Source organism: Caulobacter sp. FV2ye17ST (assembly GCF_058680955.1).
Genome location: NZ_CM178727.1, coordinates 3,249,932 through 3,912,500, shown reverse-complemented (window position 1 = coordinate 3,912,500; position 662,569 = coordinate 3,249,932). Strand labels below are relative to the sequence as shown.

Annotated in this window: 647 protein-coding genes, 6 tRNA genes, 2 rRNA genes and 10 pseudogenes (1 of these 665 only partly in view); 336 read left to right on the top strand and 329 right to left on the bottom strand. The window is 67.4% G+C overall.

The features are described from left to right. From ACW17V_RS18825 to ACW17V_RS18815, 3 genes are all read left to right on the top strand, one after another. Positions 1 to 462: ribosomal RNA gene (locus ACW17V_RS18825) — 23S ribosomal RNA — on the top strand; it begins 2,328 nt to the left of the window's first position. A gap of 110 nt (positions 463 to 572) precedes the next feature. Beyond that, positions 573 to 687, top strand: a 5S ribosomal RNA gene (rrf, locus tag ACW17V_RS18820). Positions 688 to 762: 75 nt separating this feature from the next. Next, positions 763 to 839: transfer RNA gene (locus tag ACW17V_RS18815), tRNA-Met, on the top strand. A gap of 127 nt (positions 840 to 966) precedes the next feature. On the opposite strand, the gene ACW17V_RS18810 is transcribed toward ACW17V_RS18815, so the two are convergent. Both ACW17V_RS18810 and ACW17V_RS18805 read right to left on the bottom strand, forming a co-directional pair. Then, on the bottom strand, positions 967 to 1,608 hold the full coding sequence (locus tag ACW17V_RS18810) for a 3-oxoacid CoA-transferase subunit B (protein ID WP_492106564.1): 642 nt from the start codon (positions 1,606 to 1,608) through the stop codon (positions 967 to 969). Continuing rightward, on the bottom strand, positions 1,608 to 2,318 hold the full coding sequence (locus tag ACW17V_RS18805; protein WP_492106563.1) for a CoA transferase subunit A: 711 nt from the start codon (positions 2,316 to 2,318) through the stop codon (positions 1,608 to 1,610). Before ACW17V_RS18805 ends, ACW17V_RS18810 begins: the two co-directional genes overlap by 1 nt. Before the next feature lie 129 nt (positions 2,319 to 2,447). On the opposite strand from ACW17V_RS18805, the gene kefF reads away from it, so the two are divergent. Then, a complete protein-coding gene (gene kefF / locus ACW17V_RS18800) occupies positions 2,448 to 3,029 on the top strand; it encodes a glutathione-regulated potassium-efflux system oxidoreductase KefF (protein WP_492108830.1) in 582 nt (193 codons plus the stop codon). Between the two features lie 3 nt (positions 3,030 to 3,032). Then, positions 3,033 to 4,934 carry a monovalent cation:proton antiporter-2 (CPA2) family protein gene (locus tag ACW17V_RS18795; RefSeq protein ID WP_492106562.1) on the top strand — a complete coding sequence of 634 codons (1,902 nt, stop codon included), beginning with the start codon at positions 3,033 to 3,035 and terminating at the stop codon, positions 4,932 to 4,934. A 134-nt stretch (positions 4,935 to 5,068) separates the two neighbouring features. On the opposite strand, the gene ACW17V_RS18790 is transcribed toward ACW17V_RS18795, so the two are convergent. Then, positions 5,069 to 5,743, bottom strand: coding sequence for a YiaD family glycine zipper/OmpA-like lipoprotein (locus tag ACW17V_RS18790; RefSeq protein WP_492106561.1), 675 nt, complete (start codon positions 5,741 to 5,743; stop codon positions 5,069 to 5,071). 180 nt (positions 5,744 to 5,923) lie between these two features. On the opposite strand from ACW17V_RS18790, the gene ACW17V_RS18785 reads away from it, so the two are divergent. Further along, complete coding sequence (locus ACW17V_RS18785) at positions 5,924 to 6,859, top strand: isopenicillin N synthase family dioxygenase (RefSeq protein WP_492106560.1); 936 nt, start codon at positions 5,924 to 5,926, stop codon at positions 6,857 to 6,859. A gap of 53 nt (positions 6,860 to 6,912) precedes the next feature. Here the strand turns inward: ACW17V_RS18785 and ACW17V_RS18780 are convergent, their stop codons facing one another. Continuing rightward, entirely contained in the window at positions 6,913 to 8,553 is a 1,641-nt protein-coding gene (locus tag ACW17V_RS18780; protein ID WP_492106559.1) for a TadE/TadG family type IV pilus assembly protein, read from the bottom strand. A gap of 136 nt (positions 8,554 to 8,689) precedes the next feature. Here ACW17V_RS18780 and trmD point away from each other — a divergent pair, with 136 nt between their 5' ends. From trmD to leuB, 6 genes are all read left to right on the top strand, one after another. Next, positions 8,690 to 9,427 (top strand): tRNA (guanosine(37)-N1)-methyltransferase TrmD, encoded by a 738-nt coding sequence (gene trmD, locus ACW17V_RS18775; RefSeq protein WP_492106558.1) that lies wholly within the window; start codon positions 8,690 to 8,692, stop codon positions 9,425 to 9,427. Between the two features lie 3 nt (positions 9,428 to 9,430). Next, positions 9,431 to 9,823, top strand: coding sequence for a 50S ribosomal protein L19 (gene rplS / locus ACW17V_RS18770; RefSeq protein ID WP_492106557.1), 393 nt, complete (start codon positions 9,431 to 9,433; stop codon positions 9,821 to 9,823). Positions 9,824 to 10,221: 398 nt separating this feature from the next. Beyond that, positions 10,222 to 11,658, top strand: a complete 1,437-nt coding sequence (gene leuC / locus ACW17V_RS18765) for a 3-isopropylmalate dehydratase large subunit (RefSeq protein WP_492106556.1) — start codon at positions 10,222 to 10,224, stop codon at positions 11,656 to 11,658. Further along, the gene (gene leuD, locus ACW17V_RS18760) at positions 11,658 to 12,266 is read left to right on the top strand and encodes a 3-isopropylmalate dehydratase small subunit (RefSeq protein WP_492106555.1); all 609 of its coding nucleotides are present in this window, start codon (positions 11,658 to 11,660) and stop codon (positions 12,264 to 12,266) included. The genes leuC and leuD overlap by 1 nt, the downstream gene beginning before the upstream one ends. Before the next feature lie 147 nt (positions 12,267 to 12,413). Beyond that, positions 12,414 to 12,716, top strand: a complete 303-nt coding sequence (locus ACW17V_RS18755) for a putative quinol monooxygenase (RefSeq protein ID WP_492106554.1) — start codon at positions 12,414 to 12,416, stop codon at positions 12,714 to 12,716. 12 nt (positions 12,717 to 12,728) lie between these two features. Next, a complete protein-coding gene (gene leuB, locus ACW17V_RS18750; protein ID WP_492106553.1) occupies positions 12,729 to 13,781 on the top strand; it encodes a 3-isopropylmalate dehydrogenase in 1,053 nt (350 codons plus the stop codon). 637 nt (positions 13,782 to 14,418) lie between these two features. On the opposite strand, the gene bioB is transcribed toward leuB, so the two are convergent. Next, the gene (gene bioB / locus ACW17V_RS18745) at positions 14,419 to 15,432 is read right to left on the bottom strand and encodes a biotin synthase BioB (RefSeq protein WP_492106552.1); all 1,014 of its coding nucleotides are present in this window, start codon (positions 15,430 to 15,432) and stop codon (positions 14,419 to 14,421) included. 113 nt (positions 15,433 to 15,545) lie between these two features. Here bioB and ACW17V_RS18740 point away from each other — a divergent pair, with 113 nt between their 5' ends. From ACW17V_RS18740 to ACW17V_RS18720, 5 genes are all read left to right on the top strand, one after another. Then, positions 15,546 to 17,048, top strand: a complete 1,503-nt coding sequence (locus tag ACW17V_RS18740) for a CYTH and CHAD domain-containing protein (RefSeq protein WP_492106551.1) — start codon at positions 15,546 to 15,548, stop codon at positions 17,046 to 17,048. Between the two features lie 98 nt (positions 17,049 to 17,146). Beyond that, positions 17,147 to 18,538 (top strand): adenosylhomocysteinase, encoded by a 1,392-nt coding sequence (gene ahcY / locus ACW17V_RS18735; RefSeq protein WP_492106550.1) that lies wholly within the window; start codon positions 17,147 to 17,149, stop codon positions 18,536 to 18,538. Positions 18,539 to 18,650: 112 nt separating this feature from the next. Then, on the top strand, positions 18,651 to 19,739 hold the full coding sequence (locus tag ACW17V_RS18730) for a sensor histidine kinase (RefSeq protein ID WP_492106549.1): 1,089 nt from the start codon (positions 18,651 to 18,653) through the stop codon (positions 19,737 to 19,739). 66 nt (positions 19,740 to 19,805) lie between these two features. Beyond that, complete coding sequence (locus ACW17V_RS18725; protein ID WP_492106548.1) at positions 19,806 to 20,654, top strand: pyridoxal kinase; 849 nt, start codon at positions 19,806 to 19,808, stop codon at positions 20,652 to 20,654. 11 nt (positions 20,655 to 20,665) lie between these two features. Then, a complete protein-coding gene (locus tag ACW17V_RS18720; protein ID WP_492106547.1) occupies positions 20,666 to 21,793 on the top strand; it encodes a serine hydrolase domain-containing protein in 1,128 nt (375 codons plus the stop codon). Between the two features lie 6 nt (positions 21,794 to 21,799). Here the strand turns inward: ACW17V_RS18720 and ACW17V_RS18715 are convergent, their stop codons facing one another. The 4 genes from ACW17V_RS18715 to ACW17V_RS18700 form a co-directional block, all read right to left on the bottom strand. Then, the gene (locus ACW17V_RS18715; RefSeq protein WP_492106546.1) at positions 21,800 to 23,026 is read right to left on the bottom strand and encodes a hypothetical protein; all 1,227 of its coding nucleotides are present in this window, start codon (positions 23,024 to 23,026) and stop codon (positions 21,800 to 21,802) included. A gap of 46 nt (positions 23,027 to 23,072) precedes the next feature. Further along, positions 23,073 to 23,987, bottom strand: a complete 915-nt coding sequence (gene rarD, locus ACW17V_RS18710; protein ID WP_492106545.1) for an EamA family transporter RarD — start codon at positions 23,985 to 23,987, stop codon at positions 23,073 to 23,075. 91 nt (positions 23,988 to 24,078) lie between these two features. After that, positions 24,079 to 25,107, bottom strand: a complete 1,029-nt coding sequence (locus ACW17V_RS18705; RefSeq protein ID WP_492106544.1) for an aspartate-semialdehyde dehydrogenase — start codon at positions 25,105 to 25,107, stop codon at positions 24,079 to 24,081. A gap of 126 nt (positions 25,108 to 25,233) precedes the next feature. Beyond that, positions 25,234 to 26,142, bottom strand: a complete 909-nt coding sequence (locus tag ACW17V_RS18700) for a LysR family transcriptional regulator (protein WP_492106543.1) — start codon at positions 26,140 to 26,142, stop codon at positions 25,234 to 25,236. 94 nt (positions 26,143 to 26,236) lie between these two features. Here ACW17V_RS18700 and ACW17V_RS18695 point away from each other — a divergent pair, with 94 nt between their 5' ends. Continuing rightward, complete coding sequence (locus ACW17V_RS18695; RefSeq protein ID WP_492106542.1) at positions 26,237 to 27,232, top strand: aldo/keto reductase; 996 nt, start codon at positions 26,237 to 26,239, stop codon at positions 27,230 to 27,232. Positions 27,233 to 27,336: 104 nt separating this feature from the next. Further along, complete coding sequence (locus tag ACW17V_RS18690) at positions 27,337 to 29,436, top strand: catalase (protein WP_492106541.1); 2,100 nt, start codon at positions 27,337 to 27,339, stop codon at positions 29,434 to 29,436. On the opposite strand, the pseudogene ACW17V_RS18685 reads toward ACW17V_RS18690, so the two are convergent. From ACW17V_RS18685 to ACW17V_RS18675, 3 genes and pseudogenes are all read right to left on the bottom strand, one after another. After that, positions 29,433 to 29,565, bottom strand: a pseudogene (locus ACW17V_RS18685) (hypothetical protein). The gene ACW17V_RS18690 and the pseudogene ACW17V_RS18685 overlap by 4 nt on opposite strands. 3 nt (positions 29,566 to 29,568) lie before the next feature. Beyond that, positions 29,569 to 29,790, bottom strand: coding sequence for a hypothetical protein (locus ACW17V_RS18680; protein ID WP_492106540.1), 222 nt, complete (start codon positions 29,788 to 29,790; stop codon positions 29,569 to 29,571). A gap of 79 nt (positions 29,791 to 29,869) precedes the next feature. Then, positions 29,870 to 31,489, bottom strand: a complete 1,620-nt coding sequence (locus ACW17V_RS18675; RefSeq protein WP_492106539.1) for a long-chain fatty acid--CoA ligase — start codon at positions 31,487 to 31,489, stop codon at positions 29,870 to 29,872. A gap of 133 nt (positions 31,490 to 31,622) precedes the next feature. Here ACW17V_RS18675 and ACW17V_RS18670 point away from each other — a divergent pair, with 133 nt between their 5' ends. Continuing rightward, on the top strand, positions 31,623 to 32,165 hold the full coding sequence (locus ACW17V_RS18670) for a GNAT family N-acetyltransferase (RefSeq protein ID WP_492106538.1): 543 nt from the start codon (positions 31,623 to 31,625) through the stop codon (positions 32,163 to 32,165). Between the two features lie 57 nt (positions 32,166 to 32,222). Here the strand turns inward: ACW17V_RS18670 and ACW17V_RS18665 are convergent, their stop codons facing one another. From ACW17V_RS18665 to chvI, 5 genes are all read right to left on the bottom strand, one after another. Continuing rightward, on the bottom strand, positions 32,223 to 32,501 hold the full coding sequence (locus ACW17V_RS18665) for an HPr family phosphocarrier protein (protein WP_492106537.1): 279 nt from the start codon (positions 32,499 to 32,501) through the stop codon (positions 32,223 to 32,225). Further along, entirely contained in the window at positions 32,498 to 32,902 is a 405-nt protein-coding gene (locus tag ACW17V_RS18660; protein ID WP_492106536.1) for a PTS sugar transporter subunit IIA, read from the bottom strand. The genes ACW17V_RS18665 and ACW17V_RS18660 overlap by 4 nt, the downstream gene beginning before the upstream one ends. Positions 32,903 to 32,977: 75 nt before the next feature. Next, a complete protein-coding gene (locus tag ACW17V_RS18655) occupies positions 32,978 to 33,412 on the bottom strand; it encodes an HPr kinase/phosphorylase (RefSeq protein WP_492106535.1) in 435 nt (144 codons plus the stop codon). Next, the gene (gene chvG, locus ACW17V_RS18650) at positions 33,409 to 35,007 is read right to left on the bottom strand and encodes a two-component sensor histidine kinase ChvG (RefSeq protein ID WP_492106534.1); all 1,599 of its coding nucleotides are present in this window, start codon (positions 35,005 to 35,007) and stop codon (positions 33,409 to 33,411) included. The genes ACW17V_RS18655 and chvG overlap by 4 nt, the downstream gene beginning before the upstream one ends. After that, positions 34,982 to 35,689 (bottom strand): two-component response regulator ChvI, encoded by a 708-nt coding sequence (gene chvI / locus ACW17V_RS18645; protein WP_419319686.1) that lies wholly within the window; start codon positions 35,687 to 35,689, stop codon positions 34,982 to 34,984. Before chvI ends, chvG begins: the two co-directional genes overlap by 26 nt. A gap of 235 nt (positions 35,690 to 35,924) precedes the next feature. Here chvI and ACW17V_RS18640 point away from each other — a divergent pair, with 235 nt between their 5' ends. Beyond that, on the top strand, positions 35,925 to 37,628 hold the full coding sequence (locus tag ACW17V_RS18640) for a hypothetical protein (protein ID WP_492106533.1): 1,704 nt from the start codon (positions 35,925 to 35,927) through the stop codon (positions 37,626 to 37,628). Positions 37,629 to 37,719: 91 nt separating this feature from the next. Further along, complete coding sequence (locus tag ACW17V_RS18635) at positions 37,720 to 38,031, top strand: EthD family reductase (RefSeq protein WP_492106532.1); 312 nt, start codon at positions 37,720 to 37,722, stop codon at positions 38,029 to 38,031. Here the strand turns inward: ACW17V_RS18635 and pseC are convergent. Both pseC and pseB read right to left on the bottom strand, forming a co-directional pair. Next, the gene (gene pseC / locus ACW17V_RS18630) at positions 38,028 to 39,197 is read right to left on the bottom strand and encodes a UDP-4-amino-4,6-dideoxy-N-acetyl-beta-L-altrosamine transaminase (RefSeq protein WP_492106531.1); all 1,170 of its coding nucleotides are present in this window, start codon (positions 39,195 to 39,197) and stop codon (positions 38,028 to 38,030) included. The genes ACW17V_RS18635 and pseC overlap by 4 nt on opposite strands. Beyond that, positions 39,197 to 40,234 (bottom strand): UDP-N-acetylglucosamine 4,6-dehydratase (inverting), encoded by a 1,038-nt coding sequence (pseB, locus tag ACW17V_RS18625; RefSeq protein ID WP_492106530.1) that lies wholly within the window; start codon positions 40,232 to 40,234, stop codon positions 39,197 to 39,199. The genes pseC and pseB overlap by 1 nt, the downstream gene beginning before the upstream one ends. A gap of 119 nt (positions 40,235 to 40,353) precedes the next feature. Here pseB and ACW17V_RS18620 point away from each other — a divergent pair, with 119 nt between their 5' ends. Continuing rightward, positions 40,354 to 40,761 (top strand): hypothetical protein, encoded by a 408-nt coding sequence (locus ACW17V_RS18620; RefSeq protein WP_492106529.1) that lies wholly within the window; start codon positions 40,354 to 40,356, stop codon positions 40,759 to 40,761. Here ACW17V_RS18620 and ACW17V_RS18615 read toward each other — a convergent pair. Next, a complete protein-coding gene (locus ACW17V_RS18615; RefSeq protein WP_492106528.1) occupies positions 40,758 to 41,243 on the bottom strand; it encodes a nucleoside deaminase in 486 nt (161 codons plus the stop codon). The genes ACW17V_RS18620 and ACW17V_RS18615 overlap by 4 nt on opposite strands. 50 nt (positions 41,244 to 41,293) lie before the next feature. Here ACW17V_RS18615 and ACW17V_RS18610 point away from each other — a divergent pair, with 50 nt between their 5' ends. Next, a complete protein-coding gene (locus ACW17V_RS18610) occupies positions 41,294 to 42,886 on the top strand; it encodes a pseudouridine synthase (protein WP_492106527.1) in 1,593 nt (530 codons plus the stop codon). Here the strand turns inward: ACW17V_RS18610 and ACW17V_RS18605 are convergent. Continuing rightward, positions 42,883 to 43,563, bottom strand: a complete 681-nt coding sequence (locus ACW17V_RS18605; RefSeq protein WP_492106526.1) for a CDP-alcohol phosphatidyltransferase family protein — start codon at positions 43,561 to 43,563, stop codon at positions 42,883 to 42,885. The genes ACW17V_RS18610 and ACW17V_RS18605 overlap by 4 nt on opposite strands. A gap of 74 nt (positions 43,564 to 43,637) precedes the next feature. Here ACW17V_RS18605 and ACW17V_RS18600 point away from each other — a divergent pair, with 74 nt between their 5' ends. After that, complete coding sequence (locus tag ACW17V_RS18600; protein ID WP_492106525.1) at positions 43,638 to 44,612, top strand: phosphatidate cytidylyltransferase; 975 nt, start codon at positions 43,638 to 43,640, stop codon at positions 44,610 to 44,612. Between the two features lie 6 nt (positions 44,613 to 44,618). Beyond that, a complete protein-coding gene (locus tag ACW17V_RS18595; protein ID WP_492106524.1) occupies positions 44,619 to 45,263 on the top strand; it encodes a lysophospholipid acyltransferase family protein in 645 nt (214 codons plus the stop codon). Here ACW17V_RS18595 and ACW17V_RS18590 read toward each other — a convergent pair. Beyond that, positions 45,260 to 46,249: a CPBP family intramembrane glutamic endopeptidase gene (locus ACW17V_RS18590; protein WP_492106523.1), complete on the bottom strand. Its 990-nt coding sequence runs from the start codon at positions 46,247 to 46,249 to the stop codon at positions 45,260 to 45,262. The genes ACW17V_RS18595 and ACW17V_RS18590 overlap by 4 nt on opposite strands. 127 nt (positions 46,250 to 46,376) lie before the next feature. Here ACW17V_RS18590 and rsmD point away from each other — a divergent pair, with 127 nt between their 5' ends. Then, positions 46,377 to 46,943 (top strand): 16S rRNA (guanine(966)-N(2))-methyltransferase RsmD, encoded by a 567-nt coding sequence (rsmD, locus tag ACW17V_RS18585; RefSeq protein ID WP_492106522.1) that lies wholly within the window; start codon positions 46,377 to 46,379, stop codon positions 46,941 to 46,943. Here the strand turns inward: rsmD and ACW17V_RS18580 are convergent, their stop codons facing one another. The 4 genes from ACW17V_RS18580 to ACW17V_RS18565 all read right to left on the bottom strand — a co-directional run bounded on the left by ACW17V_RS18580 (position 46,944) and on the right by ACW17V_RS18565 (position 50,365). After that, a complete protein-coding gene (locus tag ACW17V_RS18580) occupies positions 46,944 to 47,219 on the bottom strand; it encodes a YjhX family toxin (protein WP_492106521.1) in 276 nt (91 codons plus the stop codon). 342 nt (positions 47,220 to 47,561) lie between these two features. Next, complete coding sequence (locus ACW17V_RS18575) at positions 47,562 to 49,652, bottom strand: AsmA family protein (protein ID WP_492106520.1); 2,091 nt, start codon at positions 49,650 to 49,652, stop codon at positions 47,562 to 47,564. Between the two features lie 73 nt (positions 49,653 to 49,725). After that, positions 49,726 to 49,830 (bottom strand): hypothetical protein, encoded by a 105-nt coding sequence (locus tag ACW17V_RS18570; RefSeq protein WP_492106519.1) that lies wholly within the window; start codon positions 49,828 to 49,830, stop codon positions 49,726 to 49,728. 76 nt (positions 49,831 to 49,906) lie between these two features. Continuing rightward, a complete protein-coding gene (locus ACW17V_RS18565; protein ID WP_492106518.1) occupies positions 49,907 to 50,365 on the bottom strand; it encodes a hypothetical protein in 459 nt (152 codons plus the stop codon). A gap of 147 nt (positions 50,366 to 50,512) precedes the next feature. Here ACW17V_RS18565 and ACW17V_RS18560 point away from each other — a divergent pair, with 147 nt between their 5' ends. From ACW17V_RS18560 to ACW17V_RS18550, 3 genes are read left to right on the top strand one after another with little or no spacing between them, the layout of a single operon-like run. Next, positions 50,513 to 51,154, top strand: coding sequence for an HAD-IA family hydrolase (locus tag ACW17V_RS18560; protein ID WP_492106517.1), 642 nt, complete (start codon positions 50,513 to 50,515; stop codon positions 51,152 to 51,154). Between the two features lie 29 nt (positions 51,155 to 51,183). Then, complete coding sequence (locus ACW17V_RS18555) at positions 51,184 to 51,468, top strand: 4a-hydroxytetrahydrobiopterin dehydratase (RefSeq protein ID WP_492106516.1); 285 nt, start codon at positions 51,184 to 51,186, stop codon at positions 51,466 to 51,468. Between the two features lie 41 nt (positions 51,469 to 51,509). Further along, positions 51,510 to 52,295, top strand: coding sequence for an SDR family oxidoreductase (locus ACW17V_RS18550; protein ID WP_419319704.1), 786 nt, complete (start codon positions 51,510 to 51,512; stop codon positions 52,293 to 52,295). Between the two features lie 41 nt (positions 52,296 to 52,336). On the opposite strand, the gene ACW17V_RS18545 is transcribed toward ACW17V_RS18550, so the two are convergent. Next, positions 52,337 to 52,894: an ActR/PrrA/RegA family redox response regulator transcription factor gene (locus ACW17V_RS18545; RefSeq protein WP_492106515.1), complete on the bottom strand. Its 558-nt coding sequence runs from the start codon at positions 52,892 to 52,894 to the stop codon at positions 52,337 to 52,339. 76 nt (positions 52,895 to 52,970) lie between these two features. Continuing rightward, positions 52,971 to 54,371 (bottom strand): ActS/PrrB/RegB family redox-sensitive histidine kinase, encoded by a 1,401-nt coding sequence (locus tag ACW17V_RS18540; protein WP_492106514.1) that lies wholly within the window; start codon positions 54,369 to 54,371, stop codon positions 52,971 to 52,973. Between the two features lie 55 nt (positions 54,372 to 54,426). Between ACW17V_RS18540 and ACW17V_RS18535 the strand changes: the two genes are divergently transcribed. The 3 genes from ACW17V_RS18535 to ACW17V_RS18525 all read left to right on the top strand — a co-directional run bounded on the left by ACW17V_RS18535 (position 54,427) and on the right by ACW17V_RS18525 (position 57,145). Continuing rightward, positions 54,427 to 55,023: an SCO family protein gene (locus ACW17V_RS18535; protein WP_492106513.1), complete on the top strand. Its 597-nt coding sequence runs from the start codon at positions 54,427 to 54,429 to the stop codon at positions 55,021 to 55,023. A gap of 80 nt (positions 55,024 to 55,103) precedes the next feature. Further along, positions 55,104 to 56,366 (top strand): polyhydroxyalkanoate depolymerase, encoded by a 1,263-nt coding sequence (locus ACW17V_RS18530; RefSeq protein WP_492106512.1) that lies wholly within the window; start codon positions 55,104 to 55,106, stop codon positions 56,364 to 56,366. A 56-nt stretch (positions 56,367 to 56,422) separates the two neighbouring features. Next, positions 56,423 to 57,145 carry a M48 family metallopeptidase gene (locus ACW17V_RS18525; RefSeq protein ID WP_492106511.1) on the top strand — a complete coding sequence of 241 codons (723 nt, stop codon included), beginning with the start codon at positions 56,423 to 56,425 and terminating at the stop codon, positions 57,143 to 57,145. A 59-nt stretch (positions 57,146 to 57,204) separates the two neighbouring features. On the opposite strand, the gene ACW17V_RS18520 is transcribed toward ACW17V_RS18525, so the two are convergent. Both ACW17V_RS18520 and ACW17V_RS18515 read right to left on the bottom strand, forming a co-directional pair. Then, on the bottom strand, positions 57,205 to 57,444 hold the full coding sequence (locus tag ACW17V_RS18520) for a helix-turn-helix domain-containing protein (protein WP_492106510.1): 240 nt from the start codon (positions 57,442 to 57,444) through the stop codon (positions 57,205 to 57,207). After that, positions 57,444 to 57,944 carry a DUF2975 domain-containing protein gene (locus tag ACW17V_RS18515; protein ID WP_492106509.1) on the bottom strand — a complete coding sequence of 167 codons (501 nt, stop codon included), beginning with the start codon at positions 57,942 to 57,944 and terminating at the stop codon, positions 57,444 to 57,446. Before ACW17V_RS18515 ends, ACW17V_RS18520 begins: the two co-directional genes overlap by 1 nt. 95 nt (positions 57,945 to 58,039) lie before the next feature. Between ACW17V_RS18515 and ACW17V_RS18510 the strand changes: the two genes are divergently transcribed. Together ACW17V_RS18510 and ACW17V_RS18505 are read left to right on the top strand one after the other, a co-directional pair. Continuing rightward, positions 58,040 to 58,978: an ABC transporter ATP-binding protein gene (locus ACW17V_RS18510; RefSeq protein ID WP_492106508.1), complete on the top strand. Its 939-nt coding sequence runs from the start codon at positions 58,040 to 58,042 to the stop codon at positions 58,976 to 58,978. Further along, positions 58,978 to 59,703 (top strand): ABC transporter permease, encoded by a 726-nt coding sequence (locus ACW17V_RS18505; RefSeq protein WP_492106507.1) that lies wholly within the window; start codon positions 58,978 to 58,980, stop codon positions 59,701 to 59,703. The genes ACW17V_RS18510 and ACW17V_RS18505 overlap by 1 nt, the downstream gene beginning before the upstream one ends. Before the next feature lie 74 nt (positions 59,704 to 59,777). Here the strand turns inward: ACW17V_RS18505 and ACW17V_RS18500 are convergent, their stop codons facing one another. The 5 genes from ACW17V_RS18500 to rdgB are packed head-to-tail and all read right to left on the bottom strand — an operon-like array spanning position 59,778 to position 63,650. Continuing rightward, on the bottom strand, positions 59,778 to 60,593 hold the full coding sequence (locus ACW17V_RS18500) for a SirB1 family protein (RefSeq protein WP_492106506.1): 816 nt from the start codon (positions 60,591 to 60,593) through the stop codon (positions 59,778 to 59,780). After that, the gene (locus ACW17V_RS18495; protein ID WP_492106505.1) at positions 60,590 to 60,967 is read right to left on the bottom strand and encodes a YraN family protein; all 378 of its coding nucleotides are present in this window, start codon (positions 60,965 to 60,967) and stop codon (positions 60,590 to 60,592) included. The genes ACW17V_RS18500 and ACW17V_RS18495 overlap by 4 nt, the downstream gene beginning before the upstream one ends. Continuing rightward, entirely contained in the window at positions 60,964 to 61,851 is an 888-nt protein-coding gene (gene rsmI / locus ACW17V_RS18490; RefSeq protein WP_492106504.1) for a 16S rRNA (cytidine(1402)-2'-O)-methyltransferase, read from the bottom strand. The genes ACW17V_RS18495 and rsmI overlap by 4 nt, the downstream gene beginning before the upstream one ends. Before the next feature lie 55 nt (positions 61,852 to 61,906). Continuing rightward, positions 61,907 to 63,055, bottom strand: coding sequence for a radical SAM family heme chaperone HemW (gene hemW, locus ACW17V_RS18485; protein WP_492106503.1), 1,149 nt, complete (start codon positions 63,053 to 63,055; stop codon positions 61,907 to 61,909). Then, entirely contained in the window at positions 63,048 to 63,650 is a 603-nt protein-coding gene (gene rdgB / locus ACW17V_RS18480) for an RdgB/HAM1 family non-canonical purine NTP pyrophosphatase (RefSeq protein ID WP_492106502.1), read from the bottom strand. The genes hemW and rdgB overlap by 8 nt, the downstream gene beginning before the upstream one ends. A 25-nt stretch (positions 63,651 to 63,675) precedes the next feature. On the opposite strand from rdgB, the gene ACW17V_RS18475 reads away from it, so the two are divergent. From ACW17V_RS18475 to ACW17V_RS18460, 4 genes are all read left to right on the top strand, one after another. Next, complete coding sequence (locus tag ACW17V_RS18475) at positions 63,676 to 64,269, top strand: glutathione S-transferase family protein (RefSeq protein ID WP_492106501.1); 594 nt, start codon at positions 63,676 to 63,678, stop codon at positions 64,267 to 64,269. 140 nt (positions 64,270 to 64,409) lie between these two features. Next, positions 64,410 to 64,526 carry a hypothetical protein gene (locus ACW17V_RS18470; RefSeq protein ID WP_492106500.1) on the top strand — a complete coding sequence of 39 codons (117 nt, stop codon included), beginning with the start codon at positions 64,410 to 64,412 and terminating at the stop codon, positions 64,524 to 64,526. A gap of 71 nt (positions 64,527 to 64,597) precedes the next feature. Then, positions 64,598 to 65,131: a DUF2975 domain-containing protein gene (locus ACW17V_RS18465; RefSeq protein ID WP_492106499.1), complete on the top strand. Its 534-nt coding sequence runs from the start codon at positions 64,598 to 64,600 to the stop codon at positions 65,129 to 65,131. Between the two features lie 19 nt (positions 65,132 to 65,150). Continuing rightward, positions 65,151 to 65,375, top strand: coding sequence for a helix-turn-helix domain-containing protein (locus ACW17V_RS18460; RefSeq protein ID WP_492106498.1), 225 nt, complete (start codon positions 65,151 to 65,153; stop codon positions 65,373 to 65,375). Positions 65,376 to 65,457: 82 nt separating this feature from the next. Here the strand turns inward: ACW17V_RS18460 and ACW17V_RS18455 are convergent, their stop codons facing one another. Beyond that, positions 65,458 to 66,336 carry a transglutaminase-like domain-containing protein gene (locus tag ACW17V_RS18455; protein ID WP_492106497.1) on the bottom strand — a complete coding sequence of 293 codons (879 nt, stop codon included), beginning with the start codon at positions 66,334 to 66,336 and terminating at the stop codon, positions 65,458 to 65,460. A gap of 92 nt (positions 66,337 to 66,428) precedes the next feature. Beyond that, a complete protein-coding gene (locus ACW17V_RS18450; protein ID WP_492106496.1) occupies positions 66,429 to 67,355 on the bottom strand; it encodes a transglutaminase family protein in 927 nt (308 codons plus the stop codon). Between the two features lie 74 nt (positions 67,356 to 67,429). Between ACW17V_RS18450 and ACW17V_RS18445 the strand changes: the two genes are divergently transcribed. Continuing rightward, entirely contained in the window at positions 67,430 to 68,179 is a 750-nt protein-coding gene (locus tag ACW17V_RS18445) for an N-formylglutamate amidohydrolase (RefSeq protein WP_492106495.1), read from the top strand. On the opposite strand, the gene ACW17V_RS18440 is transcribed toward ACW17V_RS18445, so the two are convergent. The 3 genes from ACW17V_RS18440 to rph form a co-directional block, all read right to left on the bottom strand. Further along, positions 68,133 to 68,513, bottom strand: a complete 381-nt coding sequence (locus tag ACW17V_RS18440) for a PilZ domain-containing protein (protein ID WP_492106494.1) — start codon at positions 68,511 to 68,513, stop codon at positions 68,133 to 68,135. The two genes, ACW17V_RS18445 and ACW17V_RS18440, sit on opposite strands and share 47 nt — an antisense overlap. A 93-nt stretch (positions 68,514 to 68,606) precedes the next feature. Continuing rightward, the gene (locus ACW17V_RS18435; RefSeq protein ID WP_492106493.1) at positions 68,607 to 69,596 is read right to left on the bottom strand and encodes a S1C family serine protease; all 990 of its coding nucleotides are present in this window, start codon (positions 69,594 to 69,596) and stop codon (positions 68,607 to 68,609) included. Between the two features lie 94 nt (positions 69,597 to 69,690). After that, a complete protein-coding gene (gene rph, locus ACW17V_RS18430) occupies positions 69,691 to 70,407 on the bottom strand; it encodes a ribonuclease PH (RefSeq protein ID WP_492106492.1) in 717 nt (238 codons plus the stop codon). A 111-nt stretch (positions 70,408 to 70,518) separates the two neighbouring features. On the opposite strand from rph, the gene hrcA reads away from it, so the two are divergent. Further along, entirely contained in the window at positions 70,519 to 71,583 is a 1,065-nt protein-coding gene (gene hrcA, locus ACW17V_RS18425) for a heat-inducible transcriptional repressor HrcA (RefSeq protein ID WP_492106491.1), read from the top strand. Between the two features lie 10 nt (positions 71,584 to 71,593). Next, positions 71,594 to 72,229: a nucleotide exchange factor GrpE gene (gene grpE / locus ACW17V_RS18420; protein WP_492106490.1), complete on the top strand. Its 636-nt coding sequence runs from the start codon at positions 71,594 to 71,596 to the stop codon at positions 72,227 to 72,229. Here grpE and ACW17V_RS18415 read toward each other — a convergent pair. Then, entirely contained in the window at positions 72,169 to 72,426 is a 258-nt protein-coding gene (locus tag ACW17V_RS18415) for a DUF2061 domain-containing protein (protein ID WP_492106489.1), read from the bottom strand. The genes grpE and ACW17V_RS18415 overlap by 61 nt on opposite strands. A 174-nt stretch (positions 72,427 to 72,600) precedes the next feature. Here ACW17V_RS18415 and dnaN point away from each other — a divergent pair, with 174 nt between their 5' ends. Together dnaN and ACW17V_RS18405 are read left to right on the top strand one after the other, a co-directional pair. Next, positions 72,601 to 73,719, top strand: coding sequence for a DNA polymerase III subunit beta (gene dnaN / locus ACW17V_RS18410; protein ID WP_492106488.1), 1,119 nt, complete (start codon positions 72,601 to 72,603; stop codon positions 73,717 to 73,719). 16 nt (positions 73,720 to 73,735) lie between these two features. Next, positions 73,736 to 74,080, top strand: coding sequence for a hypothetical protein (locus tag ACW17V_RS18405; RefSeq protein ID WP_492106487.1), 345 nt, complete (start codon positions 73,736 to 73,738; stop codon positions 74,078 to 74,080). A 233-nt stretch (positions 74,081 to 74,313) separates the two neighbouring features. Here ACW17V_RS18405 and ACW17V_RS18400 read toward each other — a convergent pair. Continuing rightward, a pseudogene (locus ACW17V_RS18400) lies at positions 74,314 to 74,459 on the bottom strand (hypothetical protein); the annotation flags it as partial. Positions 74,460 to 74,784: 325 nt separating this feature from the next. On the opposite strand from ACW17V_RS18400, the gene recF reads away from it, so the two are divergent. The 3 genes from recF to ACW17V_RS18385 all read left to right on the top strand — a co-directional run bounded on the left by recF (position 74,785) and on the right by ACW17V_RS18385 (position 79,710). Further along, entirely contained in the window at positions 74,785 to 75,948 is a 1,164-nt protein-coding gene (recF, locus tag ACW17V_RS18395) for a DNA replication/repair protein RecF (RefSeq protein WP_492106486.1), read from the top strand. After that, entirely contained in the window at positions 75,945 to 78,437 is a 2,493-nt protein-coding gene (gene gyrB, locus ACW17V_RS18390) for a DNA topoisomerase (ATP-hydrolyzing) subunit B (RefSeq protein ID WP_492106485.1), read from the top strand. The genes recF and gyrB overlap by 4 nt, the downstream gene beginning before the upstream one ends. Before the next feature lie 190 nt (positions 78,438 to 78,627). Further along, the gene (locus ACW17V_RS18385; RefSeq protein ID WP_492106484.1) at positions 78,628 to 79,710 is read left to right on the top strand and encodes a cache domain-containing protein; all 1,083 of its coding nucleotides are present in this window, start codon (positions 78,628 to 78,630) and stop codon (positions 79,708 to 79,710) included. A gap of 52 nt (positions 79,711 to 79,762) precedes the next feature. Here ACW17V_RS18385 and ACW17V_RS18380 read toward each other — a convergent pair. The 3 genes from ACW17V_RS18380 to ACW17V_RS18370 all read right to left on the bottom strand — a co-directional run bounded on the left by ACW17V_RS18380 (position 79,763) and on the right by ACW17V_RS18370 (position 82,244). Beyond that, positions 79,763 to 79,839: transfer RNA gene (locus tag ACW17V_RS18380), tRNA-Arg, on the bottom strand. 55 nt (positions 79,840 to 79,894) lie between these two features. Then, complete coding sequence (locus ACW17V_RS18375; protein ID WP_492106483.1) at positions 79,895 to 81,217, bottom strand: NCS2 family permease; 1,323 nt, start codon at positions 81,215 to 81,217, stop codon at positions 79,895 to 79,897. Positions 81,218 to 81,281: 64 nt separating this feature from the next. Continuing rightward, positions 81,282 to 82,244 carry an ABC transporter ATP-binding protein gene (locus tag ACW17V_RS18370; RefSeq protein WP_492106482.1) on the bottom strand — a complete coding sequence of 321 codons (963 nt, stop codon included), beginning with the start codon at positions 82,242 to 82,244 and terminating at the stop codon, positions 81,282 to 81,284. A gap of 172 nt (positions 82,245 to 82,416) precedes the next feature. Between ACW17V_RS18370 and ACW17V_RS18365 the strand changes: the two genes are divergently transcribed. From ACW17V_RS18365 to ACW17V_RS18355, 3 genes and pseudogenes are all read left to right on the top strand, one after another. Continuing rightward, positions 82,417 to 82,710 carry a zinc-finger domain-containing protein gene (locus ACW17V_RS18365; RefSeq protein WP_492106481.1) on the top strand — a complete coding sequence of 98 codons (294 nt, stop codon included), beginning with the start codon at positions 82,417 to 82,419 and terminating at the stop codon, positions 82,708 to 82,710. Beyond that, entirely contained in the window at positions 82,688 to 83,146 is a 459-nt protein-coding gene (locus ACW17V_RS18360) for an acyl-CoA thioesterase (protein ID WP_492106480.1), read from the top strand. The genes ACW17V_RS18365 and ACW17V_RS18360 overlap by 23 nt, the downstream gene beginning before the upstream one ends. A gap of 521 nt (positions 83,147 to 83,667) precedes the next feature. Continuing rightward, positions 83,668 to 83,816 (top strand): annotated as a pseudogene (locus tag ACW17V_RS18355) (hypothetical protein); the annotation flags it as partial. Between the two features lie 218 nt (positions 83,817 to 84,034). On the opposite strand, the gene ACW17V_RS18350 reads toward ACW17V_RS18355, so the two are convergent. Further along, the gene (locus ACW17V_RS18350) at positions 84,035 to 84,610 is read right to left on the bottom strand and encodes a glutathione S-transferase family protein (protein WP_492106479.1); all 576 of its coding nucleotides are present in this window, start codon (positions 84,608 to 84,610) and stop codon (positions 84,035 to 84,037) included. A 223-nt stretch (positions 84,611 to 84,833) separates the two neighbouring features. Then, on the bottom strand, positions 84,834 to 86,162 hold the full coding sequence (locus ACW17V_RS18345; protein ID WP_492106478.1) for an energy transducer TonB: 1,329 nt from the start codon (positions 86,160 to 86,162) through the stop codon (positions 84,834 to 84,836). A 159-nt stretch (positions 86,163 to 86,321) separates the two neighbouring features. Between ACW17V_RS18345 and polA the strand changes: the two genes are divergently transcribed. Together polA and ACW17V_RS18335 are read left to right on the top strand one after the other, a co-directional pair. Then, positions 86,322 to 89,222, top strand: coding sequence for a DNA polymerase I (gene polA, locus ACW17V_RS18340; RefSeq protein ID WP_492108829.1), 2,901 nt, complete (start codon positions 86,322 to 86,324; stop codon positions 89,220 to 89,222). A gap of 208 nt (positions 89,223 to 89,430) precedes the next feature. After that, the gene (locus ACW17V_RS18335) at positions 89,431 to 91,311 is read left to right on the top strand and encodes a methyl-accepting chemotaxis protein (RefSeq protein ID WP_492106477.1); all 1,881 of its coding nucleotides are present in this window, start codon (positions 89,431 to 89,433) and stop codon (positions 91,309 to 91,311) included. Positions 91,312 to 91,395: 84 nt separating this feature from the next. Here ACW17V_RS18335 and ACW17V_RS18330 read toward each other — a convergent pair whose 3' ends face one another. The 4 genes from ACW17V_RS18330 to ACW17V_RS18315 all read right to left on the bottom strand — a co-directional run bounded on the left by ACW17V_RS18330 (position 91,396) and on the right by ACW17V_RS18315 (position 93,637). Beyond that, positions 91,396 to 91,668 carry a hypothetical protein gene (locus ACW17V_RS18330; RefSeq protein WP_492106476.1) on the bottom strand — a complete coding sequence of 91 codons (273 nt, stop codon included), beginning with the start codon at positions 91,666 to 91,668 and terminating at the stop codon, positions 91,396 to 91,398. A 148-nt stretch (positions 91,669 to 91,816) separates the two neighbouring features. Next, positions 91,817 to 92,965 carry a carbohydrate porin gene (locus ACW17V_RS18325; protein WP_492106475.1) on the bottom strand — a complete coding sequence of 383 codons (1,149 nt, stop codon included), beginning with the start codon at positions 92,963 to 92,965 and terminating at the stop codon, positions 91,817 to 91,819. A 255-nt stretch (positions 92,966 to 93,220) separates the two neighbouring features. Further along, positions 93,221 to 93,430, bottom strand: coding sequence for a hypothetical protein (locus ACW17V_RS18320; RefSeq protein WP_492106474.1), 210 nt, complete (start codon positions 93,428 to 93,430; stop codon positions 93,221 to 93,223). Between the two features lie 131 nt (positions 93,431 to 93,561). Beyond that, positions 93,562 to 93,637, bottom strand: a tRNA-Ala gene (locus ACW17V_RS18315). A 113-nt stretch (positions 93,638 to 93,750) separates the two neighbouring features. On the opposite strand from ACW17V_RS18315, the gene ACW17V_RS18310 reads away from it, so the two are divergent. The 3 genes from ACW17V_RS18310 to ACW17V_RS18300 all read left to right on the top strand — a co-directional run bounded on the left by ACW17V_RS18310 (position 93,751) and on the right by ACW17V_RS18300 (position 96,300). Continuing rightward, on the top strand, positions 93,751 to 94,065 hold the full coding sequence (locus ACW17V_RS18310; protein ID WP_492106473.1) for a YggT family protein: 315 nt from the start codon (positions 93,751 to 93,753) through the stop codon (positions 94,063 to 94,065). A 3-nt stretch (positions 94,066 to 94,068) separates the two neighbouring features. Beyond that, a complete protein-coding gene (locus ACW17V_RS18305; protein ID WP_492106472.1) occupies positions 94,069 to 94,347 on the top strand; it encodes a DUF167 family protein in 279 nt (92 codons plus the stop codon). A gap of 243 nt (positions 94,348 to 94,590) precedes the next feature. Beyond that, a complete protein-coding gene (locus tag ACW17V_RS18300; RefSeq protein ID WP_492106471.1) occupies positions 94,591 to 96,300 on the top strand; it encodes an ATP-binding protein in 1,710 nt (569 codons plus the stop codon). Here ACW17V_RS18300 and ACW17V_RS18295 read toward each other — a convergent pair. The 3 genes from ACW17V_RS18295 to ACW17V_RS18285 form a co-directional block, all read right to left on the bottom strand. Beyond that, complete coding sequence (locus tag ACW17V_RS18295) at positions 96,249 to 96,665, bottom strand: very short patch repair endonuclease (RefSeq protein WP_492108828.1); 417 nt, start codon at positions 96,663 to 96,665, stop codon at positions 96,249 to 96,251. The genes ACW17V_RS18300 and ACW17V_RS18295 overlap by 52 nt on opposite strands. Positions 96,666 to 96,748: 83 nt before the next feature. Then, positions 96,749 to 97,735 carry a cysteine synthase A gene (gene cysK, locus ACW17V_RS18290; RefSeq protein WP_492106470.1) on the bottom strand — a complete coding sequence of 329 codons (987 nt, stop codon included), beginning with the start codon at positions 97,733 to 97,735 and terminating at the stop codon, positions 96,749 to 96,751. A 68-nt stretch (positions 97,736 to 97,803) separates the two neighbouring features. Continuing rightward, entirely contained in the window at positions 97,804 to 98,928 is a 1,125-nt protein-coding gene (locus ACW17V_RS18285; protein ID WP_492106469.1) for a DNA cytosine methyltransferase, read from the bottom strand. Positions 98,929 to 98,975: 47 nt separating this feature from the next. Here ACW17V_RS18285 and ACW17V_RS18280 point away from each other — a divergent pair, with 47 nt between their 5' ends. Continuing rightward, complete coding sequence (locus tag ACW17V_RS18280; RefSeq protein WP_492106468.1) at positions 98,976 to 99,428, top strand: COG3650 family protein; 453 nt, start codon at positions 98,976 to 98,978, stop codon at positions 99,426 to 99,428. Here ACW17V_RS18280 and ACW17V_RS18275 read toward each other — a convergent pair. Continuing rightward, positions 99,425 to 99,559 (bottom strand): hypothetical protein, encoded by a 135-nt coding sequence (locus ACW17V_RS18275; RefSeq protein ID WP_492106467.1) that lies wholly within the window; start codon positions 99,557 to 99,559, stop codon positions 99,425 to 99,427. The two genes, ACW17V_RS18280 and ACW17V_RS18275, sit on opposite strands and share 4 nt — an antisense overlap. A gap of 194 nt (positions 99,560 to 99,753) precedes the next feature. Next, the gene (locus tag ACW17V_RS18270; protein WP_492106466.1) at positions 99,754 to 100,941 is read right to left on the bottom strand and encodes an acetyl-CoA C-acyltransferase; all 1,188 of its coding nucleotides are present in this window, start codon (positions 100,939 to 100,941) and stop codon (positions 99,754 to 99,756) included. 156 nt (positions 100,942 to 101,097) lie between these two features. Here ACW17V_RS18270 and ACW17V_RS18265 point away from each other — a divergent pair, with 156 nt between their 5' ends. Further along, the gene (locus tag ACW17V_RS18265) at positions 101,098 to 102,843 is read left to right on the top strand and encodes an N-acyl-D-amino-acid deacylase family protein (protein ID WP_492106465.1); all 1,746 of its coding nucleotides are present in this window, start codon (positions 101,098 to 101,100) and stop codon (positions 102,841 to 102,843) included. A gap of 1 nt (position 102,844) precedes the next feature. Here ACW17V_RS18265 and ACW17V_RS18260 read toward each other — a convergent pair whose 3' ends face one another. From ACW17V_RS18260 to ACW17V_RS18240, 5 genes are all read right to left on the bottom strand, one after another. Continuing rightward, the gene (locus ACW17V_RS18260) at positions 102,845 to 103,276 is read right to left on the bottom strand and encodes a DUF1330 domain-containing protein (RefSeq protein ID WP_492106464.1); all 432 of its coding nucleotides are present in this window, start codon (positions 103,274 to 103,276) and stop codon (positions 102,845 to 102,847) included. Positions 103,277 to 103,290: 14 nt separating this feature from the next. After that, positions 103,291 to 103,989: a TPM domain-containing protein gene (locus tag ACW17V_RS18255; protein WP_492106463.1), complete on the bottom strand. Its 699-nt coding sequence runs from the start codon at positions 103,987 to 103,989 to the stop codon at positions 103,291 to 103,293. After that, positions 103,989 to 104,747: a TPM domain-containing protein gene (locus ACW17V_RS18250; protein ID WP_492106462.1), complete on the bottom strand. Its 759-nt coding sequence runs from the start codon at positions 104,745 to 104,747 to the stop codon at positions 103,989 to 103,991. The genes ACW17V_RS18255 and ACW17V_RS18250 overlap by 1 nt, the downstream gene beginning before the upstream one ends. A gap of 63 nt (positions 104,748 to 104,810) precedes the next feature. Further along, the gene (locus tag ACW17V_RS18245) at positions 104,811 to 105,443 is read right to left on the bottom strand and encodes a LemA family protein (RefSeq protein WP_492106461.1); all 633 of its coding nucleotides are present in this window, start codon (positions 105,441 to 105,443) and stop codon (positions 104,811 to 104,813) included. An 82-nt stretch (positions 105,444 to 105,525) separates the two neighbouring features. Continuing rightward, complete coding sequence (locus ACW17V_RS18240; protein ID WP_492106460.1) at positions 105,526 to 106,827, bottom strand: acyl-CoA dehydrogenase family protein; 1,302 nt, start codon at positions 106,825 to 106,827, stop codon at positions 105,526 to 105,528. Between the two features lie 133 nt (positions 106,828 to 106,960). On the opposite strand from ACW17V_RS18240, the gene ACW17V_RS18235 reads away from it, so the two are divergent. From ACW17V_RS18235 to sugE, 11 genes are all read left to right on the top strand, one after another. Continuing rightward, the gene (locus ACW17V_RS18235; RefSeq protein ID WP_492106459.1) at positions 106,961 to 107,383 is read left to right on the top strand and encodes a hypothetical protein; all 423 of its coding nucleotides are present in this window, start codon (positions 106,961 to 106,963) and stop codon (positions 107,381 to 107,383) included. 255 nt (positions 107,384 to 107,638) lie between these two features. Next, complete coding sequence (locus ACW17V_RS18230) at positions 107,639 to 107,956, top strand: DUF8200 family protein (protein ID WP_492106458.1); 318 nt, start codon at positions 107,639 to 107,641, stop codon at positions 107,954 to 107,956. 139 nt (positions 107,957 to 108,095) lie between these two features. Continuing rightward, on the top strand, positions 108,096 to 108,347 hold the full coding sequence (locus ACW17V_RS18225) for a hypothetical protein (RefSeq protein WP_492106457.1): 252 nt from the start codon (positions 108,096 to 108,098) through the stop codon (positions 108,345 to 108,347). A gap of 179 nt (positions 108,348 to 108,526) precedes the next feature. Beyond that, positions 108,527 to 109,081 (top strand): F0F1 ATP synthase subunit delta, encoded by a 555-nt coding sequence (locus tag ACW17V_RS18220; RefSeq protein WP_492106456.1) that lies wholly within the window; start codon positions 108,527 to 108,529, stop codon positions 109,079 to 109,081. Positions 109,082 to 109,133: 52 nt separating this feature from the next. Continuing rightward, positions 109,134 to 110,666, top strand: coding sequence for a F0F1 ATP synthase subunit alpha (gene atpA / locus ACW17V_RS18215; protein WP_492106455.1), 1,533 nt, complete (start codon positions 109,134 to 109,136; stop codon positions 110,664 to 110,666). Between the two features lie 33 nt (positions 110,667 to 110,699). Then, on the top strand, positions 110,700 to 111,578 hold the full coding sequence (locus ACW17V_RS18210; protein ID WP_492106454.1) for a F0F1 ATP synthase subunit gamma: 879 nt from the start codon (positions 110,700 to 110,702) through the stop codon (positions 111,576 to 111,578). A 56-nt stretch (positions 111,579 to 111,634) separates the two neighbouring features. Then, a complete protein-coding gene (gene atpD / locus ACW17V_RS18205; RefSeq protein WP_492106453.1) occupies positions 111,635 to 113,248 on the top strand; it encodes a F0F1 ATP synthase subunit beta in 1,614 nt (537 codons plus the stop codon). Next, on the top strand, positions 113,248 to 113,496 hold the full coding sequence (locus ACW17V_RS18200; protein ID WP_421736276.1) for a hypothetical protein: 249 nt from the start codon (positions 113,248 to 113,250) through the stop codon (positions 113,494 to 113,496). Before atpD ends, ACW17V_RS18200 begins: the two co-directional genes overlap by 1 nt. Further along, positions 113,496 to 113,756 (top strand): ATP synthase F1 subunit epsilon, encoded by a 261-nt coding sequence (locus ACW17V_RS18195; protein WP_492106452.1) that lies wholly within the window; start codon positions 113,496 to 113,498, stop codon positions 113,754 to 113,756. Before ACW17V_RS18200 ends, ACW17V_RS18195 begins: the two co-directional genes overlap by 1 nt. Before the next feature lie 203 nt (positions 113,757 to 113,959). Next, a complete protein-coding gene (locus ACW17V_RS18190; RefSeq protein ID WP_492106451.1) occupies positions 113,960 to 114,634 on the top strand; it encodes a hypothetical protein in 675 nt (224 codons plus the stop codon). A 120-nt stretch (positions 114,635 to 114,754) separates the two neighbouring features. Further along, a complete protein-coding gene (gene sugE / locus ACW17V_RS18185) occupies positions 114,755 to 115,078 on the top strand; it encodes a quaternary ammonium compound efflux SMR transporter SugE (RefSeq protein WP_492106450.1) in 324 nt (107 codons plus the stop codon). Here sugE and ACW17V_RS18180 read toward each other — a convergent pair whose 3' ends face one another. The 11 genes from ACW17V_RS18180 to ACW17V_RS18130 all read right to left on the bottom strand — a co-directional run bounded on the left by ACW17V_RS18180 (position 115,079) and on the right by ACW17V_RS18130 (position 126,111). Continuing rightward, positions 115,079 to 115,828 (bottom strand): alpha/beta hydrolase, encoded by a 750-nt coding sequence (locus tag ACW17V_RS18180; protein WP_492106449.1) that lies wholly within the window; start codon positions 115,826 to 115,828, stop codon positions 115,079 to 115,081. A 54-nt stretch (positions 115,829 to 115,882) separates the two neighbouring features. Beyond that, complete coding sequence (locus tag ACW17V_RS18175; RefSeq protein ID WP_492106448.1) at positions 115,883 to 117,337, bottom strand: alpha/beta hydrolase; 1,455 nt, start codon at positions 117,335 to 117,337, stop codon at positions 115,883 to 115,885. Positions 117,338 to 117,363: 26 nt separating this feature from the next. Beyond that, positions 117,364 to 117,849 carry an RNA pyrophosphohydrolase gene (locus ACW17V_RS18170; protein ID WP_492106447.1) on the bottom strand — a complete coding sequence of 162 codons (486 nt, stop codon included), beginning with the start codon at positions 117,847 to 117,849 and terminating at the stop codon, positions 117,364 to 117,366. After that, the gene (locus tag ACW17V_RS18165) at positions 117,846 to 119,024 is read right to left on the bottom strand and encodes a divergent polysaccharide deacetylase family protein (protein ID WP_492106446.1); all 1,179 of its coding nucleotides are present in this window, start codon (positions 119,022 to 119,024) and stop codon (positions 117,846 to 117,848) included. Before ACW17V_RS18165 ends, ACW17V_RS18170 begins: the two co-directional genes overlap by 4 nt. Positions 119,025 to 119,119: 95 nt before the next feature. After that, positions 119,120 to 120,505, bottom strand: coding sequence for a S41 family peptidase (locus tag ACW17V_RS18160; RefSeq protein ID WP_492106445.1), 1,386 nt, complete (start codon positions 120,503 to 120,505; stop codon positions 119,120 to 119,122). 113 nt (positions 120,506 to 120,618) lie between these two features. Then, positions 120,619 to 121,668: a murein hydrolase activator EnvC family protein gene (locus ACW17V_RS18155; protein WP_492106444.1), complete on the bottom strand. Its 1,050-nt coding sequence runs from the start codon at positions 121,666 to 121,668 to the stop codon at positions 120,619 to 120,621. 16 nt (positions 121,669 to 121,684) lie between these two features. Then, complete coding sequence (gene rlmH / locus ACW17V_RS18150; protein WP_492106443.1) at positions 121,685 to 122,149, bottom strand: 23S rRNA (pseudouridine(1915)-N(3))-methyltransferase RlmH; 465 nt, start codon at positions 122,147 to 122,149, stop codon at positions 121,685 to 121,687. Continuing rightward, positions 122,146 to 123,558 carry an alpha/beta fold hydrolase gene (locus tag ACW17V_RS18145; RefSeq protein WP_492106442.1) on the bottom strand — a complete coding sequence of 471 codons (1,413 nt, stop codon included), beginning with the start codon at positions 123,556 to 123,558 and terminating at the stop codon, positions 122,146 to 122,148. The genes rlmH and ACW17V_RS18145 overlap by 4 nt, the downstream gene beginning before the upstream one ends. A 128-nt stretch (positions 123,559 to 123,686) precedes the next feature. Further along, positions 123,687 to 124,118, bottom strand: a complete 432-nt coding sequence (gene rsfS / locus ACW17V_RS18140; protein WP_492108827.1) for a ribosome silencing factor — start codon at positions 124,116 to 124,118, stop codon at positions 123,687 to 123,689. A gap of 96 nt (positions 124,119 to 124,214) precedes the next feature. Then, positions 124,215 to 124,871 carry a nicotinate-nucleotide adenylyltransferase gene (locus tag ACW17V_RS18135; protein WP_492106441.1) on the bottom strand — a complete coding sequence of 219 codons (657 nt, stop codon included), beginning with the start codon at positions 124,869 to 124,871 and terminating at the stop codon, positions 124,215 to 124,217. Continuing rightward, positions 124,837 to 126,111, bottom strand: coding sequence for a glutamate-5-semialdehyde dehydrogenase (locus tag ACW17V_RS18130; RefSeq protein ID WP_492106440.1), 1,275 nt, complete (start codon positions 126,109 to 126,111; stop codon positions 124,837 to 124,839). The genes ACW17V_RS18135 and ACW17V_RS18130 overlap by 35 nt, the downstream gene beginning before the upstream one ends. Before the next feature lie 852 nt (positions 126,112 to 126,963). Between ACW17V_RS18130 and ACW17V_RS18125 the strand changes: the two genes are divergently transcribed. Next, the gene (locus ACW17V_RS18125; protein ID WP_492106439.1) at positions 126,964 to 127,635 is read left to right on the top strand and encodes a hypothetical protein; all 672 of its coding nucleotides are present in this window, start codon (positions 126,964 to 126,966) and stop codon (positions 127,633 to 127,635) included. Between the two features lie 113 nt (positions 127,636 to 127,748). On the opposite strand, the gene ACW17V_RS18120 is transcribed toward ACW17V_RS18125, so the two are convergent. The 4 genes from ACW17V_RS18120 to ACW17V_RS18105 form a co-directional block, all read right to left on the bottom strand. After that, a complete protein-coding gene (locus ACW17V_RS18120) occupies positions 127,749 to 128,708 on the bottom strand; it encodes a DUF6624 domain-containing protein (protein ID WP_492106438.1) in 960 nt (319 codons plus the stop codon). A gap of 86 nt (positions 128,709 to 128,794) precedes the next feature. After that, a complete protein-coding gene (locus ACW17V_RS18115; protein WP_492106437.1) occupies positions 128,795 to 129,634 on the bottom strand; it encodes an aldo/keto reductase in 840 nt (279 codons plus the stop codon). A 20-nt stretch (positions 129,635 to 129,654) separates the two neighbouring features. After that, a complete protein-coding gene (locus ACW17V_RS18110) occupies positions 129,655 to 130,299 on the bottom strand; it encodes a Pr6Pr family membrane protein (RefSeq protein WP_492106436.1) in 645 nt (214 codons plus the stop codon). Beyond that, positions 130,296 to 130,655: an MmcQ/YjbR family DNA-binding protein gene (locus tag ACW17V_RS18105; protein ID WP_492106435.1), complete on the bottom strand. Its 360-nt coding sequence runs from the start codon at positions 130,653 to 130,655 to the stop codon at positions 130,296 to 130,298. Before ACW17V_RS18105 ends, ACW17V_RS18110 begins: the two co-directional genes overlap by 4 nt. Before the next feature lie 35 nt (positions 130,656 to 130,690). Between ACW17V_RS18105 and ACW17V_RS18100 the strand changes: the two genes are divergently transcribed. Then, a complete protein-coding gene (locus ACW17V_RS18100) occupies positions 130,691 to 131,551 on the top strand; it encodes an SDR family oxidoreductase (protein WP_492106434.1) in 861 nt (286 codons plus the stop codon). Positions 131,552 to 131,690: 139 nt separating this feature from the next. Here ACW17V_RS18100 and ACW17V_RS18095 read toward each other — a convergent pair whose 3' ends face one another. Genes ACW17V_RS18095 through ACW17V_RS18085 form a run of 3 tightly spaced genes read right to left on the bottom strand, consistent with a single transcriptional unit; the run spans position 131,691 to position 133,722 of the window. Beyond that, entirely contained in the window at positions 131,691 to 132,035 is a 345-nt protein-coding gene (locus ACW17V_RS18095) for a VOC family protein (protein ID WP_492106433.1), read from the bottom strand. A 43-nt stretch (positions 132,036 to 132,078) separates the two neighbouring features. Beyond that, positions 132,079 to 132,738 carry a class I SAM-dependent methyltransferase gene (locus ACW17V_RS18090; protein WP_492108826.1) on the bottom strand — a complete coding sequence of 220 codons (660 nt, stop codon included), beginning with the start codon at positions 132,736 to 132,738 and terminating at the stop codon, positions 132,079 to 132,081. 27 nt (positions 132,739 to 132,765) lie between these two features. Next, on the bottom strand, positions 132,766 to 133,722 hold the full coding sequence (locus tag ACW17V_RS18085) for a fatty acid desaturase family protein (RefSeq protein WP_492106432.1): 957 nt from the start codon (positions 133,720 to 133,722) through the stop codon (positions 132,766 to 132,768). A 73-nt stretch (positions 133,723 to 133,795) separates the two neighbouring features. Here ACW17V_RS18085 and ACW17V_RS18080 point away from each other — a divergent pair, with 73 nt between their 5' ends. Further along, complete coding sequence (locus tag ACW17V_RS18080; RefSeq protein WP_492106431.1) at positions 133,796 to 134,140, top strand: lysozyme inhibitor LprI family protein; 345 nt, start codon at positions 133,796 to 133,798, stop codon at positions 134,138 to 134,140. Here the strand turns inward: ACW17V_RS18080 and ubiA are convergent. Further along, positions 134,137 to 135,066: a 4-hydroxybenzoate octaprenyltransferase gene (gene ubiA, locus ACW17V_RS18075; RefSeq protein WP_492106430.1), complete on the bottom strand. Its 930-nt coding sequence runs from the start codon at positions 135,064 to 135,066 to the stop codon at positions 134,137 to 134,139. The genes ACW17V_RS18080 and ubiA overlap by 4 nt on opposite strands. A gap of 211 nt (positions 135,067 to 135,277) precedes the next feature. Between ubiA and ACW17V_RS18070 the strand changes: the two genes are divergently transcribed. The 5 genes from ACW17V_RS18070 (at position 135,278) to ACW17V_RS18050 (ending at position 140,180) form a co-directional block, all read left to right on the top strand. Further along, the gene (locus ACW17V_RS18070) at positions 135,278 to 136,741 is read left to right on the top strand and encodes a catalase (protein ID WP_492106429.1); all 1,464 of its coding nucleotides are present in this window, start codon (positions 135,278 to 135,280) and stop codon (positions 136,739 to 136,741) included. 88 nt (positions 136,742 to 136,829) lie between these two features. After that, positions 136,830 to 137,096 carry a hypothetical protein gene (locus tag ACW17V_RS18065; RefSeq protein WP_492106428.1) on the top strand — a complete coding sequence of 89 codons (267 nt, stop codon included), beginning with the start codon at positions 136,830 to 136,832 and terminating at the stop codon, positions 137,094 to 137,096. Positions 137,097 to 137,158: 62 nt separating this feature from the next. Beyond that, complete coding sequence (locus tag ACW17V_RS18060; RefSeq protein WP_492106427.1) at positions 137,159 to 137,425, top strand: DUF454 family protein; 267 nt, start codon at positions 137,159 to 137,161, stop codon at positions 137,423 to 137,425. 98 nt (positions 137,426 to 137,523) lie between these two features. Beyond that, entirely contained in the window at positions 137,524 to 138,327 is an 804-nt protein-coding gene (locus tag ACW17V_RS18055) for a hypothetical protein (protein WP_492106426.1), read from the top strand. Positions 138,328 to 138,386: 59 nt separating this feature from the next. Continuing rightward, positions 138,387 to 140,180 carry an ABC transporter ATP-binding protein gene (locus ACW17V_RS18050; RefSeq protein ID WP_492106425.1) on the top strand — a complete coding sequence of 598 codons (1,794 nt, stop codon included), beginning with the start codon at positions 138,387 to 138,389 and terminating at the stop codon, positions 140,178 to 140,180. Between the two features lie 125 nt (positions 140,181 to 140,305). Here the strand turns inward: ACW17V_RS18050 and ACW17V_RS18045 are convergent, their stop codons facing one another. Then, complete coding sequence (locus ACW17V_RS18045; RefSeq protein WP_492106424.1) at positions 140,306 to 142,036, bottom strand: DUF4153 domain-containing protein; 1,731 nt, start codon at positions 142,034 to 142,036, stop codon at positions 140,306 to 140,308. Between the two features lie 100 nt (positions 142,037 to 142,136). On the opposite strand from ACW17V_RS18045, the gene ACW17V_RS18040 reads away from it, so the two are divergent. The 3 genes from ACW17V_RS18040 to ACW17V_RS18030 all read left to right on the top strand — a co-directional run bounded on the left by ACW17V_RS18040 (position 142,137) and on the right by ACW17V_RS18030 (position 144,553). Beyond that, entirely contained in the window at positions 142,137 to 143,633 is a 1,497-nt protein-coding gene (locus ACW17V_RS18040) for a S10 family peptidase (protein ID WP_492106423.1), read from the top strand. A 94-nt stretch (positions 143,634 to 143,727) separates the two neighbouring features. Next, positions 143,728 to 144,111 (top strand): iron chaperone, encoded by a 384-nt coding sequence (locus ACW17V_RS18035; RefSeq protein WP_492106422.1) that lies wholly within the window; start codon positions 143,728 to 143,730, stop codon positions 144,109 to 144,111. A gap of 145 nt (positions 144,112 to 144,256) precedes the next feature. Continuing rightward, entirely contained in the window at positions 144,257 to 144,553 is a 297-nt protein-coding gene (locus ACW17V_RS18030) for an immunity protein TriTu family protein (protein WP_492106421.1), read from the top strand. 118 nt (positions 144,554 to 144,671) lie between these two features. Here ACW17V_RS18030 and ppk2 read toward each other — a convergent pair whose 3' ends face one another. Then, the gene (gene ppk2 / locus ACW17V_RS18025) at positions 144,672 to 145,433 is read right to left on the bottom strand and encodes a polyphosphate kinase 2 (protein WP_492106420.1); all 762 of its coding nucleotides are present in this window, start codon (positions 145,431 to 145,433) and stop codon (positions 144,672 to 144,674) included. Between the two features lie 46 nt (positions 145,434 to 145,479). Between ppk2 and ACW17V_RS18020 the strand changes: the two genes are divergently transcribed. The 4 genes from ACW17V_RS18020 (at position 145,480) to def (ending at position 149,738) form a co-directional block, all read left to right on the top strand. Further along, on the top strand, positions 145,480 to 146,202 hold the full coding sequence (locus ACW17V_RS18020; protein ID WP_492106419.1) for a 16S rRNA (uracil(1498)-N(3))-methyltransferase: 723 nt from the start codon (positions 145,480 to 145,482) through the stop codon (positions 146,200 to 146,202). Positions 146,203 to 146,323: 121 nt separating this feature from the next. Then, complete coding sequence (locus ACW17V_RS18015) at positions 146,324 to 147,685, top strand: glutamate--cysteine ligase (protein ID WP_492106418.1); 1,362 nt, start codon at positions 146,324 to 146,326, stop codon at positions 147,683 to 147,685. Between the two features lie 212 nt (positions 147,686 to 147,897). Next, positions 147,898 to 149,208 (top strand): DNA recombination protein RmuC, encoded by a 1,311-nt coding sequence (locus ACW17V_RS18010; RefSeq protein ID WP_492106417.1) that lies wholly within the window; start codon positions 147,898 to 147,900, stop codon positions 149,206 to 149,208. Positions 149,209 to 149,216: 8 nt separating this feature from the next. Continuing rightward, a complete protein-coding gene (def, locus tag ACW17V_RS18005) occupies positions 149,217 to 149,738 on the top strand; it encodes a peptide deformylase (protein WP_492106416.1) in 522 nt (173 codons plus the stop codon). Positions 149,739 to 149,983: 245 nt separating this feature from the next. Here the strand turns inward: def and ACW17V_RS18000 are convergent, their stop codons facing one another. Then, a complete protein-coding gene (locus ACW17V_RS18000) occupies positions 149,984 to 150,340 on the bottom strand; it encodes a cell surface protein (protein ID WP_492106415.1) in 357 nt (118 codons plus the stop codon). Between the two features lie 114 nt (positions 150,341 to 150,454). Here ACW17V_RS18000 and fmt point away from each other — a divergent pair, with 114 nt between their 5' ends. Both fmt and truA read left to right on the top strand, forming a co-directional pair. Continuing rightward, a complete protein-coding gene (gene fmt, locus ACW17V_RS17995; RefSeq protein ID WP_492106414.1) occupies positions 150,455 to 151,381 on the top strand; it encodes a methionyl-tRNA formyltransferase in 927 nt (308 codons plus the stop codon). Next, on the top strand, positions 151,381 to 152,124 hold the full coding sequence (gene truA / locus ACW17V_RS17990) for a tRNA pseudouridine(38-40) synthase TruA (protein ID WP_492106413.1): 744 nt from the start codon (positions 151,381 to 151,383) through the stop codon (positions 152,122 to 152,124). Before fmt ends, truA begins: the two co-directional genes overlap by 1 nt. Before the next feature lie 183 nt (positions 152,125 to 152,307). On the opposite strand, the gene ACW17V_RS17985 is transcribed toward truA, so the two are convergent. From ACW17V_RS17985 to dapE, 3 genes are all read right to left on the bottom strand, one after another. Beyond that, entirely contained in the window at positions 152,308 to 152,886 is a 579-nt protein-coding gene (locus tag ACW17V_RS17985; protein WP_492106412.1) for an NAD(P)H-dependent oxidoreductase, read from the bottom strand. Positions 152,887 to 152,952: 66 nt separating this feature from the next. Continuing rightward, the gene (locus ACW17V_RS17980) at positions 152,953 to 153,873 is read right to left on the bottom strand and encodes a glutaminase (protein ID WP_492108825.1); all 921 of its coding nucleotides are present in this window, start codon (positions 153,871 to 153,873) and stop codon (positions 152,953 to 152,955) included. A gap of 18 nt (positions 153,874 to 153,891) precedes the next feature. After that, a complete protein-coding gene (gene dapE, locus ACW17V_RS17975; protein WP_492106411.1) occupies positions 153,892 to 155,055 on the bottom strand; it encodes a succinyl-diaminopimelate desuccinylase in 1,164 nt (387 codons plus the stop codon). Between the two features lie 64 nt (positions 155,056 to 155,119). Between dapE and ACW17V_RS17970 the strand changes: the two genes are divergently transcribed. Then, positions 155,120 to 155,599 (top strand): cupin domain-containing protein, encoded by a 480-nt coding sequence (locus tag ACW17V_RS17970; RefSeq protein ID WP_492106410.1) that lies wholly within the window; start codon positions 155,120 to 155,122, stop codon positions 155,597 to 155,599. A gap of 71 nt (positions 155,600 to 155,670) precedes the next feature. Continuing rightward, complete coding sequence (locus ACW17V_RS17965; RefSeq protein ID WP_492106409.1) at positions 155,671 to 156,363, top strand: VIT1/CCC1 transporter family protein; 693 nt, start codon at positions 155,671 to 155,673, stop codon at positions 156,361 to 156,363. A gap of 23 nt (positions 156,364 to 156,386) precedes the next feature. Here ACW17V_RS17965 and dapD read toward each other — a convergent pair whose 3' ends face one another. From dapD to ACW17V_RS17920, 9 genes and pseudogenes are all read right to left on the bottom strand, one after another. Next, a complete protein-coding gene (gene dapD / locus ACW17V_RS17960; protein WP_492106408.1) occupies positions 156,387 to 157,232 on the bottom strand; it encodes a 2,3,4,5-tetrahydropyridine-2,6-dicarboxylate N-succinyltransferase in 846 nt (281 codons plus the stop codon). After that, positions 157,229 to 157,894 carry a pyrimidine 5'-nucleotidase gene (locus ACW17V_RS17955; RefSeq protein WP_492106407.1) on the bottom strand — a complete coding sequence of 222 codons (666 nt, stop codon included), beginning with the start codon at positions 157,892 to 157,894 and terminating at the stop codon, positions 157,229 to 157,231. Before ACW17V_RS17955 ends, dapD begins: the two co-directional genes overlap by 4 nt. After that, entirely contained in the window at positions 157,891 to 158,805 is a 915-nt protein-coding gene (gene argB / locus ACW17V_RS17950) for an acetylglutamate kinase (RefSeq protein ID WP_492106406.1), read from the bottom strand. Before argB ends, ACW17V_RS17955 begins: the two co-directional genes overlap by 4 nt. Before the next feature lie 70 nt (positions 158,806 to 158,875). Further along, complete coding sequence (locus ACW17V_RS17945) at positions 158,876 to 159,151, bottom strand: SemiSWEET family sugar transporter (protein ID WP_492106405.1); 276 nt, start codon at positions 159,149 to 159,151, stop codon at positions 158,876 to 158,878. Between the two features lie 2 nt (positions 159,152 to 159,153). Continuing rightward, on the bottom strand, positions 159,154 to 159,618 hold the full coding sequence (locus tag ACW17V_RS17940) for a response regulator (RefSeq protein ID WP_492106404.1): 465 nt from the start codon (positions 159,616 to 159,618) through the stop codon (positions 159,154 to 159,156). An 18-nt stretch (positions 159,619 to 159,636) separates the two neighbouring features. After that, a pseudogene (gene lovK, locus ACW17V_RS17935) lies at positions 159,637 to 160,290 on the bottom strand (photosensory histidine protein kinase LovK); the annotation flags it as partial. Positions 160,291 to 160,524: 234 nt separating this feature from the next. Beyond that, positions 160,525 to 161,586 (bottom strand): sulfate ABC transporter substrate-binding protein, encoded by a 1,062-nt coding sequence (locus tag ACW17V_RS17930; RefSeq protein WP_492106403.1) that lies wholly within the window; start codon positions 161,584 to 161,586, stop codon positions 160,525 to 160,527. Between the two features lie 29 nt (positions 161,587 to 161,615). After that, positions 161,616 to 163,148, bottom strand: coding sequence for an OprO/OprP family phosphate-selective porin (locus ACW17V_RS17925; RefSeq protein WP_492106402.1), 1,533 nt, complete (start codon positions 163,146 to 163,148; stop codon positions 161,616 to 161,618). 317 nt (positions 163,149 to 163,465) lie between these two features. After that, complete coding sequence (locus tag ACW17V_RS17920) at positions 163,466 to 166,708, bottom strand: autotransporter outer membrane beta-barrel domain-containing protein (RefSeq protein ID WP_492106401.1); 3,243 nt, start codon at positions 166,706 to 166,708, stop codon at positions 163,466 to 163,468. Positions 166,709 to 166,887: 179 nt separating this feature from the next. Between ACW17V_RS17920 and ACW17V_RS17915 the strand changes: the two genes are divergently transcribed. Further along, on the top strand, positions 166,888 to 168,294 hold the full coding sequence (locus ACW17V_RS17915; RefSeq protein ID WP_492106400.1) for a sensor histidine kinase: 1,407 nt from the start codon (positions 166,888 to 166,890) through the stop codon (positions 168,292 to 168,294). Between the two features lie 40 nt (positions 168,295 to 168,334). Here ACW17V_RS17915 and ACW17V_RS17910 read toward each other — a convergent pair whose 3' ends face one another. Beyond that, the gene (locus ACW17V_RS17910; protein ID WP_492106399.1) at positions 168,335 to 170,947 is read right to left on the bottom strand and encodes a TonB-dependent receptor; all 2,613 of its coding nucleotides are present in this window, start codon (positions 170,945 to 170,947) and stop codon (positions 168,335 to 168,337) included. Between the two features lie 293 nt (positions 170,948 to 171,240). Between ACW17V_RS17910 and pstC the strand changes: the two genes are divergently transcribed. The 5 genes from pstC to phoB are packed head-to-tail and all read left to right on the top strand — an operon-like array spanning position 171,241 to position 176,289. Then, a complete protein-coding gene (gene pstC / locus ACW17V_RS17905; protein WP_492106398.1) occupies positions 171,241 to 172,683 on the top strand; it encodes a phosphate ABC transporter permease subunit PstC in 1,443 nt (480 codons plus the stop codon). A gap of 55 nt (positions 172,684 to 172,738) precedes the next feature. Beyond that, the gene (pstA, locus tag ACW17V_RS17900) at positions 172,739 to 173,983 is read left to right on the top strand and encodes a phosphate ABC transporter permease PstA (RefSeq protein WP_492108824.1); all 1,245 of its coding nucleotides are present in this window, start codon (positions 172,739 to 172,741) and stop codon (positions 173,981 to 173,983) included. A gap of 54 nt (positions 173,984 to 174,037) precedes the next feature. Further along, positions 174,038 to 174,880, top strand: coding sequence for a phosphate ABC transporter ATP-binding protein PstB (gene pstB / locus ACW17V_RS17895; protein WP_492106397.1), 843 nt, complete (start codon positions 174,038 to 174,040; stop codon positions 174,878 to 174,880). A gap of 16 nt (positions 174,881 to 174,896) precedes the next feature. After that, positions 174,897 to 175,586, top strand: coding sequence for a phosphate signaling complex protein PhoU (phoU, locus tag ACW17V_RS17890; protein ID WP_492106396.1), 690 nt, complete (start codon positions 174,897 to 174,899; stop codon positions 175,584 to 175,586). 10 nt (positions 175,587 to 175,596) lie between these two features. After that, complete coding sequence (gene phoB, locus ACW17V_RS17885; protein ID WP_419319011.1) at positions 175,597 to 176,289, top strand: phosphate regulon transcriptional regulator PhoB; 693 nt, start codon at positions 175,597 to 175,599, stop codon at positions 176,287 to 176,289. A gap of 3 nt (positions 176,290 to 176,292) precedes the next feature. Here the strand turns inward: phoB and ACW17V_RS17880 are convergent, their stop codons facing one another. Then, positions 176,293 to 176,727 (bottom strand): hypothetical protein, encoded by a 435-nt coding sequence (locus tag ACW17V_RS17880; protein ID WP_492106395.1) that lies wholly within the window; start codon positions 176,725 to 176,727, stop codon positions 176,293 to 176,295. Between the two features lie 1,171 nt (positions 176,728 to 177,898). Here ACW17V_RS17880 and purD point away from each other — a divergent pair. The 3 genes from purD to ACW17V_RS17865 all read left to right on the top strand — a co-directional run bounded on the left by purD (position 177,899) and on the right by ACW17V_RS17865 (position 181,760). Continuing rightward, the gene (gene purD, locus ACW17V_RS17875; protein WP_492106394.1) at positions 177,899 to 179,182 is read left to right on the top strand and encodes a phosphoribosylamine--glycine ligase; all 1,284 of its coding nucleotides are present in this window, start codon (positions 177,899 to 177,901) and stop codon (positions 179,180 to 179,182) included. A gap of 207 nt (positions 179,183 to 179,389) precedes the next feature. Beyond that, on the top strand, positions 179,390 to 180,466 hold the full coding sequence (locus tag ACW17V_RS17870; protein ID WP_492106393.1) for a phosphotransferase family protein: 1,077 nt from the start codon (positions 179,390 to 179,392) through the stop codon (positions 180,464 to 180,466). 7 nt (positions 180,467 to 180,473) lie between these two features. Further along, the gene (locus tag ACW17V_RS17865; RefSeq protein ID WP_492106392.1) at positions 180,474 to 181,760 is read left to right on the top strand and encodes a metal-dependent hydrolase family protein; all 1,287 of its coding nucleotides are present in this window, start codon (positions 180,474 to 180,476) and stop codon (positions 181,758 to 181,760) included. A gap of 126 nt (positions 181,761 to 181,886) precedes the next feature. Here ACW17V_RS17865 and lpxK read toward each other — a convergent pair whose 3' ends face one another. From lpxK to ACW17V_RS17840, 5 genes are all read right to left on the bottom strand, one after another. After that, on the bottom strand, positions 181,887 to 182,894 hold the full coding sequence (gene lpxK / locus ACW17V_RS17860; protein ID WP_492106391.1) for a tetraacyldisaccharide 4'-kinase: 1,008 nt from the start codon (positions 182,892 to 182,894) through the stop codon (positions 181,887 to 181,889). Further along, positions 182,891 to 184,147, bottom strand: coding sequence for a 3-deoxy-D-manno-octulosonic acid transferase (locus ACW17V_RS17855; RefSeq protein WP_492106390.1), 1,257 nt, complete (start codon positions 184,145 to 184,147; stop codon positions 182,891 to 182,893). The genes lpxK and ACW17V_RS17855 overlap by 4 nt, the downstream gene beginning before the upstream one ends. Continuing rightward, on the bottom strand, positions 184,144 to 185,145 hold the full coding sequence (locus ACW17V_RS17850; RefSeq protein WP_492106389.1) for a cation diffusion facilitator family transporter: 1,002 nt from the start codon (positions 185,143 to 185,145) through the stop codon (positions 184,144 to 184,146). The genes ACW17V_RS17855 and ACW17V_RS17850 overlap by 4 nt, the downstream gene beginning before the upstream one ends. Before the next feature lie 178 nt (positions 185,146 to 185,323). Then, positions 185,324 to 186,049, bottom strand: a complete 726-nt coding sequence (locus ACW17V_RS17845; RefSeq protein ID WP_492106388.1) for a lysophospholipid acyltransferase family protein — start codon at positions 186,047 to 186,049, stop codon at positions 185,324 to 185,326. Further along, the gene (locus ACW17V_RS17840; protein ID WP_492106387.1) at positions 186,046 to 187,824 is read right to left on the bottom strand and encodes an ABC transporter ATP-binding protein; all 1,779 of its coding nucleotides are present in this window, start codon (positions 187,822 to 187,824) and stop codon (positions 186,046 to 186,048) included. The genes ACW17V_RS17845 and ACW17V_RS17840 overlap by 4 nt, the downstream gene beginning before the upstream one ends. Positions 187,825 to 187,957: 133 nt before the next feature. On the opposite strand from ACW17V_RS17840, the gene ACW17V_RS17835 reads away from it, so the two are divergent. Beyond that, entirely contained in the window at positions 187,958 to 188,623 is a 666-nt protein-coding gene (locus ACW17V_RS17835) for a fused DSP-PTPase phosphatase/NAD kinase-like protein (RefSeq protein ID WP_492106386.1), read from the top strand. Between the two features lie 121 nt (positions 188,624 to 188,744). On the opposite strand, the gene ACW17V_RS17830 is transcribed toward ACW17V_RS17835, so the two are convergent. From ACW17V_RS17830 to obgE, 8 genes are all read right to left on the bottom strand, one after another. Then, entirely contained in the window at positions 188,745 to 188,969 is a 225-nt protein-coding gene (locus ACW17V_RS17830; protein ID WP_492106385.1) for a DUF4170 domain-containing protein, read from the bottom strand. A gap of 30 nt (positions 188,970 to 188,999) precedes the next feature. Further along, positions 189,000 to 189,779: a 3'(2'),5'-bisphosphate nucleotidase CysQ gene (locus ACW17V_RS17825; protein WP_492106384.1), complete on the bottom strand. Its 780-nt coding sequence runs from the start codon at positions 189,777 to 189,779 to the stop codon at positions 189,000 to 189,002. After that, a complete protein-coding gene (locus ACW17V_RS17820) occupies positions 189,776 to 191,107 on the bottom strand; it encodes a TldD/PmbA family protein (RefSeq protein WP_492106383.1) in 1,332 nt (443 codons plus the stop codon). Before ACW17V_RS17820 ends, ACW17V_RS17825 begins: the two co-directional genes overlap by 4 nt. Positions 191,108 to 191,161: 54 nt before the next feature. Then, the gene (locus ACW17V_RS17815; protein ID WP_492106382.1) at positions 191,162 to 191,563 is read right to left on the bottom strand and encodes an MAPEG family protein; all 402 of its coding nucleotides are present in this window, start codon (positions 191,561 to 191,563) and stop codon (positions 191,162 to 191,164) included. Positions 191,564 to 191,647: 84 nt separating this feature from the next. Continuing rightward, positions 191,648 to 193,477, bottom strand: a complete 1,830-nt coding sequence (locus ACW17V_RS17810; RefSeq protein WP_492106381.1) for a M14 family metallopeptidase — start codon at positions 193,475 to 193,477, stop codon at positions 191,648 to 191,650. A 19-nt stretch (positions 193,478 to 193,496) separates the two neighbouring features. Continuing rightward, positions 193,497 to 195,032: a UbiD family decarboxylase gene (locus ACW17V_RS17805; RefSeq protein WP_492106380.1), complete on the bottom strand. Its 1,536-nt coding sequence runs from the start codon at positions 195,030 to 195,032 to the stop codon at positions 193,497 to 193,499. A 51-nt stretch (positions 195,033 to 195,083) separates the two neighbouring features. After that, positions 195,084 to 196,220, bottom strand: a complete 1,137-nt coding sequence (gene proB, locus ACW17V_RS17800; protein ID WP_492106379.1) for a glutamate 5-kinase — start codon at positions 196,218 to 196,220, stop codon at positions 195,084 to 195,086. After that, complete coding sequence (obgE, locus tag ACW17V_RS17795) at positions 196,217 to 197,281, bottom strand: GTPase ObgE (protein ID WP_492106378.1); 1,065 nt, start codon at positions 197,279 to 197,281, stop codon at positions 196,217 to 196,219. Before obgE ends, proB begins: the two co-directional genes overlap by 4 nt. 173 nt (positions 197,282 to 197,454) lie before the next feature. Here obgE and ACW17V_RS17790 point away from each other — a divergent pair, with 173 nt between their 5' ends. Next, entirely contained in the window at positions 197,455 to 198,414 is a 960-nt protein-coding gene (locus ACW17V_RS17790; protein WP_492106377.1) for a hypothetical protein, read from the top strand. Positions 198,415 to 198,520: 106 nt separating this feature from the next. On the opposite strand, the gene ACW17V_RS17785 is transcribed toward ACW17V_RS17790, so the two are convergent. The 3 genes from ACW17V_RS17785 to rplU form a co-directional block, all read right to left on the bottom strand. Then, the gene (locus ACW17V_RS17785; protein ID WP_492106376.1) at positions 198,521 to 199,054 is read right to left on the bottom strand and encodes a GNAT family N-acetyltransferase; all 534 of its coding nucleotides are present in this window, start codon (positions 199,052 to 199,054) and stop codon (positions 198,521 to 198,523) included. Between the two features lie 191 nt (positions 199,055 to 199,245). Further along, complete coding sequence (rpmA, locus tag ACW17V_RS17780; RefSeq protein ID WP_492106375.1) at positions 199,246 to 199,515, bottom strand: 50S ribosomal protein L27; 270 nt, start codon at positions 199,513 to 199,515, stop codon at positions 199,246 to 199,248. Positions 199,516 to 199,546: 31 nt separating this feature from the next. Then, positions 199,547 to 200,104, bottom strand: a complete 558-nt coding sequence (gene rplU / locus ACW17V_RS17775) for a 50S ribosomal protein L21 (RefSeq protein ID WP_492106374.1) — start codon at positions 200,102 to 200,104, stop codon at positions 199,547 to 199,549. Positions 200,105 to 200,302: 198 nt separating this feature from the next. Between rplU and ACW17V_RS17770 the strand changes: the two genes are divergently transcribed. After that, positions 200,303 to 200,932 carry a hypothetical protein gene (locus ACW17V_RS17770; RefSeq protein ID WP_492106373.1) on the top strand — a complete coding sequence of 210 codons (630 nt, stop codon included), beginning with the start codon at positions 200,303 to 200,305 and terminating at the stop codon, positions 200,930 to 200,932. A 44-nt stretch (positions 200,933 to 200,976) separates the two neighbouring features. Next, the gene (locus ACW17V_RS17765; RefSeq protein WP_492106372.1) at positions 200,977 to 202,086 is read left to right on the top strand and encodes a CobW family GTP-binding protein; all 1,110 of its coding nucleotides are present in this window, start codon (positions 200,977 to 200,979) and stop codon (positions 202,084 to 202,086) included. A 1-nt stretch (position 202,087) separates the two neighbouring features. On the opposite strand, the gene ACW17V_RS17760 is transcribed toward ACW17V_RS17765, so the two are convergent. After that, positions 202,088 to 202,975 carry an EF-hand domain-containing protein gene (locus tag ACW17V_RS17760; RefSeq protein WP_492106371.1) on the bottom strand — a complete coding sequence of 296 codons (888 nt, stop codon included), beginning with the start codon at positions 202,973 to 202,975 and terminating at the stop codon, positions 202,088 to 202,090. Positions 202,976 to 203,156: 181 nt separating this feature from the next. Here ACW17V_RS17760 and ACW17V_RS17755 point away from each other — a divergent pair, with 181 nt between their 5' ends. Next, positions 203,157 to 203,318 carry a hypothetical protein gene (locus ACW17V_RS17755; protein ID WP_492106370.1) on the top strand — a complete coding sequence of 54 codons (162 nt, stop codon included), beginning with the start codon at positions 203,157 to 203,159 and terminating at the stop codon, positions 203,316 to 203,318. On the opposite strand, the gene ACW17V_RS17750 is transcribed toward ACW17V_RS17755, so the two are convergent. From ACW17V_RS17750 to ACW17V_RS17735, 4 genes are all read right to left on the bottom strand, one after another. Next, positions 203,311 to 204,453: an acyltransferase family protein gene (locus ACW17V_RS17750; protein ID WP_492106369.1), complete on the bottom strand. Its 1,143-nt coding sequence runs from the start codon at positions 204,451 to 204,453 to the stop codon at positions 203,311 to 203,313. The genes ACW17V_RS17755 and ACW17V_RS17750 overlap by 8 nt on opposite strands. A 60-nt stretch (positions 204,454 to 204,513) precedes the next feature. Then, positions 204,514 to 205,608 carry an endo-1,4-beta-xylanase gene (locus tag ACW17V_RS17745; protein ID WP_492106368.1) on the bottom strand — a complete coding sequence of 365 codons (1,095 nt, stop codon included), beginning with the start codon at positions 205,606 to 205,608 and terminating at the stop codon, positions 204,514 to 204,516. Continuing rightward, the gene (locus tag ACW17V_RS17740; protein WP_492106367.1) at positions 205,605 to 206,438 is read right to left on the bottom strand and encodes a WecB/TagA/CpsF family glycosyltransferase; all 834 of its coding nucleotides are present in this window, start codon (positions 206,436 to 206,438) and stop codon (positions 205,605 to 205,607) included. Before ACW17V_RS17740 ends, ACW17V_RS17745 begins: the two co-directional genes overlap by 4 nt. 232 nt (positions 206,439 to 206,670) lie before the next feature. After that, positions 206,671 to 207,120, bottom strand: coding sequence for a biopolymer transporter ExbD (locus ACW17V_RS17735; protein ID WP_492106366.1), 450 nt, complete (start codon positions 207,118 to 207,120; stop codon positions 206,671 to 206,673). Positions 207,121 to 207,342: 222 nt separating this feature from the next. On the opposite strand from ACW17V_RS17735, the gene ACW17V_RS17730 reads away from it, so the two are divergent. After that, positions 207,343 to 208,374: a WD40 repeat domain-containing protein gene (locus tag ACW17V_RS17730; protein ID WP_492106365.1), complete on the top strand. Its 1,032-nt coding sequence runs from the start codon at positions 207,343 to 207,345 to the stop codon at positions 208,372 to 208,374. A 4-nt stretch (positions 208,375 to 208,378) separates the two neighbouring features. Here the strand turns inward: ACW17V_RS17730 and ACW17V_RS17725 are convergent, their stop codons facing one another. Further along, positions 208,379 to 209,041, bottom strand: a complete 663-nt coding sequence (locus ACW17V_RS17725; protein WP_492106364.1) for a nitroreductase — start codon at positions 209,039 to 209,041, stop codon at positions 208,379 to 208,381. A gap of 95 nt (positions 209,042 to 209,136) precedes the next feature. On the opposite strand from ACW17V_RS17725, the gene mtgA reads away from it, so the two are divergent. After that, positions 209,137 to 209,811, top strand: a complete 675-nt coding sequence (gene mtgA, locus ACW17V_RS17720; protein ID WP_492106363.1) for a monofunctional biosynthetic peptidoglycan transglycosylase — start codon at positions 209,137 to 209,139, stop codon at positions 209,809 to 209,811. A gap of 15 nt (positions 209,812 to 209,826) precedes the next feature. Continuing rightward, positions 209,827 to 210,372 (top strand): GNAT family N-acetyltransferase, encoded by a 546-nt coding sequence (locus tag ACW17V_RS17715; RefSeq protein WP_492106362.1) that lies wholly within the window; start codon positions 209,827 to 209,829, stop codon positions 210,370 to 210,372. Between the two features lie 203 nt (positions 210,373 to 210,575). On the opposite strand, the gene ACW17V_RS17710 is transcribed toward ACW17V_RS17715, so the two are convergent. Then, on the bottom strand, positions 210,576 to 211,316 hold the full coding sequence (locus ACW17V_RS17710) for a LytTR family DNA-binding domain-containing protein (protein ID WP_492106361.1): 741 nt from the start codon (positions 211,314 to 211,316) through the stop codon (positions 210,576 to 210,578). Positions 211,317 to 211,470: 154 nt separating this feature from the next. Between ACW17V_RS17710 and ACW17V_RS17705 the strand changes: the two genes are divergently transcribed. The 11 genes and pseudogenes from ACW17V_RS17705 (at position 211,471) to ACW17V_RS17655 (ending at position 225,607) form a co-directional block, all read left to right on the top strand. After that, the gene (locus tag ACW17V_RS17705; protein WP_492106360.1) at positions 211,471 to 212,022 is read left to right on the top strand and encodes a DUF2306 domain-containing protein; all 552 of its coding nucleotides are present in this window, start codon (positions 211,471 to 211,473) and stop codon (positions 212,020 to 212,022) included. Positions 212,023 to 212,503: 481 nt separating this feature from the next. Continuing rightward, positions 212,504 to 212,682: pseudogene (locus tag ACW17V_RS17700) on the top strand (hypothetical protein); the annotation flags it as partial. A gap of 678 nt (positions 212,683 to 213,360) precedes the next feature. Then, a complete protein-coding gene (locus ACW17V_RS17695; RefSeq protein WP_492106359.1) occupies positions 213,361 to 214,059 on the top strand; it encodes a TetR/AcrR family transcriptional regulator in 699 nt (232 codons plus the stop codon). A gap of 201 nt (positions 214,060 to 214,260) precedes the next feature. Further along, complete coding sequence (locus ACW17V_RS17690) at positions 214,261 to 216,513, top strand: TonB-dependent receptor (RefSeq protein ID WP_492106358.1); 2,253 nt, start codon at positions 214,261 to 214,263, stop codon at positions 216,511 to 216,513. Between the two features lie 84 nt (positions 216,514 to 216,597). Next, on the top strand, positions 216,598 to 217,893 hold the full coding sequence (locus tag ACW17V_RS17685) for a spinster family MFS transporter (RefSeq protein WP_492106357.1): 1,296 nt from the start codon (positions 216,598 to 216,600) through the stop codon (positions 217,891 to 217,893). A gap of 219 nt (positions 217,894 to 218,112) precedes the next feature. Then, entirely contained in the window at positions 218,113 to 219,312 is a 1,200-nt protein-coding gene (gene sucC / locus ACW17V_RS17680) for an ADP-forming succinate--CoA ligase subunit beta (protein WP_492106356.1), read from the top strand. After that, the gene (sucD, locus tag ACW17V_RS17675) at positions 219,313 to 220,197 is read left to right on the top strand and encodes a succinate--CoA ligase subunit alpha (RefSeq protein WP_492106355.1); all 885 of its coding nucleotides are present in this window, start codon (positions 219,313 to 219,315) and stop codon (positions 220,195 to 220,197) included. A gap of 172 nt (positions 220,198 to 220,369) precedes the next feature. After that, positions 220,370 to 223,333, top strand: coding sequence for a 2-oxoglutarate dehydrogenase E1 component (locus ACW17V_RS17670; RefSeq protein ID WP_492106354.1), 2,964 nt, complete (start codon positions 220,370 to 220,372; stop codon positions 223,331 to 223,333). A gap of 78 nt (positions 223,334 to 223,411) precedes the next feature. Beyond that, positions 223,412 to 224,638 (top strand): 2-oxoglutarate dehydrogenase complex dihydrolipoyllysine-residue succinyltransferase, encoded by a 1,227-nt coding sequence (gene odhB / locus ACW17V_RS17665; protein WP_492106353.1) that lies wholly within the window; start codon positions 223,412 to 223,414, stop codon positions 224,636 to 224,638. Positions 224,639 to 224,736: 98 nt separating this feature from the next. Further along, positions 224,737 to 224,913, top strand: a complete 177-nt coding sequence (locus ACW17V_RS17660) for an antitoxin (protein ID WP_492106352.1) — start codon at positions 224,737 to 224,739, stop codon at positions 224,911 to 224,913. Between the two features lie 109 nt (positions 224,914 to 225,022). Then, the gene (locus tag ACW17V_RS17655; protein ID WP_492106351.1) at positions 225,023 to 225,607 is read left to right on the top strand and encodes a hypothetical protein; all 585 of its coding nucleotides are present in this window, start codon (positions 225,023 to 225,025) and stop codon (positions 225,605 to 225,607) included. 331 nt (positions 225,608 to 225,938) lie between these two features. On the opposite strand, the gene ACW17V_RS17650 is transcribed toward ACW17V_RS17655, so the two are convergent. Then, positions 225,939 to 226,778 carry an alpha/beta hydrolase gene (locus ACW17V_RS17650; RefSeq protein ID WP_492106350.1) on the bottom strand — a complete coding sequence of 280 codons (840 nt, stop codon included), beginning with the start codon at positions 226,776 to 226,778 and terminating at the stop codon, positions 225,939 to 225,941. 252 nt (positions 226,779 to 227,030) lie between these two features. On the opposite strand from ACW17V_RS17650, the gene lpdA reads away from it, so the two are divergent. Both lpdA and ACW17V_RS17640 read left to right on the top strand, forming a co-directional pair. Beyond that, a complete protein-coding gene (gene lpdA, locus ACW17V_RS17645) occupies positions 227,031 to 228,431 on the top strand; it encodes a dihydrolipoyl dehydrogenase (RefSeq protein WP_492106349.1) in 1,401 nt (466 codons plus the stop codon). Positions 228,432 to 228,509: 78 nt separating this feature from the next. Then, positions 228,510 to 228,794 carry a hypothetical protein gene (locus tag ACW17V_RS17640; protein WP_492106348.1) on the top strand — a complete coding sequence of 95 codons (285 nt, stop codon included), beginning with the start codon at positions 228,510 to 228,512 and terminating at the stop codon, positions 228,792 to 228,794. A 70-nt stretch (positions 228,795 to 228,864) separates the two neighbouring features. Here the strand turns inward: ACW17V_RS17640 and ACW17V_RS17635 are convergent, their stop codons facing one another. From ACW17V_RS17635 to ACW17V_RS17615, 5 genes are all read right to left on the bottom strand, one after another. Further along, the gene (locus tag ACW17V_RS17635) at positions 228,865 to 230,541 is read right to left on the bottom strand and encodes a M56 family metallopeptidase (protein ID WP_492106347.1); all 1,677 of its coding nucleotides are present in this window, start codon (positions 230,539 to 230,541) and stop codon (positions 228,865 to 228,867) included. Then, positions 230,538 to 230,912, bottom strand: coding sequence for a BlaI/MecI/CopY family transcriptional regulator (locus ACW17V_RS17630; protein WP_419319820.1), 375 nt, complete (start codon positions 230,910 to 230,912; stop codon positions 230,538 to 230,540). Before ACW17V_RS17630 ends, ACW17V_RS17635 begins: the two co-directional genes overlap by 4 nt. A gap of 224 nt (positions 230,913 to 231,136) precedes the next feature. Next, positions 231,137 to 233,107, bottom strand: coding sequence for a methyl-accepting chemotaxis protein (locus ACW17V_RS17625; RefSeq protein WP_492106346.1), 1,971 nt, complete (start codon positions 233,105 to 233,107; stop codon positions 231,137 to 231,139). Between the two features lie 136 nt (positions 233,108 to 233,243). Further along, complete coding sequence (locus ACW17V_RS17620; RefSeq protein ID WP_492106345.1) at positions 233,244 to 234,164, bottom strand: tyrosine recombinase XerC; 921 nt, start codon at positions 234,162 to 234,164, stop codon at positions 233,244 to 233,246. Between the two features lie 8 nt (positions 234,165 to 234,172). Beyond that, the gene (locus ACW17V_RS17615; RefSeq protein WP_492106344.1) at positions 234,173 to 234,850 is read right to left on the bottom strand and encodes a DUF484 family protein; all 678 of its coding nucleotides are present in this window, start codon (positions 234,848 to 234,850) and stop codon (positions 234,173 to 234,175) included. 136 nt (positions 234,851 to 234,986) lie between these two features. Here ACW17V_RS17615 and ACW17V_RS17610 point away from each other — a divergent pair, with 136 nt between their 5' ends. Together ACW17V_RS17610 and pstS are read left to right on the top strand one after the other, a co-directional pair. After that, the gene (locus tag ACW17V_RS17610) at positions 234,987 to 237,149 is read left to right on the top strand and encodes a primosomal protein N' (protein WP_492106343.1); all 2,163 of its coding nucleotides are present in this window, start codon (positions 234,987 to 234,989) and stop codon (positions 237,147 to 237,149) included. A gap of 179 nt (positions 237,150 to 237,328) precedes the next feature. Further along, positions 237,329 to 238,345, top strand: coding sequence for a phosphate ABC transporter substrate-binding protein PstS (gene pstS, locus ACW17V_RS17605; protein WP_492106342.1), 1,017 nt, complete (start codon positions 237,329 to 237,331; stop codon positions 238,343 to 238,345). Between the two features lie 82 nt (positions 238,346 to 238,427). On the opposite strand, the gene ACW17V_RS17600 is transcribed toward pstS, so the two are convergent. After that, the gene (locus tag ACW17V_RS17600) at positions 238,428 to 239,222 is read right to left on the bottom strand and encodes a TerC family protein (protein ID WP_492106341.1); all 795 of its coding nucleotides are present in this window, start codon (positions 239,220 to 239,222) and stop codon (positions 238,428 to 238,430) included. 116 nt (positions 239,223 to 239,338) lie between these two features. On the opposite strand from ACW17V_RS17600, the gene ACW17V_RS17595 reads away from it, so the two are divergent. From ACW17V_RS17595 to ACW17V_RS17585, 3 genes are all read left to right on the top strand, one after another. Further along, positions 239,339 to 240,433: an acyltransferase family protein gene (locus ACW17V_RS17595; RefSeq protein ID WP_492106340.1), complete on the top strand. Its 1,095-nt coding sequence runs from the start codon at positions 239,339 to 239,341 to the stop codon at positions 240,431 to 240,433. A gap of 70 nt (positions 240,434 to 240,503) precedes the next feature. Beyond that, the gene (locus ACW17V_RS17590) at positions 240,504 to 241,199 is read left to right on the top strand and encodes a CHAP domain-containing protein (RefSeq protein WP_492106339.1); all 696 of its coding nucleotides are present in this window, start codon (positions 240,504 to 240,506) and stop codon (positions 241,197 to 241,199) included. A gap of 66 nt (positions 241,200 to 241,265) precedes the next feature. Next, a complete protein-coding gene (locus ACW17V_RS17585; protein ID WP_492106338.1) occupies positions 241,266 to 242,225 on the top strand; it encodes a magnesium transporter CorA family protein in 960 nt (319 codons plus the stop codon). A gap of 31 nt (positions 242,226 to 242,256) precedes the next feature. Here the strand turns inward: ACW17V_RS17585 and ACW17V_RS17580 are convergent, their stop codons facing one another. After that, a complete protein-coding gene (locus ACW17V_RS17580) occupies positions 242,257 to 243,810 on the bottom strand; it encodes an ATP-binding protein (RefSeq protein WP_492106337.1) in 1,554 nt (517 codons plus the stop codon). Between the two features lie 264 nt (positions 243,811 to 244,074). On the opposite strand from ACW17V_RS17580, the gene ACW17V_RS17575 reads away from it, so the two are divergent. After that, on the top strand, positions 244,075 to 245,310 hold the full coding sequence (locus tag ACW17V_RS17575; protein WP_492106336.1) for a pentapeptide repeat-containing protein: 1,236 nt from the start codon (positions 244,075 to 244,077) through the stop codon (positions 245,308 to 245,310). Here ACW17V_RS17575 and ACW17V_RS17570 read toward each other — a convergent pair. Beyond that, positions 245,294 to 246,154 (bottom strand): crotonase/enoyl-CoA hydratase family protein, encoded by an 861-nt coding sequence (locus ACW17V_RS17570; RefSeq protein WP_492106335.1) that lies wholly within the window; start codon positions 246,152 to 246,154, stop codon positions 245,294 to 245,296. The genes ACW17V_RS17575 and ACW17V_RS17570 overlap by 17 nt on opposite strands. A gap of 113 nt (positions 246,155 to 246,267) precedes the next feature. On the opposite strand from ACW17V_RS17570, the gene ACW17V_RS17565 reads away from it, so the two are divergent. From ACW17V_RS17565 to ACW17V_RS17555, 3 genes are read left to right on the top strand one after another with little or no spacing between them, the layout of a single operon-like run. Continuing rightward, positions 246,268 to 247,050, top strand: a complete 783-nt coding sequence (locus tag ACW17V_RS17565) for an SH3 domain-containing protein (protein WP_492106334.1) — start codon at positions 246,268 to 246,270, stop codon at positions 247,048 to 247,050. 3 nt (positions 247,051 to 247,053) lie between these two features. After that, complete coding sequence (locus tag ACW17V_RS17560; protein WP_492108823.1) at positions 247,054 to 247,263, top strand: hypothetical protein; 210 nt, start codon at positions 247,054 to 247,056, stop codon at positions 247,261 to 247,263. Positions 247,264 to 247,290: 27 nt separating this feature from the next. Next, positions 247,291 to 248,193, top strand: a complete 903-nt coding sequence (locus tag ACW17V_RS17555; protein WP_492106333.1) for an alpha/beta fold hydrolase — start codon at positions 247,291 to 247,293, stop codon at positions 248,191 to 248,193. Between the two features lie 155 nt (positions 248,194 to 248,348). Here the strand turns inward: ACW17V_RS17555 and ACW17V_RS17550 are convergent, their stop codons facing one another. The 3 genes from ACW17V_RS17550 to ACW17V_RS17540 form a co-directional block, all read right to left on the bottom strand. After that, positions 248,349 to 249,296 carry a thioesterase family protein gene (locus ACW17V_RS17550; protein WP_492106332.1) on the bottom strand — a complete coding sequence of 316 codons (948 nt, stop codon included), beginning with the start codon at positions 249,294 to 249,296 and terminating at the stop codon, positions 248,349 to 248,351. A gap of 59 nt (positions 249,297 to 249,355) precedes the next feature. Further along, entirely contained in the window at positions 249,356 to 249,544 is a 189-nt protein-coding gene (locus ACW17V_RS17545) for a hypothetical protein (RefSeq protein ID WP_492106331.1), read from the bottom strand. A 198-nt stretch (positions 249,545 to 249,742) separates the two neighbouring features. Next, positions 249,743 to 250,225, bottom strand: a complete 483-nt coding sequence (locus tag ACW17V_RS17540; RefSeq protein ID WP_492106330.1) for a transcriptional repressor — start codon at positions 250,223 to 250,225, stop codon at positions 249,743 to 249,745. Positions 250,226 to 250,346: 121 nt separating this feature from the next. On the opposite strand from ACW17V_RS17540, the gene ACW17V_RS17535 reads away from it, so the two are divergent. Continuing rightward, a complete protein-coding gene (locus ACW17V_RS17535) occupies positions 250,347 to 251,282 on the top strand; it encodes a calcium/sodium antiporter (protein ID WP_492106329.1) in 936 nt (311 codons plus the stop codon). Between the two features lie 59 nt (positions 251,283 to 251,341). Here the strand turns inward: ACW17V_RS17535 and ACW17V_RS17530 are convergent, their stop codons facing one another. Both ACW17V_RS17530 and ACW17V_RS17525 read right to left on the bottom strand, forming a co-directional pair. Continuing rightward, positions 251,342 to 252,391 carry a 1,9-bis(guanidino)-5-aza-nonane synthase gene (locus tag ACW17V_RS17530; RefSeq protein WP_492106328.1) on the bottom strand — a complete coding sequence of 350 codons (1,050 nt, stop codon included), beginning with the start codon at positions 252,389 to 252,391 and terminating at the stop codon, positions 251,342 to 251,344. A 163-nt stretch (positions 252,392 to 252,554) separates the two neighbouring features. Then, positions 252,555 to 253,814: a type III PLP-dependent enzyme gene (locus ACW17V_RS17525; RefSeq protein WP_492106327.1), complete on the bottom strand. Its 1,260-nt coding sequence runs from the start codon at positions 253,812 to 253,814 to the stop codon at positions 252,555 to 252,557. A 238-nt stretch (positions 253,815 to 254,052) separates the two neighbouring features. Between ACW17V_RS17525 and phnC the strand changes: the two genes are divergently transcribed. The 5 genes from phnC (at position 254,053) to ACW17V_RS17500 (ending at position 258,844) form a co-directional block, all read left to right on the top strand. Then, entirely contained in the window at positions 254,053 to 254,865 is an 813-nt protein-coding gene (phnC, locus tag ACW17V_RS17520; protein ID WP_492106326.1) for a phosphonate ABC transporter ATP-binding protein, read from the top strand. Next, positions 254,862 to 255,872, top strand: a complete 1,011-nt coding sequence (phnD, locus tag ACW17V_RS17515; RefSeq protein WP_492106325.1) for a phosphate/phosphite/phosphonate ABC transporter substrate-binding protein — start codon at positions 254,862 to 254,864, stop codon at positions 255,870 to 255,872. Before phnC ends, phnD begins: the two co-directional genes overlap by 4 nt. A gap of 8 nt (positions 255,873 to 255,880) precedes the next feature. Next, positions 255,881 to 256,699 carry a phosphonate ABC transporter, permease protein PhnE gene (gene phnE, locus ACW17V_RS17510; RefSeq protein WP_492106324.1) on the top strand — a complete coding sequence of 273 codons (819 nt, stop codon included), beginning with the start codon at positions 255,881 to 255,883 and terminating at the stop codon, positions 256,697 to 256,699. Positions 256,700 to 256,867: 168 nt separating this feature from the next. Then, a complete protein-coding gene (locus ACW17V_RS17505; protein WP_492106323.1) occupies positions 256,868 to 258,175 on the top strand; it encodes a hemolysin family protein in 1,308 nt (435 codons plus the stop codon). Between the two features lie 105 nt (positions 258,176 to 258,280). Continuing rightward, a complete protein-coding gene (locus ACW17V_RS17500; RefSeq protein WP_492106322.1) occupies positions 258,281 to 258,844 on the top strand; it encodes a hypothetical protein in 564 nt (187 codons plus the stop codon). Here ACW17V_RS17500 and ACW17V_RS17495 read toward each other — a convergent pair whose 3' ends face one another. Further along, entirely contained in the window at positions 258,845 to 259,936 is a 1,092-nt protein-coding gene (locus tag ACW17V_RS17495) for a glycosyltransferase family 4 protein (protein WP_492106321.1), read from the bottom strand. After that, positions 259,936 to 260,760, bottom strand: a complete 825-nt coding sequence (locus ACW17V_RS17490; RefSeq protein WP_492106320.1) for a UDP-2,3-diacylglucosamine diphosphatase — start codon at positions 260,758 to 260,760, stop codon at positions 259,936 to 259,938. Before ACW17V_RS17490 ends, ACW17V_RS17495 begins: the two co-directional genes overlap by 1 nt. 285 nt (positions 260,761 to 261,045) lie before the next feature. On the opposite strand from ACW17V_RS17490, the gene ACW17V_RS17485 reads away from it, so the two are divergent. Then, positions 261,046 to 261,675 (top strand): TetR/AcrR family transcriptional regulator, encoded by a 630-nt coding sequence (locus ACW17V_RS17485; protein ID WP_492106319.1) that lies wholly within the window; start codon positions 261,046 to 261,048, stop codon positions 261,673 to 261,675. On the opposite strand, the gene ACW17V_RS17480 is transcribed toward ACW17V_RS17485, so the two are convergent. The 3 genes from ACW17V_RS17480 to ACW17V_RS17470 all read right to left on the bottom strand — a co-directional run bounded on the left by ACW17V_RS17480 (position 261,672) and on the right by ACW17V_RS17470 (position 264,109). After that, positions 261,672 to 262,328, bottom strand: coding sequence for an exopolysaccharide biosynthesis polyprenyl glycosylphosphotransferase (locus ACW17V_RS17480; RefSeq protein ID WP_492106318.1), 657 nt, complete (start codon positions 262,326 to 262,328; stop codon positions 261,672 to 261,674). The genes ACW17V_RS17485 and ACW17V_RS17480 overlap by 4 nt on opposite strands. A 167-nt stretch (positions 262,329 to 262,495) precedes the next feature. Beyond that, positions 262,496 to 263,590, bottom strand: coding sequence for a pyridoxal phosphate-dependent aminotransferase (locus ACW17V_RS17475; protein WP_492106317.1), 1,095 nt, complete (start codon positions 263,588 to 263,590; stop codon positions 262,496 to 262,498). 51 nt (positions 263,591 to 263,641) lie between these two features. Next, complete coding sequence (locus tag ACW17V_RS17470; protein ID WP_492106316.1) at positions 263,642 to 264,109, bottom strand: Lrp/AsnC family transcriptional regulator; 468 nt, start codon at positions 264,107 to 264,109, stop codon at positions 263,642 to 263,644. A 122-nt stretch (positions 264,110 to 264,231) separates the two neighbouring features. Between ACW17V_RS17470 and ACW17V_RS17465 the strand changes: the two genes are divergently transcribed. From ACW17V_RS17465 to ACW17V_RS17445, 5 genes are all read left to right on the top strand, one after another. After that, positions 264,232 to 264,480 (top strand): DUF6356 family protein, encoded by a 249-nt coding sequence (locus ACW17V_RS17465; protein WP_492106315.1) that lies wholly within the window; start codon positions 264,232 to 264,234, stop codon positions 264,478 to 264,480. Continuing rightward, positions 264,477 to 265,493: a putative sulfate exporter family transporter gene (locus tag ACW17V_RS17460; protein WP_492106314.1), complete on the top strand. Its 1,017-nt coding sequence runs from the start codon at positions 264,477 to 264,479 to the stop codon at positions 265,491 to 265,493. The genes ACW17V_RS17465 and ACW17V_RS17460 overlap by 4 nt, the downstream gene beginning before the upstream one ends. Before the next feature lie 195 nt (positions 265,494 to 265,688). Then, a complete protein-coding gene (locus ACW17V_RS17455) occupies positions 265,689 to 267,110 on the top strand; it encodes an amino acid permease (RefSeq protein WP_492106313.1) in 1,422 nt (473 codons plus the stop codon). Positions 267,111 to 267,207: 97 nt separating this feature from the next. Further along, positions 267,208 to 268,356: an acyl-CoA dehydrogenase family protein gene (locus ACW17V_RS17450; protein WP_492106312.1), complete on the top strand. Its 1,149-nt coding sequence runs from the start codon at positions 267,208 to 267,210 to the stop codon at positions 268,354 to 268,356. 134 nt (positions 268,357 to 268,490) lie between these two features. Beyond that, positions 268,491 to 270,101, top strand: coding sequence for a methyl-accepting chemotaxis protein (locus tag ACW17V_RS17445; RefSeq protein WP_492106311.1), 1,611 nt, complete (start codon positions 268,491 to 268,493; stop codon positions 270,099 to 270,101). Between the two features lie 197 nt (positions 270,102 to 270,298). Here the strand turns inward: ACW17V_RS17445 and ACW17V_RS17440 are convergent, their stop codons facing one another. Next, the gene (locus ACW17V_RS17440; protein ID WP_492106310.1) at positions 270,299 to 270,610 is read right to left on the bottom strand and encodes an energy transducer TonB; all 312 of its coding nucleotides are present in this window, start codon (positions 270,608 to 270,610) and stop codon (positions 270,299 to 270,301) included. 337 nt (positions 270,611 to 270,947) lie between these two features. Here ACW17V_RS17440 and ACW17V_RS17435 point away from each other — a divergent pair, with 337 nt between their 5' ends. The 13 genes from ACW17V_RS17435 (at position 270,948) to ACW17V_RS17375 (ending at position 283,752) form a co-directional block, all read left to right on the top strand. Beyond that, a complete protein-coding gene (locus tag ACW17V_RS17435) occupies positions 270,948 to 272,912 on the top strand; it encodes a methyl-accepting chemotaxis protein (protein WP_492106309.1) in 1,965 nt (654 codons plus the stop codon). Further along, positions 272,909 to 273,196: an STAS domain-containing protein gene (locus ACW17V_RS17430; protein ID WP_492108822.1), complete on the top strand. Its 288-nt coding sequence runs from the start codon at positions 272,909 to 272,911 to the stop codon at positions 273,194 to 273,196. Before ACW17V_RS17435 ends, ACW17V_RS17430 begins: the two co-directional genes overlap by 4 nt. Continuing rightward, a complete protein-coding gene (locus ACW17V_RS17425; protein ID WP_419318856.1) occupies positions 273,193 to 273,558 on the top strand; it encodes a response regulator in 366 nt (121 codons plus the stop codon). The genes ACW17V_RS17430 and ACW17V_RS17425 overlap by 4 nt, the downstream gene beginning before the upstream one ends. A 46-nt stretch (positions 273,559 to 273,604) precedes the next feature. Then, positions 273,605 to 275,872: a chemotaxis protein CheA gene (locus ACW17V_RS17420; protein ID WP_492106308.1), complete on the top strand. Its 2,268-nt coding sequence runs from the start codon at positions 273,605 to 273,607 to the stop codon at positions 275,870 to 275,872. A 3-nt stretch (positions 275,873 to 275,875) separates the two neighbouring features. After that, complete coding sequence (locus ACW17V_RS17415; protein ID WP_492106307.1) at positions 275,876 to 276,343, top strand: chemotaxis protein CheW; 468 nt, start codon at positions 275,876 to 275,878, stop codon at positions 276,341 to 276,343. Then, complete coding sequence (locus tag ACW17V_RS17410; protein ID WP_492106306.1) at positions 276,343 to 277,221, top strand: CheR family methyltransferase; 879 nt, start codon at positions 276,343 to 276,345, stop codon at positions 277,219 to 277,221. Before ACW17V_RS17415 ends, ACW17V_RS17410 begins: the two co-directional genes overlap by 1 nt. Continuing rightward, entirely contained in the window at positions 277,221 to 278,249 is a 1,029-nt protein-coding gene (locus tag ACW17V_RS17405; RefSeq protein WP_492106305.1) for a protein-glutamate methylesterase/protein-glutamine glutaminase, read from the top strand. Before ACW17V_RS17410 ends, ACW17V_RS17405 begins: the two co-directional genes overlap by 1 nt. A 4-nt stretch (positions 278,250 to 278,253) precedes the next feature. After that, positions 278,254 to 278,643, top strand: coding sequence for a response regulator (locus tag ACW17V_RS17400; protein ID WP_010918325.1), 390 nt, complete (start codon positions 278,254 to 278,256; stop codon positions 278,641 to 278,643). After that, complete coding sequence (locus tag ACW17V_RS17395) at positions 278,640 to 279,203, top strand: chemotaxis protein CheD (protein WP_492106304.1); 564 nt, start codon at positions 278,640 to 278,642, stop codon at positions 279,201 to 279,203. Before ACW17V_RS17400 ends, ACW17V_RS17395 begins: the two co-directional genes overlap by 4 nt. A gap of 5 nt (positions 279,204 to 279,208) precedes the next feature. Continuing rightward, on the top strand, positions 279,209 to 279,595 hold the full coding sequence (locus ACW17V_RS17390) for a DUF8776 family protein (protein ID WP_492106303.1): 387 nt from the start codon (positions 279,209 to 279,211) through the stop codon (positions 279,593 to 279,595). A gap of 9 nt (positions 279,596 to 279,604) precedes the next feature. After that, positions 279,605 to 280,204: a response regulator gene (locus ACW17V_RS17385; protein ID WP_492106302.1), complete on the top strand. Its 600-nt coding sequence runs from the start codon at positions 279,605 to 279,607 to the stop codon at positions 280,202 to 280,204. Next, positions 280,201 to 280,674 (top strand): chemotaxis protein CheE, encoded by a 474-nt coding sequence (locus ACW17V_RS17380; protein ID WP_492106301.1) that lies wholly within the window; start codon positions 280,201 to 280,203, stop codon positions 280,672 to 280,674. The genes ACW17V_RS17385 and ACW17V_RS17380 overlap by 4 nt, the downstream gene beginning before the upstream one ends. 288 nt (positions 280,675 to 280,962) lie before the next feature. Beyond that, positions 280,963 to 283,752 (top strand): TonB-dependent receptor, encoded by a 2,790-nt coding sequence (locus ACW17V_RS17375; protein ID WP_492106300.1) that lies wholly within the window; start codon positions 280,963 to 280,965, stop codon positions 283,750 to 283,752. Positions 283,753 to 283,902: 150 nt separating this feature from the next. On the opposite strand, the gene ACW17V_RS17370 is transcribed toward ACW17V_RS17375, so the two are convergent. Further along, positions 283,903 to 285,102 carry a class I SAM-dependent DNA methyltransferase gene (locus tag ACW17V_RS17370; RefSeq protein WP_492106299.1) on the bottom strand — a complete coding sequence of 400 codons (1,200 nt, stop codon included), beginning with the start codon at positions 285,100 to 285,102 and terminating at the stop codon, positions 283,903 to 283,905. 205 nt (positions 285,103 to 285,307) lie between these two features. Here ACW17V_RS17370 and ACW17V_RS17365 point away from each other — a divergent pair, with 205 nt between their 5' ends. Beyond that, positions 285,308 to 287,215 carry an O-linked N-acetylglucosamine transferase, SPINDLY family protein gene (locus ACW17V_RS17365; RefSeq protein ID WP_492106298.1) on the top strand — a complete coding sequence of 636 codons (1,908 nt, stop codon included), beginning with the start codon at positions 285,308 to 285,310 and terminating at the stop codon, positions 287,213 to 287,215. Between the two features lie 53 nt (positions 287,216 to 287,268). On the opposite strand, the gene ACW17V_RS17360 is transcribed toward ACW17V_RS17365, so the two are convergent. The 5 genes from ACW17V_RS17360 to ACW17V_RS17340 all read right to left on the bottom strand — a co-directional run bounded on the left by ACW17V_RS17360 (position 287,269) and on the right by ACW17V_RS17340 (position 290,682). Beyond that, a tRNA-Ser gene (locus tag ACW17V_RS17360) sits at positions 287,269 to 287,358 on the bottom strand. A gap of 106 nt (positions 287,359 to 287,464) precedes the next feature. After that, positions 287,465 to 287,884, bottom strand: a complete 420-nt coding sequence (locus ACW17V_RS17355; RefSeq protein WP_492106297.1) for a PaaI family thioesterase — start codon at positions 287,882 to 287,884, stop codon at positions 287,465 to 287,467. Between the two features lie 68 nt (positions 287,885 to 287,952). Further along, positions 287,953 to 288,798, bottom strand: a complete 846-nt coding sequence (locus ACW17V_RS17350; protein WP_492106296.1) for an MBL fold metallo-hydrolase — start codon at positions 288,796 to 288,798, stop codon at positions 287,953 to 287,955. 112 nt (positions 288,799 to 288,910) lie between these two features. Continuing rightward, positions 288,911 to 289,612, bottom strand: a complete 702-nt coding sequence (locus ACW17V_RS17345; RefSeq protein ID WP_492106295.1) for a hypothetical protein — start codon at positions 289,610 to 289,612, stop codon at positions 288,911 to 288,913. A 95-nt stretch (positions 289,613 to 289,707) separates the two neighbouring features. After that, a complete protein-coding gene (locus tag ACW17V_RS17340) occupies positions 289,708 to 290,682 on the bottom strand; it encodes an RluA family pseudouridine synthase (RefSeq protein WP_492108821.1) in 975 nt (324 codons plus the stop codon). 146 nt (positions 290,683 to 290,828) lie between these two features. On the opposite strand from ACW17V_RS17340, the gene ACW17V_RS17335 reads away from it, so the two are divergent. Then, complete coding sequence (locus ACW17V_RS17335; protein ID WP_492106294.1) at positions 290,829 to 293,177, top strand: TonB-dependent receptor; 2,349 nt, start codon at positions 290,829 to 290,831, stop codon at positions 293,175 to 293,177. Between the two features lie 54 nt (positions 293,178 to 293,231). Here the strand turns inward: ACW17V_RS17335 and ACW17V_RS17330 are convergent, their stop codons facing one another. Further along, positions 293,232 to 293,537 carry a ferritin family protein gene (locus ACW17V_RS17330; protein WP_492106293.1) on the bottom strand — a complete coding sequence of 102 codons (306 nt, stop codon included), beginning with the start codon at positions 293,535 to 293,537 and terminating at the stop codon, positions 293,232 to 293,234. Positions 293,538 to 293,613: 76 nt separating this feature from the next. Here ACW17V_RS17330 and ACW17V_RS17325 point away from each other — a divergent pair, with 76 nt between their 5' ends. Continuing rightward, positions 293,614 to 295,320, top strand: a complete 1,707-nt coding sequence (locus ACW17V_RS17325) for an alkaline phosphatase D family protein (RefSeq protein WP_492106292.1) — start codon at positions 293,614 to 293,616, stop codon at positions 295,318 to 295,320. On the opposite strand, the gene ACW17V_RS17320 is transcribed toward ACW17V_RS17325, so the two are convergent. Continuing rightward, positions 295,317 to 295,943: a LysE family translocator gene (locus tag ACW17V_RS17320; RefSeq protein WP_492106291.1), complete on the bottom strand. Its 627-nt coding sequence runs from the start codon at positions 295,941 to 295,943 to the stop codon at positions 295,317 to 295,319. The two genes, ACW17V_RS17325 and ACW17V_RS17320, sit on opposite strands and share 4 nt — an antisense overlap. Beyond that, positions 295,933 to 296,350: pseudogene (gene hisI / locus ACW17V_RS17315) on the bottom strand (phosphoribosyl-AMP cyclohydrolase); the annotation flags it as partial. The gene ACW17V_RS17320 and the pseudogene hisI, both read right to left, overlap by 11 nt. A gap of 57 nt (positions 296,351 to 296,407) precedes the next feature. Here hisI and ACW17V_RS17310 point away from each other — a divergent pair. Then, a complete protein-coding gene (locus tag ACW17V_RS17310) occupies positions 296,408 to 297,292 on the top strand; it encodes a DUF817 domain-containing protein (protein ID WP_492108820.1) in 885 nt (294 codons plus the stop codon). 2 nt (positions 297,293 to 297,294) lie between these two features. Here ACW17V_RS17310 and folE read toward each other — a convergent pair whose 3' ends face one another. Next, complete coding sequence (gene folE / locus ACW17V_RS17305; RefSeq protein ID WP_492106290.1) at positions 297,295 to 297,930, bottom strand: GTP cyclohydrolase I FolE; 636 nt, start codon at positions 297,928 to 297,930, stop codon at positions 297,295 to 297,297. Positions 297,931 to 298,123: 193 nt separating this feature from the next. On the opposite strand from folE, the gene cysS reads away from it, so the two are divergent. Together cysS and ACW17V_RS17295 are read left to right on the top strand one after the other, a co-directional pair. Continuing rightward, positions 298,124 to 299,515 carry a cysteine--tRNA ligase gene (gene cysS / locus ACW17V_RS17300; RefSeq protein ID WP_492106289.1) on the top strand — a complete coding sequence of 464 codons (1,392 nt, stop codon included), beginning with the start codon at positions 298,124 to 298,126 and terminating at the stop codon, positions 299,513 to 299,515. 4 nt (positions 299,516 to 299,519) lie between these two features. Further along, positions 299,520 to 300,281 carry a 3-oxoacyl-ACP reductase gene (locus ACW17V_RS17295; protein ID WP_492106288.1) on the top strand — a complete coding sequence of 254 codons (762 nt, stop codon included), beginning with the start codon at positions 299,520 to 299,522 and terminating at the stop codon, positions 300,279 to 300,281. Between the two features lie 27 nt (positions 300,282 to 300,308). On the opposite strand, the gene ACW17V_RS17290 is transcribed toward ACW17V_RS17295, so the two are convergent. Next, positions 300,309 to 300,665 (bottom strand): helix-turn-helix domain-containing protein, encoded by a 357-nt coding sequence (locus tag ACW17V_RS17290; protein WP_492106287.1) that lies wholly within the window; start codon positions 300,663 to 300,665, stop codon positions 300,309 to 300,311. Then, on the bottom strand, positions 300,637 to 300,927 hold the full coding sequence (locus ACW17V_RS17285; RefSeq protein WP_492106286.1) for a BrnT family toxin: 291 nt from the start codon (positions 300,925 to 300,927) through the stop codon (positions 300,637 to 300,639). The genes ACW17V_RS17290 and ACW17V_RS17285 overlap by 29 nt, the downstream gene beginning before the upstream one ends. 144 nt (positions 300,928 to 301,071) lie before the next feature. On the opposite strand from ACW17V_RS17285, the gene ACW17V_RS17280 reads away from it, so the two are divergent. The 5 genes from ACW17V_RS17280 to ACW17V_RS17260 are packed head-to-tail and all read left to right on the top strand — an operon-like array spanning position 301,072 to position 305,212. Further along, positions 301,072 to 301,533, top strand: coding sequence for an SRPBCC family protein (locus ACW17V_RS17280; RefSeq protein WP_492106285.1), 462 nt, complete (start codon positions 301,072 to 301,074; stop codon positions 301,531 to 301,533). 5 nt (positions 301,534 to 301,538) lie between these two features. Continuing rightward, positions 301,539 to 302,000: an iron-sulfur cluster assembly scaffold protein gene (locus ACW17V_RS17275; protein ID WP_492106284.1), complete on the top strand. Its 462-nt coding sequence runs from the start codon at positions 301,539 to 301,541 to the stop codon at positions 301,998 to 302,000. Between the two features lie 52 nt (positions 302,001 to 302,052). Continuing rightward, the gene (yidD, locus tag ACW17V_RS17270; protein ID WP_492106283.1) at positions 302,053 to 302,307 is read left to right on the top strand and encodes a membrane protein insertion efficiency factor YidD; all 255 of its coding nucleotides are present in this window, start codon (positions 302,053 to 302,055) and stop codon (positions 302,305 to 302,307) included. Continuing rightward, entirely contained in the window at positions 302,304 to 304,286 is a 1,983-nt protein-coding gene (gene thrS / locus ACW17V_RS17265; protein ID WP_492106282.1) for a threonine--tRNA ligase, read from the top strand. The genes yidD and thrS overlap by 4 nt, the downstream gene beginning before the upstream one ends. Further along, the gene (locus ACW17V_RS17260) at positions 304,286 to 305,212 is read left to right on the top strand and encodes a glycosyltransferase family 2 protein (RefSeq protein ID WP_492106281.1); all 927 of its coding nucleotides are present in this window, start codon (positions 304,286 to 304,288) and stop codon (positions 305,210 to 305,212) included. The genes thrS and ACW17V_RS17260 overlap by 1 nt, the downstream gene beginning before the upstream one ends. Positions 305,213 to 305,228: 16 nt before the next feature. Here the strand turns inward: ACW17V_RS17260 and ACW17V_RS17255 are convergent, their stop codons facing one another. The 3 genes from ACW17V_RS17255 to ACW17V_RS17245 are packed head-to-tail and all read right to left on the bottom strand — an operon-like array spanning position 305,229 to position 308,208. Beyond that, the gene (locus ACW17V_RS17255) at positions 305,229 to 305,600 is read right to left on the bottom strand and encodes a hypothetical protein (protein ID WP_492106280.1); all 372 of its coding nucleotides are present in this window, start codon (positions 305,598 to 305,600) and stop codon (positions 305,229 to 305,231) included. Next, complete coding sequence (locus ACW17V_RS17250) at positions 305,597 to 306,496, bottom strand: hydroxymethylglutaryl-CoA lyase (protein WP_492106279.1); 900 nt, start codon at positions 306,494 to 306,496, stop codon at positions 305,597 to 305,599. Before ACW17V_RS17250 ends, ACW17V_RS17255 begins: the two co-directional genes overlap by 4 nt. Then, positions 306,493 to 308,208, bottom strand: a complete 1,716-nt coding sequence (locus ACW17V_RS17245; RefSeq protein WP_492106278.1) for an ArnT family glycosyltransferase — start codon at positions 308,206 to 308,208, stop codon at positions 306,493 to 306,495. Before ACW17V_RS17245 ends, ACW17V_RS17250 begins: the two co-directional genes overlap by 4 nt. Before the next feature lie 56 nt (positions 308,209 to 308,264). Between ACW17V_RS17245 and ACW17V_RS17240 the strand changes: the two genes are divergently transcribed. The 4 genes from ACW17V_RS17240 (at position 308,265) to ACW17V_RS17225 (ending at position 311,859) form a co-directional block, all read left to right on the top strand. Continuing rightward, positions 308,265 to 309,002 (top strand): glycosyltransferase family 2 protein, encoded by a 738-nt coding sequence (locus ACW17V_RS17240; protein WP_419318772.1) that lies wholly within the window; start codon positions 308,265 to 308,267, stop codon positions 309,000 to 309,002. A 176-nt stretch (positions 309,003 to 309,178) separates the two neighbouring features. Next, complete coding sequence (locus tag ACW17V_RS17235) at positions 309,179 to 309,601, top strand: hypothetical protein (protein ID WP_492106277.1); 423 nt, start codon at positions 309,179 to 309,181, stop codon at positions 309,599 to 309,601. Positions 309,602 to 309,962: 361 nt separating this feature from the next. Beyond that, positions 309,963 to 311,231: an acetyl-CoA C-acyltransferase gene (locus ACW17V_RS17230; RefSeq protein WP_492106276.1), complete on the top strand. Its 1,269-nt coding sequence runs from the start codon at positions 309,963 to 309,965 to the stop codon at positions 311,229 to 311,231. Positions 311,232 to 311,547: 316 nt separating this feature from the next. Next, entirely contained in the window at positions 311,548 to 311,859 is a 312-nt protein-coding gene (locus ACW17V_RS17225; protein ID WP_492106275.1) for a DNA-binding protein, read from the top strand. Here ACW17V_RS17225 and ACW17V_RS17220 read toward each other — a convergent pair. Together ACW17V_RS17220 and phaR are read right to left on the bottom strand one after the other, a co-directional pair. Continuing rightward, positions 311,856 to 312,170, bottom strand: coding sequence for a hypothetical protein (locus tag ACW17V_RS17220; RefSeq protein ID WP_492106274.1), 315 nt, complete (start codon positions 312,168 to 312,170; stop codon positions 311,856 to 311,858). The two genes, ACW17V_RS17225 and ACW17V_RS17220, sit on opposite strands and share 4 nt — an antisense overlap. 74 nt (positions 312,171 to 312,244) lie before the next feature. Next, on the bottom strand, positions 312,245 to 312,922 hold the full coding sequence (gene phaR / locus ACW17V_RS17215) for a polyhydroxyalkanoate synthesis repressor PhaR (RefSeq protein ID WP_492106273.1): 678 nt from the start codon (positions 312,920 to 312,922) through the stop codon (positions 312,245 to 312,247). A 218-nt stretch (positions 312,923 to 313,140) separates the two neighbouring features. Between phaR and ACW17V_RS17210 the strand changes: the two genes are divergently transcribed. From ACW17V_RS17210 to ACW17V_RS17200, 3 genes are all read left to right on the top strand, one after another. After that, the gene (locus ACW17V_RS17210) at positions 313,141 to 314,316 is read left to right on the top strand and encodes an acetyl-CoA C-acetyltransferase (protein ID WP_492106272.1); all 1,176 of its coding nucleotides are present in this window, start codon (positions 313,141 to 313,143) and stop codon (positions 314,314 to 314,316) included. Positions 314,317 to 314,404: 88 nt separating this feature from the next. Next, positions 314,405 to 315,130: a beta-ketoacyl-ACP reductase gene (locus ACW17V_RS17205; RefSeq protein WP_492106271.1), complete on the top strand. Its 726-nt coding sequence runs from the start codon at positions 314,405 to 314,407 to the stop codon at positions 315,128 to 315,130. Between the two features lie 182 nt (positions 315,131 to 315,312). Next, positions 315,313 to 316,095, top strand: coding sequence for a DUF4908 domain-containing protein (locus ACW17V_RS17200; RefSeq protein WP_492106270.1), 783 nt, complete (start codon positions 315,313 to 315,315; stop codon positions 316,093 to 316,095). A 12-nt stretch (positions 316,096 to 316,107) separates the two neighbouring features. Here ACW17V_RS17200 and ACW17V_RS17195 read toward each other — a convergent pair whose 3' ends face one another. The 3 genes from ACW17V_RS17195 to gloB all read right to left on the bottom strand — a co-directional run bounded on the left by ACW17V_RS17195 (position 316,108) and on the right by gloB (position 317,907). Continuing rightward, positions 316,108 to 316,548: a hypothetical protein gene (locus ACW17V_RS17195; protein ID WP_492106269.1), complete on the bottom strand. Its 441-nt coding sequence runs from the start codon at positions 316,546 to 316,548 to the stop codon at positions 316,108 to 316,110. Positions 316,549 to 316,690: 142 nt separating this feature from the next. Continuing rightward, a complete protein-coding gene (locus ACW17V_RS17190) occupies positions 316,691 to 317,164 on the bottom strand; it encodes a cupin domain-containing protein (protein WP_492106268.1) in 474 nt (157 codons plus the stop codon). Continuing rightward, on the bottom strand, positions 317,161 to 317,907 hold the full coding sequence (gloB, locus tag ACW17V_RS17185) for a hydroxyacylglutathione hydrolase (protein WP_492106267.1): 747 nt from the start codon (positions 317,905 to 317,907) through the stop codon (positions 317,161 to 317,163). The genes ACW17V_RS17190 and gloB overlap by 4 nt, the downstream gene beginning before the upstream one ends. Before the next feature lie 80 nt (positions 317,908 to 317,987). On the opposite strand from gloB, the gene ACW17V_RS17180 reads away from it, so the two are divergent. From ACW17V_RS17180 to ACW17V_RS17170, 3 genes are all read left to right on the top strand, one after another. Continuing rightward, positions 317,988 to 318,809: a class I SAM-dependent methyltransferase gene (locus tag ACW17V_RS17180; protein WP_492106266.1), complete on the top strand. Its 822-nt coding sequence runs from the start codon at positions 317,988 to 317,990 to the stop codon at positions 318,807 to 318,809. A 26-nt stretch (positions 318,810 to 318,835) separates the two neighbouring features. After that, a complete protein-coding gene (locus ACW17V_RS17175; protein ID WP_062143741.1) occupies positions 318,836 to 319,180 on the top strand; it encodes a P-II family nitrogen regulator in 345 nt (114 codons plus the stop codon). A 169-nt stretch (positions 319,181 to 319,349) separates the two neighbouring features. Beyond that, complete coding sequence (locus ACW17V_RS17170; RefSeq protein WP_492106265.1) at positions 319,350 to 320,861, top strand: phospholipase D-like domain-containing protein; 1,512 nt, start codon at positions 319,350 to 319,352, stop codon at positions 320,859 to 320,861. Here ACW17V_RS17170 and ACW17V_RS17165 read toward each other — a convergent pair. Genes ACW17V_RS17165 through metX form a run of 3 tightly spaced genes read right to left on the bottom strand, consistent with a single transcriptional unit; the run spans position 320,797 to position 323,416 of the window. Then, positions 320,797 to 321,594 carry an endonuclease/exonuclease/phosphatase family protein gene (locus ACW17V_RS17165; RefSeq protein ID WP_492106264.1) on the bottom strand — a complete coding sequence of 266 codons (798 nt, stop codon included), beginning with the start codon at positions 321,592 to 321,594 and terminating at the stop codon, positions 320,797 to 320,799. The two genes, ACW17V_RS17170 and ACW17V_RS17165, sit on opposite strands and share 65 nt — an antisense overlap. Next, positions 321,591 to 322,265 carry a methionine biosynthesis protein MetW gene (gene metW, locus ACW17V_RS17160; protein ID WP_492106263.1) on the bottom strand — a complete coding sequence of 225 codons (675 nt, stop codon included), beginning with the start codon at positions 322,263 to 322,265 and terminating at the stop codon, positions 321,591 to 321,593. The genes ACW17V_RS17165 and metW overlap by 4 nt, the downstream gene beginning before the upstream one ends. After that, positions 322,262 to 323,416, bottom strand: a complete 1,155-nt coding sequence (gene metX / locus ACW17V_RS17155) for a homoserine O-acetyltransferase MetX (RefSeq protein WP_492106262.1) — start codon at positions 323,414 to 323,416, stop codon at positions 322,262 to 322,264. The genes metW and metX overlap by 4 nt, the downstream gene beginning before the upstream one ends. 77 nt (positions 323,417 to 323,493) lie before the next feature. On the opposite strand from metX, the gene ACW17V_RS17150 reads away from it, so the two are divergent. Genes ACW17V_RS17150 through ACW17V_RS17130 form a run of 5 tightly spaced genes read left to right on the top strand, consistent with a single transcriptional unit; the run spans position 323,494 to position 327,651 of the window. Continuing rightward, on the top strand, positions 323,494 to 324,006 hold the full coding sequence (locus ACW17V_RS17150; protein WP_492106261.1) for a SixA phosphatase family protein: 513 nt from the start codon (positions 323,494 to 323,496) through the stop codon (positions 324,004 to 324,006). Continuing rightward, a complete protein-coding gene (locus ACW17V_RS17145) occupies positions 324,003 to 324,347 on the top strand; it encodes a DUF952 domain-containing protein (RefSeq protein WP_492106260.1) in 345 nt (114 codons plus the stop codon). Before ACW17V_RS17150 ends, ACW17V_RS17145 begins: the two co-directional genes overlap by 4 nt. Further along, positions 324,344 to 325,402, top strand: coding sequence for a quinone-dependent dihydroorotate dehydrogenase (locus ACW17V_RS17140; RefSeq protein ID WP_492106259.1), 1,059 nt, complete (start codon positions 324,344 to 324,346; stop codon positions 325,400 to 325,402). Before ACW17V_RS17145 ends, ACW17V_RS17140 begins: the two co-directional genes overlap by 4 nt. Further along, on the top strand, positions 325,399 to 326,136 hold the full coding sequence (locus tag ACW17V_RS17135) for a TVP38/TMEM64 family protein (protein WP_492106258.1): 738 nt from the start codon (positions 325,399 to 325,401) through the stop codon (positions 326,134 to 326,136). The genes ACW17V_RS17140 and ACW17V_RS17135 overlap by 4 nt, the downstream gene beginning before the upstream one ends. A gap of 9 nt (positions 326,137 to 326,145) precedes the next feature. Beyond that, positions 326,146 to 327,651, top strand: a complete 1,506-nt coding sequence (locus ACW17V_RS17130; RefSeq protein ID WP_492106257.1) for a sensor histidine kinase — start codon at positions 326,146 to 326,148, stop codon at positions 327,649 to 327,651. Between the two features lie 64 nt (positions 327,652 to 327,715). Here ACW17V_RS17130 and ACW17V_RS17125 read toward each other — a convergent pair whose 3' ends face one another. After that, complete coding sequence (locus tag ACW17V_RS17125; RefSeq protein ID WP_419318731.1) at positions 327,716 to 328,090, bottom strand: hypothetical protein; 375 nt, start codon at positions 328,088 to 328,090, stop codon at positions 327,716 to 327,718. A 369-nt stretch (positions 328,091 to 328,459) separates the two neighbouring features. Between ACW17V_RS17125 and ACW17V_RS17120 the strand changes: the two genes are divergently transcribed. Next, positions 328,460 to 329,413 (top strand): IS110 family RNA-guided transposase, encoded by a 954-nt coding sequence (locus ACW17V_RS17120; protein ID WP_492106256.1) that lies wholly within the window; start codon positions 328,460 to 328,462, stop codon positions 329,411 to 329,413. 726 nt (positions 329,414 to 330,139) lie between these two features. Here the strand turns inward: ACW17V_RS17120 and ggt are convergent. Further along, the gene (ggt, locus tag ACW17V_RS17115) at positions 330,140 to 331,819 is read right to left on the bottom strand and encodes a gamma-glutamyltransferase (protein WP_492108819.1); all 1,680 of its coding nucleotides are present in this window, start codon (positions 331,817 to 331,819) and stop codon (positions 330,140 to 330,142) included. A gap of 306 nt (positions 331,820 to 332,125) precedes the next feature. On the opposite strand from ggt, the gene ACW17V_RS17110 reads away from it, so the two are divergent. Beyond that, positions 332,126 to 332,202, top strand: a tRNA-Arg gene (locus ACW17V_RS17110). 122 nt (positions 332,203 to 332,324) lie between these two features. Here ACW17V_RS17110 and ACW17V_RS17105 read toward each other — a convergent pair. Beyond that, positions 332,325 to 333,437 carry a tyrosine-type recombinase/integrase gene (locus ACW17V_RS17105; RefSeq protein ID WP_492106255.1) on the bottom strand — a complete coding sequence of 371 codons (1,113 nt, stop codon included), beginning with the start codon at positions 333,435 to 333,437 and terminating at the stop codon, positions 332,325 to 332,327. Continuing rightward, positions 333,422 to 333,799 (bottom strand): helix-turn-helix transcriptional regulator, encoded by a 378-nt coding sequence (locus tag ACW17V_RS17100; protein WP_492106254.1) that lies wholly within the window; start codon positions 333,797 to 333,799, stop codon positions 333,422 to 333,424. The genes ACW17V_RS17105 and ACW17V_RS17100 overlap by 16 nt, the downstream gene beginning before the upstream one ends. A 269-nt stretch (positions 333,800 to 334,068) precedes the next feature. On the opposite strand from ACW17V_RS17100, the gene ACW17V_RS17095 reads away from it, so the two are divergent. Both ACW17V_RS17095 and ACW17V_RS17090 read left to right on the top strand, forming a co-directional pair. Next, complete coding sequence (locus tag ACW17V_RS17095) at positions 334,069 to 334,338, top strand: hypothetical protein (protein ID WP_492106253.1); 270 nt, start codon at positions 334,069 to 334,071, stop codon at positions 334,336 to 334,338. A 219-nt stretch (positions 334,339 to 334,557) separates the two neighbouring features. Then, positions 334,558 to 336,711 carry a recombinase family protein gene (locus ACW17V_RS17090; RefSeq protein WP_492106252.1) on the top strand — a complete coding sequence of 718 codons (2,154 nt, stop codon included), beginning with the start codon at positions 334,558 to 334,560 and terminating at the stop codon, positions 336,709 to 336,711. Positions 336,712 to 336,720: 9 nt separating this feature from the next. On the opposite strand, the gene ACW17V_RS17085 is transcribed toward ACW17V_RS17090, so the two are convergent. Next, positions 336,721 to 337,350, bottom strand: coding sequence for a hypothetical protein (locus ACW17V_RS17085; protein ID WP_492106251.1), 630 nt, complete (start codon positions 337,348 to 337,350; stop codon positions 336,721 to 336,723). Between the two features lie 30 nt (positions 337,351 to 337,380). Here ACW17V_RS17085 and ACW17V_RS17080 point away from each other — a divergent pair, with 30 nt between their 5' ends. The 4 genes from ACW17V_RS17080 (at position 337,381) to ACW17V_RS17065 (ending at position 342,900) form a co-directional block, all read left to right on the top strand. Then, on the top strand, positions 337,381 to 337,656 hold the full coding sequence (locus ACW17V_RS17080; RefSeq protein WP_492106250.1) for a helix-turn-helix domain-containing protein: 276 nt from the start codon (positions 337,381 to 337,383) through the stop codon (positions 337,654 to 337,656). A gap of 149 nt (positions 337,657 to 337,805) precedes the next feature. Beyond that, positions 337,806 to 340,178, top strand: coding sequence for an EcoAI/FtnUII family type I restriction enzme subunit R (hsdR, locus tag ACW17V_RS17075; protein ID WP_492106249.1), 2,373 nt, complete (start codon positions 337,806 to 337,808; stop codon positions 340,176 to 340,178). 20 nt (positions 340,179 to 340,198) lie between these two features. Then, on the top strand, positions 340,199 to 341,764 hold the full coding sequence (locus ACW17V_RS17070) for a class I SAM-dependent DNA methyltransferase (RefSeq protein WP_492106248.1): 1,566 nt from the start codon (positions 340,199 to 340,201) through the stop codon (positions 341,762 to 341,764). Next, the gene (locus tag ACW17V_RS17065; protein ID WP_492106247.1) at positions 341,761 to 342,900 is read left to right on the top strand and encodes a restriction endonuclease subunit S domain-containing protein; all 1,140 of its coding nucleotides are present in this window, start codon (positions 341,761 to 341,763) and stop codon (positions 342,898 to 342,900) included. The genes ACW17V_RS17070 and ACW17V_RS17065 overlap by 4 nt, the downstream gene beginning before the upstream one ends. A 31-nt stretch (positions 342,901 to 342,931) precedes the next feature. Here the strand turns inward: ACW17V_RS17065 and ACW17V_RS17060 are convergent, their stop codons facing one another. The 5 genes from ACW17V_RS17060 to ACW17V_RS17040 all read right to left on the bottom strand — a co-directional run bounded on the left by ACW17V_RS17060 (position 342,932) and on the right by ACW17V_RS17040 (position 347,917). After that, positions 342,932 to 343,843: a Kiwa anti-phage protein KwaB-like domain-containing protein gene (locus ACW17V_RS17060; RefSeq protein WP_492106246.1), complete on the bottom strand. Its 912-nt coding sequence runs from the start codon at positions 343,841 to 343,843 to the stop codon at positions 342,932 to 342,934. Then, on the bottom strand, positions 343,840 to 344,409 hold the full coding sequence (locus ACW17V_RS17055; protein ID WP_492106245.1) for a KwaA family protein: 570 nt from the start codon (positions 344,407 to 344,409) through the stop codon (positions 343,840 to 343,842). The genes ACW17V_RS17060 and ACW17V_RS17055 overlap by 4 nt, the downstream gene beginning before the upstream one ends. 200 nt (positions 344,410 to 344,609) lie before the next feature. After that, positions 344,610 to 345,464: an FRG domain-containing protein gene (locus tag ACW17V_RS17050; protein ID WP_492106244.1), complete on the bottom strand. Its 855-nt coding sequence runs from the start codon at positions 345,462 to 345,464 to the stop codon at positions 344,610 to 344,612. Continuing rightward, positions 345,465 to 345,857 (bottom strand): DUF4160 domain-containing protein, encoded by a 393-nt coding sequence (locus ACW17V_RS17045; RefSeq protein WP_492106243.1) that lies wholly within the window; start codon positions 345,855 to 345,857, stop codon positions 345,465 to 345,467. It lies immediately after the preceding gene. 533 nt (positions 345,858 to 346,390) lie between these two features. After that, entirely contained in the window at positions 346,391 to 347,917 is a 1,527-nt protein-coding gene (locus ACW17V_RS17040) for an N-acyl-D-amino-acid deacylase family protein (RefSeq protein WP_492106242.1), read from the bottom strand. Between the two features lie 167 nt (positions 347,918 to 348,084). Here ACW17V_RS17040 and ACW17V_RS17035 point away from each other — a divergent pair, with 167 nt between their 5' ends. After that, entirely contained in the window at positions 348,085 to 348,600 is a 516-nt protein-coding gene (locus ACW17V_RS17035; protein WP_492106241.1) for an Lrp/AsnC family transcriptional regulator, read from the top strand. On the opposite strand, the gene ACW17V_RS17030 is transcribed toward ACW17V_RS17035, so the two are convergent. The 6 genes from ACW17V_RS17030 to ACW17V_RS17005 form a co-directional block, all read right to left on the bottom strand. Further along, complete coding sequence (locus tag ACW17V_RS17030) at positions 348,597 to 349,583, bottom strand: dipeptide epimerase (protein WP_492106240.1); 987 nt, start codon at positions 349,581 to 349,583, stop codon at positions 348,597 to 348,599. The genes ACW17V_RS17035 and ACW17V_RS17030 overlap by 4 nt on opposite strands. Next, positions 349,583 to 350,611, bottom strand: a complete 1,029-nt coding sequence (locus ACW17V_RS17025; protein ID WP_492106239.1) for an N-acetyltransferase DgcN family protein — start codon at positions 350,609 to 350,611, stop codon at positions 349,583 to 349,585. The genes ACW17V_RS17030 and ACW17V_RS17025 overlap by 1 nt, the downstream gene beginning before the upstream one ends. Before the next feature lie 56 nt (positions 350,612 to 350,667). Continuing rightward, positions 350,668 to 351,000, bottom strand: a complete 333-nt coding sequence (locus ACW17V_RS17020; RefSeq protein ID WP_492106238.1) for an Lrp/AsnC ligand binding domain-containing protein — start codon at positions 350,998 to 351,000, stop codon at positions 350,668 to 350,670. A gap of 102 nt (positions 351,001 to 351,102) precedes the next feature. Then, the gene (locus ACW17V_RS17015; protein WP_492106237.1) at positions 351,103 to 351,549 is read right to left on the bottom strand and encodes an Lrp/AsnC family transcriptional regulator; all 447 of its coding nucleotides are present in this window, start codon (positions 351,547 to 351,549) and stop codon (positions 351,103 to 351,105) included. A gap of 33 nt (positions 351,550 to 351,582) precedes the next feature. Continuing rightward, entirely contained in the window at positions 351,583 to 352,596 is a 1,014-nt protein-coding gene (locus ACW17V_RS17010) for an isoaspartyl peptidase/L-asparaginase family protein (protein WP_492106236.1), read from the bottom strand. 58 nt (positions 352,597 to 352,654) lie between these two features. Further along, a complete protein-coding gene (locus ACW17V_RS17005; protein ID WP_492106235.1) occupies positions 352,655 to 353,671 on the bottom strand; it encodes a cyanophycinase in 1,017 nt (338 codons plus the stop codon). Positions 353,672 to 353,960: 289 nt separating this feature from the next. Between ACW17V_RS17005 and ACW17V_RS17000 the strand changes: the two genes are divergently transcribed. Further along, positions 353,961 to 356,771 carry a TonB-dependent receptor plug domain-containing protein gene (locus ACW17V_RS17000; RefSeq protein WP_492106234.1) on the top strand — a complete coding sequence of 937 codons (2,811 nt, stop codon included), beginning with the start codon at positions 353,961 to 353,963 and terminating at the stop codon, positions 356,769 to 356,771. Positions 356,772 to 356,823: 52 nt separating this feature from the next. On the opposite strand, the gene ACW17V_RS16995 is transcribed toward ACW17V_RS17000, so the two are convergent. Together ACW17V_RS16995 and ACW17V_RS16990 are read right to left on the bottom strand one after the other, a co-directional pair. Next, on the bottom strand, positions 356,824 to 357,585 hold the full coding sequence (locus ACW17V_RS16995; RefSeq protein ID WP_492108818.1) for an LOG family protein: 762 nt from the start codon (positions 357,583 to 357,585) through the stop codon (positions 356,824 to 356,826). Positions 357,586 to 357,614: 29 nt separating this feature from the next. Then, positions 357,615 to 358,211 carry an NAD(P)H-dependent oxidoreductase gene (locus tag ACW17V_RS16990; RefSeq protein WP_492106233.1) on the bottom strand — a complete coding sequence of 199 codons (597 nt, stop codon included), beginning with the start codon at positions 358,209 to 358,211 and terminating at the stop codon, positions 357,615 to 357,617. A 294-nt stretch (positions 358,212 to 358,505) separates the two neighbouring features. On the opposite strand from ACW17V_RS16990, the gene ACW17V_RS16985 reads away from it, so the two are divergent. Beyond that, positions 358,506 to 358,835, top strand: coding sequence for a hypothetical protein (locus ACW17V_RS16985; RefSeq protein WP_492106232.1), 330 nt, complete (start codon positions 358,506 to 358,508; stop codon positions 358,833 to 358,835). A gap of 18 nt (positions 358,836 to 358,853) precedes the next feature. On the opposite strand, the gene ACW17V_RS16980 is transcribed toward ACW17V_RS16985, so the two are convergent. From ACW17V_RS16980 to ACW17V_RS16970, 3 genes are all read right to left on the bottom strand, one after another. Next, the gene (locus tag ACW17V_RS16980) at positions 358,854 to 359,369 is read right to left on the bottom strand and encodes a pyridoxamine 5'-phosphate oxidase family protein (protein WP_492106231.1); all 516 of its coding nucleotides are present in this window, start codon (positions 359,367 to 359,369) and stop codon (positions 358,854 to 358,856) included. A 34-nt stretch (positions 359,370 to 359,403) separates the two neighbouring features. After that, positions 359,404 to 360,075 carry a helix-turn-helix domain-containing protein gene (locus ACW17V_RS16975; protein WP_492106230.1) on the bottom strand — a complete coding sequence of 224 codons (672 nt, stop codon included), beginning with the start codon at positions 360,073 to 360,075 and terminating at the stop codon, positions 359,404 to 359,406. Positions 360,076 to 360,176: 101 nt separating this feature from the next. After that, positions 360,177 to 362,342 (bottom strand): acetate--CoA ligase family protein, encoded by a 2,166-nt coding sequence (locus ACW17V_RS16970; protein WP_492106229.1) that lies wholly within the window; start codon positions 362,340 to 362,342, stop codon positions 360,177 to 360,179. Between the two features lie 212 nt (positions 362,343 to 362,554). Here ACW17V_RS16970 and ACW17V_RS16965 point away from each other — a divergent pair, with 212 nt between their 5' ends. From ACW17V_RS16965 to ACW17V_RS16930, 8 genes are all read left to right on the top strand, one after another. Next, entirely contained in the window at positions 362,555 to 364,438 is a 1,884-nt protein-coding gene (locus tag ACW17V_RS16965; RefSeq protein ID WP_492106228.1) for a sensor histidine kinase, read from the top strand. Further along, positions 364,428 to 365,048, top strand: coding sequence for a response regulator transcription factor (locus ACW17V_RS16960; protein ID WP_492106227.1), 621 nt, complete (start codon positions 364,428 to 364,430; stop codon positions 365,046 to 365,048). Before ACW17V_RS16965 ends, ACW17V_RS16960 begins: the two co-directional genes overlap by 11 nt. Positions 365,049 to 365,131: 83 nt before the next feature. Beyond that, positions 365,132 to 365,527, top strand: a complete 396-nt coding sequence (locus ACW17V_RS16955; protein WP_492106226.1) for a response regulator — start codon at positions 365,132 to 365,134, stop codon at positions 365,525 to 365,527. Between the two features lie 112 nt (positions 365,528 to 365,639). Beyond that, positions 365,640 to 366,674 (top strand): alcohol dehydrogenase AdhP, encoded by a 1,035-nt coding sequence (adhP, locus tag ACW17V_RS16950; RefSeq protein WP_492106225.1) that lies wholly within the window; start codon positions 365,640 to 365,642, stop codon positions 366,672 to 366,674. After that, positions 366,671 to 367,066 (top strand): c-type cytochrome, encoded by a 396-nt coding sequence (locus tag ACW17V_RS16945; protein ID WP_492106224.1) that lies wholly within the window; start codon positions 366,671 to 366,673, stop codon positions 367,064 to 367,066. The genes adhP and ACW17V_RS16945 overlap by 4 nt, the downstream gene beginning before the upstream one ends. 146 nt (positions 367,067 to 367,212) lie before the next feature. Further along, positions 367,213 to 367,368, top strand: coding sequence for a hypothetical protein (locus tag ACW17V_RS16940; RefSeq protein ID WP_492106223.1), 156 nt, complete (start codon positions 367,213 to 367,215; stop codon positions 367,366 to 367,368). After that, positions 367,365 to 367,511 (top strand): hypothetical protein, encoded by a 147-nt coding sequence (locus tag ACW17V_RS16935; protein ID WP_492106222.1) that lies wholly within the window; start codon positions 367,365 to 367,367, stop codon positions 367,509 to 367,511. Before ACW17V_RS16940 ends, ACW17V_RS16935 begins: the two co-directional genes overlap by 4 nt. 23 nt (positions 367,512 to 367,534) lie before the next feature. Continuing rightward, positions 367,535 to 368,047: a hypothetical protein gene (locus ACW17V_RS16930; RefSeq protein WP_492106221.1), complete on the top strand. Its 513-nt coding sequence runs from the start codon at positions 367,535 to 367,537 to the stop codon at positions 368,045 to 368,047. Positions 368,048 to 368,054: 7 nt separating this feature from the next. On the opposite strand, the gene ACW17V_RS16925 is transcribed toward ACW17V_RS16930, so the two are convergent. From ACW17V_RS16925 to ACW17V_RS16885, 9 genes are all read right to left on the bottom strand, one after another. Beyond that, positions 368,055 to 368,408, bottom strand: a complete 354-nt coding sequence (locus tag ACW17V_RS16925; protein ID WP_492106220.1) for a hypothetical protein — start codon at positions 368,406 to 368,408, stop codon at positions 368,055 to 368,057. Then, on the bottom strand, positions 368,405 to 369,958 hold the full coding sequence (locus ACW17V_RS16920) for a GMC oxidoreductase (RefSeq protein WP_492106219.1): 1,554 nt from the start codon (positions 369,956 to 369,958) through the stop codon (positions 368,405 to 368,407). The genes ACW17V_RS16925 and ACW17V_RS16920 overlap by 4 nt, the downstream gene beginning before the upstream one ends. 44 nt (positions 369,959 to 370,002) lie before the next feature. Beyond that, positions 370,003 to 371,787 carry a M56 family metallopeptidase gene (locus tag ACW17V_RS16915; protein WP_492106218.1) on the bottom strand — a complete coding sequence of 595 codons (1,785 nt, stop codon included), beginning with the start codon at positions 371,785 to 371,787 and terminating at the stop codon, positions 370,003 to 370,005. Next, on the bottom strand, positions 371,777 to 372,145 hold the full coding sequence (locus tag ACW17V_RS16910; protein ID WP_492106217.1) for a BlaI/MecI/CopY family transcriptional regulator: 369 nt from the start codon (positions 372,143 to 372,145) through the stop codon (positions 371,777 to 371,779). The genes ACW17V_RS16915 and ACW17V_RS16910 overlap by 11 nt, the downstream gene beginning before the upstream one ends. A 102-nt stretch (positions 372,146 to 372,247) precedes the next feature. Then, positions 372,248 to 372,388 (bottom strand): hypothetical protein, encoded by a 141-nt coding sequence (locus ACW17V_RS16905; protein ID WP_492106216.1) that lies wholly within the window; start codon positions 372,386 to 372,388, stop codon positions 372,248 to 372,250. A gap of 243 nt (positions 372,389 to 372,631) precedes the next feature. Then, entirely contained in the window at positions 372,632 to 373,543 is a 912-nt protein-coding gene (locus ACW17V_RS16900) for a LysR family transcriptional regulator (protein WP_492106215.1), read from the bottom strand. A gap of 30 nt (positions 373,544 to 373,573) precedes the next feature. Beyond that, positions 373,574 to 375,463 (bottom strand): CocE/NonD family hydrolase, encoded by a 1,890-nt coding sequence (locus ACW17V_RS16895; RefSeq protein WP_492106214.1) that lies wholly within the window; start codon positions 375,461 to 375,463, stop codon positions 373,574 to 373,576. Positions 375,464 to 375,554: 91 nt separating this feature from the next. After that, the gene (locus ACW17V_RS16890; protein WP_492106213.1) at positions 375,555 to 378,434 is read right to left on the bottom strand and encodes a TonB-dependent receptor; all 2,880 of its coding nucleotides are present in this window, start codon (positions 378,432 to 378,434) and stop codon (positions 375,555 to 375,557) included. A 232-nt stretch (positions 378,435 to 378,666) separates the two neighbouring features. Next, entirely contained in the window at positions 378,667 to 380,256 is a 1,590-nt protein-coding gene (locus ACW17V_RS16885) for an AbgT family transporter (RefSeq protein ID WP_492106212.1), read from the bottom strand. A 148-nt stretch (positions 380,257 to 380,404) separates the two neighbouring features. Here ACW17V_RS16885 and ACW17V_RS16880 point away from each other — a divergent pair, with 148 nt between their 5' ends. Then, positions 380,405 to 381,505 carry a CapA family protein gene (locus tag ACW17V_RS16880; RefSeq protein WP_492106211.1) on the top strand — a complete coding sequence of 367 codons (1,101 nt, stop codon included), beginning with the start codon at positions 380,405 to 380,407 and terminating at the stop codon, positions 381,503 to 381,505. A gap of 24 nt (positions 381,506 to 381,529) precedes the next feature. On the opposite strand, the gene ACW17V_RS16875 is transcribed toward ACW17V_RS16880, so the two are convergent. The 3 genes from ACW17V_RS16875 to fdxA form a co-directional block, all read right to left on the bottom strand. Further along, entirely contained in the window at positions 381,530 to 382,816 is a 1,287-nt protein-coding gene (locus tag ACW17V_RS16875) for a cation:proton antiporter (protein WP_492106210.1), read from the bottom strand. Between the two features lie 122 nt (positions 382,817 to 382,938). Continuing rightward, positions 382,939 to 383,454: a CarD family transcriptional regulator gene (locus ACW17V_RS16870; RefSeq protein ID WP_492106209.1), complete on the bottom strand. Its 516-nt coding sequence runs from the start codon at positions 383,452 to 383,454 to the stop codon at positions 382,939 to 382,941. Between the two features lie 290 nt (positions 383,455 to 383,744). Then, positions 383,745 to 384,086 carry a ferredoxin FdxA gene (gene fdxA, locus ACW17V_RS16865; protein WP_062143812.1) on the bottom strand — a complete coding sequence of 114 codons (342 nt, stop codon included), beginning with the start codon at positions 384,084 to 384,086 and terminating at the stop codon, positions 383,745 to 383,747. Positions 384,087 to 384,366: 280 nt separating this feature from the next. Here fdxA and ACW17V_RS16860 point away from each other — a divergent pair, with 280 nt between their 5' ends. After that, positions 384,367 to 386,451, top strand: coding sequence for a putative bifunctional diguanylate cyclase/phosphodiesterase (locus ACW17V_RS16860; RefSeq protein WP_492106208.1), 2,085 nt, complete (start codon positions 384,367 to 384,369; stop codon positions 386,449 to 386,451). 29 nt (positions 386,452 to 386,480) lie between these two features. Here the strand turns inward: ACW17V_RS16860 and ACW17V_RS16855 are convergent, their stop codons facing one another. Together ACW17V_RS16855 and ACW17V_RS16850 are read right to left on the bottom strand one after the other, a co-directional pair. Continuing rightward, positions 386,481 to 386,762: an RNA-binding S4 domain-containing protein gene (locus tag ACW17V_RS16855; RefSeq protein WP_492106207.1), complete on the bottom strand. Its 282-nt coding sequence runs from the start codon at positions 386,760 to 386,762 to the stop codon at positions 386,481 to 386,483. Continuing rightward, positions 386,759 to 389,320, bottom strand: coding sequence for a helicase-related protein (locus tag ACW17V_RS16850; RefSeq protein ID WP_492106206.1), 2,562 nt, complete (start codon positions 389,318 to 389,320; stop codon positions 386,759 to 386,761). Before ACW17V_RS16850 ends, ACW17V_RS16855 begins: the two co-directional genes overlap by 4 nt. Positions 389,321 to 389,525: 205 nt before the next feature. Here ACW17V_RS16850 and ACW17V_RS16845 point away from each other — a divergent pair, with 205 nt between their 5' ends. Continuing rightward, positions 389,526 to 391,406 (top strand): ATP-binding protein, encoded by a 1,881-nt coding sequence (locus ACW17V_RS16845; RefSeq protein WP_492108817.1) that lies wholly within the window; start codon positions 389,526 to 389,528, stop codon positions 391,404 to 391,406. Positions 391,407 to 391,438: 32 nt separating this feature from the next. Here ACW17V_RS16845 and ACW17V_RS16840 read toward each other — a convergent pair whose 3' ends face one another. Continuing rightward, positions 391,439 to 391,912, bottom strand: coding sequence for an Lrp/AsnC family transcriptional regulator (locus ACW17V_RS16840; protein ID WP_492106205.1), 474 nt, complete (start codon positions 391,910 to 391,912; stop codon positions 391,439 to 391,441). Positions 391,913 to 392,028: 116 nt separating this feature from the next. Between ACW17V_RS16840 and ACW17V_RS16835 the strand changes: the two genes are divergently transcribed. Further along, positions 392,029 to 392,649, top strand: coding sequence for a glutathione S-transferase family protein (locus tag ACW17V_RS16835; RefSeq protein ID WP_492106204.1), 621 nt, complete (start codon positions 392,029 to 392,031; stop codon positions 392,647 to 392,649). Between the two features lie 22 nt (positions 392,650 to 392,671). Here ACW17V_RS16835 and ACW17V_RS16830 read toward each other — a convergent pair whose 3' ends face one another. Together ACW17V_RS16830 and ACW17V_RS16825 are read right to left on the bottom strand one after the other, a co-directional pair. Then, positions 392,672 to 393,166, bottom strand: coding sequence for a type II toxin-antitoxin system VapC family toxin (locus tag ACW17V_RS16830; RefSeq protein WP_492106203.1), 495 nt, complete (start codon positions 393,164 to 393,166; stop codon positions 392,672 to 392,674). Beyond that, positions 393,166 to 393,414, bottom strand: a complete 249-nt coding sequence (locus ACW17V_RS16825; RefSeq protein WP_492106202.1) for a type II toxin-antitoxin system Phd/YefM family antitoxin — start codon at positions 393,412 to 393,414, stop codon at positions 393,166 to 393,168. The genes ACW17V_RS16830 and ACW17V_RS16825 overlap by 1 nt, the downstream gene beginning before the upstream one ends. Before the next feature lie 215 nt (positions 393,415 to 393,629). On the opposite strand from ACW17V_RS16825, the gene ACW17V_RS16820 reads away from it, so the two are divergent. Further along, entirely contained in the window at positions 393,630 to 394,991 is a 1,362-nt protein-coding gene (locus tag ACW17V_RS16820; protein ID WP_492108816.1) for a cation:proton antiporter, read from the top strand. Between the two features lie 142 nt (positions 394,992 to 395,133). On the opposite strand, the gene ACW17V_RS16815 is transcribed toward ACW17V_RS16820, so the two are convergent. Both ACW17V_RS16815 and ACW17V_RS16810 read right to left on the bottom strand, forming a co-directional pair. Beyond that, the gene (locus ACW17V_RS16815) at positions 395,134 to 396,693 is read right to left on the bottom strand and encodes a tryptophan halogenase family protein (RefSeq protein WP_492106201.1); all 1,560 of its coding nucleotides are present in this window, start codon (positions 396,691 to 396,693) and stop codon (positions 395,134 to 395,136) included. A 49-nt stretch (positions 396,694 to 396,742) separates the two neighbouring features. Continuing rightward, positions 396,743 to 398,380: an amidohydrolase gene (locus tag ACW17V_RS16810; RefSeq protein ID WP_492106200.1), complete on the bottom strand. Its 1,638-nt coding sequence runs from the start codon at positions 398,378 to 398,380 to the stop codon at positions 396,743 to 396,745. A gap of 77 nt (positions 398,381 to 398,457) precedes the next feature. Between ACW17V_RS16810 and ACW17V_RS16805 the strand changes: the two genes are divergently transcribed. Continuing rightward, positions 398,458 to 399,033, top strand: a complete 576-nt coding sequence (locus ACW17V_RS16805; RefSeq protein WP_492106199.1) for a methylated-DNA--[protein]-cysteine S-methyltransferase — start codon at positions 398,458 to 398,460, stop codon at positions 399,031 to 399,033. Positions 399,034 to 399,186: 153 nt separating this feature from the next. On the opposite strand, the gene ACW17V_RS16800 is transcribed toward ACW17V_RS16805, so the two are convergent. Beyond that, positions 399,187 to 399,618 (bottom strand): DUF3617 domain-containing protein, encoded by a 432-nt coding sequence (locus ACW17V_RS16800; protein ID WP_492106198.1) that lies wholly within the window; start codon positions 399,616 to 399,618, stop codon positions 399,187 to 399,189. Positions 399,619 to 399,845: 227 nt separating this feature from the next. Between ACW17V_RS16800 and rpmB the strand changes: the two genes are divergently transcribed. Further along, complete coding sequence (rpmB, locus tag ACW17V_RS16795; protein ID WP_492106197.1) at positions 399,846 to 400,151, top strand: 50S ribosomal protein L28; 306 nt, start codon at positions 399,846 to 399,848, stop codon at positions 400,149 to 400,151. 166 nt (positions 400,152 to 400,317) lie between these two features. Here rpmB and ACW17V_RS16790 read toward each other — a convergent pair whose 3' ends face one another. The 4 genes from ACW17V_RS16790 to cobT all read right to left on the bottom strand — a co-directional run bounded on the left by ACW17V_RS16790 (position 400,318) and on the right by cobT (position 404,291). Then, positions 400,318 to 400,617, bottom strand: a complete 300-nt coding sequence (locus ACW17V_RS16790) for a hypothetical protein (RefSeq protein ID WP_492106196.1) — start codon at positions 400,615 to 400,617, stop codon at positions 400,318 to 400,320. A 233-nt stretch (positions 400,618 to 400,850) separates the two neighbouring features. Further along, positions 400,851 to 401,156, bottom strand: a complete 306-nt coding sequence (locus ACW17V_RS16785) for a hypothetical protein (protein WP_492106195.1) — start codon at positions 401,154 to 401,156, stop codon at positions 400,851 to 400,853. A 163-nt stretch (positions 401,157 to 401,319) separates the two neighbouring features. Further along, entirely contained in the window at positions 401,320 to 402,366 is a 1,047-nt protein-coding gene (locus ACW17V_RS16780) for an esterase-like activity of phytase family protein (protein WP_492106194.1), read from the bottom strand. After that, on the bottom strand, positions 402,363 to 404,291 hold the full coding sequence (gene cobT, locus ACW17V_RS16775) for a cobaltochelatase subunit CobT (RefSeq protein WP_492106193.1): 1,929 nt from the start codon (positions 404,289 to 404,291) through the stop codon (positions 402,363 to 402,365). The genes ACW17V_RS16780 and cobT overlap by 4 nt, the downstream gene beginning before the upstream one ends. A gap of 105 nt (positions 404,292 to 404,396) precedes the next feature. On the opposite strand from cobT, the gene ACW17V_RS16770 reads away from it, so the two are divergent. Then, complete coding sequence (locus tag ACW17V_RS16770; RefSeq protein ID WP_492106192.1) at positions 404,397 to 404,573, top strand: DUF1328 domain-containing protein; 177 nt, start codon at positions 404,397 to 404,399, stop codon at positions 404,571 to 404,573. A gap of 46 nt (positions 404,574 to 404,619) precedes the next feature. Here ACW17V_RS16770 and ACW17V_RS16765 read toward each other — a convergent pair whose 3' ends face one another. Continuing rightward, positions 404,620 to 405,780 carry a DUF3089 domain-containing protein gene (locus ACW17V_RS16765; RefSeq protein WP_492106191.1) on the bottom strand — a complete coding sequence of 387 codons (1,161 nt, stop codon included), beginning with the start codon at positions 405,778 to 405,780 and terminating at the stop codon, positions 404,620 to 404,622. A gap of 153 nt (positions 405,781 to 405,933) precedes the next feature. On the opposite strand from ACW17V_RS16765, the gene ACW17V_RS16760 reads away from it, so the two are divergent. Further along, positions 405,934 to 406,821, top strand: a complete 888-nt coding sequence (locus ACW17V_RS16760) for an articulin (RefSeq protein WP_492106190.1) — start codon at positions 405,934 to 405,936, stop codon at positions 406,819 to 406,821. On the opposite strand, the gene ACW17V_RS16755 is transcribed toward ACW17V_RS16760, so the two are convergent. The 5 genes from ACW17V_RS16755 to groES all read right to left on the bottom strand — a co-directional run bounded on the left by ACW17V_RS16755 (position 406,818) and on the right by groES (position 410,029). Continuing rightward, positions 406,818 to 407,144, bottom strand: coding sequence for a hypothetical protein (locus ACW17V_RS16755; RefSeq protein WP_492106189.1), 327 nt, complete (start codon positions 407,142 to 407,144; stop codon positions 406,818 to 406,820). The two genes, ACW17V_RS16760 and ACW17V_RS16755, sit on opposite strands and share 4 nt — an antisense overlap. A gap of 37 nt (positions 407,145 to 407,181) precedes the next feature. After that, positions 407,182 to 407,655 carry a GyrI-like domain-containing protein gene (locus ACW17V_RS16750; RefSeq protein WP_492106188.1) on the bottom strand — a complete coding sequence of 158 codons (474 nt, stop codon included), beginning with the start codon at positions 407,653 to 407,655 and terminating at the stop codon, positions 407,182 to 407,184. 87 nt (positions 407,656 to 407,742) lie between these two features. Further along, positions 407,743 to 407,871 (bottom strand): hypothetical protein, encoded by a 129-nt coding sequence (locus ACW17V_RS16745; RefSeq protein WP_492106187.1) that lies wholly within the window; start codon positions 407,869 to 407,871, stop codon positions 407,743 to 407,745. A 160-nt stretch (positions 407,872 to 408,031) separates the two neighbouring features. Further along, complete coding sequence (gene groL, locus ACW17V_RS16740; protein ID WP_492106186.1) at positions 408,032 to 409,678, bottom strand: chaperonin GroEL; 1,647 nt, start codon at positions 409,676 to 409,678, stop codon at positions 408,032 to 408,034. Positions 409,679 to 409,738: 60 nt separating this feature from the next. Beyond that, the gene (gene groES, locus ACW17V_RS16735) at positions 409,739 to 410,029 is read right to left on the bottom strand and encodes a co-chaperone GroES (protein ID WP_010918572.1); all 291 of its coding nucleotides are present in this window, start codon (positions 410,027 to 410,029) and stop codon (positions 409,739 to 409,741) included. A gap of 195 nt (positions 410,030 to 410,224) precedes the next feature. Here groES and ACW17V_RS16730 point away from each other — a divergent pair, with 195 nt between their 5' ends. Genes ACW17V_RS16730 through ACW17V_RS16720 form a run of 3 tightly spaced genes read left to right on the top strand, consistent with a single transcriptional unit; the run spans position 410,225 to position 411,466 of the window. Continuing rightward, positions 410,225 to 410,620: a protease inhibitor I42 family protein gene (locus ACW17V_RS16730; RefSeq protein ID WP_492106185.1), complete on the top strand. Its 396-nt coding sequence runs from the start codon at positions 410,225 to 410,227 to the stop codon at positions 410,618 to 410,620. After that, positions 410,617 to 411,015 carry a VOC family protein gene (locus ACW17V_RS16725; protein WP_492106184.1) on the top strand — a complete coding sequence of 133 codons (399 nt, stop codon included), beginning with the start codon at positions 410,617 to 410,619 and terminating at the stop codon, positions 411,013 to 411,015. The genes ACW17V_RS16730 and ACW17V_RS16725 overlap by 4 nt, the downstream gene beginning before the upstream one ends. Before the next feature lie 25 nt (positions 411,016 to 411,040). Continuing rightward, a complete protein-coding gene (locus ACW17V_RS16720; RefSeq protein WP_492106183.1) occupies positions 411,041 to 411,466 on the top strand; it encodes a DUF4345 family protein in 426 nt (141 codons plus the stop codon). Here ACW17V_RS16720 and ACW17V_RS16715 read toward each other — a convergent pair. Beyond that, complete coding sequence (locus ACW17V_RS16715; protein WP_492106182.1) at positions 411,463 to 411,978, bottom strand: methylated-DNA--[protein]-cysteine S-methyltransferase; 516 nt, start codon at positions 411,976 to 411,978, stop codon at positions 411,463 to 411,465. The genes ACW17V_RS16720 and ACW17V_RS16715 overlap by 4 nt on opposite strands. Positions 411,979 to 412,111: 133 nt before the next feature. On the opposite strand from ACW17V_RS16715, the gene ACW17V_RS16710 reads away from it, so the two are divergent. After that, a complete protein-coding gene (locus ACW17V_RS16710) occupies positions 412,112 to 412,516 on the top strand; it encodes an endonuclease domain-containing protein (protein ID WP_492106181.1) in 405 nt (134 codons plus the stop codon). A 3-nt stretch (positions 412,517 to 412,519) separates the two neighbouring features. Here the strand turns inward: ACW17V_RS16710 and ACW17V_RS16705 are convergent, their stop codons facing one another. Together ACW17V_RS16705 and ACW17V_RS16700 are read right to left on the bottom strand one after the other, a co-directional pair. Further along, positions 412,520 to 413,827 carry an acyl-CoA dehydrogenase family protein gene (locus ACW17V_RS16705; RefSeq protein WP_492106180.1) on the bottom strand — a complete coding sequence of 436 codons (1,308 nt, stop codon included), beginning with the start codon at positions 413,825 to 413,827 and terminating at the stop codon, positions 412,520 to 412,522. 104 nt (positions 413,828 to 413,931) lie between these two features. Continuing rightward, positions 413,932 to 415,044, bottom strand: coding sequence for a transporter family protein (locus ACW17V_RS16700; RefSeq protein ID WP_492106179.1), 1,113 nt, complete (start codon positions 415,042 to 415,044; stop codon positions 413,932 to 413,934). Positions 415,045 to 415,091: 47 nt separating this feature from the next. Here ACW17V_RS16700 and ACW17V_RS16695 point away from each other — a divergent pair, with 47 nt between their 5' ends. From ACW17V_RS16695 to ACW17V_RS16670, 6 genes are all read left to right on the top strand, one after another. Continuing rightward, positions 415,092 to 415,682 carry a GNAT family N-acetyltransferase gene (locus ACW17V_RS16695; RefSeq protein ID WP_492106178.1) on the top strand — a complete coding sequence of 197 codons (591 nt, stop codon included), beginning with the start codon at positions 415,092 to 415,094 and terminating at the stop codon, positions 415,680 to 415,682. Between the two features lie 195 nt (positions 415,683 to 415,877). Continuing rightward, a complete protein-coding gene (locus ACW17V_RS16690) occupies positions 415,878 to 417,050 on the top strand; it encodes a hypothetical protein (RefSeq protein ID WP_492106177.1) in 1,173 nt (390 codons plus the stop codon). A 70-nt stretch (positions 417,051 to 417,120) separates the two neighbouring features. Then, positions 417,121 to 418,365, top strand: a complete 1,245-nt coding sequence (locus ACW17V_RS16685; RefSeq protein WP_492106176.1) for a hypothetical protein — start codon at positions 417,121 to 417,123, stop codon at positions 418,363 to 418,365. 92 nt (positions 418,366 to 418,457) lie between these two features. After that, entirely contained in the window at positions 418,458 to 419,231 is a 774-nt protein-coding gene (locus tag ACW17V_RS16680; protein WP_492106175.1) for a MerR family transcriptional regulator, read from the top strand. A gap of 106 nt (positions 419,232 to 419,337) precedes the next feature. Beyond that, the gene (zigA, locus tag ACW17V_RS16675; protein ID WP_492106174.1) at positions 419,338 to 420,546 is read left to right on the top strand and encodes a zinc metallochaperone GTPase ZigA; all 1,209 of its coding nucleotides are present in this window, start codon (positions 419,338 to 419,340) and stop codon (positions 420,544 to 420,546) included. Continuing rightward, entirely contained in the window at positions 420,537 to 420,707 is a 171-nt protein-coding gene (locus ACW17V_RS16670) for a hypothetical protein (RefSeq protein WP_492106173.1), read from the top strand. Before zigA ends, ACW17V_RS16670 begins: the two co-directional genes overlap by 10 nt. A gap of 4 nt (positions 420,708 to 420,711) precedes the next feature. Here ACW17V_RS16670 and mutL read toward each other — a convergent pair whose 3' ends face one another. Further along, entirely contained in the window at positions 420,712 to 422,619 is a 1,908-nt protein-coding gene (gene mutL / locus ACW17V_RS16665) for a DNA mismatch repair endonuclease MutL (RefSeq protein ID WP_492106172.1), read from the bottom strand. 179 nt (positions 422,620 to 422,798) lie between these two features. Between mutL and ACW17V_RS16660 the strand changes: the two genes are divergently transcribed. Continuing rightward, on the top strand, positions 422,799 to 423,740 hold the full coding sequence (locus tag ACW17V_RS16660; RefSeq protein WP_492106171.1) for a TraB/GumN family protein: 942 nt from the start codon (positions 422,799 to 422,801) through the stop codon (positions 423,738 to 423,740). A 233-nt stretch (positions 423,741 to 423,973) separates the two neighbouring features. On the opposite strand, the gene ACW17V_RS16655 is transcribed toward ACW17V_RS16660, so the two are convergent. The 7 genes from ACW17V_RS16655 to ACW17V_RS16625 form a co-directional block, all read right to left on the bottom strand. Further along, complete coding sequence (locus tag ACW17V_RS16655; RefSeq protein WP_492106170.1) at positions 423,974 to 424,543, bottom strand: DUF3035 domain-containing protein; 570 nt, start codon at positions 424,541 to 424,543, stop codon at positions 423,974 to 423,976. A 100-nt stretch (positions 424,544 to 424,643) separates the two neighbouring features. Then, the gene (lspA, locus tag ACW17V_RS16650) at positions 424,644 to 425,150 is read right to left on the bottom strand and encodes a signal peptidase II (protein ID WP_492106169.1); all 507 of its coding nucleotides are present in this window, start codon (positions 425,148 to 425,150) and stop codon (positions 424,644 to 424,646) included. 166 nt (positions 425,151 to 425,316) lie between these two features. Next, on the bottom strand, positions 425,317 to 428,280 hold the full coding sequence (gene ileS, locus ACW17V_RS16645; protein WP_492106168.1) for an isoleucine--tRNA ligase: 2,964 nt from the start codon (positions 428,278 to 428,280) through the stop codon (positions 425,317 to 425,319). A gap of 173 nt (positions 428,281 to 428,453) precedes the next feature. Further along, a complete protein-coding gene (locus ACW17V_RS16640) occupies positions 428,454 to 429,542 on the bottom strand; it encodes a S1C family serine protease (RefSeq protein ID WP_492106167.1) in 1,089 nt (362 codons plus the stop codon). A gap of 266 nt (positions 429,543 to 429,808) precedes the next feature. Beyond that, positions 429,809 to 430,750, bottom strand: a complete 942-nt coding sequence (locus tag ACW17V_RS16635; RefSeq protein WP_492106166.1) for a bifunctional riboflavin kinase/FAD synthetase — start codon at positions 430,748 to 430,750, stop codon at positions 429,809 to 429,811. After that, complete coding sequence (locus tag ACW17V_RS16630; RefSeq protein ID WP_492106165.1) at positions 430,750 to 431,172, bottom strand: MaoC family dehydratase; 423 nt, start codon at positions 431,170 to 431,172, stop codon at positions 430,750 to 430,752. The genes ACW17V_RS16635 and ACW17V_RS16630 overlap by 1 nt, the downstream gene beginning before the upstream one ends. A 61-nt stretch (positions 431,173 to 431,233) precedes the next feature. Then, entirely contained in the window at positions 431,234 to 432,097 is an 864-nt protein-coding gene (locus tag ACW17V_RS16625) for a TIGR01459 family HAD-type hydrolase (RefSeq protein WP_492106164.1), read from the bottom strand. 143 nt (positions 432,098 to 432,240) lie between these two features. Here ACW17V_RS16625 and ACW17V_RS16620 point away from each other — a divergent pair, with 143 nt between their 5' ends. Next, complete coding sequence (locus ACW17V_RS16620) at positions 432,241 to 432,807, top strand: NnrU family protein (protein ID WP_492106163.1); 567 nt, start codon at positions 432,241 to 432,243, stop codon at positions 432,805 to 432,807. A 3-nt stretch (positions 432,808 to 432,810) separates the two neighbouring features. Here ACW17V_RS16620 and ACW17V_RS16615 read toward each other — a convergent pair whose 3' ends face one another. From ACW17V_RS16615 to tipF, 3 genes are all read right to left on the bottom strand, one after another. After that, positions 432,811 to 433,497, bottom strand: coding sequence for a 2OG-Fe(II) oxygenase (locus ACW17V_RS16615; protein ID WP_492106162.1), 687 nt, complete (start codon positions 433,495 to 433,497; stop codon positions 432,811 to 432,813). Further along, positions 433,494 to 434,219, bottom strand: a complete 726-nt coding sequence (locus tag ACW17V_RS16610) for a methylated-DNA--[protein]-cysteine S-methyltransferase (protein ID WP_492106161.1) — start codon at positions 434,217 to 434,219, stop codon at positions 433,494 to 433,496. The genes ACW17V_RS16615 and ACW17V_RS16610 overlap by 4 nt, the downstream gene beginning before the upstream one ends. Positions 434,220 to 434,303: 84 nt before the next feature. Then, positions 434,304 to 435,566, bottom strand: coding sequence for a flagella assembly cyclic-di-GMP phosphodiesterase TipF (tipF, locus tag ACW17V_RS16605; RefSeq protein WP_492106160.1), 1,263 nt, complete (start codon positions 435,564 to 435,566; stop codon positions 434,304 to 434,306). Positions 435,567 to 435,758: 192 nt separating this feature from the next. On the opposite strand from tipF, the gene ACW17V_RS16600 reads away from it, so the two are divergent. From ACW17V_RS16600 to ACW17V_RS16585, 4 genes are all read left to right on the top strand, one after another. Further along, positions 435,759 to 436,088, top strand: a complete 330-nt coding sequence (locus ACW17V_RS16600; protein WP_492106159.1) for a FeoA family protein — start codon at positions 435,759 to 435,761, stop codon at positions 436,086 to 436,088. Beyond that, positions 436,085 to 437,965 carry a ferrous iron transport protein B gene (feoB, locus tag ACW17V_RS16595; protein WP_492106158.1) on the top strand — a complete coding sequence of 627 codons (1,881 nt, stop codon included), beginning with the start codon at positions 436,085 to 436,087 and terminating at the stop codon, positions 437,963 to 437,965. The genes ACW17V_RS16600 and feoB overlap by 4 nt, the downstream gene beginning before the upstream one ends. Before the next feature lie 42 nt (positions 437,966 to 438,007). Then, positions 438,008 to 438,286, top strand: a complete 279-nt coding sequence (locus ACW17V_RS16590) for a type II toxin-antitoxin system Phd/YefM family antitoxin (RefSeq protein ID WP_492106157.1) — start codon at positions 438,008 to 438,010, stop codon at positions 438,284 to 438,286. 71 nt (positions 438,287 to 438,357) lie between these two features. Continuing rightward, positions 438,358 to 438,738 carry a type II toxin-antitoxin system VapC family toxin gene (locus ACW17V_RS16585; protein WP_492106156.1) on the top strand — a complete coding sequence of 127 codons (381 nt, stop codon included), beginning with the start codon at positions 438,358 to 438,360 and terminating at the stop codon, positions 438,736 to 438,738. 15 nt (positions 438,739 to 438,753) lie between these two features. Here the strand turns inward: ACW17V_RS16585 and ACW17V_RS16580 are convergent, their stop codons facing one another. The 3 genes from ACW17V_RS16580 to epmA form a co-directional block, all read right to left on the bottom strand. Further along, a complete protein-coding gene (locus tag ACW17V_RS16580) occupies positions 438,754 to 439,632 on the bottom strand; it encodes a 3-hydroxybutyryl-CoA dehydrogenase (protein WP_492106155.1) in 879 nt (292 codons plus the stop codon). A gap of 129 nt (positions 439,633 to 439,761) precedes the next feature. Further along, the gene (locus tag ACW17V_RS16575) at positions 439,762 to 440,799 is read right to left on the bottom strand and encodes a lysine-2,3-aminomutase-like protein (RefSeq protein WP_492106154.1); all 1,038 of its coding nucleotides are present in this window, start codon (positions 440,797 to 440,799) and stop codon (positions 439,762 to 439,764) included. A gap of 57 nt (positions 440,800 to 440,856) precedes the next feature. Next, the gene (gene epmA, locus ACW17V_RS16570) at positions 440,857 to 441,918 is read right to left on the bottom strand and encodes an EF-P lysine aminoacylase EpmA (protein ID WP_492106153.1); all 1,062 of its coding nucleotides are present in this window, start codon (positions 441,916 to 441,918) and stop codon (positions 440,857 to 440,859) included. 123 nt (positions 441,919 to 442,041) lie between these two features. Here epmA and efp point away from each other — a divergent pair, with 123 nt between their 5' ends. Continuing rightward, a complete protein-coding gene (gene efp, locus ACW17V_RS16565; protein ID WP_492106152.1) occupies positions 442,042 to 442,608 on the top strand; it encodes an elongation factor P in 567 nt (188 codons plus the stop codon). A gap of 331 nt (positions 442,609 to 442,939) precedes the next feature. On the opposite strand, the gene ACW17V_RS16560 is transcribed toward efp, so the two are convergent. The 4 genes from ACW17V_RS16560 to ACW17V_RS16545 form a co-directional block, all read right to left on the bottom strand. After that, positions 442,940 to 443,521 (bottom strand): Swt1 family HEPN domain-containing protein, encoded by a 582-nt coding sequence (locus tag ACW17V_RS16560; protein WP_492106151.1) that lies wholly within the window; start codon positions 443,519 to 443,521, stop codon positions 442,940 to 442,942. After that, positions 443,514 to 444,137, bottom strand: coding sequence for a DUF5343 domain-containing protein (locus ACW17V_RS16555; protein ID WP_492106150.1), 624 nt, complete (start codon positions 444,135 to 444,137; stop codon positions 443,514 to 443,516). The genes ACW17V_RS16560 and ACW17V_RS16555 overlap by 8 nt, the downstream gene beginning before the upstream one ends. Positions 444,138 to 444,357: 220 nt before the next feature. Beyond that, positions 444,358 to 445,338 (bottom strand): putative phage abortive infection protein, encoded by a 981-nt coding sequence (locus ACW17V_RS16550; RefSeq protein ID WP_492106149.1) that lies wholly within the window; start codon positions 445,336 to 445,338, stop codon positions 444,358 to 444,360. Between the two features lie 1,129 nt (positions 445,339 to 446,467). Further along, positions 446,468 to 447,349: a LysR substrate-binding domain-containing protein gene (locus ACW17V_RS16545; RefSeq protein WP_492106148.1), complete on the bottom strand. Its 882-nt coding sequence runs from the start codon at positions 447,347 to 447,349 to the stop codon at positions 446,468 to 446,470. A gap of 121 nt (positions 447,350 to 447,470) precedes the next feature. On the opposite strand from ACW17V_RS16545, the gene ACW17V_RS16540 reads away from it, so the two are divergent. Further along, positions 447,471 to 447,668 carry a hypothetical protein gene (locus tag ACW17V_RS16540; RefSeq protein ID WP_492106147.1) on the top strand — a complete coding sequence of 66 codons (198 nt, stop codon included), beginning with the start codon at positions 447,471 to 447,473 and terminating at the stop codon, positions 447,666 to 447,668. Between the two features lie 78 nt (positions 447,669 to 447,746). Here ACW17V_RS16540 and ACW17V_RS16535 read toward each other — a convergent pair whose 3' ends face one another. Together ACW17V_RS16535 and ACW17V_RS16530 are read right to left on the bottom strand one after the other, a co-directional pair. Then, a complete protein-coding gene (locus ACW17V_RS16535; protein ID WP_492106146.1) occupies positions 447,747 to 448,688 on the bottom strand; it encodes an electron transfer flavoprotein subunit alpha/FixB family protein in 942 nt (313 codons plus the stop codon). Then, positions 448,689 to 449,435, bottom strand: a complete 747-nt coding sequence (locus tag ACW17V_RS16530; protein WP_492106145.1) for an electron transfer flavoprotein subunit beta/FixA family protein — start codon at positions 449,433 to 449,435, stop codon at positions 448,689 to 448,691. A gap of 217 nt (positions 449,436 to 449,652) precedes the next feature. On the opposite strand from ACW17V_RS16530, the gene ACW17V_RS16525 reads away from it, so the two are divergent. Further along, complete coding sequence (locus ACW17V_RS16525) at positions 449,653 to 449,913, top strand: hypothetical protein (protein WP_492106144.1); 261 nt, start codon at positions 449,653 to 449,655, stop codon at positions 449,911 to 449,913. 3 nt (positions 449,914 to 449,916) lie between these two features. Here ACW17V_RS16525 and ACW17V_RS16520 read toward each other — a convergent pair whose 3' ends face one another. Both ACW17V_RS16520 and ACW17V_RS16515 read right to left on the bottom strand, forming a co-directional pair. Next, positions 449,917 to 450,495 (bottom strand): cob(I)yrinic acid a,c-diamide adenosyltransferase, encoded by a 579-nt coding sequence (locus ACW17V_RS16520; protein WP_492106143.1) that lies wholly within the window; start codon positions 450,493 to 450,495, stop codon positions 449,917 to 449,919. Between the two features lie 26 nt (positions 450,496 to 450,521). After that, positions 450,522 to 450,719 carry a twin transmembrane helix small protein gene (locus ACW17V_RS16515; protein ID WP_492106142.1) on the bottom strand — a complete coding sequence of 66 codons (198 nt, stop codon included), beginning with the start codon at positions 450,717 to 450,719 and terminating at the stop codon, positions 450,522 to 450,524. Positions 450,720 to 451,031: 312 nt separating this feature from the next. Here ACW17V_RS16515 and ACW17V_RS16510 point away from each other — a divergent pair, with 312 nt between their 5' ends. The 3 genes from ACW17V_RS16510 to ACW17V_RS16500 all read left to right on the top strand — a co-directional run bounded on the left by ACW17V_RS16510 (position 451,032) and on the right by ACW17V_RS16500 (position 452,581). Next, the gene (locus ACW17V_RS16510) at positions 451,032 to 451,256 is read left to right on the top strand and encodes a CC0731 family SpdR-regulated protein (RefSeq protein ID WP_492106141.1); all 225 of its coding nucleotides are present in this window, start codon (positions 451,032 to 451,034) and stop codon (positions 451,254 to 451,256) included. After that, the gene (locus tag ACW17V_RS16505; RefSeq protein ID WP_492106140.1) at positions 451,253 to 451,900 is read left to right on the top strand and encodes a TetR family transcriptional regulator; all 648 of its coding nucleotides are present in this window, start codon (positions 451,253 to 451,255) and stop codon (positions 451,898 to 451,900) included. Before ACW17V_RS16510 ends, ACW17V_RS16505 begins: the two co-directional genes overlap by 4 nt. A 72-nt stretch (positions 451,901 to 451,972) precedes the next feature. After that, positions 451,973 to 452,581, top strand: a complete 609-nt coding sequence (locus ACW17V_RS16500) for a TetR/AcrR family transcriptional regulator (RefSeq protein ID WP_492106139.1) — start codon at positions 451,973 to 451,975, stop codon at positions 452,579 to 452,581. Here ACW17V_RS16500 and ACW17V_RS16495 read toward each other — a convergent pair. Beyond that, on the bottom strand, positions 452,578 to 454,188 hold the full coding sequence (locus ACW17V_RS16495) for a serine hydrolase (protein WP_492106138.1): 1,611 nt from the start codon (positions 454,186 to 454,188) through the stop codon (positions 452,578 to 452,580). The two genes, ACW17V_RS16500 and ACW17V_RS16495, sit on opposite strands and share 4 nt — an antisense overlap. Positions 454,189 to 454,412: 224 nt before the next feature. Beyond that, positions 454,413 to 456,104, bottom strand: a complete 1,692-nt coding sequence (locus ACW17V_RS16490) for an acyl-CoA dehydrogenase family protein (RefSeq protein ID WP_492106137.1) — start codon at positions 456,102 to 456,104, stop codon at positions 454,413 to 454,415. A 105-nt stretch (positions 456,105 to 456,209) separates the two neighbouring features. Between ACW17V_RS16490 and ACW17V_RS16485 the strand changes: the two genes are divergently transcribed. Beyond that, on the top strand, positions 456,210 to 456,836 hold the full coding sequence (locus ACW17V_RS16485) for a glutathione S-transferase family protein (protein WP_492106136.1): 627 nt from the start codon (positions 456,210 to 456,212) through the stop codon (positions 456,834 to 456,836). Positions 456,837 to 457,542: 706 nt separating this feature from the next. Beyond that, positions 457,543 to 457,703: pseudogene (locus tag ACW17V_RS16480) on the top strand (hypothetical protein); the annotation flags it as partial. Between the two features lie 37 nt (positions 457,704 to 457,740). Here the strand turns inward: ACW17V_RS16480 and ACW17V_RS16475 are convergent. Continuing rightward, complete coding sequence (locus ACW17V_RS16475; protein ID WP_492106135.1) at positions 457,741 to 458,604, bottom strand: hypothetical protein; 864 nt, start codon at positions 458,602 to 458,604, stop codon at positions 457,741 to 457,743. Between the two features lie 213 nt (positions 458,605 to 458,817). On the opposite strand from ACW17V_RS16475, the gene ACW17V_RS16470 reads away from it, so the two are divergent. Further along, the gene (locus tag ACW17V_RS16470; RefSeq protein WP_492106134.1) at positions 458,818 to 459,390 is read left to right on the top strand and encodes an SH3 domain-containing protein; all 573 of its coding nucleotides are present in this window, start codon (positions 458,818 to 458,820) and stop codon (positions 459,388 to 459,390) included. A 99-nt stretch (positions 459,391 to 459,489) separates the two neighbouring features. Here the strand turns inward: ACW17V_RS16470 and ACW17V_RS16465 are convergent, their stop codons facing one another. The 3 genes from ACW17V_RS16465 to ACW17V_RS16455 form a co-directional block, all read right to left on the bottom strand. Beyond that, entirely contained in the window at positions 459,490 to 460,008 is a 519-nt protein-coding gene (locus ACW17V_RS16465) for a CPBP family glutamic-type intramembrane protease (RefSeq protein ID WP_492106133.1), read from the bottom strand. A 168-nt stretch (positions 460,009 to 460,176) separates the two neighbouring features. Next, entirely contained in the window at positions 460,177 to 461,292 is a 1,116-nt protein-coding gene (locus tag ACW17V_RS16460; protein WP_492106132.1) for a Rieske 2Fe-2S domain-containing protein, read from the bottom strand. A 53-nt stretch (positions 461,293 to 461,345) separates the two neighbouring features. After that, on the bottom strand, positions 461,346 to 462,821 hold the full coding sequence (locus tag ACW17V_RS16455) for a M20 family peptidase (RefSeq protein ID WP_492106131.1): 1,476 nt from the start codon (positions 462,819 to 462,821) through the stop codon (positions 461,346 to 461,348). Positions 462,822 to 463,801: 980 nt separating this feature from the next. On the opposite strand from ACW17V_RS16455, the gene ACW17V_RS16450 reads away from it, so the two are divergent. Further along, entirely contained in the window at positions 463,802 to 464,392 is a 591-nt protein-coding gene (locus tag ACW17V_RS16450; RefSeq protein ID WP_492106130.1) for a hypothetical protein, read from the top strand. 13 nt (positions 464,393 to 464,405) lie between these two features. On the opposite strand, the pseudogene ACW17V_RS16445 reads toward ACW17V_RS16450, so the two are convergent. Beyond that, positions 464,406 to 464,650 (bottom strand): annotated as a pseudogene (locus ACW17V_RS16445) (crotonyl-CoA carboxylase/reductase); the annotation flags it as partial. A gap of 147 nt (positions 464,651 to 464,797) precedes the next feature. Between ACW17V_RS16445 and ACW17V_RS16440 the strand changes: the two are divergent. Then, positions 464,798 to 465,271, top strand: coding sequence for a hypothetical protein (locus ACW17V_RS16440; RefSeq protein ID WP_492106129.1), 474 nt, complete (start codon positions 464,798 to 464,800; stop codon positions 465,269 to 465,271). Between the two features lie 16 nt (positions 465,272 to 465,287). Here the strand turns inward: ACW17V_RS16440 and ccrA are convergent, their stop codons facing one another. Beyond that, complete coding sequence (gene ccrA, locus ACW17V_RS16435; protein WP_492106128.1) at positions 465,288 to 466,562, bottom strand: crotonyl-CoA carboxylase/reductase; 1,275 nt, start codon at positions 466,560 to 466,562, stop codon at positions 465,288 to 465,290. A gap of 254 nt (positions 466,563 to 466,816) precedes the next feature. Here ccrA and ACW17V_RS16430 point away from each other — a divergent pair, with 254 nt between their 5' ends. The 5 genes from ACW17V_RS16430 to ACW17V_RS16410 all read left to right on the top strand — a co-directional run bounded on the left by ACW17V_RS16430 (position 466,817) and on the right by ACW17V_RS16410 (position 470,706). Further along, positions 466,817 to 467,545, top strand: coding sequence for an enoyl-CoA hydratase/isomerase family protein (locus tag ACW17V_RS16430; protein ID WP_492106127.1), 729 nt, complete (start codon positions 466,817 to 466,819; stop codon positions 467,543 to 467,545). 122 nt (positions 467,546 to 467,667) lie between these two features. Then, a complete protein-coding gene (locus ACW17V_RS16425; RefSeq protein WP_492106126.1) occupies positions 467,668 to 467,910 on the top strand; it encodes an HP1242/YdcH family protein in 243 nt (80 codons plus the stop codon). 130 nt (positions 467,911 to 468,040) lie between these two features. Beyond that, on the top strand, positions 468,041 to 470,029 hold the full coding sequence (locus ACW17V_RS16420; protein ID WP_492106125.1) for a methylmalonyl-CoA mutase family protein: 1,989 nt from the start codon (positions 468,041 to 468,043) through the stop codon (positions 470,027 to 470,029). 51 nt (positions 470,030 to 470,080) lie between these two features. Then, positions 470,081 to 470,365: a toxin-antitoxin system TumE family protein gene (locus tag ACW17V_RS16415; RefSeq protein WP_492106124.1), complete on the top strand. Its 285-nt coding sequence runs from the start codon at positions 470,081 to 470,083 to the stop codon at positions 470,363 to 470,365. Continuing rightward, entirely contained in the window at positions 470,362 to 470,706 is a 345-nt protein-coding gene (locus ACW17V_RS16410; protein WP_492106123.1) for an HVO_A0114 family putative DNA-binding protein, read from the top strand. The genes ACW17V_RS16415 and ACW17V_RS16410 overlap by 4 nt, the downstream gene beginning before the upstream one ends. A gap of 10 nt (positions 470,707 to 470,716) precedes the next feature. On the opposite strand, the gene ACW17V_RS16405 is transcribed toward ACW17V_RS16410, so the two are convergent. Next, positions 470,717 to 472,093: an MFS transporter gene (locus ACW17V_RS16405; protein ID WP_492106122.1), complete on the bottom strand. Its 1,377-nt coding sequence runs from the start codon at positions 472,091 to 472,093 to the stop codon at positions 470,717 to 470,719. A gap of 84 nt (positions 472,094 to 472,177) precedes the next feature. Between ACW17V_RS16405 and ACW17V_RS16400 the strand changes: the two genes are divergently transcribed. Then, positions 472,178 to 472,912 (top strand): extensin-like domain-containing protein, encoded by a 735-nt coding sequence (locus ACW17V_RS16400; RefSeq protein WP_492106121.1) that lies wholly within the window; start codon positions 472,178 to 472,180, stop codon positions 472,910 to 472,912. A gap of 77 nt (positions 472,913 to 472,989) precedes the next feature. After that, complete coding sequence (locus ACW17V_RS16395; RefSeq protein ID WP_492106120.1) at positions 472,990 to 473,742, top strand: extensin-like domain-containing protein; 753 nt, start codon at positions 472,990 to 472,992, stop codon at positions 473,740 to 473,742. Between the two features lie 17 nt (positions 473,743 to 473,759). Here ACW17V_RS16395 and ACW17V_RS16390 read toward each other — a convergent pair whose 3' ends face one another. The 3 genes from ACW17V_RS16390 to ACW17V_RS16380 form a co-directional block, all read right to left on the bottom strand. After that, positions 473,760 to 474,059 carry a hypothetical protein gene (locus ACW17V_RS16390; protein ID WP_492106119.1) on the bottom strand — a complete coding sequence of 100 codons (300 nt, stop codon included), beginning with the start codon at positions 474,057 to 474,059 and terminating at the stop codon, positions 473,760 to 473,762. Between the two features lie 54 nt (positions 474,060 to 474,113). Further along, complete coding sequence (locus ACW17V_RS16385) at positions 474,114 to 474,611, bottom strand: SRPBCC family protein (RefSeq protein WP_492106118.1); 498 nt, start codon at positions 474,609 to 474,611, stop codon at positions 474,114 to 474,116. A 77-nt stretch (positions 474,612 to 474,688) separates the two neighbouring features. Next, positions 474,689 to 475,435: a TetR/AcrR family transcriptional regulator gene (locus tag ACW17V_RS16380; RefSeq protein ID WP_492106117.1), complete on the bottom strand. Its 747-nt coding sequence runs from the start codon at positions 475,433 to 475,435 to the stop codon at positions 474,689 to 474,691. Positions 475,436 to 475,548: 113 nt separating this feature from the next. On the opposite strand from ACW17V_RS16380, the gene ACW17V_RS16375 reads away from it, so the two are divergent. The 3 genes from ACW17V_RS16375 (at position 475,549) to ACW17V_RS16365 (ending at position 481,654) form a co-directional block, all read left to right on the top strand. Then, positions 475,549 to 478,056 carry a TonB-dependent receptor gene (locus ACW17V_RS16375; RefSeq protein ID WP_492106116.1) on the top strand — a complete coding sequence of 836 codons (2,508 nt, stop codon included), beginning with the start codon at positions 475,549 to 475,551 and terminating at the stop codon, positions 478,054 to 478,056. A gap of 172 nt (positions 478,057 to 478,228) precedes the next feature. Beyond that, positions 478,229 to 478,993: an SDR family oxidoreductase gene (locus tag ACW17V_RS16370; RefSeq protein ID WP_492106115.1), complete on the top strand. Its 765-nt coding sequence runs from the start codon at positions 478,229 to 478,231 to the stop codon at positions 478,991 to 478,993. Positions 478,994 to 479,071: 78 nt separating this feature from the next. Further along, positions 479,072 to 481,654 (top strand): hybrid sensor histidine kinase/response regulator, encoded by a 2,583-nt coding sequence (locus tag ACW17V_RS16365; protein WP_492106114.1) that lies wholly within the window; start codon positions 479,072 to 479,074, stop codon positions 481,652 to 481,654. On the opposite strand, the gene ACW17V_RS16360 is transcribed toward ACW17V_RS16365, so the two are convergent. Both ACW17V_RS16360 and ACW17V_RS16355 read right to left on the bottom strand, forming a co-directional pair. Next, positions 481,623 to 482,156, bottom strand: a complete 534-nt coding sequence (locus tag ACW17V_RS16360) for a GNAT family N-acetyltransferase (RefSeq protein ID WP_492106113.1) — start codon at positions 482,154 to 482,156, stop codon at positions 481,623 to 481,625. The genes ACW17V_RS16365 and ACW17V_RS16360 overlap by 32 nt on opposite strands. Before the next feature lie 68 nt (positions 482,157 to 482,224). Beyond that, complete coding sequence (locus ACW17V_RS16355) at positions 482,225 to 483,385, bottom strand: aminotransferase (RefSeq protein ID WP_492106112.1); 1,161 nt, start codon at positions 483,383 to 483,385, stop codon at positions 482,225 to 482,227. Between the two features lie 50 nt (positions 483,386 to 483,435). Between ACW17V_RS16355 and ACW17V_RS16350 the strand changes: the two genes are divergently transcribed. The 3 genes from ACW17V_RS16350 (at position 483,436) to ACW17V_RS16340 (ending at position 485,213) form a co-directional block, all read left to right on the top strand. After that, positions 483,436 to 483,891: a GNAT family N-acetyltransferase gene (locus ACW17V_RS16350; protein WP_492106111.1), complete on the top strand. Its 456-nt coding sequence runs from the start codon at positions 483,436 to 483,438 to the stop codon at positions 483,889 to 483,891. A gap of 106 nt (positions 483,892 to 483,997) precedes the next feature. Beyond that, positions 483,998 to 484,486, top strand: coding sequence for a hypothetical protein (locus ACW17V_RS16345; protein WP_492106110.1), 489 nt, complete (start codon positions 483,998 to 484,000; stop codon positions 484,484 to 484,486). A 478-nt stretch (positions 484,487 to 484,964) separates the two neighbouring features. Next, positions 484,965 to 485,213: a GlsB/YeaQ/YmgE family stress response membrane protein gene (locus tag ACW17V_RS16340; protein ID WP_492106109.1), complete on the top strand. Its 249-nt coding sequence runs from the start codon at positions 484,965 to 484,967 to the stop codon at positions 485,211 to 485,213. Between the two features lie 3 nt (positions 485,214 to 485,216). On the opposite strand, the gene ACW17V_RS16335 is transcribed toward ACW17V_RS16340, so the two are convergent. The 3 genes from ACW17V_RS16335 to ACW17V_RS16325 all read right to left on the bottom strand — a co-directional run bounded on the left by ACW17V_RS16335 (position 485,217) and on the right by ACW17V_RS16325 (position 491,165). Next, positions 485,217 to 487,637, bottom strand: a complete 2,421-nt coding sequence (locus ACW17V_RS16335) for a putative bifunctional diguanylate cyclase/phosphodiesterase (RefSeq protein ID WP_492106108.1) — start codon at positions 487,635 to 487,637, stop codon at positions 485,217 to 485,219. Between the two features lie 209 nt (positions 487,638 to 487,846). Beyond that, positions 487,847 to 489,679, bottom strand: coding sequence for a translational GTPase TypA (typA, locus tag ACW17V_RS16330; RefSeq protein ID WP_492106107.1), 1,833 nt, complete (start codon positions 489,677 to 489,679; stop codon positions 487,847 to 487,849). A gap of 547 nt (positions 489,680 to 490,226) precedes the next feature. Then, positions 490,227 to 491,165, bottom strand: a complete 939-nt coding sequence (locus tag ACW17V_RS16325; protein WP_492106106.1) for an N-formylglutamate amidohydrolase — start codon at positions 491,163 to 491,165, stop codon at positions 490,227 to 490,229. 162 nt (positions 491,166 to 491,327) lie between these two features. On the opposite strand from ACW17V_RS16325, the gene cpdR reads away from it, so the two are divergent. The 5 genes and pseudogenes from cpdR (at position 491,328) to ACW17V_RS16300 (ending at position 493,585) form a co-directional block, all read left to right on the top strand. Further along, positions 491,328 to 491,684: a cell cycle two-component system response regulator CpdR gene (gene cpdR, locus ACW17V_RS16320; protein ID WP_062144046.1), complete on the top strand. Its 357-nt coding sequence runs from the start codon at positions 491,328 to 491,330 to the stop codon at positions 491,682 to 491,684. A 99-nt stretch (positions 491,685 to 491,783) separates the two neighbouring features. Next, positions 491,784 to 491,858 (top strand) — tRNA-Val (locus ACW17V_RS16315). A 266-nt stretch (positions 491,859 to 492,124) separates the two neighbouring features. Next, a pseudogene (locus ACW17V_RS16310) lies at positions 492,125 to 492,202 on the top strand (hypothetical protein); the annotation flags it as partial. Positions 492,203 to 492,716: 514 nt separating this feature from the next. Continuing rightward, positions 492,717 to 493,073 (top strand): hypothetical protein, encoded by a 357-nt coding sequence (locus tag ACW17V_RS16305; protein WP_492108856.1) that lies wholly within the window; start codon positions 492,717 to 492,719, stop codon positions 493,071 to 493,073. A 2-nt stretch (positions 493,074 to 493,075) separates the two neighbouring features. Next, positions 493,076 to 493,585 (top strand): hypothetical protein, encoded by a 510-nt coding sequence (locus ACW17V_RS16300; protein ID WP_492106105.1) that lies wholly within the window; start codon positions 493,076 to 493,078, stop codon positions 493,583 to 493,585. Here the strand turns inward: ACW17V_RS16300 and ACW17V_RS16295 are convergent. After that, on the bottom strand, positions 493,494 to 493,955 hold the full coding sequence (locus ACW17V_RS16295; protein WP_492106104.1) for a hypothetical protein: 462 nt from the start codon (positions 493,953 to 493,955) through the stop codon (positions 493,494 to 493,496). The genes ACW17V_RS16300 and ACW17V_RS16295 overlap by 92 nt on opposite strands. A gap of 568 nt (positions 493,956 to 494,523) precedes the next feature. Here ACW17V_RS16295 and ACW17V_RS16290 point away from each other — a divergent pair. Further along, the gene (locus ACW17V_RS16290) at positions 494,524 to 495,258 is read left to right on the top strand and encodes a hypothetical protein (RefSeq protein WP_492106103.1); all 735 of its coding nucleotides are present in this window, start codon (positions 494,524 to 494,526) and stop codon (positions 495,256 to 495,258) included. Positions 495,259 to 495,378: 120 nt separating this feature from the next. Here the strand turns inward: ACW17V_RS16290 and ACW17V_RS16285 are convergent, their stop codons facing one another. Then, positions 495,379 to 495,939 (bottom strand): hypothetical protein, encoded by a 561-nt coding sequence (locus ACW17V_RS16285; RefSeq protein ID WP_492106102.1) that lies wholly within the window; start codon positions 495,937 to 495,939, stop codon positions 495,379 to 495,381. Positions 495,940 to 496,109: 170 nt separating this feature from the next. Here ACW17V_RS16285 and ACW17V_RS16280 point away from each other — a divergent pair, with 170 nt between their 5' ends. The 3 genes from ACW17V_RS16280 (at position 496,110) to ACW17V_RS16270 (ending at position 498,381) form a co-directional block, all read left to right on the top strand. Then, complete coding sequence (locus ACW17V_RS16280) at positions 496,110 to 496,721, top strand: recombinase family protein (RefSeq protein ID WP_492106101.1); 612 nt, start codon at positions 496,110 to 496,112, stop codon at positions 496,719 to 496,721. 104 nt (positions 496,722 to 496,825) lie between these two features. Next, positions 496,826 to 496,948 (top strand): hypothetical protein, encoded by a 123-nt coding sequence (locus ACW17V_RS16275; protein WP_492106100.1) that lies wholly within the window; start codon positions 496,826 to 496,828, stop codon positions 496,946 to 496,948. A 221-nt stretch (positions 496,949 to 497,169) separates the two neighbouring features. Next, positions 497,170 to 498,381 carry an OmpA family protein gene (locus tag ACW17V_RS16270; protein WP_492106099.1) on the top strand — a complete coding sequence of 404 codons (1,212 nt, stop codon included), beginning with the start codon at positions 497,170 to 497,172 and terminating at the stop codon, positions 498,379 to 498,381. Positions 498,382 to 498,652: 271 nt separating this feature from the next. Here the strand turns inward: ACW17V_RS16270 and mnmC2 are convergent, their stop codons facing one another. From mnmC2 to motA, 3 genes are all read right to left on the bottom strand, one after another. Beyond that, entirely contained in the window at positions 498,653 to 500,440 is a 1,788-nt protein-coding gene (gene mnmC2 / locus ACW17V_RS16265; protein WP_492106098.1) for a tRNA (5-methylaminomethyl-2-thiouridine)(34)-methyltransferase MnmC2, read from the bottom strand. Between the two features lie 117 nt (positions 500,441 to 500,557). Further along, positions 500,558 to 500,881 carry a hypothetical protein gene (locus ACW17V_RS16260; protein WP_492106097.1) on the bottom strand — a complete coding sequence of 108 codons (324 nt, stop codon included), beginning with the start codon at positions 500,879 to 500,881 and terminating at the stop codon, positions 500,558 to 500,560. Between the two features lie 147 nt (positions 500,882 to 501,028). Beyond that, positions 501,029 to 501,898 (bottom strand): flagellar motor stator protein MotA, encoded by an 870-nt coding sequence (motA, locus tag ACW17V_RS16255; protein ID WP_492106096.1) that lies wholly within the window; start codon positions 501,896 to 501,898, stop codon positions 501,029 to 501,031. Positions 501,899 to 502,019: 121 nt separating this feature from the next. On the opposite strand from motA, the gene ACW17V_RS16250 reads away from it, so the two are divergent. Further along, positions 502,020 to 503,330 (top strand): MFS transporter, encoded by a 1,311-nt coding sequence (locus ACW17V_RS16250; protein WP_492106095.1) that lies wholly within the window; start codon positions 502,020 to 502,022, stop codon positions 503,328 to 503,330. Here the strand turns inward: ACW17V_RS16250 and fixK are convergent. After that, a complete protein-coding gene (gene fixK / locus ACW17V_RS16245) occupies positions 503,327 to 503,968 on the bottom strand; it encodes a transcriptional regulator FixK (protein WP_492106094.1) in 642 nt (213 codons plus the stop codon). The two genes, ACW17V_RS16250 and fixK, sit on opposite strands and share 4 nt — an antisense overlap. 162 nt (positions 503,969 to 504,130) lie before the next feature. Between fixK and ACW17V_RS16240 the strand changes: the two genes are divergently transcribed. After that, complete coding sequence (locus tag ACW17V_RS16240; RefSeq protein ID WP_492106093.1) at positions 504,131 to 504,508, top strand: response regulator; 378 nt, start codon at positions 504,131 to 504,133, stop codon at positions 504,506 to 504,508. Here the strand turns inward: ACW17V_RS16240 and fixJ are convergent. From fixJ to cydD, 4 genes are all read right to left on the bottom strand, one after another. Beyond that, on the bottom strand, positions 504,505 to 505,107 hold the full coding sequence (fixJ, locus tag ACW17V_RS16235; protein ID WP_492106092.1) for a response regulator FixJ: 603 nt from the start codon (positions 505,105 to 505,107) through the stop codon (positions 504,505 to 504,507). The two genes, ACW17V_RS16240 and fixJ, sit on opposite strands and share 4 nt — an antisense overlap. After that, positions 505,100 to 506,566, bottom strand: a complete 1,467-nt coding sequence (locus ACW17V_RS16230; protein ID WP_492106091.1) for a PAS domain S-box protein — start codon at positions 506,564 to 506,566, stop codon at positions 505,100 to 505,102. The genes fixJ and ACW17V_RS16230 overlap by 8 nt, the downstream gene beginning before the upstream one ends. 192 nt (positions 506,567 to 506,758) lie before the next feature. After that, entirely contained in the window at positions 506,759 to 508,429 is a 1,671-nt protein-coding gene (locus ACW17V_RS16225) for an amino acid ABC transporter ATP-binding/permease protein (RefSeq protein WP_492106090.1), read from the bottom strand. After that, positions 508,426 to 510,078 (bottom strand): thiol reductant ABC exporter subunit CydD, encoded by a 1,653-nt coding sequence (cydD, locus tag ACW17V_RS16220; RefSeq protein WP_492106089.1) that lies wholly within the window; start codon positions 510,076 to 510,078, stop codon positions 508,426 to 508,428. The genes ACW17V_RS16225 and cydD overlap by 4 nt, the downstream gene beginning before the upstream one ends. Before the next feature lie 123 nt (positions 510,079 to 510,201). Between cydD and ACW17V_RS16215 the strand changes: the two genes are divergently transcribed. The 4 genes from ACW17V_RS16215 to ACW17V_RS16200 all read left to right on the top strand — a co-directional run bounded on the left by ACW17V_RS16215 (position 510,202) and on the right by ACW17V_RS16200 (position 513,655). Then, positions 510,202 to 511,761 (top strand): cytochrome ubiquinol oxidase subunit I, encoded by a 1,560-nt coding sequence (locus ACW17V_RS16215; RefSeq protein WP_492106088.1) that lies wholly within the window; start codon positions 510,202 to 510,204, stop codon positions 511,759 to 511,761. A 12-nt stretch (positions 511,762 to 511,773) separates the two neighbouring features. Then, positions 511,774 to 512,922, top strand: coding sequence for a cytochrome d ubiquinol oxidase subunit II (gene cydB, locus ACW17V_RS16210; RefSeq protein WP_492106087.1), 1,149 nt, complete (start codon positions 511,774 to 511,776; stop codon positions 512,920 to 512,922). A 12-nt stretch (positions 512,923 to 512,934) separates the two neighbouring features. Continuing rightward, positions 512,935 to 513,054 carry a cytochrome bd-I oxidase subunit CydX gene (cydX, locus tag ACW17V_RS16205; RefSeq protein WP_419252411.1) on the top strand — a complete coding sequence of 40 codons (120 nt, stop codon included), beginning with the start codon at positions 512,935 to 512,937 and terminating at the stop codon, positions 513,052 to 513,054. Positions 513,055 to 513,202: 148 nt separating this feature from the next. After that, positions 513,203 to 513,655 carry a chemotaxis protein CheW gene (locus ACW17V_RS16200; protein ID WP_492106086.1) on the top strand — a complete coding sequence of 151 codons (453 nt, stop codon included), beginning with the start codon at positions 513,203 to 513,205 and terminating at the stop codon, positions 513,653 to 513,655. A gap of 66 nt (positions 513,656 to 513,721) precedes the next feature. On the opposite strand, the gene ACW17V_RS16195 is transcribed toward ACW17V_RS16200, so the two are convergent. Beyond that, entirely contained in the window at positions 513,722 to 514,219 is a 498-nt protein-coding gene (locus ACW17V_RS16195) for an ASCH/PUA domain-containing protein (RefSeq protein ID WP_492106085.1), read from the bottom strand. Between the two features lie 188 nt (positions 514,220 to 514,407). Here ACW17V_RS16195 and ACW17V_RS16190 point away from each other — a divergent pair, with 188 nt between their 5' ends. The 11 genes from ACW17V_RS16190 to ACW17V_RS16140 all read left to right on the top strand — a co-directional run bounded on the left by ACW17V_RS16190 (position 514,408) and on the right by ACW17V_RS16140 (position 525,519). Further along, on the top strand, positions 514,408 to 515,790 hold the full coding sequence (locus ACW17V_RS16190) for a flavin-containing monooxygenase (protein WP_492106084.1): 1,383 nt from the start codon (positions 514,408 to 514,410) through the stop codon (positions 515,788 to 515,790). A 145-nt stretch (positions 515,791 to 515,935) separates the two neighbouring features. Further along, entirely contained in the window at positions 515,936 to 516,187 is a 252-nt protein-coding gene (locus ACW17V_RS16185; protein WP_492106083.1) for a DUF2164 domain-containing protein, read from the top strand. 216 nt (positions 516,188 to 516,403) lie between these two features. Next, on the top strand, positions 516,404 to 517,042 hold the full coding sequence (locus ACW17V_RS16180) for a TetR/AcrR family transcriptional regulator (protein ID WP_492106082.1): 639 nt from the start codon (positions 516,404 to 516,406) through the stop codon (positions 517,040 to 517,042). 19 nt (positions 517,043 to 517,061) lie between these two features. Next, complete coding sequence (locus ACW17V_RS16175) at positions 517,062 to 518,111, top strand: alpha/beta hydrolase (protein WP_492106081.1); 1,050 nt, start codon at positions 517,062 to 517,064, stop codon at positions 518,109 to 518,111. Between the two features lie 267 nt (positions 518,112 to 518,378). Then, the gene (locus tag ACW17V_RS16170; protein ID WP_492106080.1) at positions 518,379 to 519,362 is read left to right on the top strand and encodes an NADPH:quinone oxidoreductase family protein; all 984 of its coding nucleotides are present in this window, start codon (positions 518,379 to 518,381) and stop codon (positions 519,360 to 519,362) included. Between the two features lie 214 nt (positions 519,363 to 519,576). After that, positions 519,577 to 519,711 carry a 50S ribosomal protein L34 gene (rpmH, locus tag ACW17V_RS16165; protein WP_012284717.1) on the top strand — a complete coding sequence of 45 codons (135 nt, stop codon included), beginning with the start codon at positions 519,577 to 519,579 and terminating at the stop codon, positions 519,709 to 519,711. Between the two features lie 113 nt (positions 519,712 to 519,824). Continuing rightward, positions 519,825 to 520,301, top strand: a complete 477-nt coding sequence (rnpA, locus tag ACW17V_RS16160; protein ID WP_419318354.1) for a ribonuclease P protein component — start codon at positions 519,825 to 519,827, stop codon at positions 520,299 to 520,301. Between the two features lie 7 nt (positions 520,302 to 520,308). Continuing rightward, positions 520,309 to 522,171: a membrane protein insertase YidC gene (gene yidC / locus ACW17V_RS16155; RefSeq protein ID WP_492106079.1), complete on the top strand. Its 1,863-nt coding sequence runs from the start codon at positions 520,309 to 520,311 to the stop codon at positions 522,169 to 522,171. Beyond that, positions 522,171 to 522,839: a ribosome biogenesis GTP-binding protein YihA/YsxC gene (gene yihA, locus ACW17V_RS16150; RefSeq protein ID WP_492106078.1), complete on the top strand. Its 669-nt coding sequence runs from the start codon at positions 522,171 to 522,173 to the stop codon at positions 522,837 to 522,839. The genes yidC and yihA overlap by 1 nt, the downstream gene beginning before the upstream one ends. A 238-nt stretch (positions 522,840 to 523,077) precedes the next feature. Further along, complete coding sequence (gene mrdA, locus ACW17V_RS16145; RefSeq protein ID WP_492106077.1) at positions 523,078 to 525,018, top strand: penicillin-binding protein 2; 1,941 nt, start codon at positions 523,078 to 523,080, stop codon at positions 525,016 to 525,018. A gap of 51 nt (positions 525,019 to 525,069) precedes the next feature. Then, a complete protein-coding gene (locus ACW17V_RS16140; protein WP_492106076.1) occupies positions 525,070 to 525,519 on the top strand; it encodes an RpiB/LacA/LacB family sugar-phosphate isomerase in 450 nt (149 codons plus the stop codon). Positions 525,520 to 525,535: 16 nt separating this feature from the next. Here the strand turns inward: ACW17V_RS16140 and ACW17V_RS16135 are convergent, their stop codons facing one another. The 8 genes from ACW17V_RS16135 to ACW17V_RS16100 all read right to left on the bottom strand — a co-directional run bounded on the left by ACW17V_RS16135 (position 525,536) and on the right by ACW17V_RS16100 (position 533,863). Then, on the bottom strand, positions 525,536 to 525,835 hold the full coding sequence (locus tag ACW17V_RS16135) for a hypothetical protein (protein ID WP_492106075.1): 300 nt from the start codon (positions 525,833 to 525,835) through the stop codon (positions 525,536 to 525,538). Between the two features lie 180 nt (positions 525,836 to 526,015). Beyond that, on the bottom strand, positions 526,016 to 526,771 hold the full coding sequence (locus ACW17V_RS16130; protein WP_492106074.1) for a DUF72 domain-containing protein: 756 nt from the start codon (positions 526,769 to 526,771) through the stop codon (positions 526,016 to 526,018). A gap of 62 nt (positions 526,772 to 526,833) precedes the next feature. Then, positions 526,834 to 527,835, bottom strand: a complete 1,002-nt coding sequence (locus ACW17V_RS16125) for a hydroxyacid dehydrogenase (protein ID WP_492106073.1) — start codon at positions 527,833 to 527,835, stop codon at positions 526,834 to 526,836. Between the two features lie 35 nt (positions 527,836 to 527,870). Then, complete coding sequence (locus tag ACW17V_RS16120; RefSeq protein WP_492106072.1) at positions 527,871 to 528,179, bottom strand: hypothetical protein; 309 nt, start codon at positions 528,177 to 528,179, stop codon at positions 527,871 to 527,873. Positions 528,180 to 528,249: 70 nt separating this feature from the next. After that, positions 528,250 to 529,638 (bottom strand): L-serine ammonia-lyase, encoded by a 1,389-nt coding sequence (locus ACW17V_RS16115; RefSeq protein WP_492106071.1) that lies wholly within the window; start codon positions 529,636 to 529,638, stop codon positions 528,250 to 528,252. A 242-nt stretch (positions 529,639 to 529,880) separates the two neighbouring features. Then, the gene (locus tag ACW17V_RS16110; protein ID WP_492106070.1) at positions 529,881 to 531,551 is read right to left on the bottom strand and encodes a M28 family metallopeptidase; all 1,671 of its coding nucleotides are present in this window, start codon (positions 531,549 to 531,551) and stop codon (positions 529,881 to 529,883) included. Positions 531,552 to 531,631: 80 nt separating this feature from the next. Then, positions 531,632 to 532,825, bottom strand: a complete 1,194-nt coding sequence (locus ACW17V_RS16105; RefSeq protein WP_492106069.1) for a DSD1 family PLP-dependent enzyme — start codon at positions 532,823 to 532,825, stop codon at positions 531,632 to 531,634. 60 nt (positions 532,826 to 532,885) lie between these two features. Then, entirely contained in the window at positions 532,886 to 533,863 is a 978-nt protein-coding gene (locus ACW17V_RS16100) for a threonine ammonia-lyase (RefSeq protein ID WP_492106068.1), read from the bottom strand. 102 nt (positions 533,864 to 533,965) lie between these two features. Between ACW17V_RS16100 and ACW17V_RS16095 the strand changes: the two genes are divergently transcribed. The 5 genes from ACW17V_RS16095 to ACW17V_RS16075 all read left to right on the top strand — a co-directional run bounded on the left by ACW17V_RS16095 (position 533,966) and on the right by ACW17V_RS16075 (position 539,934). Beyond that, positions 533,966 to 534,574, top strand: coding sequence for an acyloxyacyl hydrolase (locus ACW17V_RS16095; protein ID WP_492106067.1), 609 nt, complete (start codon positions 533,966 to 533,968; stop codon positions 534,572 to 534,574). A 114-nt stretch (positions 534,575 to 534,688) separates the two neighbouring features. Further along, on the top strand, positions 534,689 to 535,975 hold the full coding sequence (locus ACW17V_RS16090) for an adenylosuccinate synthase (protein ID WP_492106066.1): 1,287 nt from the start codon (positions 534,689 to 534,691) through the stop codon (positions 535,973 to 535,975). A gap of 84 nt (positions 535,976 to 536,059) precedes the next feature. Further along, the gene (locus ACW17V_RS16085; RefSeq protein ID WP_492106065.1) at positions 536,060 to 537,805 is read left to right on the top strand and encodes an ATP-binding protein; all 1,746 of its coding nucleotides are present in this window, start codon (positions 536,060 to 536,062) and stop codon (positions 537,803 to 537,805) included. A 71-nt stretch (positions 537,806 to 537,876) separates the two neighbouring features. After that, on the top strand, positions 537,877 to 539,034 hold the full coding sequence (locus ACW17V_RS16080; RefSeq protein WP_492106064.1) for a hypothetical protein: 1,158 nt from the start codon (positions 537,877 to 537,879) through the stop codon (positions 539,032 to 539,034). 90 nt (positions 539,035 to 539,124) lie between these two features. Continuing rightward, positions 539,125 to 539,934, top strand: coding sequence for a response regulator (locus ACW17V_RS16075; RefSeq protein ID WP_492106063.1), 810 nt, complete (start codon positions 539,125 to 539,127; stop codon positions 539,932 to 539,934). 80 nt (positions 539,935 to 540,014) lie between these two features. On the opposite strand, the gene ACW17V_RS16070 is transcribed toward ACW17V_RS16075, so the two are convergent. After that, the gene (locus tag ACW17V_RS16070) at positions 540,015 to 542,267 is read right to left on the bottom strand and encodes a TonB-dependent receptor plug domain-containing protein (RefSeq protein ID WP_492106062.1); all 2,253 of its coding nucleotides are present in this window, start codon (positions 542,265 to 542,267) and stop codon (positions 540,015 to 540,017) included. Positions 542,268 to 542,408: 141 nt separating this feature from the next. Next, a complete protein-coding gene (locus ACW17V_RS16065) occupies positions 542,409 to 543,128 on the bottom strand; it encodes an alpha/beta fold hydrolase (RefSeq protein WP_492106061.1) in 720 nt (239 codons plus the stop codon). A 320-nt stretch (positions 543,129 to 543,448) separates the two neighbouring features. Between ACW17V_RS16065 and ACW17V_RS16060 the strand changes: the two genes are divergently transcribed. Continuing rightward, a complete protein-coding gene (locus ACW17V_RS16060) occupies positions 543,449 to 545,377 on the top strand; it encodes a TonB-dependent receptor domain-containing protein (RefSeq protein WP_492106060.1) in 1,929 nt (642 codons plus the stop codon). Positions 545,378 to 545,569: 192 nt separating this feature from the next. Here the strand turns inward: ACW17V_RS16060 and rpoH are convergent, their stop codons facing one another. Further along, a complete protein-coding gene (gene rpoH, locus ACW17V_RS16055) occupies positions 545,570 to 546,457 on the bottom strand; it encodes an RNA polymerase sigma factor RpoH (protein WP_492106059.1) in 888 nt (295 codons plus the stop codon). A gap of 211 nt (positions 546,458 to 546,668) precedes the next feature. Between rpoH and ACW17V_RS16050 the strand changes: the two genes are divergently transcribed. The 4 genes from ACW17V_RS16050 (at position 546,669) to ACW17V_RS16035 (ending at position 550,828) form a co-directional block, all read left to right on the top strand. Continuing rightward, a complete protein-coding gene (locus ACW17V_RS16050; RefSeq protein WP_492106058.1) occupies positions 546,669 to 547,031 on the top strand; it encodes a phage holin family protein in 363 nt (120 codons plus the stop codon). Positions 547,032 to 547,131: 100 nt separating this feature from the next. Then, positions 547,132 to 547,662 (top strand): VOC family protein, encoded by a 531-nt coding sequence (locus ACW17V_RS16045; protein ID WP_492106057.1) that lies wholly within the window; start codon positions 547,132 to 547,134, stop codon positions 547,660 to 547,662. 1 nt (position 547,663) lies between these two features. After that, the gene (locus ACW17V_RS16040) at positions 547,664 to 548,299 is read left to right on the top strand and encodes a carboxymuconolactone decarboxylase family protein (RefSeq protein ID WP_492106056.1); all 636 of its coding nucleotides are present in this window, start codon (positions 547,664 to 547,666) and stop codon (positions 548,297 to 548,299) included. A 315-nt stretch (positions 548,300 to 548,614) separates the two neighbouring features. Further along, complete coding sequence (locus ACW17V_RS16035) at positions 548,615 to 550,828, top strand: putative bifunctional diguanylate cyclase/phosphodiesterase (protein ID WP_492106055.1); 2,214 nt, start codon at positions 548,615 to 548,617, stop codon at positions 550,826 to 550,828. A gap of 11 nt (positions 550,829 to 550,839) precedes the next feature. Here ACW17V_RS16035 and ACW17V_RS16030 read toward each other — a convergent pair whose 3' ends face one another. From ACW17V_RS16030 to ACW17V_RS16010, 5 genes are all read right to left on the bottom strand, one after another. Continuing rightward, positions 550,840 to 551,268 carry a DUF2442 domain-containing protein gene (locus tag ACW17V_RS16030; RefSeq protein WP_492106054.1) on the bottom strand — a complete coding sequence of 143 codons (429 nt, stop codon included), beginning with the start codon at positions 551,266 to 551,268 and terminating at the stop codon, positions 550,840 to 550,842. A 237-nt stretch (positions 551,269 to 551,505) separates the two neighbouring features. After that, positions 551,506 to 552,531, bottom strand: a complete 1,026-nt coding sequence (locus ACW17V_RS16025) for a threonine aldolase family protein (RefSeq protein ID WP_492106053.1) — start codon at positions 552,529 to 552,531, stop codon at positions 551,506 to 551,508. Continuing rightward, a complete protein-coding gene (locus ACW17V_RS16020; protein ID WP_492106052.1) occupies positions 552,531 to 552,938 on the bottom strand; it encodes a GFA family protein in 408 nt (135 codons plus the stop codon). Before ACW17V_RS16020 ends, ACW17V_RS16025 begins: the two co-directional genes overlap by 1 nt. A gap of 22 nt (positions 552,939 to 552,960) precedes the next feature. Next, positions 552,961 to 554,100 carry an epoxide hydrolase family protein gene (locus ACW17V_RS16015; RefSeq protein ID WP_492106051.1) on the bottom strand — a complete coding sequence of 380 codons (1,140 nt, stop codon included), beginning with the start codon at positions 554,098 to 554,100 and terminating at the stop codon, positions 552,961 to 552,963. 52 nt (positions 554,101 to 554,152) lie between these two features. Then, on the bottom strand, positions 554,153 to 555,049 hold the full coding sequence (locus ACW17V_RS16010; RefSeq protein ID WP_492106050.1) for an EamA family transporter: 897 nt from the start codon (positions 555,047 to 555,049) through the stop codon (positions 554,153 to 554,155). 151 nt (positions 555,050 to 555,200) lie between these two features. On the opposite strand from ACW17V_RS16010, the gene ACW17V_RS16005 reads away from it, so the two are divergent. The 3 genes from ACW17V_RS16005 (at position 555,201) to ACW17V_RS15995 (ending at position 557,374) form a co-directional block, all read left to right on the top strand. Next, positions 555,201 to 556,256 (top strand): DUF2855 family protein, encoded by a 1,056-nt coding sequence (locus ACW17V_RS16005; protein ID WP_492106049.1) that lies wholly within the window; start codon positions 555,201 to 555,203, stop codon positions 556,254 to 556,256. Positions 556,257 to 556,480: 224 nt separating this feature from the next. Continuing rightward, positions 556,481 to 557,056, top strand: a complete 576-nt coding sequence (locus ACW17V_RS16000; protein ID WP_492106048.1) for a TetR/AcrR family transcriptional regulator — start codon at positions 556,481 to 556,483, stop codon at positions 557,054 to 557,056. Positions 557,057 to 557,083: 27 nt separating this feature from the next. Then, positions 557,084 to 557,374 (top strand): YciI family protein, encoded by a 291-nt coding sequence (locus ACW17V_RS15995; RefSeq protein ID WP_492106047.1) that lies wholly within the window; start codon positions 557,084 to 557,086, stop codon positions 557,372 to 557,374. A gap of 133 nt (positions 557,375 to 557,507) precedes the next feature. Here ACW17V_RS15995 and ACW17V_RS15990 read toward each other — a convergent pair whose 3' ends face one another. Together ACW17V_RS15990 and ACW17V_RS15985 are read right to left on the bottom strand one after the other, a co-directional pair. Beyond that, entirely contained in the window at positions 557,508 to 558,398 is an 891-nt protein-coding gene (locus tag ACW17V_RS15990; RefSeq protein ID WP_492106046.1) for an alpha/beta hydrolase family protein, read from the bottom strand. Between the two features lie 61 nt (positions 558,399 to 558,459). After that, on the bottom strand, positions 558,460 to 559,167 hold the full coding sequence (locus ACW17V_RS15985) for an ArsR/SmtB family transcription factor (protein WP_492106045.1): 708 nt from the start codon (positions 559,165 to 559,167) through the stop codon (positions 558,460 to 558,462). A 100-nt stretch (positions 559,168 to 559,267) separates the two neighbouring features. Here ACW17V_RS15985 and ACW17V_RS15980 point away from each other — a divergent pair, with 100 nt between their 5' ends. Further along, a complete protein-coding gene (locus tag ACW17V_RS15980; RefSeq protein WP_492106044.1) occupies positions 559,268 to 560,620 on the top strand; it encodes an MFS transporter in 1,353 nt (450 codons plus the stop codon). Between the two features lie 216 nt (positions 560,621 to 560,836). Here the strand turns inward: ACW17V_RS15980 and secA are convergent, their stop codons facing one another. Further along, a complete protein-coding gene (gene secA, locus ACW17V_RS15975; protein ID WP_492106043.1) occupies positions 560,837 to 563,602 on the bottom strand; it encodes a preprotein translocase subunit SecA in 2,766 nt (921 codons plus the stop codon). A 304-nt stretch (positions 563,603 to 563,906) separates the two neighbouring features. On the opposite strand from secA, the gene ACW17V_RS15970 reads away from it, so the two are divergent. The 4 genes from ACW17V_RS15970 to ACW17V_RS15955 all read left to right on the top strand — a co-directional run bounded on the left by ACW17V_RS15970 (position 563,907) and on the right by ACW17V_RS15955 (position 567,421). Beyond that, entirely contained in the window at positions 563,907 to 564,872 is a 966-nt protein-coding gene (locus ACW17V_RS15970; RefSeq protein ID WP_492106042.1) for a peptidylprolyl isomerase, read from the top strand. Positions 564,873 to 564,885: 13 nt separating this feature from the next. Then, positions 564,886 to 566,313 carry a bifunctional glutamate N-acetyltransferase/amino-acid acetyltransferase ArgJ gene (argJ, locus tag ACW17V_RS15965; protein ID WP_492106041.1) on the top strand — a complete coding sequence of 476 codons (1,428 nt, stop codon included), beginning with the start codon at positions 564,886 to 564,888 and terminating at the stop codon, positions 566,311 to 566,313. Between the two features lie 2 nt (positions 566,314 to 566,315). Continuing rightward, on the top strand, positions 566,316 to 566,786 hold the full coding sequence (locus ACW17V_RS15960) for a hypothetical protein (RefSeq protein WP_492106040.1): 471 nt from the start codon (positions 566,316 to 566,318) through the stop codon (positions 566,784 to 566,786). An 80-nt stretch (positions 566,787 to 566,866) separates the two neighbouring features. Continuing rightward, entirely contained in the window at positions 566,867 to 567,421 is a 555-nt protein-coding gene (locus tag ACW17V_RS15955; protein WP_492106039.1) for a hypothetical protein, read from the top strand. Positions 567,422 to 567,430: 9 nt separating this feature from the next. On the opposite strand, the gene ACW17V_RS15950 is transcribed toward ACW17V_RS15955, so the two are convergent. Then, complete coding sequence (locus tag ACW17V_RS15950) at positions 567,431 to 568,267, bottom strand: class I SAM-dependent methyltransferase (RefSeq protein WP_492106038.1); 837 nt, start codon at positions 568,265 to 568,267, stop codon at positions 567,431 to 567,433. 101 nt (positions 568,268 to 568,368) lie between these two features. On the opposite strand from ACW17V_RS15950, the gene ACW17V_RS15945 reads away from it, so the two are divergent. From ACW17V_RS15945 to ACW17V_RS15935, 3 genes are all read left to right on the top strand, one after another. Continuing rightward, positions 568,369 to 568,521: a hypothetical protein gene (locus tag ACW17V_RS15945; protein WP_492106037.1), complete on the top strand. Its 153-nt coding sequence runs from the start codon at positions 568,369 to 568,371 to the stop codon at positions 568,519 to 568,521. Between the two features lie 866 nt (positions 568,522 to 569,387). Further along, positions 569,388 to 570,134, top strand: coding sequence for an ABC transporter ATP-binding protein (locus tag ACW17V_RS15940; protein ID WP_492106036.1), 747 nt, complete (start codon positions 569,388 to 569,390; stop codon positions 570,132 to 570,134). After that, positions 570,131 to 571,699 (top strand): hypothetical protein, encoded by a 1,569-nt coding sequence (locus tag ACW17V_RS15935; RefSeq protein ID WP_492106035.1) that lies wholly within the window; start codon positions 570,131 to 570,133, stop codon positions 571,697 to 571,699. Before ACW17V_RS15940 ends, ACW17V_RS15935 begins: the two co-directional genes overlap by 4 nt. On the opposite strand, the gene ACW17V_RS15930 is transcribed toward ACW17V_RS15935, so the two are convergent. The 3 genes from ACW17V_RS15930 to ACW17V_RS15920 form a co-directional block, all read right to left on the bottom strand. Continuing rightward, positions 571,696 to 573,963 carry a sensor histidine kinase gene (locus tag ACW17V_RS15930; protein ID WP_492106034.1) on the bottom strand — a complete coding sequence of 756 codons (2,268 nt, stop codon included), beginning with the start codon at positions 573,961 to 573,963 and terminating at the stop codon, positions 571,696 to 571,698. The genes ACW17V_RS15935 and ACW17V_RS15930 overlap by 4 nt on opposite strands. 220 nt (positions 573,964 to 574,183) lie before the next feature. Further along, positions 574,184 to 575,617, bottom strand: a complete 1,434-nt coding sequence (locus ACW17V_RS15925; RefSeq protein ID WP_492106033.1) for a DEAD/DEAH box helicase — start codon at positions 575,615 to 575,617, stop codon at positions 574,184 to 574,186. Between the two features lie 273 nt (positions 575,618 to 575,890). Next, positions 575,891 to 576,331: a nuclear transport factor 2 family protein gene (locus ACW17V_RS15920; protein WP_492106032.1), complete on the bottom strand. Its 441-nt coding sequence runs from the start codon at positions 576,329 to 576,331 to the stop codon at positions 575,891 to 575,893. Positions 576,332 to 576,433: 102 nt separating this feature from the next. On the opposite strand from ACW17V_RS15920, the gene mutT reads away from it, so the two are divergent. Together mutT and ACW17V_RS15910 are read left to right on the top strand one after the other, a co-directional pair. Next, the gene (mutT, locus tag ACW17V_RS15915) at positions 576,434 to 576,838 is read left to right on the top strand and encodes an 8-oxo-dGTP diphosphatase MutT (RefSeq protein WP_492106031.1); all 405 of its coding nucleotides are present in this window, start codon (positions 576,434 to 576,436) and stop codon (positions 576,836 to 576,838) included. Continuing rightward, positions 576,817 to 577,002, top strand: a complete 186-nt coding sequence (locus ACW17V_RS15910) for a Flp family type IVb pilin (protein ID WP_492106030.1) — start codon at positions 576,817 to 576,819, stop codon at positions 577,000 to 577,002. Before mutT ends, ACW17V_RS15910 begins: the two co-directional genes overlap by 22 nt. Here the strand turns inward: ACW17V_RS15910 and ACW17V_RS15905 are convergent, their stop codons facing one another. Then, positions 577,003 to 577,914: a methyltransferase domain-containing protein gene (locus ACW17V_RS15905; RefSeq protein WP_492106029.1), complete on the bottom strand. Its 912-nt coding sequence runs from the start codon at positions 577,912 to 577,914 to the stop codon at positions 577,003 to 577,005. It abuts the gene before it with no gap. Here ACW17V_RS15905 and ACW17V_RS15900 point away from each other — a divergent pair. From ACW17V_RS15900 to ACW17V_RS15880, 5 genes are all read left to right on the top strand, one after another. After that, on the top strand, positions 577,913 to 578,695 hold the full coding sequence (locus ACW17V_RS15900; protein ID WP_492106028.1) for a ComF family protein: 783 nt from the start codon (positions 577,913 to 577,915) through the stop codon (positions 578,693 to 578,695). The genes ACW17V_RS15905 and ACW17V_RS15900 overlap by 2 nt on opposite strands. A gap of 28 nt (positions 578,696 to 578,723) precedes the next feature. Continuing rightward, positions 578,724 to 578,978, top strand: a complete 255-nt coding sequence (gene grxC, locus ACW17V_RS15895) for a glutaredoxin 3 (protein WP_492106027.1) — start codon at positions 578,724 to 578,726, stop codon at positions 578,976 to 578,978. Beyond that, positions 578,975 to 579,808, top strand: coding sequence for a carbon-nitrogen hydrolase family protein (locus ACW17V_RS15890; protein ID WP_492106026.1), 834 nt, complete (start codon positions 578,975 to 578,977; stop codon positions 579,806 to 579,808). Before grxC ends, ACW17V_RS15890 begins: the two co-directional genes overlap by 4 nt. Positions 579,809 to 579,827: 19 nt before the next feature. Next, entirely contained in the window at positions 579,828 to 580,277 is a 450-nt protein-coding gene (locus tag ACW17V_RS15885) for a DUF1178 family protein (RefSeq protein ID WP_492106025.1), read from the top strand. 85 nt (positions 580,278 to 580,362) lie between these two features. After that, positions 580,363 to 582,078: a serine hydrolase gene (locus ACW17V_RS15880; RefSeq protein WP_492106024.1), complete on the top strand. Its 1,716-nt coding sequence runs from the start codon at positions 580,363 to 580,365 to the stop codon at positions 582,076 to 582,078. 30 nt (positions 582,079 to 582,108) lie between these two features. On the opposite strand, the gene ACW17V_RS15875 is transcribed toward ACW17V_RS15880, so the two are convergent. Next, positions 582,109 to 582,885: a LytTR family DNA-binding domain-containing protein gene (locus tag ACW17V_RS15875; protein ID WP_492106023.1), complete on the bottom strand. Its 777-nt coding sequence runs from the start codon at positions 582,883 to 582,885 to the stop codon at positions 582,109 to 582,111. A gap of 105 nt (positions 582,886 to 582,990) precedes the next feature. On the opposite strand from ACW17V_RS15875, the gene ACW17V_RS15870 reads away from it, so the two are divergent. Beyond that, on the top strand, positions 582,991 to 583,635 hold the full coding sequence (locus ACW17V_RS15870; protein WP_492106022.1) for a DUF2306 domain-containing protein: 645 nt from the start codon (positions 582,991 to 582,993) through the stop codon (positions 583,633 to 583,635). 61 nt (positions 583,636 to 583,696) lie between these two features. Here the strand turns inward: ACW17V_RS15870 and ACW17V_RS15865 are convergent, their stop codons facing one another. The 4 genes from ACW17V_RS15865 to ubiG form a co-directional block, all read right to left on the bottom strand. After that, a complete protein-coding gene (locus ACW17V_RS15865) occupies positions 583,697 to 584,002 on the bottom strand; it encodes a glycine zipper 2TM domain-containing protein (RefSeq protein ID WP_419318245.1) in 306 nt (101 codons plus the stop codon). Between the two features lie 130 nt (positions 584,003 to 584,132). Beyond that, the gene (locus tag ACW17V_RS15860; protein WP_492106021.1) at positions 584,133 to 585,167 is read right to left on the bottom strand and encodes a glycine zipper 2TM domain-containing protein; all 1,035 of its coding nucleotides are present in this window, start codon (positions 585,165 to 585,167) and stop codon (positions 584,133 to 584,135) included. Positions 585,168 to 585,285: 118 nt separating this feature from the next. Then, on the bottom strand, positions 585,286 to 585,672 hold the full coding sequence (locus ACW17V_RS15855) for a hypothetical protein (RefSeq protein WP_492106020.1): 387 nt from the start codon (positions 585,670 to 585,672) through the stop codon (positions 585,286 to 585,288). Positions 585,673 to 585,706: 34 nt separating this feature from the next. Beyond that, a complete protein-coding gene (gene ubiG / locus ACW17V_RS15850; protein WP_492106019.1) occupies positions 585,707 to 586,471 on the bottom strand; it encodes a bifunctional 2-polyprenyl-6-hydroxyphenol methylase/3-demethylubiquinol 3-O-methyltransferase UbiG in 765 nt (254 codons plus the stop codon). A gap of 171 nt (positions 586,472 to 586,642) precedes the next feature. On the opposite strand from ubiG, the gene ACW17V_RS15845 reads away from it, so the two are divergent. Further along, positions 586,643 to 587,890 carry an aspartate kinase gene (locus ACW17V_RS15845; protein WP_492106018.1) on the top strand — a complete coding sequence of 416 codons (1,248 nt, stop codon included), beginning with the start codon at positions 586,643 to 586,645 and terminating at the stop codon, positions 587,888 to 587,890. A gap of 54 nt (positions 587,891 to 587,944) precedes the next feature. Continuing rightward, positions 587,945 to 588,409, top strand: coding sequence for a hypothetical protein (locus ACW17V_RS15840; RefSeq protein WP_492106017.1), 465 nt, complete (start codon positions 587,945 to 587,947; stop codon positions 588,407 to 588,409). A gap of 3 nt (positions 588,410 to 588,412) precedes the next feature. Here ACW17V_RS15840 and ACW17V_RS15835 read toward each other — a convergent pair whose 3' ends face one another. Further along, positions 588,413 to 589,333, bottom strand: a complete 921-nt coding sequence (locus ACW17V_RS15835) for a CE1 family esterase (protein WP_492106016.1) — start codon at positions 589,331 to 589,333, stop codon at positions 588,413 to 588,415. A 152-nt stretch (positions 589,334 to 589,485) separates the two neighbouring features. Here ACW17V_RS15835 and ACW17V_RS15830 point away from each other — a divergent pair, with 152 nt between their 5' ends. The 7 genes from ACW17V_RS15830 (at position 589,486) to ACW17V_RS15800 (ending at position 597,351) form a co-directional block, all read left to right on the top strand. Next, positions 589,486 to 590,439, top strand: a complete 954-nt coding sequence (locus ACW17V_RS15830; RefSeq protein WP_492106015.1) for a DMT family transporter — start codon at positions 589,486 to 589,488, stop codon at positions 590,437 to 590,439. 106 nt (positions 590,440 to 590,545) lie between these two features. Further along, positions 590,546 to 590,986, top strand: a complete 441-nt coding sequence (locus ACW17V_RS15825; RefSeq protein WP_492106014.1) for a hypothetical protein — start codon at positions 590,546 to 590,548, stop codon at positions 590,984 to 590,986. A gap of 235 nt (positions 590,987 to 591,221) precedes the next feature. Next, positions 591,222 to 593,489, top strand: coding sequence for a phosphoenolpyruvate--protein phosphotransferase (gene ptsP / locus ACW17V_RS15820; RefSeq protein WP_492106013.1), 2,268 nt, complete (start codon positions 591,222 to 591,224; stop codon positions 593,487 to 593,489). Between the two features lie 155 nt (positions 593,490 to 593,644). Further along, a complete protein-coding gene (locus tag ACW17V_RS15815) occupies positions 593,645 to 594,667 on the top strand; it encodes a helix-turn-helix domain-containing protein (RefSeq protein WP_492106012.1) in 1,023 nt (340 codons plus the stop codon). A gap of 79 nt (positions 594,668 to 594,746) precedes the next feature. Continuing rightward, on the top strand, positions 594,747 to 595,886 hold the full coding sequence (ispG, locus tag ACW17V_RS15810; protein WP_492106011.1) for a flavodoxin-dependent (E)-4-hydroxy-3-methylbut-2-enyl-diphosphate synthase: 1,140 nt from the start codon (positions 594,747 to 594,749) through the stop codon (positions 595,884 to 595,886). Positions 595,887 to 596,034: 148 nt separating this feature from the next. Next, positions 596,035 to 596,448: a hypothetical protein gene (locus ACW17V_RS15805; RefSeq protein WP_492106010.1), complete on the top strand. Its 414-nt coding sequence runs from the start codon at positions 596,035 to 596,037 to the stop codon at positions 596,446 to 596,448. A gap of 135 nt (positions 596,449 to 596,583) precedes the next feature. After that, complete coding sequence (locus tag ACW17V_RS15800; RefSeq protein WP_492106009.1) at positions 596,584 to 597,351, top strand: DUF3108 domain-containing protein; 768 nt, start codon at positions 596,584 to 596,586, stop codon at positions 597,349 to 597,351. Positions 597,352 to 597,355: 4 nt separating this feature from the next. Here the strand turns inward: ACW17V_RS15800 and ACW17V_RS15795 are convergent, their stop codons facing one another. After that, entirely contained in the window at positions 597,356 to 597,742 is a 387-nt protein-coding gene (locus ACW17V_RS15795) for an OsmC family protein (RefSeq protein WP_492106008.1), read from the bottom strand. A gap of 32 nt (positions 597,743 to 597,774) precedes the next feature. Next, positions 597,775 to 599,172, bottom strand: a complete 1,398-nt coding sequence (locus ACW17V_RS15790) for an aminotransferase-like domain-containing protein (RefSeq protein ID WP_492106007.1) — start codon at positions 599,170 to 599,172, stop codon at positions 597,775 to 597,777. 94 nt (positions 599,173 to 599,266) lie between these two features. Between ACW17V_RS15790 and ACW17V_RS15785 the strand changes: the two genes are divergently transcribed. The 3 genes from ACW17V_RS15785 to ACW17V_RS15775 are packed head-to-tail and all read left to right on the top strand — an operon-like array spanning position 599,267 to position 601,300. Then, positions 599,267 to 599,872: a LysE family translocator gene (locus ACW17V_RS15785; RefSeq protein ID WP_492106006.1), complete on the top strand. Its 606-nt coding sequence runs from the start codon at positions 599,267 to 599,269 to the stop codon at positions 599,870 to 599,872. 31 nt (positions 599,873 to 599,903) lie between these two features. Continuing rightward, positions 599,904 to 600,386, top strand: a complete 483-nt coding sequence (locus ACW17V_RS15780) for a molybdopterin-dependent oxidoreductase (RefSeq protein ID WP_492106005.1) — start codon at positions 599,904 to 599,906, stop codon at positions 600,384 to 600,386. A 59-nt stretch (positions 600,387 to 600,445) separates the two neighbouring features. After that, the gene (locus tag ACW17V_RS15775; protein WP_492106004.1) at positions 600,446 to 601,300 is read left to right on the top strand and encodes an alpha/beta hydrolase; all 855 of its coding nucleotides are present in this window, start codon (positions 600,446 to 600,448) and stop codon (positions 601,298 to 601,300) included. Here the strand turns inward: ACW17V_RS15775 and ACW17V_RS15770 are convergent. Then, positions 601,297 to 601,800 carry a DUF1993 domain-containing protein gene (locus ACW17V_RS15770; protein WP_492106003.1) on the bottom strand — a complete coding sequence of 168 codons (504 nt, stop codon included), beginning with the start codon at positions 601,798 to 601,800 and terminating at the stop codon, positions 601,297 to 601,299. The two genes, ACW17V_RS15775 and ACW17V_RS15770, sit on opposite strands and share 4 nt — an antisense overlap. Before the next feature lie 172 nt (positions 601,801 to 601,972). Here ACW17V_RS15770 and ACW17V_RS15765 point away from each other — a divergent pair, with 172 nt between their 5' ends. The 4 genes from ACW17V_RS15765 (at position 601,973) to ACW17V_RS15750 (ending at position 605,231) form a co-directional block, all read left to right on the top strand. Further along, a complete protein-coding gene (locus ACW17V_RS15765; RefSeq protein WP_492106002.1) occupies positions 601,973 to 602,401 on the top strand; it encodes a DUF2141 domain-containing protein in 429 nt (142 codons plus the stop codon). Positions 602,402 to 602,482: 81 nt separating this feature from the next. Further along, the gene (gene prfA / locus ACW17V_RS15760) at positions 602,483 to 603,553 is read left to right on the top strand and encodes a peptide chain release factor 1 (protein ID WP_492106001.1); all 1,071 of its coding nucleotides are present in this window, start codon (positions 602,483 to 602,485) and stop codon (positions 603,551 to 603,553) included. After that, on the top strand, positions 603,553 to 604,314 hold the full coding sequence (locus tag ACW17V_RS15755; RefSeq protein ID WP_492106000.1) for a pseudouridine synthase: 762 nt from the start codon (positions 603,553 to 603,555) through the stop codon (positions 604,312 to 604,314). The genes prfA and ACW17V_RS15755 overlap by 1 nt, the downstream gene beginning before the upstream one ends. 251 nt (positions 604,315 to 604,565) lie before the next feature. Next, a complete protein-coding gene (locus tag ACW17V_RS15750; protein ID WP_492105999.1) occupies positions 604,566 to 605,231 on the top strand; it encodes a peptidoglycan DD-metalloendopeptidase family protein in 666 nt (221 codons plus the stop codon). On the opposite strand, the gene ACW17V_RS15745 is transcribed toward ACW17V_RS15750, so the two are convergent. From ACW17V_RS15745 to ACW17V_RS15735, 3 genes are read right to left on the bottom strand one after another with little or no spacing between them, the layout of a single operon-like run. Further along, positions 605,228 to 606,544: a serine hydrolase domain-containing protein gene (locus ACW17V_RS15745; RefSeq protein WP_492105998.1), complete on the bottom strand. Its 1,317-nt coding sequence runs from the start codon at positions 606,542 to 606,544 to the stop codon at positions 605,228 to 605,230. The genes ACW17V_RS15750 and ACW17V_RS15745 overlap by 4 nt on opposite strands. Positions 606,545 to 606,595: 51 nt before the next feature. Next, a complete protein-coding gene (locus ACW17V_RS15740) occupies positions 606,596 to 607,114 on the bottom strand; it encodes a GNAT family N-acetyltransferase (RefSeq protein WP_492105997.1) in 519 nt (172 codons plus the stop codon). Positions 607,115 to 607,142: 28 nt separating this feature from the next. After that, positions 607,143 to 608,384, bottom strand: a complete 1,242-nt coding sequence (locus ACW17V_RS15735; RefSeq protein ID WP_492105996.1) for a YihY/virulence factor BrkB family protein — start codon at positions 608,382 to 608,384, stop codon at positions 607,143 to 607,145. Between the two features lie 86 nt (positions 608,385 to 608,470). Here ACW17V_RS15735 and ACW17V_RS15730 point away from each other — a divergent pair, with 86 nt between their 5' ends. Then, the gene (locus ACW17V_RS15730) at positions 608,471 to 609,232 is read left to right on the top strand and encodes an MOSC domain-containing protein (protein ID WP_492105995.1); all 762 of its coding nucleotides are present in this window, start codon (positions 608,471 to 608,473) and stop codon (positions 609,230 to 609,232) included. Positions 609,233 to 609,279: 47 nt separating this feature from the next. Here the strand turns inward: ACW17V_RS15730 and ACW17V_RS15725 are convergent. Next, positions 609,280 to 609,402: pseudogene (locus tag ACW17V_RS15725) on the bottom strand (type II toxin-antitoxin system ParD family antitoxin); the annotation flags it as partial. 110 nt (positions 609,403 to 609,512) lie between these two features. Between ACW17V_RS15725 and prmC the strand changes: the two are divergent. Beyond that, positions 609,513 to 610,382, top strand: a complete 870-nt coding sequence (gene prmC / locus ACW17V_RS15720) for a peptide chain release factor N(5)-glutamine methyltransferase (RefSeq protein WP_492105994.1) — start codon at positions 609,513 to 609,515, stop codon at positions 610,380 to 610,382. A gap of 244 nt (positions 610,383 to 610,626) precedes the next feature. Then, complete coding sequence (locus ACW17V_RS15715; RefSeq protein WP_492105993.1) at positions 610,627 to 611,778, top strand: DUF4167 domain-containing protein; 1,152 nt, start codon at positions 610,627 to 610,629, stop codon at positions 611,776 to 611,778. 61 nt (positions 611,779 to 611,839) lie between these two features. Here the strand turns inward: ACW17V_RS15715 and ACW17V_RS15710 are convergent, their stop codons facing one another. Continuing rightward, the gene (locus tag ACW17V_RS15710; protein ID WP_492105992.1) at positions 611,840 to 613,525 is read right to left on the bottom strand and encodes a methyl-accepting chemotaxis protein; all 1,686 of its coding nucleotides are present in this window, start codon (positions 613,523 to 613,525) and stop codon (positions 611,840 to 611,842) included. Positions 613,526 to 613,848: 323 nt separating this feature from the next. Between ACW17V_RS15710 and ACW17V_RS15705 the strand changes: the two genes are divergently transcribed. From ACW17V_RS15705 to ACW17V_RS15680, 6 genes are all read left to right on the top strand, one after another. After that, positions 613,849 to 614,613, top strand: a complete 765-nt coding sequence (locus ACW17V_RS15705) for a M48 family metallopeptidase (RefSeq protein ID WP_492105991.1) — start codon at positions 613,849 to 613,851, stop codon at positions 614,611 to 614,613. A gap of 127 nt (positions 614,614 to 614,740) precedes the next feature. Next, positions 614,741 to 615,019: a PepSY domain-containing protein gene (locus tag ACW17V_RS15700; RefSeq protein ID WP_492105990.1), complete on the top strand. Its 279-nt coding sequence runs from the start codon at positions 614,741 to 614,743 to the stop codon at positions 615,017 to 615,019. Further along, positions 615,016 to 615,645 (top strand): cytochrome b/b6 domain-containing protein, encoded by a 630-nt coding sequence (locus ACW17V_RS15695; RefSeq protein ID WP_492105989.1) that lies wholly within the window; start codon positions 615,016 to 615,018, stop codon positions 615,643 to 615,645. Before ACW17V_RS15700 ends, ACW17V_RS15695 begins: the two co-directional genes overlap by 4 nt. Then, positions 615,645 to 616,172, top strand: a complete 528-nt coding sequence (locus ACW17V_RS15690; RefSeq protein ID WP_492105988.1) for a helix-turn-helix transcriptional regulator — start codon at positions 615,645 to 615,647, stop codon at positions 616,170 to 616,172. The genes ACW17V_RS15695 and ACW17V_RS15690 overlap by 1 nt, the downstream gene beginning before the upstream one ends. Before the next feature lie 109 nt (positions 616,173 to 616,281). Beyond that, a complete protein-coding gene (gene clpB / locus ACW17V_RS15685; protein WP_492105987.1) occupies positions 616,282 to 618,870 on the top strand; it encodes an ATP-dependent chaperone ClpB in 2,589 nt (862 codons plus the stop codon). Positions 618,871 to 619,119: 249 nt separating this feature from the next. Beyond that, positions 619,120 to 619,701, top strand: a complete 582-nt coding sequence (locus ACW17V_RS15680) for an OmpA family protein (protein ID WP_492105986.1) — start codon at positions 619,120 to 619,122, stop codon at positions 619,699 to 619,701. Positions 619,702 to 619,742: 41 nt separating this feature from the next. On the opposite strand, the gene ACW17V_RS15675 is transcribed toward ACW17V_RS15680, so the two are convergent. Next, positions 619,743 to 620,543 (bottom strand): SDR family NAD(P)-dependent oxidoreductase, encoded by an 801-nt coding sequence (locus tag ACW17V_RS15675; RefSeq protein WP_492105985.1) that lies wholly within the window; start codon positions 620,541 to 620,543, stop codon positions 619,743 to 619,745. Positions 620,544 to 620,643: 100 nt separating this feature from the next. On the opposite strand from ACW17V_RS15675, the gene ACW17V_RS15670 reads away from it, so the two are divergent. Beyond that, entirely contained in the window at positions 620,644 to 621,138 is a 495-nt protein-coding gene (locus tag ACW17V_RS15670; RefSeq protein ID WP_492105984.1) for a winged helix-turn-helix transcriptional regulator, read from the top strand. 72 nt (positions 621,139 to 621,210) lie between these two features. Then, a complete protein-coding gene (locus tag ACW17V_RS15665; RefSeq protein WP_492105983.1) occupies positions 621,211 to 622,605 on the top strand; it encodes a M20/M25/M40 family metallo-hydrolase in 1,395 nt (464 codons plus the stop codon). Between the two features lie 90 nt (positions 622,606 to 622,695). On the opposite strand, the gene ACW17V_RS15660 is transcribed toward ACW17V_RS15665, so the two are convergent. The 4 genes from ACW17V_RS15660 to ACW17V_RS15645 all read right to left on the bottom strand — a co-directional run bounded on the left by ACW17V_RS15660 (position 622,696) and on the right by ACW17V_RS15645 (position 624,887). Further along, positions 622,696 to 623,019 (bottom strand): HPF/RaiA family ribosome-associated protein, encoded by a 324-nt coding sequence (locus ACW17V_RS15660; RefSeq protein WP_492105982.1) that lies wholly within the window; start codon positions 623,017 to 623,019, stop codon positions 622,696 to 622,698. A 53-nt stretch (positions 623,020 to 623,072) separates the two neighbouring features. Continuing rightward, positions 623,073 to 623,291, bottom strand: coding sequence for a hypothetical protein (locus ACW17V_RS15655; RefSeq protein WP_492105981.1), 219 nt, complete (start codon positions 623,289 to 623,291; stop codon positions 623,073 to 623,075). A gap of 102 nt (positions 623,292 to 623,393) precedes the next feature. Next, complete coding sequence (locus tag ACW17V_RS15650) at positions 623,394 to 623,663, bottom strand: GNAT family N-acetyltransferase (RefSeq protein WP_492105980.1); 270 nt, start codon at positions 623,661 to 623,663, stop codon at positions 623,394 to 623,396. A 33-nt stretch (positions 623,664 to 623,696) separates the two neighbouring features. Beyond that, positions 623,697 to 624,887 (bottom strand): acetyl-CoA C-acyltransferase, encoded by a 1,191-nt coding sequence (locus ACW17V_RS15645; RefSeq protein ID WP_492105979.1) that lies wholly within the window; start codon positions 624,885 to 624,887, stop codon positions 623,697 to 623,699. A gap of 223 nt (positions 624,888 to 625,110) precedes the next feature. Here ACW17V_RS15645 and ACW17V_RS15640 point away from each other — a divergent pair, with 223 nt between their 5' ends. Both ACW17V_RS15640 and ACW17V_RS15635 read left to right on the top strand, forming a co-directional pair. Then, positions 625,111 to 625,608, top strand: a complete 498-nt coding sequence (locus ACW17V_RS15640; RefSeq protein ID WP_492105978.1) for a winged helix-turn-helix transcriptional regulator — start codon at positions 625,111 to 625,113, stop codon at positions 625,606 to 625,608. A gap of 81 nt (positions 625,609 to 625,689) precedes the next feature. Then, a complete protein-coding gene (locus ACW17V_RS15635; protein ID WP_492105977.1) occupies positions 625,690 to 627,726 on the top strand; it encodes a putative bifunctional diguanylate cyclase/phosphodiesterase in 2,037 nt (678 codons plus the stop codon). 160 nt (positions 627,727 to 627,886) lie between these two features. Here ACW17V_RS15635 and ACW17V_RS15630 read toward each other — a convergent pair whose 3' ends face one another. From ACW17V_RS15630 to ACW17V_RS15620, 3 genes are read right to left on the bottom strand one after another with little or no spacing between them, the layout of a single operon-like run. After that, positions 627,887 to 629,287 carry an efflux transporter outer membrane subunit gene (locus ACW17V_RS15630; protein ID WP_492105976.1) on the bottom strand — a complete coding sequence of 467 codons (1,401 nt, stop codon included), beginning with the start codon at positions 629,285 to 629,287 and terminating at the stop codon, positions 627,887 to 627,889. Between the two features lies 1 nt (position 629,288). Next, positions 629,289 to 632,432 (bottom strand): efflux RND transporter permease subunit, encoded by a 3,144-nt coding sequence (locus ACW17V_RS15625; RefSeq protein ID WP_492105975.1) that lies wholly within the window; start codon positions 632,430 to 632,432, stop codon positions 629,289 to 629,291. Positions 632,433 to 632,444: 12 nt separating this feature from the next. Continuing rightward, on the bottom strand, positions 632,445 to 633,593 hold the full coding sequence (locus ACW17V_RS15620; RefSeq protein ID WP_492105974.1) for an efflux RND transporter periplasmic adaptor subunit: 1,149 nt from the start codon (positions 633,591 to 633,593) through the stop codon (positions 632,445 to 632,447). 197 nt (positions 633,594 to 633,790) lie between these two features. Between ACW17V_RS15620 and ACW17V_RS15615 the strand changes: the two genes are divergently transcribed. Together ACW17V_RS15615 and ACW17V_RS15610 are read left to right on the top strand one after the other, a co-directional pair. Next, positions 633,791 to 634,387: a TetR/AcrR family transcriptional regulator gene (locus ACW17V_RS15615; protein ID WP_492105973.1), complete on the top strand. Its 597-nt coding sequence runs from the start codon at positions 633,791 to 633,793 to the stop codon at positions 634,385 to 634,387. 433 nt (positions 634,388 to 634,820) lie between these two features. Further along, complete coding sequence (locus ACW17V_RS15610) at positions 634,821 to 635,642, top strand: flagellin (RefSeq protein WP_492105972.1); 822 nt, start codon at positions 634,821 to 634,823, stop codon at positions 635,640 to 635,642. A gap of 56 nt (positions 635,643 to 635,698) precedes the next feature. Here the strand turns inward: ACW17V_RS15610 and ACW17V_RS15605 are convergent, their stop codons facing one another. From ACW17V_RS15605 to ACW17V_RS15595, 3 genes are all read right to left on the bottom strand, one after another. After that, positions 635,699 to 636,592 (bottom strand): rhamnogalacturonan acetylesterase, encoded by an 894-nt coding sequence (locus ACW17V_RS15605; RefSeq protein WP_492105971.1) that lies wholly within the window; start codon positions 636,590 to 636,592, stop codon positions 635,699 to 635,701. A gap of 125 nt (positions 636,593 to 636,717) precedes the next feature. Then, a complete protein-coding gene (locus tag ACW17V_RS15600; protein ID WP_492105970.1) occupies positions 636,718 to 638,337 on the bottom strand; it encodes a family 43 glycosylhydrolase in 1,620 nt (539 codons plus the stop codon). A gap of 229 nt (positions 638,338 to 638,566) precedes the next feature. Then, positions 638,567 to 640,009 carry a sugar porter family MFS transporter gene (locus tag ACW17V_RS15595; RefSeq protein WP_492105969.1) on the bottom strand — a complete coding sequence of 481 codons (1,443 nt, stop codon included), beginning with the start codon at positions 640,007 to 640,009 and terminating at the stop codon, positions 638,567 to 638,569. 186 nt (positions 640,010 to 640,195) lie between these two features. Between ACW17V_RS15595 and ACW17V_RS15590 the strand changes: the two genes are divergently transcribed. From ACW17V_RS15590 to ACW17V_RS15580, 3 genes are all read left to right on the top strand, one after another. Further along, positions 640,196 to 640,444, top strand: a complete 249-nt coding sequence (locus ACW17V_RS15590; protein WP_492105968.1) for a type II toxin-antitoxin system Phd/YefM family antitoxin — start codon at positions 640,196 to 640,198, stop codon at positions 640,442 to 640,444. Further along, positions 640,441 to 640,836 carry a type II toxin-antitoxin system VapC family toxin gene (locus ACW17V_RS15585; RefSeq protein WP_492105967.1) on the top strand — a complete coding sequence of 132 codons (396 nt, stop codon included), beginning with the start codon at positions 640,441 to 640,443 and terminating at the stop codon, positions 640,834 to 640,836. The genes ACW17V_RS15590 and ACW17V_RS15585 overlap by 4 nt, the downstream gene beginning before the upstream one ends. 192 nt (positions 640,837 to 641,028) lie before the next feature. After that, positions 641,029 to 643,230 carry a TonB-dependent receptor domain-containing protein gene (locus ACW17V_RS15580; protein ID WP_492105966.1) on the top strand — a complete coding sequence of 734 codons (2,202 nt, stop codon included), beginning with the start codon at positions 641,029 to 641,031 and terminating at the stop codon, positions 643,228 to 643,230. A gap of 63 nt (positions 643,231 to 643,293) precedes the next feature. Here the strand turns inward: ACW17V_RS15580 and yghU are convergent, their stop codons facing one another. The 8 genes from yghU to xylR all read right to left on the bottom strand — a co-directional run bounded on the left by yghU (position 643,294) and on the right by xylR (position 654,634). Continuing rightward, a complete protein-coding gene (yghU, locus tag ACW17V_RS15575; protein WP_492105965.1) occupies positions 643,294 to 644,172 on the bottom strand; it encodes a glutathione-dependent disulfide-bond oxidoreductase in 879 nt (292 codons plus the stop codon). Positions 644,173 to 644,256: 84 nt separating this feature from the next. After that, positions 644,257 to 645,927: a flagellar hook-basal body complex protein gene (locus ACW17V_RS15570; protein ID WP_492105964.1), complete on the bottom strand. Its 1,671-nt coding sequence runs from the start codon at positions 645,925 to 645,927 to the stop codon at positions 644,257 to 644,259. A 1,259-nt stretch (positions 645,928 to 647,186) separates the two neighbouring features. Further along, positions 647,187 to 649,001, bottom strand: a complete 1,815-nt coding sequence (gene xylD / locus ACW17V_RS15565; RefSeq protein WP_492108815.1) for a xylonate dehydratase XylD — start codon at positions 648,999 to 649,001, stop codon at positions 647,187 to 647,189. Further along, the gene (locus ACW17V_RS15560; protein ID WP_492105963.1) at positions 648,952 to 649,830 is read right to left on the bottom strand and encodes an SMP-30/gluconolactonase/LRE family protein; all 879 of its coding nucleotides are present in this window, start codon (positions 649,828 to 649,830) and stop codon (positions 648,952 to 648,954) included. The genes xylD and ACW17V_RS15560 overlap by 50 nt, the downstream gene beginning before the upstream one ends. A gap of 225 nt (positions 649,831 to 650,055) precedes the next feature. Continuing rightward, a complete protein-coding gene (xylB, locus tag ACW17V_RS15555) occupies positions 650,056 to 650,805 on the bottom strand; it encodes a D-xylose 1-dehydrogenase (RefSeq protein ID WP_492105962.1) in 750 nt (249 codons plus the stop codon). Between the two features lie 5 nt (positions 650,806 to 650,810). Then, positions 650,811 to 652,247: an aldehyde dehydrogenase family protein gene (locus tag ACW17V_RS15550; protein ID WP_492105961.1), complete on the bottom strand. Its 1,437-nt coding sequence runs from the start codon at positions 652,245 to 652,247 to the stop codon at positions 650,811 to 650,813. Between the two features lie 28 nt (positions 652,248 to 652,275). Further along, positions 652,276 to 653,427 (bottom strand): fumarylacetoacetate hydrolase family protein, encoded by a 1,152-nt coding sequence (locus tag ACW17V_RS15545; protein ID WP_492105960.1) that lies wholly within the window; start codon positions 653,425 to 653,427, stop codon positions 652,276 to 652,278. Positions 653,428 to 653,578: 151 nt separating this feature from the next. After that, positions 653,579 to 654,634, bottom strand: a complete 1,056-nt coding sequence (xylR, locus tag ACW17V_RS15540) for a transcriptional regulatory XylR (protein WP_492105959.1) — start codon at positions 654,632 to 654,634, stop codon at positions 653,579 to 653,581. 86 nt (positions 654,635 to 654,720) lie between these two features. On the opposite strand from xylR, the gene mobA reads away from it, so the two are divergent. Then, positions 654,721 to 655,311, top strand: coding sequence for a molybdenum cofactor guanylyltransferase (mobA, locus tag ACW17V_RS15535; RefSeq protein ID WP_492105958.1), 591 nt, complete (start codon positions 654,721 to 654,723; stop codon positions 655,309 to 655,311). A gap of 82 nt (positions 655,312 to 655,393) precedes the next feature. On the opposite strand, the gene ACW17V_RS15530 is transcribed toward mobA, so the two are convergent. From ACW17V_RS15530 to ACW17V_RS15510, 5 genes are all read right to left on the bottom strand, one after another. Beyond that, on the bottom strand, positions 655,394 to 656,908 hold the full coding sequence (locus ACW17V_RS15530) for a sulfite reductase subunit alpha (RefSeq protein ID WP_492105957.1): 1,515 nt from the start codon (positions 656,906 to 656,908) through the stop codon (positions 655,394 to 655,396). Beyond that, complete coding sequence (locus ACW17V_RS15525; RefSeq protein ID WP_492105956.1) at positions 656,905 to 657,897, bottom strand: FAD:protein FMN transferase; 993 nt, start codon at positions 657,895 to 657,897, stop codon at positions 656,905 to 656,907. The genes ACW17V_RS15530 and ACW17V_RS15525 overlap by 4 nt, the downstream gene beginning before the upstream one ends. A 159-nt stretch (positions 657,898 to 658,056) precedes the next feature. Beyond that, positions 658,057 to 658,944: a DUF4198 domain-containing protein gene (locus ACW17V_RS15520; protein ID WP_492105955.1), complete on the bottom strand. Its 888-nt coding sequence runs from the start codon at positions 658,942 to 658,944 to the stop codon at positions 658,057 to 658,059. A 12-nt stretch (positions 658,945 to 658,956) separates the two neighbouring features. Next, positions 658,957 to 659,469, bottom strand: coding sequence for a DUF2271 domain-containing protein (locus tag ACW17V_RS15515; protein WP_492105954.1), 513 nt, complete (start codon positions 659,467 to 659,469; stop codon positions 658,957 to 658,959). A gap of 10 nt (positions 659,470 to 659,479) precedes the next feature. Continuing rightward, positions 659,480 to 660,112 (bottom strand): PepSY-associated TM helix domain-containing protein, encoded by a 633-nt coding sequence (locus tag ACW17V_RS15510; RefSeq protein WP_492105953.1) that lies wholly within the window; start codon positions 660,110 to 660,112, stop codon positions 659,480 to 659,482. 392 nt (positions 660,113 to 660,504) lie between these two features. On the opposite strand from ACW17V_RS15510, the gene ACW17V_RS15505 reads away from it, so the two are divergent. Beyond that, entirely contained in the window at positions 660,505 to 662,442 is a 1,938-nt protein-coding gene (locus ACW17V_RS15505) for a M61 family metallopeptidase (RefSeq protein ID WP_492108814.1), read from the top strand. The last annotated feature ends 127 nt before the right edge of the window (positions 662,443 to 662,569 follow it).

Genomic DNA, 662,569 nt, shown 5'->3' with positions numbered 1-662,569 from the left:
AACGAATAAAAGGTACTCTAGGGATAACAGGCTGATTTTGCCCAAGAGTCCATATCGACGGCAAAGTTTGGCACCTCGATGTCGGCTCATCACATCCTGGGGCTGGAGCAGGTCCCAAGGGTTCGGCTGTTCGCCGATTAAAGTGGTACGTGAGCTGGGTTCAGAACGTCGTGAGACAGTTTGGTCCCTATCTGCCGTGGGTGTACGAGACTTGAGAGGATCTGTCCCTAGTACGAGAGGACCGGGATGGACACACCTCTGGTGGACCTGTCATGGCGCCAGCTGTGCAGCAGGGTAGCTAAGTGTGGACTAGATAACCGCTGAAAGCATCTAAGCGGGAAACTAACCTCAAAACAAGGTCTCGCTGAGAGCCGTGGAAGACCACCACGTTGATAGGCCAGGTGTGGAAGCGCTGTGAGGCGTGTAGCTTACTGGTACTAATAGCTCGATAGGCTTGATCGTTCTTCAGCCAAACCTATGCAAATGCTCTTTGTAGCATCAGACATACGATGTCTTCTTCGACTTGATATAACCGGTGCTTCTCGGAGCATCGCGCGCATCCTTTTTGCTGACCTGGTGGCTATGCCGGGGGTTCCCCACCCGATCCCATTCCGAACTCGGTCGTTAAGTCCCCCTGGGCCAATGGTACTTCGTCTCAAGGCGCGGGAGAGTAGGTCGCCGCCAGGTCCGCTAAAAGGATGCCAATACCAAGTCGAACTTCAAAGTCCCCCCTACCTCACGATCACCAACTACCCACTTCGCCGCGGGGTGGAGCAGCCCGGTAGCTCGTCAGGCTCATAACCTGAAGGTCACAGGTTCAAATCCTGTCCCCGCACCCAAGATCAAGAACGGCCTCCTTCGGGAGGCCGTTTTCGTTTGTTCTGCGTGCCACAGCCGGCAAACGCAAACGGCGCGCACCTTTCGATGCGCGCCGCGTAAGTCTTCCTGAATAGTCAGCCCTTCAGACTAGATCGCGACCTCGAAGGCCGCCTCGGTCTTGGCCTTGACCTCATCGACCGTGACGCCCGGCGCGAGTTCGATCAGCCGCACGGGCGTCTTGCCGCGATTGATCTCGAAAACGCCCAGTTCGGTGATCAGCAAGTCGACCACGCCGGCCCCGGTCAGCGGCAGAGAGCAGGCCTTGAGCAGCTTGGGTGCGCCTGATTTCTCGCAGTGGTCCATCACGACCACCACGCGCTTGACGCCGGCGACCAGATCCATGGCCCCGCCCATGCCCTTGACCATCTTGCCGGGCACCATCCAGTTGGCCAGGTCGCCGGTCTCCGACACCTGCATGCCGCCCAGGATCGACAGGGCGATATGGCCGCCGCGGATCATGGCGAAGCTGTCGGCCGACGAGAAATACGAGCTGGAATCCAGTTCGGTGATCGTCTGCTTGCCGGCATTGATCAGGTCGGCGTCTTCCTGGCCCTCATAGGGGAAGGGGCCCATGCCCAGCATGCCGTTCTCGCTCTGCAGCGTGACGCTCATGCCTTCGGGGATGTAGTTGGCCACCAGGGTCGGGATGCCGATGCCCAGGTTCACATAGAAGCCGTCGCGCAGTTCCTTCGCCGCGCGGGCGGCCATGTCGTCGCGTGTCCAGGCCATCAGACAGATTCCTTTTGGCGGGTGGTGACACGCTCGATGCGCTTCTCGAACTTCGCGCCCTTCAGCACCCGGTCGACATAGATGCCGGGGGTGTGGATGTTGTCCTTGTCGAGCGCGCCGATAGCGACGATCTCCTCGACCTCGACGACGGTGGCCTTGCCGGCCGTGGCCATCATCGGATTGAAGTTTCGGGCGGTCTTTCGATAGACCAGATTGCCCTCGGCGTCGGCCTTCCAGGCCTTGACGATCGACAGGTCGGCGGTCAGGCCGCGTTCCATCACATAGAGCTCACCGTCGAACTCGCGGACTTCCTTGCCCTCGGCGACCAGGGTTCCGACACCGGTCTTCGTAAAGAAGGCCGGAATGCCCGCGCCGCCGGCGCGAATGCGTTCGGCCAGGGTTCCCTGCGGATTGAACTCCAGTTCCAGCTCGCCGCTGAGGTAGAGCTGTTCGAACAGCTTGTTCTCCCCCACATAGGACGAGATCATCTTCTTGATCTGGCGGTTCTCCAGCAGGATCCCCAGGCCAAAGCCATCGACGCCGCAATTGTTGGAGACGACCGTGAGGTCCCTGACCCCCGTCTCGCGGATCGCCGCGATCAGGTTTTCCGGAATGCCGCAGAGGCCGAAGCCTCCGGCCATGATGGTCATGCCGTCGAACAGCAGCCCCGAAAGGGCCTCGACGGCGTCTGTCTGCACCTTGTCGACCATGGATCCTCCGTCACCAGCCTTTGGCATGCCGATGTTTGGCGAAGGGTCTCGCCCGGCGGCCGAAGAAATTCAACCCTTGATGAATAAAAATCCGATGCTTGGAGACGCTGCTTGAACGCTCACGAAGCCATGGGCGAGGGTAACACCGGCTCCGCGGCCCCCGCCACCTCCGGCGTGCTGCTGGTTCTGGCCCATCCCGCGCTTGAACGCTCTCGCGCCAACCGGGCCCTGGCCAAGGCCGCCAAGGGCCTTTCCCGCGTCACCTTCCGCGATCTCTATGAGACCTATCCGGACTTCGCGATCGATATCGAGGCCGAGCAGGCCGACCTGGTGGCCCATGACGTCATCGCCCTGCAGTTCCCGATGTACTGGTACTCGACCCCGGCGCTGATGAAGGAGTGGCTGGATCTGGTCTGGCTGCACGGCTTCGCCTATGGCCACGACGGCGTGGCCCTGCAGGGCAAGCGTCTGTTCGTCGCCTGCACCACCGGCGCCAGCGCCAAGGCCTATCACGCCCAGGGCTATAATCGCTTCACGATGGACGAGTTCCTGCGGCCGCTGGAGCAGACCGCCCACCTGTGCGGCATGGTCTGGGAGACGCCCTTCGTCGTGCACGGCGCGGCGGTCAAGGACGACGCGGCGCTGAAGGCCGAGGCCGAGCGCTACAAGGCCCGCATCGCCTCGCTTCTGCCCAGCAAGCTGGAGGTCTGAACCATGGAATCCTTCCTCACCCAGACCCTGTTCTATCTGGGCGCGGCCGTGATCTCGGTGCCGATCGCCAAGCGGCTCGGGCTGGGCTCGGTGCTCGGCTATCTGATCGCCGGCTTGGTCATCGGCCCGCACGCCCTGTCGCTGATCGGCGCCCAGGCCGATGTGATGAAATTCGCCGAGTTCGGCGTGGTCATCCTGCTGTTTCTGATCGGGCTGGAGGTCCAGCCCTCCACCCTGTGGGACATGCGCAAGGCGATCTTCGGCTTTGGCGGCGCCCAGGTGGTGGTCACCTCGCTGGCGATCGCCGGGGTTTCGATGCTGCTGGGCCTGCCGTGGCAGACGGCCCTGGCGGTCGGCATGGTGCTGGCCATGTCGTCGACGGCCATTGTGCTGCAGACCCTGGACGAGAAGGGGCTGAGGCAAGGCCCGGTCGGTCGCGCCGCCTTCGGGATCCTGCTGCTGCAGGACCTGGCGGTGATCCCGATGTTCGCCCTGCTGCCCCTGCTGGCCACCATCGCGCCGCCTGTCCATGGCGACGCCGGGGGGCATGGAGCCAGCCTGGTCTCGCATCTGCCGATCTGGGCCCAGGGCCTGTCCGTCTTCGCCGCCGTGGGCGCCGTGGTCGGGGGCGGGCGCTATCTGGTGCGCCCGCTGTTCCGCTTCATCGCCAAGGCCCGCCTGCGCGAGATCTTCACCGCTTCGGCCCTGCTGATCGTGGTGGGGGTGGCCAGCCTGATGCAGATGGTCGGGCTGTCGCCGGCGTTGGGCGCCTTCCTGGCCGGGGTGGTGCTGGCCGAAAGCGAGTTCCGCCGCGAGCTGGAGACCGACATCGAGCCCTTCCGGGGCCTGCTGCTGGGCCTGTTCTTCATCACCGTGGGCGCCGGCGTCGACCTGCCGCTGATCGCCACCCAGCCCCTGACCCTGATCGGGCTGGTGCTGGGCCTGATGGTGCTGAAGTTCCTGGTCATGCTGGGTCTGGCTCGGCTGTTCGGCGCTCCGCTGCGCGGCGCCGCCGCCGTCGCCACGGCCCTGGCCCAGGGCGGGGAGTTCGCCTTCGTGCTGCTGACCTTCACGGTCGGCGCCGGCGTGATCGGGGCCCAGCTGGCGGCCCTGCTGACCGCCGCCGTCGCCGTCTCCATGGCCCTGACGCCTCTGGCCATGATCCTGTATGAGCGGGTCGCCGCGGCCATGGACGCGGCCATCGCCGACGTCACCCCCGATACCGGCGATTTCGACGACGGCGAGCCCGACATCATCATCGCCGGCTTCGGACGGTTCGGCCAGATCACCGGCCGCCTGCTGACCGCCAACGGCTTCCGTTCGACGGTTCTGGACAGCGATATCGAGCAGATCGACCTGCTGCGGCGGTTCGGTCGCCGCGTGCACTATGGCGACGCCACCCGCATGGACCTGCTGCGCGCCGCAGGCATCGAGCGAGCGCGGATGCTGATCGTGGCCCTGGATGATCGGGAAAAGACGGTCGAACTGGTCGAGACGGCCCGCAAGGCCTTTCCCGACCTGGTGATCCTGGCGCGGGCCTGGGACCGGCGTCATGCCTATGACCTGCTGGCCAACGGCGCCGACGCGGTTGAGCGCGAGACCTTCGAGTCCGCCCTGGCCCTAGGCCAGACGGCCTTGCAGAAGCTGGGGTTCCGCGCCCACCGCGCCCACCGGGCGGCCTCGTTCTTCCGGCATCACGACCGGCGCACCTTCGAGGAGCTGCGTCCGATGTGGGGGCAGGAAGAGGCCTATATCCTGGCCTCGCGCGACGCCGCCCAGACCATGGATCGCCTGCTGGCCGCCGACCTGTCGCGCATGCGGCCGGGCGACGCCGGCGGGGCGTGGGATACGGCCAGCCTGGAACAGGAACTGCGCGAGCGCGCGGAGAAGGAAGGGGCGGAGTAGCTCAAATCCTCCCCCTAGCGGGGGAGGTGTCGCCGTAGGCGACGGAGGGGGAAGTGCTGGTGACTCACTGCGATCTTCCTCCTCCGGCCTTCGGCCGCCTCCCCCTTCAGGGGGAGGACTTGTGACAGCCGGCCCTACTGCGTGATCGGACGCAGAACGATCTCGACCCGGCGGTTCTGGCTGCGGCCCTCGGCCGTGCCGTTGTCGGCGATCGGCTGGCGTTCGCCCATGCCGGCCACGAAGACGCGGTCGCCCAGCACCCGGCCGGCGCCGACCAGATAGCTGGCCACCGAGCTGGCGCGGCGTTCCGACAGGGTCTGGTTATAGGCGTCGGGGCCGCTGCTGTCGGCATGGCCGACGACGTCGATGGTGGTCTGGGGATAGGCGTTCAGGGTGCGCGCGACGTCATCGAGCACGCGGGTGAACTGCGGCTGCACGTCCGACTGGTCGACGGCGAAGGTCACGTCGCTGGGCATCACCAGAACGATCTGGTCGCCGTTGCGGCGGATCATGACGCCCGAGCCCTCCAGGCTGCGGCGGAAGTCAGCCTGCTGACGGTCCATGTAATTGCCGACCGCGCCGCCGGCCAGGGCGCCGATGCCCGCGCCGATCAGCGCGTTCTTGCGGCCCTGCTCGCCCGAATTGGTGTTGGTCAGATAGCCCAGCACCGCGCCGACGCCGGCCCCGGTCAGGGCGCCCGTGCCGGTGTTGTTGCGCACCGGCATGCCGGTATAGGGGTCGGTGGTGGTGCAGGCGGTCAGGGCGGCGGCCCCCATCAGCAGCGCAACCAGCGCGGTCTTCTTCATCATGGCCGTGGTCTTTCGTGTTCAGGTCCGGTGCGTGTGGTCACGCTTGATCATCGAGAGGGCAAACGCCCGGCTCATGGTCAAGTTCCATCCTGCGACATGACGCTACGATGAACGGGTCTTCGTTCCGGACGTTTCCCGGTGTAGTAAGCCTCGACTTACTAACTTCCGAGGCTGAGCCCTGTGTCCACGTCCGCGATCGATCCGATCTCTTTCACGCTCTACAGCAAGGATTTCGAGGGCTTCTCCCAGACGCTGGGCGCCTCGTTTGAACGCTACGGTTTCGCGGTGCTGTCGGAATACGACATGGACCAGGACCGCATCGACGCGGCCATCTCCGACGCCAAGGCCTTCTTCGCCCTGCCGGTCGACATCAAGAAGCAATATGCCGGGGTCAAGGGCGGCGCGCGCGGCTATATCCCGTTCGGCGTCGAGACCGCCAAGGGCGCCACGCATCACGACCTGAAGGAATTCTGGCACATGGGCCGCGATCTGCCGCCCGGCCACCGGTTCCGCGCCACCATGGCCGACAATGTCTGGCCGGCCGAAATCCCGGCCTTCAAGCATGACGTGTCGTGGTTCTACAACGCGCTCGACAGCATGGGCGGCAAGGTGCTGGAGGCCATCGCCGTCTATCTGAAGCTGGACAGAGGCTTCTTCAAGCCCACCATCGAGAACGGCAACAGCGTCCTGCGCCTGCTGCACTATCCGCCGATCCCGATCGACGCCACGGGCGTGCGGGCCGGCGCCCACGGCGACATCAACACCATCACCCTGCTGATGGGCGCCGAGGAGGGCGGTCTGGAGCTGCTGGACCGCAACGGCGAGTGGCTGCCGATCAATCCGCCGCCGGGCTGTATCGTCATCAATATCGGCGACATGCTGGAGCGGCTGACCAACCACGTCCTGCCCTCGACGATCCACCGGGTGCAGAACCCGCCGCCGGAGCGTCGCCACATCCCGCGCTATTCGACGCCGTTCTTCCTGCATTTCGCGTCGGACTACGAGATCAAGACCCTGCCCGGCTGCGTGACCGCCGAGAACCCGGACCGCTATCCGGAATCGATCACCGCCGACGAGTTCCTTCAACAGCGTCTGCGCGAGATCAAGTTGGCCTAGGGCGGCCAGACTGTCGCCATTCAGGGGTCCCGCCGGTTTCCGGCGGGGCCTTTTTATTTGGCGATGCGCAGGTTCTGGATCGAGCCGGCGATGGCGTCGAACACCGCCGACAGCTGGGCTGCGTTGGTGACGTCGTAATATTTGTCGCTGGTCGAGGCGCAGCCCTGCAGCACGACCTTGGAGTGGGCCGAGACGCCGACGCCGATGCTGTAGATGACCACGCCCTTGGCCTTGGCCGCGGCGCAGGTCTTGGTCTGCCGACTGTCCATGGCGTCGCGGCGATCGCTTCCGCTGGCGCCGACGTCGAGCGAGACATTGGAGGCGTTCTTCAGCCGCTTCTGCCAGACATAGCCATAGCCGCTGTAGGTGGAGTCATTGGGATCGCTGGTCTCGCTCATGACGTTGTCGCCGTCGGTAAGCAGGATGATGACCTTGCTGACATTGCGGGTTCCATAGGCCGATCCGTCAGCGAACGGCGCGTTGGGCGAGATCATGTGCCAGCCCCAGACCGTGCCCATGGCCACGTTGGTGTTGCCGGTGGCGACCATGTCGTCGAGCTTGTCCTTGACCGTCGTGGCGCCGGCCGCCGTGCGGACATTGGTCATCCGCAGCACGTTGGTGATGCCGCAGCCGTCATTGGGCCCGGAGCTGGTGCCGGTCTTGGCGGAGTTGATGATCTTGGACTTGTTGCTGGTCGCGTATTTGGCCGGCTCGCCCTGGCGTGTGAACCAGTTGCTGGAATTGGATTTGTCGTCGGTGATCCAGTTGTTGCTGGCGCTGTAATAGGTCGGGTTGCCCCAGCGATTGGTGCCGCTCTGGACCGTGTAGCTGTCCGGCTCGTCGGGCGCGAAATAGGGCACGAACATCGTGGCCGGCGTGCCGGTGACGGGCGCATCGTCGCTGATGTCGTAGGGAGCGGGCCGGCTTTCGACGCAGCCCGCCCAGCTGATGCCCGTCTGGGTGAGCAGGGTGAAACGGTTCTGCGCGCTGTTGAAGATGTCGGGGCCATAATAGGTCGCGTCCGGCATCGTGCCGGTGATCCAGCTGGCCGACGAATAGGTGGAGCCGACGTTCACGGTCATCGAGAACGGCACGACCGCGATCTTGACCGCATCGGTCTCCGAGGCGCGGGCGGCGGCGGCGGCAAGGGTGTCGACCAGTTCCTTGGAGGCGTCGATCAGGGCGTCGATCTTCTTGTCGCCAGAGCCCAGGTAGCTGTCCATCGAGCCGGTGTTGTCCAGCACCAGGGCCACTTCCAGCTTGTTGACCGACCGCACAACCTCCGACGAGGCGGTGACGGTGGTGTTGTTGCGGGTCCACAGGTTGGAGATGATCGGGGTGATGGTGACCGACGCCGAGCCGATGACCTTGTTGCCCGTGCCCGACACGAAGGTGGTGTTGGCCGTCGTCAGGGTCAGGCCCAGGCCCGCCATCTCGGCGGCGAAGGCCGCGTCGCCCACCGTATCCAGCCCCGCATTGGTGGTCTCGGTCGAGCGGGCGGCCATCAGGGTGGCGGCGTCCAGGGCGTCCTGCAGCTGGCGGCGCTGGACGCTGATCCGGTTCATGTCCAGCAGGCCAAAGGCCAGGATGGCGATCGGCAGGGCCAGAAAGGCGAACTGCACGGCCACCGCGCCACGCTCGTCGCCCCGCAGGGCGTCGAGCGGTCGTCGGAGGCGGCGAGGCAGAGCGAACATGTCTGGATCCAGGATGGGTCTTCGAGCGTCACCTTCGCCCAGGAGGGTGAACAAGCCCCCAACGCGCATGGTGAAGACGCCCCCGGCGGCCCTGCCGCGCTTCGACATTTGCCGTGTCCGGCGCTAAAGAGCGCCCATGCCGTTCACAGCCACCGTCATGACCATGTTCCCCGAGGCCTTCCCTGGCCCGCTCGGCGTCTCGATGATCGGGACCGCCTGGAAGGAGCAGGACCTGTGGCGATTGGAAACACTGGACATTCGGCCCTTTTCCAAGGATAAGCGCGGCTTCCTCGACGACACCCCTGCGGGTGGCGGCGCGGGAGCCGTACTGAAAGCGGACGTCATCGCCGCCGCGCTGGACAGCGTGGAGGTCGGTGGGCGGCCGCTTTTGTACATGAGCGCCCGGGGTCGGCCCCTGACCCAGGCGCGTGTTCGGCAATGGAGCGAGGCGCCCGGGATCATCGTCCTGTGCGGCCGTTTCGAGGGGGTGGACCAGCGGGTGCTCGACGCCCGGGGGTTCGAGGAGGTCTCGGTCGGAGACGCGGTGCTCGCCGGTGGCGAGGCGGCGGCGATGGTCGTGATCGAGGCGTGCGTTCGACTTGCCCCGGGGGTTCTGGGGAACATCGAGAGCACGCTGGAAGAAAGCTTCGAGGACGGTCTCCTCGAGCATCCGCAGTACACGCGACCGCGGACGTTCGAAGGGCTGGATATCCCCGAGGTGCTGCTGTCGGGCGACCACAAGAAGGTGGCCCAGTGGCGCAACAGTATGCGTGAAGAGACCACTCGCGAGCGGCGACCCGATCTTTGGGAAGCGCATCTCGCCAATCAACAGGCAAAAGGCGGCCCGACCAAGGGTAAGCCCAAAGGAGACTGAGACATGGCTATCAACATCATCAAGCAACTCGAGCAGGAAGAATCCGCGCGTCTGCTGGCCGTCCGGGCGATCCCCGACTTCCAGGCTGGCGACACCCTGCGCGTCAACGTGAAGATCAAGGAAGGCGAGCGCGAACGCGTTCAGGCCTACGAGGGCGTCTGCATCGCCCGCGCCGGCGCCGGCATCCATGAGAGCTTCACGGTCCGCAAGATCTCGTTCGGCGAAGGCGTGGAGCGTCTGTTCCCGCTGCTGTCGCCGAACATCGAAAGCATCGAAGTCAAGCGTCGCGGCGTCGTCCGTCGCGCCAAGCTCTACTACCTGCGCGACCGTCGCGGTAAGTCGGCCCGGATCGCCGAACGCCAGACGATCCGCAAGGAAAAGGGCGCCGCTGAATAAGCCGCCTTTCCTGAAGATCGAACGAGGCCCCGGTGGAAACGCCGGGGCCTTTTTCTTTGCGGCGATTTTCTGGCCCGCTCTCAACCAATCCGGGCGAGGTCGCCCTTTAGTGCGTTCGCACACTTCTTGACAGAAGCCGGCTTTGAGCTGACCGTGATGTCACCCCCACCGCTCAGGCGACGAGGTTTCAGACCGCTCCCTTCCAGGGTGTGGCCGGTTTCAAAGGCTTCAAGTCACGAAACCAAAATGACAACAGGGCGCGCACCCAGGTCTCACGCGAGAGGGGCGCGCCCTTTATTCGTTCCGCAAAGTCGCCTGTCGGCCACGCCCGGCAAGAAATTGTCGCCAGCCCGGCCCGGGACTGGATTTCCACGCACGATCCGCCCTATATCCCGGCCATGTCCGGCAAAACCCTTTACGACAAGATCTGGGACGCTCACGTCGTCAGCGAGGCTGACGGCGAGGCCATCCTCTATATCGACCTGCACCTGATCCACGAGGTGACCACCCCGCAGGCCTTCGCCGGCCTTCGCGCGGCCGGTCGCAAGGTGCGCCGCCCCGACCGCACCCTGGCGGTGGCCGACCACAATATCCCGACCGAGGGCCAGGCCCTGGGCGTCGACGCCGTCAAGGACGAGGAAGCCCGGCTGCAGCTGCAGACCCTGGCCCGCAACGTCAAGGACAACGGCATCCCGTTCTTCCCGATGGGCGATATCCGTAACGGCATCGTCCACGTGGTGGGTCCCGAGCAGGGCCGCACCCAACCGGGCATGACCATCGTCTGCGGCGACAGCCACACCTCGACCCACGGCGCCTTCGGGGCCCTGGCCCACGGCATCGGCACCTCGGAAGTCGAGCACGTCCTGGCCACCCAGACCCTGCGCCAGAAGAAGTCGAAGAACATGCTGGTCCGCGTCGACGGCCAGCTGGGTCCCGGCGTCACCGGCAAGGACATCGCGCTCGCCGTGATCGGCGAGATCGGCACCGCCGGCGGCACCGGCTATGTGATCGAGTTCGCCGGCGAGGCCATCTCGGCCCTGTCGATGGAAGGCCGCATGACCCTGTGCAACCTGACCATCGAGGGCGGGGCCAAGGCCGGGCTGATCGCGCCCGACGACAAGACCTACGCCTATATCCAGGGCAAGCCCGCCGCCCCCAAGGGCGCGGCCTGGGACATGGCCAAGAGCCACTGGAAGACCTTCTTCACCGACCCGGACGCCGTCTTCGACCGCACCGTGACGATCGACGCCTCGTCCCTGGTCCCGATGGTCACCTGGGGCACCAGCCCCGAGGACGTCATCCCGGTGACCGGCAAGGTGCCCGATCCGGAAAGCTTCGCCACGCCCGACAAGCGCTCGGCCGCCCATCGGGCGCTGGACTATATGGGCCTGACCGCCGGCCAGCCGATCTCGGAAGCTCGCATCGATCGCGTCTTCATCGGCTCGTGCACCAACAGCCGGATCGAGGACATGCGCGCCGCCGCCGCCGTGGTGCAGGAGGCCTTCCTGCACGGCCGCCTCGTCGCGCCGCACGTTACGGCCATGGTGGTGCCGGGCTCGGGCCTGGTCAAGGAACAGGCCGAGGAAGAAGGCCTGGACGCCATCTTCAAGGCCGCGGGCTTTGACTGGCGCGAGCCGGGCTGCTCGATGTGCCTGGCCATGAACCCCGACAAGCTGCAGCCGGGCGAGCGCTGCGCCTCGACCAGCAACCGCAACTTCGAAGGCCGCCAGGGCCGCGCCGGCCGCACCCACCTCGTCTCCCCCGCCATGGCGGCGGCGGCGGCGATCGCCGGGCATCTGGTCGATGTGCGCACCTTCCTGGAGGAGACCGTCTGATGCAGGCCTTCACCCGTCTCGACGGCCGCGCCGTCCCGCTGTCGCTGGCCAATATCGACACCGACCAGATCATCCCCAAGCAGTTCCTCAAGACCGTGGAACGCGAGGGTCTGGCCAAGGGCCTGTTCTACGACTTCCGCTTCGATGGCGAGGGGAACGAGATCAGCGACTTCGTGCTGAACCGGCCGGAGTACAAGGGCTCGTCCGTCCTGATCGCCGGCGACAATTTCGGCTGCGGCTCGTCGCGCGAGCACGCGCCGTGGGCCCTGATGGACTTCGGGATCATGTGCGTGATCTCGACCAGCTTCGCCGACATCTTCAACAACAACTGCTTCAACAACGGCCTGCTGCCGGTGGTGCTGGCGCCCGAGGAGATCGCCGTCCTGATGGACGAGGCCAAGGGCGGCAACCACATGGTCAGCATTGACCTGGAAGCCCAGACGGTGATCTCGCCCTCGGGCAAGACCTTCGCCTTCCAGATCGATCCGGTCCGCAAGGACAAGATGCTGCGCGGCCTCGACGCCATCGGCGAGACCATGATGCACGGCGGCGACATCGACCTGTATGAGAGCAAGCGGGCGCTCAGCGAGCCCTGGCTGGAAGTCTAGATCTCTTCCCTCCCCCTTGGATGGGGGAGGGGCAGGGGTGGGGGTGACACCGCCAGCGGGCTTCGGCTCGGCATCGCCACATCCTGAACCGCCTTCACCCCCATCCCCGCCCTTCCCCCATCGAGGGGGAAGGGAGAGAGTGCTGACATGACCATCATCCTCGCCGGCACCGTCCGCCTCCCGCCCGAACGCCTGGCCGACCTGCGGCCGCACCTGCGCGCCCAGGTCGAGGGCAGCCGGGCCGAGCCGGGCTGCCTGGACTACGCCCTGACCGAGGATCCGCTCGATCCGGGCCTGATCCGGGTCTATGAGCATTTCGTCGACGAAAACGCCCTGGCCTTCCACCGCGCCAGCCCGCACATGGCCGCCTGGCGCGCCTGCTGGCCGGAGCTGGGGATAGGCGAGCGCCGCATGTCGTCATTTGACGTTTCCGCCTACCGCGAAATCTGAAGAGAGCCCTCCATGTCCACGCTTCTCCTCCTGCCGGGCGACGGCATCGGTCCCGAAGTCACCGCCCAGGTCCGCCGCGTGGCCGCCGCCCTGACGCCGGACCTGAACGTCGAGGAGGCCATCTATGGCGGCGCCAGCTACGACGTCCACGGCACGCCCCTGACCGGCGAGGTCCGTGACCGGGCCCTGGCCAGCGACGCGGTGCTGATGGGCGCGGTCGGCGGTCCCAAGTGGAAGGACGCCCCGCGCCACCTGCGCCCGGAAGCCGGCTTGCTGAACCTGCGCAAGGCCATGGACGTCTACGCCAACCTGCGCCCGGCCTATTGCTTCGAAGCCCTGGCCGACGCCTCCAGCCTCAAGCGCGAGCTGGTCTCGGGCCTGGACATCATGTTCGTCCGCGAGCTGACGGGCGGCGTCTATTTTGGCGAGCCGCGCGGCATCACCGATCTGGGCGACGGCCAGAAGCGCGGCGTCGACACCCAGGTCTATACGACAGCCGAGATCGAGCGCGTCGCCCGCGTCGCCTTCGAGTTGGCCCGTGGCCGCTCCAACCGCGTCGCCTCGGCCGAGAAGTCCAACGTCATGGAGTCGGGCCTGTTGTGGAAGCAGGTCGTCACCGAGCTGCACGCCCGCGAATACGCCGACGTCCAGCTGGAGCACATCCTGGCCGATAACTGCGCCATGCAGCTGGTCCGGGCGCCCAAGCAGTTCGACGTCATCGTCACCGACAACCTGTTTGGCGACATCTTGTCGGACGCCGCCGCCATGCTGACCGGCTCGCTGGGCATGCTGCCCTCGGCGGCGCTGGGCGCGGCCGGCAAGCCGGGCCTGTACGAGCCCATCCACGGCTCGGCCCCCGACATCGCCGGCAAGGGCGTGGCCAATCCGCTGGCCGCCATCCTGTCGTTCGAAATGGCCCTGCGCTGGTCGCTGGGCCAGGCCGACGCCGCCGACGCCCTGCTGGCCGCCGTCAAGGCGGCCCTGGACGGTGGGGCGCGCACCCGCGACCTCGGCGGTTCGCTGTCGACGGTGGAAATGGGCGACGCGGTTCTGGCCAGGCTCTAGGCTACGCAAAGTCCTCCCCGGACGGGGAGGGCGCATAGATCGATCCCTCCTCTCCCTCTGGGAGAGGGTTGGGGAATGGGGATGGCGCGCAGTTTATCCCCGTACTTTCCGAAACAAACTCCAGCCCGATCAACGGCTTGTAAAATAGTTGATCGCGCCAATCCTCGGAGCTCAAACCCGCTGCATAATCTTAGCTGTCCCCGTCGCAGGGGGAGGCGCCTGGATCCGGCCCAACAGCGGCGATGGGGATGGAGCTGAGCGGGGCCGCGCGGTCACGCGGCGAGGACGAAGGTGGTCTGTTCGTTGGATAGATCCGGGACCACCGGAAGGCTCGTCGGAGAGACAGCGTGGAGCGACAGGGCGAGGGATCGTAAACCCGCCTATCGCGCATCGTCGGGGGTTGAGACGGTTAGCCGATCGACCTTGGTGCGCGCCCGTACGGGGGCTCTTGGGTATCAGAGCTGAAAGACGCTCGCTTGGCCCAATCCTCACGCAAGAACAGCTTCTGCGAAGCGGACAGGTCGAGCCGAAACGCACACAACACATCACGGTCATCCGGGTTCGCCCCGGCCGCTTCGCGCCTCCCCAACCCCTTCAGTGGCTGATGCCGCGTGAGGCTGAGAGCCCGTGTCCGTGACTACTCCGCCGCCACGGCCTGGGCCGCCTGGCGCACGCCCATCGGGCGCAGGTTCAGGTCCTGGAACAGCGCGCTGTCCTCGTCCTGGCCCGGCAGGGGCGTGGTCAGCAGCTTGCCGCCGACGAAGATCGAGTTGGCGCCGGCCAGGAAGCACAGGGCCTGCAGCTCGCGGCTCATCTCGTCGCGGCCGGCCGACAGGCGGACCATGGACCGGGGGCAGACGATGCGGGCGACGGCGATGGTGCGGACGAACTCGATGGAGTCGATGGCCTTGTCGCCGTCCTTCAGGATCCTGTCGCCCAGCGGCGTGCCGCTGACCGGCACCAGGCCGTTGATCGGCAGGCTGTCGGGGTGGCTGGGCAGGGTGGCCAGCTGATGCAGCAGGCTGGCGCGGTCGCGGCGCGTCTCGCCCATGCCGACAATGCCGCCGCAGCAGGTGCTCATGCCGGCGTCGCGGACATGGGCCAGGGTGTCGAGGCGCTCCTGATAGGTGCGGGTCGTCACCACGTCGGCATAGTATTCCGGGCCGGTGTCGAGGTTGTGGTTGTAGTAGTCGAGGCCGGCGTCCTTGAGCTGTTTGGCCTGGTCCGCCGTCAGCATGCCCAGGGTGGCGCAGGTTTCCAGGCCCAGGGCCTTCACGCCGCCGATCATCGCCGCCAGCTTGGGCAGGTCGCGATCCTTCAGCTCGCGCCAGGCCGCGCCCATGCAGAAGCGCTGCGCGCCGCCATCGCGGGCCGCGCGAGCCTTGGCGATGACGACATCGGCGTCCATCAGCTTTTCAGCCTGCAGGCCGGTCTTGAAGTGGGCGCTTTGGCTGCAATAGCCGCAGTTTTCCGCGCAGCCGCCGGTCTTGACCGACAGCAGCTGCGAAAGCTGCACTTCAGAGGGATCAAACCCGGCGCGGTGGACGTTAGCGGCCTGGAACACCAGCTCCATGAAGGGCTGATCGAACAGGGCCTCGACCTGGGTCAGGGTCCAGTCGTGACGGGGTTGTGCGGGGTTGATTTGCGTCATGGCGCGCACGTTTGAACCGCGTAATGCCGCTTGGCAAGTCGCCGCCGTCGCGCGATAGGCCTTAGCGGCCAGACAGCGCGCCGACGGTTGGGCCAAGGGCCCGGGATGGGAACATGGATCGAGAAATCGAGCTGAAATTCCTGATCGCGCCCGAGGCGGCCGACCAGATCCTGACCCTGCTCGCCGGCAAGGGGGGCGGGGAGGGCGCCGTCCGCCAGCTGGACGCCACCTATTTCGACACCGCCGATCACGCCCTGCGCAAGGCGGGCTTTGGCCTGCGGGTTCGCGACGGCGAAGGCGGCCGCAAGCAGACCCTGAAATCGGCCTCGGCGGGCGGGATTTTCGCGCGCGGCGAATGGGAGACCGCCATCGCCGGCCCCGGTCCGGACGACGCGGCCCTGGCGGCGACGCCGGCGGCGGCGGTCGTTAATGGCCAGGCCCTGCACCCGGTGTTCACCACCAGCGTCGAGCGCATTGTGCGGATGATCCGCCGGGGCGAGACGGTGATCGAGGCGGTCGTCGATCGCGGCGAACTGATCGGCGAGACGCGCCGCGCGCCGGTCTGCGAACTGGAGCTCGAGCTCAAGGCCGGCGCGCCGGCCGCCCTGTTTGACCTGGCGCGTGAGCTGGCCGAGCGGGCAGCGCTGCGCCTGTCGCTGGTCAGCAAGGCCGAGCGCGGCTACGGCCTGGCCGGCGCCGGCCAGCCCGCGTCCGAGACGCGCCGCTCGCCCGCCCAGCTGACCCCGGACATGAGCGTCGGCGAGGCCCTGCAGGCCATTGGGCGCGCGGCCCTGTCCCAGCTGTGCGCCAGCGTCGAGGCCCTGCGCGAACGTCCCGGTCCCGAGGGCGTGCATCAGCTGCGGGTCGCCGCGCGCCGCATGCGAGCGCTGCTCAAGGCCTTCAGGCCGCTTTCGACCGGACCGGAGGCGCTGGCGCTGGACGAGGAACTCAGCTGGCTGGCCGGCGAACTGGATACGGCCCGCGACCTGGACGTGTTCATCGCCGAGGTTTGGCGTCCGGCCACGACCGATCCGCAGGCCGAAGGCGCGGCCGCCTTCGGGCGGGCGTTGCTGGCGGCCCAGGCCAACGCCTATCTGCGCATGGAGGCGGCGCTGGAAAGCGCTCGCGGCCGCGCCCTGCTGCTGGAGGCCGCCGCCTGGCTGGAGGCCGGGTCCTGGACCACCGCTCCGGACCTGGCGGCCGTCCGCGCCCAGTCGGCGCCGGCCTTCGCGTCGGCGATGCTGAAGCGCCGCCGCCACGCTATCGTCAAGAAAGGCGCGCGCCTCGACGACCTGGACCCCGCGGCCCGCCATCGCCTGCGCCTGAAGGGCAAGACCCTGCGCTACGCCGCCGCGGATCTGGCCGGCCTGTTCCCGGAGCATCCCAAGCGGACCGAACGCTTCATCGAGGCGACCAAGGCCTTGCAGGACGCCCTGGGTGACCTCAACGATCTGCATGTCGGCCCCGAACTGGCGCGCGGCGTGGCCCTGGCCAGCGGCGAGCCGGAGGCTGCCCTCGCGGCGGACCGGTTGGCTGGCGACGGCGACGAGGCGCGCCTGATGCGCCAGGCCCGCAAGGCCCGCGACGCCTTCGCCGAGGCCCGGATCTTCTGGTGAAGCCTGGCCATATAAAGATATCTTTATGCGTTAATTGCCCGGAAGGGACGCCCGCGCTATAAGGCCGGCAAGACATTCACCGACCGCAGGAGCCGACCGTGGCCGACTACATCGTCAAGGACATCTCGCTCGCCGATTACGGCCGCAAGGAAATCGCCATCGCCGAGACCGAAATGCCCGGTCTGATGGCCACCCGCGCCGAATACGGCCCGGGTCAGGTCCTGAAGGGCGCCCGCATCGCCGGCAGCCTGCACATGACCATCCAGACCGCCGTCCTGATCGAGACCCTCACCGCCCTGGGCGCTGAAGTCCGCTGGGCGTCGTGCAACATCTTCTCGACCCAGGACCACGCCGCCGCAGCCATCGCCGCCTCGGGCGTGCCGGTGTTCGCCTTCAAGGGCGAGAACCTGGTCGAGTACTGGGAATACGCCCACAAGATCTTCGAGTGGCACGACGGCGGCTATCCGAACCTGATCCTCGACGACGGCGGCGACGCCACCCTGCTCTGCGTGCTGGGCCCCAAGGCCGAGAAGGACCCGACCCTTCTCAACAATCCGCAGAACGAGGAAGAAGAAGCCCTCTACGCCGTGATGAAGAAGTATCTGGCCGAGAAGCCGGGCTTCTACACCGCCATCCGAAACGCCATCACCGGCGTGTCGGAAGAAACCACCACGGGCGTTCACCGCCTGTACCAGATGGCCCAGAAGGGCGACCTGCCGTTCCCCGCCATCAACGTTAATGACAGCGTCACCAAGTCCAAGTTCGACAACCTGTATGGCTGCCGCGAAAGCCTGGTCGACGCCATCCGTCGCGGCACCGACGTCATGCTGTCGGGCAAGGTCGCGGTGGTCTGCGGCTATGGCGACGTGGGCAAGGGCTCGGCCGCTTCGCTGCGTCAGGGCGGCGCCCGCGTGATCGTCACCGAAGTCGACCCGATCTGCGCCCTGCAGGCGGCGATGGAAGGCTATGAGGTCCAGACCCTGCAGGACGTCGCCTCCAAGGCCGACATCTTCGTCACGGCGACGGGCAACAAGGACGTCATCACGCTGGACGACATGCGGATGATGAAAAACAACGCCATCGTCTGCAATATCGGCCACTTCGACAGCGAAATTCAGATCGCCGCCCTGCGCAACTACAAGTGGGACGAGATCAAGCCGCAGGTCCACCACGTGGAATTCCCGGACGGCAAGAAGCTGATCGTGCTGTCCGAAGGCCGCCTGGTGAACCTGGGCAACGCGACGGGTCACCCCTCGTTCGTGATGTCGGCCTCGTTCACCAACCAGACCCTGGCCCAGATCGAACTGTGGACCAACCGGGCCAGCTACGAGCATCAGGTCTACACCCTGCCCAAGCACCTCGACGAAAAGGTCGCCTTCCTCCACCTGGAGAAGCTGGGCGCCAAGCTCTCGACCCTGCGCAAGGACCAGGCCGACTATATCGGCGTGCCGGAAAAGGGTCCGTTCAAGCCGGATCACTACCGCTACTAGGACCGCTTCACGGCGACCAGATCAGGCCCGCTCGCGGAAACGCGGCGGGCCTTTTTCGTGGGCCCGGCGCCGAAAGCGCCGCCGTCGCGTTGATAGGGGGCAGGAGCCCCCAATGTCCGCTAAACACGACGCCACACTCGCCAGCCTGATCATCGAGAACGCCCTCGGCTATGCGATCTTCACCATGGATCTGGAAGGCCGGGTGACCAGCTGGAGCCGGGGCGCCGAGACGGTGCTCGGCTATGGCCGTGAAGAGGCGATGGGCATGACGTTCAGCGCCCTGTTCACCCCCTCGGACCGGGAGGCCGGCGCCGACCGGCTGGAGCTGGACAACGCCAAGCGGCTGGGGCGGGCCGAGGACACCCGCTGGCACCTGCGCAAGGACGGCTCGCGGTTCTGGGGCAACGGCATGACCATGGGCATCTATGAGCCCGGCCTGACGGGATTGATGAAGATCCTGCGGGACGAGACCCCCGCCAAGCTGGCTGAAGACCAGCGGGTGTTGCTGCTCAACGAGCTGAACCACCGGATCAAGAACACCCTGGCCACGGTGCAGTCGATCGCCGAGCAGACCCTGCGGGCGGCCAAGGTCGATCCGCGTGTTCGTCGCGAGCTGACCAACCGCCTGATGGCGATGTCGGACGCCCACAACGTGTTGGTCGACCAGACCTGGTCCGGAGCCGACCTCGGCACCATCGTCCGGCAGGCGGTGGCGCCGCACGATCACCCGGGTGACCATCGTTTCGCGATCGACGGCCCCCTGGTCTGGCTCAGCCCTCAGCAGGCCGTGGCCATGGCTCTGGCCCTGCACGAACTGGCGACCAACGCCCTCAAATATGGCGCCCTCTCCGTCGATGGCGGTCAGGTCGAACTGAGCTGGAACCTCGCGCACAACCAGCTCGGCGCCCGCCATGTCAATCTGCTCTGGCGCGAACATGGCGGGCCGCCCGTGACCTCGCCCGCCCACACCGGGTTCGGCACCCGGCTGATCGCGCGAACCTTCGGCCAGGACAGCGGGGGTGAGGCGCGCATCGACTACCTGCCCCAGGGCGTGAAGTGCGTGATGCAGCTTCCGCTGTCGGTGCGTGGCGAGGATCCGGCGACGTGGTCCGCGCTCGTCGCCGACCAGATCACGCCGGCGCGCGTTCAGACTGTCGTCGAGGCGCGCTCCAACGACGCTTCCGATGCGCCGATTCCCTGAAAGCTTCGCCGCTTCCGTCCCGCGACGCACTGTTCAAGCCGGCCATGGTCCGGTAAGCCGCTTGCCATGCCTTTAGCTCTGATCATCTCCAGCCATGTCGCCGGCAGCCGCGTCGGCGCGTCGGCCCAGGCCACAGCGCTCGTCCAGTTCCGCATCGACTCGATGGTCGCCCCCACCGTGCTGTTCGGCCGTCACCCCGGCTGGGGCGTGCCCGGCGGCGCGCCTGTGCCCATCGAGGTGCTGGAAGGCATGCTCGACGGCATGGAGGCCAATGGCCTGTTTGGCCTGACCGACATCGTCATCACCGGTTATTTCGCCAGCGCCGCCCAGGTGCGCGCCGCCGCCCGGGCCATCGACGCCGTGCGCGAGGCGCCCCGCGAAGGGGCCGCCAGCCGCAGGCCCTCGATCATCGTCGACCCCACCATGGGCGACGCCGGCAAGGGCCTCTATGTCCTGCCCGAGGTGGCCGAGGCCATCGCCGCCGAGCTGATCCCCCGCGCCGACGTGGTGGCCTGCAATGCCTGGGAGCTGCAGAAGCTGACCGGGGCCGACGCCCGCGATCCGCAATCGGCGATGCGCGCCGCCCGCCTGCTGGGCAAGCCCACCCTGGTCTCGTCCGTCCATCGCGGGGCCGAGATCGGCGTCGTCCTGGCCGACCGCAAGGAAGCCTGGCTGGCCGCCCACGCCAAGGCCGAGCGCTCGCCCAACGGCACGGGCGATCTGCTGACCGCCCTCTACGCCGCCTCGATCCTGGAAGGCCAGACCCTGTCCTACGGCCTGGCCCGCGCGGTCGGCGGGGTGGCCGAAACGGTGACCGCCGCCAATATCTGGAACGCGCCCGAGCTGCCGATCGTGGCCATGGGCGCGCGGATCAAGCAGACCTCGCCGACGGTCCGCATCGAGCGACTGGCCTAGGGAACACCGTCATGACCGTCGACATCACCGGCGTCTGCCCCGACCGCTTCTCCGCCGTGCGCGAGGTGTTCGAGGCCAATTTCGCGGACGGCGGCGAGCTGGGCGCCCGCTTCGCCTTCGCCGTCGACGGTGAAGTCGTCGTCGACCTGATGGGCGGCTTCGCCGACCGCAAGCGCACGATCCCCTTCGGTCCCGACACCCTGACGGCCCTGTTCTCGACCACCAAGGCGGTCGCCGCCCTGATGGTCGCGCGCCTCGTCGACGAAGGTCGCCTGGCCTATGACCAGCCCGTCGCCGACGTCTGGCCGGAGTTCGCCCAGGCCGGCAAGCAGGACGTCACCATCGAGCAGGCCATGTCGCACCAGGCCGGCCTGTCGGGCTTTCCCGACGAGACCGATCCGGCCATCTGGTTCGACTGGGACGCCACCTGCGCCAAGCTGGCGGCCATGGCGCCGCTGTTCCCGGTCGGCTCGGCCAGCGGCTATCATCCGGTGACCTTCGGCTATCTGGCCGGCGAGATCTTCCGCCGCGTCGACGGCCGGACGATGGGCACGGCGCTGCGCGAGGACATCGCCCAGCCGTTCGGCCTCGACCTCTGGATCGGCCTGCCTGACAGCGAGCACGCGCGCACCGCCGAACTGATGCGCCCCACGACCCTGCCGAAGTTCGGCGAGATGAACGCCGCCGTGAAGGCCGCCTTCATGACCCCGTGGGCCGCGCCCTCGGGCCGGGGAACCGATGAGTGGCGACGGGTCGAGATCCCCTCCGCCAACGGCCACGCCACGGCCCCGGCTCTGGCGCGACTGATGGGCGCCCTGGCCCATGGCGGGATGCTGGACGGCAAGTCGCTGATCACGCCGGCCGGGATCAAGGCCGCCACCTTTGAACGTATCGTGGGCCGCGACCTGGTGCTGCCCTACGACATCAGCTGGGGCGCGGGCTTCATGCGCAACACGCCCAACTTTTTCTACGGTCCGACCGCCGAGGCGTTCGGTCATTCGGGCTGGGGCGGCTCGTGCGCCTTCGCCGATCCGGCCACGGGCGTGTCCGGGTCCTATGTGATGAACCGGCAAGGTAACGCCCTGATCGGCGACCCCCGCGCGGTGCGGCTGATCGAGGCGGCCTACGCCTGCCTTTAGCGCGATCTAGAAGCTGGCGCGCAGGGCTGTGGTCAGGCGCAGATTGTCTTGTCGCCGATCTTCGCCAAGGCGGGCTCGGTCGGGGCGGTCAGCGGTGACAAACACGCCTTCGACGACTAGGTCCAGCGTCGCGCGGAGCGGCTGAGTCCAGGCCAGCGTCGCGGCCCAGCCGTGCTCGGCATTGTTGTCGCGGTCCTTGAAGCTGCGGTCGTCGATGGAGAACTGCTCAAGCCGTGTCGTGATCGCGCCGCTGCGAATGTCGCGCGACATCAGGATGAACGCGCTCTGGAAGCCGACATCGGCAGGGGTCTGGCCCTGGGTGCTAGGTCCCATGCCGGTCTCACCCTGCATGGTCTGGATCAGGATTTCTGTCAGGGCATCGGGTGACCAGCGCGCGCCGGCCTGTACGAAGCGTGTCCGCCAGGCGTACTGGCCGTTGACGAGGGTCGTGCGATCACCGTTGTTGTCATAGGCCAGCAGGCTGACATCGAGTCTGTCGACGGGCTGGATGTCAAACCGGCCATAGGCTCCCCAGCGGCCATCCACCTCGTCGACAGGACGGGTTCGTGTCGCCTGTTTCCCGGCGAACATCCCGGGGACTGGCGGCAGAGGCAGGGCGCCGTTCCAGGTGGCGCGCAGGTCATGCAGGGCCCAGCCCCGAAACGCCAGCAGCGTGCCGGAGGTGTCGTTGCCCTGGAAGCCGGCTACTGTCAGGCCCACAGGGCGACCGATGGCTGTGGAGCGCGCCGTCAGTTCCAGACCGGCCGTCTTCACCTCTTCGGCGACCCAGCTGTTGATCGCCGACGGGGTCAGCGAGCGCGACAGCGACCATTCCGAGCCATCGTGTTCCAGCGAGATCGGCGGGAAGAACAGGCCCGTACGGCCCGACAGGCGAAGCGGCGCGCCCGGAGATGGGCGCAGGGTCAGATAGGCTTCGTCGAGACCGACACTCGGGGAAAGGGCTGACTGGACGTCGGCGCTGACCAAGGCGCCGAACCGTCCGCCCAGGCTGGGCCGCCAGGCGATGATGGCGCCTGCTGCCGCCGGCTCGCCGCTGCCCGCCTTGCCAAGCCCGCGATCAAGCCATGATCGTTCGCTGTCCCCGACCGACAATCCCACAGTCGCCACGCCGGAGAACCGGTCGCGCGACAGCAGGGATTGGCTTGCGGCCGCCGAAAAGCTCGTCAGGGCCCCGGCGAGGCTGAGCAGGAAAAGGCGCAGGATGACCGACATGGCCACCATACCTATCAACGGGTTGCTGAGCTCCCGTTAATGACGGTCAGGTCGCCGCCGCCACCACGCGCGTCCGTTTCCAGGCCCCGTAGGCGAACACCGCCACGCCCAGCCAGATGAACACGAACGACAGGGCGCGCATCGGGGTCACCGCTTCGCCCAGGCTCATGCCGACCAGGAACTGCAGGGTCGGGGCGATGAACTGCAGGAAGCCCATGGCGCTGAGCGGCATGCGGCGCGCCGACCAGGCGAACAGGGCCAGCGGCACGACGGTGGCGGGGCCGGCCAGCAGCAGCAGGGTGCTGACGCCGGCGCCCGATCCGAAGTGGCCCGCGCCGGTCGACTGCAGGTGCAGCACATAGATCAGACCCGGGATCGCCAGATAGGCGCACTCGATGAACAGACCCGTCTGGGCGTCGGCCTTCACCTGTTTGCGCAGGATGGCGTAGGCGCAGAAGCTGAGCGCGACGCCCAGCGAGATCACCGGCAGGTGGCCCAGGGCGGCCGTCTGGATGGCCACCCCCACCGCCGCCAGGCCAATGGCGATGGCGCCTTCGCGGGTGATCCGTTCGCGAAACAGGATGGCCCCCGCCGCCATGTTCATCAGCGGGTTGATATAATAGCCCAGGCTGGTCTCGATCACGTGGCCGGCGTTGACCGCGAACACATAGATCGACCAGTTGATGAAGATCGCCGCCGTCGAACAGGCCAGGATCAGCAGGGTCCGGGGCTGGCGCAGCACCGCCGCCACCTGTCCCGCCTGTCTGGCCAGCAGCACGGCCAGGAAGGCCCAGGGCGCGGCCCACAGGGTGCGGTGCGCGATCATCTCCCACGAGCCGACGCCCAGGTTCGAGAGCAGGTGGAAATACAGCGGCAGGAAGCCCCACAGCATGTAGCAGCCCACTGCGGCGATCACGGCTGTCCGGGCTTCGTCCGGGGTCTTGTTCACATCCGCCGACATGGCGTCGTCCTGTTGGCTAAAAGAAAAGGCTCCCGGGACCTTAAGTCCCGGGAGCCCTGAAATCGTCCACCCGCTTGTTGCGGAAGGCGGTTTAGGCCGGGAGTTTGGGCTTGATCAGGCCCTTCTCATGCAGAAGCTGCGCGATCTGCACCGCGTTCAGCGCCGCGCCCTTGCGCAGATTGTCGGCCACGCACCACAGCACGATGCCGTTCTCGACGGTGGGGTCGGTGCGGATGCGCGAGACATAGACCGGGAACTCGCCGGCGCTTTCCTTGGGCGTCATGTAGCCGCCGTCCTCGCGCTTATCGATGACTTCCACGCCGTCGGCGTCGCGCAGGATCTCGCGGACATCATCCTCGTCGAGCGGGGTTTCGAACTCGATGTTCACCGCTTCGGCGTGTCCGACCATGACCGGCACGCGCACGCAGGTGGCGACCAGCTTGATCGACGGATCCAGGATCTTCTTGGTCTCCGCCATCATCTTCCACTCTTCCTTCGTGAAGCCGTCCTCCATGAAGCTGTCGATGTGGGGGATCACGTTGAAGGCGATCTGCTTGGTGAACTTCTTGGGGGGCGGCGCGCCCAGGACGAACACGCCCTTGGTCTGCTCCCACAGCTCGTCCATGCCTTCCTTGCCCGCGCCCGACACCGACTGGTAGGTCGAGACGACGACGCGCTTGATCTTGGCCTCGTCGTGCAGGGGTTTCAGCACCACCACCAGCTGCGCGGTCGAGCAGTTGGGGTTGGCGATGATGTTCTTGGGCAGCTTGTTGACGGCTTCCGGGTTCACTTCCGGCACCACCAGCGGCACGTCCGGATCCATCCGGAAGTGGCTGGAATTGTCGATGACGATCGGACCGGCCGCGCCGATCTTCTCGCCCCATTCCTTGGAGATGGCGCCGCCGGCGCTCATCAGCACGATATCGACCGTGCTGAAGTCGAACTGGGCCAGGTCCTCGCACTTGAGGATCTGGTTGCCGAACGAGACCTCGACGCCGATGGATTTCCGGCTGGCGATGGCGTGCATCTTGTCGACGGGGAATTTCACTTCCTCGAGGATGTTGAACATCTCACGGCCAACATTGCCCGTGGCGCCGACCACGGCGACCCGGTAACCCATAGCGGTCTCCAATTCGTCTTTCCCGGCCCATCGTGGCGGGAAGCGCCCCGTTACGCCTCGGGACGTCCATAGGCAAGGCAAGGGTTTCTCGCAGAGCCGATAGATAGGGGCGGGTGCGGCAAGTTTTCACCAGGCCTGGCGCGTTTTTTCGGCCTTCACGAAATCCACGAAGGCCCGCAGCGGCGCGGGCATGTGGCGGCGGCTGGGATAGTAGAGCAGCGGGCCGGTGAACGGCGGCAACCAGTCGCCCAGCACGCTTTCCAGGCGGCCAGCGGCCAGGTCCCCGGCGACGAAGTCCTCGAAGGTGGCGATCAGGCCCACGCCGGCCAGGCATGACGCCAGCTCCAGGTCGATATTGGTCGAGATCAGCGGGCCGGTCGGGCTGATGCGGATGACCTCGCCGTCCTTCTCGAACTCCCAGGCATGGCTGACCCCGCTGGGGAAGCGGTGGCGGATGCAGGCGTGGTCCAGCACCTCGCGCGGATGGACCGGCTTGCCATGGGCGGCGAAATAGCCGGGTGAGCCGACCACCACGAACCGCTGCGGCCCGGCCAGGGGCACGGCGATCATGTCCTTCTCCATCCGCTCGTCATAGCGGACCCCCGCATCGAAGCCGGCGGCCAGCACGTCGATGAAGGTGTCCTCGGCGGTGACCTCGATCGAGACGCCGGGGTTGGCGGCCAGGAAGCGCGGCAACAGGCGCGGCAGGATGACCCGCGCCACCACGGTGGGCACGTTCAGGCGCAGGGTGCCGGTCGGGCTGTCACGAAAGGCGTTGACCTCGTCCAGGGCCAGGGCCACGTCGGCCAGGGCGGGGGTCAGGCGCTCCAGCAGCGTCTGGCCGGCCTCGGTGGGGGTGACGCTGCGGGTGGTTCGGTTCAGCAGCCGCACGCCCAGCCGCGCCTCCAGCCGCCGCACCGCCTCGCTCAGCGACGAGGCCGAAACCCCGCGCACGCTCGCCGCGCCGCGAAAGCCCCGGGCGCGGGCCACGGCGGTGAAGGCGTCCAGATCGGCGAAGTCGGCGTCAGCGGCCATTGTGCATATTTCCGAACGGGTCGTGCGGCATTGACCGGATTATCGCACGATGCGCCGAGGCGCATAACCCCTCCACGAGATTTGGAGACACACCATGAAGACGCATCAACTCGGCAAGACCGGTCCCGTCGTTTCGGCCTTCGGCCTGGGCTGCATGGGCATGTCCGACATGTACGGCCCCAGCGACCGGGCCGAGAGCCTGGCCACCTTCGACGCCGCCGTGGAGCGGGGCGTGACCCTGATCGACACCGGCGACTTCTACGGCATGGGCCACAACGAGATGCTGATCGGCGAGGCCCTCAAGCGCCACCGGCGCGAGGACCTGGTGCTGAGCGTCAAGACCGGCGCCCTGCGCGATCCGGCCGGCGCCTTCCTAGGCTATGACAGCCGCCCGGCCGCCATCAAGAATTTCCTGGCCTACAGTCTGAAGCGCCTGGGCGTCGACCATATCGACATCTACCGCCCCTCGCGGCTGGATCCGACCGTGCCGATCGAGGATACCATCGGCGCCATCGCCGAGATGGTGCAGGCCGGCTATGTCCGCCACATCGGCCTGTCCGAGGTGGGCGCCGACACCATCCGCCGCGCCGCCGCCGTCGCGCCGATCGCCGATCTGCAGATCGAATATTCCCTGATCTCGCGCGGCATCGAGGCCGAGATCCTGCCCACCTGCCGCGAAATGGGCATCGGGATCACCGCCTATGGCGTGCTGTCGCGCGGCCTGATCAGCGGCCACTGGAGCAAGGACCGCGCCTCGAACGGTCGCGACTTCCGCGCCATGAGCCCGCGGTTCCAGGGCGACAATCTCGACGCCAACCTGGCTCTGGTCGAGGCCCTGCGCACCGTCGCTGAATCGAAGGGCGTCACCACGGCCCAGGCCGCCATCGCCTGGGTGGCCGCTCAGGGCGACGATATCGTGCCGCTGATCGGCGCCCGCCGCCGCGATCGCCTGACCGAGGCGCTGGGCGCGTTGGACGTCACCCTGTCGGCGCAGGACCGGGCGGCCATCGAAGCCGCCGTGCCCAAGGACGCCGTGGCCGGCACGCGCTACGCCGAGGCGATGATGGCCCACCTCGACAGCGAGCGCTGAGCCTTTCGTCGAAGACCGGGCCCTTGGCCGGAACCATCCGTTCCGGCCAAGGGTTTGGCCGTCATCCCCCGTGCACCAGGATGGGGCGCAGAGGAATGACGGACATGGCGAGCGACTTCACGACCAAGATCGGCAAGGGCGGCGAAACCCACCAGCAGGTTCCCGACAAGGGTCCGCATGACGGCGAAGCCCACCTGACGACCAATCAGGGCATCCGCGTTTCCGACAATCAGAACCAGCTGAAGTCCGGCGAGCGCGGTCCGGTGCTGCTGGAGGACTTCGTCCTTCGCGAGAAGATCTTCCACTTCGACCACGAGCGCATTCCCGAGCGCATTGTCCATGCGCGCGGCACGGCGGCCCACGGCTTTTTCGAGCTCTATGAATCGCTGTCCGACCTGACCAAGGCCGAGCTCTTCCAGCGGGCCGGCGAGAAGACCCCGCTGTTCGCGCGCTTCTCCACCGTGGCCGGCGGCGCGGGCAGCGTCGACACGCCCCGCGACGTGCGCGGCTTCGCGGTCAAGTTCTACACCCAGGAAGGCAACTGGGACCTCGTCGGCAACAACATCCCGGTGTTCTTCATTCAGGACGCCATCAAGTTCCCCGACCTGATCCATTCGGTGAAGATGGAGGCCGATCGCGGCTATCCCCAGGCCGCCAGCGCCCATGACACCTTCTGGGACTTCATCAGCCTGATGCCGGAATCGACCCACATGATCATGTGGGCGATGAGCGACCGCACCATTCCGCGGTCCCTGCGCACGATGGAAGGCTTCGGCGTCCACACGTTCCGGTTCGTCAACGCCGCCGGCAAGTCGACCTTCGTCAAGTTCCACTGGAAGCCCAAGCAGGGCGTGGCCTCGACTCTCTGGGACGAGGCAGTGAAGCTGGCCGGCGCCGATCCCGACTTCCAGCGCCGCGACATGTTCGAAGCCATCCAGCGCGGCGACTTCCCCGAGTGGGAGCTGGGTCTCCAGACCTTCGACCAGGCCTTCGCCGACAGCCTGCCCTTCGACGTTCTGGACCCCACCAAGATCATTCCGGAAGAGGTGCTGCCCGTCCGCATCGTTGGGCGGATGGTGCTGGATCGCTATCCGGACAACTTCTTCGCCGAGACCGAGCAGGTCGCCTTCTGCCCGGCCAATGTGCCGCCGGGCGTCGACTTCACCAATGACCCGCTGCTGCAGGGCCGGCTGTTTTCCTATCTCGACACCCAGAAGAGCCGCCTGGGCACGGCCAATTTCCACCAGCTGCCGATCAACGCGCCCAAGTGCCCGGTGATGAACTTCCAGCGCGACGGCCAGATGCAGATGGCGGTGCCCAAGGGCCGCGCCAATTACGAGCCCAACAGCCTGACCGAGACGGCCGGCGAAGAGGGTGGGCCGCGCGAATGTCCGATGACCGGCTTCACGACCTTCCCGTCGGCCGATGCGCCCAGCGAGCAGGGCGACAAGCTGCGGATCCGGCCGGAAAGCTTCGCCGACCACTACAGCCAGGCGCGGCTGTTCTTCCGCTCGCTGGATCCGGCCGAACAGGCCCACCTGGCCTCGGCCATCGTGTTTGAACTGTCCAAGGTGGGCATCGAGGCGGTGCGGACGCGGATGATGTCCAATCTGGTCAATGTTGACCCGGACCTGGCCGAGCGGGTCGGCGCGGGCCTGAACATGCCCGTGCCCAAGGCCTCCAAGACGGCGGCCCCGGTTCAGGACCTTGACCTGTCGCCGGCCCTGCGCATCGTCAACGGCCCGCGCGCCCCGACCGACATCAAGGGCCACGTGATCGGCATCCTGGTCGCCGACGGCTCCGACGCGGCGGCGGTCGACAAGCTGAAGGCGGCGATCAGCAAGGCCGGCGCCGTGGCCAAGGTGATCGCGCCCAAGATCGGCGGGGCCAAGGGCGCGGACGGAACCCTGATCCCGGCCGACGGCCAGCTGGCCGGGACGCCGTCGGTAACGGTGGACGCCATCGCCCTGGTGCTGTCCGACACCGGCTGCGCGGCCCTGCTGAAGGAAGCCGCCGCTGTCCAGTTCGTGATGGACGCCTTCGGCCACCTGAAGGCGATCGGCGCCACCGACGCGGCCAAGCCGCTGCTAGACAAGGCGGGGGTCGAGCCGGACGACGGTGTGGTGGGCCTGGGCGCGGACTTCATCGCGGCGGCGGCCAAGCGGTTCTGGGACCGCGAGCCGAAGGTGCGCATGCTGGCTTAAGTTGCCAAATAGGTGTCATCCCGGACGCGCTTGGGCGATCCGGGACCCAGGGGCAAAGCGCAATGCGGCTGCCCCTGGGTCCCGGCTCTCCGCTTCGCTGCGGCCGGGATGACAGAGTTTTTGTTGCAACCACTAGATTACGTCGATGATGATTCCGCCTCCGCCGTAGGTTGTCGTTACGAGCCAACGACTTTGCGTGGCACTGGCCGTCAGCCGGTCCGCTTCAATCTGCGCTTTGCTCTGTTCTTGGAAGACGATCGCTTTTGTGGGCGTCTTGGTCGCTAGATCTCCTGGAGCGAGATATTCTTCGCCTCGCACAACGAGGTAAGCCTTCTTGGGTCCGTCGCGGGTCATTTTGGTTTCCTTCAGTGATCCCATTCACGGGAACCCGCAGAATACCGGTGCTCCATGCCAGTAAGCGCACCACGTTGCCTTACCCCAGCAGATGCGCCCGCCACGCCTCCCGCAGCACCTTCTTGTCGATCTTGCCGGTCGCCGTCAGCGGCACGGGCGCGAAGACCACGTCGTCGGGCGTCCACCATTTGACGATGCGCGGGGCCAGGTAGTCGAGCACCTCGACCTTGGTCACGGTCGCGCCCTCGTGGACCTCGATGACCAGCAGCGGTCGCTCCTCCCATTTGGGATGCGGCACGCCGATCACGGCGGCGACCTTCACGCCCGGACAGCCCACCGCGACGTTCTCCAGGTCGATCGAACTGATCCACTCGCCGCCTGACTTGATCACGTCCTTCTGGCGGTCGGTGATGCGCATGAAGCCGTGCTCGTCGAGAGTGGCGATGTCGCCGGTGTCGAACCAGCCGTCGTCCTGGGCCACATCGGCGTCCTGACGGAAATAGCGGCTCACCACCCAAGGGCCCCGCACCTTCAGCGCGCCCGAGGTTTCCCCGTCCCAGGGGGCGTCGCCGCCGTCCTCGGTCTCGACCTTCAGCTCGATGCCGAACTGCAGCCGGCCCTGGCGGGTCCAGATCGCCTCGTCCATGGCCTCTTCGCCCCGGGCGGCGAGCGACGGGGTGGGGGTGGCGACCACGCCGATCGGACAGGTCTCGGTCATGCCCCAGATCTGCAGCACCGAGACGCCGTAGAGCCGCTTGAAGGTCTCGGCCATGGCCCGCGGCACCGCGCTGCCGCCGATCACGACCCTTTTCAGGCTGTCCGGCCGCTGGCCGGTCTTCTCCAGCCAGTCCAGATACATCGTCCAGATGGTCGGCACGCCGCCGGTGAAGGTGACGCCCTCGCCCTCGATCAGGGCGTGCAGGGACGCGCCGTCCATCTTGTCGCCGGGCAGGACCAGCTTGGTCCCGCAGATCGGGGCGCTGAAGGGAATGCCCCAGGCGGTGGCGTGATAGAGGCTGGAGCAGGGCATCACCACGTCGAAGGCGGTGAAGCCGAAGGCGCTGTTGAGGCCCCCGGCCATGGCGTGCAGCACCACAGCCCGGTGCGAATAGAGCACGCCCTTGGGGTCGCCCGTGGTGCCCGAGGTGTAGCAGAGGAAGGCACCGGCGTTCTCGTCGAAGCTTTCCCACGTGATCGCCTCGGCCTCGCCGGCGATCAGGGTCTCGTAGCTGATAGCGCCCACCGAGCCGGGGATCGTCCGCTCGGGATCAGACAGCATCACGAAGGTCTTCACCGTGGTCAGCTGCGGGGCGATGCGCTCGACCAGGGTCTGGAAGTTGCGGTCGAAGAACAGGACCGCGCTTTCCGCGTGATTGATCGTGTAGACGATCTGCTCGTCGAACAGCCGGGGATTGGCGGTGTGCAGCACCGCCCCGATCCCCGGGACGGCGTAGAACAGCTCCAGGTGGCGGTGAGTGTTCCAGGCCAGGGACGTGACCCGGTCGCCCGACTGGACGCCCAGCCGCTTCAGCGCATGGGCCAGCTGGGCCGAACGGCGACCAAGTCCCGCATAGTCATAGCGCCAGACCGGCTCGTCGATCAGCTTGGAGACGATCTCGCGCGCGCCATGGGCCTGCTGCGCATAGGTCAGGATGCCGCTGATCATCAGCGGGGTGGTCTGCATCAGGCCCGGTAACATGCGCGGCGCTCCCTTTTATCGTTGGCGTCAGCCTAGGGCGTATGACGGGGTTTGGGGAAGGCCCCGGATCGCCCAAGCCGAAGCCTGACTCGCTCCCATTGCGGACATCGGTTCGGGAACCCATCATGGGCCCATGCGCGCGCCCGAAGAGTTTCATACGAGCCGACTGCGCCTTCGGCCGGTCGAGCGGGCGGATGCCGCGGATATCTTTCGAACCTATGCCGGCGAGGCCGCGCCGACGCGTTTCATGCCCTTTGAACGCCACCGCAAACTCGCCCAGAGCGTGACCTTCGCCGAGCGCTGCGAAGACTGCTGGACGTCGGGCTCGGCGTTTCCCTGGGCTGTCACCGAAAAAGTCTCCGGCAAGCTCGCCGGTGTTCTGGAGCTTCGGCTGTCGCCCCCGAGGGCCGATTTCGGCTACATCTTTGGAGAGCCGTTCTGGGGGCGGGGCCTGGCCAGCGAAGCCGCCTCGGCCGTGGTCGCATGGGCGATGGCGCAGCCACAGATCTTCCGCGTGTGGGCGACCTGCCATCCCGACAATGCGGCCTCCGCCGCTGTCCTTCGCAAGGTCGGCCTGAGCTACGAAACGCGGCTGGCCAACTGGGAATCGCGTCCCCAGCTGGGCGAAATCGCCGGGCCAAGCGACTGCTACGCTCTGACGAAGCCCGCGAGCTGACGTCCGTCACCACCTTGTCGGTTTTCAGAAAGCCCGCTCACTGGCAGGCCCGCCGCACTACCGTTCTTCGTCGAACCGGTTGGCCACCAGTTCGCACAGGGCCTCAAGCGCGGCGTCCGCCTCGGGGCCTTCGGCGGCGATGTCGATGGTCGAGCCTATGCCGGCGGCCAGCATCATCAGGCCCATGATCGAGCGGGCGTCGACGCTGGCGCCGTCGCGGCTGACCTTGACCTCGGCGTCGAAGCCGGCGGCCATCTTCACGAACTTGGCGGAGGCGCGGGCGTGCAGCCCCCGCTCGTTGACGATTTCGACCGTCCGTTCCGCCATGCGACTCATTTTTCTCCCGCGAGCACGTAGGAGGCCACGGAGATGTATTTCCGTCCAGCTTCCTGGGCGTGGGCGACGCAGGACTGCAGGTCCTCGCGCTGGCGCACGGATGCCAGCTTGATCAGCATCGGCAGGTTCAGGCCGGCGATCACCTCGGCGCGGGTCTGTTCCATCACCGAGATGGCCAGATTGCTGGGCGTGCCGCCGAACATGTCGGTCAGCAGAATCACGCCGTCGCCGCTGTCGACGACCGCGCACGCCTTCAGGATGTCGGACCGGCGACGTTCCATGTCGTCTTCCGGACCGATGCAGATCGCCTTCACCGCGGTCTGCGGGCCGACGACATGTTCCATGGCGGAGACGAACTCTTCCGCCAGACGCCCGTGCGTAACGATCACGAGCCCGATCATGCCTGATTTCTCAACCGGGATCCCCATAACCCGTGGCGGCCGGGAGGAGCCGCGCGGGCGCACTTGATACGCTCGTTAGAGAGGGACTCCAAGATGCTCCAGCATGCGTCTGATTTTCGCCGGCGCGGCGGGTTCCAGAGGCCACAGGTCGAAAACGGGAACGTTCACGCCGCAGAGGGTCTCGAAACGTGGCTGCGGCAGGCGTTCGACGGCGTCGGGCGCGTCTACGCACCGCACCAGCAGGGCGATCCGGGCGAAGGCGATGACGGGGGTGGGGACGACCCCCAGGCCCCGAATCTCGATCAGGCCAGACAGAGAATCAGGGGCCTTGCCATAAAGCTGGCCGCCCGAGGCGAAGACCACCGTGCGGTCGTCGGCCGCCAGGGCGAAGCCTGATTCGAGGGCGCGCAGGGTCAGGTCGCTCTTGCCGACGCCGGAGGGGCCTTCGATCAGGGCGCCGCGCCAGAGTCCGTCGCGGCGCAGGGCGATCAGGCCGGCGTGGCGGATCACTCGCGCGATTCCGGAAGGTCGACGGTGAAGCGCGCGCCCAGCAGGGCGCCGTCGGCGTCGACCCGGTTCTCGGCCTTCAGTTCTCCGCCGTGGGCCTCGACGATCTGGCGGGCGATCGACAGGCCCAGCCCCGAATTGCCGCCGAACGCCTTGCCCTTGGGGCGGGAGGTGTAGAAGCGCTCGAAAATGGTCTCGAGGTTGTCCGAAGGGACGCCCGGGCCGTCGTCGTCAATGGTGGTGACCAGCCGGCCGCGCGTCCGGGTCAGGACGACGCGGACCTCGCCATCGGCGGGGCTGAACGAGCGGGCGTTGTCGATCAGGTTGCGGAACACCTGGCCGATGGGCGTCTCACGGGCCATCAGCCGGGCCGCAACGCCGGGCTCGCCGGTCTGGACGCTGACCCTGACGCTGCCCGGGGCTTCGCCGGGGCGTAGCTGGGCCTCGTAGAGGCTGGCGACCTCGGCCAGCAGCTTGGCCAGGTCCAGCGCCTTGGGAGCCTCGCGCGACAGCTCGGCGTCCAGGCGCGAGGCGTTGGAGATGTCGGTGACCAGCCGGTCCAGGCGATTGACGTCGTTCTGCAGGATCGCCAGCAGCCGGGCGCGAGCCACGGGGTCGGAGACCAGATCCAGGGTCTCGATGGCCGAGCGGATCGAGGTCAGGGGGTTCTTGATCTCGTGGGCCACGTCGGCGGCGAACCGCTCGATGCCGTCCATCCGCTCCGAAAGCGAATGGGTCATCTCCTCAAGGGCGCGGGAGAGGTCGCCGATCTCGTCCTGGCGACGGGCGATGTCGGGCAGGGAAATGGCGCGCGCGCCCTCCAGTCGCACCCGGTCGGCGGCGCGGGCCAGGCGCATCACCGGTTCGGCGATCAGCCGGTGCAACAGGATCGACGAGATCAGGGTGGCGCTGATCGCCACCAGGATGAACGGCAGCAGGGCCCGGCGCTGGGCGGCGATGATCGAATCGACGTCGCCGACCTCCAGGGTAAGGACCCCCAGAACCGCCCGCACGTGCTGGATCGGGATCGACACCGAGACGACCCGCTCGCCGTTCTCCGACATCCGCGTGCCCGCCACCGCGGAGCCGCGCAGGGCCTGGGCCAGCTCGTCGGACAGGCCCTTGCTCGCCTTCGCCGCCTTGGCCTTGTCGGCGGGCTCGTCGCGGACGGCGGCGTCCTTCTCGCCGGGCTTGCGGGCCGGGGGCAGCACCTTCCACTCCACGCGGTCGGCGACCATGAAGCTGTCGGCCAGCACATTGCCCTGGGCGTCGAACAGTCGCGCCCGCTGCGAGCTGGGGATGAACAGCAGCTGGAAGATGGCGCTGGCCGCTTCAGCGTTCAGCGCCGGTTCGGGCTCGCCCTCGGTGGCCAGCTGGTCGATGACCTTGGCGATCAGGTCGCCCTGGGTGGTCAGGCTTTCGACCCGGGCGTTGACCAGGCCGCTACGCAGCTCGTTGAGCACCAGCGCCCCGATCACCAGGATCGCCAGCGCCAGCACGTTCAGGCCAATGATCAGCCGGCCCAGCCGCGAACCGCGCGGCCACGACCAGCGACGCCGGGGCGCGCCGGCGTCAGGCTTCGCGATAACGGTAGCCAACGCCGTACAGGGTCTCGATGGAGTCGAACTCGGGATCGACCTGGCGGAACTTCTTGCGCATCCGCTTGATGTGGCTGTCGATCGTGCGGTCGTCGACATAGACCTGATCGTCGTAGGCGGCGTCCATCAGGTTGTCGCGGCTCTTCACGAAGCCGGGGCGCTGGGCCAGGGACTGCAGCAGCAGGAACTCGGTGACGGTCAGGCGGACGGGCTTGCCTTCCCACAGGCTGTCATGGCGTGCGGGGTCCAGCGTCAGCTTGCCGCGCTTCATCATCTTGGAGCCGGCCAGGCCCGCGGCGATCGACGGCTCTTCGTCCTCGGGACGGGCGCGGCGCAGCACGGCCTTCACCCGCTCCAGCAGCAGGCGCTGGCTGAAGGGCTTGTGCATGTAGTCGTCGGCGCCGAGGTTGAAGCCGAGGATCTCGTCGATCTCGTCGTCCTTTGAGGTCAGCATGATGACCGGGATCTCGGAGGTCTGGCGCAGGCGGCGCAGCACTTCCATGCCGTCCATGCGCGGCATCTTGACGTCCAGGATGACCAGATCCGGCGCCTGGCTCTCGACGGCCTCGAGGCCCGAGGCGCCATCGTAATAGGCCTTGACCGTGTGGCCGTGGCTTTCGAGGGCCAGCGAGACCGAAGCGACGATGTTTTCGTCGTCGTCTATGAGCGTGATAGCGGCCATGGAGCCCGTCTGATCCTTACCTTCGTCGTCTGGCGATCCTATCGACCGCCCGTCTCTGCTTCAACGCGCGGTGCGGCAAAGCTTTCCATACAGGGTTTGTCCGGCCTTTGCGGCCCCAGCGTGGCGCGATTGCGGCTGGATGGCTGCGACGGCGCCAAGCTTGACCACATTGGCCGCCTCAACCTCGCTTTAAGGTCTTGTATCCCATAACCGAAACTCGGGGAGCCCTTAGCCCATGAGCGATGTCCATTACGAACTTTTCGTGCGCCGCAAGGTTGGCGCACAGTGGGTCCTGGAAATGGCCACGGAAGTTCGCACGGCCGCGCTTCAGAACGCCGAGGAATGCCTGACGTCAGGCCGCGCGGTGGCCGTTCGCGTCAGCAAGGAAACCCTGGATCGCGAGTCCGGCGAATACAAATCCATCGCCATCTTCACCAAGGGCATGGTCGACGGCGGCAAGCCGAAGAAGGAGGTCGAGGATCTCGATCCCCTCTGCGTCCAGCCCGCCGACCTCTACACGGCCCATGCCCGCGACCGGATCGGCCGCCTGCTGGAAGGCTGGCTGGCGCGACACAACGCCACGCCCTTCGAACTGCTGCACCGTCCCGACCTGGTCGAGAAGCTGGAAGCCTCCGGCACCGACCTGCAGCACGCCCTGCAGAAGATCGCCATTCCCGAGGCCGAAGCCCGGGGCATGTCGGTCCATGAACTGATCCGCACCTTCCAGGGTCTGGTCGAGCGCTCGGTCGCCAATCTGATGAAGGCGTTCAAGAAGGGCGCCCTGCCGGATCTCGACAAGGAAGGTTTCGCCAAGGCCGCCCAGCGCCTGGCCGCCGACCCGGACCGCGCCTTCCTGCTGGGGGCCGGCGTCGCCGCCTCCATCGCGCCCGGGATCAGCTGGTCCGACAAGATCGCCCGCCTGCTGGACCTGGCCGACGCCGCCCCGACCGAGCCCGGTCCGCGCGCCCTGGCCCTGCACGCCATTGAACAGCCCCTGGCCGAGATCATCGGCTCGCGCGCCGGCATGGCCGACCTGCTGGGCACCGCCGACGACCTCGGCTCGACCCTGGCGGCCATGACCCGCCTGACGGGCGGCGCCCAGGTGGAAGCCCTGATCCGCATGCAGGCCCAGGTCCGCGCCTGCATGCCCGAGCTGTCGGGCACCGCCAAGCGCCTGAGCGAATGGCTCAGCGGCGATCATTTCGCCCCCGTCCGCGCCTCGATCGCCAAGCGGGTGCTGACCGAACTGAACGGCGTGCGCCGGCTCAAGCCCACCGACGCCGAGGCCGAGATCGAATATCTGCGGGCCCTGGCCATGAGCCTGACCGCCGCGGCCGGCCGCATCCTGCCGCCCGAAGACATCCAGGCGGCCTTCACGGTCCGCTCCAAGACCCTGCTCAACGGCGAATTCATCGAGGCCCTGCTGGGGCGCGACCGCTCGGCCCGCGAGGAGATCACCATCCTGATCCGCCTGGCCGAGAACGTCATGGGCGCGGTCAACAAGCGTCAGGCCGCTCGCTGGCTCAGCGCCAACATCACCGCCCTGCGGTTCGAAAAGGAACTGCGTCAGGGACCGGACTCGCCGGCCGCCAAGCTGGCCGCCCTGGCCGGCCTGCAAAAGACCGTCACCCGTTCCGGCCTGGTCCGTGAGGACTATGAGCCTTTGTGCAACAAGCTGGGCGAGCTCGGCTCCCAGGTCGAGGCCGACAGCCGGCTCCTGACCATGCTGGTCCGCGCTCCGGCGCCCCTGGCCCACCGCATGGCCCTGCTGGTCAAGCTGGCCACGGGCGAGGCGGGTCCCACGGGGCCCGTGGCCGACAGGGCCAAGATGGAAGCCTTCAAGCTGGCCCGCGATCCCGCCGCCCGCGAAGAGCTGGCGGCCTCGCCAGCGACCATGGACCTGCTCAAGGGACTGATGCAGAGCGCAAAGGCCGCCTGAAGCCCGCCGGCTGTCCTTGCGGCGCGACTGAGGACCCCTAAGTTGCCTTGCGACGGCGCCGCCATGGCGTCGATGGCACGAGGGCGGCGACATGGTGATTTTCAGCGTTCTGTACGCGGCGACCGACGGCGCGCATTTCGATCACGACTACTACAACGCCACCCACATTCCGCTCGTTCACGAAGCCTTCGGCTCCACCGGACTGACCGGCGTGCAGGTCTTCAAGGGCGTGTCGGCGGGCGATGGCGGCCCCGCGCCCTTCATCGCCATGGCGCATCTGGCGTTCCGCGACGCCGCCGCCCTGCAGGCCTCGCTGGGTGGTCCGCGCGCCGCCGAGGTGATGGCGGATGTAGCCAGGTTCACCAACCTTAAGCCGATCGCCCAGGTCAGCGCGCTGGTCTAGCGGGTCAACACCCTGCCCAGCGCCTCGACCACCCGGTCAACGTCGCTGTCGGCCATCGTCGGATAGAGCGGCAGGGTCAGGCAGCGGTCGTACCAGGCTTGCGCGCCCGGCAGGTCGAGCGCGCCGTAGCGCTGCACGTAATAGGGCTGCTGGTGCACCGGGATGTAGTGCACCTGCGTGCCGACCCCGTGGGCCTTCAGGCCATCGACCACCATCCGGCGGGTGACGCCCAGGGCGTCGAAGTCGATCAGCACGGTCAGCAGGTGCAGGGCAGGGTTGGAGTAGTCGGGGCGGGTCGCCAGTCGCACGCGGGGCGACAGGGCTTCCAGCAACTCGGCATAGCGCGCGGTAAGAGCGCGGCGGCGGGCCACGAAGCGGTCCAGCTTGGCCAGCTGCGACAGGCCCAGGGCGCACAGCACGTCGGGGATGCGATAGTTGAAGCCGATCTCCGGCATCTCGTACCACCAGGGATCCGCCCCCGGCGGCCGCACCATGCCGTGACCGCGCAGGGACCGGGCCCGCGCCGCGAGTTCGGCGTCGTTGGTGGTCAGCATGCCGCCCTCGCCGGTGGCCAGGGTCTTGACCGGATGGAACGAGAAGCTGGCAAAGGCTGAGTAAGCGCCGTCGCCGACCGGGTGCTCCACCCCGTCAAAGGTGGCGACCGACCCCAGGGCGTGGGGCGCGTCTTCCACCAGCACCGCCCCGGCCGCGCTGGCCATGCCTCGCATCGCCGGCAGGTCGCAGACATCGCCGCGCAGGTGCACCGGCAGGATCGCCTTCACCCTGCGATCGCCTGCCCGCGCCAGGGCGGCGGCCAGGGCGTCCGGCGTCATCAGGCCCGAATGCGGATCAACGTCGGCGAACACCACCTCGGCCCCGACATAGCGGGCGCAGTTGGCGGTCGCCAGGAAGGTGATCGACGGCGCGATGCAGACATCGCCCTCGCCAACACCCAGCGCCAGCATGGCCAGGTGCAGGGTGGCGGTGCCGTTGCTGACGGCGATGGCGTGCTCGGCCCCGACCTTGGTCTTGAAGGCGGTCTCGAAGGCCTCGACCGTCGGGCCGGTGGTCAGGAAATCAGAGCGCAGGGCGGCCGCGACGGCGGCGACGTCGTCGTCCTCGATGGTCTGGCGACCGTAGGGCAGGAAAGGCGGAGACGCCGTCATCAGCGCGCCTTTTCCTCCAGCATGGCCAGCAGACCCTGCGCCGACAGCCAGTCGTCATTGTTGTCGCTGCTGTAGCAGAAGCCCTCGGCGGCCGGCTTGGCGCCGTCCTCGGGCCCAAAGCGCTTGCGGGGATATTCGACGAAGGTGGGCTCGATCACATAGCGGTCGGCCAGCTCGACCGTGGCCCGCGCGTCGTCGGCGCTGATCATCATCTCGTGCAGCTTCTCGCCCGGCCGGATGCCGATGACCTTGACGCCGGCGGTCGGCGACATGGCCTTCACCAGATCAGGCATGGTCATCGACGGGATCTTGGGCACGAAGATCTCGCCGCCGCGCATCAGGTCCAGCGACGAGAGCACGAAGTTCACCCCCTCGTTCAGGGTGATCCAGAAGCGGGTCATGCGCTCGTCGGTGATCGGCAGCTCGGTGGCGCCATTGGCCAGCAGGCGCTTGAACAGCGGCACGACGCTGCCGCGCGATCCCACGACGTTGCCGTAGCGAACGACCGCGAAGCGGGTGCCGATGTCGCCCGACAGGTTGTTGGCCGCCACGAAGGTCTTGTCCGAGGCCAGCTTGGTCGCGCCGTACAGGTTGATCGGGTTGCAGGCCTTGTCGGTCGACAGGGCGACCACCTTTTTCACGCCGTTGGTCAGGCTGGCCCAGACCACGTTCTCGGCGCCCAGCACATTGGTGTGGATGCATTCGGAGGGGTTGTATTCGGCGGCCGGCACCTGTTTCAGGGCGGCGGCGTGGATCACGATGTCGACCCCGCGCAGGGCCAGGGTCAGGCGTTCGCGGTCGCGCACGTCCCCGAGAAAAAAGCGAAGCTTGGCGTAGGTCGCGTCATCGAACTGCTCGCGCAGCTCCATCTGCATGTCGCTCTGCTTCAATTCGTCGCGGGAGTAGATGATCACCTTCCGCGGCTTGGCGAGCTTCAGGACCGTCTCGATGAATCGTCGGCCGAACGAGCCGGTGCCGCCGGTGACCAGGATCACCTTGCCGTCGAGATCGAGGGTTTTCGGAGAAAAACGGCCCAAGTTCAGCCTCCTGCCGCCTCGGCGCGAAGATCCGCGCGGGGGGGCGATTCGCGGGTAACGTTCCTTTGTCGCGCCTAGGCGTAAAGAGGACGTCAACCACGTCGCGCTAAGCATAGCCCATGCGTCGCGCCCTGACCCTTCTCCCGCTCCTCATCGCCAGCACCCTGGCGGCGTCTCCGGCCCCCGCTCTGGCCAGCTCGGCCAAGAAGGAGGAGAAGCCGGCGGTCACCTATTTCGCCTTCAAGCCCCTGACGGCGATCGCCCTGCGGCGCGATGGCCGACGCGGCGTGCTGACCCTGGAGGCCGGCATCGAGGCCAAGGATCCCAAGCTGATGGAGCGCGCCCAGCAGTCGGAGCCGCGCCTGCGCGCCGCTTTCGCCCAGGTGCTGATGACCTACGCCTCGGGCATGCGGCGCGGCGATCCGCCGGACGTCGACCATCTGGCGCGCGAAATGCAGAAGACCGCCGACAAGGTGCTGGGCAAGCCCGGCAGCCGGGTTCTGCTGGGCTCGGCCTTGATGAACTAGAGCTTCGACTTCCGCCGCTCGCGGAAGAAGCCGCGCAGAAGGTCGGCGCTCTCCTGCGCCATGACCCCGCCCGTCACCTCGGGCCGCCAGTGGCACGTGGGCTGAGCAAAGAACTTCGGGCCATGGACCACGGCCCCGCCCTTGGGATCTTCGGCCCCGAACACCACCCGCCCGATCCGCGCATGACTGATGGCGCCGGCGCACATGGCGCAGGGCTCCAGCGTCACCACCAGGGTCAGGTCCGTCAGGCGATAGTTTTCCAGCTTCGCCGCCACCTGCCGCATTACCGCGATTTCGGCGTGGGCTGTCGGGTCATGGGCGGCGATCGGGCCGTTGCCGGCCGTTCCGAGAATCTCGCCCGTCTTTGGATCCAGGATCACCGCTCCGACCGGCGTCTCGCCCCGCGCGGCGGCGGCCCGGGCGGCGTCGAGCGCCATCGCCATGGCCCGCTGGTCTTGATCGTCCGGAGGATCGGTGCGCATTTGCCCAAAAGCCCATCGTGAGATGCGCCCAGCCCCTCGAAGGAACGAGAATGACCGATACGCCCCACGACCCCCTATACGATCCCGGCCACGACGGCGACCTCGACGATCCGTCGGTGGGCGAGCGCGTCGCCAAGGCCCTGGCCCGCGCGGGCGTGGCGTCGCGCCGCGAGGTCGAGCGGCTGATCGAGGCCGGTCGCGTCGCCATCAATGGCAAGGTCCTGACCACCCCGGCCGTGAAGGTGGGCCCCGGCGACTTCCTGACCGTCGACGGCAAGCTGGTGGCCGAGCGCGAACCGACGCGGCTGTTCCGCTACAACAAGCCCACCGGCCTGATGACCACCCACAACGATCCCAAGGAGCGCCCGACGGTGTTCCAGGCCCTGCCGCGCGAGCTGCCGCGCCTGATCTCCGTGGGACGTCTGGACCTGAACTCCGAAGGCCTGCTGCTGCTGACCAATGACGGCGAGCTGTCGCGCAAGCTGGAGGCCCCGAACAACGGCTGGGTGCGCCGCTATCGCGTCCGGGCCTTCGGCAACACCGACCAGGCCCGGCTGGACCGGCTCAAGGACGGCGTCACCATCGAGGGCGTCCGCTACGGCTCCATCGAGGCCAAGCTCGACAAGGCCCAGGACAAGGCCGGCGGCAAGAACGTCTGGATCACCATCTCGCTGACCGAGGGCAAGAACCGCGAAATCCGCCGGGTGCTCGAGCACCTGGACCTTAAGGTCAATCGCCTGATCCGCCTGTCCTACGGCCCGTTCGCCCTGGCCACCCTGATGCCGGGCCAGGTGGAAGAGGTGGGCCCCCGGGTGATCCGCGAGCTGCTGGCCGGGCTGGTGGCCGAGGAAGACATGCCCACCGGCGACAAGCCGCAATTCATGGGCGTGGCCGATCCGCTGCACGCCCCGGGCACCGCCAAGGGCGGCGAGCTGCAGCGCCGGGCCATCAAGTCTGCGCCCCTGCCTAAGGTTCTTGAGCCCGGTGAGCGGACGCTGGAAAAGCCGGTCTACAAGGCCGGCTGGGCCAAGCCGAAGAAGAAGGTCGTCATCGCCGGCGTCAAGCCGATCAAGCGCGCGCCCAAGTCCATCGAAACCAAGATGATCGGCCCCGACCCTCATTCGCCGCGTGGGGCCAAGCCCTCGACGGCCGCCAAGTCGTTCGGCGCCAAGTCGGCCGGCGGCGTGGCCGCCGCCCGGTCGTTCGACAAGGCGGGCGGCAAGGCGGGCGGCAAGCCGGCCCCTGCCAGCGGGTTCGAGAGGCGTGCGGCGGAAAAGGCCTGGAGCAAGCCGTCTGCTGGAAAACCTGCCCGTTCCGGCGAGGCAAAGCCCTTCGACAGGTCGGCCGCGAAGCCGTCCTCAGCCAAGCCGGTCCGCGCCGGTGGCTTCGAGGCTCGCTCGACCGAACCGGCCAAGGGCAAGCCTTTCGAGGCCAAGGCCTTCGACAGGCCGGACGCGAAGCCGTCTTCGGCCAGGCCAGCCGACAAGCCCTTCGCCGGAAAGCCGGGCAGCGGCGGCGCCAAGTCGTTCAGCAAGCCTGGCGCGAAACCAGCGCCGGGCAAGCCCACCCGAGCGGCTCCGGCCGCGTTCGACGCCAAGCCCGGCGCGCCGCGTCCCTACAAAGGCCCCAAGACGCCGCGCTAGCGGTCGTCTTCGGCCTCGGCCACATCGCTCAGCCGGATCGCGAGATGTCGCGTCCGGCGCACCATCGTGATCAGCGTTCCGATCACGATGAGCGCCAGCGCGACAACCATCACCTGACCGCCGCCGCGCCACAGGGGCTCGACGATCGAGACCAGGCAGGCCGCTGTCAGGGCCGCCATCCGCTGCGGCTTGGCCATCGGGCCGGAGAAGTCGGCGGGCTGGCCAAGGCCGCGCCCAAGCTCGCGCACATAGGCGGTGGTCACCGCCAGGACGGCGGCGAGCCAGCCGATGGCCTCGGCGCCGTGCAGCCCCGCCGTCCGGGCAAAATAGCCGGCGCCGACCAGGAACAGGACGTCGGCGATACGGTCGGGCAGCTCGTTCCAGATCGGACCGGCCGGACTGCCCTTGCCGTGCTCGACCGCCACCAGGCCGTCCAGCAGGTTGCAGACCAGCCGCAGCTGGATGCACAGCGCCGCCAGGATCAGCGCGACGGCCCGGCCGCCGGGCGCGAGGCCGCCGGCCAGCATCAGCAGGGATCCGCCCAGCACCGCGCAGGCCACCCCCGCGCAGGAGATGGCGTCGGGACTGACATTGGCGTCGGCCAGCCGGGCGGCCAGGGCGCGGGGCCACACGGCGGCGCGCACCTTCAGCGGACGGCGGTTGTCGAGGTGGGTCATGGCGCGGCTCCTGGGGGACGTGTCGCGGATCCCTGCAAACAGGCTATACCCCAGGTGTCGCGAATGGGACGGGCATGACGATCTTCGACAGGGTTGGTGAGTTTCTGGCCGGTCAACCGCCCGCCCTGCTGATGGGGCTGGCCGGTGTCGTGGCCCTGCTGGGCGTGGCGGCGGCGATCGCCGCCGTCCTGCCGCTGCTGAAGCCCGAAAAGTCCTATCTGGAACTGCGCCTGCGGATCGGCAGCTGGTGGGTGATGGTGGCGATGCTGTCCGGCGCCCTGCTGGCTGGCTGGCAGGCGACGGTGGCGATGTTCGCCCTGATCTCGTTCATGGGCCTGCGCGAGTTCCTGTCCCTGGCGCCGACCCGGCGCGAGGACCGGTTCGCGATCCTGGCGGCCTATCTGGTTCTGGTCGCGGCCTACGGCTTCATCGCCGCCGACCTCTACATGTTCTATCTGGTCTTCATCCCGGTCTGGGTGTTCCTGGGCATGCCGTTCCTGATGGCGATGCTGGGCCAGACGCGGGGCTATCTGGCGACGGCGGCGACCTTCCACTGGGGCCTCGCCACCTGTGTCTACAACCTGGGCTTCGCGGCCTTCCTGATGCGAACGCCGCCGACCGAGAACCTGCCGGCCGGGGCGGCGGGTCTGGTGTTCTTCCTGCTGCTGGCCACCGAGTTCAACGACGTGGCGCAGTATGTGTGGGGCAAGCTGCTGGGCCGCCACAGGATCATGCCGACCATCAGCCCCAACAAGACCTGGGAAGGGTTCATCGGCGGCTGGATCAGCGCCGGCCTGCTGATCTGGTTCGCGGGGCCGGTCTTCACGCCGCTGTCGGGCCTGGGTCTCGCGATCATGGCGGTGGTGCTGCCGGTGGCGGGCTTCGCCGGCGACGTGACCATGAGCGCGGTCAAGCGCGACATCGGGGTCAAGGACACCTCCCACGCCATTCCCGGCCACGGCGGGGTGCTGGACCGCGCGGACAGCCTGACCTTCACCGCGCCGCTCTATTTCCACCTGCTGGCGCTGTATGCGCTCGACAAGTTCTAGGCCGGCATGCGGTTTCTGCGCTCCCTGCTGCTGGTCCTGATCGCCCGGCCGATCGCCCTGTTCATGACCGGGGCCGATGTCAGCCATCGCGAGCGTCTGCCGCTGAAGGGCCCCGCCATCGTCGCGGCCAACCATTCGAGCCATGTCGACACCCTGCTGCTGCTGGCGATCTTTCCGTCAAAGGCCCTGCGACACGTCAGGCCGGCGGCGGCGGCCGACTATTTCCTGCGCGATCCGGTGATCGGCTGGTTCTCGCGCCGGGTGATCGGCATCGTGCCGGTGGCGCGCGCTAAGGCGGGAAGCGGCGAGGACGTGCTGGCCCCGGCGCGCGAAGCCCTGGCGGCCGGCGACATCGTGGTGGTCTTTCCCGAGGGCACGCGCGGCGAGGGTGAAACCGACGAGATGGGCCAGCTGAAAGGCGGGGTCGCCCGCCTGGCCGAGGCCTTTCCCGAGGCGCCGGTGATCCCGGTCTGGATCCAGGGGGCGGGCCGGGTGCTGCCCAAGGGCGAGGTGGTGCCGGTGCCCCTGAACTGCGCGGTGCTGGTGGGCGAGGCCCTGCACTGGCGCGGCAGCCGTCCGGCCTTCATGGACGCCCTGCGCGAAGCCCTGCTGGCCCTGAAGGCCGATGCGCCCCCGCTGCGCTGGCGCTAGATGGTCGCGGCGTCCCGACCGCCGAACCAGCGGGTGACGATCGGCCAGCGCACCACGGCCTCGGCCAGCAGGGCGTAGCCGGCGCCGATCGCCAGGGCGCCGACCAGCGAGGCCGCCTGGAAGGGCTGTGGCGCTTCCGGCGTCAGCGACAGGGGCCGCATCAGCAGCAGGATGACGATGTTGTTGGCCGCATGGGCGCCGATGGCCAGCTCGATGCCGCCGGTCCTCAGGGTCATCCAGGTCAGGCCCGCGCCCATGGCCGCCCGCACCAGGAAGGCGCCGGGATTGGGGTCGAAATGGATCAGGGCGAACAGCAGGCCGTTGACCGCCATCAGGATCGCCGGATTGCGCGTGAAGGCGCCGGCGTGCTTCAGCAGCCAGCCCCGAAACACGATCTCCTCCGCGCCGGCGGCGATCACCAGCAGCGCCACGGCGAAGGCGGCATAGGCGGCGCGTCCCACGCTGGTCGAGGCCAGGGCCAGGATCGGCGGCGTCGGAGCGCCCGCGCCCAGGCCGGCGGCGGCCAGGATCAGGGCGATCATGATCGCGGCGACCAGCACCAGGCCGGCGATCAGCAGACGCGTGCGAAACACCGGCTCGACCGTGGCGTAGCGGCGGATCGGGCGGTGGCTGAGGCCCGCCCCCACGGCGACGAAGGCCAGGGCCGCGGCGCCGTTGACGCCCGCCAGCACCGCCAGGATGAACACCGAGGCCATGCCCTCGGTCGTGGCGCGCGCGGGCTGGTCGAACACCGAAAACAGGGCCGCGGCGGCCGGCGCGCCGTCCAGGCCGCTGACCACCACCATCACCAGCAGACAGGCCGAGGCTCCGCCCAGCACGGCGGCGGCGACTGCGGCCAGCACGCCCACCGGGACCGCGACGGCCAGACGGCGCAAGTCGCGATCATAGGACGTCAGGTCGGCGAAAAAGCGCGACTCTCGCATCGCCTCCAAAATCGCCGCCATCGCCATGGTGTTCCTCGACATCCCTTGTTCTTTGGCTTCCGGTCCCTGCGCGACTAAGAGAGCGCGCACCGAAACTTGTAAAGCGTCGGCTTGCCGTGGCGTGGCAAGAGCGGCACACACGCCTGCCTAAACAGGGATTTGCAGCTCGATGCGCATCGTTTCCGGCCAGTATCGCGGCAAGGCCATCGTCGCCCCGCCTGGCGACGCCACCCGGCCGACCTCCGACCGCGCGCGGCAGGCGGTGTTCAACATTCTGGAGCACGCCGCCTGGGCGCCCGAGCTGCACGGCGCGCGCGTCGTCGACCTGTTCGCCGGTTCGGGCGCATTGGGGCTGGAAGCCCTTTCGCGCGGCGCGGCCTTCTGCCTGTTTGTCGAGGCCGCTGATCCGGCGCGCGGCGCGATCCGCGAGAACATCGACGCCATGGGCCTGTTCGGCGTCACCCGCGTGCATCGTCGCGACGCCACCGATCTTGGCCTGCCGCCGTCCAGCGTCGGGGCGCCGTTCGATATCGCCTTCCTGGATCCGCCCTACGCCAAGGGCCTGGGCGAAAAGGCCCTGGCCCAGCTGCTGGCCCACGGCTGGCTGAAGTCCGGCGCCATCGTGATGTTCGAGCGCGGCCGCGACGAGCCCGAGCCCGCCACGCCGGGCTTTACGGTCTTGGACACGCGCGACTATGGCGCCGCGCGTGTCCTGTTCCTCAAGCTGGCCGAGTAACTACCAGCCGCGCGCGGTGACGCGGTTGTCCAGCTGCGACCTCAGGCTGACGGCGCCCTCCCGCGTGATGCGGTAGGGGCCGCCGCCGCTGCTGGCGATCAGTCGCCGCTTCTTCAGCGACTTGAAGACGCCGAGATTGCAGTCGCTCAGCCGCCAGCCCTCGCGGGTGATGCAGTCGACGTCGATGAGGCGGCCTTTGTCGTCGCGTACGGGTTCGATGCGGGCGCCCTGCGCCAGCGCGTGCAGCGTGCGTTGCTGCGCTTTGGAGATGTTCAAGGAGATTGTCCGAGGATCGAGGCGTAACATCGCAAACCCCCGCAAGGGCTTGCGGACGGATCAGGGCCTGATCGACTTACGAACCGGAGGTTCGGAGCCTGTTAGGCCCGGGCCTCGCGCACAATCTCGGACATAAAACCACCGTTGGAGTGATGGGCTATTCTACCGCTCGAAAGCGGGAACTCAAGCTCATCCAAAACCCGCTCTCCCCGGCGAAGGCCGGGGTCCAGATTCAGCCTGAGCGGCTGGGGATGACGCGCCTTCTGGCATAGCCAGGAACAGCGACCGACCTGGGTTCGATCTGGGCCCCGGCCTTCGCCGGGGAGAGCGGAGAAATGGAAGCTACTTCTTCACCGGCGCCGCTGTGGTCTGGCCCACCTTGACCGGCACGCCCTCGCCGCGCGCATCAGCCACCAGACCTTCGCAGTCCGCGTTCCTGGCTTCGCCGGTGGTGATGAAGGGCAGAAGGGCCGCCAGCGGGTTGACCAGCGTGCCCAGAGCCGCCGCGATGCCTCCCTGGCTGATGGCTTGGGTGGACTTGAACCCGACCTTGGGGGTCAGGAACGGGCCGGAGATGGTGATCGGCACGAACAGGCGCAGCAGGCGTGGCTTCTTGCTGTCGCCCTCGATGCGGAAGTCCAGCCGCTCGGTCTTCAGATTGATCTCGCCCTTGCCGCGCACCAGCACCACACCGGTATCGGCCACCAGATGGTTGGTGGTGGCCACGCCGTTCTTCACCGTGAAGTCGGCCACGGCGCAACGCACGGCGGTCTCGTCGGTGTCCTTGGCCAGCAGCATCAGCACGCCCTTGGACAGGTTGACGCCCATCAGTTCGGCGAAGGCCTGGCGGATCGTGCCGCGCGGCGAGACGATCGTGAACGTCCCGTCGGCGCTCGAAGCGGCGCGGTGAATGCTGTTTCCCACGCCCGAAAGCTTGGCGCGGGCCATGACCGGCCCCTCGACGATCGGCTTGCCGCCGCTCTGCACGGGGATGAAATCTTCGAGCCTGGCGTTGGTCAGGCGCAGGTCCAGATCGGTGCGAGGCACATTGGGCCGGGCGTCCAGCCGCACCTTTCCCGACAGATCGCCCCGCGAGAAGGTGAAGGCGATGGGATCCATGATCAGCACGCCCTTGTCGAGCGTCAGATCCATGCGGACCTTCTTCAGCGGAAAGCCGGGAGCGTTCACGGCCAGGGCGCGATACTTGACCTTGGCGTCCATGGCCCGGACGCGCTCGGTCTGCAGGGTGGCGTCGGGCAGCAGGCGCTTGGTCACGTCACGTTGGTTGGCCTCGACCTTCTGGCCGGCCGAGGCGGTTTCGCCGCGACCCGTGGCCGGCGCCGCGCCGACCAGGCTGCCCAGATCATCGAAGTCCAGGCGTTTGGACCGGAGGTCGGCTTCCAGATAGGGCCGGTCGCGGTCGGTCAGCACGAACAGGTCGCCGGCGATGTCGCTGTCGCCGATCCGCCCCGACAGGCCATTGAAGTCAAAGCGGCCGCCCTTGCGGGTCATCTTGCCGCTGATCTGGTAGGGCGGGGTGTTGGGCAGGGTCAGGCCGGTGAGGGCGTAGAGGCGGTTCAGGTCCGTGCCGGACACGGTGATGTCGGCCGCGAACCGGCCCAGGTCGAACGGCTTGGTCACCGAGCCTTTTGCCGTGATGCGGGTCGAGGCCGCCACCACCCTGGCGTCGAACGGATAGGGGCGGTTGGGCGTGATGTTCAGCAGCGGGCCGCCGGTGACCATGGCGGTGAAGGGCGATCGATTGAGGCGGCCCTGGCCCTCCAGAACGAACTTACCGCGACCATCGCCGCTGGCCTGCTCGTTGGAGCTGACCGTGCCCTCGAACAGCACGTCGCGCTGACGGTCATCGACCCTCAGCTGACCATCGTTGATGATGAAGTGCTGGATGGCCGGCAGCTTCAGCGGCTTGGCATTGGCCTTCTTGGCGCCGAACGTCCAGTTGGCCTGGCCCGAGGCGTCACGGATCAGCCGCACGTCGGGCCGGTCGATGGCCAGCAGTGGTAGGATCACGTCGCCCTTGAACAGCGGCAACAGCTTGAACTGCACGGCCAGCCGCTGGACGCGGGCCATCGGCGGCAGGGTCGGGTCGGCCTTGAGCGCCCAGCCCGGCTGGCCGATGCGGACATCCAGCGCCTCGACCTTGGGCGAGAACGACCACGGGTGAACGCGCAGGTCGCCGACAATCTCGACCTTGCGGCTCAACTGGGCCGAGGCAATGCGGCCGATGGGGCCGCGCAGCCAGTTCCAGTCGAAGACCACCAGGAAGGCGACAACGGCCACGAACAGCGCCACGGCCGCGATCGACCCGCGCTGCGCCGAAGCCGGCATCAGCGCCCAGCGGGCGCGCAGCCGCTCAAGCGGCGCGCGTTTCGGCGCTATTTGTTCGGGGTCGGACAGGGCCAGGATCTCCAATTGCCCCTGCACAACGCGCGGGCATGGCGATCCTGTTCCATTTCGGCCGCGAGACGCTTGGCCGGAAGGGTCCCTAGTAGACGATGCCGAGGCTGCTGATCGCGATGGCGGCCACCACGAAGGCGGCGATGGCGATCAGTTCGTAGCGTTTGAAGAATGGCTTGGTTGGCGTGCGCATGTTCAGGTCCCCCGTCCCAAATTGGTTCGTCGGGAAGGACCGCCCGCAAGGCTCAGGCCAAGGTTCAGGTCAAAGGTCAGGGTCTTTTTCCAGGCCAGACCAGGAAGCCGTCCGCGTCGCGGCCGGCGACGCGGTATTCGGTAAACCGCGAGGGGCCGGGGCCGTAGCGATCTTCCCGCCGGTCGTGGGCGCGAGGATCGTAGCCGCCGCCGTAGCGATCGGCGTGGTGGGTCGGCAGGGTCTCGACCTCGAGCGGTCGCCGGCCATAGCCCCATTGGTCAAAGCCGCTCCAGCCGCGTTCGGCGTCGCATTCCACGCGGTCCCAGCGGTAGGCGCCGCCGGGGCCGGTGACCCGCCGGGTCATGCAATCGCCGGGCCCGGTGTTGGGCGGCAGCAGTTCCGGATCCAGCGGCAGTCCGGGCCGCGACACCGGCGGTCCGCCTCTCAGGCCCTGATCGGAGCCCGCGGCCATGGCGGCGCCGGCGAGCAGGGCGCCGGCCGCGGCGAGACAGAGGGTGAGACGGGACAAGATCATGGAACGCTCCTGGACCGGCAGCAAAGCATTAACAAAGGTTAACGGCCTGTGGGTTCACCCGGCGCGCGAACGGAGCTTCAGCTTGGCGGCGCTTGCCTCGGCTCCGGCGCGCCCCTACCGTTCGCCAAACAACTGTTTGAGGGCGGCATGGCGATCGAGGCGGTGATCTGGGATTTCGGCGGGGTCTTCACCACCTCGCCGTTCGAGGCGTTCCGTCGCTATGAAGCCGAGCGTGGCCTGCCGACCGACTTCATCCGCACGGTCAATTCCACCGATCCCGACACCAATGCCTGGGCGCGGTTCGAGCGGTCCGAGATCGACGCGGCCGGCTTTGATGCGCTATTTCTGGAGGAGGCCACCCGCCTGGGCCATGCGGTGCGCGGCGCCGACGTGCTGCCGCTGCTGTATGGCGATCTGCGGCCCCGGGTGCTGGCGGCGATGCTGGCCTGCAAGGCGCGGTTCAAGGTCGGCTGCATCACCAACAATGTCACCACGGGCCATGGCGCGGGCATGGCGTCCAGCGCGGAAAAGGCCGCCGCCGTCGGCGAGATCATGAGCCATTTCGCGGTGGTGATCGAAAGCTCCAAGGCCGGGGTCCGCAAGCCCGATCCGCGCATCTATCTGATGATGTGCGAGGCCCTGAGCGTCGCGCCGGAAAACTGCGTCTATCTCGATGACCTGGGGGTCAACTGCAAACCCGCCGCGGCCCTGGGGATGACCGCGATCAAGGTCTCGACCGAGGATCAGCTGCTCGCCGACCTTGCGAAGGCGACCGGATTGGCGTTCTGAAGGCGGCATCGCTGCCACAGGAGTCGCCCATGTCCGCCCCCGCCAAGATCGGCGCCGCCGTCGCCCTGTCGCAGCTTCCCGACTGGAGCGCCGCGCCGGACCGGGACGCCATCGTGCGGACCTTCACCTTCGCCGATTTCAACGAGGCCTTCGGCTTCATGACGCGGGTGGCGCTGATGGCCGACAAGCTCGACCACCATCCCGAATGGTTCAATGTCTACAACCGCGTCGAGGTGCTGCTGACCACCCATGACGTCGATGGCGTCAGCGACCGCGATGTCCTGCTTGCGAAGTTCATGGACGCGGCGGCCTGAACCATTCAAACTAATGTTTGAATAATTTGGGAGGACGCCAAATGGCGCAGAACACGGGCCGGGTCGCCGGCAAGAAGGCCTTCATCACCGGTGGTGCCCAGGGTCTGGGCGCGGCGGCCGGGCGCATGCTGGCCAGCCAGGGCGCCAAGGTCAGCCTGGCCGACATCAATCTGGCCGGGGCTCAGGCGGTGGCCGACGAGATCAACGCCGCCCACGGCGCCGGCACGGCCTTCGCCTTTGAGCTGGACGTCACCCAGGAAGACGAGTGGATCGCGGTGCTTGAGAAGGCGACGCAGGCCATGGGCGGCCTGTCGGTGCTGGTCAACAATGCCGGCATCGGCGGCGACGGTCCGATCGAGAGCCTCGACTTCGCCCTCTGGAAGAAGGTGATGTCGGTCAATGTCGACTCGGTGTTCCTGGGCGCCAAGCACGCCCTGACCCACATGCGGGCTCATCAGCCCGGCTCGATCATCAATCTGAGCTCGATCGCCGGCCTGATCGCCAACGGCAATTCGCCAGCCTACAACGCCTCCAAGGCGGCGGTCTGGCTGCTGTCCAAGAACATCGCGCTCTACTGCGCCAAGATGAAGCTGGATATCCGCTCCAACTCGATCCACCCCACCTTCATCGACACGCCGATCCTCGACGGCTTTACGGCGCGGTTCGGCAAGGAAGAGGCCCACGCCAAGCTGGCGCGGCAGGTGCCCCTGGGCCGGATCGGCGAGCCCAACGACATCGCCAACGCCGTGCTCTATCTCGCCAGCGACGAGAGCAAGTTCATGACCGGCGCCGAGATCAAGGTCGACGGCGGCATTTCGGCGATGTGATCGCGGTCCCGGATCGGCAAGGCCGATCCGGGACCTTCGACCTAACGCGGCGCGCGCTTGGCCAGAATCCGCTGCAGGGTCCGGCGGTGCATGTTGAGGCGGCGCGCCGTCTCCGACACGTTGTGGCCGCACATCTCATAGACCCGCTGGATATGTTCCCACCGCACGCGGTCGGCGCTCATCGGGTTTTCCGGCGGCACCGGGGCGGCGTCCTTGGCGGCCAGCAGGGCGCGGGCCACCTCGTCGGCGTCGGCCGGCTTGGAGAGGTAGTCGACCACCCCGGCCTTCACGGCCGCCACCGCGGTGGCGATGTTGCCATAGCCGGTGAGCATGATGATCCGGGCGTCGGGCCGGGCGTCGCGCACCGCCTCGACCACCTTCAGCCCCGTGCCGTCCTCCAGGCGCATGTCCAGCACGGCGTGGGCCGGCGCATGGGCGCGCAGCAGGGCCAGGGCCTCGGCCACCGAAGCGGCCAGGGTCACCTCGAACCCTCGCTGCTCCAAGGCGCGTCCCAGGCGCGTGCGCAGGGGCGCGTCGTCGTCGAGAAGCAGAAGCGTCTTGTCGGGCAGGGCCGCGACCAGCTCACTAATATCCGCCATGAATTCAGCGCCTCCCCGCGCCCGCACTCAATCGAGTGTGCTCACAAAACATCATGTCGCCCTTCCCGCCCACGCATCAAGCCCCTGTATAGCCAGGGGCTTCAAGCGCCGACCGGGGCCAGCGCGCCGAGACCACCGCCCCGCCGCGCCGTCCATTACGGAAATCCACCGTCGCCCCAGTTCGTTCCAGCAGGGTCTTGGCGATGAAGAAGCCCAGGCCCATGCCGATATGGCCCGTGCGCGAGCCCTCGGCCCCCGGACGGGTGGTGACATAGGGCTCGCCCAGCTTTGCCAGCACCTCGGCGGAAAAGCCGGGACCGTCGTCGCGCACCTCGATCACCACCGAGCGCTGGTCGAAGCGGGCGATGACCAGCACCTCGGCGCGGGCGAAATCGACGGCGTTCTCGACGATCGAGGTCATGGCGTGGATCACCTCGGGCCGCCGCCAGATGTCGGGCGCGGTGTCCCCCGAGGGGCCGTTGACCACGGCCTCGACGCGCACGCCGTGCACCAGGTGCGGCTCGATCACGTCCTGGACCAGCTGGACCAGGCTCATGCGCTCATGCACGGCGTCCTTGGCCTCGGGCATCTCGGTCAGGCGCTGCAGGATCTCGCGGCAGCGGGCCGCCTGGCCGATCATCAGTTCGGCGTCCTCGCGGGTCTGGTCGTCGGGCGCGTTGCGGGCCATTTCGCGGGCGACCACGGAAATGGTGGCCAGGGGCGTGCCCAGCTCGTGGGCGGCGGCGGCGGCCAGGGCGCCCAGGGCCGACAGCCTCTGTTCGCGGGCCAGCACCGTTTCGGTGACGTTGAGAGCCAGCTCCATCCGGGCCGACTCGCTGGCCGCCTGCCAGGCATAGGCGCCGGTGATGACGATGCCCAGGACGCGCGCCACCACCACTGAAGCCAGCGCCACGCCCTGCACCGGCGCTATCGGCGGCGCGCCGGCGAGGATGGGCATGGGCAGGTGAAAGAAGGCCAGCAGCACGGTCGCGCCGATGGCCAGCAGGCCAAGACCCATCGCGAAGCGGGCTGGCAGGGTTGCGGCGGCCAGAGTCACCGGTGCGATGATCAGGATGGAGAACGGATTGACCACGCCGCCCGTCAGATACAGCAGGCCGGCCAGCTGCAGGATGTCGAAGGCGATCTGGGCGGTGGCCTCGCCCTCGCGCGCCAGCCTCTGGCCGCTCGAGGCCAGGCCCAGCAGCACGTTCAGCCAGGCCGACAGGGCGATCAGCGAGAAGCACAGCGCCCACGGCACCTGCAGCTTGAGCACCAGGCCGACAAGCAGCAGCGCGCCGGTCTGGCCGGCCACCGCCAGCCAGCGCTGGGCCAGCAGGGAACGAACCCGCAGACGTCCGCGACGCAGTCCGGGCGCCGCCCAGGACCAGCCATCATCTTGCGCCGGGTCTTCACCCGGCTTATCGAACCCCTTCGGACGCTGGTCGTCGGGCGCTCTTGCGAACGAAACGTCAGCCATGTCGCAGGATATGTCCAGATTTTCGCGTCTGGCGAGAGCCAAAGGAAAAATGCACATGCCCCGTCATCGCATCATTCTGATTCTGGCCTGTGTCATCGCCGCGATTTTCGCCACGGGGCTGGCGTTCCGGGCCGGCGTGTTCAAGTCGGCAAGCGCCCCTGCGGCGGTGGGCGGGCCGTTCCAGCTGGTCGACCAGAACGGCGTCCCGACCACCGAAAAGGCCCTGAAGGGCAAGTGGAGCGCGGTGTTCTTCGGCTTCACCTACTGCCCAGACGTCTGCCCCGGCACCCTGCAGGGCCTGGCCGCGGCCACCGATATCCTGGGCCCCAAAAAGGCTGAAGACCTGCGGATCGTCTTCGTCTCGGTCGATCCGGGCCGCGACGACGTGAAGCAGATGAAGGCCTATCTGTCGGCCGACTACGTGCCCAAATCGACCCTGGGCCTGACCGGAACGCCGCAGCAGGTGGCGGCGGCGGCCAAGGCCTACCGCGTCTATTACGCCAAGGTCGGCGAGGGGCCCGGCTACACGATCGATCACTCGACGGCGATCTACCTGATGGACCCCAAGGGCCGGTTCCGGACCGTGATCCCCTATAACCTGCCGCCGGAAGACATCGCCCGCCGCATCAGCGACGCCATGCGCGAGGGCTGAATCCCCGGCGCGCACGCATCTTCGTTGGACTTTCTTAGGTTTCGATATGCTATGCTGCGGCGCAACATATCGGATGCGCCATGCTCTACGCCCTTCATGAAGCGGCCTATTACGCCTCCTCCCCCCTGCGCGAAGCGGCCCGCGTCGCACGCGATTTCTGGGGCTCGCCGCTAAACCCCGCCGCCAACACCGATTTCGGCCGCCGCATCCACGCCGGCGCCGATCTGTTCACCAATGTCACGCGCCGCTACGGCAAGCCGGCATGGAATATCGACACCATCAAGGTCGGCCAGGTCGACGTGCGGGTGCGTCCCACCGTGGTCTGGGAAAGCCCCTGGGCCCGCCTGATCCAGTTCGACCGCGACATGGCCGACATGCGTCGGGCCGGCAAGTTCAGCCTCGACCCCGCCGTGCTGATCGTCGCCCCGCTCTCGGGTCACTACGCCACCCTGCTGCGCGGCACGGTCGAGGCCTTCCTGCCTGATCACGCGGTGTTCATCGTCGACTGGGTCAACGCCCGCGAAGTCTCGATGCTGGAAGGCCGCTTCGACTTCCACGACTATATCGACCACATCATCCAGATGCTGGCCGTGCTGGGCCCGCGCCCCAATGTCGTGGCCGTCTGCCAGCCCGGCCCGCCCGTCCTGGCCGCCGCCGCCCTGATGGCCGAGGAGAACCACCCCTCGCGTCCGGCCAGCATGACCTTCATGGGCTCGCCCATCGATGCGCGCCTGTCGCCGACCGTGACCAACAACCTGGCCGAGGAAAAGCCCTTCGCCTGGTTCCAGTCCAACATGATCTATACGGTGCCGCCGCCCTATGTGGGCGTGGGCCGGCGCGTCTATCCGGGCTTCGTTCAGCTGGCCAGCTTCATGAGCATGAACAAGCAGAAGCACCAGGAAGCCCATCAGCGCTATTTCCAGGACCTGGTGAAGGGCGATGGCGACAGCGCCGACAAGCACCTGGAATTCTACGATGAATATCTGTCGGTCCTCGACCTGACCGAGGAATTCTACCTGCAGACCATCGACATCGTCTTCCAGCAGCACCTGCTGCCCAAGGGCGAGCTGACACACCGCGGCCGGCTTGTCCGTCCCGACCTGATCACCGACATCGGCCTGATGACGGTGGAGGGCGAGAACGACGACATCTCTGGCATCGGCCAGACCCAGGCCGCCCACGGCCTGACGCCGAACCTGCCCGACGCGATGAAGACCGACTATGTCCAGCCCGGCGTCGGCCACTATGGCGTGTTCAACGGCCGCCGGTTCCGCGAGGAGATCTATCCCCGCGTCCGGTCGTTCATCCGCAAGAGCGACCCCAACTTCCCCGACGAGATCTAGCCCGTCGTCCCGGCGCCGGCCTTGCGCCGGCGCGGCCCAGACGCGATGTAGGGGTCATGGGTCTGTTCACCGCTGCTCAGCGCTTCTCCGACGGCGACCGGCTGGACGTGGCCGGCTTCCCCGTGCGGCTCAAGGTCGACGGCCGCGCGCGGCGCGTGTCGCTGCGGGTCGACAGGGCCCGGTCCGAAGTGGTCGCCCTGGCGCCCAGCCCGCGCCGCCTCTCCGAAGCCGTCGCCTTCGCCCATGAAAAGTCCGCCTGGATCGCCGGCCAGCTGGCGGCCCTGCCCGGACGGATCAGCGTCGCGCCGGGCGGGACCCTGCGCCTCTACGATCAGGCCTATCGGCTTGAGGTGGGGCCCGGCCGGGCTCGCAAGGACGGCGACCGCCTGGTCGCCCCCGATGACGCCAACTGGGGCCTGAAGATCCTTCGCCTGGCCAAGCGCGACGCCCTGTCGGTGCTGACCGAGCGCACCGCCGTCCACGCCGCCGCCCTGAACCGGCCCATGCCCAGCGTCGCGGTCGCCGATCCCAAGGCCCGCTGGGGCTCGTGCCGTCCCGCCCGTCCTGGAACCCCGGCGGCGATCCGCTACAGCTGGCGCCTGATCCTGGCCCCGGCGGCGGTGGCCGACTATGTCGTGGCCCACGAGTGCGCCCACCTGATCGAGGCCAATCACGGCCCGAAGTTCTGGGCCCTGTGCGAGCGGCTGGTGGGCGATCCGTCACCCCACCGGGCTTGGCTGCGGGCCCATGCGGCGGAGCTGCACGCGATCTCGGCCTAGGGTGGGCTGGCGTCGCGGTAGGGCGCAGGGACGACGTCGAAGGCGTAGACCTCGATCGCCTATTCCGGTTCGTCAGGCGCCGTGACGTCAGCGGGATCGAAGTTGTAGTCCAGCAGGTCGCCCGGCCGGCAATCCAGCGCCGCGCACAGACGCGCCAGGGTGCGGAAGCGGATGCCCTTCACCTTGCCCGAGCGAAACAGCGACAGTTGGGTCTCGCTGAGACCGACCTCCGCCGCCAGGTCACGCGCCTTGAGGCCTTTCTTCACGATCAGGGCGTCGAGGGTTACGCGGACTGGCATCAGATCATCTCGTCGAGTTCTGCCTGGACAAGGAGGGCTTGGTCCATGATCCGACCCAGCAGGAAGAGCGCGCCACCGATCATACCCAGCGTCATGCCTGCCACATCGAAGTTCAGATAGCCGCCCCGGGTCTGGCCGACCAGCCGCATCAGATTGGTGATGAGAAAGACGCTGCTCACCCCGCCGACACCCAGGGCCAGGCCCACCCGGCGCAAGGCTAAGGGCAGGGCCGCCTGAATCAGTCGGCCCTTGGCCAGGTCACCCATGGCCCGGCCGATCGACCAGACCCCGAACAGGTAACAAACGGCCGGCAGGTTGGCGATCGTGACGCCCAGGATCTGGGCGGGGGGCGGCGAGCTCTTGTGGAACAGAAAGAGCAGTAGCGGGGCGATCCACGCCATCAGCGCCAGCAGAAGGCTCACACTGACCACCATGAACACCGCCAACCAGCGGAACTGGCCGCACATGCGACGGAAGCTTTTGATGTCGTTCTGGCCCATTTCAGCCCCTCCGATCCTGTCCTATCTTTAATCTTGACTTAAAGATGCACGCTTCGCAACTTTATATGTGACTTAAACGAAAAGGCGCCGCGAGCATGTCCGCCGCTATCGAGACCCAGGGCCTGACCCGCCGCTTTGGCTGCCGCCTGGCCGTCGATGCGGTGAGTATGACTGTCCCTGATCAGGCCGTTTACGGCTTCCTGGGCCGTAACGGCGCGGGCAAGACCACAACCTTGAAGATGATGCTGGGCCTGATCCGGCCCAGCGACGGCCTGGCGCGGGTGTGCGGGATCGACGTAGGCCGCGATCGCATCGGCGCGGCGCGCAAGGTCGGGGCGCTGCTGGAAGCGCACGGTTTCTACGTCAACCTGACGGGGCGCGAGAACCTGTCACTGACCGCTACCCTGCTGGACGTCCCGGCCCGTGAAATAGACCGGGTGCTGGAGGTCGTTGAGATGCGCACCGACGGTGGGCGGCGGGTGTCGGACTATTCACTTGGCATGCGCCAGCGCCTGGGCCTGGCCCGCGCCATGCTGGGCGCGCCGCCGGTGCTGATCCTGGACGAGCCGACCAACGGCCTGGATCCCGATGGCATAGCCGACATGCGACGCTTCCTGAAAAGCCTGCCGGCGCGCACGGGGGCGACCGTGCTGCTGTCCAGCCACCTGCTCGGCGAGATCGAGCAGACCGCCACCCATATTGGCGTCGTCAATGAGGGGCGGCTTGTGCTGGAAGGCGAGCTATCGCGGCTGAAGGCCGATCTCCCGCCCGAAATCGCATTACGCACCAGCGACAACACCCAGGCCGGCGAGCTGCTGCGGGCGCGTGGCCTGGTTCCGACGTGCGCCAGCGACGGCCTGACCGTCTCCGCGCCGCCTGGCCAGAACGCCGACGAGGCCGCGGCTGGTCTTGCCAAGGTCCTGATCGAAGCGGGCCTGTCGGTGTTTGCCATCGGTCCGCGCGATCGATCTCTGGAGGACATCTATCGTCAGGTCGCCAAGCCCGCCGTCCAGACCCAGCCGGAGATCGCCTGATGCTCGCCCTCCTGTCCGTCGAGGCCCGAAAGCTCAACCGCTCCCTGGCCATCGTACTGGCCATGGCCGCGCCGGGGCTGATCGCCTTCTTCATTTTCTTCAACATGTTGCGGGGAAGCGCGCCCCGCCCTTGGGAACTGTGGGCCCAGATGTCGATCGCGATCTGGGCGTACTTCATGCTGCCGATGAGCGTCACCGCCCTGACCGCCCTGGTGGCGCATATGGAACACGGTCCACGCGCCTGGGATCACCTGCGGGCCCTGCCGGTGGCGCGATGGAAGATCTACGCCGCCAAGGCGCTGTGCGTGCTGGCCATCGTCGCGGCGATGAGCGTGCTGAACCTGCTGCTGACCATCTGCGCGGTGAGGGGCGTGGTCGCGATCAAGCCGGCGCTGTCCCCGACCGGGGCCCTGGACTTGGCCGCCCGGACTCTGGTGGTTGGCAAGGTGGTGCTGGCCTCGATCCTCATGATCGCCATCCAGCTATGGACCGCCCTGCGCTTCGCCAGCTTTGTACCGGCCTTGACCATCGGCATCGGTGGGACCTTCTTCTCGGTGGTCGCCACCTCGGCCAAGCAGGGCGTGTTTTTTCCCTGGCAGATGCCGGTCAATATGCTGGCCAGGGAAGGCTGGCGCGCGGACATGGCCCTGGCTCTCGGTGGCGGTCTAGGCGCTCTGGTCGCGATCCTGGCGATCATCCACCTGGCTCGCCGAGAGGTGTTGTAGCGTCCGCTTCCCACCCTCAGCGGTGCTCAGTATCGTCGGCTTCCGGGCGACAAGTGACCCTGAGCGCCCGCCGCCTAGTTCAGCCGCAACCGCACCCGCTCGCGCGCCGCCCGGGCCGCGATCGCGGCGCCGCCGTCCAGAATCTGGGCCCGGGTCAGGGCCTGGAGAGCGCCCGCCAGCGCGCCCTGACCCTCGCGGGCGGCCGCTACGTCCAGCCAGGGTCGGTGATCAGCGGGATTGAGCAGGGCCCGCCGCAGGGCAGAGCGCTCGGCGCGGGGCCAGTCGCGGGCCTGCTGGGCGCGGGCGAAGATGTTGTTCTGCAGGCGGATCAGCACGGCGCGATCCGGGATCGGGGCCATCAGCCGTTCCAGCTTGGCGGCCACGTCGGGCATCAGGCCGGTGCGCAGGGCGCGGCGCGACAGCTCCGACGGCAGCACCACCCGGCCCTCGCCGAACGGATCGATGGCCAGCGGCCCCTCGTCGGTCTCGATGCGCAGCAGGAAGTGGCCGGGGAAGTCGACGCCGTGCAGGGCGACGCCGGCCATCCGCGCGGCGTGCAGGTAGAAGACGCCGAGGGCCACGGGCAGGCCCTTGCGGCGCTGGGCGATGGCGATGACGTCGGCATTGTCGGGGTGGTCATAGGCGATCAGGTCGCCGGTCAGGCGCAGGTCGCCGGCCAGGGCCTCGGCGACGGCCTCCTCGGGCGACTCGGTCCGGATGCGGTCGGCCAGGCGCTCGCCGGCCAGCTGGGCCAGGGCGATCGCCGGCGCGGTGTCGCGGTCGGGATCGTCGTGAACGGCGCAGGCCAGGGCCGCCTCGAACAGCGGGAAGCCCTCGTCGGGGCCTTCTCCGGCGCGGATCAGGATCGCCTCGGCCTCTTCGCGGGTCATTGCCCTTCCATCCAGGCGTCGCGCAGGTGACGTGGCCAGCGGCCGGGCGCCAAGGCGATAAGGTCCAGGCGGAGGGTTGTGTTCCGCAGGGCGTTGCGATGCTGCACGATATGGGCGGCGGCGCGCCTCAGGCGAGCGCGCTGGTCGAAGCTCACGGCGTCCAGGGCGTCGTCCAGGCTGGCGCGCTGCTTGACCTCCACGACGACCAGCAGATTGCCCCGTTGGGCCAGCAGGTCGATCTCGCCCAGCGGGGTGGGCAGGCGAAAGCCCAGGATGCGATAGCCCTTCAGCATCAGCCAGGCGGCGGCCAGCACCTCGGCGCGTCGGCCAGACAGGCGCGCCCGGGCGCCCCTGATCTGGCGGGCGCCGGTCATCCCAGCTCTTCCTCGGCGGCGGCGTCCTTCATCGCCAGGGCCTGGCGGTAGAGGTCGCGGCGCGGCAGGCCCAGGGCCTTGGCCACCTCCGAGGCGGCTTCGCCGAGGGGGAGGCGGGCCATGGCCTCGCGCAGGGCGCTTTCGGCGTCGCCGGCCTGCACGGGCGCTTCCGAGCCGGGGCCGACCAGGATCACGATCTCGCCCTTGGGGCTTTCAAAGCGCGGGTCGGCGGCCAGCACATCCAGCGTGCCGCGCGTGCAGGTCTCGTAGAGCTTGGTCAGCTCGCGGGCCACGGCCGCGTCGCGCGGGCCAAACACGGCGGCCATGTCGGCCAGGCTGTCGGCGACCCGCGAGGCGCCTTCATAGAAGATCAGGGTGGCCCGCACGGGGGCCAGTTCCTCGAAGAAGGTCTTGCGGGCGGCGCTCTTGGGCGGGGGAAAGCCGGCGAACAGGAAGCGGTCGGTGGGCAGGCCGCCCAGGGTCAGGGCCGCCAGGGCCGCCGAGGCGCCGGGGATGGGAAAAACCTGATGGCCGGCGGCGATGGCTTCCCGGGCCAGCCGGAAGCCGGGATCGGAGACCATCGGAGTGCCAGCGTCCGAGACCATCGCCACGCGCTCGCCGGCCGCCAGACGCTCCAGGATCTTCGGCGTCACCCGGTCGGCGACATGTTCGTCATAGCGCTCCAGCCGCTTGGAGATCTGATAGGCGGCCAGCAGTTTCCCCGAGACGCGGGTGTCCTCGGCCAGCAGCACGTCGCAGGCGTTCAGCACGTCCAGCGCCCGCAGGGTGATGTCGCGCAGATTGCCGATCGGCGTCGCCACCAGATAGAGGCCCGGCGCCAGGGGCGCGTCGGACAGGGCGGGCGGGTCGGGGTGGCGGCTCACGCGGAAATCCTCGCCGCGTCGGGGGAGACGCGCTGTGTTACGAAACCCAGTCCTATCAGGTCGCGAGCGCGCCTGTCAGCCGGTCCAGCACCAGACGGCCCGACCGGGTGGCGCGCAGGCGAAGCGGATCGTCGGCCAGCAGGCCAAGTTCGACGTGATGGCGGACCTTGGCCGCGTCAGCCGACAGGCCCAGCACGGCCACCTCGTCAAAGGCCACGCCCTGGTCGATGCGCAGGCCCAGCAGCAAGCGCTCCTCTGCGGCTTCGACGGGGGTGAGGGCCTCGCGCTCGAAACCGACGCCGGTGTCGCGCACGGCGGCGATGTAGTCGGCGATCTTGCGGTGGGCGGTGGTCGCCACGCGGCCCTCGGGCAGGTTCAGGCGGCCATGTGCCCCGGGGCCGACCCCCACATAGTCGTGGCCGCGCCAGTAGACGAGATTGTGCCGCGAGCGCGCCGCCTCGCCCCGGGCGTGGTTGGAGACCTCATAGGCGTCGAAGCCATGGGCCTCCAGCACCTGCTGCGTGGTCTCGAACAGGTCGTGGGCCCGGTCTTCGTCCGGCACGACCAGCTGGCCCCTTCCCACCGCGCGGTCAAAGGCGGTGCCGGCCTCGATGGTCAGCTGGTAGGGCGAGACATGCTCGGGACCCATGGCCAGCACGTCTTCCAGCTCTGCGCGCCAGTCGTCCACGGTCTGGCCGGGGCGGGCATAGATCAGGTCGACCGACAGGCGCGGGAAGGTGGCGGCGGCCACGGCGATGGCCCGCCGCGCGGCGCCGGCGTCGTGATTGCGGCCCAGCAGGGCCAGGGCCTCGTCATGCAGCGACTGGACGCCCAGCGACAGGCGCGCGACGCCGGCCTCGGCGAGGGCCGGGAAGCGGCCGGCCTCGGCGTCGGTGGGATTGGCTTCCAGGCTGATTTCCAGATCCTCGACGGGCGACCACAGGCGCCGGGCCGTCTGGATCACCCGCGCCACCTGGGCCGGGTCCATCAGCGAGGGCGTGCCGCCGCCGAAGAAGATCGACAGCAGCCGTCGCGGCCCGGTCAGGGCGCGCTGGGCGATCAGGTCGGCGACGATGGCGTCGGCCAGCTGCGCCTGCTCGGCGGTCCGCCCCCGGTCGCGCACGACGTTGAAGTCGCAATAGGGGCAGATGCGCGCGCAATAGGGCCAGTGGATGTAGACGCCCAGCGCCGGAAGATCAGTCAAACAGCGCCGCCTTCAGCTTCTCGAACGCCCGGGCGCGGTGGCTCATGGCGTCCTTGGCGGCCGGCTCCATCTCGCCGAAGGTCGTGTCGAAACCGTTGGGGACGAAGATCGGGTCGTAGCCGAAGCCCCGGGTCCCGCGCGGCGGGAAGGCCAGGGTTCCGTGGACCTCACCCTGCACCACCACGGACGGACCGCCCGGCCAGGCCACGGCCAGGGCGGAAGTGAACCAGGCGCCGCGATCGTCGGAGCCGGTTTCCTCCAGGCGTTCCTCGACCTTGGCCATGGCCTGGGCGAAGTCCTTGCCGGGGCCGGCCCAGCGGGCCGAATAGACGCCGGGCGAGCCGCCGAGCGCGGCGACCGACAGGCCGGAGTCGTCGGCGATGGCGATCATCCCGGTCAGGTCGGCGGCGTGGCGGGCCTTCAGCAGGGCGTTGCCGACGAAGGTGGTCTCGGTTTCCTCGGGCTCGGGCAGGCCCAGGGTTCCGGCGGCGACGAGTTCGAAGCGGCCATCCAGCAGGGCGGCGATCTCCGGCACCTTGCCGGGATTGTGCGTGGCCACTACGAGTTTAAGCCCAGGCTCCAGTCTCAACGCCATGTCGGCCTCCTTGCGGGAAATCACTATGCGGCTCCTTTACTCCGCCTTGTCGCCGTTTGCGCGCAAGGTTCGCATCGTGGCCCACGAAAACGGCTTCACCGACGCCATCACGCTGGAGACCGTCGCGCCGTTCACCGACGAGAGCCTGCGCGCGACCAATCCGCTCAGCCAGGTGCCGACCCTGATCCTGGACGACGGCGAGATCCTCTTCGACTCCGCGGTGATTTGCGACCATCTCGACGCCGAGGGCGGCGCGGGTCTGATCCCGGCCGGGGGTGTCGAGCGTCGCCGCGCCCTGACCCTGCAGGCCCTGGCCGACGGCATGGGCTCGGCCGCCATCGCCCTGGTCCGCGAGCGCATGCGGCCGGCCGATGATCAGCGTCCCGAGCTGATCAAGCGCCAGCTGAAGGCCATTGTCGCAGGTCTGGACCTGCTGGACGCCGAAGGCTTCAGCGCTGAGCAATGGACGATCGCGCAGATCGCCGTCGCCGCCCAGCTGGCCTATTTCGACGCCCGCCAGGTGATCGACTGGCGCGCTGGTCGACCCGCCCTGGCCGCCTGGTTCGAGGCCGCCAACCGGCGCGAGGCGATGGTTGTGACTTCCGTGCAACTGGCCTGATGCCCATCGACCATCATTGCTAAAGTTTAATATCGTTTATCGATATTCAGCATTGTTGCAGACCAAATCGGGGCCTATCTGTTGAGCGTGGACGTCGCCGAGCCCGGCTGGCGTCCGGCCACCTCATGGATCCGCCCAAAATGCCCGCCGCCCGACTGTTCCGCATCGCCGACAAGGTCCTGATGACCCTGATCACCGCCGCCCTGATCGTGGGCGTTCCGGTCTCGGCGATCACCTTCGTGGCGCAGTCGCTCTAGGGGTTCTTGAGGCCCGCCGCGACGCGGGGCAGACATGAGACTGCCCTGGGGAGGGCGAGGGAAAACAGCCAATGCGCGCCTTGGGGCCCGGCTCGGTATCGAGCTTTCTGAAGATCATCCTCGACGTCATCTATGTCGGCCTGTGGATCTTCGTCAGCCTGCTGTCGCTGTTCACCCTGGTGGCGCTGCTCTTCAGCTTCAATCCGGAACTGCTGGCCCAGATCCTGCCGATCAGCGACGCGGTCGAGGCCGTCAGCCGCGATGGTCCGCTGTTCGCCGGCGCCCTGGCCGCCTGGGCCCTGATGCTGGGCGGCTGGATGGTGATCGTCGAGCGGCTGCGCCGGATCTTCGCCACCCTGACCGCCGGCGACCCTTTCCACCCCGACAATGTCCTGCGCCTGCGGGTGGTGGGTTTGATCCTGGCCAGCCTTGAGGTCGGTCGCTACGTCTTTTCCGGTCTGGCCCGCTGGCTGGCCCCCAAGACCAAGGTGATCGACGACAGCTTCACCCTGACCGCCTGGTTTTCCGTGCTGGTCGTCTTTGTTTTGGCCGAGGTTTTCCGCGAGGGCGCCCGCCTTCGTCGCGAAGCCGAGCTCACCATCTGATCCGCGGAGATTTCACCCCATGCCCGTCCGCGTGAACCTCGACCGCGTGCTGCTCGACCGCCGTATGTCGCTGACCGAACTGTCCGACCGCGTCGGCGTCACCATCGCCAACCTGTCGATCCTGAAGACCGGCAAGGCCCGCGCCGTGCGGTTCTCGACCCTGGACGCCCTGTGTCGCGAGCTGTCCTGCCAGCCGGGCGACCTGCTGACCTTCGAATCCGGCCCGCCCGACAGCGAAGACTGAACCTTAGGCCCAAAACGCCGCTCTCCCCGGCTTTCGCCGGGGAGAGCGGATTCAAGATGGGTCAACGACCCATCATCTTCCTCTACAGCGGCGAGCGCGCCCGCACGGCGCGTCCCGCCTCGCCGGTGGTGTCGATAACGGGCACGGGCAGGGCGTCGGCCTCGGTCTCATAGGCCCAGACCCGGAACCCGTTCAGTTGATGGGGCCCAAACGAGGTCAGCATCGCCACGTCGGCGGCGTCGCGCCCGTGGGCCACGACAATGCGGCCGATGCGCGGGATGTTGTTGCGGGGGTCGAAGGCCCACCATCGTCCGCCCAGATAGACCTCCATCCAGGCGCTGAAATCCATCGGATCGACGCGCGGCACGCCGATGTCGCCCAGATAGCCGTTCACATAGCGGGCTGGGATGTTCAGGCAGCGGCACAGGGCCACGGCCAGGTGGGCATAGTCGCGGCACACGCCGATGCGGCCTTCATAGACCTCGTAGGCGGTGCGGGTGGAGCAGGCGGTCTTGTAGTCGAAAGTGATGTGGTCGTGGACGAAGTCGCAGACGGCCTGGACCCGCGCCCAGCCTTCCTGGATATGGCCAAAGCGGTCCCAGGCGATCTGGCTGAGGCGATCGGTCTCGCAGTAGCGGCTGCCCATCAGATAGCCGAGGCAGTCGTCGGGCAGGTCGGCGACATCATGCAGCCAGGCGTCCGGCGCCCGGGGATCCACCGCGCCGCTGTCTTCGATGACGCTGTCGCTCCACAGGGTCAGGACGCCGGCCGGGGCGACGAAGCGCCGGCAGGGATTGTCGAACATGTCCCGATAGGTCGAGGTCTCGACCGCCGGCGTCGTGAAGAAGGATTCCGGCATCCGCACATCGGCCTCGCGCCCGTCGCGCAGGCCCAGCAGGGTCACCATCGCCGTCGGCTGCTGGCAGTAGACCGTGATCTCGTAGCCATAGCGGATCAGCATCGTGGTCGTCTCACAAGGCGCCGGGCGCCGTGCGGGCGAATCCGGGATCGGAAGGGATCAAGCCACAACGCGCGGCGCGGCCACAGGATGCGTCAGCCGAACGCCGCGGCGAGCGAAGGGGCCAGATGATCCTCGATGCTGGTCACATCGACCTCGACATCCATGTCCAGATAGTCGGTGGGAAAGCCTGACCAGGTGCCATGCACGGGCGGCGCCTGGCGCGGATCGCGCACCACCGCGACGCGGATCAGGTCGGTATTGCCGACGATGCCGTTGGTCGGGTCGAACTCCACCCAGCCGCACGAGGGCAGATAGACCCGCAGCCAGGCGTGGGTATGGCCCCCTCCCGTGCGCTCGACCGCGATCTGCTTGCGCGAGGGGCTGTGGATGTAGCCGGACACGAACTGGGCGGCGAGGCCCAGGCTGCGCACGGCCTCGATCATCAGCACGGCGAAGTCGCGGCAGGTGCCGCCCCGGTTCTCCAGGGTGGTCAGCGGCGTCTGCACGCCGCGCTCGAAGCGCTTGCCGTATCGAAAATCGGCATAGATCGCCTGGGTCATCTCGGCCAGCAGATGCTGCAGGCAGGTGGCCCCGGACGGCTTGACGAAGCGCAGGGCCCAGCGGGCCAGGACGCCGTCGGGATCTTCGTGCTGCGGGGCGATCGACTGGACCAGATCGGGCAGGTCGTCGCTGGAATAGGTGAAGGGCCGGCCGGCTTCATAGACGTCGACATGGCCGGGCACGTCGCCAAAGGCGGGCAGGGGCGTGTGGTCCAGGGTGAACTGGCTTTCGAAGCTCAGCTCGCTGGCGCGACCCTGGAACTGGGCGACGCCGATCCAGTTGCCCAGCACGTCCTGAACGTAGCGCAGCTGCACGGGATGGGGCGTGATCAGCAGGCTGGACGACAGCAGTCGCTGATCGCAACCTTCGCGCGGACGAAGCATCATGCGATGATCGCCAAACGCCACGGGATTGCGATACCGGTAGCGCGTGAGATGGCGGACCGAAAGCACAGGCATTGGACACTAGTGGCCGGGATTCGGATGCGGGGTCGACCCGCCTTCTTGTCGCAGGCGATCCGGACCCGGTCATTGTGCTCAATGCGGGCGCCCCGTCGGCCTTTCTGCTTCTGGGGGACCATGCGGGACGGGAAATCCCGAGGCGGCTGGACCGGCTAGGCGTCAGCGACGCCGCCCTCGACCGCCACATCGCCTGGGATATCGGCATTGCGGGTCTTGGAACGCGGCTCTCGGCCCTGCTGGACGCCACCTTCATCGCGCAGGTCTATTCGCGGCTGGTCGTTGACTGCAATCGCCGGCCCGGGGCCGACGGCGCGACGCCGGCGGTCAGCGACGGCGAGCCGATCCCCGGCAATCGGGACCTTTCGCCGCAAGCCGTCGCGGCCCGCATGGCCGAGATCTACGCCCCCTATCAGGACGCGATCGCCGCCGCCCTGGACGCGAGGGCCGGGCGACCGACCATCCTGATCGCCCTTCACAGCTTCACGCCGTCGATGCAGGGCGTGGACCGGCCGTGGCGGCTGGGCGTGCTGCACCGTCACGACTCGCCGTTCTCGTCGGCCGTGCTGGCCAGGTTGCGAGCGGATCTGGGGCAAGCGGTCGGCGACAACGCGCCCTATGCGATGGACGCGACCGACAACACCATCCCGCTGCACGCCGATGCGCGCGGTCTGGACTATCTGGAACTGGAGGTTCGTCAGGACCTGCTGGCCGACGCCGAGGGGCAGGCGAAGATGGCCGAATGGCTCGCGCCGAGACTGGTCGAGGCGCTGGAGACTAAAGCTCGGCTTCCAGGGCCGCCGCCTGGCGGGCGCGACGTCTAGCAAACAGCAGGGCGGCCTCGGCCGCGCCTTCCACGCCGCCGCCGGGACGGTCCAGGGTATCGCTCTCGACGAACTGCAGGCCCGCCTCGCGATCCGACTGCCACACCGATCGGGCCAGGTGGATGCGTCGCACGCGGGTGTCGACCAAGTAGAGATCCCCCTCCGGCAGGGGCGTACCCAATAGCCGGATCCGCGCGCCGCCCTCGGCCACGTCGATCAGGGCGCAGCGCAGCGTATCGCGTCCGCTGACCAGATAGACCTTCCGCGAGGTCGGCCGCCGCGCATAGGCGCGCTGGTCGGCGGCGGAGGCGGTTTGTCGGGCTGTTGCTCGCATGGGATGAGCTTATGCCACGACAAGGTTAACGAGCAGATGCTTGTGCTGAAGGTTGGGTGAGACGCTTCGCCGCGCCCATCAGACGAGCACTTGTCAGTTGTATCGCGGCTTTTTCAGCAGGGTAGCGCGGTCCATTGAGCGGATCTCGACCTCGAAGCTGTCGCCCTCGCGCAGCACGCGCAGGGGAATGGTCGCCCCGGCCGGGCCCTGGTTCCACAGCGCGGTGTAGAACTCGGTCAGGTCGGCGACCCCCTGGCCGTCGACGGCCAGGATGATGTCGCCGGGCCGCAGCTCGGCCCGCGCCGCCGGACCCTTGGGCGAGATGCCGACCACCACGACGTGGTCTTCGATCTCCTGGGCGAACACGCCCAGCCACGGGCGGGCCGGATGGGGCGACTTGCCCCGCGCCAGATCATCGAGAATGGGCGGCAGTAGTTCGGCGGGCACGAACATGGTGATCGGCTTTGACGACCCGTCGCGGCCCCGGGTCTCCAGGCTCAGCGACCCCAGGCCCACCAGGTCGCCCTTGGGGCCGATCAGGGCGGCACCGCTCCAGTGCGGGTGGGCGGGCTCGGCCATGATGGCGTCGTCGAGCAGATATTCCCAGTAGCCGGCGAACGGCATGCGGGTGACGATCTGGGCCGCCGCCGCGTGGTCGCGCCCGCCCGCCCCGGCGGCGATGACCGCCGAGCCGGCGGGCAGGTCCCTGGACGAGCCGATGCGCATCGCCGGCAGGTCCAGCGGCTGCAGGGCCTGGACCAGGCCCAGCCCGCTGCGGGGGTCGAAGCCCAGCACATGGGCCGAGACCCGGCGGCCGTCATTCAGCGTCAGGATCACTTCCCGCGCCTCGGTGATCAGATAGGCCATGGTCAGGACCAGCCCCGTGGGGCTGATCACCACGCCGTTGCCGATGCGCTCGGTCCCCAGGATATTGGCCGTATAGGCGTCGGACGCCACGCGCGCCTCGAGGGCGACGACGGAGTCCAGCACGGTGTCCAGGTCGAACGGATAGGCCTCGGCCGAGGGCCGCAGCCGGGCCTCGACCTCATGGCCCTGGAATGGTGGCGGGAACGGTGAAGGCACGCCCATCTCCTGTCTCAGACTCAGGAATCTGGGGCTCGCCGCGCCCTCCGGCAAGAGGGCGCGGCGTCACGGAGCCGTTTCCGGGCCCCGGCGCCTATTTCCCGATGGCCGCCATCTGGAAGGCGAACAGCTCGCCGATGCCCTTTTCGGCCAGGCCGTACAGCGACTCGAACTCGCTCCGCGTGAAGCCGCGCTTTTCGCCGGTGGCCTGGATTTCGACGATGTCGCCACCCTGCGTCAGCACGAAATTGCTGTCGGCCTCGGCATTGCTGTCTTCCTCATAGTCGAGGTCGAGCACCGGGGTGTCGGCGAACACGCCGCACGAGACGGCGGCGACCTGGCCGGTGATCGGGTCGGTCTTCAGCACGCCCTCGTCCAGCAGGTACTGGGTGGCCAGGCGCAGGGCGACCCAGGCGCCGGTGATGGCGGCGGTGCGGGTGCCGCCGTCGGCCTGGACGACGTCGCAGTCCAGCGTGATCTGGCGCTCGCCCAGGGCCTTGAGGTCGACCACGGCGCGCAGGGACCGGCCGATCAGACGCTGGATTTCCTGGGTGCGGCCGGTCTGCTTGCCGGCGGCGGCCTCGCGGCGGCCGCGGGTGTGGGTGGCGCGGGGCAGCATGCCGTACTCGGCCGTGACCCAGCCCTGGCCCTTGCCGCGCATCCAGCCGGGGATGCTTTCCTCGACGCTGGCGGTGACCAGCACCTTGGTGTGGCCAAAGCCGATCAGGCACGAGCCCTCGGCATAGCGGTTGACGCCGGTCTCCAGCGTGACGGCGCGCAGTTGGTCGGGGGCGCGGTTCGAGGGACGCATTGGAAACTCCGGCTTTAACTGTGGGAAGGGGCCGCTTATCCTATCTGCGACGGGAACTTGAAAGAGCGCCCGCCGCTTTTCTGATTTCAGCGAGGTCTCCGGCTTAACGCCATGACGCAATTGTTTGGTCGCACCCCCGGTCTGACGGAGTTGGACGCGCGGGCGCGCGACATCTTCAAGCGGGTGGTGGAAGCCTATCTGGAGACCGGCGAGCCGGTGGGCTCGCGCACGCTGTCGCGGGGCGGGATGTCGCTGTCGCCGGCCTCGATCCGCAACACCATGCAGGACCTGGCCCAGCTGGGCCTGCTGGACGCGCCTCACACCAGCGCCGGACGGATGCCCACCCATGCGGGCCTGCGGATGTTCGTCGACGGCTTTCTGGAGGTCGGCGATGTCGGCCAGGAAGAGCGCCAGGCCATCGAGGCGCGGCTGTTCTCGCGCGGCCGCTCGTTCGAGGAAGCCCTGGCCGAGGCCGGCTCGATCCTGTCGGGCCTGGCCGGCGGGGCCAGCATCGTGGTCACGCCCGTCCGCGAGGGCGGGGTCAAGCATGTCGAGTTCGTGGCCCTGGGCGGCGACCAGGCCCTGGCGGTGATGGTCTTCGAGGACGGCACGGTCGAGAACCGCCTGATGAAGCGCGCCGCCGGCATGACGCCCTCGGCCTTTCAGGAGGCGTCCAACTTCCTCAACAGCCGCCTGCGCGGCCGCACGCTCAGCGAGGCCAAGGACGAGGTCCGGGCCGAGCTGGAGACCGCCCGCCGGCAACTGGACGAGACGGCGGCGCGTTTGGTCGAGGACGGTCTGGCGGCCTGGGGGGGCGGCGAGGGCGACGCCCGGGCCCTGATCGTGCGCGGCCAGGCCAACCTCCTGGGCGAGCCCGGCGCGCGCGAGGATCTGGAGCGCGTCCGGATGCTGTTTGACGATCTGGAGCAGAAGGGCCAGCTGATCGGCCTGCTCGACGACGTCCGCGAAGCGCAGGGCGTGCGCATTTTCATCGGAGCCGAAACACGACTCTTTTCGCTTTCGGGTTCCTCCGTGATCGCGGCGCCCTATATGACGGGCCAACGCAAGGTGCTGGGCGCGATCGGCGTGATCGGCCCCACGCGCCTCAACTATGCCCGGGTGATCCCGCTGGTGGACTATACCGCCCGCGTGCTCGGCCGGATGATGGATGGATAGGGACTACGCGATGAGTGACGATCAAGCGCCGGTTGAAGAGATGGACATGGCCCCGGAAGCCGAGGACGCCGCTCAGGAAATCGAGGCGCTGAAGCTGGAAGTGGCGGCCCTGAAGGATCAGGTCTTCCGCTACGCCGCCGAAGCGGAAAACACCAAGCGCCGGGCCGAGCGCGAGATGAACGACGCCCGCGCCTATGCGATCCAGAAGTTCGCCCGCGACCTGCTGGGCGCGGCCGACAACCTGTCGCGCGCCACGGCCATGAGCCCGCGCGACAGCCAGGATCCGGCGGTGACCAACTACATCATCGGCGTCGAGATGACCGAGAAGGAGCTTCTGGCGGCCTTCGAACGCAATGGCCTCAAGAAGATCGAGCCGGCCAAGGGCGAGAAGTTCGACCCCCACCTGCATCAGGCGGTGATGGAACAGCCCTCGACCGAGGTCGCGGCCGGCGGCGTCATCCAGTTCCTGCAGGCCGGCTACGAGCTGATGGGCCGCCTGATCCGTCCGGCCATGGTCGCCGTGGCGGCCAAGGGCTCGACGGCGCCAGGTTCGGCCGAACCGTCCTCGGGCGGCGGCGCCAACCCCTATGCCGGGGCCAACACCGATGCCGACGGCTCGGGCGGTTCGGTCGACATCAAGTCCTGACGGCGCTTCTGGTCGCGGCGCTTGTCGGCCCGCGACCAGGCCCGTTCGTGCAGGTTGAAAAACACCGTCTGGACCAGCGGTTCGACGATGCCCACCGCCAGGGCCACGCGCCAGTCGCGGGTCAGGGCGTAGGCGACGGCGACCGCCACCGTCAGGTGCATCGAGGCGTAGGTCAGGGTCTTGAGGGCGAGGCGCATGGCGCGCGCTCCTTGTTGCGAATGGTTCTCAGTAGATAGGCGCGGTTTCGTGGCTGACAAGGGGTTCGGCCCCCTTCCCCCAACGCGCGATTTCGCTAATGTCGGCGGTCCATTCACTACGGGGCCCGCGCGCGACTCACCTGCTCGCGATGGCCGCGCGATCTGGACCTGATTATGAAGCTTACGATCGAACGGGCGGCGCTGCTGAAGGCGCTGGGGCATGTGCAGAGCGTCGTCGAGCGCCGCAACACCATCCCGATCCTGTCGAACATCCTGCTGTCGGCGGATCGCGACACGCTCAGCTTCTCGGCCACCGACCTGGACATGGAGATCATCGACGAGGGCCTGGCCCAGATCGACGTGCCCGGCCAGATCACCGCGCCCGCCCACACCCTGTACGAGATCGTCCGCAAGCTGCCGGATGGTTCGGACGTGTCGCTCAGCTTCAGCGGCGACGACCCCCGCCTGGTAATCCAGGCCGGCCGCTCGCGCTTCAACCTGCCGGTGCTGCCGGCGGGCGACTTCCCGGTGATGAGCAGCGATGGCCTGTCGGGCCGCATCGCCGTCGACACCAATGAGCTGATCCGCCTGATCGACAAGACCCGGTTCGCGATCTCCACCGAAGAGACCCGCTACTATCTGAACGGCCTGTATCTCCACACCGTCAATGACGGCGGCGTGGTCAAGCTGCGCGCCGTGGCCACCGACGGTCACCGCCTGGCGCTGGCTGAAATGGACGCCCCTGAAGGCGCCGCCGGCCTGCCGGGCATCATCGTGCCGCGCAAGACCATCCAGGAGGCCCGCCGCCTGATGGAATCGGCCGGCGAGCATGTCGACCTGCAGGTCAGCGCCCAGAAGGTGCGCTTCGAGTTCGGCGCGGCCGCCCTGACCTCCAAGGTCATCGACGGCGCCTTCCCCGACTATCTGCGCGTCATCCCGCGCGACAACGCCAAGATCCTGACCCTGGACAACGACCTGTTCGCCAAGGCCGTCGACCGGGTGGCCACCATCTCGGCCGAGAAGAGCCGCTCGGTGAAGTTGGCCATCGAGCCGGGCCGCATCACCCTGACCGTGCGCAACATGGAAGCCGGCCAGGCCGTCGAAGAGGTCGAGGTCGATTACGACGGCGAGCCCTTCGAGATCGGCTTCAACGCCCGCTATCTGCTGGACGTCTGCGGCCAGATCGGCGGCCCGATCGCCGAGTTCCGCTTCGCCGACCCGGCCAGCCCCACCCTGGTGGTCGATCCGACCGATCCGGGCGTGAAATACGTGCTGATGCCGCTGCGGGTCTGATCCCGCCCGGCAGGCCATGACCCAGGGACTGCGCGAAGAGCTGTTCGTCGAGCTGTTCGACAACATGCTCACCCTTTGGGAAGCGACGGACTTTACCGGCTGCGAGACCTGGTTCGACCGCTCCCAGCGCGTGGAGGCGGCGTTCGGCGCGGTCGAGCACCGCATCGACCTGATGGCGATGAACTACGCCGTCCATCGCGCCATCGCTCCGGACGCCCGCTTCGACGAGCCGCTCCGCGAGCTGGTCGACCGCGACGCGGCGCGCCAGACCTTTCAGGCCAACATGATGCGCGTGCTGATGGGCGCGGCCGGGGTCTGGCAGAAGGACAATCTGGACATCGCGCGGCGGTATTTCGGGTAGGCGAGCGCGGGGATCGGGAGCGCGCCGTCCCCGGATGGGGATGGGGATAGACGCCCCAAGTTCTCCCCCTGAAGGGGAGCATCACGAGCCGCCCCATACAATCCCCGTCATCCCGGGGCTCGTCCCCGGGACCCATCGTTCCGTTGCGCCGTAAGGGGTTTGTGATCCGCCGACCGTGCGGCCGACCCATGGGTCCCGGGAACAAGTCCCGGGATGACGGGCTTTGTTGAGCGTCACGCTCCTGGGCGCCGACACGGGCGTCCAGACAATCGACGCAGCCCCCGTAAAACCTCCCGTATTCTGTACCCACCTCGTCGCAGGGAAAGGGCGCAAGGCCAGCGACCATTGCGGCGGCGGGGTGTGATCGAGCGGGGACAGGCGGGCGTAATGGCTCGCGGCCCGGCGTGAACGCTATTCACGCCGCCCGTCTGGGGCTGGGAGCGTACGAGGCGTCACAATACCGCCCAAGCGCAGGCTCTTGTGAACCGGTCACGCGGAGCGCACGGCTTCGTCGAAACGGTAATCTCTATTTCTCATCCGGACGTGGTCCGGACGCTCCGCGACCCTTTCCATCCCTTCAGCGAGCCGTCGCGTGAGGCTGAGAGCCCGTGTCTTCTCCCTTCCCCCATCAAGGGGGAAGGGAGTCTCTCTGGAGGGAAGGGAGCCAACGTGACGCCACCGCCAACCTGCCTTAAGAGACCCCCATGGCGTCGGCCGCGATCAATACCCTGACCCTGACCGACTTCCGGTCCTACGCGCACGCCCGCCTCGAGACGGGCGGTCGCAGCGTCTATCTGTTCGGGGCCAATGGCGCGGGCAAGACCAACCTGCTGGAGGCCATCAGCCTGCTGTCGCCCGGCAAGGGCCTGCGCGGCTCCAGCCTGGCCGAGGTGGGTCGTCGCATGCCCGGCGAGGCCACGGGCCGGGCCTGGGCCGTGGCGGCGCAGGTCGAGGCGGGTCTGGACGAGCCGGTGCAGCTGGGCACGGGCGTCGAGATCGGCGGCCAGACCCGGCGGCTGGTGCGGGTGGAGGGCGAGACCGTGCCCCCCGGCCGGCTGGCCGATCACATCCGCCCCATCTGGCTGACCCCGGCCCAGGACCGCCTGTTCCTCGAGGCCGCCTCCGAGCGCCGCCGCTTTTTCGACCGGCTGGTATTCGCCGGCGAGCCGTCGCATGCCAGCCACGCCAACGCCTATGACAAGGCTCAGCGCGAACGCATGCGCCTGCTGACCGACGCCTTCGAGAGCGGGGCGCCGGCCGATCCCGTGTGGCTGACCGCCCTGGAAGCACGCCTCGCCGAGGCCGGCGCCCTGATGGCCGAGGCCCGCGCCCGCACCCTGGTCGCCCTGCAGGCCGAGATCGACGGCCGCGGCGACCGGCCCTTTCCCCAGGCCAGGCTGTCCCTGACCGGCGAGTGGGAAAAACTGGCGCTGGAGGGTATCGAATTCGCCGAGATCGAGCTGCGTCTGGCCACGGCCCTGGTCGCCGCCCGGCCCCGCGACGGGGCCGCCGGACGGGCCCTGACCGGTCCGCATCGCGGTGATCTGGACATCCTGCACGTCGAGAAGGACCGTCCGGCGGCGGAATGCTCGACCGGAGAGCAGAAAGCGCTGATTCTGAACCTGGTTTTGGCCCAGGCGGCGCGACTTTCGCGTGCGGAATCCGCGCCGAATCCTATAGTATTGCTCGACGAAGTCGCCGCGCATCTCGACCTTACCCGGCGAGCCGCTCTGGCTGACGAAATCACGGCGCTCAAGCTCCAGGCCTTCCTCACCGGCACGGACGAGTTGCTGTTCGACCACCTCAAAGGTCGGGCTCTTGGCGTTCGCGTGTGCGACGCCGGCCTGACCGCTTTGGAAGACGTATGACGCAAGAGACCGAAGGCCCCGCTGAAGACAACTCGGGCGACCGTCTGACCACCGCCGACGGCTCGCAGATGGCGGCCCCCGAAGTGATGGGCGGCGACTATGACGCCGACTCGATCAAGGTGCTCAAGGGCCTGGACGCGGTGCGCAAGCGCCCCGGCATGTATATCGGCGACACCGACGACGGCTCGGGCCTGCACCACATGGTCTATGAGGTGGTCGACAACGCCATCGACGAGGCCCTGGCCGGCCACGCCACCAAGGTGGAGGTCATTCTCAACGCCGACGGCTCGGTGACCGTCACCGACGACGGGCGCGGCATCCCGGTCGACATCCATGAAGGCGAAGGCGTCTCGGCGGCCGAGGTCATCATGACCCAGCTGCACGCCGGCGGTAAGTTCGACCAGAACAGCTACAAGGTCTCCGGCGGTCTGCACGGGGTCGGCGTCTCGGTGGTCAACGCGCTCAGCGACTGGCTGGAGCTGAAGATCCACCGCAACGGCCACAGCTATCAGATGCGCTTCGAGCGCGGCGACGCGGTGACCTCGCTGGCCCAGACCGGCGATTCGCCGGTGCGGTCGGAAGGCCCCAAGGCCGGCCAGACCCTGACGGGCACCGAAGTCACCTTCTTCCCGTCGAAGGAAACCTTCGCCTTCATCGATTTCGATCGGAAGACGCTGGAGCACCGCCTGCGCGAGCTGGCGTTCCTGAACTCGGGCGTGACGATCTATTTCCGCGACCTGCGCGACGCCGAGCCGTGGGAAGAAAAGCTGCACTATGAGGGCGGCATCGAGGCCTTCGTGCGCCACCTCGACAAGGCCAAGACCCCGCTGCTGAAGACGCCGATCGTCATTCGCGGCCGCAAGGACAAGGTCGAGATCGACCTGGCCCTGTGGTGGAACGACAGCTACCACGAGCACATGCTGTGCTTCACCAACAACATCCCGCAGCGGGATGGCGGCACGCACCTTTCGGCCTTCCGGGGCGCCCTGACCCGGATCATCACCAACTACGCCGAGAGCTCGGGCATCACCAAAAAGGAAAAGGTCAATGTCGGGGGCGAGGACGCCCGCGAAGGCCTGACCTGCGTGCTGTCGGTCAAGGTGCCTGATCCCAAGTTCAGCTCGCAGACCAAGGACAAGCTGGTCTCGTCCGAGGTGCGCCCGGCCGTCGAAAACCTGGTGCAGGAAGGCCTGGCCTCCTGGTTCGAGGAACACCCGACCGAAGCCAAGGCCATCGTCTCCAAGATCGCCGAAGCCGCCGCCGCCCGCGAAGCCGCCCGCAAGGCCCGCGAACTGACCCGCCGCAAGAGCGCGCTCGACATCACCAGCCTGCCCGGCAAGCTGGCCGACTGCGCCGAACGCGATCCGGCCAAGTCCGAAATCTTCATCGTCGAGGGTGACTCGGCCGGTGGTTCCGCCAAGCAGGCCCGCAACCGCGACAACCAGGCGGTTCTGCCCCTGCGCGGCAAGATCCTGAACGTGGAGCGGGCGCGCTTCGACAAGATGCTGTCGTCCGACCAGATCGGCACCCTGATCACGGCCCTGGGGGCCGGCATTGGCCGCGACGACTTCAACGCCGACAAGGTGCGCTACCACAAGATCGTGCTGATGACCGACGCCGACGTCGACGGCGCCCACATCCGCACCCTGCTGCTGACCTTCTTCTACCGGCAGATGCCGGAGCTGATCGAGCGCGGCTATATCTATATCGCCCAGCCGCCGCTCTATAAGGCGGCCAAGGGCAAGTCCTCGCGCTATCTGAAGGACGACAGCGAGATGGACGCCTTCCTGATCGACGAGGGCGTCGACGGGGCCGAGCTGGACCTGCCGTCGGGCGAGCGCCGCACCGGCAAGGACCTCCTGGCCCTGATCCAGCTGTGCCGTCAGGCCAAGGGCAATATCGACCGCCTGGCCGCCCGCGCCCCGGCCTTCGCCGTGGAGCAGACGGCGCTGGCCGGCCTGCTCAGCGAGAGCCCCGACATCGCCGCCGCCGCCGCGCGCCTGGACCTCTACGCCGAAGAAGGCGACGGCCCCTGGACCGGCGAGCGCGGCGACACGGCCTATGTGTTCAAGCGCATCCGTCGCGGCGTCACCGAGAGCGTGGTGCTGGACGATGGCCTGCTGCACGCCGCCGACGCCCGCCGTTTGGCCGAGCGCGCCGGGGCTCTGGCCGAGATCTTCTCGGGCCGCGCCGTGTTCCGCCGCAAGGACAAGTCGACCACCGTCCGCGGACCGATGGATCTGGTGGGCGCGGTGATGGACGCCGGCCGCAAGGGCCTGTCGATCCAGCGCTACAAGGGCCTGGGCGAGATGAACCCTGACCAGCTGTGGGAGACCACCCTCGATGTCGAGGCCCGCACCCTGCTGCAGGTCAAGGTGCAACATGCCGACAACGCCGACGACATGTTCAGCCGTCTGATGGGTGATCTGGTCGAGCCGCGTCGCGAGTTCATCCAGGAAAACGCCCTGGACGCCGAGGTGGACGTCTAAGGCAAGTGACTGATTTGCCGATATTTTAAGCAAATCGCGCTCACAATATCGGCTGCTGATCGCTTGGATTCGCCATTTTGGCGAAAATGGTTGATGCTGTGGCGATGTGACACATGGCGCGCGTGACGTAGGCGTCTTCTTGCGTGACTCTCAGGTGATTCGGTAAAGTTTTGCGTGGGGACCCGTTAAGTTGGAACAGGACGCCAGCCTGCGCCCGGAGAGGATACTCGACCTCTCCGAACGCCTGAGTACGGTCGCCGGGGAAAAGATCGGCGAGATCGCCCGGGTCAACCGCGCGGCCAAGATGCTGTCGATCAACGCCCTGATCGTCGCCGCCCGGGCGGGCGAGGCGGGCAAGGGCTTCGCCATCGTCGCCGAGGAATTCAAGAAGATCTCCACCGAGATCGACGTCGTCGCCGCGGCCCTTGAAAGCCAGGTGCGCGCCGATCTGGACGAGCTGACCGCGATCGGCGGGGCGATCCTGGGCCACATGCGCGGCCAGCGTCTGGCCGATCTGGCGCTGAACGCCATCGAGATCGTCGATCGAAACCTCTATGAACGCACCTGCGACGTGCGCTGGTGGGCCACCGATTCCGCCGTCGTCGCCTGCGTTGACGATCTGTCGGCCGAGAGCGCCCGCCACGCCAGCGAGCGGATGGGTGTGATCCTGGACGCCTACACCGTGTATCTCGACCTGTGGATCTGCGACGCCAAGGGGCGGGTTATCGCCACCGGGCGTCCGGATCGCTATCCCGGCGCCCGCAACATCTCGGCGGCCGACGCCCCCTGGTTCCGCGAGGCCATGAAGACCGCCAGCGGCGACGACTTCATCGCCTGCGACATCGAGCGGGTGAAAGCCCTCAATGACGCGCCCGTGGCCACCTACGCCACCGCCATCCGCGAAGGCGGCAAGAGCAACGGCAAGATCCTGGGCGTCATGGGCGTCCACTTCGACTGGAAGCCCCAGGCCCAGGCCGTCGTCGACGGCGTGCGCCTGACCACCGAGGAGCGCTCGCGCTCGCGGGTGATGCTGCTGGACCAGAAGGGCCGCGTCCTGGCCTCCTCGGACGGGCGCGGCGTGCTCACCGAGGTCTTTCCGCTCAACACCTCGGACGGGCCGATGGGCAGCTATGCCGACGGCGACCTGACCGTGGGCTACGCGCTCACCCCCGGCTACGAGACCTACAAGGGCCTGGGCTGGTACGGCTGCCTGGCCCAGACCAAGGAGCCGGCCTCGATCATCGAGACGATGGCCAAGTCCGCCGCCGCCTGATCGACGGTCCGGACTTGCCTGGCCCGGTCTGGCCTGGCGATGTCTGGGAGATTGGCGCACCCGACAGGATTCGAACCTGTGACCTCTGCCTTCGGAGGGCAGCGCTCTATCCAGCTGAGCTACGGGTGCGTCCGCCTTGCGGGAACGGCGTCTTAGCCGAAAGGCGCGGTCGGCGCAAACGGGGTTATTCGCCTCCCATATAAATGAAGCGGGCGATGAACAGGGCGGCCAGCACATAGAGCAGCCAGTCGCTGATCCTGGCTTGGCCGCGCACCAGTTTCAGGGCCGCATAGCTGGTGATGCCGAACGCCAGGCCGTTGGCGATCGAGAAGGTCAGCGGGATGGTGATCAGGGTCAGGAAGGCCGGGATGGCCACGCCCGGATCGTCCCACTCCACCTCGGCCAGCGAACCGATCATCATGGCGCCCACCAGGATCAGGGCCGGCGCCGTGGCCGCCACCGGTATCGCCTGGACCAGGGGCGCGAAGAACAGGGTCAGCAGAAACAGCAGGCCGACAACGATCGCCGTCAGGCCCGTGCGACCGCCAGCCTGCACGCCTGAAGCGCTCTCGATATAGCTGACCACGGTGCTGGTGCCGGCCACCGAGCCGGCGATGGTGGCCACCGAATCGGCCATCAGGATGCGGTTCAGGCGCGGGATCGAACCGTCGGGCGCCACAAGGCCGGCCTTCTTGGTCACGGCCACCAGGGTGCCGACATTGTCGAACAGGTCGACGAACAGGAAGACGAAGATGATCTCGGCCAGGGCCATGCCCATGGCCCCGTTGATGTGCAGGGCGGCCGGGATGTCGAGCTTGAAGGCGGTGGCCGACAGTTCGGCGAGGCTGTAGCCGCCCGGCGCGACCTTCGACAGGCCCATGAACCAGCCGACGGCGGCGATGATCAGGATGCCGATCAGGATCGCGCCCTTCACCCGCCAGGCCATCAGGGCGCCGATGATCAGCAGGCCGGTCAGGGCCAGGATCGCGGTCGGCTTGGTCAGGTCGCCCAGCCCGACCGTGGTGGCCGGATTGCTGACGATGATGCCGGCTTCCTTCAGGCCGATGAAGGCGATGAACAGCCCGACACCCGCCGCCACCGCCGAGAACAGCGGCCGGGGAATGGCCCCGACGATCAGCTGGCGGATGCCGGCCACGGTCAGGATCAGGAAGGCGACGCCCGACAGGAACACGCAGCCCAGCGCCGTCTGCCACGGCACGCCCATGCCGATCACGACGGTGTAGGTGAAATAGGCGTTCAGCCCCATGCCGGGGGCCAGGGCGATCGGGTAGTTGGCGATCAGCCCCATCAGGATGCAGCCGATGCCGGCCGCCAGGCAGGTGGCGGCGGCCACGGCGGCCACGGGCATACCGGCCTCGCCCAGGATCGCCGGATTGACGATGACGATATAGGCCATGGTCAGGAAGGTGGTGAACCCGGCCAGCGCCTCGGTGCGCAGGCTGGTCCCCTGGGCCTTCAGCCCGAACTGCTTTTCCAGGAAACTCATCGACGCACCCCCAACTTGAGCGGGGGAGTTTGTCCAAGCGTCTCCGGAACGCAAGAGTCGACCGTCAGTCCCGGGTCGGATCGGCCGCGTTTGGGTCGCCATAGGTCAGGGACAGGAAGACGTCTTCCAGATCCGGGTCTTCGGTGGCGATGTCCTTGATGTGCATGCCGTTGGCCCGCACGGCCGCCAGCACCTGCTCGACGCTGGACTGACCGGTGCGATACGACACCGCGAACGCCCCGCCGGCCCGGATCTTGGTCTCGAAGCCGGCCAAAACCGGCGCGACGGTCACGGGCTGTTCCGGCGTCACGACCACATTGCGGCTGTCCATCCGGCGCAGCAGCACCGAGGTCGGCTCGCAGGCCACCACCTCGCCGCGATTGACGATGGCGATCTGGTCGCACAGCTCCTGGGCCTCTTCCAGATAGTGGGTGGTCAGCACGATGGTGACGCCCAGTTCGTTCAGGCCCTTCACATAGCTCCACAGCTGGCGGCGCAGCTCGACATCGACGCCGGCGGTCGGCTCGTCGAGGATCAGCACCGGCGGCTGGTGCACCATGGCCTTGGCCACCATCAGGCGACGCTTCATGCCGCCCGACAGCTGGCGGACATAGGCATTGGCCTTGTCGGCCAGGCCCAGCGCGTTGAGCAGTTCGTCGGTGCGCCGCTCGCTCTTGGGCACGCCGTACATGCCCGCCTGCACGTCCAGCGATTCGCGCGGCGTGAAGAAGACGTCCGTCGCCAGTTCCTGCGGAACCACCCCGATGGCGGCGCGGGCGTCGCGCGGCCTCTGGTCGATGTCGCGGCCCCAGATCCGCACCGTGCCGCTGGTCTTGCGGGTCAGGCCGGCCAGAATGTTGATGAAGGTCGACTTGCCGGCACCGTTGGGCCCCAGCAGGCCGAAGATCGAGCCGCGCGGCACCTTCAGGTCGATGCCGTTCAGGGCGCGCTTTTCCGGCGAGGTCTTGGTGGCGGCGTAGGTCTTGAACAGGCCTTCGGCTTCGATGGCGTAGGCGGGCAGGTCCATGCAACGTCCAGACAGGTCCCCGAGGGGACGATAGGGCCCGGTCAGGTCCCGCGGGGGACAATAGGGCAGGGAAGGCGCGCGGCTTGAATTGACGGCGGCGCGACAGGTCGCATAGGTATGCCTGCATCGCCGCCAAGCCAAGGCCGCGTCCAGACTTCAAGGGTTTTCGAACATGGCGCGCAAGGCCAAGACCGTCACCGCCACCGCTCCCACCGCCATGGACGTCGCCGTCACGGCCGTCGGCGCGGGTCCCGCGCCGGAAACCATCATGGTCCGCTCGCACCGCATCGCCTGCGACGGCGTCGGCGGCGCCTTGGGCCATCCGCGCGTCTGGCTGGAAATGGGCGCGGCGGGTTTCGTCGACTGCTCCTATTGCGACCGTCGCTTCGTGGCGACCACGGCGGCCGGCCACGACGAGGACGAGCAGCTGGCGCCGGGCGTCTATGAAGGCGCCGGCGGCCACTAGGGTCGTGCCGGACAGCGTTCCCCCGTCGCGCCGCGCCGAAACCCTGACCGAGGCCTGGGCCGCGGCGGAATGGCCGCACGAGGCGCCGGTGCTGCGCGCCATCGCCATGCCGTCCGACACCAATCCCGAGGGCGACATCTTTGGCGGCTGGCTGCTGTCGCAGATGGACCTGGCCGCCGCCTCGATCGCCTTCCACCGCGCCGCGGGCCGCTGCGCCACCATCGCCATCGACGGCATGACCTTCATCAGCCCGGTCTTCGTCGGCGACGAGGTCAGCCTGTTCGCCAAGGTCGTCCACACCGGTCGCACCTCCCTGAAGGTCGGGGTTGAGGCCTGGCGCCGCAGCCGCGACAGCGAGCAGGCGCACAAGGTGACCGAGGGGGTGTTCACCTTCGTGGCCATCGATGAGCACCGGAAGTCTCGGGCTTTGCCTTAGGCCACGGCTTCGCCTCTTCACGCGGTTCACCGCTGAAGGGATGGAAAGGGTCGCGGAGCGTCCGGACCACGTCCGGATGAGAAATAGAAAATACCGTTTCGACGAAGCCGTCCGCTCCGCGTGGTCGTTATCCGTCAGCGTCCCGTCAGGTGGCCCTGTTCAGGCCTTACCGGGAGCCGGGCCGCTCCGTTTCCGGAGCCGCTCGGCGGTCGAGGCGGGCGAGCCAATCTAATGACTAATGAACACACCCGTCTGTCCTCATCCACGCCAACGGCGGGCGGGTCCCGCAACGCCGGGATCCCCGGACCGGTCGAGTATCCCCCTCGACCCTAGTCCCGCTCGATCACCCCCCGCCGCCGCAATGGTCGCTGGCCTTGCGCCCTTTCCTCGCGACGAGGTGAGAGCATTATGCGGGAGGTTTCAGCGCGTCTGATTGGCGCGATCGATTATTTCGTAGCGCGTTGATTGGGCTGAAGTTTGTTTCCGAAAGAACGGGGATACAGCGCCGCCAATCCCCATAACTCCCGTCATTCCCGCCCTTGTGGCGGGAACCCCTATGTCCGCCGCAGGTGCGGGAGGGGCGAAGTGCGCGCGCACTTCGCTGGCGCTTCACGTGTCAGCTGAACCAGGGGTTCCCGCCACAAGGGCGGGAATGACGGTGATTTATTGGAGTGGCCGCCCGCCTGCCTTCGCGCCGAAGGGAGCCCTCCTTAAATCTCACGGCGAGACGATCGCCGGTCAGACCGGCACGCTGCAGCCTCCAGGAGATTTAAGGATGAGCGGGACGCCGAGGCGTCCGCTTGCAGGTCGATAGGCAATGGGTGCTTTCGACCCGTTCCGGGTGTTGAGCGCTGCCCTCTCCTGTCTCGATTGGCGATGAGACAGAGTTCAGGTGTTCACCCCCTCGTGCGAACGTTCCATCGCGCGCTTGTAGGCGTCGCGGCCGGTGGTGCGAGCGAGGTAAGCCTGTTCGGCGTCGCCGAGGGTGATGCCGCAGGTCCGCTGGCCCAGGGTCAGAGCGTAAGTCACCGAGATGTCGGCGGCGGTGAAGGCCTCACCGGCGAGATAGGGCGAGCTGGCAAGCCGTTGGCTGACCAGCTTCAGCCGCTTCTGAAACGACTTCAGGCACCAGGTCGCGCCCCAGTTCTCGCGCTCGGCCTCGGGCGCGATGAAGCGGCTGACAATGACGGGCATCATCAGGGTCGCGAGGCCGGCTTCGCCCAGGTGCAGAAACTGCTGGTAGGCGGGGAAGGTCGGGTCCTGCGGCGCGGGCGCCAGCGGCGTGGGCCCGTAGCGGGCCATCAGGTACTCCATGATCGCGATCGACTCGACCATGACGACCTCGCCGTCCTGGACCGCCGGGATGTAGTTGGCGGGGTTTACCGCCAGAAACTCGGGGTCCTGCTCGGCGGCCAGCATGTCCACCTGCCTTATGCGATAGGGAAGGCCCATCTCTTCCAGCACCCAGACGACCCGGATCGATCGCGAGGTCTGTCCGCCCCAAACCGGTGATCATGCGCAGGCCCCTTCCTGGTGTGACTGAGGATCGACTGTCGTGAGCCCTGGAGGCCGTGACGCCCCAAGCCTATGCGAAGCTTAGTTTCAGCCAGGGCCGCTCGCCACCGACAAACCACACGTCCGCTATCGGCGTCGCGGCCCCGTTTCTGCCCCACCGTTGCGTCGTCGATCAGGGCTTTACAGCCTCCGCAGGTTCCCGGGGCGGGCCCTGCCATTCGAACTTGATCGGCAGGATGATGCGAAGGCCGTCGACAGGGTCGCCCTCTGCGGTCCAGGGGTTCATGCGCATGAGGCTCGCGGCCTTCATGGCGGCGGCGGCGAACTCCAGGTTGGCGGGGTCCTCGCGCGCGGCCTGGCAATCGGTCAGTTCGCCGGTCGCCGTGACCCTGCATGACACCACACCAAGCCCGGCCTTCACGCCAGCCTCTGTCGCCGCCGCAGGGTAGGTGTCGGCCATGCCTCGCGGGCTCAGGGTGCGGGTCCAGCGCGGCTTGGTCAGTTTGCGCCCATCCGGGGTGGCCGGATTGCGAAAGCGGAAGGGGATATCGATCTTGTAGTCGTCGAGATCCTTGGCCTTGTCGGCCGTGAAGGCGACCTGGAAGGACTTCGACAGCGCTCTGGCGGCCTTGCCAAAGCCCTTGCCCTTGGGGACTTCGGAAATCACCTCGCACCCGGCCAGGCGACCGGCCTTGTTGAGGTCGCAACGCAGGGCTGCCTGGCCGGAGGGCAGGTCGCCGGCCTCGGCGGGCCAGGCGGCGGCGACCTCGATGGCGGTCGGGGCCTGGGTCCAGGGCGGGTCCAAGACCAGACTCTGGCCGGTGGGGCGTAGGTTGCTGTTGACCAGACCCGACCAGATGATCGGCACGGTGACATCGCTGCTCATGGCCTTGCCGCCGCGGATCTTCGGGCTCATCCGAAACTGCGGGGCCAGCTGCAGGCCGGCCACCCCAAAGCCCAGGCCTGGTGGGTCCTCGGACACCACCTTGCAGTTCTGCAGAAAGCCCTCGACGGTGACATCGCACTTGATGGACGCCCGCCCGTCGCGGTTGCGCTTGACCGCCTCTTTGGGGAAGACGCCGGCCATGTCCTGGGGGCTGGGCTTTCTGACCCAGTCGGGATTGGCGTCGCCAGGCGCCAGGAAGGCGAAATGGGTCTTGAGAGGTCGACCCGCGACCGAGGCGCCGGACATGTCCCGGGTCTTGATCCGCTCCTTGCCGACCAGTTGCAGGGCCGCCGCGCCGAAGCCCAGTCCGGCCGGCTCTTCCTTGAAGATCGTGCAGTCCTTGAGCTTGCCCCCGGTGTCGGCCACACAGGCCAGGGTGACGTCGCCCGAGATCTTCTGATCGAAGGCGGCCTTGGGATAGGCGGCCTTGACGTCGGCGGGTTTGGCGCCGGCGATGAACTGGGGCCGCCAGCCGGCGGCGTCCTCATCGTCCTGGGCCAGAACGGGTCCCGCGATCGCGGCGACCAGGATCGCCAAGGCCCATGAATGCTTCATCGGAAAACTCCCCGCGACCATCGCCACCCCCCAACGCCGACGATGGTGGCCCACAGCCCTGGGTAGACGCTAACCTAGGGTCGAGCGACTTGCCAATGGGTGTCGATGGAGATGGCGCCAAGCCTTCCCGCCGCCCGGTCGCCAGCCTATGTTCCGGCCATGACCGACACCGCCGCGCCCGCCGATTCCGCCCCCGCCTCGACCCTCACCCAGGATGGGCCGGCGATCCGCCTGTTCCTGGTCGACGGCTCGGCCTATCTGTTCCGCGCCTATCACGCCCTGCCGCCCCTGACCCGCAAGAGCGACGGCCTGCCGGTGGGGGCGGTGCAGGGCTTCTGCAACATGCTGTGGAAGCTGTTGCGCGACATGCAGGGCGATACGCCGACCCACCTGGCGGTGATCTGGGACCACTCGGAAAAGACCTTCCGCAACAAACTCTACGACAAGTACAAGGCTCATCGCCCGCCGCCGCCCGAGGATCTGATCCCGCAGTTTCCGCTGGTGCGCGAGGCGACCCTGGCGTTCGGCGTGCCGGCCATCGAGCTGCCCGGCTACGAGGCCGACGACCTGATCGCCGCCTATGCCTGCCGGGTGCGCGAACTCGGCGGCGAGACGGTGATCGTCTCGTCCGACAAGGACCTGATGCAGCTGGTCGGCGACGGCGTGTCGATGTTCGACCCGATGAAGGGCCTGCGCATCGACCGCGAGCAGGTGTTCGAGAAGTTCGGCGTGTACCCGGAAAAGGTGGTCGACGTTCAGGCCCTGTGCGGCGACAGCGTCGATAATGTGCCCGGCGCCCCCGGCATCGGCATCAAGACCGCCGCCCAGCTGATCAACGAATATGGCGACCTCGACACGCTGCTCGAGCGGGCCGGCGAGATCAAGCAGCCCAAGCGCCGCGAGACGCTGATCGAATATGCCGACCAGATCCGCCTGTCGCGGGCCCTGGTGCAGCTGGACTGCGACACGCCGCTGCCAGAACCGATCAACGACCTGACCGTGCGCGAGCCCGACAAGGCGGTGCTGGCCGACTTCCTGGAGCTGATGGAGTTCCGCTCCCTGGCCCGCCGGGTGGGCGACGGCAACGCCTCGGCCGCGCCGCGCAGCCTGGACCATCCCGCTGGCGCCGCGCCGAGCGCGCCGGTGACGACGGTGTCCTATGCGGGGGCCGCAGCCCGCGCCGCCGCCGCGCCCGTCGCCGAGCCGGCGACCATCGATCACGCCGCCTATGTGCGCATCCAGGATCTCGAGACCCTGAACGCCTGGGTCGCCCGGGCCACGGCCAAGGGGATCGTGGCTTTCGACACCGAGACCGACGCCCTGGGCTCGGCCACGGCTGGTCTGTGCGGGGTGTCGCTGGCGATCAATCCGGGCGAGGCCTGCTACATCCCGGTCGGCCACTGCGAAAAGGACGGCCTGGCGCTGGAAGCGGCCGCCGACCTGGTGCAGATCCCGCTGGAGGCGGCGATGGCGGCCCTGAAGCCGCTGCTGGAAGACCCGGCGGTGCTGAAGATCGCCCAGAACGCCAAGTACGACATCGCCGTGCTGGCCCGTTATGGCATCGACGTCGCGCCGATCGAAGACACCATGCTGATCAGCTATGTGCTGGAGGCCGGCCTCCACGGTCACGGCATGGACGAGCTGTCGGAGCTGTGGCTGGGCCACAAGCCGATCCCGTTCAAGCAGGTGGCCGGGACGGGCAAGGCCCAGATCAGCTTCAAGCATGTGGGCCTGACCGAGGCCACGGCCTATGCCGCCGAGGACGCCGACGTCACCCTGCGGCTCTACAATGTGCTCAAGCCGCGCCTGGCCCGCGAAGGGCTTCTGACGGTCTATGAGACGCTTGAGCGCCCCCTGCCGCCGGTGCTGGCGGCGATGGAGAACGAAGGCATTCGGGTCGATCCCGACACCCTGCGCCGGCTGTCCAACGAGTTCTCGATGCGGATGGCCGAGTTCGAGGCCAAGGCCCAGGCGCTGGTCGGTCGTCCGTTCAACCTGGGCAGCCCCAAGCAGATCGGCGACGTGCTGTTTGGCGAGATGGCGCTGAAGGGCGGCAAGAAGACCGCCACCGGCCAGTGGTCGACCGACAGCGACGTGTTGGAGAGCCTGGCCCTGGAGCACGAGCTGCCGCGCGTGCTGCTGGACTGGCGCCAGCTGTCCAAGCTGAAGGGCACCTATACCGACAACCTGATCGCGGCCATCGCGCCGGGCAGCGAGAACCGCATCCATACGTCCTATGCTCTGGCGGCGACGACGACGGGGCGGCTGTCGTCGTCGGATCCGAACCTGCAGAACATCCCGATCCGCACCGAGGAAGGCCGCAAGATCCGCAAGGCCTTCGTGGCCGCGCCGGGCAAGCTGCTGATCAGCGCCGACTACAGCCAGATCGAGCTGCGCCTGCTGGCCCATATCGGCGACATCCCCCAGCTGAAGAAGGCTTTCCAGGAGGGGCTGGACATCCACGCCATGACCGCCTCGGAAATGTTCGGCGTGCCGATCGAGGGCATGCCCAGCGAGGTGCGCCGCCGGGCCAAGGCGATCAATTTCGGCATCGTCTATGGCATTTCCGCCTTTGGCCTCGCCAACCAGCTGGGCATCGGCCAGGGCGAGGCCGGGGCCTATATCAAGACCTATTTCGAGCGCTTCCCCGGCATCCAGGCCTATATGGACGCCACCAAGGCCTTCGTGCGCGAGCATGGTTATGTGACCACGATCTTCGGCCGCAAGATCAACATCCCCGACATCCACGCCAAGTCGGCGGCCCAGCGGCAGTTCTCCGAGCGGGCGGCGATCAACGCGCCGATCCAGGGGGCGGCGGCCGATGTCATGCGCCGGGCGATGATCCGCATGCCGGACGCGCTGGTCGAGGCCGGCCTGTCGGCCAGCGTGCTGTTGCAGGTGCACGATGAACTGGTCTTCGAAGCCCCCGAAGCCGAGGCCGAGGCCACCTGCGCCGTGGCGCGAAGGGTGATGGAAGGCGCCGCCGAGCCGGCCGTGGCGATCTCCGTGCCGCTGACGGTGGAGGCCCGCGCCGCGCTCAACTGGGACGAGGCCCACTGATCAAGAAACGGGCAGAATTGTCGTATGTGCGACATTACGCCGCGTCACGGTTAATGCCGTGGAAACGGGTTGAGGCTCAGAGCTAGGGGTGGCGCAAAGCCTCGGAGCACGGGTTTAGACCTTGTGATGGTTGAGGTTTCAGAGCGCGTTCATTGAACTCTGGAGAGCGGCTGTGTCGTTCGGCAACCTCAAAATCCCCCATAAGCTGATGGCCGTTTTTGCCGTCATGCTGACCACGATCATGCTCATGGGCGGGGCGCTTTATGCCAACAAGCTGAGCTACGAGCGCTCGGTGGCGCGCACCGAGGTGGCCTTCGAGTCGCTTCGCGCCGCCGACACCGCGGCCTTCCGCCTGACCCGCCAGGAGAACTCGCTGCGCGGTTTCCTGCTGTCGGGCGACCAGTATTACGTCCAGCGCCTGGAAGAGGCCCACAAGCCCAAGTTCCTGGCCGCTCTGGAAAAGCTGAAGACCCTGGCCAAGGGCGACAAGGACGATCTGGCCCGCATCGCCACGGTCGAGGCCGCCTACGCCAACTTCCGCCAGCAGGCCATCGAGCCGGGCGAGGCGCTGGGCGCCGATCCGCTCACCCGTCCGCAGGCCGTGGACCTGGTGCGCAATGACGGCGTCGCCGACAAGGCCGTCGGGCCCGTCGAGGACGGCATCGAGGCCATCGTCAAGAATTTCGAGGCCGTTCTGGCCACCGAAGCCGCCGCCCAGAAGAGGGCGTCCGCCGCCTCGACCCTGACCCTGGCCATCGGCATCCTGATCACCGCGGCGATCGCGGTGGTGGGCGGGCTGATGCTGTCGAGCGGCATCGCGGGTCCGGTCGCGGCCATGACCGCCGCCATGCGCAGGCTGGCTTCGGGTGATCATACGATCGAGGTGCCGGCCTCTGGCCGCAAGGACGAGATCGGCCAGATGGCCGCCGCCGTCACCCACTTCAAGGAAGCCGCGCTCGAGAAGATCCGCCTTGAGGCCGACGCCGCCCATCAACGCCAGGCCGTCGAGGCTGAACGCGCCGCCAACGAGGACGAAAAGAGTGAAGTGGCCCGCAGCGACGCGGCCAATTTCGCCGCCCTCAACGAGGCCCTGGATCACCTGGCCTCGGGCGACCTGACGCACCGCATCACCGTGCCGTTCTCGCCCAAGGCCGAAGGTCTGAAGGCCAATTTCAACGCCGCCGCCGAACGCGTGCTGGACGCCATGAAGGCGATCACCGCCACCACCGACGGCGTCAGCTCCGGCGCCGACGAAATCGCCCGGGCCTCGGACGACCTGTCGCGTCGCACCGAGCAGCAGGCCGCCAGCCTGGAAGAGACCGCCGCGGCTCTCGACGAGATCACCGCCACGGTCCGCCGGACCGCCTCGGGCGCCAAGGAAGCCTCGCAGGTCGTGGCCAACGCCCGCACCGACGCCCAGCGCTCGGGCGAGATCGTCAGCCAGGCCGTCGCGGCCATGACCGAGATCGAGGGGTCCTCGCAGAAGGTCGGTAACATCATCGGCGTGATCGACGAGATCGCCTTCCAGACCAACCTGCTGGCCCTGAACGCCGGCGTCGAAGCGGCGCGCGCCGGCGAGGCCGGTCGTGGCTTCGCGGTCGTCGCCCAGGAAGTGCGGGCGCTCGCCCAACGCTCGGCCGACGCCGCCAAGGAGATCAAGGTTCTGATCTCGACCTCGACCCAGCAGGTCGGCACGGGCGTCAGCCTGGTCGGCCAGACGGGTGAGGCCCTGCAGCGCATCGTCACCCAGGTCGCCTCGATCGACGCCCTGGTCAACGAGATCGCCGCCTCGGCCACCGAGCAGTCCACGGGTCTGCACGAGGTCAATCAGGCCGTGAACCAGATGGACCAGGTCGTTCAGCAGAACGCCGCCATGGTCGAACAGGCCACCGCCGCCACCCACTCGCTGAAGGGCGAGGCCAGCGAACTGGCCCGCCTGGTCGCCCGCTTCAAGGTGTCCGCTGGCGAAGCGGCGCAGGAGGCGCCCCGCGCCGCCGCGCCGCCGCCGCGCGCGCGCGCGCAGACCGCCGTCCGCCCGGGCCGCGCCGCCACCAATGCGGCGGTCAAGGAAGACTGGGAAGAGTTCTGATCCTGTCCCGCTGGCGGAACCAGAACAGACGGGCTCTCCGGGCGACCGGGGAGCCCGCTTTCGTTTGGGAGGAAGCTGTCGCGCCTAGGCGTCCGGCTCTCGTGTCTTGGTCAGGGCTTCAAGCGCCGCGTTCGGGCTGCGCCCTGCCGCTATCCACGGCGGGGGAGCGGACCAGAAAGCGCAGGCCTCGATGTCTCCGCCGCTCGGACCCGCCTTCAGGACCCAGGCCGCGCGCGCCCGACCATCACAGTCGAGGTCTGCATTGGCGATGGCCAGCCACTCCCCTCGGCTGTAGGTCCCGTGATATCGATCTTGCACGATGGTAATTGGCCATGCGGAGAGGTTGAGCTCGGTCATGATCACCTCCGTGCCTTGGGTGGCAACTGATGCTTCGCCGAGACTACGCGAGAACCCAACCCTAGATCTATCGAGTTTGTCGCCAAGTCAGCACTGCTCACTCACTCCGGCCGGGTCAGCGATGGAGGGCGCCGGATAGCGCCGGCCGCTAGAACCCGACGCTGACCCTGAGAGCCGCGATGACCGCGTGGCCGATGGCCCCATCGCCGGCCGGGTTGATCACATATTGCAGGTCGGGCTGCAGGGTGACCGGGCCGAAGGTGTCGGCATAGGTCAGTTCCAGGGCCGATTCCGAGCGTCGCAGGGGTGCGCCGGCGTCGACGGCGTTGGCGCGAGCCTTGGAGCCGAACCAGGCCTGGTTGGCGCCGAACGACAGGGCGCTGTCGGGGCGGCTTTCAAAGACCTGGCGGACCAGGATCCCGGCCTGCCAGCCGCCCGAGAAGTCGGTGGTGTCGCCATCCGACAGGCCCAGGCGCGCGAAGGCGGTCGCGCGGCGCGGGCCCTCGACGCGCGCGTCCAGCGGATGCTCGGCCAGCAGATAGGCGCCCTGGGCGTTGCGATGCGCCGGTCCGCCGGAGGGGGCCAGGTCGCGGATATCGTCCTGCTTCTGGCTATAGCGCCAGGCGCCGACCGCCAGCTTGCCAGAGCCCGTCCAGCCCGCCTCGGCGACCAGCAGCGCGCCGTTATGGAACGAGGTGTCGATCCCGTCAGGGTCGCCCAGCACGCCGGCCTCGGCGTTGAGCACGGCGGCCTGGAGGTAGAGATCCTCGCGCGGCGCCCATTTCAGGCGGACGGCCAGGGCGGTCGAGGGAAAGATCGATGGCCCGTTGGGGCCGGTGGCGGCCAGTTCCGAGCCGATGCCGAAGGCCGGGGCGATCAGCAGGCCGGCGCTGTCATTGGCGTAGAATTCGCTGTTGAGGTCATAGAGGCCGACCAGCACCGAGGCGCTGTCGCCGGCGAAGCTCTGCTGCGCCCAGGCCTCGAACAGGCGGGCGCGCTGGCGCGAGACCTCGATATTGTCGACGCCCTGGGCCGTGCCGGCGTCGTCATTGGGCATGCCGCCGCTGTTGTTGAGCAGCAGCACATGGGCGACGCCGCCGCGCCAGCCGAAGGCCTTTTCCAGATCGAGGTCGAGGCCCAGTTCCAGATTGTCGAGAAACCGGCCGCGCCTCGAGATGCCGCCGTCGACGACGCCGGTGACGTCGGCGGTATAGCCCAGGCTCAGGTCCAGAGCCGAAGATCTGGCGTCGTCGGCCAGGGCCATGCTGGAAGAGCCAAGAACAGAGGCGACGGCCATAAGGCCGATCCTGAGCGCCCGGCCGCGCCCGGCAATCCTATTCCTGAACTGTGCCTTCATCGGTCCACCCCGGCGCGTCAAAAGTCTCCTCAACGCTTGGGTGAGGATCGCGCGGGACGGCGGATATCCCGTTAACTGGCCCCGGCGGAAGCCTGCGGCGAGTCGTCGCGGGTGTCGCGTGGCCGCCCCTGCGTCAGTATGACGCTACGACAGGCCGGCAGGGCATGAACATGTTCTGCAGGGGCGGGAAGCGGGCTAGCATTGCGCCTGACGTTCCTGGTCATCGTCGCGCGAAATCACCGCGACCTGCTGGTCGTCGTCAAACAGCTCGGCGCGTATGGCCGCGCGGTGGTCGTTCAGCATGCGCAGGCAGCGCGCCCGGGCCTCGCCCAGGGAGGCGCAGTTCAGGGCCTCCATGTGAGGCACATCCGAACCGCGCGAATAGATGTAGCAAAAATAGATCATGCAGCCCCCGGCGCCCGACCCCGGATCGGGAAACGGCGAGCCTGACCATAACCGCTACCGGAGGCGCGATCCGCCGGGTTGCCGACATAGCGCTGCGGAAGCGGTCGACGGAGTCTGTGCAGGGAGGTCCTTGGTGGAGCCGAGGGGAATCGAACCCCTGACCTCCTCATTGCGAACGAGGCGCTCTACCATCTGAGCTACGGCCCCAAGGAAGCGCGGGAATAAGGCGGGGCGGGGCCCGCGTCAAGCGGCGGAATTCGGCTTTGCTTGCCAGCGGGCGCGAGGCGCGGCAAGAAGCGGAGGACTCGGACAGGAAACCCATGGCCGCCATTATCACCTTCGTCTTCTTCATCGCTTCGGCGCTGCTCGGCCTGCTGTGGTGGGCCATCATCATCTCGGCCGTTCTCAGCTGGCTGGTGGCGTTCGATGTGATCAACCTGCGCAACCGCGCCGTCTATCAGATCAGCACGTTCCTGGACCGGGTGACCGGCCCGGTGCTGCGGCCGTTCCAGCGGATCATTCCGCCGCTGGGCGGGGTGGATATCAGCGCGATCATCGTCCTGCTGCTGATCACCGGCGTCAAAGACATCCTGTTGCCGTCGCTGAAGTTCAGCCTGATCAACCTGCTGGGCTGATCCATGCTGCTGGCCGTCCGCCTGACGCCGCGCGGCGGGCGCGACGGGGCTGACGGTTGGGCTGTGGACGCCGACGGCCGGCCCTATCTGAAGGTGCGCGTGACCAGCGCCCCGGTCGAGGGGGAGGCCAACGCCGCCCTGATCGGCTTTATCGCCAAGAGCCTGCGCATCCCCAAATCCGCCGTCCGACTGGCGGCGGGCGCGACCGCGCGTCTCAAACGGCTGGAGATCGACGGTGTCGAGGCGGCGGATCTCGAGCGCATCTTCGGGCCCCGCCCCTGACAGGCCGGAACTGGCGCGGGTCGCGTCACTGGGGTAAAATTTGCCTCAGGAGAATCTCGGAGGGGCCGTGTTCGCCACGAAAATTGCGGGCGCCCCATGGAAATGTCGATAACTCGGCCATTGACGGGGCGCTGGTGCTTCACGTCATCTTAGGTTTCGGCGCTGAGACTGGCCCGTAGCATAACGTATGCGTCAAGCCGGGGGGATGAGGCGTCGATGGGGGTGAGCGAAACGCCGAGAGATATGGCGCGCGCCGCGGCCTCGCGACGCGCCAACATCTATCTGCGCCTGTTCGCGACGCTGACCATCTCGGTCATCCTTTACGTCTTCGTCGACATGAAGTGGGCCTGGATCTGGGCCGGGCTCTATCTGACGGCTCTGGCGATCGAGTTCTGGGTGACCCGCCCGGTCGTGGCCGCTCCCGAGGCCCAGCCCCCACGCTGGCGGCGCGTGACGCTGACGGTGTTGCCTTTTGTCACTGCGGCCATCTTCGGCTTCCTGGCCCTGCCGCTGTTTGCCTCGCACCAGCGGTTCGCTCCCACCCTGGGCGGCATGCTGCTGGCGGGCGCGTTGCTGAATGTCATCGTCATCAATGCCGGCCAGAGGTCGGCGACCCTGTGGGCCGCAGCGCCGCATATCGTGTACCTGCTGATCGTGCCGCTGGTGGCCCGGGCGGCCAACCCCGACGCGCCCCTGGCCAACGCCCTGTGGCTGGGCGCGGTGCTGCTCATCGCCTCGGTCACCGTGGCCAGCCGCACCCTTGGCGGCGCCCTGAAGGCCGAGGCCGACGCCAAGGAAGAGGCCGAGCGCCGCCGCTATGAAGCCGAGGAGGCCGTGTCCGCCAAGTCGGCCTTCGTGGCGATGATCAGCCACGAATTGCGCACCCCGATCAGCGCCATCCTGGCCGGCGCGGCGCGCCTGCACAGCGAGGTCCCGGAGGCCAGTTCCAAGATCCACGCCCAGCTGATCACCGACGCCGGCGGCATGATGCGGGCCCTGCTCAACGACCTGCTGGACTTCTCGCGTCTGGAGGCCGGCCGCATGGCGGTCGAAAAGACGACGTTCAACCTGCGCCAGACCCTGGCGGACAGCCTGCGGCTGTGGCGGCCCGAAGCGGCCAAGAAGGGCCTTCGCCTGCACGTCGAGGGCGCCGCGACCCTGCCCCGGTGGGTGGCGGGTGATGCGCTGCGCCTGCGCCAGGTGCTCAACAACCTGCTCTCGAACGCCATCAAGTTCACCGATCGGGGCGCCATCGCGGTGCGCTTCGACAGTCTGGCGACGGGCGTCGAGCGGCGCCTGACGATTACGATCACCGACACCGGGTCAGGCATTTCCCCGGCCAACTTGGCGCGGCTGTTCACGCCGTTCGAGCAACTGAGCACCAGCGTGGTTCGCCAGCATGGCGGGTCGGGCCTGGGGCTGGTGATCAGCCGTGAACTGGCCCGCCTGATGGGCGGCGATCTGGCGGTCAGCAGCGTGGAGGGCCAGGGCGCGACCTTCACCCTGACCCTGGTGGTCGAGGCCGCCGAGGCGCCGAAGGTCGAGGAGATCGGTCCGTCCATCGCCGGCGCGCGGGTGCTGGTGGTCGATGATCACGTGGTCAACCGCCGGGCCATCGAACTGGTGCTGCAGCCCTTCGGCGTCGAGGCCACCCTGGCCGAGTCCGGCGAGCAGGCCCTGGAGCTGCTGGGAACCGAGATCTTCGACGCGGTGCTGATGGATGTCTACATGCCCGGCATGGACGGTCGCGAAGCCACCCGCATCCTGCGGTCCGGCGCGGGCCCCAATCGCGACACCCCGGTGGTCGCCGTCACCGCTTCGGCCACGCCCAAGGACTGGGAAGCGTGCTTCGCCGCGGGCATGAGCGCCCACGTGGCCAAGCCGATCGATCCCCTTGAGCTCTATACGGCGCTCAACCGGGTGCTGACCGGCGGCGTCCGCGTGGCGGCCTGATCCAGGGTCTGGACCAGCCGGGCCTTCAGCGCCCCGGCGTCCTTCATCTCGCATTCCCAGATCGTTTCGACACGCCAGCCGGCCGCTTCCAGCGCTTCGGCGGAGGCGGCGTCGCGGGTCCTGTTGCGGGCCACCTTGGCCAGCCAGTAGTCGCGGTTGGCCTTGGGCACGCGCGCGCCCCGGGCGCAGTCATGGCCGTGCCAGAAACAGCCGTGGACGAAGAAGGCCAGCCTCCGGCCCGGCATGACGAGGTCGGGCTTGCCCGGCAGGTCCTTGCGATGCAGGCGGTAGCGGGCGCCCAGGGCGGTGAGGGTCTTGCGCAGCAGCAGTTCGGGCTTGGTGTCCTGGCTCTTGACCAGGGCCATCACCGCCGAGCGCTTGGCCTTGTCATAGACATCGGTGGTCACGGCGCCGCCTCGCTGTCGCGCAAGGCGACGCCGCCCAAGGTCTACAGCCCGTCGAACAGGGCCGTGGACAGATAGCGTTCGGCGAAGCTGGGGATGATGGCCACGATCAGCTTGCCGGCGTAGTCGTCGCGCAGAGCCAGGTCGAAGGCGGCGGTCAGGGCCGCGCCCGAGCTGATGCCGACCGGCAGGCCCTCGACGGCCGCCGAGCGGCGGGCCATGGCGAAGGCGTCGTCATTGCTGACCTGGACGATCTCGTCGATCACGCCGCGATCCAGGATCCCCGGCACGAAGCCGGCGCCGATGCCCTGGATCTTGTGCGGACCGGGCGCGCCGCCCGACAGCACGGCCGAGGCTTCCGGCTCGACGGCCACCATCTTGAGGCCGGGCTTGCGGGCCTTCAGCACCTGGCCGACGCCCGAAATGGTGCCGCCGGTGCCGACGCCCGAGACCACGGCGTCCACCGCGCCGGCGGTGTCGTTCCAGATCTCTTCCGCCGTCGAGACGCGGTGGATCAGCGGGTTGGCGGCGTTTTCGAACTGCTGGGGCATCACCGCGCCGGGCGTGGCCTCGATGATTTCCTGGGCGCGGGCGACGGCGCCGCGCATGCCCTTCTCGGCCGGGGTCAGCTCCAGCTTTGCGCCCAGCAGCAGCAGCATCTTGCGGCGCTCGATCGACATGCTCTCGGGCATGACCAGGATCAGCTTGTAGCCCTTGGCGGCGGCCACGAAGGCGAGCGCGATGCCGGTATTGCCGCTGGTCGGCTCGACGATGGTGTCGCCGGGGGTCAGGACGCCCTGGGCTTCCAGGCTCTCGATCAGCGACACGCCGATGCGGTCTTTCACCGACGACAGCGGATTGAAGAATTCCAGCTTGGCCACGACCTCACCCTTGGGCTGGATCTGCGCCGACAGGCGCGGCAGCCGGATCAGCGGGGTGTCGCCGATGGTGTCGAGGATCGAGTCATAGATCTTGCCGCGCCCGGAACGCTTGTAGCGGGCGGCATCATAGGAGGAGGCGCCATCGGCCATGGGGGTTCTCGCGAAAGGTTGGCGGGTCTAAAGCCACCTTACGGCGTGGGTTTTGGCCTGTCAGCGGGTCATTCGGCGGCAAGGCTTGCAGATTTGCTATCGGTGAGGGGTTCCAGCAGGCGCGCCGCCAGCCAGCGCACCACCGGCGGGGCCACGCCGTCGCCGATCACGTGCAGGCCGGCCGTCTGGCTGCCGGGCAAAGCATAGGTATCGGGCAGGCCCATCAGCCGCGCACCCTCGCGCGGGCCGATCAGGCGCGAGCGCACCTCGCCCCGGTCGATCACCAGCAGGGTCTGGCGCGAGGAGCCGCCGCGTGGCGTCCGCAAGCAGCCCGCCAGACCGTCGAACCGCGCCTCGGCCCGCTGCTGGCCGCCCCGCATGCGCTTGAATACCGCCCCGACGGCGCGCTGGCCGCTCTTGACGTGGGCCTCGACGGCGGCGCGATGGGCCGGCGCCATCAGGGCCAGCAGATTGCGGGTCCGCTCGGGCGAGCTCCAGGTCACGGCGTCATCCGGCTCGAGCACGGCGGAAAGGTCGGTGTTGCGGGCCGGCGGCGCCTCCAGGCCCCACCAGATCCAGCTGGCCTGCAGGGCGTCGGGCAGCCGGGCGTGGGCGGCCCTGACCGCGCGGCTGTGGAACGGGCTGGGTCCGGCCAGGGCGTCAGCCGGCCGGCGGGTGGCGATCACGAAGACGCGCGGCCGCGATTGCGGCGTGAACCGGGCCGCGTCGATCTCCAGCGCCCCGAAGCGATAGCCCTCGTCGGCCAGGGTCTGGCACAGGGCGGTGAAGTCGCGGCCCTCGTGCGAGGTCAGCAGGCCCACCACGTTCTCGACGACGATGGTGTCAGGTCCGCGACCGGCGGCGTTCAGGGCCTGCATCAGCTTCCAGAAGCCGAAGAAGGCGGAGGAGCGTCCGCCGGTCAGGCCCGCGCGGGCTCCGGCCAGACTGAAGTCCTGGCAGGGGCTGGAGGCCCAGGCCAGGTCGGCGGTCGGCAGGGTGTCGGCCTCGATGGCCCAGACGTCACCCTGATGAAAGTGTTCTGAGGCATCGGCGAAATTGGCGCGATAGGCGGCCGCCTTCAGCGGGTCGAAATCATTGGCGAAGGCGCACGACCAGCCGTCTCCCAGCCCGACGCGGGCCATGCCGCCGCCGGCGAAAAATTCAAGGAAGGCGGGAGAGGCGTTTCGAGTCATGCTGGCGGAGTCTAGCCTCAGACGGGCGCCAGGGGATAGTCGCCGCCATGCCACGCACAGCCGCCTTGTCGATCCTGCTCCTGATGCTGGCCGCCTGCGGCGACGCGCCGATGGGCGCTTCGGAAGACCCCGCCGCGCCGGCCGATGCGCCCGCCTCTGCCAGGGCGTCCGACTATGCCGGCGACTTCGACGTCATCGGGACCGAGCCGTTCTGGGCCGTGAAGATCCGCGCCGCCAGCGTCGCCCTGACCCGTCCCGACGCGCCCGAGGTCAGCAACGCCAACCCCGGCGTGCGGATCGATGGCCAGCAGGGCGTGTGGGATTCAAGCGGCGTGGTCGAAGACAAGGGCCGGCTGGTCGTGCGCCTGACCCCCGGTGTCTGCACCGACGGCATGTCGGACCGCGTCTACCGGTTCTATGCCGAGGTCTGGATCGACGGCGAAACCCTGAAGGGCTGCGCCGAGCACACCGCGATCCTGGCGGCCCAGCCGAAGCCTTAGCCGCGCCGAAGTTCGAGCGTCTCGATCGACGAGTGGGTGGGGCGGGGCTTGTTGGCGCCGGGCGTCGGCAGCAGCAGGCCGATCGTGATGGCGAGGATCAGCGCGAAGGCGAAGAAGGCTTTGGCAGCCATGGCGGGTCTCTGGTCTGGCGTCGCACGAATATCGCGCGATGCGCCTTCAGCAACACAAATGGTTGCCAAAGGCCGGGGTTCAAGTGGCGTCCGTGAAAGAATGCCGAAAGTCCCGTCAGGATGCAGAAAGGGCCGGAAACCTGATTGAAGGTTTCCGGCCCTGCTTTGTCAGAAACGACGCGTTTGGGACGTGCCTAGAAGATTTCGAACAGGCCGGCGGCGCCCATGCCGCCGCCGATGCACATGGTCACAACGCCAAGCTTGGCGCCGCGACGCTTGCCTTCCATCAGCAGGTGGCCGGCGCAGCGGGCGCCGGTCATGCCGAAGGGGTGGCCGATGGCGATCGAGCCGCCGTTGACGTTGTACTTTTCCGGATCGATGCCCAGCTTGTCGCGGCTGTAGAGGCACTGCGACGCGAAGGCTTCGTTCAGCTCCCACAGGTCGATGTCGTCGACCTTCAGGCCGTGGCGTTCCAGCAGGCGCGGCACGGCATAGACCGGGCCGATGCCCATCTCGTCCGGCTCGCAGCCGGCGACGGCGAAGCCCTTGAACAGGCCCATCGGCTCCAGGCCGCGGCGCGAGGCTTCCTTGGCGTCCATGATCACCACGGCGGCGGCGCCGTCCGACAGCTGGCTGGCGTTGCCGGCGGTGACGAACTTGCCTTCACCCATGACGGGCTTGAGGCTGGCCAGGCCTTCCAGGGTGGTGTCGGCGCGGTTGCACTCGTCCTTGTCGACCACGTAGTCGACGAAGGTCTCTTCCTTGGTTTCCTTGTTGACCACCTTCATCTTGGTGGCCATCGGGACGATCTCGTCCTTGAACAGGCCGGCGGCCTGGGCGGCGGCGATGCGCTGCTGGCTGCGCAGGGCGTATTCGTCCTGGTATTCGCGGCTGAGGTTATAGCGCTTGGCCACGATGTCGGCGGTGTCGATCATCGCCATCCAGAGGGCCGGATGGGTGCCCATCAGCTTCTCTTCGGTGATGTGGAAGCGGTTCATGTGACCGCCGCCCTGCACCAGCGAGATCGACTCCACGCCGCCGCCGATGGCGACATTGGCGCCGTCGTTGCGCACGTAGTTGGCCGCCGTGGCGATGGCCTGCAGGCCCGACGAGCAGAAGCGGTTGATGGTCTGGCCCGAGACGGTGACCGGCAGGCCGGCCCACATGGCGGCGTTGCGCGCCACGTTCATGCCGGTGGCGCCTTCGGGGCCGCCGCAGCCCAGGGCCACGTCTTCCACTTCAGCCCCTTCGAGACCGGCGCGCGACACGGCGTGCTGGATGGCGTGACCGGCCATGGCCGCGCCGTGCGTGTTGTTGAAACCACCGCGGTTGGACTTGGCCAGACCGGTGCGGGCGTAAGAGACGATGACCGCTTCGCGCATTGGGCGCTTCTCCCCGTTAAACGTTAGTTTGAATTGGCGGCCACCCTAGACTCGGAATTCCGCGCGGGAAAGGTCACGCGAACGTAAAGCGGCTTGACGTTCGCGGCAGGCCAGCGGACGCTGGTTAACAACGATAATATACGGGAGGCGGCGGCCATGGCGGAGCAAGCCTATGATCTGGTGCTGCGCGGCGGCACGGTGCTGGACGGATCCGGCGCGCCCGGCTTCGTCGCCGACGTCGGCGTCCGGCGCGGCCTGATCGCCGCCATCGGGCCAAATCTGGCCCCGGGGCGCGAGGAGATCGACGCCCGAGGACGACTGGTCACCCCCGGCTTTGTCGACATCCACACCCACTATGACGGCCAGGCGACCTGGGACGCGCGCATGACCCCCAGCTCGGGCCATGGCGTGACCACGGTGGTGATGGGCAATTGCGGCGTCGGGTTCGCGCCCTGCAGGCCAGAGGACCGCGACCGGTTGATCCGCCTGATGGAGGGGGTCGAGGACATTCCCTTCCCCGTCCTGACCGAGGGGCTGCCCTGGAACTGGGAAAGCTTTCCCGACTATCTCGATGCGCTGGAGGCGCGGGCCTTCGACGTCGATATCGGCGCCCAGCTGCCGCACGCGGCGCTGCGGGTGTTCGTGATGGGCGAACGCGGGGCCAATCGCGAGCTGGCTACGCCCGCCGACATCGCCGCCATGGCCGCCATCGCCAAACGGGCGGTCGAGGCCGGGGCTCTTGGCTTTTCCACCTCGCGCACCCTCAATCACCGCACCAGCGACGGCCAGCCGACCCCGACCCTGACGGCCGGCGAGGATGAGCTGACCGGCATCGCCATGGGCCTGGCTGCGGCCGGAACGGGCGTGCTGCAGCTGGTCTCTGACTTTTTCCCCGACGGTCTGGCCGAGCTGGCCATGCTGCGCCGGATCGTCGAGCGCTCGGGTCGGCCGCTGTCGTTCTCGCTGGTGCAGAGCCCCAAGTCGCCGGACGGCTGGAAACTGATGCTGGCGGGCCTGCAGGACGCCGCCGACGCGGGCCTGCCGATCAAGGCCCAGGTCTGCGGGCGTCCGGTGGGGGTGCTGTTTGGACTGGAGCTGACGCTCAATCCGTTCAGCCAGAGCGCGGTCTATGCTGAGATCGCCAGGCTGCCCCTGGCCGAGCGCGTCGCCGCCCTTCGCGATCCCGATTTCCGGGCCCGCCTGCTGGCCGAGGAGGGCGATCCGCAGGGCCCCTTCGCCGGCAGCGCCCTGCGCGCCTGGGACAATCTGTTCCCGATGGGCGCGGTTCCCGACTATGAGCCGACCGCCGAGATGACGGTGGCCGCGCGGGCGGCGGCTTCAGGGCGCGATCCGGCGGAAGTCGCCCTGGACGCCCTGCTCGAGAACGACGGTCGGGGCATGCTGTATCACCCGTTCCTGAACTATGCCGGCGGCTCGCTGGACCCCAGCTTCGCCATGCTGAACCACAAGGACACCGTGCCGGGCCTGTCGGACGGCGGGGCGCATGTGGGCATGATCTGCGACGGCAGCTTCCCGACCAGCAACCTGATCCACTGGACCCGCGACCGCACGCGGGGGCCGCGTATCGCGCTGGAAGCCATGGTGGCGATGCAGACCCGCGACACCGCCCGGACGGTCGGCCTGATGGATCGAGGCCTGATCGCGCCGGGCTATCGGGCCGATCTCAATGTCATCGACTATGAGGCGCTGAGCCTGGAGGCGCCCCGCGTCGCCTACGACCTGCCGGCCGGCGGTCGGCGGCTGACCCAGAAGGCCCATGGCTATGTGGCGACCCTCGTCGGCGGTGTCGTGACCTATCGCGACGGCGAGCCCACGGGCGCCCTGCCGGGGCGGCTGGTGCGCGGGGCGCAGTCCGCGCCGATGGCCCTGGCGGCGGAGTAGCCTACTCCCCGAACCCTTCGCCGGGCGTCAGGGGCGACAGCCGGATCAGCCGCGAGTCCTCGACCGCCGCCTGCCGGTGCTTGACCCATTCGCGGTAGTCCGGATCGGTGACCATGGCGAAGAAGGCCCCGGCATTGGGATACTCGGCGATGAAGGCCAGGTCCCAGCGCTCGTCGGTCGGACCGGTCAGGACCAGCTCCGGCTTGCCCGCCCAGATCTGCCGGCCGCCCAGTTTCGCGAAAAGGGCGGCGGTCTCGCGGCCATAGGCCCGATAGGCGTCCAGCCCCGACCGCCCCTTGCCGCGCTCGGGATGATCCACCGGATAGTCGGCGACGGCCTTCAGCCGCACCAGGTTCAGCATCTGGATCGGCGTATCGCGCGGCAGGCCCTTGAAGGCGTCGAACTGCTCGCGGGTCGGATCGATGCTGGACATGGGGCGCTCCGTCTTCAGCCCTTGGGCAGGATGGTCAGGCCGTCGGGCAGTTCGTTGGTGTCGGCCTGGCGCACCGGCACATGGCTGGACAGGATCTCGCCCACCCGGGTGACGGCGGTGACGAAGCCGTCGGCGATCTTGCCCTGTTTCATACCGGCCACGAGGTCGGCGACCACATCGTCCCAGACCGCGTTGGGCGCGGCCTTGTAGATGCCTTCGTCGGCGATGACCTCGACGCGGTGCTCGGCCAGGGCGGCGAAGATCAGCACCCCAGTCCGGTCGCGGGTCAGGTGCAGGCCGTGGCTCATGAACTGCTCCATGGCCGCGCGCTTGACCGCCGCCGTCTTCAGCGCGCCGGGCGTCAGGGCGCGGCGGACCGGCGGGATCGAGACCAGCAGAGCGCAGACGATGAAGATCGCCGCCTGCAGGCCGATATAGATCGACAGGGCCGACAGGATGGCCGCGTCGGTGGCCGAGGCGTGGCCGACGGTCCAGCCGCCAAACAGCCGGGTCAGCATGTCGGGCCGCAGTCCGGCCAGCAGGCCGCCGGCCGGCAGGATCAGGGCGGCCGCCGCCGCCCAGACCAGCGGGGTCTCGCGATAGTCGGAAACCTCGGGCGCCAGCACGCAGAAGATCTCGCCGGCGGTGGTGCGCTCGGCGGCCGCGACGGCTTCCGCGATGCGGGCCTGGTCCTCAGGGGTCATCTTGCGCATCACCAGCTCCCTGAACTTCCGCCGCCGCCGAACGAGCCGCCGCCGCCGGAGAATCCGCCACCGCCGCCAAAGCCTCCGCCACCGCCGCGACCACTGCCGCCGCCGCTGGTCAGGGCGTTGAGGATGATCCAGGGCAGGGCCGAGCCCAGGCCGCTTCGCCGTCCGCGCCGTCCCGGCAGCAGGCGGGTGATCAGGAAGAACACGAACAGGCCGATCAGCAGCGCGGCGATCGGGGAAAAGCCCGAGGCCGAGCCCGAGCGTTCGGGCTGCGCCGCCCTGGCGACATTGGCCCTGGCCTCGTCGTCGGGCAGGGACAGCTGCGTCAGCAACTCATCGGTCCCGGCCACGACGCCCCCCGGCAGGTCGCCGGCCTTGAATTTGGGGATGATGGCGCTCTGGATGATGACGCTGGACAGGGCGTCGGTCAGCACCGGCTCCAGGCCATAGCCGACCTCGATGCGCACCTTCTTTTCGGTGGGGGCGACCAGCAGGATGACGCCGTCATCCCGGTCCTTGTCGCCAAGGCCCCAGGTGCGGCCCAGCTGGTAGCCATAGTCCTCGATCTCGTAGCCCTGCAGGCTGGGCACGGTGACCACCACCAGCTGACGGCCGGTGGAGTCTTCCAGGGCCTTCAGCTTGCCCGTCAGCTCGCTCTCGACCTGGGGCGAGAGGATATTGGCCTCGTCGACCACCCGGCCGCTCAGCGGCGGAAACTTCGGCGCGGCGAAGGCGGGAAGGGCCAGGGAGAGGCAGAGCATGGCCAGCAGGGCCGCCGCCCAACCCCTCCCCCGCGCGCGGGGGAGGAGAGAGAGGGTGTTCACTTACTGGGCCGGAGCCGAGGCCGGCGGGGCCGCGTCGAAGCTGACGGTCGGGGCCGACTGCGCCGCGGCCGTGGCCTGGAACAGCTGGGCCGGCTTCTGGCTGGAATACATCGTCTTGGCCCAGATGATGCTGGGGAAGGTCCGCAGGGTCGTGTTGTATTTCTGGGCGGTCTGGTTGTAGTCGCGCCGGGCGATGGTGATGCGGTTTTCCGTGCCTTCCAGCTGGCTTTGCAGGGCCATGAAGTTCTGGTTCGACTTCAGGTCGGGGTAGTTTTCCTGGATCATCATCAGTCGGCCCAGCACGCCCGACAGCTTGTCCTGGGCGGCGGCGTACTGCTGGAAGGCGGCGGGATCGGTGATGGTCGAGGCGTCGACCTTGACCTGGGTGGCGCTGGCGCGGGCCTGGGTCACCTCGACCAGGACGCCCTTTTCCTGGGCCGCGTAGCCCTTCACCGTGGCGACGAGGTTTGGCACCAGGTCGGCGCGGCGCTGATACTGGTTCTGCACCTCGGCCCAGGCGGTCTTGGTCGCCTCGTCCTGGGTGGGAATGGTGTTGATCCCGCAGCCGGCGAGACCGGCGGCGAGCGAGACGACCAGCGCGATCCGCGCGGCGGTTTGGGCGAAGCGGTTCATTCAGGCCTCCAGGCGAGCAGCATCGAGCTCGCATATCCCTGTTAGATAGCGCGTCCGTTGATCTGCGTCAGGCCGCCCGGGATTAAACCTTCTCCATTTCCGCGAAGGTTTTGCGTCGCGGACCCAGATAGCCGAACAGCCAGGCGGCCACCTTGCGGATCTGGATCTCCTCGCTGCCCTCGGTGATCCGGTAGCGGCGGTGGTGGCGATAGATGTGCTCGAACGGCTTGTGGCGCGAATAGCCGATGCCGCCATGCACCTGCATGGCCCGGTCGGCCGCCTCGCAGACCAGGCGGTTGGCCTGGTAGTTACACATCGAGACCTTGTCGGAGAGGCGCTTTTCCACCTCCGGCTTGCTCATCTGGTCCATTTCCCAGGCGGTCTTGCGGATCAGCAGGCGCAGCATCTCGGCCGTGCTGGCCAGTTCCACCAGCGGGAACTGGATGGCCTGGTTCTCGGCCAGGGGCTTGCCAAAGGGTTTGCGGATCCGGGCGTACTTGACGCTCTCTTCGATGCAGAAGGTCGCCGCGCCCAGGCTGGAGGCGGCCTGGCGGATGCGGTTCTCGTGCACGAAGTGCTGGGCCAGGGAGAGGCCGCCGCCCTCGGGGCCGAACATGGCGCTGTCGGGGACCCACACATTGGTGAAGCTGACCCGCGGGTGGTCGGTCGGCATGTTGAAGGTCCAGAGATATTCCTCGATCTTCACGCCCGGCGCATGGGCCGGGACCAGGAAGGCCGTGATCCCCTTGGCCGAACCATCCTCGCCGTCGGTGCGGGCGAACAGGCAGCAGTGGGTGGCGGCGTGCATGCCGGTGGTCCACATCTTCTCGCCATTGATCCGCCAGCCAGCCTCGCCCTTGTGAACCTCGCGCACCGCGCGGGTCTCCATGAAGGTGGCGTCGGAGCCATGGTCGGGTTCGGTGAGGCCGAAGGTCGGGCGGAAGGCGCCCTTGTCGAGCATGTCGGTGATCAGGTGCTGCTGGTCGGGGCGGCCGAAGTCGCGGATCATCAGCACGAACGGATTGTTGCCGACGATCGAGTGCTCGTTCTGCAGGTCGTTGAACAGGCCCAGGCCCTTGCTGGCCAGATGCTCGCGGATCACCGCCATCCAGAGGTTGGAGCCGTCCTGGCCGCCAAATTCACGGGGCAGGGCGAAGCGGTAGTGGCCGGCCGCGTCGGCCAGCTTGCGGGCCTTGCCGAGAAGTTCTTCCCACTCGTGGCGGGGCAGGCCGCCGCCGTCCCAGTCGGTGCGGGCCCATTCGCGGCGGTGGTCAAAGAAGCGCTCATTGTCGTCGCGGGCCTGCAAGGGCGCGATCTCGTCCGCGATGAACTTGTCGAGCACGGCCAGATAAGCAGTCAGTTCCGGCGGTAGGGTGAAGTCCATGGCCTAGCCTCCCTGCGGTGTTTTCTTTGTCTTGGCGGCGAGTATGCGCGGCGTCTGGTCGCAGCCAAGCCTGCCGCTTGGGAATACCGTCGTTCTTAACCGGCTTTTGACCAACCCCTGCTAGCCTGGCCTCATGTTCACCCTGGCCACGGCAGCGATCATCGGCGCGGCGCTCGGACTTTTCGTCCGACCCAGGCTGCTGGGCGTGCTGGTGGCCGTGCTGCTGGCCGTCGCCATCGAAGGCGGCGTGCTGTTGCTGATCGGCATGCTGGACGACCAGCCCAATCGCGAACTGCTGATCGGCCGCCTGGAGGCGGTGTTCGGCGAAGGCGTCACCGGGGCGGTTGGTCCGGTCGCGGCGGCCTTCATCGGCGCGGTGCTGGCGGCGCTGATGGGCAGCTTCTCCGATCCGGCCTCGCCTGTTCTCGTCACCGCCGACCAGCTGCGTCGCAAGGCCGGCAAGAACGGGCGCTATTCGCGGGTCGAGGGCATGGTCGAGGAACGGCAGATCCACGCCAAGGCCGAAAGCCGTATCGACTCCATCCTCGGCCTCTAGCGAGCCGGCGGGGGTCTGGCCGGGCGTCCGCCCGGCTCACCGAGATCGCGAAAAACGCGCCGTTTCTTAAAAAGACGCAATGCGAATAAATTTCACTTGCGCAATCGCCTATCACTGATATCTAAGCAGTGCTTAGTTCAGCTTTGTCGCGTCGGTGGGGATACCGACGCTTGCATCCCCGAAGCCTGAACGACCAGTACGCTTTTCGCCGATCATCGATCTTTGCTCAACTCCCCTGAACGCTGGAGGGCTCCCATGAAGCTCCGTACCCTTGCGGCTGTCGCCGCCCTGTCCGTTTCCATGTTCGCGGGCGCCGCCCTGGCCGATGGCCGCGTCGCCGCCGCTCTGGAAGCCCCCGTCGCCGCCAAGACCAAGATCGTCGCCGGCGGCGCCGTGTTCGTCTGCGACGGCGCGGAATGCGTTTCGACCTCGGCCCCGTCGCGCGCCATCACGGCGGCGTCGTGCAAGGCCCTGGCCAAGGAAGTCGGCCGCGTTTCGGCTTTCGGCGGCGAGACCAAGTCGCTGGACGCCGAAGACCTGGCGCGCTGCAACGCCTCGGCCAAGGCCGCCTGAGCCGCCTCTGTTTAGTACCCGGACGCGTTGGGACGATCTTTGTCCTGTCTGGCTGTTTCCTCGAGCATTCCCCTGATGGGGCGGCGGGCCTGTCCCGCCGCCCTTTTTCTTTTCGCCGATCCTGCGTAGTTGAACGTTCATGAGCACGACCCTCGCCGCCCAGCTGGAAGCCGCCCTGCGCGATATCGCCGGCGCTGAAACCCGTCCCTCGTCCCTGACCGTCGACTACGGTCCGGACGGTCCCGAGGGCGAGTCCGGCGACGACCTGGCGGTGCGCGCCTGGGTGGAGCGCTCGACGCGCAGTCTGGTGTTCGCGCAGGGCGAGGCCCGGCGCCGCAACGGAACCCTCGCCGCCGCCGCGTCGGCGGTGTTTCGCCGCGTCGGGGCCTGATCGCGCCCCTTTGGTTGCGACTGCGAAAAGCCCGTGTTATCAGGCGCGCGGCTTCGGACGGGGTGGCGCATCAGCGCCGGCCCTCCATGCGCTTTTTTCAAGCGTGCTCAAGCCTTTAAGCCGGGACAAGGGTTAATCTTCTTGTCCGCGGCCATTGCAACGCACCGGGCGGATACCAAGTGGCGGACGAAACCAAGGCGACGGATGCGGGTCAGCGCTATGCGCAGTCCCTGTTCGAACTGACGATCGAAGGCAATCAACTGACCAAGGTCGAGGCCGACCTGAAGTCGCTGAAGGCGATGTATGCCGACAGCGCCGATCTGCGCCGCCTTGTCGCCTCGCCCGCGTTCTCGTCGGAAGACAAGGCCAAGGGCCTGGCCGCTATCGCCAAGAAGGCCGGCTTCCAGCCCCTGACCAGCAAGTTCATCGGTCTGGTGGCCACTAATGGCCGCGCCGGCGACCTGATGGGCGCGATCACGGCCTTCGCCGAAATGTCGGCCAAGCACCGCGGCGTCGTCTCGGCCGAGGTGATCTCGGCCACCGCACTGACCGCCGCCCAGCTGAAGGGCGTGCAAGCGGCCCTGGCTTCGGCGCTGGGCAAGACCCCCGAACTTTCGACCCGTGTCGACGCCTCCCTCCTGGGTGGCGTCAAGGTGCGCGTCGGCTCCCGCCTGTTCGATGCTTCGCTCCGTTCGAAGCTCGATTCCCTGAAATTCGCCCTGAAGCGCGCCTAACCCTCTATAAGCGCGTCAAAAGATAAAAATCGCAGAGAGCCCAAGTACAGCCATGGACATCCGCGCCGCCGAGATTTCGGCCATCCTCAAGTCGCAGATCGCCAATTTCGGCGAAGAAGCCGCCGTCTCGGACGTCGGCCAGGTGTTGTCCGTCGGTGACGGCATCGCCCGCATCTACGGTCTGGACAACGTCCAGGCCGGCGAAATGGTCGAGTTCCCGAAGGCCGGCGTGAAGGGCATGGCCCTGAACCTCGAGCGCGACAACGTCGGTTGCGTGATCTTCGGTCAGGACCAGGCCATCAAGGAAGGCGACGAAGTCCGCCGCCTCGGCGAGATCGTCGACGTTCCGGTCGGCCGTGGCCTGCTGGGCCGCGTCGTCAACCCGCTGGGCGAGCCGATCGACGGCAAGGGCCCGATCGTTTCGACCGAGCGTCGCCGCGTCGACGTCAAGGCTCCGGGCATCATCCCCCGCAAGTCGGTGCACGAGCCCGTGCAGACCGGCCTGAAGTCGATCGACACCCTGATCCCCGTCGGCCGCGGCCAGCGCGAACTGATCATCGGTGACCGTCAGACCGGCAAGACCGCCGTCGCCATCGACACCATCCTGAACCAGAAGGCCGCCAACGCCGGCAAGGACGAGAGCGCCAAGCTCTATTGCGTCTATGTCGCCATCGGCCAGAAGCGTTCGACCGTCGCCCAGATCGTCAAGACGCTCGAAGAGCACGGCGCCCTGGAATACACCATCGTCGTCGTCGCCTCGGCCTCCGAGCCGGCCCCGCTGCAGTACCTGGCTCCGTTCTCGGGCTGCGCCATGGGCGAGTGGTTCCGCGACAACGGCCTGCACGGCCTGATCATCTATGACGACCTTTCCAAGCAGGCCGTCGCCTACCGCCAGATGTCGCTGCTGCTGCGCCGCCCGCCGGGCCGCGAAGCCTATCCGGGCGACGTGTTCTACCTGCACTCCCGCCTGCTGGAACGCGCCGCCAAGCTGAACGAAGACAACGGTTCGGGCTCGCTGACGGCGCTGCCGATCATCGAAACCCAGGCCAATGACGTGTCGGCCTACATCCCGACCAACGTGATCTCGATCACCGACGGCCAGATCTTCCTGGAAACCGACCTGTTCTATCAGGGCATCCGCCCCGCCGTGAACGTCGGTATCTCGGTGTCGCGCGTCGGTTCGTCGGCCCAGATCAAGGCCATGAAGCAGGTTGCCGGCGCGATTAAGGGCGAGCTCGCCCAGTATCGTGAAATGGCCGCCTTCGCCAAGTTCGGTTCGGACCTCGACGCCTCGACCCAGAAGATGCTGGCCCGCGGCGAACGCCTGACCGAGCTGCTCAAGCAGCCGCAATATTCGCCGCAAGCCGTCGAAGAGCAGGTCTGCGTGATCTACGCCGGCACGCGCGGCTACCTCGACAACATCCCGACCTCGTCGGTGCGTCGTTTCGAGACCGAGTTCCTGGCCCGTCTGCACAGCCAGCACAAGGATCTGCTGGACGGCATCCGCACCAAGAAGGCCCTCGACAAGGATCTGGAGAACACGCTGAAAAGCGCGCTCGACACCTTCTCGTCGACCTTCGCCTAAGCCCCTCGGAACGCTCGGAGAGAGTAGCGCCGAATGGCCAGCTTGAAGGAAATGCGCAATCGGATCTCGAGCGTCAAAGCGACGCAAAAGATCACGAAAGCGATGCAGATGGTGGCGGCAGCCAAGCTACGCCGGAGCCAGGACGCGGCCGAGGCCGCTCGTCCCTACGCCCGGCGCCTGGCTGCGGTGATCGCCAACCTGGCGGCCGGCGTGTCCGGCGACGGGGCTCCGGCCCTGCTGACCGGCACCGGTCGCGATGATCGCCATCTGGTCATCGTCGCGGCGGCCGATCGGGGCCTCGCCGGCGGTTTCACCTCGTCGATCGTGCGGGCCTCGCGCCAGCACATCGACGGGCTGATCGCCCAGGGCAAGGACGTCAAGATCGTCTGCGTCGGCAAGAAGGCGACCGTGCAGCTGCGCCGGCTGTATGCCGACCGCATCGTCGAGAACTTCGACCTGTCGGCCTATCGCCAGTTCACCCTGTCGGTGGCCCAGCCGATCGCCGACGTCGTCACGCGCCTCTATGAGGCCGGCGACATCGACGTGGTCACGCTGTTCTACAGCCGCTTCAAGTCGGTGGTCACCCAGACCCCGACCGCGCTGCAGCTGATCCCGGCCGTGGTCGACGGTTCCGCCGCTCCGGCCACTGGGGCTTCGGCGGTCTATGAGTATGAGCCCTCGGAAGAGGCCATTCTCGAGACCCTGCTGCCGCGTAACCTGACGGTCCAGATCCTGTCGGCCCTGCTCGACAACATGGCCGGCTTCTACGCCAGCCAGATGACGGCGATGGACAACGCCACGCGCAACGCCGGCGACATGATCAAGCGCTACACCCTCGAATACAACCGTTCCCGCCAGGCCCAGATCACCAAGGAGCTGATCGAGATCATCTCCGGCGCCGAAGCCGTCTGATCAAAAGCCTAACGTAAAAAACGCACGCACGAGCACGCACGAAAGACCCGCACGCCATGGCCAAGACCCCCGCTAAGGCTCCCGCCGCCGCCGCCAAGCCGGCAGCCGTGAAGCCCGCCGCCGCCCCGAAGGCAGCCGCCGCCGCCGCTCCGGCCGCCAAGAAGCCCGCCGCCCCCAAGGCCGCGGCTCCGAAGGCCGCGCCGAAGACCACCCAGGCCGCTCCGGCCGTCATCGGCGCCGCCACCGGCAAGCTGGTGCAGGTCATCGGCGCCGTGGTCGACGTCGAGTTCACCGGTGAACTGCCGGCGATCCTCAACGCCCTGGAAACCGTCAACATCGCGACCGGCCAGCGCCTGGTGTTCGAAGTCGCCCAGCACCTGGGTCAGAACACCGTCCGCGCCATCGCCATGGACGCCACCGAAGGCCTCGTTCGCGGCCAGGCCGTGCGCGACACCGGCGAGTCGATCCGCGTTCCGGTCGGTCCCGGCACCCTGGGCCGCATCATGAACGTCATCGGCGAGCCGATCGACGAGCAGGGCCCGATCCAGTCGGACATCTTCCGCACCATCCACCGCGACGCGCCGTCGTTCGCCGAGCAGACCAACACGGCTGAAGTCCTGGTCACGGGCATCAAGGTCATCGACCTGATGTGCCCCTACACCAAGGGCGGCAAGATCGGCCTGTTCGGCGGCGCCGGCGTCGGCAAGACCGTGACCATGCAGGAACTGATCAACAACATCGCCAAGGCTTACGGCGGTTATTCGGTTCTGGCCGGCGTGGGCGAACGCACCCGCGAAGGCAATGACCTGTATCACGAGATGATCGAGTCCAACGTCAATGTGGACCCGAAGATCAACGGCTCGACCGAAGGCTCGCGTTGCGCCCTCGTCTACGGCCAGATGAACGAACCCCCCGGCGCCCGCGCCCGCGTGGCCCTGACCGGCCTCTCCATCGCTGAATATTTCCGCGATGAAGAAGGCAAGGACGTGCTGCTGTTCGTCGACAACATCTTCCGCTTCACGCAAGCCGGCGCCGAAGTGTCGGCTCTGCTGGGCCGCATCCCCTCGGCCGTGGGCTATCAGCCCACCCTGGCCACCGAGATGGGCAACCTGCAGGAGCGCATCACCTCGACCAACAAGGGTTCGATCACCTCGGTCCAGGCCATCTACGTGCCCGCCGACGACCTGACCGACCCGGCGCCCGCCGCCTCGTTCGCCCACTTGGACGCCACCACCGTTCTGTCGCGCGACATCGCCGCCCAGGCCATCTTCCCCGCCGTCGATCCGCTGGACTCGACCTCGCGGATCATGGACCCGCTGGTCATCGGCGAAGAGCACTACAACGTGGCCCGTTCGGTCCAGGAAGTCCTCCAGCAGTACAAGTCGCTGAAGGACATCATCGCCATCCTGGGCATGGACGAGCTGTCGGAAGAGGACAAGCTGACGGTCGCCCGCGCCCGCAAGATCCAGCGCTTCCTGTCGCAGCCCTTCCACGTGGCCGAGCAGTTCACCAACACCCCCGGCGCCTTCGTCGCGCTGAAGGACACGATCCGCTCGTTCAAGGGCATCGTCGACGGTGAATACGACCACCTGCCGGAAGCCGCCTTCTACATGGTCGGTCCGATCGAGGAAGCCGTGGCCAAGGCCGAAAAGCTGGCGAGCGAAGCCTGATGACCGACGAACACGATCTGGTCGGCTTCTGCTGCGAGGAGCTGGAGGACGCGGTCTCTTCGGACCCGGCCGATGCGCTCGTCCAGCATGACAGCGGCCTGATCCTGCTCAACCTTGGCGAACGGGAAGAAGAGGGCGAGACCGGCGTCGTGCTGGCCACCATCCGCTTCTGCCCGTTCTGCGGCACCGAGATCCAGACCGACGAAGACGTCGAAGCGGCCCTCGGCGACGTGGAGATCGTGGAATAATGGCTAAGCTGCACTTCTCTCTCGTGGCTCCGGAACGCGAACTGTTCTCGGGCGACGTCGATCTGGTCCAGGCTCCGGGAACCGAAGGCGACTTCGGCGTTCTGGCCGGCCACGCTCCCTTCATGACGACGCTGCGCGAAGGCCGCGTCACCGTGAAGGACGGCGCGACCACCAAGCTGTTCGACATCCAGGGCGGCTTTGCCGACGTGGGTCCCGACGGCCTGACGATCCTGGCCGAGCACGCCGTCGAAGCCGCCTGACGGCTTCGAACTGATTCGAGGAAACGCCTCCGTCCTGCCCAGGGCGGAGGCGTTTTCGCGTCTGGGGGGAAGCTGCGCGACGTCAGGACGCAGGAATTTACACTTGTGGCCCAATCTCCGTCGCAATCTGTCGCCATAAGGGTTGCGAGGGACTGTCTGTCGGTTTTAATGCCGACCTCTTGCCTGATGGGGATATCTCGATAATGCGCCTCGCGCTCGCCAGCCTGATCGCCCTCGGTGTGGTTTCGACCGCCGCCGTCGCCCAGGAGCAAACCGCTCCGGCTCCTGCCGCGCCCGCGCAGGAAGCGCCGGCTCCCGCTCCGGCCGATCCGGCCGTGCCGGTCGTTCCGGCGCCGCCCGCCGCCGCTCCTGTCGACACCTATGTCGAGCCGGTTCGCCCGCCCCCCACGACCGATCCGGTTTCGCTGCAGCTGCTGAGCGTTCTGGACCGGGTCTGCAAGCCGGCCGTGGTCGGCGGCGACTTCCAGGCCCTGGTCAAGGCGGCCGGGCTGAAGAAGAAGAAGGAACAGTGGGTTCTGGACCTGGGCAAGCCCTTCCAGATCGCGCTGGACAATCCCGGCTCGAACAAGAACGTCTGCACCATCACCATCCAGTACGCCCAGGGCGACACCCAGGCCCAGGCTCTGGCCAGCGCCCTGCACGACTGGGCCACCTGGGAAAACAGCCCGCAGCTGCGCCTGATCCGCAACGACCAGGTGGTCAGCAGCGACTTCCGTCGCTTCACGGTGTCCTGGGATGACAACTGGGCCAGCGGTCACGCCGGTCTGGTTTACATGCGCCTGAAGAAGACCGACGGCTCGCCCGTGGGCAAGAACTTCGAGCAGGCCCAGATCCTGTACAGCACCACCAGCCGCTAAGGCCGGAGCGGGAGGCTTGCCCTCCCGCCATGCTGTCCCATATCAACGGAAGGCGCGGGGACGACCCCGCGCCTTTTGCCGTTTCCGGGGACGCCCCCACTCAAAAAAGTGGAGCAGGTCATGGCCTGGATCATCCTTTTCATCGCGGGTCTGTTCGAGATCGGCTGGGCCGTGGGCCTGAAATTCACCGAGGGCTTCACCCGGCCGATCCCGACCGCCCTGACGGCGATAAGCCTGGTGCTGTCGATGGGCCTGCTGGGCTGGGCGGTGAAGACCCTGCCGCTGGGCACGGCCTATGCGGTGTGGACCGGCATCGGCGCGGTCGGCACGGCCATTGTCGGCATCGTGGTCTTCAAGGAGCCGGCGACGGCGGCGCGGCTGGCCTGCCTGTGCCTGATCGTGGCGGGTATCCTGGGGCTGAAGCTGTTTACGCCAGCGACGTAACTAGGCCGCCACCCGCCCCTCGGCGCTGATGAAGTCCAGGCAGCGTTCGGCGACGGCTTCCCAGCCCGGCTCGCCTGGCAGCCAGTGGCTCATCTGGGCGAACACCTCGACCGATCCGTTTAGCCGCGCGGCGGTCTGGCGGACGGTGGCCGTGGGATGGATGACGTCCCGGCCGCCGGCGATGGCCAGGGTCGGCGCGCCCGAGGGCGTGGCGCTGGTGGTCATGAACGGGTCGAGCCACCAGTTGAGGGTCTCCCACAGGGCGCGACCGCTTTCGGGCGTCATGCGGGCATACAGGGCCTTGCGCTCGGTGCGCTCCATCCGGTCCAGGCTGTAGCGCTTGACGACGCCGTAGTCGGGATCGACGGCCTGCAGCCAGTAGGGGCCCAGGGCATAGAGGCTGACGGCCGAGACCGCCTCTTCCAGGCTGGCGCCCGGCACGCCCCAGGGCGGCGAGGGGGCCAGCAGTATCAGGCGCGAGACCTTGGCCCGGGCGGCCGCCATCTGGGCGACCAGGCCGCCCATCGAGTGGCCGATCAGGATCGGGGGTTCCTCGCAGGTCGCGCACAGGGCGGCGATCTGCTTGGCGTAGTCGGTCATGGAGCGGCCGGCGACCGAAGCCTTGCCGTCATGCCCCAGAAGATCCGGCGTCAGCACCGCATGACCGGCGGCCTCGAAAGGCTGGCGGAAACTGTCGAACGTCCAGCCGCCGCAGAAGGCGCCGTGGACCATGATGACCGGTGCGGGCATGGGCGCCTTTCGAACGCCGTCGGCGAAGCAGCCGACGGCGCGAGCTTACACGCTCTATTTGGGCTTCGGCGAAGATTTGGCGGGCTTCGTTGTCGCAGCCGGCTTGGCGGCGGCGGCGGGCTTTGCAGCCGCCTTCGGCGCGGCCTTGGCCGGAGCGGCCTTGGCGGGCGCGGCCTTGGCCGGTGCCGCCGCCTTTGCCGCCGGCGCCTTGGTCACGGGAGCCTTGGCCGGAGCCTTCGGCGTAACGGCCTTCGCAGCCGCCGACTTCGCGGCCGGAGCGGGCTTCGGCGCGGCGGCCTTGGGCTTGGCCGGGGCCTTGGCGGCGGGCGCGGCGACCTTGGCCGGAGTGGCGACGGGCGCGGCCTTGGCGGGAGCCTTCGGCTTTGCGGCTGCTTTCACGGCGGCCGGGGCAGGCTTTGCCGCGGCCTTGGCCGGAGTCGCCTTGGCGACGGCGACGGGCTTTACGGCCTTTGGCGCGGGGGCGGGTTTGGCGGCGGCGGCTTTTGGAGCCGCCTTCACGGGGGCAGCTTTCGGCGCGGCCGCCTTGGGCGGGGCAGCGGGCTTGGCCGCCTTGGGGGCGGGGGCAGGCTTGGCGGCCTTCACGGGCGCGGCTTCGGCGACCGCAGCGGGCTTGGCCGGAGCCGGGGCAGCCTTGGCTTTCGGCGCGGGCGCCGCCTTGGGCGCGGGGGCCTTCTCGACGGCGGCGGCCTTGGCCGGCGCGGGCGTCAGGGCCTTGTTCTTCAGCCAGCCGATAACGTCGCCCAGAATGACGTCCGTACCCGGCTCGTCGATCAGCCAGTGAGCGTTGTTGGGATATTCGACATAGTCGCCGCCGACGGCGGAATATTTCTGGCCCACCAGGCGCAGATCGTCGACGGGCGTGGTGCGGTCCAGGGCGCCGGCCACCACCAGAACGGGGACCGTGACCTTGTCGACATCGACATGGGCGGTCTTGTTGGGATCCTTGTCGGGCCAGGCCAGGTCGGCCAGCACGCGGCCGGAATCGTGGACCATCTTGGCGTACAGGGTGTCATGCCGGCTGGCGGGCACGGCGTTCATCACGCCCCACTTGAAGCCGGTCTTCCACTGCTTGACCGTCTTGGTCTCGGGCTTGGACATCAGCACGGCGTTGAGGAAGGCGAACACCGGCGACAGCTTGGGCTTGCCGCGTGCATCGGCGGGAGAGGCCGGCGAGAACAGCACCGCGCCGGAAACCAGGCCGGCCTCGGCCAGCTTCTGGGCGATCAGGCCGCCCATCGAATGTCCGAACACGATCGGCGCTTCGCCGTCCTGCTTGGCCAGGGACGCGGCCAGGGCGCTCATGTCGGCGACATAGTCGGCGAGGCTGAGACCGGCCAGACCCGCGCCCGGCGCGGCGACCTTGCGCTGGTCGGCGCGGATCGTGGGCGTCTCGACCCTGTAGCCCTCGGCGGTCAGGCGTTCTGCGACGGGACCCCAGCAACTGCTCGCGCAGCCATAGCCATGGATCATCAGGACGGTCTTGGCCATGCCGATCGTTCTCCCTGTGGAAGCGATCAGTCGCCCGCCACGAACCTTCCGAACGCGGCGACCACTTGTTCGTAGACCCCGCGTTTGAAGGGTACGATCAGTTCGGGGGTTTCGTCGAGCTTTCCCCACGTCCAGGCGTCGAACTCGACCTCACCATGGGCTTCGAGGTCGATTTCGCTCTCGTCGCCGATGAAGCGAAAGGCGAACCAGACCTGCTTCTGACCCATCCAGCCGCGCGCCATCTTGGAACCGGCGACCTCGGGCGGGAAGTCATAGGAGATCCAGCCCTCGGTGCGGCCCAGCAGCCGGGCGGAGGTGACGCCGGTTTCTTCGGCCAGCTCGCGCAGGGCGGCGTCCAGCAGGTCTTCGCCCTTGTCGACGCCGCCCTGGGGAAACTGCCAGTTATAGGGCGGGGGCTGCTGGTTGCGGCGGCCCAGCCAGACGCGGCCATCGGGATGAAACAGCACCACGCCCACATTGGGCCGGTGGCGCGGGAGGTCCTCGGAAGTCATCGGCGGGTCAGGGCCGAGGCCGGCGCCAGCTGCATCCCACGCGCCGACAGGCCGTTGGCCCAGGCGCGCACCTGGTTGATCGTCACCGGATAGGCAAAGCCCGAACCCATGGACTGGCCCCGGGCGCTGGCGCCGGTTTCCAGGGCGCGCAGCTGGGCGTCGATGGCGGAGGCTGACAGCTCGTCGTCGATCACCCGGTCGGCGGAGGCGCGCGGGATCGATCCGCCGCGCCGCGCGGCCAGGCCGTCGTCGACAAAAGCCAGGCCGCGGGCCTTGAGGGCCGCGTTGAAGGTGTTCATGGCCGCGTCGGAGTCGACGAACCGGGCGCCCAGATAGTTGCTGAGGCCGAAATAGCCGGTGGCGCGCGACATTAGCCATTCCAGCTTGCGCACGGTGTCTTCGGGCCGGTTGGCGGCGATCAGGGTGTAGGGGCCCGGGTCATTGGCCGGATAGTCGGCCGGCTCCATCGGGGTTTCCAGCAGCACCTCGTGACCATTGGCGCGGGCTAAGTCGATCCAGCCCTGCAGGCCCTCGGCATAGGGGGCGAAGGACAGGGTGATCTCGGGCGGCAGGGTCTCGATGGCCGCGCGGGTGGTCTGCGGGTTCAGGCCCAGACCGCCGATGACCACTGAGACCTTGGGGCGGCCGCTGGCGGTGAACGGACGGGCATAGGCCTCGGCGGCGGTGCGACCATTGGCGGCGATGATCGGCAGCTGGGCGCCGCCGGGGCCCGGACCGGCCAGGCCGGCGATGGGGGCCTGCGGTAGGGATCCGCCGGCGGTGGGGATGACGCCGGGGCCTTCGTCGCCGGGGAAAGAGATCGAGGCCTCGACCGGGCTGTCGACAATGGGCTTGGCCGAAAGGTCGAAGGTGTCGGGCTTGAACGCGGCCTCGTGCTCGCTCTCGTCGGCGAGGGCTTCTTTCCAGCCCTCGGGGGCGTTCTTGGTCGCGCCGATCTTGGTCAGCTCGACCCGGATGATCGGCGCCCCGGCCTTGGGATCGCCGGTGACCAGAACCAGGCCCGCCAGGGTGATCATGAACAGACAGGCGGCGCCGCTGGCGGCGATATAGGGATTGGACACAGCCGCCATCAGGCGGGCGCGCAGGTCTCCGCTCGCCTCGGGCGCGGGGGCCGAGGCGGCATAGGCGGGCTTGCGAGAGAACATGGCGGCCATGGAGCGAACCCTAGCCGGCAAGCTTCAAATTTATGGTTAACAAAGGGCTGCGGCGAATTGGCCCCCATCGCGAGGATGGGGGCCGAAACGCGAGCCTATTTCTTTTCGATCGGCGGCTTGCCCATGGCGGCGGCCCTGGCCGTCACCTCGGCGATCTTGGCGGCCGGCTTGGGCATTTTCGGCGTCGCGGCGACCGAACCGGCCTGCAGCACGGCGAGAGCGCGTTGCAGCTGGAAGTCGCCCTTCTTGTCGTCGAAGGCGGTCGGCGGCGCTTCGGCCGGAGTGTGGGCGCCCTGGCGGGCCTTGCCCTCGTCGGCATTGAGCGCGTTCTTGAAGCTGGCCTCGCTGAACCAGACGCGGTTGGCGATGTCCTGGGCCTGGTCGCGGGTCTGGGCGACCTCGAGGTCCGGGGCGATGCCGGTCTTCTGGATCGAACGGCCCGACGGCGTGAAATAGCGCGCCGTGGTCAGCTTCAGGGCGCCGTCGGCGCCGCCACGCAGCGGGATCACGGTCTGGACCGAACCCTTGCCAAAGCTGGTCAGGCCGACCAGTTCGGCGCGCTTGCGATCCTGCAGGGCGCCGGCGACGATTTCCGCAGCCGAGGCCGAGCCCTGGTTGATCAGCACCACCACCGGCAGGCCGTTCAGCAGGTCGCCCGGGCGGGCGTTGTAGCGCTGGATATTGCGGGGATCGCGGCCGCGCTGGCTGACCACTTCGCCGCCGTCCAGGAACACGTCGGCCACGCCCACGGCCTGGTCGAGCAGACCGCCGGGATTGTTGCGCATGTCCAGGACCAGACCCTTCATCTTGGGGTTCTTGGCCTTCAGGTCGTTGATCGACGACACCAGGGCGTCGGTGGCCTTCTCGTTGAAGCCGGGCAGGCGAACATAGCCGTAGTCGCCCTCCATGCGGGCGATGGCGGCCTTGGGCTTGATCACTTCGCGGATCAGCTTGACGTCGAAGGGATCGGTCTTTTCACGGGCGATGGTCAGGGTGACCGCCTCGCCGGCGATGCCGCGCATCTGCTTGACCGCCTCGTTGACGGTCAGGCCCAGAACGCTCTGGCCGTTGACGGCGGTGATGTAGTCGCCCGCCTGGATGCCGGCCCGCGAGGCGGGGGTGCCGTCCATCGGCGAGATGACCTTGACCACGCCCTCTTCGCTGGTGACCTCGATGCCGAGACCGCCGTATTCGCCGCGGGTGGTGTCCTGCATGTCCTCGAAGCTGTCGGGGGACAGGTAGCCCGAGTGCGGGTCGAGGCTGGTCAGCATGCCGTCGAGGGCCGCCTCGATCAGCTTCTTGTCGTCGACCTCGGCCACGTACTGGTCTTCGACCGTGCCCAGCACGTCGCCGAACAGTTCCAGCAGCTTGTAGGTCTTGGTCTTGGGCGGGATGTTCGCCTGGGCGATGGGACTGAGATAGGCCATGGTCCCCGCGCCGAGGACAAAGGCCGAAACTCCGATGAGCAGGTACTTGCGCATTAGGCCTGGAAGGCTCCCTGGCGACGCATGAAGCGCCGCGCTTTTGATGTCTCTATCTCGACCATCCCAGCCGAGAACGTCCTATTTGCGGCCATCATTACTGAAAAAGCCGTCTACGGCGACCCCTGCTTCAACCAGCGCTCCGGATCGACCGGAACGCCCTCTTCGCGGACCTCCAGATAGAGCTCCGGTTCGGAGGATACACGATCCGCCATCTTTCCGATCGGGGCTCCGGCCGCGACCGATTGTCCGGGGCTGACCGAAACCTGATCCAGGCCGGCCAGCACCAGAAGATAGGCGTCCTGCGCGCGCAGGATAAGCACCACGCCCCAGCCGTTGAGCGCGCCGGCATATTCGACGGTCGCCGCCGCCGGACTGGTCACCGTCCGCCCTTTTTCCGTGCGGATCGACACGCCGGACGCGCGGCCGCCGGCCGGCAGGGTCGAGCCAAAGCGGCTGGTGATCCCGCCCGGCGCCGGCGAGGCCAAAGTCAGGGGCCCGGTCGGGGCGCGGGGCGTCAGGCCGTCGGTCAGGGCGCCCAGGGTGCGCAGCTCGCTGGCCTCGACCAGGGCTTCCTGGGCGAAGGCGCGCTCCAGCCGGGTCTTTTCGATGATCAGGCGCTCGATCTCGCCCTTGCGGTCGGCGACCACGCTTTCGGCGGTGAACAGCTCGGCCGCCGCCGCCGCCGCCTCGCGGCGAAGGGTGCGCACCGCCACGGCCTGGCGCGAATAGGCGTCGGCCCGGCGCTGCAGGTCCGGGGTCATGGCGCGGATCAGGATGGCGGCCCGCACCGCGTCGCGGGCGTCGCCGGGGCTGACCAGCAGGGCCGGCGGGGGATTGCGCCGGAACAGCTGCAGGGCCGACAGCAGCCTGGCCATGCGGTGGCGGTCGCGGCCCAGATCGGCCAGCACCCGGGCTTCGCGGGCGTTCAGGGCTTCCAGCCGGGCGCGCTTGAGGTCGACATTCTCGCCGGCCGAGACCCGGGCGTTGTCCAGGCGCGACAGCTCGCGACGCAGGTCCTCGATCTCGCGGCGGGTGTCGATGGCGGTCTGGCGGTCGCGCATCCGCTGCTGGTCCTGACGCGCCGCGACCACGCCGCCCGCCGACAGGGCGATGACGAGCGCGGCGAGGGACAGCAGGACGGGCGAGGGGCGGCGAAGCATCTGGCCCTGTCTAACCCTAGTCGCGGTGATAGGGCGAGCCCGCCAGGATGGTGACGGCGCGATAGATCTGCTCGGCCAGCATCGCCCGGGCCAGGGCGTGCGGCCAGGTCTGGGGGCCGAAAGCCAGGGTTTCGTTGGCGCTGGACAGGATCGCGGGATCCAGGCCGTCGGCCCCGCCGATCAGGAACACGACCTTCCGCGTCCCATCGTCGCGCAGCCGGCCGATATGCTCGGCGAAGGCGCGGCTGGGCCGAACCTTGCCGTGCTCGTCGCAGGCGATGACATAGGCGCCCTCGAGATGCGGACGCAGCGCCTCGGCCTCGGCGGCCTTGCCGGGCTTCCTGGCCTCGACCTCGATGATCTCGGCCGGACCCAGGGCCAGGGCGCGGCCGGACGCCGTGGCGCGGGACATGTAGTCCAGCGCCATCTGCGCCTCGACCATGCGGCCGAGCTTTCCAACGGTGAGGATGGTGAGCTTCATTCCAGCGAGCATGTGCCACGAACGGCCCGTTTCGTCGCCACGAAAGCCTTGGCGGACGCGACGAAGCAGTCGGGCGCGGTGAGCAGCAGGAAGTGCGGTCCGCCCCTGACGATCGTCAGGCCCACGCGGCCGGCCGGCTTGAGGCGCGCGATCTGGGCCTGGGCGCCGGCCAGGGGTGTCTTGGGGTCGAGATCGCCCTGCAGCACCAGCAAGGGCGGGAGTTTTGCGGGCGCCTTGGCGAACCCGCTGTCGCGCGGATAGGCGTTGCTGGCGCCGCCGATCAGCTGTGCGGGCAGCGAACTCGAGAACAGCAGGCCCGAAGCCTCGGCGTCGATCTGGGCCTTGGTCAGGTCGGGCCGGGCGTTGTTTTCCGAGGCGCTGATCAGGCTGACCAGCGGGATCGACATCGAAGACTGCTCAAAGCGCATGAAGTCGCCGGCGAAGGCCTCGAGCTCGGCTTTCGCCTTGAGGGCCGGAGCGGGATCGCCGGCGCGCAGGGCGGCCAGGATGGCGGGGATCTGCGCGCGCTGGGCGGGATGGTCGAGCAGGGCGCCGAAGAACAGCTTGGGCTTGCCGCCCGGGACCAGGGCCGCGAGCCTGGGGTCGTCGACCACGGCCTGCATCGCCGCCACTGCCGAGCCGCCCAGCCGGGTCCGGCACGCCTTGTCGGCGTCGCAGCGCGCCAGCACCTGGCGGCCGACAGCGTCGACCACGGCCGAGCGATGGCTGAGGTCCAGCGTCGTCGTGTCGTCGGGCGGAACCAGCGAGTCGAGGATGACGCCGTCCACACGCCTGGGCGGCGCGACCGCCAGGGCCCGCAGCACCAGCTGCGTGCCATACGAGACGCCGTACAGGATCGTCGGCCTGTCGCCGCCATAGCGATCCATCAGGGCGCGCAGGTCGCCGGCGGCGTGGGTGATGGTGAAGGCCCTGGCGCGCGGCGCTGTCAGGGCTGAAAAGCAGGTGCTCCACTCGGCGCCGCTCAACGCCATTCCGCCTGGACCTTCGGGCGCCTCCTCGGTCGGACACAGCCGCGTGGAGAAGCCCGTCCCGCGATGGTCGGGGATGATCAGGTCGTAGCCCGGGAAGGCCGCCCGCAAAGGTTTCAGCAGCGGATAGAAGCTGGCGCCGGACTCGCCCGGTCCGCCTGCGACCAGCCAGACCTGACCCCGCGACGGGCCCTGGGCGGGGAACTGGCGGACGAACAGCTGGGCGTCACCAAGGTCCGGCTCCGCGGGACTGAGCGGCGCCTGGAAGCGCGCGCACAGCGATCCCGTCAGGGCACGGTCCCTGGCGGCGTCGGCGCAGGGCGCGAAAGCGTCGGAGGCGGAGTCGAAGGGCGCGGCCAGGCCGGGGCCGGCGATTGCGGTCAGCCATAACGCGGCGGCCGCGAAAACAGGGGGTTTCATCCGTCACTCCAGAGGAGGGCGCACGATGAAACACCACGCCGGTCGGCGCAGCTTAAGCTTTCGTCATGTGGGGAAAGCGCGGCCCGCCGCTCACCGTCTGGCGAGCTGGCGGGGCCGGTCTCGAACGATCAGTTCGAGGCGATGCGGTGCGGGGCGTCGATCGCCCAGATCTTCTCGATATTGTAGAAGGTGCGCACTTCGGGACGGAACAGGTGCACGACCACGTCGCCGGCGTCGATCAGGACCCAGTCGCAGTGCGGCAGGCCTTCGACCCGCGCCTTGCCGAACCCGTTTTCCTTGAGGGCGCGGATGATGTGGTCGGCCAGGGCGCCGACGTGACGGTGCGAACGGCCGGACGCCACGATCAGGCTGTCAGCCACCGAGCTCTTGTCCGTCAGGTCGATGTGGACGATGTCCTGGGCCTTGTCGTCGTCGAGGCGCGACAGGATCAGGGTCTCCAGAGCCTTGATGCTCTGGTCCAGACTGAGGTCTGGCTTGTGGGTCGAGGACTCGGCGGTCGCCGTGTCATCGTGCGCAATTTGCGCGGGGTCGCTACGCAGCGGAAGTACTCCTTATGGGGTCGCGCGGGTTCTCCTCATAGCATGGATGAGTCGAAAAGGTGAGGGGTTGCGTGCAGCAGCGCTTCAGCGCGGATTTCAGGGCGTCTTGTTGAGGCGTTCGCGCATCGCCGTCGACGAGGCGAAGTTCAGCGGGCCGGTCAGATAGACCCAGGCCGGGGCGGTCTGGTCGGGCAGGGTGGCGGCGGCGCTGGCGGGCTTGCGGGCATGGGCGAAACGCCGCGCGGCCGGCGAGGTGCGCGACTTCAGCCCCGCCCAGGGCCGCGAGATCACCGCCACCGGCACCTCGCGCATGATCTGGGTCCAGCCCCGCCAGCGGTGGAAGCTGGCCAGGCTGTCGGCGCCCATCACCCAGACGAACTTCACGCCCGGATAGCGCGCCCGCAGCACCCTCAGCGTGTCGATCGTGTATTGCGATCCCAGCCGCGTCTCGGCGTCGGAGACGATCATCGAGCTGCCCCGCGCCCACTTCCGGGCGGCGGCCATGCGCTGGGCCAGGGGCCGCGTCTCGGCCGAGGATTTCAGCGGGTTCTGCGGCGAGACCAGCCAGATCACCTTGTCGAGGTTCAGGCGATGCAGGGCCGTCTCCGCGACGTGGGCGTGACCCTCGTGCGCCGGATTGAAGCTGCCGCCGAACAGCCCGACGCGCATGCCCGGCTCCAGATGGAAGCCGAGACGCTGCGCGCTTGGCCGGCCGGCCTCAGGGACGAGTCTGGCCGGTCCCGCGAACCACATATTTGAATGTCGTCAATTGCTCGGCCCCAACCGGACCGCGGGCATGGAGTTTGTCTGTGGCGATGCCGATCTCGGCCCCGAAGCCGAATTCTCCGCCGTCGGCGAACTGGGTGGAGGCGTTGATCAGCACGATGGCGCTGTCGACCTCGGCCGCGAAGGCCTCGGCGGCGGCGGGGTCCTGGGTGACGATCGCGTCAGTATGGCCCGAGCCGTAGCGGGCGATATGGGCCGCCGCCCCGGCCACGCCGTCGACCACGGCCACCGACAGGATCGGGGCCAGGTATTCGGTGGTCCAGTCGGCGTCCTTGGCCTTCTTCATGGTCGGCTCGATGGCCAGGGCGGCGGCGTCGCCGCGCAGCTCGCAGCCGGACCGGATCAGGGCGTCGGCCAGCAGCGGCAGCAGGCTGTCGGCGATGGCCCGGTCGACCAGCAGGGTCTCGGCCGAGCCGCAGACCGACACCCGCCGCATCTTGGCGTTGACGGCGATGTCGATGGCCTTTTGCGGATCGGCCCCGGCATGGACGAAGACGTGGTTGAGGCCTTCCAGATGGCCCAGCACCGGGGCGCGGGCCTCGGCCTGCACCCGGGCCACCAGGCTCTTGCCGCCGCGCGGGATGATCAGGTCGATGGTCCTGTTCAGGCCGCTCAGGATGCAGCCGACGGCGGCGCGGTCAGAGGTGCCCACCGCCTGGACGGCGCTGGCGGGCAGGCCGGCGCTCTTCAGGCCCCGCACGATGGCGGCGTGGATGGCCAGGCTGGAGGCGAGGCATTCCGACCCGCCGCGCAGGATCACGGCGTTGCCGGAGCGCACGCACAGGGCCGCGGCGTCGGCGGTGACGTTGGGCCGGCTCTCATAGATCATGGCGATCACGCCGATCGGCGTGCGCACCCGGGAAATGTCCAGCCCGTTGGGCCGGGTCCAGCGCGCGGTGGCCACGCCCAGCGGATCGGCGATGGCGGCCACGGTCTCGACGCCCTGGGCCATGGCTTCCAGCCGGGCGTCGTCCAGCAGCAGGCGGTCGAGCATCGGGCCCGAAAGGCCATTGGCTTTCGCCTGGTCGATGTCTTTGGCGTTGGCGGCGAGGATGCGGGCGGCGTCCTCGCGGATCGCTTTGGCCATGGCCTGGAGGGCGGCGGTGCGCTGCTCGGCCGAGGCGAGACGCAGGGCGCGCGCGCCCGCGCGGGCGGCCTCGCCCATCGCGATCATCTTCGCCTGCAAGCTGACGCCCGCGTCGTCCATCTGCCTCACCCTCCCAAGGATATGCTCAGGTTGAGCCTTACCTAGGCGCTTTCGCCGCGAGGGGGAACCGCGATTGTCTGAAGGCGGACGCAGGTTCCTTGCGGGTCCGGGCGGCCCGACACGGCTTTTCGGCTTCACGCGGCAGGCCCGCTGAAGACATGCCTGTTGGTCCCGCCGGCAATGCCGGCGGTTGGGGGAGGCGGCGGAGCGTCCGGGCCAGGCCTGCCCCCTTCCCCCTTTGATGGGGGAAGGGTTGGGGATGGGGGTGACAGCGGTTCAGGAAGTGGCGCTGCCGGTGTGAAATCGTCCGGCGGGGTCACCCCCATCCCTGCCCTTCCCCCATCAAAGGGGGAAGGGTTGTGTTTCCGGTGTTGCAGGCCGTGAAGTCGCCACCTCCCCAAACCCCGTCATCCCGGGAACGAGTCCCGGGACCCATGGTTCAGCCGCCCCGCCTTCGATCACGTCTGCGCCGCCCGTGCGGCGGACAGATGGGTCCCGGGAACAAGTCCCGGGATGACGGAGGATTATGGGTTCTGAGCGCGAAGCCGCCGCCCCATCGGGCAGAGCCATCCTTACATCTCACGGCGAGACGATCGCAGGGCTGATCAGGTCACTCAAGGCCGACGCTTCGCGTCGCCGCGAAGCGGTCGCCGGAGGCGAGCCTTGACTGACCTGATCAGCCCTGCACGCTGCAGCCTCCAGGAGATTTAAGGATCCCACCGACCTTGGGGTCGGGTTTCGAGCCGTTGCAAATTTTTGGCGCGACCAAACTAATCTCTGCTCTTGGTGTAGCCGTGGCACGCTCGTGTCCCGAGCGTTCTTGTTCCAAACCATCAACCGTCTGGACCCGCTGTGACCAAACTGAGCATTCCTGCCGGGCTGCCGCCTTGGCGCGTCATCACTTACGATCTTCACAGCAAGGGGCTCGCGGAAAGCGCGGAAGCCTTCTTCAAGGTTGCGATTGAACCGACGTGCACGGCTGTCGCGATGGAACTGGCGAGCGTCACACGCGGGCCAGCCAACGAGGAAATCTACCGTTGGGACAGCCTCCGAGACAATCAACTCGAACTCCATCGCTCCTTTGCACTGGCGCTTGGCGGGATGTGGGAGCGCCATTTTCGGCAGCACCTCTCTCAGTCCCTAATAATCCTATGTCCCGGCAAGGGCAGCAAGGACGTTGAGGACGCCTATTGGCCCGAGCTGGGTAAGCTCTTCAGAAAAGCACGAGGGTTTCCACTGTCTACTTTTCGAAGCTGGAACGAAATTGAGCTTCTTCATCGCGTATCGTCGGCTGTACGGCATGGGAATGGGCCCTCAACGGAGAGCCTCTTCAAGACCAATCCCGAACTGTTTGGACATCAGCCGATCACCGACTTCTTGAAATATTTCACCTTGGGGGGTGAACCGAACCACTCAGTGCACAAGCTGGAGATTACTTTGGACCGCCTTGTTGCCTTCAAGGACGCTATCGTGGATTTCTGGCTCACGATTGATGCGCTGCGGATGTCGTCGCCTACACCGTAGCGTTCGGAGCGCGGCGGAGGGCAGCAACCCCGTGCATCTGAATTGCCGGCAACTGCTGGCCCGGCATCTTGCCGTGGGCCTGGCCGACGTTCTCAGCGTAAAGGCTCAGGCGCTCAACCCACCGGCTTCCGGCAACGGAACAGCGCCTGGTATTCCGCCAGGCTCGTCATGCCGACCTCGCCGCGCAGGCGGTCGACCTCGGCGGGGTTTTCGAGCGGCGAGGTGAAGCGTTCGCCGTCCTTGCAGCCGCCTTGCGTGCCATAGCGCTGGGGGCGGCCGGTGTTGATGGCGACGCGGTCATAAAGGTAGGCGTAGTTCCGGGGATTGGTCTCGCCTTTCAGTCTCAACCCATCGAGCAGGGCGAGCACCTCTGTCTGGAAGGCGCTGTCGCTGTCGGCGTGCTGGACCAGCAGCCAGGCGTCCTTGTCGGCGTCCGCGCCGTAACGGGAGATATTGAACCAGCCCTGGGTCCGGATCTGGTGTTTGATCCAGGCTTGGTTGTCGGCGTCGGTGCGGCAGGCGCGGCTGAACAGCGACATACTGACGAGCGTCCTGGCTGACGCATTCAACGGGCCGAGCAGCGCCGCGTGCTCCGTGCCCAGTCGCATGACCTGATCCCGCGCGGTTCGCAGGGCCAATTCTCGGTCTCGCGCGCTGCGCGTGGCCGTCGCCCGGCTGACATAGGGCAGGATGAGCTTGTCGAGATCGGCGTCGCCGCTGGGAGTTCCTTTCAGCAAGGCCTCCACCGTCACGTCGAAATGCCGAACCGCGCTCGCCGCAGCGTCGCGGTTGCGCCGCCATTGCGCGGGCGAGCCGGCGGTCGTGACGCCCATCAGGCCGGTGCGGATTTCGACCTGGGCCTCGTTGAAACAAGCCTGGCCAGATCCGGCATGGCGTTTTTCGAGCGTGGCGTAGGTGTCGCTGAACAGCGCCTCAATGGTTGGGCCGTCGCGGTTCTCCCGCAGGCTCCAGTAGTTGAACACCCGCGCGGCCTCGGCGTCTTTCAGCAGGGTCTCAAGCGGAAAAGGGCTAGGCGCCGCGCCCGTCAGGGTCAGCGCGGCGACCAGCGCCAAACACCGCAAACGCCAGGTCATGGATGCCGCCCCCGCGATCAATCAGGAGTCGCAGGCTCGCGGAAAAATTGTGGCGAGTCGAGCGCCTAATCCACGTCCCAGCTATACGCCGCGTCCAGCCAGTTCCCCAGCCGCCCATCCGGCCGCGCCAGGGCGAACACCGCCGCCATCTCGGCATCGGTCAGCTCGAAGTCCAGCACGTCGAAGTTCTCGGCGATGCGGGCCGGGGTCTTGGTGCGGGGGATGGCGATGACGCCCTGCTGGATCAGCCAGCGCAGGGTGACCTGGCCCGGCGTCTTGCCGTGGGCCTGGCCGATGGCGATCAGCACCGGGTCTTCGGCGACCTTGCCCTGGGCCAGGGGCGACCAGGCGGTGATCGAGGTTCCGGCCGCGTGGGTGGCGGCGATCAGGGTCTTTTGCGACAGATAGGGGTGGTATTCGACCTGGTTGGTGGCGATCGGCGCCTTGGACAGCGCCTGGGCCTGGGCCATCACCGCCGAGGGGAAGTTGGACAGGCCGATGGCGCGGGTCAGGCCGCGATCCCTGACGTCGTTGAGCGCCGCCATGGTCTCGGCCAGCGGATTGACCGGATTGGGCCAGTGCAGGAGCAGCAGGTCGACATGGTCGAGCCCCAGGCGCTCAAGGCTCTTCTCGGCCGAGCGCTGCAGGTCGCCGGCCGCGAACTGGTCGATCCAGACCTTGGTGGTCAGGAAGATCTCGTCGCGCTTGATCCCGCTGGCGGCGATGGCCGCGCCGACGTCGCGCTCGTTGCGATAGGCCTGGGCGGTGTCGATGTGGCGGTAGCCGATCTCCAGGGCCTGCTCGACCAGCGGCCGGGCCGAGCCGTTCTCCAGCTGCCAGGTGCCAAAGCCCAGGGCGGGGATCAGGACATCGCCCGAACGGACGGCGGGAACGAGCTTGGACATCGGCACCTCTACGAAAGCAGTCAGGCGGATATGGGCGTCCCGCGGCCGATCGCCAGCCTGGCCCGGGCCTGATGAACCACCATGAACGCCAGGGCCACCAGCAGGAAGCCGCCCGCCATGACCAGCATGGTCACGATCACCGACAGGTAGCCATGCTTGCCGACATCAAAGAACGGATAGGGATAGAAGCCCGACAGCGCGCCATGGGCCAGGGTCCAGACGCCATAGATCGCCGGAAAGACCAGGGCCTTGGCGGCCGTGGCCCGTCCGGCCTCGCCCTGGCCGCCGCGCATCAGCCAGTCGACCAGGAACAGGATCGGGGTGACCGTGTGCAGCAGGATGTCGGATGCGAGGCGCAGGCCCCGGGGATCCCACAGGCCCGCCAGCAGGGTGTGATAGATCGCCGCCGTGATGGTCAGATAGACGGCCACGCTGATCCGGGTCGACGACCGTTCGGCCCAGATGGCGACCTTCGAGGTCGGGGCGGTCAGTGGCGCGGTCAGGACCACGGCGGCCAGGATGTTGCTGAGGATGGTGAAATAGCTGAAGAACTCGAGCGACTTGACCGCGCCCGAGGCCAGGGTCTCGTCATGGACCATCAGGCCGTACTGCAGGGCCGGGCCCAGCCAGGCCAGGACGGCGATCAGGATGCGCCAGGTTTTCATGCGGTCTCCCCTTTTGCGGCGTCCCAGGCTTTCAGCACCTTCTTGGGGGCGGTCGCGCGCCATTGCCGCTCGATCAGGCGTTCCACCGTTCCCGGATGAACCTGTGCCAGACGAACAAGAACATACGGATAATTCCGGAAGTGATCGGTGACGTGGAAGGTGTCGGGCTCGGCCTCCATCAGCATCTCGCGCTCGTCGAACCCCACGCCGGGGCAGACCAGGCTGGCGCCGTCCTCGTACAGCCGGGTCAGGAACTTGCCGTGGGCCTTCAGGCAGGGGCGGCCATAGGCCGTACTGTCCTCGATCCCGGGCAGGGTGAAGGCGAAGGCGCGCACCGCGTCATAGGTCATGGCCATGGGCGTTTTTCTCCCTGCTGGACTATAGAAACAGGATGGACGTTTCGAACACCCTGAAGACGCCGGTGCTGGTGCTGGGCGCGACCAGCCTGATCGGCGGCTATCTGCTGGATCGCCTGCGCGCGGCCGGCGTCGATCCGGTGGCGGTCAGCCGTCGGCCGCCGACCGGCGAGGCCTGCTGGCTGGACGCCGACCTGTCCGACCCACATCTGGAAGACGGCCTGCCGCCGGTGGCGACGGTGTTTTCGCTGTCGCCGATCTGGCTGCTGCCCGACGCCCTGCCGGCCCTGAAGGCCCGGGGCATGACCCGGCTGGTGGCCTTTTCCTCGACCAGCCGCTTCACCAAGCAGGCGTCGGACGTTCCCGAGGAACGCGCCGTGGCCGCCAGCCTGGCCGACGCCGAGGCCGCCGTGGAGCGGTTCTGCGCCGCCCAGGACGTGGCCTGGACCGTCCTGCGGCCGACCCTGATCTATGACGAGGGCCGCGACGGCAATGTCAGCCGCCTGGCCGGCCTGATCCACCGGTTTGGCGTGTTGCCGCTGTCGGGCCGGGGCGAGGGGCTGCGCCAGCCGGTCCACGCCCAGGACCTGGCCGTCGGCGCCCTGGCGGCGGCGACCGCGCCGGCCGCCGCGAACCGGGCCTATGACCTGGTGGGCGGCGAGACCCTGACCTATCGCCAGATGGCGACTCGGGTGTTCGAGGGCCTGCGTCGCACGCCGGTGGTGCTCTCCCTGCCGCCGGCGCTGTTTGGCTTGATGCTGAAGGCGGCCTCGCCGTTCCTGCCGGGCGCCACGGCGGCCATGGGCGCGCGGATGGGCGTGGACCTGACCTTCGACAGCGGCGATGCGGCGCGGGATTTCGGCTGGGCGCCGCGGGATTTCCGGCCGCGATTCTGAAATCTCCGCTCTTCAAACCTTGTCATCCCGCAAGCCTCGCAGAGGCTGTCCGGGACCCAGGGGCAGCGGCTTTGCGTTGGCCCCTGGGTCCCGGCTCTCCGTTTCGCTGCGGCCGGGATGACAAGCTAGTCTAGCGACCTCAGGTCTCGCTCCAGACCCCCAGCTCGTTGCCCGACGGATCGGTGAAGTGGAACCGGCGGCCGCCCGGAAAGCTGAAGATCGGCGCGGTGATCACGCCGCCCGCGGCCGTGACCTTGGCCGCCATGGCCTCCAGATCGTGCGCATACAGGATCACCAGCGGCTTGTCGGTCGAGCCTTCCTGCGGGGTGCAGAAGCCGCCGTCGGCGCCCTGGCCTTCAAAGGCGGCGTAGTCGGGGCCATAGTCGGTGAAGGTCCAGCCGAAGGCCTTCTCGTAGAAGCCCTTGGTGGCCGGCAGGTCGGTGGCGGGCCACTCGATATAGTCGATCTTGCCGTCTTCGCGCATGGTCGCGATCTCCAGTTTGTTCTCTTATTGTTCTAAAATACCGTCACGGCAGAGTCCAGACGCAGGTGCGCTTGACGGCGAAATCTTCCAGCTCGCGGGTGGTCTCGACCTGGTATTCCGCCAGCTTGATCAGGTCGTCCTTGCGGAAATAGGTGCGGCCCGGATCGCCGATCAGCACGGTGGAGCCAGAGGCGCGGCCCTGGCGCATCCAGGCCATCACCGCCTCGGCCATCGGCTTTTCGTAGCAGATGTCGCCGGCCAGCAGCACGTCGCAGGCGGGGGGCGGGCCGTCCAGCAGGTTGGCGTCGGTGAAGGCGATCTCGACTCCGTTGACCTGGGCGTTCAGGCTGACCGCCGCCTGGCAGAAACTGTCGATGTCATTGGCCAGCACGCTCTTGGCGCCCGCCTTCATCGCGGCGATGGCCACGATGCCCGAGCCGGTGGCGAAGTCGACCACGGTCTTGCCGGCGACGATTTCAGGGTGGTCGAGGATGTAGCGCGCCAGGGCCTGCCCGCCCGCCCAGGCGAAGGCCCAGAACGGCGGGGCCAAGCCCAGTTCCTCCAGGGCTTCCTCGGTCAGCTTCCAGATCGGGGTGATCTCGTCGGCCAGATGCAGGGACAGCTCCGGCGCATGCGGCGGCGCCTGGACGCGGGTGTTTTCAAGAATGAAGGCGCGGCGGCCTTCCAGCGTCTGGTCGATCATGGCGCGCTTAGAGCACGGCATGACGCCTCAAGCGATGACAGGCTTGCTCGACGCTTGCTTCAGCACGCTCAGATACCCCGGCGCCGTCAGCATGCCCTTCGTCAGCCCCTTCCGCTCCAGCAGCCGGTGCGCCAGCGGCAGGTTCCAGCACGGGGTGTGCATGAACATGTGGTGCTCGGCGTGGAAGTTGACGTGGTAGGGCGCGATCAGCAGGCGCTCGAGCCAGTTGGCCCGGGTGGTGCGGGCGTGGCGGAACGGGTCGGGCTCGTCCTTGGCCACCAGGGCGTGCTCGGCGATGTTGCGCAGGCGGGTGACCAGCGGAAACCAGGTCGCCATCGGCACGATCCATAGCGCCAGCCACGCCCACCACAGGCCGACCGCCGAGAGGGCGACGAGCAGGCCCAGGTTCCACAGCAGGAAGGGCTTCTGGCGAGCGATCTCGCCGCTGAAGATCGCGCCCTTCGGCTGCCCAATGGCTTTCGAGCCCTTGAGCTTGCCCAGCAGGGGGCCGAACCGCTGCTTGAAGAAGGTCTGGCCGGTCAGGTCGCGGATGATCTTGCGGTTCAGGGAGGCCCGCGTGGTCGGAAACGGCGCCGACAGGATCAGGTCGGGATCCTCGGCCTGCTGGGCGTATTTGTGGTGGGTCAGGTGATAGGGGCGATAGCTCTTCAGCGAGGCGCCGGTGGGGGCCGCGCAAAGCCACTCGCCGATCCAGTCATTGACCTTGAGGTTGGGATGCAGGCCGCCATGGGCCGCTTCGTGCATCAGGATCGCCAGCCCCAGCTGCCGCGCGCCGATGATCATCACCGCCAGCAGGTAGGTCAGCGGATTGGGGAAGGCGACGAACAGGGCGCCGGCCAGCAGGATCGTTCCCCAGGCGTGGGCCACCATCCAGATCCCGCGCCACGACGAGCGCGCCGAGACCTTCGCCCACTCATCGGGTGTAAACAGGTCCAGCGGCTTGACGCGTGAGGCGACGGTCATGGAACCATCATCCCACATTCAGCTTGGGTCATGAAGGATGACGTGGCGTCATCGCCCTTTCGGAGACTTGCCCATGCGTCCCGTGTCCCTCGGCCTCGTTCTCGCGCTCACCTGCCTCGCCGGCTCGGCCAGCGCCGCCAGCTTTGACTGCAGGAAGGCCCGCACCGCCGACGAGAAGGCGATCTGCGCCGAACGCGCCCTGAACGACAAGGATGTGCGGATGGACGTTCTGTACGGCATCAACAAGCGCACCCTGGCCATGGGCGGGCGCGGCGCGCTGATGGATCAGCAGCAGGAATGGCTGCGCAACCGCAGGACCTGCGGCGGCAACGAGGCCTGCCTCAACCGCGCCTATGACCGGCGGCTGGCCGATCTGGAGAAGAGCATGGAGCGGATCTACAGCAACGGGCCGTTCTAGAACCGCGTCTCCGGCTTCCACAGCCCCGCCACCAGCGCCAGGAACAGCACCAGCCCCGCCAGCGTGTTGGACTTGAACAGCTTCAGCGCGCCCGCCGGATCATCCAGCCTCAGCGCCGCCGCCTGCCGCGACAGATGCACCGCGAACAGCGCCGCCAGCGGCAGGAACAGCGCGCCCAGGTTTCCGACCCAGGCCGCCGCCACGGCCAGCACGAACGACGCGGCATAGAAGGCCGCAACCCCGTACTGCGCCTTGTCGCCCAGCTTGCGGGCCGACGATTTCACCCCGGCCAGGGCGTCGTCTTCCAGGTCCTGCACGGCGTAGATCGTGTCATAGCCCAGGGTCCAGAAGATGCCGCTGGCGTAGAGCAGGGCGGCGGTCCAGCTCAGGCTGTGGGTGGCCGCGGCATAGCCCAGCAGGACGCCCCAGTTGAAGGTCAGGCCCAGCCAGGCCTGCGGCCACCAGGTGATGCGCTTCATGAACGGGTAGGCGGCCACCAGGCCCAGCGACAGCACGCCCAGCCCGATGGCCAGCCAGCCCAGGCAGACCAGGATCAGAAAGCTGACCCCGCAGCAGCCGATCACGAAGCCCCAGGCCTGTTTGACGCTGATCTGCCCCGCCGGGATCGGCCGCATCGCCGTGCGACTGACCTGGGCGTCGAAGTCGCGGTCGACGATGTCGTTGAACGCGCAGCCGGCGGCGCGCATCAGGGCCGCGCCGACGAAGAAGGCGACCAGCAGGAACGGGTTGGGCCATTGGCCCTTCTCGGCCCCGGCCAGGGCGATGCCCTGCCAGCCGGGCAGCATCAGCAGCCAGATCCCGGCCGGCCGGTCAAAGCGCCCCAGCTTCAGCCACGGGCGCAGGGCCGGGGGCGCATGGCGGTCGACCCAGTTGGTCGCGGCGGCGTCGGGCAGGATGGTCGTCATGCGCCAAGGCTTAGCGCGCGAGGGCGGGGCAGGGAACACAGTGCGTTTGGACAAAATGCAGGCCCATCCTTCACGACCGCCAGCCCCGCCGCCCTTCAGGATCGCCCCGACCGTTCGTATAGATTGATCCGATGCTGTCGAACAAAAGGATCAATTGGATTTATGGAACCACAGCGGTCACCTTGAGCAGACCAAAGCGGCGGAGGCCACCATGACCGACAAGATCCTGACCACCACGGCCGGCGCGCCCATCGCCGACAACCAGAATTCCCTCAGCGCCGGCCCGCGCGGCCCGCTGCTGATGCAGGACTACCAGCTGCTGGAAAAGCTGGCCCACCAGAACCGAGAGCGGGTGCCGGAACGCGTCGTCCACGCCAAGGGCTCGGGCGCCTATGGCACGCTGACGGTCACCCAGGACGTCACCCGCTGGACCAAGGCCAGGTTCCTGTCCGAGGTGGGCAAGAAGACCGAGATCCTGATGCGCTTTTCCACCGTGGCCGGCGAGCGCGGCGCCGCCGACGCCGAGCGCGACGTGCGCGGCTTCTCGATCAAGGCCTACACCGAGGAAGGCAACTGGGACATGGTGGGCAACAACACCCCCGTGTTCTTCGTCCGCGATCCGCTGAAGTTCCCCGACTTCATCCGCACCCAGAAGCGCCACCCGGTCACCAACCTGCGCTCGCCGACGGCCATGTGGGACTACTGGTCGCTGAGCCCCGAAAGCCTGCACCAGGTGACGACGCTGTTCAGCGATCGCGGCCTGCCGCAGGGCTACCGGTTCATGCACGGCTTCGGCAGCCACACCTATTCGTTCATCAACGACGCCAATCAGCGCGTCTGGGTGAAGTTCCACTTCAAGTCGATGCAGGGCATCAAGAACTGGACCAACGCCGAGGGCAACGCGGTGATCGCCAATGATCGCGAGAGCGCCCAGCGCGACCTGTTCGAGGCCATCGAGGGCGGCGATTTCCCGCGCTGGAAGTTCTGCATCCAGGTGATGACGGAGGCCCAGGCGCAGACCTTCCGCTGGAACCCCTTCGACCTGACCAAGGTCTGGCCGCATGCGGAGTTTCCGCTGATCGAGGTCGGCGTCGTCGAGCTGAACCGCAACGCCGACAATTATTTCGCCGAGATCGAGCAGTCGTCGTTCTCGCCCTCGAACATCGTGCCGGGTATCGGTTTCTCGCCCGACAAGGTGCTGCAGGCGCGGATCTTCGCCTATGCCGACGCCCACCGCTATCGGATCGGGACCCACTATGAGGCCCTGCCTGTCAACCGTCCGCGCTGCCCGGTCAACCATCAGCACGCCGACGGCGCGATGCGCTTCGACAGTCCGCCGCGTACGGAAGCCTGGTACGAGCCCAACAGCTTCGGCGGTCCGGTGGAAGACAAGCGTTTCGCCGAACCGGCCCTGCCGCTGTCGGGGGACGCCGACCGCTTCGACCATCGCGGGGTCAGCGACGACTACACCCAGCCGGGCGACCTGTTCCGGCTGATGAACGCCGACCAGCAGCGCCAGCTGTTCGACAATATCGCCGCGGCCATGCACGGCGTGCCGGTCGAGATCCAGAAGCGCCAGCTGGTCCACTTCCACCGCGCCGATCCGGCCTATGCCGCCGGCGTCGCCCACCGCATCGGGGTCGCGTTCGATCCCGCCGCGATCGCCGCCGAATAGTCCGCCTATCCGGACCGTTCGTCGGCGCGGGGAGGGCGGCTTGCTCCCGCCCGTCGCTCTCCCCGATCCCTTCGACAGGAGTCATCCCATGTCCGACGTCCGCCCGACCGATCCGCAATCTGTCCTGTTTCGCCTGGCGGGTTGGCTGCTGCTGATCGTGGGCGCGGCGCTGGGCGTCGTGACGCCTTCACCGGTGACGACGGCGTTGTGGACCCTCGCGGCCCGCGCCTTCGCCCGGGGCGGCGACACCGCGATGCTGCCGCGCCTGATGTCGGCCACCAAGTTCGGGCCGCGCATCCGGCGCAACCTCAACCGGCCGGCGCCGCGCCGGATCGGCGGGGTGTGCGAGGCCTGACGGTCTTGCGACTCGCTCTCACCATGCTCGACATGGACCGCGAGAGGGGCGATGGTCGCGCCATGAGCGTCGTCCCTGATCGCAAAGTGCGCCGTCGTCGCCTAACCCGCGTCGAGCGCTGGGCGCTGGACGGGGTGGGCGGCGCGCTGGTCGCTACCGGCGCGGTGGGCGTTGTGGTGCCGGGCATGCCGACCACGGTGTTCTGGATCGGGGCGGTGGTCTGTTTCCTCAAGACCCGGCCTCTGGTCGTGCGACCGCTGCTGCGCACGCCGGTGGTGGGGCCGGCGATCATCTGGTTCCTGCGCTGGCGGCCGTTCAGGAGGCGCTAGTTCCGACGCTTGCTGTAAAAACTTCTCTAATAGGTTGATTTTCATTGCGTCCGCTCTCGCCATAAGAGGTGATGGGATCACCTTTGGGGGAGGGGTCTATGGACGCTAGAACGCCGCTGATACTGGGTGATGAGCAGCCCACACCTACGGTGACCCGACGAGTTAGCCGCTCGACGTTCGCTAACACCAACGCCAAGCCGAAGAAGGTCCAAAAGCCCAGTAAGGCCCTTGGCTTGAGCGTGATCGGCGATCTGCTGTTGGGGACCCCTCTGCTTTTATTGCTGGTAGCGGCTATTCTGACGGCGATGGCAATCACGGGCTATGCTCTTGTCCGTGTTTTTGCGCCGCCGCTTCCGTTCCAACTTCCATTGCTGCCCCCAGAGGTGGAGGGCAACATTCTGGTGGCTGTTCTCTTCTTCTGGATGGAGGCCCTTGTCATTGTGCTCGGCCTGCGCCTTCTCGACCGGGCGAGGCTGCGGATGCTGGCGCGACGCCAACTGTTTTCGATCCAGGACGCCTTGGCGGGCTGCATCAATGGCATGGATGACGCGCGCTATGCTTATGCCGTTCATCTGGATGAGAATGCGGATGAGAACGGACGCTACAAGGAGCTCGGCGGGTTGAACCGAGATCTGGCGCGAATGCGTCGGACTTTCGTTCGCGAGATTTTTTGCGACACTGAACTTACAGAGGTCGCTGCTCGCCTAGTGGGGCGAGTGATGCGCACGTTAGATATTTTCGTTCAGGAAACCTACGAACTTGTTCGCCGCGCTGAGGCGTTGAATTCGTCAGCGCCGCCCGTCGGTTTGGAAGCCTGTCTGATTGAAACCTTCGACCGGACGGAAACCTCCGAACTGCGAGCTCTTGAGCGGTTGATCGACGAAATCCGACGCGACCTTTAGCGGCGCTCGGCCGCTCTCGGCTCGCCATATTGCCCGGCAGGCCCTATCTAGCCGGCATCATGAGCGACTTCATCGACGACGAGGACGAAGCGGGCGTCCGCAAGCGGGCGCTGTCCAACGGGCAGGTGCTGGGCTTCATCGCGCGGTTCTGGAAGCGGCGGCCGGTGCTGTTCGGGCTGGGCGTGGCCCTGACCCTGGCCGCCGTGGCCTTTGACCTGGCCCTGCCCTACGCCTCGGGACACCTGATCGACGCGGTGGTCGAAAAGCCGCGTGGCGACCCGGCCGCCTGGTCGGCGCTGTGGCTGTTCGTCGGCGTCTATCTGGCCTTCGCGGTGGTGCGCAACATCTCGCACCGGTTCTGGATTCCGCTGGCCGCCCGCAACATGGAAGAGATGACCAACGAGGGCTTCGCCAAGGTGCAGGCCTTCTCGTCGGACTGGCATGCCGACAGCTTCGCCGGGGCCACGGTGCGCAAGCTGACCCGGGCCATGTGGGGCTATGACAGCGTCACCGACGCGGTGACCATCTGGCTGGGTCCCGGCCTCGTTGTGCTGGTTGGCCTGTCGGTGATGATGCTGTTTCGCCAGCCGATGGCGGGCGTGATCTCGCTGGTGGTGATCGCCGCCTATCTTGCGGCCAACCTGATCGTCATCGAGCGCTATGTGCGACCCAGCAACCTGCGCTCCAACGCGCTGGATTCGAAGATCGGCGGGGCCCTGGCCGACGCCGTGACCTCCAACCCGACCGTCAAGAGCTTCGGGGCCGAGGCGCGCGAGACCGCCCGGATCGCGCAGGTCACGGCCCAGTGGCGTGAGGCGGTGATGGTCACCTGGAGCCGCTTCACCGACGTGTGGCTGGGCCAGAACCTGTTGCTGGTGGTGCTGCAGGCGGGTCTGACCGGTTCAATGGTCTGGGGCTGGGCCCACGGCACCGCCAGCCCCGGCGACGTGGCCTTCGCCATCACCGCCTTCATGCTGATGAGCGGCTATCTGCGCAATCTGGGTGAGAACATCCGCATGCTGCAGAAGGGCCTGGACGACAGCGAGGACGTCGCCGCCTGGGACCGTCTGGCCCCGCAGATCGCCGACGCCCCCGAGGCTCTCGCCTTCCAGGTCGGTCCCGGCGCCATCGCCTTCGAGACCGTGACCTTCCGCTACAAGGCGGCCGGCGCGCCGCTCTATGACCAGTTCTCGCTGACCATCGCGCCCGGCGAGCGGGTGGCGCTGGTGGGGCCGACGGGTTCGGGCAAGTCGACCTTCGTCAAGCTGATCCAGCGCCTGCACGACCTGCAGGGCGGCCGGATCGTCATCGACGGCCAGGACGTGTCGGCGGTGACACAAGGGTCCTTGCGCCGCGCCATCGCGGTGGTGCCGCAGGACCCGGCCCTGTTCCACCGCACGCTGCTGGAGAACATTTCCTACGGCAAGCCGGACGCCACCCGCGAAGAGATCGAGGCGGCGGCCCGCAAGGCCCATGCCCACGACTTCATCCTGGGTCTGCCCAAGGGCTACGACACCCTGGTGGGCGAGCGCGGCGTCAAGTTGTCGGGGGGCGAGCGCCAGCGCGTGGCCATCGCCCGCGCCTTCCTGGCCGACGCGCCGATCCTGGTGCTGGACGAGGCCACCTCATCCCTCGACGTTGAGACCGAGGCCGACGTCCAGGTCGCCGCCGAGGCCCTGATGGCCGGCCGCACCACCATCGTCATCGCCCACCGCCTGTCGACCGTGCGCGGCGCCGACCGCATCCTGGTGTTCCAGAAGGGCCGGGTGGTGGAAGAGGGCCGCCATGCCGAGTTGAAGGCCAAGGGCGGGGTCTATGCGCGGCTGAATGCGGTGAGCGAGGGGGTTGGGTAGCTAAATATCCGTGTCATCCCGGCCAAGCGCGTAGCGCGCCGAGCCGGGACCGCCGGAAACGGCGACGCTTGCCGTGGTCCCGGGTCTTCGCTGCGCTTCGCCCGGGATGACAGGATTTTTTCGGGCTACTTCCCAGGCCCAGGCCCCTCCACCGCACACCCCGCCGCGAACGGCGTAAAGGCCAGCCGCAGGTCGCCCACCAGAATGTCGCGACGCGGCACGGGATCGGCCATTCGGGCGGTCCCTGACTTCAGGGCCTTGTCCAGGTCGGTCCCGCTGCAGCGGGCCGAGGCCGTGCCGATCTTCTTCCAGCTGTCCTTGGGGAACCGCTTGATGACGTCCAGCGTCCCGCCGTTCGAGAACAGCACCTCCTCGTTGCCGTCGCCATCGACGTCCAGCAGCAGGGCCGAGCAGACCGTCTCCGGATAGACGCAGACCGAGTCGCCCTCCTGCGGCAGCCAGTCCTGCTTGACCAGGGTCTCGGGCAGCACGCGGCCGGTGGGATAGACGGTGGTGCGGGTAAAGCGCGGACGGGCGTCCAGCGGCGGGCGGACGGTCCAGGCCAGGGCCTGGGCGGCGCCTTTTGCGATCTCGGGGTTCTTGTCGGTCTTCAGCCGCGTCAGCACGGCCCGTCCATGGCGGCCGCCGTCGAAGCGCAGGAAGGCGTAGTCGAAGTCGGCGGGCTTGACCTTGCCGCGCTCCAGCCGGCTGACCTGATCATTGACCGACAGGCGGGCCGGGTCCGCGATGGGCGTGAAGAGTGCGGTCAGCAGGGCCAGGCTGACAAAGGCCATGACGATATTGGTCGTCTCCAGCGCCTTCATCCAGTCGCCCCTGCGCAGGGCGGCGATGGCGTAGCCGACAGCATAGCCGCCCGCGACCAGCACGAAGGCGCCGGCGAACACCCGATCGGGCGTCAGGCCATGCTGGCCAACCCGCAGGGCCAGGCCATAGGCGGCCAGCAGGCTGATGGGGATCAGCAGCAGGCCCGCGATCCGCGCCGCCCATTTCAGCACGGTCGGCGGCGGCTCGGTCCCGCACTGATAGGCGGCGTTGATCAGCACGATCAGATGGGCGGCGGCGGTCAGCAGCAGGGCGGTGGCGGCGCGGGTCTTCCACAGCGGCTCCAGACCCGTGAACGGCAGGCTGGCCAGGAAGCCGGCCGCGATCAGGGTCATCAGCGGCAGCAGCCAGGCCAGCAGCGTCAGGGCCACGGTGCGCACGCCGCGCACCAGGGTCGAGCGCACGTCGGTCAGCTGCACGGCCGCGGCGAACATCACCGTGGTGGCGGGGAAGGCGAAGGCCTCCTCGGCGATCAGCTTCTGGATGGCGTCGATGCCGATCAGCTTGAACAGCGACGCGCCCAGATACAGCAGGATCCAGAACGCGCCGGTGAAGCCCGCCGACAGGACCAGCTGCACCCCGTGCATCCAGGTAATGTCGAAATAGGCCGGATAGCTGGCCACCACCCGCCGCTCGGCTTGCGCCGGCTGGATCAGGTGATGGGCGATGAACAGGCCGGCGGCGATGGAGGCGAACACCGGGAAGTCGGGCATCTTGTCCGCGTCGACGCCCTGCCAGGCGCCGTAAAAGGCCAGGCCCGCCGTGAAGGCCGTGGCCCCCAGCGCCCAGACGATCAGGCTGGTCCGGCGCAGGGCCCCGATCCCGGCCAGCACCACGAAGGGCGCGAACAAAGCCACCAGCACCAGGGGCGCGAAGGCGAGCGGCTGGGTGGCCGGCCAGGCTTTGACGTTCTCGGCGTGGTGCAGCAGGAAGAGCGCCAGGCCCTGGAGAAGCCCCGTCCCCAGCCGGATAGCGGTGGTCGTTCGGGCCGATTGGCTTGCCGTGTGGTCCATAGCCGTATCCTCGCCTGTGCCGCGACAGGATCACGCCCTGAGGCCGTTGTGAAGCTGGCGATCATGCACTAGCAATTTCGGCCTCAGTATGGGGGTGTTGATGCGAAATTCATTCAGGGCAGGCCTGACGGCTCTGGTTTTGGCGGCCAGCCTAGCCAGCCCCAGTGGCGTTTTCGCCCAGGACGCCAAGGGCGGCGGCGACAAGCCGGCCGCCAGCGAGCTGACACCGTTCCCCGCCGACAAGTCGGTCAAGCAGACCGCCACGGTGGGCGGCAAGGTGCTGTCCTACACCGCCACGGTCGGCGCGATGCCGGTGCGCGACGAGAAGGGCAAGAAGATCGCCGAGGTGGTGTTCACCGCCTACACCCTGGACGGCCCGCGCGATCCCAATCGTCCGATCACCTTCGCCTTCAACGGTGGCCCGGGCGCGGCCTCGGTCTATCTGAACTTCGCCCTGGGCCCCAAGCGCGTGCAGTTCGGCGCCGAGGGCGACAGCCCCTCGGCGCCCGTGAAGCTGGAAGACAACCCCGCCAGCTGGATGGACTTCACCGACATCGTCTTCATCGACCCGGTCGGCACCGGCTTCTCGCGCAGCCTGACCACCGAGGAAGAGACCAAGAAGCGCTTCTATGGCGTGAAACAGGACATCGACTACCTGTCGCGCATCGTCTTCGACTATCTGGTCAAGACCGAGCGCCTGGCCTCGCCGAAATATCTGGTCGGCGAGAGCTATGGCGGCTTCCGCGGCCCGCGCCTGGCCTACACCCTGCAGACCGATCTGGGCGTGGCGGTGAAGGGCGTGGTTCTGGTCTCGCCGCTGCTGACCAGCGCTGGTCGCCAGGGCCAGGAAATCTCGCCCCTGCCGGCTATGTGGACCCTGCCGTCGATCGCGGCGGCCAAGCTGGAGCGCGACGGCAAGCTGACGCCTGAGGCCATCAAGGCCGTCGAGGACTATACGCGCGGCGAATACATGGTCGACCTGATGAAGGGCTCCGACCCGGCCGCCCTGGATCGCCTGACGACCCGGGTCTCGGCCATGACGGGCCTGGATCCCAGGTTCGTGCGCCGGGCCGGGGGGCGGCTGGAGACCCAGTCGTTCCTGCGCGAGGTGTTCCGCGACACCGGCCGCCTGGGCAGCCGCTACGACAGCAACGTCACGGCGCTGGATCCCTTCCCCTTCGCGCCCGAGCAGGAGGTCAACGACCCGATCCTGGACGCCATCATCGCCCCGACCACCAGCGCCATCGTCGACTTCACCACCCGCATCGTCGGCTGGAAGCCGGACGTGCGCTATGACGCCCTGTCGGACGTGGTCAACCGCAACTGGGATCGCGGCAAGGGCCCCGACACCGAGTCGGTGACCGACCTGCGCAAGATCGTCTCGGTCGATCCGAAACTGAAGGTGCTGATCGTCCACGGCTATAACGACCTGTCGTGCCCGTTCTTCGCCTCGCGCCTGATCGTCGACGCCATGCCGGCCACCGTGGCCGGCCGCGTCACCCTGTCCAACTATGCCGGCGGCCACATGTTCTACAGCCGTCCCGACAGCGGCGCCGCGTTCCGCAAGGACGTGATGGCGCTCTACGGGGTTCGGTAGGACCCGCCTGTCCGTCCCCGGTCGATTGATCGGGGACGGATGTCGGATCAGGCTGCGGCGGGACGTCCTCGAAGATCTTCAGGGAGGAACCGCCGTGAAAGCCGCCGCCGCGTCGATCGACGCCTATCTCGCTGATGTTCCGCCAGACCAGCGCGCCGCGCTGGAGACCCTGCGCCGCCAGATCCGCCAGGCGGCTCCGGACGCGGAGGAAGGCATCAGCTATGGCCTGCCGACCTTCAGGCTGAACGGCGCGCTGGTGCATTTCGGCGCCGCCAAGAACCACTGCGCTTTCTATCCGCACAGCGTGATCGAACCCTTCGCCGACCGGCTGAAGGCCTATGACACCAGCAAGGGCACGATCCGCTTCCAGCCGGAAAACCCGCTGCCCGAGGCGCTGGTTCGCGAGATCGTTGAGTACCGCATCGCCCAGAACCTAGAGATCGCCGCTGAACGCGCGGCGCGGAAGCGGCGGCGGTAGACGATCCCTCTCTCTTTGAGAGAGGGAGGGGCCCGCCGCGAAGCGGTGGGAGGGTGAGAGGTTACAATTTCTCCGAACAGGGCGCGGGCGGCCTTCGAGCCAAGTCGGAAGTTGAACGCTTAAGCTCGTCGCGACATGATGTGCCGTGACTTCGCTGGACCTAGACGAGTGGCTTTCGGTGAACTCGGCACGGCTGGACGCGTACGCGCTGACCGTAACGAGATCCGAAAACTGGGACCAAGCTTCTAAGGATGGGTCGTGGTTTGATCTGGAGGGCATGGGCGCCTGGGGGCGTCTAACCTTCTGGCCGAATGGCAGAGCCGACATTGAGATCATTGATGTGGCGACGACGCGCACTGTGAAGTCTTCGTCAGACGTCACACTCGATGCGGATCGCCTTGACGGCTGGCTCACCGAACTCCTCGCGGCGAACGTCTCCTAACCGCCCCTTTCGTCCGGTCACCACAAACCGAGCTTCCCCGGACACGGTGAAACCTCTCACCCTCCCACCGCTTCGCGGCGGGCCCCTCCCTCTCTCTATGAGAGAGGGATTTTAGAGCCTACCGCGCCAGCCGTCCGTCGCTCAGCGCCGAGACCTCGAACGGGAAGATCACCTCGGGGTCGGGCTTCTCGATCCCCTTCAGCAGCTTCTTCTCGCCGGCCGCGTTCAGCAGCCAGCGGATGATATTGAGCCGCGCGGCCTTCTTGTGGTCGGCGCGCACGCAGATCCACGGCGCGGCCTCGGAATGGGTGCGGGTCAGCATCTCGTCGCGGGCGGCGGTGTAGTCGTCCCACTTGGCCTCGGCCACGGCGTCCAGGTCGCTGACCTTGAAGGCCTTCAGCGGATCCTCGCGGCGGGCCTTCAGGCGTTCGGCCTGGGTTTCGCGGCTGATATCCAGCCAGAACTTGGCGTAGCGCATGCCGTTGTCGACCAGCATCTTCTCGAACGCGGGCGCGTCGTTCAGGAACTGGGCGTGCTGCTCGGGCGTGCAGAAGCCCATGACCGGCTCGACGCCGCCGCGATTGTACCAGGAGCGGTTGAACAGCACCGCCTCGCCGCTGGCCGGCAGCCATTCGACATAGCGCTGGAAATACCACTCGCCCTGTTCGCGGTCTGACGGCTTAGGCAGGGCCACGACGATGGTGTTGCGTCGCGACAGGTGCTCGGTGATCCGGGCGATCGCGCCATCCTTGCCGGCGGAGTCGCGGCCTTCGAAGACGGTCAGGATCTTCCAGCCATCCTTGATGGCCTTCTGCTGCATCCGGATCAGGGCCAGTTGCAGGGCGGCGAGCTCGGTTTCGTAGTCATCTGACTTGCTCATGCGGTGAGCCTACCCTCGGAAAGCACAGTTGCGCTAGAAGGAGTCCATGATCCGTCTTTTCGTTCCCCAGGACCTGGCCCCCGGCTACGGCGTCATCCTGACCCTCGACCAGTCGCGCTATCTCACCTCGGTGATGCGCCAGGCCATCGGCGCGCAGGTTGCGCTGTTCAACGGCCGCGACGGCGAGTGGTCGGCCACCCTGACCGAGACTGGCAAGCGCGGGTCGCTGCTGAAGGTCGACGCGCAGGTCCGGCCGATGGCGCTGGGCCCCGACCTTGATCTGGTCATCGCCCTGGTCAAGCGCGGCCGGGTCGAGACCATCGTCGAAAAGGCCGCCGAGCTGGGCGTGCGTAGGGTGCGTCTGACCGTCACGCGCCGGACCAATGTCGACTTCGTCAAGCTGGGGCGCCTGGACGCCATCGCCATGGAGGCCGCCGAGCAGACCGGTCGCCTGGACGTGCCGACCGTGGAAGACCCGGTGAAGCTCTCCGAGATCCTCGAGGGCTGGGATCCTGCCCGCAGGCTGGTGTTCTGCGACGAGGGCGGCGACGCCCGCCCGGCCTTCGAGGCCCTGACGGGCAGCACGGCGCCCGCCGCCATCCTGATTGGTCCCGAAGGCGGTTTCGCGCCGGAGGAGCGCGAGCGGCTGCGGTCGCTGCCGTTCGTCACACCGGTGTCGCTTGGCCCTCGCATCCTGCGCGCCGACACCGCCGCGATCAGCGCCCTGACCCTCTGGCAGGCGGCGGCCGGCGACTGGCGGGAAACCTAAAGCGGTGGCCCCCTCTTGAGGTTCGCAAAGAAAACGCCCAATTGCGCAGCGTGACAGTCCGCGGTCGGGGGAAAGGGCCTCCCTTGCCGAGCCGAGTTTTTACCCTGGGGAGGGACGGCTTATGGCCGACACCGCTAGCCTGCAGGAGCGTCCGCTGACGCTCGACGAACTGACCGCCTATTTCGCCTCGGGCTCCAAGCCTAAGGAAGCCTTCCGGGTCGGCGCCGAACACGAGAAGTTCGGCTTCTATCTGAACAGCCACGCGCCCGTACCCTATGAGGGCGACAAGGGTATCCACGCCCTGCTGACCGGCCTGCAGCGCTTCGGCTGGAAGCCCGTGATGGAAGGTCCGACGATCATCGGGCTGGAGCGCAACGGCGCCAATGTCAGCCTGGAGCCCGGCGGCCAGTTCGAGCTCAGCGGCGCGCCCCTGCTGACCATGCACGACATCTGCGAAGAGACCGGCCAGCACCTGGACGAGGTTAAGACCGTCGCCGACGAGCTGGGTCTGGGCTTCATGGGCCTGGGCTTCTCGCCGGTGTGGAAGCGCGAGGAGGTGCCGGTGATGCCCAAGGGGCGTTACGTCATCATGCGCAACTACATGCCCAAGGTCGGCGGCCTGGGCCTGGACATGATGCTGCGCACCTGCACGGTGCAGGCCAATCTCGACTTCTCATCCGAAGCCGACATGGTCGCCAAGTTCCGCATGAGCCTGGCGTTGCAGCCCATCGCCACGGCGCTGTTCGCCAATTCTCCGTTCACGGAGGGTAAGCCCAACGGCTTCCTCTCCAGCCGCGCCAACGTCTGGACCGACACCGACGCCGACCGCACCGGCCTGCTGGATTTCGTGTTCGAGGATGGCTTCGATTTCGAGCGCTACGCCCGCTACGCCCTGGACGTGCCGATGTATTTCGCCAAGCGCGGCGACCGTTATATCGACCTGGCCGGCCGCAATTTCCGCGACTTCATCGACGGCAAGATCGACGAGCTGCCCGGCGAGCGCGCCTCGCTCAAGGACTGGGCCGACCACACCACGACCCTGTTCCCGGAAGTCCGCCTGAAGACCTATCTGGAAATGCGCGGCGCCGACGCCGGCCCGTGGAGCAGCCTGTGCGCCCTGCCGGCGCTGTGGACCGGCGTGTTCTACGACGACGCCGCCCTGGCCGCCGCCTGGGACCTCTGCAAGGACTGGACGCCGGAAGACCGCGCCGGCCTGCGCCGCGATGTGCCCAAGCTGGGCCTGAAGGCGATGGTCGCCGGTCGCTCCGCTCAGGACGTGGCCAAGGACTTCGTCGCCATCGCCAAGTCGGGCCTCAAGGGCCGGGCCCACATGAACGGCGGCTTCCTGGACGAGACCATCTATCTGGGCGAACTGGAAGAGATCGCCGACAGCGGCCGCACCCGGGCCGACAAGCTGCTGGAACTGTACCACGGCGCCTGGAAGGGCGATGTCAGCCGGGTGTTCACCGACTGCGCTTACTAGGCACAGCCACATAAACATCCGCTCTCCCCGGCGAAGGCCGGGGCCCAGATTCAGCCTGAGCGTCTGGGGATGACGCGCCTGTTGCCTTAGCCAAGCCGACAACCTCCCTGGGTTCGATCTGGGCCCCGGCCTTCGCCGGGGAGAGCGGGTTTAGGATAGGGCGGCAAAGGCCGTGCCTTCCACAGTCCCCCGACTCCGGCTAGGAACGGAGCATGAACTTTTCCGACCCGTTCCTGATCCTCGCCATCGTTTTCGCCCTGATCGCCGTGGCGGCCGCCCTCTGGGCCCTGTCCGCCACGCGGCGGGCGAGCGCGGCTGACGCCCGCGCCTGGGATCTGAACGCCCGTCTGGTCCAGGCCGATGAGCGCGCCCGGCTGCTGGAGGACCAGTCAGCCACCCAGGCCGAGCTGATCCGGGCCCAGGCCGCCCAGCAGGCTACGATGACCGCCAACACCGTGGCCGAGGCCCTGATCAAGCGGGCCGACGAGAACTTCAAGAGCCGCGAGGCCCTGGCCACGGCCCGGCTGGAAGCCCAGCTCAAGCCCGTCGCCGAGACCCTGGCCAAGTTCGAGGCCCAGGTCACCGCCGTCGAGAAATCCCGCGCCGAGGAGACCGGCGGCCTCAAGGCCCAGATCGCCGCCCTGATGGAGGCCTCGACCGCCACCCAGTTCGAGGCCCGCAAGCTGTCGGCCGCCCTGCGTCGCGGCGCCGGCGTGCAGGGCCGCTGGGGCGAGCAGACCTTGCGGAACGTCCTGGAGGCCGCCGGCCTTAACAAGCGCTTCGACTTCGAGGAGCAGTTCAGCGTCGACACCGAGGAGGGCCGTCGCCGGCCGGACGTCAAGGTGCGCATGCCCGGTGGGGCGGTGTTCGTGATCGACGCCAAGTGCTCGCTGAACGCCTTCCTGGAAGCCCAGGAATTGACCGAGGAGCTGCCGCGCGAGGCCGCCCTGCTCCGTCACGCCCAGAGCGTGCGCGCCCACATGACCAGCCTGTCGGCCAAGACCTACTGGGACCAGTTCGCCGCCGAGGGCTCGCCCGATTTCGTGGCCATGTTCGTGCCCGGCGACAGCTTCCTGGCCGCCGCCCTCGAACGCCTGCCCGACCTGATGACCGAGGCCATGGACAAGCGGGTGCTGCTGGTCACGCCCACCACCCTGTTCGCCCTGTGCAAGGCCGTCGCCTATGGCTGGCGGGTGGAAGACCAGGCCAAGAACGCCGCCAATATCGTCGCCGTGGGCCGCGAGCTCTACAAGCGGGTGGCGGTGATGGGCGCGCATGCGGGCGCTGTGGGCAAGGCGCTGGAAAGCGCGGTCGGCAAATACAACCAGTTCGTCGGCTCGCTGGAGAGCCAGGTCCTGACCCAGGCCCGCCGGTTCGAGGACCTGTCGGTCGACCACGAAGGCAAGGAAATCGCCGAGCTGACCCCGGTCGAAGGCGGCGTTCGCGCGTTGACCAAGCTGGCCCCCCAGGCCGGGATAGGACAATCCCCCACCTTGACGCTCGGGAATGAGCCCCTTACCTGACACCTATTATGGCTATCCGTCGCATCCTCACCGTCGATAACGCCGCCGATATGGCCGTGTTGAAGAAGATCTCCACCCCCGTCGAGGCGGTGACGGATGATCTGCGTCACCTGATGGATGACATGCTGGAGACGATGTACGACGCCCCGGGCATCGGTCTGGCCGCCGTGCAGATCGGCGAGCCCATCCGCGTCATCGTCATGGACCTGGCCCGCGACGGCGAAGAGCCGGCCCCGCGCTATTTCGTCAATCCCCAGATCCTGTCGGCCTCGGAAGAGACGCAGGGCTATGAAGAGGGCTGCCTGTCGGTCCCTGACTATTATGACGATGTCGAGCGCCCCTCGAAGGTGACGCTGCGCTATCAGGACTACAAGGGCGAGACCGTCGTCGAAGAGGCCGAGGGCATGTACGCCGTCTGCATCCAGCACGAGATGGACCACCTCGAAGGCGTGCTGTTCATCGACCACCTGTCGCGCCTGCGCCGCGACCGCGCCATCACCAAGGTGAAGAAGGCGCGCCGGGCGGCCTGATCTGATCCTCCCTGGGGAGGTCTGTTGTCTGTAAATCTCAAAAGGGTCGTCATCCCGGGACTTGTTCCCGGGACCCATTTGTCCGCCGCAGACGCCGAGCCGGAAATCACTCCGCTGATGAAGCTGAACCATGGGTCCCGGGAACAAGTCCCGGGATGACGATGAATTTGCGCGTGGCCTGGCCTTGCTCTGCCTCAGCTTTGATCACTGATCGTCATGCGGCGCAGCTCCGCCGCTAAACGTCCCTACCGCGTGGCCTCGTGGACCTCTTCCTTGGTTTCCTGACCGGCCTTCTTGGCGCCGGCCTTGATGTCGGAGCCGGCTTCCTTGGCGGCGTCGCCGGCCTTCTCACCCGCTTCCTGCATCGAGTCGGTCGCCTTGCCGGCGGCTTCCTTCAGTTCGGCGCCGGCCTCCTTGGCGCTTTCCTTCAGGGCCGTGCCGGCTTCCTTGACGTCGGGATCGCTGGAGATCTCCTTGGCCGCGTCCTTGATGTCGGTGGCGGCGGCCTTGGCGCCCTCCTTGATCTCGGTGGCGTGCTGGTCCGAGCAGGCGGCCAGCGACAGGGCCGCGGCGCAGACGGCGAAGATCAGGGTGGAACGCATGGTGGTGCTCCTGGGAAAAGTGTCGGTCCGATAACGGTCCCCCACGGCCAAGGTTCCGCCGGCCGCTTTCCCCTGCCGCTTTCCATGCAGGGCCGGGACCGCTAAACCGCGCCCATGCGCATCGCTTTCCTCGGCACCCCCGATTTCGCCGTCGCCTGTCTGGCCGAACTGGTCGCCTCGGGCCATGAGATCGTGGCCGTCTATTCGCAGCCGCCCGCCCCGCGCGGTCGCGGCCACGACCTGAAGCCCTCGCCGGTCCACGCCTTCGCCGAAGGGCTGGGCCTGCCCGTGCGGACGCCGGTCTCGATGAAGACGCCCGAGGAGATCGCGGCGTTCAAGGCGCTGGACCTCGACGCCGCCGTGGTAGTCGCCTTCGGCCAGATCCTGGTGCGCGAGGTGCTGGACGCGCCGCGCGAGGGCTGTTTCAACCTGCACGCCTCGCTGCTGCCCCGCTGGCGCGGCGCGGCCCCGATCCAGCGGGCGATCATGGCGGGCGACGCGGTCACCGGCGTCCAGGTGATGCGGATGAGCGAGGGCCTCGATGAGGGTCCGATCCTGATGTCCGAACAGGTGCGGATCGACAAGCTCGACACCGCCGGCTCGCTGCACGACAAGCTGGCCGCCGTGGGCTCGCGCATCCTGCCCGTGGCCCTGGGCGCCATCGAGCGCGGCGGGGCCCGCGAGACGCCGCAGAGCGAAGACGGCGTCACCTACGCCAAGAAGATCAAGTCGGCCGAGGCCCGCATCGACTGGACCCGCCCCGCCGCCGAGGTCGACTGCCACATCCGCGGCCTGTCGCCCTTCCCCGGCGCGTGGTTCGAGGCGCCGTCCGAGAAGGGCCCGGTGCGTGTGAAGGCCCTCCTGTCACGTGTGGAAGATGCTGAAGGCGCGCCCGGCGCGGTGCTGGACGACAGCCTGCTGATCGCCTGCGGAGACGGCGCGATCCGCCTGCTGAAGGCCCAGCGCGAGGGCAAGGGCGCCCAGGACGCCGGCGACTTCATCCGGGGCTTTCCGCTGGCCGCCGGAACCCTGCTGGCCTGATGCCCCGCTACCGCCTCCTCGTCGAGTATGACGGCCGGCCCTATAACGGCTTCCAGGCCCAGGCGACCCTGCCGTCGGTGCAAGGGGCGATCGAGGCGGCGGTGAAGGCCTTCTGCGGCCAGGAGATCCGGATCGCGGCGGCGGGGCGCACCGACACCGGCGTCCATGCGACGGGCCAGGTCGTGCATGTGGACCTCGAGCGCGACTGGCCGGCCCAGACGGTCATGAACGCCCTCAACGCCCACCTGACCCGCGAGGCGGTCAGCATCCTGGCCTGCGAGATCGCGGAGGGGGACTGGCATGCCCGGTTCTCGGCCAATGAGCGGCGCTATCTCTACCGCATCCTCAACCGCCCCGCGCCGCCGGCGCTGGACAAGGGCAGGGTCTGGCATGTGAAGAAGCCGCTGGATGCGCAGGCCATGCACGCGGCCGCCCAGCATCTGGTGGGCCTGCACGATTTCACGACCTTCCGCGACATGCACTGCCAGGCCAAGTCGCCGCTGAAGACCCTCGACGTGGCCCGGGTGTGGCGCGAGGGCGAGGTAGTCTGTCTGGCGTTCGAGGCGCGCAGCTTCCTGCATCGGCAGGTGCGGTCGATGACCGGCACCCTGGTCGAGGTCGGGATCGGGCGGTGGAGCGCGGAAGACGTGAAGGCCGCGCTGGAGGCCCGGGACAGGACCGCTTGCGGGCCTGTCGCGCCCCCAGACGGGCTCTATCTGGTGGGCGTGGGTTACGGCGACTGACGCCGAACGCCCCCTCCGTCACGCTGCGTATCCGCAGCGCGCCACCTCCCCCGCACGCTTCGCTACGGGGCAGGAGGGTGAGCTGCTCTTCTCCTGCCCCGCTTGCGGGGGAGGTGGCGCGGCGCGGATACGCGACGTGACGGAGGGGGCGTCCAGCGCTGGCAGCCCAACCGTCGCTCGGGACTAGACCCCCAGCCTGCCCAGCCGTCGCATGCGGCTCAGCCATTTCAGCCGCCCCCGGCCGCCGATCGCCTCGATCCCGCCGATCACGGTCTTTCGCACTGGCGACATCCCGGCCAGGCCCAGCATGCCCTTGTCCAGCGCCAGCAGGCCGTGGGAGCCGAACATCAGCCGGAAGGCGATGGCCGGCATGCCCATGGTCACGACCAGACGAACCGACCGGCCCTTGAGTTTCGGCACGGGCCCCCTGGGGCTTTCCGCCATGCCAAAGCCGGCGCGGAACACCTGCTCCAGCAGGGCCTTGAGCTTGGCCGGCGTCGCGCCCAGCCACAGGGGAAACAGCAGGACGATATGGTTCGCCCACAGGATGTCCCTCTGAATGTCGGCGATGTGGGCCGGCGGGGCGCTGTCGAACTCGGCCTGGCTGGTCAGGAACGGCGTCTCGATATCGCCCAGGTCGATACGGCGAACGGCGTGACCGGCCTCGTGGGCCGCCTCGGCATAGGCCGTGGCCAGGGCGGCGTCGAAGCGCTCGGGACGGGGATCTGGATGGCCCAGCAGGATCAGAATGCGTTTGGTCATGATGGCTCCTGAGAGGAGTCGTGCTCACGCCGGGCGGGCCGTCGCCTTGATCGGGGTCAACCCCGCCTACAGCACCGAGCAGTTGGTCAGCTGGGCGAAGGCCTCGAGCGCCGCTGTTCCGACCACGGAGGTTCCGAACCGGTCCAGCTCCGGCGACCAGACGCAGATCACCGCCTTGCCCGGGACCACGGCCACGATGCCGCCGCCGACGCCGCTCTTGGCGGGCAGGCCGACGCGATAGGCGAAGCTGCCGACGCTGTCATAGATGCCGCAGGTCAGCAGCAGGGCGTTCAGGCGCCGGGTCAGGCGGTCGGGGAAGATCGTCTCCTGGATCACCGGCGAGAAGCCGCCGGCCGCCAGGGGCAGCATGGCCCGCGCCAGCTGTCGGCAGCTCATGGTCAGGGCGCACTGGCGGCAATAGGCGGCGACCACGGCCTCGGGATCGTGGGTGATGGTGCCCTTGCCGCGCATCAGGTTGGCGATGGCGCGGTTCTGGTGGGCGGTGGCGAGCTCTGACGCCGCGACCGCCTCGTCGATCTCGACGGCCTCGTCGGCCAGCACGCTGGCGAAGCCGCGCACCAGGGCGGCGGGATCCCTGACCGTGTCCAGCAGATGGTCGGTGATCGCCAGGGCGCCGGCATTGATGAACGGGTTGCGGGGTACACCCGCCTCGGCCTCAAGCTGGGACAGGTGGTTGAACGGCGTGCCCGAGGGCTCCTTGCCGACCCGCCGCCAGACCTCGTCGCCAAAGCGGTTCAGGGCCAGGCCCAGGGCGAAGACCTTGGTGATGCTCTGGACGGAAAAGGGCTCGTCGGCGTCGCCGATCACGTGCTCGCCGCCGTCCAGGGTGCAGACGGCCATGCCGAATTTCGAGCCCGGCACGTCGGCCAGCTCGGGAATGTAGTCGGCCGGCCGGCCCTTGCCGAAATGCGGCTTCACCAGCACGGCCACCTCGGCCAGGACGTCGTCGATCGAGAACTCGTCCATGGCCGGCATGCTGGAACCTTAAGCCGCGAAGGCTTCGAAATAGCGCCGGATCAGGGCGGTGTAGGCGTCGGCCAGGTAGCGGATTTCCTGCACCGGAACCCGCTCGTCGACCTGGTGCATGGTCGAGCCGACCAGGCCGAACTCGACCACCGGGCACAGGCTGCGGATGAACCGCGCGTCGCTGGTGCCGCCGGTGGTCGACAGCTCCGGCACGCGGCCGGTAGCCTCGCCGACCGCCGCCACGATCACGTCGGTGAACGGGCCGGGCTCGGTCAGGAAGGCCTCTCCGCTGATCTTGCACAGGGCCTCGACGCGGCCGGAGAAGCCTTCTGCGGCCTCGCGGCACTCAGCCTCGATCCAGGCCTGCAGGTCCTGGCCCTTGTGGGCCGGATTGAAGCGGATGTTGATCCGCGCCTTGGCCGAGGCCGGGATGACATTGGTGGCGGTGTTGCCGACATCCACCGTGGTCACCTCCAGGTTCGAGGGCTGGAAGCCGGTATAGCCCTCGTCCAGCACCCGGCTCTGCAGGCGGCTCAGGATATCGATCAGCACCGGGATCGGATTGGCGGCGCGGTGGGGATAGGCCACGTGGCCCTGCACGCCGTCGACGGCGATCCAGGCATTGATGCTGCCGCGCCGGCCGATCTTGACCATGTCGCCCAGCACCCCGGCGCTGGTGGGTTCGCCGACGATGCAGTGGTCGATGATCTCGCCCTCGGCGGCCAGGGCCTGGACGACCTTGACGGTGCCGTCCTCGGCCACGCCCTCCTCGTCGCCGGTGATCAGGAAGCTGATCGACCCGGGATTGTCGGGCGTGTTGGCGACCGCCGAGACGAAGGCGGCGATAGCGCTCTTCATATCGACGGCGCCGCGGCCATAGAGCACGCCGTCCTTGATTTCCGCCTCGAACGGACCGGCGGTCCAGGCGGCGTCGTCGCCGACGGGCACGACGTCGGTGTGGCCGGCGAAGCAGAGGTTGGGGCGGGCGGTCCCGCGCCGGGCGTAGAGGTTCTCGATCTCGCCGAACTTCATCCGGCGGCAGGTGAAGCCCAGGGCGTCCAGCTGGCGCTCCAGCAGATCCATCGCGCCCTCGTCGGCCGGGGTCACGGACGGGCGGCGGATCAGGGCCTGGGCCAGTTCGACGGGATCGATGCTGACAGGTTCGGGCGCGGGGCTGGTCATGATGCTGGCTTTAGGCTTCCCTCCCGCCTGACGCAAACCACGCAAATCTCTTCCACGGATTCCGATGCCCAAGATCGATATCGACAAGGCCCCCACCCGCTTCGGCACGGCCTATCCGCCGCCCTATGACGCGCCTTGCCAGGGGCGGCAGCGGTGGAAGCTGGGCGACGCGGCGGGCCTGACCCAGTTCGGCGTCAACCTGATGCGTCTTCCGCCGGGCCAGTGGACCAGCCAGCGCCACTGGCACACGGCCGAGGACGAGTTCACCTGGGTGGTCGAGGGCGAAGTGGTCTTGGTCGGGAATGACGGCGAGACCATCCTGCGGGCCGGCGACTGCGCGGGCTTCAAGGCCGGCGTCGCCAACGGCCACCACATCCAGAACCGTTCGGACACGGTGGCGGTGTTGCTGGAGATCGGTACGCGAGCGCCGGAGACCGACGGCTGCGACTATCCCGATATCGACCTGATCCTGCGCGAGGGCGAGGAAGGCTACCGGCATCGCGACGGGACGCCCTATCAGGTCGAGGGCGGCCGCAAGCGTTAGTCGGACTTGACGCAGGTCAAGGTCAGGCGCGCCTGATGGGCCTCTGGCTATCGGCTCCCTGGAGATACCCCATGATCAGTCACCGCGAACGCCATCTGATCGAACGCGTCGGCTGGCTGCGGGCGGCCGTCCTGGGCGCCAATGATGGGATCGTTTCGACCGCAAGCCTGATCGTCGGCGTCGCCGCCGCCTCGCAGGGGCGGGGCGAGATCCTGGTGGTCGGGGTGGCGGGGCTGGTGGCCGGCGCCATGTCGATGGCCGCCGGCGAATATGTCTCGGTCAGCTCGCAGGCCGACACCGAACGCGCCGATCTGGCGCGGGAGAAGGCCGAGCTGGACACCCAGCCGGACTTCGAACTCGATGAACTGGCCGGCCTGTATGTGGCGCGCGGGGTTGAACCGGCGGTCGCCCGCGTTGTCGCCAGCCAGCTGATGGCCAAGGACGCCCTGGCCGCCCATGCCCGCGAGGAGCTGGGCATTTCCGAGATCACGACCGCCCGGCCCATTCAGGCGGCCCTGACCTCGGCCGCGACCTTCGCTACCGGCGCGGCCCTGCCCCTGGTCACGGCGATCGTCGTGCCGGCCAGCCTTATCGTCGTGACGGTGTCGGTCGCCTCGCTGCTGTTCCTGGCCCTGCTGGGCGGCGTCGGCGCGCGGGCGGGCGGCGCGCCCATCGTCAAGGCCGTGGTCCGGGTGACCTTCTGGGGCGCGATCGCCATGGCCCTGACGGCCGGCGTCGGCGCGGTGTTCGGGGTCTCGGCCTGACGGGGTCAGGCCGAGCGCTATGACTAGTCCCGCAGCAGCTCGTTGATGCTGGTCTTCGACCGCGTCTGGGCGTCCACCGTCTTGACGATCACGGCGCAGTAGAGGCCCGGGCCGCCGTTGGGGTCGGGCAGATTGCCGGGCACCACAACGCTGTAGGGCGGCACCTTGCCGATGTGGATCTGGCCGGTCTTGCGGTCGACGATCTTGGTCGAGGCGCTGATGAACACGCCCATCGACAGGACCGAGCCCTCGCCGACGATCACGCCTTCCACCACTTCGGAGCGGGCGCCGATGAAGCAGTCGTCCTCGATGATGGTCGGGTTGGCCTGCAGGGGCTCCAGCACGCCGCCGATGCCGACGCCGCCTGACAGGTGGACGCGCTTGCCGATCTGGGCGCACGAGCCGACCGTGACCCAGGTGTCGACCATGGTCGCTTCATCGACGAAGGCGCCGATGTTCACGAACGACGGCATCAGGATGACGTTGCGGCCGATGAAGGCGCCGCGACGGACGATGGAGCCGGGCACGGCGCGGAAGCCGGCGGCCTCGAAATTGGGGGCGTCCCAGCCGTCGAACTTGTTGGGCACCTTGTCCCACCACGGACCCACCGCGCCGCCCAGCGTGCCGGCGCGCATGACGGTGTTGGGGTTGAGGCGGAAGGAGAGCAGCACGGCCTTCTTCAGCCACTGGTGCGTGGTCCATTCGCCGTCGATCTTCTCCGACACGCGAACCTTGCCGGCGTCGACCAGCAGCAGGGCCTCCTCGACCGCCGTGCGGACGGGGCCGGTGGTGGCGGTGGAGACGCCGTCGCGGGCTTCCCAGGCGGCTTCGATCTCGGTCTGCAGATCAGAGAGGCTGACGGTGGTCATGGCAGGAGATCCTTCAGGCGCGCCGAGGTCAGGAACCCGGCGAGGTCGTGCGTGCGATGGTGGACGAAGTCGGCGGTCGAGGCGGCCGCGTGGGCGCCGACCAGCACGGTGGTCATGCCCAGCACGGCGGCCGGGGCGAGGTTCTTCTCGCTGTCTTCGAAGAAGGCGGTGACGGGCGAGGTCAGGGCGTGGCGCGAGACGATTTTCTCGAACGTCGCCATGGCCGGCTTGGGCAGATAGTCGGCCGTCTCGATGGCGAAGACGTCCTCGAACAGATGGTCCAGACCCAGATGGCCCAGCACCCGCTCGGCATGGCCCAGCGAACCGTTGGTGAAGATCAGCCGGCGGCCGGGCAGGGCGTCGATCGCCGACCGCAGGACGGGATCGGGGATCAGGCAATCCATCGAGACGTCATGCACCTCGTCGAGGAAGGCCTTGGGCGCCATGCCATGGTGCGCCATCAGCCCGGCCAGGGTGGTGCCGTGCTCGCGATAATACTTCTTCTGCAGCGCGCGCGCTTCCTCGCGCGGCAGCCCGGTCTCGCGCTCGACGAAATCGGTCATCCGGCCCTCGATCAGGGCCATGTACTCGCACTCGGCGGGGTACAGGGTGTTGTCGAGGTCGAAGAGCCAGGTCTCAACGTGGGAGAGGTCTGGAGTCATTTCGAGATCAGCGTGCCGGCGCCGTGCTCGCTGAACAGTTCCACCAGCATGGCGTGCGGACGGCGGCCATCCAGGATGACCACGGCCTCGACGCCCGACTCCACGGCGTGGATGGCGTTTTCCAGCTTGGGGATCATGCCGCCGCTGGCGACGCCGCTTTCGATCAGGCCGCGCGCCTCCTCGATGGTCATCTGACGGATCAGCTGGCCATTGGCGTCCAGCACGCCGGCGATGTCGGTCAGCATCAGCATGCGCTTGGCCTTCAGCGCGCCCGCCAGGGCGCCGGCGACGGTGTCGGCGTTGATGTTGAAGGTCTGGCCCGCCTCGGAGACGCCGATCGGGGCGATCACGGGGATGTAGTCGGTTTCCGACGACAGCAGGGCCTGGATGATGTGCGGGTCGACCTTGGTCGGCTCGCCCACGAAGCCCAGGTCGACGACCTGTTCGATATTGCTGTCAGGATCGCGCTTGGTGCGGGTCACCTTCTCGGCGGTGATCATCCGGGCGTCCTTGCCCGACAGGCCCACGCCCCGGACGTCGGCTTCCGCGCCGGCCAGGGTGATCCAGTTGGCGATTTCCTTGTTGATGGCGCCCGACAGCACCATCTCGGCCACTTCCATGGTCGCTTCGTCGGTGACGCGCAGGCCGTCGATGAAGGTCGACTTGACGCCGGCCCGCTCGAGCATGCGGCTGATCTGCGGACCGCCGCCGTGCACCACCACCGGATGGACGCCCAGCAGCTTGAGCAGCACGGCGTCGGCGGCGAACACCTTGGCCACGTCTTCCTGGCCCATGGCGTGACCGCCGTATTTGATCACCACCGTCTCGCGGTCATAGATCTGGATGTAGGGCAGGGCCTCGGCCAGGGTCTTGGCGGTGGCCCAGCCCGCTTCCTCGGCGGCGTCGGTCAAGGTTGCGGATCCTGTGCGAAAAGGGCGGGTCTCGATAGCGGACCCGGCCCCCCCTGTCACTTAAAAGAGGTCAGCTGGCCTTGCGGTCGAAGCGCCATTTCATCACCAGCACGCCCGACGACATGGCCAGGCAGGCGAGGTTAGAGGCCACCACCGGCCACGCCCCGATCAACACGCCGTACAGCGTCCAGCAGATGAAGCCGGCCACGGTGACCAGATAGGTGCGCAGGGACACCGAAGAGGCGTCGCGTTCCTTCCAGATCTTGACCATCTGGGGCGCGAAGCTGGTGATCGACAGCAGGGCCGCCGCCACCCCGACCGCCACGGCCGCGGGCGAAGCGGCCATGGTCAGCCGGCCTTGGGCATGTCGAAAAGACCCCACAGCGCCAGATAGTCCGGCGACAGGGTCAGGCCGATCGGCGGCGGGCCGGGGGCGCGGCCCTCGCGCATGCAGATGGTCAGATATTCCAGGGCGGTCTTCACGCCATAGCCGGAATAGGGCTTGCCGATCACCCCGCAGGCGCCGGCGAAGTCGGCGGGCAGACGCTTGACGTTGGCGGTCATGAACAGGGCCACGGCGCCGCAGTCGTCGTGAATGCGGCGCGCCACGTCCACGCCCGTCGGGCCGTCGCACAGGTGCACGTCCACCAGGGCCAGATCCGGCTGCAGGTCGTGGGCCAGGGTCATGGCCTCGTCCGAACTCATGGCGTGACCCACCGAACAGCAACCGGCTTCCTCCAGAAGGAATTCCAGCTCCGTGGCGAGGAGGACCTCGTCTTCGACAATCAGAACGCCGAGCGGTTGCTCGTTCATCACACATCCTCGCCCGTACTAGTGAGGCGCGCCGTTCACGGGCAAGTTGATCACAACGCGCGTACCTGGGGAGGCGTCGGTGGTCTGGCAATTCGCCTTCAGCTGCTGGCACAGCAGCTGGACGATCGTAAGTCCAAACCCGGACGACCTCGTTGAAGCCTCCACACCAACGCCGTCATCGGTGATTTCGATCCGGAACGCGTCGTCGATTCGACTGATGCCGACGAAGATTTGTCCCGGGCGGCCTTCGACAAAGGCGTGGCGCATGGCGTTGGACAGCAGTTCGCTGATCACCAGGGCCAGCGGGGCGGCCTTCGAGGCGGCCACGTCCACCCGTTCGAGGTCGAGGCTGAACTGGATATCATCGCGGCCCGACGAGCCGATCACGTCGGCCACCAGGTCGCGCACGAAGGCCGAGACGTCGAAGCGTTCGACATCGTCGCTCTGGAACAGGCGCCGGTGCACGGTGGCGATGGCGCTGACCCGCTCCAGCATGCCGCGCAGGGCCTGCTTCACGGCCGGATCGGCCACCCGTCGGTTCTGCAGCAGCAGCAGCGACGAGATGAGCTGCAGGTTGTTCTTGACCCGGTGATCCACCTCGTGAAGCAGCGCGGTCTTCTGCTCCAGCGCCTGGGTCAGCTCCTGGGTCCGCTCAGCGACCAGCTGTTCCAGTTCAAGCCGCCGAGCTTCGGAGGCATCGGTCATATGATCGGCCGAGTTGGCATTCAGTCCCCCGCAGCAACCCTCGACATCGCGCCTAACGCACCGGGATTGGCCTGGTTCCCGCCATGCCGGATGGTCCACACGACCCAGCATGCCCCAAAATGGGCGCGGCGTGAATCCGGCCCGGACTCACGCCGCGTACGCGGGACGGCAAAGGGGAGGATGAGCGTCCCGCGATGGCGGTTACCTGGGCCGGTAGATCTTGTCGAAGACGCCGCCGTCGGCGAAGTGCGTGGCCTGCGCCTTCTTCCAGCCGCCGAAGGTGTCGTCGATGGTGACCAGCTGCAGCTTCTTGAACTTCCCGGCATATTTGGTCGCCGCGCCGGCATTGCGCGGACGGTAGTGGTGCTTGCCGATCAGGTCCTGGGCGAGAGGGCTGTAGAGGAAGTTCAGATAGCCCTCGGCGGCCAGGCGGGTCTTGTGGCGGTCGACGTTCCTGTCGACGATCGCGACGGGCGGCTCGGCCAGGATCGACAGCGACGGATAGACGATGTCGAACTTGCCCGGCAGTTCTTCCTGCGCCAGGTAGGCCTCGTTTTCCCAGGACAGCAGAACATCGCCGATGCCGCGCTGGGTGAAGGTGGTGGTGGCCCCGCGCGCCCCGGTGTCGAGAATGGGCACGTTCTTGAACAGTTGCTCGACAAAGGCCTGGGCCTTGGCCGGGTTGCCGCCGGGCTGCTTCAGCGCCCAGGCCCAGGCGGCCAGATAGTTCCACCGCGCCCCGCCCGAGGTCTTGGGGTTGGGGGTGATGACGTCGATGCCCGGCTTCACCAAGTCGTTCCAGTCCCGGATCTTCCACGGGTTGCCCTTGCGGACCAGGAACACGATGGTCGAGGTGTAGGGCGTGGAGTTCTGCGGCAGGCGCGACTGCCAGTTGGCGGGCAGGAGCTTGGCCCTGGCGGCGATCTCGTCGATGTCATAGGCCAGGGCCAGGGTGACCACGTCGGCCTGCAGGCCGTCGATCACCGAGCGGGCCTGCTTTCCCGAACCGCCATGGCTCTGGTTGATGGTCAGGGTCTGGCCGACCTTTTCCTTCCAGTACCTCGCGTAGGCGGTGTTGATGTCCTTGTAGAGCCCGCGCGTCGGGTCATAGCTGACGTTGAGCAGGGTCAGCGGCCTGACCTGGGCCTGGGCCTGACCGGCCATCAGGGCCGGCGCGGCGAAGGCCGCCGCGCCGGCTGATGCTGCGCCAAGGACGCCCCGACGCGTAGGTCGACGGGTTGGTTTGTCGAAGCTACGGGTCATGGAGGAATCCTTGGCTTGGTGGGGTTGAGTTAGAATACGTACTGGGTTCGCAGGGACCAGATATCGAGATCCTGGCCGACCTGGGTTCCGGCGGCGGGGGTCGTGCCGGCGCCGAAGGCCGTGCCGCCCGGCGACAGGCGACGCACCTCGACATTGCGATAGGCGCCCGACACCATCACGACGTTGTTGAGATACCAGTTCAGGCCCAGCGAGATGATGTTCTGCTCGCCGCCGCGGATCGCGCCGGGCAGGGGCGGATTGCCCGGGCCGCCGGCCAGGTGGTTTAGGTCGAAGGTCGAGTAGCGGGCGGCCAGTTCGACCGCGCCCCACTGGGCCTTCTTGGGATTGAACGGCTTGGCCGGGCGGGGATTGTCGAAGCCGGCGGTGGCGGTGTTGTAGCGGCGCGGCTCGCCCGTCAGGGTCCAGCCGGCCTGGACGTACCAGCCGTCGAATTTCGGGTCGCTCAGGGCGCCGGTGCGACGCTCGACATCGATCTGGAAATACTCGGCCTGGGCGTACAGGTTCTTGTGCTGGGCGCCCAGTTCCAGGCCCAGGGCGGTGACGCCGTCGGCGTCGATATTGCCGGTGTCGATCAGGCGCGCGCTGTCGACCCGCAGCTCGGGACGATCACGCAGGCGGATATTGGTCACCGCGCCGCCCGTCGAGGCGACGTTCGGGCCCGAGGCGGCCGGGTCGATGATCAGGTTGGCGTTGGCGCCGACATGGATCAGCCAGTCCTTGCCCTTGAACGGCAGATAGGCCACGCGGCCGACAAAGCCGAGTTGCTCGTCATAGGTCTGGGTGGTGACGGTGTTGCCGGTGACGGCGGCCGAGACGTTCCAGCGCTCGCCGCTGGCCATCAGGCCCAGGCTTGCACGCCCGTCGCCGCCGGCCAGGCCGCGCACGGTTTCGGCGACCGAGGCGCGCTCGACGAACAGCGAGCCTGTGAAGCTGGAGGCATCCTCCATACTGGTGACAGGCGCGAAGATGCCCGCGCGAATCTTTACCGGATAGCCGCTGTATTGCAGCCAGGCCGACGAGATCCTGCCGGCCTCTTCGGTGGCCGAGCCGCCGAAATCATAGACCATGTTGTAGTCGAAGGCGCCGAAGACCTTGCCCTCGAGGCCGATGCGGGCCCGTCGAACATTCGTGCCGTCGCTCATGTCCCGGGCGCGGTCGTTCTCGGTGGCGTCGCCGAAGGAGCCCCGGCGGAAGTCCGTCGACAGGGGGCCCGCGTCGCGTTGGTCGTAGATCGCGGCGTCGGCTTGGAAGAAGCCGCGGACAGAAGCCGAGAAGGCGCCGTCGCCGGTGGCGAAGGTCGGGCGGCCGTTGGCGAGGCTGACCGTGGTGGCCGACTGGGCGGTGCGGACGTCCTTGACGTTGGGGGCGGTGGCGGCCTTCAGGTCGGCGATCTGGCCCGACAGGGCGGCCAGCTGGGCTTCGAGGGCGGCGATGCGGGCTTCGGCGTCCTGCGAGGTCTGGGCGTTGGCGGCGCCGGCCATGGTCAGGAACGAAACACCGGCGATCAGCGCGGTCCGCAGGGTGGTCTTGTTGGTCGTCATCGTATTCCCCTTCCGGCCCGCCTCGGCGGCCCGTCCTGCTTGAGCTAGGGAAAACGATTATTCCTAGCTCGTGAATAGAGATTAGAAAAGCCAGCCTTGAGAAAAACTGCAGGCGCGGCTCGGCCTTCCGGCGAAGCCCGGAAAAACTTCAGCCGACACAACGAGATATCGCTTAACGAGCCGTTATTCCTTCCGGGACAATTCGTCACAGTCCAGCTTGTCCGGGCGTCCAAAACGAAAAACCTCCCGCCGCGGGGTGCGCGACGGGAGGTCTGAATTCGACAGTCTGGCGCCCGGGCGGGCGCCTGGATGCAGGGTTAGAACATCGCCCGGCCGGAGAGGCGCAGGTTGTAGCGCTTCTGCTTCTTGGCCGCTTCGACGCCGCCTTCGAGGGCCAGATACGACATCGGCGTGCCGGCCTTGAGCGCGAAGCCCAGGGTCGCGGCGCCCTGCTTGTCGTCGAGCGCGGCCAGGGTGAAGGGGTTGCCGTTCTTGAACCGGGCGACGGTGTCGCCGGTTTCGCCGGCCAGGGTCTGGCGATAGCCGACCCGCACTTCCGGGCGCCACCAGACGTCCCTGCCGAAGTCGGCGCCGAAGGCGATGCCGAACTCGCCGCTCAGATTGCTGGAGGTGCGCTCCTCGACGGTCAGGTCGAAGCCGGAGCCGGCCCCGGTTTCCTCGCGCTCGCCCTCGCGCAGCCAGACATAGTCGACCCGGCCTTCAGGACGGACGAAGTAGCGGCCGAACTTCTGCTCATAGCCCGCGCCGGCGAAGGCGTTCAGGGTCGCGGCGTTCCAGTCGGCGCTGTTGGCCAGGATCAGGTCGGCCACGCCGTCGGCGTTGGCGTCCGGCGCGATGAAGCGGCGATCGCCAGTGAACCAGCCAAAGCCGCCGCCGCCGCCCGCGTTCAGGCGCCAGCCGCCGACCGACCGGCGCCAGTAGGCGCCGCCCTGTACGAACGAGGCGGTGGTCTGTTCGCCCACCTTGGCGACCGTGTCGTGTTCCTCGACGTTCACATAGGCCAGGGTCAGGCCCAGGGCGCCGCCCGCGTCGCCCATGGCCTCATAGCCGGCCACGAAGCCGAAGGCCTGGTTGTCCGAGCCCGCCGTGGGACCGGCGTCGCGGCGAACCAGCGAGTTGATTTCCTGGATCCACAGGCTGTCGGGGCCATAGCGGTCGCCCGGATCGGGCCGCACGGCCGTGGCGGCCGAAATCATCTGGTTGGCGGCCTGCAGCGAGGCGAACAGGCCCTCGCCCTGGTCGGGCAGCATCTGGTCGTACAGGCCCAGGAACCCGTCCTTGCCGTTCTGGGCCAGGAAGGCGGTCGACAGGTCTTTGTTGTCGCCCAGGGCGGCGAACACCGCGTCATAGGCGCCGGCCTGCGAGCGGCTCATGCCGATCTCGGCGGCCGTGCGGCGACGCACGTCGATATAGACGTTGTTGGTGTCGGCCCGGCTGGAGGCGACATACAGATAGGGCGAATCGGCCAGCAGGGCCTGACCGATCGAACCGACCGTCAGGCTGCCCGCCGAGATCACCGTGTAGGAGGTGGGCTGCTTGACCAGGCCCGTCAGGCGGATGCCCAGCTCGGCGCCGGTGGCGATGTTGGCCGCGCCGGAGACCTGAAGCCTGGTGTTGGTCCCGGCGGTCGGATCGGCGGTGAACAGGATCTTGCCGGTCGAGCCGATGTTGAGGCTGGTGGCGTTGATCGTCGCGGCGTTGGCGATACCCAGGCTGCCCTTGCCGACCGTGATCGACAGCAGGCCGTCGGTGTCGGTGATCGCGCCCAGCACCAGCGAGCCGTTGTCGACCACGAAGGTGTCCGCGCCGGCGCCGAACGAGATGTCGCCGATCACCGAGCCGTTCAGCACCCGGAAGGTGTCCGCGCCCGAGCCGAAGCGGACCGCGCCCAGCATCGAGGGCTCGTCGCCGTCGTCCACGCCGTCGCTGTCGGCGTCCGGATCGGCCACGCCGTCGGCGCCGTCGTCGCCATCGGTCAGGCCGGCCTGGACCAGGGTCACGCCGGTGGTGTTGCGGCTGACGTCGATGGCCACCGACTTGCCGGTCACCGTCTCGTTGCCGGGCAGCAGGTCGGTGTCGTCGGTGTCCTGGGCGTCATCGGTCGCGACCACCGAGGTCGAGATCTTGCCGTTGTTCTGGATATTGGTCAGCAGGCCCGAATAGTCGATGACGCCATAGGCGTTGCCCTTTTCGCCGCCGACGGTCGAGGTGATCGCCCCGTCGTTGCGGAAGGTGGTCATCGAAGCGCCGGCGTCGATGGCGACGGCCCGCGAATCGAAGGCGCCTTCCGACACGGTGAAGACCGACATCGAACCCTGGTTCCACAGGGTAGGCACGGTCGCGCCGGCCTTGAGCTGCACGCCCGTGGCGTTGGCTTCATAGGCGCTGGAGGCCACGGTCGAGGACAGCTTGACGCCGCCCGCCAGGGTGGTCGCTTGGCCGGCATTGCCGCCGATCTGGATGGCCGTGCCGGTGACGCCGTCATAGACGCCGCCGGCGCTGATCGCGCCGCGCACGACCAGGCCATAGGCGTTGTCGCCGGTCCCGACCGCGCCGAGGGTGACGGTGCGGGTGTCTGAGCCGATCAGCAGGGCCGGAGCCGCGCCATAGCTGGTCAGGGCCGCGGCGCCTTCGCTGGCGTCGGGGATGCCGTCGCCGTCTTCGTCGGCCTTGGTGGTGTCAGTGTCCCGGGGCGGAATGTCCAGCAGCACGCCGCCGGCCACATTGGCGGTGACGCGCACGGCCGAGCCGCCCTGCAGCAGGTCGTCGGCGTCCAGCTTGGCCCGATCGGTCAGCAGCGAGGGGCGGGTGGTGTAGCGATAGCCGGTGGCGGTGACGCCGCCCTGCACCACGAAGGCGCCGCCGACATCGGCGTCGACCGCGACGCCGACCGAGTTCTTGCCGATCACCGAGACGCCGCCATTGACGGTGACCTTGCCGGTCACGGGGGCGGCGACCTTGATGCCGGCGCCGTTGTCGCCCAGCAGTGTGATGGTGCCGTTGTTGGTGAAGTTGCCCGTCAGCGCGCTTTCCAGCGACACGCCGGCCGAGTTGTTACCCTCGATCGAGATGACGCCGTTGGTGTCATTGATGATGTCGCCGGTGAAGGCGCCCGGGCCCGTCAGGCGGATGCCATAGCGGTTGGAGCCGGTGGCGAAGGCGCCGTCGGTGTCGCCGTCGGAATCGGTGTCGGTGGGGGTGTAGTCTTCGTTGAGCGTGATGGCCGCGCCGTTGTTGACCGAGCCGGTCCTGCCCCCGAGGATCAGGATGCCGGTCGAGTCGTTGACCCCGACCGTGGCCAGGGTCCCCAGGCTGGTGACCTTGTTGTTGCTGTCCAGCGTGATCAGCGCCCCGGAGGTGGTCGGCTTGATGGAGCCGTCCGCCGTCACCCTCACGTCGTCGGCCGCGCCATTGTTGGCGGTCGACGTCGCGATCGGCGTGGTGCGGGCCGTCGTGACCGAGGTTTCAGCGTAAGCGCCAAACGCCAAAGCCAGGAGAGGAGCGGCTGCGACTGTCGCGACCAGGACCTTGCGCTGCATTACGAACAACCACCTCGGATAAGAACCCAGACCCTAACTTGCGTCACGTTGCGGCGAAATTGCGGTGAGCAACGCCAACGACACGCATTAGAGCGGCCAACCGTCTATCGCATGGCATGCCAGGGCGCCATATCTGGTTCGTCGAATCCCCTCAACGGCGAGAAACGAGGCGCTTGTTCATGTCGCCGGAGAAACACTCCGTTCCAATCGTCTCGCGGCTGCTTGGCGGCGCCGCCCTGCCGCTGATCGTCGGGCCCGCCGCGATTCTGACCCTGGCCGCCACCGGCGCGGCCCAGATGGGGCCAGCCCTCGTGGCCGCCCTGGCCACGGCGGCGGGCGGGCTCTACCTGAGCGCCAGGCACAAGGCCATTCAGGCCAGCAACCGCCCGGTCGCCACCCTGGCTCCCGTTCCGGAGCGCAGCGGACCGCCCTACGGCGTGATTCTGGAGCGTCTGCCTGACCCGCTGATGGTGATCGCCGCCGAGGAGGCCGATGATCTGACCGGCCGCCGGTTCGTGTTCGCCAACGCCGCCGCCCGTGAGCTTTTCCGCATCCAGCGCGAGGGAACCCTGCTGGTGACCGCCGTGCGCAACCCCCAGGTGCTGGAGGCGGTGGACGAGGCCCTGTTCGGCGGCATCGAGCGGGCGGTGGAATATGAGACCGGCGGAACCCAGGGCCGGTCATGGATCGCCTGGGCCCGGCCGCTCAGCGAAGGGCAAGGGGGATCACGCCTCGCGATGCTGGTGATGCGCGACGAGACCGACGCTCGCCGCAGCGAGCGCACCCGCGCCGACTTCCTGGCCAACGCCAGCCACGAACTGCGCACGCCGCTGGCCTCGCTGTCGGGCTTCATCGAGACCCTGCGCGGCCACGCCAAGGATGATCCCGGCGCCCGCGACAAGTTCCTGGGCATCATGCTGGCCCAGGCCGAGCGGATGTCACGTCTGATCGACGACCTGATGAGTCTGTCGCGGATCGAGCTGAACGAGCATATCGCCCCGCTGGGCCGGGTGGACCTGGCCATGGCCACGATCGACGTGATCGACGCCCTGGCGCCCCAGGCCAAGGAAAAGGCGGTCAGCTTCGACCCCGTCCTGCCGCCGCGCGGCGCGGCCGTGGTCGAGGGCGACCGCGACCAGATCATCCAGGTAATCCAGAACCTGGTCGACAACGCCATCAAATATACCCCGCGCGACGGCGTGGTGCGGGTCGAGATCTATCCGGGGCTGTCGGCCGATGCGGCGGCGACCCCGCGCGATCCGGCGGCGGCGCGGATGTCGCTGCTGACTCCGGATCATGCGGCCGGCGAGCGGTATGCGGTCCTGCGGGTGACCGACCGGGGGCCGGGCCTGGCGCGCGAGCACCTGCCGCGCCTGACCGAACGCTTCTACCGGGTCGAGGGGCAGAAGAGCGGCGATCGCTCTGGCACAGGCCTGGGCCTGGCCATCGTCAAGCACATCATGAACCGCCACCGCGGCGGCCTGACAGTCGAGAGCGTGCAGGGCGACGGCGCGACCTTCGGCGTCTATCTGCCCATGGCCAAGGCCGGGGCCGAGCGCAGCGTGGTCGTCGAGGCCCAGGCCTGAGGCCCGCCTCCCGGGCGAAACCGGGAGGCGGGCGCGGTCGTCAGAACAGCTTGCGGAACGAGACCCGCATCACCCGTCCGCGAGGATCCAGATAGTCCTCCTGATAGGTGATCGGCGTCGTGCCGTCGGGCGCGCGCACCGTCTGGCGGGCGTCGAACAGGTTGTCGACCGAGGCGCTGACCCGCGCCCCCCGGAAGAACGGCTTGCCGCGCAGGGCCGGCTGGGCGCCCAGATCGGCGAACAGGCGCAGATTGACCGTGGTCAGGGCCGAGAACGACAGGTCCTGGGCGCCGACCGCGCCGGAGCCGCGAACGGTGGTGCCCTCCTGCCAGCGGGCGTTGAAGCTGGCGCCAAGACCATTGCGCGAGACATTGCCCTGCACGTCGATCTGGTTCTTCGGCGTGCCGCCGCCCGAGCCCAGCGAGGCGCCGTCCAGCAGGTCCAGGGTCGGCAGACCGGGGCGGATGGTGATCTCGTCGGTGAACTTGACGGTGTGGTAGACGCCGATCTGGAACGTGCCGGCGCCGGGCGGTCCGCCGCCGCCGAATCCGCCGCCGAATCCGCCGGGGCCGCCCGGACCCCCGAACCCGCCCGGACCGCCAGGGCCGCCGAAGGCGGGCGCGCCACCATCAGACCGCGCGCCGCTGGCCACAGCCTGGGGCGGCGGAGCCTCGCCGGGCGGCGGCCCATCACCGGGCTGGGGCTCGCGCTCGGTCGCGGCGCCCGTCCTGCCGGCGGTCTGTCCGGCGGGAGTCGCGCTCGAAGCCGCGGGCTGGCCCTGGGTCTGGGGTTGCGTCTGCCCCTGGGTCTGGGCCGCCAGCCTTTGCCGGAACTGGCCGGGCTGAGGCTGGGGGCCGAAGGATTTGCGGAAGGTGAAGCCCGTGCGCAGTTCGTCGGTCTGGCGGCGGTCGAAATTGATCGGCCGCGCGTCGATCTGGATCAGCTGGCCCGCCGCGTTGCGCACGAAGCGGTCGGGGAAGGCGTCCTCGATCTGGCTGGTGGCCGTCGGGAAGCTGGAGATCAGGTCGTCGGTCCGGGAATTGGTGTAGTTGCTGGTCAGGGTCAGGTTGGTCTTGTCGAATGGCTTGAGGCTGAGGCCCAGCTTGATGACCCGGCCTTCTTCCTCGCGCAGCGCGCGATTGCCGCCGGTCAGGCGCGAGATCACCGCGGTCTCGCCGCGCCGGAAGTCATAGACCTGCACGCCAGGGGTCAGCTGCTCGGGATCGCCGATCTGCTGCAGGCTGGGCGCGCCCTGGTCGCGGGTGACCGAGGCGATGATCCGCAGCTTCTCGATCGGCGACCAGTTGGCGCCGTAGCCGATCGTGGTCAGGGTTCCGAAGTCCGACAGCTTGTCGGCGGCCAGGTTCAGGTTCAGCGACAGATTGCCCAGCCCGGCCAGAACGTCGTTGCGGACGCTGGTCAGGGGCAGGTCGAAGTTCAGCTTGGCGCTGCCGGTGTCGCGCGACAGTTCGCCCGACTGGGCCACGCCCGCCCGCACAGAGTCGCTTTCCAGCTTCACGGTCTCGAAGCCGCCGGTCACGGTCGAGGTGATGGCCCCGGCCGGAACGCGCAGCAGGGTTCCGCTGAAATCGCCCTGGACGTCGGCCGAGGTCGAGATCGAGTTGGAGACGTCGCGATAGGCCAGGCCGCTGATCACCCGCTCGGTGGTGCTGTCGTTCCTGGCGCGCTCGGCGTTGCCGGTGACGCTCCAGCGCCAGCCCTTGACCGCGCCGGTCAGGCCGCCGCCCAGATGGCCGGTCAGGCTTTCGGACTCGCGGCGCAGCGGGCCGGTCGCCAGGGTGTTGAGGCCCAGCCAGCTGGTGCTGTCGCTGCCCTCGAGGCTGGCGTTGATGGTGCCTGAAACCCCGTCCTTGATCGGGCGTGAGAACACGCTGTTGACGGCCCAGGTGCTCTGGTCCGGAACCAGGGTGCGGAACATCGCGTCCGAGCGCGGCTGGTCCAGGTCGCGTTCGGCCTCATAGAGGGCGCTCTGGTCGCTGACCTTGGCGTCGACCATCACCCGGGTGTCGCGCTGGATGCGCAGGTGGTTGAGGCGCGCATCGACCGTATCGCCGCCGCCCGCCTGGGTGGACAGCTTGGCCGCCGTCTCGACGGTGGTGGCGCGGAAGCGGCGGCGCAGGACCAGGTTCACGACCTTCTGGTCGGCGCGATAGCCGTATTTCAGCGCGACCTCCTCGGGCAGGATGTCGACCCGGGCGATGGCCTCGGTGGGAATGTCGCGCACCTCGCCGAAGTTGGAGATGCGGCCGCCATTGACCAGGATCACCGGACGCCCGCCCGCCGCGCCGCCGCGGGCCGACGAGGTCTGCGGTTCCAGGGCGGTGATCAGTTCGGAGACGGTCGAGACGCCATAGGCGCGGATGTCGCGCGGCGACAGTTGCAGTTCCGGCGGAATGTCGCCGATCACCGCGCCGGGCTGCTGGCGCGAGGCGGTGACCGTCAGGGCGTCGACTTCATAGGCGTCGTCTTCCGTCGTCTCGGGGCGCGCGACCGGCGTGGCCGAAGTCTGCGCCGCGGCCTGACGCGCCATGGCCGGGGCGGCCATCAGGGCGGCGCAGGCGCCTAGCATCAGGGCGATGCGAAGGCGGCGCGCCGCGATGTCATCGGGCCGGGCGGTCATAGCAAGGTTCAAGTTCAGGTCTCCAGACGGTCCCATGGCGCGAAGGCGGGGCGCGCAAGACGGATGCACGCCAGGACCAGCGCCGGAACGGTCATGCCGGGGCTTCGTTGCGTTGCGATTTCAGGAGCGCCCCGATGTGTTTCAACTTGGCCATGTTGCGGGGCGGGAATAGGGCCGGCCGCTGTCTTTAAACTGTCATTGAAACGTCGCATAAGCACAGCGCCTGGCGGGCATAGCTCGAGCCGGGCGGGGCGACGCGTTGGGCGCCGTCATCGCAACCTCTCGCGCAAGACCCCGCCGCACGCATGCTGACCTGGCTTTCGCTCCTGTTTCTGGCGCTGTTTTCCAGCATCGCCTTCATGCTCGGCAAGCGCCGCGCCGTGGCCAATGCCGGCGGCGCCAAACGTGTCCTGCATTCGCTTCCCGGCTATTATGGCAGCTATGCCGCCCTCTGGGCCGGCGCCCCCGCCGCCCTGCTCCTGCTGCTGGGCGCCATGTTCGGCGACCGGGTCGAGGACGCCATGCTGCAGGCCCAGCGCCCGGCGATCCTCCAGACTCAGGATGTCGACCGCCAGGCGGTGTTCTTCAGCGACGCCCAGGCCATCGCCCAGGGCGTCGCGCCCAGCGAGATCGCCTATGAGGGCGAGCTCAAGGTCGCCCTCGACGCCAAGGTGGCCGAGGCCCGTCGCATCGACGCCCTGATCCGCTACAGCGTTCTGGGCCTGGCCGGCGTGGTCGCCCTGGCCGGCTTCCTGCTGGCCTTCCCCCGCCTTTCGGCCGACTTCCGCGCCCGTAACCGGGTCGAGGGCTGGGTGGGCGGCCTGCTGATGGCCTGCTCCATCCTGGCCGTCCTGACCACCCTGGGCATCGTGCTGTCGCTGGTCTGGGAAAGCTGGCGCTTCTTCCAGAGCGTCTCGCCGCTGTCGTTCCTGCTGGGCACCGAGTGGAGCCCGCAGATCGCCATGCGCGCCGACCAGGTGGCCTCTGAAGGCGCCTTCGGCGCGGTGCCGCTGTTCGCCGGCACCTTCCTGATCATGCTGATCGCCATGGCCGTGGCCGCTCCGGTGGGCCTCTACTCGGCGATCTACCTGTCCGAATACGCCAGCCGCCCGGTGCGCGCGACGATCAAGCCGCTGCTGGAGATCCTGGCCGGCGTGCCGACCGTGGTCTACGGCTTCTTCGCCGCCCTGACCGTGGGTCCGCTGTTCCGCGCCGGCTTCAACGCCCTGGGCGCCACGATGGTGGGCGGCCCGCTGGACGGCGTCGGCCAGTACCTGATGGAAGTGCAGAACCAGATGGCCCTGGTGGCCGGGGTGGTGATGGGGATCATGCTGATCCCGTTCGTCTCCTCGCTGTCGGACGACATCATCAACGCCGTGCCGCAGAGCCTGCGCGACGGCAGCTACGCCATGGGCGCCACCAAGTCGGAAACCGTCAAGAAGGTGGTCCTGCCCGCCGCCCTGCCGGGCATCATGGCCGCCATGCTGCTGGCCGTGTCCCGCGCCGTCGGCGAGACCATGATCGTCACCATGGCCGCCGGCCTGCAGGCCAAGCTGACCGCCAATCCGCTGGACACGGTCACCACCGTGACCGTCCAGATCGTCACCCTGCTGACCGGCGACCAGGAGTTCGACAGCCCCAAGACCCTCGCGGCCTTTGGTCTGGGCCTGACCCTGTTCGTCGTCACCCTGGGCCTGAACATCATCGCCCTGCGCATCGTCCAGAAGTATCGGGAACAGTATGACTGACGCCGCCGCCCCCGCCGGTTCGGTTCGCGCCCCGCTGACCGCCGCCCAGACCGCCATGGAAGCCCGCCTCAAGAAGCGCCACCGCGCCGAGACCTGGTTCAAGGCCCAAGGGCTGATGGCCATCACCATCGCCATGATCTTCCTGGTGGTGCTGGTCGGCCGCATCGTCGGCCAGGGCTACACCACCTTCCAGACCCACACCCTGAGCGTGCCGGTCTATCTGAACCCCGAGCGCATCGACGTCACCGACCTCGAGGGCGTCAACTACGACTACATCGTCGCCGAGGCGATGATGAAGAAGCTGGGCGTGGTCGATGACGACCTGGGTCTGGTCTCGGGCAAGGTGATGGACCTCACCTCGCGCGACCTGGGCTTCCAGCTGCTCAACCAGCTGAAGGCCGACAAGTCGCTGATCGGCAAGACGGTCACCGTCACCGGTCCGTTCAAGGCCGACGCCGACCTCTATTTCAAGGGCGAGATCAAGCGCTCCACCGTCCAGGAAGACCGCAAGCTGGACGACCAGCAGCTGGACTGGCTGGACCAGCTGAAGAAGGACGGCTCGGTCCAGTCGGGCTTCAACTTCGCCTTCTTCACCAATTCGGACTCCACCGAGCCGGAACAGGCCGGGGTTCTGGGCGCCGTGGTCGGCTCGGCCATGATGCTGCTGATCACCGCCCTGATCGCCGTGCCGATGGGCGTGATGGCCGCCGTCTATCTGGAAGAGTTCGCGCCCAAGAACCGCTGGACTGACGTCATCGAGGTCAACATCAACAACCTGGCCGCCGTGCCGTCGATCGTCTACGGCCTGCTGGGCCTGGCCCTGTTCATCAACTGGCTGCACGTGCCGCGGTCATCGCCGCTGGTCGGCGGTCTGGTGCTGGCCCTGATGGCCCTGCCCACGGTGATCATCGCCACCCGCTCGGCGCTGAAGGCCGTGCCGCCCTCGATCCGCGAGGCCGCCCTGGGCGTCGGCGCGTCCAAGACCCAGACCGTTTTCCACCATGTGCTGCCGCTGGCCATGCCCGGCGTGATGACCGGCGCCATCCTGTCGCTGGCCCACGCCCTGGGCGAGACCGCGCCGCTGCTGATGATCGGCATGGTCTCGTTCGTGCCCGGCGTGCCCGAAGGCTTCACCGGCGCCGCCACCGTCCTGCCCGTGCAGGTGTTCATCTGGGAGAACGCTTCCGAGCGCGCCTTCCACGAGCGCACCGCCGGGGCCATCATCGTCCTTCTGGTCTTCATGATCGTCATGAACGCCGCGGCCGTCATCCTGCGCCGGCGCTTCGAGCGCCGCTGGTAGACCGACCCCATGATCCTGAACCCTTCCGCCCTTCCCCTCGTCCAGGGACACGCCATGACCACCCGCAGCCCCGACGATTCCGTCTCCGCGCCCGTCATCCAGACGGCCTCGACGCAGACCTATCCGCCGGCCTCGACCCACGAGATCAAGATCCGCGCCAAGGACGTCAACGTGTTCTACGGCGACAAGCAGGCCTTGTTCGACGTCAACATCGACATCCCGGGCAAGTCGGTCACCGCCTTCATCGGCCCGTCGGGCTGCGGCAAGTCGACCTTCCTGCGCTGCATCAACCGCATGAACGACACCATCCCGTCGGCCAAGGTGTCGGGCGTGATCGCGATCGACGGCAGCGACGTCAACGCCAAGTCGGTGGATCCCGTGGTCCTGCGCTCGCGCGTCGGCATGGTGTTCCAGAAGCCCAACCCGTTCCCCAAGACCATCTTCGAGAACGTCGCCTACGGCCCGCGCATCCATGGCCTGGCCAGCGGCAAGGCCGAGCTGGAAGCCATCGTCGAGAGCAGCCTCAAGAAGGCCGGCCTGTGGAACGAGGTCGCCGACCGCCTCCACCAGCCCGGCACCGGCCTGTCCGGCGGCCAGCAGCAGCGCCTGGTCATCGCCCGCGCCATCGCCGTCGGTCCCGAAGTGATCCTGATGGACGAGCCCTGCTCGGCCCTGGACCCCATCGCCACCGCCCGCATCGAGGAACTGATCGACGAACTGCGCAGCCAGTTCTGCATCGTCATCGTCACCCACTCGATGGCCCAGGCCGCCCGCGTCTCGCAGAAGACCGCCTTCTTCCACCTGGGCAAGCTGGTCGAGAGCGGCTCGACCGAGGACATGTTCACCAATCCTCGCGACACCCGCACGCAAGACTACATCACCGGCCGCTTCGGCTAACCGGTAGGATCCCGCAATGACCGAACATACCGTCAAATCCTACGGCGAAGAGCTGAACCACCTCACGGCCGAGGTCACCCGCATGGGCGGCATGGCCGAGGCCCAGATCGCCGACGCGGTCGAGTGCATCGCCCGCCGCGACGCGCCGCTGGCCCAGCAGGTCGTGTCGCGCGACGAACGCCTGGACGCCCTGCAGGGCGAGATCGAGCGCAAGGCCTTCAAACTGATCGCCCTGCGCCAGCCGATGGCCGTGGACCTGCGCCACGCCGTCGCCGCGCTGAAGATCTCGATGAGCCTGGAACGCTGCGGCGACATGGCCAAGAACATCGGCAAGCGCGCCCTGATCCTGACCGACGCCGAGCCCATGACCGCCCTGACCCGCTCGATCGAGCGCATGGGCAAGCTGGTCCAGGGCCGTCTGAAGGACGTGCTGGACGCCTATTCCGCCTCGGACCTGGAGCGCGCCATCGGCGTGTGGAGCCGCGACGAAGAGGTCGACGAGCACTACAACGCCATCTTCCGCGAACTGCTGACCTACATGATGGGCGACCCGCGCACGATCAACGCCTGCGCCCATCTGCTGTTCGTGGCCAAGAACCTGGAACGCATCGGCGACCACGCCACCAATATCGCCGAGATCATTCACTTCGAGATCACGGGCGAGGAGATCATCTCCAAGCGCCCGAAGCTCGACACGCCGCGCTGAGAGAGCTCCCATGACGCCTTACGTGCTTGTGGTCGAGGACGAGGACGCCCTGGCCACCCTCCTGCACTACAATCTCGACAAGGAAGGCTATCAGGTGGGCCTGGCCGGTGACGGCGAGGAAGCCCTGACCATGGCCAGCGAACGCGCGCCCGACCTGGTGATCCTTGACTGGATGCTGCCCAAGGTCTCGGGCATCGAGGTCTGCCGCCGCCTGCGCGGCCGGGCCGAGACCCGCAACGTGCCGATCATCATGCTGACCGCGCGCGGCGAGGAGAGTGACCGCATTCGCGGCCTCGACACCGGGGCCGACGACTATGTGGTCAAGCCGTTCTCGATGGTGGAACTGACCGCCCGCGTCCGCGCGGTGCTGCGTCGCATCCGCCCGGGCCTGGCCGACGACCGCATCACGGTCGGCGACATCATCATCGACCGCGTCGCCCACCGCGTGAAGCGCCAGGGCAAGGAGGTCCATCTGGGCCCCACCGAGTTCCGCCTGCTCGACTATCTGATGCAGCACCCCGGCCGGGTGTTCAGCCGCGAACAGCTGCTGGACGCGGTCTGGGGCTCGGACGTCTATGTCGAGGCGCGGACCGTGGACGTGCACATCGGGCGCCTGAGGAAGGCGCTGAACGGCTCGGCGGATGGGGATCCGATCCGCACGGTGCGCTCGGCGGGGTATTCGCTGGATGTTGAGGCGGCTTAGGGGTTAGGCGGCCAGCAGTCGCCATGCCTCGGGGTCGTTCTGAGTAGAGCCCGGGCGCTTGCGCTTGGCCCGATGCTCGCGCGCGCGGGAAAAGCGCCGGACCAGCCGACTTGCGACCTGCCTTGGCCGGGTCACCACAAACAGTCGCGCGACCCGCGACCAGCCGCTGGCCCGGGCTACGAACACTAGGGCCGCAAGTTCGATGGCGAGCGCGAAATCGACCGCTGCCGCCAACGGGATGAGTTCGGGCGCCACGGCTGCGAAACCCGCGAGCATAAACATCGCGACCACATAGGCCGCCAGGGCGATCGGACCCCGGTTCAGACCTTCGGCAGGTTTCTCCACCAAGGCCTTGTGAAGCCCATCGCCAAGCCATGTCCCTCTGCAGCAGAGGGCAAGGGCGAACGCCATCGCGAAAAATGCAGTCAGGATGATCATGACCAGCTCCCTGGGTGGGAGGTGGGGCTGAAGCCCTGCGTTGCAAGGCGGAGTTGCTCAATTCTTGATGCCGGCCTCTCGTGTCCTCGCCTGACCTCCAAATGGTTGAAAGCAAAAGGTCAAAACCCGACGCCCCCGCGTCGCGCCAAGCCTTACATCTCTTGGAGGCTGCAGCGTGCCGGTCTGTCCAGGTCAGTCAAGGCCGGCCCTCCGGGCCGCCGCGGCGCGGCCGGTCGCAGACCGGGCCTTGAGTGACCTGGACAGACCGGCGATCGTCTCGCCGTGAGATGTAAGGATGGCTCCCTCCGGCGCGTAGGGTGTTCCACGACCCTGAAAACCTAAACTGAACCCTTCCCCCTTTGATGGGGGAAGGGCAGGGATGGGGGTGACCCCGCCGGACGGTTTCACGCAGGCGGAGCCCTATTCCGAACCTCTGTCACCCCCATCCCCAACCCTTCCCCCATCAAAGGGGGAAGGGGGCAGGCCGTGCGCCGGCCTCTATCCCCGTGCGAGCACGGGGATAAACCCACCTCGCCCCCAGCAAATTCAACGCCCTGACCGCCGCACCCAGCGTCGCGATCAAAAATCGACGCAGCCCCCTCAAGAACGGCCGTAGACTTCTCCTTGTCCCCGTCGCGGGGGGAGGCGCCTGGATCCGGCCCAACAGCGGCGATGGGGATGGAGCTGAGCGGGGCCGCGCGGTCACGCGGCGAGGACGAAGGTGGTCTGTTCGTTGGATAGATCCGGGACCACCGGAAGGCTCGTCGGAGAGACAGCGCGGAGCAACAGGGCGAGGGATCGTAAACCCGCCTATCGCGCATCGTCGGGGGTCGAGACGGTTAGCCGATCGACCTTGGTGCGCGCCCGTACGGGGGCTCTTGGGTATCAGAGCTGAAAGACGCTCGCTTGGCCCAATCCTCACGCAAGAACAGCTTCTGCGAAGCGGACAGGTCGAGCCGAAACGCACACAACACATCACGGTCATCCGGGTTCGCCCCGGCCGCTTCGCGCCTCCCCATCCACTTGCAGCCGATCTGGCGCGAGGTCGACAGGCCATGTCCGGACCCTTTGCTCTCAAGAGGCCCAGGCAGGCCCGGTCGGCCCATTGGGACGCGAACCCGTGTCCTGGGCGCCTTGACCCCGACCCCCGCCCGCGCCACACCCCGGCCGCATGGAAAAGCTGAACATCCTCCTCGTCGGGTCCGGCGGGCGCGAGCACGCTCTGGCCTGGAAGATCGCGCAATCGCCGCTGTGCGGACGGCTTGTCGCCGCGCCCGGCAATCCGGGCATCGCGGCCGTCGCCGAGCTGCGCGCCGTCAAGGTGCTGGATGTCGAGGGGCTGGTCGCCCTGGCGCAGGAGATCGCCGCCGACCTCGTGGTGGTCGGCCCGGAATCGGCGCTGGAGGTTGGCCTGGCCGACCGTCTGGCGCAGGTGGGAATCCCCTGCTTCGGCGGCAGCCAGCGCGCCGCGCGGCTGGAGACCTCCAAGGCCTTCACCAAGGACTTCTGCGCCCGCCACGACCTGCCGACGGCGGCCTATGGCGTGTTCACCGACGCGGCCTCGGCCGGCGCCTTCCTGGATGGGCTGGAAGCGCCCTTCGTGATCAAGGCCGATGGCCTGGCGGCCGGCAAGGGCGTGGTCATCGCCGCTGACCGGGCCCAGGCCGACGCCGCCGTGCTCGACATGCTGGGCGGGCGGTTCGGCACCGCCGGGGCCCGCGTGGTGATCGAGGAGTTCATGCACGGCGAGGAAGCCTCGCTGTTCGCGATCTGCGACGGCAAGACGGCGATGCTGTTCGGCGCCGCCCAGGATCACAAGCGGGCCTATGACGGCGACGAAGGCCCCAACACCGGCGGCATGGGCACCTATTCGCCGCCGCCCGTCCTGACCGACGCCCTGGTCCGCCAGGCCTGGATCGAGCTGATAGAGCCCACCGTTCGGGGCATGGCCGCCGAGGGCAATCCCTATGTGGGCGTGCTCTATGCCGGCCTGATGCTGACCCCCACCGGCCCGCAGCTGGTGGAATACAACGCCCGCTTCGGCGACCCTGAATGCCAGACTCTGATGCTGCGCCTGCAGAGCGACCTCGTGCCGCTGCTGCTGGCCGCCGCCAAGGGCGAGCTGGCGAGCGCGGCCAAGCCGGTGTGGCGCGACGAGGCGGCGATCTGCGTGGTGCTGGCGGCTGAAGGCTATCCCGACGCCCCGGTGATCGGCGGCGTCATCGAAGGCGCCGAGGCTGATTTCGGCGACAAGGCCGTGGTCTTCCACGCCGGCACGACCCGCGACGCCGAGGGGCGGCTGGTGGCGTCCGGCGGCCGGGTGCTGAACGTCTGCGCCCTGGGCGCGACCCTGCTTGAGGCGCGCGAGGCGGCCTATGCGGCGATCGAGACCATCAGCCTGCCGGGCGGTTTCTATCGTCGCGATATCGGCTGGCGGGCGCTGGGGAAGAGCTGATCAAGAACCCTTCCCCCTTTGATGGGGGAAGGGCAGGGATGGGGGTGACACCGTCTGACGGCTTCACGCAGGTCGAGCCACATCCTGAACCTCTGTCACCCCCATCCCCAACCCTTCCCCCATCAAAGGGGGAAGGGGGCGTTTGATGTTGCACCCCGCGCCCCACCCTCTAAACTCCCGTTCAAACAAGCGTTGGGGAGAAATCGCATGGCTGAAGCCGAGTCCGCCCAGGATCTGAATTCCGGCACCAAGCCGGTCGATCCACGCCATGCGATCGACGAGGGCAAGCTTGCGTCGTGGCTTGCGGCCCATGTCGAGGGCTATCAGGGCCCGCTGGAGGTGCGCCAGTTCAAGGGCGGCCAGTCCAACCCGACCTATCAGCTGGTCACGCCGACGAAGAAATACGTCCTGCGCCGCAAGCCGCCGGGCAAGCTCTTGCCTTCGGCCCACGCCGTCGACCGCGAATTCAAGGTGATCTCGGGCCTGAACAAGGCCCACTTCCCCGTCGCCAAGGCCTATGCCCTGTGCATGGACGAGGACGTGATCGGCACGATCTTCTACGTGATGGACAATGTCGAAGGCCGCATCCTGTGGGACGGCACCTTGCCGGACTACCAGCCGGCCGAGCGCCGGGCGATCTACGAGGCCGAGATCGACACCCTGGCCGCCCTGCACATGGTGGACTACGCCGCCGTGGGCCTGGCCGACTATGGCAAGCCGGGCAACTACTTCACGCGCCAGATCGACCGCTGGACCAAGCAGTACAAGGCCAGCGAGACCACCGATCTGGAGGACATGAACCGGCTTATGGCCTGGCTGCCGGGGTCGGCGCCGGAGGATGACCGCACCTCGATCGTCCATGGCGACTATCGCCTCGACAACATGATCCTGCACGCCACCGAGCCGAAAGTGGTGGCGGTGCTGGACTGGGAGCTGTCGACCCTGGGCAATCCGCTGGCCGATTTCAGCTATTTCCTGATGAACTGGGTGATGCCGTCCGATCAGCGCGGCGGCCTGTCGGATATCGACGACCTTGAAGCCTATGGCGTGCCGACCATCGAGCAGGCCGTGGCCCGCTACTGCAAGGCCACAGGCCGCGACGGCCTGCCCAATCTGGACTGGTACTTCAGCTACAACCTCTTCAGACTGGCCGGCATCTGCCAGGGCATTGTCGGCCGCGTCCGTGACGGCACCGCCGCCAGCGCCCATGCGCAGCTGATGGAAGCGCGCGTGCCGGTGCTGGCCAGAGGGGCCTGGACCTTCGCGCAGAAGGCGGGGGCCTGAGAGCTGAATGCGTAAACTGACGGCGGGCGTCTGCGCCCTTCTGGCGACCTCCGCGCTGGCGGCCTCTGCCTCCGCCGAGACGCTCTTCGTCCAAGCCGGCCGGCTGCTGGCCGATCCGGTCACCGGCAAGGTCGAGACGGCCAAGACCCTTGTGATCGAGAACGGCAAGGTCGTCCGCATCGCCGACGGCTATGTCGCCGAGCCGGGCGGCCGCGTGGTCGACCTGAAGGACAGCTTCGTCCTGCCGGGCCTGATCGACAGCCATGTTCACCTGACCGGCCAGCAGGGCGCCAGCTCGCGGCTGGACGAGGTGACCCAGTCATCGGCCGACCAGGCGATGGTCGGGGCCGGCTATGCCCGCAAGACCCTGATGGCCGGCTTCACCACCGTGGCCGACCTGGGCGCCGACAACGCGGCGGTCTTCGCCTTGCGGGCGGCGGTCAAGCGCGGCGACGTGATCGGTCCGCGCATCATCGCCTCGGGCTCGGCCGTCTCGATCCATGGCGGCCACGGCGACATCAACGGCTTCAGCGAAGAGGTCATGCACGCCCTGCGGCCGGCCTCGGTGTGCTCGGGCGCCGACGACTGCCGCCGGGCCGTGCGCGAGCAGGTCTGGCGCGGCGCCGACATCATCAAGATCACCGCCACGGGCGGGGTGCTCTCCAATACGGCGGCGGGCCTGGCCCAGCAGTTCTCGGGTCCCGAGCTGGAAGCCATCGTCGACGCCGCCCATCGCATGGGCCGCAAGGTCACCGCCCACGCCCACGGCGTGGACGGCATCAACGCCTTCCTGAAGGCCGGCGGCGACTCGATCGAGCACGGCACCTATCTCGACAATGAGAGCATCGCCCTGTTCAAGAAGAACGGCGGCTATCTGGTGCCGACCCTGATGGCCGGCGACTTCGTCTATCGGGTGGCCTCGGGGCCCAACAACTTCCTGACCCCGGCCCAGACCACCAAGGCGCTGGACGCCGGTCCCAAGATGCTGGCCATGGCTCGCCGGGCCCATGAGGGCGGCGTCAAGATCGCCTTCGGCACCGACACCGGCGTCTCGGCCCACGGCGACAACGCCGGCGAGTTCGCCTTGCTGGTGAAAGCCGGCCTGACCCCGCTGGAAGCCATCCAGACCGCCACCGTCAACGCCGCCGCCCACTTCGACCTCTCGGCCGAGATCGGCTCCCTGGCCCCCGGCAAGGCCGCCGACCTGATCGCGGTCAAGGGTGACCCGCTCACGGACGTGACCGTGCTGCAGAGCGTGACCGCGGTGATCAAGGGCGGGGCCGTGGTGAAATAGGGCGACCAAGTCCTCCCCCTGAAGGGGGAGGAGATCGCGAAGCGATCGGAGGGGGAAGTGCTGCTGACTCGGCGGCGTCTTCCCCCACCGGCCTGACGGTCGCCTCCCCCTTCAGGGGGAGGACTTCTACAGCCCCGCCTTCGCCAGCACCGCGTTCAGCGCCGCCTCGTCATCGAACCGGGCTCGCACCGGCCAGGGCGTCACGCGGTCGCGCCACTTGGGCGGCAGGCGCACCCAGTCCTTTTCGGTGGTGACCAGGCCCGCGTCGTACAGCGCCGCTCGGTCGGCCAGCAGGGTCAGGGTCGCTTCGTCATAGAGCCCGTGATCGGGGAACGGGGCGAAGTCGACCAGGTCGCAGCCGGCCGCCTTCAGCGCCTTCTCGACCTTCCAGGGCTTGCCGATGCCGGCAAAGCCCATCTGCGGCCCGGTCGGCACCGGCGCCGCCGCTTCCAGCCGGGCGACCAGCACCGGCATGTCGCCGAACTGGACCAGCAGGTCGAAGTCGGGCTGGGCGACGTCGAGGGGCAACAGCACGATCACGGCGTCGGCCCGCGCCAGGCCGACCTTCAGCGGCTCGCGCATCGGCCCAGCGGGGAACACCTTGCCGTCGCCGAACGGCCACTCGTCATTGCGGGTCTCGCCGTCGACCACGATCAGCGACAGCGCCTTGCGGACGTCCGGATTCTGGTGGCCGTCGTCCATGACGATGGCCTGGGCCCCGGCCGCCGAGGCGGCGCGGGCTCCGGCCACCCGGTCGCGGGCGATCCACATCGGAAAGTCCTGGGCCAGCATCAGCGGCTCGTCGCCGACATCCAGCGCCGTATGGCGGGCGCTGTCGACGCGGGTCGGCCCCTTGTCCCTACCGCCATGGCCCCTGGCCAGGCCGTGGGCCTCGATGCCGCGCTGGGTCAGGGTCAGCAGCAGTTCACGGACGATGGGCGTCTTGCCGGTTCCGCCGACGGTGACATTGCCGACGCAGATCACCGGCGCCCCGACCTCGCCGCCCGGGCCTTTGGCGATCCGCCGCGCTGTGGCCGCGGCCCAGATCCACGACAGCGGGGTCAGCAGGGCGCGGGTGATCGGCGAGGGCGCGCCAGACTTCACGTACCACCAGCGGGGCGTCGACAGCTTCATGGAACCAGCTCGATGATGCGGGCCAGGCCGGCGCGGGCCTCGGCGTCGCGGGCCTCGACGAAGGCGGCGGCGCGTTCGGCCCGGGCCTTACCGGCGGCGGGATCGGCCAGGGCGGCGGCCAGGCGCTCGCCGAGTACGCTGGCGTCGGCCAGGGCCATGCCGTCGACGGCCGATAGCTCGGCATAGGCCGTCAGCCAGTTCTCGACATGCGGGCCCGAGACGATGGGGCAGGACAGCCGCGCCGGCTCCAGCGGATTGTGGCCGCCGATGCCGGGGACCAGGCTGCCGGCGACGAGGGCCAGGTCAGCGAGGCGGAACCACAGGCCCAGCTCGCCCAGCGTATCGGCCACCAGCACCCGGGACGGCTCGGCGCCGGGATCGATGCTCCGCAGGCTTGCCGACAGGCCGCGAGCCCGGGCCATCTGGACGATGGCCGGACCGCGCGCGATATGGCGGGGCGCGATGACCAAACGCGCCTGACCTGGCAGGGCGGCGAAGGCGTCCAGCACGATCTCGTCCTCGCCCGGATGGGTGCTGGCCGCCAGCAGCAGGGGCTGATCGGCGAAGCGGGCCTTGAGACGGGCCAGCTCGGCCTCGTCGGCGGGCAGGGGCGCGGCGCCGAACTTCAGGTCGGCCTCGCCGGCCACGGTTCCGCCCAGGCTGGTGAAGCGTTCGGCCGCCCGGGCGTCCTGGGCCAGGATCAGGTCGAAGCCGGAAAAAAGCTGGTGCGCCGCGAACGGCCGCATCCGCCAGCCGTCGAAGCTCTTGTCCGACAGCTTGGCCGAGACGAGGGCCAGCCGCGTCCCGGCGGCCTTGGCCTCCAGCAGCAGGTTGGGCCACAGCTCGCTCTCGACGAAGACCGCCAGGTCCGGCCGCCAGTGGCCGATGAAGCGTTTGGCGCCGCCGGGCGTATCGACCGGGACGAACTGATGGATCACGCCCCGCGGCAACCGTTTGGCCAGCAGCTCGGCCGAGGTCACCGTGCCCGAGCTCACCAGCACCGTGGCGTCCGGCCGGTCGGCCCGCAGGCGCTCGACCAGCGGCAGGATCGACAGGCTCTCGCCGACGCTGGCGCCGTGCAGCCAGACCAGCGGCCCGGCGGGGCGCGGCAGACGGGGACGCGCGAGACGTTCGTTCAGACGGGTCGGATCTTCCTTGCCCCGGGCCGCGCGGCGCTTGAGCAGCAGGGGCGCGAAGGGCTCCAGCGCCGCCGTGGCGAGGCGGTAAACCGACAGTGACAGCGGCAGGCTCACACCACGTCCGCTGGCGCCAGGCGACAGGCATGGGCGCTGGCGCTGTGCTCGACCTGCACGGTGGCGTGGCCGATCCTGAACTTGCTGTTCAGCTCGGCGCAGACCTCGTGCAGGAAGTCGTCGTGATCGTCGGCGGCGGGGCGGACCACGTGGGCGGTCATGGCGGTTTCGGTCGTGCTCATCGCCCAGACGTGCAGGTCATGAACCTCGACCACGCCGGGACGGCCCGCCAGCCACTCACGCACGGCGGCAGGGTCGATGCCGCGCGGGGCGGCGTCCAGGGCCATGTCCAGCGAGTCGCGCAGCAGGCCCCAGGTGCCCAGCACGATCACGGCCACGATCAGCAGGCTGGTGACGGAGTCGATCCACAGCCAGCCGGTCAGCATCATCAGCAGCGCGGCCAGCACCACCCCGGCCGAGACAGCGGCGTCGGCGGCCATGTGCAGGAAGGCGCCGCGTGCGTTCAGGTCATCTTTCGAACCGCGCATGAACATCAGGGCGGTGGCGGTGTTGATGACGATGCCGATGGCCGCGACGATCATCACCGGACCGCTCTCGACCGGGGTCGGGGCGGCGAAGCGGCGGACGGCTTCCCAGGCGATGGCGCCGGTGGCGGCCAGCAGCAGGGCGGCATTGGCCAGCGAGGCCAGCACCGTCCCCTTGCGCAGGCCATAGGTGTGCCGGCCTTTCGGCGCGCGCTTGGCCAGGGTGGCCGCGCCCCAGGCCAGGACCAGGCCCAGAACATCCGACAGATTGTGGCCGGCGTCGGCCAGCAGGGCCAGCGAGTGCGTAAAGAGGCCCGCCCCGGCCTCTACGATCACGAAACCGAGGTTCAGCGCGGTGCCGATGGCGAAGGCGCGGCCGAAGTCCTTGGGGACGTGATGATGGTGGCCGTGCCCATGAGCGTGCGAATGGCCATGCCCGTGATCGTGGGCGTGGTCATGTCCATGGTCGTGGCCATGGTGATCGTGAGCGTGGCCCGAATGGTCGTGCGGCATGGCCCTACATCCCACCATGGGCGGGCCGGATCAATGTTTCCCATCATCCGATCTTCCCGGCGAAGGCCGGGACCCAGATTCATCCGGGAAGTTTGGACTGATGCGCCTCGAGCGTCAGCCAATATCGCCGGCGCTCGGGGCTCGATCTGGGCCCCGGCCTTCGCCGGGGAGAGCGGATTCAAGAGGAAGGATGGGGAGCCCCGTCGGTCTCGCCGACCAATTGCTCGGCCCGGCGCGACACGGCTGACAGCCGCCCCCCCCAGGCCTCGGCCAGGGCGTCAGGATCGTCATCGCGGCCGGCCGTGGTCGGCCCGTCCCAGACCATGGCCGCCCTGGCGAAGGGCAGGGGGATGATCGTGCGGTCCCAGGTGCCCAGGCGCAGGCACGGCTTCATGGCCACGCCGACGAACAGCACCGGCGCGCCGCTCACTCGGGCCAGGGCCACGGCGCCCTTCTGCAACACCTCGACTGGGCCCCTAGGGCCGTCGGGCGTGATGGCCATGGCGCCGCCGTCCTTCACCCACTTGACCATGTCGCGAAAGGCCTGCTCGCCGCCCTTGTTCTTGGCGGTGTCGGTCTTCTTCAGGGACGAGCCGCGAATGGACGGCAGGCCCAGGCGGGCGATGACCCGGGCGATGAATTCGCCGTCCCGCGATTGGCTGACCAGCACGCGGATCTCCGGCTTGTCGGGACCCTGCGGCCAGGTCGCGGGACCGACCGGCACGCGGGAGTGCCACAGCGCCAGGATCGCGCCGGAGCGCTCGGCCAGAGCCCTGGCCTGGACGTCGTCCGCGATCGCCTGTCCCTCCCGCGTCCAGCGCAGGGTGCGATAGGTCAGGGCCAGATAGCCCGACATCAGATTGACCAGCAGGCTCATCACCCACGGCGAGCGCAGGGGCCTCACGCGGCGTCCTCCGGCGCATGATCCAGGTCCTGGGCCTTGGCGAGGCGGGCATAGAGCCCCTTGGCGCGCACCAGTTCGGCATGGGTTCCGGTCTCGATCACCTGTCCTTTGTCGATCACATAGATGCGGTCGGCGCCCTTCACCGTCGACAGCCGGTGAGCGATCAGGATGGTGGCGCGGCCGGCCATCAGCCGCTCGAGGGCGATCTGGACCTGGGCTTCGCTCTCGGTGTCGAGCGCGCTGGTCGCCTCGTCCAGCAGCAGGATCGGAGCGTCCTTCAGGAAGGCGCGGGCGATGGCGATGCGCTGGCGCTGGCCGCCTGACAGCCGCGCGCCGGCCTCGCCGACCCCGGTGTCATAGCCGTCCGGCAGGGCGCTGATGAAGTCGTGGGCGGCGGCCTGCTGGGCGGCGGCGATGATCTGCGCCTCCGTCGCCTCGGGCCGGGCATAGGCGATGTTGGCGCGGATGGTGTCGTCGAACAGGAAGGGCTCCTGGGTGACGAGAGCGATGCGGTCGCGCAGGGAGGCCAGTGTCACCGAGCGCACGTCGTGGCCGTCGATGGTCACAGCGCCTGCGGTGACGTCGTAGAAGCGCGGGATCAGGTTGAGGATAGAGCTCTTGCCGCCGCCGGACGGACCGACCAGGGCCACGGTCTCACCGCGTCGGGCCTGCAGCGAGACTTCCGTCAGGGCCGCGATCTCGCCGCCATAGGAGAAGCTCACGCCCTCCAGCGCTATGGCGCTGTCGCCGGGCGGCAGGGGGCGGGCGTCGGCGGGATCGGTGATAGTCGGCGCGACATCCAGGGCCTCGAACAGCCGGCGGGCGGCGGTCAGGCCCTCGCTGAACACCGTCTGCAGGTTGGCGACCTGGCGCAGGGACTGGGCGGCCATCAGCAGGGCGCTGAGGAAGGCGAAGAAGGCGCCGGCGGTGATGTCGCCGGTGGTAGCCCGCCAGCCGGCATAGACGAAGACGCCGGCGGTGATCAGGGTGGTGAAGGTCTCGGTGGCCGGGGCGGCCATGGCCCGGGCGTTGGAGCCCTTGATCAGGTGCTGCTGGCGACGGTCGACTACGGCGGCGACGCGGGCTTCCTCATAGGCCTCGCGGTTTTCCATCTTGACGATCTTGACCCCGTCCAGGCTCTCCATGATCGCGGTCGACAGGTTGGAGGTCTCGCCCATGGCGCCTTTGGCGGCCTTGGTCGTCTTTTTCGAGAAGCGCCGCATGATCAGGCTGACGACCGGGGCGATGACCAGCACGCCGGCGGCCAGGATCGGATCCAGGCTGAACATCACCGCCAGGGCCCCGACCACAGTCAGGAACTCGCGGGTATAGTTGACCACGCCGCTGGTCGCCGCCTCGCGGATCAGGCTGGCGTCGTACAGCACCGAAGAGACATAGGAGCCCGAATGGGCGCCGCGCAGTCGGGCGAGATCCGAGCGCACCAGCTTGCCGAACAGCTGCACCTGCACGTCGCCAACCACGCCATTGCCGATGCGGTTGATGAAGGTGGCCTGCAGCACCTGGAACAGGCCGCGCAGGATGGCGATCATGGCGATGGCGGCGGGGATGGCCAGGATGGCGCCGGGGCGCGGATGGGTGATCAGCTGGTCGACCGCCGGCTGGATCATCCGGGTCAGCTGGGCGCTCAGCCCGGCCACGATGGCGGCGCTGACCAGCGAGACGCTCAACCCCTTCCAGCGCGGCTTCAGATAGTCGCGCCAGATCCGCATCGCGAGGGCGCGGTTGGTGGCTTGCGGCGCGGCGGGATCAGTCATGGGCGAGGGGTCGGACGTCAGGGCTAAGCTGTCAAGGACACGGGCGCATCACCCGGCGCGGAAATGATCGTGCGTTTTGCATTAAACGGCGGTCCATCCTACTTAGGCGCGGCACGTCCAGAGGATCGCCCGTTTGGCCCAGTTCGACCTGACCACGCCTTGGGGGCGCTTCAAAACCTATCTCCACTATCTGTGGAACGACCACGCCTATCTGCGGGTCGGCTTCTCCAACGCCCATTGGGTGAGCCCCGAGCTGGTGCGCGCCAACCAGCCCTGGCCGTTCCAGCTGGCCTGGTGGAAGAAGCGGGGGATCAAGACCATCGTCAATCTGCGCGGCGGGTTCGACGGCAGCTTCTACGCCCTGGAAAAAGACGCCTGCGAGCGGCTGGGCCTGAACCTGGTGGACTTCACCATCACCTCTCGCGAGGTCCCGATCCGCAAGCGGGTGCGGGGCGCGAAGGCGCTGTTCGAGACCCTGGAATATCCGGCCCTGATCCACTGCAAGTCCGGCGCGGACCGGGCCGGGATCATGAGCGTGCTCTATGCCCACTACCGCCTGGGCCTGCCGATCCGCGAGGCGATGAAGGAGCTGTCGCCGCGCTACCTGCACATCAAGGCCGGCAATACCGGCGTGCTGGACTATGTGTTCGAGCAGTATCTGGAGCGGGGCGAGCCCAAGGGGCTGAGCTTCACCGACTGGGTCGAGAGCGACGACTACGATCCCGTGGCGATGAAGAAGACCTTCCGGGCCGGGATGCTGGGGAAGCTGCTGACGGACAAGTTGCTGCGTAGAGAATAGCTGCTCCCCTTTTGGGGGAGCTGTCCACGAGCGACTGAGGGGGTCTTCGCGGCGCCTGCCGAGCTAGCCCCCTCCGGCCCTCCGGGCCACCTCCCCCAGAGGGGGAGGACTTCTCAGCCGATCAACCCAGGCTCGGGTCCATCAGCTTGTGCGCGTGGATGATGAAGTACCGCGCATGGGCGTTATCGACCGTGGCCTGGGCCTTGGCCTTCCAGGCCTTGTGGGCGTCGGCATAGCTGGCATAGGCGCCGACGAACTCGACATTGGCCAGGTCGCGGAACTCGATGTCGGAGACATCCTTCAGTTCGCCGCCGATGACGAGATGGAGAAGCTGCTTATCGGGCATGATGGGGCACGTTCCTGCGAGGAAATATCTTTATGGCAGGTCGATATGCCCGACCCGGTTAAGGATCAATGGCGCAAGCGTCGCATTGGCGCAAACCAGGCTCGGAACCAGCGGAATGGGGCGATTATAGCTGAAAGCGCGACCCTTGTGGTCCGTCAGACAGGCGCCGGCCTCCGAGCGGATCAGATCGGCGGCGGCCACGTCCCACTCGCTCTTGGGTGACAGGGCGACGGCCGCGTCGAAGGCGCCGGCGGCGACCAGGCAGACGCGATAGGCGATGGAGTTGCGGCTCTCGACCCGCATGGCCGGCCAGGGATTGGTCCAGGCGGGATGCACGAACATCTTGGCGTCGCCCAGCATGGCGGCGTCCTCGAGGTCTTCGGTGTCGCTGGGCGAGATCGCCATGCCGTTCAGAGTGGCCCCGCCGCCGGCTACCGCCGCATAGGTCTCGCTCAGGGCGGGGGCATGGACCACCCCGGCGATGGGCCTGCCGTTCTCGACCACGGCCACCGAGACGGCGAACCACGGCTTGTTCTTCATGAAGGCGACGGTGCCGTCGATCGGATCGACCACGAACTGGCGCTGGGTGGTCAGGCGGGCCGGATCATCGACCGTTTCCTCCGACAGCCAGCCATAGTCGGGCCGGGCCGCGCGCAGGCGGTCCTTCAGCAGGGTGTCGACCGCCAGATCGGCGTCGGTGACCGGCGAGCCGCCCTCCTTGGACCAGATCTTCAGGCCGCCGGCGCGGGCCTTCAGGGCCAGTTCCCCAGCCTCCCGCGCCGCGTCGAGGATCAGATCCAGGTCGGTCATTTGCCAGCGATGGCCAGGCCGTCGACCAGGATCGACGGCGCGTTGTTGGCGCCCCGGAACTCCAGGTCCGAGCCGGGGATCAGCCGGGCATAGATGTCGATCAGGTTGCCGGCCACGGTGATCTCGGTGACGGGACCGGTGATCTCGCCGTTCTCGAACCACAGGCCCGAACAGCCCACCGACCAGTCGCCGGTATTGCCGTTCAGCGAGGGGCCGAACATCGAGGTGACCAGGAGGCCCGTGCCGGCGTCGGCCATCAGCCCGGCTTGGTCGCGGGTGCCGGTCGACAGGGTCAGGTTGCTGGTCGAGACGCCCGAAGGACCCGCCAGGCCGCGCGAGGCGTGGCCGGTGGTCGCAAGACCCAGCTGTCTGGCGCTGCTGGTGTTGAGCAGCCAGGTGGTCAGCACGCCATCGTCGATCAGGGCGCGGCGGACGGTGTCGACGCCCTCGTCGTCAAACGGCGCCGAGCCCAGGCCGCGGACGCGGTGCGGATCCTCGATCAGGTTCACGCCCCTGGCGAAGACCTGCTGGTTCAGCTTGTCCTTCAGGAACGAAGAGCCCCGCGCGATGGACGGGCCCGAGATCGCGCCCAGCAGCGGGCCGATCAGCGACATGGCCAGGCGGTTCTCGAAAATCACCGGGGCGGTGGTCGAGGCGATCTTGCGGGCATTGAGGCGCACAACGGCCGAGCGACCGGCCTCGCGACCGATATCGCCCGCGCCGGGCAGATCGGCGAAGTGACGGGCCGAGCGGCCTTCGCCGCCCCGCTCCATACCCGCGCCCTCGCCGGCGATGGCCGAGCAGGACAGCGAATGGCCGGTGGCCGCATGGACGCCGGAGAAGCCGTCGCTGGTGAACAGTCGCCAGGAGGCCGAGCTCCAGCTGGCCGAGCCGCCGTCGGAATTGGTCACGCCCTCGACCGAACGCGCGCCGTCCTCGGCGATGCGGGCCTGGGTCTCCAGCGCTTCGGCCGTAGGTTCGAAGCCGTCGATCAGGTCGAGTTCGGGGAAAGGGCCCCTGGCCAGGCGATCACGGGGCGCGAGGCTGGCATAGGGATCCTCGGGCGCCAGCCGGGCCATGGCCACGGCGCGCTCGATCAGCTTGGCGCGGGCCTCGCTGGAAATGTCCGAACCGGAGACCGTGGCGCTGCGATTGCCGACGAAGACGCGCAGGCCCAGATCCCGGGCCTCCTCGCGTTCGACCTCTTCCAGCTCGCCCAGGCGAACACTGACGGAAAGGGATTGGCGTTGCGCGAAGACAGCCTCGGCCGTGTCGGCCCCGGCCTTGAGTGCGGCCGAGACCACGTCGCTAAGCAGATTATCGTCCATGGGGTCTTATGGACGAGGGCGGCGGCCCCGGGCAAGCGCGGCGCGCTCGCCGCGTCAGGCGATGGCGTAGAACAGCAGGGCCACGCCGACGAAGATATAGGCCAGCCAGGTCGCCACCATGCCGATGGCGCGCGGGATCGAGGCGCCGCCGCTGTTGGACAGGCCCACGGCGTGAACCAGACGGCCGGAAAACAGCACGAAGCCCGCGACGTGGATCGCCAGCGGCGGAGCTTCCACAATGGCCAGGACGGCGATGGCGATCAGGGCGGTGGGAACATATTCGCTGGCGTTGCCGAAGGCGCGGATGGCGCGGGCCAGTTCGGGGATGCCTTCGTCGCCCAGCGCCACCTTGTGCTTCTGGCGCAGACGCACGACCAGCAACGACAGGGTCAGCATCAGGAAGACATGCAGTCCGGCCCAGAGGGCGGCGGCGTGACCCGAAGTGATCGTATCCATCAGAGAACCTTGCAATTTTAACCACGCCGGGCGCGCGAGGCGGCATAAAAGCCCTCTCGCGCGCCGGCATGCAAGCGATCTGCCTTATTGGGCGAGTTCCCGGGCGATCGGATAGAGCAGGTGGCGATCGTCATAGAAGGGCGTGCGGCGATAGAACCAGCCCAGGCGCGCCTCCGGATCGGCGGCGAACTTGGGCTCGGTGGCCAGCTTGGCCTCGAACTCGGCCTTCAGCGCCGGGTCCGCCGCCAGCATCTTCTCGGCCAGGGGCGCGATGGCGTAGCCCTCGATATATTCGACGCGGCTCAGCACCTCGGGAACCATGCCCCAGGCAAAGAAGCTCTCGCTGGACTTCGGCTCCAGCAGCAGAACGGCCAGGTCGCCCAGCGGCTGGTCGGTCGGCACGCGCACCGAACCGGCCGGGAAGGTCCAGTCGCGGGTTTCCGTCGCAACCTGGGTGACGGTGATCTGGACGTGGCCCTCGTTGGCGCGGGTCGCGAGCTTGGGGTCGGTCAGGCGCAGCATCTCGACCGGCAGGGTCTTTGAGGCGGCCAGCGGTTCAACCGTCACGCCATGCAGCTTCAGACGCTCGATCAGGTCCTTGCGATAGCTGGGGACCCAATAGGCGGCGGGGCGCTTGAGGGTCAGGGTGGGGCGCGAGCCATAGAAGGGCAGGGACCAGATCTGAGGATCGGGCTTGCCCAGCCAGCGGATCTCGGTCCTGCCCGACGCCGGGCTCTCATAGGTTTCGTAGAGGATGCCCTTGAAGGCGCGGGTGGCGCTGGGCTTGTCCTCGGCCACGAAGTTGGCGGGGATTTCAGCTGGGCGCTGAGCGCGGTCCGCGTCGATCGCGGCGCGGAGGCTCTCGCCCTTCTCCGCCAGCAGCGTCATCGCCGTCTCCAGGAACACATAGGTTCCCAGCACGCGCTGGGCGTGGGGCTTGAGGCTGTGGTTCTCGATCAGGATGGTCGGGATGTGGGCCGCCGAACCCCAGCCGTTCGAGTACCGCTCGCCCAGACCGCCGTCCGAAAGGCCAGCCTTGGGGCCATGCTCTTCGATGCCGAACACCAGCTCGCCGGGAATATGGCCTTGGGCTTCCAGGCCGTCGTTCATCGCCGGTTTGAAGGTTCCGTCCAGCCATTTGGCGATGGCCGGCGAGCGCGACCAGACGCCGTTCTCGCCGTTGTAGCCGTAGGTGACGTCGTACTGGTAATCCATGCCGTCGGTGACGTGGATGTCGACATAGAGATCGGCGTGATACTTCGCCTGCAGGGCCTTCAGCGCCTGCATCTCCGGCTGGTCCAGCTTCATGAAGTCGCGGTTGAGGTTCTGGTTGGTCGCCGTGTTGCGCCAGCCCTGGATGCGTGGCCCGCGCTGGTTGGGACGGCTGTAGGCGCCGGAACGCTCATGGCCGTCGACGCTGAGGATCGGGATCAGGATCAGGTTGACCTTGTCGAGCAGGGCGCCCTTGCCGTTGAAGGCGATGTCGCGCAGCAGCATCATGCCCGCGTCCTTGCCGTCGATCTCGCCGGGATGGATGCCGGCCTGGGCCAGCAGAAGCGGCTTCTTCGGATCGAGCTTCGCGCCATCCTTCGACGCGATCACCGCATAGATCGGCCGGCCTTCGGGCGAGACGCCGAACTCCTCAATGCGGATCAGGCTCGAGGCCTTGTCCAGCCGGTCGAACCATTTGCGGGTCTCGACATAGCTGGGGCTGAAGTCATGGGCCGGATCGGCCTCGAACGCCGTCACCCACGGATCGGACGCGTCGCGCAGCAGGGCCTGGCTCGCGCCCTGCCACTGCGGGGCGGGCGGCAGAAAGGCTTCGTCCCAGGGGGCTTTCGCGGAAGGGGTCTGGGCCATGGCCGTACTCGTCATCAAAAGCGCGGCCAGGGCCGCAAGGGTGGATTTCAGCATCTAACGCCCCCGGACAGAATTATTTCGGCTTCCAGATCGGGCTGCCATCCCCCGGCAGGCCCAGCCGGGCCCACTTCTCGCTCACCGTATCGATCACCGACTGGTCCATGCGGATTTCCTGACCCCACTCGCGATGGGTCTCGGGCGGCAGCTTGTCGGTGGCGTCCAGGCCGATCTTCGACCCCAGGCCGCTCTCTGGGCTGGCGAAGTCGAGATAGTCGATGGGCGTGTGCTCGATCACCGTGATGTCCCGCGCCGGGTCCATCTTGGTGGAGATCGCCCACATGACGTCCTTCCAGTCGCGGGCGTTGATGTCGTGGTCCACGACGATCACCCACTTGGTATACATGAACTGGCGCAGATAGCTCCAGACGCCCAGCATCACGCGCTTGGCGTGGCCCGGATAGGCCTTCTTCATCGAGACCACGGCGATGCGGTAGCTGCAGCCCTCGGGCGGCAGCCAGAAGTCGACGATCTCGGGAAACTGCTGGCGCAGCAGCGGGATGAACACCTCGTTGAGCGCCTCGCCCAGCACCGAGGGCTCGTCCGGCGGCCGGCCGGTGAAGGTGGTCAGGTAGATCGGGTTCCTGCGCATGGTGATCGCGGTCACCTGGAAGACCGGGAACTTCTCGACGCTGTTGTAATAGCCGGTGTGGTCGCCATAGGGGCCTTCGTCCGCGTACTCGTCGAGCAGGACATGGCCTTCCAGCACGATCTCGGCGTGGGCGGGCACCATCAGCGGCACGGTCTTGGCGGCCACGAGGTCGACCTTGGCCCCGCGCAGCAGGCCGGCGAACTGGTATTCGCTCAGGGTGTCGGGCACCGGCGTCACGGCGGCCAGGATGGTGCCGGGATCGGCGCCCAGCACGGCGCAGGCGGGCAGGGGCTCGCGCTTGCCGGCCTGCTTATGGCGGGCATAGTGCTGGGCCCCGCCGCGATGGGCCAGCCAGCGCATGATGCAGCGGTCCTTGCCCAGCACCTGCATGCGATAGATGCCGAGATTGAAGTCGTCCTCGCGGTCCTTGCCCGGGCCCTTGGTGACGATCAGCGGCCAGGTGATCAGCGGGGCGGGCTCGCCGGGCCAGCAGGTCTGGACGGGCAGTTTGGAGAGGTCGATGTCATCGCCGGTCAGGACGATTTCCTGCACCGGGGCCTTCTTCACCGTGCCCGGCCGCATGGCCATCACGGTCTTGGCCAGGGGCAGCATGTCCAGGGCGTCTTTCAGACCCTTGGGCGGCGCCGGCTGGCGCAGAAAGGCCAACAGCTCGCCGACTTCGCGCAGCTCGCCGGCGGTGGTGCGCGGCTCGCCGCCCAGGGTGACGCCCATGGCCACCCGCTTGACGGTGCCAAACAGGTTGGCCAGGGCCGGCATCGGCGAGGGCGTGCCGTCAGGCAGGATGACGTTCTCGAACAGCACGGCGGGCCCGCCGGTGGCCAGCAGACGGGTCTGGATCTCGGTCATCTCCAGCACGGTGGAGACCGGCTCCTTGACCCGGATGAGCTCGCCCTGCGCCTCGAGGACGTCGATGAATTCGCGCAAGGACCGATAGGCCATCTGAGTCTCCGGATCGTTTCGGTCTAGCTACGTCCAGACCGCTGCAGCGGATTAGTCTGAAACCGCCAGGTCGTCGGCGTGGATCATCGGGCCTTCGGTGAAGCCGAGTTCGGCCTCGATGGCGTCGGAGCGAAGGCCGGCGATGCGGTGGGCGTCGGCGCTGTCATAGCGGATCAGGCCCCGAGCCACTTCGCGGCCGGTCTCGTCGCGCACCCGAACGGCGTCGCCCTTGTCGAACGGCCCTTCGACGGCGCGGACGCCCGCGGCCAGCAGGCTCTTGCCCCTGGCCAGGGCGGCGGCGGCGCCGGCGTCGACCGAGACCCAGCCCTGCGGGGCGAGGCTGCCGGCGATCCAGGCCTTGTAGGCGGCTGCGGGGCTGGCGCCGGCCTCGATCAGGGTGGCCTTGCCGCCCTCCTCGATGGCCTTCAGCGGATGGGGGCGCGAGCCCAGGGTGATCAGGGTGGCGCAGCCGGCCGCGCGGGCGATGCGGGCGGCGGCGATCTTGGTGGCCATGCCGCCGGTGCCGACACCCGAGGCGGCGTTGGCGCCCCCGGCCATGGCCTCGATCTGCGGGGTGATCTCGGAAATCGTCGCCAGATGGGTCGCGCCGGGATCGCGGCGGGGGTCAGCGGTGTAGAGCCCGTCGATGTCGGACAGCAGAACCAGCAGGTCCGCTCCGGCCAGCTGGGCGACGCGGGCGGCCAGACGGTCGTTGTCGCCGTAGCGGATTTCCTCGGTGACGACGGTGTCGTTCTCGTTGACCACCGGCACGACGCCCAGACCCAGCAGGGTCTCGACCGTGGCGCGGGCGTTCAGCCAGCGACGGCGGGTCTCGGTGTCGTCGCGGGTCATCAGGATCTGGGCGACGCCGATATCGTGCGGCTCGAACGCCTCTTCCCAGGCCCGCATCAGCAGCGACTGGCCGGCCGCCGCGGCGGCCTGCTTTTCAGGCAGGGTCAGCGACTTGCGACCGGTCAGCCCCAGGCGACGGCGGCCCAGGGCGACAGCGCCTGATGACACCACCACGACCTGCTGACCCCGGGCGCGCAGACGCGCGGCGTCGTCGCAGAAGGCCTTCAGCCAGGCATGGTTGGCCGCGCCCGTGTCGGCGTCGACCAGCAGGGCCGAGCCGACCTTGAAGACGATGCGCTTTGCCGACGCCAGTGGCCCGGCGGTAGCCTGGCTCACGGCTTCCAGCCCCCGGGGGTCTCCGGGATGTGGTCTTCTTCCTCGTCGATTTCCTCGACCTCGTCGCCGCGACGGACGCGGACCTCGCGATAGGCGGCGCGGAGCATGTCCTTGACGCCCTTGCCGGAGACGCCGGAGACGAGGCGCGGCGTGACGCCGGCCACGGCCTCAAGCTCGGCGACTTTCTCGGCGATCGTGTCTTCGTCGAGGGCGTCAACCTTGTTCAGGGCCAGGATCTCGGACTTGTCGCCCAGCTCGTCGCCATAGGCTTCAAGCTCACCCCGGATGGTGGTCCAGGCGCCGGCGACGTCTTCCTGGGTGGCGTCGACCAGATGGATCAGCACCGCCGACCGTTCGACGTGGCCCAGGAAGCGGGTGCCCAGGCCGGCGCCTTCCGACGCGCCCTCGATCAGGCCGGGAATGTCGGCCAGCACGAACCGTTCGCTGGTCGACAGGTCGACCACGCCCAGGTTCGGCGTCAGGGTGGTGAAGGGATAGTCGGCGATCTTCGGCTTGGCGGCCGTGGCGGCGGCCAGGAAGGTCGACTTGCCGGCGTTGGGCAGGCCCACCAGGCCGACGTCGGCGATCAGCTTCAGTCGCAGCCAGATCCAGCGTTCCTCGCCTTCCTGGCCGGGATTGGCGTATTTCGGGGCCTGATTGACCGGGCCCTTGAAGTGCAGGTTGCCCCATCCGCCGTTGCCCCCCTGGCACAGGCGCACCATCATGCCAGCCGTGTCGAGGTCGGCGATCAGGGTTTCCTTGTCCTCCTCCAGCACCTGGGTGCCGACGGGGACTTTCAGGGTGATGTCCGCGCCCGCCGCGCCATGGCGCCCGCGGCCCATGCCGTGGATCCCGGTCTCTGCCTTGAAGTGCTGCTGGTAGCGGTAGTCGATCAGGGTGTTGAGGCCGTCCACGGCCTCGATCCAGATGTCGCCGCCCCGGCCGCCGTCGCCACCGTCGGGGCCGCCATATTCAATGTACTTCTCGCGTCGGAACGAGACCGCGCCGCCGCCGCCGTTGCCGGAGCGGATAAAGATCTTGCACTGGTCCAGAAATTTCATCTGCGTCTTTTGTCGCAAGGCGCCTGCCGCGTCGAGCCGAAATGGCGTCGCAAGCCCCCAAGCGGTCAATCAGAACACTGTTCGCTCCTGTGACGAAATGTTAAAACACGTTGTGCGACAAAGAGTCTTGCAGCGAAACCACCGTTTTGGCGCGGTGGAATGGGAGGCTGGCGTTGACCACGACACAGGGCGATGGAGAGGAACTTGCGAAGGACCTGCGGGACCTGACGCTCCAGACGCTTTGCAAAAAGTATGCTGGTGAAGCCTCGATCCACCGCAACATTCTGATGAGCCGCGGCACGGGCGTGACCGGGACCTGGCGCGACTTCCGCGCTTTTCTCACCGATATCGGCGAGCGACCCAGCCCCGATCATGGTCTGGTCCTGATCAATCGGCATGAGCGCACCTACGGCCCTGGCCGAGCGCGCTGGATGACCGCCGAGGAACAGGCGGCTCACGAGATCGAATTCGACCGCGAGCGCGCGGAGAAGCAGCGCGAAGAGCAGCTGCTGATGCACCAGGCCGCCGCGATGAAGCGCGCCAAGGATCCCAAGGCCGCCTCGTTTGGCCAGTGGACGCCGATGCAGGGCCAGCAGGTGGCCTATAGCGACGTCGCCAAGAAGCTGAACATTCCGATTACGGCCCTGTCCAAGACCATGGCCGACGGCCGCTCGGCCGACGAACTGATCAAGCGCGCCTCTTCGGCGGGCGAACTGATCAATCAGGACGCCACCTGGCTGCCGCCGGACCCCAAGCGCAAGGCGGGCTTCTTCGAAGCCTTCCGGATCTGGCACATGCAGGTCCAGCCCCAGTTCAGCCGCGCCGCCACCCCGACCTTCCTGTTCCTCTACATCGCCCTGCCGGTGATGAAGCAGTGCCGGGACGAGCTGATGGACCTGGATCTCTGGAACCCGCTGGGCCAGAGGGCGATGAGCGCGCGCGACAGCCACGCCGCATGGAAGAAGTACTGCGAGTTCATGCCCCGGGCGCAGGTGGCGCTGATGGAAATCCCCATCTACGCCACCTATTCGCTGCTGTCGGACCTGGACGCTCTGTGCGAGCGCATCGTGACGGCCGAAAAGCGGTTCCGCGAAGGCGCGCAGAAGGTCATCGCGACCCACCGCGCGGCCTAGAGCGAAACGCGCGATACAAGAATCGCGTGCTTCGCTCTAGCTTTTTGTTTTCGCATCGTTTTTGCGGAAAACCGGCATCCACTTTTCCGCACGATGCTCTAGGGAACTAGGCCAGCCACACCATCATCCGCGTCGCCGCCGGCTCGCCGCGCGCGACGGACGGCTTCATCTCGACGACGCCCGTATAGAGAAAGCCGGCCTTGATCAGCACCTGGCCCGAGGCGGGGTTGTCGGCGAAGTGGCCGGCGACCACCAGCTTCTTGCGCCAGTCCTGCCTGGCCCAACGCAGCGCGCCCTGACAGGCCTCGGTGGCCAGGCCCCGACCCCAAAAGGGTTTGCCGATCCAGTAGCCGATCTCCAGGTGGCCATCCGGCGGCGTGAACAGGCCCAGCACGCCGATGACGCCCTCGTCTTCCAGGTCAATGGCGAAGGTGTTGTCGCGACGGCGGTCCTGCGCCTGGCAGCGGCCGACAAAGTCTTCGGCGTCCCTGCGGCCATAGGGCCAAGGCATGCGGGTGGTCATGCGCGCGATGTCGCGCTCGCCGCCCAGGGTCACCAGGCGCTGGACGTCGGACATCGCCGGCGCACGCAGCGTGATCCGCCGCGTCTCGATGATCGGACTGCTATCGATGACGCACATTGTACGCCTCCCGGTTTCTCGGCCCCTCTTTGCTCGGGGACCGTGACGCCGCCATGGCGATTCGGTGCTTCATGGCGTCGCAGGCAAAACAAAAGCGGGGAGCCCGGCGTTTCCCGGACTCCCCGCTTAGGTTCGTCTGTCCGGGTCGTCTTCTCGGCTGAGAAGCACGACCCGAAAAAGTCGAGTGCGTACTACTCGGCGGCCTGCGCCTTGGGCGCGATCGTTACGTAGGTGCGGTTATGCTTCTTGGTCACGAACTTCACCGCGCCTTCGACCAGCGCGAAGAGGGTGTGATCCTTGCCGATGCCGACACCGGCGCCCGGCCAGAACTTCGTACCGCGTTGACGGATGATGATGTTGCCGGCGAGGACCTTCTCGCCGCCGAACTTCTTCACGCCAAGGCGGCGGCCGTCGGAGTCGCGACCGTTGCTGGACGAGCCGCCTGATTTCTTGTGAGCCATCTTGCTCTCCTGATCCTAGAGGCGCAGCCGCTTAGGCTTCGCCGTCTTCCTTGGCGGCGGCCTTCTTCGGCGCTGCCTTTTTCTTGGGGGCGGCTTCGGTGGTCGCTTCAGCGGCGACCTTGGGGGCCTTGGCGGCCTTCACGGTCGGCTCAGCGGCCTTGGCGGTCGGGATCGACGCGACGTTCGAGACCGCGGCGTCGCCGAGGCCGCGAGCGCGGGCGTTGAGGATGAGCTTCGGGGTCAGGTCGACGACGCCGTCCCACTTGGCTTCCTTGCCGGCACCGGCCACCGACGTCACGCGCAGGACCGTTTCGGTCTGGCGGTGACCGCGGGTGCGGCGATAGCCCTGACGGCGGATCTTCTTGAAGATCTTCACCTTCTCACCCTTGCGGGTTTCGATCAGGGTGGCGTTGACGACAGCGCCATCCACCATGGGGGCGCCGACCGTCACGGCCTCGCCTTCGCCAAGCATCAGGACTTCGCCGAAAGCGACTTCCGAGCCCGGTTCACCGTCGAGCTTTTCGACAACCAGCAGATCGCCGGCTTGGACCCGGTACTGCTTGCCGCCGGTTTTGATCACCGCGTACATAGGTTAGCGCCTTAAGAAACGTGCGTTCGCAAAATAGGGAACGCCCGCAAGGAAACCCGGCGGGCGAGGGGGCGGACTTATACAGCCGGTCGATCATGAGTCAACGGTCTCGGACAGATTCCTGGCCATGAAACGCTGCCGCTCCAGAAGATGGATTCAGGCTGGAACGTTACAATATAACAGTATATAGCCTTCAGCGTGAATTCGACCTTCTTCGCCTCGATCGCCGCCACGGGTTTCGCCGTGGCTTTTCTGCATGCGGCCCTGCCAACCCATTGGCTGCCGTTCGTGCTGGTTGGCCGTGCTCAGAAGTGGTCGACGGGCCGCACCCTGGGCGTGACCCTGCTCGCAGGGCTCGGCCATGTGAGCCTGACGATCCTGCTGGGCCTGGCCCTGGTGGTCGCGGGCCTGGCCCTGCAGCCCAGCCTCGGCGGTGTCTTCCACTGGATCGTCGGCGGTCTGATGGTGGCGGTCGGCGTCTTCTATATCGTACGCGGGCGGCACAACCACGCCCTGCCCGAGGCCAGCCGTCGCGCCTACAGCTCCGACAGGGCCGCCATCGCGGCTCTGGTCACCCTGCTGACCCTTTCGCCCTGCGAGGCCTTCCTGCCCTACTATCTGGCCGGCATGGAGCATGGCTGGCAGGCCTTCCTGCTGCTGAGCCTGGTGCTGCTGGCGGCGACGTCGGCGGGCATGCTGATCTTCACCGGCCTCAGCCTGGCCGGCTTCAACCGGCTGGGGCTGCAATGGGTCGAACGCTACGAGGAAACCATCCTCGGCGCGGCCCTGATTCTGGTCGGTCTGGCCGTGGCCTTCCTCAAGACCTGACGCGGGTGCTTTCGCCGGGGCGCTGGACCTCCTAAATAGCGGCCATGACCCAGACTCCCGCTGCCACCGGCAAGATCCCCGTCACCGTGCTGACCGGCTATCTCGGCGCCGGCAAGACCACCCTGCTCAACCGCATCCTGACCGAGGCGCACGGCAAGCGCTACGCCGTGATCGTCAACGAATTTGGCGAGATCGGCATCGACAACGACCTGGTGGTCGGCGCCGACGAAGAAGTCTTCGAGATGAACAATGGCTGCGTCTGCTGCACGGTGCGCGGCGACCTGATCCGGGTTCTGTCGGGCCTGATGAAACGCAAGGGCGGCTTCGACGCCATTATCGTCGAGACCACCGGCCTGGCCGATCCCGGCCCGGTGGCCCAGACCTTCTTCGTCGACGAGGACGTCAAGGCCCGCACCCAGCTGGATTCGGTCACCGCCGTCGTCGACGCCAAGCACATCATGCTGCGGCTGAGCGACAGCCGCGAAGCGGTCGAGCAGATCGCCTTCGCCGACCAGATCGTGCTGAACAAGACCGACCTGGTCTCGGAAGACGACCTGCGCCATGTCGAGGCCCGGATCCGTCGCATTAATCCGCTGGCCCCGATCCACCGCGCCCAGCGCTCGAACGTCCCGCTGGACGCCATCCTGGGCAAGCACAGCTTCGACCTGGAGCGGATCACCGAGCTTGAGCCCCAGTTTCTGAACCCGGCGCACGGCGAGGCGGGTCACGTGCACGACGAACACTGCGACCACGACCACGGGCATGACCATGGTCACGTCCATGACGAGCATTGCGGGCATGATCACCACAGCCACGACCACCATCATGGCCACGACCACGCCAGCGCCATCCACGACGATGGCGTCAAGGGCATCTCCCTGACGCTGGACAAGCCCGTGGATGGCCAGAAGATCACCGTCTGGCTCAACGACCTGCTGGCCCGTCGCGGTCCCGACATCCTGCGCGCCAAGGGCATCATCGACGTCCAGGGCGAGGAGCGCCGCCTGGTCTTCCAGGCCGTGCACATGATCCTGGAAGGCGACTTCCAGCGCCCCTGGACCGACAAGGACAAGCGTTACAGCCGCATGGTCTTCATCGGCCGCGATCTGGACGAGGCCGAACTGAAGGCCGGCTTCGAGGCCTGCGCCGCCTAGTCTAGGCGATGACGCTGGCGCTGGCGGGCTTGGTTTCCAGGCCCGCCAGGATCTGCTTCATCAGCCGCGCGGAGAGCGTGTCGGTTATCGCCATGCTGTCAAACTCCGCCCGGGCATTGTCGCGATAGGCGGTGACCTCACGATCCAGCAGTTTGTAGGTTCCCTCGGGACCGGACATCCGCTCGGCCCAGTCCGCGTCCTGCTGCTGGCGGATACGCTGCTTTTCCTCCGCCGAATAGATGATGGGTTCGGGCATCGGATTGGCCGGGTTGAGCGCGTTATGGTTCGCCCTGACCTCAAGCCAGTGTTGTTGATGCTCGGGGGGCATCTCGTCGAAGAACGCCGCCTTGAGCTTGAGGGGCTGGCTGGAACCGCTGCTGATTTCTTCGGGCGCGATCAGTCCGTCCTGATTGGCGTCCCGCGGGACAAAGATCGGGCCCGAGATGAAGCCCGCATCAAGATTGGCTGCGCGGCGCAGGGCGCCTTCGGCTTTCATCTCGTCGCTGGATAGGAAGCCATCGCCATCGACGTCGGCGCGGGCGAACAGTGCTTTGACCGCCTCTGACGGCTGTCCGGACGCCGGGCGGTCCAACGCGCCTTCAGCGACCTTGCCGTCATCAGGGGCGGCAGAGGTTTGGGTCGCGATCATCGCACCGATCGTTTCACTGGCGAACGACAGGGCTGACCCTGTCATTTCCGCCCGAACGATCTTGCCGTCGTGGTCGCCATCCAAGGCCTTGAACGCCTCGGCAAAAATGGCGTCGTCACCTTTTGCCCCGGTCGCCTTGATCTCATCCAGCGAGAGCGCCGCACTTTTGTCGATGTCGAGATGGTCGAAAAGGCGCTGATAAAGCTGCTGATTCAGCGCACTGCTTTGGATTGAAGTCATTCGAGCCCTCCAAGCCGCATCCTGCGACGAGCGGGTCGAGCAAAAAGCGCGCCAAGGTTGCTTAACGGCTTGGCGCCGTGATCGACCGCTTCGGCGAACGATGGCCCCGGCCTTGCGATCTCACCCACGAACACCGGCGTTCCGAGCCAAATTGAAACGCCGGTCTCGAGGAGTGGGGAAGATGACGAAGATTCTCGACACCACCGGACGCGTGGCCACGGCCCTGGGCCTGGCCGCGAGCGCGCTGGTCTGGCTGATGCTGCTGCCGCTGTGCGCTGTGTGGTTCCTTCTGGTCTCGGCCTTTGGACCCCAGGCGGAACGTCAGGCTGGGAGCGCTAGCTGACCGCCTCGGCCGCGCGGTCCGGGGGGATCGACGCGGCCTTTGACGCGATCGTCCGTTTGGGCGTGACGAACGGCTTGAGCTTCTGTGCGGGCATGAAGACGAACCGGTAGCTGAGCTCGGCGAAGATCCACGACAGGGCGACCACGAAGGGCAGGGCCTGCAGCTGGGTGATCCGGGGGGCGTTCTCGATGATCCCCGTGAAGCCCACGATCATGCCGCCCAGGGTCAGGGCCAACATGTGCCACAGATAGGCGGCGTAGGATCGCCGACCCATCCAGCGCAGCGGCGCGATCTCCAGAAGCTTGACCAGGCCGCCCAGTTGCGGGGCGACGACCAGCGGCAGGACGATGCCGACCAGGGCCAGGCCCTGGACCGAATAGCGCAGGGTCTCGCGGAAGATCGGGTCGCGATAGGCCAGGGAGGCCAGCATCAGGGCCGCGCCCGCGCCAAACACCATCCAGCCGCGACGCTTGATGAAATCCATGGCCGCCGGCCAGGCGCGGTCGATGACCGCCGCCAGACAGCCCCAGGCGATCGAGTCGATCCGGCTCTCGGTGGCCTTGTAGGTATAGACCTCCGGCGCATGCAGCACGGTCAGGGCGTAGGTCCGCCAGGCGGCCGCCCCGATGATCGCCACCAGGAACAGCACCGCCATGCGGCGCGGAACAAAGCCGCACAGCAACAGGGCCAGCGGCATGACGAGATAGAAGTGCTCCTCGACGGCCAGCGACCACAGGTGTCCGGTGACGGCGCAGTTGGCGCAGTCGCCCATCCCGCTGATGATATAATAGTTGGTCCAGTAGGTCATGCCGGCCAGGGCCTGCAGGGGCTGCATCGGCTGGTTCAGCAGTGGGCCGACGATGAAGGTCAGGACCAGCAGCAGCACCAGCATCTCGGGCAGCAGGCGCAGGGTCCGGCGGCCGTAGAAGCGGAGCAGGTCGACGCCGCCGTTGGCGTCGCGCTCGGCCCACAGCAGCCGGGTGATCAGAAAGCCGCTGATGAAAAAGAAGATGGTCACGCCCATCCCGCCGGGGATCAGGTCGCCCAGGCCTACATGGCCCAGGATCACCATGCTGACCGAAGCCGCCCTCAGCCCGTCAAGGCCGGCGACATAGTCCTTGTGATGACCGCTCATGAGCGACCCCTCCGCGCAACGTGCGGTCGAGGCTAAGGCCCTAGTCTTAAAAAACCGGGATCAGCGGCCCTGGAGGACGTCGGCCAGGGTCCAGAAGGTTTCCTTGGGCCGGCCCAGGTCGTCGAACAGCAGCGGCTGGTCGGTCTTGTCCTTGACCCAGCTGGCGTTGCGCAGCCACGAGTCGGCGTCGCGGACGCCCCAGATCGTGAAGGCGAACTGCTGCTTCTCGGGCAGGGCGACGAAAGACTCCATCGCCTCGCGATACAGGCTCAGCTGGCTGGCCTGCTTCTCGGCCTTCGATCTCAGGCTGACGCCTTGCGTCTGGAACGAGACATCGATCTCCGACAGGTGGATCGGCAGGCCCAGGCTGGCGAGATCGCGCATGGCCTCTGTGATCTTGCCTGGCGGCAGGTCGACATCGATGTGGGTCTGATTGCCGATGCCGTCGATCTTCACGCCGCGTTTCAGCATGTCCTCGATCAGCTTCAGGAAGGTCCGCCGCTTATGCGGCTTGCTCTCCAGATGGTACTCGTTGACGAACAGCAGGGCGTCGGGATCGGCGGCGTAAGCCTCTTCGTGGGCCCGGATGAAGTGGCCTTCCTGGCCCAGGTTCTCGGTCCAGAACGATTCGCGGAGCGACACGCCGTCATCGGCGACGGGCTCGTTGACCACGTCCCAGCTGCGGGCCAGGCCCTTGTAGCGTCCGGCGACGGCCTGGATGTAGCTGGCATAGGCCCTGTCGAAGGCCCGCTTGTCGCCGACCAGTTTCTGGAAGGCGACCGGCCTGTCGATGTACCAGATCAGCGTGTGGCCATGCAGGGCCTGGTTGTTGGCCTTGCAGAAGTCGGCGATGCGATCGCCGCCCTCGAACCGCAGCGAGCCATCCTGTTGCAGGATGTACTCCATCTTCATCTCGAAGCCGGCGGTGATCTGCGAGAACTGCGTGCTGGCCGCGGCGTCGAAGCCGGGACGGCCAAACTCGTCCGAGACGATCTCTGTCCCGATCCGGAACGGCGCCAGGTCGCGCAATAATGGGACGGGTCCGCTGCGAACCGGCGAGGCGGGATCGGCCGAGGCGCCCTTTCCGCAGGCGGCCAGCGCCAGGGTCGAGGCCAGAAGCGACCGTCGCGACAGTCGTCCGGCCGCCGGGATCATCGCAGGACGCCGTGCGGTTCGGCGCCGGCGGGCGCGCCGGCCTGACCGCCGGCCAGGCCCAGAGCGAGGCTCGCGAACAGAATGGCGCATTCGGCGTAACGCACGGCCAGGCGGCGCGGATCGTTGGCCAGGCGCCAGAACCACTCCAGCCGGCCCTGCTGCATCCATTGCGGGGCGCGGCGAGCCTGGCCGGAGATGAAGTCCAGGGCGGCGCCGACGCAGATGAAGCCCACGCCCGGGCAGCGGGCGGCCAGGGCGTCGGCCAGGATCTCCTGCTTGGGCGCGCCCAGCGAGACGAAGCAGATGCGGGCGTCGGAAGCGTTGATGCGCTGGGCCATGGCGTCGAGATCCATGGCGGCCAGCATGGCCGGGCCATCGCCGGAAGGCAATTGCGGGGCTTCGGCGCCGGCGACCTTGAGGCCCTGGAAGCGCTGGGTCAGCTTTTCCAGCGCGCCGGCCTGGGCCCGGGGGCCGGGGCCGACGAAATAGACGCCCAGGTTACGTTCGGCGGCGGCGTGGCACAGAGGCTCGACCAGATCGGCGCCGGTGGCGCGCTCCAGCGTGGCGTTCTTGCGGCCGGCCAGCCAGACCACGGGCCAGCCGTCGGCGGTGACGTAGGTGGCGCGGCGATAGACGGCGCGGAAAGCCTCATTCGAAGCCAGCTTCACCAGGTGGTCGAGATTGACGGTGAACAGCGTGAAGCCTTCGCCACGCTCGGCGCGACGGATGGCTTCATCGGCGGCGGTGTCCAGTGTCGGCAGATTGATGCGGACGCCTTCGATCGAAACGCCTTGGGTGGCGGACTTCGCCTGGTTCCATTCGCTGAGCATTCGGCTTTCCCGGGTCTCCGCCTGGGGGCCGCTTCTGTTCTGAAACGGGACGCCCCTGGCCTCTCGGGAGGGACGGTTTCAAACGCCGTGCCGTACGCGACCGCTGGCTCGCCTGTCGGGCGACTGTCGGGCGACTGTCGGTTCGCGGGAAGGGACAAAGAAAAAGCCCCGGAAGCGAGGCTTCCGGGGCTCTTCAGATTTGGCTCGCCAGAGTGGTTGGCGCCGAAGATCCTTAGTGGATGTCTTCGTTGATCAGGCCGACCTTGTACCAGCCAGCGGTCTGCAGCTGGTTCAGCACGCCCATGAAGTCGGCGTACGGCACGTCGGCGTCGGCGCGGATCATGACGCGCTGGTCGTCCTTCGGGCCGGCCTGGCCGGTCGCGTTGAACTTGGCGTCCAGATCGATCTCGAGGTTGTCGAGGCTGGTTTGCTTGTCCGCGATGAACAGAGCGCCCGACTTCTGGATCGAGATGAACACCGGCTCTTTCGGCTTCGGCGCGTTGGGCGGCGGGATCGTCGCCGGAGGCAGGTCGACCTTGATCGCGACGGTGGCCATCGGCACCGCGACCATGAAGATGATCAGCAGAACGAGGAGAATATCCACGAAAGGCGTGACGTTGATTTCGGAGTTCTGATTCAGGGAGTAGCGACCACCGCCACCACCAGAGAGTTTAGCCGCCATAGCCTGACTGTCTCCCAAGGGCCGCGTCACTCGCGGTCCCGCAATTGTTAGGTTGCCACGTCTGGCGCAGACGGGCTCGGAAGTAAAGCCCGACGACGCAGCGCAATGGCAACCCCTTTTCGAGTCTTTCTGGTCGAACGATGTTCGCACCCGTCAGGGCGCCGGGCGGTCCCGGGCGCCATCTGGCTAGGCGCCAGAGCCCTGTCGGGGTATGGCGCGGGCATGATTTTTTCCTTCGACGCCTTTGTCACCGCAGCCCTTTTCGACCGCGACGGTCGCGCCGCCTTCGCCCTGGGCGATGGGACCGTTCGGCTTGAGGCCGATGACGGCTATGTCACCGTGGAAGCGCATGGCGGACCCATGGGTGGCGCGGTTCTGAGCGCCGTTGTGCATCCCTCAGGTCAGGGGCTGGTCACCGGCGGCGACGACGGCCGCGTGATCTGGAGCCGAATCGAGGCCGGCGAGGTGGTCGCCACCGTCCTGGCCGAGGTGAAGGGCAAGTGGATCGAGCATCTGGCGGCCAGTCCCGCCTCCGGCCTGATCGCCTTCACCGCCGGCAAGGAGGCCCATGTCCGGGACGTGGCCGATCCGGCGTTCTCGCGAGTCTTCGCTCACGAGAAGACGGTGTCGGGCCTGGCCTTCGATCCCAAGGGCCGGCGCCTGGCCACGGCGGCCTATGGCGGCGCGCAGCTTTGGTGGGCGAAGATCGCCGAACAGAAGCCGCAGGTCCTGAAATGGGCCGGCAGCCACATCGCCGTCGCCTTCAGCCCTGACGGCAAGTTCCTGGTCTCGTCGATGCAGGAGAACCAGCTGCACGGCTGGCGCCTGTCGGACGGCAAGGACATGCGGATGGGCGGCTATCCGGCCAAGATCAAGAGCGTGGCCTTCTTCGACAAGGGCAACCTGCTGGTCACCGCCGGCGCCAATGGCGCGGTGGTCTGGCCGTTCGCCGGGGCCAGCGGCCCGATGGGCAAGGAAGCCGCCGAGATCGGCTTCTCCCGTGATTCGATGGTGGTCCGGGTGGCGGGTCTCGAGGCCCTGCCGGTCGCGTTCGCCGGCCAGGACAACGGCAAGATCTGGGCGGCGCACATGCGCAATGGCCGGATCGAGACCCTGAAGGCCGAGAAGGGCGCCGCGATCAGCGCCCTCTCGGTGTCTCCCGATGGTCAACGCCTCGCCTGGGGCGACGAGGACGGCGAGGCCGGCGTGATCGCGATCCCGGACATCACCGGACCGCGCCAGTTCGCCGGTTAGGGCTCTAGAACCCCTTAAGTTCGCCCCATGCCTCGAACGGGTCGCGGCGCGAGCGCCAGTTGTTCACCGGGGCGGTCTCGTCGCGATAGCCCAGGGCCATGCCGGAAAACAGCATGTGGCCCTCGGGCAGGCCGACATGCTGGTCGACCACCTGATGATAGTGCGACCAGAACTCCTGGGCGCAGGTGTCGAGGCCCCGCTCGACGGCCAGCAGCATCAGGGTCTGCATGTACATGCCCAGGTCGCTCCACTGCGGCGGGCCGCAGCGGCGGTCGACCGAGAAGAACAGCAGCACCGGCGCGCCGAAGCCCTGGCCGTTGCTGGCGAACCACTGCAGGCGCGCCATCTTGTCTTCGCGCGGGATGTTCAGCGCGCCATAAAGGTCCTCGCCGACCTGGAAGCGCCGGCTGCGCAGCGGTTCCCACAGATTGGCCGGATAGACGTCGTATTCGGGGGTGTCGGGCGAGGCGACCCGCGTTTGCATGGTCGCCAGAAGCGCCTTGAGCGGCTCCCCGGCGATCGCCTGAACCCGCCAGGGCTGGAGGTTGCCGCCGGAGGGCGCGCGGGCGGCGGCGTCCAGAAGCTCGCGCAGCACGGCAGCGTCCACCGGATCGGACTTGAAGGCGCGCACCGACATGCGGCGGTTGACGGCGTCGAGGACATCCATGCCAAAGCTCCCTGAGCAAGGTCGTTCATGCCCCCGCGACAGGGACCTATCCAGTCGCTAGCATCCGGCCGCAGCGTCAAGACAAGAGGCGATACGTGAAGCTGTTGCGGAATATCTTCCTGGCTCTTTTCATCGTGCTGGTCGCCGGGCCGGTGCTAGCGGTGATCGTGTTCCGGTTCGTGCCGCCGCCGGTGACCCCGCTGATGGTCATCCGCGCGGTCGAGGGCAAGGGCCTGGACCATCGCTGGCGGTCGATCGACTCGGTCTCGCCGGCCCTGCCGCGCGCCCTGATCGCCGCCGAGGACGCCAAGTTCTGCGACCATCGCGGCTTCGATTTCGAGGCCCTGCAGAAGGCCTACGCCAATAACGAGAAGGGCCGGAAGATCCGCGGCGGCTCCACCATCAGCCAGCAGACCGCCAAGAACGTCTTCCTCTGGCCGGGGCGCTCCTATGTCCGCAAGGGGCTGGAGGCCTGGTTCACGGTCCTGATCGAGACCTTCTGGGGCAAAAAGCGGATCATGGAGGTCTATCTGAACTCCATCGAATACGGCCCCGGCATCTATGGCGCCGAGTCCGCCTCGCGCCGGTATTTCGGGATCGGCGCTGACAAGCTGTCCCAGGCCCAGGCCGCCCGCCTGGCCGCCATCCTGCCCAGCCCACTGAAGTGGAAGGTGGTCAAGCCGGGCAAATATGTCGCCAAGCGCTCGCGGAAGATCGGCGCGGCGTCCGGAACCGTGCGGCGCGAGGGCCTGGCGGCCTGCGTCGTCTAGCAAGGAAGTCCCCATATGCCCGTCGCTCCCGGTCCCACGCTTGAAACCCCGCGCCTGATCCTGCGCCCCACCGCCACGGAAGATCTGGACGGCTGGGCGGACCTGATGGGCGACGCCGAGGCCGCCCGTTTCATCGGTGGCCTGCAGCCCCGGTCTTCGGCCTGGCGGGGCATGGCCTCGATGGCCGGCTCCTGGGTCCTGAAGGGCTTTGGCATGTTCTCGGTGATCGAGAAGTCCAGCGGCCGGTGGCTGGGCCGGATCGGTCCCTGGCAGCCCGAGGACTGGCCGGGAACCGAGGTCGGCTGGGGCCTGACCCGCGCCGCCTGGGGCAAGGGCTATGCGGTCGAGGCCGCGACGGCGACCATCGACTGGGCCTTTGATTATCTGGGCTGGGACGAGGTCATCCACTGCATCGATCCGGAGAACACGCCCTCGCAGAAGGTCGCCGAGCGGCTGGGGTCGTACAACAGGGGACGGGGCCAGCTGCCCGCGCCGTTCGCCGACCACGTCATCGACATCTGGGGCCAGACCCGGGATGAGTGGCGGGCTCGGCGGGGGTAGTAGAGAGATGATTTCCAGCTGAATCATCCTTTGAATCCGCTCTCCCCGGCGAAGGCCGGGGCCCAGATCGAACCCTGGGCCGAGGGCGTTCTGGCAGGGTCGGAAGGCGCGTCATCCCCAGACGCTCTGGCTGAATCTGGGCCCCGGCCTTCGCCGGGGAGAGCGGAATTTGTGGCGATGGTTCTGTCCGAAATCATCGACCTTCAGAACCACCCCGCCTCCCGCAACGCCCTGGCGTAGGCCCGGCTGACCGGCGCCTCGACGCCGCCGCGCAGGGTCAGGGTCGCCCGGCCGTCGCCGCGTCGGGCGTCCTCGACCGCGTCCCGGGCCACCCACCAGGAGCGGTGGGTCTGGGCGCCTTCGATGCCTTCCAGCTCGGCGACCGCGTCCGACAGGCGCATCAGGATCAGGTCTTCGCCCTTCGAGGTGTGCAGGCGCAGATAGTGATCCTCCGCCTCGACGGCGTGGATCCGGGCGCCGCGCAGGCGGGGCGGCAGGCGGTCCAGAAAGCGCGGGGCCGGCGCGCCGACGGGGGCGGCGTGGGTCTCTGTGGGCCGGCGCTGGACCAGGAAATTCAGCCCGGTCATCGCCGTCGTGATGATGAACACCGGGGCCAGATAGACGGGCAGGGCCTGCGGGCGCGGCGGGCCGTGGAACATCAGCTCGGTGACCAGCCAGACCACGACGGTGAACGGCAGGGTGATGCCGATGGCGATCAGGCTTCCATACAGCCAGGGACGGGCGTCGGCCCGGCCGTCGCGGCCGATCAGCTGGCTGACCCCCGTGCCGACCACCGCGCCGGCCACGCACAGGCCCACCCAGTAGATCAGCCTCATGGGCAGCGGCGCCTGGCCCGAGCCGAACGCCCCGATCAGCGCCAGGAACAGTCCGGCGCAGGCCGAGACCACAAAGCCGCGCCGGGCCTCGGGGCTGGTCAGCGCCATTCGCGAAGCGTGAACGGCGTCCGCCAGCCGTTCACGAAAGCGGGGCGGCGACTGACGCAACGGCGATTGAGGCACGGGAAGGACGGCTCCAGGAACGGTGTGTCGACGGAACGGGCAGCGCCAAGGGGCGGCGCCGTCGCCAAGGGAGATGAAGATGGCTGATCAAAACATGTCAATGCGCCGGACCACGCTGGGCGGACGTTTGGGCGTCCTGGGCCTGGGTCTGGTCACCCTGGCGATCCTGGCGGCCAATCCTGGCGTGCTGGCCGCGCCGCTGCGCAGGCTCGAGCAGGCCGGCTTCCAGCCCCATGCGCCGGACCTGTCGCTGCTGGCCGCCGCGCCGCTGGCCATCCAGCTGCATGTGGCCGGGGCGGTGACGGCCTTTCTGATCGGCTGCGTGCTGCTGGCCGGGGTCAAGGGCACGGGCCTGCACAAGCGCCTGGGCTGGACCTGGGTGATCGCCATGACCCTGACGGCGATCAGTTCGCTGTTCATCCGCACGATCAATCCCGGTCATTTCAGCTTCATCCACCTGATCAGCGGCTGGACCCTGATCGCCCTGCCCATGGCCATCGTCGCCATCAAGCGCGGCAAGGTTCGCCAGCATGCGCGCAACATGACGGGCATGTTCGTCGGCGGCCTGCTGATCGCCGGCCTGTTCACCTTCATGCCCGGCCGCCTGATGTGGCGGATGTTCCTGGGCTGAGGGCGCGGGTTTCCGGCTTCACGCGATCATTCGCTGAAGGGATGGAAAGGGTCGCGGAGCGTCCGGACCACGTCCGGATGAGAGATAGTGATTACCGTTTCGACGAAGCCGTCCGCTCCGCGTGGTCGTTATCCGTCAGCCTCCCGTCAGGTGGCCCTGTTCAGGCCTTACCGGGAGCCGGGCCGCTCCGTTTCCGGAGCCGCTCGGCGGTCGAGGCGGGCGAGCCAATCTAATGACTAATGAACACACCCGTCTGTCCTCATCCACGCCAACGGCGGGCGGGTCCCGCAACGCCGGGATCCCCGGACCGGTCGAGTATCCCCCTCGACCCTAGTCCCGCTCGATCACCCCCCGCCGCCGCAATGGTCGCTGGCCTTGCGCCCTTTCCTCGCGACGAGGTGAGAGCATTATGCGGGAGGTTTCAGCGCGTCTGACGGGCGCGATCAGGTTTTTTACAAGGCGTTGATCTCGTTGAGATCGAATTTCGAAAAAACGGGGATGCAGCACAGTCTATCCCCATACCCTCCCGTCATTCCCGCCCTTGTGGCGGGAACCCCTCGTGCCGCCGCAGGTGCGGGAGGTGCGAAGTGCGCGCGCACTTCGCTGGCGGCTCACGTGTCAGCTGAAGCAGGGGTTCCCGCCACAAGGGCGGGAATGACGGTGATTTATTGAAGAGGCGTCCCGCCCCACCTTCGCGCCGAAGGGAGCCATCCTTAAATCTCACGGCGAGACGATCGCTGGTCTGGAAAGGTCACTCCGCCGACACCGCCCTCCGGGCGGCCGCTCCGCGGCGGCGAAGCCGTCCTTGACTGACCTTTCCAGACCAGCACGCTGCAGCCTCCAAGAGATTTAAGGATGAGCGGGACGCGCGGGGCGTCCGCTTCCTTCACTGATGCCAAAGACTGCTTCCGACCCTGAGCGGACGTTTTTTGAAACCCTCTCTCATAGAGAGAGGGAGGGGCCCGCCGCCGCAGGCGGTGGGAGGGTGAGAGGTTTCACCGTCTCCGGAAAGGCCCGGGCCTTTCCGCCATTCCCCAGCGGGTTCAGTCCCACCCCAGGATAAGAGCTAGCCACCCGCCGTCTTTGCAGAGCTAGGTTCCGAGAGGCTGTAACCTCTCACCCTCCCACCGCTCCGCGGCGGGCCCCTCCCTCCCTCTATGAGAGAGGGGTTCCGAGGGCCGCTTCCCACCCATAGCCGCCGTTCAAAACCTCCGCCGCCAGCCCCGCCGGCAGCAGCGCCCACCGCACATCCAGCGCCCCGAACCCTCATCCGTCTTGCCACGCTCCCCCGGATGGGCCATCCGGGGACAGCGCAATCAAGGCAGGCAAGAGAGTCGAATGACCGCAGCCAAGCCCCGCGCCCGCGCCGGCGGGCGGGGTCGACCGTCCAAGGCCAAGGGTCTGGACCTCAAGGAAACCATCCTCGACGCCGCCGAGGGCCTGTTCGCGCGTCACGGCTTCTATGGCGTGACCACCCGGCAGGTGGCGGCCGAGGCCGGCGTCGATACGGCGCTGATCCACTATTATTTCGGGGCCAAGCGCGAGTTGTTCGACGCGGTGTTCCTGCGCCGGGCCGAGATCCTCAACCAGGCCCGCCTGGCGTCGATGGACCTCTATGTGAAGGCCCATGCCGGGGCCATGACGGTGGAGGGCGTGATCGAGGCCTTCATCGAGCCGCTGCTGCGGATTTCGCAGGAGGGCGGGCAGGGCTGGAAGAACTATTTCGTCCTGGTGGCCCAGGTGAACAACACCCCCGTCTGGGGCGGCGAGACCATGACGCGGTTCTTCGATCCGGTGGTCCACAAGCTGGTCGAGACCCTGAAGGCCGCCCGGCCGGACGCGGAATATCGCGATCTTTTCTGGTGCTACCAGTTCCTGACCGGCTCGATGATGCTGGCCCTGTCCGAGACCGGCCGGATCGATTCCCTCTCGGACGGCGAGTGCCATTCCAGCGACCTGGAGGCCGTGCGCCGCCGCCTGTTCGCCTATTGCGCGGCGGGTTTCGAGAGCGTGATCGGCCGCGCCGCCAAGGCCTGACCGCCGGCCCCGGCCCCGCGCAGGGACCCGAAAGGCACACCCTCACGCCATTTCATCACATGGTGAAAAAAGACTGGCGTCGGGTTCGTCTCTGAGTGAGAGTGCCACTATTCGCGGTTCGATGAATTCGCGGTTCCGAGCACGTGTCCGCCACAAGGACCCGGTTCGGGTGGGCGGAACGTACAAGGGAGGGGAAACCCAATGACTTCGATGTGGAAGGCTGCGCTGCTGGCTGGCGCGGCATGGGGCGCGGTCGCGACGGCCGTTTCGGCTCAGGAGCAGGCTCCGGCCGGCGCCGGGCAAGGGCTGACGGTGGACTCGGTGGTCGTCACCGCCCGCCGTCGCGAGGAAAACCTCAAGGACGTTCCGGTCGCCGTCTCGGCCTATAGCGGCGAGACCCTGGCCCGTCAGGGCGGCGCGGACATCACCGTCCTGCAGCAGACGACCCCCAACATCACGGTTCAGACCGCCCGCGGCTCGAACTCGACCCTGATTTCCTACATCCGCGGCATCGGCCAGCAGGATCCGCTGTGGGGCTATGAGCCCGGCGTGGGCCTGTATGTCGACGACGTCTATATCTACCGCCCGCAGGGCGCGGTGCTGGACGTGTTCGACGTGGAGCGCATCGAAGTGCTGCGCGGCCCGCAGGGCACGCTGTACGGTCGCAACACCATCGGCGGCGCCATCAAGTACGTGACCAAGCGCCTGGGCGACGAAGCCCACGGCAAGGTGCGCGGCACCTATGGCAGCTACAACCAGACCGACCTGCTGGTCTCGGGCCAGACGCCGGTCGGCGGCGGCCTGTCGGTGGGCGGCGCCTATGCGATCTACAAGCGCGACGGCTATGGCGCGAACCTGACCACCGGCGCCGAGCACTACAACAAGGACGTCCAGGCCGTCCGCCTGAGCGCCGAATACGCGCCCAACGAGGACCTGTTCTTCCGCCTGGCCTATGACCACGTGCAGGACGATTCCAACGCTCGCCACGGCCACCGCGAACTGCCGGCCCTGGTCGGCGGCTACAAGAAGCTGAGCAGCGTCTATGACACCCAGGCCGGCTTCGGCGACGCCAATTCGGTCGAGACCGAAGGCGTCTCGCTGACCGGTCAGTGGGACGCCAGCGAGTTCCTGACCTTCAAGTCGATCACCGCCAGCCGCAAGGGTCACACCGACACGGTCATCGACTTCGACGGCACGCCGCTGCCGACCCTGGACGTGCCGGCCACCTATGACGACCGTTCGTTCTCGCAGGAGCTGCAGGCGGTCTATTCGGACGACAACGTCCAGGGCGTGTTTGGCCTGTACTACATGAACAGCCAGGCCTCGGGCGAGTTCGACACCATCGCCGGCAATCTGGGCCTGTCCATCGCCGACGGCGGCAAGGTCAGCACCCAGAGCTTCGCGGCCTTCTTCGACTTCAGCGCCAACCTGACCGAGAAGTTCAAGGTCTCGCTGGGCGCCCGCGCCACGCGCGATCACAAGCGCAGCAACACCTTCCGCCTGTTCTATCTGGGCGCTACGCGCAGCCCCTATCAGGGCGGCACGCCGCGTCCGGTCCTGCAGACCCGCACCAACTACAGCGCCCAGACCACCTTCTCGCAGTTCACGCCGCGCATCAGCGCCTCGTATGAGCTGAGCGACGATCTGAGCACCTATGTGTCGTACTCCAAGGGCTTCAAGTCCGGCGGCTGGGACATGCGCGGCGACGCCCTGATCACCCCGCAGACCGTCAACGGCTACAAGCCCGAAGTGGTCGACGCCTATGAAGCCGGCCTCAAGGGCTACGCCCTGGATCGCCGCGTGTCGTTCGCCTCGGCGATCTTCCTGTCCAAGTACGAGGACCAGCAGGTCTCGACCCAGGTGGTGGTGCCCAGCGGCATCGCCAGCTCGATCGACAACGCCGGTTCGTCCACGCTGTACGGCGTCGAGTTCGAAGCCAAGGCCAAGCTGACCGCCAACCTGTCGGCCAATGTGGCTCTGGGCTACATCCACGCCAAGTACGACACCTTCAACCGCTTCGTGCCGGCCGGCGCGCCCAACCCGCTCAATCCCTCGCAGGTCATTCCGGCGGGCGGTCAGGTGGTCAACGTGGCCGACCTGTACGGCTTCCAGAACACGCCTGAATGGACGGGCAATGTCAGCCTGACCTGGACGGCCGACGTGGCCGGCGGCCTGCTGGCCGTCACCCCGATGGTCAGCTATCGCGACGCCTACCAGCAGTTCGAACAGCCCCTGCCGCTGCTCGACCAGAAGGCCTTCACCCTGGTGGACCTGACGGCGATCTGGACGGCTCCGGGCGGCGGCTACAAGCTGGCCGTCACCGGCAAGAACCTGACCGACGAGACCTATCGCACTGGCGGCTATAATTTCGGCGTCGCCACCTATAATAACTCGGTCATCGGCTTCTACGGCCCGCCGCGCACTGTCTCGGCCAGCCTCGAAATCGCATTCTGATCTAGGTAAAAACTGGCGGCGGCCCGCTGCAACGGGCCGCCGCCATTTCTTTGTCTGCAGCGTAAGAATTCCAGCGGAGCGACCATGAGCGATAGCCAGATTGAGCCATCGGCGACCGGGTCGCGTTACCGCTATGTGGTGCTGGCGATGCTGATCCTCGCCTACACCTTCAATTTCCTGGACCGGCAGATCCTCGGCATCCTGGCCGGGTCGATCAAGGCCGACCTGCACCTCACCGACACCCAGATCGGCCTGATGGGCGGGGTCGCGTTCGCGGCGCTCTACACCACCCTGGGCGTGCCGCTGGCCTGGCTGGCCGACCGGGTCAGCCGGACCTGGATCATGACCGCCGCCCTGACCGTCTGGAGCGGTTTCACGGTGGCGTGCGGCTTCGCGGGCGGCTTCTGGAGCCTGTTCCTGTCGCGCATGGGCGTCGGCGTGGGCGAGGCCGGCGGCGTGGCCCCGGCCTATTCGCTGATCAGCGACTACTTCCCCAAGGACCAGCGGGCCCGGGCCCTGGCGGTCTATTCGTTCGGCATCCCGCTGGGCACGGCCCTGGGCGTGCTGTTCGGCGGGCTGATCGCGGCCTATGTCGACTGGCGCTTCGCCTTCATCGCCGTGGGCCTGGCCGGCGTGCTGCTGGCCCCGATTTTCAAGTGGGTGGTCAAGGATCCGCCGCGCGGCGGCATGGACCGCGAGCCGGGCGAGGCGGCGCCGCTGGTCGCCCCCAAGGCTCCGGCCTTCGGCAAGGTGCTGGCCACCATCCTGCCCAAGCCCAGCTTCTGGCTGCTGTCGTTCGGGGCGGCCTGCTCGTCGATCTGCGGCTATGGCGTGGCCTTCTGGCTGCCGACCTTCTTCCAGCGCAGCTTTGGCCTGACCCTGCCCGAGCGGGCGATGTTCTACAGCGCCCTGTCGCTGATCGGCGGCGTGGCCGGCATCTGGCTGGGCGGCGTGCTGGCCGACAAGTTCGGCTCCAAGAACAAGGCCGCCTACGCCCTGGCCCCGGCCATCTGCTTCCTGGTGGCCCTGCCGTGCTTCCTGCTGGCCATGAACGTCAATTCGATGGTCTGGGCCTTCCTGCTGTTCCTGATTCCGACCGGTCTGAACCTGGCCTGGCTGGGACCGATTGTCGCGGCGGTGCAGCATCTGGCCCCGGCCTCGATGCGGACCACGACCTCGGCCCTGTTCCTGCTGATCAACAACCTGCTGGGTCTGGCCGTGGGCCTGTGGTTCTTCGGCTACGTCTCCGACCTGCTGGCCCCGCGCTACGGCGCCGAGTCCATGCGCCACGCGCTCTATTTCGGTCTGGGCTTCTATGTGGTCAGCGCCGTTCTGCTGATCTTCGCCTCACGCCGGCTGAAGCGCGACTGGGTGGACTAGGCGGTCGCCCACCCGGCGCCGGAGGCGTGTGACCGGTAACAGTGCCGCAAGGTCAGGGGCTTCCGTGCCGGGGGCGCCACTCGGGGCGGCGCCGCTGTCCTTTCGGACAAAGAACGGCGCAAGCCTTCACCTTATCGGCCAAGCGCGGTTGCGCCTGCGAAATCACGCTCCTATAAACCGCGCACATTTCAGAAAAGCCGTCGCCGAGACCGGGCCCTCATGAACATTCACGAACACCAAGCCAAAGCCGTACTCGCAGAGTTCGGCGCTCCTGTTCCGCGCGGCTTCGCCGTGTTCACCCCCGAAGAAGCCTTCGAGGCCGCCCAGAAGCTGGGCACGCCGGTCTTCGTGGTGAAAAGCCAGATCCACGCCGGTGGCCGTGGCAAGGGCACCTTCGAGGGCCTGGGCCCCGACGCCAAGGGCGGCGTTCGCGTCGTCAAGACCGCCGAGGACGTCAAGACCAACGCCGCCGAGATGCTCGGCCGCGTCCTGGTGACGCACCAGACCGGCCCGAAGGGCAAGCAGGTCAACCGCCTCTACATCGAAGAAGGCGCGGCGATCGCCAAGGAATTCTACCTGTCGCTGCTGGTCGACCGCGAGACCTCGATGGTCTCGGTGGTCGCCTCGACCGAAGGCGGCATGGACATCGAGGACGTGGCCCACGCCACGCCCGAGAAGATCCACAGCTTCTCGATCGACCCCGCCACCGGCGTGTGGCCGACCCACCAGCGCGCGCTGGCCAAGGCCCTGGGCCTGACCGGCGGCCTGGCCAAGGAAGCCGCCGTGCTGCTCACGCAGCTCTATACGGCGTTCCTGGCCAAGGACATGGCCATGCTGGAGATCAACCCGCTGATCGTCACCGCCGACGATCACCTGAAGGTCCTGGACGCCAAGCTGTCGTTCGACGGCAACGCCCTCTATCGCCACCCGGACATCAAGGCCCTGCGCGACGAGAGCGAAGAAGACCCCAAGGAAATCGAAGCCAGCAAGTATGACCTGGCCTATATCGCCCTCGACGGCGAAATCGGCTGCATGGTCAACGGCGCGGGCCTGGCTATGGCCACCATGGACATCATCAAGCTGTACGGCGCCGAGCCGGCCAACTTCCTCGATGTCGGCGGCGGCGCCAACAAGGAGAAGGTCACCGCGGCCTTCAAGATCATCACCGCCGATCCGGCCGTGAAGGGCATTCTGGTCAACATCTTCGGCGGCATCATGCGCTGCGACATCATCGCGGAAGGCGTCATCGCCGCCGTGAAGGAAGTCGGGCTGCAGGTTCCGCTGGTGGTGCGCCTGGAAGGCACCAACGTCGAACTCGGTAAGAAAATCATCTCGGAAAGCGGCCTGAACGTCATCGCCGCCAACGACCTGTCTGACGGCGCCGAAAAGATCGTCGCGGCCGTGAAGGGTGCTCGCTAAATGTCGATCCTCATCGGTTCTGAAACCAAGGTCATCTGCCAGGGCATCACCGGCGCCCAGGGCACGTTCCACTCCGAACAGGCCATCGCCTACGGCACCAAGATGGTCGGCGGCGTCACCCCCGGCAAGGGCGGCCAGACGCACATCGGTCTGCCCGTGTTCGACACGGTCGGCGAAGCCAAGGAAGCCACGGGCGCCGACGCTTCGGTGATCTACGTGCCGCCCCCCTTCGCGGCCGACTCGATCCTGGAAGCCATCGACGCCGAAATCGGCCTGATCATCTGCATCACCGAAGGCATTCCGGTGCTGGACATGGTCAAGGTGAAGAAGGCGCTGCAGGGCTCGCGCTCGCGCCTGATCGGCCCCAACTGCCCCGGCGTCCTGACGCCCAACCAGTGCAAGATCGGCATCATGCCGGGCGGCATCTTCTCGGCCGGTTCGGTCGGCGTCGTGTCGCGTTCGGGCACCCTGACCTATGAAGCCGTGTTCCAGACCACCAATGCGGGCCTGGGTCAGACCACGGCCGTCGGCATCGGCGGCGACCCGGTCAAGGGCACCGAGTTCATCGACATCCTGGAACTCTTCCTGGCCGACGAAGCCACCAAGTCGATCGTCATGATCGGCGAAATCGGCGGCTCGGCCGAAGAGGAAGCCGCCCAGTTCCTGGCCGACGAAGCCAAGCGCGGCCGCAAGAAGCCCATGGTCGGCTTCATCGCCGGTCGCACGGCCCCTCCCGGCCGTCACATGGGCCACGCCGGCGCGATCATCTCGGGCGGCAAGGGCGGCGCGGAAGACAAGATCGCCGCGATGGAAGCCGCGGGCATCCGCGTCTCGCCGTCGCCGGCCAAGCTGGGCGAAACCCTGCTTGAGGTCCTCAAGGGCTGATACGATACCGAAACCCCGCCCTCGCGGGGCCCAGGTTTTTTGCGACCGCCAGTCGACGATCCGAAAAAATCACCTGGGCCCCCTAATCGACGGGCGCCCGGGTGATTGAGACACTATATTTACGGGCCTGGGTTACCGGTCCCGTAAAGCGACGGATCTAAGGCAAAGAACCATGGCGGACGACGCAGGCATCATCAATCAGGTCTTGACCGAGACCAGCTTCCTCTACGGCGCCAATGCGGCGTTCGTTGAAGACCTGTACGCCCAGTGGGCGGCAGACCCCAATTCGGTCGAGTCCTCGTGGAACGCCTTCTTCTCCACGCTGAAGGAGCAGGCCGACCAGGTTCAGCGGGCCGCCAAGGACCCGGCCTGGACCCCGCGCGCCGTGCCGACCGCCCGTCCGGACTGGCTCTCGGCCCTCGACGGCCAGTGGCCCACCGTGGCGCCCGCCGTCCAGGCCAAGATGACCAAGGCCATCGAGGCCAAGGCCCCCGGGACCTCGGCCGAGGCCGTCCGCGCCGCCACCCTGGACAGCCTGCGCGCCATCATGATGATCCGGGCCTACCGGATGCGCGGTCACCTGGCCGCCAATCTCGACCCGCTGGGCCTGGAGCCCAAGCCGCCGGCCCCGGAACTCGATCCCGCCACCTACGGCTTCTCGGAAGCCGACTACGATCGTCCGATCTTCCTGGACTTCGTGCTGGGCATGGAGACCTCGACGATCCGCGAGATCCTGTCGATCCTGCGCCGCACCTATGGCGGCAATGTCGGCGTCCAGTACATGCACATCTCCGACCCGCACGAGAAGGCCTGGCTGCAGGAGCGCATCGAGGGTCGCGACAAGGAAATCGTGTTCTCGAAGGAGGGCAAGGTCGCCATCTTCAAGAAGCTGATCGAGACCGAGGGTTTCGAACGCTTCCTGCACAAGCGCTTCCCCGGCACCAAGCGGTTCGGCATCGACGGCGGCGAGGCCATGGTCCCGGCGCTGGAGCAGATCATCAAGCGCGGCGGTTCGCTGGGCGTGAAGGACATCGTCCTGGGCATGCCGCACCGCGGCCGCCTCAACGTGCTGGCCGCCGTGATGGGCAAGCCCTATCACGTGATCTTCCACGAGTTCCAGGGCGGCACCAGCCTGCCTTCGGACGTCGAGGGTTCGGGCGACGTCAAGTATCACATGGGCGCCTCGTCGGACCGTGAGTTCGACGACAACAAGGTCCACCTGTCGCTGACGGCCAACCCGTCGCACCTGGAAATCGTCAACCCCGTCGTGATCGGCAAGGCCCGCGCCAAGCAGGCCTTCACCCTGCGCGAACAGCCCGACGCCGGCCGCGGCCACGTGCTGCCGCTGCTGCTGCACGGTGATGCGGCCTTCGCGGGCCAGGGCGTGGTGGCCGAGTGCTTCACCCTGTCGGGCCTGAAGGGCTATCGCACGGGCGGCACCATCCACTTCATCGTCAACAACCAGATCGGCTTCACCACCAGCCCGCGCTATTCGCGCAGCTCGCCCTATCCGTCGGATGTGGCGCTGATGGTCGAAGCCCCGATCTTCCACGTCAACGGCGACGATCCCGAAGCCGTGGTCTATGCGGCCAAGGTCGCCACCGAATATCGCCAGATGTTCGGCAAGGACGTCGTGGTCGACATGTTCTGCTACCGCCGGTTCGGTCACAATGAAGGTGACGACCCGACGATGACCTCGCCGCTGATGTACGCGAAGATCAAGGGCCACCCCTCGACGCGCGAACTGTACGGCAACCGTCTGATCGCCGAGGGTGTGATCACCCAGGGTGAAGTCGACGCCTGGGTGACCGAGTTCGAGACCTTCCTCGACAAGGAATTCGACGCCGGCAAGACCTACAAGGCCAACAAGGCCGACTGGCTGGACGGCAAGTGGGCCGGTCTCGCCACCCCCGCCGACGAAGAGCGTCGCGGCTCGACCGCCTTCCCGGCGACCCGCCTGCTGGAGATCGGCCGTCAGATCACGACGATCCCCGACCGCATCGACGCCCACAAGACCGTCAAGCGCGTCATCGAGAACCGCCGCGAAGCCATCGAAAAGGGCGAGGGCCTCGACTGGGGCACCGCCGAGCACCTGGCTTTCGCCACCCTGCTCGACGAGGGCTTCCCGGTTCGCCTGTCGGGCCAGGATTCGGTTCGCGGCACCTTCACCCAGCGCCATTCGGACGTCATCGACCAGACGACCGAGGAGCACTACACGCCGCTCAACAACATCGGTCCTAACCAGGCCCATTACGAGGTCATCGACTCGGCCCTGTCGGAAGAGGCGGTGCTCGGCTTCGAGTACGGCTTCTCGCTGGCCGATCCGAACACACTCACCCTGTGGGAAGGCCAGTTCGGCGACTTCGTGAACGGCGCCCAGGTGGTCATCGACCAGTTCATCAGCTCGGGCGAGCGCAAGTGGCTGCGGATGAGCGGCCTGGTGATGCTGCTGCCGCACGGCTACGAGGGCCAGGGCCCCGAGCACAGCTCGGCCCGCCTCGAGCGCTTCCTGCAGTCGTGCGCCGAAGACAACATGCAGGTGCTCAACTGCACCACGCCGGCCAACTATTTCCACGCCCTGCGTCGCCAGATGCACCGCGAGTTCCGCAAGCCGCTGGTGGTCATGACCCCCAAGAGCCTGCTGCGCCACAAGCGCGCCGTGTCCAACATGGCCGACCTGGCCGAAGGCTCGTCCTTCCACCGCGTGATGATCGACGGGGCCGAGGCCGGCTGCGACGTCGGCGGCGTGACCCTGACCAGCGACGATCAGATCAAGCGTGTCGTGCTCTGCTCGGGCAAGGTCTATTTCGACCTGGTCGACGCCCGCGCCAAGAGCGGCCGCAATGACGTCTATCTGCTGCGCCTGGAACAGTTCTACCCGTGGCCGATGAAGTCGCTGCTGGGCGTGCTGGGTCGTTTCAAGAACGCCGAGCTGGTCTGGGTTCAGGAAGAGCCCAAGAACATGGGCGGCTGGACGTTCGTCGATCCGTGGATCGAACTGACGCTCGCCAAGCTGGACATCAAGGCCAAGCGCGCGCGCTATATCGGCCGTCCGGCCAGCGCCTCCACGGCGGCGGGTCTGATGAGCCGTCACATGCGCGAACTGCAAGCCTTCCTCGACGAAACCTTCGCCTAGCGACTATTGATAGGCTCCGCCCGCGCGGCGGAGCCGCCTCCACACCGACCGGCAAAAACGAGAGACATCGGAACACCCATGGCCGACATCATGACCCCCGCCCTCGGCGAATCTGTCACCGAAGCGACGGTCGCGCGCTGGACCAAGAAGGTCGGCGAGGCGGTGAAGAAGGACGAGATCCTCATCGAGCTCGAGACCGACAAGGTCAGCCTGGAAGTGGCCTCGCCCGCTGACGGCGTGCTGAGCGCCATCGGCGCCGAAGAAGGCGCGACGGTTGTTCCGGGTACGGTTCTGGGCGTGGTGACCGAAGGCGCGACCGCCTCGGCCGCGCCCGCCGCCGCCGCTCCGAAGGCCGCTGCGCCTGCGCCGGCTCCCGCGCCCGCTCCGGTCGCCGCTGCGGCTCCGGCCCCCGTCGCCGTTGCCGCCGCCGCTCCGGTCAGCCCGGCTCCGGCCCGCATCGCCGCCGAAAACAATCTGGACCTGTCCAAGGTCGCCGGCTCCGGCAAGGATGGCCGGGTGACCAAGGGCGACGCCCTGGCCGCCCTGGAAGCCCGCGCCAACGCACCGGCCCCGGCCGCTGCGCCCTCGGCCCCGCGTCCGATCCATGAGCGCGAAGAGCGCGTGAAGATGACGCGCCTGCGTCAGACGATCGCCCGCCGCCTGAAGGAAGCCCAGAACAACGCCGCCATGCTGACGACCTTCAACGAGGTCGACATGACGGCGGTCATGGCCCTGCGCGGTCAGTACAAGGACATCTTCGAAAAGAAGCACGGCGTGAAGCTGGGCTTCATGTCGTTCTTCACCAAGGCCGTCGTCGCCGCCCTCAAGGCCGTGCCGGACGTCAATGCCGAGATCGACGGGACCGACATCGTCTACAAGAACCACTACGACATCGGCGTCGCCGTCGGCACCGACAAGGGCCTGGTGGTTCCGGTCGTCCGTGACGCCGACGCCATGAACCTGGCCGAGATCGAAAAGGCCATCGGCGCGCTGGGCAAGAAGGCCCGCGACGGCCAGCTGTCGATCGACGACATGCAGGGCGGCACCTTCACGATCACCAACGGCGGCATCTATGGCTCGCTGATGTCGACCCCGATCCTCAACGCGCCGCAGTCGGGCATCCTGGGCATGCACGCGATCAAGGAACGCGCCATGGTCGTGAACGGCAAGATCGAGATCCGCCCGATGATGTACCTGGCCCTCAGCTACGACCACCGCGTGGTCGACGGCCAGGGCGCCGTGACCTTCCTGGTCAAGGTCAAGGAAGCCCTGGAAGACCCGCAGCGCCTGCTGCTGGAGCTCTAGTCTCAGCGCACTGTCGAACGTCGAAGGGGCCGCGAAAGCGGCCCCTTTTTCGTTGTGGCGACGGGTGTATGCTCGACCGACAGCCACGGATCATCACCATGACCGACACGGTTCCCGAGCCCGTCCGCGCGAAGTTATTCGTTCACGGCAGAAGTCAGGCCCTTCATCTACCCGAAGACTGCCGTTTCGAGGGGGTGGAGGTCGCCATTCGCCGCGAGGGCACCAAGGTCATCCTTGAGCCGATAACCACGGCGTCGCCTGCGATTGGTGAGTGAGACATGTCTGCTTCCGACCCTGAGCGGCCGTTCAGGCTGCCATTCATAGAATGGACAAGCTTCGCTATGGAAGCCGCGACCTCCGATCAGCAGAGCCGGATAGCTCGTCTTGAACAGTGATATAGCTCGCACACCGCCGAGATGGCTCACGCGCTTTGCAACGGTCTATTGGATTTGCATCTGCGCTCTCGGACTTTGGTCTATTACCGCCAGCGACTTCGTCACAAGCGCTCTCGGCCATTATTTTTCATTGATAGCAGCGATTATTATGGGCGCACTCCTGGGCACTTGCGCTTACGTGAACCCAGTATTCGCCCGCGACACCCCTGAGCGGACAGCAATACTGACTAAGTATCCAGTAACCGCGAACCCTATTGTTAGGTTTCTGTTCGTCGGCGTTGCGGGAGGCTTAATCACCTTTGAGGCATTTAGCGGCGCAATATTCGAGTTCTGGACGCTTGGTTACGGCCAGACGACCGAACAAACCATGCACTTGGGAGAGTACCACAGCTCCTCACGATACAACTGCGCGGGCTTTAAAATCGAAGAGGCTCCGACAAAAACACGTCGCGTAGTGTGTGCCGTTTACGCCGCCGAAGAAGCTCCACCGGCGGGCACGCCCGTCGTGCTTCGAGGGCCTACCTCAACTGTCGGCATCAAAGCCGAAACGTTTCGAATTATCGCTCAGGAGTAAGCTGGCGTTAGTCCACGTTCCAGCCGCTGCAGGCGCTGCGGAGGTCCGCTTTTGGCTCTTCTTCATCCGCTCTCCCCGGCGAAGGCCGGGGCCCAGATTCAGCCTGAGCCTCTGGGGATGATGCGCTCTCCCGCCTAGCCAAGCGTAGTGAGCTTTCGGGGTTCGATCTGGGCCCCGGCTTTCGCCGGGGAGAGCGGCGGAAAGAACTCGGCGGTGATTCCATCCGCTGCCGCCCCTCGAAGGAGCCGGTTCCAACTGCCCATCAATTTTCTCCGTCATCCCGCAAACAGTCGCAGGATGACGAGGCTTTGGTAGCGGCGGCGAGAGGCTATCAGTTAGGCCTCGGCCCCGGCCACACCGTCTTGAACGCCTCCAGCGCCGCCGGGTGGTAGATCGTGCTGTGCTGCAGTCTGGGCATCGGATCGTAGCGCCAGGTCAGCCCCTTGGGCGGCGCGCCGTTCAGCGCCGCCACCACCCTGTCGACACCCGCCTGCATGGTTGAGCCCTCGTCGGCGATGGTCAGGTAGAGTCGCCGCTCTCCGGCCGGCCAGCGGGCCAGGTCGGCGGCCGCGCCGCGCGCCAGGCTCTGGTCGTCCCACCACAGGCTGGGGCTGGCGGCGATATAGGCGTCGAACAGGGCGGGCTGTTTCAGGAAGGTCTCGACCACGAACAGGCCGGCCAGGGATTCGCCGATCAGGGCGGTCTCGCCGCTGGTGCGATAGCGCGCCGCGATCCAGGGCTTGAGCTCTTCGCCCAGGAACTGGCGATAGGCCGCCGAGCCGCCGCTGGTCGGGAAGTCGCTGCGCTCCTTGGCGACCGTGGTGGGGTGGGTCAGGTCATGCTTGCGGTCCACGCCCTCGATCCCGACGACGATCATCTCACGATAGGTCCAGGACAGCTCGCCCAGCTGGGCCAGGCCCGCGATGTGCGGGAAATCCTCCTGCTCGCCGCCGTCCAGCAGGTAGAGCACGGGATAGGTCTTGGCGGGGCTGCTGGCGTAGCTGGCCGGCAGGTGGACGTTGATCCGCCGCGTGTCCTTGAGGACCTTCGACTCCAGGGTCAGGGACTGGCCGATGACGATCGGGCGGCCTTCGGCGGGCGCGGTCTGGGCCAGGGCCGGGGCAGCGGCCAGCAGGGTCAGGGTCAGGGCGAGGACGAGGGAGCGAAGCATGGGTCGACGCTAAGGCGCGTCGCCGGGCCGGGCAATCGCCCGCGCGTTCCGGGCAGGGCGCTCAGGCTGAAAGCGCCCGACGCGCAAAGGACGGATTTCCGGCCGTTTCAGGGCCGAAAACACCGAAAGCGGGTTTCGTTTTAACCTTTCGCGCTCTAAGGAACTCCCGCCTCCAAAGGTCTGACAATGCGGCCGGCGAGGCCCCATATCTGTCCGGCGCCGTTCCCGGCGCGTCCACGAGGCTCAAGACCCATGGCTCAGTACGACGTCGTCATCATCGGGGGCGGTCCCGGCGGCTATAATGGCGCGATCCGCGCCGGTCAGCTGGGCCTGAAGGTCGCCATCATCGAAGGTCGCGGCAAGCTGGGCGGCACCTGCCTGAACGTCGGCTGCATGCCCTCCAAGGCCCTGCTGCACGCCTCGGAACTGTATGACTCGGCCACCAATGGCGAGTTCGCCAAGCTGGGCATCGAGGTGAAGCCCAAGCTGAACCTGCCCCAGATGATGGCCCAGAAGGCCGAGAGCGTCGAAGCCCTGACCAAGGGCGTCGAGTTCCTGATGAAGAAGAACAAGGTCGACTACATCAAGGGCTGGGGCCGCATCGCCGGGCCCGGCAAGGTGGTCGTGAAGGCCGAGGACGGTTCGGAAACCACCCTCGAAACCAAGAACATCGTCATCGCCACGGGCTCGGAGCCCACCCCGCTGCCGGGCGTGACCGTGGACAACACGCGCATCCTCGACTCGACCGGCGCCCTGTCGCTGGCCGAAGTGCCCAAGAGCCTGATCGTCATCGGCGCCGGCGTCATCGGCCTGGAGCTCGGCTCGGTCTGGCGTCGCCTGGGCGCCGAGGTCACCGTGGTCGAGTATCTGGACCGCATCTGTCCGGGCCTGGACGACGACACCGCCAAGGTGTTCCAGCGCAGCCTGACCAAGCAGGGCTTCAAGTTCCAGCTGGGCGCCAAGGTCACCGGCGCCAAGGCCTCGGCCAAGGGCGTCGAGCTGACCGTCGAGCCGGTCGCCGGCGGTGCGGCCCAGACCCTGTCGGCCGACTATGTGCTGGTCGCCATCGGCCGTCGTCCGTACACGGAAGGCCTTGGCCTCGACACGGTCGGCGTGGTTCCCGACAAGCGCGGCATGATCGCCAACGACCACTTCAAGACCACGGCGCCGGGCGTCTGGGTCGTGGGCGACGTGACCAGCGGTCCGATGCTGGCCCACAAGGCCGAGGACGAGGGCGTGGCCTGCATGGAGCTGATCGCGGGCAAGGCCGGCCACGTGAACTATGACCTGATCCCCGGCGTCATCTACACCAAGCCGGAAGTGGCCACGGTGGGCAAGACCGAGGAAGAGCTGAAGGCCGCGGGCGTCGCCTACAAGGTCGGCAAGTTCCCCTTCACCGCCAACAGCCGCGCCAAGATCAATCACGAAGGCGAAGGCCAGGTGAAGGTTCTGGCCGACGCCGCGACCGACCGCATCCTGGGCGTCCACATGGTGGGCCCCAATGTCGGCGACATGATCGGCGAATACTGCGTGGCCATGGAGTTCGGCGGCGCGTCGGAAGACGTGGCCCGCACCTGCCACCCGCACCCGACCCGGTCGGAGGCCCTGCGCCAGGCGGCCATGGGCGTCGAAGGCTGGACCATGCAGGCCTGATCGGCCTGTCTGAAATTTAATAACGACGTTCGATCAATCGGACGTAGAGTGGCGGGGTTTCGATATCGGAGCCCCGCCATGTTCTTGTCCGCCCTCGTGTTGGCCGCTGCTGTCCAGGCCGCGCCCGAACCGCCCGCGCCGCCCGAGATGCTGAAGCCGCCCGGCATCGTCCATGGCCGGATCATGCGGCCCGCGCGACGGACCTGCGACGCCATGAAGTCCATACCTGTCGGCCAGCCGGATGACGGCGACGCCCGCCCTCTGGGTCAGGAGCGCCCAGGCGGCCTGCAATATGCGGTGATGCGCTCGATCGGCGGCTGTCCCGTGCCGACCCCGATCCGCCAGCTCCGCCCCGCCCGCTAGGCCTCCCAAGGAAAGGCCCCGCCGGTTGCCCGGCAGGGCCTGAAGGGTTTGGGTCGGGTGCTCCGCGCGCTCAGCTTGTCTTGCGGGCTTCGCGCGCCAGTTTCTCGGCCTCTCGCTCCATGTCGTCGGCCTGCGCGGGCATCCGGGCCGCCACGGCGCACAGCTCGGCGTCGGTGACCACATTGCCTCGCGCGCGGTTCTCGGCGATCTGCCGGGCGCGATAGGCGGGATCGCGCAGGCGGACCGCTTCGGCGCGCAGCTCCTGGGCGCCCTTTCGCATCTGGTCGGCGCCGTGGGTCATCTGGACGCGGGCCTGGACCATGTGCCGAGCCGCCTCCTGGCGGGCGCGTTCGCCGATCATGCGGGCCTTTTCGCCTTCAACCCGGGCCTGGTCGGCCTCGACCCGCGCTTCGTCAGCCGCGAGACGGGCGATCTCGGCCTGGGCGCGGCTGGCCTCGGCCCGCAGGCGGGCCTGGTCGGCCTGGCGCCGGGCGCCGTCGGCCTGGGCGCGGGCTTCTTCGGCCTGGATGCGAGCCTCGGCCGCCACGGCGCGAGCCTCCGCGGCTTGACGGCGAGCCTCCGCGGCCTCCCGACGGTCGGCGGGCGTGGCGACCCGGAAATAGCTGTAGGCGACGCCTTCCGCCGGCGCGGCCGGGGGAGCGGGTGGGGCAGGAGGCGCGGGCGGCGCCTCGATCGTCATCGGCGCGGCCGGCGCGGCTGGCAGGGGCGGCAGGGGCGGGGCCACGGGCGCGACCTGCGAAACGGGGGGCGCCGGCGGCGCGGGGGGCGCGATCCAGTCCTGGCGGCTCAGGCCCAGGGCGGCCAGCGGCGTGGCGACCACGGCCAGGGCGGCGATGGTCAGGGCGACGGTGAGCGGGCGGCGGCGAACGGGCGTGTCGGTCATGATGCAGGCGATCCTTGTCTTCAGCGTCCGGGCGTCGGCGGCCATGGCGGTGGCGGCGCGGGGCGCGCTCAGGTGAGGGGTTGGATAGGCGGCCAGTCGGACCAGGGCCCGGGCGTAGAGGGTGCGGTCGACGGTCTGCAGCGCGGCGGCGTCGGCGGCCTCCTCCGAGCGGTCAGCGAGCACCGCGTGCAGGCGCCAGACCAGCGGATTGAACCAGAACAGGGCCAGGGCCAGGCGGGAGAGCACCAGGAAGATCCAGTCATGGCGCCGCAGGTGGGCCATTTCATGGGCCAGGATGGCGGGGGCGGCGTGCCGCTCGGCCAGGCTGCCCGGATCGATCAGGATGAAGCCCGGCGCGACGCCCCAGCTGAGCGGGCTGGTCAGGCGCTCGCTGGACACCAGGCGGGGCCGGTCGACCGGCGGCAGGTGTTCCAGCGGCGCCGACCAGGCGGGGCAGGTCACCGGGCGGCCCTGGCGCGTCCAGCGGTGAAGGGTCAGCAGTCCCAGCTGAAGTCGGCCGGCCACGGCGACGACGCCGAGCAGCCACAGGCCGCCGATCATCGGGATGGACGGCGGCCACGACAACACGGGCGCGGTCGCCTCGCCGGTCAGGACCGGCGGGATCGGGACGGGCATATCCGGCGACGCGGGCGGCAACAGCGCCAGGTCCATCGCCGGCAGGACATTCATGATGACCGGCAGGGCCAGCAACAGGCAGACCGTGGCGCGCAGGATGTCCACCCGGTCGACGGGGCGCTGGGCCAGGAAGCGGGCGCAGGCCAGACCGGCGCCGGCGACAAGGCTGGACTTGATCAGCAAGGATAGCAGCAGGCCCGCGGTCATGAGCGGGGCTCCACGGCCCGGTCGATCACCTGCTCCAGGGCGGCGGCTTCCTCGGGGGTCAGTCGCTGGCCCAGGCCCAGCAGGGCGGTGGCGGCGCTGGCGGCCGAGCCGGCGAAGAAGGTGTCGATCATGCGCCGCAGGGCGCTGGCGGCGACGGCCTCGGTCTGTTGGACAGGGCTGAACACGAACCCGCCAGGTCCGCTGGACCGTTCGACCAGACCCTTCGCCTCCAGGCGCGAGAGCATGGTGCGGACAGCCGAGTCGCTTAGCGGGTCGGACAGCGCGCCGCGCACGCCGGCGGCCGTGCTGGCCTCCAGGCGGCACAGGGTCTCGAAGACCTCGCGCTCGCGGCGGGGCAGGGATTCGATCATGGCGGCCTCCACGACTTTGCTGTCGCTACATGTGTAGCGCTACACGTGTAGAGGCGCCAGTCGTCGCGACGGCGATCCGGATGAAATCGCGGTAACCTGGCCGTTCGCCCGCCGCCCTTGCCTCGGGGCCAGAAAAAAGGCCCCGCCAGTTTCCCGGCGGGGCCTCTAGTTTTTCAGGGGAGGAACGCCCCAAGAGGGGGTCTGGGGCGCCTTACGCTACGCTACTAAAACTCTTCCCACTCCTCGGCGGCCGGCTTGGCCGAGCCGGCGAAGGCGGCGAGCTTGGCCTGGGCGGCGCGGACCGGATTGGCGCCCGGACGGCTGGCCGACGAGGCCGGCTGCAGGGTGGGACGCGTGACCGGCGGGGCCGGGCGACGGGCGGCCGGGGCGCGCGCCGTCGAAGCGCTGGATCCGCCGACCTGGAAGCGCGAGATCATCTGCATCAGGTTGCCGGCCTCGCCCTTCAGCGAGTGGCTGGCGGCGGTCGATTGCTCGACCATGGCGGCGTTCTGCTGGACGGTCTGGTCCATCTGGTTGACGGCGGCGTTGACCTCGTTGAGGCCGGTCGCCTGCTCGGCGCCGCCGGCGGCGATCTCGCTGACCAGGGCGTCGATCTCGCTGACCTTGGCGACGATGGCCTGCAGGGCGTCGCCCGTCTGGCCGACCATGGCCACGCCCTGACCCACTTGCTGGGTCGAGGTCGAGATCAGGGTCTTGATTTCCTTGGCGGCGTCGGCGGAGCGTTGGGCGAGCGCCCGCACTTCCTGGGCGACGACCGCGAAGCCACGGCCGGCTTCACCGGCGCGAGCCGCTTCGACGCCGGCGTTCAGGGCCAGCAGGTTGGTCTGGAAGGCGATCTCGTCGATGACGCCGATGATCTGGCTGATCGACTGCGAGGACTTCTCGATCTGGTTCATGGCGTCGACGGCGCCGCGCACGACGACGCTGGAGCGTTCGGCGTCGCTACGGGTGGAGCCGACAACCCGCGAGGCTTCGACGGCGCCGGCCGACGAGCGCTTCACCGTGGCGGTGATCTCGTCGAGAGCGGCGGCGGTTTCTTCCAGGCTGGCGGCCTGCTGCTCGCTGCGACGCGACAGGTCGTCGGAGGCCGAGGCGATCTCGTCGGCGCCGGCGCCGATGCTGCTGGCGGCGTGGACGATGGTGCGCATCGCCTCTTCCATCTGCGAGATCGACTCGTTGAAGTCGGACTGCAGGCGCTTGTAGGCTTCCGGGAACTCCTGATCGACGCGGTAGGTCAGGTCGCCTTCGGCCAGCTTGTTCAGGCCCGTGGCCAGGTTTTCCATCACGAAGGCCTGCTCGCGGGCGGCGGCGTCGGCGGCTTCCTGGTTGCGGCGGCGTTCAGCTTCGGTCTCGGCGGTGGCGCGCAGCTGGGCGGCTTCGGCGGTGCGCAGGGCCAGGGCGTTGTCCTTGAACACCTGGACCGAGCGGGCCATGGCGCCGACCTCGTCCTTGCGCTGGGCGCCGATCACGTCGACGTCAACCGAACCCAGGGCCAGGGTTTCCATGGTCTTGGACAGGTTGTTCAGCGGGCTGGAAATCTTCGAGCGGCCGATCCAGATGGCGAACAGCAGGGCCAGGCCGGCCGAGATCACGCCGAACAGCACACTGATGATGGTGCCGGTGGTGGCTTCCTTGGCGGCCTTGGCGACCATCACCTTGGTGTCGTCGGCATGCTTGTTGGTAAAGTTGCTGACATCCTTGTTGAGCGCGGCGATGTCGGGATCGATCACGGCCATGACCATGATCGCCGCTTCGTCAGCGTCCATCAAGGCCAGGTCGGCGCCCTGGCGGGCGCTGGAATAGATCTTTTCCAGGCGGGCGCCGAAATCGGCCAGTTGCTTGGCGGCGCTGGGGTCGGCCTTCTTGACTTCGACGAGACGGGCCTTGGCTTCCTTGTAGGCCGTATCCAGCTCGGCGCTGGCTTCAGCGGCTTCGGGCGAGCTTCCGGTGTTCGACACCGTGCGATAGGCCGCATAGCCGATGGTCATGATCCGCCGGTTGAAGCGCGAAGCTTCCAGCTCGGCCGGCGCGCGCTGTTCGACCAGGACCTTGGTGGCGGCCTCGGACTTTTGGGCCTGCCAGGCGCCCATGCCGACGATGGCCACGGCCACCACGGTCAGGATCACGGCCGGCAAGGCCACCTTGGTCGAAATCTTCAGATCGTCGAATTTCATCGCTGGCCCCATGTCCGCAACGCCCGTCGGTCGGAAGACAGACGTCGGTTCTTGGTTCCAGAAGGCGCGCGGGCAGTAAAAACGCGGTTAATTCCCGGAATTGACTGGGGTAATCGCGACAAGATGTCCCATATCCCTACTCATAATGAGGATGGGCCCTGGCATAGGCGGCCATCAGGCCCGCGGCGTCGACTTCGGTGTAGCGTTGGGTGGTCGACAGCGAGGCGTGGCCCAGAAGGTCCTGAATCGAGCGCAGGTCGGCCCCGGCCCCCAGCAGGTGGGTGGCGAAGGCGTGGCGCAGGGCGTGGGGCGTCACCCGGTCGGAGAGGCCCAGCCGGCCTCTCAGCAGTTGTACGGAAGCCTGGACATGGCGCGGCGACAGCGGTCCGCCGCGTCGGGCTCGAAACAGCGGCTCGTCGGGCGACAGCACGAAGGGCAGGGCGGCGACATAGGCGTCGACGGCCTCGCGCACGGCGTCCAGCACGGGGACGATCCGGGTCTTGCCGCCCTTGCCGGTAATGCGCAGGGTCTCGCCCAGGGGGGCGTCGCGCCGCAGCAGCGACAGGCCCTCGGAGATGCGCAGGCCGCAGCCCCACAGCAGGGTCAGCACGGCCTCGTCGCGGGCGACTTCCCAGTCATCCCGGTCCGGATCGGCGCCGATCTCGTTGATCAGGCCATGGGCCTGGTCTTCGGTGACCGGGCGCGGCAGGCCGACCTTCAGGCGCGGGCCGCGCACCAGGGCGATGGTGGGATTGGGCGTGTCCAGCCGCTGGTCGAGGAACCGGTGGAAGGCGCGGATCGACGACAGGCTCTGGGACAGCGAACGCGGCGCCAGGGCGTCCTCACCCGTGCGGCGAAAGGCCAGATAGGCGCGCAGCTCGGCCGCCGTGATCGCGCCCAGGGCGGCCAGGGTCACCGTCTCGCCGCGATGGCGCTCCAGGAAATTCAGATAGGCCAGGACGTTGTCGCCATAGGCCCGCACGGTGCGCGGCGAGGCGCGGCGCTCGTATTCCAGATGGTCGTGCCAGGCGAAGAGGGCCTGGCGGCCGCTCGTCACGCGTGAGCTCACAGAACGGGCCAGCGCTCGGCGGTGCGCTCGACCACCCGGGCCAGGAAGGCCACCAGCTCGGAGCCCATGTCGGGGGTGAAGGCCTCGGGGTCGGACGAGCCGAACGCCAGAATGCCCTGGCGCGAAGGCTCCCACAGGGCCATGCGGACCATGGCCATGCTGCGGATGTGATCCAGCTTGTCGCCGAACAGGCCCAGCGCGGGCGCATAGAAGCCCATGCGCGCCACGGCGTGGTCGCCCATCAGCATGTCGATCTGGCCCTCGATCAGGGCGTGCCAGCCGGCCGGAACCCGGCCCGGACCTTCCAGGGCGATGACGCCGGTGGTCAGGGAAAAGCGCAGATTGGCCATCTCGTCGACGCGGCGCGCCAGGTCGGAATGGTTGCGGGCGTCCAGCAGGTCGATGACCGCGGCGTGGGTCTGGGCCTGGGCCGAGAAATTGGCGCGGGCGGTGGCTTCGATCTCCTGGCGGACCACGGCCTCGCGGCGATGGGCGGCGGAGGCGCGGGCCAGGGCGGCGGGGCCAAAGTCGATGACATTGCCGCCGTCGACCCGCAGGCCCAGCTCGCCCAGCAGGCTGGAATCGTCGCGCAGGAAGTCGGGCTCATCGCGCAGGAAGGCGCGGACGACCTCGGGATCGACGGGCTTCATCAAGGCTTGGGTCGCGTCGCTCATCGTCGGTCTTCTCCGCCCCACGGCAAATCCACTCAGAGGCCGGCCATCAAACCCCATATCGGTTAACGCCGGCTTGCGGCGGACGATGATGCTTGATCTCGACCCGGAGAGACTTTCGCGGCAGAAGCTCTTTCCCATGCCGCGCATCGCTTCCGTCCTTCTGCCCATGCCGCTGCCGGAGGCCTTCGACTATGCCGAGCCCGAAGGGCTGGGCCTGGCGGTGGGCGACCATGTGACCGTGCCCCTGGGGCCCCGCGTGATTCGCGGCGTGGTCACCGCCCTGCGCGACGGGACCGGCGGCAACCGCCCGCTGAAACCGGTGCTGGAAAAGCTGGACGACCCGTCCCTGCCGCCCGGCGTGCTGACCTTCATCGACTGGGCGGCGCGCTATTCGGTCGATGTTCCAGGCTGGCCCCTGGCCATGGCCCTGCGCGGCCTGCGCCATCCGCCGCCCAAGCCGGACAAGGTGCTGGTCCTGACCGGTTCGCAGCCCGTCCGCATGACGCCGGCGCGCTTGAAGGTGCTGGCCGCCGCCAAGGACGGGCCGATGTCGGGCGCGGCCCTGGCCAATCTGGCGGGGGTCTCGGCCGGGGTGGTCAAGGGGCTGGTCGAGGAAGGCGCGCTGGCTGTCGACTATGTCGAGGCCGACAAAAGCTTTCCCGCCCCCGACCTGACCTTGCCGCCCCAGTCGCTGAACGCCAGCCAGCAGGCCTGCGCCGATGTGCTGGGCGAGATGCTGGGGCAGGGCGACTTTCAGGCGGCCCTGCTGGACGGCGTCACCGGCTCGGGCAAGACCGAGGTCTATCTGGAGGCGGTCGCCGCCGCCCTGGCCGAAGATCCCGAAAGCCAGGTCCTGATCCTGCTGCCCGAGATCGCCCTGACCCAGGCGGTGATGAGCCGCTTCGAGGCGCGGTTCGGCGCGGCCGCGGCCGAGTGGCATTCCGGCGTCGCCCCGCCCAAGCGCCGGCGTGTCTGGGAAGGCGTCGCCAGCGGCCAGGCGCGGATCGTGGTCGGGGCCCGCTCGGCCCTGTTCCTACCGTTCCGCAAGCTGCGGCTGATCGTGGTCGACGAAGAACACGACAGCTCGTTCAAGCAGGAAGAGGGCTTCATCTATCAGGCCCGCGATCTGGCCGTGGCCCGCGCCAAGATCGAGGGCGCGCTGGTGGTGCTGGCCTCGGCCACGCCGTCGCTGGAGAGCCTGTTCAACGCCCAGAGCGGCCGTTATCGCTGGCTGCGGCTCAGCGCCCGGCACGGGGCGGCGCAACTGCCCGACATCAGCCTGATCGACATGCGCGAGACCCCGCCCGAGCCCGGGCGCTGGCTGTCGCCGCCGTTGATCAAGGCCATGACCGTGACCCTGGCGCGGGGCGAACAGTCGATGCTGTTCCTCAACCGCCGGGGCTATGCGCCGCTGGTGCTGTGCAAGTCGTGCGGCGAGAAGATGAAGTCGCCCGACACTGACAGCTGGCTGGTCGAGCACCGCTATACCGGCCGGCTGGTCTGTCACCTGACCGGCTTTTCGATGAAGAAGCCCGAGGCCTGCCCGGCCTGCGGGGCCAGGGACAGCCTGGTCTCGATCGGTCCCGGCGTGGAGCGGGTGGAGGAGGAGGCGCGCTTCCTGTTTCCGACCGCGCGGATCGCGGTGTTCTCGTCCGACACGGTGATGGACGCCGCCGGCGCGCGGGCCCTGGTCGACAGCATGGCGGCCGGCGAGATCGACATCCTGGTGGCCACCCAGGCCGCCGCCAAGGGCCACAACTTCCCCAACCTCACCCTGGTGGGCGTGGTCGACGCCGACCTCAGTTTGCGCGGCGGCGACCTGCGGGCCGGCGAGCGGACCTTTCAGCTGCTGGCCCAGGCGGCCGGCCGGGCCGGACGTCACGAGAAGCCGGGCCGGGCCATGCTGCAGACCTACACCCCCGACCATGCCGTGCTGCTGGCCCTGAAGGCCCAGGACCGCGACGCCTTTGTCGAGGCCGAGCTGCGCATGCGGGAAGAGGCGGGGCTGCCGCCGTTCGGCCGGCTGGCGGCGGTGATCGCCTCGGGCCCCGACAGCGCGGCCCTGGACGCCTATGTCGAGGCCTTGGCGGCGGTGATCCCCAATGCCGAGGGCGTGGAGGTGTTCGGCCCCGCCGACGCGCCCCTGGCCCTGGTGCGCGGGCGGCGGCGCAAGCGGTTCCTGGTGCGGGCCGATCGCACGGTCGATCTGCAGGGCTTCATGTCGGCCTGGCGGGCGCGGGCCAAGGTCCCGAACTCTGTTCGGGTGGTGATCGACATCGATCCCTATAGCTTTCTTTAACTGTCATTAATGAAAATTCACCGCGCCACAGTAATGGTGCGATAAATTCGTGCGTCCCCGTGTCGCATTTCATGAATGCAAGTCTTGGTTTCAAAAGGAGGCAGCAAACAACAGGTACTCATTTTGAGTTTGGCTGAATGGCTTATCTCTAATGTTGTGCAGTCCTTGGAGTAAGGATCTTGAAATTATCTATCGCGCCTATCGCGCTGGCCCTGTGTATCGGTTTGACGGGCACGGCGGGGGCGCAGTCGCCGGCCCCGACCGCGATCAGCGGCGCCGGCGGCTCCATCCAGTCGCCGTTGTTCAAGGCCTGGATGCCCGACTACCAGGCCGCCACCGGCGAGACGATGACCTATCAGGGCTTCAATTCGGCCTATGGCATCGGCCAGATCGAGGCCAAGTCGGCCGATTTCGGCGTCACGGCCATGCCGTTGTCGGACCAGGAGCTGGCCGCCAAGGGTCTGAGCCAGTTTCCCTTCGTGATTAGCGGCACGGTGCTGGTCACCAATGTCCCGGGCCTTGAAAGCGGTAAGCTGCGCCTGGACAGCGCGCTGCTGGCCGACATCTTCCTGGGCAAGATCACCCAGTGGAACGATCCCAGGCTGAAGGCGATCAATCCGGGCGTGGACCTGCCCGACTGGCCGATCACCGTGGCCCGTCGCACCGATCCGGCCAGCATGACCCTGCTGCTGACCAGCTATCTGTCGGCCGTCAGCCCCGACTGGAAGGCCGGCCCCGGGGCCGGCGAGACCGTGACCTGGCCCATCGGCCTGGGCGGCAAGGGCAATGGCGGCATCAGCGAGATCATGTCCGGCACCATGGGCACGATCAGCTATGTCGAATACGCCTACGCCCTAGAGCACAAGCTGGACCTGGTGACGCTGAAGAACCGCGACGGCGCCTTCGTGGCTCCGTCGCCTGAAGCCTTCGCGGCCGTGGCGGCCCAGGCCGACTGGTCGGCGTCGAAGGGCTTTGGCGTTCCGACCCTGGACCAGCCCGGCGCCCAAAGCTGGCCGCTGGTGCTGGTCAGCTATGGCCTGGTGCGCGACGACACCCCGCCCGACCGCCGCAAGCGGGTTCTGGACTTCTTTGAATGGGGCTACGCCCATGGCGACGGCCGGATCTCCAGCCTGGGCTACGCGCCGCCGCCGGCCAAGGTGAAGGCGCTGGTCCGCGAAAGCTGGAAGGCGCGCTGAGGCGGCGCCCAACAAAAAACCCCGCCGCCCCGGACACGATCCGGGGCGGCGGGGCCTTCAAGGCGATCGGCGGGGCGGAGGCTTAGTGGCCTTCGCCCTTCTTTCTCGCCGCGGCGCGACGGGACATCATGTTCAGCCCCTCGACCACGCCCGAGAAGGCCATGGCCGTATAGATGTAGCCCTTGGGCACGTGCATGCCGAAGGCTTCGGCGATCAGCACGGTGCCGATCATCAGCAGGAAGCCCAGGGCCAGCATCACCACGGTGGGGTTGTTGTTGATGAAGTTGGCCAGCGGATCGGCGGCCAGCAGCATCACCGTCACGGCGACCAGCACGGCGACGACCATGATCGGCAGGTGCTCGGTCATGCCCACGGCGGTCAGGATCGAGTCGATCGAGAACACCAGGTCCAGCAGGATGATCTGGAAGATCGCCGAGCCCACGTTGGAGATGGCCGCGCCGGTCTTGTCGAGGACGTCGTGGCTTTCCTGGCCGGGATCGACCGTGTGGTGGATTTCCTTGGTGGCCTTCCAGATCAGGAAGAGGCCGCCGGCCAGCAGGATCAGGTCGCGCCAGGAGAAGGCGGTCTCGAAGGTCGGTTCGCCATGGGCGCCGGCCGGGCCGACGATCCCCAGGTCGAACACAGGATGCACAAGGCCGACGATGAAGGCGATGGTCGACAGCAGCACCAGACGCATGATCAGCGCCAGCGAGATGCCGATGCGACGGACCCGCTGACGATGCTCCGGCGGCAGCTTGTTCGAGAGAATCGAAATGAACACCAGGTTGTCGATGCCGAGCACCACTTCCATGACGATCAGGGTGACCAGGGCGGCCCAGGCGGCCGGGTCGGTAGCGAGGTTAAGGAGTTCGTTCATCGTCCTGTTCTAATGCTTCTGTCTGGAAAAGCGTCTCGACCCACCCCTCCGTGGGCCCCGTCCATGCAAGGGAACGTGACGGAAGCCCCCAGGCTTCGCCAAACCGGACCACAAGTATGCCCGACGCCGCCAATATCAAGCCCCTGACCGCGCTTAGGTTCTTCGCCGCCTTCTGGGTGGTGTTGTTCCACTACTGGCCCAATCTGGCGGTCGGTTTCACGCCGGCGGTCGCGACCAAGGGCTATCTGGGCGTCGAGGCCTTCTTCACCCTGTCGGGTTTCATCCTCTGCCATGTCTATCTGCAGGGCTTTGGCCAGGGGCGGTTCCGCTACGGCGACTTCCTGTGGAACCGGCTGGCGCGGGTCTATCCGCTGCACCTGGCTACTCTGCTGGGCGTGGGCCTGATGGCCGGCGTGGCCAGCCTGGCCGGCATCGTGGTCGGTCACAATATCGTCTCGTGGGAGGCCCTGCCGGCCAATCTGCTGCTGGTTCACGCCTGGGGCTTCGCGCCGGTGTCGGGCTGGAACCACGCCTCGTGGTCGATCTCGGCCGAGTGGTTCGCCTATCTCAGCTTCCCCGCCTTCGCCTTCGTCGCCTGGAAGCTGCACGCGCGGCCGTTCGTGGCCGTGGCCCTGGCCCTGACCTTCATCGTCATCCTCTATCCGGCCTTTGAACGCCTGGCCGGGTTCCCGTTGACGCAGGCCACCATCAAGTGGGGCGCGCTCCGCATCGTGCCCTGCTTCGCCTATGGCTGCGCCCTGCACGCCCTGTGGCGCTCCGGCGTCATCCCGGGCCGACTCGCCGCGCCGGGCGCGGCGATCATGGGCGCCCTGGTTGTGGGCGCCGTTCAGCTTGGCGCCCCCGATCCGGTCATTGTGGCGGTGCTGGGCGGTCTGATTTTTACCCTAGCCAGCCTGGCCGCCAGCGGCTCGACCTTCGCCAGTCAGAGCATCTTCGTCTATCTGGGCGAGATCAGCTATTCGACCTATATGATCTGCATTCCGTGGAAGATCATTTCGGTCAATGCAGCGACGAAACTCCTGGGTATCGAGGGCGAGCAACTGCCCCTGCTGATCTGGGCCGTGATTGTCGCCGCGCTGATCCCGCTCTCGGCCGCGTCCTATCATCTGATCGAAAAACCGGCCCGGGAGCACATGAAATCTTGGGCTCAACGCCGGGCCCAGCGACGACCTGTCGCGGCCGGCGCCTAAGAAACACTCTTTTCACTTGTCGCTGGCAAGGTTACTGCTTGGCCCAGTGACACGGGGGAGTACCCACAGCATGACGAAACGGACGAGGACCCTGTGGGGTTCCATCGCAGCCGCCGCCATGATCAGCCTGATGCCGGTTTCCGGCGCGGTGGCTGACGGGTACTGGCAGTGTGTGCCGTTCGCGCGTCTGATGTCGGGCATTCAAATCTTCGGTGACGCCCGCACCTGGTGGGGCCAGGCCGCCGGCAAGTACGACACCGGCGCCACCCCCAAGATCGGCTCTGTGCTGTCCTTCAAGCCCACCGGCCGCATGAACCTCGGCCACGTCGCCTTCGTCAGCCAGGTGCTGACCGATCGCGTCATCCAGGTCACCCACGCGAACTGGTCGGTGATGAACGGAACCCGCGGCCAGGTCGAACAGGACGTCACCGTTGTCGACGTCTCGCCGGCCGGCGACTGGACCCAGGTCAAGGTCTGGTACGATCCGATCCGCGATCTGGGCACCACCGTCTATCCGACCCACGGCTTCATCTATCAGAACGCCCAGGCCACCAAGATCGCCGTGGCCACCAGCAAGCTGGCCCTGGCCCAGGACGCCGCCGTTTCGCTGGCCAAGTCCGCCGCCAACCAGGTGGCCGCCTCGGTCCGCGCCTCGCCGCTGGACATCATCAACCAGGCCGCCGACTCGACCGACCGGATCGCCGCCCTGATCGCCGCCGCTTCGGGCGGCGCCCCCGAAGACGACAAGCCGGCCGCGCCCCGCTAGTTGCGCCGAGATTGACGCGAGCCATGCGCTGGGTCATTCCCGGCGCGTGACGAGGCTCGCCGATCTATGCTGAGAATTCTGCGCCATGGCGCGCCGGGCTTCGAGACCGGCGACGCGGGCCGCGACTGGCGCCTGCCGGACGACGCGGTGTGGATCGAGCTGGTCGATCCCTCGCGCGCCGAGGAGGTGGCCGTCGAACAGGCCATCGGCGTGCTGCTGCCCACCCGCGAAGAGATGGCCGAGATCGAGGCGTCGTCCCGGCTCTATCAGGAGGACGGCGGCACCTTCATGACCGCCACCATCCTGGTCAATGCCGACGGCGACCTGCCGACCGCCGCCCCGGTGACCTTCGTGCTGGTCGGCCAGCGCCTGGTCACCATCCGCTATGTCGAGCCGCGCGCCTTCTCGGTGTTCGCCGCCCAGGCCGAACGCCAGCCCAGCCTGTGCCCCGGCGGGCCCCAGACCTTTCTGGGCCTGCTGGACGCCATCATCGACCGCACCGCCGACATCATCGAGCGCACGGCCAGCGAGGTCGAAACCCAGTCCCGCGCCATCTTCAGCCGGCCGCGCGGCGGGGCCTTCGAGCAGATCCTCAACCGCCTGGGCCGAGCCCAGAACATCAATTCCAAGGCCCGCGACAGCCTGGTCAGCCTGGCCCGCCTGCTCAGTTTCGCCTCCCTGGCCGACCAGTTCGAGGGCGACCGCGAGCTGCGCGACCACCTCAAATCCCTGCAGCGCGACGTACAGTCGATCACCGACCATTCCAGCTATGTGTCGAGCAACATCACCTTCCTGCTCGACGCGGCCCTGGGCCTGATCAACATCGAGCAGAACTCGATCTTCAAGATCTTCTCGGTGTTCTCGGCCGTCTTCCTGCCGCCGACCCTGATCGCCGGGGTCTATGGCATGAACTTCGAACACATGCCCGAGCTGCGCTGGATGGAGGGCTATCCCATGGCGCTGGGCCTGATGTTCGCCGCCGCCATCGGGCCGTTGCTGTGGTTCAAGCGCAAGGGCTGGCTGTAGGGCAACGCGCCCCCGACCAGGTCCGCTCGGGCTAGATCGTCGACAGGGCTTCCTGGATGCCGGTCAGCAGGTTGGCGGCGGTGATCGGCTTGGCCACATGCAGGTTGGCCCCCGCGGCTGCCGCCTCGACCCGATGCTCGGCCATGGCGTTGGCGCTGAGCATCACGATGGGCGTCGGCGTGGCGCCGCGTGCGGCTTCCAGGGCGCGGATGGCGCGGGTGGCGGTCAGGCCGTCCATGCGCGGCATCTGCATGTCCATCAACACCACGTCGAACGCGCTGTCGGCGAACGCCGCCACCGCCTCGACCCCGTCGCCGACCGTCACCAGCACAGCGCCCTGGCTGGCCAGGATCAGCTGGACCACGCGCTGGTTGGTGGGGTGGTCCTCCGCCAGCAGCACGCGCAGCGGGCGCTCGAAGCGTTGGCTGGTCGCGGGCGCGGCCTGCTCGTCGCGCGCGTCATAGGCGGCCAGGGTCTCTCCGCGGCGCAGGGGCAGGGCGACGACAAACCGGCTGCCGACCCCCGGCTCGGAACTGGCGGAAATCTCGCCGCCCATCATCTGCGCCAGGGAGTGGCAGATCGACAGGCCAAGCCCGGTGCCGCCAAACCGTCGGCTGATCGTTTCATCGGCCTGGCTGAACCGGTTGAACAGACGCGGCGCGTGGCTGGCGTCGAACCCGACCCCGGTGTCCTCGACCGTCAGGGTCAGTTCCGTGGTGTCGGGCGTCTCGACCAAGCCGATGCGGAGGGTGACGCCGCCGGTCTGGGTGAACTTGATGGCGTTGGAGAGCAGGTTGCCCACGATCTGGCCGATGCGCGTGCCGTCGCCCACGAAGCGGCCCCGCGCCAGGGCCTCGCGCTCCACCGTGAACGCCAGCCCCTTGTCTTCGGCGTGGTAGCGCATGACCTCGATACAGGGGCGCAGGGTCTGTTCCAGATCGAAGGGCCGGGATTCCAGCTGAAGTTGGCCGGCCTCGATCTTCGAGACGTCCAGGAAGTCCGACACCAGCCGCTCCAGGGTCACGCCCGAGTCGCGGACCAGGGCGACCATCTCGGCCTGTTCGGGGCTCAGCGAGGTGCGCGACAGGGCGTCGATGATGCCGATCACGCCATTCAGCGGCGTGCGGATCTCATGGCTCATATTGGCCAGGAATTCGGATTTGGCGCGATTGGCCGCCTCGGCCGCCGCCTTGGCCTCGATCAGCTCGCGTTCGGCCGCGACCCGGTCGGTCACGTCGCGCGCCACGCCATAGATGCGGTCGCCAAACCGTTGGGCCCGCCACTCCAGGGTCCGGTAGTGGCCGTCTCGGTGACGATAGCGATTGATGAAGCCCAGCACCGGATCACCCGCCCGGCGCTGTTCGACCTCCTGCACGCTGCTGAGGGTGCCGGGCAGGTCGCCGGGATGAACCAGGCGCAGCAGCGGCTGGCTTTCCATCTCTTCCGGAGAATGCCCCAGGGCGGTGCGCCAGGAGTCGCTGGCCTTCAGGACCCGGCCTTCCAGGTCCCGAATGATCAGCAGATCCAGTGAAACCCGGAAGAAGGTGCTGAGGTCTCCGGCCTGTTCTTCTCCCGCGACGCTCAACTGCGTGGCTCCTGGCGGAACGGATGACGCCTGAGTCATGCGCGGGTGGTCCTTCAAAGCGTCAACAACGACGGTAAAGGCTTAAGTGATCAAGGTTAAGCCGGGATTGCGGCAGAGCTTGCCGTTCTTCGTTCCGTCAGGGGCCATTAGTTTCTCGCCCGTGGCCGCGCCGAGCCGGGGCGCGCCCCTTTCGAGGCAGGGGTGAACCTTTCCTTAAAGTTGATGTGTGAGGTTCCGTCGCTCTCGAGAGGCGCTTCAGCCCGCATGTCCGCCGCTGCCAGACCCAGCCTGATCCGCTCCCTGCACGCCTCCGCCGTCCGGGAGGTGATGGACGCGCACGGCCGCTTCCTGAAGGGCCTGCCGGCCGGGCGGCGCGCCAATTTCTCGTATGTGAATCTCAACAACTACAATTTCGAGGGGCGCGATCTCTCGGAGGCCAACCTGACCGGCGCGCTGCTGGGCGGGGCGATGATGGCGCGCGCCAAGCTGGTACGAGCGACGCTGTACGGCGCCGACCTGCGCGACGCCGACCTGCGCGACTGCGACCTGACCCGGGCCGACATGCGCGGCGTCTGCCTCCGCGGGGCCAATCTGTCGGGCGCCGATCTGTCGGCCTGCGACCTGCGCGAGGGCGTCACCGCCGTGCAGGACGACACCAAGGGTCTGCGGATCCTCAAGCATTCCACCCGTCCGGGCGAGCTGGACTACGCCCTGCTGAACGGGGCCAAGCTGGCCGGGGCCCAGATGTCGGGCGCCTTCGCCCAGGCCGCCGATTTCAGCGACGCCGACATGACCGGCGTCAGCCTGCAGGGCGCCAAGCTGGCCAATGCCCGCATGGACGGCGCCGACCTGTCGGGCGCCAATCTGCACAATGCCGACATGGCCAAGGTCTCGCTGCGGCGGGCCGTTCTGGTCGGGACCGATCTGTCCGGCGCCAATCTGGAAGACGTCGACATGGCCGAGGTGCTGCGCGCCCCGCCGCCGATCATCTATGTCGACGACCTGCCGCTGACCGATGTGCTGGACGCGCACGAGGCCTTTGTCCGGTCCGAGGGCCGCGAGGGCGCGATCGCCCGGGTGGATGAAGTTGATTTCCGGCCCCTGAAGCGCCTGAAGAACCGCCGGCTGGCCGGCCTGTCGGCGCCGGGGGCGGTTCTGTTCGGCATGGACCTGGAAGGCGTCCATCTTCAGGGCGCCAATCTGATGGGCGCGGACCTGCGCGGCGTGAAGTTCAAGAACGCCGACCTGCGCGGCGCGCGCCTGGTAGGGGCCCAGCTGGCGAAGGCCGACCTGACCGGCGCCAAGCTGGGGCCGCTGAAGATCGCCGAGGACCGGTTCCTCCGCACCGATCTGAGCCGCGCGGTGCTGCGCGGCGCCAATCTGACCGGGGCCAGCGCGCCGCGCGCCCGGTTCATCGAGGCGGACCTGACCAGAGCCCGCCTCGAGGGTTGCGACCTGACGGGCGCTGAACTGCCGGCTAAGGCTACATCTTCTTCTTGAGCGGCAGCAGGTCGGGGAAGTCGGCTGGCCGCTTTTCCATCTTCGCCTTGAACGCCTCGGCCATGTGCGATCCTGCGAACATGCCCGTCTGCCAGGTGGCGATATAGTCCAGGCCGTCGGCGATGGTGTGGTCGCGGGCGTAGTTGATCATCACCTTGCTGCCGGCCACGGCCAGGGGCGACTTTTCGGCGATCTCGCGGGCGGTGGCGAAGGCGTGGGCGATCAGGGCCTCGTGGCTGTCGAAGGTCTCGTTGACCAGGCCGATGTCGCGCGCCCGCCCCGCCGGCAGACGGCGGCCAGTATAGGCCAGCTCGCGCACCCAGCCTTCGGGGATCAGCTTGCACAGGCGCGGGAAGGTGCCGACATCGGCGGTCATGCCGATATTGATCTCCTGGATGCAGAAGAAGGCGTCCGACGTGGCGTAGCGGATGTCGCAGGCGCTGACGAAATCGACCGCCCCGCCGATGCAGCCGCCCTGGATGGCGACGATCACCGGCATGCGGGCCTTGTCCAGGCAGGTGAAGGTGTTCTGCAGGTGGTGGACATGGTGGCGGAAGCTCTCGCCGGCCACATGGCGGTCGCCCGTCCGTTCCTCGGTGACGCCCTCGCCGTCGGTGAACACCGAAAGCTCCATGCCGGCCGAGAAGTGCTTGCCGGTCGAGGTGATGACGATGCAACGCGCCAGGGCGTTGTCGTCAATGTGTTTTACAATTGCGGGAAGCTCGTTCCAGAAGGCCCGTGTCATAGTGTTCATGGCCTCGGGACGTTTGAGCTGGATGTGCGCGACGCCAGCCTCGATCTCGACCTTGAAACACGTATAGTCTGCGTGATCGTGGGCGCTCATGACGTCCTCCCTTATCGTTGATAAGGGACTATCTCGCGGACCGGACGCGGCGCCAACACTGACTTTGCGGAAGGCCGGCCGCACAACCGTCGGCCAAGACAGAGGGAAGACCCATGAAGACGACCCCCGCCCTGCTCGCCATCGCCGCCCTGGCCGGCGCCAGCCTGGCCGTTCCGGCCCCCGTCCTGGCCCAGTCCAAGGGCCTGAGCAGCCTCTTCTCGTGCGAAGGCTCGGGCAAGAAGCAGGAAGGCGGGGCCCTGATCGGTGCGGCCGCCGGCGCGTTCCTGGGCAGCAAGGTGGCCAAGAACGAAAAGACCCTCGGCGCCCTGGTCGGCGCGGCCGCCGGCGCGGCGGCGGGTTCCTATATCGGCTGCCGCATGCAGTCGACCGACACCGCCCTGGCCCAGCAGGCCACGAAGAAGGCGCTGGAAACCGGCCAGCCCCAGACCTGGAGCAATTCGCGCACCGGCGCCTCGGGCCGCATCGACGTGGTCTCGTCCAGCTATGGCCCGCCCGTCGACAGCCGCAACCTGCGCTTCGCCTCGGGCGTGCAGTCCCTGCCCAGCTATGACGCCCTGGGCGGCCAGTACGCGGCCGGCAGCACGGTCAACATGCGCTCCAGCCCTTCGACCAAGGGCAAAGTCGTCGGCAAGCTGGTCGCCGGTCAGGCCTTTGACGCCCTGGGCTCGGCCCCAAACGGCGGCTGGATCCTGGTCGGCCAGAGCGGCTATGCGGTCGGCTATGTGGCGCCGAGCCTGGTGCGTCCGTTGCAGACCGTCGCCGCCTCGTGCCGCGTGATCAACGCCTCGATCTCGACCTCGGGCCAGCGTCCGACCAGCGAACGCTACAGCGCTTGCCAGGACAATCGCGGCGAGTGGCAACTGACCCAGGCCTAGGCGCTGACAAGCTCCCTCTCCCATAGGGAGAGGGTCGGGGTGAGGGGTTACGGTGTTCGACGGAGTGCCGGCGCGCCGGTTGACGGCGTAACCCCTCACCCTCCCACCGCTTCGCGGCGGGCCCCTCCCTCTCCCTCTGGGAGAGGGTTCAGCATTCGTCAGGGGCGCGGCGTCAGGCTCCATGGACGCGGCCCGGTGGCGGCCCTATCTTGATGGGGAGCCGCAGAAGGACCCTCGCCGATGGACGCGGCCGTGTTTCGACAACCCCGAAGGCGCATGATCGCCATCGACAGCCCCGCCGGTCCCGGCGAGATGGCGGCGCTGGAGTTTGGTCCGCAGGATCGGGCGATCGACGTGGTCTTCGTCCACGCCAACGGCTTCAACGCCCAGACCTATAACAGCCTGCTGGCCCCGCTGGCGGCCGGCCTGCGCGTGCTGGCTGTCGACCAGCGCGGCCACGGCGCCACGACCCTGGCCGCGAAAGGCGAGGGCCGTCGTTCCTGGCTCGACCTGCGCGATGATCTGGTCGCCCTGCTCAAGGTCCTGAACGGTCCGCCGGTGGTGCTGGCCGGACATTCGATGGGCGGCACGGTCAGCCTGCTGGCCGCCGCCGCGTGCCCCGACGCCGTGAAGGGCCTCGTCCTGCTGGACCCGGTGATCATGCCGCGTCTGGTGGCCCTGTACGCCCAGGTTCCTTGGACCTCGGGCGCGCTGTGGAAGAAGATGCCCATCGCCCAGGCCGCCTCGCGCCGCCGCGCCGTCTTCGACGATCGCGAGGCGGTGGTCGCCGCCTATACCGGTCGCGGAGCCTTCAAGACATGGCCCGAGACCATGCTGGCCGACTATGTCGACGGCGGCTTCGTCGATCGAGACGACGGCAAGGTGGAACTGGCCTGCGCGCCGGCGTGGGAAGCCTCCAACTATTCGGCCCAGGCCCACGATCCGTGGCGGGCGATCCGCAAGGTCGTCGGTCCGGTGCGGATCCTGAAAGCCGAGCGCGGCTCGACCTGCCGGGCCGGCGACAGCTTCGCCCGTCGCGGCCGCGACGTGACGGTCGAGACGGTGGCCGGAACCAGCCACTTCCTGCCGATGGAGCGCCCGGACCTGGCGCGGGACGCGATCTTCGCGATGGCGACGCGTTAGAAACCCGCTCTTCCCGGCGACCCGAAGGGCGGCGAAGCCAACGCCGGGACCCAGATTCATCCGGAGAATTTGGGGATGACTCGCCTGCGGGCTTAGCCAAGTCTTGAATCGATCAGGTTTCGATCTGGGTCCCGGCCTTCGCCGGGAAGAGTGGATTAAAGGGTAAGCCCCTCCACCGAAGACGCCTTGAGCGCCGCCTGCGCCGCCGGGCTGATCGGCACCGCCTTGCGGGCGTCCAGATCGAAGGTGATGGCCACGGCCTCCGACGTGCCCCAGGCCAGGCCCGTGGCGGGGTCGATCATCCAGTGGGCCATGCGCATGGTGCGCGGGTCGGCGCCGATCAGGCCCGAGCGCAGCTCGACCCGGTCGCCGGCCTGGGGCCAGCGCAGATAGGCCAGCCGGTATTCCAGCACCGCCCCGCCAAACCGTGTCGGCTTGTGGTCGGCGTGGTCGACGATCACGTCGCGGAACGGGCCGATGAAGCTGCCGATGCCGTCTGAGACCCGGCCGATGAACTGCTCTGCGCGCATGCGGCCAAAGACGTCGCACTCGGTCGGCGACAGGGCGCCCAGACCGATCCGCTGCAGACCCAGCGTCTGGGCGCGCTCCAGGCTGGCGGTAGGGGTGAAGGGCGACAGGTCGATGCTGCGGGCGCGGGCCTTTTCCGGGACCTCGACCATCAGCGCAGCAGCGCGCTCGCGGGTGATCCGGGGCCAGGGGAAGACCTCGCCCTCGCGCGGCGTGGCGTGGACGACCGTGGTCTGGAAGGTGGCGGCCAGTTCACCGGTGGCCGAGTGGACCAGCAGCTGCAGAAGTTTGGCTTCGGTGTCGCTGATCTCGATCACCCCGCCCAGCATGTGCAGGGTCGCGCCGGCATGGGCCTCGCGCAGGAAGCGGACGTGATGCTCCTTCACCAGCAGGGTGGCGTTGGCGTAGGGGGTGAAGGCGTGGGGCAGGCCCAGCTCCGCCGCCAGCCCCGCCAGGCCCTCCATGGCGCGGACGATATAGTGGCGCACATTCATGTGCCCCATCTCGTCGCAGTCCCAGGTGTTCACCCCGCCGCGCCAGATCTCGACGCCGGGCAGGGTCTCAGCGGTCGTCATGGCGGCGTCTCGGCGGGTTGAACGGTCGTTCGAACCTAGCGGGGTTCGGCCGGTGTCCGCTAGTGCCTGCCGGGCTTGCGCTTGAACGTATCGCCGATCTCGGTCGCGTCGGGGCCATCGGGGCCGGCCGCCTCGCGGGAACGTTCGCCGGTCTTCTGGATCTTGTCCTTGCCGCCCAGGGCGGTGGATTGGCCCAGCGGTTCGGCGGCGTTCTTTTCGCGGCCCTTGGTATTGGGATGGTCAGCCATGGTCGTCTCCTTGGGTGCGAGGAGACAACAGGGGGGAGGCCTCGGAGTTCCGACACCTCAAAACTCCGCTCTCCCCGGCGAAGGCCGGGGCCCAGATTCAGCCTGAGCGTTTGGGGATGACGCGCCTGAATTCTGTGTTTGAAGTCTCTGTGCCGTGGGTTCGATCTGGGTCCCGGCCCTTGCCGGGAAGAGCGAAAATTATGAGCGGCAGTCCCCGCACAGCCCGTGCGCTTCGATCGTCACCCCGGTCAGGGTGTAACCGGCCGCGGCGCCGGCGGCGATGATCTCGGCGCTGGCCCGGGGCTCGATTTCGCGCGTGGCCCCGCAGCAGTCGCAGATCAGGAAGGCGGCGGCGTGGCCGTCGGCTTCCTTGCGGCAGGCGACATAGGCGTTGAGGCTCTCGATGCGGTGGGCGAAGCCCTGCTTTTCGAGGAAATCGAGCGCCCGATAGACGGTCGGCGGCTTGGCCGGCGGACCATCGACCGCGTAGGTCGAGATCAGGTCATAGGCCTTCACCGGCTGGCCGGCTTCCAGCAGCAGTTCCAGCACCCGCCGGCGGGGCGCGGTCAGGCGCTGGTCGGCGGCCGCGCAGCGGGCCTCTGCGGCCTCCAGTTCAGCCGCGAGGGCGGAACCGGCGACGCCGTGGTGGTCGTGATCGTGATCGCAAGCGGCATGGGCCATGGCCAAGAGGTAGAGGGGGGGAGGGCTCGGCGCAAGCGCCCGACCAACTCTTGGCGGAGGATGCCTGCAGCGGTCATGTTTTGATGGCATGATCGCGGGACAGGGCTTTCAGGGGGCGGTGATGAGCATCTGGTTTGGCTTGGCGGTGGGATTGATCCTGCTGGGCCTGGGCGGAGAGCTGCTGGTGCGCGGCGCGGTCGCGGCGGCGCGGCGGCTGGGCGTCAGCCCCTTGCTGATTGGCCTGACCCTGGTGGGTTTCGGCACCTCGACACCGGAACTTGTCACCAGTCTGCAGGCGGCTCATGCCGGATCGCCCGGCATCGCCATTGGCAATGTCGTGGGCTCCAACATCTCCAACATCCTGCTGGTGCTTGGGCTGACGGCGGCGATCGCGCCCATCGTCTCCGATCGGCGAGCCGTCCGGCGCGACATTATCGTCCTGCTGGTGGCGACAGCGGCCTGCGTGGCCGCGCTGACCACTGGTGAACTGACCCGGCCCATGGGTCTGGCCGGCCTGGGTCTCCTCGCGGCCTATGTGATCTGGGTGTGGCTGGCCGACCGCAAGCGGCCCGAACTCCTGGACGAGCACGCCACAACGGCCTTGCCCCGGCTGCCGACGGCGATCGCCGTCGCCATTTTTGGGATCGGCCTGACGATCTACGGCGCGGACCTGCTCGTCGGCAACGCCATCAGTTTCGCGCGGATCGCCGGCGTGTCTGATACGGTCATCGGCCTCACGATCGTCGCGGTCGGCACTTCGGCGCCCGAACTGGTCACCAGCGTGATCGCCGCCCTGCGCCGACAATCCGACATGGCGCTGGGCAATGTGATCGGCTCGAACCTCTACAATATGCTGGGAATCCTGGGCGTGACCGCGCTGGTGCGCCCGATCTCGACGCCGGCCTCGATTGTCGAGGTCGACGCCTGGGTCATGGGCCTGGCCACCATCGCCCTGGTGCTGCTGGCCTATGGCCAGGGCCGTATCGGCCGCGCCGCGGGACTGGGCCTTCTCGCAGCCTATGGCGGCTACGCGACCTGGCTGATCGTCACGGCCTAGCGCACAAAAAAGGCCCCCGGGAGCGATCCCGAGGGCCCTTGGTGTTTGGCCTTGCGCGGCTACTTGCCGAACAGCTTGTTCCAGCGCGGACGCTCGCGGCCCTTCCAGGCTTCGCGGTGATAGGCGTCCGAGGCGATCAGCGGCACCACGGTGGTGGCTTCGGCGAACACCATCTGCTCGTGGGTGGTGTTGACCTTGCCCCAGCTGGCGGCCTCTTTCAGGGTCGAGGACGAGCAGGCGCCGTCGCGGACGTCGGCGACGGTGATCTGGATGGCGTACTTGTGCATGTCGGCCTCGACGCCGAGGATCTCGGCGCAGACCACGGTGTCCTGGGCGAAGTTCTTGGGAACGCCGCCGCCCACCATGAACAGGCCCGTCGTGCCGGCCGCGATCTTGATGTCGGTCAGTTCGCGGAAGTCGGCGACCGCGTCGATCATCAGATAGGGCTGCTTGGCGGCGATGCGCTCCTTCTGGTGCTTGACCAGGCCAAAGCCGGCCGAGCTGTCGACGAAGGCCGGGCAGAAGATCGGCACGCCCTGCTCATAGGCGGTCTGGATCAGCGAGCCGGACTTCTTGGCGTTGCCTTCGGACAGCCACTTGCCCATTTCCCAGATGAACTCGCGGCTGGAATAGGCGCGCGGCTCGAGGGCGTTGCAGATCTCCAGGATCGTGTGATCGCAGTTCTGGAGCTCTTCCTCGTCGATATAGGTGTCGTAGATGCGGTCGATATAGTTCTCGCGCAGCACGTTGTCGTCGACCGGGCCGGCGGCCTGATAGTGCTTGAAGCCCAGGGCCTCGAAGAAATCCATGTCGACGATCGAGGCGCCGGTGGCGACCACGGCGTCGATCATGCCGTTCTGCACCATGTCGCGGTAGACGTGCATGCAGCCGCCGGCCGAGGTGGAGCCGGCCAGGATCAGCCACGGCGAGCAGGACTTGTCTTCCAGGGCCATGTTGAAGATGTCGGCGGCGCGGGCGGTGTCGCGGCTGCTGAACGACATCTTGCGCATGGCGTCGATGATCGGGCGGGCGTCGAAGGCCGCGATGTCGATGTGCTCGACCACGTTCTGGAGGAGCTCGGCCTTGGAGTTCGGAACGGGAGCGTTCATCGCTTCGGTTTCCCTGACTTTGGACGCCCGTCGTTGAAGCAAGCTCTTCACCGGGACGGAGCAACCGGCGGGAGCGGAAATACGAACCGCGCTCGACGTCCTTGAACGTCGAGCGCGGCGCGCGGTTTAACTCAGAAATGATCTAGTGGCGAACGGTGTCGAACTAGCGACGACGCTTGCGCTTGCCCGCTGCGCCCTTGGGGCGCGAGAAGCGGACGACCTTGCGCTCTTCCGACTCCGGCTTGTGGGTCGGGATCGAGCGTTTGGCCAGGCCGTACATCGAGGCCATCGGCGCGTCCTGGACCTCGACGGTCTCGTTCTCGCCAAAGCCGTTGAAGCGGGTCGACATGGCCACGCCATAGGCGCCCAGCATGCCGATCTCGATATAGTCGCCCTCGTCGACGCTTTCCGGCAGGTAGAACGGGCCGGGCATGTGGTCGACGCTGTCGCAGGTGGGGCCGTAGAAGCGGAAGGGCTTGAGGCCTTCTTCCACCACTTCGCCGTTCTTGCGCAGCAGCTTGACCGGGAAGGGCCACTTCATGTGCGCCGCATCGAACAGCGAGCCATAAGACCCGTCATTCAGATAGAGCGCGTCGCCCTTCTTCAGCTCGACCTTGACTAGCAGCGACGAGGCTTCGGCCACCAGGGCCCGGCCGGGCTCGCACCACAGCTGGGTCGACTCGTGAACCATCATCTCGGCGAAGCCGCGGTCGATGGCCGCCAGATATTCGGACATGTCCGGCGGAACCATGCCGGGATAGATCGACGGAAAGCCGCCGCCGACATCGACGACATCGGCCAGAACGCCGGCGCGAACCAGGGCGCGCGAGGCCTGGGCCATCGCGGCTTGGTAAGCCGTAGGCCGCATGCACTGGCTGCCGACGTGGAACGATACGCCCATCAGATCCTGGGTGGCGCGACGGGCGGCCAGCAGCAGGGCCGGGGCCGCATGCGGCTCGACGCCGAACTTGCCCGACAGGCTGTAGGCCGCGCCCTCGGCCTGCACGCCCATGCGGACGATCAGGTTGAGGTCCTTGGCGTTGCCGGTGGCGTCCTGGATCTTGGCCAGCTCTTCGTGGGTGTCGAACGAGAACGTCCGAACGCCGTGATCGAAATAGGCGGCCGAGATCGCCACCCGGCTCTTGACCGGGTGCATGAAGGCCATCCGCGAGCCCGGGGCGTGCTCGCCCACCAGCTCGATCTCGTTGAGCGACGCGACGTCGAACGACCGCACGCCGGCGTCAACCAGCTCGCGGATCACCCACGGCGAAGGGTTGGCCTTCACCGCGTAAAAGACGTCGCCTTTAAATTCTGCCTGGAACCAGCGCGCCGCTACCGACACCGCGTCCGGTCGCACGAGTGCGACGGGACGTTCCGGTGACCGCTCACGGACCAGGTCCAGGGGTTCATGGTACGTGTGCAATGCACGTAGCCCCCTGCAAGAAGTGAAACCTAGGCCGGCGTTAGCAGCGCTTATGAGGACTTCGGGTCCGCCGGAGGAGTGCGAAATAGGGGCATAGACCCCCGATGTAAAGTTCCTTTTTGAACGCCAGGCCGAGACGAATTGATCCACCGGTTGTCACAAATTCATTGCGAACGGCCGCCAAAGCGGTGAACGCATTCCCCTTCGCCTGAAACCTCGTTAAGGATTCGCCCCGACCATGACGTCGGACCCAGTTCTCTCGATCCGCGCCGCCTCCAAGACCTTCGGGTCCCGGCGCGCGCTGGACGCCGTTTCGCTCGACGTTCGTCGCGGCGAGATGATCGCGCTCATCGGCCCTTCGGGCTCGGGCAAATCCACGCTCCTGCGCTCGATCGATGGTCTGCAGACCATCGACGCGCCCAAGGACGACAAGAGCGGCGACGGTGTCATCACCGCGTTCAGCGGTCCGGTCCAGGCCAGGGGCAAGGTCAGCGACCAGGTCCGCAAGGCCCGGGTGCGCATCGGCTTCATCGCCCAGCAATTCAACCTGGTCGGCCGGCTGTCGCTGTTCAGCAATGTGGCCCTGGGCTCGCTGGGGCGCATCCCATTCTGGCGCGGCGTGTTCGGCGCCTGGCCTGAAGAGACCAGGACCGCGACCATGGCCGCCCTGCACCGGGTGGGGGTCTCCGACTACGCCGCCCAGCGCGCCAATACGCTTTCGGGCGGCCAGCAGCAGCGCGGCGCGATCGCCCGGGCCCTGGTCCAGAAGGCCAAGATCATCCTGGCCGACGAGCCGGTGGCGTCTCTGGATCCGGTTTCGGCCCGCAAGGTCATGGAGATCCTGCGCGATCTCAACAAATCCGACGGCCTGACCGTGGTCGTCACCCTGCACCAGGTGGACTACGCCCTGCGCTATTGCGACCGGGTCGTGGCCCTGAAGGCCGGCAAGAAGGTCTATGACGGCCCGGCCGACGGCCTGAAACGCGAACAACTCATCGACATCTACGGCCCGGAATTCGAGGACGTATTCTGGGAAGGAGCTCCACAATGATCCGCCGCAGCCTGTTCATCGCCGCCGCAGCCGCCCTGGCCCTGTCGGCCTGCTCGCCCAAGCCGGCCGCGCAGGGCCCTAAGGACACCATCGTGTTCTCGATCCTGTCGACCGAGTCGGCCCAGAACATGGAGAGCTACTGGAAGCCCATCCTGGCCGACATGGAAAAGCAGACCGGCATGAAGGTGAAGCCGTTCTTCTCGTCCAACTATTCGTCGCTGATCGTGGCCATGGGCGCCGACCAGACCGATGTGGGCTGGTTCTCCAACCAGTCGGGCCTGGAAGCCGTGCGTCGCTCGGGCGGCGAAGTGTTCGCCCGCACCTTCGATCCGTCGGGCACCGACGGCTACAAGTCGGTGATCATCGTCCCGGCCGACAGCAAGCTGACCCTGGCCGACCTGCTGAAGTGCGACAAGACGCTGAACTTCGGCATCGGCGACAAGAAGTCGACCTCGGGCACCCTGGCGCCGATGACCTATGTGTTCATCCCGGCCGGCAAGAAGCCCGACACCTGCTTCAAGACCGTGCTCAGCGCCAGCCATGACGCCAACCTGTTCGCGGTGGCCAACAAGAAGCTGGACGCGGCGACCAACAACACCACGGCGCTTCGTCTCAATGACAATCGCGGCGGGGCCCAGTCCAACAAGATCAAGGTGATCTGGGAGTCGCCGACCCTGCCCGAAGATCCCATCGTCTGGCGCAAGAAGCTGGATCCGGTCACCAAGGAAAAAGTGCGCCAGTTCTTCCTGACCTACGGCCAGGGCGACACGCCGGAAGCGGCCCAGCAGCGCGCCAACCTGGCCAAGCTGTCGATGGGCGGCTTCCTGGCCGCCGATGACACCCACCTGCTGGTGGTGCGCGAAATGGAAGCCCTGGAGCAGTTTGGTCTGGCCAAGGAAACCGGCGACGCCGCCAAGATCGCCGCCGCTCAGAAAACCCTCGACGCGGTCAAGGCCGAGCGCGTCGCGGCCGAAGGCAAGGCCGGCGTCGCCGCGCCGGCCAACTGAGACCGTCCATGAGCAGCGACACCATCCCGCAGCCGCCCAAGAGGTCGGCCTCGGCCCTGGCCTTCGACATCCTGCTGTGGGGCGGGGTGATCGGCCTGCTGATCGTCAGCTTCCGTCCGGCCGAGATCGACAAGTTCCCGCAGCTGTTCACCGAAGCGGGCCGGATGCGCGAGTTCGCCACCGGCTTCTTCGCGCCGTTCGGCGACCCCAAGCTGTTCATGGAAATGGACTGGCCGACCTATATCGGCAAGATGTGGCAGACCATCCAGATGGCGCTGTGGGGCACGGCCCTGGCCATCATCGTCGCCATTCCTCTGGGCCTGCTGGGCGCCCGGAACATCACGCCGGTGTGGATCCAGCAGCCTGTCCGGCGGCTGCTGGACCTGATCCGCTCGCTGCCTGACCTGGTCGTCGCCCTGATCTTCATCACCGCCGTGGGCCTTGGCCCGTTCGCCGGCGTCATGGCCCTGATGTTCAACACCGGCGGCGTGCTGGCCAAGCTGTTCGCCGAGGCGGTCGAGTCGATCGACAAGGGCCCGGTCGAGGGCGTGCGCGCCACCGGCGCCGTGCCGCTGCAGGAAATCGTCTGGGGCGTGATCCCGCAGGTCGCGCCGCTGTGGACCAGCTATGCTCTCTACCGCTTCGAATCCAGCAGCCGCTCGGCCACCGTGCTGGGGCTGATCGGGGCCGGCGGCATCGGCCAGGTGCTGCTCGAATCCGTCAACGGATTTCAGTACGACCAGACCGGCTGCATCGTGCTGGTCATCGTGGTGGCCGTGTCGCTGATCGACCTGCTGTCGCAGATCATCCGCAGCCGTCTGCTCTGACAGCGGTCGACAAGGCGTCAAATGCCTTCCGGACCCAGGAACCTCGCCGTAGCCCTATGGGCTGCGGCGATTTCTTTTGTATAGTAGGGCCACGGTTCACCCTCGCCGCGTCAAGGAAGTCAGGGTCGCGGTCGTCGTCCGGCGTCGCGTCATTGACCCCATAGGGCCATGATCCTCCTCGCGCTCGCCGTCGTGTTCCTCCTCGTTCTGTTGAACGGGGTTTTCTCCATGTCCGAACTGGCGGTGGTCTCCGCCCGCAGGGCCAGGCTCCAGACCTATGCAGATCGCGGCGACAAGGGCGCCAAGCTGGCCCTGGCCATGGCCGAGCATCCGACGCGGTTCCTGTCGGCCGTGCAGGTGGGTATCACCCTGATCGGCATCCTGGCCGGCGCCTATGGCCAGGCCACCATCGCCGGCGCCCTGGACCTGTGGCTTGAGCCCATGCCGGTGATCGGACCCCATTCGGAGGCCATCGCCACCATCGTGGTGGTCATCGGCCTGACCTATGTCTCGGTCATTCTGGGCGAGCTGGTGCCCAAGCGCCTGGCCCTGCAGTTCCCCGACGCCATCGCCCGCCGCATGGCGCCGTTCCTGGCCATCGTGGCCATGGTGCTGCGGCCCTTCGTGACCATCCTGACCGTGTCGACCGCCGCCATCCTCAAGCTGATGGGCGTGCGTGACGAGCGCACCAACGACATGACCGCCGAAGAGGTCGAGACCGTCCTGGCCGAAGGCGCCGACGCCGGCCTGATCGAGCCGGAAGAGCGCTCGATGATCCAGGAGGTGCTGCGCCTGGGCGACCGCCCTGTCCGCGTGGCCATGACCCCGCGCCGCGACCTGTTCTGGATATCCCTGGCCGACACGCCCGAGGAGATCATGATGGAGATCCGCGGCTGCCCCTATTCGCGCATCGTGGTGGCCACCGACGACGACCTGGACGGTGAGATCGGCGTGCTGCTGAAGAAGGACCTGCTGGACGCCTGCCTGTCGGGCAATCCGATCGACGTGGCCGCCCACGTCCAGCAGCCCATCGCCATCCCCGAGACCATGTCGCTGCTGCGCGCCATGGCGCTGTTCAAGCAGACCCCGCTGCACATGGCCCTGGTGGTCGACGAGTTCGGCTCGGTCCAGGGGGTGATCACCCCCATCGACCTGCTGGAGATGATCGCCGGCGACTTCCCCGAAGGCCACGACGACACCGAGACCCGCATCCTGCGCCGCGAGGACGGCACCTGGCTGGTCGACGCCCGCCTCGACATCCAGGAGCTCAACGACGCCCTGGGCGAGGCCTTCGAGGCCGAGGGCGGCTATCACACCGTCGCCGGCCTGATCCTCGACCGCCTGGGCCGCATCCCCCGCGAGGGCGAGATCGTCGAACTGGGCGGCTTCGATGTCGAGATCGTCGACATGGACGGCTCGCGGATCGACAAGGTGATCCTGAAGCCGTGCCTGCGACGGAAGGGCGACGGGGAGTAGGGGCCGCGTGAGCCCGGTTGAATGGGACGGGATGCAATCTTGAGGGGAAAGTCGTGACAGTCTGAGATTTCGGCGCCAGATTTGGGCTAGGGATCGGGGGGTGTCATGGCGCCTACGAGCAGCGTTGAAGGGAAAGAAGATCTCCAATTCTGGGAGATCATGGCGTTTGGCGCCTATTTCCTTGGTCTTGTCGCCGTAGGGATCTACTCGGTAGCCGAGAAGAACCTCGGCGTTTTCGGCATTCTTTGGATCGTCGGCACGGCGGCCTGGCTGGCCGGCACGGCGCTCGGCTTCCTGTTCGGCGTCCCGAGGGTTCGCGCGGCCGAGCCCGCCGGCCAGCTTGGCGTCACGGAAACCTCGATTGTCCCAAACACCAATCTTGAGCAGATCTCCGACTGGCTGACCAAGATCATCGTCGGTGCGACCCTGGTGCAGTTGCGCCCGCTGGCGGACGCCGTCGGCGACCTGTCCGTTACTATTGGCCGGAGCCTGGGTCCGCTCAAACAGGCCAGCGACGGAGCCGCCGTCAGCGGCGGGGTGCTGGTCTGTTACTTCTCGGCCGGCTTCATCTGGGGATATCTCTGGTGCAGCCTGCGGGTGTTTCGCGCCATGCAAGCGCTTGTACAGCGTGAGCGCAGGGTCCGCAGCAGCGAGTCCACCGGTCCCTGATCAGGCCGCCGTCCGCCCGCGCAGCCGCGCCAGCCGGCGCAGCCGCCGCCAGAAGCGGGTCTTTTCCGGCTCGGGATAGGGCTGCAGGTTGCGGAAGAACTCCTCGGCGCAGGAGCGCCACGAGAAGCCCTCGGCGAACTTGCGGACGACCGTCCTGTCCAGGTCCAGGCACGCCAGACAGGCTTCCTTCAGCCCGTCGGTCTGGCCCGGGGCCAGGGCGCCGGCGTTGGAGCCGGGAATGATGTCGATGGGGCCGGGGGCCGAGAAGGCGGCCACGGGCACGCCGGCGGCCATGGCTTCCAGGATCACCAGGCCGAAGGTGTCGGTCAGGGAGGGGAAGCAGAACACGTCGGCGCAGCCGAAATAGCGACCCAGTTCCGCGCCGAACTTGGCGCCCAGGAACTTCACCTCGGGATATTTCTCGGCCAGTTCCTCGCGCTGCGGCCCGTCGCCGATCACCACCTTGGTGCCGGGCAGGTCGAGGCACGCGAAGGCCTCGATGTTCTTCTCGACGGCCACGCGGCCGACATTGAGGAAGATCGGGCGCGGCAGGCCCGCGAACAGGTCCGGCTCGCCCTCGGCGCGCGGCTTGAAGATGTCGGTGTCGACGCCCCGCGACCAGGGCGACAGGTTGCGGAACCCGTGCTTGGCCAGCTCGTCGCGCATGGTCGGCGTCGCCACCATCAAACGCCCGGAGGGTTTGTGGAACCAGCGCATATAGGTGTAGCCGGCGGCCAGCGGCAAAGGCAGGCGGGCCGAGACATATTCCGGGAACTTGGTGTGGTAGCTGGTCGTGAACGGCAGCTTCCACTCCAGGCAGATGCGCCGGGCGGCCAGGCCGATCGGACCTTCGGTGGCGATGTGGATCGCTTCCGGTTCGAACGACTTGAAGCGGTCCTGAACGGGCTCATATGCGCCGATCGCCAGCTTGATTTCCGGATAGGTCGGCAGCGGAAAGGTCGGGAACTGGTCGGGGCTGACGACGTCGACCTCGTGGCCCATGGCGCGCAGTTCGTCGACCACCCGGGTGAGGGTGCGAACCACGCCATTGACTTGAGGTTCCCAGGCGTCTGTGGCGAGAAGAATCCGCATCAGGCGGCGGCAGGCTCCGGCAGAGGCTCTTTAACGGACGCGGCGCGCTTGCGGTCGATCACCGACCACGAGCGCAGCTTGGCCCATTCGAGGATTTCGAGTTTGCCATCGGCATGTTCGACGAGGGCGGTGCAGCTTTCGACCCAGTCACCATCGTTGACGTAGGTGATTCCGTCTATGTCGCGCATCTCGGCCTTGTGAATGTGTCCGCAGATCACGCCGTCGACTCCCCGGCGGCGCGCCTCATCGGCCACGGCGGCCTCGAAGTTCTCGATGAAATGCAACGCGTTCTTCACCTTGACCTTCAGATAGGCCGAGAGACTCCAGTAGCCGAACCCCATGCGTCGCCGAGCGCGATTGAGCAAGGTGTTCAGCATCAGGATGGTTCTATAGGACCAATCGCCGAGGAAGGCGAGCCACCTGGCGTGCTGCACGACGCCGTCGAATTCGTCGCCATGGACCACCAGGTAGCGCTTGCCGTCGGCGGTCTCGTGGATGACGTCGCGGACCACCACGACGCCGCCGAAATGGGTGCCGCAGAAGTCCCGGACGCCGTCATCATGGTTGCCGGGCACATAGATCACCTCGGTGCCCTTGCGGGCCAGGCGCAGGATCTTCTGGACCACGTCATTGTGCGCCTGGGGCCAGTGCCAGCCGCTGCGCAGCTTCCAGCCGTCGATGATGTCGCCGACCAGATAGAGCTTATCGCACTCGACGTGGCGGATGAAGTCCAGCAGCAGCTCAGCCTGGCAGCCGCGCGTGCCCAGATGCAGGTCGCTGATGAAGATGCTGCGATAGTGGCGGACGGCGGATTCGGCGCTCATGCGGGTCCCCGGTTGCTGCGCCTGGTCGATCCGCCCCCGGATTGGTCGCGACCCTCGGCGAGTTCTCCGGCGATTAAGCTGATTGCATGTCGCTTTGATGAAACCCGCCCGCGACATTCAGCCTTTGATAACCTTTGAGGTGACGCAGGGTTAGCCTCGAAAACGGGCGCCGACGGGGGCTGGACGGCAGGCGGAGAGGGCGGCAAGCGTCGCCATGCGCGACCTTGCGGCGCAAGGTGGCGCATGGCTGTTGCGATGCAGCATGGCCCGCACTAGATCATGATCATGGATGCCGCCCGCCTCGCCAAGGACACCCCGAAATCGTTGAAGACGCGGGCGCGGATTCTCGATTGCGCGATGAACCTGATCGCCCAGATCGGCTATCACGCCGCCACCAACCCGGTGATCGCCGATGCGGCGGGCCTGACGCGGGGGGCGATGCTGTATCACTTCCCGACCCGCGAGGCCCTGGTCGAGGCCGCCGTGGCCCATGTCCAGGCCGAGCGCTCGGCCCTGTTCCGCGCCGCCGCCGACACCCTGCCGCCGGGCGCGGACGTCACCGAACACGCCATCGACAGCTACTGGGACCTGCTGCAGAGCGTGCCGTTCATGGCCTTCGCCGAGCTGGAGTTGGCCGGTCGCACCGATCCGGCCATCCAGGCCCTGCTGGTCCCGGCCCAGGCCGAGTTCGACCGCGCCCAGGCCGGCGACCACTTTCTGAAGATCCTGCACGCCGGCGCCGGCCCGCGCTTCCAGGCCAGCCGCGATCTCGCCCGCTTCATGCTGGAAGGCCTGTCGCGCTCGACCCTGACCTATGACAGCGACGGTCGGAAGGAGCGCCTGCTGGCGGTGATCAAGCGGGCCACCCACATGCTGAACCGCAAGGGCGACATCCAGGACCTGTGGCCTGACTAGTAGGCGTTTTCCGCCCCCAGCAGATGCGGGGCGGTCAGCAGCATGATCCTCAGGTCGCCCGCGAAGGACCAGGTCTCGATATAGGCGATGTCGGCCCTGACACGCCGGGCCATCGACTCGATGTCCTCGGTGCCGCCGCGCAGCCCCTGGATCTGGGCCAGGCCCGTCAGGCCCGGCCGCGCCCGGTAGCGTTGGGCGTAGCCGGGGATCAGCCCGCCATAATGCTCGTCATGCGCCCGGGCGTGGGGGCGGGGACCGACCAGGGACATGTCGCCCTTGAGGACGTTCAACAGCTGGGGCAGTTCGTCGATGCTGGTCTTGCGGATAAAGCGCCCCACGCGGGTGATCCGGTCGTCGGCGCGCGCCGCCTGCACGACGGTCTCGCCGTTCTCCTCGCAGCGCATGGAGCGGAACTTGTAGATCGTGAACGGGCGCCCGCCCAGACCGCCCCGGGCCTGGCGAAACAGCACCGGACCGCGCGATTCCAGGCGGATCAGCACAGCCACCAGCAGCAGTGACGGCGCGAAGAACACCAGCAGGGCCAGGGCCGCGACGACGTCGAACATGCGCTTGGCCGGATCCCACGCGACGCGTGGCCTGAAGGCCTCCGCGCGCGCGAGATTCGCCCGCGGACGAGAAACTACACCAGTCATCGGTCCCCACCGTACTCTCATCGCGGGAAAGGGGCGCAGGACTTGGCGCGCCTTTACCAGCGTCCATCCTCGGCCACGATCGCGACGTCGTCTGTGACGGGAGTCACAGTCATCGCCAGATCATCCCGCGTCGGGGCCGATCCGTCGCCCCCCTGAAAAGGGGCTGGCTAGGCCTTCAGCGCCTTGGGCAAGACCTCGGCGAAGATATCCAGCTCGGCCGGGCTGGCCGTGCCGACCCGGATCCAGGTGGGGTGCAGGGGACTGTCGAACACCCGCACCTCGACGCCCATCGCCGCCAGGGTCTTCTGGAAGGCCAGGTTCGGCTTGCCGGTGTCGACGAACACATAGGTCCCGAACGAGGGTAGGCAGTTCAGGCCGTTGGCCCTGCAGATCGCGTAGATCTTCTCGCGGCAGCCTTCCAGATAGGTCTTGGTCCCGGCCAGATAGGTCGCGTCGCCATAGCAGGCCAGGGCCGCCGCCAGGCCGGGCCGGCCCTTGTGCGTGGGGATCAGGCTCTTCAGCTGTTTGACCCGCCGCGGCTGGGCGATGATGAAGCCCACCCTCAGGCCGGCCATGCCATAGACCTTGGAGAAGGTGCGGGCGACCACCACGTCGTGGCCGGCCTTGACCAGGTCGATCATCGAGTGGCGAACCGGATCGGGGCTGATCTCGATATAGGCCTCGTCGACGATCACGGGGGCCGACTTGGCCGCCGCGACGCAGAAAGTCCGCAGGGCGTCGGGGTCCATCAGCAGGCCCGTCGGGTTGTTGGGATTGCACACATAGACGCAGCCCGCGCCCTCGGCCTTGGCCGCCAGGGCCGGCAGATCGATCTGGTGGGCGCCGGTGACCGGGATCCAGTCGAGTTTCGCGCCCTGGCGCTCGGCATAGAGCAGGGGTGTCGCATAGGTCGGTTGCGGCGCGACGATCGGGCCGGCTTTGGAAAAGTGGGTCGAGAGCAGTGAGAGGGCTTCCAGCGAGCCGTTGCACAGGCCCACCATGTCGGGGCTGACGCCCTCGCGTTTGGCGATGGCCGCGACCAGCGGCGGCTCCAGCGACCAGGCGTAGTAGGGCGTGTCGTCGAGCGCCTGCATGGCCGCCTTGCGGGCGGCGGGGCTGGGGCCATAGGGATTTTCGGTGACGCCCAGATGGGCGCGGATCGCGGGCGGCGCCTTCGGATCGACCGAAGTCTCCGCCGCGACCGCAAGGGCCGGGGCAAGCGCCGCGCCGCCGATCAACAAGCCCCGTCGTGTCGTGTCCATGGTCCGCCCTCCGCTATCGCGTCCGCAATTGAGGTCGCATCCGTGACAGGATCAAGACGTGTGGATGGGCAGGGCAGTGGTGAACTTGATCTGCTCCATCGCGAAGCTGGACGACACGTCGGTGAGCGGGGCCGTGGCGATCAGGCGCTTGTAGAAGCGGTCATAGGCGGCGATGTCGCGCACCACGACCTTGAGCAGGTAATCGACCTCGCCGCTCATCCGGTAGAACTCGACCACTTCGGGCAATGCGCGGGCCCCGGCGGCGAACGCCGTCAGCCAGGCCTCGTCATGGCGGCCGGTCTTCACCGCCACGAACACGGTCAGGCCCAGGTCCAGGGCGTCGCGGTCCAGCAGGGCGACGCGGGCGGTGATCACCCCGGCGTCCTGCAGGCGCTTGATCCGCTTCCAGCACGGCGTCTGGGTCAGGCCTACGCGTTCAGCCAGTTCGGCGATCGGGACGGTGGAGTCTTCCTGCAGGATCGCCAGTAGCCTGCGGTCGATGTGATCGAGATCAATCATCTTCATTTCCGGCCCATTTGAGAATGAAGTTCTCCATACGGCGAAAACGGCAGCGCATCCAGTAATGCCATTCTCTGGTTCCGCTTCATGCTGGGACACCTGACGACGAATCGGGGGTCCTCATGCTGAAGCCGTTCACGCGCCATCCGGAAGCGGTTGGCGAGACCTATGGCCAGCACATGGGCGTAGCCTGGAGCTTTGGCTTCACCCTGATCGGCGCGGGTCTGGCCTGCCTGGTCCATGGCCTGCTGCCCTTCGCCTTCGAGCGCACCGGCAGCAACACCGTCCGCCGTCTCAATGAACGCCTGGGTCGTCGCTGCGCCCTGGCTGACAAGACACGCGGCCTCGACGCGGCCCCCGTTCAGGGATGAACGCCGCCGTCGCCAGACTGGGCGCTTTCCGCTTCGAGGCGGGCAAGCTGTGGCCGGGCCTGATCGCAGGCCTGGTGATCGCCCTGCTGGCCAAGCCGCTGTCGCACCTGCTGCATGCGCCGGCGCCGCTGCTGGCGGTGGTGTTGGGCATGGGTCTGGGCGCCCTGGGCCTGGGCGCCAGGCTGGCGGCCGGTCTCGACATCTGGGCCAAGCCGGGCCTGCGCCTGGGCGTCGCCCTGATGGGCGCGCAAATCACCTGGAGCGAGTTCGCCCTGCTGGGCGGGCCGGCGATCCTGGCCAGCGGCGCGGTGGTGCTGGGCGGTCTCACCGTCGGCGCCGGCGTCGGCATGGCCCTGGGCCTGCCCCTGGCCGAGGCCCTGATCGCTGCGGCGGCCTGTTCGATCTGCGGCGCGTCCGCGGCCCTCGCCGCCGCGCAGGCCGCCCCGGCCAGCCCGGCCAACCAGCGCACGACGGCCCTGGTGATCATCGGGGTCAACCTGCTATCGACCGTGGCCATGCTGGCCTATCCGCCGATCGCCCACGCCCTGGGCTTCACGGCGCACCAGGCCGGCGTATTTTTCGGGCTTTCGATCCATGACGTCGCCCAGGTGGCCGGCGCGGGCTCGTCGGTCTCGCCGGACGCCGCCAGCGCCGCGGCCCTGGCCAAGCTGGCCCGGATCGTCTGGCTGGGCCCGGCGGTGGTGCTGATCGGGGTGCTGCTGAGCCGCACACAGGACGGCTGCGGCAAGACCGGCTTCAAGGGGCCGCCGCTCTTTGTTCTGGGCTTCGCCGCCCTGGCCGCCCTGCGCGGTCTTGGCCTGCTGCCCGAGGCGCTGGTCGCCACCCTGGCGACAACCTCAAGCTTCCTGCTGCTGGCCGGTGTCGGCGCCATCTCGGCCAAGCTGGGGCCCGCCGCCCTGCTGCAGGTCAAGCCGAAGCTGGCCGCGGCCCTGGGCCTCTCCACCCTGGCGGTGGCGGCGCTGGCCTATGGCCTGACCCGGGCGTTCTTCTAGCCCCCCGCTTCGCCTTCACCGCGCGTCGGGGCTAAATTGCGGACAATTCAGGCCTGAAAGCCCCGATGTCGGACCGCCGGGTGGACCCTGGCGGCGAAGTTCGGCAGGAAATGCCCCGACCGATCGCGCACGTCTTGGCGAAACACGTCGCCCAGCCCATGGTCGCGGCGGAAGACCAAGTCGGAGGGAATAGCCTTGAGTTTCTGGACACGCCGCAAGTCGATCGACGCCATCGCGGCGGGCCATGACGGCCATCAACTGAAGAAGACCCTGAGCTGGCCGCATCTGGTCGCCCTGGGCGTCGGGGCCATCGTCGGCACCGGCATCTATACCCTGACCGGCATCGGCGCGGGTCTGGCCGGGCCGGGCGTGATCCTGTCGTTCCTGATCGCCGGCGCGGTCTGCGCCTGCGCGGCGCTGTGCTACGCCGAGCTGTCGACCATGATCCCCGCCTCGGGCAGCGCCTATACCTACAGCTATGTCGCCATGGGCGAGCCGGTGGCCTGGTTCGTCGGCTGGAGCCTGATCCTCGAATACACCCTGGTCTGCGCGGCCGTCGCCGTCGGCTGGTCGGCCCACGCCACCGGCCTGTTCCGGATGATCGGCACGCCGGAAGCCCTGCTGGCCGGTCCGCACATGGGCGGGATCGTCAACCTGCCCGCCGTGATCATCTCCTTCGCCGTCGCCGGCCTGCTGGCGCTTGGCACCAAGGAAAGCGCCACGGTCAACATGGTGCTGGTGGCCATCAAGATCACCGCCCTGGCCGTCTTCGTCGTGCTGTGCATCCCGGCCTTTGACGCCAGCCACTTTACGCCCTTCATGCCCCAGGGCTTTGCCGCCACCCCCGACGCCAACGGCATCAAGGTGGGGGTCATGGCCGCCGCCAGCCTGATCTTCTTCGCCTTCTATGGCTTCGACGCGGTCTCGACCGCCGCCGAAGAGACCAAGAACCCCAAGCGCGACCTGACCATCGGCATCGTCGGCTCGATGGCCGTCTGCACCGCGATCTACATGGTGGTCGCCGCCGTCTCGATCGGCGCCTCGCGCACCGAGGTGTTCTCCAAGAGCGAAGCGCCGCTGGTCTTCATCCTCGAGAGCCTGCAACACCCCAGGGTCGCGCAACTGGTGGCCCTGGCCGCCGTGATCGCCCTGCCGACCGTGATCCTGGCCTTCATGTATGGCCAGAGCCGGATCTTCTTCGTGATGGCCCGCGACGGTCTGCTGCCCAAGACCCTGGCCCGGGTCAACGCCAAGACCGGCACCCCCGTGCTGATGACCCTGCTGACGGGCGCCTTGTCGGCCCTGATCTCGGGCTGGCTGTCGCTGAAGGACATCGCCGAGCTGGCCAACGCCGGCACCCTGGCCGCCTTCATCGCCGTGGGCCTTTCGGTGATTATCCTGCGGATCAAGGATCCCGGCCGTCAGCGGGTGTTCTCGACGCCGATCTGGCCGGTCGTGGCCTCGGGCGCGATCCTGGGCTGCCTCTATCTGTTCTCCAGCCTGCCGACCAAGACCCAGCTCTACTTCCTCTACGCTCACCTGATCGGCGTGGCGGTCTATGTGCTGTTTGGCCTGCGCAACAGCGTTCTGGCCCGTCAGGAGCGCGATCAGCACTAGTGTGATTTAGGCCCGGCCTCCGCGCCGGGCCTTCCATTCCTGATTCTGCGGGCTACAGTCCGCGTCAAAACAAGTGTTTGACGCAGGAAGAAACGCCATGGCCCTCGATCTCGAAACCCGCGACCAGCTGCTCGACATGGTCGCCCGCTTCGTCGCCGAGCGGCTGCGGCCCATCGAGGCCAAGGTGGCCGAGGATGACGCGGTCCCCCAGGACGTCATCGACGAGATGAAGAGCCTGGGCCTGTTCGGGCTGTCGATCCCCGAGGAATTCGGGGGCCTGGGCCTGAACATGGAAGAAGAGTGCCTGGTCGGCGTCGAGCTGGGCCGCACCTCTCCGGCCTTCCGTTCGGCGTTCGGCACCAATGTCGGCATCGGTAGCCAGGGGCTGGTGATGTTCGGCACCGACGAGCAGAAGGCCAAGTGGCTGCCGGGCATCGCCTCGGGCGAGATCATCACCAGCTTCGCCCTGACCGAGCCGGAGGCTGGCTCCGACAGCGCCTCGGTGCGCACCCTGGCCATCCGCGACGGCGACGACTACGTCCTCAACGGTTCCAAGCGCTACATCACCAACGCCGGCAAGGCCTCGCTGTTCACGGTGATGGCGCGGAGCAATCCCGACTCCAAGGGCGGCTCTGGCGTTTCAGCGTTCCTGGTGCCCGGCGGTCTGCCGGGCCTCATCGTCAGCAAGCCGGAAAAGAAGATGGGCCAGCAGGGCGCCCATATTCACGACGTCACCTTCGACAATGTTCGCGTGCCGGCCTGGAACCGTCTGGGCGAGGAGGGCGAGGGCTTCAAGGTGGCCATGCAGGTGCTGGATCGCGGCCGCCTGCACATCGCCGCCGTCTGCGTGGGCGTGGCCGAGCGGCTGATCAAGGACTGCGTGGCCTATGCCGGCGAGCGCAAGCAGTTCGGCCAGGCGATTTCCAGCTTCCAAATGGTCCAGGCCATGATCGCCGACAGCAAGACCGAGGCCCTGGCCGCAAAGGCTCTGGTCATGGAAACCGCCCGCAAGCGCGACGCGGGGCAGGGCGTGACCCTGGAAGCCGCGGCCAGCAAGCTGTTCGCCTCGGAAATGGTCGGCCGGGTCGCCGATCGCGCGGTGCAGATCTTCGGCGGCGCCGGCTATGTCGCCGACTACGGCATCGAGCGCCTGTATCGCGACGTGCGGATCTTCCGGATCTACGAAGGCACCAGCCAGATCCAGCAGATCGTCATCGCCCGCGAGACCATGAAGCAGGGCGGATAACGACGTTCGCCGCCCTGCGACTCTTTGGCGAGTGTGGCGAGATGACGCACCCTGGAGGGGAATATTTAAGACCGCATTAAGCATGCGGGCAGAGGGTTCCGTCCGGTAACTTAACCCCGGACGGACCAAAGCCGATGAGCCAGGATCATGACCTAAGCGACCGCGTGGCGTTCATGGGGCTGGATGATCGCGCGCGACAGGCGCTGCGTGATCTGCGGCCGCTCATTCGCAAGGAAATCGGCCCGGCGCTCTCCGCCTTTTACGGCAAGGTCAAGTCGACGCCGGAGACCAGCAAGTTCTTCACGGACGAGCAGCACATGGACGCCGCCAGCAGTCGCCAGGCGGCGCACTGGGACGTCATCGCTCAGGCCGAATTCAGCGACACCTATGTCAACACCGTCCGGACCATCGGTCAGGTTCATGCGCGTATTGGCCTTGAGCCACGCTGGTATATCGGCGGCTACGCCATCGCCATGGACCGGCTGCTGCGCGCCACCGTCGACTCGCTCTGGCCCAAGGGCTTCATGGCCAAGGGCGACCCCGCCCAGGCCGGCGAGGCCGTCAGCGCCCTGATGAAGGCGGTGATGCTCGACATGGACTTCGCTATCTCGATCTATCTGGAGACCATCGAGACTGAGCGTCAGCGACTTGAGGCGGCTCGTGTCGAGAACGAGCAATGCCAGACGAAAATCGTCGAAAGCCTGGCCGAAGCCCTTGCCCACCTGGCCCAGGGCGATCTGGTCAGCCGGTTGGACGATGACGTGAAGCCCCAGTTCCAGAAACTGAAGGACGATTTCAACAGCGCGGTCGGCATTCTCGAGCAGGCCATGAGCCGCATTTCGGGCGTGACCGGCAATATCCGCGCGGGCTCGGATGAAATCGGCATCGCCGCCGACGATCTGTCGCGCCGCACCGAGCAGCAGGCCGCCAGTCTCGAACAGACCGCCGCCGCTCTCGACGAGATCACCTCGACGGTCCGACGCTCCGCGGCGGGCGCCAAGCAGGCGTCGGAGGTCGTGGCCGGCGCCAAGACCGAGGCCGAACGCTCGGGCATCGTGGTCGACCAGGCCGTGGCCGCCATGGGGGAGATCGAGGGTTCGTCGCGCGAAATCGGCAACATCATCGGCGTGATCGACGAGATCGCCTTCCAGACCAATCTTCTGGCCCTGAACGCCGGGGTCGAGGCGGCCCGGGCCGGAGAGGCCGGTCGCGGCTTCGCGGTCGTGGCGCAGGAGGTGAGGGCCCTGGCCCAGCGCTCGGCCGACGCGGCCAAGGAGATTAAGACCCTGATCAGCGCCTCGACCCGTCAGGTCGAGGCCGGCGTGGGGCTGGTGGGACAAACCGGCGAGGCCCTGCGCGGGATCGTCGCCAAGGTGGCCGAGATCGACGAACTGATCGTGCAGATCTCGTCTTCGGCCCAGGAACAGGCCACCGGCCTGCACCAGGTCAATACCGCGGTCAATCAGATGGACCAGGTAACCCAGCAGAACGCCGCCATGGTCGAGCAGACGACGGCGGCGACACATTCGCTCAAGGATCAGACCGCCGAACTGGTCAATCTGATCTCGGCCTTCCGCGTCCTCGACACGAGGCCCACCACGGCTGCGGCGTCCGGCGCGTCCGCCGCGCCCGCCCGGCCCGTCGCCAGGCCCGCATCGCCGGTCAGCCGGCCCGGGGCCAGTTCGCGCCCTGCCGCCCGGGGTTCAGCCGCGACGGCGGTCCGCGAAACCTGGGAAGAGTTCTGACAAGAAGCGGTCGCCGGGCCGCCACCCAGGGCTGCTCATATTGACCAAGGCGGGCGCCCTGACGGGCGTCCGCTTTTTGCCGCCAGCTGTCGCGCACGGCAAAACGCCCCCGCGAACCAGACGCGAAGCGATCCATCGGAACGCTTCGGTCTGGTCGGCGGAGGCGTATTGAGCCCCGAGAATAAGGAGCTGGAAGTTTACGCGCCGCCCGGGAAGCGGAACGGAACCTTCACGGTGCCGGTCTTGGCGCCCATCGGCAGCTTTTCAGCGATGCACATGGCGGCCTTGTCGAAGCCCTTGCCGGCCGCGCTGTTGTCAACGACCTTGCATTCCGAGAGCTTGCCAGCGTCAGCGGTGCATTCCAGCATCACTTGAGCAGCGTCCCGGGTATTGGCGAACTGTTGCAGGCAACGGCTCATCTGGTCTTCGAATCCGCCAGCCGCCGAGGCGGCTTGAGCGATGAAAAAGCTGCCAGCGATTCCTGCGGCAAAAGCGATCGGATATTTCATCCCGCTGCTCCTAGTAATGAATTCACGTCCTGTGGACGATGCGCCAACCGGACGCATGCCGTTTTTCGCAGCTGCGAGTTAAAATATTCTGAGTCATTGCGGAACATTCAAAATTTACTTTGCGGTAACCCTGCTCCGGCTTTTACCCTCCGACCTGCCTTCAAAGCCGTCTTTATAGATTCACCTGCGACCAATTGTCCCTCATGGCAGCGCTTGGCCCCCTGAACTCCAGTTTCCCTTAACCAAGGTCAGAGTCTGTTAGGAATCTATAGTGATGATCCCCCTGGCTTGTTGGCGATCCGTGGGCACGGAATCGCCGCATGAAGGGGACCTAGAAATGAAGCGCTTTCGGCTTGTCGACCTACCACTGATCATAAAGATCGGCTTCGCGCCGGCCTTCGCACTGTTGATGCTGGCCCTGATGGCCAGCGGCGCCGTCGTCGTGCAGCGCAGCCAGACTGCCGCCCTGCGGCAGGTCGTCGAGCAAGATATGCGTATCAACAGCGATATCCAGTCGCTGTCGCGCCGGATCACTGACGCTCACGGGACGCTCTATCAAATCCTGGCGTCGAAGGCCGATCCGATGGCCCCGTCAGCCGGACCGCGCATCACCGAGTTGCTGGCCGAGTTCGACGCCCTGGGCAAGGACATGAAGGCGCTCTCGAGCCGCCTGCCGGCTTCGGAGCGTCCGAAGATCGAGTCGCTCGTCAAGGCCCTCGCCGAATGCCGCAGCGCCGTCGACACGGTCAGCGGCATGATCGACGTCGATACGGGCATGGCCATGAGCTTCGCCGGCAGCTTCGAAGATCAGTATGTAAAGATGGCCGCACAACTGCAGAAGGTCGTTGACGACGCCGGCGCCCGCGCCACCGCCAAGGCCGACGATCACAAGGCCGAAGCCACCGCGGCGATGAGCGCCACGATCATCCTGTCGCTGATCACCCTGGGCGCCGTGGGCGCTCTGGCCTTCCTGACGGTCATGAATGTCCGCAAGTCGATCGCCGACATCGCCGGCGCGACCGAGCGTCTGTCGAAGGGCGACAACAGCATCGATCTGGAAGCGATGACCCGCCTGGACGAGCTGGGCGCGATCGTTCGCTCCCTGAAGATTTTCCGCGACAACCAGCTGCACCTCGAGCAGATGCGGGCCGAGCAGGAAAAGACCGCGGCCCTGACCGCCGACGAGCGCCGCTCGAAGGAAGCCGCCGCCGCCACCGCCGCTCGCGAGAGCGCCCTGGTGGTGACCAGCCTGGCCGAAGGCCTGGAAAAGCTGGCCTCTGGCGACCTGACGTTCCGCGTCAACGCCGACTTCCCGGGCGAATACGCCAAGCTGAAGGATGACTTCAACGGCGCCATGGCCTCGCTGCAGGAGACGATGAAGGTCATCGCCGCCTCGACCGACGGCCTGCGCACCGGCGCCGACGAGATCGCCCATGCTTCGGACGACCTGTCGCGCCGCACCGAACAGCAGGCCGCCTCGCTGGAAGAAACCGCCGCGGCTCTGGACGAGCTGACCGCCACGGTGCGCCGCACCGCCAGCGGCGCCCGTCAGGCCTCGGACGTTGTTTCGACCACCCGTGGCGAAGCGACGCATTCCGGTCAGGTCGTGCATCAAGCAGTGTCGGCGATGGGCGAGATTGAAAACTCGTCCAAGCAGATCAGCCAGATCATCGGCGTGATCGACGAGATTGCGTTCCAGACCAACCTTCTGGCCCTGAACGCCGGTGTCGAGGCCGCCCGCGCTGGTGAAGCGGGTCGCGGCTTCGCCGTCGTCGCCCAGGAAGTTCGCGCGCTGGCCCAGCGTTCGGCCGAAGCCGCCAAGGAGATCAAGACCCTGATCTCGTCCTCGACCCAGCAGGTCAGCCAGGGCGTGAACCTGGTCGGACAGACCGGTGAGGCGCTGCAACGCATCGTCGTGAAGGTGGGCGAGATCGACGCCCTGGTGACCGAGATCGCGGCCTCCGCCGCCGAACAGGCCACGGGGCTGAATGAAGTGAACACGGCCGTGAACCAGATGGATCAGGTCACTCAGCAGAACGCCGCCATGGTCGAGGAATCGACCGCCGCGACGCACTCGCTGAAGGGCGAGACCACCGAACTGGTCCGACTGATGGCCCGTTTCCGGGTGGGTGAAGGCCAGGCCGCCTATGGTCGTCCGGCCGCCGCCGATCCGGCTCAACACGCACCGGCCCGCAACCCGGTCGCCGAGCAGAGGGCCCGTCTGGGCGCCTTCGCCCGGCCCGCTCGTGGCGGCGCAGCTACCGCGGCCGCCCCGGCGGCCGACGGATGGGAGGAATTCTGATGGCCGCACTCGCGCTGCCTGAAACGCTCGATCTAAAGGCCGCCAGCCCGCTGAAGTCCGCCTTCCTGGCGCACCGGGGCGAACCGCTGGAGGTCGAGGCCGGTCAGGTCCGCCGCCTCGGCGGCCTGTGTCTCCAGATTCTGCTCGCGGCCAAAAAGGCCTGGGAGCAGGACGGCAAACCCTTTTCGATTACGGGGCCTTCGGAGGCCTTTGTAGAAACCACCCGTCTTTTCGGCGCCGATGGGGCGCTCCTTTCGGCGGACATCCATGGAGTCCAATCGTGACGCGCACGATTCTCACGGTCGACGATTCCCGCACGATGAGGGACATGCTGCGCATGGCCCTGGTCGGCGCGGGCTTTAATGTGGTCGAGGCCGTCGACGGCGAACATGGGCTGGAAGTTCTTTCCGCCCATCGTCCGGACGTCATCATCACCGACATCAACATGCCCAAGCTGGACGGCTTTGGTTTCATCGAGGCGGTTCGCGTCGATGACGACTATCGCGCCATCCCGATCCTGGTGCTGACCACGGAAAGCGATCCCACCAAGAAGCAGCGGGCTCGGGAAGCCGGCGCCACGGGCTGGATCGTCAAGCCGTTCAATCCCGAGAAGCTGGTCGAGGCCATCCGTCGCGTCGCGGCCTGATCTCACAACACATTCGACGTCTAGAACTCTCTAAGGAACTTCGGGAATGGACGAGCTAGAGGCCATCAAGGTCACCTTCTTTCAGGAATGCGAGGAACTGCTCGCCGACCTCGAAGGCGGGCTCCTGGCCATGCAGGAGGGCGTCGGCGACATTGAAACCGTCAATGCCGTCTTCCGGGCCGTGCATTCGATCAAGGGCGGCGCGGGCGCCTTCGGCCTCGAGCCGCTGGTCCGCTTCGCCCACGTGTTCGAGACCCTGCTGGACGCGGTGCGTTCCAGCGAAGTCCCCAACACCGTTGAACTGGCCGCGGTCATGCTGCGCGCGTCCGACGTTCTGGCCGACCATGTGAGCGCCGCGCGCGGCATGGGCGATGTCGACATGGCGGCTTCGGCCGCCATGGCGGCTGAACTGAAGGCCTGCACCGATCCTTCGGCGGCGCCGGTCGCCGCGGCTCCGGTGGTCGAGACCGTCGAGGCCGCTTCCGAGTCCGCCCCGGCCCCCGCGCCCGCGTCCGATGATCTGGACGATGACGATCTCGGCTTCGACTTCCAGCCGATGACGATCTCGATCGACGCTCAGGCGGCCGACGCCGAACTGATCCCCGACAACGTCTGGACGGTGTCGATCCGTCCGAAGTCGGACCTGTATCGCAAGGCCAATGAAACCGCCCTGCTGCTGCGCGAGCTGAGCCTCCTTGGCCCGATCGTCGCGACCATGGACGACAGCGCCCTGCCGACCCTGGAATTCCTCGACGCCGAAGCCGCCTATGTCACCTGGAGCGTGCGCGTCGAGACCGAGGACGGCGAAGACGCCATCCGCGAGGTCTTCGAATTCGTCGACGGTGACTGCGATCTCGAGATCGTTCGCGGTGAGGCGCCCGTGGAGGCCGCCCTCGCCAACCTTCTGAGCACCATTGAACCGCCGGCCGCCGAGCCGGTCGCCGAGCCTGTCGCAGAGCCTGTCGCCGAAGTCGAGCCGGCCGCCGTCGTCGAAGCGCCGCCGCCCGTTGCGGCCGCCGCCGCGCCCGCCCCGGTCGCCGCGCGCGCCGCGACGCCCGCCGCCGCCCCGACCAAGGCCACGCAGGTCGACGTCCCCGGTCCTGGCCAGTCGGTCATCCGCGTCGATCCCGAGCGCATTGACAGCCTGATCGATCTGGTCGGCGAGCTGGTGATCAATCAGGCGATGCTGGCCCAGCGCGTGGGCGAGTACGGCATCGCGCCGTCATCCAGCCTGGCCATGGGTCTGGATGAGCTGGAGCAGCTCACCCGCCAGATCCAGGACAGCGTGATGGCTATCCGCGCCCAGCCGGTGAAGTCGGTGTTCCAGCGCATGCCGCGCCTGGTTCGCGAAGTCGCCAACATGACCGGCAAGCAGGCCCGTCTGGTGATGGACGGTGAAAACACCGAGGTCGACAAGACGGTCATCGAACGGCTGGCCGACCCGATCACCCACATGCTGCGCAACGCCATCGACCACGGGCTGGAGAGCCCGGAAGAGCGTCGCGCCGCCGGAAAGAATCCCGAAGGCGTCGTGCGCCTGGCCGCCCTGCACCGCAGCGGCCGGATCGTCATCGAGGTCCAGGACGACGGCAAGGGCATCAATCGCGAACGGGTCTTCTCGATCGCCGTCAAGAAGGGCCTGATCGCGCCCGACCTGCAGCTGACCGATGAGGAGATCGACAATCTGATCTTCCTGCCGGGCTTCTCCACCGCCGAGAAAATCTCGGACGTGTCGGGTCGCGGCGTCGGCATGGACGTGGTGCGCCGGAGCGTCCAGGCCCTGGGCGGCCGCATCTCGATCGCCTCGCGTCCCGGCCTGGGCTCGACCTTCACGCTCAGCCTGCCGCTGACCCTGGCCGTCCTCGACGGCATGGTGGTCGATGTGGCCGGCGAGACCCTGGTCGTGCCCTTGGCCGCTATCGTCGAAAGCCTGCGCCCCAAGGCCGAAGAGGTTCGTCCGCTGGGTCCCGTCGGCTCGGTGCTGGCGGTCCGCGACAGCTTCGTGCCGCTGATCGATGTCGGCCTGACCCTGGGCTATCGCACCACCTCGCCGTCGCCGACCGAAGGCGTGGTGCTGCTGGTCGAGGGCGAGGACGGCTCGCGCGCCGCCCTGGTGGCCGACGCCATCCACGGCCAGCGCCAGGTTGTCATCAAGTCGCTGGAGCAGAACTACCAGCAGGTCGAAGGCGTCGCCGCCGCGACGATCCTGGGCGATGGCCGCGTGGCCCTCATCCTGGACGTCGACGCGGTGATCAATCTTCGCCGCCGGGAGACGCCCCGTCCCGTCGAACCCACATTAATTGCAGCGGAGTAAGTCATGATTGACCCAACTACCGTCGCGAGTACCGCACGCCGCGAGCTGATCTCGTTCAGGGTCGGCGATCAGGAATACTGCGTGAACATCATGGCCGTGCGCGAGATCCGGGGCTGGAGCCCCGCCACCGCGCTGCCCCAGACGCCCGGCTATATGCGCGGCGTGATCAATCTGCGCGGCGCCGTCCTGCCGATCATGGACCTGGCGGCGCGCCTGGGCATGCCGATGGTCGAGCCGACCGTCCGCAGCGTGTTCATCGTCGTCCAGGCGGGCGACCGCACCGTCGGCCTGCTGGTCGATGCGGTGTCGGACATCCTGTCGATCAATGACGACATGGTTCAAGCCACCCCGGACGTGGCCTGCGACACCGTTCGCAGCTTCGTCCGCGGCATCATTTCGATTGAAGAGCGCATGATCAGCGAGATCTCGCTCGACCGTATCCTCCCCGAACGCGAGGCCCTGGCCGCCTGATGACCTCAGCTGCAATGACAGAACGTCGTGAAGCCATCGTGGATGGCGAATTCGCCTTCACGAATCAGGACTTCAAGAAAATCGCCGCCCTGCTCTACGGGCAGGCCGGAATCAGCCTGCCCGAGAGCAAGGCGACCCTGGTCTATTCGCGGCTGGCCAAACGCCTTCGCGCCCTGGGCATGAAGACCTTCACGGAGTACTGCGCGTTCGTGGCGCTGGAGAGCAGCGTCGACGAGCAGCAGGAAATGCTGCGGGCCCTGACGACCAACGTCACCCGCTTCTTCCGCGAACCGCACCATTTCGACGACCTGCGCGCCAACGTCCTGGAGCCGATGGTCGACAAGGTGCGCGCCGGCGGCCGCCTGCGCCTCTGGTCGGCCGCCAGCTCGTCGGGCCAGGAACCCTATTCGATGGCCTTCACGGTGCTGTCGGTGTGGCCCAACGCCGCCGACCTGGACATCCGGATCCTGGGCACCGACATCGACACCAATGTGCTCGCGACCGGTCGCGCCGCCGTCTATGATGAGAGCCTTCTGGAAGGCATCCCGCCGGCGGCCCGCAACCAGTATTTCGAGCGCGATCCCGGCGACCGCCGCGCGTTCCGCGTCTGTGAAGCCGCGCGCAGCCTGGTGGCCTTCCGCGAGCTGAACCTCAACGGCCCCAGCTGGCCGATGAAGGGGCCGTTCGACGCCATCTTCTGCCGCAACGTCGTGATCTATTTCGACGAGCCGACCCAGGAGCGCGTCTGGAACCGCTTCGCGCCTTTGGTCGCGCCCGGCGGCAAGCTGTATGTCGGCCACTCAGAACGGGTAGGGACGTCGATCACGGCCTTTGAAAGCGCGGGGCTTACCGCCTATCGCAAGGTGGGAGGTCGCTAATGGCCAAGATTCGCGTTCTCGTCGTTGACGACTCCGCCACCATGCGGAGCCTGATCACGGCCGCCCTCAATCGTGATCCCGAGATCGAAGTCTGCGGCGCCGCCGGCGACCCCTTCGAGGCCCGGGGCATGATCAAGGCCCTCAATCCCGACGTCGTCACTCTCGACATCGAGATGCCGAACATGAACGGCATCGAGTTCCTCGAGAAGATCATGCGCCTGCGGCCGATGCCGGTGGTCATGGTCTCGACCCTGACCCAGGCCGGCGCCGAAATGACGCTGCGGGCCCTGGAACTGGGCGCCATCGACTGTGTGGCCAAGCCTGCTGACGCCCTGGGCACCCAGGACGCGCTCAACGAGATCGTGGTCAAGGTGAAGATCGCGGCCCGCGCCTCGGTGCGGACCAAGGCCGACACCGCCCCCGCCGCGGCGAGGACCAAGACCTTCATGCCCTCGGGCGATGTGGTGGCGATCGGTTCTTCGACCGGCGGCGTCGAGGCGCTGCTGGCGATCCTGACGATGTTCCCGGACACCTGCCCGCCGACCGTGATCACCCAGCACATGCCGGCGACCTTTACCGCCAGCTTCGCCGCGCGTCTCGATCGCGCCAGCGGGGCCAAGGTGCAGGAAGCCACGGACGGCGCCTTGCTGGAGCCCGGCAAGGTCTATGTGGCCCCCGGCGGCGCGACGCACCTGGAGGTCGTTCGGTCGGCCGGGCTGCGCTGCCGCCTGGTGCAGGGCGACCCGGTCAGCGGCCACCGGCCTTCGGTGGATGTGCTGTTCAATTCGGTGGCCAACGCGGTCGGTGACAAGGCGGTGGGCGTGATTCTGACCGGCATGGGCCGCGACGGCGCCCAGGGCCTTCTGGCCATGCGCAACGCCCGCGCCAAGACCCTCGGACAGGACGAGCAGAGCTGTGTCGTTTACGGCATGCCCCGCGCGGCCTTTGAAATCGGCGCCGTGGAGAAGCAGGTTTCCCTGTCCTCCATGGGTCAATCTATCCTCGATCTGGCCTCCGCGAGGCGATGAACCCATGCCCCAAGCAAGCACTATTTCCGTTCTCGTCGTCGATGACCAGCTGACCATGCGGGCCTTGATCCGCAATGCGTTGCAGCAAATCGGGTTCAAAGACATCCGTGAGGCGCCGGATGGCGAGGAGGCTCTCAAGAACCTCCTGGCCAAGCCGGCCAACCTGGTCATCTCGGACTTCAACATGCCCAAGATGGACGGGCTGGCCCTGCTCCGCGCGGTGCGCTCGCATCCGCCCATCCGGCAGACGGCCTTCGTCATGCTGACCGGCCGGGCCGACCGCGAGCTCGTCCAGCGGGCCGTGCAGTTCGGCGTCAACAACTACTGCGTCAAGCCATTCACCGTTCAGGGCCTCAAGGAGAAGATCGAACAGGTCTTCGGTCAGCTCACATGACGTTTGGACAACCCGACGACCTGGAACGCGCGGTCAAGGTTCACGTAACGCAGGGCGAGAGCCATGTGTCGTCCGACCCCAACGTGGTGATGACCACGGTGCTCGGCTCGTGCATCGCCGCCTGTATCCGTGATCCGCAGGCCGGCATCGGCGGCATGAACCACTTCCTGCTTCCCGATGCGGGCGACGGCCGCAAGGATGGCGACGCCGTCCGCTACGGCGCCTACGCGATGGAGCTGCTGATCAACGGCTTGCTCAAGCGCGGCGCGCGTCGCGAGCGGATGGAGGCCAAGATCTTCGGCGGCGGCAAGCTGTTCGAGGGCCTGTCCGACGTGGGGGCCAGCAACGCCAGCTTCGCCGAACGTTTCCTGCGCGACGAAGGCATTCCGATCGTCTCCTCCAGCACCGGCGGCGTCTCGGCCCGTCGTGTGGAATTCTGGCCGGCCTCGGGCCGCGTCCGTCAACGCCTAGTGGCGGTCGACAACGCGCCGCAGGATGTCCGACGTCCTACGCCCGCACCCATGCCGGTCGATTCCGGCGGCGATCTGGAGCTTTTCTGACCCGCATGACCGCCACCCAGCTCTCGACATCCCCGATCGCCACGCCGGAGGCCCTGACTCCGGTGGGCGAGCTCTCGCGCCGTCTCGCGGCCGAGCTGATGTCGGCTGCCGCGGTGTGCCGGGACTGCGAACATATCGCCGGCGATCTGGCCAAGGGCGGGGCGGCGCTGGAGAGCATCTCCCGTCTCCAGGCGCTGGACGAGTTGAGCCAGCGCCTCCACGGTCTGTCAGACGTGCTGCAGCGCATCGGCGAGCATGCGTCGGGCGAGTGGAGCATGTCGATCGAACCCCTTCTCGAAGGCCTTGGCCTGGCGGACCTGGTGGTGCGCCTGCGCGCTGCCGGCGAACCGACGGCCTGGGACGTCGAGGCGGGTGAACTCGATTTCTTCTAGGTTGCGTTCATGGACGTTCTCCAGGCTTCGACCCGCATCAATCTGGAGCGCGCCACGGTTCTGGTGCTGGATGATAACGGCCCTTCGCTCGACATCCTGTCCCAGGTAGTTTCGGGGTTTGGGGTCAAGCAGCTGCATCGGGCCGAGACGGTGAAGGAAGCGCAGACCCTGGTGGGCTCCAAGACCTTCGACCTGATCATCAGCGACGTTCAGATCCCGGAGGTCGACGGGATCGAGTTCATCAACTGGCTGCGTCGTGACGCGCCGGAGACCAATCGCTACGTTCCGGTGATCCTGGTCACCGGGCACACCCGCACCACCGACATCTTCCGCACCCGTGACGCCGGGGCCAATTTCACGGTGGCCAAGCCGATCACGCCCAAGGTGCTGCTGGAGCGGATCTTCTGGGTGGCGCGCGAGGAGCGGGCGTTCATCGAGTGCGAAAGCTATGTGGGCCCTGATCGGCGCTTCAAGTACGAAGGCCCGCCGATCGGCATGGAAGGCCGGCGGCGGGACGACCTGCCCGCCGAGGTCGGCAATGCGCAAGAAGCCAACATGTCTCAGGACGAGATCAATAGTCTGATGAAGGTCGCGAAGGTGCAGATATGAGCGTCGTTCGCAAATTCCGCCCACCCAATCGCCTGGCCAAGCTGATCAAGGATAGCGGTGGCCTGATGGCCAAGGACGCGATCATCGCCGCCGAAGCCGGCGTCGAAAGCCTGCGCGAGGCTTCGCTGGCCGTCCTGGACGAGACCCTGGCCGAAATCGAGCGCCGCTTTGGCCCCTCGGCGGCCGACCGCGAGTCCGAGAGCTTCGAGGATCTTTACAACCTCACCATGGCGATGATCGACGTCAGCACCTTCGTCTCCGACGCCGGCGTGGACCAGGCCGCGGTCTCGCTGGCCGCGACCGCCGACAGCTGCGCAGAGGCCGGCGCATGGCGCTGGGCCGCCATTGACGTTCATCTTCACGCCCTGCGCCTGCTGCGCACCGTCGGCGCCGAGCTGCCCGTCGCTGATCGTCAGTCGATGATCGAGGGCCTGAACAAGGTCAGTCACCGGAAGGTCGACGAGCTCTAGGGGCCGCCTCGCCCTGTCGGCGAAGCGTTGAGAGCGCCGCAAAGATGTGTCGGAAAAGCCACGGGTGCGACTTCTCCTGTGATCCACGACAATCTCGCCTTGTGGCCATAACGACGGTTTGTTAGCCCTTTGCTACCGGTGTCAAAACTGCGGACAATTGTCCGCTGGCATCTGACACCGGTGTCAAAAACACAGACGGCCTAGAATTGGCTGCGCGGGAAGGAAGCGCGATCAGTTCAAAGCCGGGCGGCGCAACAGCGCCGTTTCCGTCGAACGGGAGGAGGATACATGTCTAAGATTTCCGAGGGGCGTCTCAACGTCCTGAAGCTTGGGGTCTCCACGGGCGCCCTGGCGCTGGCCATCGCGATGGCTGGAACCGCATCTGCCCAGACCGCGCCGCCTGCGGGCGAAGAGGCTGTGGTCGAGGAAGTGGTGGTCACCGGCTTCCGGCGCTCGCTCGATCAGGCGCTGAACGTCAAGCGCCAGTCGGTCTCCGCGGTGGACGTGATCGTCGCCGAAGACATCGCCAAGTTCCCTGATCAAAATCTCGCGGAATCGCTGCAGCGCATCCCCGGCATCTCGATCGTCCGTGACGGCGGCGAAGGCCGCGCGATCACCGTTCGCGGTCTGGGCTCGCAGTTCACCCGCGTCCGCGTCAACGGCATGGAGGCGATCGCCACCACCGCCGACGGCGCCAGCGCCAACCGCGAACGCGGCTTCGACTTCAACGTCTTCGCTTCGGAACTCTTCAACTCGCTCGTCGTGCACAAGACCGCCGAAGCCTCGCTCGACGAAGGTTCGCTCGGCGCCGTCGTCGATCTGAACACCGGCAACCCGATCGGCGGCAAGGACGGCCTCACGCTCGCCCTCAGCGCTCAGGGCCAGTACAACGACCTCAGCAAGAACCTGGGTCCGCGCCTCGCCGGCCTGATCGGCTATCGCGCGCCCAGCGGCGTCTGGGCGGCCTCGATGTCGGCGGCCTATTCGAAGCAGGAGCAGGTCGAGTCCACCAACAACACCGTGCGTTGGGCGCAGGCGCGCTTCAATTCGGTGGCCGGGACCAACTGCTTCACCACCCAGAACTCGGGCGGAACCTATGTGCCGAGCGCATCCTGTAACCAGGTGGCTCTGGCCTTCCACCCCCGTATTCCGCGCTATGGCGAAGTGAACCACGAGCGCGAACGCCTGGGCCTGACCGGCAGCTTCCAGTACCAGCCCACCGACCGCACCAAGCTTTCGGTCGACGGCCTGTATTCGAAGTACAACGCCGTTCGTAACGAGAAGTGGGCCGAGGTCCTGTTCCGGTCGAACGAGCGCTCGATCAGCGTTCGCGACTACACGATCGACAGCAACAACAACCTGATCAAGGGCACGTTCGACAACGCCTGGGTGCGTATCGAGCACTATGAGCGCGAGCTGGACACCACCTTCTACCAGTTCAGCGCCAACCTGACCCACGAGTTCAACGACCAGTTCAAGATCCAGGGCCTGGCCGGTTTCTCGAAGTCGGACGCCGACATCCCCTACGAAACCACGATCATCTTCGATGACCGTGACGCCACCGGCTACAAGTACGACTACACCGACATGAAGAAGCCGGTGCTGGCGTTCGGCACCAGCGTCACCGAGCCGACGAACTTCCAGTTCGCCGAGTTCCGCGACCGGCCGTCCAACAACACCAACGAGTTCAAGACCGTCGCCCTGAACGCTGATTGGGCGATCACCGACGAGCTGACCTGGAAGGCGGGCGCGGTCTATCGCGAGTTCGAGTTCGGCCTGACCGAAGGCGCTCGTGACTCCACGTACTGCGCGGCCTTCACCTGCGCGGCCGGTACATATGGCGCGCCGGTCACGGCGGCTCTGACGAACAGCTTCAGCCTGTCGGGCGCCGAGGCTCCGGCCGGCACGACGACCAACTGGGTGGTGCCCAACCTCCAGGCCGCCACGGCCATGGTCAACCTCTACAGCCGTCCCCTGATCGTCCAGGCGGGCAACACCCGTTCGGTGACTGAAAAGGACACCGGCGGCTTCCTGCAGTTCGACGTGAAAAGCCAGATCATGGATCTGAACTACGCGCTGAACCTGGGCGTGCGCTACGTGAAGACCGAACAATCGTCGACGGGCATCAACAATAGCCAGAACGTCACGATCGAGCGCGCCTATGAAGACTGGTTGCCCGCCGGCAATCTGGCGCTCTATCCGCGCGAAAATCTCATCCTGCGCGGTTCGATCGCCAAGGTCATGACTCGCCCCAGCCTGGGCAACCTGACCCCGGGCGGCTCGGTCGATGGCTTCAACTACCGGATCACCTCGGGCAATCCGCAGTTGGATCCGTTCCGCGCCACGGCCTATGACGCCTCTGTGGAATGGTACTTCGCTCGCGAGTCGATCTTCTCGATCGCCGTGTTCAGGAAGGATATCGCCAGCTTCCCGGTCGGCGTTTCGGCGACCGGCACCTACGCCTCCACCGGTCTGCCACTATCGCTGATCCTGGCCAGCTCGCCCGCCGCGGCGGACCCCGAGGGGCGTCCTTGGACCATCAACAGCACGACGAACGGCGAAGGCGGCAAGCTGCAGGGCGTTGAGTTCGCCGTGCAGGGGCCGTTCAGCTTCCTGCCGGGCTTCTGGTCCAACTTCGGCGGTATCGCCAACCTGACCCTGGTCGACTCCGACGTCGATTATACGGTGCAGGGGGCGGCGACCGATCCGCTGGGCACGTTCCCCCGGTTGGTCAACCGGCGCGAGACGGAGCGCCTGTTCAACCTGTCGCGCCGGGCGTTCAACGCCACGCTCTACTACGAAGCCGACAAGTTCAGCGCCCGCGCCTCGGCGGCCTATCGCAGCGGCTTCCTCGATGCGACCAGCGGCACCGGCAACGTGTTCGAGGGCTACAACAGCTCGATCAATGTCGACGCCTCGATGCGCTACCGCCTGAACGACAATCTCGAGTTCTCGCTCGAGGGCGTCAATCTGACCGACGAGTATCGTGATCGCTTCACCGATCTCGAGGCGGATCGCAACTACGAATACAACCACTTCGGCCGGACTATCATGTTCGGCGTTCGTTACAAGATGTAGTCTACCAAGCGCTGGAACGAGGAAGGCCGCCGGCTACGCTGGCGGCCTTTTTCATTTCTACGATCCGTACACGGAGGTCAGGGGCCGGCGGCGTCGAGCCAGATCTCGCGCACCCGGGCGATCAACGGATGCGGCGGCGCGGATACCGGTTCAGGCGATCCGCCGGAACACGTGCAGTGTTCCCTCAACGGCCGCCGTCCCTTCGTGGCGCAGGGCGATGGGTTCCTGTTCCACAAGCGCGAAACCCGGCGCGGCGACTTGCGCCACATAGGCGTCGGCATGGGAGAAGCGGCCCGAGCTCAGCAGGGTCCAGCCGTCTGCCCCGGCCTCCGTGCTCAGGGTGAACACTCCGCCGGGCCGAAGCGCCTTTTTGGCGGCGCGGAACAGGTCCGAAAGGTCGCCGAAATAGATCACCATGTCGGCCGCGAAGACCAGATCGAAGGCCCCTGGATGTGCGTCAAGGAAGGCGACCGCCTCGGCCTGGACCAGCAGGTCATAACCCCCGCGCGCCTGCGCCCGATCCAGCATGCCGCGTGACAGATCGACGCCCGTCAGCCTGCCGCCGAACCGCGCCAGGGCCGGCGCGGAAAGCCCCGTGCCGCAGCCCAGGTCGAGGATCTCGGCGAACTGCTGTTCATGGGCGGCGACCAGTTCCGCCATCCGCTCGGGCGCGCGGTAGTTCAGCAGATCGACCAGCTGGCGGTCGAACTTGTCGGCGAAGCTGTCGAAATGCGCCTCGACATAGGCGGGCGGCGCGCGATCGACCGCCGCGCCGCTGACCGCCTGCTGCAGATAGGCCTGGATCTGATCGTCCGGGTTTCGCGCCAGCCGCCAGGCGCCGACCGCCGCCGCCGCCGGGGCGTGTCCGAACACGCCGAGGATCGCGAAGGCCTCGCGGGCGATCACCTCGATGTCTTCGGCCTCGGCGCCCGCCAGGGCGGGATAGCGGGCCAGGGCGGCGTCCACGGGCCCTTCGATCATGCTCGCGAAGGTGCGCGCCCGGGCATGGGTCAGCCGCGCGTTGGTCGCCAGGGGCTCGAGCGCCGCCGCGCGCTCGAAGGCTTCCGCGCATCCCGCGAAATCGCCGGTCATGTAGAGGCCCTGGGCCAGGCAGGCATGCCAGACCGCCGGCGCGTCGGGCGTCGACGCGGCCTGACGGAGGGGCGCGACGGCGTCCGCGAAATCTCGGGTCGCCATACAGGACAGGCCAAGGCCCAGCATCGCTTCGCCCAGCGTCGGGTCTATCGACAGCGCCCGGGTGAAAGCCTCCCGCGCCTCGGGGTGGCGGCCCTCATTGCTGGCGATGACCGCCTGTTGCAGCCAATCCTCGGCGCTGGTCTCGTCGGTCACGGAAGCCTCTGAATAGGGCGGGGTTGGCCGCAGACGCTGATGCTCGCGTTTGTGGCGAGCCCGCAGCTTCTGTCATGAAAGGGAATCGAGAGGACTGGCGAACGCTTGGATGATCTCAGGTCTCGCTGAATCAAGATAGTCTGGGATATCAGCCGGGAATGGCCCAGCTCAGCGGCCCAACCGTATCCAAGGTAGCGAACGGATCATGACGAGCAATATGCCAAACATCGATCTTGCAGATCCGGGCGCCAACCTGCGCGAGGCAGTTCGTCTGCATCGGCTCGGCCAGATCGACCTTGCCGAGAGCTACTACAGGGCTGTGCTGGTCCGGGTGCCGGCGGAGCCTGACAGTCTTCATAATCTTGGCCTGATCTTGCAGTCGCGCGGCGATTTTCCGGGGGCGATGGGGCTGTGGAAGGCGTGTGTCGACCAGAACTCCGGCCGGTCCGGAACCTACAATGCAATGGGAGGGTTGTTGGCAAGGCTTGGGCGAGCAAGCGATGCGTTGGCGGCGCACGAGCAGGCCCTGACGATTGCATCCGACGATATCGACGCCCTCAATTCGCGCGGCAATCTGCTGGTGCGTCTTGGTCGAAGCGCTGAGGCGCTAGCCTCATACGACCGTATCATCGCGATCAACCCCGATTATTCGCGCGCACATTTCAATCGCGCAGGGCTTTTGTCGATGCTGGGTCGATCTGACGAGGCGGTGCTGAGTTGTCTTGAGGTTTTGAAGCTTGAGCCGGAAAACGGCGCTGCGCAAAGTCTGAAGTTTCGTGAGCAGCTCAAGATCTGCGACTGGTCCGACTATGACTCCACCGCAGCGGCGCTCGAGCAGCGCCTGCGGATGGGAGCAGACGTTGATCTGCCTCACGCCATGCTCGCCTATTGCGATGATCCAGAGACTCAGCGGATCTGTGCGGAAGCCCATCTGCGTAAACGTTTTCAGAGCCCGATTCAGCCGCTTTGGACGGGCGAGATCTATCGCCACGACAAGATTCGCATCGCCTATGTTTCGTCAGATTTTCGCAATCATCCCGTCGCTCATCTGATCGCAGGCCTGTTTGAGCGGCATGACCGAGATCGCTTCGAGATCACGGGCTATGCGCTGGGACCAAGATTGGACGATGCGTATCGCCAGCGTATCCAGGCCGCGTTTTCTAGGTTTCACGACGTCGCCCAGGTCAGCGACCTTGAGGTCGCCAGCATGATCCGGGCGGCCGAAACAGATATCGTGATCGACCTGAACGGCCTTACCGCCAATTGCCGACCTGGAATCTTCGCCCACCGTCCGGCTCCGATCCAGATCAACTATCTAGGCCATCCGGCGACCCTTGGCAGGGCGCTGGCGGACTACATTCTGGCCGACGCCATTGTCGCACCTCCGGGCGCGGATGCGAATTTCAGCGAGCAGGTGATCCGCCTGCCATACAGTTATCAGGTTAATGATGACAGGAAGCTGATAGCGAGCCACGCGCTTGACCGGGCTCAAGCGAGGTTGCCGCACGATGCTTTCGTGTTTGCGTGCTTTAACGCCAGCCACAAGATCAATCCGCCGGTTTTTGACGTCTGGATGCGACTATTGGCTGCGGTTCCAGGCAGTGTGTTGTGGCTGCTTGAGGGGCGCGACATCGTGGTCCGTAATCTGCGCGCTGAGGCCCAGGCGCGGGGTGTTTCTCCCGATCGCCTGGTGTTTGCGCCCAAGGTCGCCCTGGAAGATCATCTGGCGCGCCATAGGCTGGCGGATCTCTTCCTCGACACCTTGCCGTACAATGCACACACGACGGCCAGCGACGCACTTTGGGCGGGCCTCCCCGTGGTCACCTGTGTCGGGCGAAGCTTCGCCGCCCGCGTGGCCGCCAGCCTGCTGTGCGCCGTTGATCTCCCGGAACTGGTCACCGAGAAGCTCGAGTCGTACGAAGCCCTCGCGCTTGAGCTCGCGCGCGAGCCGCAACGACTGGCAGCCCTGAAGCTCAAGCTGTCGACCCAGGTTGCAACAACGCCGCTATTCGACACTGATCTATTCCGAAGCCACATCGAGGCAGCTTTCACCGTCGCCTGGGAGCGCTATCAGCGCGGGGAGTCCCCGGCAGCTTTTGACGTTGCCGTATGAGCGCCGCCCTGATCGCCTAGCGGGTTTCGCGGCAGCCGTTTTTTCAAGGGTGGTGGCGGAGAGGGTGGGATTCGAACCCACGGTGCCCTTCCAGGCACGCCGCATTTCGAGTGCGGTACATTCGACCACTCTGCCACCTCTCCAGGCGCCGTTTTCGGGGCGGTTTTGACGCCGCCCGAGGTCGAGGGCGCGATACCTAGCGGCGTCGCCGCCGTTGCGCAAGCCCCTGTGCGAGGCTTTCTGTCGCGGTCACGCGCGGGGATGCAAAACCATCTGGGTGCAGCGGAAAAGCGCGATGGTCTTGCCGGTCGTTTCGGCCGTGACGACAGCGTCCCACACCTGTGTGGTGCGTCCGCCATGGACCAGCCTGGCCTCGCACAGCACGCCGCCCTCGAGCGCCGTGCCCAGGAAGTTCGACTTCAGTTCGAGGGTGGTGAAACCCGATGCGCCGGGCGTCAGCGAGACCATGCAGCCATAGCCGCAGGCGCTGTCGGCCAGGGCGATGACGCTGGCGGCGTGCAGGAAGCCGTTGGGCGCCATGTGGTGCGGGGCGACGGTGAAGCGGCCCTTCACATAGCCGGCGCGGGCCTCCAGCCATTCCAGACCCAGATGGTCGGGCAGATGGCCGGCCTGGCGTTCGGTCAGCATGGCGCTGAAATCATCGGCCATGGCGGCCTCCATATGTTTCGTGCGCGAAGCATATGGGGGGGGTGATCGGTGTGGGGGCAAGTTCGTTCTTAAAAAGAACTGATATCCGTCGGCGGAAAGCGGTGGCCGTTTTCACCCTCTGGCGGCAGCTTTCCGGAGCGAATGGCCACCCGCAGGGCCTGGGCCGGATAGGGCAGGGGCGGCAGGGCGGCGTCGGCGGCCTGGCGGGCCGCGACGAAGGTGGGCAGGTCGACGCCGTCGCGTAGCTGCACGTTCTGGGCGCGTTGCTGGGCGACGGTGGTGGTCTCCGCGCCCTCGGCGGCCTCCCAGCCGGCCAGCAGGCGGGTTTCGCCGGGCAGGGACAGGAACTTGCGGGCGTCGGCATAGAGGGCCTGGACGTCGGCGCCGGGCAGGTCGGCGCGGCCCGCGCCGAGTTCCGGCGACAGCACAACGTCGCCCGTGAACAGCACGTCGCCGATCTGATAGGCTACGGCGCCGGGCAGACGGCCGGTGACGGCGTGGGCGGTGATTTCCAGCCCGCCCATCGGCATGACTTCGCCGTCCTGGGCCAGCTTGTCGAAGTCCCAGCCTTCCAGGTCGACGCCGTCCTCGCCCATGGCCGGAGCCAGGCGCTTCAGGCTTTCGATCACGCCGGCCCCGATGCAGACCGAGGCGCCGGTTTCGTATTTCAGATGGCCGGCCGCCGACAGGTGCGTGGCGTGCAGGCCGGTTTCCAGGATCCAGGTCGGGCCCATGTCGCGGGCGCGGATCATGGCGATGATCGCATCGACGAAGCTGGTGTCGGTGGCCTGGGTTTCCGGATCGAAATCCAGAACCGGATCGACGATCGCGCACAGCAACGTGGCCGGATCGACAACGAGATAGGTCACCGTTCCCGTCGCGGGATGATGGTGAGCGATAATTTCCGGCTGCATGCGAACGCCTGATAGATCCCGATAGCGAGACCATGACGCCAAGCTATTAAGCATCCGCGAACGCCGGGCCTCTGTACGAAGATCGTTTCGGTCTCCGCGGCGGGTGAACCGGTCAGCGCGATCCTTCGGGCGCGCAGGGACTGGTCTGGCCGCGCATCTGGGTCGCCCACAGCGGCTCTATATAGCGGTCTCCGGCGCGGAAGGCCGGGGCGCAGCCTTCGGGCGGGGCCCTGCGGTCGCCGCCGACGGCAAGGGAAATGGCCACAGACTGCTGCTTTCCGCCGCGGCCCCAATAGCCCGGCCGGCCCAGGCCGACGCTGTCGCCGTTCCAGCCGCCGCGATCATAGCCATAGCCGCCGTCGCCGTAACCGTACCCATCCTGGGGATAGAAGACGGTGTTCCTACCATGGTCGGTCTGGGAATAGGCCAGGCCGAGGGTCGACGTCTCGCCGATCGGGATCAGGGTGGAGACATAGGCGCTGCGATAGCCCCCGGTGCCGACGGTGACGCCGGCCGAGCCGTGGATCTTGCGCGGGGTGTCTGCGTCAGATCGTCCCAGGCCCGCCAGTCCTTCGCGGTCTTCGAGGGCGGGCGAGGACTCCAGGAAGGCGGCGATCTGTTCGTCGGTGGTCAGGGCGCGGGGCGCGGGCGTCGGGGCGACAGGCGCGACCTGGGCCTGGGCGGCGGCCTTGGCGTCGAGGCGGTGGGCGGCGGTCGACACGGCCTCATCCTCGCTGGCGACGGCCTGGGCGAAGACGGGGCTGGCGAGGGCCAGGCCGGCCAGCAGAACGAGAAGCGATCGCGACGAGGTCATCAAGGCCTTCCGGGAAGCGGCGTTACTAGCAGCCTAGGCCGCCGCGCCAGCCGAATTAGGGCGCGATTGTAACGCGACCGCAAGAGACGGTTGTCTCAGAGCGCCTTGAGGCCCGCTTCAAGCGCCGCCATGTCGGCGGGTAGCGGCGTTTCGAAGCGCAGGGCCTCGCCGGTGATGGGATGGACAAAGCCCAGCACCGCGGCGTGCAGGGCCTGACGCTGGAAACCGATCTCTTCGATCACGGCCTTCACGCCGGCCGCCGGTGGTCCGCCGCCATAGACCGGGTCGCCCAGGCAGGGCGCGACCTTGCTGGCCAGGTGGACGCGGATCTGGTGGGTGCGGCCGGTCTCCAGCCGGCAGGCCACGCGGGCCGCCACCGGCTTGTCGGCGGGGCCAAAGGCTTCCTCGACGCGGTAGTGGGTGATGGCCTCGCGGCCGCCGCTCTTCAGGATCGCCATCTTCTTGCGGTCGTGCGGCGAGCGACCCAGCTGGGTCTGGATCGTGCCGTGGGCCGGATAGGGCGCGCCGCGGGTCAGGGCGATGTAGAGGCGGTCGATGTCGTGGGTGGAAAACAGCGCCGACAAGCCCTGGTGGGCGGCGTCGGTCTTGGCCGCGACCATGACCCCGGAGGTTTCCTTGTCCAGCCGGTGGACGATGCCGGGCCGCGCGACCCCGCCGACGCCGGACAGGCTGCCCCGGCAATGGTGCAGCAGGGCATGGACCAGGGTGCCAGTATAGTTGCCCGGAGCCGGATGGGCGGCCATGCCGGCCGGCTTGTCGACCACGATCAGGTGGGCGTCCTCATAGAGGACGGTCAGGGGGATGTCCTCGGGCGAGGGTTCGGCGGCGATCGGGGCCGGGATCTGGAGTTGATAGAGGCCCGCGCGGGCCTTTTGCGAGCCGTCGGTCACCGCCCGGCCGTTCAGGCTGAGCCGGCCGTCGGCGATCAGGGCCTGCAGGCGCGCGCGCGAGAGGCTCTCGAATCGCGTCGCCAGGATCTTGTCCAGGCGTTCCCCGGCGTCATCCGCCGTCAGCGCAACCTCAAGCCGGGCCTCGGTTTGTGGCGCCAGCGCCTCGGTCTCGATGTCGTCTGTATCGTCGTCCAGCGGGCTCAAGGGTGTTTCATCGCTCCGTCGCAATCTCGTCGCGTGTCCGACACGAGCGGCGCCTATCCGCCGGGACCTTAGTTCCAGCTTGTCGTCGAAGGGGATAATCGATGCGCGCGATCCACACCACCTTGCTGATGTCTGCCGCCAGTGTTCTGGCGCTCAGCGTCGCCTCCATGGCCGTTGCGGCCGACGTCGATGCGCCGGCCGAGGCCGCTCAGGTCGAGCAGGTCGTCGTCACCGCGCAGAAGCGCGAGCAGAAGGCCATGGACGTGCCGGTCTCCCTGACCGCCTATTCGGGCTCGACGCTCGAGATGCTGGGCGTTCAGGAATTCGAGGAGCTGTCGCTGTTCGTTCCGGGCTTTGAGGTCCAGAACCAGTCGCCCAACAATCCGGGCTTCGTGATGCGCGGCATCACCTCGGACTCCGGCGAGGCCACCAACGAGCCGCGCGTCTCGGTCTATCAGGACGGTGTCTCGATCTCGAAGTCGCGCGGTTCCTATGTCGAGCTGTTCGACCTGGAACGCGTCGAAGTGGCCAAGGGCCCGCAATCGACCCTCTATGGTCGCGGCGCGCTGATCGGCGCCGTCAATGTCATCCAGGCCAAGGCGCGGCCCGAGCTGGCCAGTTCGGCCAAGCTGGAACTGGGCAATTTCGGCTATCTGATGGCCGAAGGCATGCTCAACGCCCCGCTCACCGACACCCTGTCGGTGCGCGTCGCCACCCGCCTCAAGCATCGCGACGGCTATGTCGAAAACCTGCTGGGCGGCGATGACTTCAATTCCACCGAGACCATGGCCGTCCGCCTGGCCTTCAACTGGCGCCCCAATGAGCGCCTGAACGCCGACCTGCTGCTGAACTATCAGTCCGACAGCCCCTCGGGCACGTCGTTCAAGTCGCTGACCTATCTGCCGACCGACCCGAACACGGGCGCGGTTCTGGGTGATCTGGGCCGCAATTCGGGCGCCGCCCTGTCCACCGTCGCCGGCTTCGAGAATGGCCAGAAGCTGGGCCTGGAGCGCGACGTGTTCAGCGCCACCGCTCTGGTCGACTACAAGATCAACGACGCCTTCTCGCTGAACTCGACGACCGCCTTCCGGCGCTTCGCCGGCGAGGAAATCTTCGACGCCGACGGCTTCTCGCTCCCGCTGTTCACCTTCGCCGAAGACGCCATGGGCAAGTCGGCCAGCCAGGACCTGCGCCTGAACTATGACGCCGGCGGCACGATCACGGCGTTCGGTGGTCTCAGCTACTTCTGGGAAGACGGCAATCAGCGCGTTCCGCTGCTGTTCAACGAAAAGGTGTTCGCGGCCCGCGCCGGCGCCATCCCCGGTTTCGTGCGTCCCAACGTGGCCGGCATGAACCTGATCAACGTCATCCCCAACTTCGCGGCCCTGAAGAGCCAGCATCTCGAAACCTACACCAACTACGGCACGACCAAGTCGTACGACGCCTATGCCGACGTCACCTGGAAGCCGGTCGAGAAGCTCGAGCTGGCCGCTGGCCTGCGCTACACCTATGACGACAAGGAAAGCGGCTACGGCGTCGTCCTGCCCAATGGCGGCTCGGTGCTCGGCGGCAGCACGGCGACCACGCCGCGCGGCCTGTTCGTGCAGCCCACCCTCAATGGTCAGGCCCAATACAAGAGCTTTACCGACAACGGCGTCACCTATCGTGTGGTTGGCCGCTATGCGCTGACACCCAATGCCAACCTCTATGCCTCGGTCGCTACCGGCCGTCGTCCCAAGGTCGTTTCGGGTGGCAACACCGTTCCTGGCGCCGCGGCGCGGTTCACCGAGATCCCGGCCGAAGAAGTCATCTCCTACGAGATCGGCTCCAAGGTGGCCCTGATGGACCGTCGCCTGACCCTGGAAGGTTCGGTCTATCGCTACGATTACGAGAACTTCCAGACCTCGATCCGCAACACGGCGGGCCAGATCGTCTCGACCAATGCGGGTGAGGCCTCGGCCACCGGCTTTGAAGGTCAAACCACCTTCCAGGTCACGGCCAACGCCACCGTGTTCGGCACCTACGCGCACAGCAAGGCCCGCTTCGGCAACGGCCTGTTCAAGGACAACCGTTTCCGCCTGTCTCCGGACGACAGCTTCTCGCTGGGGGCCAATCTGGCTTTCGACGCGCCGATCGGCCGTTTCACCATCACCCCGACCTACACCTGGCAGTCGGAAGTGTTCTTCGACAATGCCAACGACCGCGCCGTGCTGCAGACCACGGGCGACGTGATCCAGGACGAGAAGCAGAAGGCCTATGGCCTGATGAACCTGCGCATCGGGTATCAGCCCAGCAAGGACAGCGCCCTGAAGTTCGAAGCCTTCGCGACCAACCTGCTTGAGCAGGACTACATCAAGGACGCCGGCAACACCGGGGATGCTTTCGGTATCCCCACCTTCATCGCCGGCGAGCCGCGCTTCCTCGGCGTCTCGATGTCGATCAAGCGCTAACAGACGATCTCCGCTCTACCCGGCCTTGGCTGGGTAGAGCGGATTTTACATGACCTAAGCGGTCGCCTCTTCCTCATGGCCGGTGATCGAGCCGTCCTTGAACAGGTACTCGCGCAACTGCTCGTCGGTCTCGGGATCGTCGCGGCGCAGCCATTCCAGGACCATGGCGGCGTGCTCCAGTTCCTCGCGGGCGTTGTGCAGTAGGATCTTCTTCAGCTCGATGTCGTCACAGTCATCCGCACGCTGACGATACCAGTCCACGGCCTCGAACTCCTCGATCAGCGAGGTGATGGCGTAGTGGCGGTTGAGGGTCTTGCGGCTGAGTTTCTCACGTGGAACGTGAAGGCCTTCGCTGGACATGCGTCATCTTCCTGTTGTGCTGTGGCGCTAACGCACGAGACGCCGAAGCGGCGCCGTGGACTAGGGGAATAAGACAATGAAAATCGATCGTCGGAAGGCTCTTGCGTTTCTGGGTCTGGGTGGCGCGGCCGGCGCTGGCGGCGCGGTCTCGGCCCAGCCCCTGAACGTCCACAAAGGCGCGGTCGCCTTTGAACATGGCGTGGCCAGCGGCGATCCGGCCCAGACCTCGGTGGTCTTCTGGACCCGGGTCAAGCCCAAGGCGGCGGGCGACGGCGACATCCTGGTCGATCTGGAGGTCGCCCGGGACCCCGCGTTCAAGACCATCGTCTCGTCCAGCAAGGGCTTGCTTGCCCGGGCCAGCCGCGACTGGACGGTCAAGCATGACCTGGAGGGGCAGGGCCTGAAGCCGGGTACCGACTACTGGTATCGTTTTGTCGCTAATGGCGTGACCTCGCCGGTCGGCCGCACCCGCACCCTGCCGGCCGGGCCGACCAAGGATGTCGTCCTGGCCGTGGCCTCATGCTCGCTCTATTCGAACGGCTATTTCAACGCCTATGACGCGATCGCGAAACTGCCGCGCGTCGACGCCGTGCTGCATTTGGGCGACTACATCTACGAATATGGCGGCGCGCCCACCGACTACGGCATGAATTCGCCGGTCGCGGCCCAGCGGATGCCCGATCCGATGCACGAGATCGTCACCCTGGACGACTATCGCCGCCGTCACGCCCGCTACAAGTCCGATCCCCATCTGCAGGCGGCCCATGCGCGCGCGCCGTGGATCGTGGTCTGGGACGATCACGAGACCGCCAATGACAGCTGGCAGGGCGGGGCTCAGAACCACGATGCCGACAAGGGGGAGGGCGACTGGGCCGCGCGCAAGGCCGCCGCCCTGAAGGCCTATTACGAGTGGATGCCGATCCGCGAGCCGGCCGCCGGCGCCCTGCCCGAGGCCAGCTGGCGCGGCTTCCAGTTTGGCGACGTCGCCACCCTGCTGATGACCGAGACCCGCCTGACCGCCCGGTCCGAGCAGCTGGACTACGCCACCGACCTGCCGATGGCGGGCGGCAAGCCCGACGTGGCCGCCTTCTCGGCCAAGTGGAAGGATCCGGCCCGCCGCCTGGTCGGCGAGGCCCAGGGCCAGTGGCTGGCCGGGCAGGTCTCCGCCTCGGTCAAGGCCGGCAGCGCCTGGCAGGTGCTGGGCAATCAGGTGGTCATGGCCCGCGTCGCGGGCCCCAACCTGCAGACCCTGCTGGGTGAGAAGTTCGAGCCGATGCTGGCAAAGCTGCCGCCCTATATCCGCGAGCGCATCCAGCAGGGTGTGGCGCTGTCGGCCCTGGGCCTGCCCTACAATCTCGACGCCTGGGACGGCTATCCGGCCGATCGCGAGCGGCTCTACGACCTGTTCAAGAGCGCCGGCGCCCATCCGATCGTGCTCTCGGGCGACAGCCATTCGTTCTGGGCCAATGAGCTGTTCGACGAGGCCGGCGCCAAGCGGGTGGCCGTCGAGTTCGGGGCCACCGGCATCACCTCGCCTGGCTATGGCGACATCCTGCCGGGCGTGCCGCTGGGCCAGGCCTTCGCGGCGCGCAACAAGGAGGTCAAGTTCGCCGATCCCGGCGCCAAGGGCTTCGTGCTGCTGACTCTGGAGCATGGCAAGGCGACCAGCGAGATGATCGCCGTCTCCACCATCGTCGAGCCGACCTACACGACGCGCGTGCTCAAACGTTTCGTGGTCACGCCCACCAAGGGCGGCGGGATTGAGGCTCTGGCCGAGAGCTAACGCCGCTCCAGCGCCAGGCGCAGGCCAAAGGCGATGAAGACGCCGCCGGTGATCCGGTCCAGCCACCGGATCACCGAGGCCTCGCGCAGCAGGCCGGCCAGGGGCGCCGTGGCCGCGATCAGCAGCCCGGCCCACATCAGGCCCATCACCACGTGCAGCCCCGCCAGCAGCACGCCGAAGGTGGCCGGGTTGGCGCCGGCCGGCACGAACTGGGGCAGGAACGAGATATAGAACACCCCGACCTTGGGATTGAGCAGGTTGGTCAGCAGCCCCCGCCGCAGCGAGGCCATGGCGCCGCCGCCGGTCGGGGCGATGGCGCCCGGCTCGAAGGCGTCGCGGGGCTTGAGGATCATCCTGATCCCGATCCAGACCAGATAGGCCGCGCCGGCCCATTTCAAGGCGGTATAGGCAAGCTCTGAGGCGGTCAGCAGCGCTCCGGCCCCGCAGGCGGCGGCCACGCCCCAGACCAGACAGCCGATCCCGATGCCCAGCGCCGCCGCGAAAGCCCGACGCGGCCCCTCGGTGGCGGCGGTGCGCAGGACCAGCGCCGTGTCGAGACCCGGGGTGATGGTCAGCAGAAAGGCGGCGAAGCTGAAGGCCAGCAGGGCCTGGAGCGTGGTCATGCGATCTTGTCTTCCCGCTCAACCAGCCGGCCGTCTTCCATCACCCGGTAGAAGCACGAGCGGAAGCCGACGTGGCAGGCGCCGCCGTCGCCCTGCGGACGCACCTTGATCAGCACCGCGTCCTGGTCGCAGTCGACCCGCAGCTCCTCGACGATCTGCAGCTGGCCGCTGGTTTCGCCCTTTTTCCAGAGTTCATTGCGTGAGCGGCTGAAATAGTGGGCGATCCCGGTGTCGACGGTCAGCTTCAAGGCTTCGTCGTTCATCCAGGCCAGCATCAGAATCTCGCCGGTGTCGGCGTGCTGGGCCACCGCGACGACCAGGCCGTCGGCGTTGAAGCGCGGGGCCAGCTGGTCGCCCCGTTCCAGGGCGTGCTTGTCATGGGCGTGTGGGAAGAGGGGCGCGGTCATGCGCTCCATATGGCGCCGACGGACCCCGCTGGGCTAGCCTCGCGCTGTGGAGAATCGATGAACCTCAAGGATCGCATCAAGGCGCAGGTCGCCGTGCTGGACGTCCTGGCCCGACCCTGGGCGCGGCGCTCGCGCTGGCATGGCTACGCGTACGAGTTTCTGCTGTTCGGGCTCAAGCAGGCCTGGGCCTGCCTGTTCGGCGGCCTGATGCTGGCCCTGCTGGTGGGCACCTTTCTGTTCTGGCCCAGGGATGCGGGCCTGGCCCGCTATGATTTCCTCGTCCTCGCCTCGCTGGCCATCCAGGCCTCGCTGCTGGCCCTGAAACTGGAGCGCTGGGACGAGGCGCTGGTGATCTTCATCTTCCACCTGGTCGGCACGGTGATGGAGGTCTTCAAGACCGCCCACGGCTCATGGATCTATCCCGAGCCCAGCCTGCTGCGGATCGGCGGCGTGCCGCTGTTCACCGGCTTCATGTACGCCTGCGTCGGCAGCTATATCGCCCGGATCTGGCGACTGTTCGACATCACCTTCATCCGCTATCCGCCGTTCTGGAGCACCTGGGTCCTGGCGGCCCTGGCCTATCTGAACTTCTTCACCCACCACTACGGGCCCGATATCCGCATCGGGTTGTTCGCCCTGTCGGCGGTGCTGTTCGGGCGCAGCTGGTTCGTCTTCACGCCCGACCAGACGCCGCGCCGCATGCCGATGATCGTGGGCCTGCTGCTGGTGTCGCTGTTCATCTGGATCGCCGAGAACCTCGGCACGGCCGCGGGCGCGTGGATCTATCCCAGCCAGAAGGACGGCTGGACGATGGTCGGGATCGAGAAGATGGGCGCCTGGTACCTGCTGATGCTGATCAGCTTTGTGCTGGTCTCGCTGGTGCACCGGCCGGTGGACGCCTGCGTGGCGCGGATCCGCGAGGGAATCCGCGCCGCCGCGTGAGGCTACTTCCGCGTCACCAGATCCATGAACCGCTGCTGCAGAACCTTGTCGGTCCTGAACACGCCCCTGAACTGGGTGGTGATGGTCGAGACGTCGTGGTGGTGCACGCCGCGGGTGCTCATGCACTGGTGCTCGGCGTCGATCAGCACGGCGACGCCGGCGGCGCTGAGATGATCCTCGATGGCGTCGGCCACCTGCATGGTCATGGTCTCCTGGGTCTGGAGACGCTTGGCGTAGATCTCGACCAGGCGCGCCAGCTTGGAGAGGCCCACGACCTTGCCGGTCGGCATGTAGGCCACCCAGGCCTTGCCCAGGAACGGCGCCATATGGTGCTCGCAGTGGCTCTGCACGTCGATGCCGCGCAGCATGACCATGTCGTCATAGCCCTGCACGTCCTCGAAGGTGCGGCTCAGCTCCTTGGCCGGATCGCCTTCATAGCCGGCGAACCACTCGCCATAGGCGTCGACCACGCGCTGGGGCGTGTCGAGCAGGCCTTCGCGGTCCGGATTGTCGCCGGCCCAGGCCAGCAGGGTCCGGACGGCGGCCATGGCCTCGTCGCGGGTAGGGCGCTGGCCGGGTTCAAGATCAAGACCTGGCTCAGAGCCGATCAGGGTTCGCTCGCGGGACAGGGCGTCCATGTGTTCGGAGGTCTTTCCACGGGCTGAGTTGCGCCAGGACGCCTGTCGCCCTGGAATGACGCGTGCCACCCGTTTCACAGCTACGACCGAGGGCGTCGAAAAGATGACGTGTCGTCGGCGTGTCCAATAGCTATATGGGACCCTCCCGATCCTCCGCAACACCCTCCCGTTACGTCAGGCAGACGCGTTTCCCATGACCTTGAAGCTCCACGACACCCTGACGCGCGAAAAGCGCGTCTTCGTCCCCGCCGATCCGGATCGGGTGACGATGTATGTCTGCGGGCCCACGGTCTACAACCACGCCCATATCGGCAACTTCCGGCCGGTGGTGGTTTTCGACGTGCTGTACCGGATGCTGCGCCACATCTATGGCGAGGACGCGGTGGTCTATGCGCGCAACGTCACCGACGTTGACGACAAGATCAACAAGAAGGCCTTCGAGGAAGGCGTGCCGATCAAGACGATCACCGATCGTTACCTGGCTGCCTATCACGCGGACGCCGACGGCCTGCTGGCCCTGCGTCCGAACCTGGAGCCCAAGGCCACCGAGCATATCGGCGAGATCGTCGCCATGATCGGCAAGCTGGTCGACAACGGATCGGCCTACGCCGCCGAGGGCCACGTGCTGTTCGACACCCAGGCCTTCCCCGACTACGGCCAGCTGTCGGGTCGCGACCTGGACGACATGATCGCCGGCGCCCGCGTCGAGGTCGCTCCCTACAAACGCCACCCCGCCGACTTCGTGCTGTGGAAGCCGTCCAAGGAAAACGAGCCGGTGTGGGACAGCCCCTGGGGCGCGGGCCGTCCGGGCTGGCACATCGAATGCTCGGCGATGATCGACAAGTCGCTGGGCCAGACGATCGACATCCATGGCGGCGGCATCGACCTGGCCTTCCCGCACCATGAAAACGAGGTGGCCCAGAGCCGTTGCGCCCATGACCTGCCGGTCCTGGCCAACTACTGGATGCATAACGGCTTCCTGGATATGTCCGGCGAGAAGATGTCCAAGAGCCTGGGCAACGTGATCCTGCCGCACGAGCTCTTGAAGACCACGCCGGGCGAAGTGATCCGCTGGGCGCTGCTCTCGGCCCACTACCGCCAGCCGCTGGACTGGACGCCCGAGCTTTTGGAGCAGTCCAAGAAGGCCCTGGACCGTCTGTACGGCGCCCTGCGCCGCGCCAAGGACGTGCCTATGGACCAGGCGATGGAGGCCCCCGAAGAGGTGGTCGCCGCGCTTGAGGACGATCTGAACACGCCGCAGGCGATCTCTTGTTTCTTCGAGGTTTCCAGCGCCATCGAGCGGGCCGTCACGGCGGGTGACACCGTGGCCATCGCCGCCAACAAGGCCCGGCTGATCGAGGCCGGCGCCCTGCTGGGCTTCCTGCAGGCCGACCCCGACAGCTGGTTCGAGGGCGACGCCTCCGATGACCTGAAGGCCCAGGTAGAGGACCTGCTCAAGCGTCGCGTCGAAGCCCGCGCCGCCAAGGATTGGACCGCCGCCGACGCCATCCGCGCCGAGCTGGACGCCCTGGGCGTGGTGGTCATGGACGGCCCGGCCGGCGCCACCTGGCGGATGAAGGACTGATCGCTTGAAGCTGGAAGAACAGATCGTCCTGGTCTCCGGCGGGGGCCGGGGACTGGGCGCGGCCATCGCGCGCGCTTTCGCCGGCCAGGGCGCGTCGGTGGTGATCAACTATCGCCGCAGCGAGGCCGCGGCCTTCGCCCTCGCGGCCGAGCTGGGCGACCATGCCGTGGCGATCCAGGCCGATGTCAGCGATCGTGAAGAGGCCCGCCGGATGGTCAACGAGGCGGCCGAGCACTTCGGCAGCCACGTGACCACGGTGGTCAACAACGCGCTGGGCGACTTCAGCTTCAACGGCGATGGCCGCGAAACCATCCAGTCGATCCCGTGGGAGGATTTCCAGGGTCAGCTGGACGTGTCGCTGCGCGGGTCGCTGAATCTGATCCAGGCCACGGCGCCGGCCATGGAAAACGCCGGCTTTGGCCGGGTGATCAATATCGGCACCAACCTCTTCCAGAACCCGGTTGTGCCCTATCACGACTACACCGCCGCCAAGGCCGCGCTGCTGTCGCTGACCCGGACGGCGGCGGCTGACCTTGGTCCGGGTGGGATCACCGTCAACATGCTGTCGGGCGGCCTGCTGCGCACCACCGACGCCAGCGCGGCGACGCCGGAAGCCATCTTCGACCTGATCGCCCAGAGCACGCCGCTGCGCCGGGTGACAACGCCGGCCGAGTTCGCCGACGCGGTATTGTTCTTCGCCTCGCCGTGGAGCCGCGCCGTCACCGGCCAGAACCTGGTGGTCGATGGCGGGCTGGTGCGGGACTAGCGGTCCGCGCGGACTGCCTGCTTCCTGTCAGTCGACGCTGGCGAGCGCCCGGCGCACGGCGTCGGGCTCCTTGTCTATGACGGCCAGATAGGCCAGCACGGCGCTGTCGGGCTGGGTGCGGCCCTGCTCCAGGTCGCGCAGGCGAGCCACATTGATGTGGAAGGTCTTGGCGAACAGCGTCTGGCTCAGGCCGGTCTGGGCCCGCACCTGACGCACGTGTCGCGCGGCGCTCAGGCGATCGAGCTCATCCTCCGTCAGGGGCGGGTTATCGACGTCGGAGGCCGCCGCGGCGCTCAACGCCGCATCGTCCATGGTGTCCAGGCGCGCCTTCTGATCGGCGCTCAGCGTCGGAGGGCTATTCGGGTCGAGGGTGAAGCGGACCATAGCGTCGTTCCTCAGTCAGGTTGCAGCGCCGCGCCGAAATCATCCGAATGCGCTCGCCCCGCGATGTGTAGACCACGGTAAACAGGCGCCCCTCGATCGCGCCCACGGCCTTGCGGCGCGGCTCGCCATCTCCTGGGCGGGACGCATCGAAATCGATCAGCCCGGCGTCAAGAAACACCCGGGTGGCATAGGCGAACGGGACGCCGTGCTTGACGAGATTGCTCCGCGCCTTGGCGTCGTCCCATTCAAACTCGATGCCCATAAAAGAAAATCATACGGAATTTCCGTACTTATGTCTACGGAAATCCCGGAGGGCGGCTTGCGACCGTCCAGATAGCGGCCAGTAAAATGATCTGGACCCTGGACGGGTTTAACGCGGCGCGCTTCCAATGCTAAAAGCCCGACCATGCAAAGAGCCGTCGAACACCGCATTGGCATCCAGGCCCCGGCCGAACTGATCTGGGAGCTGATCTCGGACTTCTCGACCTGGGAGCACTGGAACCCTGTCCATCCCCGGGCCGAGGGCCAGCTGAAGATCGGCACGCCGCTGAGCGTGCATCAGGCCCTGCCCGGCGAGCCGGTGCGGGTGATCCAGCCGGTCGTCCAGGACTGGGTGCCCTATGAGCAGCTGCACTGGCGCTCCAGCCGGATGGGCGGCTTCGTGACGGCGATCCGCTATATCGAGATCGAGAACATGGGCCCCCAGAACTCGACCTTCTCGAACGGCGAGCTGTTCATGGGCCTGCTGGTGCGCTGGGTCAGCAAGGAAGACCGTCGCAAGCTGCGCGCGGCCTATACCCAGATGGGCGAGGCCCTGCGCGATTATGCCGAGGCGCTCTGGTCGCAGCGTCAGCAAAGCCCCACCTAAGCCTGATGATCGACGAGCTCTACAGCGCCAAGATCCTGACCCTGGTCGCCAACATCCCGCGCGCCGGGCGGCTGGCCGCGCCCGATGCGTCATCCGAAAAGACCGCCAAGCTGTGCGGCAGCCGCATCACGGTCGATGTGACCATGGCGGACGGCAAGGTCAGCGACTTCGCCCAGGAGGTTTCGGCCTGCGCCCTGGGCCAGGCCAGCGCCGCGATCCTGGGCGCCAACATCATCGGTGCGGATCTTTCCGAGATCGAGTTGGCGCGGGATTCCCTACGCGCTATGCTCAAGGTCAACGGCCCATCTCCTGTGGGCCGGTTTTCGGAGCTTGCTGTGCTGGAGCCTGTAAAGGCCTACCCCGCCCGTCACGCCTCGACGCTTCTGGCGTTCGAGGCCGCGGTGGAGGCTGTCTCTCGGGCCACAGCCGCAGCGGAAACGCGAACTAGCAGCGCCGGCGCCGCTTGATTGCGGCTTTTCGCGGGTGCGATAACCACTCCCGAAACAATTGCGCGCTGGCATGACCTTTTACGACCGCACCGTCGACCTTGGCCTTAGAGCCTACAAGTTGACGCTCTCGCCCCTCATTGGGCGTCAGTGCCGTTTCCTGCCGAGTTGTTCGGAGTATGCGGCTCAGGCGCTTAAGGATCACGGACCCGCCAAGGGGTCCTGGCTGGCGTTGCGACGGATTTGCCGATGCAATCCGTTAGGAGGATCGGGGTTCGACCCGCCCCCGCCGCGCGACCAGCCACGCAAGTGGACATGTGAAGAATGATCGATCTGGTTTTCCCCGACGGTTCGTCCCGTCAATACCCCGCTGGCTCCAGCGGGCGCGACGTGGCGGCCGCCATTTCCAAGTCGCTGGAAAAGAAGGCGCTGCTGATCAAGCTGGACGGCGTGCTGCTGGACCTTGATCGCCCCCTGACGCCCGACCTGCTGACCGGCGATCGGAAGTTTGAGATCATCACCCGCGACGCCCCCGAAGTGCTGGAGGTCATCCGTCACGACACCGCTCACGTGCTGGCCCAGGCCGTGCAGGAGCTGTTCCCCGGCACCCAGGTGACGATCGGTCCCAATGTCGAGGACGGTTTCTACTACGACTTCGCCCGCGACGAGCCGTTCAGCCTGGACGATCTGCCCAAGATCGAAGAGCGCATGCGCCAGATCGTCGATCGCGACGAGAAGATCCGCCGCGAGGAGGTCGACCGCGACGCCGCCATCGCCGATTTCGAGGCCATGGGCGAAAGCTACAAGGCCCAGATCATCCGCGACCTGCCGGCCAGCGACACGATCACGGTCTATCATCAGGGCGATAACTGGAAGGACCTGTGCCGCGGGCCTCACCTTCCCTCGACCAAGGCGGTGGGCAAGGCCTTCAAGCTGACCAAGCTGGCCGGCGCCTACTGGCGCGGCGACCAGAACAACGCCCAGCTGCAGCGCATCTATGGCACCTCGTGGGCCAGCGACGCTGATCTTGCCGCCTATCTGCTGCGGGTCGAGGAGGCCGAGAAGCGCGATCACCGCAAGCTGGGCCGCACCATGAACCTCTTCCACCTGCAGGAAGAGGGCAAGGGCATGATCTTCTGGCACCCCAAGGGCTGGACGCTCTACCGGGCGCTTGAGGACTATATGCGCCGCCGCCTGGACGCCGCCGGCTATCAGGAGGTGAAAACCCCCCAGATCCTGGACCGCAGCCTGTGGGAACGCTCGGGCCACGCCGAGAAGTTCGGCCATGCCATGTTCATGTGCGAAAGCGCCGAGGGCGAGGTCCTGGCCGTCAAGCCGATGAACTGCCCCGGCCACATCCAGATCTTCAATATCGGCCAGAAGAGCTATCGCGAGCTGCCGCTGCGCATGGCCGAGTTCGGGGCCTGCCACCGCTACGAGCCCTCGGGCGCCATGCACGGCATCATGCGGGTGCGGGCCTTCACCCAGGATGATGCCCACATCTTCTGCCGCGAAGAGCAGGTCACCGAGGAAAGCGCCAAGTTCATCGAGCTGTTGCGCAGCGTCTATAACGACCTCGGGATGCAGCTGCATGACGTGAAGTTCTCGACGCGTCCCGAGCTGCGCGCGGGCTCGGACGAGGTCTGGGACAAGGCCGAGCACGCTCTGGCCACCGCCGCGGAGGCCGCCGGCGAGCGTCTGGTTGACCAACCCGGCGAAGGCGCTTTCTATGGCCCCAAGCTGGAATTCTCGCTGAAGGATGCGATCGGTCGCGTCTGGCAGTGCGGAACCTTGCAGCTGGACTTTGTTTTGCCGGAACGACTGGACGCGGAGTACGTTTCGGAAGACGGTTCAAAAAAACGCCCTGTGATGTTGCACAGGGCGATCTTGGGGTCGTTCGAACGCTTTATCGGTATTCTGCTGGAAAACTTCGCCGGACATCTGCCGCTTTGGCTGGCGCCGACGCAGGTTGTTGTGGCGACGATCACGTCCGACGCTGACGATTACGCCCGTCAGGTCGTCGAGAGATTGACGAATATGGGGATGCGCGCGGAGGTCGATCTGCGTAATGAAAAGATTAACTACAAGATTCGCGAGCATAGCCTCGCAAAGGTTCCGGTGATCGCGGTGGTGGGGCGCAAGGAAGCAGAGACGGGGCAGGTGGCCCTGCGTCGTCTGGGCGGTGAGGGGCAGAACATTCTGTCGCTCGACGAAGCCGTGCGCGTCCTGACCGCCGAAGCCACCCCGCCCGACCTGGCCCGCGCGCGCGGCATTTCCAAGCCTGTGCAGGAGGCGGCGCTCGCCTGATGAACAGCATCCTCCCATCCTTCACGACCCTTGCCGCCGGCGCGCGTCCGGCCAGACCGAACATTTCGGTGGTGATGGTCGTGTACCGGACGGGCGGGGCGCTGCTCGAGAGCATCAAGCATGTGCTGGACGAGCCGCTGGTCGACGAATTCGTCATCGTCGACAACGGCTCGTCTCCGCGCGACGCCGAGATGCTGCGGGCCCTGGGCCTGACCGAACCGCGTGTCGTGCTCCAGCAGGGCCACGGCAATGTCGGCTTCGCGCGCGGCGCCAATCTGGGCGCCACGACGGCCAAGGGCGAATACATCATCTTCATCAACCCCGACGCCAACATGCAGCCCGGCTGCATCGCGGCGCTGGTGACGGCCTTCCGCGGCCAGCCCACCCCGACCGTGGTCGGCGCGCGGGTGATGAACACCGACGGCACCGAGCAGCGCGGCGGCCGTCGCGGCGAGGTGACGCCGATCACGACCCTGCTCAGCTTTGGTCATCTGACCCGTCGCTATGCCGGATTGTCGGGCTACGAGATTCACCGGGAAACCGAACCCCTGCCGCGCTCGCCGGTTCCCATGCCGACCATCTCGGGCGCGTGCTTCGCGCTGCGCCGGGCCGATTTTGAGGCGCTGGACGGCTTCGACGAGGGCTATTTCCTGCACGTCGAGGACATCGACCTGTGCTGGCGCGCCCGCCAGGCCGGCGGCCAGGTGATCTTCCAGCCCAAGGCCCAGGTTGTGCACCTGGGGCACACCAGCCTGGAACACCCGGTCAAGGTCGAGTTTCACAAGGGCGTGGGCCTGAGCCGCTACTTCATCAAGCGCGCCGACACCCTGCAGCGCTACGCCCTGGCCGTGTTCCTGGCCCCGGCCATCATGCTGATGTCGGTCTGCCGCCCGCTGCTGTGGAAGCTGACGGGGCGGCCGATCTAGGCCATCCCGGCGCCCGTCACATGGGCGCGACGGTCTCGTACCTCAGACCATCCGGACCCTCGATCGAGGTCGGCGCCTGTAGCGCCCGGCCCGGCAGCATGGCGCGATAGCGTTCGTAGATCGCCCTGGCGTCGCGGGCGTTCCTGGCCTGCAGGCAAAGGTCATATTCCCCCTCGCGGCCCCACGGCTTGCGCTCGACGCGGGCGATATCGCGGTCAGCCTTCACGGCGGCCCCGAGGCTGTCGGCCAGAGCGCGATCAATGCCCATGCCATAGCTGCCGAACTTGACGGTGACGTCGCAGCGGGCGGCGGCTTCGACCGGCGGGGTGGCGGCGCAGGCGCCCAGCAGGGCCAGGGCGGCGCCGGCGGCCAGAACGGAACGGGTCATGCGGGGAAACCTCCAGCGCGCGCCAGGGAGGAGGCCGGCGCCTTGCCCAGGCGCTCGCTGATCGCGCGCCCGACCTCGATCAACGCGCCAAGATCGTAGCCGGTCTCGAAACCTGCCCGTTCCAGCATGTAGACCAGATCCTCGGTGCCGATGTTGCCCGTGGCGTTGGGCGCGAACGGACAGCCGCCCAGGCCGCCGACCGAGGCGTCCAGCACGTCGACCCCGGCCTCGACGCTGGCGAAGGCGTTGGCCAGGCCGGTGTTGCGGGTGTCGTGGAAGTGCATGCGCAGGCGGGCGTCGGGCGCGGCGGCGCGCACGGCCTCGATCCGTTTGCGGACGGTCCAGGGATCAGCGACGCCGATGGTGTCGGCGATGGCGATTTCAGGCACGCGCAGGGCGGCGATCTCGCGGACGATGGTCACGACCTGATCCTCGCTGACCTCGCCGTCGAACGGACAGCCGAAGGCCACAGAGAGGGTCGCGGTGATCGGCGGACCGCCCTCGACGGCCTGACGCTCGACAATGCCGGCCAGCGCATCGATCTGCTGGCTGGTGGTCGAGCCCTGGTTGCGGGTCCCGAAACCGTCGGTGGCGCAGACCACGACATTGGCTTCGTCGCACTGGGCCGCCACACAGCGCTCCCAGCCGCGCATGTTCAGCACCAGGCCGATGCGCGCGTGTTTCAGGTCGGCCGGCAGCGCCGCCATGATCTCCTCGGCCCCGGCCATCTGCGGCACGCGATTGGGATTGACGAACGACACCACCTCCATCCGTCGGGCGCCGGCGGCCTCCAGCTGGCGGATCAGGGCGAGCTTCTCGTCGACCGACAGCGACAGCTTCTCGTTCTGCAGGCCGTCGCGCGGCCCGACCTCGACGATCTCGATGAAGCGGCTCATGGGCGGTCCTCGGGAGCGGGGGGCGTATCGGTCTCGATGTCGGTCTGGACCTCGGTCTGGGGCTCGCCGCGATAGATCGTCAGACGCTCGTCGTCGCCGTCGGAATAGTTCTGGCCCTCGATGACGACGACCGGTCGGGGCGTCAGGCCGGCGGCGGACAGGGCCTTGCGGAACACGGAGTCCTCGCGCGCCTCGACCACGGCCGGGCGGCCCTGAACGATGGCCTGGGCGGCGCGGTCGCCGTCGGTCAGCTCGGTTGCGGTGCCCAGCAGGAAGACCAGGCTGGGCTCGGAATAGCCGGTCACGGCCACGGGGCCGGGCGCCCCGGCGCGCGGCGACAGCTTGGCGCGGTCCAGGGCGTCGGCGATGTCCTTGGACAGGAACAGCGGCTCCAGATGCGGTATCAGCCCGCCGACCAGACAGGCGTGGGCCAGAACGCCCAGACCGCCCGAGATCACCAGGGCGCGGGCCGACTGTCGGCGCAGCAGCAGCAGAGCGCCCAGCACGCCGGCCGCCAGCAGCAGAAGCACGGTCAGCACGGTCCAGACGATGTCGGCGCCCTGGCCGAACGCCTTCATGCCGTACACCGCCACGGCGGCCAGCAGCAGCGAGATGAAAAGGGTCAGCCCGGCGCCGATCCGCCGGACCAGATCGCCCAACGGCGCCCGCACGGCGGCGGCCAGCAGCATGGCCATGCCGCCCATGGCCGGCAGGGTGTAGTGGGCCAGCTTGGTCGGCAGGACCTCGAACATCAGCCAGGTCGGAACCAGCCAGCAGACGGCGAAGCGCACGCCGGGCTCGCCCCGGCCCGTCCAGGCCAGCACCAGAGCCGCGGGCAGCAGCAGGGTCGCCGGATAGACCAGCAGCGGGGCCAGCAGGGTGTGATAGCCGAACGGCCCTGAATGGCCCTCCTGACCGCCGACCATCTTGGGCGCCAGGTCGCCGGCGATCGCCACGCCCCAGAAGGCGCCGTCGGTGGCCACGGTGATCATCATCGCCCAGGGCAGCACCACGGCGGCGAACAGCACCATGCCCCAGCCCCAGCCCAGGGTCTTCAGCCACGGCGCCTTGCGGTCCCAGGCCCACAGGGCCAGGGCGGCGAAGATCACGGTCAGCAGGCCCACCGGACCCTTGATCAGGGCGGCGACGGCCAGGCCGCCCCAGAAGGCCAGCTTGGTCCAGTGGTTGGGTGTTCGGCCGGCCAGGTGGTCGGCGTACATCTTCGCCAAGGCCGCCATGGCCAGGGTCGTGAAACCGCACAGGGCCGCGTCGGTCTTGGCGATGAAGGCTTCGCTGGACAGCAGGAAGGTCGAGCCCAGTATGGCCCCGGCCAGCAGGCCCGTGCGCGGATCAAACAGCGCCGCCGCGCCCCAGGCGCAGGCCGCCGCCGCCAGCATCGCGCCCAGCAGGGACGGGATGCGATAGGCCCAGATCCCGCGATCCTCGGCCGCCGAGACCAGCGACACCGTCGCGGCCTGCAGCCAGTGGATGCCGACCGGCTTCTTGAAGCGCGGCTGGTCCTGGAACTTGATCACCACCAGATCGTCGGTTTCCAGCATCTGGGCGGTGGCCTGGGCGAAACGCGACTCGTCGCGGTCCAGCGGCGGCATGGCCAGCAGGCCGGGCAGGCCGGCCAGAAACGCCAGCAGGGCGGCAAGCAGAGGGCCGCGCCAACCGCGGCTCCACGCATCGAGGCGAGATTCAAGCGTCATGGGGCATGGAATAGCACGATCCTTTCGTGTGGCGACTTTTCAGGTATTAGAGGGCGATGACTGCTCAAGCCGCCGCAATCCCTGACTATTCGATTGTCGTTCCCGTCTTCGACGAGGGCGGCGCGGCGCCGGCCCTGGCGCGCGAGATCGCGGCCGCCTTCGCGGGCGAAAATCACGAGATCATCTTCATCGACGACGCCAGCCGCGACGACACCCGCGCCCTGCTGGTGGCCCTGAAGACCGAGATTCCGCAGCTGCGGGTGCTGAGCCACCGCAAGAACTCCGGCCAGAGCCGAGCTGTGCGCAGCGGCATCCTGGCGGCGCGCGGGCCGATCATCGTCACCCTGGACGGCGACGGCCAGAACGATCCGGCCGACGCCCCGCGCCTCGCCCGGGCCCTGGCGGCCGGTCCCGCCACCCTGGCCCTGGTCGGCGGCGAGCGGGTCAAGCGTCAGGACAGCAGCGCCAAGCGCTTCGCGTCCAAGTTCGGCAACGGCGTGCGCAAGCGCCTGCTGAAGGATACCGCCAACGACACCGGCTGCGGGCTGAAGGCCTTCCGCCGCGAGGCCTTCCTGCGACTTCCGTATTTCGACCACATCCACCGCTACATCCCGGCCCTGATGCTGCGCGAGGGCTATGAGGTGGCGTTCCAGCCGGTGAACCATCGCCATCGCGAGAGCGGGGTGTCGAAATACACCAATTTCGGGCGGCTCAAGGCCTCGGTCAGCGACCTGCTGGGCGTCATGTGGCTGCAGACGCGGGCCCGCAATCCCCAAGGGGTGGACGAAGCCTAGAGCGTGATAGCCGAAAGTGGACGCCGGTTTCGGCGGCCATCACGCGTCACTTTGGAAGCTCAAGCCGCAGGCTTGAGCCCCTTCAGGGTTGAACCGCCTTCTCCCCTCCGGAAAATGCGGTTAACCGTAACCGGCGCGACCCCGTGGGCCGCGTGTCCTAGGGGGAGAGGCTGTCCATGTTCGCCGCGGTGCCGCTGCTGGCCTTGCCAGTGCTGATCTACAACCTGATCGCGCTCACCCTCTCGGGGGCGTTCATGTCGGCTGAAGCGCACGCGCGCATGACCGAGACCCTGTTCACCATCCACATGACCTCGCGGGTCGACTGGGCCGTCAGCCTCAGCGACCTGTTGCTGGCCGCGTCCCTGGTGGTGCTGTTTGTCGAGCTGCTGAAATCCACGACCAGCCGCAAGATCGCGATCATCAATCACTCGCTGTCGCTGGTGCTGTTCATCCTGTGCCTGATCGAGTTCCTGCTGGCCCCGGCCTTCGCGACCTCGACCTTCTTCCTGATCACGGTGATGGTCCTGCTGGACGTCTTGGCCGGCTTCATCGTCACCATCGTCGCCGCGCGCCGCGACGTGGATTTCGGCGACAACTGAGGCCGATTGCTGAGCCGATTATTGGGGCGTCGGTTTCCGACGCTCCGCGATCCGCCGCTTTTCCGCCGCCCGCATCCCGCGCCAATGGGCCACGTAGGGCTCTGCGAAGGTCCAGGCGAGCGTGGCGATCAGGAGCGCGACAAACAGGCCCGATAGCGTCAGAAGCACGGCATTCTCTCCAGTGTACGCGGGAGGAATAGCGCCCAGCCCTTAAAGGTTGCTCGACGGGCGTGGTGAAGGAGCCGTTAGGGCGGTGATCGTCCCGCCGTGAGATGCAAGGCGCGTCACGTCCAACATCGACAAGACAGCCGCGATCGGACTTGATCTGCTGATCCTTCCGAACACTCCAGGATCCCGCCCCATGGCTGACAAGACCGACATCTGGCTCGCCGCCGGGCTGCGCACGCCCTTCGCCAAGGTCGATGGGCCGCTGGCCGCCTATGACGCCTTTGGTCTGTCGGTTCCGGTGGTCAAGGCCATGCTGGAGAGGGCCCGCCCCGATTTCGCCGTCTGGGGCACGGTGATCCCCAGCCTCACCTTCAGCAACCTGGCGCGGGAGGTGCTGCTGGACGCCGGCGGCGATCCGACCATTCCGGCCTTCTCGACGGTCATGGCCTGCTCGACCAGCATGATCGGCGTGATCGAGGCGGCCGGCATGATCGACAGGCGCGGCCGCGACCTGGCCCTGGTCGGCGGGGTCGAGAGCATGAGCCGGGTGCAGGTCGGGATGAGCCTGGCCTTCTCCGACTGGCTGAAGGGCCTGCAGCAGGCCAAGACGCCCGGGGCGAAGCTGGCGCACCTGACGAAGCTGAAGCCCGGCGACCTCAAGCTTTGGATCCCCAAGGTGGCCAACCGCACCACCGGCCTGTCGATGGGCGAGCACACCGAGATCACGGCGAAAGACTGGAAGCTGGCCCGCGCCGATCAGGACCAGATCGCCTTCGAGAGCCATCGCGGCGCGGTGGCGGCCTGGGAGAGCGGCTTCTTCGATGATCTGGTGATCCCGATCGGCGGGGTGAAGCGCGACACCATCCCCCGCAAGGACTCGACGCTGGAGAAGCTGGCCATGCTGGGGCCGGCCTTCGACAAGACCAGCGGCCTGGGCACGCTGACGGCCGGCAATTCCTCGCCCCTGACCGACGGAGCCGCGGCGATCTGGGTGGCGTCGGAAAAGGGTCTGGCGCGTCTGCCCGCGGAAACACCGCGCGTGAAGGTCGTCGACTTCGAGGTCACTTCGATCGACCTGCATCACGAGGGCCTGCTGATGGCGCCGGCCTATGGCGTGCCGCGCCTGCTGGCCCGCAACGGCCTGACCTATGGCGATATCGGGCTGTGGGAAATCCACGAGGCCTTCGCCGCCCAGGTGCTGTCGCATATCGCCGCCTGGACGACGCCGGCGTTCGTCAGGGACAAGGCGGGCGTTGAAGCGGAGCTGGGCGCTTTCCCGCGTGAGCGGATGAACCCCACGGGCGGCAGCCTGGCCATCGGTCATCCGTTCGGCGCCACGGGTGCGCGGATTCTCAGTCAGGCCGTGAAGGAACTGTCGACCCGGCCCCAGGGCGAGAAGGCCATCGTCAGCATCTGCGCCGATGGCGGGCAGGGGACGATGATGCTGCTGGAGAACGGGTAGGGCGTCCTGCCGGCTGAGCCACACCCCAATCCGCTCTCCCCGGCGAAGGCCGGGGTCCAGATCGAACCCGGTGAGGTTGGGGCCTTGTTACAGGCATAAGGCGCGTCATCCTCAAAGGCCCAGGATGAATCTGGGCCCCGGCCTTCGCCGGGGAGAGCGGATTTTAGTTTAGGTCAGGGCCGTGAAGATCAGGGTGACCACGGCGATGTCGAGAAAGCGGATGGCGGCGGTCAGCATGGGAGCACTCGTCGGCGATGAATTCACCAACGGTTAAGCAAGACCGGCGCCAAGCCGGCCGCGTCACGGTGAGACGCTGATGGCGCTGTTCTTCGATCGCGACTGGTACGAGGCGCGGCTGGCGGAGCGGGGCCTCAGCCGCGCCGTCCTGGCGGCCGTCGCCCATATGGACGAGGCGTCGCTGGCGCTGGCGTTCAAGGATCAGCGCGAGCTGTCCTGGAGCGAACTGACGGCTTTTGCTGAGCTTTTGGGGGTCACGACGGCCGAAGCCGCGCTACGGGCGGGGGTGCGTCCGCCGCCGGATCCGGCCGATGCGCGAGACCGGCGCATCGCCATGCTGGAGGCCCGGGTCGCCGCCCTGGAGGCGCGACTGGACAGAGGCGAGCCCTAGATCTGGGTCTTTTTCAGCAGACCCGCCTGGGGACGGCGATCGGCCTCGCCGGAATATTCCGTCCCGAGATAGGTCGATCGCGCCGAGTCGAGCACTTCCTGCCCACCGCGCAGGCCGCGCTTCTGGCCGCTCTGACCCATCAGATGCGCCGCGAAGGTCGCGAAACCGCTCTTGCGCGGCGGCGGCGCCGGCTGCTCCTCGCGCACGAACACGACGTCCTCGGGCTCGGCCTCATGGGCAGAGTCCTGACGCAGGGTCAGGGCGCGACGCGAGGGGCTGGAACGCCGGATGGGATCGACAGGGCCGTTCATGGTGAAGAGCCTAGGGCCCCGACCGTTAAGAACGGCTGTTCCGGCGTGGTTTCCGGAGACTTAAGAGGGGCGGCCTAGGGCTTGGTGGCCAGTTTCTCGATCTGTTGCTGCATGGCTTCCAGCTGGCGCTTCAGGTCGGCCAGGGAATCCTCGCTGGGCTGCGGCGCGGGGGCGGCCGGGGCCGGTTCGGCCGGCGTCGCGGCTGCTGCGGCGGCCGCGTCTTCGGGCCGGGCATAGGCGAAGGGCGAGAACATCTTCATGGCCCGGTCGAACAGCGCCATGTTCTGGCGGATCTGCTCTTCATAGACGCCGACGCCCATCGGCAGCTTGGCGGCGGTCAGGCCCGGGGTGACGCCCGCGAACTGGGTGCGCATGCGCTCCTGCTGCTTGGTGAAGCTTTCCAGCGACATTTCCAGATAGCTGGGCAGGAAGGCCTGCATGGAATTGCCGTAGAAGCCGATCAGCTGACGCAGGAACTGGATCGGCAGCAGGTTCTGGCCGCCGCCCCGGTTTTCTTCCTCGAAGATGATCTGGGTCAGCACCGAACGGGTGATGTCGTCATTGGACTTGGCGTCATAGACCACGAAGTCGACGCCCTCTTTCACCATGTCCGACAGGTGTTCGAGGGTGACGTAGGAGCTGGACGCTGTGTTGTAGAGGCGACGGTTGGCGTATTTCTTGATGATCACGCGTTGACCGGCGGCTTTTTCAGCGCCGGCGGTCGTTTCGCCTTTTTCAGGGTTCTCGGACATTTCGTTCCCTAGGACAGCGGTGTCGCCCGCTTTTCGCATCGCACTATCGCGAATGCAAAGGCATGGCGCCAGTGGTCAGAACACTTGGAAGGCGCAACAAGCCGTGAAAATGTGCCCGTGACGAACGCGGTTGGGTATGCATTGTGCTGCTGCACTGCAAAAAGCACGGGCGCCGCAACTGCGAAGGCGTCACGTCAGATCGTTACGGGAGCTTCGCCATGAGCGACATCGTCATCGTTTCCGCCGCCCGCACGCCGGTCGGTTCCTTCAACGGGGCGCTGTCCAGCCTGCCCGCGTCCGAACTGGGCAAGATCGCCATCCAGGCCGCCGTCGAGCGGGCCGGCATCTCGCCCGCCGACGTCGACGAAGTGATCCTGGGCCAGGTGCTGCAGGCCGGCGCCGGCCAGGGCCCGGCCCGCCAGGCCGCGATCAATGCCGGCATCCCGGTGGGCAGCCCCGCCTGGAGCCTCAACCAGCTGTGCGGCTCGGGCCTGCGGGCCGTGGCCCTGGCGGCCCAGCAGATTTCGTCGGGCGACGCCAAGATCGTCGTGGCCGGCGGTCAGGAAAGCATGAGCCAGGCGCCGCACGCCCAGCACTTGCGCAACGGCCAGAAGATGGGCGACCTGTCGTTCGTCGACACCATGATCAAGGACGGCCTGTGGGACGCCTTCCACGGCTATCACATGGGCCAGACCGCCGAGAACATCGCGTCACGCTGGCAGATCACGCGCGGCGACCAGGACAATTTCGCCGTCGCCAGCCAGAACAAGGCCGAAGCCGCCCAGAAGGCCGGAAAGTTCGACGCCGAGATCGTTCCGGTCACCATCAAGGGCCGCAAGGGCGACACCATCGTCGATAAGGACGAGTTCATCCGTCACGGCGTGACGCTGGACGCGATCTCGGGCCTGCGCCCGGCTTTCAACAAGGAAGGCTCCGTCACCGCCGCCAATGCTTCGGGCCTCAATGACGGCGCCGCCGCCTTGGTGCTGATGAGCGCCGACGAAGCCGCCAAGCGCGGCCTCAAGCCGCTGGCCCGCATCGCCTCGTGGGCCAATGCCGGCGTCGAGCCCGAGATCATGGGCACGGGTCCGATCCCGGCCAGCCAGAAGGCCCTGGAAAAGGCCGGCTGGACCGTCGCCGACCTCGACCTGATCGAGTCCAACGAAGCCTTCGCCGCCCAGTCGCTGTGCGTGGTCCAGGAACTGGGTCTCGACACCGCCAAGGTCAACGTCAATGGCGGCGCCATCGCCATCGGCCACCCGATCGGCGCTTCGGGCGCGCGCATCCTGACCACCCTGCTGCACGAGATGAAGCGCTCGGGCGCCAAGAAGGGCCTGGCGACGCTGTGCATCGGCGGCGGCATGGGCGTGGCCATGTGCGTCGAGGCCGTCTGAGCGGCGATTTAATGCGGATCAATGCGTCGCGCGGCTGACCCGGCGCATTGATCCTCTGAACCATAAAAACAATATCGGGAGAGACAAGATGACGAGAGTTGCATTCGTGACCGGCGGCACCCGGGGCATCGGCCGCGCGATCTGCGAGCGCCTGGTGGCCGACGGCATGAAGGTCGCGGCCGGCTATTCGGGCAATGAAGAAGCCGCCGCCGCCTGCGCCAAGGACCTGGGCGTGATGGTCGTGAAGGGCAATGTCGGCTCGTTCGACGACTGCGCCGCCGCCGTGAAAAAGGTCGAGGCCGAGCTGGGCCCGATCGACGTGCTGATCAACAACGCCGGCATCACCCGCGACGGCATGCTGCACAAGATGACCTACGAGCAGTGGTCGGAAGTGATCCGGGTCAACATGGACTCGGCCTTCAACATGACCCGCCCGGTCATCGAAGGCATGCGCGAGCGCAACTGGGGCCGGATCATCAATATCAGCTCGATCAACGGCCAGAAGGGCCAGATGGGCCAGACCAACTATTCGGCCGCCAAGGCCGGGCTGATCGGCTTCACCAAGGCCCTGGCCCTCGAGAACGCCAAGAAGGGCGTCACGGTCAATGTGATCTGCCCCGGCTATATCGACACCGAGATGGTCGCCGCCGTGCCGGAAAACGTCCTGGCCGGTATCATCGCCGGCATTCCGGTGGGCCGCCTGGGCAAGGGCGAGGAGATCGCCGACATGGTCTCGTTCCTGGCCGGCGAGCGCGCGGGCTTTGTCACCGGCGCCACTCTGACCCTGAACGGCGGGCAGTACATGGCGGCCTAAAGGCCGTCTCTGCTGGCATGTTTGCAACGGCCCGGCGCGCAGGCGACCGGGCCGTTGTCGCGACAGTTGACGACCCGGGGCGTTTCGTCGTGAAACCTTCAAGGTGGGGCGACGGCGGATCGTCGGCGGGGCGCGAGGCGTCTCGTCCAAGATTCGCCCTAGTCGGCGGGCATTACAGGTTCATGAAGAGTTCGATTGTCGAGACGGGCGGCTGGAGGGCGAAGGATGTCCTCGTGATCGTCGCCATGCTCGCCATCGCCGCGCCGGCCGCCGCCCAGCAGTCCAACCAGTCGCTGAAGGACGCCCTGCTGGGCCACCGGGGCTTTTCGACCTCGCGCCGGCCCGCGACGCCGCCGGTCGCCCGCTATGTTTCCGAGAGCGGCAGCGCCTTCGTGCTGGATCGCGCCTCGCCGCTGCCGCTGCTGAAGTTCGAGAACAGCGCCGAGGTCTGGGTGCTGTCGCCCCAGCCCGCCTCGCGCGGCGACGTGATCTATCGCAACGAGATGGGCGAGGCGATGCTGCGGGCCACCAAGCTCGGCGGCATGATCCTGTTCACCGACGAGAGCCCCAACGGCGCGGCCGCGGCCCTGATCGGCAAGGCGCCGTCGATCCAGCCGCCGGCGGCCATCTCGCCCATCGCCCTCTATCAGCGCATGGGTCAGGCCAGCATCCGCGCCAGCCGCGCGGCCCAGCGGCAGATGCCGTTCGAGACCCTGCAGGATGCGCGGCCCGAGACCTCCGTGCTGATCGCCGAGTCCGCGACCATCACCGCCGAGGCCTTCGAGCGCATGGCCCGCAAGGGTGACCGCTCGATCCTGGCGAAGATCACCCGGGTGGTGCTTGCCGAGGGCGACCAGCCCGGCGCCGCGCTCAGGAACGGGGCGCTGATCGTGACCTATGCGCCGGCTCAGGGCGTGGGCGGCCGCCCCTCGTCCAAGCGGATCGTCAAGGTGGTCAACCGGTAGACCGCCGTGGGGTCAGTTGGCCTCGACCCCCAGGGCCTTCAGCTCCTTCAGGAACCGGGTCAGGCTGGCGTGCGAGCGCCGCAGGCTGGTGACCATTTCAGGCCGCGCAAGGGCCTCGCCCGGCACGATGAAGCCTTCGCGCCCGACCTTCTTGGCGACGCCGCGCTTCAGCATTTCGACGACGCGGCGACGGACGGTTTCGTATGGCAGGCCCAGGGAGTCCGCGACCTGGCGGATGGTGATCGGGCGGCGCTCCTCGTCAGGCGGAATGTCGTCGATCTCGGCATAGACCTTGCCCCGCAGATGCGAGACGTTCCCTGCCCACAGGGTCGTGTAGACCAGCGAATAGACGATATCGACGCCATGGGCCTCATTGGCGATTTCGACCCAGCGCAAAATGTAATCCGTGGCGCATCGCACCGCCGCGCGCGCGTCATGGTACTCGTCCGACATGCTCTAACCCCTCCCCAATTTGGGGAACCCTGTTACAGCGAACCGAGTTCGGTCGGGGCGAAAAGGTTTGCCCGGGGGGTGCGGTAAATCGTCTCGCCCCCCTCGATCCGAACCCAAAACGGGGCCCGGGCTGGGGCTGGGGCTAGGTCGGCCGAATCGTCGGACGCCAGTCGGGCGCGGCCAGCTCGAAGCCCTCGAACCGGAAGCCGGGCGCCACGGTGCAGCCCACCAGGGTCCAGGCCCCCAGGCTTACGGCGGTCTGCCACCACAGGGTCGGGACGATCACCTGGGGGCGACAGCCCGCGCGCAGATCCGGGCCCAGCACATAGGCCGTGGCGCCATCGCCATCCGGCGGCGACAGGGTCAGCGAGAGCGGCGCCCCGGCGTGATAGTGCCAGACCTCGACCGCATCGACCCGATGCCAGGCCGACATCTGCTGGGCCTCGAGCAGATAGTAGATCGCCGTCGAGGCCGGCCGGGCGCCATCCACGGACACATCCTCGAAGGTCCGCCGATACCAGCCGCCTTCGGGGTGAGGCTGAAGGTCCAGCAGGCGGATGATCTCCTTGCCGCCCAGATCGCCGGAGATGCCCAGGGGCTTGCTGTCGAGGCTCATCCCTTGAAGCCGTCCTTGGCGGCGCGGATTTCGGCGAAGGCCTGGGCCGGTTCCAGGTCCGGACGCAGCAGGGGCGCGCGGAGGAAGGGGTTGGTCGCCTTTTCCACGCCGATCGAGGTCGGCACGGTCGGCTCGCCCCGTTCCCGGGCGGCGAAGATCTGATCGGCGCGGGCTTTCAGGATGGGATCGTCATCGACCGACAGGGCGAAGCGGGCGTTCGAGGCGGTGTATTCATGGGCGCAGTACACGGTCGTGGCGTCGGGCAGGGCGGTCAGCTTCGACAGCGAGCCCCACATCTGTTCGGCCGTGCCCTCGAACAGGCGACCGCAGCCCAGGGCGAACAGGGTGTCGCCCACGAAGGCGATGGCGTCGGCGGCGTCGTGATAGGCGATATGGCCCAGGGTGTGGCCGCCGGTGTCGAGCACCGTGAACCGGGTTTCCCCCAGCTCAACCACGTCGCCGTCGACCACCTCGCGGTCCAGCGGCGCGATGCGGGTCACCTCGGCCGGGCCGATGATCGTGGCGCCGGTCGCGGCCTTGATCGCCGCGTTGCCGCCGGCATGGTCGGGGTGCCAATGGGTGTTGAGAATCAGGTCCAGCCTCCAGCCCAGGGTCTTCAGCTCGGCCAGGATCGCGTCGGCGTCGGGCGTGTCGATGGTCGCGGTCTTTCCGGTCGCGTCGTCGCGCACGAGAAAGCCATAGTTGTCGGACAGGCAGGCGAACTGGTGGACGGTCAGCGACATGGAAAGCCTTGTTCTGTGTCAGGCGGTGACGCGAGGCCCGCCACCGCCTACATAGATGAACTGGCCGCCCCGGAGACTCAATGCGTCGCGACGTGCTCGATCTCAGAGCCTTCTACGCCACCCCGCTTGGCCGTGCAGCGCGGCTGATGCTGGCGCGCAAGGTCGAGGAGGCGTGGGGCAATACGCGCGGCCTCGATGTCCTGGGCCTGGGCTACGCCACCCCCTTCCTGGATTCGGCCCGCCAGAGCGCCCGGCGCGTGGTGGCCGCCATGCCCGCCACCCAGGGCGTCGAGGTCTGGCCGCATGGCGGTCGCAATCAGGCCTGCCTGGTCGAGGAAACGGCCCTGCCGCTTCCCAACGCCATGTTCGACCGGGTCCTGGCCGTCCATGCCCTGGAAGAGGCCGATGACCCGGCGGCCGTCCTGGCCGAGATCGGCCGGGTCATGGCGCCCACGGGTCGGCTGATCGTGGCCGTGGCGTCTCGCGACGGCGTCTGGGCCGGCGCCGAGAGCACGCCCTTCGGCCATGGCCGGCCCTTCAGTCGCAGCCAGCTGGAACGGCTGATCCGCGACGCCGATCTTGAGCCCGCCGGCTGGACCCGGGCGCTGTATGCGCCGCCCATCGCCATGACCGCCGGCTGGGCCGAGGGCTTCGAACAGGTCGGGGCCCGCCTGTGGCCGCGTTTCGCCGGGCTGATTCTGATGGAAGCGGTCAAGCAGACCTTCGCCGTGAAACCGCGCGGCCACCGCGCTCGGGTCCGGGTTTTCGCGCCGGGCGTCCTGTCGCCCAGTCCGGCCGGGCCGGCGACAGCGCGCAAGGCGCCTGTTCGGAAGGCGCCGGCGCGCATTGCGGACGGATCGCACTTGGACGCGCCGCGTTCGAAGCCTAGCTTAGGTTCGTAATCACTGTTCGCTGCGGGAGCCGCGCCATGAAAATGATCGTCGCCATCATCAAGCCCAGCCGCCTCGACGCTGTTCTCGAAGCGGTCACCGAGGCTGGCGCGTCCGGGCTGACGGTGACCGAGGTGCGCGGTTATGGCCGGCAGAAGGGCAAGACCGAGGTCTATCGCGGCGCCGAGTACGAGGTGAAGCTGCTGCCGAAGGTCAAGCTCGAGATCGCCGTGCCCACCGATGTCGTGGAGCCGGTGGTGGAAGCCCTGCAGCGCACCGCCAACACCGGCAAGATCGGCGACGGCAAGGTCTTCGTCATGGACCTTGAACAGGCCCTGCGCATCCGCACCGGCGAACGCGACGCGGCGGCGATCGCGGGCTAGATTTTCCACGCGCCCATCGCGTTCCGTAGCTCGAGGCCGATCAAGGCCCGGGTCCCCTGGCGGCCGCGCGCCCGTTTCCCATATCGCTCGAAGACTTCGCGAGATTGATTTCAAGCGGAGCCATAAGGCCGGTTCGCGCGTTGTCGAAACTCACCGCGATTGGAGCGTCATGGGCGAGCGTTCTTCTGTTTTTCGACAAGGCTATAACTGCTGGCGTGTCGAGCCCGCCGACCGGCTGGCCCTGTTCATCGACAATGACGAGACCTTCGACGCGCTCAAGCCGCTGCTCCTGGCCGCCAAGCGCTCGATCTGGATTCTGGCCTGGGTGTTCGACCCGCTGACGCGGCTGGACCCTGACCGGGTTCGCAAGAGCCGCGATCCCGAGCAGGCCGATCGGATCGGCCTGATCCTGCGCCGGCAGGCGGCCCTGAACCCGGCTCTGGACGTCCGGATCCTGACCTGGGACATGCCGTTCCCGATCGCCGCGGCCCAGCTGTTCGGGCCCCAGCGGGGCGCGGCGTTTTTCGCGGGCTCACGGGTCAAGTATCAGCTGGACAGCACCCTGCCGGCCTCGGCCTGCCACCATCAGAAGGTGGTGATCATCGACGGCGCGACGGCCCTGCTGAGCGGTGGCGACATCGGCGTCGATCGCTGGGACACCTGCGAACACCTCGACAATGATCCCCGTCGGCGACTGCCGACCGGGCGCCACTATCCGGCCCGGCACGAGGTGGCGATGCTGGTCGATGGCCGCGCGGCCCAGGGCCTGTCCGACCTGTTCATCGCCCGCTGGCGCAACGCCACCGGCGAGAGCCTCAGCCCTCCGGAGCGGCCCGAGGACGCGCCCTGGCCGCCGGGTCTGCTGCCCGACCTGCGGCGCACCGAGGTGGCGATCAGCCGGACCGAGGCGGCCTGGAAGGGGCGGCCGGAGGTCACCGAAAGCCTGCTCCTGCACCTCTCCAGCATCCGGGCGGCCAAGCGGCTGATCTATCTGGAAAACCAGTACCTGACCTCGCCGATCATCGTCGAAGCCCTGGCCGAGCGCCTGATCGAGCCCGACGGACCCGAGGTGGTGACCATCGGGCCCGCCCGCAGTCCCAGCTATTTCGACCAGATCACCATGGACAGCGCCCGCACCTCGGCCATCAACCGCCTGCGGTCGGTCGATGCTCACAAGCGCTTTTCGGCCTTCAGCGCCCACACGCCCAAGGGCGGTCCGATCATCGTCCATTCCAAGGTGGCGATCATCGACGACTGGATGCTGCGGGTCGGCTCGGCCAATCTGAACAACCGCTCGATCGGTCTCGACACCGAGTGCGACCTGGCCTTCGAAGGGCGGGACGAGCAGGAGCGCCAGGTCATCACCGCCTTCCTGGCCCGGCTGATCGGTCACTTCCTGGCGCGGTCGTCCATCGATGTGATTGAGGCCATTCAGCGCGAGGGCGGACTGGCGGCGGCGATCAACGCTCTGGACGTCAGGGGCGGTCCGCCGCGCCGGCTGCAGCCGGTGCCGGTGCGCCATCTGACCGGCGTTCAGCAGTTCATCGCCGACTGGAACCTGGGCGACGCCATTTCACCCGAAGACGCCTGGCGACCCTGGGGCCGCCGCACGCGCCTCAAGCGGGATCTGGTTCGCCTGACGGAACCGCCACCGGAACCCCCGCGGCGCCTGCTGCCGTAACCTCCAGATCGACCACCAGGGGCAGGTGGTCGGAGGCCACCCGGGCCCGGGAGTCGTAGGGCGACTTCACCGCGAGCGTCTCCAGGCCCTTGGTCAGGAAGACGTGGTCGATCCGCATGAACGGGAAGCTGGACGGGAAGGTCGCCGTGGCGGGCCGCAGCCAGGCCCCGCCCGGGGTCTGGGCGTCGCGCAGGGCGGCGCGCAGCATGCGGTAGGTGGCCGAATAGGGCGAGGCGTTGAAGTCGCCCAGCAGCACGCCCGGCGCGGTCCATGCGTCAGACGCCATCCAGGCTTCGCCCAGCAGGGCGGCGGCCTGGCGTTTCTGCTCCTGCGGGATCAGGCCCAGATGGGTGTTGATGATCTGGACGGGCGTGTCGCCGACCATCACCTCGACCCAAAGGGCGCCACGCGGCTCCAGCCCCGGCACCCGCCGATAGAGCGGCAGGCCTTCGGCCTTGATCCGGCGCTCGGGCAGGGCGGTCAGGATGGCGTCGCCATACAGTTCCTCCTCCACGGCCATGGCCGGATGGAAGTGGAACTTCATCTTCAGCAGTTCGGCCAGGCGGTGGGCCTGGTCCACCGTCTTGGTGCGGCGGCGCAGGACGTCCAGTTCCTGCAGCGCCACCACGTCGGGATTTTCGGCGGCGATGACCTCCGCCACCCGCTCGACGTCGAGCGCGCGGTCGGTGCCCACACAGCGGTGGACGTTGTAGGTCATCAGGCGAAGCTTCATCCGTCGAAGAGATCGCCTGAAACCGCCGGAGGTTCCCTCGCGGACGTTCCTTCCGGGCCGGGCTCGATCCGGCTCAGCATGAACAGGCAGCTTTCCGCCCGCCAGTTTTCCAGCGGGCTGGCCGGATCGATGTGTCGGGCCGGGCCCTTGCCGGCGAAGGCCGCGCAGGCGTCGACCCGCACGTTCAGGTCATCGGTCAGGGCCAGGAAATCGACCAGGGTGCACAGGTGGATGTTGGGCGTCGACCACCAGGGCATGGGCAGGGCCTTGGTCTCCGGCATCCGCCCCCGGCTCAGCAGCGACCAGCGCACCCGCCAGTGGCCGAAATTGGGGAACGAGACGATGGCCCGGTCGGCGATGCGTAGCAGCTCATCCAGCACATGGCGCGGCTGGCGCGTGGCCTGCAGGGTCTGGGACAGGATCGCGTAGTCGAAGGTCTTGTCCGGGAAATGGTCCAGGTCCTGGTCGGCGTCGCCCTGCACCACCGACAGGCCGCGCGCCATGCAGGCGGCCACGCCGCTGGCGCTGATCTCCAGGCCCCGGCCGTCCACCTGCTTTTCGTGGGCCAGCAGGTCGAGCAGCGCGCCCTCCTCGCAGCCGACGTCGAGCACCCGTGACCCGGGCCGCACCAGCCGCAGGATCTCGCGGAAGTCTTCGCGCACAACCGTCAAGCCAGCCCCCGCTCGCGTTCAACAGAGCCCAGGAACCCCGCCAGCGCCGAGTCCATCACCGGTTCGTCCAGCAGGAAGGCGTCATGGCCCTTGTCGCTCTCGATCTCGACGAACGCCACGCGGCAGCCGGCGGCCGTCAGGGCCCGGACGATGTGGCGGTTCTCGGCGGTGGGATACAGCCAGTCGCTGGTGAAGCTCAGCACGCAGAACCGCATGTGCCGCGCTCGGGTGAAGGCGCTGGCCAGCACGCCGCCATGGCTGGCGGCGATGTCGAAATAGTCCATGGCCCGGGTGATGTAGAGATAGCTGTTGGCGTCGAAGCGGTCGACGAAGCTGGCGCCCTGGTGGCGCAGATAGCTCTCGACCTGGAAATCGGCGTCAAAGCCCCAGGACAGGCCGTCGCGCTGCAGTTCGCGGCCGAACTTCCGCTGCAGGGCCGGCTCGGACAGATAGGTGATGTGGGCGGCCATCCGCGCCACGGCCAGGCCCTTTTCGGGCCGCGTTCCGTGGTCGGCATAGGCCCCGCCGCGCCAGTCGGGGTCGGCCATGATCGCCTGACGACCCACCTCGTGGAAGGCGATGTTCTGGGCCGAGTGCCGCGAGGCCGAGGCGATGATCACCGCGCTGGCCAGCCGCTCGGGATAGTCCACCGCCCACTGCTGCACCTGCATGCCGCCCATCGAGCCGCCGACCACGGCGAACAGGGTCTCGACCCCCAGGGCCGTCACCAGCATCGCCTGGGCGCGGACCATGTCGGCGATGGTGATCACCGGGAACGACAGGGCCCAGGGCTTGCCCGTCGCCGGATTGATCGAGGCCGGGCCCGACGAGCCCATGCAGCCGCCGATGACATTGGAGCAGATGATGAAGTGCCGGGCCGGATCCAGCGGCTTGCCCGGACCCACCAGATGCGGCCACCAGCCCGGCTTGCCCGTGGTCGGGTGCGCCGAGGCGACATACTGGTCCATGGTCAGGGCGTGGCAGATCAGGACGGCGTTGGACCGATCGGCGTTCAGCCGGCCATAGGTCTGGTAGGCGACCTCGAGACCCTCGATCACGCCCCCCGAATCGAGGCGCAGGGGTTCGTTCGCCGGAAACCGCCAGGTTCCGCCATCATTAAGCGCGGACGAGGCCAAATCGAGATCAGCCATGCCGCCTTGGACCGCTTGGCGAAGAAGGTGTCAACCGCCCGCTTCCGGCGGGCCCCGGCTGAGGCTATGGAGGGCGCATGGACCGTCTCATCCTCATGCGCCACGGCCAGGCCGAACGGCAGGCCGCGACCGGCGGCGATTTCGAGCGTGGCTTGACCCCGAAAGGGCGCGAGGACGCGACTCTGATGGGGCAGCTGCTGGTCAGGAGCGGCGCGACGCCCGATCTGGTGCTGGTCTCCAGCGCCCGCCGCACGCGCGAGACCTTCGCCGCCGCCTCGGCCGCCTTTCCCAAGGCCCGGGTCGAGTTCCGCCGCGACCTCTATCACGCCGAGCCCGAAGAGGTGGTCACGGCGCTGGAGGACGAGGGCGAGTCGGCCAGTCTGGTCATGGTGATCGGCCACAATCCCGGCCTGCACGAGCTGGCCCTGCGGCTGGTCTTGCAGGGCGGCGCCGAGCCCGTGGCGCTCAACAAGGTTCGCGGTCGTTTTCCCACCGCCACTACGGCGGTCTTCGCCTTCGGCTCGGGCGGTCCGCCCGTGCTGGAGCATCTTTTCTACGCGTCCGAACATGGCGGAACAGGCGGCGAATGACCCTGATCTACAAGATCCTCTCCCGCGCCGAGTGGGAGGCCGCCCAGGCCGCCGGCCAGCTGGTCGGCTCGGCCGTCGATCTGGCCGACGGCTTCATCCACCTGTCGGGCGCCGACCAGGCCCAGGAGACCGCCGCCAAATACTTCGTCGGCCAGGCCGACCTTGTCCTGCTGGGCGTCGAGGCCGAATCGCTGGGCGAGGCCCTGAAGTGGGAGGCCTCGCGCGGCGGGGCCCTCTTTCCGCACCTCTACCGCCCTCTGCTCGCATCTGAGGTCGTCACCCAGAAATCTCTCGAACTCGACACGGACGGCGTGCCGCTGCTGGGCGTTCTGTCCGCATGAGCCTGCACGATCTCGCCGCCCGCGCGCTCCACGCCTTCGACCCCGAAGACGCCCATGGCCTGGCCATCCGGGGCCTGAAGGCCGGCCTTGGCCCCCGCGACGGCGCGCCGGATGATCCGATGTTGTCGATCACCCTGGCCGGCATGCACCTGAGCAGCTGCGTCGGACTGGCCGCCGGCTTCGACAAGAACGCCGAGGTCCCCGACGCCATGCTGGCCGCCGGCTTCGGCTTCGTGGAGGCGGGCACGGTTACGCCTCTGCCCCAGGCCGGCAATCCGCGTCCGCGCCTGTTCCGGCTGACCCAGGACCAGGCGGTGATCAACCGCATGGGCTTCAACAATGAAGGGCTGGAAGCCTTCGCCGAACGGCTGTCCAGGCGCGCCGGCCGCCATGGCTTCGTCGGCGCCAATATTGGGGCCAACAAGGACGCCACCGACCGGATCGAGGACTATGTCACGGGCCTTACCCGCCTGTGGGGGCTGTCGGACTACTTCACCGCCAACATCTCCTCGCCCAACACGCCGGGCCTGCGCGCCCTGCAGACCAAGGCCGCGCTGGAAGAGCTGCTGGGCCGCCTGGCGCAAACCCGCGCCATCCTGAGGGCCGGCTCGACCAGCGACTATCCGATCTTCCTCAAGGTCGCCCCCGATCTCGAGGACGGCGAGGTCGAGGCCATTGTCGAGACCGTGATCGCCAATGGCCTGGACGGCATCATCGTCAGCAACACCACCATCGCCCGCCCCGCGACGCTGAAGTCGGCCGGCAAGGCCGAGACCGGCGGCCTGTCGGGCGCGCCGCTGCTGGAGCCCTCGACGGCGGTGCTGAAGCGCTTCCACGTCGCCGCCGCGGGCCGGACGGCCCTGATCGGCGCCGGCGGGATCGCCGACGGGGCCGGGGCCTATGCCAAGATCCGCGCCGGCGCCCGGGCGGTGCAGCTCTATTCCGCCCTCGTCTATGGCGGTCCCGGCCTGGTGGTCCGCATCAAGCGCGACCTGGCCCGACGCCTGCGCGCCGATGGCTTCGCCACCGTCGAGGACGCGGTCGGCGCCGCATGACGACCGACAGGGCGCTGCAGCTGCTCCGACAATTCGGCCCCGTCGTGGCGCTGGTCGGGCTCTTCGTCTGGGCGCTGGCCAGCGGCCTGGCTGGGCATATCTCGCTGGAAGACCTCCGGATCCAGGCCCAGGCCCTGCAGGCCTTTGTGCGGGAACACCCGGTGTTGAGCATCGCGGCCTATATCGGCGTCTATGTCGCCACCGTGTCGATTTCCCTGCCCGGCGCGCTGATCCTGTCGCTGTCAGGGGGCTTTCTGTTCGGCCCGGTGCTGGGCGGAGCGGTCGCCGTCACCGGGGCCACCGGCGGCTCGACGGTGGTGTTCCTGGTCAGCCGCACGGCCTTCGCCGACTTCCTGCGTCGCTGGAAAAACCCCCTGCTGCTGAAGATCGAGGACGGATTTCGCGACAACGCCTTTTCCTACCTCCTGACCCTGAGACTGATCCCGGCCTTCCCCCTGCTGCTGGTCAATGTGGCCGCCGGGCTGATGGGCGTGCCGCTGCGCACCTTCCTGCTCGCCTCGTTCATGGGGATGGTCCCCAGCTCCTTCGTCTATGCCGGGATCGGGGCGGGACTGGGCCACGTGTTCGCCGAAGGTCACCCCGTCGCGCTGCACACCCTGCTGTCGCCGAGGATCTATCTGCCCATCATCGGTATGGGCGTGCTGGCCTTTCTGCCGCCGCTGTGGCGCCATTGGCGACGCGGGCGCGTTGCTCCCGCGCCCCACGTGAAGTAACTCAGGTTCATGACCGAGACGGTCTCGCCGCCGGATAACCCGACCCCGCCCGCCGCGCGACGTTTTCCGTGGCCGCGCGGCCTGTCGGCGCGCCTGCTGCTGTTCACCGCCTTCGTCGTCACCCTGGCCGGTCTGATGATCCTGCCGCCCACCCTGGCGGCCTATGAAGAGCAGTGGCTGCTGGACCGCGTGCGGGCCGGCGAACTGGCCTCGACCATCGCCGAGAGCGATCCCGAGCTGCGGGTCAGCGACCCCGTCGCCGGCCAGCTGTTCGACCAGGCCGGCGCCGTCACGGTCGCCGTGCAGGTCGACGGGGCCCGTCGCCTGGTCCTGCCGCCCAAGGTTCCGATGCAGACGCCCTATCTGGTCGACCTGCGCCGCCAGAACCCCGGCTCCTGGCTGGCCGCCCCGTTCTTCACCCTGACCAGCCCGCCCGGCAGCATGGTCCGCGTCATGGCCGAGCCGCGCTTCCGCAAGGCGGAGTTCGTCGAGGTGGTGCTGCCTGACGCCCCGCTGAAGGCCCAGCTGGTCGCCTATTTCTGGCGTCTGGCGGCGATCACGGTGTTCGTCGCCGGCCTGGCCGGCTTCTTCGTCTATCTGTTCCTCAACATCTTCCTGGTGCGGCCCATGCAGCGGATCACCCGCGCCATGGAGCAGTTCCGGGCCGACCCCGACGATCCCGAAGCCCGGATCGTGGTCTCCAAGCGCCGCGACGAGATCGGCCGCGCCGAGCTGGAGCTCGACCGCATGCAGACCGACCTGCTGACGGCCCTCGCCTCCAAGGCCCGCCTGGCGGCGCTGGGCGAGGCGGTGGCCAAGATCAATCACGACCTGCGCAACATGCTGACCAGCGCCCAGATGGCGTCGGACCGCCTGGCCGCCCTGGGCGACCCCAAGGTGGCCCAGGCCCTGCCGCGCCTGGAGCGGGCCCTGGACCGCGCCATCACCCTGGCCACCGACGTGATGACCTATGGCAAGTCCAAGGAGCCCGCGCCCGTCGCCCGGCCCATGCCCCTGCGCGCCGCCCTCGACAGCGCCGCCGAGGATTCGGGCCTCATCGCCGCCGGCGGCGTCGCCCTGGAAACCGTCATCGACCCGCGCGAGCAGGTCTTGGCCGACCCCGACCAGCTGCACCGCATCCTGACCAACCTGCTGCGCAACGCCCGTGAGGCGATCGAGGGCGCCCCCGACCGCGGCGGCAAGGGCCGGGTCTTTGTCGAGCTGCATCGCGGCGACGGCGTCAGCATCCTGCGCCTCTCCGATGACGGCCCCGGCGTGCCGCAGCGCGCCCAGGCCAACCTGTTCCAGCCCTTCGTCGGCTCGGTGCGGCGCGGCGGCACCGGCCTTGGCCTGGCCATCGCCCGCGAACTGGCCCAGGGCCACGGGGGAGACCTTGTGCTGGTCGAGACGGGGCCGGGCGGGTCTGTGTTCGACCTGAGCCTGGCGGGGGTTCCTGAGCCGCTGGCGGAGGCGGCTGTGGTGGCCTCGGCGCCGGGCGATGGGGCTGAGGCTTAGGTTTTTCCGCTGGGGGGGCAGAGGGCGGACAGGCTGAAGGTCCGCTGTGGGTGGAGAGCGGACTTTAACGGCGCTCAACAAAAGCCGGTAGATGCGCGCACGAGGGGCCGCTTGTGAAGTCGTGGACTGTGTCGGTCAGCCACCCGTTATGCCAGCGGTTGGGCGTCAGATGGTGAGCGGAAGGCGAACCTACGCGGGCGTCTTCCATATCCATCACGCGCGCCATGTCGGTCGCGGACTTGGATGACTGCACAACGACCAGAGTCTCGAAGCGGTGGTGAACCTTCCCCGCGTCAAACCACTCAAGTCGCCGATAGCAGACACCCGTAGCGTTTTCCGGCGCAGTCGATCCAACCGCTTCCCGGTTACAGGCCGATTGAGCGAGCACGGAGAAGCCGACGAAGAGCATCGCGGCTCGATATGCCCGGTTCTTTTTCATGATAGCACGCTAGCGCTTCAGCGAAGGTCTGCAATGGGTCGAAAGCTGCCTCTGGCTCATTGCCAACAAGCGGACGCCCCGCGTCCCGCTCATCCTTAAATCTCTTGGAGGCTGCAGCGTGCCGGAGTTGAAAGGTCTGTCAAGGACCGCCTCCGGCGGCCGCGTCGCGGCGACGCGGAGCGTCGTCCTCGTATGATGGACAAGCGGTCGGATCGTGAGGTTTGATCGCCGTGTGGCCGGTAGCCCGTCGTTCGTCCCTGCGACCAGATCCCGTCTCAAGCTTGGGCGCCGGTCATGCGTGTTGTGACACTCCGAACAGCTGACTGAGGCGGCCTCTCGGCCGACCCCGCATGCACGAGGCAGGAGCCCATGACTTCTCAACCCATCTACGCAGGCGTCGATATCGCCAAGCATCACATAGACGCGGCGATCGCCCCCTCGGGCGATCGCCTCAATATTTCTTCGGGCGACCTGGACAAGCTCGTCGCCTGGATGGCGCGCAGGAAGCCCAGGCTGGTGGTGGTCGAGGCCACCGGCGGCTACGAGCGCGACGCCGTCGCCGCCCTCGCAGGCGCCGGGCTGGCCGTGGCGGTGGTCAATCCCCGCCAAGTCCGCGACTTCGCCAGGGCCAGCGGCCGCCTGGCCAAGACCGACCGCATCGACGCCGATGTTCTGGCCGCCTTCGGCCTGGCCATCCAACCCGAGCCGCGACCATTGCGGGACGAAGACGCCAGCGTGCTCAGAGACTTGGTCGTGCGCCGACGCCAGCTTCTGGCCATGCGCAAGGCCGAGAAGAACCGGCTGGAGATGCATCTCAGCCCAGCCGTCCGCGCCGGCGTGGAGCGCCACCTGGCCTTCATCGATGGCGAGATCAAAGGCGCCGATGATGACCTCGACCGCCTGATCCGCCAGAGCCCCGCCTGGCGCGCCGACGATGAGCTGCTCCGCTCCGTGCCCGGCGTCGGCCCCGTACTGGCGCGAACGCTCATCGCCGAGATGCCGGAGCTGGGCCAGCTCAACAGCCGACAGATCGCCGCCCTGGTCGGCGTCGCGCCCTTCAACCGCGACTCAGGCAAGATGCGCGGAACCCGCTCCGTCTGGGGCGGGCGCCCCGGCGTCCGGTCCGTCCTCTACATGGCCACCCTCAGCGCCATCCGCTGCAATCCTGTTCTCAAGGTCGCCTACCAGCACCTCCGCACGGCCGGAAAGCCGCCCAAGGTCGCCATCGTCGCCTGCATGCGAAGGCTCATCGTCACCCTAAACGCCATCCGCAAATCCAGATCAGCCTGGAGCTCAGACTTGACCGCCATCACAGCTGCTTGAGAGACCTTTCCACTCCGGCGATCGTCTCGCCGTGAGATTTAAGGATGGCTCCCTTCGGCGCGAAGGGGGGCGGAACGGCCACTCAAGTCCTCCCCCTGAAGGGGGAGGCGGCCGGAGGCCGGTGGGGGAAGACCGCAATGAGTCAGCAGTTACTTCCCCCTCCGTCGGCCCGAATGGGCCGACACCTCCCCCCTCAGGGGGAGGACTTGCGGCCCTCTATCCCCGTTCTTTTCGAAACAGACCCAATTAAAATCAACCGCTTGAAAAAAACATGATCGCGCCAATCCTCGGAGCTCAAACCGGCCGCATAATCATCTCACCTCGTCGCGAGGAAAGGGCGCAAGGCCAGCGACCATTGCGGCGGCGGGGGGTGATCGAGCGGGACTGGGGTCGAGGGGGATACTCGACCGGTCCCGGGATCTGGTTGCTGGCCAGACCCGCCCGCCGTGGGCGTGGATGAGGACAGACGGGTGTGTTCATTAGTCATTAGATTGGCTCGCCCGCCTCGACCGCCGAGCGGCTCCGGAAACGGAGCGGTTCGACTCCCGGTAAGGCCTGAACAGGGCCACCTGACGGGACGCTGATGGATAACGACCACGCGGAGCGAACGGCTTCGTCGAAACGGTATTTTCTATCTCTCATCCGGACGTCGTCCGGACGCTCCGCGACCCTTCCCACACCTTCAGCGGCCCACCGCGTGAAGCGGCGGAGCCGTGTCGGCCGTCCTCACAGCCCCCGGGCCACGCCCTCGCGACGGGGGTCGGCGCCGCCTTCCAGCACCCCGCCTGGCCTCACGATGACGCCATGCAGACCCGAGGTCTCGTTCTGGCCTGTCTTGACCGCCACGCCGCGCGCATTCAGGGCGCTGACCATCTCGGGACCGAACAGCTCGGCGTCGCCGGAGAAGTTTTCGCCGCGCGCCACGATGTTGGGCAGGTTGATGGCCTCCTGCATCGACAGGCCCCAGTAGAAGACCCCGACCATGGCCTTGAGATTGTAGGACAGGATGGCGTTGCCGCCCGGCGAGCCCACGGCGGCCAGGAACTTGCCCTTGTCGTCCAGCACGATCAGCGGCGCCATCGACGAGCGCGGGCGCTTGCCCGCCGCCACGGCGTTGGCCGCCGGCGCGCCGTCCTTCTCGACCGGCGAGAACGAGAAATCGGTCAGCTGGTTGTTGAGGAAGAAGCCGCCGACCATCCGGCCCGAGCCGAAGACGCTTTCGACCGTGGTGGTCATCGACACCACATTGCCGGCCGGATCCATGACCACGAAATGGGTGGTGCCGGCCGGCTCCTTCGTGGCGTCGGCGCCGACCACGGGCGCGCCCTCGGGCAGGCCAAATTTCGGCGCCGCGCCGGCCACGTCGCTGATCAGCTTGGCGCGCTCCGCGACATAGGCCGGGTCCAGCAGGCCCTCGACGGGCACCTTCACGAAGGACGGGTCGCCCACATAGCGGTCGCGGTCGGCGTACATGACCCGCTCGGCTTCGGCCAGCAGGGTCCAGGCGGCCGGGTCCTTGGGGCCCAGCTTCCCGATGTCGGTATGCTCCAGCATCATCAGGGCCTGCAGCACCGCAAGGCCGCTCGACGAGGGGTTGGGCACGCAGACCGTATAGACCTTCCAGGGCCGGCACAGGGCGGCGGCCGAGCGTGGGCGATAGGTCTTCAGGTCCGACAGGGTCATGCCGCCGGGCAGGGCCCCTTCGTGCAGCTTGTCGACGATCGCCTGGGCGATGGGGCCTTCATAGAGGGCGCTGGGGCCCTCGGCCGCCAGGCGCCGCAGGGTGGCCGCATAGGCCGGGTTCTTGAGCGTGTCGCCGGCCTGGTAGCGCTGGCCGTCGGGCTTGGTGAAATAGGCCTTCACGTCCGGCGTGGTGTTCTGCGGCACGCGCGGGCTGTTGATCATGCCGGCCATGCGCGGGCTGACGGCGAAGCCGTCGGTCGCCAGGGTCTCGGCGTCCTTGAACAGGGTGCTCCACCTGGCCGTCCCGTGCTCCTTCTGGGCCTGGGCCAGCATGGCCACCGCGCCGGGCACGCCGGTCGAGCGGCCCGACAGCAGGGCGGTCACGAAGGGCAGGGGCTTGCCGTCGGCGCCCATGAACATGTCGGGGCCGGCGCCGCTGGGGGCCTTTTCGCGGCCGTCATAGGCCGTCACCTTGCCGGTCTTCGCGTCGTAATAGTTCAGGAAGGCGCCGCCGCCGATGCCCGAGCTCTGCGGCTCGACCAGGCTCAGCACGGCCTGGATCGCCACGGCCGCGTCGACCGCGCTGCCGCCGTCGCGCAGCACCCGCAGGCCCGCCTCGGTGGCCAGCGGATTAGCGGCGGCGACGAAGCCGCGCGGCGTGGTGGCGGCCGGCGCGGAGGCGACGGGGGCTTGCGCTGCGGACGACATCGACCCGCCGGGCATCTGGGCGCAGGCGGAAAGGGCGAGCAGGGAGACGAGAACGAAGCGACGCATGCGAACAGGTTCCGTAGGGAAGAACGGCGGCGGCGGAGCCGCTTTCGGCGAGGTGTCCATGGACAACAAACGGCCGCGCCTGTCACGCCCCGGCGGCGCTTCGGCGGCCGGAAAACCCATTCCGTACGCTGGCCGTGCTTGGGGCGCCCACGGGCGCGGCGACGCCCGGCGAAAACTTTTATCGATATCGGCCAAACGCCGCTTGCGCCCCGCAATCGGACGGGCTATTTCCCCCGCCTCGCCGAAAGGCAATGCGCGCCCGTAGCTCAGCTGGATAGAGCATCAGACTACGAATCTGAGGGTCGGACGTTCGAATCGTTCCGGGCGCGCCATTTTCTTCAATCACTTAGCCCGCCAGGGGTTGTGATTGACCCCCAATTTTACAGTCCATTTACACCGCATTTTACAATGCGGCTTTGTGGCGCTTTTCGGCTTGTTCGTTAGGTCTTGGGGCTCACGCGCCGTCGACGCGGGGCGCGCGCCGCTGGCGAGCCATATCGATCTTGCCCTGAGCGGAATCCGCCAGGCTGCGACGGTTGGCTTGGCGGCGATAAATTTCAGCGGCACGGGTCGAGGTGTGTTCCAGCTGGCTCATGATCTCGGAGTCGCTGGCGCCGGCTATAGCCAGTTCGACGCCGCGTGTGTGGCGAAGGCCGTGAAGCGTGAGATTCGGCCGCACAACACCGTCCTTGGCCAGCCGATCGATCAAGCGGTCGATGGCTTGGTTGAGCGCCCGTTCCTGGAAGCGTTCGCCACTCCGGTTGTAGGCCAGCGTCATTGCGCGATTGGGGGTCTTGTCGAGGAGCAAGGTCAGGCGGGCGTCCTCGGGCTTGTCGCACTGGACCCGACGTTTTTCAGTGAGCCAGAACAACCGGCGTTGAGGGGCGCCGTCGGCATCGTGGCTGTGGACGCGGGCGCCAATCGGGAGCCGGCAGATCGTCCCACGCCGAAATCCTCCCCAGCGGCCGAGCGCGACGGCGCGCGCTAGGCCCGGCATTTTCCTCTGAAGGGCGAGATCGACCACGGCGGCGACCTCGTGTTCTTCCCAGATCGGATTTTTCTCCGGCGCGTCGTGTGGGCGCTTGGCCTTCTTGATGTGCGCGAAGGGGTCGGTCTTGATCCGCTCGTCGATGATGGCGGGTCGAAGCGCGTTCTTCAGGATTTGGAGGTTGATGTTGGCCACGCGATGCCCGCGCGCCGACCAAGCCTGCTTCAGCCCATCGACAAACGCCATATCGATGTCCATCAGCAGGATGTCGCCAGCGTCTTCGACGATCTCATCGATCCCGCGCTGGTATCCCGCTTGAGTCGAACGAGCCAGGCCCAGGAAATCTTGCGAGCGGTTGTACGCCCGGAGCATGCCGCCGAGCGTGCCGACGATCGGGGTTTTCGCGCGGTCAGCCCGATCCAGTTCGGCGAGAACGGCGGCGACCTCTTCGCGCAGCGCCTGCGAGTTGTCCGGGCTCGTCAACGGTCGCCGAAACTGACCGCGACGGAAGTAGAGCTTTACCCCACTGGCGGTTTTGATCCGCTGGACGAAGGGGATGGGAGTCAGTTCGTGCGGCACGCGCGCGTTCCCTGACGACGGTGCGCGCGCTGGTTGGCGCGTTCCAGCGCGCCAAGTCGGCGCTCCTCACCTGCGACCTTCGCCGGCTGTGTGGGCGTAACGGTGGCATCGTCGCGCGTGCCGGTCGGGCTGCGAAGCAGGCGGTTCGGAAGTCCCGCGACCCACTCGTCGATGTCCGCCCGGCGCCAGCGCAGGAGTTTCACACCCAGAGCCACGGGCGCGACGCCGCAAACTCGGGCGAAGCTGTCGGACGACATGCCCACATATGCGCACACCTGTTCGCGGCTTAGCAGCGCGGGCCAGGCCTCGGGAATGCCGCCGATGAGGCGAGGCGTTTCGGATGCGGTCGAGGCCATGGTCACGGCGTTTCTCCCTGCCGGCGCCAAGTGCGCTGCGCTAGCGCGGCGTTGACGAGCGACGGCTGGCGCTCAGCCATCGGGGCAACGTCGGGATGCGACATGGCGTCGGCCTTCAAGGTGCAGAATCGCGCGTTCACACGCGCTGCTGAGTCGCCGGTAACCCACAAATTTTGAATCCGAAAGAAAAAATTCCCTCCGTACATAATAAAAATTCCAACAATACTTTGTCACAATAAGAGTAGATTTGTGACTAAGGGTGTTTTCACGTATACATGAGTCGCGAATGGCGTATAGATTTGACTTATGAAGTTACGATTGCTATACGATCCCGCATGGAAATTGAAATTGGCATGATGGGTGGCGGCCGTATCCGCTTGTCGCACGACGCGGTGAACCTCGAAGAGGTCGCTGACATCCTGCGGCGTGAGCGCGTCCTGATCGGGCGACCCGACCCCGTCGATTTCATCGACGAAGGTCTGAGCGATGTCGGTGGCCGGGTTCTGATCCCGGCCCAGCGCATCCAATTGATCAGAGAGGTGTAGCAAATGACCGTGTTTAGTGGGTCCGGTCCAAGTCCTACGGACAGCAGAATCCTGCCCGTAGGTCGCACCCTAGATGAGGAGTTATGGCGGCGTTCCGAGGCGCGGCGCGAAGCCGACCTCTATCTTGACGCATCGGATGAAGACCGGCTGCTGCTGCCGCTCGTCCTCAGCCTCGCTCGGCTGGCCGCCCAGCGTGACGCGAAGGCTCGGGCCTAGACCATGTCCATGTTCGACAGCCCGCTGCCGCCGCCTGGATCGCGCGCTCTTCTGCTGGGGCGCTATTCCGATAACCTCCAGAATCCCCTGTCGGCTGACGATCAAATCGACGTCCTGCGCCAAGATTGCGCACGGAACGGCTGGGAGATTGCAGGAGTCTATACGGACAAGGGAAAGTCCGGTCGCTCAATTGCCCGCCGCACCGGCTATCTCGACATGATGGCGGCGGCGGAGGCGGGCCTTGCCGACGTCATCTGCATCTTTCACCTGGACCGACTTGGACGGAACGCCCGCGAACTGCATGACGCCAAGAACCGTCTGCGAGACGTAGATGCGGTCATCTACACACACGATCGCGGTGTGATGAACCGGCTGGAGTTCGCGCTCTACGCAGAAATGGCTCAGATGGAGAGTGAACGGATCGCCGATCGAACCAGCCGGGGGCGCCGCGCCGCCTTCGTTCGGGGTAAGATCATGGGTGATGTTCCCTATGGCTATCGTCTGGTCGATGAGGTTGACGCCATGGGGCTCGCGCTCCTGAACAGCCGAGGGAACCGAATCCGCCGGGTGGAAGTGGACCCGGTGACGTCCAAGATCGTGCTGCGCGCCAACCTCGATTTCGATGCCGGAAAGAGTCCGCACCAAATTGCCATCGCCCTCACGGCTGAGGGTGTCCCGACCCCGCAGGGAGGCAAGATGTGGCACCCCAACACTATCATCGGCACCCGCCGTTCGATGTGCGGTCTGCTGCGTAATCCGATGATTGTTGGCAAGGTCATCCACGGCAAGGTGAAGACGGAGTACGATGAGCGCACCGGCCAGGTGAAGAAACACAAGGGTCAGGTCGCTGACCTGATCGAGCATGACATGCCGTGGCTTCGGATCGTCCCGCAAGACGTGTGGGATCGTAACCAGGAACGCCTCGCCGAAAGACCCCCGTCCGTTCTTCGCGACCGGCGGCGACCGACCTATCTGCTGAGTGGGCTGGTCAAGTGCGGCGTCTGCGGCGGTCCCTTCGTTCAGGTTGCGGCCAAGATGGGATGCTCGGCTCGCCACCTGAAAGCGTGTTCCAATAGTCGCCGCGTGAGGCGTGAAGATCTGGAGCGCGTCGTCTTCGAAGGGCTGGCCCAACGTCTCGCTCAGCCGGAAGTGATCGAGTGGTTCATCCCAGAGTATCAGCGCGAGCGTGGTCCGGCGAAGAGCGAGAACGATGAACGCCATGAACGAGCGACCAAGCGGCTGACCGAAGTTGGCCGCGAGATCGACAACCTGATCGCCCAGGTCAGGGCTGGCGCAGGTGGCTACGCGGCCAAACTGCTCAACGACAACCTTGAGACCCTCGGCGCCGAGAAGGAGCGCCTGGCTCGCGAGGTGCGGGCTGGCCCACCTGCGGCTTCCGTGCCGGTTACGGCCGATCATCTGACCGAACGGATTCACGTGCTGCTGGGTGATCTGGGGCAAGCGCTGAATGGCGATGAGCGCGACGCCACTCGTGCGCGTGATATCTTCCGTAGCTTGATCTCAAAGGTAACGATCACGCCCTTCGATGCTGAGGGCCGCCGTCCTGACGGGCGCGGCGTCGGCGCGGTTCGCGTCCAGATCGAAGGAGCCGTGAGCCGTCTGGTCGATCACGCCATGCTCGATCGGAAGATCATGCACAGGCAAGGTGCCACGGACATGCATGATCTTCCGATCGCCACCTTCCGCTTCTATGTTGATCTCGACCGAATCCATTCCCCTGAGCAGGAAGCTCTGTGGCGTGATGTGGCTGTTGTGGAGCGGCTGCTGGACGATGCGGATTGGCCAGTCACGTTCGAGGAGATGATCGCCGCCCTCAATGATCGCGACCGCGAACCGACCGATCTTGAGCGCGAGATTGATGAAACTCGCGCGCGCATTGCGATCGCCCAGTTCCGTCGAGACGGTTGGGTCCGTAGCGTGTGGCTGGGGCGGGTCGCCAGAGGATGGGTTTGGGACGAGAGAGACATCTCGGATGCCGAGTGGCGCGAGAGATATGAGCGGCGAGGGCTCCCGGCGCCAGCTCCGACCGCCGCCGAGAAGGCAAATCGGCGTTTTCGCCTTGTGCCGCCTGAAGCCTACGTGGTCTCGATCAGTAGCGAAAATCGTGTCGCACCAGCTTCGGATCAGCCTTCATAGTTGCGAGGGCTAGATTTGAACCGGAAACAGTTTCTTCCCGTCCAGACAGACTTGCCGGAAAACGCGCTCGAAAATTCCGTCCTGGGGCATCAGAACCGTTGAGCCGACTGCCACGAAAGGTATGTAGCCAATGTAGCCACCGAAGGCGTTCTTAGCGTTCACCGTCCCGCAGGCAAACACTCCCTCGGGCGCGTCAGCGATTTGTCCACGTACAGCCCAAACATCCTTGAAGAGGGCGCTGTCTGGGTCCGCGAGAGAATATCGGACGGAATTCAAGGCTTCCTTCGCTGAGCTATAGGCCTGAGCCTCTTCGCGTTCGGCTTCTTCCTTCTTGGCGCGGGCCTCTATCTCAGCCTTTCGCGCTTGCGCGATCTCTACGGCTTTTTGCGCGGAGGAGGATGTCGAGGCCGGTGAGGCCAAAGTGCTGGCGCCATCAGAAGAGGACAAAGCGCCTGCGAGAATGCACAAGACCTGTAGGCCCAACCAGCCAAAGGACGCAATCCTCGCGAGGCGCGTGTACCCGGAGCGTAGAAGAAGCCACGCGAAGATTGCCGGCATGAGAAAAATGCCGATCGCAAGTCCGGCCCCGACACGACGCGGTTCGTAGGCGTAAAAGGTTTTGACGTCGTCGTAGGGCATGATCGTCTCCGGCCGAGTTCTCCATAGTGCATGTTCACTATAGGAAATGGTCAGGCGTTTAGGATTCGTTGCGCTTGCACCATGAATTTGGGGCAGACGTTCGGAATCAATGTCAGGCGACTACGCTTGGCGCGTGGGCAAACGCTGGAAGCGCTCGCCGATCAAGTCGATCTTGCCTATTCATATGTCAGCCAGTTGGAGCGGGGTAAGCGGAACCCGACGCTTGCTGTCGTGGAGCGCTTCGCCGTTGCGCTTGGGGTCGATCCGCTCACTCTTTTATCGGCTGAGCCGAACTCTGGTGGATAGCTTGTGCGCAGGCTTCGATCGGGAGCATCGGCTAGTCTGACTGACTCCCAATCGCGGGTGCTAGCCGAAGGTCTGTGGTGCACCGGAGAGTGGGTCTCCGATCTTAAGCATAGGCGACAGCCACACCAACCACCTGCTAGGGTTGTTGCGTGAACACAGAAGCTGACACGTGTCGGAAGTTTGTTGTCCCTAAACTGCAAGCCGCAGGATGGGATGAGGCCCCATACGCGATTAATGAGCAGCGGACGTTCACGGACGGTCGTGTGCTTTTTGCTGGTGGCCAGCCCAGAAGAGGGAAGCGAAAACGAGCCGACTACATTCTGCGTTATCGTCCAGATTACCCAATCGCCGTAATTGAAGCGAAAGTCGAATACCGCTCTGCCAAGGACGGTGTTCAGCAGGCTCGCGACTATGCGGAGGTTCTTGGCCTTCGTTTCGCGTATGCGAGCAACGGGCGAGAGATCATCGAGATCGACCTCTTTGCCGGGACGGAGATTGGCCGGCAAGATTTCCCTACGCCCGACGAACTTTGGGCCCGCCAACAGACATCCCCAGGATTTCCGACCGAAACAGCCGTGAAGACGCTGCTGACGCCGGGCTATCCAGACGTCGAGCGCCCCCTGCGCTATTATCAGGAGATCGCAGTCAATCGAACGTTGGAGGCCATAGCTGCTGGCGACCGCCGGATTCTCCTGAACCTCTGCACTGGTGCTGGCAAGACGGCTGTGGCCTTTCAAACTTGCTGGCGCCTTTGGTCGGCCGGTTGGAACAAGCGAGGCGATCACCGGAAGCCGAAAATCCTATTCTTGGCTGACCGCAATGTTCTCGTGGACGATCCGATGGCGAAGACATTCGCACCATTTGGCGACGCGCGCTTCAAATTGGAGAGCGGCAATGTCAGTCATGGGCGCGATATCTACTTCGCAATCTACCAAGCCATCGCCCGCGACGAACGCAGACCCGGTCTTTACCGGGAGTTCGCGCCCGACTTTTTCGACCTCATTGTCATTGACGAATGTCACCGTGGTAGCGCTCGAGACGATAGCTCCTGGCGCGAGATACTCGAGTGGTTCGAGCCAGCCTACCAACTTGGCATGACGGCGACGCCGCTACGCGATGAGAGCCGAGACACCTATTCGTATTTCGGTGATCCGCTTTACACTTACTCTTTGGCCCAGGGGATTGAGGATGGGTTCCTAGCGCCATACCGCGTGCACCGTATCGTCACCGACCTGGACGCGGTCGGGTGGCGACCTACAGTGGGCGAGCTTGATCGCTATGGCAGGCCCGTGCCCGATGATGAGTATCAGACGCGTGATTTCGAGAGGGTCGTAGCCCTTCGCGCGCGAACTGAGGCAATCGCGCGCCACCTAACAGACTTCCTGAAAAACACAGACCGTTTCGCCAAGACCATCGTGTTCTGCGTTGATCAAGATCACGCCAGCGAGATGCGCCAAGCGCTGGTAAATCTGAACAGCGATTTGGTCTCAAAATACCCAGACTATGTGGCGCGCGTCACATCAGACGAAGGCGACATAGGTAAAGGGAAGCTTAGTCGCTTTCAAGACCTTGAGGCGGAAACCCCGGTCATACTCACGACTTCGCAACTTCTCACTACAGGCGTTGACGCGCCGACTTGTAAGAACATAGTTCTGGCACGTGTCGTTGGCTCAATGGCTGAGTTTAAGCAGATCATTGGCAGGGGTACGCGCCTGCGAGAAGACTACGGAAAGCTCTGGTTCAGCATCCTAGACTATACCGGCACCGCGACCCAAAAGTTCGCGGACCCAGTGTTCGATGGCGATCCTGTGGCCTCCATTCGATCCGAGATCGACGATACCGGCGCAGTGGTGTCTGAAGCGCATGAGGAGGGGGTGGAGTGGCAGGACGACGCCGCGCCGGCAGGTGGCGGCCCAACTATCCTACTACCCGACGATGAGGATACCCTTCCCCGCAAGCTCTTCGTGGACGGCGGCTCCGTCGAAGTCGTCGCTCACCTTGTCTATGACCTGGATGCCGATGGCAGGCGGCTAACGTGCCGCAGGTTGTCCGATTGGACGGGCGAAAAGGTACGGACTCTATACGCGACGCCTGCGGCATTCCGCGCTGAGTGGGCGATAGCCGACAAGCGCGCCACTATTGTCGAAGCGCTCGCGGAGCGAGGTATCGACTTAGCGGTCTTGGTCGAAGAATCTGGAAGGCCGGATGACGATCCCTTCGACCTTCTGTGCCACCTAGCCTGGAACGTGCCGATTCTCACGCGTCGGGAGCGGGCGGAGCGCCTCCGTTCGTCTCTGCCCGACCTGTTTACCCGCTATGGAGACGACGCTAAAGCAGTGCTCAACGCGCTGCTGGAGAAATACGCGGCTGGCGGACCCGACCAGCTCGCACTCCCCGCAGCGCTCAAGGTCGCCCCCGTTTCGGACTTCGGCAATCCGAGCGAAATTGCTCGACGATTCGGTGGGCCGGAATGCCTGCGCGAGGCGGTGGCGGAACTTAGCGAGCGGCTCTACGCCGCGTAAATTTCGATTGAAGTATCAGTATGGTCCGCCCCAAGAAAATCGCCGCAGCGCCACAGACGACTGCCCAGCGCCTAGACAGTATCGTAAAGTCGGCGCGCAAGATTATGCGCAAGGACAAGGGACTGAACGGCGACCTAGACCGTCTGCCCGTGCTCACTTGGGTTATGTTCCTGAAGTTTCTCGACGATTTGGAACGGATGCATGAAGACGAGGCAGCGCTGGCGGGCGAGCCCTTCCACGCAGCCATTGAGCCGCCTTATCGGTGGCGAGACTGGGCCGCGCAGCGCGAAGGGATTACCGGGCCCGATCTTCTCACGTTCATCAACGGCGAGGAGGTTGTCCGGCCCGACGGCACGCGTGGCCCCGGCCTGTTCGCCCATCTTCGCAACCTTCGCGGGATTAACGGTGGACGTGACCGGCGTGACGTTATCGCCACTGTTTTCCGCGGTGTCACCAACCGCATGGAGAGCGGCTATCTTCTCCGCGATGTCATCAACCTGATCGACGCCATTCACTTCGACAGCTCAGAAGAGATGCACACCCTCGGCCGCCTGTACGAGACGTTGCTGCGCGAGATGCGCGACGCCGCTGGCGATAGCGGCGAGTTTTATACGCCGCGCGCAGTGGTCCGTTTCATGGTGGAGCGGATAGACCCACGTCTCGGTGAAGCGGTGCTTGATCCCGCCTGCGGCACCGGTGGGTTTCTGACTGAAGCGTACGCTCATATGGCTCGGCAGGCCGACACGGTGGAGCGTCGCGCCCAGCTTCAGAGCGGGGCGTTGAAGGGGTGTGAGGCCAAGTCGCTGCCCTTCCTACTCGCCCAGATGAACCTCCTGTTGCACGGGTTGGAGGCACCCGACATCGACCCTGGAAACGCACTGAGGTTCCGCTTATCGGAAATCGGTGAGCGTGACCGGGTGGAGGTGATCCTCGCCAATCCACCTTTCGCTGGCGAGGAAGAGGTGGGTATTCTCACCAACTTCCCTGATGACCGTCGGACGGCGGAGACAGCTCTCCTATTTCTGCAGCTCATTATGCGGCGGCTTAGGCGCGGCGGTAAAGGGCGGGCGGCGGTAGTCGTTCCGCACGGTGTGCTGTTCAGCGACGGCGTTGGCGCGCGTATTAAGGCAGACCTGTTGGAGCGGTTCAATTTGCACACTGTGGTGCGACTGCCAGAGGGTGTTTTCGAACCTTACACTCCCATAGCGACCAACCTCATATTTTTCGACACGAGCGGCCCGACCGGAGAGATTGCTTATTGGCAACAGCCAGCGCCTGAAGGGCGAAAGAAGTATTCTAAGACCGCGCCGCTCCAGTCCGAAGACCTAGCCGACCTGAGCGCGTGGTGGGACGCGCGCGGTGACGATCCCCGAGCATGGACTGTCAATGGACCTGCGCTCATCGAGCGCGATGGAGCTGGGCAGGTCAAGGCAGTCAATCTAGACCTCAAGAATCCTAAAGCCAAAACAGCGGAGGACCATCGCCCAGCAGCCGAGATCGTGGACGCCGCGACGGTAAAGGAACACGAAGTGCTGGCAATCCTTAATGAGTTACGCAAGTTGGTGGGGGAGCCAGTGGCGACATGAGCTGGCCGAAGGTGGCGTTGGGTGAATTGATGCAACTCGCTCACGAGGGCCACCCTGTTGAGGTCGGTAAAAGCTATCCAAATCTTGGGATATACGGTTTCGGCCGTGGCGTATTTGCCAAGCCACCAATAGACGCCGCCACCACTAGCGCTAAGACGCTCTATAAAGTGAAAGCAGGGCAGGTAATTTATAGTCGTCTATTCGCATTCGAGGGGGCCTACACAACTGTGCCGCCCGAGTTTGATGGCGCATTCGTTTCAAATGAGTTCCCGACCTTTTCCGTCTGCTCCGACCGTGTTTTGTCTGATTATTTGCGCTGGCTATTCAGGTGGCCTGAGACGTGGAGGTTGTTGCGCCTCCAATCTGTTGGACTTGGAGATCGTCGGCAGCGCGTGCATCCCGAGAGGCTATTGAGCCATGAAGTGCCCCTGCCGCCGCTCGGTGAGCAAAGGCGCGTCGTGGCGCGGCTGGATGCGGCGGCCGGGGCCGTGGCTTCACGACGAAGCGGGGCGGAGACGGTGGACGCTGAGATTGCCGCCCTCCTGCGCGCCTCCTTCGCCCGTATCGCGGCCGACGCGCCCCGTGACCGCATGGGGGACATCGCTCCTTTGGTCCGCCGCCCCGTTTCTATTGATCTTGATGCGACCTACCCAGAGCTAGGCGTGCGCTCGTTCGGAAAGGGATCATTCCACAAACCGTCGCTTCCTGGCCTCGAAGTTGGATCCAAGAAGCTCTTCTCGGTCGCGGAAGGCGATCTTCTCTTCAACATCGTGTTCGCTTGGGAGGGAGCCGTCGCTGTAGCTAAAGCAGAGGACGCCGGCCGCGTGGGTTCGCACCGTTTCCTCACCTGCGTCGCGGATCCGTTCCGGGTCAGCGCCGATTTTCTTCGCTATTGGTTCCTTAGCGAAGAGGGGCTCTTGGCCCTGAATCGAGCTTCACCTGGCGGCGCAGGGCGCAACCGCACGCTCGGTATAAAGGCGCTTGAGTCGATCACCGTACCAACGCCCCCGCTCGAGGCCCAGCGCTGGTTCGATCGTCTCCAGGTCAAGGCTCGAGCCGCCCGTGCGGCGCAGTCCGAAGCCGCCGCCCACCTCGACAGCCTCCTACCGGCGATGCTTCACGAGGTGTTTAGCTGACGGTCGACCTCGTTCGAGAATTTTGACGGTGCTATCGCAACGAAACTCTCTCGCGCGCACGAGCGCGGTAGGGAACAGGCGCTGCCGTTGTCAGATCGGCGTCATACCGACGGGCGTCCAGAACCTCCAGTAGCCTGGTCTCATCACTGACGCGGCAGCGAAGGCGCCCGTCGTGCTCCGTCAGCTTAACGCCATGCTTTTCCGCAAGCCGCACCACCCGGCCCCGGTCAAACTGCGCCAATTCGGGCTTGGAGGCGATGGCCGCCGCGAGGCGGGCCAGACGCGGGTGAGATGCGATCTTGTCTTTGATCCGGCTGAGATCAAGGAAGGCTAGCGTGTCGTGTATGAACTGCACCTTAGCTTCTGCTGTCCGCGCGACGCTTTCGGCAAACTGGCCAACCTGTTCGGCCCGGCGCGGCGCATATAGGAAGACATGTTCCTCAGTGACGACGACGTCGAAGTCGCGGTCGAGCTTAAGAACTTTGTCCTCGATCATCGTCAGGGTGTCGTCAGCCAACCGCATGAGCATATTCTGCGCGCCCAAGGTAGATTTGAACTGCGTCGCCTTTTTGATCCCGACGGCCTTTCGGCCATCTCGGTCGCGAAAGACCGTAAAATAGTACTCTAGCCGCGATAGGCGACCGACCAGATCGACCAACTCGTCCAGCGCCCCAGCGTCATAGATCGCTGAGAACACGCCCATAAGATCATTGTTGCGGTGCGCGAAAACGCGTCGAGCTTCGCCATAGTCTTCGGAGGCGTCGAATTCTTGCCAGTCACCTTCGATGTGATCGAAGGCGTCAATGGTGTTTCTAAGGACCCCTTTTAGAGAGTTCTGAACTGCGATGTCAGCTGGGACAAAGAATAACCGGTCATCACCTCGAAGGGAGGCACCAAAATCGACGGAGACTATGTCGCCATCGTTGAATCTGTCCCTGATCATTCCATCGTATCCACAAGAACGTTTCCGCCCAGACGGTATCCGGTCAACGGCCTGTCCGTTGGGATCGTTGTTCGTCGACTTATTATAGCGTAGGTTGTGATGTCTGCACCTACCATTTTCGACCCGGACTGGGTTTCGACTGTGAAAATCCGATACCCGAACAGTGCGAATATAAAATTCATGTAGTGTAGTCTTAGGTGCCAGAACAGAAATACAACTAAAAGAAGCGCCGTTGCTGCAGCCACTAAATCTCTCATTCCGCTTAGGCTGGTCTGGTAGAGCGGTATGAGCATAGTGAACAGGTAAGTTAGAAGATGATCTTTGGGGTCATCGCATTTTACAATTTCAATTGTTCTAACATTGCGGATTTCGCGGGCTATTTTCCAGAAAATGATTAGTATTACAGAGGGAAGTGCAAATAGAGATAGGCACGCTGGCACGAAAAACTTGTCCGGGATCGCTGAAATGCCGCGTATTGCCCACAGTACGAAGACGGGACTAAGGCTCGACCAAACAAGCAAAAAGCGAACGGCACCCAAGCTATTTTGACCGTCAATCTTTTTCATTTGCGAGCCACCCACGATGCCTTTCGAGTGTAGCGCATCGATACGTCATTTTCGGGCGCAGATTCGCGCATGGTGAGGATTACTTGAGCGGACGATCGGCGCGCATGAAATTTCGACGATAAGCTTGACCAGCAACTTCAATCGGTCGGCTCTATGAACAGCTCAGCGCGAGTAGAGGAAACGCCGCGTTTCCATGCCGCTTAAACGCCCACTTCATCGTCGGCTACGGGCGTCACCTTGCTCATGATGTACCGGGCAGCTGATTCAATTTCCGGAAACATCGTACTCTCGTTGATGCCGACGCGATCTAAAGAATCTCGAATTTTCTTTTTAGAGGCGGCAGGGATGACCGTTCTAGCCACCTTGAAGCCTTGGTCATTTTCGTCTGCCAAGGATGTTTTCAGTCCGAATACAAGGAATGCCCCTTGCTGAGCTAATAGTCGGCTATTTTTTAGCCTGGGCTTTACGGCTACTGGGCCGTCCAAATGTTCTCGTTTCATTTCGGCCAAAAAGTATGGCTTTTCCGATTTTATGAACTGAAGGAGTCGCTTTCCAGCAGGCGAAGCCGCTACGTCGGCATCAGAAGCGCAGCGCCTTATTTGATCACGCTCCATTCCGCTCAGATTGGACAAATTGGCAACGCAGCTCACGGTGTCGCTGTCGTAATATTTTACACGCTGACTTGGCGCGGTGATTCTTACCACCTCGCCATCTTCGGTAAATAAAGACGAGCACGTGAAAAACAAAGCTATAAGCGGGTTACTAGTTACATCCAGCAATCGGGTCTTGAGAGAATAATGCTGCATCCGTACTAGGTGTTCAAATACGCCGACGTCGCCCGAAAACTCAGATGGTCGAATTGAAACCAACTCCCGCAGTATGTTCTTTTCATGTTTTCGGTTTGCTGCAGCCCGAAACAGGCCGGGCTTTAGGGTGTGGCCCGTTGAATTGTGCCCGCGATATAGCTGCACCTCTTTCGAATTCGGCTTTCGCGCCTCAACTCGTCGGATGTACTCCGCGAGAGTCGTGACGGGAGCGGGCGATGCGGCGGCCATTTAGATTTCCTCGACCAGGCATTCGGGCGGAACGGCCATTGCGCCAACTTGGCAATCCGTCGGCCTAGTCCTGTTCCATACCGTGATCAGCTCGCAGTAGTGGGCTTTCCACCATTGCCGAATATTCCGATCAAAGCGCTCTAGACCCTTCACCCCCCGAAGACGCTTGCCATCGGACAGATCGAAGCTTGCATTCTCGCCGGCAAATTTGACGTGGAAATGGGGCGGCGGATGTTCATCCGCCAAGATGACGATCACCATCTTGTTGAGGCGGCCGACCTCCTCCTCGTTGAGATTTCGCCACCCGCGATCATCAATGATCGGACCTTGGTGCAAACTCTCTTCCAGCTCGTCGGCCAAATTTGCAGGAACGGTTACGGAGACAGTGGGCACATCATTTCCTAGCCGAATTGGATCTACGCACTCTGTCTGACGCGAGACGTAACTGGAAGAGGCATTTCCTTGGGCGAACGTTCGCTTCCCTCATGCAGTTGAAAGTCGGCACACATGGTGTTTGATTGGCTGGGCTGAGAGGGCGTTCTCAAACTTGGTTAGGATGAGTTGTAAGTCTGCTGGCCGATCCATTGGGTGCCGATTAAGGCTGGAAGACGGGAGGCAACATCGCTCATGGCTCGATGTTCGAGGTGCCTTCTGCTAGCTCTAATAAGGCGGTTCTGGCAGTAGCGACTCGTCCGAGCTAGGCCCTGCGGGCCGCCCGCTTGGGCTTGAGCCATTTCCAACCCAACAGCCCTACTTCGTTGAAACTCTTGCTCTTTTCAGGTGACTACGAATCTGAGGGTCGGACGTTCGAATCGTTCCGGGCGCGCCATTTTCTTCCAGGACAATCAGAACCACCCGAGCGGGGCCAACGCCCCGGGCGGCGGCGTGTTTTGTCGGGGCGAGCGCGGGTCTTGACCCGGCCTTTTCTAGGACGCGGCCCTGCGGACGACGGCGCCGGGGCGGGTGCCTGTGGTGCGGCCGTCCTGGAACACCAGAACGCCATTGACCCAGACCTTGGCGATCCCTGTGGCGAGGGCGTTGGGATGGGCGATGTCGGAGCGGTCGGCGACCGTGGCCGGGTCCAGCAGCACCAGGTCGGCGAAGGCGCCCGGGATGATCGTCCCGCGCCCGGCGATGCCCAGCTGGGCGGCGGTCTGGGCGGTCATCTTGTGGACGGCCCGTTCCAGGGTCAGGGTCTGCTTCTCGCGCACATAGACCCGCAGGATCCGGGCGAAGGCCCCGAAGCCGCGCGGATGCAGACCGTGGGTCATGCCGTCCGAGCAGATCACCGCATGGTCCCAGCCGATGAAGGCGTCGATGTCGGACCCGGTCATGGCCGTGCCGATCACCGCGTCGACCCGGTCAACCTCGGGATGGGCCAGATGATAGGCCTCCGACTGGCGGGTCAGGGCCAGATAGGTCTCGGCGGGATCGGCGCCGCGTTCGGCGGCGATGTCGGCGATGGTCTTGCCCACCAGCGACGGATCGGGCGCGAACACCGCCAGCCGCATGCCGGCCGGGGTGGTCAGCTTGGTCAGGGCGAAGCGGGCGGCGGCCAGGTCGTTGAAGTCGCGCTCCGGCAGCAGCACCGCCAGATTGCTCTGCCAGTATTCGTAGGGATAGACGTCGGCGGTGATGTCCACGCCCTGGGCGCGGGCGGCGTCCAGCCTGGCCAGGAGTTGCGGCGCCTGGCCCCAGCGGTCGACGATGGCGATCTTCAGATGCGAGATCTGGACGGGCAGTTTCGCCTCGCGGCCGATGGCGATGATCTCGTCGATCGCCGCATCCAGCTTCACGTCCTCGCTGCGCAGGTGGCTGATATAGCGGCCGTGGCCGGCGGCGGCCGTCTTGGCCAGGGCCATGACCTCGTCCGGGGTCGAGAAGATGCCGGGGTCGTATTCCAGCCCCGTCGACAGGCCCAGCGAGCCGGCCTGGAGATCCGAGGTCAGGTCGGCCTGCATCGCCGCGATCTCGGCGGGCGTCGCGGCGCGCTTGTAGTCCGATCCCATGGCCCGCTCGCGCAGGGAGCCATGGCCGGTATAGGAGGCGACATTGATGGCCAGCGGGGCCTTTTCCAGGCCGGCGAAATAGGTCTTCAGCGGAAACGACGACTCGCCGTCCTCGCCCACGACGATGGTGGTCACCCCCTGGGCGGTGAGCGGGGTCATGTCGGGGGTCTGCTCGGCCTGGCGGTCGTGATGGCTGTGGGCGTCGATGAAGCCTGGGGCCAGGACCAGGCCGCTGGCGTCCACCACCGTATCGTCCGGCGCCTTGGCCAGCTTGCCGACGGCGACGATGCGGTCACCGTCCAGGCGGACGCTGACGGCCCGCGACGGCGCGCCCGTGCCGTCCACCACGCGGGCGCCGACGATCAGGGTCGAGGCCAGGGCGGTGGAGCTCATCAGCAGGGACAGGCCCAGGGCGATGGCTGTGCGGGAGAGGGTGCGCGTCATGTCTCGGCCTTCCGGTGTGCGGTGTTCACAATAGCGCGCGGCGGCGAGGGTTTTCGCCGTTTCCCGCCGCGCCGGCGACAGGATCTCAGGGGCGGCGTGGCGATCACGACCTTACCCCGCGCTTGGTTTGCGCTAAGCAGGGCGGCGACATCAGCAAGGATTTCGGGATGACCGCGAACGACCCGCGCAAGGACATCGACCGTATCGACATCAAGATCCTGGCCCTGCTTCACCGTCAGGGCCGGGTGACCAAGGCGGCGATGGGCGAGGCGGTCGGCCTGTCGGCGTCGCGCTGCTGGGAGCGGATGAAGAAGCTGGAAAAGGCCAGGATCATTCGCGGCTATCATGCCGAGGTCGATCTGGGCCGTCTGGCCAAGCTCTCGACCTTCGTGGTGCAGATCAAGCTCACCGACTTCTCCTACGCCAAGGCCAAGACCTTCGAGATAGGGATCGCGGCGCATCCGAATATCGTCTCCTGCCAGGCCGTGCTGGGCGATGTCGACTATCTGATCACGGTCGCGGCCTTCGGCATCGAGCACTATCAGACCATCATGGAGGGGCTGCTCGATACCTTGAGCGTCCCCTTCGACTACGTGACCTTCCCGGTGACCAAGAAGCTGAAGGGCGAGGCCGGGCTGGATCTGGCGAAGTTGCTGGCCACGGCCGAGGACCTCGACGACTAGCCCCACAGGGCCGCCGCGGGGGGGCGCAGGATCGCATCGCGATAGCCGAAGCCGTGCTCGATGTCGGACACCAGCTGGATCGGACAGTCGAGGTCGACGATCTCGCAGTCCTGGGCCACCAGCAGGCCCGGCGCGATGCCCAGCGAGGTGCCCTCCATGCAGCCGATCATCAGTCTCAGCCCTCGGGCGCGGGCGGCCTCGGTCAAGGCCAGGGCCTCGGTCAGGCCGCCGCACTTGTCCAGCTTGATGTTGCAGAAGGCGTAGCGCCCGACGATCCGGTCCAGGTCGGCGCGGTCGTCGAAGGACTCGTCGGCGCACAGGGGCACCTGGCCCGTATAGCCCAGGAGGGCGTCGTCCTGTCCGACGGGCAGGGGCTGTTCCACCAGCTCGACCCCCAGGGCCGAAAGACGGGGGGTGTAGGCGTTCAGCTGATCCAGGGTCCAGCCCTGGTTGGCGTCGGCGATCAGGCGGGCGCGGGGGGCGGCGGCGCGGATCGCCTCCAGCCGTTCCAGATCAAGCGCATCGCCCAGCTTGACCTTCAGGCAGGGGAAGTCGGGGGCCCAGCGCGCGGCCTTGGCGGCCATGGCGGCGGGCGTATCCATGCCCAGGGTGACGAAGGTCTCGATGGGACGCAGCGGAGCCAGACCGGCTCGAACGGCGACCGGAACGCCGGTCAGCTTGGCCTCAAGGTCCCACAGCGCGCAATCGACAGCGTTGCGCGCCCCGCCACGCGGCAGGCGGGCGGCGATGCACGCGCGGTCCAGAAGCATGCCGGCTTCAAACTCGCCCGCCAGAGCCTGCACCTGCAACAGCATCGTCTGTGGCGTGTCACCCAGATAGTCGACTCCCGCCGCCTCGCCCCGTCCGATCGCGCCGCGCGCCGCGATCTCCACATGAAGCACGTTGGCCTCCGTGTAGACGTGGCGGGCGATGACGAAGGGCTCGGTCAGGGGGTGCGCCTCGACCCGCGCGGTCAGCCGCATCAGGCGGCGTCCGAGCGCGCTTCCGCCGTGAGCAGCAGGCCATCGACGATGGCTGCCACGCCGGTCCGCACCGGATCGCAGCACGGCAGGCCCAGGGCGGTCTCCGTTTCGCGCAGGTAGTCGGCGGCGGCCTGGGGCGTCAGGCGCGAGGTGTTGATGCAGACACCGGCCATGCGAACGGCCGGATTGGTCAGGGCCGCCAGGCGCAGGTTCAGGGCGATGGCCTCGGCCAGGGACGGGGTGGGGAAGGTCTCCAGCCCGTCGATGGCGGTGCGGGTGGCGTCGTGGCACAGCACCAGGGCGTCGGGCTGGCTGCCGTGCAACAGGCCAAGCGTCACGCCGGCATAGGCCGGATGGAACAGCGAGCCCTGGCCCTCGATGACGTCCCAGTGGCCAGGCGCGGCGGCCGGGCTCAGTTGCTCGGCGGCGCCGGCGACGAAGTCGGAGATGATGGCGTCGATGGGCGCGCCGGACCCCGCGATGAAGATGCCGGTCTGGCCGGTGGCCCGGAAGTCGGCGGCGGCGCCGCGCGCCTTGAGTTCCTTGGTGATGGCGAGGGCCGCGTACATCTTGCCCACGGCGCAGTCGGTGCCGACGGTCAGCAGGCGGCTGCCAGTGCGCTTTTCACCGGTTCCCACGGCCAGGAACTCCGGCGACGGCTCGCGCGCCTCGATCAGCCGGCGGCCCAGCCGCTCGGCGGTCTCGCGCACCCTGGGCAGGCTGGCCATGCGGGTGTGAAGGCCCGAGACCAGGTCCAGCCCCGCCTCCAGCGCCTCGATCAGGACGGCTTCCCAGTGGGGCGGGATATAGCCGCCGGCATTGGCCACGCCCAGCAGCAGCGAGCGCGCGCCGGCCGCGTGGGCGGCCCTGGGCGTCATGTCGGGCAGGCCCAGATCGGCCTCGCAGCCGGGCAGGCGAAGCTGGCCGAGGCAGGCGTCGGGACGCCAGTGGGCGACGCCCGAGGCGGTCTTGGCGCTGACCCGGTCTACGTCTCCGAGGAACATCAGGCAGGGATAGGGCAGTTCCACGACAGCACCTCGTTGTAGACGTCGTCAGTTAGGGTCGAGACCGATGGCCGGTGGGCTCAGTCAGTCGCCGGTGATCGGGTGAAGGGAGCGGCCAGGGGGCGGGGCAGGACCACCGAGGCCAGGGCGCGCCGCACGCCGGCCAGGGCGTGGATCCGGTCGACGGCTCGCTCGAGATCCTCGGCGCGGCGGGCCTCGACCACCGCCACCAGATCATAGTCGCCGGTGATCTGGTGCAGCGCGGTCAGCTCGCTCATTTCGGCCAGGCGCGCGCCGACGTCGGCGGCGTCGCGCGGCGCGACCTGAATCATCACATGGGCTCGCGGGGCGGCGTCTCCGCGGTCAGCGGCGACGCCCAGGAAGGCCGGACTTGCGATCTCGACGGCGATCAAGGCTGAACTCCCTCACTCTTGGTGGAGAGTTTAGTGTTGGAGCGGCCTCAAAAAACGCCGTGTTTGGGCGCTGTGGCGAGAGAAACGCTCGTCAGTTCGCGTTCAGCGCAGAATCTTGGTCGCCAACAGGATCGAGGACGTCGTGCGCTCGACCCCTTCAAGGGCGCCGATGCGGTCGATCAGGGCGTTCAGCTCGGTGACCGTCTCGGCTTCGATCAGGGCGATCAGGTCGTACTCGCCGCTGATGGCGTGCAGGGCTGACAGCTCGGCGATGGCCGCCAGCTCCTCTTCCGTGGTCTTGGCCAGCTTCAGCTGGACCTTGATCATCACCTGGGCGCGGATCAGCCGGCGGTCATAGTCGCTGCCCAGGCGCACGGTGTAGCCCTGGATGACGCCGTCCTGTTCCAGGCGGCTGAGACGGGCATAGATATTGGCCCGCGACAGGCCAAGGTCGGCGGCCAGCTTGGTGACCGGCTGGCGCGAGTCCTGGCGCAGCATCGCCAGCAACCGCCGGTCGACATCGGCAAGGTTCTGGTCGTCCGACTTCATCGGCCCCTCCTCGTGTCGGTCCCGACCATCAGCTCACTTCGGCGAAGGTTCGTTGGTGTAGATCGCCGTGCGCGGGGTCGGGAGGGCCGACGAGATGGCCCCGCGATACATGCCCAGGTCGTTCATGCCGAACGCGGGGCGACCCTGGCCGTCCATGGCGATCAGGCCGCCGTCGCCGCCGATCCTGGTGATCGAGGCCATGGTCTGGTCGGCCGCCGTCTGGACGTCCTCGCCCTTCCAGGCGATGCGGTCGCAGACCTGACGGGCGGCGGTCTCGCGGATGAAGTATTCGCCCGATCCCGTGGCCGAAACCGCGCAGACGCCATCCCGGGCATAGGTGCCCGCCCCGATGATCGGCGTATCGCCGACCCGGGCCCAGCGCTTGCCGGTCATGCCGCCCGTCGAGGTCGCGGCCGCGATGTGTCCGGCCTGGTCCAGCGCCACCGCGCCCACGGTGCCGAACAGGTGGGTGGGGTCCAGAACGGCGAGGTGGTCCTTGCGCCAGGTCTCCAGCTGCTTCCAGCGCTCCTCGGTGCGGAAATAGCTGGGATCAACCTGCTCCAGACCCTGTTCCTTGGAAAATTGGTCGGCGCCTTCGCGGGTCAGCATGACGTGCGGGGACTTCTCCATCACCGCGCGGGCCAGACTGATCGGATTGCGGGTGCGGGTTACGCCGGCCACGGCACCGGCCTTCAGGGTGGCGCCGTCCATGATCGAGGCGTCCAGCTCGTTCTTGCCCTCGGCGGTGAAGACCGCGCCCTTGCCGGCGTTGAACAGTGGATTGTCCTCCAGCGTCCGCACGACGGTCTCGACCGCGTCCAGGCTGGAGCCCCCGGACTTCAGCACCTTGGCGCCGGCCTCCAGCGCGGCGTCTAGACCGGCGCGATAGGCCTTTTCCTTCTCTGGCGTCATGGCGCTGCGGTCCAGTACGCCGGATCCTCCGTGAACGGCCAGAGACCACTTGTTCTCGGCCGCCATGACCGGCGCCGAGGCCGCGCACAGGGCCAGGATCGACAGGCTGAGCGAGCGGATCTTGGAAGGTGTCATTGCAATTCTCTTGGGCAGGCCGGAGGCGGGTTTGGGCGAAAACGCGGGGAACGGGCGGTCAGCGGTCGCTGCGGATCAGCACGCCGTCCTTGACCTGGGCGGTCAGGGTAAAGGCTGGCTGCGTCACCTTGAAGGTCTTGAAATCCAGTGTGCTGTTCGGCCCCACACCGATGATGGGGAGGGGCGCATAGGTCAGCGGCTGGCCGGCGATGATGGTGGCGGGCTTGGCCATGGGGCGCACCAGCCAGGCGTGACCAGGACCATAGAACCGGCCCACGCCGTCGCCGTCGATCAGCATCGCCGCGCCTTCATCGATGCCGAGGCCTGTGATCGTCGGGTCGTTCTCTTCCTGGATCAGCCGTCCGACGAAGGCCACGAGGCGGCCCTGGCGATCGCGCTTGTCGAAGTGGCTGTCGGTGATGACCTTCGACAGCCAGGGCAGGTGCAGGAAGTCGCGCACCAGGGTGACGCTGGCGCCGGTGGGATTCTTCAGCGCCTCGGGCGAGGTGATGCTGATCGAATCCAGGCAGCCGTAGGCATAGCCGCCCAGAATGGCGAGGCCGGCGCTGGTGCCGCCGATCGGCTTGCCGGCCTTGACGTGGGCGTCCAGCGCCTTGTTCAGGGCCGTGCCCTTCCAGGCGCGGACATAGTTGCTCTGGTCGCCGCCGCCGAAGAAGATTCCGTCGGCGCGGGCGATGATGGCCAGCAGCTTGGGATCCTCGCCGGCGTCTTCGTTCTGGATCACCAGGGTCTCGACCGAGGCGACGCCGCCGACATCCTTGTAGATCTCGTCCTGCAGCTCGCGGCCGCCGCGGGCCCGCAGCACCACGATGTGGCCGCCGCCGGACTGCTTGATGAACTGGCGGAAGGCCTCCAGCGGCCAGTCGCCGCCGCCCATCAGGGCCAGCAGCGGACCCGTCTTGCCCGGCGTCGGCGCGGCGATATCGCCGATCACATAGTACTCATAGCCTGGGCCGACGGCGTCGGGACCCTTGGCGGGTGTATCGGCCGCGCGTGCGGCGAGGGGAAGGAGCAGGGCCGCCGCCATCGCGACCGCCGAAATTCTAGCCAGCATCATATCCATCCCTCGCCTGTCGCGATCCTGGCCGTGGGCGCTGCGCCAGGTCCAGAGGCCAAACCTGCGCCGGACCCTCGTCGAGCCTGTTTCCGGGCTCAACGCCCCAGATCCGTGCGCTGTGCATCAAAGCTGCACGTGGAACACATTGTGTCCACCAAATCTGACAATTTGATCTTTTCAGCTTTCAATTTGCGCGAAATGCAATCCAACATGATGAGGCCTCGGGGTGCAACCCGGCGTCGGGCCTGTCCACGGGAATGGATGCGCCGCTAAAAAAGAGGGGATAATGATGAAGATGCATCTGCTGAGGGCCAGCGCCCTTGCCGGCGCGGCGGGCCTGATGATCACCGGCCAGGCGCTTGCGCAAACCACCCCGCAGACCGACGAGAACGCGGTCGAGGCCCTGGTCGTCACCGGCTCGCGCATTCCCCGGATCGCCACCGAGGGCCCGGCCCCCGTTACCGTCATCACCAGCGAGGCCATCAAGGCGGCCGGCTTCAACAGCGTGCCGGATGTGCTTCGCAGCCTCACCCAGAACGGCGGCGAGACCCAGACCCAGCAGTCGTCCAGCGGCGCGGATTGGACGCCCGGCGCCCAGCAGGTCGACCTGCGCGGCCTTGGCCCCAATCATACCCTGGTGCTGGTCAACGGTCGCCGCATCGCCGACTTCCCCCTGCCGTTCAACGGCAAAAGCGCCTTCACCGACACCTCCTCGATCCCGCTGGGCATGATCGACCGCATCGAGGTGCTGAGCGGCAGCGCCTCGGCCGTCTATGGCTCGGACGCCATTTCGGGCGTGGTGAACTTCAATCTGAAGAAGAAGGCCGACGGCACGATCGTCGACGTCACCTTCGGCGGTCTCGAGCACGGCGGCGCCAGCAGCCAGCGCGTCAACGTCTCCAGCGGTTTTTCCCAGGGTGACTTCGACCTGGTGATCGGCGGCGAGTTCGTCAACCAGAAGCCCCTCTGGGCCTATGACCGCGATATCCAGGACAGCACCAAGGACGCTCCGACCGCCCGCGCCCGCATCGCGCGCCGCGACTTCCTGCGCATGGACCCGGATGCCGAAGTCTATATCGATCCGGGCCGCGCCACCTGCGCCACGCTCAGCAAGCTGAACGGCGGGTCAGTGGAATATGCCAGCCGACCGGGCTGGGGCGACTATGACGCCGATCTGGACGACTATGGCCCCGGCTATTACTGCGGCAGCTATAGCTCGATCGGCTACGGCACCATCATCAGCGAGCGCAAGAGCGCCAATGTCGTGGCCTCGCTGAACTACGCCAAGACCGATGATTTGTCGTTCTTCGCCGACATCTCGGCCGGCTACAGCCGCACCCGTCAATTCCAGGACGTGCTGAACTGGGAATACCAGGACGCCAACGGCAGCGAAGACGGCATCTTCTACAACCAGTTCTCGGGCGCTCTGGACCTGTGGCACCGCAACTTCACGCCCGAGGAAATGGGCGGCTTCAGCAAGGGCTACATCAAGAACGTCTCGCGCACCTTCAGCATCACGCCGGGCGTCAAGGGCGCGCTGGGCGGCGGCTGGGACTACGAGGCCTTCTACAATTTCAGCCAGTACAAGTCGTCGATCAGCTGGCCCAAGGTCGTGACCTCCAAGGCCACGGCCCTGTTCCTGGGCGCGCAACTGGGCGTCGATGACGACAGCGGCTATCCGATCTTCAACGCCGACCCGGCCCGCCTCTACAGGCCGCTGACGGTCGCCGAGTTCGATTCGATCACCGCCCGCACCACCTACAAGCCGGTGGCGCGTCAGCAGGGCGTGTCGTTCCAGGTCAACAAGGCCGACCTGTTCACCCTCCCGGCCGGTCCGGTGGGCTTCGCCGCCGTCGCCGAACTGGGCAAGCAGTCCTACAAGCTGGGCCTCGATCCCCTGGCCACCCAGAACTATTACTACGGTCTGCGCGACGCTGACGGCGATGGCTCGCGCAAGCGCTGGGGCGCCGGCTACGAGTTCCGCGCGCCGCTGTTCAAGGGCATGGAGCTGAGCACGGCTGGCCGTTACGACGGCTACAAGTACGGCGGCAACACCATCGACAAGTTCACCTACAACGGCGGACTTGAGTGGCGGCCGCTCAAGACCCTGCTGCTGCGCGGCGCCTATGGCACCGGCTTCCGGGCCCCCGATCTGCACTATGTGTTCGCCAAGGAAGGCATCAGCCACCCCTCGGGCACCGACTATTTCCGCTGCCGCAGCGAGGAGCCCGACGAAGAGATCGGCGATTGCAGCTATGCGGGCGAGGGGCTGGTCAAGGTTCGCCTGGGCAACGCCAAGCTGAAGCCGGAAACCTCCAAGTCGCTGAACTATGGCGCGGTCTGGTCGCCGATCCGCAACTTCGACATCTCGGTCGACTATTTCCGCGTGCAGCTCGACAACGCCGTGCTCGACATGAGCCTGGACAGCGTGCTGCGCCAGGAAGCCGACTGCCGCCTGGGCAAGACCAGCGCCGGAACGGCCGTCAGCGCGTCCTCGCCGACCTGTGTCGACGCCCTGGCCCGCGTGGCCCGCAACCCGCTGACCGCGGCGATCAACCCCGGCGCCATCGCGACCGTGACGATCAATCCGATCAACGTCGCCACCGAAAAGACCAGCGGCGTTGACGTTGCCGCCCACTATCGCTGGCCGACCGAAAGCTTCGGGACGTTCAATTTCGGCCTGACCCATACCTGGGTGCACAAACACACCAGCCGGCAGTATCCGGGCGATCCGATCGAGAACCAGCTGGCCTATGACAGCGGCTTCTACATCCCGCGCTCCAAGAGCACGGGCTCGATCAACTGGACCCTGGATCGCCTGACCCTGGGCGTGCACGGCCAGCGCCTGGACCGGCTGCCCAACTACGCCGAGGACGGCTGGATCAAGGAGAGCTACCTCTATAACGCCACCGTCCAGTACGATCTGAACGACACCACCCGGATCAGCCTGGCGGTCGACAACCTGCTGGACAAGGGCCCCCAGCGCGACCCGACCTATTCGGGCTATCCCTACTATGACACCTCGTGGTTCGACTCGACCGGGCGCAGCTACTACCTGCAGCTGACCCACAAGTTCGGCGGGGCGGGCGGGCTGTAAGGCTTCCCGGCGATTGAAGGCGGCCGCCTCGCGGCCGCCTTTTCGCGAAGGTTCAGGGCGCGGGTGGTCTGGCCGCCAGGACCCGCGCCCACGCCGCTTCGGCCGTATCGGCGAAGGCGAAGAGATCCAGATCCGCCGCGTCGATCATGCCGTGCTCGACCAGCGCGTCGAAGGCGATCACCGAGCGCCAGTAGGCCTCGTCGACCAGCACGATCGGGATGGGCGGGCACTTGCGGGTCTGGCGCAGGGTCAGCAGTTCGAACAGCTCGTCGAAGGTGCCAAACCCGCCCGGAAAGACCACCAGGGCGTTGGCGCGCATGGCCAGGTGCATCTTGCGCATGGCGAAATAGTGAAACCGGAAGGTCAGATCGGGCGTCGAGTAGGGGTTGGGTCGCTGCTCGCGCGGCAGGGTGATGTTGAAGCCGATGGATGGCGCGCCCACGTCGAAAGCGCCGCGATTGGCCGCCTCCATCAGGCCGGGACCGCCGCCTGTGGCGATGACGTTGTCGCGAGGCTGGCCTTCCACATGCGTGGCCAGGCCCTGCTCGGAGACGATGCGCCCAAAGCGCCGCGCCAGGGCGTACCATTCGCCGCGCCGTCCCGGGCAATCCTCGCGCACCCGGGCGCTGCCGAAAACCACGATGGTCGAGCGCACGCCCCAGGCGCGAAGGGCTTCGTCGGCCTTGGCGAATTCCAGCAGGAACCGCACGCTGCGCATGGAGTCGCCCAGCAGGAAGTCCTGATCGAGAGCCGCCAGACGATAGGATGCGGAGGCTTCCTGCGGGCCGCTGTCCGTCGCGGGCGCGCCAGTGATCCCGTCCGAAGACTTGACCGGCATGGGCGCTAGGCCGCCGGTGCGAACAGATCATCCAGACCGACGCGCACCCGCTGCAGGACGTCGGAGCGAGACTCCTCGGTGATGTTCGAGACGATCGAGCCGAAATGTTTGTGGTCCAGAACCCGCAGGCCGCAAACGCCCGACAGGTGCAGGTCGAACACCGTCATCAGGGCTTTCAGGGCGCCGGTGTCGTTGACCCAGTCCTCGGGCGCGCCCGAGGTTGAAAAGCTGAGCAGGGTCTTGTCGTCGAGCAGCGATTCCGTGCCGCCCAGACCCGGCGCATAGCCAAAGCCCATGCTGAAAACCCGGTCGACATAGCCCTTCAGAATGGCGGGCGGGGCGTTGAACCAGAACGGGTAGACGAAGATGAAGCTGTCGACATCGGCGACCAGCGCGCGCTCGGCCACGATGTCGGCGGCGGGATGGGCGCCCGACGCCGAAGGCAGTTCCGAGGCCTTCAGGCGCGGGTCGAAGTCGAGGGCGTAGAGGTCGCGCAGCAGCACGGTGTGGCCCGTCGCGCGCAGATGCTCGACGCAGGTTCGGGCGATCGTGGCGCAGAAGCTGTCGGGCTTGGGGTGGGCGAGAATGACGGCGTGTTTCATCGGGTCGGCTCCCAGACAGCAACAGGTTGCCTCGGAACACTAGCCGTCGGTCGCCTCGTCGAATTGATCCAGATCACGGAACGGAGCAAGGTCTGGCCGATCCTGCCGGCTCCAGCAAGCCTCGCCGGCGGCGCCGCGCGAAGCGCTGCTGCGCCGCCTCAGTGCGGTGGTCGAAGGCCACGCAGGCCAAAAACGCCACCCCTTCGCGCGAACTTGATTCAACGCAAGGCTCGTCGCCGCCAGCGGGGGTGTTCTAGCGGCGTCACCCGCCCCTCGTTTTCAGAAGGCAAGACAATGGCAGCTCGTAGGATCAAGACGATCGCCCGCGATGGTCGCGACGCGTTCCAGAACGTCACCGACCACCTCAAGACCATGGTCGACCATCTGGGTCAGGACGCCGGCGATGCGGCCTCGGTAAGCGCCGTGGCCTTGGGTCACGCCGCCATAGAACTGGTTGGCGATGTCCAGACCAAACTGGATCGTCTTGAGAAAGCGGCGAAGAGGGAGGTCCGGCGGCATCCGGCCGAAGCCCTGGCCGCGACCGCCGCGAGTTCGGCGCTTGTCGCCGCCATCGCCGCCGGTCTGATCACCTACACCCTGGTTCGGCGGGGCCAGGACGACTGACGCCCTGGAATAAGGCGCCTAGGCGGCGACGGGCTCGAGGCGCCAATCCTGGCGGACGGCGAACAGCTGGATACGGCCGGGGGGTGACCCGTAGTCGATCAGCGACACCCACATCGGCGTGAAGCGCAGCAGGACCACGCCGCGCCCGGCGGGGTGGGGCTCGAAGCGGGCGAATTCGGGTGTTCCCCAGATCCGGCGATTGAGCGCATCGACCCACTGCGGGTTGTCGATGACGCTGGCCTCGCCGGCCAGGGACAAACCCTGCGGCGGGCCCTGATCGTCGTCGCCGATCGCGATCGAGATGCGAGGATCGGCGACGATATTGACGTGTTTCTGGCTGTCCTGCGCGACCAGGAAAAAGAGCTCCAGGCCGTCGGCCAGATAATTCACCAGGGTGGCCTGCGGCCAACCGTCGGGCCGGAGGGTGGCCACGCTCATCAGATGGTGACGGGCCAGGATCGCGCTGACCCTGGCTTCAGGCGGCGCTGCGGATGCGGGCGGCTCGGCGAGCGGACGGGTTGGATCTTCGGCCATGCTGTCCTCCGGTGGACGTCTTGCGACGCTCCGCTCAGGCCGCGACGAGATCGGCCATGCGAACCGGCGCGGCCACCCGGAACCGGCGACAGCCCTCCAGGGCCACCAGCCCGTCAGCCTGCAGTTGGGTGACCATGCGCGACACGGTCTCGATGGTCAGGCCCAGATGATCGGCGATGTCCTGCCGGCTCATCGCCAGTTCGTTCCAGGCCGCGCCCTGGCGCTTGGCCACGTCGGACAGAAAGCCCGCGACCCGTTCATAGGCGCTCTTGCGCGCCAGCAGCATCATATGGTCCTGGGCCCGGCCCAGTTCCTGACCGGTGGCTCGCCAGATCAGGCGCTCCAGGCGTTCACCCGCCTCGCCGTAGTGCTTCAGGGCCGAGCGCTTGGCCACGAGGATCTTGCTGTTGCAAAGCGCCTCGGCCGAGGCGCGGTGGGTGAGGCCCGCCTCCAGACCGAAAAGGTCGCCAGGATAGTAGAAGCCGGCGATCTGACGGCGTCCGTCGCCCAGCAGACGAGAGGCGCGAACCGCCCCGCGCTGGACCTGGTAGACCATGTCGTTCTCGTCATCCTGGGCGTAGATTTCCTCGCCGCCGGAGAAGGTCATGGCGACACCGACCGCGGAGAAGACCTCGTCGGACGAGATCACCTGGGCGTGGGGCGCGGCGGCTTCAGCGCGGTCTCGCAGATAGGCTGGCATGGACATCGCACGTCTCCCTGAGCAGTGGATTTCAGGGATAGGTGAACGGCGGAGCGTCTCACATTGGGATGTTTACGTAGGCGAGCTCGGTCCGCCGCCTGGATGGCCTATTCAACCGTAGCGGGAGGCAGGACCAGGCGCGAGGCTGGGCTTGAATTCTGGCTGATGACGATCCGCGCATCCAGCGCCATGACGCCGTCGGCGTCCACGCGCAGGGGGTTGATGTCCAGCTCGACGACGTCGGGAAAATCCACCGCGATCGCCGAAAGCGCCTCCAGCGTGGCGACAACGCCTTCGATGTCGGCCCTGGGTTCGTCGCGATAGCCGGCCAGCAGGCGCGATATCCGGGTCCTGGCGATCATGGCCCGCGCTCGATCACCGTCGAGGGGCGGCAGGCCCAGGGCGTGATCCTTCAGGACCTCCACCGCCTTGCCGCCGGCTCCGACCATCACGACCGGACCGAAGGTTGCGTCCAGGGCCAGGCCGACGATCAGTTCGTGAGCGCGGCCAGCCGGGATCATGGTCTGCACCGCGAAGCCGGTGATCCTGGCGTCGGGCAGGGTCGCGGCGACGCGGGCCGCCATGGCCTCGGCGGCGGCGCTGGCCGCTGCCGCGTCCGCCAGATTCAGGGCCACGCCGCCGACATCGGATTTGTGAGAGATCTGCGGCGAGACGATCTTGACCGCGTAGGGCGGCGCCAGCTGCGCGCAGGCTGTGGCGACATCCCCGGTGGTGGCGGCCAGTCGCGTCGGAACGGTGGTCACGCCATAGGCGCCCAGCAGATCCTTGGCCTCGATCTCGTTGAGCAGGGTGCGTCCCTGCGATCGTGCGGCCTGGATCAGCGCCGCGGCGGCGGCGCGGTCGTCGGTGCGCGGATCGGAGCGGGCCGGCGCAGCGGTCAAACCGGCCTTGGCGCGGCGGGCGGCGAGGAGGTGGCCAAAGGCCCGCGCGGCTGCGTCGGGGGCGCCGAACATCGGAATGCCGGCCGCGCTGAGAATCGGCCCGGCGACATCCTGGTTGGCGTCGCCCAGCCAGCAGGCGATGACCGGCTTGAGCATCCCGCGCCCGCGAGCGGCGACCACGCTGGCGGCGACGCCCTGGGCGATCTCGCGGGGCTCCGTCAGGGCGGTGGGGCAATTCATGACCAGCACCGCATCGACCCCCTCGTCGGCAAGCACCGCGTCCAGAGCCAGGCGATAGCGCTCGACCGGCGCGTCGCCGATCAGGTCCACCGGATTGCCGTGCGACCAAACGGCGGGGAGGACGGCGTTCAGGTGCTCCAGGGTCTGTGGCGCCAGCTCAGCCAGCACCCCGTCGCCGGTCGTCATGGCGTCCAGCGCCAGGATCCCGGCGCCGCCGCCGTTGGTGACGATGGCCAGTCGATCGCCGGCCAGACCCTGTCCGACGCGCAGCACGGCGGCGGCGTCGAAGAGGTCGGTCAGGCTCTCGACCTGGACGATGCCGGCCCGCTCGAAGGCGCAGACGTGCACGTCGTAGGCGCCGGCCAGGGCGCCGGTGTGGGATCGGACGGCCTTGCCGCTGGCGGCGTTTCGCCCTGCCTTCAGGGCGATCACCGGCTTGATCCGGGCGGCGGCCTGGGCCGAGGCCATGAACTTGGCGGCGTTGGTGACGCCCTCGATATAGAGCAGGATGGTATCGGTATGGGGATCGGCCGCGAACAGATCGATCAGGTCTGCGAGATCGACCTCGGCCATGTCGCCGACCGAGACGATTCCCGAAAAGCCCAGTTGCCGCGTGGTGGCCCAGTCGATCAGGCCGCCGATCAGGGCGCCGCTCTGGGAGATCAGGGCCAGACCGCCGGGACGCGGCGCGCCGCGCGCGAACGAGGCGTTGAGGCCGACATGGGGCGCCAGAAGGCCCAGGCCATTGGGTCCGACGATGCGCAGACCGAACGGTTCGGCGGCGTCCAGCATCGCCTGCCGCAGCCCGTTGGTGTCGGTGAGGCCCGCAGAGAGGATCACGGCGACCTTGACGCCGGCCGCGCCCAGTTCGGCGAGCACCGGAGGAACGGCGGCGGCCGGGACGATCACCACGGCGAGATCGGGTGGCTCCGGCAGGTCGGCGATGCTGGCCGACCAGGTCGTTCCCGCCACGGACAGCCGGCGCGGATTGACCAGATGGATGGGCCCGGCAAAGCCGCCGGACAGCAGGTTTTCGACCACGACCTGACCCACCGAGCCGGGATGGTCGGAGCCGCCGATCACCGCCACCGAGGTCGGGGAGAGCAGAGTGGCGAGATTGTGCAGCGACATGGGGACCTCGAGCGTGCGGGCCCATCCGTGCTGGACCATCGCGCGGAAGGAGCCGCAGCGGGTGCTGGCGCGCAATCCGTAAAGTCCCGCATTCCGCCGGGCCCATTTCGCCGAACCGGTTTGTATCCGGCGATGCCAGCAGGCATGATCCGCTGCGGTTCTGGCCCTGTGGAGGCTGGTCGCCTCGACCACGGGAATAAGGTGAAGAGCGTATGGCGTCCGGTTCGGCCCTGCAGCAGGACCAGATGAAGGGATACGGCGTGGCCTTGGCGGCCTTTGCCCTGGCGGTCGCGATTCGCTGGCTCATGGAACCCTGGCTGGGAGACCACGCCGCCTATCTGCTTTTCACCGCGCCCATCGTAGTCGCCGCCGCGTTTGGCGGTGTGGGCGCCGGCCTCGGGGCCACGATCCTGGGCCTGATCGCCGGCTTCGCCTTCAGCGGTCGTGACCACCGCGCCGCCCTGGCGGCGACGGAGGGTTTGACCTTTCTGCTGGCGGCGACGGGAATAACGCTGGTCGGCGCGGAGGTCGGTCGCCTGCGTCGGCATTCGGCGACCAGCGAAGGCAGCGCGGCGACCCGCGCGCGAAAGGCTGAAGACGTCGACAACGAGCTCAATCTGCTGATCGACGGTGCGACCGAATACGCCATCTACATGCTCGATCCCGAGGGGCGGGTGCTGATCTGGAACGCCGGCGGGCAAAGGCTGATGGGCTGGAGCGAGGCCGAGGTCATGGGTCAGCACGTCGCGACCTTCTATCCGCAGGACGCCCGGCAGGCGGGCAAGCCGCAGGCCGACCTCGCCAGGGTCAAGGTCGAGGGCAAGATCGAGGAGGACGCCTGGTTCCTGCGCAAGGACGGTTCGGAGTTCCTGGCTCACGTCTCCATCACCGCCCTGCATGACCATGCGGGCGTCCTGAGAGGCTTTGGCAAGGTGCTGCGCGACGTCACCGACCAGCGCGCCAGCGAGCGTGCGCTGGACGCCAGCGCCGAGCATCTGCGCTCGATCCTGTCCACCGTCCCCGACGCCATGGTTGTCATCGACGAGCGGGGCAAGATCCTGTCGTTCAGCGCCGCCGCCGAGCGGCTGTTCGGCTTTCAGGAAGTTGAGGTTCTGGGCGAAAACGTCCGCTGCCTCATGCCCTCGCCGGACCGCGAGCGTCACGACGGCTATATCGAACGCTACCTGACCACCGGCGAGCGCAAGGTGATCGGCATGGGACGCGTCGTCGTCGGCCTGCGCAAGGACGGCACGACCTTTCCGATGGAACTGTCGGTCGGCGAGGCCACAGGCCATGGCCCCAGGGTCTTCACCGGTTTTGTCCGTGACCTGACCGATCGCCAGCGCACCCAGGCGCGCCTCGAGGAGCTCCAGGCCGAGCTGATCCACATCGCCCGGGTCAGCGGCATGGGGACCATGGCCTCGACCCTGGCCCACGAGCTCAATCAGCCAATCACCGCGGTGGCCAACTATGTCGAAGCCGTGCGCGATCTTCTGGCCAGGCCGGATCCCGACGATCTGCCGATGATCCGCGAGGCGCTGGGTGACGCGGCCGGCGAAGCGATCCGCGCGGGCAATATCGTCCGGCGTCTCCGCGACTTCGTCGCCCGGGGCGAGGTGGAAAAGAGCGTCGAGGATCTGCCGGCCGTCATCCACGAAGCCGCCGCGCTGGGTTTGATGGGCGCCCGGGATCAGGGTCTGGACCCGATCTTCGAGCTGGACCCGACCGCCACACCGGTGCTGATCGATCGCGTGCAGATCCAGCAGGTCGTGATCAATCTGGCGCGCAACGCCGTCGAGGCCATGAGCGGGGTCGATCAGCCCAGGCTGTGGCTGAGCACCCACGACCAGGGCGACGGCCTGGTGCGGGTCACGATCGCCGACAACGGCCCCGGCGTGGCGCCGGGCATCGCCGGGCAGCTGTTCACCGCCTTCGTCAGCACCAAGACCGAGGGCATGGGGTTGGGGTTGTCGATCTGCCGCACGATCGTCGAGGCCAATGGCGGTCGCATCTGGCACGAGCCGCGCCCTGGCGGCGGCTCGCAGTTTCATTTCACTCTGGTCAAGGTCGAGAAGGAAGTCCTGCATGAACACTAGGCGGATGATCCATATCGTCGATGACGAAGAGGCGATCCGTCGCTCAGCCGGGTTCATGCTCAAGACCTCGGGCTATGCGGTGTCGACCTATGCTTCGGGAGACGCTTTTCTGCAGGCGGCGAAGGACGCCGAGCCGGGTTGCGTGTTGCTGGACGTGCGCATGCCCGGCATGGACGGCCTTGAGGTCCAGAAGGCGATGGCCGAGCGGGGCATCGCCATGCCGGTGGTGGTCCTGACCGGGCACGGAGACATCACCGTGGCGGTTCGCGCCATGAAGGGCGGAGCGGTCGACTTCATTGAAAAGCCGTTTGAGAAGGCGGTGCTGCTGACCGCCATCACGGCGGCTTTCGAGCGCCTGGACGACGCGGGCGCCCGGGCGGCGCGGGCGGGCGACGCGGCCGTCGCCATCGCGGCCCTGACCAGTCGCGAGCAGGATGTGCTCCGGGGCATGGCCCAGGGTCTGCCCAACAAGACCATCGCCTTCGACCTGGCCATCTCGCCGCGCACCGTCGAGGTGCACCGCGCCAATCTGATGGCCAAACTGCAGGTGAAGAGCTTGTCCGAGGCGCTGCGGATCGCCTTCGCCGCGGGCCTGCAGGAAGGGACCTAAGGAGCTCTACGTAGCGACCGCCCCCATTGTGGTGTGGCATGCCCCGGCGGGTGACCCGTCTTGGTCGCGAAGGCAGGCCGGAAATGACGCAAGCGCTCCCCAACACTCTCGAACACCGCGCGCGGCTGCTGCTGGTTGAAGACGATGTTGGCGTGCGTCGTTCGCTGCAGCTTCTGCTGCACGGCCGCGGCTTCGAGGTGCGCGCCTACGCCTCGGGCCTGGCGCTGCTGGCCGATCCCACCGTGCTCGACGCGGTCTGCCTGGTGGCCGACTACCGCATGCCCGAAATCGACGGCCTGCTGATCCTGACCCGGTTGCGCGAGATGGGTTGGCGGGGTGAGGCGCTGATGATCACAGCCTTCCCGACGAGGCAGCTGATCGATCAGGCTCTCACGGTGGGCTACAGCCGCGTGATCGAGAAGCCCATGGCCGAAGCCGCCCTGGTCGATGCTGTCGAGCGCGTCATGGCCGCGCGCTAAGACCCTAAGTAATACTCCCAACTGCGAGGCGGCGGCCGCGGCGGTATCAAACCGCCACGACGAGGCCGCCGCTCCATCCCGGTCGAGCCTTGGCGACACTGGGAGAGACACCATGGACAAGACCATGAGGGCCGCTGTCGTTAGGGCCTTTGGCCAGGCGCTGGTCATCGAGGAGATCGCGCGGCCCGTACCGGGGCGCGGTCAGGTGCTGGTCAAGATCGCCGCCTGCGGAGTGTGTCACACCGACCTGCACGCGGCCCATGGCGACTGGCCCATCAAGCCCAGCCTTCCGTTTGTTCCAGGCCATGAGGGCGTCGGCACCGTGGTCCAGGTCGGCAAGGGCGTGGACCACGTCAAGGAAGGCGACCGGGTCGGCGTGCCCTGGCTGCACTCGGCCTGCGGCCATTGCAGCTACTGCCTGAGCGGCTGGGAGACCCTGTGCGAGGCGCAGCAGAACACCGGCTATTCCGTCAATGGCGGCTTCGCCGAATACGTGCTGGCCGACGCCGACTATGTCGGCCACCTGCCGGCCAATCTGAGCTTTCTGGAAGCGGCGCCGATCCTTTGCGCCGGCGTCACCGTCTACAAGGGCCTGAAGGTCACCGACGCCAAGCCCGGCGACTGGGTGGCGATTTCCGGCATCGGCGGGCTGGGCCACATGGCCGTGCAGTACGCCAAGGCCATGGGCTTCAAGGTCGCCGCCGTCGATATCGACAAGGACAAGCTGCATCTGGCGAAAACCCTGGGCGCGGAAATCACCGTGGACGCCCGGGAGACCGATCCGGGTCCCTATCTGCAGACGCAGATCGGCGGCGCGCATGGCGTTCTGGTCACGGCGGTGTCGCCCATCGCCTTCTCGCAAGCCATGGGCATGGTTCGGCGCGGGGGCACGGTGTCGCTCAATGGCCTGCCGCCCGGCGATTTCCCGCTGTCGATCTTCGACACGGTGCTGCGCGGGATCACGGTGCGGGGCTCCATTGTCGGCACGCGTCTGGATCTGCGAGAGGCCCTGGCCTTCGCCGCCGACGGTCGGGTGCGGGCCACGGTCCACGCCGAGGGCCTGCACAACATCAACAGCGTTTTCGACCGCATGGCGCGGGGCGAGATCGAAGGCCGCGTGGTGCTCGATTTCGAGGATCGGCTGTGAGCGGCCGCGGGATGAGCGGCGCGGGACTGTTTGCTGTCCTGGCCCTGGGTCTGGCGGGCGCTCAGGCCTCCGCCGAGCCCGCGTCCAAGCCCCCACAGGCGTTCGGCGGTCAGGGGATCGCCCAGCGCAACTGCGGAACCTGTCATGCGGTGGACGCCCGACCCAGCCCGCTGGCCGATGCGCCGCCTTTCGCGACGCTGTATCGACGCTACCCGCCTGGCGGGCTCGACCAGATCCTGACGGAAGGCATGCTGGCCCCCAGTCGCAAGCCCGAGGAAGGCTCTCCGGCGCGCCATCCGCGCATGCCAATGGTCGAGCTTGACGATGACGAGGTCGCCCAGCTGAAGGTCTATCTGAAGAGCCTGGACCCCCGGCCCGCCCCCCGTCCGTGATGAGCCGGTTCGCCGCCGGCGGATCCGCTTCGACAGGGAACTTGTCGGGTCTGTGGTGAGTAAATTTTTCTTCCGGTTGCGCGAGATCAACATCGAAAGACCCGCATAGCGAGATCATCAAGCTTACGAACAGGGAGGTTCGCGACATGACTGTTCTTCAACTGGCCCTTGTCATTCTGAACGTCGCCATCTTCGGCGCCTTCGTCCTCACCCTGAGCGCCGTGTCCCTGCAGGCCGCAGCCGGCGAGGGGCCGGTCATGCGCAGGTCGCCAAGGTCCTGTGACCGGCGGATCGCGCCATGACCGACCGCCCCGACGACCGACTTCGACTCGTCCTGATCGCCACGATCCTGGTCGTGGGCGTGGTTTCGCTGGCGGCTTGCCAGCCGCAGCAGTTTCGCCAGCCCCGCCATGAGCCGGCCGCGCAGCCGCTGAAGCCTGGCTAGCGCTGACGTCCACGGAGACAGCCATGACATCTCCCCGCGTCGGCCTTGCTCGCCCCCGTTTCGAGCCGCGCTGGATCTTTCCGGTCATGGCTCTGGCCGCCCCCGTGGCCGGCGCCGCGGCCCCGTCATGGCTGCAGGTCTGCCTGATGGTCGGCGCGATCGGCGGTCTTGTCGCGGCCAGGCCGACCGGCGCGTTCTGGTCCCTGATCGCCTGGGGCGGCGTCACCGGCGGCTTCGGCGCCGGCCTCACGCTTCTCGACCCGTCGAAAGGCCACAGCCTCACCCTGGCGGTGTTGGCCGTTGCCGTCGTGCAGGCCCTGGCGTTGCTGGGCGTCGCCAGCCCGGCCACAACGGCGGGATGGCGCATGCGCGGCCGGGTGTTGCTTTCACTCACCGGGCCGCTGGCCCTGGTGGTTCTGGCCGTCAATGCCCGGCCCGACTGGCACGGCCTGGGCGCCGCGGTTGCGGTGGCGCTGGATCTTGCAGCGCTGCCCCTGGCTCTTGCGGCCCGGCGGCGCGCCAGTCTCGACGCCTGACCAGGCCCTAGGCGGCGGTCCCCAGGGCGAGCAGCCCAAACAGCGCGCCTTCGGTTTGCGATAGACGCCAGCCCCGATGGATGAACACCGCGCCCTGACGAAAGTCGCCAGCGGCGCGACGGCGCAGGTCGGTGAGCGTCCCGGCGTTCCGTCCGCCCGGAAACAGCCGCATCGCCAGCGCCTTGGCGTTGGTCCCCGGATTCTGTTCCAGCCAGGCCTTGCCGATGCGTTCGACGGCGGCGCGATCCAGGTCGTCGAAGGCTCCGGCCGGGTCGGCGGCGAGCGCCCTGGCGGGCAGGCTGGCGCTGGCGGTCATCGCCAGCAGCGTGGCGAGCAGGTCGCGGCGGGCCAGAAGGGTCATCGGACGGCTCCCATTTCGAGCTTCAGGTGGTCGGCGAGCCTCAGGGTCAGGGCCAGCAGGGTCAGGGTGGGGTTGGCGATGCCCGAGGTCGGGAACACCGAACTGCCCGCCACATAGAGATTGGCCGTGTCATGGACGCGGCAATCGGCGTCGACCACGCCCTGCTTCGGATCGGCGTGCATCCGCGTCGTACCCATGTGGTGACGCGAGGCGCTGGAGACGGCCACATAGTCCGTGCGCTGAACAGGCCAGCAGAGACGGCCCTGTCCGGATGCGCCCAGGGCGTCGCCCATGGCCGCGGTGGAGCGCTCGAAGCTGTCCCAGTCGGCCCTGGAATAGACCCAGTCCAGCTTGATGCGCGGCATGCCCAGCGGGTCGAGGCTGGCTGTATCCAGGGTGATGCGGCTGTCGGGGTTGGGGAAGTGCTCGGTCATGGCGAAGCAGCCCAGCAGTTGGCCCTCATCCTTGCCAGCGTCCAGACGCGTGGCGGTCTGGCGGATGACCCTTGTCTCGGCCTGGGTCGGCGTGCCCGCGCCGGGTTCGCCGCCGTTATAAAGGGTGAGGGTGAAGTTGCCGGTCTTCATCCGGGTCTGGCCGGTCAGGCCGCTGCCGATCACGCAGTGGGCGGCGGCGCGGCCGGGCGGCACATAGAGCGCCATCGATTCGGCTCGGGCGATATTGACCGCCGATCCCTCGGTCTCGGCGTCGCCGTCCATCGCGTAGGTGACATGGCCCTGAAAGAACCGGCCGACCAGATCGTGGCGGTTGCCCACGCCTTCGGCGCGCACGGTGTTGGAGGCCAGCATCAGCCGGACATTCTCGATGCCGCCTGTGGCCAGCACATAGGTCCGCGCCCGGGCTGTGTGGCGCTGGCCGCTCAGGCAGGCCACATCCAGGCCCGCGACCTTGTCGCCTTTTGGGTCCAGCCGCACCTCGGTGACGTTGGCGTAGAGATAGACAGTGATGTTGGGCGCCGCCGCGAAGTCGGTGCGGAAGCTGTCGAAAGCCGCCTTGTCAGCCCCGCCCGAAATCTTCGAGAAGTAGCGTGGGGCGGGGAAGAAGCCATCCTGGGGATCCAGGTCCAGCGGCCTGCGGGTAGGGTCCTGCAGCACCGGGGTGTCGGGGCCGAAATGCGGAATGCCCAGCAGGTCGCAGGCCCGGTCATAGAAGGGCTGAAGCTGCTCGCGGCTCATGGGCCAGCCGCTGTGGGTCGCCCAGTCGCGCTGGGCGAAGTCGGCGGGGTCCAGTGGCGCGCACTTTCCGCCCCACACATGGCCCGAACCGCCCAGGGCGCGGATTCGCGACTGCACGGGATAGTCGTTCAGGGCCCGGTCGGTGTTGTCGGGCGCGCGGACCGTGGCAGAGCCCGCGTAGAGCGCCTGGTTGTCCATGTCGATCTCGCGACCGCCGCTCTCGAGGAGGGCGATCCTGATCGGGCCGCCGGCCAGTTCCCGGGCCAGGGCGATGCCCGCAAGGCCGCCGCCGATGATGATCAGGTCGGCCTCGATCCGGCTGGCGTCAGGCAAGGTTCGGGCGTCGATGAAAGCCATCGTGGTTCCTGTCTGATTACGTGGAGACGGGTTAGGGCGCGCCGCTAGGCGCGCGCGCCCTTGGCCCGCAGGTAGTCGGCGACCGCGCGGTGGCCGCGCTTGACGGCTTCGCCCAGGGGCGAGCGGGTCTGGCCGGGGTTGGCGGGAACGGCGCGGTTCACGTCGGCGCCCTTCTCGACCAGATAGGCGACGGTTTCCAGGTCGCCGGACTGAGCCGCATTGATCAGCGGGGTCTCGTCGCCGGGGACGAAAGCCTCGACCGAAGCGCCATGCTCGACCAGGGTCCTGACCATGTCGAGGCGACCGGCCGAGGCGGCCGTGATCAGCGGATTGCCGTCGCCGCGCACGGCCAGGTCGGCGTCGGCGCCCTTGGCGAGCAGTAGGTTCACCAGGTCCAGCCGGCCCGAGCGGGCGGCCTCGATCAGGGGCGTGCCGTCGCCGGGGGCAACGCGGTTCACGTTGGCGCCCTTGTCTATGAGGTAGCTGACGGTCGCCATGTCCTGGGCGCGGATGGCGGTGATCAGCGGGGTGTCGTCGCCCGGCACGTGCATGTCGACCGCTGCGCCGCGTTCGACCAGGGCCTTGACGATATCCAGGTGGCCGGTGTCGGCGGCGGCGATCAGCGGGGCGCCGTCGCCCCGCATGGCGAGGCTGGGATCGGCGCCGCTTTCCAGCAGCAGCTTGACCAGGTCGGGTCGACCCAGTCGGGCGGCCTCGATCAGGGGCGTGCCGTCGCCGGGAGCCTTGAAGTTGACGTCGGCGCCGGCGACGATCAGTTCGCGCGCCTTGGCGATGTCGCCATCGAGAACGGCGCGATAGAGCGGGCTGGCGATGTCGCGGGCGCGGTCGTGGTTCGACACGCTCGGGCCGTTACGCTCGACGATCGTGCGCGCGGGCTGCGCGGCCCAGGCGGCGAAACCCACGCCGAGGGCCAGGACGGCGACGGAAGCGGCGCCGGCGATACGGCGGGCGCGTCCCTGGCGGTGTTCCTTGAGCATGACGAACCTTTCCTTGAGTTGCTTGTTGGCCGAGGCCGGCCAGTGGCAGCCGAGCGGCGGCGCGTGGGGCGCCAGCTGGGTCTTCAGCATGGCCTCGCCATAGGTGCGGCGGGCGACGGGGTAGCGGGTCAGCACGGCGGCGTCGCAGGCGATCTCCTGGTCGACCCGCAGGCGGTTGGCCCCCAGATGAACCAGCGGATTGCACCAGAACAGGCACTGGATCGCGGTGGTCAGGGCGTTGATCTGGGCGTCGCCCGTCGACAGGTGGTTGCGCTCGTGGGCCAGGATCAGGGCCTGCTCCTCGGGCGTGAAGCGCAAGGCGAAGTCGGCGGGTAGCACGACCCGGGGCGACAGGGCGCCGATCACGGCGGGACCAACCCCGGCATGCTCGGCATGGAATAGGTCGGCCTCGCCGCGCAGACGGCCCAGCGACTTCAGGAACCGACGCTGACGCTCGGCCTGGAGGCAGAGGGCCAGCAGGGCGACCAGGGCCCAGGTGAAGACCAGGGCGTCTCTCAGACCATGCGAATTGGCGACGGAAGACAGGGTCGTGGTTTCGACACCCGGCGTCGGCATGGGTCTCGGCTCCGGCGAGGGCGTCGGTGTCGGCGGTGTGCTCTCGACGATCGACGGCGCCGGGGCGGCGATGCTGACGACCCGCGCGGGCGCCAGCACGGCCAGAGCCGCCAGGGGCGCGATCAGCCAGAGGCCGTAGGCCGCCCGGGCGCCGAACATCGTCCGCATGGGTCGGCGCAGGAGCAGAACCAGCAGGACGGCGGCGGCGATCGCCAGGTTGGCGCGCAGTAGCGCGGCGAGGATGTCATTTGCCATCTTCGAGGCTCTCCAGCAGGCGGCGCAGGTCGGCGACGTCCTGGTCGCTCAGTTTTTCGCGCTGCGAGAAATGGGCGACCAGGGGCGCCAGGCGGCCGTCGAACAGCCGGTCCAGCAGGCCCTGGCTTTCGGCGTGCACATAGTCGCTCTGGGCGACCAGAGGCCGGTACAGGAAGCGGCGGCCATCGCGGTCGGCGGCGATGGCTTCCTTTTTCAGCAGGCGGTTGAGCAGGGTCTTCACCGTGGCGTCGGCCCAGTCCTGATCGGCGGGCAGGGCGGCGATGATCTCTTCGGCGCTGAGTGGGCTTTTGCCCCACAGCGCTTTCATCACCTGACTTTCGGCCGTGCTGATCCGCATGGAGCCTCTCCTTGTTGGCTCCATCGATTACATCCGTAATCGATCTGGTCAATCAACGATTACGGACGTAAACGAATTGTAATGTCAGCTACACGCGGGCCGCTATTTCCGGCGACCCTCGGCTGTCCGTCGCCGCGTCGCCGCACGGCGGGATTTCCAATGCTCGATGTAGGGAGCCGCAAACGTCCAGGCGAGCGTCGCCGCCAGGATCAGGACGATCGGAATCGCCAGCTTCAGGTTCACACAGACCTCCCCACGTTTTTTCCCACGGTAGCGGGGCGCGCCGCGCGGCTCAATTGCGCAAACCCGACGAGGGGAGGGCCCGACCGGGGAAAGTTACGCATCCCCGGCCGGGGAGGGTCGCCGACGGGTGGGGCCCATCGACCCTATGGAGTTGATGCTGAGGTCGGCCGTCCGCAACAACCCCGCGACTATGTCGCAGGCTCAAGCCCAACGATCCGGTCCGATCGCGCCGATTGGTCGCGCCTATCCAGGCTTCTTGCCGTCGCCGGTTGCGTCGAAATAGGCCTGGGCTTCCTCGAGCAGGGCGGCGGCCAGGCGGTTCATCGGCGCCAGGGCCGAGGTCATGAAGGCGTATTCGTGCAGGATCTGCGGGCGGAAGGTGCGGATCACCGTGTCGCCCCGCACGAAGTTCTTGGCCATCAGGGCGTTGACGATGGCGATCCCGATGCCCTCGGCGGCGAAGGCGCAGGCCGAGCCCACCGTGTGGGTCTCCAGCTTGACGTCGGGCCGCACGCCGCGTTCGCGGAAGGCGTCGTCGATCTGGCGGCGCGACCAGGTGCCGAAGCCCAGCAGCACCAGCGGTTCGGCCCGCAGCAGCTCGGGCGTCAGGAACTCATGCTGGGCCAGGGGGTGAGCGCCGGGCAGCACGCAGACGGTCTCGCTGGCCGACAGGGTGAAGGTCGAGATGTCGGCGCGGTCCATGGGCAGCTTGACGAAGCCGCAGTCGGCCGTGCGATTGGCGACCATGTTGCGGGCCGTCTCGGTGCTGCGCGAGTCGATGCTGACCCGTACCTTGGGAAAGCGGTCGAGGAACCGGGTCAGGATGGTCGACAGCACGCCTTCCGACAGGCTGGGCGGGGCGACGATTTTCAGCAGGCCGGCGTTGAAGGTGGCGATGTCGCGGACCAGGGCGTCGATGCGCTCCAGACCGCCGAAGGCCAGGTCGACCTCCTCATAGATCATCAGGGCTTCGGGCGTGGGGCTGAGACGACCCTTTTCGCGGTAGAACAGCTCGAAGCCGGCGTCCTGTTCCAGCTGGGCGATCAGGCGGCTTACGGCCGGCTGGGTCAGGCCCATCCGTCCGGCGGCGGCGGTGGCCGACCCGCTCAGCATGGTCTCGCGGAAGGCTTCCAGACTGCGCAGGTTCAGCTTCAATCGACCACTCCGCTTCGAGGCCCGGTGTTGCTACCGCGCCGTGACCGGCAGCAGCAGGCGCGAAGGCCGCGTTGCATCAACATAGACCCGATTTGTCGCCGGGCGGGGAGTGCGTCCATAGCCTTCGGGCTCGCCGGAGTTTGGATTGACGTCGAAATGCGGGAAATTGCTTGAGGCGACATCCAGCCGGATGCGATGGCCCTTGAGGAACAGGTTGGCGGTCGGGAAGGCCTCTATCTCGATACGATAGACGCCGCCGGGCGCCAGACGGGTCTCGTGATCGAAGCTGAGCCGGTAGCGGGTTCGCAGAATGCCGTGGGTGAGGTTCATGGCGAACCCGTCCGGATAGTCCTCCGAAGACGGATGAACGTCGATCAGCTTGATCGTGAAATCCGTGTCGACACAGTCCGACGCGATGAACAGTTCCGCACCGATCGGGCCCACCACCTCGACATCGTCGTCAAGCGGCGAGGTCTGGAACACCAGAACATCATCGCGATCGCCCAGGGCGCGATAGGGCGCTTCGCAGCCGAAGAACCGCGGTCCTTCGCGTTGGTCGTAGGCGCCGGCCTCCATGACCGGCGCGCCCGAGGCCATGGCGCCGCCGATCGTCGGCACGGGCGACGAGGGATCGTGCACATAGTCCAGAAAGGCTTCAGCCTCTCTGGGCGGGCTGGTGGAAAGTCCGCCGTCGGCGTGCAGGAAATAGTCGGTGACCACGGACGAGGTGGGTGGCCAGGCCGTCTCGTCGCGCCAGCGCCCGCCGTGGTCCAGCCGTCCCTCTGGCGTCTTGCGACCCGTGCCGCCGCCCATCACGAACAGCTTCACCGGCGGCAGCGGATCGGGACCAGGCTCTGGCTTCAGCCAGGCGTCGAACCAGGCCAGGCGCAGCGCGACATAGTCCGCGGCCAGGGCGCCATCCAGCGGCGCGTCTGATCCGAAGTCCACGTCGCCGGCATGGGTGACGGAGCGCTGGCCGTGCGTCCAGGGGCCCAGCACCAGCTTGACCGGCGACGACTTGATGGCCGACAGGCCCAGATAGTTCTCGGTGGCGGTCAGGGAATAGGGGTCAAACCAGCTGCTCATGTGAACCATGGGCACGTCGGCATAGACGTCATAGGCGCCGCGCGCATAGAGGCCGGTCTGGGTCCAGTAGGGGCCGAAGAGACCGCTGCGCCACTGATCCAGCAGATACTTCTCGTACTCCGGCGCGGCGCTCAGCGGCGACAGGTTCTCCGACCACGGCATATGCTTGAACCAGGCCTTCAGATCCTGGGCCTGCATGGCCTTGCGCCTGGCGGGATCGGCCGCTGTGGCGGGACTCAGCAGCGCGTGCTTGTAAGCCCAGGTCGCCTGCTTCAGCTCGAACGCTCCGCCCTGACGGATGCCGGAATGATAGGCGCTGGAGAAGCCGCCGGAATCCAGGAACATAGCCGCCAGGGCCGGCGGGTTCAGGCAGGCCAGGGCGCTCTGGGTATGGGCGCCGTAGGAGAGGCCCAGCGTTCCCACCTTGCCATCGCACCAGGGCTGCTGGGCCAGCCATTCGACGGTGTCGAACCCGTCCTCGCCCTCGGCCAGATACTTTTCGAACACGCCCTCGGACGCGTAGCGGCCCCGGCAATCCTGCAGCGCCACCACATAGCCGCCACGCACGAACTGGACCGCCAGTTCCGGCTTGGAGCGCGGCTCGGGATCATCGCGGGTGCGGTCGCCGTGATTGACGCCCAGCTTGTCATAGGGTGTGCGCTCCAGCAGCACGGGCAGGGGCGTCTGGACCGGCACGCCGTCTCTGGCGGGTCGGTAGATGTCGGTGGCCAGACGCACGCCGTCGCGCATGGTGACCATCACGTCGCGGGTCACGTGCACGTCGGCGGGCGGCGTGAAGGGTGGGAACCGATCCTCGTGGGCTGCCTGGCTCATGGCCGGGGTCTTTGGAGAGGGGCCATCGCGGCGGTCCTTCAAGGCGGGCTGCGATGGGAGGGGAGCGACCGGCGCTCCCCTCCGCGCTGTCCTAGAACTTCGCCGAGACGCGGACGTACATGTACCGGCCGCGGGCGTCATAGGTGTAGATGTCGTAGTTGATCGGGGCGTTGGCGTAGGACGCGGGCGGGGCCTCGTCGAACACGTTGCTGACCCCGACGCTCACGGCTGTCTCATAGGCGTTGAACGCGTAGCCGGCTTCCAGGTCGTTGTAGAAGATGGAGTCGGTCTTGGCGCCCTTGACCGCATTGGCGACGTCGGTGGTGTCGCCGATATAGCGACCGCGCCACAGGGCGTTCCACGATCCCAGGCTCCAGGTCAGCGAGGCCTGGCCCTTCCAGTGCGGATAGGTCGACCGGGGCTGGTCGCCCTTGCCGGCCCGGTCGTCGACGATCGGCGCGCCGCCCGTCGGGTTGGGGCTCGTGGTCTTGAAGGTGTCCAGATACGAGGTGTCGAGCACGGCGGCGAAGCGACCGACATCCGTGCTGAACTCATAGCGGATCGTGGTGTCGATGCCCGAGGTCTCGATCTCGGCCAGGTTCTGGGCGCCCTGCAGCAGGTTGGTGATGGCGCCGGTCGAGGCGTCGCGGGTCACCAGATCGCAGAACACGCCGGCCTGCTGGGCGCACAGATTGAGGATCTGGGTGGCCGACTGCGAGGCGATCGCGTCCTTCACCTTGATCTGGTACCAGTCGACCGTGGCGCTGAGGCCCGGCGCGAAGCGCGGCTTGACGGCGACGCCGAAGCTGTAGGTGTCGGCGGTCTCGGCCTTCAGCTTGGTGTTGCCCGAGATGGTGCCGGCGATCAGGCCGTTCAGATTGTAGTTGGCCTGGTTATAGCCGGTGGGCACGCCCACGCAGCCGGGCTTGCTCGCATTGGCCGAGGCGCCGCCGTTGCAGGGATCGACGCCCTGGAAGCTGGTCTGGCGGCCGCCCTGATACAGCTCGAGGATCGAGGGGGCGCGGAAGCCTTGCGAATAGGTGCCGCGCACCAGGATGTCCTCGATCGGACGCCAGCCGACGCCGATCTTGCCGGTGCTGTCGCCGCCGACGGTGTCGTAGTCGGAGTAGCGGATGGCCAGGCTGACATCGAGGCTCTTGGCCAGCGGCATGTCCTTCAGCAGCGGAATGGCGGCTTCGACATAGGCTTCGTTCAGGCTGTACTCGCCGCGGGTGGCCGTGCGGGTCTGGCCGGTGGTGGTGGTGTTGCTGGCGAAGGTCGAGCCCGAGGCGGGCGTCGGGATGTTGGTCGGCAGGGCGTTGACGAAGGCGTCGGGGTTGTCGACGGCCTTGTTGGTGCGGTGCTCGACCCCGGCGGCGATGGCCAGAGGGCCGGCTGGCAGCTGGAAGAGCTCGCCGGTGATGTTGGCCGTGACGTCGAAGATCGAGGTGCTGTTGGACTCCACCACCGTGTAGCGGATGTAGTCGGCCTGGGCGGCCGTCATCGGCGCGAACAGGTTGATCGGCACGCAGCCGGCGGTCGTGGCGCAGGACGCGCCCAGACCCAGGGCCAGCTTGTCGTAGTTGACGCCGTTGAGGGCCCGCGAGTTGATCTTGTTCTTCGAGTAGAGGCCGTAGATGTCCCAGGTCCAGTCGCGGCCAAACAGCTTGACCGAGCCGTCGAGGCCGCCAGCAACGCGGTAGGTCTTGACGTCCTGGACGTTGTCGCGATTGCCGACCTGCGTCATCACCTTGCGGATGCGCCAGGCCTGGTTGGCGGCGAAGCCGACCGCGTTGGCCACTGGCACGCCATTGGCCGTGCCGAACGGGTTGAAGGCCTGGTTGTTGGGGATGGCGAAGCCGCGGATCGTTCCGGACGTGCCGCCGATGTCCAGCTGGACAGGCGAGAACAGCTGGTCGGACTTGCGCTCATTGAACAGCCCCTCGACCTTCAGGCGGACATTGTCGGTCAGGTCGGCGGAGTAGCGGGCGTAAACGCCGTAACGCTCGCTGGGGCCGGCCGAGTAGATGCCCTGGGCCTGGGTATTGAACGCGTCGCCGGGCAGGGCGGCGGTGTGGAAGGCGTTGTCGGCCAGGCTGCCCGCGCCGATCGTGGCGCCGGCATTGAAGGCGACCGGGGCGCTCGAGGCCGCAAAGCCTGTCGCGGTCCCGAAATAGGCGTTGTTCGACAGGCCCGGCAGGATGAACAGGCCGTTGGGGCTGGTGCCCACGGCGGTCTGCGGAACCTGGGTTACGCGGGTCAGGTCGCGATCCGAGGTCAGGATCGGCTTGTCCTTCACATAGCTCAGCGAGACCAGCAGGGCGCTGCTGTCGAAGCGCTTGCCGAAATTGACCACGCCCGAATACTGCTGGCCGTCGCCTTCCGAGCTGACCCCATACTTGGCCTGGGCCTTGATCCCGTCGAAGTCGCGGGCGGTCTTGATGTTGACGACGCCGGCGATGGCGTCCGAGCCATAGATGGCCGAGGCGCCGTCCTTCAGCACCTCAAGGCCTTCGATCATGCCCAGCGGCATGGTGTTGAGGTCGACGAAGTCGCGGAAACCGCGCTGGCCGACGCCGTCGACCCAGCGGTGGCCATCGACCAGCACCAGCACGCGGTTGCCGCTGCCCTCGGCGCCGCCGAGATAGCGCAGGTTGATCGAGCTGGCGCCGTACGAGGTGCCTTGCGTGCCGTTGCTGCTGAGGCTGACGCCGGCCGACGGCAGCTTTTGCAGCAGCTCGCCCACCGAACCCGCGCCGGAGTTTCTGATGTCGGCTTCGGTCAGGGTGGTGACGACGCCCACGGCGTCGGCGTCCTTGCGCTGGATGCGCGAGCCGGTGACGACGATTTCCTCGACGGTGGTGTCTGCCGCCGGCTGCGCGGTCTGGGCGAAGACCGGCGTCGCCGCGCAGGTCAGCAATGCCGCGTAGGCGGTTCCGGCGCAGAGCGCGCGCACGTTCAAGGCCTGCATGGATCAATTCCCCTCTGTCGCCGACTTCGTCCTGCGCCGACCGCGCAAGACCCCCTGCCGACGTTCAAAGCGTAGGAGGCGAGTCTTCAGCGGCGCAACGCCATTGCGGTTTCTGATCGGGCCATGCGTGGGCTGCATGACCCTGTTATCCGACGACGGACACAAACGCGGCGAACCGCGCCCCTGTGAAGGGCGCGGTTGCCAGCCTGGACGGTTCTTTCGTTAGTCTAGATCAGGGGTTTAGCGGCGCGCTGGCCGCGGGCGGCAGGTTGTAGACCCCGGAAGCTCCCGGCCCGACCGGCAGCTTGAACCCGACAAAGACCAGCACCAGCAACACCCCGCCGGCCATGAAACCCAGGCAGTAGGGCAGCATCAGCGCGATCATCGACCCCACGCCGAATTTCGGTCGCCATCGCTGGCACAGGATCAGCACCAGCGGAAAGTTGGAGGCCAGGGGCGTAACGATATTGAAGATCGAGTCGCCCATCCTGTAGGCGGCGGTGGTCATCTCCGGCGAGATTCCCAGCAGCATCATCATCGGCACCACGACGGGCGCCATGGCGCTCCACTTGGCCGAGGCCGAGCCAATCACCAGGTCCAGCCCTGACGACATGGCCAGCAGCGAGATCAGCAGGGCGGGTTTTGGCAGCCCGACGCCCTGCAGCATCTCGGCGCCCTTTACGGCCAAGACGGGACCCAGCTTGGACCAGCTGAACATGGCCACGAAGTGGGCTGCGAAGAAGGCCAGGACCAGATAGGGGGCCATGTCCTTCATGCCCTGGCCCATCATCGACACCACGTCGCGGTGGCTTTTGATCGCGCCGGTGGACGAGCCGTAGGCCCAGCCGCTGGCCAGGAACAGCAGCATGAACGCCGCGATCAGGGCCTGGTAGAAGGGCGTCATCCGGCGCGGGCCGACCGCTTCCTCGTCGATCAGCGGCGTGAAGCCGGGCCACAGGGTCAGGGCCGCGAACAGGGCGATGATCACCAAGGCGGCCAGGCCCGCGCGGCGCAGGCCACGATGCTCGGCCTCGCCCAGGGCGTCCAGGCTGACGCCGGCCTTGGCCACGGCGGCCTCGTCGGGACGCCAGGGGCCCAGTCGCGGCTCGACGATCCTGTCGGTGACGAACCAGGCGATGGGCGTGAACAGGATCCCGATCGACAGGGTGAACCACCAGTTGCCCAGCGGGTTCATCACGAAGTTGGGGTCGATCAGCCGGGCGGCTGGTTCGGTGATCCCCAGGATCAGCACATCAAACTGCCCCGGCAGGATGTTGCCGGCGAAAGCGCCCGAGATGCCGGCATAGGCGATGGCGATCCCCGCCAGCGGATGGCGTCCGCTCTCGGCATAGATCAGCGCCGATAGCGGGATCAGCACCACATAGGCCGCGTCGGCGGCGTGGTGCGACATCAGGCCGATCAGAAAGATCGCCGGCGACAGGGCCTTGCGCGGCAGCTTGCGGACGGCGTCGCCCAGCAGGGCGCCGAACAGGCCGGTGCGCTCGGCCACCGCCGCGCCCAGCATGACCACCAGCACCAGACCCAGCGGTGGGAAGCCGGTCAGGGTGTCGGGCATGTCGACCAGCAGCTTGGCGAGATTGGCTTCCGACAGCAGGCTCTGGGTCTTCAGATGCGCGCCGGTGACTGGGTTGACCGCGCTCCAGCCCGCCGCGCTGGCGATCACGGAGACGACCATCAGGAGGGCGATGCAGAAGGCGAAGATGAACACCGGATCGGGAAGGGCGTCGCCCAGCTTCTCGATGCGATCGAGCAGGCGCGTTCCCCGGCCAGCGGCCGGACCGCGCGGATCGTCAGTCGTCATGGTAGCCCTTCCCCGTTGCACGGACCCTCGCAGGAGGGTTCGCGGCGTACAACTGCATAGCGGCAGGGTATCGGGCCATTCGCTGGGCGCATGACCTAGGCGCTTTTCAGCCGGTCTCTTATGGTCGAGCCGATCCGGGGGGCCAAGAATGCATCGCAGACACTTCCTGACGGCGGGCCTTGCGACGGCCGCCGCGCCCGCCCTGGCCGCTGGAGCGGGTCTGAAGCTGACCCTGCTGGGTCAGGCGCTGATCGAACATGACGTCTCCGCCGACGCCTGGCCCGATCGTCAGAACATGGCCGCGCGTCTGGCGATGGCCGACGCCGGCTTCACCAATCTGGAAACCGTGATCCTGGGTCCGCGCGCCGGCGCCCCGACGCGGGAAGCCCTGACCCTGCACGCCGCCGGGCCCGAGGTGATCGAGACGCTGAAGGCCATGAACGTCAGGCTGGCCGCCACGTCCAACAACCACGCTTTCGATCTGGGCACGGGCGGCATTCTGGATACCCTGGCCGCCCTGCGCGCGGCCGGGCTGCCCTCGGCCGGCTCGGGCGAGGATCTGGCCCGCGCCGCCGCGCCGATCTATCGCGACACCGCGCATGGAACCGTCGCGCTCGTCGCCTGCGCCACCGGCAAGGTGCGCGAAGGCGGCGCGGCGACGTCCGGCCGACCGGGAGTCAACGAGGTGCGCCGCGACGCCAGCGGCCAGGTCGAGGCGGCTGACGCCAGCCGCATGTTCGACGCCCTGTCAGACGCCGCGCGGCGGGCCGACGCCGTCATCGCCTATCAGCACAATCACGACTGGGAGCCGGACATGTCCATGGTTCCCGACTGGCAAAGGGTCTTCGCCAAGCGCTGCGTCGAAGCCGGCGCCGGCGTGTTCGTCGGTCACGGCGCGCCGCTGCTGCAGGGCGTGGAAATCCATCGCGGCGCGCCGATCTTCTACGGGCTTGGCAATTTCATCTTCCAGACCGAGAAGCCGCCCGGCGCCTATCCGCCGGAGTGCTGGGAAGGCGTGCTGGTCGAGTGCGAGTTCAAGGCGCGGCGCTGCCGGTCGGCCAGGCTGGTCCCCATCCGGCTCAACGAAATCGGCCGGGCTGGACCGGCTGATCTGGCGACGCGCGGCATGCCCGCCCTGGCGTCCGGCGCGCAGGCGCGGGCCATACTCGAGCGGGTCGCCGAACGTTCTCGCCGACTGGGCGGTCGTCTGCGGCTCGATCGAGGGCAGGCGCTGCTACTCGGGCTTTGATCCGGGCGGTGAACTGAGCCGGGCTCAGGCCTTCTCGTCGCCGATCGCCGCCCTGGTGGCCTGGTCGGTGTGTCCCGCCCCTCGTCGCCATCTGTCGATCGTGCGCATCAGCGGCGTCGCCGTGACCCCGTGGATGAGGATCGAGCACAGGACGATGAAGCCGGTGATCGCCCACAGGCGCGCCCAGCCTTCGAACTCACCGTGGTTGAGCGCCCAGGCCAGATAGTAGAACGACCCGATCCCGCGAATGCCGAAGAACGAGACGAACGCCCGCTCGCGACGCGAGTGCGGCGCTCCGATCAGGCCGATCCAACCGGCCAGCGGACGCACCACGAACAGCAGCGCCAGGCCCAGGGCCGCGTCCTTCCAGGTCAGCGACGCCAGCAGGCCGCTGGCCATGGCTCCGCCCAGCAGGACCAGCACCAGCATCATCAGCAGGCGCTCCACCTGCTCGGCGAAATCGTGCATCGCTTCGTGAAACTGGTGATCGCGCTCGGTCGCGCGCAGGGTTAGCGCGGCGACGAACACCGCCAGGAAGCCATAGCCATGCGCCGCCTCGGACGCGGCATAGGCAAACAGGGTCGCCCCCAGCGCCACCAGGCCATCGCCCGTGCCCGACAGTCGCGCGCGGGGCGCCTTGAAGGTGATCCAGCCCAGCCCCTTCCCGACCACCCAGCCCACGGCGATGCCGGCCGTGATCCGCCACAGAACATCCATCGCCAGCCAGTGACTCACGAGATCGGGCTTGAGCACCCCGCCGGTCGCGGCCAGGGCGACGGCCAGATGCACGAAGGGAAAGGCAAAGCCGTCATTGAGTCCGGCCTCCGAGGTCAGGGCGAACCGCGCCTCGCCGTCTTCTCCCGACCGCGGGGGCCCCACCTGGACATCGGAGGCCAGCACCGGATCGGTGGGCGCCAGCACCGCGCCCAGCAGCAGGGACGAGGCCAGGCCGAGGCCCAGGCCGTAGACGCCCATCAGGGTTACGCCGATGATGGTCAGCGGCATGGTGATGGCGATCAGCCGCCAGGACGAACCCCAGGCCTTCCAGCCAATGCGCCGGTCAATCTTCAGCCCCGCGCCCATCAACGAGACCACGACAACCAGTTCCGTCAGCTTCTCGGTGAGCGTGGAGAACCGCAGGGGGTCGGGCCGGAACGACAGGGCGCCGGTCTGGAATACGACGACACCCGCTACGACGCACAGGATCGCCAACGACAGCGGCAGGTTGCGAAGAGCCAACGGTAGCCAGGCCACCAGAAGCACGATGACGCCAACGCCCAGCAGGAAGAGAATGTAGGGGTCTATAAGCATCGTGCCTCAACGCGCCGAAGTCTCAATGGCGCCAAGCCACGCTGATGCGGGCGTCGACGCCAATAAAAACGCCCCCCGCCGCGAGGCGAGGGGCGCGGAATTTTCCGACGCGGCGTCCGCGATCAGGCGGCGGCGGCGGTGGCCTTGACCAGCGACTTGGTCAGGATGCCGATGGCGGCTTCGCGGTCGATGCGCTCGATGGCGGCGACTTCACGGGCCATGCGGTCCAGGGCCGATTCATAGAGCTGACGCTCCGAATAGGACTGTTCCGGCTGGTTGTCGGCCCGGTGCAGGTCGCGGACGACCTCGGCGATCGAGATCAGGTCGCCCGAATTGATCTTGGCTTCGTATTCCTGGGCGCGACGCGACCACATGGTGCGCTTGACGCGGGCGCGGCCCTTCAGGGTGGTCAGGGCTTGCGACACGACATTGCCTTCGGCCAGCGGGCGCAGACCGGCGGTCTTGGCCTTCTTGGTCGGGACGCGCAGGGTCATTTTTTCGTGGTCGAAGGTGATGATGTAGACTTCGAGCGACATCCCGGCCACTTCCTGGGTCTCGACGCCCTGGATGCTGCCCACGCCGTGCGCGGGATAGACGACGTGATCGCCAACCGAGAATTCCAGACCGCTCTTGCTCATGTTCGTCCTCATCAATGCGAGCCCTTGGGCCCGGAACACCGCCATTCCAGATCGGTCCATTAGAGACAGCCCGGCGACCGCGAACTGGGCGCGGGAGCCAAGCCAGGACAGGATTTGGAATTAACCTCTAAGACACCCTTCGCCTTCGATCGGGCGCGCCGGTTGAACGGCTCTTCGACAAAAAACGGACAGCCGCGAATTGCCGCAACCGTCACGTTGGCTGCGACAATATCATAAAATTCAGCCTCATGAAAGGCTTGCGGCCGGGTGTGGACCCTTAAGAGGGGCGATCAGGAGCCCTTGCCGGGCTTTTCGCTGAAGTATTTCTCGAACTTGCCGGTCTCGCGCTCGAAGTCGTCGCGATCGGCGGGCGGCTCGCCCTTAACCGTGATGTTGGGCCAGACCTTGGCGTAGTCGGAATTGATCCGCAGCCACTTGCCGTCGGGCTCGTCCTCGGTGTCGGGCTTGATGGCGTCGACCGGGCACTCGGGTTCGCAGACGCCGCAGTCGATGCATTCGTCCGGATTGATGGCCAGGAAGTTCTCGCCCTCATAGAAGCAGTCGACCGGGCACACCTCGACGCAGTCCATGTACTTACATTTGATGCAGGCGTCGGTGACGATGTAGGTCATCGAGAACTCGATTGGTGCTGACGGCGTTCGGCGCGGGCGTTTTCGAAGGCGCGGGGCCGCTTGTCAATGCGGCTTGCTCGCGCGGGGCCACAGGAATTCTCGCCGCGCCCTCAGAGATGCGCCTGATGGGGCGCGAAAGATCCAGAACGCGCGTCTGTCGGCGCTGTCATCGGGGGGCGCGACGAGAGGTCATCTGGGCGCTCATGATTTCTTATCCAAAATAACCCCAGTCTTCGAGCGAGGAAACGCTCAAAGAAAACAACGTCGAGAACCCGACACAATGATCAAGTCGACTGCGGAGGTCAGGCGGTCGCCCGAGTCCGAGACCGGGCCGGCGCGCCTGGCCGACGCACGCGCCGCGGCCTTCGCGCAATTCGTGCTCCAGCTGCCGTTCGCGGCGGCCTTGCTGGATCGCGATCTGCGTCTGCTCGCCGTCAGCCGCGAGTGGACCGCCCATGCCCTGGCGCCCGATCTGCGTCTGGGTGTCGATGCGCGACGCGCCCTGGTGGCGGCGGAGGACGTCCTGGCGCTGATGAAATGCGCCGAACAGGGCGAGGCCTTCTCGCGCTACCTACCGAACCTCGACACCGACGGCGTCCAGCGGATCTGGCGCACCGAGTTCAGCGCCTGTCGCGATGACGGCGAAGAGCCCTATGCGGTGATGGTCACCGCCCGCGACGTCACCGGCTATGCCGAGGCCACCCTGCGCGCCGAGCGCGACCAGCAACGCCTGCGCATGGCGCTGGAGCTCGATGGCCTGCTGGTGCGCGAATACGATCTGAACACCCGCGAAGTGCTGTTCTCGGGCGCGACGCCTGACCTGGAGAAGTGGTGCCGGTTCCAGACCGATCCGCTGGAGATCATCCATCAGGACGACCGCGACCGGATCGCCGCCTTGGTCGCCACGCGCAAGCCGGGCGAGACCGGGGTCTATGAGTTCCGCCTCAATCGCGACGATGGCGTGGAGACCTGGGTGCGCTCGGCCAGCAAGATGCTGGTCGGCGCCAATGGCCGGCCCGAGCGCCTGGTCAACCTGTTCAAGGATATCACCGACCGCCGCCGGCAGACCGAGGCGGTCGAGACCCTGGCCTTCAAGGACACCCTGACGGATCTGCCCAACCGCGCCCTGTTCCAGCACCGGTTCCAGGAGGCGGTCAGCGCCTCAGAGCTGCTGGGCGAGATGTTCGGCCTGATCATGATCGACGTCGATCACTTCAAGGACATCAACGACACCCTGGGCCACGACGCGGGCGACGCCCTGCTCAAGCGGCTGGCCGACATGCTGCGCCACGCCTTCCGCGCCCACGATACGGTGGCGCGTCTGGGCGGTGACGAGTTTGCCGTGATCCTGCGTGGCCTGCACTGCGAGGCCGACATGCTGCGGCCGATCCAGACCCTGCAGGACCTGCTGCGCCGTCCGATCGAGCACGGCGGCCGCAGCTTCACCTGCAGCGCCAGCATCGGCGCGGCCCTGCACGGCGATCCCGACTCCGATCCCGAGCACATGATCAAGAACGCCGACATCGCCCTCTATCGGGCCAAGGACGCGGGTCGTAACCGCAGCGTGGTCTTCCAGCCCTCGATGCGGTCGGAACTGGAGCGGCGGATCGAGCTGCTCCGCGACGTTCGGGCCGGCATCGCGGCGGGCGAGTTCGTGCTGTTCTACCAGCCCGTGGTCGATGTGCGTGAAGGCGGCGTCACCGGTTTTGAGGCCCTGATGCGCTGGGCTCACCCCGAACAGGGCATACTGGCGCCGGCCCGCTTCATGGCGGCGTTCGAGGATCAGGACCTCTCGCTCAAGCTGGGCGACGTGGCCTTCGATGCGGCGCTGAACCAGATGCGGGACTGGATCGAGACCGGCGTCGACTTTGGCCGGGTGGCGGTCAACATCTCCGCGGCCCAGTTTCGCAGCGGTCGTCTGGCTGAGGAAATCCAGGAACGCCTGGCCCGGGCCAATGTGCCTTGCGACCGGCTGACCATCGAAGTGACCGAGAATGTCTATATGGGCTGGGGCTCGGACATGGTCAGCGAGACCGTCAAGCGCCTGCACGACGCCGGGGTGATGATCGCCCTGGACGATTTCGGCACCGGCTATGCCAGTCTGGCCAATCTGCGCCAGTTCCCGATCGACCGGCTGAAGATCGACAAGTCCTTCGTCCAGAACACCGAGGACGAGGCCATCGTGAAGGCGGTCATCACCCTGGGCTCATCGATGGGCATGAAGGTCGTGGCCGAGGGGGTCGAGGACCAGGTCCAGCTGGAAAAACTGATCAGCTATGGTTGCGACCAGGTGCAGGGCTATCACTTCGGCCGGCCGATGCCGGCGGCGGACGTGCCGGGGTTTCTGGCGGGGTTCACAGGGTAAGCCCTTCCCCCATCAAGGGGGAGGGGAGTCTAGCTAACCACCTCATACAGTTCCCGCGCCTCGCTCGCCGGGCCCCGACGCTCGCCGGACGCCAGCACCCGCACGGCGATGATCCGGCCGCCCAGGCCAAACACCAGGACATCCCCGCTCTTCAGCGTTCTCGACGGCTTGTCGACCCGGCTCTCGACCCCGCCGCGGGTCAGGCGGATGCGGCCTTCCTCGACAAAGCGGCAGGCCAGCGACCGGGTCTTGAAGAACCGCGCGCGCCATAGCCACACATCGGCGCGGCAGGCGTCGTCGGCCTCGCTCACGAGGCGGCGGCTTTCGGAGCGGCCTTCCGCCGGCGGGGCTTCTTGCGGCGAGGCGGGGGCTCGGTGAGCTTGGCCAGGGCGGCGAACGGCGAGTCGGGCCTGGCCGCGACAGGCTTGGGATCCAGGCGCTGGGCGCCGCGCCGCTTCCAGATGATCGACGCGTCGGCCTTGGGCCGGATGGCCGGAGTGTAGTCCAGGGCCCGCAGCACGGCCGAGGCCTGGGCGGCGGTCCAGCCCAGCGTCTCCAGCGCAGTCTCGGTCAACACCACGCCGCCGGGGCGTTGCTCGGCCCGCAGCAGGTCGTCCAGCCGTTCAAGCGCCTCGACCGGAACCGTGAAGCCCGCCACCACGCGCAGACCGCTGGCGGCCAGCTCCCGCGCCGAGGGGGTGGGCGAGGGCAGGGCGGCCAGCCTGTTCAGGTCGCCGCGCCAACCGCCCGGACTCAGCGCCCGGGCGCAGGCGATGGCTTCGGGGCGCAGCATGGCGGGCAGGTAGAGGCTGAAGGCCCCGATGCGGACGCCCAACGATTTCAGCGTGCGGCGCTCGGCCTGGCTCAGGGCCTTCAGCTCGGGATCCAGCGGCCGTTTGTCCAGCACGCCGCAGGCCTCCAGCAGGCGGTGGGCCAGGCCGCGCGGCAGGCCTCGCAGCTCGGATCCGGCCAGGGCGCGTTCCAGTTTGCGCAGCGGGGCCAAGTGGCGATCGACCTCGGCGACCAGGAAGGCGTCCAGCCGCCGCTCGGCCCGCTCGCGCACAGTGGCGGGACCCAGTTCGCCCAGCAGTCTGGCGCGGGGTGACAGCAGGGCGCCGCCTCCTGAAGCCGCGGCGGGGCGCACCACCCCGGCGATCTCGCCCCGCCAAAGGATCGCGCTGTCGGGACTGAGCGCGAAGGCGTCGTCGGGCTCGCCGGACAGGGCGCCCAGGCGGCGGGCGATCTCGGGCCCGACCGCGCGGACCGCCGCGTTGCGCAGGGCCTTTTCCTCCAGCGCGCTGGCGCCCTTTTCGGGCGTGAAGGTGACGCCGGCCAGATGGCCGACCACGTGGCCCTCGACGGTGACCGCCCCATCCTGACCCACGCCGGCCAGCATGACCTCGCGCTCGCCCAGCTGGCGCATCAGCACGCTGGTGCGCCGGTCGATGAACCGGGCCATCAGCTTTTCGTGCAGGGTGTCGCTGATGCGGTCTTCCAGCTGCCGGGTCATGCCCTGCCAGTGGGCGGGATTGGCCAGCCAGTCAGGCCGGTTGGCGATGTAGGACAGGGTGCGCACGCCCGACAGGCGACCAGCCAGGCTGTCGATTTCGCCGTCGGTGCGGTCCAGCGCCTTGAACTGAGCGTTGATCCAGTCTTCCGGCAGCCGCTTCCTGCCCGTGGTCAGGTCGTCGAACAGGGTGCGGACCATGCGCTGGTGATCGTCATCTGTGGTCTTGCGGAAGTCCGGTGTCTGGCACACGTCCCACAGGCGCAGCAGGGCCGAGCGGTCGGCCTTGCAGCGGGCGATGACATCGTCCTGCTGGGACAGCTTGCGCAGGGTGCGCTCGTCCAGGGCCTCGTTCGACAGGGTCAGGCCGGCGCGGCCGGGTCCCTGGCCCAGCGACTTCAGCAGCAGCGGCAGCGAGCCGAAATCCAGGCGCGCATTGCGCCATTCCGCGGCGATGATCGGCTCGAACTGGTGGTTGACCACGCTCTCGACCAGATCCTCGTCCATCTCCTCGCAGTCGCCGGTGACGCCGAAGGTGCCGTCGCGGGTGTAGCGCCCGGCCCGGCCGGCGATCTGACCCACCTCCTGGGCGTGCAGCCAGCGGGTGCGGACCCCGTCGAACTTGCGAAGTCCGGCGAAGGCTACATGGTCCACGTCCATGTTCAGGCCCATGCCGATGGCGTCGGTGGCCACCAGGAAGTCGACCTCGCCTGACTGGTAGAGCGCCACCTGGGCGTTGCGGGTGCGGGGGCTGAGGCTGCCCATGACCACGGCCGCGCCACCCCTTTGGCGACGGATCAGCTCGGCGATGCCGTAGACGGCGTCGGTCGAGAAGGCGACGACCGCACTGCGCCGGGGCAGGCGGGTCAGCTTCTTGGAGCCGGCATAGGACAGGTTGGAGAACCGCTCGCGCGAGACGATCTCGGCGTCAGGCAGCAGCCGGCGGATCAGCGGCGCCATGGTGCCAGCTCCGAGCAGCATGGTCTCGAACTTGCCGCGCGCATGCAGCAGGCGGTGGGTGAAGATGTGGCCGCGCTCGGGATCGGCGCACAGCTGGATCTCGTCGATCGCCAGGAATTCGACCTCGCGGGCCAGCGGCATGGCCTCGACGGTGCAGACGAAATAGGCGGCGCGCGGCGGGACGATCTTCTCCTCGCCGGTGATCAGGGCGACGCTGGCCTTGCCGCGCAGCTTGACGACCCGATCATAGATCTCGCGCGCCAGCAGGCGCAGCGGCAGGCCGATCATGCCCGAGGCGTGACCCAGCATCCGCTCGACGGCCAGATGGGTCTTGCCGGTATTGGTCGGCCCCAGGACCGCGGTGAGCTTTGAGGGCGCGAGGCCTGCGGATCGATCGCTCATGATCCGCAGAAGGTGGGGCGGGAATCGGGGGGAGGCAAGCGGCGCCGCTCGGCTTTAGACATGAAGACGGCGTCCTCCGAGCCAGGGACGATCCGGCATTCGCCGCTGGCGCGGCTTGTTGTCGCAGGGGCGCTGTTTTCACGTCTTGTTTTCCGCGAACGCCCAAAAATTGGCGCTTGAATTCGCGAAGGGGCGAAGGACCGTGATGGAACTATCAGGACGGGGCGCGCGGCATGGGCGCGATCGCGGCCTTGAGACGCGTATTGTCGGCGTGGCGTTGCTGTCCACGATCGCGGCTCTGTTCGCGGCCTTCACGGTCTATCAATGGCGCAACTGGAACGCCGACCGGGACGCCTTGGCGGATGAAGCATTGGTGCTGGCCAGTTCGGTGGCCAAGGCCGCCCATGCCCAGTCCAGCGGAGCGCAGCTGTCGGGAGGCGACACCGTTCGCGAGTTGGTCGGCGCCAGTCACCTCAAGATCGCCGCGAGCTATGCGCCTGTGGGCGGGCAGGAGATGCATTTCGGCCAGGCCGGTGCGGCGATGGACGCTCCGAAGGTTCAACCGGTCTCAAGGACCGAGGTGCGATATCGGGGCCTCGATCTCGAGGTGACCGCGCCCTATCGTGTCGACGGTCGGCAGGTGGGGACGGTCGCCCTGGTGGTCGAGGGGCGAGAGCTCCTGGACGCCCGGCTTCTCAATATTCTGATCGCTCTGGTGTTGTCGGCCCTGGCCGTTTTCGGCGCGGGCCTGATGGCGCGCCGGCTGACGCGCCGGGCGCTTGAGCCGCTTCGCGACCTCGCCGATGCGATGGACGCCGCGACGACCTCGCGGGATTTCAGCGTGCGCCTGCCGGTGGCGCGTTCGGACGAGGTCGGGCAGCTCACCGAGCGCTTCAATCTGCTGCTGGCCACCCTCGAAAACTCCGATCTGGATCTGAAAGGCGCCATGCGGGAGGTCACCGCCGCGCGCGACGCGGCCGAAGGGGCCAATCGTCTCAAGCAACGCTTCCTGACCAATATGAGCCACGAGCTCAGGACGCCGCTGAATGGCGTGCTGGGGATGAGCCAGGCCCTGCTGCGCGAACCCATGATCCCCGTCCAGCGGGAGCGGGTCGAGCTGATCGAGAAATCAGGCCATGCGCTGCTGACCCTGCTGAACGAAATTCTCGATCTTGCCGATTTCGACAAGGGAAACGTTCAGCTCGCGCACAAGGCCTTTGAACTGGACGTGATCATCGCCGGGGCTTGCGAGACCGCGACCCTGATGGCCGAGGACAAGGGACTTTCGCTGGAGATCGAGATCTCCGCGGAGGCGGCGGGAACCTGGATGGGTGATCCGCGCCGCATCCATCAGTTGCTGTACAATCTGATCTCCAACGGCCTGAAGTTCACGGCGTTGGGGCGGGTCGAGGTCAAGGCCACGGCGCGGGGCGACGAGCTGCTGCTGTCGGTCACCGACACCGGAATCGGCATCGAGGCAGCGATTCTGCCGCGTCTGTTCGAACCCTTCACCCAGGCCGATGACACCCTCACGCGCGCCTTTGGCGGGGCGGGTCTGGGGCTCACCGTCTGTCGCAGTCTGGCTGACCTGATGGGCGGCCGCATTGATGTGGAGAGTACGGTCGGTCGCGGCAGCGTGTTTTCGGTCGCCCTGCCGCTCGCGCGGGCCAGGGTCGCCATGTCGGCGGCGCAGGGCGTCGAACGGCTCGACGCCCTTCGCGTGCTGGTCGCCGAGGACAATGAGGCCAATCAGGTCGTGGTGCGCACCGTGCTCAACGCGCTGGGCATTGAACCCGTCATTGTCGCGGACGGTCAGGCCGTGGTCGATACCTGGAGTCAGGCCTCCTGGGATCTGATCCTGATGGATATCCAGATGCCCCTGCGCAACGGTGTTGAGGCCACGCGGGAAATCCGGCGCATCGAGGCCGAGCGCGGCTTGAAGCCCACCCGGATCGTGGCGCTGACGGCTAACGCCATGCCTCACCAGATCGCGAGCTATATCGCCGTTGGCATGGATGGCCTGATTTCCAAGCCGATCATGATCGCGGATCTGCATGCCGCCCTGATCGGCGATCGGGCGGCATAGAGTTCGGCGCCGGAGGCGGGTCTGCAGTCGCGCTACATCTTGAGCGCGACGCCCAACCCCACCTTCACCCGGTCCATCACCACCAGGGTCCGGAAGCGCTTTACATTGCCGCCGTCAAAGAACAGTCGCCGCGTGAGGGCTTCGTAGTCGGCCATGGTTGGCACGGTGATCACCAGCATGAAGTCAGCGTCGCCGGTGACATAGTAGCACTGCTGCACCTGGGGCTCGCCGGCGAAGCGGGCCTTGGCGGCGTCCAGCAGATCCAGGCGCTCGTTCTCCAGATGCACCTCGACCAGCAGGGTGACAGCCTGGCCGACGCTGGGGGGATCGATCACCGCGACATTGGCCGTGATGACGCCCGCCGCCTCCAGCTTCCTGATGCGGCGCTGCACCGCCGGCGCCGACAGATTGACCGCCGCGCCGATCGTCCGCTGCGGCGTCGCGTTATCGCGCTGAAGCATGTCGAGAATCGCCAGATCGAAGGCGTCGAGGTTTTGAGCGGGCAAGGCAGCGTCCGGACGAAACAAACTTGCGTTCAGGCGAGCGAAACTAAGCCCACCTTTCGCGCGCCGGGCAATAGGGTCTGGCTCGCCCACTTCTTCCGGCGAGGTCGCGTATCCCGATGCAATTGCTCTACCAGACCCATTCTCCCTATGCCCGCAAGGTGCTGGTCCTGGCCCACGAGACAGGGCTGGCGGGACGTCTGCACGTGATCCATCAGGAGACCAGCCCGACCCTGCGCAACGACCTGGTGTTTGCGGCCAATCCGCTGGGCAAGGTGCCGGCCTTGATCCTTGAGCAGGGGCTAGCCCTCTTTGACTCGTCGGTGATCTGCGAATTCCTGGACGGTCTGCACGACGGATCGCCTCTGATTCCGGCCAGCGGCCCAGAGCGTTGGCGGGTGCTGCGGCTGCAGGCGCTGGCGCAAGGCCTGTGCGACGCCGGCATCACCCTGCGCTGGGAGACGCAACGTCGTCCCGTCGAGACGCGGTGGTCGCCGATGGCGGACGGGCAGACCGAGAAACTTCTCGCCGGCTATGACTTTGCCGAGCGCGAGGCGCTGGACGGTCCGCTCGACGTTGGACAGATCGCCCTGGCCACGGCGCTGGACTGGCTGGATTTCCGGGGCTTGCCCGACTTCCGTGCCGGACGGCCCAGGTTGGCGGCGTGGTTCGACGCCTTTGCCCGGCGGCCGTCGATGACGGCGACCACCTATCGCGGCCAGACGCGGGATGCGGCCTGAAACAGCGGGTTGACGCGTGCGGCTAGCCCCGCACGAAGATGTTCCGCAGCCACAGCGACCCCGACCTGGCAGCCTGGCCCCAGTCCTCGTCGTCGGGCGCCTCGGGGGTGTAGTCCCAGGGATTGAGCAGCTTGACGCGCGCAGCCTTGAAGGCGGCGGTGTCGCGCGTCACCAGGGTCAGGCCGTGTTCCAGCGCTGTGGCGGCCAGCAGGGCGTCGCGGGTCGCGGTCAGGGTCAGGTGAGCCCGGCGGCGCACGACCGCCGCGTCGACCGGCAGGATGCGGCCTTCGAAGGCCGGCCCGACCTGGGCGTCCAGCCAGTGGCGCAGAGTGGTTCCCACCGCCTTGTCATTGCGCTCGGTCCGGCCGGCGCCAGCTTCCAGTTCCAGCAGGGTGATCGCCGAGATGAACAGGCTGGTGCGCTGAACGCCGGTCGCCCAGGCGGTCAGGCCGGCGCCCGCGCCTCCGGACTTGGCGTTGCGCAGTTCGAAGACGACCTCGGTGTCGAGCAGGTACATCAGTCGCCGCTCCGGCCGTCCCAGACATTGGCCGCGCGGGCGGCCTCCAGGTCCACGGGCCCCAGGCCCGGCAGGGCCAGAAGGTCGACGATGCTCTCGGTCTGGCCGATCAGCTTGCGATAGGCCTCCACGCTCATCAGCACATGGGTCGCCTTGCCCCGGTCGGTGACGAACACCGGCGCGACTCGCGCGGCCCGCTTGGCCTGGCTGACATCCTGATTGAACGCCCGACTGGTGATGACCTTCACGTGCCTACATACCTGAAATGACAAGGCTGTCTTGTAGGTACGTTACTACCTTGTTGCCATGAGGCAACATAAAATTCACCAGCAAATACAATCTTCTGCCTGGCATCAAAAATTGACAGCGCTGGGCTTGCGGGTTTTTCGAAACCCTGTCCCCTCTGACGAAAGACGCAGGCCCTGAAGAGCCGCGATCGGGGGAAACACACTTGTCTGACATCATGGCCAGCGTCATCAGCGTTGCGGGAAAGGTCCTCTCGCCCAACGGTCCCGCCACCCTGGCGGCGGCCCACAGCTACACGCCGACCGATTTCAGCGTGCACTTCTTCCTTCAGCTGGCGGTGATCCTGCTGGCCTGCCGTGTGGTCGGTTGGCTTGGCCAGAAGCTGCTGGCCCAGCCCCAGGTCGTGGGCGAGATGATCGCCGGCGTCGTGCTGGGCCCGTCGTTGCTGGGCCTGCTGTTCCCGGCGTTCCAGGGCATGTTGTTCCCCAAGGAGACCAAGAACGTCCTGTATGTCGGCGCCCAGCTGGGCGTGGGCCTCTACATGTTCATGGTCGGCACCAGCTTTCAGGCCGATCACTTCAAGGCCAAGGCCAGGAGCGCCGCCAGTGTCTCGCTGGCCGGCATCATCGCGCCGTTCCTGATCGCGGTGGCGATCACCCCTCTGTTGCTGAAGGTTCCAGGCCTGTTCGCGCCGGGCATTTCGCAGGCCAACGCCAGCCTGTTCCTGGGGGCTTGCATCGCCCTGACCGCCTTTCCGATGCTGGCCCGCATCATCAATGAGCGTGGCCTGGCCAAGACCTCACTGGGCACCCTGTCGCTGACCGCCGGGGCGTTCGACGACGCTGTGTCGTGGTGCGTGCTGGCGGTGGTGCTGGCGACCTTTGGCGGTGGGGCGGGCGTGGCGATTCTGGCCATCGGCGGCGGCCTGACCTACGCGTTGTTCCTGGGCTTTTTCGGCAAGCGCCTGCTGGCGCCATTGGGCCGTATCGTCGAGCGTGAAGGCCAGATGAGCCTGCCCATTCTGGCCATCACCCTGATGCTGTTCTGTTTCTCGGCCTTCCTGATGGACGCGGTCGGCATCCACGCCATCTTCGGCGGCTTCATGCTGGGCGCCGTCATGCCGCGCGGCAAGTTCGTCGAGGAGCTGAAGCAGAAGGTCGAGCCGCTGGCGGTGGTCCTGCTGCTGCCGATGTTCTTCACCTATTCGGGGCTCAACACCCGGATGGACATGGTCAACTCGCCGCAACTGCTGCTGATCGCCATCGGCATCCTGCTGGCCTCGATCGTCGCCAAGGGCGTGGCCTGCTACGCCGCCGCCCGTCTGGCCGGGGAAGACAACCGCACCGCCCTGGGCATCGGGGCCCTGATGAACTCGCGCGGTCTGATGGAGCTGATCATCATCAATATCGGCCTGCAGAAGGGCATCATCGGCCCGACCCTGTTCTCGATGCTGGTGCTGATGGCCATCGTCACCACGGTCATGGCCAGCCCGCTGTTTGAGGCCGTCTACGGCAAGAAGGCCCGCGAGTCCGGCGAGCTGGACGGCCTGGACAGCGCGGCCGCCAAGGCCTCCGCCTGATCGCTTTGAAAACTGTCATCCCGGACAAGCGCGTAGCGCGCAGAGCCGGGACCGACGCCTGAGCGCCGCGCTTCGGATCGGTCCCGGCTCTACAGGCCGCTACGCGACCTTCCGGCCGGGATGACAATGAAAGGGGTCTGCCCTAGGCGGGCTGTAGAGAGCGGTCGAACCCGAACTGGTTGATCTGTGCGATCAGGTCGCGATGGCTGGGCAGGTCGTGGGTGGCGCGCTCGCCAAAGCCGCGGATCTTGGCGAACAGCTTCTCGGCCCCCGCCACATCGGGAAACTCGGCCCGCCCCGGCGACAGATCGGTTCTGAAGCCCATGCCGTACAGAATGTACTGGTAGTTGAAGAAGGCGAAGGTCTCGAGATCCAGGGTGAAGTCGTAGCGGGCCGGCGGCCGGTAGCGCCACTGCTCCAGCAGGTCGGACAACCGTTCGGGGATCGAGGCCGCATCCACATTGTCGCGCCAGAAGGGCTCGGTCCGCTGACTCAGACAGTAGTGCAGCTTCAGGAAGGTGATGATGTTGTCGTAGCGCGCGCTCATCAGCTCGTTGAAGCGCCGGGCCGGCGCGCCGATCGGGCCATTGTGCGGGAACAGCTCGGCGATGATCGCCACAGCCGCCTCGATCAGCACCACGCCGGTGGATTCCAGCGGTTCCAGGAAGCCGGCTGAAAGGCCCACGGCCACGCAGTTGCCGATCCACTGCTTCTGCCGATAGCCGGCCTCGAACGACAGGGACCGTGGCGTGATCTCGACGCCGGCCCCGACATAGCCGCGCAGGATCGCCTCGGCCTGGTCGTCGTTCATGTGATCGCTGGAATAGACGCAGCCCACGCCGCGCGCGCCGTTCAGCCCGATGTCCCAGGTCCAGCCCGCCGCGTGGGCGGTGGAGACCGTGAAGCTCTGGATCGGCGTCTCGGGTCCGCCATGGGGGATCTTGCAGGCCAGGGCCCGGTCGGCGAACAGGGTGGAGCGCACGCCCTTGAACGGCGATTTCAGGGCCTGGCCGATCAGCTCGGCGTGAAAGCCGGTGCAGTCGACATAGAGGTCGGCTTCCAGGGTTCCGTGCGCCTGGCAGGACACCGAGGCGATCTCGCCCGCCTCGTTCAGCGCCACGCCGGTCAGCAGGCCCTGCAGATGGCGCACGCCCAGCTCCCGGGCGCGCTCGGCCAGCACATTGGCCAGCTTGGCGGCGTCGAAATGGTAGGCGTAGTTCAGCGGCCCGGAGAAGTTGCCCTCGTGCGGGCGCTTGGGGGCGCGCTGGGCCTCGGCGACCCGGGCCTGGATGGTCATCGCCTCGGCGAACGGCGCGCGCGTCGCCTCGTCCTGCAACAGCCAGTAGGGCGCCAGGCTGGCCCCGTCGGTCGAGAACGGCGCCTCGAACGGATGGAAGTACTGGTGGCGCTGACCATCATCCTTCGGCGCCCACGCCCAGTCGTTGAAGCGGATGCCCTGCTTGAAGGTGGCCGAGGTCTCGCGAATGAACCGCCCCTCGTCGACGCCCAGGAACTGGAGGGTGGCGCGGATGGTCGGGAAGGTCGCTTCGCCCACCCCGATGATGCCGACTTCGGGCGACTCCAGCAGGGTGATGTCCAGATGGCTCTGTTCGGCGATGCGCAGCGACTTGGCCAGATAGGCCGCCGTCAGCCATCCGGCCGTTCCGCCTCCCACGATCAGGATTCTGCGTCGACGATCCATGCAGACTGAATAGCGCTTTATCGGCCCCCGGGCAGGCTAAATTGCCGCCTTACTGGCCCCGCTCGAACGCCACCACCCCGTCCACCACCGTCAGAACCGTCTCGGCGGTGAGGATGTCGGCGGGCGCGACCGTCATGAGGTCCTTCGAGAATACGGTCACATCGGCCTTCTTGCCGACCTCCAGCGTGCCGCGATCCTTTTCGGCGAAGGCGGCATAGGCGGGCGCCCAGGTCAGCATCTTCAGCGCCTGGGCCCGGCTGACGGCTTCTTCCAGATGCCAGTCCTCATTGGCGAAGCCGGTCAGGCTGTGGCGGTGGACGGCGGCGTAGAACTCGATGCGCGGATCGCCGACCTCGACCGGGGCGTCCGAGCCGGCGGCCACGACCGCGCCGCTCTTGAGCATGTCGTTCCAGCGATAGCCTTCATGCAGGCGGGCCTTGCCCAGGCGCGCGGGGGCGAAATAGAGATCGCCGATGGCGTGGCTGGGCTGCATCGAGGCGATGACGCCCATCTTCGAAAAGCGCGGCAGGTCAGGGTCGGCGACGATCTGGGCATGCTCGATCCGCCAGCGGGCCCCGGTGTCGCTGCCCAGGGTTTCGCCGAACCAGTCCAGCACCATGCGGTTGCCGCGGTCGCCGATGGCGTGCATGGCCACCTGGGCCTTCACGGCCTGGGCCTGCTTCATCAGCGCCAGCCCCTTGTCGCGCGGGGTCAGCTGCAGGCCCATCCCTTCGGCGTCGCTGTAGGGCTCGAGCAGGGCCGCGCCGCGCGAGCCCAGGGCCCCGTCCATATAGAGCTTGATGCCCCGCGTGCGGATCAGGCCGGTGGCGTCCTCGAACGGGCCCTTGGCCAGCACCTCGGCGGCGCCGCTGGGGTCCATGTAGTTGTCGACGCGGATGTGGAACTTCTTCTCGGCGGCCAGGGACGTCATCAGGGCCAGGTCGGGCGCCTCCACGCTCATGTTTCCAAGACCCGTCCAGCCGCGCGAGGCATAGAGCGCGCCGGCCTTTTCCAGGGCCTGACGTTTCAGGGCTTCCGAGGGCGGGGGAATGACCCCGGCGACCAGCGACTGGGCGTGGTCGATCAGCATGCCGGTCGGCAGGCCGTCCGCGCCCTTGAGGATCTGGCCGCCGGCGGGAGCGGCCGTGTCCTTGCTGACGCCGGCCTGGGTCAGGGCGGCGGAGCTGGCGACCGAGGCGTGGCCGTCGGAGCGTTCCAGCACGATCACGCGGCCGGGCGCGGCCCGGTCCAGATCCGCACGGTTGGGGAAGCGCTTCTCGGGCCAGTGGGTCTCGATCCAGCCCCGGCCATAGATCGGACCGCTCGGATTGGCGGCGGCATAGGCGCTGACCGCCTTGATCAGGTCCTCCACCGAGCCGACCTGATCCAGATTCAGGGTCAGTTCGCGCAGGCCAATGCCGGTCAGGTGGGCGTGGGCGTCGACAAAGCCCGGAAAGGCCGCGGCGCCCTTCAGGTCGAAGTCGCGGACGTCCCTGGCGGCCTTGGCGCGGGCGGCGGCCAGATCGCCGACGAACAGGATCCGGCTGTCGCGGATCAGCACGGCCTGGGCGCTCGGCGCGGCCTCGACCCCGGTATGGATCGGCCCGCCGTGGATCAGCAGGTCGCTGGCCGAGGCTGTCGAGACGGTTGCGGACGCCAGCAAGGCGGCGAGGACGGTGGGGCGCACGGCGATCTCCAGACAGCAAGAAACGGAAATCGTAGGGCGCCGCTCGAAAGCCGCAACCGCGATGCTATAAATGAGGGATGCAGGGGACCGCTTTCGCGCTTTTTGACACCGTTATCGGCCGCTGCGGCGTCGCTTGGGGCGAGTCGGGGCTGATCGGTATGCAACTGCCCGAAGTCACACCCGGGGCGGCCTGGGCGCGCCTGCGCAAGCGTTTCCCCGAAGCGGTCGAGACGCCGCCGTCCCCCGCGATCGAGCGGATCATCGAGCGGGTTCTGGATCTGTTGGCCGGCGGTCGCGACGACCTGACGGACATCGTTCTCGACCAGAGCGGCGTGCAGGGCTTCAACTGGCGGGTCTATGAGATCGCTCGGGCCATCGCGCCCGGCGAGACCTCGACCTATGGCCAGGTGGCCCGAGCCATGGGCGAGCCCGGCGCGGCGCGGGCGGTGGGCAAGGCCCTGGGCGAGAATCCCTGGCCCATCGTCGTGCCCTGCCACCGGGTGCTGGCCGCTTCGGGCGGGATGGGCGGCTTCAGCGCCGAGGGCGGCGCGAACACCAAGGCCCAGCTGCTGACCATAGAGCGGGCGCGGACCAGCCCCGTACCGACCCTGTTCGACCTGGAATTTTCGGTGGCCCCGCCGCGCGGCGGATAGGGCCCACGCTCAAGTTAACGCCGCGAGCGGAACTTGCGAACAGGGGCGAAACGAATCAGGACCGAATCAGCGACGTCGGCCGATTCAGTCTTTGTTCCCTACAACCCATTGTATCTTAATTTGAATTAACCACAAACGGCTTCCCGCGAGCAGCTATTTTGCTTCGGCCGGGCAATTGGGCCCCACGCGCCGTGCGTCCATCACGCCGGCCAGCGGAATCCCGTTGATGGTCTTCAGCTTCACATCCAGCTTGAAGCTCTCGGCGGTGTAGTCGCCCTTGGCGGTCACCGGGGCCACGCGACCCTTCTTGTCGGTCCACGTGCCCTTCAGGGCGATCTTGCCGTTCTGAACCACGCGGGTGTCGTAGTCGCAGGTATATTTGCGGGTGCAGATGCCCTTGGCGAACTGCTCGACATCGGCCTGCTTGAGGCAGCGCGACTCATCGCCGGCCGGGATGGGGCCGATCCGGTAGCTGTACTCCCAGTGGCCGGGGAGAATCGTGGTCGGCGCAGGCTGAGCGGCCAGGCTGAGGCCGGCGGTCATGGCGAGACCTGCGGCGGTCAGGGCGAGGGCGATCAGACGCATGGACGGGTGCTCCTTCATGGGCTCTCTATATAAGGAGCCAGATGAACCTGTCTTGAAGGCGGTCGTGAGGCGATCTTCATCCGGGATCGCGCCGCGAAGCGGGCTTGCCGCCTTGACTCGGCAGGCGCCCTTCGCCTATATCGCCCGCTCTCGCGTGGCGGCTCGTCCACCGCGCCCCGAAATTCATGTATGCGGAGCCTTCGGCTTCGCCCAGCCAAGGTAGTCCCATGTCGCGCCGCTGCGAACTCACCGGTATCGGTCCGATGGTCGGCCACAATGTGAGCCACTCGAACATCAAGACCAAGCGCCGCTTCCTGCCGGCCCTGTCGCCGGCGACGCTGGCCTCGGATTCGCTGGGCCAGACGTTCCGTCTGCGCATCAGCAACGCCGCCCTGCGCACCCTGGACTTCAAGGGCGGCCTGGACGTGTTCCTGCTGGGCGCCAAGGACGAGCAGCTGTCGCCGCGCGCCCTGAAGATCAAGGCTCAGGTCAAGGCCAAGGCCAAGGCCGCCGCCGTGGCCGTCGCCGCCTAAGCGACGATCGCGATCAACTATTGAAAGGCCCGCGAGGAGCGATCCTCGCGGGCCTTTTCGCGTCTGTGCTCAGGCGCGTGTCATGCAAAGCGAAGCCCGGACAAAGCAAAACCCGGCGCGGAGGACCGCGCCGGGTTTGGTACGCTACTGAACAGGTAGGTTTGGCTTAGCGCGAGGTCACCGAGCCCGAGGTCGGGTTGGCGGTGTTGTAGGCGCTCAGGGCCGGGCTGTTGATCTTGGCGACGGCGTCGCTGACCGAGGCGCGGATGCAGGCGGGGTACAGGTAGCCCGAAAGCGCTTCGCCGCGGACGTCCTGCCAGCAGACGGTGCTGGCGGCTTTGACGATGTCGGCGCGGACCTGCTCGGCGGACTTGCCGGCGATCTTGACGCGGAGTTCGGTGGCCGAAACGGGAGCGGCGACGGTCAGGGCGATGGCCGAAACGGCCAGGGCGATGGTGCGGATCATTGTGTTCAGTCCACGAAAGGGGGTTGGGTTCAACCTCCTCCCGACGCGTTCCTCTGACGGGCCGTCCGGTTCTCGCCTGCTTGGCCGTCGATGAAATCCATAGCCGCGCTTAATTGGGTTATCAACGATTATGTTGCGCTGCACCCGAATTTTTTCGCGCCTGCCTCAAAATGAAACGACCCGCGAAGCGGGGGCTTCGCGGGTCGTCCGTTACGCGACTGAAGGCGGTGGGATCAGCGGCTGACCTTCACCAGATAGGCCGAGCGGCCATAGGTCTTGTCATAGGCCGTCAGCTCGGGACGACGCACCTTTTCGACGGCGGTGCGGGTCACTTGACGGACGCAGTAGGGCATCAGGTCGAGGCCAAAGCGCGTATCGCCGAGGTCTTCGCGGCACACGGTTTTGGCGGCTTCCACCAGGTCAGCGTGGACTTGCGGGGTCGACTTGCCGGCGACCTTTACGGTCAGTTCGGCGGCGCTGGCGGCGCCGGCGGAGAAGGTCATCAGGGCCGAGATGGCCAGAACGAGAAGACGGATCATGTTTTTAGTCCCGGAAAGGGGGTTGGGTTCAACCTCCTCCCGACGCGTTCCTCTGACGGTATCTGGGTCTCGCCTCTCAACCGTCGTCCGTCAAAATACATGACAACGTTGTCAGTGCAAGCGCAATACTGCGCTGCAGCATAAAAATGTTACCGGTACCGGATCAGCGTCGACGGACCGGCTTTTTGGCCTTGGGCGGAGCGGGCGGCGGTGGAGGCGGCTGCGTCCAGTCGAACGCCATCAGCAGGGTGCGCTGGCTGGGCAGGCCGCCATCGTCCGAGATCAGGTAAATCCGCGTGGCGCCCGAAGGCGTGCTGCCCAGGGCCAGGCCCTCGTAGTTGTCGCGCGTGATCGCGCCATCCAGGTGCAGGCTGGCGACCTGGGCCTGCTTTGCCGCCGGCGCCATCGGATTGGCCACGAACCGCACGATCCCGCGCCAGCCTCGAATGGGGTCGAAGCCCCGGTGAAGGGTTGCGATGGCGGGGCCGTTGAACGCGGTCATGGCCGTCAGGCCCCAGGTGAAGTCCGGACCCTGCTGCGGGGCCAGCGCCTGGCAGGCGGCCGACAGCTTGCACAGCCAGGTCTCGCCCTCCTCGCCGCCCACCAGATAGGCGTCGGGTCCGGCGGCCGGATAGGCCGCCAGGGCCTCCATGCCCTCGTTATACGGGAAGATGGTGGCCGGCTTGGGCGCGGGGCGCGGCGGGCCGCCGGCAGCCGGATAGAGCCAGATCCGGTGGTCGCGCTCGAAACTGATCAGGCGGTCGCCGTTGGCCAGGATAGCCAGGCCCTCGGCATCGCCCCTGTCCTTGCCCTGCAGGGGCTGGCCGTCGGGACCCTTCAGGCCTTCCAGCTTGCCGTCGCTCAGGCCGATCAGGCGACCGGCGGGGTCCAGCACCAGGCGCGCCTGGAAGAGGTCGCCGTCATCGGTCACCGCCATCAGGCCGCCATCGGCGGCGATGGCCAGGTCCGACAGGCCGTGCAGCCGCGAGGTCTCGCTGCTGGTGATGGCGACGCCGCCGGCAAAGACAAAGCCTTCCACCGTGGTCCTGGCCGGGTTGGACGCATCCAGTGGCACGGGGGTGGTCTGCAGCGCGATTTCGGGACCGGCCTTGACCGGAACCACGGGCAGGGGCGGCGGGGGCTTGCGGCCGCAATGGCTCAGCATGCCGGCGGTCAGAGCCAGCACCAGGCCGATCCGCAGGCCGATCATGCAGGAACCTTGCGAGCCGCCTTGGGCGCCGAGGGCTGGACGGTCTGGAGCGGGGCCAGCAGGCCGCGCGCCTTCTTCATGGCGCGGGGCTCTTCGTCGAACAGCGCGGCCAGTTGCTCGACGAGAACGCCACCCAGCTGTTCCACATCGACGATGGTCACGGCGCGGCGGTAATAGCGCGTCACGTCGTGGCCGATGCCGATGGCGATCAGCTCGACCGGGCTCTTGCCCTCGATCTCGGCGATGACCTGGCGCAAGTGGCGCTCCAGATAGTGACCCGAATTGACGCTGAGGGTGCTGTCATCCACCGGCGCGCCGTCAGAGATCACCATCAGAATGCGGCGGGCTTCGGGCCGGCCGATCAGGCGCTGGTGGGCCCACATCAGGGCTTCGCCGTCGATGTTTTCCTTCAGCAGGCCCTCGCGCATCATCAGGCCCAGGTTCTTGCGGGCCCGGCGCCACGGAGAATCGGCGGCCTTGTAGATGATGTGGCGCAGGTCGTTGAGGCGGCCCGGAGCCGGCGGCTTGCCGGCCTTGACCCACTCGTCGCGCGACGTGCCGCCTTTCCAGGCGCGGGTGGTGAAGCCCAGCACCTCGGTCTTGACGCCGCAGCGTTCCAGCGTGCGCGCCAGGATGTCGGCGCAGACGGCGGCCACCATGATCGGCCGGCCGCGCATCGAGCCGGAATTGTCGATCAGCAGGGTCACGACCGTGTCGCGGAATTCCTGGTCCTCTTCCTGCTTGAACGACAGGGGCGCGGTGGGATCAATGATCACCCGGGTCAGGCGGGCGACGTCCAGCATCCCTTCTTCCAGATCGAAGGTCCAGGCGCGGTTCTGCTGGGCCAGCAGGCGGCGCTGCAGCTTGTTGGCCAGGCGCGAGACGACGCTGGAAAGCGCCGACAGCTGCTGGTCCAGATAGGCCCGCAGCCGGGTCAGCTCCTCGGCGTCGCAGAGGTCCTCGGCCGGGACGATCTCGTCATAGGCGTTGGTGAAGATCTTGTAGGCCGGCTCGCCGGGCTGGGCGGGGCCGCTGTCCGGGCGAGCCGGCTTGGCGCCGTCGCCCATCTCGGGGCTCTCGTCGCTGTCCTCGGGCTCGCCGTCCTGCTCGGACTGAACCATCTCCTCGTCGCCGGCCTCGGTTTCGCGGTCGGACGTATCGGTTTCCTGGGGGGAGGAGCCCTCGGACTGATCGCCCTCGCCCTCGCCCGGATCCTCGTCGGAGGTCTGGTCCTGCTGGTCCTGCTCGCCGTCGTCCTCGTCAGAGCTTTCGGTGGCGTCGGACATTTCCTCGCCCAGATCGAGGTCCCGAAGGATCTCGCGGGTGACGCGGGCGAAGGTGGCCTGATCGTCAATGGCGGCGGCCAGACGGTCCAGATCCTTGCCGGCCTTCATCTCGATGTCGGCGCGCAGGATGTCGACCAGGGCCTTGGCGCCCTCGGGCGGGGCGTCGCCGGTCAGGCGCTCGCGGACCAGCAGACCCAGGATCTCGGCCATGGGGGCCGACTGGCGGTCCATCGCGACATTGCGGGTCAGGCCCTGCTTTTCCAGCCGCGCTTCCAGCGCCGCCGTCAGGTTGCCCCGCACCCCGCCCATGGCGTTTGCGCCGATCGCTTCCAGGCGCGCCTGCTCGATCGACTCGAAGGCCGCCTGACCGTCCGGCGATGAGGGGCGGGCGCGGGCGTGGGCGACGGCGTCATGGTGGGCCAGGCGCAGGGCCATCTGGTCGGCCAGCCCCCGGATCCGCGCGGCTTCCTTGCTGTTCAGATCGCGCGGCGGATGCGGCAGCACCGCCCGCTTGCCCAGCAGCTGCGGACCATCGCCCGAGAACACGACCTCGAGATCCGGCATTTCGGCAAGCGAACGCGCGGCGTGCGCCAGGGCGCGCTTGAAGGGTTCGGTCGGGCTTTCGGGCTTGGACGCCATGACTATCGGTTACCGGCCCCGGGCGGCGAAAACAAGGAACGCTGTGCGCTCTGGCGGGTTGTTTTGTCAGAAGCGCTGCTGGCTTCCCAAACAAGGAAACGCACCATGCTGAAGTGGGCCATCATCCTCGCCATCGTCGCCCTGATCGCCGGGGCCCTGGGCTTCACCGGGATTGCCGGCGCCGCCGCGGGCGTCGCCAAGATCCTGTTCTTCCTGTTCCTGATCGGCTTTGTGCTGGTGCTGCTGCTGGGCGGCGTCATCTTCAAGGGCGCGACCAAATAGATCGAAGCGTCAGGGGGAGTGTCGGCGCTCCCCCATCTTCCTGACTTCAGGGGGCCGCGTAGGCCTTCGACTGCTCGCCGACCAGCGCCACCAGGTCGCCCATCGCCAGGTTCACATCGATCAGATGCAGGCCCCAGTCCTTGAGCGGCTTGCCCATGATCAGGATGTCGCCGGTGATGTCGTCGACGCGCGGATCGGCCGGATCGCCCTCCACATAGACCGACAGATAGGTGAAGGGACCTTCGCTGACGCAGCGGGCCGACAGCAGGCCAGGCGCAGAAACGAATGGCGTCGTGACCGTCAGGTCCTTTGCCCACGGCTTGGGCGTCGCGGCCGACGAGCCCATGGGCTTGGTTCCCAGATAGGCGTGCAGCGGGGCGGTTTCGGTCTGGGCCTTGCCCGCCAGCAGGGCGGCCGGGTTCACACAGGCGGCGCGCTGGCCGGTCTCGTCCGTCCTGCCAAAGCGGCTGGCGGCGGGCGGCGGCGACGAGGCCCGGAACGACACATAGGACACCAGGCAGCCTGTCTGGCTGGCGCTGGCGCAGGTCGGGATCGAGCCGTACTTGCCCGTCGCGTCGACCGGCGTGTTCATGCCCAGGATCAGGGCCGACACCATCTGCTTCTGAACCGGCTTGCCGTCGATCTCTTCCTTCAGCAGCTGCAGCAGCACCCGCGAACCCTGGCTGTGGCCGATCAGGACCACGCCGCGGCCCTTGTTCTCGTGGGTGAGGTAATGGTTCCAGGCGTCGCGCACGTCGCCATAGGCCAGGGCCGCGTCGCCGGCCTGGCCGCCCATCATCACCTTGCGCAGCGCCGCCAGGGTGATCTGGCGATACATCGGCGCGAAGATCCGGCACTGGCTGGCGAAACGGTTCAGTTGCTGCTCGACCACTGAACGCTCGGCCGGGTCGATGACCATGTCGCTGTTGGCGCCCGGATCGGTAGAGACGGTGGGATAGACATAGAAGCAGTCGACCGCCGGGCTGGCGGCCGGCGTGAAGGCCTCGGTGGTCGTCTTGCCGTCGGCGGCGACGATCGTGGCGGTCTGGTCGGTGGCGCAGGCGTCCTCGCGGCCCGGCAGGCACAGCCAGTTGTCAGTCCTGGCGTAGTCGTTCGGCGTCGCGGCGGTTGGGGTCTGGGCGCAGGCGGCGCTTCCCAGCAGCAGGCCGGCGGTCAGGCCCATCGCGGCCAGCATGGTCTTGGACATCGTTTCCCCACTTCGCGCTCAAACGCCTGTTTGTCGGAGCATGGCGAAAAGCGGCGGCCGCGCCAAGGCCCCGTGGTCCTGTTGTTGTGGCCCGGTTGTTGCGGCGCGGCGGAACGCCGTCCCGAAACGGCACGTGTTTTGAGTGCAAGCCCCATGATGACGCCGTTCAGGATCCTTTTGCTCGCAGGCGCGGTGGTCGCCGCGACGAGTATGGCCGCGCCGGCTCTGGCCGATGGCTATCCCGCCGCGCTTCACAAGGCGCCGGTCGCGCGACCCGCTCCCGCCAAGCGTCCCAAACCCAAGACCAGGGTGGTCTATGTCGACCGGATCGTCGAAAAGCCGGTCTATATCGACCGTCCGGTGGATCGCATTGTCGAGAAGATCGTCGAGCGCCGGGTCGAGGTTCCTGTCGTCAAGGTGGTGGAAAAGATCGTCGAAAAGCCGGTCGATCGCCCGGTGGACCGGATCGTCGAGAAGACGGTGTATGTTGATCGTCCTGTAGACCGGGTCGTCGAAAAGCCCGTCTATGTCGACCGCGTGGTCGAGCGGCCGGTCTATGTGGAGCGCGCGTGTGATTGCGGGCCGCGCCATGAGCGCCGGCGCGAGGATCACCGCGCTTCGGACGGCGTGATCATCAGTGACGAAACCTACGAGTCGGAAAGCGCCCGCTACGAGGAGAGCCAGGAAAGCCGCTCCTGGGGCGGCGCGGCCTACTACGGCGGCAACCAGAGCTTCTCCACGCGCTACGGCCCCGGCGGAGGCTGGCTGCCCCAGCCGATCGATCCAGAGCCCTACGTCTATTCCGAGCCGCCCCATATCGGCGGCGGCTATGTGGGGCGTCCGTCCGGCGCACGGGGCGGCGGCTATTATGGCGGCGTGGTCAGCGGATCAGGCGGCGGCTGGGCGGGCGGTTCCGCCAGCGCATCGGCGAGGAGTTCGGCTTCCGCCTCAGCTTCGGCTTCTGCCTCCAGCTCCGTCCGCATCTCGGTAGGCGGTGGCGGACGCTCGGGTTGCGGCGGTTGCGGCGGCAAGCGCTACTAGGACTCGGTCTGCACCGGGAGCCAGCGACGGGGAAACTTGTCGCCCAGCGCCCGGATCTCGCCGGGCTTCAGGCCCAGCTCTCGCATACGGTAGGCGACGATCTCGCGGATGGCCTCGACCGGTTCGACGCCACGGAACGGGCTGGACGCCACCGCGCCGACTTCCAGAGCCAGATCGACAGCCGCCCACTCGGCCCGGGCCCGCTCGGCCTTGCCGACCCCGAAATAGTGCCGGACAGGCGTGCGCTCGCCGGCGATCTCGACCATCACGCCGACAACCCAGCCTTGAACGAGAAGATCGGTGTCTGGGCGCTGGCGGAACATGCCTTGCCTGTATCCGGCGCGGCGGCTGGACGGAAGGTCAATCCGCAAGCGGAAGCCACACCTCGATGTCGCCGTATCCCGTCGCCGGGTCGAAGCCGGAGCCGTAATATTCCAGGAAGCTGGGAAAATCCTTGGCCGGACGACGTCCCGCGCAGGCCGCCGACACCGTCCTGTTCAGCGTCGAGACGTGCCCGGCGTGTGGGAAGACCAGGTAGCGCCCGGCGGGCACGGTCAACTGGCTCAGGCGGGCTGGCGCGGTGTCGCCCGGCGCGAGCGGATAGGCGGTCATGTAGCGAAAACAGCCAGGATCTTCGGTGGGCAGGGCGACGCCGAAGCTGATCGGCTCGCCGCCCTCCGGCGGTGAGGGAATGACAGGCCCGAACGCGGCCCATTGCAGTGGCAGGGCGCGCAACATGTCGCCGTCGGCGAAGGCGTAGTCGCAGATCGTACCGACCAGATGCAGGGCCGGGCGCTGCTCGATGCGGGGCTCAAGGGAGAGACTGGATGTCATGGCGGCGCCTTGATCGGAGGACGTTACGCACAAGGACGCGTGAGCGGGCTCCAATCCGACACCGGGCCGACACTCGGATTGAAAAACCTAGCCGACCAGCTGGAAAGCGGCCTGGCTGATCAGGCCCAGGGTCAGCCACAGGCCCACGGCGAACATCACCAGGCCCGCGCGCGGAATGCGGCGGTGGTTGATGTGGTGAATGCGGCGCATCGGCATGGATCGCCTCCCGTCGGCTTTTGCTCTTCAGACGGAGAAACGCCGGCGCTTACGGATGGATGCATGGCGCCGTTAACTTTCGCGACCGCGTAACGAAAAAGGGCGGGACCTCGCGGTCCCGCCCTTCTCCTGTTGGTTCAGCGGAGGCTGACCGGATTTCTTAGAAGTCCATGTCACCCATGCCGCCCATGCCGCCGCCCGGAGGGCCACCGGCGCCGCCACCCTTCTTGGGGGCTTCGACGATCGCAGCTTCCGTGGTGATCAGCAGGCCGGCCACCGAAGCGGCGTCTTGCAGAGCGGTGCGGACGACCTTGGCCGGGTCGATGACGCCGTCGGCGATCAGGTCGACATACTGCTCGGTCTGGGCGTTGAAGCCGAACGAGGCGCTGGTGCTTTCCAGAACCTTGCCGACCACGATCGAGCCTTCAACGCCGGCGTTTTCGGCGATCTGACGGATCGGAGCCTGCAGGGCGCGACGGATGATCGCGATGCCGGCGGTCTGGTCGGCGTTGTCGCCGGTCAGGCCTTCGAGGGCCTTGGAGGCCTTCAGCAGAGCCGTGCCGCCGCCCGGGACGATGCCTTCATCGGCGGCCGCGCGGGTCGCGTTGAGGGCGTCGTCGACGCGGTCCTTCTTTTCCTTCACTTCGACTTCGGTCGAGCCGCCGACGCGGATCACGGCAACGCCGCCGGCCAGCTTGGCCAGACGTTCTTGCAGCTTTTCCTTGTCGTAGTCCGACGTGGTGTCTTCGATCTGGCGCTTGATCTGGGCGATACGGGCTTCGATCGCTTCCTTCTCACCGATGCCGTCGACGATGGTGGTGTCGTCCTTGGTGATCGAGACCTTCTTGGCCTTGCCGAGCATGTCGAGCGACACGTTTTCCAGCTTGATGCCCAGGTCTTCCGACACGACTTGAGCGCCGGTCAGGATGGCCAGGTCTTCCAGCATGGCCTTGCGGCGATCGCCGAAGCCCGGAGCCTTGACGGCGGCGACGCGCAGGCCGCCACGCAGCTTGTTGACGACCAGGGTCGCCAGGGCTTCGCCCTCGACGTCTTCGGCGATGATCAGCAGGGGACGGCCCGACTGAACGACGGCTTCCAGCACCGGCAGCAGCGGCTGCAGCGAGGAGAGCTTCTTTTCGAACAGCAGGATGAGCGGCTCTTCGAGCTGAACTTCCATCTTGTCGGGGTTGGTGATGAAGTAGGGCGACAGGTAGCCGCGGTCGAACTGCATGCCTTCGACGACGTCGAGTTCAGTCTCGGCGGTCTTGGCTTCTTCGACGGTGATGACGCCTTCGTTGCCGACCTTGTCCATGGCCTTGGCGATCATGTCGCCAACTTCCTTGTCGCCGTTGGCCGAGATGGTGCCGACCTGAGCGATTTCGGTGTTGGTGGTGACCTTCTTCGACGACTTCTTGATCTCGTCGACGACGATGGTGACGGCCTTGTCGATGCCGCGCTTCAGGTCCATCGGGTTCATGCCGGCGGCGACGGACTTGAGGCCTTCCTGCACGATGGCCTGGGCCAGAACGGTGGCGGTGGTGGTGCCGTCGCCGGCCTTGTCGTTGGTCTTCGAAGCGACTTCGCGGATCATCTGCGCGCCGAGGTTCTCGAAGCGGTCAGCCAGTTCGATTTCCTTGGCGACCGAGACGCCGTCCTTGGTCGAGCGCGGGGCGCCGAAGGACTTTTCGATCACGACGTTACGACCCTTGGGGCCGAGGGTCACCTTCACCGCGTTGGCGAGGATGTTGACGCCGCGCAGCATCTTGTCGCGCGCGTCCGAGGAGAAATAAACGTCTTTAGCGGCCATGTGTATGAGCCCTTCTAAAAGAGAGAATGGAGTTGAAAGCTAGATCGGACGGAGGAGGGCTTAGGCCTCGACCACGCCCAGAACGTCGCTTTCCTTCATGATCAGCAGGTCTTGACCATCGACCTTCACTTCCGTGCCCGACCACTTGCCGAACAGGATGCGATCGCCAGCCTTCACGTCCAGAGCGACGACGTCGCCCTTGTCGTTACGGGCGCCGGGGCCGACGGCGACGACTTCGCCTTCTTGCGGCTTTTCCTTGGCGGTGTCGGGGATGATGATCCCGCCCTTGGTCTTGGTTTCTTCTTCGACGCGCTTCACGAGGACGCGGTCGCCCAGGGGACGAAATTTCATAGGATGTTCTCCGTCGGGACGGTTAGAATTAGGGATCGCCAGCGAGGGAAGCACTGCTGTTAGCAGTCGCCCCCGGTGAGTGCCAGCGCCGGGCAGGAGGTAGTGCCGGGGGATGGCGGAGTCAAGGATCGCGCCCTCCGATTGTGGGGCGCCAATCGCCCCGCGCCGTCTCGGCGGCCAGCTAGGACAGGCTTGATGAAACGTTTGGTATCCTCGGCCCTGGCGGCCAGTCTGGGCCTGATCCTCATGGCCGGTTGCGCCAGCGCCCCGCTCCCGCCGCCCGGTCCCCTGACGGTTTCGGACGCTGGACTGGTCGTGCTGGCTCCGGGGCAGGCGCTGCGGATCGAGCTGCCGCTGAACGCCGGCACGGGCTATTCCTGGCGACTGGATCGGGAGGCGGACGCCACGGTTCTGAGTGGCGGCTCCAGCCAGACCACCGACGCCGCCCTGCCGGGCGGCGCGATCACGACGATCTTCACCTATCAGGCCACGGCGCGGGGCGTGACCGAGCTGTCCTTCACGCTCAAGCAGCCGTGGATCCCCGACAAGGCCGGCGACACCCGACGGGTCTTCAGGGTGCTGGTGAAATGATCGACCATATCACCCTGGGCGTCGCCGATTTCGATCGCTCGACGGCCTTCTATGACAAGGCTCTGGCGCCGCTGGGCCTCTCGCGGCTCTACACCGTGCCGCCGGAGTTCACCGGCGGGGTGCAGTCCACCGGCTATGGCGACACCCGGCCGTTCTTCTGGATCGCCGGCCAGGACGCGGCGCGGGGCAAGGTGCATGTGGCGTTTCGGGCCCAGACCCCGGCCGAGGTCGACGCCTTCCATGCGGCGGCCCTGGCGGCGGGCGGGCGAGACAACGGTCCGCCCGGACTTCGCCCTCATTACCATCCAGACTATTACGGCGCTTTCGTTCTGGACCCGGACGGGTTCAACATCGAGGCCGTCTGTCATGGCGCCGCGCCCGCGGCGCCCGCCTGAACCGACCTCAAGGAGCGCTCCGCGCATGTCGAGCTATGCCCTGTCCCTGCTGCTGGCCGTGATCGCCTGCGTGATCGGTGGCGCGCTGGGCGGCATCGCCCTGGCCAGACCGGCCCAGGTGCTTGGCATGGCGGGCCTCGCCGAGGGTGAGGCGGCGCCGACCCCGCTGCTGGCGGAAGGGCGGGCGTTCGGCGGCCTGCTGGTGCTGTCGCATGCCGGGGCGGCCCTCTATCTGGGCTATCAGCCGGGCATCGGCGCGGCGATGGCCTTCGCCCTGGCCCTGGCCTGGTTCGGCGCCGCCCTGGGCCGCGCCGCCTCGCTGCTGATTGATCAGGCCGGCGGCCGGTTCAATCTGGGCAACCTCGTCTTCGAGGTGCTGATCGGGATCACCCTGGCGCTGCCGTTTCTCAATCCCGGTCGCCTCGTCCTGCGCGGCGGCATGATCGTTTAGGGGCGCGCGCCCTCGTGCCTTAGCAACCACGCCTTGCGCTCAAGGCCGCCGCCATAGCCGGTGAGCGCGCCTGTCGCGCCGACCAGCCGGTGGCAGGGCACAAGGATGGCGATCGGGTTGGCGCCGTTGGCCGCGCCGACGGCCCGGGTGGCCGCGGGCTTTCCGAGCCGCGCGGCGAGGGCGGCGTAGGTCGAGGTCTGGCCCGCCGGCACGTCGAGCAGGGCGGTCCAGACCGCGCGCTGGAAGGTCGTCCCGCCCGTGGCCCAGGCGATGGCGGACAGGGCGTCCAGCTGACCGTCGAAATAGGCGCCCAGAGACTGGCGCACACTGGCCGGCGCCCCGCCACCTTCCGGAGACAGATCGCCATAGTGCAGGCGCAGAAGTCGCGTCATGCGCGGAATGTAGTCGTGAAAATCCAGAGCGCGCACGGCGCCGGCCTCGTCGGTGACCAGCAGGATCTCGCCGAGGGGCGAGGGGAGGCGGTCCAGGCTAAGGCGTGACGGGCGCGTCATGGCGCGGTTATCCGCGATCGTGAAGCTGCAGTCCGCCCGAATTTTGCGATCATTGTTCACTTTTTGTTCGGAGCGCGATAACTTCTCCCTTCCCCCTTGATGGGGGAAGGGGCGGGGATGGGGGTGGTGCGGCATGTCCGACAAGCCAAGGCCAAGTCACGCACCCGGTGCGATCCGCCGGGCGCGTAGGCTTCGCCGAGACATGACAGTCAGCGAGAGGAGGCTATGGGAAGCTTTGCGGGCCTTGAACCTGCACATCCGCAGACAAACGCCGATCGGCCGCTATGTCGCCGACTTCGCGCATCATGGCGCCAAGCTGGTCATAGAAGTGGATGGCGGTCGGCATGACCTGCCCGAGGCGCAATTGCACGACACCGAGCGCGATACGTGGCTCACCGCGCAGGGTTACAGAGTCATGCGGGTGCGGGACCGCGAAGCTTATGAGTATCCGTACGACATCGCTGAGCGTGTCGCGGCTGAGATTCAGCGGTCACCCCCATCCCAACCCTTCCCCCATCAAGGGGGAAGGGCTTCTTAGGGACTAGCGAATACCCGGCACGTGCAGGGCCGCTTCCTTCTCGGCCTTCTGCTTGAAGACCAGGTCGCCGTACTTGCCGTATTCCATGCGGGCGATCGTCCGCTGGTGCACTTCGTCCGGGCCGTCGGCCAGGCGCAGGGTGCGGATGCCGGCATAGGCCTTGGCGAGGCCGAAGTCGGTGGTCACGCCGCCGCCGCCGTGGGCCTGGATGGCGTCGTCGATGATCTTCAGGGCCAGGCGCGGGGCCGCGACCTTGATCATGGCGATCTCCAGACGGGCCGACTTGTTGCCGGCCTTGTCCATCATGTCGGCGGCCTTCAGGCACAGCAGGCGGCACATCTCGATGTCGATGCGGGCGTCGGCGACGCGCTCTTCCCAGACCGAGTGGTCCGAGACGTACTTGCCGAAGGCCTTGCGGCTCATCAGGCGCTTGCACATCTTTTCCAGCGCGACTTCCGCCGTGCCGATGGTGCGCATGCAGTGGTGGATGCGGCCGGGACCCAGGCGGCCCTGGGCGATCTCGAAGCCGCGGCCTTCGCCCAGCAGCAGGGCGTCCTCGATGGGAACGCGGACGTTCTTGAGGATGACCTCGGCGTGGCCGTGCGGGGCGTCGTCATAGCCGAACACCGGCAGCATACGGACGATCTCGATGCCGGGGGCGTCCAGAGGCACCAGAACCTGGCTCTGCTGGGCGTGGCGGCTGGCGTTTTCCGGATCGGTCTTGCCCATCACGATGGCGACCTTGCAGCGCGGATCGCCCACGCCCGAGGACCACCACTTGCGGCCGTTGATCACATAGTGGTCGCCGTCGCGCTCGATGCGGGTCTCGATATTGGTGGCGTCCGAGGAGGCGACGTCCGGTTCGGTCATCAGGAAGGCGCTGCGGATCTCGCCGTTCATCAGGGGGCGCAGCCAGCGCTCCTTCTGGGCCAGCGTGCCGTAGCGCATCAGCACTTCCATGTTGCCGGTGTCGGGCGCCGAGCAGTTGAAGACTTCCGACGCGAAGCCGACCTTGCCCAGCTGTTCGGCGATCAGGCTGTATTCCAGGTTGGTGAGCTGGATGCCTTCGAACTGGAACGTGTCATCGACATGGGTCTGGCCGCTGTGCGGCGGCATGAAGAAGTTCCACAGGCCGGCGGCCTTGGCCTTGGCCTTCAGTTCCTCGACGACCTGCACGACCTTCCAGCGCTCGGCGCCGAGGACGTTCATCTCGGCCTCGTATCGCGGAATGGCCGGCACGATGTGCTCGTCCATGAACGCGGTGACGCGATCGAGGAACTGCCGCTGCGTGGGGGAGATATCGAAATCCATGGCGCTTCCCGATCCCGGTCCATTGTTCAAACGCTTGTTTGAAGAGACGTTAGCGCTGGTTGACGCCGGGGGCAAGACGGGAAAGCGCCGGAGGCGGCCCCCGTCTAGAGCACATAGTTGATGGCGATCACCGGGGTGACCGAGGCGGTGGTGTTGCGGCCGGCGGGAATGATCCTCGCCCCCATGATCACGCCCACCGAGCCGCTGATATTGTACTCGATCGCCGGGGCCAGGATCAGCGCCTGGCTGACGGGGGATCGTCGCTCGAAGGCGGCGCCGTCAGACCTGGTTCCCAGAACCCGGGTGCTGGCGTCGCGCTGATAGCCGATATCCATCGCGGCCACCCACTGGCGGGTGATGCTGTACTCGAAGGCCAGGTCGATATTGAACGAGTCGCCCGGACGGGCCTCCCCGGCGAAGCCCGCCAGCGTGCCATAGACGCTCATGTCGCGCACCCTGGCGTCGGCGGAGCGCGTATAGGCCAGGTTCAGGCGCGTGCGCAGGATCCGGCCGTTGGGCGTCCAGAAATAGGTCTGGGAATTGACCCCCAGCGTCGTGGCGTAGGCCCCGCTGCCGAAGCCGTCATTGGGGCGACCGTCGAGCCTGTCGTGCCGGCCGACGGGCAGGGTTTCCTGCAGGACCAGCGAGAGGGTCGGGGTGCGACCGCCCTCGCGATACTGGGTCAGGCGGAGCTGGCCCTGAAGGGTCAGATCGCCCACACGAACGCCCGAGCTTGAGCGACCTGCGGCCCGGCGATAGCCGAAGCGGGGGATCAGCCCGGCGGTGAAGGTGTCGGTCACGCCGTAGAGCAGGTAGGTCTGCGAGCCCCAGTTGTCTTCATCGGGCGTGTCGTGACGCTCGCCCTTGGAGTCGATCCGGCCATAGGGTTTGGCGTTGTAGAGATAGGGTTCGATCAGCATGCGGCCCCGGGGCAGGGTCGAGGCGCCGGACGCCAGCAAAGGCCCGGTCCACCAGGCCTCGTCCAGGGCCTGCCGGTAGGGGGCGCCCTCGGCGGCGGCGGCTGAACGGGGCAAGCCGGCGACCAGCGCGCTCAGGAGCAGGATGAACCACAGACCATGACTGGCCCATCTCGGTTTCGACGTCATGAAGTCCCCCAGCACGCGCGGTCGCCATCGACCGTTGGTCGTCAGTAGGCCGCGCTCATCGCCGCCGCCGCCCGGAACTTGCGGCGTCGGTGCGTCAGGACGCGTCAGCATGCTGTTCGCCTTGCGCGGAACCGGCCAGCCGAGCCATTCTGCGCCGCATGGACATCCAGATTCTCCCCCTCGAAGGCCGCTACGTCCGGCTGGAACCCATCACCCCGGATCTACGCGACGAGTTGCGCGGCGCGATCGACTGCGATCCCGCCAGCTGGGAAATCATGTCGACCAATGGCTGCGGCGAGGGCTTCGAGGACTGGTGGGGCGCGCTTGAGGGCGAGACACGGCGCAACGAGCGGATCGGCTTCGCCATCCGCCGGCTGTCGGACGGCAGGGTGGTCGGAACGTCCAGCTATCTGAACATCCGAAAGCTGCACAAGGGCCTGGAGGTCGGATCGACCTTCCTGCATCCCGACGCGCGCTCGGGGCCGGTAAATCCGGAGTCCAAGCGCCTGCTGCTCGGTCACGCTTTCAACGCCGGCGCCATCCGCGTGGAGTTCATGATCGATGTCCGCAATGCTCGCAGCCAGGCGGCCGTCGAGAAACTGGGCGCCGACAAGGACGGTGTGCTGCGCAATCACAAGATCACCTGGACCGGCCATGTGCGCGATACGGCTGTGTTCTCGATCACCGACGCCGATTGGCCGGGCGTCAAGCAGCGACTGGACTTCCGCCTGACGGAGACGTTCGCCTAGCTTTCAGGCGCGCTTTGGGGTGACTGTTTTTGAAGCATTCGCACCAATAGAAATTGATGCGACAATATGCCCAGCCTCAAATGCTTCAAGATTTTGGGCGGGTATTGAACGGGTTGGTCGTTCCTATACCCAATTTGGGCGCCGGTCCAAGGTCTTGGTAACTGTCATGCGGCAAGTAGCTGCTGCATGGGCGGCATGGCGTGTCTGAGAATCTGTATTGAACACGGCGCGCGCGAGGCGTCTGCTGATGGCGTGACGCCCGGCAAGATCGATCGCACCGCCGCGCTCTACATCGAGACACGCTGGCCGCCACCCCGGCGTTTTGGTCAGGTCGCGCCCGGCGCCTATGTTCTGATCGATCCCAACGCCGATTTCCTCGATGGCGAGGAACTCAAGCAGATCGCCAGCGAGCTTCAGCTTCGTCTGTTCGGCACTCAAGGCCGGGACGACCTTTGCATGCTCACCTATGAGGGCGATGAGAAGGAGGTCCTGCGCTTTTCAAGCCTGCCCGAGGCTGACCTGCTGTCCATGCGGGGCGGCGAGCCGCCGCCGCCTGTCGGACGCACGCGCGTCATCACGCGCGATGGCGTGCATGAGCTGGCGCCCTGGGGCTCCACGCCGCGCAACGTCGCCCAGGTCGCGGCCGACCCCACCGACGGGCCGCGCCTGGCGTGGCGCGGGGTCTACAATCCCGTCACCGAGTATTTCGAGGCCAGTCAGCCGCAATTCATGCTGCGCGAGCCTGAAAAGACGGTCCTGGAGGACAGCGACTACATGCGGGCGGATCTGGCCATGCTGGATGCGAACGTCGCCGCCCTCGAGACCCAGCCGGATCGGCGCGTGCAGACGGATTTCCGGATGTGGAGCCTGGTCCGCACCAGCCTGCGCGAGACCTATCAGGCCAAGCTGGCCACGCTGCCCTCCGCCGTCATGGAACAGCTGAGCGCCCAGATCTACGAGGTGCCGCGCGACCTGCCGTTCTCGGCCATCGCGCCGCTGCGCGATCTTCTGCGGCCTGTGTTCAATCGCATTGAGCTTCGAATCGAGGACGCCGGGTTCAACGTGCGGGCCGTTCCGGCCAATCTCATCGACGGCGTGGTGCTGCAACTGTCGGGAACCGACGAACTTCAGCGCCTGCTGACCCTTCGGCGGTTCCTGTCCGCCCGGCGGCAATATCTCGACCTCAAGCTGCGGCAAGGCGTCACGGGCCTTCGCTCGCGCCGTGAATTTGACCTGTGCCGGGAGCTGAGACTGTCTTCGGTGAGCGGCCCAATCGTCAGTGGGCCGTTCGAAGAACCCTTGCCGCAACAGGCTTTTTCGCAGACCGACCTGCCGCTCAGGAAGGCGCCTTCAACCCCCAGGAACTAGGGGTTGAGTTAACGGTCGCATACCAGTGTCCCTAACCAATTGGCGATGAATTGCAGCTAAGCATGGCGGCATGACCGCGATCGCCTGCTTGCGCCTGCTCATTGATGATGACTCCTTCCCGGCCCCACGGGCTCAGGAGGCCGCGGACGTCTATCTCAAGGTCCGTTGGACGGCCCCGCGCCGGTATGGCGCCGTGGCGCCGCTCGCATTTGTTCTGGCCGACAATCGCGCGGCCCAGCTTGACCCTGTCGAGATGCAGGCCCTTGCCGCCGAGCTCGAGGCCAGCCTGTTCCCCGGCCGCAAGAGTGGTCAGGTCTGCCTGATGACCTTCGAGGGCGACGAGAGCGCGGTCCTGAAATTCGCCAGCCTGAGCCAAGCTGAGCTGGCCGGTCTGGTCGCCGGCGAGGGCTATGGCGGCGCCGCCGGCCGCGTTCAGGTGATCACCGCTGAAGCCATCCGCGCCGTGCCCAGCACGCGCGAAGAGGCCCGCGAAGCCAAGGCCGCCGCTCAATCGGCTCCGGCCCCGCCGCAACCCGCGCCCACCCCGGTCGCACCCGAGAAACGTCCAGCCCCGCCGGCGCCGATCGCCGCCAAGGCCAAGGAGCCTCCCCCGCCACCGCCGCCGTCGCAGACCGGCTGGTGGGGTCTATACGACCTGGCCGAGAACGCCTTTGTGGGATCGCTGATCGGCCTGCGCGCCGACCTGACCGAGCCAGCGCCCGAGCTCGACTCGGCGCTGCTGACCCGCGATCTGGCCTGTCTCAACGACGCCCAGCCCGTCCTGAAGGGCGCGACGTTCGGCGATCTCTATCTGCCGTTCGGGTTCTGGAACCTGACGACGCCATCCTCCCAGGAGGCCTACAAGCGCCGTCTGTCGCGCTATCCGCTCGACATGCAGCCGCGCCTGGGGGCCAGCGTCTATGGCACGCCGCGCGAGGCCTCCATTGGCCTGGTCCAGCAGATGCGCGCCTTCCTGAAGAGCGGCTTCACCTTCCTCGACCTGAATGTCATCGACCCCACCTTCCCGGTGCACAATCTGCCGCCGGAGCTGATCGACAGCGTCACCCTGACCCTCACGGGCGAGGAAGAGCGCGAACGGCTAGCCGCGATCGTCAAGTTCGTCGAGCGCCAGAACGTCTATCGCGGCAAGGCCGTGCGCCAGATCGTGGCCGGCGTGCAGACCGCCAACGAGCTTGAGGCCTGCCGTCAGGGCGGGGTGGACCGTGTCCAGGGGCCCGCGATCACCGCCTTCCTCGACCTGCCAGTGGCCCAGGCCGAGGGCGAGCCGCTGATCAAGGCGCGCGAAGCGGCCTGATAGACGCGCTCTATCCACGGCTGGGCTAACGGCGCTTGACCCTCACGCCGCGTGATCCCTGAGTGATCGTCTCCATCGAGCGAGGGGACGATTTGAGCACCTATACAGTCAAGCAGATGGCGACGCTTTCGGGCGTGTCGGTGCGGGCCTTGCACCACTACGACGCCCTGGGTTTGCTGAAACCCAGCGCCGTGGGCGGCAACGGCTACCGCTATTACAGCCGGGACGACCTGCTGCGCCTGCAGCAGATCCTGTTCTATCGCGAGCTGGAGACGCCCCTGCGCGACATCCAGGTCGCCCTGGACGACCCCGACTTCGACGCGGCGGCCGCCCTGCGCGCGCACCGCGTTCGGCTGACGGCAGAGGCCAGGCGCTATGACCGGTTGGTGCGGGTGATCGACCAGACCCTCGAAACCCTGAGCGGAGACGAGACGATGGATGACAAGACGATGTTCCTGGGGTTCTCCCCGGAAAAGCAGGCCGCGCACGAGGCGTGGCTTGTCGAAACCTATGGCGGCGACATGCCTGAGCGGATCGCGCAGTCAAAGGCCGGCATGAAGGACTGGACCGCGCGCGACGGGACGGCCTTTCAGGAGGAGTCCAGGGCGATCGAGCATGATCTTGCCCGGGCGCTGATCCAGGGCCTGCCTGCTGATTCCGAGGTCGTGCGGGCGATCATGCAGCGCCACTGGAACTGGGTGGCCAGGGCCTGGAACCGCAAGCCGGACCCGGCGGCCTTCGCGGGGCTCGGGCGGCTGTATCTGGAGGTTCCGGAGTTCACCGCCCGCTATGAGGCGGTGTCGCCGGGCCTGACGGAATATCTCGCCGAGGCGATGCGCTTGTTCGCGGCGCGCAAGAACGGCTGAGGCGCGCTCCGCCTTCATTCTGAGGTGTTATAGTATAACAATATGGCTTGTCGCCTGCGTGCGGCTTGGCTATGGATGTTATATTATAACATCTTGAGGCCTCTACGTGTCCCAGACATCAAGGATTGATCGCCGCCTGCCGGTGACCGTGCTTTCGGGCTTCCTGGGGGCGGGCAAGACCACCCTGCTCAACCACGTGCTCCACAACCGCGAGGGCAAGAAGGTCGCGGTGATCGTCAACGACATGAGCGAGGTCAATATCGACGCCGCCCTGGTGGCCGAGGGCGGCGCGGATCTGTCGCGCACCGACGAGACCCTGGTGGAGATGTCCAACGGCTGCATCTGCTGCACCCTGCGCGACGACCTGTTGCAGGAGGTGCGCCGCCTGGCCGCCGAGCGCCGCTTTGACTATCTGCTGATCGAGTCGACGGGCATTTCCGAGCCCATGCCGATCGCCGCCACCTTCGACTTCCGCGACGAGGCCGACCAGAGCCTGTCGGACGTGGCGCGGCTGGACACCATGGTCACGGTGGTCGACGCCTTCAACTTCCTGCGCGACTACGCCTCGCGCGACAGCCTGGCCCAGCGTGGCGAGACGGCGGGCGAGGGCGACGTGCGCACCGTCGTGGATTTGCTGGTCGAGCAGATCGAGTTCGCCGACGTCATCGTGCTCAACAAGACCGATCTGGTCTCGGCGGAGGATCTGGGCCGGCTGGCCGGGATCATCGCCACCTTCAATCCGGGCGCCCGGATTATCCGGTCCGAACGCGGCGCCGTGGCGCTGGACGACGTCATGGGCACCCGTCTGTTCGACTATGCCCGGGCCGAGGGCGCGGCCGGCTGGCAAAAGGCCCTGATGGGTGAGGTGCTGCCCGAGACCGAGGAGTATGGCGTCAGCCACTTCGTCTATCGCGCCTCCAAGCCCTTCCATCCCGCCAAGCTCAAGGCCTGGCTGGAAAGCGAATGGCCCGGGGTGATCCGCTCCAAGGGCTTCTTCTGGCTGGCCACGCGCTATGACCGGGTCGGCGGCTGGAGCCAGGCCGGGGCGGTCACCCAGCATGGCCCGCACGGCCGCTGGTGGGCCACCGCCCCTCAGGACCAGTGGCCTGACGATCCGGCCTGGCGGACGACCATCGAAAAGGTCTGGAAAGCGCCACACGGCGACCGTCGCCAGGAGATCGTGCTGATCGGCATCGATATGGACCAGGCCGCTCTGAAGAAGGGCTTCGACGACTGCCTGCTGTCGGACCTGGTTTTCGGCTTTGGCCCCAGGGGCTGGAGCAAGCTGCCCGATCCCTTTCCGTCATGGGGCTAGAGCCGCCGCCCCTGGGTGACGGCGAGCCCACCGCAGCCTGGGTCTCGGCCGCCCTGGGCGTCAGCCTGGACGAGGCCGAATGGCTGCTGGTGCTCTACCGCTTCCTGCCGGCCGAGGGCGAGCCCCGGCCGTACCAGGTCTATGTGTGCGAGGCGCTGTAGGCGGCTATCGCCGCCCGAACAGTCGCTCGATGTCGGCCAGCTTGAGCTCCACATAGGTGGGGCGGCCGTGGTTGCACTGGCCCGAATGGGGCGTGGCCTCCATCTCGCGCAGCAGGGCGTTCATCTCGGCCCCGTTCAGGCGGCGGCCGGCGCGGACGCTGCCGTGGCAGGCCATGGTGGAGCACACCTCTTCCAGCCGCTCCTTCAGCGCCAGGGCCTGGCCGTTCTCGGCCAGGTCGTCGGCGATGTCGCGCACCAGGCCGGCGGCGTCGGTCTTGCCCAGCAGGGCGGGCGTCTCGCGGACCAGCACCGCGCCGGGGCCGAAGCTCTCGACGATCAGGCCCAGGGTCGCCAGCTCCTCGGCGCGGGCGATCACCCGTTCGGCCTCGGCGGGATCCAGGTCGACCACCTCCGGCAGCAGCAGGGTCTGGCGGGCCACGCCGCCGGCCTCCATCTCGCCCTTCATCCGCTCATAGACCAGCCGCTCATGGGCGGCGTGCTGGTCGACAATGACCATGCCGTCGCGGGTCTGGGCGACGATATAAGTCTCGTGCACCTGGGCCCGGGCCGCGCCCAGCGGGAAGTCGACGGGGTCGAACACCGGCGCGGCGCCGTAGCCATCCGCCTGTGGATAATTTTGCGGTTCTTGGGCCTGGACCGCGTCATAGGCCTGAGCCAGCACATCGCCGAACCCCGGCTCGACCCGCGCCGAGACGTCCGACAGGCCCGGCAGCACCTGGGGTCGCGGCGGCGCCCAGCCGCCCTCGCGCCAGGCCGAGAAGCCGGCGGGCGAAGGATCGGGGCGGAACTGGCCTCCTTGAAAGGCGAAAGGTGAGCCACCCTGGGCGCGTATGCTGTCCAGCGCCGCCGTCGCCACCGTGGTTGAGGCCCGATGGCCCGCGCCGGCCAGCGCATGGCGCAGCGCCCCGACGATCAGGCCGCGCACCAGGGCCGGATCGCGGAAGCGCACTTCGGCCTTGGCCGGATGGACGTTGACGTCGACCTCGGCCGTATCGAGCGACACATAGAGCGCCGCCGTCGGGTGGCGGTCGCGGGCCAGGAAATCGGCATAGGCGGCGCGCAGGGCGCCTTGCAGCAGCCGGTCACGCACGGGGCGGCCGTTCACGAACAGATACTGATGGGCGGCGTTGCCCCGGTTGTAGGTCGGCAGACCCGCGAACCCCGTCAGGCGCACGCCGTCGCGGGTCTGGTCGATCTCGATGGCGTTGTCCTGGAAATCGCGGCCTAGCACCGCCGACAGCCGCGCCAGCCGGCCCTGCGGTCCCGGATGCTCGGGCGGCAGGCGTAGCACCCGGCGTCCGTCGATATCCAGCGAGAAGCCGACTGCCTCATGGGCCATGGCCTGACGCTTGATCTCCTCGGTGATCGCCAGGGCCTCGGCGCGTTCCGACTTCATGAACTTCAGCCGGGCGGGGGTGGCGTAGAACAGGTCTCGCACCTCGATCCGGGCTCCGTGGGGACCGGGGAACGCAGCGGGGGCCACATCGCCGACCTGGCCGCCCTCGACCAGGATCGAGTGGGCGTCCTTGGCCCCCTTGGCCCGGGAGCTGATCGACAGGCGCGCCACGGAGCCGATCGAGGGTAGGGCTTCGCCCCGGAAGCCCATGGTGTGGATCCGCAGCAAGTCCCACAGGCCGTCGGCGTCGGGCGCCAGCTTCGAGGTCGCGTGGCGCTCGATGGCGACCGGCAGTTCCTCGGCGCTCAGGCCCATGCCGTCATCGGCCACCAGAATGCGGGTCAGGCCGCCGCCATGGGCTTCGACTTCGATGCGGGTGGCGCCGGCGTCGATGGCGTTGTCGACCAGCTCCTTGATGGCGCTGGCCGGCCGCTCGACCACCTCGCCGGCGGCGATGCGGTTGACGGTTTCGGGCGGTAGACGAAGGATCGGCATGGCAGGCTTTCGGAGGCGGGCGGCAACAGCCCGCCAGGGACGCGAAGAAGACCCATCCTAGATCGATTCCGCCACGCCGGGTCGCAAGGACATCGGATGCAGGATCGGCTTTGCAGGGCCACGCTTTGGCCGCAGGCTCCCTGTCATCTCGCGATCTACGGCATGGGGGTGAGTTGAAGATGAGATCGCAGACCTTGGCGGCGGCGCTGGCGCTGTTGGCTTCCCTGCCGTTGGCGGCCCACGCCCAAGTCCCCGACGATCCCGAGGCCAATCTGGTCGAGGAACTGGTGGTCAACGCCAAGCTTCCCGGGCCGGCCTGGTGGCGGATCTCCGACGGCGACACCACGATCTACATGCTGGGCACGCTGGCCTCGCTGCCCAAGGGCGCGGCCTGGGATACGTCTGTGCTGGACCGTCGGCTGGACGGAGCCTTCGCGGTGATCCTGCCGCCGGAGGGGCGCGCGGGCCTGACCGACATCCCCGCCTTGCTGAAGCTGCGGGCCAGGCTGAAATCCGATCAGCCGCTCGACCAGGCCGCGCCCGAGCTGGCGCCGCGCCTGGCCCGGGTTCGCGCCCAGCTGGGCAAGAAGCCGGACGCCTACCGCGAATGGAGCCCGCTGGGGGCCGGGATCATGATCGCCACCGACTATCAGAAGACCTCGAAGCTGGACCCCGGCGAGCCGGAACGCACGCTGGGCAAGCTGGCCCGCAAGCATCGGCTCAAGGCCAAGCCGGCTGTGACGTACAAGGCCATGCCGGTGGTCAAGGCCGCCGTGCGCCAGCATACCGCCGAAGTCGGGGTGACCTGCCTAGAGGGCGTTCTGAGCGAGGCCGAGGCCGGAACCGCTGCGGCCCGCTCGGCCGCCGCGGCCTGGGCGCGGGGCGACGTGCGCGGGGCCATCGCCGGCCCGCGCAATTTCCAGCGCTGCATTCGCGGCCTGCCGGGCATGGTCGAGCTGGAACAGCGGGCCATGGACGACGAGGTCGCCGCCCTGACCGAGGCGATGAAGACGCCCGGCCACGCGGTGGCCCTGTTCTCGATCCGTGGGCTGGTGGCCCAGAACGGCCTGCTGGATCGAATACGCGCCAAGGGCTTTACGGTGAAGACGCCGGGGGATTGAACCCGACTTCGCTCTCCCCGGCGACCCGAAGGGCGGCGAAGCCAACGCCGGGGCCCAGATCGAACCCCATGACCTTGTCAATTTGGCAGAGGCCGAAGGCGCGTCATCCCCAAACGCTCAGGCTGAATCTGGGTCCCGGCCTTCGCCGGGAAGAGCGGGTTTTGTGAGATTGAAACGAAAACGGCCCGGAAGCTTGCGCGTCCGGGCCGTTGGAATTCGAGGATGGCTGGAGCCTAGAGGCCCGGCAGCTTGATCCGGGTCTGCTTGTCGCGGCTGATCACCACCTTGCCGGGACCCATCAGGGCCTTGAGGCGGGCTTCCTCGGCGGCGGCGTCGACCACGACCGGGGCGTTGGCGCCGGTTTCGGTCGCCGTCGAGGCCACTTCGGCGGCCTTGTCCTTTTTCCAGAACATCACCTTGCTGGCGAAGCCCTCGTCCTTGTGGGCCAGGTCACCGGTTTCGTCGTCGACGACGAAGCGGATCAGCGGGTCGGCCTTGTCGACGCCAGCCTTGGCGACCAGCAGCTTTTCACCGTCCGAGCGGCCGGCGGCCATGCTCTGGCCGATCAGGGCCTGACGGGCGGCGCTTTCGGGCTGCAGTTCCTGCGGGCGGGGCTCGCCGGGGGCCGGCGGACGCAGCGCGTAGTCGGGCGGCACGACCAGCGGAGCCTTGGTCACGACGCGGAATTCGTCGGGGACCACCTTGCTCATGCCCAGCGCCTTGGAGGCCGATTGGCAACCGGCGAGGCCCGTGGCGGCCACGGCGGCCAGAACGCTCAGGGTCGCGACCCGATTGAAACTCATGAAACCCGTGCTCCGGTAGGCCCCGCCCCGGGACCAGAATTTTGGACGCTCTCGATACGACATCAACGCGCGGGCGCCAATGTCTCTTGCGATTGCGGCCTTATTCGGTCGGATGGGCCAGCTTGTCCTCGCCCGTCAGGAAGCTGTCGAGCAGCAGGAAGGCCACGCCGATCGAGATGCCGGCGTCGGCGATGTTGAAGATCCACGGGAAATAAAGGTCGCGCACGTCGATGAAGTCGGCGACCGCGCCATAGAGGACCCGGTCGATCAGGTTGTTGCCGATGGCCCCGCCGATGATCATGCCCAGGCCGACGGCCATCAGCGGCTTGGTCGCCTTGCGCGCCCAGATCGTCAGGGCCACAACCACGACAGCCGAAAAGCCGGTCAGCAGCCAGCGGCTCCATTCGCCGTGGCCGTTCAGCAGGCCAAAGCTCATGCCCTTGTTCCAGACCATGGTCAGGTCCAGCGGGCCGGGCAGGGGGATCGACTCGCGCGTTTCCAGCTTCAGACCGTGCAGGATCCACAGCTTGCTCAGCTGGTCGAGCACGACCGTGGCGACGGCGATGGCGTAGGCGATCCAGCCCTGGCGGGTGATGTTGATCGTCATTCTTTCAGCCCCCAGGCTCTTCAATTCAGGTCTCGACCCTCCCGTCGGCGGATGGGGGAGGGCAGGGTGGGGGTGATGCGGCGGCGGAAATTTGGCGGGGACTGATCCAGTCTAGCCGCCGCGCCACCCCCATCCCCAACCCTTCCCCCATCAAGGGGGAAGGGGGTCACCCCTTCTGGCTATCCCACCATGCCACAGCTTCGGCGTCACGAAGGCTAAGCTCCGGATAGCGGGGATCGGTTCCGACCTCGGGCAGGATGCGCCACGAGCGGGCGCATTTTTGACCCTCGGCCTGAACGGGGTCCACCGACACGCCCTTGACCTCGTCGGTCGTGAACGCGCCACCCTCGCCGGCGACCAGGGTCGCGGCGCTGGTGCGGAACACCTCGGCGGCGTCCAGGCCGTCGAAGGCGGCCCGCAGGTCGGCGTCCGCGACATGCACCACCGGCGCCGCCTCCAGCGCCGAGCCAATCCGCTTTTCGCGGCGTTCGACTTCCAGGGCGCCGGTCACGACCGACATCACGATCTCGACCTTGGCCCAGCGGGCGGCTTCGGCGTCGTTGCGCCACGCCGCCGGCGTCTCCGGGATCACCCGCAGGCTGTTGGAGCCCGCCTCGGGGAAGCGCGTCTGCCAGGCTTCTTCCATGGTGAAGCTGGTCAGGGGCGACAGCCAGATGGTCAGGCGCTCGAACACATAGTCCAGCACCGTGCGATAGGCCCGGCGGCGCAAGGACGACGGCGCGTCGCAGTACAGGCTGTCCTTGCGGATGTCGAAGAACAGGGTCGACAGGTCGCCCTGGCAGAACTCGATCAGCGGACGCGTCACGTCGCTGAAGCGATAGGCCTCGTAGGCGGCCTTCACCTGGCCATCCAGCTCCCACAGGCGGTGCAGGATGAACTTCTCCAGCGGCGGGAAGTCATCGTAGTTGGTCACCCGCTCGGCCTCATCGAAGCCGGCCAGAGCGCCCAGCAGGTAGCGCGTGGTGTTGCGCAGCTTGCGATAGGCGTCGGTGGTGGTGGCCAGGATGGTCTTGCCGATCCGCTGGTCTTCCGAATAGTCGACCATCGCCGCCCAGAGGCGCAGGATCTCCGCGCCGCTTTCCTTGGTGACGGTCTGCGGCTCGACGGTGTTGCCCTTGGACTTGGACATCTTCTCGCCGTTCTCATCCTGGGTGAACCCGTGGGTGAGAACCGCCTTGTAGGGCGCGCGGCCGCGGGTGCCGCAGCCTTCCAGCAGGGACGACTGGAACCAGCCGCGGTGCTGGTCGGAGCCTTCCAGATAGAGATCGGCCGGCCAATGGCTGTCGGCCCGGCCCTCGATCGTGAAGGCGTGGGTGCAGCCGGAGTCGAACCAGACGTCGAGGATGTCGCCGACCTTCTCGTACTGGGCGGCGTCATAGGCCTCGCCCAGGAACTCGGCGTCGGGACGCAGGAACCAGGCGTCGGCGCCGCCTTCGCGGATGGCCGCCAGGATGCGGGCGTTGACGGCTTCGTCCATCAGCGGCTGGCCGCTGTCCTTGTCGACGAACATGGCGAGCGGCGTGCCCCAGGCGCGCTGGCGGCTGACCAGCCAGTCGGGACGGCTTTCCACCATCGAGCCGATGCGGTTGCGGCCGGCGTCGGGGTGGAAGGCGGTGTCGGCGATGGCCTGGACGGCGGTCTCGCGCAGGGTCTTGCCGCTGTCCAGCGGCTGATCCATGCGGATGAACCACTGCGGGGTGTTGCGGAAGATGATCGGGGCCTTCGAGCGCCAGCTGTGCGGATAGCTGTGCTCGACCCGGCCGCGCGCCAGCAGGTTTCCGGCCTCGATCAGCTTGTCCATGACCGCCGCGTTCGCCGGACCGAACTTGCCGGCCTTCTTGCCCTCGGTCTCGATGACCTTCAGGCCCGCGAACAGCGGCACATGCGGGAAATAGGCGCCGTCGGGGTCGACGGTGTCGGGGATCGAGTCCAGCGCGTAGCCGCTCTTGAGCCACACCAGATAGTCGTCCGCGCCGTGGCCCGGGGCGGTGTGGACAAAGCCGGTGCCGGCGTCGTCGGTGACGTGGTCGCCGGCCAGCAGCGGCACGTCGAAGCCAAAGCCCTCATCGAATTGCGCCAGCGGATGGGCGCAGACCAGGCCCGTCGGATCGACGGGCTCGGCGCGGCGCCACTGGGCCACCTTGGCGGCCTTGCGCACGTCCTCGGCCAGCTTGTCGGCCACGATCAGGCGGTCGCCCACCTTCGACCACGGGGCGAACTCAAGGTTCTCCTCCATGGCTTCCACCTCGTAGAGGCCGTACTCGACCTTGGGGTTGAAGCTGATGGCGCGGTTGGCGGGGATGGTCCACGGGGTGGTGGTCCAGATCACGACGCTGGCGTCGTTGGGCGGCAGGCGGAAGACATTGTCGCCGGCCGGGTTGCCCGACAGCGCGTAGTGCTCCTCGTCATAGACCTTGACCGGGAACTTCACCCAGATCGTGGGCGAAACGTGGTCGTGGTACTCGATCTCGGCGTCGGCCAGGGCCGTGCGCTCGACAGGGCTCCACATCACCGGCTTGGAGCCGCGATAGAGCTGGCCCGAGGCGGCGAACTTGTGGAACTCGGCCACGATCGTGGCCTCGGACGTATAGTCCATGGTGGCGTAGCGGTTCCACCAGTCACCCAGGATGCCCAGGCGCTGGAATTCGACCTTCTGGGCTTCGATCCAGCCGCCGGCGTATTCGCGGCAGCGGGTGCGGAACTCCTCGGCCGGGACCTCGTCCTTGCGGCGGCCCTTGGCGCGGAACTCTTCCTCGATCTTCCACTCGATCGGCAGGCCGTGGCAGTCCCAGCCGGGCACGTAGTCGACGTCGTAGCCCAGGGCGAAGCGGCTGCGGACCACGAAGTCCTTCAGCGTCTTGTTCAGGGCGTGGCCGATGTGGATGGCGCCATTGGCGTAGGGCGGGCCGTCGTGCAGCACGAACAGCGGGGCGCCGTCGGCCTGGCGCTTGGCGCGCACCGCGCCGTAGAGGCCCTTGTCCGACAGGGCGGCCCAGGCCTCCAGGATCTCGGGCTCCTTCTTGGGCAGGCCCCCGCGCATCGGGAACGGGGTGTCGGGAAGGAAGACGGTTTCGCGATAGTCGCGGGCGGTCGTGGCGTCGTCGGCCATGGGAGAGCTATCCAGCTTGGAAGTTCGGAAAAGGGTTGCGGGTGTCGATCCCGGCGCGCGCTCGAACCTGCGTCCAGCGTTACGCCGGGCGGATAATTCGCGAAGGTTTCCGAACGAAAGTCATGGGCTGGGGGATAGCAGAGGGTTGCTGGCAAGGCCAGTGGGCGTTGCCCCTAGCTCCGCTTGCGGATCCTCGGCGTGATCGACACCGTCATCAGCCGGCCCTCGCGGATCAGGGTGAACAGCGTCGGCTTGTTGATCGCGTGGTGGTCCAGCGCCCGCAGCAGGTCGTCCAGGCCGGTCAGGATCTGGTCGCCGGCCTGGATCAGCAGGTCGCCTTCCTTGACCCCGGCCTTGGCCGCGGGGCCGCCGGCGTCCACGTGCGCGACGAACACCGCATAGGGCTGGGTGACGCCCGTGGCGCGCGCCAGGCCGGCGGGAATGGGGGCCTGCTGGGCGATCATCCCGATCGAGCCGCGCCGCACGAAGCCGTGGTCGAGCAGTTCCTGGATCACATAGGTGGCGGTGTTGACCGCCACCGCGAAGCACAGGCCCTGATAGCCGGCGATCACGGCGGTGGCGATGCCCACCACCTCGCCGGCGGAATTGACCAGCGGGCCGCCGCTGTTGCCGGGATTGAGGGCGGCGTCGGTCTGGATCAGGTCCTCGATCAGCCGGCCGCGCTCGCCGCGCAGGGACCGGCCCAGGGCCGAGACGACGCCGGTGGTCACCGTGGCCTCAAAGCCCAGCGGCGCGCCGATGGCGATGACCAGCTGACCGCGCCGCAGCTTCTTGGAGTCGCCCAGCCGGGCGATGGGGATGTCGATGTTCTGGTCGACCTTCAGGATGGCCAGGTCGGTGTCGGGATCATCGCCCACGCAGCGCGCCGTCAGGCTGCGGCCCTCGGCGGTGATGACCACGAAACGGCTGGCGCCCTGGACCACGTGGCTGTTGGTCAGGATCAGCCCGCCGGGCGCGAAGGCGAAGCCCGAGCCGATGCCCTGCATGCGAGGGTCTTCCAGCATCGGGTGGACGCGGACCACGGCGGGCCCCACCACCTCGACGGCGCGGACCACGGCGTTGGAATAGGCGTCCAGTAGGTCGCCATTGGGCAGGGCGCAATAGCCGCCCTCGACCTCGACGGCCTTGCCGGTGTCGAACACGAACTGGGCGTCGGCCGGATAGGACAGGATCTCGTGGCGTCGCCTGGGCGCGGGACGGCGCGCCCTGGCGAAATGCTCGTACTTGCGCGCTTTCAACATCCCGCCCCCGTGGTGGTTAACGGAGGTTAACAGCGAAGCTCCGGTCAGGGATAGGGGGATCGCCGGTTGGGCGAACCGGCGCCACCGGACGCCCCCTCCGTCACGATGCGTATTCGCATCGCGCCACCTCCCCCGTTTCACGGGGCAGGAGGGGTAGGCTGTTCTTCTCCTGCCCGGTAGCGAAGCGTACGGGGGAGGTGGCGCGGCGCCGCCCTCAAGCAAAGAATGGGAGGCGACGTGACGGAGGGGGCGTTCGGTGTTGGCCGCTAAAACCCCGGCGCCACGATCGCCCGCGCCGCCGTTTCGTCACGCCGGATCTGCTCGACCATCAGCTCGATGCTGTCGAATTTCAGTTCCGGCCGCAGGAAGGCGACCAGCTGGGTTTCGATGACCTGGCCATAGAGGTCCTCGTCGAAGTCGAACAGCCAGGTTTCCAGCCGGGTCTCGACCGCGCCGGTGGTGGGGTTGTTGCCCAGGTTGGCGACGCCGGGCACTTCGCGGCCGTCGGGCAGGCGCGTGCGGGTGGCGTAGACGCCGAGCTTTGGCACCACATAGTCGATGATCTCGACATTGGCCGTCGGAAAGCCCAGCTGACGGCCCAGCTGCTGGCCGCGCCGGACCACGCCTTCGATCGCGAAGGGGCGACCCAGGATGCGGGCGGCGGTGTCGGGCTGGCCGTCGCGCAGGGCGTCGCGCACGCTGGTCGACGAGAACTTGTCGCCGTCCTCGCCCGCCACAGGCTCGGCGATCGAGACGCCAAAGCCATGCTCGGCGCCATAGGCCTTCATCCCCTCGGGGCTGCCGGTGCGGCCCTTGCCGAACGAGATGTCGAAGCCGGCGGCCACGTGCCGGACGCCCAGTCCCTCGACCAGAACCTGCTCGACGAACTCCCGGTCCGAGAAGCTGGCCATCTGGAAGTCGAACGGCAGCAAATACAGGATATCCACGCCCATGCCGGCCAGCACGCGGGCCTGCTGCTCGATGGTCATCAGGCGGAAGGCCGGCTCGGAGGGACGAAACAGCCGTCGCGGGTGCGGGTCGAAGGTGACCACGCCCAGCGGCGCCTTCAGGGCGAGAGCCGCCCTGGCGGCCTCGGCGATCACCTGCTGGTGGCCGCGGTGCAGGCCGTCAAAGTTGCCCAGCGCCACGGCCGCGCCGCGCTCTTCGGACGACAGGTCCTTCCAGCCGTGAACGATCTTCAGCTTCATCAGGCGGCCTTGCGCGGAACCATGATCAGGGCCTCACCCTCGACCACCGGCTTGCCGTTGACCAGACAGACCGTGGCCAGGGTGACGCGGGCCTTGGCCTCGTCGATCTCGGTGATGGTGGCGCGGGCGGTGACTTCGTCGCCGATCTTGACCGGGCGCTTGAAGCGCAGCGACTGCGACAGATAGATCGCGCCGGGGCCCGGCAGGGTGGTGCCGATCACCGCCGAGATGTAGCCGGCCGACAGCATGCCGTGGGCGATGCGTTCGCCAAAGCTGGTGGTCGCCGCGAACTCGGCGTCGAGATGGACGGGGTTGTTGTCGCCCGTCACGGCGGCGAAGGCGATGATGTCGGCCTCGCCGACGGTGCGAACCAGATCGGCGCTCTGGCCGACGCTGAGCTCTTCAAGAAACAAACCCTGCATGACGCGTTCCCCTGCGGTTCTTATTGTGCGTTGCAGCGCAATCTAACCGCTGATCCTCAATTCACCAGACCAGATCGCCCACGGCGTGCGTGGCCCCGACCTTGTCGGCGGCCAGCAGGGCCAGCACGGCCTCGGGGTTGAGCAGGCCGTCGGGGCCGATGGCCTTCTCGCCATGGATGCCCTTGGCGATGAACAGGCAGGCCAGTTTCTGGTTCTCGGCTCCCAGCACATCGGTGATCACGCCGTCGCCGATGCAGAGCACGCGGTCGCGGTCGACGGGCTTGCCGGTCAGTTTCTCGGCTTCCGCTATGGCCAGGTCATAGATCGGCGCGAACGGCTTGCCGGCCATGATCACTTCGCCGCCCAGGCTTTCGTAAAGGTCGGCCAGGGCGCCGGCGCAGAAGATCAGCCTGTCGCCGCGCTGAACCACCCGGTCGGGATTGGCGCAGATGAAGGTCAGGCCGCGCTCGGCCGCCACGGCCAGACGCTCGCGATAGTCCTCGGGGACCTCGGTCTCGTCGTCGTACAGGCCGGTGCAGCCGATGAAGTCTGCGTCCTCGCAGGAGCCGGTCAGGTCCAGGTCCAGGCCGGCATAGAGCGGACCATCGCGGTCGGGACCGATCCGCCAGACCTTGCCCGGCGCGCGGGCGCTCAGCAGGTCGCGGGTGGCGTCGCCGGAGGTGACGAACCCGCTCCAGGCCGCGCGCGGCACGCCCAGGCTGTCCAGCTGCGAGACCACGTCATACGACGGGCGCGGCGCATTGGAGATCAGCACCACCGGACCGACCTGGGCGCCCCACTGGGCCAGGGCGTCGCAGGCCTGCGGGAAGCTCTGCACGCCGTTGTGGATCACGCCCCAGACGTCGCACAGGACGATGTCGTAGCGGTCGCGGAGAGCCGAGAGGCGTTCTGGAAAATCCATCATGGAGGCGGCGGTACCGGTCGGGGGCGAGGGCGTCAACGCCCGGAGCGCTCAGGTGTCGTCGCCGCGCGCGCTTTGCAAGAGGTCGCGCTTCCGCCGACCGGCGTTCCGTGACTATCCTCCCGCGCAAAGCCGGGGAGGGCCTGATGACGATTCTGATCCTGGGACTTGTGCTGTTCTTCGGCATTCACGCCGTGCGCATCGTCGCCGGGCCGTTCCGCGACGCGCAGATCGCGGCCAGCCCCGGACGCTGGAAGGGCCTCTATTCGCTGATCGCGGCGGCCGGGCTTGGCCTGATCATCTGGGGCTGGATGCAATACCGGCTGATGGCCCCGCAGCTCTATGATCCGCCGAGCTGGGGACGCCACGCCGCGATGGCGCTGGTGTTGCCGGCTTTCATCCTGCTGGCGGGCGCCAACGGCCCGGTCGGACGGATCAAGGCGGCCGTGCGCCACCCCATGCTGATCGGGGTCATCCTGTGGTCGGCGGGGCACCTGATGGCCAATGGCGACCAAGCTTCGGTGCTGCTGTTCGGCGCGTTCCTGGCCTATGGCGTGATCGACCTGATCGCGGTGCTTGGACGTCGGGAGCCCGCGCCGGTGGTCACAAAGCCGCTGGCCGACGTGATCATGGTGGTGGCCGGGACGGCGCTCTACGCGCTGTTCGTCCTGTTCCTGCACCGGGTGTTCTTCGGGATCTCGCCGCTGGGCTGAGGCTCACGTCGCATCGTGGAAGATCACGCCCAGGGTCCGCCGCCGGCCCGAGCGGATCTCGCTGACGCCGTGCCGCAGTATCCGCCGATGGACGCCGCGCGTCCCTTCGGCCGGTCGCTCACGCACCGCGAAGATCACGCCCTCGCCCTGGCGCAGGGGCACGACCTGCGGAGCCGATTGCTGGCGCGGTCGCTGCTCGACCAGCACGAACTCGCCGCCCTCGAAGTCGCGGCCCGGCTCGTCGAGCAGGAAGGCGGCCTGCAGCGGGAAGACCTGCTCGCCATACAGGTCCTGGTGCAGGCAGTTATAGTCGCCGGGACCATAGGTCAGCATCAGCGGCGTCGGCCGCGCCTGGCCGGCCGCGTGGCAGCGCGCCAGCATCTCGTCCAGGGTTTCGGGGAATCGCCTTTCCTCGCCCAGACGCTGGGCCCAGCGGTTGGCGATCCAGGCCAGGGGCGGATAAAGGCCATCGCGCAGGGTCTGGATCGGCTCGGGCAGGGGATAGGCGAAGTACTGGTACTCGCCCTTGCCAAAGCCGTGCCGGGCCATGACCACCTTGCTGCGAAACAGCTCCGGCTGCGCATAGAGCGCCGTCAGGTCGGCGCAGGCCTGCGGGGTGAACATCGGACCGGTCAGGGCCCAGCCGCGAGCGTCCAGTTCGGCGGCGATCCGCTTCCAGTCGGGACTCACGCCGCCTCGCGCGCCAGCAGGGCCGCCTTGCGGTCCACGCCCCAGCGATAGCCGGACAGGCCGCCGTCGGCGCGAACCACACGGTGGCACGGTGTGATCACCGCCAGCGGATTGGCCCCACAGGCGTTGGCGACCACGCGGGAGGCGGTCGGCCGACCGATGGCGCGGGCCAGTTCGGCATAGGACACCGTCTCGCCGGCCGGGATCTGGCGCAGCATCGCCCAGACCTCGCGCTGCAGGTCGGTGCCCTGGTCGTCGAGCGGCAGGTCGAGGCCGCTCCCCGGTTGGTCGATGAAGACCGCCACGGCGGCCAGCTCGGTCTTCAGGCCGTCCGCGTCGGCGACCAGCCGCGCGGCCGGGAAGCGACGCTCGAGGTCTCCCGTCAGGCCGGCGGCCTCGTCGCCCAGGGTCACCAGGCGCAGGCCCTTGTCCGAACGGGCGACCAGCGCCAGGCCCAGGCTGGTGGGGATGGTGGCGTAGCGCAGGACCTCGCGCTCGACGTCGGGCTTGCAGCGCAGACAGGCGCGGAACCCGGCGTCGCGGGCGCTCTGCCGCGTGGCGTGGAACTCGACGTTCTTGCGCAGGGGCCGTCCGCCGCAGCTGGCCACGCAATAGACGCCGGTGGTGCGCACGGCGATGAAGAAGGCGCCTTCGGCGGCGCGGTCCTTGCGGCGCATGGCGTCCCAGCGCGCGTCATCGTCGGGGTAGGTCGAAGCGATCATCGGAACATCTCCTCTGTTGCAGGGAAGATGCGCCCGGTGGATCAGCGGGTCATTCCGAAGCTTGCGGCCCGGCGCCCAAAAGTGTCACCAACCTGAAGCCCGGCGACGCAGGGCGCCGCGCATGAAGTCGACCGGAGGCTCGGCCTCGGCCAGCACGGCGTCGCGAATGGCGCGCGGTTCGCCGAACAGGTGACCCTGGCCGTAGCCGATATCGAGGTCCAGTATGTCGACGATCTGCTTCTCGGCCTCGACCTTTTCGACAATCACCTCGATGCCATAGCGACGGGTGAGGGCGGCGAAATCGCTGGCGTTCAGGTCGGGCAGCGAGGCGATGACCAGCTTGCCATCCTGCTCCTGCAGCTGGTCCAGCATCATCTGGGCGCCGACCTTCAGGAACTTGACGTCAGCGCGGGCCAAATCCTGGAAGTCGAGATCCAGGTCGTTGACCTTGTCGAGGCTGAAGCTGAAGCCCAGGCTGGCCAGACGCGACATGTGGCGGGCTTCCACCGCGCCACGACGCTCAAAGGCGGCCTGACCCAGTTCGAAGATCACCGCGCCGGCCAGATCCTTGTTGGCCTGCATGAATTCCAGGAACTGCGGGAAGAAGCTCTCGTCGGCCAGGCTGGCCAGCGAGATGTTGCAGAAGATCCCGACCTTGCGGTCCTGCTTGGCCAGCCGCCGCACGATCTGCACGCAGCGGAACAGTAGCAGGTTGTCGATGGCGGTCATCAGGCCTTCGGGCTCGGCGACGGCCAGATATTCGGCGGGCATCATCACCCGGCCGGTTTCGTCGCGCAGGCGCGAGAAGCTTTCGTAGAAGACGGTCCGGCGCTGGGGCAGGCTGACAATGGGCTGCAGGTACAGATCGACCCGGTTCTCGGCCAGGGCGTCCTGCACGACCTGCAGCATGACGTTGGACTGCGGCGTGCGGCCGCGAACCTCGACGCGAGCGGCGGCCACCTGGTGGGTCAGCTGATGCTCCAGCCGGTCGTTCATCGTGGCGATCAGGTCTTCCAGCTGGTGGACCTCGGTCGACAGTTCCTCGGAGCGGCGCTGGGCGTCCTGGGCGACGCTCTCGACCAGCTCGCTCATCCGGGCGTCGATCTTTTCGATCTGGTCCAGCAGGATGGCGTGGGCCTCACGAACCGTGTCGATGTCCATGCGGGTGCGCGCGGATTCGAAGGTGTTGGCGATCATGCCGTGGAACGCAAAGCACAGGCCCAGCGTGCCGATGAAGGCTGACAGACCGACAGCCGGAGCCGCCCCCGTGCGCCACAGCACCAGGGAGATGATCAGAGCCAGACAAAGATAGGCGCCCGTGAGCAGCCCCAGCATCAGCCTTCGCATCAGTCCGTCCACGCGAATCGTTACAGGCAATCAGACCGGTCCGTGTCCCAAGAGTCGAACAGATTAACGCGCCTGCGCCATTCCGCCTCGCTCCCTGGGAGTCCGCGCAGCATAACGCAACCCTGCGAGAACGCCGCATCGACAGCACCGTCCTGGACTGATAATCACTCGCAAGTTTTCGCGGGAGTCCCGATGTCCGACGGTCTTGCCCTGGTTTCCGGCCTTGACGCCGATCTTGCCCACAGGCCCCCCGCGCGCTCGCTGGGCGAGGCCTCACGCGGCGACCGGGGCGTGATCGTCAGCGTCACCGGCCAGACCGGCGCGGCCGAGGCCGTCGAGGCCGAGGAACTGGAGCGACGCCTGCTGGAGATGGGCTTCGTCGAGGGCGCGCGAGTCGAGGTCCTGCACGAGGGCCTGTTCGGCCGCGACCCCATCGCCGTGCGGGTGGACGACACCCGCGTGGCCCTGCGCCGGCGTGAGGCCGGCGCCGTCACCGTGCAGTTCGACGGAACCCAGTCTTGACCTCTGACACCACTATCCTGCACCCGGCGCGTATCGCCCTGGTCGGCAATCCCAATTCCGGCAAGACCGCCCTGTTCAACGCCCTGACCGGCAGTCGCCAGAAGGTCGCCAACTATGCCGGCGTCACCGTCGAGCGGAAGGAAGGCGTTCTGACCACGTCCGCCGGCCGGACCCTGCGCATCCTCGACCTGCCCGGCACCTATTCCCTGCGCGCCCGCAGCCCCGACGAGGTCGTCACCCGCGACGCCATCCTGGGACGCTTGACCGGCGAGGCCGCGCCCGACGTGCTGATCTGCGTCGCCGACGCCACCAATCTGCGCCTCGTGCTGCGTCTGGCGCTGGAGCTCAAGCAGGTCGGCCGGCCCTTCGTGCTGGCGCTGAACATGTACGACATCGCCCAGCGCCAGGGCCTGCGCATCGACCTGGAAAAGCTGCGCGCCGAGGTCGGCGCACCGATCGTCACCACCGTGGCGACCCGCAAGCGCGGCCTGGAGGACCTGATCACCCAGGCCGAGGCCCTGACCCTCAGCCACGCCGGCGAGCACGCCAGCACCTGGCGCGAGCCTGACGCCGCCGAAATCCGCGCCGCTCACGCCGAGGCCCAGCGCATATTCAAGGCCTGCGTGAAGCCGCCCGAGCGGCCTGACACCATCACTGGCAAGATCGACGACGTGCTGCTCAATCCAGCGGCCGGCCTGCTGATCCTGGGTCTGTTGCTGTTCGTGATGTTCCAGGCGGTGTTCACCTGGGCCGAGCCCCTGATGGGCCTGATCGAGGCGGGCTTCGCGGGCCTCAGCGCCATGGTCGCCGCCGTCCTGCCCGACGGCCTGCTGCAAAGCCTGATCACCGACGGCCTGATCGCCGGGGTCGGCAGCGTGCTGGTCTTCCTGCCGCAGATCGTGATCCTGTTCTTCTTCATCCTGCTGCTGGAAGACAGCGGCTACATGGCTCGCGCGGCCTTCCTGATGGACAAGATCATGGGCGGGGCGGGCCTGCACGGCCGGGCCTTCATCCCGCTGCTGTCCAGCTTCGCCTGCGCCATTCCGGGGATCATGTCGACGCGGGTGATCGACAACAAACATGACCGCCTGACCACCATCCTGGTGGCCCCCCTGATGACCTGCTCGGCGCGCATACCGGTCTACACCCTGATCATCGCCGCCTTCATCCCGCACACCACCGTCTGGGGCTTTCTGAGCCTGCCGGGCCTGGTGATGTTCGGGCTCTATGCCAGCGGCATCGTCAGCGCGCTGCTGGTGTCGTTCGTGATCCGCCGGGTCTTCTGGCGCGGCACGGTCGAGCCGTTCATGATGGAGCTGCCGACCTATCGCTGGCCCGAGCCGCGCAACGTGCTGATGAACCTGTGGACTCGCGCCCGCATCTTCATCAGCCGCGCCGGCCGCATCATCCTGCCGCTGATGGTGCTGGTCTGGGTGCTGTCGACCTTCCCCTATCCGCCCGAGGGCGCGACGGGGCCGGCCATCGACTACAGCTTCGCCGGCCGCATCGGCCACTTCATCGCCCCGGTCATGGCCCCCATCGGCTTCAACTGGCAGATGACTGTGGCCCTGATCCCGGGCTTCGCGGCGCGCGAAGTGGCCGTGGCGGCGCTGGGCACCGTCTATGCCGTCGGCGGCGACGACGAGGCCGGCACCGCCCTGGGCGGCCTGCTGGCCAAGCAGTGGTCGCTGGCGACCGCCCTGTCGTTCCTGGCCTGGTACATCTTCGCCCCGCAGTGCGCGGCGACCCTGGGTGTGGTCAAGCGCGAGACCAATGGCTGGACCTGGCCGACGGTGATGTTCCTGTACATGACCGGCCTGGCCTATCTGGCCTCGTTCGCGACCTATCATATCGCCGTGGCGATGGGGGCGGGGTAGGGGGAGTCGTCGGCAGTCTGGCTTTGTGCTAGGCTGGGAGACATGACGATCCGGTTCGACATCGGAAACCAGTCGGCCCTCGCCGAGCTCGTCGCCCGCATGGAAGCTGGCGAGGACGTACTGCTGACGCGAGATGGTGAGACCGTAGCCCTCGTAATGCCCCCTCAACCCACCGCCCCGAAGGGGCGGCGGCAACTGGGGGTCTGGGAACATCTCAATCTCAAACTTCCAGACGACCTGTTTATAGGGCCCGATCCCGAACTTGAGGCCGAGATGGATAACCCCATTTTCCCGGATGAGGAGTTGGCTCCTAAAAACTGATCCTTTCAGTTTTTAGGAGCGACAGGTCGAGGGCCACGATTTCAAGTGGGTGACCCTGTGAGGCTCCAGTCATGCGCCTGCTGCTCGATACGCACGCCTTCATTTGGAGCCTGGTGGATCGCTCCAGACTGTCGGCGCGAGCGCTCGACGTCATTTCGGACGCGGAAAACGAAGTTCTGGTCAGCGCCGTAGCGGCCTATGAAATCGAATACAAGCGGCCGCGCGATCCCGAGCTTCAGCGGATGCCTACGGATCTCGATCAGGTCGTCAAAGTCCAAGGCTTCAGTTGGGTCGGTATCTCGTGGGAAGACGCGCGCGACGCGGCGCGGCTTCCTCTGATTCATCGCGATCCCTGGGATCGCTTGTTAGTGGCTCAGGCCGAGCGGCACGGCGCGACACTGGTGACTCGCGACCCCTGGATCGCGAGCTACAATATCACAACTTTCTGGTAACCCAATACCGCCGCCCTACCGCGTCGGAACCGGCGTCTCGCCGCGATAGTCGTAGAAGCCGCGACCGGCCTTCTTGCCAAGCCAGCCGGCTTCCACATACTTCACCAGCAGCGGACAGGGGCGATACTTGCTGTCGGCCAGGCCCTCGTGCAGCACGTTCATGATGCTCAGCACGGTGTCCAGGCCGATGAAGTCGCCCAGTTCCAGCGGGCCCATCGGATGGTTGGCGCCCAGCTTCATGGCGGTGTCGATGGCGTCGACCGTGCCCACGCCCTCGTACAGGGTGTAGATCGCCTCGTTGATCATCGGCACCAGCACGCGGTTGACGATGAAGGCCGGGAAGTCCTCGGCGTTGCTGGTGATCTTGCCCAGCGACTTGGCGAAGGCCACCGCGGTCTCGTAGGTGGGCACGTCGGTGGCGATGCCGCGAATGATCTCGACCAGCTTCATCAGCGGGACCGGGTTCATGAAGTGCAGGCCGATGAACCGCTCGGGGCGGTCGGTGGCCGAGGCCAGTCGCGTGATCGAGATCGACGAGGTGTTCGAGGCCAGCAGGGTGTCGGGCTTCAGGTGCGGCTGCAGGCTGCGGAAGATGGCCTTCTTGGTCTCTTCGTTCTCGGTCGCCGCCTCGATGGCCAGGTCGGTCTGGCCCACCGCGTCCAGGCCCTCGGCGGGCTTGATGCGCGAAAGGGCTCCGGCCATGGCCGCTTCATCGATGATGCCGCGGCCCACCTGGCGGGCCAGGTTCTTCTCGATCAGCGCCAGGCCCGCGTCAATGCGGTCGCGCGTCACGTCGTGCAGCAGAACGTCATAGCCCGCCAGCGCGCAGACATGCGCGATGCCACAGCCCATCTGGCCAGCGCCGATTACGCCGACAGACTTGATTTCACTCATGAACGCCAAGCCTTCGCTTGATATGGCGGCTGGACTTCAAGTCCGCGCCCTCGATTGTGGCGACGTTTCTAGCACGAGAAACCACGGCCTCGTCCAGACTTTGCTGCGACGCAGCGGGGATCTGTCGCGCTATCCGGCGGGCGGATAGGGATGAGGCCGGCCCTGAGGGTCTTCCACCGTCCCGTCGTCCAGATAGGCGGGGCCCACCGGGACCTTTCCGTGCCCGCCGGGGATGTCGAGGATATAGGTCGGCTGGCACAGGCCCGAGACGGTTCCGCGCAGCGCCTTCATCAGGCTCTGCCCCGCCTCAATCGAGGTGCGCAGGTGGGCGGTGCCGGGCGCATAGTCGTGATGGTGCAGATAGTAGGGCTTGATCCGCGTCTCGACGAAGGCCCGCATCAGGGCGCTCAGGGTCGCCGGATCATCGTTGATCCCGGCCAGCAGCACGGTCTGGCTGATCATCGGGATGCCCGCATCCACGATCCGGGCGCAGGCGGCGCGGGCCTGCGTCGTCAGCTCGCGGGCGTGGTTGGCGTGCAGGGCGACATAGACCGCCTTGCCCGAGGCCTTCAGCGCCGCAACCATATCGTCCGTGATCGCCGCCGGATCGACGGCGGGCACGCGCGTGTGAAAGCGAACCACTTTCACATGCTCGATCTTCGCCAGCCGTTCGCCGATGTCGCGCAGGCGACGGGGCGACAGCACCAGCGGATCGCCGCCGGTGATGATGACTTCCCAGATTTCGGGGCGCGCGGCGATGTAGGCGAAGGCCGCGTCCAGCTCGGCCGGCGACAGGGTCTTCAGCCCCTCGGGCCCGACCATCTCGCGGCGGAAACAGAACCGGCAATAGACCGCGCAGGTGTGGGTGGGCTTGAGCAGCACGCGGTCGGGGTAACGATGGACGATCCCCTCGACCGGGCTGTGGGTCAGGTCGCCGATCGGATCGGGATCCTCGCCCGGCGCGCTGACCAGCTCGGCGGTCTGGGGCACGAACTGACGGGCGATGGGGTCGGCTTCGTTGGCCGGCTCGATCAGGGCGGCCATGTCGGCGGTGATCGCCACCGCGTATTGCGCCGCCACGCGCTCGAGGGCCGGCAGCCGTTCGGGAGCGATCAGGCCGGCGTCGGCCAGGGCGGCCGCGCTGCGGAGGGTGTTGGCGGGGGGCATGGAGGGGCGGGATATGGGGCAAAATGGCCGGCCGCGCAAATTCTGCCCCGCTTGGGGCTAGGCCACCGGAACCCACATCACCTGATCCACCCGGCTCGCCCCGGCCGCCAGCATCACCAGCCGGTCAAAGCCCAGCGCAGACCCGGAGGCCTCGGGCATGATCTCCAGCGCGGCCAGGAAGTCCTCGTCGATCGGATAGCGCTCGCCGTAGATCCGCGCCTTCTCGTCCATCTCGGCGACGAAGCGGCGGCGCTGCTCGGCGGGGTCGGTGAGTTCGCCGAAGGCGTTGGCCAGCTCGACGCCGCAGGCATAGAGCTCGAAGCGTTCGGCCACGCGCGGATCGCCCGGCTTGGGGCGCGCCAGGGCCGCCTCGGCCACCGGATATTCGCACAGGATCGTGGCGCGGCCCTGACCCAGCTTCGGCTCGACCTTCTCGACGATCACCCGGCTGAACACGTCGGCCCAGCTGTCGTCGTCGGCCACCCGGATCCCCGCCGCCTTCGCCGAGGCGGCCAGGGCGTCGCGGTCGGTCTGGCCGTTCGCGTCCAGGCTGGCCAGCAGATCAACGCCGGCGTGACGGTCGAAGGCCTGCGCCACGCTCAGCCGCTCGGGCTTGGCGAAAGGATCGCAGTCCATGCCCCGGAACGCGAAGGTCTTGGTCCCGACCGTCTCGGCGGCGATGGCCAGCAGGGTCGCGCAGTCGTCCATCAGCGTCTCGTACGGCGCGCCGGCCCGGTACCATTCCAGCATGACGAACTCGGGATGGTGCAGGGGCCCGCGCTCGCGATTGCGCCACACCCGGGCGAAGTCGAAGATCCTGTCCTCGCCCGCCGCCAGCAGTTTCTTGCAGGCAAATTCCGGCGAGGTGTGCAGATAGAAGGTCTGGTCCGGCTCGCCGGCCAGGCTCAGCATCGTGGTCTGGAAAGCGTGAAGGTGAGCCTCATTGCCCGGCGACACCTGCAGGGCCGCGGCCTCGACCTCGACGAAGCCCTGAGCCTCGAACCAGCCGCGCACGGCGCGGGTGATGGCGTTGCGCGCCAGCAGGAAAGGCCGGCGATCGGCGTGGACCGAAGGGGTCCACCATGGCGACCTGGGGGGGGAGGGTGCGTCAGCAGCCACGGGGGCTCCGCATAGTAGAGACTGGCGATCTTGCCGCGTTCGCTATAGGAGGGCGGTCACAAGATCTCTACTCCATTCGGGCGGCTCTCCGGGCAGCGCCCGGAAAGCCTAAGGACTCACGAAGTGAAGGTAGCCGCCAGCTCGCTCCGCAAGGGCGCCGTCGTCGACATGGACGGCAAGCTCTATGTCGTTCTGACCGTCGACAACATCCACCCCGGCAAGGGCACCCCGGTGACCCAGCTGAACATGCGCCGCATCTCTGACGGCGTGAAGGTTTCGGAACGCTACCGCACCACCGAGCAGGTCGAGCGCGCCTTCGTCGACCAGCGCGACCACACCTTCCTGTACCAGGACGGCGAGGGCTTCCACTTCATGAACCCGGAAAACTACGACCAGGTCGTGGCCACCGCCGACGTGATCGGCGACGCCGCGCCGTATCTGCAGGAGAACATGACGGTCCAGCTGTCGACCCACAACGACATCCCGATCGCCATCGAACTGCCGCGCACCATGATCCTGGAAGTCGTCGACACCGAACCGTCGGTGAAGGGCCAGACCGCCAGCTCGTCCTACAAGCCGGCCCTGCTCAGCAACGGCATCAAGACCACCGTGCCGCCCTATATCGCCGTGGGCGTGCGGGTGGTGATCCTGACCGAGGACAACTCGTATCAGGAACGCGCCAAGGACTAGGGTTTCCTTCTCCCCTTGTGGGAGAAGGTGGCCGCGCAGCGGACGGATGAGGGGTTTCTCAGAACCGTCCGCGCGACTCGTCGCCTGACGGCGAAACCTTCTCCCGCATGGGGAGAAGGAAGAGATCAGAAGGCCCGGCGCGTAAGCGCCGGGCCTTTTTGGTGAGACTCGGAAGGTCCGCTTCTGGGCGCTAACGGCGCCGGCGCCGACCAAGCCTGACTCTTATCAGGCCTTCGAGGGGCCGCTGTCGGGCGGTGGCTATGACGTCGTCGGCACAAGACCAGTCCTGGCGCAGGGCTGGTGGCGAGCGTCAGCAATACACTGCACCTGCCTAACCCATGGATCTGAACCAGTCTCGGACCGACAGGTGAAGTCGTACAACTTCGTCTTCTGCAAGTGGCTTGCAGTGGGCGATCGGTCCACGCAGCACATTGAGCGTGGCGATTACCTTCTCAAGAGCTTTGATGTCCTGGAAAATATCGCTGAAATCGACCCAGTTTGATTTAATTATCTCACCAAGCTCGCCAAACGTCGTGAAGTCGATTGGCTCCTGTGACCGTACGGCGATACCAGACTCCCGTTCCTTCTTCTGAGTGGCCGCGACGTGATTTCTGACCGTCTCGGGGGCTTTCGTACTCCACCAGCTTGCGCCGTGCTTCTCTAACAATACTTCAGTGATAAGCGACCGGATGGAATTCTCTAAACAATAGAACACACGATAGTGTGCGCTCATTTCTGCAGCTTCTCGCCTGATCTTCTCGTCGAATTGAGGGTAGTACGTCTCGTCGAGTTTTCCTTGAGGTGGCGGCTGATGGCCTAGGTCCAGGTCATGTTCGCGCTCGACCCGTTGTATTGCGGCCTCAATGGCGAGGTTGTTGAGCGCGAAGAGCTTAAGTCGTTCCGAGCTAATCATTGTTCAAAAGATTTTGCTTAATCGACGCGAAGATCGCGTTATAAACCTCGACGTTTGTCGTCTCGGGCAGGTTGATGTTGATCGTGTAGGCAATGCGAAAGTCGTGGCCGGCAGAGGCCCGGGGCTCGTGCTTTATCAACGACTTAGACAGCTCGATCGGAGCAGAAGAACTGCTCTTAGGTGCGTCAGCAGCATCGAAATCTGCGAGCTGTTTACACGCTTTGAAGCTGCCTACGATTGCTCCCACCGTGCCATCGCTTGGTTCCTTGCCGGTCACCTCGACCACCAAGTTCTTTAGCTTGTCGTCGGTCAAGCTGTTCGCAAACTCGTTTTTCTGGAAGATATCAGCGAACCCGATACGCATCGCCTCAGCCATAGCGGCCCCGCTGCTATCAGCGTTGCGGAACCGCGTGTAGAGCTCGGTCGGGGTTCCATCGCTCTGGATGAAACCGAGACGCTTTAGGAAGGGAATAAAGGGCCGAGCGCTACCGGAACCGAAACCGAGAACTGTTGCCTGGAAGTCCTGGGTGTATCGAGACGGCACTTTCGCTTGCTGAATCTTCTCGAAAATCTTTCCAATCAGCCCCGTTGAGTTGAGGAATGGTGGCAGTGACATTGGCTCCCCGAGTCCGCGCGATCCAGAACTGTGCCGGACAATAGGCGCATTGTGGCCAGGAAATGCCATTTCTCAACTTCGAAGTGCGCGCGTCGTCGAGAAGGGCAGGGGCGGATTGGGTCGGATGGCCCAACGGTGATGCCAAATGGCGCGGTCCTGGAGGTGCGCCAACGTTGGCAATTGGCGCTCCGGGCCATCAGCAATGTTGCGCGCTGAGAAGTTATCCTTTGGGCGCTGGGTTCCCTTTGGGCGCTGGGTTCGGCTTTTTCCTGGTTGCGATTCTTCCGCTTGGCGCTGGCTCGATCTCATCCTCTTCGATCGAAGCGTCGGGCGTGTAGCCCAGCAGCTTGCCCCGTCTGTCTGCATAGCTAGTCGGGCCAAAGGCTTTTGCCTCGATGTAGGTCGCGTGCTCGTCCTCTAGCAGCTGCGCCGGCATGTTATCGAAGAGCTCGTGATCAGCTGCGAGTGGGCGAAAATTCTCCCCCGGAGCAGACGCGACGACATTGTAATACAAGACTAATAATTCCTGGTCGGAAAGAATCGCTCGCAAGAGCTTTATGTAGGTGTCTTGCTCCTCGTTATCTTGCAGTAGATGGATGGTATTGTAGAGGTAACGGAAATAGTGTCCCAATAATTCCTGGTGATTTCTGTAAACCTTCCCATATGATCTTTTTAACAGGCTGCGCTCATCTTGACGGAGATTGTTTTTTCTCTGTGCATCCCGGTGAGTTCGGCGCAGATCGCTGTAGATGACGCGGAACACCTCCCGGCCATGGACCCGGCCTGTCTCTGCACGTGCCGGATCTACGACCGACATTCCCTCGATGATCTGGTTGTGGATGGAGAGGAGCTGATAGAAGCTCGATTGGACGTTCTGCTTCGAGAGCGCATCCGCCGATCGAGTGAACTGGACGCGCGATTCAATGAGCTCGCTGCGCTGGAGAGCCAAGGTCACCAAGAGGGTAAGGAAGGTCAGGAACGTGAGTATTGGGTTCAGGAAGCCCCCGAAGAAATCACCACGTTGCCCGTATCCTGCAAGATCCGTTGCCTTCAGAACGGCGTAGCCGACTGTGCCGATTACGATCAGCGCGATGACAACTAGCGCCCACAGCAGTAGGCCGAACGTGCCGGATCCTGGTCCCGCCTTCTCAGGGCTCAATTCGTCCGTTGGCGGATTGTCCGCAAGGTCTCTCTCCGGCACGCATCTCCCTCCTTCATAGCTCTCTGGCATCATTCTACTGCAGACCTTCAGCTCTCGTAGATCGTCTCCAAATTTGTGCCCGCATCGTTACGGCCTGCAAGTCGTAGGCTACCGCAACACTAGCCTGAACAGCGGCGGCGAATGTCAGCTTTCCGCACAGACTTCAAAGTCCGCTCTTGGGGCGAAATCGCTGGCTGAAATCTCCAAGTTTACTCGGGAACCGTCGCGGGAACCCGCCCTAAAACCCTTGGTGGAATTGGAGCTCTGGCTGAGGGTCTCGTCAAGGACGACGCGGAGCGTCGCCGCGACGCGGCCGCCAGAGGCGGTCCTTGACGAGACCCTCAGCCAGAGCAAGCTCGCCTCCATGGGTTTCAGGGCGCGGCCTGACCGTCGGGGCGGCCTGTCCTTTGACTGAGAGGAGAGGGCTGAGGGAATGGGGATAGCGCGCAGTTTATCCCCGTTCTTTTCAGAGCAAACTCTAGCCTGATCAAACACTTATAAAATAGTTGATCGCGCCAATCCTCGGAGCTCAAACCGGCCGTATTCTCATAGCTGTCCCCGTCGCATGGGGAGGGCGCGTGGTACCGGCCCAAGGCGGCGATGGGGATGGAGCTGAGCGGGGCCGCGACGCCCTGGAAGGCGGGTCGAGGTGTGCGGGCTGTCTCAGAAGGACGGACCAAACGCTGAGTGGCTTGTCGGCCGGGTGAACGCGGGTCGAAGAGGGCGAGGGATCGTAAACCCGCCTATCGCGCATCGTCGGCGTCGAGACGGTTAGCCGATCGACGGGATGCGCGCCCGTACGGGGGCTCTTGGGTATCAGAGCTGAAAGACGCTCGCTTGGCCCGATCCTCACGCAAGAACAGCTTCTGCGAAGCGGACAGGTCGAGCCGAAACGCACAAACAACATCACGGTCATCCGGGTTCGCCCCGGCCGCTTCGCGCCTCCCCAACCCCTTCAGCGGCTCATGCCGCGTGAGGCTGAGAAGCCGTGTCCTCTCCCTTCCCCCTTTGATGGGGGAAGGGCGGGGATGGGGGTGACCCCGCCAGACGATTTCACACCGTCGGAGCCCCATCCTGAACCGCTTTCACCCCCATCCCCAACCCTTCCCCCATCGAGGGGGAAGGGGGCTCACTTGCCCCGGCCGTCCGCCGTCTCGGCCACGAACCAGTCGCGCAGCTTGAGCAGCCGCGCCAGCTTGGGGTTGTCGGCGCGCCAGACAAAGTGGTGGCCGGTATCGATGTCGACCTCGCCTTCCAGCGGGCGGACCAGTCGTCCATCGCGGATGTCGCGTTCGGACAGGCCGCTGCGGGCCAGGGCGACGCCGAGTCCCTGGGCCGCCGCGTCCAGCATCATCGAGGTGTCGTCAAAGCCCAGGCTGGGCGGCAATTCGGGCATCGGCAGGCCCATGGCGTGGAACCAGGCGCTCCACGGCAGGGCGGTGTGGCGCAGCAGGGGCGCGTTCAGCAGGTCCTCGGGCCGGTTGATCGGGTGGCGCTTGAGGAGAGCAGGGCTGCACACCGGGAACAGGCGCTCGCTGAGCAGGCGCACAGAGTCCAGGCCGGGCCAGGGGCCGACGCCAAAGCGCAGGGCGACGTCGGCCCCGTCGGTGGAGAGGTCCGACACCCGGTCCTCGACCCGTACGGTCAGGTCCAGTTCACCGGTCTCCGCCGAGACCCGGGCCAGGCGGGTGACCAGCCAGCGGGTGGCGAAGGCCGCCCCTGTGCTGAGCACGATCGGCCCGCAGGCGGCGTTGCGCGCGGCCTGCACGCCGCGCTTCAGGCCGGCCAGGGCCTCGGTGACGCTCGCCGCCAGGGCCGCTCCGGTGACGGTGGGCTCCATCCGGTTGCCCTGGCGCAGGAACAGGCGAACGCCCAGCTCGTCCTCCAGCTTGCGGATCTGCTGGCTGACCGCGCCGTGGGTGACGAACAGCTCGTCGGCCGCGCGGCTGTAGCTGCGATGACGGGCGGCGGCCTCCAGGGCCGTCAGGGTCGAGAAGGGGGGCAGGCGCATGCCTGGCATGTTAGTTCAGCTCACAAGCTGGACCAATAGAGATCGTTGGTTTCCGGAGGCGGTTGGCGCGATTGTCTCCTCGGCGCCGCTCTTTCCAACACCCTCCCCGAAAGGTGACGAGATGAAGATCCTGCTTGTTGCGGGCGCGCTGACGCTCGCCGTTTTCCTGGCCGCCGGACATCCGGCCCGGCCGCTCGACGATCTGCGCTGGCAGCGCGATCAGGCCTATCTGCTGGCCCCCTATGCGACGGCCAAGATCGGCCGCCCCGAGACCCCGCGCCAGATCGCCATGGCCTCCTCGACCCTGCAGCGCCGATGACAGCGACGCCCGCCCCGCCCAACAGAAAAGGCCCGGAGTCGCCTCCGGGCCTTTTCCTTGTTCGTCTTCAGCCGAAGCCTACTTTCCGGCCGCGGCCAGCGCGTCCATCAGTTCGGGCACGGCGGTCTTGTAGTCAGCGACCAGGCCGAAGTCGGCGACCTGGAAGATCGGAGCGTCGCTGTCCTTGTTGATCGCGACGATGATCTTGCTGTCCTTCATGCCGGCCAGGTGCTGGATGGCGCCCGAGATGCCGATGGCGACATACAGGGCCGGAGCCACGACCTTGCCGGTCTGGCCGACCTGATAGTCGTTGGGGGCGTAGCCCGCATCGACCGCAGCGCGCGAGGCGCCGACGGCGGCGCCCAGCTTGTCGGCCAGGGGCTCGATGACCCGCTGGAACTCTTCGGCCGAACCCATGGCGCGACCGCCGGAGACGACGATCTTGGCCGCGGCCAGTTCCGGACGGTCCGACTTGACCATCTCTTCGCTGACGAAGCGGGTCTTGCCGGCTTCCGCGCCGCTGACGGTCTCGACCGGAGCCGAGCCGCCTTCTTCGGCCGCCGCGAAGGCGGTCGGACGGACGGTGATCACCTTCTTGGCGTCCGACGACTGGACGGTTTCGAGGGCGTTGCCGGCATAGATCGGGCGAACGAAGGTGTCGGCCGAGACGACTTCCACGATCTCGCTGATCGGGGCGACGTCCAGCTTGGCGGCGACGCGCGGCGCGAAGTTCTTGCCGCCCGAGGTGGCCGGCACGAGGATCGCATCGTAGTTGCCGGCCAGGGCCAGCACGGCGTCAGCTTCCGCTTCCGCCACGCCATGACCCAGGGCGGCGCTATCGGCCAGCAGCACCTTGCGGACGCCGGTGATCTTGGCGGCCGCGTCGGCCACGGCCTTGGCGTTGTGGCCCAGCACCAGAACATCCACATCGCCCGAAAGCTTCAGGGCGGCGGTGACGGTCTTGTGGGTGCCATCGCGCAGATGCGCGTTGTCGTTATCGGCGACGACGAGAACAGCCATCTAGAGCACTCCCGCGAGGTTGAGCTTGGCCACCAGATCGGCGGCGGTTTCCACCTTGATGCCGGCCGAGCGCTTGGCGGGCTCGGCGACCTTGAGCACCTTCAGGCGCGGCGCGATATCGACGCCGTAGTCAGCGACCGTCTTGCTGACGATCTCCTTCTTCTTGGCCTTCATGATGTTGGGCAGCGAGGCGTAGCGCGGCTCGTTGAGGCGCAGGTCGGCGGTGATCACGGCGGGCAGGTCCACATCCAGGGTCTGCAGGCCGCCGTCGACTTCGCGCGTGACCTTGGCGGTCGAGCCCGAGACTTCGATGGCCGAGGCGTAGGTGGCCTGCGGCCAGCCGAGCAGGGCCGAAAGCATCTGGCCGACGGCGTTGTTGTCGCCGTCGATCGCCTGCTTGCCCATCAGGACCAGGCCCGGTTGCTCTTCGCCGATGACGGCGGCCAGCAGCTTGGCCACGGCCAGGGGCTCGGGATCTGCGTCGGTGGTGACCAGGATGCCGCGGTCGCCGCCCATGGCCAGGGCGGTGCGGATCGTTTCCTGGGCTTGAGCCGGACCGATGCTGACGATGACGACCTCGGTCGCCACGCCCTTTTCCTTCAGACGCACGGCTTCTTCGACCGCGATCTCACAGAAGGGATTCATGGACATCTTGACGTTCGCCAGATCGACGCCCGTCTGGTCCGCCTTGACGCGAACCTTCACGTTGTAATCGATAACCCGTTTAACCGGGACTAGGACCTTCATCGGGTTTCACGCCTCCAGGCTGCGTTTTCTCCTGCGTGGGCACGGGATTACCCTTTTTGCACCGCAACGCAAGTTTCCCTTGGCGTAAGCGTAAAGCTTTGCCACGCACAGGGTTCAAACAACTGTACGATACTTCGCCGGGGGCGTCCGCCGGCGTATGCGCCATCCGCGCGAAAGGGCTGGTCAGCCTTGCGGTCGGCCACTAAACAGCCGGGCCATGAACCGCACCATCAATCGCCTGAAAATCATCTTCGTCGGCCTGTTCCTGGCCAGCAGCGTCGGCGTTTTCGGCTATCATTACCTTTGGGTCTGGCCCAAGGACCGCTGCGAGGCGCGCGGTGGGGCCTGGGCCGGGCGCTGGCTCAAGTGCGGCACGGTCTATTCGATCGAGACCCTGACGCGCCGTCCGGCCAACGTGCCGCCGATCAACAACGAGCGACCCGCTCCCGCGACCCCGGCCGCGCCCGAGAAGAAATAGGGTCTAGCGCGTCGCGCCAGGCTTCCAGAGCACGTCGGCTCCGCCCTTTTCGTTGGCCCAGCGGGCCGCGACGAACAGCAGGTCAGACAGGCGGTTGAGATATTTCAGCGCCGGCTGCCCGACGACTTCGCCCTCGATTTCCGACAAGTGCACCACCGCGCGCTCGGCGCGGCGGCAGACGGTGCGGGCCACATGCAGGGCGGCCGAGGCCGGCGATCCGGCCGGTAGGACGAACGAGGTCAGGGCCGAGAGCTCGCTGTTCAGGCGGTCAATTTCCTGCTCGAGGCGCTCGACCTGGCTCTCGACGACTCGCAGGGGCTCCCAGGCGGGCTTTTCGTCTTGCTCAGGCGTGGCCAGATCCGCGCCCAGGTCGAACAGGTCATTCTGGATGCGCTCCAGCATGGCGTCGAGCTGAGGATCGTGTGCGGTGTGTTGTCGCGCCACGCCCAGAAAGGCGTTGGTTTCATCGACGCCGCCATAGGCGTCGACCCTCAGCGAAGCCTTGCTGACGGGCGCTCCGGTGGCCAGACGGGTCGAGCCGCCATCACCCGTGCGGGTGTAGATCTTGTTGAGCGTGACCATGGGTCGCAGACCGCCGTTATCGCATCTTAGCGCGTGCGCCACCAATATGCGGCCACCAGCACGATGATCGCCGCGAACTGCAGCACCACGCGAAGGCGCATCAGCTTGTTGGAGTAGGAGCGGCCGAAATCACCGCCCCGGAACAGCGCATAGAGTCCGCCGCTGAGCGCCAGAAGCACCGCCAGGAGCGCGGCCGGAACGAGGAAGTCGAAGAGTTTATCCATAGCTTGAGGATAGGCGTTCTACGGGCGCTTGGCCACAACGCTTCGCCTTCGCGAAACGGTGTCCGATGAGCGAATTCGTCGAACTGGTTCGTTGAGTGCATTTGTCGCACTGGTAATATGCAACTGGCCGCATATATAGAAAAAACCAGCCGACGTTCGGCGATTTTAGTTTTGTCTAGCGGTTGCAATCCCATCAGTAGGGCGATATGGCCCCCGCTTCGATTTTTCCAGTATGCGTTCGTTGAACATGATCACCTCCTCACCGCAGATCGTTCAACGCTCATCCCCAGCGGGGAGGCAGGAGAAAACAGAATGGCAAAGGCCGCTATAGCCGTCGCCGCGTTCTCCGCGTCCGAACGCGAAGACGCCATGGCGGAAGTCCGCCAGCTGATCACCGACCTGCGCGACGCCGCGCAGGATGGCCGCCATCTGGCGCGCCGCTATGCCGACGTTCTTCAGAATGTCGTCGATGAATATTGTACCGAGTTCGAGAAGCGCGCCGAGGCGGCCCTCGCTCGACTGGAGGCCGCCGCATGAGCTTTGTATCCGTCAATATCGAGTCGGCCACCGACGCCCCCGTCAAGCTGACCCGCCGGGCCCTGGCCAAGCAGCGTACGCGCGAACGCGTCCTGTCGGCCGCCCGTCGTCTGTTCAGCGAGCGCGGCTATGAAGGCGCGACCATTCGCGATATCGCCCAGGCCGCCGGCATGTCGACCGGAGCGGTGTTCGCCAGCTTCGCCGACAAGACCGAGTTGTTCGACGAAATCCTGACCGCCGACTACGAAGTGATCTACGCGCAGATGGTTCAGGCCGCCCGCGCCGCCGCCACCGTCGACGAGGCTCTTCTGGGTCTGTTTGGCGTCGCCTATAACTTCCATGTCGACCAACTGCCGCTGCTGCGCGCCAGTATCGCCGTGTCGTGGACGCGCACCGAGGCCGCCGAGCGTCGCTCGCGCGCGGATCTCAAGCACATCTTCCGCCTGATCGGCGAAGTCACCCAGCGTGGCATCGATCAGGGTCAGCTGAAGAGCGGCATCGATGCAAAGCTCTTGGCTGAAATGACTTGGGACGTGTATGTCGCAAACTATCGCCGAGCCGTCTTTGACGGCTGGACGGTGGAAGCGTTGCTCGCGCGACTTTCAGATCAACTGAAGGTCATTTTCGCGGGCGCTCGCGCCTGACAGGGGGACGCCCCGTTGGGGCGGGGCGTCCTCGATCATAATTAGACGCTAGCGTGTTCGAGGGGGACGGGCTTGGGCGTAAGAGACGACCAGAAGCAGGCGACGCGTGAGAAGGTCCTGGTGGCCGCTCGCGACCTGTTCAACGACGTCGGTTACGAGGAAACCACCATCCGCGCCATCGCGGAGCGGGCGGGTGTCTCGGTCGGCAGCGTTTTCACGACCTTCGCCTCGAAGGCCGAGGTGCTCAGCCATGTCATGGAGCACCGCCTCACCGATCTCTATATCGAATTTGACCGTGTCCTGCCGTATCTGCGCGGCTCGACCGCCGACCGGCTGTGCTCGATCTTCGCGATCCACTACGAGTTCGAGACCCGGCGGGTGAAGCTGTTTCTCGCCCATATCGCCGCCTCCTACAGCCCAAGCGTCGATCCGGGCGTCACGCCTTACGGCCGCAATCTGCGCCTGACCAACATGCTGCGCGACGTGCTCGAAGAGGGTGTAAGGCGCGGTGAGGTTCGGGCCGATCTCGATCAGCAGGTGGCCATCGACGTGCTCAAGGCCGCCTATGCCTGGAACTACCGGATGGCCGCCAATACCGGCGGCAAGGGCGACGCCTCGGCAATGTCGGCCGCCATGGACCGCCAGATCCTGGCCATCGCCGAGGGCTGGCGACCCCGTTAGGGCAACCGCGTCAGCCGCAGGTCCTGATAGTCGAACGAGAAGTCGGCCAGCGGCGAGACCGCCCTGGCCAGGGCTGACTTCACCGCGCCGTTCTCGACGTCGAAGGTGATGAAGGCGTCCTCCTGGGTGCGGTCGTCGAAGACCGTCTTGAAGGTCTCGCCGTCGAACAGCTCCAGCCTGCCCTGCAGGGCCGGGGTCTTGTCGAACGAGACCGTGAGGCCTTTCGCCTTTTTGCCCTTGGCTTTTCCGATCGTGACCGTGCCGTACCAGGGATCGCGATAAACCCCGACATAGGCGTCGAGCGGCAGGCTGGGCGGCTTGCCGCCGCCCTTGGGTGTGGCGGCGTCGGCGGCGTCCTTGGCGATCTGGACGTCGTTTTCAGCCTGGACGCGCTTGCTGGAGGCGATCCAGTCAAAGTCGCTGCGGCCCTGCAGGCGGTCGGGACCGCCAAAGCGCAACGCGCGCAGCACCGGGCTTTCCTCGGCGTTGGTCATCACCATGATGCCCGACTTCCGGCCGGGCAGCAGGCCCGTATAGGAGATGAAGCCCGCCAGGCCGCCGGTGTGCCACAGCAGGCGCTCGCCGCGATGGTCCTGCACGAACCAGCCCAGGGCATAGGCCTGCATCGAGGGGCGCGCGGGGTTTTCCGCCGTCGGGCCATCGCTGGATGTCGTGATGGTCTGCGGCTTCCACATCTCGCGGGCGGTGGCCTCGGACCACAGGCGCTTGCCGTCGGGCAGGGCGCCCAGGGCCAGCTGCACGCGCATCCATTTGCCGATGTCGGCCGGCGTCGTATTGACCCCACCCGCGGCGGCGGCCGAGGCGAAGCTGTCATCGAAGGGCAGGACGGTCTGCGGACCCATGCCGCGCACCGGCGGTCCCAGGCGGCAGTGCGGCTCGGCCCGGCGGGACTTGTCGACCTGGGCCGGGGTGGTCACCGTGTCGGTCATGCCCAGCGGATCGAGAATCCGGGTCTTGATGAAGTCTTCCCACGGCTTGCCGGTGACGGCCGCGACGACTTCGCCAGCGGCGACGTAGAGCACGTTGTCATAGGCGTAGCCGCCCCGGAATTGGCTCCCGATCGGCAGGTATTTCAGCCCCGCGACGATCTCGGCCCGGGTGTGGGTCGGGGCGGGCCAGATCATCAGGTCGCCCGCGCCCAGCGTCAGGCCGCTGCGGTGGACCAGCAGATCGCGCACGGTCATCAGCCTGGTGATCACCGGGTCGCTCATCGCGAAGTCCGGCAGGTAGCGGGTGACCGGCGCGTCCCACTCGACCTTGCCGTCCTCGACCAGCATGGCCAGGGCCGCCGCCGTCATGGCCTTGGTGTTGGAGGCGATGCCGAAGACGGTGTTCTCGTCGCACTTGGCCGGCGAGCCCAAGCGCTTGACGCCATAGCCCTTGGCCAGGGTGATCTGGCCGTTCTCGACCACGGCGACGCCCAGTCCCGGCTGGTCGGGGAAGGCGGCCATGACCTGCTGGGCGTACTGGTCGACCGCCGCAGCGACCGAGCCGGTTTCCCGGGCCCGGGCGGATCCGCCGAACGCGGCGAGCCCGCCGGTGGCCAGGGCGGAGATCAGGGCGGTGCGGCGGGTCGTGGCGATCATGATGCGTCCTTGGGTGCGGGCGCAGGCTAAGCTGATGCCTGTGCACGCCGCAAGCGCCGGGACGCCCCCTCCGTCACGTCGCCTATCGGCGCCGCGCCACCTCCCCCGTTTCACGGGGCAGGAGGGTAAGGCTGTTCTTCTCCTGCCCCGTAGCGAAGCGTGCGGGGGAGGTGGCGCGATGCGAATACGCATCGTGACGGAGGGGGCGTCAGGCGCTGGCCAGCCTAGTTCCCGCCGTCCAGCAGCCGCCTTGCGATCACCTGGGCCTGGATCTCGCCAGCGCCCTCGAAGATGTTGAGGATGCGGGCGTCGGCCAGCACGCGGCTGATGACGTATTCGGTCGCAAAGCCATTGCCGCCGTGAATCTGCAGGGCGTTGTCGGCCGCGGCCCAGGCCACGCGGGCGGCGATCAGCTTGGCCATGCCGGCCTCGACGTCGCAGCGCTTGTCCTCGTCCTTCTGGGCGGCCGCGAAATAGGTCAGCTGGCGCACACCCATGATCTCGGCCGCCATCATCGCCAGCTTGTTGGCGACGCGGGGGAATTCGAAGATCGCCTGGCCAAACTGCTTGCGGTCCATCGCGTAGGACAGGCCCACCTCCAGCGCCGACTGGGCCACGCCCACGGCGCGGGCGGCGGTCTGGATGCGGGCGCTCTCGAAGGTGGCCATCAATTGCTTGAAGCCCTGGCCCTCGACCCCGCCCAGCAGGTTTTCGGCCGGCACGGTGAAGCCGTCGAAGCCCAGCTCATATTCCTTCATGCCGCGATAGCCGATCACGCCGATCTCGCCGCCGCTCATGCCCTGGGCGGGGAAGTCGTCGCCCTCGACGCCGCGCGGCTTGGGGGCCAGCAGCATGGAGAGGCCGCGATAGTCGGTGGTGGCCAGATCGGTGCGAACCAGCAGGGTCATCACATCGGCGCGGGCCGCGTGGGTGATCCAGGTCTTGTTGCCGGTCACCACATAGCGGTCGCCCTCCAGCGCCGCCCGGGTGCGCAGGGCTCCCAGGTCGGAGCCGGTATTGGGTTCGGTGAAGACGGCGGTGGGCAGGATCTCGGCGCTGGCGATGCGCGGCAGCCAATACTGCTTCTGGGCCTCGGTGCCGCCCGTCAGGATCAGCTCGCCGGCGATCTCGGACCGGGTGGCCAGGGAGCCCACGCCGATCCAGGCGCGCGACAGCTCTTCGGAGACCACGCACATGGCGGTCTTGCCCATGCCGCTGCCGCCATATTCCTCGGGGATTGTCAGGCCGAACACGCCCAGGGCGCCCAGTTCCTCGACCAGCTCGATGGGGATCAGCTCGTCCTTCAGGTGCCATTCGTGGGCGAAGGGCGTGACCTTTTCCTCGGCGAAGGCGTGGAACTGGTCGCGGATCATCTCGAAGGTTTCGTCCAGGCCGGTGTTTTCCAGCGTCGGACGGCCGCGCGCTTCGGCCAGGCGCCGAGCGATGGCGGTCTTGACCGCCTGACCGCCGCCCTGGGTCGTCAGGGTGATCAGGGCCGGGGCCGAGAGCAGGTCGAGGCTGGCGCGATCGGGGGTCAGGTCGCCGGGGCGGATGATCTCGCCCTGGTTCATGGCGATGCCGGTCGCCAGCTGGACGCCGTATTCCGCGAACAGCAGCTGGGCCAGCAGGGCCTCGATCTCGGTGAAGCGGCCGCTGGCCTCCAGGCGCTCGGCCCAGCCGGCCACCTGGTTCAGCAGCTCGGCATAGGAGGCGTACCAGCCGAAGCCGTGAACGACGTGCTGCTCCAGATCGGCCAGCTTGCGATCGACCTTGCCGTCCGGCCGGGCGATCCTGGCCTTCACGACCGGATGGGCCTTGTCGACGAAGGCCTGGGCGGCCGTGGCGGCCTCGCGCAGCAGGCCCGTCAGGCCGGGCAGAACGATCGAGATATTATCCTGGGCGACCGTTGCGGTCATGACTTGCTCCCCTGCGCCAAACAGTTGTTTTCTTTCACTCTGGCTCTTTTCGCACCTGCGAGCAATGCCGCAGCGCAGCATAAAACCACAAAACGGGGAAGAAACATGCTGAAAGTCCACCACCTCAACGAGTCCCGGTCGCAGCGCATCCTGTGGCTTCTCGAGGAACTGAGCGTTCCCTACGAGATCGTGTTCCACACCCGCGACGCCAAGACCCGCCTAGCCCCGCCGTCGCTGACCGACGTGCATCCGCTGGGCAAGTCGCCGGTCATCGTGGATGGCGACCTGACCGTGATCGAGTCCGGCGCGATCATCGACTATGTCATCCGCCGTCACGGTGAAGGTCGGCTGGCGCCCGATCCCGCCAGCGCCGACTACGACCGCTATCAGCAGTGGCTGCACTATGCCGAGGGCTCGGCCATGCTGCCCCTGATGCTCAACATGTATGTCGGCCGGCTGGGCGAGGGCGGCGCGCCGCTGCAGCCGCGCATCCAGTCCGAGATTTCCAACCACCTGGCCTTCGTTAATGACAGCCTGGCCGGCCGCCAGTTCTTCGTCGGCGACGGTCTGACCGGCGCCGACATCCAGATGAGCTTCGTGCCCGAGGTCGCCAAGGCCATGGGCAAGCTGCCGGAGTATCCGCACATGGCCGCCTGGATCGAGCGCATGCACGCCCGCCCGGCGTGGAAGACGGCCCTCGACAAGAGCGGGCCCTACGCCCTGGGGGCTTAGGGGCGCCGGTTTTCTCCTTCATTGGCTTTCTTCCCCCTTCCCGTCGGCGGATGGGGGAAGGGTTGGGGATGGGGGTGACAGCGGTTCAGGATATGGCTCCGACGGTGTGAAATCGTCTGGCGGGGTCACCCCCATCCCCGCCCTTCCCCCATCAAAGGGGGAAGGGAGACGACACGGGCTCTCAGCCTCACGCGGCATGAGCCACTGAAGGGGTTGGGGAGGCGCGAAGCGGCCGGGGCGAACCCGGATGACCGTGATGTGTTTTGTGCGTTTCGGCTCGACCTGTCCGCTTCGCAGAAGCTGTTCTTGCGTGAGGATCGGGCCAAGCGAGCGTCTTTCAGCTCTGATACCCAAGAGCCCCCGTACGGGCGCGCACCAAGGTCAATCGGCTAACCGTCTCGACCCCCGACGATGCGCGATAGGCGGGTTTACGATCCCTCGCCCTGTTGCTCCGCGCTGTTCCTCCGACGAGCCTTCCGGTGGTCCCGGATCTATCCAACGAACAGACCACCTTCGTCCTCGCCGCGTGACCGCGCGGCCCCGCTCAGCTCCATCCCCATCGCCGCTGTTGGGCCGGATCCAGGCGCCTCCCCCTGCGACGGGGACAGCACCAAGAATACGGGCGGTTTGAGCTCCGAGGATTGGCGCGATCAACTATTTTATAGAGCGTTGATTTCGTTGAACTCGGTTTCGGCAAGAACGGGGATTGGGCGCCCCCTATCTCCATACTCCACCGTCATTCCCACCCTTGTGGCGGGAACCCCTCTGTCCGCCGCAGGTGCGGGAGGGGCGAAGTGCGCGCGCACTTCGCTTGCGCTTCACGTGTCCGCTGAATCAGGGGTTCCCGCCACAAGGGCGGGAATGACGGAGGTTTATGGGATGAGCCCCTGGGAAGACGTCGCGACTACTGGTTCCCGGTATAGGCCACGCCCTTGACCGTCTCGTCATAGGCGGTCGGCGGGTTGTCCGGCAAGTTGCGCAGCTTGGCCTTGGGTACGCTCAGTTCCCGCACCCGCCAGGCGTTGGGTCCAACGCGCGTGAAGACCGCCGGGGTCTCTTCGCCGTAGCCTGTCAGCTCCATGCCTGGATTGGCCTCCTCGGTGGCCGGACGCAGGCAGTAACCCTTGATCTCGGTGTCGCTGACCCACTCCGTGGTCAGGCAGCGCGACTTGAACTCGAATCTGCGGTGCGGCTTGCTCGACCAGTCGCGCAGCTCGGTGCGGGCGCGGGGGTCGTCGTCCGCCTCAAGGGTCTCGGCCTGGGCCGAAATGGCGAGCACGGCGCCCCGCCACTGACCGATTTCGGCAGATTCGATCTCGACGCCTCGCTTGTCATAGAAGGTGCTGATAGGCACGTAGTCGGCGGGCGCAGCGAAATAGGACGTGACGACCTCGTAGACGGTCTGCATGCCTTGGACGGTCGGCACCTCAAAGACACGCGTCAGCAGGCTGTAGGTTTCCTCGTCGTCGGTCACGGTCAGGCTGGCTTGGCCGTTGTGTTGCAGCGTCAGGGTCGGACCCTTGCGCGCGTCCGGCTGGCCCAATTCCTTCAGCAACTTGGCCTCGATAAGGCGCTCCTCGTCACGTTGGGCGTACAGGTCGAACTGCGGCAGCTCTGGCTCCGGCGCAGCGGCGGACGTCGCCGGTGCGACAGGCTTGGCCGCTTCGGCCGGCGGCTTGGCGGCGCCGGGGAGCTTGTCACAGCCGGACAGGGCGGCAAGGGCGGCCAGGCTGAGCGCAAGCGTCACGGATCTGGACTGGAACGACATGGGGCCCCGGGCGACTGAAATGGCGGGCGCACCCTAGCCAGAACCCAAGGGTGAGCAAGGCGGCGCCTCGTGGGGTTGTGCGGGGCGACGTTTTTTCAACATGAACGAAATCTGTCCGCGCGGTCGCCGACCCCGTTCAGCTTCACCCTGTCATGGTCTGTCTCACGGGGTTGATGACCCCGGACATATTCCACCGGGACAAGGACTATCGACATGACCAGCCTCAAGACCTTCAAGACCATCGCCCTGACCCTGGCCGCTTCGGCCAGCGCCCTGACCCTGGTTTCGGCCCCGTCGGCCTTCGCCGTCGAGCAGCGCCTGGGTGGCGTGGTCGGCTGCAACGCCTCGGGCCAGAAGCAGGAAGGCGGCGCCGTGATCGGCGCCCTGCTGGGCGCCGTGGCCGGCAGCAACCTGGCCAAGAACGACCGGGGCACGGGCACCGCCATCGGCGCCGTGGTCGGCGCGGGCGCCGGTTCCTATGTCGGCTGCAAGATGCAGAAGAAGGACGCCCGTCAGGCTGTCGGCGGCGCCTACAAGTATGACGGCGTGCGCTTCGCCAACTCGGTCCAGGCCCAGCCGGTGACCCAGATCAAGGGCAAGTATGTCGCCCGCTCCAACCTGAACCTGCGCGCCTCGGCCTCAACCCGCGGCGCCAAGGTGGGCGGTGTCGCCGCCGGCCAGACCTTCCAGGCTCTGGGCCGCACCGATGACGGCAAGTGGATCCTGGTCGGCCAGGACGGCGTCGGCGTGGGCTACGTCTCCAGCGCCTATGTCTACCGCGCCTAAGTCATAGAGGTCTGGAGCGCGGCTTCCGTCCCTCACCGCGCTCCAAGCACGAGCCCGTCTGGTCGTTCCCCCGACCAGGCGGGCTTTACTTTGCCGGGTTCAGCCCAGCGCGCTGACCCCGCCCCACCAGGTCTGCCACGCCACGACCAGCGCCCAGTGCAGCAGGACCGCCGGCCACAGCGAGCCGGTTATGTGCCGCATGATGGCGCAACCAAGTCCGAGGAATGCGCAACAGACCAGAAAGTCGGGTCGCAGAAATACGCTCGCGGCGGCGGGAAGGAACGTCAGGGCTTCAAGGACATGCCAGAAGACGTAGAGCGTCACTGAAATCCGGATTGGCCAGACAGCCTCTGTCTTTTCGTGCAGCGTCGGCACGAGCAGGCCGCGAAAGATGATCTCTTCGCCCAGAGCTGGAACGAAGAACACCAGAGCCATGCGCTGGAGCAGGTCCGGCTGAGTGGGCGTGAGGTGGTAAAGGCCGGTCGAGAAACCGAAAAGGCCCATGCTGGCGAGGGTGACACTCGATATGGCGAGACACACCGCCCAACCCCTGCCTGTGGGCAGGGTGATGAGGGACTGGGTAAGGCGCGTCGCATAGATTTTCAGGCCGCCTGCCATCCCCACTCCGCTCTCCCCGGCGAAAGCCGGGGTCCAGATCGAACCCGCACACGCTTGTGACACAGGTCAGACCGTTGGCGCGATCACCCCAAAGGCTCAGGATGAATCTGGGCCCCGGCGTTGGCTTCGCCGCCCTTCGGGTCGCCGGGGAGAGCGGAGGAAGAGGGGCTAGGTCCGCCAGCGCAGCACGGTGTCCTTGACCGGATTGACGAAGGCCCGGCCCTCGGCGCGGCTGGCCTGCCATTCGCGCTTGCATTGCTGGTACCAGCGAGCCTGCTGGTCGGCGTCGCCCACCCACATCAGCGGCGGGTTGGACTGCAGGCCCTGGCTCTGGACGCCGACGATATAGCCGTCCTGGCGCAGGAAGGCCCGGGCCGCGATGCGGATGATCGGATAGAGGGCCGTGAAGGCCCAGTGATCGGACCACATGATCTGGTTCATGCGGGTTTTGTTGGCGTTGATCGGCGTCATCGCCGACAGGGCCAGCACCTGCTTTTTGCCGACCGTCACATGCTCCCAGCGCAGGCCGGGCAGGCGGAAGGTGATCTCGGTCAGGGGCTCGCCGCCCAGGATGGCGTAGGCCTTGGAATTTTTGGACGGCTCGTGCCGCACCATGGTGAAGCCGGCCTCGGACGGGGCGAAGCGCTTCTTCTTCTCGTGCTGGCTGGCGGTGGTGCGCCACCACCATTGCTGATGCACATAGGGGCCGTGGGCCGGATCGATCAGGCCCAGCACCGCGTGGTCGATATGGATGTCATAGTCCAGATGATCGACCAGCTTGGGCTTGCCGCCGACGATCCCCGGAATGACCGGCGGGGCCTCGGGCGGCTCGCCGTCGAAGCGGGCGTCCGACGACATCCAGATCCAGACCAGGCCCTGCTGTTCCAAGACCGGATAGCGGCGCACCCGCACCTTGGTGATGTCCAGGTCGCTGTCGGCGGTGAGCGAGGGGATCGCCGTGCAGGCGCCGTCAGTGCCGAACCGCCAGCCGTGATAGGGGCATTCGATGCTCTCGCCGCCGTCGGCCTCGGTCCTGACCTTGCCGGCCGACAGGGCGGCGGCGCGGTGCGGGCAGATGTCGCGGATGGCGTAGGCGACGCCGGCTTTCGTGCGGCCCAGCAGCACCGGCTCGGCCAGCAGCTCGCGGTGCTCCATCTTCCCCGGTTTCAGGTCGGGCGACAGGGCGGCGACGTACCAGGCGTCCATGACGAAGCCCTCGCCGAACCGGGCGGCGGGGGCGGACTTGGGGGCGGATTTGGGAGCAGGCGAGGCGTCGTCGGGCATGGGGGTCTTATAGCCCAGTTTGCTGACTTTTCACGACGCTTTGGGGATGGGGCCTACCGCCCCGCCGCCGTCTCGACCAGGCGCTGATAGAACCGCACCATCCGCTCCACATTGGCCAGGCTGATGTGCTCGTCGGTGCCGTGGATCATCTTGGTCTCGTCGATCGACAGCACCAGCGGCTGGAAGCGATAGACGTCGCTGGCCACGGGGGCGAGATAGCGGCTGTCGGTGCCGGCGGTGACGAGGCCCGGCACCACCGGGGCCTGGCTCTCGTCGGCGGCCAGGCCGGCCAGGGTCTTCCAGGCGTCGGAACTGGTGGAGGAGATCGGCGAGGGCTCGTCGGGCGTCTTGGTCCAGGCCAGTTCCACCGGCAGCTTGCCGACGGCGTCTTTCGCCCGGGCCATGACCTTGGCCGAGGTGTCGCCCGGCGCGATGCGGTAGTTGATCCAGGCGGTGGCGTCCTGCGGCAGGACGTTTTCCTTGGGCGAGCCCTTCAGCATGGTCGGGGCGATGGTGGTGTGCAGCATGGCCGCGCCGGCCGGGGTCTTGGCCGTGACCTGCACCAGCAGGGGCGCGAACAGCCAGGTGTTGGCGGCGAACACCCGCACCGGCAGCGAGGCGTGGGGGGCGATGGATTTCAGCATGTCGGCGCCCGGGCCGGCGAACTTCATCGGGAAGGGCTTGTCGGTGATGGCCAGCACGGCTCGCGACAGCGTCGCGACCCCCGTTTCCTCCGGCGGCGCCGAGGAGTGGCCGCCGACCGCCGGGGCCGTGACCTTCAGCGTGGCGTAGCCCTTCTCGGCCGTGCCGATGATGGCGGTGGGCTTGCCGGTGACCGGATGGTCGGCGACCACGGCCATGCCCTCGTCGAGCACGAACTGGGCCTTGACCCCGCGCGCCTTCAGCAGGGCCGCCGCCGCCCGCGCCCCGACGCCGCGCACCTCTTCGTCATGGCCGCTGACGATGATCACGGTGCGCACGGGCTTGAAGCCGCCGGCCGCCAGACCGTCCAGCGCCTCGAACAGGGTGATCAGCGAGCCCTTGTCGTCGATCGCGCCGCGACCCCAGACGGCGTTGTCGGCCACCACGCCGTCGAAAGGCGGATGGGTCCACGAGCCTTCGCTGCCCGGCGTCACCGGCACCACGTCCTGGTGGGCCATCAGCACGATGGGGGGCAGGGCCGGGTTCGAGCCGGGCCAGGTGTAGACCAGCGTGTGCTCGGCCAGCACCTCGCGCCGCATAGCGGCGTGGGCGGCGGGATAGGTCGTCTGCATCCAGGCGTGCAGCCTGTCCCACTCGGCCGGCTGGTCGTCGGCCCGGTCCTGGTGGCTGATGGTCTGGAAGCGGATGGCCTGGGCCAGGTTGGCCGCGGCCTTGTTGGTGTCGACCGTGCGTCCGGGGGCCAGTTTCGCCGCCGCCACGTCGACCGAGGCCGGGGCCTTGAAGGTCGCGGTCCGCACCGCCACGACGCCGGCCACGGCCAGCACCAGTCCCACGGCCGTCAGACCGGCCTTGCCCGCAAATCCCATCACGCGTCTCCCCCGAACATTTGTTCGGGACTGTGCGTCCGCGCGGGGCGATTGCCAATCCCTTGCAGAGGGGGGGGCGTCTGGCGGACATGGCTTAGCGACCTCGCGCGAAAATCGCCGAGGGGATGGGAAGGGTCGCGGAGCGTCCGGGCCTCGCCCGGATGAGGGGGTGTAGAAGTACCGTTTCGACGAAGACAGACGCTCCGCGTGATCGGCTTCCAGAAGCCTTCGAGGCGCGGGGTTTTAACCCGCTCCCGACTTAGGCCCCCGGCGGGCGGTGAGGTAGCGAACCTCAACCGGACCGCATGGGCGATTTCAGCCCATGCCTGTCGCGCATCGTGCGGGCGTCGCCAAAGGGAGTTCCCGACGGTCCGGGTCTGGCTTCAACACGGCGGCTCCCCGCAGGAACCGATCCGCTCCGCCAAACCCCATCGGGCCTTCGACGACGGCCGACGGGCGCTTCCCGCTCGACCACCCCTGCCAGCCGCTACGGTCGCCGGCCTAGCGCCCTTCCCGTGCTGTCAGGTGGGATCATTATGCGGGCGGTTTGACCGCGGAGGATTGGCGCGATCAACTATTTTACAGGCCGTTGAAAAGACTTGCGGTTGTATCGGAAAGAATGGGGATTGAGCGCCCTCAATCCCCTGCTCGCCCCGCAAACCCTTGGCGTCGCGGACGCGCCGAAGGCGCGAGCCGGCGACTTTGGTGGGCCAAGTTGGTTTTTGCCATGTCTGTACCGGCCGCTCACAGCGGTCAGGCCGCGTCCTGAAACCCTTGGAAGCCAGCCTGCTCTGAGTGAGGGCCTCGTCAAGGACCGCCTCTGGCGGCCGCGTCGCGGCGACGCGACGCGTCGTCCTTGACGAGGCCCTCACTCAGAGCTCTCGTTCCACCAAGGGGTTTAGGGCAAGGTGTCAGGTGCGGGAATTAGCTAGTGGCTACTGCTATGAATTGGATCGTTCTCTGCGATATTTGGAGGATTAATGGAAAATCACCAACATCTTCCAATAGATGATCTGGCGTGGCCATCCGTTGACGAAATTCCCGACGCTTGGGCGAGAATGGGGATGAAAATCGGGCTCTTTATCTTGAGCTGGTCTTTTATAGATCAGCAGCTAGATTTGGATATTTGGCTGGCTAGGTCGAGAACTTCAAAAAGAGGATCGAGGCTGACTGTTGGATTTACTGAAAGGCTTAGCGAGTGGCGAAAAGCGTATAGCGAAGGGTTTGTGTCAGAATTAGACTCGGTCGACGCATTTTTCGAGACCTTGGAGACGGCCAACCGATTCAGGAATGACATCGCTCATAATATTGTCAGCGTTGGTTGCTTCGGAGCTGGCACATACGCATGGCTAAACATCTCGAGGTCGAACAGGTTTTTTGAGAAAGAATTTAAAGCTTGGTTGTCTTCCGCCAATTCAAAGAAGAAAGACGAGCCAATGGAGTTCACCAGTCAGCAAATTCCTGAGCAAGATCTCGATTTCGCAATGGGTCTAATTGGCCAATTACGGCGCGATATACTGAATTCGGGAAGCCCGATTCGGCGACGGTTTCAGGAAAAGCTTGGGCTTTAGAAGGAGCCCCGCCCTACATCACCCCACTCAACTCCTGCACCTCCTCAAACGTCCGCAACCCGGCCGCTGAGTGCAGACCAACACCTCCATGTTCCCCGGCAGATGCTGGTTAGCCAGCATCTTCTCGTGCGCCGCCGGTATGTCGTTCCACGGGAACACTTCCGACAGACACGAATCCACGCGCCGGTCGATGGCCAGCTGGTTGGCGGCCGACGCCTGCATCAGGTTGGCGAAGTGAAACCCCTGCACGCGCGTCTGCGATCTGTTGCAAAGGCTGGGTCTGGCTGCCTACTGCACGGCCTTGGGCCATCCGCCGGACTACCCGGTCCAGCAGCAAGCATCGAAAATTGACGCGCGTAATTTTGTATGAGAGCGTTCAGTCTCAGCCATGGCGGGTGAGGCGCAATGTTCCAGAGAGCGATCCGCGTTGAGGCCGATGCGAAAAAGCGGGTCGCGGCGGCTGCGGTTTGGCTGGTCACGGCCACGCTGCTCTGCCTTCCCGGGCTGGTCCTTGTCGTCAACGAGCAGAGGCAGGCCAAAGCCGCCGACGCCAGCGCCTGGAGCATGACGGGACCGCCCTGTACGCCCTTAGCCAGGGCGCGGTTCTACAGGTCGTCGCGGCCGCCGAGCCAGACGGTCTACGCGGGCGTTCTGTTCCAGCGCCGGGCCGGACACATGCTGTGCATGCGCCGGCCCTACGCGAAGCGCGGCTCCGAAGACAGGTTCCCGGCGTGTCGGTTCACCGGACCGGACTATCTGAGCGTCTCGGCCGGCGGACAGGAACGCTACTACGATCTGACCGGCGGTCGATCGGCGCGGGTGGGCGTGCTTGACGGCGCGATCCGCTGCATTGTCACGCCGAAGTTCACGATGCGCTGAAGGCTAAGGGGGGCGCCTAAAGCGCCCCGCTCAGCTCCTGCACTTCCTCGAAGGTCCGCAGACCCGGACGCTGGGCGCAAACCAGCACGCCCATGTTGCCGGGCAGGTGCTGGTTGGCCAGCATCTTCTCGTGCGCGGCGGGGATGTCGTCCCAGGGGAACACTTCCGACAGGCACGGGTCGACGCGGCGGTCGATGACCAGCTGGTTGGCGGCGCTGGCCTGCATCAGGTTGGCGAAGTGCGACCCCTGCACGCGCTTCTGGCGCATCCACAGGAAGCGGGCGTCCATGGTCAGGTTGAAGCCGCTGGTGCCGGCGCAGATGGCGACCATGCCGCCGCGTTTGACGACGAACACCGAGACCGGGAAGGTGGCTTCGCCAGGGTGTTCGAACACCATGTCGACGTCCTTGTTGCCGGTGATCTGCCAGATCGCCTTACCGAACTTGCGGCTTTCCTTCATGTAGTCGTTGAATTCGGGGCCGTTGACCTTGGGCAGCTGGCCCCAGCAGTTGAATTCGTTGCGGTTCAGCACCGCCTTGGCGCCCATCGACAGCACGAACTCGCGCTTGTCCTCGGAGCTGACCACGCCGATGGCGTTGGCGCCGGCCACGGCGGCCAGCTGCACGGCGAAGACGCCCAGCCCCCCCGAGGCGCCCCAGACCAGCACGTTCTGGCCCGGCCGCAGCTCATGCGGCTTGTGGCCGAACAGCATGCGATAGGCGGTGGCCAGGGTCAGGGTGTAGCAGGCGGCCTCTTCCCAGGTCAGGTGCTTGGGGCGGGGCAGCAGCTGGCGCGACTGCACCCGGCAGAACTGGGCGAAGCTGCCGTCCGGCGTCTCGTAGCCCCAGATGCGCTGGCTGGTCGAGAACATCGGGTCGCCGCCGTTGCACTCCTCGTCGTCGCCGTCGTCCTGGTTACAGTGGATGACCACCTCGTCGCCCAGCTTCCAGCGTTTGACCTTCTTGCCCACGGCCCAGACGATGCCCGAGGCGTCGGATCCGGCGATGTGATAGGGCTGCTTGTGCCCGTCCAGCGGGCTGATCGGCTCGCCCAGGGCGGCCCAGACGCCGTTGTAATTGACCCCGGCGGCCATCACGAGCACCAGCACCTCGTCCTCGCCGATCTCCCAGGTGGGAACGACTTCGACCTGCATGGCCGTGGACGGCTTGCCGTGGCGCTCCTTGCGGATGCTCCAGGCGTACATGTTTTTGGGCACATGGAAGGGCGGCGGGATCTCGCCGATCTCGTAGAGATCCTTCACAGGCGACTTCTCAAGCGTCGTGGTCGTCATGTCACTCCCCGTTTCTTTCGGCGTTGCAGCAACGCTCGAAAGCTCAACTCGGCTGCGCGCGGGGTGGTCGAAATGGCAAAAAACCATCGCCAACCCGTCGTTTTTGGTCCCGAGGCGGATAAATCGACCTCGAAGCGGCCTAAGCTGAGACAACTGTTTGAAACTGGCAAGCGGAATCTTGTGCGACGCAACATGAGCGTCGCCTTGTCGCGGCGAAGGCTGTTCAAGCGGCCGGCGATCGGCGAGGCTTGGCCATGACCCCGACCCTGCATGTCTCCCGTCCCCGCGCCGCCATCGTCCTGCTGGAACTGGACGGGCCGCCGGCCAACGGACTGGGCATGGCCCTTCGCCTCGCTTTGGAAGAGGCCCTGGACGCCATCGACGCCGATCTTGACGTGCGGGCGGTGGTGCTGACGGGACGCAACGGCGCGTTCTGCGCGGGCGATGATCTGCGTGAGGCGGCCGGGCGGGGCGCGGGCCAGCTGGAGGCCGTGCTGGGTTTCAACGTTCTGATGGACAGGGTCGAGGCGTGCCGTGTGCCGATCATCGCGGCCATCGACGGCTGGTGTCTGGGCGGCGGGCTGGAGCTGGCCCTGTCGTGCGACATCCGCATCGCCAGCGACCGGGCCAGTTTCGCGGCCTCGGGCGTGAACATCGGGCTGATGGCGTCGGTGGTCCGGCTGCCCCGGTTGATCGGCGAGGCGCGGGCCAAGGCGCATCTGCTGACCGGGGCCAGCTTTGATCCGGCCCGGGCCCTGGCGGACGGGGTAGTGAGCCAGGTGCAGGCGGTGGAGGCGCTGCTGCCCGCCGCCCTGGAGTTGGCCGACCGCATCGCCTCGCGCGCGCCCCTGGCGGTCGAGGCGGCCAAGCGGGCCGTGGCCGGTGGCGCGGCGGACGTGGCCTCGCTGGTGGCCAGCGCCGATCACGCCGAAGCCGTCGCCGCGTTCATGGCCAAACGGCCGGCGGTGTTTCACCGGGCCTGAGCAGACGATCGCCGGGCCAGAAGATCGCCGGGATTGATCGACCGCAAAGCCGGCCTCCGCCCGCCCGCGCAGGATGGGGACGGCGCCAAGCTGGGCGTCAATTTCCCTGGAAGTCCTGAGCCATGAGCAACACCCCCCACGAACTGCACGAAGAGTTTCCCCAGGACGCCGACCGCATCCATGCGCTGAAGACCAGCGACGCCCACTTCGCCAAGCTTGTTGAGGGCTATCACGAGGTCAATCGCGCCGTGCACCGGATGGAGACCAACATCGAAGCGGTCGCCGACGCCGTCCTCGAGGATTTCAAGAAGCAGCGCCTGGAATTGAAGGACAAGATCGCCTCGGCCCTGGCCAAGCTGGCCTGAGGCCTTGACCGGCCCGGTGGCGCGTGCGCCGCCGGGTCGCCCCTCACACTTCGCTTTTGCGATATTGCATCGCAGCAAGACCGGGTTCATTATCGACGGTAATCAAGAACGATAAGTCGGGAGCGCGGGAATGTCAGGCAAGCCGTATCAGCACGAGCCAGATGCGCCGTGGATCTTCCGCACCTATGCCGGCCACTCGACGGCCGAGAAGTCCAACAGCCTGTATCGGGCCAACCTGGCCAAGGGCCAGACCGGCCTGTCGGTGGCTTTCGATCTTCCCACCCAGACCGGCTATGACCCCGATCACATCCTGTCGCGCGGCGAAGTGGGCAAGGTCGGCGTGCCGATCAGCCACCTGGGCGACATGCGTCAGCTGTTCGACCAGATCCCGCTGGACCAGTCCAACACCTCGATGACCATCAACGCCCCGGCCGCCTGGCTGCTGGCGATGTATGTGGCGCTGGCCGACGAGCAGGGGGCCGATCGCAAGCTTCTGCAGGGCACGACGCAGAATGATCTGATCAAGGAATATCTGTCGCGCGGCACCTACATCTTCCCGCCGGGCCCGAGCCTGCGGCTGATCGGCGACATGATCGCCTGGTGCTATCTGGAGGTTCCCAAGTGGAACCCGATGAACGTCTGCAGCTATCACCTGCAGGAAGCCGGGGCGACGCCAGAGCAGGAGCTGGCCTTCGCCCTGGCGACCGCGATTTCCGTGCTCGACACCGTCAAGGCCGGCGGCCAGGTGCCCGAGCAGGACTTCGAGATCGTCGCCTCGCGCATCAGCTTCTTCGTCAACGCCGGCGTGCGGTTCGTCACCGAGCTGTGCAAGATGCGGTCGTTCACGCGCCTGTGGGACCAGATCCTGCTGGAGCGCTACGGCGTGCAGGACAAGAAGGCCCGGCGCTTCCGCTATGGGGTGCAGGTCAATAGCCTGGGCCTGACAGAGCAGCAGCCCGAGAACAACGTCTATCGCATCCTGATAGAGGCTCTGGCGGTGACGCTGAGCAAGGACGCCCGCTGCCGGGCCCTGCAGCTGCCGGCCTGGAACGAGGCCCTGGGCCTGCCGCGCCCGTTCGACCAGCAGTGGTCGCTGCGCCTGCAGCAGGTGCTGGCCTACGAGACCGACCTGCTGGAATACGAAGACCTATTCGACGGCTCTCACGTCGTCGAGGCCAAGGTCGCCGAGCTGTCGAAGGGGGCGCTGGAGCAGCTGGCCCTGATCGACGACATGGGCGGGGCCCAGAACGCCATCGACTACATGAAGACCCAGCTGGTGGCGTCCAACGCCAAGCGGGTGCGCTCGGTCGAGACCGGCGACATGACCGTGGTCGGCGTCAACCGCTGGACCGACACCGAGGCCTCGCCCCTGTCGGCCGGCGAAAGCTCGATCGAGACCGTCGACCCGCGCCTCGAGGCCGGCGTCGTCGAACGCATCAAGGCCTGGCGCGCGGCGCGTAATGATGGCGCGGTTCAGGCGGCCCTGGCCGACCTGAAGGCGGCGGCCCAGTCCGGCCGCAACATCATGGAACCCTCGATCGTGGCGGCCAAGGCCGGGGTCACCACCGGCGAATGGTCCGGCGCCCTGCGCGAGGTGTTCGGCGAATATCGCGGCCCGACCGGCGTGGCGATCGTGGTCTCGACCGGCGAGGCCGAGGACGTCGAGGCGGTCAAGCGCGAGGTCGAGCGGGTCTCGCAGGTGCTGGGCCGCACCCTGACCTATCTGGTCGGCAAGCCCGGCCTGGACGGTCACTCCAACGGCGCCGAGCAGATCGCCACCCGGGCCCGCGCGGTCGGCATGGAGGTCGTCTATGACGGCATCCGCTCGACCCCCGACGAGATCGTCCGCCGGGCCAAGGAGAGCCGGGCCCACGTGGTGGGGCTGTCGATCCTGTCGGGCTCGCACCTGGATCTGGTGCAGGAAGTCGTCCGCCTGATGCGCGCCGAGGGGCTGGGCGACATCCCGGTCGTGGTGGGCGGCATCATTCCTGACGCCGACGCCCTGATCCTGAAGCAGATGGGCGTGGCGCGAATCTACACGCCCAAGGACTTCAAGATCACCGACATCATGGGCGACATCGTCAAGCTGGTGGAAGGCGCGGTGCTGGTCGAGGCGTAGGGTTGTTGGAGTGTTTGACAACGGGCTGATGCTGTTGGCATATTCTCCAACATGAGAGCTGAGCTTCTTCTGCAGGAGCGCCACCAGATCGCGGAGGCCGCATTCGCGACCATCAAGATCTGGCGGGTAGCTGAGCCGGTGCGAGGCTCTCACCACGACCTGAAATATTCGCTGGCCTATGTGGTGAGCGGCGTCTGCGTGCTTCGCTACGACAATGAAGCGGGCAAGGGCGATCATCGGCATCTGGGTGACCAGGAAATGCCCTATCGGTTCAGCACGCCTGACGCCTTGCTGGCGGATTTCTGGACCGATGTTGATCGATGGAGGCCCCAATGACCACCGTGACCCTGTCCGTCGCCTCTCGGGATGACCTGAAGCAGCGCGCTTTGGCTGCGTTCGCTGGTGAGGCCCAGGGCGCTCACATCTCGTTTGCCTCGGCCGAACTGCTCTGGACCACCTTGACCCGCAAGCGTTGGGAGATCCTGCGCGCCATGACGGGGCAGGGCGCCCTATCGATCCGCGAGGTCGCCCGCCGGGTCGAGCGCGATGTGAAGGCCGTGCATGGCGACATCCACGCCCTGATCGACGCCGGTGTGCTGGAAGCCGCTCCCGGCGGCGGGGTGGTGTTTCCCTATGACGCCGTCCACGTTGATTTCATGCTGACGGCAGCGGCTTGAAGACGGGCGCCTAACGCCGTCCCAGCCGCCAGGCCGCCGCGAAGGCGACCAGGGCCAGGGGCGTGAAGGCGCCGAACAGCCACGGTCCCACGGCATAGGCCGCCGCCGGCTCGACGCCGTGGCCGAAGCCCAGCAGGTTGGCCATGGCTCCCGCCGCCGCCGAGCCGGCCGCGCCGCCGATCAGCTGGACGGTGGGCACGGCCGAGGAGGCCAGGGCCTGTTCGTCGGCCGGCGCCGCGGCGATCACCCGCCGGGCCAGGAAGGCCCAGCACAGGCCAAAGCCGCAGCCGATCACCAGGAAGGCCAGGCCCGTCTCGACCAGGCCGCCGCGCGTGACGGCCCAGGCGCTCCAGACCACGCCGATCAGCAGGGTCCCGACGCCGGTCCGGATCGCCAGACCCTCGCGCGCCGGGGGCAGACCGCCGACCAGCAGGGCGCAGACCGTCCAGCCCGCCGCGATGGCGCCGGTGACATAGCCGGCCATCAGGGGCGAGGCGGCGTGGCGGGCCTGGATGAAGGCGGGACCATAGACGGTGAAGCCGATGGCGGCGGCCTCGCAGGCGAACATGATCAGCAGGCCAAGGCCGGTGGCGGTGGTCAGGTCCGAGACGGTGCGGGGCAGCAGGCGATCCCGGGTCCCGCGGTTGACCGCCAGCATCGCCGCCATCCCGACCATGCCCAGCACGGCGCAGGTGATGGCGGCCGCCGGCGAGGCGACGACCCCGGCCAGTCCGATCAGGCAGACCCCGACGATCAGTAGTGTCAGCTGCAGGCCCGGCACGCGGTTGCGCGACTCGCCGCGCTTTTCCGAGGGCAGCATGACCGCCACGGCGACCACGAAGACCACGGCCTGGGCGACGAACAGCCAGAAGGCGCCGCGCCAGAAGCCGGCCTGGGCGAACAGGCCGCCGACCAGCGGACCCAGCAGGGTGGCGCCGCCCCACACGCCGGCCACGGCGCCATAGACGCGCGGCCACAGGCTTTCGGGGAAGAGGGCGGTGATGGCCACGTAGCACAGCGCCACGACCGCGCCGGCGCCCAGGCCCTGCACCAGCCGGCCCACCACGAAGGTGATGAACTCCGGCGCCAGCGCGCTCATCGCGCAGCCCACCGCATAGGCGATCCCGGCCAGCAGGGTGGCCAGCCGCAGGCCCAGGGCGATCGACAGCTTGCCGCTGCACGCCCCGGCAACGATGGAGCCCATCAGGAAGGCCGCCACCGACCAGCCGAAATACTGATAGCCGCCGATCTCGCGCGCGACGCTGGGCATGATGGTCGCCGTCACCAGCGTGTCGGCCGCGTTCAGCCAGATGCCCAGGCACAGCAGCGCGAAGCGCGGCAGCAGCGCGCGGTCGAGCAGGGCGGGGTGGTCGGGCGTTGCGGACATGGGCTGGCGGTGATGCCCTGTTCTGGCCGTCTCGCCAAGTGCGCGCCGTGAACCTTGCCCCCCGCGTCGCCGTTGCACAGGATAATGCGCCTCTCGTTCCCACCCTCGCCCCGCGTTCCGCCGCATCTGGTCGCCCTGGCCGAGATGGGGGCGTTCCTGCTCGACATGGCCCTGGCTGGCCTGCTGCTGCTTGCGCTGGTCGACCGGCTGGCGCCGCCTCAGGACCTGCCCTGGAAGCCTTTCTCGCTGAACCAGCCCCTGGGTCTGGCGACGGCGGCCAAGCTGTCGCGGATCGCCGCCGATCCCGCCGCCTGCCGCGCCGCCCTGGACGAAGGCGGCGTGGCGTTCAGCGACCAGCCCGTGCGCGAGAAGGATTTCTGCTCGACCCGCGACACCGTGCGCTTCGCCAGCCGCCTGGCGCCCGCCGCGCCGGTGATGACCTGCCCGATGGCCCTGAGCTACGTCCTGTGGGAGCGGCAGGTGTTGAGGCCCGCCGCGCGCCAGATCCTGCAGTCACCGCTCACCCGGGTGGACCATCTGGGAACCTATGCCTGCCGCACGATCTACGGCCGTCCGGGCGAGCGTCCCAGCCAGCACGCCCGCGCCAACGCCCTGGATGTGGCCGGCTTCCGGCTGGCCGACGGCCGCAGGGTGAGCGTGCGGGCCGACTTCCGCGATCCCGGACCCGAGGGCCGCTTCCTGCGCGCCGCCCGCGACGGCGCCTGCGCGGTGTTCGGCGCGGTGCTGAGCCCCGACTACAACGCCGCCCACGCCGACCACCTGCATCTTGATCACAGTCGCTATCATCTGTGCCGTTGAAGCGGTTTGACGGTTGAACCCCTGGTCACGGTCGTGCTTGGTGCGGCGTTAACCTTTGCAAGGCGCTCCCCCGCCCCATGGCCTATCGCGTTCCGCGCCATCCGCGCATCGAGCACCACGCCAGACATCAGACGCGCCTGGCGCGGCTGACCGGTCTGGTGCTGCTGTGGATTCTGGTGGCGATCATGGCCTTGCTGGCCCAGCGCGCCCTTCCCACCCAGCATGCGCCGTGGAAGACGCTGAGCGTCGTCGATCCGGTCGGCATGGCCACTCGCATCAAGGCCGCTCGCAGCGGCCGCGATCCAAAGCTGTGCCGGGCGATCCTGGCCAAGGCCGGTCTGACCTATGTCGACCTGCCTGACCGGACCGAGGGCGATTTCTGCGTGGTGCGCGACGCCCTGCGCATCGAGTCCGGCATGGCGCCGCTGATCCCCGCCGATGCGCCGATGGTCTGCAAGGAGGCGCTGGCCCTGACGATCTGGGAGCGCCAGGTCGTGCAGCCCGCCGCCTATGAGCTTCTGGGCCAGGGCGTCACGGGCCTGGAGCACTACGGCGCCTATTCCTGCCGGCGCATGTACGGCAAGACCGAAGGCCCTGTCAGCGAGCACGCCCTGGCCGACGCGATCGACCTGGCCGGCTTCCAGCTGACCGACGGCAGCCGGGTGATGGTGGCGACCGACTGGACCGATCCCGGCCCCAGGGGCCAGTTCCTGCGCCGGGTGCGCGACGGCGCGTGCCGGGTGTTCCTGACCACCCTGAGCCCCGACTACAACGCCGAGCATCGCGATCACTTCCACCTCGACATGAACGGCTGGAGCAAGTGCGCCTGAAGAAGCCGGCCTGACGGTCAGGGCTTGCCCAGGTTCATGCCCAGGGTCGGGCCAATCCCATCGGGATGGTCGCCAAACGGATGGTCCGCGCCGCGCTTGCGGGCGGCGGTTTCCAGCCTGCGCCGCAGATCCTCGTTCAGCGCCAGGACAGGCGCATCGTCTTCGTCGTCATCGGGCGCGGCCGGGATGGAGGCGGCGATGACCTGACGCAGGCGCTCGCCGAAGGCCTGGTCCTCGGGCGAGCCCGGCAGCGGCGGAGCGTCGAGGAAGGCCATGACCTCCTCCAGAGCGGTTTCGGCATCGACGGTCCTGGGCATCTCGACTCCTCGCATGTGCAGCCAAGGCAACGGCGGGGAGTCGGGCCAGTTCCCCTAAAGCGTCGCCGCCAGGGCCGCCATCTGGTCGGCGGCGATGCCCCAGCCCTCGGCGAAGCCCATCTGCTCGTGGGTCCGGCAATCCTCGACCGTCCAGTGGCGGGCGATGGCGGTGTAGCGGGTCCTGCCGTCGCCAAGGTCTTCGAAGGTGATGATCCCCGTCATGAAGGGCTTGGCCGACGGCTTCCAGGTTTCGGTGAAGGCGTCGGTGAACACGATCTTCCTGTTCTCGATCACCTCCAGATAAACGCCCGGATTGTCGATGACCTCGCCGTTGGGGCCGTTCATGGTGATCAGGCTGTTTCCCCCGGTGCGCACGTCGATGACCGCTTTGGAGACGTACCAGGGCGGCGGGCAGAACCACTTGGGCAGCAGCTCTGGCGTGGCCCAGCACCTGAACAGCTTGTCGGCCGGGACGTCGATGATCCGGGTCAGGACCAGGTCGCGCTCCGGATCGGCGTGGGCGGCGTCGGGGCTGGCGGTGTCGAGCGACATGATCGGCTCCATCGGATTGGCGTGACTTTCGCCTCAAGGACGCGCCGGCTCCAGAGGCCCCGACAGCGAGGCGGGATTTATTTCGCGGACGCCGGCGCCTGTCGCCGCGTTTCAGCCGCGGCGCGGCGCGGCTCCAGCCCCCTGAGGCTGACGACCCCCATCGCGGCCATCAGCCGGTCGGGGGTCACGCCGTGAATGGTGGGCACCCATTTGACCAGCCAGATCAGCATGCCCAGCAAGAGCTGCACGACCAGCTTGGGTTCGCAGGCGACGATCGAGCCGTCGAAAATGCCGTCCTCGACCAGCCGTTCCAGGTCATTGGTCAGTCTCTGGCCCCAGTCCGATACCTCGGCGCGCTGGGCGTCGGTCAGATAGGACAGGTCGCCGAAATAGAGCAGGGGCCCGTTTTCCGCAGCGTCATGCAGCAGATCACGCAGGAAACGTTCGAGCTTTTCCGCCCCCGCGCCGTGCGTGCGGAGGGTGGCCACAAGAATACTTTCCAGCCGCTCCAGGGACTGAAGATGGCAGGCAAAGGCCAGGGCCTGCTTGTTCGGGAAGTAATAATAGAGCGCCGCATCCCGCAGATCGAGCCTTGCGGCGATCTCGGACATCGTGGCTAGAGCAAAGCTCTTGATATTGATGATTTCGCTGGCGGCCCGAAGGATCGCGTCGCGCTTCTTGACGGACTTGAGACTGCGCGACAGCGTCCTGGATCCATCGGTTCCCATGGTTTCGCCGGGGTCTACGCCCTTCACATGCCTGCCCCGCTTTGCGCCTTGTCCCGGCGTTTGGGTGTCTATTGAACGGATAATGCCAGATCGCAAGCGCCGTTCAAGAAAGTCTAACTTGCATTAAAATATCTAGGTGACCATAAAATTGGACAACGAGGTCGACGCTCGACGGAGACCCGCACAAAAAAGACCTTAGGGAGGTTACCGTGAAGAAGAGTCACTTGCTCGGCGTTTCACTCGTCGCGCTTATCGCCAGCAGCCCCGCTTTTGCTCAGAACCAGGCGTCCTCCGCGACGGTCGAAGAGATCATCGTCACGGCGACCAAGCGCGAGCAGACCCTGCAGGACGTGCCGGTCTCGGTCTCGGTCACGGGCGCCCAGGCCGTCGAACGCGCCCAGGTGCGCGACCTGATCGATCTGCAGTCGCTGGTGCCTTCGCTGAAGGTTTCCCAGTTCAACGCGGTCGGCCAGACCAATTTCGTCATTCGCGGCTTCGGCAACGGTAACGGCAACGACGGCATCGAAAGCTCGGTCGCGGTCTTCATCGACGGCGTCTATCGCTCGCGATCCTCCTCGGCCCTGGACGACCTGCCGGAAATCGAGCGCATCGAAGTTCTGCGCGGCCCGCAGTCGACCCTGTTCGGCAAGAACGTCTCGGCCGGCGCGATCAGCATCGTGACCAAGAAGCCGCAGTTCGATTTCGGCGGCAAGGCCGAGATCTCCGTCGGCAACTTCAACCAGCGTCAGATCAAGGGCACCATCACCGGTCCCGTCAGCGACACTCTGGCCCTGCGCCTGTCCGGCGGTCTGAACAAGCGTGATGGCTTCGCCACCAACGTGGTCACCGGCAATGACGTCAACAACCGCGACCGCTGGTCGATCCGCGGCGACGCCCTGTGGCTGCCCACCGACAACACCTCGGTCCGGATCATCGCCGACTACAACAAGATCAGCGAAATCTGCTGCACCGTGGTCTCGCTGTTCAACGGTCCCGCGACCCAGTTCATCGCCGCGCCCGCGCCGTTCGGTCTGGGCAAGCCGGTCGGCAATCCCGCCACGAAGTTCGACCGCAATGTCACCTTCACCACCGATCCGGCCAACAGCCTGGAAGGCAAGGGCGTTTCGGGCCAGGTCGATCACGATCTGGGCTTTGCGGCCCTGACCTCGATCACCGCCTATCGCAAGCAGTCCAGCGCCTCGCTGCAGGACGTCGACTTCACCGGCGCCGATCTGGCCAACAATGACCTGGCCAACGACATCAAGACCTTCACCCAGGAACTGCGCCTGGCCTCCAAGAGCGAGGGCCCGTTCAACTGGCTGATCGGCGGCTTCTATCAGAATGAAAAGCTCAACACCGGCCGCACGATCAGCTTCGGAAAGGATATCCGGGCGTTCGGAGACGGCCTCAGCGGCCCGGTCCCGGCCGCCCTGCTCGGCGCCTTGCCTGCTTCTCTGCGCCCCGCCCTGACCGGGAAATCGAACCTCTATGCGTTCGAATTCCTGCAGAGCCTGGTCACGCCGTCGGTCATTCCTGGATCGACCTATTTCGCGTCGGGAAAGGCCATCGACGACTATTATTCGATGAAGCAGACCTCGTTCTCGCTGTTCAGCCAGGCCGACTATCAGGTCACCGATCGTCTGACGATTACCGGCGGCCTCGCCTTCCTGAGCGACAAGAAGAGCGCGAGCTCCAATGTCGTGATGTACGACAAGTTCTCGGCCCAGAACCTGCAGTCGGTGCCGCAATTCACGGCGCTGGGCTTGCCCGGCAACCTGTATAGCGCCCTGGGCGCCCTGCAATTCTACTACGGCAACACCACCAACCACGCGCCGGTCAATTTCCCCAACGCCACCGAGTCGGGGAAGCTGAAGGACGACAAGATCACCTATGCGGTGCGCGCCGCCTATGACTTCGGCGCCATCAACGCCTATGTCAGCTATTCGACGGGCTGGAAGGCCGGGGCGTTCAACCTGTCCTCCGACAGCCGTCCGCCGAACGCCAATGGCGTGGGCCGCACCGCCGCGCCTGAGGATGTCAGCGTCTATGAAGCCGGCCTGAAGGCCAACTTCCCGGGTGGTTACTTCAACCTGGCCGTCTTCGATCAGGCGATCGAGGGCTTCCAGTCCAACGCCTTTACGGGCCTGGGCTACAGCCTGGTCAACGCCGGCAAGGAGTCGGTGCGTGGCTTCGAGGTCGACAGCGCCTATCGTCCGCTGCCCTGGCTGGCCCTGACGGGCGCGGTCACCTATCTCGACCCGACGTATGACTCCTTCACCGGCGCCGCCTGCGTGAACTACGACACCGTCCGCTGCCCGGTGAACCCGGCCACCGGCCGTCGTCCGAACTTCCGCGACCTGACCGGTGACCGACCGGCCGGCATTCCCAAGTGGAGCGTTTCGACCTCGGCGACCGCCAACCACAACTTCGGCAACGGCTATGCTGGCTATCTGCGGGTCGAGTACGACTACGCCAGCAAGACCCAGTTGACCGAGACCACCCCGCCCGAACTGTCGACCTGGGGTCAGAACAACGTCAACGCCAGCCTGGGCCTGACCAACGAGGCCCATCAGATGGAAGTCATGCTGTGGGCCCGCAACCTGACCAATGACGACAGCCTGATCGGCACCTTCCCGACCGTGGCCCAGGACGGCAGCTACAGCGGCTATCCGACCGCGCCGCGCACCTACGGGGTCACCCTGCGCAAGTCGTTCTAGGATTTCGACCCGCGCCGTCCGGTTCGCCGGGCGGCGCTGTGCGGCGTCAGAAGGCGTTTCCGATTCCGTCGGAAGCGCCTTCGTCGTTTTCGGCTAGGCCGCGCATCTTGACCCCGCCGACGTCGCGTCTCACTGTGCCCAAAATTCAAACAAGCGTTTCAGGGAGCGCGCCATGGGCCTCTTCGACCTCACCGGCAAGGTGGCGATCATCACCGGATCCTCGCGCGGCATCGGCAAGGCCATCGCCCAGCGCATGGCCGAGCACGGCGCCAGGGTGGTGATCTCCTCGCGCAAGGCCGGGCCCTGCGACGAGGTCGCGGCCGAACTGAACGCAAGGCACGGCGAGGGAACGGCCATCGCCGTCCCGGCCAATATCGCCTCCAAGGAAGACCTGCAGCGTCTGGTCGACGAGACCAAGACGGCGTTCGGCAAGGTCGACATCTGCGTCTGCAACGCCGCCAGCAACCCCTATTACGGCCCCCTGGCGGGGATCGCCGACGACCAGTTCCGCAAGATCCTGGACAACAACATCATCAGCAATCACTGGCTGATCGGCATGGTCGCCCCCGAGATGCGCGAGCGCCGGGACGGGTCGATCATCATCATCAGCTCAATCGGCGGCCTGCGCGGCAACGCCATCATCGGGGCCTACAACATCTCCAAGGCGGCCGATTTCCAGCTGGCCCGCAACCTCGCGCACGAGTTCGGACCCGACAATGTGCGGGTCAACTGCATCGCGCCGGGCCTGATCAAGACCGACTTCGCCAAGGCCCTGTGGGACAATCCCGAAACCCTCGAGCGCTCGACCAAGGGCGTGCCGCTGCGCCGCATCGGCGAGCCCGACGAACTGGCCGGGGCGGCGGTCTATCTGGCCTCTCAGGCCGGCAGCTTCATGACCGGCCAGGCGCTGGTGGTGGACGGCGGGGCGACCATCTAGTCGCTGCGGGGGCAGACAGGCTTAACGGAGCCTACACTGTATTGCCGCAGGGTTATGGTCCTGTTCTGGGGACCAAGCTTGCGGCGATTCATTGCATCTCTGGCTCTGATCGGCGGCCTGGCTCTGGCCGCCGGGGCCTGGGCCGACGAGGGGGCCCCGGCGCCCTCCGCGGCCGCCGTGCGACTGGACCAGCTGGCCCGTCAGATCGGAGCCCATCGCCAGGCCAAGCCCCCGAGTGACAACGAGGATGTCGAGCGGGCCGGTCGCAAGGCCCTGCGGCAGACTGGCGCCGAGCGCCTCTATGGCCTTTGGCGGGTGCTCTACGCCTACAAGAGCAATCAGTTGCGCGGCCGGTTCGAGGCCTGGATCGCCCAGACGCGGCTGGCCGCCCAGCGCGACGGCGACACGTCCCTGACGGCCCTCGCCGACCTTATGACCCTGGCCTATCGTCACGAGACCGGCGGCTACAGCGCCTTCTCGGCGGCGGACTGGAAGCGGTTCCTGGAGGGGCCCTCGCCCGACGTGCGGATGATGGCCGGGATCGAGCGGGTGCGCGACCTGGGGCAGCACGGTCACTGGGCCGAGGCGGCCCGGCTGGCCGCCGACCTGACCTCGGAGATCGAGCGGCGCGGGTCTGTCGCCCAGCCCCTGCTGGCCGAGGCCCATCAGGTGCACTCCTACACGCTGGCGGACATCGGCGACAAGGAAGGCGCCCTCGACCACATGGCCAAGGCGGCCAGCCTGGACGAGCGCGACACCTTCTACGTGCGCAAGATCGAGCGCCTCTATGACATCGGCTATACGGCCGTGGAGCTGGGCGAGCTGGACGCCGCCGACCGCTTCGCGGCGCTGCACGCCCAGATGGTCGCGGCGGGAGACGACCGGGACCTGAAGACCTGGACCCAGTTCCTGTGCGCCCGGGTGGCCGAGGCGCGCGGCGATCCGCGCAAGACCCTGGCCTGCCTGGCCCCGATGCGGAACGAGCTGCGCCAGCCGGGCCGCCGTTTGCATGTGCTGATGCTGCAGCGGCGGCTGGTGGCCGAGGCCATGCTGGGCGACGCCGTTGCCGCCCGCGCCGACCTGGCCGCCCTGCGGGCCGTGCCCGTCAGCCTGATCCCGCGCGACCCGCAGGTCGAGCTGCTGGCCGAGGCCTATCTGGATCAGGCCGAAGGCCGCGGCGTCGAAGCCTTCCAGAAGCTGGACGCCTGGCGTCTGGCCGATCGCGCCCAGACCAGCAAGGCCCATGCGCGCAGCGTGGCGGAGATGTCTTCGGCGCTGGAAAGCGAGCTGCGGGCCAAACGCGACGAAAGCCTGCGCCTAGCCGCCGAGGTCCGGCTCAATCGCGAGCTGGCCCGGGCCTCCGGCGTGATCGCCCTGCTGCTGGCGCTCCTGGTGGCGGGCGGCGTGACCTGGGCGATCTATCTGCGCCGCGCTTCGCAGCATCTGCGCGAGGCGCGGGAACACGCCGAGGCCGCCAACCAGGCCAAGTCAGCCTTCCTGGCGGTGATGAGCCATGAACTGCGCACGCCGCTGAACGGCATGCTGGGCCTGGCCCAGTCGCTGCGGTCCGAGGACCTGAGCGACCATCAGCGCGAGCAGATCGACCTCATCCTGGATTCCGGCGACACCCTGCTGGTGCTGCTCAACGACATCCTAGACCTGTCCAAGATCGAGGCGGGCAAGCTGGAGATCGCCCCGACCGCCGGCGATCTGGCCCAGGTCTGCGCGCGCCTGATCGGCGGCTATCAGCCAACCGCGCGCGACAAGGGCATCGAGCTGGTCTTCCGGATCGAGGGCGTGCCGCCCGGGCCGCTGCTGTTCGACGCGGTGCGCCTGCGCCAGTGCCTGACCAATCTGGTCTCCAACGCCCTGAAGTTCACCAATACCGGACAGGTCGAGGTCACGCTGTCGTGCGCGCCAGACCTGGCCAGCGGACGCCAGCGGATCCGTCTGCGGGTGCTGGACACCGGCATCGGCATGAGCGAGGCGACCCTGGCCAAGCTGTTCCGCGCCTTCACCCAGGCCGACGCCTCGACCACCCGCACGTTCGGCGGCACGGGTTTGGGCCTGAACATCACCCGGCGACTGGTCGAGATGATGGGCGGTGAGATCCGGGTCGAGAGCCATGAGGGCCATGGCTCGATCTTCGTGGTCGAGATGCTGGCCGACGCCTGCGCCGCCTCCGAGGAAGCGCCCGAGGATGTCGACGGGGCCGAGGATGAACCTTCGTTCGCCGCCCTGCAGGGCCGCCGCGTGCTGGTGGTCGACGACCACCCCGTCAATCGCCGGGTGATCCGGCTGTTCCTGACGCCGTTCGAGTGCGAGCTGATCGAGGCCGAAAACGGTCGCGAGGCGCTGGACGCCCTGGAGGCCGGCCCGATCGATATCGTGCTGATGGACGTCAACATGCCGGTGATGGACGGCCTGGCGGCCACGCGGCAGTTGCGGGCCGATCCACGTTTCGAACGGCTGCCGGTCATCGCCCTCACCGCCGATGTCATGTCGGCCCAGATCAAGACCTGCCTGGCGGCCGGCGCCGACGCCCATGTCGCCAAGCCCATCGACCTGCGCGACCTGCTGTCGGCGATGGATCAGACCCTGTCGGCGCGGGTCTCCGCGGGGCGGACGGCTAGCCTGGACGCCGGATCTCAAAGCGCATGACCTGACCCTGCTCGGGGTCGAAATAGCCGCCGACATGGGCGAAGCCGCAACGGGCCAGCACCTTCTGCGAGGCGACCCGCGCGGGCATGGTCTCGGCCGTCACCAGCGACACCCGGGGGTCCCGGAAGGCGCGGGCCACCAGAAGAGCAGCGGCCTCGCTGCCATACCCCTGGCGATGCTCGGCCTCTACCACCGAATAGCCGATCTCGACCTCGCCCCAGATGTCGGGCGGACCCTTGAAGCCGCAGACGCCGACCAGCTGGTTTCGGGCGATCATGTACCAGCTGACATAGTCCGGCTCGTCGGGATGCTCGGCCAGCAGGCCGCGCATCCAGTCCCGCGTGGCCGGGTCATTGTGTTCCGGCGGCCAGGAGACCGGTGACTTCACACCCAGGCAGTCGGCGATGGCCTGGCCCCCGGCGTCCTCGGCGTCGAACGTGTCGGCGGTGGCGCTGATCAGCGAGATGACCTGGCCCCGTTCCACCAGCATCGATACGGCCATGAGCCCTGTCTCCCGAAGCGCTCTGAGGCGCCTTTGGCCTCTGGTGGTAGAGACGGCGGGGGCGACGATCAACCGCCGAGACGGGACCGCGCCCCCGCCAGCCGCGAGATGGCCTCGTCCAGGGTCGCGTCGGCCTTGGCGAAACACAGGCGCATGATGTGGGTCACCGGGCTTTGCGCATAGAAGGCCGAGACCGGTATGGCCGCCACGCCGTGCTCGCGGACCAGGGCCAGACAGACCGCGCGATCGGCCAGCGCGATGCCGGAGGCGCGCAGGTCGACATTGAGGAAATAGGTGCCGGCGCTGGGCAGCACCCGGTAGCCGGCGGCGTCCAGACCGGCGGTCAGGCGATCGCGCGAGGCCTGCAGGCCGGCGGGCATGGTCGTGAACCAGTCGCGGTAGTGCTCCAGTCCCCAGGCCACGGCGGCCTGCAGGTTGGGCGGGGTGGTGAAGGTCAGGAACTGGTGGGCGGCGGCGAGAGCCCGGGTCAGGGGCGGGGCGGCGCACAGGAAGCCGACCTTCCAGCCGGTCATGCCGAACATCTTGCCCGCCGAGCCGATCTTCACCGTCCGCTCGCGCATGCCGGGGAAGTCCATCAGCGAGCGGTGGCGGCGGCCATCGAAGGTGACGGCCTCCCACACCTCGTCGCAGACGGCGATGGCGTCATGGGCGACGCAGAACTCCGCCAGCAAGGCCAGGTCCGCGTCGGACGTCACGGTCCCCGCCGGATTGAGCGGGCTGTTCAGCACCACCATCCGCGTCCGGGGCGTGAAGGCGGCCTCCAGCATGGCGCGGTCAAAGCGCCAGTGCGGCGGCTCAAGGCGGACCAGACGCGGGATGCCGCCGGCCCGGCGCACCAGCGGCAGATAGGCGTCGTACAGCGGCTGGAACAGCACGACCTCGTCACCGGGCGAGATCAGCGAGAAGAAGGCCGCCGCCAGGGCTTCGGTGGCGCCGGAGGTGACGGTGATCTCGCTCTCGTCCAGGTCCAGCCCCTGCGACAGGCGATAGTGCCCCGCCACTGCGCGGCGCAATTCAGGCAGGCCCCGCATCGGCGGATACTGGTTGGAGCCGGTCATCAGGACCTCGGCCGCCCTGGCGCGTACGGGCTCGGGACCGGCGTCGTCAGGAAAGCCCTGACCCAGATTGATCGCGCCCAGCTCGCGCGCCAGACCGCTCATCTCCTCGAAGATGGTGGTGGGCAGGTTGTCGAAGACGGGATGGACCATGGGACGCGTTCGCTGTTGCCTCGTCCGTCTGATCGCACATTATCGAAGCCATGCGCATCATCCCCTTCGAGCCCCGACACGCCGACGCCTGGCGCGACCTCAACACCGCCTGGATCTCCAGGCACTTCACGATGGAGGCCAAGGACCATGAGGCGCTGAACGATCCTGTCGGCAAGATCCTGAGCAAGGGCGGCCACATCCTGATGGCCGAGACGGATGAGGGCGATATCGTCGGCTGCGTGGGCCTGATCCTGCTGGAGGATGGCGGGTTCGAGGTGGCCAAGATGACGGTCACCGAGCAGGCGAGGGGCACGGGGCTGGGCAGGCTGCTGATGCAGGCCTGTATCGACAAGGCGCAGGCGTTGGGCGCGCCGCGGCTTTATCTGGAGACCAATTCCAGCCTGGCGCCGGCCTTGGGGCTGTATCGGGCGATGGGGTTTGTCGATCTGCCGCAGCGCGACACGCCGTATGCGCGGGCGGATGTGTTCATGGAGCGGCGGGCTTAGCCGCTATTCGTCGCTGTGCTGACAGCAGACATTCCGAAGTTTAGTTCGGGGTGGTTGTCGGACCTTACATTCGCTAGCTTGGCTAGGACTTTTCGGAGAGGCTTCAGTGCCAGTAGAGCCAGCGGCAACTGCTACTCAAGCTTACGGGTTCACGTCCCTGGATCAGGAACTGGGCTGGCGCGCACCGGCCGGAGAAGCTGGCGACATCGTTCAGATTGATTTTGGTCTTAAGACAGGCTGGCGGCTCATTGCTGAATACGACGGCGAGAGTGGCCAAGCTTGGATTATATTCGAAGATCAAGTGAGCTATCGGGTTCACGACGAACGTGAGCTCGCGCCGTATTGGTACACTCGAAATAACGAAGGCGCGCCCGTCGCCTTCGCGTATGAGGTCGGTGCAAGCCCGTACTTGGAGGAGCTGAAGAACGGCGTCACAGCCCTTGTCGAAGGCTCTCTTCGTCACTTCGTTCTCGGCGGACAGAACCTATGCCTTGAGGTGCTAACAACAGGCGCGCTTCCGAACCTGAGCTACGACAAGCCGCGCCTGGGCCCCGCGCTCGAAACCGACCAACAGGGCTCCACAACGTCCGACTAGGGCCGGGAGCGGAAATGAACCCGCCGCCCGAAACCGGAACTTCGACGCCCATCCTGGAAACCGACCTCTCGAACGTCTGGAGTGGGTGGAGCGGACGTCAGGCTCAGCAGCGCCCCCTCCGTCACGTCGCCTATCGGCGCCGCGCCACCTCCCCCGCACGCTTCGCTACGGGGCAGGAGAAGAACAGCTTCACCCTCCTGCCCCGTGTCCCGAAGGGTGGCGAAGCCAAACGGGGGAGGTGGCGCGATGCGAATACGCATCGTGACGGAGGGGGCGTCCGGCGTCGGCCGTCTTTCCGGGCAAACTGAACGTCTCACTAGGGTCGAAAGTCGCCATGCGCTTCCAGGCGGTAAGCGGACGTCGCCACCGTTACAAGGCGATGACCGCGTAGTTACGTGGACCGATACGCACCCTCCCACGCAACCTTCACCGCGGCTCGCGCATTCCTGCTGCTCAACCGGGCTATCAGGAGAGACACATGAGCGGCGTAGGCATTATCGGCGCGATCATCATCGGCATTCTGGCCGGCTGGATCGCCGAACAGATCATGAAGCGCAACCACGGGCTGCTGACCAATCTGATCGTCGGCGTGGTCGGTTCGTTCCTGGGGGCTTTTGTCGCCAGCGCTCTGGGGATTGGCTGGGGCGGCTTCATCGGCAGCCTGGTGATCTCGACGATCGGCGCGATCCTGCTTCTGGCCCTGCTGGGGCTTTTCAAGAAGAACTGACGATCAGGCCGAGGCGGCGGTCGAACCGGCTTCCGTCTCGGCCGATCCGACGCTTTCGCGTCGCATGCGGCGCGCTAGGTCGCTGATCAGGAAGTTGGGGATATCGCCGACCGGCATGGGGCGTCCGAACAGGAAGCCCTGGAAGTGGTCGCAATGCATCTCGCCCAGCATCCGCACCTGGTCGGCGGTTTCGACACCTTCGGCCGTGACCTGCAGCTTCAGGGTCTGGCCCAGCAGGGTGATCGTGCGGACAATGTCGGTGATGGCGGCGTTGTCGCTCATCTCGGCCACGAACGAGCGGTCCAGCTTGATCTTGTCGAACGGGAACCGCCACAGATAGGCCAGGCTGGAATAGCCGGTGCCGAAATCGTCCATGGCGATCTTCACGCCCAGGGTCTTCAGGGCCGTCAGCTGATCCATGGTGCGGGCCGTGTCGTGCAGCAGCAGGCCTTCGGTGATCTCCAGCTCCAGGCGCGACGGATCCAGGCCCGAGGCCTCCAGCGCATGCGCCACCTGGGCGACCAGATCGCCCGAGCTGAACTGGTTGGGTGACAGGTTGACCGCCACGGTCAGGGGCGCGGGCCATGAAGCGGCCTGCTTGCAGGCCTCGTTCAGCACCCATTCGCCGATCTTGCCGATCAGGCCCCACTGCTCGGCGCATTCGATGAAATCATTGGGCGGCACCAGGCCGCGACGCGGGTGTTGCCAGCGCAGCAGCGCCTCGAAGCCGGTGATGTCGTGCTCGCGACAGCCGATCAGCGGCTGGAAGAAGACCCTCAGTTCGTCATTCTTCAGCGCCGCGCGCAGGTCCATCTCCAGCGCGCGCCGTTCCTGGGCCCAGACATCCATCGACAGCTCGAAGAAGCGATAGGCGCCGCGACCGTCGCCCTTGGCGCGGTACAGGGCCAGGTCGGCGTTCTTCAGCAGGCTGTCGGGATCGGCCGCATCGACCGGGGCGATGGCGATGCCGATGCTGGCGCCGATCAGGACGTTGTGGCCCTTGATCTCGTAGGGTTGGGACAGGGTCTCGACGAGGGCGCGCGACAGTTCGCCCAGGGCTTCCGGCGCCGGAGCCGGGGCGACGACCACGGCGAATTCGTCGCCGCCGAGACGGGCCACGAAGCCGGCCTCGCCGACGCACTGGCGCAGGCGCTCGGCGACCTCGATCAGCAGGGCGTCGCCCACCGGGTGGCCCAGGCTGTCATTGACGCCCTTGAAATAGTCCAGGTCCAGGCACAGCACGGCGCAGCCGCCCGTGGCGTTGTCGGCTTGCGCGTGGTCGGTCCAGGCCTTGCTCAGGGCCTGCAGGAACGACAGGCGGTTGGGCAGCTGGGTCAGGACGTCGAAATGGGCCAGGCGCGAGATGCGTTCCTGGGCCTCGCGCGCGGCGGTGACGTCGGCGCCCACGCCCCGGAAGCCGGAGAAGACGCCGTCCATGTCGTGGATCGGCTTGGCGCTGATCGACCACCAGCGGGTCTCGGCGCCGGCCGTCACGGAGACGATTACGTCGCGGAAGGTCTTCTGCTCGCCAAACAGGGCCGCCAGCGAGGCGACCGGTCCGGCCGGACCCTCGGCGGCGGCGCCGCAGAGCGAGGCCAGGGTGCGGCCGACCAGGGCGGCCTTGTCGGCGCCGGCCGCGGCCGCCATCCGGTCGGAGACATAGGTCAGGGCGCCCCGCGCATCGATTTCCCAGAGCCAGTCGCTGGCTCCCTCTTCGAAATCGCTGAGCAGCAGGCTGACGACCTGTTTCTGACGTTCCAGCTCCTCGCCGGTGATCAGGCGTTCTGCGAACACCTTGGCGTGTGACAGGCAGGAGAGGGTGACGACCAGGTAGCAGAAGATCAGAAGGCCAGACAGGGCCAGCAGGATCGGGTCGCCGCTGCGCACCAGAACCACCAGTGAGCCGAGCATCATCGGCGTCGAATAGGCGATCGCGGCGGTCGGCAGGGTCAGCATGGCGAAGCCGCCGCAACCGATCATGCCGGCGATGACCGAGACGATCAGCATCCGCATCTGCACGCTGGCGGCGTCGCCATCCATGGCCAGGATCGGCAGGGCGCCCCACAGGCAGCCCAGCAGGCCGGCCTGGGTCGCGATACGGCGCAGGCCGCGCGCCGAGACGGTGGCCTTGCCGCTCTTGCGGCGCTGGGCGGCCAGCCAGCCGCGCAGGCCCAGGAGAGCGTAGCTGATCACCAGCGCGGCCCAGATCATCAGGCTGTTGCGATGCGAACTGGTGAGGCCGGCCAGGCAGACCAGCATGGCGATGACGATATTGGCGCCCATCATGATGGGCGTCAGGCGCAGGATGCTGGCCAGCTGTTCCATGCGGACGCGGCCGGCCATATCCTCCGGCACGGCGGGCAGCATGCCCGCGAGCGCGCCACGGCCCCGTTCAACGATCGAGCTTGCGGCGACTATGCGCACGTCGAGGCCGTCCTGATTTCCCCAGGACGAAGACGTCCCCCGATCATCCTGCGCGGCGTTTGGTGAACTCCCGGTTAAGTCTATTGGGCCTCTGCTTCACTGAGGTTGCGCTGCGTCAATAGGCCTGCGCCCGGATCGACGGATCGGCCAAACAAAAAGCCGCCGTCCCGAGGGGCGGCGGCTTTTCGAGTTCTACAGGACGTGAAGTCCTATTCTTCCTTGACGCGACGCTTGCGGAACGACGGGTTCAGGGTCTGCTTGCGCAGGCGGATGTTCTTGGGCGTCACTTCGACCAGCTCGTCTTCCTCGATATAGGCGATGGCCTGTTCGAGGGTCATGCGGCGCGGCGGGGTCAGGCGAACGGCTTCATCCTTGCCCGAGGCGCGGATGTTGTTCAGCTGCTTGGCCTTCATCGGGTTGACGTCGAGGTCGTCCTGACGGGCGTTCTCGCCGATGATCATGCCCTGATAGGTCTTTTCGCCGGCGCCGACGAACATCGTGCCGCGATCTTCCAGGTTCCACAGCGCGAAGGCGGCGGTTTCACCGTCCGAGTTGCTGACCAGCACGCCCTTGCGCTGGCTGTCGATGGCGCCCTTGTAGGGCTCGTAGTGGCTGAACACGCGGTTCAGCACGCCCGAACCGCGCGTGTCGGTCAGGAACTCGCCCTGATAGCCGATCAGCGAACGCGACGGGGCCACCAGTTGCAGGCGGGTCTTGCCGGCGCCCGACGGGCCCATGTCCTTCAGCTCGGCCTTACGCATCGACAGCTTTTCGATGACGATGCCCGAGAACTCGTCGTCGACGTCGATCATGACGTCTTCGATCGGCTCCAGGCGCTTGCCGGTTTCCGGATCGGTCTGGAACACCACGCGCGGGCGGCTGATCGACACTTCGAAGCCTTCGCGGCGCATGCCTTCGATCAGCACGCCCAGCTGCAGTTCGCCGCGACCGGCGACTTCATAGGCGTCGCCTTCGGCGGTTTCGGTGACCTTGATGGCCACGTTCGACTCGGCTTCGCGCAGCAGACGGTCACGAATGACGCGGCTCTGGACCTTGTCGCCTTCCTTGCCGGCCAGGGGGCTGTCGTTGACCGAGACGGTCATCGAGATGGTGGGCGGATCGATCGGCTGGGCGGGCAGGGCCTCGGTGACTTCCATGGCGCACAGGGTGTCGGCCACGGTCGCCTTGGACAGGCCCGCGATGGCGACGATGTCGCCGGCTTCGGCTTCATCGACCGGCTGGCGCTTCAGGCCGCGGAAGGCCAGCACCTTGGTGATGCGGCCGCGCTCGATTTCCTTGCCGTCCAGCGACAGGGCGTGGATGGACATGCCGGGGACGGCCTTGCCCGAGGTGATGCGGCCGGTCAGCAGGCGACCCAGGAAGGGGTCGTTTTCGATCAGGACCGACAGGATCTGGAACGGCTTGTCGACATTGGCGACGACCTTGGGTTCCGGCACGTGCTTGACGATCAGGTCGAACAGCGGGGCCAGGGTGCTGTTGGGCTTGTTCATGTCCATCGTCGCCCAGCCGTTCTTGCCCGACGCGTAGATGTGCGGGAAGTCCAGCTGCTCGTCCGTGGCGCCCATGGTGGCGAACAGGTCGAACACGTCGTTCAGGATCCGGTCCGGATCGGCGTGCGGACGGTCCACCTTGTTGAGGCAGAGGATCGGACGCAGGCCCATCTTCAGGGCCTTGCCCAGGACGAACTTGGTCTGCGGCATGACGCCTTCTTCGGCGTCGACCAGGATCACGCAACCATCGACCATGCCGAGGATGCGTTCGACTTCGCCGCCGAAGTCGGCGTGGCCGGGGGTGTCGATGATGTTGATGCGGGTTTCGCCCGCCTCACCATTCCACAGGACGCTGGTGCACTTGGCCAGGATGGTGATCCCGCGCTCGCGCTCCTGGTCATTGGAGTCCATGGCGCGCTCGGTCGTGGCTTCGTTCGCGCGGAAGATGCCGGACTGGGCCAGGAGCTGATCGACGAGGGTGGTCTTGCCATGATCGACGTGCGCGATGATGGCGATGTTTCGCATGGACATGGAGAAGGCGGACTTTCGGGGAAGAAACGGGAGATGACGCTGCGCGCGTCAGGCGCGCGGCTTTTACGCGACTGCGCTGCGTTTATCCACCCCACCTCTTTCGAAAGACGATTCGATGGAAACCGGTGTCAGCGCGAAAGCCTTGTTCCAGAGGGGTTTGAGAGCTCCTGACGCCCAAGGTTGTTACAGGCGCAACTAATTGTGCAGTGCAGCATGCCTGAAAATTAGGCGTCAGTCGAGGATCGGCGTTCTGTAATCCCTGTGTTGCAAAGGGTTTCTCTCAAACCCCTCCAGGAAAATCGACATTGCCGCCTACTTTTCCGCTTGCCCGATTTCGCACCGCACCCTATAAACGACCTGTGAGGCGGCCCTGCCGCCTCTGCCCTTCCTGGGCGTTTCCTCCCTAATGAACTGCCCGGCTTTCGAGCCGGGCTTTTTTTTGGCCTGAGCGCTGATAGCGGTCTCAGGACGACAATCGCGCCCTGGTTCGACCGCCGCGGCGGATCCGACGGCTGACAATCACACCACAAGATGGCGGTCCTGAGCCCTAACGCAGGCTGGAAACGTCCAGATCCGCCAGGGCGCGGGTCAAGCGCTCGGCGTCGGCGGTCAGCCGGGCCAGCCCCTCGGTCGGCTCGCGCGTCGACTCGTCCATATAGAGCGCGCGATTGATCTCGATCTGCAGGGCGTGGGTGCGCCGCGCCGGCCGGCCATAGTGCTCGGTGGTGTAGCCGCCGGCATAGGGGGCGTTGCGGGCCACCCGATAGCCCATCGATTCCAGCTCGCGTTCGACCAGGGCTGTCAGCCTGGGCGAGCAGGCCGCGCCGAACCGGTCGCCCAGCACGATGTCGCAGGCCCCCCCGCCGCGCGCCCTCTGGCCCCGGGCCGCGGCGGCCGGCATCGAATGCCAGTCCACCAGCACCGCGCAGCCATGCGCCGCCCGCGCCGAGGCCAGCAGACGGTCCAGCGCGTCGTGATAGGGCCGGTGGGCCCGCTCCACGCGCGCCTTCGCCTCGGCGAAGGTCAGCTTGCGGGCATAGATGGGGCGGCCCTCGGCGGCGACCCGGGCGATGGCGCCCAGGCCGGCGGCCACCCGGGCCGAGTGGCTCCTGGCGTAGTCGGGCAGTTCGTCCTCGAACATCGCCGGGTCCAGTTCCCAGGGCTCGCGGTTCAGATCGATATAGGCCCGGGCCAGCCGCGCGCGGATCACCGCCGCGCCCAGGGCGGGGGCGCCGGCGATGATCTGGTCGACGAAGGCGTCTTCGGAACCCCGGATCGCCTCGGCGTCCAGCCGCGCGGCCGCCATCATGTCTGCGGGATAGATGCTGCCCGAGTGGGGGGAGGCGAAGACCAGGGCCGTGGGTGGCGGCGCGGGCTCGGGTGTGGCGCGCAGGACCTCGTGGGCCGGGCAGGCGAGGGGATCCACGGGCGACGTGACGGCTGTCGCCGCCGGCGTCCTCGTCGCGATAGGATCCCAAGCGCTCATGGGCCATATTCGCAAGGCCCGCCGGGCGTGGTCAAACATCTTTGACCAACAGCTTTGGGAAAGTCGGGCGTTCCCGTTGAACAGGCGCCGGGTTCATCCCCGATTTACAGTCAGCGCGTTACAGTGCCTCCCCAACGCCGACGACCCGCGGAAAAAGACCAAATGGCTCGCATCCTTCTCGCCGAAGACGACGACTCGCTCCGGGGCTTCCTGGCCCGCGCGCTCGAGCGCGCCGGATTTGAGGTCCAGGCCTGCGCCGATGGCGAAGAGGCCGTCCAGCATCTGGATCATCCTTGGGACCTGCTGCTGACCGACATCGTCATGCCCGGCATGGACGGTATCGAGGTGGCCCGCCAGGCGGCCGCCCGCGACCCGGCCCTGCGCATCATGTTCATCACCGGTTTCGCCGCCGTGGCCCTATCGGCCCAGGACCGCGCGCCGGCCGGCGCCAAGGTGCTGTCCAAGCCCGTTCACCTCCGCGACCTCGTCGCCGAGGTCGAAAAGATGATGGCCGCCTAATTCTTTTTTTCGGCGGCTTGCGCGATGGGAAAGCCGCCGCTATACCCCGTCACCTTCCCGCCCGGGACACTTAAAACAGTGCTTCTGGGTCGCTTTGGCGGATGCGTAGCTCAGCGGGAGAGCACCTCGTTGACATCGAGGGGGTCACAGGTTCAATCCCTGTCGCGTCCACCATACTTTCCCAACATATTCAAAGCGTTGAAGAAACCACTCCCCAGCGGTCGAAAACGCACGTTTGCTACACCAGCTTGCTACACCAGCAGCATCTGGAAAGGTCGGAAAACAGTTTGGAATCAACGGCTTCAGCCGGACCTGACTGCTACACCAACCTGCTACACCAACCGTCCAAACGGTCTGCCTCACCGTCTTCACGGTCACCCCATCGTCGGCGCGCAAATCCTCCCAGCCTGATCGTCCGAGGGAGGGTCTTCCATGTTCGGGTGAGAGTTCCCCGGAAGCTGGAAGCTGCGGTTGGTAGGACGCAAGTCTGGCGGTCGCTCGGGACAGGCATCAGGTCCGAGGCTATTCGGAAGGCGAAGTTCGTCGTCGCCGATCTGGAGCAATCCTTTTTGGCTGCGGCTGGGGCCTCAGTTCCTGAAGCGTGGACTGCCAAGATCGTCGCCACCAAACCTGTCACGGCGGTGAAGTCGCCCGGTCGCGCCGTGACCTTTGGAGAACTATTCCACCATTTCCTTGCGAACCCGTCCAAGGTCAGGGCGCCCAAGACCCAGATGATCTACGAGGCCCTTCTCTGGATAGTGTCGAGCGTCTGGGGCGAAGATCGGCCTCTGGCTTCGATCGATCGTCTAGCGTGTCGAGAATTGTTGGAGGTGTTGCGATGGCTCCCGTCGAATCCCGCCAAACGGTTTCCTAAGTTGACTGCCGTTCAGGCGGCTAGGATGGCGAAGAAGACGGGTCTGAAGTCGGTTCTCTCACCGGGATCGATCAACGGCTACATGGCGAAACTTCGTGCTCTCCTGACGTTTGCGGTCAACGAGGGCTGGATCGACCGCAATCCGGCGACAGACCTGAGTGTTCTCGATCCAGTCCGCGACCGAGACAAGCGGCTTCCTTGCTCAACTGCGTCCAGCCATCCGACAGGCACGTCAGGCGGGCTACTGCACGCCGCTTCAGATCGCGACGTACCTCAATCGCAATGGCTTCCGAACCGCCTGTGATGAGCGGTGGGACGAGCGGCTCACCGTCCTGCTATTGCGGCTTGTGTCGTCGAAATCCAAACCCGTCCAGCAGCCGAAACCCCCTTTACCGGCCAGTTCGGTTGACCCGGGGCTACCTCGTGAAGGACCGCTGACCCGGGAAGAGATCGCGCGCCGACTGACCGCAATGGGGCGGGTCACCGGCAACCCGCGCACCTCTGAGAAGGCCTAGGGATGAAGGTCCCCAAATCCGTCGCCAAGCTGGAAGGCCTCGGCCGGGTTCGGCTGTCCCGCAACTTCTTCATGCGCGACTTCCTCTACAGCGAGATCGCCAACGTCCACGGGCTGGCCAACATCCCCGAGAACCCCGACCTCGCCATCGAGGCGGGAACGCGCCTGTGCGAAGACCTCCTCGAACCCCTCAATGCGACGTTCGGCCGGATCGCGATCCGATCGGCCTATCGGTCCCCCACCGTGAACGCCTTCGGCAACGCCAACGGCCATGCCTGCGCGAGCAACGAGGCCAATTACGCCAGCCACATCTGGGATCATCGAGATGAGGCTGGCCGCATGGCCACGACCAACGTGATTTCCGCAGATCGGATACGGTCCGAAAGTGGGAGGGGTTCCGGTAAGTCGGTCATCAAGAGCCCTAGTGCCCGGCAACGTCTACGCGATTGGCGACGGGATCGCTTGCTCGTATTGCGACGAAGATTTCATCCATTTGCGGGCCTGAGATCGTGATTGTGTTCTGCCACAGAAGCCGACCGTCGCCCTTGGCCACACGCTCTTTGAGCTTGTCCGGCTTCCAGAAGAGTTCGGGCCACGAATCGAGAAGCTGCGGGCCCGATTTGTCACTGTTGTGCTTGAGGATGTTGTTCAGGTGGTAGACGTGCTCGAACCGCTCAGGCGGGAGAACGCCCTTGGCCACGACCAGCTTCACCAGATCAGCGTGCACACATTTCGACGGTGCATGCGTCCACTGGCGGATAATCCGCTCCCAGTGATGGTAGAGCGCGATGACGAAGGCCTTCCGAAGGGCTTGGATACTCGCGAAGCCCCCTATCTCTTGAATATCGGCGACGTCGAGTTGGCAAATCTCGTTCAGACGCATGCCGCTGAACAGGGCGATCAGAGGAATCCAAAACCGTCCGCGCCGTGGGCGGTTCGGCCCCGGCGTCGCGAAGTGCCACTCATCATCAACGCACCCCCTATAGATCGGGGCATTGAAGATGAGTTGGAGTTGGTCTGACGAGAAGGGAAGGCTTCCCGGCTGATCGTGGCCGAGTTGAACTGGATCAGTTCGCCGACGGTGATCTTGGCGTTGAGGTTCGGACGGCGTGGAGGGCTAGGCCTTGGGGAGAACAAGGCGCGCATCTTCGCGCCTCTCATCATCGACGCCGACTTGGCCTTGTACATTCGCCGTTGCCCCCGTTTGATCGACCCTAACCGGGCCACATACCTGTGGCCAAGCTCTGACAGGATCGGTCGTACAGGTCCGCTCGCCCGATTGGCGAACCAGCCCGAGAAGGCTACGGTTTCGGTGATTTCGGGGGATGTATGCCAAAGAACCGACGCCGAGCAGGCGCGCTCAATTCGCTGACATGGCTCGGCTGGGCCTGTGTCGGGCTGTTCCTCCTCATGGCCGCAATGGTCGTCAACGCCGCCGTCCGAGGCTTCCATTGAGCGATGCGGACCCATGTGAGGAGTGGAAGGCTCGGCAGGTCTATTGGGCCACGCTCGCCTATGCCCGTTGGTGGCTGGCCGTGGATGGTCCCTTTCTCGGAGCGCTAGAAAAGGCACAGGGCCAGTTCACGGCGCCGGTTCTGCGGGCCATTGCCCGCCCGTATGGAGTGAGCCGGGGCATGCCCGGGCTGGAGGAGCCAGATTCCCAAGCGGACTCGATCTGCAACCTGCTGAATGCGGCCGCACAGGATTGGCCCGATGGTCTCAACTTGAAGGCCGGGAAGTGTCTCGCCCTTGCCCAGAAGGCGCAGCGCGAGACCTACACCGGGACCGTTCAGGTTTCCGCGATGAGCAAGTTCATGTGGTTCCTGAAGCCGGACGGATGGACGGTCTTCGACAGCTTCGCCCAGCGGGGTCTAGCCGTGTCGGGGAACGACCGCCGCGCCCGGTTCCTCAACTTCTACAAGACGCTCGAAGACCAAGGTTTCGACGACTTGGTCCGGACGATGCGGCCGTTGATCGCCAAGTCTCTCCTGCCAGACCTTCCGGCCGAGCGGATCATCGACTCCCTGTTGATGGCCCGAGGTGGCCGTGGCTGCGAACAGCACGACATCGATGAGAGCACGGCGTTCCTTGCTTTGCTCCCGCCGGATTTCCGCAAGAGCCTCGATGGGCTGGCGACAGAGCTAGATCGCGAGTTGAGAGACTGCGCGCTCGTTCGAGCCGCGTGACAAAACCCCCTCTATAAACGGCGGACAGAATCCGTTGCTGGGCCTCGATCTGGCACCCCCGGAATCGTGTGATCAGAACCATCCGTTTCAAGGAACAGCTTGGTCGGCCCCAGCGGACGATTAGAGCTTGGTGATCTTCAGGCTCTTCTCGCTGATGAAGGACGAACGCACGCCCTTCCGCCCCATGCGGATCGAGTAGCCCTTCTTGATGAGCAGCACGGCCTCGGCGAGCGTGGCAACGTGTTTGGCGTGGTCGGATTTCGTCCGCTCTTCCTTGGGAAGGCCAGGCGCGACCAGTTCATAACCGCTCGGCCCTCTGACCGGGTACTCGACGCCGCCGGGACGGGGCTCAAGGCGTTCGATGCGATACGCTTCCTTGGGGCGTAACGTGAAAGTGGCACCGGTGTTGAACACCACGCCGTCCAGCTTGGTGCGGCCTGTGACGTCGAACTCGGCCTCGCCAATCACCTGATAGGCCCAGCGACCGATCAAAGAGTTGACTTCGCGCGTGCCAACTCGGGGCTTCAGGTGAGCCAACCGGGCATCGAGGGCGAGCACCGGCGCGAAGCCGTACTTGGCCAGAACCCGCATATCGTTGACCGTTTCCGGGTCGTAGATGATCGGCTCAATCTCTTTGCCCAGATCGGAGGCTTGGAAGGTGGATAGCCCGAAGTCACTCATGCGAGTCCCTCTACATGATGTCGATATGGAGACATCATATGTGGACCAACCTCGTGACCGTCAAGGATATGATGTGCAAATAGAAACATCATATAGAGATTGGCTGGATGGCCGATCCATGAGAATCTGACCACCGTCATCAACGGCCCTGGAGACCATCCCTGAAACGAGTGGCGATCTACGCGAGGGTCAGCACCGACCGTAATCAGACGGTCGAGAACCAACTGCGAGAGCTTCACGCGGTCGCCCAACGATCCGGCTGGATCGTCGTCGCCGTCCACACCGACGAGGGGATCAGCGGGGCCAAGGGGCGTGATCAACGACCCGCCTACGACGCCCTTCTAAAGGCCGTCAGCCGCCGGGAAATCGACTTGATCGCCGCATGGTCCGTTGACCGTTTAGGGCGGTCCCTGAGCGATCTGGTGGCCTTCCTCGGCGACATCCAGGCCAAGGGCGTGGACCTGTATCTGCACCAGCAGGGGATCGACACATCCACGCCGAGCGGCCGGATGATGTTCGGCATGTTGTCGGTCTTCGCCGAGTTCGAGCGCAGCATGATCCGTGAGCGCGTCATGGCGGGCCTGCGTCGCACGACCAAGAAGAGCGGTCGCAAACCGATGACCGACGAACGCCTGGCCGCGATCAAGAAGTCGTTGAAAGACGGTCTGGGTATCCGCGCCACCGCCCGGCTGCACGCCGCGTCGCCGATGACCGTGACCAGCGTCAAGCGGTCGATGCAGACGGTCCAGGCTGGCCGTGGCGAGACCGTCGCGACGGCGTGATCACCCGACCGGTAGCCTTCGCTACCAGCCAGGCCATTGACCTCGCCTGCTCAAGATCGCCAGCCTACCGGCCATCCCACACCCGAGTCTCGCGAGGTCCAAACATGGCCGACGAAGCCATCATCAACACTGCCGCAGAGACGGTGGAAGACGGTCAAACGGGTCCGTTGGACGACCGTGGAAAAACCCACCCAATCGGCCCTGTCGCGTCCACCATTCCCTTCTAATCAAATCCCCTGACCACGCTCGCGCTGTTCGGTCTGGCGCGTGTTTCAGCTCGGCTGGTCGACGTCTCCGGACATCCCCGCCGACACGGTTCCGGGACCGAATAGGCCCTTTTCCTCAAATGTGGCTGTTTTGCCACATACGAAATCCCCGCTGCCGCGTTTGTCCTGTCGGGTCCGCCTTATGGGTCGGCTCCACGACAATTCTAGCGAGGGTGCAAACCATGAGATTCCAATTGTTGGCCGGCGTCGCGGTGGTCGCGCTTTGCGTCGCCACGAGCGCGTCAGCTCAAAGCGCGACGAGCGGTTGGTACGTTGCTGGCGACGCCGGCTACCACATGCCCAAGGACGTCAAGGCGACGTCGTCCACGGGGTACAACTGGGACTTCTCCCAGAAGGAAGACTGGGCGGCCTTTGGTCGTCTGGGCTACAAGTTCTCGCCCAACTGGCGCGTTGAAGCCGAATACGGCTATCGCGGCGCCGACATTGACGGCGTTCGCGGTTCGGGACTTTCCGGCGCCCAGCCGATCGGTCTCTGCACCGCCGGCCCGGTCCGCACCGCGGCGTCGCCCGATTGCGGCGAGCCGAATGGCGAGATGAAGGCCACCACGGCGATGGCCAATGTCATCTATGACTTCATGCCGGAGTCGAGCCTCCATCCGTTCATCGGCGCGGGCGCCGGCGTGGCCTGGGTGCATAACAAGGTCTATGGTCAGCTGAGCGGCGTTCCGGCCGGCGGCGCGCCGTTCCAGAATGTCAGCTTCGACGACGTTGATCAGGCCTTCGCCTATCAGGGTCTGCTGGGTCTGGCCTGGGACTTCGCCCCCAACTGGAGCATGGACCTGACCGGCCGCTATCTGGCCACCAAGGACCTCAAGTGGGGTCAGGTGACGCAGAACGCCGGCCCGGGCGTCGGCTCGATCACCGACACGGGCATCTATGAAGGCAAATACAAGGACACCTCGGTGACCCTGGGCGTGCGCTACACCTTCGGCGCGCCGCCGCCCCCGCCGGCTCCTCCGCCCCCGCCCCCGATGGCTCCCCCGGCTCCCCCGCCCGAGCCGCCGGCTCCCCCGCCCCCGCCGCCGGCTCCGGTCTATGAAGCGCGCGAGTTCGTGGTCTACTTCCCGTTCGATCAGTACGTCCTGACGCCGGAAGCACAGTCGGTGGTCCAACAGGCCGCTGACTACGCCAAGGCCGGCATGGCCACCAAGCTGACGATCACGGGTCACACCGATACGTCGGGTTCGGACCGCTACAACGCCCGTCTGTCGGAACGCCGCGCCAAGGCCGTCGCCGATGGTCTGGTGGGTATGGGCGTCGCCGCCACTGCCGTGGCTGTTGACTGGAAGGGCGAAAGCGCTCCCGCCGTCGCCACCGGTGATGGCGTGAAGGAACCGCTGAACCGTCGTTCGACGATCTCGATCAACTTCTAAGATCGACGTCAGACGAGAAGATTGGGGCTCGACCGAAAGGTCGGGCCCTTTTTCTTTGAAGGTCATCCAAAACGAAAGACGCTCCCGATGGGGCGTCGGGAGCGTCACCGTCGGCGGCCCAGAGGGCGAAGAGGCCGCCGCCATGGGCCGACTGGGGGAGTCGGCCTCACGTCTTCGGGCGCCGTCTTCGGAGGCGGACGCCCTTCGTCAGCCCGAACTGGCCTGACAAAAGCTCGATCACGCGGACCCGTGAGTCCAATTCCAAGCTCGACTATACGCCGGCTCTCGCCACGGGCGAGTCAAAACGGCCCGGTGAGACCAACCGCGACAATTCGCGCGGGAGAGGCGACGGCGCGCCGGTCGCCACGGCCACGATGTGCTCGGCCAGCAAGGGCGCCAGGCAGAACCCTCGCGCGCCCAGACCGCCCAGCACGAACAGTCCGTCCGCCAGTCGACCCGCCAGCGGCAGGTGGTCTGCCGTGGTGACGCGGGTTGCGGCGCGCCCGGACAGCGGAGCCCCGACCAGCCGGGCGGCCAGCGCAGGCAGGCCCTTGGCCAGGGTCTCCAGATTGCGCGCGTGATCCTCGGGGCGCTCTTCGGTGTCCAGCACGTCCCGGTCGTGGGTGGCGCCAAACAGCAGACCGTCGCGGGTCGGTATGGCGTAGCCGCCGAACGCCGCCGCGGTCCGGCCGGGGCCCTCGGCAACGGCGGTCCAGCTGGCCTGGCCGCGCACGGGGCGATAGCGCAGGTCGGGCAGAAGGCCGCCCAGCCCCGCGCCGGCCGCGACCACGACCAGGTCGGCGCGCAGGATCTCGGCCCCCGCCGCGTCGAGCAGCCGCCAGCCGTCGGCGTCGCGCTCCAGGGCGTGGACCTGCGCCGTGATGATCTGGCCACGCCAGGCGTCCAGGATCGCGCGCGGCTCGACGACCAGAGCGCTCGCCATGGCCAGGGCGGCGCCGACCGGCTCGCCCAGGCGGTCTGACGCCGAGGCCAGCAGGGTCATCGACTCCTGCTCGAAGATGTCCTGCCCGGCGATGACGGTGAAGCGATCGGCGACCTGCGGGGTCTGGGCCAGTTGCAGCACGCCGCGCGCGATCACGGCCCCGGGCAGGGCTTCATACAGCTGCACCGCCCGCGCGAAGGCCTGGGCGGGAAACGCGGCGCGGGGTCCGCCGCCGGCGTCGAGGGCCGGGGTGACCAGGGCGGCGGGATTGCCCGAGGCCGGCGCCTCGTCGGCGTCGATGATGGTGGCTTTCAGGCCCTGTGACGCCGCGGCGCGGGCCAGGGCGGCGGCGGCGATCCCGCCGCCGATGATCGCCAGGCCGGCGGGGCGGGTAGGGGTGGGCGCTTCGCCTGGCAGCCAGGCCTCCAGCCGATCCTTCTTGCGGCCAAAGCCGGGGCGCTTGGCGATCTCGAAGCCGGCCGCCTGCAGGCCTCGGCGCACCGCGCCGGCCACGGTGAAGGTGGCGGCCCGCGCGCCCGGCGCCGAGCGGGTGGCCACGGCGGCCAGGATGTCCTCGCTCCACATCGCCGGATTGAGGGCGGGCGAAAAGCCGTCCAGGAACCAAGCGTCGGCCGCGCCGTCCCAGCTGTCCAGAGCCTGGCGCACGTCCATGACCGCCAGATCCAGGGTGGCGTTGAAGCTTGGCAGGTCAACGCGATGGAAGCCCCGGGCCTGACCCGGCCACTGGTCGAGCAGGGCCTGGGCGGCCTCGCCTAGTTCGGGCCAGACGGCCAGGGCGCGGGCGGCGTCCTCGCGGCTGATCGGATGGGCTTCGATCGAGAAGATGTGCAGTCGCGCCTGGGCAGGGGCTTCACGCCGCCAAAGATCCAGCAGGGCGGCGATGTTGAGGCCCGTGCCAAAGCCCAGCTCGCCGACCACCAGCCGGTCGCGCCCCGCGAAACTTTCCGGCATGCCGCAGCCGGTCAGGAACACGGCCCGGGTTTCGGCCAGGCCATCGGCGCTGGAGAAATAGACATCGCCATACAGCCGTGAGCGCGGCAGGCCGTCCTCGTTCCAGACGAGGGGCGAGGCGTCTTCGGGCGGGGCGTCGGTCATCAGGCGCTAGAGCCGTCCGGGCCGCCATCCTGTCAAGACACGGGCGACGTGGTGCGCCCACGAAAAAAGGGGCCGCCCGCGAGGACGACCCCTTTGATCTGGAGTGTGGCCTGCGGACTAGTGCGCGGCCTTCTTCTCTTCCGGAGCGGCGGCCGGCTGGGCCGGTTCCTTGGCCGGGGAGGCCGGGCCTTCGGCGGCGGCCATGGCGTCGCCCTCGGCGGCCGGGGCGGCGGCGGCGTCAGCGGCGGCCTTGTTGGCGTCAGCGGCGGCCTGGTCCTTGGCGGCGGCGGCGTCGGTCACCGTGCTGGCGCCCGCGGCTGCGGCCTCGGCGGCGGCCGTCGAGGCTTCGCCGCCCTCTTCCTTCTTGCCGCAGGCAGCGAGCGAGAGGGCCGATACGGCCACACCGGCGATGAGGAGCGTACGAAGAACGGTGGTGCTCATGGGAAATCCCTTGCGGCTGTTGGTCTGGCGCGTCGCGCACTGTTCCGCGCGGCGTCTGCCTTTCGCAGGGAATACCGGTTCGAACGGGCGCGCAAGCGTGAGTTCACGCCCCCGTGATTACTTCGGCGACAGACTCGGAAGGCCCTATCAGGCGTCGTTGGGGATCTGCGAAAGGGCTTCTTCCAGCTCCAGGAAGCTGGGCTGGGCGGTGCTGGGCACGTTACCGCGACCGATCTCGACCGAGATCTGGGCGGCGTTGCCGTGCAGGTGGGCGACCAGGACGGCCTGGATGATCTTGTAGAAGGCCGCGTCTTCGTCGATCACCGCCGCCAGGCGGGTCGCCATGGGACCAACCAGGCCGTAGGCCATGAACACGCCCATGAAGGTGCCGACCAGAGCGCCGCCGATCATGCCGCCCAGGACGGCCGGCGGCTCGGTGATCGAGCCCATGGTCTTGATGACGCCGAGCACGGCGGCGACGATACCCAGGGCGGGCAGGCCGTCGGACAGCTGCGTCAGGGCGTGGGCCGGACCGTGGGCTTCGTGATGGTGCTTTTCGAGTTGCTTCTCCATCGCGTCCTCGACCTGGTGGGGATCTTCCAGGTTCATGGTCATCATCCGCAGGGTGTCGCAGATGAAGTCGACGGCGAAGTGGTCCTTGGCGATCTTGGGATAGCGCGAGAAGATCGAGCTCTCGTGCGGCTTTTCGATGTGGCTTTCCAGGGCGATGACGCCCTTGGACTTCATCGTCTTGGTCAGCAGGAACAGCAGGGCCAGCAGGTCGCGATAGTCGGAGGCCTTCCACTTGGGGCCGGCGAAGATCTTACCGAAGGCGGCGCCCGTGCCCTTGATCACGGTCATCGAGTTGGCGATCAGGAACGCGGCGACGCCGGCTCCGCCGATCGCCATCAGCTCGTGCGGGGCGGCGTGAAGGATCACGTCCATCTTGCCGCCGGAGATGATGTAGCTGCCGAAGACCAGGGCGAAGAGCAGGACGATGCCGATGATCTGGAACATGACGGAAAGCCGACCCCGAGAATTGATGCGGCATCATCGCGATTAATGATTAAGCCAAGGTTCCCGGACGTGGGCCGGTGGCGAGTTGCACGCGGGCGGCGAGCGGCCTAACAGTCGTTTGATGTCTAGCGCCGCACAAGAAGCCCGGAGCAACCGGGGCGCCTTCGCGATCCTCTTCGGGGTGTCGGTGGTCTCGGCCATGGGCAACAGCGGCATGTGGTCGGTGCTGCCGGCCATCGGGCGGCAGATCGGCATCCCCGATGTGCTGGTGGCGGCGATCTTCTCGCTGTCTGCGGTGCTGTGGGCCGTCAGTTCGCCGTTCTGGGCCCGACAGTCCGACCTGCATGGCCGCAAGCCGCTGATCCTGCTGGGTCTGGTCGGCTTCTGCGTGTCCATGACCCTGTGCGCCATCGTGGTCAGCGCCGGCCTGCATCATGTTGTCGCACCCATGGTGATCTTCGTGCTGTTCCTGATGGCGCGAGCGCTGTTTGGCCTGTTCGGATCCGCGTCCAATCCCGCCACCCAGGCCTATATGGCCGAGCGCACCAGCCGCGAGGAGCGCACCCAGAGCATGGCCACCCTGGCCGGGGCCTTCGGTCTGGGCACGGTGGTTGGGCCCCTGCTGGCGCCGCTGTTTGTCCTGCCCGTGGTGGGGCTGGCGGGGCCAATGTACGCCTTCGCCATTCTGGCCGGGATCATGGTCATTGTCGTTCAGCGCGGCCTGCCCGAAACCTTCAAGCCGGGCGTGGTTGATACGCCGCCGCGCCGGGGCTTTGGCCTGTCGTTTCGGGGCGAGAGCGCCGCCCTCTGGAAGGACCCGCGCCTCAAGCCGTTCCTGATCTACGGCTTTCTGGTGGCCTCATGCCAGACCGCCCAGTCCCAGACCCTGGGCTTTCTGATCATCGACAAGCTGCAGCTGCCGCCGATGCAGGCCCAGGGCTACATCACCCTGGCCATGGCGGCCGGGGCGGTGGCCGGCCTGCTGGCCCAGTGGGGCCTGATCCGGATGTTTTCGATGCGCCCGCGCGATCTGATGCGCTGGGGCGTGGCGGCGGCGGCCGTGGGCAATGTGATCGTGGCTTTCGCGCCGGACTACGCGGCCGTGGCCATCGGTTTCGCCATCGCCAATCTGGGCTACGGCTTCGCGCGGCCGGGCTTTACGGCCGGCGCCTCGCTGTCGGTGGGCGCCAAGGACCAGGCCGGCGCCGCCGGAGCGATCGCCGCCATCAACGGCCTCAACGTCGTGTTCGGCCCGCTGTTCGTGATGCTCTATCGCTGGATCGGCTGGGGGCCGTTCGTGCTCAACGCCGTGATCCTGCTGGGCCTGCTGGTCTACGCCCTGCGCCAGGCGGCCCTGCGCAAGATCAGCGACGCCGACCCGCAGGAAGAGGCCACCCTGGCCAGTCTCGAACGCAGCGACGAAGGCGGCTAATTCGACAGCCGCCGCAGGGCCGCGCGGTCGCGCAGCACGATGTGACGCGTGGTCGGAATGGCGATCACCCCGTCGGCCTGAAGCTGGGTGAGGGTGCGTGACACCGTCTCGATCGTCAGGCCCAGATAGTCGGCCATGTCCTGCCGCGACATCGGGATGTCCAGCTCATCACCGCCGGTGCGATCGGCCAGATCGACCAGCAGGCCGACCACCCGCTCGCGCGCCGACTTGCGACCCAGCATCAGCACATGGTCCTGGCTGCGTTTCAGACCCTCGACCGTCAGGCGAAACAGCGCCTGGGCGACATCGGAGCGCTGGGCGGCCAGCTGGCTGAGCGCGCCGCGCCGCACCATGCGCACGGTGGTTTCAGTCATGGCCTCGGCCGACACCCGGTGCAGGTCGCCGGGCTCGATACCGAAATAGTCGCCGGCGAAGTGGAACTCGTCGATCTGCCGCCGCCCATCGCGCAGGGTCCGGCAGGTGCGAACCGAGCCGGAAATGACCTGATAGACGTGGTCGGCGCTTTCGCCCTCGCCGAAGATCTCTTCGTCGCGGGCATGGCGCAGGCACGGCCCGGTAAAGCCGAACGGCGCGAAAATCTGGGACGGAACGTCAGAGTGGCGAAGCGGAGAAAGCATGTGGCGGCCCCTTATTGGATGTTGTTCTGGGACTCGCGGGACGCGGGGTAAATTCGGGTGCGACGCCTAAGGGGCGTTACTTAAGCGCGGCTGCGGAGCTTTTCGCGATCAGGCTTGCGCTCGATCAAGGCGAGGTCCGGGTGGGCATGCTCTGCTCATCCCATGTGCGGTGTTTCCAACGCCCTGGATGGCGAGCGCGCCCGGCGCCCCCTGATCGTGGTTCTCGATGAAGACGAGGCCCTGCGAGAGGCCCTGCGCTTTTCCCTGGAGACCGAGGGTTACCGGGTCAGCGTCTTTGGCGAGGCCGAGGCGTTGCTGGCGTGCTGGAACCGCCTGGGCTCCGCCTGTTTCGTGCTGGACGAGACGGCCTGCGACGCCCGCCTGAAGGCCCTGCTGGGTCGGCGACGCGCGCCCGTGATCCTGATGTCGGCGGGCCAGACGCGCCGCCAGCCGATCGGGGCCAGGGTCAGGGTCGTCGAAAAGCCTCTGATGAACGACGCGCTCAGCCGGCAGATCGCCGACGCGCTCGCGGTCGGCTAGCTGCGCACCGACAGGGTCATCCGCACCAGGGCGGCCAGGTTGTCGGCATGCATCTTGGTCATCAGCTTGGCGCGATAGATTTCGACGGTGCGCGGGCTGATCCCCAGTTCACGGGCGATGACCTTGTTGGGATGGCCGGCGACGACGCCGTCCAGCACCTGGCGTTCGCGCTCCGACAGGGTGTCGAGGCGATGTAGAATCTCGGTCTGGTCGCCCGACAGGCCCGGCGCCTCGATGGCGTTCATGGCCCGCTTCAGGGCGTCCAGGATGCGGCTTTCCGAGAACGGCTTTTCGATGAAGTCCACGACGCCCGATCGCATGGCCTCCACCGCCATCGGGATGTCGCCGTGGCCGGTAATCATGATGACGGGCATGCGGGCGTTCAGCGCCGCCAGCCGGGCGACCAGTTCCTGGCCGCTCATCTCGGGCATGCGCACATCGGTGATCACGCAGCCCGGCCTGGCGGTCGGCAGGGCGTCCAGGAAGGCCGGCGCGCTGTCATAGGCGACCACCTGGAAGTCGGCGGACTCCAGCAGGAAGGCCAGGGACTCCCGGGCGCTTTCGTCGTCATCGACCACATGAACCACGGCCTCAGTCATGGATGTCGTCCTCCTGGTCGGCCGGCGGCAGGGTGAAGCGGAAGATGGTTCCGCCGCCCGGATTGGGCTCGGCCCAGATCCGTCCGCCATGAGCCTCGATGATCGAGCGCGAGATGGAAAGCCCCACGCCCATGCCCTGGGGCTTGGTGGTCATGAAGGGCTGGAACAGCTTGTCGCGCACCGCGTCGGTGATGCCGGCGCCGCTGTCGGTGACACTGACCCGGGCCCAGCCCTCTTCGGTCAGATCGCTGGCGATGACCAGTTCGCGGCGCGGCATGTTTTCCATGGCGTCGATGCCGTTGCGGATCAGGTTCAGCAGCACCTGCTGGATCTGCACGCGGTCGGCGAACACCTGGTCAGCCTGGGGATCCAGCGAGAGGCGCACATCGACCTGGCGTTCCTTTTCGCCGATCAGAGCCAGGGCGCTGGCCTCCTCGACCAGCTTGGACAGGCTTTCGACCTCGCGTTCGCTGGCCCCGCGCCGCACGAAATCGCGCATCTTGTGGATGACGTCGCCGGCGCGCAGGGCCTGAGCGGCGGCGCGATCGATGGCGTCGCGCACCTTGGCCTGATCGGCGGGGCGGCCGCGATCCATCAGCCGGCGTGAACCGGTCAGCAGGTTGGCGATGGCCGAAAGGGGCTGGTTCAGCTCGTGGGCCAGGGCCGAGGCCATTTCGCCCACCGCTGTCAGGCGCGAAACGTGGACCAGCTCGTTCTGCAACTCCTGCAAGCGGGTCTCGGTCTGCTGGCGATCGGTCAGGTCGCGGATGAAGCCGGTATAGGAGGGGCGGGGACCCTTGGTCTCGCCGACCGCCAGCTCCATCGGAAAGGTCGAGCCGTCCTTGCGCTCGCCCACCACGACGCGACCCACACCGATGATCCGCTTCTCGCCGGTCACGGCGTAGCGGCGCAGAAAGCCGTCGTGGGCCTGGCGGTTGGGGCTGGGCATCAGCAGGTTGACGTTCTGGCCGATAGCCTCGGCGGCCGTCCAGCCGAACAGGCGCTCGGCGGCCGGACTGAACGAGGTCATGATCCCTTCGCGGTCGATCACCACGACGGCGTCGGGCACGGTGTCGAGGATCGACTGCAGGTGGGCGTTGGTCGCCGCCGCCCGCCGCCGCGCCGCGTGGAACCAGCCACCGCCGATGGCCATGCCCATGCCGACAATCAGGAAGATCACGCTGCTCAGAGCGCCGACCAGGGTCGGCGCGTCGTCCTGGGTCACCAGGCCGACCGCCACGCTGGCGCAGACCGTGGCGAACAGGCCGCAAATCAGGCCGCCCAGCGCCGCGCTGACCAGGACGGCGGGAATGAACAACAGGAAGGACGAGGCCGCCGTGAACGCCTCGCCCAGAGACAGCCGCAGCACGAAGGTGGCCGCGATCGCCACGGCGGCCACGACGTAGGGACCAGGTCGCGGGTCGCTGAACAGGGGGTAAGGGGTCGGCCGGACCGCCATCGTGTCGTGTCTCAGTCGCGCGAGAGCGCTGTTGGGCTCTTATAGCCGAGGGTTGGATCTGCGCGAGGCGTCATGACCAGCCGGCCGCTACGGGCCCTTGATCGAGGTCAAAGCGTTCGATCCCCGCCCGGTTCAGCTTTGCGATTTCAGCAAGGGAGAGCCTCCATGTCGGGCGGACAATTCGCATATCTTTCACTGGTCGTCGGCGCCTTCTCGGTGTTCGCGGTCGTGCTGTTCAGCGTCTATATCCACGCCAACAGGAACTAGGGCGAGCGGGGCGGACACGGTCAGCGTCCGCCCGCACATCGCCAGCGGCGCGGGCCGGTGACTGACCAGCACCAAGCCCTGGCCGGTGCGGTCCAGCCGCGCGGCCAGCCGGTCCAGAACCACGGCTTCGGTTGCGGCGTCCAGGCCCTCGGTCGGTTCGTCCAGCAACAACCACGGCGCGGGCCGCAGCAGGGCGCGGGCCAGGGACAGTCGCCGCCGTTCCCCGCCGGAGAGGCGCTCGCCATTGTCGCCGAGCCAGGCGTTCAGACCCGTGGGCGCCGAGCGGATGCGGTCGTCCAGGGCGGCGTCGTGAAGGGCGGCCCACATCTCGTCTTCGGAAGCGTCCGCCGCGGCCAGACGCAGGTTGTCGGCCACGGTGCCGGCGATCAGGGCGGCGTCCTGGGGCGCCAGGGCGAAGGCCGCGCGCGCCGTCGCCGGGTCAAGACCGGCCAGATCGGCGCTGCCCAGCGCGAGCGTTCCGGGCGCGCTGGGGCGCAGGGCAACCAGGCGCTCCAGCAGTGTCGTCTTGCCGGCCCCGGACGGTCCGGTGATCGCGATGCGGTCTCCCGGCGCGAAGTCCTGATCCAGCAGTCGCAGCCCGGGCGCCGCCGGGCCGGGCGTGGCGGTCTCCGTCGGGGCGTACCGCAGCGCGGTGTCCAGACGTTCGGCCGCCTGGTCGGCGGCGCCATCCTGGTCGAAGGCGGCGGCGAGGTTGGAGACACCTTCCACCGCCATCGCGGCCGCCAGACCGGCCAGCGCCGCCAGCGCCGGGCCGGCCGGGACGGCCAGGACCACGGCGATGACGACCGCCAGGCCGAGGATCGCGGCCTGCGAGAAGGCGATCCACCCCTTGGCGCGGGCGGCGCTCAGTCGGGCCTCATCGACGGCCTCGCCCTGCGTCGCCAGCGTCTGGCTGGCCCAGGCTTCCAGGCCATAGGCGCGCAGTTCGGGCGAAGCGGCGGACAGACTGGCGGCGACGTCCTTCAGCGCGCCCATCCGGGTCTGGATTTCGCGCCCGGCGGGGGCGGAGATGCGGCGGGCCAGGGCGCGGGCGACCAGGATCGCGGCGGCGGCCGACAGCAGGATCGCAAGGGCCGTCGTCCAGCCCGACAGCGCGCCCAGCGTGACCCCCGCGGCGACGGCGGCGCCCGCGCCCCAGGGCGCTGACAGCCGCACGAACCGGGTCTCGACCGCATCGACATCCTGCACCAGACGGGCTGAAGCCTCGCCGCCGGAAAGGGCCAGGGCCTTGGCGGGCGGGGCGGCGGCGAGCGCGGAAAACAGGACCGGCCGGATCGCGGCCAGCGACCGCAGGGCGGCGGCATGCGCGCTGAGGCGTTCGCCATAGCGCGCGCCGGTGCGCAGGATGGCCAGCAGGCGGATGGCGGCGCTGGGCAGCAGCACATTGAAGGCCTGGGCCGTGGCCAGCCCCGCCAGCCCGGCCAGGGCCGAGGCGGTGATGAACCAGCCCGACAGGCCCAGCAGCAGGGTGGAGGCGCCTCCGACGACGGCGGCGCAGGCGGCGGCCAACATCAGGCCCTCGGCATGGCGGCGACGCTGGGCGCGGATCAGGGCCTGAAGCGGCGAGGCGCTCATGTCAGTCTCACCACGTGGTCGGCCAGGTCGGCCACCGCCTGCGAGTGCGTGGCGATCAGGGTGGTGCGACCCACGGCGGCCTCGCGGAGGGCGGCCAGCAGGTCGGCCTCGGCGGCGGCGTCGAGATTGGCGGTGGGCTCGTCCATCAGCAGGATCGGCCCGGGTTTCAGGATGGCGCGGGCCAGGGACAGCCGCCGGCGCTCGCCGCCCGAAAGTCCGCCGCCGCGTTCGTCCAGCCAGGCGTCCAGGCCGCCCGGCCGCACGGCCAGGGCGCCGGCCAGGCCCACGCGCTGGGCGGCGACCTCGATCTGCTCGCGGGTCGCGTCGCGGTGGGCCAGGGCGATGTTGTCGGCCAGCGAGCCCGGCGTGATCAGCGGGTGCTGGCCGGCCCAGGCGATCTGGCCCGACAGCGCGCCAAGCTCCGCCAGCGGGCGGCCGTCGATCAGCACCGCGCCGGCGCTGAGCGGCGCCAGGTCTAGCAGCAGATTCAGAAGGGAGGTCTTGCCCGAGCCGCTGGGACCCAGCAGGGCGACGATCTTTCCGGCCGGGATCTCCAGATCGAAGTCCCGCAGCGTCGGCGCGTCGGCGTCGGGATAGTGGACGCTGACCCCGCTGAACCGGATCACGGGCGGCGCGGTCAGGATCGGCGCGGCCGGGCGCGGTTGCGGGCAGGGCAGGGCGATCAGGCTGGCGGTCGCGGCCTCGGCGGCTTGCCGGTCATGATAGGCGGCGGCCAGGCGGCGCATCGGCAGATAGACTTCCGGCGCCAGCGCCAGAACGAAGAAGGCGCGCTTGAGGTCCAGCTGCTCCGGAACCGGGAAGGGCAGGAGGCGCAGCAGGTTGAAGCCGCAATAGACCGCCACCAGGGCCACCGACAGGGCGGCGAAGAATTCCAGCGCGCCGGACGAGAAGAAGGCCACCCGTAGGACGCGAATGGTGCGGGTCGCCAGCTCGTCGGCGGAGCGGGCCAGGTCGCGCGTGATCCGGCTCTCGGCCTGGAAGGCCAGCACCACCGGCAGGGCGCGCACCCGGTCGAGGAACAGGCCCGACAGACGCTCCAGGGCGACGAACTGGGCGCGGGATTCGGCGGCCGCCGCCGTGCCCGCCAGGGCCATGGCGATGATGAAGGGGATCAGGGCCCCCAGAAGGATACCGGCGGCGATCGGGCTGGCGACGGCGGCGACGGCGATCAGGGCCAGCGGCGTGGCGGTCGCCGCGAACCGCGCCGGCAGAAAGCGTGAGACATGGCCGTCCAGCGCCTCGACGCCCTCGACGACGGCGGTGGTCGCATCGCCGCTCGACATCGCGGCGCCGGGCCTGCGACCGATCAGCGCGGCGGCGGCGTCGTGGCGGGCGACGGTCTTGACCTGGGCGGCGGCTCTCGCGCCGGCTTCACCGGCCAGCTTGGCCATCACGCCGCGAGCGATCATGGCCACGGCCAGCAGCGCCAGCCATCCCTGAAAGCCCCGTCCTGTGGCCAGGGCGTCGATGGCGCAGGCCAGGGCGGCGGCGAAGGCGACGGCCGCCGCCCCATCCAGCAGGATCCACGCGCGAGCGTGGCGCAGGGGGTTTGCGCCGGCCCTTGCGAGGCTCTTCAATCTTATCGCGACCTGAGAGGGGCCAGCGATAAGCGCTGGACGAGCTTGCATGGCTCTAGTGTAGTTTGACCGCGCTCGTTGGCCTTGATCTGGATCAAGGCCTTCGTGGCTGGACCGGCCTAGGGCAGTGCTCTCGGTCGGCGTGATCATTCGCCGTCCGTTTCGGAGCTGTGCATGGACCCCGCCGTCGTCGATCTCTCGAGGCTGCAGTTCGCGCTGACCGCGCTGTACCACTTCCTCTTCGTGCCTCTGACCTTGGGGCTCTCGTTCATGCTCGTCATCATGGAGAGCATCTACGTGATGACCAAGCGTCCAATCTGGCGAACCGTCACGCGGTTCTGGGCCGGGTTGTTCGGTATCAACTTCGTCCTGGGCGTGGCCACGGGCCTGACCATGGAATTCCAGTTCGGCATGAACTGGTCCTACTACTCGCACTATGTCGGCGACATCTTCGGCGCGCCGCTGGCGATCGAGGGCCTGATGGCCTTCTTCCTGGAGGCCACCTTCGTCGGCCTGATGTTCTTTGGCTGGGACAAGCTGTCGCGGGTGGGCCACCTTTTCGTGACCTTCATGGTCGCGGTCGGGACCAACTTCTCGGCCCTGTGGATCCTGATCGCCAATGGCTGGATGCAGAACCCGGTCGGGTCGGCGTTCAATCCCGACACCATGCGCATGGAAGTCTCCGACTTCGGCGCGGTGCTGTTCAACCCGGTCGCCCAGGCCAAGTTCGTCCACACCGTCAGCGCTGGCTACGTCATCGCGTCCGTTTTCGTGCTGGGGGTCTCGGCCTGGTATCTGCTGAAGGGCAAGCACATCGGTGTCGCCAAGCGCTCGATGACCGTTGCCGCCGCCTTCGGTCTGGCCTCGTCCCTGTCGGTGGTCGTGCTGGGCGACGAGAGCGGCTACGCCCTCACCGACAACCAGAAAATGAAGCTCGCGGCCCTGGAAGCCATGTGGGAGACCGAGCCCGCCCCAGCCGGCCTGACCGCCTTCGGCATCCCCAGTCTCGCCGACCGCAAGACCCACTACGAGGTCAAGATTCCCTATGTGCTGGGCCTGATCTCCACGCGCAGCATCGACAAGCCGGTGGAGGGCATCTTCGAGCTCGTCGCCGTGGCGGAGGACCGCATCGAGTCCGGCGTGAAGGCCTATGACGCGCTTGAGCGGGTCAAGGCCGATCCCAAGGATGTCACCGCCCGCGCCGCTTTCGAGCAGCACCGCCGCAACCTTGGTTATGGCCTGTTGCTCAAGCGCTACGTGGCCGATCCGCGTCAGGCCAGCCCCGCGCTGATCCAGAAGGCCGCGTGGGATACGGTGCCCAACGTCCCGGTGATGTTCTGGGCGTTCCGCATCATGGCCGGCATCGGCTTCCTGATGATCGCCATGTTCGCCACGGCCTTTGTCCTGGTCACCCTGCGCAAGCATCAGACCCGTTGGTTCCTGGTGCTGGCCGTGGCGGCCATCCCGCTGCCCTGGATCGCGGCGGAGCTGGGCTGGGTCCTGGCGGAACTGGGTCGTCAGCCCTGGGCCGTGGAGGGCGTGCTGCCCACCTTCCTGGGCGCCTCCAGCCTGAGCGTCGCCCAGCTGTGGACCACCATCATCGCCTTCACCCTGCTCTACGGCGCCCTGGCGGTGGTCGAGTTCGGGCTGATCCTGCGTCACATCAAGAAGGGCCCCTTCGCCGATCAGGAGGCGTCCGCCGCCTCCGCCGTCGGCGAACCGGCCGTCGCCTGAGGAATGACCGTCATGGACCTTCCAATCGACTACGCGACCCTGCGGATCATCTGGTGGGCGCTGATGGGCGTGCTGCTGATCGGCTTCGCGCTTACCGACGGCTTCGACATGGGTGTCGGCGCCCTGCTGCCCTTCGTGGCCAAGACCGACGAGGAGCGTCGGATGGTCATCAACACCATCGGCGCCACCTGGGAAGGCAATCAGGTGTGGTTCATCCTGGGCGGCGGCGCGATCTTCGCGGCCTGGCCATTTGTCTATGCGGTCAGCTTCTCCGGCTTCTACCTGGCGATGTTCCTGGTGCTGGCGGCGATGATCCTGCGGCCGGTTGGCTTCAAATATCGTTCAAAGCGGCCTGATCCGCGCTGGCGGTCCTTCTGGGACTGGGCGCTGTTCGTGGGCGGCTTCGTGCCGGTGCTGGTGTTCGGCGTGGCGGTCGGCAATGTCCTGCAGGGCGCGCCCTTCCGTTTCGACAGTGACCTGCGGATCTTCTATCTGGGCTCGCTTCTGGGCCTGTTCTCGCCCTTCGCCCTGCTGTGCGGCCTGCTTTCGGTGGCCATGCTGGTGCTGCACGGCGCGGCCTGGCTGACCGTGAAGGCCGAGGTGGGACCGGTCACTGAACGCGCCCGACGCTTTGGCGAGATCGCGGGTCTGGCCAGCATCGTGCTGTTCGCCGCCGGCGGCTTCTATGTCGCCTTCGGCGGACTGGGCTTCCGCCTGGAAGGCCTGACCGACGCGGCCGGCCCCTCCAATCCGCTGCGGACAGCCGTCGTCGCCGCGCCCGGCGCCTGGCTGGACAACTATGTGCGCCACGGCTGGATGATCCTGGCGCCCGTCCTGGGCTTCGCCGGCGCCGCCCTGGCCCTGCTGGGCCTGAGGCTGGACAAGGCTGCGCTGTCGTTCACCGGATCGACGGCTTCGACCCTGGGGGTCATTTCGACCGTCGGCCTGTCGATGTTCCCGTTCATCCTGCCCAGCGCCATCGACCCGCGTTCGAGCCTGACGGTGTGGAACGCCTCGTCCAGTCACCTGACGCTGTTCATCATGCTGATCGTCACGGTGATCTTCCTGCCGCTGGTGCTGCTCTACACCGCCTGGGTCTACAAGGTTCTGTGGGGACGCAGCACCACGGACGCCCTGACCACCAACCCCGACCTCTACTGAGGAGACGAGACGATGTGGTATTTCGCTTGGATCCTGGGCCTGGGCCTGGCCGTCGCCTTCGGCGTGCTCAACGGCGTCTGGTACGAGTTCAACCTGTCGGATGACGGCGATGAGGGCCTTTCCGAACCTTGAGCACCACGAGGGCGCGACAAACGATCGCGCCCTTTCCGGCCTCACCGTTAACCGTTGCTAAAGAGCGGATCGGCTCTTGTGTCAGCGTGGCCTGGGGCGCGTGAAGATCGCGACCTGACGCCGTGAACCGTATTCAGGGGACCTATCCATGACCGATCAAGCCGAACCGGCCCTTGAGCTGATCTCCTTCTGCATTGGCGAGCAGGAGTTCTGCATCGACGTGAAGACCGTCCGCGAAATCCGCGGCTGGACTCCGGCGACGCCGATCCCGCACGCCCCGTCCTATCTGCGCGGGGTCATCAACCTGCGCGGCGCGATCATGCCGGTCATCGACCTGCGCAACCGCCTGGGCCTTGGCGTCACCATCCCCGAGACCCGCCACGTGATCGTGGTCGTCGAGTGCCAGGACCGCCTGGCCGGCATCCTGGTGGACGCCGTCAGCGAGACCTTCACCGTGTCGCGCGACCACCTGCAGCCGGCCCCCGACCTAGGCGTCGAGGAACTGCGCTTCATCCAGGCGATCATCTCGATGGAAAACCGCCTGATCACCTATCTGCGCATGAACGACGTGTTCCCGGCCGTCATCCGCGAAGCGGCCTAAGCCCGCCAGCCCCACCGGTTTCAAAAAGCCGCCGTCCGCACCCGCGGGCGGCGGCTTTTTCGTGTCCTAGGCCTTGCGCACGATCAGGGCGGCGGCGGCGTGGAAGCCGGCCTCGGCCTCGGCGGCGGCGGCGACGCCCGCGTGACGGTCAGCGGCGACGCTCATGGCCGCCCGGCCCGTCGTGGGGGCCGCGTAGCTGGCCGAGACCCGGCGGGCGTCCTGGGCGCGCAGTGTGGCGTTCGAGGCCTGGGTCTCGTGCCAGGTCGCCAGCTGGTCGGCGGTCAGCCTGCCCTCGGGCGACGCGTCGGCATGAGGCATGACCTCGCCGAAGCCCAGGGCCACGAAGCCGTGGATGACGCCGTAGTCCTCTTCTGAAAGTACAAACGTAATCTGACGCTCTTCGATCTGGCCTGTATAAACTTCACTTTCCGGGTCGAATTCGCGCAGCACCAGGATGTCGCCGACCGAGAAGTCGCGGTCGTTGCGGCGGATCTCGAAGCGCTTCTTGCCCGAGCGGACAGCGGCGAAATACTGCGGCCAGGTCTTCAGTTCGTGGCGGTGCATGGTCTTGGCCTTCGTATGCGCATCGAGTCGGGACAAATGGGATCGTGGGTGTCGAACGCCAGACCCTAGCGGAGGATTAATCCCGCCGCACGCGGCTGTGGAGCATCCTTGACGCAGGGGAGCCGTTTGACGGCCGGAATAACGCTGATACGCTTTACTGAACAACGATAAGTCAGACGGGGCGGGACATGACGGGCAAGCTTCCCAAGGCGTGCATCATCGGCGCGGGCTGCAGCGGCTTCACCACGGCCAAGCGGCTTAAGGACGTGGGCGTGCCCTATGACTGCTTCGAGATGTCCGACGACATCGGCGGCAATTGGTACTTCAAGAACCCCAACGGACTGTCGGCCTGCTACGAGAGCCTGCATATCGACACCAGCAAGTGGCGTCTGGCCTTCGAGGATTTCCCGGTCCCGGCCGACTGGCCCGACTTTCCCCATCACGCCCAGCTGCACCAGTACTTCAAGGACTATGTCGACCACTTCGGCCTGCGCGAGACCATCACCTTCAACACCCGGGTCGAGACCGCCCGCCGCACCAAGGACGGCCTGTGGGCGGTGACGCTGGGAAGCGGCGAGACGCGGCTCTACGACGTGCTGTTCGTCTGCAACGGCCACCACTGGGACCCGCGCATGCCCGACTATCCGGGCGAGTTCGACGGCGTCGCCTTCCACGCCCACGCCTATAGCGACCCGTTCGACCCCGTCGACATGCGCGGCAAGAACGTCGTGGTGGTGGGCATGGGCAATTCGGCCATGGATATCGCCAGCGAGCTGTCCCAACGCCCGATCGCCAAAAACCTGTGGGTCTCGGCCCGGCGCGGGGTCTGGGTGTTTCCGAAATATCTGAACGGCAAGCCGGCCGACAAGTCGGCCCTGCCGGCCTGGATGCCGCGCAAGCTGGGCCTGGCCCTGTCGCGGTCGGTGCTGAAGAAGACCATCGGCCGGATGGAAGACTACGGCCTGCCCAAGCCCGACCATGAACCGCTGGAGGCCCACCCTTCGGTGTCCGGCGAGTTCCTGACCCGGGCCGGCTGCGGCGACATCAAGTTCAAGCCGGCCATCGCGGCGCTGGAGGGGCCCAATGTGCGGTTCGCCGACGGCAGCGTGGAACAGGTGGACGCCATCGTCTTCGCCACCGGTTACAAGATCAGCTTCCCGTTCTTCGACGATCCGGCCATCCAGCCCGGCGCCGATCACCGCTTTCCGCTGTTCAAGCGGATGATGAAGCCGGACGTCCCCAACCTGTTCTTCATGGGCCTGGCCCAGCCCCTGCCGACCCTGGTCAACTTCGCCGAACAGCAGGCCAAGCTGGCCGCCGCCTATCTGGCGGGGACCTATGCGCCGCCCTCGGCCGACGAGATGGACCGGATCACCGCCAGGGACGAGGTCCGCCATCTGGGCCAGTTCTACGCCTCGGCGCGACACACCATTCAGGTGGATTTCAACGTCTATTGCGCGGACCTGAAGAAGGAGATCGCGCGCGGCGAGAAGCGGGCGAAGGCGGCGGGGAACCGGCTGCCGGTCGCGGCGCGGGCTGAGGGCAAGGTGGTTTCGACCGTCTCGGCGTGAACTCCCTTCCCCCTTTGATGGGGGAAGGGTTGGGGATGGGGGTGACACCGCTTCCGAAAAGAGCGAGGCCTTGCCACTATCCGCCGCCGCATCACCCCCAACCCCGCCCTTCCCCCATCAAGGGGGAAGGGAGAATTAGAGAGCCATGCCGAAGATCGAACTCGACAAGGACACCCGCGCCAAGCTGACCGACGGCCTGTCGCGCTATCTGAAGGACGAGCTGGATCTGGAGGTGAAGGGCTTCGACGCCCAGTTCCTGCTCGACTTCATCACCGAGCGGCTGGGGCCGTACTATTACAATCAGGGCCTCCACGACGCCCAGGCGCTGTTCCAGAAGAAGATCGAGAGCATCACCGACGCGGTCTACGAGCTGGAGCAGCCGACGAAGGGGTTCTGAGCGGGGCGGCTTGGCTCCCCCAGCGTCAGCATTGACCCCCGGCGCGCCAGGCGCATCATCCGTGAACGGCGATCAGTCTGCACATGAGGCGACGACGCCCGGGAGGGAACAGCATGGCGATCGTGGCCCGCGCGGCGAAAGTCTTGCCCCATGCGGCGGAATGAGGCTCAAATCATGACGGGGCGTCATGATCGCCTCGCTCCTGAGTCGCGTTTGATGTCGAATATCGCCTATTTCCCCGCGGCGCCGGTCGTCGACGACCGGCCCGGCAAGCGCGAGCGGACCAAGGTCGCCAACCGCCAGGCCATACTGGATGCGGCGCGGGAAGTATTCGGCGACCTGGGCTATGACGGCGCCACGGTTCGCGACATCATCCGCCGCACCGGCCTCGCCTCGGGGACTTTCTACAACTATTACAAGTCCAAAGAAGAAGTGTTCGACGCCCTGGCCGACGACGGCGCCCGGCGTTTCCGGCCCCTGCTGCGCGAGCAGGTCGAGAAGGCGGTCGATTTCCAGTCGTTCCTCAGCGGCGCGATCCTGGCCTATTTCCAGTTCGTGGCCACCGAGCAGGAGACCTGGCGGCTGAACCGTCCGGCCGGCGAGCCGATCCCCCACGCCCGCGCCACGCCCGAGATCGTGGCGGTGTTCGACGAGGTGCGTGAAGGCTTCGCCAAGGTGCTGGCCCTGGAGCACGCGCCCGCCGTCGACCTGGACTATCTGACCGCCGCCTGCATCGCCGTGGCCCGCGAGGTCAGCGACAAGATGCTGGAGCGCCGGCCCGTCGACACCGCCGGCGCGGCCGAGTTCGCCATCAAACTGATCCTGGGCGGTCTGCCCGCCCTTCCGAAACTTTAGTCCTTCACCCGGAGCCCGCATGGCTGACGTCGCCGTCCAGAAGTTCATTCTGAAAACCATCCTGTCCCTGCCCAGCCCGATCCTGCGGGCCATGTCCGGTGGCGGGGTGGTCTATCGCGGCGGCCGCACCCTGGACCCGCGCTTCCAGTTCTTCGCCCACGCGGCCCAGAAGATGCCGTCGATGACGACCCTGCCGCCCGACGTGGCGCGCGAGGCCAGCGCCAAGGGCCTGGGCGCCGTATCGGGGCCGCCGGAGCCGGGCGTGCGCACGGAAAGCCTGTCGATAGAAGGGCCCGGCGGGCCCTTGCCGCTGCGCGCCTATCGCCCCGCCGAGCAGGACGCCGACGCGCCCCTGATCGTCTTCGCCCATTTCGGCGGCGGGGTGATCGGGGACCTGGAGACCTGCCACGCCTTCTGCGGCATCCTGGCCCGCATCGCCAAGACCGCCGTGCTGTCGGTCGACTACCGCCTGGCGCCGGATCACCGCTTTCCGGCGGGTCTGGACGACGTGCTGGCCGCCTATCGCTGGGGCCGCGACAACGCCGCCCGTTTCGGGGCGCGGCCGGGGACGGCGGCCATCGGCGGCGACTCGATGGGCGGCAACTTCGCCGCCATCGTCGCCCAGGAGATGCAGCGCACGGGCGAGGCTCAGCCGGCCCTGCAGCTGCTGATCTATCCCGCCGTCGACGTGGCCAGCGAGACGGCCTCGATGACGACCTATGCCGACGCCTATCCGCTGAGCCGGCCGATCATGGACTGGTTCATGGGCCACTATATGGGCCCCGACGCCGATCCGGCCGATCCGCGCCTGTCGCCCAACAAGGCGGCCGACCTGTCGGGCTTGGCGCCGGCCGTGGTGATCACCGCGGGCTTTGATCCGCTGGTCGACCAGGGCGAGGCCTATGCCAAGCGCCTGCAGGCCGCTGGCGTGCCCGTGACCTACCGTTGCTATGACAGCCTGGCCCACGGCTTCACGGCCTTCACCGGCGCGGTGCCGGCGGCCGACGCGGCCTGTCGCGAGGTGGCGCGACTGGTGCGCGAGGCGTTCGTCGCGGGACCCGATAAGTAGGACGGGGCGGAGACCGGATAGTCCGGACTTTTTCTGGATAAACCCCACAAAAACATCCGCTCTCCCCGGCGAAAGCCGGGGCGGGGCTAGTGCGGGAGGCGTTCGATTGAATCGCGTGAGTCGCATTGTTCTTCTCCCTTCCCCCTTTGATGGGGGAAGGGCGGGGATGGGGGTGACCCCGCCGGACGGTTTTGCTCGGCCGAGCCCCATCCTGAACCGCTGTCACCCCCATCCCCAACCCTTCCCCCATCAAAGGGGGAAGGGGGCATGAGAGCGCTGGTCGTCGAGAGCCTGGCTCCCGACTACGCCGGCTGCGCGGTCCGCGAGGTCGCCATCCCGACGCCCGGCCCCGGCGAGGTGCTGGTTCGGGTCAAGGCCGCCAGCGTCAACTTCCCCGACCTGCTGATGACCCGGGGCGAATACCAGTTCAAGCCGCCGGTCCCGTTCACCCTGGGCCTGGACCTGGCCGGCGAGGTCGTTGCGCTGGGGCAGGGGGTCTCTGGCTTTTCCGCGGGTGACGCGGTGGTCGGCGGCGCGCGGCTGGGGGCCTTCGCGGAATATGCGGTGGTCTCGGCCGAGGCGCTGAAACCCAAGCCCGAGCGGCTGTCGTTCGCCCAGGCCGCCGCCTATGGCGCGGCCTATCTGACCGCCTATGTCGCCCTGGTGCGCCGCGCGCGGATCGAGCCGGGCGACTGGGTGCTGGTGCACGGCGCGGCCGGCGGGGTGGGGCTGGCGGCCGTGGACCTGGCGAAGGCGCTGGGGGCCAGGGTGATCGCGGCCTCGGCCTCCGATGACAAGCTGGCGGCCATCCAGGCGCTCTATGCGCCTGACGCTGTCGTCAACGTCACCGGCGGCTTTCGCGAGAAGGTGAAAGCCATCACCGGCGGGCGCGGGGCCGACATCATCTATGACCCGGTGGGCGGCGACGTGTTCGACGAGAGCGTGCGCTGCATCGCCTTTGACGGCCGGCTGCTGGTGATCGGCTTCACCTCGGGGCGGATCCCGACGGTCTCGGTCAACATGCCGCTGATCAAGGGCTTCTCGGTGATGGGCGTGCGGGCCGGCGAATATGGCCGGCAGTTCCCGGAGAAGGGCCGCGAGAACGGCGAGGCGGTCTGGCGCATGGCGAACGAGGGCGTGATCGCGCCGCATGTCCATGCCGAACTGCCGCTTGACCGCTGGCGCGAGGCGTTCGATCTGCTGGCGGAGCGCAGGGTTGTGGGCAAGGCGATCATCCGGCCGGATCTGTAAAAAGCTGTCATCCCGGCCAAGCGCGAAGCGCGCCGAGCCGGGACCGCCGGAAACGCAGGCGCATGCCGCGGTCCCGGCTCTTCGCTACGCTACGGCCGGGATGACAGTTCTCACGGCGACTCAGGTTGACAGCCGCAGCCCGTTCCCTTATCCACCGCCCCTCACTCGCGGAGGCCTTGCGGCTCTCGCGTCCCATTATTATCGGAGCCACCTCGTGAAGCGGACATTCCAGCCGTCGAAGCTCGTGCGAGCCCGCCGTCACGGCTACCGCGCGCGTATGGCCACCAAGAACGGCCAAAAGATCGTTGCGCGTCGCCGCGCCAAGGGCCGTAAGCGCCTGACGGCCTAAGAACGGCTCACCCCGTTCTTTCTCCCGCTTCGGCGGGAAGCACAGACCATGATAAAAGCCGCCTTTTCCCAGAGCCTGACCTCAGGTTTTCGCCGGAAAGGGCGGCTTTTTTCATGACCGCGATCCAGCCAGCGGATGCGGTGAAGATCGAGCGCCTGAAAAAGCGCCCCGATTTCCTGAAGGCCGCCAAGGCCCCGGCCCTGTCGCGCGGCGCCGTCTTCATGCAGATGCGCGCCCGGCTGGACGACGATCCCCTGATCCGCGTGGGTTTCACCGCCACCAAGAAGGTCGGCGGCTCGGTCGAGCGCAATCGCGCCAAGCGCCGCCTGCGCGAGGCCGCAAGGCTGTTGCTACCCCTTCATGGCCGTCCCATGTACGACTATGTATTCATCGCGCGCGGCGGCACCCGCACCCGCGAATGGGGGCGTTTGCTTGACGATGTGAAAACCGCGCTGATAAGCCTCGCGGCCGAACATGATCGCGCGGAGGCTCGGGCCAGGCTGGCTCAATCCGCTGATCTTCCCAAAGACCCGTCTTCTGACGCTCAACCTGCTAACCCAGGCGCGCCCGATCCCTCTGTTTCCGGTTAAGTCATCCATGCAGAACGACAACAAAAACACGTTGATGTTCATCGTCAGCGCGTTCGCGATCCTGATCGGGTACCAGTTCTTCATCCTGGGTCCGCAGCAGAAGCAGGCCGAGGCCCAGCTGGCGGCCAAGAAGGCGGCCGAAGCCAAGATGGTCGCGACCCAGCCTGGCGTGGTGCTTGGCCCCGACGGTCGTCCCGCGCCGCTGAAGCTGTCGCGCGACGCCGCCAAGGCTCAGAGCCCGCGCGTCGCCGTCGATACGCCGGCCCTGTCGGGTTCGATCTCGCTGAAGGGCGGCCGCATTGATGACCTGTGGCTGAAGAAGTACGCCCAGACGACCAAGAAGGCCTCGCCGCCGGTCGAGCTGTTCCGCCCCGAGGGCGCCGAGCACGCCTGGTTCGCTGATTTCGGCTGGGCCGGCGCCAACCTGCCGGGCCTGCCCGACAGCCGCACCGTCTGGACCGCCGCGCCGGGCCAGACCCTGACCCCGACCTCGCCGGTCGTCATGACCTATGACAACGGCCTGGGCCTGGTCTTCACCCGCACCATCTCGGTCGACGCCGATGCGATGTTCACCGTCGCCGACAGCGTCCGCAACCAGGGCGCCCAGACCCTGTCCCTGGCCCCCTACGCCACCGTCCAGCGCCAGGGCATCCCGGCCGACCTCGGCAAGAACCAGATCGTCCACGAAGGCGCCATCGGCATGTTCGGCGGCGCCGACGGCAAGAACCACGAGCTCAAGCAGTCCAAGTACGGCAAGTGGAAGAAGGACAAGCCGCTGGAGGCCTTCCCGTCGAAGGGCGGCTGGGCCGGCATCACCGACAAGTACTGGCTGACCGCCCTGATCCCGGATCAGGCCCAGGACATCACCGCCCAGTACCGCGTCACCCAGGCGGGCCCCGTCGACATCTATGACGTCAACTTCGTCGGTCCGACCAAGGTCCTGGCCCCCGGCCAGACCCTGGTTCAGAGCACCCGGCTGTTCGCCGGCGCCAAGACCGTGCCGCTGCTGCGTCAGTACGAATATGGCGGCCAGCCTCCGGCCTGGTGGAAGTTCTGGGACAGCCGCAAGGCCGACGTGCCGCGCTTCGACTGGGCTGTCGACTGGGGCATGTTCTCGTTCTTCACCCGCCCGATCTTCAATATCATGGAGATGTTCTACAAGTGGGTCGGCAACTTCGGCGTCGCCATCCTGCTGCTGACCGTGGCTCTGAAGCTGGTGCTCTATCCGCTGGCCGACAAGAGCTATGAATCCATGGCCAAGATGAAGAAGATCGCCCCCGAGGTCGAGAAGCTCAAGGTCAAGTTCAAGGACGATCCGACCAAGCAGCAGCAGGAAATGATGGCGCTGTATGGCAAGGAGAAGATCAATCCGATGATGGGCTGCCTGCCCATGCTGGTGCAGATCCCGGTGTTCTACGCGCTCTACAAGGTGCTGACGGTGACCATCGAGATGCGGCACGCGCCGTTCTTCGGCTGGATCCAGGACCTTTCGGCCCGCGACCCGTCGACCTTCATGAACCTGTTTGGCCTGATCCCCTGGGATCCGGCGACCGCCCCGCTGATCGGCGCCTTCCTGTCGGGCCCGCTGCACATCGGCGTCTGGCCGCTGCTGTACGGCTTCACCATGTGGCTGACCACGGCGATGAACCCGCCGGCCGCCGACCCGATCCAGCAGAAGATCTTCCAGTTCTTCCCGATCATCTTCACCTTCACCCTGTCGCAGTTCTCGGTGGGTCTGGTGATCTACTGGTGCTGGTCCAACGTTCTGACGATCTTCCAGCAGTACATCATCATGCGCCGCTACAAGGTCGAGAACCCGATCGACCAGATCATCGCCCGCTTCCAGCGCAAACCCTCCGTGGCGACCTGATGACCGAACCCAACTTCGCGCCGCCTCCCGGTCCCGTCTTCACCGAGGAAGAGATCGAGGCGGCGCGCGTGCTGTTCGCCCAGCCGGTGGCCTTCATGATGGGGGCGGTCAACATGGACGGCCTGCCCCATCCGATCGCGCCGGAAGTGTGCTTCGCCGGCCGCTCCAATGTCGGCAAGTCCAGCCTGATCAACGGGCTGGTGGGGCAGAAGTACCTGGCCCGCGCCTCCAACGAGCCGGGCCGCACGCGGGAGATCAACTTCTTCCTGCTGGCCGAGAAGCTGCGCCTGGTCGACTTGCCCGGCTATGGCTTCGCCCGCGCCTCGAAGACCACGGTCAGCAAGTTCCAGGACCTGGGCCGGGCCTATCTGCGCGGCCGGGCCACCCTGCGCCGCGTCTATCTGCTGATCGACGCCCGCCACGGCCTCAAGAAGGTCGACCAGGAAGCCCTGGACGCCCTGGATACGGCGGCGGTCTCCTACCAGATCATCCTGACCAAGTCCGACAAGATCAAGCCGCACGAGGTCGAGAAGGTCACCGCAGAGACCGTGAAGGCCATCGCCAAGCGCCCCGCGGCCTTCCCGCGCGTGCTGGCCACCTCGTCGGAAAAGGGCCTGGGCATGCCGGAACTGCGGGCCGAGATCGCCCGGGTCTGCCTGGACGAATAGGGCGCGGGACCGAACGCCCGCGCTCGGCCACCGGCCGCGCCGGGCGCCTGGCGAAATATTCCGTCGCCGCGCCCGGCCAGGCCATTGACGGCGGCAAACCAGGGTTCCATCTGGGTCTCAGATCAACCCTAGCCTGCGGCCGGTCCCACCCCATGATTTTCCTGGCCGCCGCGACCTCGTCGCGCTGTCGAGCGACGCCGCCTGCCCGCTTCTCGGCGCCGTTCGGCGAGGCGGCGCGATGAGCGAACCGTCGATCTTCTTTTCCGAGGTCAACGAGCGGCAGGGCGCCTTCAACCGCCGCGCATTCCTGATGGGCGGCCTGGCCGGCGGCGGTCTGCTGGCCTTGGTTGGACGGCTGGTGCAGCTGCAGCTGGTCGAGGCCCAGCGCTACCAGAAGCTTTCCGCCGGCAACCAGTTCAACTACCGCCTGGTCTCGCCGCCGCGCGGCGCCATCTACGACCGCAATGGCGTGTCCCTGGCCTCCAACCGACCCAATTTCCGCCTGATGGTGACCAAGGATGTCGGCTTCAACGCCGAGGCGACGCTGGACGATCTGGCCCAGGTGGTTCCCATCGACGCCGCCCGCCGATCGCGCCTGCTGAAGGACCTGGCCCGCGCGCCCCGCAAGACGCCGGTGGCCGTCATGGAGGACATGACCTGGGAGGAGTTTGCTCGCGTCAGCATCCGCGCCCCCGAATTGCCCAGCGTCACCGCCGATATGGGCGACGTGCGCGTCTATCCCTTCGGCGGGGCCTTCGCCCACGTCATCGGCTATGTGGCCAAGGTCTCCGACCGCGACCTGACCAAGGCCAAGGCCGATCCCAACCAGGATCAGGCGCTGCTGCATCACCCGGGCTTCCGGATCGGCAAGCTGGGCGTCGAAAAGGCCTTCGACGGTCCCCTGCGCGGCCAGGCCGGCGCGACCAAGGCCGAGGTCGACGCCCAGGGGCGCACGGTGCGCCTGGATCCCGAGGGCGACATCCCGGCCCGGGCCGGCGCCGATATCCGCCTGACGCTGGACGCCGACATCCAGAACCGCGCCCTGGAGGTGATGGGCGAGGAGAGCGGGGCCATCGTGGTCATGGACTGCCGCAATGGCGACCTGCTGGCCATGGCGTCGGCGCCCAGCTTCGACGCCAACCGCTTCGTGAAGGGCCTGTCCTCGCCCGAGTACCGGGCGCTGGCTGAGTACGAGCGTAAGCCGCTGCTGGACAAGGTGATGACCGGCACCTATCCGCCCGGCTCGACCTTCAAGCCCACCGTGGCCATGGCAGCCCTGACGGCGGGCGTGGACCCGACCGACCGGGTGCTGTGCACCGGCGGCTGGGCGTTCGGCGGCCGGGTCTGGCACTGCCACAAGAAGGGCGGTCACGGCCTGCAGGACATGCACGCCGCCATCAAGAACAGCTGCGACGTCTATTTCTATCAGATGGCCCTGCGCATCGGGCCCGACCCGATCGCTGCAGCCGCCACGGCGTTCGGCTTTGGCGGAACCTTCGACATCGGCATTCCGGGTCAGAAGAAGGGGCTGGTCGGCTCGCGCGAGTGGAAGAAGAAAACCTTCAAGCGCGACCCGGTCTGGCATCCGGGCGACAGCGTGCCGTTCGGGATCGGCCAGGGCTATATCAACGTCAACGCCCTGCAGCTGGCGGTGATGACCGCGCGGCTGGCCAACGGGCGCAAGGCGCTCAATCCGCGTTTGCTCAAGTCCGTGGGCGGGATCGAGCAGCCGCACGGCGACGCCGTGCCGGACCTGCCGTTCAGCCAGGCGCATCTGGAGATCGTGCGCGCGGGCATGGCGGCCGTGGCCAATGATCCGACCGGGGGAGCCTTCGTTCAGAGCCAGCTGGGCCTGGGCGACGTCAAGATGGCCGGCAAGACGGGCACGGCCCAGGTGCGCCAGTATGCGGCCGGGGCCTCGCGCAGCAACCAGGGCATCGCCTGGAAGCTCAAGGACCACAACCTGTTCATCGCCTTCGCGCCTTACGATGATCCCCGCTACGCCCTGTCGGTGATCATCGAACACGGCGGCCAGTTCGGCTCCAGCGCCGCCGCGCCCCGCGCCCGGGAGGTGATGCGGGTGGCCCTGCTGAAGGACCCCGAGATCCGGGCGCGGATCGTGCGGCCCACGCCCCTGCCGGACCCGCCGGGCACGACTGACGGCGAGTCTGATACCTAGCCGTTTTACGCCCGCTTCCCTCCCGCGCGGCCAGCCAGGTTATGATGCTGTATGAGCAAAGCCGTTGTCCTCATCGCCGCCGACCATCACGGGGTCGCCCTGAAGGCGCACCTCGTCCGCTGGCTGGAGCAGACCGGCTATGCGCCCTGCGACCTCGGCGCGCACGGCGCCGACCGCTGCGACGCCCTGGACTACGCCCGGAAGCTGGCGGCGGAGTTCCAGTCAGGGTCGGTCAGGTTTGGCATCCTGATTTGCGGTTCGGGCCAGGCGATGGCCATGACCGCCAATCGCTATCAGCACTTGCGCGCGGCGCTGTGCGGCAGCGTCGAGATGGCCAGAACCACCCGCGAGCACAACGACGCCAACGTGCTGGTGCTCGGCGCGAATTTCACGCCACAGGACGAGGCGCTGAAGATCCTTCAGGCCTTTCTGGACACCGATTGCCTGGGCGGCCGATACGCCGAGCGCCGCGATGCCCTGACGGCCCTGGGCGGGCTTTGAGCGTGGGAAAGCGCCTCTACGACCCCAGCCGTCTGTAGGTCGCATTGCAGCGCGCGTTGCACTGGGCCCACTGGCTGGGACAGATGTCGTCGTCGCCGGCCTTGCAGAAATAGTAGCTCCGCGCGCAGGCCGCGCGGCACTGGCCGGGGTCGCCGCCCGGGCGGCTGGACGCCAGCGGGATCAGGGGCTGCAGGGCGGTCTGGGGAACGATCGCCACGGCGGGCGGCGCGGCCTTTTTCGGCGCGGGCTTTTGGTCGGCGCCGGCCGGCGAGGCCAGGGCGAGAGACACAAGCAACAGGGGCAGCAGGCGGCGCATGGGAAGAGCCTAGGGCCCGGCAGTTAAGGTTTGGCTAACCATGTTTTCCCTCTCCCCTTGCGGGAGAGGGTGGCCCGCGAAGCGGGTCGGGTGAGGGGTCTCGCGGGCCTTTCCGACAGGGTCTTCAACCCCTCATCCGTCGTCTGCGCCGACACCTTCTCCCGCAAAGGGAGAAGGCGTTCAGCCCTTCAGCTTCTCGATCAGCGCCATCGCCGCCGCCGGATTGCGCACCTTGGCCCCGGAGATGAAATAGGCGAACACGTCGCCGCGTTTGGCCCAGTTGCGCGTCTGGGTGACCACGCCGTCCAGTTCTTCCGATGTCATGCCGGTGGGTTCGTCCTCGCGGCTGCACATCAGGCGGGCATAGGTGAAGTCGGCGGTCGGCTCGTCGATGCGGGGCCAGTCGGGCGACTCGTCGTCGACGGCATAGACGATGGCCGCGCCGTACTTGGCGGCCAGGTCATAGAAGGCCTGGGTCTGGAAGGTGGGGCTGCGCACTTCCAGCGCGTGACGCGCGCGGCGGCCGCCGATCTCTTTGGGCAGCAGCTTCAGGAAGCCCTCGAAGTCGACCGGATCGAACTTCTTGGTGGCCATGAACTGCCAGTTGATCGGGCCCAGCTTGTCGCCCAGTTCTTCCAGCCCCTGGGTCAGGAATTTTTCCAGCGAGTCGTTGTTCTCCGACAGCACCCGGCGATTGGTGCAGTAGCGGCTGGCCTTGACCGCGAACACGAAGTCGTCGGGCGTCTCATCGCGCCACTTCATCCAGCTGTTGGGCTTGAAGGTGGAATAGTAGGTGCCGTTGATCTCGAGGCTGGTCAGGTTGGACGAGGCATATTTCAGCTCGTCCTTCTGCTTGACCGTGTCGGGATAGAACACGCCCCGCCAGGGCTCGAAGGTCCAGCCGCCGATGCCGGCCCGGATGACGCCTGCGGACATGTCTGTTCCCTTCCTGTTCCGTCGCCACCCTAGAAGACCTCGGCGGGAGTCGGCAAGAGGCGTCAGCCGCCCACCACGTGCCGGGGCGTTCCGGCCGCGAAGGCTTCGATATTGCCCAGGGTCACGGCCATGATCCGCTCCACCGCTTCCCGGGTGTCATAGGCCACGTGCGGGGTGACGATCACATTGGGCAGTTTCAGCAGGGCGTGGCTGGCGACCAGGGCGCGCAGGCCCTCGGGCGCCGGCGGGGTCGCCGAGCGGAAGATCTGGGCCTCGTCGCGCAGCCACGGCTCCTGGCTGAGCACGTCCAGCGCCGCGCCGGCGATCTGGCCGGTCTGGAGCGCATTGAGCAGGGCCTCGGCGTCGACCACCCCGCCGCGCGCGGTGTTGACCAGCACGGCCGAGGGCTTCATCGCCGCGAACTGGGCGGCGCCGATCAGGCCCTCGGTAGCCGGGCCGCCGGGAATGTGCAGGGTCAGCACGTCGCAGGCGGCGATCAGGGCGTCGAAATCGACATAGGCGAAGCCCAGGGCCCTGGCGGCCTCCGGATCGGGCCGCATGTCGAAGGCGATGACGTCCATGTCGAAGCCCCTGGCGATCCTGATCACCCGGCGGCCGATCTGGCCCGTGCCGACCACGCCCAGCGTCTTGCCGCCCAGGTCAAAGCCCCTCAGGCCGCCCTGCGAGAAGTCGCCACGCCGGGTGCGCTCGACGGCCTGGGGCAGCTTGCGGGCCAGGGCCAGCAGCAGGGCGAAGGCGTGTTCGCCCACGGTGGGGTCGCCATAGTCGGGAACGTTGCAGACCGTGATCCCCTGCGCGCGGCAATAGTCGAGGTCCACATGGTCATAGCCCGTCGAGCGGGTGGCGATCAGGCGCAGCTTGGGAAAGCCGGCCAGGGTCGCGGCGTCGAGGCGGGAATCGATGAAGGTGGAGACGGCCTCGGCCTGCTCGAAACGCGCGTCAGCGATGGCGGGCGCGTCGACGAAGGTCACGGCGTGATCGAGCGCCAGTTGCCGGCACGCCGCCCGTTCCCAGTCCTCGGCTTCGAAGATGACGATGTTCACGGGCGGCCTGCCTTCCTGGAGGTTGGGCGGCAGGTTTAGCGGCGCGGCTGCAATTCCTGAACCTCAACCTGACTCGTCCGCTTGTTGAACACGCAGGTCGCCTTGCCGCGCGCGCCCTTCATGTGCTTGGGCCGGTAGACGCCCTCGACGGTCGAGACGGTCACGGCCTGAAAGGTGTCGGCATAGGCGGTGATCCTGGTGTTGCGCAGCTCGCCTGCGGCCTTGACGCAGGCGCGGTCGGAGCGGTCGCGTAGGTCCTTCCAGGCGGCGTCGCTGGAGGCGAGGGCGAGGGCGGGGGCGGCCGACAGGGTGAGCAGGGCGAGGGTGCAGGCGACGAGACGCATGGGGGATAATCCAAGGGTAATGGCTTAGCTTAACGCCCGGCGACCCCAGCCGGTTCACATGACGCTCGCTTCAGCACTCCACCCGATTGACCGACAGCCCCACCGCCAGCCCGCCCATGGACGTCTCCTTGTAGATCTCGTTCATGTCCTCGCCAGTGCGCTTCATGGTGGCGATCACCTTGTCGAGGGAGACGCTGTGCTGGCCGTCGCCCAGCAGGGCCAGGCGGGCGGCGTCGATGGCCTTGATGGCGCCCATGGCGTTGCGCTCGATGCAGGGGATCTGAACCAGCCCGCCGATCGGATCGCAGGTCAGGCCCAGATTGTGCTCCATGCCGATCTCGGCGGCGTTCTCGATCTGGGCGTTGCTGCCGCCCAGAGCCGCGCACAGGCCGGCGGCGGCCATCGAGCAGGCGACGCCCACCTCGCCCTGGCAGCCCACCTCGGCGCCGCTGATCGAGGCGTTGCGCTTGTAGAGCGCGCCGATGGCGGCGGCGGTCAGCAGGAAGACGCGGATCTGCTCGGGCGTGCCGTTGTAAAAGCGCACGAAGAACCGCAGCACGGCCGGCACCAGCCCCGCCGCGCCATTGGTGGGGGCGGTGACGACGCGGCCGCCGGCGGCGTTCTCCTCATTGACCGCCATGGCCCACAGATTGACGAAGTCCATGGCCGCCAGCGGATCGCTGATCTGGCGCTCCATGCGGCCCTGGATGGTCTGGTGGATCTGGCGGGCCCGGCGCTTGACGGAAAGGCCGCCGGGCAGGACGCCGTCCTGGCGCATGCCCCGGTCGATACAGGCTTCCATCGCGTTGAAGATGCGGTCGATGCCGGCGTTCATGTCGTCCAGCGACATCCGCGCCAGCTCGTTGGCGCCCATGACGCCGGCGATCGACAGGCCTGCGTCGGCGGCGCGTTGCAGCAGGTCGGCGCCGCTCTCGAACGGGTGAGGGACGGGCAGGTCTTCCTCAGGCGGCGCGTTGCGGCCCATCTGGGCCTCGTCGCGCACGAAGCCGCCGCCGATCGAGAAATAGGTCCGCTCGGCCAGCACGGCGCCGGCCTTGTCATAGGCGACGAAGGTCAGGCCGTTGGGATGCTGGGGCAGGCGCTCATGGCCCAGCCAGACGATGTCGCGGGCCTCATCGAAGGCGATCCCGGTCTCGCCGCCCAGGGTCAGCCACTGGGTCGCGCGGGTCTCGGCCAGGGCCGCCTCGCCGGCGTCGGGATCCAGGTCGGCCGGGACGAAGCCCATCAGGCCCAGCATCACCGCCCGGTCGGTGGCGTGGCCGCGTCCGGTCAGGGCCAGAGAGGCGTAGAGGCGGGTCTCGACCCGGGCCACGCCGGAGAGCTCGCCGCTGTCGCGCAGGCGACCGACGAACAGCCCGGCGGCTGTCATCGGGCCCATGGTGTGGCTGCTGGACGGACCGACGCCGAGCTTGAAGAGGTCGAAGACCGAGGCTGTCATGGTGATGGCTTGAAGACTTTTTCAGGATCGCCCCGACCTCCAAAACCCGCTTTCCCCGGCGAAGGCCGGGGCCCAGATTCAGCCTGAGCGATTTGGGTTGTCGCGCCTGCTATCCGGATAGGCTCAAAGGCGCTCGTGGGTTCGATCTGGGCCCCGGCATTGGCTTCGCCGCACTGGCGTGTCGCCGGGGAGAGCGGAAGTTGGTGGGGCGACCGCAGAAAGCTGGCCGCCCCGCACGTCATCTACTTGCGCTGCGCCTTGGTCGCGTCGCGGGCGCCCTTGAACTCAGAGCCCTCGCCCCATTCGGGCCAGCGGGTCGAGGTGGCCAGGTCCTGGCCCAGGCCCTGGATCAGGCTGATGTCGGCGCGCATGCCTTCCAGGTTCCAGCTGTCGTTCCACTCGTCGGCCGGCTGGTGGTAGGCGTTGATGCGGTAGGCGTCGGCGAAGGCCTTGCCTGCCGCCACGCCGCCCTCGACCAGATCCTCGCCCGAGCCGAACGAGATGGCCGGCACGCCGCGCTTGGCGAACGGGAAGTGGTCCGAGCGGTAGAAGTAGCCGGCTTCCGTGGCGGGGTCGGGCGTGTAGGTGCGGCCCACCTTCTTGCCGTGGGCGATCAGGTCGTCCAGCAGGCCCAGCTTGGCGCTGCCCGAGATGGTGAAGTCCTTGGCCGGACCGGCCGGATCCAGGGCGTCGGTGTTGAGCACGCCCACGGTCTTGGCCAGCGGATACAGCGGGTTGGCCGCATAGTATTCCGAGCCCAGCAAGCCCTTTTCCTCGGCGGTCACGGCCAGGAAGACCAGGGTGCGGTCGGCGCGCGGGCTCTTGGCGAAGACACGGCCCATTTCCAGCATGGCGGCGATGCCGGTCGCGTTGTCGACGGCGCCATTATAGATCGTGTCGCCCTTGGCGTCGGCCAGGCCCACGCCCAGATGGTCCCAGTGGCCGGTGAAGAACACCGTCTCGTCGGGACGCTTGGCGCCGGTCAGCTTGCCGACCACGTTCTTGGACACGATCACCTTGGGCTCGACCGCGTAGTTGGCCGAGAAGGTCGCGCCCTTCAGTTCCACCGGCTTGAAGTCGCGGCTCTGGGCCGCCTTCTTCGCGGCGTCGAAATCCAGGCCCGCCGCCTTGAACAGCTCGACGGCGGTGTCGCGCTGGATCCAGCCTTCCAGGGCTGGGTGCGACTTGGTCGGCTCCTTGCGGACGATGTCGAACATCGTGTTGGTGTTGGAGTTCTTGACCGTGGCCCAGCCGTAGGAGGCTGGCGCGGTCTCGTGCACGATCAGCAGGCCGGCGGCGCCCAGGCGGGCGGCTTCTTCGTACTTGTAGGTCCAGCGGCCGTAATAGGTCATGGCCTTGCCGCCGAAGTCGCTGGAACCCGTCTCGAAGTCCGGGTCGTTGATCAGCACGACGACGATCTTGCCCTTGACGTCCAGGCCCTTGAAGTCGTCCCAGTTGCGTTCCGGAGCTTTCACGCCATAGCCGGCGAAGACGATCGGGGCGTTCTGGATCGACACCTTGTCGACATTGGTCATGGCGGCGCGGATCGCGATCTGCTCGCCCTGGTTCAGGACGATGTGGCTGTTTCCGACCATCATGTGGGCGCTGACCGGGCCCTTGATCTCGAACATGCCCAGCGGCACGTCCTGGGTCCAGGCACGCTTGCCGTCCTTCAGGTCGCCGCCGGGCTCAAGGCCCGCGGCCTGCATCTGCTCGACGATATAGGCGACGGTCTTGGTCTCGCCGGCCGTGGCCGGGCCGCGGCCCTCGAACGCGTCCGAGGACAGGGTCTTGATGTGGGCGGCGAGCCGGGCGGTGTCGATCGCCGGCGCGCCGGCGGGGCCTTGCGCGAAAGCGGGGGCGGCCAGCATGGGCGCGGTCAGCAGGGCGGTGGCGAGCAGCAGGCGTTTCATCGTTGTCACTCTTTGGAGCAAATCTTGTCGTTGGCGCGGGACCGTATCCGGGGTCTTCGGCGAGGGCTAGGGGGCCGGGGTCAGGAACTCACCCGCCGCCCGTCCACTGCCCAGCGTTCCAGCGTCTCGCCGTCCCAGACGTGCAGGGCGTCATAGAGGTTGATGGTCGGATCGCAGTGGCCGGGCTGCAGCCAGACGATGTCGCCCACCTGCGGGGCGTCGGCCGGGAAGGCGCGCGCGGCGTCGGCGTCGGCGGCCGTGACGGCGCCGGCGAAGCCCAGCGGGTCGCGGCCGCCGGCCTTCAGCACGTCGATCATGGAGGGGTGGGCGATCAGGCCGTGCTCGTCGCCCATGGGCCGCCACAGCGAGCCGGGCGCGGCGCCGGCGATGACCCGGGCCGGCGGGCCGTCCATCGACACGGCCTTGAAGCCGGCGTCGACCACCACGTGGCTCTTGTGGCGCGTCGAGACCACGCTGGACGCGATGTAGAGCGACGGTTCGAACGGCCAGTCGCCGCCGCCGGGCGCGCCGCACTGGTCATATTCGACGTCCATCACCGCGTAGGAGCCGGCCTGCAGCTCGGTGAACACGCCAGACGCCAGGTCGAAGGCGTGGGTGCCGGTGCCGCCGCCGGTGACCACGGGCGGGGGCAGGCCGGCGGCGGTCAGCTCGGCGACCAGAGCCTTCAGTGTCGCGAAGGCGGCTTCGTCGGCGGAGCGGCGCAGGTCGCCGTCGTCCATGTGCTGCAGATGGCCCAGATAGGCCTGGATCCCGGCGAAGCGCAGGCCCGGCGCGGCGTCGGCGGCGCGGGCCAGTTTCAGGGCGTCGTGCGGATAGGCGCCCGTGCGGTGGGTGCCCAGGTCCAGGTCCACCACCAGGTCCAGCCGCGTCCCGGCCGCGACGGCGGCGTCCGACAGCCGGTCGATCTGGCCTTCGTCATCGGCGGTGACGCCGATCTTGGCGCCGCCTTTGGCCAGAGCCGCCAGGCGTGGCGCGGCCCAGGGCGGGGGCGCGGCGGTGACCAGCACGTCGGTGATCCCGCCGGCCACGAAGGCCTCGGCCTCGCCGACGGTCTGGGCGCACAGGCCGACCGCGCCGCGCTCGACGATCAGCCGGCCCAGGGTCGAGCACTTGTGGGTCTTGCCGTGGGCCCGCAGCCGCACGCCGGCGGCGGCGCAGAGGGCCTGCATGCGGTCGAGGTTGCGGAGCAGGGCGGCCTTGTCGACGACGAGGAGGGGCGTTTGGGGGAGGGTGGCTACGCCTGCAAACTTCATCAACCGCTCATCCCTATTTTTTCGTCATCCCGCGAACACGTCGCGGGATGACGGGGTTGGTTAGATCTCACCCTTGAGAACGCTCGCGAACAAGGCCGGATCGACATTGCCGCCGGAAAGGACGATCGCCGAGGTCTTTCCCGCCACGTCGATCTTGCCCGCCAGCGCGGCCGCCAGGGCCACGCAGCCGCCGGGCTCGACCACCAGCTTCAGCACCGAGAAGGCGTAGCGCATGGCCTCCGCCACCTCGGCGTCGGTCACCGCGACCACGCCGGTCAGGTTGCGCTGATTGATCGGAAAGGTCAGCTCGCCCGGGATCGGGGTCAGCAGGGCGTCGCAGATCGAGCGGGCGTCCTTGTCGATGGTCTCGCGCTGGCCGGAGATCATCGAGCGGCGGGTCTCGTCAAAGCCGGCCGGCTCGACGCCCCAGATGTCGGTGGCGGGAGACAGGGCGCGGACGGCGGTGCTGGTTCCGGCGATCAGCCCGCCGCCGCCGACGCAGCAGATCAGCGTGTCCAGCGACGCGCCCAGCGCCCCGGCCTGCGCGACGATCTCGACGCCCAGCGTGCCTTGCCCCGCGATGATGTGCGGATCGTCATAGGACGGCACGACCACGCAGCCGCGCGCGCGCGCGATCTCGTCGGCGATGGCGACGCGGTCCTCGGTGAAGCGGTCATAGAAGCGGATCTCGGCCCCGAAGCCGCGCGTGCCCTCGACCTTCACCGCCGGCGAGTCGGACGGCATGACGATCAGGGCCGGGCAGCCCAGGATCTGGGCCGCCAGGGCCACGCCCTGGGCGTGGTTGCCGGACGAGAAGGCCACGACGCCGCGCTTTTTCTCGTCATCGCTCAGCTGGCTGAGGCGGTTATAGGCCCCGCGAAACTTGAAGGCCCCGGCCCGCTGCAGGGTCTCGGGCTTGAGCAGCACCCGGCCGCCGAGGCGCGCATTCAGGGCCGGGCTCTCGATCAGCGGGGTCTCGACCGCGAGGCCTTTCAGGCGGGCGGCGGCGGCCTGGATGTCGGAAAGTGTGATGCTCATGCGAAAAGGTCTAGCTCGCGCGCGCCCTGATCGAAACCCTTTGCGAGCTTCGCCGTTCAAGCCATAAGCGGCTCGGGGTTGGGCTGTTCAGGGATATCCAGAATGAAGACCGCACTGTTCGCCGCCGCCGCTGTCGCGGTGCTGGGTTTGGCCGCGCCCGCCATGGCTGACGAAATCTTTGTCGGCGTCTACAAGCACGATGTCACCTTCATCGGCGAGGCCGTGGGCCTGGGCGCCGCGGGGCGTGAGGACGGGGTCGACATCCATGTTGGCTATCGCACCGACCGCATCGAAAGCCTGACCTGGCTGGGTCGCCCGCAGGTCCACACCTTCGTGTCGATCAACAGCGAGAACACCTCCAATTTCGTGGCGGCGGGCTTTGACTGGCCGATCGAGCTGGGCGCACCGGGCGGCTTCTATCTGCGCCCGGGTTTTGGCCTGGCCTATACCGATGGCAAGGCCGGCCTGCCGCCCGCCAACGCCCCCAACCTGACGCCCGAAGAGCGCGCCCGCCGCACCAATCTCTATTACACCCGCATCGATTTCGGCTCGAAGGTGCTGTTCGAGCCCGAGATCGCCCTGGGCTACAAGTTCAACGACAGCTGGTCAGGAGAGCTGTCCTACACCCACCTGTCGAACGGCCAGATCTTCCATCAGGGCAAGAACCAGGGGCTTGACGACGTAGGGGTTCGGCTGGTCTACGCCTTCTGACTTCGCTCGCCTTTTCAGGCGAGCCACCGCCCACAATTGAATAAACGTCTGCGGCCGAGTCCTGTCGAAGGGCCGCTGGACGTCACCGGGCAGGTGACAAGGCATATCTCTACCATGGCCAATGTGACCGTCGTCGGCGCCCAGTGGGGCGATGAAGGCAAGGGCAAGATCGTCGACTGGCTGTCCAACCGGGCGGATGTCGTCGTGCGCTTCCAGGGCGGCCACAACGCCGGCCATACGCTGGTGGTGGACGGCAAGGTCTACAAGCTGGCCCTGCTGCCCTCGGGCGTCGTTCAGGGCAAGCTGTCGGTCATCGGCAACGGCGTGGTCGTCGATCCCTGGCACCTGCTGGGCGAGATCGCCAAGATCGCCGAACAGGGCGTGATCATCGGTCCGGACCTGCTGGTGCTGGCCGACAACGCCACCCTGATCCTGCCGCTGCACAAAGACCTTGACCAGGGTCGCGAAGCCGCGTCCAGCCAGAAGATCGGCACCACCGGTCGCGGCATCGGCCCGGCCTATGAAGACAAGGTCGGCCGCCGCGCCATCCGCGTCGCCGACCTGGCCGACCCTGAGGCCCTGAAGCCCAAGATCGAGCGCCTGCTCAGCCACCATGGCGCCCTGCGCCGGGGCCTGGGCCTGCCCGAGGCCGACGGCGCGGCGCTGTTCGACCAGCTGATGGAGATCGCGCCGCAGATCCTGGCCTATGCCCAGCCCGCCTGGCGCCTGCTGGACCAGGCCTACAAGGCCGGCAAACGCATCCTGTTCGAAGGCGCGCAAGGCGCCCTGCTGGACGTCGATCACGGCACCTATCCGTTCGTCACCTCGTCCAACACGGTCGCCGGCCAGGCCGCCGCCGGTTCGGGCATGGGCCCCAAGGGCCCGGGCTATGTGCTGGGCATCGTCAAGGCCTACACCACCCGCGTCGGCGAGGGGCCGTTCGCCTGCGAGCTGGATGACGAGGTCGGCAAGCACCTGTCGACCGTCGGTCGCGAGGTCGGCGTCAACACCGGTCGGCCGCGTCGCTGCGGCTGGTTCGACGCGGTGCTGGTGCGCCAGTCCGTGGCCATCAACGGCATCGACGGCATCGCCCTGACCAAGCTGGACGTGCTGGACGGCCTCAAGACCCTGAAGATCTGCGTCGGCTACAAGATCGGCGACCGCGAGGTCGACTATCTGCCGGCCGGCATGCGCGACCAGGCCGCCGCCGTGCCGATCTACGAGGAGATGGAAGGCTGGAGCGAAAGCACCGCCGGCGCCCGCTCGTTCAAGGACCTCAACGCCAACGCCATCAAGTATGTGCGCCGGGTCGAGGAACTGATCGGCGCCCCGGTGGCCCTGCTGTCGACCAGCCCCGAGCGCGACGACACCATCCTGATGCGCGATCCTTTTCAGGGATAGAAATTGCGCGACCGGCGTTGCGTAAACGCTTGTGAAGCTTGTTCGGACTAGCGTCCCCGCGACTTGGCGTTGTGGGGATAGCCATTGGGCTTTCGCGATTTTCTCGAAGACGGCATGGAAGGCGCGATGCTCGACATGAGCCATCGTAGCCGCCCCGCGCGCCTCATCGTGACGCTGATGGTGAGCGGCCTGCTGTGCTACTATTTCGGCCTGATCGCGATGCTGTCGTGGCTGGCCGTGAACGCCGTTCTGGAAAGCCTGCTGGTCGTTGTCGCCTTTTTGAGACGGCGCGGTGGGCGTCCCTCCCTGGTGGTCAGGCTGGGCGTGCCCGGCCTCTTCACCCTGGCCTGGTCGATCATGACCACCCTGAGCTGGGCCTATGGGCCCCAGGCCATGAAGTTCGCGGCCCTGGTCATGATGTTTGGCCTTCTGATCGAGGCCCTGAAATATGCCGCCCTGAACCGCTCGGCCATGCTGGTGATGGCTCCGCCGCCTTTCATCGCCCTGGCGACCGCGCCCCTGATCTCGGGCGGGTTCAAGCCGTGGGAACTGGCCGTGGTGGCGTTCACCCTGCTGGGCCTGCTGGGCTACATGCTGCAAACCTCGCGCGCGCTGCGCGCCAACGCTCTGGCGCTGGAGAAGGCCCAGGCCGAAGCCCAGGAAGCCAGCCGCGCCAAGTCGGCCTTCGTGGCCATGATGAGCCACGAGCTGCGCACGCCGATGAACGGCGTCCTGGGCATGGCCCACGCCCTGGGGACGACGCGGCTCGACGCCCGTCAGGCCGACTATCTGGACATGATCGTCCAGTCGGGCGATGGCCTGATGACCATTCTCAACGACATTCTGGACCTGTCGAAGGTCGAGGCCGGCAAGCTGGAGCTTGAGGACGCGCCCTTCGATATCCGCCGGCTGGCGGGGCAGATCCATCTGGTGTGGAACCATACCGCCCGCCTGAAGGGACTGGAGCTGACGCTGGAGGTCGCGCCGCAGACTCCCACCTGGCTGCTGGGCGATGCGGTCCGGGTGCGGCAGATCCTGCTGAACCTGGTCTCCAACGCGCTGAAGTTCACCGAGACCGGACGTGTCGATATCCGCATCGCCCCCGGCGTGGCGGCTGACGGCGAGACGGCCTGTGTCGAGCTCCTGGTGACCGATACGGGCGTCGGCCTCAGCCTCGACCAGCAGGTCAGCCTGTTCAACCCCTTCAGCCAGGGCGATCGCTCCACGGCGCGGCGGTTTGGCGGCACGGGCCTGGGGCTGACGATCAGCCGCCAGCTGGCCCGGATGATGGGCGGCGAGATCACCGTCATCAGCACGCCGGGGCAAGGTTCGACCTTCAGGGTGCAACTGGCGCTGATCCCGGCCCAGGCGCCGCTCGTGGGCAGCCACGCCGAGCCGGTGGCCAACTTCGAGGGGGCGCGGGTCCTGGTGGTCGACGACAATCTGGTCAACCAGGCCGTTGCGCGCGCGATCCTGGAGTCCGCCGGGGCAATGGTCGCCACCGCAGACGATGGACGCCAGGCCCTCGCCCGGCTGCGGGTTGAGGACTTCGACGTCGTGCTGATGGACGTCCACATGCCCGAGATGGACGGGGTCGAGGCGGTGCGGCGGATCCGGGCGGGCGAAGGCGGGCGGGTCGACATTCCCATCCTGGCCCTGACCGCCGACGCCATGTCGGGCGAGGCCGAACGCCTGCTGGAAAAGGGCTTCGACGACGCCCATCCCAAGCCGGTCCAGCCGGCCGGGCTGCTGGCCGCCGTGGCGCGCCTGAAGCGCGATCCGTTCGAGACCGCGCATGAAGCAGACCGGCCCCTCGCACGCGCCCTCTGATTGCGCCGCGGCCGCAGATCGCCGTTCGGTTAGCGATTGTTTAGCATGGGGTCGCTAGAAGAAAGCCCAACATGCAGGGGGCCTCGTTCTTGTCAGCGCGTCGTAAACTCAAGCCGGTGCGCAGCAACGACCGGGTGACCCGCAGCCTGCGCGCGCTGGAGCGGACGGCCTCGACCAGCCGCGTGCTGAACCTGCTGGCCATCCAGGCCGACAGCGGCCACCGGCCCGAGCACGCCGAGCATCCGCTGTTCCGCAACCGCGTCCTCAACAACGCCCTGGTCCTCAAGCACCGCCTGCGCAGCGACGACATCTTCCTGTTCGATGACGCGCGGCCGACGGCCACCAAGATCATCATCCCGTTCGACCGCGGCGACCTGGGCCTGGGCGGGCAGTCGTTCTTCGTGGGCCAGCGCGGCTGGGTCGAGCTGCTGCACGAAGCCTGCAACGACACCACCGACATGGTCCGCGACATCGCCACCCTGCGCATGATCGACATGCTGCCGTCGCTGGACCCGTTCCTGCTGCGCGAGCATCTGCGCCGCCACGGCATGAATGTCGCGGCCTGCTATTTCGCCCTGTCGGCCGCCGACCTGGAGCAGATGCAGGGCTTCGTCACCTTCGAGATCTCGCGCCTGATCGAACTGGCCTATCGCGACACCGGCCGCTTCTCGGGCGTCCACGCCGCGCGCCTGGTCGAGGCCCTGCTGTCGACCGATGTCGACGAGCGCCTCGAGCCGCTCCGCGAGACCCTGGTGCTGGAGGGCGAGAGCTTCAAGGAAGGCGTCTTCAGCTGGAAGGGCTTCCTCTATTACAAGTGGATGCTGACCCGGCTGTGGCCCCAGCTGGCGGCCGTGAGCACCGAGATCGGCCAGATGGTCATCGCCGGCGCGCGCGACACCGAGACCGCCCGCTATCTGGATGAGGCCCGCAAGCGCCTGCAGGCCAGCGTGGTCATCGAGCGCAACGCCGTGCAGCGCACGCTCAGGGTCTATGACGACGCCTTCGAGGACCTGATCGAGAACGGCCGGCCGCAGGCCTTCCGCGACTTCCTGCTGCGGGCGCCCGACCTGTTCCTGTCGCTGGGCGAGAGGGTCGGGGTGATCTCGCACATCGCCAGCTATTGGCGTTATCGCTTCCCCGAAGGGCGCGTGCCCACCGCCCAGGTCGACGAAGCCATCGATATCTTTCAGGATTTCGAAGGCGGACTCAGCGTTTCCCTGACAAACTGACGGGCCGGCCCTGCGAACCGCATCAAGCTGATTTTTACGAACGGTCGCTAAGGTCGCAGTCGAGTACCTCTCTCAGGAGCCGAGTTCCCGGTGTTTGACGGCAATATCCGCACCATTCAGCGTGTCGCCGCCAAGGTTCAGCGGGTGTTGGTCGTTGACGCCAACCCGGCGACGGCGCGGCTGCTGGCTGACCAGCTGAGGCAGCTGGGCAATGTGCAGATCTATCCCGCCGCGACCATCGAGAAGGGCTATGCGATGGCCCGCACGGTCGATCCGCAGCTGATCTTCGTCGAGCACGCCAGCGCCGGGACCGACGGCCTGATGCTGACCCGCAAGATCCGCCGCAGCGAAATGATCTGCCGCGATGCGCCGATCATCATGTGCACCGCCGAAGCCACGGCCGAGGCGATCTTCGGGGCCCGCGACGCCGGGGTTCACGAATTCATGCGCAAGCCCTTCACGATCGGGGATCTTGAGCGCCGCCTGGAAGCGGTGACCCTGAAGCCGCGCGACTGGGTCGAGGCCGTGCAATATGTCGGTCCCGATCGCCGCCGCTTCAACTCGGCCGAATATAAGGGCCCGCGCAAGCGCAAGGCCGACGCCGCCGGCACGGTGGCCGCGAGGCTGTCCCAGGCCCTGCGCATCGTCCGCTCAGCGGCCGGGGCCCTGGACACCGATCCCATGCAGGCCCGCCGCGCCCTGGCCGCCCAGGCGGTGGAGCTGCGCAAGGTCGGCGACGCCGTCAAGGAGCCGCGCCTGACCGCGGCCGCGGCGGCGCTGGAAGACTGCATGAAGAGCGAGCTGTCCGGACCCCAGGCCCGGGCGGCCCTGCTGACGCGTATCGACGCCCTGATGGGCTTCATGGCCGCCGATGACGACGGGGGACGCGGGGCGGCTTAGGCCGCGACCGCGTCGGCCAACAAAAAAAGGGCGGCGTCCGCGAGGACGCCGCCCTTCTTCGTTTCCGGAAGGTCTTCCGCCTAGAACGCCATGCGGGCGATCAGTTGGAAGACCGGACCGGCTTCTTCGCTCTCCAGCTCGTACTCATCAAACGCGCGAGACCGCTGATCGGCGGTGCTGGCGAACTTATTAAACACTTCTTCCTTCTTGGCGTTCAGCAGGTTGGAGCCGGTCAGGCGCACCGTGACCGTCTCGCCGAAGCGCTTTTCGACAAACAGCTCCAGGTCGGCGCCGTAGGAGGTGGTGACCTCCTCGCCGATGATCCGGCCATAGGCCTCGCCCTGCTTGCGGTAGGTGGCGCCGAAAGCGCCGCCAAACTTCGGCAGGTCCTGGATGAAGCCGACGTTCAGCACATAGTCCGACTGGTCGTTGAACTTGCGGCTGCCGAAGGTGTCGTCGATGTCGCTGTCGAGCCAGGAATAGTTGAAGAACACGCCGGTGTTATCCAGGCCGAAGACCGTCAGCGGGGTCGACAGGTCGAACTCGACGCCCATCACCGTGCCGTCGCCGACGTTCTGGGTCTGCAGCAGCAGGGCGGGCGCGCCGGCCGAGCCCGCGCCGATGCTGGTCAGTTCGATCAGGTCGGTCACGTCGCGGTAGAAGACGTTGACGCCGGCCACGCCACGAGCGCCGAGGCGACGCTCATAGCCAACATCCAGGCCCCAGGCCGTTTCCGGCTTCAGGTTGGGATTGCCGACATAGTCGTTGTCGCCGAATTCTTCTTCCAGCACCGCCGGGGTGATCTGGTCAAAGCCCGGGCGGCGCACGGTGCGGGCCACCGAGGCGCTGATGCGGTCCTTGCTGGTCAGGCTCCACTTCAGGTGAGCCGAGGGCAGCAGGATGGCGTAGTCGGTCGAGAACTGCCGCAGGGCCGGCGCGGCGGTGTTGTCGAGGATCTCGACATCGGTCGTCTCATAGCGCAGGCCCGCTTCCCACTTCACGTCGCCGGCCTTGCCCGACAGCATCAGATAGGGGTCGATACGGCTCTCGGCGATGGCGGTGTCGCCGCCCAGAACCGGAACGAACGCCCGGTCGGCCGGCGGGGTCGCGGCGGGCAGGTTGTAGCGATTGCGCGGGATCTCGGTGATCAGCGCGTCGCGATCCTTCTTCTGGTACTGGACGCCGACTTCCAGGCCCACGCCGCCCAGATCGCGCTTGTGCTCGAGCTTGGCGGTGAATTCCTTGTCTTCCAGTTCGGTGCGGGCCTTGTCGGCGGTGAAGCGGTCGCCGTCCGGGAAGGGAATGGCGTCGCGCAGATATTCGATCTCGTTCTCGAACTCGTACTGGCTGTCGGTGAACACCGCATAGCCCAGCTTCACGGCGGTTTCGCCGCCCAGCATCTCGCGCTTGAACTTGCCGTTGACCGACCAGTTGTCGGTCTGGATGTCGACATTGTTGTCGTTGACCGTCAGCAGGTCGGCGTTCTGGATCCGGCCGCCGCGATATTCCAGCGAGTCTTCATCGGCGTAGCGGTCGGTGCGGACATAGAAGCCGCTCAGGTCCAGCTCGCCGCCGGCCAGCGGGACGCGGTAGTTGGCGTTGAACGAATAGTCGGTGCCGTTGCGGACGTCCGACTGCTGCTCGATGTTGTTCAGCGCCGCGCCGGGCGCATCATAGCGCCAGCTGGTCTTTTCCTTGGGATTGCGACGGCCCTGGATGTTGGCGCCGACCAGCAGTCGGCCGGGGCCAACCTGGCCGCCCCACACCGCACCCAGCGTCTCGCGGATGCGGCCGTCGTTCAGCATGATGCCGCCGGCCCGCAGGAACCCGCCGTCCAGGGCGTAGGCGTCGCGCAGCACGATGTTCAGGGCGCCGGCCATGGCGTCGCCGCTGCGGTTGGCCGAGGCGCTGCGCACGATCTCGATGCGCTCGATCATCTCGGCGGGGATGCGGTCGACGAAGAACGAGCGGTCGGCGCCGGCGCCGGGCACCTTCTCGCCGTTGATCAGGATCTGGGTGTAGGCGGCGTCCAGGCCGCGCAGGCGGGCGCCGTCCGATTCCAGAACGTCCGACAGGAAGGTGACGCTGGGCACGCGCTTGAGCGCATCACCGGCGGTCAGGGGCTCGAAGCGCTGGAAGTAGTCCAGGCCATACTCCAGCACCGGGGCGGTCTGCTCGGAGCGGTTGCGATAGGCGATCTGGGCCTGGACGACGACTTCCGAAGCGGTCACCGGCGTGTCGGCGGTGGCGATCGGGGCGTCCTGGGCCGAAGCGGCCGAGGCGATAGCCAGCGGCGCGAACGCCGCCAGGGCGAACAACATGGTCTTTTTCATCGAAGGATCCCCATCCGACGCCCCCGGTTATTGCGAGGTGCGCGCGTGATTTCACGGGGCAGGGCATAGTGACGACCAGTGATGTTTGATTGACGGTTTTGTCTCGGATTTGTGTCGGTGTCGGGAATGTCCCTGCGCGGACTATCTTTGGACGGCCGGACGGCCCAGCCAGTGCCGCAGGGCCCCATTGACGGGGCCGGGCGCCTCCATCGGGGTCATGTGGCCGGTCTGGGGAATGACCACCAGATGGGTGCACCCGATCGCCGCCGCCATCTGGCGATGCCCCGCCGCCGGGGTGATCTGGTCGTTCTCTCCGCACAGGATCAGCAGCGGAACACGCAGGGCCTTCAGCGCGGCCTCGCCGTCCTGACGCTCCAGGCTGTTCTGGCGGATGAACACCTCGCGGCCCAGCCGCTGGGTCATGTCGATGATCCGGCCGGTCAGCTCGGCGTCGTCCAGACGCGAGGCGTCGACATAGCTCCTGAGGATCGTGTGGCTGATGCCAATGAACTCGCCGGGCTTGCGGGCGGCCTCGGTGAGCGCCATCCGCCGCGCGGCGCGCTCGGGCGTGTCGACGCGGATCGAGGTGTCCAGCAACGCCAGGCGCTGGATGCGCTCGGGCGCGATCCGGGCGATCTCCTGGGCCACATAGCCGCCCATCGAAAAGCCGGCCAGGGCGAAGCTCGGCTCGGCCTCCGCCAGCACCGCCTCGGCCAGTTCACGAAGAGTCTCACCCCGCGTCAGGTCGGGGACGTGCGGGCGGGCCACATCGGCCAGACCGCTGATCTGGTCGCGCCACAGCTCGGCGTCGTTCAGCAGGCCGGGCAGGAGCAGGAGCTGGGGGAGGGCGGCGGCGGTCATCGACCCGTCATAGCATCATGCCCCGCCGTCTTTCCTCTCCCAAAGCGCGCGGGCCTCTCCCAAAGCGGGCGGGGCCTGGGCCTTGCCAAGCCTTTGTCGATCTTGCATCAGTGATGTTATATCGTAACGTCACTGAATCGACCCGGAATGGCCCGACCGCCGACTTCTCGCCTGTCTGTTTCACCCTCCACGGTCGGTGACGTCTGGATGCGCGCGCTTCCTCGTGGCCCCTTCGACGGGACGTCCGCCAATCGCGATCCGGCGGGTGGAAACGCCTGGTCGGTCCGTCGTCACTCCCCCAAAGCCTGAGTAAAAGATCGATGCGTTTCCTGAAGCTGGCTCCCGTGCGGGTCGTTCTGGCCGCTTGCGCCCTCGGCGCGTCAGGAGAGGCCATGGCCCAGCGGGTCAATGACAACGCCGTGGCCGGCGCTGAGGACGCCTTCGGCGCCAGCATCGGCAATGAGCGGGTGGGCCTCTACAGCAGCAGCGAGGTTCGGGGTTTCTCGCCCATCACGGCGGGCAACATCCGCCTGGAGGGGCTGTACATGGACCGCCCAGCCTCGTTCACCGACCGGCTGGTCGAGAGCAACGTGGTGCGTGTGGGCCTGGCCGCCCAGAACTATCTGTTTCCCGCGCCGACGGGCATCGTCGACTACCGCATTCGTCCGGCGGGCGATCAGCGCGTGGTCAGCCTGGTGGCTGGCTATGGGCCCATGGGCGGCGGGCGGATCGAGATCGACAGCCAGATCCCGTTGAGCGACACCCTCAGCCTGGTCGCCGGCGTCGCGGGCTTCGACGACGAGTTCGCCAGCGGGGCGGACGCGGTCTACGGCTCCTACGCCCTGGCTGCGCGCTGGCGACCGATGGACAAGGTGCTGGTCCTGCCGTTCTGGAGCCGGGTTGATACCTGGGATCGCGAGGCCACGGCTCTCCATGTCGCCGCGCCTGGCGTCCTGCCCGAGCCCGTCGCCCGTCGTCGCTATGTGGGACCGGCCTGGGCCGACTATCGCAACATCGCGACGAACGCCGGCGTTCTGACCCGCGCGGCGCTGCCGGGCGGTTTCGATCTCGCGGCCGGGCTGTTCCGGTCGGTGAACGACACGCGCGAGAACCATGCCCTGGTGCTGACCAATGTTCAGGCCGACGGGTCGGCCCTGCGACGGATCAGCCGCGATCCGCGCCAGAAGCTGGCCTCGACCAGCGGGGAGATCCGGCTCAGCCGCGCGCTGGTGAGGGGCGATTGGGCGCACGCCCTTCACGCGTCGCTGCGCGGCCGCCAGCGCGAAAGCCTCTATGGCGGCGGGGCCAGTCTGAACCTGGGCGCGACCCATGTCGAAGATCGCGTCGATATCGTCGAGCCCGTGTTTGCCCTGGGCACGCGGACGCGGGACGAGGTCGAGCAATGGACGGGCGGGCTGGCCTATGATCTGCGCTGGCGCCGACGCGGGTCCCTGAGCCTGGGCCTGCAGCGGGCCGACTATCGCAAGACCGTCCAGCGCCCAGACGGCGTCCGCGCCGTGGCCCATGACCCGGCCTGGCTCTACAACGCCGCCGCCTCGTGGACTGTGTCGCCGCGCCTGGCGCTCTACGGCAGCGTGACCCGAGGCCTGGAAGAGAGCGGCGTCGCGCCGGACAGCGCGGCCAATCGCACCCAGGCCCTGCCGGCGATCATCACCGACCAGTGGGACGCGGGCGTGCGCTGGGTGCTGCCGCGTAATCTGCGCATGGTGGCGGGCGGCTTCCAGGTGCGTAAGCCCTACTTCGCGGCCGACGACGCCAACGTCTTTCGCGAGATGGGATCGGTGCGCCATCGCGGCGTCGAGGTCAGCCTGACCGGTTCGCCTGTCGAAGGCCTGTCGGTGGTGGCCGGGGCGGTGCTGATGCGGCCGCGCGTCACCGGCGCGCCGGTGCGGGAAGGGCGGATCGGCCGTGAGCCGGTTGGCCAGACCCAGCGGGTGCTGACCCTCAGCGGAACCTGGGCCCTGCCCGTCGAGGGGCTGGCGTTCACCTTCGCGGCCAACAACCACGGCCGCCGCGCCGCTGACCAGTCGAACCGGACCCATACGCCGGCGGCGACGATCCTGGACGCCGGCCTGCGCTACCGCTTCGACATCGGCGACAAGCCGGCCCTGCTGCGCGCCCAGGTGACCAATCTTGCCGACACCTTCGACTGGAAGGTGATCAGCAGCGGCGCCTTCGAGGTCAACGCGCCCCGGACGGCGACGGTATTCCTGACCGTCGACTTCTAGAGCATTTTCCGACGAAGTGGACGCCGGTTCGTCGTCAGAAAATGCGTTAAAACAAAAGACTAGAGCATTTCACCGATCCAGTTGGATCGGAAAATGCTCTAGGGACCCGCAAACGAGTCCAACAAAAAAGGGAGCGCCGCGGCGCTCCCCTGATCGTCATCGTCGCCCCGAGACCGGAGCGTCGTTATCGCTTCAGGCCTCGACCATGTTCTTGGCGATGGCCGCTTCGCGCATGTTTTTCTGCAGCTTCTCGAAGGCCCGCACCTCGATCTGGCGGACCCGTTCGCGGCTTACGCCGTAGTGGGTGGCCAGGTCTTCCAGGGTGGTGGGGTCGTCCTTCAGCCGGCGCTCGGTCAGGATGTGACGTTCGCGATCGGTCAGTTCGACCATGGCTTCCTGGAGGAGGCCCATGCGCAGGGACTTCTCTTCGTTCTCGGCGACGACGGTCTCTTGCGAAACCTGGTCGTCATCGGCCAGCCAGTCCTGCCACTCGCTCTCGCTGTCCGAACGCAGCGGGGCGTTCAGCGAGGCGTCGGGGCCCGACAGGCGGCGGTTCATCGAGATGACCTCGCTGTCCAGCACGCCCAGCTTGGTGGCTATGGCGCTGACCTGGTCGGGACGCAGGTCGCCGTCCTGGAAGGCCTCGATCTGGCTCTTGGCCTTGCGCAGGTTGAAGAACAGCTTCTTCTGCGCGGCGGTCGTGCCCATCTTCACCAGCGACCACGAGCGCAGGATGTATTCCTGGATCGAGGCGCGGATCCACCACATGGCGTAGGTGGCCAGGCGGAAGCCCTTGTCGGGCTCGAACTTCTTGACGGCCTGCATCAGGCCGACATTGCCTTCGGAGATCACCTCGCCGATCGGCAGGCCGTAGCCGCGATAGCCCATGGCGATCTTGGCCACGAGACGCAGGTGCGACGTGACCATCTTGTGGGCGGCTTCGGAGTCCTGATGCTCTTTCCAGCGCTGGGCGAGCATGAACTCCTCGTCCTTGGGAAGCATCGGAAACTTGCGGATCTCGGTGAGATAGCGCGACAGGCCGCCGTCAGGCGACATCACCGACAAAGAGCTAACGGCCATACGAAATACTATCCCCTTGGGCTGGCGGGTCGCCCGCCTTATCCCCTGACAACAGGTGAGATAGGGAGCGGTTGCGGCCAAGTTAAGTCTGGTAACGCATTTGTAATGTCCCAGCGTCGGGCTGGGATATTCATCGCCTCAAGCCTGACCTTGAATCAGGGCGCCTTCGCGGCGATCTTCAGGGGGAAAGTTTGCGCAAAGGTAAGCCGGAATGCTCCGTTTCGTTTTTCGGGTTTTGTTCGCCGCCCTGGGCCTGTGGCTGGCCGATCGCCTGCTGGGCGGGATCTCGGCCGACGGCTGGCCGACCCTGATCCTGGCCGGCCTGCTGCTGGGGCTGGTCAATGCGGTGGTCAAGCCGGTGGTGGTGCTGCTGACCTTCCCGATCACCATTGTGACCCTGGGCCTGTTCCTGCTGGTGGTGAACGCCGCCATGCTGGGCCTGGTCGCCTGGCTGCTGGACGGGCTGACGGTCAACGGCCTGGTGGCCGGCATCCTGGGCTCGATCATCGTCGGTGTTGTCAGCTGGGCCGGTCAGGTGATGATCGGCGACAGCAAGGGCCGCGAGGCGGCCTGAGGGCTGCCCCAACGGCAAGCTGCCCCCCGCGCCGCACTTGATCTAACCTCCACGCCATGACGCGCCGGCCATGCGACCGGCGCGCGGGAGGAGGCTCAGGATGAGCATCGCCGGCGTCAATCACCTGGCCCTGGTCTGCCGCGACATGGCGGAGACTACCCGGTTCTACACCCAGGTCCTGGGCATGCCCCTGGTCAAGACCGTCCAGCTGCCGGACGGCGGCCAGCACTTCTTCTTCGACTGTGGCGGCGGCTCCAGCCTGGCCTTCTTCTGGTGGGCCGACGGGCCGCCGGCCGCGCCGGGCATAGCCTCGGTCAAGGCGTTTCCGCAGGAGCCGCGCACCGCCGTGGGCTCGATGAACCACATCGCCTTTTCCGTGCCCGAGGACGAACTTGAAACCTGGCGCCAGCGCCTGGTCGACGCCGGGGTCGAGACGTTTCCGATGGTGGTCAATCACGACGACAGCGAGATGGGCGTGGCGCGCCGGAACCACGAGGGCGTCTTCGTGCGCTCGGTCTATTTCACCGACCCCAACGGCATCATGATGGAGCTGGCCGCCTTCACCCGGCCGTTCACGCCCGCCGATGTGCGCCACGAGCCGGGCTCGGTCCGCGTTTCGGCGGAGGCCTGAGATGCCACGCCTGCGCGAGGTTCCCCGCGCCGAGGTGACCGATCCCAAGGTGCTGGCCCTGTACGACCAGCTGTTCGGCGCCCGCGACCCTGTGAGCGAGCCTGGCACCGCCACCGGCACGCGCGGCGACTGGTGGACGGTCTTTGCCAACAGTCCCGACGTGCTGCTGCACGCCGCCCGCGGCTTTGGCCTGTATCGCGACCCGGCCCGCAAGATCGATCCGGTGCTGCGGGAGCTGGCCCAGACGCGGGCCGGCTGGGTGCGGGGCAGCCAGTTCGTGTTCTCCCAGCACTGCAAGTCTCTGCGCGGTCTGGGCGTATCCGAGGACAAGATCGCCGCCGTGCCGGCCTGGCAGGTCTCGGACGTCTTCGACGCCCGCGAGCGCGCCGTGCTGGCCTATGCCGACGCCCTGGTCCTGGACGGCGGCCGTGTGGCCGACGGCGTGTTCGAGGCGCTGAAGGGCTTTCTGGATGACGAGCAGATCCTGGAGCTGACCTACATCACCTGCCTCTACGAGATGCACGCCGTGATGAGCCGGGCCCTGCGACTGGAGTTCGACGACCGCCCCGAGGCGGTGATCGAGGTCGCGGCGCCGGAGGGGTTCGCGGCACGGGACTTCATGGATACGGAGCGGTAGGGCTGTCCGCGTCTATCCGCCCTCCGCTCTCCCCGGCGAAAGCCGGGGTCCAGATCGAACCCTGAGCTTCGCCGGTTCGGGCCAAGGTCGTTGGCGCATCATCCCCAGACACTCCGGATGAATCTGGGCCCCGGCCTTCGCCGGGGAGAGTGGGGTAGGGGGGTGCTTGGGCAGTCTTCGACAAGTCACGGTAAACGCCCCGGCAAACACTGTGACGGCCCCATGAAGTTTTCGCGAAATGAGATGCTCAAAGCGGGGACATTAGCACCACGTTAGTCGGGAAATGGTCGTTGCGTCTCCAGTGGAGGCGTAACCATGTTCACCTTGCGAGATACCGTTTCTTCCCTGGCGCCGGCGCGACGCGACGATGTGGGCAAGACGCTCTATGAGCGGTTCCGCGAGGAGCCCGACAGCCTGATCATTCCGGTGCTCGACGACGAGGACCGCCCGATCGGTCTGGTCGAACGCAACGCCTTCTTCCTGCGCATGGCCGCCGAGTATGGCCGCGCCCTGTACGCCAATCGCCCGATCTCGGCCCTGATGGATGTCGAGCCCCTGGTGGTCGACGCCGACACGCCCCTGGCCGACTTCACCAGCGACAGCCTGTCCTACCGCGCTTCGGACCTTCTGCGCGGCTTCATCGTCACCGATGGCGGTCGCTATCTGGGCGTGGGCACGGTGCTGGCCCTGCTGCAGGCCGCCAACGAGACCAACCGCCGGGGCGTGGCGGAACTGGCCGCGGCCAAGGCCGACGCCGAACGCGCCCAGACCTTCATGACCGCCGTGGTCGAGGCCATGCCCTCGATGGTGTTCGTCAAGCGGGCTGACGATCACCGCTATGTGCTGCTGAACCGGGCCGGCGAGAAGACCCTGGGCTTCTCGCGCGGCGAGGTGATCGGCCGAACCGACGCCGAGTTCCACCCGGCCGAGCAAGCGGCCATCTATGTCGAGCGCGACCGCGAAGTGCTGAAGTCCGGCGAGGTTCGCGTCATCGAGGAAGACCTGGTGCCGCGCAAGGATGGCTCTTTGGCCATTCTCCGCACCAAGAAGATCGCCATCAACGACGCCGACGGCCGGCCCGAATACCTGTTGGGCATCTCCGAGGACATCGCCGACCGCAAGCGCGCCGAGGCCCAGATCGCCCGCCTGGCCCACTATGATCCCCTGACCGAACTGCCTAATCGCGTGCTGTTCCAGAAGGACCTGGGCGAGGCCCTGGCCCGCCGCTCGCGCACCGGCGACCAGCTGGCCGTGCACTTCATCGACCTGGACCGCTTCAAGACCGTCAACGACACCCTGGGCCATCCGCTGGGCGACGCCCTGCTGCGCATCGCCGCCGAGCGTCTGAGGGGCTGCGTGCGCGAGGGCGACACCGTGGCGCGCCTGGGCGGCGACGAGTTCGCCGTGGTCCAGACCGGCCTGACCGATCTGAGCGGCGCCACCAAACTGGCCGAACGCGTGGTCGAGGCCATGGCCGCCCCGTTCGACCTGCAGGGCCATCAGGTGATGATCGGCGCCAGTGTCGGCGTTTCGGTCGCGCCGTCCGACGGCGACGACGCCGACGAGCTGCTCAAGAAGGCCGACATGGCCCTCTATCGCGCCAAGGCTGACGGGCGGGGGGCCTTCCACTTCTTCGAACGGGCCATGGACGAGCAGCTTCAGGCCCGTCGCGCCCTGGAACTGGACCTGCGCCGCGCCCTGGTGGCTGGCGAGTTCCAGCTCTACTACCAGCCGCTGTACCATCTGGGCGACGACCGGGTGACCGGCTGCGAGGCGCTGCTGCGCTGGAACCATCCCGATCGCGGCATGGTCTCGCCGGCCGACTTCATCCCCATCGCCGAGGAGATCGGCCTGATCGTCCAGCTGGGCGAATGGGTGCTGCGCGAGGCCTGCGCCGAGGCCGCCACCTGGCCCGGCCACGTGCGGCTGGCGGTCAACCTGTCCCCCGCCCAGTTCCGCGACCGGGGCCTGGTGCGCACCGTGGTCTCGGCCCTGGCGATCTCGGGTCTGCCGGCCGAGCGGCTGGAGCTGGAGATCACCGAGTCCGTGCTGCTGCAGGACAATGTCGCCAATATGGGCATGCTGCATGACCTGAAGGCCCTGGGCGTGCGCATCTCGATGGACGACTTCGGCACGGGCTACAGCTCGCTGAGCTATCTGCGCAGCTTCCCGTTCGACAAGATCAAGATCGACCAGACCTTCGTCCGCGACATCCTGGAAGACAGCGACGCCATGGCCATCATCAAGGCCGTGCTCGACCTGGGCGCCAGTCTGGGCATCGTAACCACGGCCGAGGGCGTTGAAACCGTCGAACAGCTGAACGCCCTGCGCGACCAGGGCTGCGCCGAGATCCAGGGCTATTTCATCAGCCGTCCCGCCCCCGCGTCCGACATCGCGCGGCTACTAGGCGTGGAGGCGCGGGACCTGCGCGCGCCGACAGGCCGCGAAGCCGTGTTGGCCTTCGCTCAGAAGGAGGCCCCGGCCGTGAAGGCGCGCGGCAAGGGCGGCGTACGAAGGGCGAAAGCCTAGGCGCGTAAGGATCAGACTTCAGCGGGCGGCGGCGGCGACTTTCGCGGCCGGCCGCCCAGCTTTCCGTTCTCGCGTGAAGACGTAGCCTTGCGAGGACTGCGCACCTGGCCGCCTTGCTTGCCCAACTGCGCGGCGATCCAGGCCTTGGACCCGAACACGCCCTCAAACAGCGCTGGCACATAGAGATCGGCGTCCAGCTTGGGAAAATAGAGCCCGGTCCCGCCACCCACGACCTGCACGTCGGTCAGTTGGCCTGGCGTGGCGTTTTCCAGGGTCTGGGTCAGCGCGGGGGGAAAGCTGAAATAGGCGCCGTTATCCAGCTCGATCTCGACCAGGGCCCTGGACCTGATGTAGCGCGCCGCGACAGCGTGAACGCGATCCCGGTTCAGGCGAACGCCGCGAACCGTAGCCGTTCGGACCTCCTCGTCAGTAATCGCCATGAACGCGTCTCCATTCCGCGCAGCGGAGTATATCAAAGACCTAAGCGCTCGGAGCGGGCTGATCGACAGCTGACGACCATTTGAAGCCGCTCTCCCCGGCGAACGCCGGGGTCCAGATTCAGCCTGAGCGTCTGGGGATGACGCGCCTTCTGACAGAGCCAGAAAAGCGACTGTTCCGGGTTCGATCTCGGCCCCGGCGTTCGCCGGGGAGAGCGGGTCGTGGGTTCTTGACCGGGTCTAAGCCACCCGCTTCAAGGCCGCGCCCAGGTCCTCGACCATCTCCGGCGTCGTGGCCCAGGAGCACATGAAGCGGGCCGTGCCGTCCAGGAAGCGATAGACGAACCAGCCCTCGCCGCGCAGGCGCTCCAGGGCCGGCTCGTCCATGTCGACGAAGACGCCATTGGCCTCGACCGGATGGCGGATGGGGAAGGGCATCAGGGCGGCCAGCTTGCGGGCCATGGCGTTGGCGTGCGCCGCGCGCTCGGCCCAGGGGCCGCCGTCGTTGGCCTCGCCCAGCAGGCCCAGCCACGGGGCGGCCAGGAAGCGGCCTTTGCTGACCAACTGGCCGGCGTGTTTCAGCCGGGCGTCCAGCCGGCGGGCGTGGTCGGGATTGAGGAACACCACGGCCTCGGTCGGGGTCGAGCCGGCCTTGGTGCCGCCCATGACCAGGATGTCGACGCCCATCTTCGCCACCGACTTCAGGTCAAAGCCCGCCGCCACCGCATTGGCCAGCCGCGCGCCGTCCAGGTGGACGCCATAGCCCTTGGCCTTCACCGGCGCGATCAGCGACCGCAGATGAGCCTCGTCATAGACCGTGCCGTATTCGGTGGCGGTGGTCAGGGACAGAGCCGCCGCCGGCTGGTTGTAGGACACCTCGGGCCGCGCCAGGGCTGCTTCCAGGCCCGCCAGCTCTATCCGTCCCGACGCGCCCGGCAGGCCGATCAGGCCGATGCCCTGGCCGAAGAAGCCGGGCGCGCCGGTCTCGTCAGTGCAGATATGGGCGTGCTCGTGGGCCAGCACGGCCTCGTGCGGATGGGCCAGCACCGTCAGGGCAAAGGCGTTGGCCGCCGTGCCCGAGGCGGTGAAGCGAACCTGGGCGTCGGCGTCCAGCAGCGCGCGGATGCGGTCGGCGGCGGCGGCGCTGACATGGTCGGTTCCATAGCCCGAGGCCGTGCCGGCATTGGCGGCGACCAGCGCCTCCATCACCTCGGGCATGGCGCCGGCGACATTGTCGGAGGCGAAGTCGTAGCGGGCTGCTGTCATCAGAACGGCGGATTCTCTGGAAAGCCGGGCAAGGCGGGGTCGATCACATGCCACGGCGGCGCCGAGCTGGTCCAGATGCGCACGCCAGGCTTGAGATCGGCGGAGTCGTCCAGCCCCCCCAGTTTCACGGCCAGGAACGGCGCACCAATGTCTGACAGCAGGGGCGTGCCGCAGTCGGGGCAGAAGACGCGTCCGACATTGGCGCCGCTGCCGCCCGGGCGGTCATACCGTTTGGGCGCGCCCTCCACGAACCGCACGCTGTCGCGCGGCGCCATGGCGATGAAGTTGGGGCCGCCGCCCGAGGCGTACTGGCAGTCCCTGCAGTGGCAGACGGCGACGCCCATGAACTCGGCGTCGATCTCGTAGCGAATGGCGCCGCACAGACAGCCGCCGGTCTTGAGAGTCATCAGAGGTCTCCGGGTTCAGGGGTCAGGCCTGGCGGGCCCAGGCGCGCACGTCTTCGACGAACAGGGCGGGTTCTTCCATCGCCCCGAAATGACCGCCGCGCGGCATGTCGGTCCAGCGGGTGATGTTGTAGGCGCGGTCGCACCAGCTTCGGGGCGGGGCCTGATACAGGGCCTCGCCGGGGAAGTTGGCGAAGGCGGTGGGGGTCTCGCAGCGCGTCCCGGCCGGCAGCACGATGCCGCCTTCCTCCATCAGCCCGCGATAGTACCAGGCGCCGGTCGTGAAGCTGCCGGTCATCACATACAGCATGATGTTGGTCAGCAGCTGGTCGTCGCTGAACACCTCCTCGAACGGCTTGGCCGACAGGTCGGCCCAGTCGTGGAAGCGCTCGAGGATCCAGGCAGCCTGGCCCACGGGATTGCCCGCGCCCAGCCAGGCCAGGGACTGGGGCTTGGAGGCCTGCAGCCGGAAATAGGCCCCCATGACGTCCATGGCGAAGCCGGTGCGCTGGATCCAGGCGATCTCGGCCTCACCCTGCGGCGGGCCGGCCGGGCGAAAGCCGATCATGTTCAGGTGGATGGCCTTCACATGCGCCGCATGGTCCAGCCCCAGCCATGAGGTGACGAGGCCACCCCAGTCGCCGCCCTGGGCCAGATAGCGGTCGTAGCCGAGCTCCTGCGTCATCAGGGTGTTGAACAGCCGCGCGGTGGTGCGCTGGCCAATTGGCGCCTTGGGCTTTCCCGAGAAGCCAAAGCCGGGCAGGGACGGGATCACCAGATCGAAGGCGTCGGCCGCATCGCCGCCGTGGCGCGAGGGAAAGGCCAGGGCCTCGATGGCGTCCCAGAACTCGAAGTGACTGCCCGGCCAGCCGTGGGTCAGCAGCAGGGGCCGCTTGCCGCCTGCCTCGCCGACCACGTGCACGTAGTGGAGGTCGAGGTCCTCGACCCGGGCCGTGAACTGCGGGTAGCGGTTGAGGGTGTCCTGCGCCTTGCCGACATCAAACCCGTCGGCCCAGTAGGCGGTCAGGCGCTTCAGCGTGGCGGCGTCGCAGCCATGGTTCCAGCCGCCGCCTTCGGGCGAGATCGGGAATTCGTAGGCCCGGACCTGGGCGCGGACCTTTTCGATGGCCGGCTGGCTCCACTCGACCCTGAACGGCGTGGCCATGGCGTTCTCTCCCTGTTTTGCGGAGAGGGTCAGGCGGGTGACGCGGGGGAGGTCAAGCCGTGGCGGACAGGCGCCCTCTGATCTTCGGCCACAGCATGTTCACCGCCAGGCCAGTCAGCACCAGGGCCGCGGCGATCAGCTTCCAGGCGGGCAGGCCCTCGTGCAGCAGCAGGGCCGAGGCGCCCATGCCGAACACCGGCACCAGCAGGGCCATCGGCGTCACCGTGGCGGCCGGGTGGCGGGCCAGCAGCCAGCCCCAGGCGGCATAGCCGAACATGGTGTTGCCCACCGCCTGCCACAGCACCGCCGCCCAGGTCAGGGTGTCGGCGTTGCGGACGCCCGCAACCATGGCCGGCCAGCCTTCCAGCCACAGCGACATGAGAAACAGCGGCGGGATCGAGAACAGGCTGGCCCAGACCACATAGCCCAGCATGTTCACGCTGCCGGCCTGACGGGCCACGATATTGCCGCCCGACCAGCTGGCGGCGGCCAGCAGCACCAGCCCCACGCCCAGCGGGGTGGCCGAGCCGCCGCCATGGGCGGCGATCAGCACGATGCCCGAGGCGGCCAGCAGCAGGGCGACGATCTGGAAGGGCTTCACCGTCTCGCCATTGATCTTCATGGCCATGCCGATGGTGAAGAACACCTGGGTCTGCACCACCAGCGAGGCCAGGCCCGGCGAGATGTGGCCCTTCATGGCCATGAACAGCAGGCCAAACTGCCCCGCTCCGATCAGCACGCCATAGGCGGCCAGGTTCAGCCACGGCACGGCCGGCCGCTTGACGAAGAAGGCCATCGGCAGCAGCACCAGCGTAAAGCGCAGGGTGGCGAACAGCAGGGGCGGCAGGTGATCCAGCCCCACCCGGATGACCACGAAATTGGTGCCCCAGACCGCCACCACGGCCAGCGCCAGCAGGAAGTGGCGCAAGGGCAGGGGGGCGTTGGTCATGGCGATCCGATCACGAAGCTGACCCTCCGCGTCTCGCGCTTCAGGGGCGGCATCGCAATGGAAACATTGTCCCCTGTGACAAGTTCAAACGATTGTTTTGACTTCTGCCCCGCCTCGCGGCCTAGTTTGCTCAAACATCAGGGAGGGCGTCATGGCCTGGGATTTCGTCGTCGCCAAAAGCAACCTGCGCCAGGGCGAGTTCCGCCCCGCAGCGCTTCCGGCCCTGGCCGAGGGCGAGGTGCGGCTGGCCGTCGACAGCTTCGCCCTGACCGCCAACAACATCACCTATGCCGTGTTCGGCGAGGCCATGCGCTACTGGGATTTCTTCCCGGCGGCCGAGGGCTTTGGCCGGGTGCCGGTCTGGGGTTTCGCGACGGTCGAGGCCTCCAGCCACCCGGATATCGCGGTCGGCCAGCGCTTCTACGGCTACTATCCGATGTCGAGCCATCTGACGGTGCAGCCCCGCAAGACGCGCGGCGGGTTCGCCGACGCCGCGCCACACCGCCAGCATCTGGCGGCAGTCTATAATCAGTACACGGCCGTTGACGCCGAGGACGGAACCGAGGCGCTGCGGTCCCTGCTGCAGCCGCTGTTCATCACCGGCTTCCTGATCGACGACTTCCTGGACGAGCACGCCATGTTCGGCGCCGGGTCGATCATCCTGTCCAGCGCCTCGTCCAAGACCGCCATCGGCCTAGCCTTCCTGCTCAAGCAGCGGGGAGGGGCCAAGGTGGTGGGCCTGACCTCGGCGCGCAATGTCGCCTTCGTCGAGGCCCTGGGCTTCTACGACCAGGTCGTGACCTATGACGACTTCCCCAAGGCGCCGATCGCCGCGCCGGCGGTCTTTGTCGACTTCGCGGGCGACGCCGGCGTGCTGGGCGCGGTGCATCGGCGGTTCGGCGACGATCTGACCTATTCCTGCCTGGTCGGCGGCACCCACTGGGAAGCCGCGCGCGGGGCGGGCGACCTGCCCGGTCCCAAACCGATCCTGTTCTTCGCCCCCGACCGCGTGAAGAAGCGCCAGGAAGACTGGGGCCCCGGCGGTTTCGAGAGCCGCTATGGCGCGGCCTGGAGCGCCTTCGTCGCCGACGCCGGGCGCTGGCTGAAGGTCGAGACCGGCCAGGGCCAGGAGGCGATCGCAGCGACCTATCTGGCGGTGCTGGAGGGACGCGCGGGACCGGAGACCGGGTGTGTGGTGCGGCCCTAGCCTGCCATTGAACCTTCCAGAATAGCACCGTCATTCCGGGCCTTGTGCCCGGAACCCCTGGTTCGGCTTGCCCGTGAGGCGCAAGCGAAGTGCGCGCGCACTTCGCTCCTCCCGCACCTGCGGCGATGCGAGGCGGCGGTGATCTGGCCGAGGTATCGCTAGGACAAACGACCTAGACTCTCTAGGTCATTTGTCCTAAAGCGTGATGGAGCAGGGAGATCAAGGTGTCAGCCGCCGATACGAGAGCGCAGATTGTCGAAGCGGCGGATCGCTTGTTCTATGAGCGCGGCTTTGAGGCCACCTCGTTCGGCGACATCGCATCGGCCACCGGTCTGTCGAGAGGCAACTTCTATTATCATTTCCGAACCAAGGACGAGATCCTCGACGCGGTGATCGCGCTCCGGCTGGTCAACACGTCGGCCATGCTCGCCGCCTGGGAACGCGCAAGCCCACGTCCCGCCGATCGCATTCGAAGCTTCCTTGAGATCCTTGTTGTCAACCGGACCAAGATCATCGGCCATGGTTGCCCCGTGGGAACGCTTTGTACCGAGCTTTCCAAGCTCGACCACCCAGCGGCGATGGCGAGCACGGGTCTTTTCACGCTCTTCCGTGACTGGCTGAAACTTCAGTTTGTGGCGCTCGGCCGAGCCGATGAGGCGGACGCGCTCGCCCTACATGCCCTTATGCGCAGCCAAGGCGTCGCCACTCTGGCTACGGCTTTCAAGGACGAGGCCTTCATTCGCCGTGAGGTGGCCGACCTTAAGGCCTGGCTTGGCGCTCAGACGCCCAGGTCTTCTTGAGTTCCCTTCCATATTTTAGGAACACCCATGTTCGTGATCACCCTGCGATTTGCCGACAAGAGCCGCGCGCCGTCCTTGATGGATGACCACAACGCCTGGATCAGGAAGGGCTTCGAAGACGGCGTGTTTCTGCTGGTCGGAAGCCTTCAGCCTGCCGCAGGCGGCATGGTCGTCGCCCATGGCGCGACGCGGGCCGAAATCGAGTCGAGGGTCCAGAACGACCCCTTCGTCGCGGCAGGCGTCGTGACCGCTGAAATCGCCGAGATCGCGCCCGCCAGAACGGACGAACGCCTGGCCTTCCTTCGGCCCGCCGCCTGAAGTCCGCGACCCACCCTCTACAGCTGACCGCCATGTCCGCCTCGGGGCCGGCGGCCGACCTCTGCCCGCGTCGGTTTATCCCCCTCATTTCAGGGCGGGAATGACGGTGGAAAAAGGGGAAGCGTGCGGAAGCTTATTTGCGAGCCATCCGGTCAATCACCGCCACAACCCGCGCCCAGGCCGCTGAAGTCGGGTCGATCAGCTCGAAATGGCCGGCGTCGGCGATCGTGATCTCCTCGACCCGGTCGCCCGCCGCCCTGGCCCGGGCCGCGAAGTCGACGCCGAAGGCCGGCGGCACGATGGGGTCCAGCGCGCCGGAGATCACCGCCAGCGGCGTCTTGGTCGGCAGGAAGACCGGCGGCGAAGTGTCCGCATAGCGGTCAGGGAGCGCGGCGCCGGCCGTCAGCTGGTCGACGGTGTCGGGACCGCCACAGGCGTCGGGGCCGGTGGCGCGATAGGCGGCCAGGTCGTTGATGCCGGCCAGGCTGACCGCGCCCCGGATCTTCAGCGGCTTGCCCACGCGCAGGGGACTGGCCCTGGGCAGGCGATCGCGGCCCGCCGCCCAGGTGGTCAGGTGGCCGCCGGCCGAATGGCCCGCCACCACCACACGCTTCAGGTCCAGATGATGCTCGGGCGCGAGGTCGCGCAACTTGTCCAGGCCATTGGCCACGTCGACGAAGGTGCCCGGATAGCCGCCGCCGGGCTCGCCCAGCCGGCGATAGGCCAGGTTCCAAACCGCATAGCCGCGTCCCTGCAGGTCCCTGGCCATATAGGCCATCAGCTCGACGCTGGGATATTGCGCCTGCCAGCAGCCGCCGTGGATCAGCACCACCACCGGATGCTTGCCACGCCCCTGCGGCAGCCACAGGTCGCCGAACTGCTCGGGCTCGGCGCCATAGGGGATGTGGGCGGTGGGCGCGGCGCGCGGCATGTCCAGCAGTTGGCGGAAGGTCTTGGGCGCGGCGGCGGCGGGACCGGCCGCGATCAGGACGAGGGCGGCTGCGGCGAGGCTGGCGAGGCGCATGGAGAGTCTTTCGTCGAACGGACCGCCAGCTAGCCCCGCGCCGCTGGGTCGCGTCAACGGTTCAGGCGGCGCGCGGGACGGCCTCTGCATCGAGGTCGAGGTTCAGGCGCTCCCGCAGCGCCTCGCGCCCCGCCGGGGTCAGGTCGGCGGCGCGGCTGGCGCGGTCGCGGACGATCCAGCCCAGGGCCTCCAGGCGGTCGCACAGGGCCACGCCCAGCGGGCCGGCCAGGTGGTGCTGGCGCTCGGTCCAGTCCAGGCACTGGCGGGCCACGCCGCGTTTCGAGCGCAGGGCGGCCACGTCAATCCCCAGCTCCGCGAACCAGGCGGTCCCGGACGGGCTGACGGCATAGAGCTTGTCGTCCGCCGCACAGATGTGGCCGTGATCCTCCAGCGCGCGGGTCAGGCCCACGCCCAGCCGTCCGGCCAGATGGCCATAGCAGCAGCGACCGCCGCGCAGGGCGCGGGCCAGGGGCGAGCGGGGCTGTTCCAGGGCGCGGATCGGGGCGGCCAGCAGCGCCAGGGCCTCCAGGGCGTGGGCGACCTCGGCATTGTGCAGGCGGTAGTAGCGGTGGCGGCCCTGGCGCTCGACCTTCAGCAGCCCGCCCTCGACCAGTTTGGCCAGGTGGTTGCTGGCCGCTTGCGCGGTGAGCCCGGCGGCCCAGGCCAGGGCGCTGGCCGGCTGGGCGCGGCCGTCCAGCAGGGCCTGCAGCATGGCGGCGCGGCCGGGATCGCCGATCAGGGCGGCGGGGGCGGCGATGTTGGGCTCCATGGCGGGGCTCCTTCTACGCTCCGACACTACCGCATTCACGGACGCGATGGTTCATCCTCGCCTGTAGCATCAAGCGACCGGTCGAAGGCATGACAGCGCCATGACCCAAGCCGCCGCCCGCCCCGCCCTGATCGTCGCCGCCGCCAGTTTCGGCTTTCTGGTCACCCAGCTGGACGTGACCATCGTCAATGTGGCGCTGGACGCCATCGGGGCGGCGTTCGATGCGCCGATGGCGGCGCTGCAATGGGTGGTCGACGCCTATGTGCTGGCCCTGGCGGCCATGCTGCTGTCGGCCGGGGCGCTGGGCGACCGGATCGGTCCCCGGCGGGTGTTCGTGGCGGGGCTGGTGCTGTTCGCCCTGGCCTCGGCCGCCTGCGGCCTGGCGGCGGGACCGGGCGCCCTGATCGCGGCGCGGGCCGCGCAGGGCGCGGCCGGAGCATTGCTGATCCCGCCGTCGCTGGCCCTGATCGCCCACGCCTTCGAGGGTGACGACCGGCGCCGCGCCTGGGCGGTGGGCTGGTGGACGGCGGCGGGCGGCGTGTCGATCGCGGCCGGGCCGGTGCTGGGCGGCTTGCTGGTGGCGGCGCTGGACTGGCGCTGGGTGTTTCTGGTCAATCTGCCGCTGTGCGCGATCGGCGTTGTCCTGACCCTGGCCGTGATCCCGGAGGCGCCGCCCCGGGCCCGCAAGCCGCTGGACCTGCCCGGACAGGCCTTGGCCCTGATCGCGGTGACAGCCCTGGTCGGCGCCGTGATCGAGGGCGGCCGACGGGGCTGGAGCCATCCGGGACCTCTGGTCGCGCTGGTCGCGGGGGTGCTGGCCGTGGCGGCGTTCCTGTGGGTCGAGGCACGCAGTCCGTATCCGGTGGCGCCCCTGTCGATGTTTCGCCAGCGGGCGGTGTCGACGGCCGTGCTGGTCGGATCGGCGCTGAACTTTACCTATTACGGCCTGGTCTTCGTGCTGGGGCTCTATCTGCAGCGGGCCGTCGGCTATGGGCCCGAGCAGGCGGGCCTGGCCTTCCTGCCCCTGACGGCGACCTTCATCCTTTCCAACCTGATCAGCGGCGGACTGGTCGCGCGGTTCGGCGCGGCGCGGGTGACCGGCGTGGGGGTGCTGATCGCGGCCAGCGGCTATGCGTTAACCGCGCGGCTGGGGGCGGGTTCGAGTTTCTGGGAGATGCTGCCGGGCTTCGCCCTGATCCCCGGCGGGATGGGGCTGGCGATCCCGGCCCTGACGTCCGGATTGCTGGCCAGCGTCGACCGCAGCGTGGCCGGAGCGGCGACGGGGGTCCTGAACGCCTGCCGTCAGGCCGGCGGCGCGGCCGGGGTGGCGGTGTTCGGCGCGCTGGCGGCGGGCGGGCCGGAGCGGATTGTCAGTGGGCTGAGAGTGTCGGGCGTGGTGGCGGCGGTGATGCTGTGCGGGGCGGCTTGGGTGGCGGGGCGGAAGAGCACCTAACCTCCGCTCTCCCCGGCGAAAGCCGGGGCCCAGATCGAACCCACGAGCAGTTCCACGCGGGTAGGCCCTTTGGCGGATCAGCCCAAAACGCACCGGATGAATCTGGGCCCCGGCTTTCGCCGGGGAGAGCGGGTTGATGGAAATCCAAAACAAAAACGCCCGCCCCGGTTCCCCTGGGCGGGCGCTTCGCAACTCAAACTCAAAGCCCGGTAGCCGCTAGACCAGCGACCCGTGGCACTGCTTGAATTTCTTGCCCGAACCGCAGGGGCAGGGGCCGTTGCGGCTGGTGTTCTGCCAGCCTTCCGGCAGCACCGAGACCGGCAGGGCCTCGCGCTGCTGGGGCGACAGGCCCTCGGGCAGGGCGCCGGCCGTGGCGACGTTCTCGCCGGTCAGCGGGTCCATATGGACCTCGATCAGGTTTTCCGGGCTGTGCAGGGGCTCGGGCTCGGCATAGGCGATCTCGACCGTCATCAGCCAGCGGGTGGTGTTGGTGCGCAGGTCGCCCAGCAGCTTTTCGAACAGACTGAAGGCTTCGGTCTTGTACTCGTTCAGCGGATCGCGCTGGCCATAGCCGCGCAGGCCGATGACGTTGCGCAGGTGGTCCAGGTGCATCAGGTGCTCGCGCCACTGCAGATCGATCATCTGCAGCAGGAAGCTCTTTTCGACCTGGCGCATCTGCTCGGGCGTGATGATCGCTTCGCGCTGGGCGGCATAGTCGTCGGCGGCCTTGGTCAGACGCTCGCGCATCTCCTCGTCGGCGATGCCTTCCTCGGCGGCCCACTCGGCCAGCGGCAGGTCCAGGCCCAGGATCGACTTGACCCGCTCGGTCAGGCCCTCGATGTCCCACTGCTCGGCATAGGCCTTGGGCGGCAGGTGGCGCAGGACCAGGTCGTCGACCACGTCATGGCGCATCTCGTGGATGATGTCGGAAAGATCGCTCGACTCCATGAACTCCTGGCGCTGCTCGAACACGGCCTTGCGCTGGTCGTTGACGACGTCGTCGTACTTCAGGAGGTTCTTGCGGATCTCGTAGTTGCGCTGTTCGACGCGCTTCTGGGCGGTGGCGATGGCGTTGTTCAGCCACTTGTGGGTGATCGCCTCGCCTTCCTGGACGCCGAAGGTGCGCATGATCGCATCCAGACGCTCGCCGGCGAAGATGCGCAGCAGGTCGTCCTCGCACGACAGGAAGAACTTGGACCGGCCCGGGTCGCCCTGACGGCCGGTGCGGCCGCGCAGCTGGTTGTCGATGCGGCGGCTTTCGTGGCGCTCGGTGCCCAGCACGAACAGGCCGCCGGCGGCCAGGGCCTTGGCCTTGGACTCGGCGATGTCGGCCTCGATCTCGGCGCGCATGGCCAGTTCGTCGGCGGGCAGCGGCGTGATGCCCAGGCCCTTCTGCTGCTGGCGCCAGCTGGCCAGACGCATGTCGAGGTTGCCGCCCAGCTGAATGTCGGTGCCGCGGCCGGCCATGTTGGTGGCGATGGTCACCGCGCCGGGGGCCCCGGCGTCGGCGACGATGCCGGCTTCCTGTTCGTGGAAGCGGGCGTTCAGCACCTGGTGGGGAATGCCGTTGTGCTTCTTGCCGTCGTTTTCCCACGCATAGGTCGACAGCAGCTTGGACAGCTCTTCGGACTTCTCGATCGACACCGTGCCGACCAGGATCGGCTGGCCGCGCATGTGGCAGTCGGCGATCTGCTTCAGGATCGACTCGTTCTTCTCGCGCTCGGTGCGATAGACCTCGTCGTCATCGTCGATGCGCATCACCGGACGGTTGGTCGGGATTTCGCTGACGCCCATCTTGTAGATGTCGTCGAATTCCTGCGCTTCCGTGGACGCCGTCCCGGTCATGCCCGACAGCTTGGTGTAGAGGCGGAAATAGTTCTGGATGGTCACCGAGGCCAGGGTCTGGTTCTCGGGCTGGATGTCGGCGCCTTCCTTGGCCTCGATGGCCTGGTGCAGGCCTTCCGAAAGGCGGCGGCCGGTCATCATGCGACCGGTGAACTCGTCGATCAGGATCACCTCGTCGCCCTTGACGATGTAGTCCTTGTCGCGCGTGTAGAGCACGTTGGCCCGCAGGGCCTGGTTCACATGGTGGACCAGCGAGATATTGGCGGCGTCGTAGAGGCCCGCGGTGTCCTCGGCCAGGTGGCCGCCCGACATCAGGATCTCTTCGATGCGCTCCTGGCCGTCCTCGGTGAGGATGACCTGCTTCTGCTTCTCGTCGTGATCGTAGTTGGTCTTGTCCTTGATGAGATCCTTCACCAGGACGTCGATGGTCTTGTACAGGCTGCTGCGGTCTTCGGTCGGGCCCGAGATGATCAGCGGCGTGCGGGCTTCGTCGATCAGGATCGAGTCCACTTCGTCGACGATGACGAAGTGGTGGCCGCGCTGGACCATTTCCTCGACGCTGTAGACGAGGTTGTCGCGCAGATAGTCGAAGCCGAATTCGTTGTTGGTGCCGTAGGTGATGTCGCTGCGATAGGCGCGCTGACGTTCACCCTGGCTCAGGCCGTTGACGATGACGCCATACGACAGGCCCAGGAAGTTGTAGATCTGGCCCATCCACTCGGCGTCGCGCTTGGCCAGGTAATCGTTGACCGTGATGACGTGCACGCCCTTGCCGGCCAGGGCGTTCAGATAGGTCGGCAGGGTGGCGACCAGGGTCTTGCCTTCACCCGTGCGCATTTCCGAAATGCCGCCGAAGTGCAGCACCATGCCGCCGACCATCTGGGTGTCGAAGTGGCGCATGCCCAGCACGCGCTTGGAAGCCTCGCGAACGGCGGCGAAGGCTTCGTGCAGGATGTTGTCGAGGGTTTCGCCCTTTTCCAGGCGGGCCTTGAACTCGTCGGTCTTGGCCTTCAGAGCCTCGTCGGAGAGCGCGGCGTATTCCGGCTCAAAGGCGTTGATCTTCGCCACACGGGCGGTCAGCGTCTTGACCTTGCGGTCGTTGGAAGAGCCGAAGAGCTTTTTGGCGAAGCCGAGCATGAAGTCGAAATTCCGGTGAAGTGTTGGGCGCGGCGGGCGTCGGGGTTCCTGCGAGGTTACCACCAAGCACGACTATTTCAGCCTTTGCAGCGCGCGGGAGACTTAAGCAGCGACCCCTCCAGTGTCAACGCGAGCGCCCGTTATAGAGCGTGGTAAAGGCGAAGGTTTCCGGCCTTTTCCACGTTTCGTTGTCCCCTGCGCCAAAAATGCCGGAAAGCCCTCCCAGGGAAGCGCCGGAGTTGCATTCCCCTGCGCCCGAAACCACGCTAGAGCCGTCTCTTGAGGTTCGTCGGAGATCCGTCCCTTGATCAAGTTCCCCCACAGCCGCGTCTGGGCCCTGCTGGCCGTCACGGTCATCCTGGCCAGCTGCGGTCAGGACAAGAGCGCCGAGAAGCCGCCGGAGCCGGGCGACACCGCCGTGGCCCGGGTCAACGGGCACAATGTGTGGGCCTCGGACGTCAAGCGCGAGGCGGTGGCCCAGGGGCTGATCAGCGAGGGTGAGCCGCTGGACATCTCCAGCGACGTGTTCCGCCAGCGCCTGGACGAGGTGGTCGACCAGAAGCTGCTGGCCGCCGAGGCGCTGAAGCGCAAGCTGGACAAGGATCCCGTCGCCCAGCGCCGCCTGGCCGCCGCCCGTGAGCGCATCCTGGGCGACATGCTGGTCGAGAGCGTGGTCGAGAAGGCCGTCAACGAGGACGCCATCCGCCGCCTCTATGCCGAGCAGCAGAAGCTGTCCAAGCGTTCGGAAGAGATCCGCGCCCGCCAGATCCTGGTCGCCACCCAGGCCGAGGCCGACAGCATCAAGAAGCTGCTGGCCACAGGCGCCTCGTTCGACGCCCTGGCCATGGAGCGCTCGACCGATCAGGCCACCCGCTTCAACGGCGGCGACCTGGGCTATTTCACCGTCGACGTCATGCCCGAGGCCTATGCCGCGCCCCTGAAGACCGCCCAGAAGGGCCAGGTGGTCGGACCGTTCGCCACCGAGGGCGGCTGGGCGATCCTGCGCGTCGAGGACAAGCGCATGGAAGAGCCGATCACGCTGGAGGCCGCGCGTCCGCAGATCGTCCGCTTCCTGACCTATGACCAGGTCCGCGACCTGCTGGAAAAGCTGCGCGGCGGCGCCAAGGTCGACATGCTGGCCGCCAAGACCCAGGACGTGCCCGGCGCGCCGCAGGAACCGGCCTCGGCCCCGCCTGAGCTGCAGGGCTCGGCCCCGGCCTCCGCCCCGGCGGCGGCTCCGCCCGCTCCGGCGCCCGCGAAGAAGAATTAGTCGAGACGACCCGATGCCCAAGAAGACCGACAAGACCGCCGCCGAAGCCGACGCCGGAACGCCGGGCGCCGTCGAGCGCGTGGGCCAGAGCCTGGAGCGGGCCCTGGATCCCCTGGCCTCGGCCCTGAAGCGCGCCACGCGCCGCGCCGACAAGCCGGCCGCCAATCCTGCCGCGAAGGGGGCCGCCGCTGCGCCGGGCAAGCCGGGCCTGGCGATCTCGCCCCTGGCCGTGCCGTTCCCGACCATCCCGCCGATCGCCGGCGTCGAGATCGCGACCGGCCGCGCGGGCTTCTACAAGCACGAGCGCGAAGACCTGCTGCTGATGCGCTTCGCCGAGGGCACCAGCGCGGCGGGCGTCTTCACGCGCCATGGCGTCGGCTCGGCCCCGGTTGACTGGTGCAAGCGCCAGCTGGCCGCCAGCGGCGGCGCCGATGTGCGGGCCCTGGTGGTCAACGCCGGCTGCGCCAACAGCTTCACCGGCAAGCCGGGCGCCGACGCCGTGCGCCGGGTCGCCACCGCCGTGGGCAAGCGCTTCGACTGCCGCCAGCGCGACGTGATGATGGCCTCGACCGGCGTGATCGGCGTGATCCTCGACGACGCCAAGATCACCGCCCGCCTGGCCGAGGTGGAGACCCGCCTGACCGAGGACGCCTGGTCGCAGGCCGCCCAGGCGATCATGACCACCGACACCTTCCCGAAGGGGGCCTACGCCACGGCCCTGATCGACGGGCACGAGGTCAGGATCGCCGGCATCGCCAAGGGCTCGGGCATGATCGCGCCGGACATGGCGACCATGCTGGCCTTCGTGGCCACCGACGCCGCCATCGCCCCGGCGGCGCTGCAGACCCTGGTCAGCCTCTATACCCGCACCACCTTCAACAGCGTGACGGTGGACGGCGACCGCTCGACCAACGACACCCTGCTGCTGTTCGCCACCGGGCAGTCGTCCGCGCCCAAGATCCAGCGGGCCGTCGACCGCCGCCTGGCCGATTTCCGCGAGAAGCTGGACGCCCTGATGCTGGACCTGGCCCAGCAGCTGGTCCGCGACGGCGAGGGCGCCACCAAGTTCGTCCGCGTCACCGTCAACGGCGCCCAGAGCCCGGCCAGCGCCCGCAAGATCGCCCGCACCATCGCCGAAAGCCCCCTGGTCAAGACCGCCTTCGCCGGCGAGGACGCCAACTGGGGCCGCATCGCCATGGCCATCGGCCGGGCCGACGAGCCGGTGGCGCGCGAGAAGATCAGCATCAAGTTCGGCGACCTCTACGCCGCCCGCGACGGCCTGGTCTCGCCCGACTATGACGAGGCCGCGATGAGCGCCTACGTCAAGAAGCCGGAGTTCGAGGTCACCGTCGATGTCGGCGTCGGCAAGGGCTCGGCCACGGTCTGGACCTGCGACCTGACCAAGCAGTATGTGGCCATCAACGGCGATTATCGGTCCTGACCATGGCCAGCGAACCGCTCCCCCTCGACCTCGACGAGATCGCCGCGACCTGCCGCGAGCACGGCTATGTCGTCACCGAGATCGACAACGGCCTGGAGGTTTCCGGCGCCGAGGACGGCGGGGCCTTCTATCTGTTCCCTCAGAACGGCTGGCTGCAGGTGCGCTGCCAGGTGCTGGACCCCCAGGACCTGGACAAGGCCCGCGACCTGACCGCCCTGTTCGAGACCATCGCCCGCGCGCAGTTTCGCCTGATCGGCTGCCGGTTCGGCTTCGACGTCCTGACCGGTCTGTGGCTGATCGAGGATTGCTATCCGGGCTTCGAGCCCGCCGGCGTGCCGGCCGTTCTGGAGCAGCTGGCCTTCGTCTGGGGCTCGCTGCAGGCCGTTCTCGACACCGCCCTGGGCGGTGAAGTCCCCAATGACGACGCGCTGGACGCGGCGTTCGAGCTGGAAGCGGTGTCGCCGCCGAACTAACCGGTGACGGGGCGGAACCTTGTTGCCAAGCTTGCCGTTCCTAACCAGCGTTCAGTCATTCGGGCGCTTGAGGATTTGATATGCGTGGATCTGGCTTTCGATACGGACTTCTGGCGGTGGTCGCGGCGCTGACGCTCTCGGGCGTCGCCCAGGCGCAGGACAAGGCGCAGGACGGGCGCGGCGACGACAAGGCCAAGGACGAAGCCGCTTCCCCGGGCCGCTGGGGCGACACCCGCAAGCGGGCGCTCGAGATCGGCTCCCAGCCCGGCCGCGACGTCGGGGTGATGCGGCGCGACATGCCGGCCATTCTCGAGGAAGCCCTGGCCGATCCCTATACGCTGAAGGGCCTCAAGACCTGCGTGCAGCTGGCCGGCGAGGTCCGCAAGCTCAACGAGGCCCTGGGTCCCGACTACATTGTCGGCAACGAGGTCAAGGAAAGCCGCGCCGGCAAGCTGGCCGAGGCCGGGGGCCGGACGGTGATCAACTCGATCATCCCGTTCCGCGGCCTGGTCCGCGAAATCTCCGGCGCGGCGCCGGCCGAACGCCGGCTGAACGCGGCCCTGGACGCCGGCCTGGCGCGGCGCGGGTTCCTGCGCGGGGTGCACTACAAGCAGCGGTGCAAGACGAAGTTCTGAGGGGGCGCTTCAGGCGTCCTGGCCGATCGCGCGCCGCCATCGCCGGACCCATCGCCTCAGCAACGACGGCGGCCGATAGGGCGTCTCGCGGATGTCCCGCGCGGGACGGCGACGGATATGGTCTTCGAGCCGAAACCGGGACGCGGCGGCCAGCACGAGCGGCCCGCGTTCCACGACGACGAAGCCGTTGAACACTTCGACCCGGGCTATCAGGTCGTGGGCCGTGCCCGCCGCTTCGATGATCTCGACGACCAGATCGGTCAGGCGTCGCTCATGGGCCCACGGGTGGTCGGGATCGGCAAAGCCGCGCCAGTGGTCCCAGGCCCAGTCTTCCAGAATATAGGTCCCGCCCGGACGCAGCAGCGGAAACAGCGTCTCGAAGCTGGCCTTCGACGGCGCGTAAAGATGCGAGGCGTCGTCGATCACCAGATCCAGCGGGCCGTCCATCTCGGCCCGCACGATGCGGCGCAGCTCGGCATGGTCGGCCTGATTGGTCCGCCAGTAGGTGCTCACGCGATCAGCCAGACCGCGCGCGGCGATCCACTGGTCGAAATAGGGGCTGTCCCTGCGCGCCTGGAAGTCGATCGCGACATGCTTGGCGGGTTTCAGCGCCTCGACCCAGAAGGCGGTGCTGCCGCCGTCATAGATGCCCAGCTCGAAGACGTTGGTCATCGGAAGGCGGTCGTGGCGCGCGAAATGCAACTGGTACTGATCGACCAGCTCGCGGGTCTTGTAGAACTTGAAGTGATCGTCCTGGCCGCAGGCGGAGGCCGCCCCGCTCTCGATCTGGAAGCTGACCCCGTGGAATTCCGCGCGATCAGCGGACCACTTCATACTCTCGAACATCAGCCCCTCGACCTTACGTACGCTCTCGGCGCTGATCTATCCTGAGGTTGTGCTGAGTCTCACCTCTCCACCACGGTGAAAGCGAGGGTGATGGTCATCGCGTGAACGGGGCGGATGTCGGGGGTTGCTCCCTCTCCCATAGGGAGAGGGTTGGGGTGAGGGGTTACGGCGTTCGACGGAGTGCCGGCACGCCGTCAAGCCTCGTAACCCCTCACCCTCCCACCGCTTTGCGGCGGGCCCCTCCCTCTCCCTAAAGGAGAGGGATTTAGGTCAGCAACGAGTCGAAAGCAGACCGGCGATCGTCTCGCCGTGAGATTTAAGGATGGCTCCCTTCGGCGCGAAGGGGGGCGGGGCGCGCCTCTCTAATAAATCACCGTCATTCCCGCCCTTGTGGCGGGAACCCCTCGTTCCGTTCGCACGTGAAGCGCCAGCGAAGTGCGCGCGCACTTCGCCCCTCCCGCACCTGCGGCGGGTAGAGGGGTTCCCGCCACAAGGGCGGGAATGACGGGAGTTATGGGGATTGGCCGTACTGTATCCCCGTTTTTACCAGAGCAGACCTGAGCGAAATCAACCGCTTGTAAAAAAGTTGATCGCGCCAATCAGACGCGCTGAAACCTCCTGCATAATCAATCTCACCTGACAGCACGGGAAGGGCGTCCGGCCGGCGACCAGCGACGGCTGTCAGGGGTGATCGAGCGGGGCCACCGTTCGGGCGCATGCCCGGGCGGCCGGTTAAAGAGAGGGCGGGTGACGTAAACCCGCCTATCGGGGGCAAGCCAAGGCCTCCGCCCGTCCGAAGGTTCGCTCCGGGTTCCTCCGGAATCGGCGTGGCTGCAGCCCAAGGCTGGGTCCGTCGCGAGGAGGGCAAAGCCCGGGTGGGGCATAGGGTTGAACTAGACCCGCGCGCCCCGGCCAGAGGGATAACGATCACGCGGAGCGTTCGTCTTCGTCGAAACGGTACTTCTCAAACTCACATCCGGGCGAGGCCCGGACGCTCCGCGACCCTTTCCATCACCCTCGCAGCGAAAGCGCGAGGTTGTGAAACCGTGTCCGCCAGACTTGCCCCCTGTCCCCCAATCAAGTTCACATGCCAACCTGAAGTCGTGACCCGGGGACAGCGTTGACCGAAGCCTTGATCGTGCGGGGTCTGAACAAGACCTTCGCCAAACCCGCCGTCGCCAATCTGGACCTGACCGTCCATGCCGGCGAGCTCTACGCCCTGCTGGGTCCCAATGGCGCGGGCAAGACCACCACCCTGCGGATGGTGGCGGGGCTGACCCAGCCCGACAGCGGCCAGATCAGCATCTATGGCGTCGACGCCCGCCAGGATCCGGCCGGGGCCAAGGCCCTGGTCGCCTGGGCGCCCGACGAGGCGATGATCTATGACCGTCTGACGCCGCTGGAATATCTGGAATTCGTGGCCGGCCTCTGGAACGTCGATCCCAAACTGGCCAAGACCCGGGCCGAGGCGCTGCTGGCCCAGTTGGGCCTGGCCGACGAGGCCCGCCGCCGCTGCGAGGGTTTTTCGCGCGGCATGAAGCAGAAGGTCGCCCTGGCCGGGGCCCTGATCCATGACCCCCGCCTGCTGATCCTGGACGAGCCCCTGACCGGCCTGGACGCCGCCGCCGCGCGGCTGGTCAAGGACATGCTGCAGGCCCGCGTCGACGCCGGCGGCACAGTGATCCTGACCACCCACATCCTCGAGGTCGCCGAGCGCATGGCCGACCGCATCGGCATCATCGCCGGCGGCAGGCTGCTGGCCGAGGGCCGGCTGGACGAACTGCGCGCCCAGGCCGGCGGGGCGGGCGGCAGCTCCACGCTCGAGGACGTCTTCCTGCAGCTGACCGCCGAAAGCGCCGCCGCGTGAGCCTGCTGAAACCCGCCAGCACGGCGTGGCTGCTGGCCCACGAGATGCGCCTGGCCTGGCGCGGCTTTCGCGCGGGCCAATCTGGCAAGGGAAAAGGGGCCGGCAAGGGCGTCGGCGCCCTGATCGGCCTGGCGATCCTGTTCGCCTTCGCCTGCGTCGGCGGCGTGTTTCTGGCCCTGGGGGTGCACGGCCACGAGGTGCCGATCCATCCGCTGGCCGTGCTGATCGCCGACCTGCTGTGCGCGGTGCTGCTGACCCTGATGCTGTCCCAGACCCTCAGCGCCTCGGCCGAGGCGCTGTACGAGCGGGGCGATCTGGACCTGCTGTTCTCCTCGCCGATCGCGCCGCGCAAGGTGCTGCTGGTGCGCTCGCTGGGGATCGCGACTGGGGTGGCGGCGATCTTCATGGTGTTCGCGGCCCCGATCCTGCTGCCGTCGATCCTGTATGGCCATCCCGGCTGGTTGGGCGTGTTCGGAGTGCTGATCGCCCTGGCCCTGACCGCGACGGCGCTGGGGCTGGTCCTGGCCATGGCGCTGTTCGCCCTGATCGGTCCGCGCCGCACCCGCACCGTGGCCCAGGTGCTGGCGGCCCTGGTCGGCGCGGCCTTCTTCCTGGCCAGCCAGTACCGCACCCTGATGGGCGAGGCGGCCAGCGAGAGCCTCTACGCTGCGATCGTCCGCGAGGCGATGGACGGCCGCCTGACCCCGCCGCCCTGGGCCAGCCTGCCGCTGCGCGCCATGATCGGCGAGCCCCTGCCGCTGGCGGGGATGCTGGTCCTCGGCGGCGGCCTGTTCTGGCTGGCGACCAGCGCGCTGGGCCGGCGGTTCTCCGACGCCGCCGCCGCGGCCCAGGGCGCGGCCTCCAAGCGACCGCGCGGCCGGGTCAAGCCCGCCGGGGCCTTCGCGGCCGGGGCCTTCAAGGCGACGGTGCGCAAGGAGCTGCGGCTGATCGGCCGCGACGCCACCCTGCTGTCGCAGGTGCTGCTGCGGGTGCTGTATCTGATCCCGCTGGCCCTGGTGCTGGCCCGTTCGGCCGCCAAGGTCGACGCCGCCGCCCTGGCCGGCGGGGCCGGGATCGTGGCCTTCATGGCCGGGCAGGTGGCTGGCAGTCTCGCCTGGATCACCCTGTCGGCCGAGGACACCCCCGACCTGCTGGCCGTGTCGCCGACCTCCATGGCCACCCTGCGCCGGGCCAAGCTGGTCGCGGCCCTGATCCCGGTGGCCGTGCTGCTGGTGGGGCCGATCGCGGCCCTGACCTGGTTCCAGCCCCTGACCGGCCTGATCACCGCCGTCGGCGCGGGCCTGGCCGCCTGGGCCTGCGGGCTGATCAATGTCTGGCATCAGAAGCCCGGCAAGCGCGCCGACTTCCGCCGCCGTCGCGGGGCCTCGTGGCTGGCCACCCTGGCCGAGATTCTGATCGGCGCCCTGATCGCCGGCGCGACCACCCTGACCGTGATGGGCCTGGCCGGCTGGGCCGCGCCGCTGGTGATCATCGCCCTGACCGTGCTGATGGTGATGCGGCGGACGGACGAGCAGATCGGCAGGGCGCTGAGGGCGGCGGGTTAGGCGTCCAGCAGCGCCCGGATCTGGCAGACCACCCCGGTCGGTTCGAACCGGATCGAGGCCTCGCCCGACAGTTCGGCGGCCAGGCCGCGTTCGATCAGGCGCGAGCCGAAGCCGCGCTGGGTGGGCGGGCTGACGGGCGGACCGTCGCTCTCGGTCCAGGTCAGGTCCAGCCGCTCGGCCATCCCCGGGGCCAGAGCCCAGCTGACGCGGACGCGGCCGTCCGGAACCGACAACGCGCCATACTTCACCGCATTGGTGGCCAGCTCGTGCAGGGCCATCGACAGCGACAGGGCCGTGCGCGGCGACAGCCGGATCGCCGGGCCGGCCAGCGCGAACCGCGCCGAACCGCCGTGCAGCACCGCCAGACGCGTGACGATGTCGTGCAGCTCCGCGCCTTCCCAGTTCTCGCGGGTCAGCAGGTCGTGGGCCTCGGCCAGGGCGACGATGCGGCTGGTGAAGGCCTCCTGGGCCTGGGCCAGTGGCCGCGCGGCGTTGAAGCTCTGGGCCGCTATGGCCTGGATGGTGGCCAGGGAGTTCTTCACCCGATGGTTCATCTCGTTGACCAGCAGGCGCAGATGCAACTCGGCGCGCTTGCGGTCGGTGATGTCGACGGTGGCGCCCAGCATGCGGATCGGCTTGCCGTCGTCCGAGAAGAAGGTCTCGCCCTTGGCGGAGATCCAGCGCTCCCTGCCGTCGTCACGGCCGATGGCGCGGAACTCAAGGACGTAGTCAGCGCGGCTGTGCGGATCCAGGGCGCGGTCAAAGGCGGCGCGGATCTGGTCCAGATCGTCGGGATGCAGGCGCTCGTAGAAGGTGTCGAGGGTGACGGTCTCGCCCCGCGGCATGCCGAACATCGCATAACAGCTGTCCGACCAGGTCAGCAGGCCCGTGGCGACATCCAGTTCCCAGATCCCCAGGCCGGCGGCGTCGACGGCCAGTCGCAGGGTCTCTTCCTGCCGCAGCAGGTGGGCCGCGGTTTCCTTGCGTTCGGTGACATCGGAGACCACGCCCACGAAGCGGGTGCAGCGGTCCTGTTCGAAATAGGCCCGACCGAAGATCTCGACCCAGCGCAGCGCCCCGTCGCTGGCGCGATGAATCCTGTATTCCTGATTGATCTTGCCGTCGCCCGCCGGATCCAGGGCGGCGCTGATCGTGTTGCGGATGCTGGCCAGATCGTCCGGATGGACCAGCTTTTCGAAGGTCTCGGAGGTGTTTTCGACATCGTCGTCCAGGCCGAAGATTTCGCGCGCCCGCCTGTCCCAGAATCGCGCGCCGATCGATGGGTTGTGATCCCAGCGACCCATGCGGGCGGCGTGGACCGCCAGATCCAGGTCGGCGCGCGCCGCCAGCAGCTCGGCCTCGGCGGCCTTGCGCTCGGTGATGTCCAGGACCACGCCGGTGTTGCGCGAAGGCTTCCCGTCGGCGTCGAGATAGGCGCTGCCGCGGGCATAGACCCAGCGGATCGAGCCGTCGGGCATGACCAGGCGATACTCGTCCGAGAAGTCGCCGCCCGTTTCGATCGCCGCCAGGCTGAGGGTCCGGATGCGCTCGCGATCCTCGGGATGCACGGCCGGGGTGAAGCTCTGGACTGGCAGGCCGACCTCGACCAGCTCGGGCGTCAGCGAGTGCAGGGCGGCGTAGCCGGCGTCGGCATAGACCTTGTTGGCCTTGACGTCCCAGTCCCAGGCGCCGATGCCGCCGGCCGCCTCGATGGCCAGACGATAGCGCCGCTCGGTTTCACGCAGGGCGCGTTCGGTCTCGACGGCTTCGGTCAGCTCGACAGCCGTGATCAGCACCCCGCCGACGCCGGTCGGTGCGCTGGTGTCGGGCACGGGACTGTAGCTGATGGTGAAATGGCCGATCCGGGGGCTGGCGTCGTCGTCGCGCCGGACGCTGAGGGGCATTTTCTCGAGCGCGTAGCCGCCGCTGGTTCCGTCCAGGATCGTCTCGTGCATCGCCCGCAGGCTGGCCTGGAACTCTTCGGAGTGCTGGCTGAACAGCATGCCCAGGGCCGCCGGGTGCTTCTCGTGCAGGGCCGGGGCATAGGCGTCGTTATAGATCAGGCACAGCTGCGGACCCCAGCGCAGGGCCATGGGAAAGTTGGTGGCCAGGATCATGTCGACGGCCAGGCGCAGGCTGGGCGACCAGGTCTCCATCGCGCCGATCGACGTACGGGACCAGTTGAAGGCGCGCACGCGTTCAGCCATCTCGCCGCCAGCGATCCTCGTCAGCGTCGGTCCGGCGCGCGGCTGTGTTTCCGCCATCGCAGCTGTTTCCTCCCACCGGTGCGCGACCGGCTCCGGGGGCAGGTGAACCCATCGCGGAGCCTGATTCAAGGCTTGTCTGGCCGGGAGCCGACCCCGGCGGGCGGCAAATGTGCTTGCAGACGAAAAAACGGCCGCTTTCGCCCCTCGGGGTGAAAAACGGCCGTCTATTCAGTCACATGCCGGGGTGGCCCCGGCGAAGTCATACTCGTTTTGAGTATCAGTCGATCGGGTTCCAGCGCTTCTCGGCGGGCGCCGCGGCGCTGCTGCGCTTGGGGCCGCGATAGTCGCCGCCGGCCGGCTTGGCCGAGGCGTTGGAGGCTCCGCTGCGACCGCCGCCGCCGCCATTGCGGCTCTGGCCCTGGCCCGGACCCTTGGCGGCGCCGTCGCCGTTGCGGGCCGGACGGTTGCGCTGACGACGCAGTTCGGCCGGAACGTTGTTGCGCGGGTCGGCGCGGCGCGGATCGACGTACTTCTCGGGCGGAGCCAGCTTGTCGGCGACAGCGGCGGCCGCGGCCAGGCTCTTGTCGTTGCGACGATCGAAGGTCGGGATCGTCTGGCGGGTGGCCTTCTGGATGTCGCGCAGCAGGGTGCGTTCGTCATCGGCGCAGAAGCTGATGGCGATGCCGTCCTTGCCCTTGCGCGCCGTACGACCGATGCGGTGGACGTAGGATTCCGGCACGTTGGGCAGCTCGAAGTTGAACACGTGGCTGACGTCGTTGACGTCGATGCCGCGCGCGGCGATGTCGGTGGCGATCAGGGCCTTGACGTCACCGGCCTTGAAGGCGGCGAGGGCGCGTTCGCGCTGGCCCTGCGTCTTGTCGCCGTGGATGGCGGCCGCTTCGATGCCGCTGGCGACCAGATACTTGGCCACCCGGTCAGCGCCGCGCTTGGTGCGGGTGAAGACGATGGAGCGTTCGACGGCGCTGTCGGCCAGCAGTTCGGCCAGCAGGGGACGCTTGCGCTGGGCTTCGATGAAGATCAGCGACTGGTTGATGCGCTCGACCGTGGTGGCTGACGGGGTGATCGACACCTGGGCCGGATTCTTCAGCAGTTCGCCGGCCAGCTTGCCGATCTCGGTGGGCATGGTGGCCGAGAAGAACAGGTTCTGGCGTTCCTTGGGCAGTTGCGACGCGATCTTGCGGATCGGCACCACGAAGCCCAGGTCCAGCATCTGGTCGGCTTCGTCGAGCACGAAGATCTCGACGCCGTTCAGGTGGGCGGACTTTTCACCCAGGTGGTCCATCAGGCGGCCCGGGGTGGCCACGACCACGTCGACGCCGGCCGCCAGGGCCTTCATCTGCGGGCCATACTTCACGCCGCCGAAGATGGTGGCGACGGTCAGGCCCATGTGCTTGCCATAGTCGCGGAAGCTGTCGGCGATCTGGGTGGCCAGTTCGCGGGTCGGCGACAGGACCAGGCAGCGGAAGCCGCGGCGCGGGGCCGGCTTCTTGTCTTCGGCCAGGCGATGCAGGATCGGCAGGGCGAAGGCGGCGGTCTTGCCGGTGCCGGTCTGGGCGATGCCCAGCAGGTCGCGGCCCGACAGCACGGTCGGAATGGCCTGGGCCTGGATCGGGGTGGGGGTGGTGTAGCCCTTGTCGGTCAGGGCCTTGAGAAGCGGCTTGGCCAGGCCAAGGTCAGAAAATTGGGTCAAGTCGGCTGTCTTTCAGACAATGCCACATGACGGCGCGCGCGGTCCTCGCGCGGCTCGTCCATGGGACGGGTCGGTTGGGGAGCGCCCCGCGTGGCCCGGGCGGTCTTATGGACGTTTCATGGCGCTCGACAGGCTGATCCGAAAAACGGACCTTCACGCGACTGGAGCGCCGATAGCGCCTATGGGCGCACGGTCCATATCGTTTGTTGCAGGTGCGAAGTCAAGGGGCGCGGGGACGCACCCCCTGCGCGGAGCCTTTTTGCCGTGGGGATTTCAGGACTTGGGCTTGGGTTTCACATCGAAGATCTTGTTCACGATCTTCCAGCCGTCGGGCGTCTTCAGCAGCTGCATGTAGTCGGTCAGGACGGCGCCGGGATAGTCCAGCACGATCTTGGCGCTGGCGGCCGAGCCGGTGATGTCGATCGACTCGATCCAGCGCTTGCGCTGCGCCTCATCGGCGGCCGGCTTGCCGTTGGCGCCGGCGATGTACTCGTCGTCGCTGCGCTGGACGTACTGGCCCTCGCGCATCCATTGCAGCCGGGACTCGTCGTGGAAGGCCTGGCGAAACTCCCCGGGATCACCGGTGGCGTGGCCGGCCAGATAGTGCTCCAGCGTCGCGCGGATGGCGGCTTCATCGGGATTGGCCTGGGCCAGGGCCGGCGCGGCGGTCAGCAGGGTCAGGCCTGCCGCGGTGGTCGCGATCGATCGATACATGGGGGTTCCCTCCAGCCCGTTTCGGCGACGCTAGGAAGGCAATATGGCGACCGTGCGGCCAAGGTCTTGCCAGTCGCCGCGCCCCGCGCCAAACCCGGCGTCATGAGCAAGCCCACCCTCCTCGTCGCCGCCGCCGCTATGATCGATGTCGATGGCCGCGTGCTGATCTGCAAGCGGCCACAAGGCAAGCAACTGGCCGGGCTGTGGGAGTTTCCGGGCGGCAAGGTCGAGCCGGGCGAGACGCCCGAAGAATGCCTGATCCGCGAGCTGCAGGAAGAGCTGGGGATCAAGGTCGCTCAATCCTGCCTCGCGCCGTTTGTCTTTGCATCCCACAGTTACGAGTCTTTTCACCTCCTGATGCCACTCTACCTGCTGCGCCGCTGGGAAGGCCTGGTCACGCGCAAGGAGCATGAGGCGCTGGCATGGGTGAAGCCGGACAAACTGGCCGACTATCCGATGCCCCCGGCGGACATCCCGCTGGTGGCGTGGCTGCGCGATCTGCTCTGAAGCGCTTTGGCCGCGACCAGAGCGGCGCCACCGCCGTCGAGGTGGGCCTGCTGGTCGCCTGTATCTGCATCGCCATCATCAGCGCCGTTTCCATGCTGAGCGGCGGCATCAAGACCAGCTTCGAAAAGACCTCCACCGCCATCGCCTCGACGCACGGCAGCTAGCTAGACCGGCTTCTCGCCCGCCGATTGCTCCTGAACGCCCAGGGCGTCGGCCAGTCGCATCTTGGCCGAGCCGGGCCGCAGGGGCTTTTGCTGGCTCTCATGCGGCGCCCAGCCGGTTACCGCCACGATCTCGAACGTCGCCGGCACGCGGCCGTCGGCCTCGGCGAAGCGCTCGACATAGATTTCCATCGCTCGCGCCAGCACCCGCCGGCCCATCGGCTTGCGCGAGCGGTCCAGCAGCACGCTGGTCTCGCCCATGCGCCGAAGATCGCGCAGCAGCTCGATCGGGTGGCCGTAGCGCACCTTGACCCGGTCCACGTCCGCCACCGGCAGGGCGAAGCCCGCCCGCTGCAGCAGTCCCGCCGCGTCGATGGCGTCGGCGAAGGGCGAGACGCGGAACGACGCGCCGCCCGTAACCTCGTCCTCGGCCTGCAGCAGGGCCTGACGCAGCTCGGTCAGGGTGGCCCCGCCGAAGATCGCGCCGATGAACAGGCCGTCGGGCCGCAGCGCCCGGCGGATCTGGATCAGGGCTCCGACCAGGTCGTTGGTCCAGTGCAGCGACAGGGTCGAGACGGCCAGGTCCAGCGTGGCGTCGCCGAACGGCAGGCGCTCCTCGTCGGCCACGACCTTGAGGCCGTCACCGGTCCCCAGCATCCGCGCCGACAGGTCAGTCTGGAACAGCACGTCGATATTGGCGGCGGCGTCGCTGGCGGCCAGGGCCTGCGAGAAAGCGCCGTTTCGCGCTCCGAGATCGACGGCGACCGGAAAGCGTCGCAGGATCGTCTCCAGCCGCATGACCACATCCTCGGCCGAGCGGCGCTTGAGGAAGTCTGCCGACGCATAGTCAGGCGCGGCGCGGTCGAGGCGGACCTTGAGAAGGTGGCGGTCGAAGAGGAGGGGCGAGGCGGTCATGCGGGCGGAACATGGCGATTTCGAACCGATATGGAAAGCGGGGCCGCGTCTGAGAGGTCTCGGACGGGGCCTGCTCGACCTTCTTCTGCCGCCCCGGACCTTTGAAGGCGGCCCGGCCCAGACCCGCGGACTGTCCGCTGAAAGCTGGAGCCGCGTCACCTTTCTGGACGATCCGGTCTGCGACGGCTGCGGTCTGGCCCTGCCGTTCGACAGCGGCGCGGTCGAGCATTGTGCGGCCTGCCAGGCCCGCCCGAGGGCCTTTGGCCGGGCTCGCGCGGCCTGCATCTATGACGAACATTCCCGCGACCTGATCCTGAAACTCAAGCACGCCGATCGCACCGACCTGTCGGGCCTGATGGCCCGCTGGCTGTCGCGCGCCGCCGCGCCGCTGCTGGAAGAGGCCGACGCCATCGCGCCGGTGCCGATGCATCCGGGCCGCCTGCTGCGCCGCCGCTACAACCAGGCCGCCGAGATCGCCCGGCCCCTGGCCCGCGCCAGCGGCGTGGCCTACCTGCCCGACGCCCTGATCCGTCAGCGCGACACGGTCAGCCAGGGCGGCAAGTCGGCCTCGGGGCGTCGCCGCAACGTCGCCGCCGCCTTCATCGTGCCCGAGTCGCGCCGGCATCGGGTGATCGGACGCAGGATCGTGCTGGTCGATGATGTTCTGACCACCGGCGCCACGGCCGAGGGCTGCGCGCGGGCCCTGATGGCGGCCGGAGCGGCGGAAGTGACCCTGGCGGTCGTGGCGCGCGTTACAGAGATGCAAGCGCGTCCTATATGAGGACCACAAGGAGAGACTCGTTACGCCCATGGCCAAAGTCACCATCTATACCCGCCCGTTCTGCGGCTATTGCGCCCGCGCCCTGAAGCTGCTGGGCGACAAGGGCGCTGACTTCACCGAGATCGAAGCCGGCATGGATCCCAAGCTGCGTCAGGAAATGATGGACCGCTCGGGCCGCACCACCTTCCCGCAGATCTTCGTGGGCGAGCAGCACATCGGCGGCTGCGACGACATGGTGGCCCTCGACCGCGAGGGCAAGCTGGACGCGATCCTGGCCGCATGAGCTCCGAGGGCGCCTTGAGGGTCGGCCTGATCCAGACGCGGACCCCCGCCACCCACGCGGCGGCGCTGGCCCATGTCGCGCCGCTGGTGCGCGAGGCCGCGGCCCAGGGCGCCCGGTTCATCCTGACGCCTGAGGGGACCAACGTCCTGCAGAAGGACCGCGCCCGGCTGCTGCCGGCTCTCCAGAGCCTGGAGGACGACATCGTCGTGCGCGGCCTTCGCGACCTGGCCGTCGAGCTAGGCGTGTGGATCGACATCGGCTCGGCCCTGGTGCTGCGCGAGGATGGGAAAGCCGCCAACCGGCAGGCGGTGATCGACCCAGCGGGCGTGATCGTCGCCACCTACGACAAGCTGCACATGTTCGACGTTGACCTCCCTACCGGTGAAACCGCGCGGGAATCAGCGACCTACGAGCCGGGCGAGCGGGCGGTGGTGGTCGACACGCCGCTGGGCGTCTTCGGCCTGACCATCTGCTACGACATGCGCTTTCCGGCCCTGCATCGGGCCCTGGCCCTGAAGGGCGCAACGATCCTGACCGCTCCGGCCGCCTTCACCCGGCCCACGGGCCAGGCGCACTGGGAGATCCTGCTGCGGGCCCGGGCCATCGAGACCGGCTCGTTCGTGCTGGCCGCCGCCCAGGGTGGTTTCCACGAGGACGGGCGCGGCACCTGGGGGCGCACCATCGCCATCGGTCCGTGGGGTGAGGTCATCGGCGTGCTTGACCATGACGAGCCCGGAGTGCTTGTGGCCGATCTCGACCTGGACGCCGCGCTCAAGGCGCGCGCGGCCATTCCCGCTCTCAAGAACGCCCGCGCCTTTACCGGTCCCTGACCATCCCCATCTTCAGATCATGATCAAGTACGCGCTCCAGTGCGATCAGGCCCATGCGTTCGAGGGCTGGTTCGGCTCGTCGTCCGACTATGACGACCAGAGCGCGCGGGGCCTCGTCGACTGTCCGCTGTGCGGATCGAAGGGCGTGTCCAAGCAGATCATGTCGCCCGCCATCGCCGGCACCAAGGCCCAGAAGGCCGCGCCCCTTCCTGACAGTTTGGCCGTCGACCCGAAGATGCGCGAGATGATGATGGCGGCCATGGGCGAGGTCCGTCGGCACGTCGAGGACAATTTCGACAATGTCGGCGACGCCTTCGCCAAGGAGGCCCGCGACATCCACGAGGGCAAGTCCGAGGAACGCGGCATCTACGGCCAGGCCACGCCGGCCGAGGCCAAGGCCCTGATCGAGGACGGCATCAAGGTCGCCCCCCTGCCGCCCGCGCCGCCGAAGAAGACGGACGTGAACTGAAGCGGACCCAGGCGCTTTCCAAGTCAGGCTTCCGCAACCATAGTGTGTGGGCTTCGCGATTGCTGGCGGAGCGATAGGGGGCTCGATGCGCAACGTCCTGGCTGTCGTGACCAGCGTGCTGGTCTTCGCGGGCGCCGCGATCCCCGCCATGGCGCAGACCGCGCCCGCACCCCCCACCAGCGAGCGCCTGTCGGACGCGGCGATCCGCAAGGTGCTGGTCCAGCGGGTCGATATCGACAAGCAATCGGCCGGCATCGTGGTGGGCGTGATCGACCGGACGGGGCGGCGGGTCATCGCCCAGGGCGTCCGCGACCTGAAGACAGGGCGCCCCGTCGACGGCGAGACCCTGTTCGAGATCGGTTCGGTGACCAAGGCCTTCACCGGCCTGCTGCTGGCCGACATGGTCGAGCGGGGCGAGGTCAGGCTGGATGATCCGGTCGTCAAATACCTGCCGCCGGGCGCGGTCGTGCCCGAACGCAACGGCAAGGCCATCACGCTGCTGGACCTGACCACGCACACGTCGGGCCTTCCGCGCCTGCCGGGCAACATGGCGATGGCGGATCCCCTAAACCCCTATGCCGACTATACGGAGGCCCAGCTCGACGCTTTTCTGAAGGGCTATGTGCTTACGCGGGACATCGGCGCGACCTATGAATATTCCAATCTGGGCGTCGGTCTTTTGGGCCGGGCCCTGGCCCGTCGCGCTGGCGGCGATTACGAGACGGTCCTGCGTCAACTGGTGCTTAAGCCGCTGGGTCTTTCCAGCACCGCGATCACCCTGACGCCGGCCTTGGCCCAGCGGTTCTCGACGGGCTATTCCGCAGACTTGGCCGTGACGCCGCACTGGGACCTGCCCAGCCTGGCCGGGGCGGGCGGCCTGCGCTCTTCGGCCGACGACCTTCTGACCCTGCTGGCCGCCGAGCTCGGCTATGTCGACACGCCGCTGAAGACCGCCATGGCCGCTCAGCTCAAGCCGCGCCGTCCTGTCAGTGACAAGGTGCAGGTGGCCTTGGGCTGGCACATCGGCGCAACGCCCGACGGCGAGATCGTCAGCCACGGCGGCGGCACGATGGGCTTTCAGAGCTTTGTCGGCTTCGACCGTAAGACCGGGCTCGGCGTCGTCGTTCTGAACAACACCGCCAGCCCGCTCGGGATCGATGATCTGGGCCTGCACCTGCTGATCGGAACACCCTTGAAGGCCGCGCCCAAGGCGCGTGTGGCGACCACCCTGGCGCCGGCCGTGCTCGACGGCCTGACCGGTCGCTACGCCCTCGCGCCGGGCGCCGTCATCACCATCACCCGCGACGGTGAGCGGATGTTCGGCCAGCTGACCGGCCAGCCCCGTATCGAGTTCTTCGCCGAGGGGGCGACCCGCTTCTTCACCCGGATCGTCGACGCCCAGATGACCTTTGACGTTGGCGCGGATGGCCGCGCCACGGGTCTGACCTTGCACCAGAATGGCCAGAACACGCCCGCGCCCCGACTGGCCGAGGGCGCGGAACCGCCGGCCGCGCCGCCGCCGCCCAAGATCGTCGCGCTTTCCCCTGCGGCGCTGGACGCCCTGGTCGGCCGCTATGCCCTGGCGCCGGGGATGGTCATGACCGTGACGCGCCAGGAGGCACGGCTGCTGGCCCAGCTGACGGGCCAGCCGGTCTTCGAGATCTTCCCGCAAAGCCCGACCGAGGTGTTCTGGACCGTGGTCCCGGCCAGAGCCAGTTTCGTGCTCGGCGCTGACGGCAGGGCCATCAGCCTGACGCTGCACCAGAACGGTCGCGACCTGCCGGCGCCCCGGCTGCCCTAGGCTGCGTCGGGATGATGCCTTCGGCTGCGGCTAGAACCAGCCGGCTTCCTTCAGCACCTGGCCATAGGTTCGGCTCACCGGGACCGCGAGACCGCCGGCGAGGCGCATCTCGCCTGCGCCGCGTCGCCAGCGCACATCCTCCACCGCGTCCGCCGCAACCCACCAGGACCGGTGGACACGCCAGCCGTGGGCCCGCGCCAGCTCGTCCAGGGCGTCGGCGAAACGTAGGGTGATCAGCTCCGCGCCGGCGTCGGTGTGGACCTTCAGGTAGTGGTCATGGGCCTCGATGGCGATCAGCCGCGCGCCGCGCCGTTTCGCCGAAAGCCGGCGCCGGAAGGCCGCTTCGGCCTCGGGCAGGGGAGGCGCGACGATGGTTCTCGTCTCGACCCGCGCAGGCGTGCGCCGCCAGACCAGGGCGCGGACCACCATCACCGCCAGCAGGATAGGCCAGACCTGCCAGAGCAGCCACCGGTAGGCCCACCAGCTGAACGCTCCGTCCGTCAGGAGGTGCTGAGTGGTCAGCACCAGCAGCGTCACCGGCGGCGTCGCCAGCGTCGAGACCGCCGCCACCCGTGGCCAGGTCGCGGCCATGCGCAGGCTCAGCAGCTCATCCGCCGCGATCCCGATCACCCCGCCGCCGACCATGCAGATCATCCAGTAGGCATAGCGCACCATGATCGGCACGCGCTCCGAGGCGAACGGACCCAGGAATCCCATCAGCAGGCCGATCACGACCAGCATGGCGAGGTCGATCAGCCATCGCCGCGCCGTGGCCGTCTCAGTCAGTTCCCCTGCCTTGCCGTGCATGCTGTCCCGCTCGCGAAGCCCTGGCGCCGTTCGCGAAGCAAGGCCTAGCGAGCCGCCGTCCGGTCGGCAACGAAGTTTGGCCAAACCGCCACAAGGACTCATCGCTTGACCGCCACCCTCGCACCGCTCGCGACAAGACCCCTGTCGTGGCCCGCCCGTATCGGCTGGATGTTCCTGGCCCTCCTCTGCCTGGGGATCGCCGCCTATTCCGCGCGCTATCTGCTGCATCCGCCACGGACGCCGGGCGAGGCGCTGGGAAACCCGCTGGGGGTTCCGTGGCTCTTCATCCACATCGCCGGCTCGGTCACGGCGCTGGTGCTGGGCTCGCTGCAGTTCCTGCCCGCCCTGCGCCGGGGCGCGAGCCCGCCGCACCGCTGGATCGGTCGGGTCTATGTCATGGCGTGCCTGATCGGCGGCGGGGCGGGCCTGATCCTGGCGGCCGGCTCCTCGGCGGGCCCCATCGCCTCGGCGGGTTTCGGAAGTCTCGCCGTCCTCTGGATCACCGCGAACCTTCTGGGCTGGCGTGCAGCCGTGCAGGGTCGCTTCGCGGAGCACCGCCGGTGGATGATCCGCTCCTGGGCCCTGACCCTGGCCGCCGTCACCCTGCGGCTCTACCTGCCGCTGGTCATGATCCTGGACCTGCCATTTGTCCCTTGGTACCGCGCCATCTCGTTCCTGGCCTGGGTTCCGAACCTGATCGCGGCGGAGCTCTGGCTGCGCCGATCCTCATCGAAGGCCGGCGCGGCGTGACCCCGGACGCAAAACGCCCCGGCTTTCACCGGGGCGTTCTGGTCGTGCTCTGGGCTAAGGCCTAGCGGCGATAGCGGTACTCGTAGTGGCACTTCTTCTTCTTGGCGATCTGGTTGCCGGCGACAGCGCCGACAACGCCGCCGAGGATCGCGCCTTCGGTCTTGGCGCCATTACCGGCGACGGCGGCGCCGAGCGTGCCGCCCGTCAGGCCGCCGATCACAGTGCCCTTGCCGCCCTTGGTCTTGGTGCAGACCTTCACGCGATAGCGTTCGCCGCGCTGTTGGGCTTCAGCCGCCGTGACGGCGACGGTCGAGGCCGTGAAGGCCAGAGAAAGAGCGATAACGATAGCTTTGGTTTGCGCGCGCATGGCGGGCTCCGATTGTTCTTGTGGTGTCCCTGACCGTCATAACGTCCCAGACGCATGTCGGTTCTATGGCGACGGTCGGGATTCCGACGCTGGTCGGCGACGGAGGCCAAGACCCCCGTCGCCGTGCAGCCTAGCCTTCGACGCGGAAGCGGCCTTCGGCGTCGGGACAGACGCGGATGTAACGCGTCTCGGTGCGGCCGTTATATTCCGTCGGCGCGGGGGCCAGACGGCAGCGTTCGTCGCCGCGGCTGCTGTAGGCGCCGCCGTTATAGGCCGCCTCGCGGTAGGGGACCGTCTCGTCATAGGTCCAGTAGTTGCCGCGGGTGTCGCACTTGGACTTGGCCGAGGCGTTGCCGATGGCGGCGCCGATGCCGGCCCCGACCAGGGCGCCCAGGACCGTGCCTTCCGGCTTGGCGTTGCGGGCGGCGGCGTTGGAGCCGACCACGCCGCCGGCCAGGGCGCCGATCACGCCGCCGACGGTGGCGTTGCGCTTGGCGTCCTGACGGCAGGGCTCATTGTACGAGGTGTTGGTCCCGTACTGGCCGCCGGCGTAGGGCGCGCTGTAGCGCGTCGCATACTCCGGATTGCGGCGATCATAGGCGCCGCCGCCATAGCGACGATCATAGTCGGCGCGGGCCCGGTCATAGTCGGCGCGGTCGCGTTCCCACTGGGCGCGCTGGGCGTCATAGGCGCTGTTGTTGGCATAGGCGGAGCCGCTGACATTGAAGCGCGCGGCGATCTGCGGATGGCGGCGATCATAGGCGCCGGCGCCCCGACGACGATCATAGGCGCGACGGTCGCGCTCATAGGTCTGGCGGTCGCGCTCAAAGGCGGCCTGCTCGGCGTAATAGGCGCTGCTGGTCTGATAGTTGGCCGAGGAATAGCGCGTCGCATACTGCGGATAGCGACGGTCATAGGCGCCGGCCCCATAGCGGCGGTCGTAGTCACGACGCGACTTTTCGTAGGCGACGCGATCCTTTTCATAGGCGCGCTGCTTGGCGTCGTAGTCCGCGATCTGGGTGCGATAGTCGGCGCGCTGGTCCTGATAGGTGTCCAGACGCTGCTGATAGGCGGCCTGGGCGCTGGCGGTCTGGGCCAGGGCCGGGGCGGCGGCGCCGAAGGCGACCGTGGTGGCCATCAGCGCGGCGATATATTTCGATGTCATGGTGGTGCTCTCCGTTCGGTCGAACGGATCAACGGCCATCCCCCGATGGGGTCGCCAATCCTTCACAGTGTCCCTGTGCCAAGGGAAAGCCCGGCGAAGGTGAAGGTTCCGCCGAGGGTCAGTCGGTCAGCCATTCGATGTGGAACTCGCGGCCATCCCAGAGGACGGCGGCCTCCGAGGCCTCGCTATAGCCGAACAGCAGGTCGCCCTGCTTCAGGTCCACCTTCGGATGCGGGCAGGGCTGGCTTTTGGCGCCCATGCCCTTGCCGCAGGCGGTCGCGACGCCGTCCTGGGCGCTGGCCAGCTTGAAATAGTTCGGCGGCGAGAGCTGCAGCGACAGGCTCGTCAATATGCCCGGAGCGGCGCCCCGGGTGATTTCCAGCTTGTAGATATCGCGCCCGGTCCGGCTGATCCGCGCGGTGTCGGTCAGGCCGTCGTGATCGAAATCGCCCTGGATGGGGCCGGGAATGCTGGCGGCCAGCAGGAACAGCAGGGGCAGGAGCATTGAGGCCTCAGGTTGTGAGCAACCCAAGGTTATGTCAGTCGCGAGTGACCGTCATCATATAGTTGATGTCGCTGTCGCTGGACCGGCTCCACCGGCCGGTCAGGGGATTGTAGGTCACGCCGAAGGGGCCCTGCATCTGCACCGGCTCGCCGGCCAGGAAGGCGCGCAGCTCGTCCGGTTTCAAGAACTGCTTCCAGTCGTGGGTGCCGGCGGGCACCCAGCGCAGCACATATTCGGCGCCGATCTTGGCCAGGGCCAGGGCTTTCAGCGTGCGGTTCAGGGTGGCCACGATCATCAGGCCGCCGGGCTTGAGTAGCTGAGAGCAGGTGCGCAGGAACGCGCCCGGATCGGCGACGTGCTCGATGACCTCCATGGTCAGCACCACGTCAAACGGCCCCGCGCCTTCGGCCAGCAGCTGTTCGGCCGTGGCGGGGCGATAGCCGATCTCCAGCCCCTGTTCGGCGGCGTGGGTGGCGGCGGTCTTGATGTTCTTTTCCGAGGCGTCGATGGCCGTGACCGCAAAGCCCAGCCGCGCCATCGGCTCGCTGAGCAGTCCGCCGCCGCAGCCGATGTCCAGCAGGGTCAGCCCGTCGAACGGCGCGCGGGCGTTGGTATCACGGTCGAACCGCGCCACGGCCTGCTCGCGGATGAAGGCCAGCCGGCAGGGATTAAACACATGCAGCGGCGCGAACTTGCCCTTGGGATCCCACCATTCGGCCGCGATGGCCGAGAACCGCGCCACGTCGGCGGGGTCGATGGACCAGGAGGGGGGAGCGTCGGGCGAAGCGGCTTGGGTCATGTGGACTGTCTACCACGCCGGCCGCCGTGCGACATCGTCGGCGAAAAAAGACAGGCCCGCGACATTGCCGTTGCGCCATTGCGCCGCTAGAAGGCCGGGGCTTGCGCGGCGGGGAGTGATCCGGCCGCGTGGGCGCAAGAAAAAACCGCTATCGCTTGAGGGTTTGAAGACGTGTCTCGTCTGGTGATGAAGTTCGGCGGCACCTCGGTGGCCGACCTGGAGCGCATCCGTCGGGTGGGCCGTCTGGTCGCCGCCGAGGTCGCGACCGGCAAGCAGGTCGCGGTGGTGGTCTCGGCCATGTCGGGCAAGACCAATGAGCTGGTCGCCTGGACCGACGGCGCCGGCCGCGCCGCGCCCGGCCTTCCCGAGTCGGACGACGAATACGACGCCATCGTCGCCTCGGGCGAACAGGTCACCGCCGGCCTACTGGCCATGACCCTGCGCAATATGGGCCTGGACGCGCGCTCGTTCCTGGGTTGGCAGGTGCCGATCCTGACCGACACCGCCCACGGTCGCGCCCGTATCGAAGACATTCCGCCGGCCAATCTGGAGGCCTGTTTCGCAGCCGGCCAGATCGCCGTGATCGCCGGCTTCCAGGGCGTCACCCCCGACGGCCGCATCACCACCCTGGGCCGGGGCGGCTCGGACACAAGCGCCGTGGCCATCGCCGCCGCCGTCAAGGGCGCCTGCGATATCTATACCGACGTGGACGGCGTCTATACGACCGACCCGCGCATCGAGAAGAAGGCCCGCAAGCTGGCCAAGATCTCGTACGAGGAAATGCTGGAAATGGCCTCGCTGGGGGCCAAGGTTTTGCAGACCCGCTCGGTCGAGATGGCGATGGCCCATCGCGTCCCGGTGCGGGTGCTGTCGAGTTTCGTCGAGCCGGGTGAAGCCCCGGGCCAAGGTACGATCGTCTGCGACGAGGAAGAAATCATGGAAAAGCGCATCGTCTCGGGCGTCGCCTATAGCCGCGACGAAGCCAAGATCACCCTGCTGGGCCTGCCCGACCATCCGGGCGTCTCCTCGCAGATCTTTGGCCGTCTCGCCGACGCCAATGTGAACGTCGACATGATCGTGCAGTCGCGCGCCCGCAGCGCCGACACCGCCAACATGGAGTTCACGGTCGGCAAGCGCGACGCCCAGCGCGCCGTCGAGATCGTCACCGCCGCCCAGAAGGAGATCGGCTTCGAGGCCGTGGCCATCGACGAGGACGTCTCCAAGGTCTCGGTGATCGGGGTCGGCATGCGCAGCCACGCCGGCGTCGCCCAGTCGATGTTCCAGGCCCTGGCCGAGAAGAACATCAACATCCAGGTGATCTCGACCTCGGAGATCAAGATCAGCGTGCTGATCGACGCGGCCTATACCGAACTGGCCGTTCGCGCCCTGCATGCGGTTTACGGGCTGGATCAACTGTAGGCCAAACGTCGCCGAGTCGGGTTATCAGGCGATAGCGCGACCAAGAGATTCCCCATGTCCGACGTCTTCAAGTTCGATCCCGCCGCCAAGACCGTCACCTTCGAGGGCGATGCGGGCCTTGAGCTGCTGTACGACCTGCTGCTGCGCGCCAAGTTCGGCGACGGCTATGAAAAGCCGCTGCTGGTCAGCCCCTGGCTGGCGGCCCTGCTCAAGCAACTGGACAAGGCCCTGCCCGACGACGGCCAGTGGTTCCCCGAGCGCCCGGGTCAGCCGATCTTCGACACCGACGACCTGCTGGCCATGGGCGACGCGGTGATCGAGGAAGGCCACACCGTCGGCTGGTGGTCCATGACCGAGCCGGAGCGCCGCGACTATCTGCGCGAGACCATCGCCGCGCCGCATCCGCTGACCGATCTGCAGGTCGAGTTCATCGAGGCCGATATCGACGCGGCCCTCGAACAGGCCCGCCGCCTGGTCCAGGACGCCGGCGAGCCGCTGGCCATGCCGGGGCACGGCTAGGGTCTAGTCCCGCCGATACCGCGACACGAAGGCCCAGAGGGCGTCGTTGTCGGCCAGCCAGACATGGGCGCCGCCCACGGTGATCCGACCCACCACGTCGGCCTCGCCCCGGCAGCCTGAATAGCGCTCCTCATAGACGCCCGGCGCGACCCACTGCGTGGTCGGGGCGGTCTGGCAGCCGTTCAGGGCGGCCCAGCGCTGCTCGGCGGCATGCATGGTGTACTGCCAGTAGCCGGCGCCGCCGCCCTGGATCGGATTGACGGTGTCCTTGTCGCCTGCGAAGGCGATGAGCGGCATGGGCAGCGACGGCGTACAGGTGGCGGGATCAGGCTCCTGAGGCTTGTCCACCGTCGGATTGCCGGCCCGCAGACCCACCACCGGAGCGATGGCCGCATAGCGCGCCGGCTCCACGCAGCCCAGCCATGAGGCCATGCGCCCGCCGCCCGACAGGCCGGTGACATAGACCCGCGCTCGGTCGATGCAGCCATCCTCAGCGAGACTGTCGACGATCCGGGCCAGATAGGCCACGTCATCGGCGTCCGAAGCGTCCGGGATCTTGCCGGTCACGGTCGGCACGCCGGGGATGTTCCAGGCAAAGCCCTCGCCCACCGGGATACCGGCGTCCGGGGCGACCAGGATGAACCCCGCGCGATCAGCCGTGGCCTCAAGCCTGGAGGCCTGAAGCATCTTGGCGCCGGTCCCGCCGCTGCCGTGCAGCAGAATCACAAGCGGGGCGGCGGCGGCAGGATCCAGCCCGGCTGGGCGATGCAGCAGCAGCGGGCGGCCGGTCTGTCCGATATCGACCTCGCCAGTGACGCCCGGAACGCCCACCGCGCACGCCGCGTGGGCCGCGCCGCCCGCACCCAGCAGCGCGAGCGCCGCGAGCGGGCCAAGCACCCGGCGACCAAGGACGAATCCAGACATCGATAGCTCCTCTTGAACCGGTCAGCTTAGGCCTTGAGCGGCGCGGGTAAACCGGCGCCGTGTCTGGAAGCTTTGTGGGCGACAACAGCCCGCGCGGTGTGTCTTGGAGCATTCGTCAGCCCCACCGCCCGCGGCTCTGCTAAAGCTCAGCCATGACCGACCCCCGCCGCCTGACCCTGGGCCTGCTGTGTGGCCTCATCGCCGGCGCCTTCTGGGGCGGGGTGTTTCTGGCGCCGTTGCTGCTCCATGACTTCACGCCGTTGCAGATGACCGCCGGGCGGTATCTGGCCTATGGCCTGGCGTCGCTGGTGTTGCTGGCCCCCACGGCCCTGGCGGTGTTTGGGCGGATGACGGGCCGCGACTGGCGGGATCTGGCCCTGCTGAGCCTGCTGGGCAACCTGATCTACTATGTCGGCCTGGCCGTGGCGGTGCAGAACGCCGGGGTGGCGGCGGCCTCGCTGATCATCGGGCTCTTGCCGGTGACCGTCACCCTGGTCGGCGCCAGGCCGGGCGAGGGCGTGCCGCTGCGCCGGCTGGCCGCGCCTCTGGCCCTGTTGGCGGCCGGGGTGGTCTGCATCAATGTCGACGTGTTCAGGAGCGGGGAGGGCGCGCCCGCGCCGCGTCTGGTCCTGGGCGTGCTGGGCGCCGTCCTGGCCCTGGCCTGCTGGACGCTCTACGCCGTCTGGAACGCCCGGCGGCTGGCCGCGACGCCAAACTTCAACAGCCACGAGTGGTCGCTGCTGACCGGGGTGGTCACTGGCGCGCTGTCGCTGGTGCTGATCGTTCCGGCCTTCCTCGTTGGCGGGGCGGGGCATGTCTCCAGCGCCTGGGCCCTGTTCTGGGGTGTCAGCCTGGCCGTGGCCCTGGCGGCTTCGGTGATCGGCAACGGCCTGTGGAACGCCGCCAGTCGCCTGCTGCCGCTCAGCCTGTCGGGCCAGCTGATCGTGTTCGAGACCCTGTTCGCCCTGCTCTACGGTTTCCTGCACGAGGGCCGCTGGCCGCGTCCGCTGGAGAGTGCCGCCATCGCCCTGATGCTGGCCGGGGTGCTGTGGTCGGTGTCCCTGCACCGGCCGGGGGCGGTGGTCGACAACATGACCGCAACCTGAACAACACCGTTCAGATCGGGTTCAAGCGGCGGCTCCTAAAAGGGACATCAACAGCGCCGCACCGGGCCTTCCGGATCTGGCGACGCTTCTCGGAAGGAGCACGGCCATGAACACCATTTCCAAGACCCTGATCGCGGGCGCCGTCGCCGCCGCCATGATCGTCCCCGCCTCGGGCGCCCTCGCCGGCGAGAAGACCAACAAGGCCATCCTCGGCGCCGTGATCGGCGGCCTGGCCGGCGCGGCCCTGGGCAATGGCGACAAGGGCGCGGTCGCCATCGGCGCGGTCGCCGGGGCCGCCATCGGCGCCTCGACGGCCAAGAGCAACAACGATCACCGCTACAACAGCGGCTATCGCACCCGCCCGGCCTATAACGGTTACCAGCAAGGTTATGGGCAGCAAGGCTATGGCCAGCAGTCCTATGGCCAGCAGGGCTATCAGAGCCGCGACCAGCGCTACGCCCACGACAGCCGGGACAACCGCTATGGCCGGGGCGATCGCTACGACGCCCGCTCTGACAGCCGCTACGCCTACGACTATCGCCGCTAGGCCCCCGACGACCGTCGTCAGGTCCTGATCCCGATCCTGTCGGCGAAGACTTGCGCCGCCTTCCCTACCGGAGGGCGGCGCTTTTTCGCGCGTCACGCGAGACAATCTTTCCGCAAGGTCGCCGCGACCGCTGTCAGGCGCGCGAAATCTGCTATAGCGCGCTGAGGGCCGAAGCGGCTTCTTAACCCATACGGCTTTCAGTCGGGTTAGACCGCTCCGGACAGAGGGAGAGCGCATGGCGGCATCCGGCGGCATCGCCGTTCGAGGACCACGCAGTCTGCTGCGGCAGATTCGCGAGGCCATGGCCGGGGCGGGTCCCGCCCAGGGCAAGCTCGACATGGTGGTGCGCACCATCGCCATCTCGATGGTCGCCGAGGTCTGCTCGATCTATCTGCGTCGCGCCTCTGGCGATCTGGAACTGTTCGCCACCGAAGGTCTGGCCCCCGAAGCCGTCCACGTCACCCGGCTGAAGCCTGGCGAGGGCCTGGTCGGCGAGACCATGCGCATCGGCCGGCCGCTGAACCTGTCGGACGCCCCCAATCACCCGGCCTTCGCCTATCGTCCGGAAACCGGCGAAGATCCGTACCACGCCTTTCTGGCCGTCCCCCTGCTGCGCGGCGGCCGCTCGATCGGCGTTCTGGTCGTTCAGAACCGCACCGAGCGCACCTATGGCGACGAGGAGGTCGAGGACCTCCAGATCATCGCCATGGTCCTGGCCGAGATGGTGTCGTCCAGCGAGCTCTTGGGCATGGCCGAGCTCAAGGACGTCGAGATCGCGCCCCACAAGCCGGAAAGGCTGAAGGGCGCGCGCTTCGCCGAGGGGCTGGCCTATGGTGTGGCCGTGCTGCACGAGCAGCCGGTGGCGCCCGAGCAGCTGCTGTCGGACGATTCCGCCGCCGAAGAGATCCGCCTGAAGGTCGCCGTCACGGCCCTGCAGAGCCAGATCGACGAGATGCTCGAAGGCCAGGGCGGCCTGGTGGGCGCCTCCTACGAGGTGCTCGACACCTACCGCCTGTTCGCCCATGACCGCGGCTGGAACCGGGGCCTGGAAGAGGCCGTGCGCTCGGGCCTGACCGCCGAGGCCGCCGTCGAGCGGGTGCGCTCCGAGCACCGCGCCCGCTTGGGCCAGGCCCGCGACCCCTATCTGCGCGAGCGCCTGCACGACCTGGAAGACCTCAACGACCGGCTGCTGCGCCACCTGTCGGGCGACGTCCACGCCGTGCGCCAGCTGCCCGACGACGCCATCCTGATCGCGCGGAACCTGGGCCCCGCCGACCTGCTGGAATATGACCGCACCAAGCTGAAGGGCATCCTGCTCGAGGAAGGCTCGGCCGCCAGCCACGCCGGTATCGTGGCCCGGGCGCTGGACATTCCCTGCGTCGGCCGTCTGGCCGGCCTGCGCGACCGGGTCAGCGAGGGCGACCCCGTGGTCGTCGACGCCGAGACCGCGGAGGCCTGGCTTCGTCCGCGTCCTGACGTGGTCAAGGCGCTGCGGGCCCGGATGGAGGTCCGCGCCCAGCGCAAGGCCGAGTTCGCCCGCCTGCGCGACACCCCCGCCTTCACCAAGGACGGGGCCAAGGTCACCCTGCTGATGAACGCGGGCCTGGCCGTCGATCTCGACATCCTGGGCGAGACCGGGGCCGAGGGCATCGGCCTGTTCCGCACCGAGTTCCAGTTCATGGTCGCCGAGGAAATGCCCCGGCTGGAAGCCCAGACGGCGCTCTATGAAAAGGTGCTGGAGGCCGCCAACGGCATGCCGGTGACCTTCCGTACGCTCGATCTCGGCGGCGACAAGCTGCTGCCCTACATGGAGATGGAGCGCGAGGACAATCCGGCCCTGGGCTGGCGCGCCATCCGCATGGGGCTGGATCGTCCGGCCCTGCTGCGCATGCAGATCCGGGCGCTGATCAAGGCCGCCGCCGGCCGCTCCTTGCGGATCATGTTCCCGCTGGTGGCCAATGTGGACGAGTTCCGCGCCGCCCGCGCCTTCGTCGACCAGGAAGTGGCCTGGGCCCTGAAGCGCGGCCGTCCGGCGCCGGCGCGCCTGGACGTCGGGGCGATGATCGAGGCGCCGTCACTGCTGTGGCATCTGGACGCACTGTTGCCGATGACCGACTTCGTTTCGGTGGGCACCAACGACCTGATGCAGTACCTGTTCGCCGCCGATCGGGGCAATCCGCGCATGGCCGATCGCTATGATCCGCTGTCGCCCGCGGCCCTGCGGGCGCTGAAGACCATCCAGCAGGCGTGTGAGGACACCGGCACGCCGGTGTCGGTGTGCGGCGAGATGGCGGGACGGCCGCTGGAAGCTTTCGCCTTGGTGGCCCTGGGTTTTGACCGTTTGTCGATGCCGCCGGCCGGCATCGGACCGGTCAAGCAGATGGTGCTGTCGTGCGACCGCGAGGCGGCCAGACGAAACGTTGAGGCCCTGCTGAAGACTTCGGCCGGATCGCTCCGGGGAGAGATCGAAACCTTGGCGCGCAAGCTCTACGTCGCCGTCTGACGCGATGGCCGATTAACCAAGCTTCGCTGTTAGTGCATTGAATCCCGTAGCTTAGTTTGATATCCACAAAGAACTGTTAAGAACTTCGTGTAAGACGAAGTGCGCTGGGGTGTCGCGTTCTCGCGCGACGCGAATTTTGGGGTGGTATTGCCGCAATGGCGCTGGATACGGGCAGTGTAAGACACTTGCATCTGGTCTCCGACGCCGAGCCCGACGAGGGCTTCGCCGTCGTGGGTCAGCCGTCGGTCGACGAAGGCGTCGACATCGGCGCGGCGCTGCGCGCCGCCCGGACCTTCCGTGGCCTCACCACCCAGGACGTGGCCGACGCCACGCGCATCCGCCAGAGCTATATCGACGCCCTCGAGGACCTGCGGCTGGAAGAGCTGCCCTCGCGTCCGTTCACGATCGGCTATGTCCGCGCCTATGCCCAACTGCTGGGTCTGGACGGCGAGGCCGCCGTGCTGCGCTTCAAGAGCGATGTGCCTGACGACGGCGGCGAACTGCGCGCTCCGGTCGGCGTGCGCCACGAGCGCGATCCGCGTCTGGCCCTGGTGCTGATCGTCGGCCTGCTGATGGTCGGCGCGATCCTGCTGTGGAACGTGGCGCAGCGCGCCATGGACAAGGACGCCCCCGCCGCCCAGGTCGCGGCCAATACCGCTGCTCCGCCGTCAGCCTCGGCGCCGGCCGGTTCTGCGGTGTCGCTGGGCGCGCCCCTGCCGGCTCCGGTCGAGTCGACCACGCCCGAGCCCTACAAGACCCCCGGCCTCGATGACGCCGCCGCCAATGGTGGTTCGGCCGACGCCGCCAACGCCGCCTCCAAGGCCCGCGCCACCGCCATCGCGGCGGGTGAGGGCGAGATCGACGCCGCTCACGTCGCCGCCCTGGGCTCCACGTTCAAGCCGCGCGGCGTGATCCATGGCGCGGCCGCCGCCGACAGCTCCGGCGTCGTGCTGCTGGCCCGCAAGGCCGCCACCCTGGTGGTGCGCGGGGCCGACGGCTCGGTCTATTTCGCCCGCCAGCTCAACGCCGGCGAAGCGTTCCGCGCGCCGCGCACCGCGGGCCTGACCGCCGACGTCTCCGATCCCAGCAATTTCGACGTCTATTCGGGCGGCGTGCTGACCGGTCGCCTGATCGCCAAGCAGACGGGCCTGGGCAAGCTGGCCAAGCCTGCCGCCTGATCCGGGCGCCGGTCCGGGACCGGCGCGAAGCTTCCATGACGGCCTTGGGTTCCGCGCGCAAAAGCCCTAGATTGTTTCCATGGCCGCAGACCACACTCACCTCCGCCCCTGGCGCTCCATCGAGCGTCGCAAGTCGCGCAAGATTCGCGTCGGCAATGTCGAGGTCGGGGGCGACGCGCCGATCACCGTCCAGTCGATGACCAACACCCTGACCAGCGACGCCGCCGCGACGCTGGAGCAGATCCGTCAGCTGGAAGAGGCCGGCGCCGACATCGTCCGCGTCAGCTGCCCTGACACCGACAGCACGGCGGCCTTCAAGACCATCGCCCGCGAGTCGCGGGTGCCGCTCGTGGCCGACATCCATTTCCACTACAAGCGCGGCATCGAGGCGGCCCAGGCCGGCGCGGCCTGCCTGCGGATCAATCCGGGCAATATCGGCAGCGCCGATCGCGTGCGCGACGTCATCCAGGCGGCCCGCGACCACGGCTGCTCCATGCGGATCGGCGTCAATGCCGGCTCGCTGGAGCGCGAACTGCTGGAAAAGTACGGCGAGCCATGCCCCGACGCCATGGTCGAGAGCGCGCTCAACCACGCCCGCATCCTTCAGGACCACGACTTCCACGAGTTCAAGATCTCGGTGAAGGCGTCCGACCCGTTCATGACGGTGGCGGCCTATCACCAGCTGTCCGAGCGCATCGACTGCCCGCTGCACTTGGGCGTCACCGAGGCCGGCGCCCTGCGCACCGGCACGGTCAAGTCATCGATCGGCATCGGCTCGATGCTGTGGGCCGGCATCGGCGACACCATCCGCGTCAGCCTTGCTGCCGACCCGGTGGAAGAGATCAAGGTCGGCTTTGATATTCTCAAGTCGCTGGGCCTGCGCCATCGCGGCGTCAACATCATCGCCTGTCCGTCCTGCGCGCGTCAGGGCTTCAACGTCATCAAGACGGTGGAGGCTCTGGAGCAGCGCCTGGCCCACATCAGCCAGCCGATGTCGCTGTCGATCATCGGCTGCGTGGTCAACGGCCCGGGCGAGGCCCTGATGACCGATCTCGGCTTCACCGGCGGCGGCGCCGGCTCGGGCATGGTCTACATGGCCGGCAAGCCCGACCACAAGCAGTCCAACGACGGCATGATCGAGCACATCGTCGAGCTGGTCGAAAAGCGCGCGGCCGAGCTGAAGGCGGCCGCCGACGCCGAGGCGATCGCGGCGGAGTAGCCGGTCGGGATGGGCGCCAAAAGCGGCGAGATGCGCCTCTACCGAAGGTCGCAAGTTGGTTGACATCAGCTAATTTGGGTTGAGTATGCCTCCAAGACCTACGAGTGGTTCACGTCGTCGCGCCTGACGGTGGCAAGAGGGGGCTCACATGCGTTTTTGGCTTACGGGACTGATGGCGGTTGCGGTTTTCGCGGGGGCCTCAAGCGCGCTCGCCGGCGACGAAGGCAATGCAAAGGGCGAACGCAGCCTGGCCAAGATGGTCGAGGGACGCGTCGCGGGCGAGCCGATCGACTGCATCGATCCACGCCGCGCCCTGATGACCGATGTCATCGACAAGACGGCGATCATCATTCGGATGCCGGCCGGCATTGTCTATGTGAACCGCCCTGAGATGGGTGTCGCCGCGCTGGATCACGACTCCATCATCAACCCCCGCACAAACGGGGTGAGGCTGTGCCGGGGCGATGCGGTGGCCATGGTCGATCGCGGCGGCAAGGGCTCGGCGGGTTCGCGGGCTTCGGTGAGCCTGGGCCAGTTCGTGCCCTACACAAAAGCCAAGTAGGCGGATGGCGGGCGCCCAGCCGGGCGCTCCCTGACCCGTCCCGGGCGGGCGGTCGCGGATTACCGAACCTTAAGTGGCCATGGTTTCGCCGCTGGGGTCAGATGCGATCGTTCGCACCGCCTGGGGTCTCTACACATGCACATCGTCGCGCGCGCCTTGCTGGGCGTGGTTCTGGGGCTCGCCGTCGGCGCCGCCTCCGCCCAGGCCGCGCCGCTTGAGGTCAAGGTGGGCGCGCCGCTGGCCCGGTTCGACAGGATCAAGCCCGGCGTCCACCGCTATCTGCGCTACAGGCAGGTAGGCGAGACCTTCACGCCGGCCGACATCTGGACCCGCGAGATCCGGTTCGAGCCCAAGGATGGCCAGCCGCGTCTGCACATCGTTCAGCACTGGGATAGCGGAACGACGCCGGCGGCCAAGACGCTGGATTCGTGGTTTGAGATCGGCACCTTCGCGCCCATCTCCCACGTGCGCCGCTCCACGAAGGACGGCCAGACCAAGGTCGAGGGCTACGCCTTCACCGCCGACCGTGTCGTCGGTCTGGCCGACCTGCCCGACAACGCGGCCAAGGCCTATGACGTCGCCGCGCCGCAGCGGACCTTCAACTTCGAGACCGACATGGAGCTGCTGCAGGCCCTGCCGCTGAAGGACGGTTTTGAAGCCAGCATCAACTTCCTGCATCCCGGCGGCGGCGACCCCGCGCCCTATCTGTTCAGGGTAACGGGCTCGGAGGTGCTGACCACCCCGGCCGGCGGCCGGATCGACTGCTGGGTGATGACCACCGACTACAACCGCCCGGACTTCCCCGCGACCCGCTTCTGGCTGGCCAAGGACAGCCAGGTGATGGTCAAGGTCGTCTCGCCGCTGCCCGACGGCTCGGCCGTGGTGAAGGTGCTGCTGTACTAGGCTTTCAGCCCAGCGAGGTCTGGATCGGCACGCCGCCCTTGATGGCCGGGGTCACCGGGGTGCGTTCGGCGACATCGGCCAGCCGCGCGCGCTGGTCGTCGCTGAGCGGGCCGGTCGGGACCAAGACGCGCTCGATCCGGGGCGGGGCCTCGTCGCCGTGATAGTGCAGCCGGACCTCCAGCGCCTCCAGCGGCCAGGCCTTGTGTTCGGCGTACATCTTCAGGGTGATGGATGTGCAGGCCCCAAGAGCCGACAGCAGCAGGTCGAACGGCGCGGGACCGGCGTCGGCGCCGTTCAGGCGCTCGGGCTCGTCGGCCGTCAGGGTGTGGCGACCGGTGGTGATCGTCGTCGCGTAGCGGGTTGCGCCGATGCTGGCGATGGCGGTGGCCATATGAGCTCCTGACTGAAATCTGTGACGCGACCTTAGATCACCGCGCGAGAGCGTTCGTCCACATCGGCCACCGCCGCCGCCACGATCCGCAGGCCTCGCTCCAGGTCTTGGCGATCGCGCGCCGCGCCAAGGCACACGCGCACGCCGGTCGTCAGGCCCGGCGCCACCACCGGCGCCGACGGGGGGGTCACTTCCACGCCGCTACGCAGGGCCCGGCCGGCCATGCGTTCGGCGTCCAGATCCGACATCGGCAGCCAGACGTGGGGCGCGCTGGCCGACATCGGGGTTTCGATGGCGCCGCCCAGGATCTCGCGGGCCATGGCGAGGCGGGCGGTCATCTCGGCCTGAATCTCCGCCACGATGGCGTCGGCCGCGCCGTCCTCGATCCACTGGGTGGCGATCAGTCCGCCGAAATTGGGCGGCGCATAAGACAGCGCGCGCACGGTGCGCAGCACCCGGTCCAGAGCATCGCCGGGCGGCACGATCAGGAAGCCGGTGCGCAAGCCCGGCGCCAGCGACTTGGAGACGCCCGAGACATGGAAGGTGCGCTCCGGCGCCAGCACCGCGAAGGGCGGCGGGGCATCGGGCGCATAGACGGCATAGATGTCGTCCTCGATGATCATCAGGTCGTGCTTGCGGGCCACGGCCACGATCTGGGCGCGGCGGCCGGCGCTCATGATCCGGCCGGTGGGGTTCTGCAGGGTGGGCTGGATGGCCACGGCCTTAAAGGCGCCGGTGGCGGCGGCCTCGTCCAGAACGTCGGGGCGCAGGCCCTGGGCGTCCATGGCCAGGCCCTTGAGCCCATAGCCCATGTGTTCGGCCAGCGCCTTGACGCCATAGAAGGTCGAGGCCTCGCACAGCACCGTATCGCCCCACCGCGCCACGGCGCCGAAGGCCAGGGCCAGGGCCTGCTGGGCGCCGGCGGTGCAGACCAGCCGGGTCCAGTCGGCGCCGATCAGGCCGCCGCTGCGCTCAAGCCAGGCGGCCCCGGCCTGTCGCTGCGTGTCCAACCCCGCCGAGGGGGCGTAGTCCAGATGGTCCAGCAGGTCGCCGCGCCGCCGCAGGCGGGTCATCGTATCGGCCAATCGCTCGCGCGCGGGGCCGCTGGGCGCGATGTTTTGGGAGAGATTGATCAGGCCGCCGTCGGTCGTCCTGGCGGGCTTTGCCGCCGCCCCGCCCCGCACAAAGCTGCCGCGCCCGACATGGGCCTCGACCAGCCCGGCCTTCTCGGCCTCGACATAGGCGCGGGTGACGGTGCCCAGACCCAGCCCCAGGCGGTGGGCCAGGTCGCGCTGCGGCGGCAGGCGCGCGCCGGCCGCCAGGGCGCCGGTCTCGATGTCGGCGCGCAGAGCCCCGAGCAGGCGCTCATAGATCGGCGCGTCGCCGGCCTCCAGCAACGGGGTCCAGTCCCTCAGGGTTTTCGCGGACATGCGGGCTCCGATATTGTCATTATGACAATACTCATTTTGACTCATGGATCAATCGAGAACATCTCTGTGACATTCCCGATCATGGAGTCCCGACGTGACCCCCGACCTTCTTCTGGCCTTCGTCCTCTTCGCCTTCGCCACCGCCGGCACGCCCGGTCCCAACAACATGATGCTGCTGGCGTCGGGCGCGAACTTCGGCTTTCGCCGCACCATCCTGCATATCCTGGGGATCAGCGCGGGCCTGGGCGTGATGGTGGTGGCGATGGGGTGGGGGCTGTCGGGCGTATTCAGGGCCTTCCCCGTCCTGCACGAGATCCTGAAATGGCTCGGCGCCGCCTACATGCTGTGGCTGGCCTGGAAGATCGCCACGGCGACCGGGATCAATGACAAGAGCGCTGCGGGCCAGCCGATGACCTTCCTGGAGGCCGCCGCCTTCCAGTGGCTGAACCCCAAGGCCTGGGCCATGGCCCTGGGCGCCGCCACCACCTACACGCCGGAAGGCAGCGGCAGCCTGACCGTGCTGGTCCTGGCGGGAACCTTCATGCTGGTCGGCGCGCCATGCAGCGCCGCCTGGGCCGGCTTTGGCCAGGGCATGCGGCGGTTCCTGGACCGGCCGGCGATCCTGCGCGTCTTCAATGTCAGCATGGCCGTGCTGCTGGTGGCCTCGCTCTATCCGCTGATCACCGAGCTGAAGGCGTGACAGACACGGGGAGGGGCGCCAGGCTGGCGGCATGCGCATCCTCCTCGCCCTCACGGCCGCGATCGCCGCCGCCGTCCTCGCCTCGCCCGTCCTGGCGCAGGACCTCAAGGTCACCGTCGCGGGGCGAGACACGGTGGTGCTGACGCCGGCGGAGGTGAAGGCCCTGCCGCGCGCCCAGGCGACGATCCAGGTCAAGGGGCAGCCGGTGGTCTATGAGGGCGCGATCCTGCATGGGGCCCTGCTCAAGGCCGGCGTCGTCTCTGGCGAACGGCTGATGGGGCGCTATCTGAACCAGGTCGTCGTCCTGCGCGCCGCCGACGGCTTTTCCAGCATCCTGTCGATCGCCGAGACCGACCCGGTCTATCGCGCCAATCCGGTGATCCTGGCCGATACGGTCAATGGCAATCCGCTGGACGCCCGCGAAGGACCCTACCGCGTGGTGGTCGACGGCGATCTGCGGCCTTCGCGCTCACCCCGCGGCGTGGTGGCGGTCGAGGTCAAGGCGGGGTTCTGAGGGGTCTCGACACCGCTGGCGAATTCGCCAAAATCGCCCGGTCTGAACCGGGGAACAGCATGACCAGGATCACCACGGGCCGCCGCGCTTTCCTCACCGGCCTGGCCGCCGCAGCCTTCGCGCCGAGCCTGGCTGGCGCCCAGTCCCTCAGCATCAAGGTCGGCGACCGCGATCTGGACCTGACCGTCGTCCGGCCCGCCGCGGCCAAGGGGGTGATCCTGTTCTCGCACGCCGCCAGCGCGTCGCCTGACGTTTACGCGGCGCTGTTTGAGCTGTGGTCGAAGGCCGGCTTCATGGTCGTGGCGCCGCTGCACGTCGACTCGCGCAAACATCCCCGTGTCGCCGACTACACGCTGCAGACCGCCTTTCCCGCGCGGATCGCCGACCTGGCCGCCGCCGGCGGCTTCATCGCCAGCGTCGCGCCCGGCCTGCCCGTGGCGGCGGCGGGCCATTCCTACGGCTCGCTGGGCGCCCTGATCCGGGCCGGCGCGCTGGAGGCCATGGTCCATGGACGCGACCCGGCGACCAAAGCGGTCGTGAGCTTTTCCACGCCCGGCCTGATCCCCGGTCTGATCGGCCCCGACGCCTTTACCCAGATCGCGACCCCGTCCCTGATGATCACGGGGGATATCGATCTGGTGCCGGGCTTCGTTTCGGACGCCAGGGCCCACCTCGCGCCATTCGAGACCAGCCCCGCCGGCGGCCGCTATGCCTGGATCGGCAAGGGCGTGGATCATTCCTTCGGCGGCGCGATCTACGGCGCCGCCAAGGATCCCGCCCAGGCCGCGGCCCTGGATCAGGCCGCGGCGCTCAGCGTCGTGTTCCTGAAGGCCACCCTGCTTGACGACGCCTCGGCCCGGGCGGCGCTGGCGGCCCAGGCCTCGACGCCGACAGCGGAATTCCGGCGCCGCTAGAAGCTGCCCAGATAGTCCAGCTTGCCGACGGCCACGCCCTTGTGGCGCAGGATCGCGTAAGCGGTGGTCAGGTGGAAATAGAAGTTGGGCAGCACGAAGCTGAGCAGGCAGTCCTCGCCGCTCATCTTCGCCTCGAAGGGGCCGGCCTTCAGGGTGACCTTGCGCTTTTTGGCGCCATCGAAGGCGTCGGGGTCGACGCTTTCCAGAAAGGCGATGGTCTTGGCGATGCGGGCCTGCAGGTCGGCGAAGGTCGTCTCGTCGTCGGTCATGGCGGGCGGGGTCACGTCGGTGAGCCGGCCGATGGCGCCCTTGGCGGTGTCGGAAATCCGCTGGATCTGGCCGACCAGGGTCAGCATGTCCGGCGCCAGGCGGGCGCCCAGCAGGTCGGCGGGGTCCTGGCCGGCCTCCTTGGCGTGGGCCTCGCCCTTTTCGAGCAGGGTCGACAGAATGTTCAGGCCTCGGACCAGAACGGGAACCGTGGCGCGGTGCATTGACGGCATGAGAGCTCCTGGGTGTCTAGGCCGACCTGGCCTTCGCTGACCTAGATGGGGATCGAGGCGAGTTTGCACAGCGGCGCCGCTGTCTCGCATGACGGTCTTTTAATTTGTCACGTCGTGTACTTTGAAAATAAAAGTACTTCATCAGCAATCAAGCTGAGGGAGCCAGACTATCATGAACCGCCTCGCCACGGCCGTCGCCGCCATCCTTCTCGCCACCACCGCCTTCGCCGCCGCCCAGGCCGGCGAGATCGACCTGACCCTGAACGGCGTAAAGCCCAAGGGCGGCAAGATCCTGGTCACCGTGCAGAGCCGCGACCAGTTCATGCAACACGCCCAGACCTCCGGCGCGGTTCTGGACGGCGCCGTCAGCGGTCAGCTGAAGGTCAAGCTGGCCGACGTGCCGCCTGGCGATTACGCGGTCTCGGTGCTGCACGACGCCGACGGCAGCTGGAGCATGACCAACGGCGCCGACGGCAAACCGGCCGAGGGCTGGGCGATGTCCAGCGCCGCGCCTCTGAAGGGCTTGCCGGCCTTCGATCAGGTCAAGGTTGCGGTGAACGGCGACGCCGCGATCACTCAGATGATGATGTATCCGAAGTAGTCCTTTCCACGCCGGGGTGACGTCAGGCCGCGCGGGGGGTACAGAGACCGCCCGATCCCCTCAAAGCACGTGACGTCACCCTTGCGACTGCCCCAGGCCCGACTCGACCAGGTTCTCGACCGTTTCCGCGAAGTGGAGGCCCGCATGGGCGCCGCCAGCGACGGAGCCGAGATCGTCAAGCTCTCCAAGGAGTACGCCGAACTGCGTCCGGTGGCCGAGGCCGTCGAGACCCTGGCCAAGCTGGCCGCCGAGCGCGCGGGCCTGGAAGAGATGGCCGGCGATCCGGACATGGCCGAGATGGCCCGTGACGAGATGGCCGCGCTGGACGAGAAGCTGCCGATCCTGGAACGCGACCTGGCCCTGATGCTGGCGCCGAAGGACAAGGACGAGAACGCCTCGGCCATTCTGGAAGTGCGCGCGGGCACCGGCGGCGACGAGGCGGCCCTGTTCGCCGGCGATCTCTTCCGCATGTACCAGCGCTATGCCCAGAGCCAGGGCTGGCGGGTCGAGGTCGACAGCATCTCCGAGGGCGAGATGGGCGGCTACAAGGAAATCATCGCCTCGATCACGGGCGACGGCGTCTTTGGCCGGCTGAAGTTCGAGAGCGGCGTGCACCGCGTGCAGCGCGTGCCGGAAACCGAGGCGCAAGGCCGCATCCACACCTCTGCCGCCACCGTCGCGGTGCTGCCCGAGGTGGAAGACGTCGAGATCGAGATCAACGACGCCGACATCCGCATCGACACCTACCGCTCGTCGGGCGCCGGCGGTCAGCACGTCAACAAGACCGACTCCGCCGTGCGGATCACTCACTTGCCGACTGGCGTGGTGGTGACGTCGTCGGAAAAGAGCCAGCACCAGAACCGCGCCCGAGCCATGAAGAACCTGAAGGCGCGCCTGTACGACATGCAGCGCGAGGCCCTCGACACGGCCCGCTCCGACGCCCGCAAGAGCCAGGTCGGCAGCGGCGATCGCTCCGAGCGCATCCGCACCTACAACTTCCCGCAGGGCCGGGTCACCGATCACCGCATCAACCTGACGCTCTACAATCTGGGCAAGGTGATGGAGGGCGAGGCCCTGGATGACGTGATCAAGCCGCTGATCGCCGAGGACCAGGCCGCGCGTCTGGCCACCCTCGAAGATGGCTACGCCTGATGGCCTTCACTCGCACCTATGACGAGGAAGAGCCTCAGCGGGTCAACAAGTGGCTGGCCCAGGCCGGCGTCTGCTCGCGCCGCGAGGCCGAGGCCCTGATCGCCGACGGTCTGGTGTCGATCGACGGCGAAGTGGTGGAAGACGTCGGCCGCAAGATCCTGACCGGCCAGACCCTGGTCCTGGCCGACCGTGCAACCGACAAGCTGGATTCCAGCCTGACGATCATGATCCACAAGCCGGTCGGCATCGTCTCGTCCCAGCCCGATCCCGGCCAGATCCCGGCCGTGCGACTGCTCAAGCGCGAGAACCTGTGGGCGCACGAGGCGACCATCCCCAACTTCAGCAACCGCCTGGCCCCCGTGGGCCGGTTGGACATGGACTCGCGCGGCCTGCTGATCCTCTCGGAGGACGGCGTTGTGGCCAAGGCCGTGATCGGCCCGCAGTCCGAGCTGGAAAAGGAATATCGCGTCGCCATCATGGGTGAGATCACCGAGGAGAAGCTGGAGCTGATGCGCTTTGGCCTCGAACTCGACGGCCGCGAACTGCGTCCGGCCCATGTGGAGGTGATCTCGGACCAGCGCCTGCGCGTCATCCTGCAGGAAGGCCGCAACCGCCAGATCCGCCGGATGTGCGAACTGCTGGAATGGAAGGTCGTCGACCTGTTCCGGGTCCGCGTCGGGTCCCTGACCCTGGGCGACATGCCCGAGGGCTACTGGCGTCCGCTGACCGCCGAGGAGCGGGCGGGGCTGATCGCGGGCTGATCCCCAACGTCCTACCCAGCCGGCATCCGTGGCTCAAGGTTCAGTTTGAATTTCCGCCTGATAAATCGATTGAAACTAGAACATTGGTGGTGAACGTTTGAGCTCATCACGGTCAAGCTTGTGCGCGATACAGCAAACATGATGCGTCACGCGGTCGCATGAAATGCGCCACGTCTTCGCCATATCTGGCTCTTAGTCAGTCGAAACGTTCAAACGTCGAAATCGATCCCGGAACGACTGAAGGTCAATTCATGCACGCAGCCGTCGCCAAGATCATCACTCCCGCGGCGCGTTGCGTCATCGGTCTGGCGACGATCTTCGCGCCCATGGTCGTGGCGGCCATGGAGCATCCCGACGCCGCCCGGCACGGCCCCACCCCGATGGTGCGTCGCCTGCTGGACGAGATCGCCGCCAAGCCCCAGCGGCCGGTGCGCCGGGAACTGGTCTGGAGCGGCGCCGACATCGACGGCGACGGCGCGGCCGACTTCGCCAACCCCACCGGCGCGGCGCCGCGTGGCCACGACGACTTTGGCGAAGGCCAGTTCGGGGCCCGCCGTGATGGCGGTTCACGCGATCATGAAGGCGTCGACTACACCGCTGTCGCCGGTCAGGACGTTAAGGCCCCGATCTCGGGCTATGTCACCAAGATCGGCTATGCCTACAGCGGCTCGACCGATCTGAAGTTCGTCGAGATCACCAATCCCGCCCTGGGCTATGTGGCGCGCGCCTTCTACGTGTCGCCCGGCGTCGAGGTTGGCCAGACCGTGCGGCTGGGTCAGGCCATCGGCCGCGTGGAAAGCCTGCAGGGCCACTATCCGGGCATCACCGACCACGTACATCTGGAAGTGATGGAGCCCGGCGGCGAGCGCGTGAACGCGGCGGAACTGATCGTCACCAAGCTGGTGGCGCGGGCCTAGGGCAGCGAGACGGCCTGTTCGTCGAGGTTTGTTCCGGCAGACTGGGCTACGCTCGAAACATCCTTCAGCTCAAGCCAGTCGGTGAACGGCAGATCATAGGCGAGGTCGAGAAACTCGCCCTGGAAGCGGAAGGGCAGGTTGGCGTCGCTGTTCCACAGCATCACGATGCCGGTCCGGGTGGCCGGGTCGAACATCATCGTCGAACGATAGCCCGAAACGCCACCGCTGTGCCCGACAAGCCGATGGCCCTTGTAGGTGAAGCTGCGCATGCCCAGGCCATAGCCGGCGTTCTTCAGCTCCCGCCCGATCGACAACCGTCCATAGGGGCGGGCGGTGTTCACCCGGGGCTGCTGAACCGCTTCCAGAACCGCCCCTGGCAGCACATCCTGTCGCAGTCCCATCTGCGCCTGCATCCACAGCGCCAGATCCACGATCGTCGAGTTCACCCCGGCCGCCGCAGGCACGCGGTAATAGGCTTCGGACAGGGGCAGGGTCTTGCCGTTGCGATGGGGCCTTGCCCAGTGGTCGGCGCCGACAAGGCCCGCCATGCCGATGGTGGCTCCCGTCATGCCCAGGGGCGAAAACAGCCGGCGCGCGACGCTGGCGCCATAGGCCTCGCCGGTGCGCGCGCCGATGATCTCGGTGATCGTGTCATAGGCGACGTTCTGGTAGCTGTGGCAGGTCCCGGGCGGGCAGGACGCCGTCAGGGCGCCCAGCGCATCGCGGATCGCCGCGGGATCGGCGCCATGCTCCAGCCGGTCGTCATAGGCGTTCTTGGACAGCCCCGTGCGTTGCGACAGCAGCTGCTCGACGGTCAGGGTGCGCTGCGCGTCGCCGGGCAGGCGCAGGCTGGTGTGGAATGCGTCTACCGGGTCTGACAGCGAAAACACGCCATCGGACGCCAGACGGGCGCTCAGCGTTCCCGCCACGGTCTTGGACAGCGAGGCCCAGCGGAAAACCGTCTGTGCGCCGACCGGCTCGCCGTGCTCGGCGGCGGTCTGGCCATAGCCCCGAACGAACGACAGACGGCCGTTCTCGACGACGGCCACGGCCAGACCTTCCATCGAGGGATCGGTCATCATGGCGCTGATACGGTTGTCCATCGACGGATAGTCGATCGCGCCGCGCCAGTCGGCCCGCTGGGTCGGCAGGTGCGCCGGCGCTGTCGTGTGGATCGTGGGGGTGGCCTTGGGTCCGGCTGTCTTTGCGTGCGGCCACAACGCCGCGCCCAGCAGGACGAGCGGCACAATCCCGAGCGCGGCCCACTTCAGGCGCGTCTTCGTCTGGTCATCTGGCAGGTAGGGTTCGGGCACCGGGTATTCCACGTCTCAGGACCGCAAGCGCCAGGGTCCCTGAGCTTCTGCCTAGAGTGGTTTCTCCATCACCACAAAGCGCAATTCGCCCTGGGTGTCGCCGATCCGGCGGTCATTGTAGGGAAAGGGCTCAAAGCCGGTCTGCTGATAGCCCCGGCGGGCATACCAGGCGATCAGGGTGTCGCGGATGTCGATCACCGTCAGCTTGATCTTCGCGCCGCCCCGGGCGCGCGCATGGGCCTCGCCGGCCTCGATCAGGGCGCGCCCGACGCCGCCGGCCTGCAGCCCGGGGTCCACGGCCAGCATGCCCAGCAGCCACGGGCCGTCCTGCTGCGGCTCCAGCCAGACGCAACCCACGAGCCTGCCGCTGTCCGGCTCGCGCAGGGTGAGGATCGTCGCGTCGGGCTTGGCGGCCAGATCCGCGCGCAGGCTTTCCGCGTCGGTGCGCTGGCCGCCCATGAAGGCGGCTTCCGTCGTCCAGCCCTGTTGGGCGGCATCCCCGCGATAGGCCAGATTGACCAGATCAGCGACGGCGGAAAGGTCGTGGTCCTGGGCGGCGGCGAGCAGCATGCGGGGCTCCGGGCAAGCGGAGGCGGACCTAGCCATGCTCGCGCGGATTTTCCAAGCCGGTTCGCCGCCGCCGCATCCTGTCCCACACACCGCCCGCGACCCGGCGCACCATGCCGGTCTCGCGCTTGATCATTTCCCAGGGATGGAAGGCCAGGCCCACCGTATCGGCCATGGCCGCGCCGCGCTCGCCCATCGGCTGCTCAGGACCGGTGGTCGAGTCGATGGCCGTCTGGTGCTCGATCTCGGCGTTCAGCTCGGCCCCGACCAGCACGGCCATGATCGAGAACCACACCCACACCATGAAGGCGATCACCGCCCCCAGCGGGCCATAGGTGGCGTCATAGTGCGCCACCCGGTTCACATAGACCGAGAAGCCGAGAGAGCCGATCAGCCAGCCGCCGGCCGCCAGAACGGCGCCGATCACCACCCAGCGCCAGCGCGCGCGGGCCCGGCAGGGGGCGAAGCGGTAGAGGATCGTGAAGGCTCCGGCGGTCATCATCCAGACCAGCATCCAGCGTATCGGCGCCCAGACCTCCATGAGGGCCGACAGGCGCGCGCGCTCCAGCAGGATCGGGGTGGCGATCAGGATCACCGCGGCGGCCGCGGCGTAGATCACCGCACAGAGGGTGAAGACGTAGGTCAGCGCCGTGCGGGCGACGATGTTGCGCCTCTCGTCCTCGTCATAGGCGATGTTCAGGCCGTCGAAGAGCGCCTTCATGCTGGCGTTGGCGCTCCACACCGACAGCAACAGGCTGACGCCGAAGGCGACGCCCAGCTTGGCCTGTTCCTGGCTGGCCAGCCGCAGCATCTGTTCGCCGACGATCTGGATGACGCTGGCGGGAAAGACGCCCGACATCTCGGTCAGTTGCTTCTGAACCACCGCCACATCGGCAAACAGCCCATACAGCGACACGAAGGCGCCGATGGCCGGGAACAGGGCCAGCAGGGTGTAGAAGGTCACGCCCCCGGCCACGGCGGGCAGGCGGTCGACGGTGATCTCACGCCAGGTGCGCCACAGGATGTCGCGCCAGCCGCGCCACGGAATCCTGTGGGGATGCCGCGCGGCGCGGCCGCGCGCCGGTTCGGCCGCGTCGAAATCGTCGGGCGGCAGGATGCGGTCTTCCGACAGGCCCGGCGGCGGCGCGTGAACGACAGGCTTGCGGAAGGCAAACGGGACCAGGGCCAGCAGCACGATCCACGGCGCCAGGCCGTAGGGGCGCGAGGCCAGCCAGGCGCGGACGGGTCGTTTCGGCTTGGCGTCGTTTGTCATGAACTCTCCCCGCCGAAGGAAAGCGCCAGCACAGGGGACGTTCCCGGACCCTTGCTTTCGACCGAGTCGTCGCCGACCTTGGCCGCATGGAAGCTCGCATCGCCGCCCTCTATCGCCACCCCGTCAAGGGTTTCACCCCCGAACGCCTGGAGAGCGCCGACCTCGTCGCGGGCGCCTGCTTTCCCTGCGACCGGCTCTATGCGGTGGAGGATGGTCCCAGCGGCTTTGCCCCCGCCTCGCCGGGCCATATCTCGAAGATGAAGTTCACCGTCCTGGCCAAGATCCCGGCCGTGGCCAGGGCCCGCACGGCCTATGACGAGGCGAGCGGCGTGTTTCGCGCGAGCGCCGGGGGGCAACCCGACTTCGCCGGCGACCTGCGCTCGGCCGAGGGGCGGGCAGGGCTGGAGGCCTGGCTGACCGCTCTGCTGGGCGAGGATCTTTCCGGTCCGCTGCGGGTGATCGAAGGGCCTGGCGCGCACCGGTTCATGGACAGCCGCTCGGGCTATGTCTCGGTCATCAACCTGGCCAGCGTGCGCGACCTCGAGGCAAAGCTGGGCGTCCCCCTCGATCCGCTGCGCTTCCGCGCCAACCTCTATGTCGAGGGCTGGCCGGCCTTGGTCGAGAACGACTGGACGGGGCGGACGCTGAAGCTCGGCGGCGCGACCGCCGAAGTGCTCAAGCCCATCGTCCGCTGCGCGGCGACGCATGTGCATCCGGTCACGGCCGAGCGGGACATTGACGTGGTGAAGGCGCTGTTCGACGCCTACGGCCACATGCACTGCGGCATCTATCTGAACGTCACGCAGGGCGGGCGGATCAGGGAAGAAGACGTTGTCTCTCTGATGTGACCCATTCCGCTACGCTAGTAGCAAGTCGCAGGATCGCTGCGGCTGGTTCACTCTCTATGCTGAGCTTCCATCTCTGCGATGAAGGCGTCGCAATCAAAGTCTTCGGCAGGGCCGCTCTCCTCTCCCGCGATAAGCGCCGCCCGCAACGCCGCGAGCTTGGCCTCGTATTCTGAATCCTCTGGCTGCTGATCCATCGGGTGTCCTCCGCGCTCCAGGATACCAGTTGGCTTCTCCCTTTCACATCTCGCCTCTCCCGACCTAAAGGGCTAAATCCCACCCCATGACCCTGACCCTCGTCAAAGCCTGGACCGCCGCCAAGGAGCGTCTGAAGGACGCCGGTATCGATCAGCCCGCCATCGATGCGCGCCTGATGCTGGAGGTGGCCGCCGACGTCACCCGCACCGAGATCGTCACCGATCCCTACCGCATGCTGACGGCCGAGCAGTGGGCGACGCTGGACGACTATCTGACCCGCCGCGCGCGCCGCGAGCCGGTCAGCCACATCATTGGCCGCAAGGGCTTCTGGAAGATCCTGCTGCAGGTGAACAAGAACGTCCTGACGCCGCGTCCCGAGACCGAGGTGATCGTCGACGAGGTGCTCAAGGCCTTTCCGGAAAGCATGAGCTTCAACATGCTGGACCTGGGCGTCGGCTCTGGCACCATCCTGCTGGCGATCCTGGCCGAGCGGCCGGCCGCCAAGGGGCTGGGGATCGACGTGTCGGAAGACGCCCTGGCCGTGGCCCGCGAGAACGCCGCCAACCTTGATCTCAACACCCGCACGGCCCTGCTGCGCGGCGACTGGACGGCCGGCCTGGGCGACGCGGGTTTCGACCTGGTGGTCTCCAACCCGCCCTATATCGCCAGCCACATCATTGAGACGCTTGAGCCTGAAGTTCGCGACCACGAACCGCGCCTGGCCCTGGACGGCGGCCCCGATGGCCTGGACGCCTATCGCCAGCTGGCGCCCGAAATCCTGCGGGTGCTGAAGCCCGGGGGCATGTTCGCCGTCGAGATCGGTTACGACCAGTCGGCCGACGTCGAGACGCTGTTCCGGCAGGCCGGCGCCAGCAACGTCCGCACGATCAAGGATCTGTCGACCCACGACCGCGTCGTGACCGGGGTGAAAAATCCCTTGGAAAGCCTCGCGTGAGAGGCTAGACGAAAGAGGTCTCCTTCCAAAATGCCGGGTGACGGGAAAAGCGGGCGTCCATGACGTTCGCAAAGCTCCTCCGGCAGGCGCGCACGGTCCAAAGCCGGTCGCCGCGCCAGGACCAGGACGGGGGCTCTACGGAAACCAGTGTCTCTAGAACTTCCAGGGGTCGAACCCGCCTAGAGACCAACAAGGCCGGATGGTTCAGCAAAGACTGATCTCCGGACAGGTTCAGAAGAAGACCATGAGAGATTTCAAGGGCATGAAGCGCCAGCGCGGCCGCAACAATCGCGGCGGCGGCAACACCGGCGGCAAGCCTCAGCAGCACAACGCCAACCGGGCCTTCGATTCGAACGGCCCCGAAGGCGTGAAGGTGCGCGGCGCCGCCCAGGGCGTTTACGAGAAGTACCAGCAGCTGGCGCGCGATGCTTCGTCGTCCGGCGACCGGGTTCTGGCCGAGAACTACCTGCAGCACGCCGAGCACTATTTCCGCGTCCTGCGCGCCATCCAGCCGAATCGCCCTGTCAGCGACATCATCGGCAAGGACGCCTATTCGGCCTACGAGATCGACTTCGAGGCCGAGCCCGAAGACGCGCCGGAAGTCGCCGAGGCGCCCGCCGAGAGCAACGAGAACAGCGAGGGCGAAGGCCAGCGCGATGAGCGTCCTCGTGATCGCTTCGAGGGTCGCCAACGCGACGACCGCCCCCGGGATGACCGTCCGCGCGAAGATCGTCCCCGTTTCGACAACCAGGGTCAGGGCCAGGGTCAGGGCCGCCGCGACCGCTGGCGTGACCGTGACGACCGTCCTCGCGACGACCGTCCCCGGGATGACCGTCCCCGTGACGATCGCCCCCGTGACGACCGTCCTCGTGACGACCGCCCCCGTGACGATCGCCCGAGAGATGACCGTCCCCGGGAAGACCGCTTCCGCGACGACCGTCCTCGTGATGATCGTCCTCGTGATGATCGTCCTCGTGATGATCGTCCGCGGGAAGACCGTTTCCGTGACGATCGCCCCAGGGATGACCGTCCGCGCGAAGAGCGTCCGGCCGTCGTCGCCGAGGCCGCCGCCGAGGCGCCGGCCGAAGGTCGCCGCGAACGGGCTCCGCGCCGTGAGCGCGCGCCGCGTGACCGCAGCGACCGCGATCCGATGGCTGTGATCGAGCCGCAGGCCACGCCGCTGACCGACTCCGCCAGCGAGGGTTCGCCCATGCTGCGCGGCCAGGACGGCGCCGTCAGCCACGCCCCGGCCTTCCTGGGCCGCTCGTCCGCCGCCGTTGAGGCGCCCGCCGCCGCCGATGGCGACGAAATCAAGAAGCCCCGTCGCCGCCGCGCCCCGCGCAGCTTCGAGGGTGGCGAGGGTGCGTCCGCCGCGCCGGAGTCCGAAGAGGCGTAAATCCGCCCCTTCGCTGATCTTCAAAAGGAGCCGTGCAAACGGCTCCTTTTTCTTTGGGCGCTCAAGCCGCCTGCCGGGACCTCGAAGCGGTGGCGCTGTCCTCGGTCTGGAACTGGCCGATCAGGCGGGCCAATTCACGCGACTCGTTGGAGAGGTTGACGGCGGCGGCGCTGGCTTCTTCCACCATCGCGGCGTTCTGCTGGGTGACCTGGTCCATCTGGTTGACGGCGGTGTTGACCTCGGACAGGCCTCGGGCCTGCTCGCCGGAGGACTGGGCGATCTCGGAGATCAGCCCGTCGATGGCGCTGACCTTGGAGACGATGGCCGAAAGGGCTTCCCCGGTTTCGCCCACCAGTTTGACGCCGCGTCCGACCTGGGCGGTCGAGGTGGCGATCAGGGTCTTGATCTCCTTGGCGGCGTCGGCCGAGCGCTGGGCCAGGGCCCGCACTTCCTGGGCGACGACCGCGAAGCCGCGTCCCGCCTCACCGGCCCGCGCCGCCTCGACCCCGGCGTTGAGGGCCAGCAGGTTGGTCTGGAAGGCGATCTCGTCGATCACGCCGATGATCTGGGTGATCTGGCGCGAGGACCCCTCGATGGCGTCCATGGCCGACACGGCTTCGCGCACGACCTGACCCGACTTGTCGGCGTCCGTCCGGGCGTCGGATGCCGCGGTGGAGGCCTTTTTCGCGCCGTCGACGCTGCGCCTCACCGTCGCGGTGATCTGGTCCAGCGCCGCGGCGGTTTCTTCGAGGCTGGCGGCCTGCTGTTCCGTGCGACGGGCCAGATCGCTGGCGGCGGCGGCGACTTCCTGGGCTCCGCCCTCGACATTGTTGGTCGAGCCCAGGATCGCCGACATGGTCGCTTCCAGCGTGTCCATCGCCATGTTGAAGTCGCTGCGCACCTTTTCGAAGGTGAGCTCCAGAGGCCGCGCGATGCGATGGGTCAGGTTGTTTTTGGCCAGTTGATCGAGCGCGGCGGCGATCTCGTTGACGGCGGCGACCCTGCCGGTGACGTTGGTGGCGAACTTGACGACCTTCACGATCCGATGGTTCTGGTCGAAGATCGGGTTGTAGGAGGCCTGGATCCAGACCGGCCTGCCGCTCTTGCCAAGGCGCTTGAACTCCGCGGCGATAAATTCGCCGCCGTTCAGTTTTTGCCAGAAAGCGGCATAGTCGGCCGAGCGGGCATAGTCGGGTTCCACGAACATGCGGTGATGCTGGCCCTGGATCTCGGCCAGGCTGTAGCCCACGGTGTCGAGGAAGTTCTGGTTGGCGGTCAGGATCTGGCCGTCGGGCGTGAACTCGATGACCGCCTGGGCGCGCGAGATGGCGGTGTTGCGGCTTTCGAACTCGGCGGCGCGCAATTTCTCCTGGGTGATCACGGTCGCGACCTTGACCACCCGGGTCACCTTGCCGCCGGCGTTCTTGACCGGGTTGTAGGAGGCCTGGATCCAGACTTCCGCGCCGCCCTTGCCGATCCGCAGATATTCCTGGGCGTCAAACTCGCCCCGGCCCAGCTTGGCCCAGAAGTCGGCGTATTCGGCGGATCGGGCGTAGGCCGGATCGACGAAAAGGCTGTGGTGGCGGCCTTTGATCTCGCTCAGATCATAGCCCATCGCGTCGCAGAAATTGGCGTTGGCGGTGATGATCTTGCCGGAGGGGTCGAACTCGATAACGGCCAGGGCCCTGCCCAGGGCCGCGAGCGTTCCTTCGGCATCGGATTTGGAGCCAAATTTCAGACCGGCCATGGCGAAATTTTCCCAGTATTTTCCGCTGAAATCCTTGTTGGGCAATACCAGCTTCGGAGCAGTGGAAAGCAACGGTCAGTATTTTTTGGATTTATTAAAAGGAGGAAAATTTCGCCGCGCAGACAATCTCTGCGTCGAAATGACGCGCAACTTATGATGGCGGCCGCCGCCGAGTTGATACTTACCGGTTTCCATTTTTGGGATTTTTACTCTGTGGGCGATTTATCTTCCAAATCCGCCGGCCCGGCCTTCTGGGTGGGGTGGGTTTGAAACGGCGGGTTTTTCTGTATCAAGGCTGAAACAGACCTCGCCGGAGCCTCGACTTGCGCCGTTCCGTGTTCGCCGCCGCCCTTGTCCTTGCCGCGCCCCTGGCGGGCTGCGCCTACAACGCCGATCTGGGGCGCGACCAGCTGCTGATCGTCAACGACTCGGGCCTGGCCGCCCAGGGCGAGAAGGCGTGGGCCCAAACCCTGCGCACCGGCAACATCTCCAGCGACCCGCGCAGGAACGCGCGGGTGCGGGCGGTGGGCGAGCGGGTGGTGGCGGCGGCGGGACTGAATAACCGGCCCTGGGACTATGCCGTTCTGATCGACGAGGCGCCCAACGCCTTCGTGCTGCCCGGCGGCCATGTCGGGGTCACCGTGGGCCTGCTGGACATGGTCGACAACGACGACCAATTGGCCGCCGTGATTGGCCACGAGGCCGGCCATGTGGTCGCCCAGCATGCGGCCGAGCGCTACTCCCAGACCATGACCTCCAAGCTGCTGCTGGGTGTGGCCGGCGCGGCGGTCGGCAGCTCGACTGACCTTGGCCGGGGCCTGGGCTCCTATGGCGGCGACGCGACCAAGTACCTGTTCCTGCTGCCGTTCTCGCGCAAGCACGAGCTTGAGGCCGACCGCCTGGGCGTCGACTACATGCAGCGCGCGGGCTACAGGCCGGGCGAGGCCGTCACCCTGTGGCGCAAGATGCAGGCCCTGTCCCAGGCGGGCGGCGGGGCCTCCGGCCAGCTCGAAATCGCCTCGACCCATCCTTCGGACGCGTCGCGGATCGCCGCGCTCCAGGCCTATATTTCCGGCAAGGGTTGGTGACGCACCTCCGGAGCGGTCGATCGGCGCTGTAAGCAGGCGCTTATCCGCCGCGCCGTAAGCGCCCGGTCAATGGCCAGGGCGGCTGCCGCGCCGTTCCTGATCCCCGTCGCAACAGACGGAGGTTCCCATGCGCAGTCTCTACATCGCCATTCCCTTCCTGACCCTGGCCCTGGCCCAGCCGGCGCTGGCCCAGCCTCGGCTCGGCGAGGTGATCGGGCCGGACAGGGCCCGCGCCCAGGCCGCCCTCGGGGCTCAGGGCTATCGGCTCACCGAGTTTGAAGCCGAGCATGGGCGGCTGGAGATCAAGGCGGTCAAGGGCGAGGCCCGGCTGGAGATCCTGGCCGAGGAGAAGACCGGCAAGGTGCTGAAGGTCGAGGCCCGCAAGGGGCGGGGAGATCGCCAATGAGCGGCGCGGTTCCCGCAATACGACGTTGGGACCCCCTGGTGCGGATCACGCACTGGGGGATCGCGGCGGCCGTGGTCATCAACCGCCTGGTGACCGAAGGCGGGTCGCAGGCCCACGTCTGGATCGGTCTGGCCCTGGCCGCCCTGCTGGCCCTGCGTCTGGGGTGGGGCTTTGTCGGCCCGGTCGAGGCGCGGTTCACGTCCTTCCCGCCCAGTCCGCGCCGGGCGATCGAGCATGTGCAGGACATCCTGACCGGCCGCCATGTCTCCCACCGGTCGCACAATCCGCTGGGCGCCCTGATGGCCTATGCGCTGTGGGCCAGCCTGGCGGTGGTCATCGCCAGCGGCATCGCCATGACCGGCTTTCCGCCCCGGGTTCAGGCCGAGGAGGGCGATCGTCCGGCGGCCGCATCGACGGTCCTGATGGATGAGGACGATGAAGCCGGCGAGGGCGGCGAAAGCGAGGAGGGCGGGGAGATCGCCGAGGAGGTCCACGAGATCGCGGCCAACCTGCTCTTGGCCCTGGCGGCGCTGCATCTGCTCGGCGTCGCGTTCGAGACACGCCGCAGCGGTCGTCAGATCGTGCTGGCGATGATAGGCGGGAAGGGCAAGACAAAGGAGCCTTGATGGCCCACCACCCGACCCAGTCCCGCGCAGCCTTGGGAGATCGCCTGGCCCCGGCGGTCTCCTTCGTCGTCGCCGTGCAGGCGGTGGCGGCCGTGTTCTTCATCGGCGACGCCCTGGCCGATATCCGCAACGCGGGGCCCAGCCCCCATATCGTCATCGAGGCGGTCATCGCCCTGGCCCTGCTGGCCGGGGTGGCGGTCGGGGCTCTGCAGGTGCGGCGGATGTGGATGGAAGGCCGACGCCGGCAGGCGGCCCTGGCGGTGGCGGCCGGCGCGCTGAGCGAGGTCGCCGCCCAGAGGTTCCGCGACTGGCGCCTGACCCCTGCCGAGGCCGATGTGGCTGTGTTCGCGCTCAAGGGGTTCGACGTGGCCGAGATCGCGGTTCTGCGCGGCTCGGCCGCCGGCACGGTGCGGGCGCAACTGGCGCGCGTTTATGAGAAGGCCGGGGTCAATTCGCGCTCGGCCCTGGCCAGTCTGTTCCTGGAAGATCTGATGACCACGCCGGTGATTTCGGCCGACGCCTCTTAACCCGACGGTCAACCCTTGTGTGGCAAACTGGCCACACCTACATCCCTCGACGGGAAGCGTTGTGCTTGATCAAGGCGACGCGTCCCGATCCGCCTAGATAGGGGACATCATGAATATCGATCTGTATTCCGACCGCGCCAAACAGGCCGTCCAGTCCGCCCAGAGCCTGGCCTTGGCCCGAGGCCATCAGCAGTTCGCGCCCGAGCATCTGCTGAAGGTTCTGCTTGAGGAAAAGGACGGCCTCAGCCGCGCCCTGATCCAGAGCGCCGGCGGCCGACCCGACGCCGTGGACGCCGCCACCGAGGCCCTGCTGGCCAAGACCGCCCGCGTGGACGGGGCCGGTGGCCAGCTCTACATGAAGCCCGACACCGCTCGCGTGTTCGCGGAGGCCGAGAAGGGCGCAAAAGCGGCCGGCGACGCCTTCGTCACCACCGAGCGCCTGCTGATCGCCATCGCCAAGGAAGGCGCGGACGCCGCCAAGGTCCTGAAGGACGCCGGGGCCACGCCCAAGGCGCTGGAAGACGCCGCCAACGCCATCCGCAAGGGCCGCACCGCCGACAGCGCCAATGCCGAGGAAGGCTATGAGGCCCTCAAGCGCTATGCCCGCGACCTGACCGCCGCCGCCCGCGACGGCAAGCTGGACCCCGTGATCGGCCGCGACGAGGAAATCCGTCGCACGATCCAGGTCCTGTCGCGCCGCACAAAGAACAACCCCGTCCTGATCGGCGAACCCGGCGTCGGCAAGACCGCCATCGTCGAGGGCCTGGCCCTGCGCATCGTCAATGGCGACGTGCCCGAGAGCCTGAAGGACAAGAAGCTCCTGTCGCTCGACATGGGCAGCCTGATCGCCGGCGCGAAATATCGCGGCGAGTTCGAGGAGCGCCTGAAGGCGGTGCTCAACGAGGTCACGGCCGCCGAGGGCTCGATCATCCTGTTCATCGACGAGATGCACACCCTGGTCGGCGCCGGCAAGGGCGAGGGGGCTATGGACGCCTCCAACCTCTTGAAGCCCGCCCTGGCGCGCGGCGAGCTGCACTGCGTGGGCGCCACCACGCTCGATGAATACCGCAAGCACGTCGAGAAGGACGCGGCCCTGGCCCGCCGGTTCCAGCCGGTATTTGTCAGCGAGCCGACGGTGGAAGACACCGTCTCGATCCTGCGCGGCCTGAAGGAGAAGTACGAGGTCCACCACGGGGTGCGCATCTCGGACTCGGCCATCGTCGCCGCCGCCACGCTCAGCAACCGCTACATCGCCGACCGCTTCCTGCCCGACAAGGCGATCGACCTGATCGACGAGGCCTCGAGCCGCGTGCGGATGGCGATCGACTCCAAGCCCGAAGAACTGGACGAGATCGACCGCCGCCTGGTGCAGCTGAAGATCGAGCGCGAGGCCCTGAGCAAGGAAACCGACGCCGCCTCGCGCCAGCGCCTGGAAAAGCTGGAAGACGAGATCGACGATCTGCAGGGCCAGTCGGACGAGATCACCGCCCGCTGGAAGGCCGAGAAGGACAAGGTCGGCGGCGCCGCGCAGGCGCGTGAAGCCCTCGACCGCCTGCGCGCCGATCTGGCCACCGCCCAGCGCGCCGGCGACTTCGCCCGCGCCGGTCAGATCCAGTACGGCGAAATCCCCGCTCTGGAAGCCCGTCTGGCGGCGGCCGAGTCCGTCGACGGCGCGGCCCAGAAGTCGCTGACCCCCGAGGTCGTCGACGCCGAGCAGATCGCCGCCGTGGTCAGCCGCTGGACCGGGGTTCCGGTCGAGAAGATGCTGGAAGGCGAGCGCGAAAAGCTGCTGCAGATGGAGCTGGCCCTGCGCGCCCGCGTGGTGGGTCAGGACGAGGCCCTGGAAGCCGTGTCCGACGCGGTGCGCCGCGCGCGGGCCGGCCTGCAGGATCCCTCGCGTCCGATCGGCAGCTTCCTGTTCCTGGGCCCGACGGGCGTGGGCAAGACCGAGCTGACCAAGGCCCTGGCCGAGTTCATGTTCGCCGATGAGCACGCCATCACCCGGATGGACATGAGCGAGTACATGGAAAAGCACTCGGTCAGCCGCCTGATCGGGGCTCCCCCCGGCTATGTCGGCTACGATGAAGGCGGCGCGCTGACGGAAGCCGTGCGTCGGCGTCCGTATCAGGTCGTGCTGTTCGACGAGGTCGAGAAGGCCCACCCGGATGTCTTCAACGTGCTGCTGCAGGTTCTGGACGACGGTCGCCTGACCGACGGCCAGGGCCGCACGGTCGACTTCCGCAACACGCTGATCATCATGACCAGCAACCTCGGCTCCGAATTCCTGGCCAACCAGGAAGACGGGGAAGATGTGGACGCGGTGCGCCCGCAGGTGATGAACGTGGTGCGCGGCCACTTCCGGCCCGAGTTCCTGAACCGGATCGACGAGATCATCCTGTTCAAGCGGCTGGGCCGGGCCAACATGGCCGACATCGTCCGCATCCAGCTGCAACGTGTCGAGAAGCTGCTGACCGACCGCCGCATGACCCTGGCGATCGACCCCGAGGCGCTGCTGTGGCTGGGCGAAAAGGGCTACGACCCGGTCTATGGCGCGCGCCCGCTCAAGCGCGTCATCCAGAAGGACCTGGTCGACCCCATCGCCCGCCGCCTGCTGGCCGGCGAGCTGGAAGACGGCGGCGTGATCTCTGTCGGCGTCCAGGACGGGGCGCTGAAGATCGGCAAGGCCGTGCTGCAATAGGCGACGGCCCGGATTCCCCTCCTTCGCGGCGGCGCGGGGGAGGGGAATACCGTTATCTTACGTAAAAAATTCCGGGAACCCGATGACGGCTTCCGCATTTGCGCGGGGGTATAGAAGTCATTGATTCCTATGGCCAAGCTTGGCGCTAAAGCGGCCCAGAACAGGCCCCTTTTTTGCCCAGATATGCTGGCGGTTTCGTTGGCCGGCGCCCTTGCAGCGCCAGCGGATCAACGGACGAGACGACCAATCATGACAACAGCTCTCAAGACGCCCTCCTTCAGGATGATGACAGCCTGCGCTCTGGTGATGGGCGGCCTGGCCGTCAGCGGCTGCGCCACCAAGGACTATGTGAAGACCCAGGTCGGGGGCGTTCAGAGCCAGGTCACCCAGCAGGGCGTCCAGATCGGCGAACTGGACAAGACCTCTCGCGAGGCCCTCGACCGCGCCACCGCCGCCGGCAAGCTGGCCGAAGGCAAGTTCATGTACTCGATGGTGCTGAGCGACGACTCCGTGAAGTTCCCGGTCGACGCCGCCACCCTGTCGCCGGAAGCCGAGCAGCGGCTGACCGAGTTCTCCGAGAAGCTCAAGGGCGAGAACAAGAACGTCTATCTCGAGATTCAGGGCCACACCGACAATGTCGGCGATCCGGCCTATAACGACGGCCTGGGCGCCAAGCGCGCCGAGACGGTCCGCAAGTTCCTCAGCCAGCACGGCATCGCGCTGAACCGCATGGCCACCATCTCGTATGGCGAAGAAGCCCCGGTGGTCGCCAACGACACCCGCGAGAACCGCGCCCAGAACCGCCGCGTTGTGGTGATGGTGCTGTCCTAAAGCGGTTGCGCCGGCGCAGATGGCTCCGCGCCGGCGACGGCTCAGCCAGCCTTGAAACGGTCGGCCGGATAGCGGCGCGACAGGTTGGGGGCCAGCTTCAGGCGGGCGGCGTTATAGGCGTCGAAATCGGCCGGGTTGGGCAGCGACGGGATGGTGACCAGCTCGCCCTGGTCGAAGCCCGCCAGGGCGGCGTCGACCAGATCCGCGACCTCCATGACCGTCTCCGGGTCCATGGCGCTGATGTCGGCGCCCGAGCGCTCCCAGATCTCGGTCCGGGTGGCTCCGGGCAGCACGGCCTGTAGGCGCACGTTCGAGGCGCCGAACTCCTCGCGCAGGCCCTGGGTCAGATAGGTCACGAAGGCCTTGGTGGCGCCATAGACCGGCGACTTGAACTCGGGCATCAGGCCGACCACCGACGAGATATTGACGATCGTCCCACGGTCGCGCGGCACGAAGTTCGACGCGGCGGCGGCGGCCAGGCGGGTCACGGCGGTGACGTTCAGCTGGATCATGGTGTCCAGCCCGTCGCGATCGGCGGCGGCGAAGCCGCTGAAACCGGCCATGCCTGCGTTGTTGATCAGAACCTCGATCGACGGGTCGCTGGCGAGGCGCTCTTCCAGGGCCTTCAGGTCGGCCTTGCTGGTCAGGTCGGCGCGCAGAACCTCCACCTTGACGCCCGTCTCTGCGCGAAGGCGTTCGGCCAGGGCGGTGAGCCGCGCCTCGTCGCGCGCCACCAGAACCAGGTCGTAGCCGCGCTTGGCCAGGCGGTCGGCATAGACGGCGCCGATGCCGGTGGACGCGCCGGTGACCAGGGCCGCGCCCTTGGAAGTGGAAGTGCTCATCGTGGTGTTCCTCTAGGGTGACGCCGAGGCCCATGGTTCGGCTTGGACGATAGCTGGGAAGTAACTTGCAAATCGCAAGTGACATTCCTATTTTTCTCTCATGGCCAGATCCGAACGTCCTCCGACTCAATGTCCTGTCGGCCGCACCCTGGAATGGGTGGGCGACGCCTGGACCCTGCTGATCCTGCGCGACGCCTTTCATGGCCTGACCCGCTTTGACCAGTTCGAGAAAAGCCTGGGCGTCGCGCCCAATATCCTGACCAAGCGTCTGGCCGGTCTTGTCGAAAACGGTCTTGTCGAGAAGCGACGCTATAGCGAGCGGCCGCCACGCTACGAGTATCTGCTGACCCCGATGGGGCGGGACTTCCAACCGGTGCTGACCGCCCTGATGGTCTTCGGCAATCAGCATTGCGCGCCCGAGGGGCGGGCGTCCGTGCTGGTCGATGTCGAGACTGGCGCGGTGGCCGATCCGATCCTGGTCGACCGCCACAGCGGCAAACCCATAGACAGGGCGGGCTTCAAGCTGGCTGCGGGGCCGGCAGCGGGCGCCGATATGTTGGAACGAATGGCCTTCGTGGAAAGCAGAATGGGCTAGGCGGGCAGGCTAACCGCTTGCCGGGAACCTCGCCGGACGGCAACGTCGCGCCTTCGCGTTTCCGGAGTCGCCATGCGCCTGCCCCTCGTTCTCGCCGCCCCCGTTGTTGTCACGAGTCTGCTGCTGGCCACATCGACCCTGGCGGCGGAGGTTCCGGCCCCCTCGACCGACCAGCCGCTGCTGCGGGTGATCGCCGCCGACGTCGACGCCAAGGCGCTGGAAAGCACGATCCGCTCGCTGGTGGGGTTCGGCACCCGCCACACCCTGTCGGAGACAAAGTCCGACACCCGCGGCATCGGCGCCGCCCGCCGCTGGGTGAAGACGCGCTTCGAGGCCATCAGCAAGGATTGCGGTGGCTGCCTGACCATCGAGACCCCCTCCGACGTGGTCACTGGGCGCCGCGTGCCCCAGCCGACCGAGGTGATGAACGTTCTGGCCATCCAGAAGGGGACCACCGATCCGGACCGGGTGATCATCATCGCCGGCCACCTGGACAGCCGGGTCAGCGACGTCATCGACTTCACCAGCGACGCCCCCGGCGCCAATGACGACGCCTCGGGCGTGGCCGCGGTGATCGAGGCGGCGCGCATCCTGTCGAAACACAAGTTCCCCGCCACCCTGGTGTTCGCCGCGCTTTCTGGCGAGGAGCAGGGGCTGCTGGGCGGCAAGATCCTGGCCAACTACGCCCGCGCCAACGGCTGGAAGGTCGAGGCCGACCTGAACAACGACATCGTCGGCAACAGTCGCGGCCAGAGCGGGGTGATGAACAACACCCAGGTGCGGGTGTTCTCGGAAGGCACCAAGGCGGTCGAGACCCCCGAGCAGGCCAACAGCCGGCGCTATAATGGCGGCGAGGTCGACAGCCCGTCGCGCAACTTGGCCCGCTATCTGGACGGCCTGGCCGATCGCTACCTGACCAATTTCGACGTCGTGATGGTCTATCGCACCGATCGCTATGGTCGGGGCGGCGACCAGGTGCCGCTGCTGGAAGCCGGCTATCCGGCCGTGCGGGTGACCGAAGCCGCCGAAAACTATGACCGCCAGCACCAGAACCTGCGCACCGAGAACGGCCGGCCCTATGGCGATGTGATCGAGGGCGTGGACTTCGCCTATCTGGCCCAGGTGACCCGCCTGAACACCGTGGCCATGGCCAGCCTCGCCTCGGCGCCGGCTCCGCCTGCGGGCGTCAAGATCGAGGGCGCCGTCAGTCCCGACACCAAGGTTTCGTGGACCGCCACGCCGGGCGCCGCCGGTCACCGCGTCTGGTGGCGCGGCACGACCGATCCGACCTGGCGGTTCAATCGCTGGGCGCCGACGGGGACCTCGGCGGTGCTCAAGGACGTGGTGATCGACGACTGGTTCTTCGGCGTCTCGTCGGTAAGCCCGGACGGCTGGGAAAGCCCCGTCGTATTCCCGGGACCGGCGGGGTCGTTCGAGAGCCCGCCACCGGCGCCGACAGCGAAATAACGACAAACGCCCATCCCCATCGAGGCGGGAATGGGCGGCCGGTTTGGTGATCGGTGCTATCGTCGTGAACGCGGGCGCCCAAGGGCGGCGCTAGTGGCCCTTGCGGTCGCTCAACTTGCCGAAGGTCCGGTCAAGGGCGGAGGCCATTTTTTCCAGGGCGCCCGAGGTTGCGCGCTCGATCGAATTGGCCTGCTCGCTTACCGACAGGGGATTGAGGCCGGCCGGGCGGGCTTCGACGACACAGCGTTTGTCATCCGCGCCGGTCTTGGCGCCGTCTTCGTCGTCGAGGTGCAACTCGACCCGGGTGAGTCGATCCTTGAACCGCGACAGGCGATCACGAACCTCACCTTCAAGATGCAGGTTCAGGGCCTCGCGGCCTTCGATATTGTTGGCGGTGTTGATCTGAACGTCCACGCAAGTCTCCTGATATTGGGGCGGGTAATGGCGAGGGATGCCCTCGCTGGACGTCATCGCCCCTTGCGCGAGCGTTCCAGAACAGGCCGCTGGCCCTCGGCGCCAAACGCCCCTGAAGGCGCGATGGTGGTGTCGGGCGTGGAGGTCATGCCCTCATTGGCGGTTTGGCCTGGCCCCGGATGCGACGCGGTGGGCGCGGCGGACTTTATCGCCATGGCGCGTTGGGCTTCCGCTTCCTGGGCCGCCGGGGGTGTGGTCTTGGACTCGGACATTGCGCGTCTCTCTTTTCCGGGGGCGTATTCGCCTTATCCCCTTCAAAACCAACGCCCCGGCCGGGGAGGCGTTGCATCACGCCCGTGGCATGTCGACCGCGCCTAGGCGATCAGGTCCGGATCGTTCCGCTTCAGCCAGGCGGCGGCGTAGGAGCATAGCGGGGTGATCCGCATGCCCTCGGCGCGCGCCGTGCTGGCGACCTGCTGCATCAGCCGCCCCGCCGCGCCCTTGCCGCGCAGGGCGGGATCGGCCTCGACATGCGGGATCACCAGGCGATGGCCGCTGCGCTGATAGTCGGCGAAGGCCAGCAGGCCGTCGACCTCGAGCTCATAGCGGCTCAGTTCGGGATTGTGTCGGAAGGTGTCGGTCATAAGGCTCTCAACGCGGCTCGCCGTAAGAGGATGCTAGACCAGCTCGATGGCCATCGCCGTGGCCTCGCCGCCGCCGATGCACAGCGACGCCACGCCCTTCTTGCCGCCGCTGGCCTGCAGGGCCGCGATCAGGGTGCACAGGATGCGCGCGCCCGACGCGCCGATGGGGTGGCCCAGGGCGCAGGCGCCGCCGTTGACGTTCAGCTTGTCGGGAGAGAAGCCCAGCTCCTGCTGGGCGATCATCGCGACTACGGCGAAGGCCTCGTTGACCTCCCACAGATCGACATCGGAAACCTCCCAGCCGGCCTTCTTCAGCGCCTTGCGCATGGCGGGGACCGGGGCGGTGGTGAACAGGCCGGGCTCGTGGGCGTGGGCGGCGTGGGCCGCGACGCGGGCGACGATCGGCAGACCAAGGCGCCGGGCGACGCTTTCCCGGGTCATCACCAGGGCGGCGGCGCCGTCGCTGATCGAGCTGGAGTTGGCCGCCGTGATGCCGCCGTCGCGGCTGAAGGCCGGGCGCAGGGTCGGGATCTTGGCGGGATCGGCCTTCAGCGGCTGCTCGTCCTGCTCGACGATTTCGGCTCCCTTGCGGGTGGTGACGGTGACCGGGGTGATCTCGGCCTTGAAGGCGCCGGTCTGAATGGCCGCCTTGGCCTTCATCAGGCCCCGGGTGGCGTAGTCGTCCATGGCCTCGCGGCTGAACTGGTAGGTCGCGGCCGAATCCTCGGCGAAGGCGCCCATCAGCTTGCCGGGGGTGTAGGCGTCTTCCAGGCCGTCGAGATACATCGAGTCCCACATCTGGTCGTGGCCGATGCGGGCGCCCGCGCGGTGCTTGCTCAGCAGATAGGGCGCGCCGGTCATGCTCTCCATGCCGCCGGCCACGATGACGTCGACGCTGCCGGCGGCCAGGGCGTCATGGGCCATGATCGCCGCCTGCATGCCGCTGCCGCACATCTTGTTGACCGTGGTGGCCTCGACCGACAGCGGCAGGCCCGCGCCCACCGCCGCCTGACGCGCCGGGGCCTGGCCCAGGCCGGCCGGCAGCACGCAACCCATGATGATCTGCTCGACCAGATCGCCCGCGACGCCGGCCCGCGCGATCGCCGCCTTCACCGCCGTCGCGCCCAGCTCCGTCGCCTTGACCCCGCCCAGCGCGCCCTGAAAGCCGCCCATCGGGGTGCGGGCGAAGGAAACGATGACGACGGGATCGGCTGCGGTGGACATGGAGGGTCTCCGGACTTCGAAAATTCGGGGCGAAATAGACCTCGCCGACGCCGCTTAGGGCAAGCGGTTTGCGCAAAGGGGAGGCGATCGCGACCATGCAAGGATCGGCCATCGCCTCCCGAGGTGCAACCGAGAGAGTCAGTTGTAATTAAAAACTAATACCGTTCATCCTCAAACGCAACGCTCTCTTGCATTCCCCGGCGGAACACCGCACCTTTGAATCATGGGCCGCACCGCCGACTATACGAATGAACGCTGCAGCATCGCCGCCACCCTCGAGGTCGTGGGCGATCCGTGGACCTTGCTGATCCTCCGCGACGCCTTCGCTGGCGTGAAGCGCTTCGAGCAATGGCAGGAACGCCTCGGCGTCGCCCGCAATGTGCTGGCCTCGCGGCTCAAGACCCTGGTCGCGCATGGCGTGATGGAGGCCCAGCGCTATTCGGAGCGTCCGCCGCGCCAGGAATATGTGCTGACCGCCAAGGGGCTGGACCTCAGCCCGGTGCTGCTGACCATGGCCGAATGGGGCGATCAGCACGTCTATGGCCTGGGAAAGGGTCCGGTGCATTTCGTGCACAAGACCTGTGGCCACGACTTCCACCCGCGCCTGGCCTGCGAGGCGTGCGGCGAGGTGATCGACCGCCGCGACCTGCGCAGGGTGGTCCACGAGACCTCGCGAACCGTGGGCGAAGCCCTCGAAGCGGTGAAGGTCGCCGCCGAATAGGCCGCTGACGCCAGAAATCAAGCTTACCGAATATTTAGGGCTTGCCCTGCACCGTGCGTTGAGGCCCGGGGGCAGGCATAGATGGCGATCATCAAGACAATCGCGCGGATCTTCGCGATCCGACAAGATCGTCCGGAACTTCTGGTCGCTCAGGCGACGGCGTTCTCACGCCAGGTGCCGATGATGTACCTGGTGGTTCTGGTCAATGCGATCGCGCTTGCCGCAACCCACTTCCACGCCGCGCCGCCTGTCCTGACGATCGGCGGTCCCGCGGTCCTGATCCTGGTCAGCGGCTGGCGGATGCTGCACTGGTGGCGGGTGCGCATGAGCGGCATGGACGCGGCGCGGGCGGCGAAGATGCTGGGCGGGACCGTGGCGGCCTCGGCCTTGCTGGCCATCGCCTTCACCGGCTGGTCGCTGTCGCTCTACCCCTATGGCGACGCCTATCAGCAGAGCCATGTGGCCTTCTACATGGCCATCACGGTGATCGCCTGCATCTTCTGCCTGATGCACCTGCGGGCGGCGGCCCTGACGGTCACCCTCTGCGTGCTGGGTCCCATGACCCTGTTCTTCGGCCTGACCGGCAATCCGGTGTTCGAGGCCATCTCGATCAATGTGGTGCTGGTCGCCGCCGTGATGATCGTGATCCTGCTGATCCACTATCGGGAATTCTCCGACCTGGTGGAATCGCGCACCGCCCTGATCGAAAAGGCCGCCCAGGCCCAGCTGCTGAGCGACGAGAACGACCGCCTGGCCAATCTGGACAGCCTGACCGGCCTGCCCAATCGCCGCCGCTTCTTCACAGAGCTGGAAGCGCATGTGGCCCGCGCCCGGCGCCATGACCGCAGCCTGATGGTCGGGGTCATCGATCTGGACGGCTTCAAGCTTATCAACGACGCCTTTGGCCACGCCACGGGCGACCGCCTGCTGACCGAAGTGGGCCGCCGTCTACAGGCCTTCGGGTCGCCGCCGCTGTTCGCGGCCCGTCTGGGGGGCGACGAATTCGGGGTGATCATCGACGCTCATCTGTCGCCGACGGCTATCAAGGCCCTGGGCCGCGACCTCTGCGAGCTGCTGCGCACGCCCTATCGCCTGCCCGGCGTCACCGCCCAGATCGGCGGCTCCATCGGCTTTTGCCCGTTCCCGGGCGGCGCCCAGACCGGCGATCAGCTGTTCGAACGCGCCGACTACGCTCTCTATCACGCCAAGCAGAACCTCAAGGGCTCGGCCGTGGTGTTCAACGAGCGCCACGAGGCCGACATCCGCGAACTGGGCCAGGTCGAGCAGGCCCTGCGCCGCGCCGACCTGGAGGCGGAGATGCACATCCACTTCCAGCCCATCGTCGACACCAGCGCCAAGCGCACCATCGCCTTCGAGGCCCTGGCCCGCTGGTCCAGCCCCGAGCTGGGCGAGGTGCCGCCGACCGTGTTCATCAACGCCGCCGAGCGTTCGGGCCAGATCGTCGAGATCACCCGCGTGCTGGTCGCCAAGGCCCTGAGCGCGGTGCGCAGCTGGCCGATGGACATGCGCGTCTCGATCAACCTGTCGGCCCGTGACATCGCCTCGATGGAGACCGTCAGCCGCATCGTCGACATCGTGCTGGATAGCCAGATCGCGCCGCACCGCATCGATTTCGAGATCACCGAGACGGCCATTGTCTGCGACTTCGACCAGGCCCGCGCCGCCCTGATGACCTTCCATGGCCTGGGTGTTCGCACGGCGCTGGACGATTTCGGCACCGGCCATTCCAGCCTCAGCCATGTGCGCCTGCTGCCGCTGGACAAGCTGAAGATCGACGCCAGCTTCATCGCCGACATCGACCATCACGCGGCCAGCGAGGACATCGTCAAGACCGTCCTGCAGCTTTGCCGCAATCTGCGGATCGACTGCACGGTCGAGGGCGTCGAGACCCAGGAACAGCTGGATAAGGTGGTGTCGCTGGGCGGTGTGGTCATGCAGGGCTATCACTTCGCCCGGCCGATGCCGGCCGCCAGCGTCGCGACCTATCTGGCCGAAGAGGCCGCCATCGCCATCGCCCGCAACGGCCTGCGGCCCAGCGCGGCCCAGCGCGCCGCGCGCATCTGGTTCGACGAGGACGGCCTGCAGGGCCTGGGCTAGTCAGCCGTCCCGCTTCGTCCAACTCACGCTTTCGCGAAAAAGGGGGAAGAGGCGCGCTCCGGGTTTGGGGGGAGGAGCGCGCCTCTTCGGGTTCGTCGTCATCGGGGGGGGTGATGCGACGAACCGCGCCCCGGCCGTCGCCGGGGTGGGGTAAGGCCCGTCAGGCGGCGGGAGCGCCGCCGCCGAGGACCTTGTAGAGGGTGACGAGGTTGGTCGCCCGGACCAGCCGCGCCGCGATCAGGCCCTGTTGGGCGCTGTACAGGGTGCGCTGGGCGTCCAGCAGCGTCAGGTTGCTGTCGATGCCGGCGTCCTTGCGGGACTTGGCCAGGCGCTGGCTGTCGGCCGCGGCCGACACCAGACGTTCCTGGGCCGAGACGCGGTCGGCCACCGTGTCGCGCACGGCCAGGGCGTCGGCCACCTCGCGGAAAGCCGTCTGCACGGTCTTCTCGTAGGTCGCCACGGCGATGCCCTGGCTGGCCTTGGCGCTGTCCAGCCCGGCCCGGTTGGCGCCGCCGGCGAAGATCGGCAGGCTGATGCTGGGCGCGAAGCTCCAGGCGCCCGAGCCGCTCGTGAACAGGTCGCCCAGCTCGCCGCTGGCGCCGCCCGCCGATCCGGTCAGGGCGATGCGCGGGAAGAACGCCGCGCGGGCCGCGCCGATATTGGCGCTGGCAGCGGCCAGCTGGTGCTCGGCGGCCAGCACGTCGGGGCGACGGGTCAACACGTCCGAAACCACGCCGGCCGGCAGGTCGGGCATGATCTGGGCCGTCACCAGGCCGCCGGCCGGCAGCAGGTCGGCCGGGACATCCGCCCCGACCACCAGGCGCAGGGCATTCCGGTCCTGGGCCACCTGGGCGACATAGGCGGCGACATCGGCCCGGGCCTGCTCGGCCAGGGTCTGGGCCTGACGCAGGTCCAGCGTCGAGGCCGCGCCGGCGTCGACCCGGCTCTGGGTCAGTTTCAGCGACTCGTCGCGGGCCGCCAGGGTGTCGCGGGCCAGGGCCAGCAGGTCCTCGTCGGCCGCCAGGGTCAGCCAGCTTCCGGCCACTTCCGAGATCAGGCTGATCTGGGCGGTGCGGCTGTTCTCGCGAACGGCCAGCCAGTTCTCGAGGGCCGCCTGGTTGAGGCTGCGGACGCGGCCAAACAGGTCCAGCTCATAGCCGGTGAAGCCGACACTGGCGCTGTACTGCTCGGTCTCGACGGCCGAACCGGTCTGGCTGAGCGAGGCCGGCGTGCGCGACTTGCTGCCCGAGAGACCGGCGTTGATCCCCGGCAGCAGGGCGGCGCGTTGCACGCCGTACTGGGCGCGGGCCTTCTCGATATTGAGCAGGGCCACGCGCAGGTCGCGGTTCTCAGTCAGGGCCAGTTCGATGACGGCCGCCAGGCGCGGGTCCTCGAACACTTCGCGCCAACCCAGGTCGGCGGCGGACGCCGTCTGGGCCGGTTGCGGGGTCGGCCAGCTCTGGGCGACCGGCAGGGTCGGGCGCTCATGCGGCGGGGCGAGGGTGCAGGCGGTCAGCGAGGTGGCCGCCAGCAGGGTCAGGGTAAGGTTGCGGATCAGCATTCTAGTGGCCCTCGGCCGGGATCACGGGGGTTTCATCCACCCGCTTGTGCTTGGGTTTGAAGACCTTCTCGACGACCACGAAGAACAGCGGGACGAAGAAGATCGCCAGCAGGGTCGCCGAGATCATGCCGCCGATCACGCCGGTGCCGATGGCGTGCTGGCTGCCCGAGCCGGCCCCGTTGGAGATCGCCAGCGGCAGGACGCCGAAGATGAAGGCCAGCGAGGTCATGATGATCGGCCGCAGACGGATGCGGACGGCCTCAAGGGTGGCTTCGATCAGGTCCATGCCCTTCTCGTGCAGGTCCTTGGCGAACTCGACGATGAGGATGGCGTTCTTGGCGGCCAGGCCCATGGTCGTCAGCAGCCCGACCTGGAAATAGACGTCGTTGCTGAGGCCGCGCAGGGTGGTGGCCAGCAGGGCGCCGACCACGCCCAGCGGGATGACCATGATCACCGACAGCGGGATCGACCAGCTCTCGTAAAGCGCCGCCAGCAGCAGGAACACCACCAGGATCGAGATGGCGTACAGGGCGGGGGCCTGGTTGCCGGACTCGCGTTCCTGGGCCGAAAGGCCGGTCCACTCATAGCCGATGCCCGGGGGCAGCTTGGCGGCGATCTCTTCCATGGCGGCCATGGCCGCGCCCGAGCTCTGACCCGGGGCGGGGGTGCCCTGGATGTTGACCGACGAGAGGCCGTTATAGCGCTCCAGACGCGGCGAGCCGTAGGTCCAGGCCGTGGTGGCGAAGGCCGAGAACGGCACCATGGTTCCGCTGCTGTTGCGCACGTACCAGCGGTTCAGGTCCTCTGGCGTCATGCGGAACGGCGCATCGGCCTGGACATAGACCTTCTTGATCCGGCCACGGTCGATGAAGTCGTTGACGTAGGAACCGCCCAGGGCCGTGCTCAGCGCCGCATTGATGTCGGCGGTGGTCAGGCCCATGGCGCCGGCCTTGGCCTGGTCGACGTCGATCCGCAGTTGCGGGGTGTCGTCCTGGCCGTTGGGGCGAACGCCGGCCAGGACCGGGTTCTGGGCCGCCATGCCCAGCATCATGTTGCGGGCGTTGATCAGGGCCTCATGGCCCACGCCGCCGGTGTCCTGCAGCTGGAAGTCGAAGCCCGAGGCGTTGCCCAGCTCCTGCACCGCGGGCGGCACGATCGGGAAGACCATGGCGTCGCGGATCTGGGAGAAGGCTCCGAAGGCGCGACCGGCGACGGCCGGCGCCTTCAGATCGGCGCTCTTGCGCTCTTCGAACGGCTTGAGGCTGATGAAGGCCAGGCCGGCGTTCTGGCCGGCGCCGGCGAAGCTGAAGCCCGAGACGGTGAAGACCGACTTGACGGCCTTGTCGGCCAGGAAGTGGTTTTCCACCTGCTTGAGCACGCCCTGGGTCCGGCTGTCGGTCGCGCCGGCCGGCAGCTGCACCAGGGTATAGATGGTGCCCTGGTCTTCTTCCGGCAGGAACGAGGTCGGCATGCGGATGAACAGGAAGGCCATGACGACGATGATCGCGCCATAGACCACCATCCAGCGGGCGCTCTTGCCCAGGATGCCGCGCACTGAGCCCTGATAGCGGCCCGACAGGTCGTTGAAGCTGCGGTTGAACCAGCCGAAGAAGCCCTTGTCAGAGATCGTGTGACCCTTGGCGACAGGCTTGAGCAGGGTGGCGGTCAGGGCGGGCGTCAAGATCAGGGCCACGACGACCGACAGCAGCATGGCCGAGACGATGGTGATCGAGAACTGGCGATAGATCACGCCCTGCGAACCGCCGAAGAAGGCCATGGGCACGAAGACGGCCGACAGCACCAGCGCGATGCCGATCAGGGCGCCGCTGATTTCCTTCATCGACTTGCGGGTGGCCTCGACGGGCGACAGCCCTTCTTCGCTCATCACCCGTTCGACGTTCTCGACCACGACGATGGCGTCATCGACCAGCAGGCCGATGGCCAGCACCACGCCGAACATGGTCAGGGTGTTGATCGAATAGCCGAAGACCGCGAGGATTCCGAAGGTGCCCAGCAGAACGACCGGGACGGCGATGGTCGGGATCAGGGTGGCGCGCCAGTTCTGCAGGAACAGGAACATGACGATGAAGACCAGGATGATGGCTTCGATCAGGGTCTTGACCACCTCGTGGATCGATTGCTCCACGAAGGGGGTGGAGTCGTACGGGACCACATATTCATAGCCGGCCGGGAAGCTCTTGGAGAGCTCGGTCATGCGGGCCTTGACCGCTTCGGCGGTGTCCAGCGCATTGCCGCCGGGGGCCAGCTTGACGGCCAGGCCGGCCGCAGGCGCGCCGTTGAAGTGGGCGTTGAAGACATAGCTTTCCGCGCCCAGCTCGACGCGGGCCACGTCGCGCAGGTGCACGATCGCGCCGCCTTGCGTGTTGCGGATGATGATCGCGCCGAACTGCTCGGGGGTCTGCAGGCGCGACTGGGCCGAGATGGTGGCGTTCAGGGCCACGCCCGGCGCGGCGGGCGTGCCGCCCAGCTGGCCGGCCGAGACCTGGGCGTTCTGGGCCCGGATGGCGGCGGTGACGTCGCTGGGGGTCAGCGAGAAGCTGGCCAGCTTGTCCGGGTCCAGCCAGATGCGCATGGCGTATTGCGCGCCAAACAGCTGGACGTCGCCCACGCCGTCGACGCGGCTCAGCGGATCCTGGATGTTGGCGGCGATATAGTCGGCCAGGTCGACATTGGTGGTGCCCGGCGCCTTGGAATAGAGGCCGACCACCATCAGGAAGTTACGGGTCGACTTGACCACGCTGAGGCCCTGTTGCTGGACCTCCTGCGGCAGCAGGGCGGTGGCCGTCTGCAGCTTGTTCTGGACCTGGACCTGGGCGATGTCGACGTCGGTGCCGGCCTTGAAGGTCAGGGTGGTGGTGGCCGAACCCGAGCTGTCACTGGTCGAGGACATGTATTCCAGGCCGTCCAGGCCCTTCATCTTCTGTTCGATGACCTGGGTGACGCTGTCCTCGACGGTCTTGGCCGAAGCGCCGGGATAGTTGGCGGTGACCGAGACCTGGGGCAGGGCGATGTCGGGATACTGGGCGATCGGCAGCGTGCGGATGGCCAGTATGCCAGCCAGCATGATGACGATGGCGATGACCCACGCGAAGATGGGCCTGTCGATAAAGAAGCGGGAGAGCATGACAGCCGGGCCTTAGCGTTGGGCGGTGATGACGGCGGCCTTCACGGGCGCGCCGGGACGGACCTTTTGCAGGCCCTCTACGATGACCTGGTCGCCGGGCTTCAGGCCGCTGGTCACCAGCCACTTGTCGCCGACCGTCTGGCGGACGGTGATCGGACGCGGCTCAGCCAGGCTCTTGGCGCCCACGACCATCACGGTCGCATTGCCCTTCGGGTCACGGCTGACGGCCGGTTGCGGGATCAGCATGCCGTTCTGGGCCGTGGCCGTGCCGAGCACCGCGCGCACATACATGCCCGGCAGCAGCACGCCGTTGGGATTGTTGAAGGTGGCGCGCAGGCCGATGGAGCCGGTGGTCGGGTCGACCGTCACATCCGAGAATTCCAGCTTGCCGGGCGACGGGTAGGTGGAGCCGTCCTCCAGCTTCAGGGTCACCTGGGCCGAGCCCGAGCGACCCATGCCGCCGGTGGCCAGGTCCTTCTGCAGCTTCAGCAGCTCGGCCGAGGACTGGGTCAGGTCGACATAGACGCGGCTGGTGTCCTGGACCGTGGCCAGGGCGGCGGCCTGGCTGGCGGTGACCAGGGCGCCGGGGGTCACCGAGCTCTTGCCGATGCGGCCCGAGATCGGCGACAGCACCTTGGTGTAGCCCAGATTGATGCGGGCGGCGTCGACGGCGGCCTTCTGGGCGGCGACATTGGCGGCCGCCTGCTGGCTGGCGGCCTGGGCGTCGTCATTGTCCTGGCGGCTGACGGCGCCGGTGGTGACCAGGGCGCCGAAGCGATCGGCTTTCAGCTTGGCGGCGGTATAGGCCGCCTGCGCCTGGGCCAGGCCGGCGGCGGCGCTGTTATAGGCGGCCTGATAGGTGGCGGGATCGATCTGGTACAACGGCTGGCCGGCGCGGACATAGCCGCCTTCCTGGAAGAGGCGCGCCTTGACGATGCCGCTGACCTGCGGGCGCACCTCACTGATCAGATAGGCCGATGTGCGGCCCGACAGCTCGGTGCTCAGGTTGACCGGCTCGGTCCGGACGACGACCACGCCCACATCGGACGGGCCGCCGGCGCCCATGCCAGCGGCTCCGCCTTGCCCTTGTCCGCAGGCGGCGAGGGTCAGTGAGATGGCGGCGAGCGCGACGGCCGTCGCCGTCGAACGTTGGAATTGCATGTTAGACCCCGGTTTTTCGCGGAAAAGGGCCGCCGCCGGACCATTGCCCTTGACGCAGACCTTATGATGAACAATTTGAGAATGAACGTTCATTCTCAATCGAGGCTGGACATAGGTGCGGCGCTGTCGCTAGTCAACTCCAACAGCGTCGCTTTTCGCCTGACCTAACGGAAATGTAATGCGCAACGAGATTTTCAATGGTTGATGACGCCCAGTCGGCGCGGCCGACCGTAGAGTCGCGTCGTCAGCAGATTCTTGACGCCGCCTGCGACCAAGTGAGGCAGTCTGGCTTCCACGGCGCCAGCATGGCCGACATCGCCAAGGCCGCCGGTCTGAGCGTCGGCCAGATCTATCGCTACTTCGAGAACAAGGAGGCGATCATCGCCGCCATCGTCGCCCAGGATCTGGCCGAGATGCGCGAGAAGTTCGCTGAACTGGAGCGTGAGCCGGGCACGCTGCTGGACGCGCTGGAGCAGCACCTGCCCGACGGCGTCGACAAGTGCTTCGACCTGAAGCGTGGCGCGCTGGTGCTGGAAGTGCTGGCCGAGGCCGCGCGCAATCCCAAGGTGGCGATGATCGTTCGCGCCGCCGACGAGCAGGAGCGCGCCCTGGCGAGGGCGATGATGGAGCGCAGCCGAAAGCCTGAATGGAGCGATGCCGAGTTCAACGCCCGCTGCGAGGCGGTCGGCCTGATCTTTGACGGTCTGGTGATGCGGGCCGTGAACCACCCCGACCTGGACCGCACGGCCCTGACCGAGGTCCTGCGCACGACCATGCGCCACCTTTTGAGCTAGGCGGCGAGCTTGCTGGCGTCCTCGGCGTCGGGCGCGCGCATCGCGAAAATCTCCTGAGGGCGGCCGACGATCGCGGGTGACCACAGCAACACAATGTCGCGGGGGCTGATGACCGGCCGTAGTCTGACTAGCCCTTGTGCCCCGCGCCCGTCCGATAGCGATGGATTGATCTGGTTACCGCGCCCCGCGACGATCTGACGCGTCAGATATTCTGTATTTCGAAAATAAAGACCAAATTTTCCTGGCGATTACTCAAATTCTTCAGGTTGTAATTTCGAATCCGGCAGAATTTTTTGGCCCCGAAACCCATATTGTGGCCGTTAACCATCCAGATTCATTCGGAATAAATTGCATGGGCAGAAAGTGCAGGGAGGCAAAAGCCTGCCGGCAGTCAAAATGACGTCGGAAATCCTCGAATAGGAAAACACTCGTTATGGCGCTGAACAGCATCAACACGAACAGCGGCGCAATGATCGCGCTGCAAAACCTGAACTCCACCAATTCGGAACTGGCGACCGTTCAGCAGCGCATCAACACCGGCAAGAAGGTGGGCAGCGCCAAGGACAATGGCGCGATCTGGGCGACCGCCAAGAACCAGTCTTCGATGGCGTCGTCGATGAACTCGGTGAAGGACTCGCTGCAACGCGGTCAGTCGACCATCGACGTGGCCCTGGCTGCCGGTGACACCATCACCGACCTGCTCGGCAAGATGAAGGAAAAGACCCTCGCGGCCTCCGACACCTCGCTGAATACCGCCAGCTTCAATGCCCTCAAGGCTGACTTCGAATCCCTGCGCGATCAGGTGACCAAGGCCGCCACGAACGCCAAGTTCAATGGCGTCAGCATCGCTGACGGCACGACGGCGTCGCTGACCTTCCTGGCCAACCAGGACGGCTCGGGCTTCACTGTCGCCGCCAAGACCCTGACCCTGGCCGGCATCGGCCTGTCGACCACTTCGACCTTTACCGACGCCGCCACCGCCAAGACCATGATCACCACGGTGACCACGGCCCTGGGCACCGCGACCAACAAGCTGGCCTCGCTGGGCACCAGCTCGACCGGCCTGGACACCCACCTGACCTTCGTCGGCAAGCTGCAAGACGCCCTCGACGCCGGCGTGGGCAACCTGGTTGACGCCGACCTGGCCAAGGAAAGCGCCAAGCTGCAGTCGCTGCAAACCAAGCAACAGCTGGGTGTGCAGGCGCTGTCGATCGCCAACCAGTCCTCGTCTTCGATCCTCAGCCTGTTCCGCTAGGTCCAGGCTTTACGGAATACGGAAAGGGCGGGTCCTCGGACCCGCCCTTTTTTTGTTCAGGGCAGCAGTTGCCGCCGCAGGGCGGGGACCGCGTCGGCCAGGGCCGTGGCGACCAGGGCCGAGACGTAGTCGGCCCCCTCGTGGCCCAGATGCGTGTAGTCGAAGGTCTGTTTGGGCGTGCCCATCGGCTCGGCCGCCGCGTTGGTCTGGATCGGTGTCGTCGCGACGGGCGGCGGCGGGGGAACGGCGGCGCCGGGGATCGCCGGCTCGTAGAACCGCGCCTCGATGGTGGTGCCCGACCGGGCGGCGTCGCGCACGCGCGCGTCAGGCGGGCTCTGGGCCAGCCGCATCGCCTCGACCGGGCCCATGGCCTGGACGGCGGCGGTGCTCAGGGCGTGCAGATCGACCAGCGGCGTACCGGTCTCGGCGGCCACCTTGCGGGTGGCCTGGGCCCATGGACCCAGATCGTCGATCAGCTTGCCGTCCTTGAACTGGCGGCGCGTCAGGGGCGTGACCAGCACCGGCTTGCCCCCGGCGGCCCGCACCTCTTCGACATAGCGCTTCAGATTGGCCGGAAACTCGGTGGCCAGGTCGGTCGATCGGCCCGGCTTGCCCGGCTGGTCGTTGTGGCCAAACTGGATCAGCACCCAGGTGTCGGAAAAGCCGCCCGACTTGATCTCGTACATCGCCAGCTTCCACGAGCCCTCCAGCCGGTAGTTGCTGGTGCTGCGACCGCCGCGCGCCAGGTTGATGCAGGCGACGAACGAGGTGACGTGCTTGCCGCAGAAGCTGGGGCCCCAGCCGCCCTGAACGGCGGTGGTGGAGTCGCCGATCAGCACGATCTTCGGGGATTTGAAGACGGGCGGGTCGGTGTCCGGCGTGGCCTGGGCGTGGGCGGCCATGGGGGCGGCGAGCAGGGCGGCGGCGAGGAGGAGGGGTTTCAGGCTCATTTTTCTTCTCCCACTTTTGATTGTCATCCCGGGCGCAGCGCAGCGGAGACCCGGGACCGCGACAAACTCAGAGCTTCCGGCGGTCCCGGCTCGGCGTGCTTCGCACTTGGCCGGGATGACAGTCTTTACGCCAGCGCCCGGTACTTGAAGTTGCGGAACCGCGCCGAGCCCTTGCCGGCCGCGTAGAGCCCCGGCTTCAGCATCAGGAACCCGCCGCGCACATTGTGGTGGTAGCCGCTGACCTCCATGCCCCGGTCGAAGCGCTTCCAGGTCGCGCCGCCGTCACTGCTGGTGTGGAAGCTGACGATGTGGCGGGTGTTGCGCAGCCGCATCAGCATCTTGGAGCCATGCGGATTGGCCGGGCGGCCGCGCTCGATGCCGTACTGGTGGGTGACGAAGTTCTTGGCGTCGAACCCCAGCCCGCAATAGAGCTGGCGGTCATAGAACAGGATCAGGCCGGCCCGGGTCTCGGGATCGATGTCGATCTCGCACTCGATCTCATAGGCCTGGTCGCCGTTGACGAAGATCAGCGGCGAGCCGCTGCTGGGCGCCTCGCCCGCGCCCTTCAGGGTCAGGACGCCGTCCTGGCGCGAAATGCGGCCCTGCTCGCCCGGCTTGGGGTCGAAGAAGTTCCACTGCACGCCCAGCTTGTCGGTGGTGAAGTCGTCCGACAGCGCCATGCCGTGCGGCACGGCCTTGCCGCCCTTCGGCTTGGCGATCGGCTTGGCCAGATCGCCGCCGCCGACCGTGAACCAGCCGTCCTTGGTCCAGGTCACCGGAGCCAGCAGGGTCTGGCGGCCCAGGGTGTAGAAGCCGTTTTCATAGCCGTGATAGACGGTCCACCAGTCGCCGGCCGGGCCCTCGACCAGGGTGGCGTGGCCGCGCGACCACCACTTCTCGGAATTGTCGGTGGTGCGCACGACCGGATTGTGCGGATCGTCTTCCCACGGGCCTGCCAGCGACTTGGCGCGGGCGACGATGACCATGTGGCCGGTCGGCGGGCCCGCCGTGCCGCCCACGGCGGTGACCAGGTAGTAGTAGTCGCCCTTCTTCATCACCTTGGGGCCTTCGGGCGAGAAGCCCTCGACGTCCCAGTCTTCCGGATAGTGCCAGGGATTATAGACGTGCTCGGGCTTGCCCACGGTCGACAGGCCGTCGGGGGCCAGCTGGATGCGGTCGCCGCCCGAAAGGAACAGCCAGCGCACGCCGTTCTCGTCGACCACGTGGCCGGGGTCGATATAGCGCGGCAGCTTCAGGTCGATGGGCTCCGACCACGGGCCCTCGATCCTGTCGGCCCAGATCACATAGCTGGTATTGTTGTTGGGCTGCTTGGCCGGCAGGTAGATGTAGAAGCGGCCCTTGTGCTTGCACAGCTCGGGGGCCCAGATCGAGCCGACATTGGTCTTCAGGCTGGCCACGACCGGCGTCCAGTTCACCAGATCCCGGCTGTGCCAGATCAGCAGGCCCGGATAGGCGTCGAACGAGCTGTGGGTCATGTAGTAGTCGTCGCCGTCCTTCAGGATCGACGGGTCGGGCCGGTCGCCGGCCAGGATCGGATTGAGGAAGGTTCCATCGCCCAGATCGGCCTTGCGCTGGCCCTCGACGCCCTTGGCCCAGGTCGGGGTTCCGGCGGGGGCGGGGCCGGGCAGGGTTCCCATCTGGGCCTGGCTGGCGGCGGGAACGGCGGCCGCGGCCGCGCCGGTCAGTAGCGAGCCAAGGGCTCCGCGTCGGCTGATCTGGACCATTCCGTGTTCCTTCCCAAGGCTACTGGCCGCGCGAACTGCTGTCGCGCTGGCGAATGTTACCGGTCACCTAGCGGCAAGTTTCCGCGAATGTCCACCGGTGTCATTGCGATTTTCGCAGGACAACGCTGTCACTGGAACGATCCGCGGGGAAGGGGAAACCGCACAGCAAAACGCCCGGGAGGCTGAACCGCCCGGGCGTTCTGGTCGTGACGGCTTGGAAGCCGAGCGCTTAGCCCTGCATGTCTTCCAGCTCGGTGCCGCGCGTCTCGCGAACCATCTTCTGGACGAAGAAGAACGAGACCAGGGCGCTGAGCGCGTAGAAGCCGTAGGTGACTGGCAGGCCAAGGCCCGCGGCCATGGCCGGGAAGCTGACCGAGATGGCGAAGTTGGCCATCCACTGGGCGAAGCCGGCGACGGCCAGGCCCGAACCGCGGATCTGGTTGGGGAACATCTCGCCCAGCATCACCCACATGACGGGGCCCCAGCTGAGGTTGAAGAACACCACATAGGCGTTGGCGGCGATCAGGGCGATCAGGCCGAAATTACCCGGCAGGCTGAGCGCGCCGTTGACCATCGAGCCCTGGAAGAAGCAGTAGCCGACGGTGCCCAGGGTGACGGCCATGCCGGCCGAGCCGATCAGCAGCAGCGGCTTGCGGCCGATCCTGTCGATCAGGGCGATGGCCAGCAGACAGGCCAGGATCGAGAGCGAGCCCGACAGGATGTTGATCTTCAGGCTGTCGTCTTCCGAGAAGCCCACCGACTGCCACAGCACCGAGCCGTAGTAGAAGACGATGTTGATGCCGACCAGTTGCTGGAACACGGCCAGACCGATGCCGGTCCAGACGATCGGACGCAGCTTCCTGGTGATCGGGTCGATCAGGTCGCTCATCTTGGGCTTGTGATGGTCGGCCGACAGCGAGGCGCGAATCTCGGCCACCTTCTTGTCGCCCTGGCCTTCGCCAAACAGGCGCGACAGGATCTTGGAGGCCTCGGCGTCCTTGCCCTTGGCGACCAGATAGCGCGGGCTTTCCGGGATCGTCAGCAGGCTGAAGAAGAACACGGCGGCGGGGATGACCTGCATCCAGAACATCCAGCGCCAGGCCGGGAAGCCCAGCCAGAAGGTCGCCGTCGAGCTGCCGGCGGTGTGGGCCAGGATGTAGTTGGCCACGAACGCGCCGGTCAGGCCGGTGATGATCATGATCTGCTGCACCGACGACAGGCGGCCGCGGATGTTGGCGGGCGTGACTTCCGAAATATAGACCGGGCACAGCACGCTGGCCGCGCCCACGCCCAGGCCGCCGATCAGGCGGAAGGCGATGAACACCATCGAGCTGTCGGCCGCGCCGGTGCCGATGGCGCTGACCAGGAACAGCAGGGCCGAGATCAGCATCACGGTGCGGCGGCCCCAGACGTCGGCCAGACGGCCGGCGGCGAAGGCGCCGATGGCGCAACCGATCAGGATGGCGCCGACGTTCAGGCCGGTGCCCAGCTTGCTGAGGTTGAAGGCGCTTTCCAGGCCTTCCTGCGTGCCGTTGATGACGCCGCTGTCATAGCCGAACATGAAGCCGCCAATGGTGGCGACGGCCACGATCGCGGCGATGAAGCCCATATTGACCTTGCCGCCGTCGGCGCTCATGCCCGGGCTAGGGCCCGCGCTGGATACTGAAGCCATTGGTTTCCTCCCCGTGGCCCGAAGGCCGTGTTCAATCCCTGAGCGTCCTTGATGAAGCGCTCGTTGAGGGCGACCTTAGTGTTACCGGTATCAGCGCGCAAGCGGCGAGACAGGGTTGCGACTTTGGCCGTCTTTATGCCGGGTGCGATCTGTGCTAGCTAGGCTTAGCTAATAGCGAGTCCGGCCATGCGTACAGTCAACATGCACGACGCCAAGTCGCAACTTTCAAGGTTGGTTGAAGCCGTCGAGAGCGGTGAGACCGACGAGGTGGTGATCGCCCGCAATGGCCGGCCCGCGGCGCGGCTGGTGCCCATGGTGTCGGCTGGCCGCACGCCCGTGCGCATCGGCATCGCCAAGGGTCTGTTCGTCGCGCCGGCCGATACCCAGGCCCAGGACGCCGAGGTGGCCGCGCTTTTCCTGGAGCCCCGGGATTGAGGCTGCTGCTCGACACGCACATCGCGCTCTGGACCCTGACCGACGACCCGCGCCTTTCCCAGCAGGCGCGCGCGCTGATCCTGGATCCCGCCAACGAGGTCTGTGTCAGCGCCGTGACCTTGTGGGAGATCGCCATCAAGCATGGGCTGGCTCGCGAGGGGGCCGGCGCGATGCCGATCTCCGCCCAGGAAGCCCAGCTGCTGTTCAGCGCGTCGGGCTATTCGCTGGTCCCGATCACGCCCGAGCAGGCGGTGGCGGTCGAAACCCTGCCGCGCATCCACGCCGATCCTTTCGACCGCCTGCTGGTGGCCCAGGGGCTCACCGACGCCCTGGTGCTGGTGACGCACGACGCGGTGGTGGCCTCCTACAACGCGCGGATCATCCAGGTCTGACCTGGGCCTCAAACGCCTGACCGTTGCGCCAAAACCGCACTCCATCTCCAAGCGCAACATTGCCGAAAAGACATTTGATCCCGGTGTCGCGGCGCGGTCTACAGCTAGCAACTATTTACAGTTGTAGTATTTACAGTTGTAATGCTGTGGCGTCGGGCGATCTCGTTCGGGGCGTGAGTCCGGGGAGCGTCCATGCGTCTGAAACTTCTGCTCGTGGCGACCGCGATGGTCCTGCCCGGCCTGGCCATGGCCCAGACCGCGCCCGCCCAAGGCGCGCCTGTCCAGAGCGCGCCCGCCGCCGCCAGGCTCGTGGACAAGTCCGCCCCGACCGCCGTCGAGGGCGTGACGGTGACCAGCGATCCCGTGGCCATGCGCACCTCGATCGACCGCCGCAGCTACAGCGTCGCCAACGACCTGTCGGCCCGCACCGGCTCGATCGCCGACGCCCTGCGCAACATCCCCTCGGTCGAGGTCGACGTGCAGGGCAATGTCAGCCTGCGCGGCGACGCCAATGTCACCATCCTGATCGACGGCAAGCCCTCGGGCCAGTTCAACGGCGACGGCAAGGCAGACGCCCTGCAGTCGCTACCGGCCGACCAGATCGACCGGGTCGAGGTGATGACCAACCCTTCCGCCGCCTTCCGTCCCGACGGCTCGGCCGGGATCATCAACCTGATCACCAAGAAGACCAACAAGGCCGGAACGACCGGTTCGGTGCGCCTGAATGTCGGCCCCAACGGTCGCTACAACGGCGGGATCAGCGCCAATCGCCGCGCGGGGAAGCTGACCCTGTCGGGCGACGCCGGCTATCGCTACGACACCCAGAAGGGCGTGCAGACGATCGACCGCGCCACCCTCGATCCGGTCAGCGGCCAGCTTCTGCCCAGCCTCTATGACGCCGACCAGGAAAACGAGGGCGGCGGGCTGAACCTGAGGGGCGGGGTCGACTATGACCTCGACAAGCAGAACCGCCTGAGCGGCGAGGTCCGCTTTCGCGGATTTAACTTCGACAGCGACGTGTTGGAGACCTATTCGGCCCGCAACGCCCTGGGCGGCGTCTCGCGCGCCTACAACCGGATCTCGGAAGCCAGCCTTGAGCGCAACAATACCTCCGTCAGCGCCGACTGGCGCCGGCAGCTGAAGGGCGCCGACCACCTGCTGACCACCCATCTGGAATACGAGGTCACCGACTTCACGCGCGACGCCAACGCCATCCTGCGCAACACGCCCGGCGCCACGGTCTATGAGGCCCAGGGCTTTGGCCTCGACCAGACGCGCACCAACCTCAAGGTCGACTACAGCAAGCCCCTGCCGGATGACGTCAAGCTGAAGGCCGGCGTCGATTTCGAGGTCGCCCAGAACGACTATGACAATCGCGGCGCCACGGGCGCGGCCCCCGGATCGCTGACCGTCGATCCCAACCGCACCAACCGCTTCCTCTATGACCAGGACGTCTATGCGGCCTATGTCACCTATGAGCGGCCGTTCGGCGACGTGACGGTGCAGGGCGGTCTGCGGGCCGAGCAGGTCAGGATCGACACCCACCAGTTGACCTCGAACCAGAAAAACCAGAACGACTATTTCAAGGTCTATCCCAGTCTGCACATGGGCTACACGCTCAACGAAAACAACACGTTGAGCGCCAACTATAGCCATCGTGTGCAGCGCCCGGGCGCTCAGGACCTCAATCCCTACCGGGTCTATATCGACCCCTATAACTACCGGTCCGGCAATCCGGACCTGAAGCCCCAGCAGACCGACTCCTATGAGCTGGGCTGGCAGTATCGCAAGGCCCAGACCTACTACCTGGCCACCCTGTATGTTCGTCAGAACAAGGAGAGCGTCACCGAGGTGGTGCGCGATCTGGGCGGCGGCGTGCTGCTGACCACCAAGGAAAACCTGGGCAAGAACAACAGCGCCGGCCTGGAGCTGTCAGCCAATGGCCGCCTGACGCCCAAGCTGACCTACAATCTTAGCAGCAACATCTTCCACAACGAGATCGCGGCGACCAAGCTGGGCTTTTCGGGCACGCGGTCGGACACCATGGTCTCGGGCCGCGTCAATCTGAACTGGCAGGCCACGCCCAATGACTTCTTCCAGCTCAACGCCTTCGCCTCGGGCAAGCGCCTGACGCCCCAGGGCTATCGCCAGCCCGTGCAGTCGATGAACCTGGGCTACCGCCGCAAGGTCAGCGACAAGCTGTCATTCGTGGTCACGGCCCAGGATGTGCTGGACACCCTGAAGGACCGGGTGGTCATCGACACCCCGACCCTCCGCGACAGGACGGAGCGCTCGGCCAATTTCCGCTCGGTGTTCTTCGGCTTCACCTACAGCTTCGGCGGCGGCAAGCCGCGCCCCGAGCAGTTCGACTTCAGCACCGGTCAGGTGGGGTAGGGCAGCTCCACCCCTATCCCGCTCTTCCCGGCGACGCGGAGATCGGAGTTTTTGGCGGGGCGACTACCCCGCCGCCGCGTCGAGCTTGTCCTGGGTCCTGGTGTCGAAGTCGCTGGCCTCGTGGCGTTCGCGCAGTTGGCTGGAGGGCTCGCCGAACACGCGGTTGACCATGCGGCCGCGCTTGACGGCGGGGCGCGCGCCGATGGCGTCGGTCCAGCGGATGACGTTCTTGTAGTCATGCACCGACAGGAACTCGCCGGCCTCGTACAGCAGGCCCTTGGCCATGCCGCCGTACCAGGGCCAGATGGCCATGTCGGCGATGGTGTACTCGTCGCCGGCAATGAAGGGCCGCTCGGCCAGCTGCCGGTCCAGCACGTCCATCTGGCGCTTTACCTCCATGGCGTAGCGGTCGATCGGATATTCCATCTTGTAGGGCGCATAGGCGTAGAAGTGGCCAAAGCCGCCGCCCAGGAACGGCGCGCTGCCCATCTGCCAGAACAGCCACGACAGGCACTCGGCCCGCGCCGCCGGCTCGGTGGGCAGGAAGGCCCCGAACTTTTCGGCCAGGTGCATCATGATGGCGCCGGACTCGAAGATCCGGATCGGCTCGGGGCCGCTGTGGTCGACCAGGGCGGGGATCTTGGAATTGGGATTGGCCGAGACGAAGCCGCTGCCGAACTGGTCGCCGTCGCCGATATTGATCAGCCAGGCGTCATACTCGGCCCCCGCATGGCCCAGGGCCAGCAGCTCCTCCAGCATGATCGTCACCTTGACGCCGTTGGGCGTGCCCAGGGAGTACAGCTGGAGCGGATGGCGGCCCACCTTCAGGGGCTTGTCATGGGTGGGCCCTGCGATCGGCCGGTTGATCGAGGCGAACTTGCCGCCGTTCTCGCGGTTCCAGGTCCAGACCTTGGGGGGGACATAGGCGGGGGCGTCGGTCATGGCGGGCTCCTGGAGCATGGGGCGTCCGGTCGCCCTGCGTTTCCAAAGTAGATGCAGTGGGCGCAGGGCGCCAGTGGCCCGACGCTACCGCTTCATGTCGAGCAGCTCCTTCAGCATCTCATCGGCCGTCGTGATGATCTTGGAACAGGCTGAATAGGCCCTCTGGGTGCGGATCAGATCGGTGAACTCGGTCGACAGGTCCACGGTCGAGGCCTCCAGCGTGAAGGGCGCGATATCACCAGCCCCGCCTTCGCCCGGGGCCTTGAGGCTGAAGCCGCCGCTGTCGCTGGTCAGGCGCCAGGCGTTGCCGTCCACCGCCTCCAGCCCGTCGGGATTGGGGAAGGTGGCGATGGCCACCTGGGCGATCCGGCGCACGACGCCGTTATCGAAAAGGGCGGTGACATAGCCGTCCTCGTCGATCTCGACGCCGGTCAGATTGCCAAACGCCGTGCCGTTGCTGTCGACGGTCCCGGCCAGAGACGGCTGGTTGTATTGGGTCAGGCCGCCGAGGGCGCCGGACAGGTCGATCTGGATATCCTGACCGGAAAGTCCCAGCCCGTCGGCCCACCGCGCCGCGCCGCCCGCCGCCGCCGCCGGATCGGAGGCCCCGATCGAGATCGACGGCGGCGCGCCGCTCAGCAGGCCCCCGGTGTCGATCAGCTTGCCGTCGTTGGTGAAGCTGATCTTGCCTGAGCTGATCAGGCCGTTGGCGTTGTTGTCCAGGTCGCCCGGCTTGGCCCGCAGTTCGGCGAACCATTCGTTGGGAGCCGGTCCCTTGATCAGCGACAGGGTCAGGTTGCGACTTCCGCCCTTGGAGTCCGAGACCGGGATCTGGATCTCGAAGTCCGGCTTGACCCCCGTATTGGGATCCAGGGCATGGTCGGCCATCGAGCGCGTGGCCGGATCATAGGCCCCGCCGGCGATCGCGTCGGCCTTCGTCCCCAGGCCCAGGGCCGCGAGGGTGACCGTCTGGCCCGCGGTGGTCAGCGACGTCACCGCCGTGGTCGCGCCCTTGGGCACATAGCCGGTCAGGGCCCCGGTGACGGGGTCGTAGGACGCCACGCCCGTCGATACCGCCACCCCGGCCCGACTGATCTCGACCGCGTACTGGTTGCCCGCCCCGGTCGGACTGTAGGTCACGGCATAGTCGGCGACGCCCGAGGGGCTTTCGGCCACGCCGGTCTTGCTGACCGCCACCTTGGCCGGGGCCGACACCGCCTGGGCGCCGTTCAGATTGGCGCTGATCCTGGCGCGGGTGGTCTTGTCGACCGCGCCGCCCACCGCGCCGATATTGATCGACGACAGCCGCGACAGGTCGGACGGGTCGGTCGTGATCAGGCCGGTCGCCGGATCGGCCAGCCAGCCCTGCAGATAGAGGCCTGCGTCGTTGCGCAGATAGCCCCTGTTGTCGAGCGTGAACGATCCGGCGCGGGTGAACAGACGCGTGTCGGTCGGCCCCAGGCCTTCGGCCTTCTGGGTCGCCACGAAGAAGCCGGCTCCGGTGATCGACAGGTCGGTTCCCGAGGTGGTCGACATCCCCAGACCCTGCTGGGAGACGTGCTGGCGCAGGCTGGTGCTGACCCCGCCCGCGCCATAGCCTCCGCCGCGTGATCCCACGATCGAGGAAAAGCTCATGGTCTGACGCTTGTAGCCAGGGGTGTTGACGTTGGCGATATTGTTGGCGATCGAGGCTAGGGCCGATGAATTGGCCAACAGGCCGGATATTCCGGCGCGCATGGCGCTTGCTATGGTCATGAGGGTCCCCCTGAGTGTTCAGGCGGATGGCGTTGCAGCTTGCGTGCGACGGACGAAGTTGCTCAAGAATGAGTAGTATAGATAGTTAATGCGCGGCAGCGTTTACTATGTTTCGGCCAGGACTGCCGTGTCGTTTCTGCCAGCGGGGGGTTCTTGCCCTGGATCCCTGGTGCGTGATGCTTTGCATCCAAGACCCTAATCCCCCGTCATCCCGGGACTTGTTCCCGGGACCCATCTATCCGCCGCACGGGCGGCGCACGGATGATCGATGGCGGGGCGGCTGAACCATGGGTCCCGGGAACAAGTCCCGGGATGACGGTGCTTGGCGGAGGCGGGAGCTCCCTCCGGCCAGAGGTTGTCCACGACTTTCGAAGTCAAAGCGCTATCCTTCCCCCTTTGATGGGGGAAGGGCAGGGATGGGGGTGACCCCGCTGGACGGTTTCACGCCGGCCGCGCCCCATCCTGAACCTCTGTCACCCCCATCCCCAACCCTTCCCCCATCAAAGGGGGAAGGGGGCAGGCCTTGCGCCCGGGCTCTATCCCCGTGCCCGCACGGGGATAGAGCCCGCCCCGACTCCAATGAAAACAACGCCCTGACCCCGCCACCCAGCGTCACGATGCAAAATCGACGCAGCCCCCTCTAAAACGCCCGCATACTTCTCCTTGCTTCATCGCAAGGGGAGGGCGTCCAGCTGGCGACCTGACGGGCGGTGAAGGCGGTTTTACGGGTTCAGAGGACAGGTGACGTAAACCCGCCTATCGGAGGAAGGCCAAGCCTCCGCCCGTCCGAAGGTTCGCTCCGGGTTCCTCCGGAATCGGTGTGGCTGCAGCCCAAGGCTGGGTCCGTCGCGAGGAGGGCAAAGCCCGGGTGGGGCATAGGGTTGAACAAGACCCGCGCGCCCCGGCCAGAGGGATAACAGCCGCGCGGAGCGCTCCGGCCACGGCCGAAACGGTACTCCACTAAACCCTCATCCGGGCCTGGCCCGGACGCTCCGCCGCCTCCCCACTTGCCGGTGAAATCCGGCGAGGGCGCGAACCTGTGTCCGTATCGGCTCGTTCAGCACGCCCCCTCCGTCACGATGCGTATTCGCATCGCGCCACCTCCCCCGCACGCTTAGCTACGGGGCAGGAGAAGAACAGCCGAACCTTCCTGCCCCGCTTGCGGGGGAGGTGGCGCGGCGCGAAGCGACGTGACGGAGGGGCGCTGGGCCTGTCAGGTTGAAAAAGGCCCCCGGATCGCTCCGAGGGCCTTGGGATCATCAGTGATTATGCCTGGGCAACTTCGCCGCCAGGTCCTGGTACTTGACCGCGAACTCCAGCACCCCGCCGGTCTCCAGCTGGCCCGTATGGGCGCGGTAGATTTCCTGCCAGGGGGTCATGGTTTCCGGCACGGGCGGCAGGCCTTCCTTGCGGCGTTCGGCGATGGTCGCCTCGTCCACCAGGGCGTCGCAGCGGCCGGTGTTGAGGTCGATGCGGATGGTGTCGCCGGTGCGCAGCCACGACAGCCCGCCGCCGATCGCGCTTTCGGGCGAGGCGTTGAGGATCGAGGGGCTGTCGGCGGTGCCCGACTGGCGGCCGTCGCCCAGGGTGGGCAGGCTCATGATGCCGCGCTTGAGCAGGGCGTCCGGCGGCTGCATGTTGACCACCTCGGCCGAGCCGGGCCAGCCGATCGGACCCGCGCCGCGGATCACCAGGATGCAGTGCTCGTCGATGTTCAGGGCCGGGTCGTTGATGCGGGCGTGATAGTCGCCCGACCCGTCGAACACGATGGCGCGGGCCTCGAAGATGTCTTCCTTGCCCGGATCGCTCAGATAGCGGGCGCGGAAGTCGGCGCCGATGACGCTGGACTTCATGATCGCGAAATCGAACAGGTTGCCCTTCAGCACCAGGAAGCCGGCCTTTTCGGCCAGGGGCTGGGCGTAGGGGAAGATCACCTCACGGTCCTTGGTCTCGCGACCCTCGAGGTTCTGCGCCATGGTCTTGCCGGTGACGGTCAGGACGTCGCCGTGCAGGCGGCCGTTCTGCAGCAGCTCCCACAGCACGGCGGGGGCGCCGCCGGCCCGGTGGAAGCGCTCGCCCAGATACTTGCCGGCCGGCTGCATGTTGACGATCAGCGGGATGTCATAGGCCGCCCGCCAGTCGTCGGCGGTGATCTCCAGGCCCGCGTGACGGGCCATGGCGGCGATGTGCGGCTGGGCGTTGGTCGAGCCGCCGGCCGCCGCAACCAGGGCGATGGCGTTCTCGAACGCCTTCTGGGTCAGGATGTCCTTGGGCTTGATGTCTTCATAGGCCAGGTCGACGATCCGCTGACCGGTGCGATAGGCCATCTGGCCGCGCTCGCGATAGGGGGCCGGGATGGCCGCGCAGCCGGTCAGCGACAGGCCAAGCGCTTCGGCGACCGCGTTCATGGTCGAGGCCGTGCCCATGGTGTTGCAGTGGCCGGCCGAGGGGGCGCTGTCGGCGGCGCGCTGGATGAATTCTGCCTCGTCGATCTCGCCGGCCGCCAGCTTGCGGCGCGAGCGCCAGATCACCGTGCCCGAACCGACCAGCTCGCCGTCGTGCCAGCCGTCCAGCATCGGTCCGCCCGACAGGACGATGGCCGGGATGTTGACCGTGGTGGCGGCCATGATGCCGGCCGGCGTGGTCTTGTCGCAGCCGGTGGTCAGCACCACGGCGTCGATCGGATAGCCGTGCAGGGTCTCGACCAGGCCCAGATACGAGAGGTTGCGGTCCAGCGCCGCCGTCGGGCGACGGCAGTTCTCGAAGATCGGATGGACCGGGAACTCCATCGGAATGCCGCCGGCGTCGCGGATGCCGTCACGGATCCGGGTCACCAGGTCCAGATGGATGCGGTTGCACGGCGAGATGTCGCTGCCGGTCTGGGCGATGCCGATGATCGGCTTGCCGCTGCGCAGTTCCTCGGGCGTGATCCCGTAGTTCATGAACCGCTCCAGATAGAGGGCGGTCATGTCGATATGGTCGGGATTGTCGAACCAGTCGCGCGAGCGGAAGCGGCGGGGCGTTCTATTCGCGGCGGTCAAGGCGCACCTCGTATTGGGGCTGGCCGGCGACATCGACATCGACGGCGAACAGGCCGCCGGCTTCGGGCCAGGCGGCGAGGGTCTCGTCGCTCAGGCCCTTGCGGGCGGTGGTGAAATAGAGGGTCTTCAGGTTGGGACCGCCAAAGCACGGCTTGGTGATGTTGGGGGCGGGCACGGCGATGCGGTCGACGACCACGCCCTCCGGCGAGATGCGCAGCACCGAGGCGCCGCCCCACAGGGCGGTCCACAGATAGCCCTGGCTGTCGACCACCGAGCCGTCGGGCCAGGCGTTGTCGATGTCGATACGGGCCAGCACACGCTTGTTGGTCAGGTCGCCATCGGCGTCGACGTCATAGGCCCAGATCGTCTTGGCCAGGGTATCGGTGTGATAGAACGTCTTGCCGTCCGGGCTGACACACGGGCCGTTGGTGATGCAGACGCCGTCGTCCTGCTTGACCGTTTCGCCGGCGGCGGTCAGGCGATAGAGGGCGCCGCTGGCGGCTTCCTCGCCGTCGTGCATGGTGCCGAACCACAGCCGGCCATGGTGGTCGATGGTGGAATCGTTGGGGCGGTTGTCGAGTTCCGGGGGCTCGATCTCGCCCAGGAACGCGAAGTCGCCGCTGGCGGGATCAAAGCTGTGCAGGCCGCTCTTCAGCCCGGCGATGAAGCCGGCCTCGCCGGCGATGGGCGCGACAAAGGTCACCTGGTCGGGGGCGTCGAAGCTCTGCTGCTCGCCGCTGGCGGGATCGTAGCGATGGACGGCCTGGCCCTTGATGTCGACGAACCACAGGGCGTCGCGATGCCAGATCGGGCCCTCCCCGAGGGTGGCTTTCAGGTCCCAGACGCAGGTGGGGGTAGGCATCGGTAGCATCTCCTAGACCCTCCATCCTTGATGGGCGGGGTGATCGCAGTCAGCAAAAGCGGCTGTCATCCCGGACAAGCGAAGCGCAGATCCGGGACCGCCGGAAGCTCTGAGTTCACGCGTCGGTCCCGGATCATCGCGCTGCGCGCTTGTCCGGGATGACAACCGTCTTTGGCCCTGTGCGATAGCGCTCTCCCCATTCAGGGGGAAGGGCGCAATCCCTGGTTACCGCCAGCCGGCGTCGATCCAGTACTCATGACCCGTACACAGCTCGGCGTCGTCGGACGCCAGGAACAGCACCAGGGATGCGATGTGATCCGGGACCAGGCGGCCCTTCAGGCACTGGGCCGCGACGATCTCGGCCTCGCCTTCGGGCGTGTACCACTTCTCCTGGCGCTTGGTCTTGACGTTGCCGGGCACCACGCAGGTGACGCGGATGTCGTCGGGACCCAGCTCGCGGGCCAGGGCCCGGGTCATGCCCTCGATGCCCGCCTTGGCGGTTTCATAGAGGACCAGGTCCTCCAGACCCAGGTGCCAGCTGATCGAGCCGAAATTGATGATCGCCCCGCCGCCGCGCTTGGCCATGCCCGGCGCGACCGCCTGGGCCGCGAACAGCATGTGGCGCAGGTTCACGCCGATGCGGTTGTCCCAATAGGCGGGCGTGATGTCGGCCAGCTTGTGGCGGTCGTCATTGCCGGCGTTGTTGACCAGCACGTCGATGTCGCCGATGTCGGCCAGGGTGGCCTTCAGGCCTTCCAGGTCCATCAGGTCGCAATGCCTGTAGACCGGCGCGATGGCCGCGTTCGGCGTCAACTGCTCGGCCAGGGCCTTGGAGTCTTCATCGACGATGTCGAGGAAGATCACCTCGGCGCCCTGGCGCACGAAGCCGGCGGTGAGGCCGGCCCCGATGCCGCTACCGCCGCCGGTGACGACGACGCGTTTGCCCTTGAGGCTGGGATAGATGGCAGAGGACATGCGGCTTACGACCACGAATACGAGGTTTTGGTCTGGGTGAAGAACTCGACCGCCGCGAAGCCCTGTTCGCGGGCCCCGTAGCTGGAGCTCTTCGAGCCGCCGAACGGCACGTGATAGTCGACGCCGGCCGTGGCCAGGTTGACCATGGTCATGCCGGCCTTGGCGTGGCGCTGGAAGTGGCGCGCATATTTCAGCGAGGTGGTGGCGATGCCGGCCGACAGGCCGAACTCGACGCCGTTGGCGACCTCCAGGGCTTCCTCATAGTCCTTGACCCGGATGGTCGAGGCGACGGGGCCGAAGACTTCCTCGTTGTTGATCCGCATGTTGCGGTCGGTGTCGGCGATCAGGGTCGGCTGCACGTACCAGCCCGGATTTTCCAGCTTCAGGCGCTGGCCGCCGATGACCACGCGGCCGCCTTCGCCGGTGGCGATGTCGATATACTTGTACGACGTCTCCATCTGGTCTTCGGAGACTGCCGGGCCGATCTGGGTGTTGCTGTCGAGGGCGTCGCCAACCCGCAGGGCGGCGATCTTCTCGGCCAGCAGGGCCACGAACCTGTCGTGAATGCCGTCGGTGACGATCAGGCGCGAGCTGGCGGTGCAGCGCTGGCCGGTGGCGAAGAACGAGCCGTCCAGGGCGATGGCGACGGCGCGTTCCAGGTCGGCGTCGTCCAGCACGATCAGCGGGTTCTTGCCGCCCATCTCCAGCTGCACGCGGGCCTGGCGGGCCACGGCGGCGGCGGCCACCTGGGCGCCGACGCCCTGCGAGCCGGTGAACGAGACGCCGTCGACGTCCTTGTGCTTGACCAGGGCGTCGCCCATCGAACCGCGACCGAACAGCATGTTGAACACGCCGGCCGGAGCGCCGCATTCCTGCATGATGTCCGCCAGCACCGAGGCGGTGGCCGGGGTCGGGCCGGCGGGCTTGATCACCACGGTGTTGCCGAAGGCCAGGGCCGGAGCCGCCTTCCAGGCCGGGATGGCGATCGGGAAGTTCCAGGGGGTCACCAGGCCGAACACGCCGACCGCTTGACGGTACGTCTGGATCTCGACGCCCGGACGGGTGCTTTCCAGGTTCTGGCCGTGGCGGCGCAGGGCCTCGCCGGCGAAGTACTTGAAGATGCGGCCGGCGCGGACGGTCTCGCCGATGCCTTCCGGCAGGGTCTTGCCTTCTTCGCGGGCCAGCAGGCGGCCGATGTCGGCGCTGCGGGCGATGATGGTCGAGCCGACCTTGTCCAGCAGGTCCGAGCGGACTTCCGGCGAGCTTTCCGACCAGCTCGGGAAGGCCTTCTTGGCGGCGTCAACGGCGGCGTCGACTTCGGCGGAACCGCCGTTCGGGACCATGGCGACCACGTCATTGGTGTTTGACGGGTTCAGGCTTTCGGTCGGGGCGTCGGAGGCGACGCGTTCGCCGCCGATATAGTGGCGCAGGGTGTCGGTCATGGGACGAGGTCCTCGAAAAACAAAGGATTTAGAGCAGGCCGCGGCCGGCCAGATTGCGGATCAGGGCGGAGATCCCGAACGTCCAGGGCTTGGCCTGGTCGCAGGTGGTCACCTCATTTTCGAGGACGCCCAGTTTCGGGGTCGAGACACGGACGCGGTCGCCGACCTTGTGGGTGAAGCCCTGGCCGGCCGTGTCGCGGTCCTGGATCGGGGCGAACATCGTGCCCAGGAACAGGGCGAAGCCGTCGGGATACTGGTGCTGCTTGCCGAACGCCTGACCGGCCAGAACGGCGGGGTCGCGGCTGATCAGGCTCATGTTGGAATGGCCATCCAGCACGAAGTTGTCGCGGCCGGTGATCTTCAGCTCGACCTCGGCCGAGCGCACGTCGTCGAGGCTGAAGCCGTCGTCGAACAGCCGCACGAACGGGCCAATGGCGCACGAGGCGTTATTGTCCTTGGCCTTGGAGAGCAGCAGGGCCGAGCGGCCCTCGAAGTCGCGCAGGTTGACGTCGTTGCCCAGCGCGGCGCCGCGGATCTGGCCAGACCCGTCGCACAGCAGCACGACTTCCGGCTCGGGATTGTTCCAGTGGCTGTCGGAGCGGACGCCGACATGGTCGCCCCAGCCCATCGACGACAGGGTGGGGCCCTTGGTGAAGATCTCGGCGTCGGGGCCGATGGCCACTTCCAGATACTGTGACCACAGACCGTCCTTGATCAGGGTCTGCTTCAGGCGCTCGGCGCCCTCCGAGCCCGGATCGACGCTGCGCAGGTCGCCGCCCATGCTGTCTGCCAGCTGTTCGCGGATCTTCAGGGCCTCGGCGGCGTCGCCCCGGGCGCGCTCCTCGATCACCCGCTCAAGCGTCGAGACGGCAAAGGTGACCCCGGCGGCCTTCAGGCATTGCAGGTCGACGGGGGCCAGAAGCTTGGCGGCCGCGCCCTCGGGATTTTCCCAGACCGGGCGCACGTCCAGCGCTTCCAGCGGACCCCTGTCCTCGCCGCGCGGCAGGGCGACGCCGGGGGCGTAGGCGTTCATCAGGTCGGCCACCGTCGGGGCGATCTTCGACATATCCTCGATGCGTCCGCCACGCACCAGCACAGGCGTCGGGCCATCGCCGAAGTCGATGCGGCCCAGCAGGGTCGCGTCTTGCCAGTCTTCCGGAAGGAATTGCGTCACGCCCACGGCGTCGTCTCCCCGTCTCGAGCGTCTGGACCTCGCCCCACCTTGGGCGGCCGCGCTCGTTCATGCTCGTGCACTTGTTAGCGCTAACATGTGGGGGCGGCAAGGGTTTGTCAGACCAATAGTGGGGACACCCTTCCGGGGGTGAGAACGGCTACTTCGGCGCCGGGCCGCTGGAAGCCCGCACGATCAGGGTGTGCGGATGCATCAGCTGCCGGGGCTCGCCGGTCCCGTCGCGTTTGCGGCGGATCTCTTCCAGCACCAGATCCACGGCCGCGCGGGCCATGGCGGCGATCGGCTGGTGGACGGTGGTCAGGGCCGGCCAGATATTGGCGGCGATCGAGGTGTCGTCGAAGCCGACGATCGAGACATCACCCGGCACGTCCAGGCCCAGACGATGGGCCAGGCCCGCGGCGGCGGCGGCCATGTCGTCATTGCAGGCAAAGATCGCGGTGGGGCGAATATCGCTGGCCAGCAGCCGCTCGGCGGCCTCCAGGCCGGAGCGATAGGTGAAATAGCCCTGCTCGACCCGCACGTTCTCCTGAGGAATCCCGGCGGCCTTGAGCGCGGTCATGAAGCCGTCCAGACGCTGCTGGCTGACCGTCTGGTTGGGGTGGCCCTTGATGAAGCCGAAGCGCTTGTGGCCCAGGGTCAGCAGGTGCTGGGTCAGCTCATAGGCGGCGGCCTCGTTGTCGATGCGGATGGTGGCCATGTCGGGGCTGGTCATGCCCGGGGCCACGCCGACGGCGGCGGCGCCGGAGGCCTTCACCTCGGCCAGCACCTGGGGCGACTCGCACAGCGGCGGCGGCAGGATCAGACCGTCGACCCCGGTGCGCAGCAGGCGGGTCAGAGTGGCGCCGGCCAGTTCGGGCTCGGCGCATTTCTCGATCACAACCTGCGCGCCCGTGCGGCTGCTCTCGTCGAGGGCCCCGACCAGGAACTCCGACAGATAGCCCGTCGAGGGGTTGTCATAGAGCAGGCCGATGCGGAACGGGGCCGAGCCCGCCAGGCTGCGGGCGGCGGGATTGGGGGCGTAGTTGAGATCGGTGATCGCCTGTTCGACCAGGGCGCGGGTCTCTTCCTTGACGGTGGTTTCGCGGTTGATCACTCGCGACACGGTCATGGGCGACACGCCGGCGCGCGCCGCGACATCGCGGATCGTCGCGCTCTGGGTGGTGCGCCGCCTTTGGCGTTCCGTCGGCTCTCTCATGGATGGTCCCGTCCCTTTGGGCGCGGAGACTAGACCGGTTCGCGGCGTCAGTGGAAGCCGGGGGGCGAAGGATGTAGGGAACGGGCATGACACCCTTCGGCGCTCTCATCCTGACCGGCGGCGGTTCGCGCCGCATGGGCCGCGACAAGGCCGCGCTGGACTGGGACGGCGCGCGGGCGGTGGATCGGGTGGCCGAGCTGGCGCGCGCGGTTGGGGCGGCTGCGGTGCTGACGGTCGGGGCTGATCTGGGTCTGCCGTTCGTGCCGGATCCCGAGCCCGGCGCGGGACCCGTCGGGGGCGTGCTGGCCGGGGCGGCGGCTCTTCGGGCTCAGGGATTGCAGCGGGCGCTGATCCTGGCGGTTGATGCGCCGACGCTCACGCTTGAGGATTTGACGCCGTTGCTGAAGGCCGAAGCGCCCGGCGCGGCGTTCGAGGGGCTGCCACTGCCGATGGTTCTGGTCTTCTCGGCGCTGCCTGAAGACGCCGAGGCCGGCTGGCCGCTACGGCGGCTGGTCGAGCGAGCAGGGCTTTTGGTGGTGACCGTACCGGTCGGGTCGGAGGCAAGGCTTCGGGGGGCGAATACTCCGGAGGAGCTGGCGGCGTTGCTCCCTTCCCGTCGGCGGATGGGGGAAGGGTCGGGGATGGGGGTGAACGCGAAGCGTTCAACCGACGACTAGGGCGAGCGGCGTGGATTGGGGTGGAACCGCTGAGGTCACCCCCATCCCAACCCTTCCCCCATCCGCCGACGGGAAGGGCTCTTTAATACACGTCCCGCCGATACCGCCCAGCGTCGGTCAAACGCTCCAGCCCTTCGGCCCCGAGGATCTCGACCAGCGCCGCGTGAACCTCGCGCGACATGCCTTCCAGCGAGCCGCAGACCATGATCGTCGCGCCGTCCGCCACCCACGCCCGTACGGCGTCGGCCGCCTCGCGGAGACGGTGCTGCACATAGACCCGCTGGGCCTGATCGCGGGAGAAGGCCAGGTCCAGGCGCTCCAGCACGCCCCCCAGCACCCAGGCGGCCAGTTCGTCCTGGTGGAAGGCGTCGTGCGCCGCCGTGCGCTCGCCAAACAGCAGCCAGTTGCGGCCGCGCCCCGCAGCGGCGCGGGCCTTGAGGTGGGCGCGCAGTCCGGCCATGCCCGTACCCGCGCCGATCAGGATCATCGGCGCGTCGGTGTCTGGCGCATGGAAGCTGCGATTGACCCTGACGCGCGCATCGATCGGCGCGCCCTCTTGGGCGAAGCGGCACAGCCAGCCCGAGCCCAGGCCCGGCTGGCCATCGGCCCGGGGCATCAGGCGCACGATCAGCTCGATCCCGCCATCGGCGGGCAGGGAGGCGATGGAGTATTCGCGGTGCGGCAGGGCGGTCAGGCGTTCCAGCACCGCCTCGCCCGTCAGGCCGATCAGGGGCTCGATGTCGTGCGGCAGGCGACGGCCGGCGAGCGCCTCGCTCATCGAAACCGGCAGGCCCAGGCGGGCGATCAGGGCGGCGACCTCGGCTGGATCATTGCGCGGACCGATCTCGACGATGTCGCCGGCCGACCAGTCCAGGGCTCCGTCCTGCGGCTCCAGCCGGATGTGCCAGGCCTCGCCGCCGGGGCTGCCGGGGTTCAGCAGGCGGCGCTCGGCCAGTTTCCACGGACCATAGGCCGGACGGCTCCAGTCGGGCGCATCGGTGTGGCCCGTCAGGACGCCCAGATGGGCCTGCCAGTGACGCAGGGCGGCCTCGTCGCCGTTGTCGATTTCCACGCGGTCGAACAGCGGCGCGGCCCCGCGCCGGGCCAGCCAGGCGTCCAGCGTGCGGCCAAAGGCGCAGAACTGGCTGTATTCGCTGTCGCCCAGGGCCAGCACGCCATAGCGCAGGGCCGAGAGGTCGGGCTCGGCCGCCATCACGTCTCGGATAAAGGCGCGGGCCGGGTCAGGCGCGTCGCCCTCGCCCGTGGTGCTGACCACGAACAGGGCGCGGCCGGCGCCGGCCAGGTCGGCGGCGGTGACGGTCGAGAGGTCGCGCAAGTTTACCGGCGCGCCGCCGGCGGTCAGGGCCTTGGCGGTGGCGCGGGCCAGTTCCTCGGCGAAGCCCGTCTGGCTGGCATAGGCGACCAGCACCGGCTGGCCCGAGCCGCTGGACAGGGCGGCGGCCTCGCGGCGGTCGGCGCGGCGGCGCAGGGCGTGGCGGGCGGCGATCAGGCCGCAGAAGGCGGCCCAGGCCAGGGCGACGCCGCCGGCGGCGAGGTGACGCCGCGTCTCGGTATCCAGGGCGGAAAAATCGATCATGCGTCGAGCATGGCCAGCAGGGCGGGGGACAGGCGCTCCTCCAGGCCTTTTGCCGCGCGACTGACGATCAGGGCGGGCAGATCGTGCGCGGTGGCGAAGGCCAGAGCTGCCTCCGGTCCCATGACGGTGAGCGCCGTAGCCCAGGCGTCGGCGTCCATGCAGGTGCTGGCCAGCACCGTGACGCTGACCACGCCATGGTCGCCGGGCGCGCCGGAGGCTGGGTCCAGGGTATGGGCGTAACGGCGGCCGCCATGGTCGAAGAAGCGGCGATAGTCGCCCGACGTCGCCACCGACAGGCCATGCAGGGCGACCACGGTCTGCAGGGCGTCATTGGCGGTTGGCGGTCGTTCCAGCTCGACCCACCAGGGCTGGCCATCGGGCTTGGCGCCGGTTCCGCGCAGCTCGCCGCCGACCTCGATGAGGTAGGATTTCACGCCGGCCCGCTCCAGGGCATCGGCGGCCTGGTCGACGCCAAAGCCCTTGGCGATGCCGTTGAGGTCGAGACGCAGGGCGCCCGGCTGGAACAGCGCGTCGCCGTCCAGCACCAGACGCTTCCAGCCACTGGATTCAAGAGCGGACAGCGTCGCTTCGCGCGAGGGCGGCTCGCCCGGGAAGGGGCGGGGACCAAAACCCCAGAGGTCGGTCAGGGCGCCCAGGGTTGGGTCAAAGGCGCCGTGGGTGGTCTCGGCGACGGCGATGGCGCGACGCACCACGGTGGCCATGTCGGCGGGCAGGCGCGTCCAGCTTCCGGCGGCGCTGCGATTATAGCGCGACAGGTCCGACAGCGGCTCCCACGGGCTCATCTGCGCCACTACGGCGTCCAGGGTGCGCTGGACCATGGCGGTCAGGCCCGGGACGTCGGCGGCGGGCTGGGCGACCAGCTTCACCGACCAGGTCGTGCCCATGGTCTGGCCCGCGAGCGCATGGACCACGCCGCCGAGCGGGCGGGCGGGAGGCTCGGTGAGGAGGGGGACAAGGACGCGGGTCATGGGTGTCAGGCTCGCTCTCGATCCTTCCCCCTTTGATGGGGGAAGGGCAGGGATGGGGGTGAGGGCGCTGGCCGATTTCACGAGGGTCGCGCCACATCCTGCGGCGCTGTCACCCTCATCCCCAACCCTTCCCCCATCAAAGGGGGAAGGGGGCTCTTCTTAAGGCCGTTGCGCTTCGAGCACGGCGGTGTAGCTGGCCGAAAAGCCGTCGCCGGCCAGGGCTGTCACGGGCGCCGGAGCGGCGGGGGCCGCACCGGGCGCGCCCATGCCGCCGCCGCCGGGACCGCGACCCGCGCTCTCGCCGCCGCGCGCCGTGGCGTTGACCCAGTACATGCCGGCGTCCGGCAGGGTGAAGGTCACGGCGCCATCGGCGCCCGCCTTGACCTTGATCTCGCCCGGCGCGGCCCGCCAGCGGGCGCCGCCCGGAACGAAGGTGACTTCAAGACCCGCGGCCGGCTTGCCGTCGAGCAGGAACTTGAAGGTCGCCGGCTCGCTCGCGACGATGTCGGTCGGATGGGTTACCGGAACCAGCTCCAGGCCCTTGCCGGTGGGCTTGAAGACCTCGGTGGTCGGCTTGTCGCGCGTGACATAGGTCTCGTTGCGATTGCTGCCCTTGATGGTCTTCAGGTCGACGGCGCCGGCCGGAACGGCCTTGGCGAACTCGTCGGCCGAGCCCCGGAAGCGCTTGATCTCGCCGTTCTCGGTCCAGCTGGCCTGCACCGAATTGGTGGCCGAGCCGATCTTCCACGTGCCGGCCTGGTTCAGCTGCACGTCGAAGGTCGAACGATACTGGCCGGTCGAGGCGTTCTGCAGCTTCGAGATTGTGCCGTCAGGCGCGGTGACGACCACGCCGTCCACGCGCATGGCGCGGTGGTCGGGATAGAACAGCTCGTTGGAGATGGCGGCGTCGACCGTCACCCACGAGCCGTCGCCCGACAGCACGGTGAATGAGGGCAGCAGCCAGCCACGGTGGGCGCTGGCCGACATCGGCAGGGTCAGGGCGAGGCCGGCTGCGGCGACGGCGAAAAGGCGGGTCTTCAGGGACATCGGTTTTCTCGCTTACTTGACGAAGACGGTGACGGCGCCGAGCTCGGCCGAGCCCTTGACGGTGGCGGGTTTGCCGGGCTTGCCCCAGACGAAGGGCACGCGGACGGCTTCATGGCCGCCGACTTCGCGGGCGGCCTCGACCACCAGATTGTACTGGCCGGGCTTGAGGTTTTTCAGCGCGCCCTTGGCGCCGCTGAACACCACCTTCTGCGGGCCGGGGGCGCGGGTCGCGCCGCTGACGCCGTCGGCGGGGAACTTCATCTCGCGACCGGCCTTGCGCCACCACTGGCGCATGTCCTTCAGCCACTTGGTGCCGTGGTCTTCCTTGGAGTCGGGATCGTACCAGACGGCCAAAGTGCCGGCGGCGGTGGCGTCGGGGTTCTCGATCCAGATGGCCACATAGGGCTTGTGATACTCGGCCACCGACAGGCGGGGGATCTCGACGGTGACGTTGAGATCGGCGGCCATGGCCGGGGCGGCCACGGCAGCGCCGGCGAAGGTGAGGAGGGAGACGGAACGCTTCACGGATTTCACCTCAGAGGTGGACAAAGAGAATGACGAGAATGACGGGGGCGGCCAGGCCGGCGGCGACCAGCGGCCAGGTCAGAGGGCGGGCCCTGGCGTGGAACTGAAGCAGGATCAGACCGGTGATCGTGAACACGATCGTGGCGGCGGCGAAGATGTCGATGAACCAGGCCCAGGCCTTGCCGGTGTTGCGGCCCTTGTGCAGGTCGTTGAGCAGGCTGACCGCGCCGCGCGTGGTTTTCTCGTGCTCGACGGCGCCGGTCTCCCGGTCGATCGACAGCCAGGCGTCGCCGCCGGGGCGGGCCAGGGCGACATAGACCTCGGCGTCGGACCATTCGGCCTCGCGCCCGGCGATGTCGGTCCCGACGGCCTTGTCCAGCCAGTGCTGCAGCTTCAGGGGCAGGGGGCGCTTGCCCTCGACCGGACCCTTGGCCAGGTCGGCGATCAGGTCAGCCGGCAGGGTCGCCTTGCGGCTGACCACCTGGGGCTCGGCCTCGATCTGGCCCGCGTGGTTCAGCGTGATGCCGGTGATCGAGAACAGCAGCATGCCGATCAGGCTCAGGGCCGCGCTGATCCAGTGCCACTGGTGCAGCTGCTTGAGCCAGAACGAGCGGCGATGCTGGGCGGTGGCGGCGGACGACACGAGGAGGCGGAGACCTTGAGCGGGAACAGGTCTCGTCCATACTTGAGAACGACTTGCACTTTCAAGTGCTGGTTTGGCCTATTTCCAGCGCCGCCGGTCTTCGCGACCCTGCGCCAGACGGAAAGGTCGATCAGGGGAATGGGGGCTATTCCCTGATCGACCCACTCGTCGGGGGAACTGGCGGGTTCCCGACCTGATGACCCTGAGCGTCTTTGATCTCGTGGACAATCGAGGGCGCGCGCGTAAGGGAAACCCCGGAGGCGCCGTCGCAGCCTGATGATTGGGCGAACGGCCGTCGGGCCTCAAGAGGTCGTCCTGACGGCTCGACAAGGGACGGATAAGGGGTGAAACATCCCGCCTCTTAACCGCGAGGCGCACGCTTGCGGACCGCATTGGGGTGTTTTGTGAGAACCTTGTTCTTTTCCGTATCGCTTCTGGCTCTGACCGCCACGGTCGCCGTCGCCCAGACCCTGCCGCAGCCGTCGGCCCCGACCCCGGCTATCGCGGCCGCGCAGGACATTCCCTATCCGGGCACGCTGAAGCTTTCGGTCGACGCGACTGACCTGACGCGCAAGATCTTCGACATCCGCGAGACCATCCCCGTCGCCAAGGCCGGCCGCTTCACGATCCTTTATCCGCAGTGGGTTCCGGGCGGTCACTCGCCGCGCAACGACATCGACAAGCTGGCCGGGCTGGTGATCACCGCCAATGGCCAGCGCCTGGCCTGGACGCGCGATCCGGTCCAGGTCTTCGCCTTCCATGTGGAGGTTCCCGAGGGCGTCTCGGAGCTGCAGCTCAGCTACCAGTTCCTGTCGCCGGTCGAGGCCAGGGTCGGCCGCCAGGTGATGACGCCCGACATGCTGAACCTGCAATGGCTGCAGATGGGCTTCTACCCGGCCGGCTACTACACCCGACAGATCCCCGTGGAAGCCAGCGTCAAGCTGCCGGAAGGCTTCAAGTTCGCCTCCGCCCTGGAGGTCGCCAAAACCGAGGGCCAGACCACGACCTTCAAGGTGACGCCGTTCGAGACCCTGGTCGATTCGCCGATGTTCGCCGGCCGCTATTTCAAGACCGTCGAGCTGGACCCGACCGGCCCCGCGCCGGTGCGTCTGAACATGGTGGCCGACAAGCCCGAGCTGCTGGAGTTCAAGCCCGAGCACATCCAGGCCCACAAGGACCTCGTCCAGCAGGCCTACAAGCTCTATGGCAGCCACCACTACGACCACTACGACTTCCTGGTGGCCCTGTCGGACACCCTGGGCGGCATCGGTCTGGAGCATCACCGCTCCAGCGAGAACCGCGTCGCGCCCAAGTATTTCACCGAGTGGGACAAGACCTATGTGGGCCGCGACCTGCTGCCCCACGAGTTCACCCACTCGTGGAACGGCAAGTTCCGCCGCGGCGCCGACCTGTGGACCCCCACCCTGAACGAGCCCATGCGCGACAGCCTGATGTGGGTCTATGAGGGCCAGACGCAGTACTGGGGCAATGTGCTTTCGGCGCGCTCGAACCTGCACACCAAGCAGCAGAGCCTGGACGCCCTGGCCATGACGGCGGCCCTCTATGACAACCGGCGCGGCCGAGACTGGCGCAGCGTGGCCGACACCACCAACGATCCGATCATCGCCATGCGCAAGCCGCTGTCGTGGGTCAGCTACCAGCGCAGCGAGGACTATTATTCGGAAGGCCAGCTGGTCTGGCTCGACGCCGATACGCTGATCCGCGAGAAGACCGGCGGCAAGAAGTCTCTGGACGACTTCGCCAAGGCCTTCTTCGGCGTCGACAACGGCTCGTATGTGCCGCGCACCTATACGTTCGAGGATGTGGCCGCGACGCTGAACGACGTGGTCGCCCACGACTGGACCCGTTTCCTGAAGACCCGCATCGAAGGCCTGTCGGAAAAGGCGCCGCTGGATGGCCTGACCCGGGGCGGCTACAGGCTGATCTATACCGAGACCCCGACCGACTATTTCAAGACGGCCGAGACGCGCGGCAAGGTCACCAACCTGGCCTATTCGCTGGGTCTGACCGTGGCCGCCGCCGGCCTGGTGTCGGATGTGCAGTGGGGCGGTCCGGCCTTCAAGGCGGGCCTGACCCAGGGCGTGACCCTGGTCGCCGTCAACGGCGAGACCTATGACGCCGACAAGCTGAAGGACGCGATCAGGGCGGCCGCCAAGCCGGAAGGCCAACTGGTCGAGCTGCTGGTCAAGGACGGCGATCGCTACCGGATGGTCAAGATCGACTGGCGCGGCGGCCTGCGCTATCCGCGCCTGGAACGCATCGCCGGAACACCAGCGCGCCTCGACGACATCCTGGCGGCGCGGAAGTAGTCGGCGATAACAGGGGCTTGGTCGCAGGAGTCGGAAATCCGACCTTGCGACAAAATGTGAAGGTGCCTCTCGCTCTGGTTGGGCGTAGGATTTGAGCGTTCAGGATCCTCCATCTTCGAACGATCTC

Excerpts from the sequence above, each read along its gene's own strand:
- ACW17V_RS16965 (WP_492106228.1), top strand. The coding sequence starts at position 362,555 with ATGGCGTCCGGTTCGGCCCTGCAGCAGGACCAGATGAAGGGATACGGC.
- ACW17V_RS17450 (WP_492106312.1), top strand. The coding sequence starts at position 267,208 with ATGGCCCTCGATCTCGAAACCCGCGACCAGCTGCTCGACATGGTCGCC.
- ACW17V_RS15640 (WP_492105978.1), top strand. The coding sequence starts at position 625,111 with ATGGGCCGCACCGCCGACTATACGAATGAACGCTGCAGCATCGCCGCC.
- ACW17V_RS18010 (WP_492106417.1), top strand. The coding sequence starts at position 147,898 with ATGAACTTTTCCGACCCGTTCCTGATCCTCGCCATCGTTTTCGCCCTG.
- ACW17V_RS18310 (WP_492106473.1), top strand. The coding sequence starts at position 93,751 with ATGGCCGCCATTATCACCTTCGTCTTCTTCATCGCTTCGGCGCTGCTC.
- groL (WP_492106186.1), bottom strand. The coding sequence starts at position 409,678 with ATGGCCGCTAAAGACGTTTATTTCTCCTCGGACGCGCGCGACAAGATG.
- ACW17V_RS15620 (WP_492105974.1), bottom strand. The coding sequence starts at position 633,593 with ATGCAATTCCAACGTTCGACGGCGACGGCCGTCGCGCTCGCCGCCATC.
- ACW17V_RS17820 (WP_492106383.1), bottom strand. The coding sequence starts at position 191,107 with ATGGACGATAATCTGCTTAGCGACGTGGTCTCGGCCGCACTCAAGGCC.
- ACW17V_RS18270 (WP_492106466.1), bottom strand. The coding sequence starts at position 100,941 with ATGCGCGAAGCGGTCATCGTCTCTTACGCCCGCACCGGTCTGGCCAAG.
- ACW17V_RS17745 (WP_492106368.1), bottom strand. The coding sequence starts at position 205,608 with ATGATCCCGGCGGCCGGACGACTGTCGCGACGGTCGCTTCTGGCCTCG.
- ACW17V_RS16845 (WP_492108817.1), top strand. The coding sequence starts at position 389,526 with ATGGAACTATCAGGACGGGGCGCGCGGCATGGGCGCGATCGCGGCCTT.
- ACW17V_RS18405 (WP_492106487.1), top strand. The coding sequence starts at position 73,736 with ATGACCCAGGGACTGCGCGAAGAGCTGTTCGTCGAGCTGTTCGACAAC.
- ACW17V_RS18805 (WP_492106563.1), bottom strand. The coding sequence starts at position 2,318 with ATGGTCGACAAGGTGCAGACAGACGCCGTCGAGGCCCTTTCGGGGCTG.
- folE (WP_492106290.1), bottom strand. The coding sequence starts at position 297,930 with ATGGACGCCCTGTCCCGCGAGCGAACCCTGATCGGCTCTGAGCCAGGT.
- ACW17V_RS17805 (WP_492106380.1), bottom strand. The coding sequence starts at position 195,032 with ATGGCCTATCGGTCCTTGCGCGAATTCATCGACGTCCTCGAGGCGCAG.
- ACW17V_RS16520 (WP_492106143.1), bottom strand. The coding sequence starts at position 450,495 with ATGGTCACGCTCAACAAGATCTACACCCGCACGGGTGATGGCGGCTCG.
- pstA (WP_492108824.1), top strand. The coding sequence starts at position 172,739 with ATGGAAGCCCGCCTCAAGAAGCGCCACCGCGCCGAGACCTGGTTCAAG.
- ACW17V_RS18535 (WP_492106513.1), top strand. The coding sequence starts at position 54,427 with ATGCCCCGTCATCGCATCATTCTGATTCTGGCCTGTGTCATCGCCGCG.
- rarD (WP_492106545.1), bottom strand. The coding sequence starts at position 23,987 with ATGTCGGCGGATGTGAACAAGACCCCGGACGAAGCCCGGACAGCCGTG.
- ACW17V_RS16395 (WP_492106120.1), top strand. The coding sequence starts at position 472,990 with ATGGCCTATCGCGTTCCGCGCCATCCGCGCATCGAGCACCACGCCAGA.
- ACW17V_RS17715 (WP_492106362.1), top strand. The coding sequence starts at position 209,827 with ATGCCCGTCGCTCCCGGTCCCACGCTTGAAACCCCGCGCCTGATCCTG.
- ACW17V_RS17610 (WP_492106343.1), top strand. The coding sequence starts at position 234,987 with ATGCCGCGCATCGCTTCCGTCCTTCTGCCCATGCCGCTGCCGGAGGCC.
- dapE (WP_492106411.1), bottom strand. The coding sequence starts at position 155,055 with ATGACCAGCCCCGCGCCCGAACCTGTCAGCATCGATCCCGTCGAACTG.
- ACW17V_RS17095 (WP_492106253.1), top strand. The coding sequence starts at position 334,069 with ATGAGTCGCGAATGGCGTATAGATTTGACTTATGAAGTTACGATTGCT.
- ACW17V_RS17065 (WP_492106247.1), top strand. The coding sequence starts at position 341,761 with ATGAGCTGGCCGAAGGTGGCGTTGGGTGAATTGATGCAACTCGCTCAC.
- grxC (WP_492106027.1), top strand. The coding sequence starts at position 578,724 with ATGGCCAAAGTCACCATCTATACCCGCCCGTTCTGCGGCTATTGCGCC.
- ACW17V_RS15980 (WP_492106044.1), top strand. The coding sequence starts at position 559,268 with ATGACCCAAGCCGCCGCCCGCCCCGCCCTGATCGTCGCCGCCGCCAGT.
- ACW17V_RS17375 (WP_492106300.1), top strand. The coding sequence starts at position 280,963 with ATGTCTAAGATTTCCGAGGGGCGTCTCAACGTCCTGAAGCTTGGGGTC.
- ACW17V_RS17930 (WP_492106403.1), bottom strand. The coding sequence starts at position 161,586 with ATGACCCGTAGCTTCGACAAACCAACCCGTCGACCTACGCGTCGGGGC.
- ACW17V_RS18090 (WP_492108826.1), bottom strand. The coding sequence starts at position 132,738 with ATGATCGACCAGACGCTGGAAGGCCGCCGCGCCTTCATTCTTGAAAAC.
- ACW17V_RS17055 (WP_492106245.1), bottom strand. The coding sequence starts at position 344,409 with ATGAAAAAGATTGACGGTCAAAATAGCTTGGGTGCCGTTCGCTTTTTG.
- ACW17V_RS15650 (WP_492105980.1), bottom strand. The coding sequence starts at position 623,663 with ATGACCGACACCTTCCGACACAATCCCGAACTGAGCCGCTATGAGCTC.
- ACW17V_RS15665 (WP_492105983.1), top strand. The coding sequence starts at position 621,211 with ATGCGCCTGCCCCTCGTTCTCGCCGCCCCCGTTGTTGTCACGAGTCTG.
- ACW17V_RS18515 (WP_492106509.1), bottom strand. The coding sequence starts at position 57,944 with ATGGGCCAGAACGACATCAAAAGCTTCCGTCGCATGTGCGGCCAGTTC.
- groES (WP_010918572.1), bottom strand. The coding sequence starts at position 410,029 with ATGAAATTTCGTCCCCTGGGCGACCGCGTCCTCGTGAAGCGCGTCGAA.
- ACW17V_RS16610 (WP_492106161.1), bottom strand. The coding sequence starts at position 434,219 with ATGATCGCTTCGACCTACCCCGACGATGACGCGCGCTGGGACGCCATG.
- ACW17V_RS15750 (WP_492105999.1), top strand. The coding sequence starts at position 604,566 with ATGCACGCAGCCGTCGCCAAGATCATCACTCCCGCGGCGCGTTGCGTC.
- ACW17V_RS17220 (WP_492106274.1), bottom strand. The coding sequence starts at position 312,170 with ATGAACGGCCCTGTCGATCCCATCCGGCGTTCCAGCCCCTCGCGTCGC.
- metX (WP_492106262.1), bottom strand. The coding sequence starts at position 323,416 with ATGGCTGATCTCGATTTGGCCTCGTCCGCGCTTAATGATGGCGGAACC.
- ACW17V_RS16405 (WP_492106122.1), bottom strand. The coding sequence starts at position 472,093 with ATGTCCGCAACGCCCGACCACCCCGCCCTGCTCGACCGCGCGCTGCTG.
- ACW17V_RS15900 (WP_492106028.1), top strand. The coding sequence starts at position 577,913 with ATGCGGGCGGAACATGGCGATTTCGAACCGATATGGAAAGCGGGGCCG.
- ACW17V_RS16110 (WP_492106070.1), bottom strand. The coding sequence starts at position 531,551 with ATGAAACGCCTGCTGCTCGCCACCGCCCTGCTGACCGCGCCCATGCTG.
- ACW17V_RS16410 (WP_492106123.1), top strand. The coding sequence starts at position 470,362 with ATGACCACCGTGACCCTGTCCGTCGCCTCTCGGGATGACCTGAAGCAG.
- ACW17V_RS16545 (WP_492106148.1), bottom strand. The coding sequence starts at position 447,349 with ATGCGCCTGCCCCCCTTCTCGACCCTGACGGCCCTGGAGGCCGCCGCC.
- ACW17V_RS16195 (WP_492106085.1), bottom strand. The coding sequence starts at position 514,219 with ATGCACCGCCACGAACTGAAGACCTGGCCGCAGTATTTCGCCGCTGTC.
- ACW17V_RS15860 (WP_492106021.1), bottom strand. The coding sequence starts at position 585,167 with ATGACATCGAAATATATCGCCGCGCTGATGGCCACCACGGTCGCCTTC.
- ACW17V_RS15880 (WP_492106024.1), top strand. The coding sequence starts at position 580,363 with ATGCGCAACGTCCTGGCTGTCGTGACCAGCGTGCTGGTCTTCGCGGGC.
- ACW17V_RS18555 (WP_492106516.1), top strand. The coding sequence starts at position 51,184 with ATGTCCGCCCCCGCCAAGATCGGCGCCGCCGTCGCCCTGTCGCAGCTT.
- ACW17V_RS15955 (WP_492106039.1), top strand. The coding sequence starts at position 566,867 with ATGCGTGGATCTGGCTTTCGATACGGACTTCTGGCGGTGGTCGCGGCG.
- ACW17V_RS16170 (WP_492106080.1), top strand. The coding sequence starts at position 518,379 with ATGAGAGCGCTGGTCGTCGAGAGCCTGGCTCCCGACTACGCCGGCTGC.
- ACW17V_RS16725 (WP_492106184.1), top strand. The coding sequence starts at position 410,617 with ATGATCGACCATATCACCCTGGGCGTCGCCGATTTCGATCGCTCGACG.
- ACW17V_RS17840 (WP_492106387.1), bottom strand. The coding sequence starts at position 187,824 with ATGACTGATCCCGCCGCGCCGCAAGCCACCAACCGCGCCCTCGCGATG.
- atpD (WP_492106453.1), top strand. The coding sequence starts at position 111,635 with ATGGCCAAGACCCCCGCTAAGGCTCCCGCCGCCGCCGCCAAGCCGGCA.
- ACW17V_RS17355 (WP_492106297.1), bottom strand. The coding sequence starts at position 287,884 with ATGGCCGATGATTTCAGCGCCATGCTGACCGAACGCCAGGCCGGCCAT.
- ACW17V_RS18015 (WP_492106418.1), top strand. The coding sequence starts at position 146,324 with ATGGCCGACACCGCTAGCCTGCAGGAGCGTCCGCTGACGCTCGACGAA.
- ACW17V_RS16940 (WP_492106223.1), top strand. The coding sequence starts at position 367,213 with ATGACTGTTCTTCAACTGGCCCTTGTCATTCTGAACGTCGCCATCTTC.
- ACW17V_RS16800 (WP_492106198.1), bottom strand. The coding sequence starts at position 399,618 with ATGCGTCTGATCGCCCTCGCCCTGACCGCCGCAGGTCTCGCCATGACC.
- ACW17V_RS17015 (WP_492106237.1), bottom strand. The coding sequence starts at position 351,549 with ATGAAGTCGGACGACCAGAACCTTGCCGATGTCGACCGGCGGTTGCTG.
- leuB (WP_492106553.1), top strand. The coding sequence starts at position 12,729 with ATGTCCACGCTTCTCCTCCTGCCGGGCGACGGCATCGGTCCCGAAGTC.
- ACW17V_RS16935 (WP_492106222.1), top strand. The coding sequence starts at position 367,365 with ATGACCGACCGCCCCGACGACCGACTTCGACTCGTCCTGATCGCCACG.
- mobA (WP_492105958.1), top strand. The coding sequence starts at position 654,721 with ATGACACCCTTCGGCGCTCTCATCCTGACCGGCGGCGGTTCGCGCCGC.
- ACW17V_RS17725 (WP_492106364.1), bottom strand. The coding sequence starts at position 209,041 with ATGGATGTCCTCGACGCCGTCAACCGCCGCATGTCGGTGCGCGCCTTC.
- purD (WP_492106394.1), top strand. The coding sequence starts at position 177,899 with ATGGAAAAGCTGAACATCCTCCTCGTCGGGTCCGGCGGGCGCGAGCAC.
- ACW17V_RS15920 (WP_492106032.1), bottom strand. The coding sequence starts at position 576,331 with ATGTATCGATCGATCGCGACCACCGCGGCAGGCCTGACCCTGCTGACC.
- ACW17V_RS18665 (WP_492106537.1), bottom strand. The coding sequence starts at position 32,501 with ATGAGTCGCATGGCGGAACGGACGGTCGAAATCGTCAACGAGCGGGGG.
- ACW17V_RS16820 (WP_492108816.1), top strand. The coding sequence starts at position 393,630 with ATGGCCAGCGTCATCAGCGTTGCGGGAAAGGTCCTCTCGCCCAACGGT.
- ACW17V_RS17010 (WP_492106236.1), bottom strand. The coding sequence starts at position 352,596 with ATGACACCTTCCAAGATCCGCTCGCTCAGCCTGTCGATCCTGGCCCTG.
- rdgB (WP_492106502.1), bottom strand. The coding sequence starts at position 63,650 with ATGGCGTTGAGACTGGAGCCTGGGCTTAAACTCGTAGTGGCCACGCAC.
- dnaN (WP_492106488.1), top strand. The coding sequence starts at position 72,601 with ATGAAGCTTACGATCGAACGGGCGGCGCTGCTGAAGGCGCTGGGGCAT.
- ACW17V_RS18705 (WP_492106544.1), bottom strand. The coding sequence starts at position 25,107 with ATGGGTTACCGGGTCGCCGTGGTCGGCGCCACGGGCAATGTTGGCCGT.
- rnpA (WP_419318354.1), top strand. The coding sequence starts at position 519,825 with ATGACCGCGATCCAGCCAGCGGATGCGGTGAAGATCGAGCGCCTGAAA.
- ACW17V_RS18530 (WP_492106512.1), top strand. The coding sequence starts at position 55,104 with ATGCTCTACGCCCTTCATGAAGCGGCCTATTACGCCTCCTCCCCCCTG.
- ACW17V_RS15520 (WP_492105955.1), bottom strand. The coding sequence starts at position 658,944 with ATGTCCCTGAAGACCCGCCTTTTCGCCGTCGCCGCAGCCGGCCTCGCC.
- ACW17V_RS18640 (WP_492106533.1), top strand. The coding sequence starts at position 35,925 with ATGAGCGATGTCCATTACGAACTTTTCGTGCGCCGCAAGGTTGGCGCA.
- ACW17V_RS16765 (WP_492106191.1), bottom strand. The coding sequence starts at position 405,780 with ATGTCCAAGACCATGCTGGCCGCGATGGGCCTGACCGCCGGCCTGCTG.
- argJ (WP_492106041.1), top strand. The coding sequence starts at position 564,886 with ATGCCCAAGAAGACCGACAAGACCGCCGCCGAAGCCGACGCCGGAACG.
- ACW17V_RS15680 (WP_492105986.1), top strand. The coding sequence starts at position 619,120 with ATGACAACAGCTCTCAAGACGCCCTCCTTCAGGATGATGACAGCCTGC.
- ACW17V_RS17705 (WP_492106360.1), top strand. The coding sequence starts at position 211,471 with ATGGCTGATCAAAACATGTCAATGCGCCGGACCACGCTGGGCGGACGT.
- ACW17V_RS18755 (WP_492106554.1), top strand. The coding sequence starts at position 12,414 with ATGACCATCATCCTCGCCGGCACCGTCCGCCTCCCGCCCGAACGCCTG.
- ACW17V_RS17420 (WP_492106308.1), top strand. The coding sequence starts at position 273,605 with ATGGACGAGCTAGAGGCCATCAAGGTCACCTTCTTTCAGGAATGCGAG.
- ACW17V_RS16510 (WP_492106141.1), top strand. The coding sequence starts at position 451,032 with ATGGCAAAGGCCGCTATAGCCGTCGCCGCGTTCTCCGCGTCCGAACGC.
- ACW17V_RS18690 (WP_492106541.1), top strand. The coding sequence starts at position 27,337 with ATGGCGAGCGACTTCACGACCAAGATCGGCAAGGGCGGCGAAACCCAC.
- ACW17V_RS18370 (WP_492106482.1), bottom strand. The coding sequence starts at position 82,244 with ATGGACCTGCCCGCCTACGCCATCGAAGCCGAAGGCCTGTTCAAGACC.
- ACW17V_RS15610 (WP_492105972.1), top strand. The coding sequence starts at position 634,821 with ATGGCGCTGAACAGCATCAACACGAACAGCGGCGCAATGATCGCGCTG.
- ACW17V_RS17785 (WP_492106376.1), bottom strand. The coding sequence starts at position 199,054 with ATGTGCGTCATCGATAGCAGTCCGATCATCGAGACGCGGCGGATCACG.
- ACW17V_RS17080 (WP_492106250.1), top strand. The coding sequence starts at position 337,381 with ATGTTCACTATAGGAAATGGTCAGGCGTTTAGGATTCGTTGCGCTTGC.
- ACW17V_RS15740 (WP_492105997.1), bottom strand. The coding sequence starts at position 607,114 with ATGCTGCTCGCCGCCGCCCAGGACCACGACCTTTCCGCCGTCGCTGAT.
- ACW17V_RS17000 (WP_492106234.1), top strand. The coding sequence starts at position 353,961 with ATGATGAAGATGCATCTGCTGAGGGCCAGCGCCCTTGCCGGCGCGGCG.
- ACW17V_RS18055 (WP_492106426.1), top strand. The coding sequence starts at position 137,524 with ATGGACGCTAGAACGCCGCTGATACTGGGTGATGAGCAGCCCACACCT.
- ACW17V_RS17760 (WP_492106371.1), bottom strand. The coding sequence starts at position 202,975 with ATGACTTCAATCCAAAGCAGTGCGCTGAATCAGCAGCTTTATCAGCGC.
- grpE (WP_492106490.1), top strand. The coding sequence starts at position 71,594 with ATGAGTGACGATCAAGCGCCGGTTGAAGAGATGGACATGGCCCCGGAA.
- hrcA (WP_492106491.1), top strand. The coding sequence starts at position 70,519 with ATGACGCAATTGTTTGGTCGCACCCCCGGTCTGACGGAGTTGGACGCG.
- ACW17V_RS17125 (WP_419318731.1), bottom strand. The coding sequence starts at position 328,090 with ATGAAAAAGAACCGGGCATATCGAGCCGCGATGCTCTTCGTCGGCTTC.
- ACW17V_RS18605 (WP_492106526.1), bottom strand. The coding sequence starts at position 43,563 with ATGACCCACCTCGACAACCGCCGTCCGCTGAAGGTGCGCGCCGCCGTG.
- ACW17V_RS18465 (WP_492106499.1), top strand. The coding sequence starts at position 64,598 with ATGCGCGCCTTGGGGCCCGGCTCGGTATCGAGCTTTCTGAAGATCATC.
- ACW17V_RS18095 (WP_492106433.1), bottom strand. The coding sequence starts at position 132,035 with ATGCGCGAAGACGGCAAGATCGACTATATCGAGTGGCCCGCCACCGAC.
- ACW17V_RS16780 (WP_492106194.1), bottom strand. The coding sequence starts at position 402,366 with ATGATCGGCCTGCGGATCGGCCTGGTGCTGGCTCTGACCGCCGGCATG.
- ACW17V_RS16895 (WP_492106214.1), bottom strand. The coding sequence starts at position 375,463 with ATGAGCCAGGCAGCCCACGAGGATCGGTTCCCACCCTTCACGCCGCCC.
- ACW17V_RS17175 (WP_062143741.1), top strand. The coding sequence starts at position 318,836 with ATGAAAATGATCGTCGCCATCATCAAGCCCAGCCGCCTCGACGCTGTT.
- ACW17V_RS15645 (WP_492105979.1), bottom strand. The coding sequence starts at position 624,887 with ATGTCCACCGCAGCCGATCCCGTCGTCATCGTTTCCTTCGCCCGCACC.
- ACW17V_RS17405 (WP_492106305.1), top strand. The coding sequence starts at position 277,221 with ATGGCCAAGATTCGCGTTCTCGTCGTTGACGACTCCGCCACCATGCGG.
- ACW17V_RS16490 (WP_492106137.1), bottom strand. The coding sequence starts at position 456,104 with ATGACCGCAACGGTCGCCCAGGATAATATCTCGATCGTTCTGCCCGGC.
- ACW17V_RS17325 (WP_492106292.1), top strand. The coding sequence starts at position 293,614 with ATGAAAATCGATCGTCGGAAGGCTCTTGCGTTTCTGGGTCTGGGTGGC.
- ACW17V_RS16785 (WP_492106195.1), bottom strand. The coding sequence starts at position 401,156 with ATGATCCGTCTTCTCGTTCTGGCCATCTCGGCCCTGATGACCTTCTCC.
- ACW17V_RS16350 (WP_492106111.1), top strand. The coding sequence starts at position 483,436 with ATGCGCATCATCCCCTTCGAGCCCCGACACGCCGACGCCTGGCGCGAC.
- ACW17V_RS17400 (WP_010918325.1), top strand. The coding sequence starts at position 278,254 with ATGCCCCAAGCAAGCACTATTTCCGTTCTCGTCGTCGATGACCAGCTG.
- fdxA (WP_062143812.1), bottom strand. The coding sequence starts at position 384,086 with ATGACCTACATCGTCACCGACGCCTGCATCAAATGTAAGTACATGGAC.
- ACW17V_RS16955 (WP_492106226.1), top strand. The coding sequence starts at position 365,132 with ATGACGCAAGCGCTCCCCAACACTCTCGAACACCGCGCGCGGCTGCTG.
- ACW17V_RS16095 (WP_492106067.1), top strand. The coding sequence starts at position 533,966 with ATGAAGACCGCACTGTTCGCCGCCGCCGCTGTCGCGGTGCTGGGTTTG.
- ACW17V_RS17345 (WP_492106295.1), bottom strand. The coding sequence starts at position 289,612 with ATGACCTCGTCGCGATCGCTTCTCGTTCTGCTGGCCGGCCTGGCCCTC.
- ACW17V_RS16575 (WP_492106154.1), bottom strand. The coding sequence starts at position 440,799 with ATGCCCCCCGCCAACACCCTCCGCAGCGCGGCCGCCCTGGCCGACGCC.
- ACW17V_RS15805 (WP_492106010.1), top strand. The coding sequence starts at position 596,035 with ATGCGTTTTTGGCTTACGGGACTGATGGCGGTTGCGGTTTTCGCGGGG.
- ACW17V_RS16590 (WP_492106157.1), top strand. The coding sequence starts at position 438,008 with ATGACGATCCGGTTCGACATCGGAAACCAGTCGGCCCTCGCCGAGCTC.
- ACW17V_RS18790 (WP_492106561.1), bottom strand. The coding sequence starts at position 5,743 with ATGATGAAGAAGACCGCGCTGGTTGCGCTGCTGATGGGGGCCGCCGCC.
- ACW17V_RS17830 (WP_492106385.1), bottom strand. The coding sequence starts at position 188,969 with ATGCCCGATAAGCAGCTTCTCCATCTCGTCATCGGCGGCGAACTGAAG.
- ACW17V_RS17090 (WP_492106252.1), top strand. The coding sequence starts at position 334,558 with ATGTCCATGTTCGACAGCCCGCTGCCGCCGCCTGGATCGCGCGCTCTT.
- ACW17V_RS16090 (WP_492106066.1), top strand. The coding sequence starts at position 534,689 with ATGGCCAATGTGACCGTCGTCGGCGCCCAGTGGGGCGATGAAGGCAAG.
- ACW17V_RS18495 (WP_492106505.1), bottom strand. The coding sequence starts at position 60,967 with ATGACCGGCGCCCGCCAGATCAGGGGCGCCCGGGCGCGCCTGTCTGGC.
- ACW17V_RS17470 (WP_492106316.1), bottom strand. The coding sequence starts at position 264,109 with ATGATTGATCTCGATCACATCGACCGCAGGCTACTGGCGATCCTGCAG.
- mrdA (WP_492106077.1), top strand. The coding sequence starts at position 523,078 with ATGAGCGAACCGTCGATCTTCTTTTCCGAGGTCAACGAGCGGCAGGGC.
- ACW17V_RS15960 (WP_492106040.1), top strand. The coding sequence starts at position 566,316 with ATGGCCAGCGAACCGCTCCCCCTCGACCTCGACGAGATCGCCGCGACC.
- ACW17V_RS15765 (WP_492106002.1), top strand. The coding sequence starts at position 601,973 with ATGAACCGCCTCGCCACGGCCGTCGCCGCCATCCTTCTCGCCACCACC.
- ACW17V_RS15755 (WP_492106000.1), top strand. The coding sequence starts at position 603,553 with ATGGCCTTCACTCGCACCTATGACGAGGAAGAGCCTCAGCGGGTCAAC.
- ACW17V_RS17540 (WP_492106330.1), bottom strand. The coding sequence starts at position 250,225 with ATGGCCCATGCCGCTTGCGATCACGATCACGACCACCACGGCGTCGCC.
- ACW17V_RS15990 (WP_492106046.1), bottom strand. The coding sequence starts at position 558,398 with ATGCGCCTCGCCAGCCTCGCCGCAGCCGCCCTCGTCCTGATCGCGGCC.
- ACW17V_RS16400 (WP_492106121.1), top strand. The coding sequence starts at position 472,178 with ATGCGCCTCTCGTTCCCACCCTCGCCCCGCGTTCCGCCGCATCTGGTC.
- ACW17V_RS16020 (WP_492106052.1), bottom strand. The coding sequence starts at position 552,938 with ATGACTCTCAAGACCGGCGGCTGTCTGTGCGGCGCCATTCGCTACGAG.
- ACW17V_RS16135 (WP_492106075.1), bottom strand. The coding sequence starts at position 525,835 with ATGCGCCGCCTGCTGCCCCTGTTGCTTGTGTCTCTCGCCCTGGCCTCG.
- ACW17V_RS18365 (WP_492106481.1), top strand. The coding sequence starts at position 82,417 with ATGGCGCGCAAGGCCAAGACCGTCACCGCCACCGCTCCCACCGCCATG.
- ACW17V_RS17460 (WP_492106314.1), top strand. The coding sequence starts at position 264,477 with ATGAACGCCGCCGTCGCCAGACTGGGCGCTTTCCGCTTCGAGGCGGGC.
- cysK (WP_492106470.1), bottom strand. The coding sequence starts at position 97,735 with ATGGCCGATGGCGCCTCCTCCTATGATGCCGCCCGCTACAAGCGTTCC.
- ACW17V_RS16715 (WP_492106182.1), bottom strand. The coding sequence starts at position 411,978 with ATGACGCGCCCGTCACGCCTTAGCCTGGACCGCCTCCCCTCGCCCCTC.
- ACW17V_RS15570 (WP_492105964.1), bottom strand. The coding sequence starts at position 645,927 with ATGACCATAGCAAGCGCCATGCGCGCCGGAATATCCGGCCTGTTGGCC.
- phnD (WP_492106325.1), top strand. The coding sequence starts at position 254,862 with ATGATCCGCCGCAGCCTGTTCATCGCCGCCGCAGCCGCCCTGGCCCTG.
- ACW17V_RS18700 (WP_492106543.1), bottom strand. The coding sequence starts at position 26,142 with ATGGCCGCTGACGCCGACTTCGCCGATCTGGACGCCTTCACCGCCGTG.
- ACW17V_RS15885 (WP_492106025.1), top strand. The coding sequence starts at position 579,828 with ATGATCAAGTACGCGCTCCAGTGCGATCAGGCCCATGCGTTCGAGGGC.
- ACW17V_RS18610 (WP_492106527.1), top strand. The coding sequence starts at position 41,294 with ATGACCGATACGCCCCACGACCCCCTATACGATCCCGGCCACGACGGC.
- ACW17V_RS16875 (WP_492106210.1), bottom strand. The coding sequence starts at position 382,816 with ATGCTTATAGACCCCTACATTCTCTTCCTGCTGGGCGTTGGCGTCATC.
- ACW17V_RS17145 (WP_492106260.1), top strand. The coding sequence starts at position 324,003 with ATGACCCTGATCTACAAGATCCTCTCCCGCGCCGAGTGGGAGGCCGCC.
- ACW17V_RS18670 (WP_492106538.1), top strand. The coding sequence starts at position 31,623 with ATGCGCGCGCCCGAAGAGTTTCATACGAGCCGACTGCGCCTTCGGCCG.
- ACW17V_RS15825 (WP_492106014.1), top strand. The coding sequence starts at position 590,546 with ATGAACACCATTTCCAAGACCCTGATCGCGGGCGCCGTCGCCGCCGCC.
- ACW17V_RS17575 (WP_492106336.1), top strand. The coding sequence starts at position 244,075 with ATGTCCGCCGCTGCCAGACCCAGCCTGATCCGCTCCCTGCACGCCTCC.
- kefF (WP_492108830.1), top strand. The coding sequence starts at position 2,448 with ATGGGCGAGGGTAACACCGGCTCCGCGGCCCCCGCCACCTCCGGCGTG.
- dapD (WP_492106408.1), bottom strand. The coding sequence starts at position 157,232 with ATGACCACCGTCAGCCTCTCTGATCTGCAGACCGAGATCGAAGCCGCC.
- odhB (WP_492106353.1), top strand. The coding sequence starts at position 223,412 with ATGGCCGACATCATGACCCCCGCCCTCGGCGAATCTGTCACCGAAGCG.
- ACW17V_RS18470 (WP_492106500.1), top strand. The coding sequence starts at position 64,410 with ATGCCCGCCGCCCGACTGTTCCGCATCGCCGACAAGGTCCTGATGACC.
- ACW17V_RS17660 (WP_492106352.1), top strand. The coding sequence starts at position 224,737 with ATGACCGACACGGTTCCCGAGCCCGTCCGCGCGAAGTTATTCGTTCAC.
- leuC (WP_492106556.1), top strand. The coding sequence starts at position 10,222 with ATGTCCGGCAAAACCCTTTACGACAAGATCTGGGACGCTCACGTCGTC.
- ACW17V_RS17230 (WP_492106276.1), top strand. The coding sequence starts at position 309,963 with ATGGCTGACAAGACCGACATCTGGCTCGCCGCCGGGCTGCGCACGCCC.
- ACW17V_RS18740 (WP_492106551.1), top strand. The coding sequence starts at position 15,546 with ATGGATCGAGAAATCGAGCTGAAATTCCTGATCGCGCCCGAGGCGGCC.
- ACW17V_RS16065 (WP_492106061.1), bottom strand. The coding sequence starts at position 543,128 with ATGACCGCCGCCGCCCTCCCCCAGCTCCTGCTCCTGCCCGGCCTGCTG.
- ACW17V_RS17150 (WP_492106261.1), top strand. The coding sequence starts at position 323,494 with ATGGACCGTCTCATCCTCATGCGCCACGGCCAGGCCGAACGGCAGGCC.
- ACW17V_RS15525 (WP_492105956.1), bottom strand. The coding sequence starts at position 657,897 with ATGACCCGCGTCCTTGTCCCCCTCCTCACCGAGCCTCCCGCCCGCCCG.
- clpB (WP_492105987.1), top strand. The coding sequence starts at position 616,282 with ATGAATATCGATCTGTATTCCGACCGCGCCAAACAGGCCGTCCAGTCC.
- ACW17V_RS16530 (WP_492106145.1), bottom strand. The coding sequence starts at position 449,435 with ATGAAGGTCCTAGTCCCGGTTAAACGGGTTATCGATTACAACGTGAAG.
- ACW17V_RS16640 (WP_492106167.1), bottom strand. The coding sequence starts at position 429,542 with ATGTTGAAAGCGCGCAAGTACGAGCATTTCGCCAGGGCGCGCCGTCCC.
- ACW17V_RS16755 (WP_492106189.1), bottom strand. The coding sequence starts at position 407,144 with ATGTTCCGCCAGCGCCCAGACACCGATCTTCTCGTTCAAGGCTGGGTT.
- ACW17V_RS16515 (WP_492106142.1), bottom strand. The coding sequence starts at position 450,719 with ATGGATAAACTCTTCGACTTCCTCGTTCCGGCCGCGCTCCTGGCGGTG.
- ACW17V_RS16190 (WP_492106084.1), top strand. The coding sequence starts at position 514,408 with ATGACGGGCAAGCTTCCCAAGGCGTGCATCATCGGCGCGGGCTGCAGC.
- ACW17V_RS16660 (WP_492106171.1), top strand. The coding sequence starts at position 422,799 with ATGAGATCGCAGACCTTGGCGGCGGCGCTGGCGCTGTTGGCTTCCCTG.
- ACW17V_RS17170 (WP_492106265.1), top strand. The coding sequence starts at position 319,350 with ATGGGCGAGCGTTCTTCTGTTTTTCGACAAGGCTATAACTGCTGGCGT.
- ACW17V_RS16025 (WP_492106053.1), bottom strand. The coding sequence starts at position 552,531 with ATGACAGCAGCCCGCTACGACTTCGCCTCCGACAATGTCGCCGGCGCC.
- ACW17V_RS16180 (WP_492106082.1), top strand. The coding sequence starts at position 516,404 with ATGTCGAATATCGCCTATTTCCCCGCGGCGCCGGTCGTCGACGACCGG.
- ACW17V_RS17505 (WP_492106323.1), top strand. The coding sequence starts at position 256,868 with ATGATCCTCCTCGCGCTCGCCGTCGTGTTCCTCCTCGTTCTGTTGAAC.
- ACW17V_RS18085 (WP_492106432.1), bottom strand. The coding sequence starts at position 133,722 with ATGACCGTCGCCTCACGCGTCAAGCCGCTGGACCTGTTTACACCCGAT.
- ACW17V_RS17955 (WP_492106407.1), bottom strand. The coding sequence starts at position 157,894 with ATGACTCCAGACCTCTCCCACGTTGAGACCTGGCTCTTCGACCTCGAC.
- ACW17V_RS15780 (WP_492106005.1), top strand. The coding sequence starts at position 599,904 with ATGCGCATCCTCCTCGCCCTCACGGCCGCGATCGCCGCCGCCGTCCTC.
- ACW17V_RS18795 (WP_492106562.1), top strand. The coding sequence starts at position 3,033 with ATGGAATCCTTCCTCACCCAGACCCTGTTCTATCTGGGCGCGGCCGTG.
- ACW17V_RS17350 (WP_492106296.1), bottom strand. The coding sequence starts at position 288,798 with ATGCAGCCGGAAATTATCGCTCACCATCATCCCGCGACGGGAACGGTG.
- ACW17V_RS17135 (WP_492106258.1), top strand. The coding sequence starts at position 325,399 with ATGACGACCGACAGGGCGCTGCAGCTGCTCCGACAATTCGGCCCCGTC.
- ACW17V_RS18210 (WP_492106454.1), top strand. The coding sequence starts at position 110,700 with ATGGCCAGCTTGAAGGAAATGCGCAATCGGATCTCGAGCGTCAAAGCG.
- ACW17V_RS17535 (WP_492106329.1), top strand. The coding sequence starts at position 250,347 with ATGAGCATCTGGTTTGGCTTGGCGGTGGGATTGATCCTGCTGGGCCTG.
- ACW17V_RS16635 (WP_492106166.1), bottom strand. The coding sequence starts at position 430,750 with ATGAAGCTGAAGATCGTTCACGGCTGGAAGGACCTGTCGTCCGAAGAG.
- ACW17V_RS17285 (WP_492106286.1), bottom strand. The coding sequence starts at position 300,927 with ATGGGCATCGAGTTTGAATGGGACGACGCCAAGGCGCGGAGCAATCTC.
- motA (WP_492106096.1), bottom strand. The coding sequence starts at position 501,898 with ATGTTCCAGATCATCGGCATCGTCCTGCTCTTCGCCCTGGTCTTCGGC.
- ACW17V_RS18100 (WP_492106434.1), top strand. The coding sequence starts at position 130,691 with ATGGACGTTTCGAACACCCTGAAGACGCCGGTGCTGGTGCTGGGCGCG.
- ACW17V_RS16275 (WP_492106100.1), top strand. The coding sequence starts at position 496,826 with ATGGCCGACGAAGCCATCATCAACACTGCCGCAGAGACGGTGGAAGAC.
- ACW17V_RS17690 (WP_492106358.1), top strand. The coding sequence starts at position 214,261 with ATGACTTCGATGTGGAAGGCTGCGCTGCTGGCTGGCGCGGCATGGGGC.
- ACW17V_RS15985 (WP_492106045.1), bottom strand. The coding sequence starts at position 559,167 with ATGGAGCCCAACATCGCCGCCCCCGCCGCCCTGATCGGCGATCCCGGC.
- ACW17V_RS16990 (WP_492106233.1), bottom strand. The coding sequence starts at position 358,211 with ATGAAACACGCCGTCATTCTCGCCCACCCCAAGCCCGACAGCTTCTGC.
- ppk2 (WP_492106420.1), bottom strand. The coding sequence starts at position 145,433 with ATGAGCAAGTCAGATGACTACGAAACCGAGCTCGCCGCCCTGCAACTG.
- ACW17V_RS16525 (WP_492106144.1), top strand. The coding sequence starts at position 449,653 with ATGAACCGCACCATCAATCGCCTGAAAATCATCTTCGTCGGCCTGTTC.
- ACW17V_RS17915 (WP_492106400.1), top strand. The coding sequence starts at position 166,888 with ATGTCGCCGGAGAAACACTCCGTTCCAATCGTCTCGCGGCTGCTTGGC.
- ACW17V_RS15770 (WP_492106003.1), bottom strand. The coding sequence starts at position 601,800 with ATGCCGTCAATGCACCGCGCCACGGTTCCCGTTCTGGTCCGAGGCCTG.
- ACW17V_RS16720 (WP_492106183.1), top strand. The coding sequence starts at position 411,041 with ATGTCGAGCTATGCCCTGTCCCTGCTGCTGGCCGTGATCGCCTGCGTG.
- ACW17V_RS15735 (WP_492105996.1), bottom strand. The coding sequence starts at position 608,384 with ATGACAAACGACGCCAAGCCGAAACGACCCGTCCGCGCCTGGCTGGCC.
- ACW17V_RS17435 (WP_492106309.1), top strand. The coding sequence starts at position 270,948 with ATGAAGCGCTTTCGGCTTGTCGACCTACCACTGATCATAAAGATCGGC.
- ACW17V_RS16260 (WP_492106097.1), bottom strand. The coding sequence starts at position 500,881 with ATGAGCACCACCGTTCTTCGTACGCTCCTCATCGCCGGTGTGGCCGTA.
- cobT (WP_492106193.1), bottom strand. The coding sequence starts at position 404,291 with ATGGCGTCCAAGCCCGAAAGCCCGACCGAACCCTTCAAGCGCGCCCTG.
- ACW17V_RS16630 (WP_492106165.1), bottom strand. The coding sequence starts at position 431,172 with ATGCAGGGTTTGTTTCTTGAAGAGCTCAGCGTCGGCCAGAGCGCCGAT.
- ACW17V_RS18050 (WP_492106425.1), top strand. The coding sequence starts at position 138,387 with ATGAGCGACTTCATCGACGACGAGGACGAAGCGGGCGTCCGCAAGCGG.
- yihA (WP_492106078.1), top strand. The coding sequence starts at position 522,171 with ATGACCGAACCCAACTTCGCGCCGCCTCCCGGTCCCGTCTTCACCGAG.
- ACW17V_RS18345 (WP_492106478.1), bottom strand. The coding sequence starts at position 86,162 with ATGAAGCATTCATGGGCCTTGGCGATCCTGGTCGCCGCGATCGCGGGA.
- ACW17V_RS17445 (WP_492106311.1), top strand. The coding sequence starts at position 268,491 with ATGAGCCAGGATCATGACCTAAGCGACCGCGTGGCGTTCATGGGGCTG.
- ACW17V_RS17735 (WP_492106366.1), bottom strand. The coding sequence starts at position 207,120 with ATGGCGGCTAAACTCTCTGGTGGTGGCGGTGGTCGCTACTCCCTGAAT.
- ACW17V_RS16915 (WP_492106218.1), bottom strand. The coding sequence starts at position 371,787 with ATGGCAAATGACATCCTCGCCGCGCTACTGCGCGCCAACCTGGCGATC.
- ACW17V_RS18460 (WP_492106498.1), top strand. The coding sequence starts at position 65,151 with ATGCCCGTCCGCGTGAACCTCGACCGCGTGCTGCTCGACCGCCGTATG.
- ACW17V_RS17630 (WP_419319820.1), bottom strand. The coding sequence starts at position 230,912 with ATGATCGAATCCCTGCCCCGCCGCGAGCGCGAGGTCTTCGAGACCCTG.
- ACW17V_RS17685 (WP_492106357.1), top strand. The coding sequence starts at position 216,598 with ATGAGCGATAGCCAGATTGAGCCATCGGCGACCGGGTCGCGTTACCGC.
- ACW17V_RS18195 (WP_492106452.1), top strand. The coding sequence starts at position 113,496 with ATGGCTAAGCTGCACTTCTCTCTCGTGGCTCCGGAACGCGAACTGTTC.
- ACW17V_RS17615 (WP_492106344.1), bottom strand. The coding sequence starts at position 234,850 with ATGAGCGACGCGACCCAAGCCTTGATGAAGCCCGTCGATCCCGAGGTC.
- ACW17V_RS17255 (WP_492106280.1), bottom strand. The coding sequence starts at position 305,600 with ATGACCCGTTCCGTTCTGGCCGCCGGCGCCGCCCTGGCCCTGCTGGGC.
- ACW17V_RS17035 (WP_492106241.1), top strand. The coding sequence starts at position 348,085 with ATGACCGCGAACGACCCGCGCAAGGACATCGACCGTATCGACATCAAG.
- ACW17V_RS16470 (WP_492106134.1), top strand. The coding sequence starts at position 458,818 with ATGACCAGCCTCAAGACCTTCAAGACCATCGCCCTGACCCTGGCCGCT.
- ACW17V_RS15530 (WP_492105957.1), bottom strand. The coding sequence starts at position 656,908 with ATGATCGATTTTTCCGCCCTGGATACCGAGACGCGGCGTCACCTCGCC.
- ACW17V_RS15795 (WP_492106008.1), bottom strand. The coding sequence starts at position 597,742 with ATGGCCACCGCCATCGCCAGCATCGGCGCAACCCGCTACGCGACGACG.
- phnE (WP_492106324.1), top strand. The coding sequence starts at position 255,881 with ATGAGCAGCGACACCATCCCGCAGCCGCCCAAGAGGTCGGCCTCGGCC.
- leuD (WP_492106555.1), top strand. The coding sequence starts at position 11,658 with ATGCAGGCCTTCACCCGTCTCGACGGCCGCGCCGTCCCGCTGTCGCTG.
- ACW17V_RS17880 (WP_492106395.1), bottom strand. The coding sequence starts at position 176,727 with ATGATCATCCTGACTGCATTTTTCGCGATGGCGTTCGCCCTTGCCCTC.
- ACW17V_RS16440 (WP_492106129.1), top strand. The coding sequence starts at position 464,798 with ATGTTCCAGAGAGCGATCCGCGTTGAGGCCGATGCGAAAAAGCGGGTC.
- ACW17V_RS18540 (WP_492106514.1), bottom strand. The coding sequence starts at position 54,371 with ATGGCTGACGTTTCGTTCGCAAGAGCGCCCGACGACCAGCGTCCGAAG.
- ACW17V_RS17250 (WP_492106279.1), bottom strand. The coding sequence starts at position 306,496 with ATGAGCCGCTTCATCGAGATCGTCGAGGTCGGGCCGCGCGACGGCCTG.
- ggt (WP_492108819.1), bottom strand. The coding sequence starts at position 331,819 with ATGCCCGGCGGGTCGATGTCGTCCGCAGCGCAAGCCCCCGTCGCCTCC.
- ACW17V_RS18300 (WP_492106471.1), top strand. The coding sequence starts at position 94,591 with ATGGCGCGCGCCGCGGCCTCGCGACGCGCCAACATCTATCTGCGCCTG.
- ACW17V_RS17495 (WP_492106321.1), bottom strand. The coding sequence starts at position 259,936 with ATGCGGATTCTTCTCGCCACAGACGCCTGGGAACCTCAAGTCAATGGC.
- ACW17V_RS15615 (WP_492105973.1), top strand. The coding sequence starts at position 633,791 with ATGGTTGATGACGCCCAGTCGGCGCGGCCGACCGTAGAGTCGCGTCGT.
- ACW17V_RS16215 (WP_492106088.1), top strand. The coding sequence starts at position 510,202 with ATGGACCCCGCCGTCGTCGATCTCTCGAGGCTGCAGTTCGCGCTGACC.
- ACW17V_RS16760 (WP_492106190.1), top strand. The coding sequence starts at position 405,934 with ATGATGACGCCGTTCAGGATCCTTTTGCTCGCAGGCGCGGTGGTCGCC.
- ACW17V_RS16240 (WP_492106093.1), top strand. The coding sequence starts at position 504,131 with ATGTGCGGTGTTTCCAACGCCCTGGATGGCGAGCGCGCCCGGCGCCCC.
- rpoH (WP_492106059.1), bottom strand. The coding sequence starts at position 546,457 with ATGGCCGTTAGCTCTTTGTCGGTGATGTCGCCTGACGGCGGCCTGTCG.
- ACW17V_RS18565 (WP_492106518.1), bottom strand. The coding sequence starts at position 50,365 with ATGATCTTGTCCCGTCTCACCCTCTGTCTCGCCGCGGCCGGCGCCCTG.
- ACW17V_RS18320 (WP_492106474.1), bottom strand. The coding sequence starts at position 93,430 with ATGATCTATTTTTGCTACATCTATTCGCGCGGTTCGGATGTGCCTCAC.
- mutT (WP_492106031.1), top strand. The coding sequence starts at position 576,434 with ATGAGCAAGCCCACCCTCCTCGTCGCCGCCGCCGCTATGATCGATGTC.
- ACW17V_RS17825 (WP_492106384.1), bottom strand. The coding sequence starts at position 189,779 with ATGACCGACCTGGATCTGATCCTCGACGCGGCGCGGGAGGCTGGGGAA.
- ACW17V_RS18500 (WP_492106506.1), bottom strand. The coding sequence starts at position 60,593 with ATGACCCGCGAAGAGGCCGAGGCGATCCTGATCCGCGCCGGAGAAGGC.
- ACW17V_RS17650 (WP_492106350.1), bottom strand. The coding sequence starts at position 226,778 with ATGCTTCGCTCCCTCGTCCTCGCCCTGACCCTGACCCTGCTGGCCGCT.
- ACW17V_RS15790 (WP_492106007.1), bottom strand. The coding sequence starts at position 599,172 with ATGTCCGCGAAAACCCTGAGGGACTGGACCCCGTTGCTGGAGGCCGGC.
- ACW17V_RS16830 (WP_492106203.1), bottom strand. The coding sequence starts at position 393,166 with ATGTACCTGCTCGACACCGAGGTCGTCTTCGAACTGCGCAACGCCAAG.
- ACW17V_RS16485 (WP_492106136.1), top strand. The coding sequence starts at position 456,210 with ATGCTGAAAGTCCACCACCTCAACGAGTCCCGGTCGCAGCGCATCCTG.
- ACW17V_RS16105 (WP_492106069.1), bottom strand. The coding sequence starts at position 532,825 with ATGAAGTTTGCAGGCGTAGCCACCCTCCCCCAAACGCCCCTCCTCGTC.
- ACW17V_RS18200 (WP_421736276.1), top strand. The coding sequence starts at position 113,248 with ATGACCGACGAACACGATCTGGTCGGCTTCTGCTGCGAGGAGCTGGAG.
- fmt (WP_492106414.1), top strand. The coding sequence starts at position 150,455 with ATGCGCATCGCTTTCCTCGGCACCCCCGATTTCGCCGTCGCCTGTCTG.
- ACW17V_RS18505 (WP_492106507.1), top strand. The coding sequence starts at position 58,978 with ATGCTCGCCCTCCTGTCCGTCGAGGCCCGAAAGCTCAACCGCTCCCTG.
- trmD (WP_492106558.1), top strand. The coding sequence starts at position 8,690 with ATGCCGTTCACAGCCACCGTCATGACCATGTTCCCCGAGGCCTTCCCT.
- ACW17V_RS17565 (WP_492106334.1), top strand. The coding sequence starts at position 246,268 with ATGAAGACGACCCCCGCCCTGCTCGCCATCGCCGCCCTGGCCGGCGCC.
- ACW17V_RS16625 (WP_492106164.1), bottom strand. The coding sequence starts at position 432,097 with ATGATGGATTTTCCAGAACGCCTCTCGGCTCTCCGCGACCGCTACGAC.
- ACW17V_RS16080 (WP_492106064.1), top strand. The coding sequence starts at position 537,877 with ATGCAGGGGGCCTCGTTCTTGTCAGCGCGTCGTAAACTCAAGCCGGTG.
- ACW17V_RS18550 (WP_419319704.1), top strand. The coding sequence starts at position 51,510 with ATGGCGCAGAACACGGGCCGGGTCGCCGGCAAGAAGGCCTTCATCACC.
- truA (WP_492106413.1), top strand. The coding sequence starts at position 151,381 with ATGCCCCGCTACCGCCTCCTCGTCGAGTATGACGGCCGGCCCTATAAC.
- ACW17V_RS18280 (WP_492106468.1), top strand. The coding sequence starts at position 98,976 with ATGCCACGCACAGCCGCCTTGTCGATCCTGCTCCTGATGCTGGCCGCC.
- ACW17V_RS18070 (WP_492106429.1), top strand. The coding sequence starts at position 135,278 with ATGACCGACAAGATCCTGACCACCACGGCCGGCGCGCCCATCGCCGAC.
- phoU (WP_492106396.1), top strand. The coding sequence starts at position 174,897 with ATGACCGAACATACCGTCAAATCCTACGGCGAAGAGCTGAACCACCTC.
- ACW17V_RS16455 (WP_492106131.1), bottom strand. The coding sequence starts at position 462,821 with ATGGGATTTGCGGGCAAGGCCGGTCTGACGGCCGTGGGACTGGTGCTG.
- ACW17V_RS18525 (WP_492106511.1), top strand. The coding sequence starts at position 56,423 with ATGGGTCTGTTCACCGCTGCTCAGCGCTTCTCCGACGGCGACCGGCTG.
- phnC (WP_492106326.1), top strand. The coding sequence starts at position 254,053 with ATGACGTCGGACCCAGTTCTCTCGATCCGCGCCGCCTCCAAGACCTTC.
- ACW17V_RS16230 (WP_492106091.1), bottom strand. The coding sequence starts at position 506,566 with ATGGCGGTCCGGCCGACCCCTTACCCCCTGTTCAGCGACCCGCGACCT.
- ACW17V_RS18240 (WP_492106460.1), bottom strand. The coding sequence starts at position 106,827 with ATGGACTTCACCCTACCGCCGGAACTGACTGCTTATCTGGCCGTGCTC.
- ACW17V_RS16015 (WP_492106051.1), bottom strand. The coding sequence starts at position 554,100 with ATGGCCACGCCGTTCAGGGTCGAGTGGAGCCAGCCGGCCATCGAAAAG.
- ACW17V_RS17485 (WP_492106319.1), top strand. The coding sequence starts at position 261,046 with ATGGATGCCGCCCGCCTCGCCAAGGACACCCCGAAATCGTTGAAGACG.
- ACW17V_RS17940 (WP_492106404.1), bottom strand. The coding sequence starts at position 159,618 with ATGAACGAGCAACCGCTCGGCGTTCTGATTGTCGAAGACGAGGTCCTC.
- ACW17V_RS17710 (WP_492106361.1), bottom strand. The coding sequence starts at position 211,316 with ATGGCGCTGACCAGCCCCGAGGCCCGGCGCGGCTTTGTGGTCTCGGCC.
- ACW17V_RS15590 (WP_492105968.1), top strand. The coding sequence starts at position 640,196 with ATGCGTACAGTCAACATGCACGACGCCAAGTCGCAACTTTCAAGGTTG.
- ACW17V_RS16390 (WP_492106119.1), bottom strand. The coding sequence starts at position 474,059 with ATGCCCAGGACCGTCGATGCCGAAACCGCTCTGGAGGAGGTCATGGCC.
- ACW17V_RS18180 (WP_492106449.1), bottom strand. The coding sequence starts at position 115,828 with ATGCCCGCACCGGTCATCATGGTCCACGGCGCCTTCTGCGGCGGCTGG.
- ACW17V_RS17165 (WP_492106264.1), bottom strand. The coding sequence starts at position 321,594 with ATGAAGCTTCGCCTGATGACCTACAACGTCCACCGCTGTGTGGGCACC.
- ACW17V_RS17850 (WP_492106389.1), bottom strand. The coding sequence starts at position 185,145 with ATGCCGCACGACCATTCGGGCCACGCTCACGATCACCATGGCCACGAC.
- ACW17V_RS18325 (WP_492106475.1), bottom strand. The coding sequence starts at position 92,965 with ATGGCCGTCGCCTCTGTTCTTGGCTCTTCCAGCATGGCCCTGGCCGAC.
- ACW17V_RS17600 (WP_492106341.1), bottom strand. The coding sequence starts at position 239,222 with ATGAACGAACTCCTTAACCTCGCTACCGACCCGGCCGCCTGGGCCGCC.
- xylB (WP_492105962.1), bottom strand. The coding sequence starts at position 650,805 with ATGTCCTCTGCCATCTATCCCAGCCTCAAGGGCAAACGCGTCGTCGTC.
- ACW17V_RS16460 (WP_492106132.1), bottom strand. The coding sequence starts at position 461,292 with ATGCCCGACGACGCCTCGCCTGCTCCCAAATCCGCCCCCAAGTCCGCC.
- ACW17V_RS16960 (WP_492106227.1), top strand. The coding sequence starts at position 364,428 with ATGAACACTAGGCGGATGATCCATATCGTCGATGACGAAGAGGCGATC.
- ACW17V_RS18715 (WP_492106546.1), bottom strand. The coding sequence starts at position 23,026 with ATGTCGGTCATCCTGCGCCTTTTCCTGCTCAGCCTCGCCGGGGCCCTG.
- ileS (WP_492106168.1), bottom strand. The coding sequence starts at position 428,280 with ATGGCCGACGACGCCACGACCGCCCGCGACTATCGCGAAACCGTCTTC.
- ACW17V_RS17640 (WP_492106348.1), top strand. The coding sequence starts at position 228,510 with ATGTTCTTGTCCGCCCTCGTGTTGGCCGCTGCTGTCCAGGCCGCGCCC.
- ACW17V_RS16425 (WP_492106126.1), top strand. The coding sequence starts at position 467,668 with ATGAGCAACACCCCCCACGAACTGCACGAAGAGTTTCCCCAGGACGCC.
- lspA (WP_492106169.1), bottom strand. The coding sequence starts at position 425,150 with ATGACGATCAACATCACCCGCCAGGGCTGGATCGCCTACGCCATCGCC.
- ACW17V_RS16050 (WP_492106058.1), top strand. The coding sequence starts at position 546,669 with ATGCTCCGTTTCGTTTTTCGGGTTTTGTTCGCCGCCCTGGGCCTGTGG.
- rplS (WP_492106557.1), top strand. The coding sequence starts at position 9,431 with ATGGCTATCAACATCATCAAGCAACTCGAGCAGGAAGAATCCGCGCGT.
- ACW17V_RS18165 (WP_492106446.1), bottom strand. The coding sequence starts at position 119,024 with ATGGCCGCCATGTTCTCTCGCAAGCCCGCCTATGCCGCCTCGGCCCCC.
- ACW17V_RS18450 (WP_492106496.1), bottom strand. The coding sequence starts at position 67,355 with ATGCCTGTGCTTTCGGTCCGCCATCTCACGCGCTACCGGTATCGCAAT.
- yghU (WP_492105965.1), bottom strand. The coding sequence starts at position 644,172 with ATGACCGACGCCCCCGCCTATGTCCCCCCCAAGGTCTGGACCTGGAAC.
- ACW17V_RS16140 (WP_492106076.1), top strand. The coding sequence starts at position 525,070 with ATGAGCAAAGCCGTTGTCCTCATCGCCGCCGACCATCACGGGGTCGCC.
- ACW17V_RS15625 (WP_492105975.1), bottom strand. The coding sequence starts at position 632,432 with ATGCTCTCCCGCTTCTTTATCGACAGGCCCATCTTCGCGTGGGTCATC.
- ACW17V_RS16975 (WP_492106230.1), bottom strand. The coding sequence starts at position 360,075 with ATGTCCATGCCAGCCTATCTGCGAGACCGCGCTGAAGCCGCCGCGCCC.
- ACW17V_RS16040 (WP_492106056.1), top strand. The coding sequence starts at position 547,664 with ATGCCACGCCTGCGCGAGGTTCCCCGCGCCGAGGTGACCGATCCCAAG.
- ACW17V_RS17260 (WP_492106281.1), top strand. The coding sequence starts at position 304,286 with ATGAACAGCATCCTCCCATCCTTCACGACCCTTGCCGCCGGCGCGCGT.
- bioB (WP_492106552.1), bottom strand. The coding sequence starts at position 15,432 with ATGACGCAAATCAACCCCGCACAACCCCGTCACGACTGGACCCTGACC.
- ACW17V_RS18225 (WP_492106457.1), top strand. The coding sequence starts at position 108,096 with ATGAGCACGACCCTCGCCGCCCAGCTGGAAGCCGCCCTGCGCGATATC.
- cydD (WP_492106089.1), bottom strand. The coding sequence starts at position 510,078 with ATGCAAGCTCGTCCAGCGCTTATCGCTGGCCCCTCTCAGGTCGCGATA.
- ACW17V_RS16910 (WP_492106217.1), bottom strand. The coding sequence starts at position 372,145 with ATGCGGATCAGCACGGCCGAAAGTCAGGTGATGAAAGCGCTGTGGGGC.
- pstC (WP_492106398.1), top strand. The coding sequence starts at position 171,241 with ATGCTGACCTGGCTTTCGCTCCTGTTTCTGGCGCTGTTTTCCAGCATC.
- ACW17V_RS18155 (WP_492106444.1), bottom strand. The coding sequence starts at position 121,668 with ATGCTTCGCCGCCCCTCGCCCGTCCTGCTGTCCCTCGCCGCGCTCGTC.
- ACW17V_RS15865 (WP_419318245.1), bottom strand. The coding sequence starts at position 584,002 with ATGCGCGCGCAAACCAAAGCTATCGTTATCGCTCTTTCTCTGGCCTTC.
- ACW17V_RS18175 (WP_492106448.1), bottom strand. The coding sequence starts at position 117,337 with ATGGCCAAGACCGTCCTGATGATCCATGGCTATGGCTGCGCGAGCAGT.
- gloB (WP_492106267.1), bottom strand. The coding sequence starts at position 317,907 with ATGTCGCTGACCGTCCACCAGTTCGCCTGCCTGTCCGACAACTATGGC.
- ACW17V_RS18680 (WP_492106540.1), bottom strand. The coding sequence starts at position 29,790 with ATGACCCGCGACGGACCCAAGAAGGCTTACCTCGTTGTGCGAGGCGAA.
- ACW17V_RS17980 (WP_492108825.1), bottom strand. The coding sequence starts at position 153,873 with ATGGACGAGTTCTCGATCGACGACGTCCTGGCCGAGGTGGCCGTGCTG.
- ACW17V_RS17440 (WP_492106310.1), bottom strand. The coding sequence starts at position 270,610 with ATGAAATATCCGATCGCTTTTGCCGCAGGAATCGCTGGCAGCTTTTTC.
- ACW17V_RS16430 (WP_492106127.1), top strand. The coding sequence starts at position 466,817 with ATGACCCCGACCCTGCATGTCTCCCGTCCCCGCGCCGCCATCGTCCTG.
- ACW17V_RS17550 (WP_492106332.1), bottom strand. The coding sequence starts at position 249,296 with ATGACGACCGCTGAGACCCTGCCCGGCGTCGAGATCTGGCGCGGCGGG.
- ACW17V_RS18675 (WP_492106539.1), bottom strand. The coding sequence starts at position 31,489 with ATGTTACCGGGCCTGATGCAGACCACCCCGCTGATGATCAGCGGCATC.
- ACW17V_RS16885 (WP_492106212.1), bottom strand. The coding sequence starts at position 380,256 with ATGACGACTGACGATCCGCGCGGTCCGGCCGCTGGCCGGGGAACGCGC.
- ACW17V_RS15695 (WP_492105989.1), top strand. The coding sequence starts at position 615,016 with ATGAGCGGCGCGGTTCCCGCAATACGACGTTGGGACCCCCTGGTGCGG.
- ACW17V_RS18475 (WP_492106501.1), top strand. The coding sequence starts at position 63,676 with ATGCGGCTCCTTTACTCCGCCTTGTCGCCGTTTGCGCGCAAGGTTCGC.
- fixK (WP_492106094.1), bottom strand. The coding sequence starts at position 503,968 with ATGCTTTCTCCGCTTCGCCACTCTGACGTTCCGTCCCAGATTTTCGCG.
- ACW17V_RS18110 (WP_492106436.1), bottom strand. The coding sequence starts at position 130,299 with ATGAAAACCTGGCGCATCCTGATCGCCGTCCTGGCCTGGCTGGGCCCG.
- ACW17V_RS17740 (WP_492106367.1), bottom strand. The coding sequence starts at position 206,438 with ATGCTCAGCGAATGGAACCAGGCGAAGTCCGCCACCCAAGGCGTTTCG.
- ACW17V_RS16130 (WP_492106074.1), bottom strand. The coding sequence starts at position 526,771 with ATGTCCGCAGGCGTCATCCGGGCCGGCATCGGCGGCTGGACCTTCGAG.
- phoB (WP_419319011.1), top strand. The coding sequence starts at position 175,597 with ATGACGCCTTACGTGCTTGTGGTCGAGGACGAGGACGCCCTGGCCACC.
- ACW17V_RS17970 (WP_492106410.1), top strand. The coding sequence starts at position 155,120 with ATGCCCAAGATCGATATCGACAAGGCCCCCACCCGCTTCGGCACGGCC.
- ACW17V_RS17870 (WP_492106393.1), top strand. The coding sequence starts at position 179,390 with ATGGCTGAAGCCGAGTCCGCCCAGGATCTGAATTCCGGCACCAAGCCG.
- ACW17V_RS17040 (WP_492106242.1), bottom strand. The coding sequence starts at position 347,917 with ATGACGCGCACCCTCTCCCGCACAGCCATCGCCCTGGGCCTGTCCCTG.
- ACW17V_RS16985 (WP_492106232.1), top strand. The coding sequence starts at position 358,506 with ATGGCAGCTCGTAGGATCAAGACGATCGCCCGCGATGGTCGCGACGCG.
- ACW17V_RS16850 (WP_492106206.1), bottom strand. The coding sequence starts at position 389,320 with ATGAGCGATCGATCCGCAGGCCTCGCGCCCTCAAAGCTCACCGCGGTC.
- ACW17V_RS16655 (WP_492106170.1), bottom strand. The coding sequence starts at position 424,543 with ATGAGTTTCAATCGGGTCGCGACCCTGAGCGTTCTGGCCGCCGTGGCC.
- ACW17V_RS16710 (WP_492106181.1), top strand. The coding sequence starts at position 412,112 with ATGTCCGACAAGCCAAGGCCAAGTCACGCACCCGGTGCGATCCGCCGG.
- ACW17V_RS17945 (WP_492106405.1), bottom strand. The coding sequence starts at position 159,151 with ATGGCCGCTTCGCCCGCGGCCGTGGCGGTCGGGGTGGCGGCGGCCCTG.
- ACW17V_RS17050 (WP_492106244.1), bottom strand. The coding sequence starts at position 345,464 with ATGGCCGCCGCATCGCCCGCTCCCGTCACGACTCTCGCGGAGTACATC.
- ACW17V_RS18570 (WP_492106519.1), bottom strand. The coding sequence starts at position 49,830 with ATGCGCACGCCAACCAAGCCATTCTTCAAACGCTACGAACTGATCGCC.
- ACW17V_RS18250 (WP_492106462.1), bottom strand. The coding sequence starts at position 104,747 with ATGCTCTGCCTCTCCCTGGCCCTTCCCGCCTTCGCCGCGCCGAAGTTT.
- ACW17V_RS15775 (WP_492106004.1), top strand. The coding sequence starts at position 600,446 with ATGACCAGGATCACCACGGGCCGCCGCGCTTTCCTCACCGGCCTGGCC.
- ACW17V_RS16185 (WP_492106083.1), top strand. The coding sequence starts at position 515,936 with ATGCCGAAGATCGAACTCGACAAGGACACCCGCGCCAAGCTGACCGAC.
- ACW17V_RS17635 (WP_492106347.1), bottom strand. The coding sequence starts at position 230,541 with ATGACCGCGGGCCTGCTGCTATCCTTGCTGATCAAGTCCAGCCTTGTC.
- ACW17V_RS16385 (WP_492106118.1), bottom strand. The coding sequence starts at position 474,611 with ATGTCGCTCGACACCGCCAGCCCCGACGCCGCCCACGCCGATCCGGAG.
- ACW17V_RS17060 (WP_492106246.1), bottom strand. The coding sequence starts at position 343,843 with ATGATCAGGGACAGATTCAACGATGGCGACATAGTCTCCGTCGATTTT.
- sucC (WP_492106356.1), top strand. The coding sequence starts at position 218,113 with ATGAACATTCACGAACACCAAGCCAAAGCCGTACTCGCAGAGTTCGGC.
- ACW17V_RS15875 (WP_492106023.1), bottom strand. The coding sequence starts at position 582,885 with ATGCACGGCAAGGCAGGGGAACTGACTGAGACGGCCACGGCGCGGCGA.
- ACW17V_RS15715 (WP_492105993.1), top strand. The coding sequence starts at position 610,627 with ATGAGAGATTTCAAGGGCATGAAGCGCCAGCGCGGCCGCAACAATCGC.
- ACW17V_RS18245 (WP_492106461.1), bottom strand. The coding sequence starts at position 105,443 with ATGAACCGCTTCGCCCAAACCGCCGCGCGGATCGCGCTGGTCGTCTCG.
- sugE (WP_492106450.1), top strand. The coding sequence starts at position 114,755 with ATGGCCTGGATCATCCTTTTCATCGCGGGTCTGTTCGAGATCGGCTGG.
- rplU (WP_492106374.1), bottom strand. The coding sequence starts at position 200,104 with ATGTACGCGGTGATCAAAACCGGCGGCAAGCAGTACCGGGTCCAAGCC.
- ACW17V_RS16730 (WP_492106185.1), top strand. The coding sequence starts at position 410,225 with ATGAAACGTTTGGTATCCTCGGCCCTGGCGGCCAGTCTGGGCCTGATC.
- ACW17V_RS17555 (WP_492106333.1), top strand. The coding sequence starts at position 247,291 with ATGGACGCGGCCGTGTTTCGACAACCCCGAAGGCGCATGATCGCCATC.
- rph (WP_492106492.1), bottom strand. The coding sequence starts at position 70,407 with ATGCGTCCCTCGAACCGCGCCCCCGACCAACTGCGCGCCGTCACGCTG.
- ACW17V_RS15600 (WP_492105970.1), bottom strand. The coding sequence starts at position 638,337 with ATGGTCCAGATCAGCCGACGCGGAGCCCTTGGCTCGCTACTGACCGGC.
- mutL (WP_492106172.1), bottom strand. The coding sequence starts at position 422,619 with ATGCCGATCCTTCGTCTACCGCCCGAAACCGTCAACCGCATCGCCGCC.
- ACW17V_RS18510 (WP_492106508.1), top strand. The coding sequence starts at position 58,040 with ATGTCCGCCGCTATCGAGACCCAGGGCCTGACCCGCCGCTTTGGCTGC.
- ACW17V_RS16415 (WP_492106124.1), top strand. The coding sequence starts at position 470,081 with ATGAGAGCTGAGCTTCTTCTGCAGGAGCGCCACCAGATCGCGGAGGCC.
- ACW17V_RS16475 (WP_492106135.1), bottom strand. The coding sequence starts at position 458,604 with ATGTCGTTCCAGTCCAGATCCGTGACGCTTGCGCTCAGCCTGGCCGCC.
- ACW17V_RS16805 (WP_492106199.1), top strand. The coding sequence starts at position 398,458 with ATGCAGGGGACCGCTTTCGCGCTTTTTGACACCGTTATCGGCCGCTGC.
- ACW17V_RS16705 (WP_492106180.1), bottom strand. The coding sequence starts at position 413,827 with ATGGATTTCGATATCTCCCCCACGCAGCGGCAGTTCCTCGATCGCGTC.
- ACW17V_RS18560 (WP_492106517.1), top strand. The coding sequence starts at position 50,513 with ATGGCGATCGAGGCGGTGATCTGGGATTTCGGCGGGGTCTTCACCACC.
- ACW17V_RS17500 (WP_492106322.1), top strand. The coding sequence starts at position 258,281 with ATGGCGCCTACGAGCAGCGTTGAAGGGAAAGAAGATCTCCAATTCTGG.
- ACW17V_RS18255 (WP_492106463.1), bottom strand. The coding sequence starts at position 103,989 with ATGCGCAAGATGACCCCTGAGGACCAGGCCCGCATCGCGGAAGCCGTC.
- ACW17V_RS16835 (WP_492106204.1), top strand. The coding sequence starts at position 392,029 with ATGCAATTGCTCTACCAGACCCATTCTCCCTATGCCCGCAAGGTGCTG.
- lpxK (WP_492106391.1), bottom strand. The coding sequence starts at position 182,894 with ATGAAGCTGTCGACGCCCCGCTGGTGGTACGTGAAGTCTGGCGCGCCC.
- ACW17V_RS18545 (WP_492106515.1), bottom strand. The coding sequence starts at position 52,894 with ATGGCGGATATTAGTGAGCTGGTCGCGGCCCTGCCCGACAAGACGCTT.
- ACW17V_RS16270 (WP_492106099.1), top strand. The coding sequence starts at position 497,170 with ATGAGATTCCAATTGTTGGCCGGCGTCGCGGTGGTCGCGCTTTGCGTC.
- ACW17V_RS17310 (WP_492108820.1), top strand. The coding sequence starts at position 296,408 with ATGAACCTCAAGGATCGCATCAAGGCGCAGGTCGCCGTGCTGGACGTC.
- ACW17V_RS16890 (WP_492106213.1), bottom strand. The coding sequence starts at position 378,434 with ATGCAGGCCTTGAACGTGCGCGCGCTCTGCGCCGGAACCGCCTACGCG.
- phaR (WP_492106273.1), bottom strand. The coding sequence starts at position 312,922 with ATGTCCGAGAACCCTGAAAAAGGCGAAACGACCGCCGGCGCTGAAAAA.
- ACW17V_RS15840 (WP_492106017.1), top strand. The coding sequence starts at position 587,945 with ATGTCCGACGTCTTCAAGTTCGATCCCGCCGCCAAGACCGTCACCTTC.
- secA (WP_492106043.1), bottom strand. The coding sequence starts at position 563,602 with ATGCTCGGCTTCGCCAAAAAGCTCTTCGGCTCTTCCAACGACCGCAAG.
- ccrA (WP_492106128.1), bottom strand. The coding sequence starts at position 466,562 with ATGACGACCACGACGCTTGAGAAGTCGCCTGTGAAGGATCTCTACGAG.
- ACW17V_RS16970 (WP_492106229.1), bottom strand. The coding sequence starts at position 362,342 with ATGTCGCTGCACAATCTCGCCACTCTGCTCTCCCCGACCTCGGTGGCG.
- ACW17V_RS16880 (WP_492106211.1), top strand. The coding sequence starts at position 380,405 with ATGCATCGCAGACACTTCCTGACGGCGGGCCTTGCGACGGCCGCCGCG.
- ACW17V_RS18130 (WP_492106440.1), bottom strand. The coding sequence starts at position 126,111 with ATGGACGACGCGGGCGTCAGCTTGCAGGCGAAGATGATCGCGATGGGC.
- rpmA (WP_492106375.1), bottom strand. The coding sequence starts at position 199,515 with ATGGCTCACAAGAAATCAGGCGGCTCGTCCAGCAACGGTCGCGACTCC.
- ACW17V_RS18045 (WP_492106424.1), bottom strand. The coding sequence starts at position 142,036 with ATGGACCACACGGCAAGCCAATCGGCCCGAACGACCACCGCTATCCGG.
- ACW17V_RS15580 (WP_492105966.1), top strand. The coding sequence starts at position 641,029 with ATGCGTCTGAAACTTCTGCTCGTGGCGACCGCGATGGTCCTGCCCGGC.
- ACW17V_RS17320 (WP_492106291.1), bottom strand. The coding sequence starts at position 295,943 with ATGACCACGCTCCAGGCCCTGCTGGCCTTCAGCTTCGCCGCCTTTCTG.
- ACW17V_RS15835 (WP_492106016.1), bottom strand. The coding sequence starts at position 589,333 with ATGTCTGGATTCGTCCTTGGTCGCCGGGTGCTTGGCCCGCTCGCGGCG.
- ACW17V_RS16790 (WP_492106196.1), bottom strand. The coding sequence starts at position 400,617 with ATGATCCGCACCATCGCCCTGGCCGTTTCGGCCATCGCCCTGACCGTC.
- ACW17V_RS17205 (WP_492106271.1), top strand. The coding sequence starts at position 314,405 with ATGACGAGAGTTGCATTCGTGACCGGCGGCACCCGGGGCATCGGCCGC.
- ACW17V_RS17290 (WP_492106287.1), bottom strand. The coding sequence starts at position 300,665 with ATGGTCCGCTTCACCCTCGACCCGAATAGCCCTCCGACGCTGAGCGCC.
- ACW17V_RS16060 (WP_492106060.1), top strand. The coding sequence starts at position 543,449 with ATGCGTTTCCTGAAGCTGGCTCCCGTGCGGGTCGTTCTGGCCGCTTGC.
- gyrB (WP_492106485.1), top strand. The coding sequence starts at position 75,945 with ATGACGCAAGAGACCGAAGGCCCCGCTGAAGACAACTCGGGCGACCGT.
- ACW17V_RS16925 (WP_492106220.1), bottom strand. The coding sequence starts at position 368,408 with ATGACCCTTCTGGCCCGCCGCGACCTGCTCGCCACGCTGCTGGCGATG.
- ACW17V_RS16770 (WP_492106192.1), top strand. The coding sequence starts at position 404,397 with ATGCTGAAGTGGGCCATCATCCTCGCCATCGTCGCCCTGATCGCCGGG.
- ACW17V_RS16010 (WP_492106050.1), bottom strand. The coding sequence starts at position 555,049 with ATGACCAACGCCCCCCTGCCCTTGCGCCACTTCCTGCTGGCGCTGGCC.
- ACW17V_RS16585 (WP_492106156.1), top strand. The coding sequence starts at position 438,358 with ATGCGCCTGCTGCTCGATACGCACGCCTTCATTTGGAGCCTGGTGGAT.
- ACW17V_RS17030 (WP_492106240.1), bottom strand. The coding sequence starts at position 349,583 with ATGCGGCTGACCGCGCGGGTCGAGGCGCACCCCCTGACCGAGCCCTTC.
- cydX (WP_419252411.1), top strand. The coding sequence starts at position 512,935 with ATGTGGTATTTCGCTTGGATCCTGGGCCTGGGCCTGGCCGTCGCCTTC.
- lpdA (WP_492106349.1), top strand. The coding sequence starts at position 227,031 with ATGGCTCAGTACGACGTCGTCATCATCGGGGGCGGTCCCGGCGGCTAT.
- ACW17V_RS15560 (WP_492105963.1), bottom strand. The coding sequence starts at position 649,830 with ATGCCTACCCCCACCTGCGTCTGGGACCTGAAAGCCACCCTCGGGGAG.
- ACW17V_RS16815 (WP_492106201.1), bottom strand. The coding sequence starts at position 396,693 with ATGGATCGTCGACGCAGAATCCTGATCGTGGGAGGCGGAACGGCCGGA.
- ACW17V_RS16580 (WP_492106155.1), bottom strand. The coding sequence starts at position 439,632 with ATGAGTGAAATCAAGTCTGTCGGCGTAATCGGCGCTGGCCAGATGGGC.
- ACW17V_RS18330 (WP_492106476.1), bottom strand. The coding sequence starts at position 91,668 with ATGACCGAGCTCAACCTCTCCGCATGGCCAATTACCATCGTGCAAGAT.
- ACW17V_RS15655 (WP_492105981.1), bottom strand. The coding sequence starts at position 623,291 with ATGTCCGAGTCCAAGACCACACCCCCGGCGGCCCAGGAAGCGGAAGCC.
- ACW17V_RS17225 (WP_492106275.1), top strand. The coding sequence starts at position 311,548 with ATGGCGCTGTTCTTCGATCGCGACTGGTACGAGGCGCGGCTGGCGGAG.
- rpmB (WP_492106197.1), top strand. The coding sequence starts at position 399,846 with ATGTCGCGCCGCTGCGAACTCACCGGTATCGGTCCGATGGTCGGCCAC.
- ACW17V_RS17965 (WP_492106409.1), top strand. The coding sequence starts at position 155,671 with ATGATCAGTCACCGCGAACGCCATCTGATCGAACGCGTCGGCTGGCTG.
- ACW17V_RS18190 (WP_492106451.1), top strand. The coding sequence starts at position 113,960 with ATGCGCCTCGCGCTCGCCAGCCTGATCGCCCTCGGTGTGGTTTCGACC.
- ACW17V_RS17130 (WP_492106257.1), top strand. The coding sequence starts at position 326,146 with ATGACCGAGACGGTCTCGCCGCCGGATAACCCGACCCCGCCCGCCGCG.
- ACW17V_RS17085 (WP_492106251.1), bottom strand. The coding sequence starts at position 337,350 with ATGCCCTACGACGACGTCAAAACCTTTTACGCCTACGAACCGCGTCGT.
- ACW17V_RS17140 (WP_492106259.1), top strand. The coding sequence starts at position 324,344 with ATGAGCCTGCACGATCTCGCCGCCCGCGCGCTCCACGCCTTCGACCCC.
- ACW17V_RS15830 (WP_492106015.1), top strand. The coding sequence starts at position 589,486 with ATGACCGACCCCCGCCGCCTGACCCTGGGCCTGCTGTGTGGCCTCATC.
- ACW17V_RS16555 (WP_492106150.1), bottom strand. The coding sequence starts at position 444,137 with ATGTCACTGCCACCATTCCTCAACTCAACGGGGCTGATTGGAAAGATT.
- ACW17V_RS15670 (WP_492105984.1), top strand. The coding sequence starts at position 620,644 with ATGGCCAGATCCGAACGTCCTCCGACTCAATGTCCTGTCGGCCGCACC.
- ACW17V_RS16325 (WP_492106106.1), bottom strand. The coding sequence starts at position 491,165 with ATGAGCGCTTGGGATCCTATCGCGACGAGGACGCCGGCGGCGACAGCC.
- ACW17V_RS16175 (WP_492106081.1), top strand. The coding sequence starts at position 517,062 with ATGGCTGACGTCGCCGTCCAGAAGTTCATTCTGAAAACCATCCTGTCC.
- ACW17V_RS16695 (WP_492106178.1), top strand. The coding sequence starts at position 415,092 with ATGGACATCCAGATTCTCCCCCTCGAAGGCCGCTACGTCCGGCTGGAA.
- ACW17V_RS18040 (WP_492106423.1), top strand. The coding sequence starts at position 142,137 with ATGCGAAATTCATTCAGGGCAGGCCTGACGGCTCTGGTTTTGGCGGCC.
- ACW17V_RS17190 (WP_492106268.1), bottom strand. The coding sequence starts at position 317,164 with ATGAGCCTCGACAGCAAGCCCCTGGGCATCTCCGGCGATCTGGGCGGC.
- ACW17V_RS18020 (WP_492106419.1), top strand. The coding sequence starts at position 145,480 with ATGATCCGTCTTTTCGTTCCCCAGGACCTGGCCCCCGGCTACGGCGTC.
- obgE (WP_492106378.1), bottom strand. The coding sequence starts at position 197,281 with ATGAAATTTCTGGACCAGTGCAAGATCTTTATCCGCTCCGGCAACGGC.
- ACW17V_RS18000 (WP_492106415.1), bottom strand. The coding sequence starts at position 150,340 with ATGCGTTCCACCCTGATCTTCGCCGTCTGCGCCGCGGCCCTGTCGCTG.
- sucD (WP_492106355.1), top strand. The coding sequence starts at position 219,313 with ATGTCGATCCTCATCGGTTCTGAAACCAAGGTCATCTGCCAGGGCATC.
- ACW17V_RS18295 (WP_492108828.1), bottom strand. The coding sequence starts at position 96,665 with ATGGCCCTGGTCAAGAGCCAGGACACCAAGCCCGAACTGCTGCTGCGC.
- xylD (WP_492108815.1), bottom strand. The coding sequence starts at position 649,001 with ATGTCGCCGGCCAGCCCCAATACGAGGTGCGCCTTGACCGCCGCGAAT.
- prmC (WP_492105994.1), top strand. The coding sequence starts at position 609,513 with ATGACCCTGACCCTCGTCAAAGCCTGGACCGCCGCCAAGGAGCGTCTG.
- ACW17V_RS15700 (WP_492105990.1), top strand. The coding sequence starts at position 614,741 with ATGCGCAGTCTCTACATCGCCATTCCCTTCCTGACCCTGGCCCTGGCC.
- ACW17V_RS17180 (WP_492106266.1), top strand. The coding sequence starts at position 317,988 with ATGCGTCGCGACGTGCTCGATCTCAGAGCCTTCTACGCCACCCCGCTT.
- ACW17V_RS18060 (WP_492106427.1), top strand. The coding sequence starts at position 137,159 with ATGAGCGTCGTCCCTGATCGCAAAGTGCGCCGTCGTCGCCTAACCCGC.
- ACW17V_RS18260 (WP_492106464.1), bottom strand. The coding sequence starts at position 103,276 with ATGTCCAGCATCGATCCGACCCGCGAGCAGTTCGACGCCTTCAAGGGC.
- ACW17V_RS17385 (WP_492106302.1), top strand. The coding sequence starts at position 279,605 with ATGGACGTTCTCCAGGCTTCGACCCGCATCAATCTGGAGCGCGCCACG.
- ACW17V_RS17755 (WP_492106370.1), top strand. The coding sequence starts at position 203,157 with ATGACGAAGATTCTCGACACCACCGGACGCGTGGCCACGGCCCTGGGC.
- ACW17V_RS17585 (WP_492106338.1), top strand. The coding sequence starts at position 241,266 with ATGCTGAGAATTCTGCGCCATGGCGCGCCGGGCTTCGAGACCGGCGAC.
- ACW17V_RS17365 (WP_492106298.1), top strand. The coding sequence starts at position 285,308 with ATGACGAGCAATATGCCAAACATCGATCTTGCAGATCCGGGCGCCAAC.
- polA (WP_492108829.1), top strand. The coding sequence starts at position 86,322 with ATGACCGACACCGCCGCGCCCGCCGATTCCGCCCCCGCCTCGACCCTC.
- ACW17V_RS18275 (WP_492106467.1), bottom strand. The coding sequence starts at position 99,559 with ATGGCTGCCAAAGCCTTCTTCGCCTTCGCGCTGATCCTCGCCATCACG.
- ACW17V_RS15930 (WP_492106034.1), bottom strand. The coding sequence starts at position 573,963 with ATGGCGGAAACACAGCCGCGCGCCGGACCGACGCTGACGAGGATCGCT.
- ptsP (WP_492106013.1), top strand. The coding sequence starts at position 591,222 with ATGGCGGCATCCGGCGGCATCGCCGTTCGAGGACCACGCAGTCTGCTG.
- ACW17V_RS17235 (WP_492106277.1), top strand. The coding sequence starts at position 309,179 with ATGTTCGCCGCGGTGCCGCTGCTGGCCTTGCCAGTGCTGATCTACAAC.
- ACW17V_RS16295 (WP_492106104.1), bottom strand. The coding sequence starts at position 493,955 with ATGCGTCTGAACGAGATTTGCCAACTCGACGTCGCCGATATTCAAGAG.
- ACW17V_RS16860 (WP_492106208.1), top strand. The coding sequence starts at position 384,367 with ATGATCAAGTCGACTGCGGAGGTCAGGCGGTCGCCCGAGTCCGAGACC.
- rlmH (WP_492106443.1), bottom strand. The coding sequence starts at position 122,149 with ATGAAGCTCACCATCCTCACCGTTGGAAAGCTCGGCCGCATGGTCGAG.
- ACW17V_RS16030 (WP_492106054.1), bottom strand. The coding sequence starts at position 551,268 with ATGGCGATTACTGACGAGGAGGTCCGAACGGCTACGGTTCGCGGCGTT.
- cpdR (WP_062144046.1), top strand. The coding sequence starts at position 491,328 with ATGGCTCGCATCCTTCTCGCCGAAGACGACGACTCGCTCCGGGGCTTC.
- recF (WP_492106486.1), top strand. The coding sequence starts at position 74,785 with ATGGCGTCGGCCGCGATCAATACCCTGACCCTGACCGACTTCCGGTCC.
- ACW17V_RS16600 (WP_492106159.1), top strand. The coding sequence starts at position 435,759 with ATGTCCGACGGTCTTGCCCTGGTTTCCGGCCTTGACGCCGATCTTGCC.
- ACW17V_RS15905 (WP_492106029.1), bottom strand. The coding sequence starts at position 577,914 with ATGACCGCCTCGCCCCTCCTCTTCGACCGCCACCTTCTCAAGGTCCGC.
- ACW17V_RS16370 (WP_492106115.1), top strand. The coding sequence starts at position 478,229 with ATGGGCCTCTTCGACCTCACCGGCAAGGTGGCGATCATCACCGGATCC.
- ACW17V_RS15630 (WP_492105976.1), bottom strand. The coding sequence starts at position 629,287 with ATGCTGATCCGCAACCTTACCCTGACCCTGCTGGCGGCCACCTCGCTG.
- thrS (WP_492106282.1), top strand. The coding sequence starts at position 302,304 with ATGATCGATCTGGTTTTCCCCGACGGTTCGTCCCGTCAATACCCCGCT.
- ispG (WP_492106011.1), top strand. The coding sequence starts at position 594,747 with ATGGCCGCAGACCACACTCACCTCCGCCCCTGGCGCTCCATCGAGCGT.
- ACW17V_RS17195 (WP_492106269.1), bottom strand. The coding sequence starts at position 316,548 with ATGTCGGACGAGTACCATGACGCGCGCGCGGCGGTGCGATGCGCCACG.
- ACW17V_RS15675 (WP_492105985.1), bottom strand. The coding sequence starts at position 620,543 with ATGAGCACTTCCACTTCCAAGGGCGCGGCCCTGGTCACCGGCGCGTCC.
- cysS (WP_492106289.1), top strand. The coding sequence starts at position 298,124 with ATGACCTTGAAGCTCCACGACACCCTGACGCGCGAAAAGCGCGTCTTC.
- ACW17V_RS17750 (WP_492106369.1), bottom strand. The coding sequence starts at position 204,453 with ATGAGCGGTCATCACAAGGACTATGTCGCCGGCCTTGACGGGCTGAGG.
- rsmD (WP_492106522.1), top strand. The coding sequence starts at position 46,377 with ATGCGCATCGTTTCCGGCCAGTATCGCGGCAAGGCCATCGTCGCCCCG.
- ACW17V_RS17275 (WP_492106284.1), top strand. The coding sequence starts at position 301,539 with ATGATCGACGAGCTCTACAGCGCCAAGATCCTGACCCTGGTCGCCAAC.
- ACW17V_RS15855 (WP_492106020.1), bottom strand. The coding sequence starts at position 585,672 with ATGCTCCTGCCCCTGCTGTTCCTGCTGGCCGCCAGCATTCCCGGCCCC.
- ACW17V_RS17465 (WP_492106315.1), top strand. The coding sequence starts at position 264,232 with ATGCTGAAGCCGTTCACGCGCCATCCGGAAGCGGTTGGCGAGACCTAT.
- ACW17V_RS18375 (WP_492106483.1), bottom strand. The coding sequence starts at position 81,217 with ATGAGTTTCCTGGAAAAGCAGTTCGGGCTGAAGGCCCAGGGGACCAGC.
- ACW17V_RS16540 (WP_492106147.1), top strand. The coding sequence starts at position 447,471 with ATGAAGATCCTGCTTGTTGCGGGCGCGCTGACGCTCGCCGTTTTCCTG.
- ACW17V_RS18730 (WP_492106549.1), top strand. The coding sequence starts at position 18,651 with ATGTCCGCTAAACACGACGCCACACTCGCCAGCCTGATCATCGAGAAC.
- ACW17V_RS15800 (WP_492106009.1), top strand. The coding sequence starts at position 596,584 with ATGCACATCGTCGCGCGCGCCTTGCTGGGCGTGGTTCTGGGGCTCGCC.
- ACW17V_RS16420 (WP_492106125.1), top strand. The coding sequence starts at position 468,041 with ATGTCAGGCAAGCCGTATCAGCACGAGCCAGATGCGCCGTGGATCTTC.
- ACW17V_RS18065 (WP_492106428.1), top strand. The coding sequence starts at position 136,830 with ATGTCCGACGTCCGCCCGACCGATCCGCAATCTGTCCTGTTTCGCCTG.
- atpA (WP_492106455.1), top strand. The coding sequence starts at position 109,134 with ATGGACATCCGCGCCGCCGAGATTTCGGCCATCCTCAAGTCGCAGATC.
- ACW17V_RS16750 (WP_492106188.1), bottom strand. The coding sequence starts at position 407,655 with ATGACATCCAGTCTCTCCCTTGAGCCCCGCATCGAGCAGCGCCCGGCC.
- ACW17V_RS18635 (WP_492106532.1), top strand. The coding sequence starts at position 37,720 with ATGGTGATTTTCAGCGTTCTGTACGCGGCGACCGACGGCGCGCATTTC.
- ACW17V_RS18170 (WP_492106447.1), bottom strand. The coding sequence starts at position 117,849 with ATGACTTCCGAGGACCTCCCGCGCCACCGGCCCAATGTGGGCGTGGTG.
- def (WP_492106416.1), top strand. The coding sequence starts at position 149,217 with ATGGCTATCCGTCGCATCCTCACCGTCGATAACGCCGCCGATATGGCC.
- ACW17V_RS15550 (WP_492105961.1), bottom strand. The coding sequence starts at position 652,247 with ATGACCGACACCCTGCGCCACTATATCGGCGGCGAACGCGTCGCCTCC.
- ACW17V_RS17490 (WP_492106320.1), bottom strand. The coding sequence starts at position 260,760 with ATGAGCGCCGAATCCGCCGTCCGCCACTATCGCAGCATCTTCATCAGC.
- ACW17V_RS18725 (WP_492106548.1), top strand. The coding sequence starts at position 19,806 with ATGCCTTTAGCTCTGATCATCTCCAGCCATGTCGCCGGCAGCCGCGTC.
- ACW17V_RS18600 (WP_492106525.1), top strand. The coding sequence starts at position 43,638 with ATGACGATCTTCGACAGGGTTGGTGAGTTTCTGGCCGGTCAACCGCCC.
- ACW17V_RS16505 (WP_492106140.1), top strand. The coding sequence starts at position 451,253 with ATGAGCTTTGTATCCGTCAATATCGAGTCGGCCACCGACGCCCCCGTC.
- ACW17V_RS16115 (WP_492106071.1), bottom strand. The coding sequence starts at position 529,638 with ATGACAGCCTCGGTCTTCGACCTCTTCAAGCTCGGCGTCGGTCCGTCC.
- ACW17V_RS16560 (WP_492106151.1), bottom strand. The coding sequence starts at position 443,521 with ATGATTAGCTCGGAACGACTTAAGCTCTTCGCGCTCAACAACCTCGCC.
- ACW17V_RS17240 (WP_419318772.1), top strand. The coding sequence starts at position 308,265 with ATGACTGCTCAAGCCGCCGCAATCCCTGACTATTCGATTGTCGTTCCC.
- ACW17V_RS18455 (WP_492106497.1), bottom strand. The coding sequence starts at position 66,336 with ATGCTGATCCGCTATGGCTACGAGATCACGGTCTACTGCCAGCAGCCG.
- adhP (WP_492106225.1), top strand. The coding sequence starts at position 365,640 with ATGGACAAGACCATGAGGGCCGCTGTCGTTAGGGCCTTTGGCCAGGCG.
- ACW17V_RS17765 (WP_492106372.1), top strand. The coding sequence starts at position 200,977 with ATGACCCAGACTCCCGCTGCCACCGGCAAGATCCCCGTCACCGTGCTG.
- ACW17V_RS17815 (WP_492106382.1), bottom strand. The coding sequence starts at position 191,563 with ATGGATACGATCACTTCGGGTCACGCCGCCGCCCTCTGGGCCGGACTG.
- ACW17V_RS16670 (WP_492106173.1), top strand. The coding sequence starts at position 420,537 with ATGGGGCTAGAGCCGCCGCCCCTGGGTGACGGCGAGCCCACCGCAGCC.
- ACW17V_RS18285 (WP_492106469.1), bottom strand. The coding sequence starts at position 98,928 with ATGACTCGAAACGCCTCTCCCGCCTTCCTTGAATTTTTCGCCGGCGGC.
- ACW17V_RS17245 (WP_492106278.1), bottom strand. The coding sequence starts at position 308,208 with ATGACGCTTGAATCTCGCCTCGATGCGTGGAGCCGCGGTTGGCGCGGC.
- ACW17V_RS16535 (WP_492106146.1), bottom strand. The coding sequence starts at position 448,688 with ATGGCTGTTCTCGTCGTCGCCGATAACGACAACGCGCATCTGCGCGAT.
- ACW17V_RS17595 (WP_492106340.1), top strand. The coding sequence starts at position 239,339 with ATGCCCGACGCCGCCAATATCAAGCCCCTGACCGCGCTTAGGTTCTTC.
- ACW17V_RS18105 (WP_492106435.1), bottom strand. The coding sequence starts at position 130,655 with ATGGCCATGACCTATGACGCGGTGCGCGCCTTCGCCTTCACCCTGCCC.
- ACW17V_RS17380 (WP_492106301.1), top strand. The coding sequence starts at position 280,201 with ATGAGCGTCGTTCGCAAATTCCGCCCACCCAATCGCCTGGCCAAGCTG.
- pstB (WP_492106397.1), top strand. The coding sequence starts at position 174,038 with ATGACCACCCGCAGCCCCGACGATTCCGTCTCCGCGCCCGTCATCCAG.
- ACW17V_RS16225 (WP_492106090.1), bottom strand. The coding sequence starts at position 508,429 with ATGAGCGCCTCGCCGCTTCAGGCCCTGATCCGCGCCCAGCGTCGCCGC.
- ACW17V_RS16930 (WP_492106221.1), top strand. The coding sequence starts at position 367,535 with ATGACATCTCCCCGCGTCGGCCTTGCTCGCCCCCGTTTCGAGCCGCGC.
- ACW17V_RS17810 (WP_492106381.1), bottom strand. The coding sequence starts at position 193,477 with ATGCTGAAATCCACCCTTGCGGCCCTGGCCGCGCTTTTGATGACGAGT.
- ACW17V_RS18615 (WP_492106528.1), bottom strand. The coding sequence starts at position 41,243 with ATGCGCACCGATCCTCCGGACGATCAAGACCAGCGGGCCATGGCGATG.
- ACW17V_RS17570 (WP_492106335.1), bottom strand. The coding sequence starts at position 246,154 with ATGAGCGCCCACGATCACGCAGACTATACGTGTTTCAAGGTCGAGATC.
- ACW17V_RS18080 (WP_492106431.1), top strand. The coding sequence starts at position 133,796 with ATGCGTCCCGTGTCCCTCGGCCTCGTTCTCGCGCTCACCTGCCTCGCC.
- ACW17V_RS16070 (WP_492106062.1), bottom strand. The coding sequence starts at position 542,267 with ATGAAAAAGACCATGTTGTTCGCCCTGGCGGCGTTCGCGCCGCTGGCT.
- ACW17V_RS15815 (WP_492106012.1), top strand. The coding sequence starts at position 593,645 with ATGGCGCTGGATACGGGCAGTGTAAGACACTTGCATCTGGTCTCCGAC.
- ACW17V_RS16300 (WP_492106105.1), top strand. The coding sequence starts at position 493,076 with ATGAAGGTCCCCAAATCCGTCGCCAAGCTGGAAGGCCTCGGCCGGGTT.
- ACW17V_RS18230 (WP_492106458.1), top strand. The coding sequence starts at position 107,639 with ATGAAGCTCCGTACCCTTGCGGCTGTCGCCGCCCTGTCCGTTTCCATG.
- yidD (WP_492106283.1), top strand. The coding sequence starts at position 302,053 with ATGACCTTTTACGACCGCACCGTCGACCTTGGCCTTAGAGCCTACAAG.
- ACW17V_RS16495 (WP_492106138.1), bottom strand. The coding sequence starts at position 454,188 with ATGATCGCCACGACCCGCCGCACCGCCCTGATCTCCGCCCTGGCCACC.
- ACW17V_RS15635 (WP_492105977.1), top strand. The coding sequence starts at position 625,690 with ATGGCGATCATCAAGACAATCGCGCGGATCTTCGCGATCCGACAAGAT.
- ACW17V_RS16200 (WP_492106086.1), top strand. The coding sequence starts at position 513,203 with ATGACCGATCAAGCCGAACCGGCCCTTGAGCTGATCTCCTTCTGCATT.
- mnmC2 (WP_492106098.1), bottom strand. The coding sequence starts at position 500,440 with ATGACCGACGCCCCGCCCGAAGACGCCTCGCCCCTCGTCTGGAACGAG.
- ACW17V_RS16250 (WP_492106095.1), top strand. The coding sequence starts at position 502,020 with ATGTCTAGCGCCGCACAAGAAGCCCGGAGCAACCGGGGCGCCTTCGCG.
- ACW17V_RS18335 (WP_492106477.1), top strand. The coding sequence starts at position 89,431 with ATGGCCGTTTTTGCCGTCATGCTGACCACGATCATGCTCATGGGCGGG.
- ACW17V_RS16120 (WP_492106072.1), bottom strand. The coding sequence starts at position 528,179 with ATGCGTCTCGTCGCCTGCACCCTCGCCCTGCTCACCCTGTCGGCCGCC.
- ACW17V_RS18780 (WP_492106559.1), bottom strand. The coding sequence starts at position 8,553 with ATGTTCGCTCTGCCTCGCCGCCTCCGACGACCGCTCGACGCCCTGCGG.
- ACW17V_RS15950 (WP_492106038.1), bottom strand. The coding sequence starts at position 568,267 with ATGTTCGAGAGTATGAAGTGGTCCGCTGATCGCGCGGAATTCCACGGG.
- yidC (WP_492106079.1), top strand. The coding sequence starts at position 520,309 with ATGCAGAACGACAACAAAAACACGTTGATGTTCATCGTCAGCGCGTTC.
- ACW17V_RS18720 (WP_492106547.1), top strand. The coding sequence starts at position 20,666 with ATGACCGTCGACATCACCGGCGTCTGCCCCGACCGCTTCTCCGCCGTG.
- ACW17V_RS16360 (WP_492106113.1), bottom strand. The coding sequence starts at position 482,156 with ATGGCCGTATCGATGCTGGTGGAACGGGGCCAGGTCATCTCGCTGATC.
- cydB (WP_492106087.1), top strand. The coding sequence starts at position 511,774 with ATGGACCTTCCAATCGACTACGCGACCCTGCGGATCATCTGGTGGGCG.
- chvI (WP_419319686.1), bottom strand. The coding sequence starts at position 35,689 with ATGGCCGCTATCACGCTCATAGACGACGACGAAAACATCGTCGCTTCG.
- ACW17V_RS17280 (WP_492106285.1), top strand. The coding sequence starts at position 301,072 with ATGCAAAGAGCCGTCGAACACCGCATTGGCATCCAGGCCCCGGCCGAA.
- ACW17V_RS18415 (WP_492106489.1), bottom strand. The coding sequence starts at position 72,426 with ATGCGCCTCGCCCTCAAGACCCTGACCTACGCCTCGATGCACCTGACG.
- ACW17V_RS16035 (WP_492106055.1), top strand. The coding sequence starts at position 548,615 with ATGTTCACCTTGCGAGATACCGTTTCTTCCCTGGCGCCGGCGCGACGC.
- ACW17V_RS18520 (WP_492106510.1), bottom strand. The coding sequence starts at position 57,444 with ATGCCAGTCCGCGTAACCCTCGACGCCCTGATCGTGAAGAAAGGCCTC.
- xylR (WP_492105959.1), bottom strand. The coding sequence starts at position 654,634 with ATGAGAGAGCCGACGGAACGCCAAAGGCGGCGCACCACCCAGAGCGCG.
- ACW17V_RS17480 (WP_492106318.1), bottom strand. The coding sequence starts at position 262,328 with ATGACTGGTGTAGTTTCTCGTCCGCGGGCGAATCTCGCGCGCGCGGAG.
- fixJ (WP_492106092.1), bottom strand. The coding sequence starts at position 505,107 with ATGACTGAGGCCGTGGTTCATGTGGTCGATGACGACGAAAGCGCCCGG.
- ACW17V_RS16870 (WP_492106209.1), bottom strand. The coding sequence starts at position 383,454 with ATGAGCAAGAGCGGTCTGGAATTCTCGGTTGGCGATCACGTCGTCTAT.
- ACW17V_RS16620 (WP_492106163.1), top strand. The coding sequence starts at position 432,241 with ATGACGATTCTGATCCTGGGACTTGTGCTGTTCTTCGGCATTCACGCC.
- ACW17V_RS16450 (WP_492106130.1), top strand. The coding sequence starts at position 463,802 with ATGGAAAATCACCAACATCTTCCAATAGATGATCTGGCGTGGCCATCC.
- ACW17V_RS15690 (WP_492105988.1), top strand. The coding sequence starts at position 615,645 with ATGGCCCACCACCCGACCCAGTCCCGCGCAGCCTTGGGAGATCGCCTG.
- ACW17V_RS17415 (WP_492106307.1), top strand. The coding sequence starts at position 275,876 with ATGATTGACCCAACTACCGTCGCGAGTACCGCACGCCGCGAGCTGATC.
- ACW17V_RS18595 (WP_492106524.1), top strand. The coding sequence starts at position 44,619 with ATGCGGTTTCTGCGCTCCCTGCTGCTGGTCCTGATCGCCCGGCCGATC.
- ACW17V_RS16920 (WP_492106219.1), bottom strand. The coding sequence starts at position 369,958 with ATGGCTTTCATCGACGCCCGAACCTTGCCTGACGCCAGCCGGATCGAG.
- ACW17V_RS16100 (WP_492106068.1), bottom strand. The coding sequence starts at position 533,863 with ATGAGCATCACACTTTCCGACATCCAGGCCGCCGCCGCCCGCCTGAAA.
- ACW17V_RS17200 (WP_492106270.1), top strand. The coding sequence starts at position 315,313 with ATGAAGAGTTCGATTGTCGAGACGGGCGGCTGGAGGGCGAAGGATGTC.
- pseC (WP_492106531.1), bottom strand. The coding sequence starts at position 39,197 with ATGACGGCGTCTCCGCCTTTCCTGCCCTACGGTCGCCAGACCATCGAG.
- ACW17V_RS16745 (WP_492106187.1), bottom strand. The coding sequence starts at position 407,871 with ATGCCGATGCGCCGCATTCACCACATCAACCACCGCCGCATTCCGCGC.
- typA (WP_492106107.1), bottom strand. The coding sequence starts at position 489,679 with ATGTCCATGCGAAACATCGCCATCATCGCGCACGTCGATCATGGCAAG.
- ACW17V_RS18235 (WP_492106459.1), top strand. The coding sequence starts at position 106,961 with ATGTTCACCCTGGCCACGGCAGCGATCATCGGCGCGGCGCTCGGACTT.
- ACW17V_RS16690 (WP_492106177.1), top strand. The coding sequence starts at position 415,878 with ATGGCGTGTCTGAGAATCTGTATTGAACACGGCGCGCGCGAGGCGTCT.
- ACW17V_RS16465 (WP_492106133.1), bottom strand. The coding sequence starts at position 460,008 with ATGGCAGGCGGCCTGAAAATCTATGCGACGCGCCTTACCCAGTCCCTC.
- ACW17V_RS17730 (WP_492106365.1), top strand. The coding sequence starts at position 207,343 with ATGATTTTTTCCTTCGACGCCTTTGTCACCGCAGCCCTTTTCGACCGC.
- ACW17V_RS16285 (WP_492106102.1), bottom strand. The coding sequence starts at position 495,939 with ATGAGTGACTTCGGGCTATCCACCTTCCAAGCCTCCGATCTGGGCAAA.
- ACW17V_RS18695 (WP_492106542.1), top strand. The coding sequence starts at position 26,237 with ATGAAGACGCATCAACTCGGCAAGACCGGTCCCGTCGTTTCGGCCTTC.
- ACW17V_RS17590 (WP_492106339.1), top strand. The coding sequence starts at position 240,504 with ATGACGAAACGGACGAGGACCCTGTGGGGTTCCATCGCAGCCGCCGCC.
- ACW17V_RS17390 (WP_492106303.1), top strand. The coding sequence starts at position 279,209 with ATGACCGCCACCCAGCTCTCGACATCCCCGATCGCCACGCCGGAGGCC.
- ACW17V_RS18620 (WP_492106529.1), top strand. The coding sequence starts at position 40,354 with ATGCGTCGCGCCCTGACCCTTCTCCCGCTCCTCATCGCCAGCACCCTG.
- ACW17V_RS16340 (WP_492106109.1), top strand. The coding sequence starts at position 484,965 with ATGAGCGGCGTAGGCATTATCGGCGCGATCATCATCGGCATTCTGGCC.
- ACW17V_RS17005 (WP_492106235.1), bottom strand. The coding sequence starts at position 353,671 with ATGCTGGCTAGAATTTCGGCGGTCGCGATGGCGGCGGCCCTGCTCCTT.
- ACW17V_RS18135 (WP_492106441.1), bottom strand. The coding sequence starts at position 124,871 with ATGTGGTTCGCGGGACCGGCCAGACTCGTCCCTGAGGCCGGCCGGCCA.
- ACW17V_RS15710 (WP_492105992.1), bottom strand. The coding sequence starts at position 613,525 with ATGGCCGGTCTGAAATTTGGCTCCAAATCCGATGCCGAAGGAACGCTC.
- ACW17V_RS15890 (WP_492106026.1), top strand. The coding sequence starts at position 578,975 with ATGAGCTCCGAGGGCGCCTTGAGGGTCGGCCTGATCCAGACGCGGACC.
- ACW17V_RS16355 (WP_492106112.1), bottom strand. The coding sequence starts at position 483,385 with ATGGTCCATCCCGTCTTCGACAACCTGCCCACCACCATCTTCGAGGAG.
- ACW17V_RS18265 (WP_492106465.1), top strand. The coding sequence starts at position 101,098 with ATGGCGGAGCAAGCCTATGATCTGGTGCTGCGCGGCGGCACGGTGCTG.
- ACW17V_RS18305 (WP_492106472.1), top strand. The coding sequence starts at position 94,069 with ATGCTGCTGGCCGTCCGCCTGACGCCGCGCGGCGGGCGCGACGGGGCT.
- ACW17V_RS18810 (WP_492106564.1), bottom strand. The coding sequence starts at position 1,608 with ATGGCCTGGACACGCGACGACATGGCCGCCCGCGCGGCGAAGGAACTG.
- ACW17V_RS17530 (WP_492106328.1), bottom strand. The coding sequence starts at position 252,391 with ATGAACGCTCCCGTTCCGAACTCCAAGGCCGAGCTCCTCCAGAACGTG.
- ACW17V_RS16980 (WP_492106231.1), bottom strand. The coding sequence starts at position 359,369 with ATGGCCGAAGATCCAACCCGTCCGCTCGCCGAGCCGCCCGCATCCGCA.
- ACW17V_RS17410 (WP_492106306.1), top strand. The coding sequence starts at position 276,343 with ATGACCTCAGCTGCAATGACAGAACGTCGTGAAGCCATCGTGGATGGC.
- ACW17V_RS17335 (WP_492106294.1), top strand. The coding sequence starts at position 290,829 with ATGCGCGCGATCCACACCACCTTGCTGATGTCTGCCGCCAGTGTTCTG.
- ACW17V_RS18360 (WP_492106480.1), top strand. The coding sequence starts at position 82,688 with ATGAAGGCGCCGGCGGCCACTAGGGTCGTGCCGGACAGCGTTCCCCCG.
- tipF (WP_492106160.1), bottom strand. The coding sequence starts at position 435,566 with ATGCGAAGGCTGATGCTGGGGCTGCTCACGGGCGCCTATCTTTGTCTG.
- ACW17V_RS16700 (WP_492106179.1), bottom strand. The coding sequence starts at position 415,044 with ATGCTGACGCGTCCTGACGCACCGACGCCGCAAGTTCCGGGCGGCGGC.
- ACW17V_RS16045 (WP_492106057.1), top strand. The coding sequence starts at position 547,132 with ATGAGCATCGCCGGCGTCAATCACCTGGCCCTGGTCTGCCGCGACATG.
- ACW17V_RS16005 (WP_492106049.1), top strand. The coding sequence starts at position 555,201 with ATGGCCTGGGATTTCGTCGTCGCCAAAAGCAACCTGCGCCAGGGCGAG.
- ACW17V_RS17920 (WP_492106401.1), bottom strand. The coding sequence starts at position 166,708 with ATGCAGCGCAAGGTCCTGGTCGCGACAGTCGCAGCCGCTCCTCTCCTG.
- ACW17V_RS17985 (WP_492106412.1), bottom strand. The coding sequence starts at position 152,886 with ATGACCAAACGCATTCTGATCCTGCTGGGCCATCCAGATCCCCGTCCC.
- ACW17V_RS17545 (WP_492106331.1), bottom strand. The coding sequence starts at position 249,544 with ATGGCTGACCATCCCAATACCAAGGGCCGCGAAAAGAACGCCGCCGAA.
- ACW17V_RS17395 (WP_492106304.1), top strand. The coding sequence starts at position 278,640 with ATGACGTTTGGACAACCCGACGACCTGGAACGCGCGGTCAAGGTTCAC.
- ACW17V_RS17475 (WP_492106317.1), bottom strand. The coding sequence starts at position 263,590 with ATGGACACGACACGACGGGGCTTGTTGATCGGCGGCGCGGCGCTTGCC.
- ACW17V_RS17120 (WP_492106256.1), top strand. The coding sequence starts at position 328,460 with ATGACTTCTCAACCCATCTACGCAGGCGTCGATATCGCCAAGCATCAC.
- ACW17V_RS17625 (WP_492106346.1), bottom strand. The coding sequence starts at position 233,107 with ATGAAATTCGACGATCTGAAGATTTCGACCAAGGTGGCCTTGCCGGCC.
- ACW17V_RS18660 (WP_492106536.1), bottom strand. The coding sequence starts at position 32,902 with ATGATCGGGCTCGTGATCGTTACGCACGGGCGTCTGGCGGAAGAGTTC.
- ACW17V_RS15595 (WP_492105969.1), bottom strand. The coding sequence starts at position 640,009 with ATGGCTTCAGTATCCAGCGCGGGCCCTAGCCCGGGCATGAGCGCCGAC.
- ACW17V_RS18440 (WP_492106494.1), bottom strand. The coding sequence starts at position 68,513 with ATGCGAGCAACAGCCCGACAAACCGCCTCCGCCGCCGACCAGCGCGCC.
- ACW17V_RS16685 (WP_492106176.1), top strand. The coding sequence starts at position 417,121 with ATGACCGCGATCGCCTGCTTGCGCCTGCTCATTGATGATGACTCCTTC.
- ubiA (WP_492106430.1), bottom strand. The coding sequence starts at position 135,066 with ATGACGACCATCCTGCCCGACGCCGCCGCGACCAACTGGGTCGACCGC.
- ACW17V_RS17865 (WP_492106392.1), top strand. The coding sequence starts at position 180,474 with ATGCGTAAACTGACGGCGGGCGTCTGCGCCCTTCTGGCGACCTCCGCG.
- ACW17V_RS15995 (WP_492106047.1), top strand. The coding sequence starts at position 557,084 with ATGTTCGTGATCACCCTGCGATTTGCCGACAAGAGCCGCGCGCCGTCC.
- ACW17V_RS15730 (WP_492105995.1), top strand. The coding sequence starts at position 608,471 with ATGGAAGCTCGCATCGCCGCCCTCTATCGCCACCCCGTCAAGGGTTTC.
- ACW17V_RS15605 (WP_492105971.1), bottom strand. The coding sequence starts at position 636,592 with ATGAGCCTGAAACCCCTCCTCCTCGCCGCCGCCCTGCTCGCCGCCCCC.
- ACW17V_RS17695 (WP_492106359.1), top strand. The coding sequence starts at position 213,361 with ATGACCGCAGCCAAGCCCCGCGCCCGCGCCGGCGGGCGGGGTCGACCG.
- ACW17V_RS18115 (WP_492106437.1), bottom strand. The coding sequence starts at position 129,634 with ATGTCCAAGCTCGTTCCCGCCGTCCGTTCGGGCGATGTCCTGATCCCC.
- ACW17V_RS17070 (WP_492106248.1), top strand. The coding sequence starts at position 340,199 with ATGGTCCGCCCCAAGAAAATCGCCGCAGCGCCACAGACGACTGCCCAG.
- ubiG (WP_492106019.1), bottom strand. The coding sequence starts at position 586,471 with ATGACCCAAGCCGCTTCGCCCGACGCTCCCCCCTCCTGGTCCATCGAC.
- ACW17V_RS18590 (WP_492106523.1), bottom strand. The coding sequence starts at position 46,249 with ATGTCGAGGAACACCATGGCGATGGCGGCGATTTTGGAGGCGATGCGA.
- ACW17V_RS18160 (WP_492106445.1), bottom strand. The coding sequence starts at position 120,505 with ATGCGCAAGTACCTGCTCATCGGAGTTTCGGCCTTTGTCCTCGGCGCG.
- ACW17V_RS18145 (WP_492106442.1), bottom strand. The coding sequence starts at position 123,558 with ATGAAACCCCCTGTTTTCGCGGCCGCCGCGTTATGGCTGACCGCAATC.
- ACW17V_RS17210 (WP_492106272.1), top strand. The coding sequence starts at position 313,141 with ATGAGCGACATCGTCATCGTTTCCGCCGCCCGCACGCCGGTCGGTTCC.
- ACW17V_RS17925 (WP_492106402.1), bottom strand. The coding sequence starts at position 163,148 with ATGACGACCAACAAGACCACCCTGCGGACCGCGCTGATCGCCGGTGTT.
- ACW17V_RS17330 (WP_492106293.1), bottom strand. The coding sequence starts at position 293,537 with ATGTCCAGCGAAGGCCTTCACGTTCCACGTGAGAAACTCAGCCGCAAG.
- ACW17V_RS17670 (WP_492106354.1), top strand. The coding sequence starts at position 220,370 with ATGGCGGACGACGCAGGCATCATCAATCAGGTCTTGACCGAGACCAGC.